Genomic DNA, 917995 nt, shown 5'->3' with positions numbered 1-917995 from the left:
AAGAAGAACTCCGTACGCAGGGCCGCGTAGCCGTCCTTTACGAACTCGAGGATCTGGCGTCCTCTCGGGACATTGAGACGAATGACCCCGTCGGAGCCCGAAAGTCCCATGTCACGTCGCGTCTCTCCCTCGATCCGGAAGACGCGAACCTCGCCGATCGCCTTCGCCGTGCGCTGGTCCCTGACGACGACGGGCCAGATCGTATGGACGGGGACCATGTAGAATTCCTCGACGTCGCCCGAGCGATAGCTCGCCACGATCTCCGTGGCGAGCTCCTCGTAGCGGTCCTTTTTGAAAAGCAGCGCCGTCCTTCCGTCGGGGACCCTGAGCGTCGCGTTTCCCGACGCGTCGGTCTCCGCCGAGGTAGTGTTCCCGCCGGAAGTCGACGTCGACTGGATCGAAACTCCGGAGACGGGATTTCCCGTAAGGATGTCGCGAATTCTGACTTTCAACGTTCCCGGAGCCTTCGCCGTATCGACGGCCATATAGAGCTGGAGCACCGGTGGTTCGGAGACTGCCGGCAGGTTGACGGCCGTCACGGTCTCTGTCGAAAGCTTCTGATACCCGTTCGCTTCGGCGGCGACGACCCACCGTCCGTCCTCGAGACGCACCGTGCACGAACCGTCCTTTCCCGTCCGTCCCGAGGCGTCGCCTCCGGCTTGGGGAGGCTGCCCCGGACGCATCGCCGCGACGTCCGCACCCTCGATCGGCGCGCCTGTGACGAGGTCGGAGACGCGGACGACGAGCGCGCTTTTCACGGGACGGAGCGCGAGCGTACAGACGGATGGGCGTTCGCTGACCCACGTCTCGGTGTCGAGCGGATGGTATCCGTCGAGCCGGACTCGGATCTGGCGGCGTCCCGGACTGGTTCTGAAGATCGTCCCGCGGTTGACGTGCGTTGTCGCGTCGGCCGTCCACGCCTCCGCGTTCGTGCGCAGCCTGAACGCGACCGATGCGCCGGAAAGAGGTTTTCCGGTCACTTGGTCGATGAGCCGTATTTGCGTCTTGCCGCAGGCGGGGTACAGGTCGAGCGTCTGGTTCCAGCCTTCGAGAACCCGGAGCGGGAAGTCGCCGAGCCCGGCGCCGTCCTGGACGCATCGGACGGTATAGTCGCCCGGTTCGAGCGCGAGGGAATAGATCCCCCTTGCGTCGCTCCTGATTTCGAGGACATTCGTCCCCTGAATGAACTGGATCGCCATGTCGGGGACAATCTCGTTCGTGACGCGGTCGAAGAGCGTACCGTGAACCATTCCGGTTCCCGCCCCCTTGCCGAACGGCAACAGGCGGAACGCGACCGCGTCGTCCGAGGCCGGACTGATAGCCATCGATCGGGTGAAGGCGTTGTACCCCTCGGCCTCCGCCGCGACCGTGTAGACGGCCGCCGGGAGCGAAAGCGACAGTTTCCCGTCTGCGTCCGAGACCGCTTCGGTGCGCTCGGTTCCGAGGTAAAACGAGACGTGCGCGTTGCCGACGGGAGTCCCCGTGAACCGGTCGATGACGGTACTCCGGAACGGGAGGGCAGGACCGCGGTATGTGAACGGCAGTTCGCCGATTCCCGTCATCGCGCCGCGAAGCGTGACGAAAGCCTGAAGGATGCACTGGCCGGAGAAGAGATCTCCGAGCGGAATGTCGCACGAGACGACGGCGCCGTCTTTTTCGGCCTCGAATGGGACGTCTGTCGTTGCTGCGGTCCGTCCCGCGGCGTCGGAGAGCACGAACTGCACCGTTCCCGTGCTTTTCGCGCCGAACGGATTCCCGAAACGCGCCTCGGCGGAGAGTCGTTCCCCGACGGAATAGGCATTCTTGCCGGCCGTTACGCTTACGGGCGTCTGCGGCGTTTTCGTGTAAAACCCCTTGGAAAGGGTGACGATTGTCTTTTTCGTCTCCTCGTCGACGAAGTCCACCCAGAGACGATCGATTCCGTCGGCGTTGACGATCCGGATCTTCAGCTCGGCGCTCGCGCGGGAGTGGGGTGCAAGCTCCATGAGCGTGCTTCCCTGGTAGTCGCCCTTATCCTTCCCCGAGGCTCCCCAGAGGTTGTGGGGGAAGCGCCAGTTCGCGCGGATCTTCCGGGGGGTATCGCCGTTGTTCCACGCGAGAATGGTGAAGTGTCCGACCGCGCCTCTGATGTACTGCTCGAGATCGCTCTGGAGCGACATCCTGACGCCTTCCCCGTCCTGGCGGTTCTGGGCGGCGAGGGTCGGGAGGGCGCTCACGCCGAAGCGGATCGCCGGAGGAACCTGCGACACGGGGTTCTCGCCTTCGTCGAGGAGAACGCCTCCGACGCGATAGTATCCCGGCATGTCGAGTTTCGGGAGTGACAGGACGGCCGATGTCGGGGACGCGACGACGACATCCTTCGCTTCCATCACGGAACCATCGGGGCGAAGGACAAACGGCCGGAAGGTCGTTCCGGAATGCGCGTTCGCCGGTGGGTTCGGAAGCCCGAGACGGAGCGATACCGTGTCGGCCTTCGTAAAGAGCGGAGTTTCCTCCGGGGCGAGCAGAAACGCCACGAGATCCCGGAAGAAGATCTGTTCGTCCGTGGTTCCCTGGTGGTTTCCGGCGGCCCAGTCCATGTAGAGCGTCGAGAGAACGACGCGTCCCTTTCCGTGCGGATAGGAAATCATGCACGGCTGGTCGTTCTTCGTCCGCGAGAGCCAGACCGTGCTTTCAGGCGGGTAGTCGAGGAAGTAGCCGTCGACGTTGAAGTCGGGTGTCGTTTTCGTCATGGAGCTGAACGCGCCGACCGGAGCGGCTATTTTCGACGACGCGTATTGGCAGCTCTGGTCTTCGGCGAAGCCGTAGCCCGTCACCGGAGTCCCCTTCCCGGAAGGCAGGACGGCGAATTCCTTCCCGAGCTGTTGCGCGAAGGCGAGGATCGTCCCGCCGCCTGCAACGTAGGTTTCCATCGTCCGCCGGAAGGGGGCGGACATGCTCCAGTCCGACAGCGCACCGGTGGGGATGATGAGCAGGCGGAAGCGCGACAGCGTTTCCGCGGTGTCCGTCGGCTGCACGAGCGTCGCGGGCTCTCCGGCCGCCCCGAGAAGGACGGCGACGCCGCGTGCGTATCCGCCCGCGAGTACGGCAGTGTCGGGCGCTTCGCCGACGTGGCGCAGAAGGTCCGAGAAGATCTCGCGGACCGCGTCCCATTGCTCCGGCATCATCGGCGGCGTCGCTTCGGCGCCACCGGTCCGCCCCGTGATCCGGGACGCCTGGAGGAAGACGCCGAGCGTCTCGGGGTCGAGGTCGTCTATGGTGCCGCGGTCGCGGGAGGCAAGAAAATCCTGCGTGAATGCGTCGCCTTTTTCGGCGGCGCGGAGCCAGAGCGGGCGTTCCTGCGGCGGAAGCGCCATGAGGGCGCGGCCGATGTTGTCGTTGTCGTCGGGGTTGTCCGCGCCGGGACGCCCGAAGGTGATCCCGAGTTCCTTCGCGCGGCGGTCCTTGTATTCCTTGATCCACTTCCAGAGGTCGCGCCCGCGCGGCGTCTTCATGATGCGCTCGAGTTCGGCCGGGTTGTCGAGGAGCGGTTTGAAGATCTTGTAGTACTTGAGGCGATTCTTGTCCCAGATCGGGGGCAGCGGGCCGCCGATGACGTGGGACATCATGTCCTCGAGCGGCTTGTACTTCTCCTTGAGGCGCGTTTCGACGTTTAGTGCGTCCTCCGCGGCCTTCCGCGCCTTCGCGTAGTCGTCCCAGAGTCTCCACCCCTCGACGACGGCCTCCCCTCCGGCGATCAGCGGATCGACGAAGATCGCCCTCCCGAAGTTCCACGCGCCGTAGGCGCCGCCCCAGAACGTGGGCGGCAGAAGCCACGTCTTTCCCTCGCGCATGTCTTTTTCGTACTGTTCCCGGACCTCGCGTCCAGAGCGCTCGCCGAGTTCGATCAGGCCCGGGATCCCGAAGAAGGTCGCGACGCCGAGTCCGAGACCCTTGCCGATCGTGAGAACGCCGAAATTCTCGGGATCCGTCCGCGCGGCCTTGTCGAGGTAGTCGGAGTAGGCCTTGACCGCCTCGTACCCCTGATAGATCAGCAGGAATCCGCCGCCGTACTTCGTGATCTTCGACGGAGTCGCCGGTTTCGCGGGGCCTCCTTCCTTCGGCTGCTGCGCCGGAGGAACCGATTCCTTCACCGTCCGGGCGCCGCCCTTGCGCGTCGAGGCCGTCGCGCCTTCGGCGAATTCGCTGCGTGTCGTGGTCTTTCCCGTCTTCAGGTTCGTGACGGTTCCGTCCGGGTTTGTTCGGACCTTCTGTCCGCGCAGCTTGCCGGCCATCTCCGGCGAGCGCTCCGAGATCGTCTTCAGCGTCTCGGTGTTTCCCTGCGGGATGGAGCGGATTTCGTCGATGAGCTTCGCGACGCGCTTCTGTTGTCGCGGCGTCAGAGCTCCGTCGGCGCCCGCAGGCTTGCGGATGATCTCGTGGAGTTCCTTGACGCGCGCTTCGTTGAGACTCCGGCTCTGTCTCACGGCTCTGTTGTAGGTCTTTGAGAGGGTATCCTGCGCCTTCGCGAGCCAGTCGCCGATCTTTTTGCTGCGCGTCTCAGGAGGATCGTTCGGACTCGTGATTCCGGCCTCGTCCCAGCTTCTGCCCTTCCGGAGCTCGTTCGCCTGGTTCGAGAACTCCTTCGTGGTCAGCCCCGAGCGCCCGGAGTTCGTCCACTCGAGCGATTTGCTCACGCTCTTGCCGATCGTCTTCGCGTCGATGGGGTCGGTTGCGGGATTCCTGTGGATTCCGGCCTCGACGGCCTTCTTGACGTTGTCGAGGACCGCGCCCTGCGGGTCCGCCGCGCCGAGTTTCCCTCCGGACGTCTTGTGGAGGCCTCCGGATGTCGCGAAGGTGTCTTCCGCCCCGGCGCGCGACGTGACCCAGTCCTTCCACTCCTGCGTGCCGACCTCGACATTCGGCGGCGTCTCCCAGACGACGAGCTTCTTCGCGGGATCGTCGAAGCGGCCGGGGATGGTCGGATGCGGCTTGATCGAGTACCCTTTCGCGTTCAGCTCGCCGATGAGCTTCTTCGCCGAGCCGGGCTTGAGTTCGGTGATGTCGACGTCGCTTTTCGGGGTCTTCGGCGCGCTCCCGGAGTTCAAAAAATCTCCTTCGCCGCCGATGTTTTTGATGGCCTTTTCGATTGTCGAAAAGCGTCCGTCGCGGGCGGCGTATGTCCTGCGCACCTGATCCATGGCACGCTGATAGTCCCTGAGCCACTTCTTGTGTTCGCTGCCCGTCAGGCTCTTCGGTTCCGTCGCCGCGAATTTCTTCGCGACCGTGTTGAGATCCGCGTCCATCGCCGTCTCGAGATCCGCCGGCGTCGCGACGCCCGAGAGCGCCCCGATGACTGCGGGCGGCTGCGGCTGATCGGTCCGGTTCTCCTGCGCGGTCGCGTCTCCTGAGATCCGGAGCAGGAGGAGCAATGCCGCGAGGAGGATCGTGACGAACGGCCGTTCGCGGCCGTCCGGCGTCTTCGGACGGGTCATTGCGCGTTACCTCCCCACTCCTTCAGGAGAGTTCCGGCGTATTTTCGCGTCGCCGGATCGGACTTCAGCGCGGAGATCGCCTTTTCCATCGACGACTTCGCCTCCACGTTCTTCCCGTTCGCGCGCCGGAGCACGGAGAGCGCGAACCACGCGGGGCCGCACTGCGGGTCCTTCTTCGCGAACGCGTCGAAAAAGCGTTCGCCCCGTTCGGCCTGACCGTCAAGACAATATGCCGATCCCATGAGCCCGGAAGTCCGGATGTCCAGAAGCGCCGGTCTGTCGGTGACGGCGCGTTCGAAGCTGTCGAGCGCGGGGCCGAAGAACCGCTGCCGGAACAGGATCGCGCCGAGAAGAAGCCGTGCCTCGGCCTTCGCCGGATCGAGTGCGAGCGTCCGTTCCGCCGCGTCTTCGGCGAGCGAGATCATGAGGTCGCTCTTCGGCTGCGCGGCATAGACCTGTGCGAGCAGGAACGTGAAGGCCGGCTCGTCCGGTACGAGGTCGACGGCCGAGAGGGCGTAGGCGATCGCGCGGTCCATTCCGCTTTTCGCCGGAACGAGATCCGGCGAGGTCCGCGCTTTCGCGAGCAGCACCGTGGCCATTCGCGCGCGCACCATCGCGAGCGTCATGACGTTGAGGCGGCTCGGGTCGGACTGTGCCTTGCGGAGAGCCTCCTGTTCCGCCGGAAACGGCTCGATGTCGCCGACGGCGTCCGCCGGATCGGGTTCCCGGTCCGGGGACGCGAAGACGTCGTCGAACATCGCGAAAACGTCTCCGTCCACGCCCGAATAGAAGTCCGGGACGTCGACGTCGGAGGAGAAGTCTTCCGCGTCGTTCGTTCCCGGTTCATCGGCGGACAGAAGCTCCGGCGTGGGAAGGTCGCCGGATGTCGCGGCTTCGAGAGGCGTCGCCGCGACTGAGACGAAAAGCGAAATCGCGACGAGCGCAGCGAGCAGGGCGAGCACGGTCGGCGCGTTGAAGGCATCCAGGCTTCCGGCCGCATCCCGGACGCATCGTGTCACAAAAGTCGGCATGGTACGAATCCCACCTTCCTGTTTCCGTTACGGTTTCCTGTCGAGCGATTCGAGATACTCGCCGAGCTTGCGCACGTGTTCCACGATCATCGGGTCCGGGAACACGCCAAGGCTGTCGCGATAGGCCTTCATCGCCTCGGCGTAGCGCTTCTTTTTCTGAAGGTCCATCCCCGTCGCGACGAGCTTTCGGGCGCGGTCGCGAAGGATTTTCTCGAGACGGTCCGCATAGGCGGAGAGCTCGGGGTCCGGGTTCAGGGCGAGGCTTTCGCGGTATTTCACGAGCGCGTCGTAGAGACGTCCCTCCTTCTGTTTCAGGATCCCTTCGGAACGCAGCCGGTCGGCCCGCGCCGCAGCGTCGTCGCGCGTCGGCAGCGGAGTCGGCGTCACGGTCGGAGAGGGGACGGGTGTCGGTTCAGACGTCGGTTCAGGCGTCGGTTCAGGCGTCGGGGAGACCGATGCCGCCTTCAGAAGAGCGATGTGGCGCTCGAGCGCCGGGTCGGCGAAGAGCTCGAGGCTTTTTCCGAACGCCGCGATCGCTTCCGCAAGCTTTCCTTCGTCCTGGAGCGCCGCGCCTCGTTCGCGAAGTTCGAGCGCCCGCGTGCAGCGCTCGATTTCGGCATCGAGTTCGACGTCGGAAAGCGAGCCCGGGTCCGATTCCGGACGGCGCGTTCCCGCGTCGTCCGGAACGATCGGGCCGGACGACGCGGACTCTCCCTTCCACGCATTCTCGAGGATGAACGCGGACGCCTGCGTCGTGGAGCCCGACGACGGACGCGCGACGAGGCAGATACTGCCGGACCCGTTCGCGGCGAGCGCCTCCGGAAGTCCGAAACTCCGGATCTTCATGAAATGCCCGAGCGTTCCCGAGGCGTCGTAGGCGATCAGGACGTCCTCGTCGTCGTCGATTGCGACGATTCGTCCCCTTCCGTCCGCGGCGATGTGTTTCGGGCGGAAGGAGTCGGACGAGACCGTTTCGAAGGAACTTCCCCATCGTCCCCACGATCTGAGTTCGATGCCCTTCGCGTCGAGGATCCGGATGGATCCCGTTCCCTCCCCCGGTATGACCGCCGCCGCGAACGAACCGTCCGGGAGCGCGGCGAGGGCATGGAGTCCGGGAGTCGCGAACGATCGCACGAATTTTCCGCCGCCGTCGAAGACGAATACGGAAGGATCTCCCGCGAGGGCGAACCCTCCGTCGGCGAGCGGAACGATCTGCGACGGCGAGAAGCGTTTTTCGCCGAAGACGTCGCGCGCGATCGGGATGCGGCGTTTCGTCGCGCCGTCGGGCGAGAGTTCGTGGACGACGTAGCCCTGTCCGTACGCGTCATCGAGGACGAGAATCGCTCCGTCCGTACGGGAGCAGGTCGCCGCGACGGCGTTGAACGGCCTCTCTTCGCCGGTCTTGCGGATGTAGGCCGTCAGGCTTCCGTCCGTTGCGAAGAGCTTGACGCCCTGGACATCCGAGGTCCCGAGCGCGACGCGTCCGGCGTCGTCGATCCCCGCTCCGCGGATGTGGCGGAAGTCGTTGTTCGGCTCGAGGTACGGGATCGAACGGACCTCCCCGAACGGGGGAACGTCCCGGCTCACCGAGGCGACGAGCGATTCCGCGGCAGGAGCGTTTTCTTTCATGGACGCATCGTCGCCCATCAGCGTGAACATCGCGTGGAAACCGTCCCGGACGGCTTCCGTCGTGATGGCGATCCGTCCGCTCATCGGGCGGAACACGTTTCCGACCTTTGCTTCGGCGGACCATTCGAGTTCGGCGGCGTCGAGATCGCCGAGCCGGACCTGAGAACGCGAGCTCCGGAAGTTGTGCGCGTCTTTAGAAAACGAGCGCTCGATGTCGGAGAGCAGTCCTTCGTATCCCGACTTCGGAACGCGCTCGAAGCCGAGCATGACGGCGATGAACGGGGAGAACGAGTCTTTCGATGGCTGTCTGCCCCTGATGAAGCCGGTCGAATTCCTTTCGAGCATCGGCGTCCAGTCGGCGGGGACGAGAACGGAGAAGGGCTCCGCCCAGCGTCGCACCATGGGGGCGTTCGCTTCCGCAGGTGTCCGGAGGAGAACGGCGGACGCGGAAATGATGAGAATGGCGATCGTCACGACGGGAATGCGTCTCGGATTCACGGATGTCACTCCTTTCGCCTCAACGGGGTTTTTCCGGGCAGAACCAGATGCCTGCCGGGAACGTCACGGAGAGGTTCTCGTAGCGGACGGGCTGCCCCGATTCGACGACGGGCACGTTCCGGCTGTCCAGGAAGTCGAGCGTATAGAACACGACGAGATCGAGAGAGAATGCGTCCTGACGGGCGGGAGTACGGACGACCCTGTGCCCCGCATCGTTCGGAAGGTCGGGCGACGACGGCGGGGAAACGGGACTGCCTGCCGTCGCGTCCCACGTCAGAGATGCGCTTCCCGACGGCCCTTCGATCTCCGGGCTCGACTGGAACCCCGTAGTGACGAACCACTTCCGGACAGTGAGTCGCGCGAAGACGCGTCCGTCCGGGGACGTGCCCGCGATTGCGAGCGGTACGAGCGGAACCCGCGGAATCGACAGCGTCACGGTCGCTACGACCGGCGTTCCTCGTCTCCTGTATCCGCTTCCGACGACGGCGCGGTTCAGGGGCGACGACGGATGCAGGCCGACACCTGCCATCCGGAGCGCGTCCATCGCCTGCTTCATCGTCTCGGGGTTCGCGGCGAGATGGGAGAGTCCGAGCTTCTTCAGCTCCGCGACGAGCTGTTTCTCGAGCTCCTTCCCGGCTTCCTGGACGCCCGAGGTCAGCTCCATGAGACGGTCCCACTCCGGAGTTCCCTTCCGGATCTCGCCTTCGAGCCCCGCGACGGACGCCGCGACGCGCATCGGAACGTGCGGCAGCGGCGCGTTCGGGTCGTTGCCGAGCGGCGATGCCGTCATCCAATAGCTCCGGTTCTCGAAGAACGGGACGATCCGGGCGGTTTGGGGCGCGATGAGCGCCTCGGACGGAAAGCTCGCGAGGGCAGGCTCTCCCTTCAGGACCGTCGTCATCCGGACGATGGCGTTCCGGTTCACGAGGTTTCCGGCGCCCGCCCCGCCTTTCGATGATCCGGGAAGAATCGTGTGCGTCGTTTCGCCGGGCTTCAGACGGACGTGGTAGAGCGGCGCCGGGGCAGCCGACGACGCGACGACGTCGAGATCGAATCCCTCGACGAGCGCCGGCTTCGTCGTCGCGACGGCCGGAAGCTTCCACTCGATCCTGAGCGACGGTCCGTCGAGCGGAGACGCGGGGTCGAGGGCGACCGTCCGGATGTCGTGCGGCCCCTCGAGAAGGATCACGTTGCCGGACGCGTATTCGCGAGCCCACCCGGACCCCGTCTGTCCCGTGTCGACGATGTAGAGGCGCGTCGGTCCGTCGAAGTCGAAGGCTCGCCGGATGCCGGTTGCGTCGGGGGTCACGACGGCCGCGTCCGTGGCGTTCGCGTTCCGGATGTAGAGCCGCCGTCCGAGCGTCGCCGACGCGTCGAACCATTCGGGAGGGCAGAGCAGGGCGAGCTTCGGGCGCACGTTCCGCTTCGCCGCTGAGTCGCTTTGAAACTCGAAGAACTGGATCGACCACGGGGGGATCCGCGAGTCGTTCAGCTCGAAGAGACCTTCGGCGTCGAGGGAGACGACCTCGTGAAGCGTCTTTGGGCTGTCGATGACCATGAAGTGGTTCTGGGCGTCGACGTAGGTTCGTTCGTAGAGCGTCGCACCGGAGAGCCCGGGAAAGACCGCCTTTTCGGCGAAGTTCGCGAGCGCCGTTCCGAGTTCCCTGTCGCCGCCCCCGGCCGCATATTTCAGGACGTCGAGAAATTCCGGCGACTGGTTCGTGTCGCGGAAGTGAGCGAGGAGGTAGTTCTGAAAGTTCTCCTTCTTCGACGTCGGGAAGTTCTTCATGAAGACCTCGTCCCGGAGAAACTCGAGAAACCACGACATTCCGTAGCCGAAGCGCTGATAGGGCTTCGCGTCCCCCCAGAGCAGGGGAAGCTTCGGTCCCTTGAGCCCGATCCTGATCTTCCCGAGGTCGGCGAGGTAGTTCGTGATCTTCAGCCCCCTGGCGTCGAAGGTCGAAATCGTCTCCCGCTCGAGAAGCGTCGCCGACGCTTCCGTCAGAAAGATGTTCCTGTTCGCGTTCGAGAGGTAGCGCTTCTGGATCGCGTGGAAGTATTCGTGGAGGACCGTGAGATAGAGGGTGTCTCGTCCGGTTTTCGCGTACAGGAAGAGATACGGGTCCGACGTCCACCGGATGACGGTCTCGCCGTCGTTCGCACCCGCCTTCGACGTCACGAAAACCGTGATCGGCCCCGGGTCGGCGAAGCCGCGCCCCGCCGGGTCGGCGACGAGAGTGCGTTTCGCGGTGAGGAGAGCCTCCCGGACCTCCGCGACGGCGTCGGGAACGCCGTACTGCATGAAGGCCCGCGCCCGGTTCCGTTCGAGATTCTCCCGAAGCGTGCCGAAGAGCGGCTGAAGCTCCCCGAGGATCGGTTCGACGGGCAGATTCGACTCACGCGCCCTCGCGATCCGCTTGTCGCGAAGCTCCGCGAGATCGATGACATTCTTCCTGTAGTCGTCCCAGAGGGCCCTGAAGACGATCTCGAGCGTTTTTTCATCCTTGAGCCCCTTGCTTCCCGACCCGAGCGATTTCGCCCACGCGATCGACCACCCCTCCGGGTCGGGATAGGGAGAAGAAATGAAGGGCGCCTCGTCGTGGAAGACGGACGGAAGTTCCGTCGGGGCCCGGATGACGGCGAGAACGGCCGATCCGATCGCCGTTCCGATCAGGACCGCGCCGAGGATGCTGAAGTGCGTCGTCTCGAACCGGAGCGTGTCGCCGTCCCTCGTGTGCGGGACGGGAAACCACGTCCGTCCGTCGCGGGAGATCATCGGGACGATCATGTCGGGCGACAGCGGTCCCGGAACGACGGGAAGCTTCATCGATACGCCGACGGGCGCCCGGAAGACGTCGGCGCTCGCGGTGTCCACCCTCCACGAACCGAGCAGTTCGGACGAGCCTCCCAGGACATTCGGGGGCGGTGCGTCGGAACGGGAGATCCGTATGGGAGACGGTTTCGTCACGGAGCCGGGGGCGAAATCGAGCGTAAGGCCGTCCGCCGCGGCGACGCGCCCTCCGTTCGCGGACAGGGACGCTTCGGCGAGGACGGGGCCGGATATCGCCTCGGGCGAAACGACGGCCACGTCCGGGGACAAAACAGCCGACCGGCGCTCCCTCTCGCGGAGAAGGGCGCCGAGAGCCGTCCGCAGCGGAGAATCGGACGGAGGCTCCGGGATCCTGGCCGCGGAAGCGCGCCCGTCCGTTCCGGCGTCAGCGGACGCTGCCCGCATCGCGAACGGCCATGTCGCGAGCGGAAGTATCGCGAGCGTCAGAACAACGAATACCGAAATCGCCCGCGCGCGGAGCTTCATGCGGACCCTCTCCTTCCCGGAGAACTCTGCCTAATAGTCTGTATAATAGCGTACCTTCAGCGTCCCTGCCAGTGGGGGCCAAAAGTCCCGGGCATTCCCGGAACGAAGGCGCGCCCCTTCTCGCGGCGAACGCAGCCCCTCGGGGCGAACACAGATCCTCGCCGGGAGCGGTCCGCCCTATTCCTCGATTCCCGAATCGACGGCCCGCCCGTTTTCGAAGACGGTCCACCTGCGGACGGTGTCTTTCTCGCGGTACTCATACCCCTTCCATCGTCCCTGTTCGAGTCCGCGGAAGTAAGGTCCCCGCGACACGACGCGGCCCTGCTCGTCGTATATGACGTGGACGCCCTCCGCATACCCTTTCGCGTAGTCGCCGCGTTCGGCGACCTGGCCGTTCTCGTGGTACACGGTCCATGTCCCCGTCTTGCCCCTTATCTCCTCGCCGCGCGCGCCACCGAGGGAATTGAGGTCCTGCCAGACGCCCTCGTACTTTCCCTGCCAGCGGAGCTTCCCGTTCGCCCACCAGCGCGTCGCCTCGCCCTTCATGGCGAGGGAGCCGTCCGGGAGCGTCATCTTCTCGTACGTGATATGAACGTACGGCTGCCCGGTCGTTCCGGTAGCGTTTTTTTCGGCGGCCCATCCGTTGTCGTAGCGCATCACGAGGCGTCCCGCGCTGTCCGGGTCGAAGCGGATGTCGTCGCCGTGCGTCACGCCGTTCTCGTACGGGACCTCGTGGACGAGCTGCCCCTTCTGGTTGTAGAAGCGGAGCTTTCCGTGCAGCACGCCGAAACGGTAGGGGCGCAGCTCGAGGCGCGTAGAACCGTCGCCCGAGAAGACCTCGTAGTCGCCGTGATAGACTTCGACGCCGTCCGCCTTCCATTCCGGAGGCATTCCGGAGAACCGCTTCACGTACGTGTAGCGTTCCTTCATGCTTCCGTCGCGCCGTGTCTCGATGTGGCGGTAGAGGGGAACGTCGCGCGCGCTGTCGTCGCCGGGGAGCAGCACGCGAACGACGACTTCGGCCCGGGCGAGTTCGGGGCCGCCGCCGTCGGAGGCTAGGGCGCGCACGACGATTCGGTCCTCGGCGACGTCTCCGGGCTTCAGCCGGTCGTCTTTCGAGTCGCCGCCCGAACCGTCGCCGGAGTGCACCTTCCTGAGCCGCTGCGTCGCGATATCGAAGGCGACGGGGCGCTCGTCGTCGCCGAAGTCTCCCTCGCCTTCGAGAAGGACGCTCAGCCGCAGCGGCTCCGATCCGTCGAGCGCGTCGCCGTTCAGGACGGAAACGCCCGACACCTTTGCCGCGACGCGGAAGGAAAGGGGATCGTCCCCGCCGGCCGCCGGAGCATCGGGTTCGGCGTCGGCGGCCTCGGCGGGGCGTATCGCCAGGCTCGCCCCGCTCGCTGCGCTCGCTAAAATCCGTCCGAACACCCCCGCGTCCCGAATTCCGGAGGGCCGGTTCGCGCCGCCTGTTCGCACGGGGCGCAGCCGCTTCCCCTCGAAGCGCATTTCGAGCGGGGGCAGGCGCGTTGGCGAGGGCTCGTACTTCTCGTAGAGCTGCCGCGCGATGAGGCCGAAGTCCTGGAAGACGGCCGCACGCTCGATGTCGCGCGCCGCGAGAATCTGCGCCGTGATGCGCACATGCCAGTGCTGGATCATGCCGCCGAGGACGTCCGACGCGTAGCGGCGGATGAGCCCCTCCCGGATGACGTCGGTCCCCTCTTCTTCCATATAGGAGCGGTATCCGCGCGCGGCGACCTCCGAGAGCACGACGTCCGCCTCGCGCACCGCGTTGTTGCGGATGAAGGGTTCGAGCGCCCGCAGCGCGTCTTCGACCTCTTTTTCGCCGAGACGGAGCGGGAAGAACTGTTTGCCCGGCTCCTGCACCCACGTGGGGCCGAACTGCTCCGCCTGCCGCATCAGGATCCGCACGAACGCGTCGTGGGCCGTCACGAACGAAGCCGCGTCCGCGCGCGGCGGCGAGGCGCGCGGAACCTCGTCGGGGTCGGCGCCCGTCCAGCGGCGGATCGCGTCCGTATAGACCGCGTCCCGGTCGATGTCGATCACGACGTCGCGTTCGCCCGGCGGAGTCGTGCGAAGGACGTGATTTTCCGGCAGAACGCATGTCCCCGAGTCTCGGATACGGCCCCGGGCCGTCCCCGCCGCGCCTGCGTCCGTCCGCCCGGCCTCGCCCGTATAGAGCGCGTCGATCGTCGCGACGTTGGCCTGGTTCACGGCCCATCCGACCGTGACCACGACCGTTCCGCGCATGACGTCGAACGCGATCTTTGCGGACGCGGCCCACGGGACGACGCGCGAGAGCGTCATGAAGACCAGGTTTTTTCCGAGTTCTTTGACGGCCTTTTCGTCGCGCACCCCGACGGCCTGGATCAGCGGGCCGATGCCCCAGTGGATCCGCGACGCCAGGTTGATGCCGATGAACGTCCCGTAGTCCCGCCACGACGCGCCGCCCTGGTACATCTCGACGAGCGTCAGTGCGTCGGCCAGCGTGTCCCACTGGAACGCCTCGTCGAGCACGCGCCGCGCGACGTACCCCTTCATTCCAATGTCCTCGACGGTCGCGCGGAAGTTCTTCCACTCCTCCGCATGGCTCGGGAAGGCGGCGCGAAGGTGTTCCATGAACGCATTTCTGACCTCGGCCGCCTCGGGCGAAAGCCAGCTCCGTCCCGGGCGGGACTCCGCCTCGAGCACCGTCCGCGGGCCGTCGCGCGCGGCTTTTCGCAGCAGCGCAGCGCCCGGCATTTCGGCCGGCGCCAGCGGGCAGACGCGCTTGAGCTTCCCGCGGATGTCCGACATCGCCGCATCGCATTCGGCGTGAACCTTCGGATCGCTTGTCTGCTGCCTGCGGACCCAGACCTCCGCGTACTCTCCGGCCAGCGTCAGGATCGGACGCAGCTCCGGGTTCGCGCCGGAGATCACGCGCGCGAGCATGCGTCCTCCGGGGCCGTCGGGAAGCGTCCTGCCGCCGGAGACATCCGTCGCGCGAAGCATCGACATCGCGACGAGAAGGTTCTCCATGCTCGCGCGCCCCGTCGCGGCGCGGAACGTTTCATCCTTCGTCCGCGCGAAGCGGAAACGCTCGACGGCCGACATCCGGTCCCAGGCGTCGCCCGCGAGCGCGCGCATCGCCTTCGAGTCGAACGCGGGCGGGTTCAGCATGTCCTGCGCCATCTTCGACAGGGTCACGCCCGTCGCATTCCGGAGGAACGCGAGCGCGATCTTGTCGGCCTTGGCCGCCTGCGCGGCGTCGAGGCCGCCGGGAAGCTCCTTTTTCGTCTTCACGTGGACGGCCGTATCGAGGGCGTCGGCGATCTGCGCATAGATCCGGCCGCCCTGTTGCGTTTTCGGGTCGATGTGGGGCCAGACGCGGCGCAGCAATTCGGTGCGGTCCTCCGGTTTGAGTTCCGGCCAGGGCTTCATGCCGTAGATCGCGCACAGGTGTTCGATCGCCCGTCCGGCGTACTTGAGCGGCCCCTTCGAGAGGTCGTGATGCGCGCCTTCATAATGCTGGCTTCCCTGAACGAGGTCGCTGAAGATATGCGCGGCCCGCTCGAAGCGCTGCCAGCGTTCCGGCGCGGTTCCGGAGAACATGCTCGCGCCCTCGCGGAAGTTCCGCGGTGTCTCCGCGACGTAGACGGGGCGTCCGTCGACCCAAGTGAGCTGCTGGACGTACATCTTTCCGGGAACGCGCCGCCCCTTGACCTCGATGTCCGCGCCGCCGCCCTTATAGGCTTCCTTGTCGGCCGCCTGGTTCGCGATCGCCTTCCGGTATTTCAGCGCGAACTCCTCGACGTCGGTCGCGAAGCGCGCGTCGGGAAGGTCGTTCGTGCCGCGGAAGAACGTCACCTCGATCTGCGGGAAGTCGATGCCTCCCGTCGGCTTCACGTCGGTCGCGAGGTGCAGTTCGTCGCGCGCGACGATCTCGACGGCGTCGAAGAAGGCCTTCTCGCGGACGGGGTCTCCCGCGAAGACCGTGATGTCCTGGTCGCGCGTGTAGTCTCCCGTGCCGCCCGCGTTGACCGCCTGGAGCGTGTTCAGCGGGGAGAGGCCGGCAGAGGCGAGCTTTTCGTTCGCGAGGATCATCGCGCGGCGGTAGATGTGCTTGAGGAGTTCGTGCCGCCCCACGTCGAGACTCCGGATCAGCGGCCGGACGCGTTCGCCGCCGTTGCCGAGGTCCTGGACCGCCTGCGAACGGCCGTATCCGGGGTCGCGTGCGAGCGCGAGCGTCGCCTGCGCGGCCGGAGAGAGTGTCCCGTCCGGATCCCTGACGTAGGCCGCGTGCCAGTCGAGCTGCTCCTTCAGGAGCCCTCCGGCGCGGCTTTCGATGCGTTTCGCCGCCTCCGGATCGTCGGGGGGCTTCTTCTCCTTCGGCGGCAGCGTGACGGAGACCTTTCCGACGACCTCGTCCGGCGGGGGATCCGCCCCGAGGACCGGCTGCGCCGGAAAAACCGAAAACAGGACGCACAGCAGCGACAGCAACGCGGCGAAACGGACGCGGGCGGTTCCCGGATGTTCGCGGAGATGCGCCATGGCCCTCATTTCCCCCTTTCTTCAGTCAGTCGAAGAGCGCCAGGAATTCCGGGTCGTCCTCGCCGATCGTGAGCGTCCGGACCGGCAGGCCTTCGACGTTCACGACGACCTCGACGACGACCTCGACGCGCGCCGCCGGAGACGCTGCGTCCGTTCGGCGCTCGACTCCCGCGCGAACGCGAAGGCGTTTCGATCCGCCCGCCGCGTCCTCGGCCGAGAGAAGCCGCATTGAACCGGTCGGGCGCTGTCGCACGAGCGGCCCGTCCATCGCCTCGCGGAGCGCGGGGAGTGACAGGATGGCCTTCCGGACCGCGGACGTGAGCGGCGAGGTTTCGTTCGGCCCGGCCGTCGCGGCGCGTTCCTCGCGGAGCCGGATGAGCGCGTCGAGCCGGCCGCGGAGGAGCGATGTCGACGGGAGGTCCATGACGGACGGGAGTGCGCTTCCGGACGCCGCCGGAACGATCGCCTCCGATGTGAAAAACGGCGTTCCCGACCAGATAAACGCCGTGGCGGCAAGAACGACAACGGAGCGCGGAGTCATCGGAAGATCTCCTTTCCCGTCGGAGGGCTGTCTCTCCGACGGAGTTTAATTTTTCTGCATAATACATCATTTCGAGGCGCCTTTCCAGACGCGTATTTCCGGAAGTCGGCCGCGCGCCCTGAAACGCCCTTCAGAGCGCGCGTTTTGCGCTTGTCTTCGGCCGACATGTGTGCGAAATGATTGACGTTCGCTGATGTTGCGTGGCGCGACGGCGAGCGCCGTCAGGGGGAAGCGGGAAAGGGTATAATTCCGGTACATTTCGATTGAAGGAGTGTCGCGTGTGGACAATCTGCTCATTACCGGAGGCGCAGTCTGGAGGGGGGCCGGTTTCGTACGGGGGGCGTCCGTTCTTCTGTCGGGCGATTCGATCGCGGCCGTCGGCGCCGAGGACGAAGTCCGCCCCCGCGCGCCGGCGGGATCGCGGGAGCTTCGGCTCTCGGGAGAGTCCGTCCTGCCGGGCGTCACGGACGGGCACCTGCACCTGTCGACATGGGCGAAGCAGCGGACGCTTCTCGATCTCTCGTCCGCGAAGTCCTTGGCCGACGCGCTCGAAATGGTGCGGGAGGAAGCGCGACGGTTGCCCGCGGAGCGCTGGATCCGCGGATGGAACTACAACGACACGCGGTGGCCGGAGGGACGTTCGTTTGCGCGTCGCGACCTCGACGCGCTGGGCATCCCGAACCCGATCCTGCTGCAGCGCGTGTGCACGCACATCAACGTCGCGGACGGCAAGGCGCTCGCGCTCTCGGGGATCGACAGCCCCGACGGGATCCTGCTCGAACGCGACGCGATCCCGGCGCTCCGGGCTATGGAGCGGAACGTCTTCACCCGCCCCGCGCTGAAGGAAGCGTTGCGGTCGGCGTGTTTCGAGCTGGCGTCGTGGGGCGTGACCTGCGCGCATCCGTGCGGCGCGGACGACTACGGAATGGAGGAGGACCTGTCGCTGTACGCGGAGCTTCGGCGGGAAGGGGCCCTTCCGATCCGGATCTTCTCGTATCACGACGACCTCGCATGCCCGGCGCTGCCGACGGCCTTCGGCGACGGATGGATTCACTACCAGGGGCTCAAGATCTTCCTCGACGGCAGCCTCGGCGGCCGAACGGCGGCCCTCTCATCCCCGTACGCGGACGCGGCGGGCGAGTCGGGCGTCCTGAACTGGAGCGACGACGCCGTGACCCACAAGCTGCGCGCCGCGCGGGAGCGCGGCGCGCAGACGATGCTCCACGCGATCGGCGACGCCGCGCTCGACCAGGCGATCCGCTGCATCCGGCGCGTGGACGCGGAGTTCGGCCGCGAGTGCCGTCTTCGCGACCGGATCAATCACGTGATGGTCTGCCGCCCGGACCAGCGGCGCGCTCTCGCCGAACTCGGCCTGTTCTGCGAGATCCAGCCGTCGTTCGTCCCGAGCGACATGAACATGGCCGAAGGCCGTCTGGGAAAGGACCGAATGCCCTGGGCCTATGCGTGGCGCTCCCTTCTGAACGAGGGGTTGTGCGTCTCGGCGTCGAGCGACGCGCCCGTGGAGTCGGTCGATCCGTGGCTCTCTCTCTGGGCGCTCATGGAACGCTCCGATTGGGAGGGGAGACGCGTCAGCGCCCCCGAAGAGCGGCTGACGCTCGAAGAATGCATTTCGCTCTTCACTTCGAACCCGAACCGCGCGATCGGACAGGATCACCGGCTCGGAAGAATCGAGGCGGGCTTCGCGGCGGACCTGGTCGTCCTCGACCGCGACATTTCGACGCTGTCGGGAACGGGCCTCAGGGACGCGCAGGCCGCGTACGTCTTCGCGGGCGGAAAACTTTCGAAGGGCGTTATCGGCGGCTGGGAGCGCTTCGGGGCGTAGCCGCCGATACCCGTGTGCGTGAGGGCTAGAAGTAGAGATCCTTCTCGCCCTTTTCGAGACGTTCGAGCCGCTCTCTGGTCAGGGCGCGGACCCTGTCGCTCGGGATCTTCTCGACTTCTTTCGCGATCACCGACTCCCCGAGCCGCCGGAGGGCGTCCGACCCGTAGCCGTGAAGGTACTCCTTGAACGTCTGCAGGGCGTTCGGCTGGCAGATGTTGCGGATCTGCCCGGACTTCGCGAGGGACATGAAGCGGTCCCCCGTGCGCCCCTGCCGGTAGCAGGCCGTGCAGAAGCTCGGGATGTATCCGTCCTCGCAGAGCCACGTGAGGATCTCTTCGGGGGAACGCTCGTCGGAGACGCGGAACTGGGCGGTGTCGTCCGCGCGGGCGCGCCGTCCGATCTCGCTGTGGTATCCGCCGATGCCTGTGCACGACCCCGCGCTCACCTGCGAAATGCCGAGATCCAGAGCGAGACGTCGCGTCTCCGGGTTTTCCCTCGTCGAGAGAATCATTCCCGTGTACGGCGTGGTGACGCGGATGACGGCGATGATCCGCAGGAACTGTTCGTCGGTGATCAGGTATGGAAACTTCGCGAGGTCGACGCCTTCCGCCTCCCGGAGCCGCGGAACGGAAATCGTATGGGGGCCGACGCCGAGGACGCCGTCCATGTGCTCCGCGAGCATGAGCTGCGCAACGAGTTCGTACCTGTAGTCGTAGAGGCCGTAGAGGACGCCCGTGCCAACGTCGTCGATCCCGCCTTCCTGGGCCCTGTGCAGCGCGGTGGTGTGCCAGTCGTAGTCGCGCTTCGGTCCCGACGGATGTACCGCCGCGTAGGTGGGGCGGTGAAATGTCTCCTGGAAGAGAATGAACGTTCCGATTCCCGCCTGCTTCAGACGGCGGTATTCCCCGACGGTCGTCGCGGCGATATTGACGTTGATCCTGCGGATCGAGTCCCCCTGCGCGTTCCGGTACGCGTAGACCCGCTCCATGCACTGAACGATGTAGTCGAGCGGGATGTTGACGGGATCTTCGCCGGCCTCGAGGGCGATGCGTTTGTGTCCCATCGCGAGGATGGCGTCGCATTCGAGGTCGATCTCCTCCATCGAGAGCTTCTTGCGGCGCATCGATTCGTTTCCCCTGTGGAAGCCGCAGTAGACGCAGCCGTTGACGCAGTGGTTAGCGACGTAGAGCGGCGCGAACAGGACGATCCTCCGGCCGTAGATCGCCTCCTTGACCTCCTTCGCGAGCGCGTAGAGCTCGTGGACGAGCTCCGGATCTGTCATCGAGAGCAGCGCCGCGGCCTCCCTGTGCGTCAGTCCGTGGTATCCGCGCGCCTTGTCGAGAAGGGATCGGATGTACCCCCTGTCTCCGGATCGGCGGGATCCCTCTTCGAGCGACGCGCGGACTTCTCCGTCGTCGATGAACGACGAATCGTGGAACTGGGGCATGTCGTACACGAAAATTCCTCCTTTTCGATGGGCCGGCGGTCTATTTTTTCGTCATCGCGGCCTTGACGGTCACATGCGGGATTTTCCCGAGCTTCCCCGTGAGGGCGCTGATCCTGTCCGGTTCGCCGTCGAGAATGAGGGCGATGACGTGAAGCCCCCTGTCCCTGTACGGAAGTCCCATCCGTCCGACGATGAGCGATCCGAACTGATGCAGCGTTTCGTTGACCTCCATGGCGCTCCCGAAGTCCTCCACGATGACGGCCACGATAGCGATCCGCGTTTCCTCCATAGACGATCCCTCCTTTCGCAAAAAAAAGAGCCCCCGCCAAAGGCGAAGGGCTCCCGAACGTTCAAACGCAGTGTTCCGGCGTCTTCTCCCCTTGAACGGACATGTCCGGACAAACGGATTCTCCGGTAAGAAACCTCGTCTCCCTCCTGCCGGGAATGCCCCGACAGAACGGATATTTGAAGTTTCTTCCATAAACGTATTCTACTTTACGCTATTCTAATATCATTGTACAAAATTGCAAGGCCTATAGCGAATTTGCCTGGAAAGTCTCTCCATTCGATACCTGCGGTTTTACGTGGAATTCACTCCCGATTCGTCGCAACGGACGGGTTCGACGCGTCGCGCACGAGGAGTTCGGGGGTTCCGTTCAGAGGCATGACGAAGATATGGCTCGCGAACGTCACGTTCTTTCCCTTTTTCCTGACATCCTCGGGACGGACGCCGCAGAAGAGGACGCTCTTTCCGTCCGGAGCCCACGACGGGGCCGAGGCGGACATCCCCTTCGGCGAGATTCGGATGGTCCTTCCGTCGGCGGGCGTGTGGAGGAAGACGCCCGCGATCGGTTCGCCCCAGGCCTTCGATATCGGATTGTCCGGCTCGTCGACGTCGCCGTCGAAGATCCACGCCGATCCGTCGGCCGAGACGCAGAAGCGCGTCGCGCTCGATATTCCCGCTTTCCCGACGATCGGGTCGAGCGGTCTCGACTCCAGAAGTTTCCCATTCGTATCGAACCGATAGAGCGTCGACAGATCCTGCGCATACACGGACATGCCGTCGTGGGCCCAGAACGGCGAATGGACGCCGCCCTCGTTGTCCATCCGGAAAATCTTCAGGTTCTTTCCCGTCGTGTCGATGACTCCCGGAACCCACTGGGACTTCTCCTCGATCCAGTGGTTGAAGACGAGCCTCGTCCCGTCGGGCGACCAGCGCGGCCCGTAGCTGTTGTCGCCGGGGACCGCCGAGAGGACGCGGACTTTCTTCGTCGCGACGTCCATCACCGCGATCTTCCTTCCCTGCCGGTAGTCCGTGAACGCGACGCTCCGGCCGTCGGGCGATATTTCAGCGTCGTACCCCTTCCCGAGTAGAACGGGATTCGCCCCGCCCATGTCGGAGAGCCGGATGTTCCCCTCGCGCTCGAAAATCACTCGCGACGCCCCCCACGCCACGCCGGACGTCCCCATCGCCAGCAACAACAGCGCACACAACAGCTTCCGCATCGTTGTCGATCCTCCCTTTCGCGTATTTCCGCAACCTGTCGCTATAATTGTACCGCCTTCGGCCGCCCGGAAGAATGTCCGGAACGGCCGCAGCGCGAGGGGAAATGAGAAACGGCGAATGACGTCGCGGCGAAAGGATCGGCGGCTTGCGGATGGAGCTTCGTTCCGGAAATGCGGATGAGGAGAACATTCTCTTTTTGGAGGACGGGCGGGGCGGCGGAATCTGCTTCGTTTCGGGGACGAGGGTCCGACACGCCTTTCCCGCGCACCTTCACCGAAGTGCGTGCTTCGGCGTGATCGCCGGAGGAGAGGCGATTCTCGAAATATCCGGTGGGAGGCGCCTTCTTCGCGCGGTCGACCGGTACGTCATCCCCGCCATGATGGCGCACGTGCTTCGTCCGATTGGGGACGGCTGGTTCTCGCATCGGGTCTTCGGGACGGACCCGGAACGTTGCCGGGAGACCGTCCGAAGGCTTCAGGATGCGATCGGAACGGAGCTTCCCGGGGAATGGCCGGACGGATTCGCCGACCAGAGCCACCTGTGTCGCATCTTCCGCCGATATATGGGCGTCGCCCCCTCGACGTTCCTCAGGAACCTGTCGGAGACTTCGGACCTCAGAGCAGCGCGGGACTGAAGATCGCGAGGATCGTGAGACCTCCGTCCGCCGTGACGCGGTGCGGGCAGTCCACAGGGATCACCGCGACGACGTCTTCCGCGTACGCGATCCTGCGGTCTCCGACGAGGCAGCGCCCCTCTCCCGCGACGACCTGATGGATTTCCGTCTTTCCGTTGTGGATATGGTCGCCGATGCAGCAGCCTCCGTCGACCCTCACGAGGTGGACGCTCGATGTCCCGTTCGTGTCCGCGCCCGTGACGAGGTGTTTCATGGACACTCCGGCGAATGCCGTATGCGGAGTCCACGCAATTGATGAACCGTTGACGTTCCCCGTTTCGAACGGAGTCGTTTCACACGCCGTCTTCATCGCCGCATTCCTCCCGTCGAATGATTGTGTGACGCAGCGAGGATACGACAACGGGCAGCGGCAGTCTTGAATGATTTTATCCGCGTCCGAGGAACATCACCCACGCACCCGCGACCATGATCGACGCGCCGAGAAGCCGGTCGCGGATCGGCTCGCCGTAAAAGAACTTTGCAAGGATCACGGAAATGAGGACGCCGAACATCGACAGCGGCTCCGCAAGGCTGATCTCGAGTCCCCGGAGCGCGAAGAGAAGGCAGATATAGGCGTAGATATTCGTCGCCCCGGCGGCGAACGAGGCGAGCGGGCGCTCCCTCAGGAGGGAGAATCCGGATCGGAGTCGCTTCCTGAACGCGAGCAGCGAGAGCGCGAACACCGAGGACCAGAGACACTGGGCGATCGCGTATCCTACCGTCGGAGGGTTGTGCGCGAGCATCCCCACCATCCGGGTGTCGACGATCCGTCCGACGGCGATGAAGAACGACGCCACGATCATGTACATGCACGGCTTCGATCGCCACAGCGCCAGGAGCGACGCGCCGACTCCGGATCCCCTGTTCAGGAACGTACTTCCCCAGACCATCAGCGCCATTCCGGCGATCTTGAGGAGCGAGAAGCTCTCCCCGAGAAAGACGACCGACATCGCGAGCAGGAAGAAGACGTTGAAGTTGTAGACGGGGCCGACGAGCGACACTTCGCCTTCAGAGAGCGCCCGGATGTAGAGGAGGATCCCGGCGAAGGACACCGCCGCGCTTCCTGCCGCGACGACGGCGAAGGAATACCCCCGCGCGTATGGTTCCGAGAGATACTCCCGGACCGCGAACGGCGCAAGGAAGATCACGGCGAGAATGTCGAGGACGAAGAGCGTCGCGATGGGGTCGCGCCCTTCCCCGAGTTTCTTGAACGCGATCTTCTCGAACCCGAGAAGCAGGATCCTGACGGACATGAACAGAACTGCTGCAAACGGCATCGCGATTCCTCCACAAGAGAGATTCCCGCGTCCGGATGTTCGGCGCGCATGCATATCGTACATCAATACCGGCATCCCCGGCGGCGTCCGGATACGCCGCGCCCGAACGGGACGGCGCCTCGCCTCCGATAGAAGCATTCTGTGATAGAATCGAAACGGATCCAGATATGTATCCGGAATTGCGGGCGCCGGAAGACCGGGAGGATTCCCGCTGTCCGGGAAGAAGGGAGGAGCGCCGTGTTTTCATACGTTGTTCGCAAAGTGCTCTACTCGATTCCTGTGGTGTGGGGGGTGATCACCGTCGTGTTCATCCTCATCAACGTGGTTCCGGGCGACCCCGCCATGATCATGATGGGGCAGCGCGGTGACGAGGAGACCCTGACGAAGATCAGGGCGGATATGGGGCTCGATCTTCCGCTGCACGTGCAGTACGTCCGCTTTCTCGGCCAGGTCTGCCGCGGCGATCTCGGAACGTCCTACCGGACGAACGAGAAGGTCGCCGACGCGATTCTCGGCCATCTGAACGCGACGGTGCGGCTCGCCCTCGGCGCCCTCGTCCTCGGGACCGTTCTCGGCGTCACGATGGGGGTCATCTCCGCAGTCAAACAATACTCGTTCTTCGACTACTCTGCGATGTTCATCGCGATAGCCGGCGTGAGCGCTCCGGTCTTCTGGGTGGGGCTCCTGCTTCTCATGGTCTTCGCCTACGGACTCGGCTGGGTTCCGGGCGCCGGGTTCGGCGACGGTTCGCTGAAATACCTCATCCTTCCGATGATCACGCTCGGAGTCCGTCCCGGAGCCCTCACGGCGCGACTCACGCGTTCCTGCATGCTCGAGGTCCTCAATCAGGATTATATCCGAACCGCGTTCGCGAAGGGGCTGCCCGGGAAGATCGTCATCGTCAAGCACGCGCTCAAGAACGCGATGATCCCCGTCATCACGATCGTCGGGACGCAGATTTCGGAGCTTCTCTCGGGCGCGGTGCTCACCGAGACGATCTTCGCGTGGCCGGGAATCGGCCGCCTCTCCGTCGATTCGCTGATCGCCCGCGATCTTCCGATGATCCGCGGAACCGTCATCTTCATGGCGGTCATCTTCCTCGTGGCGAATCTTCTCGTCGACATCTCCTACGGGTTCTTCGACCCGAGGATCCGCTACGACTAGGAGGCGCCGCGAATGACTGACGGAGTAACACGGAGCGCTCAGACGGGCAATCTCCGGCAGGAGGCCTGGATCCGCTTTCGCCGCAACCGCTTGGCGATGCTGGGGCTTGCGATGGTTCTCTTCCTTCTCGTCGTGGCGGTGTTCGCCCCCTTCTTCGCGCCGTTCGACCCGTTCAAGCAGCTCATCTGGTCGGAGGGCATGAAGGTCCGCCTCGCCCCTCCGACGACCTCGCACTGGATGGGAACGGATCTCTTCGGCCGGGATATCATGAGCCGCGTGATCTACGGCGCGCGGATCTCCCTTCAGATCGGCATCTTCGCGACCATCGTCTCGCTGTGCATCGGCGTTCCGCTCGGAGCGACCGCGGGATACTTCGGGGGGCGAGTCGACGACCTCATTTCGTGGCTTATCAATGTGGTATTCGCCTTTCCGTTCTTCCTTTTCGTCCTCGCGATCCTCGCGGTCTTCCGGAATCCCGGAATGCTCGTCGTCTTCACGGCGATCGGACTGGTCAACTGGGTGTCCATCGCCCGCGTCACGCGCGCGCAGTTCATCTCGCTGCGGGAGCGCGAGTACGTCGAGGCGACCCAGGCGCTCGGCCTTCCCACGCATCGCGTCATCTTCCGCCATATTCTCCCGAACGCGATCGCGCCCGTGATCGTCCAGGCGACCCTTGGCATGGGGAGCGTCATCATGGTCGAGGCCGGGCTTGCGTTCATCGGGTTCGGGGCGCAGCCTCCGATTCCGAGCTGGGGGCTCATGATCTCCGAGGGGCAGAAGTATCTTCCGACGGGACAGTGGTGGTGGACGCTCTTTCCGGGAATCGCGATCATGTTCACGGTGCTCGCGTTCAATTTCGTCGGTGACGGTCTCCGGGACGCTCTCGACGTCCGGCTGAAGAGGTAGTCGCCATGGCGCTTCTCGACATCAGGGATCTCAGGACGTACTTCGATACGGACGCCGGACTCGTGAAGGCGGTCGACGGCGTTTCCTTCAGCGTGGAGCCGGGCGAGACGCTCGGACTCGTCGGCGAATCGGGATGCGGCAAGAGCGTGACGGCACTGTCGATTCTGCGGCTGCTTCCGAAGCCCGCCGGACGAATCGCGGGGGGCTCCATTCTCTTTGACGGACAGGACCTCGCGAAGCTTTCCGAGGACAGAATGCGCTCGATCCGGGGAAACCGGATCTCGATGATCTTTCAGGAGCCGATGACGAGCCTGAACCCCGTCTACACGGTCGGAGAGCAGATCATGGAGCCCCTCAGGCTCCATCAGCGCCTCGACCGGAAGCAGGCCTTCGAGCGGGGCGTCGGGCTTCTCGACATGGTGAGCATTCCTTCGGCCCGGCAGCGTATGAACGACTATCCGCACCAGCTCTCCGGAGGAATGCGTCAGCGCGCGATGATCGCGATGGCGCTCGCGTGCACGCCCGCCCTGCTGCTCGCGGACGAGCCGACGACGGCGCTCGACGTCACCGTACAGGCGCAGATCCTCGACCTCATGAACGAACTCAGGCAACAGCTCAACTCGGCAATCCTGTTCATCACGCACGACCTCGGGGTCATCGCCAGGATGGCGCACCGCGTCGTCGTCATGTACGCCGGAAAGATCGTCGAACAGGCGCCGGTCAGGGATCTGTTCCGCGATCCGAAGCATCCGTACACGCGCGGACTGCTCCAGTCGATCCCGAAGCTCACGACGACGGCGCGACGGCTCGGCGTCATTCCGGGTGTCGTTCCGAGTCCGCTCGCATTCCCGAGCGGATGCAAATTCCACAACCGGTGCGCCGAACGGATGGACCGGTGCCCGAACGACGAGCCGCCCTTGTTCTTGCCGTCCGGCGGACGAGCCGTCCGGTGCTGGCTCTACGACGGGAATCCGGTGGAAGGAGAGACTTCCGATGCACGCTGACGCGGATGCGCCGATCCTTCAGGTGAGCGGCCTGAAGAAACACTTCCCGATCAGGAAAGGGATCTTCAGGAACGTCGTGGGACATGTGAAGGCCGTCGACGGCGTCGATCTGTCCGTCCGGCGCGGGGAGACGCTCGGTCTTGTCGGCGAATCGGGATGCGGCAAGTCGACGCTCGGCCGAACGCTGATGCACCTCCTGCCGCCGACCGCCGGGACCGTGGTCTTCGACGGCGAGGATGTCGGGGCGGCACTGAAACGGAACCCGTCGGACATCAGGAGGCGCCTTCAGATCATCTTCCAGGATCCCTACGGAAGCCTCAATCCCCGGATGACGGTCCGCGAAATCGTCGGCGAAGCGGTGCGGTATCACGGCATCGTTGCCGACAGGAGGGAACTCGACGAGTATGTCGTGAAGGTTCTCGTCCGGGCCGGGCTCCGGCCGGAACACAGGTTCCGCTACCCGCACGAGTTCTCCGGCGGCCAGAGACAACGAATCGGCATCGCGCGCGCTCTCGCGATGAACCCGGATTTCATCGTCTGCGACGAACCCGTCAGCGCGCTCGACGTGTCGATCCAGAGCCAGGTGCTCAACGAGCTCCGGGATCTCCAGGACGATCTCGGGCTGACCTATCTGTTCATCACGCACAGCCTGTCGGTCGTCAAGTTCATCTCCGACAGGATCGCGATCATGTACCTCGGGAAGATCGTAGAACTCGCGGAGAAGAACGAGGTTTTCGCCCGTCCGCTGCATCCGTATACGCAGGCGCTGCTCTCGGCGATCCCGCAGCCCGATCCCGAGGACCAGGGGGAGCGCATCCTGCTCCAGGGGGATCTTCCGTCGCCGGCGAATCCGCCGGTCGGATGCCGCTTCCATACGCGGTGCCGCCACGCGACGGCCCAATGCGCCGAACAGGAGCCTCCGTTCCGCGATCAGGGCAGCGGTCACTGGGCGGCCTGCTTTCTGTACGAGCGATGACGGCGACCGGGGGGAGAGCTTCTCCCTCCCCCCGGGTCGTCATTATCCGATCGTTTTTTGCAGGAAGCGCATCAGATTCTCGCCGAGGATGCCCCGGACCTCCCCGTCCGAATAGCCCCTGAGAAGGAGCTGTTCGGTCAGCAGCGGAGCGTTCGCGTACCCCTTGACGCAGTCGTAGTTCGCGAACGGTCCCGGGCCTGAGAAATCGCGCATCTCGTCGCAGAAGTCGAAGCCGAATCCGATGGCCGCCGGTCCGGCGAGGTTCCGGATGTGGTCCGCGTGGTTCGCGAGATCGGCCTCCGTCAGCGGCGCGCGAGCGGGATCGCCGACGAAGGTGCTGCACACGTTCATTCCCATGAGGCCGCCTCGCGATGCGAGCGTGAGGATCTGGTCGTCCGTGAGATTGCGCATCGTGCCCGCCAGCGCGCGGGAGTTGGAGTGCGACGCGATCACCGGGCCGTCGTGGAGCGCGAAGACGTCCGCGACGCCCTCGTCGTTGAGGTGGCTGACGTCGAGGTACATTCCGAGCCGGGTCGCCTCGCGGATCAGGCGAACGCCGAACTCCGTGAGCCCGCCCTTTCGCCCTTCCTCGACGGGCTTGAAGAAGCACCCGTCCCCGGCGGCGTTCCTCCGGCTCCACGCGATCCCGACGCCGCGGACGCCGAGCGCGTGAAAGACGCGCAGCAGGCTCAGGTCGGAGCCGATCGGCTCGACGCCCTCGAAGGAAAGGAGAATGGCGAGTTCCCCGCGTTCCTTCGCGGCGAGGATCTCGGTCGTGTTCCGGCAGGGCGCGAACAATCCAGGGCTTTCCTCGAGTTCCGCCTGCAGCGCCGCGATCTGGTCGAGTGCCCGGCGAAGCGCCATCTCGGGGAGAAAATCGTTTCCTATGAAGATCGACGAGATCACGAGATCGACCCCTCCCGCCCGGAACTGCGGAAGATAGTCCGTTTCGATGACTTTCGTGCGTCCCTCGAGACGCTTTTCGAGAACGAGTGGCAGCAGGTCGAAGTGAGCGTCGGCGACGAAGGCGTCGTTATGGAAGTCGCGCGCCCGAAGCGCGGTTTCTGTGCTGTGTTTCATCGAAATCCTCTCCTTGGGTTTGCTGGATGTCGCTTCAACGAATACCGGACGCATCCGTCCGGAATTATTATGCCACGTCAGGAGGCGCAATACATGGACATTCACCCGTATCAGGCCGGAGAATCGGCGGAGCTTCTCTGCATTTTCCTGTTCGAGGGAGAATCCCCCCTTTCCCCTCTGGTTTCCGAGGTGTCGGCAGCTCTGGAACATGCGCTTTCACTGCCACAGGATCCCGGGAAGAAGGGCTCCCTGAGAGTCGTCCCCGTTCCCGGCGCGCCGGTCAGAGCCATGCTTCTCGCTGGACTCGGCAAACGTCCGGAATCTGCGGCGGCGCAGGCGACGGCCTACAGGAACCGTACGGCCGAATGCGTCCGCTGCGCGTCGACGCTCGGATTCGAGAGCATCGTCGCGCAATTCCCCGGGAAGCCGGACGCGTTTCTCTCGCGAGCCGTCGCCGAGGGCGCGATTCTCGGAAACTACGTCTTCCGGAGGTACTGGACGACCGACTCGCACCCCGAAAGGACGGAAATAACGTCATTCGGGCTTGCCGGGGGCGACCAAGACGGACTCGGGCGCGGCGTCGTCTCGGCCGAGGCCCAGGCGTTCGCGCGCGATCTCGTCAACGAGCCCGGCAACGTCGTCACGCCGCTCGCGCTCGCGGAACGCGCGCTCGTCCTCGCCCGCGAAGGCGGTCTCGAATGCACGATCCTCGACGAGGGCGCCATCGACGCGATGGGGATGAACGCGCTCCTCTCGGTCGGCCGGGGCTCGACGAACCGGCCGCGGCTGATCCACCTCGTCTATCGCCCCGACGCGGAGCCCAGGCGACGCATCGCACTCGTCGGAAAGACCGTGACATTCGACAGCGGCGGCCTCTGCATCAAGACGCGCGACGGCATCAAGACCATGAAAATCGACAAGACCGGCGGCTGCAACGTCCTCGCGATCATGCGCGCTCTCGGGACGCTCCGGCCGGCCGTCGAGGTTCACGGAATCCTCGGCGCCGTCGAGAACATGCCCGACGGCGACTCCTACCGCCCCGACGACATCATCAGGACGATGAACGGGAAGACCATCGAGATCCTGAACACCGACGCCGAGGGGCGCGTGACGCTCGCCGACGTCCTCACCTATGCGAGCCGCGTCCGTCCGGACGCGCTCGTCGATATGGCGACGCTGACCGGCGCCGCCGTGACTGCGCTCGGAAATTACACGGCCGCGCTCGTCTCCGACCACGACGGCCTGAGCGCCGACCTTCTCGCCGCCGCGGAACGCGCGGGGGAACGCTTCCACCGCTTCACGATGGACGACGATAAGCTCCGGGAGAAGATCACGTCCCAGAACGCCGATTTCACGAACTCCGGCGGTCCCGGCGGCGGCGTCATTACGGCCGGGATGCTTCTGCGGGAGTTCGTGGATCCCGGGATTCCCTGGGCGCATCTGGATATCGCCGCGGTCGCGCATTACGACAAGGAGTTCGACTGCTACGGCACGGGCGGATCGGCCTTCGCGCTCCGGACCTGTCTCGAGTACGTTCTCTCCGTGTGACGCGGCGCCGCCGAAAAAAAGCGCCGCCCCGGAATCGGGGCGGCGCCCTGTGCATTGATAATCGCCTACTTCGAGAGAGAGATCTCGCTCAGATCGGTCATATACGCGCCGAGGAACGGAAGCTGAATGTTCCGGACCTCGGGACGGGCCACGAGGCTCGTTGTCTGGTAGTACAGGAAGAGCCACACGGCGTCGTCGACGATCTGCTGCTCGGCCTTCTTGTACATCTCGACGCGCTTCGCGGGGTCGGGTTCCTTCCGGGCGTCGCGGAGAAGGGTATCGACCATGTCGTTCTTGTAGCGGCAGTAGTTGCCCTTCGCGCCGAAGTTGTCGGAACAGAAGAGCGTGTAGAGGAAGTTGTCGGGGTCGTTGTAGTCCCCCGCCCAGCCCGCGCGGAAGAACTCGTAGTCGCCGCGCCGGACGGCGTCGTAGTGCGCACCGACTTCAGTGGACGCGAGGTTCACGGTGATGTTGAACTGGGAGAGTTGCGCCTGGACGGCCTCGGCGATCGCCTTGTGCCGCGGCGTGCTGTTGTAGTGGAGCGTGATCTCGAGACCCTTTTCGTACCCGGCTTCCTTCAGGAGCTGCTTCGCCTTCTCTGGGTTGTACTCGTATCCGCGGAGTTTGGGATCGTACGACGACATCCCCGGGGGCAGAACCCCCATCGCGGGCATGTAGCGTCCGTTGAGGAGCATCTCGCTGATCGCCCTGCGGTCGACGGCGTAGTTGATCGCCTGCCGGAGCTTGAGATTGTCCTTGAACGGCTCGCGGATCTGGCTGAGGCCGTAGTAGTAGTTCTGAAGCGCGGGACGTTCCTGGTAGCCCTTGCCGAATTCCTTCTTGGCGTCCGCGTAGTATTCGTCGGTCACTTCCTCGAGGACGTGAAGATTTCCCTTCTTGAGCTCCATGTAGGCCACGCCGTAATCTGGCATGACGACGAGATCGACTCCGTCGAGATAGGGCAGCTGCGCGCCCGAGGCGTCCTTGCGCCAGTAGTCGGGATTCTTCCTGAACGACACGTAGTTATCCTGCTTCCACTCATGGAAGGCGAACGCGCCCGTTCCGACCGGCGCGAAGTTGAAATCCTTCCCGAGTTTCTCGGCGTCTTCCTTCGGCACGACGCCGAACGACGTGTACGTCAGCGCGGCGAGGAACGGCGCGTAGGACATGTCGAGCGTGAAGCGCACCGTGTGCGGGTCGAGGACCTCGATCCCGGCCCACGTGTCGGTCTTGCCGTCGAAGAGATCCTTGTACCCCTTGATCGCGGAGATGAACATGACGCGCGAGGACTTCATCTTCACGAGGCGTTCGAGGCTGTACTTCACGTCGCCGGCGGTCATCTCGCGCCCGCCGTTCAGCGTCGGACTCCCCTTGACCGTCTTGTGGAAACGGACTCCCGTACGGAGATGGAAGGTCCAGACCGTCGAGTCCGCGTTGACCTCCCACTTCTCGGCGAGATGCGGGACGATCTTCCCGTCCGCATCGTTCCTGACGAGCGTTTCGAGGTAGAGATTCGTGCCCCGCGCCGACGTCGTGATGTTCGACGTGACGGGATCGAGAGCCGGAGGGTTGTTCTGCAAGTGCCACTTGAGAATGCCGCCGCGGGATACGTCCGCATACGCCGCCTGACCGGCGGCGGCGATGATGCACAGAACGCAGAGCAGAAGCCATGTGCGTTTTTTCATGGTACCCATCCTCCTTGCCGTAATAGTGTCTTCATCCTGACATCCCGTACCGGTTGCCCGATTTTCCCTCCTGAAGATGCACCTCCCTCCGGAACGCGCTATACTTCTATTGGATCCATTTGTTCATCCATTTCTACATCCTCCGCCGGTGATTGTCAATGTGAAAAGGACGGTGGAGGACGCGAGGGGCGGAACGCCCGGAAAACGTTTGAAGGAGTGATTCGCGATGAAGATTTACGTCAGTGCCGATATGGAGGGCGCGACCGGCGTCGTCAGCGCGCTGCAGACGCGTTCGGACCACGCCGCGGAATACGCGTTCGGATGCAGGATGCAGCTCCACGACGTCCTGGCGGTCGTCGAGGGAGCGATCGAGGGCGGGGCGAGGGAGATCGTCGTCAACGACTCCCACGCGCGGATGATCAATCTCGATGTCACGACCTTTCCGGAAAACGTCCGTCTCCTCTCGGGAACGCCGAAGGCCCTCGGGATGGTCGAGGGCGTCGAAGGATTCGACGGTGCGTTCTTCGTGGCGTACCACGCGATGTCGGGGACGCCGTTCGCGGTTCTCGACCATACCGTCTCGGGAGCGACGATTTTCGACGTCCGCCTCAACGGCGAACCCGCGGGGGAAACGGCGATCAACGGCGCCGTCTGCGCATCCTGCGGCGTTCCCGTGGCGCTCGTGACCGGAGACGCCGCCGTATGCCGAGAGGCTTCGGCGCTTCTCGGCGACGGACTCGTGACGTGCTGCGTCAAGGAGGCGCGCGGCAACGCCTCGGCCGATTGTCTGCCCCCGTCGCGGACGCGAAACCTGCTCCGGGAGGCCGCCCGCGAGGCGACGCTCCGGGTAGCTTCGAAAAAGGCGCCACTTCAGAAAATCTCGACGCCGTACGTTCTCGGACTGACGTTCAAGTATTCGCGGCAGTGCGACGTCGTCTCGTACGTTCCCGGCGTGGAGCGCATCGACGGACGCACGGTGCGGATGCGCGGCTCCGACATGGTGGAAATGCGCCGCTGGATCAACGTCGCGACGGGGCTCGCGGGGGCGGTCGCGCTCTGATCCTTCGAGAAATCGTGTACAATATGACGCATCGGGAGGGCGACTGACGTTCCCCTCCATCCGGGCGGGGGTGCGTCGATAAACCGCCTGTAAGCCGGAGGCGGAATGTACGTTCTGGGAATACTCATGAGCGCCCTGACGGCCTGTTGCTGGGCCGCGTCGCCGATCCTCCTGAAACGCGGGATGGATGGCCTTTCGTTTCTCGAGGTGAACGCGATCCGGTCGATCGGCTCTTTCGGCGTCCTGCTCACGATCACTCTCGCGACGGACCCGGCGTTCCTCGTCTGGAGCGCCCCGTCCGTCTTTTTCCTCGTGATCCTCGCGAACACGGTCTTCGGCAATATCGTCGGCGATATCCTCTACTTCGCCGCGATCCGGCATCTCGGCGTCAGCCGCGCCGTCCCGATCACGAGTTCGTATCCGCTCATCGTCACGGCCGTCTCGGCGTTTTTCTTCGGTGAGAGCGTCACGTGGAACATCATCCTCGGAACGGTCCTCGTCATCCTCGGGGTCGTTCTCCTGCGTTTCGAGGTCGCAGGGGGCGACAGGCCGGCCATGGCCGCGAGGGGCTTTCTCTGCGCGCTCGGGGCCGCGCTCGCTTGGGGCTTCACGGTGCCGCTCACGAAATACCTCCTTCTCCAGGGCATTCCGGGAATCACGATCGCGTTCTGGAGGTCGGTCTTCCTCGTCGGATGCACGTGGATCCACTGGGGGATCGGCACGGCGCGCGCGGACCGGGGCCGGATCGCGCGCGTCTCTCCCCGCGCCGCTCTGGCGATCGTCGGGGCTGGCGCGTTCGGACTCGGGGTCGGCGTCTTCACGTTCACGAAGGCGGTCACGCTGATTCCGCTCTCCATCGTGACGCCGATCACTGGAACGAGCCCGCTTCTCACGGCGCTCTTCGGGATTTTCGTCATGCGCGAGCAGTCGACGGCCGCGCAGTGGACGGGCATCGCGCTCATCGTCGCCGGGTCGGTCGCCGTCGGCCTGTAGAATCAGTCCGGCCGCACAATCGCGCCTTCACCTGTTGACAGATCACGTTCGTCCGTGGTATCTTCCCCCGTAATCAATCTTGGGAGGAATCGTTCATGATCCGGAAACTCCTCAGTCAGAACTGGTGGTGGCGGGCCAGATAGCCTGCCGCCTGTGACCATAAAGCCCGCGAACCGATAGACAAGCGCGCACTTTACGGCCGTGGAGGCAGGTCCCACAGGGGATCTCCTTCCACGGCCGTTTTCGTACCCGAAGCGAGAGGGGGGAAAGGCCGGAAGGTCTTTCTCCCCTCTCGCTGTTTTTATGTCGCACGAAGGGAGAACGTCATGATACTCGAGCGGATTCTGAAGAAGAAGTTCGAAGAAGCTGCGGAGCTCGTGAAACCGGGCGGACGAATGTCTTCGGCACTGAAGCGCGATGGACTTTCCGTCATCGGCGAGATCAAGCGGGCGTCTCCGAGCAGGGGCGTCATCAACGGGGCGGTGGATCCGCCGGAGCAATTGTCGTTCTATGAGCGTGGAGGCGCGGACGCGGTGTCGGTTCTCACGGACGCCTCGTTCTTCGGGGGAAGCGCGAACGACTTGCGCTCCCTCAGGACGCTGACGAAGCTTCCGCTTCTCCGGAAGGATTTCATCGTTTCGGAACTTCAGGTCTACGAGAGCCTCTTCCTCGGCGCGGACGCGATTCTGCTCATCGTCGCCGCGCTCGGGAAGACTCGCGTCGAGGAGCTTCTGGCTCTGACGCACTCGCTGGGAATGGAGGCCATCGTCGAAGTCCATACGGAAGGAGAACTTCTCGATGTCCTCGACACGGACGCGACGATCGTCGGCATCAACAATCGCAACCTGGACGACTTCACGGTGGATCTCCGGACCACGGAACGTCTCATGGCGGTCCTCGAACGGCGCGAGGGACGGGAATCTCGCATCGTCGTCTCCGAAAGCGGCGTTCGGAACGACCGCGACGCGGCCTTCCTCGCAGGGACCGGAGCGGATGCCATTCTCGTCGGCGAGGCGCTCATGCGCGCCGGTGACCCGGCCGCGATGATCCGCTCGTTCAGGAAAATCTCCGTACGCGCGGCGTGACGCGCCGGACACATTCGGAAAGGAGAGAACGTTCATGAAGACATCGATGTATTTCGGACCCTTCGGGGGGCAGTTCGTTCCCGAGACGCTGATCCCGGCGCTCGAAGAGCTCGAGGAGGCATACCTCGAAAGCATGACGGATCCGTCGTTCGACGCGGAGATTCTGCCGCTGCTCAGGCACTACGTCGGCCGTCCGTCCCCCCTCTATTTCGCGTCCCGCATCACGGAAGCGCTCGGAGGGGCGAAGGTCTACCTCAAGCGCGAAGACCTGAACCACACGGGCGCGCACAAGATCAACAACGCGCTCGGCCAGGCGCTCCTCGCGAGGCGCATGGGCAAGCGGCGCATCATCGCCGAGACCGGCGCCGGGATGCACGGCGTCGCGACCGCGACCGCCGCCGCGCTCTTCGGGCTGGAGTGCGTGGTGTACATGGGCGAGGAGGACGTTCGCCGGCAGGCGCCGAACGTCGCGCGAATGGCGCTCCTCGGGGCGGAGGTCATCTCCGTCACGTCCGGCACGCGAACCCTCAAGGACGCCGTCAACGAAGCCATCCGCGACTGGGTCACGAATGTCGGGACATCCTTCTACGTCATCGGTTCCGTAATGGGGCCGCACCCGTATCCGCTCATGGTACGCAACTTTCAGCGGATCATCGGCGTCGAGGCCCGGGCGCAGATTCTCGAAAGGGAGGGGCGTCTTCCGGATCAGGTGGTCGCCTGCGTGGGTGGGGGGAGCAACGCGATGGGGATCTTCCACGCGTTTCTCGACGACGCAGGGGTCGCCCTCACGGGCGTCGAGGCCGCCGGAAGGGGGATCGAAACCGGCCTCCACGCAGCGACCATCTCGGCGGGCCGTCCGGGTGTCCTCCACGGATCGTACTCCTACGTCCTGTGCGACGACGACGGGCAGATCCTGCCCGCGCACTCGATATCGGCCGGACTGGACTATCCCGGCGTCGGACCGGAACACAGCATGCTCTCCGATACGGGACGGGCCGCCTACGTATCCGCCACCGACGACGAGGCCGTCGACGCATTCATGCGCACGTGCCGCCTCGAAGGCATCATTCCGGCGCTCGAGAGCTCCCACGCGCTCGCGCACGTCTACCGCACGGCAGGGGCGCTTCCGAAGGAGAATATCGTCCTCGTGAATCTCTCGGGCCGGGGCGACAAGGACATGGATACGATCCTGGCCCTTGCGAAAGGGAAAAAGGAGAGCTGACGATGAAGACTCTTGCACAGGCGTTCGCGCATACGAAAGCGTTGATACCGTACGTTTCGGCGGGGGATCCGGACCTTGCGACGACCGCTGAGCTCCTTCAGCTGCTGGACAGAGAGGGGGCGGATATCCTCGAGGTCGGGATTCCGTTTTCGGACCCTCTCGCCGACGGCCCCGTCATCCAGCGAGCCGGACAACGCGCCCTCGCTGGAGGAGCCACGCTGAAGAAAATTCTCGAAATGCTCGCCGGTCTCAGAGACCGGATCTCAGCACCGAGAGTCCTCATGGGGTACATGAATCCGATCATCTCCTACGGCCCAGGGCGGTTCGCGGCCGATGCGGAATGCGCCGGCGTCGCAGGAGTCATCGTTCCCGACCTTCCGTTCCATCAATCGGATGAACTTGCCTCCCTGCTCCGGGACCGGGGGATCGACCTCGTCCTCATGGTGACCCCGAACACGACGCCGCTTCGCCTGAAGGCCATCGCGGAGCGGGCCTCGGGCTTCGTCTATTGCGTCTCGCGGCTTGGCGTTACGGGGGAGAGCGAAGGGCAGGGAGCGTCGCTTGAGGAATACACGGACCGCGTTCGGGCGGCTACGTCTCTGCCGCTCGCCCTGGGGTTCGGCGTGAACGGTCCGGAAAGGGCGAGGGCCGCCGCACGCGCGGCCGACGGGGTCGTCGTCGGAAGCGCGCTGATCTCGCTGCTCGAACCGTGCGGTACCGACGTGGCGTGCATCTCGGATAAGGCGAAGGCGTTCATCGGCTCCCTTCGCGAGGCGATCCGGAACATCTGATTGAAGACGGCTACCGGAGGGACGGAACGGGGATCAGTCGTTTCCCCTCCCTCTCCGGTAGAGTCGCTTCCGTTCCTCCGTGAATGTCCACCACGGGCGGGGAGGTTCGCCGTCCATGAAGCGGACGATCGAAATGAACGTATCCAGGACGCAGGGATCCTGACGCGTCCGCGTCTTCTCGCAGAGGGCGTCGTACAGCTCCCGGGGATCTCGGCCCCTGAGCTGCGCTGGATCGCGGATTCCGATCAGGCGCAGGTCTTCGGCCATCGAGGGGCCGATGTTCGGCAGGTCCGTCAGCTGCGCGACGCGTGCGCGGTCGACCTTTGTGGGATTCATGGCGGATCACTCCTTATTTATATTCCGTATCCGGGAAACATCGTCCGGCACATTCCGACGAAGCGACTCCGGTGCGGCGCGTAGGCTTCATGCCGATCCGGATCGGGGTCGACGGTGTCCAGCTTTCCGAGATGCTCCGCGATTCCCGGGAGGGCGTCCATCCGGTCGAGCGGGACGTCGGCGCTCAGCGCGACGAGAGCGTCGCCGAACGAGGCGTCGGTGTCGGGGTGCAGTCGGAGGCGCCTTCCCGTGATGTCGGCGACGAGGCGCATGAACTCCGGGACGTGCGCCAGCCCTCCACCGGCCTCGAGCGTGTCCGGCGTCGGCGTCTTCCGGGAGATCGCTTCGAGAAGCATCGAGAGCTCGTATCCGAGCGCCTCGCGGGCCGCCCACGCGATGTCCCAGGGCTCGCTTGTCCCTGTCAGCCCCGTGACGGTGCAGGTCGCCCCCGGGGCGTGGAAGGGCGTCCTCGCACCCTCGAGGTAGGGGAGCATGACGATTCCGGTCGGCCTGGTCCGGGCCTCTGGCTGCGCGACGCCCGTGAGCCGTCCGACCCATTCGAGGAACTTCGCGCCCGACGACGTCGCCGCTCCGACGCGCCAGGTCCCGGGAACGAGCGACATTCCGGCGACGAAGCCCGGAACGCGGACGGGCGTGTCGGTCGTGAGCAGAAGCGCGAGCGTGGAGCCGAACGAGACGGTCATCCGGCCCGGACGAAACCCCCATGAGGCCATGACTTCGGCGTTGATGTCGCACCCGCCCGTCATGACGACGGTTCCTTCCCGGAGCCCCGTGGCGTCGGCGGCCTCCCGCGTCACGCTCCCGAGACGATCGAGCGGCCACGCGAGCGGAGGAAGACGTTCCGGATCGAGACCGGCTTCCGCGAGGATCGTGTCGGGGCGAGCGCATGTGCGCAGATCCACGAGCCCCGTCCCGGCCGCGCTCGGGTAGTCCCAGCGGGCGATCCCCGTGAGCCATGCGGTCGCAAAGTTGTTGCTCTCCAGGAAGTACCGGGTTCGCGCGTAGATGTCGGGACACTCTTCCTTGAGCCACAGGATCTTGGGGATGACCGAATGCGTCGTGAAGGGACCGCCGAGAACTTCCGCGAGGCGTTTCGTCCCGAAATGGCGGTTGAGCCGGGCGACCTGTTCGGTCGAGCGACGGTCGATTCCGTAGAGAATCGCGTTGTAGACGGGACGGAACTCCGCATCGACGGGGACGAACGTTCCGCAGAGAGAACTCACGCAGAGGGAGCTCACTTCGGAGAGCGGAATGCGCGTCTCGAGATCGCGGCAGAGGGCGACGACACCGTTTCGCCAGGTTTCGGTCGGGGCGACCTCGTACCAGTCGTCCTTCGGCCGGACGACGCGTGCCGGGATCCGGCTCCGGGCGCAAAGACGCCCCTCGTCGTCGATGACCGCGGCCTTCAGCGACGAGGTGCCCATGTCGATTCCGAGGTGGAGTGCCATGTCCGCTTTCGCTCCTTTCACAAAAGAAAGGGGCCGGACCGACCGGCCCGGCCCCTCAGGATAGCATACTACTTCGGAAGATTGCTCTTGTCGATGAGCGGTGCGTCCATGTAGATGATCTTCCGGCCGCCGGTCGCTTCGTCGGCGGTCTTGCCGTTTACGGCCATCGCGTCGACGATCGACGCCGCCTTCGCGGCCATGTCTTCAAAGGGCTGCGAGACGGTCGCGGCCATGTTGCCGGTCCCGATCCGCCGGAAGGTTTCCTGGTTGCCGTCGACGCCGACGACGGCGACGTTCTTCATCTTGTGTTCCGCGAGAACGTCGGCGGCCGCGTAGCCGAGCTGGTCGAACGCGCACCAGACGCCGTTGATCTGATCGCCGAAGCGCGTCGCGTAGGTCTCCATCGCCGAGCGCGTGTCGTCCATGAATCGCTTCGAGGCGACGACGCTGTACTCAGCGAGAACCTTGATATTCGGGTATTCCGTGAGAATCGCGTCGAAGACCTTGCCGCGACGGCGCGTCCCGTAGTGCTTCTCGAACTTGATGACGATGATGTTGCCCTTGCCGCCGAGCGAATCCATGAGGTAGGTGGACGCCTTCGCGCCCATCGCGAAGTTGTCCGCCGTGATGTCGCACACGACGCCGTCGACGTAGCCCGAGTCGATCGTGATGACCGGGATCTTCGCGCCGAGGAGCTTGTCGAGCGCGGGTCGTATCTCCTGCGGGTGCGCCATCGCGAGGACGACCGCGTCGACCTTCATCTGGAACAGGTTCTCGAGCTGGTTCGACTGCGTTTCGATGGAGCCCTGGGAGTTGAGCATCTTGACGTCCCACTTCTTGTCCTTCGCGACCTTCTCGAAGGCGTTCGCCACCCGGGCCTGGGACTCCGCAGAGAAATTCGTCGCGATGAACCCCACCTTGATCTCCTTCGCCGCCGCCATTCCCGCGGCGCCGCACAGAAGCGCCGCGGCCGCCGCCACTGCCGCAAACCGTTTCACCGTACAACCCCTCCCTTTGAGTGATGCGTCTGAATGCGCCGCCTCGTCGCGGCGCGAAAAGCCGCTTTGCTCTAGCGCGCCGAGCGCTTCGCCTGCCAGGACGTCAGCGCCACGGACAGAATGATGATGACGCCCTTCGTGATGTCCTGCATATAGTAGGGCGACCCCGCGAGCGTCATGCCGTTGTTGATGATTCCGATCATGAGCGAACCGATGAACGTCCCGAACGGATTCGCCCGCCCCATGCTCAGGACGGTCATTCCGAGAAGAGCCGACGCGAAGCCGTCCATCATGAAGCCCGCCGCGCCTTCGGGGTTCGCGGATCCGAGCCGGGCCGTGAGCAGGATGCCCGTGAACGCGGCGGCGAGCCCCGAGAGTGTGAGCGCGAGAATCTTGTACGTGTCCGTGTCGACTCCGGCCAGGCGTGCCGCGGCCGGGTTCGCGCCCGTCGCCTGCATGTACTTTCCCGGACGCGTACAGGAGATCATCACCTGCGCCGCGACGACGACGACGAACATGATGAACACGAGCGACGGGACCGGGCCGACGCTTCCCCGTCCGAGCGCGAGGAACGAGTCGGGAAGCTTGCCGTAGAAGGAGACGCCCTTCGTGTACATGTAGATGAGTCCGCCCGCGATGATCCCCGACGCGAGCGTCGTAATCAGCGACGGAATTCCGACCTTCGTGACGAGGATCCCCGCCGCGACGCCGAAGACGACTCCGACCGCGAGCGCGGCGAGCGATGCGGCGAACGGATTCATGCCGCCGAAGATCAGTCCAGCGACGATGGCCCCGGCGAGGCTCGCGACGTTCGGGAAGGCGAGATCGAGTTCGCCGACGATGAGGCACATCGTGAACCCTTCCGAAATGATGGCGAGCAGCGCGATCTGCCGCAGGATGTTGAGGACGTTCTGTCCCTCGAGAAAGCCCGGAACCGTCACCGCGAGCCACGCCGCGATAGCGGCGAGCGCCATGATCGTCCCGAAGCGCGTCAGAATGTCCCGTCCGCCGGGACGTGCGTGTTTCCGGAGATTTCCGTTTTCGTCGCTCATGCCGTTGTCTCTCCCATCATCATTCCGAGAACCGCGTCCGCGTCGTATGGGGGACGTGTCTCCCCGACGATCTTCCGGTCTTTCATCACGTACAGCCGGTCCGCGATGGCCAGCAGCTCGCGCAGATCCGAGCTGATGAACCAGACGGCCGCGCCCTGCTGCGCCAGATGCCCCATGATATCGTAGAGTTCCCTCTTCGCGTCGACGTCGATGCCCTGCGTCGGCTCGTCGAAAATCCAGAGCGCCGCCGGAAGTCCGAACCACTTTCCGACCGATACCTTCTGCTGGTTTCCGCCGCTCAGCGTCGCGACGGACTGCGTGTGCGAGGCCGCCCTGATCGAAAGGCGCCCGATGGCGGACACCACGTGTCTCGCGGCCGCCTTTCCGCGGACGAAGCCCATGCGCGACAACCCCTCGAGCTGCGGCAGGATCAGGTTTTCGTAGACGCTCATCTGCGTGAGCAGCCCGTGCTCCCTGCGATTTTCCGGGATCATGACGATTCCCTGCCGGATGGAGTCCTTCGGACTGCGCGGACTGAATTCCTCCCCGCTGAGGCGGATGGTTCCGGCTTCGCGGGAGCATCCCGAGAAGATCGCCTCCGCGAGTTCCGTGCGTCCGGCGCCGACGAGACCGGCGAAGCCCACGATCTCCCCGGAACGGATCGCGAACGACACGTTCCGCAGATGCCCGTGCGGCGACGAGAACCCCGCGGCCTCGAAGACGATGTCGCCTGGGCGAGACGGAACCTTGGGGTACTGTTCCTCCATGTCGCGCGAAATCATCAGCCGGATCAGGTCGGCCTCCTTTGTCGCGGCCGCGTCGACCGTCTCCACGTAGCGGCCGTTGCGCAGAACGGAGATGCGGTCGCACAGCGACAACACCTCTTCGAGGTGGTGGGAGATGTAGAGGATCGCGAGGCCCTTCCGTTTCAGATCGCGCACCAGCGCGAACAGTATCTCGCACTCCCGCATGCTCAGAGGCGCGGTCGGTTCGTCGAAGATGATGATCTTCGGGTTCCGGAAGAGAACCTTCATGATCGTGAGCATCTCCTGCTGTCCGCTTGACAGCGTGTGCGCGGGGGCGTCCATGTCGATGCCGAGCCCCTGTCCGTACGTTTCGAGGAAGCCTTTGGCCGTCGCCCGCATCTCGCGTTTTTTCAGGAACCCGGCGTACGTAGGTTCGAGGCCAAGGAAGAGATTCTCCCACCCGGTGAAGTGCGGCACGAGTTCGCGCTCCTGGTGGACGACTCCGACGGTTTGCGACGCGTCGCGCGGAGAGGAGAAATTCCGCTCGACCCCGTCGATCAAGAAGGAGCCGGCGCTCGGCCGGTGGACGCCGGCGAGAATTTTGACGAGGGTGGATTTTCCCGCGCCGTTTTCGCCGACGAGTCCGTGAATCTCTCCCGCCTCCGCGGACAGGCTGACGTCCTCCAGCGCCGTTACGCCCGGAAAGGTCTTCGTCAGTCCGCGGATCTCGAGGACGCTCATTTGTACTGGGCTCGGACGTCCCTGGCGCGCGCAATGAACTCCCTGGCGCGGGCCGGATCCACGGGATTGAACGTATTGCCGTCGACCTTGATGCTCGTCCCCATGATCACGCCGTCGGCCAGGGCGAGCATGCGCTCGACGTTGGACGTCCGGACTCCGGTACCGGCGACGACGGCGACGCCTTCCGCCCCGGTGCGCGCGCTCTTCAGGTCGTCCTCGGCGATTTCGCTGCCCGCGGTGGTCCCGGCGAGACAGACCGCGTCCGCGAGGCCGAACTTGACCGCGCCGCGCGCGATGTCCTCGAGTTTCCGCCCGCCAAGGGGTTCCGTGTGGCCGGAGATGTTCGCGACGATCTTCATGTTCCCGTGGACCGACGACTTCAGGCGCAGGAGCTTCCCGGCGCACGGATCGACGATGCCCCAGTCCCCGACGAAGACCCAGGAGAGGAAGATGCGCACGAAGTCCGCCTCGACGGCCGTTCCGACGGAGATCGCCGCTTCGGGGTCCGCGAGAACCGACAGGCCGAAGGGTGTGTCGAGGAGCTTCGACGCCTCGGCGATCAGCCGGGCCATCGCCGCCACCGTGACCGGCGCGACGGTCGAAAGATACGGACGGTCGCCCTCGTTGCTGAAGACGACGCCGTCGAAGCCCGCCTTCATGAGGACTTCCGTGTCGCGCAGCGCTATGTCGCGCAGCGCCTTCATCCCGGTCGTAGGGTCGTAGAGCGGGGAACCTGGGAGCGGCGGGAAGTGGACCATTCCCAAAATGGGCTTGCGCGTGCCGAAGATGCGTTCGAATTCCGTCATGCGTTTTTCGCCTCCATGAGAGTGTTTTCTTTCGAAAGGATGTATTCGCATGTCGTCGCGTCGCTTACGAGCGCGGTCACGATGCCTGCCCTGAGCGCCGCGTGGACGCTCCTGAGCTTCGACGGGCCGCCTCCGATGCCGATCCTGTGCGGAATCCGGAGCAGCCGGTCGAAGGGGATCGAAATGAGTCGCCGGTTGAACGCGAAGTCGATCTCGCGCCCTTCGCCGTCGATGAAGTGGCCGAGGACGTCGCCGACGGCGCCGAGCGCCCTGGCCTCCTCGAGGTCGAGGAACTCCGGGGAGAGGAAGACGTACAGGCTCGTCTCGAGGCCGGGACCGATCGAAAAGATCGCGGTGTCCACGGAATTCCAGAACTCCGTGGCCCGGGCGATCTGCGATTCGGCGAGGAAGACGTCGCGGACGGACGAGGAACTCACGACCGCGGGCGCGAGGAGATAGGAAAACGTGCAATTGAGCGTCGTCCCCATCGTACTGACGAGGCGGTTCGTCTCGCGCTCGGGGTTCGGGGTCGCGAATCCGCCCATGAGCGGAATCACGCGCATCCCCCGGACACCGTCGCCGGGGGCGAGCGACTCGATCATCTCGAAGATCGTGCCGCCGCTGCCGATGCCGATCGTTCCCCCCTCGGGGCAGAACTCGGGGATGAGGCGCTTGGCCGCCATCCCGAGGAGTTTCTTGAGCTTCCAGGCGTCGCGGTCGTGCCCCGAGTCGATGATTTCGGTGCGCTCGAGACCGAACCGCCTCGCGAGGCGATCCCCGAGTTCGAGGGAACGGTGGGCCGTGTCCACGATCCTGACGCTGACGACGCCCTGCTCGACGGCTTCCTGCAGGATCCGCGACACCGTGGCCGCCGAGACGCCGAGATGCCGTGCGATCTCCTTCTGGGAGCACCGGCGCGTGTAGTACAGTTCGGAGACCTTGACGAGAAGCGCGTTTGAATACATGTATCCTCCTTGAAAAATTTCTCTGGAACATATTTCACTTTGACGAGGCTATTGTACCAACAGCACGGTGGACTTTTCAACGGGTTTTCGGTCGAAAACGGTCGCCTTACGGAAAGGCCGATTCGTCCGGATCGCTCCGGACTCCCGGAAGGATCGGAACGAACCGGCAGAACTCGAGACGCTCCTCGTCGATCCTGTCGCCTCGGCGCGTGATCCGTACGACCTGCTGCAGGCCGCTTCCGACGTCGAGCGGCAGGACGAGCCTTCCGCCGTCGCGAAGCTGGGCGATCCACGCGGGTTCGACGAGCCCGGCCGCGGCGGTGACGATGACGCCGTCGTAGGGCGAATGATCGGCTCGCCCGGCCCGTCCGTCGCCGAACACGCACGCGACGTCGTACCCGAGCTCGCGGAGCAGTGCGGACGCCCGTGCGTGGAGACACGCGATCCGTTCGACGGTGACGACCCGGGCGCCGAGATGCGCGAGAATCGCCGCCTGGTACCCCGAGCCCGTGCCTATTTCGAGGATCGTCTCTCCGGGCCGGGGGGCGAGGATGGCGGTCATCGAGGCGACCATGTACGGCTGCGAGATCGTCTGGCGACATCCGATCGGAAGCGGTCCGTCGGCGTAGGCGAGCGCGTCGGATTCTTCGGGAACGAAACGGTGTCGGGGGACCGAGCGGAATGCGTCGAGGATGCGTTCGTCCGTAATGCCGCGCTTTCGGATCTGGAGCTCCGTCATCAGGATCGCTTCGGTTCGCCTGGTTCCGGTAGTATCCGAAGGACTCACGGATCATCCCTCCCTCTGGCGAAGACCCGCTGATTTTCCGCTGCGAAGTCTTCGCCGCAATGATATGGTAGACGGCGGATCCGGGCAACGGGGACGATGAGATCTCCGGGCGTCCCGGCGAAAGGGGAGGAGTTTCGTGGAACGGACGACGGCGGCGGTTGTGGGACTCGGGGCGATGGGGCGGAAGATTCTGTCCATCCTTCTCGAGCGTGGCGTTCCGGTGGTCGCGGCAGTGGACCGGATCGAGGGGCGTGAAGGCCGCGACGCGGGGGAATACGCCGACATCTCCCGGACGACCGGCGTTCGCGTGACGGCCGATCCGGACGCGGTCGCGCGGTCGGGGGCGACGGTCGCATTCATCGCGACGGCGTCCCTCGTGCGGGATGTCGAGCCTCTCGTGATGTCGTTCCTCGACGCCGGGGCGAGCGTCATCACGACGGCCGAGGAGATGGCCTATCCGTGGCGTTCCTCGCCGGAGGCCGCGAGGCGTCTCGACGAGAGGGCCCGCGAACGGGGCGTCGCGGTTCTCGGAACCGGAATCAATCCGGGCTTCGTCCTCGACCTTCTCGTCATCGCGATGACGGGCGTGTGCCGCTCGGTCCGGTCGATCCGGGCGACGCGCGTGAACGACCTCTCCCCGTACGGTCCGACCGTTCTCCGGGAGCAGGGCGTCGGTCTGTGCCCCGAGGCGTTCGTCCGCGGCTGCGCCGACGGGAGCGTCTCCGGACACGTTGGATTCGAGCAGTCGATCGCGATGATCTCCGACGCCCTGGGGCTCGGGGTCGACAGGATCGAGCAGGAGCGTCTCCCGATCGTCTCGGCGGTCTGGCGCGAGGAGAAGGGAATCGTCGTCGAGCCCGGAATGGTGGCGGGATGCCGCCAGATCGGGCGGGGGTACCGGGGCGGGGAGCTCCTCGTCGAGCTCGACCACCCGCAACAGATCCACCCCGCGATGGAGGGTGCGGCGACCGAGGACAGGATCCGGATCGACGGCGAGCCGTCGATGGACCTTCTGATCCGTCCGGAGATCCCCGGCGGCGTCGGGACCGCCGCGATCGCCGTCAATTCGATGTCGCCGCTCCTCGCCTGCAGGCCGGGGCTGCGGACGATGCTCGATCTTCCGGCGCCGCGGCTCGGGTGAGACGGTGCGGTTCATGATATGATCCCTCCATTCGTCTCGAGGGGGTCGTATCGTGCAGGAACAAAGCGCGGAGAACCGCCCGCTGGCCGTCGACCCCGTCGGCCGCCTTCTGGTGCGGCTTTCTCTTCCCGCGATTCTCGGGATGCTCGTCCAGGCATCCTACAATTTCATCGACGCCGTCTTCATCGGTCGGGCCGTCGGGCCTTCGGGGCTCGCGGCGATTTCCGTGGCGTTTCCCGTGCAGCTCCTCCTCGGGGCCGTCGCGACGACCATCGGCGTCGGCGGGGCGTCCGTCGTCTCGAGGAGCCTCGGGGCCGAAGAACCGGACCGGGCCGACCGCGCGCTCTTCACGGTGGCGCTTCTCTCGGTCTTCCTCGGACTGGTCGTCCTCGCCGCCGGCCTGGCGCAGCGCGAGCACCTCGCCGCGCTTTTCGGCGCGTCGGGCGTCGTCACGGCGCGGACGGTCGAGTTTCTGGATGTCATCTTCCTCGGCGCGCCGCTGTTCTGTTTCTCGATGGCCGCGAACGCGCTCATCCGGGCCGAGGGCAACGCGCGAACCGCGATGGCGTCGCTCCTCGTGTCGGTGGCCGTGAACATCCTCCTCGCGCCGCCCCTGCTGTTCCAGGCGAAGATGGGGATGCGGGGAGCCGCCATCGCGACCGTCGCGGGGCAGGGAGCGTCCGCCCTGTGGGTCTTCCTGCACTTTTTCCTGCGGCGCGGTGCGCTCCGGTTCCGGAGACGGCTCGCCGCGCCGCGGCCCGAGATGGTCGGGGAGATCTTTCTCGTCGGGTCGTCGGAGTTCGTGCGCCTCGGCGCCGCGAGCGTCATCGTGGGGATTCTCAACAACTCCCTCCTCGCCTACGGCGGCGAAGAGTCCGTTGCCGTGTACGGCATCGTCAACCGGTCGCTCTCCCTGTCGTTCATGTGCCTCTTCGGGATCGCGCAGGGGATGCAGCCCGTCCTCGGGTTCAACTACGGCGCGGCGCTCATGGTCCGCGCGCGCCGCGTGATGCTTCTCGCGGTCGAGGCCGCGTCGATCGTCTCGAGCCTCTCGTGCCTCGTCTATTTCCTCTTTCCGGAACCCATCGTCCGGTTCTTCACGGATGACGCCGCGCTCGTCGCCGGGAGCGTCTCCGCGATGCGGCTCGTCGTGCCCGCCTACTGGATCGCGGGCTTCCAGATCACCGGATCCGCCGCGTTCCAGGCGATCGGGAAGGGAGGATACTCGCTCGTCCTGTCGCTGTCGCGCCAGGTGCTCCTTCTCCTGCCCTTCCTCTACGTCTTTCCGCGCATCTGGGGGCTCGCGGGCGTCTGGCTCGTCTTCCCGACGGCCGACATCCTCTCGGCGCTCGTCACGCTCGTCTTCTTTCTCCGGGAATGGAAGCGCCTGAGGGCGTGATCATCGGAGGTCGACGACGCGCCTGGCCTTCTTCGTCGCGCGTTCGAGCGTCCCGTAGGGGACGATCTCGACAACCGGCGTCGCGGAGAAGAGCGCCTTGAATTCGTGCTCCACGATCTTCGGCGAGGAGCGCCCGCCGGTTTCCGACGCCTCGACCTCGAGCGCGAGGACGTCGCGACCGTCCTCGGTCCGGAGCGTGATCCGGTATTCGCACGACAGACCCGGTATCTTCGAGAGCATGACCTCCACGGCCGAGGGGTAGATGTTGACGCCGCGGAACGTGATCATGTCGTCCGTCCGTCCGTCGACGCGCGCCATGAGCGGGTGGGGCGATCCGCAGGAACATCGCCTGCGGAGGAGCGTCGTGCGGTCGCCCGTCCTGTAGCGTACGAGCGGCATCCCCTCCTTGACGAGCGTCGTGACGACGAGTTCGCCGCTCTCGCCGTCGGGGAGGACGACGCCGCGCTCGTCGACGACTTCGAAGAGGAACAGGTCGTCCCAGTAGTGCAGCCCCTCGTGGCATGGACAGTCGATCGCGATCCCGGGGCCGTACGTCTCCGTCATGCCGTAGATGTCGAACGTCTCCGCTCCAGTCAGGACCTCGATCATGCTCCGGCGCTTTTCCCCCCACTGCTCCGCGCCGAGAATGGCGATCCGGAACGGCGGAAGGCTTCCGGACCGGGCCATCTCCTCTCCGACGAGAAACGCGAACGACGCGGTGCCGATCAGGACGGTCGGACGCAGCCGCCGCATGAATTCGAGTTGTTTGGGCAACGGCTGCGGCCCCAGCGGGACGGCCATCGCCCCGATCTCCTCGACGCCGGCCTGAAAACCGATCCCGGCCGTCCAGAGCCCGTACCCGGGCGTGATCTGCACGCGATCCTCCGGGCCGACTCCGGCCATTCGCAGACAGCGCGCCATGATCTCCCGGAAGACGGCGACGTCGCCGGCCGTGTACGGGACGATGACCGGTTCTCCCGTCGTCCCCGAGGTGCTGTGGATCCGGACGATGTCGCGCTCGGGCGCGCAACAGAAGGCGAGCGGCGCGGCGTTCCGGAACGAAGCCTTCGTCATGAAGGGAAGTCTCCGGAAATCTTCCGGCGTCCGGATATCCTCCGGAGCGACAGATCCGAGGTGCGTTCTCCATGCCGCGGAGCGAATGCAACTCCCGAGCGTCCTCCGGACGGCGTCGAGCGGGAAGGGGCGCTCTTCCCGTCCGTTCCGGGGGATCGGTTCCGCGCGTTTCGTTTCGGTGTGCGTGTGAACTGTCATAGGGCTCACCTCCAAAAAAATAGGGGCCGCTTGTCGCGGCCCCCGTGTATCCCGAATGTTTCAGGGTACAAAAAAGGCCGTGAAGGGGGGGTATCCCACCTCCACGGCCTGCGATGCAAAGCCCGTGGCGGCGGCTCTAGCGCCACCACCACCAGCGGATATTGACGTTCGCGTTCCCGGTGCGTTCCATCATGAAACGATCGCTCCCGACTGTCAGGATATTGGCGCAGTTTATAGCAGATCCGCCGCGCGTCTGTCAAGACCCCGGGGGCTTTCTTGCGGAATGGAGGCGTTCGGACGATAATGTATCAGATATGTACCGGCGCGCGAGGTGCGCCGATCCGGCGAAAGGGGAGATCGGAGTGTTGTCCAGGTTCCGTGTCATCGTCATCGCGTTGCTCCTGGCGGCGTTCATGGTTTCCGGCGCGTCCGCGGCCGAACTGAACGCCTATACCATCATGCCCGAGAAGTACGCGTCCCAGGTGTTCGAGGCATTCACCGCCGCGACGGGGATCAAGGTGAGCTTCATGCGCTTCTCGTCGGGAGAGGCCCTCGCACGGGTCGTCGCGGAGAAGAACAACCCGCAGGTGGACGTTATCCTCGGCGGCCCCGCCGACACCTACGAGGCGGGGATCAAGGAAGGCGTCTTCGAGACCTACAAACCCGCCGGATCGGACGAAATCCCCGCGCAGTTCCGCTCGCCGCAGAATTTCTGGACCGGGATCGGCGTCATCCCGCTCGTCTTCCTCACGAACGGCGCGTTCCTGAAGGACAAGGGCCTCGCCGCGCCGCAGTCCTGGAACGAGCTTCTCGACCCCGCGTATAAGAACGGCCTCCAGATGGCCGACGCGCGGACGTCCGGCACCGCCACGGAGCGGATCTATTCGCTCGTGAAGGTGTTCGGCGAGGACGGGGCGTTCGACTACCAGAAGAAGCTCCACCAGAACGTCCAGATGTACACCAAGAGCGGCGCGGGCGGCGCGATGCCGATCGCGACGGGACAGGCCGCGAGCGGCATCTTCTACATCGTCGACGCGCTCGAGATCCAGCAGCAGGGGCACAACGTCGTGATCAGCTATCCGAAGGAGGGAGTCACGTTCGGGATCGAGGCGACGGGCGTCCTCAAGGGCGCGAAGAACATTGACAGCGCGAAGAAGTTTGTCGATTGGGCCGCATCGAAGGCGTTCGCGCAGCTCATCGTGGACAAGAAGATCAACTACATCCCGACGCGGACCGACGTCACGGTGACGAACCCCGCGCTCGACGTGTCGAAGGTGAAGCTGTTCGAGACCGACGTCGCGTGGAAGGGCGCAAACCGCAAGGCCTACGTCGACCGCTGGATCAACGAAGTAATCCGCTAGAGCGGCCATTCCCGAAAAGAACCGCGATCTTCCCCCGGCCGGAGGCGACTCCGGCCGGGGACGTCCAAGGAGTCTGACGCCATGCTCGCATCCCCGCTGAAACGGGACCCCGCGCTGCTTCCCGTCCTGGCAACCATTTGGCTGTCTCTTGCGCTTTTCGTGCTCTACCCGATCTTTCGGCTTTTTCTCGCCACCTTTCTTGTAGACGGACAGTGGTCCTTCGCAAACCTGGCCGCCGTCCTGAACAACTGGTTCGACCGGCAGGCGTTCGTAAACAGTCTCTGGCTCGCGACGACCGTGTCCGTCGCGGGAACGTTCCTGGGGTACGTCTACGCGTTCGCCGTCACGCGCCTTCCGCTGCCCGCATGGCTCAAGTGGACGCTCGGAGCGGTGACGACGCTGCCGCTGATCTCGCCCCCCTTCACGAGCAGCATCGCGCTCACGCTCTCGCTCGGGCCGAACGGCATCCTGCTGAAGCTTCTGGGCCTCGGGAATTTCAACTTCTACGGCTTCTGGGGGACGTGGCTCTCCGAGACGCTCACGTACTTCCCCGTTTCCTTCCTGACGCTCGCGGCCGTCCTGTCGGCGATCGGACCGAACCTCGAGGACGCAGGGCTGTCGCTCGGAGCTTCGCCCGGGCGGGTCTTCCGCACCGTGACGCTGCCGCTGTCGATCCCCGGGGTCGCGAACTCGCTGCTGCTGCTCTTCGCGAGTTCCCTGGCCGACTTCGCGACGCCGCTCGTTCTCGCGGGCCACAGCTTCCCGGTTCTTCCGACGCAGGCGTACCTCCAGATCACGGGGCTCTACGACCTTCGCGGCGGCGCGGCGCTCTCCTTCCTGCTCCTGATTCCCGCCGTCGCGGTGTTCTTCCTCCAGCGCTTCTGGGTCGGGCGGAAGAACTATGTCACCATCTCGGGCAAGACCGGAAGCCGCTCGTCGTTCAAAAGCGGCGGCCGACTCGCCGAAGCGTTTGTTCTCGGGACGTGCTTCCTCGTGACGGCCTTCATCCTGTACCTGTATTCCATCATCCTCGTGGGGGCCGTCGTGAAGGTCTGGGGCGTGGACAACTCGCTCACCGCGGAAAACTTCCGCTACGTGTTCACGCACGGACGCAAGGCCATCACCGATACGCTCCTTATCGCGGCGGTCGCGACGCCCCTGGGAGGCGTCCTCGCCGTCGTCACGGGCTTCGTCGCGCAGAGAAAGAAGCTCTTCGGGACGCGGGCCATGGAGTTCATCTCAATGCTGAACTACGCGCTCCCCGGGACGGTCGTCGGAATCGCCTACGTGATCGCGTTCAACGAACGTCCGATCCTTCTGACGGGAACGATGACGATCCTCGTGGCGGCCTACATGTTCCGCTATCACGCGGCGGGCATACGCGCCGTGATCGCGTCGCTCCACCAGATCGACCCTTCCATCGAGGAGGCCTCGGCGAGCCTCGGGGCCGGATCGGCGCGAACCTTCTTCCGTGTGACGGTCCCGCTGATCGTTCCGGCCGTGCTCATGGGAATGCGCTACCTGTTCATCCACTCGATGACGGCCATCAGCGCGACGATTTTCCTCGTATCCGTCCGGTGGAGCCTGCTCACGACCCGGATCCTCGAATGCATGACGGAGCTGCAGTTCGCACAGGCATGCGCGTTCTCCGTGGTGCTCATCCTTCTCGTCTTCGGGGCGACCGCCCTCATGACGGGCCTGACGCGCATGGCGACGAACAGAATTTCCGGAGAGGGTGGTCGGAACTGATGGCCGTAACGCTGGAACTCGCCAACGTATCGAAAATCTTTCGGAAGGACCGGGAGCAGGTCCGCGCCGTGGATTCCGTATCGCTCTCGGCGGCGGCCGGGGAGATGGTCACCTTCCTCGGCCCCTCGGGGTGCGGCAAGACGACGACGCTCCGGATGGTCGCGGGGTTCGAGACCCCGTCGGCCGGGACGATCTCGATCGCCGGGGAGGACGTCACGAACGTCCCGGTGAACCGTCGGGACATCGGCTTCGTCTTCCAGAACTACGCGCTCTTCCCGCACATGAGCGTCTTCGAGAACGTGGCCTACGGCCTGCGCGTGAAGGGGCTCTCCGAAGCGGACATCCGGAGGAAGGTCGGCGACGGGCTCGAACTCGTCGGACTCGGAAAGGCCGAGGGGCGCTTCCCGAACCAGCTTTCCGGAGGGGAGCAGCAGCGCGTGGCGCTCGCGCGCGTTCTCGTTCTCGAACCGAGGGTGCTTCTCATGGACGAGCCGCTCTCGAACCTCGACGCCAAGCTCCGGATCCACATGCGGACCGAAATCCGCCGCATCCAGAAGCATCTGGACGTCACATGCCTCTACGTCACGCACGACCAGGGGGAGGCCCTCACGATGTCCGACCGCATCATGGTGATGAACGGGGGACGGGTCGAGCAGATCGGAACGCCCTTCGAGATTTACAGCGATCCCGCGACGCTTTTCGTGGCGGACTTCATCGGTCAGGCGAACGTCGTCCCGGCGCGCGTCGAGGCCGTGAACGACGGAACGCTCGCGCTGTCGATCGGCGGGCGCGTCTTCGACGTCCGCGCCGTGAAGGGCGGCTCCTTCGCCCGGGGGGACGCCGCCGCGCTCGTCGTGCGCCCCGACAACCTGACGCTTCGGGGCGAGGGGGAGGACGCGCCCTTCACCGGAACAGTGCGGACCCGGACGTTCCTCGGCGGCCGCATGGAGTACGAGATAGCGCTTTCGTCCGGCCGGACGATCCTGGCCTTCGACCCGTACCGTCCCGGAAAGCGGACCTGGAGCGAAGGCGAGACCGTCTCCGCGGCCTTCGACGCTTCCGTAGCCGTAGCGCTTCCGGATCCGGAGGGGAGATCGTCATGACGTCGCCCGCGTTCCGGACGCCGTGGGAGATCCAGAGCTTCCTGAACTCCATCCCCTACAATCCGAAGGAGGAATGCAAGTCCCCGAAGCGGGTCTTCGAGGAACGGACCGCGCACTGCTTCGAGGGCGCGCTCTTCGCGGCGTCGCGCCTTCGCGGGCTCGGCCATCCGCCGCTGCTGATGGACCTGCGGGCATGGAACGACGACGACCACGTGATCGCGCTCTTCAAATCGGGAGGGTGCTGGGGGGCCGTCGCGAAATCGAACTTCACGACGCTTCGGTATCGGGAGCCCGTCTACCGGACGTTGCGGGAGCTGGCGATGTCCTACTTCGACTTCTACTTCAACACGATAGGGCAGAAGACGCTTCGCGCGTATTCCAGCCCGCTCAGACTCTCGCAGTTCGACGAGCGCGGGTGGGACGCGTCCGACGAGGATCTCGAATATATCGGTGACTGCTTCGCGAAGCTCGTCTATCGTCCGCTTCTTTCGGAGGCGCAGGCCGGAGCGCTGTCGACGGTGGACGAGGCGCTGCTTCACGCGGGGCTCCTCGGATCGAACCCTGCGGGACTCTACCGCCCCGAGGAATGACCTGAATTGGCAGACTTATCCACTGCTGTCCAACATAACCGTGAAGAGAAAACAGGATCCGATATAGCAACGGTTTGATAGTCTGGTTGACCTTCCCCGGAACCATCGGACACAAAAAGAGTCCGGGGAAGGTGACGCGCGTGCCGGAGTACTGGCCCTGAAGGAGCGATACGCGCGGGGCAAAAAGGCGCTGATAGGGAGCCGTGCGGGGGACGCGGTGGCCCGGATGCCCGTCGATGGCAAAGGCTATCGGGAGATTGCACAGGAGCTCTGCCTATCCGATAATATCGTGAAGTTCTACATGAAAGCGATCTTCCGAAAGCTGGGGGGCCGTTCGCGGCGCAACCTGAAGGACACGTTGCAAAACCCGCGCACCTGAGGCCCGCGCGAGGCCTCTCCGGTTCCCTTCCATCCGGTTTCCCCCCCCAAACCACCCCAAAAGGGTGTATGGCGTTCAAACGGTGTCCTGTATCCTCGACGTGGATGCAGGACACCGTTTTTTTATTTCGGCGGACTTTTACAAAATTTGTGTTGAAGCATGCGAAGAGGGGGGGCGTGTCCTTTACCAAATCGATAACGCCGCTGAACGACTGGCGCCTGTTTATGGAAATGGAGACCGGCAGCGTGATCGCATAAACTGGACACGGCGCGATTCAGTCAGCTTCGGGACATGGCTCTTTTTCGTTCGGCCGCGACGGATGGAGACGTGGTGTCGTGGGGCGGCGGGTTGCTGACATTAACAGCGCGCGGACTGGTGGACGAGGGGTCGACTGGAACATCACCAAACAGAAATTTCCGAATCTTCAGGGCGTGAAGGTGACGCTCGACATGGCTTTACGCCGCGCATTTCGTCAAGGGGGAACGGGGCGTGACGGAAGGTGGCGCCTGAACATCAATCCGTGAAGGCCGCTCCGATCCCGGAGCCGAGGGGAATTCTGAGGATCTGAGAAGGGGGACGATGGTATGAGAAAATTATGGGTTCTGTGGACGGCGCTTGCGGTTCTGTCGATATCCGTGGCGTGCTGCGCGGCGGGGGAGGCCGGGGAAAGAGTCTCGTACAAGAAATATACGGACAAAAAGTTCGGGTTCTCCATAGATTATCCGGACTTCTTTACCGAGAGCGACGCGTACGTCGGCGAGGATGGAATGAGCACCTTCGAGGCGCGGACCGCCGGTGAAAACGGCGACGGGAAGCACCACGTCATCGTAAGCGGCGGAAAGAGGCCGAAGGGCGCGGACGGAAACTCTCTGCTGAAGGAAGCCACGGACATGAAGGAGGACAAGTTCGGGTACGTCAACGGCGTCGAGCCCCTGCCCGGCACGGTACGGAGCGGGGTGGACTTTTACGCGCTGGAGTACGCGACCGATCGCACTGGCGGAGTGTCGATCGTCCATCGATATTGTCTGGTGGGCAAGAAGACGACGGTGACGTACGAGTTGTGCTACCCCAGGGAGGAGGCGGAGCGTTTCTCGGAGATACAAAGACACATGGATGCGTCGCTGAAGGTCACGAACTGAGGGATGGCGGGAGCGGAGCGGGCGGTCCGATACAGCTTTTTATCGGGGGCAAGGCTATTTGTTCGTTTTGTTCTGGGATCTCAAACGGAAGGGGTCGTGATGTACGTTGAGAAGCACGAGGTTTCGCAGTCTGTTGCTCTGTGTGTGTGCGCTGGCGCTGCTGGCCGGTCAGGCATGGGCAGCCCAGGAGTCCTACAGGCTGAAGGATGGAAAGGTGTATCGGGTGGCCGCGGGCGGAAAGAAAAAACTGCTCGAGGAAGAGGAGCCGAAGCGGAACGCAACGGAAAAGGGCCTGTATTCATGGATACTGGTGGACCCGGAGCTGTCCGAAGGAATGAAGGGGTCGAAGAGCGGCATCTACTTCTTTTTCGGAGAGGACGAGAAGCCGGCGGGCTTTCTGCCTTTCGAAGGCGCGGCCTACTGCAACCTGGCCTTTGCCCCCAACGGGGATATGTTCCTCGTGAACTTCGGTGCGGATGCGGTGCAGGACATCATCCTGTACGCATTCGACGGCCTTGAGAAGAAAGCGGCATTCCGCGGTCTGGGGAACAACGCGTGGCTCGACCCCGTCCGGTTCGTCTTCACCCGCGACGACGCGGACAAGGGATCGAGGGGCAAGGGGTTCGATCAGCAGGAGGGGTGGCTCTCCGTCATGGTCTACGACACGGTGATCAAAAAGCTGATTCCGGTGAGAGAGGCAACGGAGACTCAGGACTATCTGCTGATCGGCGTGGATCACGACACGGGCAAACTGGAGATCCTGGAGCGCTCGGTGAAGGACACAAAGGACTGGAACGCCCCGGACAGGATCGAAGAAAAAGAACTCTCGATCCCCATTCCCGCCGCAGGCTAGAGAAAAGATCGGAGTGCGACGGAGATGAAAAAGCACGGCGTTTTTGCAGTCTGTATCCTTGCGTTGTTCTGCGCTTCCGCAGCATTGGCGGCCCCGGGCGAGAAACAGATCAAGGCGATGAGCCTTTTTCTGAGCAACTTCACCGAGCTGGGCTTCATGGAGGCAAGCTCGGAGGAGATGGCGAAGCCGGAGAACTACCCCGACCTCGTCCGGTTCGGCATCGGGCACAACTATATCAATAACTTCAAGAGCCGCATCGAGCGGAACAATGCGAAATCGCAGGAGCATGGAGACGTGCGCATCAAGGCACACTGGGTCGAGGAGTCCGTCCTGAAGTACTTCGGGCTGAAGATCACGGCGAATCGGTCCGTGGACCAATCCGACCCGCCGTACTTCTTCGACGCGGCGAAAAAAGCCTTCCACTTCCGGGCCGCCGACGGCGAGGCGGCGTGGTACGCCCGGGTCAAGCGTGCGGAGAGCCCGGAAAAGGGCGTGTGGAACCTGTCCGGGGAGATCTACAACGCGGACGATCCAAAGGAGCTTTGGGGCGATTTCGAGGCCGTGATCAGGGAATCCGACTGGAAAGGCAAGCCGTCCTACGTCCTTGTGAGCATCCGGTCGGAGATGAAATAGGGGGACGACGCCATGCGGATTTGGAGACAAAGAAAGGCTCTGATCCTGTTCGGGATCATCTGTATCGCCGTCGCCGCATCTGTGACGGCTTGCGGCGGCGAAGCGCGCGTTCCCGCTCCCGGGGCCTTCTCCGTCAGAGACGGGCGCGTGTTTCGGGACGGAACGGCGCTGGAATGCGAGGTCCATACCGTCCCCGCCGGGATCGATAACGGCATCGCCTTCTGGAGCGTTGTGGGAAGCGAGACGTCCGACGCCGTGAAGGAGGAGGAGACCGGGGTTCTGTTCTTCGGCCCGGCGGGCGCCGCAACGGGGTTCATCCCCCTGGAGAGCGAGAGTGAATACCAGGACCTGATCTGGAGTCCGGACGGCGGGCGTTGTGTCCTGGCGACCGGAGGGGCCCGACCCGACGTCTTCTTCACGCCGTACGGCGAGGGCATGGAGAAGGGGGAGGAACTCTCGGGACTGAACGGCTCGATCGCCTGGGCGGACCCGCATCGCTTTGTCTATACCCGGATCGACGACGTCCGCGAAGGCGCTTTTTCTCCCGGCCGTTCCTACGGATTCAAATTTTCGGCCGTGCTGTACGATGCGACTACTGCTTCGGAGACGGTCCTGAAGAAGGCGACCGACACGCGGAACTACATCTTCCTCTCGCTCTCCGGAGACAGGGTGACGATTATGGAGAACTCCGTCAAATCCGTCAAGGACTGGAGCAAAGAGAAAAAAATCGTCGAGAGGGAACTCTCCGTACCCATTCCAGCAGCCCGATGAGGCACGCGGCAGAGGTCTTTCGGAACGGAAGGCTTCCGGGAACGGCCGCAAGCACTTCCTGTCGGACGGACTCCAGCGGGCTCGCGTTTGAGCTCGGCAAAAAGGAAAGATCGGGAAGAGAGACGGCTTTCCTGTTGCCGGACCGACAGACACCAACGCTGTAAGGTGTACGCGAAAGGATGACATCGGAATGAAAAGATCGGTTGTCGCGGCCCTTTGCCTCATCGTGCTGCTCTCAACTTCGTCCGTATCGGCATCGACCCTGGACGCGCTTCCCGCGTGGAAGAATCCCCACATGGTCGTCCACGCGGAGAATCTTTCGTGGACGATGGCCCGACTTGGGAAGTCCTTTTTGCTGGATGCGCTGCTGGACGTGCGGCGCGAACGGGAGCCTCTCCTTCAATGGCTGGGGGCTTTTCCCGCGGAGTCCGTCTCGCTGGTTCGGGGTCTTTTGCTCGATGACGAGGACACGTTTCAGGGCGCGGTCCGTTTCGTTCCCTCGGCCCGAAAGGCACTGCTGGACCTGGACGATGCGGCGGCCACGGCGCGGCGAAGCGAAGACGCGAGTGAGAGCCTTTCCAGGGTCTTCTTCGATCTTCTGAACGTCCCGGAACCCCTGAGGGAGACGTGCGTCACCATCCGGCCGTCCGGGCCCGGGGATGGGGGAAAAACCTACGAGCTGGATATCGGCTTCGGGTTTTCCGACGCGAAGGAGAAGGTGACGGTTCATGTCTCGCTGGGTATGGACGGGAACGAACCGGTGCTTCTGATCGGATCCGACGGCGAGCACGTCGAACGGGCACGCGCCGCCCTGTCGGGCAGGGGAACGCGGTTGAAGGTGGTTCGGCGCGATACGCGGCACGGAAGTTTTGTGCAGTTGAACGACGACGCCGACGGACGCTTGATTCGGGACATTCTCGACGGTCTGTCGATCGAGACCCGGACGCCCGTGTTCGCGGAGCTGTCGCTCGGCCTCTCCGAAAGGGAGATCGGGGCAGCCCTGCGTCACAACGTCTTCGAGGCGCTTGTGGGGAGCGCGGCTCTTCCCGCTCCTGCCCTGTCCCCCGCCGGCCCGGGGCTGAAATCCGGCGGCGCTCCCTGGTTTTCGGGGCTCGTGAGCCTGGCGCTGTCTCCGGAGAACATTCTGGACCTGGCGGCGTTCGTCAGCGATTCGGATAGGGAGGAAACGCGGCTGCTCCTGCAGGAGCAGGGGCTCGACCCGTCGGATCTGGCGGCGGTCCTTCGCTCGTTCGGCGTCGTGCTGGGCGGTCGGTCGACGCTTCGAGGCGTGCCCATGCCGGGCGGATACGCCTTCCTGTCCGGGACGGCCGAAACAATGCGGGCGCTTTCGCCCCGTATCCGGGCGTTTGTGGAAAGTTCACTGGGCGACCTCTTCGATATCTCCGATCGCCCCGGATGGGATCTCTTCTGCACGGTAAACGCGGAGAAGGGCGATGAGCCGGTTGCGCCGATGGTTCTCGGCGTGAAGGACGGAACGTTGCTGATGGGCAGCCTCGCGCCGGAGGCTCTCGATGAAGCCGCGATGCCGGAGCCCGGGCGGCCGAAGGGGTCGGACAAGGAGGGGAAACGGTCCCTTCTGCGCGTCGCTCTGGACGTGGAGCGGGGCTGCGATCTGTTCATCCCGTTTTTGTCGGCGGCGTCTCCGGAGGCGCTCAAGGACCTTTTCGAGGCGCTGGATGCTGACGATCTGCCGGACTCCGGGGCGCTCTCCGGACTTCTCCGCGCGCTCGGAGCGCTTCAGGAGTTGCGCTCGGTCACGCTGAGCGCAACCGGATGGGACGGCGCGGACCTGACTGTCAGAACGGGCGACGTGGATTACAGGAAGGTGTGGGAGCTGACGCGACTGTCGCGAAAGCCCGCGATCGCCGGCGAATGAAGAGAGGAGGACGAATGATGCATTGGAGACGGGGGATTCCGGGTGCCCTTCTGTTCTGCTGCCTTGCTGTCCTGGCGCTGGATGCGTCTGTGGCGCAGGCGACGATGGATGATTTTTTGGCTGTGGCTTACACGCAGCCGAACTATCAGGGGGTCTCATGGACGATTGAGAAGGCTGGCCGGTACAACCTGCCATGGTTGTTCGACGCCAGAGCCGATGGTGCGCCGATGGTCTTTGCCCTGCCCAACGACAGCATCGCCTCGATTCGGGTGCGGCCGGGTTGTACGGTGACACTCTACGAGCATGGGACGTTCGAGGGGAAGAGCCGGATGCTGGAGGACGATACCCACGATCTGGGCGAGTGGGGCCGACGCGCTTCGTCGCTCGAGGCCGCAACGGGAGAGGCGGCTGCGGGCGAGATTGCAGCGTGGGTTCAGGCCGTAGGATGCGACGCGCGGCGCCGCACCGCCCCTGTCCGGGAGTTGAACGATACGGAGATCGCCGACGTTCTGGCCGGGTATGAGGAGGAGTTTCTCCTCTTGCGGGACGAGGGGGAGGGCAAATGGTACGGAAACACCACAGACGAACAGCGGGTGGAGGTCGGTGAGTTCCTCATCAGACTTTTCGGGGAACTGGGGTACGACGTCTCCGGCTGGACACCGAATTCCTTTGCCCAACAGATGAACAATTTCTACGACTGGCGCAAGGACCTGAGCATCTGGCGCACGGCGTGCCTCGTGCCCAACATCGACGCGGAAAAGTACGAGACGGTTTTCAACGAGCTCGAAGGGATCAAATAGAGATCGAAAGCCCACTCGCAAAACACGGGCTCTCCTGCGGCAGCAGACCGGGGAGTGAGTCGTGAGACAACTCGCTGAATTGACAGACCTGTCGCCGATTTGTACTATTGCTATAATGATGTCATACATTTTTCCTGAAGGGGAGGGGTTCGAGTGAATATCAACAAGGCCGTCGACAAGGCGTACGAGGCGATGGGGTTCAGGGAACTCGCCGCAGCTCCCGTCGGAGCGCTTTCCGGGGTGAGCGGGGAGGACGCGAAGAAGCTCGCGGGGCTGAAGGTGTCGACTATCGCGGATTTTGCGGCTCTCGACGGGACTGCGCTCGCTCCGAAGGACCTCGAGGTCCTTCGGGCCTGCTTCGGCGTGAAGGATGCCTGCGAATTCGAGGCTTTGAAATACTACAAGTGGGCGAAGGCGATCGTCCTCTTTTCCGCTGTGGAGCAGTGACGCTTTCGCGTCGGTTATCCCGACCCCTCCGGCCCGGAGGGGTTTTTTGTGCCCGCTTCCGCTAGCCGACGGAGAATCCCTATGGCATAATACACACACAATTGTGGTGATTCCGCTTCAAACTTCTTTTTCCCGTGAAGGGGTGCATGTCGATGATCGATGGTAGATTCCGGGTATATGGAATCCTGCTGGCGCTGCTGCTGTTCGGGGAGTTGCCCGCGCCGGCCGCGGAGCAACGTCACGAGTACGATGTCGTCGTCGTCGGCGCCGGAACCGGAGGCGTGGCGGCCGCGATCCAGGCGGCACGCATGGGCGCTCGCGTCGCTCTCGTCGAGGAGTCGGGCTGGATCGGAGGACAGATGACCGCGGCGGGCGTCCCGACGATGGACGACCTGAGCGGAAATCTCTCGGGGCTATACGGAGAGTTCGTCGAACGCGTGCGCTACCACTACTTCAAGAAGGACAAGTCCATCGCGACCTGCTACTGGAGCGGGAATTCCATCGCGTTCGAACCGTCGGTCGGGCACCGGATCCTGAAGGAGATGATCGGCGATCTGCGGAGGACGCCGCTTGCCGGCGGAGCCCTTCCCGTCCTCGATATCTTTCTGCGCGCGCGCTTCCGCGACGTGCTCGGGCGTGACGGTGCGGTCTCGGGGGTTCTGGTCGAAAGTGCGGGCAACGGCGTCGAGCTCTCGTCGCGCGTCGTCGTCGACGCCACCGAGTACGGCGACGTTCTCGCGAAGGCCGGGGCGCGGTACCGGATCGGTCGGACGACGAGCGACGCGAAGGACGAGACGGCACGGATCCAGGATATTACCTATGTCGCGATCGCAAAGAAATACCCTGGTGGCGTACCGCCCCGCATGCGGGTCTCCGTGCCTCCCGCGGGATACGAGGAATCGCGGAAGGAATTCAGGAAGTACGTGATCCGTCAGGGGAACGGATTCCGCGGAGAATACCCGATCCGGCTTCCCGTCGTCTTTTCGGCGCACAACGCCTACCGTGGCCTGCCCGATTCCTCGAATCGGGAAAACTACGACGCGTCGAGCCCCGAGGCGTGGCTGCATATCACGAAGACCTGCGTCAACTGGGCGAACGATTTTCCGGGGATGTCCGACCCCGAAGGCGGGCTTCCGATCCGCTACATCGAAGACCCGGACTTTCGGCGGAAGGTCGATACGGCTGCGCTGCTGAAGACCATCCACTTTCTGTACTACATCTCGGACGAACTCCAGGAGTGGCAGTGGGGGCTCGCCGACGACGAATACGGCGAGCCGGGGGACGCGCCGGCGACGGTGAACCTCACGGACATCCCGAGGGAATATCACGACCTGCTCCGCTTTTTCCCGCCTCGTCCGTACGTCCGCGAAGGGCGCAGGATCGAGGGAATCCTGACCCTGACAGCGAAGGAACTCCGGTCGAACTCGGAAAGCTACAGGGACGGCCGAGGCAACCGGGAGCTTCCGACGGCGCTCGCCGTCGGCGGATACATCCTCGATCTCCACAATGCGGACAGGGACCGCGACCTGGAGGCCGAATTCGGAGAGAGGAACGCCACGATCCGCGAATGCAACCCTGTCGGTCCCTTCCAGATCCCCTTCGAGGTCTTCATCCCCGAACGGGTCGACGGTCTCGTGGCGGCTGAAAAGAATCTGTCCGTCTCCCGACTCGCCGAGGGGGCTATCCGGCTCCAGCCAGTCACGATGCTGACGGGACAGGCCGCCGGAGCCATCGCGGCCGTCGCCGTAAGGCGTGGCGCGCAACCGAGGAACGTGAATCCGGCCGCCGTCCAGCTCGAGCTGCTGCGTTCCGGAAGTGCGCTCTCGCTGTGCGCCTACAGGGACGTTCCTCCCGGCCATCCTTTCTGGCCCGCGGTGTCGCTCGCGACCGTCCGCAGACTCATGGACCCCGTTCGCGTTCCATCTTCGCCGGCCGTGAAGATCAACGATCCCTACAACTGCCGGGTGCAGGCGAACAAGCTCGCGGGCGACGACAAGGGCGAGTTCGGCGTCGATCTACCCGTGACCGGCACCGAAGTCCTTTCGCTGATGGAACGCGTCTTCGGCGAGGAAGGCAGACTCGCCGGCGCCGTCCTTCCCGCCGACTCCGCGACGCCGGTTACGCGGGCGACATTCGCGACCGCGCTCGGACTCGTGCTCAAGGCGAAGGCGACTGCGCCGGACCTGGTCTTCCCGGACGTGGCGGAAACGGACCGGCTCTTCGTCACTCTTTCGGCGCTGGCTCGGACGGGGGTTCTTGGAGCCATCCCGGCCGGCGGCCCGTTCGAACCGGCACGCCCCGTGACGCGAGGGTTCGCGGCCGACGTCCTCGTCCGAGCGATGGCGTCGCGGTAGGGAAGGCGGATGTCCGTCGCGTATCATCGTTCGGACGATGGAATTCTCCTCCATTCCCGCGGAGGGATCGAAGTCCGCCTGATTGACTGTCCCGTCGCGCGCAGGGGATTCCGCTCGTTCTTCGGCGTCTGGCTCGTCCGCGACGCGACGCGCGGTACGACGTTCCTCGTGGATTGCGGTCCCGCCGCTGCGGCGGAGAGAATCGCGGAAGCGGTGTGGCGGCATGCTGGCGGACGCCTCGACGCACTCCTGCTGACCCACGTCCACATGGATCACTGCGGAAGCGCGGGAGCGCTCGCGCGCGAGTTTCCGGACCTCCGCGTCATCGCTCCTGCGAAGGGGACGCGACACCTCGTCGATCCCACGCGCCTCGTGACGTCGAGTCGCGCGGTCCTCGGAGACATCGTCGACGCGTACGGGGAGATAACCTCCGTGCCGGAGACGGCGCTCTCTTCTCCCGACGCGCTGGGCGGACTCCGGGCGATCGATGCGCCCGGACACGCGCCGTACCACAACGCGTACGTCTATCGGGCGGGGGACGAGACGATACTTTTCCCCGGAGAGGCGGCCGGGGTGCATCTGGATCCGCGGGCCGGCGGAAATTTCGGCACGTCCTGCCGGATGTCCGTCATGCCCTACATTCGCCCCGCGACGCCGCCCCGTTTCGTGTTTCCGGTCGCCCTCGCCTCGCTTGACCGCGTCCGCGAGACCCGGCCGACGATCGTCTGCTACGCGCATTTCGGGGCATCGGACGACGCTTCGCTTCTCGACGGAGCCCGCGATCAGATGCTCCTCTGGCGGGACGTATGCGCGGAACTGCTTTCGGATGACCCGACCGCGGCGGACGATCCGATCGGGAGACTTTTGCCCTCCCTGCTGGATGCCGATCCAAATCTGGGGGCGTATCGCCTTCTCGAACCTGACATCCGCGATCGCGAGGACTTCTTCATCGCGAACAGTCTTCGCGGCATCGTCGGATGGATTCAGGAGGAACGATCTTCGGAACGAAAGGGATGAAAGTTCGTGGAGTATGACAAAATCCTGCGTGTCGTCGCGCCGTGCGGACTCGACTGCGGCGCATGTGTCGCGTTTCGCGACGGTCCCCTCAGGGAAGCGTGCGTGCGGATCGGCTCCGTACTCGGACCGAATTTCGGAGCCTACGCCGCGCGCTTCGCCGCGACGGATCCGGCATATGAGGACTATCCGGCCTTCCGGAGGTTTCTCGACCATCTCGCGGACGCGCCCTGCAAAGGGTGTCGTCACGGAAGCTGCCTGTTCTCCTCGTGCGACGTGCCGCGGTGCGTCCGCGAAAAGGGTATCGATTTCTGCTTCCAGTGCGACGAGTTTCCGTGCGGTCACACGGGGCTTCCGCCTGCCCTCGAAGCGCGCTGGCGCGCGAACAACGAGGCGATGTCGCGGGAAGACGTGTCGGAATACTACCGGGAACTCAGAGAACGTCCCCGATATCCCTGATCAGGCGTCCGGCCAGAATCCGGGGATGTCGGTCCGCCCGTACAGGATCCTGACGAGTTCCGCGAGCGCCGGATCCGTCTGCGACGGGAGCGTCGTCCTGAGCGACGTACGTTCCTTCGTGACGCGGTTTTCCCTCCAGGCCCGGCCTCCGGAGTTCACGTTCTGCGAGAAGCCCTGCAGCCGGTCGAGCGCTTTCGCGAACCTCGCGTCCGGGGTGGCGCCCTCCTCGAACTCCCGCCAGTAGTCGAAGAGGCGTTTCCCGAGGTCGTCCGGGAGCGTCGCGAAGAGGCGTTTCGCCGCCTCCATTTCCCGCTCGTCCTGGCCCTCGACGGCCTTCGCGTCGTAGGCGTACGTGTCTCCGGCGTAGAGTTCGACGAGGTCGTGCGTGAGCACGAGGCAGAGCACACGGCTCATGTCCGTATCGAAGCCGATTTCCCCCCGCAGCAGGATCGCGTGGAGTCCGAGGTGCCACATGTGCTCTGCGTCGCTCTCGCGGCGGCTGCCGTCGGCGAGATACCCCGCCCGGTAGGTCGTCTTCATCCGGTCGGCGAGAAAGAGAAAGTCGAGGATCCGCTCGAGCCGCCGCGGATCGGGGCGCCGGGGCGCCCGCGCTTCGTCCGTCATCCGCCCGTCTTCCCGAACATGGCGCGCATGTCGATCCCCGTCTCCTTCTCGAATCCGGCCCTGATCCGGCACGCGTCGAAGTCGGCACACTCGGGGCACCCCGCGACGCCGCGCTTCGGTGCGCACTCCCTCACGGGGCACACGGCGCAGAAGCCGATATGCGTCCCATCTTCCCGGCAGCCGGCGCAATTGATGTCCTCCGGCTTCATGTCCGAACCGTGCAGCGCGTTCCATTCGGCCGCCGTCCTCGCGCGGAGTTCGTTGTCGTTCGTCCGCATCGCGACGGAAGCGGGGCATTCCTCGCACCCAAGACCGCAGAACCCGTGTCGTATGTTCACAACTCGTACCTCCTTACAGGATTTTGTTGCCATATTACAGCATGGCGCGCAGGGATGCAACGATAAAGGCGATTCCCGCACCCGCGATGAGGCCGCCCGATACGCCGTCGACCCATCTGAAGACTTCCGGCGACATCCGCGTCCGGAAGAGCGACGTCGCCTTCGCCAGGAGACACCACCAGAGGACGGATCCGAGAAAGATCCCGGCGACCAGAACGAAGGGACAAGCCGGGTGAATGCCGAGCCCCGAAAAGACCGCCATGAACGAAACGACGGTCAGCGGATTGGATGCCGTCAGGGCGAACGTCGAGAGCACCAGCCGTTCCGAGGAGGGGCGATCGTCCGTTTCCTTCCCGTCGTGCCGTCGGTAGGCCATTGTGATCCCGAAGCAGCACAGGAAAATGCCTCCTGCGAATCGGAATACGCTCCTGTAGCGGATCAGGAATCCCGAAACGGCGGAAAGGCCGAATGCCGCGACGAATCCATACAGGGAATCGGCGCAGGCCGCTCCGATTCCCGAAAGAATGCCCGCTTTCGTTCCCGAAACGAGCGTCCGGCGGATGCACAGGAGCCCCACCGGACCGACTGGTGCGGCGATGCAGAACCCCAGAAGCATCCCCTTCAGCAGCGCGAACGCCGGAAATCGAGCGAACGTCGTCGTTCAGCCTCCTTGTATGCCGGCCTGCGGCAGCGGGCGTCAGGCGCCCGCCGGAACCGGAAGGCACGACTTCGCGTCCGGAATGACCGTACACGTGAAATCGGGCCCGTGGAGCTTCCTGGCGATATCGAGCGCGGCCTCGACCGACGGAGCCTTTTCCGCGAACGCGAGCGCCGACGGGACGACATCGAGGGACGAGACGAGGAGGAGCTTCCTGTCGAGCGCGAGTCGAGCGGCGATCAACGCGGCGACGCCGCCGGGCGCGTAGCGTTTCCGGAAACGCTCGACGATGGTCTCCGGATTCTCGGCCTCCTTGAGCCACCGCTCGAAACTCCTGTCGCCGAGGCCTTCGGCGCATTCCGCGACGATTACGAGCGTTCCTCCCGGACGCAGGACGTCGAGCGTCCGGTGGATGACGCGGAGCGCGAGAGCGGCCGTACGGTCGACGGAACTTCCCCCCGCAGCCACGATCACGACGTCGGTCTGTTGTCCGAACGGAGTGTCGCGGTATTCCCCTGACTTCCGGATGGCGAGATTCCACGATTCCTGAGGCGCACCGGAGACGACGGACGCGACGTCGCCGGATCCGGCGAGGCAAATGTTCACGGCGAAGTCGACATCCGCGCGCCTCGCCGCGTGGACCATCTCGAGGTGAACGGGGTTCCGGTCGATCGCGGGCAGATTCTGCGGGAGGTCGGCGAAACGGCTGAGCGCGGCCTCGATGCAGCGTTTCTCCGCCACGCCGGGCAGGATCACGTCCCGCCAGCCCGTGTAGCCCGAGAACGGATGCGGAATGACGGTTCCGATCGTGACGATGAAATCGGCCTCGGCCACGATCCTGTTGACGCGGAGCTGCAGGCCTCCCGTTATCTTGCCGATCGTCGCCATTTCCCGTCCCTCCGGCGAGTGAACGATCATCCTGCAGCGGCTCTGCAACGCCGTCGCGAGGAACGTCCGTCCCGGATCGTCGGGATGCGGCTTGCGCAGTCCGTTCGCGATCAGGACCGTAACGCGGGCGCCGGGGACGCCTCCTTCGGCGAGTGCGTCGAGGACGGGGGCGACGGCGTGCGCGGGAACGGGACCGTCGGCGAGTCCGCCGACGAGAACGGCGACTTTCTGCGGAGCCGCCGCGGAAACCATGTCGCGGAGCGGCGGAGTGCCCGTCGGTGTCTCGAGGCTGCGGCGGATATCTCCGTCAAGGTCTGACGAGAGTGAAACGTGCGACGGATTCAAGACCTGCGCGATCCTGGAGTCCTCGACGGTAATCGGAAGCTGTGACGGCCCGTAGGTCAGGTTGAGTCTCATGTGGCGCACCTCCAGCGAGTCTTCCGGAATGGCCCGGAGTATCGGCACTGTCATTCTAGCGCAATTCCGCGGGAACTCTCAGTATCCGGTGAAAATGAACTTGCGTTTCTTCGTTCTGCGTGATAGCTTTTCCCGCGCGGACCACAGACCACAAAGGAGGCTGAGGATATGCGGATTCGGGTTCGATCCGAGATCGGCAAACTGCGGGCGGTCATCATGCAACCTCCCGGGAAAGGCATCGAACGGTGCACCCCCCTGAACGTGCAGTCGCTGGCGTGGGACGCGATCCCGAGCCCGCACAAGGCGCTCGAGGAACACCAGGCGTGGGTCCGGGCCGTTCGTTCGTCCGGGGCGGACGTATTTCTCTTCGAGGATCTTCTGCGCGATATCCTCGGCGATCCGGTCGCGCGAACGGAGCTCGTCGCGTCGATCGTCGAGACGGAGCGGCGTTTCGTGGCTCCCCGGACGCTCGAAGCGCTTGGGGAGTATCTTTCGGAGCTCGCTCCGGCACCTCTCGTCGAAACGCTCTTCTTCGGAATGACGGCCGACGAGCTGAACGGACGCACGGGCTCCGTCTCGCTCTCGGATCTCGCCAACCCGATGTCGCCGTGGGTGCTCTTCCCGATGTCCAACGTTCTTTACACGAGGGATCCCGCGGCCGTCGTCGGCGATGGAATCGTCTTTTGCAGGATGCACAACCGCGACCGCGAAAAGGAGCCGTTGTGCTACAGCGCCATATTCCGGCGCCATCCGCTCTTTGCGGACGCTTCCGCGCCCGTCTGGTACGGTGAGGATCCCGATGACGACGATCCGATCGAAGGAGGCAACGTCCATTGCTACAGCCCGAACTGCGTCGTGATCGGCATCAACGAGCGGACGCGCCCCGAGGCGATCGAGAAGCTCGCTGAGCGGACGATGGCGAGGGGCGAAGTCACGGACGTCATCGCGCTGATGTTCGAGAATCCGCGCCTGAGCGAGAGGGACAATATCGGGCTCTCCGTTCACATGGACATGTTCCTCAACATGATCGACCGCGACGCGTTTCTCTTCTTCCCCTACATGGAACGGAAGCTCACGGTGCTCCATCTCACTCCCGGCCGGGGAGGACGGATCCGGATCACTCGCGAGGACTCGCTTTTCGAGACGCTGAAGCGCGTTCTGAAGCTCGACGCGATCCGAATCATCAAGGTCGGGGGCGACGAGAGCGAGGCCGTCGCGTTCGCGGAACAGCGCGCGGGGTCGGGAGGCAATACCGTGAATCTCGAACCGGGAAAGGTCTGCATCTGGGACCGGAACGTCGCGACGATCCGTGCCCTCGAGCGGGGTGGCATCCGGGTCGTCGCGGTCGAGGCGGACGAATTGACCAAGGGGGGTGGCGGACCACGGTGTTCCACGATGCCCTTGCTGAGGGACGACCTTTCCTGACGGAAAGGCTTCTGCTAAAGTAGAAAAAAAGCGACGGGAGGAATATCGCGATGGATTTCGGGTTCTCATCGTTGTCACCGATTGCCCAGACGCTTCTCGGGACGTTCTTCACGTGGGGAATGACCGCCCTCGGCGCCGCGGTCGTCTTTCTCCGGCGCGACCCGGGGCAAAGGACGCTCGACGTCATGCTCGGCTTCGCTGCCGGCGTGATGATCGCCGCGAGCTACTGGTCGCTTTTGTCCCCCGCGATCGAGATGTCCGCGGAGCTCGGGTACCCTTCGTGGCTGCCGCCAGCCGCAGGGTTCCTGCTCGGAGGCGTCGTGCTGCGGCTTATCGACCGGCTGATGCCGCACCTGCATCTCGGGTTGCCGATGGCCGACGCCGAAGGACTCCCGACGCGATGGAAGCGCACCACGCTGCTGGTTCTCGCGATTACGCTGCATAACATCCCGGAAGGGATGGCCGTCGGCGTCGCGTTCGGGGCAGTGGCGTACGGCATCCCGTCCGCATCGCTGGCCGGCGCGGCCGCACTCGCCCTTGGTATCGGGATCCAGAATTTCCCCGAAGGGATCGCGGTCGCGATGCCGCTTCGGCGCGAGGGACTGTCGCAGTGGAAGAGTTTCTTCTACGGACAGCTGTCGGGAGTGGTCGAACCGATTTTCGCAGTTCTCGGCGCCGTCCTCGTGTCGTATTCCCGTCCGCTGCTTCCGTTCGCACTGGCATTCGCGGCCGGAGCGATGATCTTCGTCGTCGTCGAGGAGGTCATCCCGGAATCGCAGCAGGGAGGAAACGGCGACCTCGCCACGATGGGCGTCATGCTCGGATTCACGACGATGATGATTCTCGACGTCGCCCTCGGGTGACGGAACGAAGGGAGCGGACGTATGTGAAGGATCTTCTGGAGTATGCGGCAACCCTCGCGGGTGACTATCTCGACGGCGTCGGCACGCGACACGCGGGGGCGACGGCGTCGTTCGGGGAATGTCTGGATCGCCTGTCGCGGGATCTTCCCGAGGAAGGAGTCGGAGCGAGAGTCGCGCTCGACGTCCTTGTTCGGGGGGCCGAACCGGGGCTCGTCGCGTCCGCGGGACCGCGATATTTCGGTTTCGTGACGGGGGGAAGCCTTCCTGCGGCGCTGTGCGCCGACATCATGACCTCCGCGTGGGACCAGAACGCCGTGCTTGCGGTATCGTCTCCGGCCGCCGCGGCCGCCGAAGAGGTCGCGGCGGGCTGGATCCTGTCGCTTCTGGGGTTGCCCCGCGGGGCGGGGGTCGGCTTCGTGACGGGGTGCCAGATGGCGAATTTCACCTGTCTCGCCGCGGCACGCCATCAGGTGCTTCGCGATGTCGGGTGGGACGTCGAGCGCAAGGGGCTCTGCGGCGCTCCGGTCGTGACCGTAATCGCGGGGCGGGAGGCGCATGCGACGCTCTTCGCCGCCCTCCGGATGCTCGGTCTGGGACAGGATACCGTACGTCTCGCGGATGTCGACGATCAGGGGCGGATGCTCCCCGGATCGCTCCGCGAACTCCTTTCGGAAATATCCGGCCCGTCGATCGTGTGCGCGCAGGCCGGAAACGTCAACTCCGGGGCTTTCGACCCGCTTTGTGAAATCGTCCCCGCGGCGAAGGAACACGGCTGCTGGGTTCACGTCGACGGTGCCTTCGGCCTCTGGGCCGCAGCGTCGGAATCGATGCGGGCTCTGACGCGCGGCGTCGACGGCGCGGACTCGTGGGCGACCGACGCCCACAAGTGGCTCAACGTCCCGTACGACTCGGGAATCGCGATCGTCGCGAATGCGGCGGCGCATCGCGCGAGTATGACCATCGAAGCTCCCTACTACGTCCGGACTCCGGGCGAAGTCCGCGAGCCGAACCACTGGGTTCCGGAGTCTTCGCGCCGTGCGCGCGCCTTTCCGCTGTATGCGGCGCTCTTGTCGATCGGACGACGCGGCGTCGCCGAACTCGTCGGGCGGAACTGCCGTCAGGCCCGCCTCATGGCGGAGCTGCTCGCTGCGGAAGACGGCATCGAGATCCGGAATCGTGTCGTCCTGAACCAGGTCGTCGTCCGCTTCCTTCCGCAGGATCGCGACGCGGACGCGTTCACGCGAAAGGTCGTCGCGGCCGTCCAGGATGAGGGAACCTGCTGGGCGGGCGGCACAAACTGGCGCGGCGCCGCCGGAATGCGGATCTCCGTATCCGGCTGGCCGACGACCGACGACGATATCCGTCGCTCCGCCTCGGCGATCATCGGGGCGTTCCGGCGTCTTCGGAACGGGTAGGCGCGGCGAGGATCACTCCTCGATCTTCTGCGCGAAAATCTGCTGAAAGGCCTTGTGCGTGTGGCGGGGAAGGATCCGGTACCCCTGCTGTTCCTTGGTGAGCCAGAGATAGTAATCCTTGTAGAAGGACTGCGCGAGGTCGACGATGGATTTCCCTCTGTTATCGGGGATGAGTTCGTACCCGTTCTTGATGTCCCGGTCTTCGTCGCTGTCCCAGCGGAAGGTGCCGAGCGCGTAGGAGACGGCCCGGTCCGCGCTGTAGTTCGGGTAGACGGGAATCAGCAGCGTGTTGTCGCTCCAGTCGTAGGTGCCGTATCCGCGTCCGGGGACCATGATAACCCGCGGGATACCGTACATCCGGACGCGCGCGACGGAGAACATCGCGAAGTCGCGGTTCGAAAGTCGTTCGAGGATTTCCCCGCCCGTCCGGAGCGGCATCGGGGTCATGTCCTTCTCGCAGAGCGGCGAGGGTTCGAGACGCGCGATCTTCGCCGTGAGCTCGGCATACTCCTTTTTCGTCTCGAGCGCCGTCCGCAGCGCGACCCGGCGCGCGGGCAGCGACTCCTTCGAGTAGGTGTCCCGGAACTTTCGCGACCGGAACTCCCAGCGCGAGAGTTCCCGCCGGATGAAGACGAGATTGCGGGCGCACTCCTTCGTCGCCTCGAGCATCGAGAGGACGCGTTTCGTCTCGGTCTCGTCGAGCGCCCCGCCTTCGACGGCCGTGCGCAGCATGACGGTCAGCTGCGTCTCGGCGTCGTGGAACTGCTTGTGTTCGACGGACATCCGCTGTCGCTCGGCGCCTTCGCTTTCCCGGAAGTTCCGGGTCCGGAGAACGACTTCGATGTACCCACCGATCGACGACGAAAGGTGCTCCGCGAGGGTCCGGACCTCATCCGGCCTGATGCCGCTGCACTTCGCGAGCGCGCCGTTGAGAAAGACCTGCAGTCGTTGCCGGTGCGCGTCGAGCCTGCGCTCGAACGCATCTATCCGCGTGAGGGCCGTGTATCCGCTCCGGTCGTTCGGGGCCGGCCGGTCGTTGATCAGGGAGTAGAGTTCCGCGAGATAGTCGCTGAACGTATAGATCTGGAAGAGCCCGAGAGGGGAGTCCTGTCCGATCCAGCCGGAGGCTCCCTCGGGCATCGGCGCTAACTCGTCGCAGAAAAAACCCGTGTCGAGGAAGAGACGTTCGTTTTCGTCGAAGACGAGCTGCTCCGGTTCTTCGGACGAGCGGACCTCGAGGATTCGAGTCGCCAGCGTCCAGTAGAGCGCGCTCAGTTCCTGGCGCAGGTGCTTGACGGTGATCCGGTCCTGCGATTCCCTTGAATCGCGGAGCTTCGCGATCGTCTCTATGGAAGATCCCGCGCGCTGCAGATGGACGGCCATTTCGGGGTCGCTGTTCCAATGATCGAGGGTCGTTCGCACGGGTATGTCACACTCCTCCGGAAGTTCTTCGCCGATCTTAAAAACAATAGCCCGTCATCCCTGAATTGTCCAGAGAGGCCGTTCCCATTTGCCGGATGACGCTTCGAGTGTTTTCTTTTCACGCCTTTTAATTTATTATAGACGCCTGAGACCTCCCTAAATGGGAATTTTCCGCAACAAAGGCTCATCACGGGATCGGGGACGATCGGATGCGAACGTACAAAACCGCAACCACGGTCGGTGTGTTCGTGCTATCCACAGCTGTTTCCTACAACCTCGCGGCCGGCGGAGGCGGGTATTCTCCGCTCTGGCCCGCGACGGGAGCCGGAGTGGGTATGCTGTACATTCTGGGGGTTCGGTACTGGCCGGTTCTCCTTCTCGTAAATCTCGCCGGAACCCTCATGCTTCCCGGCACGCCGGATGTCGCCGGTCTCTTCTCCGTCGCCGTCGGTACCGGCAGTTCCGCTCTCGGCGTCTTTGCCGCGCTCCAGAAGAGGCACGACGACGGTCTTTTCCCGACCCTCCCGTCGACGGCGTGGTTTCTGCTCCTGGCGGGGGTCGTTCCCGCCGTTCTGGGAGCCTCGTTCGGCCTGTGGAGCCTGCCGCCGGAAGCCCGCCGGATCCACACCTTTCTCGGATGGGTCTTCTCGGATCTGTTCGGCGTCGTGGTGATCGCGCCCGTGATGATCGCGGTCCTCGGAACGGAACGGAAGCGGCGGGACAGAATATCGGCGGAGGAAAGCCTTTTCGTCGCGGTCTTCATCGTGACGTGTCTCGGCGTCTTTGGTCGGACGATCCCGACCGAACTTGCGGCGTACCCCCTTCAGTTCGTTCTCGTTCCGTTTCTCCTCTGGGCCGCCCTGCGGTTCGGAACAAATTTCTTCCTCGGCGTCCTTGCGGTCGCGTCGGTCGTTCCGCTCGCCGCGGTCTTTTTGGAACTCGGTCCGTTCGCGACGCGTTCCTTCGAAATGTCGATCGTGGTCACGCAGCTCTTTCTCGTCGTTCTCGGCGCCCTCGCGCTGCTCTTCCACGCCGCGTCGCTCGAAGGCGACCGCAGGATGGAGGCGCTCGCCGAACAGCGCCGCTCGCTCGAGCGGATGAATGAACAACTCGAGGCGGAGATCCGAGAGCGGACGTGGGATCTCCTCAGGTCGATCACCGATATCCGGCCGCTCGGCGGAGGGAGGGTCGACGGGGAACCCCGCAGGTCCTCGTTTCTTGCCTTCCGCCTCTCGGAAAACGGCGATCTCCTTCGGGTCAGCGCCGGACTCGCCCAGGCGCTCGGATACCAGTCTGCCGGTGCCCTGATGGAGATGGAGAGCATGATTCCGGGTGGGTTCGCGATCGGTCGGATGGAGAAGGGGCGTCTCATGGAAGCGATCCGCCGTGAGACGGTCGTACGCGGATGGACGACGGAATTCTCCGGACGCGATGGGGTCTCGAAGCGATTGCCGGTGACGGTTCGCGGATTCAATGCGCCGGACGGTGTCCCGATCTTCTACGAGGGAGTCTTTCCCGATCCGAGGGTTTTCGGCGTGGGGCGCGGGGATGTGTTCGATGAAAAAACCGGGCTGCCCGACCTCAGATATCTCGACGGCGCGTGGATCGACGGAGAGTATTTCCCGTCTCGGGGGGATGCGGACTGCACGCTCTGCGTGCTGCGAATCTCCCCCATCCCCCTGCAGGACGCCGCTTTCCGCAGATGCGTCGAGCGGGTGAGCTGCGGGGTACTGAGAAGCCTCGACCCGATCGTCAGGGGCGAAGACGGCGAGCTCGTGACGCTTCTCTTCGGAGTCGGTGGGCCAAGGGGAGGACGGGCTGTCATGTCGGCCTTCCGGGAGAGACTGCTTTCCTGCCTGCCGTCGTCGCCGGATGCCCCGGATGTCTCGTTCTGTGTATCGGGGGTCTCGAGAGAGATGACGCTCCTGCAGATGCTTCGGGCCGTACGCTGCGATCCGGAATACCCGGCGACGGTTTCCGCGTGAGACCGGCTTCAGGGGACTGACCGCGTCGATGCGTCCCGACCGGAAGGGATCGCGTCCGAAAGAGTCGTGAAGCGGATTCCCCGTGCGATCATTTCGGGCAGCGCTCCGATGACGCCTTCCGCCGTGCCGCTCTCCGGGTGGTTCGCGTGAAGGATCACGATGTCCCCGGGGCGGGCCGAAAGGAGCGCCGCCTTCACGTGCCTTGCGGACCACGTCGCTCCCGCGTCGCCGAGAACGCTGTATCCGGCCGCCTGGACGCCGTTTTCACGGAGAAGCGCCACGGCGGCCGCTTCGTAGAAGTTCGTCCCGGACCGGTAGAACCGGGGATTCCTCCCCGTAAGCGACCGGATGAGGAGAGCCGCGTCGCGGACTTCGGCGAGAAGTTCCGTCCGGTTCCGGGTCCCCGCGATACCGAATGCGCGTCGTCCGGTCAGCGAGGCCGGACGATGGTTCATCCCATGGTTCTGGATGTCGAACGTCGGGCAGGAGGCGAGAAGCGCTGCATCGTCCGGGTTCGACCGGATCCACCGGCCGGTTGCGAAAAACGTGGCCGCGATCCGGTCGCGCGAGAGCGCGTCGACGAGTTTTCTGTCGAGACGACTTCCCCGGGGGCCGCCGCAGACGTCGAACGTCAGGGCGACCTCGTTTCCCTTCGGCCGGAACGATATCACGACGCCGGGGATCCGTTCTCCCCACCGGGAGTCGCTGTCCGCGGGGTTCGGATGGAATGCCGGCGCAGTTAGCAGTAGAATACAGACAAGAATTCGTTTCAACGTTCTCACGACATCGCCTCGTTTCTCAGAATTTCAGGGGAGGGACCAGACATGGATCGACCGATGCGGCGCAAGGATCGCGAAGTTACGGACATCGCGGAGATAGAGAGGATCGTCCGGAGCGGAACGGTGCTCTACCTCGGACTTTGCGACGAAGGATCGCCTTATGTGGTTCCCCTGAATTACGGGTACGACCGTGGAACATTCTACATGCACTGTGCCCGGGAGGGGAGGAAGCTCGACGTCCTCCGGGCGAACGACCGTGCGTCGGCTGTCGTCGTCCCGGAACATTCGCTCGTCCGCGGGACGAACGCCTGCTCGTTCAGCATGAACTACCGTTCCGTGATGGTCTCGGGTCGCGTCCGGGAAGTCGCCGATCCGGACGAAAAGAGGCGCGGCATGGAGGCCATCATGCGAACGGTCGCCGGGGAGGACGCCCCCGTCGATTTCGGCCCCTCCGGCCTCGACAGGGTCGTCATCCTGGCTCTCGAAGCGGAGCGGATGACAGGAAAACGGCACATCTGATCCGGCGAAGCGCGGCGGGGGGTCGGAGAAGCGATCATGTCGGAAAACCATAAGAGAGGCGGGAGACGATTCTTCCGGCCCGACACGCGATGGAGACCCGTCGCACTCTTTGTGTTCCTCGTCGCGGTTGCGTCCGTCGCGTACGCGTACATCATGGTGACATTGTACCGCAACGAGTCGGACGAAAATCTTCGCGTCTTCTCCGAAAAACAGCAGCTCCAGACGAGGTTCGCCGCCGACGCCATCGAGGCCCGGCTTCACGCGGTCATGTACGAGTGCCGGGTGCTCTCCTCCTATTCGATTCCGTACTTTCTGGCCGGGAGGCGCCCCGCAACGGACATGACCGAACGTCTCGACATCGCGGTCCGGACGTACCCCGGCCTCGCGGGCCTCTCTTACGTCGACCTTTCGGGGGGAATCTTCCATGCCAGCACCCCGACGCGACGCGGCGAACGTGGATTCGCGATCGCGCAATCGCAGGTCGCCCTCTACGGAGGGAGGAACCTTCTGCACGACATTTCCGCGCCGTTCGTTCCCCCCGTATTCTCGTCTTCGGACACCCAGCTCATCGTGATGCTCTTCCCCGTCTTCTCCGGCGAAACCCTGTGCGGCACCCTCGCCGCGGTCTTCGACCTGCGGGAGATCGTCGATCAGATCGTCTCGTCGTTGCGCTTCGGGCTGTACGGGACCGCCTTTCTGACGGACGGCTACGGCACGCTGCTCTACCATCCGAATTCGAGTCTTGTCGGAAAAAACGTCTTCGAGGGGTTGTTCGTCACGGACGAATCGTTCGTCGAGTTCAACCGGTGGCAGATGGAGGAAGCGAGGGGGACGGGGAGGTACAACGCACTCTTCCGCACCGGAGAGCCCGGGGAAGCATTCTCTCCGAAAATCGCCGCGTGGGAATCCATCCGGCTCGGGAACGTGAATCTCACAGTGACGATGTCGACGTTCGTCGAAGAGGTCGAGGCGCCGACGCGGAATCTGCGGTTCCGTCTCCAGCTCACGGGGGCACTCTTCATGCTCCTTCTCCTCACAATGACGGTTCTTGCCGTTCGACGCACGGACGATCAGAGGGTCCGGGAAAACGAGATCCGGCTGCGCCTCGGCATGGAGGCTGCGGGAGACAGCTTCTGGGACTGGAACCTCCGGTCGGGGAATGTCGTCTACAGCGACAACTGGGGGAAGATGTTCGGGTTTTCTCCGGAACAGATCGCACCCTCGGTGGATGTGTGGCGGAGCGGCATTCATCCCGACGACGCCGCGATGGTGAAGGAAATTCTCGACGGTCATCTCCGCCGCGGGACGCCCTATGTCGTCGAATACCGTTTCCGGAACGCGTACGGACGGTACCAGTGGGTTCTCACGCGCGGCGAAGTCGTGGATCGCGACCGGAACGGATCTCCCGTCCGCATGATCGGAACGAATGCCGACATCGACCGGAGAAAACACATGGAGGCGGAGCTCCGGGAAAAAAACGAAGCGGTTGAAGCGTACGCCGTGCGGCAGCGGGTTCTCTTCCGCATCTTTACGAGCTTCGCGCGCTGCAGGAGTTCCGGGGAGCTCTACGCGACGCTTGAGGAATCGCTTCGCGACGCCTTCGAGTACTTCAGTCTCCTGCTCGTGGTCCGCGAATCGCGCCGGACCGACGCTTTTACGGTTCACGACAGTAAAAAGCGTCCCGAAGTGTACGGGCAGGCTTCCCTTCTGCGCGACGGGCTCGGCATCGTGGGGCGGGCGTTCCGCGCGGGACGGGTCGAACGCGTCGGAGACGTCACGGTCGACCCGGATTACGTGCCGCATGATCCGGCGATCCGGTCGATGCTCATTGTCCCCGTGTCGTCGCGCGACGTCGCATGGGGGGTGATCGCGCTCGACAGCGAGAAGGAGAACGCATTCGGCGAACGCGACGAAGAACTGCTTTCCATCGTGGCGTCCTACGTCGCGCTCCACCTCGAGGAACGCGACGCCCACGGTCAGCTCGACCGGAAGGCTCTCCAGCTCCAGTCGCTCCACGAACTCGTCCAGCTCGTCATGACCGAACGCGACAATGCCGCCGTCGCGCGGGACGTGACGGACGTCCTTGTGTCGGACTTCGGCTTCTCGTACGCGTCGATGCTTGCCGACGCGGAGAACCGTGCCGACGAGCCGGTCGGGGCGGGGCGTTCGGGGACGCCGGACGACCTCGCGCTCGCGCGGACGGCGCTCGATTCCAGGAGCGTGGCGACACGGTCGGGCCCGAAGGGTGAGACGCAAGCCGTCTCTCTCCCCATCGCGTTCGGCGATCGGTTCTACGGCATCCTGAGCGTCGCCGGAGATACCGGAATAAGCGAGGAGGATCTCAAGCTCCTCTTCATCCTCGCGGATCACATATCGGGGTTCTGGGCGCTCAACGAGTTCATCCTCGCCCGGCAGAAGGAGGCGTGGGAGGATCCTCTGACCGGTGTCTGGAACCGGCGGTTCATGATCCGAAAGCTCGAGGAGGAAGACCGGCGCATGAACCGCTACGGAGGCCGTTCGGGCGTCGCGATCGTCGATCTCGGAAACTTCAAGCGCGTGAACGATCTCCTCGGACATTCGACCGGCGACGACGTCCTCGTCACCGTCGCCCGGATTCTCGTGAGGGCGCTCCGGGAGACCGACTTCGTCGGTCGCTACGGCGGGGACGAGTTCATCGTCTACATGCCCGATTCGACCATGGAGCAGTGCGAGGTCGGACTGGAGCGCGCCGCGAAGGCCGTGTCGGAATTCGAGATTCCGGGGGCCGACTCCTTCAGGGTATACGCCGATTATGGCGCAGCGTGCCGCCCGGAGGACGGGGAATCGCTGCTGGCGCTCATCAACACGGCGGACGAACGGATGTACGAATACAAGATCGCCCGAAAGCGCGAATGCGGCGTTTCGTGCGACGATACGCGGAGGTGACCGTGATGCGGATGGTGGAACCGGAACGTACGAAGGTCGGATTCATAGGTCTTGGAGTCATGGGGCGCAGCATGGCGTCCCACATCCGGGCGGCGGGGTACGAGCTTCACGTGTGGAGCCGGCGTCCGGGGAGCGCACTGCCGCTCGCCGAAAAGGGTGCGGTGTGCGAATCCTCTCCGGCGGCGCTTGCGTCCGCGACCGACGTCGTGATCACGATGGTCGGCTTCCCGAAGGACGTCGAGGATGTCTATTTGGGCGCGGACGGCATCCTGGCGGGCGTCCGTCCCGGAATGGTCCTCGCCGACATGACGACGTCGAGTCCGGCTCTGGCGGTTCGCATCGCGGAGGAAACCGAAAAGCGGGGGGCATTTTCTCTGGATGCCCCCGTTTCCGGAGGGGACCGGGGGGCGCGCGAGGCGACGCTTTCGATCATGGTCGGCGGAAGCGAGGAGGCATTCGCCGCCATGACCCCGCTTTTCGGCGTCATGGGGAAGAATGTCCTTCGGCAGGGGGGGCCCGGATGCGGCCAGCACACGAAAATGGCGAACCAGATCGCGATCGCGAGTGGCATGATCGGCGTCTGCGAGGCGCTGGCGTACGCAAAAAAGTCGGGACTTGACCAGCAACGGGTGCTCGACAGCATTTCTGGCGGCGCCGCGGGGAGCTGGTCGCTTTCGAACCTCGCGCCGAGGATGCTTGCCGGCAACTTCGCGCCGGGCTTCTACGTGAAGCACTTCATCAAGGACATGCGTATCGCCGTCGACGAAGCGCGCGCGATGGATCAGGACGTCCCGGGGCTCGAACTCGCGCTCTCCCTCTACGAACGGCTCGCGGAGGCAGGACACGCCGAGGAGGGAACCCAGGCGCTCTACCGGCTCTTCACGGAAGAAGCGGAATAGACGGCAGGCAAGACGAAGGGAGGGGCCTCCAGGCCCCTCCCTTCGTCTCTACTGCCGCTCCCGGAGTTCCTTGAGCTCCTGGGCGCGTTCCGTCGCGCGGTCCATGAGTCCCAGGCGGTTCACGACGACGCGTTCCGTCCGTCCGGTGAAGATCTCTCCCAGGGAATCGTTCCCGACGACGTCGACGATGAGGCGGTTTCCCGAGATCTCCGACAGGGTGGCTCTTACGGTAATCGCGGTTCCCATGAGCGTCGGCACGGAATGCGTGATCTGAAGGCTCTTGCCTACCGTGATGTACCCTTCGGGCAGATCTCCCTCGACCGCCTCCATTGTGGCGCGCACCATCAGTTCAACGCACGCGGATGTCGAAAGGAGCTGCGTCAGATACGGGGAGCTGTTCCCCACAGTGTCCTCGACCGTCACCATCTTCCTGATCTCCGCGGTCTTTCCCTCAGCAAGATATTGCGCCACGTCGAGCATGATGATTCCTCCTTCCCTCGGTTTGATATCTCTGTATTGTATTGTACTCCACTTCGGCGAATTTCGTTTCTTTCCCCGCTTGAAGGAGATGTTTTCCTCCGTATAATGGAACCCGAGGAGGTGGGGCGATGAAGGTCATCGGTTTCTGCAACCTGAAGGGCGGGGTCGGAAAGACGACTGCCTGCCAGAACCTCGCGGTCGCTCTCGCGCGGAAGGGGTATCGCATCGCGGCGTTGGACCTCGATCCCCAGAGCAACCTGACGGCGGGATTCGGCATCTCGCTCGAACCCGAGCGTCCGTACATCTTCGATTTCCTGACGGGAGAGGCGGCGCTCTCGGATATCGTCGTGGAGCGGGAGGGCGTATGGGTTGCGCCGAGCAGTCTGGACCTCGCGGTCGCCGAACTCCAGCTCGAAAGCGAGCCGGGAAGGGATACGCTTCTCCGGGACGCCATCGCGGCGATTCCGCCCGACGCGTACGACGCGGTGTTCTGCGACAGTCCCCCGCAGCTCGGGCTCTTCACGCGCAACGTCCTCGCGGCCGCCGGCGAACTGATCGTCCCGCTCGAGAGCGAGTTCTTCAGCCTCGCCGGACTGCGTCTGCTCAACAGGACGGTCCAGCTCTTCCGAAAGCGCCTGAACAGGGAGCTGAAAGTCGGCGGCGTGATCCTCACGCGCCACAACCCCAAGATCATCATGAACCGGGAAGTTCAGAAGGAAGTCCGAAATTTCTTCGGCGACACACTCTACGACAGCACGATCCGGCAGTGCATCGGCATCGTCGAGGCGAGCGGTTCGGGGATGTCCGTACTCGCGTACGATCCCGGCAGCAACGGCGCGCGCGACTACGAACGGCTCGCACGGGAATTCCTCGACCGGGCGCCGCTGGATCGCGGGGAAAGAGGTTCCGCGTGATGGCCAGAAAACGACCGAGTCTGAAGGACTATCTCACCACGGGAAAGGTGTTTGTCGATGCCGTTCCCCGGGAAGCGGAGCCCGGCCCCGAAGCGGTTGCGCCCGGCTCGCCGAAAGCGCCGGAGGCCACGGTGCTCCCCAGGATTCTCGGGATGCTGGACGACGCGGACCGCGACCAGTGGACATCGCTGCTCTCCGCTGCCGTCGTCGAGGAGCGCGCCGTCGGCGATCTCCCGGCACGGCGCGACGAGTTCCGGACGATGGATCGGAACCGCTATACGCTCTTTCTTCTCGAAGCGCCGTCGGCGAAGCTCGTACCCGTCCGGACGAGCGTCCGGATCCGGGAGCCGCTCGCGGCCCTGCTGCTCTGGGACGAGAACGGACGCGCGGTCGTGTACTACGCGGGCGAATCGTCCTGAGACGGCGTCAGCACGCGGCCGACGAACGCCTCCGCAACCGAGGGGTCGACGGGGCGCGAGAGGAGATACCCCTGCCCGTAAAGACAGCCGTTTTCGCGGAGCCAGGAGAGCTGCGGGAGCGTCTCGATTCCTTCGGCGAGCGGGAGCATGCCGAGTTCGCGCGAAACGGCGATAACGGCGCGAATGACGCCCATGTCGCCCGCCGATTCCGGGAGCGCGCGCGTGAACATCCGGTCGATCTTGACGATCCGCGCCCGAAGACGGTTGAGGTAGCGCAGGGACGAATACCCCGCGCCGAAGTCGTCGAGCGCGACGCGCAACCCGGTGTCCCGGAGTCTTTCGATGACCGCTGCGGCGGAATCGATATCGTGGAGCATCGCGCTTTCGGTCAGCTCGAGGACGATTCCGTCGGGCGGCGCTCCGAGTGCCGTGATCGTTCCGATGATTGTGGCCGCGAAATCCGCCTTCAGGAACTCCGTCGCCGAGAAATTCACGGATATGGAAAGGCCTTCCCCCCCCGGCAGCGAACGCCATTGCGACAGTCGCGTGCACGCGTCGGCGAGAACGACGCGATCGATCTGTTCGATGAGTCCGGTCTCCTCCGCGATGGGAACGAAGTCGCCCGGGAGGAGCATCCCGCGCTGCGGATGCTTCCACCTCGCGAGTGCCTCGAACCCGATCACCCGCATCGTCTGCAGGTCCGCGATGGGCTGATAGTGCGCCACGAGCAGCCGCGACCGGATCGCGTCCAGGAGCTCCTCCCTGAACGCGAGAGGGTTGGCGCGCCTTCCGAAACGCTCAGGGTCGAAGATCTCCGTTCGTCCGGTTCCGTGCGACCGCGCCGTCTGAAGCGCCGAGTCCGCGTCGCCGAAGAGGCTCCCGGTATCGTGGTATCCGGAGAGGTCGCGCACGACGCCGACCGAGGCGCTCGGCACCGTCGAATAGCCGCCGAAGGAGGACTGTGTTTCGATGACGGTCTTGAGCCGCTGAAGGAAGAACTCCAGACCGGATGCGGCTCCGGCGGACCTGAGCAGGATCGCGAATTCGTCTCCGCCCCAGCGGGAGAGGATATCGGACGGCGAAAGGATCGATTGCATACGTGCGGCGATCTGGTGAAGCGCGGTGTCCGCGTCCGCCGGGCCGATCCTCTCGTTCAATGATTTGAAACCGTCGATGTCGATCATGACAAGCGAAAACCCCTTCCGCACGGATTCGGGCGACGAGAGCGCCGCTTCGACTTCCTCCACGAAGAGGGATCTGTTCGGCAGCCCCGTGAGGGGATCGGTGTAGGTCATTTTCGCGAGCTGCTGTTCCATGGTGCGTTGTTCCGTCAGATCGCGGAACGTGACGGCGGAAAGTGGGCGGAGTCCCGCGTCGAAGGGAACGATGCGGATCTCCACGGAAATCTCTCTCCCTTCCGGACCAAGCAGTGATCCCGCGATCCGAGTGTCCGTCACTCCCGCGCGTTTCACGGTCTCCGCCGTCTCCTTCGCGAAGCAGGATATGAGGGCGGTTCCGCGGAGCGCGGATCGCTTGCGTCCGAGCAGACGTTCGGCCTCTCTGTTGACCTCGACGACGAACCCCTTCGCGTCGGTGAGAATCATCGGGGTGTCGGCGTTGTCGAAAATCGCCTCCGTCGCGTCGAGAAGCGCGTTGACGGAACGGGCGACCGCGTCGAGGTCCGGAACGTCCTGTTTCGGCACCCGCGTATCGATGCGCGCGTTCGATTCCATTTCTTCGAATGTGTTCCTGAGCCGGTCGACGGGCGCGACGATGTGCCGCAGCAGCAATAGTGTCGCCGCGAGTCCTCCGAGGATGATCGCGACCGCGATCCCGCACGCGAGCAGGAATGCCGTCCGTTCGCCGTCCGACGAAATATTCGACGGCGAGTGGAGCGACAGAAGCAGCACCGGACGTCCGAGCGGATCCCGTAATGCCCGCGTGGCGTCGATGACGCCGTGTCTCTTGATGAGCTTCGTTTCGTCGAATTTCGGGATGTCTTGGTCGGGAGAAAGGAAATCGGCCTGGATGCCGGTGAGGCTTACCATCGTCTCCCGTTCCCGGACGATACGGCGTCCGAAGACGAGCGTGCCGCGGGGGGGGCCGGAGAGGTCGCTGTGCAGGATGGCCTGCGATGCGAAGAGAAACGCGTCGCCGCCGACGGAAATGAATCCGGATGCGCTGGAATCGTCGGATCGCGCTCCGATGAACGGAGCGTACCCGAGAATATCCCGCTCCTCGCGGGCTGTCATCGGGCGGAGTCGGTTGCGGTTCGGCTCCATGACGAGCGCGTAGTGGACGGTATGTTCCGGCGTCAGGATGCAGAAGAGATCGACGCGGATGTTCTGGAGCGTCGGAAGCGTCAGGTTCCCGGAGACGTACGCGTCGTTCGAGCCGGAGACGAAGTCGTAGGTGTCGTTCCAGGGGGCCCAGTCGCCGCAGAGCGCCCGGATATCCCGTTCCTCTCGGCCGATGACGTTCAGAAAGAGCCGGATGTCGTCGCGCGCGGCGCGTTCGTCCATCGTCACGAACGTTCGCGACAGCAGCGTTGCGGACAGTGAAAGCAGGACGACGAGACAGACGACACATATTCCTCCGAGAATGCTCAGGACTCGTGCTCGCAGCGACATGCGGGATGCCTCGCTTTCATCGGGGTATGTTCGAGTATCTTACGCTTCAGCCTGGGAAAGGGCAATTGCGGCGGCACTGTGTTGCCCGGTTGATGCCGGGAGAGTACAATATACACGCGAAGGGGAGTAGCTTTCCGGATCGGGTCAACATACCGGCGTGAAGCCTGGCCCGATCGTCGGCGGAAGACCGACAGGCGAGACCTTCGGCCCTCAGGGGCCGGATGTCTCGCTTTTTTCATGGGGGGAGAGCACATGCGGGAGTTCGAGATTTTTCTGTCCGCCGCGTCGCTGGCCATGGACGCATTCGCCGCGTCGATGGGGATCGGCGCCTGTCTTCCGGTGACGGCAAAGGTGGTTGGGCCCGCCTTCCGGATGGCGGCGGCGTGCGGAGCGTTCCAGTTCTTCATGCCGCTCGGAGGGGCCTTTCTCGGGAGTCGTTTTCTTGCGCTCATCGCGGACTACGATCACTGGGTGGCGTTCTCGCTGCTCGCGATCGTCGGGGTGAACATGATCCGCGAGTCGCGTTCGTCCGACGCGACGGTCTGTCCGTCGAAGGACCGGACGACGGGAATCGCGCTCCTCACGCTCGCGCTCGCGACGTCGATCGACGCGTTGGCCGTCGGAATCAGCTTTACCGCGCTCGGCGCGTCCGTCATGACGCTCGCGGTGGAAGCGGGAGTCGTCACCTCGTTTCTCTGCGCCGCCGGCGTCGTGCTCGGTTTCCGCGCCGCGTCCGGGGTTTCGGGGGCGATCGGGGAGCGGGCCGGTTCGTGCGTCGAACTTCTCGGCGGCGTGGTCCTGTGCTGTATCGGGCTGAACATCCTGCGCGTCCATCTGTGTGCGTAGCGTACAGACGACAAAACGGAGGAAAGACGATACAATAACAACACGGAAATGAAACCGTGGCGTCACAGGAGAATCGGCGATCGGCCGAACGGAGTGCAGAAAGAACACACCGCGAGGAGTTGATGCGCAGATGTTGACGGAGAACACCGTTACGGTGTCAGGCGCCCTCCACCTGATCCACGGGCAGATGATCCGGGAGAGCAAATCGGGGCGGTACGTTCACTTTTCGGTACGTCAGGAAACCCCTGCGAACGACGGCGGAACGAGACGGGATTTTCTGCTCGTCCGCGCCTTCGATCCCGAGATCCAGGCCTGGGTTCAGGAGCAGGCGGAGGGCACGACGGTTCGGGTCATCGGAGCCGTGCGGTCATCTCTCGGCAGCGGAGAGATGTACATTCAGGCGGTAAGGGTCGAGGCGCTGAGCGGTTCCTGATCGCGGCGGACACGGAAGACACGGGTATCGGGTGTTCGGGCCGGTCTTCGGCGCGCCGGATGCGCCGGAGAAGATGTTGGAGTGCGTTCTCATGCGCCGCCCTGCGGACGGTGCGGCAAGACGGAATGTGATTCACGGAAGACGGCGAAAGCGGAAGACCGGCGGACGGAAGACGGTGTCGGTCGCTTTTTGTGTCCCGATTAAGGAGTGACCGTACATGGTGTGGGAGAATTCGGTTCGTATTTCCGGTGCGTTGCACAAGGTCCGCGATGACGAGGGAAGGACGCGGTTCGGAACCTACCGGGCGTTCACGGTGAGGCAGGACTCCGAGGACGAGAATGGTGTTGTCAGGAAGGACTTCCTTCTTGTCCGGGCCTACGACCCCGCGATCAAGGATCTGATCGCCGGCGCGGAAGAGGGAGACCCGATCGCGGTCGACGGAGAGATGCGCTCGTCGTCCGGAAGCGGCCAGATGTACATTCTCGCGAGAGCCGTCGAAAAACGGTGAGACCGTGAAAAAGCGAGGGGGAGCCCCGGCCGGGGCTCCCCCTCTTCGTTTTCGTCCGGCTCGCGCGGCCGAAGGCACCTACATGAGCGCCTCGAGAGCCTTGAGCGCGGCCTCGTAGTCGGGTTCCTTCGTCATCTCCGGAACGATCTGGACGTAGCGGATGACGTCCTTCGGGTCGATGATGAACACGGCCCGGGCGAGAAGGCGAAGCTCCTTGATGAGAACGCCGTAGGCCGTTCCGAACGACGCCTCCCGGTGATCGGAGAGCGCCATCGCCCTGTCGATCCCCGCCGTCGCGCAGAAGCGCTTGATCGCGAAGGGGAGATCCATGCTCACGTTGAGAACGGCCACGTCCTTCGGCTGCTTCGCGGCGTCCTCGTTGAACCAGTGGATCTGAAGGTCGCAGACCGGCGTGTCGAGCGAGGGCGTCACCGAGATGACCTTGAACTTCCCGGCGAAATCGGCGAGCGTCTTGGGAGCGAGCCCCTGATCGAGGAGGACGAAATCCGGGGCCTTATCTCCCGCCTTGAGCGCCGTGCCGACGAGCGTCAGCGGGTTTCCGTGAAAGGTTACGACTCCTGTGCGTTCCATGGGTGTCACCTCCGAGAGTTTGTGTTCATCTGAACGAAATCAGTATAGCAGATAATACCCCCCGTGGCTATATGGCAAGCTTCCCGGGATTCATGATCCCGTCCGGATCGAACGCGGCCCTGACGCCCGCCATGACCGCGAGTTCCCGTTTCGACTTCGACGCCGCGAACATCGGGGCCTTCACGTAGCCGACGCCGTGTTCCCCGCTCCCGACGCCGCCGAGCCGCACCGCCGCGGCGACGATTTCGGCGTAGAGGTCTTCGGCCTCCGTCGCCCAGGATTTCGGCGACGAGGCTTCGGGCTTGAAGAACGCCGGGTGCATGTTTCCGTCGGCGACGTGCCCGATTGTGCAGACGCGGACGCCGCGCCTGGCGCAGATCGCGTCGGTCAGGCGGATCATCTCCCCGACGGCCGAGAGCGGAACCACTGTGTCGCCGGACATCGAGGCCCACGGGTCGACGGCGAGGATCCCCTCGGTCACCCCCTGCCTGACGGACCAGATCCGCTCCGCCTGCGTCCTGTTGTCGGCGACGAAGACCTCGAGCGCCCCGGCTTTCGCGAGAAGGGTTCCCGTCAGTTCGACCTCCTCCTCCATGCGCGACTCGTTCCGGTCCTCGACGAGAAGGACGAGGTACGCCTCCGCGTCGTCCTGCATCGGAAGCGTCGTGTTCAAACGATCGGTCGAGAGCCGGACCGACATCCGGTCCATGTATTCGCAGGCCGTGAGTTTCGCTCCCGAGGCGAGAAGCGGCACGACGGCGGCGACGGCCTCGTCCGTCGTCCGGAACGCGGCGAGGATCGTCGTCGCGGCGCGTTCGAGCGGTTCGAGCGCGAGCGTGGCGCGCGTGACGACGCCGAGCGTTCCCTCGGAGCCGACGACGAGTTGGAGCAGCGAGTACCCCCAGGTTTCCTTCCGGTAGCGTCCGCCGAGCGTGAGGATTTCTCCGCCCGGAACGGCGAGATCGACACCCAGGACGCTCCTGCGCGTGCTGCCGTACCGCAGGACCTTGGCACCTCCGGCGTTGGTCGCGATATTGCCGCCGATCGTGCTCGTCTCGGTGCTCATCGGGTATCCGGCGTAGAGAAAACCCTTTCGCATGACCGCGCGGCAGAGGTCGTTCGTGATGACGCCGGGTTCGACGACCGCGACTCGGTTCACGGCGTCGATCTCGAGGATTCGATTCATGCGCTCGACGCTGAGGACGATGCCGCCCGCGAGCGGCACGGCCGCCCCGGCGAGTCCGCTCCCGGCGCCCCGCGCCGTGACGGCGACGCGATATTCCTGTGCGAGCGCGAGGATCTTCGCGACCTGCGCGGCGTCGCGAGGACGAACGACGACGTCCGGAGTGCGCGCGAAGAGTCGTCCCGCCTCGTCGCGGCCGTACGATTCGATTCCCTCGGGGGAAGTGAGAACGTTCGCGTTTCCGATCGCGACGCGCAAAGCCCCGAGGAGCGGGGGCGGGATGTCGGCCATCAGTTTTCCTCCGTGGCGCGGATCTCCGCGAAGGCCGCGTCGATGAGACGGCGCGAAATGCTCCCGTACGGCGGAATGTCGGGGTGCGACTCCGGTCCGTACCACCCCGCCTCGACGATCTCGCGTCCGTCGGGCCGGATGTCACCGGATTTCCAGGTCGCCCGGAACCCTATCATGAGCGAGTGCGGGAACGGCCACGGCTGGCTTCCGAAGTAGCGGAGATCGCCGACCTCGATGGCGACCTCTTCGCGGATTTCGCGAGCGACGGCCGCCTCGAGCGATTCTCCCGCCTCGACGAATCCCGCGATGACGCTGTGGCGTCCCGTCGGAAAGCCCGCGTTCCGCGCGAGAAGGAGTTTTCCGTCCCTCACGACCGCGACGATGACGACGGGACAGATGACGGGGTAGCTCACGAAGCTGCACGAAGGGCACTCCTTCGCGCGGTCGGTCGCATGATTCCGCATTGCCGCGCCGCAGCGACTGCAGTGTCGTGTCGTCCGCTCCCACTCCATGAGCTGGTAGGCGTGCCCGGCCCGCGAGAACCACTCGTCGCCGAACGCGCTCCACGTTCCGCGCATTCCGGAAAATTCCGTTCCATCCGGAGGGGGGACCTGCGGCGAAATTTCGATCCAGCGACAGAGGACGTCCCCGCGCGTGAAGGTTCCCTCGCGCAGGACGTCCGGAAAGAGTTCCCGGACGACGTCGCCGGTCAGAGGCATCTCAGGGGAGGACGACAATAATACGTCGTTTCCCCGGAAAACGAAACAGGGCGCATCAGTATCGTTCAAAATCGCTTCACCCGCTTTCCCTTGTCCATACGGACGTATTTTATACCGAAGCGAGGTCATCGGCGAAACGATGCGACAGACTCCCGCGACATCATTCCATGACAATTCGATTTATAATAGAAACAAATCACAAATCGGAAAGGAAGAAGGTGAGAATCGGCGGAGACGTCTGCGAACTTGCGGTAATCGTCGGAATTCCTTTCGGAGCGATCGGAAGGGAGAGGCTTCTGTCCGGAGCGGGAAGGGAGATGGGGGCATGAAACGATTCTTTCTGGCGGGTATTGCGGCGGCGATCCTCCTGGGGAGTCTTGCGCCTGCGTGTGGCGCAAATGACCTGAAGATCGGATTCATCCTCAAGACCATGCAGGAGGAGCGGTATCAGAAGGACCGGGCCGACTTCATCGCGAAGGCGCGGGAGCTCGGCGCGGAGACGATTTTCGATTCCTGCAACAACAACGAACAGGATCAGCTCGCGAAGTTCGAGAACATGCTCGCGCGAGGGGCGAAGGTCATCGTCCTGCAGCCTGTGAATACCGGCACGGCCGGGGCCATGGTGAAGATGGCGAACAGGGAGGGCGTCAGAGTCGTCGGCTACGATTCGATGCTCGTCAACGGTCCGCTCGACTGCATGGTCATGCAGGATTCATGGGCCGTCGGAAAGCTTCAGGGGGAGGCCATGCTTTCCTGGCTCAGGACGAAGAAGGGCAAGATCGAGGGGAAAGTGGCCCTGATCATGGGGCAGCCGGGCGACTCGAACGCGATCGCGATGTCTTCGGGAGCGCTCGAGATCATCCGCGCGAATTCCGGTCTCGAGCTCGTGACGCAGCAGTCGCACGAGGGATGGGCGCCGGACCGGGCGATGGCGACCGCACAGAACGTCCTCACGAAGACCGGAAATTCGGTCGATGCGTTCATCTGCAACAACAGCGGCATGGCCCGGGGCGTCGTCGCGGCGCTGAAGGAGCAGGGACTCGACGACGCGGCGAAGGTCTTCGTCGCCGGGTCGGACGCGGACCTTGTGAACATCCAGTACGTCGCCAATGGCAAACAGGCGCTCGAGATCTGGAAGAAGATCCGGCCGCTTGCCGAGAAAGCCGCAGAGATCGCCGTCCTTCTCGCGAGGAATCCGAATGCGAAGGTCGCAGACCTCGTAAAGCCGGATAAGACGATCAACAACGGTGCGGTCGACGTGCCGACGATCGTTACGGAGGTCGTGCCGGTCACGAAGGAGAATCTCGATTCGACGATCATCGCCGAGGGGTTCTATACGCGAGAGCAGGTCTACGGGAAGTAAAGAGCGGCCGGAGTCGTTCTTTCCGAACGACTCCGGCCCTGCGTGACGCGGAGGAGGGTGACGTGTATGGGGGATGTTGTGCTCCGGATGGAGCATATCACACGGGACTTTCCCGGAGTGCGTGCTCTCGACGACGTGACGATCGAGGCCCGGGCGGGCGAAGTGCTTATTCTCGCCGGAGAGAACGGCGCCGGAAAGTCGACGCTCATGAAGATCCTGAGCGGCGTCTGGCCCGCGTCGAGCTTCTCGGGGCGCATCACGATCCGCGGGGAGGAGCGGCGCTTCGGCTCGACGCGCGAAGCCGCGGAGGCCGGCATCGCGATCATCCACCAGGAACTCAACCTGATCCAGGATATGTCCGTCGGAGAGAACATCTTCCTCGACCGCTATTTCACGCGCACCTTCGGGATCATCGACTGGGACCGCGTCCACGCGGAGGCCGCGACGATCCTCGACCGGCTCCGGATCAGGGGCATCGGAACGCGCGACCGCGTCCGGACGCTCCCGGTCGGAAAACAGCAGATGGTCGAGATCGCGAAGGCCCTGTCGCTCGACGCGTCGATTCTCGTGCTCGACGAACCGACGAGCGCGCTCACGGACCGCGAGACGGAGGATCTCTTCCGGATCCTGCGTTCGCTGCGCGATCGGGGCGTGTGCATGATCTACATTTCCCACAAGCTCGACGAGTTCGAGCGCATCGGCGACCGCGTCCAGGTTCTCCGGGACGGAAAGACCGTCGGCCCGGCGGAACCGCTCATTTCAGTGAGCCTCGATGCCGTCGTCTCGCGGATGGTCAACCGGGATATCCGCGAGAAATATCCGAAGGGCCCGGCCTCGCCGGGCGCGATCACGCTCGAGGTACGGCATTTCGAGGTGGACCACCCGTCGCTTCGGAACGCGAAGCGGGTCTCGGACGTCTCGTTCTGCGCGAGAAAGGGGGAGATCCTCGGGATCGCCGGGCTCATGGGCGCGGGGCGGACCGAGCTCGTGAGCGGGATTTTCGGCGCATTGCCCGACGAGGCGAGGGGGGAGGTCCTGATCGACGGCCGTCCCGTTGCGATTCGCTCGCCGGGAGACGCGATCGCGGCGGGAATCGCGCTCGTCACGGAAGACCGCAAGCTCCTCGGGCTGATTCTCGACTTCTCCGTCCGGACGAACGTCGCGTTGAGTTCGCTCAGGGCCGTCTCGAACGCGATCGGCGTCATCGACGACCTCCGCGAGCGGGACCTCGCGGGGCGTTTCGTCGACGAACTCGGCATCCGGACGCCCTCCATCGACACGGCGGCCGGAGCGCTCTCGGGGGGCAACCAGCAGAAGGTCGTCATCGCGAAATGGCTCGCGACGGAATCGAGAATCCTGATTCTCGACGAACCGACGCGAGGCGTCGATGTCGGGGCGAAGGTCGAGATCTACCGGCTCATGAACGATCTCGTGAGGCGTGGCGTGACGGTCATCATGATCTCGTCGGAGCTTCCCGAAATTATGGGAATGAGCGACCGGATTCTCGTGATGTGCGCAGGGCGTCTCGTCGCCGATCTCGAGACGTCGAAGACCACGAAGGAGGAAGTCATGGACTACGCCACGGGAAACCGCACGCAGGAGGGGGCCCGATGAAAAACTTCTTTCGCTCGCACGCGACGCTGACGGCGCTCGTCGTCCTGACGGCGGCGCTGTCGTTCCTCTCGGACGCGTTCTTCACGCCCCGCAACCTGAGCAATATCACGCTGCAGGTCACGATCATCGGAATCATCGCTGTCGGCATGACGTTCGTGATCCTTCTCGGGGGAATCGATCTCTCGGTCGGGTCCATCGTCGGTCTCGCGTCGATCGTCGTGACGCTCTTCATGCAACACGGCTGGAACGTCTGGCTCGCGATTCTCGCGACGGTGCTCCTGGTCGGTGTCGGAATAGGGATTTGGAATGGTCTGTGGATCGCGCACTATCGGATTCCCGCGTTCATCATCACGCTTGGCATGATGACGATCGCGCGCGGAGGGGCGCTCGTACTCTCGGAAGGGAGTTCGATCCCCGTCACGGACCCGGTCTTTCCACTGATCGGCGGCGAATACATCGGACCGGCGACCTCGGCCGTCATCCTCGGACTGGCGTTCGCGGCATTCCTGTTCGCGACGGTCCGGAGCGCGTCGCGGCAGCATTCCTACGGCATCCACGTTCCCACGCGCGACGTCGCGCTGAAGGCATCCTTCGGCGTCGGGATCATCGCGTTCGCGGGATACGTTTTCATCAGTTACAGGGGGATTCCCTACCCCGTGGCGCTCCTTCTCGCGCTGATTCTCGCGGGCGCGTTCATGCTGCGCAACACGAGACTCGGACGACAGATCTACGCGACCGGAGGCAATCGCGAGGCCGCGCGACTGTCCGGAATCGACGTCTTCCGCGTCGAGCTCGCGGTCTACACGATCGCGACGACGCTCGCGGCCGTCTCGGGAATCCTGCTCACGTCCCGACTCAACGGCGCGAACCCGAACCTCGGGAACATGTTCGAGCTCGACGCGATCGCGTCCGTCATCATCGGAGGAACGAGTCCGGCTGGCGGCGTCGGGACGATCGCGGGGACCGTCGTCGGCAGCTTCCTGATCGGAGTCATGAACAACGGGATGAGTCTTCTCGGCGTGAGTTCGTTCTACCAGCTCATCATCAAGGGGGTCATCATCATCGTGGCCGTATGGTTCGACGTCGTGAACAAAAGGAGGAAGGTCTGATGCGCGCGATCGGGGTGGACGTCGGGGGGCACAAGGTCGCGGCGGCGCTCGTCGAGGACGGTCGGATCGTCCGTCGGACGGAGGAGTCTACGGCTCCTCCGCTCACGCCCGATGTCGTCGCTCCGCAGATCGGACGGATGGCGGCGCTTCTCGGATCGCGGGATGGCATTCCCGTCGGGGTCGGCTTTCCGGCCGCCTTCGATGCCGGACGGGATCATGTATGCGTCGTCCCGAACCTTTCGGGATGGGTCGGCGCTCCGATTCGCCGGATCCTTTCGGAAGCCGTCGGGGCGCCCGTCGAGGTCGAGAACGACGCGAACTGCTACGCGCTCGGCGAGGGGTGGTCCGGCGCGGCGATGGGGCTGAGCGACTACGTCGTCCTGACGCTCGGTTCCGGGATCGGGGGAGGCGTTATCCTCGGTGGGCGGCTGTTGCGGGGCAGCCACGGCATGGCCGGGGAGCCGGGACACATCGCCGTCGGGCGCGACGAGCCCTGCGGATGCGGCCGATTCGGACACGTCGAGGCGATCGCGGGAGCCAACGCAATCGAACGCGAGGCAGCGCTCTGCGGCTTCGCTCCGGATGCGAGGGCTCTCTGGCGCGACCGGGACAACCCTCTCGTTCGTCCCCTCTGGGACAGGGTGTTCGAAGCCCTCGGGAGGGCCGTTGGCGCGGTGGCGTGCCTGCTCGACCCCGAGGCCGTCATCGTGGGCGGCGGAGTGAGCCGGGGAGAGGGATTCGTCGGGGAGGTCCGCTCAGCGGCGCTGCGGTTCCTCCCCGACTGTTACAGCGAAACGCTCGACGTCCGGGCGAGTGCGCTCGGAAACGATGCCGCGCTCATCGGCGCCGCGTCGCTCACTCGATGCACGGACACTCGAGCCCCCACAGAAGCCCCCGGTCGCGGTCCGTGATTTCCCACACGCGCCGGTGGAGTTCCTCGAGGATGTGCGGGTCGCGGAGGATCTCTATCTTCTCCGCGGCCCCGAGCGCGCCGGGACCGAGGGAAAGCGCCCGCTCGACGAGCTGTCTCGCGCGTTCCGGGGCCGACGGGCGCGCGGCCGAGATCATGCTGTAGCGCATCAGCAGGGAGCGGTGCAGCGCGTTGGTCCTCGGGTCGACGACCGCGCGGATGAACCCGGCGCCTCGCGGGATCGGAAGCGGCGAATAGGGGATCGGCGCTTCCATGTTCCGGTCGAGTTCCCGCAGGACCTTCGGCCGTTCGGTCTCCTCGGGGATCAGGAAGAGGCCGGAAGCCCGGGCGGCCGTCCCGAAGGACGCCCGGCTCGTGAGAACGGAGAGAGGGCCGGAGAGCGCGAGCGAAAGGAGGATCGGCGAGATCCACCAGAAGAACGTCGGATTGAACAGGTAGAGGATGCCGCCCCACGCGATTCCGATGCACATCCCCCACCAGTGGACGTTCATCGCGTCGGCCCACGACGTCCCGCGGTCGTCCCGCGTCTGCGTGCCCCATCCGACGGACCGCCCGAGGAGCGTGCCGACGACGAACGTGCTGTGGAAGAGCATCCGGACCGGAGCGAGCAGCGTCGACAGGACGACCTCGAGCAGAACGCCCGCGGTCATCGGGATCGCTCCGCCGTAGAGATGCAGCTCGCCCCTGATCGCCGCGAGCAGGATGCTCAGGAGCTTCGGCAGGAAGAGCACGACGGCCGTCGACGCGAGAAGCGTGATCGCCCAGTGGGGGTACCAGACGGGCCATTCCGGAAACAGCGTCTTGACGCCCGGGAAGTATTTCGGCTCGAAGAGCACCTCGGCGATCGCCTCGGCGGAGCTCACTGCGAGGAAGAGCAGCCAGAGCAGCGCCGATCCGTAGGACATGATGCCGTTGATGAAGAGCGCCCGGTGCGCCGGGAAGAATCCCCGCGTGAAGAGCAGCCGCATGTGCTGGAGGTTTCCCTGGCACCAGCGTCGGTCGCGCTTGAGTTCGTCGATGAGCGTCGGCGGCGTCTCCTCGTAGCTTCCCCTGAGGTCGTACGCGAGCCAGACTCCGTACCCCGCGCGGCGCATGAGCGCCGACTCGACGAAATCGTGGCTCAGGATGTCGCCTCCGAGAGGACCGCCGCCCGGCAGGCGGGGAAGCTCGCAGTGGCGCATGAACGGTTCGACGCGGATGATCGCGTTGTGTCCCCAGTACTGGGCGTCGCCGAGCTGCCACCAGTGGAGCCCCGCCGCGAACATCGGCCCGTAGACGTGGTTCGCGAACTGCTGGGCGCGCGCGATGAGCGTCTCCCGGTTCACGCCGGCCGGCGGCGTCTGGAGAATGCCGATATCCGGTCGCCGCTCCATGATCTGGACGATGCGGACCATCGTCTCTCCGTCCATGATGCTGTCCGCGTCGAAGACGATCATGTACCGGTAGTTCTTTCCCCATCGGCGGCAGAAGTCCGCGACGTTGCCGCTCTTGCGCTTGATGTTCGAGCGGCGCCTGCGGTAGAAAATGCGTCCGAACGCGCCGAGCGAGGCGCAGAGGCGGTACCAGGCCTCTTCTTCCATCACCCAGACGTCGGGGTTCGTGGAGTCGCTCAGGATGAAAATATCGAAGCGATCTCCCTGTCCCGTCTCCGCGAGCGTCTCGAACGTCGTCCGGACGCCTGCCATGACCCGGTCGACATCCTCGTTGTAGATCGGGATCAGGATCGCGGTGCGCGCGCCCTCGTCCGGGATGTCGTGCGAAAGATCGCGGATGGCTTCGGTTACCGAGAGCCGGTTTTTTCCGCGCAGGAGCACGAAGAAACCGAGAAGCGCCGTCCAGAAGCCGATCGAGATCCACGCGAACAGAATCGCGAAGATCACGACGAGAACGATTTCGAGCGACGATCCTCCCTTGTGCGGGAGGATCTGCGACATAGTCCGGCTCGCGACGAAGGTCGGAAGCAGAACCAGAACGATCAGAAGAATCCTGCGCCAGCTCGCGGTCCTGTTCCAGGAGATCGTCAGCTTTTCGAGCGGAGACATCCGGTCGCCCTCACTTTCGCGCGTCGGAGACGAACAGGTCGCGGAGCCATCTGCGGACGAATCGCGACAGCGCGGTCCGCCACGGGGAGCGGTCGAACTTTCGCGGTACCATGGTCCCCCGGTTCAGCGGCGGAAGCGACGAGATGAAGGCCCCCTCCTCGTCCACGATGCCCCGGTCGAGCTCCTGCTCGTGGAGAAGTTCGCGGAGCGTGCGCATCGATTCCGCGACGGACGCCGGACCGCTGCGCTTCAGCGACTCGAGCGCGAGCTCGATTCCGCCGAACGGAGGAAGATCCAACGCTCGCATATACAGCAACACACGGTCGCGCGCGACCTGCCACTCGAGCTGTTTCCGTTCCGATTCCGCCGACATGGCCGCCGGTCTCCTACGGTTGAAGGTCGTAGACCCACGTCACGGTCAGCGGGTCGGGGAGGTTCTCTCCCTTTTTAAGGAGCGCTTTCAGGCGGATCGCCGGCTTCGACGTCGGAAGAACGCCCTTGAGACGGTCGGCGTCGATCTGGACCTGCAGGAAGAGTCTCCAGCCGCCGGTCGCCTCGTTCTTCTGGAGCTGCTTCTCCGTGAGCTTCGCCCCGTCGCCGATCGTGACGACGCTCGTGAGCCCCGCGTCGGCCGGAAGTTCGGCGAGAGTCTCCCCTTCGAAGTCGATGACGAAGCGCCGCATCGACTCGTCCTTCAGGCGGATCGTCCGCGTCGCGACCGGAATTCCGAGCGGGATGAAGCTCTCGTCCGGGGCGAACCACGTCATGCGGTACGAGAACGGTTCGGGCGCGAGGAGCGGCCGCTTGATCTCGACGGTTTTCCCTTCGGCGTCCATGCTCACGGGATTCGCCGGAACCCAGAACGAGACGATGTTGTCGTTGATCTCGGAGTCGGTCGGGATCTCGATGAGTTCGACGCGTCCCTGTCCCCACGGGCCCTTCGGTTCGATCCAGACCGACGGGCGGAGCTCGTAGCGCGCCTCGAGATCCTGGTAGTGGTCGAAATCCGTGTCCGCCTGCAGAAGTCCGAACCCCGCCGGGTGCGTCATCGGAAACGGCGTGATCGTCAGACGCCGCGGATTCTCGATCGGACGCCAGAGCCATTCGCCTTCATGCGTCTTCATGAGGAGGACGTCGGAATCGTGAACCTCGGGGCGATAATCGCCGGGCATCCCGTTGAGCGATTCGCCGTAGAAGAACATGCTCGTGAGCGGCGCGAGCCCGACCTTCGCGATGTCCTTCCTGCGGAAGAGGACGCCGTCGATATCCATGACGGTGCGCTTTCCGGGCGTGACGACGAATTTGTACGCACCGGTACAGCCCGGACTGTCGAGAAGCGCGAAAAACGTGAACGCCGTGTCCTCCGGACGGGGCGTCAGGAGCCAGTATTCGCGGAAATACGGGAACTCCTCACCCGAGGGCAGACCTGTGTCGAGCGCGAGTCCCCGCGCCGAGAGACCGTACTGGAGGCCCGCGCTGACGGCGCGGAAGTAGCTCGCGCCGAGGAATGCGACGACCTCGTCCCGATATGTCCTTCGGTTGATCGGCGCGTGGACCCTGAACCCGGAAAAGTTCAGCGTCGCGTGCGCGACCTTGTCGGCGAAGTCGTTGTCCCCGTATTCGAACATATCTGTCGAGAACGGAAAGTCGCGGATTCCGTCGGCGTCCACGAGGCCGATCTTCACGGTACGGTTGTAGAGAAGTCCGGGATGGAAGAACTGGACCTCGAAGGGGGATCCTTCTTCGTTCCAGAGACCGTGATCCTTCCTGAAGCGGATCTTGCGCCACTGGTCGTAGCCGATCCGGAGCAGGAACTCCGGTACCTGGCCGCTCGGATCCTGGAACGGGGCGGACGCCAGCTTGAGCGCCCTGTCCGCGACCGTCCGGAGGTCGAACGAAACGGGAGCCGGCGTCGGAATCGATGTCGGCGAGGGAGAGGGGGCCGGAGTCGGTGTGGCGAGCGGCGTCGGTTGTGGAGCGCGCTCTCCTGTTGCCCTGCTTTTTGCCTCTCCGCCGGCGGTCGACGCCAGCAGCAGGGCGACGGTAACTCCCGCGATGAACGATCGGGAAAGAAAGCGATGCGATCTCTGTGTGCGTAACACGGATATTCTCCTCCCGCGACGGGCCGGATGAGAAACAGGCCCTCGTGCAATCGATAATGATATGTCACTTCGCGCGACTTTTAAAGGGGGGATTCTCCGGGGCTGGTCGGGCGGGACGCTGTGGGGTACCATAGGAAGCGTCGCCGGACGCGACGATATTGCGGAGCTGGAGAGTGCGTACGTGAAGAGATTTCTTTTTGTCTGCATCCTCGCCGGTGCGGTCTGCACGGGGTGGTGGTTCTGGTACCGGAAGCCCCCGGTCGTCCTGGAATACCGGACGGAGCCCGTGGAACGGGGACGTGTCGTCATGACGGTCCGCGCGACGGGGAAGGTGAATGCCGTGAGTCTGGTGGAGGTCGGAACGCAGGTCTCAGGGACGATCAGCGAGATTCTCGCCGATTTCAACGATCCCGTGAGAGCCGGACAGCTCATCGCCCGGATCGACCCGTCTCTTCTCCAGGCCCAGACCGAACAGGCCGGGGCGAACCTGCAGCTCGCCCGGGCTGGGGTTCTCAAGGCGCGGGCCGTTCTCGACGAGGCGCGGCGAACCAGGGACCGGAACCGCGTCCTCGCGGCAAAGAAGCTCATCTCCGAGAGCGACATGGATACGTCGGAGATGCAGTTCCGCTCCGCCGACGCCGGACTCGCGGAGGCCGACGCGAAGGTCGCGCAGGCCGCGGCCGCGCTGCGCCAGGCGGAGACGAATTTGAAATATACGCGGATCCTGTCGCCCGTCGACGGGGTCGTGATCTCGCGAAAGGTGGACGTCGGCCAGACGGTGGCCGCGAGCTTCCAGACCCCGACGCTCTTCACGATCGCGCGGGATCTCACGAAGATGCAGATCGACGCGAGCGTCGACGAGGCGGACATCGGACGCGTGCGCGAGAGACAGGACGTCGAGTTCTCCGTCGACGCGTATCCGGACGCGCTCTTTGTGGGCAGGGTGGTCCAGGTGCGCCTCGCTCCGACGACGGCCGAGAACGTCGTGACCTACACGGTCGTGATCCACGTGGACAATCCTGACTTCCGGCTCAAGCCCGGGATGACGGCGAACGTCTCGATCATCACGGACAGGCGTCATGACGTCCTCAAGGCGCCCGGAGCGGCACTCCGGTTCGTTCCTCCGGGAGCGCCGGGAACGTCCGCGAGGGAGGGGGCGCGGAAGGGCGCCGCGCTCTGGATCCTGAAGGACGGGAAGCCCGAACGAATCCCGGTCGTCGCCGGAATTTCGGACGGTCTCTTCGTCGAGATCGTCTCTGGCGACGTGACGCGGGGGCAACCGGTCGTCGTATCCGCGACGAAGCCGCGGAAGAACGTGACGAGGAGCCCGTTCTGACGATGCGGACGCACGGGATCGGGGCCGCGCAGCTCGCGAGGACGTCCCTGCGGGCGCTCCGCGCCAACCGGGTCAGGAGCGCGCTCACGATGCTCGGCGTTATTATCGGCGTCGCGGCCGTGATCACGATGATGGCGGTCGGGACGGGCGCGCGGCGGAGCATCGAGGGGTTCATCGCGGGGGTGGGCAGCAATCTGCTCATCGTAATGCCTGGGACGGCGTCGTCGAGCGGCGTCCGCCTTGCGGCGGGATCGGGCGCGAGCCTCACGCTCGACGACGCGGACGCGATCCGGCTCGAGTGCCCCTCCGTGACGGACGTCGCGCCCGACAGGAGCGGAAGCGCGCAACTAGTCGCCGGGAACGCGAACTGGAATACGTTCGTCCTCGGAACGACGGACGCGATGCTTCGCGTCCGGAACTGGACGGTCGCTTCGGGACGTTCGCTTACGGACGAAGACGTCCGCACGAGTGCGAAGGTCTGCGTTCTCGGCGCGACGGTCGCGATGAATCTCTTCGGCGCGGAGGATCCTGTCGGCCGCCAGGTCCGGATCAGGAGGGTCCCGTTCCTCGTCGCCGGCGTCCTCGAACCGAAGGGCGAGACTCCATGGGGAGGCGACCAGGACGACCTTGCGTTCGTTCCGGTTACGACGGCGCAGCGACGTCTCTTCCGCTCGGTGATCCCGGGTTTCGTGCGACGCATCACGGTCCGCACGGAGGTCCCCGAAGATCTCGAGGCTGCGGAACGAGAGATCCGCGCGTTGCTCCGGCAGCGGCACCGGATTTCCGACGGCCGCGAAGACGACTTCACGATCCGCAACCTCACGCAGATCCTCGAGACGGCGGCAGAGTCAACGCGCGTCATGTCGCTGCTCCTCGGAGCCGTGGCGTCCGTCTCGCTGCTCGTCGGAGGGATCGGCATCATGAACATCATGCTCGTATCGGTCACGGAGCGGACGCGCGAAATCGGCATCCGGATGGCCGTCGGCGCGAGACGCAGGGACATCCGCTTCCAGTTCCTGGCAGAGGCGATGATGCTTTCGCTCCTCGGCGGCGTTATCGGAATCGGTCTCGGCGTCGCGACCTCGAACGTCCTGACATCTGCGTTCGACTGGACGACCGAGATCACGCCCGTGTCGATCGCGCTTTCGTTCGGCTTTTCGGCGACAATCGGCGTTTTTTTCGGTTTCTACCCGGCCTGGAAGGCGTCGTGCGCCTCGCCGATCGAGGCGCTCCGGTACGAATGAAGCCCAGCGTGGTCGCGTGTTTTTTCGTGAAATTGAAGGGAGGATCGCCGTCATGATTCGTCTCGTCGCGCCGTTTCTGGTGCTTTTCTCGCTCTGCGGCGCCGCGGGCGCCGCTCCGGCGGTATCGGAGCAGGAGATTCTGGCCGAAGGCATCTTCAGCCGGGTTGCGGCGCTCGATTCGGAGCGGATCGGGGAGATCGCGGCTCTCTACCGTCGCGCCGCCGACGAATGCCCCGACACGGAGCGGGCGCGCGAGGCGCTCTGGAACCTGTCGTCGCTCGCGATCGAGCGGACGCCTCCGGACTGGAAGGCGGCGGCGGAAGCGCTCGAAACCTTCCTGAAGCGCTATCCGGCGGCGCCGGACGCGACCTCCGTCGTCGAGCGGCTTCTGTTCGTGTACGAGGAGTCGCGCAGGTATGCCGACGCCGTCCCGCTCTACGAACGGCTGCTCCGGACGCCGGAGGACATTCCGGCCGACGACGTTCCGGCGGTCAGATTCCGGTACGCCCGCGCGCTCGAGGGGGCGGGACGGAAGGACGAGGCGAGGAAGCTGTACGAAAGGATCTGCGCGGAGGCTCCGGGGACGGACGCGGCCGGGATGGCGCGCGACCGGCTGGACGCGGCGGGGAAGAATCCGTGACGAAGGGCTGTGCGGCGCGCGGAGAAGGGGCGCACATCGGCCTCGAAGTGTCGGATCTCTTCGCGCAGGAACTCTTCTATCGCACGATTCTCGGCTTCTCGACGCTCTACCGCTACGCGAGCCGGAATACGCCGGGGCTCAGGACGGTTATGCTCAGACGCGGAAACGTCGATCTCGAACTGCTCCATCGCGGGAAGGAACGCCTGGGCGGGAACGCGGGCGCTTGGGGGCACGCGGCGCTCGGCGTCCGCGACGTCGACGCCGAGTACGAACGCCTTCGCGGACTCGGGCTCGCGGGACTTGTCCGCCCGAGGGACACGGGAGACGGGTTCCGCGAATGTTCGTTCTGCGATCCGGAGGGCAACAGGATCGAACTCTTCGCGCGCGTGCGGCCGTTTACGCCTCCGGCCATCGCGGCCGCGATCTTCGATCTCGACGGCACGCTCGTCGACAGCGAGCCGAACTACTACGAGGCGGACCGCAGGTTGTTGGCCGCGTACGGGGTGACGCTGACGCCCGCGATGAAGCGGCGGTACGTGGGCGTCAGCAATCTCGCGATGGCCGAGGATGTCCGCGAGAGATTCGGAATAGCGGAAAACGCCGCGACGCTCGTCGAACGAAAGATGGCGATCTACCGCGAACTTGCGCGCGCGGACACGCCCGTCTTCCCGGAGATATCCGCGCTTGTGCGCGCGCTCGCCGGACGCGGGCTGCCGCTCGCCGTCGCCTCGGGGTCCCCGGCGGACGTCGTCGCGACGATTCTCGGAAACACGGGGCTCGCGGAGTATTTCGGGGTCGTGGTCTCGGCCGATGAAGCGGGCAGGCCGAAACCCGACCCCGCCGTTTTCACCGAGGCAGCCCGGCGGATGGGAACGGAGGCCGACAGATGCGTCGTATTCGAGGACTCGGCGATCGGCGTCGAGGCGGCCCTCCGCGCCGGAATGCGATGCGTCGCGATTCCCACGGCGCCCGACGCGCCGCTCGATCCGAGGTTTGAAATGGCGGACATTCTCTATGCGGACGGAATGCCGTCATTCTCCGCCGCGTCCGTTCTCTCCCGGCTCGACGCTAGTTCCACCTGAGGACCGTCGCCCCCCAGGAGAACCCGACACCGAACCCGACAAGCATCACGCGCATCCCGGAGCGGACGCGCCCGACGCGGAGCGCCTCTGCGAGCGCGATCGGGATCGTGGCGCTCACGGTGTTTCCCGTGGTTTCCATGTGGACCATGAAGCGGTCCTCGGGAATCCGCATCTCCTTCCGGAGATGTTCGAGAATCAGCCGGGTCGCCTGGTGGAAGACGAAGAGGTCGACGTCGTCCATCGTCATCCCGTGCTTTCCGAGCGTCGCGGCGACGCACCCCGGAACGGTCCGCACGGTGAATTCGAGGACTTCGGGACCGTTCATGTACAGGTTGTCGTGCGACCGCGTGTTCCCCCACATGTTCGTGCGTTCCTCGGCCGTCTCCGGCGTACGCGGCATCGCGAACCCCCCCGCGGGGACGATGAGCTTCTCCGCGCCCGAACCGTCCGTCCCGAGGACGAACTCCCCGATCTCGCCGCCGGAATCCCCCCGGCCGACGAGCGTCGCTGCGACGCCGTCGCCGAAGATCGTCCGCGTGCTCTTGTCCATCGGATGGACGGTCTTCGAGAGCGTATCTCCCGTCGCGAGGAGGACCGTGCGCGCCGCGCCCGACGCGACGAGCGACTTCGCGAGCGCGAGCCCGTAGATGAACCCCGAACAGCCGAGGTTGAAATCGAGCGCCCCGGCGTCGCTCCTGAGGCCGAGCCGCCGGTGGACGACGCACGCGGTCGCGGGCATGTAGTAGTCCGGCGTCTCCGTGCACAGCAGCAGCATGTCGACCTCGTCGCGGCTGAACGCCGGATTGTCCGCGAAGAGCCGCTCGCACGCCCCGGTCGCGAGATCCGAAACGAGTTCCGTCGTCGCGACGCGACGCTCCCTGATTCCCGTCTTCTGGTAGATTTTCTCCTCCGTCCACGTTCCGAACTGCCGGACCAGTTCCGAATTGTCCACCCTCGCGGTGGGCAACTCGACAGCGATGCCCTTCACGCGTATCGTCTCCATACTCTCCATCCCTCCCGGTTTCTCTCGCGGGCCATTATCTCACTTTTGAGTACCAGGTGACAAGACCAGCTTGTAGTACCAGCTCATCGAAAGGTCTCTGCCTGAGCGGTCGACGGACGGAGGGTGTGAACTATGCTACAATTGCGAAAACGGCATGGCGGCCCCGGAAGAGGACGCGGTGTCCGGACAGGGAAAAGGGGGAGAATATGGACGGTGAACTTCGGGGGAAGGCCCGCGCGGCCCGGGCTTCGTTCGTGACATGGGTTGGCCTTGGGGTGAATGTGGCGCTGACGGCATTCAAGTATGCGGCCGGATTTCTGGGACACAGCGGCGCGATGATCGCGGACGCGACACATTCCCTTTCGGACCTGATTACGGATATCGTCGTCATCCTCGGGTTCCGGATCGTGAGCAAGCCCGCGGACCACGGACACGACTACGGACACGGCAAGGTCGAAACCCTTCTGGCTGCCATTTGCGGATTTTTCCTTCTGGCGGCGGGCGCGGGGATCTTCTGGAGCGGCTCGTGTTCGATCTGGAATGTCCTGCGCGGGCATCCGATCGTCCGTCCGGGGGTGATTGCTTTTATCGCCGCGGTCCTGTCGGTCGTCCTGAAGGAAGCTCTGTACTGGTACACGTTGCGGGCCGGACGGACGCTGAACAGTTCGGCGATCGTCGCGAAGGCCTGGGATCACCGCTCGGACGCCTTCTCGTCGATCGGGACGAGCGTCGGCATCGGAGGAGCGATGCTTCTCGGGGAGCGCTGGCGTATTCTCGATCCTCTGGCGGCGGTCATCGTCAGCGTCTTCATCGTGAAGGTCGCGATTCCGATCATCAGGGAAAGCCTCGACGAGCTTCTCGAGGCGTCCCTCGACCATGACTGCGAACGCCGGATCCGCGAGATCATCGAACGGAGCGCGGAAGTCTCCGGCTCCCACAAACTTCGGACGCGGAAGATCGGCACCAATATGGCGGTCGATGTCCACGTCGTCGTCCGTCGCGATCTGTCCCTCGTCGACGCGCACTCGATAGCGGACAGGATCGAGGATGACCTCAGGACGGAGTTCGGCCGGGAGATGTTCGTGACCCTCCATGTCGAGCCGGACGCGCCGTCGGGATCCTCGGCCGGGTCGTCCGGAGACGGGAGTGCGTCGGGAACGTTCGGAGCGTTTTGCGTTTCGGTACTGCCGAGATCGTGATACGAGGGTGGCTGGAAGACGCGAAGGACGAGCCCGTCGGGGCTCGTCCTTTTTTCTTTTTTTTGCGCGCGTTTCCTCCGCCGGAGAGAGGTCAGGCGGTCTTCTTCCGGAGGGTGCGCCCGAGAAGGAAGACGACGCATCCGGAGATCGCGAGCGAAAAGACCGTTACGAGAAGCATCGGGGAGAGAATCATCCCGGGAATTCCCCATGTGATCTTCACGTCGGACCCGCTGTCGAAGTGAACGGTCACTCCGGCCCAGAGTCCCGAAAGGTTCTTCAGGTTCAGGATCGCCATCGCGCCGGGCCCGATGACGTTTCCGTCCTGCACGAGAAGCTGCGGGCTCGCCGGATTCCCGGCGAGGGGACGGATCTGGTCGGATCCTCCGCGAAGACGCACGGTTTCCGTCCCGACGTTGGCGATCGCGATCATGAAGTCTTGCTCCCGCGGGGCCGGATTGAAGATCGGGAGCGTGAGCCGCGCCGAAGTCGAGCGCGTCTCACCGAGAATTTTCGATGCGGGCAGACCTCCCGCAGGGTCGTAGACGGCGAAGAGCAACCTGACTCCGGGATCAAGCCGGACGATGTCGATCGGAAATTCCGACTTTTCGTCGTGACCATGCTTATTCGCGATCATCGTCCCGGAGATGATCCGATCGTTTTCCCCCGCTCCGGAAAAGTCCCAGCGTATCGTATATGAGGCGTGTTCCTTGTCGCCCTTGACGAAATCGACGTCGAGCCCCGTAAAACTTACGGAGGCGAAATCCTTCGAACCGCCTCACCCTCCGCATCCGAGCGAAAAGTCGGCCGCGACGGAGCCGCTCCTGACAGGGGTCCGGATCATGATGCGTTCGGCGTACCCGTGGTCGTTGAACGTCACGTCGGGAAATCCCCGCAGGGACGCGCGGACGATATCCGCCGACGCAGTGATCCGGAGATTTTTGCCGTACGTCTTGAATGCGAGGACATCCGCTCTCCCGGACTGAATCGGATCGAAATCAGGGAGCTTCCGCGCCGCTTCCGCCGGAAGGAATGCCGCGCCGGCCAGGGGAATCGCGAGGACGAGCGCGCGAAGCGCCGTCCGGATCACTTTTCCACGGGATATTCGAGATCCTGCCACTCGATAATCCCCCCTTCGAGGTTATATACATGCCGGAATCCGAGTTCCAGCATGATCTTTCCGAACTTGCCGCTGCGGTCGCCGTCGATGCAATAGAGGAGATAGACGCCTTCGCGGTCGTATTCCGCGAGCGCCTCACCGATCATGTCGGGCCCCATGAGGAGATCGATGTTGACAGCGCCCGCGATGCGCGACTCCTCGAACTCCTTCGGCTTCCGGGTGTCGATGACGATCGGCTTCGGGGCGCCGCTCCTTATCATGTCGCTGAATGTCTTCGCGTCGACGCACCGGACGGTCTCGCAGCCCGCGTCCTTTGAGACCGGTCCGTTCGTCGCATGCACTGCCGCTGTCGTGAGCGACAGCAGAAAAAAAGCGGGGAGCAGGATTCGTCCAAGGACGGTCAAAAGTCTGTATGCCACCGTGTTCACGCTCCTGTCGTCGATTTCCGGAACGTACGTGAGTATACCACTCGGATATCTGAGGGGCCTATCGGTAGATTCAAGGGTCTTGGGGAAAAATCGCGCTTTCGCGGATTCCGTCGTTTCCCATTGCCCGATTCGCCTCGCTGCCGTATGCTTTTATCCCTCAGGGCATCGCTGCATCGCATCGTCCGGAGGGAAGGTGTTGTGATGAAACGTCTCGCGGAAGAGAACACTGGGAACCGGATCATCTTTCTGACGGTCGTGTCCGTCATGTTTCTGTGCTTCGGACTGCTTCTCGACCGCCCCTCCGGGATCGTCTCCGGACTCTGGAACATAGTCAGGGAGCCCGACTACCTCATCTCGGACTACTTCGTGATCGGCGGACCCGGCGCGGCCTTCGTGAACAGCGGGCTGCTGATGCTGGCCTTCACGGTGCTTCTCGGCACGATCCGGACCGAAATACGGGGGCTCTCTCTCGCGGCCGTCTTCACGATCGCCGGCTTCTCCTTCTTCGGCAAGAACATCGCCAACGTCTGGTTCGTCGTCGCGGGAGTCTGGCTCTACGCTCAGGTTCAGCGCCGGCCCTTCGTCCGCTTCCTCTACGTGGCCCTTTTCGGAACGGCTCTTTCCCCGATGGTGTCGCAGATCATGTTCGGACTCGAGGGGCCGCTCGTCTGCCGGGTCATCGCCGGAGGGGCCGTCGGCGTCGCGATGGGATTCCTGCTTCCGCCGCTCTCGACGGCGATGCTCTCGTTCCACAAGGGATTCAACCTGTACAATATCGGATTCACGGCCGGTCTCGTCGGAACGGTTGCGATCTCGATCTACCGGTCCTTCGGGTTCATTCCCCAGAGCCGGGTGATCTGGCACCGCGGCATCGATCCGCTGATCCTCGCTTTCCTTGGCGCGCTCTTCGCGGGAATCCTCCTCGCCGGGTACGTGGCAGGCGGAAAATCGTTCAGGGGGATCCGGGAGATCTGGGGATACCCCGGGAGACTGCTGACGGATTTTCCTGACCTTTCGGGTTATGCCCCGACGCTGATGAACATGGGGCTCAACGGCCTGGTATTTCTTTCGTATCTCGTCGCGATAGGAGGCGATCTCAACGGCCCGACGATCGGAGGGCTGCTTACGGTCGTCGGCTTCAGCGCGCTCGGCAAGACGACGCGCAACACGCTTCCGGTCCTCTTCGGGGTCGTCCTCGGCGGGCTCACGAAATCGTGGAGCCTTCAGGATCCGCCCGTGCAACTCGCCGCGCTCTTCTGCACGACGCTCGCTCCGGTGGCCGGAAGCTTCGGTCCCCTCGCGGGAGTGGCTGCGGGGTATCTCCATTCGTCGGTCGTTCTTCACGTCGGGATCCTGCATGCGGGGTTCAATCTCTACAACAACGGATTCGCCGGCGGGCTCGTCGCGGCGTTTCTCGTGCCGCTGATCGAAGCGTTCTCGGGGAGGAAAGACGCGTGAGACATCACAGCCTCCTCCTTTCGCGCCTGTCGGGGGAACTCGTCGCGTGGTGCCTCTCGGCGGGGGCGACTCAGGTCGACACCGCTCTCCGGCGCCTGCCGAAGGCGTGGGAGATCGCCGTCGCGGCGGTTTTCCCGCCCGGAACGCATCCGGAGACGGAGCAGCTCTCGCGCCGGCTCGCGTGTCCCCGAAGCGTCGAGACGGACGAATATTACTGGAATCTGTTCGGAAGCGACGACGCGGTCTTCCAGCTCGGCCTTGTCGGCGCGATGACCGACGAGACCGACGTCCGGTTCGACGAAGACGAACGCCGGCTGACGATCAGACTCATCAGGCTCGACTGAAGGAGGATCGTCCCGACGGGCGCTGTCCGTCAGAGCCGGGCGGCGGGTACAAGCGGGTACGATCTGAAGACCTGAACGTTTCGGGAGGGGGATGGGGACATGCTTCGATGTTCGGTGTGCGGCGAGACCCGCAGGGAGTCCTCGCTGCTCTGGCGATGCCCCTGCGGCGCGCCGCTCGATTGGGTGAACGACAGGGGCGGGGCGCCAGGAGATCTTTCCGGGCGCGCGATGTCGGTCTGGCGGTATCGCGAGGCGCTCCCGTGCGGGACGCAGACGCCCGTGACGCTTGGGGAGGGAGGAACGCCGCTCGTTCCCGTAGACTGGGACGGGGCGGAGATTCTCTGGAAACTCGACTTTCTCTGCCCGACCGGCTCGTACAAGGACCGAGGCGCGGCGGTTCTCGTGAACCGTCTCCGCGAACTCGGAGTCCGGGAGATCATCGAAGATTCGTCGGGCAACGCCGGGGCCGCGATGGCGGCCTACAGCGCCAGGGCGGGAATCGGATGCCGGATCTTCGTGCCGGACTATACGTCGGCGGGGAAATGCGTCCAGATAGCGTCGTACGGGGCGGAACTCGTCCGCGTTCCCGGCAGCCGCGAGGCGACGACCCGCGCCGCCGAAGAAACCGCGCTGGCGGAGAATATGTACTACGCCAGCCACAACTGGAGCCCGTACTTCGCCCACGGCGTGAAGACGCTCGGCTACGAACTCTGGGAGGCGCTCGGAAGGCGCGCTCCGGACGCCGTCATCGTTCCGGCGGGGCAGGGCAGCCTCGTCCTCGGGTGCGATCTCGCGTTTTCGGAGCTTCTGGCCATGGGAGCCGCGGCGAAGCTCCCGAGAATCTACGCGGTCCAGGCCGCGAACTGCGCGCCCTTGTTCCGCGCGTTCGAAACGGGATCGGAGACTCCCGCGGCGATCGAAAAGCGCGAAACGATCGCCGAAGGTATCAGTTCCGCGCTTCCGGTCCGCGGCCGGCAGGTGCTTTCGGCGGTCCGGCGGAGCGGCGGGGCGTTTCTGACGGTCGCGGAGGACGATGTCGCGTCCAATTGCTTCCGCCTCGCGCGGGCGGGATTCTACGTCGAACCGACGAGCGCCGTCGCGGGCGCGGCCGTAACGGCGCTGCTCAGGACGGGTGCGCTCCGGTGCGGCGAGTGTATCGTCGCCGTGCTCACGGGGACGGGACTCAAGGCGACGGACAAGATTCTCCACCTCGCGGAGGCGGCAACGTCCCGGTAACGGGCACGGGCATCGCGAACCACGAAGAGACGGAGGGGAAACGCATGCAACGAGCCGACTGCATCATCAGAGGAGGAACATTCCCGACGGGCGAGGGAATCGAAGCCGTCGCGATCGCGGGGACGAAAATCCTCGCCGCGGGCCGAGCGTCCGACATCGGGGGGCTTGCGGATGCCGCTACGCGGTACGTCGACGCCGCGGGGTGCACGGTCGTTCCGGGGCTTACCGACAGCCACATGCATCTTCTGTGCCTCGGGACGGCGCTCGAGGAGGCCGACCTCCGGGGCGTCGGCTCGATCCGGGAGATGACGGATCGCCTGAGGGACTTCGTCGCGTCGAAGCGCGTTCCGGAAGGAACCTGGGTCGTCGGGCGCGGATGGGACCAGAACCGGATGGCGGATCGACGCCTGCCGGACAGGGAGGATCTCGACGCCGCCTTCCCGGGATATCCGCTCCTTCTCGTCCGCCTCTGCGCCCACGTCGCCGTGCTGAATACGAAGGGGCTCGAATCGCTGCCGCTCGACGAGCTGGACCCCGGAAGCGAGACGAATTTCCGGCGCCGCTCCGACGGAAGCCTGTCCGGGATGGTCGTCGAATCGGGGCTGATGTGGGTGTGGCGACATCTGCCCGATCCGTCCGACGACGTCCTGAAGCGCCGGTTTCTCGCGGGAGCGAGGGAAGCGTCGCGGGCGGGACTGACGGAAGTCCACTCCGACGACGTCGGAAGCGGGGAACAGCTCCGTCGCGCCGTCTCGGCGCTCGAATCGCTCGCCTCTTCCGGCGAGTTCCCGCTGCGGATCCGCGTGAAACTTCACGCGCGCTGCGCGAAGGATGTCGAAGAGATGCTCCGCGGGGCCGACGCCCTCCAGTGGAGATCACCGCTCGTCCGCCGGGGACCGGTGAAGATCCTTCTCGACGGATCGCTCGGAGCCCGGACCGCCGCGCTCGAGGCGCCGTACGAAGACGCCCCGGGGGAACGGGGCATCCTGAGCATCCCGGAGGAAGAACTCCGCGAAATGGTCGCGCGGGCGCACGACGCCGGGAGTCAGGTCGCGATCCACGTCATCGGCGACCGCTCGGCCCGCGTCGCGATCGACTGCATCGAAGCCGCGATGCGCCGAACCCCGCGCCCCGATCCGCGTCATCGCCTCATCCACTGCCAGATCATGAAGAGCGCGATGTGGGAGCGGATGGCCGCGCTCGGGATCGTTGCGGACATCCAGCCGCGGTTCGTGGCGTCCGACTGGCCCATGGTGACTCCGCGGATCGGGGAGGCGCGGGCGGCGGACAGCTATGCGTGGAAGAGGATGGCGGCATGCGGCGTACGGCTCGCGGGAGGGTCCGACTGCCCCATCGAATCCGTGTCTCCGCTGCTCGGAATGCGGTGCGCGATGACGAGAACGGACGAGAACGATGTCCCGCGGGGCGGCTGGCACCCGGAAGAACGGTTGTCCTCCCGGGAAGCGCTCGCGCTCTACACGACCGGCGGCGCATGGGCCGGCCGTTCCGAGCGCGAACAGGGAACGCTCGCGGCCGGAATGACCGCGGACATTACCGTCTTCGGGGGGAACTACGACACACACCCGTCGGACGCGTGTCTGGCGAACGACGTCCGGTTCGTCGTGAGCGCCGGGTGCGTCGTCGTCGACAGGCTCGGCTAGATCCGCTTCTTCTCCTTGCCGATCGCGCGGATCTCGTATTCGCCCGAGTCGGTGAACAGTTCCACGGTCCGGCCGTGGTTGCCGCCGGTCTCTTCGGCGACGAGGGGGATCCCCAGTTTCCTGAGCGCGGCCCTGCACGCCTCTGCGTTCTGGGGACCGATGCGGAGGATCGAATCTCCGCTGCTCCCGATCGAGAACATCTGGGCGCCGCCGGCGATCTTGGCCACGATGCGGCTCTTGCCCGCACCGGCCTTCAGCATCATGTCGAACAGCAGCGGCACTCCGGTGTCGGCGAATTTCGCCGCGTTGAAGTCCTTCGTCTTCGAGAGCTTCGAGTCCGGCAGCATGACGTGGACGAGCCCACCGATCCTGAGCGAGCTGTCGAACATCGCGACGCCGATGCACGATCCCAGCCCGAGCGTCGTGACGGAATCCGGGTTCCTCACGACGGCGGCTTCCGCGATTCCGATCCGTGTGTTAGCCATCGATCCGCACTCCCAATGCCGCGAACATCCGGCCGAAGGATTCGGGATCGGGGAGGAGGAAGAGCCGTCCGGAACCGCCGGAGAGGCTCGATCCCTCGGGGGTGATCCCCGCGTCGATCATGATCGCCTCGTCGGCGCTCCGCCCGATCTCGGAGAGGCTGAAGCTCAGGATCGCCCCCGCCATGTCCACCGCAAGCGTCGGGACGGACGGAAGCAGTTCGAATCCGAGGAAGTCGGACATCGCGGTCAGGCACGAACCGATGACGATATTTCCAGTCTCCTGGAGCACGGAAAAACCCATGTCGGAAAGTCCGTCGTTCTCGACGGCTCCGGTTACGTGGCGGATCAGGGCAATGGCCTGATCGATCCCGATCACGAAGAGGACGTTGCCGGCGATGCTCCCCTCGAAGCGGGCGTAGACGGTCGCGACGGGCGTTTCGGCGCCTCCCGCGAAATCGACGATTTCGTTGAACGGCATCGTCAGAACGCGCGTCACTTTCATATCGACTTTCGTTGCGAGAAGACCCGAAAGCGCGCTCGCCGCATTTCCCGCGCCGATGTTCCCGATTTCGCGGAGAACGTCGAGGTGCATGGAGTCCAGTGGGGGCATTCCGCCGCTCATGCGAGTGCCCCTTTCGTCGTCTCGCTGATACCGTGGTCCGTCACTCTGATGTGATGCGTCACCCATCGGACAAGCGTGTCTCTGAGCGCGACGGCCTCTTCCTTCGTCATCGGGCGTTCCCCGAGGAGCGAAAACACATCGAAGACCTGCTTCACGAACGACGAATGCTCGTCGCGATGTTCCTTGAAACGGGGGTACCGGTTTCGGATCATGATGAGCTCCTCCGCCCCGAAGTGCTGGATGACGTATCCGGTCAGGTAATTGATCGTGTTTTCGATCTCCCTCGAATCCATGCTCTCCGTCGCATCGGCGAACGCGTTGACGCGTTCGATGAGTTTCCGGTGCTGATCGTCGATGATCCCGATGCCGACGGAGAGGCTTTCGTCCCATTCCACTCCCATGCCGCTCACTCCCAGAAAACGCCTGAATGTGAAGAATCGCTGGAACCATAATTCCATATTGTACCATTCTCCGCGTGGCGACGTTCGGGGGGAAATCATCTCTTTCCGGCGGGGGCGGACGACTCTCCGGTCGCGAAGATGACGGTGTCTCCGGGGCGTATATCCTCCCGCCGCCCCTCGAGAATGGCGCACTTCGACGATCTCGGCAGGAGGACGACGACTTCGAGGAGGGCGACGCGTTGCGTGCTGATTCCGATGATATCGTTTTTGTCGTTTCGGATCGGTTCGCCTTCCCTGCAGACGACGAGTCTGTCTCCGCGCCGGATGGTTCCGGAGGTGCTCCCGGCGTCGACGACGACGAAATCCCTGTCGCCGGAAGGAGAAAAAGAGAGGACGCTCAGGGGTTTCACGAGCGTCGGATGCGTTCCGATCCGGATCGCGGCTTCCCTGGCCGCCAGAAATGCCGCCGCCGCGAGAATGAGGTCGTTTTCGCCCTGGCGTTGCGTCGCCTTCCGGAAAAGATTGTTCGCGGAAAGGGTGTCGGCCGTCCCGCCGGCCGCGACCCGGAAGAGCTCCCGCCCAGTCTGCGCGTCGGCGACGCGGACGTCGAGCGCGACTTGCCCGACCGCCCTGTCGTTGCCCATTCCCGGGGTCCGGACGACGCTCCATCCCGTGACGACGCCGGTGACGAGCGCCCGGGCCTCGAGTTCCTGTCCGATGTCCGCGGCCTGCGACTGTGGCAGGAATCCCTGGAGAATCAGGCTCTTCCGTCGCGCGATCTCGTCGATACGCTCCCGTTCGACGATTTCGAAACACCGGGTTTTGTACAGTTCTTCGACGAGCGTCGCCGTGAGCGCGCGCAGCGCGGCGGCGTTGAGTCCGCTTCCCGACGCATCCCGGAAGTCGATGACGCCGATGCGCATCGCCGCCTGAGCGGGGAGCGCGACGAGGAGAACGCACCACAAGCAGACGATCGGAAAGGATGACTTCATCCGAGCCGTCCATGCGGCCGTCATTGGCGGACGGCCTCCAGCGTCGTTCCGGAGACGGGAGCGAACGACAGCGGAAGCCCCCTGTCGAGAAGCGCCTGGCGGAGGCGGGCGGCGTCGCCGACGAAATCGACCTCGATCGTCACGGCCCCCTCGCCGTACCCCTTCATCGCCGCGCTCATCGTTCCCTGCGCGGTCCTGCACGTTTCCAGAATCACGTTCGCCTGTTGAAAGGAAGGGATATTGCGGACGACGAGCCGGAGCCTGGACCGCTCGAATGAGGGCGTCGGGGAGGGACGGACTTCTCCCGCGAGGCGGGCTTCCATGGTTTTCGCCGCCTGCGCGAGCGCCCTGTGCCGCGCGTCCTGAGGCGTGTAGCCCATGTCGCGGCCTTCGATCGTCTCGGAAAAGACGAAGGCCGCCGAGCTCGCGACCGCCCTGACCGAAATCACTGCGGTCGCGGTGTAGAGGTTCGCGTCGTTCTTCCGGGACGCGTGAACGGAGACGTTTCCCCTGACGAAGGTGTTCACGCCGTATCGAGCGCCGAGCCTCAGGATGCCCTCCGCGTTCCCCTCGAGCGCGAGCAACGCCGCCCGGTCCCTCCGGATGCGTTCGAGCTTCCGCTCGTCAACGACCGTATAGCCCGCTGCGATCAACCCCCTGCGGATCATGTCCTCCGTCTCGATGATCGACGCGGCAGGCATGTCCGCCGGATCCGCCGCCTGAAGGACGAGCGCGACGCGTCCCGTCTTCGGAAGCGGGGAGGCCCCCGACGCTTCCGGGACGAAAGCGGCAAAGACGATGGTCGCGAATACCACCGGCGCGAAAGAAAAATGCGGGCGCACGGACATCCCTCCCTAGTCCAGAGCGAAGGAGGACGTGTGGAAGCCCTCCTTCTTCCAGGAGCGGGTCAGTTCGATCGTCACGTAGGAAAACCGCGGGTACGTCGGGAGATACGCGCCTCGGAGCGCCTCCGCGAGTTTCGTCCGGGAATCCTCCGATCCGAATTCGGACATGAGATCCTCGATCCGGACGTACAGACCCCGGTAGGGAAGCTTCTCCCCGAGACACTCGAAGACGCGCAGGCGGACATCGTTTCTTCCGAGCGCCTGCAGCGCCCGGCTCCTGAGCGATTCCGCATCGAGCGTGTACTCCGGCGAGAGGGTGACCTTTCCCATCGGGATCTCTCCCTTGTGGCGGAGATCGGGAAGCAGTTTCGCGAGAGCGTTGACCTTCGCCGTCATATTCTGGTGGCGGCTCAGGAAGGTGCGGTGCGCTCCGGCGCGTCCGAGCCGGTCCATCGCGGAGAGATACGCCTCGGGGGGAAACCCGGCCTGGCTCATGTAGACCATGGCGAGCGCATCCGCCCGCGCCTCGGTATCCGCGTCGTATCCTTTCGCGGCGACCGAAAGCGTCGCCTCGAGGACGTGTTTCAGCTCCCGCGCCGTGAACGCGTGATCCATCGCGACGGCGACGAAAAGATCCATCCCCTTGATCTCGCCGATCGCGCGGAGGAGATCCTCCCGGTCGAAGTGCGCGAGTTCGTGCGCAATGAGCGCCGCGAGTTCGTCGTCGGTCGCGCACGCCTCGACGAGATCGCCGGTGAGTACGAGCCCTCCTCCGAGCACTGTGAAGGAAAGCATCCCTTTCCCCGCGGTAACGTACGCCTTGAGCGGGACGTAATTCCGGGTCACGACCGGAAGGATGCGGTCGGCGACGGCGTGAACGCGTTTCGTAAGCGCATGGTTCCGGGGGTACAGGGTCAGGGTGTCCCGAAGGAACTGATCCCAGTAGGCGGAGAGCTGGACCTCCATGCGATGTTCATCTTCGAGGAAACTCCGGGGGCTCTTCCGGTAGCCCTGACGGAATGCGGTCTGCTCATCCGGCAGGACTTCCTGGAATTCCGCAAGGGGGAGAAACGCGCAATCGGGTTTGTAATAGAGGCTTGTTCTCATGTCGCAGATGACTTCGGCCAGAACCTCGCCTCCCGCGAGAATCGCGCAGAGCAGAGAGAGAATCGCAGGCAGTATCCGTCGCACAGGGAGTCCTCCTCAATTTTGTATTCAATATGAAATAGTGCCGTGATCTTCCGAAACCATGATATCACAGTCTTCGAAGGTACGGCATGTCAGGCCGTGCGATGCGTCGGCGGAGGCGTCAGGGGATCGCGGCGGTTCTCCTGCGGTCGTCCCCTGCCTTCCACGGAGGCGTGACGACGCAGAGAAAGACGAGGTCTTCTCTCCCCGCGGTCTCGATCCACTGGACCGAGCCCGGAGGGATGAGCACCGCGTCGCCGGGCTCGACTGGGGACGTTTCGGCGTCGATGTGCATTTGTCCGCGTCCGGACAGGATCCAGTACACTTCCGTCGACGTCGCGAGGGAATGAGGGGCCGTCGCGCTCCCGGCGGCGACGCGAGCGTGGGCGATACTGCAGGCCATCCCGTCCGGCAGGTTTTCCCGGTCGGGATGGAAGACCTCGACGACTTCCGAGTCGTCGCTTGTCACGAACCTCCGCGCCTCATCGGGACGACGTATTTTCATCATTCGTGCAGCTCCTTTCCGTGCGCTTTCGGATATGCCGCCCGGGCGTCAGCGATGACGCCCGGCGGAACGAGTCTCCGGACGAGCCATAGCCCTCCGGCGAGAATCAGAAGGTCGTCGAGGAAGCCGAGTCCGGGAATGAAGTCCGGGATGAAATCGACGGGGCTCGCGAGATAGGCGAAGAGTCCGGCCAGAATCCAGCGCGCGGCACGAGGCGTCCGGTCGTCCCGGAGGACATCGCGCCAGACGGTCAGCTCGCGTTTCGCGACGGCGGCCGTTTCTCTCAGAGACATGTCGTCATCCCTTTCATATGATATGCGAATATCTCTCCGCCAGGTCCGCTTGACAACGATCTGTCACTGCTGTTAATGTCCGGTGCATTCACAAAGTCCCGCCCGGTTTCGCGGGAGGAATCCGCACCTTTGATTCGGAGGATAGTGTTCGATGTTGAAAGAATACACGGAAAAGCTCCTGTTTCTCAAGCGGTTTATCGGTGCTCCGAGACGGGTCGGCAGCATCACGCCGAGTTCCCGCTTCCTTGCGCGCGCAATGCTTTCTCCGGTGGACTGGGAAGGCTCCCGCGCGATCGCGGAACTCGGCGCGGGGACGGGCGTCTTCACGCGCCGGATCTGCCGGAGAGTCGTACCGGGTTGCCGGCTGTTCGTCTTCGAAATCGACCCCGTCATGCGCTCGAAGCTCGAGGCCGAATATCCCGGTCCCGAGTACTATCCGGACGCGGCGCTTCTCGACGACGTGGCGCGTTCGCGCGGCGCCGGTGGTTTCGACTACATTCTGTCGAGCCTCCCGTTCGCGGTCTTCCCGGCCGATCTCAGGCGGCGGATCCTCGACGCTGTCCGGTCGGCCCTGGCTCCGTCCGGGATGTTCATCGCGTTCCAGTACTCCCAGCAGATGCGGCGGGAACTCGAGGCACGCTTCGAGGACGTCCGGATCTCCTTCGTCCTCAGGAACATCCCTCCGGCGTTCGTCTATCGCTGCACGAAGCCGCGCAGGCGCCTCACAGTCGCCGGAAATTTCTGACGTCGGCCGCACCGGGCGCGGACGGGCATTCCGGAGAGATACCGGCGGCCCGTTTTTTCGTATGCGTTCGTCCGGATCTTCCGTTTTCCCGCGCGAGCGGGTATAGTGACGTAAAACCGCACCAGCGAAAAGGAGGGGCATAGAGCCCATGCGACTTGTGGAATGCGTGCCGAATTTCAGTGAGGGACGGAGAAAGGATGTCATCGAGGCGATCGTCGCGCCGTTTCGCGGACGGAACGGATGCTCGCTGCTGGATTACCGCGCCGACGCGGATCACAACAGGCTCGTCGTGAGTCTCGCGGGGGAACCCGAACCGATCTGCGACGCACTGATCGAGGCCGCGTTGTCGGCCAGGGAACACATCGACATGAACGCCCACACCGGAGCTCATCCGCGCATCGGCGCGGTCGACGTCATTCCGTTCACGCCCATCCGCAACATCGCGATGGACGAGTGCGTCCGTCTCGCGCGCGACTTCGGTACCCGCTACCACCGCGAGACGGGAATTCCCGTGTACTTCTACGAAGACGCCGCGACGCGTCCGGACCGCAAACGCCTCGAAGTCATCCGCAAGGGGCAGTACGAGGTTCTGAAGATGGAAGTCGCCAACACCGAACGGCATCCCGACGTCGGCGAGCCGAAGCTCCACCCGACGGCGGGCGCGACCGTCATCGGGGCGAGGAGGTTTCTCGTCGCGTTCAACATCAACCTCGGGACGTCCGACGTCGCCGTGGCCGACACGATCGCGAAAACCATCCGCGCGTCGGGCGGCGGCTTCCCGGCCGTCAAGGCGATGGGCGTCGATCTCGCGGAGCGTGGCATCGTCCAGGTCAGCATGAACATCGTCGACTACGAAAAGGCGGACCTGTACCGGATCCTCGAGGTCGTCCGGATGGAGGCCGCACGCTACGGCGTCCGCGTGCTCGACACGGAGATCTACGGCATGATTCCGGCCGACGCGATTCTCAGGAGCGCGGCCTACTACCTCCAGGTGAAGGACTTCGACCCGAGGCAGGTGCTCGAAGTCCGGCTTCTCGAGAGCGGGGGCGCGTCCGAATGACCCTCGGACTGCTCCGGAATGTCGCGCTCGTGACGCCCGTCGATCATGGGAAACCTTCGGCGGGCGCCCTTCAGGGGGACGTGGTCCGCCACGCGCCGGGCGCGATGCTGATCGCCGACGGTCGTATCGAGGCCGTCGGAAAGGAGGCCGGCGTCCTTGCCATGGCGAAGGGGCGACGCGTCGATACGGAGATCGACGGCGGGGGGCGCTGCTGCATCCCGGGGTTCGTCGACCCGCACACGCACGCGTGCTTCGCGAAGACGCGGGAGGAAGAGTTCTCGCTCCGGCTTTCCGGCGTCCCCTATCTCGAGATCCTCAGGCGCGGCGGCGGCATCCTCTCGTCCGTCAACGCGGTACGGAACGCGACTGACGAGGAGCTCTACCGCGTCACGAGGTCGAACGCGCTCCGCGCCCTCGCCTCCGGGACGACGACGATGGAGATGAAGAGCGGCTACGGGCTCGATACGGCGACGGAGCTCCGGATGCTCGCGGTCATCGACCGGGTCCGTCGCGAGACGCCGCTCGACGCAGCAGTCACGTTCATGGGCGCGCACGCGGTTCCCGCCGAATTTCGAAGCTCTCCCGACGCCTACGTCGATCTTCTGGTCCGGGAGATGATCCCCGTGGCCGCCGACCAGGGGATCGCGACGTTCTGCGACGTCTTCTGCGAGGAGGGCGTCTTCTCCGTCGACCAGAGCCGCCGGATCCTCGAGGCCGGCAAGCGGGCCGGACTGCGTCCGCGCGTCCACGCCGACGAGGTCCACGACACGGGCGGCGCGGCGCTCGCCGCCGAGGTCGGGGCCATATCGGCCGAGCACCTTCTCGCGGCCGGGGACGCTGGACTCGACGCGATGGCCCGGGCCGGGGTCGTCGCGAATCTCCTTCCCGCGACGGCGTACAGTCTCCGGAAGCCCTACGCCCGCGCGCGCAACATGATCGAGCGGGGGATCGCGGTCGCCGTCGCGACGGACTGCAATCCGGGATCGTGCTACTGCGAGTCGATGCCGTTCGTCTTCGGGCTGTCGGTCATGCAGATGGGTCTCACCGTCGAAGAGGCGCTCACGGCGGCGACGCTCAACGCCGCATACGCCCTTGGGCTCGCCGACCGCGTCGGAAGCCTCGGGGCCGGAAAGCAGGCGGATTTCCTGCTGCTCGACGGGGAGACTCCCGCCGCGCTCGCCTACCACGCGGGCGGAACGGTCGTCGCCGAGGTGTTCAAGCTTGGAGAACGGGTCGCGACGGGAAGATCGATCTGTTAACGGGGGGTATTTTCGTTTGAGCACCTTTGAATCTTGCGACAAAGAAGTGTTTGGCATACAATAAAGCGCGGTCCGGATACCTGAAATCTTTTCGGAGGTGCGCGTACGCAATGGCGAAACGAAATGTGGCGCTCGATGGTATATCCCTGACGATCCAGGATGTGGCGGCGATCGCCCGGGACGGGGCGACGGTGTTTCTCTCGGAAGAGGCGCGGTCGAAGATGGCAGCCTCGGCCGCGCTCGTGGCGGAGTGGACCTCCGTCGACAGGGTGATCTACGGCGTGACGACGGGGTTCGGCGACCTCGCGTCCGTCGCGATCGACAAGAACGATGTCCGGACATTGCAGTCCAACCTTCTCAGGAGCCACGCGTGCGGGCTCGGCGATCCCTTCCCCGAGGATGTCGTCCGGGCGATCATGGCGCTCCGGATCAACACGCTCGCGCGCGGGCATTCGGGGATCCGCGTCCAGACCGTCGAACTCCTGTGCGACATGCTCAATGCGGGCATCCTGCCCGTGATCCCGAGCCAGGGCTCCGTCGGGGCGAGCGGCGATCTCTGCCCGCTCTCGCATCTCGGCATCGCGCTTTTGGGTCTGGGCGAGTGTGTCTACGACGGGAAGCGGATGCCGACGTCGGAGGCGCTGTCTTTCTGCGGCCTCAGGCCGCTGGAGCTTGAAGCCAAGGAAGGGCTTGCGCTCAACAACGGAACTGCCGCGATGGCCGCCATGGGGGTGCTCGCGGCGTACGACGCCGGAAACGTTGTCCGGACCGCCGATATCGCGGCGGCGATGTCGCTCGAGGCGATGCACGGCGTGACGGCGGCATTCGATCCGCGTCCCCACGCGCTCCGGCCGCACAGAGGGCAGGGGCGCGTCGCGTCGAATATGCGACGGCTGCTCGCGGGGAGCGAAATCCTCGAACAGCATAAGGGCACGCGCGTCCAGGACGCCTATTCGCTCCGCTGCGTCCCCCAGGTCCACGGCGCATGCCGGGACGCGATAGACCATGTATCGGGCGTTCTCGAGACGGAGATCAATTCCGTCACCGACAATCCGCTGATTTTCCCCGAAGACCAGGCGGTCATCAGCCAGGGGAACTTCCACGGCGAACCGCTCGCGCTCGCGATGGACTACTTCGGCATCGCGGCGGCGGAGATCGCGAGCATCTCGGAGAGACGGCAGGCCCGTCTCGTCGACGAATCGCTCTCCGGGCTGCCGCCGTTCCTCGTGACGGGGAGCGGTCTCAACAGCGGCTTCATGATTCCGCAATACGTCTCCGCGGCGCTCGTGTCCGAAAACAAAGTGCTTGCGCATCCATCGTCGGTCGATTCGATCCCGACGTCGGCCAATCAGGAGGACCACGTCTCGATGGGGGCCTACTCCGCGCGGAAGGCCCGGACGATTCTCGAAAACGTCGTGAAGGTTCTCGGCGTCGAACTGCTCACGGCGGCGCAGGCGCTCGAGTTCAGCATGCCGCTCGCCCCGGCCCCCGGAACGGCGGCCGCGCGCGACTGCGTCCGCGGCGTTGCGCCGTTCGTCGAGCGGGACACGTATCTCTCCCCGCTCATGGACGCCGTCTGCGGTCTCGTCAGAAGCGGCGAGGTCGTCAGGGCGGTTGTCGAACGCGTCGGCGAGCTCGACTGATCGCGCGAGTCGTTTGAAGGATTCAGGCGAAAGGAGAAATGACGATGAAACTTTCCGATATGACGGTACGCGATTTCCTCTCTGATCTCGGGTCCGACTCCCCCGCGCCGGGCGGCGGGTCCGTCGCGGCGCTCTGCGGCGCGCTCGGGGCCTCTCTCGTGGCGATGGTCGGCCGCCTCTCGGCCGGCCGACCCGCATCTCGGGAGACGACGGACGCCGACGGCGTCCGGGCCGCGATGGAAGCGGCCGTCCGCGATGGCGACGAACTCTCGAGACGTTTCCTCTCGCTCATGGAGGAAGACACGGCGGCCTTCAACGCCTACATGCAGGCGCTGAAGCTCCCGAAGGGGACGGACGACGAGAAGGCGGCGCGGCGGCGCGCCATGCAGGAGGCCATGAAAGGCGCGGCCTCTGTGCCGCTCGAAACGCTCCGCCTGTGCGAACGGGTCGTCGCTCTTTCGCACGACGTCGCGGCGATGGGAAACAGGAACGCGCTCTCCGACGCGGGCGTCGCGGCGCTGACGGCGAACGCGGCCGCGGTCGGGGCGTCGCACAACGTCCGGATCAACCTCCTGTCGATCGCGGACGCGGATTTCGTCGCGCGCACGAGTGCGGAAACGCTCGACATCCTCGCACGGGTAGAGGACGGCGCGCGGGGCGTCCGCGACATCGTCGAACATTCGTTCGCCTGAGGCCGCCGGAATGGATACGATACGACTGCCCCTGTTCGCGGATTTCGACGATCTTCCGGAAACGCCTCCCTTCGAGCCGGGAATCCGAAGGGCTCCGGACCGGGGATACACGCTGAACGAAGCGGACACGATCCTCGCGCTCAAGAACGCCCTCAGGTACATCCCCGAAAAGCATCACGAACGGCTCGCGCCGGAATTCCTCGAGGAACTGCGGACGCGCGGCCGGATCTACGGCTACCGCTTCCGCCCGAAGGGCCGGATATTCGGCCGCCCGATCGACGAGTACCGGGGCGAATGCGTCGAGGGCAAGGCCTTCCAGGTCATGATCGACAACAACCTCGACTTCGATGTCGCGCTCTACCCGTACGAACTCGTCACGTACGGCGAGACGGGGCAGGTCTGCCAGAACTGGATGCAGTACCGGCTCATCAAGCGGTATCTCGAAATCCTCACGCGCGACCAGACGCTCGTCATCGAGTCGGGGCATCCGCTCGGGCTCTTCCGGTCGCGTCCCGAAGCGCCGCGCGTCATCCTGACCAACGCGCTCATGATCGGAATGTTCGACACGCAGGAAGACTGGCATCGCGCGATGCAGCTCGGTGTCGCCAACTACGGCCAGATGACCGCGGGCGGCTGGATGTACATCGGATCGCAGGGCATCGTCCACGGCACCTACAACACCATCCTGAACGCCGGACGCATGAAGTTCGACCGGACCGGAGACGACAACATCCTCGCGGGGCGGCTCTTCGTCTCGTCGGGCCTCGGCGGAATGAGCGGCGCGCAGCCCAAGGCGGCGGAAATCGCGGGAATCGTCGGCGTCGTCGCTGAGGTCGACGCGTCGCGGATCGAGACGCGCCGCGTCCAGGGCTGGGTCAAAAAGGTCTCGGGCGACCTCGCCGAAGTCTTCGCGATGGCGCGCGAGTCGATGGACAAAAAGGAACCGATGTCGATCGCGTACCACGGCAACATCGTCGACCTTCTCGAATACGCGGAGCGGGAGAACATCCGCATCGACCTCCTCTCCGACCAGACCTCCTGCCACGCGCCCTACGACGGCGGCTACTGCCCGGCCGGAATAACCTTCGCCGAGCGGACGCAACTGCTTCACGAGGATCCCAAACGCTTCCGGACGCTCGTCGACGCGACGCTCCGGCGGCACTTCGACGTCATCCGGAAGCTCGTCGCGAAGGGGACCTATTTCTTCGACTACGGGAACTCCTTCATGAAGGCCGTCTACGACGCGGGCGCGAAAGAGATCGCAAAAAACGGGCGCGACACGCTCGACGGCTTCATCTTCCCGTCCTACGTCGAGGACATCATGGGACCGATGCTCTTCGACTACGGCTACGGGCCCTTCCGGTGGGTCTGCCTCTCGGGCAGGCCGGAGGACCTCCGGAAGACCGACCGCGCAGCGATGGACGCCATCGATCCGGACCGGCGCTTCCAGGACCGGGACAACTGGGTCTGGATCCGCGACGCGGAACGCAACGCGCTCGTCGTGGGCACGCAGGCGAGGATCCTCTACCAGGACGCCGAGGGGCGCATCCGGATCGCGCTCGCCTTCAACGACATGGTGCGCCGGGGCGAGATCGGCCCCGTCATGCTCGGCCGCGACCACCACGACGTCTCGGGGACGGACAGCCCCTACCGGGAGACCGCGAACATCCGCGACGGAAGCAACATCATGGCCGACATGGCGACGCAGTGCTTCGCGGGCAACGCGGCGCGCGGCATGAGCCTCGTCGCGCTGCACAACGGCGGCGGCGTCGGCATCGGCAAGTCGATCAACGGCGGCTTCGGCCTCGTTCTCGACGGAAGCGACCGCGTCGACGACATCATCCGGAGCGCGATGAGCTGGGACGTCATGGGCGGCGTCGCGAGACGCGCCTGGGCGCGGAACGAACACGCGATCGACGTCAGCGGCGAATTCAACGAAAAACACCTCGACCAGCACATCACGCTGCCGCATATCGCCGACGAGGCGATGCTTCGGAACCTCGTCGCCGCGTCGAAGCGCTGACGTCCCTTCGGCGGGGGCAAAAGCGGACCGGACGCATGACGCATAAACAGGGGCCCCGCGCGATTCCGCGCGGGGCCCCTGTTCTTTTCCGATGCTATTTCTTCAGCGACACGACGAAGTGATCCCCTTCGTCCCTCGCCTCCGCCGTCCAGCCCTGCGACCTCGCGTAGCGCGAGACGTTCTCGCGCGCCGTCACCGTGTCGACGAGAATATCCACACGCCCTCCGGTCACGGAGGTGAGCGCCTTCCTCGTCCGGATCACGGGCTCGGGGCAGGAAAGCCCGCGTGCGTCGACGATCGTTGCGTCACTCATCGTCCGATCCCTCCTACACCCTGTCCCGCGACAGGAAGCCGACCGCGATGCAGAAGACCATCCCGACCGCGAATGCGGCGACGATGAACGCGAGAACGCCCCGGAAGAGGTGCCGCTCCCGGAGTATCACGAGATCACGTATCGCGCCGACGGTGCAAAAGTGCGTGCGCTGCGCGAGCCACGTGATCTCGCTCGTCGACGGCCGCCCGTTCGGGTACGTCGCGGGAGACCTGGAGATGGCGTGGAACGGGGGGGCGGATTTCCCGGTCCGCCCAGATGCTCCTGGGGCCGGAGATGCCGGGAGTCGTCGTGTCGTCGTGCGGGGGGATACCCGGCCGACATCGACCTGTATCAGGCGACGAAGGCCGTCTCGGCGGTCGCGAAGGCTCTGAAGCCGGGGGCGGGACTGATCCTGTACGCCGAGTGCGAGGAGGGAATGGGGTCCGGGAACTTCGGGAATCCATGACGCTCGGAATGCGGAGTCGCGAGGCGCTGCTCATGGAACTCTCACGATCCCCGCGTTCATCACACTTGACGATCTCAGGAGACGGCCCACGGCGCTCGTCACGTCGTGCTTCAGGGAGTTCCGCGAACGTGGTCTCTACCCGGGCGAAATCTTTCCGACGCTCGATGAGGCGTGGAACTGGATGCGCGATCGCGTTTCGGACGAGCCCGTCATGTACGTCGGCGCGGGGAACGGCGTCGTCGTGGGGTTCGATAGAATCCAAACGCGACTGGGCTGCCGCGTTCATCTATGGTTAAAAGTTCATCCTAGGTGGAAATTCGAGCGTGAAAACCGATTTTTTCAGAGGGCGCGTGCTTTTGACGCGGAGAAGAACCCTTTATGGGATGCCTCATGAATGCCCCATCTGAATTTGACGTTTTTTTGACGCTGCATGAGTATAACTATTGCAAATGCATGACATTTTTCTGCACTTCCTCCGTAGGAGTCTGGTTTTCTGAAGAAACGGGTCTCGAGTACGAGGTGATTGCATGCGTATAACGTCGGAAATTTCGCAATTCATAGCGCGTTCGACCTTTGACGACATTGGAGGCGCTGCACTGCGGAACGCCAAATTCACGATACTGGATACGATCGGTTCGACGTTGGCAGCGTTGCGAACTCCAGTGGGCGAAAGCCTTGCGGCCCTCGCGTCGGACGAAGGCGATGGAAATTCGACATTGTGGGGAACGGGCACGACGACATCACTGAGCCTCGCGACATTCATTCACGCGTCTCTTTCTCAAGTTCTCGATTTCGACGACACGCAGGAAATTCTTTCTCTCGCGATAGGGCATCCCGGACCAGGGATCGTTCCGGTCGCGTTGACGCTCGGCGGGAAGATCCACGCGAGCGGCGCGGACGTCCTCCGCGCGATCGTATTGGGTTATGAATTCTCCATGCGCTTCGCCTCCGCGATCGCACCCGACGATAGCGTCAATTTCAGTTTCTCCAATTCCCAGATTCTTGGTTCCGTCGTTGCCTCGTGCGTCCTGCTCGGGTTGGATACGAAGCGGACGGCAAACGCCATAGGGATCGCGACGGCCTCCTGTCCCGTCGGCGCGACGAGGGCGATGTGGAACTTCGATGCTCGCCCTATGTCGTGGGTGAAGGACAGCATCGGGTTCGTTGCGCTGGGAGGACTCATGGCCGCTCGAATGGCGAAGGGGGGATTCCGAGGGTCGATGCGAGGATTGGATCCGGAAGACGAGTATCATCGCTTGTGCGGTTCCCCGACGTACGACGCGGCGAGCATGACGGAGGGACTGGGAGATTCCTTCCGGATCGAGAACGTAAGTTTCAAACCCTATCCCACCTGTCGGTATATCCAGTCCACTCTGGATCTGTGCAGACAGCTCTTCACCGACAACGCCCTGAAAAAAGACGACATAGAAGAAATTTTCGTCAGGACCACGTCTTTCCTCGCGCGTTCCTTTTGCGACTACGAGCCGTCTACATGCGTGGACGCGCAATTCAGCCTTCCCTTCGCGATCTCGAGGGTTCTTTCGGATGTCCCGCCAAGCGCCGCCTGGTACTCCGCGGAATCCCTCGGGAGGGCCGATGCGTTCCCAAGGAAGGTCCGTCTTCTTCCGGACGCGGACATCGACAGGAAAAAATCCGAAGAAAACCGCTTGGAATCGATCGTGACCTTCCTGTTGCGCGATGGGCGGACGTTTTCAGGAACGACATCCTATGCGAAAGGGAACGTCAATAACCCATTTTCGGAAGACGATCACTACACAAAATTTTCCTTGAATATGATGCCGCAATATAGTCATCAAGAAATATCCAGTATAATAAAATATATTAATAATATTCATATGATTTCGGATATAAATTTTATTATAGATATTTTAAAATAAAGATGGGGTTGGTGTAAGTATGCGGAACATCACGGACGCGTTCATAGAAAAGGTGCAACGGATGAATCTCGAGGAGCTGGATGAAAGCGTCGTTCGAGAGGCGAAGAAGGCGGTTCTCGATACTATCGCCTGCATGATCGTGGGGACGAATTCGGATATAGGAAAAGCCACGATGGAGGTTTTCTCCGAGTTCGGCGGCAAGGAAGAGGCCATGATTGTCGGCCGAGGCAAGAAATACCCGGCCGCGATTTCCGCCTACATCAACGCGGAAACGTGCGTGGGACCCGATCTGAGCGACAACTACCAGCCCGATTCGATCATCATTTCGCATCCGGGCGAGGCGGTCGTTCCTCCCGTGCTGGCCGTCGCGGAACGAGAGAACGCCACGCTAGGGGATTTTCTGGTCGCGGTCATCGCGGGATATGAGCTCGCCGGGCGGTACGCGCGCGCCATCGAGCCGCGGCGGCCGGAAGTATACAGCTTCTCCACCCATTACACCATCGCCGGGGCGTTGGGATGCGCGAAGCTCCTGCGTTTCGACGATCGTCGGATGAAGACGACGCTCGGCGTCGCGGGGGCCCTCGGCTCCCTGCCCGTCACGTCCCCCATGTGGGGATTCAGGGAACGTCCCGCCTCGTGGCACCGGGATATGCCAGGCCATTCGAGCTTCTCCGCCGTCCTCGCATCGCAGTACGCGCAAACCGATTTCCAGGCCTGCAGGAGACTTCTCGATCCCGAGATCGCGTTTTATAAACTGGCGGGCTCGGAGAATTACGATCCGAATCTGCTCGTGGAGAACTGGGGCGGGGGGTGGGTCATCGAAAACATTACGTACAAGAAGATTCCATCGTGCTATTTCCAGCAGACCGGGGTCGAAATGGTCCGGCTTTTGGTCGAAGAGCATTCTTTGGGCAACGACGATATCGCGGCGATCGACATCTACCAGCCGAAGAACTTTGCCGCCAACTTCATCGAATATCCGCCGCAAACGTCCGTCGATACCGCTTCGAGCCTCCGGTACCTCATCTCCGCGTACCTCCTGAACCGAAAGATAGGGTCGGATTGGTACGAGAAGTATCGGGAATACCTCGCCCGGAGGGACTTCCAGGAAATCGCCGATAAGGTCACCATCCACAAGGACGAAGACCTTCAGCGCCTCTTCGACACGGAGACGATCGTCAAGGGCCGTGCGAGACTCCAAACGAGGGACGGCAAGGTGTTCGAAAAGGAACTGCGACTTGAACAGATCAAGGGAAACTTCCAAAACAATCCCATGGCCTATGAGGAGATAGTGGACAAGTTCATGGATCTCTCTGCTCCGGTCGTCGGAAAGGCGAACGCGCGGAAGTTCGTCGACGTCCTCGAATCGGGGGCGTACGACGGCCGTATGCGCGCCGTCGTGGAGGTTCTCGGGTGCTGAATATCGCGGAAGCGCACGCTTCCGTATCGCTGAGGAGGGAAATGACGATGAAGAGGAAAGGGTTGCTTCTTTGGGTTCTCGCAGCAATTGCGGTTTTGACGGTCGCGCTTCCGGCCCTTACCGCGGAGCACACCATCAAGGTGGGAACGGTGATCAGCGAACAGCACGTGGATTACATCACCTTGGTGGACGTCTTCAAGAAAATCGTCGAGGACGAGTCGAAGGGCCGGATGAAGGTCGAGATTTATCCGAACGCGCAGCTCGGCGGAGACAGGGAAATGATCGAGGCCGTGCAGCTCGGGACGTTGGAGACATGCCTGCCAACGCCGTCGGTCATCGCGGGATTCGACAAGCGTTTCTCCGTTTTCGAATCTCCCTATCTCTTCGATACCTACGAAGAGGCGTTCGCGGCCCTGAACGGAAAACTCGGCGCCCTCATGGACAGCTACCTGGCGCCGCTCGGACTCATGAACCTGGGATATGCGAACATCGGCTTCCGGCAGGTGCTGAACAACAAGCGGGCCATCTTCACTCCCGACGACATGAAGGGATTGAAGATCCGCGTCATGGAGGTTCCCGTCATGGTGGATTACATGAAGGAACTTGGCGCGAACCCGACTCCGATCAGCTACGGCGAGCTCTACACCGCGCTCCAGCAGGGAACCGTCGACGGCAACGACCAGCCCTACTGCATGGTGTACGACGGGAAGATTTTCGAGGTGCAGAAGTACCTTTCCGAAACGAACCACTTCTTTACGTCCGAGCTGTTCATCGCGGGCAAGCCGTTCATGGACAAGCTTCCCGCGGACCTGCGGGAGATCGTCGTCAAGGCGGGGAAGAAGTATTGCGAAGTGCAATGGGGCAGAATCGTCGAGCAGAACAAGAAGGACAAGGAACGGATCCAGGCGGCCGGCGTCAAGATCAACGAGCTTACCCCCGAACAGGTCCAGGCCTTCAAGAAAAAAGCCGACGCAGTATACGACAAGTACAAGGACATCTACGGCCCCGACGTCATGGCCATCGTGAAGGAACTCAGAAAGTAGCATCCCCTCGGAAGCCCTATATCGTTCGCATTTTGGATGATATAGGGCTTTTTATTTTATTATTTATAAAACGCATTACATTTTATTTTTTAGCAGAGGGGAGTATTTATGAAAAAAATGTTTTATTTTTTAGATAGAATAGAAGAATATTTTTTGGTTTCATGTGTTGCGTTCATGACGATACTGGTATTCATCCAGGTCGTGATGCGATACGTCTTCCAGAATTCCCTGACATGGAGCGAGGAACTCGCTCGCTACCTGTTCCTCTGGCTGTCGTGGGTGGGCGCGAGCTTCGCCGTGCGCGAGCGCACCCACTTCCGGGTTCAGATGTTCATCGACAAACTGCCTGCCGGAGCGCGCAAGTCGATGGAAGTGTTCATCCTGATGATCTGGTTTTCGTTCAGCGTCTTCCTGGCCTACCAGGGGATGAAGCTCGCGTCCATCCTCCTCGTCAGAAACCAGCTCTCGCCCGCAATGCAAGTCCCCATCGGCTATGCATATGCGTCCGTTCCCGTCGGGGCGCTGCTCATGGCTGTGCGAGTTCTCATAGAAATGATTAAAATAAACGATCATACATACTTTAAAAAAGAAAAAGACCCGATAGGTGACCTGTATTGATGTATTCAGAATCGTTGAAACAGATCGGGGTGCATAGCGATGGCATTCGGTAGCATATTGATTTTCTCTTTGTTGTTTCTATTCATAGGAATCGGCATTCCCATCGGGATCGCCCTGGGATTGGGAACCGCCATCACGATGCTGCTCACGACCAAGATTCCTCTGATAATGATCGCGCAGAAGGCGTTCACAGGGCTGGACAGCTTTCCGCTGCTCGCCATTCCCTTCTTCATTCTCGCCGGCGCGCTCATGTGTCGCGGCGGAATCGCGCGACGGCTCGTCAATCTCGCCGAAAGCGTCGTGGGCTTCATCATCGGCGGCTTGGGCATGGTGACGGTCATGGCCTGCATGTTCTTCGCGTCGATATCGGGGTCCGGCCCCGCGACCGTGTCGGCCATCGGTTCCTTCATGATTCCCGCGATGAACGAGCGAGGATACGACAGAAATATCGCGGCGGCATTGACCGCGGCCTCGGGAACGCTCGGAGTGATCATTCCTCCCAGCATCGCCTTCGTTGTGTACGGCGTCGTCACGCAGTCTTCGATCGGGGATCTCTTCATCGCCGGAATCGTGCCCGGGATTCTCATCGGCTTATCTCTCATGTTCGTGTGCTACGTCGTAGCGAAAAAGAGAAAATATCCCGTGTCGTCGGAGCGATTCTCGGCCGCCAGGTTCGTGAAGGCGCTGAAAGAAGCGACGGGCGCGCTCATGGTGCCGATCATCATCCTCGGGGGTATCTACGGAGGCATCTTCACTCCTACCGAAGCCGCGGTGGTTGCGTGCGTCTATGCGTTCGTGATGGGAAAATACGTGTACAGGGAGCTCGAATGGAAGGACGTCTATCAATGCCTCAAGGAGACCGCCCTGATCAACGGAGCGACCGAGTTCATGATCGGGCTTTCGATGGCGTTCTCGAATTATCTGTCGATGGCGCAGATTCCGGCATATATCGCTAAAATCATCATCGGCTTTTCCAACAGCCCCATAATCATAATGCTCGTGATCAATATATTGCTGCTTTTCGTCGGATGCTTCATGGAAAATCTCGTCGCCGTCATCGTGTTGACACCTATACTGCTTCCTATAGTGAAGTCGATCGGAATCAATCCGATACATTTCGGCGTAATAGAAACAGTTAATTTTGCCATAGGTTTCTTTACTCCTCCATACGGGATAAATCTATTCGTTGCATCCGCCATATCAGGTGAAAGCATAGAAAGAATATCAAAGGCTATATTACCATTTTTGATAGTTATGATTATCGATCTCTTTTTGATCACCTACTTGCCCGTGCTGAGCATGGGGCTCGTCAATATCATGAAATAAGAAGGGACAACGTTCCGAAGGGTATCGCGTTCAGGGGAGAGTTCCGTCATGACCGTATCGATTCATGTGCTGGGAGCGCCGTATGTCGATATCGACGGCAATCGCGTCGCCTTTCCGTTGCGCAAGGCCGAGGCGATAACGTATTATCTCGCGATCGAAAAACGCGCAAGCCGCGACGCGCTCTGTTCGATGCTCTGGCCGGACAAGGAAGAAGGTGCTGCGCAGAACAGCCTGCGCAGCGCCTTGTATGTCCTGAACAAGGTCGCCCCGTCGGCCATCCTCATGGACACCAGAAAAACCATTCGGATAGGCCCGTGTCGATGCGATCTCGACGCCATCACGCTGCTTCCCGACCTCGCGACTCCGATTCCCGGCAATATTTATGGAAAGTTTATGAGCGGATTTCGGATTTCCGATAGCCCGCAGTTCGACGAATGGATCGCGAGCCATGAGATGCCGATCAGGAAAAAACTGACGGACCAACTCCGTTTGCGGATCGAGGCGGGGTACGAGGCGGAGAATTTCGTCGAATTGCACGACTCGCTCGACGCCCTGCTCGATCTCGATCCTTTCGACGAGGATTCGGTCATGGAGTTGATCGAACTTCATATCCGCCAGGGTCGGTCGGCGAAGGCGATGGAGTTGTTCTCGACGTATCGAAAGCGCCTCGACGAAGCGCTCGGACTTGCGCCGAGCGCTCGAGCGGAATCGTTCTTTCGGGATGTCTTTTCAAAGAAAACGATCAGGAAAAGGACCGCCGATGAGGATGCGGAGCATTTCTGCGGCCGCGAAAAAGCGATGTCCGATATCGCGGACTTTCTCTCTCGGACGACGGATAGCCCCAAGGTGGTCTTCATCCACGGAGAACCCGGAGTGGGAAAGACCTCGCTCGTGCGCAAAGCGGTTTCGTCGATCCCGGACGAACGAAAGATCGTTTTCACCGTTCAGGGGTATCAGGCCGACCAACCGTTTCCGTTCGCTCCGTGGAGGAAGTTCGTGGCGCACATGGCGGGGATGTTCGACATGTCGACACTGCCTCTCAATCCGGTCGAGCTCGCCGCGATCGGCGGCGCCTTCCCCGAGTTGGCGCACAAGAGGAAATTCAATTCCACATGCGATATGGGCCTCATGTCCGAAAGCGATCCTCCTTTGCTCGGAAAAACCCTTTCCGACATAGCGCTCGAGATCGCCGGACCGCGGTGTCTCGTCATGGTGTTCGAGGATCTGCATTGGTTCGACTCCCAGTCTTTGCAACTGCTTCATTCGTTCCTCGCGTCCATGCGCGTTGCGACGAGCGTGTTCGCGACGAGTCGTCCGGAGGGCGTTGAGACGCAGGATGCGCTCTTCGGTCGCCTGCGGCGAACGAATTCCCTGGACTATCTCTCATTCGCCCTGCCGCCCTTCACGAAGGACGAGACATTGCGCTTCTGTCGGGTGCACCTTCGCGAGGAGCGAATCGAGGAAAAGGGCGAAGACTTCTTCCAGCGGGAGAGCGAGGGATTGCCGTTGCTCCTCGTGGAACTGGTTCGTTGCCTCGCGGATGACGTGAACGGCAATTGGAAGGGGGATCTGGGGGCCGCGATCCTGACGAGGATGGGAGCGATGAGGGAACAGGAAAAGAGGTTTCTGCAGGTGCTCTCCCTATTTCCTCAACCGACGTCGCTTTCCGTTCTCGCAAGCGTCATGGAGGAAACCTCGCTTCGGGTGACCGTCATCGCCGAGAAGATGCTACGAAAGGGATTGGTCGAAGAAGGCATCGGCGGCGACGGAATCGCGTGCCTCGGCTTCCGTCATGAGAAGATCAGAGAATGCGTGTACGGCTCTCTCCCCCTGTTTCGCCGAGAGGTTCTCCACAGACGGATCGGGCATATCCTTTCCGAAGCCTATCGTCCGGAAGTGTGGAACCCGTCTCTCAGCGCGGCGTTGTGCCATCACTACGTCCAGGCGGGACTCCACGAGAAGGCGCTGGAACAGAATTTGAAGGAGATGTACTTCAACATAACGCTGAATCACGAGCTTTTCCCGATGGCTCCGGACTGGATCTTTCGCTCCTTTCTGATGCCCTACAGCAGTCGGCTCGATACGGAACAGAGAATGGATCAGGTGCGCGATCTGTTGCATGTCCTCAACAGGAAGGAAGAAAACGTGCCGGAAGTCCTGCGGATGGAAGGAACGTATCTCGAGCTTCGAGGCGGATACCATATCGGGTGGGGACAGTACCGGGAAGGCAGGACGTTCATCAACAGGGCGCTGCGGATCGCCGAAAAGAACGGTTTCGACGAGATCAAGATCCGGTGCCTCCAGCACGTGGGACACAATTACCTGCAAACGGACAACTGGGAGCAGCTTCTTCCGTGCGCCCGCGAGATGCTCCGCGTGTCGAGGGAGACCGGGCGCGACGATTACGCCGGAGTCGCGCTTCGCTTCATCGGAGTCGCCTTGCAGCTCAAGGGCGATCATCGTCTCGCGGAAAAGGCGTTCCGACAGTCGATCGCGGTGTTCGAACTTCTCCGCGAAGTGGGAAAGCATTACCCGCTCTGCATCCTGTCGGCATGGTGCTATATCGGCGAAATGCACCACTGGCGCGGCGAATTGACCGAGGCGCTCGAATGCTTCGAACGATGCGTTCGAGGATGCGAAGAGGCCGATTTCGTCTGGGGATGCGGCCATTTCCACGCGCACGCGGCGGATGTAGCCCTCGACATGCGGAATTTCGATCTCCTGTACGACCATGTCGACAAGGGCATAGAGATCTTCGAACGATCGCGGGGAGGGCGCTGCGGCTCGATCCTGTACAGCATGAAAGCGATTGTCGACGCGCGACGGGGAAATTTCGAACAGGCGCGCCGTTCGCTCGAGCGCGGCGATATTCTCTGCAATCCCATCCGGAAGCGATCCTGGTCGGCCGTGCAGGCGATGGCGAAAACCTACGTGGCGGCAATCGCCGAAAAAACCGGAAAGCGTCGTCTCCTCTCCGGGGTGTGCGACAAAGCCTCCCCGGCGTATGCCGAAGAGGCGATGGCGTTGTACGAAAGCCTCCCCGTCCCGCACCGGGTCGAGTTCCTGAAAAAGATTTCCGACGGCGCCATGGACATCTGAATCGATGCCGGATTGACGGGACGGTAGCCCATACTCGCAGGAGAACCGAGAACCAGGATCATGAAGCGGGAAGGCGTTGAGCTCATGACGGAGAAGGCGAAGATTCTGTACGATGTGAAGGCGCAGAGGGGATCCCTCCTGCGATGCAGGGGATGGAGACAGGAATCGATTCTGCGAATGCTCGAAAACACGATGGAAAACGCCGAGCATCCCGAACGGTTGCTCGTCTACGGCGGAAACGGGAAATGCGTCAGAAACTGGGAGAGCTATCACGCGATCGTCAACGCCCTTCGAGAACTCGATGACGACGAAACGCTCGTCGTTCAATCGGGCATGCCGGTCGCGGTCTTCAGGACGCACAGGTATTCGCCCATCGTGGTGATGGCGACGGCCAACATCGTTCGACCCTCGTGGGAGACCTTCCGCGCTCTCGAAGCGAAAAACCTCACGATGTTCGCGCAATACACGGCCGCGCCATGGGAATACATCGGAACGCAAGGCGTCATCGAGAGCACGTTCGAGACGCTGGCCGCCGTGGCGATCAAGCATTACGACGGCGCTCTGGAGAACAGGATCCTTCTCACGGCCGGCGCGGGCGGGATGGGAGGCAACCAGACGTGGGCGATGAAGCTCCACGGCGGCATAACGATCGTCGTCGACGCCGATCGCGCCATCATGGAGCGGCGCATCCGTCGCGGGTACCTGGACGAGATAGTCGATGGAATGGATGAGGCGATCGGGGCCGCCAAGATGTGCTCGCGATCCGGAACCCCTCGCTCCTTCGGCGTCGTGGGAAACGCGGCGGACTGTTTCGAGGAAGCGTACGAAAAGGGATTCATGCCGGACATCATGACGGAGATGTGCCCCTGCCACGACCCGAAGGCGTATATTCCTTCGGGATATACGCCCGAACAGGCGCAGGAGCTTCGCGGATCAGTCCCCGAGACGTACCTCGAGAAGAGTCGGGCCACCATGAGGCGTCAGCTTCGCGCCATGCTGAAGTACCTCGACGCAGGCATCCCGGTTTTCGAGTACGGGACGAGCATCCGCAAGGAATGCCGCGACGCGGGCATGCCCGAGAAGCAGGCGATGCGGCTCCCGTCGTTCGTGTCCGAATATATACGTCCCCTTCTCTGCGAGGGCAGAGGATCCTTCCGGTGGGTGTGCATATCCGGAGAAATCGAGGACCTCGAGCGAACGGACTCGCTTGCGATGGAACTTTTCGGAGATGACCCCGTCATCGGCCGTTGGATTCCTCTTGCGAGAAGACACCTGCCGATCGAGGCACTCCCGGCGCGAATCTGTTATATGGGATTCGGGCAACGGAAGACCTTCGCGCTGGCGGTCAACGAACTTATCAGGAAAGGCGAGATACGGGGCCCCGTAGCATTCTCGAGAGACAACCTCGATTCGGGATCGATCGTGAACCCCACGATCGAATCGGAGAACATGCCCGACGGAGGCGACCTCATCGCGGACTGGCCGATTCTCAACGGCCTTCTGAACGCCTGCGGGATGTGCGATCTCATCGCGATTCAGGCGAATTATTCCATGGGCGAGGCCGTCCATACGGCCGTCACGCAAATCGCCGACGGGACGGAAGAGGCCGACCTGCGCTTGAAGGTCGCCATGACCGTCGACTCGGGGATGGGAGTGGTTCGGCATGCGCAGGCGGGGTTCGCCGCGGCGCGTGACGTGGCGATGGGGAACGGAAGATTGACCAAGGAATCCATAAGGATTCCGTTGTGGTGGGAACCGGCGGAGAAAGTGACCAACGGGCCTTGATCGAAGCATGAAGATTGATGCGTCAAGGTGAGGTGATTCCAGAACAGTGCAGTCCTATCCTCTCGTCTTCGATGCATTCATGCATTCCCATCGCGCGGCGCCGATACACGGCGCCGTTTTCTTACGACGGCTTCCGAAGCGAGAGCGAAATGTGGTTTTCTTCTCGCCGCATCGAAGCGCTGACGCTCCTTCGGCGGGGGCAGAAGCGGACCGGACGCATGACGCATAAAGAGGGGCCCCGCTCGGAATCGCGCGGGGTCCCTCTTTCTTTTCGGTCCTATTTTCTCAGCGATACGACGAAGTGGTCGCCTTCATCTTTCACTTCTGCGGTCCATCCCTGCGATCTCGCATAGCGCGAGACGTTTTCCCGGGATGTCACCGTATCGACGAGAACGTCCACTCGTCCTTCCGCGAGGGCGGCGAGCGCCTTCCTCGTCCGAACCACCGGCTCGGGACACGAGAGCCCGCGGGCGTCGACGATCGTTGCGTCAGTCATCGTCCGATCCCTCCTACACCCTGTCGCGCGACAGGAAGCCGACCGCGAGGCAGAAGACTATCCCGACCGCGAACGCAGCCGGAGCGAACGCTGTAATCCCGGCCCCAGACGACGCGAGGCTGAAATTGTGCGCGAACGCCGCACCGACGAGCATCCCGAGGATGAACACACCCGCGTCGCCATCCCCCTCGCCGCTCATGATGAGCTGACGTCCCGGGCAACCGCCCGCGAGCGTGAACGCGAGGCCCGAAAGCGTCATTCCGAGGAAGTTCCAGAGCGTATTCACGTGCGCGACGGGCTGTTTCTCGAACCCCGCGTGGAACTGCCCGAGCGCGAGGTTCGTCGCGAGCGCGGCGACGATGAACGCGAGAACGCCCCGGAAGAGGTGCGAGTCCCGGAGCATGACGAGATCGCGTATCGCGCCGACGGTGCAAAAGCGCGTGCGCTGCGCGAGCCACCCGACGAGGAGCCCCGCGCCGAGCGAGATCATGAGCGGCGCGTGCGCGGCTCCGGGGCCTTCCTTCGAGAAGAAGATCGGCCCCGTTCCGTCTTTGCCGAATGTCGGCTGCAGGACGAGCAGCGCGAGAATCGCGACGGCCGCGAGCGGCATCATGAGTCCGGAAACTTTCGATGTCGCGTGCGCGCGACCGAGGGTGAATCCGTTCCAGAGGAAGACGATGCCGATCACGACACCGGCGGCGAGCCCGGCGATTCCCGCGATCGCGTTCCAGTCGCCGCCGGCGAGGCGAAGATACGCCCGCCACGGGCAGCCGAGGAAGATGAGCGCCCCGATCATCGCGAAGACGCCGAGGAAGAAGCGCACCACCGGAGACGAACCGCTCCGGGGCGAATACTCGCCGAAAACGAGCGCCGACAGGAACGCTCCGATGACGAACCCCGCGATCTCGGGCCGGAGATACTGGACGACCGCCGCCCGGTGAAGCCCGAGCGCGCCCGCGATGTCGCGGGTGAAACAGGCGACGCAGATTCCCATATTGCCGGGGTTGCCGGATTTCACGAGATATGCCGCGAGCGCACCGATCACGGCGCCCGCTATCATCGGGCCGTGTCGGGACATGAGAGGACCACCTGAAGTTTTCATGGAAACCACCCTTCGAGAGAACGAAAAGCGAACGGAAGGGTCACGCGCGACGCGCGACCGAACGAAAAAGCGCCGCAGAGACGACGCAGGGCAAAGCGACGCCTTCGGACGCAGTCCGAAGGACATCGGTTCGGCTCCGGGAAACCCGCGAAAGGGGATGGTTCAGAGGGGTATTGTCGGAAGCTGGGAAAACGCGTTCGCGGGAAACCGGCGGATGATCCATGCAGCCCGTGCATCGGCATTCACGGATCGTCACACGAAACGCATCATCGGTCTCCCTCCCCGCGTAATTCGAATATGAACCTGCAGACATTATATCATTCCGTTCCGTGCGTCAGGCGTACGGGAGAAACGAAGAAGGCGCGAGGACGTCCGGAAGGCAGTGACTTTCTTCCGGGGAGTGCCGATCGTGCTATAATGTGCTACTAGCAGATAATAGCTAGTATGGGGGTGTACAGATGGATAAAAGGGAACGACTCGACGCGATCCGTTCGGATCTCGAGACGGCGACGCGTCCCCTGAACGGCACGGAGCTCGCTGCCCGCTTCGGCGTGAGCCGTCAGGCGATCGTTCAGGACATGGCGGCGCTTCGCAACGAGGGGATCCCCGTCGCGGCCACGTCGCAGGGGTATCTCCTCGACCGGGGACGCTCGGGCGTCCGCCGTCTCTTCGCGGTCCGCCACGGGGCGGAAGCGATCCATGACGAGCTTCGGGCCGTCGTCGATGCCGGAGGAACGGTCGCGGACGTCATCGTGGACCACCCCGTCTACGGGGAGATCAGGGGAGCGATCGGAGTCCGGACGCGCGACGACGTGACGCGGTTCGTCACTCTCCTCGAAAGTTCCGGGCGCGGCGCGCTTCTGACGCTTTCGGGAGGATTCCATCTCCACACGGTCGAAGCTCCCGACGAGGCGACGATGTCGCGGGTCGAGGAGGCGCTGCGGACGCTCGGGATTCTCCTGCGTCCGTAGGAGAGCGAAAGGAGCCGGTCATGTCGAAGAAAGAACGAATCTGGGTTGTTTCGGGGGGATTGGCGGTGCTGCTCTTCGCGGTTGCGCCGTACATCCTGCCGCGCGGACTGGGGCACACGGTCAGGGGTCCGTTCGCGGTCTGGACGGTCGGGTGTGCGCTCGTGATAGCGGCGGGGGCACTCTACACGCGTTTCTGGAACGGAAGCGGGAGGAATCGCGGTGTCCGTTAGCCTTCTGGTTGCCGCGATCGTGGTCTGGTTCGGCGCGGGAGCCGCGCTCTCGTTCTACGCGCGCACAAAGACGGGGAGCGGGATGAGCGAGTTCTTCCTCGCGAACCGCGGCATTGGCGGCGTCGTCTCCGCGCTGACCTACAGCGCGACGACCTACAGCGCGTTCATGATGGTCGGGCTCGTGGGAATCACGTACCGTTCAGGCGTCGCGTCGCTCGGGTTCGAACTCGCGTACCTCGCCGCGACGGTCGTCCTGCTGACGGTCTTCGCGCCCCGATACTGGGTCGCGGGACGGCGATTCAATCTCGTGACCCCTCCGGAGCTCCTGTCGCTTCGCTACGGGTCGCGGACGGTCGGATGCATCGCGGCCGTCCTTTCTCTCGTGATGCTGGTTCCGTACGCGTCGGTCCAGCTCATGGGCGTCGGATATCTCGTGGAGACGCTCTCCGGGGGCGGAATTCCGTTCGCAGCCGGGATCCTGCTCGCGGCAGGCATTTCTCTGATCTACTCCCGGTGGGCGGGATTGCGGTCCGTCGCGTGGACGGACGCGCTCCAGGCGGGCATCATGATGATCGCCTGCGTGGTTCTGGCGTGGTACGTTCCGTCCCGCCTGCTTCCGTCCGGAGTCGGCGACGCGGTCCGGACTGTCGCGCCGCTCCTCGAAGTCTCGTGGCCGTGGCCGATGTTCCTCGGAATGACGCTTCCGTGGGCATTCTTCGCCGTGACGAACCCGCAGGTCGTCCAGCGCCTCTACTCCCCGCGCGACGTGACGAGCATCAAGCGGATGATCGCGGGCTTTGCCGGCTTTGGCCTGGTCTACACGGTGCTCTGCGTCGTCCTCGGGCTTGCGGCCGCGGTCGTCGTCCCGGGGCTGGCCAATCCCGACGGGGCCATGGCCGCGCTGCTCGCGCGCGTTCCTTGCGCCCTCTCGCTCGTCGTCTTCCTGAGCATCGTCGCGGCCGCCGTGTCGACGCTGACGGCCGTCATGCTGACGCTCTCGTCGATCGTCGCCCGCGATATCGCGCGTACCCTGAATCCCGGCATCGGCGAAGAGACGGAACTGGCGGCCGGAAAAACCGCGATTCCTGTTATCGCGGCCGTCTGCTGCGTTTTCGCGTCGCTGCGGCCGGGGCTCATCGTCGTCCTCTCGTCGCTCGCGTCGGGCGGACTGCTCGCGCAGGTTCCGGCGGTATTCGGCGCGTTCTTCTGGCGCCGGGGTACCTCACAGGGCGCGATTCTTTCGATGATCGCCGGAGCGCTCACGATGATCGTCCTCTCGGCGTGGAAGGTGAACTTCCTCGGGCAATGGCCCTCCGTCTGGACGCTCGCGGTCTCGACCGCGTCGTACGTTCTGGCGTCTCTTCTGTCGCCGCGCGAAAAATGCGCCGACGCCTTCGTCGACGCTGTCGAGGGGGAACGAAGGAAACGCTTCCCCGACGCGTAGCGGGAAAACCGCGCGTCTCCGCTGCGCGTCTAGCCGTTCTGCCGCGAGGCGGGGGCTTTTGCGATCTCCGCGATGTCGATATCCCTGTTGTGGCGCGTGGCGACCCAGACCCCCTGATTGCGGGCGGTGAACAGCGCGCGGAAGACGAGGGGGAGCCACGTGAGACCGTAGAACAGGAACGTCGGGAAGAAACGGAGGTAGGTCAGGTCGAGGCGTTCGTTCCGGATGGAAGGTCCGAGGACGGACGCCGCGATCGTATAGATCACGGGGAACGAGAAGAAGGCGGCGAAGCCCTGCGGCGTCTTCAGGATTCCGGGAACCCACTCCGCATAGACTGCGGCTGCGAGCACGAAGATCGACAGGCAGAGCTTGAGGGGAACGAGGAGGTACAGCACGAGGTCGAGGTACCGCAGCCGCCGCGTCGTCGCGAACAGGCGGAGTGCCTTCGGGCCGTACTTCCCGAGAACCCAGTAGTGCCCCTGCATCCAGCGGAGCCTCTGGCGCATCGACGGCCGGAGCGCAACGGGCTTCTCGTCGTACACGACCGCACTCTCGTTCCAGAAGACCCGTTCTCCGGCGAGCACGAGCATCGCGGTCATTTCGAGATCCTCCGTAAGACTCTCGATCCGCTCCGTGAGCTTCAGGAACGTGGACGTCCGGACGACGAGCCCGGTTCCGCCGAGCGCGCACGAAAGACCGACGTGATCGCGCGCGGCCTGCCAGAAGCGATTCGTGAACCAGTACCCCACGGCGTAGGCGCGCGTCACCCAGGAGTCGGTCGGATTCTTGACGTCGAGGTACCCCTGAATGGCCTTCGCCTCCGGGTGAATCACGAGAAAGTCGTTCATCTTCGAGAGGAAATCGGGAGCCGCGAGGTTGTCCGCGTCGAAGACGGCGACGGCATCGACGCCGTCGAGAGGGATGTGCGCAAGCGCCCAGCGGACGTTCCATGTCTTTCCCCTGCGCTTCGGATCGTGCCGGAGAAGGACCTTCGCGCCACGTTCGCGGGCGAGCGCGGCCGTCGCGTCGGTGCAGTCGTCGCAGGAAACGTAGACATCGACGAGTCCGGCGGGGTATTTCTGCTCTTTCAGACTCTCGAGCAGCGGGACGATGACGGACTCCTCGTTGTGCGCGGGGATCAATACCGCGAAACGCGTGGCTGCGGGCGAAGACGGAAGCGGGGAGGATTTCCCGACGTATGACAGCGCGATCGCGCACTGATAGAGAAAATCGAGAAAGAGCAGCGTTCCGATGACGCCGACGAAAGACAGAAACAGGACAGACACGTGGGATACGATCACGGATACTCACATTCCCTTCAAAACTGTAGTAGACCCGACGTCTCGAATTGTCGCGACGGTAAATACAAATTATAGCGCATAAAGACGCCGGATGCGCGGTTATGCTACACTGACGCCGATACCGGAGCGGGGAGGGATCGACTGTGGGAAGGGAACGGTTCGTCATCGTGGGCGGAGACGCCGCCGGAATGTCCGCGGCGGGGCAGATACGGAAACGGAAGCCCGACGCGGATATCGTCGTCTACGAGCGCAGCGGCTTCTGCTCCTACTCCGCGTGCGGAATGCCCTATTACATCGGCGGTGTGGTCGACAGCGAGCGACGGCTTCTCGTGCGTTCGCCGGAGGAATTCCGAGCCCGCCTGAACATCGATGTCCGTGTCCGCTGCGAGGCGATCTCGCTCGATACCGCGGGGCGTTCGGTCCGGATCAGGGATCTCGACGCAGGACGGGAGTATTCGGACTCCTTCGACCGTCTCCTGATCGCGACCGGTGCCAGTCCCTTCGTCCCGGACGTTCCGGGAGCGGGAGCGGACGGCGTATTCAGCCTCGGAACCCTGGAGACGGGGATCGCCGTATACCGGTACGTTCTCGGGCGCGAGCCGCGCAGGGCCGTCGTCGTCGGCGGCGGGTACATCGGTCTCGAAATGGCGGAAGCATTCTGCCTCAGAAAGATGGATGTTACCTTGCTTGACCGGGCGCCGCAGGTCATGGGGACGTTCGACCCCGACATGGCCTCCCTGATCGAGGACGAAATCCGGCGAACCGGAACGAAGGTCCGGCTGAACGAGGAACTCAGGGGTTTCGAGACCGAAAACGGACGCGTTCGCGCGGTCGTGACCGGTTCGGAAACTATCGACGCGGATATCGTCGTCATGGGACTCGGCGTGCGCCCGAACTCGGAACTCGCTGCGGCCGCGGGGCTGCCGCTCGGTCCGAAGGGAAGCGTCGCGGTCGACAGGAGGATGCGGACCTCCGTCGAGGGGATCTGGAGCGCCGGAGACTGTGCGCAAGTCGTCAGTCTGCTGACCGGCGTCCCGGTCCACGTCGCGCTCGGGACGGTCGCGAACAAGGCCGGCCGCGTGGCGGGGATCACGATGGGAGGCGGCGACGCGGTCCTGCCGGGCGTTCTCGGGACGGCCATGAGCAAGCACTGCCGGTACGAAGTCGCGAGGACTGGCTTCAGCGCGGCCGAAGCCGCTGCGTGGAACGTTCCGGTCGTCGCCGCGACGATCCGGAGCAAGACCCGCGCAGGATACTATCCGCAGTCGGAGGACATGAACATTCGGCTCATCGCGTCGGCGGAGAGCGGCCGCCTTCTCGGAGGGCAGATCGTCGGGGGGCAGGGGGCGGCGAAACGGATCGACATCATCGCGACGGCGATCCAGGGAGAAATGACCGTTCCGGATGTCGTCGACCTCGACCTCGGCTACGCGCCGCCGTTCTCGACGCCGTGGGACCCCGTCCAGATCGCCGCGCGGGAACTCCTGGGCGCGCTCGGAAACGCCGGATAAGGCGACGGGACGAAAACGGGAAGGGGGAATCCGGGATAATGCGCCGGATTCCCCCTTCCATCTATCGAAAACAGTGCGCCGCGTCGTCCCTTACGGCTGCGCGCCGCCCTGGTCGACGAATTCCGCGTCCACGACGTCGTCGCCCGGCTTGCCGCCCGCGGATGTCCCTCCGGCCGGACTTTCGCCGGAAGCCCCCGACGCCGAACGGGACGCAACGATCTGGAACATCTGCTTCACGTCGGAAATCGCCACCCTGATCTGCTCGATCGTCGCGACATCGTTCTTCAGAAGCGCCTTCGCCTCGTCCGCGAGCGTCCGGGCCCGCGCCGCGTCGTTTTCGGGAAGTCCCTGCGCGCTTTCGACGGCCTTTCCGAGCTGGTATGCCGCGGACTCGAGCTCGTTGCGCGCTTCGGCCCTCTCCTTCTTCTTCCGATCCTCCGCCGCGTTTTCCTGCGCTTCGCGGACCATCCGGTCGACCTCGCTCTTGTCGAGGCTCGTCGACCCCGTGATCGTGATCCGCTGTTCCCTGCCCGTCTCGCGGTCCTTGGCGGTAACGTTCAGAATCCCGTTCGCGTCGACGTCGAACGTCACCTCGATCTGCGGGACTCCGCGCGGCGCGGTGCGGATGCCCTCGAGCTTGAAGTTCCCGAGAGTCCGGTTGTCGCGCGCCATCTCGCGCTCTCCCTGGAGAACGACGATATCGACGGCGGGCTGATTGTCCTCTGCGGTCGAGAACGTTTCGCTCTTGCGCACCGGGATCGTCGTGTTCTTCTCGACGAGCTTCGTCATGACGCCGCCCATCGTCTCGACTCCGAGAGACAGCGGGATCACGTCGAGCAGCAGGACGTCCTTCATCTGGCCCGAGAGGACCCCCGCCTGGACCGCCGCGCCGACCGCGACGACCTCGTCCGGGTTGACGGACATATTCGGCTGCTTGCCGCCGGTCATCTTGCGCACGAGCTCCTGGACGGCCGGAATCCGTGTCGAACCGCCGACGAGGACGACCTCGTCGATATCGGAAACGGAGAGTTTCGCGGACTTTATCGCGTCCTCGACGGGCACGCGGCAACGTTCGACGAGATGCGCCGTGAGCTGGTCGAACTTCGCGCGCGTCAGCGCCATCGACAAGTGTTTCGGTCCCGTGGAATCCGCAGTGATGAACGGCAGACTCACGTCGGTACTCGCGCGCGACGACAGCTCGCACTTCGCCTTCTCCGCGGCTTCGGTGAGGCGCTGGAGCGCCTGCTTGTCCTTCCGGAGATCGATGCCGCTCTCGCGTTTGAATTCGTCGGCGAGCCAGTCGACGACGACGTGGTCGAAATCGTCGCCGCCGAGGTGCGTATCGCCGGATGTCGAGAGGACTTCGACGACGCCGTCGCCGATATCGAGAATCGACACGTCGAACGTTCCGCCGCCGAGGTCGAAGACCATGATCTTCTGTTCCTTCTTCTTGTCGAGTCCGTAGGCGAGCGCTGCGGCCGTAGGCTCGTTGATGATCCGCAGCACGTTGAGCCCCGCGATACTCGCGGCGTCCTTGGTCGCCTGACGCTGTGCGTCGTTGAAGTACGCCGGAACGGTGATGACGACGTCCGTGATCTTCTCGCCGAGGTAGGCTCCCGCGTCGGTTGCGAGCTTCTTGAGGACCTGCGCGCTGATCTCCTCGGGAGCGTAGTCGTGGCCCGAAACGTGGAAGCGAACCGCCCCGTTCGGCCCCTCGATGACCTTGTACGGCACGATCGCGCGCTCGGACGCGACCTCCGAGAACTTCCGCCCCATGAACCGCTTGACCGAATAGATTGTCCCGTCGGGGTTCAGCGTCGCCTGGCGCTTCGCGAGCGATCCGACGAGGCGTTCGCCGTCCTTCGTGAAAGCCGTCACGGAGGGAGTCGTCCGGTTTCCTTCGGCGTTCGCGATGACCTCCGGCGCTCCCCCCTCGATAACCGCAATCACCGAGTTCGTCGTTCCAAGATCTATTCCTACAGATTTCTTCATTCGAGTCTCCCTCCTGACGTTGCGGCTCCGAATGGCCGCTTGAGTCTGATTTTCCCTGACCTATGCGACAGTATAGCCGATTTTCCGATCTTGTCAATATTGGTCAGTAAAAAATTCCGAGACCCGGATCGTGTACAATATCCGGTGGCGTCCGGAACGGACGCCGGAATTCAGGGAGGGAAGGTCATGACGAAAAAAGCTCTGATCCACGGAACGGTCGAGACGATGGCCGGACGGACGCTTCGCGACGCCTGCGTCGTGATCGACGGCGGAAAGATCGTGTCCGTCGAAGAGAGGGGAACGGCGCCCGCGGGGTGCGAGATCATCGACGCGGCCGGCGCCACGGTGACGCCCGGCTTCATCGACGCGCACACGCACATCGGGACGTTTTGCGAGGGGTTTCCGGAAGCGATGGAAGACGCGAACGACATGGTCGACCCGATCGCGCCCCAGCTCAGGATCCTCGACGCGATCTACCAGGACGACACGGCCTTCGCCGACGCGCTCCGCGGCGGCGTCACGTGCGTCCAGACGCTGCCCGGTAGCGGCAACGTCATCGGCGGGCAGGGAGCCATCATCAAAACGAAGGTGGATGTCGTCGACCGGATGGTCGTCGCCGCCCCCTCGGGGATGAAGGCCGCGCTCGGCGAAAACCCGATCCGCATCTACAAGGAAAAGAACAAGCTGCCCAACACGCGGATGGGCAACGCCGCGCTGATGCGCACGGCGCTCGTGAACGCCGCGAACTACCGGGCGAAGAGGGAGCAGGCGGAGGCGAAGGGTGACGCCTTCGAGCGCAATCTCGCGTGGGAGGCCATGCTTCCGGTGCTCAACGGGACGATGCCGCTCCGCGTTCACGCCCACAGGTGCGACGATATCGCGACGGCCGTTCGGATCGCGAAGGAATTCGGCGTCCGACTCACGATCGAGCACTGCACGGAAGGGCACCTGATCGCGGACTTCCTCGCGGAGAACAACGTTATGGCGGCGGTCGGTCCGACGCTGACGGGCAAGCCGAAGATCGAGCTGCGCAACAAGACGTGGGAGACCCTGCCCATCCTCTACAAGGCCGGGGTGCACCTCTGCATCATCACCGACCACCCCGTCATCCCGCTCGAGCACCTGTCCGTGTGTGTCGCGCTCGCCGTCAAGGCGGGACTGCCGCGCGAGGCGGCGCTCCGGTGCGTCACGCTCGGCGCGGCGGAGCATCTCGGGATCGAGGATCGCGTCGGAACGATCGAACCGGGCAAGGACGCCGACGTCGTCGTGTGGGACGGCGATCCGCTCGACGCGCGCACGAGCGTGCGCTACACCTTCGTGAACGGGGAGATTGCCTACCGGGCGTAACGTTGCTTCAGAAGGCTGTATCTCCCGAAATGAAATTTTCCGGGAGATACAGCGTATAATGACCCCCAAGAACGACCGAAATGGGGTGGAGCGGGTGGCGCTGAAATACGACCTGCTGGATCTCGGGAGGCGCGGGGAATATGTCGCTCTCTACGGGGCGTGTCAGGAATGGACGTCGGACTACACGTTCGTGAATCTCTGGGCGTGGACGGACGAGCGCAGGTACGAATGGGCCTTCGACTCCGGGTTCTGCTGGCTGCGGATCATGTCGCCGCTTCCCACGAACTGGGCCCCCGTGGGAAACTGGATTGGCGTCGACTGGAAGCCCATGCTCAAGAGGCTCTTTCCCGAAGGGGCGGTCTTCGAGAGAGTCCCGGAGCCGCTCTCGGAAATCTGGCGGCGCACCCTCGGAACGCACGCGCGTATCGAGGAGCAGCGATCCGAATGGGAATACGTCTACCCGGTCGGGGACCTGATCTCGCTGAAGGGCAACCGCCTCCATGCGAAGCGGAACCTTCTCATGCAGTTCCGCAGGCTCTACGACTGGACCTACGAGGAGATCGGACGCGACGACATCGACGAAATCCTCGCCCTTCAGGGCGACTGGTGCCGGTGGCGCAACTGCGACGACACGCCGGGGCTCAGGGCGGAGAACCACGCGATCACGAGAATCCTCTGCGACTGGGACAACCTTCCCGGACTCATGGGAGGGCTGCTCCGCGTCGACGGACGCCCCGTGGCCTACACGATCGCCGAAGGGCTTTCGTCGGGGGGGCCGGATATGCTCGTGATTCACTTCGAGAAGGGATTCACCGACTACAAGGGAATCTACCAGGCGATCAACCAGACCTTTCTCGAGCGCTCAGGCTCGGCGTACCGCCGCGTAAACCGCGAACAGGACATGGGCAGCGAATCGATCAGACAGGCGAAGGAGTCGTACAACCCTTCCGGATACCTCAAAAAATACCGCGTGACGTGGCTTGGCTGACCCCATGACGCTCGACTTCCGTCCGGTCTCGCAGGCCGACCGCGACGACTACCTCTGCGCGTGCCGGAAGATGCCGCTCGCTGCGGGCGACTATTCGTTCGTCACGCTCCAGGCGTGGCGCGAAGAGTGCGGCTACGAGTGGGCGACGGATCCCGAGACGCCCGACCTCTTCTGGATCCGCGAGACGCGTCCGGCCCCGCTGCTCTACGCCCCGGCGGGCGACTGGAACCGCGACTGGGACGGAATCTTCCGGCGTCTCTGGCCCGAAGGCGCGGTCTTCGACCACGTCCCGGCGCCGCTCGCGCTGATCTGGAAGCGACAGCTCGGCGCGCGGATTATCGCCGAAAACCGGCGGAACCTCTGGGAATACGTCCACAGGAGAAGCGACCTCGTCGACCTTCCAGGAAACCGCTTCCGCGCGAAGAAAAGCCGTGTCCGGAAATTCATGGAATCCTGCGACTGGACCTACCGGGAGATTACGCCGGAAACCGTGGAGGAGATCCTGCTCATGCAGGGGGAGTGGTGCCGGTGGCGCAACTGCGACGGCACGCCGGGGCTGCGCGAGGAAAACCGCGCGATTACGCACGTTCTCACGTCGTGGGGGGATCTTCCCGGCCTGCTCGGAGGGGCGCTGTCCGTCGACGGAACGCTCGTCGCCTATACGATCGCCGAGGCGCTCTCGGCGGATACCGTCGAAATCCACTTCGAAAAGGGGTTCACCCGCTATCCGGGCGTCTACCAGGCCATCAACGCGATATTCCTCGAACGCACGGCGACCTCGTTCGCGTGGGTCAACCGGGAGGAAGACCTGGGCGACCCCGGGATGCGGGAGGCGAAGATGAGCTACCACCCCGCCTCCTTCATCCGGAAGTGCCGCGTGACCTATCTGAGCGAATAGGGCCAGCCCATCACGCCGCCTTCGAGAACCGCGACGCGCTCGAATCCGAGGTGCCGCAGGATGCAGAGGGCGTCCCATCCGCGGATCGAAACCTTGCAGAACGTCACGATCTCGCGGTCCTTCGGAAGTTCTCCCGCGCGATTCCGAAGCTGCCCGAGCGGAATGTGGATGAAGTCGTACGGCAGACGCCCCTGCGCGTCGAGCTCGGGAGCGGTCCGAACGTCCAGAAGCAGCGGAGTCTCGCCGCGTTCGAACTTCGCGGCGAGTTCCGTCGCGCTGTACGAGGGCATGAGGCCGTCGAGTTTGTTGCGGAGCGCGTTCGCGGCGTGCGTCAGCATATCGAGCGCCGTGGAGAACGGCGGCGCGTACGCGAGGTCCGCGTCCGCGAGATCGTCGACGGTCATCCCCGACGCGATGGCGTTCACGGCCGCGTCGAGCCGCTTGTCGCCCCTGCCGTTGCCGAGAAGCTGGAGTCCGAGGACACGGCGGCTCTTCCGCTCGCACGACAGGCGCATCGTCAGCGATCCGGCGCCCGGCATGAAGTGCGGGATATCGCAGCCGACCACCGTGACCGCGACGGGGTCGAGCCCGGCCTCGAGGACCTCGGCGTCCGTCAGGCCCGTCTTTCCGGCCGTCAGCTCGAAGAACTTGAGGATCCCGGTGCCCTGAACGCCGCGGAACATGGCCGGAAGTCCGGCGATCGCATCGGCGATCACGCGCCCTTGGCGGTTCGCCGTCGACCCCATCGGTTGCCAGACGCGCTTTCCCGTCAGGAAATTCACCGTTTCGGCGCAGTCTCCGCCGGCATATATATATGGATCGCTCGTGCGCATCCGTTCGTCGACCGCGATCGCCCCCCGCGCCCCGAGCTCGAGCCCCGCGTCCTTTGCGAGGGCTGTGTTCGGGCGGACGCCGACCGACAGCAGCACCATATCGGACGGCAGCGTCCGCGCGTCCGTCCGCACCGACTTCGCGGTTCCCCCCTCGCACTCGATTTCGAGAACCTTCTCGCCGCCGTGGAACTCGACGTCGTGGCGCTCCATGCACTTCTTGAGGCGCAAGCCGAATTCGCCGTCGAACACGGCCGGCAGGGGCGTCGCGAGAGCGTCGACGACGGAGACGCGGATTCCGCGGTTCACGAGGCTTTCGACCATCTCCATGCCGACGAGCCCGGCGCCCACGATCACGGCGTTCCGTACGGTTCCCGAGTCGACCGCGTCGCGCATCGCGAGGGCGTCCGGCATCGTCCAGAGCGTATAAACCCGCCCCGAGTCGACGCCGGGAATCGGAGGACGGATCGGAGACGCGCCGGTCGCGAGGACGAGCGCGTCGTAAGGGAAAGTCCTCTCCTCGCCGGTGTTCAGGTCCGTCGCGCGGAGGATCCTGTTCGCCCGGTCGATGCGCGTCGCCATATGCCGCGTCAGTACCTCGACGTCCTTGACGCCGCGGAAGTACGCCGCGTCGCGCATGACGCCGAGCGCGGTTCCGGCGAGCTGCCGGTATTCGGACACCACGCCGCCGACGTAGTACGGCAGCCCGCACCCCGCGTAACTCACCCAGTCGCCCTTCTCGAGAACCGTCACCTGAGCGTCCGCGCAGACGCGCATGAGCCTCGAGGCCGTCTTCGCGCCGCAGGCGACGCCTCCGACGATAACCACGCGCCGTGTCATGTTCATTCCTCCCTCTCGGTATCGTCTATTGCTGATCGTCGAGCGTATGGAAGCCCGCGGTCTCGATCTTGCGCTCCGCGCAGACCGCCTTCACACGCTCCGTCGCGTCGCAGGGGAATTCGCACGCGAGGCCGCAGCTGGCGGAAAGCTGCCGGGGGACGGGGACGACCTTCACCGTGAGCCCCTCTTTCCGAAGCGTGCGTTCGAAGAGAATCGCCATGCTCGTGATGTGAAACGTTGCCAGACACTTCATCGAATCGCTCCTGTCGTATCGGAAGAATAGTATGCGAGGCGCATTATACCATCCCGGGGTGTCCGGCGCGAATACGCCGCGGAACCGCACGGATACAGGCATGAGAAGCCCGCTTAAGAAAACGAAAATACTTGACATCATAAACGGAGTGTGTAAACTTGGTCCGTATATCCCGCAACCCGCGCGGAAAACTCTCCCGAATGTGGTCACTACGGGACATATTCGCTTGCGTTTCTTGGTGAGATTCCGTAGAATCTGCTATAATCGCGGATGCGGGGTGTCCGCCTTTCGGCGGGCCGCATCGGACGGGTACCATGAGATATCTGGCAGCCTGATTCATTCGAACGGAAGGGGGGATCCGCCCACCGGAGAAGGGTACCGACAACGGAATATCGCGCGCGTGGTATGAAGTGTTGGTGATTTTTCGGAAGCGGCGACCCGGGGAATTCGGACTCCGGTAAGCCCGATCGGTTCTCATAATGCAGATTCTTTCCGAAAAGGAGGAATTACTGGATGAAGAAGCTTTCATGTTTTGCGCTTGTTCTGCTTTTCGCGCTGATGGCGACAGTAGCGTTCGCCTCTTCGCCAACGAATGTGACCCACGAACAGGCGGCGACCGTCACCGCTATGGATACGTTCATCATCAGCGGTGAACCTTATGGTGCCGACGGCCTTTCGAGCAGCGCCTATAAGGACTATACGGCGGCCGGAGCTCGCGAGAACGATGCCGCGCAGCTTGGTCAGTACTACCTTCTGTGGCAGTCCGCGAACCTGAACCGGAACAAGTGGCTCGTGGATAAGAAGGACGGATTCACGCTGTATGTGCAGCGGACCGGTGCTGCCGGCAATACGACGGTGTCGTTCGATCTCGTTGCCCGGAGCGGACTCGTGAATACGGCGAGCACGTTCAAGTGGGATTCGACGAAGTGGGCCGCGCTGACGAACAAGTGGCAAAACAAAATCATCAACGATGTGACCGGAGTGGCGAGCGTTGACTTGGCTAACCTGAACGACGGGTTCCAGGGTTTTCTCGTCCGCACGGCGACGGATGCCGATGTCCACGACCCGATGGTGATGCCGTTCAACCTCACTTTCGTGACGTCCGGGGAAGGGCTTCCTGCTGTGCCGAAACATTATGTCCGTACGGTCATGAGCGGCGACATGGTGGTTGACCGGAACTCTCTGTGCGCGATCGACTGCTGCGCGGTGACGTTCGAGCTCGACTGCTGCGACGAGACGTTCGTGAGCAACGATGTGACGGATCAGAAGGGCTACACGCGTCACGTCAAGCTGTACTTCAACGAGCCGAACCGTTACGGCGTATACTGCTGCCAGGATTTCGGGATCTGGGTGACGTCTGCGGACCGTACCGATGCGACGCCGGGGAACGCGGTATTCAGCCCTGATTTTGCGACGGCTCACCTGAACGACGAGAACATGTTCCGTGTGCGTGTCGCCCCGAACGAGCGGATTACGTGGAACACAAAAAATGTGCAGGGCAAGTATACGGACGACAGCGTTGTGAAGTACTTCTGGCCTGTGGAGAAGGATCTGACCAACACCTACAGTCGTCGGACGGCGATGCAGGACTGCGGCTTGAGGTATGACTGGGTCCAGTTCTATGCTGCGGCTCCGTATACCGGAGATGCGGCTGGTGTGAAGGATCTTGACCTGATCGACGTTGCGGACAACTACTTCGGCCAGATGCAGTATCTCGGCGTCTGGTACGGCGGAGCGAACTGCGTGTGCGGTACGGATCCGTGCGCTGAAGTCGAAGTGATCGATGTTCCTCGCGTTGCGATCCAGAACCTCGGTGTCGACGCGCTCGACATCAAGACGTCGCAGGGCGGAATCCAGGCGAACATCTGTTCCTCCGACTGTGGACTTTGTGATACCGTCAGCGGCGATCCCACGTTCCGTCATGTATATGGAACGGGTGTTGATTACAGCACTCAGACGGGATACCTCGGAACAATCTCCGTGGACCAGGCGTACCGTTGGGGTGACTTCAACTATCTGAGCGGTGCGGCGAACGGCGATATCATCAACGACCAGTGCTCCTGCTGGATCTACCCGGCGTTCACGAAGACGATGCAGCCGAAGGCGAACAAGGACTTCAAGCTTGCGGCGAACGATGGCACGGGGGTGACGGGACGCTGGAACACCGCGTACACGGTCGGGAAGCTTTCGTCGTCGAACCCGGATCCGTGCTGCGTGGGTGACCTTCTCTTTGTGTGGCAGCCCTGCGACTGCGGCGAGCAGACGAACGTCCGCGAGGCTATGACTGCTGCCGGCTGCACGACGACAGACCTCCGGTTCCCCGGAGTTGACACCACGTATCTCACGCTGGACACGGGGATTATCGTGACCAACAACACGTGGGATATGCAGCGGATTCCGACTGACGACAAGAGCACTGAGGCGCTGTGGTACAACTACTTCAAGGTCAAGGACGTGAAGTACGATTCCACGACCCCGAAGCCCTCGATGGTTGGTGTCCAGCTTCGCTTCACGCTTGACTCCGCTGATTTCGCTGCGGCCGGCTTCAATCAGGATGCGAAGACGTGGAGAGGAGATTTCTGGAACACGTTCACGGTAATCGCGGTTCTGAATGGCCAGAAGATCGATCTTTCGTCAATTCTGACGAAAGCTGACTTCGATTGGCAGGGTTCCCTGTTCGCGAAAGTTGATGAAATCGTGAACAGCGCTGCCGGGCAGTCTGCACGCAAGACGAACACCGAGATCACAGTGTACCTGCCGATCTTCTCAGTGAACGGCGCGCTGTGCGACTCTCTGGTGAAGTACGTCACCATTCCGGCGACTGGTAACAAGATCATCGTCGCGAACGATGGCGTGCTTGACGGATACTTCAAGGGAACGTTCTACATCGCGAAGAAGGGCACGGTTCCGTGCACGATCACCGTTTCTGACCCGACGCTGCTTGTCGGCGAAACGAAGACGGTCACACCGGTTGTTGCCGAAACCTGCGCCTGCTCGGACGTTGTCTGGGGAGCGATTTCTTCAGATGTCGCCTCGGCGGTTGTTTCCGGTGACTCGCTCATCGTGACGGGCCTTAAGGTCGGAACGGTCAAGACTTCTGTGGCTCTCAAGTGTGACGAGACTGTATCGAAGGATGTTACGATTACTGTGACACAGGTCGTAACGCCGACGACGGCGCCGAGCAGCAGCAGCGGCGGATGCAACGCGGGTGCGTTTGCTCCTCTTGCCCTTGTTCTTCTTGCTCCGCTCGCCCTTCTGATGAAGAAGTAAGGAATCTGTTCAGTTTATTTGATTGAGTCTTGCTCCACAGAAGAGGAAGGGTCCTCATTATGAGCGCCCTTCCTCTTCTTATATGCTGCTGACAGCATGTACAGATATGTTCTTCAGATTACGCCTGAGTCGTAATTATACGGAGTGAATCGACGAGTATTTCACTTATAATTTCAATAGAGGTTCCGTGAGAGTCCCCTTGATTTTTGTATCCCGATTTTCCTTCGATTGAAAGGAGTGTGGTGTCTTCTGCCGATACGACGAGATATTGTGAGAATGTCTGTTGGGGTGATTGCGTTTCTCTTTGCCTGTTTCACTGCGACGAACTCCTCTTCGGCGGTGCAGTTTTCTAATGATGCGAAGATTCGGAAACAGCTCGAAAGTCTTCAAAAAATGCCTCTTTCCGGAGATGCGGTCTACTTTCGAAGGGGTATGCCTGCATATAATTTTCCTTCAGATGCTCCTGTAGGCCTTACAATGACGAGCTTCCCAAGACTTATGCTTCAGGGGAAGGGAATTATCGACGAAATCCTGTTGAGGATCCCCGAAAGTCGAACGTCGTATCCCTTTGAGTTTTCTCTCGGATGTGGGTGAGGAGGAAGCGTTGGCTCTGTACGTGTTACAGGCCTTGAAACGGTTATGAGGCAGGAGCAGGAAAAATATCAGGTGCTTGATGTGATGCTTCCAGCCTCACGGGACATTAACAGTTTCGCCATGCTTTCCTTTGAAAAAGATGGGCAAAATGTGCGTCTTCCGGTGAGATTTTTTTCTTTCTCTGAGAGACCGGTGAGCCTTACGGTCTCATGGAAAAGGAGTTCCAATGATGATTGGAACCTCTTGGGGACTGTCACATCGTTGCCGGCGAAAATTTCATGCCAAGAACAAATGCAAATGTCAGGGAGTGATTTCCTGATATTGAACAGAGGAAATGCCTCCGTTCAATTCAAAAGCGCCATACAGATACTCATACCTCGGGGGAATTCTGTCTGGCAGGCGATTTCTCTCGGCGACAATACGATTCTTCCACCGGGGTATGCCGGGACGATACGTATCGGCGCTGAAAGTAACTTCTCACAGATTCACGTACAATTTGAGCAAGGAGACCTCATCGTGGAATCCAGCCGGTAATTTTTTAGCACCGATTCGAGAATTCAGATAATAAAAGCCCCCGCAAAAAAAACTTGCGAGGGCTTTACTTTTGCAGGAATATTCGGGGCGGTTTTATCGCCTTCTGGAAAGCGCAAAAATCGGAATAGCGAGCAGGATCATAGAAAACGAGAAAACACCTATTGTGCAGCCACCCCCACCGGATGCTCCGGATGCTGAAGGAGATACCGATGGAGCAATGGTAACCGTGACAGATGGTATTGCTGTCGGCCCTGGTGTCGTAGTAGGAACACCGGTTGGAGTGGGATCTGTAGCAAGCGGAGTCACGTTTACTTCGTTTGAGCGTCCTTGATTGTCTCCTCCAACGACGTCGAGGAAGAACACGTAAACGACACCGGGTTCGAGATTTCGTACCGTATAGTTATTCATTGCGGAAGTAATCGTTGCGCCGGGAACAGTCGCAAGTGCCCCGGTTGTTGTTTTCTTGTAATAGAGCGTTATTTCAGTACACCCGGACGGGGGTGTCCATCTCAAGGTCGCACTTGCAGGGCCAGGCGTTGCCGCGAGATCACTGATCGGATCCGCCACGGGATCCGGATTGGGGCCTCACCCGCGTCCCGAGGTTGCGCAATCTGAAGCGAAAGAGATGCCACACAACAAAAAAGCGACGAGCAGCAAAAAAAACGCCGTTGGAATACTTTTATTCAGACGCCTCACGATACATCCTCCTCTCGATAACAGGCCATTATTTTACAGGCGTAATGAACCCCCATTTTCCCTTGGGTTCCTTGACAGCTGCCAAGATCTTTCCGTCCGACAATTTCATAAAGGAGTACGCCATTTCAAAAGTCGGAGGAATGATTTCCGCACCCTTTGCATCAATATATCCCCAAAGACTTGTTTTCGCATCTTTGAATGCGGCAAGCCCTTCCGAAAACGGCCAAACCATCGGGTATTTCGCGGGGATGACCAGATTCCCCGTCCTGTCGATAAAACCGCATGCGTCGAATTCGGGCATGATCGGCGCAAGGCCGTTCTGGAAAGGGAATCCGCCCAGACCCTCTTTGCTGAGGAGTACTTTCCCTGTTTTGTCGATGAAGCGTACTATCCTGTTCGAGAGAACAACAGCAACTCCGTCTTTGAAATTGGATGCGTATTCAAATCTATCCGTGCTGGCGATAACAGGTTTTCCTGTCATATCGATATAAACAAAAGAAGACGCTGCGCTGACAGGAGCCAATCCCTCTTCGAACCGACCTGCAAACTCAAATTGTGGCTCGATCTTCACGTTACCCTTTGCGTCCGTATATCCCCACTTCGCTCCTTTGAGAAAGGCGGCCATGCCGGAAGAAAACCCATCAACCGCTATTCTGCCGAACTTCGGTTCAATGACGAATTTCCCCGTCTTGTCGATAACGCCCCATTTAACGTTATCCGCTGTTGCTCCGGCCAAACCTTCCGACATATTCGTCAATCCTTTGAAATCCTCGGGAATAGCTCTTTTGCCTGTAGAGTCGATGAGAAAAAAAACATCTCCAGATTGTACACGAGCTACGTCCTCGTGGAAGTCAAAAGCACGATCGTATACCGGTGGAATGACGAAAGTAAATGATTCGGACGCAAAACTTATTCCGCCAGAAGCGATGGCGACTAAAAAAAGTACGCAGAAAACTTTTTTGGGAAAGGAAACACGCATTCGTTCAAGACCTCCTCGTTTTTGTTTGAGCCTTCATTGCATTTCAGACATTATATTTCCGGAGTAAGCCGAAAACATACGGGAAAAGTACGGGAATATGCACACCAAAAAAACAGCGGACTCCTCCCCGCCTTCCTTATAGAGAAAAGACAGTTGTTTGAAGACAGTTCGTTAGGAATGTATGTTTTCTCAGCAGTCAGAACAACTGTGAGTCAAGCTTTATTATTGTGCAAATGCTTCCAGCCAGACTAAGAGGGATGTATTATCGGAATATTCATTGCTTATAAACTAGGTGTTTTCGTCTCCTTGACCATCATCTCGCGCAACTTTCGCTTGAGCACCTTTCCGACGCTCGAGATCGGCAGTTCCTGCACGAACCGGACCTTGCGCGGGACCTTGTAGTACGCGAGTTTCGACTTGCAGCGACCGACGATGTCGCTCTGCGTGAGTCCGGCGGACTCGTCGGCGATGACGAACGCGACGGGCACCTCGCCCGTGACGGGGTTCGAGATGCCGACGACGGCGGTTTCCCTGACGCCCGGAATTTCCCTGATGACGGTTTCGACCTCCTGCGGATAGACGTTGAATCCGCTGACGACGAGCATGTCGCTGACGCGGTCGAGGATCGCGATGTAGCCGTCCTCGTCGATGCGAACCATGTCGCCCGTGTTGAACCAGCCGTCGCGGAAACGTTCGGCGGTCTGTTCGGGGTCACGGAAATAGCCCGACGCGACCGAAGGCCCCCGGACCCAGAGAACGCCTTCCTCTCCCGCTGGAAGCGGCGTTTCCGCTTCGTCGCGGATCTGGACGTCGTAGCCGGGCATCGGAAGGCCGACGGTGCCGGTCCGCCGCCGCGCGTCGCTCGGGTTTGACGCGACGACGGGCGAACACTCCGTGAGGCCGTAGCCTTCGAAGGTGATGACGCCGAGTTCCTTCCGGAATCGCGCTTCGAGCGTCGGATCGAGACGGCCGCCGCCCGTGAGGATATAGCGGAGGTTTTCGGGGAGCTTTTCTCCCTTCGAGACGGCCCCGAGGATGAAGGGGAGCATCGTCGGCACGGCGATGAGGATGTCCGGTCGCGCTGCGCGGAGCGATCCGAAGAAGGCCGGAAGCGGCATGAACGACGGCGAGATCGCTTCGGAGAGGCCGCAGACGAGCGGCAACAGGCCGCAGACCGTGAAGCCGAAGGAGTGGAAGTTCGGCAGGACATTCATGAGGGTTTTGCCTTTTTCGAAGCCTTCGACCGTGTGATGGACGGCCGTCGTATTGTCGATGAGGTTCGCGTGGGTCAGGGGGACGGCCTTCGGCAGCCCCGTCGTACCGGATGTTGCGAAGATGACGGCCGTATCTGCGGAGCCGGGGACGTCCATCGTCCGGATGTGGATGTCCGGCAGCGGCCCGACGGGGGAAACCTGAACGGACGGGATCCCGCATCTTCCGGCGATTTCGGCGATCGCGTCGAACCCTGGGCCGGTGACGACGAGCGCGGGGGCGAGATGCGCGACGATCCGTTCGGTCCATTCCGCGCCGCCGCGCGGGTTGATCGGCGCGAAAGTTCCGCCGAGCGTCCAGACGGCGAGCGAGAGAATATGGACCATCGGACAGTTCGGCAGAAACGCCACGATCCGGTCGCCTCCGCGGAAGCCGTTCTTTTGCAGGGTCTCGGCGCACTGGTCCGCGAGAAGCATAAATTCCCTTCCAGTCATCCAGCGTCCTTCGAAAGACGTGGCTCCGGGGCTCCAGAGGAACCTGTCGGCCCCGTGGCCGGAGGCCCGCTTCCGGATGAGTTCCTCGAGTCGTTCGCTCATGCGTCCTCTCCACCTCTCCAGTCCGATCAGTATAGAGAATATCACGGGGCGGTTCGGGAGTGAAGTGCGGAGGAAGGACTTCGTATGCTTCCGGTATAATACGAATCACTGTGCGGGGACCGTCCCGAATACTGGAGGAGATAGCGGTGCGCGTTCTGTATTTCGACTGTTTCGCCGGGATCGCCGGAGATATGACGCTCGGGGCGATGCTCGACGTGATCGATGGGCTCGAAGGCTCGAAGGACTTTGCGGATGCGTTCCCCGCCTCAGTGACGACGGCGCTTGGCGTTCCGGATGTCGGCGTCCGCGTCGTCCGGGACCGGCGCGGGGGCGTTTCCGGCTACCGGATTGAGGTTGCGACGCACGAGCATCACCCGCACCGCCATCTGCACGACGTTCTCGATATCATCGAACGAAGCAGCTTTTCCCCGTTCGTCAAGGAGCGCGGCGCGGCCGCATTCCGCCGCCTGGCTGAGGCCGAGGGGAGCGTTCACGGCGTGTCGCCCGATGAGATTCACTTTCATGAGGTCGGGGCGATCGACTGCCTCGTGGATGTCCTCGGATCGTTCATGCTGCTCGAGCGCCTCGCGCCCGGACGCGTGGTCTGCTCGCCGCTGAACGTGGGATCGGGGACGGTGAAATGCGCGCACGGGGTGTTGCCGGTTCCCGCTCCCGCGACGAGCGCGCTGCTCACGGGTGTTCCGATCTTTGTCGCGGGGGGGCCGATGGAGCGCGTGACACCGACAGGGGCGCTGCTTGCGACGATGATCGCCGACGAGTTCGGATCGCTTCCGGCGGGGAAGCTTTTGGCCGAGGGGCGCGGGCTCGGCGGCCGGGAGAGCGATATCCCGAACGCCCTTCGCGTCTTCTGCCTGGAATGCGCGTCGGGCGCCGGACGCTTGCCGCTGGAGCATGACACCGGCGTGGTGCTCGAAACGAATATCGACGACATGAATCCGCAGTTCTACGCGCCGGCGATGGAGCGTCTCTTCGAGGCAGGGGCGCTCGACGTGTGGCTGGAGTCGATCATGATGAAAAAGGGGCGCCCTGCGGTACGCCTCTCATGCCTCTGCCGGACCGAGGAGCGCGAGACAATGGCCTCGATCATCCTGCGCTGCACGACGACGCTCGGGATGCGCTGCATCGCCGTGGACCGGCTCAAGGCCCGGTCCGAGTCGCACGCGCGGGAGACGTCGCTCGGAACGGTGCGGCGCAAGGATGCGATGCTCGGCGGCGAGAACATTCATCGGTCGCTCGAATACGACGACCTCCTCGAGATCTCGCGGAAGACCGGAATCTCACTGCCCGAGCTTCACCGCCGGCTGAGCATCGAGACGGAGGACTAGGGCAGAGCCGGGGGCGGCTTCGCGAAATTGATGGCCGCGGGTATAATCGTTTTTCGGAGAACGGCATAAAAGATAACGATTTTTCAGGAACCGTAATCGTTTTGGCGGGAGGAAGCCGTGACTCAAAGAAATCCGGCGGGGATTGCGCAGAAGGACGCCTCTCCCCGCAGGAACTTTATAGCGGAAGAATCTGCCGAAGATGCGATTCTCGCCGGGATCTCTCAGCGGATAAGATGTTCCAGTGGAATTCCCAGACCCTTGTGCAGATTCCGGATCATCCTGAGCGAGAGCTTTCGTTTGCGGTTCAGAACCTCGTAGACCCGGTTCGTTCTTCCGATATACGGGACGAGATCGGCCGGAGAGAGTCCTTTTTGCTCCATCGCGAAGGTAACGGCCTCCACGGGATCGTTCGCATCGATCGGGAAATGTCGCGTCTCGTAGGCTTCGACGAGTGTCGCCAAAACATCGAGCCGGTCCCCCTCGGGTGAATCCGGGGCGGCATCCATGAGCCCCTCGATTTTCCGGAGAGTTGCTTCGTAATCCTCATGTGTTCTGATTGGCCGGATTTTCATCTCATTCACCTCACGTTCCCGATTCGTCTCAGATTTTCTGGACATCAATGCCGTCGTATTCCTCGTGTGTCCCGATAAAGCGGATATACACGATTTTGTAGGGATAGTTGATCCAAACTACGAGACGGTACTTATTGCCGGCTATGTTGAAAACCGCACGGCCGGATTTGAGAATGCTCGCGTTTCCGAAATCGCGTTTTACATCGGCTGGAGAATCCCACGCGCTCTTCTTCACCGCGGCATACCATTGCGTGAGGGTGCATTTGGAATCTTCACGCCCGGGGTGTTCGTAGAATGCCTTTAGTCGGGAAAGCGCGATGATCCTCATTGGGGAATTATAGTCCCATTTTGGGAGTTTGTCACTGTTTCACCCGGCGACGCCCGATCGACGTTCGAGCCGCGGCAGTGCGTCGACGAGCTGCTTCGTGTATTCCGCCCGGGGGGACGAAAGAACCTCGCGGGTGTTCCGGTCTTCGTGGCGGGAGAGCCGCTGGAGCGTGACACCGGCGTGGTGCTCGAGACGAATATCGATGACATGAACCCGCAGTTCTACGCGCCCGCGATGGAGCGTCTCTTCGAGGCGGGGGCGCTCGACGTGTGGCTCGAGTCGATCATGATGAAGAAGGGGCGCCCTGCGGTACGCCTCTCATGCCTCTGCCGGACTGAGGACCGGGAGACGATGGCGGCGATAATCCTGCGCCACACGACGACGCTCGGGATGCGCTGCATCGCCGTGGATCGGCTCAAGGCACGTTCGGAATCGCGTCCGCGGGAGACGTCGCTCGGAACGGTGCGGCGCAAGGATGCGATGCTCGGCGGCGAGAACATTCATCGGTCGCTCGAATACGACGACCTCCTCGAGATCTCGCGGAAGACCGGAATCTCACTGCCCGAGCTTCACCGCCGGCTGAGCGTCGAGACGGAGGACTAGGGCAGAGCCGGGGGCGGCTTCGCGAAATTGATGGCCGCGGGTATAATCGTTTTTCGGAGAATGGCGTAGAATATAATCATTCTTCAGGATCCATAATCGTTTTTCAGGGAGGAAGCCGTGTCCGAAAACATTCCCGTGAAGTCCGCACGAAGACCGGCGGGGTATGAGGCGCTCATCGAACGATTTTGCCTTGACGTCATTCCGAATTGGCGCAGATCCTTCGTCGCACAGACGGGCGAGCATCGGATCGACGTCACGGACGGAGCAACCGAAGAGACCTATCCGTCGCGATACTGGCCGGGCCGCCGTGATCCATGCCGCGGTCGTCGCCTGGGGATTCGTCTTTTTGCACCCGTTCGAGGACGGAAACGGGCGGATTCACCGCTTCCTGATCCACAACATTCTCGCCCGACGCGGCTTCACGCCCGAGGGGATCATGTTTCCCGTATCGGCGGCGATGCTGAAGGATCGCGCCGGGTACGGCGCATCTCTGGAAGCATTCTCGCGACATCTCATGCCTTTCGTGGACTATTCGCTCGAGGGGGAAGGCCGCATGACCATCGGCAACGATACAGCCATATGGTATCGATATATCGACATGACCCCGCAGGCGGAAGCGCTCTTTCGTTTTGTCGAATGAACGATCGATACGGAACTCGCGGATGAACTTGCGTTTCTGGCGAACTACGACAGGACGAAACACGCCATTCGGGAGATCGCAGACATTCCCGACAGAAAAATCGACATCTTTATCCGCTTCTGCCTGCAAAACGATGGTAGACTCTCCGGACGAAAACGCTCGGACCATTTCGCGTTCCTGTCGGATGATGAAGTCGCCCGTATGGAGCAGGCCGTCCGGGCGGGGTATTCTTCTCGGTTTGGAAAATGATATTTTCTGGCGCATGACTTGGTATGGTGCGTTGGATGAGCGTCGAGATGGAGAAATGAGTGATTATAATTGTAAAAAACTTCATTTTGCGAGGATGTGAGCGCCATTCCGGATTATAGACTGCAGCGTATCCGCGACCCGCTCTACAATCTGATCGAATTCGGCGAAAACTCATTTGACGACGCGATGTGGAAGGTCATCCAGACGAAAGAGTTCCAAAGGTTGCGCAGGATTCGCCAGTTAGGTTTCTCGGAGTTCGTGTATCCCGGCGCGACGCATACCCGTTTCGCGCACAGCCTTGGCGTGTATCATATGGCGCGGCGGCTTATGGAGATCATTCGTCGACAGCAGGACGGATTTGACGAAGCGCGGTCAGAAATGGCTCTGGCGGCCGCTTTGGTGCATGATTTGGGACACGGTCCTTTCAGTCACGCGTTTGAGGATGTCGGACGCACGCTCGATATACAGTTGGCGAATCACGAAACTGTCACTGCGTGGTTGTTGCGTGAAGGCGACGTCAGCAAAGCCCTGAAAACGCGTGGAAGCGGTTTTGACGACGATGTAAGCGCCGTAATCGCGTCCGAGCAGAACGACATCTACAGCGCCGTGGTGTCGAGTCAGTTCGATGCGGATCGGCTTGACTATATGCAGCGGGATCGTATCATGACGGGGACGCAACTTGGGATGGTCGATCTCGAATGGATTCTTTCAAACCTTGAGATCGGACGTATTTCATCCGGAGTAGACGATGAATCGGTTAACGAGGTAGAAACCCTGGTTCTCAATCGCAAGGCTATTCATGCAGCCGAGTCGTATATCCTGAATCTCTTCCAGCTGTATCCGACGGTGTATTTTCATAAGGCGACGCGCGGAGCGGAGAAACTTTTTACGGCCCTTTTGGTGCGACTCCTAACTCTGGCCGGAGAGGGTTCGTGGAAACGTATCGGTCTTCCGCGACAGCATCCTCTGTTGGTGTTTGCCGAAAAACCGGACGATGTTTTGCGGATGTTTGCTCTTGATGACATGGTGGTATGGGGCGCGCTTTCTTTCCTGGAAAAAAGCAGCAAGGATCCGCTTGTAAAAGATTTTTCCGGACGTATTTTGAACCGCAGGCTTTTCAAGTGTATCGACATTCGGGAGAAGCTTGAACAAAAAGGCATAGTGGGCAAAGACCTGGAAAACGCCTGTCTGAAGGTTGAAGACGCCTTGAAAGAGTGGGACAGGGAGCAAAAACTGCAGATTCCGGCGGTCCTGGTCGATCATGGAGAGCGCTTGCCGTATAAGCAGAACAGCGCGAAACAGTTGAATCGAATCCAGGTCCGAACCGCAAATGGCGGGACGGACGACATCGGAGAATATTCCATGATCGTAAAAAACATAGAAAAATTCTGGTTTTCCAGAGCATATATAAGTGAAGCCGATACTACATCGAGAAAACATGTCGAGGATATGATTGCGAGAGTAAGTGCAGGGTTTTGTCCGGACAAGGGGGATGAAAAAACATGCTGAGAAGAGAGTGCGCCGAGCTTGTCGCCAATATTGTCCGTGAGGCGGGGGGAACGCTGATTGGCCGCACCAAACTCCAGAAAATCGCATACCTGCTGAAAAGCGCGGGGCTTTGCCCGCATTTCCATTTTCAGTACCATCATTATGGCCCTTACAGCGAAGATCTCTCGATGGCCGTTCAGGATGCGAAACTTCTATCGATGTTGCGGGAGGAACTTTCTCCTACTTCCTGGGGAGGCGAGTACGCGACGTATCATTCCGATGGAAGCGCCACGTGGAAGCCTGATGAGCACAAGACAATCCTGATCCGGATTTCCTCGGGTGCGCGTTCGATAGAGCTCGAACTTGCCGCTACGGCGGTGTATCTCTCCCGGAGAGAGATGTCTCCTGATCCTTGGGGAGAAACCGCTCGACGCAAACCTGAAAAAGCGGATAAGGAACGTTTGATTCAGGCGAAAACCCTTTACAGAAAACTTCGCGAGGCCGTCCCGGAGCTTCCTGTTTTGCCGGAATGACGGCGCGTCGTTTTTGTAGCATCGGCTGGCGTCATTATCGACACGCTTGCAGAAGTTTTCGATTCAGGGTCAGCACGTCGATTCCTCCGAATTGAAAATCGGAGTCGTGTGTCAACAATTTATATTGCCGTTGGTGGCAGATATCGACACGAAGCGAGTCATTGAGATCGATTTTGCCGGAGGAGAAATCCGTCAATGCCCGGCGAAGATCCAGCGAATCGGCCGGTATTGCGTGAGTTTGGCAGAGATTGACGATCGGCAATACCGGTTCACATATTCGCTCAGTATCAATGGGTCGAGGATGGGGTGGGCCTTTGCCTTCAACAGTCTGGCGAAGACGCCGGGATAATTCGGAATTACCTTGGAGAGGGGCGATACAGAGCTTCATCTCTGCCTCCTGGAAAACAACAACACAGCTTTGCCTCAGTTGATTTCTGAAAAAAAAGTCCGCAACAATCAGCGGCGCTATCGGACAACGCAATGTGCATGTTCGGAACGTTCGAGCCGCGGCAGCGCGTCGACGAGCTGCTTCGTGTATTCCGCCCGGGGGGACGAAAGAACCTCGCGGGCGTTTCCCGTCTCGACGACCCGGCCGCGCCTGAGCACGACGACGCGGTCCGCGACGCGGGATGCGAGCGCGAGGTCGTGCGTGACGAAGACCATCGCGGCGCCGTTTTTCACGGCCCGAAGAAGAACCTTCACGACGTCCATCCGCGTGCTTGCGTCCTGCATGCTCGTCGGTTCGTCGCACAGGAGGAGTTCGGGTTCGAGGATGAGCGCGCGGGCCACGGCGACGCGCTGGCGCTGTCCACCGGAGAGATGGAGCCGGACGCGGGAGTTGAGAAGTTCGTCCCCCTCGATGCCGAGCGACGCGAGGATGGAACGCGCCCGTTCGCGAGCTTCCGGCGCGGATCTTCTGCCGTGGACGACCGTCCACGGCTCCGTTGCGGCGTCGATCGCGGAAAGCGTCGGCGGCAGTCCGCCGTACGGGTCCTGGCAGACGTAGCCGCATCGTCGGCGCAGTGAGATCAGGTCTTCGTCGCCGCAGTTCTCGAGATCGCGCCCGAGAAGCGCGACCCTTCCGGAGACGCCGTCCCGCTGCAATCGCAGCGCGACGCGGAGAAGCGTCGTCTTGCCGCTTCCCGACTCCCCGACGATCGCGAGCGCGCTTCCCCTCGCAAGGTTCAGGGTGACGTCCGAAAGCGCCATGTGCCCCGAATGGTTTCGTCTTCCGCCATCGAACGTGACGGAAAGGGACCGGATGTCGAGCGCGTCCGCCGTCGTGGTCGTCATGCGCGTTCCTCCTGATGGGAAAAAGCGGACCGCGATACGAGCGATCCTTCGAGAAGGGCCTTCGTGTGCGCGTGCCGCGGGGAATCGAGAAGACTTTCGGGTGTGCCGCGTTCGACGATCTCGCCGCGGTACATCACGTTGATGTAGCCGGCGCGGGAGAGCGCGAGCGGCAGGTCGTGCGTGACGAGGAGAACCCCCGTGGGGCGGGACGCGCCGTCCGGCCGTTCCGACGCGAGGTTCGCGATCGCGTCCATGACCTCGCGCTGGACGACGACGTCGAGCGCGGTGGTCGGTTCGTCGGCGAGAAGGATGTCCGGTTCGCAGGCGATCGCGAGGGCGACCGCGGCGCGCTGTTTCTGCCCGCCCGAGAGTTCGTGCGGGTAGCGGTTCGCGAGATCGGCGGGAAGCCCCGCCTTCTCGAGGAGTTCTCTCGTCCGGTGTTCCGCGTCGCGCCGTGAGAGTTTCATGTGGAATTCGAGCGTTTCCCTGATGTGACGTCCGACCGTTAGGACGGGCGTGAACGCGTTCATGGCTCCCTGCGGGACGAGCGCGACGCGCTTCCAGCGGTAGGCGCGGAGCGCATCGTCGTCGAGCCCGAGAATCGAATCCTTCCCGATCCGGATGTCGCCCGAGATGTCCGTCCCGTTCGGCAGCAGTCCGAGGATTGCCATGACGAGGGTACTCTTTCCCGACCCAGACTCTCCGACGAGCGCGGTCATGCCCCGCGAAGAAACCTCGAGATCGACGCCACGGACGGCGTGGACGGTCCGTGCTCCCGACCGGTAGGTGACGTTCAAATTTTGGATGACGAGCCCGGATTGGTCTCCGTTGAGTGTTTTTGTGACGTTCATGCGCGACTTTCTCCCTCCGTTGCGCTTGACCGTGCGCCGTCGCCCGGGCGAAGCCGCGGATCGACGATTTCCTCGAGCGTCCGGCCGATGTCCAGAAAGATCAGGCAGAGCAGCGATATTCCGAGCCCCGGCGGGAGCAGCACCCACCAGGCGCCCGCCGTGAACGCGCCGCCGGCGTGCGCTTCGTGGAGCATACGGCCCCATGAGAGGATTCGTGGGTCGGAAAGGCCGAGGAATGACAGTCCGGCCTCGGCGAGGACCGCTCCGGGAACGCCGAGCGCGACGGTTGCCAGAAGCAGCGGCAGCGCTTCCGGCGCGAGATGGCGCGCGATGATGTACCACGGTCGGGCTCCGATGCCTCGCAAGCCCTCGACGAAGGGGGCGTCGCGAAGCGTCATCGTCATCGACCGGATCGTGCGCGCCGTGCCCATCCATGAAAATATCGACAGGATCAGAACGAGTTGCCAGAGCCCCTTGCCCCAGACGGAGGCCAACACCATGAGGATCGGGAGCGTCGGGATCGAGAGGAGGATATCGACGAGGCGCATGAGGATCTGATCCGTCGCGCCTCCGAGGTATCCGGCAGCGAGCCCGGCGGCGAGTCCGAGGAGCGAGGCGACCAGCGTCGCGGCGATGCCGATGACGAGCGAGATCCGGATGCCCGCGACGAAGACGGCCCAGACGTCCCGTCCGCGTCCGTCGGTTCCGAGGATGCCCGATCGGCCTCCCGCGAGCCTGACGGCGACGCTCGCGTCGGACGGGAGGTCGCCCGATGCGGCGAGTTCGTAACGCCCGTGCGTAGCGAAAAGCACGCGCGGAATGTTCGCGAGCGGCGGCATTCCGAGTGCGCGTTTGAACGACAGATCGCGCCCGTCGAGAAGGAATCGGTCGGCCTTCGGGAGCGTCGCGGAGGACGCGAGGACGGATTTTCTTCCGTCGGGCGCCCTGAGCGTCACGACCCACGGCGACGCCGTGGCTGAAAGGCCCGTTCCTTCGACGACGATATTCGAGGGAGGTGCGAAGGTCCAGTCGAAGGCGAGCGATCGGACCGTCGTGCCGAGCGAGTACTCGGAAGAAGGCGGAATCGTCCTGTCGGCCCAGAGCGGCCTGGAGTACGGCGCTCCGGTTTCCTTCAGGGGATCGGGGGTGATCGCCGGCGAGAATACGGCCGCGGAGAGCAGGATCAGAAGCGCGAGAACGCTCCAGCGCCCGAAGATCTTCATGATCGCCCGACCGCCCGCACGCGTGGATCGACGACGCGGTAGAGGACATCGGCCAGAATGTTGCAGCCGACCGTGAGAAGCGCGAGGATGTAGAAGGCCGCGCCCGCTGCGGGATAGTCGTGTCCCGAGACCGAGTCGAGGAGGAAGCGTCCGACGCCGTGGAGCGAGAAGACGGTTTCCGTGATGACGGCGCCGGAGACGATTCCGGGGAGCGAGAGCAGAAGGACCGTGAGAATCGGCGGCAGCACGGTCCGGAAGGCATGTCCCCAGAGGATCCGTTTCGACGTGAGTCCTCGCGCCCGGGCGAGGAGGATGAAGTCTTCGGAGAGCGTCTTGACCATCAGGTTGCGGACGTAGAGCGCCCATCCGCCGAAGCCGAGGATGACGAGCGAAAAAACCGGAAGCGCGAGGTGCCGCGCGTAGTCCAGAATGCCTGCGATTCCCTGCATCGGCGGAATCGAGACGGTTCCGCGCAGGGGGAATATCGGCCAAAAGACCGAAAAGACCATGAGAAGCACGAGCTGGACGAAGAATGACGGAAAGGAAAAAGTGACGGCGCCGGAGAGCAGGACGAACTTCTCGATCCACGAACCCCGCCTCGCGGCCGCCCGGATTCCGAGCCATATACCGAGAACGGCCGAGAGAGCGAGCGATGTCGCCAGGAGCGCCACGGTATTCGGGAGTCGCGACGCGAGCTCTTCGATCACCGGGCGCCCGGTAAGGAACGAGACACCGAAACGGAACGTCGTCATCTGCTCCAGGTAGAGCAGAAACTGCTCGGGCATCGGGCGGTCGAGTCCGTACTGCGCGCGCAGGGCGGCCTTCGCCTCCGGAGAGAAACGCGGGTCGACGATGCTCGCGACCGGGTCGCCCGGCATGATCCGGAAAAGGATGAAGTTGAGCGCCAGCACGACGGCCAGCACGAGCAGGGACTGAAGCAGGCGTCGCGTCATGGCCGGGGGCGTGTCCAGAAGGAATCGTTCCGCAGGAAACGGACGTATTCGCCGGGTTTGTATCCCGCGAAGACGAACGGGCCGGAACCGACGAGGTTGCTCATGTCCGGTCTGAGCGCGCTTTTCTCGCGCGCCGGCTGCCAGCTCCGCCAGTCGGAGACGCTTTTCAGGATGTGGGCCGGGAGAATCGGGAGTCCGCCGATGTTGTGAAGGCTCCAGTAACTCGTCCGGTCGAGGTGGACGACGAGCGTCAGGTCGTCCGGCGTTTCGACGGACGTGACACCGCCGACGGAATCGAGGTACCGCGGAACATTATTGGCCTTGAGGTAGTGGATCGTGAATGCGGCGTCCCGTGCCGTGAGCGGCGCACCGTCGTGCCAGGTTACGCCGTCCCGAAGCCGGAATGTCAGCCGTGTTCCCGCTTTCCCGGACGGTGTCGCCGACGGTTCGGTCGCGACGTCCCACGAGAGGGCGATCCACGGGATGTCGCCGAGAGTGGCGGGATCGACCGCGATGAGGGAGTCGTAGAGGAGGCCGAGAACCTGCCAGTCGGTCGCGGCGCTCGCCGAGACCGGATTCAGCGTCCTGGGCTCCTCGCCGAGCGTCATGAAAAGCGGGCGGGGATCTGCGTTCTCGCGCTCCATTCCGAGGAGCGTCCATGTGTTGTCGACGGTGCTTCTCTCTGTGGTCAGCGTTCCCTTCCAGCCCTTGCGGATGGCCGAGACGGAGTAGCGGCTGTAGAGCGGCACGACCGGGACGATGCGCGAGAGCGCCTTCTGCGCGTCGCTCGCGGCATTTCGGGCTTCCGCCTCGTCCGGTGCGTAGCGAAGGCGTTCGAGAATCGCGTCGAGCGCGGGGTCGGAGATCCCCGGGATGTTGTAACCTCCCTCGACGTCCATGCTCGAGTGGTAGAAGACGAAGAGCGAATCGGGGTCGCGGCTCATCTGCCACGCCATGACGTAGGCGTCGAATTTCCGCTCGTTCATCCGGGAGATCATCGTCGAGAAATCCATCGGATCGGCCTGGATCGGGATGCCGATCGACGAGAGGGCTTCGGCGATCGTGACGGCGAGTTCGGCGGTCGTCGGCGCGACCTGCGCGGTCGGCGTCATGAGCTTCATCGGAGAGAGGGCTTTCCCTTCAGGAGAGACGAGCGTTCCCTGCGGGTTCCACGTCCACCCGGCCGCTTTCAGACGTGCGCGCGCCGCGACGGGGGAATACCCGTACAGCGCGACGTCCGGCTCGAAGTAGGGGGACGCCGGTGGCAGGAATGTGGTCAGAGATTCGGCGTAACCGCCGAAGAGCCTGCGGATGAGCGAGTCGCGCGGGATGACCTCGCAGGCGGCCCGGCGGAGTTCGACGGCGTTCCACGGGAATGTCCGGACGTTGAATCCGAGGAAGAAGCCATGGAAGCCCTGCGCGAGCGAGAGTTCGACCGACGGGTTCGCGGTCAGCCGGTCGATGTCGGTCGGACGCGCGAGGTCGCCGAGAATGTCCACCGTTCCCTTTTCGAGCGCGAGGATCTGTGCGTCCTGGTCGCGGATAACGGTCATGTAGAGTTCCCGGATCTTCGGCCCTCCCTCGGGGAGCGGGACAGGCCGCGTTCCGTCGGATGCTGCGGCCGGGTGTCCGCCGAACAGCGAAAAACAGCATGCCATGGCGAGGATTGTGCGAATGAACGACATACGGATGCCCCCTTCGGAGACTTTTTACAATTATAGCGGCTCGAAAGAATGAGAGGGTCCGCAGGAGGGCGGAGAGGGCCGATTATTCCGCTTTCCTTGGGATTCCGTCATTTTGTTGGGCAATTGTTTTCCGGGGAGATGAGGCGGGCGATTTCGAAAAAAGACGTATCCGACCCGTCGACGCGACCCCGGAACGGGATGCTCCGGGGAGGCGATGAAGAAATGTCCCGGTACGGAGAGAGGGTTCAACGAGAAGGAGGAGAGTGTTGCCGGAAGATTAACTTTTCGAACTGAAAAATCAAAAGTGCAAAGATGTACTATCGAACGATAAGATAGAAACATCTTTACGTCCGGGAGTGATTCGATGTCCTTGCGTCGTCGCATTCGGTCTCTTTTCGTTGCGTGCGCCCTGCTGATCGTTTCCGCATCCGGTCCCGACGCGTTTGCCCTGAGCTGGGACGTCCATCTCGTCGAGCCGCAGCCGAACCCCTGCCGGACTTCCGTCGCGGTGGGGAAATGGGGGATCGCGGTGCTGTATTCCGACGGCCAGACGACGGGGGCTCGACTCGCATGGGGCGGTCCGGACGCATGGAGCTTCGAGGCGCTCTCTGCGCCCGCCGACTCCGGAACGTGGGGCCGGTGCTGCACGCTTGGAAACGGGGATCTGTTCGCGGTCTGGTATCACACCCCGCTCGGACATTCGCTGATGACGGCCAGGGGGCGTCCGGGCGCCGGTTGGGAGGTCGCTTCGAAGGAGTATGTCGGGGAGATGCCTTCCGCGAAGGAACAAGGCCTCTCGCTTGCCATCGATCGCGTCGGGATTCCGTGGACCCTTATCGTGACGCGGGATACCCTCTATCCGAACAATGGGCTGCCGAAGCTGATTTCCCCGACCTCCGGAACTCTTCTGGCGAATAAGATCATCGACCTCGATGGGAGAATGCAGTATTCTGCGGGAGCATCCTGCGATATCGTTATCGATTCAAGTGGAATGATGCATTTCGCGTATTACAGAACCGATACGATGGTGCTCAAGTACAGAAACTACCCGTATCATGACAATATCTGGACAAAGCCGAGAATTACGGAGGGGTTCGAATCTCTGGACGGAGTATCGCTCCTTCCACTTCCTGACGGATCTCTCGCCGCTTTTTTCAAGAACAATTCCGGCAACGTCGAAAAGAGGAATCTCTGCTGCCGCATCTTTTCCGGAGACGTCTGGAGCGCTCCGGACACTCTCGATGCCGCTCCGGGAACCGGTGGGTTTGCGACGAGTCTGACGGACCGTCGCGGAAAGTCGTACGTCTTCTATTCGGGCGGAACGGCCGGAGGTGTCCGGATGCTGACGGACCGGACGGGAGAATGGCGGATTCACGTCCCGGATCCCGATTCCGTTCTCGGCAGCCGCTGCGCCGCGGCTCTTTCCGGCGACGCGGTCGTCGTGTCGTACTGGGATGCGCTGTCGCGTGCGGTGAAAACGCTTCTTGTCCGGAACGAACCGCCATCGGCGCCGTCGGGGCCGAATCCTCCGGACGCCGGCGTACTCGCGGCCCCTCCGGACGCTCTGTCATGGAATGCGTGCAGCGACGACGAGAGCGACGGCGTGTCGTACTCCGTCTACGCTTCTGATGCGAAGTGGAAAACGGACTTTCTCGAAGAAGGCGCGAAGATTCTATCCGGAGAAGCCGTCCTTTCGGTGGATCTTCCGGACTCGCTGCGCGATTCGTCGCCGGTCTTCTGGCGCCTCGTTGCGACCGACACGTACGGTGCGATCAGGGAAGGCGCGACATGGAGCTACGAAGTTATCCCGTCGCCGACGGCAATTCTCACCCAGATGCCATCACTTTCTCCGTCCGCAACACCCGTCCCGACTTCCGTTCCAGAACTGACCCCTACATGGCGTCCCAGCCAGACGACGACGCCAATGGTCCCTTCGCCCGTATCGGGACGTGGCGAGGATAAAACCGGATGCGGTACGAACGGGTACTCACTCGCGATAGTTCTGTTTCTGGTCCCACTCATGCTGGCCCGACCGCTGGACAGAAAATGACCCGGTTCCTATAATCGCGGATAGAGCAGGTGCGAGTAGGAAAAATACTCGGAATACCGGAAGATTCGAGTCCGCGTTTTTGAGGGAACGAATCTCGATCCTGGAGGATTCCTGATGACGAAGCACGCGCTGATTACGGGCATTACGGGGCAGGACGGGGCGTACCTCTCGGAGCTGTTGCTGTCGAAGGGGTACGAGGTTCACGGGATCAAGCGGCGAAGCTCCCTGTTCAACACGGGGCGTATCGACCACCTGTACGAGGATCTCCACGAATCGGCCGGTTCCGGCGGCGGGCGCCCGCGCTTCAGGCTCCACTACGGGGATCTGACCGATTCGTCGAACCTTATCCGGATCATCCAGGAGGTCCGTCCCCGCGAAATCTACAACCTTGCCGCCCAGAGCCACGTGAAGGTCTCGTTCGAGGAACCCGAGTACACGGCGAATTCCGACGCGCTCGGAACACTGCGCCTCCTCGAGGCGATACGGATTCTCGGTCTCGGGGAGACGACGCGCTTCTACCAGGCGTCGACGAGCGAGCTCTACGGAAAGGTTCGGGAGACGCCCCAGAGGGAGACGACGCCGTTCTATCCGCGGAGCCCCTACGCCGCCGCGAAGCTCTACGCCTACTGGATCACGGTCAACTACCGGGAGGCCTACGGAATGTTCGCGAGCAACGGAATCCTGTTCAACCACGAATCGGAACGCCGGGGCGAGACGTTCGTCACGCGGAAGATCACGCGCGCCGTCGCGAAGATCGCGCTCGGACTCCAGAAGAAGACCTATCTCGGCAACCTGAACGCGAAGCGCGACTGGGGGCACGCGGCGGACTACGTCGAGGGCATGTGGCGGATCCTGCAGCATTCGAAGCCGGACGATTTCGTCCTCGCGACGGGGGAGACCCACTCCGTCCGCGAATTCGTCGAGCGGGCGTTCGGAGAGGTCGGAATCGCCGTCGAGTGGCGGGGGAGCGGCGTCGACGAAAAGGGCGTGAACGCGGCGACCGGAGAGACGCTCGTCGAGGTCGATCCGCGGTACTTCCGTCCGACCGAAGTCGAACTGTTGCTCGGTGATCCGTCCAAGGCGAAGCGCGATCTCGGCTGGGAGCCGAAGGTCCCGTTCCCCGAACTCGTCCGCCGGATGGTGAAGAGCGATCTCGAACTGTTCCGCCGCGACAAGCTCTGTTCGGACGCGGGCTACGCGATGGGGCCCGCGCTGGAGGACTGCTGATGACGCCGTCGCCGCGCGTCTACGTCGCGGGACACCGGGGCCTCGTCGGGAGTGCGATCTTCCGCAGACTCGTCGCGAAGGGGTACGATTCCCTCGTCGCGCGGACGCGGAGCGAGCTCGATCTTCTCGACGCCGCGGCGACGGACGCTTTCTTCCGGTCCGAACGGCCCGACTGGGTCGTCCTCGCGGCCGCGAAGGTCGGCGGAATCCACGCGAACGACACCTGGCCGGCCGATTTCATCAGGGAGAATCTCGTCGTCCAGGCGAACGTCGTCACCGCGGCCTACCTGTCCGGCGCGACAAAGCTCCTCTTCCTCGGAAGTTCGTGCATCTACCCGAAATTCGCGCCGCAGCCGATCCCGGAGTCGGCGCTCCTGACGGGGCCGCTCGAACCGACGAACGAACCCTACGCGGTCGCGAAGATCGCCGGAATCGTGCTTTGCAGGTCGTACAACCGGCAGTACGGGACGAATTACATTTCCGTCATGCCGACGAACCTCTACGGACCCGGCGACAACTACGACCTCGAGACGTCGCACGTCCTGCCCGCGATGATCCGGAAGTTCGACGACGCGAAGCGGTCCGGGGCGCCGGAGGTCGTTCTCTGGGGGACCGGGACGCCGAGGCGCGAGTTCCTCCACGTGGACGACCTCGCGGACGCGTGCGTCTTCCTCATGGAGACGTACGACGGATCGGAAATCGTGAATATCGGGACGGGCGAGGACCTCGAGATCCGCGAGCTGGCGACGATCGTCCGGGACGTCGTCGGGTACGGGGGCACGATCCGGTGGGACGCGTCGAAGCCCGACGGGACGCCCCGGAAGCTTCTCGATGTCACGCGCCTTCATGCTCTCGGGTGGCGACATTCGATCGCGTTGCGGGACGGAATCGAACGGACGTACGCGGATTACCTCCACGCGACCGCCCCCGTCCGGGGGAAATGATCCGTGCTCGATTCCCTCATCACGTCGAAGACCCGCCTGAAGCTCCTCCTCAAGTTCTTCCTGAATCCCGGCACGAGCGCCTATCTTCGCGGACTTGCCGACGAGTTCGGCGAATCGACGAACTCCGTCCGCGTGGAACTGAACCGCCTCTCGAAGGCGGGATTTCTCGAAGCGGCCGCGGAGGAGGGAGACGGGCGGACGCGGCTCTATCGCGCGAACGAACGCCATCCGCTCTTCCCCGAGCTTCAGAAAATCGTCCGAAAGGTGACGGGGATCGACCAGGTCGTCGAGCAGATCGTCTCGCGGCTCGGGAACGTCGAACTCGCCTTCATCACGGGGGACTACGCGCGCGGCGTCGACTCCGGGCTCATCGACCTCGTCCTCGTCGGCGAGATCGACCGGGCCTACCTCGACTCCCTCGTCGGCAAGCTGGAGGGGATCATCCGCAGAAAGATCCGGACGCTCGTGCTTTCGGCGGATGAACTCGAGCCGTTGCGTTCCCGTCTTGGGACCGGCCGGTCGCTGATCGTCTGGAACGCGGGGCGTCGGGAAACGACGCCGGACGAGGCGCCGCGAAGTGAGGTTACGGACGGAGGAACAGCAGCCCGGCGACCGCCGCGGCGAGGATGAGACGCTGCGGGTAGGACGCGAGGACGCGGACCCGCGAGAGCAGGACGCACGCGACGAGAAGCGCCCAGAGGACCGGGGCCCCGAAGAGCAGTGGACGGGCGAGCGTCTGGAGGGCGACGAGAAGCAGCCCGGCGACGGCGGGGCGGAGCGCGGCCCGGATCGCGTCGACGGCTTTCTTTGTCTTTCCGTGGGCCCGCGAGAAGAGCCACAGGATGGTCCCGAGGACGAGGAGCGGCGCGCCGACGACGGCAGCGGTCGCCGCGATGGATCCCGCAACGCCCGCGAGTCTGTAGCCGACGAACGTCGCGGCGTTGATCGCGATCGGGCCAGGGGTCATCTGCGCGAGCGAGACGACCTCTCCGAATTCGGTCTCCGTCAGCCACGGGTGCGAGGCGACAAGTTCGTGGTGGAAGAACGGAATCATCGCGAGCCCCCCGCCGAACGCGCCGAGCCCGATCCGGGCGAAGACCGCGACGAGCGTCAGGATCGTTTCCATGCCGTCCTCCCGAAGAGCAGCGCCCCGCAGACGGCCGTTCCCCCAATGAGCGCGAGGAACGGGTGGATCTTCGTTCCCAGGAGCAGAAAGATGGTCGTCGCGTATCCCGCCAGTTCGGGCCACCCCGTGACGGCAAGCCGCGTGATCCTGAGAACCGCCCAGCCGACCGTCACGACGACGCCGACCGAAGCCCCTCGGAAGAACGCGGTCATCCAGGGAGTTCCCATGTACCGGATCAGAAGTCCCGAGAGCGACAGGATCGTCAGAAACGGCGCCATCGCGGTTCCGATGACGGCGACGAGCGACCCCGCGATCCCCCATGGTGCGGTCGTACCGGGTCTCGGAAGGCGAGCTCCCGCGAGCCACGCGAGGTTCGTCGCCATCGGACCGGGAACGGCCGTCGCGAGGACGATCATATCGGAGATCTCGTCGTCTGAAAGCAGCTCCGTGTTGCGCAGTTCCGCCTCGATGACGCCGATCATGACGACGCCGCCGCCGATCGTGAACGCTCCGATGCGAAAGAAACGCAGGAAGATGGCGAGGAGGTTCACCGGTGTTCTCCCGTCCGTCCGGCATACGACGTTCCCTCGAAGCGCGGCATGGTGGCACAGCCGTCCTGCGAGATACCGCGGCCGGAGATGACGCTCGCTGCGGTCAGAAACAGGATTCGAACGTCGAGCGCGAGGCTCCGGTGATCGACGTACCATGTGTCGAGCGCGAACTTCTGCTCCCACGAGAGCGCGTTGCGCCCATTCACCTGAGCCCATCCGGTGATCCCGGGGAGGACGTCGAGCCGGCGCCGCTGTTCCGGCGTATAGAGCGGGACGTAGTCGACGAGGAGCGGGCGCGGTCCGACGAGGCTCATGTCTCCCCTGAGAACGTTCAGGAGCTGCGGGAGTTCGTCGAGGCTGAACCGCCGCATGAAGATCCCGGTCGGGGTCAGGCGGCGTTCGTCCGGCAGGAGGGCGCCGCGTTCGTCCCGGTCGTCTGTCATCGTCCGGAACTTGTACATGACGAAGGGGCGTCCTCCCATTCCGGCCCGGGGATGTCGGAAGAGAACGGGCGACCCCATGCGCCGCCGCACGAAGATCGCGAGCGCGAGAAAGAGCGGCGACAGCGCGACGATCGCCGCTCCGGATACGAGGCAGTCGAGAAGGCGCTTGACGGCGTCCGCCGCAGGACGCGCCGTTTTTTCGGCCGTCCCAGCCGTCACCGTGAACGTCCCGTGAGCAGCACCCGGCGGACGATCGCGATGACGCGGCCCTGCTGCTCTTCGGTCAGGTTGGACCCCGACGGCAGGCAGAGGCCGCGGCGGAACAGCCCGTCGCAGATCCCTTCCGGCGAGTGCGGGTAGTAGGCGTTGTTCGCGAAGACGGGTTGGAGGTGCATCGGCTTCCAGAGCGGGCGGGATTCGATGTTCTCCTGCGCGAGCGCTTCCATGAGCCCGACGGGCGTGACCGAGTGGACGTCGGGATCGATGAGGACCGTCGAGAGCCACCGGATCGAGAAGCATCCCTCGGGCTCGGGCATCCAGGAGATCCCCGGGATGTCAGCGAATGCGCGGACGTACGTGTCGAAGACGGCCCGACGTTGCGCGATGCGCTCGTCGAGGTGCCTCAGCTGCCCCCGACCGATGGCCGCGAGGACGTTGCTGAGGCGGTAGTTGTAGCCGATCTCGGTGTGCTGGTACCAGGGCGCGGGGTCGCGCGCCTGCGTCGACCAGAAGCGGGCCTTCGCGATCGCGTCCGCGTCGTCGGAGAGGAGCGCCCCTCCGCCCGAGGTCGTGATGATCTTGTTTCCGTTGAACGAGAGCACTCCGAAACGGCCGAAACTCCCGGCGCTCTTTCCCCTGTACGTCGCGCCGAGGGCTTCCGCCGCGTCCTCGAAGAGCGGAACGCCGTAGCGGTCGCACAGTGCGAGAATCGTATCCATCCGCGGCGTCTGGCCGTAGAGATCCGCCGGAATGACGGCCTTCGGCATGGTTCCGGTTCGTTCGGCGTCTTCGAACGCGCGTTCGAGGGCCGCCGGAGACATGTTCCACGTGTCGGGCTCCGAATCGATGAAGACGGGTTCCGCGCCGAGCCAGACGACAGGCGAGACGCTCGCGATGAACGTGAACGACGAGCAGAAGATCCGATCTCCTGGGCTGACGCCGAGAGACTTGAGTCCGAGGTGCAGGGCGGCGGTTCCGGAGTTGAGCGCGAGCGCCGCGGCGACGCCGACGCGTTCCGCGAGTTCCCGTTCGAAGGCTTCGACGTGCGGGCCGAGCGGGGCGATCCAGTTCGTCTCGAACGCTTCTCTGACAAGAGGGAGTTCGTCTCCGCTCATATGCGGCGACGAGAGGTAGATTCGGGGCTGGTCTTGCGGCATTCTGTCCGGTCCTCCTTGCCGGCCCTGCCGTGCGGGTTCGCGCGGCTCCCCGGAAGCGGGATGCGGCCGGATGTCGGGATCCGCCGTATTCCGGGCGAATCCGGTCATTATATACCATATAATTGCGCCCCGGACATCGGAAAAACTCTTCGCGGAGCGCCTGGCACCGTTCCCGCGGAAGAAACGGAGGAATCCCGTGCCGCTCCTTGTGTCGCTGTTTTTTCTCGTCTACGGATCGATGTACGCGATCGTCCTCCGAGCGTTCTTCCGGGCGATGTCCGGGTTTTGCGCCCGCGCGCGGGGCTTCCGATCGCCGGGTGGTGCGTTCTGATGGTGTCCGCCCCCATTCTCGTCCGCATCTTCGATCTCAGGGGATGGACGCTCGCGCGAAGCGCGGTCGCGACCATCGGCTATTTCTGGATGGCGTGGATCTTCCTCGCGACAGTCGCGTTTCTCGTGTCCGATTGTCTGTTCGTCGCGTCAGCGGGAATCGATTTTTTCCTGAAGACGGATCTCCGTTTATATTGTCCCTCTCCGGGGATTCTTTTCGGCGTCGTTGCGGGGGGGTGTCTTCTCCTCGTCGCCCGGGGCGAGGTCGAAGCGAGGTCGCTCCGCCTCGCTTCCGTCGTCGAGACCGGAAGCGCCGCGATGCCGGCGGACCGTTTCCGGATCGCGCATGTCTCCGACGTCCATATCGGGCCGGTCTCCCCCGTTCCGCGGCTCCGGATCGTCGACGTCGACGATCCGTCGACGTCCACCGGCAGGAAGGGCGCGGGACGGTCATCGTTTCTCGCGGGGCGGGAACGTGGGGCCCTCCGGTGCGGCTGCTGGCGCTGCCGGAAATCCTGATCGTCGATATCGTCCGTCCATAGAAGAAGAGAACCGATCCCCGGGAATCCCTGGGACCGGCTCTCTCACCCACGATGTGCCTTTCGGAAGTCAGTTCTCCTCGGAGGCCGGGACGTCGCAGGCCGGAAGTTCGATTTCGAAGGTTGCCCCCTCGTCGCTTCGCAGAAGTCTGATGTCGCCGCCGTACCCCGTGACGATGCGCCGCGCGATCGCGAGCCCGAGGCCGTAGCCGCCCTTCCCCCATTGCCCCCGTGCGCGGGACGAATCACCGCGGCTGAAACGATCGAAGATCCGCACCGCGGACTCCTCCGTGATGCCGACGCCGTTGTCCCGGACGAGAAGGAAGTATCGTCCGTCGCCGGGTTGGAGCGAGATGTCGACGCGCCCGCCATCGCCCGAACCGAAGCGTTCGCGGACGTATTTTACGGCGTTTTCGAAGACGTTCCTGACGGCCCGCGAAAGATCCTCGCTGCGGCCGCGGACCGTCGCGCCGGGAGCGACGTCGGCCGCGATGCGGATGGAGTCCGCGAAGGGATGCTCCCGGAGTTCGTTCGCGAGGAGCGAGACGAGTTCCGAGAAGTCGACGGACTCATCGTCCTCTCCGGACGGCCGTCCCTCTATGCGGGAAAGCAGCAGCAGGTCGTCGACGAGCCTCGTCATGCGTTCCTGCTGTTCGACGATCGTGAGGAGACATTTTCGTCGCGCGGTGTCCTCGCGTTCATCCTCGAGGAGAAACTCGGCCGCGGCGCGGACTGCCGTGAGGGGCGTCTGAAGCTCGTGCCCCGCATCGGCGATGAAGTCCCTCCGGGATTGTTCGAGTCGGTGTTCTTCCGTGAGATCCGTGAGCACGACGAGCGTTCCGGTCGCCGTCCTTCGCGCGCAGACGCGGATGTAACGCTCTCTGTGTCCCGGAAGGGTCAGCTCGAGACACGCATCCCTGCCGCGGAAGGAGTCTTCGACCACTGTGTAGATGTCCGCCGCGGGGAAGACCCGTTCGGCGGGGACCCCGGGTTCGACGTTCGGACGGAGATCGAGCAGCGCGATCGCGGCGCCGTTGACGTAACGGATCTTTCGGGCGTCGTCGAGAAGGACGACTCCGACGGGGAGCGACGTGACGATCCGCGAGAGATCCTCGCGCTCGGACCGGAGGTCGTCGAGCGCGCCGCGGAGCTTTTCGGACATCGCGTTGAGCGCTCCGGTCAAACGCCGGAGGTCGGGGTCGGCCATCAGCGGGAATCGCGCGTCCTCGCCCAGGGCAATGCGGTCGGCGGAATCGACGATGCGCTCGAGAGGGCGGAAGAAGCGCCGCACGGTCCACGTCCCGACGAAATACACGACGACTGCCCCGGCGAGCAGGAAAATCAGAAAACGATCGCGGATCGTGACGAGTGTCCTGCTGAGCGTTTCGAGCGGCAACGCGACGCGGACGAGCAGCGTCCGTTCCGACTGGGTTGCGGACTCCACGCGCCGTGCCGCGTAGAGCATATAGGTCTTCAGGCTGCCGCTCCAGCGAAGACTCGTCCCTTCGCCGCCCGCGAGAGCGACTTTCACTTCGGGGCGGTTCCTGTGGTTCTCGAGCGTCGCGGGATTCGCGTCGCTGTCGAGGAGGACCGTTCCGCCGTCGTCGATGACCGTGATTCGCCCCCGGAAGATGGCCTTCCACTTTGCGAGGTCGTTCCGGAAGGTGTCGAGCCCGGAATCGTGGATGACTTTCGCGATCGCCGCGGTCTGGCTGCCGAGTTCGGAGCGGTTCTGTCCGATGATGTGCTTCCTGAGGATGTTCGTGAAGAGCAGGATGCTTCCGATGAAGGCGAGCGCCATGACGAGCGTGAGCGCGAGGATGACCTTCTTCTTGAGCGTCGGCGCGAACATGTCAGTCCTCCCAGACGAGACGGTATCCCCGGCCGCGAAGCGACTGGATCGCGAGGGCCGGACGCTTCCCGTCGTCGAGCTTTTTGCGGAGTCGGGAGATATGGACGTCTACGGTACGTGTGTCGCCTCCGTAGAAGCTCCAGATCTTCGCGAGAAGCTCCTCGCGGGAGACGGTGCGCCCCATCCGGCGGGCCAGGAGTTCGAGAAGGCGGAACTCCGTCGGGCTCAGGTCGACCGTTTCGCTCCGGATGAACGTCATTTCGTCGTCGAGGTCGATCCGGAGATCCCCTTCCTCGATAATACGCGAGGCTTCCCTCCCGGTCGTCCGGCGGAGCAGCGCGCGGACCCGGGCGACGAGTTCGGCGAGCGAGAACGGCTTTTTCATGTAGTCGTCGGCGCCGAGTTCGAGCCCCTCGACGACGTCCCGTTCGTCGCGCCGCGCCGTCAGCATGATGACCGGCGTCGCGGCCACCTCGGGCATCGAGCGAAGTCGTCGGCAGACCTCCCAGCCGTCCATCTTCGGGAGCATGAGGTCGAGGATCACGAGGTCGGGGCGGAGCGTCGACGCCATGTCGAGCGCCGTGTCGCCGTCGGAGGCCGATTCGGTTTCGTATCCGTGGCGTTTGAGCGCACGACACACAATGTCGACGATGGCGCTCTCATCCTCGACGACCAGAATCCGTTCTCCCGTCATGCGTTACCTCTCCTTCGGCCGTCTGTAGTTGGTCGCTTTTGCGACCTTACCGGTGAGGATGTAGAGGACCCGTTCCGCTACGTTCGTGACGTGGTCGCCCGCCCGTTCGAGGGTTCGCGCGACGTTCAGCAGCAGTGTCGCCTGTTCGATGCGTTGCGGACGCTCCATCATGAGAAGGAGGAGCTCCCTCATGATCTGCTTTTCGAGGTCGTCGACGAGGTCGTCGAGCGGGAAGACCTCCCTCGCGAGTGCCGGATCGCGGCGTTCGAGCGACGACATCGCCTTCTCGAGCATTTCGGAGAGCGTCGCGGTCATCCGCGGAATGTCGATCAGGGGTTTCATGAGCTCCTTGCCCGCAAGTTCGAGCGCGGCTTTCGCGATGTTTCCGCCGTAGTCGCCGATGCGCTCGAGATCGACGGCCATGTGCATGATCGACGAGACGGTCCGCAAATCCTCTCCCAGGGGCTGGAAGCGGGCGACGAAATTCATGCATTCGTGGTCGATGCGTTCGGTGAGCTGATCCAGCGAGTCGTCCCGGTCGAGCACGGCGCGCGCCGTGTCCGTGTTCTGGTTCTTCAGCGCCCAGACGGACTTCGTGAGCGCCTCCTCCGCCATCTTCGAGAGGCGCATCAGCATCCGCGTCAGTTCGGAAAGATCCGCTTCCAGTTGCCTTCTGGCATTTAGTTCCTGCACGTCCGTTCCCTCCTCGAAGCCGGGATCTAGCCGAAGCGTCCGGTGATGTAGTCTTCGGTGCGCTTGTCGTCCGGCGCCGTGAAAATTTTGGTTGTAACTTCATATTCTACAAGTTCTCCCAGAAGGAAGAAAGCGGTGCAGTCCGAAATGCGGGCCGCCTGCTGCATATTGTGCGTCACGATGACGACCGTGAAGTTTTTCTTGAGTTCGCGGACGAGTTCCTCGATCCGGGCCGTCGCCATCGGGTCGAGGGCGCTCGTGGGTTCGTCCATGAGAAGGATCTTCGGCTCGGTCGCGATGGCGCGCGCGATACAGAGGCGCTGCTGCTGCCCGCCCGAGAGTCCCGTTCCCGGCGACGCGAGCGAGTCCTTCACTTCCGACCAGAGGGCTGCTCCCCTGAGGCTTCGCTCCACGATGCCGTCGAGCCGTTCGCGCGACCGTATCCCATGGAGTCTCGGACCGTAGGCCACGTTGTCGTAGATCGACATCGGGAACGGATTCGGCTTCTGGAAGACCATCCCGACGTTCCGCCGCAACGCGATGACATCCGTGTCCCGTGCGTAGATATCCGTACCGTCGATGACGATCTCTCCCTCGACGCGCGCGCCCGCGATAAAGTCGTTCATGCGGTTCAGGCATCGGAGCCAGCTGCTCTTTCCGCACCCGGACGGGCCGATCAGGGCCGTGACGGTATTGTCGAAGATGTCGAATGTTATATCCTTGAGGATATGTGCCTGGCCATAGTACAGATTGACGTTGCGCGACCGGATGCGGACGGTCTCCTTCATTCGTGTCGAATCTCCTTCCATGGTTTTCAGCGGCCGTTTCTGCGGAGTCTTCGCCGCATGACGACGCCCGCCGAACTGACGCCGAGGACGAGCGCGAGCAGGACGAGGACGGTGGCGTACTGGATCGGTCTCGTCTTCTCGATATTGACGCCCGCCGTCGCGAGAACCATGATGTGATACGGGAGCGCCATGACCTCCTCGAAGAGGCTCTTCGCGAAATCCGGGGAGTAGAACGCCGCCCCCGTGAAAATGATCGGCGCGGTTTCGCCCGCCACGCGCCCGATGCTCAGGATCGCTCCCGTGATGATGGTCGATGAGGCCGCCGGAAGGACAACCTTCACGATCGTCTGCCACTTCGTCGCCCCGAGCGCGCAGGATGCGTCGCGGTAGTCCTGCGGGACGGCGCGGAATGCCTGCTCGGAAGCCGTGACCACGAGCGGAAGCGTGAGGCATCCGAGCGTGAGTCCCGCGGAGAGCAGGCTCGATCCGAACCCGAGCGTCACGACGAAGAGCGAGAGACCGAACAGGCCGAACACGACCGACGGCACCCCTGCGAGCGAACGGATGGCGAGGCGCAGGATCTTCGTGAAGAGTCCGTTGCGGGAGTACTCCGCGAAATAGAGTCCCGTGACGACGCCGATCGGCAACGCGAAAAACATCGACACGACGACGAGCTGGAGCGTTCCCACGAGCGGGGTGCTGATGCCGCCTCGGGTCATGCTGTCCCTCGGCGGCTCGGTCAGGAATTCCCATGAGAGAGAGCTCCATCCGTTCGCTGCGACGTAGAGCAGGATGGCGAGCAGGAGCAGGACGAGAAACGCGGCCGATGTCCAGAAAACGGCCGTCATGGCATAGTCGACGAACCGTCTGCGGCTCATGAACGGATCACCGATCCCTTCGTTTCGATCCATGCGGAGAGCATGTTGATCGCGAGGGTCATCGCGAAGAGGATCAGTCCCGCGAAAAAGAGTGCGTGGTAGTGCGCCGAACCGACGGGAGTCTCGCCCATTTCGGCTGCGATCGTCGACGTCAGCGGCCGGACCGGGTCGAATATCGATTCGGGGAGAATCGCCGCGCCACCCGCCGCCATCAGGACGACCATCGTCTCGCCGAGCGATCTCATGACGCCGAGAAGGCACGCGCTCAGGATTCCGGGTTTCGCCCACGGGATGACGACATGGCGGATCGTCTCCCACCTCGTGGCTCCGAGCGCGAACGAAGCGTCGCGCAGTTCACCCGGGGCCGATGAGAGCGCCTCTTCGGCGAGCGAGGCGACGATCGGGACGATCATGACTCCGAGAAGGACGGACGCGTTCAGCAGGTTGAGGCCCGAGAGGAGTTCGAAACGCTCCTGGAGCCACGGGGCGAGAACGACCATTCCGAGGAATCCGAGGACGATCGATGGAAGAAATCCCAGAAGTTCGAGTACCGGCTTCAGGAGATCCCGCAGGAACGAGGGGGCGACGTCCGAAATGAAGATCGCGACGAGGAGGCTCAGCGGTAGCGCCAGAATCGAGGAAACCAGCGTGACCGCGAGACTCCCGGCGATGAGCGGGACCATTCCGAGCGAAGGCGGTGTCTCGGTGGGGTACCAGGCGCGTCCAGCGAGAATTTCCTTCAGCTGAATCTCGCGAAGCACGGGGATCCCCTCTGTTGTGAGGAAGTAGAGGATAAAGATCATGATGAAGATCCCGAGGCTCGATATGACGGCGACGAGAGCGGACGGCACCTTGTCGTTTTTCATGGAAGAGACTCCTCCTTGCGACCTCTGTCCCGGCCCTCGCGAGGGCCGGGACAGAGGCGTCGTGGTGCGCGAGAGTGCGCGTTCTCCGGATATCCGGGACGAAAAGCCGGTGCTAGCGGAGCGGAACGAATCCGCTTTCGGAGACGATCTTCTGCCCCTGGTCGCTCAGGACGAAGTTGACGAAACTCAGAACGTCGCCCGTAGGCCAGCCTTTCGTGAACATGTAGAGGTAGCGGGCGACCGGGTAGGTTCCGTCGAGCGCGGTTTTTGCGGTTCCGCCAATGCCATCCACCGCGACCGGCTTGAGGGTGTCGTTCAGGTAGCCGATGCCGATGTAGCCGATCGCGAGCTTGTTCTTTGCGACCGTCTGCGCCATAGCTCCGTTCGACGCCACGATCAGGGCGCGTTCCGTGACGCGTTCCTTCTTCATGATCTTTTCTTCCCACGTCTCGTAGGTGCCGGAACTCGTGTCGCGCCCCACGACAGCGATCTGTTTGTCTTCTCCGCCGACGTCCTTCCAGTTCTTTATCTCGCCCTTGTAGATCTTCCGAAGCTGCTCGGTCGTCAGAAGGTTGACGGGGTTCGACGGGTGGACGACGGGGATCAGCGCGTCGACCGCGACCGCGAACGGAACGGGGTAGATCTTGTTTGCCACGGCCGCGGCGACCTCTTCGTTCTTGATGAAACGGGACGAGTCGGCAATATCCGTCGTTCCGTCGATAAGTGCCTTGATGCCGTTGCCGCTGCCGCCGCCCGAAACCGTGATCTTCACGCCGCCGTTCGCGGCCATGAATTTCTCTGCCGCGGCCTGGGCGATCGGGAGTACGGTCGTCGATCCGTTGATCACGATATCTCCCGCAAACGCCGCTCCCGCGACGGAACACGCCGCGACGAGCGAAAGAACCAGCTTCGCACCCTTCATTTCATCATTCCTCCTCCTGATATATGTTCTGGGCGAAGTATACGGACGGTTCGTTACGATAGTCCGCAACATTCGTAACGGATATGTCACGAAAGAATTGCCGGATGTCGTCGCGCTCCGGTGCGTTCGTTCTCGGCCCGCTCCGAAACATCCGATACAATATAAGAAAAGCGAGGCCGCGCAGATGGCGGGAGCGGCCGATCCCGGAGGGAAAGACGACATCGCTTTCCGGAAGGATGGCGTGCCGGATCGTCTGCCGCGTCGGCGCGCTTTCATTCCTCTTGACAACGATGTACGCGGGGTGTAGCGTCGATTACCAACTCAATATCCAAGGGCGGGTGACGTAGATGGCGGAAACGGGGATGAATATTCGAGTGCTCGAACGCTCGCTGGCGATCCTTGCCTTCATGGCCGAGGAGCGACGGCTGATCGGAGTGACGGAGATCGCCGAAGCCACTGAGCTGTCAAAATCCACGGTTCACAGGATTCTCTCGACGTTCAGGGAGAAGAATGTCGTCCTCCGGGACGAGGGCGGGCGATACCAGGTCGGACCGGCGGTACTTCTCTGGGCGGATGCCTACCGGCGATCTTCCGGACTCGCCGAAATCGCCCGCCCGTATATGCGGCGGCTCTGGGAGGAGACTCACGAGACGGTCCATCTCTTCATATATGAAAACGGCAAGGCCTTCTACCTCGACAAGCTCGACAGCCCGCACCCCGTGGGGATGCGGTCGCGGATAGGAGCGCCGCTTTCACTGTATTCGACGTCCGGCGGACGCTCGATCCTCGCGGCGCTTTCGGAGCCGGAACTCGAATCGTATCTTGCCAAGACGACGCTCGAACGGAGGACGAACGCCACCGTGACGGACCAGGGAACGCTCAGAAAGATCCTCGACGACGTCCGCCGCAACGGCTGGGCCGAAGAGAACCAGGAAAACGAGGAGGGGATCCGCTGCGTCGGAGCCGCCGTCCGTTCTCTGGACGGGACTCCCGCTGGAGCCGTGAGTATTACCGCTCCGGCGTACCGTCTCGGCGATGATCGCGCGAAGACCCTCGGAGATCGTGTCCGGACGGTCGCGGAGGGAATTTCGAGGGAGCTGGGGTTTCGCCGCTGAGAGCGCCCGTGCGGTGTCCGAAGGCGCGGACGAAAGGATTCCGGCGACTCCGGATTGAGAAAACAATCCAGACAAAGTACAATAGGCGCACTCGGGTTCCTCGTTTTCGGACGTTTCTGAACCGAAGGCGGAAAGGGCGGAAACGGAACGGGTGAATGAAACGCATTCCATCTGAGAGGGTACGAAGGGAGTGTTTGCGAATGAAACAAATTCCTGTCCGGATTCTGATTGCGTTGGTCATCGCGGGGAGCGTATGCGCCGGAACCGTGACGTCTGCGGTTGCGGCGACGGATCTGCCGCCGCTGCCTCCGGTTGAGAAACCGTCCGATCCGGCGAAGGACGCTGCGCAGCAGCCCGGGGTGACTTCCGATGCGGCGAAGGAACCTCTTCCCGCCGTTGACGAAGCCGCGAAGAACGACGCGGCGATGCAGGCGGCGCAGGACCTTCCCGTCATCGACGACAGCGCGCTTCCCGTCGAACGCGCGATGGACGGCTACACGATCGACGTCTCCCAGATAAAGCAGTCCGAGATGGTGAAGGGGGAGCTCGTCGAAGAGGGGAAGAACGCGCGGATCAACTGGACTTCGGAATATATCGAGGCGACGGGGCAGGCGGTTCCTCCCACGGGAAAGGAAGGAACGGGGCAGGGAAAGCTCCTTGCCCGCCGGGGCGCGACGCTCGACCTTCAGCGGAACCTGCTCGAGTTCATCAAGGGCGTGCAACTCTCGTCCGAGACGAAGATGGACGACTTCATGGTCGCGAACGACACTGTCCGGACGCAGGTCCAGGGGTTGATCAAGAACGTCGAGATCACGGACGCGAAGTTCGACGGAGAGATCTTCACTGTCACGGGACGCATCAAGCTTGATAAGGTCCGGCAGTCGGTGGTTCCGTATCTGCCGAAGTCCACGGGCGACGAAAAGCCCGGCAAATCCTCCGGCAGGTACGCCTACACCGGCGTGATCCTCGACTGCCGTGGCCTGCCGCTGATCCCCGCGGTGACGTTCCGCGTCCTCGATCAGCGCGGCAAGGTCGTCTACGGCCCGGGCATCGCCGAGGACGAAGTCCTCCTGAACTCCGGCCAGTGCGAGTATCACACGAACATGGAATGGGCCAAGGGGAGCGCGAAGGTCGCCGACAGGCCGCTCATCGTGAAGCCCGTCAAGCTGGTGGGACCGAACAACGTCGACATCGTCGTCACGAACGCCGCGGCGGACAAGATGCGACACAGCAAGATGAACTTCCTGGCCAAGTGCCGGGTGCTCGTGGTCAAGAGGTGAGCGGCGTGAACCGCCGGGGGCTGTGGCCGGTTCTCCCGCTCGCGGCGATCTTCCTGCTTCTCGGGGGGCTCTCCCCGGTCGCGGAGGCCGCGAAGGGAAAACCGGCCGCGACGGGAAACGCCGCCTCTTCGGGCGGGGACGCGATCGAGGTCGAGGCGTACGGCGAAGGGGCGATCCTGAACGGCGACACGACCCGCGCGCGAGACGAGGCGAAGCGTTCGGTCTATCGGGACGCCGTCGAGAAGGGTATCGGGGCGTACGTCGAAAGCGTCTCCGAAATGAAGGAGTTTCAGGTCGTCAAAGACCGGGTCTTCTCGCAGGCCAGGGGAATCGTGAAGGATCTCAAGGTCACGAAGGAGGAAGTCGGCTCGGACGACATCCTCAGACTCCATGCGAAGTGCACGGTATCCGTCGCCGCTCTTGACGGAGTGCTCGGACCGGCGGTCATCGACGCGCTCGGCAACCCGAGGGTCATGATCGTCGTCGACGAGGCCATAGACGGCCAGAAGCCCTTCCTTTCCACGGTCGAGGGGACCACGCTCGCGCTCTTCCAGAAGGCCGGGTATCTCATGGTCGATCAGGAACAGGCGAAGTCGCTTCACAAGTCCGAATGGGACATGGCGGAACGGACCGGTGACATGGACCGGCTCAAGGAACTCGCGAAGACGTTCCAGGCCGACGTGATCATCCACGCGAAGGCACAGTCCGTGACGTATACGACGCAGCACGCGGCGGGACAGAAGCTCTGGGGCGTCCGGAGCCAGTTGCAGCTCAAGGCCGTCATCACCCAGACGGGGTACGTTCTCGGGAGCGAGATTCCCGAAGTGAAGCAGATCGGGGTGTCCGCGCAGGACGGAGCCGTCAAGGGACTCAAGATCGCGGCGGAAAAGGCGTCCTCGGGGCTCGTCAACAAGGTGGCCTACTCGCTCGTGAGCGGGAGCGCCGGAGGGGTGACGGGACGCGTCGTGAAGCTGTTCGCCGACGGCGTTTCGTTCGCCGATGCGCGCAGGCTCAAGAGCGCGCTCGAAGAGACGAAGGGCGTGACGGCTGTCTATCAGCGTTCGTTCCGGAACAACAAACTGGAACTCGACGTCAACACGGAAGGCAACGCCGAGGATCTCGCCGTCCGGCTCGAGGAACTCGGAATGTCGGTGACGGGGGTGACCGCCGGAACGATCGAGGCGACGCCCGGCGCCTCCGGGGCGAAGACGACGCCATGAGCGCCTGGGCGCGTTTCCGGAGAAACCTCCGTCGCGCGATTGTCGTGTCCGGAGCGGTGCTTTTCGCGGCGCTCGTACCGGCCGGAATCGCCTCGGCGACATCCCTGAGCGAAATGGAGATCCGGACGATCTGGCGAAACAACGGCGCGGTCGAAGGCGTCCAGGAATTCTCCTTCGGGACGATCGACTGGAACGGACGCGCCGTGACCGTCCGGGGACGCGCTCCCGTACCGGCGGACCCTTCTCCGGCGCAGAAGCTGCTCGCGAGAAGGGCCGCCGTGACGGATCTCTACCGCAGAACGCTCGGGCTGCTCTACGAGGTGAAATACGGACTGCCGCGTCGCGTCGAGTCGATATCCCTCGAGGGGTGGGTGCATCCCGGGAAGTTCGCCGCCGAAGGAATCGAGGACGGGCACTATGTGGTCGAAGCGGTCATGCCGCTCAGACGGCTCCTCGAAGACTGCGTGGTCTTCGGGAAATAGATCGGGTTCGCTGCGAGGAGGCGAGTAAGGATGAAAGGGAAACGGATGGTCTGCGTTTTTGCGCTGCTGGCGCTCGCGTGTTCGGCGTTTGCGGCGTACGCTGAGGTTCAGCTCTTCGTATCCAAGAACACGGTCAAGGTGTACGACCCGGAACTGAAGAACTACTCGGTGCTCAACGACTTCAACGCGAACGGATGGAAGACCCATAACTATCTCGCGCTCGTCTGGGATGCGAACGGCGTGTTGGCATACGACATCCGGACGCACGAATGGCTTCCGCTCCAGGGGTTCATCGCCGTGAACACCGTGATGTCGGACAACTACGCGATGGTGTGGGAGACGAGCCGCGTGGCAATCTTCGACGCGAAGGCGCGGAAGTGGATCGTGAGTCCGGAGCCGATCACGGACGTGAAGTCGCCGCTCATATCGCGAGGCATGGGGGCGATGCTCACCGAGGCGGAATTCGTGGTCTTCGATCCGGTGCTTCACGAGTGGAAATCCATCGAGACGGAACGCGCGGGATCGGGCGAGAAGTTCGCCTGGGACGCGGTTCTCGGCGACAGACTCGCGATCTGCTGGGACGACGCGAAGGTCATCCTCTACGACACGACGCTCCACCAGTGGCAGCAGAAGGAAATCGCGAAGGTCCAGGCTGCCCTGATGGACGAGTACAGCGTGAAGGTCTTCACGGCCGGCGAGGTCCATACATACGACGCAATGAAGCATCGCTGGTCCGTGAAGGAACGTCAGTGAGGGGAGACCGTGGTGTGAATCGGAGTCGCGTCCTTCCGGCCCTGCTCCTCTCCGCCCTGTTCGCTTTTTCCTTCGCGGGCGCCGCGTTCGGGTGAGGCTGTGAGGGAGGGGCCGGGAGCTCCGGGGAGGGCGGCGGGAATGTCGCGGAATACGGCAAGGCGATCGAAAGTGCGATGCGCGACTATCTGTCGGCGCGATACGATACGGCCGTGAAGGCCGTCGCGCAGCTGAAAGGCTCTTCGGATAAAAGGGTAGCGTGCCAGGCGTCGTTTATCGTCGGCGCGTCGCGCCTTCGCGCGGGAGATGACGCCGAAGCCCGCAAGGAACTGTTCTGGACGCTCGGAAAGTGCTACAACACGACGCTTCCCATAGAGGGAGACGCGGTACGGCTCCGTGTCCTCGCGGCGGGGCTGATCGCGGAGCGGGCGGCCATCGCCGGCAGGCTCGGGGACATCGACGAACTCGAACGCGTCATGAAGCTCGATCTTCCATCGGACCGGATGAACGTCTACGGCGCGTCCGGAACGACAGTCGAGGGCAGCGTCAAGGTCCGGGACTACCTCGACCTTCAGCGGGCGAGAATCCTCGTCGCGAAGGGACAAGTGCCGGACGCGGCGCCTCTTCTCGACCGTCTCGACTGGTCGACGGGAAAGGTACCCTGGAAGGGCGCCGTCGTCGCGCTCCGCGACGCGGTTGCAGATCTCAGGAAAGCCGCGGGGCTGTAGCGTCCCGCAATGCCGATGCGAAAAAGGCGGCCGGGTCCTCTCGGGAGGGAACCGGCCGCCTTTTTCGCATTTCGCGGGTTTACCTGCCGATATTGCGGCGTTCGTAGATCATCCGGACGATCAGCGTGTCGGACCAGTCTATGCCGGGATGCAGGAGCATGTCACCGATGATCACCAGTGCGATGCATCCGATAATGGCAACGAGGACGAGAAGTATCTGCCTGAAGAGATTCGGTCGGTCGTCGTAGGTGTGTTTCCACGGCTTGTACGGCCGGTACGGTCCCTGCATCCGGATACACCCTCCTTCTCGTGTGTCTGGTCTGAACCGTCACACGTCCAGATTCCTGACCTCGTGGGCGTGTGTTTCGATAAACTCCCGCCGCGGTTCCACCTTGTCTCCCATGAGAATGCCGAAATACTCGTCCGCGAGCATCGCGTCGTCGATCTCGACCCTCCGGAGGACGCGGTTCTGTGGATCCATCGTCGTTTCCCAGAGCTGCTCCGGGTTCATTTCGCCCAATCCTTTGTAGCGCTGGACGGAAATCTTCGACGGATCCGCCTGTCCGTCTATGATACGACGTAATTCCCTTTCCGAATAGCAATACGTGACGTTTTTTCCTTTTTGCACGCGAAAGAGCGGCGGCTGGGCCAGATAGAGATGCCCGGCCTCGACGAGTTCCTTCATGTACCGGTAGAAGAAGGTGAGAAGGAGCGTGCTGATATGTGCGCCATCGACGTCGGCGTCCGTCATGATGATGATCTTGCCGTAGCGGAGCCGCATCGGGTCGAAGTCGTCCCCGATGCCGCACCCGAGCGTCTGGATGATTGTGCGGATCTCGTTGTTGCTGAGCACCTTGTCGAGTCGGGACTTTTCGACGTTCAGGATCTTTCCGCGAAGCGGCAGGATCGCCTGGAATGATCTGTCACGTCCCTGCTTCGCGCTGCCGCCGGCGGAGTTTCCCTCGACGATGTAGACCTCGCTCACACCGGTGTCCCTGCTCGAACAGTCGGCGAGCTTTCCCGGCAGGCTGAACCCCGACATCGCGCTCTTCCTGACGAGTTCACGCGCCTTTTTCGCGGCCTCCCGGGCCTGTCGCGTGCGAAGCGCCTTTTCGACAACCGGACGGACGACCTCCGGGTGTTCCTCGAAGAACGCCGCGAGCCCCTCGTAGATGATCGAGTCGGCGATGCCCTTGACGTCGCTGTTGCCGAGCTTCGTTTTCGTCTGTCCCTCGAACTGCGGGTTCCGGAGCTTCACCGAGATGACGCAGGTGAGTCCCTCCTTGAGGTCGTCTCCCGAAAAGTTTTCGTCCTTGTCCTTCAGGAGCTTGCTCTTGCGGGCGGCGTCGTTGACCGCGCGCGTCAAGGCCGTCCGGAGGCCGGAAACGTGAGTGCCGCCCTCGAGCGTGTGAATCATGTTCGCGAAAGCGAAGATGCGTTCGATGTAGGTGTCGTTGTACTGGAGACCGAGGTCGACCTCGACGTCGTCGCGTTCTCCCGAGATGACGACGGGTTCGGGGAAGATCGGGTCTTTGTCGCGGTTGAGGTATTCGACGAATGACCGGATGCCCCCCTCGTAGTGGAATTCCCACGATCGCCCGGTACGTTCGTCGAGGAGCGTGATCGCGAGGCCGGGGTTCAGGAAGGCGATTTCGCGGAATCGTCCGCCGAGAATGTCGACAGAGAAATCCACGTCCTCGAAGATCTCGGCGTCCGGTTTGAAGCGCACGGTCGTTCCGCGTTTCGTCGTCGGCGTTCCCTCCGAGAGGTCCGTGACGGGTTTGCCGCGTTCGTAGCGCTGGGACTTGCAGAGATCGCCGAGACAGACCGTCACTTCGAGCCACTCCGAGAGGGCGTTCACGACGGAAACGCCGACGCCGTGGAGGCCGCCGCTGACCTTGTAGGCGCCTCCGTCGAACTTTCCTCCCGCGTGAAGGACGGTGAGGGCGACCTCAACCGCAGGACGTCCGTTCGAGGGGTGCGGGTCGGTCGGAATTCCGCGGCCGTTGTCTTCGACGGAGACGCTCCCGTCGGAATGGACGACGACGCCGATCCGGTCGCAGAATCCCGCGATGGCCTCGTCGACGGAATTGTCGACGACTTCGTAGACGAGGTGATGGAGTCCCCTGGATCCCGTATCGCCGATGTACATTCCCGGCCGGCGCCGGACGGCCTCGAGTCCCTCGAGAACCTGAATGTTTTGCGCGGTGTATTCAGCCGCAGAAGTGTTCAATGTCGCATTCCTCCCTGTCACGCCCCGTCGCCGGGGAAGTGCGTCGTTGCAGCAATGTCGGCATTCCGTCTTGCTTCCGACATCAAAGAGTTGTATCTTCTAGCGAGTGTCTCCGGTTTGAACCCCGTGGCCATTACGGTGCCGTCCCGGAGGAAGATTGCGGTTTCGTCGCCGACCCGAACGAGACACACTACACGGTCGAGGGAAACGGCTCCCTGACCTTCGAGTGGAATAAACACGGGCTCACATCCTTCTTCACGTCCGTAACCAAACTATTATATCAAACGTGCGCCGAGGAGGAACCCGAGATGAAGCTGAGAAAGTTCAACGCCCGGAGAATGGTCGTATCGATCATCGTCGGCATCCGCGACGAATGGAAGACTTTCGTCGCGGTGACGGCTGGAAACGCCATCAATGCCATCGCGGTCGTTTTTTTCGTTCTGCCCTACCGATTTCCCGATCTTGGCGTATCGGGGCTCGCCGTACTCTCGAACTACGTTTTCAACATATCCCCCGCATGGGTGCTCCTTGCGGGGAATGCCGTCCTGATGGCATGGGCCTGGAAGGAGCTGTCGCCGCGCTTCGTGATCTGGACGGCCTATTCCGTCATCCTGACGGCATTCCTGCTCAAAGTTTTCGAGTTCATTCCGCTGCCCGATCTCTCGGACAGGTTTCTCGCGGCCGTTGCGTCGGGGGTGCTCCACGGCGTCGGCGGAGGCATCATTTTCAGGGTCGGGGCATCGTCGGGCGGGCTCGACATCCCGGCCGTGGCGCTGCGCCGCCGCTACGGGATCGAACTCGGACAGTTCAGCATCTACGTCAACCTGTTCATCCTGCTGCTGTCGCTGTTCATCGTCGGCTTCGACGCGGTCGTCTACGGAATCGTCGGGCTGTACGTCTACGGGATCGTCGTCGACAACATCATGAGATCCTTCGACCGCCGCAAGCAGGTCCTGATCGTCTCGGCCGCGCCGCGGCAGATCGCCGACTTCATCACGCACTCCGTCGGACGCGGGGTCACGATCCTGCGCGGCGAGGGCGGCTACACCGGCGAGGAGCGGCAGTTGCTCCTGAGCTTCCTCGAACCGCGCCAGGTCATCTTCCTCAAGAAATACCTCGCGTCGGCGGACCCGAAGGCGTTCATGGCGATCAGCGACGCTTCGGAGGTCCTCGGCAAGGGGTTCAAGAACTGGAAGGCGCTCTAGCGAAACGCGTCTGAAAGTCCGTTGGGGGGCGCGAGTCGTTTCCGGGCCGCGAATTCGGCGCACGATCCGGCGAATGGGCATGTTCCGCACGGAAGCGGTTCCGGAGGAACGAACGGTCCTTCGGCGCCGCGTCGTGCCGCGTCTTGCAGGTCGGCTTCGATCTCCCCGGGCGACGGCTGCGCGACGGGCGCACCGAGGTGCCCTTCGGCGATGTGGTAGAGCCGGAGGTCCGTCTTCCGTCCCGGAAAGAGTCTCGAGAGCGCCGCGCCGTAGAACAGCAGCTGCCGGTCGTAGAGGACGGGCGGCGTGTTCGCGATTTTCGTGAGCTTGTAGTCGACCACGCGGAGCGTGTCGCCGTCGAAAAACCATAGGTCGACGGCTCCCGTCAGCAAGAGATCGTCGCCGAGCGCGACGCGGAAGGGCATCTCCCGGTGGAGTTCGTTCCTCGCCGCGCGTTCGGCCAGCTCCCTTCCGAACTCCGAAGAGGCCAGTTCCCGCATGTGACGTTCGATCCCGTCGCGGACCGCCTGCCGTTCCATGACGGATCGCAGCGCGGCCGGAACGTCGGGGGCCGCCGGATCGAGAAGTGCCGGAAGGCTCTCGGCCCGAAAATCCCATCGTTCGAGGACTCTGTGGGCGAACGTTCCCGCATCGGCTCCGCTTCCGCGTTCCGATACGTCCCGCTCCGTCCCCTCGACCGGATACTCCCAGTCGAGATCCATCCCCTGCCGGTAGCGCATCCGGTATGCCGCCGGGCAGAACCGGATGAGCGCGTACGCCGTCGCGCCGAGCCGGATGAGCGGATGACCCCACGGGGGGGGCGGTGGAACGTCCCGTCCCGGAATCGCGTCCGCGGGCGTTCGTCCGGAAAGTCCCGGGGTCGGACCGGGCAGAGTCTCTTCGGCCGGGGCTTCGACCATCGAGAGCCACGAATCTTTCGACGGCTCTTTCCCGCATGTCGCGCGCAGCAGCAGGGAGTCTCTGGCGCGCGTGCACGCGACGTAGAACAGGCGGGCGGACTCCTCGCGCTCATCGTCGGATTCGAGGAATTTGTGAATCGGGCCGGAAAGCGGGTGTGCGCCTCGCGTCCCGGATGCTGCGGGATATTCCGTGAACGCGGCCCCGAGCGCTGCGGACGGGCGGAGCCGCGCGACGCTGCCGCCTTTCTGGGTTCCGTTCAGGTCGAAGATCGCCGTGACGGGAAATTCGAGGCCTTTCGCGGCGTGGATCGTCATGATCCGGACGACGTCCGCATCCTCCGCGAGCGATGCGGCGTCCTCGAACGGGAGCTCGCTCCGCGCCGAGCGTTCGAGATAGTCCGCGCATCCGCGCGCGTCGGGGCCGAACGCGCGTTCGTATTCCCGCGAGAGGTCGAGCAGTCGCCGGAGGTTCGCCAGCGCGGCGGATCGTCTCCACGGCGGGAGCCGGCGCAGGAACGAAGTGTCCCAGAGAAGGATCTCCAGCGCCGCGGAGACTCCCATGACGCGAAGAACGGCGCGTGCGCGCCCGAACCGTGAGAGTCCGTCGCCGTCTTTCGCGACGGACTCTTCGAGAACCGAGAACGGCGAAGCTCGGAAGGAGAGGAGCGAGAGCCTGTCGCCGGGATCGGCCAGGGCTCGGACGAAGGCGATGGCGTCGCGCGTCTCGCTTCGGGAGAAGAAGCGGGTGTGCCGGAGAAATGCCGCCGGGATGCCGTATTCCGGCGAAAAAACCTCCTCGAGCGGGTCGTAGTACGTCCGGGTCGGCACGAGGACGGCCATGTCCCCCCACCGGCACGCGCGAAGACGTTCCTCTTCCGCGTCCCATACGGTGGCCTCTCCGGCGTTGAGGCGCAGGAGCTCCGCGGCGAGCGAACGGGCGGCCCTGAGCCTGACGGCCGATATCGTTTCCTTCGGCTCCCTGCGGGTCACGTGAAGGGAAAAGACTGGAACGGTTCCCTCGTCGCGTTCCGGGGCGCGATCGGCAGAGAACGGCTCGAGTGCCTCGTATTCCGTTTCCCAGAGCTTCCCGAAGACGTCGTTGACGCTTCCGATGAGATCGGAACGGCTTCTGAAGCTCGTCGTCAGGGGGATATAGCGTCCGGGACCGCGCGCCGCCTCTTCGGCCCTGCTGCGGAAGAGCCGCGGGTCGGCGTGACGGAAGCGATAGATCGACTGCTTGACGTCGCCGACGAGAAAGACGCGTGAATTGCGTGCCCCCGCGGCGGCCATGACCAGTCTGTACTGGAGCGGGCTCGTGTCTTGGAATTCGTCGACGAGGACCTCGGAAAATCGGCGCGGGCCGCCTTCCGGGGACTCGAGGACCGGGATCGCGAGCCGGATAATGTCGTCGAACGAAAACCGCCCGGTCACCTCTCCGGCGCGTCTCCTGCGCGCCCAGCAGATCGCCGCGAGGGCGAGCAGCGGCCGACGGACGCGCCGTTCCTCCTCCGCGAAGCCCTCGAGTGCGAGGCGGGCGGCGGCGACCGCGCCCTTCAGCGAATCGCGGTACGTCGCGAGCGTCTCCCCGAGGAGATCCTTCAGACATGTCTTCAACGAATTCGGTCCCCTGCGCATGTCGACCGACAGCGGCCCCTCGTTGAGATCGAGGATGAAGCGCGGGAGCGCATCGGATCCGCCGTCGCCTGCCGCCGGGGAGTCGAGGCGCGCCAGGCGGTCCGAAAGCTCGTCGCCGGTCTTCCGGAATGGGCGGGTTCCGGGAAGAACCACACGGAGCCAGAGGTCCCGGATGGTGTTCCATTCGGGTTCCGAGCGCGTCCGGACATCGAATCGCACCGCGTCGTCCGAGGCGAGCGCGAGGCAATCCTCCGGCGAGAGTCCGCGGCTTTCGAGAAGTCCGGAAAGCGACCTCGCGAAGGCGACGAGGCGTTCGGGCGATTCGATCCCGTACAGGAACCCCCGTTCCGTCGGTCCGCGCAGGAGCCCGAGGGCGTCCGTCCGGAGCGGTTCGGCGATTCCCCGGGCGAGTTCCGCGATCGCGCCCTCTTCGACGAGGTGGACCATATCGTCCCAGATCGCCTCCTCCTCTGGTTGCGAGATGATTCCTCCGGACGGATCGGGAACGAATCCGCCGGCGTCGTTCCCGGGGAATTCTCCGGTTCTGGCGGTCAGGACGTTCTCCCGGAGCGTTCTGAGCGCGAATGAGTGTATCGTCGAGATGACGGCCTCGTCGAGTTCCGCCAGGGCGCGCTCCAGCAGCGGAGAGCGGCAGTCGGGGCGGGAACAGACGTCGGAGAGGAGCGAACCGATGCGCGAGCGCATCTCCTGCGCGGCCTTGTCGGTGAAGGTGAGCGTGAGGATGTCGCGAGGCCGGGCGCGTCCCGACGCGATCGCCCAGACGAAGCGCCACGCCAGCGTCCATGTCTTTCCCGTTCCGGCGCCGGCGCCGATGACGACCGGCGACTCCGTCGCGAGGATCCCGTCGAGCTGTCTCGGACTTCGTCGGGTCGCCTCCCTCATGAGGCTGAGGATGTTTTCGGCGCTTCGCGCGAGAATTTCGTCGTCATTCGTCGGGGGCATCGTCGTTCTCCTCGCCGTGTCGGTCCGACCTGCGGCACAGCGTCTGGAATCCGCAGATCCTGCAGTGCGTCGAGTCGTAGTTCGGGGCGAATCGTCCGCCGGAGAGGAGTGCGGCCGCGCGGGAGAGTTCCCCGCCGACGAACGGGATGTGGTTTTCGAGCAGCGAGTTCGTGACCGAAGGAATGCCGCCGGCCGCGAAGAGCGTCGCGAGATCCGATCCGGAGGGGAAGGACGCGGCGAATGCCGCGTCGGACATGCAGACGTAGACCGTTCCCGCAACCGTCAACCGCGCCGGGGCGTTCTCGCAGAGCCATGCGTAGGCCGCGAGCTGCAGGCTCGGAGGCGTCGGTGTCTTCGCCCTGTCCGTACGGCCGTAGCTCTTTGAGAGTCCGCTCTTGAAATCGAAAAGCAGAACCGAGCCGTCGTCGAGGATATCCATCCGATCGCAGCGGCCATGGACGGTGACGTCGCCGAACGTCGCCTCAGGCAGTGGAGTTTCCGTGCGGACTTCCGTCCGTTTCGGCGCGAGTGATTTCTCGAGGAGGCGCATCGAACCGACCGTTCGCAGAATGGTTTCCTCGAAGCGGGAGCGCCACGCGGCGAGGCGGGGGTCCGACCCGAGGGAGGGGTATTCGCCGAACCCTTCGGCGATGCATCGCCTCACGGCTTCGTCGCGGAGGTCTCCGCTTTCCGAGATCCGGGCGAAGATCGCGTGTGCGGCCCTGCCCGCCAGGTCCGTCCGATAGAGGCCCGGGCGAGTGTCGTCGAGCTTCCTGATCCTGAGGGAGGCGTACCGGAAGGGGCACGAAAGGAGCAGGTCGAGGTCGCTCACCGAGAGACGAAAGGGGGCGTGGTCGCGTTCCGCGAAGTCCTCCGGCGGAGTGGGGACGCGGATGATTCCACCCGGCCGGGGAACGGCCCTGCTCTCCGGCGGGACGACAGCGGCGGCCGTCTCCTGCGGCAGGAGGTCTCCCAGGTCGCGGCGGATATGGACGTCGGCCGCCGCGACGAGGCGGAGGAAAGGATGGCCGCAGCCCGGGGTATCCGTCGCGCGCTTCAGGAACGGGGATCGTTCGACGGGTTTTCCGGCGTCGTCGCGATAGGGGCGGCAGACGATCGTGATCCGGTCCCCTCCGGCGAGAATCCGCCGGAAGAGCGCCTCGCGCTGCATCCGGACTTCAGGAAGCAGCGGAAGGTGCGACGCTCCGAGCGAAAAACGTTCGTGGATGTCGCGCTTGCGTTCGTCGGAGAGAATCGGGGATTCGGAGATCGTCCCGGGCCAGCCGGAGGCGTCCATACCCGCCGCGATCCATACCGGCGCGTGCGCGAGGACGGGGGGAGCGCCTGGATAGAGCCGGACCGTATCGTATCGCTCGGGAGGAAACCAGAGCGTCGACGAACGCGCCCACTCGCGGAAAAACGCCTCCGCATCGGATCCCTCGAGTCGCGAAGATCCCGCGATTCCGAGCCCGCGCTCCGTGCTTTCGAGGAGATCGGCCTTTCGCCGGGCCTCTTCGACGGCGAGACATGTGCCCCTGATGTCGCCGTCGGCCCCGGGACAGAGCCTGAGAGCCGAGGAAAGCGTCCGGTCCCAGGAAGGGGAATCCGTTGCGAGCGACACGAACGCGCGAAGGAGATCCGAAGGGCGCGAACCGGCGCGTACGGCCTGCGCGAAACGGAACGCTCGTGCGAAGGGCTCTTCGTCCCGCGTCGTGCGGCTCAGGAAAGCGCGCCACGCGTCGGCTCCCCTGGGGCGTTCCGCGTCGAAGCGTGCACGGGGAAACGAGTCGCCGAAAAATACCGGGTGCGACAGGAGATTCGCGCACGCGTCCGGGGGCCAGTTCCATCGGTCGAGATCCAGAATTCGTTCGGCGATCAGAAACGGCAACGAGTCCGCGACCGTAGCGGCGTAGGCCGGGGTGAAGGGAATCCGGTAACGTGTGAGACATTCTTCCGCCAGTCCCGCGTCTCCTTCGGGAGCGACGATCGCGACGGTCCCCCAGCCCGGAAACGGGAATCCGCACGTTTCCCGAAGCTTTCCGAGACGTCCGTCTTCGTACGACCAGAGAACGAGTTCGCGGCAGATCGCGTCGTACTGCATGCGCCGGTCTCCGGCTTCGAGGAGAACGCCTTCGAGCGGGGACGACGGAATGAACGCGACGTCGGACTCCGGGAACTGATCCTCGACGTCGTGGTGTCCGGGGAGGCGCGTCTCCGGAGCGTAGATCCGCACGGGAAAGCCGCGGGACGCGAGCTCCCGGATGAAGAGAAGCTGTCCGCGCGTGAAAGACAGGAAACCGACGAAGACGACTTCCGTATCCGGCGGAAAGCGGGTGAACGGCAGAAGTTTCCTTGCGAGCGTCGGGATTTCCGCGCTGTCGGCGAGGCCGCGCGACGCGAGCAGGTTCCGGTAGGCGAGGTAGGTCCGGCACAGGAACGTCGCAGCGTCGCCGTCCTCGCCCGTCCGTCCGGGACTTCCCCGCGACTCCCCGGTTCCGAGCGCTGAGGCGAGGTCTTCGGGAGCGACCTCCTCGCGCAGGAGCCCGCGGATCTCCTGTCCGAGGAGTCGGATGATTCCGGGGCGGGGCGTCTGCGACCGGGGGCGTTCTTCCTCCAGTTCGTCGAGGACGTACCGCAGGACGAGCCAGTGATCGGGGGGATCGATCTGTCCGGCCGGGGGACGCGCCGCTCCCGGAAGGGCACCGGCCGCGCGGCACAAATCAAGATACCAGTCGCTCCACGTCCGGAGGCGGTAGCGACCGGCGACGCCTCCGGAACGCGGATCCCCGGGACATCCGGTCTTTTCGAGAAGGTCACGCAGCCTCCGTCGTTCCTCGCTTCCCGGGATGCAGATGACGCTTGTTTCCGGATCGATACGGCGGAGTTCGTCTTCTATGTCCGCCGCGCGAAGATACCGGAGGATGCGAACGCTCACGAACGGGGAAGAGCGTTCAGCAACGCCTTCATGAACATCGGGAGATCCGCCGGCTTCCGGCTCGTGATGAGCCGCCCGCACACGACGACCGGTTCGTCGACCCAGTCCGCGCCGGCGAGGACCATGTCGTCCCTCACGCTCGCGTAGCTCGTCGCCTTCACTCCGTTCAGAATCCCGGCCGATACGAGGACGCTCCCGCCGTGACAGATGGAGGCGACGATTCCGCCGGATGCGTATACGCGGCGTACGAGCGTCACGATCTCCTGGGACATCCGCAGACGGTCGGGAGCCCACCCTCCTGGGATGACGACCGCCGCGAGATCGAAATCGACGCTCCTGGGCGTGTAGGCGGCGTCGGCGACCGTGCCGGACTTGCCGGTGTACTGTTTGGGCGCCACGGGGGCGACGACGAGAGGGGAGTACCCCTCTTCCACGAGACGGTAATACGGGTACCAGTATTCGAGATCGTTGAAATCGCTTTCCACGAGAATGGCGACCTGCCTGTCCATCGCTTCTCTCCTCCTTGCCGTCCTGCACTCCGGTGCGATTCGGACACCTCCATTATATCCCTTCCCGTTCTGGTACAATCATACCGTCGGACTCGTTTTCGGCCGGGAGAGACCTGGGTGGGAACGGGCCGGAGACGTAAGGAAGGGGGCGCGGAAATGGGGATTCGGGACAACGGAACGATACGCGCCATTCTGGGACGACGGAGCGTCCGGCGGTTCGAGGAGCGTCCCGTGGATCCGGAAGTCGTGAACGTTCTCATAGAGTGCGCGAGCGCGGCTCCGAGCGCCGCGAACAGCAGACCCTGCCATTTCGTCGTCGTGACGGAGCGCGGAAAGCTTGATGCGATCGCCGGAGGGCATCCGTACGCGAAGATGCTCGCTTCGGCGCCGCTTGCCGTCGTGGTATGCGGGGAGCCCGACAAAAGCGACTTCGCGGCGCGCTACTGGGAGGAAGACTGCTCGGCCGCCATGGAGAACCTGCTTGTGGCCGCCCATGCCCTCGGACTCGGCGGCGTGTGGATCGGCGTGCGACATCAGCCCGGGCAGGAACCGAGGATCCGGGAGATTCTCGGAATCCCGGATCGCATCGCGGTTCTCGGCGTCGCCGTGATCGGGTACGGCAGGGAATCCCGGGAACCGCACAGCGGAATTCCCGACGGGACGTTGCATCTGGAGGGATGGTAAATGACGGCGAACTTTCACATCGACCCCACGATCGGCTTCATCCTCGGACGCCGGAGCATCCGGAAGTTCCGGAGCGAACGGGTCATTCCGGAGATGGTGACGACGCTGCTCGAATGCGCGTTTTCGGCACCCAGCGCCCATAACAGGCGTCCGCTTCACTTCATCGTCATCGAAGACCGTGCGGCGCTCGACGCCCTCGCCACGGCGCACGACTCCGGCGCCGCGATGAAGACGTCGCCGCTCGCGATCGCCGTGTGCGCCGACACAACCGTCATGCCCGAAGGGGACATGGCGTGGGTCGAGGACGCCGCGGCCGCGACGGAGAACATCCTGATAGCCGCCCGGGCGCTCGGGCTCGAGGGAGTATGGCTCAAGGTGATGGACAGGCATCCGCGCGAGGAGAGGGTCACGCCGATCCTCGGCGTTCCGTCGCACGTGAAGGTCGTCGCGATCGCGGCGCTCGGCTACGGCGACGAGGCGAAGGACCCGCACGGAGGCGTCTCGGAAAGACGGATTCACAGAAACGTCTGGGGCTGATCTCCTTCTTTCGGAAGAGGGGCGCATGTGCGCTTCGGAAGCGGGGGGCCGCGTTTCTTCGGCGGCTCCCCGCTTCATGATACAATAAATAGGTTATATCTATGATCGTTCCCGCAGGAAGATGGGAATGGCAAGTGGAGGAGTCTTTTCATGGACAAAGAAGAAAAACAGAGCGAACCTCTTTTCGGCAGGGTTGTCCCCCTGCCGCTCGTCGAGGAGATCAAGCACAGCTATCTGGACTACGCGATGAGCGTCATCGTCGGGAGGGCTCTCCCCGATGCGCGGGACGGACTCAAACCCGTGCAGCGTCGGGTCCTCTACGCGATGATGGAACTCGGCCTCAGGCATAACACGGCCTACAAAAAGTCGGCGCGCGTCGTCGGCGAAACGATGGGCAAGTACCACCCCCACGGGGACTCGTCGATCTACGACACGATGGCGCGTCTCGCGCAGGACTTCAGCATGCGATACACGCTCGTGGACGGTCAGGGAAACTTCGGCTCGATCGACGGCGATCCCCCTGCGGCGATGCGGTACACGGAAGCGCGTCTCGACGAGAGAGGCGAGCTTATGCTCGCGGACATCGAGGAAAACACGGTCGAATGGATCCCGAATTTCGACGAATCCCTGAAGGAGCCCATGTACCTCCCGTCCGCGATCCCGAACCTTCTCGTCAACGGGAGTACTGGTATCGCGGTCGGCATGGCGACGAACATTCCGCCGCACAACCTCAGGGAGGTGGCGGACGCGCTCTGCTACCTCATCGATACCGACGAACCCGACCTCGGGGAGATCCTCATCCGTCTTCCCGGGCCGGATTTCCCGACCGGCGGCATCATTCTGGGCCGCGAGGGAATCGTGGATGCCGCGAGAACGGGCCGGGGCCGCGTCGTCGTCCGCGGCAAGACGCACGTCGAGGAGGGAAGGCGCGGCAAAACTTCCGTAGTCATCACCGAAATCCCCTACATGGTGAACAAGACGCTTCTCATCGAGACGATCGTTCAGGCCGTCCAGGAGAAGCACATCGACGGCGTTTCCGACATCCGCGACGAGTCGGATCGGGACGGCATGCGCATCGTTCTCGAGCTCTCGCGCGAGGGGGACCCGAATCTCGTGTTGCGGCAGCTCTACCGGAGATCGCAGCTCCAGTCAACGTTCGGCGTGATCAACCTGGCGCTCGTGGACGGGAAGCCGCGCGTTCTGCCGGTGCTCGACATGCTCCGGATCTACCTCGACCACCGGCGCGACGTCGTCCGCAGGCGGACGACCTTCCGGCTCGACAAGGCGAAAGCGCGCGAACACATCGTCGAAGGCCTCGTGAATGCGCTCGACATGATCGACCGCGTCATCGCGCTCATCCGCGGATCGGCCACGACGCAGGATGCCCGGAGCGGCCTCGTGAACGAACTCGGATTCTCCGAACTCCAGGCGCAGGCCATCCTCGACATGCGTCTCCAGCGCCTGACGGGGCTCGAGCGCGAGAAACTCGAGGAAGAGCTCCGGCAGCTTCTCGCGGACATCGAGTACTTCACGTCGATCCTCGAAAATCCGAAGCTCCTCGATGCGGTCATCCGCGAGGAACTCACGGACATGGGCCGGCGTTTCGGCGACGACAGGAAGACGCAGATCATGGAAGCAGAACGGGAGCTGGCGGACGAGGATCTCATTCCCGAGAACGACATCGTCGTCGTTCTCTCGAAAGACGGCTTCCTCCGCCGGAAGGGGCTCGAGGAGTACTCACTCCAGGGGCGCGGGGGGAAGGGGCGCAAGGGGGCGTCCGTGCCCGAAGAGGACGAGATCATGATCCTCGCCGTCACGAACACGCACAAGGATATTTTCCTGTTCACGTCGAAGGGACGCGTGCTCGCCGTCAAGGGGTATATGATCCCCGAGTCGAAGAACGGGAAGGGGCGGCACGTCTCAAAGTTCGTCTCGATCGAAGAGGACGAGCGTGTCGTCTCGATGTACGGCCGCGGGGTCGAGAACTCGAAGTTCATTTTTCTGATCACGCGCAACGGGATCGCGAAGCGGCTCGATATCTCTGAACTCGCGTCGCTCACGCGCGCTGGGAAGCGCGTCCTGTCCCTCGACGAGGGGGACGAGATCGCCAAAGTGCGACTCACGTCGGGTTCCGACGACCTCCTTCTGATGACGGAACAGGGGCAGGCGCTCCGCGTTCCCGAATCGGAGTTCCGTTCGATGGGACGTACCGCGCGAGGCGTGCGGGCCGTCCGCCTCGACGGCGGCGACTGCGTGATCGGGTGCGATATCGTCCAGACCGGAAAAACGTCGCTCATCATCAGCCAACGCGGCGTCGGAAAACGGACGGACTACGACGACTTCACGACGCACCACAGGGGCGGGAGCGGCGTCCGGGCGATGAATCTCGGGAAGAAGACCGGCGTTCTCGTGGGCTGTTGGGGCGTCTCCGACGACGACGAGGTCATCGCCATCACGAACCGCGGCAGGATGATCCGCGTCGCGGCGTCGGAAATCCCGCTGCTCAGCCGAACGGCGACGGGATCGATTACCGTCAGGCTCGACGAAGGGGACCTCGTTGCGGACGTGAGCGTGGTGCCTTGCGACGTGGTCGGCGACGACGCCGTTCCGGCGGCGGGCCCGGAGAACGACGTCCGCCTGCTCGGCGACGAGGAGGACTAGGAATGCGGTTCGCTCCCGACTGCCGCCCCGCGATTCTCCTGAGCGCGCTGCTCGCCCTCGGAAGCCTGTATCTCTCCGGGCTTCTGGCGGCCGTATTCGTCGTGCTCCTGGGATTTGTCCTCTGGTTTTCCCGCGACCCGGAGCGCGTTCCTCCGGAAGACGCGGACGTCTGGGTCGTCCCCGCGGACGGGAAGGTCGTCGAGGTCCATGAGGCCGACGTCCCCGGACTCGGGACGATGCGAAAGGTGGGGATCTTCATGTCGCCGCTCGACGTCCACGTGAACCGATTTCCGTGCCGCGGAACCGTAACGGCGCTCGAATATGTCCCGGGGAAGAAATGGATGGCGTTCGCCCCGAAGGCATCCGAGGAAAACGAGCGGATGCTCGTCACGCTCGAAACCGGAGCCGGGCCCGTCAGACTCGTTCAGATCGCCGGGTTTCTCGCGAGACGCATCGTCTGTCGCCTCGCGAAGGGAGACGTCCTCGACCGGGGCGCCCGGTACGGAATGATCAAACTCGGATCCAAGGTTGACGTCTATGTCCCTTTGAGTGTAAAGTTGTCTGTCAGAATCGGTGATCGCGTATCGGCCGGTCAATCTGCTCTGGGAGTGATGGGACATGAAAATCATGAAGCGTAGGCGGCATATCCCCTTCCGCGAAATTGCGCCGAATATGGTGACCAGCGGGAACCTGCTCTGCGGAATGCTCTCGCTGATCCTCGCGATTCACGGAAGCTTCGTCCCGGCCGCGTGGCTGATCTTCGCAGCAGTGTTCTTCGACTTCATGGACGGCAAGGTCGCCCGGAGTCTCGGCGGCGGAAGCCAGTTCGGACTCGAGTTCGACAGCCTCGCCGACGTCGTGAGTTTCGGCGTCGCGCCGGCCGTCCTGCTGTACCTCGTCTATCTCAAGGGGTTCATGGGCGTCTCCGGCGCGCTCGTCGCGTCGTTTTTCGCTCTTTGCGGCGCCCTGCGCCTCGCCCGCTTCAACGTTATCCACGTGACCGGCCACTTTCAGGGAATTCCGATTCCCGCAGGCGGCCTGTTCGTCGCGTCGTTCGTCATCGCGGGGGTACGTCTGGCGCCCTGGATGGCGATGATCCTGCTTGCCGCGGTCGGAGTCCTGATGATCTCGAGCGTTCCGTACGGGAACCTCAAGGGGATCAGAAAGGGACAGGGAGACAGGAAGAAATTCCTCTTCCTCTTCTCTCTCGCCGTCGCGATCTTCGCCTTTCTCCGCTCGGCCGGGCCCCTGACGGCGATTACGATCTACGTCGTCAGCGGACTCGTCGGCTTCGACTGGGGAAAGTGGCTCTCGCTTCCGACGGTCGCCTCCGAAGACGACGAGACCGCCGAAGACCACATGTAGGTGGATGCGGCCTCTCCTTCGGGAGAGGATCGAATTGATGGAGCAGCTCCCGGGGGCCCGGTTTGTCGGGCCCCCGGACTTTTATCGGAGGTGAACGAAGTGGAATCGCTCTACAGAGGGATCGCCCTGAGCATCGCGGGAACGGATTCGGGGGGCGGCGCCGGAATACAGGCGGATCTCAAGACGTTCGCGGCGTTGCGTGTCTTCGGAATGAACGTCATTACCGCGATTACCGCGCAGAACAGCCTGATGGTGTCCGACATCGAAAATCTCTCGCCGAGGATCATTACCGCGCAGATGGATGCAGTCTTCTCCGATTTCACCGTGAACGCGGCGAAGACGGGAATGCTGAGCCGGGAGGAGACCATCCGCTGTGTCTGCGACGGTGTGCGCAGGCACAATGTCACGAAACTCGTCGTCGATCCCGTCATGATCGCCCAGAGCGGCGCGTCCCTGATCGACGCGAACGCCGTCGAGGCGCTCCGGGAGGAGCTCCTCCCCCTGGCGCTGCTTGTCACGCCGAATGTCCCCGAGGCGGAACGACTTTCCGGACAGACGATAGCGAACATCGACGAAATGGCATCGGCTGCGCGAATCATCGCCGGGTTCGGGCCGAAGGCCGTTCTCGTCAAAGGCGGACACATGATAACGGGAGACGTCGTGACGGACATCCTGTTCGCGAACGGGACGATCACGCGTTTCGATTCGCCGCGCGTCCCGACGGACAACACCCATGGAACCGGCTGTACGCTGAGCGCGGCCATCGCGGCCGAGCTCGCGGCTGGCGGCGACCTGCCGGAGGCCGTCCGCAGGGGGCGGCAGTATCTCATGCTCGCTCTCAGACGCAGCTTCCGACCCGGCCACGGGGCCGGTCCGCTCGGGCACGCGGTCCTCGCGCCGTGGCTCGTCTGACGCTCCCGGACTCTTCCTGGAACTTCGAGCCCGAGACGGGGGACATCTGGGGCGCGATCCGCCCTGGACGTCCCCTGTTGCACCATCTGACCAACCGGGTTGCGGCGCCTGTCCAGGCGCTCGCGGCGGCGGCGCTCGGCGCGAGGCCTCTGATGTCTTCCTTTCCGCCCGAAGTAGCCGGACTCGCCGCGTCGTCCGACGCAATCCTGTTCAATCTCGGAACGCCGACCGGAGAGGGATGGGATGCGATGCAGACGCTCATCCGCCACGAATGCTTCGGGAAGCCGCTGCTTCTCGACCCTGTCGGCGTCGGCGCGAGCGACACCCGGGCAGGACAGGCGAAGCGGATTCTGGAATCGGGTCTCGTCTCCGTCTGCAAGGGGAACGCCTCCGAGATTCGTTTTCTCGCGCGCGGGAGCAGCGGAATGCGCGGCGTGGACGCGGGCGACCCCGTCGAGGGGGAGAATGCCGGGATTTTGGCTCGGCGATTCGGCTGTATCGTCGCGATAACGGGACCTGAGGATATCGTCAGCGACGGGGAGCGAACGTGGAGGGTCCGGGGCGGCTCGGAGCTTCTGCCGTGTCTTCCGGCGAGCGGATGCCTTGCGGGAACGGTCATCCTCGCGTGTCTGGCCGTGAGAAGGATCGGAAGCGGGGTCCTCGCGGGGTTGCTTGCGCTCAAACTCGCCTCTGAACGGGCGGAACGGCGCGCGTCGGGAATCGGAAGTTTTCAGTCGGCCCTTGCGGACGCTCTCTGGAAGCTGGGGAGCGCGGACGCCTCCTCCGGAGTCGGTCGTCTCGCGTACGTCCGGCGGCTTAGTGCGTCATGACGTAGAGGACGACCGCCGCAAGTGCCACGAGCGACACGAGGACGACCATCGGGGCGAGCCACAGATCCCCGCGCGACCGGGAAGACGCGTCGGGAACATATCCGTCGTAGAGCAGCTTGATCTTGTAGTTCCCGTCGAGTTCGGCCATTCCCCTGAGCCCCTCGGCGATCGTGAAGACGAGGGAATAGCCCTTTCCGTCACGCGAGACGCTCTCGATATGCCCCGCGACGAGCCCGTCGAAATCGGCGCGGTTTTTCGCGATCATCTCGTAGATTCCCGATTCCTTCGGGAGCCTGACCTCTACCACGTCGCCCTTCCCGAGCCGCGACGCGTTCTTCCCCTCGACCGGATCGATGGCGGGCGTGCAGTTCCGGACGACGCTGACTGCATCCGAGACGGGATTTGCCGGTTCTTCCCTTCGTTCCTCCCGGGATGGCGCGACGGGAGGCGGTTCCTTCGTCCGGGCTGACAGAAAGGGCCGGAGCGCTTCCGTATCCTGCGTGTCGAACGCGACGTATACGATGGAACGGAGTCCCAGCTCCGAGTCGATGGCGGTCGAAATGACCGCCTCCATTTTTTTGTCTCCGGAAGGCGTTTCCGAACACTGTCTAAGGAGTTCCGGCGTTATGGTCCGCCGGAGGAGATCGAGAACGCGTCCGTAAAGGATCGCCGGCGGAGTGCCTGGGATCAGCCCTGAAGGTCCTGTCGCGCGCTCGGCGACGGCCGATGCGAACGATATGGTGTCGAGCGTGACGGAAAGGTCGTCGTCCGATTTCTCCTCGCCGATCGGGACGGACTGGAACGAAACGACGGCGTTCGGCGAGGAGATCGCGACAAAAAGCATCCGGAAGCGCTCGAGCTTTGTCTTCCGGATGGATATCTGACATTTGAGAACCGATAGGGCGCTGGATCCCTTGCCGTCGCGGGCTTCCATGGCATCGACCTCGATAGGACGGTGTGCTGTACGGAAAGTAGTATATCAGGAAGCCCGCAGACAGTCTCAGTTCTTTGCCGGATCCTCCCCCCGAATCGTGCGTCTCAGGATGCGGAGGACAGCGTATCCGATGATCGCTCCGGGGATGCTGCTCGCGAGAAACGCCGACTGGAGCGCGGTGAATCCGGGCGCCATACCGAGCGCGGGTCCGAGAAGGAGCGCAGAGAGAGTCGCGCCGACCGGTCCCGTTCCGAGCGGTTCGAGAAGGGCCGCCCAATCCTTTCGGAGAAACCTGTACGCGAAGCCGACGACAAGAGCTCCGGGGATGCTTCCGGGAAACGCGAAAAGAGTTCCGGTTCCCGTGATATTGCGTACGACGCTTGTCACGACGGCGGCTCCCGCAGCCCACCAGGGCCCCAGGAGAACTCCCGCGATCGCGTTGACCGCGTGCTGGAAGGGAAAGCATTTCGTCGGTCCGACCGGAATCGAAATTCCGGAGAGGAGCACTGCCGCTGCGGCCAGGAGCCCGGCGATGCACGTTCTCCGGACGAGCGCTGGATCAGTTGTCCTCGACGAGAGCATCGACGGACACCTCCCGTTCGATCAGCCCGGCCCTGAACGCGAAAGCCGCGAACTCCTTCCACCTGTCGCGGTCGAAGCGCTGCGACACGGCGTACTGCGGGAGCGTGCGCCGGAAAGCCTCCCGCTCCATGTCGCGGGGGGCCTCCGGGACTGCCGCGAAGTATAGTTCGAGCGCTTCGTCGGGGTGTTTCCGCGTCCACTCGATGCCCTTCGCGACGCACCCGACGAAGCTCCGGACGACCGCGCGTCGCGCGGCGAGAGTCTTCGCGCCGGCGACGACGATCAGTTCGTCGTAATCGGGAATTCCGTACTTTTCGAGCTCGAACCATTGTGGGGCAAGGTTCTTGTGTTCGAGTTCGACGGTTTCGTAGTTCTTGAAAGGACCCATGATCGCGTCGACGGCACCCGTCGCGAGCGAGGGAACGATCGTGAATCCGACGTTGACCGCCTCGTACCGGGTGATTCCGTTTCGTTCGGCGAAGGCCTTCAGGAGAACGTCCATCATTCCGGGAACCGTGTAACCGATCTTCTTCCCCGTGAGGTCCGACGGTTTTTCGATGCCCTTTCCCTTCAGGAAGAGAAGCGTCGAAAGCGGGTGACCGACGAGGCGCCCGACGGCGCGGACTTCGATTCCGGCAGAAGCCGCCACGATCATCTGGGGCTGATATCCGACAGCGAGATCTACCTGCCCCGCCGCCGCGAGTTTCAGCGCGTCGGCGGTCTCTGAAGGAGACAGGAATTCGGCGTCGATGCCTGCGTCCCTGAGGAAGCCTTTGTCGCGGGCGACGTACAGCGGCACATGGTCCACGTTCGGGAACCAGTCGAGCATGACCGTGAGCTTTTCGGCCGCCCACGTCTCGGTGTTCGTCGCCGCCACGGAAAGAGCGAGCGCGAAAACCAGAAAAAATCTTTTCATAAACGTATCCCTCCCTTGAATGAGGCGTACCCGCTTCTTCCGGTGCGGATGCGCCGGTTTCCCTACGACTTCCACGTGACGATGGAACGTTCGAGTTTTCCGACGAAGGCCCAGAGCGCGAGACCCATCGCGGAAAGCCAGAGGATGGCCGCGAAAACGAGATCGACGGACATCCTCGCGTTCGCCTGGATCATCAGGTACCCCAGCCCCCTCTGGGATCCGACCCACTCTCCGATAACCGCGCCGATCGTCGCGACGGAAACCCCGACCCTGAGTCCCGAAAAAAAATACGGAAGCGCGAAGGGCCAGTACAGACGCCGCAATGTGGTCAGCGGAGATGCCCCCATGAGGCGAAAGAGCGTCCGGAGTTCCTCGGGGCAGCTCCGGAAGCCGTGGAGGAGACTCACCGTGATCGGAAAGAAGATCACGATCGCGGCCATGACGACCTTGCTTCCGATGCCATACCCGAACCACACGATCAAAAGCGGGGCGAGTGCGAAAACCGGTATGGCCTGCGACGCGACGAGGAACGGCGCGAGTCCCCGGTCGAGGGAGGGCGAGAAGAACATCGCGACGGCGAGCGGCAGGGACAGTGCGAGCGCGAGCGCGATGCCGAGAAGAATCTCCCCGGCCGTGACGATCGAATGCGAGAGCAGCAGCGGGGATTTCGCGACGGCCGTCCCGAGAACGCGGGATGGAGGTGGCAGGATATACGACGGAACGCCCGTCGCCCTGACCGTGCCTTCCCAGAACAGGCAGAGCGCGGCGACCAGAAGGAGCGGCGGAAGGACGCGGCGCATCACGGCGCCTCCGTCGCGGCACTCGGCTCGAGCGCCCCGAGGATTCGTTCGCGCAGCGCGACGAATTCCGCGCACGCCTCGGACCTCGGCTTCGGGAAATCGAGGCGGATGTGTTCGCGGATCCTCATCGGCCGCGTACCGAGGATGTAGAGATCGTCCGCAAGAAGAAGGGCTTCCTCGACATCGTGCGTGATCATGAGCACCGTCTTTCCGAACTCGGACTGGAGCAGCATCAGCAGTCGCCGCAGCGAACGCCGCGTGATCGCGTCGAGCGCTGAAAGCGGTTCGTCGAGAAGGACGCACTCGCCGGACATCATCAGCGTCCGCGCGAGCGCGCAGCGCTGACGCATTCCCCCGGATACGGCCGCTGGCGGAAAGCTTTCGAACCCGGCGAGCCCGAGACGTTCGAAAAGCCGGCGGGCCTCATTGAAATCGCCCGCCGAAACGCGCCCGACGACGCTTCGGGGCAGCAGCGCGTTCTCGAGAAGCGTCAGCCACGGAAGAAGGAGGTCCTTCTGCTGCATGTAGGCGCACAGCCCCCGAAGGTCCGGGACGGGCCTCCCCTTCCATGAGATCTCCCCGGAGTCGGCCCTGACGGACCCGACGAGGATGTCGAAAAACGATGTCTTGCCGCATCCGGAGGGTCCGACGAGAACGGCAAACGCCCCCGTCGGCACGCGAAGGCAAAAATCCGAGAGAACGGACACTCGTGCGGATGGCGAGTCGGAATCGTATTCTTTTGAAAGGCGGGTAACCTCAAGCATGAAAAAACTCCCGGGAAGGGAGTCCTCTGCCGAATGGAAGAGGAAATACCCGCCGGGAGTGGAAGCGTACCCGTATCATCGTCGGTCCTTCCCTTCGCCGGCATGACCCGGATCAGGTTCTAGGGGTCGAGGCTCTAAGCCTCCTCTCAGCCGGTAGATGCCGACTCCCCCAGTGCATGTGTGTATTGTGCAACGGGATGCCTGTTTTGTCAAATACGCCCGTTTTCGGTACAATCCGGTATATGCCGTGCAAACGGATCGAAGAGGAGGGGTACTGTGTGCCGATGATGGAGGCGATGGGCGTGTTCGGGGACGGACGGGTTCCAGTGGGATACCTTCCGGCGCCGTCCCGTGAGGCCGTCTTCAGGACGGTACTGTTCCACGGGGTTCACGGATGCGCGTCGCCCGAGCCCGACAACAAATACGGACATCTCGCCCGACTCTGCAACGAGAGAGACATGGACGTCTGCATCGTCGAGACGAGCCGCTCGCGGCGCGACCGGGACGCGTTCGTCCGGGAGGATACGGGAGACGACCGTGTCGGATGGGCGCTCGCGGCGTTCGCCGGAAAGACGTTCGCGATGGAACTTGCCGATATCTGTTCCGCGCTCGAGAGAATCGACGCGGAACTTCCGCCGAAACCGACCGTTCTCTGGGGATTTTCGCTCGGAGGAATTATATCGGTTCTCGTCGCGGGAGCGGAACACGGAACAATACTCAGGGAGGCGGGGTTGCGCGTACCGGCGATCAGCACGGCGTTCGCGGGCGTCATCACCTCGGGATCCGGCGACCGGATCCGCGCCGAGGCGAAGGCGCAGCTCGCACTTCCTGTGCTCGACAGTGTCCCTCCGGCCGAGACGCTGCATCGCGCCGCGGGGAACCTGCGCGCGGGATTCTTTCTTTCGTTTTACGGCGACCGTGACGCTTCGTTTGACGAGTCGTCGGTGCGGCGAATCTTCGATCTCGTGCCGCTCCCCGAAAACCGGAAGGTTTTCACGATCCTGAGCGGTGCGGATCACGCCTTCAGGATGCTCGACGGGAAACCCTCGGACAAGCCGTTGCGCGATATGACGGATTTTGCGGCGTCGTTTACCGCCAGGGCCATCCCGGAATAAGCGAGATCAGCGAGAGAAGCCGGGGGCCGGCGAGCAGGGCTGCGAATCCTCCTGCGGCGAGGAACGGGACGAGTGGAATCGCATCCTTCCGCGAGACGCGGCGGAACAGGAGCAGGACGAGGGCGACGAGACCTCCGATCATGAACCCGAGGTAGAGCACGACTCCGATCATATGCATGCCGAGAGCCGCTCCGGCGCCTGCAGCGAGTGTTGCGTCCCCCCATCCCATGCCGCCTCGGCTCACGATGATGATGCACAGGATGATGCCGCCGCCGAGGAGCGCGCCCCAGAGGCCGTCGAGAAGCGCGCTCCACCCGCCCTGTATACGGAACAGCATTCCGGCGACGCCGATCGCTCCCGCGAAGAAGTCGAATACGTAGCCGCTCTCGATATCCGTGAGCGCGTTCAAAAGGAATCCGAACGCGACGAGCAGCGCGAGCGGCAATGCGGGTGACAACCCCCACCGGAGATAGAGTGCCCCGGCCATCGCGGCCCCGACGATCTCCACGAGCGGGTAGCGATATCCGATGGGTGCGCCGCAGTGGCGGCACCTGCCTTTCGAGAGCAGAAAAGAAAGGAGCGGAACGAGGTCGAGTCCGTTCAGCACGACGCCGCAACTGTCGCAGCGCGATCGTGTCCGTCCCCACCAGCATTCTCCCGTAACCGACCGGTGAGCGGCGACGTTCACGAACGATGCGAGGCAGGCGCCAAGAGCGGCGAAAAGAGCGAAAAGAATCCAGATCATGCGATCACTCCGTAGTGAGGAAACGTGATGATGGATCCCGTAGGGGGATTGTGATATAGTTTTGTAAAACAGTCAAGAAAGGGGGAAGCTCCATGCCGAAAAAGATCCTTGTCGCCATCGATATGAGCAAAATGTCGGAAGCCGTCTTCTCGTACGGATGTTCTCTCGCGCTCCGGCTGAGAGATGACGTCACCTTCATCCACGTAACGCCGCACCCGACGCTCTGGCGCGGATACGAACAGTGGCTCCCCGCCGAGCTGAACCAGGAAATCGAGGAAGTCGCACGGAAAAAGCTCGACTACTACTACCGAAAGGCGCTGGAGGACATGCCGGCCCTTGGGGAAACGAAACACGAACTCGTCGTCCGTCAGGGAAACCCCGCCGATACGATCATCGAATACGCGAAGGAACACTCTTTCGACCTCATCGTGATCGGCTACAGGGGACAGAGCAACATCGAACGCCTCGTCGTCGGAAGCACCGCCGCGAACGTGGCGCGGTACGCTCACTGTTCCGTCCTGATCTACCGCCCGGGATACGACGTCCTGTAACGGAACCGGGGGCATCCGGGCCGGATACCCCCGGTGCTACTTTCCCCGCCCCTTGTCGCCGTATTTGTCCTGCGCGTACATCCTGCTCGACGACTCCCTCGATGCTTCGGCCGATTTCGACAGGGACGCCTGAAGCTTCCTGACGAGATCCTGCTTCCTGTCCTTTTCGCTATCCGCGTCACCGACGACGTTCCGCTCGAGATACCCCATCTCCACAAGCGCCTGGACGCGCCGGATGTCGATCCCGAGTTCTTCGGCCATCTCCTCGGAGTTCAGGGCCTTCTTCGGATTCTCGCGGAGAAATTCCCGCACCTGCCGGTACAGGACATCCAGATCGTCGATGCACTGCGGGCACGTGGTGGGGCCATTGCTCGGAAACGCCTTCCCGCAAAGCTTGCACATCGTGAGCTTCATCCACCATACCTCCAATCCCACCGTATCGTTTCGTATTCTACATGAGGAATCGATATTTTTCTATTTTTTCACTCCGCGAGGCGCGGGATTCCGATTTTGCGTTCATGGACCGAAGCGACGTTATCTTGTATCATCAAACAAAGGCCGATATCCCGGATGTCGGCCGGAGACGAAAAGAATGCCCGATGCGAGGGGCGGGAAGGAGAAAGGAATGAACTATACCGCAGTGGATCATATAGGGATCGCGGTCGGATCCATCGAAAACGCGCTTGCCTTCTGGGAGAAGGCGATGGGTATCCGGTGTACCGGCGTCGAAGAGGTGAAGGAACAGAAGGTGAAGACGGCGTTCCTCCCGATCGGGGAGACGGAGGTCGAACTTCTCGAGGCGACGGACCCCGAAAGTCCGGTCGCGAAATTCATCGAAAAACGCGGCGAGGGATTGCACCACATCGCGTTGCGCGTCGAAAACATCGAGGAAACCCTGAAGGCCCTCAAGGAACAGGGGGTCCGCCTCATCGACGAAACGCCCCGCTACGGCGCCGGCGGTGCCAGAATCGCGTTCGTCCATCCGAAGTCGAGCGGCGGAGTCCTCCTCGAAATCAGCCAGAGAGGGGAATCGCACCGATGACGGAGAGGAAGATAGAGGAGTTATGCGAGGAGGTACTGAGGAGGCGTGAGGGAGCGAGGAGCGGAGGAGGGGAGAGGGCGGTAGGGAAGCAGCGTGAGAAGGGGAAGAAGACGGCGCGGGAGCGGATAGGTGGGTTGCTCGACGCGGGGAGCTTTGTGGAGATCGACGAATACGTGACGCACCGGTGCGAGACATTCGGTCTTGGTGACAAGAAATACGCGGGAGACGGAGTCGTGACGGGCTGGGGGACGATAGACGGGAGGAAAGTCTTCGTCTACAGTCAGGACTTCACGGTGCTCGGCGGATCGCTTGGTGAGATGCACGCGAAAAAGATCTGCAAGGTGATGGACCTGGCGCTGGAAACGGGGAGCCCGGTCATCGGGATCAACGACAGCGGCGGAGCGCGGATCCAGGAAGCGGTCGACAGTCTGAACGGGTACGGAGAGATCTTCTACCGGAACACCGTCTCGAGCGGAGTCGTGCCGCAGATCTCGGTCATCGTGGGACCGACGGCTGGGGGAGCGGTCTACAGCCCTGCGCTCACCGACTACATCTTCATGGTTGAAAAGACGGGAATCATGCACATCACGGGCCCGGCGGTCATCAAGGCGGTCACGGGGGAAGACGTCAGCAGCGAAGAGCTCGGTGGGGCGAAGACGCACAACGCGAAATCGGGCAACGCGCACTTCATCGCGACGAGCGAAGACGAATGCTTCGCGCAGGTCAGGAAACTGCTGTCGTACCTTCCGTCGAACAACCTCGACCGAGCGCCGCAGGGTGTGGCGGAAGACCCCGTGGAGCGGAAAGAGTCGGCGCTGCGGGACATCGTGCCGACCAACCCGAACAAAAGCTACAACGTTCTCGACGTCATCGTGAAAGTCGTCGACGGAGGGGACTTCATGGAAGTCCAGCCGCTGTGGGCGAAAAACATCGTCACGGGCTACGGGCGGATCGGCGGGGAAGTCATCGGAATCATAGCGAACCAGGCGAAAACGATGGCGGGGTGTCTGGACATCGACGCGTCGGACAAGGCGAGCCGGTTCATCCGTCACTGCGACGCCTTCAACATCCCGATAGTCACCTTCGTCGACGTTCCGGGCTACCTTCCGGGAATCGCGCAGGAATGGGGGGGCATCATCCGTCACGGAGCGAAAATGCTCTACGCGTACAGCGAAGCGACCGTCCCGATGGTCACGGTCGTATTGCGCAAGGCGTACGGAGGGGCGTACCTCGGGATGTGCAGCAAGGCGCTCGGAGCGGACGTCGTCCTCGCGTGGCCGCAGGCGGAAATCGCGGTCATGGGAGCGGAAGGCGCGGCGAACATCGTCTTCCGGAAGGAAATCGACGACTCGGCGGACCCGACGGCCATGAGGACGCAGAAGATAGAGGAATACCGGACGGCGTTCGCGAACCCGTACGTCGCGGCGGAGCGGGGCTTCGTGGACCGGGTGATACTGCCGGAAGAGACGCGGGAAGAAATCGCGGGAGCGCTCACGCTGGCGCGGGGCAAGAGCGTTCGTCGACCGAAGAGGAAACACGGCGTCATGCCGCAGTAGGGGGAAGGGACAATGACCCCGGTACACAGCCACTTCACCGGACTCGGTGGAGCGATCGTCGTCGGACTCATCGCGTTCAGCGCGTGCTTCCTCGTCCTCGGGGGCCTCGCGCTCATCATCTACGGAATCAAATACATGGCGAAAGTCGGAGAGCGTGGGGGCACCGACGGCGGAACGCCCGCGAAGAAAGCGCCCCTCCCCGTCGCATCCCCTGGCGCCCTTCCGGTACAGACCGCATCGGCGCATCGGGACGTATGCGGAATGCAGGAAACCGTCGCGGCCATAACGGGAGCGATCCTCGCGGCGCGCGGAGGGGCGGAGTTCTGTGTCCGGAGCATCGTTCCCGTAGCGGGCGGAAGAGCCCGCGTCGCGGGAGAGACGCGCCGGAACTCGTGGGAGACGGCCGCTCTGCTCGAAAACACCGGAGAACTCGAAGGAACATGGAACGCTCCGGCATAAGGCCGGAACGCACCCCAACGCCGAACACCGACAAAACGAAGGAGGAACGCGATACATGAACAGATACAGAGTCACCGTCAACGGAACCGCCTACGACGTCCTCGTCGAGGACATGGCCTCTTCCGCACCCGTCGCGACCGGGGCGCCCGCAGCGCCCGTCGCCGTCGCGGCCCCGGTCCAGATCCCGGTCGCGCAGGCGGCGCCCGCTCCTGCCGCCGCTCCTGCGCCGGTTGCGACTCCGGCTCCCGCCCCCGCGGGGGGAACCGTCGTCAGCGCGCCGATGCCCGGCAAGATCCTCAGGATCGGAGTCGCGGTCGGAGCGCAGGTATCGGGCGGCGACGTCCTTCTCATCCTCGAGGCGATGAAAATGGAAAACGAAATCAGCGCCCCCGCCGGCGGAACGGTCCGGGAAATCCGGACGCGGGAAGGGGAATCGGTCAACACGGGCGACGTCCTCGTCGTCCTGGGCTGATCCGGGAAAGAGGCGCAGGGGCGATGGAAACCTACATCGCATCGATGGGGGCGATCTTCAGCTCATCGGGCTTCGCCGGACTGACGGTCGGAAACAGCGTCATGATCGTCGTCTCCCTCGTCATGCTCTACCTCGCGATCGGAAAGGGATTCGAGCCGCTGCTGCTCGTCCCGATCTCGTTCGGCTGTCTCCTCGTCAACATGCCGCTGTCGGGAATCATGGACGAAGGGGGCTTCCTGCGGTACATCTTCTACGGGACGGAGCACGAAATCTACCCGGTCATCATCTTCATGGGAATCGGAGCGCTCACCGACTTCGGGCCGCTGCTGGCGAACCCGGTGACGTTCCTCCTGGGGGCGGCGGCGCAGTTCGGCGTCTTCATCGCGATGATCGGAGCGGTCGCGCTGGGCTTCACGATCCAGGAAGCGGCGTCGATCGGAATCATCGGAGGGGCGGACGGCCCGACGAGCATCTATCTGACGATGAAACTCGCGCCGCAGCTCCTCGGAGCGGTCGCGGTCGCGGCGTACAGCTACATGTCGCTCGTGCCGCTGATCCAGCCGCCGGTCATCAGGCTCTTCACGAGCAAGGCGGACCGGGCGATCCGGATGGAACAGCTCAGGCCGGTCAGCAAGATGGAGCGGATCCTCTTCCCGATCGTCGCGACGATCGGATCGGGGCTGCTCCTTCCGGCGGCGGTGCCGCTGATCGGGACGCTCATGTTCGGCAACCTGCTTCGGGTATGCGGCTGCACGGAGCGGCTGAACCAGGCGGCGCAGAACGAAATCCTCAACGCGACGACGATCTTCCTGGGACTCTCGGTCGGGGCGACGATGAGCGCGAAGGACTTCCTGACGCCCGCGACGCTGAAGATCGTGCTCCTGGGACTCGTCGCGTTCGTCTTCAGCACTGCCGGAGGCGTCCTGTTCGGGCAGGTCATGAAAGTGATGAGCAAGGGAAAGATCAACCCGATGATCGGCTCGGCGGGAGTCTCCGCCGTCCCGATGGCCGCCCGCGTCGTCCAGCGCGTCTGCCAGCAGGAGAACCCCGGAAACTACCTCCTCATGCACGCCATGGGACCCAACGTCGCCGGCGTCATCGGCACCGCCGTCGCAGCCGGCGTCATGCTCACACTCCTCAGCTGACAGACATGGGAGTATAATCGGGGCATTCAGCGACAGGGGCCGGGATGGCCCCTGTTTTTTTCAGGAGGCGATGCCATGCTGCGTGAGATTGCGGCGGAACGCGTATCGGACGTGATTCGCGACGCGTTTCTCGAAGCGAACACGATCCTGCCCGACGACATGCATGACCTGATCCGCCGGAGCGCCGCGGCGGAAAGCTCCGCGCTCGGTCGTTCCGTTCTTTCCGAAATCCTCGAAAATATCGACCTCGCGGCGCGCGAGAGGACGCCGATCTGTCAGGACTGCGGAATGGCGGTCGTGTTTATGGATATCGGCCAGGATGTCCACATCGGCGGCGGTTCGCTCGAATCGGCCGTGGACGAAGGCGTCCGCCGGGCGTACCGGGACGGATATCTCCGTGCCTCGGTCGTCTCGGATCCTTTGTTCGACCGGAAAAACACGAAGGACAACACGCCTGCCGTTCTGCACGTCCGCATCGTACCGGGCGACCTCGTGCGGGTCGCTGTCGCTCCGAAGGGATTCGGCAGCGAGAACATGAGCGCGCTCGCGATGTTGACGCCTGCCGCCGGACGCGACGGCGTCGTCCGCTTCGTGACCGAGACGATTGCGTCGTCCGGGCCGAACCCGTGTCCGCCGATCGTGGCCGGAATCGGGATCGGCGGGGATTTCGAGGGAGTCGCCCTGCTTGCCAAGCGTGCGCTGCTTCGTCCGGCCGGGGTTCCGAATCCCGACCCACGGTACGCCGCGCTCGAGGCGGATATCCTGAAGGCCGCGAACGATCTGGGAATCGGACCGGCAGGGTACGGCGGAAGCGTCACGGCGCTCTCCGTATCGGTGGAGTTCGCGCCGACGCATATCGCGGGACTGCCGGTCGCGGTGAACATCTGCTGTCACGCGAACCGGCACGTCGTTCGCGTCATCGGCGGATCGGAGGGGGAAGAACGATGAGCGACATCGTGAAGAATATCCTGACGCCGCTCGACGAATCGATCGTCCGGTCGCTCCGGGCCGGAGACAGGGTTCTCCTTTCCGGAACGGTCTACACCGCTCGCGACGCGGCGCACCGGAGGATCGTCGAAACGATCCGGGAAGGCGGAGAGCCGCCGTTCCCGCTCGAAGGCGCCGTCATCTTTTACGCGGGGCCCGCTCCCGCTCGACCGGGGTCGGTCATCGGCCCTATCGGGCCTACGACGAGCGGACGCATGGATTCCTATACGCCGCTTCTGTTCGAACGGGGGCTCCGGGGGACGATCGGAAAGGGAAGCCGTTCCCCGGAGGTTCTCGAGGCGATGATGCGTTTCGGGTGCGTCTATTTCGGCGCGACGGGAGGCGTCGCGTCGCTGATGGCGCGGTGCGTCACACGCGTCGACCCCGTGGCGTACGATGATCTCGGGGCCGAGGCGGTCCGTCGTCTCGATGTGCGGGACATGCCGCTCGTCGTCGCTGCGGACTGCTTCGGCGGTGATATGTACTCGAGGCGCCCTTCGGCGCGATGACCGGGGTCAGTTGACGGGGAGAATCAGCGCCGGACAGGACGTTCCCTCGATGAGCGCCTCTCCTGTGCTCCCGAGAACGACCTGCAGCAGGTCCCCCATCCGGGAGAGTCCGACGACGAGAAGCGACGGACTGAGTCCGGCGATCTTCGGCGGACATTCGACGGTCGGATCGCCGCTCAGGATGACGCTTTCCGCGGGGATGTCCCACGTCAGGACATCGGCGAGGACGCGTTCCATAGCCTCGGATGCGGAGTTCACGAGATCCTGGGATGTCCCGGGCTCTTCGAGCCGGACGCAATGGAGCAGGGTGATCCGCTCCGGCCTGCCCACGGAGTCGAGAAGCTCCCGCAACTGCGTCAGGATCGCGTAGGTCCGGGTGAAGGTGAGGTCTATCGGAATGACGAGGTGCGAGAACAGGGGATCGGTCGGACGCCCCGGTTCGTTTCGCAACAGCAGCTGTGGAACCGGAAGGACACGGACGAGAGGGATGAGCGTTTCGCCGGGTCGTCCGGGGATCGCGACGAGAGAACATCCTTCCTCCCGCACCAGCGCCGGAAGCGTTTCGAGGACGTCCCCGGCTTCCACCGAGACGCCGTAGAAGAGGTCTTTGGGCAGGATACGCATCGCCATATCGATCAGAACGTTTTCCGTCGCATGGACGATCGACGGGAGGTCGCCGGACAGGCCCGAATCCACGACGTGTGCCAGCAAAAAATCGGCGTGCATTCCCCCGAGCTGGAGGGAGACCTGTTCGAGCGATTTCTCGGAAAACTCGTCCGTGTCGGAGAGGAAACAAACTCGGGTCGCCATGGAGCATCGCCTCCTGCGCATCGTTTTTTGAAGGAATTTTCTTCTGGAGTATACTCCATCATGGAGCGAAAGAGGAAGAAAGCGAGGCGTTTTTGTGCGAGAGGACGGAATATGGAAGATCATCGGCGCGGTTCGGGGTGTCTTCGACGCGCTTCCCCACCGTGCGGCGCTCGGGTTCGGCGCGACGCTCGCGCGGGCGGTGGGATTTCTGTCACGAAAGGGTACGGACCGGGCGGAAAAAAATTGCGTCCGTGCGCTCCAGGTCGGCGTGACGACCGCGCGCTCGATCGTCCGTGAGAGCTATGGAAATCTCGGCCGGTCGATTGCGGAATTTTCCAGAATGCCGCGACGCGAGGAGATTCTCGACAATATGGAAATCCACGGCGAGGAGCATCTGAAACGCGCCCTTGCCGCGGGAAAGGGCGTTATCCTGCTCTCCGCGCATCTTGGCAACTGGGAAATGGGGGCTGCCGCGCTGGCGCGGAAGGGGTATCCGGTCAACGCGATCGGCGCCGACCAGCGCGATGACCGCATAACGGATCTCATCTCGGGGATTCGCGAATCGTGCGGCGTCAGGACCGTCGGCAAGGGATTCGACCTGAAGGCCGCGTTCCGCTGTCTCAAGTCCGGTGAGGCGCTTGCGATCCTGATCGATCAGGATGCCAAAAGCCACGGACTGGTCGTCCCGTTTCTCGGACTTCCCGCAAGCACGCCCTACGGTCCCGTGAAAATGGCGCGTCGTCTCGGCAGCGCCATTCTCCCGGTTTTCGCGATCCGTCGCGGGACCGGGCATCTTCACGACCTGAACATTCTTCCGCCGCTGGTTCTTCAGGAGGGGGAAAATCTGGAAATGGACGTGACGCTGTGCAATAATATAATAAGTACGTGGATCATGGAGTATCCGGGACAGTGGCTCTGGCTGACGGACCGGTGGGCATGGACCTCGGAGACGGCGGGTTTCTGACGGGAATCGATCCGGGACGCGGGAAGTTCGGATTCGCGTTCGTGGCCGGATCTGGCCGACTTCTCGCTTCCGGTATCGGGAGGACGACGGATGCTCCCGGCTTTTTTCGGCGGTTTCGCGAGGGCGATTATTCGTGGCTTCGCCCGATGATCCTCGAGGGAACGACCGATTGTCTGCGGAATCCTCGTTATCCGGTGATCTGCGGCGAAGGAACGCACCGAGTGTTTTTCCTCGAGGCCGCGCGAGTCGGAGGAATACCCGTCACATGTGCCCCCGAAGCGGGAACGACGCTGCGGGCGCGTAAGCTCTACTGGTCGCTCCATCCGCCGGGAGGCCTGTGGAGAATGGTTCCGCTTTCCTTGCGGGTCCCTCCGAGAGATATAGACGACCTGGCGGCGTGGGCTATCGTGATGAAATGGATGTTGCAGGTGGCGGGGACGCCGGAAGAAATGGAGGATACGGAGAATGGGAGCTGAAAAGATCGCCGCCTTGGTGAATACATTCGGTATGTCGCTCATCTCGGTGAGCAAGGAAATGGGAGTCGAACTTTCTCTTGTGAAGTCCGAGGTGGCGCAGGGCGTTAATACGGGAGGAAGTTGCGCCGCCGCACTCGTGGGCGTCGTCGGCGGCGGGTTGCAGGGGACGATCGTTGTCATGCTGGATCAGCCTGGCTTTCACGCCGTCGTGTCCGCCATGTCGGGGGGAATGATCCAGCCGAACCTCGACGATGCGGTTTCGATGAGCGTCATCGGTGAGCTGACGAATATGGTCAGCGGTCGTGCGCTCATCCAGTCCTCGCTGCAGGGGGTCGATGTCACGCCGCCGCAGATCATTACGGGTGCGGGAATCCGGACGATCCCGACCCAGTCTCCCGGGATCCGCACTTTTACGCTCCCGTTCCGGGTGGCACAGGGAGGGACCTTGTATCTGATCCTCTCCTTCCACGGGTAGCCGGGACTTTTTTTCGATGCGGACGGGCAAATGAAACGGGCGGAGCTCCCCTGCGGGAGGATCCGCCCGTTTTTGTCCGGTGAGACAGGTCCGGAGGTCTATCTGGAGAGCGTTTCTCCCTCGGTGGCGGCGACGACGCTCGCGACGCACGAGTCGCCCGTGACGTTGATGCACGTCCGGGCCATGTCGAGAACGGCGTCGATTCCCGCGACGAGGGCGACCCCTTCGATCGGAAGCCCGACTGCGGTCAGGACGAGCGTGAGCATGATGAGTCCGGCGCCGGGAACGCCGGCCGTTCCGATCGATGCGAGCGTCGCAGTGAGCACGATGTTCGCCTGCGCCCCGAGCGACAAGGGGATTCCGTAGGCCTGTGCGACGAAGAGCGCGCAGACGCCCTGGTAGAGCGCCGTGCCGTCCATGTTGATCGTCGCTCCGAGCGGAAGGACGAACGAGGAGATCTTTTCGGAGATCCCGAGGTTTTCCTTCGCGCATCGCATGGTGATCGGAAGGGTCGCTGAGCTTGAACGCGTGACGAACGCCGTCAGCATGGATTCCTTCACGCCCGAGAAGAACCACATCGGCGAACGGCGCGCGACGACGGTCACGAGGCCCGAGTAGACGACGAGGGCATGGAGCGCGCAACCGACATAGACGGCGACGATGACCTTCGCAAACGGCGCGAGAACGGACAGGCCGTATTTCGACACCGTCACCGCGATCAGCGCGAAGACGCCGTACGGAGCGACCATCATGACCATTCCCGTGAGCTTGTACATCGTTTCCGCGACGGAATCGAAGAACGCGATGACGGGTTTGCCCTTGTCTCCCGCGAGGATCGCCGCGACGCCGAAGAAGAGCGCGAAGACGATGATCTGGAGCATGTCGCCTTCGACGATCGCCTTGAGCGGGTTGCCCGGGAAGAGGTTCAGGATGACGTCGGCGATCGCGGGGGCGGCCTTCGGCTGCGCCTTGGCGACGTCCGTCAGGGCCATGCCGACGCCCGGCTGGATGAAGTTTCCGAGCGAGAGCCCGATGACGATGGCGACGGCCGTCGTGATGAGATAGAGGAATATCGTCTTGCCGCCGATGCGTCCGAGCGACCGCGGGTCGCCGATCGAGGCGGTGCCGACGACGAGACTCGAGAACACGAGTGGGACGATGAGCATCTTGAGAAGAGTGATGAAAACCTTTCCGACGGGTTCGATCACTTTGATGGAGGGGCCGACCATCGCTCCCGCCGCGATGCCGAGGACGAAACCTATTGCGATCTGCCAGATGAGCGGAATGCCTTTCTTTCCTTCCAAAAGAACGCACCTCCCGTTGAAAGATGAAAGAAAAACTAACCGGACAGCAGGTTATCGTGAGTCCATCGCACCCCTCCAATTCGAAGCATGTGTGCTGCATTTAATGGAGAGTATAGACCGAAAGTTGCGAAACGTCCACAGAAGTAAGGGCTCCTTGTGGGGATGGGGCGCGTGGGATACAATGCCGTCGTACTGGATGAAATTCTTCGGACGAGAGAGGAATATATGGAGGACCCCGAACATGAAAAAGAAGATCGTGAGTTCCGTATGTGCGCTCTTCCTTGTGCTGCTGACGACGGCGTGCGCGGGAGCGGAACACAGGGGAGGAATCGTGCTCGTCCTTTCCGGCGGAGCGATGCGGGGGCTGGCGCACATCGGCGTGCTCCAGGCGTTGGCCGAGAAGGATATCCCCATCGTCGGCATCGTCGGGACGAGCATGGGATCGATCATCGGCGGACTTGCCGCGAGCGGGTATAAACCTGAAGAGATTCTCGAAGTCATCGAGACGCTCGACCTCGGGAACCTCATGTCGGAACAGGCGACGCCCATATTCGTCCCGAGCGGGGATTCCGATGCGCGGCTCAACCAGATCCCGTGGGCGTATATGGACAAGGCCGGGAACGTGACGGGGCCTCTGGGGGGGTTGACTGGCGTCAAGCTCCTCGAACGTTTCGCGCAGCTCGCGTCGCGCGTCCGGATCGTCGATTTCGACGACCTCCCGATCCCGTACGCCGCGGTCGCGACGGATCTCGAAACCGGCCAGAAGGTCGTCCTTCGCAGCGGCAGTCTGGCGTCGGCCATGCGGGCTTCGATGTCAATTCCGATCCTCTTCGAGCCGTGGTCCATCGGAGGGAAACTCCTCGTCGACGGAGGGCTCGTGTCGAACCTGCCGGTCTTCACGGCGAAGGAGCTCTTCCCCGGATATCCCGTAATCGCCGTCGACGTGACGAGCTCTCCGCGGTCGAAGGAAAACCTCCACTCGCTCCTCGACGTGATCGATCAGACGACGACGATCTTCACGGCGTCGAACGTCGCTGTCGAGAAGAAGGCCGCCGATGTCCTCATAACGCCGGATGTCCGCGGCGTCGCGATGTTCGAGACGAAGAGCGCGCTAAAGGTCGTCGAGAACGGCAGGACCCTCGCGATGCAGAAGATGCCCGAAATCGAGAGGCTTCTCGCTTCGGCCCCTCCGGCGCCGCACCGCGAGGAGCGCCCCGTTCCCCCTGTGAGCGACGTCCGGATCGAAGGGGTGTCTCCGGCGATGGCCGTATCTCTCCGACAGCAGTATTCTCCCTGGATCGGCAAGCCGCCGAGCGAGCTCGACGTCATCAAGGCGGGGATGGACCTCGGGAAGCGTACCGACATCCAGGCCGTGGACTACTACCTCGAAAAGGAAAACGGCGGGACCGTGGTCGTCATGAAGGTTCAGCGCAAGTCCGCCTATGAGATCAACGTCGGCGGGTTCACGACGAATCTTCATCCGTATCGCTGGATCTATCTCAACGGCGTCGCGAGAAACCTCATCAACGACGGAGACCTGCTCCGCACGACGCTGAAAATCGGGGAGCAGTGGGGCGTCGAGGTCAGCTACCTGACGGATCCCGAGGAAGACAAGTCGTGGGAGGTCCTTCTCTCCGGCCAGAGCTGGGAGGTCAGCCCCCAGAACGCGCGTCTCCGCACATGGGAGCGATACGGCGGCGGCGTCGTCAAGCGTTTCAACGTCGGTGCCGCGAACGCGGGGCTTGGCTTCGCCGCGGAGAGCGTCCGGGAACTCGGCGAGGTCACGACGGCGTGGGGGCCCTACGGATTCCTGACCTACAGCACGATGGACAGCGACACGGACCCGACGCACGGAATCGCGCTTCAGGCGAAGATCTGGTGGCCGGACTACGACGAGGTCCTCTACCGGCTCTCCTTCTTCCAGGCGGCTCAAATCTCCGACAAGTGGCGATTCTACCTGCGGGCGGGATTCGCCGAAGGAGATCTGAAAACGCCGGGGCACGCGGTATATCTCGGCGCCGCGCAGGAGCTGTACAGTTACGCCGGACGCCCGATCGAGGCCGAATTCATGGCGTGGTGGAACGTCGCGTTCCGCCGCGTCTACATCAAGAGCTGGTGGGGGAGCCTCATGGCCGAGCTCTTCGGCGGCATGGGGTACGCGTGGAACGACGAAGGCGACCGCATCCGGAACCTCTGGGAGACTGGAATTTCCTTCTCCGTCCCCGGGAAGTTCCTCGATGCGCGGCTCATGTTCCTCTATAATGACGAGAACGATTTCAAGATAGGGTTCTTCATAGGCACTCCGATGTGGGGGCATTTCCCACTTCCGTAGCGGATCGGACAATATCAGCCCGGACCGGGGGCGGCAATGTCCGGTCGTGCCCGTCGCGGCACGGGCGGGAAGGATAGTCATGGCGAGAAATATCACATCCAGATCGACCGATTTCTCGGAATGGTACCTCGATGTCATCAAGACGGCGGAACTCGCCGATTACGCCCCGGTACGCGGGTGCATGGTCATTCGTCCGACCGGGTACGCCGTCTGGGAGGCGATCCAGCGGTACTTCGACGACGCGTTCAAGGAGACCGGGCACGTCAACGCCTACTTCCCGCTCCTGATCCCGAACTCCTTTCTCGAGAAGGAGGCCGAACACGTCGAGGGCTTCGCGCCCGAGTGCGCGGTCGTGACCCACGCGGGCGGCGAAGAACTCGAGGAGCCGCTCGTCGTCCGGCCGACGTCCGAGACGGTAATCGGGCATATGTACAGCAAGTGGATCCAGTCGTGGCGCGACCTGCCGATCCTCATCAACCAGTGGGCAAACGTCATGCGCTGGGAGAAGCGTCCGCGCCTCTTCCTGCGGACGTCGGAGTTCCTCTGGCAGGAGGGGCACACGGCGCACGCTTCGGAGGCCGAGGCCGTCGAGGAGACGCTCCGGATGCTCGAGGTCTACCGCCGGATCATGGAGGACTGCCTCGCCCTGCCGGTCGTCGAGGGCGAAAAGACCGCCGGGGAACGCTTCCCGGGCGCCGTCAACACGTATACCTGCGAGACGATGGTGCGCGATGCGAAGGCTCTCCAGGCCGGAACGAGCCACTTCCTCGGGCAGAACTTCGCGCGCGCGTTCAACATCCAGTTCCAGAACCAGGCCGGGGCGCTCGAGTACGCGTGGACAACGAGCTGGGGCGTTTCGACGCGCCTGATCGGAGCCGTCATCATGACGCACTCCGACGACGACGGCCTCGTCCTGCCGCCGCGCATCGCGCCCGTCAAGACGGTCATTCTCCCGATAGGGACCGACGAGGCCGCACTCACCGGCCGCATCCTGCCGAAGGCGGAGGAGATCGCGGGCGATCTCCGGAGGGTTCTCGGAGGCACGGCCGTGAGGCTCGACCGACAGTTCCACATGCGCCCCGCGGACAGGTTCTTTTTCCACCTGCAGCGTGGGGTTCCCCTCCGGCTCGAACTCGGGCAGAAGGATTACGCGAAGGGAAACGTCCGTTTCGTACGTCGCGATACAGGAGAAAAGGGAGACATCCCGTTCGAGGCCGTCCCGAGGGTCGTTCCCGAACTTCTCGACCGGATTCAGAAAGATCTTCACGCGAACGCGAAGGCATTCAGGCTCGCGAACACGGTCCGCGTATCGTCCTGGGACGAATTCCGATCGGTCATCGAGGAACGCGGCGGCTTCGTTGAGGCCTATTTCGCCGGAAGCGTCGAAGACGAGAGGCACATCAAGGAAGAGACCGGGGCGACGCCGCGGTGTTTCCCGCTCTCGGACGACAGCCGCGGTCGCTGCTTCCTGACGGGGCGCGACGGCGCCAGGCTCGCGGTCTTCGCGAAGGCGTACTGATCTTTTTTTCATCTGAGATAAAGGAGCTGGCATCATGACGTATCGTATCTTCAGCGGAATGCGCCCGACGGGAAAGCTGCATCTGGGACACATGGCGGGGGCGCTGACGAACTGGATCAAACTCCAGAACGACAGCGACTATGAGTGCTTTTACGGTATCGTGGACTGGCACGCGATGATGTCGGATTACGCCGATATGGGCAAGCTCCGCGACAACTGCCGCGAAGTGCTTCTCGACTGGCTTTCCGTGGGGCTCGACCCCGAGAAGAGCACGATATTCCTCCAGTCGCACGTCCCGCAGCACGCGGAAATCCACCTCGCGCTCTCGATGATCACGCCGCTCGGATGGCTCGAGAGATGCCCGACGTACAAGGACCAGATCCTGAACATCCAGAATAAGGACCTCTCGACATACGCGTTCCTCGGATACCCCGTCCTCATGGCCGGCGACATCCTTCTCTACAAATCGACGAAGGTCCCGGTCGGCGAGGATCAGAGCGCGCACCTCGAGATCACGCGCGAGATCGCGCGCCGTTTCAACAATTTCTACGGTCCCGTCTTCCCCGAGCCGGATATCATGCTGACGCCGACGCCGAAAGTCCCGGGAACGGACGGACGAAAGATGAGCAAGTCCTACAACAACTCGATCAACATTTCCGACACGAAGGACGTCCTCTGGAGCAAGCTCAGCACGATGATCACCGATCCCGCGCGCATCCGGAAGTCCGATCCGGGCGATCCGGACAAGTGCCCGGTCTGGGACATCCAGAAGGTCTTCAACGGAGACGCGGCACAGAAGGCCGAACTCGCCGAGGGATGCAGGAAAGCGGCCATCGGATGCATCGACTGCAAGAAGGCGCTGCTCGCGCACGTTGTCCGGATCCTCGAACCCGCGTGGGAGAAACGGGCGTATTACGAGAAGAACGACGCCGTGCTGCGCGATATCGTCATCCACGGTGCGGAAAAGGCGAAAATTGTCGCGAAACGGACGATGGACGAAGTTCTCGCGGCCATCAACCTCGTCCCGCGAGGCTGATCCGGAGCCGCTCCTGAAACGTCGTTGCCGCTCCGTCCCGGAGGAAGTCCGGGACGGAGCGTTTTTTTCTGCTTCGGAACGGCGTCAGGCGGACGGGCGGTCGGCGAACGCCCTGAGTTCGGATTCGACCTCCGTGCGGCTCGTCATCGTCAGCACGTGCTCTGCGAGAACCGCGCATTCGGACATGTCGAGCGACCGGATCGTCTTCCGGACCGAAGGGATTCGAGGCGCCGACATCGATAACTCGCGAAAGCCCATCCCCAGAAGCAGCGGTGTCGCGAGCGGATCGCCGCCCATTTCGCCGCAGACGTCCGCGGGGATGCCGGCGGATGTCGCGGCCGAAGCGATCATCGCGAGGAGCCGCAGGACGGCGGGATGAAACGGACTGGAAAGATGGGCGACGTCGGAGTTTCCCCGGTCGCACGCGAGCGTGTACTGCGTGAGGTCGTTCGTCCCGACGGAGAGGAACGACGCCTCTTTTGCGAGTGAGTGAGCCAGGAGCGCGCTCGACGGGACCTCGACCATCGCTCCGATTTTTTCGGGGAAAGCGAATGGGACCCCTTCCCGTTCGAGGGCGCACGCGCATTCTTCGAGAAGGGCTTTTGCCGCGACGAGTTCCGAGAGATCGGTGATCATCGGAAACATCGCCCACAGGTGCCCCGACGGTGCGGACCGGAGCAAGGCGCGAAGCTGCGTCCGGAAGACCTCCTGGCGCGCGAGGCAGAGGCGGATCGCCCTGAGGCCGAGAAAGGGGTTGTCCTCCCGTCCATTTCCGAGGAATGGGATTTCCTTGTCGCCGCCGGCGTCGAGCGTTCTGATGACGACCGTGTGCGGCGACGTGGCGGCGAGCGCGGCCATGTAGGCCGCGACGTGATCGTCTTCCGACGGCGGGACATTCCGCCCGAGGAACAGAAATTCCGTCCGGAAGAGCCCGACGCCCTCGGCCCCTCTTTTGAGAGCCGCCTGCACCTCTTCCGGACAGCCGATGTTCGCCATGAGCCGAATCTTGCATCCATCCTTCGTGACGACGGGAGCGGAGATCTCGTCCCGTTCCCATACGATTTCGGCGATTCGCGTGCGGGAGACGGCCTCAATGGTCGCCTCCCCGGGATCGATCACAAGCTCTCCGCGGGAACCGTCGATGATCGCGACATCGCCCTTCCGGACCATCCCCGTCAGACCTGCGATTCCCGTGATCATCGGAATGCCCTTGGCCCCGGCGAGGATCGCCGCGTGCCCCGTGGCTCCGCACCGTTCGGCGGCGATCCCCGCGACGACGCTCGGATCGATCGCTGCGACCTGCGATGGCAACAGATCATTCGCGACCACTATACGGGGGGTATCCCAGGAGACGTCAAACGGGGCCTTCCCCCTGATCGCGCACAGAAGTCGGAAACCGACATCTTCGATATCGGAGCTTCGTTCGCTCAGATAGGGGTCCGGGATGGAACGGAACTGTTCCGCGATAGATCGGGCCGTGCGAACGACCGCGTTTTCGGCGCACGTCCCCGAGCGGATCTCGCGTTCGATCCCGCCGACGAACTCTGGGTCCCGGAGCATCATGACATGGACGTCGGCGATGTCGGCTTCGGGAGATCCGGCCGTCGACGGGACGGACGAACGGATTTCCCGCTCCGTTGCGTCTGCGGCGTCGCGGAAGCGTTTCAGGTTTTCTTCGATGCCGAACGTGCCGTTATCCGGTGTCTCTTCGAATGAGACCGTTCCGAACGGCTCGACGGGAGCGACGGCGAGACCGGAAACAACAGGCGTTCCGAAAATGCGTCGTTCCATTCAATCACCTCCGAAAAATCAATGGGACTAAAAAAATATTGACAACGTTCACTATAGCAAATAAAATCGTCTTCGTCGACGGCATTTTTCTGAGACGATAGAATTGTACTCTGATCGCTCTTGACCTATCCGGAGAGGGGCGGGTTTGGTGCATTCGGATTATTGCTATGTCGGCAAGAGAGTCAGGCAAGAACGTCAGAAATACCAGATGAGCCTCAACGAGCTCGCGGATGCCACCGGAATCTCGGCGTCGTATCTCAGCCTGCTCGAGAACGGGAAAACCGTTCCTTCCATCAAAGTACTCGACAAGATCTGCAACTTCTTCTCCGTTCACATTTCCGTGCTTTTCCAGGAGGACGACGACCTCGGCGAGGCGTTTTTCTTCCCGCGCGACCGTCAGGTCGAGGTCGACGTTCCGAACGACCGTATCCTCCGCTTTCTGCTCCCGCGGGGGAACTGCCGGATCGAGCCCGTCCACATGACGCTGCAGCCGAGGGAGCGGCGGAACGAATGGACCGTCCACCAAGGAACCGAGTTCGGATATGTCATCCGCGGCGTCCTCGAGGTCAGCCTCGAGGGGCACGATGCGATCCGTTGCAGCGAGGGAGATTCCGTCATCTACAACTCGTCGATCAAGCACTACTGGCAGAACCTGGGAGATTCCGTCGCGGAGGTCTTCCTCGTCGCGTTCCCGCGGATCGATTTCCGAGGGGAGCTTCAGGGGGCGCTCCGCACCTAACGGGAAAAGGAGGCAGGGAGAATGCAAAAGATCATGAATCAGCCCGACATGGCGGTACCGGAGATGCTCGCCGGAATGGCGAAAGCCCACGCCGGCATCATCGAAGTCCTGCCCGGTACGCAGGCGGTCGTCAGGGCCGACGCGCCGGTCCGGGGTAAGGTAGCTCTGATCACGGGAGGCGGAAGCGGGCACGAACCGGCTCACGGAGGATTCGTCGGAAAGGGGATGCTCGACGCGGCGCTCGCGGGCGCGGTCTTCTGTTCGCCGCCGCTCGACGACGCGATCGCGTCCCTCGAGCGCGTGAATGGCGGGGCGGGAGTCCTGTTTATCATCAAGAACTACACGGGCGACATTCTGCTGTTCGACATGGCCGAAGAGGAGGCCGCGGACAGGGGAATTCCGGTCCGAAAGGTGCTCGTCACCGACGACGTCGCGGTCGACAACCGCGAAGGGACGACGGGACGCCGCGGCGTCGCGGGAACGGTCCTCGTCCACAAGATCGCGGGCGCCATGGCGGACCGGGGAGCGTCGCTCGACGAGGTTTATCGGGTCGCCGCCAAGGTCGTCGCGAATGTCCGGACGATGGGCATGGCGCTGACACCCTGCCTCGTTCCGGGACGGGACAAGCCGAATTTCGAGCTCGCTCCGGGAGAGATGGAGATCGGTATCGGAATCCACGGAGAACCCGGCGTCCAGCGCGAACCCCTGAAGAGCGCGCACGACATCGTCGCGGAGATGATGGACCGGATCACCGGCGACCTCCCGTTCGCGAAGGGCGACCGCGTCGTCGCGATGGTCAACGGCATGGGGGCGACGCCGCTCATGGAGCTCTACGTCATCTACAACGAGGTCGAATCGTATCTTTCGGGCAAGGGCGTCGCGGTCGCGCGTCCGATGGTGGGCGAATACATGACGTCGCTCGAAATGGCCGGCTTCTCGATCACGCTGCTTCGCACCGACGACGAACTCCTGTCGCTCTTCGACCATCCGTGCGAGACCCCGGCCTGGAGGCAGGCATGACCTGCGCCTGCACGACGGACTGCCTCGCAGGGATCTTCAGAAACCTCGCGGCGACGGTCGACGCCAACGAACAGATGCTCAACGAACTGGACAGCACGATCGGCGACGCGGAACACGGCCTCAACCTGAAGCGCGGATTTTCGATCCTGATGGGAAAGATGGACGGCTTCATGTTGCTCGAGCCCGCGAAATTCGTCAAGCGGATGGGCACGACGCTCGCGGGAGCCGGGTGCGGGTCGGGACCGATCTTTTACGGGCTCGCGATCCGTGCGGCGGGCGACTCGCTCGAAAAGACCGGGTTCGGCGGAAGCCCGGCGATCGCCGCGGCCCTCGAAGCGGCCCTCGCCGCGATCAGGGAAAAGGGGGGCGCGAAGGTCGGGGACAAGACGATGGTCGACGCGCTCGAACCCGCGGTGATTTCGTTCCGCAAGGCGGCCGACGAAGGACTCGACGTTGCTGCTGCGTTCGCGAAAGCGGCGGAGGCCGCGGAGGCCGGAATGAAGGCGACGGCCGGGATGATCGGTGTCAAGGGGCGCGGGTTCCATGCCGGAGAACGAGGGCTCGGACATCAGGACCCCGGCGCGACGTCGTGCCGCCTGTTGCTCGGGTGCATCGCGGAGACGCTCTCGAAGAGCGCGTGATGGAGAATTTTCGCCGGGAAACGGATCCCGGCGACAGTCGAAGGGGGAGAGAACAGTGAAGAAGACCGGTTTCATGCTTCTAGCGGCATTGGCGCTTCTGGCGTCCGGAGCGGTTGCGTTCGCGGCGGATACGGTCCGGATCGGGCTTTCCGCGCCGATCACGGGAAACTATGCGGAATACGGGGAGAATTTCAAGTACTCCGTCACGATGGCGGCGGAAAAGATCAACGCCGCGGGCGGACTTCTCGGCAAGAAGGTCGAGATCGTCGTCATGGACAGCAAGGGAGATCCGAAGGAAGCGGCGCTGATCGCGCAGAAGTTCGTCCAGGATTCCTCGATCGCGGCGGAAATCGGCGACTTCACGAGCACCGCGTGCCTCGCGGCCGCCCCGATCTACGAACGTGCGAAGATGGTCCAGCTCTCTCCGACTGCCTCGCACCCCGATTTCGCGAAGTCCGGGGAGTATATGTTCGGCATCGTCGGAACGCAGGACGCCGAAGGTCCGTTCAACGTGAAGTACATCGCCCAGGAGTACATGGCGCTGAAGAACGTCGCGGTCATCTACATCAACAACGACTGGGGCCACGTGACGAAGGACCGGTTCGTCAAGGCGGCCGAGAAGTTCAATCTCAAGGTCACCGGCGAGCAGCCCTTCATGGAGTCCGAGAAGGACTACGCCGCGATCCTGAACAAGCTTCGGCAGGCAAACCCTGATGGGTTGTGCGTCGCGGCCATGTATAACGAAGCATCCCTCATCGCGCGACAGATCCGCAAGATGGGGTGGAACGTCAAGCTGCTTGCGCCGAGCTCCGTTTTTTCGGCGAAATTGATCGAACTCGGCGGCGAAGCCGTCGAAGGCATCGTGACGAATACATTCTTCGCGCTCGAAGACAAAGATCCCGCGGTTCAGGGGTTTATCGCCGAGTTCGAGAAGGTTGCCGGGCGTAAGCCGAACCTTCACGCCGCGTGCGCCTACGACTCGATGATGATGCTCGCGGACGCGATCAAAAGAGCGAACTCCGCCGACCGCACGGCGATCCGCAACGCGCTGGCCGAGACGAAGGACTTCAGCGGCATCACAGGAAAGCTGACCTTCACGAAGGTCGGGGATATCGAGCGGAAGTACAAGGTCATGGTCGTCGAAAAGGGACAGTGGGTCGTCAAGAAGGACTACACGCGCTAAACCGTTACCAGGCGTTCCATTGAGCGGGAGGTCGGCTTTCCGGCCTCCCGCCACTTTGAAACGGGATGGAGTGGTTCCATGGATTATTACGTTCAGACGCTCGTCGATGGAATCGCCCAGGGATCGATCTACGCGCTCATGGCCATCGGATTCGCGATGATCATGGGAATCCTCGGGCTCGTTACCTTCACTCACGGCGAAGTGATCATGGTCGGGGCGTTCGCCGGGTTTTACGCGCTCACATTCCTCAAAACGGGGATCTTCATAGCCCTCGTCGCCGGTTTCGCAGCGGCGTGGATTCTCGGGCTCGTCATCGAGCTGATCTGTTACCGCCGATGGCCGAAGGGGCCGGACGAGACGTGGCTCATCACGACGATCGGCGTTTCCACGGTCCTCAAGAGCGGCGCGCAGATCGTCCTCGGAACGGAACAGCAGCTCGTTCCGGATGTGTACACAGGATTCTGGACCTTCGGCGGGGTCCGCATCCTTCATATTCAGGTCTTCATGCTGGCCGTCCTTTTTCTGCTTTCGGCCGCGCTCTGGCTTTTCCTCAAGAAGACGAAAACAGGCCTCGAACTCAAGGCTGTCTCTATGGACAAGACAGCCGCGGCGCTCCTCGGCGTCGATGTGAGGCGGATCCTCGTCGTCGGAAACGCGATCGGATGCGCGCTCTGTGGAGTCTCGGGCGTTCTTCTCGGCGTGTACTACAACTCCGTCCATGCCGTCATGGGAGGCAGCGCCGGGCTCAAGTCGTTCGCGTCGGCCGTTCTCGGCGGCCTGACGAGCATTCCGGGCGCCGCGATCGGCGGAGTCTTGCTCGGAATTTTCGAGAATGTCGGCGTCGCGATCTTCTCTTCCGGCTGGAGGGACGTTATCGCGTTTCTGATTCTCATCGCGGTCCTGCTCGTCCGGCCCTCCGGACTCCTCGGACGGAAAGGAGCTGAGAAGGTATGATCGCGATTTTCCGAACGACGCAGCGGCACAGGGGATTGTCGATCCTTGCGTGCGCCTGTCTGCTCCTGATCGTCCCATTCGTCATCCGCGGCAACGACTATCTTCTCCGGATCGCGATCAACATCCTGCTCTATTCGGTTCTCGCGACGAGCCTGAACATCATCAACGGCTACTCGGGACAGTTCAACATCGGGCAGGCCGGGTTCTACTGCATCGGCGCCTACACGGCCGCGATCCTCGCGACGAGATGCGGCGTCGGATTCTGGATCGCGCTCCCGGTCAGCGGCCTCATCGCATCCGCTTCGAGCGTCCTTCTCGGGATCCCGACGGCGCGACTGCGCGGGATCTTCCTCGCGATCTGCACGCTCGGATTCTCAGAGATCGTGCGTCTGACCGTTCTCAACTGGATCGAATTCACCCGTGGGCCGATGGGAATTCCGGGAATCCCCTTCCCGACGGTTTTGGGCTACGAAATTTCGACGAATTTCGGATTCTATTTCCTCATCCTGGCCATAGCCGCTGTGGCGCTGTTCGTGTGCTTCCGGGTCCTCAACTCCCGCATCGGAAGAGCCTGGATCGCCATCCGGGAGGATGAACTCGCGGCGAAATCGATGGGAATTCCCACGACGCGGTACAAGATTTACAACCTCGCGTTCGGGACGTTCTGGGCAGGCGTCGCCGGCTGTTTCTACGCATATCTTTCGAGTTACGTAAGTGCGGACAGCTTTACGCTCGACGAAGGATTCGCCATTCTCTGCATGGTTCTCGTCGGAGGCCCGGGAAGCCTTGTCGGCCCGATCGTCGGGGCGTTCTTCCTCGTCGTGCTGCCCGAAATGTTTCGATTCCTCGCGGAGTATCGCCTCGTGATCTTCGGACTTGCGATCCTTGTGACGATGCATGTCAGACCGCAGGGAATCGCAGGAGGCGGTGTCTTCGCGGCGCTCGCGCCGGAAGCGGCCGGAGAGGGAGAAAAGGGGGCCGCGTCATGAACGACGTTATCCTGGAGACGCGTTCCCTTTCGAAACACTTCGGAGGACTCAAGGCGGTCGACAATGTCGACATGATCGTCCGGTCCGGGGCGATCCACGGAATCATCGGCCCCAACGGGGCCGGCAAGACGACCTTCTTCAACCTGCTCACAGGATTGATCGAAGTGACGAGCGGGACCGTGCTGTTTGGCGGCAACAACATCACGAACATCCCTCCCGAGCGTGTCGCGGAGATCGGAATGTCGCGGACCTTCCAGAACATCAAATTGTTTCGTTTCATGACCGTCCTCGACAACGTGAAGGTCGGTTTCCACACGAGAACGAGAACGGGGCTTTTCGCGGCTGTCGCGAGGAGTGCGACCTTCCGCGCCGACGAGGATTTTGTCACGGAACGGGGGCTCGAGCTCCTCGATCTCGTCGGCCTCAGGAAACAGGCGTACAATCAGGCTGCGAACCTCTCGTACGGAACGCAGCGGCGGCTCGAAATCGCGCGGGCTCTCGCGACGGATCCCAAGGTCCTTCTGCTCGACGAACCGGCGGCAGGGATGAACCCGTCGGAGAAGAGCGAGGTCATGGAGCTGATACGGAAGATCAGTTCGCTCGGCCGCACGATCGTCGTCATCGAACACGACATGAAGCTCATCATGAACCTCTGCGGCGTGATTACGGTCCTCAACCAGGGACTCAAGATCTGCGAGGGGACTCCGGCCGAGATCCGGAACAACCCCGACGTCATCAGCGCCTACCTCGGGCATTCCCGGGGAGCGTAGGAGGAGATGTCCATGCTTCAGGTCAGCGGCCTCAGGGTCAACTACGGCAACATCACGGCGCTCAGAGGCGTCTCCTTCGAAGTCCGCGAACGGGAGATCGTGACGATCATCGGATCGAACGGCGCAGGGAAGTCGAGTACGCTCATGGCGATCTCCAATATCGTCAAAAAGGCGGAGGGAACCGTCCGTTTCAAGGACCGGGACATCACGAATCTGAAGCCATCGGACATCGTGCGCTCGGGGATCGGGCACGTCCCGGAGGGACGGCATATCTTCCCGTTCCTCACGGTCCTCGAGAATCTGATGGTCGGAATCTCCGGCAACGTGCGGGCGTCCCGAGCGACGACGGCGGAAAATCTCGACCGCGTGTTCTCGCTCTTCCCGATTCTTGCCGACCGGAGGAACCAGAACGGTGGGACTCTTTCCGGCGGCGAGCAGCAGATGCTGGCGATCGGCCGGGGACTCATGGTCGATCCGGAGATGCTTCTCCTCGACGAACCGTCCCTCGGACTCGCCCCGATCATCGTCGAGACGATCTTCGACCTGATCAAAAAGATCCGAGGCTTCGGCAAGACGATCCTGCTGATCGAACAGAACGCGAACATGGCGCTGGCGATAGCGGACCGGGGATACGTCATGGAAACGGGCAATATCATCCTCTCGGGAAGCGCGAGGGAGCTTGCGAACAACCCCAGCGTGGCGAGCGCCTATCTGGGGATCTAGACACCACTCTGCCCCCTGAGGGGCATGAGGATATCGACAGGGAGGTACCTGAAGATGACAATCGAAAACAAGGCGACAATTCACGAACCGCATGTGGACGACATGCGCTCGGCGCTTGAGCATCGCGCGACGTGGATGTATCTTCTCATGGACGAAGCGAGGAAACGCGGCCTCGAATGGGATGACTTCGCCCGCGCGGCCATCATGCGTTGCGGGAAGTTCCACGGAGAGGTCAAGTTCGAGAAGACCGACGACCTCACCGTCTTCTCGAAGAGTTTCGCGAACGAGCTCTACAGGAAGATCTTCGAAATGGACATGAAGGAGGTCACGAAGGATCGTTTCGTCGTCGAATTCCATTACTGTCCGCTCGTCGCGGCATGGAAGAAGATGACCGACAACGAAAAGGACATCGAGCGACTTTGCGACATCGCGATGGATGGCGACCGGGGTATCGTGAGCATGTTCCCGAACTTCGAGTTCCGTCTCGAGGACACCATCGCGCAGGGCAAACCCGTCTGCCGCATCATCGTCACGCGGAAAAAGAAGAGCTGAACCGATTCCTGTCCGTCTGCATCCCGGCAGGGGGGTACCCCTGCCGGTCGTTTTTTTCCCATAAGGAGGGTGTGACATTGAAGAAGATCATCAACGCACTTCCGGACATCGTGAGCGACATGCTCGACGGCGTCGCCTGCGCGCACCCGGAAACGCTCAGGCGGCTCGATGGATGGAACGTCATCGTCAGAAGGGAGATCCGCCCGGGCAAGGTGACGCTCGTGAGCGGCGGCGGAAGCGGACACGAACCCGCCCACGCGGGGTACGTCGGGAAGGGAATGCTCGACGCGGCCGTGTCGGGCGAAGTCTTCACGTCCCCGTCCCCGGACCCGGTCAAGGCGGCGCTCGACGCGATCCGGACGGACGCCGGAACGCTCATGATCGTCAAGAACTATTCCGGCGACGTCATGAACTTCGAGATGGCCGCGGAACTCGCCGAAATGGACGGAATGAAGACGCGGAGCGTCATCGTCAACGACGACGCGGCCGTCATGAACAGCACCTACACGACCGGGCGGCGCGGCATCGCGGGGACGATTCTCGTCCACAAGATCGCCGGAGCGCTGGCCGAGCGCGGCGCGGACCTCGATGCGGTCGCCGCGGTCGCGCGGAAAGTCGTCGACAACGTACGGTCGATGGGCTTCGCGCTCTCGCCCTGCACCGTTCCCGCGAACGGGCGTCCGGGGTTCGACCTCGGCGACGGCGAGATGGAGTTCGGGCTCGGAATCCACGGGGAGCCCGGCATCCGTCGGATGGGAATCGAAAGCGCCGATTCCCTAGCGGAGCGGATCTGCACCGCCCTGTTCGACGACCTTCCGTTCCGGAGGGGCGACCGCGTCGCCGTCCTCGTCAACGGGCTCGGAGGGACGCCGCTCATGGAGCTGTACATCCTCAACCGTTCGGTCGCCGCGCTGTGCCGCGGTCGGGGGCTCGCCATAGCGAAGACGTACGTCGGGAACTTCATGACGTCGCTCGAAATGGCGGGGGCGTCCGTGACGCTCCTGCGGCTGGACGACGAACTCGAATCGCTGCTTCTCGACCCCGCGGACGCGCCCGCGTTCCGGCAGTGAGGAGAGGAGACGACGATAATGAAGTGTGCGGAAGCCGCAGACGTTCGTCGGATTCTCGACGCAGTCGGGGCGAGGATCATCGAAAACAGAGAGCTGCTGACCGACCTCGACAGGGCGATCGGCGACGCGGACCACGGTGTCAATATGGCGCGTGGATTCGAGGCCGTCATTCGAAAACTCGCGTCGATGCCTGATGCCGATATCGAAGAAATTCTCAAGGCTACCGGAATGACCCTTGTCAGTACCGTCGGAGGTGCCTCGGGCCCGCTTTATGGCACCGCGTTTCTGTACGCCGCACAGGAACTGAAGGGAGTTACGGAGGTGACGCGGGCGCATCTGGCCCGGGCGGTACGCGCGGCCGTCAACGGCATCGTCAGACGGGGGCGGGCCGTCATCGGTGACAAGACGATGCTTGACGCCATCGAACCGGTCGCCGCGTTTCTCGAATCCTCCGACGCCTCCGCGTGCGATGGAGCGGCATGTGCGGAGGAGGTCCGAAAGCGCGTCCGCTCCGGTATGGAATCAACGATACCGATGCAGGCGCGAAAGGGACGCGCGAGCTTTCTCGGCGAGCGGAGCGTCGGACATTGCGATCCCGGGGCGATGTCGGGCTGCATCATAATCGAAGCTGCGCTCGGCGCTCTCTGCGATCGCGGCGCGGAACCGCACTCATGATCGCGTTCGTCCTCGTGTCGCACAGCCGGGACGTCGCATCGGGCGTACGGGAGATGGCAAGGCAGATGACGGGCGACGTCGTTCCCGTTGTCGCATGCGGAGGAATGCCTGACGGATCCCTCGGGACAGATGCCTGCGCGATTGCGGCGGCGATCAGAGGTCTGCGGGAAAACGACGGTGTCATCGTGCTCTGTGACCTCGGAAGCGCCATTCTGTCAGCCGAGCAGGCGCTCGATTTTCTCGGGGAAAATGAGCGATGCAACGTCCGGATCGCCGATGCTCCCTTCCTCGAAGGGGCGCTTCTCGGGGCGATCCAGTCGAGCGCGGGATCGCCGATGGATGAAGTTTTCCGGACGGCGGAAGGCGCTCGGGAGCTTCGGAAGCTGTGACGTTTTTCTCATACAGGCATCCCGGGGAGGAATGATCTCGTGACAATACGCGAATGTGTCGTAACGAACGAACACGGACTTCATGCGCGTCCTGCTGCGAATTTCGTACGCCTCGCGTCGGCGTTCAAAGGTCGCGTGACCGTTGCGAAGAAAGGCAAGGAGGCGGACGCCAAGAGCATCCTCAGCGTCCTCAGGCTCGGAATCGAACGAAACGACACCGTTACCGTCGCTGCCGACGGAGACGGCGCCGATGATCTTCTCGATAGTCTCGAATCAGTTCTGTCGGCGGAAGGGGCATAGGTCAACAGCGGTGTTTTTGGAAAATTTCTTCTCAAATTTCGCCCCTTGACGACATTCCAAAAGCTGGTAGAATTCCCTTCGTTGCGCTTCGCGCGACACCCCGGCACAGAAACGAAGCAGACGACGCAGAAAGATGCCGGGCGAGGACCTTGACAGATTTATAGGATGGGGAGAAGGAAGTAAGGGAGAGAGCGGGGAGAGTTTTCTCTGAGGAGAAATTCATGGAGAGTTTGATCCTGGCTCAGGACGAACGCTGGCGGCGTGCTTAACACATGCAAGTTGAACGGGTCATATGTGAAGGGTAACCGGAATATATGGCTAGTGGCGAACGGGTGAGTAATACATGAGGACGTATCCTCGAGAGGGGGACAACATTGGGAAACCGATGCTAATACCCCATAAGCCGAGAGGTAAAAGGGAGCGATCCGCTTGAGGAGCGGCTCATGTCCTATCAGCTAGTTGGTGAGGTAACGGCTCACCAAGGCGAAGACGGGTAGCCGGCCTGAGAGGGTGACCGGCCACACTGGAACTGAGAGACGGTCCAGACTCCTACGGGAGGCAGCAGTGGGGAATATTGGGCAATGGGGGCAACCCTGACCCAGCGACGCCGCGTGAGGGAAGAAGGCCTTAGGGTCGTAAACCTCTGTTGTGTGGGAAGAAGGAAGTGACGGTACCACACGAGGAAGTCCCGGCTAACTACGTGCCAGCAGCCGCGGTAATACGTAGGGGACGAGCGTTGTCCGGAATTACTGGGCGTAAAGGGCGCGTAGGCGGTCATTTAAGTCAGCTGTGAAATGGTCCGGCTCAACCGGATCATGCGGTTGAAACTGGATGACTGGAGTGCTGGAGAGGCAAGTGGAATTCCCAGTGTAGCGGTGAAATGCGTAGATATTGGGAAGAACACCGGTGGCGAAGGCGACTTGCTGGCCAGCAACTGACGCTGAGGCGCGAAAGCCAGGGGAGCAAACGGGATTAGATACCCCGGTAGTCCTGGCCGTAAACGATGAATGCTAGGTGTGGGCATCGAGAGGTGTCCGTGCCGGAGCTAACGCGATAAGCATTCCGCCTGGGGAGTACGATCGCAAGATTGAAACTCAAAGGAATTGACGGGGGCCCGCACAAGCGGTGGAGCACGTGGTTTAATTCGATGCAAACCGAAGAACCTTACCTGGGTTTGACATGTACGTAGTAGTGAGCTGAAAGGCGAGCGACGAAGGATTCGTCCGGAGAGCGTACACAGGTGCTGCATGGCTGTCGTCAGCTCGTGTCGTGAGATGTTGGGTTAAGTCCCGCAACGAGCGCAACCCCTGCTGCCAGTTGCCATCGGGTAAAGCCGGGCACTCTGGCGGGACCGCCGGCGACAAGCTGGAGGAAGGTGGGGATGACGTCAAGTCATCATGGCCCTTATGTCCAGGGCGACACACGTGCTACAATGGTCGGTACAGAGGGAAGCGAGCCTGCGAAGGCAAGCGGATCCCAGAAAGCCGGCCCCAGTTCAGATTGAAGTCTGCAACCCGACTTCATGAAGCCGGAATCGCTAGTAATCGCGGATCAGCCAAGCCGCGGTGAATACGTTCCCGGGCCTTGTACACACCGCCCGTCACACCACCCGAGTTGGGTGCACCCGAAGCCGGTGGCTGAACCCGTAAGGGACAGAGCCGTCGAAGGTGTGCTTGGTGAGGGGGGTGAAGTCGTAACAAGGTAGCCGTACTGGAAGGTGCGGCTGGATCACCTCCTTTCTAAGGAGAAGAGCGAAAGCTCTTCAGCAACGAGAATGCGGAGATAACATGAACCGCTCTCCTCTCCATCTTATAAGTTTGCCTCATGCACCTTGACAGAAGAAAGAGGAAGTTGGACTGAAACGAGGGAAAGGTAGTAAGGGCACACGGGGAATGCCTTGGCGCTGGTAGCCGAGGAAGGACGCAGCAAGCTGCGAGAAGCCGCGGGGAGGAGCAAGCATCCGTTGATCCGCGGATATCCGAATGGGGGAACCTGCCCGGAGAAATCCGGGAATCGCCGTAAGGGCGAAGGAACCCGGCGAAGTGAAACATCTCAGTAGCCGGAGGAAGAGAAATCGAAGAGATTCCCTGAGTAGTGGTGAGCGAAAGGGGAAGAGCCTAAACTCACGCAATGCCAAGACTGCGGTCGTTGTTGCGTGGGGGTTGTGGGTCTATGCCGGAGGAGTCCGCAGACTTCTCGGGGAGTTATAAAGGGCGCATCTAACCGAACCGTGTTGGGAAAGCGGACCGAAGAGGGTGAAAGTCCCGTAGGTGAAAGGCGCGTCTCTCTCTGGGCATAGAACCCGAGTAGGCCGGAGCACGTGGAATTCCGGTTGAATCAGGGCCGACCATGGTCCAAGGCTAAATACTACCAGCGACCGATAGTGAAGCAGTACCGAGAGGGAAAGGTGAAAAGCACCCCTGGCGGGGAGTGAAAGAGACCTGAAACCGTGTGCCTACAAGCAATCGGAGCCTGAGCCGTCGCGAGACGGTGAGGGTGACGGTATGCCTTTTGTAAAATGAGCCGGCGAGTTATCGTATGTAGCGAGGTTAAGGTGCGAGAGAGCACTGGAGCCGAAGGGAAACCGAGTCTGAAAAGGGCGGAAGTTTCATGCGATAAACCCGAAGCCGTACGATCTAGCCATGGGCAGGTTGAAGCCCCGGTGAAACGGGGTGGAGGACCGAACCGGTGCCTGTTGAAAAAGTCTCGGATGACCTGTGGTTAGGAGTGAAAAGCTAATCGAGTACGGTAATAGCTGGTTCTCCCCGATATGCATTGAGGTGCAGCCTCATGCGATGAGTCATGGGGGTAGAGCGCTGGATGGACGATGGGGACAGGAGTCCTGCTGACTTCAACCAAACTGCGAATACCATGACTTTAGCATGGGAGTGAGACTACGGGTGAGAAGGTTCGTGGTCGTGAGGGAAACAGCCCAGACCGCCAGCTAAGGTCCCAAAGCAATGCTGAGTGTGGCAAGGATGTGGAGATGCCTGGACAGCCAGGAGGTTGGCTTAGAAGCAGCCATCCTTTAAAGAGTGCGTAACAGCTCACTGGTCGAGGATCTCTGCGCCGACAATGTAGGGGGCTAAGCATTGCACCGAAGCTGCGGGATTTGCACGTAAGTGGAAATCGGTAGGGGAGCGTTCCATGCGGGGAGAAGTCGAACCGGAAGGTTTGGTGGACTGCATGGAAGTGAGAATGCCGGCATAAGTAGCGCAAAGTATGTGAGAAACATACTCACCGGAAGCCCAAGGGTTCCTGGGGAAGGCTCATCCACCCAGGGTTAGGCGGGACCTAAGGCGAGGCTGAAAGGCGTAGCTGATGGACAACAGGTAGACATTCCTGTCCCGACACTGTGACGCATGGACCGAAGGGGTGACGCAGAAAGCTAGGCGGAGCCGGGGGATGGAAGACCCGGTTCAAGGGGGTAGGCAGGGTTCGCAGGAAAAGCCGTGAGCCCAAATGCTGAGACCTGATGGGGAGCTCCGTAAGGGGCGAAGCCGCTGACGCTCTGCTGCCGAGAAAAGCCTCTAGGGAGGAACAGTGTTGCCCGTACCCGAGACCGACGCAGGTGGGCTGGCTGAGAAGGCTAAGGTGAGCGGGATAACTCTCGTTAAGGAACTCTGCAAGTTGACCCCGTAACTTAGGGAGAAGGGGTGCCACTGCGGTGAAGTCAATGCTGGCGGAGCCGCGAGTGGTCGCAGAAACCAGGCTCAGGCGACTGTTTACTAAAAACACAGGACTCTGCATAAGGCGCAAGCCGAAGTATAGGGTCTGACACCTGCCCGGTGCTGGAAGGTTAAATGGAGGGGTTAGCCGCGACCGCAAGGGAGAGGCGAAGCTCTGAAATGAAGCCCCAGTAAACGGCGGCCGTAACTATAACGGTCCTAAGGTAGCGAAATTCCTTGTCGGGTAAGTTCCGACCTGCACGAATGGTGTAACGATCTGAGCGCTGTCTCGACGGGAGACCCGGTGAATTTGTGGTTCTGGTAAAGACACCAGATACCTGTGGTGGGACGGAAAGACCCCATGGAGCTTTACTGTAACCTGATACTGGATTTTGGCATGTCATGCACAGGATAGGTGGGAGACATTGAAGCCATGACTTTGGTTGTGGTGGAGTCGACGTTGGGATACCACCCTTGAGATGCCGGAATTCTAACCGCAGCGTCTGAATCGACGAGCGGGACACTGTCAGGCGGGCAGTTTGACTGGGGCGGTCGCCTCCTAAAGAGTAACGGAGGCGCGCAAAGGTCACCTCTGGGCGGATGGAAATCGCCCGTGCGAGCGCAAGTGTATAAGGTGGCCTGACTGTGAGACTGACAAGTCGAGCAGGGACGAAAGTCGGTACTAGTGATCCGGCGGTTCCGAATGGAAGGGCCGTCGCTCAACGGATAAAAGCTACCCTGGGGATAACAGGCTGATCCTGCCCGAGAGTTCCTATCGACGGCAGGGTTTGGCACCTCGATGTCGGCTCATCGCATCCTGGGGCTGTAGCAGGTCCCAAGGGTTGGTCTGTTCGCCCATTAAAGCGGTACGTGAGCTGGGTTTAGAACGTCGTGAGACAGTTCGGTCCCTATCCACCACGGGCGTAGGGTATTTGAGGAGAGCTGCTCCTAGTACGAGAGGACCGGAGTGGACGAACCGCTGGTGTATCGGTTGTGCTGCCAAGTGCATACGCCGAGTAGCTATGTTCGGAACGGATAACCGCTGAAGGCATCTAAGCGGGAAGCCGCCTTCAAGATGAGATACCCCATTCCCGAGAGGGAAGTAAGGCGTCCCGGAGAACACGGGGGAGATAGGCCGGAGGTGGAAGCGCTGAGAGGCGTGGAGCTGACCGGTACTAATACGCCGAGGCCTTGCCCTCGTTACAGTCCGACTTTTTCCGATATCGAGAGATATCGTCTTCTGTCGCAAGTGCATGAGGAAAGAAGAAAAGAGGTATCAGGTGACCCTGGCGGAGGGGACACACCCGGTTCCATGCCGAACCCGGAAGTTAAGCCCTCCAGCGCCGATGGTACTGCGGAGGGTATCCGCGGGAGAGTAGGTCGTCGCCTGATACCTTTTTTTGCTCTCCCCCCCTCCTTCCCCCGGATCTCCGTACGGCGTTTCCGAATACTCCTCATTCCCCCATAACCCTTACCCCATACCCAAACCAAACCCAAACCAAACCAAACCAAACCAAACCAAACCCAAACCAAACCAAAACCAAACCAAACCAAAACCAAACCAAAACTCATACCCCGTAACCCGTAACACTCTATAACCCCAGCTGGACGCTCCCCACGTACCCGTTCCCGAGATGACAACCGTCCCCGCAGACGCAATGAGTAGAATGATCCGCAAACAATATGTCGCTCCCATCCAGCTTCCATACATAAAGGACCCGATCTCCTTCTGGAGCCCTTTTCATCACGTGGCCGGCGTCGCGGTACCGGCATTCCGGATCGGGGTCGAAATGGTGGTTTTGACAACGCAAATCTGATCACCAGTGATAGCCGAATTTTGACCACCTCGGTCATTCTTCCGCGCCTTCCGTTTTGAGTTGTATCCGGCTTCTCTTCCGTCCCTCCTTCAAAGTTTCCTTCAGTCTGTAGCTCTCCCACGCGCACTCGATGATGTGCGCCTTGTGGGTCAGACGGTCAAGCAGGGCCGCCGTCATGTTCGGGTCGCCGAAGACTTCCGTCCAGCTGCCGAATCCAAGGTTCGTCGTTACTATGACCGATCCGCGCTCGTGTCGTTCCGCGAAGACCTGGAACAGAAGCTCGCCTCCTTCCTTCGAAAAAGGAACGTACCCGAGTTCGTCCACGATCAGAAGATCGTACCGGGTGTACTTTCCGAGGGTCCGCGCAAGGGTTTTCTCTCCCCGGCTTTCCAGAAGTTCGTTGACGAGGTTGCAGGCCGTCGTGAACCGCACCCGCATGTTCTTCCGACAGGCTTCTATTCCCAGGGCGGTGGCGAGGTGCGTCTTCCCGCACCCGCTTTTGCCCAGGAAGAGGATATTCCGGCGCCGGGAGATGTAGTCTCCGGCGGCCAGTTCCCCGATGAGCCGCCTGTCAAGCTGCGGAGCCTCTTCGAAGATGAAGGTTCCCAGTGTCTTGACCAGGGAGAACCGGGCTTCCTTCAACCTTCTCTTTTCCCTGTTCTCCGAGCGGATCTGGAGTTCCAGTTCCGTGACGTCAAGGAGAAATTCTTCGTAGCTCGCTCCCCGTTCCTCGGCCTGCCGGAGGCGTTCTTCAAGGTGTCGGGCGGCGTTGCCGAGGGTGAGGCTCTTCAGGTTTTCCTGAACCTGCATGAGGAGTCCCGCGTTCATTGTCTGGCCTCCAGGACAGAATAGGCCGATACGTCCGCCGGAGGAAGCACGGTCCACCGTTCCGATTCGAGGGGACGGACGAACTCCTCCCGCGTCCCGGCCGTTTCAAGCAGGCAGCGGATTCCAGCGGCGCTGCCCAGTCCGCTCTCAAGAGCCCGTTCCACCGCGTCCTCAACCGGCTTTTGCCCGTAATTCCTGGCGAGGAGCAGGACGTCGATGAATTCCTTGATTCCCCGGTTCTCTCCCCGACGTTCCCGGAACTGTTCCAGAAGGGTGTTCATGGATTCGCTCCATGTCTTTTTCCATTCCGTAAGCGGGCGGGCGTCCCGGAAGGCTCCCGGCCGTTCCCGGAGAAGCTCCAGGTAGTGGTCCGCATCGAGGATCCAGTGGTTGTTCCCGTATTTCCTTCCGTGGTCGGCGACCCGGGTTCCTCCGCTGTAGACCGATATCCTGTCCACCGTGAGGATCGCCCTGAGCGGCCGGCCGGCGTAGGAGGCGGGGACGGAGTACCGGTTCTTGTCCACCATGACGGTGGCGTATTTGTCCGCCTTCACCGGTACGGTCTGTTCGTTGCCGTAGGGGTGGCGCGGAAGGGGAATGAGGACCTCCCTTTCCGCCTCGTGAAGCTCCCTTACGGTTCCTTCCCGCCCGGCGATCCTGTGGGAGCCGTAGGAGAGACATTCCTCCACAAGTCTGTCATTGATGTCCTCCAGACTTTCTCCCTGCGGGACGGGCGTCAGGAAGTTCCGGCGCGCGAATCCCACGAGCCCTTCGACTCCGCCCTTCTCGTTTCCCCGTCCCGGCGAGCAGAAGCGGCCGATGAAGGTGTACCAGGAGCGAAACCGGACGAAGCTTTCCCGCTCTTTCCTCTCTTTCCCGAGAAGAACCTTCTCCACCGCCGCGCTCAGGTTGTCAAAGATCACTACGGGAAAGACTCCCCCGTAATAGACGAATCCCCGGCTGAGCCCGTCGAATAAGGCCTGCTGCCGTTCGCAGGGGTAGAGCCGGACAAAGGGCGTTCCCGAGTACTTCGATCTCATGCAGAAGCATTTCACCCGTACGGCTTCTCCGCCCAGGATTACAGCGACGGTTCCCCAGTCCGCCTCCGCCTCTCCTCTCGGTGACGGCTCCAGGGGGATGAATGCCCCGGAACTTTTCAAGCCGAGCGTTCTCTTGACCGCCGCCACGTGGCGCCGCACTGTCGTTTCGCTTCCGGTAAACCCGTATTCGTTCACCAGTCGGGTATATATCCGCTTCGCCGTATGGCGCTGCTTCTTCGGACTTTCAAGGTCCCCTTCCAGCCATTTGAATATGATCTCGTGATAGGGGCCGAGCACCGGAAAAGGCTGGATCTTTCTTGGAGAATAGCCTGTGAATTCCCCCCGAAGCACTTTCTTCACCGTGTTGCGTGAATGCCCCGTCTCCCTGGCTATTTCGCTCACGTTCTTGCCGTAAATCCGCTGAGCGGTCCGTATGTATTCGTACTGGTCCACACTGAGCATCCTTTCCCCTCCGGCTTCATCGTCGTGGTGTGCGTCCCCGCCGATGATACCCGGAGCTATGGTCAGGTGGTCAATTTTCGGCTCTCGTTCGCCTCTAAAGTGGTCAATTTTAGAGTACCAAAACCAAAATGGCCTCCCAGATCTTCAGGGCCCGGACGGCGCCTGCGCGCGGATACCGGTGAACGATCTGGTAACAGACTCGTTCGGGGGGCGGGGATGAGAGGCGCTGGAAGACATATCCCTGTGCCTCGAGAATGGGGCGCGCCGATGACGGCACGATCGCCCACTGTCCTTTCGACTCGAGAAGGAGCCGTATGAGTCCGATCGTGTCGAGCTGAACGTCGGGGGAGATCATTGGATTCCAGTGACGGTCATGCCACAGTTGATATTTTGGTCCCCAGTTGATGCAGAGTTCTTCCCTCGGATCCAGTTCGGAAGGGGAGACGAGCGGCGGCAAGCTGGCCTGCCGAGCGCGGATGACGAGCATGTCTTCCTTCCAGAAAGGGGTAACGCGCAGGTATTGCGACCGCCGTTCCTGAAGAACGAATCCGATGTCGAGTTCGCGTCTTTCGACCAGATCGTAAATCTGTCCGGATTGGTGCGTTCCTATATTGAGTTGGACCGGGGGCGAATGGCGCCGCATCGCCTTGTACATTTCGCTGAGCAGGAAGATATTGATGCTGTCGACGCAACCGATCTTGAGAGATCCACCCTGAAATGTCTCCCCGGATAAGCCCTGAAGCAACGACTGCATATTTTCCGCAACGAGGAAGAACGATTCTCCCGCTGGCGTGAGGCGTATCGTCCGTCCGCCTTTCCTGCGGTCGATGAGGACATAGCCGATTTCGTCCTCGAGTTTTTTCAGCCTCTGGCTTACCGACGATTGTGTGATGTTGAGCATCCGCGCCGCGCTGTTGATGCTTCCCCCCGCGACGACGGCGAGAAACGTTTCGATTCCTCTGTTCAGCATTTTCGCTGCCACAACCTATCTAGGAAAATAATATTAAATATGCAAAATTATTGTTTTACTTTTATACGACTGCCCGGTACTCTTGATCCGGCGGCGCCTATGCATGTGCATTGTAAGGTGATGCGACCGTCAATGCAAAGGAGGAGGAATCGCGAATGTATCGCATCAATCGTCGCGTGTCTCCGATCGCTTCGGAAGTTATCGAGGGCTTTCGCGAGATCGCCGTTCCGACGATCGGGGACGCTCAGGGGAGGTTCGGATGCATGTCGTACGCCATCAAACCCCTGAGTCCCGAAATGCGTCTTGTCGGCAACGCAGTCACAGTCCAGACATACAGGGCCGACAACCTTCTCCTCCACGTGGCGCTTCAAATGGCCTGCGATGGCGATATTCTCGTCGTGGATGCCGGAGGGATCCACGACACGGGGCTGTGGGGCGGTCTCATGACGCGAATGGCCATGCACAGGAAACTCGGCGGACTCGTCATCGACGGAGGGGTTCGAGACAGCCGCGAACTCGTGAAACTGGGTTTTCCCGTCTTCGCGCGGGCAATTTCGCCCCAGGGAGGATTCAAGGTGTCCCCCGGATCGGTAAATATTCCGATAGCGTGCGGAGGTACCGCCGTGCATCCCGGCGACCTGATAGCCGCCGACGCGGATGGCGTCGTCGTCGTTCCGTCGGCCGACGCGCCGGCGACTCTTGCGGCGTCACGGGCGATTCTCGCGAAGGAAGAAGATTTCGTCGCCCGTATGGGTCGGGGAGAATCGCTGTTCGATCTTCTCGGACTCGGAGAAAGCCTGGGAAAACTGGGACTGAAGATCCCCGAATAGGAGGCGGTGTCGTGCCGGAAGTGTCGAAGAGAATCGGAGCGCTCGAAGAATCGGGAACGGTCGCGATTTCGGACCGCGCGAGACAGATGCAGCAGGAGGGAATCGACGTCATCAATCTCGGCGGCGGAGATCCCGACTTCGTGACGCCGCATCATATCGTCGACGCGGCGTTTCGCGCGATTTCGGAAGGCCAGACGCATTACGTCGCGAGCAAGGGCGTTCCCGGGATGCGTCGGGCCGTGGCGGCGAAATTCCGCGACGAAAACGGAATCGTCTACGACCCGGATAGGGAGATTCTCGTCACAGCAAGCGGCAAGGCGGCTCTGTTCATGGCGATCGAGGCGATGCTCGACCCCGGGGACGAGATGATCGTTCTGGAACCGGCCTGGGTGAGTTACAAACCCCTCATATCGCTCGTCGGCGCGACTCCAGTCGGTGTGGGGCTTGCCCCTGCCGATTCCTTCAGAATCACGCGCGAGGTTCTCGAAAAGAAGGTATCCCGAAGAACGAAAGCGATTCTCGTCAACTCTCCGAACAACCCCACAGGACGCGTCCTGAGTGCCGAAGAGGCCGAGGTGGTTCGCTCCTTTGCCGTCGACAGGAATCTCTGGGTTCTCAGCGACGAGATCTACGAAAAGATCCGCTACGACGGAAGACGACACATCAGTCTCGCGTCGCTGCCTGGAATGCGGGATCGCACCGCGACGGTGAACGGAATGTCGAAGTCGCACGCGATGACGGGGTGGCGCCTCGGCTATCTCGGGGCGCCGGCCGATCTGTACGCACAGATCCTGAAGGTTCAGCAGCACGTCCTGACCTGTGCGGCGTCGTTTGTCCAATTCGCCGGAACCGCCGCGCTCGAAGGACCGCAGGACTGCATCGCTGGAATGGTCGCCGAATACGATTCCCGCCGACGCAGGATTGCGGGAATGTTGAACCGGATCCCGGGTTTCCGGTGCCCAGAGCCCGAGGGGGCGTTCTATTTCTTCCCGGAGGTGGAGTTCCGCGGAATGGATTCCTATGGCGTCGCCACGTTCCTCCTCGAAGAGGCTCATGTCGCGGTCACGCCCGGAGAGGTGTTCGGCGCAAGCGCGCGGAAGAATATACGGCTTTCCTTCGCAACGTCAATGGAGAATCTCGAAAATGCCGCGGGCCGGATAGCGGACGCGATCGCGAGCGCCTGATTGCCGCTTTGAAATCTCATAATCAGAGAGGTGAGTTTCATGAAGTGGTGGTTCGGAATGTCCATGCCCAGGAAGATTCTCGTCATGCTCATTGTCGGCGCCGCAGCCGGATTTCTTCTCGGACCGAAGGTGACGGTCATCCGTCCCGTCGGGGATGCGTTTATCCGTCTTCTCAAGATGCTGATCGTTCCGCTTGTCTTTTTTACTCTTGTTTCCGGTGTCACGCGTATGGAAAGCCCTGGAAGCCTCAGGAAGATCGGCGGCTTCATCGTTTCGTTCTACCTCGTCACGACGCTCGTCAGCGCCGCATGCGGCGTCGGAATCGGGCTTCTGTTGCGCCCGGGACGCGGCGTCGAAGGGATTCTCGGCGGTGCTGGACAGCAGATGAACATCGCGAAGTATTCGCCGGTTGATACGGTTCTGAACTGGATCCCCACGAACCCCGCCGAAGCGATGGCGAATATGAACATGATCCAGATCATCGTCTTCGCGCTTCTCGTCGGTGTCGCCCTGTTGTGTCTGAAAGAGAAAGCCGACGTCGTCATCCGCTTCATGAATCAGATGTCGGATGTCGTGATCAAACTGACGGAATTCGTCATGAACTTCGCCCCGTACGGGATCGGCGCGCTCGTGGCGGTTCTGACGGGGACGCTCGGGAGCAAAATGATGATGGCAGTCGCGAAGTTCATCCTCGCGGACTACGTCGGGATCGCCATCGTTCTCGTCGTGCTCTATCCGTTGCTGCTTCGCTTCTGGTCCGTTCCTGTCGCGCGATTCTTCGGACATATCGCCCCCGCGATGCTCGTCGCGGCGACAACAACGTCGAGCGCCGCGACGCTTCCGATCGAGATGAGCATCGCCGAGGAGAAGCTCGGCCTTCCGGAGTCGATCTACGGTTTCGCCCTGCCGCTCGGGAATACGGCGAATATGAACGGTTTCGCCGTGGCGCTCGGGGTCATTTCCGTCTTCGCGCTCGACGTCTTCCAGATTCCCCTGACGAGCGGGATCGTCCTTCAGATGCTCTTTCTCGGGTTGATCCTCTCTGTCGGTGCCGCAGGCGTGAAAGGGGCCGGGATCGTGATGTCGGCGGTCCTCTTCGAAAGCCTCGGGATGCCGCTCGGGCTCGTCCCGATTCTCGCCGCGGTCTGGCCTGTCATCGATATTCCCCACACGACCGCGAACGTTACCGGAGATCTTGTCGGAACGACGATCTGCGGCGCGAAATACGGACAGCTCGACTGGAAAAAGTTCGACGTCTGATCTCCTCCCGGCCGACGGCGAAAGAACACGAGGGAAGCGGCGTACGTCGCTTCCCTCGTGCATTCCGGAGCTCGTTCATCTTCAGGAACGCACCGGTCAGGATTCCGCAGGTTTCTCCTCGTCCGGTATCGGATCGAGCCCAAGCAGGGATACGGGGGACGACGAGAGAATCCGCGTGACGCCGATCGCGGCGAGCGGGGTGATCTGCTTGACCGATTTGTAGTCTCCAGCGGCGGCGACCTTCATGGAAGAAGGGGCGGCGGAACAGAGAACCGATGCGGCGGGAAGCGCCGTGGGACCAAAGAAACCGGTCCCTCCCGCGACGAACTCGAACCGGCTGATTTCCGCGCACCGGACGGCCATGATGATTTCGGCATCGGAAAGGTTCGACGTTTCGAGGACGGCCTTGAGCGGTATGTCCGGAACCGCCTGGCGTATCGTCTGAAGTTCCTTCCGGACGGAGAGTTTGTCTCCCGCGAGAAGGGGGGCGAGCGAAACGGCGACGTTCACCTCCCGGGCGCCGCGTTCGGCTGCCCAGCGAACGGCATCGGCCTTGAAGGAAAACGGCGTTGCCCCGAACGGGAAATCGACGGCCGCAACGGCTCTGACGTCCGTTCCCTTCAGGAGTTCCGCGGCAGTTTCGATCCACGAGAGGCAGACGCATACGGCAGCGAAGCCGTAGTGCGCCGCTTCCCTGCAAACGCGTTCGACATCCTTCCGCTGCACCGCCGGAGAAAGCAGCGTCGTCTCCATCATCGGCCGAACGTCTCCTGCGGACGGAAGCGGCATGAGACCGGCCTCCGCCATTGCCGCCTGTCTGTGGGCCTTTTTCGCGAGCAATTCGATATCAGTGGGAATGGCTTTCCCCTCCTTTCAGAAGACACCCGCAGATTTCCGTATCGCGGGCGTCCGTGACGACGGCCTTCACGCGTTCGATCCGGATTTTCCCGTTCCTGTGCAGCGCCAGAAGCACCGAAAAAACGGTGCTTTCGTCGATGCCGATGCGGTGCGCGATGCCCGCGACGTCTACGTCTCCGTCGTCTCCGACGCAGTTTCTGATCTGATCTCCCACTATGGCGAGCCACTCGTTGAAGATGCGTTGCATCTCGGGCGTGGCGGAGGAGGCGAGCTGCGCCGTACGTGAGACGGCTTCGACGAGTCTGGCCGACACGAGTTCGAGAGAATCGATCATTTCTCCAATTGATTTTTCGCAACGCTGCGTTTCGTCATCCATATCGTTTCAGTCCTTTCAGAAGGAGGTGGCGCGACGGCGAAACGAGCTTACGGTTTCGGCGATGCCGTCACGGAGCGATGTCGGGATTCCGGTTCCGAGAACGGACCGCATCCTCCCGACATCGGCGCAGCTGTTGCGGATATCTCCCGGCCGGGGGGGAAGGAAGACAGGGGACGGTCGCGGGAGTGGTGCGTAGGATCCCGTGATGTCCGCAAGTTCGAGGATCGATGTCGCCCGTCCGCTGCCGACGTTGAAAACGTCGCCGGCGAGTTCGGCCGATCGTCGGGCCGACTCGAGAAGGCTTTCGACGACATCGCCGACGAAGACGAAGTCCCTCGTCTGAAGTCCGTTGCCGTAGATCCTGGGGGAGTGTCCCGAAAGCGCCGCCCGGATGAATGCCGGAACGACGGCGGCGTATTCTCCGTCCGGGTTCTGTCCCGGTCCGTAGACATTGAAGAAGCGGAGTCCGATCGTCGGGACTCCCGACGATGTCGTTGCGACGCGGGCGAAAATCTCTCCCGCCACCTTGCTCGCGCCGTAGGGGGATGTGGGACGCAGGGGAGTATCCTCCGCGATCGAGCAATCGTCCCTGTTTCCGTAGACCGCCGAAGAACTCGCGTATACGACGGGAATCCGGCGTTTCCCGGCGATGTGCAGGAGGCGGACGAAGGCGAGGACGTTCACGTCAGCGCAGACATCGGGGTGTATCATCGAACGCGCAACGGAAACTTCGGCGGCGAGATGGAAAACACACCCGATCCGGTCAAAAAGGGGCGCGAGCGTATCCGTGTTTCGGATATCGCATTCGAGGAGTTCGGCCTGACGCGATTCGAGAAGCCCCGCTACGGCCTTTCTGGAGCCGGTGCTCAGATTGTCGGCGATCGTTACGAACCATCCGTCCGTACACAGGCGAGTACACAGGTGGGCTCCGATGAATCCAGCTCCGCCCGTGACGAGGGCGTGACGGTGCATAGGCAGCGCCTCCGATCTCTCCATGCTACAATAGACTCGTATGCGGAACCGAAGGTTTGGTCCCGCATGGTGATCAGTGTAGTATAGCACTCTGCGGAAGACCATGTTCACCTGTTTTTCACGCGCCAATCATGGCAGGTGTGCCACATGGAGGTGTGAGGCGATGATAGCCCGGATCGGGATTCTCTCCGACAGTCACGGAGATGTCGATGCATGGAACGCCGCGTGCGGACTTTTCGGCACGGCGGACGGGATCCTTCACGCGGGGGATGTCCTGTCCGAAAGCGGCAGCGATCTCGCGGAACGGATCAACGAGTGTTCGCTGCCGCTCGTTGTCGCGTGGGGAAACGCGGACAGGGGCGCCGAACGGATTCTCCGGGTTCCGCTGCTTCCTCTTGCGTCGCTCTTCTGGGCGGGGCGTTCCATTCTTCTCGCGCACGGTACCGATTTCCCGTCGTTTCGCGAAGTCGCGCTCCGATCGGGGGCCGCACTCGCGATATCGGGACATACGCACGTCGCGGCTCTTGTCAGGGAAGAGGGGACGATCTTTCTGAACCCCGGGTCGTGTTCCCTCCCGCTCGGTCGGGATCCGGCGAGCGTCGCGGTCGTATACGCGCACGAAATCAGAATCGTGACGCTTTCCGGAGATTTGCTGCACCTGGAATCGTGGTAGTATTTCCGTAACGGAATCGGAGTTGGGGATACCCCCGGGAGGGACGACTCATGGATCTGTCTGTGAATCCTGAAAGCCTGAAGAAGAACGTCGAGACAAAGGGAGCGGAACATATCACGCTGGTTTTCGCCCTCGACAACGAGGATTTCGGTGTGGATGTGAAGGCCGTACGCGAGATCGTCCGCGTGCCCCCGTTCATCACCAGAGTGCCGAACGCGCCGGAATACATCCGCGGGGTGATCAACCTCAGGGGAAACATCGTCCCCGTGTTCGACATGCAGATGAAGGTCGGTATGAACCACAGGGAGCTGACCGACGAGGCGCGGATCGTGGTTATCTCCTGGAGCGAAATCCAGTTCGGCATCCTCGTGGATTCGGTCCGCGAGGTGTGTACCATTTACGATTCACAGATCGAGCAGGCCGGACAGATCAGCTCGTCGATGGAGAAAAAGTACCTCCTCGGAGTGGCGAAGCATACCGACGGCCGTCTGATCGTCCTTCTCGACCTTCCGGTCCTGTTCGATATCGAAGAGATTCTCGAGGAGGAAAAGACCTCAGTCGCCACCGCATGATACTTGTCGATCTCCACGTTCACAGCACCTGTTCCGACGGAACCACGCGTCCCTTGGATCTTGCGAAGAAGGGGGCTGCGCTCGGGATTTCCGTCATGAGTCTCGCCGATCACGATACGACAGAGGGCGTGGCGGATTTTCTCGTGTCGTGCCGCCGCTGCCGGGTCGCGGGGGTCTCCGGGGTGGAGCTCTCGGCCGAATTCGGCAGCGTCCTTCACATCCTCGGGTATCGCTACGATCCCGACCATCCCGAACTGAAGAAGGAGTTCGAAGAGTTGCGTCGCGGGCGGGACGTGCGAAACAGGGAGATCTGCCTGCGTCTCCAGAAACTCGGGCACGACGTTTCCATCGAAGAGGTCGAGGCCGAGGCGCACGGCGAGGTCGTCGCCCGTCCCCATATCGCGCGAGTGATGGTACGCAAGGGGCGCGTTCCCGACATGGCGTCCGCGTTCGTCCGGTACCTGGCGCACGATGCCCCGGCCTACGTTCCGCGTTATCGTCTTTCTCCCGAAAGATGCATCGGGATCATCCGGAAGGCCGGAGGGGTCGCGGTGCTGGCCCACCCCGGGCAGACGACCGGGGACCCGGATGTCCTCCGGAAGATTCTCCGCGAACTCAAAAGCCTCGGTCTCTGGGGACTCGAGTGCATGTCTTCCAGACACACGCCCGAACAGGTCTTCACGTACCTTCGAATCGCCTCGGAACTTGCCCTCTTTCCGACGGCTGGTTCCGACTACCACGGCGACAATCGCCCGGGTGTCTCCATGGGAATCGCCGTCAGCGAAGATCTGACTCCGTGGGCGCGACTGGGAGTTTCGTTATGATAAAAGGAGGTTGTATCCTGATGAACCAGATCGATCTGCGAAGCGACACCGTGACGCGTCCGTCCGAAGGGATGAGGCGCGCCATGTACGAAGCCGAGGTCGGCGACGACGTCTACTGCGAGGATCCCACGGTCCGGCGCCTCGAGGAACGGATGGCGGGGATGGCCGGACACGAGGACGCGCTGTTCGCCACGTCGGGAACGATGGGAAACCTCGTCGCACTCCTGACGCACTGCAACAGGGGCGATGCGGCGATTCTCGGCAGCGAATGCCACATCCTCTTCTTCGAAGGAGGCGGACTTTCCGCGCTCGGCGGCATCCTGCCGCTCGTCGCGGACGACGCCACGGGGGTGCCGGACGCCGGACAGGTCGCGGCGCACTGTCGCGCCTCGAATGTCCACGTCGCGCCGGCGAAGCTGCTCTGCGTCGAGAATACGCATAACCGCCGCGGAGGAACGGCGTCGTCTCCCGAAGAGATTGCAGGCGTCGTCCGCGTCGCGAGGGAGAAGGGGCTCGCGGTCCACATGGACGGAGCCCGCGTCTTCAATGCCGCAGCCGCGTGGAATGTCGGCGTCGACGCATTCGCGAAACAGGTCGACTCGGTCCAGATATGCCTTTCGAAGGGCCTCGGGGCTCCTGTCGGAAGTGTCATCTGCGGATCGCGCGACTTCATCGGTCGCGCGCGTCACTGGCGCAAGAAGGTCGGGGGCGGATTGCGGCAGGTGGGCGTACTCGCCGCCGCAGGACTCTACGCGGTCGAGCACAACATCGCGCGCCTGCCCGAGGATCACGCAAACGCGGCGCGTATCGCCGAAATCCTTCGCGACGGGGGAATCGAAGTCCAGCCTGTCAGAAAGCCGACGAACATGGTGTACTTCTCCGTTGCGAATGCCGCCGCTCTGGCGTCCCGGTGCGCCGCGCTCGGCATCCTCTTCAACCCCGCGGACGAGAGCCGGATTCGTCTCGTGACGCACCTCGACGTCACCTCGGAGAACGCGGTCAGGGCTGCCGAGTGCATCGTCCGGGAGGCCCGCAGGGCAGGATGAAGGGGATCCGTACGGAGGATGCCGAGGGAATCCTCCTGTCCCTGATCGACGGGGCGATGCGCCTGGGAGCCGCAGGCGTCGATGCGATCTTCGACATGTCGCGATCTTTTTCGGTTTCGCTGTGCGACGGGGAACCGGAAGAGGATGCCGCCGGGGAAGAAAAATCCATCGGCCTTCGATTCGTCGACGCTGACGGACGCCAGGGAGTCGTCGCGACGAATGATTTCGCGAAAGATACGTTGTCCGCCCTGCCGGAATGGGGGATGCGGAACTGCCGGGCTGGCGACGCCGATCCGTGGGTTCGCCTGCCCGACGTGGCGGTATTCCGGAGCGCCGGAGATCCCGGCGATCTCATGCTCGTCGACGAGAGGATTCCGTCTCTCGCCCGGAAGGATCGCGTCGATGCGTGCGTGCGCATGACGGATGCGGCCCGTTCGGTTCCCCCGCTCCGGGGGGTGCGGGTGTGTTCGGTCAGGAGCGCCGAGTGGAACGACTGGGAAAGCGCCCGCTGCTACGTGACGTCGACGGGGATTCTCGGGTGGAGCCGGATGACGGGAGTCTCGCTCGGAACGACGGTCGTCCTCGATGACGGCCTGACCCGGAACATGGGCGGATACGACGCGCAGTCGCATCGGCTCGACGCAGTCGATCCCTGTGCCACCGCACGCGAGGCGGTCCGGAGAACGGCGCTGACGTTCGGCGGAAGGGCGGTCGCGAAGGGGCGGTACGATCTCGTTCTGGACGTTCCGGTCGTCGCGGATCTTCTCGATGTCCTCGGCGACCTCTTTCTTTCGTCGTCGGTTCACCGGAAGCAGTCGTTCCTCGCCGGGAAAATCGGGGAACCCGTCGCGGGACGCGAACTGTCGCTCGTCGACGATGGCCGGCTCGCCGGAGGGATGGGAACGGCTCCCTTCGACGACGAGGGAGTTCCCACCTCGCGGACGTCGCTTCTCGACCGCGGGATACTGACGGGATACCTCTACGATCTCCGGAACGCCGCCGAAGACGGCGTTTCCTCGACGGGAAACGCGTGTCGCTCCGTCTGCTCGCCCCCCGACGTTTCGGCGAGCAATCTCCTGATGGGCCCGGGACGGCGCTCAAGGGAGGATCTCGTCGCTTCCGTCGGAAAAGGGATTCTGGTCACGGAGCTGATGGGGTTGCATACGGTCGACCCCGTGAGCGGAGACTACTCTCTGGGGATTCGCGGGGTCCTGCTGCGCGGCGGCGAGACTGGCGCCCCGATCTCCGGAATGACGATGGCCGGGACCCTTCAGGACCTGCTTCTGCGCGTGGACGGCGTCGCCGATGACCTGACGCTCCGCGGGAATGTCGGGGCCTGCACGATGGTGGTTCGCGATGTCATGGTCGCGGGTGACTGAGTTTCGTGGCGCCGTGCGGGCGCTGATCGTAGCGTTTCTTCTGGTCGTCGCGGGGGCCGCGGCCGGCAGCGCGGGGGAAAAGCATCTCTTTCACGGAGACAAGGATCTCGGCGCCGTCCCTGACATGAAAATGGGAAAGTCTCTCTACGTTTCCGTATCTGCGATGGCACGCCTTCTCGCGTGCGATGCGACGGAGAAGAACGATACGCTCGTGCTCCAGATAGACCGCGACCGGTTGCAGATCGTCGAGGGCGCCACCGCCGTATGGCTCAACGTCGAGCTCGTTCCCATGGCAGGCCCGGCCGTACGCGGAGGAGGGGCCTGGTGGCTCGAGGAACGTTCCGCCCTGAAGGCGGTTTCCGGACTGTTGCGCGGCGCGGGGAAGGAATCGGTCCTTTCGTTCCGCGAAGTGGACGTTCAGGAACAGGCAGGACGGGTTGCGTCCGACGTCCCCGATCCCGCAGCGCCGGCGAAAAAGGCCGCTATCTGGCAACATGACCGGACCGGACCGTCCCTGCCGTTGCTCAGGGGGATCCGGTGGGGGCGTCCGGAGGGGAAAATCCGTGCCGTTCTGGAGTATGCGGGAGATACTCCTCCCGCCGTCGAGGGATCCGGGGGAACGCTTCGCTTCACGTTCGGAACCCCGTTCCCGGAGGATATCTCCGTTTCGGGGACTCCGTATCCGGAGGAAATCCGCCTTTCCGTGACGGGATTCGGCGACAGTGCCGTTCTCGAACTCGCGTCGAACGGGGCGAAGACCGAGTATTTCCAGCTCAGGGGACCGACGCGCCTCGTCGCCGATTTTACGCTTCCGGTCGGAGCGAAACCCCCCGCGTCAGGCGAGTCGGGAGCTGGGAAGGAGCCTCGGAAACCGGCGCCCGATGTCCGCGGGGTGAAGCGGAAGGGGGTGTCGCTTAACCAGGTAGGGAAGCTCATCGTCGCGGTGGACCCGGGACACGGCGGAAAGGATCCCGGCGCGATCTCGAACGGCATCCGCGAGAAGGACGTGAATCTCGGGATCGGACTGAAGCTCGCGGAAGAACTCCGTGACATGGGAGTGGACGTCCGGATGACGCGAACGAACGACACGTATCTTCGCCTTCAGGAGCGGACGGAACTCGCGAATCGCTGGAAGGCCGACATCTTCGTCAGCATTCACGCGAACGCGCTCCCGGCTGGGCATCACGCGCGCGGCATGGAAATATATCTGATGGCGCTGCCGACGGACAAGGACGCGATGCGGCTCGCACTGATTGAAAACAGAGACCTCGCGGCGGATAATGACAAAAAGGAGTCCGCCGCGTCGGACCGGAGAACGCAGTTGCTTCTGAACATCCTCGGGAATATGCAGCAGAACGCGAAGATCAGCGACAGCACCACGGCTGCGGAATACCTTTTCCGTTCGGGAAACCAGGGAGGGCTTCCGATGCGTCGCGTCGCCCAGGCGCCTTTTTTTGTCCTCAGGGGAGCCACGATGCCGGCAGTGCTTGTCGAAACGGGATTTCTCACGGAGGCCGGAGAGGCGAGAATGCTCGCATCGGCCGAATATCAGAAAAAATGCGCGACCGCTCTCGCCAGGGGTATTCTGTCCTATCTGCAAAGCAGGTAGGCGGAAGATATCCGGGGAGATTGCGGGAAGGGAGGATACCCGATGAAGGAACGACAGGACGAGCAGGACGATTTTGTGTTGCCGGAAAACAATCTCGAGGTTCGGGAGGAAGGGGCCGGACTCCGGGAACGCAGAGGCCGCACGCGTCGCGACAGGGATGAGGATGCCGAACCCGGGAAAAAGGCGCCGCGCATCCTCCGCTTTGTCGCATGGGTGGGGCTTGTCGTCCTCTTTTTCGCCGTCGGATACGGGGGAGCCTCCTACGGACTGAAAGTGCTCTCGCAAAAGAAGATTCTCCCGAGAAAGGACGTCGTGCAGGATGCCAAGGGAGCGGCCGAGCTCATGGGCGGCAAGGAGAACGTGTCTCTCGGTGCGCGGAAAATCTCGGTCACCCTGTCGCTTCCGAAGGACGGTTCGATCGCTCAGGAAAAGCTTTCGATTCTTTCGGACCTCATGGAGGACGATATCCGGACCTGCGTCGGGAAGATTGCGGAAGCTTCCGGTATTCCGAACGAGACCGCGCTGATCCACGTCTTTCGCAACGGCGATGTCGTTTTTCTCGATTTCGACCCGCGATTCCCCGATGCGCTCACGAAGATAGGGGAGCGTAACAGTCTGCTCTTCATAACGGCCGTGATCCGGACGTTGCGCGAAAACTTTCCGCCGATCGCAGTCGTCCGCTTTCTCGTGAAGGGACAGGTCACCCGCGGAAGCGCTCCCGTGGATCTCACGGTTCCGTGGAAACTGCCCGAATAGGCGACTGAGGGGGGAAACACATGGTGCGATGCGACGGCCGGAACGACGGCGACCTTCGTCCCGTCACCTTTGAACGACACTTTACCCGATACGCCGAAGGATCGGTTCTGGCCTCGTTCGGAAATACCCGTGTCTTGTGTACCGCGACACTGGAGGAAAAGGCCCCCCCGTTTCTCCGGGGAACCGGCAGAGGATGGGTGACGGCCGAGTACGCGATGCTTCCCCGATCGACGCATGTTCGTACGCCCCGGAGTTCCGCGGGAAACGGGAGAAGCTCGGAAATTCAGCGGCTTGTCGGCCGGTCGCTCCGGTCGGCCGTCCGCCTCGACCGTCTCGGAGAGCGGACCGTCTGGCTCGACTGCGACGTCCTCCAGGCCGACGGAGGAACAAGGACGACTTCGATCTGCGGTGCCTTTGTCGCGCTCGTAGACTGTCTCAGGACGCTCTTCGCGCGCGGGGCGCTCGCCGATATTCCGCTCGTGGCGTTCACCGCGGCGGTCAGCGTCGGAAAGGTAGGGGGGCGCGTCCTCCTCGATCTCTGCTACGAGGAGGATTCGACGGCGGAAGTCGACTGCAACGTCGTCATGAACGAACGAGGGCAGTTCATCGAACTTCAGGGAACGGCCGAAGCCGCCCCGTTCGATCGGGCGGAGCTCGACGGGATGCTCGGCCTGGCAGCTTCCGGTATCGCGCGGATCATTGGCGAAGAGCGGCGCGCGCTCGAACTGACGGATGAGGAGATCGCGGCCTGTGCGTCCCGATGCGCTGATATTTGCGAGCGGTAACAGGAACAAGTACGCCGAAATGGCGGAACTTCTCGCCCCCACGGGCCTGAAGATCCTTTTCGGAGGGGATGTCGCCTCCCTCGATGTCGAGGAGACGGGGTTCACGTATGCCGGGAACGCGCTTCTCAAGGCACGGGCCTGGGCGGAAAGGACGGGAATTCCCGCCGTCGCGGACGACAGCGGAGTCGAAGTCCGCGCCCTCGACTGGGCGCCCGGAATCTATTCCGCGCGGATGGCCGCGACCGATGTCCTCCGGAACGAATGGCTCCTCGGCCGTCTTTCCGAGCGCGAAGAAGAGACGCCGGGGGAACCTGACCGGAGGGCGCGCTACGTTGCGGCGCTCGCGCTCTGCGTTCCCGACGGGACCTTCACGCTGATCTGCGAAGGGACGTGCTGGGGACGGATCCTCCGGGAACCCAGAGGAGGAGGCGGCTTCGGGTACGATCCGCTCTTCGCTCCGGACGGGTACGAACGGAGCTTCGGAGAACTCGACAGAAGCGTGAAGCAGCGCATATCGCACCGGGCGATCGCTTCATTCCGGCTGGTGAATATGCTTTTGCTCCGGGGTATGCTACAATAACTATCCGTTTGAATTGTGTCCGAAATTTCTAGGAGGTGCGCACGGTGAAGATCGTTCTCGGACTGATCCATATCGTCCTTTGTATTGCCCTGTCGGGGGTCGTGTTGCTCCAGCAGCGGAAGCAGGGCGGGTTCGCCGGAATCTTCGGCGGAGGAACGCAGGCCGATATGGGCAACAATCAATGGCAGCGTTTCACGGGACTCACCAAGATCACGGTGATCCTCACGACCCTGTTCATGGTGACTTCCGTCATTCTCGTCCTCATGACAAAATAGGTGCTCCGATGACCTGCGGAAAGCTGCGGGGGATCGATACGCTGGATGACGTCCGCTCGATGCGCGTTCCGGGCGGACGGTTGTTTTCGGCGACGCACGAAGAAATCGTTGCAGGCTGCACGACGGATATCTACTTCGTCAAGACGCGCGATGTCCTCCGGCGGGCGGGAAAGCTGGATGCCAAAGTGGTCGCGGAGGTTTTCGCCCGGAAGAAGGGGCTCTTTGCGGGATTGCCCGAAGTTCTCCGGCTCCTCGACGGACGCGACGTCACCGTCGACTCCCTGAGCGAAGGAGATGCGTTCGATCCCCGCGAAGTCGTCATGCGCATCGCGGGACCGTACTCCGCCTTCGGGATGTACGAGACGGTTCTTCTGGGGATACTCGCGAGTTCCTGCGGATGGGCCACCGCGGCCCGGGAGTGCGTGGACGCCGCGGAAGGCAAACCGGTTCTCTGTTTCGGAGCGAGACACGTCCATCCGGCAATCGCGCCGGTCATGGAGAGAACCGCGGTCGCGGTCGGCAAATGCGCGGCGGCGAGCTGTATCCTCGGCGCGAAACTCGCCGGGACCGAACCTTCGGGAACGGTGCCGCACGCCGCGATTCTGATCATGGGAGATACGGTCGAGCTCGCGCGCGTTTACGACGAGGTCGTTCCGTCGGAAGAACCGAGAATCGTTCTCGTCGATACGTTCAAGGATGAAGCCGAAGAGAGTCTGCGCGTCGCGTTGGCCCTCGGCGACAGCCTTTCGGGAGTCCGGCTCGATACGCCCGGGGAACGGGGCGGCGTCACCGTCGATCTCGTCCGGGAGATCCGCTACCGACTCGATGCCGCAGGATTCCCCCATGTGCAGATCATCGTATCCGGCGGACTGAATCCGGATCGCATCCGCATCCTCTCCGCCGCGGGCGCGGCTTCCTTTGGCGTCGGGAGCTACATTTCGGACGCCACGCCCATCGACATGACGATGGACCTCAAGGTCATAGACGGCCGACCGATCGCGAAACGTGGACGTTTGCCGGGGGTACTTGCAAGTTCGAGGTTGCATCGGGTACAATAAATCGCCGTGAGCGCACCGGCCGCTCCGATGTATTTTCGTGCCGCGCCTTTCGGGGATCCTTGCCACGTCCCCGCGATGCGAAAGAGCGCACGAGAACCGTCGAAAAGGCACGGTGTCCGATCATGGAACACTGAGAACGGGAAAAAGGCACTTTCAAAGGAGGAAACCCCATGACCAGCGACCACCGGTCATTTATGGCCACGAAGAACACCGTCGCCCATTCGTGGTATGTGATCGACGCCACGGACAAGCCCCTCGGAAGGGTTGCGTCCGCCGTCGCCATGATGCTTATGGGCAAGACGAAACCTACGTATACGCCGCATGTCGACTGCGGCGATTTTGTCGTCATCATCAACGCGGAAAAGGTCAAACTCACGGGATCCAAGCGGGAGAACGCGAAAGTCTACAACTACAGCGGGTATCCCGGCGGATTGCGGGTTCGGACATATGGAGAAGTCCTCGATAAACGGCCGGAGTATCTCATCGAGAAAGTCGTCAGGGGCATGCTCCCCAAGACCCGCCTGAAGTACTGGCGGAAGCTCAAGGTCTATGCGGGGCCGAACCACCCGCACGCGGCGCAGCAACCCGTCGCGATCGACCTTTAGTCTGAAGAGGAGGACAGAAAACGATGAATACTCCTTCCTGTTTCTGGGGAACCGGCAGGCGCAAGAACGCGCTCGCCCGCGTGCGCGTGCTTCCGGGAAACGGTGTCGTCACGATCAACGAACGCACGGTCGAGGATTACTTCCCGCGTCTCGTCTGGCAGCTGCAGGCCATGCAGCCCCTCAAGACCGCGACGATCGAGGGAAAGGTCGACGTGTTTGTGCGCGCCAGCGGCGGCGGATTGACCGGACAGGCGGGCGCCGTTCGTCTCGGCATCGCCCGCGCGCTCATCAAGATGAACCCGGAGCTTCGGCCGGTACTCAAGAAGGCCGGTCTTCTCACGCGCGACCCGAGAATGGTCGAGCGGAAGAAGTACGGTCAGAAGGGCGCCCGGGGCCAGTTCCAGTACTCGAAGCGGTAATCGTCGCTTCGTTTCGCGCAACAGGGTGTGCATGCAACGGGGACAGGGTCGTTCGATCCCGTCCCCGTTTTTTTTGCCTGAAGCGTTCAGAAACACAGAAACGAGACGAGTTCGTCCTCACGGACGCGATAGAAGAAACTGCCGATATCGAGCGGAGCGAGAGCGCCTTTCACGGCGGCATTTTCGAGCGGTAGGCCGTCGAGCGCTTGGGCGACAGGGGTGAGATCCTCGGCTCCGAAGAAATCTCCGAAAAAGGCCACGTTCCGCATCACTCCATTTCGGATGTCCATGCGCACCTCGATTCGTCCCACCCCTTCGAACCGCCGTTCCTTCCGCACATCCCGTTCTCTGCCGTCTCCCCAGGTCCACGCACGCGACGCGTAGCGCTCTTCCGCGAGGCGCCGGACCGAACCGCGGAACTCATCCGTCACCGTGAGCGGAGAGAGTCCGTATTCGCGTTCCACCTCGTCCTTGAGAACGACGAAAAAATCCTCCATGCCGGTTTCGGCGCCGAGATGCGGGCGGATGTTCGTCACACGGCTCGCGACGGACGCGAATCCCTTCGGACGGTATTTGTCCTCCCGTACCCTGAGGACGTCCGACAGGACGGAAAGGTCGGAGTCGAACAGCAGTGTTCCGTGATGAAGGATGCGGTGTCCGTCCATGTGCTGCGCGTTTCCCGAGAATTTCCGTCCGAGGATCGTGAGGTCGTTGCGGTCGGTCCGTTCGGCCGGGACGCCGAGCCGCCGGAGTGCTCGAAGGATAGGGGCCGTGAACGGCGCGAAGTCGAGCGTTCCTGTTGCCGTCCCCGGAAACAGGAACGAATAGTTGACGTTCCCGAGATCGTGATATACGGCGCCTCCGCCCGTGATGCGGCGGACGACCCCGATCCTGCGATCGTTCACGATATCCTCCCGAACCTCTTCGGCCGTGTCCTGAAAGCGTCCGACGACAACTGTGGGAGCGTTCCGCCAGAGCAGGAATATGCCCTCATCGCCGGCACGGACGCTCCGGTAAAGCGTCTCCTCGAATGCGAGATTGATGCGCGGATCGTACTCCGGACCCCTGAAAAACAACATGGCTCTCACCTCTCGAAGATAGATTTCGTCGCGTTCTTTTCGAACCTCAGTGAAAGCACCCTTCCGGCGGCGTCATCAATCGCCCCGCGGAGGGATGGTTTTGACAACGCAAATCTGATCACCAGTGATAGCCGAATTTTGACCACCTCGGTCATTCTTCCGCGCCTTCCGTTTTGAGTTGTATCCGGCTTCTCTTCCGTCCCTCCTTCAAAGTTTCCTTCAGTCTGTAGCTCTCCCACGCGCACTCGATGATGTGCGCCTTGTGGGTCAGACGGTCAAGCAGGGCCGCCGTCATGTTCGGGTCGCCGAAGACTTCCGTCCAGCTGCCGAATCCAAGGTTCGTCGTTACTATGACCGATCCGCGCTCGTGTCGTTCCGCGAAGACCTGGAACAGAAGCTCGCCTCCTTCCTTCGAAAAAGGAACGTACCCGAGTTCGTCCACGATCAGAAGATCGTACCGGGTGTACTTTCCGAGGGTCCGCGCAAGGGTTTTCTCTCCCCGGCTTTCCAGAAGTTCGTTGACGAGGTTGCAGGCCGTCGTGAACCGCACCCGCATGTTCTTCCGACAGGCTTCTATTCCCAGGGCGGTGGCGAGGTGCGTCTTCCCGCACCCGCTTTTGCCCAGGAAGAGGATATTCCGGCGCCGGGAGATGTAGTCTCCGGCGGCCAGTTCCCCGATGAGCCGCCTGTCAAGCTGCGGAGCCTCTTCGAAGATGAAGGTTCCCAGTGTCTTGACCAGGGAGAACCGGGCTTCCTTCAACCTTCTCTTTTCCCTGTTCTCCGAGCGGATCTGGAGTTCCAGTTCCGTGACGTCAAGGAGAAATTCTTCGTAGCTCGCTCCCCGTTCCTCGGCCTGCCGGAGGCGTTCTTCAAGGTGTCGGGCGGCGTTGCCGAGGGTGAGGCTCTTCAGGTTTTCCTGAACCTGCATGAGGAGTCCCGCGTTCATTGTCTGGCCTCCAGGACAGAATAGGCCGATACGTCCGCCGGAGGAAGCACGGTCCACCGTTCCGATTCGAGGGGACGGACGAACTCCTCCCGCGTCCCGGCCGTTTCAAGCAGGCAGCGGATTCCAGCGGCGCTGCCCAGTCCGCTCTCAAGAGCCCGTTCCACCGCGTCCTCAACCGGCTTTTGCCCGTAATTCCTGGCGAGGAGCAGGACGTCGATGAATTCCTTGATTCCCCGGTTCTCTCCCCGACGTTCCCGGAACTGTTCCAGAAGGGTGTTCATGGATTCGCTCCATGTCTTTTTCCATTCCGTAAGCGGGCGGGCGTCCCGGAAGGCTCCCGGCCGTTCCCGGAGAAGCTCCAGGTAGTGGTCCGCATCGAGGATCCAGTGGTTGTTCCCGTATTTCCTTCCGTGGTCGGCGACCCGGGTTCCTCCGCTGTAGACCGATATCCTGTCCACCGTGAGGATCGCCCTGAGCGGCCGGCCGGCGTAGGAGGCGGGGACGGAGTACCGGTTCTTGTCCACCATGACGGTGGCGTATTTGTCCGCCTTCACCGGTACGGTCTGTTCGTTGCCGTAGGGGTGGCGCGGAAGGGGAATGAGGACCTCCCTTTCCGCCTCGTGAAGCTCCCTTACGGTTCCTTCCCGCCCGGCGATCCTGTGGGAGCCGTAGGAGAGACATTCCTCCACAAGTCTGTCATTGATGTCCTCCAGACTTTCTCCCTGCGGGACGGGCGTCAGGAAGTTCCGGCGCGCGAATCCCACGAGCCCTTCGACTCCGCCCTTCTCGTTTCCCCGTCCCGGCGAGCAGAAGCGGCCGATGAAGGTGTACCAGGAGCGAAACCGGACGAAGCTTTCCCGCTCTTTCCTCTCTTTCCCGAGAAGAACCTTCTCCACCGCCGCGCTCAGGTTGTCAAAGATCACTACGGGAAAGACTCCCCCGTAATAGACGAATCCCCGGCTGAGCCCGTCGAATAAGGCCTGCTGCCGTTCGCAGGGGTAGAGCCGGACAAAGGGCGTTCCCGAGTACTTCGATCTCATGCAGAAGCATTTCACCCGTACGGCTTCTCCGCCCAGGATTACAGCGACGGTTCCCCAGTCCGCCTCCGCCTCTCCTCTCGGTGACGGCTCCAGGGGGATGAATGCCCCGGAACTTTTCAAGCCGAGCGTTCTCTTGACCGCCGCCACGTGGCGCCGCACTGTCGTTTCGCTTCCGGTAAACCCGTATTCGTTCACCAGTCGGGTATATATCCGCTTCGCCGTATGGCGCTGCTTCTTCGGACTTTCAAGGTCCCCTTCCAGCCATTTGAATATGATCTCGTGATAGGGGCCGAGCACCGGAAAAGGCTGGATCTTTCTTGGAGAATAGCCTGTGAATTCCCCCCGAAGCACTTTCTTCACCGTGTTGCGTGAATGCCCCGTCTCCCTGGCTATTTCGCTCACGTTCTTGCCGTAAATCCGCTGAGCGGTCCGTATGTATTCGTACTGGTCCACACTGAGCATCCTTTCCCCTCCGGCTTCATCGTCGTGGTGTGCGTCCCCGCCGATGATACCCGGAGCTATGGTCAGGTGGTCAATTTTCGGCTCTCGTTCGCCTCTAAAGTGGTCAATTTTAGAGTACCAAAACCAGAGGGAATACGCTTCGCCCCGTTCAAGCCATCAGACGGAAAACGTGACGTTTGCTCGGAGAAAGACGCCTCGCTCCTTCCGCGGCGCTCATTTCTCCCTGTACCACCCTGTCCGGGACCAGAGCCCTAAGAATAGGGGGTGACATTATCGCTGTCCGACCACACGTCCAACAGTTGAACCTTGACAGCGAAATCCGTTTCCTGTGTGTTTTTACCCCATATGATATTATCGCTGTCCACCAGTGCGTTTGCCACTTGACTTTTTTTACTGTTTAAGCTATTTATAATTATTAATGTATATAGAAAATAGCACTAAAAAGTGTGGACAGAATCGTCAGGCTTTGTCTTATCGTGGATTCCGTGCCTTCCCGGAACACCATCGTCTTCGGTTGGGTGACACGCATGGAGAGAGGGGATCCGTCTCCCGGAAAGGAGGCGAGTTCGCCGGACAGGAGGGGATATCTTAGAAAGTAGAAACAGGATAGTGTCACCGTGTCAGCAAAAAAACTTCTTGAGGAGGTGCTTTGATGAAACACCGGAAACCAACGGCGCTCGTCGCCGCGGCGATCCTTTTCGGCTTTCTGATTATCGGCGGCCTCGGGCAGGCCTCGGCGGCGGACGTGATCAACTGGAAGTTCCAGAGCCACCACACGCCCGGCGCGCTTTCGACGACCTTCGTCATCCCGCCTTTCATCGAGCGGGTTCGTGAACGATCCGGCGGCAGGCTGAACATCACGCTTCATTATGCGGGCGAACTGGTCGAATACTCGGAAGTTTTTCCCGCCATGCAGGCGAATATGATTCAGATTTCCAACACGAGCACCCTCTTCTGGCGAGGCTCGATCAACATGGGCTGGCTCCAGGCGGGCAACCTTCCACCCTTCGTCTGCAGAAGCCTCGACGATTTCAAGGAACTGTACTATAAACGGGGAATCGACAGGCTCATCCGCGAAGAGATGGCCACGAAGGGCATCCACTTCCTGAGCAGTCACAGCGTGGGCAACACCTATTTCTGGAGCAAGAAGCCCATCAAGGGGCTCGCGGATCTCAAGGGCTTTAAGGTCCGCTTCTTCGGCGCCATGTCGGACACCATGGAGCACTTCGGCGCCGCTCCGGTCATGCTTCCCCATCCGGAGACCTACATGGCGATCGCCATGGGCACCCTTGACGGCAGCGGAACGGCGTGGTGGCTGTACCGCGATCTCAAACTCTACGAGGTGTGCCCGTACTTCATCGGCCCGGCCTGGCAGGTGCCTCAGGGCATGGAGCTTTGGGTTTCCAAGAAGGCCTGGGACGCGCTTCCCGACGACCTGAAGGAAATCGTCACGAAGGCCGCCGACGAATTCAACGAGGACTACGCGAAGGTCTGCGACGAACAGGAAAAGACCATGATGACGAAGTCCTTCAAGGAGTGGAAGACCACCTACATCGAATGGGGCAAGGAAGACATCGACAAAATTACGAATGATTTCTCGATCCCCTACCTGGACAAGATCGAGAAAGAGATCGGCGGCAAAGACCCGAGAGTCGCCGAGGGCGTCAAGATCGTCAAGCAGTTCATGAAAGACCGAGGCTACATCAAGTAGCAGGAACGCTTTCGCCCCGCGAAACGCGCCCCCTCTTCCTCCGGGGAGGAGGGGGCGTTTTTTTGGAGCAAACTTGAACAGAATGAGGTGATGCGATTGAACTCTTTGATCAGGTTCATCAATTTCACGGACACTCTCAACGATTGGGTGGGCAGGATCTTCGGTCTGCTTGTTTATCCGACGATGCTCGTCCTCGTTTACGAAGTGGTCATGAGATACGGATTCAACCGCCCCACTATCTGGGCTCACGAGACGTCGTGTATGCTGTACGGGGCGCATTTCGTCCTCGGGGGGGCCTATGCGTTGCGCTGGGGGGCTTTCGTCAACGTCGACGCGGTGTACCAGTACTTTCCTCCGCGCGTGAAAGCCGTCGTGGATCTCTTCACGTGGACCCTTTTCTACGCCTTCGTGGGGACGATGCTGTGGTTGAGCGTTCCCTGGGCCTGGGACAGCCTGCGCGTGATGGAGTACTCGAACAGCACCTGGGGGCCCTACGTGTGGCAGATCAAGCTCCTGATTCCCGTTTCGGCGTTCCTCGTGCTGCTCCAGGGCATCACCAAGACCATCAGGGATCTCCATCTCGCGCTGACAGGCCGCGAGCTCGTCGTCGACGCCGAAATCGGCGATGGAAACTGAGGTGATATCTATGGACATAGGGCTTATCTCCGTTTTCCTTTTCGGAGGCATGTTTCTCTTCCTGCTGCTCGGCCTCCCAGTCGCGTTCGTCCTGGGAGGATTGGCGACGGTGTTCGCTGCGGTTTTCTGGGGGCCGGAATCGCTTTTCATCATTGTGGCCCGAACGTATTCCATGATGTCCACGACGACGCTCGTGGCGTGTCCGCTTTTCGTGCTCCTCGCGACGGTGCTGGAACGTTCCGGCGTCTCCGAGGATCTGTACGAGATGATGTACCGCTGGATGGGTTCCCTCAAGGGCGGACTGGCGGTCGGGACCGTTCTGGCGTGCACCCTCATCGCCGCAATGTCGGGAATCGCCTCGACGGGCGTTGTCATGATGGGACTCATGGCGCTTCCCGCGATGCTGAAACGAGGCTACGACAAAAAATTGGCGGTCGGGTGCATCATGGCCGGAGGCGTCCTCGGCCCCCTCATCCCTCCGAGCATCGCGCTGGTGCTCTACGGGACGATCGCGCAGGTCTCCATAGGAGGGCTCTTCGCGGGAGGAATGAGCGCCGGACTGCTGTGCTCCGTTCTTATCATCGGCTACATTCTGCTCAAATGCCATATGAACCCGGAGATGGGACCTCCGATCCCTCCGGAGGAACGGGCCAACTGGGGGGCCAAAATGGCGTCCCTCAAGGGAATCATCCTTCCCATGCTGCTGGTCTTCTCCGTCCTGGGATCGATCTACACCGGCATCGCGACGCCGACCGAGGCGGCCGCCGTCGGCGCTCTCGGAGCCATCATCTGCAGCGCGATCCACGGGAAATTGACATGGAACCTCCTCAGGGAGGCGTCTCTCGCCACGATTAAGATCCAGGGCTTTATGATGTGGATTCTCTTCGCCGCCCAGGCCTTTGCGGCGGTCTACATGGGACTGGGGGCCTCCCGGATGGTCATCGGGATGGTGAAGGAATACCAGGTGGGGTGGTGGGCCATGCTGATCGGCATCCAGGTCGTCTGGTTCCTTCTCGGTTTCGTGATCGACGCCTGGAGCATCCTCATGATCACCGCGCCCATCATCCTGCCTCTTTTGCCGATTTACGGCTTTGACCCCCTGTGGCTGGGAGTCCTGTACGCGGTGAACACACAGACGGGGTACCTGACGCCGCCCTTCGGAACGATGCTGTTCATGATGCGGGGAATCGCCCCGAAGGGGGTCACCATGTCGGACATCTACCGCTCCGTGATTCCTTTTGTGATCACACAGCTCGTGTGTCTGACGCTGTGCATCATCTTCCCGTCGCTGGTCACCTGGCTTCCGAAGATACTTTTCGGATAGATCTGAAGATGACCTTCCCCGAAAAAGGCGGACACGGATTTTCGGCCCGTTGTCTTTCGGGGTCGCAGATTTCCGGGGTCGTGTACCCGATTCCGGAATGAAGCCGCTTTCTGTGCCGCCAACAAACCATTCGGCGTTCCGGTTTTCTCCGGTCTCAACGAGGGGTTCGTCGGCCTGATCCTCAATTTCATCGTGGTCTTGATCGTGAGCGCGATGACGCCCGAGGTCGGCGCCGCAGTCATCCGGCGATTCGGGAAAAACGCTCGGAAGCCGAACCGGAATCAGTCCGCTTCGTCGGAGCGGCCCGTCGCGGAAGCGGCGGGCCGTTTATAATGAGTGTACAATCCTTCGAAGGAGTGATCGATATGCAGAATATTCTGAGGCAACAGGCGGAAGACATGAAAGATCTGCTCGCGACGTGGCGTCACGAATTCCACCGCTGTCCCGAACTCGGGTACGAGGAAGTCGAGACGACGAAGCGGATTGTCGCGCATCTCACCGAAATGGGATACGCGAACCTCCGTGTCGGCGGATACGAGATAACTACGGGTGTCATGGCCGACATCGATACCGGACGGCCGGGAAAGAAGATCGCGCTGCGGGCCGACATCGACGCGCTCCCCGTGACGGAAGAGACCGACGTCCCGTACCGGTCGGAACGCCCGGGGTTCATGCACGCCTGCGGACACGACGCGCACATCGCGATGCTTCTGGGTGCCGCGAAGATTCTCATCGAACGCAAGTCGGAGCTGAACGGCTCGTATCGGCTCATCTTCCAGCCCGCCGAGGAAAAGGGGAAGCCCGGCGGCGCGGTCCGGATGATAGAAAGCGGCGCGCTCGACGGCGTCGACGCGATCTGCGGGTTGCACATCTGGTCTCCCGTCCCGAGCGGGAAGATCGCCTATCACGAGGGTCCGACGATGGCTTCGGCGGATTCCTACCTTCTGAACATCAAGGGAAAGGGCGGACACGGATCCATGCCGCACATGTCGGTCGACCCGGTCGCGTGCGCGTGCGCGGTCGTGTCGGCGTGGCAGACGATCGTGAGCCGCGAGGTGGATCCGCTCGAGGCCGGAGTGATTTCGGTCGGAGCGATCAACGCCGGAAACGTGTTCAACGTCATTCCGGACACCGCGTCGATTCTCGGTACCACGCGGACCTTCCGGCCCGAAATCCGCGACTACATCGAGTCCAGAATGAAAACGATGGCCGAGCTCATCTGCGAGGCGATGCGCTGCACGCCGGAATTCACGTATACCCGCTTCCTTCCTCCGACGGTCACCGATCCGGCGTTCACGAAATACGCCGTCGAGGTCGCGAAGGAGGTCGCCGGAGCCGAGAACGTCTACGAGATGGCGCCGACGATGGGCGCGGAGGATTTCAGCTATTACCTCGAGAAGATCCCCGGAACGTTCATGTTCCTCGGGACGGGAAACCCCGATATCGATGCGACGTATCCGCAGCATCACCCGAAGTACAAGGTCGACGACGCGGTTCTCCCGCTCGGCGTCGCGACCATGGCGGGAGTCGCGATGCGCTTTCTCGGGAATTCGTGATCCGCGGAGGTCACTCCGCGGGAAACGGCAGACCGGGTGTTTCGACGGGCGAAGGGGCTCTCGTTCGGAGGGGCCCTTCGCTCTTTTTCAGAAGGCGCGCGAAAGCGTTTTCGAACTCGAGTATTTCCTGCGTCACGGCGTCCTCGGCCCCCGTTTCGCGGCGGGAGTAGGAGGATTTTGGGGGGAGGAGAAACTTCGAACCTCGGAGCCGTCTGAATCGGATCACGTCGGAACGGCATCGGACAATCCGCGACATGATCCTCCCGAGAACGAAACAGTCCGCGAGAGAAGCGTGCGCGCGCGTCATCGACGCGAGCGATTCCTCCGCGAGGCGCATCGGGGGAGGGGGAGGGAAAAGCGCCGCGACGCGATCGGCGGCCTCCTGGAGGCGGGGCCACTTGGACGTTCCGGGGCGTCCGGGGCGCGCGATCGCACAGATGTCGGCGAGACCTCGCATCGAGCACCACCACTTTCGCCCCTCGAGGACACCGGCGGGCAGAAATGCCGTATCGAACGAAAGGTTGTGGACGACGACTCCGTCGGGGGTGAGGTGCTCCCAGAAATCGACGAGTGAACCGACGTCCTCGGGGAAGTACTCGGGATACGCGACACCCTGGCGGAGTCGCGCAAGACGCGGAACGGTCAGTCCGTGAATGCGCTCCGTCAGATTGTCCGGTCGTTCGCGCGGAAAGTAGAACCGGTTGAAATAGCCGAGAACATTCCCGTCGTCGTCGAAGACGATCGACGATGCGGAAACGACCGAGCGACCGACGAACCCGTTGGTTTCAAAGTCGAGAACGGCGTATCGGATGGAGACCCCTTCTTTCGGTGTGGATTTCCCTCGTTTCGTCTCCAGGAATTATACCCGCACATCCGAAAAGAGACATGGAGCGTGCGATAATACATATCAGGGAGCGGAGACGATGGCAAAGGGAGGAAACGCCGTGGGAGCCGGCGAGTATGCGGAAAAACTGCGGAAGACGTTCCTGCGGAAGGACATCCTGCTGTTCGTCGGGGCGTGCGTCCTCTGCGTCGTTCTGGCGTTCATTCTCTTCGGCGTCGATCCACTCCTGAACCCGGAAAGGGCGATTCGGATCGTCCGGGAGTCGAGCAACCTCAGGCCCGGAATGACGAACGAGGAGTTCGTCCGCTCGACGCTCACCTCGACGGGGGCGATTCTGTCCGTCGGGTGGGGAGCCGACCTCATGGAGAACGGGAGTTACCTGGTCTATTTTCTCTTTCTCGACGCGAGGGCGCTGCTCAGGGGATGGTTTTTCGAACTGGTCCCGGGGAGAAGGGCGATTCACGAGGTCAAACGATCGCACGGAGGGGCATACGCCGATGCGATCGACGCCGCTTTCGCCGCCGCCCGGATTCCGTTGCCGGAGGAACGTCTCCTCGCGTTGCGCGTTCAGCGATCGGAGGCTTTCGGCCGGGGGAAGACCGTTCAGGATGTCGTCAATGAACGTCTGCAGGCGGAAGGCGCCCGGAGCAGCTACGGGTGGATCGTCGTCTCGATGCCGGACGGACGCAGAATCGTCGGGTTTCTCTACGAACCGGCGGTTCCGAATCCCAGTCCGATGCGGGGATTCGTGTTCGAGGTGGCGGCGGACGGATCCATAAAACGAATCCCGTTCGATCCGGAGCGCCGCTACGAATCCGCGCTCCTGCTTCACGAAGCGAACGGAACTCCCGTTCCCGAACGGCTTCGCCGGGAATCGCCGATTTTCGGCGAAGGATCCGGCCCCACCCGAATCGACGCGTTCCTGAAGGAGACGCTGCGGTACTACGGCCCCGGAGAGTCTGACCTCACGGCCCGCCTCGGCCCGCCGTCCTCGAGCCGGACGAAGAGGACCGGAGAATCCGGAACCGGAGAGTTCGCCCCGATCGTTGCGTCGCTGGCCTACAGGGGACTGCAGGCGGATTTCTTCAGGTGGCCCGACAGGGAGATCCTCGCCTATCTCGACATAACGTCGGCCGAATACCCCCTGGGCGGCTCGATCAGGGTCGGAATGCACTCCGGCTCGGTCCGCGCGGAACTCGGAGAGCCGCAGCGCATGGAGGACAACGTGATGATCTACACGGGCGCCGGGTGCGACTACGAACTTTTTTTCCGTCTGGACGGCCGTGGGGTCATCCGCAGCATGGAGATTGTGCTGTATGCGGACTAACCCTACCTACAGGCGGACGAGTTCGAGCGCGATGAGGATGATGACGATCCATTCGAGGACCGTGGACCGCTTGGAGCCGATCTCGTTTTCCATGAGTTCGTAGGCGTCCTTCATCGATGCGAGTTTTTCGTCTATTTTTGTGAGCCATGTCTGCGTCCGGAAGATCCTGAGGGCACGGACGTAGATTTGCGCGTAGTAGACGTCTTCCGTGACGCGGACCGACGTCGTGAGGTGGTCCGTCATCAGGCGCGTCTCGAGGACGAGTTTCATGCCGCGCCGGGCGAGGTTGCTCCACCGGTTCGAGAAGAGCGCCGTGAGAAGCGGGACGGGTGTATCCATATCGCCGTAGAGCCCCTTGAGTTTTTCAGTCAGGGTCTCGTCGTAGTAGCGGGCTTCGAGCACCTGGACGACCGCGTATTCGAGGAGCAGAAGGATGTCGTTCGCCTCCTTGCGGTCGACGATGAGCGCGTTGTCGTAGTTCAGAAGGACGAGCTCGTCGTCGGAAAACGAGAACGCGTTATCGGCGATCATCCCGATCTGCTGCGCGCTGACCGGAGCGCGTTCGCCGAGAAGCATTCCGAGGAGTTTCGGATAGTTGCGGAACGTGTCGAAGGTGATGGGTTCGTCGGTATCCTTCAGAATATAGAAGGTGTACTCCTCCTGGAAGTTCGCGTAGCCGTGGCGCCTCGAAAGGCAGCTTTCGATTCCGTGGGAGATCTGCTCGATCTCCCAGTCGAGATGCCGGTCGATTTCGGGGTCCGGATCGAGTGACAGGGCCGTCTCGATGAATGCCCCGAGTTCGAGGTTGCGGACGGGGATCCGCATGATCAGGGACACGACGCCAAGATCGAAGAAGTGCGCGGCGAGGTCGAAGACGACCCTTCCGGACGACGCCGCCCATGCCCGCGGACCGAGGTCGACGGCCACCGGCGGGTTGACGAGTTCGATCGATTTCGTCTCGACGCGGACGAGCGACTGTCTGACGGGCAGTCGTCCGGCGAAGACATCGGGCGGCAGCGTCCCGAGACGGATTTCGTCGGCGATGTCGTACATTTTCATGTGGACGATCTCTCCGGATCGTATATTCATGGCTTTCCTCCATGCGTTTCGTGCATACACGCCGATACTTTACACCAAACGGGGACGAAAGCACACCCCGGACGCGCCGGTATGTATAATGCAGCGAGCGGACCGAGTTCGTTCAGGAAGACAGTGTCCGCCCGAAAGGAGAACACGTCGGTGAAAACAGAGCGAATCCCTCCTGAACGGGGAACATTTCCCTCCTGTCGTATCGCCGTCTCACCCGAGACGGACATCTTCATGATCGATCTTCCCATTCCGCTGCCGGGAATGGAGCACCAGATCACGGCATGGCTCCTGCGCGACGGAAGAACGGGGTGGACCGGACTCGTCGATGTCGGACCGACATCGACCGTCCCGGGGCTTGTCAGGACGCTCCGGGCGCTTGATGTCCGGTCCGTCGACACCATGCTCGCGACGCACGTCCATCTCGATCATTCCGGAGGAACGGCCGCTTTCCTGAAGGAGTTTCCCCGGTGCGGCGTCTACGCGCCGGAAAAAGGACGGCAGCATCTCGTCCGTCCGGAAAAACTCTACGAGGCGAGCGTCGCGACGCTCGGAGCGACGGTGATCGACGCGTTCGGAGAGCCGGGGTACGTCGATCCGGGGTCGTTCGTCGATTCCGCTCCGCTCCGGGAAATCGAGATCGTCGCGACTCCCGGACACGCGTCGCACCACGACGCGTTCGTCTTTACGACGTCCGCGGGAAGCGTCCTCTTTCCGGGAGAGGCGGCGGGCGTGGCGCTGACCCGATTTGTCGCCGACCTCTGGATTCCGAGGGAAAACGTGGCGCGATTCCCGGACGGCGTCATTCCAGCGGACTTCCGATACCAGTCCCCGGGAACGCCGCCGCGTTTCGAGTACGAAATCTACGCCGGATCCCTCGGACGTCTGCGGGAGCGGGAGTACGCGCTTCTCTGCTACAGTCATTACGGCTGGACCGAGGATGCCGCGGAGGATCTCACGCGCCTTTCGAAACAGCTCGAACGCTGGAGGGCCGTCGTGACGGAAGAATGTTTCATCCGGCCGCGGGATGCGACCGGAGACCGCGAACTCGTGGAACGCATCGCTCTTCGACTGCGAAGCGAAGATCCGCTGCTAGCGGCGTTTTCGTTCTTCGATGCCGGAAACAAGGTCAAGGAAGAGTTTTTCCTGAGAAACAGCATCCTCGGGTTTCTCGGGTATGTGCGCGGTACCGGGGAACCACGGAAAGGTCGTTGAAGAATCATCTGGCGTGAGCGTTCCGGTTGGGGTACAATTCTGACACGAGAAATCGCCGTATTTTCTGTACGGACGGATGGTCGAAGGAGGCAGGCATGAAAAGGAACCTGTTCATTTTTATCCTGAGTTGCGCGCTTATGGCCGCGTCGGCGGCGATTTCCTGGGGGGCGGTCCGGCCGGCGAGCAGTCCTGCGCCCGCGAACGAAGCCGCCGAGGTCGTCTGCAACACGACGCTCAAGTGGACGGGGTCGGATTCCGTCAGCGGCGATGTCATCACGTATTCGATCTATCTCGGCACGAATCAGACCTCGCCGACGTACCTCGGGAGCATATACACCGCCTCGGCGGATCTGACGAATCCGACGTTCGAGTACGCGCCTTCGCTCAAGCTGCTCCCGCTGACGGCGTATTACTGGAAGATCATCACGAGCGACGGGAACGGGAATGTCGCGAACGGGCCGACATGGGTATTCGTGACGGGAGATACGTTCCCGGACAACAAGTACGAACCGTATCCCGCCACACAGCCGTCCCCGGCGGACAACGCGCAGTACGTCGCGAAGAACGCGGTTCTCTCATGGACGGGCAAGGATCCGAACATCGAGGGCGGCAATACGTCCGTGAAGTTGTACTACGAGGTCCGGCTCGGGACGAGCCCGTCGGTCATGCCCGTCGTCACGTCCGGCAGGGCGGGCTCGATCAGCGTCAACCAGTATGTCCCGACGTCGCTCCAGAACAACACGAAGTACTACTGGCAGGTCAACTCGATCAATTCCTACGGACTCCGGACGAACGGCCCCGTATGGCAATTCACGGTCACTCACGATCCATCGGACGACCCGCGAGGCGGTGCCTCAGAAGGGTGTTCGGCAGCCGTCTTCGTCCCATGGTCGCTGGCGCTCCTTGCGCCAGTCCTTTTCCTTCTGAGAAAATAGGGCTCGAACGGCGCGCGCAAGCGGCAATCAGGCGGGCCTTCGGGGGGTGATTCCTCCGAAGGCCCTTTTCCCGTCTCCGAATGTTTTATCGCGGACGGGTACCCGGAGAAAGGGAGTCGTTGATGGATATCCTGATTCAGACATTCGCGGCGTTGACCGCGAAGCAGGCGGTCATGATCCTTGTAGGGCTCGGACTTATCTGGCTCGCGATCGAGAAGGAATACGAACCCGCGTTGCTCCTCCCGATGGGGTTCGGGGCGCTGCTCGTGAACGTTCCGTTCACGGCCGCGCTGACGCACACCGTGAACGGCGTCGTTCAGGAAGGGGCCCTGAGCTTTCTCTTCCAGGCCGGAATCGCGACGGAACTCTTTCCGTTGCTCATCTTCATCGCGGTCGGCGCGATGATCGACTTTACGCCCCTCTTCCAGTATCCGGTCGCGTTTCTGTTCGGCCTGACGGCGCAGGCGGGAATCTTCCTGACGATGGGGCTTGCGCTCGTTCTCGGTTTCGACGTCAAGGAGGCGGCGTCCATCGGGATCATCGGGGCCGCCGATGGTCCGACGTCCATCTACGTCTCGGCACGCTTCGCCCCTCATCTTCTCGGACCGATCTCGGTCGCCGCGTATTCCTATATGGCGCTCGTGCCGCTGATCCAGCCTCCGGTGATCCGGATGCTGACCACGCAGAAGGAGCGCGCGGTCCGGATGGAGTATACGGAGCGTCACGTCTCCCGACGCGTCAAAATCCTCTTCCCGATCGTCGTCACGCTGGCGGCGGGTTTCGTCGCGCCGGCGTCAGTCGCACTCATAGGCTTCCTGATGTTCGGCAACCTGATGCGCGAGAGCGGCGTCGTCGACCGGCTCGCGAAGGGGGCGCAGAACGAACTCGCGAATATCGTCACGATTCTCCTCGGACTCGCGATCTCGGTGACTCTCAACGGGGAAAAGTTCCTGCAGCCGTCGACGCTGATGATCCTCGGAATGGGGCTTGTCGCGTTCGTGCTCGATACGGCCGTCGGCGTCCTCTCCGCAAAGTTCCTGAATCTTTTCCTGCGGGTGAAGGTCAATCCGATGATCGGCGCCGCGGGGATATCGGCGTTCCCGATGTCGGCCCGTGTCATCCAGACGATGGCCGCGAAGGCGTCGATGAACAACTTCGTGCTGATGCACGCCGTGGCAGCGAACGTATCGGGGCAGATCGGCTCCGTACTTGCCGGGGGGCTGTTGCTCGCCTTTCTCGGGGGGCATTGACCTCCCGGCCGACGGGAACCGAAGGGACACGCGAGGGGCCGCGCGTAGGCGCGGTCCCTCTTTTCAGCGGTGGAAGAATTTCATGAGCGACAGGAGCGCTCCCTTGCGAAAGGCGATTGCGTCGTGCGGACACATCTCCTGGCAGCAGAAGCAGCGGATGCACTTCGCGTAGTCGAACGCAGGGCCGCGCGCGGAAAGCCGGACGGCCCCCGCGGAGCAGGCCATGACGCATTTGCCGCATCCGCGACACGCGCCGCGGACCGCGACGGGCCGGGATACGAGAACCCCCTTGCCGAATCCGTCGAGGAAGGATGGCAGCAGATGGAGGGAATCCTGCGGCGGAAAGACGACATCCCGAAACCGGAACGTCGCGTCGATGTCGCCCGTCAGCTCGCACATGCCGGGATCGGCTGCTTCGAGTTCGCGATCCTTCGCGGCGCGGGCGAGCGGGAAGACCTCGGGAGGGCAGCCGAGCATCCGACACAGGACCATGTCGAGCGCGAGCGGATCCGTCGCTCCCGCGAGGATGCCGAAGCTTCGGGGGGTTCCGTTCCGTGGGCCGCCGCCTTCCATGCCGATGACGCCGTCGAGGATCGTGATCGCCGGGCGAACGGTCGCCGCGATATCCAGAAGCAGCGACGCGAAGGTTTCGCGCCGGAGCCCGACCTTATAGTGCCATTCGGCCTTCCGTTGCGCGACGACGCACCCGAAGAGGTTCTTGACGCCGAGCGTGAGCATCATCTGGCCGTGCGTCTTGAGCTTCGGGAGATTGACGACGGCGTCGACTTCCCTTACGGCCGAGGAGAGTTCGAGCCCGTGAAAGATCGAACCGCGCGGAGTCGGAAACGGGACTGAACCGGAAAGCTCGACGCACGGGATCCCGAGTTCCTCCGCGACGGCCGCGATGCCGGATTGCGCGGCGACCGAGGCGAACGGATCGATACCCGGGCTGTCGCCGATCGAGCAGAGGACGCCGAGGTCCTTCAGGATGGCCCCGACGGCCCGGACGACGGAAGGGTCGGTCGTGACCCTCCTGTCGGGACGCGATGCGGCGAGCATGTTCGGTTTCAGGAGGACGCGCATCCCGGGGCGGAAAAAGCGTTCCGCCCCTCCGAGATCGGCGATGATCCGCTCGATTCGTCCCCGGATTTCCGCACGTTCATACGTTTCCTGTCTGTAGACCGAAACCCTGTTCACGCTGCGGCTCCCATTGCCGAATCCTCCTGCGTGTATAATGAACAGAAATGGAGGTGAAGCGTGTGCATCATTCCAAGTCCGAACGAATCGTCCTGCGACGGCGCCGTGCCGGCGTCATCGAGACGGTCCCCTGCACTGTCCGCTATCTTGGCCCCGACGACCATGCGAAAGCCGCGGCCTTTCACGGCAGAATCGCCGAAGAGATCGGCGACGAGTCCCTCTTCTCGGCGGAAAACTCCATACGCGAGACGCTTGGAGGAAAGGGGCGCGCCCTCGCCTTCTTCGACGGCGACAGGATGGTGTGCTTCCGTTCGGTGTCCTATTCTCCATCCGAGGTCGAACCCGCGGTTCGGGATCTCGCAATCCCGGGAATGGAAGACCGCGTCGCGGTCATGGACTTCTGCGTGATCGACAGTTCCTTCCGCGGCAACAACCTCCAGCAAATCTCCTATTACCTCATGGAATCCATCGTGTACGCCGACAACAGGAACATCTTCTACACGACCGTCTCTCCGAAGAACATCTACAGCCTGGCGAACGTCCTCGAATGCGGCTTCTGCATCGAGGATCTCAAGCGGAAATATGCGGGTACCCTGCGGTTCGTCCTCTCGAAACACCTCGACGTGCCGACGCAGACGTCGACGCGGAACCACCGGGAGGTTCCCCTCCACGACGTCCGGGCGATTCGCGGAGTTCTCGACGAAGGGTATTCCGGCTACAAACTCCGCCACCGGTCGCGCGGGATGGTCATCCTCTTCGGAAAACCGCTCGCGTAAGGAAAAGAGGCACCAGAGCGAACACTGCCCAGAGTTGCATGACGCCGCCGGAAGCGGAGCAGCCTCCGCCGAACAGCGACGAACAGGAGGGTTCGTCGTCGTCGACGATCCCGGCGCCGACGGCGAGCCCGACATCAACGGATCCGTTGACCACGCCGTCCATGTCGTAGATTCCTCCGTCCTGAACGTCGACGACGAGACGGATGTCGCTCACGGACCAGCTGCTCCACGCGTTCAGATAGTGAACGAACATATCCCTGCTCGTATCGTAGATCCGGAGCGACGCGAGAAGATGGTTCGTGATCGTCCCCCAGCCGCGCTCGTCCTTCAGGGAGAGCATGAAACGCGGTTCGCCGCGTACTTTGACCTGGAAGAAGTTGGGGTCGAGCCACGCGTCCTGGCGCGTATCGCAGTCGTAGTAGGCGATGACGAGGTCTTCGAGGACGTCCGTCGTACGCACGACCGCCTGGATTTCCCTCGGGAGCACGTAGAATCCGGTCACGCCCGCGGCCGCCGTGAAGGAAAGGCAATTCCGGAGGTTCGTCCTGTACGCGGCCGCTCCGGCCGGCCGCTCCGTGGAGAGAAAGCAGAGAAGGGCAATGGCTGGAACCAGTCGTCGAAACATGGCTGAACCGCCTCCTTCTTTTTTGCAGATTATACCTTTTTTTGCGCGTAGCTGAGAATCGAGCGTGATGTCCTCGAACGAGGAGATGGAATCGTTTTCGGGAGTATTCCGGGATGTTCTCCCCCTCGACCGGAGCGGGAAGATGAAGTACCATGTCCGAGGCATGCAATCCCCGCGCTGGGTGCCGATCCGCGCGGTCGAACCCACGGGGATCGATTTCGTATTCGGGAGGCTCCGTGAATGCAACCGATCAAGCGGCAGATTGAGGATTCCGTGGACGCGATGAGGGGGGAACTCCTCGCGCTCAGTCACAGGATTCATTCGACCCCGGAGACGGGGTGGCAGGAGCATAAAGCTGTACAGTGGCAGAAGGAACTTCTCGAGCGTCACGGTTTCACGGTCGAGATCCCGTTCTTCGGAATGCGGACGGCTTTCAGGGCTACGGATCCCTCGAACCGGCCGAACGGGGTGAAGATCGCCTTCCTTTCGGAGTACGACGCCCTCGAAGGCGTCGGCCACGGGTGCGGCCACAACATAATCGCCTCGATCGCGATGGGAGCGGCCGTATCGCTCGCACGGGTCATGGAGGCGAACGACATTCCAGGGGAAATCGTCGTCATCGGAACCCCGGCGGAAGAGACGGGAGGCGGAAAAATCCCTATGGCTGACGGAGGCGCATTCGACGGAATCACGTGCGCGATGATGATTCACCCGTCGGACGACAATCTCATCGCACGCCACGGACTCGCGGCGCAGAGCGTCGACGTCGAGTTCTTCGGCAAAGCCGCGCATTCGTCGAGCCCGAAGGACGGCGTGAACGCGCTGACGTCCCTGATCGCGCTGTTCAACGGGATCGACTCCGTGAGCCACACGTGGAGCAACGAGAGCAAGATCAACGGAATCATCACGCACGGAGGGGCGGCGTCGAACGTTGTCCCGGACTATGCCAAGGCTTCGTTTACCGTACGGGCCGGCAGAAAAAAGACGCTCGTCGGGATCTTCGCCGATATCGAACGCGTCGCCGGGGCCGCCGCGATGCTCACGGGAGCGCGCTGCGCCGTCACGGGCGCCCCCGTTTACGCGGAGCGCTACCCGAGCCTGACGCTCGGCGAAGCTTTCAAGGCGAACATGGAAACTCTCGGGGAAACGATGCACTATCCCGACTACACGGCTCAGGTCGGTTCGTCCGACATCGGCAACGTATCGCTTGTCGTCCCGGCGATCCACGAGTATCTCGCGATCGCGCGCAAAGGGGAGGTCACCGCGCACCACGATTCCTTCCGGAAGGCCGCGGTCAGTCCGAGAGCGGACGATGTCGTGCTGCTCGGCGCGAAAGGGCTCGCGATGACGGCGCTGGATGTCCTGACGATCGAAGAGCTCCGCGAGCGTATGCGGAAGGAATTCGACGAGAAGGTGCGGCCGAACCAGTGTTGACGCCGAAGGAAACGGAGAACTCCTGAATGCTCACATATCTTCTCAAACGCGTGTTCCAGATGTTCGTGGTCCTGTTCATGGTTTCCGTGATCGTCTTCTGCGTCATGAGCTTCACCGGAGACCCCGTTCTCATGATCGTGCCCCCGACGGCGACGGATGCCCAGATCGCCGAGGCTCGTGTCGCTCTCGGGCTCGACCGTCCCCTCTGGGATCAGTACGCCGTTTTCCTCCGAAATCTCCTGCATGGAAATCTCGGGGTCTCGTACATGTTCAAGCGTCCCGCACTGACGCTGATCGTCGAACGCATGCCCGCGACGCTCGAACTGGTCTTCCTGTCGATCGTCATCTCCCTCGCGATCGCACTCCCCTGCGGCGTCTTCGCCGGCGCACGCCCGAATAACGCGCTCAGCAGGGCGATCATGGGAGGCTCCCTTCTCGGAATCTCCCTTCCGTCCTTCTGGGTGGGCATCCTTCTCATCTTCTACTTCGCGGTCGAAAAGGGCTTCCTTCCGTCCTCGGGACGGGGAACGACGGGAACGCTTTTCGGAATCCCGTTCGCCTTCCTCACGTGGGATGGATTCAAGCACATCATCCTCCCCGCGTTCACGCTCGCGCTCGGCACCCTGGCGATGCTGATCCGGCTCATCCGGGCCCAGATCATGGAGGTCATGCGCCAGGACTTCATCAGGTTCGCGCGGGCCAAGGGCGTCACGTGGAGGAGCCTGCTGTTCTCGCACGCGCTCAAGAATGCGCTCGTTCCCGTCGTGACGGTCTTCGGACTTCAGGTGGGCAGCCTGATCGCCTTCGCGACAGTCACGGAGACGATCTTTGCCTGGCCCGGGATGGGAAAGCTCCTCGTCGACTCGATCAACACGTCCGACAGGCCGGTCATCGTCGCGTATCTCATGATCGTGGCGGCCATGTTCGTCGCCATCAACTTCATCGTCGATATCGTCTATACGATGATCGATCCGCGCGTCGACCTCAGGTGATCGCCATGGACGAGAAACGGAAAACCTTCTACAGAACCGAGTTCTTTCACAATTTCGTCCGGAACCCCGGCGCCGTGATCGGACTGGCGATTGTCCTCTTCTTCCTCATAACGGTTATCATAGGCCCCATGATCACTCCCCAGAATCCCTACGATATCGCGAGCCTGGACCTCATGGATGCGTACAAACCCCCAGTGTGGATGGATGGCGGCGATCGATCGTTCGTTCTCGGGACGGACGACCAGGGACGGGACATTCTGAGCGCGATCGTCTACGGCAGCCGGATATCCCTGTTCATCGGAATTGCCGTGGTCGTGCTCTCGTGCGCGATCGGAACATTTCTGGGGCTCGTGGCCGGATACTTCGGTGGGCGCCTCGACGGCTTCCTGATGCGCGTCGTGGATATACAGCTCTCCTTCCCCGCGATGCTCGTCGCCCTATTCATCATGGCGGCCTTCGGACGGGGACTCGGCAAGCTGATTATCGCGCTGACGCTCGTCGGATGGGTCCTGTACGCGCGCACGGTCCGGGGCTCGGTTCTCGTCGAGCGGAACAGGGAATACGTCGATGCGGCCAGACTCATCGGTCTTTCGCCGTTTCCGATCATCCTGCACCACGTCCTCCCCAATATCCTGACGCCGCTGATCGTCATCGCGACGATCCACGTCGGAACGGTGATCCTGACGGAGGCGACGCTGAGCTATCTCGGCGTCGGGGTGCCTGTCACGCAACCCTCTCTCGGTCTGCTGGTCAAGAACGGCTACGATGTCCTTTTCAGCGGACTCTGGTGGTCCTCGGTCTTCCCCGGGATGTTCATCATGCTTCTGGTCTTCGGAATCAACCTTCTCGGGGATTTTCTCCGGGACGAACTCAATCCGCGTCTGAAATAGGAGAATCCAATGTCCGGACCGTTGCTGGAAGTAAGAAACCTCAGAACCTGGTTCGAACTCTTCCGGGGGACCGTGAAGGCCGTCGACGGCATCGACTTCACGCTCGACACGGGAGAGATTCTCGGAATCGTCGGCGAGTCGGGCGGAGGAAAGTCCGTCACGGGGTTCTCAATCCTCGGTCTGATCGATCCTCCGGGAAGGATCGCGGGCGGCGAAGTCCTGTTCCGCGGAGAGGATCTTCTGAAAAAGAGCGAGGACGAGATGCGCCGGATCCGAGGCCGCGAGATCTCGATGGTCTTCCAGGACCCGATGACATCGCTCAACCCGCTTCAGACCATCGGACGTCAGATCGACGAAATGCTCGTCCTGCATACGCCCCTCTCGCCAGCCGGACGGCGCGCCCGTACGCTCGAACTTCTCGACGATGTTGGGATCCCGACCCCGGAGGATCGTCTCGACTGCTATCCGCACCAGTTCTCCGGAGGAATGCGGCAACGGGTGGTCATAGCGATCGCACTTGCGGCGACTCCGCGACTCATCATCGCCGACGAACCGACGACGGCGCTCGACGTGACCGTTCAGGCGCAGATCCTCGCGCTCATGGAGCGGCTCGTGAAAAGGTCCGGCTCGGCACTGATCCTCATTACGCACGACCTCGCCGTCGTTTCGGAGATGACCCACCGGGTCGCCGTCATGTACTGCGGAAAGATGGTCGAGGAGGCTCCGACGCGGGAACTGATCGCCCGTCCGCATCACCCCTACACGAAAGGACTTCTCGGATCGATTCCGAGAATGGCGGGGCCGCGCGTTCGGCGCTTGCCGCAGATATCCGGGATGGTCCCGAGTCTCTTCGATCTGCCGAAGGGGTGTTCGTTCGCTCCTCGCTGCAGTTTTGCGGCCGGGCGGTGTTTCGAGGAAATCCCGGAGATGCGCGTCGTCGCTCCTGGACGGAAGGTCGCGTGCCACAGCCCCGTCGGCGCGGAGGAAGGGGAGACGAAGCGTGCCCGATAGAAATGAATGCGCCACTCCGGAAGCGATTCTCGAGGTCTCCGGCCTCGTCCAGAGCTTCGAGCAGCGCAGGGGACTCACGGACCGGCTGACGGGGAAGCCCAAGCGCGTCGTCCACGCGGTCAACGGAGTCTCGTTTTCCGTGAAGCGCGGCGAGGTTTTCAGTCTGGTCGGCGAGTCCGGCTGCGGCAAATCGACGACGGCGAGGACCGTCGTCCGGCTTCTGGAACCGAAGGCGGGGAGCATCGTCTTCGACGGGGAGGATATCTCGCGGCATACGCCGTCGCAGATGATGCACGTGCGACGGAAGATGCAGATGATCTTCCAGGATCCGTACGCGTCGTTGAATCCGCGGCAGAGAATCCGGGACATCGTCATGGAGCCCATGGTCTTTCACGGAATCGTGTCCGGCCGGGACGAGGCATACGAGAAAATGTACCGTCTTCTCGACATCGTCGGATTCCGGCCGGAGCAGGCGGACCGCTACCCGCACCAGTTTTCGGGAGGACAGCGCCAGCGGATCGGGATCGCGCGCGCTCTCTCGACCAATCCGGCCTTCATCGTCGCCGACGAACCCGTATCCGCGCTCGACGTATCGATTCAGGCGCAGGTACTCAACCTCATGATGGATCTCCGGGACGAGTTTTCCCTGTCGTATCTCTTCATCGCCCACGACCTCTCGGTCGTCAGGCACGTCACGGAGCGGCTCGGGATCATGTATCTCGGATTTCTCGTCGAACAGGGGACATGCGACCGGATCTTCGGCCAACCGATGCACCCCTATACAAAGGCGCTGCTCTCGGCCGCGCCGACGCTCGACCGAACGGCGACGGCCGAACCTCTCAAAGGGGACGTCCCAAGCCCCATTCATCTTCCTCCGGGGTGTCCCTTCGCGAACAGGTGCCCGCAGAGGATGGAGATCTGCACGACGGAGCGCCCGGAGATCCGCGAATGGGCGGGGCGGATGGTCGCGTGCCACGCAATCGGGAACTGACAGCCGGGAGGCTGCTGTTCGGATCACATATTCTTCCAAGGGGGGAAACAGGATTATGGGCAGAAGGTTTGCGGCAATACTGGCGGTGTGTGCTCTGTCGCTGCTGATGTGTACGGCGGCGGTGGCGGCGGAGAAGAGCCTCGTCATCGGACTCGCGTCGGACGCGCTTTTCATGGATCCGTCGCAGCAGGACGAGACGATTACGAACACGATGGGGCGCTTCATGTACGACGGGCTCTTCAACAGCGACCCGAGGGGCATTCCGGTCCCCGGACTCGCGACGTCGTGGTCGGTCGGCGACGATAACCTCACGTGGACGTTCGCTCTCCGCAAGGGCGTGAAGTTTCACGACGGCAGCGATTTTACGGCAGAGGACGTGGCCTACACGATCGACGTGTGCCGGACGTCGCTCCTGAAGAACTTCACGGCGTCGATCAAGGAGGTCCGGATCGTCGATCCGCACACGGTCAAAATCATCACGTCCGTTCCGACGGCCATCCTTCTCGAATCGCTCGTCCCGCTCCGGATCCTCCCGAAGGCGTACAGGACGAAGGTCGGGCCCGAGAAGTTCAATCAGGCGCCGATAGGCACCGGGCCGTACATCTTCCAGGAGTGGGTCAAGGAAGACCACATTACGATGAAGGGCAACGACGCGTACTGGGGCGGCGCTCCGAAGATCGCGAAAGTGACGATGCGTCCGATCAGCAACGCCGCGACGCGTACGGCGGCGCTCCTCACGGGAGAGGTCGACATCATCGAAGACGTTCCCGTCCGCGACGTCGAAAAGGTGAAGGGAACGAAGGGATTCGAGGTCATCGACCGTCCGAGCGAACGCCTCATCTACCTCCACGTCGACGCGAACCGGCCGAAAGGGGCCGGAATCATCGGTCTCGACAGAAACCCCTTCAACGACATCCGCGTCCGCAAGGCGCTCTCGCTGGCCATCAACCGCGACGCGATCGTCAAAATGATCATGAACGGAAACGCGTACGCGACGAACCAGCTCGTCCTCGAGGGACGGCGCGGCTACACGAAGAAGATCCCCGCCCCCGCCTATGACCCCGCGGAAGCGAAGAAACTCCTCGCCGAAGCCGGCTATCCCGATGGATTCAAGATATACCTCGACGCGCCCAACGGCCGATATGTGAATGACGGACAGGTCGCGCAGGCCCTCGCGAGCCAGCTCACGAAGGTCGGGATCCAGATCGAGCTCCGTCTTCACCCGAAGTCCGTCTTCTTCGACTTCGTGCGTCCCGGCGACAAGTCGAGCCTCGTCATGACGGGGTGGTCCGAACCGATCGACGTCGGCGAGATGGCGAGCGTCCTCTTCTACACGCGGGGCAAGAATCCCGCCAAGGGAGGCTCCAATCGGGGGCACTACGCGAATCCCGAGTTCGACAAACTCATCGACTCGGCCGACGCGACGGCCGACCCGGCAAAGCGCGCGGCGATCCTCGAGGATGCCGCGGCGCTCATCGTTGCCGACGGCGGCGTCGTTCCGCTCTACTTCCAGCAGGATCTGTACGGCAGGAAAGAGGGTATCGCCTTCACGCCCCGCTCGGACAAGTCGATACTCGCCTACGAGATGGATGTGAAATAAGAATCGCTTCGGAACAGAGATCACGTGCCGCTCTATTCGACGCGAGGACGGGCTGCGGGAATGTCGTGCTCCGCAGCCCGTCTTTTTTGCCGAAAATTTTCATGCGTGACAAAATGGAGATGGAGGAGTAGAATATTCCTTTGCAATGAATATGCAAGGGGGGGTGAATACATGACAGGAACCGAAACGATGAAGCTCGTCTCTCTCGACGGAATGCCGCACTGGCGGCTGCCCGACGGCAGCTTCCTCCCGGCGAATCCGGAAAATGCAGGTCGCATTTCCCGGACGTCGCACGACGGAAGGAACCGGATCCTCGTGATCCACAACTAGGAGAGTAACGAGCGGCCTTTTGTATCTCAACGAACGTTCACAGGCGACGGACGTGGTCATACAGGGTTCTTCTGGCGGATCGGCTTGCAGCCGGTCCGCTTTTCTTTTTTTCGATCTGAATCTATAGTAGCATGATGCATTCGGAAGGGAGCTGTGATTCAATGACGTGGTCTCAATGGATTCCCGACTGGCTCAGGCGGGAGTACGGGCCGGAGTACGCGAACCTTCGCGAGGAACGTCCGGTCCTCGTCGATTGCGCTCTCGGCTGCAATCCGCTCGGGACGCCCGAATCGGTGCGACGCGTCCTCGAACGCGCCTCCTTCGGGGTGGATACCTATCCCGCCGACAAGGACTCCCTCGTCCGGGAGATCTGTTCCTGCTGGAAGGATGCGTTCGGCCCCGAGCAGCTGTTCTTCGGGTGCGGCTCGATCGGCGTGCTCTCGACCATCGCGCGTTCCCTGTGCGGCCCCGGAGCGCGCGTCATCGGCATGGCGCCTCAGTTCACCTCCGGACTGCTTGCGTTCCGGTTGTCCGGAAGCGACGTGAGCGTCGTGCCTCTCGACGCTCCGGACTATACCCCCGACACGGAACGCATCGCGTCGTCCGTGACGGAGGAAACGGCTCTCGTGTATTTCGACCGGCCGCACAACCCGACCGGATGGACGGCGCCGCTCGACGACGTGGTCCGCCTCGCGGACCGTTGCGCGGAAAGCGGCGCGTTCCTGATCGTGGACGAAGCCTACGGTGACTATATCCCTCGCGAGGAGTCCGCCATGACGCTCTTTCACGACTCGATCATCTGCGTGCGCAGTTTCTCGAAGGGATGGGGCCTGGCCGGGCTGCGCGCCGGATACGGCGTTCTCCGCGACCCGAGGGCCATGGCGCTCCTCCGGATCGTCGAAGACCCGTTTCCGCTGAACAGCGTGGCGCTTGCCATCCTTCCGGAGGTCATGAAGGACGCGGAGTATCCGCGCCGGACTCGCGAAGCCGTCACCGGCGTTAAACGGCGCGTGCTCGAATGTGCGGGGGCGACGCCCGGCGTTTCGGTCGCGCGCACCGACCCCGCAGTGCCGATCATGCTGGTCTGCGACCGACGCGAGGGGAATCTCTACGAACGGCTGATGAAGGTCGGCATTCGGACGGAACCGGGGGAGTGCTTCGAAAGGATCGGTGCGTGCTGCGTTCGGCTGCGGGTTCCTGCGCCTTCGCAGCTTTCGCTGTTCGGGGAGCTCTGGCCGAGGGCCTTCGCGTAAGCAATAAAAAAGGGGGGCGGAGGTTCGGCCTCCGCCCCGCGAAAGAACCGATGATCGCTTCGGCTATGGAACGATCTGCGTTCCGGACGTTCCGTCGAGCGCTTCGATCGCGTTGTTCAGGCTCGCGATGATGGCGCGTTTTCCCCCGTTCCGGACGAAGCGCAGCGCGGCTTTGACCTTCGGCCCCATCGATCCGGCCCTGAAGTGCCCTTCCTTCTCGAACGCCTCGACCTCGTCCGTCGTGACTTTCCCGAGCCACCGCTCTCCGGGCTGACGGTAGTGGACGGCGACAGCCGGGACATCCGTGAGAATCATAAGAACATCCGCTCCGACCTCCGCCGCGAGGCGTTCTCCCGCGAGATCCTTGTCGATGACGGCCTCGACGCCTTCGAGCGAACCGTCGGAACGCCGGATCACGGGAATTCCGCCGCCTCCCGACGCGACGACGACGAACCCTTTCGCCACGAGGGCGGTGATGACGTTCCGCTCGACGATGCCCTTCGGGTCGGGCGACGCGACGACACGACGCCAGCCCCGGCCCGCGTCGTCGATCCAGCGTTCGTTCGTCTCGGCCATGCGACGCCTGGCGGCCTCTTCGGTGGAGAAGGGGCCGACGGGCTTCGTGGGGTGGGCGAACGCGGGGTCCGCGGGATCGACTTCGACACGCGTGACGAGACATACAGGCTCCCTGCCGGGGATCCCCTCGCGGAGCATCGTGTTCCCGAGGCTCTGGCAGAACATATAGCCGATGAGTCCCTGGCTTTCAGCTCCGCAGATGTCCATCGGCATTGCCGGAACCTTCGCGGCTCCCAACTCGTTCTGGATCAGGATGGCGCCGACCTGCGGTCCGTTGCCGTGCGTGATGACGACTTCGTGCGACGCCCGTATCATGCGGACGATCTGGTCCACGGTCTTCTGGACGTTCTCCCGCTGTTCGGCGGCGACGCCCTTCTGTCCGGGCTGCAGAATCGCATTGCCCCCGAGGGCAACCAACACTCTCATACTCTCCGTTCCCTCCAACTCGTATCCCGGTAGCCGGGCGGATCCCGACGCGGTGTTATTGTATCAGTTCCGAAAGAAACGCCGGAAGGGCGAACGCGGCCCGATGGACGTCCGGCGTGTAGTAGCGCGTTCCCGGCGGACAGGGTCGAACCGGAACGGAGGGGTCGTATGCCGAGGAGCCGATCGTATACGTCCACATTCCGGTCGGGTATGTCGGCATCGCACCCCAGCAGAGGCGCACGTCGGGAAAGACGCGCCGGAGCGCGCCGACCGCTCCCGTGACGACGTTCGCGTCCGAAAACGGCGATTCCGTCTGCGCGATGGCCATTCCGTCCTCGCGCAGCGCCTTTCTGATGTCCGTGTAGAACGGCGCCTCGAAGAGACCGGCCGCGAAATCGACCGGATCCGTGCTGTCGACGATCGCGACGTCGAACTCGCCGAACGTCTCCCGGATGAAGGCGATCGCGTCGGTACACAGAACTTCCGCGCGCGGATCGTCCATCGACGCGGCGATCGAGGGGAAAAAACGCCGCGCAGCCGCGATGACCTGTTCGTCGATATCGACGAGGACCGCCCGCTCGACGCACGGGTGGCGCAGTACCTCGCGAAGCACGGCTCCGTCGCCGCCGCCGACGATCAGAACGGACGCGGGAGCGGGATGGGCGCAGAGCGGGATGTGGGCCATCATCTCGGAATAGCAGAACTCGTCGCGCTCCGAGATCTGGATCGCGCCGTCGAGGACCATCATGCGTCCGTATTCGGGCGTGTCGATGACGGCGAGTTCCTGATAGGGTGTCTGCGCGCGAAGAAGCGTCTCGCCGACGCGAAGCGACAAGCGCATGTCGCGCGTCTGCTCCTCCGCGAACCATACTTCGCAGCGGCGTCTCGGTCGCGTCTCCACGTTCATGTCCTCCCTTCCCGGCGCATGGCGTCAGTCTTTGTCGTAGACGTACGCCCTGAGGGGCGGAAAGCCGTTGAAGCAGATCGACGAATAACTCTGCGTGTAGGCGCCCGTCGTGAAGAAATATACCCGATCCCCTTCCCGGAGCGAGAGCGGGAGTTTGTACTTCTCGGTCTCGTAGAGGATGTCCATGCTGTCGCATGTCGGTCCGGCCAGGATGACCTCCTGCGTCTCGCCCGTGCGCTCGACGTAGATCGGGTACTTGATCGACTCGTCGAGCGTCTCGATGAGTCCGCCGAATTTTCCGACGTCGAGATATATCCAGCGATACTGGTTTGCCTCGGCCTTCTTTGAAACCAGGACGACTTCGCTGACCAGGAGCCCCGAGTCGCCCGTCATGGAACGCCCCGGTTCGATGATGATGTCGGGAAGTCCCTCGGGAAAGTCTTCGGTGAGGAAACGGGTAACCTCATCGGTGTACACGTTCGTCTCCGACGTCGGCGACAGGTACCTCGCGGGGAATCCGCCGCCGAGATTGATCATCCGGAGCGGAACGCCCTTTTCCCTGACGGCCTCGAAAAGGTAGCGGACCGTCGCGATGGCGTTGTCCCACTGACCGATGTCGCGCTGCTGCGATCCCACGTGGAACGACACGCCGTAGGGGTCGAGCCCGAGCGCGGGCGTGGAGAGGATGAGATTGTAGATCGTGTCAGGATGGGCTCCGAACTTCCTCGAGAGGGGCCAGTCGGCGCCGCTGCCGTCCATCAGGATCCGGAAGAAGACCTTCGAGCCGGGAGCGTTTTCCGCGATCTTGTTCAGGTCGCTCTCGGAATCCGTGGCGAAGAGTCTGATTCCCTTTTCATACGCGTAGGCGATGTGCGCGGCCTTCTTGATCGTGTTGCCGTAGCTGAGCCGGTCAGGGGAAACCCCCAGTCCGAGCATCAAGTCGAGTTCGTAGATCGACGCGATATCGAAACAGCTTCCTCTGTCGATGAGCAGCTTCAGAACTTCGGGATTCGGGTTGGCCTTGACGGCGTAGTACACTTTTGCGAAGGGGAGCCCTGTCGTGAGCTGATCGTAGTGCTGTGCGACCCGCTTGAGGTCGATGACGAGAAAGGGTGTTTCCTTGTCCGCTGCGAACGCTTTGATGGCCTCGAACCGCTCCTTGGGCATGAAACGCTCAAGGTCGAAACTGTAAGCCGGGGGGTGTTCCACTCCGATATTCCTCCTCTTTTTTGGGAACCGTGATAAAAAGCGAGCATAGTGTACGACCCTGGGGGCGGAAGGGCAAGAGGGTACTTTGTCTGTGTTGTGTATACATTTTGGAGTGGAAAAACGCACACGAGGTGCGGTTTCGTCGCGCGGGAATGACGCTTGACACGTCGCCTCCGCGGCCGATACACTCCTTGCGGCGCGAACGCGCCATACGAATCGGCCGCGGAGGGATGCTCCATTCGTACCGGAAAGCTCGTATACTTCGTCTTCGGAATCGTCCTGCTCCTTTCCATCGGAGGGGGAGTCCTTTTCTTCCGTTCGCTCCGGCAGCCGTCTCCTCCGACAAAGCCGTCCGAACCGTTCGCGACCCCGGTCGAACCAGCCCGGCCGACACCCGCCTTCGAGCCGTTCCCGCAGAAAGACCTTCCCCCGCTGACCGAACGCGTCGAGCGCGACCGGCGGTGGATACGCATCGTGAAAAGCCGCTACACGCTGCTTCTCTACAGAGGAACCGAAGTCGAGAGATCCTATCCGATCGCCGTCGGAAAGAACGGCGGCAACAAGACGCGATCGGGCGACAACCGTACGCCCGAAGGGCGTTTCTCTGTCGACAGGGTTCAGGATGCGTCCTCGTGGACGCACGACTTCGGCGACGGCAAGGGACCGATCCGGGGAGCGTACGGTCCATGGTTCATCCGGCTGAAGACCGGATGGCAGGGGATCGGGATCCACGGGACCCATGACCCCCTGTCCATCGGCGGAAGGGTTTCGGAAGGGTGCATCCGGATGCGCAACCAGGACGTGTCGGACCTGAGAGCCCGCGTCGCGCCCGGGATGCTCGTCGTCATTGAGGATTAGGCGCGGGGCTCCTGTAGGTGTAGGTGATCCCCGATATCGGTTCCGGGAGAACTCTGCTCCTGATCCGGACGGAACCTTCCTCGTATTCGATTGAGTGCAGCCTCAGCGGGAACACGAACTTCGAGAGGTCGAGGATCGGCTGGATCTGAGCCACGGCCTTGTCGGTGATGAAATCGGGGACGCCGACGCGGTTGACGGCGAGCGTGTAATCGGAGAGCCAGATCTGCTGTGCGTCCACTATCCGGAACCGGCTCGTGATCTCGATGAGGATATCGAGCGTGAACAGGATGCGGACCTGGTAGTAGCCGCGCGCGTACACACCGTTCCTGCCGATGGTGAGCTGGATTCCATGCCAGTGGTCATCGTCGCCGAAGTCCTTCCCGAGCAGATTCCGGTTGATGTCGTCCGCCGTGATCCTGCAATCCGCGACGGCGTGGAGCATGCCCTTCACGTCGACGTTCCCCCTTTCCCACTCCCGGACCGGCGTCATGTCGATTCCCATGCCGCGGACCCTGAGCGACGCGATCCGGACGCCTCCGATGGAGCACCCCTTGATGTCGAGGTACATGTCCCGGATCGATCCCGACGGATCGGGAGCCTCGTCGATGATCATCGTCATCTCATCGGGCGAGAATTTTTTAACGAAAAAGTCGACCAAAAGGGATCCCGCGTCTCCAGATACGGGAGCGGCCGCGGCGGGAATCACGCAGAAAGCCGCCAGGAGCGCCGCGAATGCGGCAAGGCAATGCACGCGTTTCGTCATGATCGTGTCCTCCTTGTTCTGTGCGTCAGTCAGGCTGGTTTTCGTCGATTTTCTCGATGTCGAACATCAGGCGTTCCCATCGCGGCATGAGTTCTCCGAGGAGGGACGCGGTCTGTCCCCTGCGGAGCATGAGTTCCTGCACGCGGCGCGAATCGGCGAGAATCTCCGGGATGCACAGAAGCTCGTCGGTTTCGGCCTGTTCCCGTTCGAGAGCGGATATCTCCTCTTCGATGGGCGTGAGCTCCTCGAGGACGACGCGTTTCCGGCGGTACCGCTCGTTTCTCAGTTCCGCTTCGGAACGTTTTCGTTCCCGTTCGCCGCCGCCTCCCGTTCCGTTCGTCGTCGCTTTCGGGGAATCCTGCTCCGCAGATCTGTCGAGTTCGGCCCGCTTCTCTATGAAATATGAATAGTTTCCGGGGTAATCCCGGATGCGTCCGTCCCGGATTTCGATGATTCTCGTCACGAGGGAATCCAGGAAGAAGCGGTCGTGGGAGACGATCACGAGCGTGCCGGAATATTCCAGAAGCGCCTCCTGGAAGAGTTCCTTCGTCGTCATGTCGAGATGGTTCGTCGGCTCGTCGAGGATGAGGAGATTCGAGTCGCGCAACAGGATCCTGAAGAGCGCGAGCCGGGATTTTTCTCCGCCGGAAAGCACCGAGATCGGCTTATGGATGTCGTCTCCGGAAAACAGAAACGCCCCGAGCAACGTCCGGCGCGGTCCCTCGAGGAGAGGGCCGCCCGCGTCGAGCGCCTCCTGCCACACGGTCCGTCTGTAGTCGAGGTTCTGCGTGCTCTCCTGCGAAAAGAAAGCTGCCCTGACGTTGTGACCGTGACGGACGTCTCCTTCCGTCGGCGGTTCCTCGAGCGCGATGAGGCGAGAGAGCGTGGATTTTCCGGCGCCGTTGACGCCGACGAGTGCGATCTTCTCCCCCCGAGTGATCGAGAATGAGACGTTCCGGAAGATACTCGCGCCGTCGTAGCTCATACCGACGTTCGTGAGCCGGACGACTTCATGCCCGGTTCGCAAACACTCGGGGAACCTGATCCTTATGGTTTTCCCGGGACCGTCGATCTCGACGGGATCGATCTTTTCGAGCACCCTGATGCGGCTCTGGACCTGGGCGGCCTTCGTCGCCTTGTATCGGAAACGCTCGATGAACGCCTCGGTCCTCTCGATCAGAGCTTCCTGTTTCCGGCGGGTCCGGAGCGCCTCTTCGCGTCGCTGTTCCCTCTCGCGGAGATACTGCGGATAGCTGCCGCCGTACAGCGTTACGGACCGGTTTTCGAGTTCCGCGATGTGCGTACACATCCGTTCGAGAAAACGCCGGTCGTGCGCGACGGCGATCATCGTCCCCCTGAAGCCCGTAAGCCACCCCTCGAGCCATTCCATGCTCTCCGTGTCGAGGTGATTCGTCGGTTCGTCGAGAAGCAGGATGTCCGGGGCGGCGAGAAGGATCGACGCGAGCAGAATCCGCATCTTCCAGCCCCCCGAGAACTCGCCGCAGCGACGTCGCGCGTCTCCGGCGCGAAAACCGAGCCCCGTGAGCACCTTTCCCGCGAGCGAATCGAACGCGTATCCGTCGAGCGCTTCGAAGCGTCGCTGAGCCTCTTCGTGTCGACGGAGGAGATCGGGGACACGGTCGCCGCCTTCGGAAATCCCGCGCGAGAGGCGTTCGAGCTCCCGTTCCGCCCCGGCGACGCCCGACCGTTCGCGAAGCAGCCGGAGCAGAGGGATGTCCTGGAGTTCGACGAGATCCTGGGGAAGATATCCGATACGATGCCGTCCGGGGATGGATATGGTTCCCTCGTCCGCTTCCGCCGCTCCGGCGAGAATCCGGAGAAGCGTGGTCTTTCCCGATCCGTTGGGGCCGACGAGACCGACCCTGGCGCCATCGGGAACGTCGACCGAAAGACGGTCGAAGAGAAGGCGTTCTCCGAAACGAAGCGATACATCATGTATGCATATCACGCTCTGTCCATCCTTTGACGCCGTATTGCGTCCCCCGTACCCGGAACCTGCGGGACGAGGACGAAAATATATTCGGACTCAGTATAGGGGCTCGGGCTGACAGGTGTCAAAGGAATAGGGAAACGAGGACGCGGATGCGAGATTGCTGTCAACGGATGCGAAATTGCTTGACAGTTTCGCATCAATCATATATTGTAATAGCGCCGGATAGGGTCCGGTTTATTTAATTTTCTTAGGGAGGCTCTCTATTTATGACCCAAGGAACTGTGAAATGGTTTAACGAGGCCAAGGGCTACGGCTTTATCACGACCGATGAGGGCAAGGACGTCTTCGTTCACTACAGCGCCATCATGGGCGACGGGTTCAAGACTCTTGCGGAAGGACAGAAGGTTTCCTTCGAAATCACACAGGGCGCCAAGGGGCCTCAGGCTTCCAACGTCCAGAAGGTGTAGCGCGCCCGCCCAATCCCTGAATCCAGACGATGAGATGAAGGACGGCCTCGTGAGGCCGTCCTTTTTTTGTTTTTCCCCAGATGGAAACGAACCGCAGGAGCGTGGAAATCGAAATGCATATTTCTCTTGACAGCACAGGAAATCAAACGAATACTCGTGGTCGATTGCGGGTGTCTGTGAGGAACCACCGTGGGCGGGCTTCGCGACGGAAGAGAGGTTGACTTTCCCGCAACCGGAAGGTGTATATCCGTTCGGTTTCCGGGCCTGCGGCGACCCGTTCGAAATTATCAAGTGAGGTGACGGTGTATGAGACGACATGCGATATGTCTTCTGGTGTCGGCGGTCCTGCTGTGGACGGCGGGAGCGTCCGCCGGAGAGCTGGATGTGAGAGCGTATCTCGATCTCGTGAAGCGGACGAACGAGGATATCCGTTCGTCGTTGCGGCAGGTGGAAGCGAAGTACTATTCGGTCCGTTCGGCCGTTGCGTCTCAACGGCCGTCGGCGGGACTCAGAGGAAGTGCGTCCCACGTGACGGGAGATGTCGGAGGAGATTACTCCCTTTCTGCGGCGATCACGCATCGCTTCGACATATCGGGCGTCTACGGCGCCCAGGAACGTCAGCTCGTGCTCGGTTACGAGATCGCCGCTTCGGAATACCTGACGCTCGTCAACTCGCTTCTGGCCCAGGCCGAGCAGACGTACTGGACGGCCGTTCTCGCGCGGGCCAACGTTCAGCTCCAGAAGGAAACGCTGACACAGCGGCTCGAGAACCTCAGGATCACCGAGGAAAAATACGCGAATCAGCTCGTCCCGAAGCTCGACGTCATCCGCGCGTCGGCGAAGGTGGAGGAGAGCAGGAGCTTTCTCGTCGAAGCGGAGGCCCAGTTCACGGATTCGCTTTCCCGGCTGTCCGCGCTCGCGGGAGGGGAGGCTGTGGTCCCGCTCCAGGCCGAACTTGTCGTACCGGGGATGAGCGTTTCGGGGGATGCCGGGATGGCGTGGAAGTCCCGGCCGGACGTCCGCTCCGGGACGCTCGCGGTCGAACGTTCGAAGGTCCTCAGGTCGCTTGCGGCGAAGGGGATGTCTCCGACCCTTGACGGTAGCGTCGGGTACGTCTTTCTGACGGATTCCGAGAAGACGACGCCTCCGGAACAGGAGGCACTCTTTTCCCTGACTGTCACTCTTCCCGTTTCCGACGGAGGAAAGACGAAGGCGGGCGTGCGGGAGGCTGAGAAGGCGGTCGAGGCAGCCGAGGCCGCGCTCCGGTCGAAGCGCAACGAAGTGACGAAGGAACTTGCCCTTGCGGAGAACGAATGGCGCAGCGCCGTGGCCGTGGAGCTCAGCAAGCGGTTGCAGGTCGCGCGGTCCGACGAGGAGCTCAAAATCACGCAGCTCATGTACAACGAGGGAATGGGAGCCCAGATCGACCTCCTGAACGCACAGGTGGAGAACCGCCAGGTCAGGACGGATCGACTGAACGCGATCAAGGGGATGTATCTGGCGCTGGTCAGCCTCAGGAAGGCGATGGGGCAATACGTCGCCGGATACGCGGTTGGCGGCGGACACTGACGGAGGAGGAAAGATATGGAACAGAAAGGCGCGACTCCGGCGGGGCGGGGCTTCTGGTCCCACTTTTTCAGTCGGGGCTTCTGGATCGTTCTTTTCGGAGCGGTCTTCGTATTCGTGGGATACCGGCTCGTCTTTCCCCACACGGCGCGTTCGGGTGCCCCGAGTTCGGCCGATATCCGCGCCGAACTCGGAATTCCGGTCGCTGTGTACAGAGTGGAAGAGGGACGCTGGGATCTCTGGAAGACGTTTTACGGACAGGTACAGTCGGCAACGACGCAGCAGGTGTCGGCGTTCGTTCGCGAATTCATCACGGATGTCGCCGTTCAGGTCGGGGATCACGTCAAGGCCGGCGATATCCTCGTGGAACTCTCGCGCGAACTAGAGGGAACGCACCTCTCCGCTCTGACGGCGGATTACCAGGACGCCGTCAAGGAGTACGAACGGAAGCGGAGTCTGCACGCCGCAGGAGGTATTTCGAAACAGGAAGTCGAGAAGGCGTACGTGGCGATGCAGCAGAAGAAATCCCAGCTGAACGACGTGAATACCCGCCTCTCGCGCACGGTCGTGCGTTCGAAGCTGACCGGAGTCGTCGTCGAGAGAAACGCCGAGGTCGGCGAAATCGCCGAGTCCGGCCGTCTTCTGCTGAAAGTGGCGGATCTCGCGAACCTCGAGGTCGACGTCGCGCTGGCTCCGGCCGATACGATCCGCGTCCGCCCCGGGGTTCCGGCGCGCGTTCATATCCAGGGGCTCACGTTCCCCGGCGCGGTGAAGCGGATCGATCCCGGCGCGGACGCGGTCACCGGAATGTACACGTGCGTCGTTGCGTTGCAGCCCGGGGCGAACTTTCTTCCCGGGATGTTCGTCGAGGTCGAGCTCCAGGTCGACTCGCGGAACGGAGTGATCTCCGTTCCGTATGAGGTTCTCAGGCGCGAGGGGGACTCGACGGTCGTGTTCGTTATATCGGGCGACAGCGTCTTCCGACGCGCCGTCACGCTCGGCGACGGACAGGGCGGCATCGTCGAGGTTCGCTCGAAACTCTTTTCCGGGGACGTCCTCGTGAAAGAAGGCCTCAACAGCGTCTACGACGGCGCGAAGGTCTGGATCCGCGGAACCTCGGACGATATCGTCCCGACCTCCGCCGGTTCGGGGAAAACGAAGTAGGCGGATCTGCGACATGGGAGTCCTGCGAATGTTCATCAGGCGTCCGGTCCTTACGACCGTGACGATCCTGCTCGCCGTGGTCATCGGTATTTACAGCTATCTGAGCCTCGGAGTCGCGCTCATTCCGAAGGTCGATATCCCGATCGTCGTCGTGAGCACCATTTACGAGGGGGCCGGCCCGTCGGAGATCGAATCGCTCGTGAGCAAGCCGATCGAGGATGCCGTCGCGCAGGTCGAAGGCATCAAGCAGATCAAGAGCTACTCCGTCGAGGGGGCCTCGTTCGTCGTCGCCGAGTTCAAGTACGACGTCACCATTTCGCAGGCGGTCCTCGATGTGTCGAATCGCGTGAAGGCCATCGCCTCGCAGCTTCCGGAGGACGCGAAGGAACCGGTGACCGAGAAGGTCGACATCAACGCGGAACCGTTCATCACAATCGCGGTGACGTCCGACCTGCCGCCTGAACTTGCCTACGACGTCGTCGAAGACAAGATCCAGCGTCGCCTCACGCAGCTCCAGGGGCTCGCGAAAGCCGACATTCTCGGCGGCCGGAAGCGCGAGATCAACGTATACATCGATCCGGCGAAACTCGCCCATTTCGGCGTGACCCTCGGCGAGGTCATCCGGACCCTGTCCGTCAATAACTTCAATGATCCCTCGGGGCATATCGCGAAGGGAGATCGCGAGCTCACCGTCCGCGTCATCGGGCAGGTCGGCGACCCTGCCCTGCTCGGCGAAATCCGCCTTTACAGGAAAGACGGCGTCTCGATCCGGCTCTCGGACTTCGCCCGCGTCGCGGACAGCACCGAAGAAGAGCGGGGATACGCGACATACCGGGGGCGCAAGGCGATCTTCATCGAGTGTATCGCGAGCCCGAACAGCAACGTCGTCTCGCTGAGCGCAGAGATCAGAAAGGAACTCGACAGGATCCGGGAGTTCCTTCCCGAAGGGTTCGACGTCGTCGTCACGAACGACGATTCGAACTTCATCAAAGAGGCCATATGGAACGTCTTCACCAACATGGGGCAGGGGATCCTGCTCTGCGGGCTCGTGCTCTTCCTGTTCCTGCAAAACATATCCGTCACTTTCGTCGTGGCGCTCACGATGCCGACAGCCGTCATCGCGACGTTCATCCTGATGTACGCCTGCGACATCACGATGAACATGATGAGCACGCTCGGGCTCGCGATCTCGATCGGAGTGCTCGTCAACAACGCGATCCTCGTGTTCGAGAACGTCTTCCGCTACCGCGACATGGGGTATGGCCCGATCGAGGCCGCGGAGAAGGGGACCGGGGAAATCGCGATCTCGGTTCTCTCGACGACGTCGACGAACCTCGGCGTCTTCATCCCCGTCGCATTCACGCAGGGGATCGCGGGACAGTTCCTCCGGGACTTCGCGCTTACAGTCGTCTTCTCCACGATCTTCTCGCTCTGGACGGCGCTGACTTTCACACCCATGATGGCGGCCCGGACGCCGTACGGCACTCCCGGACGGCTGACGCGTTTCCTCACGGGATGGTGGATCTGGCTCTACTCGGGGTTCGAGGACATTCACCACGTCCTCGTCTCGAAGAGCCTCCGGCATCCGTGGCTGACGTTTCTTCTCTTCGGAGTCCTGTTCTACGGATCCGTCCTGCTCTGGCCACGTCTAGGCGTCGAGTTCGTCCCGAAGGTCGACGAGGGGGTCGTGAAGATCGATCTCGAACTCCCGACGACGGCATCGCTCGCGTACACGCGCCGCGTGACGGATCGGATAGAGGCGTTCGCGAGCGGGCTCACGGGGGTTGCGACCGTCGAGGTTCTCGCGGGGGGCAACAGAACGAATTCCGGCGTCAACAGGAGCCGCGTGCGACTCTTCATGACGAGGGATCCCGGCCGTCCGACGACATTCGACATCGCCGACCGGCTTCGTCCGTTCCTCGCAGGAATTCCCGATCTCACGTCGACCGTCTCCGCGGCGGAAAGCGGCGGCGGTCCTGGAAAACCGATCGAAGTCTCGGTTATCGGCGACGACATCGAAACCCTGAACGCGATCGCGATGCGGATGCTGGCATTCGTCCGCGAGACGAAAGGAGCGGTGGACGCCGACGTCGACTGGCGGCTCGGGCGTTCGGAACTCAGGATCGAACCGAACAGATGGCGTCTGGGGCAGCTCGGTCTGACCGTCGACGATGTCGCGGTCGCGACGCGGGGGTATATCACGGGGAAGAAATCGGGAGTTTTCCGTTCGGAGGGAAAGGAATACGACATTCTGGCGCGGCTGGAACCGTCGAAGGTCGATACGGTCTTTCAGATTCCAGACCTGCCGGTTCCGGCGCGTGGCGAATACGTACCGCTCAAATCCGTATCCGACATAACCTACGGCCTCGGGCCGACGCGGATCCTCCGGACGGATCGGATGCGGGCGGTTACGGTCACGGCGGACGTCTCGGGGCGTTCGGTCGGCGAGGTCTTCGCCGAAATCACGAAGAAAATCGGAGCCATCGAAGTTCCGCACGGATACAAGATAAAGTACGGCGGTGAAGTCGAGGATATGCGGGAGAATTTCTTCTACCTCGGCATCGCGTTCGTCATGGCGATCGTCCTGACGTTCCTGATGATCGCGGCGATCATCGAATCCTACCTCTACGCGTTCGTCATCATGCTGACCGTTCCGCTCGCGGCGATCGGAGTGATTCCGCTGCAGTTCATCACGAACACGAATACGTCGATCTATGGCATCCTGGGATTCATCATGCTCGTCGGCATGGTGGTCAACAACGCGCTCGTGATTCTCGACTACGCGGAAATGGTTCGCAAGGAAGGCACGGATCCTACGGAGGGCATTCTCGAGGCGTGTACGGTGCGCCTGCGCCCGATCATCATGGCAGACCTGACATCAGTCATCGCGATGATGCCGCTTGCGCTCGGGCTCGGGGCGGGGGGCGCCTACAGGGCGCCGATGGCGATCGTTTCGATCGGTGGCATCGTCGCCGGAGGGAGCCTCGCGTTGTTCGTCATTCCCTCGGTGTATTCGCTGATATGGAAGTTTCGCGTGTGGAGGAACCGGAGACAAATGGCGCGAGCCTGACGCGCGGCGGAGAAAATTTTATCTCCTCGAAAACGGCGGATCGTTCCCGGATGGAATGATCCGCCGTTTTTATGAAAGCCTTTTCTCGATATTGTCGTCTTTGAGAGAGTCTTTTTGATTTATTGTATGCGATTTGCCAAACCCGTCTTCGGTCGCTATAATCTCGCGCGTGAAACAGACCCTCCCCCTGAGGTAGTTTTTTTGTGTGAGTAAAGGAGGCGGATCTATGGCCCGGAAAATGGGTGTTTTCCCACTGATATTCGCGGTCATGGCGGTATTCGCGCTCGTCCTGTGCTTCGCGACGCAGGCCCGTGCGGAAGGTGAACGGCTGGACAGACTGCAGATCCAGCCGCTCCGGACAAAACCCTCGAAGAAACATCAGATCGACGCCCGGAAGATCAAGAAGGGCGTCATTGCCGAACGGCTCCGGAAGAGCAATTCGGAGCTGGATGCGGCGAAAGCGGTGGTTTGGGCAAACTACATCATGGACGCCTCGGACGAATTCGGCGTCGATCCCTTCATGATCTCCGCTATCATCGTCAAGGAGTCGGGGGCCCAGAGCGACGTCCGCTCGCGGACGAGCCACGGGCTTATGCAGATCAACTGGAAGGCCCACCGAAGCGGCCTCACGTCCTCGTTCTCCGACATCGAGACCCGAACCGACATCTACGATCCAAAGAAGAACATCCTCGCGGGGACGTATATTTTCTCGTGCTATCTCAGGTCCTCGAGAGGCGACATCCAGAAGGCGCTCAGGCGTTACGTCGGCGGAAACGCGCCGAAGTACGTATCCGGCGTGATCAACTGCAGGAAGGAGCTGGACACGCGCTTCGCGCAGCACGTCAGCGCCATCGGCCAATAGGGGAAGGACAAGGGGAAGGATGGAGGCAGACCGCACCTCGAGGGTGTGCGGTCTGCCGCCTTTTTGTGTCTCGGACCACATTTCGAAAGGAGAGCGGACAGCGTGACAGCCCATAGCGGCGCCGCGGAGCGGCGCGAGTTTCAGACGGAAGCGAAACAGATTCTCGAGATGATGATCTACTCGGTCTACTCGCATCGGGAAATCTTCCTGAGAGAGTTGATATCGAACGCGTCGGACGCGCTCGACAAGCGCCGTCTCGAGGCGATCCGGAATCCCGAAATCGCTTCGGAATACGCGCCGAAGATCCGGATCGACCGCGACGAGACGAACCATGTTCTCTCGATATCGGACAACGGCATCGGAATGACGCGCGGCGAAATCGTCGATTTCCTCGGCACGATCGCGCGCTCCGGTACGAAGGAGTTTCTCGACCGCGTGAAGGAACAGCCGGGAGAGAATATGGCGGAGCTTCTGATCGGCCAGTTCGGCGTGGGGTTCTATTCGAGCTTCATGGTCGCGGACAGGGTCGTCCTCGTGACGCGACGGGCGGGAACCTCGGAAACGTGGCGCTTCGAATCGTCGGGCGACGGAACCTACACGATCGAACCGAGCGGAGAACCGGGCGCGTTCGCCTCGCTTCCCGGGGGCACGGGGACGACCGTGTCGCTCCATCTCAAGCCCGAGGACGAGGAAAGAGGCGTGGAGGACTACCTGGCGGAATGGAAGATTCGCGAGATCGTCCGGAAGTACTCCGATTTCGTGTCCTATCCTATCGAGATGGCCGTATCGTCGGAGGAAGATGGAAAGGGCGCGACGGAGGACGTCGTCCTGAATTCGATGAAGGCCATCTGGACGCGGCCGGAATCCGAAGTCTCCGCGGACGAGTATTCGGAGTTCTACAGACATCTTTCTCACGACACCAATCCGCCGCTCCGCAGAATCGTCTTCTCCGCCGAAGGAGCGACCGAATTCCGCGGGCTCGTCTTCGTTCCGTCGAAGGCGCCCGCCGATCTTCTTTTCAGGGAACGGCAGAGCGGCGTCAGCCTCTATATCAGACGTGTATTCATCATGAGCGGATGCGAGGAGATCGTCCCCGGATATCTCAGATTCCTCCACGGGGTCATCGATTCGGAGGACCTGCCCCTGAACATCTCCCGCGAGATCCTGCAGAACGATCCGAAGCTCCGCATCATGAAGCGGAGTCTCGTCCGTCGGGTGCTCGCGAGCCTGAAAAAGCTCCGCGACGAGGACCGCGACGCCTACCGTTCGTTCTGGAGTGAATTCGGCGCCGTTCTCAAGGAGGGGATCGTCCGGGACCCCGACATGAAAGAACAGATTCTCGACCTGTGCCTCTGGAAGACCACGAAAGACGGAGGCGATACGACGCTCGACGAGTATGTTTCACGGATGGCCGAAGGACAGGACGAAATCTACTACCTGACCGGACGCGACTGCGAGACGCTCCGGAGTTCCCCGCACCTCGAGGCGTTCGTCGCCGAGCGGCGCGAGGTTCTGCTGCTCTGCGATCCGGTCGACGATCTCGTCATGCCGATGACCTTCGAATACAGGGAGAAGAAGCTCCTTCCGGTCACCAGGGAAGGAGTGGTCCCCCGGAGAACGGGCGCGAGGAAAGACGACGAATCCGCGGCAGGCGTGCGTGCCGAGTCGCTGCGATCGCTGATCGACGCCGCGAAGACGGTCCTTTCGGATGTCGTCCGGGATGTCCGGATCTCCGAACATCTGACGTCGTCCCCTGCCCGTCTCGTTTCGGATCCGAACGCGCTCTCTCCGCAGATGGAGCGCATGTTCCGGGAGATGGGACAGGCCGTTCCGCCGACGAAGAGGATCCTCGAACTCAACGCGGAACATCCGCTCGTTGCCGGGATGAACGCCCGGATCGCGTCGATGGACGACGCGGAGAAGACGTCGCTTCTCGGACTCCTGTACAATCAGACCCTTCTTGCGGAGGGGGTCGTTCCGGAGAAGCTGCCGGATCTCGCGCGAGGGATCGCGATGGTGATGGAGGGGTACCTCGGAAAGATCGCGAACTTGGGTTCCGGGGAGAACGATCATATAAATTAATTTCCCTTTTATTTTGGCATTGACAGGTTCCACGGCTTGGGATACGCTTTTGATCGTATGGTCCGCATCACCATATCTTACAAGGGAGGCAGGTTCATGAAGAAGGCACTGGCACTCGTCACGGGTCTGGCACTTGCGTTGATGCTGTCGGGCGCGGCGTTCGCCGCGGAAGCTCCGTTCCACATCGGTATCTGCACCGGGACGGTTTCCCAGTCGGAAGACGATCTCCGCGGCGCGGAAAAACTCATCGAGCTCTACGGTGACGTCAAGAACGGCGGCATGATCCAGCACATCACGTATCCGGACAATTTCATGACGGAAATGGAAACGACGATCTCCCAGATCGCGGCTCTTGCGGACGATCCCAAGATGAAGGCTATCATCGTCAACCAGGGAATCCCGGGAACGGCTCCGGCCTTCAAGAAGATCCGCGAGAAGCGCCCCGACATCATTCTCATGGTCGGAGAAGCGCATGAAGACCCCGGCACGATCGAGCCCGTCGCGGACGTCGTGATCAACGCCGACAACATCGCACGCGGCTACCTCATCATCGAGGCGGCCAAGAAGATGGGCGCGAAGACCTTCGTCCACATCTCCTTCCCGCGCCACATGAGCTACGAACTCCTCTCCCGCCGCCGGAACATCATGGAAGTGGCGTGCAAGGACATCGGCCTGAAGTTCGCGTTCGAGACCGCTCCGGATCCCACGAGCGACGTCGGCGTTCCCGGAGCGCAGCAGTTCATCCTCGAGAAGGTCCCGGCCTGGCTCGACAAGTACGGCAAGGACACCGCGTTCTTCTGCACGAACGACGCGCATACGGAACCGCTTCTCAAGAGAATCGCCGAACTCGGCGGCTACTTCGTCGAGGCCGACCTTCCCTCGCCGCTCATGGGGTATCCCGGAGCGCTCGGCATCGAACTCTCCGACGTCAAGGGCGACTGGCCGAAGATCCTGAAGAAGGTCGAAGACGCGGTCGCGGCCAAGGGCGGCGCCAAACGCATGGGAACCTGGGCGTACTCCTACGGCTACACGAACTCCGCGGCTCTCGGCGAACTCGCCAAGACCCTCATCGAGAGAAAGGAAACCCCGAAGGATCTCAAGGTCAAGATGAAGGACATCACCGCGGCGTATGAAAAGTACACCCCGGGCGCCAAGTGGAACGGCAGCATGTACACCGACATCGCGACGGGCGTCAAGAAGAAGAACCACTATCTGCTCTATCAGGACACCTACGTGTTCGGGCTCGGCTACCTCGGCATGACCAAGCTGACGGTCCCCGAGAAGTACTTCACGGTGAAATAACCGATACCCTTTCGTCACACGGGGGGAGAGAGGCATCCTCTCTCCCCTTTTCCATGCGGCGGCGCAGGTCGGAAATCAGAGACGGGGCCCGGAGCGCTTTACGGACCCTGCTTCGCAAAGAGGTGATGGTGGTTCATGGAAGGTCATGAGCTTCTCCGGATGGAAGGGGTCGGGAAGTCCTACTTCGGGAACAGGGTTCTCTCGAACGTGAACTTCACCCTGAAGAAGGGACAGATTCTCGGGCTCGTCGGCGAGAATGGCGCGGGCAAGTCCACCCTCATGAACATCCTTTTCGGAATGCCTGTGATTCAGGAGACCGGCGGATACGAAGGCAAGATCTTCATCGACGGCAACGAGGTTTCATTCGCCAGCCCCTTCGAGGCGCTCGAGGCGGGCGTCGGAATGGTGCATCAGGAATTTTCCCTTATCCCCGGATTCACGGCGGCCGAAAACATCGTCCTGAACCGGGAGTCCACGAAATACAACATCCTCGTCGAAGCGTTCGGCGATCGCCTGAAGACCCTCGACAGACGCAAGATTCGTCAGCGCGCCGAAAAGGCGATCGAAACGCTGAATGTCGACCTCCACCCGGATATGAGCGTTTCCGAGATGCCCGTCGGGCACAAGCAGTTCACGGAAATCGCACGGGAAATCGACAAGGAGCGCACCCGCCTCCTGGTTCTCGACGAGCCCACGGCGGTCCTCACCGAGACGGAGGCGGCGATTCTCCTCAAATCCATGAAAAAACTCGCCGGACTCGGCATTTCGATCATCTTCATCTCCCACAGACTTCAGGAAATCCTCGACGTCTGCGACACCATCATCGTCCTCCGCGACGGAGAGGTCGTCCGCGAGTTCGAACCCGAAAAGACCGACCTCATGTCGATCGCCTCCGCGATGGTCGGACGGTCGATCCAGGGGCAATCGAGGCGGACGCAGGAGGATGCGGACCGGACATCCGGCGACGTCGTCCTGACGGTCGAGCACCTGTGGGTCGACATGCCCGGCGAGACGGTCCGCGACGTGAACCTCGAAATCCACAGGGGCGAGATCTTCGGCATCGGCGGTCTCGCGGGCCAGGGGAAGCTCGGCATCGGAAACGGAATCATGGGACTCTACGCGTCCGGCGGGACCGTGACCTTCGACGGCCGCAACGTCCCCCTGAACGATCCGATGGCGCCGATGTCGATGGGCATCGCGGCCGTCTCGGAGGACCGGCGTGGCGTGGGGCTCCTCCTCGAGGAACCAATCTCGTGGAATATCATCTTCACGACGCTCCAGGTGCAGAACCGGTATCTCCGGCCGATTCTCGGAGGACTCGTCAGGATCCGCGACGCGGCGGCGATCCGCGAATGCGCGAAACATTACATTCAGGCGCTTGAGATCAAATGCGTCTCGGAGAGGCAGCGCGTCGTCGAGCTTTCCGGGGGGAACCAGCAGAAGATCTGCCTCGCGAAGGCATTCGCGCTCGAACCGAAGCTCCTCTTCGTCGCGGAACCGACGCGCGGCATCGACGTCGGGGCGAAGAAGGTCGTTCTCGACACGCTTCGTGAGTACAACCGGAAGAACGGGACGACGATCGTCATGATCTCCTCGGAGCTCGAGGAGCTCCGGTCGATCTGCGACCGCATCGCGATCGTCGACGAGGGACGCGTCGCCGGAATCCTGCCCGCGACGGAGCCCTCGACGGAGTTCGGCCTTCTCATGCTCGGCAAGGTCGAAAAGACACGGGAGAGGGTGACGGCGTGATGGAGCGGATCAGATCGTTCATCGACGCGGCCGGATGGCCGCGGATCATCATCGCACTGTTCCTCCTCGGACTTTTCGTCGTCGCGCCGTTCGTCCAGGTCCGTCTCGACGCCTCGATCAGCGACACGCTCGTGCGCTTCGGGATGAACGGCGTCATGGTGCTCGCGATGGTGCCGATGGTCCAGGCGGGCTGCGGCCTCAACTTCGGCCTGCCGCTCGGGATCATCGCCGGTCTTCTCGGGGCGATCACGAGCATCGAGCTCGAACTCACGGGAATCCTCGGCGTCCTGGTTGCGATGTGCATCGCGATCCCCATCGCGGCGGTGTTCGGGTGGGCGTACGGTCTTCTGCTCAACCGCGTCAAGGGCGGCGAGATGATGATCGCGACCTACGTCGGCTTCTCGTCGGTCGCGTTCATGTGCATCATGTGGCTCCTGCTGCCCTACAAGAGCCCGAACATGGTCTGGGGGTACGCCGGAACGGGGCTCCGGACGACGATCTCCGTCGACGGCTACTGGATCCGGGCGATCAGCGACTTTCTGTCATTCCAGCAGGGGAAATACTTCTACTTCCCGACCGGGATGTTCCTCTTCCTCGCGCTGCTGTGCGTCCTGATGTGGCTCTTCATGAGGACGAAGACCGGAACGGCGATGACGACCGTCGGATCGAACCCCGACTACGCCCGCGCCTCGGGCGTCGACGTCGACCGGATGCGGACGATCTCCGTCATCCTCTCGACGGTTCTCGGCGCGATCGGAATCATCGTCTACCAGCAGAGCTTCGGGTTCATCCAGCTCTATATGGGGCCGTTCTACATGGCCTTCCCGGCGGTCGCCTCGATCCTCATCGGGGGCGCGTCCGTCAACAAGGCGACGATCCTGAACGTCATCATCGGAACCATCCTGTTCCAGGGGATTTTGACGATGACACCGTCGGTCATCAACAGCATCGTCCAGACCGATATGTCAGAGGTGGTGCGTATCGTGGTGTCCAACGGCATGATCCTGTACGCGCTCACGCGCGTCGTAAAGGTGAAATCCCGATGAAATACACTCTCAGGGAACAGATTTCGCATTTCCTCGTGCAGTATGCGGTGCCGATCATCTTCGTGCTCCTGAGCGTCTTCGCGATCCCGCTCTCGCGGTTTTCGACGCAGTATCTCGTTCAGGAGATGGTCGCGCGGCTCGCCCGGGACTCCTTCCTCGTGCTGTCGCTCCTCATCCCGATCATGGCCGGGATGGGACTCAACTTCGGGATGGTCCTCGGCGCGATGGCGGGGGAGATCGGGCTCATCTTCATCACCGACTGGAACGTCATGGGTATCCAGGGGATGTTGCTCGCGATGATCATCTCGACGCCGCTCGCGATCTTCCTCGGCTGGATGTGCGGCGTGATCCTGAACAAGGCGAAGGGGCGGGAGATGGTGACCTCGTTCATCCTCGGCTTCTTCATGAACGGCGTCTACCAGCTCGTCGTGCTCTACGGATTCGGGAACATCATCCCGATCAAAAATCCGGCCCTCGTGCTGTCGCGCGGCTTCGGGATCCGGAACGTCACGAACCTCGCGGGTATCCGCCACTGCCTCGACGACCTGTTCTCCTTCAATGTCATGGGGATCACGATCCCGGCGGCGACGTTCCTCGTGATCGGCGCGTTCTGCCTGTTCATCACGTGGTTCTCGCGGACGAAGCTCGGACAGGACATGCGCGCGGTCGGTCAGGACCAGGAAGTTTCCGACTCCACGGGAATCCCCGTCGAGCGGACGCGGATCATCTCGATCGTCATCTCGACGGTTCTCGCGTGCTACGGCCAGATCATCTTCCTCCAGAACATCGGAACGATGAACACCTACAACAGCCACGAGCAGGCGGGGATGTTCGCCATCGCGTCGCTTCTCGTCGGCGGGGCGAGCGTCTCGAGGGCGACGATTCCGAACGTCTTCCTCGGCGTCATCCTCTTCCACCTGATGTTCGTGGTCTCTCCGATGGCCGGAAAGTACCTCATCGGCGAAGCGCAGCTCGGGGAGTTCTTCCGGGTGTTCGTCTCCTATGGCGTCATCGCGATCGCGCTTGTGCTCTACTCGTGGCGGCGCCACAAGGAACGGGAACGGGCGCGCCGGAGCCTGAGGGGGGCGGCATAGCATGAAGCGGCAGTACGTCATCGACGCGCTCATCGTTCTCGCGCTCGTCGCGTTCTCGGTCTTCCTCTACCAGTCGGGCAAGGGGTACACGCTGATCTTCGACAACCGGGATATCACCATCGGCGACACAAGCTACCCGGCGCTCCCGTATATCCGGGTTTCGCTCGGCGGAGTTTCTGGACGGCCGCTCGAGATCATGGGAGGGGACCGGGACATGATGACGGTGATGGGGCGGAAACACGTCCTGAAGGTCGAGATCCTCTCCGACGACGAGGAGACCGTCACGGCGACATCCGAGCACCGCTTCGTCATCCGGTACGACGGCGGAAATCTCCTGAGCATCCCGGCGCTTCTGAGCGGGGATGCGGAGTGGAACCGGCGCATCGAACTCAATGTCGCGCCTCCGAAGGAGGACGAAGCGCCGAAAGAGGAGATGCCGGGAACGGGAAATCCGAAATAGCCGGAAAGACGACCGGGGGGCGAATAGAGCCCCCCGGTTTTTCATTTCGGGAACGGAACACCCCAGGATTTTTCGAAAACGGTGTCTTCCAGCGACATCCGCGTCCTGGGAGCGGTTTCGCGTTCGCGGAGATCGTCGGGGAGTTGCGCCGGATCTCCCGCGTAGCCGACGGCCATCGCAGTGACGGGGTCGAATCCCTCCGGAACGCGATAGAGATTGCGGATCCGTTCGACACTGAATCCGGCCATCGGATGGACGAAGAGCCCCATCGAGGCGGCCTGGACCGCCATGTTTTCGATTGCCATTCCCAGGTCGTGAAAGGCCCAGCGGTTCTCAGCGCCGTTATGCGAGAACGTTCGTTTCGTCACGCCGAACATCAACGCGTGCGCTTCTTTCGCCCATCGGACGTTGCCCTCGACAAGACACGAAAGCGCGAGATCGAACGCGTCTCCGTCCCCGCGCATCGCGACGAGAAACCTCCACGGCTGTTCGTTGTACGCGGACGGGGCCCATCGTGCCGCCTCGAGCAGCGAGAGAATCGTACCGTGGTTGACCGGAACGGGTGAAAATGCCCTCGGACTCCATCTTCGCGCGATCGCCTCGAGAACGGGGTGTCCGACCGGCGCGTCGTGATTCATGATATCCTCTCCCTTCGGCAGTTTTCGAAAATGATTCTATCGGATATCATAGCGAATGTGTTTCCGGAACGGAATATCCCGTCGTCCGTTCGATATCGCGAAGGAGTGATCGATTCCGTGAATGTCCTGCGAATATGCGGCAGGCCCGAGGTCGTTGAGACGAGACTCCTCGTCGTTTTCGTGAAAGAGGGGAGCGAGCAGCCTTCCCGCGGGCTCGGCGAACAGCTGTATCCGATCGTCCGGCGCCACATGGACCATGCCTCATTCGTCGCGAAGAAGGGAAAGTCGCTGCTCATCCCCATACCCGACGCCCCGGAAGGCGTCCGCGTCGGCAACGTGCTTCTCGTGTGTCTCGGCAACGGGGCGTATGTCGACGATCTTCGCAGCCGCACGGCGGAGACGGTACGGCGCGCCCGTGCCCTCAAGATAGACGAGATGACGATCCTGCTCCCCGACGAGCCCGACGAGGCGACGAGCTGCGCGGTCGCCGAAGGCGCGGTTCTGGGTTCGTACGTCTTCGAGAGATATATTTCGCGCAACGGAGACGAGCGGCCCCAGCCGGTCCGTCAGGTCGGTATCTGCGACGGGAACGAGGCGGGAATTTCGAGGGGGGTCGTTCTCGCCGAAAGCCAGGTCTTCGCGCGGGATCTCGTGAATGAGCCCGCCAACGTCGTCACCCCGGTCACGATGGCCGAAACCGCTGATGCCACGGCCCGGGAGTTCGGCCTCGAGTGCCAGGTCTGGGACGAGTCGCGGCTCGAGCGGGAGCGCATGAACGCGCTGCTCGCCGTGGGACGGGGATCCGCCGTGCCTCCGAGATTCGTCCACCTTGCGTACCGTCCGGTCCGCTGCGCGCCGGGGTGTCGCGTTCCGCGGGTCGCGATCGTCGGCAAGGGGCTCACGTACGACAGCGGCGGACTCAACATCAAGACGGGAGACTCGATGCGGACGATGAAGGGCGACAAGACCGGCGCCTGCGACGTTCTTGGAGTCATGCGAGGCGTCGCGAGACTCGCGCCCGCGGTCGAGGTCCACGGAATCTTCGGGGCCGCGGAAAACATGCCTGACGGCGGAGCCTTCAAGCCCGACGACATCGTCCGCGCGCGCAACGGAAAGACGATCGAGATCGACAACACGGACGCGGAGGGACGCGTCACGCTCGCCGACTCGCTGAGCTACGCGTCCGAACTGGCTCCTGACGCGATCATCGACATCGCGACGCTGACCGGGTCGTGTGCCGTGGCGCTCGGAAACTGGACTGCGGGGTTGTTCCCGGGGGACGAGACGCTTGCGCGCGATATCGAGGCGGCCGCGAAACGATCCGGCGAACGCCTGTGGAGGATGCCGATGGACGACGAGAAGCTGCGGGAAGCGATCAAGTCTCCCGTCGCGGATGTCCTGAATTCGGGGACCCGCTACGGCGGGGCGATTTGCGCCGCGATGTTCCTCCAGTCGTTCGTCGCGGAGGGAATCGCGTGGGCGCATCTCGATATCGCGGGCGTGGACATGTACAAGGAGGAGACCGGGATCTACGGCAAAGGAGCGTCTGCGTGGGGCGTCCGGCTGTGCCTCGAATATATCCGCAGCCTCGCGGAAGGTACGGAGGCGTGACCCCGGGCTACTTGCCGATGCAGAAGTCCCTGAAGACTCGTTCGAGGACAGCGTCGTCGCCCGAGAGCCCGAGAAGGCGGTCGAGGCTGCGATGCGCGTCCGACAGGCAGCTCGCTCCGATGTCGGGGGTGAGCCCGGCTTCGAGCGCCTCTTCGGCGCGCGAGAGCGCGTCGAGCGCGTTGCGGATCTCGTCCACCTGACGCGCGGTGGCGTTGAGCCCGGCATCGAGCGTCCCGGCTCCCGCGGCCTCGGCGACGATGGCGTCCTTGAGGGCTTCGAGTCCGGTCGCCCTGACGGCGGAGATCGGAAAGACGGGACTTCCGGGCAGGAGGTCGGCGATCTCTTCGTCGGGGGCCACGCACGGAAGATCGGCCTTGTTCCGAGCGACGAGGTGCGGCAGGCTCCGGATGCCTTCGATGATCTCTCGGTCGGTATCCGTGAGCGGCGAGGATCCGTCGAGGACGAGAACCCGGAGGTCCGCCTCGCGGAGCGCGTCGCGGGCGCGCTTCACGCCGATCGCTTCGACCTCGTCGCCTGGGGCGCAGATTCCGGCCGTATCGACGAGCCGGATCGGAATCCCGCGATATGTGAGAACCTCTTCGATCAGGTCCCGGGTCGTCCCCGGAACCGCCGTGACGATCGCGCGGGACTCGCGCAGAAGCGCGTTGAGCAGCGAGGATTTGCCGACGTTCGGCTTCCCGACGATCGCGACGCGGATTCCCTCGCGCAGGATCAGACCGATGGAGCATCGGTCGTACAGATCCTCGAGGCTCTGTCGGATGGTCGTGACCGTCGCGTCGAGATCCTCCGGAGAGAGAGGGGGGACGTCGTCTTCGGGGAAATCGAGTCCGGCCTCGACCTGCGCGAGAAGCCCGACGATCTCCTGCCTGATCTCGGACGCGAACGCCGACAGATCTCCCCGGAGCGTCCGGGTTGCCGCCCGGAGTGCCTCCTCGCTTCTCGAGCGGATGATCCCGAGAACGGCTTCGGCCTGCGTCAGGTCGATGCGGCCGGACAGAAGCGCGCGTTTCGTGAACTCCCCCGGGAGAGCGAGGCGCGCCCCCCGGCCGAGAAGCCGCCGGAGGCAGAGCTGCGCGACGAGCGTCCCTCCGTGAGTGTGGATTTCGGCGACGTCTTCGCCCGTGTAGCTGTGCGGCGCCGCGAACCACACGGCGAGCACCTGGTCCACGGCGGCGCCGCATTCGTCGAGGAGGAACGCGTTCCGCATCATCCTCGGGCGGCTCTTCCCGAGCGGAACCGCACAGGACAGGACCGAATCCGCCATATTCCGCGCCTCCGGTCCGGACAGACGGACGATCGCGATTCCCGCTTCGCCCCATGCCGTCGAAATGGCCGCAATGGTTTCCTGCGTCATCCGTATCCTCTCCTCGTGTCGGAGTGTCGGTCGCTTCAGAATACCACAGTTCGGTCGGGAGAGACGAAAAACGGCGGCTCCCCTGGGGGGCCGCCGTTCATATTCCGCGCGAATTTTACGGGAGAAGCTCCCGCATCGCGTCTCCGAAACGCCTGACGCCTTCGCGGATGTCGTCGGCGGACGCGAACGTGTAGCAGACGCGGCAATGATGGTCACCGCCGTCGGCGTTCGGATAGAAAGGCTTCCCCTTCACGACCGCGACGTTCCGGGCGATGGCCCGGTCGAAGAGCGCATCCATCGCGATGTTCGGCGTCTCGAGCCAGAAAAAGAATCCGCCCTCGGGCTTCGTGTAGCGGAACTCGCCCTTCGGCAGGAAGGTGTCGAAAGCCTCGATCATGACGTCGCGCTTCGCCTTGTAGTGCGCGATGATCTTCGGCAGAAACGCGTCGAGGCAGCCGAGCTTCGCGTAGCGGTAGACGATTGCCTGGGCGACGACGCTCGTGCAGGTATCGACTCCCTGCTTGAAGACGACCATCTTCCGGATCAGGTCGCGGCTCCCGCAGCACCAGCCGACTCGTGTCCCGGGTGCGAGGATCTTCGAGAAGGAGCCCGCGTAGATCACGTGTTCGCCGCCGTCGAGCGAGAAGAGCGTCGGAAGGTGTTCCCCGTCGAAACGGACATAGCCGTAGGGATCGTCCTCGAAGATCGCGACGCCATACTCCCGCGCGATTCGGACGAGCGCCTTCCTCCGCTCGAGCGACATCGTGACCCCGAGCGGGTTCTGGAAAGTCGCGATCGTGTAGACGAACTTCACGACCTTGCCCTCGTGCCGTGCCTGTTCGATCATCGCCGGAAGGCGGTCGACCATCATACCCTCGGAATCGCAGGGGACGCACAGGAACTTCGCGCCGTGGTTGTACATGTCGGTCGTGACGCCGAGGAACGTCGGCGCCTCCGTGATGACGTATTCGCCGGGATTCACGGTCGCGAGCGTCATGAGGTCCGCGCCCTGGATCGAGCCGGACGTGATGAGCATCTCCTCGGAATCGACGGTTCTCCCGAGCCGTGGCGCACACCACGAGGAGAGGAACTCCTTGAGCGGCGCGTACCCTTCGGTCGCTCCGTACTGGAGGATGTCGCGTCCCTCGGTTTTCAGGATCGATGCGGCGTCGGCGAACTGATCGACGGGGAAGATCGCGGGATCGGGCATCCCCCCCGCAAACGAGATCATGCCGGGCTTCCGGCAGGACTGGAGCATGTCCCGGATCGGAGACGGCCTGATGCCCCGGGCGGCGGTGCTGAACAGAGAATCCCAGAATGCGGTCATTCGGATACTCTGCTTCCTAAACTGCCTTGATGGCCATTTCGTCGATCGCCTGGGCGAGACGGCTGACGCCTTCCTCGATCTGCGCGGGCGACGAGAACGTGAAGTTCAGGCGTGCGGCGTGCTTTCCGCTTCCCGGACGGACGCAGAACGGTTCGCCGATGACGAACGCGACCTTCTTCTCGATCGACTTTCTGAAAAGTTCCGCCGTGTCGATCTTGCCGAAATCGAGCCAGTAGAAGAATCCGCCGTCGGGCTTGACCCAGGAGACCCCGCGGCTCGAGAGGTGTTTCCTGAAGCTTTCTTCCATCGCGTCGCGCTTGACGCGGTAGTTCTCGATGATGTTCGGAAGGTGCGCGTCGAGGTATCCCCTGTTGCAATACTCCGCGACGAGGGCCTGCGTGATGGGGCTGCAGCAGAGGTCGGTCGCCTGCTTGAAGACGGTCATCTTGCGGATGATCTCCTTCGATCCGGTGATCCAGCCGATCCGGGTTCCGGGCGAGAGGATCTTCGAGAAGGAACCTGCGTACACGACGCCCTCGGGGTCGAGCGAGTAGATCGACGGCAGGTGTTCGCCGTTGTAGCGGACGTAGCCGTAGGGGTCGTCCTCGAAGATCGGAACGCCGTATTTTCGGGAGATCTCGACGAGCTTCTTCCGGCGTTCGAGCGTCATCGTCGCGCCGCCGGGGTTCTGGAAGTTCACGATCGTATAGATGAACTTGGCCTTCTTCCCCTGTTTCCTGAGCTTCTCGAGCTCTTCGGGGATCAGGTCGACCATCATGCCGTCTTTGTCCATCGGAATCCCGACGAACGAGGCGCCGTGGTTGAAGAAGACCGTCAGCGCCGCCAGGTAGGACGGGTCTTCGGTGATGACGACGTCGCCCTGGTCGATCATCGACCACGCGAACAGATCGAGAACCTGCTGCGATCCCGTCGTGATGAGCATCTCCGAGGGATCCGCGACGCGCCCCATGCGCGGGGCCGTCCACTTCGCGAGAAACTCCTTGAGCGGGGGATACCCTTCCGTGGTGCCGTACTGGAGCAGGTTCGCGCCGTCGTCCTTGAGGACGTGGACCCCTTCGTAGAACTTGTCGACGGGGAACACTTCGGGGGCCGGCATCCCGCCCGCAAAGGAAATCATCCCGGGCTGCTTGATGACGGCGAGCATCTCCCGTATCGGCGACGGCCTGTTGTTGTTGGCGATATAGCTGAAGTTTTCCTCCCAGACGCGAGACATATAAATCCCTCCCGTAACGAGTGTCGGCACGCGGAGCATGCCGGATTTCCCGAGTTCTTGGGCTATAGACGGAAAAAAACCGTCAGTTCACTACAATTATAGCATTTTTATGGGATATGCGACTTGTGTAGAGATGGATAATGTATTCATGCAACGTCTCGCACTATCGGTTCCGGTCAGCCTCCGCGGCCGTTTCCCTGAGTCTCTGGAGTCTCCGTTCCGTGGGCGGGTGTGAATTGAAGCCGTTCGGGCTCGTCGTGAATCCAGCGTTCTTCATGCGCTCCATCGCACGGAGGAGTCCCCAAGGGGAGTATCCTGCCTTCACAGACAGGCGGACGCCGTAGTCGTCCGCCTCGACTTCCTGTTCCCGGCTGAAGCCGGATTCCGCAAGGCCGATGCCGACTCCCGCGATTGTCTCTCCGACCCGATCCCCTCTGAAGAGCGTCGCAAGCAGAGTCCACGCGAGATTCCGTCCGACCGTATTCCCGTAGTGCCCGAGCTTGATGTGTCCCGCCTCGTGCGCGAGGATCCCGGCCATTTCGTCTTCGGACTTCAGAAGCGCGATGAGCGATCTCGTCACGTGGAGTTCCTGTCTGTTCGGACCGAAGGCGATCCACGCGTTCGGCTCCTTCGCGTCCTCGAAGTGCACCGGAGACTCCGGGAGCCCCGCGGCCGCCGAAATCCTCTGCCAGACCGCAGCGACCGTCCGGTCGCCCACATCCGCGACCGCGCACGCGGGCGCGAGCAGCCACAAAAGAAACGCCAGCATTGTGATTCCGCGACGTGTCATTCCGGTTCGCCCCCATTCCGAGTTCTGCTAGAATCTTATCATGTGCCGCCCCGGGACTTGCGCGGAAGTCGCAATTTCCGCCGTTTTGCGGACGCGTCTTCCGCGCGTTCGCGGCCATGAAGGCGGCGCGTGCGAAAGGAGTCGGTCCGGATGCTCCTGAAGTTCGTGTCTCCGCTCGCCGTGGGGCTCGCGGTCGCGTTCTGCTATCCCCTCATGTTCTACTTCGCCGAATGGTACGGCCTCGTCGGAGGATGCACGGGCGTCACGACGAGGCCGGAGATCTCCGGGTTCATGCTCGGGGCTCTCCTCGCGGCCGTTTCGGGAAAGGAGTTCGTCTCCCGTCCTGCGTTTCTCGCGGGACCGCTCCTGCTCGGCTTCGCGACGGGGTTCGCGCTTCCGGAGTTTTTCGGCTGTCCCTGGTGCGTCTTCCTGCAGTTCGGATACGGGCACATGGGACGGATCTTCGAGGTCGCCGGCTTCGTCTTCGGCGGCTGGCTCGGTGTGCGCCTGATCCGGAACGGATTCACGATCCAGAACGGGGCGAGCGTCCGCGTCCGGGACGAATGGGCGCGGCGCCTCGTCGTCGCGACGGCTGTCGCGTCGGCGTGCTATATGGCCTGGTCGCTCGATCTGAACTACCCGCGGCAGTACCTGGCCGTCGGAATCGTGATCCTGATCGGGGCCGCGCTCGGGGCCGCGATGCAGAGGGTGCGGTTCTGCGTGATCGAGGGGCTCAGGAACGCCCTGTGGTTCCGCATGCCGTCGGGATTCATCCCGATCGCGTCGATGGCCGCCGGTTCGCTCGTTTACGCGCTCCTGTCCGGGACGTTTTCTTTCGACTTCCTGCCGGACGATCCGCTCAAGGGTCTCTGGCCGACGCTCGTCAAGGCCGTTTCGACGGCCCTCGCGTCGTTCGCGTTCATGCTTTCCGGAGGGTGTACGGTCTGGCACGCGGTCAACGCCGGGAACGGTACCCTCTCCGGGCTCGTCTTCCTCGCCGGGATGTTCCTCTCGACGCTCGCTCACAGGATGAGCGGGCTGGTCGCCCTCGAAAGGGCGTTCGCCGGGATTCTCTTCTCCGGCGAGCCTCGTGTCTCGCACGCGATGCGGACCCTTTCGTCGTCGGTCCTGTCGCTTCTGATCGCTGCCGCGGTCGTCGCGTCCGTTCTCCTGATCTTCCGGTCCACGCTCCGGAGCGAGGAATAGCGTCGGTCGTGGGCAGGGTCAAGGTCGGCAATCTCAAGGCGGGAATGGTGCTCGCGTCGGACCTGAAGGCTCCGAACGGGAGATTCATCCTTGCGAAGGGTGCGGTGCTGATCGACAAGCACACGAAAATGATGAAGGTCTGGGGAGTGGCGGAGGCCGACATCGAAGGCACCGACGACGCCGAAGTGCAGGAACGGATCCGCGTCGACGAAGAAGCGGCCCGGAAGGGCGGGGAGATCGCGTCCCTCTTGTTGCTCCCGGGCGACGGCGAACACGGATGCCTCACGGAACTGAGGCGGATCTGCGCCCTCAGGTTCACCGAACGCCTCGCGGCCGGAACGCCGGGGTCCTTTCCGGAACTCGACGAATTGAACGCGATCCGGTCGGGAGAGCGGGGCTGGAAGCCCGATCCCGTGATTCCGCACGAGGGAATTTCGCCGGAATATCTCCTGCGTCAGGATGTCCGTCTCGTCTCGTTTCCGGACATCTATTTCAAGATCCGCGAAGTCCTCAACTCTCCCGTAAGTTCGGCCACGCACATCGCCCAGGTCGTCAGCAAGGATCCGAGCCTCACCGTCCGCCTTCTCCGGCTCGTGAACAGTTCGTTCTACGGCTTTCCGAATCCGATTACGTCCATTCCGCGCGCCGTCGCCATCATCGGCACGAACGAACTCACGTCGCTCGCGCTCGCAGTCTCGACGATCAGCGTCTTCAAACACGTTCCGCCCCAGATGGTGGACATGAAATCCTTCTGGAAACACTCGATCGCGTGCGGAATCTTTTCTCGCCTTCTCGCGTTCTCGCGGCGCCATCCGTCCGAGGAACGGTTCTTTCTCGCGGGGCTGCTCCACGACCTCGGACGCATCATCATGCTCACGCGCCTTCCGCAGGTGATGACCTCCCTGATGGAACACGCGCGATCCCGGCGCGTTCCGCTCGTCGAGTCCGAGCGAACCTTCCTCGGCTACGACCACGCGACGCTCGGCAACCGTCTCCTCGAGCACTGGAACATTCCCGAGCCGATCCGGGATCTCGTCAGACGCCACCACATTCCCTCGGAATCCGGACCGGCGGATTCCGCGTCCGAGCCATCGACGCGCGACGCGGCGCTTGTCCACCTCGGCGACGTTGTCGCCAACGCGCTCCGGATCGGAACGAGCGGATCTTTTTTCGTCCCGGCCCCGGAGAACGCCGCGTGGGATCTTCTCGAACTCACGCCCCCCGCGCTCGATTCGATCGTCAGGCAGGGAGAGCGGCAGATCCGGGAAATCATGAACGTCTTTCTCGTGTTCTAGCGAGGGTATCATGGGACGTCCCGAAATGGAACTTCGGAGGCTGCGGGAGAGGGTGGACGCGCTCGAAGGGGAGCGGCGGGCCGTTGCGCAGGTGCTCGAGGCGGCGCTTTCGTCGGTGACCTTCAACGTCGCGCTCGACGATTCGTTCTCGGAAGAGGAGCTTCTCCGGCAGACTGCGCATCGTCTGCGCTCGTTCGTGCGTTTCAGGATGATGGCGTTTTCCCTTATCAGCGGGGACAGTCTCGAGTTTTCGTGCCGGCATTGCGATCCTCCGGATTCGCTCGAGTGGATGGAACGGGAAAAAGACATCCTCGTCGAGGACGGGACCGTCGCGTGGTGCATCGACAGGAACCGCCCGGTCACCGTCACGGCCTCCGACGGAACGACGCCGCTGCTGCTCCACGCGATCATCGCCCAGAACAGGAGCATGGGGCTGTTCCTCGGCATTCCCGACGAGGACGCGCGCGACATCCTCGACGTTTCCTTCGCCTTCCTGACAGTCATCCTCGGAGCCGCCGCCGGAATTCTCCAGAACGCCGAACTCTACCGGACCGTCAGCCGTCTCAACGCCGAACTCGAAGGAAAGGTCCGCCGACTCGAGGAATCCGAGCGGGCGCTGGCCGACGCAAGCCGCTCGAAGGACACGTTCCTCGCGAACATCAGCCACGAGATCCGGACGTCGATGAACGGCGTCATCGGCATGGGGCGCCTGTTGCTTCAGACGCCGCTCGACGCCAACCAGGAGGATATGGCAAGAACCATTCTGTCGGAATCGGGGCTTCTCCTGCGACTGCTCAACGATCTCCTCGACATTTCCAGGATCGAGGCCGGACGGCTGGATTTCGAACGGATCCCGTTCGACCTCCGCGAGCTTCTGCGACACATAGCCTCGACCCACCGCCGCATGGCTGCGGAAAAGGGGCTTGGATTCGTCATGGAGACGGACCCGTCTCTCCCGGCCTCTCTCGTCGGCGACCCGGGGCGCGTCCGACAGATATTCGCGAATCTTCTCGGAAACGCGATCAAGTTCACCCACGAGGGGGCCGTGGCTGTCCGCGTAACGGAACAGTCCCGTCGGGAGGGGCGCTGCGTCCTCATGGTCCGCGTCACGGACACGGGCATCGGAATTCCGTCGGAGACGCTCGCCCGACTCTTCCGTCCCTTCACGCAGGCGGACGCGTCGACATCCCGCCTCTACGGCGGCAGCGGACTCGGACTTGCGATCTCCCGGAGCCTCGTCGGAATGATGGGCGGCCGGATCGGGACCGAAAGCGAACCGGGAAAGGGGTCGACGTTCTGGTTCACGCTGGAGCTCCCCGTGGCCGATATGACTTCCGGGGACGCGTGCGACGCGATCGCGTCTTCCGGACCGACGGACGATATCTCCGGGCTCCGGGTTCTCGTCGTCGAGGACAACGCGACGAACCGGCGCGTTCTCGAAGCTCTCCTCGGAAAGCTTGGCGTTTCGGTGGAACTTGTGGAGGGAGGACAGGAAGCGTTGGACGCCCTCGGACGGGAACGGTATGATATGGTGCTGATGGACGTTCAGATGCCCGGAATGGACGGTGTCGAAACGACACGGCGCATCCGGGCGTCCGAAGGCTCCGGCGTCAGGATCCCCATCATCGCGATGACGGCGAACGCGATGAAGGGAGACAGGGAGACCTGTCTGGCCGCCGGAATGGACGGATATCTTCCGAAGCCGGTCGATCCGGCCGAACTTGCGCGAACCATTGCGACCTTCGGACGGACCGGCGGCGGGGCGTGGACCGCGGACGACTCCGAAGTCGTTGCGATGCCTGAAGGAAACGGGATCGCCGCGACGGACACATTCGACCGGGCATCCCTTTTGGAGAGGGTCATATGGGACGAAGAACTCTGTGTTCGGGTAGTGCGGACCTTTTTGGCCGACGGGAAGGCGCTTGTCTCTCAGTTCGAAGAGGCGGCGGAACGGGGGGACGCGGCGGCCGCGAGAGTGGCGGCGCACACGCTCCGGGGAGCGGCGGCGAATGTCGCCGCAAAGGCCCTTTCGGTGCTGGCCTCGCGGGCGGAAGATATTGCCTCTCGGGAAGACCTGGACGGGATGCGCGCCGTATCGGGCCTTCTGAAGGAAGAATGGCGGCGCTTTGCAGAAGTGGCGTCCTTCGGGGACGGCGACGAAAAGGAATGAACAGGATGAAGGTTCTCATTGCCGAAGACGACGCGACGTCGCGTCTCCTTCTGGAATCCCTGCTCCGGAAGTGGGGATACGACGTCATAGTCGCGCGGGACGGAGAAGAGGCCTGGCGCATCCTCTCTTCCGAGGATTCGCCGCCGATCGCGCTCGTCGACTGGATCATGCCCGGGCTCGAGGGGCCGGAATTGTGCCGGAGGCTCCGCGCCCACATCCCGGCGGACCACTCCTACCGGTACATCATCCTCGTCACGGTGCGCGACGAAAAGGTCCATATCATCAGAGGCCTCGAGTCCGGCGCCGACGACTACGTGACCAAACCCTTCGATCCGCACGAACTCCGGGTGCGCATCACGGCCGGGGAACGCATCGTCGGGCTGCAGGAACAGTTGCGCCACATGGCGCTCTACGACTCCCTGACGAAACTCATGAACCGGCGTGCCATCCTGGACCGCCTCGAAGAGGAGCTCGCACGGTCGCGCCGGGAAGGAAGGCGCCTGTGCGTCGGTCTTCTCGACCTCGATCTCTTCAAGAACGTCAACGACACGCTCGGGCACCTTGCCGGAGACGACGTGCTCCAGGAAACCGCCCGGCGCGTCCGGGGCGCCCTCCGGAACTACGATATCGCGGGGCGCTACGGGGGCGAGGAGTTCCTCGTCATCCTGCCGGGCACGGAACGCGGCGACGCCATACGGACGCTCGAGCGGATCCGCGACGCCGTCGGCGGCACGCCGATGCTCGCGCAGGGGACGCTCGTCTCCGTGACGGCGAGCCTCGGTTTCGCGTGCGACGACGGGACGTCCGGGCCGGAGGTCCTCGTCCGGCGCGCCGACACGGCGCTGTACAGGGCGAAAAACGAGGGAAGGAACAGGGTGAACGAATGACGACGATCGTCCGGGCGATCTCTTCGCTGATTCTCGTGGCGTTTCTCGCGCTTCCGCTGCATGCCGCAGACATCGAGCGGCTCTTCCGGGAGCGTCGCTGGGACGAGTTGGACAAGGTGTTCGCGGCGGCTTCTCCCGACATGTCGGCGCGGGAACTCTCACTCGCGGCCAATGCCTTCTGGATTCGCGGAAACCGGGAGGAAGCGCTGGAATGTATGGACCGGGCGAAAAAAGGCATGCCGCAGGAGATCGTTCCGTATGCTGACATGATCCGGATCCTCGCGCTCGAGCGCACGGGGCGGACGGCGGACGCGAAGGCCGAAGCGACGCGGCTCCTCTCGTCGAAGTGCCCGAAGGATCTCGAATACTTCGCGGCCTACGCGCTCTACCGCCTTGCGGCGGCGGACGAGGTCGCGCCGAAGCGGACGTTGCTCCGGAAGATGTATGCCCTCTCCGACGGGAAGGCCCAGAAGATGCAGGTCCTTTCGGAACTCGTTTCCCTCCCGGACGTGAAGGATCCCGCGCGCAGGGCCGAAACCTCGAACGCGTGCAGGGAACTCCTGCTGCTGCACCCGACGAACGCGAAGGCGCTGGCGATCCTCTCGGAGTCTCCGAAGCCGTGGTCCGCCGATATTTCGTTCGTCGTCGGGTACGCGGCCTATCTCAGAAGAGACTACGCGAAAGCGGCCGCGTTGCTTCGCGCCGTTCCGATCTCCTCGCGCGAGGGGAGAATGGCGCGGTACTACCGGGGATACTCGCTGATGCGGCTCGGGAGGGGGGGGGAGGCTCTCGATGTCTTCAGCCCGCTTGCGCTTTCCGGGAAGAGTTACGCCGATTCGGCGGTCAGAAGGATCGCGCAGATCTCGAAGGGATCCCTCGAAGAGCGTGGCGTCGCGCTCCTGCGCAAGGTCGCCGCGACGCGACGCGGCGATATGGCGGCAAGGGCGATGGAGGCCCTTTCCCGTCTGCTTGCGGGGACCGAGGCTCGCCGGATGGAAGACCGCGTCGTTCGCGAATACCCCGATTCGGAACTCGCGGCTGATATCCTCTGGAAACGCGGCTGGAAGCGATGGGACGAGGGGAGCGTCGCGGACGCGGTCGCCGTATGGAAGAAGCTCCTGACACCCGGCGTGGGTGCCTCGTGGGCGCCGCGAATCCTCTACTGGGTGGGGCGCGGTTACGAACGACTCGGGAAGAAGGACCGGGCTGCGGAATACTTCAACCGGCTCGGGCGGTCTTACCCGCTTTCGATCCACGCGTTCCTCGCGTTCCCGAACGGCGTCAAACCGATTGTCGACGGAGATCCGAAAATTCTCGAGAGTGCGCCCGGAGAACTGGAACGCTGGGGATTCGTCGTCTACGCGAAGCGGCAGCTTCTGGAGCGGGGAACGCCGAAGGACCTCTACCGGGCGGCGTTGCTCTCGCAGTGGAACGGGGACGGGCAGGGCGCCTACGCTGCCGCGAGCAGGATTTCCCAACTTCTCGTCGGGGGCGACGCGATCTATCGGACAGGCCTCCGATTTCTCTATCCGCAGGCGTTCGCGGATATCGTCCGACCGGCGGCCGCGCGATTCGCGACGGACGAAAACGTCGTGTGGGCGATCATGCGCCAGGAAAGCGCCTACGATCCGCTCGCGCGGAGCTGGGTCGGGGCGACGGGGCTCATGCAGCTCATGCCGGCGACAGCGCGCGGCGAGGCGAAGGCGCTCGACGTGACGATCGAATCGCTCTACGACGTCGGGACGAACGTTCTGCTCGGAACGGCGCACATCGCACGGCTCCTGCGGAACTTCAAACGGGTCGAATGGGCCGCCGCAGCCTACAACGCAGGGTCCGGGGCGGCGAAACGGTGGATCGCGGGGAACGAGTCGATGCCGCTCGACCGGTGGATGGAGGAGGTCGGATACCGCGAGACGAACGGCTACGTCCGGCGGGTCATGGCGAACCTTTACGTCTACCGGATGCTCTACCCGAAGGAACCCGCGAAGGCGGAGCAGGGGAAGAAGTCCGGGACGTCTCTTTCCCTCGTCTCCGACGATCAGCTCGTGGAGGATGAGGGAGCGGCCGGAGATGACGACGACACGCCTCCGCTGAACGTGAGCGAATAACCGAGCGTGAAGACAGAACAAGGGGGGCCGCCGGCCCCCCTTGTTCTGTCCCGCGATACCGGGAAAAGCGACTAGAAGCCGGTCAAGGACTTGACGCGTTCGTGATGCCCGAGGATATCCATCGCTTCGTCGAAGTGGCGTTCTTCGATCATCGGCGCAATGTCGCCGCCGCCCTTGAGTGCTTCCCGAAGCGCGAGCATCGCGGCCTTCCGGCAGACGAACGCGATGTCGCCGCCCGAGAAGCCCGCGCATCTGCGTGCGAGTTCAGGTGTTGAAACGTCGGCCGAAACGGGTTTCTTCCTGAGATGGATTCCGAAGATGCCCCGTCTCGCCTCTTCGTCGGGCATCGGAAGCTCCATGACGAGGTCGAAGCGTCCGCCCGCGAGAAGCGACGGGTCGACGAGGTCGAGCCGGTTCGTCGTTGCGAGGACGATGACGCCCCTGAGCTCCTCGATGCCGTTCATCTCCGCGAGGAACTGGCTGATGACGCGCTCCGTGAAGCTCGCCCCCGCGCCGGAGTCGCGCCCGCGCACGGGCACGAGCGATTCGATCTCGTCGAAATAGAGGATCGACGGAGAGGCCTGCTTGGCGGTCCGGAACACGTCGCGGATCGCGCGTTCGCTCTCGCCGACGTATTTCGACATCAGCTCCGGCCCCTTGACGGAGATGAAGTTCACGCCGCTCTCCCGGGCCAGCGCCTTCGCGAGAAGCGTCTTCCCCGTGCCCGACGGCCCGTGGAGGAGGATGCCCTTCGTGGGCGCCATGTCGTATTTCTCGAAGACGTCCGGGTGCTGCAGCGGCCACTGGACCGCGTCGCGCAACTCGTCCTTGATGTCGTCGAGTCCGCCGACGTCGTCCCACGTCACGTCGGGCACCTCGACGAAAACCTCGCGGATCGCGGACGGTTCGATCTCCTTGAGAGCCTCGATGAAATGCTCCATCCGGACGTCCATCGAGAGAAGCCTGTCGTAGGGGATCTCGGCCATCTCCATGTCGATGTGCGGCAGAATCTCGCGAAGGGATGCCATCGCGGCCTCTTTCGTGAGCGCCTCGAGGTCGGCCCCGACGAACCCGTGCGTGATGTCGGCAAGACGGTGCATGTCGACGTCCGGCGCGAGCGGCATTCCGCGGCTGTGGATCTGGAGGATCTCGTACCGCCCCTTCTTGTCCGGAATCGGAATCGAGATCTCGCGGTCGAAGCGGCCCGGACGCCGGAGCGCGGGGTCGAGCGTGTTCGGGATGTTCGTCGCGCCGATGACGACAATCTGGCCGCGCGACTCCAGGCCGTCGAGCAGGGCGAGCAGCTGCGCCACGACGCGGCGTTCGACCTGCTTCTCGCCGCCCATCTCCTCGCGCTTCGGCGCGATCGCGTCGATCTCGTCGATGAAGATGATCGAGGGGGCGTGCGACTGCGCCTCTTCGAAAACATTGCGCAGACGTTCCTCGCTCTCGCCGTAGAACTTTCCGATGATTTCGGGACCCGAGATATGCGTGAAGTAGACGTCCGTCTCGTTGGCGACGGCGCGGGCGATGACGGTCTTCCCCGTCCCCGGAGGGCCGTAGAGCAGGACTCCCTTCGGCGGCTGGACGCCGAGGCGGTCGAAGACCTGCGGAAAGCGCAGGGGAAGTTCGATCATCTCGCGGATCCGCTGGATCTGCGTTCCGAGTCCTCCGATATCTTCGTAGGAGATCTTCGCGGCCCGCTTCGCGCCCTGGACCTTTTCCACGTTCACGGCCGTCGCGCTGCTCACGATCACGGTGCCGTCGGGCGTCGTGTCCGTCACGCGGAAGTCGACGACGCGCGTGCCGAAGAGAACGAGCCGGACGCGATCGCCCGTCATGACGGGCATACCCTCGAGGAGCGAGCCGATGTACCGGGCGTCGCGTTCCTTTTCGAGGAGCGCCATCGTCGTCAGCGGGCGAAGCGTGATGCTCCCGGCGAAATGATGCTCGATCTTGTGGACCGATACCTTGTCGTCGATGGAGACGCCGGCGTTGTCGCGCGTGACGCCGTCGATCTGGATGATCTGCTTGCCGCGTTCCTCGGAATCGCAGGAAAGAATACGCACAGGAGTGCGGCGCTTGCTTCCCGACGACGAAATTCCCTCGATCTCGACGATCTGTCCTTCCGAAACCCCGTACTTGATCATATCCTGGGGGTCCATGCGGGCGAGGCATCGCCCGACATCCTTGCCCAGAGATTCCCTGACCTTCAGCATTCCGTTTCGCGCTCCTTTGCGTACCGTCTTCCACCTCGAAATCCGGAGGAAGCGGGGCTATGCTACCATAGAACAGAAGGATCCGCGACAGCCGCCACGAAGGAAGATCGCCCTCCATCGAGCTGTCCGGAAGATGAAAAAAGCCCTTCCCGGGCGCGACGGCCGGGAAGGGCGCGGTGACGGCGAAGCGGGATCCTAGCGGGTCGCGATGGCCTCGACCCGGCCCGGGTAGGCCTCGAGGCCGAGCTTGAGGATATTCATCGCCTTGGCGAGGTCTTCGTTCTTGAGGACGTAGGCGAGCCGGAATTCGTTCTTTCCGAGTCCCTTCGTCGCGTAGAACCCTTCGGCGGGAGCGGCCATCATCGTCTCACCGTTCACGTCGAAGTGCTGGAGCATCCAGATGACGAACTTCTCGGCGTCATCGACGGGGAGTTTCACGACGACGTAGAAGGCGCCCTTGGGCTCTTCGCAGACCACTCCGGGCATCTCCTTGAGGGCCTTGTACAGCGTGTTCCGGCGTGAAACGTACTCTCTGTTGACCTCCTCGAGGTAGGACTTCGGGGTGGTGTAGAGCGCGGCAGCTCCGACCTGCTCGAGCGTCGAGACGCAGAGACGTCCCTGGCACAGCTTCAGGACGTTCGCGATGATGTCCTTGTTGCGGCACGCGAAACAGCCGATGCGGGCGCCGCAGGCGCTGTAGCGTTTCGAGACGGAGTCGATGATGACGACGCGGTCGGCGATGTCCTCCATGTGGCCGAAGCTCGTGTACTTCAGCCCGTCGTAGACGAACTCGCGGTAGACTTCGTCGGCGACGATGAACATGTCGTGCTTCTTCGCGAGGTCGGCGAGATCGCGCATCTCCTTCTCGGTGTAGATCGTGCCGGTCGGGTTGCCGGGGTTGGAGACGAGGAACGCGCGGGTCTTCGGGGTGATGAGCTTCTCGATCGTTTCCTTCGTGGGAAGGTGGAATCCGTCCTCGGCCTTCGTCGTGATCGGCTTGATATTGACGTTCACGCACTGCGAGAACGCGTTGTAGTTTGCGTAGAAGGGTTCCGGGACGAGGACTTCGTCGCCGGGATCGCACATGACCATGAACGCGAACATGAGCGCTTCGCTGCCGCCGTTCGTGACAAGGATATCGTCGCGCGAGAAGCCGATGTTCCAGGACTTGTAGTAGGATACCATGGCGTCCCGGAGGTCGTTATTGCCCTGGGAAGTCGCATAGGCGACCACATCGAGGCTGAACTTCCGGATGGCTTCGAAGTATGCGGGAGGGGTCTTGATATCGGGCTGCCCGATGTTCAGATGATACACCTTTTTCCCCTTGGCCTTTGCCTCGTCCGCGTACGGGATCAGGCGGCGGATCGGGGAAGACTGCATCGCCAGAACTCTGTTCGAACTCTTGACCATGAAACGACGTCCCCCTTATCGGTATAATATGGACCTTGAGGCCATAATATCACAAACAGGTTAATATTTCGTTGAATGTCGCGTATTCTGCAAATTCGTCTGAGGTGTGCTTCAGGCATCCCGTCCCGATGCGGGGATGTATAATGCCTGCGTGAAAGAAAACAGGAGGTGGCGACTGTGAGCGCTCGCATGGAACTTCTCCGGAAACTCGTTCTTCGTCCGGCTTCCGGCGGACCGAAGGGACGAAAGATGGTTCTCCTCGTCATGGATGGCATCGGCGGTCTGCCCGACAGGTCGGGACGGACGGAACTCGAGGCGGCGCAGAAGCCGAATCTCGACAAACTCGCGTCCCGGAGCGATCTCGGGATGCTCGAGATAGTCGATGTCGGCATCACTCCCGGAAGCGGTCCCGGACATCTTTCGCTGTTCGGGTACGATCCTCTCGAATACGGAATCGGGCGCGGCATCCTCGAGGCGCTCGGCGTCGGGGCGGTTCTCGGCCCCGGCGACGTGTGCGCGCGCGGGAACTTCTGCACGCGCGATCTCGCCGGAATCATCGTCGATCGCCGGGCGGGGCGGATTCCCACCGAAGAGAGCGGGCGCATCGTCGACAGGCTCTCGGCGGCGATCACGGAAATCGACGGGGTGCGCGTGTCCTTCAGGGCTGGGCTCGAACACCGGTTCGTCGTGATATTTTCCGGAGAGGGGCTCTCCGAGCGCGTGACCGACGCTGACCCGCAGAAGGAAGGGCTCCCGGTGAAATGGGCCGAAGCCTCGGCGCCGGGAGGGGAACGGACCGCGGAGATCGCCAACTCGTTTATCCGCCGGGTCTCCGAAGTCCTCCGGAGCGAGTCGAAAGCGAATGCGTGCCTCCTGCGCGGCTTTTCGTCCGCACCCGATATCCCGACGCTCGGGGAGCTCTACGGAATCTCCCCGGTGGCCATCGCGACCTATCCGATGTACAAAGGACTGTCGCGACTCGTCGGAATGGATATCGCCGATGCCGGAAAGACGCTCGACGAACTGTTCGACACGGTCGGAGCCGTATGGGACGACCATGACTTCTTCTATATCCACGTGAAGTACACCGACAGCCGCGGCGAGGATGGCAACTTCGAGGCGAAGAGGCGGGTCGTCGAACAGGTCGACTCGCTGCTGCCGAAGGTGACCGCACTGAACCCGGACGTCCTCGCCATCACGGGAGATCACAGCACGCCGAGCGTCATGGCCGGACACTCGTGGCATTCCGTGCCCGTGCTCCTGTCGAGCCCGTATACGCGGTTCGGGATGTCCTCGACATTCGGAGAGCGCTCCTGCGTGCTCGGATCGCTCGGAAAGATCCCCGGCCCGTCGCTGATGGGACTCATGCTCGCCCACGCCGGGCGACTCGCGAAATACGGCGCGTAAAGGAGAATCGGAGTGGCGGAACCGACACGCAGGACGACTGCCGAAGTGCGGCAGCTTCCGAAGGACGCGAAGTTCGACGCTCTCGGCGTCGTGATGACGTCGACGCAGCGGAAGGACAAGAAAGGCAGCCCCTACTGGACGATCACGCTCATGGACGAGACCGGCACGATCGAGGGGCGCGTCTGGAGCAACGGTGTCTGGAAGGACGTGAGCGACGGAGGCAACGCGGACGTGAATCCGCTGACCTCCGACCTTGCGAAGAACATGGCGGGCAGGAGTCTCGGCGTCCGGGGGCAGGTTTCGGAGTTCAACGACCGGCTTCAGTACACTTTCAATGTGGTGTATTTCGTCGATCAGGTGAAGTACCCGCCTCATGAATTCGTCAGAAAGTCTCCGATTCCTATGGAGACGCTTCGGGCGGAGCTCGAAGGAATCCTGTCGAAGTGCGGGGAGCTCGAGGGATTCGTCCGTTCCGTCCTCGGCCGGGAGGATATCCGCAGGGAATTCGAGTCGTTCCCGGCCGCTGTCTCGCACCATCACGCCTACGCGGCCGGACTGCTCGAACACACGCTCTCGGTCGCGCGTGCGGCCGTTGCGATGGCGGATGCCGCGAAGGCATCCGGGTATCCCGTCGACGGCAGCATCGTCGCGGCGGGCGCGCTGCTTCACGATATCGGAAAACTCGACGCGTATCGCCTCTCGCCCACCCCTGAAATGACCGTCCCGGGAACGGTCATCGACCACATCGCTCTCGGATACGCCAGGTTCGACCGGCTCGCGGAGGAATTCGGCCTCGAGGAGCGGCCGCGCCTCGCGCTCGGGCATATCCTCGTGAGCCACCACGGCAGCAAGGAGTTCGGATCGCCCGCGTTGCCCGCGACGCCCGAAGCCATGATCGTCTCTTCGGCCGACGAGCTCGACTTCCGCCTGTACTGTTGGAAGAACGCCGTCGATCAGCTCGACGGAGATTCGGACGGCATCACCGACTACAGCGCGTCCGCGGGGCGCCGCTTCTGGAAGTGGCAGGAGTGAGTCACAGGCTGATCGTCACGGACCACCACGACGGACGCCGGCTCGACCGGCTGTTGCGGACGCTCTGGCCCGCCGTTCCGCTCGGGAATATCATGCGAAGCCTGCGGACCGGCACCGTTCGTCTCGACGGCCGGAAGGCGGATCCGTCGGATCGGGTCGCGACCGGGCAGGAGATCGTCGTCCCGTGGGAGGCGCCCGGGGAGCGTCCCGCGGCTGAATCGCGGACGTTCGCGCCCATCGACGTCATTTATCGCGACGAAAACGTCTGGGTGGTGAACAAGCCGGTCGATCTTCTCGTCCAGCCGGACGTGAAGGACGGAGACTCGGTCCTGCGCCGCGTGGCGGCCATGCGCGAGGCCCTTCGCGCCCCGGGAGCCGAAGATGGGAACTCCTTTCCCCCCGCGGCGGTCCATCGTCTCGACAGGAACACGACTGGCGTCCTCGTCGTCGCGGTGTCGGGAAAGGCGCAGCGGGAGCTCGAACGGGTCTTCCGGGAGCGCTTTCTCGAGAAGACCTACCTCGCGGTCGTGTCGGGGACGCCGGCCCCCGACGGAAGCGTCGTCGCGCCGTTGCTCAAGGATCCCGAGACGAACACGGTGCGCGTCGACCCGTCCGGCCTCAGCGCCTGCACGCGCTACCGCACGCTCGGACGCTCGGGAGGTCTCGCGCTCGTCGAAATAGAACTCGTGACGGGGCGGACGCACCAGGCGCGCGTCCACATGGCGCATATCGACTGCCCGATCCTCGGCGACCGGAAGTACGGCTTCCACGACGTCAACAACGACTGGCGGCGGCGCGGCGCGAGACGGCCGCTGCTCCACGCGTGGAAGATCTTTTTCGGCGACCTGCGCGCCCCGGTCGCGAACCTTTCCGGAAGGACCTTCGTCGCCCCCGTCCCCGACGACATGATGCGCCTCATGCAGGAGGCAGGGCTCCGTGGAGTCTGATTTTCCCCCTTTCCGCCCGGAATCCGGATTTTCCGGCCCCGCACACCTCGAATGCGCCACTCCCGGACGTTTCGTGTTTCGTCGCCGGCAGTCATTGACGGAAGCGTCGGAACGCTCCAGAATGGGGAAAATTCTGAACGGAAGCCGTTCCTGCCGGTGAGTTCCGGCAGGGGCTGCTTTCCCGGAGGGGGCGGGAGAGATGGTCATGTCACGGAGATGAATGGAAACGATGGACGGAAACACGGCCGCGGCGTATGTCTCGTATGGATTTACGGAGGTCGCCGGAATCTTTCCGATAACGCCCTCCTCGCCGATGGCCGAACTCGTCGACGAATGGGCGGCCAGGGGGAAGAAAAACTTCTTCGGCCGTCCCGTGAGGGTCATGGAGATGCAGTCCGAGGCCGGGGCGGCAGGCGTGGTCCACGGGGCGCTCCAGGGGGGCGCCTACGCGACGACCTACACGGCCTCGCAGGGACTGCTGCCCATGATCCCGAACATGTACCGGATCGCCGGAGAGCTCCTCCCGGCCGTCTTTCACGTGAGCGCGAGGACGCTTGCCAACAACGCGTGGAGCATCTTCGGCGAGCATCAGGACGTCATGGCGACGCGGCAGACCGGCTTCGCCATGTTCGCGTCGGACAGCGTCCAGGACGTCATGAACTTTGCGGCCGTCGCGCACCTCGTCGCGATCGGCGCGCGGGTTCCGTGCCTTCGCTTCTTCGATGGCTTCCGGACTTCGCACGAGATCCAGAAGATCGAGGTTCTCGAAGAGGACGAACTCCGCTCCCTGATCGACTGGAGCGCCGTCAGAGCCTTCCGCGACGGATCGCTGAGCCCCGACCGTCCCGACCTCCGGGGCACGACGGTCAATCCGGACGTCTATTTCCAGCTCCGCGAGGCAGTCAATCCGCACTATCTCGATCTTCCCGCCGAAATCGACCGGCGCCTCGGCGAAATCAACCGTCTCACAGGACGGGACTACGGATTCTTCGATTATTCCGGCGCGCCGGACGCCGACAGAGTCGTCGTCGCGATGGGGTCGGCCTGCAGCACGATCCGGGAGACCGTCGATTATCTGAACGCCCGCGGCGAACGCGTCGGGCTCGTCTGCGTGCGCGTCTTCCGGCCGTTTTTGCCGGAACGCCTCCGGGCGGCCTTCCCGGGAACCGTGGAGAAGATCGCGGTCCTCGACCGGACCAAGGAAAACGCGGCTGCCGGAGAACCGCTCTACGTAGAGGTCCGAAGCGCGTTCTACGGGGCGGCATCCGCGCCGGAGATCGTCGGGGGGCGCTACGGGCTCGGATCCAAAGAGTTCACGCCGTCGATGGCGGTTGCCGTCTTCGAGAACCTGAAGTCGGACCGGCCGAAGAACTGGTTCACGGTCGGCATCGTCGACGACGTGTCCGGAACGTCGCTCCCGATGCCTCCGGAGCCCGTGGAAACGGCGCCCGCGGGGACGGTCTCGTGCACGTTCTGGGGGCTCGGGTCGGACGGCACGGTCGGTGCGAACAAGAACACGATCCGGATCATCGGCGGCAACACGGACATGTACGCGCAGGGATACTTCGCCTACGATTCGAAGAAGTCGGGCGGCGTCACGATCTCCCACCTCAGGTTCGGCGAGAGGCCGATCGCGTCGGCCCGGATGAGGGTACGGGGACGCCTGGGGGGGGGCCAGGCGATTCCCGCGAGGGGATTCGGCGGACGGACCTTCCGCCTCGCGATTTCCCCTCTCGACTGTACAGGGTGCGGCGGCTGCGTCAACGCCTGTCCCGCTCCGGAGACCGCGCTTGCGATGAAGCCGCTCGACGCCGTCCGCGGAGAGTCGGTCCCGCTCCGGGACTTCGCGTCGAAGTCCATTTCATACAAGCGGCTTCCCGAGGAACAGATCCGGACAGTGAAGGGAAGCCAGTTCGCGCGTCCGCTGCTCGAGTTCTCGGGAGCGTGCGCGGGATGCGGCGAAACGCCGTACGTCAAGCTCCTCACGCAACTGTTCGGCGACCGGATGATCGTCGTCAACACGGCCGGATGCACGGCGGTCTGGGGCGGCAGCTTCCCGTCGATCGCGTACACGGTGAACGAAAAGGGGCAGGGGCCTGCGTACGGCTACTCGCTCTTCGAGAATTGCGGCGAATACGGCCTCGGAATCTTCCTCGGCGCGAGGCAGAACCGTGAACTCCTGGCCGAACAGGTGAAAGAGGCGCTCGGGCGGGAGAGGGGAAGAGACGTTCTTCTCAACAGGATCTGGGAGCGGCGCGATTTTCTCGCGAAACGCTCGCTCTGGATCATCGGTGGAGACGGATGGGCGTACGACATCGGCTACGGCGGGCTCGACCACGTTCTGGCGTCGGGAGAGGACGTAAACGTCCTCGTCATCGATACCGAAGTGTATTCCAACACGGGCGGACAGTCTTCGAAGGCGACGCCGACGGCGGCGATCGCCGGGTTCACCGCGGGTGGAAAGCGCACGGCCAAGAAGGATCTCGGTCTGATGGCCGTCACGTACGGGCACGTCTACGTCGCCCAGGTCGCGATGGGCGCAGACAGAAACCAGACGCTCCGTGCGTTTGTCGAGGCCGACGAGTATCCGGGGGCATCCCTCGTGATCGCCTACGCGCCGTGCATCAACCACGGGCTCGTCGCCGGAATGGGGAAGTCGCAGGAGCAGGAACGGCGCGCGGTGGAAGCCGGATACTGGTCGCTCTACCGGTACAATCCGCTCCTTGGAAAAGAGAGCCGGAACCCGTTCGTCCTCGATTCGAAACGGCCGACGGCGAGTTCCCGGGACTTTCTTCTCAGTGAAGTCAGGTACGCCGCGCTTCTGCGGAACTTCCCGGACGTCGCGGAACATCTTTTTGCGAAGTCCGAACGGGACGCCCGGGAACGCTACGCGGCCTACGCGCGCCTCGCGGCCGAAGGCGGGATTCCCACGGTGACGAAGTAGCGCGTGTTCTGCTTTCCAGCCTTCGGCGCCGCCGAGGACGGAACGAGAAAACATTCAATTCGGGGAGGTCGCGCGCGATGCGAATCTATACCATCGGGTTCACGAAGAAGAACGCGGAGCAGTTCTTCACGCTCCTCAGGCGTCCGGGGATCGTCCGGGTCGTCGATGTGAGGCTCAACAACGTGTCCCAGCTCGCGGGGTTCACGAAGAAAGACGACCTGCGCTTCTTCCTCCGCGAGATCTGCGGCGTAGGGTACCTCTACGCCCCGCAGCTCGCCCCGACGCAGGAGATCATGGACGCGTTCAGGAAGGGCGGCTGTCCGTGGGACGCGTACGCGCGGCGCTACAGGGACCTGATCGCGGCGCGTTCCATCGAAACGCTGTTCGACAGGGAGACGCTCGACGGTGCGTGCCTCCTGTGCAGCGAAGCCTCGCCGGACGAGTGTCACCGCCGTCTCGCGGCCGAGTATTTCCGAGAGACGTGGGGAGACGTCGCGATCGAACATCTATAGGAGACAGCCTCCCTCACTTCTCGGAAACCCTTTCCGGACTTGCGCAATATACCATTATGGGGTATATTGCGTCCAGACTCGGAAAACGGAGGGATTTCGATGGAATTGAGGATCAACGCGACCGATCGTGCGTGGGAACGACTTCTCAAAATGAAGGAGGCCAGGGTGGTTCCGACCGTTCTCGGGAGCGGGTGATGCGCCCGCAATGCCGTCCTCGTCGAGGAAGGCAGACCGGATTCGACCGACGGATATCTCAGGATCGGGCAGGATGGTTTTGTCCTGTGGATTCCTCCATTCGTCCGCGTGAACGGGAGTTCCGTCGATATCACGCTCCGGGGTATTCTCTGGACGTCGTATCTCGAGGTGGAAAACGCGGAGATCGCGGCGCACGAGACCGCTCCCTCCGCATAGTCAGGTTGCGAGAAAGCGCGGGACGGGCAGACCCTTTAAGGGCCTTCCCGTCCCGTTTTGCAATGTGCCGGCGATGAGGCGAAAAATACGATGTCGCGCAGGTTCAGTCGCCGAATAATCAGTCGTCGCCGAATATACCGGCATCCTCCGCCAGTTCCCAGAGCCGTTCCGGCTCTGCGGGATATTTCGTCTCCAGCCACGCGCCGTATCGCCGGGAGAAATCGGGACTTTTGGGCGTCGCGAGGTAGTCGAGCAATGCGGATCTGAAGGGCTTCGGAAACGTCGTCACCCTGATCGCGCGAAGCATGTGCCGTTCGTCGTCGATCCCGAGCACGAAGAGTCTGGGCGTCTCTCGCCATGAACGCAGACGCGCCGTCCACTCCGCAGAGGGATAGACCGTCGGATCGAATGCGATCCTGAACGTCGAAGAGGGAAAGAACGTCACGAGACCGAGGAAAAACGGCCCTTCACGGACGAATCCGGCACGCATCTCGGCCTTGCGGAGAATCGTCGCTTCGACGAGCGTCATATCCCTGATGTCGATCGTCAGATGGGGGATGTATTCGCCATCTTCGTCGAGGAGCTGCTCGAACACGACGGATTCCTCCTGGTCGGATGGCCTGAGAAAATACGGTGAGAATGTTTCGTCCTGAAAGACGGGCATTTGGAACCTCCTTTTCCTGGAGAATGTTCACCTGTCATCGATATATGACGACCTTCCGCATATCGACGGAAAGTTATGTCCGACCGCCGGCGCGATCGAAGGCCGGCAAAATGGACATGTAATACCGAAGCGACACTATGAGAACTTTATGCACAAAATTCGCGAATTGCGAGGCCTAAGATACCATACGGAGTCAATTTTGTAGAGGAGGGAAAAGCGAAGAAAACGAATGAAATATCATTCATGGATCGCGACTTCCCGCTTCGGAATATCCACGGGAGGAGGGGAAAGGGCTACGGGACGCGGGCGAGTGCGTCCGCAAGTTCCTCAAACGCGTCGATATTCGCGGCGGATTCCCGAAACCGTCGCGCCGTCTCCGACGGCCAGAGCCGATATTGTTCCCGAACGTAATCCCGATACCCGGTTTTCCGTTCCGCCCGGGCGATGAGCCATCTTTTGCTGAACGCTTCGGCGAGTCCGGAAGCCGGCCAGTCGTAAAAACAGGGGGATTCGGCTTCGCCGTTCAGAAAACGGATCGCATCGCGCCCCAGCGGCGCGGCGAAAATCTCCCGGTGAATTCCGTGATAGATGAGATCGGACGAAAGGCCGATCTGCGAGAGACATTTGCGTATTACTTCGCGTTTGTTCCGGAACCCTGTTCCCCATGCGATGTTTTTCGCGGTGGGTTCACAGTATTTCTCGACGAAGGCGCGCATACTGTCGTATATTCCGTTCGAAAAGTGAAACTCTCCGGATCCTTTCGTGAAGCCGAGGCTCGTCCAGTAGTGTTGTCCGCCGATTCTGATGCGGTTGTATACGGAAGACCGGCCGAGGGCCGAAGTCGTCGTGACCAGCGCGAGGTAGGGAGCCCGGGTATCCTGCCTGATCAGAGATTTCGAGCCTTCATATTTTCCGCGGAAGGCGCTTCGTACCTCGTTGCTGCAAACAAGCATCGCCACGAGTTTTCCGCACATCAGAAAGGAATAGGGCGGCACCGCGCCGAGGACGAAAGCGTCCATTACGTGATAGAGCCTCCGCGCTTTGGTTTCCTTTCCCCATCCGATCCAGCCGTCGCGCGCCTGCAGGGAAAACACCGGATCCCCCAAACCGAACAGACCGATCAGCTTGCCGTTGTTCTCGTCGAATACGAGAAACCGAAGTCTTCTTCCGTATCCCGAAGAAACCGGAATGCTCCAGTGAAGGGATGCGTAGCGGAACAGCAGTTCGTATTCGGAGCGGGGTGTTACGAGGACGAGCTTCGGGCGTATTGCAGACGGATTGATCTCGTTTCCGTCGGCTATGTATCGGATCAGCCGGTCTTCGTGCGAACGGATGCCCGGGGCCGCCGTTTCGATCTTTTTCTGGACGGCAAGCGCGTTCAGAGCACGAAAGTCGTCCTTGGTGGGGCTTTCAAACATTCGTACCAGGCCGTTCCGGATCGTATATCCCTGTCTGAGCAGGGACTGAATGACGGCAGCCTTCAGGAAATCGGTCGACGCGGTATCCATTGTCTCCTGTCCGGGGATCTGATGCCTGAGCGCCAATGAGCGACTCTTGCACGCATGATAGGAAAAGGCTATTCTCTCCGGTAAAGGATACCACGTAATATGATTATTAAGAAATACGAAAGGAAGAAAGCGAAATAATCCTGAAGGACCGGATGTATCGCCCCAAGACCCGCAAAATACCATGTGCGGGTCTTGGGGCGATACATAGGCACTGAACGAGGATGGGTGAGTTCTTGACCCGACTATAGCTTTATAGTTTATGGTAGCGACCCATAAAGCTATAGAAGGGTCGTGGAACGCGTGATCAACAGAAACTTTACCGTGCTTTGGCTGGGAAAGACTATATCTCAGTTAGGCGACAAGTTTTACGCTATAGCACTCGCGTGGTGGATTTTGCAGAAGACTCACTCGCCATCTGTAATGGGATTTTTTTTGCTGGCGTCAGTGCTTCCTGGTATACTTCTCGGTTTTTTTGCCGGTGCGCTGGCTGACCGCTGGAAGAGGAAAACGATGTTGGTTGCGACCGACATTATCCGAGGCTGCCTCGTATTGGCCATATCGTGTCTGTCAATGAGCGATGCGCTCGAAATCTGGCATGTTTTTGCCATCGGGTTGGGTTTGTCCTTGGTAACGGCTTTTTTTGACCCGGCCATACAGGCGATCATTCCGGAGATAGTCGAAAAGGAAAAACTGATTAAAGCAAATGGCATGAACCAGATGGTTGATGGTGTCTGTACAGTAGCTGGGCCTCTGTTAGGTGGTTTGGCTGCGAGCGGTTTTGGTCTGACATGGGTTTTTTTCGCCAACAGTGCCTCGTATTTTGTCTCTGCTCTTCTGGCTTGCTCTATAAAAATCAACAAAGCTTCCCGAACTCTTGGGGAAAAGAGAAGCGTCTGGCAAGATATGCGTGATGGGATTTGCTTTATAAAGAAACAAAAGCGAATCGTTTTTGTTCTGAAAATTATTGCTTTAACGCATTTTTTTGTAGGGAACTTATCGGTTTTATTGCCGTTTTTGGCAAATGGGTTGACGGGGACTGGAGTGAATAACCTTGGTTCTCTTGAGGCGATGCTAGGGATAGGACTGGTTACCGCATCAGTGCTCATGAGCCTGAAAAAGAAAACTTGCACAGATGAACGGTCATTGGTTTTATTTGTCATGGGGGTTGGATTTTGTTTTGTAGCGATAAGTTTTTTGCAGTTTCTAAGAATACGGACAGTCTGTGCGTATATGTTGATCATGATTGCGATCGGTGTCTGTATTGCTTTTGCGGCGGTATTTTGGCATTCATTGCTGCAAAATTTAACGCCAAGTCGGATGATGGGAAGGGTGTTTAGTGTATCTACATTGGTTGGCAATACATCGCTTCCGCTTGCTTACGGTATATTTGGTATTTTATTAAACTCAAGTTCTGTGTTTTTATTGACGGCTGTGAGTGGGGTATGTTTGGTAGGCTTAAGTGTGTTTTATATTTTTAAAATAAGAAAAGACTTAGAGTCTTGGTGACAGTATTATTGGCAAGGGTAAAATGATCGTAACGGAGAAGTACGCCGCAAGCGGATTACCCCCGCCGTTCCTTCGGGAGCTTTTCAGAACGATGTGGCATCCGCAAGCGGGTACCGTCTTCCGAGCGCTGCGTACTTTCCCTTTCCGAGTTCGTGATACGGAAGCGTCTCATGGCCGATCGCCGTCGGGAGCTCTTCGCGGACGAAGCGCCGGATCGCGTCGATATTCGAAGGCGCATCCGTGCAGCCGGGGACGACCGGCGTACGCACGAGCAGGGGAACTCCAGCCCGCGAAAGCTTCCGTGCGTTCTCGAGGATGACGTCGTTCGACATTCCCGTGAGACGCCGGTGGATTTCCGGGTCCATGTGCTTGATGTCGAACAGGACGAGATCGACGTGGGCGGTCGCACCTGCCGCTTCGTCCCATGGGAAAGCCCCGCACGTCTCGACGACGACTCCGATTCCGGCCGAGGCGCACAGGGCGGCGCACGATGCGAGGAAGGCGGACTGCAGGAACGGTTCTCCTCCCGAAAACGTCATACCCCCTCCCGATCTTCTGTAGAATGGCGCATCCTGAAGGATGGTCGAAAACAGATCGTCGGGAGAGGTTGGCGTTCCGAAGAGACTCCGCGCCCCGTTCGGGCACGCGGGAACACATTCCCCGCAGCCGGTGCACGAGGTGCGTTCGGTGATGCCTCCGTTCCTTGCCGGAAGGGCGAGCGATCGGGCGCAGGACGAGACGCAGGCGCCGCACGCCGTGCAGCGTTCGGGAAAGACGCCGATTTCCGGAAGAGTGTTTTGCGACTCCGGATTGCAGCACCACGCGCACCGAAGCGGACATCCCTTGAGGAATGCGACCGTCCTGATCCCCGGACCGTCGTGAAGTGACCATCGCTGGATATCGAAGACGAGCCCGAGGGGAGATGGAATCTCAGGAGAGCCGGTGCGTATGCCGCGCGATGATGGCATCCTGAACGTCCTTCGAGAGGACCACGAAGCGAGTGCTGTACCCCGCGACGCGGACGAGGAGGTCACCGTGTCGTTCGGGATGTTCCTGCGCGTCCCGCAGCGTTTCGGCGTCGACGACGTTGAACTGGACGTGAAAAGCCCCGAGATCGAAGTACCCGCGAATCAGAGCCGCGAGGTTGCCGAGATCTCGCTCCGATTCGAGCGTTTCGGGCGACAGTTTGATGTTCAGGAGCGTCCCGCCGCCGTGGCTTTCGTGGTTGACCCTTGAGACCGATCGCATCGCGGCCGTTGGCCCGTGAGTATCTGTTCCGGCGTGCGGAGAGAGTCCTTCCGTGAGAGGTTCTCCGGCTTTCCGTCCGTCGGGTGTCGCGCCGACGACGGCTCCCATCGGAATGTAGTTCGAAATTCCCATGAACGCCGACGTGAACGGCTTGCCCCAGAAATCCCTGTCCGAGGCGACCTCATTATGGTAGAAGTCGGTTATTTCGCGCGCGAGCGCGTCGACTTCCTCGTCGTCGTTCCCATACTTCGGCGTCGCGAGCGCCCGTGCCCGAAGGGACTCACAGCCGTTCCAATCGGAGGCGAGCGCGTCGAGAAGCTCCCGCATGGCGACGTGGTCCTTTCCGAAGACGAGTTTCCGGATGGCCTCGAGGGAATTGGCTGCGTCCGCGGCGCCGATGTCGGTCAGTACCGCTCCGATCGTGTAGCGCGCGCCGCCTTCCGAGAGATCGACGCCCTTTTCGACGCATCCTCCGACGAGCGACGAGAGAAACGGACGCGGCGTCGTATCCGCGTGAACCTTCTGCGCGAGTGTCGTGACGACCTTGGCCTGCCGGATCAGATGCGACAGCTGCGCGAAGAATGCCTCCTTCACGCGCCCGAACGTCTCGAACGAGGCGGCGTCTCCCGTCGGGAGGCCGAGCCTCGCTCCCGTTTTTCGGTGAACTCCGTCGTTGAGCGCGAACTCGAGCGCCGCGCCGAGATTGACATTCGCGGCCGCCGTCCATTCGCCGACCTTCCGGTTGTGCGGGACGACGCAGCCGCAGTTGTTCCAGTCGCGCGCGTCTTCGGGCGCGAGTCCCGACGCGAGGAGCATGGCCTCTCCCGTCCGATCGTTGTGGATGGCCGGAAATCCCGTCCCCAGGCGGACGAGGCGACATACGGCCCGCAGGAACGGTTCGGGCGTTCCGTTGTGGATGCGGACGCTGAGTCCCGGCTGAGGCAGGCGGACGTGGGCCGTCGCCGCGAGACACATGTACGACACATCGTTGACGCCGTCGGAACCGTCGCGCTTTCGTCCGCCGATCGTGAGATTCTGGAACGAGTTGTACCCCGCGAAGTACTGCGCGGTGTTCGAGGATATCGCCCAGACCCATTCGGAAAGCTTGATCCAGAGGCAGTCGACGAGCTCCTGCGCCTGCTCCCCCGAAAGACGTCTGGCCGCGATGTCGGCGAGGAGGAAGGGCTCCATGTAGCGGTCGAAGCGACCGAGATTCAGGGCGAGGGAGTTCTCCGAGAGAATGCACCCCATCTGGACGAACCAGACCATCTGGATTGCTTCGCGGAATGTTTGCGGCGAAAATTCCGGAACGCGGCGGCACGTCCCGGCGATTTCGAGAAGCTCCGTCCTGCGGGAAGGGACCGGTTCCAGGTCGGCGAGGCGTTCCGCCTTTTCCGCGTATCTCCGGCCGAGTTCGATGATTCCGTACGCGGTCTCGCGGACGGCCCGCAGGAAGTTCCGCCGGTCGAGGTCCGCTGGGACGAGCGGGTCAAGCGTCGATTCCCGTTCGGTCGCATCGGCGGTGATCCCGGAGAATCCCTTTGCGAAGACGATATCCTCGTAGTCGGGCGTGATTTCGCCGACGCCGCTGCGCCACTTCATGTCGTTGTCCACGATGCCGGTGTCCACGGCCACGGCTGCCGTTTCGTCCGGGATCTGCGCGAGAAACGCGTCTTCGAGAGTCCGCCCCTTCCACGCCGGGAAGACGCGTTCCCTCAGGAGAGTCCTTTCGCGTTCGCCGACGCGGTAGGGATCCTGTTTTCTGGTCGCGAAGGAATCGAGTTCGCCGTCGACCCATCGCCACGACATCTCGGGACAGATGCAGCCGGAGCGCCGGTGGATGCCGACGCTTCCGACGACGAGTTCGTCGTCGAAGATAGTCACGGGGAGCCTGCGGCACACGTCCCGGAATGCCCTGGCCCGTGCCACGACGAGCGGGTCGCCCCGGTTGTCCGCGATGGATTCCGTGAAGATTCGCGCGCGTTCGGCGCAAATCGTCGGCGCCGCCGTCGTGAAGGCTGCGCGCAACCGGCCGACGCGGTCGGTCGGTTGCCCGAAATCCCGTTCCGCGAGTGTTGCCTGTCTGTCCATTCAGTTGATCCTCCCCTCAGTTTTTCGTTTCGTGTTCCCTGAGATATTCCGCGAGACGGTTTCTCGCGTTCATCAGATGCAGCTCGAGAATCGCGAGGGCGCGTTCTGTCTTCTCGTTTCTGCAGGCGTCGAGTAGGTCGCGGTGTTCGCGCTGCGAGTCGGGCTGACGGTTCATGTCGCCGATGTACAGGCGCAGGTAGCGGTAGACGTTCGCGTGCATTTCGCCGATCATGGAGACCAGGTGCGGGAAGTCCGACGGCGCGTAGAGCAGGGAATGGAAACGCCAGTTCAGGTCGGACCACACGTCCGGGTCACTTTCGCGATCCGAGAGGTTGAGGACGTATTCGGCCTCGAGCAGGACGCGTGCGGTCATTTTGGGCATGGCGGTCTTCAGTGCGCCGGTTTCGAGGAAGAGGCGGATCGCGAAAATTTCTTCGGCCTCGGCGACCGAGAGGCTGGAAACCACGGCGCCCCTGTGCGGGTAGAGCGTGATAAGCCCTCCGGACGCGAGACTGCGGATCGCCTCGCGGACAGGGATGTGACTCACGCCGAGCTGTTCCGCGAGCTCGTTCTGCCGGAGCGTCGCCCCGGGGGCAAGGACCGATTTGAGAATCGCGGTCCGGAGGACGGAAAGCACGAACTCCTGTGTCGACATCGAACGGCGCAGTTCCTCGGACGCAAGATCGCGGATCTTCATATTTTTCACCTCGAGTTTATTTTATATATTTATATATTTCAGTCAAGAGGCCAAAAAAAACCGGCTTCGCGCACTCCCGCGAGAAGCCGGTCCGGGACTGCTATCGGTTATAGAGCGAAGCCGCAAGGGTTTCGACGAATGCCTCGAGTCCTTTTGCATCCTCCGCGTCGAAACGCCCCGGAAGAGGGCTGTCGATGTCGAGGACGCCCGCGAGGCGGTCGCCGGAAAAGATCGGAACGACGATTTCCGATGCCGAGGCTCCGTCGCACGTGATGTGTCCGGGGTAGATGTGGACGTCCGGAACGACCTCTGTCGAGCGCTTCGCGGCAGCGGTTCCGCAGACCCCCCTGCCGACCGGGATGCGCGTGCACGCGGGCTTGCCCTGAAAGGGCCCGAGGAGGAGTTCGTCTCCCTTGAGGAGGTAAAACCCGACCCAGTTGATATCCTTCATCTGGTGCCCGAGGAGCGCGGCGGCGTTGGCCAGATTGGCCGTCCCGTCGGTTTCGCCGGCGAGAAGTCCCTCGAGAAGGTGCGTCACGGTCCTGTAGAATACAGCTTTGTCGTCCGTTTCGATTCGATTCGCGCGGTACATGGACTCCCCTCCCTGTTTCGAGTGGCGTAACGGGTCCGGTTTCTCATCGCCGGACCTGTCCGCGTGCGAAAGAAAACCAGATTCCTGAAACACAGAAGATTCCGGCGATCGCGTAGGAAAGCCGCAGCGCTGACATGAACGGCGCGGACGTTTCCGCCGAGACGGCCGCCGTTCCGAGAAAGACCGTAAATGCGAGCGCGACGACGGCCATGCTGAGCATCTGCCCCATCAGGCGCATGCTCGAGATGCACGCGGAAGCCATGCCGTACCTGTCGGAATCGACGGCTCCCATGATCGCGCTCATGTTCGGGGACGAGAAGAGGCCGAAACCGGCGCCGAGCAGCAGGAGTGCGAAGGCGACGACGACGTTCGGCGACGCGACGTCCAGAGACGCGAGCATGAAGAGTCCGATCGCCGTGAGTCCCATTCCGAGCGTCGCCGGAACCCGGGGCTCCACGCGGTCAGACAGCCTGCCTGCGATCGGCGAGATGATCGCCTGGAGCGCCGGCTGAATGACGAGAAGCAGGCCTGCGCCCTGCGGCGTCATTGCGCGGATCGTCTGCAGGTAGAGGCTCAGCAGGAACGCGACCGAAAAGGTCGCGCTGTAGTTGATGAGCGCCGCGAGGCTCGAGAAGGCGAAGATCCTGTTTCCGACGAACAGCCGTACGTCGAAGACGGGTTGTTCGAGCCGGAGCTGCCGCCTCGCGAACAGCCCGAGGAGGAGAACTCCGACGACACAGAAGATGGCGCCCCGGACCTCCGCAAGAATCGGCGCTCCGGTCATGAGACACAGCAGCGCTGCTCCGTACAGGAAGCTCCCGAGGATATCGAGCCTGTCGTCCGGGGTTCCCTTCCATTCCCCCTCGAGCCGGGCGACGAGAAGGAACGAGAGGATTCCGACGAGCGCGTTCGCGAAGAAAATGCTTCGCCATCCGGCGATGGACGAAAGAACTCCCCCGATGAACGGGCCGGCGGAGGCTCCGATGTAAACGGCCGCAGTGTTGATGCCGATCGCCCTTCCCCGTTCTGACGGAGGGAAGACCGACGTCAGGATCGCCGTGCCGTTCGTGACCATGAAGGCCCCTCCCGCCCCCTGGATGGCGCGCATGACGAGAAGCATCGTCATGGAGACCGAGCATCCGGCGCCGATCGTGGCTCCCGTGAAGACGAGGATCCCGAGGGCGAAGCATTTCTTCTGCCCGTAAATATCGGCGAGTTTCCCGGCAGGAACGAGAAGGACGGCGGTCGCGAGGAGATATATGGAGGAAACCCGGCTCAGGAGCACGGCTCCCGACGGAAACGCGTTCTGGATCGCCGGAAGGATGATGTTCGTCCCGGAGATCATGAACGGCGAGAGAAACGCTGTGATGGCGGACGCGATGATAACGGCGCGTCTCGTGCCGGGTGACGATTCTGACATTCGGTGTCGCTCCAGTATTCCAGTGTCCGGGTCCGGATACGTATTCTGCTCGAAACGGAGGGAACGGTCAAGGACGAAAAAACGGACGTATCGCCGGAAGAGGTAAAAGGACCGGCGCTTTCGGCTTCGTTATGGCGTATCATTGACACGGAAAAAACGATGGAGGAGGGATGGATGTGACGACAGTGTTTCGGGGCGGCGCCCCGGCGGAACATGGAACTGTCGCGACGCGGATCCTGGAAGGGCCGCTCGGCCCGATGCGCGCGGCTGCCGTCAGGGAGGGGATCTGTTTTCTGGATTTCGAGGATCCCGGGAACGCCGAACGGATCGGACGCGACATCGCCGCGACATTCGGAATCCCGTCGGAGGGGATGGATAATATTCATCTGGCGACGCTTGCGGGGGAACTCGACTCGTATTTTGCCGGAAAACTCCGCGGATTTTCCCTGCCGCTCGTCGTCTCCGGGACGCCCTTCCAGGAAAAGGTCTGGAATGCGCTCGTCCGCATCCCGTACGGAGAAACGCGGACGTATGCGGACATCGCCGCCGCGATCGGCAATCCCGCCGGATGCCGCGCGGTCGGGAACGCGAACGGCCGCAACCGTATCGTGATCCTGATCCCGTGCCACCGGGTCGTCGCCGCGGGGGGAGGACTCGGGGGCTACGGAGGCGGCCTGCGCCGGAAACGCTTTCTGCTCGACATCGAGCGGATGCGGGATTGACGAAAGAAAGGGTGAAACGCGATGTCGAAAGTTGTTGCCGAATTGGTTGTGGTTCCGCTCGGTACGGGAAATCCGAGCCTGAGCGCGTACGTCGCCGGGGTCGAGAAGGTTTTGGCGACGTTCGATCTGAAGACGATGCTCACTCCGATGGGGACCGTCCTCGAAGGGGATATCGACGAGGTTCTTCGCGCGGTCCGCGCGGTGCACGAGGTGCCGTTTCAGGCCGGGGCGATGCGTGTTTCGACGACGGTCAAGATCGACGAGCGGCGTGACAGGGAGTTGTCGATGGAGGGCAAGGTTCGTGCCGTGAAGGAGAAGCTCGAAAAAGCGTAAGTGCTTCGTGATAAAGTGACGTTTATTTCGGAAATGTGCGCAATATTTGCGGGTTTTGCGAGGTCTTTGACGAAATTCCCGCCTTTTTTCTGGCGTTTCCTCGGGCTTCGTGATATGATTATCATAAAAGTCGCTCCCCCCGAGAAGAGGGAGTATGTGCACGGCATGAGCAAAAACTTCAGGAGGTGTATGTTTCATGTCAGTGGTTAAGCGTACTTCGTCGAACGTTCTCCTTGACACCGCACTCAAGAATTTCTATGCGGCAGCGGAAGAAATGGGTCTCGAAGACGGGCTGATCGAGATTCTCAGCCACTCCGAGAGAAAGACCGCGGTCTCCATTCCCGTCGAAATGGATGACGGGACCGTCAAGGTTTTCGACGGATATCGCGTGATGCACAATACGTCGATCGGTCCGGCCAAGGGTGGCGTCCGTTTCCACCCCGAGGTGTGCCTTGACGAGTGCGAAGCCCTCGCAATGATGATGACCTGGAAGTGCTCCCTCTCCGGAATCCCCTACGGCGGCGGCAAAGGCGGCGTCTGCTGCGAACCCCTCGAACTCTCCAAGAAGGAAAAAGAGCGCATCTGCCGGACATGGGCCGCGCGCATGGAACCTGTCGTCGGCGCGATGACCGACGTTCCCGCGCCGGATGTCAACACCGGCGGCCCCGAGATGGTGTGGTTCATGGATACCATCAGTAAGATGCGCAACCGCCTCGAGCCGGCGATCTTCACCGGCAAGCCCATTCCGTTGTGGGGCTCAAAGGGCCGCACCGCGGCGACCGGTTACGGCGTCGCGACCTGCGCCATCGAGCTTCTCAAGAATCTGAGCGTCGACGTTTCCAAGTCGACCGTCGCGATCCAGGGATTCGGCAATGTAGGAACCTACGCGGCGCTGACGATGGTCAACGCAGGCGCGAAGGTCGTCGCGATCAGCGACATCACCGGAACCTACTACGCGAAGGACGGTCTCGACGTCAAGAAGGCGTTCGACCATGTGACCAACCATCCGAAGCGTCTCCTCGAAGGATTCACCTGCCCCGGCTGCCAGAAGCTCGACCTTCCGGAAGTCCTGTACGTCGACTGCACCGTGCTCATTCCCGCGGCGCTCGAGGGAGTCATCAACGGCAAGAACGCGGACAAGGTCAAGGCGAAGTACATCGTCGAAGCCGCCAACGGCCCCGTGACTCCCGAAGGCGACGCGATCCTCGACAAGAAGGGTGTCATCGTCGTTCCCGATTTCCTCGCCAACTCCGGCGGCGTCATCGGATCCTACTTCGAGTGGTGCCAGGATCTCGGCGGATTCTTCTGGACCGAGGAAGAGTACAACGAACGCCTTATCAGGATCATGCGCGACAACTTCCAGCGTGTGTGGGCGTACGCGAAGGACAAGAACATCAAGATGCGGCGCGCCGCGTTCATGGCGGCCATCCAGCGCGTGGCCGACGCCGCCCGCATGCGGGGGATCTTCCTCTAAACCCGGATTCGGGATCCGGATACGCCGCGCAGACGAAGGGGGCGCTCCCACGTGGGAGCGCCCCCTTTTGTGCGTTTTCGCATGCGGGTGGTGAAGCCTCGGAAGGCTGGACTTCAGATTTCGAGCGTGCAGGCGGGTGACTCCGCGAGGACGACGCCGATCTCCTTGTCGCCGTCGAGGTGGACCGAGAAATCGCCGACATAGTGACGGACCGCGGGATGGTTCTTGATCGCGTGCGGGGTTCCGTCGAACCACCGGCGGTTGAAGACGTTCCCCTCGATGCCGTCGAAGACTGGCAGGTAGAGGATTCCGTCGACGTCGAGATCGAGAAAGAAGTGCGTCCCGTAGGAGAGCTCGGGCATATAGTCGCTCGCGGTGATCCCCACTTCGATGAGGCAGCCGCAGTGGCAGATCTCGTTGTAGCGGACGGGAACGCCGAGTTTCGGGTTCGTGCTGCCCCAGCGCCCCGGACCGACGAGGATATAGTTCGTTCCGGAGAGGCGTTCGTTGATGCGTCCGATTTCCCGCGCAACCTCGTAGAACGTCGTATCCTTCCCGTAGAGCGACGGGTCCACGAAGACGATATGCTCCACGTGTTCGAGACGCCCGTTGGAAACCATCCGGTTGCCGCGCAGGAGCGTGCGGTCTCCCGCGTCCGTCGGGATGCGCACTTTGGCCATCTCCTCGTACGCCGCGAGCGGGCGGAGCTGGAGGACGGTGAGTTTCTGGTCTCCCGTGTCGTACGTGAATTCCATGTCCGCGGGGCGTCCCATCTGCTCTTCGAGAAACGCCGCAAGTTCCCTGAGCAGCGAGAAGAACTTCGGGCATCGCTTCGGGAAGGCGGAGAAGGAGAAGATGGGGAATCCGTTTCGGAGCTGATCCGATCCGGCCCAGTAGAGGTCGTTGTCCGCGTAGATTTCGATGAATGCGGACGCAAGCGGATGTTCCCTCATGATGTAGGGGAGAAAATCCGAAAGCGCGCCGGACATGAACGAGCCCGACTGCCGGTCGAGATAGTCGAACTCGCTCTGGCTCGTCATGGCGATGTCGGCGGGAAGATTCCCCTGCGGACGGAGCGACGGATGCGACAGGTACGCGACCGTCGCTTTCAGGCGATCGACGGTCCGCGTACCGAGACCGAAGCAGAAGCGGACAACTCCGTCTTCCTTCCGGATTCGGGTGCTCGGGCGGCGGTAGACCTTCGAGAAGGCCGTTCCTGCGATCTCCGGATAATAGAGGCATCCGTGGGACTTTCCCATGACGGGCTGAATGACGACGGCCATCGACTCGTCGTCGTCAGTGAGGGTGTGCTTTTTCCGGTACGCACGGGCGGCCGGATTGTAGAGGGATGCCCAGACGTTCCGGATCGCCGAGAAGAGTCCTTCGAGGCGTTCTTCCCGCGTTCCGATGTTCGCCGAGAAGAATGTGCCGTATTTCCCGGCGAACGAGAGCTTCGTCGAATCCTCGAGGATCGAACTCGACCGGATCGCGAGCGGGACGTCGCCGATATTGTCGAGAATGATCGCGAGCTCCGAGAGGAACGCGTCGCGGACCGTCCCTTTCGCGAACGCTTCCTGCATTGCGCCGTAGATGAGTTCCCCGGCTTCTTCCCCGGATTCCGGCGCGTTCGAAAGAGCCCGGCCGAGGACGTCGCGGATGCCGTTATCTTCCATGAATTCGGAGAAGATTTCCGTCGTGATGACGTAGTTGATGTCGGGAAGCACGACGGAGGGTTCGAGATCGCTTCCGGTAATCACCGTGTAGGCGAATGCGAGCCCACGCGCCTTGCCGCCGACATCTCCGTCCCCCACGAGTCGGTTGAAGCTCCTGAAGACCGGTTTGGGGTCGAAATCCTTGAAGCTCATGCGCGTCGCTTCCGGAGAGTCGGGTGTCGGGTGTCAGGGAACGATGCGGTAGATCGTGCGCGGCCAGGGGCTGGCCTCGCGGATGTGCTGCAATCCGCAGATCCAGGCCACGACGCGTTCGATTCCCATTCCGAATCCGCTGTGGACGAACGTCCCGTACCGACGCAGGTCGAGGTACCAGTCGTACGACGCCTCGGGGAGTCCCTGTTCCCGGATCCGCGAAAGGAGCCTGTCGTAGTCGTCCTCGCGCTGGGAACCGCCGATGACCTCGCCGTATCCTTCCGGCGCGAGCATGTCGTCGCAGAGGATGAGGTCGGGGTTGTCCGGATGCTGTTTCATGTAGAAGGCCTTGACCTTTTTCGGGTAGCATTCGACGAAGACCGGTTTGTCGAATTGCTGCGTGAGGATGGTTTCGTCCTCGTTGCCGAGATCGTCGCCGTAGGGGGTCGCGCTTCCGAGCCTGTGGAGCATGTCGATGGCTTCGCCGTACTGAATGTGGTAGAACGGAGGAACGATCTTCTCGAGCTTCGCGACGTCCCGCTCGAGAGTTTCGAGTTCCCTGCGACAGTTCGCCAGGACTTCCTTTACGATGTGCGAGACGAGGCGCTCCTGAAGATCCATATTCCGGACGTGGTCGTAGAACGCGACCTCGGGTTCGATCATCCAGAATTCGGTCAGGTGGCGCCGCGTCTTCGATTTCTCGGCGCGGAACGTGGGGCCGAAGCAGTAAACCTTGCCGAGCGCGGCGGCGGCGGCCTCCGCGTAGAGCTGCCCCGTCTGTGCCAGGTAGGCCTTCTGCGTCTCGAAATAGTCGAGTTCGAAGAGTCCGGACGCGCCTTCGCCGATGGAACCTGTCAGGATCGGGCTGTCGACGAGCGTGTAGCCGTCGTTGTGGAGGTATTCCCGCGCCGACCAGATCACGCGGTCCCGGATCCGCAGGATCGCGACCTGGCGGTTGCTTCTGAGCCACAGGTGCCGCTGGTCGAGAAGGAAATCGATCCCGTGTTCTTTCTTGCCGATGGGGTACTCGCGGTCGGGATTCTGGATCACGTCGAGCCCCGTGACCGTCAGTTCTATGCCGGACGGAGCCCGCGAATCCTCGCGCGGGATTCCCCGGACGCGGACCGACGCCTCGATCCAGAGCCCTTTCGCCGCGTCGAAATCGGCTTCGGGAACTTCGTTTTTCACCATGACGCCCTGGACCGTACCGGATCCGTCACGGAGCTGCAGAAAGTGGATTTTGCCGGAGCTGCGCATATTGTACAGCCACCCCTGGACCAGGACTTCCCGGCCCGTATGGGATGCCAGATCGGAAATGGAAACCCAAGGTGCGGACATGAGATATCGACCTCCGTATATATGGAGAGTGAATATGACAATATGATACACTAAACCGGATCATATTCCAGCTGAAGGAGCGGACATGGCCGCATACCCGAGAATCGTCATCGCAGATGAACGTCGTTCCGGAGTGGTTCCTCCGTCGGTCGTGCTCGTCGCGGCCCTGAAGCATATGGGCTGGCCGCTTCGCCTGTTCCATATCGGGGCGGATGAATCTGCCATGAGGCTTCTGAAGCTCGTGACATGCTCCGACGTGACGCTGTTCGACCCGTTCCTGCTTTCGTCGACGCGACTCCTGAAGACGCTGTTCGAAGTCGCGGCGTCGCCCGACTGCATCAATATCCTCGTCGCTCCCCTCGGCTCGCGTCGCGGCGACGATCCGTTCATCGTCCTGCCGGCGGCGGCCGACGTCGCCCGGACGCTCGAGTGCCCCATGATTCCCGTCATTTACGCCGACTCGTCGGCGATCATCGCGGCGCGCACCCTCGACGCCGCCCTGCAGGGCATCCGGTCTTCAGGCCCGGATCCGTGCGCCGGGGTGCTGTACGCCTCGGTGCTGAACCCCAGGGAATACCAGCTCCTGGAAACGGAAGCCGGACGAAGGACACCGCTTCTCCATCTCGGGTATCTCCCGCAGTTCCTCGAACGGAAAGCGCCTTCGCTGCTCGAACTCTGCCTTCCCGGCGCGCCCGGGTCGGCACTTCAGATCCGCATGGCGGCCGCGCAGCTCTCGGGGATGATGGACCAGGTGGAATGGGGGGCGTTCGAAGCCTTCGCGAAGCTCGCGCCCGGCTGGACCGCGCAGCCCGATATCGGGGCGCGGAAGGCGGCCGGGACGGACGTCGCGATCTTCACGGACGAAGCTCTCGGGTGCGAGGGGAACAACGCCCGACTGCTGTTCGAATACTTCGGCTGCCGGGTGACGGAGGTCCCGCTGCGTTCCGGGGGGTTCCCGGGCGGGAGCGGAGCGATCTACATTCCGCACGGTCCCGCCTTTCCGTGCGCGGACATGATCCTCGGCAACGAGAATATCCGTCATGGACTCGCATCGGCAATCCGGGGGCGAAGGCAGCTTTTCGTCAACGGCGGAGCCTCGATCCTTTTCGGAGAGACGATCTCCGTTCTCGGGAAGGATCCGCTCCCTGGAGTTGGAGCCGGGGCCTATGCGGGGTTCCTGACGATGCCCGAAGACAGGATCCGGAAAGTCGACGTTCTTTCGAGACGTGACGGAATCTTCTTCGAAAAGGGAGCGAAGGCGAGGGGGTATCTGCCTGAATACCTCCGCGTCGCTCCCAGGGGAACCGTCGGCGGAGCGCAGTGGTCGCTCCAGGACCCCGCAAGGAATGTCGAACTCGGCGAGTCGGGCTGGGAAACGGGCTACACGGTGCTGAACCCGGCGTATCTGGAGCTGTGGAGCTGCCCTGATGCGACGCTCCGCTGGCTGACACTCCGAAAATCGTAGACGCCTTTGACGAAAGGGGCATATCGGGATGGCTGACAGACTCGAGGAGGTCGTCGCGGAACTGACGGCCGGGGATCCGGAAAGGGAATCTCTCTGGTGGAAGGGCTCGTGGATCCGCAGGAGAGAACTCCTGTCCCTGACGGAAAGAGGCGCGGATCGGCTTTCTGCGGCGGGGTTTCGCGAGGGCGACCGACTGGTTACCCTGTTACCCAACTCTCCGGCGATGATGGCGCTTTCCCTCGCCTGCTGGAAGCTGCGCGGGGCGGTGGTTCCCCTGAACCTCCAGGCCGGAGTCCAGTCGGTGACGCGGGGCGTCGATCGCGTCGATCCGTTCGCGGTGGTCATTCCCGATATCCCGGGAATTTCCCGGTCGCACTACGAATCCCTGCCGGTTCCGGTCGTCCGCGCGTCGCTTGAGGGAGGCCTTCCGTTGTTCGCGGGGAGGAGATGTGCCCCGGAACCTCCCGCCGATCCCGACATCGCGGTGATCTTCGCGACGTCGGGGACGACCGGAGTTGCGAAGGCCGTTCCTCTGACCCACGGAAACCTGCTCTCGAACGTTCGCGCCGCGGAGGAACATTACGTCGCGTTCGACCGCAGGACGGAGGTCGTTCTCGACGTCCTTCCGAACTTCCACGCGCTCGGGTACTCGACGAGCGGTCTCCTCGCGCTGCTTACGGGATCGAGGCTCGTCCTCGTCCCGAATTTCATGCCCCCTGAGAACACGCTCGGTGTCATGCGCGAAACGGGCGTTACCTTCCTCGTCGGCGTTCCGGCCATGATCCATCTGCTGCTTTCGGCCGTCGGCCGCGGCGCGGAGGCGCCAAAGACGCTGCGTTCCGTCATCAGCGGAGGCGACCGCTTCCCGACGGCGCTCGACGAGCGCGTCGAACGCGTCTTCGGACTCGGCGTGACGGAAGGGTACGGTCTGACGGAGTGTTCGCCGGTCGTCGCCGTGAACCGGAGCGTCTCGGAGCGGAAACTGGGGACCGTCGGGACGCTTCTTCCGGGGTTCGAATGCAGGATACGCGACACGTCGGGGGCTGATCTTCCGTCGGGACGCGAGGGAGTGCTCTGGCTCCGCGGCCCGTCGGTCGCGAAAGGGTATTTCAGAACCCCGGAACTGACTGAGGGGAAATTTTCCGGAGGATGGTTCGAAACGGGAGATATCGCCCGCGTCGACGACGAAGGCTATATCTCGATCATCGACAGGGCGACGGACATCATCATCGTCGGAGGGTTCAACGTCCATCCCCAGGAGGTCGAGGAGGTCCTCTGCGCCCATCCGGGCGTCAGGGAGGCTGCCGTCATCGGCGTGCCGCACAGCGTCAGCGGGCAGATCGTCAAGGCGTTCGTGGTTCCCGCGGACGGAGGCGTCACGCAGAAGGAACTCCACGCGTATTGCAAGGACCAGCTCGCCCACTACAAGATTCCGCGCAGCTTCGAGTTCGTGGGGGAGCTGCCGAAATCCGAACTCGGGAAGGTGCTGAGGCGGGCACTCCGCGAACGCCGGAGCGCCTGACGCTGAGGGGAGCGCCGTCTTCAGGAAAGGAGCGCGTCGAGTCCCTCTTCGACCGTGTCGAAACGGAGCGGGGCATCGGTCAGGATGTCTCCGACAGCGACGAACGTTCCCTTGCCGAAGGCTGCAAGCGCGGCGCGATCGCTTGCGGCGTCCCCGAAGTAGAGGGGGTGGCTTCCGCCGAGAACGTTCCCGAGGATGCGGAATCCTTCCGGGGACGGTTTGAAGACGCCGGAATCCGCCGTGACGGTCCGCTCCCCGGGCAGCCCCTCCCAGTGCAGCGTCCGCAGCGCGAGCACGAGTTCGGAATCAGGGCGGCCCGTGTAGATTCCCGAGGGGAGCGGCAGCGTCGACCAGTGCCGCTTCAGCATCGGAGCTTCGTCCCGCCAGTATCCCCGGGCTCCGGGAGCGTGCCGTGGCGTTCGCCCCCGGATGCGCAGGAGTTCTTCCTCTCCGAAGTACAGTTCCTCGCAGAGTTCCCTGACGGCCTCCCGATCGACGCGTGGACCGGATGATTCCTGCACCCATCCGGCAATGTCGATTCCCGCGAAGTGCGAGAGCGCGTCCCTCCACATTTCGGGCGACGGAAGGGCGTCGGCAAGCGTCTCCCCTCGCCCGGCGGCGGCGCTCAGGAACGCCCACGCGATGTCGTAATCGTCGTTGAACCCCGGATGGTGTTTCGTGACGCGGAAGTGCTCCATCGTGAATCCCCCGCCGGTTGATTCTCCGCCGAGGAATACGCGGAACCCCGTGGCGATCGCGTCCCGGATCACCATCGGGTACGAGCGGCTCGTATCCACAAGCACGCCATCGACATCGAACACGATCATATCCCATTCCGGACGGGGCACGTCTCATTCCCCCCTGCTTGTCTTCCCTGCGCGCCGATTATACAGTATGGGCAGATCCATACGAAAAGGGGAGTCATTTCATGTTGGAGATACCGCTGGATCCCGATTCCCGCGTTCCTCTGTACCTTCAGATCGCGGAGCACATCGAACGTCTCGTCGAAAGCGGGGCGCTCGCGCCCGGAGCGAGGCTTCCGAGCAGCAGGGAGCTCTCTTCCATCCTCGGCGTGAGCCGCATGACCGTCTCCCTCGCCTACGACACGCTCGAAGACCGGCTCAGAATCCGTAAGCGGGGACGCAGCGGGGCGTTCGTCACGGGATGCGGGGCGTCGGAGCCCCTCATATCTTCGTCGGGGGAAGGTCAATATGACATGGATTCGGGAATTCCTTCGTCCGACCTGGTCCCAGTAGACGCTCTCGCGTCTCTTGCCCGGAAGGCCATCCTCGAACGCGGGGCGTCCTCCCTCCAGATGACTCCGCCGCAGGGAATCGACGAACTCCGGTTTCTGCTCGTCAAGCACGCCGTTTCCCGCGGAATCCCCGCGCAATGGAACAACATCCTGGTGACGTCGGGCGGACGACAGGGGCTCTATATCGCGGCCGCGGCCCTTTCGACCGTCGGAGTCGGCAAGATGTGGATGGAAGAGCTGACGTATCCTGATGCCTGGGGTATCGCGAACGGCGCCGGGATGACCGTCCACGCGCTGCCTTCGGGTGGCGGCCACCTCTGGGAACTTCCAGGCACTCTCGGTCCATGCGATGTCCTGTACCTCGTTCCGAGCTTCCAGAATCCGACGGGGCGCACGATTCCGATGGATGTTCGCCGGAAAATCCTGGACGAGAGCCTCAGGAGAGGGTTCTTCATCATCGAGGATGACGCGTATGGAGAACTCCGCTTCGGGGAGACGAGCGTCCCCGCCCTCGCCGCGATGGAGGGGGCCGAGCGCGTCCTGTACCTCGGTTCGTTCAGTCAGGTTCTCTTTCCGGGACTGCGGATCGGATATTCCCTCGTTCCGACCTCGCTGGTCCCGCACGTTCTGGCGGCGCTCGCAACCCATTCCGGGCCCGTGTCGACGCCCGTACAGCTCATGACGGCGTCGTTCATCGCGTCCGGAGGGCTCGAACGGGCGCTTTCGGACGTCCGGCAGTCGATGCAGGCCCGGATGAGGTCTCTTTCGGAAGCACTCGACAGATATATGCCTGAATATCGCTTCGACGTCCCGGGCGGAGGAATCTACCTGTGGCTTCCGACGAACGGACGAAAGGGCGACGAAGCCGCCCGCGCCGCCGGGAACGAGGGCGTTCTGGTCTCTCCCGGGAGGGCGTTCCACCTGTCCGGAATCGATCCCCTTGCGGTACGCCTGTCGATCAGTTCTGTTCCGGCCGTGCGGATGGGCGACGCGGTCCGCAGACTGCGCGCCGCATGGGAGACATCAGGTCACTCTTTGTCTCGCTGACGAATCTCTTCATCGACCGAACACAAAAAACGATGCCAGAGCCAGAGGGCGGCTGCGGCGCAGACAGTTCCTCCAACGAGTCCGATTGCGATGAGATCGGGACGTCCCCGTCCGACGAGGTATCCTCCGACTCCGGCAACGGCATGTCCGTAGAATCCGAGTGTGGCGATTGAAAGAATGAGAACCGTGAAACGCATGCGATCATCCTTTCATGAAATGCTATCTTGTGTAACGGAACGAAATGTGATAGATTGTATCTAAAAAGACAATACTGACTCTTGTACAATATTTACTCATGTCTCTTTCGCATCACGAATATAGGGAGGAATGGCGCGTGAAAGAGCCGAGAATATACACCACGTCCTCGGATTATGCCTACCAGGAGCTTCGGCACAAGATTATCACGAAGCAGCTGAAGCCGGGGCAGCGGCTTCCGGAGGTGAGTATCGCGGTTCAGATGGGCGTCAGCAGGACCCCGGTCCGGGAAGCTCTCCGACGCCTGGGGACGGAAGGGCTCGTCAACATCATACCGAACAGCGGTGCGCGGCTTGCCGCGCCGACGCCACGGGAGATCGAGGACACGTTTCTCGTTCGCGAACAGCTTGAAAGCCTCGCCATCCGTCTCGCGGCGGAACGTATCGACGACCGCCACCTCCGTCGCCTCGAAGAGGCCATGATCGAGGAAGCGCGCGCAATCGACGAAAAGGAACTCGAGGCGTACCTTGAGGTCAACGAGTCCTTCCACACGACGATCGCCGACGCGAGCGGCAACAAAGTCCTCGCGAAGCTTGTCAGGGATATCATAGCGCGGACGAACGCGTATGTGGTCTTCTACGATCCCTTCTACCAGAATGAGACGGTTCCGACGGTCGATGTCCATCGGGAAATTCTCGTGGCCCTGAGGCATCACGATGCGGAGAAGTGCGTGAAGCTGATGAAGCGCCATCTCAGGGAGGCGGCGGCCGGAATCAACCAGAGCCAGTCGCTTTTGCCCGAGAGCGTTCATGGACATGGGAAGGAAGACGCGGTCGAAAAAGAACCGAAGGAATGAACCGCGCCGGAACGGAGATCCGCCGTTCCGGCGCTTTTTTCCGCCCCCATTCGATTCTCTCCGTTGTACGCGGACCGGTTTTATGCCACAATTCCTCCGTTCGACGGGATGATGATCTCTGTAAAGAACGAAGGGTACCGTGTCCGATGCCGCGACGATTAAGGAGGATCTGAAACCATGCAGAAAATACCGACGCTCGATCTGAAGAGGAATTATGCGCGCATCCGAGACGAAATCGCCGATGCCGTTTCGGGAGTGCTCGAGAGCCAGGCGTTTATCCTGGGACCGGAAGTATCCGCGTTTGAGGAAGAGTGTTCGGCCTATCTCGACGGGGCGCAGGCCATAGGCTGCGCTTCAGGGACCGATGCACTCGTCCTCGCGATGATGTCGCTCGACATCGGTCCGGGTGATGAAGTCATCACGACCCCCTACAGCTTTTTCGCGACCGTGAGTTGCATCACGCGGCTCGGTGCGACGCCGGTCTTCGCCGATGTAGACCCGGAGACGTACAACATCGATCTCCAGCAGGTGCTCGATCGTCTGACACCGAAGACGAAGGTCGTTCTTCCCGTGCATCTGTTCGGGCAGATGGCTCCGCTCGAAGCCATTTCGGGTGAGCTCGCGAAGCGCGGCGTCTCGATCGTCGAAGATGCCGCGCAGGCCTTTGGATCGTGGCGAAAGATCGAGGGCGCTATCGTCCGCGCGGGAACGTACGGCGCTCTGGGGTGCTACTCGTTCTTCCCGACGAAAAATCTCGGCGGCTACGGAGACGGCGGCATGATCGCGACACGTGACGGACGCCTCGCTGAACGCGTGCGGAAATTGCGCGTGCACGGAGCCGGAAAGACCTACTTCCATGACGAGGTCGGACTGAACAGCCGCCTCGATTCGCTCCAGGCGGCCGTCCTCCGCGTCAAACTCCGGCATCTCGAGGAGTGGAACGAAGAGCGCCGCATCGTGGCCGACCGCTACCGTCTTTTGTTCGCCGAACGGGAGCTTCTCGAGTTCGTCCGTCCGTCCGTCGAACTCGAAGGAAACTACCATATCTATCACCAATACGCCCCGAGGGTCAAAGACAGGGACGCGCTCGAATCCTTCCTCGAGGCCCGCAGGATCGGATGCCGGGTCTATTACCCGTTGTCGCTCCATCAGCAGAGGTGCTTCTCGTTTCTGGGCTACAAACCGGAGGATTGCCCGGTTTCCGAGATGCTCAGCCGCGAGACGCTCGCGCTGCCGGTCTTCCCGGAACTGACCGCCGAAGAGCAGGTTCGGATAGCGGACGCGATCGCGGAGTTCTACCGGAGCAGGAATACGTAATTTGACCAATGTTGTTCTTTATCGGCGGACGATGTACAATATTTTCCGTCGAACCGGCGGGTATCCGGTGCGACCATAACGATTACACCCACGGGAGGGATTGAGATGTACCCGTTTCTTTTCGATCGCACCATGTTGCTGTTGCTGCCCGCCCTGCTTCTCGCTCTGTGGGCGCAATTCCGCGTGAAGAGCGCGTATTCCCGTTTCGGAGAGGTGCCTTCGCGCCGCGGGGTCACCGCAGCGCAGGTCGCGCGATCGCTGCTGGATCGTTTCGGACTGACGAACGTTCCTGTCGGCCGCGTGCCGGGGAACCTGACCGACCACTATGACCCGAGGGACAAGTCCCTCTCCCTGTCAGATACGGTATACAACAGTACGAGCATCGCGGCGATCGGTGTCGCCGCGCACGAGGTCGGACACGCGATCCAGGACAAGGACGGATACGCTCCGCTCGCGATCAGGAACGCGATCGTTCCCGTCGTGGGGATAGGTTCGACGATGGCCTTCCCGCTGTTCTTCATCGGTCTGTTCCTTCGTGGGGAGTTTCTCATGAACCTCGGCATCGTCCTTTTCCTCGGCGTCATCGTGTTCCACCTCATCACGCTTCCGGTGGAATTCGACGCGAGCCGCAGGGCGCTCCGGGTTCTCGGCGATACCGGACTTCTCGGGATGGACGAGGTTTCCGGCGCGAAAACGGTCCTGAACGCCGCCGCGCTGACGTACGTCGCTGCCACGGTGATGGCGTTCGCACAACTCCTCCGCCTTCTTGCGCTTCGCGGGATGTACGGAGACCGGGATTAGGCGCTCATTCGCGCTTCACGGATGGGGATACGGAGGGTATGATGGTGGGGCGGTCTGCCGACCGCTCCACTTCTTTTTTCCGACGGAAGGACGGATCGACATGCCTCTGCTTCTGATCGTCGCGCTCCTCGTTCTCGTTCCATGGGTGGGCGTCGTTTTTCTCGTCATGTTCGGCGTATTCGTCCTTGCGGCCATGACGCTCGGATTCGCCGCGAACTCCTTTCTGTGGCTGTTCATCGGGCCGACGCAACTTTTCCGGATTCTTTTCAACCGCAGGGTGCGGCGAAACCACGCCATCGAGCACGCGACCGTACATATCCTCGAAGAGCGCTTTGGTCGCCTGAACATCGAAGGCATGGCCGAAGAGACCGGTTTCTCGCTGAAAGGGCTCCGTGACCGCGACCTCGTCTCCATGGCGGCGCGCGCGGCGCTCGAACGTCTGAGAAGTGGGGAAAGCGATCTTGCGATCCATCCGAGATGCGGAACGACGCTCGTTGTCCTGAACACGCTCGCTTCGGTGCTGTTCCTGCTCATTCTCGCCGCGACGGGAAGCCTGAGCCTGCTGACCGTTGCGGCCTCACTGCTTTTTGCGTACGCTCTCGCTCCCCTCGCGAGCCGTCTGGCGCAGAAATACGTCACGACGGACACCGGGGTGGGCGATATGGAAATCCTGTCCGTCGAGGTCCGGAGTCGGCGGGTGGCGATGTCGGGGTTGTCGTTCATGGTTCCGGAATCCCTGTTCGTTCGCACCCGCTCTTCCGGAGATTCTCCGGTGGTGGAGGTGATCGACTGATGCGGGGCATCGAAGGTGCGCTCCGCGTGCTTCAGGATGTTGAAAGAGGAGAACTCGCGAGCGTGTCCCTGAGGAGACTCGCGTCGAAACTGCCGTCACCCGAGATGACGCTCGCGGCTTCGCTGGTCTATTGCACGCTGCGGAAGCGATCTCTCTGGTACGAGATGGTCCGTTCCTTCCTGAAACCGGCCATCGAGGGTCTGAACGGGGCGACGGTGAACGCGATGCTTCTTGGGGCCGCCGGAATGACGGACCTGCGGTATTTCGTGCCGATGGCGCTGACGAACGCGGTCGTCCAGAACGTCAAGGAGACGGTGGGAGAGCGGGAGGCGCGTCTCGTGAACGCGGTTCTTCGGAGAGTCGGCGAGAGCGGGAATGATTTCATCCGGGCTCTTTCGTCGAGCTGCGACCTCAAGGATTTCGCGATCCTCCACGGAATGCCTCCGTGGGCGGCGTTCATCCTCAAGGAAGGGGTCGGTCCGCAGGAGGCGAGGAAGCTGGTTCGCATGGCGCGAATCCGGCCCTACGCATCCTTCCGGGTCTGGCCCGAGTCGAAGATCCCCGAGGTTCTCGAACGGGCGAACGCAGCGGGATACCGGTGCTGGGGGTCGCCTCTCATTCCGTATTCGGTCCGTCTGGCGTCATCGGTTTACCCGCCGTCCTTCGCCGGGTACAATAAAGGAGTGTCCACGCCGCAGGGCGAGTCGTCGATGATGGTCGGCGAAGTGGTCCGGCGTCTCTGGAAGAGAGGATTCGTTCTCGATATGTGCGCCGGACGCGGCATAAAGGCGGGGCAACTGGCCGCGCTGCTTCCCGGAGCGACGCTCGAGTGCTGGGAGATCTCCCCTGGAAGGGCGAAGGCGCTCGAGAAGGAACGGAAGCGTCTCAACGCCTCGTGGGCGATCCGCCTGGGAGACGCGCTTCACCTCGAGCCCCCGGTTCGTCCGGAGATCGTCGTTCTCGACGCACCGTGTTCGAACAGCGGGACGTGGTCGCGCCATCCGGAAGGGAAACAGCGGCTCTCCGCAGAAGCCGTAGGACGAGTTTCGGATCTCCAGAAGCTGTTGCTGCGCCGGGCGATTTCCATCGTCGCGCCGGGAGGCTTCGTGGTGTACGTCACATGCAGCCTGTTCCGGAGGGAGAACGAGGAGATCGTCTCGCGCGTCCTTTCGGAACGGAATGATATCTATGAGGTCCCGCCCCCGATCTCAGGTCTCCGGATCCATCGGGGACGTCCGTGGGGAGTGTACCTTTGGCCCGAACTTCCCTGGCTCGACGGTTTCTACATTGCCGTTCTGGGCAGGAAAACTCAGGAGGCGACCGCATGAAGATGATTCGTTGGGCGATGGTGTTCGTTGTTCTCGTCATCGTCGCGTCTGCCGGAGTTGCGGTGTACACGGTCTTTTTCGGAGGAAAGGATCTCGCCGTGCCGAGGCTTCGGGAGATGTCCGTTCTGGATGCGATGGAGGAGGTCAAGCGGCTTGGGCTGCAGGCGAAGATCGACCAGGTCGACTCCACGCTGTCTCCCGGAATGGTTCTCGCGCAGTGGCCGGAACCCGGGACGAAAGTCCGCAAGGAGACCACGCTCATTCTGAAGGTCAGCAGGGGGGCCGTCAACAGGAAGGCGATCCCCGACGTTCGCGGGATGGAATACTCGAAGGCGGTGGCGACCCTTGAGCAGAACGGCTTTTCCGCCGGCGACGTCGTGCGCCTGAACGACGAATCCCGTCCGGCCGGGAGCGTTCTGGCGCAGAATCCTGCCGCTCCCGCAACGGTGCCGCAGGGACGGAAGGTCGATCTGATCGTCAGTTCCGGCGGAGCGGTCAAGGGCGGGAAGATCCCCGTACCGGAGCTCTCGCAGCAGGACGAGAAGACAGCGAAAAAGCTGCTGTCGGAGTCGTCTCTGACCCTGGCTGGAGTCGAATACGTCTACAACCAGAATACGAACGAAGGCATGGTCATGGGAACGAAACCCCGTGCCGGAGCGCTTGTCCGCCCGGGGGACGGGGTAACGCTCGTCGTCTCGACGCTGAAGAAGCCTGACAAGGTGGAAATTGCGACTCCCTCGGGCGGGAAGGTCACGGCGCCCGGCATGACGCAGACGACGCCGGGAGTTGCTCCGGATGGCGCAAGCGAAAGAGTTTCCGTAACGACGGAACCTTCGGGAAAACCGACTCCGTCAACTTCGGTGCCGGTGGCTCCCGGTGGAAAGCAGAGCGTCGCGAAGGTCCGCTATCAGGTTCCGCCGCTCTCGAAATCGATGTCGCTGCGAATCGAAATGGTCGACGCGAACGGAACGCGCCAGCTGTTGAGCCGTGAAGTCAGGGGAGGGGAATATATCTCTCTCGACGCGCCGTTTTCGAAAGAAGGCGTCGTCACCATCTACCTCGGAGGCGAATTCGTGTGGCAAGACAGATTCAGGTAAGCAGGCGACACGCGAGCCCCGACAGCGTTGTGTCGGGGGAGCGTAGTCGTTCGCAAATCCCGGACGAGGTATCCGGGGAAAACAGGCGACACGCGAGCCCCGACAGTATCGAGTCGGCGGGACGTAGTTCTCCGACCACGATCCCGAAGACTTTGCATTCGCTTACCCCGGAAGGCATGCCCGAGGAAAACGGGAGAAATGGACTGCCCCCTGACGCAGAAGACGGTGTATCGGGAGAGCGCGCTTCTCCCGTTCCCGGTCGGATCGTGAATATCGCTCCATCGATCCTTTCCGCGGATCCGCTCGACATCGCGGGAAGCATCGCACGGCTCGGGGCCATGCCCGAGTGGATCCACGCCGATATCATGGACGGGCATTTCGTTCCGAACCTTTCATACGGTCCTTCGATGATCGGAGCCCTCGCGAGGAGATTTCCGGAAGCGATTCGCGATGTCCATCTCATGGTGGAGCCCCCCGAAAATTTCTTCCGGATATTCTGCGAATCGGGGGCCTCGTACGTGACGGTACACGCCGAGGCGACTCCTCATATTCACCGGGTGATTTCAGCCATCCGCGAGCTGGGGTGCCGTCCCGGAATATCGCTCAATCCGGGGACACCGGTCGAGACGATCTTTCCCGTCGTCCACATGGTGGATCTCGTTCTCGTCATGTCCGTCAATCCCGGATTCGGAGGGCAGCGTTTCATCCCTGAAACGCTCGACAAACTCGTCGATCTCGTACGAATTCGCACCGTCCGCGGGTTGTCATTCCTCATCGAAATGGACGGAGGACTCGGGGCGGGAAATATCGAATCGGTTGTCCGGCACGGGTGCGATATCGTCGTTATGGGAAACGCCCTTTTCGGAGCTCCGGATCCCGGAGCGGCATGGGTGAAAGTAACCGGAATCGCAAAGGAGGCAGCTGTCGGTGTCTATTGATGTTGGCCAGAATGAACTGATAGAGCTTGGCGCACGGATCCGGACGATCCGCGAGGAACGCGGGCTGCACCTCGATGACATTGTCGAGATGACCCGCATCCGGAAGCAGTTTCTCGAAGGCATCGAACGGGGGGATTATGCGGAGTTTCCCGGGGACGTCTACGTACGGGGATTTGTCCGGACGTACCTGAAGACGCTCGATGCGGAGTCTCTCTGGGATGAAATCGGGCATCTCTTCAGGGAGGGGCAGCCGGAGGGCGGCGAGCCGATTCCCCTCGGATCATGCACGCCTCCTGCGCGCGGATTCCGCCCCGCATCGCGTTTCTGGATTTTCCTTCTGCTTGTCTGCGCCCTGACGGCTTCCGGATGGTACGTCTGGTACGCGTGGAACGGGAGACTCGTTTCCCCGAATCCGCCCGGGACGATGGACGGTGATGTCTCCCGCGACGCGGTCTCCGGAATTTCTCCGACAAGAGGAGTGGCAGGGTACGGCGGCCAGAAAACACTCTCGTCGGACACGTTTTCTCCCGATGTGTCGCTCCTTCTCCCGGTTTCGGCGGAGATGACGCCGACCCCGACGCCCGTCACGATTCCGGCCGTAACGAAAAAACTGGTCCTTTCCGCTTCGAGGGAGTGTTGGATCCGTGTCATGCGTGGCGACAAGATCGTCTACCAGGACATCCTCCAGAAGGGAAAGAGCGTGTCGTTCGAGGCTGATGCCCGACTCGTGGTGACATACGGTCGCCCGGATGCCGTGACGATCGTCTGGAACGGCAGGGAACTCGGCAAGGCAGGTTCCGGAAGCAAGGTCGAGAAACTGTTCTACGATCCGGACGGAAAAACCGGGAAGGTGACGGAGTGAGGATCTTTCTTCTGAGCCTCGGCTGTGCCAAGAATACCGCTGACAGTGAAGTCCTGGTCGGGATGCTCGAAGCGGCGGGACATACCCTTGTCGCGATGGCCGAAGAGGCCGATGTCGCCTTCGTGAATACGTGCGGCTTCATCCAGCCGGCCGTCGAAGAGAGCATCGGCGCAATCCTCGATCTCGAACAACTGAAGGAAGATGGACGACTCCGGAAGATTGGCGTTCTCGGTTGTCTGTTCAATCGCTACGGCGAGGATCTGAAGAAGGAAATTCCCAGCGTCGACATCTGGGCGAAGGCCGAGGACTGGTCGTCGGTTCTCCGCGCCCTCGGAAGCCCGGAATGCGCGTTTTCGAGAGGGCGGCTGCCCGAAACGAAGAGGTGGACGCGATATCTCAAGATCGGCGAAGGCTGCGACAACACGTGCGCGTACTGCACCATCCCGTCGATCCGGGGGCGCTCGCGGAGCGTTCCCGTCGCGTCTGTCGTGGCGCAGGCGGAGGATCTGGTCGAAAGCGGAGCGCGCGAACTCTGTCTTGTCGGACAGGACCTGACGTCCTACGGAAGGGATCTCGACGGGAAGGCTGGATTGCCAGATCTTCTTGCCGCGCTGGAGTCGGCCGTTCCGGAGGACGTCTGGATCCGGCTTTTGTATCTGCATCCCGCAAGGATGGACGAGGCGTTCATCGACAGGCTTCTCTCGTTCAGGAGAGTTCAGAGGTATCTGGATATCCCCATTCAGCACATCGACGACGAGATTCTTCGCAGAATGCGTCGTCCCGGAAACTCGTCGCATATCAGACGTCTGTTTTCGTACGCGCGACAGGCCGACCCGCTGTTCACGCTGCGGACCACGCTTATCGTCGGCTTTCCGGGTGAGTCGGAGGTGGCTTTTGGGGGATTGCTCGACTTTCTCGGGGAGATGTCGATCGACCGCGTCGGCGCGTTCGTCTTTTCCCCCGAGGAAGGAACGCCGGCAGCGACGATGGACGGACAAATTCCCGACGCAGTCCGCGAGCGACGCTACGCGCGCCTCATGGAGCTCCAGTCCGGAATTTCCCTGGAACGCCAACGCCTTTTCGAAGGAAAGACGATGCGTGTCCTGCTCGAGGAGATCGACGTCGAGGGAGGACTCGCGTGGGGGCGTTCCTACCGCGACGCGCCCGAGGTCGACGGTCTTGTCGGCGTATCGCCCGCCGCAGGGCTTCGCGAGGGGGAGTTCGTTTCCGTCTCGATAACCGAAGCGGAAGAGTACGATCTTTTCGGGGTGCCTGCCGATGACGTTTCAACGACGTAGTCTTGCCGATCTCGTCAGCACCGTCTGCGGTCTCGGCCGTTTCTCCACGATGCCGGGAACTGTCGCCTCGGCTGCGGCCCTGCTTTTCGCGCTGTTCATTCCCCCGACCTGGTATCTCATCGCGATCGTCTGCGTCGTCGGAACGATCGCCTCGGACCGCTACGCCCGAGAGACGGGACGGACAGATCCGGGAGAGATCGTCATCGACGAAGTCGCCGGCATGTGGGCGGCCATCTTCGCACTGCCGCAAAGCATGTGGTTGCCTGCGCTGCTGCTCTTTCGCATTCTGGATATCCTCAAACCCTTTCCGGTGGGAGCCGCGGAATCGCTTCCGGGCGGCATCGGAATCATGGCAGACGACGTGGTCGGCGGCATCTGCACGAACCTGCTTCTGCGCGGACTGCACCTGTTCTTTTTCGGAGGCGGTATGGCGTTGATTTTTCGCTGATCTGCCGTACACTGGAGGTGGTTTCACTGAAGGACGCGGTTCTCGTCGCCCTCGGCGACGAACTCCTGAGCGGAATCCGCAGGGAGGGGAACTGCTCGTGGATGGCCTCCCGGCTTCACCGGGCGGGCTGGAAGGTTCGCGGAATCGAAATACTGCCCGACGATCCCGCAGTCTCCCTCGTGGCGTTGCGGCGCAGGGTCGGGAACGTGCGTCTGCTTGTCATTTCCGGCGGACTTGGACCGACGCACGATGACCGGACCCGCGATATCCTCGCGGAGCTTCTCGGAGTTCCGCTGATTCAGGACGACACAGCGTACGACAGGATGGCCGAACGGTATTCGGGTGAGCACGGGATCGCTTTCGAACGTTCCCGTTCCAGACAGGCCGCGATTCCGGAAGGAACGCGTTCCATCCACAATCCGCTGGGGTCGGCGCTTGGAATTCATTTCGAACACAAGGGAACGGAAGTCTTTTCATTTCCCGGGGTTCCGACGGAATACCGCGCCATGGCGGAAGCCTCGCTCGGAGATCGTCTGGAGCCGGAAGACTGCTGGGTCTCCGTCAGCGTCACGGGATGGGCGGAGAGTCTTCTCAAGGATGAAATCTCCGATATCCTCGAAGATCCTTCGATGCACACATCGATTCTCCCCGCGCCCAATCTCGTCGAAATCGTCCTCCGCGGTTCCCCTGAGCGTATCCGGGCAGGAGAAGAGACGATCCGCGAACGTCTGCCGCACGGCTGCCTTCCGCACGGATGTACGACGCTGCAACAGGCCGTCGTGCTTGAAGCCGGTACCAGAGGAGTGACTGTGGCGGCGGCCGAGTCCTGCACAGGAGGACTCGTCGGTGCGGCTGTCACTGAAGTTCCGGGGAGTTCAGGAGTGTTCATGGGAAGCGCCGTCTGCTACGACAACAGGATCAAGCGCGACGTTCTCGGCGTTCCCGCAGATGTTCTCGAATCCTGCGGGGCCGTGAGCGCCCAGTGCGCGAATGCGATGGCCTCGGGAGCCTGCAGGGTGTTCGGAGTCGACGTCGCCGTATCTGTAACCGGAATAGCCGGGCCCGGAGGAGGATCTCCGGAAAAACCGGTCGGGACGGTCTGGTTCGCAGTATCGGATTCCCGGACGGGAATGACGCGCGAGTTCACAAGGCGTTTCAACGGGGACAGGGAGATGATCCGGGAACGCTCGAAGGCTCAGGCTCTCGAACTGCTCTGGCGGGGAATTCTCGGAGACATGACATGGAATTGATCCGCTGCTTTTCGTGCGTCGCGCTCGGGCACGAAGTGAAACGCGCTCTCGAGCGGTTCGTCGCGGAACTCAGACGTATCGCGCCTTCTCTGAAGTGGGCTCCGGTCCCGTCGCTGCACATCACGCTCAAGTTTTGCGGGGAGATTCCGGTCGATTCTGTCGCGGCGCTCTCAGAACGATATGCTTCCGCGCTTCCGAATTTCCCCGGTTTCCGCATCTCCCTTGAAGGACTGGGATGTTTCCCCGGCCTTCGGAACCCATCCGTGATCTGGATCGGCATCCGCGAAGGCAAAAAGGAGCTCGCCTCACTCTTTGAACGTATCGAGCGGGAAAGCGTCGCGATGGGAGTTCCGCCAGAACGCCGTTCTTTCTCGCCGCATCTCACGCTCGCCCGCGCCAGGTTTCCGGAAGACGTCCCTGTCGATCTCATCGGACGGATCCGGGACGGAACGAGTCCTTCGTTCGTCGTGAACGTGACGGAAACGATCTTCATGAAAAGCGTTCTTACGCCCAGTGGTCCGATCTACAGCCCAATCCAGACCTATCCTTTTTCAGGCGAAACAGCGACATAACACCGAACAGGAGGACGATCTGCGTGGCCAAAAAGAAAACGCCCCAGACCCGGGAAGACGTGTTGGAGCAAGCCATCGAAGACATTCGCGGAAAATTCGGAGCCGGATCCATCATGCGTCTGGGAGACCAGTTCAAGGAACAGGTTCCGGTCATTTCGACGGGAATCCTCCCTCTCGATGTTGCGCTCGGCATCGGCGGTCTTCCGAGAGGAAGAATTGTCGAGGTATTCGGTCCGGAGGGAGGCGGGAAAACAACGGTCGCACTCCACGCGATTGCGGAGGCGCAGAAGGCGGGGGGGATCGCCGCCTTCATCGATGCGGAACACGCGCTCGATCCGCGTCTCGCATCGTCTCTCGGCGTCGACGTACAGGCGCTCTATGTCTCCCAGCCCGACAGCGGAGAGCAGGCGCTCTACGTCCTCGACACCCTCGTTCGCTCCAGCGCGGTCGACATCGTCGTCGTTGACTCAGTCGCGGCCCTGACGCCACAGGCCGAAATCGACGGCAAGATCGGGGACAGTCAGGTCGGCCTGCAGGCGCGTCTCATGTCGTACGCGCTCAGGCGGCTGACCTCGGCCATATCGAGGAGCCAGTGCGTGGTCGTCTTCATCAATCAGCTCCGGGCGAAAATCAGCACCGGTTATTCGAGCGGTCCGCAGGAGACGACGACCGGAGGTCGGGCGCTCAAGTTCTACAGCTCGGTTCGTATCGAGGTCAAACGCGGAAAAAGCATCACGCGCGGGGAGGACACGATCGGGCACGAAATCTGGATGAAGGTCGTCAAGAACAAACAGGCTCCTCCCTTCAGGACGGGACACGCGACGCTCATTTACGGCAGGGGCGTTCCGAAAGGGGTGGCTGTCGTCGATATGGCGATCGATCTCGAAGTGGTCAAGCGGAAGGGGTCGTGGCTGACCTACAAGGGGGAAACGCTCGCACAGGGGAAGGACGCGGTTGCGAAGTATCTGGAAGAAAATCCGACGCTTATGGATGAAATCGTCGGGGAAGTTATGGCGAAAGTCCTGGAATCGGACGACATCCTCGCAGTCTCCGTGCCGGTTTCCACCGGAGAGGGTGAGGATGAGGAAGGACTGGAAGAAACTCCGACCGAACCGGTGGAGGAAGACGTTCTTGAACTGGATAGTGAGGACGAATAGGCGATAATGCAGTATACCTGAATTATCGATCTCCGACGTTTTTTCGGATGTTAACGTGATCGCATGTCGTAAATGTTTGGAGGAATAGCCGGATTGTTTGAGAGTATTCGCCGTAAAAGTTTTGGATAAATTACCTGAAGCTGTCGTTCCTGTGCATAATGATATCCATGGGTAGTCGTTGACAAGGCCGGATTCCTTGGGTATTATACCCAAGCACTGTTCGGACGGTGCCCGTTACGAAGTCGAAGCAAACATCACGGAAACGTAACGGCGAGGACCTTGACAGATTTATAGGATGGGGAGAAGGAAGTAAGGGAGAGAGCGGGGAGAGTTTTCTCTGAGGAGAAATTCATGGAGAGTTTGATCCTGGCTCAGGACGAACGCTGGCGGCGTGCTTAACACATGCAAGTTGAACGGGTCATATGTGAAGGGTAACCGGAATATATGACTAGTGGCGAACGGGTGAGTAATACATGAGGACGTATCCTCGAGAGGGGGACAACATTGGGAAACCGATGCTAATACCCCATAAGCCGAGAGGTAAAAGGGAGCGATCCGCTTGAGGAGCGGCTCATGTCCTATCAGCTAGTTGGTGAGGTAACGGCTCACCAAGGCGAAGACGGGTAGCCGGCCTGAGAGGGTGACCGGCCACACTGGAACTGAGAGACGGTCCAGACTCCTACGGGAGGCAGCAGTGGGGAATATTGGGCAATGGGGGCAACCCTGACCCAGCGACGCCGCGTGAGGGAAGAAGGCCTTAGGGTCGTAAACCTCTGTTGTGTGGGAAGAAGGAAGTGACGGTACCACACGAGGAAGTCCCGGCTAACTACGTGCCAGCAGCCGCGGTAATACGTAGGGGACGAGCGTTGTCCGGAATTACTGGGCGTAAAGGGCGCGTAGGCGGTCATTTAAGTCAGCTGTGAAATGGTCCGGCTCAACCGGATCATGCGGTTGAAACTGGATGACTGGAGTGCTGGAGAGGCAAGTGGAATTCCCAGTGTAGCGGTGAAATGCGTAGATATTGGGAAGAACACCGGTGGCGAAGGCGACTTGCTGGCCAGCAACTGACGCTGAGGCGCGAAAGCCAGGGGAGCAAACGGGATTAGATACCCCGGTAGTCCTGGCCGTAAACGATGAATGCTAGGTGTGGGCATCGAGAGGTGTCCGTGCCGGAGCTAACGCGATAAGCATTCCGCCTGGGGAGTACGATCGCAAGATTGAAACTCAAAGGAATTGACGGGGGCCCGCACAAGCGGTGGAGCACGTGGTTTAATTCGATGCAAACCGAAGAACCTTACCTGGGTTTGACATGTACGTAGTAGTGAGCTGAAAGGCGAGCGACGAAGGATTCGTCCGGAGAGCGTACACAGGTGCTGCATGGCTGTCGTCAGCTCGTGTCGTGAGATGTTGGGTTAAGTCCCGCAACGAGCGCAACCCCTGCTGCCAGTTGCCATCGGGTAAAGCCGGGCACTCTGGCGGGACCGCCGGCGACAAGCTGGAGGAAGGTGGGGATGACGTCAAGTCATCATGGCCCTTATGTCCAGGGCGACACACGTGCTACAATGGTCGGTACAGAGGGAAGCGAGCCTGCGAAGGCAAGCGGATCCCAGAAAGCCGGCCCCAGTTCAGATTGAAGTCTGCAACCCGACTTCATGAAGCCGGAATCGCTAGTAATCGCGGATCAGCCAAGCCGCGGTGAATACGTTCCCGGGCCTTGTACACACCGCCCGTCACACCACCCGAGTTGGGTGCACCCGAAGCCGGTGGCTGAACCCGTAAGGGACAGAGCCGTCGAAGGTGTGCTTGGTGAGGGGGGTGAAGTCGTAACAAGGTAGCCGTACTGGAAGGTGCGGCTGGATCACCTCCTTTCTAAGGAGAAGAGCGAAAGCTCTTCAGCAACGAGAATGCGGAGATAACATGAACCGCTCTCCTCTCCATCTTATAAGTTTGCCTCATGCACCTTGACAGAAGAAAGAGGAAGTTGGACTGAAACGAGGGAAAGGTAGTAAGGGCACACGGGGAATGCCTTGGCGCTGGTAGCCGAGGAAGGACGCAGCAAGCTGCGAGAAGCCGCGGGGAGGAGCAAGCATCCGTTGATCCGCGGATATCCGAATGGGGGAACCTGCCCGGAGAAATCCGGGAATCGCCGTAAGGGCGAAGGAACCCGGCGAAGTGAAACATCTCAGTAGCCGGAGGAAGAGAAATCGAAGAGATTCCCTGAGTAGTGGTGAGCGAAAGGGGAAGAGCCTAAACTCACGCAATGCCAAGACTGCGGTCGTTGTTGCGTGGGGGTTGTGGGTCTATGCCGGAGGAGTCCGCAGACTTCTCGGGGAGTTATAAAGGGCGCATCTAACCGAACCGTGTTGGGAAAGCGGACCGAAGAGGGTGAAAGTCCCGTAGGTGAAAGGCGCGTCTCTCTCTGGGCATAGAACCCGAGTAGGCCGGAGCACGTGGAATTCCGGTTGAATCAGGGCCGACCATGGTCCAAGGCTAAATACTACCAGCGACCGATAGTGAAGCAGTACCGAGAGGGAAAGGTGAAAAGCACCCCTGGCGGGGAGTGAAAGAGACCTGAAACCGTGTGCCTACAAGCAATCGGAGCCTGAGCCGTCGCGAGACGGTGAGGGTGACGGTATGCCTTTTGTAAAATGAGCCGGCGAGTTATCGTATGTAGCGAGGTTAAGGTGCGAGAGAGCACTGGAGCCGAAGGGAAACCGAGTCTGAAAAGGGCGGAAGTTTCATGCGATAAACCCGAAGCCGTACGATCTAGCCATGGGCAGGTTGAAGCCCCGGTGAAACGGGGTGGAGGACCGAACCGGTGCCTGTTGAAAAAGTCTCGGATGACCTGTGGTTAGGAGTGAAAAGCTAATCGAGTACGGTAATAGCTGGTTCTCCCCGATATGCATTGAGGTGCAGCCTCATGCGATGAGTCATGGGGGTAGAGCGCTGGATGGACGATGGGGACAGGAGTCCTGCTGACTTCAACCAAACTGCGAATACCATGACTTTAGCATGGGAGTGAGACTACGGGTGAGAAGGTTCGTGGTCGTGAGGGAAACAGCCCAGACCGCCAGCTAAGGTCCCAAAGCAATGCTGAGTGTGGCAAGGATGTGGAGATGCCTGGACAGCCAGGAGGTTGGCTTAGAAGCAGCCATCCTTTAAAGAGTGCGTAACAGCTCACTGGTCGAGGATCTCTGCGCCGACAATGTAGGGGGCTAAGCATTGCACCGAAGCTGCGGGATTTGCACGTAAGTGGAAATCGGTAGGGGAGCGTTCCATGCGGGGAGAAGTCGAACCGGAAGGTTTGGTGGACTGCATGGAAGTGAGAATGCCGGCATAAGTAGCGCAAAGTATGTGAGAAACATACTCACCGGAAGCCCAAGGGTTCCTGGGGAAGGCTCATCCACCCAGGGTTAGGCGGGACCTAAGGCGAGGCTGAAAGGCGTAGCTGATGGACAACAGGTAGACATTCCTGTCCCGACACTGTGACGCATGGACCGAAGGGGTGACGCAGAAAGCTAGGCGGAGCCGGGGGATGGAAGACCCGGTTCAAGGGGGTAGGCAGGGTTCGCAGGAAAAGCCGTGAGCCCAAATGCTGAGACCTGATGGGGAGCTCCGTAAGGGGCGAAGCCGCTGACGCTCTGCTGCCGAGAAAAGCCTCTAGGGAGGAACAGTGTTGCCCGTACCCGAGACCGACGCAGGTGGGCTGGCTGAGAAGGCTAAGGTGAGCGGGATAACTCTCGTTAAGGAACTCTGCAAGTTGACCCCGTAACTTAGGGAGAAGGGGTGCCACTGCGGTGAAGTCAATGCTGGCGGAGCCGCGAGTGGTCGCAGAAACCAGGCTCAGGCGACTGTTTACTAAAAACACAGGACTCTGCATAAGGCGCAAGCCGAAGTATAGGGTCTGACACCTGCCCGGTGCTGGAAGGTTAAATGGAGGGGTTAGCCGCGACCGCAAGGGAGAGGCGAAGCTCTGAAATGAAGCCCCAGTAAACGGCGGCCGTAACTATAACGGTCCTAAGGTAGCGAAATTCCTTGTCGGGTAAGTTCCGACCTGCACGAATGGTGTAACGATCTGAGCGCTGTCTCGACGGGAGACCCGGTGAATTTGTGGTTCTGGTAAAGACACCAGATACCTGTGGTGGGACGGAAAGACCCCATGGAGCTTTACTGTAACCTGATACTGGATTTTGGCATGTCATGCACAGGATAGGTGGGAGACATTGAAGCCATGACTTTGGTTGTGGTGGAGTCGACGTTGGGATACCACCCTTGAGATGCCGGAATTCTAACCGCAGCGTCTGAATCGACGAGCGGGACACTGTCAGGCGGGCAGTTTGACTGGGGCGGTCGCCTCCTAAAGAGTAACGGAGGCGCGCAAAGGTCACCTCTGGGCGGATGGAAATCGCCCGTGCGAGCGCAAGTGTATAAGGTGGCCTGACTGTGAGACTGACAAGTCGAGCAGGGACGAAAGTCGGTACTAGTGATCCGGCGGTTCCGAATGGAAGGGCCGTCGCTCAACGGATAAAAGCTACCCTGGGGATAACAGGCTGATCCTGCCCGAGAGTTCCTATCGACGGCAGGGTTTGGCACCTCGATGTCGGCTCATCGCATCCTGGGGCTGTAGCAGGTCCCAAGGGTTGGTCTGTTCGCCCATTAAAGCGGTACGTGAGCTGGGTTTAGAACGTCGTGAGACAGTTCGGTCCCTATCCACCACGGGCGTAGGGTATTTGAGGAGAGCTGCTCCTAGTACGAGAGGACCGGAGTGGACGAACCGCTGGTGTATCGGTTGTGCTGCCAAGTGCATACGCCGAGTAGCTATGTTCGGAACGGATAACCGCTGAAGGCATCTAAGCGGGAAGCCGCCTTCAAGATGAGATACCCCATTCCCGAGAGGGAAGTAAGGCGTCCCGGAGAACACGGGGGAGATAGGCCGGAGGTGGAAGCGCTGAGAGGCGTGGAGCTGACCGGTACTAATACGCCGAGGCCTTGCCCTCGTTACAGTCCGACTTTTTCCGATATCGAGAGATATCGTCTTCTGTCGCAAGTGCATGAGGAAAGAAGAAAAGAGGTATCAGGTGACCCTGGCGGAGGGGACACACCCGGTTCCATGCCGAACCCGGAAGTTAAGCCCTCCAGCGCCGATGGTACTGCGGAGGGTATCCGCGGGAGAGTAGGTCGTCGCCTGATACCTTTTTTTGCTCTCCCCCCCTCCTTCCCCCGGATCTCCGTACGGCGTTTCCGAATACTCCTCATTCCCCCATAACCCTTACCCCATACCCAAACCAAACCCAAACCAAACCAAACCAAACCAAACCAAACCAAACCCAAACCAAACCAAAACCAAACCAAACCAAAACCAAACCAAACCAAAACCAAACCAAAACTCATACCCCGTAACCCGTAACACTCTATAACCCCAGCTGGACGCTCCCCACGTACCCGTTCCCGAGATGACAACCGTCCCCGCAGACGCAATGAGTAGAATGATCCGCAAACAATATGTCGCTCCCATCCAGCTTCCATACATAAAGGACCCGATCTCCGGGAGAGAAACGCGCGCCGGAAAACGGACCCAGTAGTGTTCCGGGTATCTTCGTACTGGCGCCCTAGAGCCGCAGTCCGCCCTTCCGGCTTTTGTAGCGTTTCAGGATAAGGTGCGTCTGAACTCTCGTGATTCCCTTGAGAGAGTAGATCCGTTCGAGTACAAAGTGCTCGAGCGCGTCCATGTCTTCGAGAAGCGCATGCATGTGCAGGGTGCTCGAACCCGTCATCAGGTACATGTTTTCGACGAATTCCTCTTCCCCGAGTGTTCGCGCAACTTCGTCGAGACACCACGGTTCGACGTCGATCTCGAAAAACGCGGAAACGAGTTTTCCCATCCTCTCCGGATTGATGGTGATCGTGAAGGACTCGATGATCCCTTCGTCTTTCAGTTTCTCGACGCGTTCCTTGACGCTTGCGCGCGTGAGACCGATCTTGCGGCCGAGTTCCGCGTAGCTTGTGCGGCCGTCGAGGGAAAGCGTTTCAAGGAGAACGCGGTCAAGGTTATCCATCAGGATGCCTCCTTTAGGAATTCCGGACGAAAACAAGGCCGGGAAGCTTCAACGCTTCCGGCCCCACTCCGGTACAAATATGACAGACCGAGAAAATGCTTCGTGATATGACACCCGTTCCGGCGTCGGAACGCATTCTGTTTCTACGGAACAGGAATATAGTATGTCGTCGATGGAGCGACGGCCGCTATCGGGGGCGGTGTGACGAGGACGGCCGCGGCGGTATACGGAACGGCGATGAACCCTGTCGGTGCCACGGCGAGAGGCGAAACGACGGCATAAGATGCCGGAACGCAGTAGATATGCCTTCCCGCGGCATCGAGGACGAACGGATATCCGTCGCGCGAGACGAACGGCTGCGCCGGGAGGCTTGAGGGATTCGGCATGCAGTAGCTGTCGATATAATCCGGTGCCACAATGACGGGCGGAGCTGCGACATATACCGCCGCGTCGGCATCGTGAGGGATTCCGAAGGCGAGGAAGAACAGAAATGGAACTGCCGCGAGTGTGAACCGAAGACGCATGAAGGACTCCTCCTTATGTGCTCTGCGTGTCGTCCGGCGAGTTTTCATAAAGCCTTTTCCTTCGTGTCGGACCATTCCGGCTCCTTTCAGTTGGCTGGAACGAGCCGTCCCATCCAGAGGAAGCCCCACACGGTCGCCTGGTTCGCAAGGATCGGCGTGTCGACATCGTTCCATCCGAGGTTGTTGTTCTTGACCATGCGCGTGATGGAGTAGAGATGTTCCTTTATCGTTTCCGCCGGGTTTTCGGGATTGTCCGGCGTACGTGCCTTGATCTCGTACCAGCTTCTCCCGGTCCATACGAAGAGAACCTTCGGTCTGTCGCCCTTCCATGCGATCGGCGTCCGGGGGTTCTCGAGAATGCCGACGCGATCGACGAAGCTTTTCCATGAGGAGACCATCGTGAAGTTCGAGTTCATGACCCAGTCGGGAACATAGGTCGGCGACAACGCAACGGGCTGCGCGGCAACGGGTGCGCACGGCACCGCCTGCGCCTGAATCGTCTGCTGCCGGAAGGGAACGATCTGAACCTGCCGCGTCGAGGAAATCTGTGCGGCGTCCGCATAGGGGGTGATCGCTATAGTGTACGGATTGACGGAACCAACGACGTACGATGTCGGGGCAAGCGCTGTTCCGTTGTAGGATCCGTAGACCCAGACGCCGCTCGACGCGCGTACGATCGGGAATCCGTCGAACGTAACGAACCATCCGGCCGGCATGTTGTACGGCCGGTAGACATAGAAACTCATTCCGGCATACACCGGTTGCGATACGAGGACGGGCTCGACGACGTACGTCGCGGCCATCCCCGCTCCGGAAATCCCAAGACAGAGCAGAACGGTAAGTGCGATCAGGGTTTTTCTCATTGAGCATCCTTCCCCCTTTTCGAATCGGAGTCATCCGTGACTCCGCATGATACTCGGTCGTGACGTTCGATTCTGGAGAATAAACGCGCGCGTACAATGCCGACGCAAAAATAAACTATTTCAGCCGCTTGTGCAAGCGGGAAAACGAAGAAGCGTGTCGGCTTGCCGGACAATAGAATTAAACCGTGCCTCCTATAATGAGGATTGTCTTCACGATCATGAGTACCTTATCCCGGGATCCGCGAATCAATCCCCGGAGACGGGCAGAACCGGAATATCCCCCGATACGACCGGAGAGGGAGGGGCGTTTTCCGGCTGCGGCGGCGTATGGACCGGCGCCGACGGGGGCGGCGGCGTGTACGCGGGTACTTTCTGTCCGGGCTCCGGAGGCACATAGACCGGAGTTTCGGTCTTCTGCGGCTGTCGGGAAAACGGGACGTCGAAAGCTGCGGCCGCAGGCCTCGGGAGCTTGGGCCCGGCTGTTCCGGGAGATGGTGGAATATAGACTGGTGCTCCTTGCGGAGCCGTATTCGACGGAACCGGTATATACGTCGGAGTTCCTTTCGGGAGGACCGTCGACGGCTGCGTCGGCTGTTTTTTCGGAATGGCCGCGTCGCGTGACACAGGTATTGCCGCGGTCTCTGGCGGAAGAATCAGAAACCCCGCCGAAACGGGCGGTATTTCGGAAATCCTCGCAGGGCGTTTCGGATCCCAGAGAGGCTTTCTTCCTCCGTTACCGGGGTACGTGAGGATCCGCGAAAGCTCGGGGTGGTTCGGAGCGAGCGAGAGAGTTCGCCTGTAAGCGTCCTGGGCTTCGTCGAAATACCCGAGGGCTTCGTATGTCTGCGCGATTGCGAACCAGCAGTCCGCGTTTTTCGGTTCGTGCGAAACCGCTTGCCGGAGAACCGTAAGAGCCTGTGTAAAGAATCGCTGGTCGTACAACCTTCGGCCCTGTTCGAGCAACGTCGGCGGCATGGGAGTCGGAACCGGCGTCGGGGTGGGGTTGGGAGCCTTTCGCGGACGGGGACGCTTCTTCGTGTTCTTCTTCGGGACCTTCTGTGATTTCGGCTGGTTTTCCGATTCGTGGTGGATCACGCCATTGGCGAGGACGGGGAGGGCTTCGTCCGTCATCAGAATTGCGGATAGTCCCACCGCAACCATCGCATAGAGGAAACGTCTCATTTGAGTGGTGCCGCCTTTCTTGGGCCGTACAGCGGCATGGCGACGAGGTCGTTGAGCTGCACGGGATTCCGGGGATCTTCGTTGACGAGGCGAACCACGGCCTCGGACTGCTTGATGAAGGTCACCCGTACGTTTCCGACGACGCGAGGGAGGATGATGACGGGGTTTTCGGGATCGACGGTAACGTATTTGTCGCTCCGGACCACCTGGAGCGTATCTCCGACGACGAGGGAATCCTCCCGACCGAGCGTAATGATGTACTCCCGCTTTTTCCGGGTCGAATCCGCTGTCGGAGCGGCGAGTCTGCCCATCACGCGGTATCCGTTGTACCCTTTCATGATATCGTCGAACGCCCCGCGGACGGCGTTCTTGCAGGCCTGCCAGTACGGGGTTCCCTCGAACTGTTTCCACGTCGGCCTGCTCATCCGTTGTCCCTTATCGCCCGGCGTGAGCCGCAGAAGATCGATTCCGTCCTTGTGAAGCACGTCGAAAAGGGAAAACCCCCGTGCGCTCAGGAAGAATAACCGGTCGTCGCCGGGATTGAAGGTGAACCGCGTATCGGTTCCCGTCGAATTGCGGGCGTCGGAAACGCGCCCGGTCACTGGGTCGAACACACGCATCCGGAGCGAAATCTGTCCCTTCTGCCACGAACCGAGGACCTCTCGTTCCTTCGTCAGGGAACGGAACAGTTCGAGACGGACCGCGAATGCTCCGAAACGACTTCCGGGATCGTCGAGCCATCGGCTGGCCCTCGCCTCGTCGAGGATGCGTACGGATGCGTACGGATGCTCCCTGAAGAGGGAGACGAGATACTCCGTGATGCGATCGCACAGGACATCGACGGGGTAGTATTTGCTCTCCCAGACTTCGAGGCCCGTCTCATTGAGCGTCGGGAAAACCGCGACTTCAAAGGAGCGTTCCGTGACGACCGAAGCCTGCGCGGAGGGTGAAAACGCGGCGAAAAGGGCGAGGAACAGAAGGACTCTCCCGATGGATCTTTTCATGCTGCCAAGGTCACCTGCCCGACGGAAGAAAACTCTTCCAGTATGGATATATAATCGGTAATCCGCAGCGAGGCATCAAGAGAGACCGGGGAAGATCTCAGAACCGACCGCGCGGAAAAACTCGTCGATGTCCTCCTCGGCATGCACCAGAATCCGGTCTCTGCTCAGATACGAGTGACAGAATTCTCCTCGGTTGACGACGATGATCTTCCCGGGGCACATTGCGGGAAGGCGCGCCGCGGGTGTCACGGCGAGCGACGAGCCGACGACGAACAGAAGATCGGCGTCGTGCACGATGCGCTGGCAGCGTTCGAGGTGCTTTACGTTCTCCCCGAAAAAGACGATGTCGGGCTTGATGACGCCGCCGCAGGCGCAATGGGGAACCGTTTCCTCGAGCATCTTGCGCTTCGATGTGTCGTAGTCGTACGAACGACGGCAGGACGTACACGAACTCGACCAGATGCCGCCGTGGATCTCGAGGACGTTTCGGGTGCCGGCGCGCTGATGGAGGGAATCGATATTCTGCGTGACGATGCCCGTGAGTTTCCCTTCACGTTCGAGGTGGGTGAAAAAGCGATGGCTGAACGTCGGTTCGACCTGGTCGAGAATCCTGAGAAATTCTCTGTGGAATTCATAGAAGAACTCGGGTCTCCTGTGAAAGAAATCGATATCGAAGATCTGCTCGGGATCGACGTTCATCTTCCTGCGGTAAATACCGTTCGGACCTCGGAAGTCAGGGATTCCCGCGCTCGTCGAAAGCCCCGCCCCGCTCAGCAGGACGACGCGTCCGCTCTCACCGAGAGCATCGATACACTGTCGGACATGCGACTGATTCTGAATCACCGGAATCACCTCCGCACTCGGTATTATAGCCCAGAACGGACAATCGTGGCGCGCTGCAAGTTAATTTTTATTTTATGCAACCGCGTGCGCATTGTGCTAGAATCCCTTCAATTTGTCCAATCTGGAGGTGTTTTCCAAATGGCCAATCGAAGGCTCATGTACGGTGTCGATGATCGTCCTCCGTTCCCGGTCATGCTTCTCGCAGGGTTTCAGCACGTTCTTACACTTTTCGGCGCGACGACACTCGTTCCCCTCATTTTCGGTCCCGCAATGGGGATGGACACGGTTCAGATAGGCTTTTTCATTTCGTGCGTATATTTCGCGATGGGCATTGCGACGCTCATCCAGACCCACCCGAAACTCGGTTCGGGGCTGCCGATCGTGCAGGGGTCGAGCTTCAGCTTCATTCCTCCGATAATGACCATCATCACGGCCTTCAAGGCCGCCGGTCCTGCGGCGATAATGGGGCATATCGGCGGCGCGCTGATCGTCGGCGGCGCGACGCTTGCGGTCATCGGTTATTCGCGCCTTGTCTCCGTGATTCGCAAGTTCATCACGCCGGTCGTGATCGGACCTACGATCATGGCGATCGGATTTTCGCTCGCTCCGACGGCGATTCAGTTCAACGCCGCGAAATACTGGCCGGTTTCGCTCCTGGTGGTTGTCTGCGTATTTGCGTTCAGTCTCATCAGCAAGAAGAAGTTCCTGAATATCTTCGCGGTCCTTTCGTCCATCACGATCGCCTACCTTGTCTGCCTTTTCGGAACGCTCGCCGGGTTCTTTCCGGAAAGCCACGCGGCGCACGTGAACCTCGCGGGGATCATTTCCGCTCCGTGGTTCCGTGTGACCGGATTTCTCCCGTGGGGCGGTCTCTCGTTCGACGCGCTTTCGATCGGAGCGGTGACCGCCGGATTCTTCGCCGTCATGATCGAGTCCATCGGTGACTATCACTCGTGCTCCTACGTCTCGAACCTTCCGGATCCCGACGCGGAGACCATCAGCCGCGGCATCGGCGCCGAGGGTGTGAACTGCGTACTCGCGGGGCTCTTCGGCGCGGTCGGAACGACATCCTATACGGAGAACATCGGCCTCATCGGCCTTACGGGTGTCGCGTCGCGCTGGGTCGTGCGGACGGGCGCCGTCCTGCTGATCGTCATGAGCTTCATCGGGAAGCTCGCCGCCCTGATCGCGACGATTCCGAGCCCGGTCATCGGCGGAGCGTACATCGCTCTTTTCGGAATCATCGGCGCTCTCGGCATCCAGGTTCTCATGCGCGCGGACATGGGCAGCCAGCGCAATATCCTCATCGTCGGATTCGCGTTCCTGATGGCAATGGGTTTGCCCGGCTGGGTCGAGGGGAACAAGGACGTGTTTCTGGCGCTCGGGATCCCGGGAGAGGTTCTCTGGGCGATCCTCAAGACGCCGATGGCCGTCGCGGGACTCTGCGCAGCCTTCTGGGACGGCATTGTCCCGGGAACGCCCGAGGAGCGTGGCATCACGGCCCGGTAAGGACAGACGCACTCGAAGGGGACGCCCGACCGGCGTCCTTTTTTTGTTCGTTAGACGCCCTGCAGGAGCCGAAGACGAAAGAGTGCGATATTTCCGATGCTTGACATATATACCCCGGAGCTGTATAAATAACATTGCAATCCAGAGTGTTTTTGTCTGAAAATGGCGTGCTATAATAATCACTAGTGTGCACAAGACTTGAAAGCCTATAATTGCGAAGGAGGAGAGGGGAATGACCAAGAGGCTAGAAGTGTTCAAGTGCGAACTCTGCGGCAACATTGTGGAGGTGCTCCACGCCGGCGGCGGGGAACTGGTCTGTTGCGGCCAGCCCATGAAGCTCCTTGAGGAGAAGACGGCCGATGCGGCGACCGAAAAACACGTACCGGTCATCGAAGGTCACACCGTGAAAGTCGGGAGCGTTCCGCATCCGATGACCGACCAGCACTACATTGAATGGATCGAGATTATCGGAGGCGACAGAATCTGCCGGAAGTTCCTGAAACCAGGCAAGCCTGCGGAAGCCGTTTTCGACGGGTTCGCGCCCGAAACGAGCAGGGAATACTGCAATATACACGGATTATGGAAGGCGGGGAAGTAGGATGATTTCCAAAAAGATGCAGGATGCGTTTGTCGACCAGATCAACGAAGAACTTTTTTCATCGTATCTCTATATGTCGATGGCGGCGTGGTTCGAATCGCGGAATCTGCGCGGCATGGCGCAGTGGATGCGTGTCCAGGCGGGTGAGGAGCATGGGCACGCCATGAAGTTCTTCGACGAAATCGTCGAACGCGGCGGACGCGTGAAGCTCGCGGAGATCAAGGCACCGCAGTTCGAGTGGAAAACGCCAATCGAGGCTTTTCAGGCGGCTCTCTCACACGAGCAGCACATCACGAAGCGGATCAACGACCTTACGGACATGGCCATAAAGGAAAAGGATCACGCGAGCGAGATTTTCCTCCAGTGGTTCGTGAAAGAACAGGTCGAGGAAGAGGCGAATGCCGACGAAATAGTCCACAAGTTCGGGTTTATCGGAGAGGCCGGACACGGGCTCTACATGCTCGACAAGGAGCTCGGAGCGCGCAAGGCTGACTGATCCGGGCGGCCGGAAATCGCCGGATGACACAGCGGGGGACGGGAGCCTGTGGGGTCTCCTGTCCCCCGCCTTCGCAGGAGGAGGCGGTCAGGATGGATGTGCGACAACCCGATGCCTGCAAGGCGGGAGGCATCGACCCGAGAGCGCTCTTCACGCTCAACTACGGCGTCTACATCGTGAGTACCGCGTACGAAGGCAAGATGAACGGACAGATCATCAACGCGCTCATGCAGGTGACGGGCGATCCGATCTGCGTTGCGGCGTGTCTCCACCGCGAGAATTACACGACGGAACTCGTGCGGAAGAGTGGACGATTTTCCGTCTCCGTCCTCGAAGACAGTGCGCCGCTCAAGTTCATCGGGGTCTTCGGGTTTAGGTGCGGCCGCGAGTTCGACAAATTCCGCGAATGTTCCTTCACGCTCGACGAGAACGGCATGCCTCTCGTGACGGACTACACGATCGCCGGGATCGAAGCGAGAGTCGTTTCATCCCTCGACGTCCACACACATACGATCTTCATCGGAGAGGTCGAAAAGGCTGCGATCCTTCGGGACGGAACGCCTCTCACGTACGCGAACTACCACAACATCAAGAAGGGCAAGTCGCCGGACAAGGCCCCGTCCTTCGTGTTCAACGCTATAAAATGACAGGAGGAGACCCATGTATCCGCTCGAGATAAAACCGAACGTCTTCTGGGCGGGCGTCATCGACTGGACGCTCAGGGACTTCCACGGATATTCGACCGAGAAGGGATCCACGTACAACGCGTTCATCGCGAAAGGGACCGACAAGACCGTACTCTTCGACACCGCGAAGGCGACGTATACCGACGAACTCCTGCGGCGCGTACGGGAGATCATGGATCCGTCTGAGATCGACTATATCGTCGTGAACCACGCCGAAATGGATCATACGGGGAGCCTTCCCACGATGGTCGAGGCGATCCGGCCGGAGAAGATCTTCATGAGCAAGCCCTGCCTCGATGCCGTCACCGCCCACTTTGGTCCGCGGGACTGGCCCGTGCAGGTCGTCTCGACCGGCGACGAACTGCAACTCGGCGGCAAGACCGTCACGTTCATCGAGGCGCGGATGCTCCACTGGCCCGACAGCATGTTCTCCTATATCAGAGAAGACAGGCTTTTCGTCACGAGCGACGGATTCGGGCAGCACTATGCCACGAGCGAGCGCTTCGACGACGAGGTCGATCTCGGCGAGGCCATGCATCAGGCGGCGAAATATTATGCCAACATCCTTCTGCCCTATTCACCGATGATGGTCAAGGCACTTGACCAGATCGAAAGGCTCGGGCTCGATATCGACATGATCGCTCCGGACCACGGCGTCATCTGGCGGTCCCATGTCGCCGCCATCGTCGCCGCGTACAGGAAGTGGGCGACCGGGGCCGCGAAGCGCAAGGCGGTCGTCGTGTTCGACACGATGTGGCAGAGCACGGCGAAGATGGCGGCGCATATCGTCGAGGGGCTCATGGACGAGGGAGTCCATACAACCTCGATGGACCTCCACGTGACGCACCACAGTGATGTCATCACGGAGCTTCTCGAGGCGAAAGGATTCGTTCTCGGCTCGCCCACGCTCAACAACGGGTATCTGCCGCGGATGGCGGATACGATCTGCTACGTGAAGGGACTCCGGCCCATGGGCAAGATCGGCGCCGCGTTCGGCTCCTATGGCTGGGGCGGCGAATCGCTGAAGCTGCTGAACGCCGAACTCGAGGCGATGAAGGTCGCCGTCGTTCACCCCGGGATTCGCGTGAAGTATGTCCCGAGGGCGGAGGAACTCGCCCAGTGCTTCGAAATGGGGCGGACGATCGGAAGGGCGATCGTCGAAGCCGTGCCGGAGTAGTCCTTCGTGTCGCAGAACCGGAAGAACGTTGCCACCCCGGAGGTTTTCCGTTGCCTCCGGGGCTTTTTCGACGAGCTTTACGACGTCTATACGCGCCGGGAATACGTTCCTCCCGACCCCGTGGAGGCGCTTTACGTCTATGACGACCCGCGGGATCGCGAAATCGCGGGACTTGTCGCGTCGTGCCTCGCGTACGGACGTGCGGCCTCGATCTCGAAGAGCGTCGCGAAAATCCTCGGGCCGCTGTCACTCTATCCGAGGGAAGCGCTCCTGTCGCTCGGAAAGGGCGACCTGTGCCGGTTGTACTCGGGGTTCCGGCATCGTTTTACATCGGGCGACGCGATGGCTGCCCTCCTTTCGGGGGCGACGAATGTCGTCCGGGAGTTCGGGACTCTCGGAGCCTGTTTTCACTCGATGTTCGGCGAATCGGGAGAACTCGAGGGCGCGGCCGGCGCGTTCGTCCGGGAGATCCGGAGGGCGGGCGGACTCGAGGACGCGTTCCTGCTTCCCGACCCCGCCGACGGCAGCGCGTGCAAGCGACTCTTTCTCTACGTCAAATGGATGGTCAGGAGGGACGCCGTCGACCCGGGCGGGTGGGACGATATTCCAGCGTACTCTCTCATGATGCCCGTCGATACGCATATCTTCCATATTGGCCGTGAACTCGGGTTTACGACCAGATCGCAGGCGGATCTCCGGACCTGCAGGGAGATCACGAACGCCTTCGCGAAAATCAGTCCGGAAGATCCGACGAAGTACGATTTCTGCCTCTCCCGATTCGGCATCCGTTCCGATCTGGAGATCGGGGACCTGCTCGCAGGCTGTGCCGCCCTCACCGGTCCGCGCTGATCTCGTCGCAGAATGGCGTGTGGAACGCCGCCTGAAGGACCGCCGAGTCTCCTTCGGGGATATGCGGCAGCAAAAGCATGAGTTTCGTGATAATCGCCTCGCGGCTCATGTCCTTCCCCGAGATCACGCCCATCCGGAGCGTTTTTCGTCCGACCTCGTAGATGCTCAGATCGACGCCTCCGAAGACGCATTGCGTCGTGATCACGACCGGGATCGAGTGATTTCTCGCGTGTTCGATCGGCGGGAGCAGGTTCTCGCCGAGATAGGGAACGCCCCCCATTCCGAGCGCCTCGATGACGATGGCCTTCGGCTGCATCGCGATCGAAGCCTCGAGATGCCGCGCAGGATACCCGGGAAAGAGCGTGACGAGAAGGATGGACCGCTCCATGCGGAAGACGCCGTTTTTCTGGCGGAACGGTGCGTCGCCGGGGTCCGCGAAGACCGGACGATGCCGAAGCGACGGACCTCCGGCGTCGATCGTCCCGAGAACCGGGTAATTGATACTCGAGAAAGCCGTCTGCGTGTGGCTCAGGATCTTCTGCGACCTCGGCCCGTGGATCAGGAACCCGCCGAACGCGATCGAAACCCCCGCTTGTCCGCGCTTCGCGAGCGTCTTCAGGAAGAGAAAGGCGTTGCGGACGTTATCGACGGCGTCCGTACCGGGGACGTCTATCGGATGCATCGATCCCGTCAGGACAACGGGTTTGTCGAACCCGAGCAGCATGTAGGAGAGCGCCGAAGCGGAATACGCCATCGTGTCGGTACCGTGGAGGATCAGGAAACCGTCGGCGTCGCCGCGCCGTTCGAGGACGCAGGTCGCGATGCGCGCCCAGTCGTTCGGATGCATGTTCGAGCTATCCTTCGAGAGGAGGTCGACGACCGACACGGATCCGGACCGTTCGAGGTCGGGAATGCGGGCGATCAGCTGTTCCCCGCGCATCGTCGGCGTGAGCCCCTCGTCACCGGGGCTCGACGCGATGGTTCCCCCCGTCGAAATGACGCATATCCTCATGAACCGATTCCTCCCCGTCTGTGAGATCCGGGTCGCGCGCCGAGCGGGACCGGAAAGAGCTCGTCGAGCGTCACGAACCGATATCCCCGTTTCCTGAGTTCCCTCACGATCTCCGGGATCGCCCTGACCGTCGCATCCACGCCGTCGTGCATGAGGACGATTCCTCCCGGACGGACGGAACCGAGAACCCTTCGTACGATCCGTTCCGGCGACAACCCCGTGTAGTCGCGGCTGTTGACCGTCCAGTAGACCGTCATGAGCTCGGCCCTCCGTCCGGCCTCCTCGACGGAAGCGTTCGTTCGTCCTCCAGGCGGCCTGCAGAAGCGCACCTCCGTTCCGAGAGTATCCCGGATGATCGCGGAGCAGGCGAGATACTCGCCGCAGGCCTCATCCGGAGGCAGTTCCGTCAGGTTGGGGTGCGAGTTGGAATGATTCGCGACCGTGTGCCCTCCGTCGCGGATGCGCCGCAGAACCTGACGATTGAACGCCGCCTGCTTCCCGACGACGAAGAAAGAAGCTTTCACGTTCTCGTCGGACAGAACCCGCAGAAGTTCGAGCGTCCGCTCTCCGTGCGGTCCGTCATCGAACGTGAGTGCCACGGTCCTGTCGACGCGGGGCGCGCCGCACGCGACACCCGAGAAGAGAATGACGGCGCATAACGCGAAGAACACTTTCGGGCGGATGTTCATCCGGATCTATCCTTCGGCGGAGCGCCGACCGCGGACTTCATCGACACTGCGCAACAAAATCATGCCTCCCGCGAAGGTCAGCGAGACGATCGCGATACCGAGCCTCATGGATCCGGTCGCCTGCGAGACCAGTCCGAAGAGTGCAGGACCCATGACCCCCGCGAACTTTCCGGAGATGTCGTAAAAGCTGAAGAATTCGGCGCTCCGTCCCCCCGGTGTCATCGAAGCGTACAGGCTCCGGCTGATTGCCTGCGTTCCTCCCTGAACGATGCCGACGGCCGCGGCGAGCATCCAGAAATGCCACGGACGGGTGAGGAGAACTGCGCCGAGAGAGATCGCGATATAGCCGGCGAGCCCGACCGAGATCGCCCGTTTGCTGCCGATTCTGCCCGCGATCATTCCGAAAAGCACGGCGCACGGAACGCCGACGAACTGCGTCAGAAGCAGGGCGCCGATGAGATGGTCCATCGGAATGCCGAGCTGCGATCCGTAAATCGCGGCCATATGGATGATTGTCCCGATTCCGTCATTATAAAGCCAGAATGCGATCAGGAAGACGAACAGATCGCGGTGCGAGCGCACGCTCAGGAACGTGCGCCGCAGACGCCGGAATCCTTCGGCTATCGCGCTCCCCGCTCCGCTTCGCGGAGCCGGGAGCGGTTCGGGAACGTTGCGGAGGAGCGGGAGAGTGAAAAGCCCCCACCAGACGGCGACCGAGACGAAAGAGAGGCGGATGCCGAGCGTTCCGGGGAGCGCCACGATCATCGCCGCGTCGATCGCGAGGAGGATTCCGCCGCCGAGATACCCGAGCGCGTACCCGAGGGAGGAGACGGCATCTCCCATATGGCTCGGGGCGAGAGACGGCAGGAGCGCGTCATAGAAGATGCTCGCCGCGGAAAAACCGATGGATCCCGTGATGTACAGCGCAAGCGCCGCGATCCAGTCCCCCGGGCCGACGAACCAGAGACCGCCCGAAGCGAGGACTCCGAGCAATGTGAAGAGGGCAAGAAAGGACTTCTTCGCCGCGCGGATATCGGCGATCGCCCCGAGAATCGGCGCGAGAGCGGCGCCGGCGAGGAGCGCTGCGGCCGATGCGTAGCCCCACGAAACCGTGGGAAGCGTTCCGGGCAGCGACGATGCGGCCACCTCGCGGTAATACACGGGAAGGACGGCCGCCATGACGGTCGTCGCGAAGGCGGAATTACCGACGTCGTAGAGACACCACGAGAGGATATCCTTTCGTTTCAGCGCGGACAGCATGGGGGCATACGCTCCTTTCCGAAGCCGTATCACTCTAGCATAAAACGGGTGACCGGAGAGCACGATGCTATAATGCACACAAGCGGTACATGGAAGGAGTGGACACGATGCGCACCGGTCGTCCGGATTGGGACACGTACTTCATGATGATCGCGGCGGTCGCGGCGACCCGCAGTACGTGCCTGCGACGCCGGGTGGGAGCGGTCATCGCGCGCGACATGCAGATCATCAGCACCGGGTACAACGGAGCTCCGAAGGGGTTGCCGCACTGCGGCGAGGTCGGATGTCTCAGGGAACTCATGGGGATTCCGTCCGGCGAGCGGCACGAAATCTGCCGCGGGTCGCACGCGGAGATCAACGCAATCGTTCAGGCGGCCGCCGTCGGAACGCCCACGGCCGGCGCGACGATCTACTGTACGCACGAACCCTGCTCGTTCTGCACGAAGGCCGTCATCAACGCGGGAATCCGGCGTATCGTGTTCGCTCTGTCCTATCCGGACCCGCTGGCAGTCGAGTTGCGCTCGCAGGCGGCGATCGATGTCTCGCGTCTTCAGGAAGACATTCTCGACACGATGGCTCCGTGCCTCGGGAGTATGGCGGAAAACGAAAAACAAAATACGTAAAAATACACGGGGAGGGGGAAAACATATGGAACTTTCACGATCCGCAGCGATGGAGCTTCTCCGGAAACACAACAGGGACGAAGGCCATATCCGGCATGCTCTGGCAGTCGAGGCGACGATGCGCTGGTTCGCCCGGGAGGCCGGGGCAGACGAGGAACTCTGGGGAATGGCGGGACTCCTTCACGACATCGACTGGGAGAAGATGCAGGCGACACCTCATCTTCACACGAAGGAAGGGGCGGCGTGGCTTCGCGCGGAGGGGTATCCCGAGGAAATCGCGCGTGCGGTCGAGGCGCACGGATGGGGCCTCTGTTCGGACGTCGAACCGAAGAGCGATATGGAAAAGACGCTGTTCACGATCGACGAACTCACGGGGATGGTCATCACGGCGGCGCTCGTACGTCCGAGCCGATCGCTTGCGGATCTCGAAGTCAAGTCGGTGAAGAAGAAGTGGAAGGACAAGGCGTTCGCGCGGGGCGTCGACCGGGAACTGATCCTGAAGGGCGCGGGTATGATGGGTATGGAGCTCGACGACCTCATCCTGGGTGTCATCGAGGCGATGCGTCCTGTAGAGAAGGATCTCGGGCTCGGACTGCCGGGATAAGGCCGTTGCCCGAGAGCCGCGGACTCTCCCGGGCCGGACGTCGGTATGATGGCGGATGCTCCCGTGGGGTATGGTTGCTACCATTGGGGGCACGAAACGCATACATGAGCGGGAGGGGCGTCCATGACGATACGGGTACTGCTTGCGGATGATCATCCGCTGACACGGGCCGGACTGTCGGCATATCTTCGGAAGGAAAACGGAATCGAGCTGGTCGGGGAGGCTGAGGACGGTATCTCTGCATGGGAGATGGTGTCGAGGCTTGCCCCCGACGTGTTGCTCCTCGATATCCGGATGCCCGGTGCGGACGGGGTGACGGTTGCGAGACAGATCAAGGAAGCCGGTCTTCCGGTCTCCGTCATCATGCTCACGTCCTACGACGCACAGCAGTACGTCCTGGCGTCGCTCAGGGCTGGAGCTCGCGGGTTCGTCCTGAAGACGGTGACGCCGGAGAATCTGGCGCGCGCGATCCAGACGGTCGCCAGAGGGGGACTCTATCTCGATCCCGAAGTGGCGTCCGCCGTCGGTGACCGTGATTTCGCCCCGGAGCCCCTGTCGGCGCGTGAGCGGGAGGTCCTCATCCTCGCTTCGAAGGGACTGTCGAGCAAAGAGGTCGCCTCGGATCTGTTCATCAGCGAACGGACCGTCCAGACGCATCTCGCGTCGATCTACGACAAGCTCGGCGCGCGCAACAAGACGGAAGCGCTTCTGCTCGCGCTGAAATACGGCGTCGTGACCCTCGAGGAATTGCTTGAATGAGGCGACACCTCCTCGTCGTACTCACGCTGTCGATTCTTCTGCCCATGTTCGCGGTGCTTCTCGTCTCCGGTTTCGGTCTCGTGCATCACCAGTGGGCGGTCGAATTCGTCGCGCGTTCCTACGTCGAGGACCTTGCGGAAAACGTGGCGTCCCGGATCAGTCGGGACGCCGGTCCGTACTTGTTCTCGGATATGAATCGTTTCCGCATCTTCTCCTGGGGGCCGTCGCTTCCCGGGTGGGTCGCCGTCCTCGCGGCAGACGGCAAAGTCCTCATGGCGTCGCCGGGCGTCCGGAATCTCGCGGCGCTCTGGCGGCCCGAGCTTCCTTTCGGAAAGGCCGTCGAGATCCGCGACAAACAGGGGGAACGCTACACGATCGCGGTCTATCCGGTCGACGAGGGGTCCCGCTATGTCGTCGCGGCCGTCGCCTGGAACCAGCTCCTCGGTCCACTCGTCAGGATCGGGCATCTCTGGCCGATCCTCATCGTCCTCATGACGCTGGCGAGCCTTCTCGCGATCTGGGCGCTCTGGCGCTGGCTCATCGCGCCGATGCGGACCCTCGACACGGAGATTTCGTCCCTGCAGTGGGGCAGGGATCTTCCGAGAGCGGACGACCCGCAGGCGGTGCTCGAAGTCGGACGGATCAGGCGCGCGCTCTTCCGCCTCGCGAACGCCGCGATCGAGCGCAACGATCTCAGGAACAGGTACGTGACGGATATCGTCCGCGTCCAGGAGGACGAAAAGCGACGCATCGCCCGGGAGCTCCACGACGGCCCGCTCCAGGATATCACGGCGATGATCCAGCAGGTGCGTCTCTACAGGATGCCCGGAGTCGAGGAAGAGCGCGCCCGCCATCTGAGTCTCGTCGAAGAAACGGCGCACTCGGCGGTCCGCGAACTTCGGGCGATGTGCGACGAACTGTCGCCTCCCTGGCTCGAACTCGGAGTCGCGGCGGCGATGACGGGGCTTGCCGACCGGCTTTCCCGGACGTTTGGGGTCCAGGTCGTCGTCGAAGCGGATGAAACCGTGGAGACGACGTCCGAGCGGGTGCTCGCGATTTTCAGGATCCTTCAGGAAGCAGTTTCGAACGCCGTCCGTCACGGAAACGCGACCGAGATCACGGCCGAGATCGGGCGCGAAAACGGGGGGATCCGGTACACGATCCGCGACAACGGAACCGGGTTCACGCCGGACCTCGACTTCGAACACCTGCGGGTCCAGGGACACCGGGGGCTCGCGAATATGATGGAGCGCATGACGCTGCTCGATGGAACCATGGCGATCGAATCGGAGGCCGGATCCGGGACGCTTCTCGTCTTCCGCTTTCCGGACCGGCCGCCCGGAAGATCGACGGACGATCCCGCGGAAGGGATCCGAAGGGAGGAGAGCCCGAGAGCCGGGAATGGCTCCGGGGAATGACGATGAGACTGACCGTTTTGGGTGCCGCCGGAGAGGTGACCGGATCGAATTACCTCATTGAATGCGCGGGAAGCAGAATTCTCGTGGATTGCGGCATTTTCCAGGGCCGCGACGACGAAAAACGGAACGAGGCCCCGTTCACGTTCGTCCCGTCCACATTGAACGCGGTTCTTCTTACCCATGCTCATCTCGACCATTCGGGAAGGATTCCCCTGCTCGTGAAGCAGGGGTTCTCCGGAACGATCCACGCGACGCTTCCGACGCTCGAACTCCTCGGTGTCCTCTGGCGCGATTCGGCGAATCTCATGAAGGAGGAGGCCGACTGGAGGAGCCGGAAGAACGAGCGGAAGGGATTGCCGCCCGTAGGACCGCTTTATTCCTTCGAGGACGCCGAGAACGCGCTCTCGCACCTCCGACCTGCGAGCTACGACGACCGGATCGACGTCGCGCCCGGGATCGCGGTGCGCTTCCGCGACGCCGGACATATCCTCGGCAGCGCGATTCTCGAAATCTGGCTCACGGAGGGAGACGATCGCGTCACGATCGTCTTCAGCGGAGATCTCGGACCGCAGTCGACCGTCATGGAGCGGAATCCGGCGATCATTACCGAAGCGGATTACGTCGTCCTCGAATCGACCTACGGCAATCGCCTCCACAAGTCCAACCTCGAAAGCCGCGACGAATTTCGTTCCGTCATGAAGGATGCGCTTGCCGCGAACGCGAAGGTCATCATTCCGACGTTCGTCGTCGACAGGGCTCAGCGGATCCTTTACGAAATCATGCTGATGCAGCGCGAGGGAATCGTTCGCGACGTTCCGGTTTTCTTCGACTCTCCCATGGGGGTGGCGGCGACTGGGATCTACAGGAAGCATACGAACGTCATGTCGGCGGAAATCCTTTCCTGGACGGCGAAGGGGATCGATCCGTTCATGCCGGACAACCTGAAGTACGTCTCGGATGTCAGGGAGTCGCAGGCCATCAACGATGTCAAAAACGCGGTGGTTCTCGCCGGGAGCGGCATGTGTACCGGAGGGCGTGTCGTCCATCATCTCAAGCACGGCGCGTGGGATCCGAACAATCACGTCGTCTTTGTGGGATATCAGGCGAAGGGGACGCTCGGACGTCGCCTCGTCGACGGGGAAAAGGAACTCCGGATCGCCGGCGAGGACGTGACCGTGAAGGCGAAACTCCATACGATCAACGGTTTTTCGGCTCATGGCGACCGGAACGATCTCATGGTCTGGGCCACGAATTTTGTCCCGTCTCCCGGAGAGGGAGCCGAGGGACCGGTATTCATCGTCACCCATGGGGAACCCGAGGCATCGGAATCGCTCGCGCAGGGCATTCGCGAGATCGGAAGACCGGCCATCGTCCCGGCCCCGGGACAGGAGATTCTTCTCTCCTCCCGCAGGGATGAGGCCGAACGCGAGATTCTTCGCGCGATGCCCGCCGTGTGTGAGCGGGAGTCGGTCGAATGCCTGCTCGCCGAAATTTCGGCGCTTGCATCGGGGATGAGGAGCCGTGTAGCGTACGACCGACGCTACGAGGACGTCCTGCCGCTCCTGCAGTCGACCCGGACGCTGCTCGAGACCGCCGAAGGACACATGGCGGGCGGAGAGACCCCGGGGACATAGGTTCGGAGAACTCGTTTCGACCCCGAGGACATCCGACACATAGACGGACGGGGATTCCCGCGGACATCCGGAAACTCCCGAAGGAGTGGTCTCATGAGGCGGAACGGGGTGATCCGCTTTGCCGCCCTGATCGTCGGAGCAGTCATCGCGGCGGCAGCGTTCCATTTCGTCAGAGAACCGGACAGGCACCTTCTCGCTGCCGCCATTCCGGTGCCTGCCGGGGGAATGCCGTATCTGTTCGCACTTGGGCGCGGACGAGCGTTCGAGACGATACGGGCCGTGACCGACTCCGGAAACGGCGGAACGCTTTTTTCCACAATGCTGCGTCTCCTGTCCGGCGCGGAGCTCGCGGCCTTTCTTTCGGAATTGGGTGCGGGGAGCGTCTCATTCTGCGCTGCGGCGTTCTTTCCGGGAACGATATCGGACCGGGTTTCCGCCGGAGTGACGCCGGAATCATGGAAAGCGGCTGGTTTCAGTGTCAGCGCCGATGCGCCTGGATTGCGTCTCCGCCGGGGACCGGAGGAGAGCGTTCTCATCTCCTTCAACCGGACGATGATGCTTCTGGCGTCCGACGAAAAGTCCATGGAACGGATGCTCGCGGCACTTGCGGGGACGAAACCGCCGGCCGATGTCGTCTTCGATCTGGAGCCGTCATGGCCGAACCATGTGAGGATCCATGACGCCGGGCTCGTTGCGCATTGGGCGGCGCTTTCGCGGGTCGCGCTCAGGTCGGGAGACCTCGTGGTCGATATCGCGTGGAAAGAGAGCGGCCCGTTCGGTCGGCTCCGGTGGAAAGCCGACGGATTGTCGGCGATGCTGTCCGACGAGTTTCGTGTTTTTGGAGATCCGGTCCTGTGGAGCGAATCCCTGATCATGCCGAAGCCGGTTCATTTTGCGGCCGGTCTGTCTCTCGGCTCCCTCTTTTCCGATCGCCGGGGCGGGGCCGTACCGGCGAAGCTCTGCGAGCGGCTGAAGGTGGATCCACGACAGATGGCGGGCTTCCTTCCCGGTCCGGTCGTTGCGTGCATCGGGGGAAATTCCCGTTTTCTCGTATTTTCGCTTCCGGGCGTACTCCTCCAGTTTCCGGGCAGGGGCGACGCCGGGCGAAGGATGGCCGAGGCGTTCTGGAAACAGGACTGGAGCGTTCTCGTCCCATCCGTCGAGCGGATTGAGGGATACGATTCGGGGGGGACTGCTTCAGTGCCCTTTTCACTCGTCGCTCTCTCGAACGGGGACAACGCGATATACGGCCTTCTGGACCGCGAATATCTCGCCGAAGGAAAATGGTCTCCGCTCCGATCCGGTATTCCGGTCCTCAGGGAATATCCGAAATCCGTCGCGTGGGCCCATCTCGAGACCAGTCGTCTCGACGAGACGAGAGAGGCGCTCTCCCTGGCGAGGCAGGCGGCGGAACGCTTCGGCCTCTCCGGGGATGTCGTTTCGCGGCTCGACGGCACGTTGGCGTCGATGCGCGGGATCGGGACTCTTTCGATCGTTCTTCCCTCGATCGACGAAGGGTATGCGGAATGGATCCTGCCGCCGCGAGGAAGGTCGGAAGTCCGGTGAGGCAGAAACGACGCGATGCGCGAAGGAGTCGGTTACATGGAGAGACATGAATGCTACTGGTTCGTTGAGGACACACCGTTCCCGTGGGAATCGGAAGTGATCGGGGCTCTTGCCGGTGCGGCACGGGAACAGGGGACCGACATCTCGATTCTCTGCGCTGGAGGGACGGAGAGCTTCGGCGTCGAGGCTACGTCCTGGGCTTCGCTCAACGCGGTGGAACGCTCGCTTCTCGCTGGAACGCGCGGAGCCCTGTGGCATCTCTGGGGACGGCCGCCGAAGTGGTGGCCCGCGGTCCGACTGCGCGCGAGGACGATTCATTCCTCCATGGACCCCGTGTCGCAGTGGCGGGGACATCCGACGTCGCTTTTCCGTTGCAGGGCCGAACGGGGAGAATATTACATCCCTCCCGCGTTCGACTACCGCGTTCCGATGGAGGAAGGGGATGGAGCCCCCGACGAGGTGAAGGCGCTGATCCTCGCTTGCCCGAGATCAGGAAGCCTCTATCCCGGGTTCCGGGACGTCGTCCGTCAGCTCGGGAAATCGGTCTATTCGCTCCCGTTCCCCGGCGTGGCGGTTCCCTGGAGCATCCCGCTGGCGTCCCACGGAGAGGCCGTGCGGCGTTTCGACAGAACCGGCGGCGTCCTGATGATTCCGACCGTAAACGAGTCGCTCGCGCTTCTCGCGGCCCGGGCGGCGCTTTCGGGAGTTCCGACGGTCGCGCCCGTCTCCCCGCTCCTGGCGGAGCTGCTCGGGGACGACGGATTCCTTTCGCCTGCCGACAATGCGATGTCGGGATGGAAGGACGTACTCGCGGACGCGTTCGGCGAGGCCGGGCGCGGCGTCGCCGCGAGGGCGAGACGTCGGGTTCGCGGCGAATATCAGCGCGAACGCGGCGGTGAAGCGATCAGACGATTGTACGCGTCGCTTCTCGGCGGCAGATGACGCTTCGCGCCGCGCTCGTCAGGGCGGTGTCGCGGGCGGTGTCGTCCGCCGCCGCCGCCGGAATCCTCGCGCGATGTCTCGAGTGGGGATTGCGTCGCGTTGGACCCAGAAGGGCCGTGGGACTTCTCAATCTCGAACGCGCGTATCCGGAAACCGACGGAAACTGGCGCCGGAACATCATTGATTGCGTCTATCGCAGCATCGCGCTGACGACGGCGGAGTATCTGTGCCTCGTGAACCATCCGGATTCGATCTCGGACTGGGTCACTGAGATCGATGGGGAAGAACACCTCCGGAATCTTCGCGACAGCGGCCTGGGGGGAGTGATCCTGTCCGGGCACTACGGGAATTGGGAACTTCTCGGAGCGTGGCTCTCGATCAAAGGGTACATGTCCGGCGTCGTCGTCAGAAATCCCGATGCGGAAGATCTCGCGGACCTGATAGAGTCGTTCCGGACCTCGGTCGGAGTGCGGACGTTCGAGAAGACGGTGAGCCTCAAGACGCTTCTCGGTATCGTGAAACACGGGGGGCGCGTCGGAATCATGCCCGACCAGGCATGGTCCTCCGTTCACGGAGTGTCGTCGGAGTTCTACGGACGCCCGTGCTTTACGGCGCCGGGAGCGGCGGCGATCGCGGTCCTCGCGGGAGTTCCGGTCGTTCCGGTCGTTGCGGTCCGGACGGCGCCGTTCCGTCACAGGATCGTCGCGTCGCCTCCGTTCACCGCGGAGCCGGGAAGCGACAGGGACGAACGGATCCGGCGAACGGTCCTCAGAATTGACCGGACGCTCGAGGAAATCGTTCGACACCGGCCGGATCAATGGCTCTGGCTCCACAGACGGTGGCCGCGTGCGACCGGAGACATCGCTTGAAAGAATGATTCGAAAGTGTTAGTCTTAATAATCCAAAGACCGATGGAAAGGGGAGAAGGCCATGATCTTTGAACTCATGTCGAAAGGGACGGTCGTGCGATTGCCCGATGATCGTGCAGGTTTGCCGGAGCGCGAAGACGCGCATGTTCTGCTCCTGCTCCCCTACAACCGGTTTCTTCTCGGCACGCCTGGAATCCGCAGAACGGACGAATGGGTGCTCGGGAAACTGGGGAGCGGCGAGACGACGGAAGTCTTCCTCTACGACAGTCGTCCCGTCGTGCTTTCCCTCGGAGACAATGGAACAGTGACGCTGTCGAACGATGTCGTCGCGAATCTCCGCAGCCGGCTTTTCGAGCAGATGCTGCCTCCGGGCGAGCATCTGCCCGCGGCGCTGATCGTTCGGAGCCTGATCCAGAACGGCTCCTCGGTCGACGACGAAGTCGTCAAGAGCGAACAGACGTTTTTTGACGCACTCGAAAAGGACGAGATGGCCCGGATGGCATACTGGGGGATCCGTTTCGCCCTCGTACGAGGAGACTACGGGGCCGTGACGCGCATCAAGACGTGGCTCAAGAACGCGGCAGGCGTCTTCGAGGAAGGGGTTCCCCCGAGGGTGTGGTTTTCGCTGACTGATCTTCCGGGACGGAAGGACATCGGCGAGATGGAGACCTATTCCTTTACGCTGGACGATCTCCAGAGGATGCACTCCCAGAGTTCCCGGCCGGTCGTGCTCTACAGCAAGACCGGATACCTGATCCTCGCGGAGCAGGCCGTGGACAACACCGAGACGTCGTTCCGGATATGGATGTATCTCCCTGTGCCGATATGGAACGAGCTTCGGGAAAAACGCAAGCTCTCCATCAGGGAGATCGTATCCGCCACATGGGGGTATATCGACGCTCTCGACGCAATTGCCGAACGAGGGCGCTACGGTGTGCAGCACCTTTCCTCCGTGAACGGAGCGACGAAATAGCTTCCCGAAAACGAAAACAGTAATAAAAAGACAGGCGGCACGGGACTCCGATGTCATCCCGTACCGCCTGCGTCTTTTCGTCGGTGTCGCCCCGTCCTCAGCGGGCGAGGAACATATACAGCCCTCCCGCAACGACGATTCCGATGAGAATCCACTGGACGAGCCCCATTTTCTTTCCCTGCGTTTCAGCCATACTGCCCCTCCTCGCTCTCTCCGCGTCCGTAAAGGTCTGAACGACGCGACTTCCGGCGAATTGTACTCCGTCCGGGGCGAAGAGCAAGCGACGCGCGATCCGGAAAATTTCAATGTGCTTGAAAAGGACGAAAAAGTCGGCCGATTTCTCAATGGTTCTCATGGAGATTCTTCCGTTCTCATCGGTTCGCTCCTTTTGCGCCCCACGCATCGTCGCCTAACGGCATCGTCCGCATCCGTGACATCCCTTCGGACACCGCCATTTCAGCCTCGCCGACGGGATACGGCGTCATGGCCGTCAGTGGATCGGGCGGTTCAGGAAGTAGACGCCGAGGCAGATGAGGAGGATGGACGCGGCGAGCAGCGTCATATCGACCGGCGACGACAGGGGCATCGAGAGGGCGCGCTGGAAGAAGCTCACGATCAGGACCATGATGATGACCTTCGTGATCCGTCCCTTGAGTTCGTCGAGAGACTGGATGTCGAGTATTGACGACGAGTTTCCGGCACGCGCGACGTCGATCTTCGAGATGAAGAGTTCGTACAGGCCGAAGCTGACGAGGAGCAGGATGACGCCGATGAGGTACAGGTCGATGCCGCCGATGATCCGGACGACAAGCGTCTCATGGGCTGCGCCTGACGCAGTCCGGATCGCCCCCAGCAGTGCGTGGCCGATCTCGAAACTTCCTCTTACGAAGAGAGCGAACGAACTCAGCAGACTGAAGACGACCGCGAGAAGGACAAGGAAACGGGAATTCCAGAGGAACAGCTCGAAGAGCCTCTCGATCCTGTTCTGTCGCGCGAACTGCCTCCTGTATCGGAACGACTGGGACGATTCGTCCGGTGCGTTCTGGTCGGACACTCAGTGCACCTCCTCGGCCTGATGCGTATCGGAGGGATTATAACAGGTTTCGTCTTTTCTCCGGTCTTTGTGGAGGATACAATACACGGGCAGGAAGGAGTGTTTCCGGATGAAACGACTCTTCGCGACGCTGAGTCCAGCGGAGCCCGTCCAGCGGGCCGATGTCTGGATCGTCGTCGATGTCCTCAGGGCTACGACGACGATGGTTTCGTTCTTCGATGCGGGAGGAACGGAGCTTTTTCCAGTGGAGGAAGTCGCCGAAGCGTTCGCCCTTCGCGACACGATGCAGGGGCACTGCATGCTTTTCGGAGAACGGGAGTGTGTCCGAATTCCCGGATTCGACGCCGGGAATTCTCCGTTCGAGATGACGGTCGACATGGTCGCCCGTTATCCCGTCGCCGTCATGACGACGACGAACGGAACGAGGGCGGTCCGGCGCGTCGCCTCTTCCGGGGCGCTCGTGCTGGCCGGATGCTGCCGGAACGCGAAGACGCTCGCAGGGCGCGTGGGCGCCGCGGAGACGGTCGGGATTCTTTCGGCTGGGCGTCTCGGCCGCTTCGCGTTCGACGACACGCTCTGCGTCGGTCTGATCGCCGATCGGATTCTCGCGGAAAACGCGCCGGAATCGACGGATGACGGCATCCTGGCGGCACTGGACCTCTACCGTCTCCATGCGAGAGCTCCGGAAGCCGGGCTGCGCCGCGCGGAACACGCCCGGATTCTCGACCACCTCGGTTTCTCCCGCGATATCGCGTTCGCGGCGGAAGCGGACTCGTCGGAAATCGTTCCCGAACTCGAACGGAGAGACGGGAATCTTTGTTTCGTTCCGGGGATGAAAAGCGGTTCGCTCTGAGGGGGAGGGATGCGTCATTCGGCGGCCTCCGGACGGACGAAAGAACGAAACGCGCTACTGGCGCGTCGCCAGCGCGCCGGATCTCCTGCTGTTCCGCGCCCGTTTCACGGACTACTCCTTCCGCCGTCACGCGCACGAAGGGTATGCGATCGGCGTGATCGAGGAAGGCGTGGAACGCTTCCACCACCGCGGGAGCGACCATGCCGTCGTCCCCGGACAGGTGGTCACGATCAATCCCGGAGAGGTCCACGACGGGGAACCCGGAACGCGGGAGGGGTTCCGCTACCGGATGATGTACCCGTCCGAAGGGCTGGTCGCGGATATTCTCTCAAGCGACGGATTCGCCCGCCCGAACGTTCATTTCGTGTCGGCGACCGCCGACGATCCGGATCTCGCGCGGGCTTTCGTCGACTGTCACAGACTTCTCGAACGCTCCGACTCCCGCGACGATCTCTGGGAGCAGCAACGACTCTCCACAGTCTTGAAAACGCTCTTTGAGCGGTGGGGACAGAGGGACCGACTCGACGGATCCCGCACGGAAAATGAGCGCGCGATACGTGCCGCGGCGGACTATATCAGAGCCAACGCCGCCCGGGGCATATTGCTTCGCGACGTGGCGACCATCGCGGGGTTCTCGAAGTATCACTTTCTCAGGAGCTTTTCGAAAGTCCTCGGAATTTCTCCTCATGCGTACCGGATGTTGTGTTGCGTCGAGCGCGCAAAGGCTTTCATCCTCGGCGGAGGAACGATCGCGGCGGCGGCCGCGGAAGCCGGATTCGCGGACCAGAGCCACTGCACGCGATGGTTCAGGGCCGTATACGGTGTCGCGCCGGGGGAATTCCGGCGCTCCTGCCTTTCAGGAAAGCAATTCCGTTCAAGATGAATCCTTTCGCCTCGCGTATCATTGTCGCGAAGGGGGCGGTACGATGAGAGAGGGATTCCGGAGAGGAATCGTCCTGTGTCTTCCAATCTGCGTCGGAGTCGCGGCATACGGCGGGGTCTTCGGCGTCCTCGCGGCGGCGAAGGGGATTCCGGTCTCGTTCGTCGCCCTGATGAGTGCGTTCGTATTCTCCAGTTCGGCTCAATTCGTGATCGTGGATATGTGGGGCGAAGCCGGGTTCTGGGCCATTCTCGGCTCGGTCGCGTCGATCAACATGCGCTACCTCCTGATATGCGCGTCCGTTGACCGGCTGCTCTCGGGAATGTCGCTGCCGCAGCGGATGCTTCGCGTCCATCTCATCGGGGACGAAAACTGGGCGGTCGCGATGGCGGCGCGAACGGACGACGCCGGGAAAGCCGACATCCTCTTCGCCGGAGGGTTGTGTTTCCTCCCCGTGTGGCTTGCGGCGTCTCTTGCGGGACGGCTCGCGGGAGGCTGGATCCCCTCTCCGGAGCGCTTCGGTCTCGATTTCGCGTTTCCGGCGCTCTTTGCGGCACTCGTCGTATCTTTGTGGAGGGGGAGAGAGGATATCGCTCCCTGGATCGTAACGGCGTGCGTGACGGTTGCGGTCGATTCGTTTTCCGGCGGCGGATGGGGCGTTCTCGCGGGAGGGCTCGCCGGAGCCGGATTCAGGGGGCTCTCCGAAGGAGTGCGGACATGACGACCGGCGAGGGGATCCGAGTCATTCTGAGTTGCGCCGCCGTCACGTTCCTGCTGCGTTTCGGAGGTCTCTGCCTCGCCCGAAGCCTCGGGGAAAGTTCGCGCTTCCGCAGGGTTCTCGACGCTGTCCCCGCATCGATGATGCTCGCGTTTACGGTCCACTCCCTGAGGGATTTCGGAGCGTCCGGAATATGTGGTATCGTCGTTGCGGTTTTCTTCATGAAGAAGAGCGGCAGTCCCATGGCGGCGATGGTGTCCGGCGTTGCGGTCGTGGCGCTCTTGCGCTCATTCATGTGACGAAGGAGGGAAAGACGGTGCCAGATATGACCATTGACATGCTGGATACTCCGGCATTGCTCGTCGGCAGGAAGAGGCTCGATGACAACCTCCGGTGGATGCAGGAGAAGGCGGCCCTTGCCGGAGTGCGCCTGCGTCCGCATACGAAAACGCACCGGTGTCCCGCAATCGCGCGCATTCAGGAGGGCCGCGGCGCGAAAGGCGTCACGGTCGCAAAACTTGGCGAGGCGGAGGTCATGGCGCGCGAAGGATTGCGCGATATCTTCATCGCGAACGAGATCGTCGGTCCGATCAAGCTGCGGCGCCTCCGGGTCCTCGCGGAAACGGGAGTACGCCTCGCGGTCGGTGCGGATCACCCCGACCACGTCCGGATGCTCTCAGACGCGTTTCGCGACGCTCGGAACCCGATCGATGTCCTCGTCGACGTCGACACCGGCGACCCGAGGACCGGAATCGTTCCCGGCGACGCGGCGGTCGGACTCGCGCGGAGCATCGTCCGCGCCCCCGGTCTCAGATTCAGGGGAATCTACACGCACGACGGCCAGAGTTACGACGCCGCCGACATGAAGTCCGTCATCGCGATCTTCCGCGAGAGCCAGGAACGGATGGTCGCGCTCGCTGAGCGGATGCGATCGGAAGGACTCGAGGTCACTGACGTCTCCGTGGGGTCCACCCCCTCGCTGATGGTCGCCGACATCATTCCGGGAGTCACGGAGATCCGTCCCGGAACGTATGTTTTCATGGACGCGGATCAGGCGCAGCTCCTCGGAACATACGACCGGTGCGCCCTGACGGTTCTGGCGACCGTCATCAGCCGTCCGACGCCGGAACGCGTCGTCCTCGACGCGGGAACCAAGGCGCTGACGTACTATGTCCAGACGGACGGAATCACGCGCGCGACCGGACACGGAAGGCTGAAAAGCCATCCGGAGATCTTTCTCGACAAGCTGTCGGACGAGCACGGATCGTTCGATATCCCGACAGGGGCGGGGCTCGAGTTCCGCATCGGCGATCGTCTCGAGATCATCCCGAACCACGCGTGCCCCGCGACGAACCTCTACGAGACAATCAACGTCGTCGAAGGGGGACGCGTCGTCGACGCGTGGCCTGTGCTCTGCCGCGGGAAATCGCAGTGAGGTCGGTCGAATGAAGCTCTACCTTGTCAGGCACGGAGAGGCGCTCCCGAAGACGTCCGACACGACGCAGCCGCTCTCGCCGGAAGGCGTCAGACATGCCGGCCTTGCGGCGGACGCCCTGTTCAGGGCGTCCGCCGCTCCCGTCGCGATCCTTCACAGCGAAAAGACGCGAGCCGTGCAGACAGCCACGGCGATCTCGGCCGCCCTGCCGGGACACCCTCCGCTGCAACTCCGGAAGGGACTTTCGCCGGAAGCCTCCGCCGAAGACTGGGTGACGGAAGTGACGTTGTCGCGGACGGATATGGTAATCGTCGGACACCTGCCGTTCCTGTCGCGTCTGGCATCGCTCCTGACCACGCGCGATCAGGAGCGGGCCCAGTTCGCGTTCGAAGCGGGAGGAGTGCTGTGCCTCGAGCGTATCGAACGCGGATCGTGGGTTGTCCGGTTCCTTCTCGGTCCGTCGTGTGCGTTGCCTGCGGGGGATGCCCCTTTCACCGGATGGTGTCGAGAAACACGAGAAGGCGCTGGTTCAGGCGTTCCGCATCCTCCTGCATGAGGAAATGACCGACCGAGGGCCACTCCTCGTACTCGAGGTTCGGACAGAGCCTTCTCAGGTACTCCTCATGCCCGGGCAGTTCCCGGCGCGCGGTGAACTTCGCGTAGATCGCGAGCGTCGGAGTCGTGACGGGGCGCGCATCGGTCCATCGTTCGACGCGGAGGAAATCGAGGATCGAGCTTCGCGACACGTATTGCGGCGTCGCCGATACGCGCCCGAGGATCCACTCCCTGAGCGCCTGCGGCGTTTCGGGAGCGAAGCACGAGGCGATAAACCCGCGCCGGAGACTTTCGAAGGCTTCGCGGTCCCGTGTTTCGAACGGCTTTCCGAACTGCGCGAAGAGCTTCGAAAGGTTTGCCTGGTCCTCCGGGGTCTCCGGGACGCGAAAAAACGCCCCGTCGACGTTGACTAGCGCAGCTACCCGCTCGGGATGTCTCAGAGCGAATGTACGGATTGCGTTCCACCCCATGCTGTGTCCGACGAGCACGGCCCGCCGGATTCGGAGATGGTCGAGAACGCGCCCGACCGAATCGGCGAAGAGTTCCTGCGTATAGGCGATATCGGGGGCGTCGTTCCCGCCGTGACCCGGAAGATCCATCGCGATCACGCGACGGCTTCGTGAAAGCCCCTCGATCTGTCGTGACCAGAACGTTCTGTCGCAGCTCCAGCCATGGACGAAAAGCACCGGAATTCCTCCGGACCCCTTGTCGGAACAAGAGATCCGGAGCCTTCCTCCGGCCGGTACGCATCTGTCCGACGCGAGGGATGCGGATGCCGAAGACATCAGAAGAAGCAAAGCGAAGAGCCACAAACCTGCGAAATTCCGTCTCATTCGATAATCACTCCCTGCACGTTGTATCGATTTGAACAGGACTCTCCGCGACGCAAAAAAACGGCGCGGGACTCCCGATTCTTTCGAAGCGGCAGACGCGCCGGATACGTTGCGCCGGAAAAGGGGACGAAAATTACATTTGTTTTGGAGAGGAAAAGAGGTACAGATCCGAGGGTTCAAGTTCACCTTCTTCGATCCTGCACGCAGGAAGCACAGCGACCTCCGGATCCCGGACGGCCTCTGGCGGCTCCTTCCATTTCCCCGTTTCGAGACGCTTCAGGAGGGGTTCCATCTGCGACGGTGTCCCATGGAAGAGCTTGAAATCGCCATGATCCTCGCACCATCGTTCCGCATCGGTCAATTCGTCGGTCGAAATGCGCACCTTTCTGTTGATCGCGATGATCGTATCTCCGAGAAAGGTGATCGAGCTGTAGTCGCCGAAATACAGAAAACGCACGAAAGGTTTCGCCCTATCAACGAGAGCGCCTGGAACCAGTGTTGTCATATCTCGTATTCCTCCCAGTCTGCCGGACGGTCATTTTATCGGACTTGCGGTTCACGGAGATACGGTAGCATATTCAGAATAAATAATCGAGTCTCAAGACTCTTTTGAGGCATGGATTATGCCTCAAATCCTCCTCGGCGTCAACAGAATACTACGTATGTATATTTTGTTTTATTTTTATACAAAAAAATTATCATATTCCGTGAAATACTAAAAAAATATTGTTTTGATTAAAATGATCAGGAGAGATTTGAAGTGAGGAGACTGGGAGGGTAGGGCTGATTGGGCATACCGCTAACCCGAAATCTCCGGACATGTCCGAAAAACGCACTCCTGTTATCTTTATGCGTGTTTTCGCGGGGAATCAAGCGTTGCAGCGGGTATAATACGAACACCACCTCATGCGTTCCTGAAACGCATCGAATGCGGGAACACGAGGCTTCCAGCCCGTTTCTGGGGAGGCGGTTTTCTTCCGAAGAGACAATGAACTCGAGGGCGAAACGACCATTTCGGTTCATCGCTGTTGAACGAGAGGTGGTCGAGGATAATGTTCCCGAATGGGGAAATAGCGGCTGGCAGAGATTGCCGGCGATGATGGGAAGTGGCGGAGGGCAGAGGATTCGAACCCCTGGTGCTGAAAGCACAACTGATTTCAAGTCAGCCGCCATAGACCACTCGGCCAGCCCTCCGACCGGGGTCATTATACAGAATTCCCGCCGGCCCCGCCACTGCGCAGGTGGATTTCGGCCTTCGTTATGGGAGGAATGGGAGATGGACGAGGAACGGAAGGAAAAAATACTGCGCAGTTATGTGTGCGCTCCGTCGACGGTGGCCATGGTCGGGGCATCGCCGAAAAAAGACCGCCCTGTGTTCACCGTGATGAAATATTGTCTCATGCATGGATTCCGCATTTTCCCCGTCAATCCGCAGTATGCCGGACACGAGATTCTCGGCTGTTTCTGTTATGCAGGCATTCGGCAGGTACCCGTCGTTCCCGATATCGTCGCGTTGTTTCTGTCTCCGAAGACACACGCTCCGGTCCGGGAAGCGATGTCCGCGATAGAATCTTCCGGACGGTCGGTTGTGTGGATGCAGCCCGGCGCAGAGGACGACGAAAGCGAACGGTTGTTTCTCGACGCCGGATTCGAGGTCGTTCGGGACGACTGCATCATGCGTGCGCATATGCGCGCGTGCGGAGGGGGCCGGAAGGAGTAACGACACAGTACACGTCATAACACTTCGGGAATGAATATAAATTTTCCTGCTTATGGTATATAATTTTATACTGATGTGATGTTTTCCGTTCCGGATGGAGGTGGACTTTTCTGAAACTCGAGATTCCGGTGACATTGCGTGTCCGCTACGGAGAGACGGATCAGATGGGAGTCGCCTACTACGCGAACTATCTGACGTGGTTCGAAGTCGGCCGAACGGAGCTCTGCCGTGTTCTCGGGCGCCCCTACGAGTCGTGGGAACGCGAGGGGATCTTCCTCCCCGTCGTCGAGGCGCACTGCCGGTACAAGCATTCTGTACGCTACGACGAGGAGATCGTCGTATTCACGAGTTTCGGCGATCTGAGTCCCGCGTCCCTTTCCTTCCGTTGTCGTGTTCTCAGGAAGAGCGACGGCAGGCTTCTCGCGGAGGGGTGGACGAAGCATGTTTTCGCGGGCCTTTCCGGAAAGATCATACGAGGCGGTAATCCCATGGCGGATTGGATCAAGGAGCAGCTGAACTCTCGAATTGGAGGTGGCGAAAACGGTGAGCAAACGTGCGATTCTGTTGGGAAATGAAGCGATCGCCCGGGGGGTCGTCGAGGCGGGATGTCTCGTGGCCACGGCCTATCCCGGAACGCCGTCGTCGGAGATACTCCCGTCAATAGCGGAGTGGGCCGACGAACTAGGTACCAGAACCGTCGTCGAATGGGGGGTCAACGAGAAGGTCGCGTTCGAGATGGCGGTCAGCGCGTCCTTTACGGGAGTCCGATCCTGCGCCGTTATGAAGCAGGTCGGACTGAACGTCGCGGCGGATCCGTTCATGAGCGCGGCGCATTTCGATCTCAGGAGCGGCATGGTACTGATTTGCGCCGACGATCCTGGGCCGCACAGCTCCCAGACCGAGCAGGACAGCCGCTTCTTCGCGATGTTCGCGAAGGTCCCGTGCTTCGATCCCTGCGACGCCGTCGAGGCGAAGGCGATGGTATTCGACGCCTTCGATCTCTCCGAGAAACACAACATCATTACGATGCTCCGTCCGAGCGTTCGTGTGGATCACTGCCGGCAGGACGTCGAGCTCGGCGATGTCATCGCGAAGGACCAGGGCTTTCGCTTCGAGAAGGATCCGATGCGCTGGACCTGTCTTCCTGCGGGGGTCCGGATCAACCATCCGAAACTCAACGCAAAGAACGACGCGATCCGCGAGGAGTTCGAGAAAGACTACGCGAAGTACAACTATGAAGTGAAGGCGGCGCGCCCCGCGAAGCTCGGAATCATCGCGTCGGGAGTCCAGTTCTCCGTCGTGATGGATATCGTCAGGGGATGGGGACGCGACGACATCGACGTTCTCAAGATCGGAACGCCCTATCCGCTCCCGATCCGGATGGTTTCCGACTTCATCGGCAGACACGAGACGACGCTCGTTCTCGAAGAGACGTATCCGGTCATCGAGATGCAGCTCCTCGACAGGACGAAAGTCCAGGGACGGTGGAACAAGGTGGTTCCCGGAGCCGGAGAGTTGTTGCCCGAGGTCGTCGAGGGGATCATCTCGAAGGCTCTCGGCATCACCGGGCCGGCCGGAGCGGATCCCGACCTCAAGGCCGCGCTCGAGGAACTCAGGATCACTCCCAGGAAACCGATGCTCTGTCCGGGGTGCCCGCACCGCGCGAGCTTCTTCTCGATTCGGCAATCGCTCCCGGCCGCGATCAATCCGTCGGATATCGGCTGCTACACGCTCGGAATCAACCAGAAGGGCGTCGACGCCGTCATTGATATGGGCGCGTCAGTGACGATCTCGTCCGGATTCTTCATGGCGCAGAAGGCGAGCGGTGCCGACCTCAAGCCCGTCGTCGCGACGATCGGTGATTCAACGTTCTTCCACATGGGGATTCCCGGACTCGTGAGCGCCGTCTACAACAAGCACGCGATGGTCCTCGCGATTCTCGACAACGGAATCACGGCGATGACCGGCGGACAGGCGAACCCCGCCGTCGGCGACAAGCTCCGCAAGGGCGAGACTGGTGCGGTCGTCGATATCGAAGGGGTCTGCCGGGGGTGCGGCGTGTCGTTCGTGAAGGCCGTCGGAGCCTACGACGTCGCGGCAGGAAAGAGCGCCGTCAAGGAGGCCTGGGAGTACGCGAAGGCCAACGGAACTCCGGCTGTCGTCATCTTCCGGCATCCGTGTATGCTCCTTCGCCGGAAGCAGGAGACGATCCGCGTTCGCGTGAACCAGGACGCGTGCGTCGGGTGCAAGTTCTGCATCAACTTCTTCAACTGTCCCGGGCTCGTGTTCGACGAGGCGAAGAAGAAGGCGTTCATCGAAGATCGCTTCTGCGTGTCCTGCGGCGTGTGCCGGAATGTCTGCCCCCATGGGGCCATCGTTGCGACGGAGGGGGAATAGCTCATGCAGTACGTTATCGTCGGCATCGGCGGGCAGGGGATCCTCTTTTCGAGCAAGGTCCTCGGGAAGATTGCCCTTTCACGGGGCGAGAGCGTCATGGGCAGCGAAGTCCACGGAATGGCGCAGCGCGGCGGATCCGTCATCAGCCACTTCAAGATCGGGGATTACCGGAGTCCTCTCGTCAAGGCGGGAGAGGCTGACATTCTTCTCGCGTTCGACCAGAACGAGGCCGTGAGAAACCTGCACTTCCTCAGGAACGGCGGCGCGCTGGTCGTGAACGTCCACGACGCGCCGGCGCTCGGGAACGCGCATTTCAAGGCCTATGTCGCATCCCGCGGCATCAAGGTCTTTCCGCTCGCCGGGTACGATATCCTGAAAGCGCACATGAACGGAAACTTTCTTTTCCTGAACGTCCTCATCGTCGGAGCCATGTGCGGCGCCGGCGTGGCGAACGTGAGCTACGACGAAGTTCGGAATGCGGTTCGGGAGCTTTCACCAGCGAAGTTCGCCGACGCGAATCTCAAGGTCGTCGAATTGGGATATGGAGCGATTGCCGGCGCGTAATTCCGGACTCGACGCTCTGAAGGGAGCTCCTCGTGGGCTCCCTTTTTTCGTAAAGGGGTTCACGCTGGTCGAAGTTCTGATCGTGCTGCTGATTCTCGGGATCTGCTCCTCGATGACGCTCGTCTCGAAACCGGAGGTTACCGATACATCGAGTGACGCACATCCGGTCGTCCGGGAATCGGAGGCAATCGCCTCGTGGCTCAGCCGGGTCTTCACCCGGGCTTCCGTGACGGGACGGTTCTTCTACATGCGTCCTGGAACGCAGCCCGTACCGCGTCTTCGTGTTTACTGGACGAATCCGAACGAGACGGAGACCTACGAAACGGGCGAACGGTGTTTCGTCGCCAATCGCGGTTCGCTTCGGGATTCGTGGTATAGTCCTGTGTGGGGTACTCTTTCCCCTTCGTTCACGCTTGCCGCTTTCGCGGGCGCCGGAGGGGGGACGCCGGTACGGTATATCGTCGTCACGCCGCGTGGTTTGGTTTCGGTGCGAAATACGCCTCCTTCCGATTGAAACGGCGGGATAATGGGAGTATAAGACGAGGGTATCGTCGAAAAAAAACGTTTCGTAACGCGATGGACATCCCGGTACGGGCGAATCGTGATTGGAGGTTATGTGCGGAATGGCGGCAGCGGTAGTGAAACCCTGGTGGAGAGAGACGATCGAGACGATCCTGTGGGCGCTTGTTCTCGCGCTGATCCTGCGGACGTTCGTTGTGCAGGCGTTCTGGATTCCGAGCGGATCCATGGTTCCCACGCTCCTCCCCGGAGACAGGGTTCTTGTGGCGAAGTTCTGGTACTGGTTTCAGGAACCGAAGAGGGGACAGATTATGGTATTCAAGTACCCGGTGGATCCACAGCGTGACTTCGTGAAGCGTATCGTCGGGCTTCCCGGGGATGTCATAGAGATCAGGGATGGAATCGTGTCGGTCAACGGAGCGCCGATCGCCGAGCCGTATATCAGGAATCATGACCTCTTTACGCTGACGGAAGGCCCGGTTTTTCCGAAGGTTCCGCTCACGGTCCCGAAGGGATCGTATTTCGTGATGGGGGATAACAGACCGAATTCCCAGGACAGCCGCTTCTGGGGGGTCGTCCCGAAACAGAACGTCCGCGGCCCGGCCTTTATCCGCTACTGGCCGCTTGACAGGGTCGGCCTGCTGGATTAGGAGGCAGGGGAGAACGGATGGCACGTACTGTCTGGTTCCCCGGTCACATGGCCCGGGGAACCCGGAAGCTTTCCGAGCTCGCAGGAAAACTCGATCTTCTTCTCGAGGTTCGCGATGCGCGCGCGCCGGAGTCGACGTCGTCTCCGGCGGTCCGGACGTTTTCTCGCGAGCTGCCCGTCTGGACGGTTCTCGCGAAGCGGGATCTCGCGGAGGAGGAAATCACGAAGGAATGGGTCAGGTTTTTCGAGCGGAGCGGGGGAAGAGCGTGGGCGCTGAACCTTCTCTCGCCCAGGGTCGATTCACTCAGGCGGGCCCTTCTTTCGGCCGCCCCTTCCCATCGTGAGATACGTCTTGCGGTCGTCGGTATTCCGAACGTCGGAAAATCCCTTCTCCTGAACGCGCTTGTCGGCAAAAGCCAGGCGCAGGTCGGCGGGATTCCCGGCGTCACGCGTGGCGTGGCGTGGTACCGAGGGAACGGTCTCCTGATCGTGGACTCTCCGGGAATTCTCGATCCCCATTCCGGCGAAGCCGCGCATCGGCGCCTCGCGTGGCTCGGGTGCAGCAAGGCGGACGTCATCGGCGGTTTCGACGTCGTGGCGGCGGATCTCATCGCTTTTCTGAAGACGACGCATCGCTGGAAGCTGATTTTCGACGCGTGGGGGGTTGCGGACGAGGAAGAAAGCCCCGGGGAGGCGCTCGAGCGAATCGGACGCCGTCTCGGGTGTCTCGTCGCTGGTGGGCGTGTGGACCTCGAGCAGGCGGGAAGACGCCTCGTGGACGCGTTTTCGCGCGGAACTCTTGGTTCCGTGAGCATCGAGGCGCCGGACGGAGAGCCATGACGATCGAACGATCCATTGGCGCGGACGAGGCCGGAAGGGGGCCGCTCGCCGGTCCTGTCGTCGCCGCGGCAGTCCTGCTGACCGAAGAACAGCGGAGTCTTCTCGTCGAAAACGGACTTGCGGATTCCAAGCGCCTGTCGGCGTCAAGGCGCGAGGCGCTTTTCGCCCTCATGCGGGACGCGGGTGTCCGATGGGCTGCCCAGGCTGCGTCGGTGGAACGGATCGATTCGACGAACATCCTCCGCGCGTCGCTCTGGGCCATGGGGAAAAGCGCGATGAAAATCGCGTCTCCTGATGACCGCGTCCTCGTCGACGGACCGTACGAGATCCCGGATTTCCCGATGAATCAGCGCGCCATTCCCCACGGAGACGCCCTCGTTCCCGACATATCGGCCGCGTCGGTGATCGCCAAGGTCATCAGAGACAGGATCATGCTCCGACTCGATGCCGTCTTCCCCGGATACGGATTCGCACGCCACAAGGGATATCCCGTCGCGGCGCACTACGAAGCGATCGCGCGGCTCGGACCGAGCGCGATCCACAGGCGTTCCTTCAGGTTGTTTCGCCCGTGAGCCCGCAGATCGGCGGCATCCACGGATCGCCGGGATCCGGAGAAAACCTCCGCCAGATCGAAACGCCCGGCAGGCAACAGCCCGTACGCCCCCTCGACAGGGCGATCGCCGACGGCAGCGTCGTCGAGGGAATCGTCCTCGAAGCCCGCGACGGAGAGTATCTCGTTCGCATCCTCGGTCAGAATCTGCGCGCCCTAGCGACGCTCCCGCTCTTTCAGGGGCAGCGTTTCCGGGCCGTTTTCGATTCTTCCGGCGATGTTCCCCTCCTTCGACTGACCGAACAGGACTCGGCGCTCCTCGGACCGCTCCATGAGCAGGATCGCGGCGTTGCGACGGCCCTGCTGTCGCGGGGGCTCCCCATCAAGCAGGAGGTTCTCGACATGATCCGGTCGGCATGGCTCCGCGCGGGAGGGGATCCCGATACGCTCGGTTCCTTCGTGGAGCTCTGGGCACGCGGAATTCCGCTGAATCCGGAAGCCGCCCGGCTCATTACCTGGTATTCCGGGATGAGCGCGCAGGATGTCGCGTCCGCATGGAGGAAGATCCGCGAGGAGCTTCGGCGGAGACTGGCATCCGGCGAGGATCCGAGGCACGCGATCGAAGCTATGAAGGGAAGCGACGACGAGATCGGAGCATTTCTCCGCGCACATTCGCATCTGTCGCATCCTCCCCGGGAGGGGCTTGATCCGGCGCTTCTCGCCGCGACGTGGTGGCCCGCGGGAAATGGTGACGATCCGCTTCTCGCGCGCGTGACGGTGTCGTCCGGGTGCGTCGGCGACCGTCCCTTTTACCGTCTTGTCTTCGGTGTCGAAGGAGAATCGCTCGGCCAGGTCGAGGGAGACGTCGAAAGCGACGGCCGTTCGATCGTTCTGACGCTGACGGCCGAGCGTCTGTCGGCGTTCGAAAAGCTCCGTTCGAATCGTCACGTTTTGCGCGACTCCCTGCAGGATCTGTCGATGGCGATACAGCATATCGGTGTCCGCCAGGGCAGGCGGGAGATCCGTATCGGCGGGCGGAAGGTGGACGTCCAGGCGTGAGCGCGAAGCGGAAACAGCGAGAACGGGCCGTCGCCCTCGAATACGAGAAGAACGCCGACGCGGCTCCGCGCGTGACCGCGAAAGGCGAGGGGTTCGTCGCGAAACGGATCGTCGAGATCGCGACGGAAGCGAACGTCCCGATCGTCGAGGATGCCGCTCTCGTGAGCGCACTGCTCGCCCTCGAAATCGGACAGGAAATTCCGGGCGAGCTGTACGAGGCCGTCGCCCGGGTGCTCGCCTTCGTCTACAACATCGACCGGGAGATGCGCAAACGACCATGACCGCGCCGCATCTGCAACTCGGAAAACGAGGCGAGGACGAGGCCGCCGAGCGTCTTTCCGCACAGGGGTTTCGCATCCTCGGGCGGAATATCCGGAACCAGTGCGGCGAGATCGACATCCTCGCGATGGACGGAGACGAACTCGTCGTCGTCGAAGTCCGGGTCAGGACGATCGGCGAGATGATGTCGCCGGAGGACTCGGTCGGTCCGCGGAAGATCCGCAGGCTCGTCAGAGCAGGAACACTTCTCGCGGAGTCGCGGAACTGGCAGGGGCCGTGGCGGATCGATCTCGTCGCGATGACCGTCGACAGGAATGGGGAGTGGAAGGTGGAGCACATTCGCGACATCACCGGCGGAGCGTGGCAGAGTTGAGTGCCGTCCACGGAATCACCCTCCGCGGGATAGAGGCCGTCCGCGTCGAGACCGAGGTCGAAATCACAGGAGGACTCTTTTCGATGTCGATCGTCGGCCTACCCGACGCCGCAGTTCGGGAGTCGAGGGAACGCGTCCGCGCGGCGCTTCGCACTCTGGGACTCCAGGTTCGGGGCCGCGTGGCGATCAACCTCGCTCCCGCCGATCTGCCGAAGGAGGGGGCTCTGCTCGATCTTCCCATAGCGCTCGGACTGGCGTCATCTCTTGGCGCCGTGACGGTTCCGGAAGGCGCCATCTTTCTCGGGGAACTCGCGCTCGACGGTCGCCTCCGACGCGTCAGGGGCGCCGTTCCGGCGGCGATCCTAGCCCGGAAACTCGGCGTTTCCCTGTATGTACCGGAGGAAAACGCCCGCGAGGTCGCCCTTGTCCGCGACGCTCGTGCGTATGCCGTTCCCGACCTCGCGACCCTGCTCGCCGCCCTCGGGGGCCGAATGGAACTCGCGCCCGTCGAGGCGGCTGCCCCGGGAGAAGAAGACGTCCGGCCGGACCCGGATTTCTCGGATATCCGGGGACAGGCTTCGGCGAAGCGGGCGCTCGAGATCGCGGCGGCCGGACATCACAACGTTCTTCTCGTGGGGTCTCCCGGGAGCGGAAAGACGATGCTCGCGCGGGCGCTTCGCGGCATCCTCCCGCCGCTCTCCGAAGCGGAGCTTCTCGAAACGCTTCTCGTCCAGAGCAGCGCCGGCGCCCCCTATGCGGGAGGGCGCGAACGCCCCTTCCGGCCGGTCCACCACACGGCGAGCACCGTTTCCGTCTGCGGAGGAGGGCACTCGCTCTCTCCGGGCGAGGTGACGCTCGCGCACCGCGGGGTTCTCTTTCTCGACGAATTCACCGAATTCCGCAGAGACCTGCTCGAGGCGCTTCGGCAACCCCTCGAGGACGGCAGAATCACCGTAAGCCGCGCCTCGGGAACCGTCGAATTCCCGTCCCGGGTCCTCCTCGTCGCCGCGTGCAATCCCTGCCCGTGCGGGTGGCAGGGCGACCCCGTCGAACGATGTTCCTGCGTCGCGTCCGACATCGAGCGCTACAGGAGGAAGCTTTCCGGTCCGATCATCGATCGGATCGACATGTACGTCTCCGTTCCGAGACTGCTTCCCGAGGAACTCATCTCCGCGGCGGACGTTCGTGCCGAGGAGAGCGTCTCGATCCGCCTCCGCGTCCGGCGCGCGCGGGAGGTCCAGAGGAGGCGCTGGGAACCGTCGGGGTTCCACTGCAACGCGGAGATCCCTGAGCGGCTGCTTCGAAAGACCATCGGACTCGCCGATGACGCGAGGGCATTTCTTTTGGGAATCGCCGGGAGCCTGAAGCTTTCGGGACGGGGGATCTCCCGCGTGCTCAAGGTGGCGCGGACGGTTGCCGACCTCGCCGGGACCGGCGAGGTCGCCCGGGCGCACATCGCGGAAGCGCTCGCGTACCGAAAAGGCGGTGGCTCCCTGTGACAGTCGTGCGCGACGCCCTGATCCTTCTGAACGGACCGGCGACTCTGGACATCCGCGTATGGGAACGCGCCCGCTCCGGCGGCGTATCGCCGGAGGACATCCTTGGCGGCGACCGTCGGGCGTATGGGGCGCTCGGAATCTCCGGAACCTCTGCCGGGACTCTTTCGGAACTTGCGGCTTCCGGATTTCCGGAACGCGAACGCGATCACGCGCGGCGGAAAAACGTGCGGATCGTCACCTGCGAAGACATGGACTATCCGGACGCGTTGCGGGGCATCCCCGACGCTCCTCTGGCGCTCTATGTCGCGGGGAGCCTGCCGTCCGGCGTGTCGGGTGTCGCGGTCGTCGGCACCCGGAAGTGCTCGTCCTACGGACGTGCGGTCGCCCTCGCGCTCGGAAGTGCGGTTGCCGAAACCGGAGGGACCGTCCTGAGCGGAGGAGCGCTCGGAATCGACGCGGCGGCGCACGAAGGCTGCCTCGACGCGGGAGGAACGACCGTCGCCGTTCTCGGAACGGGATCCGATGTCGTCTATCCCTCGGGGCATGAGCGACTCTATCGGCGGATTCTGGAACGTGGGGCAACCGTAACGGAGTACCCGTTCGGGACGCGGCCGAAGGCGTGGCTGTTCCCGCGCAGGAACCGCATTATCGCGGCCCTTGCGGAGCGTCTCGTCGTCGTCGAGGCGCCCGAAAGGAGCGGCGCGATGATTACGGCGCGCATCGCGCTGGAGTACGGACGCGAAGTGTGGGCCGTTCCGGGGCGGATCGACGAAGAGTGCGGCCGCGGAAGCAACCGTCTGCTCGCGGACGGCGCCATCCCTCTGATCGATGTCGGCGAATTCGTATCGATTCTCTCGAACGGACAGCTGTCTCTCTTCCCGGAAACGTCCGGACCGGAGACGCCGGAGAGCGGGATGACGTGTGAAGAGGTAAAAATTCTGCATATTCTCCAAAAAAAAGCGAATCAAACGGTTGACAACATCGTGTCCGAAGGTACAATGACTGCCGCTGACGTTTTGTCCGGCCTTTCTGTTTTGGCCGCGCGTTCCCTCGTTTATCAGTCCGGACCCGGTCGCTGGAGCGCTGCACCGGAGATCCGGAAACAGCCATGAAAGGAAGATTGAAGAGTGCCCATACACGGATACCAGCGGAGCGATGACGCGGCCATGGATGATTTTCTCGTCCCTTTCCGCACACGGATGTTCGATAAACTTGAGCGGCAGTATCTCGACCTCGACGCGCAGGGACTTGCCTACAGGTACATGGCTGCGGGGGAAATCCCCGCCGATGTCCTTGAGAAGGCCTTTCAGGAAGCCATCTATCTCGGGCGGATGAAAAACGCGATGATCGACTCTCTCATGTTCGAAGCGCTCGTCGAAGCGCTGATGGAGGACCGGACGTTCGATATCCAGGGGAGCCAGGCGGATCCGGTCAACATGTGCGCCGGCAGAAGCTGGTTCTGTTAGGGATGGCGGCGGCGAAAAAAAGTACGCCGTCCGCGAAGATGGACGGCGACATCGGGACGAGCGGGACGAAACGAAGAATGAAAGCGCCTTCGGCGACCGGAAAGGACCCCGCGAAACCGTCGGAGAAAACCTCTCCGAAGAGGGGCGCTGCGAAGGTGGCGAAAACCTCGCAGACCGGAAAAGCGTCGTCGAAGACGACGACTCCGAAGATATCGAAAGAATCCGTCCTCGTCATCGTCGAGTCTCCCACGAAGTCGAAGACGCTCACGAAGATCCTCGGTCCGGGCTATACGGTCCGGGCAAGCGTCGGGCATGTCCGCGACCTGCCGAAGAGCCGCATGGCCATCGACATCGATCACGATTTCGCGCCCGAGTACATTCTCGTCAAGGGAAAGGCCACGCTCAGGAAGGAACTTGCCGCGATAGCCGGAAAAAGTTCCTCGGTTATCCTCGCGTCGGACCCCGACCGCGAAGGAGAAGCCATCGCGTGGCACCTTGCCGACCTCCTTGGGATCGATCCCGCTTCGGCATGCCGCGTCCGTTTCTACGAAATCACCCCGGCGGCGGTCCGCGAAGCGATCGGAACGCCCGACCGCATCGACATGGACAAGGTCGACGCGCAGCAGGCGCGGCGCATCCTCGACCGACTCGTCGGCTATACGCTGAGTCCCCTCCTCTGGAACAAGATCCGCTACGGACTCTCGGCCGGCCGGGTCCAGTCGGTCGCCCTGGCGCTGATCTGCGAGCGCGAGGAGGAGATCAGCGCCTTCGTTCCGACTGAATACTGGAATGTGACGGCATCCGCGGAGGCGGATGGCGGACGGCGCTACTCGTTGCGGGCGGACAGTCTCGACGGGAAATCCCTCTGGAAAGAGGGCAAGTCGCTTCTCATCCCCGACGCCGAAACCGCATCGTTCGTCGAGGACGAAATCCGGAGCGCGGCGATTACCGTACGCTCCTACGTCACGAGGGCGAGCGTTCGGAAACCCCTCGCGCCGTTCAAGACGAGCACGCTGCAACAGGAAGCCTCCCGCCGTCTCGGTTTTTCGCCTCGCCGGACGATGGGAATCGCCCAGTCGCTTTTCGAGGGCGTGACGATCCCGGGCCGCGGACCGACGGGACTCATCACGTACATGCGGACGGACAGTCTCAGGACGGCTCCGGAGGCGATCGCGGCAGTCCGCGAATACGTCGGATCGCGCTACGGCGCCATGTATTTGCCCGAAGAACCGAATCGTTTCGAATCGAAGGTTCTGTCTCAGGATGCGCACGAAGCTATCCGACCGACGGATGTCGGGATCGACCCCTCGTCTCTCGAGGGAGTCGTCGAACCCGAGCAGCTTCGTCTCTACTCGATGATCTGGAAGCGGTTCGTCGCGTCCCAGATGGCTCCGGCCGTCGTGGAAAACGCGACGCTCGACGCGGATGCCGGCCGCGTCGGGCTGCGGCAACTCGGCGAGAGTATGCGTTTCGACGGCTGGAGCGCGGTGTGGCCGCTCGATCTCAAGGGGGAACTTCTGAAGCCCGCGACGCCCGGAGAACCGCTCGCGCTTCTCGATGTCGAGAAAGAACAACGCTGGACGAAGCCTCCCGCACGCTATTCGGAAGCCTCGCTCATCAAGGTGCTCGAGGAAGAGGGGGTCGGACGTCCATCGACGTACGCGTCCATCGTGGAGACGCTCTACGATCGCGTCTACGTCGAGAGGAACGAAGAAAAGCGCCTGCAGCCGACTCCTCTCGGGATGACCGTGACGGAATTCCTCAAACGCTATTTCGGCGGGGGGAGCACCTCTCCGATCGTCGATACGGGCTTTACCGCCAGCATGGAAGAAAGCCTGGACGAGGTCGAAGGCGCCCGCAGACGGTGGCTCGATGTCGTTCGGTCGTTCTGGGATCCGTTCCTGAAGACCGTAGAAAGCGCGAAGGCGGCGCCCAGGGTGCCGCTTCCGGAACCGGAGCCCGTCGGCAGGGACTGCCCTGAATGCGGGAAACCGCTCATCAGGAAGAGAGGCCGTTTCGGGGAGTTCATCGCGTGCACAGGGTATCCGGAATGCCGCCATACGGAGCCGATCAGGCAGACGACCGGCGTCGCGTGTCCCAAATGCGGCGCGACCGAAGGCGGAGAGATCGTCCGGCGAAAGAGCCGGAAGGGAAGGACATTCTACGGGTGTTCCCGCTATCCGGACTGCGACTACGTCTCCTGGAAGGCCCCCGAGAAGCCGAAATGTCCGAAATGCGGCGGCGCGACGGACGGAACGACGTGTGCGGATTGCGGGCACATTCTGGGGACTGGGAACGATGCCTAGGGTCACCGTCGTCGGCGGCGGTCTCGCCGGATGCGAAGCCGCGTGGAGGCTCGCGAAGGATGGGTGGAGCGTCGATCTCCACGAGATGCGTCCGGTCAGGACGAGCCCGGCGCACCGTACCGCCCTGCTTGCGGAGCTCGTGTGCAGCAATTCGCTCGGCGCGCTCGAACCGACAAGTCCGGCAGGCATTCTGAAGGAGGAGCTTCGCCTTCTCGGCAGTCTTCTTCTCGGGTGCGCGGAAAAGGCTGCGGTTCCGGCCGGAAAAGCGCTGGCCGTCGACCGTGAGTCCTTCGCGTCGCTCGTCACGGAGGCGATCGAATCGTGTCCGTCGATCACGATCCATCGCGAAGAGGTTTGCGAAATTCCGGAAGAACCGTGCATCGTCGCGACGGGCCCCCTGACGTCGCCGTCCATGGCTTCTGCTCTCGCGCGCGTGACGGGCGAAGAGTATCTCTACTTCTTCGACGCCGCGGCTCCTGTCGTCGTTCTCGACAGCGTCGACGAGGATGTCGTCTATCGCGCGGGGCGCTACGGACAACGAGGGGACTATCTGAACTGCCCGATGACGGAAGAACAATACCGAGCGTTCCACTCCGCCCTGATATCCGCCGAACGTGCTGTTCCGCACTCCTTCGAGGACCCGAAATACTTCGAAGGGTGCCTTCCCGTCGAAGTGATCGCCGCGAGAGGTCCCGAAACGCTCCGGTTCGGACCGCTCCGGCCCGTCGGACTTCCCGACCCCCGGACGGGACGGGAACCTTTCGCTGTCGTTCAGCTCAGGCAGGATAACAGGGATGGGACGCTCTACAACCTCGTCGGTTTCCAGACTAGCCTCAGGTGGGGCGAACAGGATCGCGTTTTCCGGCTCATCCCGGGGCTCGAGCGAGCCGAATTCGCGAGATACGGAGTCATGCACCGGAACGTCTACGTGAACGCTCCGAAGGTGCTCGATCCGTGGCTGCGCGTGCGCGGCCGGGAGGCGCTTTTTCTGGCCGGACAGATCACGGGGGTCGAGGGCTATCTCGAAAGCGCCGCTATGGGAATCGCGACCGCGGTGAATTGCGCCGCACTCGGACGGAATCCGGAACGGCCGCCCGTGTGGCCGCGCGAGAGCGTGACAGGATCTCTGCTGCACTATCTGATGAACGCCGAACCGGCACGCTTTCAGCCGATGAACGTGAACCTGGGAATCCTCCCGCCCGTCGCGGGGAAACGGATCTCCAGGCCGGATAAGTGCCGGATCGCCTCGGAACGGGCGCTTGCCTCAATGAAGCGTTTTCTCGAAGATCTTCGCATAGGCTGAACATACGCGCCTCCCGCAGCGAAGCGCATCTCTCCCTCAGAGGCACGCTTCCTTTTCTTCGGGAGCGCTCGGACAGGAATTTCCCGGGAAAAAGGATATCGACAACGGTTTTCCACGGACGAAGCGCGGATATGCACGTATTCCGCGATCGCGATAAATTCCATTCTTTTGAAAAGTTGCTAGAGTCTAGAAAAAGGTGCTAAAATATTGTCATGCCAGAACAGTTATCAGCTTCGGTGGATTGCTTTCTTGATACGTTGCGCTTCGCACGGAACGCTTCCGGGCATACGGTCGCGAATTACTCGATCGATCTCTCGCAATTCGTCGAGTATGCGGTCGCAAGAGGCGTTTCGTCGATGCGGGACGTGGACTCGCGGATCATACGGAGTTTCCTCCGCGATCTCGTCGGGTACGGGTATGCGAAGACATCGGCGGCGCGGAAACTTTCGACCATACGGAGCCTGTGCTCCTTTCTCGTCGAGCGACAGGAACTCAAGGTCGATCCGAGCGCGAGCGTCCGGGGGCCAAGGCTCCCCGGACGATTGCCGAGGGCTCTTTCGCGCGGGGACGCGAAGCGTCTTGTCGAGGCCGTTCCGGAGGACGATCATGCGGCGAGGGACTCCGCCGTTCTTGAGTTGTTGTACGGATGCGGGTTGCGTATCGCTGAAGTCGTCGGGCTCACATGGGATGCGGTCGATCTCGGGGAGCGATGGTTGCGTATTCTCGGCAAGGGAGACAAGGAGCGGATGGTTCCGATGGGACGGTACGCCGTTTGTTCTCTGGAACTGTGGAAGCGGGAATGCTCATGCCTGTCGCAGGGAAGGGATCTTCCCGACATTCCGGGGGCGACTTTCGTCTTTCCCGGCAAAGGGGATTCTCCGATGACCGTCAGGACGGTCGCCCGGATCGTCGATCGCGCCGCCCTGAAGGCCGGCATCCCCGGGGTGACGCCGCACGTCCTGCGACACAGCTACGCGACGCACATGCTCGAAGGAGGCGCTTCGATCCGGGTGCTTCAGGAGCTTCTGGGACATGAATCGATCGTCACGACGCAACGGTATGTGACGGTGACCGCCGATCGCCTGAGGGAAAGCTACATCAGAGCTCATCCTCGTGCGAAGGAAGGGGATTAGGGAATGTTCGAGGGAACGACGATCGTCTGCGTCCGGCGCGGAAACGCGGTGGCCATGGCCGGAGACGGCCAGGTCACGTTCGGGACGCAGATCATCAAGGCCGGCGCCAAAAAGGTGCGCCGGTTGTACAAAGGGTCGGTGCTCGCGGGGTTTGCGGGAAGCACTGCGGATGCGATGACGCTGCTCGAGCGGTTCGAAAACCGGCTCGAAGAGAACAGCGGCGATCTGACGCGATCCGCCGTGGCCATGGTCAAGGAGTGGCGGACGGATCGTACGCTCAGACGTCTCGAGGCGATGCTTCTCGTCGCCGACGCGCGGAGCACGTTGTTGCTTTCCGGCGCGGGGGACGTTCTCGAACCGGAAAACGACACGGCTTCGATCGGATCAGGATCCGGTTTCGCTCTCGCCGCGGCGCGCGCGCTTCTCGAAGCCTCGGAATGGGTTCCGTCGAGGATCGCCCGGAGGGCCATCGAGATAGCCTCGGAGATCTGTATCTACACCGACAATGTCATTTCGGTGGAGGCGATCGGCGAATGACGCAGCTCGAACAGGGAGCGTACGGGCTCACCCCGCGTGAGATCATGGCTTACCTCGACCGCTATGTCGTCGGGCAGGGCGGCGCGAAGCGAGCCGTCGCGATCGCGCTCAGGAACAGAATGCGTCGCAGGGCGCTCTCCGACGAGATCGCCAGGGAGATCATGCCGAAGAATATCCTGATGGTCGGTCCGACGGGAGTCGGAAAGACCGAGATCGCGCGACGGCTTGCGGATCTCGTGAACGCTCCGTTCGTAAAGGTCGAGGCCACGAAATTCACCGAAGTCGGGTATGTCGGACGCGACGTCGAATCTATCGTCCGGGAATTGACGGACGCGGCTGTCGCGATGGTCAAGAAACGAAGGATCGAGGAGGTCCAGATTCCGGCATCGGAACGCGCGGAACAGCGGATCGTCGATATCCTCCTTCCGCGCCCGGAAAAAAAAGCCCGCGTTCCGGAATTCCTGCGCGCGTTCACCGGCGGCGGACAGGAACCCGAGGAACCGGAGACGACCGAAGAGGACGAACGTCTCCGCGAGGGAACCCGGCAGAAGCTTCTCTCGTTGCTTCGTGCGGGAAAGCTGGACGACCGCGAGGTCGAAGTGGAGGTCTCCGAGTCCTCTGGTATGGCGATCCCTCTTCTTGGAGGCGCCGGAATGGACTCCATGGGAATCAACATCGGCGAGATGCTCGGAAATCTGCTCCCGAAAAAGACGAAGAAGCGACGCGTGAGCGTCTCGGACGCGAAGCGGATGCTCCAGGCCGAAGAGGCTGAAAAGCTTATCGATATGGATTCCGTAACGCGCGAGGCTCTCGAAACGGCGCAGGAGGAGGGGATCGTGTTTCTCGACGAGATCGACAAGATCGTCGCGCGGGGTGGCGGCGGATCCGGCCCCGATGTGAGCAGGGAAGGCGTCCAGAGAGATCTCCTGCCGATCGTCGAGGGAACGGCCGTACAGACGAAATATGGCCCCGTGACAACGGATCACATGCTTTTCATCGCCGCTGGGGCGTTCTCTTCGGTGAAGCCTTCGGATCTCGTGCCGGAACTTCAGGGGCGCTTTCCGATTCGCGTGGAGCTTCAACCCCTGAGCTGCGACGACCTGGCGAAGATTCTCGTCGAGCCCGAAAACAGTCTGATCCGGCAGTATCAGGCGCTCCTCGGCGTCGAAGACGTGACTCTCGAATTCGACGGGGAAGCCATCCGCGAGATCGCGACCCTTGCCGAGCGGATGAACGCGGAGATGGAAAACATCGGCGCACGGAGGCTTCACACGATGATCGAGTATCTTCTCGATGAAATCAGCTTCACGGCGCCCGAGCGGAAGGGGGAGCGGATCGTGATCGGCGAAGCCGAGGTCCGCAGCCGCCTGACTCCGCTCATCAGCGACAGCGATGTCCGACGGTACCTCCTGTAGGTTCCGTCGTTATCCATAACGTACAAATACCGTGCGCCATGCGCATGAGGAGGGAACGTAGCATGAAAAAGGGAAACGATTCGATCGATATACCGTCAGTCATCGTCGAAGACCCGTCGATGAAAGACCTTCTTGACAAGACAAGACAGGTCGGAAGGGCACTCCAGAGTCGACGGGAGGGAACGAAGCCGGATTACGCGAAGCTCGCGAAGCTTCTGTGCGATTTCTCCACGGCAAACGTGTACATCATCAACAGGGAAGGCAAGATACTGGGGTATTCCTGGGTGAGCGAATATCATTCCGAACAGCTCGCGCAATTTCTCGACAAGGGGTATATGCCGGAATCGTTCGTCGAGAAGGCGAACCAGCACAGGGAATCCATCCTGAGCGACAGCGACGCGTATCTGTTCGACGACCAGAGCGACGAAACCGGGCCGGAAAAACATCTTCTCTACGTTCCGATCTACGGATCGGCGGAACGTCTCGGGACGCTCTTCCTCGCCCGGTTCTTCAAACCGTTCTACGTCAAGGATCTCGTGCTTGCCGAGTATCTCGCAACCCTCGTCGGCATCGAAATCCTCCACGACAGGACGCGGACCATCGAAGAACGCGCGAGAGAGCGGCTCGTCGTCCAGATGGCCATGAGGGCGCTGTCGTATTCGGAGGTCGAATCGGTGAAACACATCATCACCGAACTGAACGGCAGCGAGGGGGTCGTCATCGCGAGCAAGGTCGCCGACCGGGTGGGCGTCACGCGGAGCGTCATCGTCAACGCTCTCAGAAAACTGGAAAGCGCCGGGATCATCGAGAGCCGCAGCCTCGGAATGAAGGGGACATTCATCAAGATTCTGAGTCCGCTCTTTGTCGAGGAACTCGGGATCGGTGCGCGGGACTGAAATTTCCTCAAGCTGCGGGCGATGTCTGCCGAAAAAGGAAACGAGGCGTCGAAGGGAGGGTGCGTAGATGTATGGAGATATGACAATGTCGGTTCTCGGGAAGGGAATGCAGGGACTCTCCCGAAGACTTGAGTCCACGTCGAAGAATATCGCGAATGCGAATACGCCCGCCTACGCACGCCGGAAGGTGTCGTTCGAGGAGGAACTGCGGGAAGTGATCAACGGCCCGTCGAAATTACCGATGATTGTCACCGACCGCTCCCACATCCCCTCAGGGCCGCTTGCGGTCGACGATGTCGTTCCGACGGAGACGCGCGTTTCCGATGAACCGTACCGTCTCGACGGAAACGCTGTCGACCCCGAGCGGGAGATGGCTGTTCTGACCGAAACGAGAATGTCGTACACGGCGCTGAGCCGCTTTCTCGCCCGAAAGGGCGCGATGTTGCGTTCCGTGATGGGCGGGCAGTAGGGATGAGAGTCTTCCGGAGCATCGATGTCGCGGGAAGTGCGTTGACGGCTCATCGCCTGTGGATGGATACGATTTCCGCGAATCTCGCGAACGTAAATACGACTCGGACGCCCGAAGGGGGCCCGTATACGCGAAAGGTCCCGATTTTTGCGGAGATGCTCGACCGCGAACTGGACGGCCCGATGGGCGGAGTGCGTGTGACGGCGATCGCCAGAGATCCGCAGGCTCCGAGACTCGCCTACCAGCCCGACCACCCCGACGCGCGGGAAGATGGGTATGTGGCCTTTCCGAACGTCTCCGTCGTGCGCGAGATGACCGATATGATGGTCGCGAGTCGCGCGTATGAGGCGAATCTCGCCGTCACGGAAACCGCGAAGACGATGTGGAACGGTGCGCTCGATATCCTTCGGGGGTAACGTCCCGGAGCGGGAAACGCTAAAAAGTAGGCCAAAAGAACTACAGGAGGTCCGTCACGAGGCTCGAAATGCCGCAGTGGCGGGCCTCTTTGTATTTCACGACGTGGTGTTGTGGTAATATTTTCTGGATACGCGAACATTCTTTGGCAAGGGGGCGCATGTGTTGTCGAGAATCGATCTGGATCTGTCGAAGTTTTCCGCTGAGAGCGTCTCAGCCGAAACGTCCGGAAAGCCCAGGACTCCCGAAGGACTCGGAATATCTTTCGAGGACCTCCTGAAGGAGTCCATGGTTCAGGTCAATTCGCTCGGGCAGCACTCCGATACGATGATGAAACGAATGACGACGGGGGATGTCGACGACATTTCCGACGTGGTTCTATCGGTCCAGCGGGCGGAAATCGCCCTCCGCCTTCTCACTGAGGTCCGGAACAAGCTGATCGACGCATATCAGCAACTGGCGCGGATGCCGGTCTAGTTTCCGGCGGGGACGGTGTCGAAAAGCATGGAGCGCATCCGGCAGCTGTTGGGACGTGTCGCGTTCTTCTGGTCGTCCCTCAGGGGGTGGCAAAAGGCCTCCCTGGGTGGCGCAGGCCTTTTGGTCCTCGTCCTCCTCGGCCTTCTCGTGTTCTGGGCCGGGCGTCCCGCCTACGATCCTCTCTTCACGGGGCTCGAAGTAGGCGACGAGGCGGCGATTGTCGCCTACCTCAAGGAAAACAAAATCCCCTATCGTATCGATCCCGCCGCAAATGCGATCCTCCTTCCCAGGGCCCAGGTCTACGAGACGCGGCTCGCGTTGGCACAGGCGGGGCTTCCCAAGGGAGGAAGCGTCGGATACGAGCTTTTCGACGCCTCCAAGATGGGAATGAGCGAGTTCCAGCAGAAGATCACGTATATCCGCGCGCTGGAAGGGGAACTCTACCGCACCATCAAGCAGCTCGACGCGGTCGATTTCGTCAAGGTCAACATCGTTATCCCGGAGCAGAAGCTCTTTCTCGAACAGCAACAGCCCTCGACGGCTTCCGTGCTCCTGCGTCTCAAGGCGGGGCGGGAACTCGGTCCCGATCAGGTCAAGGCGATTGTCCACCTCGTTTCCCACAGCGTCCAGGGGCTGACGCCGGAAAACGTCACCGTCGTGGATTCGACCGGAAAGGTTCTCTCCGATCTCCTCGACCAGGATCTCTTCATCTACTCCAGGTCGGGAGAGGGGCATACGGTTTCGTCGGTCCAGCGAGAACTCGAGCGCCAGCAGGAACGAGAGCTCGAAGGAAAAGTCCGCGTGATGCTCGAACGGGTCTATGGCCCCGGAAAGGTGGTCGTCCGCGTCAAGGTCGATCTCGACTTCGACAAACGGTCGAGCACGCAGAAGGAATTCATCCCGGGACCTTCGGGAAAGGGAGTCATCCGGAGCCAGCAGCTCACGGAAGAGAGTTACAAGGGACCCGGAACGCCGCCCGGCGGCGCTCCCGGAACGACGACGAACATCCCTGGGTACGCTATTGCGACGCAGGGAGCGGGAGCGTCGGAATACAACAAGAGCGATACGGTCAACAATTTCGAGATCACGACGCGGGAACAGCAGCAGAACGTGACCCCCGGAGCGATCCGGCGGATGTCCGCTTCGGTTCTCGTCGACGGAGAACTCCAGGAGCCGAGAGTGAAAGAGCTTCATACCCTCGTGGCCTCCGCGATCGGGTACAGCGAGGTCCGTGGCGATCAGCTCGTCATCCAGGGGATGAAATTCTCGACGACGCTCTCGGATACGCTCGCGGAGCAGCTTGCGGCGCAGCGCCGGACGGAGCTGATCATCGCGCTGGTTTCGACCGTCGTCGTTCTGGTTCTCGCGGTGCTGGGGGCGATCTACTACATGCGCCGGAAGCGGATGAAGGCGATGCTCGCGGCCTCAGGATCCAAAGAGCCGAAACGGATTCCGACGATCCAGGAACTCCTCGCGTCTCCCGATCTTTTCGAGTCGCACGGAGAACTGGCCGTTCTCGAGGAACAGCTTCGCGCCTATGCCAGGTCGAAGCCTGAAGAAATCGCGAGCCTCATGCAGGACTGGCTCGCCGAGGAAGTCTAGGAGGGCGCGATGGCGAAGGCCGGCAAGGGACGGGATCTGAGCGGCAAGGAGCGTTCGGCCATACTCATGGTCGCGCTCGGAAACGAGATCGCCGCGAATATCTACAAGCAGCTCGACGACGCGACGATAGAGATCGTCACGCTCGAAATCGCAAACCTCCGAAAAGTGACGCCGGAAATGCGCCTCGATGTCCTCAAGGAGGCCCAGGAGATGCTTCTCGCCCGGGAGTACATGGCGAGAGGAGGCGTCGATTACGCGCGCGACATTCTCGAACGGGCCCTCGGTCCGGAACGGGCACAGAGTCTCCTGTCGAGGATTACGGCGTCGCTGCAGGTAAGACCGTTCGATTTCATGCGGCATACGGATCCGCAGCAACTTCTCGGCTTCATCCAGAGCGAGCACCCTCAGACGATCGCCCTGATTTTGTCCTATCTCGAACCGGAACAGGCCGCCCAGGTCATCGGCGGCTTGGCTGCATCCCTCCAGGCGGAGGTCGCGAAACGGATCGCCCGGATGGACCGGATCACTCCGGAGGTTCTGCGGGAGGTGGAGCGTGTGCTCGAAAGAAAGCTCAGCACCGTTATGGGACAGGACTTCACGCTCGCGGGCGGCATCGACGCGATCGTCAACATCATCAACAACGCGGACCGGGCCACGGAGCGGAACATCATGGAACACCTCGAGGAAAACGACCCGGAACTCGCGGAAGAGATCAAGCGACGGCTGTTCGTCTTCGAGGATATCATCAAGATGGACGACCGCTCGCTCCAGAGAGTCCTGCGCGAGGTGGAGATGAAGGAACTCGGCCTTGCGCTCAAAGGCGCGACCGAAGAACTCCGGAGCAAATTCTTCCGGAACATGTCGAAACGCGCGGCGGAAATGCTCAAGGAAGACATGGACTACATGGGGCCGGTCAGGGTCCGGGACGTGGAGGAATCGCAGCAGAAGGTCGTCAATGTGGTCCGCGCTCTGGAGGATACGGGAGAGATCATCATTTCCAGAGGCGGAGAGGAGGAGCTGGTTGTCTAATCACCTCCGCCGGAACATCCTGCGCGCAGTCCGCGTTCTTCCCCAGTCCGTCCGAATCGGTGCGGCGCAGGAGACCGGCCGGCCGGAGGACGAATTCGAAGGTTCCGTGCGCCCGGAGGACGTCGAACGACGCGAGAGGGAATCGGAACTCGACGATGTCCGGCATGAGGTCGAAAGATTCCGGGAGCGCGCCGAGGCTGCGGAGCGGGAGAATGGCGGGCTGCTGGAACGGATTCGCGCTTTCGAAGGTGAACTGTCCGAATTGCGTTCCCGGGTCGAGACGGAACGCGGGAAGATGATGTCCGAGGTTGAGACCGAGTCCGGGCGACTTTTTGAGAAAGCCCGCAGGGAAGGATATGCCGAAGGAAACAAAAACGGCCGGGAAGAAGGACTCGCTCTCGCGAGAAAAGAAGTGGCCGCCGAATACGCCCAGCGCTTTTCGGCGCTTGTGGCCCGTCTCGAATCCATTCACGAAACGCTTGTCGGCCAGACCGATTCGCTCATACGACTCCTGACGCCGAAGATCATCCGTCTGTGGCAGAACCTCCTGAAACGGATGCTGCACAAGGAAATTTCCCTCGACCAGGAAGCGGTCCTCCGTGTTTTTTCCGGCGTCCTTCAGCGGGTGAGCGACAGGGAACGAATCGTTGTATACCTCGCCCCGGCGGATGTCGACATCCTCCGAGACCGCCAGGGAGAGTTCGCCGATATCCTGCGCGGAACGAAACACCTTGAGTTCATTGCCGACCCCAGCGTCGGTCCGGGCAGCTGCATCGTCGAGACGAACCTCGGCGTCTACGACGCCCGGTGGAGAACACAGCTGGAGCAGATCGATTCCGAGATAGAGACGCTCTTTATCGAGGGAATCCGGTATGAATCCAACCAGAACTGACCTCACGCTGGTCGAGGTCCTCGGGAGCCGCCTCGACAGGACGCAGCTCATCCGGATCAACGGACGGGTCGTTCAGGTGGTCGGACTCGTCGTCGAATCCCAGGGACCCGACGTCCGCGTCGGAGATCTCTGCGCTATCCGCTTCCGTGACAGTTCCCGTTCCCTCAAGGCCGAAGTTGTCGGGTTCCGGGGCGACCGCGTCCTTCTCATGCCGCTCGGAACCCTCAAGGACGTGGGGCCGGGGTGCGACGTTCTGTCGACGGATCGTCCCCTCGGGGTCCGGGTTGGCCAGTCCCTGCTTGGGAGGGTTCTTGACGCGCTCGGGGAACCCATGGACGACAAAGGACCGGTCATCGCCACCGATGTCTACCCCCTGTATGCGGATCCACCCCACCCCTTGCGGCGGCAGATGATAACGACGCCTCTCCCCGTGGGCGTCAGGGTCATCGACGGAATCCTCACGCTCGGAACGGGGCAGCGGATCGGAATATTCGCGGGATCGGGCGTCGGAAAGAGCACGCTGCTCGGAATGATGGCGCGTTTCACCGAAGCGGATGTGAACGTCATCGCGCTTGTCGGGGAACGAGGCCGGGAGGTGCGCGAATTCGTCGACCACGATCTCGGCGAAGAGGGGCTCCGTCGTTCCGTGCTCGTCATCGCCACGTCGGATCAGCCTCCGCTGATCCGTCTCAAGGCGTCGCTGACCGCGACTGCGATCGCCGAGTACTTTCGGGACGAGGGGAAAAACGTCCTCCTCATGATGGACTCCGTCACGCGCGTCGCCAGGGCGCAGCGCGAGGTCGGCCTCGCCATCGGCGAGCCTCCGACGACGCGCGGCTATACGCCGTCGGTGTTCGAAAGTCTGCCGAGGCTCCTCGAGCGGGCTGGCGCCGGCGAGCGCGGGAGCATCACCGGGATCTACACGGTGCTCGTCGAAGGAGACGACATGAACGAACCTGTCGCGGACACGGTCCGCGGAATTCTCGACGGGCATATCGTCCTTTCGCGAAGGATCGCTGCCCGGAATTTCTACCCTGCCGTCGATGTCCTCGAAAGCGTCAGCCGCGTCATGCCCTCGATCGTCGGCCGGGAACACCTCGAGGCGGCGGGCCGCGTCCGCGAACTCCTCGCGGTTCATTCCGAGGCGGAAGACCTCATCAACATCGGCGCCTACAAAAAGGGATCGAACCCGAAAATCGACTGGGCTCTCGACCACCTCTCCGACGTTCGCGGATTCCTGTCCCAGAAGGTCGACGAGACATTCTCGTTCTCCGATGCGGAGAAAACGCTATTGTCGCTCGCTCCGACGTCCGAATAGGAACGTATAGGGGTGAACTTCCGGGGTTCGAAGGAGCGTTCTCATGAATACACGAATCCGCAGGTTCAGGAAGATCCTGTCGGCAAAAGAATTGTGGCGCGACGAAGAGCGAAAACGCCTGGCGGAGGAGCGAAAGGCCGAAGACGCGATCCGGAGCTCTCTCGAGAGTCTTTGCGAGGAGCGGATTGATGCGCTTCGGGAGTTCTCCAAAGAGTCCGGACGGATGTGTACGTGTATGGATCTGTGGTTCCGGCGCCAGGTCGTCGATGCCGTCGACAAGACCATATCGGAACGGAACTTGCAGCTTTCGTCCATAAGGGAACAGATTTCCGGTACCGAAATCCGGTTGACTGAGAAGCATCGGGACGTCCGCATCATGGAGACGTTCATCGGGAATCTGGTTGAAGAGGACAAAACGAAGAACGCGCGGTACGAGCAGGAAGAACTCGACGATTTCGCGGGGATTCGATATCAGGGCACCCGGACGGAGGGCGAGGAATGATACGACTGGATACGCGGAACATCGAACGTGTCCAATCCAGGATCAGGGAGATCCGGGATCTTATCGGAGAGACCGCCGCGGCGCGCGGACGCGCCGACGGAAACTCCTTCGCGGAAATTCTCGCGGCGGCGGAATCCGGAAAGAAAGAAGAAAAGAAGGTCGGACAGCCCAGAGCCGAGATTCCCGGGCTGCTTCGCCCTGTGGGCGATGGAGCGTCGAAGGAATCGTGGGATCAGGCCATCCGGGACTGCGCGAAGAAGTACGGGGTCGAGGAAAGCCTTGTACGCGCCGTGATGGCGGCCGAATCGGGGGGGAGGCCGGATGCAGTTTCCCCGAAGGGCGCCATCGGTTTGATGCAACTCATGCCCGGCACCGCGATCGACATGGGAATCGACGATCCGTTCGATCCCGGCCAGAATATCGAAGGCGGCGTAAAATATCTCTCCCTGCTCGCCGATAAATATGAGGGAGATCTCGAAAGAACGCTCGCGGCGTACAACGCCGGGCCGGCGCGGGTCGACGCGGCCGGAGGGATTCCGTCCATTCCGGAGACGCAACGATATGTCGAGAACGTGATGGCGCGATACAGGCGCCTCAAGGGTGGTGGATAGCGGATGCCTCCGGACGAGCAGGAAGAACGCATCGAACGCCCGACGCAGGAGGAAGGCCCATCCAAGCCACAGCGATCCCGGAAACGGGCCGGAAAGGGGCGGCGATGGGCCTTTCTCCTGTTCGCGATTCTCCTCCTCATCGGCGGTGGGATAGGGCTGGATCTCGCGGGAGTCTGGGATATGCGGCCGTATGTGTATCCGGTGATCCCCCGGATTCCGTGGATCGGAAGACCGCTCTCGACGATGATGGGGATCCCAGGAGTCTATTCCATGACGGTTGCCGAGCGACGGCGGCAGGAACTCGAAGCGTGGGAAGGACGTCTCAACGAGAGGGAAAAGGGGTTGGAGGATCTGAAGAAAACTCTCGATTCCCTTTCGGCGGATCTGGAGGGACGCCTCGAAACGCTCGAGAGCAGAGAGGCCGCCGTTGCGGCGAAAGAGATCGAGAAACGCCCGGTATCCGCCGACGACGACAGGAATGTCGAGACTCTCCTGAGAACATATCAGGACATGTCCCCGCGCAAGGCGGCGCAGATTATCGAGGCATTGCGTCCGGATCTCGCGGTCCGGCTCCTCGAGAAGATGCCGGAAGACGCGCGTGGAGCGATCCTCGGTCGCATGGAAGCGTCCCGAGCGGCACGACTGACGGAACAGCTCGCTGAACGACGAAAGGCTCGGTGATGCGTGTGTTGTTTTCTCCCGTACCTGGGTTCTCCCTGCCTGCGACGCAGACGAAAAACGTGGTTCCAGGGGGAACTGCCGAAGGAGATGCATCCGCGGATTTCGAAGGATTGCTCCGGTCGTTCATGGCCGGAGTTCAGACCGATCATGGCGGGCAGGATATCCTTCCGGGGCTTTTCCCCGGGATATCGGTATCGGACGGAGAAAGCGCAAAAGCCTTGGTTTCATCGCTCTTTGCGGACGAAGGCGTTTTTTTTCCCGCGTCCCTGAGGGGAATGTTTTGCGACGCTCTGCTCCGGATCCGAAATACGCCTGAAACGGATTCCGGTGAGCAGATCGCCTTCCAGTCCGAACCGGAGAGCGGTCTCTCCCGGAAATTCCCGTCCGTCTGGTCGAATCCGTGGCAATGGATTTTCCCGTTTTCCTTTCAGGATATCGTGTCGAAAGCGCCGCTGACGAAAGAGGGCGGAGTCGCAGCGGAGGAGCTGTCCGCCGAAGACGAAGAAAGCCGGGGGCCCGGTACGGAGGAAGTCACTTCGGGAGATCCGGTTTTCGCGTACCTTGCGTCTCTCGAACCCGGGACCCCGATCGTACTCGACATCTCGTTCTCGTTCGAAGAACAAAGCGTTTTTCTCGACGGGAGCAGAATGGCTTTTTCGGGCGGATTGCGTATACCGTCAGGTCAGGGCGGAGACGCTGTCGTTGATACAAATGGAGAAACCGGAAACGGACCGGAGGAACCGCAACCATCGGCCGGAAGTTCTCCGGAAAGAACCGGGCCCGGTTCGGAGCAGATCAGAGGAATGTCGTTCTACCGTTCCTTCTCGGCGAGTCGTATGCTCCGGATTCTTCCGGATCGTAAAAGTCCTGATGCAGGAACGGACGGGATCCCCGAAGATCCGGACGTCGGACGGACCACGAGTGCGGGCGAAACGTCAGGGCGTTTTGCGCCTCTTCGCGAGCAGGGTGTCGTGCTGTCCGGAGCCGCGTTCGCGACGGAAGGAATTTCAAAGGATACCCCGTCCGGTCAGACGAGAATTTCCGATACGGTGAATCCCGCCGATCTCCGCGAGGCCGTATTCGAGACTTTCGGGCTCAACGCCCGCTCGAAGGGCGGAAACGACGCTTCTCTCGCTGGGGAGAGGCGGGGACAGGGGCAGAAGGGCGATTTCTCCGAGCGTTCCGACGTGCTTCAGCGGCTGGCGTCGCATATCGACTCAGCGATCCGGAACGAACAGAATGGAGGAAATCTCTCGTTCAGATCCGTCATGAGAGATGTTCTTTCCGCGGGGGTCCCGCTGATGGCGCAGGATTCCGGGGTCTTCGGAGAGGGCGTTACCGACGTTGTCCGGTTCCTGAATGTCGAGGGCCAATCCAGGGCGAGCATTGTCGTGGAGCCGCCCGCTCTCGGAAGGGTGGATATCGAACTCTCCCAGACCGCGAGCGGAATCGAGGCATCCCTTAAGGTGAACAGCGAACAGCTCCGACAATATATTCAGGATCAGACTGCCCTGATCCGGAACATGCTGCAGCAGCAGGGTGTCGCCCTTGCCGAGTTTTCGGTCGATGTCCGCGACATGACGCAGCGGGACGGGTCCGGTCAGCGGGACGGACAGAAACGGCGGGAGCGGATCACGGGCGTCGACGATCCGGATGCGGCGGAAGACGGTCCCGCTTTCAGGATTGATCTGGAACAGGGGCTCCTGTTCTGGGTCGCATGACGGGCGATCGGGGGGAGCACAGGTATGGCTTACGAGGTCAATATAGGCAATTACGCTCCGTATTACAGACAGGTTGCGGTCTCTTCGTCCTCGGATTCGGGGAAGACCACAACGAGTTCCAGGGGAGCGTCGTCAACGACATCGACGGGGACGGAAGCGACGAAAGCGACGACGAATACGCTCGGCAAGGATGACTTTCTCAAACTGCTGATCGCCCAACTGACGCATCAGGATCCGATGAATCCGCTCGAAGACAAGGATTTCATCGCGCAGATGGCGCAGTTCAGCACCCTCGAGCAGATGACGAACATGAACGCGAATGTGGAGAACCTTGCGGCTCTCACGCGCGGGAACGCGGTTTCGTACATCGGACGGACGATCACGTTTTCGAAGGAGGCGGAGGACGACTCCGGGGTTGCGACGAAAGTCGAGGCGGTCGTGACAGCCGTTCGCTTCGATCCGAAGGATGGAGTCGTTCTGGAGTACAAGGATGGCGAGGTCGCTCTTGACAGCATTCTCTCCGTGAAATGACGACTGCGTGACGGTGCTCCGCGCTCCAGGGAGGGAGATGCGGCGGGTGTGCAAGGGAATGCGATGTTCCGTATCGCAGGGGGGACGAGAGAATGCTGAGATCGCTTATGTCCGGGGTTTCCGGAGTTCGTGCGCATCAGACGATGCTGGATGTGACCGGAAACAACATATCGAATGTCAACACATCGGGATTCAAGAAATCGACGACGGTTTTTCAGGATCTTCTCTACCAGACGTCGCGCGGAGCGACATCGCCGCAGGGAGGCCGCGGAGGAGTCAACGCGCTCCAGATCGGGCTCGGCGTCCAGGTCGCGGCGGTCGAGACGATCCACACGCAGGGGCAGGTCCAGACGACGGGAAACAGGACCGATATGGCGATTCAGGGCGAGGGCTACTACGTCGTGACGGACGGGGTCCGGAACATGTATACGCGTGCGGGGAATTTCGTTCTGGACGAAGACGGGAATCTCGTTCAGTCGGGAACGGGATACAAGCTCCAGGGGTATTCCATGGAGCCGAATCCGACGGATCCCACATCGTTCATAACGGGCTCGACGTTGCAGGATATCAACATCCCGATCGGACAGAAGATCCCTGGAAAAGAAACGAAAACGGTCGGATTCCGCTGCAACCTCGACGGTCGCGTGGATACGTATCTTCCGATGGGGGTCCTCGGGAATGACGTGACGATCAGCGGAACCGTCGCGGGAAGCAAGTTCTCGATAATGAATGTCTCGGAGGGAACCGCCTCGACAGACTATATCCATCTCGGTTTCGATACGGATAATGACGGGCAGGTCGACGCCTCGGCGTCACTCTCCCTTGTCGGACTGGATTCGACGACGAAGCGTCCGATTTTCGACAATACGGCGGCGAGTTCGGTGACCATCGGAACGGCGACCTACTCCGTCCGGTACGATTCGAAGACGGGGCTCCTGCAGCTGGTCAACACGGCCGTATCGAGCACTCCTGCGTGGACGTACCAGATCGATTCCCTGCTGGATTACAAGACGACTTCGTTTACGGTCAGCGCGGCGACGAACGCGAGCAACTTCATCGTCGAGTTCGACGACGAGCCGACGACGGGATCGAGAATCATGAAGCTGTGGCAGATCACATCCGCCGGCGCCTCTCTGTATACGGCAACGGTACCGATGAATCCCAACGGAACCTTCAATATCGACGAAACGGCTCCGATCGAATTCGTTCCGCCTTTGGAGCAGGGGACCGCGTCGGTATCGATCTATGCCTCGACGGATGGGATGTCTCTTCTGCTCCGGAACGTGAGTACCCAGGAAACGCTCGGAACGTACGCCCAACGCATTGCGAGTACCCACAATACGAAAATCGACGTCTACGATTCCCAGGGCAACCCGCATACGCTCGAAGTCAGCTGGGAGAAGATCGACAACAACCAGTGGCGATGGCGTGCATGGTTCCCGTCGGAGGGGATCGACGTGTCCCCGAATACGGGGATCCTCAATTTCGAACAGAACGGAAAGGTGACGACTCCCGCCGTACCCGAAGTCAAGATCGGTTTCGGTGCCCTCGGCTCGACGGATACGACCGTCAAGCTCGATTTCAGCGGAGAGACCTTTAAAAAGGATGAGATGGAGGGGGTCACCCAGTACGGTTCCGCGTTCACGACGAAGGGATACTATCAGGACGGATACGGAATGGGTGTCCTCAACGACTTCTCGGTCTCCAAGGATGGCACGGTCATGGGGGTTTACAGCAACGGCGTCAACCAGCCGATTTCGAAGGTCGTCCTCGCGCTGTTCGCGAATCCTTCCGGACTCAACAAGGTCGGCGATACGGTCTTCATGGAAAGCGCGAACTCCGGAATCGCCCAGATCGTCCCGCCGCAGACAGGCGGCGCCGGAAGCATTACCGGAGGCGCGCTCGAGATGTCGAACGTCGATCTTTCCGAGGAATTCGTTCGTCTCATCGTAGCCCAGAGAGGATTCCAGGCGAGCGCCCGGATCGTGACGACGAGCGATCAGGTGCTTGAAGAGCTCATCAATCTGAAGCGGTAGCTCCGGTTCTCGTGAGACGGCGGAACTGAACCGATGATCACGCTTCATCGCCTCAACGGACAGGTCATAACCGTCAACGCCGAACTGATCGAGACCATCGAGTCCACACCGGATACGATCATCCGGCTCGTCAACGGTCATCGCTACATTGTCGCGGAAACTATGGAACAGGTCGTGGAATTGGTGGTAGAGTACAGAAGGAGGATGGGGATTCCCTCTTTTCTGAGGGAAGAACTGATCTCCCGGACTGTGGAAAACGAAGAGAGTCGATAACGGCGGCGGAGGCGAACATCGGTGGACTTGACGACGATCATCGGACTGGCGATCTGTTGGATCCTTGTTATCGGCGCCATGGTGGCGGGCGGACAGCCGCTTGCCTTTGTGGATTTTCCTTCGATGCTCATCACGATCGGGGGAACGTTCGGAGCGGTCATCGTGTCGAGTCCTCCCGAACGCCTCAAGCTTGCTGGAAAGATTCTGGGGATGGCGTTTTCGGCAAAGGCCCCCAATCTCGTCGCGCTCGTGCAGACGATGGTGAGTTTCGCGGAAAAGGCGCGTCGCGAAGGACTTCTCGCGTTGGAAGCGGACGCCGCCGACCTCGACAACGTCTTCCTCAAAAAGGCGATTCAGCTTGTCGTCGACGGGACGGATCCCGAACTCGTGAAGGCGATCCTCGATACGGAGATCGGAATCCTCGAGGACAGGCACGCGTCCAACAAGCAGCTTCTCGATGCTGGGGCCGAGCTGGCCCCGGCGTTCGGAATGCTCGGGACCCTGATCGGACTGATCGCCATGCTGGGGAACCTCACGGATGTCGACGCCCTGGGGCCCGGCATGGCGGTCGCCCTGATAACGACGTTTTACGGGTCCATTATCGCCAATATGTTCTGCGTTCCGATCGGGAAAAAACTGGCCTCGCGATCTGCTGCGGAAGTCATGTCGATGGAGCTGATGGTCGAGGGAGTTCTCGCAATCCAGGCGGGAGAGAACCCGCGGATCGTCGAGGAGAAACTGAAGGTCTTCCTTCCCCCGAAGCTTCGGGCGAGTCTGGAAGAACAGGAAAAACAGGAAAAACAGCAGAAGGGACCGGAAGGAGGCAAGTAACCCGTGGCGCGACAGAAGAAACAGGCTCCTCCTCCCCCGGGTGCTCCGCTCTGGCTTGCGACGTACGGGGACATGGTGACGCTGGTTTTGACGTTCTTCATCCTGTTGTTTTCGTTCTCGTCGGTAGACGTTCAGAAGTTCCAGAAGATGATCCAGTCGTTCAAGGGAGCGCTCGGCATTCTTCCCGGAGGAACGACGATGCAGAAAAGCCTCGGATCGTTCGCCGGGCATGTCGGAAAAGACGCCGGAGAGTCGAGAAAAAGTACGACTTCGGTTGAGGAAGTCGCGAAGAATCTCAAGAACTACCTGAAAAGCCAGGGGCTCGACAAGGGTGTCGAGGTCCGGATCGACCAGAAGGGTGTAACGATCTCTTTTTCCGAGCACGTTCTGTTCGACAGCGGCAGCGCCGAGATGAAACCCGAAGGGAAACGGATTCTTTCGAAGGTTGCGGATTTCATCCGCGATGCGGTTCCGGCGCTGTCCGTCGAAGGCCACACGGATAGCGTCCCTCTCCGCGGAGGAATTTACCGGGACAACTGGGGACTTTCCGCCGCACGATCCGCTTCGGTGGCGACGTACCTTCAGGATCGCGCGGGATTCGATCCGCAGAAACTCCAGGCTGTCGGATACGCGGCCACCCGCCCGATCGTGCCGAACGACACTCCGGAACACATGGCGTTGAACCGGAGGGTGGATCTCGTGATTTTGTCTTCGTTCCCGAAGCGTTGAGGCGAGGAGGGAGTTCATGCTCAAGAAGATTCTTTCGTTCCTGATTGTCGCGGTAGTTTCTTTTTCCCTCGGAATGGGCGGCGGCATCTTTGCGGGAAAGGTGTGGTTCAGCGATGCGTCGAACGACGGGAGAGCGACTCAGGAGCAAACGGTCGGTCCTGTTTTTCCTCTCGGAGATTTTACCGCGAATCTGGCGGGGAGCGAAAACCATGTCGTGAGCTTCAATCTCTCGCTTGAAATGAGCTCGGCGAAGGCGCTCGAGTCCGTCCAGCAGGAGGCATGGAAGGCGCGGGTCAAGAGCGAAATTCTTCTCTCGGTAAAGGATCGCGTTTTTGAAGATCTGAAGAGTTCCGAAGGGCTTCTGGAGCTTTCAGAAGATCTGAAAAAGAAGCTGAACGCCATGCTCCCGAAGAACAAGGGAAGTGTTGCGGTGAACAGGGTCCTCTTCCAGGGACTCGTCGTACAATAGCGGAGTGTCGTCGGAACGCTCGGAAGGAGGTGACGGAACGTGCCGCCGGATGTATTGTCGCAAAATGAAATAGATTCACTGCTGGAAGCCCTTTCCAGCGGGAATGTCGACATCAAGGCGATGACGCAGGAATCCACCGAAAAACAGATCAAGACCTACGATTTCCGGCGTCCTGACAAATTCAGCAAGGATCAGCTTCGGGCGATCCAAATGATTCATGACTCTTTTGCGCGGCAATTGACAACGACGATGTCGACGATGGTGCGCTCCATGGTCTCCGCCGAAGTTGCGTCCGTCGATCAGCTCGCGTACGACGAATTCGTCCGTTCCCTGGTCCAGCCGACGGTCATTTCAATTCTCGAGATGTATCCGTTCAGCGGGAACGCGATCATCGAAATCAACCCGAATCTGGTTTTTTCCATCATAGATCGTCTTCTCGGAGGCAAGGGAGAGTTTTCGGGGCGTACCAGGGAACTGACCGATATTGAGCGGACCGTCATCGAACGCGTCATCATGCGGATGCTTGAACTTCTCGAGGATAGCTGGAGCACGGTCGTCGACGTCCGTTTCCGGTTCGAAAATATGGAGAGCAATCCGTTCTTCGTCCAGATCTGCCCCGGGACCGATATGGTCCTGCTGGTTATTTTGAAAATCAAGGTCGGCGACGTCGAGGGAATGGTCAGTATCTGTATCCCCTATTTTCTCATGGAGCCGATCATGGACAAGCTCTCGTCGCAGCAGTGGTTTGCCTCGACCGGGAAAAAGAGCGAGGAGAGCGACAGGGACAATCTCCTCCGGCATATGGATCGCGTCAAGGTTCCGGTCGCTCTGGAGCTCGGGCATACGATCCTCAGCGTCGCGGATGTGATGCAGTTGCAGGTGGGAGACGTCATTCGCCTCGATGAACACGTCGATGCGGAGATCGGTGTCCGCGTCGGAAATATGGTGAAATATACGGCGAAGCCCGGAACGACGAACGGAAATTATGCGGCTGAAGTTGCCGGGGTGCTGAGCGACGAAGAGATTCTGGAGTCGGAAGGAGGTGCGCGACATGATGGATGAACTTTTGAGCCAGGATGAGATCAATGCCCTTCTCTCCGGGCAAGGCTTCGGAGCGGCGATGTCCGGTTCAGGCGCCGATGCTGCGCAGGAGAAAGGGGGGAAGATTCTCGGCGATATCGCGGCGCTCTTCGCGTCGTCGAGCGGGAGTGTCTTCGGCATGCTGGCGGGAAAGGATGTCACCGCCTCCGTCTCTTCGACGGAAACATTGCCGCAGAAGGACTTCGTCCTGAAACCAGGGGATTCCGCGTTTTGTTTCCGCGTTTCGGCATCAGGGCTGGACGACGCTCCGGCACTTCTCGTCATGACCGGCACGGGGGCACTGACGCTGGCCGATCTCATGATGGGCGGAGAGGGAAAGGATCTCCCGGCGGAAGCGAGCGAGCTCTTTCTGAATGCCGCGCAGGAGGGGCTGAGCCAGGTCGTCGGTGCCGCGTTCACGAGCATGAGCGGACTTCTCGGCGGCAGACGCCTGCTTCCCGAGAACATCTCCTCGGCTCTTGAAACCGGGGAATGGCTTCCGTTCGCCGGCCAGGCATCCGATGATCCCGCGTGGGTGGTGTCGATGTCCGTCAGGATCGACGGGATCGATCCGTTCCCCCTGTGGCTTTTGATGCCTATGCCCGTTGCAACGAAAATCGCGGAAGAGATCGAAGCGGCAATGGCTCCGAAAGAAGTTTCCCAACAGGCCGCTGCAAAGCAGGCGGCTGCCGCGCCGAAACCCCAGGAAGGGCGCCAGCAGCCGCCTTCGTCCTCCTCTCCTGCGTACGAGACACCCTCTTTCGGCAATATCGTGGACCAGAGTACAGTGGACGTCCGTCCGGCGGAATTCGTTCCGCTGACCCAGAAGGTATCGTCAGGCCAGGCATCCCGAATCGACCTCATCTCCGATATTCCGGTCCGGGTGACGGTTGAACTCGGACGAACGAGGAAGAACATCTCCGAAATCTTGAACATGACCCCGGGTTCCGTGATAGAATTGGACAAGATGGCGGGAGAGCCCGTCGACGTTCTCGTGAACAGCAAACTCATCGCGAAGGGCGAAGTCGTCGTCATCGACGAAAATTTCGGGGTTCGCATCACGGAGATTGTCACTTCTTCCGGCAGGGTGCATTCGCTGTAGTTCGGAAGGGAAACGCTGCCGAGGAAACCCAATAGTGAGAGAGGGATGCGCGAATGGGGAGAAAAGTGCTGATTGTAGACGACGCGGCCTTTATGCGGATGATGCTCAAGGACATCCTTCAGAAGAACAACTTTGAAGTCGTAGCCGAAGCCGAAAACGGGAAGGTTGCCGTTGCTGCGTATCAGAAGTTCAAGCCCGACATTGTGACGATGGATATTACAATGCCGGAGATGAACGGCATAGAGGCTGTCAAGGCGATCAAATCGGTCGACCCCGCATCGAGAATCGTGATGGTGAGCGCCATGGGGCAGCAGCCCATGGTCATCGAGGCCATACAGGCCGGCGCCAGCGATTTCATCGTCAAACCCTTCCAGCCTGAACGGGTCGTCGAAGCCCTGAACAAGGCACTGAGCTGAGTGTCGTAGCCCCTCTCCCATTGGTTCGGAAGCTCCGGTATCCGTTCAGAACAGGCTTGTCCGTTATTGCGGCATGCCTGTTTTTGCTGTGTGGCCCCGCATCTGCCGACGCTCCTGAAGCTATGACCCCGTCGTTGACGGAATACATGATCCGGGTCGGAGTGGCGCTTTTCCTGTTCGCGGCGGCGGGATTCGTGATCGTTCGGTTCTCCGGGAGGAGAAAGACCGCAGTGTCGGCGAGGCAATTGACGCTGCTCGGACGGCTTCCGCTGGGGCGGGAAACCGTGTATGCGGTCAGGTGTGGTCCTGACGTCGTCGTTTTCGTTTCCGGTCCTGCCGGAATGCGTGTTTTGGGGCGCTGGCCCGAGGACCGCTGGAATGGAGAAGGAATCGATGAAGCCGATACGTAGTATCTTTCCGGTTGCGCTCTTCTTGCTGCTGATTTCGGGAATTCCCGTCCGGGCGGCGGATGTACCTCTTCCGTCCGTCCCGATCCCGTCTTTCCAGATAGGACTCGGTGTCGCCCGCTCTCCGCAGGATGTTACGGTTTCCCTTCAGATTCTCGCGCTGCTCACTGTACTCAGCCTGGCCCCGGCCATCTTCATGATGATGACGAGCTTCACCCGCATTCTCGTCGTGCTTGGTTTCGTCAGGAGGGCGATCGGCCTGCAGCAGGAACCGCCCAACCAGGTGCTCGTCACGCTTGCCCTCTTTCTCACATTCTATACGATGGCCCCCACGTGGACCCAGGTGTACGACAACGCGCTGTCTCCGTATATGGCAGGGAGGATTTCCGCGGGAAACGCGTGGCGGGAGACGGTCGCGCCGATGCGGAAATTCCTTTTGGCCTATACGCGGGAACAGGAGCTGTCGCTGATGGTCCGCATGGCGAAAATGGAACGTCCCCGCAATCCGGATGACGTCCCGATGAAAATCCTCCTCCCGGCATTCATGCTCAGCGAGATGAAGACGGCTTTCCAGATGGGGGTCGTCATCTTCATACCGTTTATCGTCGTCGACATGATCGTGTCGAGCGTCCTGATGGCCATGGGAATGATCATGCTGCCGCCGATGATGATTTCGCTGCCGTTCAAGGTGCTGCTCTTCGTCATGGCCGACGGGTGGAATCTCGTCGTCGCGAGCCTGATCAAGAGCTTCTCGCAGACGCTCTGAAAGGCGAAAACGCCATGCTGCCGACAAGCATCTCCGACGTGTTCATGAACGCCATCTGGATCACCCTGATCACCTCGCTTCCGATCCTGCTCATAGCGATGATCGTCGGCCTCATCGTCGGCATCCTTCAGACGGCGACGTCGATTCAGGAACAGACGCTCATGTTCATTCCCAAGATTGTCGCCGTGCTTCTCTCCCTCGTTCTCTTCGGTCCGTGGATATTCGGCCGGATCGGCGAACTCACGCGCCATCTTCTCGGCGAGCTCGACCGTTTCGTCCAATGATCAATTCGGGAGATCCCGTCGTTCAGTATCTCGCCCTCTGGCTGATCGTCGGGCTCCGGTTCCTCGGTACGATCTTTTCCTCCCCGGTCTTCACATCGACATCGCTTCCGCTGGTCGTTCGTTTCTGGCTTGCGCTCATGCTCGCCGGAACCGCTATGGCAGCCTGGGACGGGGCCATTCCCGCGCTTGTCTTCGATTCCCTTCTTCCCCTTCTGTTGGCGTGCGCCCGCGAATTCCTCGTCGGAGTCGTCCTCGGATTTCTGTCAGGGGCTCCGTTTTATGCGCTCCAGGTTGCGGGAGAACTCATCGGTACGACGATGGGGTTGTCGATGGTCAGCCTTCTCGATCCCCTGAGCGAGGAAGAAGTCGTCATCGTCGCGCAGCTCCAGTTCGCGGTGGGGCTGTGGTTCTTCTTTCACTGGAACGGACATATCCTCCTGACCCATGCGCTTGCGGAGAGCCTGAAGCTGCTTCCGCCGGGAGCGGTGAATTTTTTCGCGTCGGGCGACATGAATCTCGGCGCCTGGCTCCAGAGCGTCTTCAACCTCGGAGTCCGATTCGTGGTCCCCTATTACGGAGCGCTGCTTCTTGCCGACATCGGTCTTGGATTTCTCGCCCGAACGGTTCCGCAGATGAATATCTTCATTCTCGGTCTTCCTCTGAAAATGGGACTCGGGCTCTTTCTTCTGATGGTCGTCTTCCCGCTGACGGTCGACCTGATGGCGCCAATGATCGATGGCGTCTTCGAATCAGCGCTTCGGGGAATCACGGCATGGAGGTGACTCGTCGTCCGGCCGCGGGATTGTCCGATTCACCTCAAATTTCCGTCCGCACGATATCCGGGGTGCTTCAATATGATGGCGTTCTGCGACGCGCGCTCCCGGAGTTCCGGTTGCAGTTCTTCGCGCAGGAGCGCACGGAGCCGGCGACCCCGAGAAAACGCCGTCGGGAGCGCGAAGAGGGGCGTGTCGCGAAGAGCAACGATCTCGACGCGGCCGTGATCATCCTCGTGGGACTCTTCGTCGTCCTGGTCCTGGGAAACTGGATGAAGGACGGTCTTGTGGAGAATATCCGCTCGGTGATCCGGTATATGGGAGACCGTGCGTTCCATCAGAGCGACTGGGGAATGACGCTCGGACTCGAGTCTCTGAAACGGTTCCTCGTTATCTGGGGTCCGGTCGCGCTCGCGTCCGGGCTTTCGGCGTTCGCCGTCGTGGTGTCGCAGGTTGGCTTCGAACTGACGACCAAGCCGCTGACGCCCCGTTTCGACCGTCTCAACCCCGTGAGCGGCATGAAGAAGATTCTCTCCCTTCGCTCTATCGCCGAGATGGTGAAGGGGCTGTTCAAAGCTTCCCTTTTCGGGATCGTTCTCTACAGCGCCCTGAAAAACGAGACTGCGGGATTCATCGAGGCCATCCGATATCCGGTCGACTCGGGCATCGGCGTCATAGCGGACCGAGTCTGGGCGCTCTGCGCGAAGTTCGCGTTTCTGCTGCTTGTCATCGCGCTCTTCGACTATGTGTATCAGCGGTGGGAGTTCGAACGTTCCATCCGCATGAGCAAACAGGAGATCAAAGAAGAGTACAAGCAGATGGAAGGCGACCCGATGCTCAAGAGCAAAATACGGCAGAAGCAGCGGGAAATCGCGAGGAAGCGCATGATGGCAGCCGTCCCGAAGGCCGATGTCGTTATCACGAACCCGACGACGCTCGCCATTGCGCTTCAGTACGACAGGAAGGTCATGGAGGCCCCCGAAGTCGTCGCGAAGGGAAAGGGGTTTCTCGCAAGGAGGATCCGGGCGATCGCGGAAGAGAGCGGGGTCCCCGTGATCGAGAATGTTCCGCTGGCTCGCGCCCTGTACCGGGAACTTGAGATCGGCGATTCGATTCCCGAATCTCTCTATAAGGCCGTGGCGGAAGTTCTCGCCTTCGTCTACCGGATAAAACGGGCCGAAGGGACGCGGCGATCGGGGAATTCTCCGGTACAATACGGGCGGAGGGGATAATTCGTGGCACAGGCCAATACGACGACGTTCCGAAAGATGCTTCAGTATTCCGACCTCGGTATGGCCGCGCTTGTCGCGCTGATTGTCGGAATGATGATCGTCCCGCTGCCGACCGGGCTTCTGGACATTCTTCTGTCGCTCAACATCGCGCTCGGAGTCGTGGTGCTTCTCGCGACATTCTATGCCCACAGGGCCCTCGATCTCGCCGCTTTTCCCACGATTCTGCTCATCGTGACGCTGTTCCGGCTGGCACTGAACGTCTCGACGACGCGACTGATCCTGCTCCGCGGCGACGCGGGGCAGGTCATCAACGCCTTCGGCAATTTCGTCGTCGGAGGAAATTACGTCGTCGGCGCGGTCGTCTTCCTGATCCTTGTCATCATCCAGTTCATCGTCATCACGAAGGGCGCCGAACGTGTCGCCGAAGTCGCGGCGCGCTTCACGCTCGACGCCATGCCCGGCAAGCAGATGGCGATAGACGCGGATCTCAACGCCGGTCTGATCGACGACACCGGAGCCAAGGAGCGGCGACTCAACATTCAGCGGGAGGCGGACTTCTACGGAGCGATGGACGGCGCGTCGAAGTTCGTCAAGGGAGATGCCATCGCCGGACTGATCATTACGGTCATCAACGTGGTTGGCGGCCTCTCGATCGGCGTGCTTCAGCGGGGGTTGACGCTCGACCGGGCTCTCGGGCTCTATACGCTGCTGACGGTTGGCGACGGTCTGGTTTCACAGATTCCTGCACTGCTTTTTTCGACGGCGACTGGCGTCATCGTGACGAGAGCCGCCGGAGAAGCCGATCTCGGGCGGGATATCGTCACGTCGCTTACGGCGTACCCCCGTCCGCTCTTTATCGCTTCGACATTTCTTCTCGGGCTTGCCGTGATTCCGGGACTTCCCACGATTCCGTTCGTGACGCTGGCGGCCTTCACAGGACTCATGGGGTACTGGGTCCGTCGCGAGGGACTCGTCCAGCAGGCCGTAGCGGCCAAGGGATCCGGAAAAGGAGGCGCCAAACCCGGTCAGGAGGGAAAGTCTCCAGGAGCAGCGGCTCAGCCCCAGAAACCGTCGACATCTCCGGAAGACGTGATGCGGCTTCTCACCGTGGATCCGATGGAGGCGGAGATCGGCTATGCCGTCATCCCTCTCGTCGATCCGGCCCAGGGAGGCGATATGCTCGACCGTATCGGTACGATCCGGAAGCAGATGGCGATGGAGCTGGGGCTCGTCGTGCCGCCGATAAGGATCCGCGACAACATTCAGATCCGACCGACGGAATACGTCATTCGCGTCAAGGGGGCGGAAACGGGGCGCGGAGAGTTGCTGCCGGACCACTATCTCGCCATGGACACGGGTGCCGTTCAGGAGGAGATCGTCGGAGTTCCGACGACCGAACCCGCCTTCGGACTCAAAGCCGTCTGGATTACCCCCGAACTCAGGGACAAGGCGGAGGCGGCCGGATACACGGTCGTCGATGCCCCGTCCGTCCTGGCGACGCATCTGTCGGAGATCATCAAGCGGTACGGCGCCGAACTTCTGACGCGACAGGAGGTTCAGAAGGTCGTCGATATGGTGAAGGAAAGCGCTCCGGCAGTCGTCGAGGAGATGATGTCCTCCCTGTCGCTCGGGGAGATCCAGAAGGTGTTGCAGAACCTCGTTCGGGAATCGATCCCGATCCGGGATCTCGTGAGCATCTTCGAATCCCTCGCGGATTTCGGAAAGATATCCCGAAGCGTCGACTTTCTGACGGAACGGGTTCGCGAATCGCTCGCGCGGATCATCACATTGCGCGTTCAGGGAGAGAACGGCATGGTCATGGTGGGGACGCTCTCTCCGAAATGGGAGGAAATCATCAAGAAATCGGTGCACGGGGATATTATGCAGGGGTGGCAGCTCGCAATGGATCCGCGCGAAGTCCAGCGTTTCATCGCGAGCGTCTCGAAGGCCGCCGAGGAAATGGCCGTCACGGGGGCGTCGCCGGTGCTTCTCGTGCATCCGGACGTTCGCCTCGTCGTGCGCCGCATACTCGAAACCTCGCTGCCGAGCATATTTGTGGTATCTTATAATGAGCTTTCGCAGGGTGTTCAAGTCAAATCCATCGGGATGGTGGAGTAAATGCGGGTTCTCCAGCAGATCACTTTCGAGGCGAGGGACGATGCCGAGGCGATGCGCATCGCCGGCGAACGACTGGGCCGGGACGCCGTCGTCCTTTCGACGCGCCCCGTCAGGACCGGAGGATTTCTGGGATTTTTCCGCAAAACCGTGCTTCTCGTGTCGGCCGGTGTCCTCGAGGAGGAGAAACGGGAAGGGGACGAATCGAAACGCGAGCGGATGATGGCCTTCCAGAAACTTCTGGAGGCCCGGAAGGCGCTTTCCGAGAGCGCCGTTTCCCAGACGCCCATTCCGGCCACTGCCGGTACTTCCGAGCCGCTTCCGCCCCCCGCTTCAACGGACGACGGGGATACGCTCCGGTTGTCGAGGGAAGGCCTGGCCCTGGCGACATCGACCTCCAGAAAGGCGTACGAAAGCCTTTCGGGGGGACCTGCTCCGTCGAAGCTCGAACACGAGGTCTCGGAGCTCTCGAGGCGGTTGTCCGAAGTCATCCGGCACATCGAAGAAGAACGGGAATCTCCGCCGGATCACGACGGTACGGCGGGAAATTCGCCGCTGCTGGCGAAGCTTCTGGGTATGGAGGTGAGCCCGCAGCGGGCCCGGACGCTCGTCGAGCGATACGCTCGGGAGAACGACGGCCGGACGTTTCCGGAATGGCTCGCCGCCCGCGTGAAGGCGACGGGAACGACCCCGGCGGACTCCCTCGGCGGCAGGAGGGTGATGTTCGTCGGCCCGACAGGAGTCGGAAAGACCACGACGATCGCGAAACTCGCGGCGATCAGCGCGCTCTGGGAACGCCGGAAAGTTTTGCTCCTTACGGCCGATACCTACAGGATAGCCGCCGTCGAACAGCTTCGGACCTACGCGAAAATCCTCGGAGTTCCCATGGAAGTCATTTTCGAACCTGAAACCATTGACGAGGTCCTTACGAAGCATCAAGATGCGGATCTCGTCCTTTTGGACACCGCAGGACGAAGCCAGAAGGACACGAAACGAGTCGACGAACTGTCGTCGCTCTACGGAGCCTTCCGTCCCGACGCCGTTCATCTTCTGATCGCGGCGAACATGAAATATCGCGATATGCTCGAAGTCGTCAGGAAGACCGGCGTCGTTCCCGTGACAAGTTTCCTCTTCACGAAGATCGACGAGACATCGACGTACGGTGCGCTTCTCGACATCGTCGAGGATTTCGATCGTCCGGTCTCGTTCCTGACGACCGGGCAGAACGTTCCGAACGACATCGAGGTCGCTTCGGGAGTCCGTTTCGCCGATCTTCTTCTGATGCCGGGGAATATCGGCGATGGATAACCGGTATCAGTCCCCGGCGGTCGATCAGGCGGACGATCTGCGCAGGCTCATCGAGATTCAGCGGAAACCGTCGAGAGGTCTCGCGGGACTTCGTTCGATCGCAGTCGTCAGCGGAAAGGGAGGAGTCGGCAAGAGCAACATCTCCGTCAATCTTGCGCTCGCGCTCGGAGAATCCGGAATGCGGATTCTCCTCCTCGACGCGGATCTCGGGATGGCGAACGTCGATCTGATTTGCGGCATCACGCCCCGTCACACTCTTGCGAGCGTGATTTCGGGAGGGAAGACCGTCGAGGACATTCTCGTCCGGATCGACCGGAACGTCACGGTGCTTCCCGGAGGGCCAGGCGTTCAGGAGATGGCCGACCTCGACGAGACGGGACAGGCGCTCCTCATAGAAAAAATAGGCAGCCTCGAGGGAATGGCGGACCTGCTCGTCATCGACACGGGAGCCGGAATACACCGGTCGGTCCTCTCCTTCGCCCTTGCGGCCGATACGACGCTCCTCGTCACGACGCCGGAACCGACCTCGGTCCGGGATGCGTACGGAGTCCTGAAAGCTCTCGCCCTTGCGTCCAGGAGCCGGATCGACGTCAGTCTCGTCGTCAATATGGCGAAGACCGACAAAGAGGCTCTGGAGGTGGCAGAACGGATCCAGCTCGCAGCGGACCAGTTTCTTCGTCTTCCCGTCGCGAACGCGGGGTATATCCTTCGCGACGATACCGTTCTCGACGCGGTGCGCTTCCGGAGGCCCTTTCTCATCGGCTCTCCCCAGGGGGATGCCGCGAAGTGTATCCGCCGCATAGCGAGAAAGTTCTCGAGGGACGGTGAAACGGGAGAATCCGTTCCGACGGGACGCGGAATGAAGGCCTTCTTCATGCGGCTCGTGCGTGGACTCGGGGTCTGACGCCATGTCCCCGGAGGAATTGCTCCGCGTCCTTGACTCCAGAATCGGCTGCAAGGGAACGCTGATCATCGATACCGGCCTGTACAAGGGGATCTACGCGACCCGACTCGAGGACATCCGATCGGAGGTCCTCTGCGTTTCTCATCCTATGCTCCGCGCGGCGCTCCTGCCCGTGATGCGGAACGTTGAGCTGAAGCTTCGCCTCGAGGTTGAGGGGAACATCTATCAGATTCCGGTCGCGGTTGTCCGGAACTCACTCTCCGAAACGATTCCGCTCCTGTTGCTCGGGATCGTCGGAGATGCCGAGAAAATTCAGAGACGTTCGTTTGTTCGTGTCCCGTCGACTTTGCGGGTTTTTCTGTTCCGTCTATCCGCGTCTTCTGACGGTCTCGGATTGCGGGAATGGTTTCAGGCGACGGTAAAGGATATCAGCCTCGGCGGAGTGGGAATGGCAGTCCCTGTTTCGGTCGGAGTCCGTCTCGAACTGAAGGATCGTTTCTTTCTCCGGTTCATCCTGTCGGAAGTGCCGTTTCTTCTGGCGGCTTCCCTGGTTCGCAAGAGCCCGTCCGAGGAGAGATTCGATCTCGGTTTTGCGTTTGAGCGGCTTCCGACGATACTGGAAAAAACTCTTGTCGCATATATTCGCCAGTCCGAACTGGCCGGCAGGTAAGGCCGGGAAAGGGGGGAGCGCGATGCCGGGTTCGACGATCCGGGTTCTCGTTGTGGACGATTCTTCGTTTATGCGGAAAGTCATCAGCGATATTCTTTCGTCCGATTCCAGGATCGAAGTCATCGGAACGGCGAGGGACGGAGAGGACGCATGCGACAAGGTCGCGTCGCTCCGTCCCGACGTGGTGACGCTGGGTGTGGAAATGCCGAAGAGAGACGGTCTTGCAACGCTGGAATACCTCATGCGTACGACACCCGTCCCCGTTATCATGGTCAGCAGCCTGACGCAGGAAGGCGCTCAGGTGACTTTGAAGGCGCTTTCGGCCGGAGCGGTCGATTTCATCGCGAAACCGTCCGGTCATATCTCTCTGAATATGAGGGACGTGACCGCCGACCTCATCTCCAAAGTCGTGGCCGCAAGCACCGCGAAAATCGGTCCGATCCGGCGCGTCGAAGCACGACCGCAGACATACGTCACGCCTCCCCGCGAACAGCAACCTCGTGTTACCGCGCAAAGGGGACGACCGGTGATGGTGGCGATCGCCGCGTCGACCGGAGGTCCGCGGGCGCTCCAGCACGTCCTTTCGCAGCTTCCGACGACGTTTCCCGTTCCCATTGTCGTCGTGCAGCACATGCCGAAAGATTTCACGAAGTCCTTTGCAAATCGTCTCGACTCGATCTCCGCCCTGCGGATCATCGAAGGGGCGGAGTCGGTCGATCTGCAGCCGGGTATGGCGGTAATCGCGCCCGGCGGCTATCATATGCTCGTACGACGGAGAACATCGGGGGAGTATTACTGCGCTCTTTCGGACATGCCTCCGCTTCTTTCCGTCAAGCCGTCGGCGAACATCCTCTTTCTGAGCGTTGCCGACGAAGTGGGTGGGAACGTAGTCGGTGTTATCCTGACAGGAATGGGACGGGATGGAACCGATGGAGCTGTGGCGCTTCACGGAAAGGGAGCGCATATCATCGCGGAGTCTCAGGAAACGTGTGTTGTCTTTGGCATGCCGAAAGCCGCGTCGGAAGCCGGGGTGGTTGACGAGCTTCTGCCGTTGCACGAAATCCCGGAAGCCATCATGAGAGCTGTGCGAGGATGAGAAATTTCGATGTCTGGGGATGATGATCCGTGACGACTGGAATGGATATGAGTCAGTATCTCGGCGCGTTCCTCGACGAGGCCGGGGACAACCTGAAGCACCTCGATGATCTGATTCTCCTCGTGGAGAACGATCCGTCGAATCCCGACGCGATCAATGAGATCTTTCGGTCCGCCCACACCCTCAAGGGTATGTCGGCGACAATGGGCTTCGAGAAGATGGCGTCGCTCACGCACGCCATCGAGGACATGCTCGACGGAGTGCGGAAAGGAGAGTATTCCCTGCGTGGAGAAGACATCGACCTTCTGTTCCGATCTCTCGATACCATGCAGTCGATGGTCGACTCCATCAGAGGCGGAGGAAACGACGCATCCGTCGAGACGGAGGCGCTCGTGGCGTCGATCCGCGCGTCCGTGAAGGCGGACCGTTCGGTGGAGACCGCGAAAACGACGAAGGAAGAGCCTCTTTCGGGGCAGGACGAAGAGTGGATCCGGGAGGCGAGGGGACTCGGGATGAACGTCTACGAGGTTCGTGTCGTCCTTTCCCCGAGCTGTCTTCTCAAAGCGGCCAGAGCGTATATGGTCGTGAGCCGTCTCGAGGAACTCGGAGACCTCATCAAAACGATACCTCCGGTCGAAGCGCTCGAAAACGAGCAATTCTCCCAGGAATTCACGGTATACGTCAGTACCGGAAGCGGATCCGAACAGATCGAAGCGACGCTCTCGCGTGTCAGCGAACTGGCTGCCGTCGAAGTCCGCGAACTCGGCGTCGCACAGGTACCGGAACCGAAAGCCGAACCTTCCGCGCAGGAAGCGGATTCGGTTACGGTGGAGGAGGAAATCATTCCGCCATCCGAAGCTGAACCTTCGGCCGACCGGACTCCTGAAATGTCTCCCGAAAAACGGATCGGGACTTTGCCGAAGGCTGACGCGCAGGCTCCGAAAAAGGCGGCCGACGCGTCGAAGAAAGCGTCCCAGACCGTTCGTGTCGACATCGGGCGTTTGGACAAGCTCATGAATCTCGTCGGCGAACTCGTCATCGGGAAGGCGCGAATCGAACGTCTCGTCCAGGAATCCCGGCTTCGCGAGTTCGATGAGCCTTTGTCGCAACTCGGCAGGATCTCGGGCGACATCCAGGAGCTCGTGACGAAGCTGCGGATGGTGCCCGTCTCGTTCATCTTCGAACGCTTCCCGAGGCTCGTCCGCGATCTCTCGAAAACTCTGAAGAAGGAGGTCGCGCTTGTTCTCGAGGGACAGGAGACCGAGCTTGACCGGACCGTCATCGATGAAATCGGGGAACCGATGGTTCATCTGATCAGGAACTGCCTCGATCACGGGATCGAAGTTCCGGAAGAACGCGTCAGGGCGGGAAAGGCCGAAAAGGGCACGATCACGATCTCCGCGTATCAGGAGGGAAGCGGCGTCATTATCCAGGTTTCCGACGACGGACACGGGATCGACGTCGCGAAGGTCAAGGAAAAAGCCCTCAGGAAGGGCGTCGTGACGCAGGAACAGGCGGACGCCATGACGGAAGACGAACTGATTCACCTGATCTACCTTCCGGGGTTCAGCCTCGCCGAAAAGGTGACGGATATTTCCGGTCGGGGTGTGGGTATGGATGCCGTCAAAACCAAGGTCGAGGCCCTCGGCGGACAGTTCGAGGTGCATACGAAGCTCGGTGAGGGGACATCCGTTTTCGTCCGTCTGCCGCTGACGCTCGCGATCGTCGTCGCCCTGCTCATCAAGGTCGGGGACGAAATCTACGCGATTCCGCTCGAGAGTGTCGAAGAGACGATTCTCGTCAAACGCGAAAACGTCAAAACCGTCCACGGCACTCCGGCAACACTCCTGCGCGGCGATGTCCTGGCGCTTTCGGATCTCGCCTCGATTCTCGGCACGGCGACTCCTGAGCGGGACGATGCGGAATACCCGGTCGTCGTGGTCAAGGCAGGAAAGAACAAGATCGGATTCATCGTGGACGAACTCATCGGGCAGCAGGAAATCGTCATCAAGTCGCTCGGCAGGTTCCTGTCGAAAATCAAGGGAATCGCGGGAGCGACGATCCTCGGAGACGGAAACGTCGCGCTTATTCTGGACGTTTCATCACTGTACGCGCGGTAGATCCGAAAAGGGAGCGGACTTTCATGGAACTCAGGGATTTCAATACCTTTCAGCTCGACGCCATCCGGGAGGTCGGGAACATCGGTGCGGGAAATGCCGCGACCGCACTTTCGAAACTGCTCGATCGTGCCGTCGATATGGATGTCCCAAGGGCCGAGCTGGTGTCCATCTACGAGCTCGGGGAACACTACGGCGCGCCGGAAACCATCGTGGCCGCAGTGTTTGTCCGCTCCGAAGGCGAATTCCCGTGCAACCTGATTTTCATCCTGCCGGAGGAAGAGGCGACTATGCTCGTTGACCTTCTTCTGGTCCAGCAGATGGGGGCCGCAATGCCGGATCTCCCCGATGAAATCAGGGACAGCGCCCTCGCGGAGGTCGGGAATATCGTCCTGAGTTCCTTCCTGAACGCGATCAATGTGCTTATGGGAACGACGCACATGATTTCAGTGCCGGGAGTGGCGCACGATATGCTGGGGTCCATTCTGGATGTCGTCGTGTCGATATACGGACAGATGGGAGATACGGCGCTCATCGTGAATACGACGCTCATCGTCGCGGGGGCGGGGGCCAATGTTTCGGGAAAGGTCATCATGATCCCGGATCCGGGATCGCTCGATACGCTTCTGGGGAAACTGCGGGTACTCTAGGATCATGGACGCCGTCTATCACGTCGGAATGGCGGATATCATCGTGACGTCAGCTCCTGCGACACTGGTGACACTGGGTCTCGGGTCCTGTATCGGGCTCGTTCTGTTCGATACCATAGGAAAAGTTGCCGGGATGGCACATATCATGCTCCCGGAGAGTCACTCCATCGGAGGTGTCCCCGTCGAAAAACCGGGGAAGTTCGCGGACACTGCCGTTCCGGTGCTGATCGACGAAGTCTGCAAGAGGGGAGCGCTTCGTTCACGCCTCAAGGCGAAGATGGCCGGAGGGGCGCAGATGTTCTCGCTTGCGGGGAATCAGAGCGAGTTTCTCGCGGTCGGTGCACGGAATATCAGGGAAACGACCGAGATGCTCCGAAAGTGTTCCATCAGTCTCGTCTCGAGCGATACCGGAGGCAACAGGGGACGGAGCGTCGAGTTCTCCACACTGACGTGGGTGCTTGCCGTGAAGACGCTCGGAAAGGGACGGGTCGATATCTGAATAGCATTTGGAGGGAGTTGAGTCCGCATGACGGAAACGGCTGAAGACGTCTTCGAAGAAAAGAGCGATTCCGTGAACGAGCCGGCGGACACCGAGTCCCGGATTTCATTCCGCTCTCTTCCTCCGGAAGTGACCGGTGAGTTGTGCTCCATGTTCGGATGCAGTCCCGATGCGCTCGATCAGCTGCTCTCCGCGATCAGGGGTGACCCCGATCGCGTCCTGCCGCTTCTTTCCGCTCTCGCTCCGGCGTTCGTCGCCGTCAAGGTCAGGTTCGAGACCCGCAGGCAGAACGAATTCGCCGGGGCCGTCTGTATTATCGCGAAGGGGATGTCCGGCGAAGTGATCGATGAAACGATATGGGTCGGCAGCACATCGCTCCCCGGGACGTTTTCCGTGGAGTCGAGCTGGGAGTCAGTCCGCAACACAATCCAGGAGATGACCTCGGCCCTTGAGCGCGTTTCCTACAAACGAGTCCAGGAACCCGTCAGAAAGGTGTTTTCTCCCACAGCGATCAACAGTCTCTACCGGTCCGATGAAAATATAGCGGAGATGGCGGCCGAGTTTTCCTCGACGTTGACATCGCTTTTTCATTACGATCTCACGGTGGAGATCCATATCGAACGATTCAACAAGACACGACTCGACCTCGGAGGACTCGGCGAACCGGAGAAAAAGTCCTCTCCCGAGGAAGTGACCGTTCCGGAAGATGCCGTTCTGCCCGTCGGGGAAGTCAGGATCGTCTGTCTTCCCGCTCTCGATCCGGTCAAAGGTCGGGCCGTTTCGGACCTCCGGCCGAACGATGTCGTGATCGTCGATCTCCAGGGCAGCGGACTCGCGAGCATCCTGCGCCGAACGCTGACCAGGAATGGCACGGCTACCGCCTTTCCCGTCCTTACGATCGAAAAGCTCCAGAGCGGGCAGTGTGCCGTCACGCTCGCGATTTCGGAAGGTATCCGGGGAATCTTCAAATCTTCGCCCGATCTTCGCGTCAAGCTTGCCCCTGCGGCCAATCCGTTCTCGAGCGAGGACGGACGAGTTCCGCTGATGGTTAAAATGCTCGCAGCTACAGCGGTAGCCGGAATCGTCTTCCTGTTCACGTATTTCTTCTTTCTGGGCTAGGGGGATCTTCCGTGGCCCTGAAGGAAGCCGATGCGAAACTCTGGGATGCCTACCACACGCACGTGACGGAGGGAAGCAGGGACCGGATCATCACCCGGTATCTTCCGCTCGTAAAGTACGTCTGTGCGCGCATGGCCGTGACACCCCCACCAGGGCTCGACTACGAGGATCTGCTCAGTTTCGGAATTTTCGGTCTCCTTGATGCGATTGACCGGTTCGATGTTTCCAAAGGGTTTTCCTTCCAGACGTTTGCGGTTCCGCGAATCCGCGGCGCGATCCTCGACGAGCTCAGGAAGTACGACTGGATATCCCGAACGGGGCGCGAGAAACTCCAGCGACTCGGAAAGGCGATGGACCAGGTGCTTCAGGACAAGGGAGGACTCGCCGATCGTGATCTCATGACGGCGCTCCGGATGGACGAGCGCGAGTACCGGGAGACACTCGAACTCGCGAGCCGGAGTTATATCGTTTCGCTGGACGAAGTCATCGCGCTCGAGGACGGCGAGGTCACGAGAGATGGAGTCGTTGCGGACGAAGGCGCCGAGGAGGCTTCGGAACGCATCGAAGAGGGAGACGATGTCGACCGCGTCACGGATGCACTCCGCCGGCTTCCGGAGCGGGAGATGCAGGTCATTTCGCTCTACTATTACGAAGGGTTGACGCTCAAGGAAATCGGCAGAATTCTCGGCGTTACAGAGTCACGGGTTTCCCAGATCCATGGGAAGGCCCTCTCAATATTGAGAGGACTCCTGCGCGTGTAGAACATCCGGAAAAGAGCAACGGGAGGGACTGATCACTATGGAAGACGTGGTTCGTGTCGAGTACCGTGAAGACGGAGTATATCTGGTGGCTGCCCCGAATGTTCCACTGTCTGTTCCGTCAGTCGTTTTCGCTCTGAAAACCGAGGGGATCTCGGATTACGACGGAGATGCCGTCACAAGTTTCGTGAACGGCCACGGAGAGAAAGCCGTCAGAGTGGCAGAACGGACTTCGGAACAGGACAAGGCGGCCGAGATCGATGTCCAGATAAGTTCGGACAAGCTCAGCGCGGACGCATGGGTCGAACCTCCCGCAGGGGCCGCTCCCTGGCCGACCGAGGAAGAAATCGTCCTGAAACTCGGAGAAAAGGGAGTTGTATACGGTATAAGGAAAGACGTCATCCGAGATCTCCTTCAGACGCGGGATACGGGCCACTGGGTCCGTGTCGCCGAAGGCACTCCCGCGGTAGATGGCACCGACTCCGAAGTGGAATATATGATAGCATTCGGTACCTCGAAACCGAAGGAGGTAGGAGAGGGGGAGAAGGTCGATTTCCGCGAGACGGGCGTTGTGACCGTCATCGTGAAGAACCAGCTTCTCGCGACGAAGACTCCCGCCACGGAGGGCAAGGACGGAATGAATGTCCTCGGAGTGCCGATCAGGGGAAAGAACGGGCGCGAGCGAACGATTCCGGCCGGAAGCGGGACAAGGGTCTCCGAGACGGGCAACGAGCTGTACGCGGATATCGACGGGCATCTCGTCCTCAAAAACGGAAAGCTGAATGTGCTGCCGGTTTTCCAAGTCGAGGAGGATCTCGATTTCAGCGTCGGAAACATTGATTTCATAGGTACGGTCGTGGTCCGGGGATCGGTTCGCGAAGGCTTCTCCATCAACTCTTCGGGCAACGTGGAAGTCAACGGCGTCGTCGAGGGCGCGAAGATCGCAAGCGGCGGAGACGTCACGATCCACGGCGGAATCCGCGGAATGGGCAAGGCACGGATCAGTGCGCAGGGCGATATCACGGTTGGGTTCATCGACCAGGCGACCGTCCGGTCGAAGAAAAATCTCAACGTCAAAAATGCCGTTCTGCACAGCGATATCGGGGCGCACGGTTCAGTCACGGTCGCAGGGGGAAGCAAGGCGCAGATCGCCGGGGGGAAAATCCAGGCCGGCAGCGAGGTCATCTGTCTGAATCTTGGAAGCGAAATGGGAACCCGGACGGAAGTCACGGTCGGTGTTCTGCCGGAGTATGTCGAACGCCGGAAGGAGCTTCTCGAGGTTCTTGAATCCGACGACGCCAACTACAAAAAAGTCGAGACGAACATTCAGTATCTGAAAAAACTCGAGTCCTCGGGACAGCTCGACGAGGCAAAACGGAGTATTCTCATCAGCCTGATGAAGGCGAGCTTTCAGCTTCAGTCGAAGCTCAAGTCCGAAGGGGACGAACTGCGGGAACTCGAGGAACGGATCGAAATGAGCAAGACGAAGGGGTGCGTCCGCGTCAGGGGAGCCTGTTACCCGGGCGTAACGATATCGATCAGGGGTTTGACGTATATCGTCCGAGAAGAACAGAAATTCTGCGCGTTTGTCTTCGAAGGCGGAGAGATCAAGGTCAAACCGTACGACTATTGACGCGGCTTTTTAAATCCCGTTCGGAATCGTACCGGGGAGGAAAGCATGGTAGAACCGGTCCAAATGCAGCTGTCACATTTAAATCTGGAACATGCGGTCAAGAACGTCCGGGAGGCGACGGCCCAGGCCCTTCAGACGGGGCGGGAAGGAGAGGCCGTAGCCGAAGCCATTCACAAGGATCAGACCGTGCAGACCTTCGAATCGTCCGAGGAAGCATCCGGCGTGCGCGTCCGAAGGGATCGGAACCGGGGCGGGGATTCGGAGGAAAGACAAAAGAAGAAGAAGCCGGGACAGGAAGAAGACGAGTCGTCCGAAACCCAGTCGAAAGCTGCGAAAGATGGAGTCGACTTCTATGCGTGACGCCGGACCGAAGATTCTGGGATACGTCACGGTCAGCGGCGATCGCGGACTGTTCCGCGGAGCGCTGCTGGCGGTTGACTTCCGCGGTATTCCGCTCGACTTCCGCTATACTGATCCGATCCGTCCCACAAAGCTCGAAAAGGTCCTGTACGGACAGTCTCTCGAGGTCTATCTCAGGGAAGAGCTTATTCTCGGAAGCCTCGTGAAGGCGTGCGAAGTCCGTCCCGTCTTCTGGATCGTCGCGGAAAGCTCGCTTATAGTGCCGCTCAGGCGTATCGTGAACGCGAAGGTCTGTGCGCTCGCGCAAAGCACCAACCGGCCTCTTTCCGCTACCGGAGATCTCGAACCCCAGCAGGAACCCGGAGTTTTCCTCCTGCAGGCCGATTCCGTCAGCGCTCCGCTGCGGCTTTATCTTCCCGACCTTCGCGAGGACGAGGCCCGTGGCGTCTCGCAGCTGCTCGTGGACGCGGCATCGACGATGGAGCTCCTGGAACCCTTTTCGAGGATCGAGAAAGCGCTCGGTGTCGTCGAAGAAGAATCGAATGGATCCGAGTCGTCTCACTGAAGAGCTGAAGGAATATCTCCGGCGCCTCTTTCTGGGCCGCATCAGGATCCGATCCCTCCCGAGACGTGAAGATGCGTCGTCCGTCACGGTCCGGAACGGGCAACGTTCCGTTACGATTCACAGAGGGGCGTCGAAACCCAGGATCGTTCCCGTATCTCTTATCGGAACACATTCCCTCGCATGTTCCAGCAAAAGTTTCCGGACACGTTCCCTGCGTCCGTCCGTTCGTGGGGGGCAAATCGTATCCTTCCCGACGGACGTTCACGGAGACGCTGTAGGCGGACTTTCGTCGAAGATCAGGAACGGCGCGCGATTTGCGCGTGTCCTGCCTCAGGAGAGAAGAAACCGTTCCTCATACGTCTCGCAAAGGCCACTTCCGGGAAAACGGATCTTTCTCGCGTATTACGCTCCGGTGATCCGCGAGGCGGTCCTGAAAACGGCGCTCAACCGGCAGAAGGGAACGCTGCTGATCTGGTATAATCTCGAAAGCAGAGCGCAGGCGCCCTACGGCACGTTTCTCATGAAGAAAATAGGGGAGGGCGGCGGCTTCGAATGGGAGTGGTCCCGGATGGACGCTCCCGATGTGGTTGGCAGCCGGGGGTGATTGAGACTCAAGGGAAGTGTCAGGGAAGATCGACGAAAAGGGAGTCACACAATCACCTATCTGGAGGGTCGATGAGTCAATGACCGAAGAGAAGAAACCCGTAGTGCCTCCGGTTCAGGAAGGAGAAATAGCGGAGTGCGTCGTCGAGCAGATTATGCCCTACGGCGCCTTTGTCCGGCTGAAGTCGGGACAGCGAGGCATGATCCATATCTCCGAACTCTCGACGAGCTATGTCAAGAAGGTCGAGGATATTCTGCAGCTTCAACAGGAAGTCAGGGCGAAGGTCATAAAGATCGACGAAAAGGGACGGATCGACCTGTCGATCAAGCGCCTCGAAGATCGGCCTGTGCGTCAGCACTCGGGTGCCGGCCGGGAAGATACGTTCGAGAAGAAGATCTCCTCGTTCCTGAAAATCAGCGAGCAGAAGATCGCGGACCTCAACAGCAAGATCAATTCGTCGAAATCCGGCAAGAAGCGGGCTGCAAAGCCGAAATAATGCGCTCGTTCTTTTCCGTCGTTTTTTCGGAGGGCATATTCCGCCCTCTTTTTTTTGTCCCCTGCGACAGAGACGACTTCCGGCTCCTCGCCTCCCAGATGCGGGACAGGAAGTTCCGGAAGGAGCTGGTCCTCGCGGCAGGTTGCCGGTGTGCGCACGGATTTCCGCGCGTTATTCTCTGCGATCCGCTTTCCGATAGTCGTCCCTTCCCGACGCTCTTCTGGCTTTCGTGCCCGATGCTCCGGAAAAAGTGCGCCACCCTCGAAACGGCTGGTGGCGTCCGCGAAATGGAATCCGCGCTCGTAGGGAAGGAATCCGAATGGATGCGGTATCACCGCGTATATTCCGCGATTCGCTCGCTTCTTATCCCCGAGCGGACGCGGACGTTTCTCTCCGCGAGGCGGCGGACGCAGTGGCGTTCGTTCCGGCTCGGCGGCGTCGGGGGAACGATGCCGCTCGGTTCTTCGGGACGGACCGGCGTCAAATGTCTCCACCTTCACACGGCTTCGTGGCTTGCTCTTGGCCGGCATCCCGCTCGGGAATGGCTCGCGGAGAAAATCGGCGGAAACGCGTGCGACGATCCTCATTCCTTTGGATGCGTTCCGGCGCCACAGTCTTCTATTGTCACATAACGGAAAGGAAGGATCTTTCATGTGGAAAGGGCGGTTCTCCCAGGAGACGACGGACGTCGTCCGTGATTTTACGCAGTCCCTCGATATCGACTGGTGCCTTGCGGAGTTCGACATTCAGGGGAGCATCGCGCACGTGTGCGCGCTCGCGAAGGCGGAAGTGATACCGCAAGAGGATGCGGCCGTCATTCGCCAGGGATTGCTCCGGATTCTCGACGAAATCCGTTCGGGCGACTACGTTCCTTCGGTCGATCTCGAAGACGTGCATATGAACATCGAGCATCGCCTGACGGAACTGACCGGAGCGGCGGGAGCGCGGCTCCATACGGGACGCAGCCGGAACGATCAGGTGGCGACCTCGATGCGTCTCTTTCTTCGGGACCGTCTTCTTTCCCTCGGAGATGGGGTACTCTCCCTTCTCGACGTGCTCACGACGAAGGCGCAAGGACACAGGGACGTCATCGTCCCGGGGTATACGCACGTGCAGCAGGCTCAGCCGATCACGATGGGACACTACTGGATGGCGCACTTCGAGGCCTTTCGTCGCGATTTCGAAAGGCTGCTCTTCGCGCTCGACGCGATGAAAGAATGCCCCCTCGGAGCGGGGGCTCTCGCAGGATCGACGCTTCCGCTCGACCGCGGGTATTCGGCATCGCTTCTCGGTTTCGACGGACCGACGCGAAACAGTCTCGATTCCGTGGGACAAAGGGACTACATCTACAACTACCATTCATTTGCGGCGATGTTCGCGGTCCACGCCAGCCGCCTTTCGGAAGATCTCGTACTCTACAGCTCCCAGGAGTTCGGATGGTTGTTGCTTCCCGATGCCTTCTGCACGGGATCGAGCATGATGCCGCAGAAAAAGAACCCCGATATTCTCGAACTCGTCAGAGGGAAAACGGGGCAGATCATCGGACATCTCATCGATCTTCTCGTTTCCCTGAAGGGGCTTCCGATGACATACGACCGGGATCTCCAGGAAGACAAGCGAGGCATGGAATCGTCCCTCGGAGTGATCGCTTCCACCCTCGCGGTGCTGCCGCCGCTCCTGTCCACTGTGGAAATCGACGGCGATCGGGCCGTACGCTGCATGTCGGACGGGCTCGTGTTGGCCACCGATATCGCGGAATACCTCGTAAGACGTGGGGTTCCGTTCAGGGACGCCCACTGGAAAGTCGGAAAGGTCGTCAGATTCTGCCTCGATGAACGGAAGACACTCTTCGACATCACGAAATCCGAGTGGATGAATCTTCTTCCCGAAGCGGGCGGAGATCTCGGGGGTATCCTCTCCCTCCGGGCGAGCGTGGAACGGAGGGCGACCACGGGCGGAACCGCGCCTTCGGAGGTCGGAAACAGAATCGAAGAGGCCCGAAAAGACCTGCTCGAGTACAATCGAATGCTCGGAACTCACCGGAAGCGGCGGGAACATGCCGCGCAGCTTTTTGAGGAGGCAGTCACTCCTTGACGCAAGACGAGGAGCGAGGGGCGCAGGACTGTCGGAAAACGGACACCGGATGAGGTTCAGCCGGGGTGAGGAATGCGGTTCTTTTTCTCCTCTTTGCAACGGTGCGAAAGCGTGATAGAATTCCGTGGTCGCGTTCGGCGACCCTTGACACTGCCGATTTCGGTGTTTATACTTTCTGAGCTGCCGCAGGAATGGACAAAAAGCAGACTTTCGCGGCGGAAAGAGCCGTTAGCTCAGCAGGTAGAGCACCGGACTTTTAATCCGGGTGTCGTGGGTTCGATCCCCGCACGGCTCACCAGAACGGTCCCATAGTCCAGTGGCCTAGGACACGGCCCTTTCAAGGCTGTGACACGGGTTCGAATCCCGTTGGGACCGCCATTTACAAGCCGGTGTAGCTCAGTTGGTAGAGCAGCGCACTCGTAATGCGCAGGTCCGCGGTTCAAGTCCGCGCGCCGGCTCCAGCTTTAAAGCCCCCTGAGGGGGCTTTTTTGTTATGGGAGGAGGCGTTGCCGGTGTGCAGGAGAGAGATCCTGTTCGTACGCCACGGGAAGACGGACTGGAACGACCAGCTTCGGTTTCAGGGATCCGTGGACATCCCGTTGAATGGGGAGGGCATCCGGCAGGTCGAAAGGATGGCTCTCAGGGTACTGGCATGGCGTCCGGAGCGAATCATCGGTAGCCCGCTCCGTCGCGCGCTCAGAACAGCTGCGGCTGTTCTCTCCCGTATGCCTGAATGCGATTTTTCGGTTCTTCCGTCACTTGCGGAAATGGAGTTCGGTGCCTGGGAGGGTAAGACGGTCTTCCAGATCGAAACGTTGTACGGTGGGCAATACATCCAGTGGAAGACCGATCCTTCGCAGGTGACGCCGGAGGGGGGAGAATCGTTCGATCACACAGTCGAAAGGGTCCGAGGCTTTCTGACGGGCGACTTCCCCTGCGGGCGGACGCTTGTCGTCAGTCATGGCGGCGTTATTCGGGCCGTACTCACGGCACTTTTCGACATTGCACCGGCTGTCGTCTGGCGCATGCGCATCGATAATGCGGCCTTCGTAGGCATCGAGGAACGACACGGGCGTTTTTCCCTGGCTTTCTGCAACGATCGCGTGCATCTTCTGGATGACGTTGCGGATCCCTCCCTTCTCCCGATCCGGATGTAGCCCCTCTTTTCCTGGTTCGTCGCTCCTGATACAATAGGCCACGGCTTTTCGAATGCCCGTCTGCCCGAAAGAAGGTGGCAACGTGTCGGTCGATGGAACCTCCCCCTTTCTTGACCCATCCGAAGAAGCGACGTTGTGGAAACGGTGCGGAAACGACGATGCCGAAGCGAGAGAGGCGCTGATCGTTGCGTATCGGCCTCTTGTATTCTGGCTTGCCCGCAAGTTCCGGGTGTCCCCCTCCTCTCATGCCGACCTGATACAGGAGGGGATGCTTGCGCTTGTGAAGTCGGTCGACAACTTCGATCCCGAGAGAAAATTCCGCTTCACGACGTACGCGTTTTATCGTATTCGGGGACAGATGGTCAATTTTCTTCAGAGATCGGAAGCCAGAGCCCCGATTCCGATAGAGGACGAATTCCTCGAGATTTCGGATGAACCAGCGGAGGACGCGATGGATACGCTTCTGAGCGTCGCCGAGGCGATGACACATCTTCCGGATCGCGAGGCCGGAGTCGTTCGGGCACTGCTGATCGAAGGAAAAGAGGTTCGTGACGTCGCCCGCGAAGAATCTCTGGATATCAGCCACGTATACCGGCTGCGGCGGAATGCCGTCGCCCGGCTCCGCGCGTGGCTGGGAATCGAAGATACCACAAAAAGGGTGTAATCCGGGATAACGGATAGTGCAGAAATGCATAATCTCGTGTATCGGGGTGATACCCGTGGAAAAACGCATACAGAGGGTAATGCGCTGGCTCGAGCGGTGTTTGCTTGCCTGCCGGGCGAAATCGTGGGAGAATGCTCTGATGGAAATAGAATGTGCCAAGGCCGAAATGGATGCCGCGCGCGAAGAGCTGTGGGCCATCGCACAGGATCCGGATACCGCCGGGCGTTCAGGCAGGGCTCTTTCCCGGACGGTACGGGCGGTTTTCGTGGCGGCGATGTTTGTTCTTGCGACCGCTGTGCCTTTGGCAAATTCGGTGATTCAGGTGCAGGACCGCGCAAAGGCGGCGGTCCGCGTGGCTCCGGTCCTCGAGTGGGTGACCGCGGACGAACGGACGCTTCTTGCAGCTCTCCGGAAGAGCCTGAGCGAAGCCAATGCCGGAACGACCAGAGAACAGTTCGTGCGAACGGACGCGGAAGTGGCTGAAGCAGAACTGCCCTCCGGGATCCGGAAGGCACGTTACGGTGTGGGGAAATCGAATGAAGGCGTAGCTGAGGGACAGGAGAATGTCGCCTCGAAACCGCGCTCCGGAATGACCGGAGAAAAGATCTATACATTGGTGCAACTGGGACAGAGAGCGTTGCGTGATTCGGAACCCGCGATCCGGATAGACCGGAGCGATGTTCCGCCGGAATCGTCCCGGAGAAAGTGAATCCGGCTTCTGGAAGGAGAGATTTCTATTGAAGAGATCCCCGAATGGTGGATTCGGAAGGGCGTTTTTCGTGAGTTCCTTCCTGATGATCGTGATCTTCTGTTCCCTTTTCGGAACGGCATGTGCCGAGACGCTGGTCTCCTCGGTGTCGGTCGAAGGAACGCAGCACGTCGTTCCGGAGCACGTCCTCGCGGCGGTGCGGACGAAAGTGGGGGAACCCCTGGACCGGACACAACTGCAGAAGGATGTCGAGGCGATCTACGGACTTGGCTTTTTCTCATTCGTCGATGTCGATCTGAAATCCCTTGCAGGCGGTGCGGCGGTGACGTTTGTCGTCAAGGAGAACCCCGTCGTCGAGCGCATCGAATTCAAGGGAAACACCGTCTACACGACAGGACAACTCATGAAGCTCGTCTTCACCCTCCCGGGAAACGTCTTCAATCAGGTCTTTTTCCGTCATGACCTCGAACGGATCCAGGAACAGTATCGCAAGGACGGGTACGTGATGGTCAAGATCGCGGACGTTCAGGTCAACGGCGGCAATATCAGCGTCACCATCCTGGAGCCGAAGGTCGGCGATATCTTCATTCAGGGAAACAAGCGGACCAAGACATACGTCATCCAGCGGGAGCTGAAGTTCAAAAAGGGAGACCTGTTCAACTCGACGCGTCTCCGTCATTCCATCAACAAGCTTCAGGGAATGGGCTACTTCGAGGATGTGAACGTCGGGTTCGAGCCCGGAGGCGATCCGTCGGTAGTGGATATCGTCCTGACCGTCGTGGAAAAGAAAACGGGGCGTTTCGGCGTTTCCGTGAGCCATGGGTCGGAAAGCGGATGGTCCGGAGGTCTGGATTACACCGATACGAACTGGAGAGGTCTTGGCCATAACGTCAATCTCGGATTTGAGACGGGCGATAACGAGCGATACTGGCTTACGTACAGTCAGCCGTTCATGGACGATAAGACGTACGCGTGGAAGGCCGGCATTTATAAACAGTATTATGATGACGTGAGCTATTACAAGAAAGGTATCAAGCAGCTTGAGTACGACGAGAACAAAAAAGGAATCTTCGTCGGAGCGGGGAAAAAGTTCGGACGCGACTCGAAACTCAGTTGGTTCGTCACGCTCGAATGGAAGGATATCGAGGTCTCGGACAGAAAGTACCAGACGGGTGTGACGAGCGATGACCTCGACTCCGGAACGACCTTCTCGGTTACGGGAACGCTGACTCGAAACAATCTCGACGAGTATCTGAGCTATCCCAAGGGAGACGTTATCGACCTCAGTGTCGAGCAGGCGTTCGATTTCCTCGGAGGCGACTACACGTACACGAAATATTGGATTCAGGGACGATATTACGTCCCGATAAAAGGAATATCCGAGTACTTCAGCGGGACGAGCCTCATCGCGGAAGACAATCCCGCTATCTTTGCGGCCCGGGTCAAGGCGGGATTTTCCTCCGGATCGCTTCCGACGGCCGGGCGGTATTCGATCGGCGGGGCGTCCACCCTCCGGGGATATGACGGAGGACAGTTCGAGGGCGACGAGATGTTCCTCGCGAACGTTGAGCTCAGAATCCCGGTCGACAAGACGTTCAACCTCGTGCTTTTCTATGATACGGGAAATGCTTGGGGCAGCGACGGTTCCTACAGTTTGTCCGATCTGTACGATTCGTGGGGATTTGGCGTGAGGGTCAGGACCCCGCTCGGGAATATCCGGTTCGATGTCGCCGAAGGCCAGTTCGAAAGCAGGACCCACTTTGGATTCGGGGAGATGTTCTAGGACCAATCGCCGAACGGGAAAATGGTGTGTGTGGGCTGTAGTCTTTTTCGTGGCTGCAGCCTTTATTTTTGTGCGGACTTCCTTTGCAGGTGAATTGCAGGGAAAACCCATACGCGATACTGTGGCATCGGGCGGTCCGGTCGTTCTGGTTCGCGGTCTTCCAGAATGGCTCCGGGCTAGCGCGGAACGAAGCCTTTCTGTCGTCTGGAGAGAGATGTCTACGGAAGATGCCCAGGAATTCCGCCTCGAAATCATGAAGATCGTCGCCGAACGTCTTTTCGCAGGGTTCATCGTCTCGGTTTCGGATGAGAACGGGCGTCCCGCGGTTCTGCTCTCGCCGCAGACGAGAGCAGACTGGAGTGTGGAATGCCTTCCTCCGCCTCTATCCGATGTTCTCGCGTCGTGGTTTCTCCGGGATGTCGATGGAGCGGCGGAGACCATCAGAGCGCTTCTCTCCGGCTTTCCTGTCGCGGCACTTTCCTGGGCCGATGCGGCGCTTCGTGACGAAATCCGGAGACTCCTCGGACCGGTCGTGCCTGGTTGGACTGTTTCAATTCTCGCACGCCTCGCTCCTCCGGCGGCCGATGTGACGAACGTCCGCCGAACCGAAAGATGCACTCTCCAGGTCACCTTTTCACCCGAGCAACCGCTCGTTCTCGCCGTCGTCCCGCGGGTTCACTCCTCGTCGCTTCCGGTCGTGTTGCGTTCCGACCTGAACGATGCGTTGCTCAAGGGAATGTCCGCGGTCATCGGAATTCCGGTTCTCTGGGCGAAAAAGCACGCGGCGGATATCGAACGATTTGCCGAGTTTCACCTGTCGGACCGGAACACGGTGACGAATTCGAGGGCAAGAGTCGACGCGACGTTCGTTCCCGACCAGATATCGAGGATCAACGCCGATGTCGAGAGTCGCCGGTACATACTCCGCGCGTGGGCGGCATTCTACCTCGGAACGGACGACAGGTATCCGGAACTCGGGCTCCATATCGGAAGAAAGGCACTCCCATGGTCGGGGTGGGACGTGGAGCTCTACGCGGAATGGATCCTGCGGGCGAACGATTTTGAGATCGAAGGACGCTACGGCGCCGAGTGGAGTCCTTTTCCTGCGTTCAGCATCGGCGGCGAGGTGTCCTACCCCGGCGGCCGGTTCTGGCTGAAGGCCCGGACCCGCCAGGATGTGGGGCGGCCGTATCTGTGGTGGCGTTTCAGCAACGACGATGAACACAATATCGGACTTGGAGTCCGGATCAACGAGCATATCTCCATTGAACTGCATTATGACGGACGCGACCCGGATTCCCTGAGCCTCCGGGCGATCGGGAATCTCTGAAAGATGTCGCCGGGACTAGACGGGTACGTTCGAACGGCGCCGCGACAGGAGGGTACTGGATGAAACTGTCACAGGGAGTCACACTTGCAGAGATCGCCCGTAACGTTGGAGGACGTGTCGTCGGGAATCCCGGTTGCGTCGTCGATCGCCTGACGTCGCCTCGCGACGCCGACGGAGAGGCCATCTGTATCCTCTGGGACGCGAAACTCTCGGAAATGCCTGGGGACGAAGCTCTCATCATCGCTCCGGCTCCCTTCTTCTTGGGGGAACGGAATGGCGTCATCGTGGATGATCCCAAGGCCGCATTGCCGGAAATCCTGCTTTTTTTCGAAAGCCTTTCGGTTGCCGACGACGTCCGGAAAGGAGTTCATCCGTCCTCGGTCGTTTCCCCGAAAGCGTCCGTTCACCCGGATGCCTGGATCGGTCCCCTCTGCAGCATCGGGGACGGGACGATCGTCGAGTCCGGTGCACGCCTTCTCTCGCATGTATCGGTCGGGGCTTCGTGCAGAATCGGCAGCGGAACGATCGTGGAGCCTCACGTCGGAATCATGGATCGCTGCTCCGTGGGAACCGGGTCGCTGATTCACGGAGGAACCGTCATCGGAGCCGACGGTTTCGGCTTCCGGACCGGACCGGACGGTCCCCGAAAGATTCCGCAGCTCGGCGGCGTCGTCATCGGAAATTCCGTCGAAATCGGTGCGTGCACGACGATCGACAGAGGGACGATCGCGGATACGGAGATCGGGGACGGCACCAAGATCGATGACCACGTTCACATCGGACACAATACCGTTGTCGGGAAGAACTGCATCGTCGTGGCCATGACGGGTGTCGCCGGAAGCGTTGTCGTCGAAGACAACGTCGTTCTCGCCGCCAGGAGCGGCGTCACGGACCACGTCCGCATAGGCAGAGGCGCCCAGGTCGCGGGGATGGCGGGCGTGACGAAGGACGTTCCCGCCGGTGCGACCGTGTCCGGATTCCCTGCGAGGGAACATCGTCGCACGTTCAGGATATTCGCGTTGACAGAAAAACTGCCGGAACTGTTCGAACGCGTCCGTCGTCTTGAACGCGTGTCCCAGTCGAAGCATACAACCTCCGAAGATCCCGGCGGAGAGGCAGTCGGAAGATGACATCCCGTGCATCCGCTGCCGTCGGCATGTCGCGCCGTCGGACGATTTCGCGCGATGTGGTCTGCGGCGGAAACGGACTTCACACGGGACGACCTTTTTCCGTCCGCCTTTCGCCGAATTTCGGATCTCCGGGGATACGATTCGACCTCCCGCAGGGAGAATACGGAGTGGAAGATGCGACTCCTTCGGGCACGTCGCGCGGAACCGATCTCATCTTTCCCTGTGGGACGCACCTGAAGACCGTCGAACACCTCCTTGCCGCGGCGGGAGGGCTTGACGTGGATTCGATGACGATCGCCGTCAGGAGCGAAGATGTCGGATCCTCCGCCGGGGGCGATGTATTCGAGATTCCGGCCCTCGACGGATGTGCCGCGGGATGGGGCGGGATGATCCTCGAAGCCGGGATCGCGGAACGCGACGGAGCTTTGGAATTCCTCTCGCCGCCTGTTCCGGTCGCATTGTCGGATGCCGGCGGAGAGCGATTCGTCGGAGCGTTTCCGTCGGATATCTTCCGGATCGACTACATCATCCGGTATCCGTCGATCCCCGACATCGGGACGCAGGCGTTTTCGATACGTCCGGACCCCGACTCGTTCGCGTCCGGGATCATGCCGGCGCGGACGTTCGCTCTTGATTCCGAGATCGAAATGCTGTACCGCAGGGGGCTTGCCAAAGGCGGATCGCTCGAAAACGCGACGGTATTCGGCGACCGCACGGGAAGCGTCCGCGCAAAGGGAGGACTTCGGTTTCCCGATGAACCGGTGCGTCACAAGGTGCTCGATCTCATCGGGGATCTGGTTCTCGTGGGACGGCCGCTGCGGGCGCGTGTGATTGCGTTCATGGCGGGGCACGAGATGCACCTTCGTCTCGTCCGTGCGCTGAGAGCGCTTATTCTTCGCCAGTAAGGAGGCGTGTGGGATGTACGATATCGATACGATACTGAAGAGTCTGCCGCACAGATTCCCGTTTCTTCTCGTGGACAGGATACTCGAATACAGCGAGACCCGGGTCGTCGGGCTCAAGAACGTGACGATGAACGAGCCGTTCTTTCCGGGGCACTTCCCGACGGAGCCGGTGATGCCGGGAGTTCTCGTCCTCGAGGCCATGGGGCAGGTCGCCGCGATGATGCTGACGTTACGGCCCGGAGCCGAGGGACTCGTGACGTATCTGACGGGGATCGAGAAGGCGAAGTTCCGGAAGCCCGTACGTCCGGGCGATCAGTTGGTCACGACCGCGGAGCTCCTGAAAGTCCGCGGGATGATGGGGAAGGTGCGAACGACGGGGCGCGTCGGGGACGACATCGCGGCCGAAGCCGAAATGAGCTTCATGGCGGCGTACAAGCTGAAGAAAGAAGATTGACAGGCATGGCCGTTTGCATTCATCCGACGGCTCTTGTGGCCCCGGAGGCCGTGTTGTGCGACGGCGTCGAGATCGGACCCTATTGCGTCGTTTCGGGAAACGTCATCATCGGAGTGGGAACGAAACTCGCCGCATTCGTTCGGATCAGGGATTATGTCGAGATCGGGAGAGACTGTACGATCGCGGAAAACGCCGTTCTCGGAGGAGAGCCGCAGGACCACGATTTCAAGGGCGAGGTAACCTGGGTCCGCATCGGCAACGGCGTGATCATCCGCGAAAGCGTGACCATCCATCGTTCGACCGGAGAAGGAACCTGTACATCCGTCGGTGACGGATGCTTTCTCATGGAAGGCGTTCATGTCGGACACAACGTGAAAATCGGAAAAAACGTCACCGTCGCCAACAAGGCCGGATTCGCGGGACACTCGTCGGTCGGCGACGGAGCCGTGATCGGCGGCATGGCGGGACTTCATCAGTTCACGCGCGTCGGAAAACTGTGCATGATCGGGGGACTCAGCAAGGTCGTGAAGGACATCCCTCCGTTCCTGATGGTGGATGGACACCCCGCGCGGATCGAGGCGCTGAACGTCGTCGGGCTTCGCAGAGCGGGATTCGGCCGCGAACAACGCACGGCGATCAAGGACGCGTACGCCCACCTGTACCGTTCGGGTCTTCTCCTCAGAGACGCGGCCGTTCGTTTGCGTGAAGAGTCGCAGGAAACTGTTGTCCGCGATATTCTCGATTTCATCTCCGGGTCGAAACGGGGCGTCGCGTTGTGGCGCGCGAAGGGGGCATCCTCGGAACATGACGCGATCATATCCGGAAAAGGGTCGGATGAGTGCGGCGATTCGTCTTCTGGTACTTGACGTCGACGGAACGCTGACCGACGGCGCCGTCTTCCTGGACGGAGCGGGAAACGAATTCAAGCGGTTTCACGTCCGCGACGGAATGGGAATCGCACGTCTCCGGGCATCGGGGGTCGAGGTCGCCATTCTCAGCGGGCGGTATTCGGCGGCGACGGCGCGAAGGGCCGGAGAACTCGGAATCCACCTTCTCTTCAACGGAGTGAAGAACAAGCTCCCTGCGCTGGAGGAGCTCGCGGCGAGCCTTGGCCTGGCCGCGGAGGAGATCGCGTATGCCGGCGACGACGTGAACGACCTCCAGTGTATCCGGTGGGCCGGGCTTGGCTGCGCCGTCGCGGATGCGGAGGATGATGTCCGAAACGCGGCGCGCTTTGTCTCGAAGTCGCGCGGCGGCTACGGGGCGGTCCGCGATATCGCCGAACACATCATCCGGCTGAACGGCGCAACCTGCGGGATGTCCGCGGAGACTTCCGGAGGAACTGGTGACATCTCGACCGTACGGTCGGAGAGGCGGGAGTGACGATGCCGAACCTTACGGGCGTTTCCGCAGGAGCCCGAAGGATTCCGGGAATGAAAATTCTCGACGGATACATCATCCGGGAACTGGCGGGATCGTTTGTCTTCGGAATCATGGCGTTCACTATCATCTTCATAGCGGGAGACCTGCTCTTCCAGGCCGCAAACCTCATTATCGAAAAGGGAGTGTCGCTTCTCGTCGTCGCCCGCCTGTTTGTCTATCGCCTGCCGGAGGTCATCCTGATGACCGTGCCGATGTCGTCGCTTCTGGCGACGCTTCTGACATTCGGGCGACTTTCGGTCAACAGCGAAATCGTCGCGATTCAGGCGGCCGGCATCTCGTTCCGTCGCGTTCTGCGCCCGGTCGTCGGAATTTCCGCCGCTCTTGCGGTCCTCACGCTCGTCGGGAATGAGTCGATCGTTCCGTTTTCGAACAGGGCTTCGGAGAATCTCATGAAGTACGAGATCCTCCAGGAGCGTCCGTCGGTTCTGAAGGAGCGGGTTTTTCTGAAGGACGAGCAGAACGGGGAACTCAAGAGGGTCCTGTACCTCGGGAAGCTCCGCCCGAGGGAGGGACTGATGAGCGATATTCTTGTCCAGGAGTTCGACGCTGGAAAGCTGCGCCGGATTTCCACGGCGCAGAGAGGGACGTGGAGGAGCGGGGAATGGTGGGTCGAACAGGGAGAAGTCTTCGAAGTCCGGGATAGCGGGAAAGTCAGCCTCCTGTTCCGCTTCGACCGACAGCGGCTGCTGCTCAACCTTTCGCCCGAACAGCTCGAAAAGGCCTCGCGGAGACCCGCCGAAATGAGTTCGATCGAACTGCTCGCGCACATCAATATTCTCAGAGCGCAGGGTGCGAACCTTCTGCCCCTGTGGGTGCTCTTTCACCTGAAACTTTCCGTTCCGTGGTCGACGCTGATCCTTGCCGTTCTCGGAGCGAGCATCGGAGTCCGCACGCCGAGACGCGGAGGTTCGGGGATCGGATTCGGACTCTGCATCATGATCGTGTTCGCCTACTATGTCCTGATGTCGTTTTCGCGGGCGCTCGGAGAAGCGGGAAACATCCCGCCGATGCTCGCCGCATGGCTGCCGAACATCACGTTCATCGTTCTTGGGGCGGTTTTCATCCGGAAGGCCGACTGAAATCGGATCCCAGGTGGGATCGGTCGAATGAACACGCTGAGAGAGGAATGATACCGTTGCACGAAACGATCGCCGTTATCGCCGGAGACGGTGCGCTGCCGCTTCTCGTGGCGGCGCGGATCTCGGAACGGGGGGGGCGCCCAGTCGTCTATGCCCTGCGCGCGGAAACCGGATCGTTCCGGACGATTCCCTGCGCCCTCAAGACATTTCCATCCCCAGATCTCGGATGGGCGCTTTCGGACATGCGGACCGAAGGAGTCGGCGCGATCGTCCTCGCCGGACGCGTTCCGAAGGAGCTCTGTTTCGTTCCGGAGAAACTGGATCCTTTTTTGCGAAACATCCTGAAGACGACCGCTGCGCGGGACGACCACTCCCTCCTCGGAGCCGTCCTCGCCGCGATCGAAAGAGTCGGAATCCCCGTCATTTCCTATCGGGACCTGATTCCGGACATGCTTGCGGGGGAGGGACGTCTCTTCGGTCGCGTGCCCGACGAGACGGAACGGGCCGACATTCTTTACGGCCGCGGGATTTTGCGCGTTCTCCTTCCGCTCTCGTTCGGACAGACCGTCGTCGTGCGCGGCGGTGCGGTCGTCGCCGTGGAGGCCATGGAGGGGACCGACGAGACGATCCGCAGGGCGGGACGCATCCTCCGGGAGAACGGACGCGGCGGGTGCGTCGTCAAGATGATGCGGCCGGATCAGGACGAGCGCTACGACCTCCCGACGATGGGATCGACGACTCTCGATATCATGCGCGAGTCCGGAATTTCCTGTCTCGCCGTCGAGACGGGCCGGACGATCGTTCTCGACCCTGGAAAATGTTCGCGTCTCGCGGAGGAATACGGCATCTCCGTAACCGGAATCGCCTCCGGAGAAGCTTCGTGCCCGTGAACCGGGGAAGAGCCGCGTGTCGATCTTCCTGAGTTGCGGCGAGGCATCGGGCGATCAGTACGCCGCCTCGCTCATCCGTTCCCTGAGAACCCTCGGATACGATGAGCCTTTGTGGGGAATGCTCGGAGAAAAAGGAGGGGCGGCGGGGGGCGAAGTTCTTTTTTCCTCCGCGGAACTCGGAATTTTCGGCATCGCTGACGCGCTCGTAGCCTTGCCGCGTCTCCTGCGTCTTCGGGAGCGCATCGTTGCCGCGATCGAAGAGCGAAGGCCATCCTGTGTCGTCGTCATCGACAGCCCCGATTTCCACCTCCCGCTGATCGCAGCTCTCAGACGACTGGCCTGCCGCGTTCCGGTCGCGTATATCGCGCCGCCGACCGTGTGGGCGTGGCGGAAGTGGCGCGTGAAAGGCCTCGCGCGAAACGTCGATCTGTGTCTTCCGCTCTTCGCGTTCGAACACGAGTTTCTCGTGAAGCACGGCGTGCGGAGCGCGTGGGCGGGACATCCCCTCGTCGACGATATGGACCGATGCGCACCTTCCGGACGCGTCGCCGGGGATGGGGCGGACGGAATCCCCGTCGCGTTCCTTCCCGGAAGCCGCGGCAGCGAGATCAGGCGTCTCCTGCCGCTGATGCTCGCGGTCGCTCGCGACAGCCGGTCGTGGGGAGTTCGTCCCATTGTTTCGGTCGCTTCCGGTCTGGCGCCCCGGTGGAGGGAAAAGATCCGGAAAGCGGCGGAAGATCTCGAAACGGACGAAGGGGACGGGCGGGATCTGATGGCCCGATGCCGCGCGGTCGTCGGCGCGAGCGGTACGGCCTCGGTCGAAGCGCTCCTGCTCGGGAGGTTCATGGCGGTCGTCTACCGCGTCTCGTGGTTTTCGGCCCTTCTCTTCAGGCTTCTGGTGCGCACGCCGTTCGTTTCTCTGCCGAATGTCCTCGCGGGGGAGGAGGTCTTTCCCGAATTCCTGCAGCATCGGGCGACGCCTTCGGCCGTGGAGAAAACGCTCCGGATGTACCTCCGCGACGAGACCTTCAGGGCACGGAAGGACGCGGCGATCGAACGGACGCGTGTTCTCATGGGACGCTCGGGGGGCATCCGGCTCTGGGCGACGTCCGTCCTCGGACTCTGTGCGGGGCGGGACCGATGAAGGCGGCGCTCCTCACGAACGGTCCCGGAGAACTTCAGGGATGGGTCCGGCCGCTCGCCGCGGAACTTTCGAAACGTGGGCACGCGATTGACGTCTGGATACTCCCGTGCCAGTATTCGAGTGGAAGGGAGAGGGAGATCGCGGCGTCGATGGATGTCGGCGACGTCATCGGTCCGCTTCCGTTTTTTCCGATGCTGCGGGAGATGTCGCGCAGGACGGCCGATGTCATCGTTCAGCTCGGAGGAGACCTGGTGTTCGGCCGTTTCCTTTCGTGGAGGAGACACATCCCCCTCGTCTGTTACGCATATGGTCCGAAGAAGGGGATGGACCGGTGCGACCTGGTTGCGACCGCGTATCCCCGGATGGCGGAATCGCTGCGCGTCCGCTCCCGGCGGCTCTTCCTCGCGGGCGACCTCGTACGCGATACGGTGAGGCCTGCGGGTGGCGGAGATGCGGACGAAGGTACGGCGACCGGTCGTCGCAGCGGAAAACGGATCATCGTGTTTCCCGGAAGTCGGAAGGGAATCCGTGAAGCGTCCCTGCAGTTCGTCGAGAACGTGTTTCGTGATGTCCGGGAGGAGTTCCCCGATGTCGAAATCAGGATCCTCCTTCATCCCTTTGCGGATTCCGAGGAATACGGACGATGGGAAGCGGCCGGACTGACGCCGTCCGTCGGATCGTCGGCGGACGCCATGTCGTGGGCGGATCTCGCGGTGACGCAACCGGGAACGAACACGCTGGAACTCATGCACAGCCGTGTTCCGTTCCTCGTCGTCGCTCCGTTTTCATTCATCCCGTACATTCCCGTTTCCGGTGTCTGGAACCTGTTACGCGTTCTTCCGGGAGGGAACAGCCTCGTCAGGCGGATTCTTTCGGGCAAGAGGCGGGCGTCCCCGTTTGTTTCATGGCCGAACCGCATAGCGGGTCATGAGGTCGTAGGGGAACTCGTCGGAGATGTCGTGCCCGCGGACGTCGCCGGGGCGTTGAAGTCGCTTCTGCGGAATCCGGATCGGCTGCGGGGCATTCGCGACGACCTCGGGAAACTCTCCGCGACGGGTGGCGAAGGCGCGGCGAGGGAGCTCGTCACCCACATCGAAAGGTTGATTGAGAAACGATGATCGATCGGGACCATCCCTACCTGCGTCTCATCAGACTGCTGCGTCCCTATACGGGGCGTTTCCTGTCGGCGATCGCCTGCATGCTCGTCGCGTCCGCCTGTACGGTTATCCCGCCCTGGCTGATCAAGAACGTCGTCGACGACGTCCTCATAGCACGGAACATGGTGATGCTCAATCTCCTTCCTGTGGCGATCATCCTCCTTTTTCTCGGAAAGGCCCTCGCCGCATACGGTCACCAATACCTCATGAACTGGGTCGGCCAGAGAATCGTCATGGAACTCCGGATCCGACTCTACGATCACATGCAGCGCATGTCCCTGAGATATCTCTACGGCGCGAGAGTCGGGGAACTGATGTCCCGCGTGACGAACGACGTGACCGTGCTCCAGACGCTCGTCACGTCGGTTGTCGTGAATCTCGTCGTTCAGGGGACGACGTTCCTCGGAATGCTCGGCTTTCTCGTCTATATCAACTGGAGCCTCACGCTTCTCACGTTCGCGATCCTTCCGCTCTGTGTCTTTGTCCTTGACCGGGCCGGAGAAAAGCTCCGCCGCGTCGGACACGAGATCCAGGAGCAGATCGCGCTCGTTTCGTCGATCGTTCAGGAGGCGTTTTCCGCGATACGGATCGTCCGGTCGTTCGCGACCGAAGATCTCGAACTCGAACGGTTCCGCGTGCGGAATGTCTCGAACTTCGACGCGCTGCTTCGTGGGGTCAAGGTCCAGGCCGCGCTCACGGGCGTCATCGAAGTGCTGCTCATCGTCACCCTCGCGGCGATCCTCTGGCTCGGTGGACGGGACGTCATCAGGGGCGAACTGACCCCGGGCGAACTGGTCGCGTTTCTGGGGTATCTCGGATTTCTGGTCCAGCCGATACGGGTCTTCACGGGCGTGCTGAGTTCGATCCAGTTCGGCAAGGCGTCGCTCGAGCGGATCTTCGACGTTCTCGATACGCCCGTCGATATCGAATCCCCGGAGGACCCCGTGATCCTTCCGGCGATCCGGGGACGTGTCGCGCTCGAGAACGTGTCGTTTTCGTACACGCCCGACGCTCCGATCCTCAGAGGCGTCAGCTTCGAAGCCGAGCCCGGGGAAAAGATCGCGATCGTCGGACATACGGGCGCGGGAAAATCGACGCTCGTGGATCTCATTCCGAGATTCTACGATCCGGACGGCGGACGGGTTCTCATCGACGGAGTCGATGTCCGGAGAATGGACCTCGCGACGCTCCGGCGCCAGATCGGCATCGTCCCCCAGGATCCGCTTCTCATGAAGGGAACGTTCAGGTTCAATATCTCCTACGGAGTTCCCGACGCCACGGAGGATCGCGTCCGGCGGGCCGCGGAGATCGCGGGGATCGATGACTTCATCGTCCGTCTTCCGAAGGGATACGATACCGAGATCGGAGAACGCGGCGTGACGCTGTCGGGCGGAGAGCGCCAACGTGTCGCGATCGCGCGCGCGATCGTCCGGGATCCGAGAATTCTCATCCTCGACGAGGCCACGTCGTCGCTGGATCTCGATGTCGAGCGGCGAATCCGGGAGGCGATGCGGAACGCGATGGAAGGGCGAACATCGTTCATCATCGCACACCGGCTGTCGACCGTCCGCGATGCCGACAGAATTCTCGTCATCAGCGACGGACGGATCGCCGAACAGGGGACGCACGACGAACTCCTCCGGTGCGGTGGCTTCTATTCCCACCTGTGTTCCATTCAGTCGGGCCATGTCGGATAGGGAACGGACGTCGGCGTCGCTGTTCCATTCTGTACTTGCGAGATATCTCGCGTATGCGCGCGGAGAAAGCGCGCGCAGTCCGTTCGTCATCTTCCGGCCGTTGGGGTTCGTCGCCCGGAAGATGGCCGGAATGCGGAATTTCTTTTTCGATCACGGACTTCTGCCGGTGTACGAGCCGTCACTCCCCGTCATCAGCGTCGGCAACGTCACGCTCGGGGGGACGAACAAGACGCCCTTCGTCGAAATGCTGGCCCGTACGCTCTCCTCGTCGGGACTGCACGTGGGGATCGTCAGCCGGGGATACGGCGGGCGCACTGACAGACCCGTCGTCATCCGGGGGGATCAGGGAAGCCGCGAGGTCGTCGGCGACGAACCGCTCCTCCTCGCGTCGCGGCTTCCGGACGTTCCCGTCGCCGTCTCGAAGAACCGTCTCCGCGACGTCGAGCTCCTTCACGACATGGGGGTCGAAATCGTCGTCGCGGACGACGCGTTCCAGCACAGGCGACTCGGAAGGGACGTCGATATCGTTCTCATCGACGCGTGCTGCCCGTTCGGGAACGACTGCGTGGCGCCGGCGGGAATCCTGCGCGAGCCGGTCGAATCGGTTTCGAGGGCGCATGCGGTCGTCATCACGAAGGTGGATCAGGTCCGGACGGAGCACATCGCGGCGATTCGCGAGCGCGTCACCCGGTATGTTCCGGAAGAGAGGCTCTTTACGTCGCGGATCGTCGTCAGCGAATGGCGTACATGGGACGGAGAATGGGGGCCTTCGTCCGTCCCGGATAGGGGGACGCGCGGCGTCACCTTCTGTGCGATCGGGAATCCATCGAGCTTTCACCGGCTTCTTTCGGACTCCGGCATCGTATGTTGCGACAATCTCGTCTTCAAGGACCATCACCGGTACTGCGCGGACGACATGCGGCGCGTCGAACGCGTTTTCAAAGCCGCGAACGCGGACGTGATCCTGTGTACGGAAAAGGACGTCTACAATCTTCCGGTGGAATATGTCCCGAAAGTTCCGTTTCTCGTCCCGCTCATCTCCGCCCGGGTCGACGACGAGCCGCGATTCATGTCGCTTCTCGCGTCACGGCTCCGGCCGCGGATCGTCGTGTGTTCCAACGGGTACGGGGAGGACTCCATGGGCGCGCTTCTGGCGGAAAAGCTCCGAGCGAGATTCCCTGAGGCCGACATCGGCGCTTTCCCGATCGTGGGAAAGGGGGAACTCTACGCGCAGCGCGGGATCAGGATCGACTCCGTTCCGGCGGACTCGCCGACGGGGGGCGTCGTGAAATACAGTCTTCTGGACCTCTGGAAGGATATCCGCGCCGGACTCTTCCGGAATATCGGATCGCAGATGGAAGCGTGGCGTTCCCTGCGTGGCGCGATCCGGACCCCCCTCTGCGTCGGGGACGTATACCTTCTCATGCACACGCTCTGGGGGCAGGGGCAGATTCCGCTTTTCGTCGCTACCGCGAAGACCGTCTATCTGAGCGGGCACTGGCGCGTGGAACGCTTTCTCCTCAAGCACAGGAGCCGCATGACATGGACGCGGGACCGCGAGACGGCCGGGCAGCTTTCGCGATCCGGAGTCGCGGCGGTCTTCGAAGGGAATCCAATAATGGATCTGACCTGTGATAATAGTAATGAGATCGGGTCATGGGCTCCGCGGCCGGAGGACGCTTCGGGGCCGGATATTCGGCCCGGGCGCGGAACGTGGTGGAACGTCCTTCTCCTTCCAGGAAGTCGCGGCCGCGCGTACGAGGATATGAGACTCCTTCTGGAGACCGCCTCGATTCTCCACGTCCGTCAGAGGTGTCTGTTCTGTGTCGTCGTCGCGCCGACGCTCGATCTCGCGAAGCTGGTCCCGGACGGGTGGGATATCGATCGCAGGGACGGGGACGGCCGGATCCGTTCGCGCAGCGATAGAGGCCTGTGTGTCCGTCTGTATTTCGGATCACTCGCTCCGATGGCCCGGGGAGCCGATATCCTGATCGGCTTCGGCGGAACGGCGAACCAGGTATGCGCCGGACTCGGGGTTCCCGTCGTTTCGACGATCGAAAAGGGCAAACTCGTTCAGAAGAAGCTGCTTGGCGGATCCGAGGTCCTCGTCGAGCGCAACGCGCGGGCCATCGCGGATGCCGCGCTCGGAATACTGACGTCTCCCGCGCTTTGGGTAAAAATGTCGCGGGAAGGAATCGAGCGACTCGGTGCCCCGGGAGCGCTCGACCATGTTGTGGAACATACGGCGACCGCCCTGGGCTGGGACACCCGTTTGCGTGTGTTCGGCCGTCTGCGGTCCCTTGGATGGGAGGAAGAACGATGAACACGATGCATCCCGTTCGGGTCGGAGACGCGGAAATCGGACGCGGACGGTTCGCCCTGATCGCAGGACCGTGCGTCCTCGAATCGCTCGAACTCGGACTCGCAGTCGCGACGGAAACGGCGCGTATATGCGCGGAACTCGGGATCCCGTATATTTTCAAGGCCTCTTTCGACAAAGCCAACAGAACGTCGCTCCGGAGCTACCGCGGTCCAGGGCTCGCGAGAGGGCTTGAAGAACTCGCCGAGATCAGGGAACGCGCCGGCGTTCCGGTCCTGACGGATATTCACGAGACATGGCAGGCGGAGAGGGTCGCGCAGGTTGCGGACATTCTGCAGATTCCCGCGTTCCTCTGCAGGCAGACGGACCTTCTCGTCGCGGCCGCGAAGACCGGCCGCCCCGTTCACGTCAAGAAGGCGCAATTCCTCGCGCCCTGGGACATGCTCTCCGTCGTCGAGAAGATCCGCGAGGCGGGGAATCCGAATGTCCTCGTCGGCGAACGAGGGACGTCGTTCGGATACAACCAGCTCGTCGTCGACTTCCGGTCGCTTCCGGTCCTCCGTGCTCTCGGATGTCCCGTCGTCTTCGACGCGACCCACAGCGTCCAGATGCCCGGCGGCAGAGGGACGTCGAGCGGCGGGGACCGCCGCTACGTCCTGCCGCTCGCCCGTGCGGCCGTCGCGATAGGGATCGACGCTCTCTTCATGGAGATTCACCCGGACCCCGACGCGGCACTGAGCGACGGCCCGAACATGATCGCGCTCGGGGATCTTTCGACGACGCTCGCGCAGCTCAGGGCGATCGACGATCTCGTGAAAGGGGATATCGGCGTCGTAACGCTGCGGGACACTCCTGAAAAAACGCAGGAAAAATCCACGGAGAATCGGACGGTGACCCGGCAATGATGATGGTCTGTCTCCCGCGTGAGCGGGAAGGACGCGAATGTTCCGACGACTGCCTTCTGGATCTCGGAAGAAGCGTCCTCGAAGCGGAGGCGAACGAATTGCTTTGCGCGTCGCAGCGTCTCGGAAAGGAACTCACCGACGCCGCGCGTCTCATCCACGGCTGTTCCGGGAGGCTCGTGGTCGTCGGAATGGGAAAGTCGGGGATCATCGGGCGGAAGATCGCCGCGACGCTCGCGTCGCTCGGGACACCGTCGTTTTTCCTTCACGCCGCGGAAGCGTCTCACGGCGACCTCGGAATGGTCTGCAGGGAAGACGTCGGCCTCTTCATCAGCAACAGCGGCAAGACATCCGAGGTTCTCGCCATATTGCCCTTTTTCAGAAGGCTCGGCGCTCCGGTCATCGCCATCACCGGGGGAGCCTCGTCGCCCCTCGCCGAGACCGCCGACGTTCTGATCGATTCCGGCGTGGCGCGTGAAGCCGGACCGCTCAACCTCGCGCCGACGAGCAGCACGACGCTGCAGCTCGCGATCGGAGACGCGCTGTCGTGCATGGTGACGGAAATGCGGGGTCTCCGGGAGGAGGATTTCGCGCTCTTCCATCCGGCGGGAAACCTCGGGCGGCGCCTTCTGACGCGTGTCGAGGACGTCATGGGCAGCGGCGAAAAACTTCCGGTGGTTCGCCGGAACGTTCCGGTCAAAGAGGCGCTTTTCGAAATCACGACGAAGAATTACGGCGCGACGTGCGTCGTCGACGACTCGGACCGACTGGTCGGAATCTTTACGGACGGAGATCTGCGGCGTCTCATCGAGCGTTGCGGCGTCGAGGCGATGAACTTCGCCGTCGAGGAGGGCATGACCCGGAAGCCGAGGACGATCGCGCGCGGCCGGCTTGCGGTCGAGGCGGTCCGGATCATGGAAGAGAAGGAAATTTCGGTTCTCATCATCATGGAGGGGGAACGCCCGATCGGGATGGTCCATCTTCACGAGCTTCTGAAGGCCGGGGTGGCGTAACTGAAGTACGGAACCTATCGCCTGCTGACATCGATTCTGTACCCCTTCGCCTATCCGTGGCTTTCGCGGAAATACCCGCTCGGCCTCGGGGACAGACGCGGTTTTCTCTCCGCGGACGTGCGGTGCGCGCTGGGCGAAAGATCTCCCGTGTGGATCCATGCGGTTTCGGTCGGAGAGGTTCAGACCGCCCGTCCCGTGTTTCTTGCCGGCAGGGCGGCGGATCCAGACCTCCCGATCGTTCTCTCGACGACGACGAAAAACGGAGCCGAGGTTGCGGATGCGATGCTCGCGGAGCTATTCGATGCGCGCTTCTTCTTCCCGTGGGACATTCCGCGCGTTCTCAGCCGTTTTCTCGACGCGCTCCGCCCGAAAGCCTTCGCGACCATGGAGACCGAAGTGTGGCCGAACCTGCTGTACGAGCTGCACCGGAGGGACATTCCCGCGTATCTGGTGAACGCCAGACTTTCAGAGACGACCTTCGAGAAGATCATGAAGCGACCGGCATTCTGGAAGCCCGTCTTCGGATGGTTCCGCACGATTCTCGCGAGAGGGGAAGGAGACGTCGACCGTCTGCTCGCGATCGGAGTCGCGCCCGAACGAATCAGGATCATCGGCGACTGCAAGATCGACGCGCTCCTCGAGCGGCGTCGGCTCTTCGACAAAGCGGCCGTCGGCCGGATGGTTCCTTCGGGACCAGGGGCGGTCTTTCTCGCCGGAAGCACGCACAGAGGCGAGGAGGAAGTCGTGCTCGACGCATTCTCCCGTGTGAGAAACGAACATCCCGATGCAAGACTCGTGATCGTCCCGCGGCATCCGGAACGGGCAGGAGAAATCCGATCGCTCGCCTCAGGGCGCGGCGTTGTCGCGCTGCTGTCGGAAAACGCGCCGGCGTGGGACATCCTCGTCGTCGACCGCATCGGAGTGCTCTTCGATCTCTACGGGGTCGCGGACGCCGCATTCATCGGAGGAAGTCTCGTTCCCAAGGGAGGACAGAATCTCATGGAGGCCGCCGCGTTCGAAGTTCCGATCTGCCACGGTCCCGACATGGAGGATTTCCCGGAGGCGACCCGGCGTCTCGACGCTCTCGGCGCGTCGGTCCGGGTCACGGACGCGGCGATGATTGCGTCGCACTGGAATGAAAGCCTCTCTCCGAAAGTCCGGGAGAGCGTCCGGCAAGGCTGCCGGCGGTATTTTCGCGATCTCGAGGGAGCGTCCGCCCGGGCATGGAGTACAATACGTTCCGGCTTTGACGGAGTGTAGATCCGGAGAACCCCCGGAAGCGACACCCCGGGTGCATGTCGTGAAAGGAGAGTGAACATAGCGATGAAGGACGGAATCGTAAACGATACGCTTCTGCGGGAGTTTTACGAGAGTCTGGACCCTCGTTCGCGCGCGAGTCTCGATGCGGCGACGGACAGGGTCGTCGAGGTCAAGAAACGGGGCGGCAAGATCGCCGTCGTCACGGGGAGCGGTCCGAACATTCACGAGGGAGTCACCACGCTGATCGCGGAGCTCATGGACAAGGGAATCGTCGACGGCGTCACGACGAGTTCCGCGGTCGTCGGTCACGAGATGGCCGGGGCGCTCGACGTCGTGAAGATGTGCAATGCGACCGAAGTCGGAATGGACGAGGCGTTCATGCCCCGCGGAAACGTCTTCGAGTTCACTCAGATGTCCGAAGGAGACCTCGCCGCGATCCGGGCCGAGATGGTGCTCGACGACGACCTCATCGGGCGCGGAAAGTCGGCGAAGGGACACTTCGTTCTCAAGGCCGCCGGAAACATGGCCTACCCGATGGGGCTCAGGAACGAGACGATCGCCGAAGAGATCCTCTCGGTCGCGAGGATGCTCGGGCTGCCCTTCGAGACAGTCGCGGGCTGGGGGTGCGACCGCAGGACGATGCTCGGCATCGGCGCGGAAAAGGGGCTTCCCGTTCTCGTGACGATTCCGCAGATGATCGGCGGGGGGGCCATAGGCATCGCGATCGGCGACAGTATCTCCGTAGGCGAACGCTCGCTGCGTGTGGCGCGGATGCTCGGCGAGGCCGACATCATCATCGAATCGGCCGTGGCGCTGACGCAGGAGATCCACGACGGGCCGTTCGAAACGTATACGGGGCACGGAATCTGGTCCCACTGGAAGGGCCTCGGAACATACAGTCTGAAGGACAAGACGCTGATCCGCATCGACCTCGACGAAAACCTCAGGAAAGCGCAGGACATCCAGAAGGAGAGCAAGTTGATCCAGGAGGCCATCGACAAAGGGCTGCCGAAGACGAAGATCGCCAGGATCCCGTTCCGGATGGAGATGTCGGCGTTCGCCCGTCACGAGGGAAGCCTTCCGATCATCGGAGACATCGGCAGGATCTGGCCGGTCCTCGCCGCGAGAGCCGCGGAGCGTCTCGGAATTGCGCTCGAATTCATGAGCTACTCGCAGGAAACCGATGAAGGCCGCGCCATGCGGGACTGGATCGTCGAAAACGTGACCATCCTCGACCGCTCGAAGATTCGCGCCCGCGCAGAAGAGTACAGCCGCCTTCGCATCCGTTCGTCGGCTTCGGGCGCAAGGTGACGGAATGCGCGTGCTCGGGGTAATCCCGTCCCGGTACCAGTCGACGCGGTTGCCCGGCAAGCCGCTCGCGGACATCTGCGGCAAGCCGATGATCCAATACGTCTACGAACGTGCGACAGGGGCCAAACTCCTCGGGAACGTCATCGTCGCCACGGACGACGAACGGATCGTCGAGGCCGTCCGGTCTTTCGGCGGGGAAGCCGCGCTCACGTCTCCGGATCATCCGAACGGAACGAGTCGCGTGGCCGAGGTCGCGCGCAATATGGATACTGACATCGTCATCAATATCCAGGGCGACGAGCCGCTCATCGATTCGCGAATGATCGACGAGGTCGCGCAGATTCTCGTCTCCGACGCGGACGTTCTCTCGGCGACGCTGTGTTCTCCGCTCGGAGACCCGACGCTGATCAACGATCCGAACGTCGTCAAGGTCGTCCGCGATCGTCGGGGCGACGCGCTCTACTTCAGCCGTTCGCCGATCCCCTATTGCAGGAACGAGGCGGATGGCTGCGTGTATCTCGAACACATCGGCATCTACGGGTTCCGGAAGGACTTCCTCCTGCACTACGTCGAGCTTCCCGAAACTCCGCTCTCGCGGCTGGAATCGCTCGAGCAGCTCCGAATCCTCGAATCGGGATATTCCATGCGCGTGGGCGAGACGAAATACCCGCACGGAGGCCCGAACGTGAATACGCCGGAGGACCTTGAGAACGTCCGGACGCTCGTACGGCGCACGCTCGGGTGTTCCGGCGGCGGAAACGGCGACGCCGGGAGAGCATAGAAGGACGTGACCGGCATGACGTCGCCATCGCTCGTCGTCATTCTTTCGGACGGAATCCGCGGGCACCTGCACCAGAGCAGGGGCGTCGCCCACTGGATCGCCGCGGCGACGGGAGCGCGGGTGATCGAGCGGGACGTTCCGCGATTCTCCGGCATCCGGCGGTTTCTGCTGATGAAGATCGCCGCCCGCAAGCTCGGACGCGCGACCGCCGACGAAGCTCGTCGCTGGCTCGAACGGGCGGGGGCGGCGTCGCTAACCGCCGGGATCCGTCCGGATGCGGCCGGGTCCCCGGATGGAGTTATCGTCATCTCGGCGGGGAGTTCGGCGGCTCCGTTCACGTGTGCGCTCGGGCGCGTCCTCGGGGCGAAGACATGCGTCATCATGACGCCGTCCGTTCTCGGAACGGAGCCGTTCGACTTCGCGATCCTTCCCGAGCACGACGTTTCCGGGCATCCTTCGCCGGGCGCGACGATACCGCCTCGGACGGTCACGACGCTCGCTACGCTCGGCGCGCCGAACGCGATAGTCCCGGAAAGACTCGCGGAAGCCGCCGGAGAACTGCTCCGGCGAAGTCCCCCGGAGAATCCGGAAGCGCCCGCTTGGGGAATCCTCCTCGGCGGCGACGACGCGAACTACGCGGTGACTCCGTCCTGGGTATCGAAGGTGCTGGCGCCGATTGTCGACCGTGCGAGCGACTTGGGGGTGGATGTCTATCTGACGACATCGCGGCGGACGTCAAGGAAAACGGAAGACGCGATCACGGAACTCGCGCGCGGGCGCAGCTTCGTCCGGATGGTTCTCCTCGCGTCGGTCGACGAGTACAATCCGGTCCCCGGGATGCTCGGACACTGCAGGCGGATCTTCTGCACCGAGGACTCGGTCTCAATGGCCTCGGAGGCCGTCACGGCAGGGCACAGGGTCATTCTTCTCCGCGTCGGACGGAAGAAGGGACTTCACATGATCCTTCAGCGCCTGGCATTCCGCCTCGCCGGACTCGGTCTGCTCCCGTCGCGCTTCGTCTTCGGCGTTCCGAAGTTCGACGCGATGTTCGACCGCTTCCGCGAACGAGGGTATCTCGTGGAGTGGACGCCGTCCTCATCCCGTTGCTTCGCTTCGGGACCGGAGCTTTCGGACGTTTCGCCGACCGTCTCCGGTTTCAACGAGGCGAAGCGCGCTGCCGAATGGATCCTGAAAACGCTCTCATGAGAATCGTCCATCTTCTGCCCGAGATGGACGAGGGCGGAGTGGAGCGGCACGTTCTCTGGCTCGCGACCGCCCAGGCGGCGGCGGGGTGCGACGTTCTCGTCGTCTCGGCCGGAGGGAGGCTCGCCGAATCCCTCGCGGGAAGGGAGGGTGGACCGAAGCACCTGACGCTTCCGGTTCATCAGAAAAATCCGTTCGTCGCCGCGCGATGCGCGTTCCGGCTGGCATCGCTCGTCCGCCGTGAGGGATGGGACATGATTCACGCGCACTCGCGCGTTCCCGCGTGTATCGCGTGGTGGACGGCTCTCCTCGCCCGCGTGCCCTGGGTCGTGACGTGTCACGCGCTCTATTCGCGGAATTTCGGGCTCTTTCCGTACCGGAAGGCCGACGGAGCGATCTGCGTCTCGGAGACGGTCCGGGAATGGATGCGCCCCTTTCTGCCCCCGAACGCGGCCGTCATCCCGAACGGCCTTCCCGCGCCCCGTGCGCGCTGGACGCCGCACGCCGCTGACGGAAGGCCTCTTCGGTTCTGTTTCATCGGCCGCCTGACGCGAATCAAAGGGATCGCCGACATCGTCGACGCCTTCTGCGGGCTTGACGCGCCAGGGTGGAGCCTCGACGTCGTGGGCGACGGCCCGCTGCTGCCGGAACTCGAGGAGCGCGTCGAACGCGCGGGGCTGAAGGATCGCATCCGGTTCCACGGATATCGGGAGGACACGGAGACGTTCCTCCTTTCGTGCGACTGCTTTCTCTTCCCGTCGCGCTCGGAAGGCGCGGGGCTGACGCTCATGACCGCGCTCGCAATGGGTGTTCCGGTGCTCGCGTCCGACATTCCCGCGGTCCGCGAGATGATCACCGGCGGAACCCTTCTCGTCCGGCCGGGCGACGTCGAAGGGTGGAAAAAAGTTCTGTCCGGAGTCGTTTCGCGGCGACATCTGTCTGAAGTTTCGCCGCCGGCCCGCATATGGCCGACTCCGGAGGAAAGCGCCGGGCGGATTCTCGATTTCTGTGAGCGAGTCGTGCGGAGCGCCCGGAAGCGATGAAACGGGTCGTGCGAAGTAAGGCAGCGTCCGGAGCGATGGCTTTCTTGTCCGTACGGGGATCCCGGAGCGCGGCGATGTCGCATGTTTCCCGGGACGCGATGTCTCGTTCGTTCGAAATGCCTTCCGCCGCTCCTGCTACACCAAGCGAGACGTAAGGAGCGAACCGCATGCTCTTCAACTCGTTCGAATTCCTGTTCCTCTTCCTGCCCGCCACGTGGTGCGTCTGGCGGCTGTTCTGCCGATACCGCCGGACGGGAGTCGCCCTCGCGTGGCTGCTCGCCGCGTCGCTTTTCTTCTACGCATACTGGAATCCGAAATATCTTTCGCTCCTGTCGTTTTCGATCGCCGTCAACTACATCATAGGACGGGGAATATGTCGCTTTCGCCGCGGAACCCAGCGGAAAGAAGCGCCTTGCGCTGACGCACTTCTCCTTCTGGGTATCGCGATGAATCTCTCCCTGATCGGATACTACAAGTATTCCGGCTTCTTTCTCGAAAACGCCGGGGCCGTCTTCGGTTTCCCGATGCCTGTTCACGAGATCTTTCTCCCGCTCGGAATTTCGTTTTTCACCTTTCAGCAGATCGCCTGGCTCGTCGACAGCCGGAGGGGAACGGTCAGGACCGATGGGTTCGTCGACTACGCCCTGTTCGTTTCCTTCTTCCCACAGCTGATCGCCGGGCCGATCGTGAGGGCGCAGGAGATTCTTCCCCAGTTCGGTACGAATCGGACGTTCGCGTTTTCCTGGAAAAATCTTTGCTTCGGGATTTCGCTCCTGTCGCTCGGACTCTTCAAGAAAGTCGTGATCGCCGACACGTTCTCTCCGCTCGCGGCCGCGGTCTTCGACGGGACGGACGTCCCGACGTTCGTCGAGGCGTGGGGCGGGGCGCTCGCCTACACGTTTCAGATCTACTTCGACTTCTCGGGATACTCGGATATGGCGCTCGGGCTCGGACGGCTGTTCAATATCACCCTTCCGGAAAATTTCGATTCCCCGTATACCGCGTGTTCGATCGTCGACTTCTGGCGGCGATGGCACATGACGCTGTCGGCGTTCCTGCGGGATTACCTTTACATCCCGCTCGGCGGAAACCGTCGCGGCACGGTCCGCCGCTATCTCAACCTGATGGCGACGATGCTGCTCGGAGGCCTGTGGCACGGCGCCGGCTGGACGTTCGTCATCTGGGGTGGGCTTCACGGCGCCTGTCTCACACTGAATCATCTGTGGCGCGGCGCCCGGATGCCCCGACTGCCGAAGCCCCTCGCGTGGATGGCCACGTTCCTCGCGGTCGTCGCGGGCTGGGTCTTCTTCCGGTCCGCCACCTGCGGGCGAGCCTTTTCGATTCTTTCGGGCATGGCCGGACTGAACGGAATCGTGCTGCCCCCCGACTATGCATTGGCCGAACTGGTGCCCGGAGTTCTGCGTTTTCTGGGAATCGGGGTCGCGATTCCGGGAGTATGGCATTTCGAGGGGCGGTTCCAGACCGTCGCTCTCGCGGTCGGTTTTCTCCTCTGCCTTGCGTTGCCGAATTCGTTCGCGTGGTGTTCGAAGTATCCATGGCGCGACCGTCCTGCGAAGACGCGGCTTATCGTGGGGACGGCGCTCGTCGCGGTCGTGCTCTCACTGCACCGTGTCAGCGAGTTTCTGTACTTCCGGTTCTGAAATGACGCGCCGGAAGATCGACCCCGCCGCCGGACGCACGGGCCGGAACACGTTTCTTCGTGAACGGCGTTTTCTCCTGTGGACGCTTGGCGTCCCACTCCTGTTGTGCGGCGTCATCATGGGGACGAACTGGCTCGTCGACCCGCTCTGGTGCTTCCGTCACCATGTCCCGTTCGGTCAGTGGCAGGCGATGTTCAACGAACGCGTCCAGAAGGCCAATATCCTTGTTTTCCGGCGCCCGGCCATCGGGACGCTCGTTCTCGGCAGCAGCCGAATGATGTATACGGACCCCGCGATCTGGGGGCCCGACGGATTCAACTACGCGGCCAACAGCATGGTCCCGGCCGAATACGCCCCGGCCCTGCGCAACGTCGGGCGAACGGTTGGAATGCCAGAACGGATCGTCGCGGGGTTCGACTTTCTCGGCGCGAGCATCCGCAGGGAACAGGAGGTCGCTCCCAGGAGCGTCGATACGCTGCGGCATGTCGACGAGGCCCTCGCGTCTCTCTACCGCGTCACGGCGCTGCTGGACTATAATGTCTTCCGGCACGCCGTGCGGAATATCCTCCGGAGGGGATTCGAAGCGAAAGACGGGACGATTCGGTACGACGGAGGTCCACGGCCCGACCTCCATCTGGAATTCCGGACGCCGGACGACGGCGCACGTCGGGAGATGCTTGAAGACGCTCTCGAAATCTTCGGTCGGTCCTACGGGGCATTCCTCTACGACGAGCGTCACAGGGAAAAACTCCGCGAATTCCGGCGCGAAGCCGGGGACGCGACCGTCATCCCGTTCACGACGCCGGAGGGAACGCCGTTCCTGCGGATCATAGCGGAGACGCAGGGGTTGCTTGATTCGTACGAACGCTGGATCCGCGATCTCGTCGACGTTTTCGGCGGCGTATGGAACTTCATGGACGTCAACCGGGTGACGTCGGATCCGTATCTGTACAGGGAACCGAGCCATTTCGGCCCGAAGGTCTCCGGGTGGATCGCGGACCGGATTCTCGAACGGGGCGATCCTCCGAAGGATTTCGGTATCTTGGTTACCCCCTGGAACGTCGATGAACACCTGAGGGACGTCCGCGCGAGGATCGAACGGCTGAAGACCGCCCGGGACGCGTGGGACGCGGTGCGTTCGCCGGATCTTTGGCGATGACGGAGTTTCGCGGGTACTCGCGCATCGCCCGTGATGTACGACGCGGCGTGAAAGCGCCCCTTGGGGGCGCGAAGAGGAGATGGGTCGATCGATGAACCTGAAGGATGCCCGAAAACGCCTTCGCGTGTTGAAAAACCGATTATTGCCGAATCCAAGCGACGAAGAGTTCGTCCACGAACGGCTGCGCGTCTGCAATTCCGGCTGCGCGAAGCCCGCGATTCTCTACGCGGGGCTCGGTTCGGACTACGGACGCCCCGGCCTCGGACTCGGGTACGACACGGTTCACTTCTACTACTCGCTGGTCCACGGCGGGCGCCCCGTAATGCACTTTCCGTACGACGCAGTCCGGGCCGAACTCGGGAAGGAACGGATGCAGTCGGTTTTGCGTCTGGCGTGTCTCTTCTTTCGTCCGGCGGTGCTCTTCCATGCCATTCTGGACGACGAGTTCGACGCGGGGACGATCCGCGGGATATCGTCGGAACTCGGAATCCCGACGGTCGCGTTCTTCAGTGACGACCACTGGCGGTTCGACAGCTTTTCCCGGAATGCGGCGAAGCCCTACGACTGGATCTGCACGACGAGCGCAGACGCCGCGGCGCGCTACCGGCAGGCCGGCTTCGCGAACGTCATCCGAAGCCAGTGGGGGGCGAACCACTTTATCTTCCGGCCGCTCGCGTGTCCGTACGAGCACGACGTCTCGTTCGTCGGGCAGCCGCACGGGAGCAGGCGAACGGTCATCGAACGTCTGAAAGAACGCGGAATCCCGGTAAGCCTCTGGGGACGCGGGTGGGACAACGGGCGCATCGACATGAACGGCATGATCCGGCTCTTCTCCGCGAGCAGGATAAACCTGAACCTCTCGAACGCGTCGGTCGGGACGGACGGACGGACCTCGGGGGCCGCCCCGCTGCTTCAGATCAAGGGAAGGGATTTCGAGATCCCCGCGTGCGGAGGGTTTCTCCTGACGCAGGACAATCCCGAGCTGTACGAGTACTTCGAACCTGGGAGAGAGATCGCGGTCTACTCGGACGCCGACGATCTCGCGGAGAAGATCGAATACTATCTCTCGCACGACGCCGAGAGGGAACGGATCCGGCTCGCCGGATACGAACGCTTTCTTCGGGACCATACGATGCTCGCCCGTCTGGAGGCGATCTTCGATGCCGTCCTTTCCGGCCGCGCTCCCCGGGAGTCTTTGGGACACAACGGAAACGTCGTCCCGAAGGCGGGGCGGAGCCTTCCGGTCATCGAAAGGTCATTATCGTGAGCGCTCTCTCGGTCGCGATCTACACGTACGCGCAGGAGCGTTTCGTCGGAGAGACGCTCGACAGTCTTCTTTCCGCGCTCTCGCCCGCGCGCGCGAAGGAGACGGAGATCGTCGTGTCCGACGACGCCTCCCCCGACGGGACGGCGGATGTCGTGGCCTCGTGGTTCGCGCGGCATGGCGACCGGTTCGCTTCGTGCAGGCTCCTGCGGTCGGAAACGAAAGAAGGACCCGTGCGGAATTACGTCCGTGCCGTCCGTTCGTGTTCCGGCGATGTGGTCAAGCCGCTCGCGGGGGACGACATCTTCTGCCCCGGAGGGCTCGACGCCGTCATCGGGATGATGGACGACAATCCCGATGTCGCCATCGCGTTCGGAAAGGTCATCGGGTTTACGGACAGGCCTGGGGGGACGCCTCCCGAATGGACGCGGGAGCAGCGGTCGTTCTTCTCGTCGGACGCGCAGGGGCAGTTCCGGACGCTCGCGTCGTTCGATCCGCTCCAGGCTCCGGGCGTCTTCTTCCGGAAATCGCTTTTCGAAGAGTGCCGACTCTGGGAGTATCCGTTTTTCTGGATGGAGGATTGGCCTCTCTGGCTTCTGGCCACGGTTCGCGGGCGCAGGATCGCGCGTCTCAATACTCCCGTCGTCTATTATCGCCGGCATGACGCGTCCCTCACCCGGAGGATGAGCGCACCGGGAAAGGATCGCGTGCGGATCGGCGTCAACCGGGACCGGCGCATCATGTACGACGAAATCGTCCTTCCGCAGGCCCGGGAGTTCGGATTTGCGCTCCGGCGCCACGTCCGGCTGCGGCGTTTTTTCTTCGCTTGGATGGAGACGACGCGGCGCCCAGGTTTCGTGAATCTGTGCCGGGATCTGTCGCTTCTCGTAGACCCGCACCGGATGGCGCGCAAGGCGTCGGCCGTTTTTTCGCGCTTCTTCCGCGACGGGGGACAGTCGTCCTGAACGACGGGCGCGATGCGTCCGGAACCACCTCCGCACAATACGAAAGGGGATCGATTATGCGGCTCTTTGACTTTCCCGTCCGCGGGACGGAGAACCCCGACGAGGGGTGTCTGCAGTTCATCGAGGAGGAGCGTCACGTTCCCTTTCCGATCCGTCGCGTCTACTACTCGACGGGAGTGAAGGCGGGCGTCGTCCGGGGCCGCCACGCCCACCGCGCGCTCGAGCAGGTTCTCGTCTGCGTGAGCGGAAGCGTCCGGCTCGACATCGACACGGGGCGGGAACGAGAGAGCTTCGTTCTCGACGATCCGTCCGTCGGGGCGTATGTCGGCCCTTGGATGTGGCACACGATGACATGGCTTCGGGACGGGAGCGTTCTTCTCGTCCTCGCCTCCGACTTCTACAACGAGGCCGACTATATCAGAAATTACGATGACTTCGTCCGTCTCGTCCGGGAGCCCGACGACGGAAAAAGGGGGAGTGACCGGTGACGAACGACGACGGAACGAGAGGAAAGTTTCCCTTCAACACGCTCGAACCGGGCTTTCGGGCGCACGCCAGCGAATACGAGGAGGCCGCGCTCCGGGTTCTGCGCTCGGGCTGGTATGTTCTCGGGGAGGAAGTCGCCGCGTTCGAGAGGGAGTATGCGGCTTTTCTCGGAATTCCGCATTGCGTTGGCCTCAACTCGGGGCTCGACGCGCTCGCCCTTGCGGTCCGCGCGCTCGGGATCGGCCCGGGCGACGAGATCATCGTCCAGGCGAACACCTATATCGCGACGGTCCTCGCGATCACCCGGAACGGAGCCGTTCCCGTCTTCGTCGAGCCGGACGGGTTTCACGGCCTCGACCCCGAGAACATCCGCGAAGCGCTCTCCCTGCGGACGAAGGCGATCATGGCCGTTCATCTGTACGGACAACCCTGCGACATGGGGGGGATCCGCGCAGTGGCGGACACAGAAGGACTCCCTGTCATCGAGGACTGCGCCCAGAGCCACGGGGCGCTGTGGAACGGGATGCAGACGGGAACGCTCGGGACGATCGGCTGCTTCAGCTTCTTCCCGACGAAAAACCTTGGAGCCTTCGGCGACGCCGGCGCCCTCACGACGAAAGACGAACGGATCGCCGAACGGGTTCGTTCGCTGCGGAATTACGGAAGCCGCGTGAAGTACGTCAACGACGAGGAGGGGATCAACTCCCGCCTCGACGAGATCCAGGCCGCGCTCCTGCGCGTCCGGCTCCGGCATATCGGCGACATCAACGCCGAACGGATCGCCCTCGCGGAACGGTACGATGAAGGCATCCGCTCTCCGTTCGTGAAGAAGCCGGAGATCCGCCCCGGCGCCACACATGTGTTCTATCTCTACGTCATCGAAACGGAGTTCAGGGACCGGCTTCAGGTCTTCCTCGCTGAACGCGGGATCGGGACGCAGATCCACTATCCGATCCCTCCGCATCTCTCCGGGGTCTACGCGCATCTCGGCCTGGGAGCGGGGAGTTTCCCTAGGGCGGAGCGTCTCGCGCGGAGCGTCCTGAGCCTCCCCCTGTACAACGGAATGTCGCCCGGAGATGTCGGGATCGTCTGCGACGCGGTCAACGCCTTCAGGCCATGAGGGGGATCTCCGGGGAGACCGCCCGCCGGCGGCCGACCTCCTTCGTCCTGATGCGCCGGCATGTCACGAAGTTCCTCCGGAGCCTGGGTTCGCGCAAGAACGTCGCGCTCGCGCGCCTCGGCGCATGGTGGGAGGGGACCGGGATCCGCCTTGGCCGCGGAATCCGCTTCTATCAAGCGACGCGGCTCTGCGGAGACGGGACGATCCGCATCGGAGACCGCACGACGATCGGATACCCTATCGGCGGTGGGTTCGCGTCCTCCCGCTGCGAGCTTCAGGCGCGGTTGCCCGAAGCGGTCATCGCAATCGGAAGCGCCGTCGGAATCAACAACGGATTTCTCGCGATCGCCGTCCGGAACGTCACGATCGGGGACAGGTGCCTGATCGGAAAGGACGTCCAGATTCTCGATTTCGACGCGCACGGCGTCGATCCGGACGAGCGCCGGTCGTCGTCGGGCCGCGTATCGCCCGTCGTTCTCGGAGAGAATGTCTGGGTCGGCAACGACGCGATCATCCTGAAGGGCGTCCGGATAGGGAGAAACTCGATCGTCGCCGCGGGGTCCGTCGTGACGGGGGGCGAGTACCCGGAGGATTCGATCGTCGGCGGCAACCCGGCGCGCGTGATCGGAAGCGTCCGCGTACGAGCGGAAAAGAGGCCGGAGGATGAAACCGATGTTGCTGTCCACGACGATTGACGGTTTGTTCCTCCGGGAACTGCGGATGGACGACTTCGACGGATTCTCCTCCTGGCAGCACGATCCGGAGATCGCACGATGCTTCGCCTTCACGCGGACGCCGCGCACTCCGGACGAAACGAGGCGCGTTCTCGCGGAGATCGTCGGGGGCGCGCACCCGGAGTCGGTCCATCTCGCGATCGTCCTGACGGAGCCGAAGACGCGGGGCGAGTCGTTCGTCGGCGTCGTGAGCCTCAAGAACCGTCACTCGATCGACCTGCACGCGGAGTTCGCGATCGTGATCGGGGCGAGGGCGCACATGGGAAAGGGGTACGGCAAAGCCGCCGCGCGGCGGATGTGCCTCTACGGATTCGAGGCGCTTTGCCTGCGCAAGATCTACCTCAACGTCATCGCCGACAACGTCCGGGCCGTGAGGCTCTACGAGGAACTCGGATTCCGGTTCGAGGGAAAATTCCGGGAGCATTTCTTCAGGGACGGCGTCTGGAACGATCTCCTCTGGTATTCCGTCTTCCCCGGCGAGCTTCGCTGAGGAATTCCCTCCTGCGCCGTTCGCGGGCTCCCGGAAACGGCGCGTCGCCTCTTATTGCCGCCGGGGGAAGAAGAGCCTGTTCGCCTCGTGGTACGACTCGAACGTCCCCGTGTCCATCCAGCGGCCGCGCACGAAGTCGTATCGAAGTTCTCCGAGTTCGATGTATCTGTTGTTGATCGTCGTGATCTCGTACTCGCCGCGCGCCGACGGCCGGCTCTCCCGGATGAAGCCGAAGACGCGGCTGTCGTAGATGTAGGCGCCGACGACGGCGAAGTTGCTCTTCGGGTGCTCGGGCTTCTCCTGGATCTCGATGATGTTCCGCTCGTCGAGCGCCGCGATGCCGAAGTGGACGGGTTCGTCCACTTCGGTGAGCATGACGCGGGCCCCGCGTTCGTCCTGTTCGGTCCGGAAGTGGTCGACGAAATAGTCTACGGGGTTCTCGAACATGTTGTCTCCGAGCAGGACGAAAACGCTCTCGCAGCCGACGAACGACTCCGCCCGGCGCAACGCGTCGGCGATCCCCCTGGCCTCGTCCTGGACGCTGTACGACAGGTCGAGCCCGAACTCCGAACCGCTCCCGAGACAGCTCACGATCTGCCCCATGTGTTCCGAACTCGTGACGACGCGGACCTCGTCGACGCCGCACGCCTTCATGTTCCGCAGCGGGTTGTAGATCATCGGTTCGGTCCCGATCGGCAGCAGGTGCTTGTTCAGCGTCTTCGTGAGCGGGTAGAGCCGGGTCCCCTTTCCTCCTGCGAGGATGACTCCCTTCATGCGCGTAGCGCCCCCTTCTCTCCGGAGGCCCCGTCGCCGAGCCCCCGGCGTTCCGTCCCGTCGGAGTGTCGCGACAGGATCGCCGCCACCCAGTCCCCGTTCGTCAGATACCAATCGATCGTCTTCTCCATGCCGCTCTCGAACGTCTCAAGCGGGTTCCACCCCAGATCGTTCCGGATCTTCGTCGCGTCGATCGCGTAGCGCCGGTCGTGCCCCGGACGGTCGGCGACGAACGCGATCTGCTCGCGGCGGCTTCGTCCGTCCGGGCGGGGGCGGAGCCGGTCGAGGATGTCGCAGAGCAGGTGGACGATGTCGATGTTCCGGCGTTCGGACGATCCGCCGATGTTGTAGGTTTCGCCCGTGCGACCGCGCTCCATGGCGGTCAGGAGCGCCCGGCAGTGGTCCTCGACGTAGAGCCAGTCGCGGACGTTCTTCCCGTCGCCGTAGACCGGAAGCGTCTTCCCGTCAAGAGCCCTGAGGATCGTGAGCGGGATGAGTTTCTCGGGGAACTGGCGCGGGCCGTAGTTGTTCGAACAGTTCGTCGTGACCGTCGGGAGGCCGTAGGTGTGATGGTACGCGCGGACGAGGTGGTCCGAAGAGGCCTTCGAGGCCGAGTACGGGGAATTCGGCGCGTAGGGCGTCTCCTCCGTGAAGAGGTCGGTCTCTCCGAGCGAGCCGTAGACCTCGTCCGTCGAGACGTGAAGGAAGCGGAATGCCCGCTTCGCATCGTCGCCGAGGGACGTCCAGTGACGCCGCACGGCTTCGAGCAGCCGGAACGTCCCGACGACGTTCGTCTCGATGAACGCGGCCGGGCCGTCGATCGATCGGTCGACGTGACTCTCGGCGGCGAGGTTGAAGACGCCGTCCGGCCTGTGTTCGTCCAGGAGGCGTCCGACGAGGCCGGAGTCCGCGATGTCGCCCCGGACGAAGAGATGCCCGCCGTTCGGCGCGAGCGCGGGAAGATCTTCCAGCGAGGCGGGGTTGCCCGCATAGGTGAGCGCGTCGAGCGTGACGACCCGGCAGCCGTTCCGGACGAGGAAATGAACCAGGTTGCTGCCGATGAAGCCGGCGCCCCCGGTGACCAGGTACGTTTTGCGTTCGTTCATGAGAGACACTCCTTTACGGCCGTATCGCACCGTGAGCGTACGGACGGTGCGGCGCCCGTTTTGTCAAGAGAGACGGTCAGCGCAGTCCGCCCGCCGGGCCGGACCAGAAACGGCGGATTCTGCCTTTCAACGTGAAGTTCCTCTCCGGCTGAAGCGTTACGGGAATCCGCTCCGTTCCGGACGCGGATGGAAGCCCCCGGAACAGCGAAACGATCGTCGGAAAAAGATTATACCGGTTCAGAACGAGGTCGCGCGCCTCTTCGAGGAGCGGAAGCGCCCGCTCGAACGTCCCCGCAGCGATTGTATCGCGGATCGTTCGCAACGCCTCGCTGGGATTCCCGATATCGATCCGGACGAACGATCCGGTGGGGAAGTACTTCTCGATGTTCGCGCAGCCCCAGTAGAACGGAAACGCCCCGCCGAGGTAGGCGTCGGCGAGTTTTTCCGTCCAGTAGTCCGGGCATTCGGAATTTTCGAGGACGATGTGATAGCGGTAGGGCAGGATGGCGTCCCGCTTGCAGGCGGCTTCCCGGGCGCGGCCCCTGCCGAAGATGTCGAGACCGGGGATTCCGGACCGTTCGAGTTCCGTGACGAATTCGTCCCTCTTCCGGTGACCGTCGCGTTTTCGTTTGGCCGAACAGACGATGGAGATGCTCCGCTCTTTCCTCTCGAAGGGCGAATGTGCAGCGAGCGAATCGTAACACTCGACGAAACGCTCCGCTCCCGAGGCCTCGAAAAAACGTCCGTAGTGCCACGGGAGCGCCTGCTGGTCCCGGATGACCCCCGGGCCGCGGATGTCGTGGCACGTGAGCACGCGGGCGAATTGCGCGATGTACTCCGGGCGGTACGTCTTGATCATCGGGGGCTCCCCCGTGATCAGGAGCGTCCGGTCCGGAGGGCAGAGAGTCGTCGTCTCTTCCGGGACCTCCTCGTACACGACCCACGCGTCGGCCTCGAGCGTTCCGGACCGGTCGACGAGAAAGGACACGCCGTCCCATTCCCCGGACGAGCCGGGAGTCTGCATGACGAGCGGCCAGGACGCGGATGGGGTCGTGAGGCGGACGATCATCGAGGCGGTGTTGAGGGGACGATGCGGATGATGTCCTCGGACACCGAGAACGAAGAACCGCGGAACAGTTGAGCGGCGAGCGCCTCCATCCGCCCGAGTCCGGGATAGGCCGGATCCGTTCCGAAACACCTGGCGTCATCGACAAGGATGACATGGTCCTTTCTCGAATGGCCCGCGATTGCGTGAAATTCGCGGAGGACGGGGGTGTCCTCGGATCCGCGGGCGGTGTCGCCCCGGGAGTAGTGCGCGTCCAGCCAGAAGAGACACCGCTGGTCGCCGGCGATCTCGAGGATGTCGCGAAGGCGGTCGCCGCTGTCTCCCTGAAACAGAAAGACCTTCGGGTCCGATTGGAATCGGGCGCAGGCCTTCCGGTAGAGGTCTTCCCCGAGTTCGATGGAATACAGGCGATCGAAATACGGCCTCACGGCCCGCAGGGTTCGCCCTTCGTACGTTCCGGTTTCGACGAGGACGCGGATTCCGGCTTCCGTGGCGTAGCGGATGATCGTTCCCTGCTTGACGGCGTTCGGGGGCGGAAGGGGACATCCTTCCGACCGCCATCGCAGTCGGACCGCCGTTTCGTGAATGCGCCGCACGACATCGAACATTCGCAGCATCTCCTCTAGGCCCCGTCGATCGGAGGCGTTCCGTTTCCGCGCACTCCCGTTCCGAAAAACAGCGCGACCGATTCCCGAAGTCGCCGCGCACAACGCTTCATGTCTGCGACAAACAAACGCCTCCGCAGGACGCGGCGCAGAGGAAGAGCGGATGTCGCGTCGTTCCAGCGAAGACGCTCCGCGTGCATATATTCCGCGTTGCGGCGTTTCACCTTCAAATACCCGGGAGATGATACCATGATCGCCTCGGCGGCCTCAATCGGAATCGGGTGGTCGTGCCCGGCGGTGTAGAGCGTGGGCCAGCGTTCGGGATCTGCGGGATCCGGCGCGAGCCAGAACGTCGCCGGCAGTCCGTGACGGACCCGCAGGACGCTCACGATCGACTGGTCCTGCCGGTGGGTTGATCTGGAGCCTCCGATGATTCCGGGGTCGGCGGCGTAGCGCATGGCCTCGTCGATGACGGCGCACGCCGGATGGCCGGACAGGTACCCCTGGATTCCCGCGTTGACGAAAAACGCCTCGCGGTATTCCGGGGCTGACGCGTCCATCCCGTCGAGGCATCGCTTCGTCGTGAGGCTGCCGACCCGGGCGAAGGCGTAATCGTACGGACAGACGTTGAAGAGGCATCCGTCGCGTTCGATAGCGCGGAAGAGCGCATCGAGCGGTCGCACCGCCTCCGTGCCCGCGTCGAGCCAGAGAACCGCCCCTCCGGCTGAGTGGAGCGTGTCGTGGATTGCGGCGATTTTCCACGCGAAGAGGTCGGGCTCCAGGGCGTGGGCGCAAAAGCGCGGAACGTCGTGAAGCGTCGTCAGCTCGAGCGTCTCGACGATCCGTCGTTCGACGACGGACAGGCCGAGGTCGTAGACCCGGATGTCGATCCCCTCGGGGTGATGCCGGTGAAGGCTTCCGATGAGATTGACCGCGCTGCCGAAATACCGGCCGTTCGCGGCGGTGCAGATGACGTGATCCATTATGCAGTGGCCTCCTGTGGGTCCGATACGCTCTCCGGAGAGACGTCATGTGGCGTCGGGCCCCCGGACGATGCGTTTGCTCTGTCGCCGCTCCACGGGACAGTATCCCGTTTTTCCGGTTGATTGGCAATTGAATTTCCAATCAGCCGGGGACCGTGGTCATGATTCCGATATTCGGACAGGAGGGCAGTCGATCGAAATCGACCCGTTGCGGGCATTGGTTCGCCGATTTTCGAAAAACCTGCTTGCACGTCGCAAAGGCGTGTAGTATACTCCACGTCGGTTATATGGGGGATAGGGACATACGCAATTTTACATAGAGCCCATCATCCCGCAAGGTTCCTTGACAATATAACCTTGGATCTTGCTTCTGTATCCGCGGGGACTCCCGATGGCGCGAAAGGAGGTGCAACCCCCGAGCCACAAAGGACGAGCGGATTTGGAAGGCGGACCCGAGAACGACAAAGCGACGGGATGCGAGGAAAAAGGAAACGAGGATACTTTTCCCGGACCCCCCGGAGCGGAAGAGTTCGACGGCCGCGAATATATATCATATTTCAACCAAGGGGGTTACACAATAATGAAGAAATTTGCAGTGGTTCTCGCAGTTGTCGCCCTCGCCGCTTTCGCCGTGCCGGCGCTTGCAGCGAACCCGTTCATGGATGTTCCCATGAATCACTGGGCCTATGACGCAATCGGACAGCTTGCCGCGAAGGGCGTCCTTTCCGGCTATCCGGATGGCACCTACAAGGGCAACCAGCCCACGACCCGGTACGAGATGGCTTCCGCCCTCGCCCGCGCTCTGGCCGTCGTCGACATGACCAAGGCCAGCAAGCAGGATGTCGAGATGCTGAAGAAGCTCGTTGTCGAATTCAAGGACGAACTCGACGCCCTCGGCGTCAAGGTCGACAAGATCGACAAGAGAGTCGCCCAGCTCGAGTCCGACATCGGCGGATGGAAGCTGACGGGTTCCTTCCGTATGGACTGGAAGTTCGGCGGCGAAGATGACGGCCAGTATACCACCGGTGATTCCGACATGAACCTGCGGACTCCCAATAACTGGCTCCAGCTCGTCAAGAGGATCGACGACAAGGTGTCCTACCGCGCCCGGCTTCGCCGGACCAACGGCGGCGCCCATGACAGCGGCGACGGCCTCTCCTGGAGAGAGAATTTCATCACCGTCAAGTTCCCGTGGGACATCACGGCCCGCTTCGGTAAGCTGAACTGCATCGACTGGGAAGGCGACGCGGGGCTCTACGAAGGCAACTTCGGCGATGACTCGTGGTTCCTTGACTGGCGTTTCCAGGGCATGGCGTTCGACAAGACCTTCGGAATGGGCGACGCGCATTTCTTCGTTGCCCACGACGATGGCGCCCTTGTCAAAGGCAAGCTGACCGATGTCGAGGCCAACTGGTTCGGCGCCCGCTTCAACTTCAACTTCAACGAGACCTTCCGTCTCGCGGTGAGCGGCATCATGCGGGATGTCCAGAACGACGACAAGACCGTCGCTCCGACGAAGGGCTTCTACGGTGCGGCAGATGTGACGGTGTGGTATGCCGACTTCGCGGTCAACTTCACGAAGGATATCGCCTTCAGAGCCATGTATGCGGGCGAGAAGTGGGACGTCAACGCCGGAATTCTTCTTGGTGGTGATTCGCCCAAGGCGTGGAAGGCCATCGTCGACGTGAAGCAGGACGCGCTCAAGTTCACCAGCCTCTGGCTCGAGTACAGCAAGTGGGATGCGTCCTTCGCTTCCGCGAACACGTTCCTGAACTATGCTGAAGGTCCTGGGTCCGGATTTGACAGCACCGGCGTCATGCCGAAGATGACGGATCCCAGCAGAAACAGCGAGCTGACCTACCTCCACGCTGGCCTCAGCCAGAAGTGGACCGATCAGTGGATGACCTTCGAGCGGTACGTCGCGGTCGACTTCGACAAGGCGAACAACGCTGCGTTCACCGATCTGAAGAGCTACATGCTCGGCGTGCGCTACTACTACACACCGGCCCTGTTCTTCGAGTTCCTCTATGACAAGGTCGACTACGACGAGGTTGCCGGAACCGCGTGGAAAGACGACAATATGTTCCGGTTCCGGACGCAGATCAGCTTCTAGTCTGAATCCGTTCGTTGCAATGAAAGACGGGGGGCCCGGAAGGGCTCTCCGCTTTTTTTTTCGTGGTCTCTTCCCGCCTTCCTGTGGTATCATGACCCGGCAAGGACGACCGTCCCCGCGGGGGGACACGAGGAGGCGGAACAGTGATACGAACAGGCGACGCTTTTTGGGGAAATCTGGTCCGGAGTCGGATGGCCTTGATGGCCTTTTGCGCGGCATTTCTTATGGCGGGCGTTTCCGAGGCGGCGTCCCAGTATCAGGACGTCATGTCGAAGTGGGAGCGCAAGGGCGCCTATACGGAGCAGGGCGAGCTCGGACGTCTCGAGGTGAAGGTGGTCTATTACTCCGGAGAGTATATCGAGGCGCTCCTGAACGAGGAGGCTCGGAAGAACATGTGGACCGCGGACGAACTCGAGCGGTACAAGTACAACCTCCTGAAGACGCTCAACCTCGACGAGACGATCCCGTTCATGGTGGAGTTCAACAATAACGGCCCCTCGATGCACATGGCGCCGTTCAACGAGCAGATCGCGCTCTGGGTCGGAAAAAAGAAGCTGACTCCCGTCGACTACGACAAGCGCTTCAATTTCAAGCTCCAGGGCAAGCGCGAGGGGATGGTTCACTTTCCGAAGTACGACGAGAAGACCGGGAAGTCGAATCTCCAGGGGGCGGCGACGATTCGGCTGACGATGGCCGGCGGAATTCATGGATACCTTAAAGGAGAAATTTCCTATCTCTGGGATGTCACGAAGGACAATCCGCAGCGTCTCTACGAGGGCAAGGCCGCGTCCCGCCTCGAACTCGACCGTCTGATCGCGCGAATCAGGAAACTGTCCGACCAGAAGAAGGAACTCGAAGGCAAGGTCGCTGAAATCGACAGGGAACTTGCGACGATTCAGCAGCGCGTGGACGAACTGCAGAGGCAATGACCTGCGGCGGATTGCGCCGTTTCCGGACCCCCCAAGGGGGGTCCTTTTTTTGTGCGGTTGCGCGGAAGCGCGATGAGGCCGTACAATCACTTTCAGGAACTTCCGGGAGAGGAGGGACGACCCGTGAATCTGAAGCGTATCGCCGTACTGACCAGCGGGGGTGACGCCCCAGGCATGAACGCCGCCATACGGGCAGTGACACGAACCGCAATCTATCGTCGCGTCGAGGTGGTCGGAGTCGTCAAGGGGTTCGAGGGGCTCATGGACGGAAACTTTCAGGAACTGAATCCTGCGTCGGTGGGCGGCATTCTCCATCGGGGCGGAACGATACTCAGGACGGCGCGGAGCGAACGGTTCAAGACGCCCGAAGGCCTCGGAGACGCGGTCGCCCGGATGGAAGAACATCACATTGACGGCGTGGTGATCATCGGAGGCGACGGGTCCTTTCGCGGAGCGCTGACTCTCGCCGCGAAGGGAGTTCCCGTGATCGGCGTTCCGGGCACGATCGACAACGACATCGCCGGAACGGACGAAACGATCGGGTTCGATACGGCGATCAATACGGCGCTCGAAGCCGTCATGAAACTTCGCGATACGGCGAGCAGCCATGACCGGCTCTTCATCGTCGAAGTCATGGGGCGCGATTCGGGGTTTCTGGCGCTCGAAGTCGCCGTGGCGGGAGGCGCGGAATACGTGGTGGTCCCGGAGCTCCGGTTCGATATCGGGAAGCTCTGCGATCGTCTGCACTACTCCCGGCGCCGCGGGAAGACGCACTCCCTGATCATCCTCGCCGAAGGCGCGATGTCCGCCGTCGAACTTCGCGACCGCCTCAGGGATACCGGCGGATACGACGCGCGAATCACCGTACTCGGGTACCTTCAGCGCGGGGGAAGCCCCACTGCCCGGGATGCGATCCTCGCGTCGCGCATGGGGAGCTTCGCCGTCGAGTCAATGCTCGCGGGGGAGAGCGGATCCATGGTCGGATGCGTCAACAACACGATGGACCTCCATCCTCTCGAGCGGGCCTGGAAGGAACGCAAACTCCTGAACCCGGAACTTCTGGACCTCGTGGAAAAGCTGAGCATATGACGACCCGCGGAGAAGAGAGACGTGTCGTCTTTCGGAGTGTGGACGACGCGCCCGGGAGTACGCTGGAATCGCCCGCGGCATTGCCCGGAGGAGTTGCGGAGGCGCTCGTTTCCCTCGTTGCGTCGAACAGGGCCGGACGCGGCTTGTCCTCGCTGTGCGCGCCGTCTTTTTTCGAACGCGCGCTGCCGCTTCTCGAGCGGGCGCGGGATGTCGTCATCGTTACGGGATTTTTCATTCCGGCATGCATGGCTCCCGAGACCGACGGGCCGGGTGGAAGCGTCGTTCTCGGACGGGCGCTGGAGAGACTCGGGAAAAAAGTCCGGATCGTTACGGATGTCCTGTGTTTCGACGCGGTGTCGGCGTGCAGTTCGTCGGTGGGTGGGCCGTCCGTTCTGTCAGTTTCATCGTCCGGGGCGATGTTGACGGACGGGGGCGATCTCCTCGTGTTCATCGAACGTGTCGGGAGGGCGTCGGACGGCCGGTATTACAACATGCGCCGCGAGGATATAACCCGATGGGTCGTCCCGCTCGACGATACGGCCCTGACGGCCTTGGCGCGCGGAATTCCCGTTCTCGGAGTCGGGGATGGGGGGAACGAGGCCGGAATGGGGTATTTTCGCGAGTTATTCCCTTCGGTCCTTCCTGATTTTGCCGAATGTTGCTCCGTCGTCCCGTCGACGTGCGCTCTCCCCGTCGACGTCTCCTCGTGGGGGGCGTACGCGCTTGCGGCTGCGCTATCCGTTCGGAACGGCAGATGGCTCGGGCATACGGATGACGAAGAGATCGCGATGCTCCGCGCAATGTGCGACGCCGGAGCCGTCGACGGCGTTACGCGACGGCGCGACCTCTCGGTGGATCAATTCCCGCGGGACGAGATTCTCGGCGTCGTCCGCGGCATTCGTTCGGTTTGTCCGGATTAACTTCCGGCGCTCTTCCGACAGGACGCCTCTTCCCGGACGATCCCGGGTATTCTGTTCCTGACGATCGGGACGATCACGCGTGCCGCGAGAATGCCGATAGCCGTCTGGATCACGTCCGTTGCGAACTCGACGGGAGCTGCGGGAAGTCCGTAGAGGAGTGCCGCAAGCGACGTGTACCCCGCGATCATGACGATCGCGGCGCATCCGGTGGCGACGAATATCCCGCGATGCGCGAGCGAGCCTGCGACAAATCCTTCGAAGCCCTTGATGAAAAACGTGAACGGTGCCCACAACGGGTATCCGAGCAGGAGGTCGGCCAGGGATGCGCCGACGGCTGCGGAGAGCGCTCCGTATCGTCTGCCGGACACGAGGGCGACCGTGTAGATGACGGCTTCCCCGAAGTTGAAATACACGCGGTATCCCGGTACGGGGACGCTGATCATCGTGGCGACGATAACCGCCGCCGCGGCCAGTGCACCGAGAGCGACTCTTCCGGCGGCGTTCTGATGCGCGTTCATGTTCTCTCCGTCCTTCGAACTCGTATTTGTGCTTTGATTCTATTCATGGTACAGTGTTCTGCGTAGCTCCAGATGACGCATGATTATCCCCTTTCTGGACCGGCGAGTGGCGTTCCGCCTGTACGTTTTCCGGGACGGTATGTATAATGACCAGGAACAGGGTTCTCTTCTTATTTCTTCTCATCGGCGGGATCGTTGTCCTTCTGGCCTCCTGTTTCGTGGGTATCCGACGGGGCGACAGAGGGACCGGAAGCGACGGACTGGTTTTTCATGGTGCGGATATCAGGGATGAAACCCTGCTGCCTCCGAAAGTCCGGAAAGATGTTCCCGTTTTTCCCGGAACCGTGCGGACGCTCTGCGTCAGATTCCGGTACGAGACGCTCGATAACGGTTGCATGGCGCAGCTTCTCTGGCTCCACGGCGGTGTTATCATACGGCGCGAAGAGATCGTCCTCGCTCATGGAGAGGGGACGAAATGTCTGTGTTTGAGTTTTTGTGACGGAATTCCGCTCCCCGCCGGTGGTTACGAGGCGCGGATCGTCACATCCGCCGGGACGAGATGGAGCGGGAATTTCATCGTTTCCGGCGATGTGTAGAGATGTGAAAGAGATTTTTTCGAGGGATGGGATAGATTGGAATTTTTCATCGACACGGCGAATATCGGAGAAATACGAACGGCGGAGTCCTGGGGCGTCATTTCTGGAGTGACCACGAATCCCAGTCTGGTTTCACGGGAGAACGGCGACTTTTTCGAGATGCTCAAATCGATCGCCGGGCTCGTGAATGGCCCGGTCAGTGCCGAAGTGACGGCTCCTTCGGCGGACGGAATGATCGGCGAGGCGAGGCGTCTTGCCTCCATCGCGTCGAATGTCGTCATCAAGATCCCGATGATTCCCGAAGGAATGTCCGTCGTCCGTTCGCTCTCCCGGGATGGGATCCCGACGAACGTGACCCTCGTTTTCTCCCCCCAGCAGGCCTTGCTTGCCGCGCGCGCGGGAGCGACGTACGTCAGCCCCTTTGTCGGTCGACTCGACGATATCGGTGAGGACGGAGTCGGACTCGTGCGGGATATCGCCGAACTGTTTTCGATCCATGATGTGGATACGAGGATCATCGCCGCCAGCATCCGGCATCCCCGGCATGTCTTCGAGTGCGCCCTTGCGGGAGCCGATATCGCCACGGTGCCGTTCAAGGTGCTCGAACAGTGTTTCTTTCACCCTCTGACCGAAAGGGGTCTCGAATCGTTCATGAAAGACTGGAACCGGTACCGCGCGAATCATGGCAGCTAAGAATACTTCCAGGACAGCCCGAGCGGCGGAGAAGAAGGCTCCCGCCGAAATCCGGCAGGAAGAGGCCGTCGCAGTCCGGGAGGAGTCCGTGCAGGAGTCGGGCGCGCCCATAGTCGTCGCCGACGGAGCTTCCGAACAGGATGTTGCCACGCAGTCGGATTCGAGGAACGCTCCCCGTCCGAAGTACTCGTACTCGAAACTCGAACCCAGGGTCCTTGCCGATCTGCGCAAGATCGCGAAGGACATGGGAGTTTCGGGGTTTTCCTCCCTCCGCAAGGATGACCTGATCATCGCGATTCTGAAGGCGCAGGCCGACGCGATGAACTTCCGTTTCGGGGGAGGGACGCTCGAGGTCCTGACCGAAGGGTACGGATTCCTGCGCCCGAAGGGGCTACTCCCGAGCGACAACGACGTTTACGTTTCGTCCTCCCAGATCCGGCGTTTCGGACTTCGGAACGGTGATGTCATCTGGGGATTCGTCCGTCCTCCCAAGGACCAGGAACACTACGAGGCTCTCCTCCGCGTCGAAATGGTCAACTTCTCCGATCCGGAGGCCGCGAGAAAACGCCCCCAGTTCGGCGCGCTCACGCCGGTCTTTCCCGACGAGAAGCTGACGCTCGAAACGGACCCCAGGGAGATCTCCACGCGTCTCGTGGATCTCTTTTCCCCGATCGGCAAAGGACAGAGAGCCCTCGTCGTCTCCCCGCCGAAAGCCGGAAAAACCACGCTCATCAAGCGGATCGCGAACTCCATCACGCAGAACTATCCCGACATCATCCTGATGGTCCTCCTCGTGGACGAACGTCCCGAGGAGGTGACGGATATGGCGCGTTCCGTTGACGGCGAGATTATCGCTTCCACGTTCGACCGTCCCGCCGACGAGCATATCCGCGTGGCGAACCTCGCGCTCGAAAAGGCGAAACGGCTGGTGGAGGTCGGAAAGGACGTTGTGCTCCTCCTCGATTCGATCACGCGGCTCGCCCGCGCCTCGAACCTCGTCGTCCCTCCGTCGGGACGGACGCTCTCCGGCGGCATGGACCCCGCCGCGCTCTACTTCCCGAAGAGATTTTTCGGCGCTGCGCGGAACATCGAGGAAGGAGGCAGCCTCACGATCATCGGAACGGCGCTTGTCGACACGGGCAGCCGTATGGATGACGTGATCTACGAGGAGTTCAAGGGAACTGGAAACATGGAACTTCACCTTTCCCGCAAGCTGGCGGAACAGAGGATCTTCCCCGCGATCGACATCACGAAGTCCGGAACGCGGCGCGAGGAGCTCCTGTTCAGCGAGGAAGATCTCGGCAAGCTCTGGCTTCTCCGGCGCCGCATCGTCAGTGTCGACGAGTCCGCGGCGTTGTCGCTCATCATAGATAAACTGAAGCAGTCTGCAACGAACAGGGAATTTTTCATGTCCATCAAGCTTGCCTAGATCCCCGAAGGAGGTGCCGGACCGTGTTTTACGGCGCCTCACGAAAGGATCAAAGGAGGGAGATGCGTGAAGAAGAAATCGTCGAAGAAAGTCCCCGGAGCCTTTCGGGGAAAGGGACGATTCGGTTTTATCACGGTTGTTTTTCTTATGCTGGGTGCAGCGGTTCTTCTGACCGTCAGCGCGGGAAACAGGCACGCGATGGTCGCGTGGGGAAGCCTTCCCCATGAGAAACCCTCGGGGGAACCCGAGGCACAGGATCCCCGCTTTATCGTCGTCGATGTATCGGATGCGAAGGTTGAAGAGGATGCTGAACCGGATGTTCCCAGATCCGCGGCCACAGCCTCCGGAGGACGGAACGGTGCGCCCGTGGCGGGACGGGAGAGCGTTTCCGGCGTTCTGCCACCTGTTTCCGCATCTCTCCTCGCGGGACGGGGAATCGAAAAGGCCCTCAGGTCTGTGCCCCCGGTCGCGCCGGCCGTCCCCTCTCCGGTTCCGGAGAAGACGCCGCTTGTCGTGATGCTCCCGAAAGAGACGCGCGTTCCGGCCGTTCCCGCGGCCGCGCGGACGATGGGGGTACCGCTCCGTGAAGGCGCGAAAACGTCCGTCTCCTCGCTTCCGTCTTCCGTCCCGGAAGCCGATGTTCCGTCGTATCTCGGAATATCGAACGCCTCTTCGTTCGTCTCGCACGATGTCTCGAAACACGCGGACGGAGAGAAGCCCGACGTGACGCCGTTCTCGGAGAAGACAATTCCGGATTACGACGTCATCGAACTGAAGGCCGACGACACCGTGACGAAGCTTCCGGAACTCGACGAACTGGAAGACGCGTCCGACGACAAGGGGGGCGACGAGATCGTCCTCCACCCGGTCCGGCCGGACTGGACCGAACACACCGTCAGGAGCGGCGAGACTCTTTCCGATATTGCGCTGAAATATGGAGTCCGAACCGATTCTGTCGTTCGTGCCAACGAACTCAAGAGTCCTGACCGACTTGCGGACAAGCAGCTTCTCCTCGTTCCGAATTCCGACGACGGAGTGGAAGCGACGCTCGAGGAGGTCAGAACGCGAAAGGCGCGGATCGCCGAGAAGCTGGATCAGGCGAAGCCGTTGCACGTCACGACGTACGTCGTGGGAGCCGGGGACAGCCTCTGGTCCATCGCGAACCGTTTCAATGTCGAAATCGATACGATCTTCGGTTCGAATCCGCTCAGGAATCCCGATGTTCTCAAACCGGGCATGGCACTGAGGGTCCCGAACCAGGACGGTATTTTCGTTACGATCAGAAAGGGCGAAACGGTCGACCAACTCGCGAAAAAATACAAGATTTCCGCGGCGAAAATTCGATCCGTCAACGCGGGAGCGGATCTCGCAATTCTCGTTCCGGGCAGGGAACTCTTCCTTCCGGGAGCGGCGCCCGAAGCGACGACGTCGGCCGATGACGATTCGAAGCCGGTCGTGAAGGCCGAGAAAAACGTTTCGCGGGGGTTCCGCTGGCCCCTTATCGGAAAGATCAACAGCCCCTTCGGCTGGCGTCGGCACCCGATTTCCCGAAGGCGTCAGTTCCATACGGGAATGGACATCAAAGGGCCGCGGGGGCGCGCGATCCATGCGGCGAAAGCCGGCAGAGTCGTCTACGTCGGCTGGATGAGCGGATACGGCCGGACGGTCGTCGTCAATCACGGGAACGGATATTCCTCGTTCTACGCGCACTGTCAGACACTCAACGTTCGTCAGGGACAGGCGGTCACTCCGAACAGCGTCATCGCGTCCGTCGGATCGAGCGGACGGGCGACTGGAACCCACCTCCATTTCGAGGTGCGATTGAACAACAGGCCGATCAATCCGCGGAAGTTGCTGCGCTAGGCAATTTGCTGCATGACATTCTAGGTTGAATTGGGGTACACTGGACCACGGAGATGTTCCGGCCTTCACGACACCGTGCGGGAGGAGAATCTCCATGGTCCTTATTCTTTTTCCCGTGTGGGGATGGAGGGCCTCTGGATGGCAAAGTTCGTGTTCGTTACGGGCGGTGTGGTTTCTTCCCTCGGAAAGGGCATTACGGCCGCTTCGCTGGGAGTGCTTCTGAAAAAGCGCGGGTTGCGCGTTTCGATCATCAAACTCGATCCCTACATCAACGTCGATGCAGGGACGATGAATCCCTTCCAGCACGGAGAGGTTTTCGTCACGAACGATGGAGCCGAGACCGATCTCGATCTCGGACATTACGAACGCTTCATCGACGAGTCGCTTTCATCCGACAACAACGTCACGACGGGCAAGATCTACTCTTCGGTCATTTCCAAGGAGCGGAGAGGCATCTACCTCGGCGGTACCGTCCAGGTCATTCCCCACATCACGAACGAAATCCAGGAGCGTATCCTGCGAACCGCGGACAAGATGGACGTCGTGATCGCCGAGATCGGCGGCACCGTCGGAGACATCGAGGGACAGCCGTTTCTCGAGGCTATCCGTCAGATGGCGACCCGTGTCGGTCGCGAGAATGTCCTCTACTGCCACGTGACGCTCGTCCCTTACCTGGAGGCGGCGAAGGAACTCAAGACGAAACCGACGCAGCACAGCGTCCAGGAACTCAGGAGGATCGGCATCCTTCCCGACATCATCGTCTGCAGATCGCATTACGAGGTCTGCGATGAAATGCGCGACAAGATCGCGCTGTTCTGCAACGTTCCGAAGGAAGCCGTCATCCAGGCGCTCGACGAGCCGACGATCTACAGCGTTCCGCTGAGTCTCCACGCGCAGAAGCTCGATACTCTCGTGCTGAAGCGCCTCGGACTGGAAGCCGTGACGGAACCCGATCTGTCCGACTGGGAGCGGGTTGTTGACCGGTACTGTCATCCGTCCGGGGAAATCGAAATCGCTCTCGTCGGCAAGTATGTCAACCACAAGGACGCGTATCTGAGCGTCGTCGAGGCGCTGTACCACGCCGGTGTCCGGCACGACGTCCGGGTTTCGATCCGTTCCGTCGAAGCGGAGGAAATCGAGGAGAAAGGGGCGGATACGGTCCTTTCCGGAGTTTCGGGGATCGTCGTTCCGGGCGGATTCGGAGCTCGCGGATTCGAAGGCAAGGTTCTCGCGGCGCGGTATGCCAGGGAGCAGCGGATCCCGTATTTCGGCCTCTGTCTCGGTATGCAGGTTGCGGTCGTCGAGTTCGCCCGGAACGTGTGTTCGCTCACGGGAGCCCACAGCTCGGAGATCGATCCCGGAGCCGTAAATCCGATCATTCACCTCATGGAAGAACAACGTTCAGTTTCTGACATGGGTGGGACGATGCGTCTCGGCGTCTATCCGTGCGACCTCGTTCCGAATACCCTGGCGGCGCTCTCCTACGGGGCATCCCGCGTCGAGGAGCGGCACCGCCACCGCTTCGAGTTCAACAACGGGTACCGGAAGCGGCTCGAAGCAGCCGGGATGGTCGTGTCCGGCGTGTATTCCGCAAAGAATCTCGTCGAGATCATCGAACTTCCCGAGCATCCGTGGTTCGTCGGAGTGCAGTTCCATCCCGAGTTCCGTTCCCGTCCCGTGAAACCGCATCCGCTTTTCGTGGGGTTCGTCGGTGCGGCTGCGGACAGGACCCGGGGAGAAGAATGATATCCATGACTGAAAAGGAAAGGGGAGGTGGAAGAATGAACCGCAGAGTTCGATTTTTAGCAGGATTTCTGCTGCCGTGCCGCTGCAGACTCATTTCTCTGGCGCTTCTTGTCCTCGTTTACGTTTTAGGTGCCGGAGCCATCGCGGGAGCGGCGGAAGGACCGTCCACGTTCCAGATTCTGGCGCGGGCCGAGAAGATCGTCTATGGGGACGTCAAGGGCGGCGGGTTGATCGATCGCCTGAACGGAATCGAGAAGGATCTCTTCGGAAGGGGACTCCCCGGGAGTATCTCCGACCGACAGACGGCGCTTGTCTCGTTTCTCGAGAAGGGCAACGCCGAGCAGCCGGCGCTTCTTTTCAAGCTCGGCGTCGCCGAGTGGGCGCTTTCGCAGCGCATACGGGCAGGGGACGCCGTTGCGCAGCGGATAGACGCGCTCGAAATGCAGCTCGAGGGAGCGTCGATGCAGGACAAGCCCATGTCGATGCGTCTTGAACGGATTCTCTCGCTGCTGCTTTCAGAAGCGGTCCAGTGGAAGGACGTCGAGGTCCCGGCTGCCCTTGTCCTGAGATCGGAGCTCGCCCGGACGCTCTCGCCGTCGACGTCGAAGGTCGGCGACGAGGTCCTTCTGACGCTCCGGCAGGATGTCGTCGTTGATTCCCACCTTGTCGCGGGGCGAGGATCCCGCATCGTCGGCAAGGTGACGGAAGTCTCGAAGCCCCGAAGTTTCGGCAGGGCCGCCGAGGTGAAGGTCGTCATGGAGAAACTCCTGCCTCTGGGCCCCGAGGAGATCCCGGTCACGATCGGAGATGCCGCGAAAAAAGCCTCGCAGGCCGAGTCCGCGCAGATCGCGGCGGCCGGTACGAGCTTCCTCGGGGCGATCCTTCTCGGTCCTCTCGGCCTCGCCGGCGGATTCCTCGTCCGCGGAGACGCGAAAGAGATCCCGGAAGGAACTCCGATTTACGTCCAGACGGTCGATACGGCACGCGCTTCCGGGTATCCGATCCCGGCCGGACTCGCGAGCGTCGTCCGGGATCGCGACGAAAATGCCCCGTTATCGGCGGACGCCGAGCCGACGCCCGTCGAACGCGAAACGAAAGGTCCCGAACGGGACGGATCGAAATGATTTCGTAGCAGGAAAGCGAGGAACGCGAATATGCTCTGGAAAAAACGCGTCGCGACGACACTGTGCATTCTGGGTCTGTTTGCGGGAACGGCGTTCGCCTTCGACCTCGGCGACCTTATCGGCGTCGTTGGGGGCGGTTTTCTCGTCGAAAAGGTATCCGGACCGCTCGACGATTTCATCAACACGATTACGCTGAATAAGGGTGCCAAGGTCCAGGGAAAGACCAAGGTCGTTCCGATCGTGTCGCTGGGCTCCGGAACGCGTATCGGAGCCGCGCAGGTTGCGGGGCCGAAGGGAACCGTGGACCAGTGTCAGGCAGTCGCGCAGATCGAAGTGACCTTCATGGGCCGGATGCGGGTGAAGATTCTCGTTCCGATCGACTCCCTCAATCCGCTGCAGCGGTTCCGTCGCGTCCAGGGCGTGGGCGTCTCGGCCGTCATCGACTATAAGCTCTGATGCCGGAATGCCTGAAAAAGGCGATATCCCGAGGCATTTTCGCATGATTCCGACCCTTTTCCGGAGGGGAGGAGCGTGCTGCCTCTTCTTTCTCCTTGCGACGCTTCCGCCGATGTGCGCGTGCGCCGATACCTCCCCCGTCGAGGAGGCGACGTCGATCCTCGAACGGTGGACCACCTTTCACTGGGGACGGGACTGCATCGTGTGGGTGGTGCACTATCCGGAAGAACTCGTGACCCCGTGGGTCGAGGCTGAGGCGTCGCGATCCGGGATGTCGCAGGAGGAAAAAGACAATTATCGGCGATCGTTCGTCAAAGAACTCCGTATCGCGGAAACCGAGCCGTTTCTGCTGACGGTCTATGCGTTCGGGCCAAAACCCCTCGCGCTCGCTCCGCTTTCGTCCTCCGTGCTTCTGTCGCTTCCCGACGGAAGGTCGGTTGCTCCGGTCTCCTACGAGAAAAAGTTCGACGAACCTCTTTCGGGAGTAGTCCAGGGACTCGTCTTCTTTCCCAAGCAGCCGGACAAACGCTTCGTCGTGACGGTCAGGGGGCTTGGAATCCGCCGGGAACAGGAGTTCGCCTTCGGCGTCTCTGCCGTTCAAACCGAAGGCCCCGGAATCGTTCCGGAAGAAGGTCCGGGGCCGAAGGATACCGAGCCTTCCATTGCGGCGAAGTCGCCTGGAAAGGGAAAGGGGACTGTGACGGGAGGGAACCGCGAAGGAATCGTCGTTTCGCTGCCCCCCGCCCCGAAATCGGAGAAGAAAGCCCCGGTCGTGCCGGAGCGCCCTGAACGTCCGTTGCCTCCCGTGCCTCCGACGCCTCCGCTTCCCGAACCGTCAGCGACGCCGGTTCCGGCCCTGGTCGGGTCCGATGATGTCGCATTGGCGGCGTTCCGGCCTGACTCGAAAAAGCTCGCTTCGGGAGATGTCGCACCGCAGGATCCCTCTTCGCCGGAAACGCGAAAGAAGGATACGAAGAACGTCTATCGGTCGAAGGAAAAGGCGCTCGAGGCGTTTCTCTCCGAATGGATCGCGGGCGACGCCGGGAAAATGCATTCTCTTCTTTCCGAACCGTCGGCGAAGACGGTGTCCGTTCAGGCATTGAAACGCGACACGATCGACACGCCGATGCGGTGGGCGCTCAAGGACGGGTACAAGATCAAATGGCTCGACGGGAACAGGGCCAAGGTGATTGCGTCGCAGAAGTTCATCCTGATGAGAACTCTCGTGAGCCGCGTCGTGACATTGGCGCAGGAAGGGCACAGCTGGAGTGTTGTCTGGTAGAATCACCAGATGGGGAATAGCCGCGGCCGTCGCCGCCGCTGCGGGGCTGTATATCCATGGCCTCGTCCACGATTTGTCGCTCCAGACCACCATGGTGCGGAAGGGCCTTGCGCACATTCCCGCGATGGTGGTCGAGAATATCGGGGTCGACAGGGAGTTCGCGGGTGTCCTCTGGAAGGGATCGATCGCGAGGGCGGAACGCGGGGAGTCGGGCGTGACGCTTACATCCATCGATATGACCGGCGAATGGCCCGAAGGACGGCGGATACGTTTTTCCGCCCCGGAGGCGGGGTACGAGGAAGCGCGGGAGCGCGCCGTCATCGAGCGCATCAGTGGTGTTATCTGGTATGCCGCCGTATCGGGCGATACGGCTTCCGGAGATTCGGCCGCAGGCGAGCCGGAGGTCCGCTTCGAGGCGAAACGGGCTCTGTGGACAAACGGATCGAGGGAAATCGTGTTTCCCGAGGGACTTCTGGTTTTCTCTCCCGGTGGGACACTGCGCGGGCAAACCGCGAGGGCGTCGATTGACGGAGAGTTCCGGATCGAGGGAGGAGCCGTATTGACGTGGAACGACGAAGAATGCATATTTCGCTGAAGGAGACCGGATGCTGGAACGAATCGGGGCGTCCGGACCGGCGTCGGTTCCGGTTCCTTCTTTTTGCTATATGTCTCCATGTTGTTGTTTTATTTTCGGCGATGTCCGTGAGTGCCGACGGATTCCCTGAACAGGGAACCGAAGTCACTCTCGACGCGGAGAAAGTTACGTTCGACGAGGCGGGAGGGACCGCGAGCGCCGAAGGAGGAGTTCTCCTCCGGTACGGCGCCATACGCATCAACGCCGAGCATGTCGATGTCGATGCGACGACGAACGTCGTCACCGCGAAGTCGCTCCCAGGGAAAAAGGTCATCATCGTCTCGCAGGGGCGGACGCTCGAGGGTGACCAGCTTCGCTACAACCTCCGGACGCGAGAGGGGGTTCTCACGAACGCGACGGCGTATTCTCCCGCCGGAGAGGGTGCGGTGTTCATCCGCGGCGAGAATGTCGAGGTGGCTCCGCCCGAAATAGCCATCCAGAAGGGGTGGGTTTCGAGAGAGGCGGCCGCATCGGCGATCAAGGACGGTCAGCCCGTCGGGAAATGGGAAAGGGCTTCGTTTTCGACGTGTCCTCTGGACCATCCGCACTACAGGCTCGTCACGCGCAGGGTCACCATAGTTCCGGGAAAGAAGGTCATCGCGAAGAATCCGCGGATCTACATCGGGGATCTCCTTCTTTTTTCGTACCCGTTCGACTATATCGTCCGCCTCGACCGGAGGGAACGGGCGCTCGAAACGACATTCATGCCGCTCGTCGAACGAACGTCAGACAAGGGGCTCGGTCTCGGCATCTCGGGGCCGATCGCCTGGGATACGGGCAAGGTGACGATCGACGCCGTGTATTGGGAGAAGATCGACGCGGAATGGAAGGTCGCCCTCGAACAGAATGTCGGCGATACGCTGACGTTGTTCGCGTCGACCTCCTACACCTGGGAGGAGACGACGGGGGAGAAGACGTACCGTCCGACGTGGGGGATCTATACGCGTTCCGGAGAATGGACGGCGAAGCTCATGTGGTCGCAGCGGGAGGCCGTCGAGGTCGAAAAGGGTGTCGGCATCACGTACAAGAGCGTTCTCTGGAGGGATCCCGAATTTTCGGTGACGGGACCATGGTGGCGGGATTCGGCGCTCGATTATTCGTGGTGGCGCCTTCGGGCTACTGCCGGCCGCTACGAGGAGATTTCGGGCGGAACGACCGTCCGCGCCGACAGGAAGGGTGCCGGAGTGGAGCTGTACGGGGAGTCCGAGGGAGCCGTTCGCGCCTTCTGGAGCGGATCCTACTGGTATTACCGGTACGACGATCCGGATTCGACGCAGAAGATCGGCGAGGCGACGCTTGGGGTCCGCTATGGGCGCGGATCGGTGAAGTTCGGAACGGCCTATGTCCGCAGATGGGTGAGCGGAGAGTCTCCGATGAACTGGGATTCGTACGAAGAGCGCGAAGAAATCCACCAGCTTGTCGGGGTGTCGATTTCTCCCGCGTGGTCTTTTTCGGTTCGCGGCGGGTATGACCTCGAGAATTCAACTATGGGGGAACTGGTGTACCGTCTGACCTATAACAACGACTGTTGCATGCAGTGGGAGTTCGTCTATCGCGACGACCGGAAGGGCGACGACGACTGGATGGGGCTCAAGCTCACGGTGCTCGCGTTTCCGGAAAAACCGGTCTCGTTCGGGAGCAAGAATCTGAACGACCCGTTCGACCCGCCGAAGGACGCGCCCAAAAGAGACGACGAATAAAGGCGCGTCCCTCCGACAGATCGGAAAAACAGCCGAAGCAACCGGCTACATGACGGTGATGTCGCGAACCCGGAGGTACCGGACGCCGCGGGGGACTTTCACCTGGACTTCATCCCCGACAGTCCTGTTGATGAGCGCCTGACCGACGGGGCTCTGGACGGAAATCTTCTTGTTCCTCGGGTCGGCTTCCTCGGATCCGACAAGCGTGTAGACAAAGATCTCCCTGTTCGTGGCGTCTTCGATCGTGACGGTTGTTCCGACGGTTACCCTGCTGGCGTCGATGTTCGTCGTATCGAGGATCTTCGCTTTGCTGAGCTGCGATTCAAGCCAGAGAATCCGGCTTTCGAGCTTTGCCTGTTCGTCCTTCGCGGCGGCGTATTCCGCGTTTTCACTGACGTCGCCGAACGAACGCGCCTCCTCAAGCTGGCGGGAAATCTCCGATCGTCCGTTGCTTCGCAGTTCGATCAGCTCCGCCGTGAGCCTGTCGTATCCTGTTTTCGTCATTACAGTGTCGTTTTCGATTCCTGTTCGTGCCACGATGCCGCCTCCCTGCTCTGGGCTGTCCGCATTGTGATATGGAATTCTAACAGACATTCTTTTCCCAGGCAACAACCGATCTGGCGCGCCGTCGGATATGGAGTTCCGATCTGTCGCGGCGTTTTTGTCGATGTGCGGGCGTCGTTGTATAATCACGGTTCGGGGCGGAAGAACGTTTCGTCCGAAGGATGGTGTGTACGTGCGTAATTCAGACGGTTCGAAGGAAAAAAGTTCGGGATCCCACAGGAAAAACGCTCAGGAGTCCCTTCGGTTCATCTCTCTCGGCGGGTTGGGAGAAATCGGCAAAAATATGTACCTCATCGAGTACGGAGACGAGATCCTCGTGATCGACTCCGGATTGAAGTTCCCCGACGAGGAGATGCTCGGAATCGACTTCGTCATCCCGGATATCTCCTATCTCGCCGAGAACAAGTCGCGGATCGTCGGGGCGATCATCACCCACGGCCACGAGGACCATACGGGGGCGCTCGCGTTCGTGCTTCCGAAGCTCGATATCCCGATATACGCGACGAAACTGACGCTCGCGATGATCGAACACAAGCTCAGGGAGGCCGCTCCGTCCTATGTCGTGAAGGCGAACGAGGTCCGGGCGGGCGATTCGATCACGCTCGGGAACTTCTTCATCAGGTTCATGGCTGTCTGTCACTCGATTCCCGACGGAGTCGGGATCGCCGTGAAGACGCCGCTCGGAACCGTCGTCCATACCGGAGATTTCAAGCTCGACCCGACTCCGATCGACGGACGCCTCACGGATTACGGGATGTTCGCGGACATTGGACGCGAGGGGGTTCTTCTCATGCTCTCCGACTCCACGAATGTCGAGCGCAAGGGGTTCACGCCATCGGAGAGAGTCTTGGGGGGGACGCTCGAGCGGATCTTCAGGCTTCACAGGAACCGACGGATCGTCATCGCGACGTTCGCGAGCAATCTCCACCGGGTCCAGCAGGTCGCCGACGTCGCGTCCCGGTTCAACCGGAAGATCGCGTTCATCGGCAGAAGCATGACCGGAAACGTCGAATTGGCGCAGGAGCTCGAGTATCTCGATATCGACCCGAAGATGATCGTTCCCATGGAGGAGATCGAACGGACCGCGCCGAATCAGCTCGTTGTCATGACGACGGGGAGTCAGGGTGAGCCGTTCTCGGGGCTCGTGCTCATGAGCAAGGGGGAGCACAGGCAGATCTCGCTCGGGGAACGGGATCTCGTGGCGCTGTTCGCGACGCCGATCCCGGGAAACGAGAAACTGGTCAGCAGCACGATCAATCGGCTCTTTGCCCGTGGATGCGAAGTGATGTACGAGAGCGACAAGGAGGTTCACGTTTCGGGCCACGCCTCCCGAGAGGAGCTCAAACTCATGCTCAACCTCGTCCGCCCGAAGTATTTCGTTCCGATTCACGGGGAGTATCGCCATCTCGTGCGACACGCACAGCTCGCGGAAGAGGTCGGCGTCCCCGCGCGCAACACGTTCGTGATGCATATCGGCGATGTTCTGACCATCACGGAGAAAAAGGCGCAGGTCAGGGACCGGGTCCAGGCAGGCGGGATCCTCGTCGATGGCATCGCGTTCGGAGAACTCGAGGGCAGTATCCTGAAGGAGCGCCGAGAACTTGCGGAAGACGGCGTCATCGCCCTCTCCGCGACGCTCGACGAAAGCGGGGCGCTCGTGGCCGATCCCGTCGTGGAAAGCCGCGGTTTCCTGCATATGGAGGATGCGGAGACGCTGCGGTCGGAGATCGTTGCCGCCGTCCGTCAGGGCGTCGCCGAAATGCGGGCGCTCGGTGGGCTTCAGAGTGACGCCCTGAGCCAGAAGGTGAAGATGAAGGTTCGCGACGTCATTCGCAGGTACAGTCGTTCGCGTCCCGTGATCATGGCCATGGTTTCGTCTCCGCGCGACGAAGGTTCCGAACCCGTCTTCATCAGGGGGAGGCGGCGGAGATGACCGGATCGTTGCTCCTCGGACTTCTGCAGGGGGTGACCGAATTCCTTCCGGTCAGCAGCTCGGGGCACCTCGCGCTTCTCCAGATGTTCCTCGGGTACGGCGAGGCTCCGCTCGCGTTCGATGTCGTCCTGCACGTCGCGACGATGCTCGCCACGATCGTGTACTTCCGGAGGGATATTCTCGTCCTTTCGCGTGAGTTCTGCTCAGGCTTCGCGAAGAGTTCGGGACGTGCGACGCCTGGGTGGAGGATCGGATGGGCGGTCGTTGCCGGAACGGTCGTAACCGCGATAGTCGGCCTTCCCCTGAAGCCGCTCGTGGAACGCGCGCTCTCCTCTCCGACTCTGGTCGGAGCCGGCTTGTGCGTAACGGCGACTCTCCTTTTTCTCTCCGGAGCGTCGCGGGACGGAACGTCCCGGATGACGCTCCGCTGCGGTCTGATTGTCGGGCTCGCCCAGGGGATCGCGGTCCTTCCGGGCATATCCCGTTCCGGAGCCACTCTGGCGGCGGGACTGCGAAGCGGGCTCGACAGGGACGAATCGTTTCGTTTTTCCTTTCTGCTCTCGCTTCCCGCGATCGCCGGAGCCGTTGTTCTCGAGTTCAGGCATGGCCTGTCTTCGGCAGGCTTGCCCGAAGGCTGGTACTGGGGGGCGCTCGTCGCGTTCCTGTCAGGGTACGCAGCCCTCGGTCTCCTGAGACGTTTCGTCACGGGCGGCAGGCTGCGGGTCTTCTCGATCTACTGCGCGTGTCTCGGCGCACTGGCGCTCGGCGCCTCGCTTGCGGGGTGACGACGATGCCTTCGTCGCATTCGCGGTGGTGGTATGTCATCGTTTCGATCCTCGTCGGAACGCTGCTCGGCCTTTATCTCCAGCGATTCCAGACGACGGCTCCGTTCATGCGCGACATCCTCTCTGTCGGGTTCAACCTTCAGGATGTCGACCTCGGAGTCGTCACGTTCGGAGTGAAGTTCGGTTTCCGATGCAACCTCGGAACGATCGTCGGCGGAGTGGTCGGCCTGTGGCTTTCCCGGTGAGGGTGATCCTCGCCTCGGGCAGTCCGCGGCGCAGGGAGCTTCTCGAATCTCTCGGGTGGACCTTCTCTGTTCGGGTTCCCGACGTTCCGGAGGCCCCCCTTCCCGGTGAGTCGCCGGAATCCCTCTGTGAGCGCCTCGCCGTCGCCAAGGGGACCGTGGTTGCGGAGGAGAACCCGGAAGCGCTTGTCATCGCGGCGGATACGGTCGTCGACATCGACGGAACGGTTCTCGGGAAGCCGGCGGATCCCGGGGATTCGTACAGGATGATTTCGCTTCTGAACGGGAGGACGCACCGGGTCCATTCGGGGATCGCGGTGTTCCTGAAGGGGCGAGTCGCGAGCGATGTCGTTACGTCCGAGGTTACGTTCCGGCGTCTCTGTGACGGGGATCTCAGGGCATACGCCGGAAGCGGAGAGGGAAGGGACAAGGCCGGGGCGTATGCGATCCAGGGGCTGGGATCCCTTCTCGTCGAATCGATACGCGGATGCTACTTCAACATCGTCGGACTTCCGCTGTCCCGGATCGGTCGTCTTCTGGAAGGATTCGGAATTCCGGTGAGAGATCAATGGAGGGTTCACGCATGAAACGGATCATTCGTTCCCTGAGACCGCACCTGTCCATCGGAGGCTCCGGGGTTCTCATGGCGCTCGCGTTTCTCTTTTCGCTGATCGCGCTGTGGCCGCGGTGGAGATCGGAAGTCAGATACCGCGATGTCGCGATCATTGCGGATTATGTGGATATCGCGGGACTGTCTTCGATGAGCGGGATTTCGAAGGGAGATGTCCTCGATCTTCTCCTGAAGAACGGCGTCTCGGGCCTCATGGTATCGGAAAAGACGGGACAGGAGTTGTCCGGCGGAGCGATGCCCGTCGTATTCGCTCCGTCGTTCGCGCTCCCCCCGGATATCAGGAAGCCCCTGAAACCCGCGTCGGCCCCGAGGGCGGAGAACGGCCCGGCCGTCTTCGTCGACCGGAAAAAAAGCTATGCGTCGCGGGCGATGGCGTTCCTCTCGACGCGCTTCCATGGGACGCTCGTTTCCGAACTCGCGGGCGGCATGATCGGAATGCTTCCCCGAAGCTGGGACCAGCTCCTGATGTCGGGAGTCCTTCCCGATTTCGAGGGGCTCGAGTTTGCAAGTGAACGGAACGTTCCCGTCCTGTACCGGATCTGTCCGGCTCCGCCTTCCGACGCGGCAGGGGTCGTCGAGTCGTTGTCGGGCGTCCTTCGCGATTATCCGGTGATCCGGTGCGTTTCGCCGACGGGCGAAATCGCCGTCGGGTATCCTGACTTCAAATCGCTCGGCGAACTGATCGCGAAGACCAAGAGGACGCTCGCCGTGGTCGAATTCTCGCGACAGGTCGGAGCTCCGCAGCTTTCGTGGCAGGCCTACCCGAATCTGCTTCCGCTGCACAGCGTGACGAACGAGGAGATTCTCTCGCGGAATATCGGGAGGCGGGTTCTCGAGGAACGTATGGTGCGCGCCGTCAAGGAGCGCTCCGTCCGCCTTCTGGTCGTCCGTCCTTCCGCGATGAACTATTCGTCGTCCGTGCTCGAAACGTTCGCCCGTGAGGTCAAAAGTCTTTCGGACTCTCTCTCCGATCGCTCGGTCCGCGTCCTCGGCCGGAACGGGTGGCCGGAACCGATACGCCCGTGGAGAAACGGGATCGTCGCATCCCTCGCGTGCTCCTTCGCGTTCGCCGCGGTGTCCGTCAGGCTCCTGACGCGGTGGAAGGGGAATCCCGTCGCCCCGGGATCGCTCGTTTCGCGGACCGTTTCCGTCATCGCAGGCGGACTCGCCGTCGTCATCGCACTCCTTTCGTGGAAGATCGCGATCGTCGCGCGGCTTCTCGGCGCGCTGACGGCCGGGCTCGTCGCGACCGAGGCTTCTCTGGTCGCGCTCGACGGGTGGGAACGTCCGGTGGCCGGATCGTTCAGGGGATTTTTGTTCGCGATCGTCGGTGGCCTCGCCATCGCGGCGCTCTTCAGCGAACCGACATACATGCTCCGTCTCAGAAGCTTCTCGGGCGTCAAACTGACGCTCATGCTTCCGCTCCTCGTCGTGATTCTCCACGACTTCAGGAATCGCATTCACCCCGAATCGCTCGGGACGCTCATCGGACGTCCTCCCGTCTGGGGGGAGCTCATGCTCCTCGGAGTTCTCCTGCTCGGCGCGGCGCTCATGCTCTTCCGGAGCGACAATGTCCAGTTCGTTCCGGACTTCGAGGTTCGCGTCCGCGATATGCTCGAGAGGTTTCTCGTCGCGCGTCCGAGAAACAAGGAACTGTTCGTTGGATATCCGGCTCTCTTCCTTCTCAGCCTGTGCATGAAGGAACGGCTCTGGCAACGGTATCGCGAAATTCTCAGGCTCGCGGTGACGCTCGCGTTTTCCTCGGTCGTGAACAGCTTCTGCCACTTCCATACGCCTCTTGCCTTCATCCTGTTCAGGGAGTTCAACGGATGGTGGTCGGGCGTCCTGGCGGGAACCGCTCTTCTCTTCCTCTTCAGACTCGTCATCATCCCTCTCTGGGGGCGGGTCAGAGGTGCGATCGTGGGGTGAAACGCCGGTTCGACGTCGCTCTTTTGGGATATTACGGATTCGGAAACCTCGGAGACGAGTTGCTGCTCGAGGCGTTTCTCGGCCTGCTGCTCGACGCGGGTGTTTCGCGGGAACGCGTTCTCGTCTTCTCATCGAATCCGGCAAGGACAGGAGCGACGTTTTCCGTTCCTGCAGCGGACAGGTGGGCTCCGGGATCGCTCTGGTCGAATCTTCGCCTCTCCTCGACGCTGCTCTTCGGGGGAGGAGGGCTCTTCCAGGATGCGACGAGCCTTCGTTCCGTCATCTACTATTCGGGCGCCGCATTCGCCTCCCGCGCAGCCCGTTGCGTTCCGTGGGCCTTCGGACAGTCTCTCGGCCCGTTCCGGACGGAGACGGGGAACTTTCTCTCGCGCCGCGCCGTCCGGAGTATGGCGTTTTGCGGCGTTCGCGACACGGACTCTCTCGATGTCATCGATCGCTGGGGCGTGCCCGGGGTTCTGTCGCCCGACGCGGTGTTTTCGCTGATGCCGTCCGGCGACGTCCGCGCGAAGGCCGACGGGTATCTTCTCGTCAATCTTCGTCCGTGGCCCGGAGATCTGAATCGCCGCGCCGCCGCCGCGGTCGCCCGTTGCGCCCGCGAAAGCGGAATTCCCGTCGTCGGTGTGGCGATGTCGCCCGCCGACGAGAGTCTTCTGCAGTCGATGGATGGCGGGGGAATCCTGAAGTTCGGGGAAATCCGCAGACCTTCAGGAACGGTGGAAATGAAGAGCCTCTGGAGGAATGCCCGTGCCGCGGTCGGCATGAGACTGCACTTCTGCATCCTGTCCGCGATGTTCGGCATTCCGTGCACGGCGATTCCCTACGATCCGAAGGTGAGGGCTTTCGCGCGCTTTGCCGGAATGCCGTGTTTTCCGCAAGAACCGGTTTCCCTTTCAGCCGGAACGATGCCCGAAACCCTCCGAACCCTTGGGGACACGGTTCGTTCCGCATTCCTGAATGCCTGGAGGAATCTGTCGTGAGTACACTCCCCGAATGCGCCCGTGAACGACTGAATCTCGAACGGAGAGCCGTCGACGTCCGCAAGGACGTCGTGCGAATGATCGGCGTCGCGCGTTCGGGGCACCTGGTTTCGTCCCTCTCGATCGTCGACATCATGACCTGGCTCTACTGGAACGTGCTTCGGGTTTCGCCCGAAGAGGTTTCCTCCCCGTCGCGCGACAGATTCGTCCTGAGCAAGGGACACGGGTGCCCTGCCCTTTATGCGACGCTCGCGAACAGGGGATTTTTCAGGCGGGAGGAGTTGTGGAGCTATCGTCGTCTGGGAGCGATGCTCCAGGGACATCCCGCGTCGACGCGGACGCCGGGCGTCGACGCGTCTTCCGGCTCGCTCGGAATGGGGCTCGGAATCGCCGTCGGCATGGCGCTCGCCGGGCGTCTGGGCAAAGCTCCGTATCGTGTCGTCTGCCTCGCCGGAGACGGAGAAATGCAGGAGGGGGCCATGTGGGAGGCGGCGATGGCCGCGCATCACTTTTCCCTTTCGAAGATCCTTCTCATAATCGACAGAAACGGGGTTCAGATGGAGGGGGAGACGGAGGAAATCATGGGGCTGGAACCGCTGGACGCGAAACTGGAATCTTTCGGCTGGAGCGTCGCCCACGCCGACGGACACGACTTCGCGAGTCTCGGACGGGCTCTCGCGCAGACCGACGCCTCGGGGCTTCCGGGCGCCGTCATCGCGAGAACCGTTCCGGGGCACGGCGTTTCGTTTCTGGAGAACGGCTCGTTGCGCGGGAAAGACGCGCTGAACCGCCAGCGCGTCGAAATGGCGCTCCGGGAACTGGAAACGGTCGAACGGACCATCGAAGTGTCTCTTTCCGGAGAGGAAGCGATCTCATGACGACCGAGCGAATCAGCACGAGAGACGCCTACGGGACCGCTCTGCTTCAACTGGGAGAACGAGTCGAATCGCTTGTCGCGGTCGATGCCGACGCGGCCTCCTCGACGAGGGCGTCCGTCTTCGCGTCGCGATTTCCCGAACGATATCTCAACCTCGGAATATCGGAGCAGAACATGGTGCTCGTCGCGGCGGGGCTCGCGCTGTGCGAACGAACCGTCTTCGCCGCTTCGTTTGCGTCGTTTCTCGTCGGAAGGGCCTACGAACAGATCAGGGACGCGATCGCGATTCCGTCGCTCCCCGTCCGGCTCGTCGGGACGCATGGCGGGGTTACGGTAGGAGAGGACGGGGCGACGCACCAGATGCTCGAAGACATTGCGCTGATGCGCCTGTTGCCCGGAATGGCCGTTCTCTGTCCTTCGGATCATCCGTCGGCAGTGGCCCAGATATGCGCCGCGAACGCGTGGAAGGGACCTGCCTACGTCAGGCTCGGGCGCATGCCTCTTCCGCTCGTCTACGATCCTTCCGACACGGATTTCCATATCGGCGGCGCCCGGATCCTGCGCGAAGGGGACGGAGTGACGATCTGTGCCTGCGGCATCCTGATCCGCGAAGCGCTGGAAGCTGCTACAATACTTTCGCAGCAGAACATCAACGCGGAAGTGATCGACTGCTATTCAATCTCTCCGCTGCCGTCGGAAATCATCCTGAGTTCCGTGCACAGGACGGGATGTTGCGTCGTGGCGGAGGAGCACTTCCTGAAGGGGGGGCTCTGTGAAGCCGTGTCGCATCTTTTGTGCGAGCACTACCCGGTTCCGGTTTCGTCTGTTGCGGTCAGGGATTTTTTCGGACAGAGCGGAACCCCCGAGGAACTCCAGGAATATTACGGGCTGACCTCGGAACGGATCGTGAGCGCCGCCTTTCAGGCGTGGACGCTGAGGCGGCGCAGTCCCGGCGCCTTTTGACGGAGACCGGAAGTGGAAATCCGCCTCGCCGGGATCACGAAGGTATTCTCTCCTGAAATCGTCGCTCTCGAGGATATCTTCCTGACGGTCGAAAAAGGAGAGTTCGTTTACCTCATCGGAACGACCGGATCGGGGAAGACGACGCTGCTCAGGCTTATCACGCGCGAAATCGTCCCGACGCGGGGACAAATTTCCGTAGGCAACCGGAATCTCAGAAAGATCCGTTCCTCCGAACTTCCATATTACCGGAGAAACCTCGGCGTCGTTTTTCAGGACTTCAAACTCCTGAATGACCTGACGGTATTCGAGAATGTCGCCTTCGTCCTCGAGGCGATGGGGGTTCCCCCGAGGATTGTCCAGACGCGCGTCAACGAAGTGATCGACCTCGTCGGTCTCTGGCGCAGACGCTTTCTCAAGCCGATGCAACTCTCGGGCGGCGAACGGCAGCGGGTGGCGATCGCCCGCGCGATGGCGAACTCCCCATCGATCTTTCTTGCGGACGAACCTACGGGAAACCTCGACCTTCACACGTCCGAAGAAATCATCCGGCTGCTTCTGTCGATCAACGCCGCCGGAACGACCGTCGTCGTAGCCACGCACGATCAGTATCTCGTGGACGCGTATCGACAGCGTGTCGTCGAACTTCACGACGGGCGTCTGAAGCGGGACGAGAAGAGAGGCCGGTACGTGATCGATGGGGAGCTTTAGGTACATCTTCAGGGATACGCTCAGGCTGATTACACGACATTGGGGTCTCAGCATCCTGACGCTGCTGACGACGGTCACGGTCCTCTTTCTGCTCGGCCTGTCGTCGCTGTTTGCGCTGAACCTCCGGCACATGGTCAGCCGCGTCGAGGGAGAACTCGTCGTCCAGGCGTATCTCAAGGGTGGAAGCGACGCGACGGCGCTCGCGAAACGCATCCGTTCGGTATCGTACGTTCGCGATGTTCGCGTGATCTCGCCCGAGGAAGCGCTCGACCGACTCCGCGCGAAGCTCGGCAACCAGGCCCGAGCCGTGACGCTTCTCGGGGAGAATCCACTCCCGTGGGGACTCGAGATTCAGGTGGAGAAGGCTTCGTTCGTTTCAATGCTCGTTCGGGATCTGGTCGCATTGCCCTCGGTCGAGGAAGTCGTCTATTCGGGCCAGCTTGCCGACAAGCTTTCGCGGATCTCGGTCCTCGCGACGCGCGTATCCGCGGTGATCATGCTCCTGGGAGCCGTCATCAGCTCCCTTGTGATCTTCAACACGATCCGCATCGCGCTCTATTCGAGAAGCGAAGAGATCCGGGTCATGCTTCTCGTGGGAGCGACACGGACGTATATCGCATTCCCGTTCGTGTTGCAGGGATTGTTTCTTGGTACAATAGGTGCCGCTGTTGCGAACGGTGTCCTTGCGGCGGGATACGCCTATGCGGTCAACGTCCTGAAATTGACGCTTCCCTTTGTTGTCCTGCTCAGGAATACGCCTTTCCTGATAAAGTTCCACCTCATTCTCCTCGGGACCGGCATGACGCTCGGATGGATGTGCAGCTGGTTCGCCGTGAGCCGGTTCATCAGCGGGGCGAACCGCCCCGAATGAGGAGCCCGCGGAAATGACGGGGCGTGGGAAATGGGTCTTCGGATGCCTTCTCTTCTTGCTGGCCGCGTCAATCTTCTCCGGGGCGGGATGGGGAGCGCAGGAGCCGGATATCGACGAGAAGATCTCCCAGGAAGAGCGCCGCATGCGCGCGCTCGAATCGCAGATTTCGAAACATCGTGAACTCGTCCGTGAGATGGACAAGAAGGAAAAAGGAGTTCTGAACCGACTCAGCGATCTTGATCAGCGAAAGCGGATGACGGAGCACAAGATCCGCATCCTCGAACTCAAGGAGACCAAGGTTCAGGGGTCGATCACCGAACTGAAGCGGACGATCCGCGAAACCGAGAACCGCATCGGCGATATCACGGCGATGCTCAGGGAGCGGCTCACGGCCATTTACAAGTATGGCGGCATTGCGGAGTTCAACCTGTTGCTTTCGTCCGCTTCGGCCCACGAGGCCATGGCGACGTCCGTTCTTCTCGGGCGTATCGCCCGGCAGGACGAGCAAATGATCGAAGAGCTCTCCCGCAGGAAGGCGATTCTGGTATCATCGACGCAGGAGTTGCAGAATCAGAAGAAGCAGCTCGAGACGCATCAGCAATCGCTTTCCGGGGAGCGGGTCCGTTACAGGGCGAGCATTTCCGAACATAACGCGCTGCTCGACCGGGTGCAAAGGGAACGCCAGGTCCACAAGGCGGCGATGAAGGAGCTTGAGGACGCACAGAGAGAGATCAGCAGAACGATTACGATGCTCATGAAAAAGAAGGCCGAGGAAGCGGCCCGGGCGCACAGGAGACCCGACAGTTCGCTTCTGATGGCGCGAGGAAGTCGTTTCGCGTGGCCTTTGCGCGGCGAGATATCGAGCCCTTTCGGAGTGAGGGTGCACCCGACGTTCCGGACGAAGATCATGCATACCGGAATCGATATCCGGGCGCCGAGGGGGACTCCTGTCGCGGCGGCCGGGCCGGGAGAGATCCTGTATTCCGGGTGGCTTCGCGGATACGGACAGGTCGTGATCATCGACCACGGAAACTCGTTGACGACGGTCTACGCGCATCTCTCGAGTTCCGTCGTCGAAGAGGGAATGCCGGTCAGGGAAGGACAGACCGTCGGGACTGTCGGCTCGTCCGGGACGGCGACCGGAACGCATCTGCACTTCGAGGTACGGGTCAACGGTGACGCGAGGGATCCCCTTGCGTATTTGCGTCGATAGAGAAAGGCCAGGAGATCATGTTCTCACGGGTGAAAGCAACAATCGGAGGTTTTGTCGTCGGTGCCGGCGTAGCGGCGTGTCTTTTCTATTCGGTTTCCGCGCCCGGAAGAGTCGTCGCCCATGCGGACAACATGGACGAAATTTCGAGAGTATCGCCCTTCAAGCCCCAGTCGTTGTGGCTTATGAAGCAGGCGAGAGCGATCATAGAGACGTATCAGATCGATGCCGTCAGCAAGGACGTTCCCGAGGACAAGATGCTGTACGGCGCCATCAGGGGAATGGTCGCCGCATGGCAGGACCCGTACACCCGCTTTGTCGATCCTCCCCAGCTCAAGGAAGAACAGATCGAAATGGAGGGGGAGTACGGCGGGCTCGGGATCTACATCGGACAGCGTGACGGCAGGACTCTCGTCATCAGTCCGATCGAGGATACTCCGGCCGACCGCGCGGGACTCAAGCCGCAGGACCAGATCGTCAAGGTGGGGGAGGAACTGATTCTCGGGTGGGAATCGGAGCGCGTCGTGAAAATGCTTCGCGGGAAGGCGGGGACCACCGTCACGATATGGGTGCGGCGCGAGGGTGTTGACAAGCTTCTCAGGTTCGATATCGTGCGCGAGGTGATCAAGCTCAAGTCGGTCCGCTCGGAGATGCTCGACAAGACGACGGGGTATCTGCGTCTCTCGCAGTTCCAGCAAAAGTCCGCCGACGACGTCCGTGAAGCGGTTCTCGCGCTCCAGAAGAAGGGAGCGAAGGGGATCGTCTTCGACCTTCGCAACAACGGCGGCGGTTTGCTCAACGGCGCCGTCGACATCTCGGACATGTTCCTCGACAGCGGTCTGATCGTCGGGATGAAGGGCCGCGTAGACCGTGCGAACGATGAAATTTACGCAACCCCGGGAGTCCTGACTGCGATGCCGATGGTCGTTCTCATCAACGAAGGAAGCGCGAGCGCTTCGGAAATCGTCGCCGGAGCGTTGTCGGATCACGGAAGGGCGCTGCTCGTAGGAAAGAAGAGTTTCGGGAAGGGATCGGTCCAGACGCTGTTCAACATGTCCGACGGGAGCGGAATCTATGTGACGATCGCGCGGTACCATACACCGTCGGGGCTTGTGATCGACCATGTCGGGCTGACGCCGACCGTTCAGGTTGACGGGGAACTGACGAAAGAGCACGCGAAGGACAAACAGCTGATCCGGGCCCGGGAGGAACTCCGGAAGCTCATGCGGGCAACCATGCAGGTGTCGGCCGAAGGAACGGACCCGGAATCCGAATGAGGCGCCGGAGTCATCGAGCGCTCGTCTCTTTCTGGCTGTTGCTTGTCGCCGCTGCGTGGACGGCCGGATATTCGGCTGCCGTGTGGTGGAATTCCCGGAATGCCCCGGAATCGAAATCAGGTGCGGATGCCGGGAAAAAAAGCATATCGGTCGTGTCGGAAGCCCTGAAAGGTGAGAATAGGGTGCCGGTTCCGTCTCCGGTTTCATCGGACCGGCAGCCGAAAAAAACGGATTCCCGCGGACTCGTTGCGATCATTGTCGACGATATGGGGACATCCGTTCGGATTGCCCGGGAACTGTCGTCCATGACGCTTCCGCTGACGTGGTCCCTGATTCCCGGACAGCCGCGAAGCGAGGCGGTCGCCCTGTTCGCGAAGGAAAAGGGAATTCCGATGATGATCCATATGCCGATGGAACCCGTCGGCAACGGATACGACCGGAATTTTCTGGTCGGCGTGACGACATCGCCGGATGTTGTCCACGACGAAGTCCGGCGAATATTCCTGCTTTATCCGTGGGCTATCGGAATGAATAACCACATGGGATCACGCGCGACAGCCGATGCGGGGACTATGCGAAATCTGATGAAGGCGATGAAGGGCACTGGGAAATTCTTCGTCGACAGCAGGACGACATCAGCATCCGTTGCGGTGAAAGAAGCCCGGGACGCGGACATTCCGGTCGCAGCGTCGTCCGTGTTTCTGGATCATGAGTCAACGCCGGAGTATATGACCACGCAATGCGAACGGATGGCGCGGATCGCGAGGAAACGCGGCTGGGTGATCGCCATCATTCATCCGCGTCCGAAAAGTATGAAATTGCTTCGGCAACTGGCAGAAACGCCGCCTGACGGTGTTCGGTTCGTCACCATGCCGGAGATTATGGACAGCGAAAACGGACCGATGAGGAGGCTTGCACCGTGAAGGGAAAAGTTGAGATCATCATAGGAGCCCAGTGGGGTGACGAGGGGAAAGGGCGTGTCGTCGACTCTCTCGGAGGCAGAGTGGATGTTTTTGCCCGGTATCAGGGCGGAAGCAACGCGGGGCACACCGTCATCGTCGATGATAAAAAGTACGTGTTTCACCTCCTGCCCTCCGGAATGTTGTATCCCGGAAAACTCTGCGTGATCGGAAACGGCGTCGTCGTGGATCCGGAGCAGCTCTTGGACGAGATCAGGGATCTCCAGTCGAAAGGCATGGATCGTGCGCGACTTATCGTCAGCTCTTCGGCGCACGTCGTCATGCCGTATCACAAGATCATCGACAGGGCGCAGGAGGAGTTCCGCGGCAAGGGCAAGAAGATCGGAACCACGGGGCGGGGAATCGGACCTGCGTACGTCGACAAGTACAGCAGATGCGGCATCCGGATCGAAGACCTCTTCAGGCCGGACGTCCTGCGCGACAAACTCGAATTCAACCTCGAAGACAAGAACCGCATTCTGACGCGTCTGTACGACCTCGAACCGTTACCGTTCGACGAGATCTACACTCAGGCCGTCAACTGGGGGAAGGCCCTTTCCGCATATGCCGGCGATGCGTCGCGTATTCTGTACGAAGCGATGGAATCCGGAAAGACGGTTCTCTTTGAAGGAGCGCAGGGGACTCTGCTTGACATCGACCACGGGACGTATCCCTACGTCACGAGTTCCTCCCCCGTCGCCGCGGGCGGATGCGTCGGTCTCGGCCTCGGTCCGAACTCCGTCGACAGGGTTATCGGAGTCGTCAAGGCGTACAGCACTCGTGTCGGAGAGGGACCTTTCCCGAGCGAAGATACCGGCGCCACCGGACAGATGCTTCGGGAACGCGGCGGAGAGTACGGCGCGACGACAGGACGTCCCCGCCGTTGCGGGTGGCTCGACATGGTCGGGCTGAAATACGCCGTCCGCGTAAACGGGATGACCTCTATCGCACTGACGAAACTCGATGTTCTTTCCGGCCTCGACGAAATCCTCGTGGCCGTTGCCTACGATTCAGAAGGAACGCGACTGGATCACTTCACGGGAAGCGCCGGTGTCCTCGCAACCGCGAAACCCCTCTATGAGCGCTTCGAAGGCTGGAAGGAGAACATAGCCTCCTGCAGAACTTTCGAGGAACTTCCTTTTGCAGCGCAGACGTATGTTCGCTATATCGAGAGGGAAACCGGTGTTCCCGTTCAGCTGATCGGCGTAGGTCCCGAAAGAGACGAAACGATTCTCCTGGGGTTGTAGGAGGGGATTCTCCCATCATTCCGACGGTTCGGCTATGCTCCTCGGGAGACGCGAACGGCATTCGCGATCTCGAGGAGCTTTTTTCTTCCGTTCGCTGGGAATGCGGACTCATAGAACGCGAACTCGACGATCCGACGCTCGGCGTTCTGTATCCCGGGGCGTTTTTTCCGGATTTTCTTGTGGGTTATGCGGCGGTGCAAAGGACGACCGAAGGATTGTTCCTCATGAACATCGTCGTCCACGGAAATTACCGGAGGCACGGGATCGGATCGTCGCTTCTTGCGGCGATATTCGAGATGGGAGGGTATCTCGGATGTTCCGGAATCCGGCTCATCGCGAAATTGACGGACGAGGCCGCTATTTCCTTCTATACCGGCATGGGGTTTTCGAATACCGGAAAAAAGGAGCGATACTATTCGGACGGGTCCGACGGAATCGGAATGGAGCGGAGCCTGGAGGATGAGCGGCAGTGGTGGATACGTCGGGCGAGGATATAATGCGATCATCATTGTCCGGAGGACGAGCGAACCGGAAAGGGACAAAAAAGGGCTCCCGCCTGAATCGCGGGAACCCGGTGATTGCAATGGTGGGCGACACGGGGTTCGAACCTGTGACCTCTTCCGTGTGAAGGAAGCGCTCTTCCACTGAGCTAGTCGCCCAAAACGCAGCGTATTATACCTTCGGTTTCGGCAAAACGCAACTCCGGAGCGGGCGCATTATTTTCCGGTAAAGTGACACATGCTTCAAAATTATTCCGTATGCTGTATAATCTCGCTCGGTGGTGGTGGAAGTCTATGCCGGACTTTTCTGTTCTTATGTCGGATCCTGAGCTGTGGTCTTACTGGGGCTTCGAACCGTGGGCGTCGAATGCAATGAAGGGCGTCCATCGCAGGGTGACGATCGTCAAGGACGGCCTTCTCGGAGAGGTGTGCCGATACTTCGCTGACGATTGCATCGTGTGGATTCACGCCGGTGAAGCGGATATGCGGCATGTCCTCGAGAACGGAAAACCGGAAGTCGATCTGATGACGCAGCGGTATCTCTTTGTCGTCGGACCGGCCGTGGTGTTCCGGAAGATCCGTTCGTTCTACATGGGCTTCCGCGGGTATCTCGAGGTCCATACGTACACTGTACACGGCGTGTACGACAAAAGAATCCGCGATCTCGCGCAGCTCGTGGACAGAGCATGGGATCTTGCCAGCGCTCGAACGAAAGAGGAGGTGGTTGAGACACAGGGTTCGCTCGAAACGGCGTAACGGTTTTGTTTCCGGAGCAACGATTATTTCCCGGAGGTGACTCACGTGCTCGCAATGCTGTTTCTGATCGCTGTCGTTATTTTTACTGTCGCGTACAAGATCTATGGGAAATACATGGCCGATATCTACGGTCTCAGTGACGCGAACAAGACGCCGGCCGAGGCCATGTACGACGGAATCGACTATTGTCCCGCCCATCCGGCGGTTCTCCTCGGGCACCATTTCGCATCGATCGCCGGAGCGGGCCCCATCGTCGGTCCCATCACGGCGGGCGTCATGTTCGGCTGGCTTCCAGCCTACCTGTGGTGCGTCATCGGTTCGACCTTCCTCGGCGGCCCGCACGATATGGGTGGACTCGTCTCCTCCATGCGCCACGACGGAAAGTCGGTCGGCGAAGTCGTCGACCGCTGGATCGGACGGAAGGGCAAGTTCCTTTTCCTCTGCTTCACGATTCTCGCACTCGTTCTCGTCGTCGCGGTCTTCCTGCAGTTGTCGGCCAACACGTTCAAGGCCGACCCGGCCGTCGCGTTCTCCGCGACGCTCTACATGGTCATGGCGGTCATTTTCGGCATCCTGATCTACAGATACAATACGCCTCTCTGGCTCATGACGGTCATCATGGTCCCGATCATCATCTACGCGTGCTGGTACGGCAACAACGCGGCATGGGTGAAGGCGACCTTCGGCGCGAGCATGGAAACATGGAGATGGTGGCTCGCCGGGTACATCTTCCTTGCGTCCGTCCTTCCCGTCTGGCTCCTGCTTCAGCCTCGCGACTACCTCGCGTCCTACTTCCTCTATTTCGCGGTCATCATCGGAACCGTCGGAATGCTCATGGGCAGCAAGTTCCAGGTCACTCTTCCCGCGTTCAAGGGGTATGTCGCGGGCGGCCAGTACCTGTGGCCGATGCTCTTCATCATCGTCGCCTGCGGCGCCCTTTCCGGATTCCACGCACTTGTCGGCAGCGGTACGACGTCGAAGCAGATCCGCAAGGAAAAGGACGCGACGCTCGTAGGCTACGGCTCGATGCTTCTCGAGGGCGTCGTCGCCGTCATCGCCCTCGGTACCGTCATGATCTCCGGAGCGCTCGTCAACAACGACCCCGTTTCCACCTACGGGGCCGGTTTCGGAAAGTTCGCCGAGCTTGTCGGAATCGATCCGGTCGTGGGCAAGTCGCTCGGACTTCTCGCGATCAACACGTTCCTTCTGACCTCCCTCGATACCGCGACGCGTCTCGCGCGGTATCAGATCCAGGAACTCTTCAACATGAAGGTCGACCGTTATACCGCGACGATCGTGACCGTCGCCGCTTCCATGGCGCTGCTGCTTCTCAAGACCCATGCCCCGGATGGAAAGGTAATCCCGGCGTGGGCGGCCATCTGGCCGATCTTCGGAGCGGCGAACCAGCTCGTTGGCGCCCTCGTGCTCCTTGCGATCTCCGTCTGGGTCGCGAAGGGACTCAAGAAGAGCAACACCTTCCTGATGCTTCCGATGTGGTTCATGCTCGCGACGACCGTCGCTGCCCTGTACTTCCTCGTCTCGGGCCAGCTGAAGTCGGCGACGCCGAACTACCTTCTCGTCGTGGTGGCGATTGTTCTCTTTGTCCTTGCGATCATGATGGTTCTCGAAGCGTTCGGAGCGCTCAGGCGTCCGGAAGCGGAACCCAAAAGGTAGGATTCAGGCTTTGAAACGAAAAAGCCGGAGCTATCGAGCTCCGGCTTTTTCGTTTCTCCAAAGGCCTACTGAACGCCCCCGCCGACACTGAAGGTTTTTGAACTCCAGGATTTCCCGCGCTTGAGAGGCTCTCCCCCCAGGAACTCGAGGAAATGGCTGCCGCAGTCAGGACACTTCTTGACGGGGGCGCCGTCCTCAAGTTCAAACTCAGACTTGCACTCAAGGCATCGAAACTTCCCCATACTGATTCACCTCCGTCTCGCAAAATCGTGAATGTGCCAAGTACCGGAAGAAATTATAGCAGAGTCGTTTCTTCCCCGTGCATACTTCGGGTCTGTTGTGTATATTTGCGACAGTCATTCATGACTCAATCGAAGGAGGGGCGAAATGAACAGCGATATTTCCTGTGTCATCAGCGGCGCCGCCGGACTGGGCATACAGACGGTCGAGGAGTTTCTCTGCGGCATGTTGCGTCGGGCGGGATTTCACGTCTTTGCGAGTCGCGAGTACATGTCCCGCGTTCGGGGCGGGAACAACTCCACCGAGATTCGCATCGGAACGAACGATGTTCGGGCGTTTTCAGAACGCATTGACTTTCTTTTTCCGCTCACTCCGGGAGTTCGGACGAATATCCGCCGGAGACTTGGCTCCGGGACGACAATTGTCGCGGACGCGGGCATTTTCGGGGATGAGTTCGTGGAAACCGGTGTCACGTTCGTGAATGTCCCGCTCGAGGATATGACGAAGGAACTCGGCGGGAAGGTGTACGCGAATATGGCGGTGGCGGGCATCGTTCTCGGTCTTGTCGGCATTCCGATTCAGGAGATCCTCGACGAAATCGGCCGGTTCTTCGGAGACAGGGCCGATATCGTCGGAAAGAATGCGGACGCATGTTCGAGAGGATATCGCTTCGGGGAAAAACTTCGGAACGATTCGACGCCGGTCCTCCGGAAGACCGGCGCATCTCCGGCGCATCGGATCCTGCTCGACGGTTCCGACGCCGTAGCACTCGGCGCGGTAGCCGGCGGATGTTCCTTCGTGGCCGGGTACCCGATGTCTCCGGCCACGGGAGTTCTGACGTTTCTCTCGACGCATTCGGAGCGTTTTCACGTCGTCGTGGAGCAGGTGGAAGACGAACCTTCGGCGATCAATATGGCTGTCGGGGCCGCGTATGCGGGGGCTCGCCCGCTCGTGACGACGTCGGGGGGCGGTTTCGCCCTGATGGCGGAAGGAATCAGCCTCGCAGGCATCATGGAAGCGCCGGTCGTCGTGCATCTTTCGCAACGACCCGGGCCGGCTACGGGAATGGCGACGAGGACGGAACAGGCGGATCTCGAACTGGCGCTCTATTCCGGGCATGGAGAATTTCCGCGGGCGATCTTCGCTCCCGGGTCGGTGGAAACCGCGTTCAGCCTCACGGCGAGGGCCTTCGACATCGCGGAGCGATACCAGACGCCCGTGATCGTGCTGACGGATCAATACCTGATGAATACGCTCTATGACGTCGCGATTCCGGATATGAGCCTTCTGTCGTCCGTCGGGCGGATCGAACCGACACGGCCGGAGTACAAGCGGTATGCGCCAGGTGCGGACGGAATATCGCCGAGAGGTGTTCCCGGGTACGGCGAAGGACTTGTCGGGGCGGACAGTCACGAACATGATGCCGAAGCGCATATTTCAGAGGATGTCGACGTACGTGTCGCGATGAACGCGAAACGCCTCGGAAAACTCGACGGTCTCCGGAAGGAATCGATTCCCCCGATGCTCTACGGGCCGAAGGACTACGGGACTCTGCTCGTCTGCTTCGGTTCGACGCGGGAGATCGCGCGCGAGGCGATCGATCTTCTCGGACGAAGCGACACGGCAGTCCTCTCGTTCGAACAGGTCTATCCGCTTCACGAGGCTGCCGGGGCCTTTCTCGCCGCGGCGAAGCGCGTCGTCGTCCTCGAAGGCAACGCGACGGGACAATTCCGGCGCCTGCTGCGCGCGACGTTCGGCGTCGAGGCCCGACATTCGATACTGAAGAGCGACGGATTTCAGTTTTCGGTCGAGGAAACGGTACGTCGTCTGTCCGCGATCCTTGAAGGAGGTGATGGAGCATGACGCGGGCGAATCCGTTCGATATGGACCACACGGAACTTTCCTGGTGTCCCGGATGCGGTGACTACGCCGTTCTCGACGCCCTCAAAAAGGCGCTTCTCGATCTCGGTCTCTCTCCCGGTCAGGTGGTTCTCGTCTCCGGCATAGGACAGGCCGCGAAGATGCCGCATTATCTCCGTTCGAACTTCTTCAACGGGCTTCACGGTCGGGCGCTCTGCGCGGCCACCGGAATCCGGGCGGCGAACCCCGAGCTGACGGTGATTGCCGTCGGCGGCGACGGCGATATGTACGGAGAGGGAGGAAATCACTTTACGCACACGTTGCGGCGGAATCCCGACCTGACGGTGCTCGTGTGCAACAACATGGTGTACGGCCTGACGAAGGGACAGGCGTCACCGACGAGCCCGCGGGGATTCGTGACTCCCATGCAGCGCAGGGGGGTCCGCGCAGAGCCGTTCAATCCGCTCGCCGCCGCGCTGGTCCAGGGAGCGACGTTCGTCGCGCGGGCGTTCGCGGGCAATATCGATCACATGGCGGGCGTGATCGGAAGGGCCATTCTCCACAAGGGCGTGTCACTGGTCGATATCTTTCAGCCCTGCGTCACGTTCAACAAAATAAACACATACGCATGGTTCCGCGAGAACACCTATTTTCTCGACGCGGACCGGGACGCGGGGAACTTCGATGAAGCGCTCCGTCTGGCGCTGTCACGAACGCCGTATCCTCTCGGCATCCTGTACGAGGTGGAAGGGGCCGAAACCTTCGAATCCGGACTCGGCGCCTATGCGGACGATTCCCGCCCGCTCTTCATGAGAGAGCCGGACCGCGACGCGGTCCGGGCGTATCTGGAGGGGTTGCTGTAATCTACGGAACGCTCCGCACAGCCGAAACGAAGATCGAAAAGACGGAAATCCCGCCCTCCTCTGAGGGCGGGATTTCCGTCTCAATCGCGAGGCGCCACGGCCGCCAGAAGCTCAGCGAAACCCACGGAGCATCGCGATCCGTGACACTGTGCCTGCGACAAAGGATGATCGGCTCGTCCGGGCATTCTTCCAGCGGGGACGGAGACGGATTACAGAGACGTAATCCGTCTTATGGAAGGATCGGAATCCCGTACCGCCTCGGACAGACGACCGACGGATAGCCCGGACTCGGGGTGGATCCATTCCGGACAGATCTGGGCGAGGGGCGTGAGGACGAATGCCCGTTCCGTCATTCTCGGATGGGGGATCTCGAGGTCCGGTTCATGGACGACCATGGAATCGACCAGAAGAATGTCGAGGTCGATCGGTCGCGGACCCATCGGCACCTCGCGTGTCCGCCCGAGCTCCGACTCGATCCTGAGCATCTCGTCGAGGAGGCGGCGCGGGGACATGTCGGTCGAGACGACGATGCACGCGTTGAGGAAGCGTTTCTGGTTTTCCACTCCGACGGGTTTCGTTTCGAATACGTCGCTTCGAGCCGTGACGTTCACGCCGCGGTTCTCGAGAAGATGAACCGCCTGGCGAATGTTGTTCAGACGGTCTCCCATATTGCTGCCCAGGGCTATTGCGACACGTATCATAAAGACGCCTCCTGAATTTTGCCGATCATCGCCAGAATGGCGGCGTTTTCGCGGATGTCGTGGACACGGAGGATCGAAACGCCCCGCATCGCGCAGTATGCCGTGACTGCCAGAGTCCCGGAAAGGCGGTCTTCCGGAGCGTCGCTTTTCAGGGTCTTTGCGATGAAGCCCTTTCGCGAATGTCCGACGCACAAAGGAAGACCGAAACGGGTAAAGGCTTCGATCCAGCGGAGAATTCCGACGTTGTCCTCGAGGCGCTTGCCGAAACCGATTCCCGGATCGAGAATGATCCGGTCGCGCGGGACTCCCGCGTGTTCGAGCTCCGCGAGTTTTTGCTCGAAAAAAAGAAGCATATCATCAAGAAGATTGTCATAGTACGGTGCGTTCTGCATTGTCGCCGGAGTTCCCCTGATGTGGGACAGAACGTAGGGAACCCCGGACCTCGCGACGGCTCCGAGCATTTCCGGATCGAGTCCGTACGCGGAAATGTCGTTGACGATATCCGCCCCCTCGCGTATCGCCTCGCGCACGACGATTCCCTTGTAAGTGTCGACCGAGAGCACGGCATCGGGGAACGCGGCCCGGATTGCGCGAAGCGGCGGCAGGAGACGGCGCAGTTCTTCCCCGGCGTCCGCCGGATCTGACCCGGGACGTGTCGACTCCGCCCCGATATCGATGATCGCGGCTCCCCGGGCAAGCATATCGCGTGTCCGTTCGACGGCGGTCTCTTCCGATACCCTGCTTTCGGGGTGAAAGGAATCGGGGGTGACATTCACGATTCCCATGAGGACAGGCGTCTGTCCAAGTTCGAGACGGCGGTTTCCAGGAAGTCGCAGTGTCCAGCCACGCTTCCCGCGACCGGCGAAAGCATCCGAGAGCGATGTCCGGATCTCGTCGAGTCCCCAGCACTGAAGGTGCTTCAGCTTTTCGAGGAGCGAGGCGATCTGCCCCTCGCTTCCGAAAAGGAGGACGTCGCTCCGTTCGACCGTCGCGTTGATGACGCCGCGATTGACGACAGCATCCCCTCCACGGGAGAGAATCTCCTGTTTGATGAAGGCCGCAGCCCTGAAATCGGCCCCGGGAACGTAGAAAAAGAGCGTGCCGGCTTTGGGGAGAAAAAACATGGCCGACCTGGGATCGGCTCCGATGGTACGGATCATTCTCGACAGATCGTCTGCGGAATCAAGTCGGATCGAAAAAACCGGCACGATAGTCCCTTCCTCTGTTGTCGATTGATGGACGAAGATTGCACAACGTTAATGATCATACGGCCTCGTGCGGGAACGGTCAAGAAAAACGCTCACATCCATTCCGTTTCAAAGGAATCGAGGTGAGATGTGTCGTTGAGCCCATGCATCATGAACCCCCGCTGATCCTCGTGAATGACGACGCTGATGCTCGCGGTATCCATGTGGATCTTCCAGAAATAGGGTGTCGGAATTCCCAGCATTCCGGCGATGAGCGGCTTGAGAACGGTCCGGTGGGAGACGATCGCGATCCTGTTCCCGCGATGGGCGGAAACGAGCTCCCGGACGAAGTCGAGCGAACGACGCATGACGTCGTCGAGCGTCTCGCCTCCGGGGACCTCCAGGGTCTCCGGGTTGCGCATCCAGAGGCTCCATAGTTCGGGGTATTCCCTGGCGATTTCATCTTTCTTCCGGTTTTCCCATTCCCCGAGACTCATGTTGTTCAACGCCTCGTCGGAAACGAGCGGGACCGAGCACGACGCCGCGATCGCTTCGGCCGTCGACATCGCCCGAAGGAGAGGGCTCGTACAGACGACCGAGGGGTGCAGGCGCGTCATGGCGCGGGCGCACGCTTGCGCTTGTCCGGTTCCCCGTTCGTTCAGGGGAAAATCCACGCGCCCTCTGAACCGTCCCTCGACGTTACCCGCGCATTCTCCGTGTCGTATCAGGAAAAGGGTCGTACGCTCGCTGCGATGCATGAAAAAGCTCCTTTCCGCGGGGGTGGCCCCACTCGAACGTTCGCTATCTGACCAGTATTGACAATGATCCGAATGCTTGCTACTCTACCTGTGCCATTCAATTGTGCTGGCACTCATCGATGTCGAGTGCTACTACAGCAAGGGAGGTGGAGCGAATGCTTACCGAACGGCAACTCGAAATCGTCCTTGCGGTTGTATATGAGTATATCCGATCGGGGGAACCGGCGGGTTCCCGCACGATCTCGAAAAAATACCTGCGGGGGTGCAGCCCCGCGACGATCAGGAACGAGATGTCGGATCTCGAGGAACTCGGTTTTTTCTCCCAGCTCCACATGTCCTCGGGACGCCTGCCGACGTCGCGCGCGTACAGGGTGTACGTCGATTCCATCATGCAGCGGAAGCGACAGGACGTATCAGAGGCTGACATCCTGAAGGGAGATATCCGGAGTCAGGAGGTCGGAATCGAATCGCTGCTCTCGCACGTGACGCAGCTTCTCGGGCGCGTGACGAACTACGTCGGTGTCGCCGCCGTGTCGTCGCTCGAGAACACTGAAATCCAGAAGGTGAACTTCATCCCGCTCGGCGGCAGCACGGCGCTTCTCCTCATCGTCCTGAAGGGAGGGCTCGTGCATCACACGAACGTTTCGTTCCCGTGCGACATGCGGCCGGATACGCTCGACGAACTCGCCCGCAGGATCAATTCGGTGGCGCTCGGGCGTCCGTGGAGTCAGGTCAGGACGATCCTTCACGACTACGTCGTCGAAGGGCTCGAACACTACTCGGAGCTGTGCCGTTCGACGATCGCCCAGATGGACACGTCGCTGCGGGAACACAATTACCGCGTGTTCATCGGCGGCGCGAAGAATATCCTGTCATTGCCCGACTTTCAGGATATCGCGAAGCTTCAGGCGGTTCTCTCGCTCCTCGAAGAAGAAAAGGCCCTCGCGGACATGGTGGAGAAGTGTGCCGTCTCCGGGACGATGAGCGTCACCATCGGCGAGGAGAATCAGGAGGAACTCAGGGAATGTTCGATGGTTCTCGTTCCTGCCGTTACATCGGGACAGAGAACCGTTCTCGGCCTTCTCGGACCTTTGAGGATGGATTACGAACGTTCGATTTCCATCCTTGAATCCGTGGCGGAGAGCCTCGAAGAATCCCTCTAAGGAGGAAAGAGATATATGGAAGATCCGAAGAAAGAATGTCAGGCCTGCGAATTGCCGGAAACGGCGGATGACGCCGAATCCAGGGCGCCGAACGATGTCGCCTGCGACAGGGAGGCGTGCGATTTGGAGACGGCGTCTCTCCACGAGGAGATCGAGACGCTGAAGCGCGAGAAGGAAGAATTCCGTTCCGTCGCGCTCGAGGCGAAGGCCGATCTCTACAACTACAGGAACCGGGTCGAGCGCGAGCGCGAAAAACTTCGGCGTTCCATCGCGGCCGACAGGGCGGCTGCGTTCCTTCCGGTCCTCGACAATCTGGACAGAGTGTTGCAGGTCCCCGGAGACGCGGATGTCGCGTCCGTTCTCAAGGGGGTCTCTATGGTCCGCGAGCAGTTCGTGTCCGTAATTCTCGATATGGGGATCACCCGGATCGAGACAGTCGGCAGACCGTTTGACCCCGTTCGTCACGAGGCTGTTTCGACGGAATCAGTTCAGCAGGAAGACCGTGACGGAATCATACTCGAGGAATATCTCGCCGGGTATGCCTCAGAGGACAGGGTTCTACGCCCGGCCCGCGTCCGTGTCGGAACCTACGTGAAGCCGCAGGATCCCTCGTAAAGCCGCAGGATCTCTCGTAGCTTTCATTCCCGGAGCGTTACGCTCCGGGCTTTTGCAGGAAACATAACGGAATCCGTATCCGAAAACGATGAGGTGAACGTGAAATGCCGAAAGTTGTGGGAATAGACCTTGGAACGACAAACAGCTGTATCGCGGTTCAGGAAGGGGATAACGTCACGATCATCCCCAACACGGAAGGAATGCGGACGACGCCGTCCGTCGTCGCCTTCACGAAAGAAGGAGAACGTCTCGTCGGACAGCTCGCGAAACGCCAGGCGATCGTGAATCCGGACCGGACGATCATATCGATCAAACGGGATATGGGAACCGACCGGACCGTGAACATAGACGGAAAGAAGCACACGCCCCAGGAAATCTCCTCGATGATCCTCCAGAAGCTCAAGAGGGACGCGGAGGACTATCTCGGCGAACCCGTCAAGCAGGCCGTCATCACGGTGCCTGCGTATTTCACGGATGCGCAGCGCCAGGCGACGAAAGACGCAGGAACCATCGCGGGACTCGAGGTCCTCCGCATCATCAACGAACCGACCGCGGCATGCCTCGCGTATGGCGAGAACAAGCAGGGGGAGCACAAGATTCTCGTATTCGACCTCGGCGGCGGGACGTTCGACGTCTCGATCCTCGACGTCGGCGAAGGCGTCTTCGAAGTCCTCGCGACTTCCGGAGACAACAGGCTCGGCGGAGACGACTGGGACGCCAGGATCGTGAACTGGATCGTCACCGAATTCCGGAAGAGCGAAGGGATCGACCTCGCGAACGACAAGATGGCCATGCAGCGCCTGCGGGAAGCTGCGGAAAAGGCCAAGGTCGAGCTCTCTTCGATGCCCGAGACGGCGATCTCCCTTCCGTTCATCACCGCGAACGCGTCCGGACCCAAACACCTCGAACTGTCGCTCTCCCGGGCGAAGTTCGAGGAGATGACGAACGACCTTCTCGAGCGCGTCGTCACGCCCACGAAGCGGGCACTCGAGGACTCCGGACTTTCGTCCTCGGAAGTCGACAAGGTCCTTCTCGTCGGAGGCTCGACGCGAATGCCGATGGTCCAGCGGAAGATCCGGGAGCTCATGGGCAAGGAACCGACGAAAGGCATCAACCCCGACGAATGCGTCGCGGCGGGGGCGGCGATCCAGGGAGCGATCCTGACCGGGCAGCACAAGGACATCGTTCTCGTCGACGTGACGCCACTCTCGCTGGGTCTCGAAACGCTCGGCGGGGTCTTCACGAAGATTATCGAACGGAACACGGCGATTCCGGTCTCCAAGAGTCAGGTCTTCACGACCGCCGGCAACAGCCAGACCCAGGTCGAGATCAAGGTCCTCCAGGGAGAGCGCGCGATGGCTTCGGACAACGTCAAACTCGGCGACTTCTCGCTCGACGGAATTCCGCCGGCGCCGCGCGGCGTTCCCCAGATCGAGGTGACCTTCAACATCGACGTCAACGGGATTCTCAACGTCACGGCGAAGGATAAGGGAACCGGAAAGGCGCAGCATATCACGATCCAGTCGTCGCACCTTTCCAAGGAAGAGATCGAACGCATGAAAAACTCGGCCGAGGAAAACGAGGAGAGTGACCGGAAGAAACGGGAGCTTGCCGAGACCCGCAACGAGGCGGATTCCCTCATTTTCGCCGTCGAGAAGCTTCAGTCGGATCTCGGCGACAAGATGAGCTCGGAGGAGAAAGGGCGTCTCAATTCGCTTGCCGACGATGTCCGGAATGCGCTGAAGGACGACGACGTCCCGAAGGTCAAGGAAGCCTGCGAGAAACTCAGCAAGGAGATGCAGGAGTTCTCGACGCGCCTCTACGCGTCGGCGCAACAGGGACAGTCCGACGCCTCCGGAACCGGCGAGGCGAAAAACACCCAGAATGCGGGAGCGGAAACGGTCGACGCGGAGTTCAGCGACCAGTGATCGGCGAAACGGCGAAGAGGTGAGGTCGAGTGCCCGGCGCACGAGACGACTACTATGAGATTCTGGGGGTTCCCCGGGACGCGTCGGCGACGGACATAAAGAAGGCCTACCGGCAGCTTGTCCGAAAATACCATCCCGACGCGAACCCCGGAAACAGGGATGCCGAGGAACACTTCAAAAGGGTGAACGAGGCCTACGAAGTTCTCGGAGATGCTCAGAAACGGGCGCAGTACGACCAGTTCGGAACGGTTGGGGACATGTCCGGAGGGGGGAGCCCGTTCGAAGGATTCGGAGGAATGGGAGATCTCTTCGGCGATCTGTTCGAGAGTGTCTTCAGCGGCGGGACGGGACGGCGGAGGGCCAGCCCCAATGCCCCCCGTCAGGGAGACGACCTCGAACTCCGGCTGTCGGTGACGCTCGAGGAAGCCGCGACCGGAACGAAAAAAGCGGTTGAGATCCCGCGATGGGAAACGTGCGAGACCTGCCGCGGGAGTGGCGCCGCGCCGGGGACGAAGGCCGAAACGTGCGAGACCTGCCGCGGTTCGGGGCAGGTGGAGACGCGGCAGCAGACGCCGTTCGGCCAGTTCGTATCCGTCAATACCTGTCCGAGGTGCGGCGGAACCGGAAAATTCATTCGGACACCCTGTCCCGATTGCAGCGGACAGGGGAGAACGCGAAAGCGAAAATCCGTCGATGTGCGGATTCCCGCAGGCGTGGACACGGGAACGCGACTCCGGATTTCGGGCGAAGGAGAGGCCGGGATCAACGGCGGACCTGCGGGCGACCTGTATCTCGTCGTCGAGGTTGCGGAACATCGCGATTTCAAGCGGGACGGCGCGGATCTCCATTGCAGGCTGACCGTCACGTTCCCGCAGGTTGCGCTCGGATGTACCGTTCCGGTCCGGACGTTGACCGGTGAGTCGGAAACCCTTGAGATTCCGGCGGGGACGCAGCCCGGCAAGGTCTTCAGGATCAGGGGGAAGGGGATGCCCCGGCTCCGGGGGGCGCGGGGAACCGGCGATCTTTTCGTCCACACGGTTGTGGACGTTCCGACGAAACTGACGGACAAGCAGCGGGCGCTCCTCGAGGCGCTCGCGAAGGAGATGAACGTCGAAGTCGCCGATCAGGGACTCTTCGCGAAGTTCAAGACCCTCTTCGGGGGATGATGAACCCTCTGTGGTACAATGAACGGCAAACGAGCGGAGACGGGGAGGCGATAGCCTCCCCGTTCGTCTCTCCGGAACGGATCGAAGTGAGGATGGAGGAGGGAACATCGTGACACAGGAGAATTTCTGGTGGTATATCACCGTGGGCGCTCCGAAGGAGCGCGAGGACTTTCTCGCGTCTCTCGCGGACCTTTCGGGGTGCATTGGTGCGGAGATGTCCGAATCCGCGTCCTCGACGGAGTCGGAGGTCCGCTCCCGGTTCTATTTCGTCTGTTCCAGTCCCCTGGAACACTGGAACAAAGTTGTAACGGACCTGCTGCTTCCGTGGTCCGAGATGCGGATCGTCGACATGGGCCGCGTGGAGAACAGGGAGTGGCATACGAAGTGGAAGGACGCCTTTCCCCCGAAACCGGTCGGCTCGAAGCTGATCGTGATGGCACCCTGGCACGACGTCGAAGCGTCGGAGGGGCGCATCCCCGTACGCATCGATCCGGGGTCGGCGTTCGGCACGGGGTATCACGAGAGCACGCAGATCGTTCTCGAGCTTCTCGAAGATCTCGTTTCCGAAGGCGCGAGAGTCGCCGACATCGGTACTGGATCGGGAATCCTCTTTATCTCCGCGCTGCTTCTCGGGGCCGCTTCCGCGACCGTCAGGGACCTCGATCCGGCGGTCCTCGATGAGGTGCGGAAGAATATGCGCTTCAACGGTACGGATCCGGCGGCCGTCGATCTCGCCGTCGGAAATCTCCTCGACGGACTGACCGGTCAGTTCGACATCCTTACCGCGAACATCCTCATGGAACCGCTTCTCGACATGGTGCCCCGCGTTCGTGACGTCCTTTCCGCGCGGGGTGTGGCGATCTTCTCGGGGCTCCTCGCGAAGGAACGCGACCGTTTCCTCGACGCTCTTCACGCAGCGGGGCTCTCCGAGGAACGAGAACTCTTCTCCGGGGAGTGGTGGGGAGTCTCCGCGCGAATTCATGGAGCACCGTCTCGAGGGTAGGCGCGTCCGCATCGTCACGCTCGGATGCCGGACGAATCTTTCCGAAGGCGAATCACTCGCTTCCGCCGTCGAAGCGGATGGAGCGCGGCTCGTGGACGATGCTTCCTGGGACGCGGCGGTACTCGTCTCCTGTTCCGTGACGGCCGAGGCCGACCGGAAGTGCCGCCAGGTTGTCCGGCGCCTTCGGAGGGAGCGGCCGGACGGCATTGTCGTCGCGTGCGGATGCTGGGCGCAGGCGATCGACGAGGGACGGGCCGCCGAACTCGGCGTCGATATCGTCGTCGGAAACCGCCGGAAGGGAGAAATCCCTGGGCTCCTCGCCGGCTGCCTTCCCGGCCGCCCTTTCCGGCCCGTGACGCTCCGCGGCGACGTCCGCAACGACCGTCACTGGGACGACCTCCCGCTTCGCGCCCCCTCGCTTCACACACGCGCTTTCCTGAAGGTCCAGGACGGATGTGACCACTTCTGTTCGTACTGCGTCATTCCGTATCTCCGGGGACGTTCAGTCAGTCGTCCGCTCGCCGGCGTGATCGAAGACGTTCGTTCGGTCGTCGCGGCGGGCTGCCGGGAGATCGTCCTGTCGGGAATTCACCTCGGGGATTACCGGGACGTGGATGGAACCCGCCTGGGGGGCCTCGTGTCTCGTGTCGCGTCGCTCGAAGGGGTGAAGCGCATCCGATTCGGATCCCTCGAGCCCTTCTCGCTCGACGAAACGTTGCTGAGCGTCCTGGCCGCCACGGAGACGTTCTGCAGGCACCTGCACCTGCCCCTGCAGAGCGGAGACGACCGGGTCCTCGCGCGTATGCGGCGCGGACATACGGCCGGGGCCTTCCTGAAACTCGTCGGGCGCGTGCGGAACATGCTCGGCGAGGATATCCATATCAGCACGGATGTTCTCGTCGGCTTTCCCGGAGAGACCGACGAGGCATTCGACAACACCCTCCGCGTCCTTGACGAGGCTGGAATCGCGAGAACGCATGTCTTTCCTTTTTCGCCCCGTGCCGGAACCCCGGCCGCCGCATTCTCCGACAGGGTTCCGGAAGGGACGGTCGCGTCCCGCGTGTCGATCGTGCGGGGGCGTTCGGAGGAACGCCTCGCGGCGTATGCGCGTCGTTTCGTGGGACGAATCGTTCCTATCCTCGCCGAACGGAGCGACGGAACGTCGGTCGAGGGGCTGACGCCGGAATATCTCCGCGTCGAGGCGTCAGGAACCGCGCGTTCCGGGAGCATCGTGCCGGTGCTCGTCACGGGGACCGGCGACGAGATCGTCCGGGGAGAGGTGTTTCTGCCGTGACGCGGCCGGGAGTTCCTGAAGTCTTTTCCGGCGAAACGCTCGGAATCGATCTCGGGACGCGGTACGCGCTCACGGCACTCCTCCGCGACGGAAAGCCCGTCATTCTCCCGAACCGGTGGGGGGCGATGCGGACGCCCTCCGTTGTCGCGTGGACGCCGGGCGGATTTCTGGCCGGGGAGGAGGCCCTCCGGATGGAGATCCGCGATCCCGCCCACGTCTGGTGGGATCTGAAACGACAGATCGGGAGTCCGTGGAAGGCCCGTTGCGGCGTTCGCGCGAGGACGGCCGAGGAACTTCTCGTCCCGATGCTCGTGCTGCTCCGCGAGGACGCCGAGGCGTGGCTCGGCGCGTTCATCACGAACTGCGTCCTTACGGTTCCCGCGTATTTCAGTTTTTCGGAACGTTCCGCGATCGCCCGGAGCGCCCGGAGCGCCGGTTTTTCCTCCGTCAGGATCATCAACGAACCGACGGCCGCGGCGCTCGCGTTCGGACGTCAGGGACGGTTTCTCGTGCTCGACTTCGGTGCCGGAACCGCGGACATCTCGGTGGTCGAGAGCGAGAACGGCGTATGGCAGGTACTGGAGAGCACCGGAAGAAGCGATGTCGGAGGGCGCGATTTCGATGAGCTCCTCGCGTCGTGGCTCGCCAGGGGAATCGGGGTTTCGGATGAGGATTCGCCGTTCCGGCGCATGCTGCTTTCCGAGGCGGAGCGTCTCAAGATCGCGCTTTCCGACTACGAACGGTGCGAATGGGTTCCGTTCGGGGAGGTGGAAGGAAAGGATCCGGTCGTGGTTTCGAGGAACGTCTTCGAACACCTTGTCAGAGACCGGATTTCTGTCGTAGTGGACGACGTGCGCCGCCTCTGGGATCGCCACAGGCCGGAGAAACTTCTCTTCGTGGGCGGGAGCAGCCGGATTCCGCTGCTCCGCAGAATGCTCGAGGATCGTATTGCCCGCCCCGAAAGGCTTTCCGTGTGCCCGGACGAGGCGGTCGTCTTCGGGGCCGCGCTCTCGACGGCGTCGGGCGAAAAACTCCTGATCGACGTTCTTTCGCAGAGCCTCGGGATTATCGCGGCGGACGAAAAGCCCGTGGCTGTCATGGAGAAGGGGACTCCGCTCCCCGCGACGGCGAGGAGGGAGTTTTCGAGCGTCGGTTCGGGCCCGGTGACGTTGCGGATCGCCCAGGGGGACCCCGGATCGCCCTCCCGGTGGAAGATCATCGGAATCCACACCCTCCGCGACCTGACGAGGGGAGAATCCGTGGGGCTCGAGTTTCGCGTCGACGGAAGCGGATTGCTTCGGATTGATATAATACGTGCCGACGGAACGGTCCTTCACATCCCGTCCGTCGAGATCGGCGAGGGGGCGACGCCGGAAGAGCGGGGCAGGATGCCTGAGCTGAAGGAGCTCGAAACGAGGATCGCGTCGATTTCGCCGAAGCTGGTCCCTTCGCAGCGGACCAGGATCGAGGCGCTTGCGCGTACGGTCTATTCGATGCGCGACGGAGAGGGATTCGCCGAGGCGGTCTCTCTTCTCGATACGATGATCACAGAAATGGAGAGGGCTCTGGGCGCATGAGCGCAGCATTCGATATCGTCGAGAATCTCGAAATACTCGGTCTTGTTCCTGGGTCGACCATGAAGGACATACGGTCGGCATTCCGTCGCCTTGCGCTGACGTGCCACCCGGATATCGCCGGTCCCCAGTCCGAAAAGGCGTTCGAACGCATCACGGGGGCCTACATGCTTCTCAGGAACCTTTCCCCTGAGCTCCTCCTCAACCCTCCCGCTCCCGACGAAAAACGGAAGAAGAGCCGTTCCGGTTCACCGTTCGCCAGGGAACGCGGAGGACAGACGCGGCGAAAGACCTCGCGGGCGGAGGGTACGGAAACGACGGCGAATGAGGACGAGCACATCCGCGATCTTCGGCTCGAGAAGGCGCTTCTCGACGCCGAACTCGGGATGGCGCGGCTGCGCCGGCACCTGGAGACGAAGGAGGAAGAGTCAGAGATCGGACGCCTGACGCTTCGATTCACGAGTTCGCATCCCTCGGTCCGTCTGCTCGCCGTAACGGCTTCCGCCCGCTGGATCGCTTTTCCGCTCCTTCAGGGCGCTTTGGAAGACATGCTGCGTCGTTTTTCCCCCGACAGGGAGATGCTGCTTCTCGTTTCGGACCTTTCGAGCGACAGAGACCTGCAGTCCCGGCTCGCGGCGGCGATCGCGTCGAGGGCGGTCGCTCTCGACGAGGATGTCGCGCTCCTCTTTCTGCAGTGGATCGGGGCAATCCGCGAGAGGGGCGATTTTCTCGCGAAGTTTCTGGCGCATCCGTCGCAGAGGGTGATCGCCGGTGCTTTGCAGCGATGGCCCGCGAAGCATCCCCTGCCCGACGATCTCAGTCTCATACGGCTTCTCAGGATCGACGACGAAGCGGTTCTCCTGCCGCTCCTGCGTCTCCTCAGGGGGACGGCGGCACGCGTGCCTGCGTGGGCGCGAGCGCGTCTCAGAAATCTCTCCGAAAATCACCCGTCGCAGGGGGTCCGGGTTTGGGCGAGGTCTATTGTAGGGAGTCCGGATCTGTTATAAAATGCTCTTTACGGAATTCGAAAGGGATGAGATGCGTATGTCCTGTCTCTTCTGCGGTATGGTTGACGGAACCGTGCCGTGTGACTGTGTCTTCAGGGACGACGACGTTCTGGTGATCCGCGACGTTCGTCCCCAGGCGCCGACGCATCTTCTCGTAATCCCCACGGTTCATGTGGAGTCCGTTGATGCCGTGGAGGATCCCTCTCTCTGGTCCCGCATAATGGATCGTGCGCGCCGGGTTGCCGGGGAGTTCAAGCTTCACGAGGAAGGGTACCGTCTCGTGATCAATTGTGGTACTCTTGCTGGTCAGACAATCCCCCACCTTCATATTCACCTCTTGGCAGGACGCCCCTTCAGGTGGCCTCCGGGATAGATGCGGGTGGCAGAGAAAGGGGGGAACAGACCGTGACGACGGTGGTTCGGAGAGATAACGAATCCCTTGAGGATGCCCTCAGGAGGTTCAAACGAGAGGTGTCGAAAGTCGGAACGCTTCGTGAGGTTCGAAAGAGGGAGCATTACGAGAAGCCGAGTGAAGCCAAAAAGCTGAAGAGGGCTGCGGCGGCCCGTAATGCGCGGAAGCACAGGAGCAGGGGGTAATAGACCATGAGCGTCGGTCTTCAGAAACGAATTTCCGACGACCTTGTGGAAGCCATGAAGGCGCGGCGTCAGATGGAGCTCTCCGCTATCCGCATGCTGAAGGCGGAACTGCAGCGGGCCCAGGCGGAAGTCGGCCGTTCCGTCGAGTTGAACGACGACGACTGTGTCGCGGTCGTCCGTCGGCTCATCAAACAGCGGAGGGAGGCGGCGGAGCAATTCGCCGCAGGCGGAGCCCGGGACCGAGCGGACGCTGAAATGAACGAGGCGGCCTTTCTCGAGCGCTATCTGCCCAGACAGCTTTCCGAAGACGAACTCCTGCGCCTCGTCGAGTCCGTAGCCACGGGAGTGAAGGCTGCCGGACCGCGCGATATGGGGCGGGTCATGAGCGCCGTCATGAACGAAGTGAAGGGTCAGGCCGACGGCAAGAGGGTCAAATCCGTCGTTCAGAAATACCTCGAATCCCTCGCGAGCTAGCCACGCTTCGAGACATTGAGGAAGCCGGGTATCCCCCGGCTTTTTTTGTTTGTCCTCCCGGCCGGGACATGAGGCCAAAAGTCCCGCAAAAAATACATCCGTCGGCTGGAAATACCCAATATATCGCGTTATCATAGTTTATATTGCCCATATATGGAGGATGCCTCATGCGATGTCCGAAGTGCGGCTCTCTGGAGACCAGAGTCATCGAAACGCGAACGGCGGATGAAGGTCGGGTAGTGCGCCGGAGACGCGAGTGTCCCGATTGCACCGCGCGATTCACGACCTACGAAAAGGCAGAACTTCGCCGTGCGCTGCGAGTCATCAAAAAAGACGGAAGACGCGAAGGATTCGATCGCGACAAGATGATCCGGGGGATGAACAAGGCCTGCGAAAAGCTGCCAGTGACGCTCGAACAGATAGAGGATCTGGCCTCTCGGATCGAGAACGAGCTTCGGCTCGAGGGATACGGGGACGTCCCTGCGGATGTCCTCGGCGGAAGGGTCATGGAGGGGCTCAAACAGCTGCATCAGGTGGCCTATGTCCGTTTCGCCTCCGTGTATCGCCAGTTCTCGGATATCGAGAGTTTTCAGCACGAGATCGCCCGGCTTATCGGGGAGAGGGAGTGTGTCGTGAATGACAGGAAGGAATAGGCAGCTTTCTCAGGGACAGCAGATGACGATGTTCCCCTCGGCGGGAGGAGAATCCACGGATCTGGCGCTTCTCGTTGACGCGCTCGCGAAAGAGGAGAGCTCTCCATGGAACGGGGAACGCATACGGGACGCGCTCGTCGTTGAAGCCGGAGTGGATCCGGTCATCGCCGCGGAGATCGCCTCCGGGATCGAGGAGGAAATCTCCGAGTGCGGCCGGAACCGCGTGACGACCGCCGTGATCCGCGAGATGGCCAACGTCCGCCTTTTCAAGAGGGGGCTGGACGCGAAGATCCTGGACCACACGACGATCGGGATTCCGGTGCACGACCTCGAGACGATGATGCTCGTTCCGAACCGCGAGAACAGCAATACGACGCATAACCCGGAGTCCATCAATCTGTCCATCGCGGAACTGGCCCTGAAGCAGTATGCCCTGAGCAAGGTCTTCTCGAAGGATGTCGCCGAGGCGCATCTCGCCGGCGCCATACATCTCCACGACCTCGGGATGGTGAACCGCCCGTACTGTTCGGGGCAGAGCCTCGCCTACGTCGCGAAATACGGGCTGAACCTCCCGTCGATCACGAGCATCTCGGGCCCTGCGAGGCATCCCGACGTCCTTCTCGCGCACCTTCTCAAGATGACATCGGTCCTGCAGAACAATTTCGCGGGCGCCATCGGATGGGATGCCGTAAACGTCTTTTTCGCGCCCTACCTCGTGGGCGCCGACGACACGAAACTTCACCAGCTCGCCCAGATGTTGATCTTCGAGTTCAACCAGCTTGCGGGAGGACGCGGCGGACAGGTTGCGTTCACCGACATCAACCTGTACTACGAAGTTCCGGCGCACTTCAGGGACGTCCCCGCCATCGGCCCGGGAGGGAAGGAGACGGGGAAGACGTACGGCGATTACGCCGGGGAATCGAAACGATTCCTGAGGGCACTCTTCGACGTCTATCTCGAGGGAGACAGCCGGGGACAGCCGTTCTTCTTCCCGAAACCCCTCTTTCATATTACGGAAGCCTTTTTCAGGGAACCCGGATGGGAAGAGATGCTCGAACTCGCGTGTCGCGTCGCTTCGGAGAAGGGCAACACGTACTTCGTGTTCGACCGGGGCGGGGTGGCGAAGCTCAGCGAGTGCTGCCGCCTGAGCTTCGAGCTGGAGGAGGAGGACCTCGCCGAAGCGAGGCGACCGTGGAAACTCCGGTTCTGCGCCCTGCAGAACGTGACGCTGAACCTTCCGCGGTGTGCGTATCGAAGCGGCAGGGATTCCGATACTCTCTTCGAGCTGGTCGATCACTACATGGAGCTGGCCGCGAAGGCTCACATTCAGAAGAAGGCGTTTCTCGAGAGCATTCTGAAGCTCGGAAAGCGCGGTCCCCTTTCCGTCCTGTGCATGGACCACGACGGGGAAGCATACCTGCGCTTCGGGAAAGTCCGCTATCTCATCGGAATCCTCGGAATCAACGAACTCGCGCAGCATATGACGGGCAAACAGATTCATGAAAGCAGGGAGTCGATGGATCTCGCGCTCGCGGTCGTCCGGTACATGGACCTCAAGTGCCGTGAGCTGTCCGATCGCCTCGGGATCCGGATCGTCCTCGAACAGACGCCCGCCGAAAGCACGGCCTACCGCTTCGCGAAACTCGACCTCAAGTCCTACGCCGAGGAAGCCGGACGTGTGGTCAAGGGCGACCTCGACGGAGGCGATGTGTACTATACGAACAGCACGCATTTCGCGTACGGCGTTCCCATGGATCCCGCGAAGAAGGTCTCCGAGGAGGGGCGGTTCCATCCGATGATCACGGCCGGTTCGATCACGCATATCTGGATGGGGGAACACAAGCCCGATCCCGCGGCGTTGGGATCGTTCGTCGGGAAGATCTTCCGCGAGACCGAGAACGCGCAGGTCGCGTTCAGCCCCGAGTTCACGATCTGCAACGAATGCGGCCGGGTTTCGCGCGGACTTCGCCTCGACTGCGAATATTGCGGAAGCGACAATGTCGATGGCATCACGCGAATCACGGGATACTTCACGCGGACCTCCAGCTGGAACCGCGGAAAGAAAGCGGAACTTCGGGACCGCCGGAGAACCCGGCTCGCCTGAGGCCATGATGGTTCCGTTCGGAGCCTTTCTCAATCCGTCGTTTCTCGACTGGGACGGCAAGGTTACCGCCGTCCTTTTCTGCATCGGCTGTCCGTTCCGCTGTCCGTTCTGCCACAATGCGGGGCTTGTCCTCGGAGGGGTACGGCCGCGTTCGTTCGCGCGCATCGTCGCGTCATTGCGGCGAACGAAGGAATTTCTCGACGGCCTCGTCATATCCGGCGGCGAACCGGCGATGTACGCGTCGCTTCCGGGGACGATCCGGGAACTGCGGTCCGCGACGGGGCTGCCCCTAAAGATCGACACGAACGGCCTGTATCCCGACATGCTCGAGGCACTGCTCGCCGAGGGGCTCGTCGACGCTGTCGCAATGGACGTCAAGGGACCCGAAGGGAAGTACGGACTTCTTGCCGGGGTCCCCGTCGACACGGGACGGATCATCCGGTCGATGGACATTCTCGCGCGTTCCGGCGCGGACGTTCTCTTTCGCACGACGTACGTTCCCGACCTCATGACAGAAACGGATCTTCTCGAGGTGCGGCGACTCGTCGGAACGCGCGGACGCTGGGTCGTCCAGCTTTTCCGGCCGGGCAGCACGCTCGCTCCGGAGTTGCGGAGCGGCCGAAGGCCAGATCCGGCGAGGCTGCGCGCGCTTCTTCCGGATATCGAGATCCGGGGTGCGACCCGGGAGACGAAAAGCGGAGAATGAATTTCACGGGATTTCCGTGCCGGCGTCGTTTGACGAAATATGCCCGTATCTTCATGGGTGTTCCGCAGGGCAAGATTCGTGTATAATTCAATCGTGCTTTGATCCACAATTTTTAATCACGAGGAGGGTGTTGTGATGCGGTTACGTAAGGTATTGGTTGCTTTACTTCTTGTGTGCGCCTTTGCGGGGGTCGCGTTTGCCGAAGACGTGATCCGGATTGGAGTCTATCTTCCCCTGACGGGAAGAACCGCTTTCGGTGGCCAGCTGGAGCTCGAAGGAGTCCAGATGGCTCACAAGGAAATGCCTTCCGTTCTTGGGAAAAAGGTCGAACTCGTTGTCGTCGACAACAAGACAGACAAGGTCGAAGCGGCCAATGCCGTGAAGCGCCTGATCGAGAAGGAAAAGGTCGTCGCGGTCATCGGAACGTACGGTTCGTCTCTTGCCATGGCCGGCGGGGAAGTCGCCGAAAAGGCCGGAGTCCCGATGATGGGAACCTCCTGCACGAACCCCCTCGTGACCCAGGGCAAGAAGTTCGTTTTCCGCGCGTGCTTCATCGATCCCTTCCAGGGTGCCGGTGCGGCGACCTATGCCGTAAAAACCCTGAACATGAAGAAGGCCGCCCTTCTTGTGGACGTGGCGAATGACTATTGCGTCGGACTCGCGAACTTCTTCAAACAGTCGTACAAGAAGCTCGGCGGAGAGATCGTCTCCGAACTCAAGTACAACTCCGGCGATCAGGACTTCACCGCGCAGCTGACCGAGATCATCAGCAAGAAGCCCGATGTCCTCTTCCTTCCGGCGGACTTCGCCGAAGGCGCGATCGTGATGAAGCAGGCCAGAGAGCTTGGCGCGAAGTTCCAGATCATGGGCGGCGACGCCATGGACAACCCCGAGATCGTGAAGATCGGCGGTGCGGCGGTCGAGGGCTTCATCCACACGACCTTCCCGTATGACCCATCGATGAAGGACATGAGCGACATCGCGAAGAAGTTCACCGAGAACTGGAAGAAGGCCTTCCCGGACAAGGATCCGAATGTCAACGCAGCCCTCGGGTACGATTCTTACATGCTTGTCGCCCACGCAATCACGACCGCCGGAAAGGCGGAACCGGCGGCCATCCGCGACGCACTCGAGAAGATCAAGGACTTCCCGGGCGTCACAGGAAACAAGACCATCAACGCCACCCACGATGCCGAGAGCCCGGTCGGCGTCGTCCAGATCAAGAACGGAAAGAAGCTCTTCATCGGAACCGTTTCCCCGCAGATGTAGAAGCACACGAGATATGGTCATGCGTTGGGGGGAGGAGGGATTCCCTCTTCCCCCCAATTTTTTTTGAGTGGGGGGGCAGTTCGCATGAGCTTCGAAATGTTCGTGCAACACCTGTTCAACGCAATAACCCTCGGATCGCTGTATGGTCTCGTCGCCATCGGATATACGATGGTGTACGGCATCCTCAGGCTGATCAATTTCGCTCACGGCGATATCTTCATGCTCGGCGCCTATTTCATGTTTTTCGGTACGGTCGTGTTCACGCTTCCCTGGGGGGTAGCCGCGGTCATTGCGGTCGCGGGGTCGAGCGTCTGCGGAATCTTCGTCGATCGGATCGCCTTTCGTCCCCTGCGCGACGCCCCGAGAATCTCCGCCCTTATCAGCGCAATCGGTGTCTCGTTTCTGATCGAAAACCTCAGTCTCGTTCTGTTTACGGGGCTTCCGCGTCAGGTGATGCAGCCGGAATGGCTCATGAAGGTCTTTATGATCGGTGAGGTCCGGATTCTTCCGTTGGCGATCATCGTTCCGATCAGCACGTTCATCCTCGTGCTCGGGCTGCTCTGGATCGTTTACCGCACAAAACCGGGGCTTGCGATGCGCGCGATTTCCAAGGATATCGAGACGACCAGGCTGATGGGCGTTTCGGTCGACAGGATCATCGCGCTGGCTTTCGGTCTCGGCTCGGCGCTCGCTGCCGCCTCGGGCATCATGTGGGCGCTCAGGTATCCGCAGATCCATCCGTTCATGGGAGTGTTTCCCGGGTTCAAGGCTTTCATCGCCGCCGTTTTCGGCGGCATCGGCTCCATTCAGGGAGCGATGATCGGTGGAATGCTTCTCGGGCTCATCGAGATCATGATCATCGCCTTCTTCCCGGCGCTTTCAGGATATCGCGACGCGTTCGCCTTCATACTCCTGATCGTCATCCTCCTCATGAAACCGACCGGACTCATGGGGGAGAATCTGGAGGACAAGATCTGATGAATCCGAAGACGAGAAATTCCCTCCTGAATATATCGCTGATCGCCCTGCTCGGCGCCTTTCTCTGGTGGGGAGAAAGCCATCTGGACGGATATCAGATTCAGGTGCTCAACCTCATCGCGGTCAACGCGATCCTCGCCCTGAGCCTGAATCTCATCTACGGGTTCACCGGGATGTTCTCGCTCGGGCACGCCGGCTTCATGGCGATCGGGGCGTACGTTTCCGCGCTGCTGATCCTGACTCCGGTACAGAAAGAGATGATGTGGATTCTCGAACCCATAGCGTGGCCCTTTTCCGTCATGCAGGCTCCGTTCGTCGTGTCCGTCATTGCGGGAGGCCTCATTGCCGCCGCCTTCGGCCTGGTGATCGCCATCCCGGTTCTCCGGCTCGGCGGCGACTACCTCGGAATCGCCACGTTGGGCTTCTCAGAGATCATCCGCGTGGTCATCACGAACATCACCGCATACACAAACGGGTCGCTCGGGCTCAAGGGGATCCCGGATTACGCCAATCTCTGGTGGAACTACGGATGGCTGCTGTTCACGCTGTATTTCATCGTCCGGCTTGTGAACAGCAACTTCGGGAACGTCTTCAAGGCGATCCGGGACGACGAGGTCGCCGCGAAGAACATGGGAATCAATACGTTCCGGTTCCGCGTCATCTCCTTCTCGATCGGCGCGTTTTTCGCGGGCGTCGGGGGAGCGCTCATGGGAAGCCTCATCACGACGATCGATCCGAAGATGTTCAGCTTCCTCCTGACCTATAACGTTCTGATGATCGTCGTCGCCGGAGGGCTCGGTTCGATCACGGGGAGCATTCTCGGCAGCGTCGTGATCACGATTCTCCTCGAATGGCTCCGGTTCGTCGAAAATCCGCTGACGATCGGATCCTTCGAGATCCCCGGAATTCCCGGGATGCGAATGGTCGTCTTCTCGCTCCTTCTGATCTTCATCATCCTCTTCCGGCGCGAAGGGATCATGGGCATGAACGAATGGACCTGGGACGGCTTCTTCGCGCGATTCGGAAAGAGAGGGAAGACGGAATGACGGCGGCCGCTGAGCGATCCTACGCACTCGAAACGCGCGGCATCACGATCCGGTTCGGCGGACTCACGGCGGTCAACGATCTCAACATCGCCGTTCCCCACGGGAGCATCGTCGGGCTCATCGGACCGAACGGCGCCGGGAAAACCACGGCGTTCAACATCATCACCGGCTTCTACAAGCCGACGGAAGGGATTGTCCTCTTCCACGGCGAGGACATAACGGGGCGGGCACCGCACCTCGTCTGCAAGACGGGAATCTCGCGGACCTTTCAGAACATCCGGCTCTTCTCGAACGAGACGGTGCTCCAGAACGTCATGATCGGGTGTCATGTCCGCCAGAAGAGTCACTGGTGGATGGCGCCGCTGATGTCCCCGCTCTTCACCCGAGAGGAACGGCAGATTCGCGAGAAATCGCATCACCTTCTCGAGTCGATCGGTCTGGCGCAGTACGCGGACGAGATCTCGAGCTCTCTCCCCTACGGAGCGCAGCGGCGTCTCGAGATCGCGCGCGCCCTTGCGACGGAGCCGAGATTCCTTCTTCTCGACGAGCCGGCCGCGGGAATGAATCCGCAGGAATCGCTCGAACTCATGGGGTTCATCCGGACGCTCCGGAAGGAATACGACCTGACGATCCTTCTCATCGAACACGACATGAAGGTCGTCATGGGCGTGTGCGAGTACATCTGGGTGCTCGATTACGGGATTCTCATCGCCGAAGGCGGACCGAAGGAAATCCAGTCGAATCCGAAGGTCATCGAAGCGTATCTCGGGGAGGAGGCCGCGGCAAATGCTTAAGATCGACTCCCTGCACGTGTATTACGGCGGCATCCACGCGGTCAAGGGGATCAGCGTAGAAATTCCGAGAGGCAGCATCGTCACGCTGATCGGAGCCAACGGCGCGGGAAAGAGCAGCACGATCCGGGCCATTGCGGGACTTGTCCGGCACGTACAGGGGCAGATTCTCTTCACGGGCCGCGACGGCCGACAGGTGAATCTCGTCGGGAAACCCCCGGAGACGATGGTGAAGCTCGGAATCGCAATGAGTCCCGAAGGGCGCAGGATCCTGCCCCACCTGACGGTCGAGGAGAACCTGAGGCTCGGCGCGTACATCCGCAACGACGTCGACGGAATCACACGGGACATCGACATGGTCTATTCGCTCTTTCCGAGGCTCAGGGAGCGTTCGTGGCAAAGGGGCGGCACCCTTTCGGGCGGCGAACAGCAAATGCTCTCGGTCGGACGCGCGCTCATGAGCGGGCCGGACATGGTCATGCTCGACGAACCTTCGCTCGGGCTCGCGCCGTTGCTGGTCAAAGAGGTGTTCGACATCATTCGGCACATCAACAGCGAGGGAAAGACGGTCCTTCTCGTGGAACAGAACGCCTTCGCGGCCCTCAAGATCGCACACTACGCGTATATCCTGGAGGTCGGAGGCATCGTCCTCCAGGGAACCGGGGAACAGCTTCTGAACGACTCCAGGGTCAAGGAGGCCTATCTGGGCGGCTAGGAACGTCCGGACGGCGCACACCCGGCGACGAATCGAAGGGGATGCGGGCGCTTTCGGGGCGCCCCGCCCCTTTTTTGGTGGACGCCGGACACTCTTTGGACGATAATGATGCAACAATGACGAACCTGTCCGCACGAAGGAGGAAAATGCGGTGAAGCTGCGCTTCAACCTGCCGAATCTTCTGAGTCTGCTCCGGGTCTTTCTCGCGCCGCTCGTGCTGATCTTTCTGACGCTCAAGATCAGTTCGCCGATCCGCATCTTCGAGTCCATCGGAATTACCGTAAGCTACGGAGACCTGATCGCCGGTCTGGTGTTCATTCTCGCCGCACTTACGGACACGGCCGACGGGTACATCGCCCGGAAGAAAGGAATGGTGACGAATCTCGGCAAATTCATCGATCCTCTCGCGGACAAAATCCTCGTCATCGCGGCCTTGATCTCTCTCGTGGAACTCCAGCGGCTCCCGGCCTGGATCGTCGTCATCATCATCTCCCGCGATTTCATCGTAACCGGGGTACGAATGGCCGCGGCGGCGGAAGGAATCGTCATCGCGGCGTCGAAGGGCGGTAAGATCAAGACCGTGGCGCAGATCGTGGCGATTTGTCTTCTCATTTTCAACCTCCCCGGAGGCATGATCGCCATGTGGGCCGCGATGCTTCTGACGGTCTGGTCCGGTATGAACTACCTGGTCAAGGGAAAACGCCTTCTGATGGATGCATGAGCGATCCTTCCGCGTCGGAGCGATACGCATGTTTTCCGGATGTCCGGTGAATTGCCCCCGCGAACGCATCTCCTTCCCGAAAACGAGCCCGCGGTGATCTATCCGCCGTATGGCTCGTCACAATCGTCCCGTCTGTGGGATAATAAAAAACCATGCATGGGAATTATGAACGATTCTTTTCTACGAGGTGACTTCAATGCTTGAACGGATCAGGCGCGCGCTTGGGCTGGACCCAAACGAACGTGCGCTCTCTCGATACCGCACCGTTGCAGCCGGAATCAACGAACTCGAACCGGCGATGCAGGCTCTGAGCGATGAAGAACTCAAGGCGAAGGGGCCGGAGTTCCGCGGACGCATCGAAGCGGGTGAAACGCTCGACGATCTTCTTCCGGAGGTTTTCGCGGTCGTTCGCGAAATATCCCAGCGTACCATAGGTCTGCGTCATTTCGACGTCCAGCTCATGGGAGGAATGGCCCTCCACGAGGGAAAGATCGCCGAGATGAAGACGGGCGAGGGAAAGACCCTCGTGGCCACGCTGGCCGTCGTCCTGAACGCGCTCTCGGGGAAGGGAGCCCACGTCGTGACCGTGAACGACTATCTCGCGCGACGCGACTCGGACTGGATGGGTCCGGTCTACCGGGCGCTCGGTCTCTCGGTCGGGGTCATCTACGCGTTCATGGAGCCAGAAGAGCGACGGAACGCCTATCTCGCCGACATCACCTACGGAACGAACAGCGAGTTCGGCTTCGACTACCTCCGCGACAACATGGCGATAGCGGAGGAATATCTGGTCCAGCGCGAACACAACTTCTGCATCGTCGACGAGGTCGACTCGATCCTGATCGACGAGGCGCGAACGCCGCTGATCATCTCGGGGCCCTCGGACGACTCCGTCGAGCTGTACGTGACGGCGGACCGGGTCGCGAGGCAGCTGAAGGAAGGAACCGACTTCGAGAAGGACGAGAAGGAGCGGAACATCTCGCTGACCGAAGCGGGCATCGCGAAGTGCGAGAAACTCGTCAACCTGCCCGCGCTCTTCTCGGACGCGGCCCATTCCGATCTCGCGCACCGCATCTCGCAGGCCGTCAAGGCGCACACGCTCTTCCAGCGCGACGTGCACTACGTCGTGAAAGACGGAGAGATCGTCATTGTCGACGAATTCACGGGGCGTCTGATGTTCGGGCGGCGGTACTCCGACGGTCTGCACCAGGCGATCGAGGCGAAGGAGGGCGTCCGGGTCGGACGGGAAAGCCAGACGCTCGCGACGATAACGATCCAGAACTATTTCCGGATGTATCGGAAACTCGCCGGCATGACGGGAACGGCCTTCACCGAGTCCGAGGAATTCAAGGACATCTACGGTCTGGGCGTCGCCGTATTGCCGACGAACCAGCCGATGGTCCGGAAGGACAACCCGGACGTAATCTACCGGACGGTCATGGAGAAGTTCGCGGCGGTCGCGGAAGAGGTCGAGGATCTGCACGGACGTGGTGTTCCCGTCCTCGTCGGTACGACGTCCATCGAGAACTCCGAACGCGTGAGCAAGCTTCTGCGGGCACGGAAGATCCCCCACCAGGTCCTGAACGCCAAACATCACGAGATGGAGGCGCAGATCGTCGCGCAGGCCGGACATCTCGGCGCGGTCACCGTCGCGACGAATATGGCCGGACGCGGGACGGACATCATCCTTGGCGGCAACCCCGAGTTCCTCGCGCGCGAAGATTGCAGGAAGGAATCGGTCGATCCCGCGCAGAATCCCGAGACATGCCGGAAATATCTCGACGTGCGCCGCAGGGAATGCGCGGCCGAACGGGAGAAGGTCGTCGGACTCGGAGGTCTGCACATCATCGGCACGGAACGTCACGAGGCGCGCCGAATCGACAACCAGCTCCGGGGACGTTCCGGGCGACAGGGAGACCCCGGCGCGAGCCGCTTCTACCTCTCTCTCGAAGACGATCTGCTCCGGCTTTTCGGGTCGGAACGGATCCAGGGGCTCATGGAGAAGTTCGGCATGGAGGAGGGGGAATCGATAGAGCACCCACTCCTCACGAAAGCGATCGAGTCCGCCCAGAAAAAGGTCGAGGCGATGCACTTCGATATCCGCAAACAGCTCCTCGCGTACGACAACGTCATGAACCGGCAGCGCGAGGCCGTCTACGAGGAACGCCAGAAGATCCTCTCCGATCCCGACATCCTGTCGCACGTCCAGGAAGTTCTCGAAGGAGTCGTCGACGACATTCTCGACCGCTTCTTTCCCGAAGAGGGGGAGTGCGACCCGGTTCGGGCGCTCTCGCGCCTGAAGGCCGTCTTCGGGCCCGGGTTCGACCGGTTTCTCGCGGGCGTCGACACGCGGACGCTTCTCGAACCCGTACGCGACGATATCAGGGAAGAGGTCCGGAAGCGTTTCGCCGGGAAAATCGCGACGCTCGAGGGTGACGTCGCGGGGAGGCTCTGCCGGTTCATCGTCCTCAACACGCTGGATTCGAACTGGAAAGACCACCTTCTCGCGATGGACGAACTGCGGCGCGGCATCGGTCTCCGGGCGATCGGACAGAAGGATCCCCTGCTCGAGTATCAGTTCGAGTCGTACAATCTCTTTCAGGAAATGATGGAGCGCGTGAGGGACTCCATCGCGGAACTCGCGTTCCGTGTTACGATCGTGACCGAGGAACCCGGGAGGGAATACCGTTCGCCGCGGCCCGGACGCGAGGAGAGAAACCCGCTCCTTCCTTTCCCGAGGCAGGAGCAGACGTTCCAGTCCGGCGGCGATGAGCGGCCGCAACCGGTCAGGAAAGGACCGAAGGTGGGGAGGAACGACCCGTGCCCGTGCGGCAGCGGGAAGAAGTACAAACACTGCTGCGGACGAAACGCCTAGGGGGGGATGGGGTATGCGACGACTCCGGTGCGTTGCGGGAGTTCGGCTGATATGCGTTCTGCTCGTCCTGACCGCGGGAACGGCGTGTGCCGCTCCGCTCGGCGCGGCAAGGGCGGGGCGGCAGGACGGCGCGACGATCGAGAGAATGATTCAGGAATCGCCCGACTTCAGCTCGTTTCCGAAGGCGGACGGGATCATCTGGCTCAAGGATGTCCACTATGCCCTCTCCGCCGACGGGAGCATGACCCGGACGACTCGCCTCGTGATTCTCGGCAGACAGACCCTCGGCGAGCGATGGCGAACCTGGACGTTCCTGGTCCCCGAGGGGGGGAAAGTTGAGATCCGGGACTCGAAGATCTATGATCCCGGGACAGGCAGGATGGTAACGCCAGTCATTCCCCGGACGTACGAGAGCGGAGGAGCGACTCTCGCCGAAGTCCGCTTTCCGCCTCTCCGGGAGGAGCAGGTTCTCGACCTGACGGTTGCCGAGACGTTCCCGAGGCACTTCGGGGTGGATGATCTCGTGTGGATTTCGGAGGAACTGCCCCAGTGGGAGCTCCGGGTCATCGTGACGGTCCCCTCGGGAAGCGAGCTCGCCGTTGCCGGAAGCGAGGTCCCGTCGCGCGAGGACACTGGGGCGGGCAGGGAATACCGTTTCAGGGTCGTCAACACTCCGGCTCACAGGAACGTCTCGCTCCTCGGCGATACGAGACGGTTCATCGCCTTCGGAATGCGAAAGGGAACCGAACCGGTAACGCGGATGTTCCGGTCCATGGAGACGCGTGCGATCCCGGCTCCTCCCGCCGCGCTCCGCAGCGCGATGAACGGCGTCAACAAGATCAGGGCCGGCGAAGCCGTTCTCTCGTTCGTCGCCTCATCGCCCACGCTCTCTCTCGGAAGGGAGAATGCGATCGGATCGAACGTCCGTCCCGACATCCCCTCCGAAGGGCCATGGACACAGTGGGAGAAAATCCTCATCCTTTCGAAATGGCTCCGCGAAGCCTCGTGGACGACCAGAGTCTGCTGGCTTTCCGCGACGACGATCAACGACGAGGCTCCGGCGACCGAGGGACTGGTCCTGCGTCCGATCCTGGAGGTATCGTGCGCGGGGCGCGATTCCTTCTTTCTCGACCTGACCCAGGGAGTGACGACCGAGACGCCGTCCGCTCTCTGGGGACGAACCGTCTACCAGCTCTCGCAGAAGGGGCTCGAATCGCGTCGCGTTTCTCCGGGAGGAGCGAGAGAGCACAAGCTCATCTTCAGGTGGAATTTCGACCTTCTCGAAGACGGAACAATTACGGGAATGCTCGATGTGATCGCCCGGAACGGATGGGCCGACATCCTGGTCGGCGACAGAAAAATCACTCCGGAGGACGGGAGCCGGTTGCTCGAGAATCTCGGGATTCCCGCGGGCGATGTCGAGTCGCAGGACATTCAGGGGACGCGATCGGGGATCCGGATCACGGCGTCCCTCCGACCGAAGCGCGGTATTTCGGCGGGGAAGGATATTCTCGTGACACTCCCCCTCGTCGTACCGGATATCCTGATCGAGGCGGCGAAAGTGCAGCCTCCGTTCACGGTTCTCTTCCCGTTCGTCGTCGAACAGGCATTCGACCTGCACTATCCTCCGAAGACGACGTTGTTGCCGATGGCCCCCTCGTCGGGCAAGGTCTTCGACAAGATTTCGTATGACGAAACATTGAGCCTGCATGAGCGGAAACGGTCCATATCGGGTTCGTCCAGAATCATCGTAAAGACGGAAACGTTCGACGAAATCGCGGCGAAGTCGTATTCCGAATCCATGCAGCGGTGGTTCAACTTCTCCCACAGGACACTTCCCGTGCGTCTCGGGCGCTAGGGACATTGACGGAGGCACACAGTATGGCGGATATCACGGAAAGTTTGGCGACACGCATCAGGGAGGCGCTCCTTTCGTGCGCTTCCGAAATGGATTTCGACCCGGCGGTATTGCCGGAGGTTCTGCTCGAGCGACCGAAGAGAAAGGATCAGGGGGACTGGTCCACGAACGTCGCGATGCAGCTCGCGCGGACGCTCAGAAAGAATCCGCGCGACGTGGCCGCGAAGTTGTGCGGTCATATTCCTGTGGGAGACGGCATCGCGCGGACGGAAGTCGCGGGACCCGGATTCGTGAATTTCTTTCTTACGGATTCCTGGATGTCCGACACGGTTGCGACGGTCCTTCGGGAGGAGGAGACGTACGGGCGGAGCGATACCGGCGGCGGTCGCCGGGTCCAGGTCGAATTCGTCAGCGCGAACCCGACGGGGCCGCTGCACGTCGGACACGGACGCGGCGCCGCGGTGGGCGATATCGTGGCCCGGATCCTCGACTTTTCGGGATACTCCGTTCAACGCGAGTACTATATCAACGATGCGGGGCTCCAGATGTCCATCCTCGGGCGTTCGACCCAGGCACGGTACTTCGAACTTCTGGGAAAGGGGGAACGGGCTCCGTTTCCCGAGGACGGATACAAGGGCGCGTATATCTACGATCTCGCCCAGGCCGTGATCGCCGAAAAGGGCGATTCGCTCCTCGCTCTTCCGTTGCAGGAGTCGCTTCCGTACTTCAGGCAGTTTGCCGGAGACCGGATCCTCGCGACCATCAGGTCCGATCTTTCCGATTTCGGCGTGCGGTTCGACGTCTGGTTCTCCGAGAAGGACCTCTATGTCGCGGATGACGTTCCGAAGACGATGGAGTTTCTGAAGAACCGGGATTTCGCCTTCGAGCATGAAGGAGCGCTCTGGTTCAAGGCGACCGGTTTCACCGACGAAAAGGATCGCGTCCTGATCCGGTCGAACGGGGTTCCGACATATTTCGCGTCGGATATCACGTACCACAAGAACAAGTTCGACCGGGGATTTTCGAAGGTCATCGATATCTGGGGCGCGGACCATCACGGATACGTGCCGAGGATGAAAGCGGCCGTCGAAGCGCTCGGGAGAGATCCCGAGGACCTCTCCGTCCTGCTGATCCAGTTCGTCAATCTGCTGCGCGACGGCACTCCCGTCGCGATGTCCACGAGATCCGGCGAATTCGTGACGCTTCGCGAGGTTCTCGACGAGGTCGGTGTGGACGCGACGCGGTATTTCTTCGTCATGCGCCGGAGCGACAGCCATCTCGATTTCGATCTCGAGCTCGCGAAGCAGCAGTCCAATGAAAATCCGGTCTATTACATCCAGTACGCCCATGCGCGGATCCGAAGCGTCCTCAGAGAGACGGAAGCCCGTGGCATCCCGCTTCCCGATCCCGCTGTCCTGCGCGGCTTCGAGTATGCGTCGGACGAGGAAAAGCGTCTGGTCGCAACGCTCGATTCGTTTCCGAAGGAAGTCGGAAAGGCCTCGCGCGAACTGGCTCCCCATGTCATCGCGTCGTACGCGTATTCGCTTGCGGGGGATTTCCATTCCTTCTACAACGCGCACCGCATTCTCGGAGAAGAGGAGAAGATCGTGAAGGCGCGTCTGTTGCTCGTCCGCGCGACGGGCATCGTCCTCGGAAGCGCGCTTCGCCTTCTCGGAGTGTCGGCGCCCGAGAAGATGTAGCCGTGCTCAGACTCCGCTGGGTCGTCCTCGCCGCGGCGGTCGCGCTCTTCGCTACGATTATGGGGACCGCGTACGTCATCGAACTGAGAGAGATCCACGAACTTTCGGCGACGATCGACAGCCGGATGGAGCTTCTCGTCGGGAAGACGAGGGCCCTTCAGGAAATGCGTGAGCAGATTTCGTTCTACAGCACCGAAGAAGGGGTCGCCCACATGGCGAGGGACAAATACAATCTCGCCATGCCCGGAGAAAAGATCTACAAGATCATCATCACATCCGGGGATGTGTTGCCGAAAAAATGATGGAAGCGTATAATCCTGTTTTGTATTTCCCTGCCTCGGGAACGAGGCCATATGTCCATAGGGAGGAGGTGACAGGCGTGCGACCGTACGAAATGATGATGATCGTCAGCGCGGATCTCGAAGACCCGAAGGAAGAGATCGCGAAGGTGGAAGAGGTCGTGCGAACACTTGGCGGAGAGGTTGCCAAGACGGATGTTTGGGGGAAGCGGCGGTTTGCGTATCCCATCCGGAAGAAGCAGGAGGGGGTATATTCGCTCACCGCGTTTTCCGTAGAACCGGACCGGATCGTCGAACTCAAGCGACTTCTGGGGCTGCGGCAGAACGTGATGAGAACCATGATCGTCTGCCTCGACGAGGAGTAGTCCGATGGCCCGGGGGTTCAACAAGGTTATCCTGATGGGGAATCTGACGAAGGATCCCGAGATCAGGTATACCGTCAACAAGCAGGCCGTCGCGAGTTTCACGGTGGCCATCGGCAGCCAGTGGAAGGGAGCCGGCGGCGATCTCCAGGAACGAACGGACTTCGTTCCCGTCGTTGTCTGGGGGGCGCAGGCGGAAAACTGTGAGAAGTATCTCCGGAAGGGGCGTCCCGTTCTTGTCGAGGGGCGTATCCAGGTCCGGAACTACGACGCCAAGGACGGTACGAAGCGATGGGTGACCGAGGTCGTCGCATCGAGCGTGGTGTTCCTCGGCGGCAGGAAGTCCGACGAGCAGGGGGCTTCCGAGGGTGGAGAGTTCGGCAGTCTTCGGGAAAAGGGGTTCGGTGGGGATGATTTCCCGATGGATATTTCCCAGGTGGACGCCGGAAATGAAGATGAGGTTGAAATCCCCTTCTAGGGGACGAAAGGAGGACCACGCATGGCCGCATACGGAGCCGGAGCTGCGGGTGGCGCGGCGGGCGGTGACAGACCGCGTGGCGGTGCGGGCCGCAGGGGCGGGAAACGTCGCCCGAAGGTCTGTTTTTTCTGTGTCGACAAGATCGAGCACGTCGATTACAAGGATGTCGAGAAACTCCGCAAATACATCAGTGACCGCGGCAAGATCATGCCGCGGCGCGTTTCCGGAAACTGCGCGAAGCATCAGCGTCAGCTGACGATCGCGGTGAAGCGGGCGCGTTATATGGCGTTGCTTCCCTACGCCGTAGACTAGCGGATTCGCCGGAAATCGGTACGATCACTGTTCGAGGGGGGCGGCGGAATCGCTTCTCCCCTCTTTTTCATGTCGTCTGAAGAGGAGGAACCCCGTGGTTTCGACGCGAAATATGGTTGAGGCGTCCCTTCTTGCAGGGCTAGCGGCAGCCCTCTTCCTCGCGGCCCGTTTTCTTCCCGTCGCGGGAATAGCGTTCTCCTTTCTGTGCCCGGCGCCTCTCGTCGTCCTGGGACTGCGCCACAGCATCCGGTTCGCGGCACTGGGGCTCATTGCCGCGACTGCGATCGTCCTTATGCTTTCAGGGCCGACGGGAGCCGCTTTTTTCTTTCTCGGGTTCGGCGTTCTCGGTGTGGGGCTCGGAGTCCTCGCCGGGCGCTGCTCCCGCGGTGTCGACGTCATCCTGTACGGGATTCTCGTCTCTCTTGGCAGCAAGATCCTGCTGATGGTGGCTGCGAAGGCACTTACGGGGGTCGATCCGTTCTCGATGGACCCGAAGGAAATCACGGAGGTCGTCGATCGCATCTTCGCCTTCTACGGGACGTTCGGGGCGTCTTCCGATGCGCTCTCCCAGGCGCGCGAGCAGGTTATGGCCGCGCTGCGTCTGCTTCCCACGATATTCCCGACGATTCTGATCATGGCGTCCGCGCTCGACTGCTACCTGAGTTACGTCGTGAGCGCCGCGGTCGTCCGAAGGACGGGGGGAGACATGCCGTCCCTGCCGTCGTTTTCGGAGTGGCGTTTTCCGAAGAGCGTCCTCGGAGCCCTCGTCGTCTCTCTCCTTCTTCCGTTCCTCGGACAGGACACCGAGTGGGGGCTCTTCGCGACGAAGATAGCCATCAATCTCAAGATGTGCATCCATGTCGTCTTTCTTCTTCAGGGAGTCTCTCTCCTCTGGTTCTTCCTCAGACGATGGAGCTGGAAAGCGCCGTTCGGTGCGATTATTATAGTGATGGTCGTGTTCATCCCCCTCTTCTCGACTGTAGCCGTCATGGCGGGCGCGGGGGACATGTGGTTCGATGTGAGAAACAGGGTTGGGAGGGGAAGCGCATGAAGGTCATTCTTTTGAACGATGTCCCGAAGCTCGGGAAACGCGGAGATCTGATGGAGGCTTCCGAAGGGTATGCCCGCAACTTTCTGATACCGAAGGGGCTTGCCGAGGAAGCGACGCCCTCGAAGGTGAACGAATGGAAGACCCGTCACGAAGCCCGGCAGAACAGGGAAGAGAAGAACCGCGCAGTCGCGGAGGAACAGAGAAAGCTCCTTCAGGGCAAGAGGGTGGTTCTGACCGTGAGCGCCGGGGAAAAGGGCAAGCTTTTCGGCGGCGTCACCGGAGCAGACATCGCGGAAGGCATCGAAAAGCAGCTCGGCGTCCGGGTCGACAAGAAGGACATTCGCCTTGAGGAAACGGTCCGTCATACCGGCGCATACACAGTCGTTCTGCGGCTCTTTCCCGGCGTCGAGGCGCAGATGACGCTCCAGGTCGACGGAGTTTTCTAGTGCCGGACGGATCCTTCGAACGGACGCCCCCATACAGTCTCGAGGCGGAGCGCGCGGTCCTCGGGGCGTGCCTGATGGACAGGGACGCTCTCAATGTCGTCACCGAACTTCTTTCTCCGGAGGATTTTTACGATCTTTCGAACCGGACCGCCTACGAGATGATCGCGGACATGTCCCAGAGGGACATCGCGATCGACCCCCTGACGCTGCTGGAGGAGATGTCGCGTACGGGCAAGAGCGACCGGCTCGGGGGGCAGCCGTTTGTCGCCTCGCTCGTGGACCAGGTATCGAGTACGGCGAATGCGGAATACTATGCGCGCATCGTCAAGGACAAGGGGATTCACAGGCGGCTCATCGCGGCGGGAACGACCATAACGCGCCTCGGATACTCCGAGGACATGGACGTCGAGGAAATCCTCGAGGAAGCGGAGCGCGCGGTCTTCGAGATCGCGATGCACCGCAACAGGACGAATTTCCGGTCGATCGCCGATGTTCTCGGACAGGCGTTTCATACCATCGAAGAGCAGTATCACAAGGCGGATCAGGATGTAACGGGGCTTCCATCGGGATTTTTCGAGCTCGACCGGATGACGGGAGGATTTCAACCGGGCAGCCTGAATATCATCGCCGCTCGTCCTTCGATGGGAAAGACCGCGCTCGCGATCAACATGGCGCAGTACTGCGGCGTCACGAAAGAAGCTCCCACTCTGATCTTCAGCCTGGAAATGGGTGCGGAGCAGCTCGTCCAGCGGATGCTCGGAGCCGAAGCGCGGATCAACATCCACGAACTCAGGACCGGGGCGTTTGCCGAGTCCGCCTGGGAAAAGCTCGCAGACGCGGCCGGGAGGCTTTCGTCGGCTCCGATTTACATCGACGACAGTTCGATGCTCTCGACGCTCGAATTCCGGGCGAGGTGCCGCCGTTTCCAGTCCCGTTTCAAAAATCTCGGACTGGTCGTCGTCGATTATCTCCAGCTGATGAACTACGCGCGGAAGATCGACAGCAAGCAGCAGGAAGTTGCCGAAATCTCCCGTGCCCTGAAGGGCGTCGCGCGTGAACTGAATGTTCCGATCATCGCGCTGTCGCAGCTTTCGCGGGCCGTCGAACAGCGGACCGACAAGAAGCCGCAGCTTTCCGACCTTCGGGACAGTGGGGCCATCGAGCAGGACGCGGACATCGTCATCCTGCTCTACAGGCCGGGGTATTACGATTCTCCAGTCCCCGAGGAGGAAGAAAATACGCTTGCGTACCTGAACATCGCGAAGCACCGGAACGGGCCGACCGGTGAGGTCCAGCTCGTCTTCCTGAGGGAATACACGAAATTCGAGAATCCCGCGAGGTCGTATTAGGCGTTTTTCTGGACCCGGAGAACGATCTCCGGCTGTATGATGGAACCGGAGAATATAAGGGAGCGAGGAAGACATGTCGGGCATGATGCACTTTCTCCAGGACGACGGAACTTCCCGGAAGCCGGAGCTCGCACACGTTCCGGTCGAATCGGTTCATCCGAATCCCCGGCAGCCCCGTCAGCATTTCGATGTCGAGGAACTTCAGCAACTCGCGGACTCCATCAGGGAGGTCGGCGTTCTGCAGCCGATCGTCGTTTGTAAACAGGACCAGGGGTACGAGCTCGTCGCGGGAGAACGACGACTCCGTGCCGCGAAGATCGCGGGACTTGCGACGATTCCGGCGCTCATCACAGAGGTCACCCCATCCGAACAGCAAATCTTCGCCCTTGTCGAGAACATTCACAGGAGCGATCTCTCCGCGGTCGAGGAGGCGATGTGCCTTCGCGACATTCTCGACAGGACCGGGTGGACGCAGGTCGACGCCGCGAAGCGGATCGGTCTTTCCCAGGCTTCCCTCGCGAACAAACTGCGTCTGCTGCGTCTCGACCCGGAAGTACAGAGGTTCGTCATCGAGGGGCGCCTCGGCGAGCGCCAGGCCCGCGCGCTTGTCGGCCTGCCGGAGGAAGAGCAGCGTTCTCTCGCGAAGCAGGCGATCGAGGAGAATACGCCCGCGGGAGAGGTCGAGAGGCTCGCGAAGGAAACGGGGACGAAACCGGGGCGAAGGTCGGGGGACAGGAAGGATCTTCCCTTTGCGGGACCGGACGGTCCGACGGGGGAACTCCTCAAGGAACTCGCCGTGCTCGTCGAGGGAAACCGGAAGAGGGGAATCCCGATCGCGTGGAAGGTCAAGGAACTTGCCCAGCGCGAGCTTGTCGTCGAGATAACGGTCGATCTTTCGAAGCGGATGGAACCATCCCAGGAGAGGCAGTGATCGTACGGTGACGCAGAAACGGACGAAAAAAACGGATATTTCGGTTTCCGTCGCGCCGGAAGCGGATCTTCCGCTGATTCCGGCGCGGATGTTGACTGTTCTCTGGTTCATAAGCCTCGCGTTGCCCAATATCGTCTTTTCGGGGAGTTTCTGGTTCCAGACGCTCCACCTCATGAAGTGGGTCGTCGCGATGGTTCCCGTCGGAATCGCGTGCGTCGTCGCGGGATATCGTCTCCTGCGGCACGGAGGAGACAGAATCCGGGTCCGGATCGACCTCTTCGGGATCCTGTGGTTTTTCATGCTTCTCTATATGACCGTCCAGCCGCTCTGGCTCGACCTCCGTTCTCCGTCGACCTTCTTCCGCGAGTGGTTTTTCTTCGCGTCCATGTGGATCATGTACGTCCTGTCGTACAACTCGTTCCCGGGCTCCCGTTTCGCGGCAGTGGCGTTCGGCGCGTCCCTCAACGGGGCCGTCAGTACGTTCTTCGCCGAACTGCAGATCCGGAACCTGAGCGATCCCTTTTCGTTCATCCTTCCCACGCCGGGCAACTATATCGCCAACACGGGACAGCAGGAGATGTTCGGCCTGTGGCTCGCGATCGCGCTATTGTGCTCCCTGTATCTCTATATCACGGTCATTCCGGAGATGCAGCGGAAAACCGGAACCTCCCGACCCGTCGCCTGCTACGTCGTCCTCGTTCTGATCCTCGTGAACGCGTGGGGACTCTGGGGAACGACCACGCGTTCGGCTCTCGGAGGTTTTTTCGCCGCACTCGTCTTCATGTGGATTCTCTACACGAAGAGCGGCGACGTCTCGCGGCGGCGGCGGTTTTACGCGGGAATCCTTCTGGTTCTCTTCGCGTTCTCGTGCAGCGTCGCGTTCAATTCCTCGCGAAGCGGGTCCCTGAGGAGCAAGGTCGAGGATATCCTCGAGAATCCGACGCAGATCGGCGGTCGGGACGGTATCTGGAGGACGTCGTGGACGATGTTCACGATGCATCCCGTCAGGGGGGTCGGGCTCGGTCAGTACAAGTGGCACTACCTGGATGCACAGCGTGAGGCGTTCTCGCGTTATCCCGAGCAGAAGTTCCAGTATACCCACTGGGCGCATAACGAGATCCTCCAGTGGTTCTGCGAGGCGGGATTCCCCGGCGGCGGCGTTTTGCTCTGTCTGGGTATCTGGTGGCTTTTCGCGTTTTTCAGAAGGGCATTCGGTCGTCCGTCCGCGAATCGTCCCGGTTCGCTCGGGGACGAGGCGATCTGGGCCTGCGCCTGTCTGGCGCTCATCTGGTTCAATGCGGCCTTTTCACGGCCCTTTCACCGGATCGAAAATTCTCTGTGGACCGCGCTGGCGTTCGCCATTGCCAACAGGGAGCTTCTCCCGGGAGTCTGGTGCGTTTCGGGAAGGAGAGAAGACGATGAATCGGGCGTGAGGCGCTCATCCGCGGCCGTCAGGCTCGCCGGGGCCGCGATCGCGGCCGCGGCCGTCTTCGGATTTTCCTTTCTGGGCCATGGGCTCTACGGAGACTACCTGATCCGCAGGGCGATCCAGACGAACGATGCGGTCGAGCAGAGAGCCCTTCTCGATGCCGCGCACAGGAGTCTCATGGTTCGCGACGTCGCGGAAAAACAGCTCGCCTACCATCATATTTCGCTCGGACAGGCGATGAAATCGAACGAGGCTCTTGCCGAAGGGCTGAACAGACTTCTCCGGTTCTTCGAGCGGGAGCCGCAGGCGGAGGATCTCAAGATACTCATCGACTGGAGTTCGAAGCTGCGGCAGAAGCCGATTCTCGATAAGCTGCTGACCTACCTCAAGCCCGGAACCGTCGCGGTGAGGAACTCCGGAAGCTGAGGGCCACAATGCGGAGATGCGGCGGTACTTCTTCGGGGCGATCCGGCCTGACGCTCGTCGAGCTCCTCGTGGCGGTTGCGCTGACGGGCGTCCTCGCCGTAGGTGCCATCGCGCCCCTGATACTCGTGATCCGAAGGGTTACCGACACGGAGGCGCTTTTCGGATCCGAGGCGTCGCTCAGAATCGCCGCGTCGTCGGTTGTCGAGTGCGCACGCGGAAATCTGACGCTGCCTCCGAAGAAGACGGTCGCGATGAAAATCGTCCGGCACGACACGCTCGAAGGAAAGAACGACGATACGGTCGTCATCTGGGGTACAGCCTCCGCCCGTCAGGGACTTCCCCCCGGGAGCACGATATACCGGGTCGTCCGGGAGCGGATCATGAAAACGAAGAAGTTTCCCCTCGGCCTCTATCGATGGTTCGCCGTATCGAAAACACCCGACGAGGTCGATCTCGAAAAGTTGCCCGTCGAATCCGGGCAGCTCGTTCTCGAAGGAGTCGACGGCTTCGGCGTCGAAGTCTGGAACGGCGGAACATGGGGGCGAACGTACATTGGAGAATACCCGGTGGGTTTTCGCGTAACGGTCGCGAGAAGGGAGGACTCGTCGCGCTATGCGGACTGGCTTCCGAGGTAGAGGACGTCCGGCGCGCCGCGGCTTTATCCTCGTGACAGTTCTTCTCGTCTCCACGATGCTTCTTTCCTGTGCGATGGGGTACGCGTGGTACGCGAGAGGACAGATCCGGAGGGTCATGAAGGAGCGTTCCGTACTGCAGGCGAGAAGTATCGCCTATGTTCTCGCCGGAGAAGTCGCCCGGGGACTCGTCATGGACAAATCCGCGTACGATTCGAAAAAGGAACCATGGTTCAAACCCATGATATTCCCGATACCGGAGATAGGCATTCTTACGGTTGAAGTAACGCCCCTGAATGACAGAATTCCGATAGCGAGCCTTTTTCTTCCCGACGGAGAGACTTTGCGGCTCGAAATGAAAAGCGTCTGGGAAAATCTCTGGAGTCTTCTCAAGGCGGATGACGTCGGGAATATCGTTCTCGATTTTCTCGACGCGAACAAAATGCCCCGACTTGGAGGCCGGGAGGACAAGAAGTGGCTGAACCGTCCTGTCGTGAGTCTTTCGGAACTCCTGGCGATTCCGGAAGTGACGCGGGAAATTCTGTCCGGGACGTTCGACAGGTCGGGGCTTGAGGCGTACTGTACCGTCTGGAGCGACGGAAAGATCAACATCAATATGGCTCCGGCGCATGTCCTCGAATTGTTCGATGACATCGACAGAAACGTTGCGGAGGATATCATTGAGGCGAGGGCGGATAAACCGTTTGAAAGCATCGGGGACGTCGCCGCGGTCGGTTCGTTCCCGCAGCAATCTTTGCCGAAGCTGATGAATCTGATATCATTTACCAGCACCTTTTTCCGTGTGACCATAGACGCCGCGACGATGGAGGGAGACCTGCTGAAGAGATTCGCTTTCATCATCAAAAAAGGTACGGGCTCCTGTTCCCTCGTTTCATGGGAGGAGTACTGATATGCCGGTCACGGCGACGTCGGTGCGGCTGTACGAAAGAGGCGCGGAGGGGCCCCAGGGGAAGGTCTCCGGATCATTCGGTCGCGATCTGCTTCTCCTCGTGCCGTTCCATAGTCTGTCGATCCAGCCGTTTTCCTTTCCGTTTTCCGGGCAGACGGCAATACGGGAAGCAGTCAAGCTTCAGGTTCAGCCTTTCACATCGGGAAAGCCGCTGATCGAGGCGTTTCCAACGGTGTGCTCCAGGGAAGGAAAGGGGAGCGCCGGAATCACCTGCTTTCTCTCCTCGGAAGAGCTTGCGGTCGTCGAGTCCGTCGCGGCCAAGGCGAGGTCGCTCCGTGTCTGGCCGCTTCCTCTTGCGCTCGCGGCGCGTCTTCCGGACAACGGGCTCGCCGCGTGTATCCTGAAGGACGAGATCTGTTCGATGCTCTTTACCGGAGGAATCCCGGTACTGTACAGGATCGTTTCCAGAAAGAGAAAGACGATCGAGGACGAAACGGACTGGATCCGTTCCTTTGCGTCCGGACGCGGCGTTGAAGAACTCGAGACGTACGTCTGGGAAGACTCGGAAGACGGGGCCGCCCGCGACGACCTCGCCGGGATGGCGTCGGAGACGTTGTCGCGGAAGCATTTCGCTCCGGACGTCAATCTTTCCGTGCGTGCCGTGGACACGGTTCTCGCTCTTGAGAAGGGAATTCGCCTCTGCACGCGGGCGGCGTCGTGGATCCTGCTCGCCGGGCTCTGCGCCGCGGGCGGCATGTACGCGCAGCGCGAATTCTCGCTGCGCGCCCTCGACCGGATACGCGATCAGGGAACGGCGCTCTATCGTTCCGTCTTCGACGCTACGGGGAAGATCGTCGATCCCGTCAGCCAGGCACGGGGGAAACTCAACGCGGCGCGCGGCGGAGAGAAGGGCCTGATCCTCGAGGAGATGCTCGCGCGGCTCGGCGCGTCGGTGAAAGCGGCGGGAGAGACGTCCGTATCCGTTGAGTCGCTGCGGTACAATGCCGAAGGAGCAGATCTGACGGGCTCGGTCCCGGATATGGAACGATTGCAGGCGTTCCAGAAGGGAATTTCCGTCTCGTTCCGGACCCAGCTCGGGGACATCCAGCAGATTCCGGGCGGGGGGTTGCGCTTCTCCATGAACCTGAGGTGGTGAACGGTATGGCTTTCTTCCCGGTCTCCCGGGACACGCCGGGACTGAAACGGCTTCTTGCCGTCGCGTTTCTCTGCGCCGTCTCGTGGGGGTGTTACTTTTTCCTCGCGGACGCCGGGAGATCGGCGACGGATGCGGTCGAGCTTCAGAAACGTCGCTTCGAAACGCTTCTGAAACTCTCCCGCGACTATATCGCCATAGGCGGAGGCACGCAGACCGGCGTGCCTTCCGAGGATCCGATCGCGGCGATCTCGAAGGCGATGGATTCCGTCGGACTCAAGGACAACCTCGTGCAGCTCTCGCAGACGTCGAAAGGAGCGTCCGTCCAGTTCGACAGGGTCTACGCGGAGCAGTTCGCGACGTTCATCCAGGAAATACGGAAGAAAGGCCTCAAGTTTCTCTCGGCCGAGATGAAGGTCTTTCCGGTCGGCAAGGAGCGTCTTTTTTCGGTTTCCTTCATTATCGGAGGGAAATCATGAGACGCGTCCTGTTTTTTTCCTCGGTCTTCCTGGCCTTTCTCTGCGTTCTTGTCGTTTCCTCGCTGGCGTTCTTTCCTTGGGAACAGGCGGGGGAGTACGGGATGGGGATCCTCTCGAAATCCCTCGCGCAACGGGGATTCCCGCTTTCGTTCGACCGCGTCGAGGCGCGGGGGCGGTTCTTTCCCGATTTCGTCGTCACGAACGTCGTCCTCGGAAATATGCTGGGAGGAATCAGAGTCAGGGAGCTTGTCCTGACACCGAGGGCCCTTCAGTCCGCCGTGAATCTCGGCGCGTCGGCGGAACTTTCGTTCCGCGACGCGGAGATCACTTTCGGAAAGGACGGCCGCGCCGCAATTTCGGGAGGAACCGTATGGTTTCTTCTGGGACGGAAAAGCGCGAGAATCGACGTGATCGAAACCCGTGGCGACATCAAGGTCCGGGGACGCATCGTGATCGATCCTCCGAACCGGCGCATTAGCGGCGCAAACGTCGAGCTCGGGGTCGCCGACGCCCTGGACGCGAAACTCGGAGCGCTGAAGGGAATCCTTCCTCTCGACAGGGAGAAGAAGGGGCTCTGGCGATGGAAACAGGGGGAGGTGTCGTAGTGCCCCGATTCGAGGAGCTGCTCGGAAACGCGCGCAACACGTTGCGCCGGGGTGCGGGCTCACACCTGCCGGACGCCATCGTCCGTCTCGCGGAGAAAATCGTTCCGTTCGTGGGCGCGGTATGCCTTGGCGCGATCCTCGGCTATTTTCTCATGAGATCCCTGGGGATGTATCTCACCGATCTGAACTTCGCCCTGCGGGCGACGGGAATTCCGGACGGACGTTCGGCACGGCAGTCCCTCGCGGCCGAGAATGCGCCGACTTTGAAGGATTTCGTCGACGCGAATCCGTTCGGCGCGACGCTCCGGAAGGTCGAGCCGGCTGCGGAAAAGAAGAGCGACGCGAAAGCCGAAGACACGTCGAAAGCCGTCGCCGCTGCGGGATTGAAGGACATCTCTCTGTCCGGGACGTTCCCGGGAATCGCCGCCCTGTTCTCCGAAAAGGGGAAGGAGCGGATCGTCATACGGGGAGATTCATTGAACGGATATTCCCTCGTCGAAGTCACGCCGTACGACGTCGTCCTGAGCGGCGACAGGGAAATCGTCGTTCTCTCGCTGTATTACGGACCGACGCAGCCTCCCGTCAGAAAAACGCCGGAAAAACAGGAAACCGCGAAGCCGACTCCGCAGGCTCAGGAAAAGCAGCCGGATGGGAACGAGGTGAAGGCCGCTACGGCGACAGAGGCGGGGATCATCGACAGGGATCTCGTGAACCGGATGCTCATGAACCCCTTCGACGAAATGAAGCGTTTTCGTCTGCGTCCGAAATTCGAGGGGGCGCAGGCTTCCGGGATCGAGGTCCAGTGGCTGGACAAGGAGAGCATCCTGACGAAGCTCGGCGTGGAGCAGGGTGACGTCCTGCAGTCGGTCAACGGGATCCCGATCCGGAATATGGGCGACGTCGCGAATGCGATCAATTCCCTCATGGGAGGGAGCCGGTTCGACGTCCAGGTCGTCCGGAACGGCAAGGAAATGCCGTTGACCTATACGGTGCGATGAAGCGATTCCGGCGGACGGCCTTCACACTGATGGAAATCCTCGTCGCCGTTTCGGTCCTTGCCCTCGTGACCGTCGCGTCGCTCCGACTTGTGATCATCGGCGGCCGTACGCTCGGCGAGGTCCGCGAACAACGGAAGTTGCTGGACTACGCGAGGGAAACGCAGGTAAAGATCCTCGAAGGTTCGGGACGCCGGGATGCCCGCGAGACAAACGGATCCTGGGAGACACGGGAGGAGACGCGTCCCGTATTCGGTGGAAAATGGTCGCTCCGGTACCGGACGCTGACGGTGGAGCAGAACGGACGGTCGATTGTGGTCTACGTGCCCTTTCAGGGCGGGGGGAAGGTGGGACAATGAAGAAAAGGGTATGTATCGTTTTTCTGGGTGTCGTGACTGCGTTGAGTCTCCTGGCGGGGGCGTCGTCCCTCGCGGCGCAGGAAAAGTCGCCGACGCCCGCGGATGAGAACCAGGACGAGCAGAGCCTCATCCAGGCGGCGCAGATGATGCGGAAGTCCGGGATGGTGCAGTTCAACTTCACGGAAATCGATATCGTGAAGTTCATCCGGTTCATGTCCGAACTCCTGCAGGAAAACATCATCGTCACCCCGTCCGTCAAGGGCAAGGTCTCGGTCATCTCTCCGAAACCGGTTCCGCTCGGGCAGGCACGCCAGGTCATGCTCTCTGTTCTCGAGATGAATGGCCTTTCGATCGAGAACCTCGGGGCCTACAGCAAGGTGTTGCCGGGCAAGGTCGTCAGTACGGAAGATGCCGTCCGACGGGGCAAGATGTCTCCCGCACAGGGGGAACAGACGGTGACGCAGGTCGTCCCGCTCGATTTCGTGACGGCTGATTTCGTCGTGAAGGCGATCCAGATGGCGATAAAGAACGTCGGGATCATCCCTGCCGGAAAGGGCAACGATATCGTTCTTTCGGGAAAGGCGGTCGACGTGAACCGAGCCGTCAACCTGATCCGGAAGATCGACGTCGCCGAGAGCTACAAGATGAGCCGGACCGTCGAGATCAAGTTTTCCTCGCCGTCGCTGGTCGCCGGACGACTGACCGAACTCGCGAAGTCCGGACCGCTCCAGGGGCTGCTTGCGGTTGCGGATGAAGGAAGCAAGAAGATCGTCCTCGTCGGAGAGTCCGACGTCATCAAGGAAGCGCAGCGGATCATCAGGGAACTCGACGTCTATTCGCGCGGAGGCGATTTCCACATCTACAAGCTCGAGCACGCCGATGCGAAAAAGGCCGCGGAGCAGCTCGGGCAGGTTCTCGCCGTCGCGGCGAAGCTCCAGCCGTCAAAGGAAGGCCAGATGCCGACGACCGTCGTGCCCGACCTCTCGACGAACAGCCTGATTTTCGCCGTTCCGCAGTACCAGTACGATTCGCTGCTCGCGATCATCAGACAGATCGATACGCAGCCGAAGCAGGTGATGATCCGCGGCCTCGTCTGCGAGGTCAACCTGACGAAGCTGGACAACGCGGGGATCGACTGGGCGACGTTCGGGGGCGGAATGACGGGGGACGCGGTGCTGGCCGCAGGAGCCTCCCTCGGAGAGACGAGCGTTCCGGATACTGTGACCAACTGGTTTACGGCGTTGACGAAGACCGAGGTGAACATCGGAACGGCTAAAGATCCGATTCTCCAGACGACGACCGACCCGAAGGGGCTCATCTACGCGTCGATCCAGATGCTCAAGAAGTTCGACGCCATCAACGTCCTTTCGATGCCGAGACTCCTGTGTACCGACAACATGACGAGCGAATTCCAGGTGGGACAGGTCATCCCGCAACTCAAGGGACAGACGTCCGACATCACGAACCCGAAAGCGACGCAGAACAGCTACGAGTACAAGGATACGGGACTGATCCTGAGCGTGACGCCGCATATCCGGAGCGGGAACCTCGTCGTCCTCGACATCAACCAGAAGACCGAAGACGTTCTCACCGCGATGACGGCGACGACGCCGGTCACGGCGAAGCGCGAGATCAAGACGTCGGTCATCGTCGGAAATGGGAAGACCGTCATCCTCGGCGGTCTCCTCAAGGAGACGGAAAAGACGCTGAAGAACCGGGTTCCCGGGCTCTCGTACATTCCCCTGCTCGGGAGCCTCTTCACAAAGACGTCGAAGCAGAAGGAAAAGATCGACTTCATGGTCTTTCTGACGCCGTACATCATTAATACGCCTGAAGAGGCGCAGCGCTTTACGGAAGGTGTAGCGGTCTCTCAGGATCACGGACTGTCGCCGGCGGAAATGATCCACCAGCTCAGGATCGAGAAGGAATTCCGGGACTCCGTGAAGAAGATGAGCAAATGACCCGCAGCGACGGAGCCGGTTTTGCGCTGTGATGCCGATTCGGGAACTCCGGGGTTTGTGACGCGTCTCAGGAGCGGGATTTCATGGGCGCGGCCATAGCCCTTACCAATCAGAAGGGCGGCGTCGGGAAGACGACGCTCGCAGTGAATCTGGCGGCCTGCCTGTCGGATTTGTGGAAAAACACCGACAGGCGGGTTCTGCTTATCGATACGGATATTCAGGCGAACGCGACGTTTCTTATATCGAAAGAGACGTTCGGATATCGCGACACGATCGGAGCGCTCTTCCAGGAAACGATTCTCGAATCGGGCCGTCATCTCGTCCACGGGACGGAACGCGAGAATTTATTCATTGTTCCGTCATCGCCTCTCATGGCTGCGGAGGAACAGAGGATTCCGTTCCGGGAGCGCCGGGGAGAACGACTCTCGCTTTTTCTGAAAGAGGTCGGTGACGAATTCGACATCGTTCTCATCGACTGCCCGCCGGCACTGAACATCTTTGTCCTGAACTCTTTTTTCGCTGCCGACAGCATTCTCGTACCCATGCCCCCGGAAGAACTGGCCGTTCAGGGGTTCGAACAGCTTATGGGACAGATAGCGGCCGTTCGGGCCGTAAACCCGGATCTTGCGTTCCTGGGGGTCGTGATCAACATGTTTACCGAAAGAATTCTCGTGCAAAGCGAAATCCGTTCGTTTCTCGAAGAGCAGTTCGGCGACCGCGTTCTCGGATTGATTCACCGCTCGATCATCCTCCAGGAGGCGTCTGCCTCGAGAACGACCGTCGCGGATTACGCGCCGAATTCCAGAGCGTACGAAGAATACAGGCGCCTCGCCCAACGGGTTGCCTCGGAATACGGGTTGATGTGACATGACGGATAATACGAAAGACTTCAGCTACAAGGGGAACAGCGCGCTTCGGGACATGGTCCTCGAGACATTCGGCGACGCTGTCCGAAAAAAGTCGGACGACCGACCGGAACGCGCGACGGGTGATGTCGCGGCGGGCTCCGTCCTGACGCTGCCGACTCCCTCTGTGCGCGAAACGTCCGGAGACGCGGATACCGAGGGTGATCTCCTGTGGCGAACGGAAGACGTCTCCGAAGAATCCGCCGCGTCCGCGGAGTGCCCCGAGGCGCTCGCCACGGGGGAGTCGATTTCCGGCGGAGGGGAACTTCCGGGAGATGCACCCGGAGAGACGGAAACGGAAGGTGCGGAGACGGTCGCGATACTTGCGGCCGCTCCCGATGATGCAGGGGGGACGGCTGGCGAGACGACGGATCGTCACCCGCGGTTCCCGAGCGTCTCGGAGGTTGCCCGCATCATTCCGGAGTGCGTGAGTCTCGATTCGCTTCGCCAGGCCGGGATGGTCCCGCTGCGGGCCGAAGACGACCTGCTCGTCGTCGCCGTTTCGACCGTCGAATCGTTCCCCCGGGCGCAGCTCCTCGGCGCGGTCATCGGGAAGCCGGTCGACATAGAGATTTTTGACGAGAAGACGATCGGGGACGCGATCCATTCCCTGTACGATTACCGGAGCGGGGCCGCGGACAAGGCCGCCGAGGCGATGGAGGGAATCGAGGACATCGACGATCTCGCGCGCGAGGACGTCATGAGCGATTCCGTCGATGTCCCCGTGATCCGTCTCGTCAACGGACTGATTCTCGACGCGATCAAGCAGCGCGCGACCGATATCCACGTCGAACCGTACGAGGACAGCGTCCTGATAAGATTCCGGGTCGACGGAGTGCTTCAGGACCGGCTGCGCCTCCCGCGGGGACATCAGGCCCCCCTGACGAGCCGCATCAAGGTCATGGCGAAGATGGACATCGCCGAACACATGGCGCCGCAGGACGGCCGCATCGGCATCACGGTCGGAGGCAAGGCGGTCGACATCCGTGTCGGCAGCGTGCCGGTCCAGTTCGGCGAACGGATCGCGATGCGACTCCTCGACAAGGGGCACGGATTGCTCACCCTCGAGGATCTCGGAATGGAACGGCGCGAACGGACGATCATGGACGAGATGATCCTTCGTCCGAACGGGATGATCCTTTTTACGGGCCCCACCGGGTCGGGAAAGACGACGACGCTCTATGCGATCCTCCAGGCGCTCGCGCAGCCGTCGGTCAACATCATCACCGTCGAAGACCCGATCGAATACGACCTCCCCGGGGTCGCCCAGATCCAGGTCAACGAGAAAGCCGGCGTGACCTTCGCCGCGGCGCTTCGTTCGATCCTCCGGCAGGACCCGGACATCATCATGATCGGAGAAATGCGGGACTACGAAACCGCGCATATCGGCGTCCAGTCCTCGCTGACGGGACACCTCGTCCTCTCGACGCTCCATACGAACGACTCCGTCGGCGCCATAGTCCGGCTGATCGACATGGGAATCGAGCCGTTCCTCGCGGCGAGTTCGATGATCGGAACGGTCGCGCAGCGTCTGGTCCGGAAAGTCTGCCCGAAATGCGGCGAAAAGAGCTCCGACGTTCCGGCGCTTCTCGCACGGCAGGGAGTCCGTGCGGTGTGGCGCGGACGGGGGTGCGACTACTGCATGAACACGGGATATCGCGGCCGGGTCGGTCTGTACGAACAGTTCCTCGTGACGGAAGAAATCAGGGAAGCGATCGCGGAGTCGAAACAGGCGTCGGCGCTGCGCGAAATGGCGCGTAAATCCGGGTTCCGGACCCTCTGGGAAATCGGTCTCGACGCTGTCGCGCGCGGGCTGACCACACCGGAAGAACTCGCCCGCGTCGCCGGAGACGAATAAGATGCCGCACTTTTCCTACGTCGCCTACGACGCGAACGGAAAGTCGACGAGGGGAGTCATCGAGGGATCCTCTTCCGTACAGGTCATCGAACGCCTTCAGGAAAAGGGGCTCGTCGTCGTCGACGTCTCGCTGAGCTCGGGAGGGAAATCCCGGAAAGTCAAAAAACTGACGCTCGAGAACCAGACCATGTTCTGTCGGACGCTGGCGTCGTACCTCAGAACGGGGCTTCCTCTCGCGGACTCGCTGAAAATCCTCGCGAAGCAGACGTCCGAACGGAACGTCGCCGCCGTATTCTCGGCGCTTCTCGAGTCGGTCGAGGGAGGGAAACGCTTCAGCGCCGCCCTCGGCGACATCGGAGCCTTCCGCGAGAGCCTCGTCCGCATGGTCGAGTCAGGCGAACAGAGCGGATCGCTCGTCACCGTCCTCGAGCAGTCCGCCGTTCAGTTCAGACTCGAGGAGACGCTCCGGAGGAAGATCAAGGTCGCCCTGACCTACCCTGTCGCCATGGCCGTGATCGGAATCGCCGTCGTCGGATTTCTCCTCGCGTACGTCGTTCCGAAGATCTCGGCCCTGTTCCAGGAACTCGGACAGAAGCTTCCCCTGCCGACGAGGATACTCATCGCGGCGTCCTCCTTCGTTCAGGACTACGGACTGATCCTGCTTCTCGTCCTGCTTGCGGCGCTTCTCGTCCTCAGACGACGGAAGAAATCCCTGAACCCTCCGTTTTTCAGAAAGATCCGGTCGCGACTCACGCTCTCTCTCATCACGTCGCACCTCTCGACCTTGCTCGATTCCGGAATCCCGCTCGTGACGGCCCTGCGAATGAGTTCGTCGATGGACCCGCAGAAGGACCGGTGGATACGCATCGCCGACATGGTCAAGGCAGGACACCGTTTCGACAAGGCCCTCGAAAAGGAAGGCTCCTTCCCGGAGGAGGTCGTCTACATCATCCGCGTGGGGGAGATGGGGGGAGAACTGTCGCAGGCTCTCCGGAACGTCTCCCAGAACAACTGGGAGGTCGCCGAAGGACAGCTCGAGCGTCTCACGAGTCTCATCGAGCCCGTCATGGTTCTTTCACTCGCGGTTTCAGTCGGGTTCGTCGTGGTCTCGATCCTGCTCCCGATCTTCGATCTTTCGAGTCTCGTCCGATAATGGTTTCCTTCGCGAATCGCGGCGGTATAATGAAAATAGATCATTCTGGAGGTGGTTTCCGTGCTCCGTAACGGACGGAAGGGTTTTACGATGATAGAAATGCTCGTCGTCGTCGTCATCCTCGGCCTTCTCGCGACGCTCGTCGTGCCGAAGGTCGTGGGACAGGGCGAAGAGGCCAAAAAGACCGCGACGGCGGTCCAGATCAAGGAAGTCGAACAGGCGCTCGATATGTTCAAACTCGACAACGGGTTCTACCCGACGACCGAACAGGGGCTCGAGGCGCTGATCGAAAAGCCGACGATGACGCCTGAACCAAAAAAATACCGCGAAGGCGGCTATATCAAGAAACTTCCGGTCGATCCGTGGGGTGGCTCCTTCATCTACCGGTGCCCGGGCGAACACGGCGAATACGACCTCTTCAGCATGGGGCCTGACGGCCAGGAGGGTGGGGAAGGCAAGGGGAAAGACATTACGAACTGGGACTGATCCGTGAAGACCCGGCGTCACACTCCTTTGCCGAGGCGCGCGCGGGACGGACGGTGTCCGGTATCGGTCCGTGCCGGGGCAGCGTTCACGATGATCGAACTTCTCATCGTCGTTGCGATCATCGGGATACTGGCGGCGATGGTCGTGCCGAAGCTCGTTCTTCCGGAACCGTCCCCGGAATTCCTCCTCGGGAGGGCGATTCTCGAGATCCAGGACAGGGTGACGGGCGAGGGGACATTCAGATTGCGAATCGCGGACGGTCGCCTTGTCGCGGAACGAATCTCGCGGGAAGCGGCCGGATGGAAGGAAACGCGGCTCAAATGGCTGCCCTCGTCGAAAGGATGGCGGGCCGAGTCCCCGCAGTGCTACTTTTTCTCCGACGGTTCCAATACGCCTTGGGTTCTGTATCTTCGCCGGGAGGAGAGAGAACGGAAGTTTATCCTCTCCGTGACTGGATTTCTGACGGAACAGCCCGAAGACTGAAAGTGATTGAGTGTGGTTCAGGGGATGCGCGTGAAGCGCGTCCCCTTTTTTTTACGGAGAGAGACGGTACGTTATGAGGAAAATACGGTTGCTTTTGACATCGACGACGAGGCGGACTATACTGAATTCCGTATGAAGCAATAAAATTCCATAACATGGAATTATCGAAGGTGACGAATCAATGGAAGAGTCGAAATCCGGAGGGGTCCAGTCAGTCGTACGAGCCCTCGCCGTCATAGAAATTCTCGACATCCACGGCGAACTCGGGATCAACGAGATGAGTTCGCTTCTTTCTCTCGAACCGAGCACGGTCCATCGTCTCGTGTCGACGCTACGCGCGCAGAAGTACGTCCTTCAGAATCCCGGAAACAGGAAGTACCAGAACGGCTTCAGGATTTTCGAAATCGGAAGCAACGTCGTCCGACGTCTCGGTATCCGGCGCCAGGCGTATCCGTTTATGACCGATCTCGCGGCACGGACGAAAGAGGCGGTCAATCTCGCGGTCCGGGACGGAGATCGCGTCGTGTACATCGACAAGATCGAGAGTCAGGCGACAATCAAGGTCGATCTTCCGGTCGGAAAGGCGATGCCGCTCTATTGTACGGGACTCGGCAAGGTTCTCCTGGCGGCACTTCCTGAACAGGAGGTCCGATGTCTTCTCGGTGAGGGCCCGTTCGAGCGGTTCACCGAAAAGACGGTTACGGATCCGGGGGTTCTGCGCCTGCAGCTCGACCGCATTCGCAGCCTGGGATTCTGCGTCGATAACGAGGAATATGTTTCCGGACTCATCTGTATCGCTGCGCCGGTGCGGGGGAGAAACGGAGAGGTGATCGCGGCCCTCAGCGTCGCCGTTCCGAAATACCGATACGACGAAGATCCGGAGAAAAAGGATCTCTTCAGGGAATTTGTCGTATCGGCGGCGCTGGGGTTGTCGGAAAGTCTCGGATACGGATCCTGACAGGAAGGGAGTCTTGAGATGAATGTGTGAACGCCTGTTTCGATGCATCGATGACAATCGTTTTATCCGTTTCGTCCAGGAATTCGTCCGGATCGATTCCGTCTATGATCCGTCGCGGCCGCACGCGAACGAGTCGCGGGCCACGGTGTTTCTGTCGTCGTTCCTGAAAGACGAGAGGTTCGATGTTCACGTCGAGGAGGCGGCGCCGGGGCGTTCCAATGTCATCGCCGTGCTCGAGGGGCGTTCTCCCGGGAAGACCCTGCTCTTCGAGGGACATCAGGATGTCGTCTCGGTCGGGAATCCCGAAAGGTGGCGATACGACCCGTTCGGCGCCGAAATCGTCGATTCGGGCGGGCGGAAGCGGATGTACGGACGCGGAACGTGCGACACGAAGGGAAACACGGCTGCGGGCATCTTCGCGGTCAAGGCCATCAGGGACTCCGGAGTTCCGTTTTCCGGGAAGATCGTTTTGTGCCTGCCCGTCGACGAGGAAGGTCTCATGATCGGCATAAAGGATTTCATTCGCCGGGGGTGGGCGGACGACGTGGACGCGGCCGTCATCTGCGAACCAGAGGATTTCAACCTCTGCGTCTTCCAGAAGGGGGCGATGCGCGTCCGGATCGTATGCCGGGGAACGCAGGCGCACGGGTGCATGCCGCTTTCGGGAAACGACCCGAACTGGGCGATGGCCCGGATCATCTGCGATCTCCGCAACCTCGAGGATTTCGAAAAGGATCGCCTCGGCAGGCACGAGCATCTCGGATGGCCGAGCATCACGCCGACCGTCGTCCAGTCGCCTCTGACCGGCGTCGCGCAGCTCAACGTCATTCCCGAGGATTGCGGCGTCCTTCTCGATATCCGCACGATTCCGGGGCAGGATCACGCCGCCCTGCTGCGGCAGATCCGCGGCATCGTCGACCGCCTCTCGCGCCGCCACCCGGACGGAGACGACAGGTGCGTCGCGGATGTCGAACTCCTCGAGGACCGTCCCTGGACGGAAACGTCGCGCGACGAGCCGATCGTCCGTGCGATTGACAGAGCGCACCGTGAGGTCCGGGGAACGCCCCCCGTGTACAACGGTGTTCCCGGCGCCACCGATGGAACGTTCCTTTCGGCGTGGAAACACGTCCCGGTCGTCGTGACGGGAGCGGGGGACCGGGAGATTCCGCACCACGTCGATGAATGGGTGGATGTCGACGATCTGAAGGAAGCCGTACGACTCTATGCGCGGACGGCGATGCTGTATCTGGGAGAGGAGGTGTGACCGGAGGGAAACCGGGCGGCGGGAAGCGTTCGAAGCGGCGGTTCCGGCTGTGAACGGTCCGCTTCCTGTGGTTGTGACTGCGCGCATATGCAACGAAGGGAGGAATGGCGATGAGTTCGAAGGGTACCGGAAATATCCGCCAGGCCAATAGGGAAGCGATAATATCGCTCGTTCTGTACGGCCTTTTTTTCCTGTGGTGGTATTTCTCTGCGTATGGCCCCGGTGATTCCGATCCGAAGAGTTATACGTTCGTCTGCGGATTTCCCTCGTGGTTCTTCTACAGCTGCATCGTCGGATATATCGGAGTTTCCGTACTCGTCTGGGTCGTCGTAAGGCTTTTCTTCAGGGATATCCCGCTCGACGGGACGGAAGATCGCAAGGAGGCCGCGAAATGACGACCCCGTCCGTGAACCTGAGCATGATCGCCCCTCTTGCCCTGTATCTCGTCGCCGTCATGGGGATCGCCATTTGGGCGAACAGGTCGGCCGCAAAGGCGACGACGGCGAAGGGATTCGTCGAGGAGTATTTCCTCGGAAGCCGCTCGATGGGAGGATTCGTCCTCGCGATGGCGATCATCACGACCTATACGAGCGCGAGCAGCTTCATTGGAGGGCCGGGCGTCGCGTATAAAATGGGGCTCGGCTGGATCCTCCTTGCGATGATCCAGGTCCCGACGGCCTTTCTGACGCTCGGCGTCCTGGGGAAACGATTCGCGATCGTGTCGCGGCGGGTTGGAGCCGTGACGGTGACGGATTTCCTTCGCGCGAGGTACAAGAACGATATCGTCGTCGTCGCCGCTTCCACCGCCCTGATCGTCTTCCTGATGGCATCGATGCTCGCCCAGTTCATCGGAGGGGCTCGTCTCTTCCAGACGATCACGGGGTATCCCTATACGGTCGGACTCGTCCTCTTCGGACTGACGGTCGTCATCTATACGAGCGTCGGCGGTTTCCGGGCCGTCGTCCTGACCGACACGGTCCAGGGGATCATGATGATCCTCGCGTCCATGGCGATACTCTTCGCCGTCGTCCACGCGGGAGGCGGCGTGGCGAACATCATGAAGACCCTCCAGGGAATCGATCCCGCACTCATCACGCCGTACGGTCCGAAGAACTTCATCGCGAAACCCTTCATTCTTTCCTTCTGGGTTCTCGTCGGCTTCGCGATTCTCGGGCTCCCGCAGACGACGCACAAGTGCATGGGCTATCGCGATTCGAAGTCGATGCACGACGCAATGATCATCGGAACGATCACAGTGGGGTTCCTCATGCTCGTGATGCATCTCGTCGGAACGCTGGGGCGCGCGGTCATTCCGGACATCGCCGTCGGAGACATGGCGGTCCCCACGCTCACGATGAAACTCATGTCCCCGTTCCTCGCCGGGATCTTCATCGCGGGACCGCTCGCGGCGATCATGTCGACGGTCGATTCAATGCTCATCCTGTCATCCGCGGCCATCGTCAAGGATCTCTACCTTCACTACGTCAGAAAGGACGACGAATCCACATCTCCGTCGACGCTCTCGAGGATGAGCCTGATCACGACGGCCGTCATCGGCGTCATCGTCTTCGTCGCGGCGATGAACCCCCCCTCGCTTCTCGTCTGGATCAATCTCTTCGCCTTCGGGGGGCTCGAGGCCGTCTTTCTGTGGCCGACCGTTCTCGGTCTGTACTGGAAAAGGGCCAACGCAACCGGAGCGGTGCTCTCGATGTTCGTCGGATGCGGCTGTTTCTTCCTGTTCTCGATCCTGAAAATTCCGTTCTTCGGGATGCACGCGATCGTTCCCACGATCGCGATTGCGTTCGTGGCGTTTGTCCTCGGCACCTTCTTCGGAAAGCCGACCGACGAAAAGACCCTGCGGACGTTCTGGGACGATTGATCGAAAGCGTTCGCAAAAAGCCTGACAATCCAACAACCGAAAGGAGTTGTACGGGACACATGGCCAAAGTAACGATCCAGAAGTTGCAGGAAATGAAGCAGAAGAAAGAGCGCATCACCATGGTGACGGCATACGACTATCCGTCCGCAGTCCTGGTCGAGAAGGCGGGGATCGACATCATCCTCGTCGGAGATTCGCTGTCGATGGTCGTTCTGGGAAATTCCGGGACCGTCCCGCTCGCGACCGACGAGATGATTTATCATATCCGTCCGGTCGTCAAAGGCGCGCCGACGCCGATGATCGTCGGCGATATGGTTTTCGGCTCGTACAACGAAAGCGTCGAACAGGCGATCCATACGGCGAACCGCATGATGAAGGAAGGAGGCTGCGACGTTCTCAAGCTCGAGGGCGCGCGTCCCGACATCGTCAAGGCCATCGTCGACGCCGGAATTCCGGTCCAGGGGCACATCGGACTGACACCACAGACCGCATCCCTGCTCGGCGGGTTCAAGGTCCAGGGCAAGAGCCTCGGGGCGGCCGAAAAACTGATCAACGACGCGATCGCGCTCGAAAAAGCCGGCGCGTTCTCCATCGTCGTCGAATGCGTCCCGGAGGAACTCGGACGCGCCGTGTCCGAAGCCGTCTCCATTCCGATCATCGGAATAGGCGCGGGGCGCTATACGGACGGCCAGGTGCTTGTCTTCCACGACATGCTGGGACTCTTCGACAAGTTTCTCCCGAAATTCGTCAAACAGTACGCGAAGATCGGCGATGATATCGTCTCCGCTCTGGCCGCGTATCGCGACGAGGTCCGTCAGGGAGCTTTCCCGGGCGATCAGCACGTTTTCGGCGGGCTGAGCAGGGAGGACATCGAGGGGCTGAAGAAGTCATGAACATCGTCATCCTCGGTTCCGGGGCGATGGGGTGCCTCTTCGGTGGACGACTCGCGGAAGCGGGGTATCCCGTGACGCTCGTCGACGTATGGAAAGAGCACATCGACGCCATCAACGCCCATGGTCTCAGAATCGAAGGCGCGGGGGGAGACAGGACGATACGCGGCCTTCGCGCCGTCGCCGACCCCGCCGGAGCCGGAATCGCCGATCTCATGATCGTCTTCGTCAAGGCGACGATGACGAGGACGGCCATAACGCAGGCTCTTCCGGCGGTCGGTCCCCGTACGGCGGTTCTGACGCTCCAGAACGGACTCGGAAATGTCGAGGCCATCAGCGAAGTCGTCGGAGGAGAGCGGGTTCTCGCGGGAGTGACGGGGCACGGCTCGACGCTTCTGGGGCCCGGAGTGATCCGGCACGCGGGACAGGGAGATACGGTCATCGGCGAGGTGTCGGGATCGGTTCCGGGAAGACTCGAGGAAACGGCGGATGTCCTGCGGAATGCGGGATTCGCCGTATCGCTCTCCGATAACGTCATGGGACTGATCTGGGGGAAACTTCTCGTGAACGTCGGTATCAACGCGCTGACGGCCGTTACGGGGCTCAGGAACGGGCGGCTCGCGGATTTCCCGGAGACGGGCGATCTCATGGAAATGGCGATCCGGGAAGCGGTCGCGGTCGCCGAGAAGAAGGGGATCGTCCTGACGGTGTCCGATCCCGTCAACCATACGCGGGAAATCGCGAAGAAGACGGCCGCCAACCGCTCTTCGATGCTTCAGGATGTCTGCCGTCGCAGGCGGACGGAGATCTCGGTCATCAACGGGGCGATCGTCGGGGAGGGGAAACGCCTCGGCGTTCCGACGCCCGTCAACGACGTTCTCGCCAAACTCGTTGCGGTGCGCGAGAAGACGTATGATGAATCGGAATTCACCATTTTGTAAGGCAACTCAAGCATGAAGAGGAGGGGTAGGGAATGACGTGGAAACGAAGTTTTGCCGTCCTTGTGTGTGGTCTCGCGATGGTCGGAGCGAGTGCGGCCATGGTCGCGGCAGAGGCGAAGTACGCCTATAAGCTCGGGCATTCGGTGAGCGAGAAGCATCCGTATCATCTCGGTGCCGTGCGCTTCAAGGAGATCGTCGAAAAAGAAACGAAGGGAGACGTTACGGTTTCCGTTTTCCCGAACAACCAGCTGGGAACCGGTGAGCGGGATCTCCTCGAAGGACTCCAGCTTGGTACAGTCGACTTCTACGTGGGGTCTACGGGACCCATGAGCGGCTTCGAGAAGAAATTCATGCTTTTCGATTTCCCGTTCCTCTTCAAGTCGAAGCGACATGTCTACGGCGTACTTGATGGAAAGATCGGCGCGTACGTGATGGGACTCCTCGACAAGCAGGGAATGAAGGGGCTCGCCTGGTGCGAGAACGGTTTCCGCCACGTGACGAACTCGAAGCGTCCGATCGCCGTTCCGGCCGACGCCAAGGGGCTGAAGCTGCGCACGATGGAAAACAAGGTTCACATGGCGATCTGGAAAGCGCTCGGCGCGGATCCGACCCCCATGGCGTGGGGAGAGATCTTTACGGCGTTGCAGCAGGGCACCGTCGACGGACAGGAAAATCCGATCCCGGTCATCTACACGTCGAAGATCTACGAGGTCCAGAAGCATCTGTCGCTGACCGGACACGTCTTTTCGCCCGCGATGATCATCATGAGCAAGGCGAAGTTCGACGCCCTGCCGAAGGAATATCAGGACATCGTCCTCAAGGCGGCGCGGGAGGCGGCGGTCTATCAGCGCGAGCAGATCACGAAGATGGAGGACGAGCAGATTTCGAAACTCAAGGAACTCGGAATGACGGTGACGACGCCGGATACCACTCCCTTCCGCGAGGCGACGAAGGCCGTCTACGAGCAGTTCAGGGGGGAACTCGGAGAAGACGCGAAACTCCTCGACGATATTATCGCGGGAAACTGAACGATTCGGGAAGCGGCGCGAAGAAATTCTTCGCGCCGCGATCATACGGGAGGGAATCGGGATAATGCGGGTTCTGAAAAGGGTGCTCGGTTGCGTCAACACAGTCACCGAGTATGTCGTCAGCGTTCTTCTCGTGATTATGGTCGTCGTCGTATTCCTGCAGGTGATCTTCCGTTTCGTGATCCATGCGTCGCTTCCCTGGTCCGAGGAACTCTCGCGGTACATCCTCGTATGGCTCTCCTTTCTCGGTGCAGCCATCGGAGTACGGAGAGGCGCCCATATCGGCGTCGAGGTTATCGTTTCGTTTCTGCCGAAAGCGATGAAGAGGCTGGCGGCGCTTTTCGTCGACTGTGCAAGCATAGTCTTCTTCGCGCTCATGATCTTCTACGGACACAAGATTCTCGCGGTCGTCGGACGCCAGCTCTCTCCGGCGATGGAGTTATCAATGGCGATCCCGTATTCGGCTATCTGCGCCGGTGGTTCGCTGATGTTCCTTTACGCGGCCGAACACGCGCTGGGCGTTCTTGTGGGCGGAGAGGGACCGGCGTCATGACGTCCGTTCTTTTCTATTCGCTTCTCGCGCTTTTTTTCCTGAACGTTCCGATAGCCATCTCGATCGGCCTCGCGTCCGCGGCCGCGATCATGTTCACCGGCACGATTCCGCCGGTCGTCCTCGTTCAGAAGATGTTTACCGCGACGGATTCGTTCCCCCTCATGGCGGTTCCTTTTTTCATCCTTGCCGGGGCGCTGATGGAGTCGGGAGGGATCTCGCGGCGTCTCGTCGATTTCGCGAACGCGATCGTCGGCCGGTTTTCGGGAGGACTGGCCTTTGTGGCCATTATCGCGTGCATCTTCTTCGGCGCGATCTCCGGGTCGGCTGTCGCCTGCGTCGCGGCGATCGGAACGATCCTGATCCCGTCGATGGTCCGGCGCGGATACGACGCCCCGTTCTCGACGGCGGTCCAGGCGTGTGCGGGAACGCTCGGAGTCATGATCCCGCCGAGCATCCCGATGATCATCTACGGCGTCATGACCGGCGTCACGATCGGAGGTCTCTTCATGGGGGGGATTCTCCCCGGGATCTTCGTCGGGGCATCCCTCATGCTCGTGGCCTGGTTCATCGCGAGAAAACGAGGATACAAGGGCGACCGGAGGGCCGACGCGGCGCATGTCTGGGCGACGTTCAAGGATGCGATCCTCGCGCTCCTGATGCCCGCGATCATCCTTGGCGGAATCTACGGGGGAGTTTTCACTCCAACGGAAGCCGCCGTCGTTGCCGTCGTCTACGGCTTCGTCATCGGGTTCTTCGTCTACAGGGAACTCAGAATCCGCGACCTGAAGGGGATTCTCGTGAATTCGGTCGTCGGGACGGCGATGATCATGTTCATCATCGCCACGTCGTCTGTCTTCAGCTGGATCCTGACGGCCCAGAAGATCCCCCAGAGCGTCGCGGAGGCGATTCTCTCCTTCTCGAGGAATCCCGTCGTCGTCATGTTCCTGATCAACGTGTTGCTCCTGTTCATCGGGACGTTCATGGAAACGGTCGCGTCGATCATCATTCTCGTTCCGGTGCTGCTTCCCGTCATCACGCAGCTCGGGATCGACCCGCTCCATTTCGGCGTTCTCATCGTCGTGAACCTCGCCGTCGGGATGGTGACGCCGCCACTCGGCGTCTGCCTTTTCATGGGGTGCAATATCGGGAACGTGTCGCTCGAGGAAATTTCGCGGGCGGCCGCTCCCTTTATAGCGGTAATGATTCTCGATATTTTCATTCTCGCGTACGTTCCCTGGATCACGACCGTGTTGCCGAAACTTGCGGGGCTCTATTGATACGTGCCCTGGAAAGTGCGTCTCGGGAGAGAGACTCTCTCCCGAGACGGCGCCGCCTACAAAATCTGGAAAAGGTCGCGGTATGTCGGATAAGGCCAGATATCGCGGGCGACCAGCGACTCCGCCGCATTGCAGAGCGCCCTGACGGAATCGAGCAGGGGAAGGCCTTCGTCGGTGAGAAGCTGCGCCCGTTCGTTCATCCCTCCGTGACCGGCCTTCACATGCAGGGCGTCGAGCTTGTCGGACATCGTCATGAGACCGGTTTTCAGGGAAGCGAGCCGGCCGACGTATGCTGAAAGCGTGGTTCGCTCCGCGGTTTCGTCCGGAACGAATGAGAGGGATTCTCCCTCGAGGATCATCTGTCGCGACAATGCGGGCAGGATTCCCTCCCAGATCATGGATTTCAGGATGCCGATCTCGATGTCGATCGTCTTGACGTATTGTTCCATCCTGATTTCGTAATATGCGTCGATTTCCCTTTCGGAGAGGATATTGAGATTCGAGAGAAGCTCCTTGTTCTCCGGACGGAGGTAAAGATCCAGAGCCTCGACGGTCGTTTTCGCGATCGAGAGCCCCCTGCGCTGCGCTTCCCGCTGCCATTCCTCGGAGTAACAGTTTCCTTCGAAGCGGATGGGTTTGCTCTCCTGCGCGGCCCGGGCGATGGCCTCCATCGCGATATCGTTGATATCGCCGGCGCCCGCCGACATTCGGGCCTCGATCATCCGGGTGACCTCGTCAATCCCCCACGCCCAGATCGCCATGATCATCGTCAGCGGGCCCGCGATCGATTGCGGGGCGCCGGGAGCCCTGAATTCGAACTTGTTTCCCGTGAAGGCTATCGGCGCCGTCCTGTTGCGGTCGGAATTGTCGCACAGAATCGACGGCAGCTTGTTGAGACCGAGATCGAGGGTTGCCTCCTCAGGCATCGTCCCCCCGGAACCGTTCCCGAAACCGTCGAGCAGCGAGGAAAGCGTACTCCCGAGGAAGACGCTCAGGATCGCCGGGGGCGCCTCGTTTCCGCCGAGACGGTGCATGTTTCCCGGAGAGGCGATCGACGCGCGCAGGAGATTGCCGTACCGGGCGAACCCGAGCAGAAACGCGGACAGGAACGTGAGGAACTGGACGTTCTTCTTCTGGTTCGTCGACGGCATCAGGAGATTTCTCCCCTCGCTGTCGCGGATCGAAAAGTTGATGTGCTTTCCGCTTCCATTCAGTCCCGCGAAGGGCTTCTCGTGGAGCAGCAGCGTGAAATCGTGACGGCGCGCCATCTTGCGCATCGTCTCCATGATGAGCTGGTTCTGGTCGCATGCCGGATTTGCTTCCGCGAGCTGCGGCGCGAACTCGAACTGGCACGGGGCGGCCTCGTTGTGTCGTGTGTCGATGACGACACCGAGCCGGTAGAGGTCGCGCTCGACATCCTCCATATAGGAAAGGACCCTCGGAGGAATGGAACCGAGGTAATGATCCTCCATCTGCTGTCCCTTGGGAGGCGGGCATCCGAAAATCGTGCGTCCGCAGAACTGCAGGTCGGGGCGTTTTTTCGCGAGCGGGGCGTCGACGAGGAAGTACTCCTGCTCGGCACCGACCGTGACATGCGCCCAGCGGACCCCTCTGTTCCCGAAGAGTTTCAGAAGTCTCAGGGCGCGCGATTCGACGGCCTCGAGCGCTTTGAGAAGCGGGGTCTTCAGGTCGAGCGGGGTTCCGTCGTATGAGATGAAGACCGACGGGATGCAGAGCGTTCCGCCCTTCTTGCTCATGATGAGGAACGCCGGGCTCGAGGGATCCCACGCGCTGTATCCCCGCGCTTCGAACGTCGACCTGATGCCGCCAGAGGGAAACGATGACGCGTCGGGTTCGCACTGGATGAGCTGTTTGCCCTTGAATGACTCGATCGGATGCCCCGTTTCGTCAGACGAGATGAACGAGAGGTGCTTTTCCGCGGTCAGTTCGGTGCGGGGCTGGAACCAGTGAGTCCAGTGCGTGGCGCCTTTCGAGATCGCCCACTCCTTCATCGATGCGGCAACCATGTCCGCAACGTTGGGATCGAGTTTCTGACCGCCGTCCATGGCGGCGAGGAGATTGTTGTAAACCTCCTGCGGCAGCCGATCTTTCATCGCCCTGCGGTCGAAAACGTTGACGCCGAAAATATCGCGCGGTCTGTCGAACTGCATCGGTTTTCCCTCCCAAAAGAGAATCTTGAATCGAGATTGCCGAGTTATAGCACGAAGGGCATTGAACCGCAAGATATGCGCCAAAAACTGTTACACTTCGAGGCATATGGTGCTAAAAGTTGCTGAAATACTCTCGCTCGCATTTTTTTCAGAGAAAAATTGTATCAGCGCGGAATTGGCATCGAATATCGTGTTCGAGATACATCCAAAACTTTTCTACGAAACAATAGGTGTATGTAAGGATAATTTCCGATGTCCGATGGTGTAAAATCAAGACAGCCGAATCACTTCAAAGTGGAGGAACCCATATGAAACTCCGAAAGGAATTTACGTTCGATGCGGCGCATAACCTGATTCGCTACAAGGGGGCATGCGAACGCCTTCACGGACATACGTACCGGCTGGCCGTCGACATCGAGGGGACGCTGAGCGACGACGAGATGGTCATCGATTTCTGCGAGGTGTCCTCGATCGTCCGCGAGAATGCCGTTTCCCTTCTGGACCACGCCTATCTCAACGATCTCGTGGAGCAGCCGACCGCGGAGAATATCGCGCTCTGGATATGGAATCGCATCGAATCCCCCCTCGAGCGGCGCAACTGCGCGCTTTCGGCCGTGACCGTTTGGGAGACCGCGACGAGCAGCGTCGTCATCGGAAAGGAGGACGTCCATGCGCGATGTGCAGAATGAACGCGACGTACGGAATATCCCGATCGACCGGGTGGGAGTGAAAGACCTTTCCTATCCCGTTTCGGTTCTCGACCGCGCCGAGAAGGTCCAGCACACCGTCGCGACGTTGAAAATGTCGGTCTCTCTCCCGAAGGAGTTCCGCGGGACGCATATGAGCCGCTTCATCGAAGTTCTCGACGAATTCAAGGAAAAGCTCACGATCACGTCGATGGAGCACATGACGGAGCGGCTTCGCGAATCCCTCGACGCGGACACGGCGGAAATAACCGCTTCCTTCCCGTATTTCATCTCCCGGTGCGCCCCTTCGACGGGGATATCCAGTCTTTCGCGGTACGAGGTCACGTTCGACGCGATCCGGGGAAGCGATTTCTTCGACCTTCGCACGACGGTAACCGTTCCGGTCCAGACGCTGTGTCCCTGTTCGAAGGAGATATCGGAGAGAGGGGCCCACAACCAGCGGGGCTACGTCCGGATCGCGACGAGGATGCGGGGAATCGTATGGATCGAGGAACTCGTCGACATCGCGGAAGCCTCCGGATCGGCGCCCGTCTACACGCTGCTCAAGCGCGAAGACGAGAAGCACGTGACGGAAATGGCGTACGACAACCCCCGCTTCGTGGAAGATGTCATACGCGAGGCGGTCGTGCGACTCGAGGAAGAGCAGAGGATTCGCTGGTACCGGGTGGACGTCGTCAGTCACGAAAGCATTCACAATCACGACGCGTTCGCGACCGTGGAACGCGACAAGAAATAACGCGGAAACGCGAAACGCACTGACGGGAGGCGAGACGAATGCGGATCCTGTTTGCGGGAAAGGAATTTCGCCGGCTCTGGGATATCCTCGCGCCGGCGTTCAGGGACTACGATACGGATGTCGCCGGAGACGACGAGCTCCCGGTGAAGATCGGGGATGCCGAAGTGCTCATCATCCGTCCGATGCCCGTGGACGATGCCCTGCTTGCGCATGCCGGGAAGCTCCGGATGATTCAGCAGTGGGGAACCGGGACGGAAGGAATGAATCTCGACGCGTGCACGCGGAAGGGGATCTTCGCGTGCAATGTCCCGTCGCGAGGCACCGGGAACGCAGAGAGCGTCGCCGAGATGGCCATCATGCACATGCTGCTTCTCGCGCGGAGATTCTCCCGTTCGCAGGAAAAACTGCTGGACGGAAAGGTTTTCACTCCGCCGGGAGTCTCTCTCTGGAAGAAGAAAGCCTGTGTCATCGGCCTCGGAGGCCTCGGCCACTCGATTGTCGAACGGCTCGTCTGCCTCGGGATGACTGTCGTCGGAGTCAACCGGACCCAGCGCGAGGAGTTCTGGGAGTGGGGGCTCAGCGAAGTCTATCCGCTCTGCGACCTCGAGAAGGCGGTCGCGGGGTGCCGATTCGTGATTCTCGCGCTTCCGCTCAATCAGGAAACGGCGGGCATCATCGGAGGACCTTTCTTCCGTTCGATGGAACGGGACGCGTTCTTCATCAACGTCGCGCGCGCGGGAATCGTCGTCCGGGAATCCCTCGAGCTGGCTCTCGCGGAAAAATGGATTGCTGGAGCCGGGCTCGACGTCTTCTGGAAGGAACCTCCGGATGTCGCGGACGCGCTTCTCCATAGCCCGAACGTGACGGTGACGCCCCACGTCGGTGGCGTCACGGACGCGTCGCTTTCGGGCGTCCTGCACTTCATCCTGCAGAACATCGCCCGTCTCGCGTCGGGCGAGACGCCGCTCTCGTGCCTGAACGAACGACGACTTGCGGGGCGATGAAGCGCACGAAACACGACGTTCCGGCAGAGCGGAGCTCGGGAGACGTTTTCGTGAGATGAGATCCACGGTCCTGAGAGTTCTCTATTTCGCGTTACTCCTCGCCGTGGCGGTCACGAGTATCTATATCTACACGATCTGGTGGGATGAGTACCAGCGGTCGCATCCGAAGGTGACGGTCGCGGAATATCAGACCTACAGGGAGGATATTCCGTTCCATGGCATTTTGTTATGGAAGGATTACGTCCTGACGTCCGCGTGGGAAGGAACGGTGTCGTATCCGCTTGGCGAGGCCGCCCGCGTCGCGAAGGGCGATGTCGTGGCCGTCGTGACGTCCCGCGCCGGAAAGATGGCCGTCCGCGCGCCGGAGCCGGGATACTTCGTCGCGGGCTTCGACGGGGCGGAGGAGAATTGGACGTACGTGCGCTTCTGGACCGGGGACGACCTCCTGCCGACGCCGCCGGAATTCGTCGCGATCCGGCCGGGAACGCACATTCCGAAGGGAGGGATCATCGGCAAGATGGTGCCTCAACCTCAGGAGCTCCGCTGTATCGCGTTCGTCGACCTTCCTCCCATGCTGCTGAAGGCTCTGGACCAGAGGGTGGTCCGCGTCCGCCTCCGGGAAACGCAATGGCCCGTGAAGGCGGATGTCCGCGTTTTTCTGAAACTGCACGAGCGGCGCGGAAAGGTCTATCTGACGCTGCCGTTTTTCCCCATTGATATTGTGCAATCGAGAGTTGTGTCGTATCGTATCGTAGCGGGCGGGCATTCCGGAGCGGCCGTACCTGAGTCGTGTGTCGTGGCGAGAAACGGCCGCGTCGGTGTCTTCGTCGTCGAAGGCACGGTGTCGAAATTCGTCGAAGTCAAGGGAATTCCGATGCCGGAACACCTCTTCCTCATAACCGAGGGAGTGGTTCCTGGTATGGTCGTGATACTGAATGCCGAAAAGGCCCGGGAAGGAAATGTGCGTCTATGGTAGACGGGGTTTCTGAAGACGGGAGATCGATATACGACAGGATCCGGACTGTCCGGGAACGGATGGAGCGTGCGGCGGTTTCTTCGGCCCGAGAGGCCGGAGATGTCGCGCTTGTCGCGGTGACGAAAACGCGGAGCGTTGAGGAAATCGAACGGGCGCTTTCGTCCGGATTCGTCCGCTTCATCGGCGAGAACAGAGTCCAGGAGGCCGAAACGAAGAAAACCCTCCGGAGTATCGGTGGAGGCGCTGCGGTTCCGTGGAGGCTTATCGGACATCTCCAGCGAAACAAGGCGAGAAAGGCGCTCTCCCTCTTCGATACGGTGGATGGCGTGGATTCTCCGGATCTTGCGGCCACCCTCCAACGCATTCTCGAAGAGGATGGAACGAACCGGATCCTTCCGGTCCTGATCGAAATTAACACGTCCGGAGAGGCGTCGAAGCACGGTGTTACGCCGGAGGGGGCGGAACTCCTTCTCGAAACGATCCTTGGGTCCTGTCCGCGACTCCGGTGTGACGGCCTGATGACCGTCGGACCGATGAGCGATGACGAAGGTGTCGTCCGGAACGCTTTCGCCCGACTGCGTCACCTTCGGGAGACGCTTTCGGGCCGCCTCCGGGTTCCCCTGAAGGAGCTTTCCATGGGTATGAGTGGCGATTTCGAATGGGCAATCATGGAGGGAAGTACCATGGTGAGGATCGGGTCCGCCCTTTTCGGCCCCCGCGTTTCGGCGGTGACTCTCGGGAGGTGAACCATGTTCGAACGGATCCTGTCTCTCCTCGGGCTCGAACCTTCCGAGGAAGCGGAAGACGCGGAAACGGGAGATGATGCGCGGGAACTCGAGGAACGCAAGACGCGGGTTCTGACGCCACCTCCGGCGAGAGCGGACGTGATCGTCTGTCGCGGTGCGGCATGCGTCGGGCGGAAGGAAGATCTCGCCGAAGTCCTTCATGCCGGGCAGATGGTCATCGTCGATCTTCGCGGAATGGAGAGGGACGACGGGCAGAGCGTTCTCGATTTTCTCTGCGGCGTCGCATTTTCCATGCGGGGAAACGTTGTCCGAATTGCGCAGGCCGTCTTTCTCGCGATTCCGAAGAAGACGATGATTGAGGAATGGGAGGAAAAAACAGGTGGCTGATCTTCTGACCGCGCTTGACGTCGAAAACAAGACCTTCTCCAAATCGATGCGGGGATACGCGCAGTCCGAGGTCGACGATTTTCTTGACAAAGTCGCCGACGATATCCAGCGGTATGTCGAAATGAACGCGGAACTCAAGCGACGCATCGAACGCCTCGAGGAACAGATCGGCGAATACACGAACCTCAAGGAGACGCTTCAGGGAACGCTCCTGATGGCGCAGAAGACGGCCGAGGCGAAGGAAGAGACGGCGACGCGGCAGGCGGAAACCATCATATCGGATGCGAAGGTACGCGCTGAGCGCATTCTCGTCGATGCGGCGGGGGAACGCGACGCGATCGTGCGCGATATGGTCCGCATCAGACAGGAACGCCAGAACTTCGCGGCGGAGTTTTCGGGGCTCCTCTCCAGATTCCGGTCGATTCTCGAAGCGGAAGAAAAGACCGCGGACCCGGCCCGCGCGAACGCCGCGGACAATCCCGGCGGGGCCTGATGCCGGAGTTTTCGTCCGTTCCGGCGACGGACGGATCGCAGACAAATAACGCCGTCCGGTACATCAGGGGGGTTGGTCCGGTCCGTGAGGCGATGTTGCGTCGACTCGGCATCGGAACTGCGGAAGATCTTATACTCTTTTTCCCGCGGCGCTATGAGGACAGACGAAATCTGACGCGACTCGCGTCTCTCGTAGCGAACGAGAAGGCGTCGCTGCTCGTCCGGGTGGTCGCTGTCGAATCGCGGAAAACACGGGGGCGCGGCGTGTTGCTGACGTCGCTTCTCGTTTCGGATGGGACGGATAGCGCAACGGCGCTCTGGTTCAACAGAACGGATATCGAGAAAAAAATCACTCCGGGAATGACGCTCGCACTGTACGGGCGCATCGATACGCGCTCCGGCAGGCCGGTTATCCTGAACCCCGAGTTCGAGCCCGTCGACGAACCGAAAGACGCCTCCTCGATAGGAAGAATCGTTCCCGTTTACAACGCGACCGCCGGGCTCCCTCAGAAATGGCTCCGGAAGATCGTCGACGCCGCGCTGGACATCTCTCTTCCCTCGATTCGCGATATCCTTCCCGAGGCGATACGCCGCTCCCGTTCCTTTCCTCCGATCAGGGACGCGGTTCTCGAAATGCATCATCCGACCGGCCGGACTTCGTGGAAACGTTCGCGGGACCGGCTCGCGTTCGAAGAATTCTTCATGCTTCAGGTCGCCCTCGCGATGAGACGACGACTCTACCGGATGCGCGAAGAGGCCGGGATTTTTCCGAAACGCGGTCCGCTGCTTCGGCGTTTCCTGGAAGACGTCATTCCGTTTGCCCCGACGAAAGCGCAGTTTCGCGCGATCGACGAAATCGGGGCGGATGTATCCACCTCCGTTCCGATGAACCGTCTGCTTCAGGGAGACGTCGGATCGGGGAAAACCGTCGTGGCGATCGCCGCGGCGCTCATGGCCGCCGACGGGGGCGCGCAGGCTGCCGTCATGGCTCCGACGGAGATCCTCGCGCAGCAGCACTGGTGCAGGATTAAACCTCTCCTCGAGCCTCTGGGTATCCCGGTCGTCCTTCTGTCGGGGGGGGCCGCCGGCGCCGAACGGGATGAGACGCTCCGGCTGCTCGAGACTCGCACCCCTCTTCTCGCCGTCGGAACGCACGCACTGTTCTCTGAAAATGTCCTTTTCGCATCCCTCGGACTTGTCGTCATCGACGAACAGCATCGCTTCGGCGTCCTGCAGAAGAGAGCGTTGCGAGCGAAGGGGTCGGCTCCCCATACGCTCGTGATGACGGCGACCCCCATTCCGAGGACGATGACGCTGTCGGTGTACGGAGACCTCTCCGTCTCAGTCATCGACGAGCTTCCGGCCGGACGCCTTCCCGTCGAAACGAGGCGTGCGACGCCGGGGAACCGGAAGGAGATCGGAAAGACGATACGGGACGCTGTTCGCGACGGAGGACAGGTCTACTGGGTGTGTCCTCTGGTTGACGAAAGCGAAGCCGTCCAGGCCGTCTCCGTTACGGAACGCTACGAGTCCCTCAGGGAGGAATTCCCCTCGCTGCGAATCGGGTTCGTTCACGGTCAGCTTGCCTTCGCAGAACGGGATCGGACCATGAATCTCTTCGCCGCGGGATGCCTCGACCTCCTTGTGGCGACGACCGTGATCGAAGTCGGCGTCGATGTCCCGAACGCTTCGGTGATGATCGTCGAAAACGCCGGACGGTTCGGTCTTTCGCAGCTCCACCAGCTCAGAGGCCGGATCGGACGCGGGGCGCGCGGGGGAGTCTGTCTGCTGCTCGACGCGTCGAGATCGGGCCCCGCTCGCGAACGAATCGACGTCCTCTGCTCGACCAGCGACGGATTCGCGATCGCGGAGGCCGACCTGCGCCTGCGCGGTCCCGGGGAGGTGTGCGGGATCCGGCAGCATGGGATAACGGATTTCAGGGTCGCCGACCTCCTGCGCGACCGGAGATTGCTCGAAGACGCCAGAGCCGAGGCGTTCTCCCTTGTCCGCGACGACCCGGATCTCCTTTCGTGTCCGGACCTTCGCGAACGGGTGGTTCATCTCTATGGAGACGTTCTCCGACTGGTGGAAACCGCATGAACGACGAACGCAGGAAGCTGCTTCACGCCATTCTGTCCAGGGGTCCGATGACCGAAGCGATGCTTCGCAGGCGCCTTCGCGACAGAGGTTTCGAAGAGAGCGAAGCGGACGAATGTGTCCGGTATGCCCGCGAGTCGGGGATGACGGACGACGATATGTATTCGCGGCTTTTTGTCGAGGGGCATCCCGAATGGGGAAACAGGAGAATCATCGATGATCTGAAGCGGCGAGGAGTCTCGGGCGGTGCGATCCGGAGGGCGCTCGACGAAAGGGATCCGGCCGAGGAAGACGCCGCGTACCGTCTCTGCCGGGACCTTGCGGAGAGAGGTCTCGGAAAGGAGACGATCGTTCCGCGGCTTCTGAGAAGGGGATTTTCCCTTTCGATGGCCGGGGAAGCGGCCGAAAGGGCTTGTTCCGGAAAAGAACGACCGGTAAAATGAATCGTTATACGAAAAGCGTGCAGTCCGGAGGTTCCGTTTGCCGGCGCACCTTGAAAATACATTGAGGAGGAGTACCCCGAATGAACCTTACTTTTGCCATTGTCGGAATTATCGCAGGGATCGCGGCCGGGGTCGGCGCGGGATTCCTGCTTTCAAAAACCTTGGGGGCGAAACATCTCGAAGGTGCGAGGACCCAGGCGAAAGCGATACTTCTGGAAGCGGCGCAGGAATCGGATCGTCTGAAAAGAGAAAAACTGACGGAGGCGAAGGAGGAAATTTTCCGTCTCCGCCAGGAGATCGAACGGGAAGGCAAGGAACGCCGCGCGGAGTTGCAGCGCGCGGAACGGCGACTCGAGCAGAAGGAAGAGAATCTGGACAAGAAGACCGAACGCGTCTCCCACAGAGAGGACGAACTGAAGGCGCGTCACGAGGAACTCGACGCGAAGCTGACGGAAGCCGAATCGCTCAAGGCGCAGCAGCTCCAGCGTCTCGAGGAGATCGCGTCGCTGACGAGCGAGGAGGCGCGCGATATTCTCCTGCGGCAGGTCGAAGAGGAAGCGCAGCACCTGATCGGCCTCCGCCTCAAGGAACTCGAGGAAAAAGCGAAGAGAGAGGCTGACCGGAAGGCCAAGGAGGTTATCGTGACCGCGGTCCAGCGGTGCGCCGTCGAATACACGTCCGAAGTCGCCGTCAGCGTCGTTCCGTTGCCGTCCGACGAGATGAAGGGCCGGATCATCGGCCGCGAGGGACGGAATATCAGATCCTTCGAGGCGGTGACCGGCGTCGACCTGATCGTCGACGACACTCCTGAAGCGGTCACGCTGAGCAGCTTCGACCCGGTCCGGCGCGAAGTGGCCAGACTCGCTCTCGAACGTCTCGTCGTCGACGGAAGGATTCACCCGGCCCGGATCGAGGAGCTCGTCGAAAAGGCCGCGAAGGAAGTCGAGGAAAGCATCGTCGAGGCGGGCGAAGGCGCCCTGCTCGACACGGGGATCAAGAACATGAACATGGAACTCGTCCGTATCATCGGACAGCTGAAATACCGCTACAGCTACGGCCAGAACGCGCTCCAGCACAGCCTCGAGGTGGCCCACATCGCCGGGATCATCGCCGCGGAACTCGGACTGGACGAAGAACTGGCGCGGCGGGCCGGCTTGCTGCACGATATCGGAAAGGCGGTCGATCACCAGGTCGAGGGACCGCACGCGGTGATCGGGGCCGACCTCGCGAAGCGCTTCAACGAATCGTCGAGCGTCATCAACGCGATCGCGTCGCACCACGAGGATGTTGAACAGCAGAGCGTCTACGACGTCATCATCGCGGCCGCCGACGCGGCGAGCGCGTCGCGACCCGGAGCGAGACGCGAAAGCCTCGACGCGTACGTTCGCCGTCTCGAGAAGCTCGAAGACCTCGCGAAGTCGTTCAACGGCGTCAGCAAGGCCTACGCGATCCAGGCCGGCCGCGAGGTCCGCGTGGTCGTCTCTCCGAACGTGACGGACGACGGTCTCGTTCACAAGCTGGCTTTCGACATCGCGCGCAAGATCGAGGACGAGATGAAATATCCCGGGCAGATCAAAGTGACCGTGAGTCGGGAAACCCGCGCGACGGAATACGCGAAATAGCGTCTCCAGGACGATGCGGGTTCTGTTCGTCAGCGACATCGTGGGGCGTCCCGGCAGGGAATGCCTCGCCGAAGGATTACCGTTTCTGCGGAAGAAGTACGGAGACCCCGATTTTCTGGTCGTGAACGGCGAAAACGCGGCGGCCGGCCGGGGTCTGACGGTCAGGATTCTCGAGGACCTTTTTTCTCTCGGCGTCGACGGAGTCACGTCGGGGAATCATATCTGGGACAAGTCGGAATTCGTCCCGCACCTTTCCGAATCGGCAAGGGTGATACGTCCCGCGAACTACCCTCCGGCATGTCCCGGACAGGGTGTCATGCGCCTCGACAGGAACGGAAAGACGCTCGTTGTTCTCAACCTTCAGGGACGGGTGTTCATGCCGCCCCTCGACTGTCCGTTCAGGGGCGCCGACGAGATTCTCCGGACGATCGGGGATCCGTGTATCCTCGTGGATTTCCACGCGGAAGCGACATCCGAAAAGCGCGCGATGGGGCTTTATCTCGACGGACGCGTCTCGGCAGTCCTCGGAACGCACACGCATGTCCAGACAGCCGACGAGGAAGTACTTCCGGGCGGAACCGCGTACATCAGCGACGCGGGAATGACGGGAGGGCATGGCGGCGTCATCGGGATGAAAGCGGAATGCGTCCTGCCCCGGTTTCTGACCGGAATGCCGAGCCGGTTCGAAGTGGCGGATACGGGTGTCCGGCTCGAGGGCGTCTTTCTGGAGATCGACGACGAATCGGGGCGCGCCTGTTCGATCGAGCGCGTCCGCTATGTCGTTGGAGAGGGAACGAACGGGCACGAAACTCACGCGTGACTGAGACCGAATGTCGCGGAGGGCCGGTCGGAACAACAGACCGGCCCTCCGCGTCTTTGCCGGTGGGCGCCGCTTCAGCAGATCCGGGGAAGGATCTCCCCCACGGGCATATCGACGACGCGGTGTCCGCCGATGGCTGTCCGTATGCCGACGATGCCGGGATGTCCCTCCGTGGCGACGCCGATGTCGGCCGCCCCGTCGCACGACGGGAACGCCGCGAGCCGCGAAAGGACCGTTTCGGCTTCCGCCGCTCCGACCGCGACGACCATGCACCCCTCGCAGGCCAGATACAGAGGATCGTACCCCAGGATATCGCAGACGGAGAGGACATCCGGATCGGACGGAAGATCGTTCTCCCGGATCTCGATGCCCAGGCGCGCGCCCTCGGCCCATTCGCACAGGACGGTTCCCATGCCGCCGCGCGTGCAGTCCCGCATGCACCGGAGTCCGGCGATGTCAAGAAGCGAGCTGGCAGGTTCCCAGAGCGGCGCGCAGTCGCTCGCGAGTCCGGGGACGTCGAGGCCGAAGCGCTGCGCGGCAATGGTGGCTCCGTGGCGTCCGAACGGCCGCGACACGATGATATGGTCCCCGGGACGCAGCGCGTTCATTCCGAGATCCCGTTCCGAGACTCTGCGTCCGGTCGCGCACGTCGTGACGAAGAGTCCATCCGCGGTCCCGCGCGGAACGACCTTCGTGTCGCCGCATACGAGCGCGATCCCGAGTTCCGAACAGACGCCCGCGGCACTTCGCATATACCCGAGGATCTCCTCCTCGCGGACCCCCTCCTCGAGGACGAGGCCGAGGGCGATCCATTCGGGGCGGACGCCTCTTACGGCGAGGTCGTTGACGCTGCCGCAGACCGAGAGCTTGCCGATATCCCCTCCTGGAAAGACGCGGGGGGAGACGGTGAAGCCGTCGAGCGTGACGGCGAATCCTCCCGGGAGGTAGGCGCAGTCCTCGAAGGATTGCGCGGATCCGAAAGAGGGGAATTCCGCGGCGATCCGGCGGACGAGATCGTTCGTCAAGCGTCCGCCGCTTCCGTGTCCGAGCGTCAGATAGTCTCCCACGAGACGGACCTCCCTTCGTGAAAGCGGAAATATGCCCCGCACGTCCCTTCGCTCGACACCATACAGGGGCCGACCGGCGCCGTCGGGGTGCAGGCGTTCCGGAAGAGCGGACACTCCGGCGGCGTGATGCGCCCGCGCAGAATGTCGCCGCACCGGCACCCCGGCGGTTCGGGCGGCTCGGAAGCGGACAGGCCGAACCGAGAAGCGGCGTCGAACGATTCGAACGCCGGCGAAAGACGGAACCCCGAACCCGGAATCCGGCCGAGGCCGCGCCACGTCGTGTCGCACGGGACGAAAACGGTGTCGAGGAGGGCGAGAGCCCGTTCGTTTCCTTCCGGCCTGACGGCTTCCGGATAGACGGAATGAAGTTCCGCAGAACCGTTCGATACCTGGATCGCGAGGTCGAGAACGGCGAGCAGGATGGAATCCGCAGAGAAACCGGCGACGACGCAGGGACGCCCACAGGCGGCGGCGACGAAGGCGAACGGCTCGTGTCCGAGGATGACGCAGACGTGCCCGGGCAGGATAAGGGCGTCGATGCCGAGATCCCTGTCGTCGAGAAGCGCGCGGACTGCGGGCGGCGTCCTTTTGTGAAGGCAGAAAACGGACAGATTGTCGATGTGGCGTTCCGATGCCGCGGAGAGCATCGCGGCGGTCGCCGGAGCCGTCGTCTCGAAGCCGGCCGCGAGGAAGACGACATGTCTCTCCGAGGAAGACGCGGCAATCGAAAGCGCGTCCATGGCGCTCGTGACGACACGGACATCGCGCCCCCTCGCGCGGGCGTCGGCGAGCGAGCCGCGCGACCCGGGCACGCGAAGCATGTCGCCGTAGGTCAGAATGACGGAATCCGGAATATCCGCCAGGGAGACCGCGCTGTCTATCTGGCCCTGCGACGTGACGCATACGGGACACCCCGGTCCCGAGAGCAGCCTGAACCTCTCGGGCAGGACGGAACGCACTCCCGAACGGAACGCGGAAACCGTATGGGTTCCGCAGACCTCCATGATCTTCAGCGGGAGGTGCGAATACTTCCGGAGGGTGAGAAGAATGTCCTCCGCGGACGGATGCGGTCTCACCGGAGTCGCCTATGCCTTCGCGCGGATTTCGTCGAAAAGACGAAGGAGTTCCTCGGAATCTCTTTCCTCGAGGCGTTCTATGGCGAACCCCGCATGGACGAGAACGACGTCGCCCACATCAAGGGCACCGACGAGATCCGTCCTGATTTCGGTCCGGACCGAACCGGCCCGGGCGACGCAGAGACGATCGCCGGTGATGGTTTCCACTGTGTACGGAACGGCAAGACACATACGTTTCCCTCCCGGTTCGTATTCTACTCGTTCCCTTCCGAAAGGCAACCGGAGATACAGTATTGTCATACGCTACAACAAAAAACCATCATGAGGGCCTTTATTCACGATTCTTGAATCAGCAACTCCCGGAAAACTGTGAATAGATGTATAATCACTTGCGTCAGGCGAAACGTCGGGAGAAAGGAGGGCAGCGACTGGTTTTTCCGAACATTATGTAAATTTATCAAGACTATGGGAGGGATACCGCAGTGACCGAACAGAGAGAGCAATGGGGGAGCAAGCTTGGGTTCATCCTTGCCGCGGCAGGTTCTGCAGTAGGTCTTGGTAATATCTGGCGTTTTCCGTATATCACCGGACAAAACGGCGGAGCTGCTTTCGTCCTTATCTACGTCGCAATCGTGTTCATCATCGGGTTCTCCGTCATGCTCGCGGAGATGGCGATCGGCCGCAAGGCACAGCTGAACGCGGTCGGTTCGTTCGAAAAGCTCAGGGGCGGCCTGTGGCCGATCGTCGGCTGGATGGGCGTCGCGGCAGGGTTCATCATCCTGTCATTTTACTGCGTCATCGGCGGATGGACCATCAAGTACACGATATTCTCCTTCTCCGGTCTCATGGACGTCGCAGCTGCCGGAAAGACCGGAGACGTCTTCGGAGCGTTCGTGACCAACACGACGCAGGTCGTCATCTATCAGGCGATCTTCATGTTCGCTACGATCTGGATCGTCTACAAGGGAATCGGCGAGGGAATCGAGCGCTACTGCAAGTTCCTGATGCCGGCGCTCTTCGTGATCCTGCTCGTTCTCATCGTCCGTTCCGTGACGCTCCCCGGCGCCGAAAAGGGCCTCGAGTTCTACCTCAAACCCGACTTTTCCAAACTGTCGGGAGGAAGCCTCGAAGCGGCGCTCGGGCAGGCTTTCTTCTCGCTGTCGCTCGGAATGGGGTGCATGATCACCTACGGGAGCTACGTCGACAGGAAAACGGTCCTTCCGAGTTCGGCGATCCAGGTCTGCACGATCGATACCATGGTTGCGCTTCTTGCCGGCATGGTCATCTTCCCGGCGGTCTTCGCGTTCGGCGTCGACGCCGGCGCGGGCCCCGGCCTCACGTTCGTGACACTTCCCGGAGTTTTCTCGAAAATGCCGGGCGGAATGATCTGGTCGGCGCTCTTCTTCATCCTGCTCTTCATCGCCGCGATCACGTCGTCGATATCGCTGCTCGAAGTCGTCTGCGCGTACTTCATCGACAAGGGCTGGTCCCGTCCGAAGGCCGCATGGATCATGGGGATCATCATCTTCGCGATCGGGGTTCCTTCCGCCATCTCCCTTACGGGGAACCTCAAGGTTGCGGGCAAGGACTTCCTCGACGCGATGGATTTCATCTCGTCCAACGTCCTGCTGCCTCTCGGCGGCGTATTCATCTCCCTCTTCGTCGGCTGGTTCTGGACAGACGACGCGAGGAAGGAAGTCTCCAACAACGGCGAGTACTCCTTCGGGCTCATGGAGCCGTGGATGTGGGTCTGCAAGGTTCTCGCCCCCGTCGCCATCCTCTATATCTTCATCACCGGTCTGAAGTGGTAGCGCCGGAGTATTGCTGATTCTTTTTCCGGAATATCGAAAAGGGCGCCGTCCGAAACGGGCGGCGCCCTTTTTCATGTGAAGCTGTCCTCAGTTTTCCCGAAGAGCGCGTAATGCCTTTGCAGAAGCTGCGATAATGGATTGTCCTGAACCAGAATGCGGAGCTAACGCCCCGATTCGGACGGGACGTACCACGAAACGCAATTCTCTTTCCGTTTCGGGGCGCGCAGGGTGAATGTCGGGTCGGTCCGGCCAAGCGTAACGGAGTAGTAGGGGACGTACCCTTCGGGGATTCCGAGGAAGCCGATGGCGTTCCGGTCGGCGAAAAAGAACGCCGTCAATCCTATCCAGCAGCTTCCGACGCCGAGGGATGTCGCGGCGAGGATCATATTCTCGATCGCCGCGGAGCAGTCGACCTTCGGGCTCAGGATCCCTCCGGGGACCTCGCGACCCGATACGATGACAACGGTCGGCGCGTGGTAAAACACATGGAAGTTTTCGTTGTTTCCCATGTCGCGGACCCATCCGATGTCGCTCCGGCCCATTCGCTTCTTCGTCTCATCGTTGATTCTGTCGAGCGTCGCGGCATCCTGGACGACGAGAAAGTGCCACGGCTGCTCGTTATGGCCGCTCGGCGCCCAGAGGGCCGCATCGAGGATTTCGTCGAGAAGTTCGCGCGGAAGCTGTTCGGACAGGTACTTCCGGATACTGCGTCTGTTCCGGATTGTTTCCAGGATCTGGTTCACGAGAATCACCCTCCTTTTGTGCAATGGGAATTCGCGTATCATACACCCGCGAGAAATCTTTCTCCGCGAGGATATCGCGGAGCTTCCCGGCACCCGCCGGCAGAGTCTCGTTCCGCAGCTCCGCGAGTGGAATCCATACGCCACTTCCCGAAGGAAAGATTTCGTTCGATTTTCCGTGCTCGCGGCGGAGGAGTACGCCGGTCAGACGGATGCGGTGCGTCGTGAACGCGTGTGAAACCGGTCCGATCCGTCCGATTACCGTGGGGTCGGGGCAGTACGACGATGCGATCCGGAGTGCGGCCGAATCGGGAGTGTCATCCGCTCCGAGCGGTTCCCACGGGAACTCCGTCATGCCGGCCCAGAGCCCGGAATCCGGTCTTCGTCGAAGGAGAACCCTGTCGTCGTCGAGCACGATCGCGGCGACGGCATTTTCCGTCGTTCGCTTTTTTCGCGCGACTGCGGCTCTTTTCGGAGTGCGCGCGTTCACTCGGCCTTCGCAGGTTGCCGCCACGGGGCAGATTTCGCACGACGGACGGACTGGAGTGCAGACGAGCGCTCCGAGGTCCATGATCGCCTGGTTGAACGATCGGGCATCGCCGTCAGGGATGAAATCCGCGAGGAAGTCCGATATTTCGCGGTCGTTCCGGAACTCGCGTCCCCGGATACGGGATGCGACGCGGCGCGCGTTCGCATCCACCGCCGTCGCGGAACGGTTGAACGCGATGCTCGAAATCGCCCCCGCCGTATAGGGACCGATGCCCGGAAGCGAACGCAGTGATCCGGAGTCCTCCGGTATTCGTCCTCCCAGCGTCGTATCGATCGCCCGGGCGGCACGGAGGAGATTGCGGCAGCGGGAGTAGTACCCGAGCCCCTCCCAGAGCTTCAGCACCTCCGCCTCGTCGGCGTCCGCCAGCGAACGGAGCGTCGGAAACCGTTCGATCCACCGCAGGAAGAAAGGAACGACCCGATTCACCTGCGTCTGCTGCAGCATGAACTCCGACACAAGGGTATGGTACGGATCGAGGGTCCACCTCCAGGGAAGATCGCGTCCGCAACGACGGAACCACGAAAGGAGCGGGGTCGTGACAGTCTCTTTCGGAGAGCCGGATTTCATCGCGACAGGAACCAGATCCCCGCGACGACCATCGCGATTCCGACCGCCTGGGTCATCCGCAGGCTTTCGCCGAAAAGCGCGATCGAGACGACGGCGAGCGTGACCGCGATGCCGCCCGTGATGAGCGGATAGACGACGCCCAGCGGCAGTTTCGTCAGGGCGAGGCTGTACGTCACGAACGCCCCTCCGTAGCAGATCGCTCCGATGTAGATCGACGGCGTCCGCAACATGTGGAGCAGCGCGCCGCCGCCGGAAAGCGAGGTCATTCCGTGTTTCAGAAAGAGATTCGCGAGAACGTTCAGAAGCAGCGTTCCGATGACGTATCCCCAGGTCATGGTGTTCCTCCTTATAGAAGCGACAGGGTTTATCGGTGGAAACGAATCCGGCTTGGGAGTCGCGATCCGCACGGAACGACGATTCCCGGGTCTCCCGAAAAAAACGAGCGAATGTGAGACACCCGCACCGACACGACATATAATACCAGTTGTACGGGATGGGGAATCGCGCTGAACGGGATGGAGGGACGATCGGAATGCGACGGAATGTCTGGCGACTGTGGGTTTCGGGGATTTTTCTGTGCGGTTTTGTGTGTGCAATGCTTGCTTGGGCTGAGGTTGCGAACGCGCTCACGTGGATTTCCGAGGAACGGGGAAGTTCGTTTCTTCTGTACGAAGGGACGGAAATGGATTGCCTGTGGAAGAACGCGCGCATGAAAAACGCCGCGTTCCTGAGCGATGCCGAGAGCGGTCTCCTGCGCGAAGCCGATCTCGCACTCCGGACGCTGACGCAGACCGTGACCGAGAAGTCCGAGCACCCTGTCAGCGGCGACATTCATTACTACGCAAGCCTCGACCCGGAATATTTCCCGGTGATCCCCGGGGCCGGACGGAAGTACCTCCGCCGGGCCGGTGAGACGAACGGCGAAATCGAGCGCTACGACCGGTACGATTTCTCGCGGATCGTCGACATGACGCGTTCCGTTCACGCGCTCTCGGTCGCCTACTTTTTCACGAGGGACGAACGCTACGCCGTACACGCTGCGACGCTGCTCCGGACGTGGTTCGTCGCGCCGGAGACCCGCATGCGCCCGAATCTCCGATTTGCGCGCGGCTTTCCCGGAGGTCCGAAAGGGCGCCCCGATGGGATCGAAGAAGGGGCTCTCTTCATTCCGCTCCTCGACGACCTCAGAATGCTCGACAGGTCGAACGCGTTGACCGGCGCGGACAGAAACGGACTGATCGGGTGGTTCGACGCGTATCTCGCGTGGCTCTCGAAGAGCCCGTTCGGGAAAAAAGCTCTGAAGACCCCGGGACGTCTCGGGGTGTGGACGAACGCGCAGATCGCCGTCTTCGCGGACTTTCTCGGGAAGCGCGAGACGGCGCGCCGGGCCGTTCTCTCCGGGCGGGGGCAGATCGACCGGAACATCGAGCCCGACGGTGTCCTGTCGCGTCAGGTGCTGTCGCCGAAGCCTCAGGAGGATGTCTTTTCGACGCTTGCGGGGCTGGTTACCCTAGCCCGGATCGGGGAGAAGACCGGAGTCGATCTCTGGGGGTATCGTTCGAAAGACGGCCGGACGCTGCGTGAGGCGTTCCGCCTTCTCGATCCGTATCTTGAGGGGGCGTCGCCGTGGCCCTGGGGGAAGAGCAACCGACCGTCGCTCGAAGCGTTCTCGAGATACCTCGCGATGGCGTCGTCCCGGTGCGGAGGGGGACGTTTCGACGCGGCGGTTCAGGCCATCCTCGGGGATTCGATGGGAGACGAGCGACTTTCGTCGGACTCGTTCCTCGGGTTGTTCTGCACCGGAAAGAGCGCCTTCCTGCGCCCGAAGAAGAATTGACGGGAAGGGGCGCGTCCGGGATAGCTCCGGAAGGAGGATGCCGGTCGTCCGGGTTGCGGGCGACCGGCATCTCTTTCGTGCCTCAGCGTCCGTGAAGCATCGGCGCCGCGATGAATGGGATACGCTTTTTCGTCAGCGCCTCGGCGGTCCTGTTGACGGCCGCGTGCTTCCCGAGGTAGTTGGCGAGAAGTTTCGGCATGTCGCCCGACGCGATGACCTCCGACTTGTCCCTGAAGTAGTCGAGGATATCCGACGGGTGATCGAGCGTCATTTCGAAATCGGGGTCTCCGCCCTCGTGCTTCGCCGAGATATTCGGAATCCCGCGCGCGACCTCGAGAAGATCGTCCCGTCTGCAGTACGGCTGCCGCACGATGCTCTTCCACGTTTCGGTGATATGGTGTTCGATTCGGACCTTGTCCTCGAGTCCGAGGAGCTTCCGGACCCTGCCGCAGAGCTCGAGATTCTCCGCATCGACGGAGTTCGACAGATTGAATCCGATCAGCGGCGTCGATCCGTCCTCCCGGGCGAACAATCGCGCCATCATGAGCGTCCAGAGGACCGCGTAGGGGTTGTCGTTCCCCATGAAGACGGAGATCTTGAACCGGATGTCGATCCCCAGGCGGTAGAGCAGGTACCCGAGGAAGACGGTACCCGGGTTGATGTTGAGGATCTCGTTGACGCCGTACTTCGTGTAGTAATAGAGCGCCTCGTCGATCCACATCAGGGGATGTCCGTTCGGCTGGCCTATGCCGCCGAAATAACCTGTGATCGTCTCCGGGCCGCCGAGATGGACATTCGAGCCGTCCGTTCCCTTCGTGTCGAGCGTCTCGACGAGGCTCGCGCCCATGATCCGCGCCGCCGCCCGGACCGCGATAATGTCTCCGTCGTCGCGTTCCTGCTCTTTCATCTTCCTGACGCGGATGAAACGCCCGGGCATGAGTTCGCGTTTGTCGATGGCCTGTCGGGCCTCCTCGATAACCCACGGGAAGTACTGCAGTGCGCTGATTTCCAGAGTCACGGCGCGGCTTTCGTCGAAGAACGCCCCCTGCGCTGCGTCGCCGAGAACCTTTTTCCGGTATTCGCCGATTCCGACGAAGGCGCCCCTGTCACGTTCCCGCGTGAGCCATTGCAGATCCTCGAGGTAGGGAGAATCCATGTTGGCGAGACGGGCCAGCATGTTCGTCAGGCAGCCCGCCTCGGCCGCCTTCGCGTTGATCTCTTCGGGGGTGCCGTATTTCGACACGACGCGAAGCACATCGGCGATGACCTCGTTCGACGGATCCCCAAGAAAACGGTTGATCTCCTCAAGAACCGGAACCTGAATCGCAAAGCGATCCTGCAACATTTCGTTCCCTCCCCGTATCAGAATTCATCTCGCCGGATGAAACATGACAATCCTACGTCGGTATATCCGGCGGGTCAAGAGACTTTGATGCTTTTGTCGCAGTTTTTTGATCAAAGAGACGTTTTTACGGCGCTATTCGGACATGAGAATTCTTTCGTCTTCCAGGAACGTCGATCTTTCCCTGCTCCGGAAAGTGGCCGGCTACGGAACGGTGCTCCGGAAAGTGGCCGGCTACGGAACGGTCGCCGATGGATGCCGACGGTGTCGGATTCTCATAAAAGAAAAAACCCCTTCCTTATCTCACGAAAAACAGAGAAAAGTACGGAAGGGGGCACGATTCCAGTGTGTCTGGAAGAGTGGAGGTGTCAAAGAGATCGATCCTGCTCCAACAACCGCTCTCGATTCCTGAAGAAAAGGTCGCGCAACTTCCGCGTGACCGGTCCGGGGTGTCTTCCCGCAACGGCACGGTCGCCGACGTGGTGGATCGGCAGGATCTCCTTGACGCTCCCCGTGATGAACGCTTCGTCGGCCCGCACGACATCCTCGAGCGCGACGGTGCGGTATTCGACCGGGATTCCCGTCGCGACGGCGAGGTCGATCATGATCCGCCGCGTCACCCCGGGCAGGACGATGTCGTCCGGGGCGGTGACAAGATGTTCTCCGAAGACGAAGAAGACGGAGCTCGTCGCGGACTCCGTGATGCGTCCGTCCGGGCAATAGAGCGTCTCGAAGGCCCGCGACGACGGATCCTTCATCGTCATCGGCGTGACATAGTCGATGGTCTTCGCGCGGGGCAGCGGACGCGCGACCGGGATCGGATCAAGGGAGATCCCGGCGAGGTACTGTTCCTCGCTCCATTTCGTCAGCGGCAGGAAGTGGACGTAAAAGCGCGGGGCGGGGAAGCATCCGGCCTCTTCGACGTCGCCGCCCGTGAAGAACATCTTGACGAGCGTCTCGTCTCCCCTGAGCCGGATTCCCTCGCGGATCACGGACGCGACCTCGTCCTTCGGGATGCAGGTCCGGATTCGCAGAAGACGCGCCGACTCGAAGAACCGATCGATATGTTCCGCGAGCGCGAACGGACGACGGTCGTAGGTCCTGGCGGTGTCGAAGACGCCGACACCCCGCTGGAGCGAGAAGTCCGTCGTTGGGATCGCGCACGACGACGGATCGGAGAATCGGCCGTTCATATAGCACAAACGCATGTGTGGGTCACCTCGCGATTTCGGAATGAATGCCTGTGGAAAACCATTATACTTGTACGGAAGACCGATGTGCGAAACCGGAGGTGGTTCGATGGGATTCACGGTAGTTCTCGGAGGCGGCGGGGCGGGACTCGTCGCGGCGATCGCGGCCCGAAAGGCCGGCGCGGACGTTCTCGTACTGTCGAAGACGAAGATCGGAACGTCCTGCTGTACGTCGTATTCCGGCGGAGGGTTCTCGATTCCTCCCCGAAAGGACGAGGGCGCCGGCATATTCCGGAAGTCGACGCTGTCCGTCGGGCGGAACGTCAATCATCCCGGAATGCTCGAGACGTTCGTGACGGGCTGCGAGGCTGGGCTCAGGGAGATCGCTTCGTGGGGCGTCACGCTGCGTTTCACGGACGAAGGACACGCGTGGTCGAACGAAACGGCTCCGAACCCCGTCATGGGCGGAGGCGGGATGGTCTCGCAGCTGGTCGCGATCGCACGCTCGGAAGGAGTTCGGTTCCTTGAAGACGTGATAGCGGTCGCCGTCAGAACCGTGAACGGGGCGGTCGCCGGAGTCGAGGCGATCGAGTGGCGGACCGGGAAGGCGCACGCGATCCCTGTGTCGTCGGTCGTTCTGGCGACGGGGGGCGGCGGGAGGATCTACGAGCGGACGGACAACCCGGCGAGGATGACCGGAGACGGATACGCGCTCGCGCTCGATCTCGGGCTTTCCCTGCGGGACATGGAGTTCGTGCAGTTCTATCCGCTCGGTCTCGACGAACCGGATCTTCCCGTGTGGATGGTCGGCCTTCCGATCGTCGATCTCGTGCGCCTGACGGACGGCTCAGGGCGCGAATTCATGAAGGAGGCGTTCGCGTCCTGGGGGCTCAAAAACGGATGGGAGGCGAACTTCCTGGCCCGGGACCGGTCGGCCCGTCTGGTACAGTCCGTCTGGGACTCGGGCGACGCCGCGACGCTGCATTTCGAGGACCTTTCCGGAGACGTGCTCCGGTCGAAAAAGCTTCAGGAGCTTCTCATCGTCGCTCCCGAAGGGATAACGCAGGGGAAAGGGCGTCCGGTCCGCGTGCGGCCGATCCAGCATTACTTCTGCGGCGGCGTGACCGTTGACGGCAATGCGGAGACGTCCCTCCGGGGACTCTTCGCGTGCGGCGAGGTGACGGGCGGCGTCGACGGCGCGAGCCGGATCGGAGGCAACGCGCTGACGAACCTCGTGACGTTCGGACTTCTTGCGGGCCGGAGCGCTGCGACGTGCGACGGGGAGGCGGAGCCGTTCGAGCCGGAATCGGCCGAACGGCTCCTGAAGGGGCTCTCCGGCGGGACGACATCGCCGGAATCGATCCGAAAAGAGATCGCGTCGGTCGTCGAGTCATCGCTCGGACCCGTAAGGGACGGCGCGACGTGTCTCGCGGCCGCGGAGTCGTTCGACGCGCTCCGGGAAAACGTCCGGGCCGTTCGGGGGACTCCGGGAATGGAGCTTCTCCACGCGCTCGAGCTTCGCGGGCTCCTGAGCACGGCGACAGCCGTCGCGCGTGCGGCCGCTTTCCGCGAGGAGAGCCGGGGAACGCACTTCCGACGGGATTTCCCGGAGGAACGCGAGATCTGGGGACGCCCCGTTCTCGTATCGCTCAAGGACGGGAAGATCGTCGCCGCGGCGGGGAGTGACAAGTCATGAAGCATGTCGTGATCTTGACGTTTCCGGGGGTCGAAGAGCTCGATTTCGTGGGACCCTACGAGGCGTTTTCGATGGCGGAGGCGATCCGGCCGGAGAGCTGCCGCGTGGAATTGGTCGCGAAGACGGCCGATCCGATCGCGGCGAGGCACGGATTGCGATTCTTTCCGGACCGCGCCTTCGACGGATGTCCGGAGGCCGATATCCTGATCGTCCCCGGCGGGGCGGGGCGACTGAAGGCGATGAAGGATCCGGAAATCCTGTCGTTCGTGCGCCGGATCGCCTCGTCTGCGGAGTTCGTCGCGACCGTCTGCACGGGAGCGTTCATCGCGGCTGCGGCGGGCCTGCTCGAGGGCAGGCGGGCGACGACGCACCACTCGGCGTTCGCCGAACTCGAGGCGTTCGGCGGAGTGACGCTCGTGCGGGATCGGATCGTCGATGCGGGAGACCTGCCGTCGCCGGACGGAAAAGCGGGATGCCGAATCCTCACGGCCGGGGGCGTGAGTTCGGGGATCGACCTCGCCCTGGAAATCATCCGCCGGATCTACGGAGACGAATCTTCCGCACTTGTCCGGGAACGCATGGAATACCCGGAATGTCCGTCCTCCTTCGGAGGAGAAGGGAGCGTTCGATGAGCACTTCCGGCAACGCCGGAGAGATTCTTCGCGAAAGGTTGCAGGACGCCTATTACGCGACCCTTCCCGACCCGGGGAACCCGGGGCATGCTGTTGCGTTCGGGACGTCCGGGCACCGGGGGAACGCGCTTTCGGGGTCGTTCACCGAGAGCCATATCATCGCGATCTGCAAGGCGATCGCCGAACACCGGAAGACGCTGCGGGCGACGGGTCCGCTCTTTCTCGGGATGGACACGCACGCGCTCTCGCTTCCGGCGTTCCGGACGGCCGTCGAGGTCTTCGCGGCGAACGACGTCGACGTCATGGTCCAGGAGGGCGAGGGGTTCACGCCGACGCCCGCGATCTCGCGCGCGATCCTCGTCTACAACAGGGGCAAGAAGAGCGGCTTCGCGGACGGCGTCGTCGTCACGCCGTCGCACAATCCGCCGGAGGACGGCGGCTTCAAGTACAATCCTCCCGAGGGGGGGCCTGCGTCGCCGGAATCGACTTCGTGGATCCAGAACCGCGCCAACGCGCTGATCGCGGAGGGGACCGGGGCGGTCGCGAGGATTTCCTATGAGCGCGCGCACGAATCCGGGAAAGTCCACGCGATTGATTACGTCCTTCCCTACGTCCGCGACCTCGGAAACATCATCGACATGAAGGCGATCCGCGACGCGGGAATCCGCATCGGCGTAGATCCGATGGGGGGATCGAACGTCGCGTTCTGGGACCCGATCGCGTCCGAATACGGCCTGAACCTCGAGGTCGTCAACCGGACCGTGGACCCGTCGTTCTCCTTCATGCCGCCCGACAGGGACGGCAGGATCCGGATGGACTGCTCCTCTCCGTGGGCGATGAAAAATCTGTGCGCGATGAAGGATTCGTTCGACATTTCCTTCGGGACCGACCCGGACAGCGACCGGCACGGCATCGTGACCGCGGGCGGAGGGCTCATGCAGTCGAACGCGTTTCTCGCGGCGGCGGTCGACTATCTCTTCGGACACCGGCCCGGGTGGGACAAGACCGCAGGCGTCGGGAAGACGGCCGTGTCGAGCGCAATGATCGACCGCGTCGCGGCGGGGCTCGGGAGGCCGCTTTTCGAGACGCCCGTCGGCTTCAAGTGGTTCGTTCAAGGGCTTCTCGACGGCTCGCTGGGTTTCGGCGGGGAGGAGAGCGCGGGGGCGAGCTTCCTTCGCAGCGACGGGACCGTCTGGACCACGGACAAGGACGGCATCATCCTCGGGCTCTGCGCGGCCGAAATCCTTGCCGTGACCGGCAAGGCCCCAGACGTCCTCTACGGGGATCTCGAAAAGCGGTACGGCGCGACGACGTACGAACGCATCGACGTCCCGGCGACGGGGGAGCAGAAGGCGCGGATCAAGCGGCTCGCGGCCGACCCCTCGCTCGTCGGAAAGGGGACGGCGACGACTCCGGAAGCGGTCCTCACGAACGCTCCGGGAAACGGCGCGTCGCTCGGCGGGATCAAGGTCGTATTCGGTGACGGCTGGTTCGCGGTTCGTCCGTCCGGGACGGAGGACATCATCAAACTCTACAGCGAGAGCTTCTCCGGTGAGACGAGTCTCAGGCGGCTGCAAGGAGAGGCGTTCGGGCTTCTGGGCATCGAGCGCTAGTGTTTCGTCGCACAAGTGACGTACATATCAAAACTTGGATTCCCCATCGCCGCGTTCGGCTTCCAGTGGTTCCGAAGGCGTGAACTCCGGCGGCGATGAGTCGCGAGGAGCGTCAGAAAACAAAGAAGCGGGAAGCCTCTCCGGTACGGATGGGCTTCCCGCTTTCGTCTGCGTCCGTTGCGTGCGCCCTAGAGCGCCGCTTTCGCCGCCGTCGCGATCGCGCCGATCATTGCGTCGAGCTGCGATTCCGACGTGTTGATGTTGAGCGAGTACGCGACGGTCCGTTCGAGGATTCGTTCCGTGACCTCCCAGTCGACCGGACGGTACAGGGGCGTGTCCTCGGAGTAGGGGCAGTCGTGCGGGCAGCGGATCCGGGACCAGGTCTGCCCCTCGCGGAGCGTCCGCCAGTGTTTCGCGAAGTGCCACGTGTTGCCCGAAAGAATCCCGCATCCGAAGCCCTTTTCCTTCGAGGCCTTCTGGAAGCGCTTCGCCGCGTCGGCGTCGGGAAGGATGAACGCGACCTGCGTGGCGATCTCGCCGCTCCGGTCGGGGAGCGCCCGAAGCGAGAGCCCCTTGAAGTTTGCGACGGTCTCCAGGATGCGCTTCTTTGTCGCGCGGAGCGCGTCGATGGCTCCCTGAATCTTTGAAAGCTGTACGAGCCCGAGCGCCCCCTGGATCTCGCTCATCCGGAAGTTGAACCCGAGGCACGCCTTCCCCTCGGCGCCGCGGTCGATGGATTTGTCGTGAATGTGTCCGTGGTCGTGGTAGTACTCCATCTTCCTGTACAGCTCCGTGTCGTTCGTGACGATCAGGCCGCCCTCTCCGACCGTGATGAGCTTGTACGGGTCGAGGCTGTACGCGCCCCAGCGTCCCATCGAGCCGACGAAGCGCCCCCTGTAGGTCGCCCCCATCGCCTGGCACGAGTCCTCGATCAGGTCGAGACCGTAGCGCTCGCAGAGGGACGCGAACGCGTCCATGTCGGCCGAGGCGCCGTACATGTGGACGGGCATGACAGCCTTCGTCCGTTCCGTGATGCACCGTTCGGCGGACGCCGGGTCGAGGTTGAGGCTCTCGTCGATGTCGGCGATGACCGGAATGGCGCCGCACTCGAGGATCGCCTCGACGCTCGCGATGAAGGTGAACGCGGACGTGACGACCTCGTCGCCCGGGCCGATTCCCATGGCGCGGAGCGCGACGTAGAGCGAGGCCGTGCCGCTGTTGACCGCGAGCGCGTGCTTCGTCCCCATCATCGCGGCGACGGCGTTCTCGAATTCCTCGACCCTGTAGACGCCTCCGCGCGTATCATTGAACGAATAGCGGTGAACCATCTTGCGCTTCAGGCAATCGGCGACCGCGTCGATTTCCCTCTGGTCGAACATCTCGAATCCGGGCATTTAGAAGACCTCCTCATATATGGCGATGCAATCCTTTTCGGTGATATCCCTCGGGTTGTTCGCGATCGGGCGCGCGACGCCCATCGCCTTGGCCGCCATCGTCGGGAACTGGTTCGTCGCGATCCCTGCGCCGAGGTCGCGCAGCGTCCGCGGAAGGCCGAGATCCGCGACGAGCTCTCCGATCAGGTCGGCGCACAGAAGCGCGCCGTCGCGTTCGGGAAGGTCGACCGTATCTCCGCCGAGCAGCGCGGCGGCTTCCGCGAAACGCTCGGGCGACGCGAACGCGTTGAAGCGGGCGACGTGCGGCAGCAGCAGTGCGTTCGATACGCCGTGCGCGACGCCGAACATCCCCCCTAGGGGGTAGGCGATCGCATGGCACGCGGTCACGCCTGCGTTCGCGAGAGCGACGCCGCCGAAGAGCGCAGCAAGCATCATGTTTTCCCGCGCTTCTGCGTTCGCGCCGTTGAATGTCGCGATGCGAAGATGCTTTCCGATCCGGCGGATCGCCTCGCGGGCGAACATATCGCTGAACGGGGACGCCTGTCGGCTCGTGAATGCCTCGAGCGAATGCGCGAGCGCATCCATCCCCGTCGATGCCGTGACGGAGGGCGGCATAGACGCGGTGAGATCCGGGTCGAGCAGCGAGCAGTCGGGGTAGAGGTAATCGCCGTTGATGCCCCCTTTGACGCCGTCGCTCCGGCGGATCAGGACAGCCGTGAACGTGACTTCCGATCCGGTTCCCGCCGTCGTCGGAATCATGATCTTCGGGACGCCGGGTTTCGTGACGAGCCCGAGTCCCTGATACGCGGCCGCCGATCCTTCGTTCGTCGCGAGAACCGAGACGGCCTTCGCGGCGTCGAGGCAGCTGCCGCCGCCGAGTCCGACGACGATATCCGCGCCTTCGGAACGCGCGATCGCGGCCGCGCGGTCGACCGTCTCGACGGACGGCTCCGGTTCGACGTCCGAGAAGACGGAAACTGCGCATCCGGCCGCGCGGAGGCTGTCGGCGATGCGGCCGGCGGTCCCGAGCCGCGTCATGGTTTCGTCGGTCACGAGGAGCGCGCGACTGCCGCCGAGCGCCTTCGCCTTTTCACCGGCGAGGGAGGAAACCCCGGACCCGAAAAGAATCCTGCCTGCGAGAAACATGTTCCACTGCATGATGTCACCTCTTCGTTTCGGATATGTTCGCATCAAGTTGCGTTATCGGACGCCGTGCGACCGGATGTACGCCTCGCACGAGGCGATGTCCTCCGGACAGTCGATCTCGATCGTGTCGCGCCCGCACGGAACGCAGCGGATCGAATACCCCATCTCGAGGACGCGGAGCATTTCCAGACTTTCGGTCCGTTCGAGCGGCGTCTGCTTCCATTTCATGAACGAGAGCAGAAAGTCCCGTCTGTACGCGTACGGCCCGATATGCTTGTAGTAGTCGGTCGCCGCGTTCCTCGGATAGGGAATCCGGGACCGGCTGAAGTAGAGCGCCCTGAACGACCGGTCGAAGACCATCTTGACGATGTTCGGGTTGTCGATTTCCTCTTCGCGGTCGATGCGTTTCGCGAGAACGGCGAGCGAGGACGAGGAATCCGACTTGAGCGCGTCGACGAGCGGCGAAATGAAATCCGGACCGACGAACGGATCGTCGACCTGGATGTTCAGGACGATCTCCGCATTGTGGCGTTCGGCGACCCAGGCGACGCGGTCGCCGCCGCTCGGAAGGTCGGGCGGCGTCATGACGGCGTTTCCTCCGTGATCGCGGACGACCTTCGCGATGCGTTGATCGTCCGTCGCGACGACGATCTCGTCGAGTCCGGGAGTCGCGCGGACTCCGTCGAGGACGCGCAAAACGAGCGGGATCCCTCCGATCGGCACGAGAGGCTTTCCCGGGAGTCGCGTGCTCCCGTAGCGAGCGGGAATGACAGCGAGGGTGGACATTCGTTGGACCTTCTTTCGTGTCTCTGTTTTGTGACGGACATTAGTATTATCACGGCCGAAAATCAGGATTGGCGTATGGTAACACGATATGACAAAAAGATGTGATCTCTTGGGCCGATGCTGGACAATGGAGGAAAGAGTCCGTAATCTATGTGACGCACGACGCGGTGAAGCGCCGTACCGTTTCATCTTTCTATGGAGGGATCGTATGTACCCGACACTGGCAACAGTCTTTGGAATTCCGCTGACGTCGTATTACATATTCTGGACGCTGGCGCTGTGCATCGGAGTCCTCTGGACGCAACGCCGAGCCGTGCTGAATTTCGATGTGGATATCGACGCGGTGTCATCGGTCATCACGTGGTCGTTCGTCGCGATGCTCGCCGGTGCGAGAATCGGCGGCTATTTCGACAACTGGAGCTATTACGCGGCCCATCCGGATCGGATCTGGATGTTTTGGGAAGGAGGGCTTTCGTCGACGCCCGCGTTTCTCGGGGCGGGGATCGCGGGCATCCTCCTGTGCCGGAAGAAGGGCATCCCCGTCTGGAAGCTCGCGGATGCCGCGAGCGTTCCCGCGGCAGCGACCTATGTCGTCGGACGGGTCGGGTGCTTTCTCAATGGATGCTGTTCCGGATTCCGGACGTCCTGTCCGCTTGGCATCCACTTTCCGGCCGATCCTCACGGAGTCTTGCGACACCCCACGCAGCTCTACTATTCCGCGATTTCCGTCGGAATCCTGCTCGTTCTCCTTGCCGTCGAACGTCGCATGCGTTGCGCGACGCGTCCGCAGGGCGCAGTGCTCTGGCCCCTGTTCATGGTCCTGTTCGGGGCGATGCGTTTCGTGGTGGACACGCTACGCGAGGGAGATCGGTTCTTCGGCCTCCGCGTCGGACAGATCGTCGGACTCGGAGTTCTCGTCCTCGGAGCGATCTGGCTCGCGCGGACGCTTCTGTTCGCTCCCCGCGCCGAATGTGGCGGTGAGGACGGTCCTGGGGGTGAGAACGAAAAATGAAGGACGGGCGGAGGATCGGTAATTTCGCGTACGATACTCCTGCGGGTATTTTACGGTACGTTGAATCCCGAATAGACGTACACTCGGTCCATGGAGGTGGGGCTCATGGACTTCAAGTCGATCCTGTTTCTTCTGGTGACTGCGGTTCTCGTCGCGGGCGCGGCTCCGTTCCTCTTCCCCGCCGACGGCAGGCAGTAACCCGTCTTTTCACGGGAGGGGCGCTCCCGTGAGATCGCGTCTTCCGGATTTTTGTTCCATTCTCGCCGCGTTCGAGGAAAAGGGATATGCCGCGTTTCTTGTCGGAGGGAGCGTCCGGGATCTCTTCCTGGGACTCCCTCCGTGTGATCTCGACGTCACGACGGACGCTCCTCCGGAGGCGATTCCGTCGGTCTTTCCCGACGTTCGCCGCGTCGGCCCTTCCCGGACTCCCGTTTTCATCCTTCCGCACTGCGGACTTCCCGTCGAGATCACCTCTCACGCGGGATGGTCGCTCGAAACGGATCTCTCGCGACGGGATTTCACGGTCAACGCCATGGCGATCGACGTTCGTGGCGTTCTCATCGACCCGATGGACGGATCGCGCGACTGTTCGGCGCGAATCCTCCGTTTTTGCGGAGACCCTTCCGACAGGATCCGCGAGGATCCTGTCAGGATCCTCAGGTTCGCGCGGTTCGCGGCCACCCTGCCGGGATTTTCGCCTTCGGACGACATCGTCCTTCCGTGCAGGAATCACTGCCGGGAACTTTCTCGCGTCTCGGTGGAGCGACTCACGGCGGAAGTGAGAAAAGCGCTTTCCGGCGATCCTCTCGCCTTTTTCGATCTCCTCGACGGAACCGGCGCGCTCGGAGTACTCTTTCCGGAGGTTGCCGCGCTGCGCGGAGTGACACAGGACCCGGTGGTCCACCCGGAAGGCGACGCGTTCGAGCACACGCGCGCGTGTCTTTCCGCCGCGCGTGCTCTGCCCGGCGATATCAGGCTTCGCCTCGCCGTGATTCTCCACGATATCGGGAAGTCCTTCTGCCGGACCATCACCGGAGAGACAATCCGTTTCCCGGACCACGAGGACGCCGGAGCCCGCATGACGAGAGGAATTCTCGAACGAATGCGCTTTCCTTCGTCGGAAACACGGGACACGACCGCGCTCGTGCGGCTTCACGGCCTTCCGCTCCGTTCGCTTCCGCCTGAGGGGCTTGCGGAACTGTTCTGCGAGCTTGGGGAAGATCGCATGAACCTCCTTTTCATGCTGAGCTGGTGCGACATGGCGGGAGGTCGCGGCGTGAGGGACGCGTGGCTCGAGAATCGTCGCGCCGCGCTCGGAATCGTCGCGCGTGCGCTTCGTGAGCGGGAGGTCCTGCGCAGCCGCGCGTTCGGCAGGCCTTCCGACGCCGACGGAACCGCCGGGGAGAATTGGGGACCGGAACGCGGGAACGACTACAGGCGGCTTCGGCTTCGATACCTCGCGGGCCTGCTGCCTGACTGCGATCGGGGAGTGACATGAGACAATGAGTAAACATTCTGTTATAATACATATGGAATGTACGACGTCTCAGGGTCGGAGGGATATGCCATGAGTCTGGGAATGCGGATCAAGACTCTCCGGAAGGCTTCGAAGCTCACGCAGCAGGGACTTGCTGACAGGACGGAAGTCAGCAGGATATACATCCAGGCGCTTGAAAGCAACAGGCGGATGCCGTCGATGAAACTCCTCGGACGTCTCGCGGAAGCGCTGAGCGTCGAGGTCGAGGATCTCGTCAAAGCCATTCCGGGGGAAGCGGGCGGACGGGTTCATCTTGAGGAAGTACTGGACAATCAGCACCAGGTGGAGATATGGTACCGGAGTAAGAAGCTCTCCCACAAGGAACTGCAGTTCGTTCAGCGACTGATTGACGCGGCTCTGACGAAGTGGGAGGGAGAAGAGAGTTCGGGAGAGTGATTTCTCCGGTGCAGGCGGCTGTATCGTTCGATTTTCCGGCGCCCCCTGAATTCTTCCCACCGTGGGTTCGGGAGGAGTCGGCGTCGTGGCGCAACATGAGCGAGTTCGACGTTCTCGTGAAGGCGGAGGAAGTTTCCGGGAAACGCATCGATGTCCGGAAGGAGGTCATGCCCGCGTCGCTCTGGGGTCTCCACGTCGCCAGAAAGGAGCGGGTCATGATCTTCGTGAACGCGGCGCTTCCGCCGTTCTGGCGTCGGTTCGCGTTTTTCCACGAAATCTATCACGTCCTGCACCACCGCATGGGAGAAGAATTCTGGCGGCGGACAGCCACACCCCTGTCGAGCTTCGAACATCAGGCCGACCTGTTCGCGTGGGGCGTTCTCTGGAGGGAATGGCAGGAGGGGGAGGACGCGTGAGGCGGATCCCCTTTTTTCTGCCGATGACCTCCTGTCCCCGGAGGTGCGTCTACTGCGACCAGAACAGGATCACCGGGATTACAGGCGTTCCGACGCCCAACGATGTCGGCGAAACGCTCGCCTCTCTCGACGGGCCCGTCGAAATCTGTTTCTTCGGCGGAAGTTTCACGTGAATGCCTCCCGATGCCCAGCGGGCATATCTCGACGCGGCGATGACGGCTCCCCGAGGGACGACGATCCGTTTCTCCACCCATCCCCGGTGCGTCACGGACGAACGCCTTGCGCTCGTGGCTCCGTACCCGATATCGATGATCGAACTCGGGATCTCTTCGCTCGACGACGATGTCCTTTCCGCGTGCGGACGCGGGTACGAAGGAAGCGATGCCCTTTCATCCGTGTCGCGCCTTCTGGATCTGGGATTCGGGACCGGCGTCCAGCTCATGATCGGGCTGCCCCGCCAGACGCCGGAGAGCTCGCTCGAGGATCTCCGGCTGCTCGCGGCCGTCAAGGGGCCGCGGGATATGGCGCTCCGGATCTACCCAACGCTCGTTCTTCCCGGGACGGATCTCGACGGACTCTGTACGGCCGGATCCTACGAACCGCTCGGCATCTCGCGGGCGATCGAATGGACGGCCGTGATGGTCCTTTCGGCGCTCGATCTCGGTTTTTCGCCTCAACGCATCGGACTTGCGGAGACGGAGTCCCTGAAGGCCTCCCGCCCCAAAGGACCGTATCACCCGGCATTCGGAGAGTTCGCATGGGCGGAGTCGCTGTCGGCGCTGCTTGCGCGAAATTCTGCGACGGGCCCGTGGGCGGTCTCGGAACGGGCGTTTTCGATCCTGCACTCGCACGCGGCGTTCGGAGTCCGGAAACTTGCGGAAAGAACGGGAAATTCTCCCGCTCTCGTACGGTCGCATCTCCGGTTCCCGGCTGCTGCGTCACGAAATATACCGAAGAGAGGCGTGACATTCCGATGAACGAACTGGCGGATCCCATACGCAAGGTTGAGCGCTACCTAAAGGAAGTCGGGTGCGCCGCACCGATTCGTACGACCGACGATACGATTTTCACGGTCGAGGACGCGTCGCGCGCCGTCGGCGCCCCGGCCCGTGAAATTCTGAAGAGCCTGATGCTCTTCGCCGACGATCGTCCCGTTCTCGCACTCATGTCGGGGGTCAATCGCGTCGACCTGAAGAAGGTCAGGAAGTTCCTGAACGCGCGGAAGGTGAAGATGGCTTCGCCCGAGTGGGTCTTTGAGTACTCCGGCTTCCGGATAGGGGGCGTTCCTCCCGTGGGATACCCCGACCGACTGCCCGCGTTGCTGGATGAAGACCTGTTCCTCTTCGAAACCGTCTGGGCCGCGGCGGGGACGGACCACGCGTTCTTCCCGGTGTCGCCCGAAGAGCTCGTGCGGATAACCGGGGGAACGGCGACGGATATCAGGAAGGCGGATGGCGGAACCGACGGCGCGCCTGCGGGAGGAGACGCGTAATCTCTCGCGGAGCGTCGCCGCAAAAGAGGAGCGGTCCACTTTACATGAATCGCCGAAAGGGGGACCGCTCTTCGTTATTTTTATCCAGCGACGCGAAGCGAAGCCTGCCCGGTGTCCCTTCTATATGTCGAGAAGGTAGTCCTGTAGCGATTTCCCTTGCAATCCCGCGCCGATGCCCACCGCAAGCTTCAGTCGCGCCTTCAGCGGAGTGAGCCCCCCCGCGTCGAGGACGCCCATCTCGAGCAGTCTGGAAAAGCTCCCCTCGTGAGAGAGGCAGCTCCGTGTGCGCCCTCCGACGCATCGGCTCGTCACGGCGACGGGTATTCCCTCCCTGACGACGGTCCGGATATGGGGAAGCCACGAAGGAGGGACGTCGCCGTTTCCGAACCCCGAGAGGAGCAGACCGTCGAGTGACTTGGTCTTCGCCAGGGCGATTCCCTCGAGGACGATGTCGCCCCCGCCGAGCGTCGCCTGGATCAGTTCGACGTTCCGGGCGGGCGTCGATACGCTTTCGAGCACCTTGGAGCGTTTCGCGGCGCGCAGCATATACAGGTTTCTTTCGACGATTTCGCCGACGGGCCCCCGGTCTGGTGCTGCGAATGCGCACCGGCGTTGGTTCGCGACTTCGCAGACCTCGGAGGCTGAAAAGAGGAGATCGTGCGCGCAGAGCAGGACCCCGAGCCCCCAGCACTTTTCCGAGGATGCGGCGCAGAACGCCTGGGCGAGATTCAGAGGGCCGTCCGATCCCCGGCTGTCGTGGGGGCGCGTCGCGCACGTGAAAATAACGGGCTGGGGGTACGCCCATAAAAGATCGGTCAGATAGGCCATCTCCTCGATCGTGTCGGCGCCGCACGTCACGACGATGGCGTTCGTTCCTTCGCGAACCAGTTTCCAGAGAATCTGGACGAGGTCCATGGTCATCCGGACGGAATAGTGGGCGCCGGGCTGATGGCTCCAGTCGAGCGTCCGAATGCGGGGAAGGATGTCCTCGGGAACCAGCCGGAGGAGTTCCTCCGGGGGAACGGCGGCCCCCTGCGGGGATTCCTTCGCGCGTATGACCATCTCTCCGCCCGCGACGACAAGCGCGAACGCCCCCTGCTGCGTCATGGCCGGTCGCTCCTAATAGCCCAGTTCTTCGCCGACGATGATGACATGGGTCCTTCTTCCGGATGTCGGCCGCTCGAGAATGAGGACGGCCCGGCAGACGCGCGTTGACGCGTCGCAGTCGACGCAGTGCCCGACCTTGCTGCATGGAGTGTCGATATGGAGTCGAAGCGCGTTCGGGGGCGTCGCGTGATCCCGGATCCGTTTGAGCGCCGTCTGGATATCGGGCGATGCCTTGTTGATTCCGATCACGTAGACGATGGGGTTGTCGGCCCAAGCCATGGCGCTCACGCGATTGCCGTTTCCGTCGATATTGACGAGCATTCCGTCGTATGTTATGGCGTTCGAACTCGTGAGGTAGTATTCGGATGCTGCCTCGTCCTTCCAGGCTTGTTTCCGCCGCTCGGGGTTCATGGAAGGATCCCAGTGATGCGATATCCGGCAGCCGCGTTCCCCGAGTTTTTCGAAGGCGCCGATCTCGCGTATGGTGACGGAGCCTGGAATGCCGACGCTTGTGCCTTCGGGAATGATTCGGAGAACAGCCTCCAGCGCCTGCTCCTTCGTGTCGGCGTATTCCGCGACGAACCCCTTCGCGGAAAGCGCCCTGACGATCGTCTGTCCGAGAATTCTGCGGGATGCCCGTTTCGATTCCTCGAAAACGCTGACCGGATCCGGCATAGTGTCCCCCTCCCGTATCTTCGTGAGGCTGAATTCGTTTCCCATAGGGAAGTCGTGATTATGATTGCAGGAAAAACAGTGTTTGTCCAGTCCTCATGCTGTCAAGCACACGGCCTTGACAGCATGTCGGCGGAACACTATAATTCTTTCGCCGTACGTAAGGAGGGCGCGATGGACGTGCACGCCGACGATGTCCTTGCACAGAGAATCCGTCTCAACCAGCTGTACGACGTGTACGCTCCGCTTCTGACGGACAAGCAGCGGGAAGCCTTTGAGCTCCACGAATGTTCGGATCTCTCTCTCGCGGAAATGTCCGAACGTCTCGGAGTCACCCGCCAGGCGGCGCACGACCTCGTGCTCCGGGCACGGGAGCGCCTCGAGGATGTCGAACGGACCCTCGGTCTTCTGGCGAGGATCTCGCGTCTCGAGGCCCGAGTCGCGGAGCTTGAAGTCCGTCTCGGGGATACCGGAGAGTACGGCGGTGAAATCGGAGGAGAGGATCCGGAAGAATGTTCGACGCTCTGAGGGAACGACTGGAAGGTATCTTCGACAAACTCAAGGGAAAGGGCAAGCTGACCGAAGCCGATGTCGACTCGGCCCTTCGCGAGGTTCGCCGCGCGCTCCTCGAGGCCGATGTCGACTATAAGGTCGTCAAGTCTCTCGTCGAGGGGATCCGGGCGAGAGCCGTCGGTCGCGACGTTCTCGAGTCGATAACGCCCGCACAGCACGTCATCGCCATCGTATACGAGGAGCTCGTGGCGATGATGGGCGTCGAAACGGTGCCTCTCGCGATCGCCCCGAAACCGCCGACGGTCGTCATGATGGTCGGTCTTCAGGGAAGCGGAAAGACGACGAGCACCGTTAAGCTCGCGAGGCTGCTCTCGCGCGGGCACTCGCCACTCGTCGTCGCGTGCGACCTCAGGCGTCCCGCCGCGGTCGAGCAGCTGAAGGTCCTCGCCGCTCAGACGAAGGTTGGTTTCTTCGGACCGGAAGCGGGGAAGAACGATCCCGTCGCAGTCGCCGAAGCCTCCGTCGCCTATGCGGCGGGACATCTGAACGACGTCATCCTGCTCGATACCGCCGGACGGTTGCACGTCGACGAGGATCTCATGAACGAGCTCGTCGTTCTGAAACAGACGATGCGCCCGACCGAAGTGATCCTCGTTCTCGATGCGATGACGGGACAGGAGGCCGTTCGCGTGGCCTCGGCCTTCCACGAACGCCTCGGCGTCACGGGTCTCGTTCTCACGAAGCTCGACGGCGACGCCCGCGGAGGAGCCGCGCTCGCGGTCAGGTCCGTCACCGGCGCTCCGGTGAAGTTCGTCGGCATGGGAGAGGGAATCGACGCCCTCGAGCTTTTCGACGCGAAGCGCATGGTGCAGCGGATTATGGGAATGGGCGACGTCATCGGGCTCGCCGAGAAAGTCCGGGAGGTCACCTCGCAGGAAGACGTCGAACGTATGGCGGATTCCATGAGGAAAAACCGTCTCACGCTCGAGGATCTCCTCATGCAGCTCGAGCAGGTCGAGAAGATGGGGCCGCTGGAAAAGATTCTCGATCTGATTCCAGGGGCTTCGAAGCTCAAGGTCGATTCCGGTGATCTCGATCCGAACCGCCTGAAGCGCGTCAAGGCCGTCATCCAGTCGATGACGCGGCAGGAACGGCGAAACCCCGCGATCATCAAGGGGAGCAGGCGCAGGCGGATCGCCGAGGGGTCGGGAACGAGCGTTCAGACCGTCAATCAGGTGCTCAAGCAGTACGAACAGATGAATCAGCTCTGGAAGCAGTTCGGGAAGGGGCGGAAAGGCTCTTCGCTCGGGAGGTTGTTCGGAGGGAAGGGGTTCGGATCCCCCTTCCGCCAATGACGTCATAAAAGGTAACACACAGTATCGATGGAGGTGTATGTGAATGGCGGTGCGCATTCGGCTTGCGCGGCACGGGAAAAAGAAGGTTCCGTTCTACAGGCTTGTGGTGGCGGACTCTCGTTCTCCGAGGGACGGGCGGTTTATCGAGCAGATCGGAACGTACGATCCTCTCGAAGACCCGGCGAAGATTCTTGTGGACGAGGAACGTGCCCTGCACTGGCTCAAAAACGGGGCTCTCCCGTCCGATACGGCGCGAGGACTTCTGAAGCAGGCAGGTGTCTGGGAGAAGTTCTCTCCGCAAAAGAGCGCGGAATAGAGCGATATGCCCGATTACGGCGATCTCGTCCGATATATCGTCGAAAAGCTGGTAACCCGGCCTGAAGGCGCGACGGTTGTAGCGGAATCGAACGATCGGGGCATAACGGTGGTCACGATCCGGGTCGACCCCGAGGATATCGGTCGCATCATAGGGAAACGGGGCGCCACGATCAACTCGATCCGGTTGCTGTGCAAGGCGGCGGCGGTCAAATCCGGAGAGAGAGTGGAAGTGGACATTCAGGAGGAGTGACGTCACTCATGGCAGGGAGAGAAATCGTTATCGGGATGATTACCGGGCCTCACGGCATCCGGGGGGAAGTGAAACTCTTTCCGCTGACGGATTACCCCGACCGCTTTCTTTCCATGGATCGTCTGGAGCTTCGCCGTCCCGACGGTCGCCCAATGGGAACGCTCACGATACGGAATCTTCGCTGGGAGGACAGCAATCGGGTATTTCTTCTCGAGAGCGAGGAACTTCAGGATCGTTCTGCCGCAGAAAGACTACGGGGCACACGGGTCGTCGTCGACGAGGGCGATCGCGTCGAACTCCCGGAGGGAGAGTTCTGGATCGATGGAGTCGTCGGTTCCCGGGTCCTGGATGACGAAACCGGAGAACCTCTCGGCATCCTGACCGACGTGTACCAGGGAGGGGCGCAGGATATCTTCTGCGTCGAATCGGACGACGGAAAAAAACATCTGATTCCGGTTGTCTCTTCGTTCGTCGCTTCGGTGGATCCTGAACTGAAAAGAGTACGAATCCGACTCATCGACGGTTTGTGGAACGTATGAAAGTAACGGTGCTCACCGCTTTCCCGGAGTTCTTCGAGAGCTTTCTCGGAACGAGCATCATCGGGAGAGCGGTTTCGAAGGGGCTTCTCGATGTCCGTGTCGTGAACCTTCGGGATTTCGGCATTGGCAGGTACCGTCAGATCGACGACTATTCCTACGGAGCCGGCGGAATGGTTCTCATGCCGGGACCGCTTGGCGAGGCGCTTGACGCCATCGGCGAAGATCGCGGGAAACCCTTTGTGGCGTATCCTTCGCCGCAGGGAGGCGCGATTACGCAGGAAATGATCGAAAATCTCGCGTCGCGGCCGCACGTCTGTTTCATCTGCGGTCACTACGAGGGAATCGACGAGCGGATTTCCGAACACAGGGTGGATCTTGAGTTTTCGATCGGAGACTGTGTCCTGACCGGCGGGGAAATTCCCGTGATGACGGTCATCGACGCGATGGCACGTCTCGTTCCGGGGGTCGTCGGACGCGGCGAGGCGGTCGAGGAAGATTCCTTCTACAGAGGAATGCTCGATCATCCGCATTACACGCGTCCGGCCGTCTGGGAGGGGCATGGAATCCCTTCCGTCCTCGCGTCCGGAAACGACGCGCTCGTCGACGCGTGGCGCCGGCGCCAGGCGGTCGTGAGGACGCTTTCGAGAAGGCCGGATCTTCTCGGCAGGGCGGATATCCGGCCCTACCTTTCGGGGGGGGTATACGTCGCGCTGCTGCACCATCCGGTCCGGGACCGGGAGGGGCGGAAGACGACCGCCGCGCTGACCGGGCTCGATGTTTCCGATGTCTGCCGGTCGTGCGCGACGTACGGGATCGACCGACTCCTCGTGGTCACGCCGCTGAAGAGTCAGCGCGAGATGCTTGGCGTCCTGGTCCGGCACTGGACCGAAGGGTACGGCGGGACGCACAATCCCGACAGGGCCGAGGCGTTCAGGCTCGTCAAGTGGGTTCCGGGGCTCGAGAGAGCGGTGGAGTGGATTCGCGACAGGGAAAAGAAAGATCCGTGCATCGTCGGAACGAGCGCATCGCCTCATGCGGGAGCGGTACCGGGACTCGAAGTGAAGCGGATGGTCCTCGAAGGTGATGCCCCTCTCCTGTTCGTTTTCGGAACGGCTCACGGACTTCACGACGACGCGGTGCGGCAGTGTACGATGATGATGTCGCCCATTGCGGGCGGCAGGGGAGGATATAACCATCTGGCCGTAAGAAGTGCGGTCGCGGTGGTGCTTGATCGTTTTTTCGGCTGGAGATAACACGAGCGGTAAGGAGGGCTTGGCATGAATGCCATAGAGTTGGTGCAGAAAAAGTACACGAAGAGCGATATTCCCGATTTCCGTCCCGGCGATACCGTCCGGGTACACGTGAAGGTTACCGAGGGGACCAGACAGCGCATCCAGATGTTCGAGGGCGTCGTCATCGCGCGGAAACACGGCGGACTCGACGAAACGTTCACGGTCCGGAAGATTTCGAACGGCGTCGGTGTGGAGAGGATCTTCCCGCTGCATTGTCCGTCGCTTGACCAGATCGAAGTGAAACGCGCGGGCAAAGTCCGGAGGGCGAAGCTCTATTACCTCAGAAGACTTAGCGGGAAGGCCGCTCGGATCAAGGAACGAAGGCCTTCGTAAAAACGTATTGACGTTCCTTGCGGCGGCGAGTATAATTCCCTTCGTTGCGCGGGGGTGGCGGAACAGGTAGACGCGCAAGGCTAAGGACCTTGTGGCCGTTAGGCTGTGGGAGTTCGAGTCTCCCCCTCCGCACCATAGAAGAAAAGGGCTCCTTCCTCATGGAAGGGGCCTTTTTTATTCTCCGCACGATTGCCGAATGTACCGTTCATTTGCTACACTGTACGAAATTACGGTGACGAAACAAAATACGAACCGCCGAGAGGCTTGTTTTGATGGAGATTACGTGCGATGCAACGCTCCTTTGAAGAATGGCTTCGGGGAAAGACGCTTGAGGAACCGGCCGGGAGTTCGCATACGGTCACCGGTGTCCCTCTCGGCCTTCCCATCGTGCCGAAGGAGAGCTTTCTTCCGGTTCCCGGATCGCCGCAGAAATCGCTTCCCGCAGAAACCGCGATGTCCGGGGATGTCTCCGGCGAACCGGAAGAACCGCCTGTCCCGTCGCCTTCGGAACCCGAAACGACCGTTTCCCGTACCGACGCTCTCTTCCCGTCCGTCGACGCGGACGAGATCCTTCGCGAGGAACAGGACGAAGACGAGACAGAGAGCATCCCATCCCCTGAGATCGACGTCTCTCCTTCCGTTCGGGAAACGCCGCGGGAAGAGCCGGTGCGCAGGTACGTTCCGCCGGTGGATGTCGTTTCCGATGTCGAGCAGCAGTTTCTGACCGACCAGGATGCGATTGACGAGACCCGCGCGAGGCGAACGCGCCGAATCTTTGTCGCGCTCCTGCTTTTCTGTGCGGTCGCCGGTGCGGGATACTGGTGGGGAACGAGGATGACTGCCGACGAACTGAACAGCAGGGGAGTGGTGCTTCTGGACTCCGGGAAGCCCGACGAAGCGCTGCAGATCTTCCGAAAGGCGGAGAAAAAATCTCCCGATTCCCTGCCCGTGCTGCTGAATATCGCGAAATCGCTCGAAAGGCTCGGTCGACAGGGAGAGGCGGTGGACGCCTATTTCCGATGTCTCCAGGTCGCACCGTCGAACCCGGAGATCCATCTTCACCTGGGAACGCTCTTCAGAGCGCTCGCCTCTCCCGAGAAGGCCATACGCTCGTTTCAGGACGTTCTCCAGGCGGATCCGGAGAACGCGCAGGCACTTCTTGGTCTCGGACTCTCGTATCTCGACCGGGACGATGCCGCTCAGGCGGTGCCCGTACTGGAACGGGCGCTCGGGGCGGGTGCGGACGCCACGGAATGCAATGCCGCGCTCGGAAAGGCCAGGATGGCTCTCGAGGAGCAGAGAAGGATCCATGAGGCGCAAAAGGCCAGGGAACGGGCCCTTGAGACCGTCGAGCGCGGAAGGGTATCCCAGATGCTGGCCCGTTACGAGGAGGCCGAGTCGCATTTCGAGGAGGCGCTGAAGCTCGATCCGGAAAACGAGATCGCACAGCTTGCGCTGGCGGGGCTTCTGAGAAAGGTCGGCAGATTCTCCCGCGCGAGGGAGCTGTATGAAAAGGTTCTCATGAAATCGCCGGAACACCAGGAAGCGCGTTCCGGGCTGATGGAAACGCTCAGACTCGAGGTCGTCGGCGATCGTCCCGCGAGTCCCGATGCGGACATCCGCGAAAACCGGAAAGAAACGAAGCCGACTCACGCGCCGACCCGGAGTCCATCCCGCCGGGGATCGTCGCAGCGTCGTTCCGGCAGAGGCTCCACAGAGGGAAGCGGCGGGATGGGGGGTGCCTTCACGGATGTGCCGGCGCCGACACGTCGGACGCCACCGGCGGGGGATCCTCTGGAACGGTTCTTCGCCGTCCCGGGAACGACGGCGGCGAATGCCGAGAGGCCAACTTTCCGTCACTTTCCCTTCCCGCTCGGAGAATACGCGCCGCGCCGCCTTCCGCTGCCGGATTCCGTTCCGTTCAGGCCGTCTCCCGTCGTTTTTCCGTACCTCCTTGCGGTATCCTCATTGCAGCAGGCTGTGTCCATAAACCCGGACGGACAGAAGCTCTACCTCGAAATCATCCGGAACCGCGGAAGAGCCGCGGCCGGATCCGGGAGGGGCGGAGTTCTGAACTCGCTTCTTCCCGAGGAGGAAGGGCTGTATTCGCTGTTTCTCGCCCATGCGTTGCGGTCCGCCGGTTCGCATGAAAGCGCGGACGAGGTTTTACGCAACGCGAGACGGTTTTTCCCGGGCGACGCGAGAAGCAGAATGGTCGTACGGTATCTTTCCGGGAGTTGAAATCCCGTTTCCCTTTTCAAGAACTTGTGAATCAGGTATACTGGTCACCGGTGTTGTCCGGTGGCCGCGATAATGCCGGGGGATCTCTATTCGTGCATAGGCGGTGATCAGGGAATGGAAGGAATACGCGCGGAGGAATGGGTACGGTCATATTTCCAGCGATTCTCTCTTTACGATGAGTTCACGCAGAGAATCAGAAATCTCGTCGAGGATCTCGTTCAGTCGGAAGGTATTCTTTTTCATACCGTTGAGGGGCGGACGAAAACTCCCGGCGAGCTGACGCGCTATCTCTCCATGTCCCCGGGCGATGCGCCGGCATCGCTGGACGAGATCCCCGCTCTCGCGACAGTTCGGATCCTCCTGCTTTTTCCCGAGGATGCCATACGGGTCGAGCAGATCCTCCAGAAGGAGTTTCTCGTAGACCTCGCCCGTTCGACGCCGTCTTCGAAACTCGAAGATCCCGATAGATTCGGATATCCCGCTATATCGTACGTCGTGAGCCTCGATTCAACGCGCAGCGGTCTCCGGGAATGGGAGAAATACCGCGGCCTGAAGCTCACCGTTCAGGTCCGCACGGTGATCCAGGAGGCATGGGCGGTCGTCTCTCCGCAATTCGCAGTCCCCATGGATACGGCGTCGAGAAACCGCATTCGCAGGAAGCTCTCGCGGATCAGCGCGCTTCTCGAGGAAGCCGATGAGGCGTTCCTCGAAATCCGCGGTGCGGCGAAAACCGATTCCATTCCGGTCGCCGCTCCCGTGGAGACGGTCGAGGCGGCCGCGGTCCGGAACATGACGGCCGGTGATCTTGCGGCGTTTTTCGACGCGCACCCCGACGTTCTCGACCTCTGGTCGCGCAACGCCGTCCTCGCGGGATTCCAGGTGTTCCCCGCGTCGCCGGAACATCTGGCGGAGAGCAGGAACGACCTCTTCGACGTCCTCAGGGCTGCTGAGATCACGACGATCGAGGCGTTCGAGTCCTTCCTCTCGGACCTCGCACAGGAGGAGAAGGGGCTGCGTCAGCTGGAGACCATATGCAAGGCGTTCGAAAAGGAACTTCCCTCGTGGAAGGTGGACGGATATTCGGCGCTCTTCCTGCTCGTGCTGAATCTCCGGTGGGATACGCTCCAGAACAAGGATCTCGTCGCGCTCAACGTCAAGAGAGGATCGGACCGGATCAAGGGGCAATAACCGTACCTCGCGCCCCTTCCGATAGGGTGAGTTCGTCTGGAAACGACAGGGGGAGCCGCGGCTCTCCCTTTTTTTCGCGCTTCCCGCGTCGCTTCCGGCATGGGGACCGGCGCGTGTCCCGGCACGAACGGATGTCGGTACCGAAGGAGGGATCGTTCGGGTGGAACGCATGATGTGGGTCGTGATCGGATACCTGTTCGGATCATTTCCCACAGGATACCTGGTTGTCCGGCTGCTGAAAGGGATCGACGTCAGAACCATCGGATCCGGCAACATCGGAGCGACGAACGTAGGACGATGTCTCGGTCGCTTCTGGGCTGTGTTCGTCACGATCGTCGACATGCTCAAGGGGGGCATTGCGGTCCTGATCGTCCGGCAGCTGGCGCAGGGGGGAGGAGACGCACCGTGGCTGCTTGCCGCGGTCGGGACAGCCGCCGTGCTCGGGCACAACTTCCCCGTATGGCTTGGTTTCCACGGAGGGAAGGGGGTCGCGACGACTTACGGAATGCTCTTCTTTCTCGATCCGCCGGTTTCCTGCTATGCGGTTCTCGCCGGAGGTGCGATATGGTTCCTGCTTCTCGGAATCTGGAGGTACGTTTCCCTCGCGTCGCTCGTTTCCATCTGGGGAGTGACGGCCGCATTCGTCCTGTTGCGTTCCGGACCGGCACCGATCGCCGCGACAGTCTGTCTGGCCCTGATGGTCCTCGTACGGCACAGGGCGAATCTGAAACGCCTCATAGCCGGTGCGGAACCCCGGATCGGAAGCAAGAAGAAACCGTTGGATTGACTATATCTGACCAATGCTCTACAATGGCAGCACCATGGAACGTAGGGGGTTGAAGAATGCCGAGCCTCACCAGAGTCATCGAAAACTACATCAACAACCTGTTCGCCGATGAAGACGAGAGTGCGGTTTCTCTTCGCCGCAAGGAACTTGCGGAGATTTTCGGCTGCGTGCCGAGCCAGATCAACTATGTTCTCCGGAGCCGTTTCACGCCGGAACGGGGATATATCGTCGAGAGCCAGCGCGGCGGACATGGATTCATCAGGATCGTCAAGATATGCTACGACATGCCCGAAGACCGGATCGTCCACATCGAGGACATCGTCGGCGATTCTTTGACGGAACAGGATGCCAAGCGGCTGCTGGCTTCGCTTCAGGAGCGCGGGATGATCGATGCCAAGGAACGCCTGCTCATCGAAGTCGCGCTCCGCTATGTGGACGATGTCGGAACATCGGAGTTCGACGTTTCGCCCTACAAGAGGAACGCACTGCAGGCGGAACTGCTCAAGCGCATGCTCCGGAGCCTGGCGCTCGCGTGATTTTTTCCGCGAAGTGATTCATGACAAGGGAAGGGAACGAGAATGTGGCAGTTTTTCACTGAACGGGGAAGGAAAGTCGTGCAACTGGCGCACAGGGAAGCGCTCAGGCTGGGGCACGACGTCATCGGAACGGAACATATTCTCCTCGGGATCATCGCCGAGGGGGAGGGCGTCGCCTGTCAGGTGCTCGAGACGCTTGGAGTGGATACGAAGGCGCTCTGGAAGCGCATCGAAGAGACCACGGGACGGAACAACCCCATCCTGAAGCCCGTGGACCTTCCGCTGAGCCCGAGGGCAAAGCGGGTTCTCGACCTGTCTATTCGCGAGGCCCGGGGGATGGGGGTCAACTACGTCGGAACGGAACACATCCTTCTCGGGATTCTGTCCGAAGCAGAGGGAATCGCAGCTCAGACGCTCACATCGACGGGTGTCGATTACGCGTCGGTGCAGCGCGAAATCGGTCGGATCCTCTCGGGAGGAGACAGTCCGGCCGAACGGGATGTCGACGGTTCCGGGGAACAGTCCCGGAAAAAAGCGAAGACGAAGACGCCGACGCTTGACCAGCTCGGTGTGGATATCACCGAGAAGGCGCATCAGGACGAACTCGATCCCGTCATCGGGCGAGAGAAGGAGATTCAGCGGGTCGTCCAGATCCTCTGTCGGAGGACGAAAAACAACCCCGTTCTGATCGGCGACCCGGGCGTCGGCAAAACGGCGATCGTCGAGGGGCTCGCCCAGCGGATCGCGTCGGGCTCGATTCCTGAGATTCTCCGCGACAAGCGCGTCTTTCAGCTCAATATGGGAAATCTCGTTGCGGGGACGAAATACCGGGGCGAATTCGAGGAGCGGATGCGCAAGGTCGTCAAGGAACTGCGGGAGTGCAGGGATGTCATCCTGTTCATCGACGAGATCCATACGATCGTCGGCGCCGGAGGCGCGGAGGGGGCCGTCGACGCGGCGAACATCCTCAAGCCGAGCCTGTCGAGGGGCGAGTTCCAGGTCATCGGCGCGACGACGGTCGAGGAATATCGGAAACACATCGAAAAGGACGCCGCTCTTGAACGGCGTTTCCAGCCGGTTATGGTCGATGAGCCGTCTGTGGCGGATTCGATCAGTATCCTGCGTGGATTGCGCGACCGCTACGAATCGCACCATCGTGCGGTCATCTCCGATAACGCGATCGAGTCTGCCGCCCGCCTGTCGTCCCGGTACATCACGGAGCGATTTCTTCCGGACAAGGGGATCGACCTGATCGACGAGGCGGGCGCGCGCGCGCGTCTTCACACGATGGAAGCCCCGGAGGATCTGAAGGGGCTCGAGAGGCGTCTCGAGGAGATCCGGCGCGAAAAGGAGGCCGCAGTCGATTCCCAGGAGTTCGAGAAGGCGGCGCATCTCCGCGACGAGGAACGCAGGCTTTCGGACGAGCTCGAGGAATGCAGGAGGACGTGGCATTCGAAGAGAAACGAAGAACGCCCGGTTGTGACGGAAGAGGATATTGCCACGATCGTTTCCGAATGGACCGGAATTCCCGTTTCGCAGATCTCGGAGGAAGAGTCGAAGCGACTGCTGCGCATGGAGGAAGAAATCGAAAAACGACTCATCGGGCAGAATGAAGCGGTTCATTCCGTTGCCCGCGCGGTACGTCGGGCGAGAAGCGGTCTCAAGGATCCCGGACGCCCGATCGGGAGCTTCCTGTTCCTCGGTCCGACCGGTGTCGGAAAGACGGAGCTGGCGCGGTCCCTGGCAGTCTTTCTTTTCGGAAGCGATCACGCGATGATTCGGCTCGATATGAGCGAGTTCATGGAGCGTCACGAGGTTTCCAAACTCATCGGGGCGCCTCCCGGGTACGTGGGGTACGAAGAGGGCGGGAAACTCACCGAGGCGATCCGCAGGAAGCCGTATTCCGTGGTGCTCTTCGACGAGATCGAAAAAGCGCATCCCGACGTCTTCAATGTCCTTCTGCAGATCATGGAAGACGGGCGGCTGGCCGACGGGCAGGGACACACAGTGGATTTCCGGAACGCGGTCATTATTATGACGAGCAATGTCGGTGCCCGCGATTTCGCGAAAGGATCTTCCCTCGGGTTCTCATCGGGGGACGCATCCGACCCCTACGATTGGGACAAGATGAAGAACACGATAATGGACGAAGTGAACCATACGTTCAGGCCCGAGTTCCTCAACAGGATCGACGAAACCATCGTGTTCCGGCCGCTCGGGAAGGACTCCATGCTCCGGATCGTCGATATCATGGTCGGTGAGGTCGCCTCAAGGATCAGGGAACAGAAGATGTCGATCGTCGTGTCGGAAAGTGCGCGTGAATTCCTGCTCCATGAGGGGTACAAGCCGCGTTTCGGAGCGCGGCCGCTGCGGAGGACCATTCAGCGCCTCGTCGAAGACAGGATCGCGGACATGCTTCTGGACGGGACGGCGTCGCCCGGAGTCACGGTCTCCGTGGACGGAGGGAAGGAAGGCCTGACGTTTTCGATGTCCGCGGGCAAGTGATACGCGTGCAAACCAGGGTGCCTTCGGGGAGGGAATGATATGGACGGTTCCGGCGTGTGGTTCCTGCTTCTGATCTTCTTTTTCGTTATCCCGCAGTTGCGCCAGCAACTTCTCAGGTGGAAACGCTACTCGATGTTGCGTGCGTGCGAAAAGCACCGGGGGACGAGAATCATCACGCTGATACACCGGCAGGAGAGCGTCGGCTTCTGGGGGCTCTTCTCCCGGAACTACATCAACATAGAGGATTCGGAACAGATTCTCCGCGCGATCCGCCTGACTGCGGAGAGTACGCCGATCGATCTGATCGTCCACACTCCGGGGGGGCTCCTGCTCGCCGCCGAGCAGATCGCGTACGCGCTCAAACAACATCCCGCGAAAGTCACGGTCGTGGTGCCGCACTACGCGATGTCCGGCGGAACGATGATCGCGCTCGCTGCCGACGAGATCCTTATGGATCGCTACGCGGTGCTCGGACCCGTCGATCCGCAGATAGGCCAGTATCCGGCCGCGTCCATCCTGAAGGCTGTCGAGCGGAAGCCGGTTTCCGAGGTGGACGATTCGACGCTCATTCTCGCCGATGTGAGCGAAAAGGCGATCGCGCAGACGCAGACGTTCGTGGAGTCGCTCCTTCGCGAACGAATGGGAGGAGAAGAGGCGAAAAGAACAGCGATTGCGCTGACCGAAGGACGATGGACCCACGACTACCCGATAACGGCCGAAGAAGCCGCGATTCTGGGACTCCCTGTGAAAACGGATGTCGGAGACAGTATCTGCGATATTATGAGTCTCTACCCGCAGTCGGGCGAGGGCCGTCCGTCCGTCCAGTATATTCCGTTGCCGTACCCGGGAACCCCTTCCGGGAACATGCAAGAAAAAAGGAGTTAGCACCGTGCGCGCCGGAAGATTTCTTCTCCTGTTCGCGGTTTGTGCGATCCTGTTCCCGGAACGCCCGCTCTTTTCCGAAGAGCGGGCTCCGGTCATCCGTTGCGGGGATGAGACCGTATCGGTGGAGGAGGTGCGCTACCTGCTCGCGCAGCAGGCAGGCGGAAACGAGGGAATCGCCTCGGTGATCCTGGATCAGATGAACGAGGCGGATACAAAACTCTTTCTGGATAATATCGTTGAATCCATGCTCCTGGCAAAAGCCGCCCAACTTCAGGGGCTTCATCTGGAACGGAGGGTGGCGGCGCAGATCCGCTGGAACGAGATCAACCTTCTTGCGCAGGCGTACGTCGGATGGGCGTCGGAGCGCTGGGATATGAGCGACGGCGCTCTCAGGGCATTCTACGACTCGCACCGGGAGCTGTTCTTTCAGGACGATGAAGTGCACGTGCGCCAGCTTCTCTTCAGGACCGAAGAAGAGGCGCGGAATGCGTGCATCGATCTCATGGGAGGAGCATCGTTCGACATGCTTGCGGAAGGGAAAAGCATCGATCCGGTCAGTTCGCGGAGCGGCGGCGATCTCGGATGGATCAGGCGTCACTCGATGCCGCAGAATGTCGACGACGTTCTTTTTTCGCTCGCCGAAGGCGCCGTATCGAAGCCGGTACGCTCGGAATACGGGTATCACGTCTTTCAGATCCTCGAACGCAGGGAACGCCGTCCGCTGGAATTCGTGGAGTGCCGAGACTCGATCAGAGAGGCCCTCGGACGAAACTACCTCTCGAAGGATCTGGAGCAACTCAGGGAACGACTCAAACCCGTCGTATCGACCGAAGTTCTCAGGACGACAACGAAATAGCGGCGGATACACGAGATGAAGCAACACTCCGGAGCGCGGAAGTTCAGGCGCTCCGTTTTTTTAATTTTTCCGCAGGTGCTCGAATGTCCGGAGAAGTGTCCTATAATGGGCCCGTGTTGCTCGCTGCGATCGCGGCGATGATCGCTTTTTCATACCGGAGGGGATAGTGGCATGGGAACGGAACGATCCTGGAGGAAACCGACCATCACTGAAGCACTGGTAGTCCTGATTGTCGATGCGTTGATCATCAGTTACGGCGTTCTGAGCATCAAGACGGGAAGCGGTTGGACGTTCGGTCTCGGGCTGAGCGCGCATATTCCGCTCTTTCTCGCGACAACGTTCTCGGCGGTATCCGGGATGGTGCTACTCCGTACTCCGTGGAAACGCCTCGAAGAGGGAATCGTTTCGGCGATAACGGTCGCGATGCAGGCCATCATCATTCTTCTCGCGATCGGGGGCCTCGTGGGATCCTGGATTCAGAGCGGCGTCGTCCCGTCGCTCATCTACTATGGTCTCAATCTCCTGTCGCCGCAATACTTCCTGCTTGCATCCCTTCTTATCTGTGCGGTGGTCTCTCTCTCGACGGGAAGCTCGTGGAGCACGAGCGGCACGGTCGGGATAGCGCTGATGGGAATCGGGGCGGGGCTCGGCATCCCGGCTCCGGTGACGGCGGGGTTCATTCTCTCCGGAGCCTACTTCGGCGACAAGATGTCTCCCCTTTCCGACACCACGAACCTTGCGCCTGCCGTGTCGGGCTCCGAACTGTTCGACCACATCAGGGCGATGCTCTGGACGACCCTGCCGACCCTCTGCATCGTGATGATTCTCGCGTGGTTCATGGGAGCGAAGTATGGATCGGGCGCGCTCGACGCGACGAAAATCACGCTGATCCAGAAGATGATGGCCGCGGAGTTTCCCGTTTCTGCGCTGGGGTTCATCCCGCCTCTTCTCGTTCTCGTACTTGCGATGATGAAGATCCCGGCGATTCCAGGAATCGTGAGCGGGATGCTTCTCGGCTCCGTATTCGCGCTCATGCACGGGCTCGACCTCGCGAGCGTGCTCAACGCGATGCACTCCGGGTACAGCACGTCTCTGATCACGAATGTTTCGGAAGCTGCCGACCTGTCTGCGCTTACCGAAGCCCTCAAGGGAACGGCGCTTCAGGTCTCGGGAGCGATCGACGTCGATTTGTATAAGAACGTGGCATCTCTTCTAAAAGACCTGCTCAATCGCGGGGGAATGTCCTCCATGCTCGGAACGATCTCGCTGATCCTGCTTGCACTCATGCTCGGAGGCGTCATGGAGACGTGCGGATACCTCGAAGTCATCCTCGAGCGGCTGATGCAGTCCGTCAGAACGGTCGGCGGTCTCATAACTTCCGTCATCGCTTCCTGCGTCTTCGCGAATCTCTTCCTCGGAGACCAGTATCTCGCGATCGTCATTCCCGGACGCATGTTCAAATCGGGCTTCGAGACGTTCGAACTTGGAGGAAGAAAACTCGCTCCCCGGATGCTCTCGCGTTCCCTCGAAGACGCTGGAACCCTGACGTCAGTCCTCGTTCCATGGAACACCTGCGGAGCCTACAACAGCGGCGTTCTGGGCGTCGCGACGCTCGAGTATCTTCCCTACGCGTTTCTGAACTGGCTGAACCCGCTCGTCGCGATTGCGATGACATATATGGGAATCGGCGTTTTCTGGAAGGAGCGGAAGCCCGAAAGATGACGCCGCAGACGGGTCGACTCCCCGCGCAGAGCGCCGCGCCGTTTCCGAAGTGGATGAAATTCGTCTCGGTTTTTCTGGGCGTCTTTCTGATCGCCGAAGGAGCTCGCGGCTTCGTCGCCCCTTCGGGGCGTGGAGCGTATCTCGCGTTTCCGTACTTTCTCGTCGGAGCGGTATGTATGTATATTTTCGGATACGACAAGCGTCTTTACCTCGATCGCGAAGGCATCGTACGCGAAACGATCCTCTGGGGACGTGTCCGCAGAGACGTGACTTCCTGGTCCGAGATCGTTGGAGTGTCGATCCGGCCCATGAACGGACGGATTCTGGCATTCTTCCGAAGGGGAGAGAAGGGCTGGAGGATGCGTTTCGCGTCCGAGGAGGATCTTCGCGCCTTCCTGAAGGACATCGTACCGGAAGTCCCCGTGGAATGAGGGCGACGGAGCGTTTCACCGGTTTCCGCAGATCCGTGCCGGTTGAATAGTTGGAGAATTCGGGGCTGAACTTTCTTCCCGGTCAAGGTGTTGACACAACCGGAATGCCCGGATATACTAACCCTCGCGTTGATCGAACGCGAGGCGGGCGGATAGTTCAGCGGTAGAACACCTGCCTTACACGCAGGGGGTCACAGGTTCGAACCCTGTTTCGCCCACCAAATTTGGAGTCCCGATGCGGGGTCGTAGCTCAGTCGGTTAGAGCGTCGGCCTGTCACGCCGAAGGTCGCGAGTTCGAGTCTCGTCGGCCCCGCCATTTACCTCTTTGAGTTTCAAGAGGCGGGATAGCTCAGTTGGTAGAGCAGCGGACTGAAAATCCGCGTGTCCCCAGTTCAACTCTGGGTCCCGCCACCACTTTGATAACTGAAATGTGCGGAAGTAGCTCAGGGGTAGAGCACAACCTTGCCAAGGTTGGGGTCGCGGGTTCAAATCCCGTCTTCCGCTCCATTTTAACATCGCGGCGGCATAGCCAAGTGGTAAGGCAGAGGACTGCAAATCCTTCATCCCCAGTTCGAATCTGGGTGCCGCCTCCACTTTTTCAATGACAGCAGATGCAGAACACATATTCCTCGGTAGCTCAATCGGCAGAGCGGGTGGCTGTTAACCACTAGGTTCGAGGTTCGAGTCCTCGCCGAGGAGCCAAAATTCAATCCGCTGATTTCAGCGGTTCTTGTTTAACGCAAGACCCCGTGGGGTGATCCCCTCGGGGTCTCGTCGTTTCCGGCGTGCCCACGCCGACTTACGCCCGCCCGCACATTTACCCTGTTTCTCCAGTTCGAAGCCCTCAGTCCGGGGGCCGGGTGCAACCCTGGGGGCTGCGGGCGCTCATCGAAAATGTCTTTTCCGAATTCTCCCGTTCTCCGTTTTTCGAATCGCCTTGTTTAACGGCCCGGCTGCATCCGGACACCCGTTTCGACATTTCGAACTCCCCTCCGGTAGGTATCTGCCGAAAGCCGGATCAAGTGGTCCGGCGCAAGCGGATTACCAGACAGCGGGAACAGCCGTGAGATCGGAGACCGTTGTGGGTGCCGGCGACATCGCCCTCGGGCGGTGTCGAACGGGCTCCAACGGCCTTCTCGATGACCGGCCTATCCAGTCCCGCGGCATCCATCACGGAACCCTTCCTCGGCCTCCCGCAAAAGGAGGACCGGATGCCGGCCAACGAACACGTCCCAATCTCTCTCGACGAGGTGATATCGGAGATCGCCGCGATCCTGGCCCGGGGTTACATGCGCCATCGAAACGGACGCCGAATCGCCCCTGATTCCGGCAGTGGGGCAGAGCATGTAGCGCAAGTTGAAGAATCTGATGCGTTTACGGAGAAACGCCTTGATATTCCGGGCCACTGAAGCCTTCATTCATTCACGAGTTAACGCCCTGAGATTGCGGCGCGGACGGGCCGCCCGCAGGGCGAAGCCCATGAACCAAGGAGGTTTCGGATGGAAGCAACAACGTATCAAGAGGTCCAGGGGCTCTCCCGGATGACCGTCGGAGAACTCCGGGACAAGTACCTCGAGGTCTTCGGAGAAGAGACCCGCTCCTACCACAAGGAGTTTCTTCGCAAGCGAATCGCCTGGCGCATTCAGGCTCTGGCGGAGGGTGACCTTTCGGAGCGGGCCCGGCGCAGAGCTGAGGAACTGGCCAATGACGCCGACCTGAGAACGCGGTCTCCGCGTGATCCGGTCGCCTCGGGTTCCGCCGAGGTCAAGGCGAGAACGGCGACCAGCCGCATATCCCCGTCGCACGACCCGAGGCTGCCGCTGCCCGGGACTCTGCTCGCCCGCGAGTTCCAAGGTCGCGACATTGTGGTCAAGGTACTCGACAACGGCTTCGAGTTCGACGGCCGACGGTACAAGTCCCTCTCAGCCGTCGCCAAGGAGGTCACCGGGAGCAAATGGAACGGGTTCCTCTTCTTCGGTATCGCCGATGCCGCGACCAAGGGCGGGAGCCGCAAACCCGAGAGGAGGAACGAATGAGCAGAAACAATAACCACGGCCGGGGAGAAGCCCTGGAGTCGACATCAAGAACCAACGGGACGATCCGCTGCGCCATCTACACCCGCAAGTCCACAGACGAGGGGCTGGAGCAGGAGTTCAACAGCCTCGACGCACAGAGGGAATCCGCGGAAGCCTATATTGCGAGCCAAAGACACGAGGGATGGGTGTGCATCCCGGATCGGTTCGACGACGGCGGCTTCACCGGCGGCAACATGGATCGGCCCGCCCTCAAGCGGCTCTTCGCCGGCATCGAGTCGGGCGGCATCGACTGCGTGGTGGTCTACAAGGTGGACCGTCTGAGCCGGTCCCTTCTGGACTTCGCCCGCATGATGGAGCTCTTCGACAAGCACTCCGTGAGCTTCGTCTCGGTCACCCAGCAGTTCAACACGACCAGTTCCATGGGGCGTCTCACGTTGAACATCCTTTTATCTTTTGCCCAGTTCGAGCGGGAGATCATCTCGGAGCGCACCCGCGACAAGATGTCCGCCGCCCGGCGCAAGGGCAAGTGGGTCGGCGGGATGCCGGTTCTCGGGTATGACGTCGACCCGAAAGGCGGCAGGTTGATCGTCAACGAGGACGAAGCCGTACAGGTCCGGGGGATGTACCAGCTCTACCTGGAGCACAAAGCCTTGATCCCTGTCGTTCAGGAAATCGAACGACGCGGCTGGAAAAACAAGCAGTGGACGACCAAGAAGGGTCAGGATCGCGGCGGAAAGCCTTTCACCAAGAACAGCCTCTTCCGGCTTCTGACCAACGTGATTTACACCGGCAAGGTCGATTACAAGGGAACCATATACAACGGCGAACACGACGGAATTGTCGACGTCGATCTTTGGCAGCGGGTGCAGGATGCTCTCCGACGGAACGGCAGCACCGGAGGAAAAGAGGTGCGCAACAAATACGGAGCGCTGTTGAAGGGACTGCTCTACTGCGCTCCCTGCGGCACGGGGATGGTGCATACGTATACGGCCAAGGACAACGGCAAACGGTATCGCTACTACGTCTGCCTGAACGCGCAACAACGAGGCTGGGCGTCCTGTCCGACCAAGTCGCTCAACGCGCACGAGATCGAGACCGCGGTGGTCGAACACATCCGAGGCATAGGCAGGAATGAGGAAATCATCGCAGCGACGGCTGCAAAGGTTCGGGAAGAGAGCGGCAAGCGCATGGTGGAACTGGAAACCGAACAACGCGGCCACGAACGTGAACTCAAACGGCTGCACACCAGAGTCCAGAAGCTGGTGAGCGAGTCCTTCACCGCCGCCTCGAACGGAGGGGCGGCCATGGACCAGCTCGCCGACCTTCAGGATCGGATTCGAACCATAGAACAGCGGATGACCACCATACGCGAAGAGGTCATCGCCATCCAGAGAGAAACCGTTGACGAAGGGGAAATGGCCCGGGCGCTGGCGGTCTTCGCCCCGGTTTGGGAGTCACTGTCCCCCCGAGAACAATCACGGATCGTCCGACTCCTCGTCGAGCGCGTCGGTTATGACGGGCGGGACGGTAGAGTGACCGTGACCTTCCGCTCAGCGGGAGTCAAGGCGCTGTGCAGCGAGGCCGACATCCGCAGTCGGGAGGTGTCCGCATGAAAAATACCGCATCCGACGGAACGGGACTGAGCCGGCTGGAGATCTCCTTCAGTTTCAAACCCAAGAACCGCAGGAAAAGCGACAACCATCCACACGAGGTAGACCGAACCATCGAGCCGGGGAATCTGCCCCGCATCTCTAAGCTGATGGCATTGGCAATCCGCTTCGACGGTCTGGTCCGGCGCGGCGAAGTGCGGGACTATGCCGATTTGGCCAGGCTCGGCTATGTGACGCGCGCACGCATCACCCAGATCATGAACCTGCTCAACCTGGCTCCTGACATCCAGGAGGCGATTCTCTTCCTGCCCCGGACGGTCAAAGGGCGTGACCGGCTTCGGGAGAAAGAGGTCCGTCCCATTGCTGCAGTTCCCCACTGGTCGCGTCAACGAAAGATGTGGGCAAAGCTGACCGCCGAGCGGATGAGCTGACGATCCTGCCCAAGGCAACTGGCAGCCTATCTATCCCCCCGTTCGATCGCCGATCTCTCTTCTCATTCCCGCCGGCAATTCCCCAAACCTCCTGATTCATGTACATTTTTCTATTGACCTGACGCCTATCAGGTCGTATAATATCAGCACGTAACGTGGCCGTGGATCGCCCACCATTTCGCGGGATACATCCAGTGAACGAGCCGTTCTGGCGGTCATTTTGAAAGCCATCCGCGGATAGCAGCAAGTTTGTGGAGCCTGATCCCACCGTAGAGATAAGCAGGTAAGAAAGAGATAAGGAGCAATGAAATTCACAGGATTCAAACCCGGGGTGCCTGCCGCATTAGGAGCGGCGCTACTCTTCGGTGGTGGCACCCCGCTTGCGAAATTGTTGCTACATGGCGGCAATCCGTGGCTGTTGGCCGGCATCCTCTATCTTGGATCAGGTTTAGGCATCACTCTCTATCGTATGGTTCGCCGTATGCATGCCGGCAAACTGGAACATGAGGAATGGCGGTGGTTTGCAGGTGCGATTCTTGCCGGGGGTGTGGTCGGGCCGGTGTTATTGATGTTCGGACTTTCGGGGATGCCAGCCTCCGGCGCATCGCTACTACTTAATACAGAAGGAGTGTTCACGGCGCTTCTGGCATGGTTTGTATTCAGAGAGAATTTCGACCGTCGCATTGCAATAGGGATGATCGCCATTGTCTCGGGCGCCGCTGTAATAAGTTGGCCGGAAGACGCTCATTTCTCCGCGGTCTTACCGGCCCTGGCGGTTGTGGGAGCTTGCCTGTCATGGAGCATCGACAACAATCTGACGTGCAAGGTATCGCATATCGATGCAACGTGGATCGCTTCCGTTAAAGGCCTTGCGGCAGGTGGAGTGAACATATGTATCGCCCTCGTACTGGGTGCGGACTGGCCGCCGTTGCCCAGCATGGCGGGAATGCTACTTGTCGGCTGTTTTTCCTATGGCATTAGCCTGATTCTTTTCGTGGTTGCACTGCGCCATGTTGGAACAGCCAGGACAGGTGCCTATTTCTCTATCGCTCCGTTTTTTGGAATGGCATTGGCAATCCCGCTTCTGGGTGAAGCGGTCGACGCACGTTTGATCATCGCTGGAACACTCATGGCATTGGGTATCTGGCTGCATTTGACCGAACGACACGAACACGAGCATGTGCACGAAGCGAAGGAGCATGAGCATGAGCACGCCCACGATTGTCATCACCAGCATGAGCACGGCGAGGGGAGCCAGCCTGTAACCAATCATAATCATCGGCACTATCACGCGCCATTGGAGCATATTCATAACCATTTCCCTGATACCCACCACCGGCACGCCCATTGAACATGCCATTAGCAGAGGGTTGAGGATACATATGAGTCAAAGACCGCGAGGCAGACGCCCCGTTCATGAAATAACCGAGCCGCAACGCCGTACATTGAAGGAGATCCGCCTCTTCACGAACCGGCGGGGGTTCCCCCCGACCATGAAGGAACTCGCGGACATCCTCGGCATATCGCACGCCAGCGCCCACGGCCAGGTGAGCCAGCTTGTCCGCAAGGGCTATCTGAAGCGCGAACCCCGGAAGGCTCGTGGAATTGCGATTGTCCGCGAACCCGAGGACGACATCCCCGATCTTGTGGCCGTCCCCATCGTCGGCCGGGTGGCGGCCGGCCAGCCCATCTTGGCCGAGGAGAACATCGTCGGAGAGGTGCTGGTCGAAGGCGGGATCGCCCGGGCAGGCCGGTGCTTCGCCCTGGAAGTGACCGGAGACAGCATGGTGGACGCCGGAATCCGGGAGCGTGACTTGGTGGTGGTACGACAACAGCCCGTGGCGGAGAACGGCGACATTGTTGTCGCGTTGTTGGAGGACGAGGCCACGGTGAAACGGCTTTTCATCCGTGACGAGAGAATCGAATTAAGGCCGGAGAACCCGAACCATCGACCGATCCCGGTGGGACCCGACGACGGGCTCCGCATCCTCGGCAAGGTCGTCGCCGTCAGGCGGCCCAGCTCGAACACTCAAACGCCGGGGACGGCCTGGCAATAAGAAGCAAGGAGGAAATAACGAATGGCAACGTACAATCTCAGGCGTTTTGCCCATGCCGACGGCCTCAAGGCCATCGCGCGTGAGCATCTATTGGCTCTGCTGAACCCTCACAAGCCCTACTTTGACGGCCGAGGATTGACGTTGCCACCGCCGTCCGCCTCCGACGGCATCGATTACGACCAACTCGTCAATGTTCTTATGAACCCGGATACGGACACGCCGAAGGGCCTGCTCGACGCACTCTACTTTGTGCATGAGATGGCCACGCCCGAAGCTATGGACGTCCTTCTCCAAGAGGCGGAGAACAATGGCATCTCTCTCGACGGGAACCCGGACCCCACCGCGGCCGACGTGGCCGTTCAGGTCTACCTGCAGGACAAGGACCTTCTTGAGCGCAAGCACGCCGAGCAGTACCTCTTGAAGCCCCGGTCCTTCGAGTATTTTCAGACCGATACACATCCGATCCCCAAGTTCAAACCGCCGACAGCGAAAGCGCTCGTGGCTCTGGAAAAGGACCTCGACGATTGGTTCGAGAAGAAGAAGCGCGGCAGGGGATCGAAGGTCTTCGTTTACCCCAAGAAGGATTCCGTGTGGTTTCTGGTGCGTCACGGTGATCCGTTGCGGCGCGAGGGCAGCCTCGACGGCGGTCAGGCTTCGAGCGTCTTCTACCGTCCAGAGAAATACGACGTGCTGGTTTACGAACCGACCATCGGCGAGATTCGAATGCACGCTTGTGGAAAAGGGGAAAAGGACCTCTTCCGCCGGCAGTTCGGCCGCCATGTGTTCAGCAAGGAGGATTTCTTCCCTGAGACCGGCAAGTACACTCTCGATCCGCTTCGAAACGGCGGAGACACATCCATCGTCTGCACCGACGTGGACGGCATGGAATGGGTGCGGCTCAAGGAGATTCAGTTCTTCTGGGGTGGCTCCGAAAAGGAGATCGAGATACGTAAGGCTAACGACGTGTTCGCCGCCTATGCCGGCCGCGGCCGCGCCATGCCCCAGAAGGCACGGATCATCCGGGCGAGCTTTCAGGTGAAATTCACCGACTCCAAGACGGCCCGGACCGTGACCATCCGCCCATCGAACATCGCCCAGTACACCAGGGACAGCGACGCCGCCGTGGTCGAAGACTGGCTCACCAAGCGCGGGTTCATCCTTGCCGAGCAGGAAGACGATGAGGAATAGACCGACCGGATTCTGGCAGGCGCTTGAAACCGTCCCCGGCGCGGCCGCGGTGGATGCCGAGTGGGAAGCCCGGTTCGGGAACGACTATGGGGCGGCGAAGGCCTTCCTTCGTCCGAACGGCAAACTGGCGTCTTCACATCCCTGCATGGTTCAACGCGGCTGCGGCTGTGAGCACGAAGTGGTCGTGCACGGTCCGGAGGACATTGTCGCCGTCTGCAGGTGCGAACGTGGATGCGAGACCTTTGTCCTGCAGCGATCCGACATCGTGGTCTATGAGCTGGATCGTCCGGCTCTCGACACGGCGCTCGCCAAGGTCTTCGACCTGATCGCAGAAACCGACGCGGGAACCGACCTTCCCGGAACGACGCGCATCGGCGTTTACTCTCCATATGCCGGATACCGTTTCCCGGTCTACCTGACCATCCAGATCGAACCCGACGATTTCAGCGAGGCAGTGGATGGTCTCCTGGGGAGGAATAGCACGCCGTTCATTCTCTTGTCTCCCACACGGGAACTCTGCTCCGCGAAGGCGGAGAAGCGGCTGACCGACAAGCGGTCTGGCTTCGTGTCCCTGTCGGAAAGCGTTGCCATCGGTGACAAGCGACAACTTCGGCTTCTTCGTCCACTCGATGAAGTCCTGGCCCAATTCCGCAGTTCCAATCTTCCATCGCCGAAGGAAGGAGACTCCATGGTCTTCTTCCCCACACCACCGGATGCAACCTGGAGAGACGTATCGATCCGCTTCAAGGACGGGCATACCGTCTCGGTCAAAGCGAAAACGGCCGGAGGCGTGTTCAATTACACGCAGATGGGCATGGCCAACAAGAAGAACGGCGATCCCACCGTTCAATGGGAGCTGCTCAAGGTATTCGCTGATGAACGTGGAGTATTGGACTGGAGCAGCAACAAGGCCCATAGACGCAACCAGAAACGCCGCGAACTCCTCGCCGCCAACCTGCGCGACTTCTTCCGCATCGAAGGCGATCCCTTCCGACTGACGGATGACGGAAAGGGTTGGCAGGCACGCTTCCTTATCTCCCCCGACGAATAGCCTCTCCTCCGAGTCAGCGAAATTTCGCTGGGCCTCCGGAAAAAAGTCAAAAAAAGTTTCCCCTCTATAGCTCGGGCATCCGCCTGAAATCTCCGCATTTTCCTGTCCTTCGCCATCAACGCGCCGGGCCGTCCAGCCCCTCTCATCGAAATTTCGCCAAAGAGGGGTGACGGTCCGGCGAGACCCTCACCCCTGGAAAAGACGCCCGGATGATCCGGGTGAACGCCCCCTGGGAGGTCCATTCGCCGGACCCGCCTCCCAGGGGGCTTTTCGTTGATGCGCCCAAGGGCGCGAAAGGAGGTCCGGTATGACGGATGTCGTGACAAAGGCGGCCCTGACTCCTGCCAGGAAACGCCTGGTCGAGCTGATGCAGGAGATCAACTACGGACGGATCGAGGGACTGGGCGTCCAAGACGGCGAGCCGGTCTTCGATCCCCCGCCCACCGTGCTGCGGCTGTTCTTGTTCGGAAAGGACAACGGGCCGAACGAATCCCGCGGCAACGACGGCTTCGCTCTGAAAAAGAAGGTGGCGGAGCTGTTCGAGGTCTTCGACCGGGAGCGTTCGCTCTCGATCCAGGAACTCATGATCGACAACGGATTGCCCGTCCGCATGACCGTGGCGGACGCGGTCCGGGTCTGATTCAGACCCGGCCATAGAGCACGGTCCATCACCAGACAACAGACTGGCCGCAGAGCGGAGGTCGTTGTGGGTGTCGCCGATACCGGCGTACTCGCAACACCTCCGCTCGCATCGTTTAGAGCGGTCGTCCCGGCATTGATCGACACCCACACGAGCTCCTCCTCGGCCCCGAGGAGGCTCAGATGGGTTTCGACAAACGCTACGAAGGAATCGACGAGTATGCCGTTCAGATCATCAAGTACAAGGCGAGACAACTGGTCGGACGGGTGGGCTTCACCGAGTCTGACCGCGAGGACCTGGAGCAGGAGATGCTGATGGACCTGCTCCAACGCCTGCCCAAGTACGACCCCGACCGCGCCCAGCGCAACACCTTCATCGCCCGCGTGGTGGAACACAAGATCGCCACCATCATCGAGGCGCGGAAGGCCGGACTGCGGGATTACCGGCTCTGCAATTGTTCGCTCAACGACCGCTTGGAAGACGAGGAAGGCGGCTCCGTCGAGCGCATGGAGACCATCGATCAGGAGGATTACCTGCGCCGCACGGGCAGACTTTCACGCCCTGCCTCCGAGTTGCGCGATCTCTCCCTCGACGTTCGCAAGGCAATCGAGAAGCTTCCGCCCGAGCTGCGTGAACTGTGCAAGCGTCTCGATACCGACACCGTCACGGAGATCTCCCGCGACACCGGGATTCCGCGGGGGACGATCTACGAGTCCATCAACAAGCTGCGCGCGATCTTCGAAGACGCCGGACTGAGGGACTACCTCTGATCGTCCGACGGTCCGGGTCCGCCTCCGGTAGGTATTGACCGGGTCGGATGCATGGAAGGCGTCCGAGAGGTCGCCGAAAGCATCCGGCCCGGGCGCGCCCTCCAACAGACCTTACTGAACGGAATGGAGGCAAGATCATGAACCGAGAACTTTACCGATACAACTTCGACTCCAAGGTCCCGATCCGGGACGTCGAGGAGTCCCTGCTCCTGGCGGTGCTCGCCGCCGAGAGCCTTCACGGCCGATCGCTCGTACGGCTGGACGCGTCCTTCTGCCTGGATTCGCGCAAGCGCTCCTGCATCGTGGATGCGGCGACCGAAGTCGGCCGCGCCATCGCCCGCATCTTCACCGGTTTTCTCACCCGAGAGTTCGGCGAAGAGGCCTTCAAGGTCGAACGAGTGGGCGGTCCTCCGCCCGTCGGCCCCGAACTCAAAGCCACGGGGGCCGCGTGATGGAAACGAAAACGACCACCTATTCGATGTGGAGCCTGTTCCGCAACTGCCGCAAGGCATGCGAGTGGCGCTACATCCAGGAACTGGTTCCCCTGGAAGGGGACCACAACCTGGCCTTCGGCACGGTGATCCATAAGTGCCTGGAGATCTGGCACGGCGGCAGGGACCTGGGACTCGTCCTCGATTTCATCGACCGGACCTACCCCAACCGCGCACAAGAGGAGGACCAGAAGCGGGAATGGCATCTGGCCGCGGCGATGATGAAAGGCTACACGGCCTGCTATGCGAGCGAGGAGTTCGATGTCATCTCCCTCGAAAAGACCTTCGAGGGGGGCATCGTCAACCCGGCCACCGGCGCTTCATCCCGAAGCTTCGTGCTGGCCGGAAAGGTGGACGGCGTCGTCCGGATCGGCGACGAACATTTTCTGATCGAGCACAAAACCGCCTCGCAGGTGGATGCGGACTACCTGGAGCGGCTCTGGACCGACTTCCAGATCGTCCTCTACTCCCGCTACGTGGAACAGACGCTCGGCATCCGCATCGCGGGCGTCCTCTACAACATCCTGGTCAAGGCCCGTCTGCAACAGGGACGCGGTGAAACCGAGGCCGAGTTCGAGGCGCGGCGGGCCGATCTGATCGCCAAGTCCAAGACCGGCAAGAGCAGCGCCAAGCGCAGGCTTCCGGAAAGCGACGACGAGTTTCAGGAGCGGCTGGCCGCCAAATACACCGAGCCGGGCATGTTCCACCGGGAGATGCTTTATCTCTCCCGTGACCGGTTCGAGAACCTGCAGTCCGAACTCTGGGAACTGACCCAGGCCTTTCTCGACGCGCGCCGACGCGGCGTCTTCTACCAGAACACCGCCTTCTGTTTCCACTACCGCCGGTCCTGCGCCTATTTCCCGCTCTGCCGCGCCGACGGCAGCCCGAACGTCATCGAGAACTTTTACCGCAAAGTCCCCCCGCACGAAGAGCTGCGGGACGAGACCTCGTTCGAAGAGGCTTCGGCTTTTTGAGGACCCCATAGAAAAGGAGAACCGACATGTTGCCTACGAAGAAAAGTCCCCCCAAGCAGGATCACGCCGATCTCACGGTGCTGGTATACGGCCCGAGCAAGATAGGCAAATCGACCTGGTGTTCCCGGTCCGAAGGCGCGCTGTTTCTCGCCACCGAACCGGGGCTGAATTCGCTGGATGTCTTCCAGGTACCCATCAGGAGCTGGGAAGAGTTGCTTACCGCCTGCGGCGAAATCGCCGAGGGCAAGCATCCTTACAAGACCGTCATTCTCGACACGGTCGACAACGCCTACCGGATGTGCAGCGATTACATCTGCACGAAGTTCAAGATCGAACACGAGTCCGATCTCGGCTACGGCAAGGGCTGGGCGCTGATCAATAACGAGTTTCACCGTGTCCTGACCAAGCTGGCCTTCCTGCCCTACGGACTCTTCCTGGTCTCCCACTCCCAGGAAAAAGAAATCGAGACGCGGACCGGCAAGTACATCCGCATCATCCCGACGCTCCCCGACAAGGCCCGAAAGATCGTGCTGGGCATGGTCGACCTGATCCTCTTCTGCGACCTGGAAGTGACGACCGACGAGAGCGGCAAACCGGTCTACCGTCGCGTCATGCGCACCAAGCCCAGCCCGCATTACGAGGCGGGCGACCGCACGGGACGGCTTCCCGAAACCATCGACCTCAATTTCCAGGCTTTCATTGAAGCATTCAACAGGCCGGCGGCCGCGCCGAGGGCGAGTGCCCCGCGGTCGGTGCCGGCACCGGGGGATGGGCAGGACAAGAAGCCCGCACCCGCCGGTAAATAAACCCCATAGATGGAGGAACAGACAATGCAGAACGAAGACTACGGACATTTCGACGAGCCCCGCGGCACCGAGGACATTGACCTCGCACAGTTCGACGACGATTTCGCGCATGCCGAGGTCGAAGAACGCGAGTTCGAGACCATCCCGGACGGCAAGTACCAGGTGAACGTCGAGCGGATGGAACTGACCCGGGCCCAGACCTCGGGAAACCCCATGCTCAAGTGGACGCTGCGAATCCTCGCCCCGAAGTTCCGGGGCAGGCTCCTGTGGCGCAACAACGTCATGGCCACCCGCGAAAACATCAAGTGGCTCAAGACGGACCTGCACACCTGCGGGTTGAACCTGGACAAGCTCTCCGAGCTTCCGGCCAACCTGGAGAAGCTCATCAACGTCAAGCTCGAGATCACCAAGCGCACGCGCGGCGAGAACGAGAACGTGTACATCAACCGGCGCATCGTGCTCGAAGACGGCGGAGACGAATACGACTCGGCGGCGCGCAACGCCCTGGCCCCGTTCTGACGTGAACCGGGTCACCGTCGTCGTCGACACACGGGAGCAGGAACCCTACACCTTCGAATCCGGTTGCACGGAGGTCGTCCGCCGCGCCCTCCCCGCCGGGGATTACTCCGTCGAGGGGCTTGAGGATTCCGTGGCGGTGGAGCGAAAGACTCTCGAGGATTTCGTCTCCACCGTCATCCGTTCCCGCAAGCGGTTCACCAGGGAGCTGCGCCGTCTCTGCGAGTACGACGCCGCATGCGTCGTGGTGGAAGCGGACCTCCGGGACATTCTCGGCGGCCGCTACCGCTCCGGGGCGCATCCCAACGCCGTCCTGGGCGCACTGCTTTCCATCGTCGTCGATTTCGGCATCCCGGTGTTTTTCTGCTCCGACCGGCAGGCTGCCTGCCGGTTCGTGGAGGAATTTCTACACAGGTATCACCGGAAGGTATCGAGACGATGCGAACAAGATCGAACAACCAATCCGTAACCGTCCGCGGCCGCATCGAGGCGGTCTTCTACGCCGGGCCGCGGTTTTCCGCAGGCCGTCTCATGACGGCCGACGGCGACGAGGTGCAGTTCGCCGGGCGGCTCTTCGCCCGTGAGAACGAACCGGTCGTGTTGAACGGCCGCTGGGTGACCCACCCGAAATACGGCCGACAATTCGAGGTCGAGGGCATGGAATACGACCTCGATCTGGACGCCGACGGTCTCGCCAACTACCTGGCGAACCACCCGGAAATGAAGGGCATCGGCCCGGTCAAAGCCCGTCTGATCGCCGAACGCTTCGGTCATGATTTCGACCGGATCATCACCGACGATCCCGGACAAATCGCCGAGGCTGCAAGGCTGTCGCCGGATGCCGTACAGAAGCTCCGCGTGGAGTGGCTCAAGACGCGGGAGACCAACAAAGCGATCACCTGGCTGGCCGCTTTCGATCTCACCCATCACCAGGTGACGAGCCTGGTCAAAAAATTCGGCAACGACGCGTTGGGCCTGCTCAAGGCAGATCCCTACATCATCGTGCGCGAGGTCCGCGGCTTCGGCTTCAAACGCGTGGACAAGATCGCCAGGAAGATGGGCACCGCCAAAGACGACCCTGCGCGTATCCGGGCCGGTGTTCTCCACTGCGTGAACGAATCGCTGGATCAAGGCGACTGCTGGATCGAGTTCGAGGAGTTGGTCGACCAAGCCAACGTGCTGCTGGTCATGGACGTCCTCGACAGCCGCGACCGCATCGAGCAGGCGCTCGACCGGCTCATCGACGAGAAAGCCCTGGTCTGCGTCTCCCACGGCGGGAGGTTCATCGTCGCCAAGCCAGAAATCCGCGCGATGGAGGAGTACCTGGCAAAGGTCTTCCGGAACGGCGGAGCGCCCAACCCGCATTTCCCCGACCAAGACCGTCTTCCCGACATGGTCGCGGAATCCGCGCCGCAGCTCAACGCGGGCCAGCGGCAGGCCGCCGTCACCGCACTTCGTCATTCGATTTCGCTCATCTCCGGCGGAGCGGGCAGCGGCAAGACCTTCACCGTATCCGCCATCACCGGCGTCTACGAAGAACAGGGACTGAGCGTCGTTCTGGCTGCGCCCACGGGCAAGGCCGCCAAGCGTCTCGAACAGGTCGTCGGCCATCCGGCGGGTACGATCCACCGGCTGCTGGGTTTCAACGGCAAAGACTACGCCCGGGGACCGGACGATCCCATCGCCGCCGACGTGATCATCGTCGACGAGGTCTCGATGGTGGATGTGCCCCTGGCCTGGCATCTCTTCCAGAGCATCGATCTCGAGCGGACCGCCGTGGTGCTGGTTGGAGACCACAACCAACTGCCTCCCGTCGGACCGGGCAATCTGTTGCGGGACTTGGTCCAGTCGCGGATGGTTCCCACGGTGCTCCTCGACCAGGTGGTACGGCAAGCCGGCATTCTGAAGGAGAACAGCATCGCCGTCTTGAACGGCGAGGTCCGCAAGACGAGCGACGCCGAACCATCCGGCCGCCGCGCCTGGTACGTGGTGGATCAGTTCACCGATCAATGGGACGCGCAGCGGTTCGTACTGGACCTCTTCGAAAATGTGCTCGTGGATCGCCTCGGGTTCGACCTGTTGACCGATGTCCAGCTCCTGACCCCGACCCACAAGGGCCCGCTGGGCACACGCGATCTCAACTGCGAGCTGCAGCGTCTGGTGCAGCGCAGACTGTGGAATGTCGAAGCGCCCCCGACGCCCCCGGGCCGCAGGCCCAAGTTTCTCGTGCATGACAAGGTCATCCAGACCCGGAACAACTACGAGATCGGCGTCATGAACGGCGCGATGGGCGTAGTGCTCCACGTCGGCCGAGACGGTTCCCTGAGCGTGGACTTCGATGGCATCCCGGTGGAGATAGAGGCCGGTTCACCCAACCTGCAGGACATCCAACTCGCCTATGCCCTGACGATCCACAAGGCCCAGGGCTCCGAGTTTCCATGCGCCGTGGTGGTGGTCCACAAGGCCCACTCCTTCATGCATCACAGGAACCTTCTCTACACCGGCGTCACGCGGGCCAGACAGACGACGGTCCTCGTCGGGGACCGCTGGGGCATCTCGAACTGCGCCAGAAAGCGGAAACAGGACGACCGCCGAACGTTCCTCTCCCTCCTGCTGGATGCAGGTCGCCTTGAGGAATCCCGTGTTCCCGCGACGACCGGTCGGTAGCGAATGGACATTCTTGGAGCGGAGCGCGCATGGCATTCGAACGTCAGGACAACGTGAGGGAGTATTACCGGCGGATCACCGAGGTCGACATCGGTACGGTCGCGCGGGAGCTGCTCGGCGCTCACGTCCTGCATGAATCCGACCGCCTGCTCCAATGCGACTGCCCGAACCACAGCAGCCAGTCGCACCGGTCCCTTCATATCATGCTCGACAAGCAGGGTTGGTATTGCTTCGGCTGCGGCGTCGGCGGCGACGTGCTCCAGCTCGTGGAGTTCATCCAGTCGGGCCAGGTGACGCGAGGCCGGTCCGGCCCCATGCCGGAGAGCCATCAGCATGCCCGCAATTTCCTCGCGGCCAAGGCTGGGTTGCCGTCTTTGGCCAAGCACGGACTCTCGCCCGAGGAACTGGCGGAAGCGGAGGCCCAGCGCCTGGTCGAACTGCGGGTCCACGATGTGCTGACAGCCCTGGCGGAACACTATCACGGACTGCTAAAGGACAATCCCGAAATCCTTGAATGGCTCCGGTCCAAGTACGGCCTGTCCGCTGAGACGGTCGACAGGCTCCTCATCGGCTATGCGGACAACGACGGCGACGAGGGAATCGTCCGGAAGTTGACCTGCAAGGAACGCGGTTTTTCCCCGCGGGACTTGGCCGCGTCCGGCGCGTTCCGTCCCACCAACCAAGACGGACTCGATCCGTTCTTCGACCGGCGCATCGTGTTTCCCTACTGGAGTCGCGGACGCGTCGTTTTCATGATCGGCCGCAAGACCCCGTGGACGCCTGACAAGCCATGGGAACAAGGAAAATACAAGAAGCTCCCGGTCCACGACGAAAACACCCGCAAGCACATCGCACCGTGCATCGACAACAGTCATCTCTACAACGAGGACTGTCTGCTCGCCGACCCGGAGCGGTTGATCATCACCGAGGGCGTAACCGACTGCATCTCGCTTATGGAGCATGGCTTCCCGGCGGTGTCGCCGGTGACCGTCCGTATCCGCGAGGCGGATTGGGAGCGGCTGCTGCCGCGTCTTCGCAACGTGAAGACGGTCTACATCTGCCAGGATAACGAGATCTCTCAGGCCGGGTTGAACGGCGCGCTCAAGACGGCAGCGGTTCTTTCGGAGCATCGCATACAAACTCGGCTTGCGGTTCTCCCCCTGGATGAAAAACGCGAGAACGCACGCCGGGAGTTACGGGAGCGGTTTGCTCTTGACGCCGCCGTGGGTGCCCGCGAGCTGACCAAGCGTCTTGTTGGCAGGACCACGGAGGAAATCCGCGAGGCCGAGCGCCTGCTCTCCGAAGCCAAAATCGACGTCAACGACTTCTTCGTGGCGGGTCACTCGGCCCAAGACTTCGAAGATCTGCTGGCGAAGGCCGAGACGCCCCTGGAATTCGGGATCTCCCATCTGCCGACTGACGTCTCGGAGGAGGAGCGCAACCGGCTGCTCGAACCGATTCTGCGCGAAGCCGCATACCTCACCCCGCTTGAGCAGAACCGCCATCTGAAACTCGTTCAGGAGCGGTACGGCAAAACGGGACTCTCGCTGGCCACGCTGCGCGACCAAGTACGGGCGGTGAAGAAAGAGCAGAGGTCCCAGGCCAGGCAGGAACGAAAGCGGGAAAAGCGCTCATCGGATGCATCTCCCGGATCGTGCCGGGCGCGCATCGAGGAGGTGCTGCTCGCCACCGAAGAGGAGCGCGGCGCGCCCGATTTCTCGCTGGCCGCCGAGGCCGCCTACGATTGGTTCGCGGCCCATGGGGCCCGGTTCTTCCGCACGCCCCAGGGCGAGCCGTTCATGTTCTTCGAAGACGCGATCTTGTGGATGGATACGCCGGACCGCGGCCGCAAGCGGCTCTACGCGTCGCTCATGTACAAGCACACCGGGATGGTGCAGACCACCGGCGGCGGCCGCACGTTTTACGAGGTGCTGTCAAACCTGGCGGTGGAGCGCGGACAGGTGCGGGAGCATTTTTCCTGGCTTCACACGGACGTGGCCAGGGAAACGGTCTACTTCAACCTGAACAACACCGACCACGAGATCGCCAAGATCACTCCGGAGGGAGTCGAAATCCTCAAGAACGGCGGCAACGCGGACGGGGTCATCCTGGACGGTTCGCGGAAGATGGCACCGATCCGCTTCCTTGCCGACGCCGATCCCGCGGAAGCCGACCGGCTCCTGGTGGAGCTGCTGCTCGACAATCTCACCTGCGCACCAGGGGATCGGGTGCTGATCCTCTCATGGCTTTCCTGCTTTCTCCTGATCGATTTCGCCGGCACGAGGCCCATGACCCGGTTCGAGGGTCCCGCGGGCTCGGGCAAGACCACCGCGAGCAAACTGATTTCGGCCCTGCTCTATGGCGAGCCCCAACAGAAGAAAAGCACCGATGCGGCCAACTACACCGACGGCTCGCAGAACCCGCTCATCGTCCTCGACAACATCGAGGTCAAACAGATGACCGAGGATCTGACGACCTTCATCCTGACCAGCATCACCGGCATCGCCAAGGAAAAGCGCAAGAGCGGCACGGACACCGAGACGGTCATCGAGCGGACCAAGTGCCTGCTCAACACCACGGGCATCGAACCACTGGGAGGGGAACTCGCCGAAATCCTGTCCCGCTCGTTCATCATCCGCTTCGATATGGACGAGCAGGCAAGCGACTGTTTCCTCGAGGCCAAAATCCTGGCCGCGCTCCGGGAGCACCGCGATCTGATCGTCTCTTCCCTGATGAAGCGCACGAGCCACCTGCTGGCCATGCTCCGGGCCGGCGCTCAAGAGAAGGTGATGCGGCTTCTGCACCGAAGCCTCGGAAACCACAGCAAGCGGCGATGCAACGACTACCTGAGCCTCATGTATCTGATGATGCTCGCCGGTGAGCATCAGGATGTGATCGACCGGGCGCTGGAAGAACTCCATCCGCAGTTCGTGAGCCGGATCGCCACGCTCAACAGCGTCAGCCTCGAGACCGCCCGCGAGTCCAATCCCATCGCCACCTGCCTGGCGGCGCTCTTCAAGGCCTACCGGCACGCGCTCGAAGCGGACCGGGAGAGCACCGCACTGAACGTCGCCAAGACCAACAAGGCGGCCTTCCTCGAACGCTACCAGATCGATTTCCGGAACGAGACGACCGTCGAGGGCGCTTTGGCCCGCGACCTGTTCGTGGCCGTCAAACGGCTGTCCAAGGATTTCGGCCTGTCCTTCAGCATGAACTCAGTGCAGCAGTTCGCCCAACGCTTCTCGAACGACCTGGACACCATCCGACAAGCCGGGTTCGAGATCGCCGTCAACCGGTCGGAGCATTCCGTCCGGCGCACCGCCACCTACGACATCACCTACCTCGTCTGATCCTTTCCCCTGATGCCGCTCCCCTGTGCGAAGGGTACCCTTCGCAAACCGCGAAGGACCTTCGCGCCCGTATACCTCGTCATATCAAGCTGTTGCGCCGACACTGCGAAGGTGCGAAGGGTTTCAGGGGTTCACCCCCCTTACTCAGAAAAAAATACCGCATGCCGTGACCCCGTGTCTCCCGACGGACCACCGATTGTTTTTTCGGTCCGCACGGGAGTGATTCTCCCGGTACCCTTCGCACCTTCTCTTTCCTTCTTCATATCTAACAGCAATATCAATCATCTACAGCACTGCGAAGGCTCCTGCGAAGGTTCGAGCCGCATTCATCGACCTTCGCACCTTCGCATCCCGACGGCACGGACCCCGCTCCGGTAGGTATCCCATGAAACGTAAACCACCCGATTGGAGCAGGGAACGTGAGCCTTCTCGAACTCATGATGCAACAGACCGCCGGAGGATCGGCCCCGGTCGATACGAACAACCCATCGGTCGATGTCTCCAGGCCGGAGACAGCCGATGTACCAGAGCGCAACGATCCGCAGGAAACCGTCGTTTCCGATGGCACCGCCCTCTATGCGGCCACGAATCTGGACTCCTGGGAAACCGACAAACCTCGATACTTCGCGCGGGACGTGGGCATGGACGGCATCTGCTATCGCCGTCTGGACCCGGAATACTACGCTTGGCTCCGGCACAAGATGGCGCTGGCCAAAAAAGCGCTGGAGGCAGGACGACTCGATTCCGCCGCCTTCGACGGATTGCGAACCCGCTTCAACGACATCCATGCATGGGCTGTCGCACGTTTCGGTGAGAACGAGATTCTCGCCGCCGTTCGGAGCCTCGATCCCAAGACCTATCCTCCGCCATCGATTGACCCGGCAGCCCAGAGTCGTCCCGCTTGTGCCGCACCCGTCTCTCCGGTTGCATGTCCCCCTGCGCCGGATATTGAGCAATACCTTTACCCCAAGGACGGGGAGTGGCGTTTTACGGAGAAGGTCCCGCAATCGGCCATCGACAAGGTCGATGCCATCCGCGACCAGGTGCTCTCCCTCGGCTGGTCCGAGGCGCGGCTCTATCAGAACCGGGGACGGTTCCGCTTCCCCTGCGGCGAAGATTTCGGACTCGTCTGTTTCGTCGGCTACAACGAGCGCATCGGCGAAGTGACCCGGCAGTACATCGAGATCGTCGGCCCGCCACCGCGGGAGAACCGTCTTCGTTTTCACAACCCCGACGTGGATCAACCATGGCTCAAGAGAACGAATCCGGAAACATGAAACGGCCCTACGCCAATGCCAGGGATGTCCTGCCGTCCGAGGTGCTCGACACCGTCCGGCAGCATTTCACCGGTCTCCTCTGGGTGCCGAGTGACGTGGGCTTCTACGAGGAGCGCCGCAAGCTCGTGTTGGCGCTCAAGGGACAAGGCGTGCCCACCCGCGAAATTGCCCGGTTGTCCGGCGTGACACCCCGCCGGGTGCGCCAGATCGTGGCTCAGAGCCGCGAGGAATCCATCCCGACGCATCGCGATTCGCTCCGGTAGGTATCGAGGAGGTTTCCCCTGAAGAGGGCGAAATTCGCCTTCCGCCCCGAACCCCGAGATGCCGAAACGAAAAATGCGGTGATCATGGCAGACAACAAGGCCCAAGACAGGATCGGAAAACACGACGCGGGTCAGCTCAAACGCTGGCACCGCAACGCCGCGTCCGAGCAGGAGGTCCGCAAGACGGCCAAGGCGCGGACCGGCAGCGGCGCAGTCCCTGGCAACCAGAACAGCCTGCGCCACGGCATCTACGCCGACCGCTTTCTCTCTCCGGAGGAGCGTCCGCTCTTCGAGGCCATCATCGGCCAGCTCTACCAGGACTTCGTGTTCAACAAGAGCTCTGACTTCATGCAGGTCGAGCTGGTGGCGGTCTACTTCCTCAAGCTGGGCCGCGCTCAGGAGTCCGGCGACTGGGACGCCGCCGAGCGGTTGGACCGGATGATCCGCTGTCACCTCAAGGACCTCAAGGCCACCAAGATCGCCCGTGAGGGCGAGGCATCCCAGGGACCGGAGACGACGCCGGCTGAGTGGGCCACGGCTCTGCTTGAGAAGCTGGCGGAGTCGCAGAAGAAACCGGCCCGGAAAACGACCCCGAGAGGGAAAAGACGGAAATGAGGTCGGATAACACCACCGCCCGCCATGCAGCGACCCTCGAAACACGCGGACTTGCGGCCACCCCCGGCCTGGGAATGTCGGATAAGACGTGTTCTCTGACATTCCGAAGCCGCCGGTCGGCGGAAGGTTCTCTCAATCAATGCTTCCGCCCGGCTCCCGAAGGCTCCGATGCTGCCCGCATCATTGCCTGCGGATGTGTTCGGGGACGCGACTGTAGGCTGACTGTCTCTTTCCTCTGTCATTGCCTGTCCGAAGGCGGGAACGGGAAAGCGGCCCGGGTGGACCGCTTGGCTTCCATGGTCGGCGGCGGATCAGAGGCGCTCGAGGGCGTCCTCCAGCGCGCCGTCCACAAGGTGGGTGTAGACCTGGGTGGTCGACAGGTCCCGGTGCCCAAGGGCCCGCTGGACCACCAGGATATCTCCGGTCCGGCTGTAGAGGTGGGTGGCGAAGGTATGCCGCAGCGCATGCGGACTGAGTTTCTTGTCGATGCCCGCGGCCCGGAGCCAATACTCGAGCCGCCTGGCCACCTGCCGCTCGCAGAGCCGCTCCCCGCGGTTGGAGAGGAACATGGCCCGGCATTCGCCGTCGCCCCGGCGTCGGCGCTCGGCCAGGTAACTCCGCAGGAGGGAGCGCAGAGTGGACTTTAGAAACTTCACTTGCGGGACGGAGCCCTTGGCGAGCACGCGGAGATGCTTGGCGTCGAGGTCCACGTCCTCGATGTCAAGGTCGACGAGTTCCTGCAGCCGGATGCCGGTCCCGAGGAAGACCTCGATGATGACGCGGTCCCGGACTGCCAGCGAGGATGCCCTGCCGCGAAGTTCCTTGAGCAGACGGCGCTTCTCGGCCTCGGTCAGAAACTTGGGCGGAGTTCGGGGAAGCCTGCGAAGGGTCAACGACCCGGCCGGATTCTCCCGGACGATCCCGTTCTGCTCGGCCCAGGTGAAGAACGACCGGACAGCCGCCTTGAAACGGTGCATGGACGCCGGCGAGCGGACGCCGCCCCCGGCCGAGGTCGTCACCTCCGGTGAGGTCAACGCCTCGTCGACCATGGCGTTGGTCACCTCCTCCGGGACGATTCCCGGATGCCTCCGGAGGAGCGCCTCTGACAAGTACGACAGGTCGCGCAGGTATGCGCTGATGGTGTTCTCCGAACGCCCTTCGGCTGCGAGCCTCCTTCCGAAGGCTTCCAATGCGTCGGTGAAACCGGGCCGCGCGCTGGAAGGCTCAGGACTGCTCAGCAGCCGGAGACTCGATGGCGTCGTGTTCGTCATTACGCTCTCCTCCTTTCTTGGCGCTCCGGCCCATGGGCGTGTCCTTGGGCAGGGGCAGCTTGTCGATGCGGCCGGTATCCTTGGCCCAGATCAGAAACATGCGGAGCACCCGCTTGGTCTTTTCGACCGTGGGCACGGACCGCTCCCGCCCGTTGGGCAGCTTGAGCAGCGCATCGGACTTGAAGAATTTTCCCACGTGCGGAATGAGGACGCTGGACAGCTTGCGCTCCGCACCGAAGAAGGCCTCGATCTGCTCGAAGTCCTTGCCGTAGGTGTAGAGCGTCCGCTCCTTCTTCCCCTGGGTCCGCAGGTGTTCCAGATAGGCCTGGGCGGCCTGATGCAGGGTCTCGTTCATGACTTGTTCTCCTTTCGTTTGTTGAGTTCAGGTTTCCCGGACCGGATGGTCCCGGCGTCGAAAACGCACATTCGGCACCTCCTTTCAAACGGCTCAAGTCCTTGTAATTCAAGGCTCTACGCACATTCACATACAGGCTTCGTGTGCGCCGGAAGTCAAGGCGTTCCATGCACATTCCAGAGAAACAATCAGGCCCCGGGCGGGCCGGGAGGGGAATCATGAGAAGACAGGTCGAAACGATCCTGAAGGCGCTGTTGGCGGCGAGTCTGGCGTCATCCCTGTTGGGTTGCGCCGCTGCCAGGCCGCCCCAGCGAATTCAGGACGCCATTCACACGGCGAACCGCTACATGCCGGAGTACGTGGCAGAGGCCAACAAGGCCCTGGCCGACGCGGAGCACCCGGACCGGGAGCGCCTGGCCGGCATCGGTGACCGGTTGGCCGAGGTATTGGACGCCCTGGACCGTTGGGCATCGGGGCAGGAAAAAACGCCGGAGGGGGACAAGCAATGAAGGAAATCCTGGAACGGAACAGCGAGGCCGTCCGCGAGGCTGGACGGCAACTGGTCGAGATCGGTGCGGAGTTGGCTGCCGGGAAGATCGACGATGCCCTGGCCCGGCTCGATACCGCACGGCAGGCTTACCCCGAGTGGGAGGAGCTCGATCAAGCCGCGGCTGATATCGAAGGGGTGATCCGCGACCGCGAAGGGATGCTCGCCGTCCAGCACATCCTGGCCGAGATCGTCGGCACGGTCCTCGGGTCGGCATTGAGGTCGAGGCTGCCCTGATGGCCCGGATATCCGCCAAGGAGCGCAAACTGGCGGAGACCCTGGCGGACCCGGTCCTCTGGGGACAGGGATACCTGCGCAACCGCGACGGGGGACAACGGGTCTACTGGCCGCACCAGGCGGAAGACCTGCTCTGCCCGGACAAGAATATCATCCACCTCGACGGGCGCGATGTGGGCAAGAGCGTCTGCATCACCACCGATGCCCTGCATTTCGCCTTCACCAACCGCGGCTGCCAGGGACTCGTCGCCGCGCCCCACCAAGGGCATCTCGACACGCTGATCGAGGAGATCGAGTTCCAGCTCGACGCCAACCCGGACCTCATGGTCAGTGTGGCTCTCACCAAATACGGCAAGCCCAAGATTCACCGCAAACCCTACTTCCGGCTCGAATTCACCAACGGCGCGATCCTCTACTTCCGTCCCGCCGGGGCTTACGGCGACGCTTTCCGCTCACTGCATGTGGACCGGGTCTGGGTGGACGAAGGGGCGTGGCTCACCGAGCGGGCCTGGAAAGCCCTTCGCCAGTGCCTGAAGTCGGGCGGCAGACTGCGCATCTATTCGACGCCCAACGGGCTGCGTGACACGACCTATTACCGCTTGACCGGCTCGACCCAGTTCCGGGTGTTCCGCTGGCCTTCCTGGCTGCACCCGGCGTGGACCCAGGAGCGCGAGGCCGAGCTGCTGGAGTTCTACGGCGGGCGGGACAGCGCGGGCTGGCAGCACGAGGTGGCCGGCGAACACGGCAAGCCTTCCTACGGGGCGTTCAACATCGAACACCTCAATCTCTGCCGACAGGACGTGGTCGAGTACCAGAAGGTCGTCGTCACCGGCGAGGAACTGCGCGGCTGCGCCACCGAGGAGGAATCTCACGACCGCCTGGAGATGCTGCTCAATCTCATGCCGCGGACCGGCGTCTTCTGGATCGGCGGAGACCTGGGCTACACCAACGACCCGACGGAGATCGTCGTTTTCCAGGAGATCGAACTGCCCGAGCGCAGGATCGTCAAACTGGTTCTGCGGGTTCGCATGGAGCATGTGGCCTATCCGCACATCGCCCAGACCATCGCACTCCTGGACAGGTACTACACCGCCGCAGGCATCGGCGTGGACAACGGCGGCAACGGAATGGCCGTCGTGCAGGAACTGCTGACCCTGGACAAGTACAAGGACTTGGCTCTCCAGGGGCGGCTACGCGGTTACGACTTCGGGGGCATGACCACCCTGGCCGTGCGCGACGGCCACGAGGTCAGGAAGCGGACCAAGGAATTCATGACCAGCCTTATCACCGGGGCGCTCCAGCGACGTCAGCTCGTGTTCCCCATCGAGGACCTGGAGATCGAGGATCAGTTCACCACCCACACCTACACGCTGCACGACGGGCGCATCGTCTACTCAAAGGGCAACGACCATGTCATCGACGCCGTGCGCTGCGCCATGCTGGCCCGGGAGCAGTCCGTCCTCAACCAAGTGGGCGAGGAGACGGTTTCCTTGGTGCCCCTGACGACCGACCCGGTGTTTATCTAAACGGGAAACGGCGGCTTGATGCGTGCGGGGTTCGTCAAGACAATCCCTTATGACGCCTCACGTTAAGCGCCTTCCATTCGAGCAGCGGTTGTGATTGTATGCGTCGCTGAAGAGATTCGTCGGCGGTCAAAAGCGTGGGGTCGATCACTCCTCGGTCCAGCAGCAGGTCCAAGAACTTACGCTCGGAGTTCGTGAAGGGCAATACTACGGATAGACCTTCACGGCATTCCCTTACAAGGCGCGCCCCGTATTCGGCTGATTCCGCTTGGACCTCGGCCGCATTGACGCGCAGCGTGGGGACCAACTGCCTGGCCAAATCCATGGCGTCGAAGTCCACATCGCCCAAGGAGACCGTCCTCCAATCCTTTCTGTTCATCGCGCCGTAGACCACGAATCCGATACGAAGGCGGTGGGAATCGAGGTTTTCCATTCGGAGAATCCGATGGCTGTCGAACAGGTCCCGCGCCTGTCTGCGCGCCAACAACGCCGCGATCTTCCCGGCCGCCAGTTCATGGCGATCCAGCACGGGAATCCCTATGGCCCGCCAAGTCCCGACGGAATGAGAGTCGCTGGTCACCACCGGCCATAACGGGACACGGAACATGAAGTTGATGTCCACTTCGAGGTTCCCGCTACGGCCGGGGGCGCTTTCATACCGCAACGACCACTTGCCTCCGGCGTGTTCTTCAGGCATCCGCCTGACGGTGAAGCCCTCCCGAGCGAAGACCGCTTGAACAGCCTGCTCGACCTTGGGACGCTCGGCGAGCATGCCATCACGATCTTCGGCTCCCACGTAGTTCAGATCGATGTCGACGGAGAGCCGGGGAACATCGAAGACGAAAAGATTCAAGGCCGTTCCGCCCTTGAGGACCAACTTCCCTTTGAGGAAAGGGTGGCTTCGCATGGCATCGAGCAGCCCAAGCAGGTGAGCGACCTTTTCGAGCACATCCGGTCTGAAGCCCGTTGCCTGCGCTTCGGCGGCCAGCTTCTCTGGGGAGATTTTCATAGTACCTCCCCCCACGCCCGTTCGAGCACTTCCCTTGGAACCACCAAGTTCCATTCCGACACGAGGCGACCGGATGTCCGCTTGGCGCGGTCCAGATAATGCGGTTGCCGGGGCCGCAGATCGTGAAGCGCCTTGAGGTGACGGTCCTCCACCATCAACGGTTCGCGGTGCTGTTCGAGAAAGAACCCCACCTTCGCCCCGGTGGTCGCGTTTCCGAGCAGGAGCGCGTACTCCACGACCTTGTCGAGGTCGAAGAATTCGACCGACTCCAGCGACCGCCAGATTTCCTCCCAGCTTCCCGAAAGGTCCGGACGATCCAAGACGTCCACCAATGTCCGCTCCAGGCTCGCAACCCGTAGCTCCATTCCGGCGCGCTCTCGGGTCGAAACGCCGACGTGGACTTTTCCCGCGCGGAGGAGAGTGTGTGGAAACCTCGTTCCCCGGAAAACATGGGAGCGGAACGTCAGAGGTCCAAGCGGGCGGGATGCCGAGTACGTGATGTGTGTATAAACCGAGTAAGCCTTTCCGTGAAACTCCAGCGCCGTATGGTGCGACAACACCGAATCCGGCGTCAGCTTCGCGGCGACGAGGAACGGATCGACCGGATACGAATCCGTATCGGCTCCCGCCGGGATGACGGCATACAACCCGCGGCGTACCCGAACGACGCGTCCGGCCTTCTGGTGGTACGCCAGGAGCGCCTCCTGCGCCCGCCCGCCGACTTCGCCATGGGATGACAGATGGTTGGCCAACTCCTCTCCGGTGAAAACCGGGTGCTTTCGGAAAAACTCATCATGTTTCATCGTCGGTGTCCTTGACTTAGTTTCACGTTACCCATAGTACTATTATGGGTTTTGAGCAATAAAGTCAAGTGCAAAAGTCTGGGCTTCTTGACGGCATCACGCGAAACCCATCTGAAATTATGGGTTTCGCGTGATGCCGTCAAGCGCTGAACAACCCGCCCACCGACGTTCCTTCCCCGCCTCCGGTAGATAACCCCAGGAGCGGGCTTTCCCCGCCACACGGCGCGAATGTCGCGCCCACAAGGGCAAGAAACCGAGAGGACCCCGGTGGAAACACGAAGCAACTCGACACCCGACAGCCCGGCATCCGGATCGGGCGCTGAGCCGATGCCGCTTTCAGCGGACGGTCTGGTGCTCGTTCCTCTTGCTGCCGCCGCGGCGTTGGACCCGTCCGTGTTCAGCAAGGTCAACGCCTCCGAAGCGATCCCGGCCTCCTGGGAGGATCGGGCGCGCAAGGCCTGGGAGTACTACCTCGAAGAGCCGCTGGTGAAAAACTGCGTCAACTCCTGGCGCACCTTCGCCGTGGGCGAAGAGATCAAGATCGCGGGCGATGACGAGAAGGTGAAATGGGAGGCCGTGGATGTCGCCGACCGCCTGGGCGTCTCCGAGTTCGTCAAGGACATGATTCTCCAACTCCTGGTCAAAGGCGACGCCGTCGGATTCAAACGCTACACCAAGGACGGCAAGGACCTGGAGGAACTGGTCTGCGTCAACCCGGTTTCGGTCAAGGTCAAGTACGCGCAAGGGCGGCTCGTCGAAGCCCGGCAGACGCCGGAAGACAATCCTGCCGCGGAAGAGGGGCTGGACCTGCCGGTGGAGCAGGTGCTCCATCTCAAGTGGGACGCGCCGGCCTTCTCGCCACGGGGCAACTCTCTCGTCCTTCCCGCTTTCCAGTCCATCGAACTCCTCCGCGATTACCGCCGGGCCGAACAGGCCATCGCCAAGCGCTGGGCCACGCCTTTCAGGCTTCTCAAAGTCGGCGGTGCGTTCGGCCAGAAGATGGTCATGCCCGACCAGAAGATGCTCGAACAGGTTCGGGACATGGTCAACAAGATGGACCTCAAGAGCGGCTTGGTCGTCCCCTTCTACGTCACGGTCGAGACCCACGGCACCGAGGGGCAGGTCCTCAACGTCGAGGACAAGGTCAAGGAAGTGAAGGAAGACATCGTCGTGGCGCTGGGCCTCTCGCGGTCGCTGGTGACCGGGGACGGCCCGAACTTCGCCACGGCATCGGTGAGCCTCCAGAAGATGCTGGTGATGATCCGGGAGATCAAACAGGCCGCCCGGATCATCCTCAACTGGATATTCAACGACTGGCTGGAGCTCAAGGGCTGGGAAGACAAGACGCTCCAGTTCCTGTTCAACGACCTCGATCCCTCGGACGCGGTCGATTTCAAGCGCCTGCTCATCGAGCTCTACGACCGCAAGCTCATCAGCCGTTCGAGCCTGCAAATCAAGATGGACCTCGATCCCGACATCGAGGCCGCCAACCGGGAGACCGAGAAGCGCTCGGTGGATCTGCTCGACGAAAAACAGATCAAGCCCATCGTCGATATGGTGACCGCCGGGATCATGGGCGTGGAGACGGCGCAGGAGATGCTCGGCCTCGACCCGGCGAAGAACCCGGCTGGGAGCCGCGCCGAAGCATCGTGGGCCGGACCGTTCGCCCGCGCAAGCATCGCCGCCGTCTGTGACGACTGCGCGCATTTCGACGGCGACCTCAACCACTGCCGGGTCCAGCGAAACGAAACCACCTTCGATACCCCGGTCTGCCGTTTCTTCGACCCGAAGACCGCCGCGATGGAACGAGGCTCCGACCGGGAAAAGGAACCGACGTCCCGGCAGGCAGCGTGCCGGGAGTGCGAGGGATGATCGGTGCGCTCGCGGCCAAACAGCCTCTTTCTCAAGCCGAAGCCATTCGTCTGGCCACGGAGAAGAGCGTCCGCGGCCGCAATCTCTATACGGAGCAAACGGTCGCCGAACTGACCGCGATGCTTGCCGCCGCCGAAGAGGAGGTGCGCCGCGCCATCCTCCGCTACAAGAGCCTCGGCTCCCTCCCTGACAACAAGCTCGCCGCCCTCGAAGGCCTCAAGAAACTGCAAACCGACATCCAGGAAACCACGAGCCGCCTGCACCGTGAGCAGACGCTGCTTTTCCGGAAGACGGCCAAGACATCCTTCCGCCAAGGCGTCTACCGCGGCATCGACGAGTTCGCCGCGGCCCAGCTTCCCTTCTACCGTGACTTGACCCCGGAAGGTATCGACAAGCTCGCCACACGAGTGTTCACCCTGGTGGACACGGATGCCCTCGATTTCATGACCAACTACAACCTGGTCCTGGCCGGCGACGTCCACCGCGAGCTGGCCGACGGCATCAAGCGTGTCGTGATGGGCGGCGTCGTCACCGGCAAGGGCGTCGAGGACATCGTCCGCGACCTCGGGCGCGTGGTGAAAGACCCGGAATCCTTCCGTTATGCCGGTTCCAAGGTGTTCACCAAGGCGCAGTATCGCATGGAGGTGATCGCCCGCACGGAGGTCCTGCGCGCCCATAACCAGGGGCGACTCAAGTTCCACGACCAGGTCGGAGTCCGGAAGCTCGAATGGATGACCATGGAGGACGAGCGGGTCTGCCCGGTCTGCGGGCCGCTGGACGGCAAGGTGTTCGACACGAACCGCTTTCCCCAGCAACCGGCCCATCCCAACTGTCGCTGCACGAGCGTGGTCGCTTGGCCGCTGGCGATCTGCGGAGGAGAGCTGGGGGCGAAAGCGGCGGCTGAACCCGCCGCGTGCATCATCCCGCCCCAGACCATCGAAGAGCAGGCGAAGACCAAGGCGGCGGAAGACGCAAAGCTCAAGGCAGCTTTCGAGGGCGGACAGATCGCCGACCTGAACACTTTGAGCGTGAAGCAACTCCAGACTCTGGCCAAGCAGAACGGCGTCTCCATCGCCAGGACCAAGGCCGACTTCATCAAGCTGCTCGATGCGGCCGAGCCCGGCGTGGACCATTCCACTCTCGCCGGAGCCGCGCTCGATGCCAAGCTCAAGGAACATAAAATCGGCCTGCTCCGCGCCAAGGACGACCTGATCCAACTCCTGGCGCAGAAACAGGCGTCCCTCAAGCAGGCGCAGCAACTGGCGGACCAGCTCAAGAAGATTCCGCCGAGCGGCGGGCTGCATGACCTCACCGTGGTCGAGCTGCAGGAGATGGCCAAAGCCAAGGGCGTCTCCCTCAACATGACCAAACAGGACGTGATCGACCTGCTCGACGAGTTGGAACCCGGCGTCGATCACAAGGCGCTCCAAGGCGCGACCCTGATCGACGCCAAAAAGAAGCACCACATCGGCCCGCTCAAGAACAAGCAGCAGCTTGTTAAGGCGCTGGAAAAGTCGGCCGGTGAGGAACTGGCGGAAAAGGCCAAGAAGGAAGCTCTCGAAGCAGCCGAGAAGGCAGCAATCAACAAGGCGAAACAGGCAGTCGAACAGACCGCTGCAAAGGTGATCGTGCCGGAGTCCCCCGCAGGATACGCCGACTTCCTCTCGGCGGTGAAAGATGCGGAATCGGCGCTCGCGGCTTCGCCCGGCCTGCCGCAGGAGATACTCGAAGGACACGCCAAAGATCTCGCCATCAAGAAAAAGCTATTCCAGGACCAGGTCTCGTCCATGAAGGTCGGCGACCTCAAGACCCTGGCCAAGGACACCAAGCTCAAGCACTGGCAGTGGGCGAACAAGGACGAACTGGTCACTCTGCTTACGGAGACCGACCCGGCCAAGATCGAGGCCGCCAAGACCGGCATCGAAACGAAGTACGCAGCCTGGTTGGAAAAGCACGGCGGCAAAAAGAAGGTTGCCGCGCCCGAACCTGCGAAACCCGCGCCGACTCCGAAACCGACGCAGCCGTCGCCGCCGGTTTTCTCCAAGAAAGGCGCGCAGTTCGAGGAGGCGGACGCGGCGTGGATCGCCAAGGGCAAATCGGGAAACTTCACATCCGCGGGCAAGGCGCAGGTGGGCGGCGCGCACAGCAAGGAGTTCTGGACCGATGAAGCGGGCGACCGCTGGCTCTTCAAGCCGGTTGAACGGGCCGGTGACGAGTTCATCGCCTTCGGAGAAGAAGCCGCCTACAAAATCGGACGCCTCATCGATCCGGACGCCGTCGAGGTCCGCACCATCCGCCTGAATGGACGCCTCGGCTCCATCCAGAAGTGGCGGACCGACCTCAAGGATCGCTTCGACTTCGCCGGATTGGACCTCACAGACCTCACCGCCCTCGACATCGAGCAGATTCAGCGGGAGCACGTCGTCGACTGGTTGATCTCCAATCACGACGGCCACGCCAAGCAATTCCTGCGGGGGCGTGACGGGAAGGTCTACGGCATCGACAAAGGACAGATCTTCAAATACCTGGGCGAGGACCGCCTGGCCGTCGACTATCACCCGAACGCCAAGTACGGCGAACAAGAACCTTTTTACAATACGGTTTTCCGCGCCGCCAAGGAAGGCAAGGTCAAGATCGATCCCGCGGCGACTCTCCGCTACATCCGCGAAGTGGAGAAGATCGCCGACGAGGATTACCTGGCTATTCTGCGTCCCTATGCCGAAGGACGATTCGGAGGGGACGAGTCCCGTAAGCAGGCCTTCTACGACACGGTCCTGGCGCGGAAGCGGAACCTGCGGCGCGACTTCGAGGGCTTCTATGCGGACGTATTGGGCCGTCGGGACTTCCGTTTCGAGGATGTGTTGGAGGCGCTGCCGAAGACGCGACTGGGGCCGACTGAGGAGGCGCTTCTTGAGGAAATCCGTTCACTCGGCTGGCAGGGGAAGGTCCTGCCCTTCGATGAGGACGACATCGAGGACCAGAACGCCCTGGTCTTCGTCGAGACCCTGAAGGGAAAGCAGCGGACCGTGGTCAAGATGAAGGTTCGGCCCGAAGCGGAGGGAAAGCTTCTGGAGGCGTTGCGCAAGGCGGGAGTCGATACTGCGACCGCCCGGGTGGGTGAGGCGCTGCCGCAGGACGTTTTCGCGCAGGACATATTGTCCGCGGTGAAGACGGTCAACCACCACGTCACGGACCAGCAGTACAACCAGGGGACGCTCAAAAAGGCTGCGGACCATCTGAAGGCGTTGAAGCGCCTGGCTGACTCGACCGACCCGGACGAAAGGGCCATGGCCCGAAGCTACATCGACTGGATCGAGAAGGTCCAGGAAGCCGCCCGTGAACACAAACCGGTCGCCGGACGGTTCGATGTATATCTCAAGAAACATGCCGCGATGGAAAAGAAACCCAAGGAGGCTCCCTTCACCGTGCGCCGGACGAAGGTGCTTCAGGCCAAACGGGAGATCAAAAACGGCGAACTCGTTGTCGTGGACGAGGCGGCGGACAACTCGGCGCTGTTCCGCGGTCGTGCCATGAAGGCCGGCGAGCAATACGAAATCGACTTCGGCGACGGCACGCGCGCCGTCTACCGCCCGTGGTCGGACAAGAACCTCTACGCCCAGCAAGGAGAATTCGAAATGGTCCTGCCAGACAGGCCGGACGTCAAGAGCCTCGAACGGGCCATGGAACGTATGGAATCACTGGGCATCAAGGCAGGTGCGGCCACGCCGCAGGACGCCGAACTTCTCTATCTTCACAAGCAAGCCTACCTCGCCAAGGTGGACCGAGAGCCGGACTACAAGCGGCTGGTCGAGGAGCTGGACCACCGGGCGGCGGGCAAGGAGGAACGGGTCCGGGAGATACGCGGCTTCTGGGAAAAACGGCTCGGTGTCAAGGACATCACCCGCATGCCGGGCTACGACCCCATGGGCGAATACCAGGCTGCTTTCAAGAATCCCGCCAAGCGCGCCGGCTACAGGCATCAATACCGCTTTGACATTTCCGACGCGGACATCGAGAAGCAGATGAAGGGATACGGCCTTCACCACCGGCTGACCAACGGCGAAGACGTGGCGTCGTTCATCGACGCGGCGCTGGGAAACAACGGAGCCATGGTGAGCACGGTCGAGAAGCTGCGGGCCGGTGTGCCGGTGGGCGGGATGTCGCCGGAAGCGGACATGGACACCGGCGGCGCGAGCTATTTCTTCACTCGGATCAAGAAGCTCCCGACGGCCGGAGGGTCGTCTGATACGGGGCTCTACTTCAAGAAGCGAATGCTCCGGCGCATGGACGCCATCAGCTATGACCACGATGCCTTCGGACGGGTGAGGGACGAATACGTCTCGAACCACCGGGGGAGCACGCCCGAGGAGTGGAAACAGTTCGCCCGCCGAGGCAGCAACGAGACGATCTTCAAGTACTCGGTGACCCTGCTGGACAACATCGACGTGATCGTGGTCGGAAGCGAGCGGGAAAAACAACGGCTGCTGGAGGTCTTCCGCAACCGCAAAATCATGAAGCTGCCCGACGGCCGCAAGGTCGAGGACATCGTGCTGGTGAGGTGAGCATGAAAGAATTCATCGAAAAAGAAAAGGCCCGACTGCAGGCGCTCTTCGAGCCGTTCAACACCGGAGGCTCCTGGATGACGCTGGCGGACAAAGGCCGGACGCCGGTCCGGGTTGGTATCGTGGACGGGTTTATCGTGACCCGCGTGGCCCCGCAATTCGACGCCGGCGGGGATGTGACGCGTGTCGATTTCTGGCTTCTCATCCGGCTCTCCGGATACGACGAGGGCTTCCAACACGCCCACACCATCAAGGTCGTCTCCTGGTCGCAGGACGACACCTACCTGCTCGATCTGCTCGATGATCGGGATCGCAGGTTCCATATTGAGCTCATCTTCCCTGACCAGGAACCCAACGAGGCGGCGGACTGGAAGCGCTGGCGAGACTATAAGGCCGGAAACCTGGACCGATTCGAACGGATCGACGCGGAGCTTCTGACCGAGCACACCCTCATCGCGGAGGAATGGGAATGAAGCTCAGACACATGATCGAATACGCGCTCCGCGACCGTATCCGCAACCCGCGCTATGAACCCATCGGCGTTTGGGCTCAGGGCCCGGGACCGGGTTTGGACCTGGTGATCGAGTTCCTGCCCGGAAACGCGGACGTCGAGGAAGACGCTCAGTGGGTGGTCAACCGGCTGGTGGAGCAAGGCGTACGCAGCCTCCCTGATGATTTTCTGGCTTACCACCAGGGCATCCTTTCCCAATACCGCGGCATGCGCGGTCCCGTTATCCAAACCGACGAATACCCGTCCACCGAATCTTGCGCCCGGTCGGTTATCGACCGGATCAAGTCGGGCCGCATCTCCTGATTCCTCCTCCGACACTTTTCGACGGTCTCCGGTAGGTATCCAAGCGACAGGGCTCTCGGCCTGATTTCGGGGTTCACCCCGGGCACGGGCCGACCGCCCACCGGCATCAACCGGATTTGTCGCGACATGACCGGAGAACCGAATGGAGCTTTTCGCAACCGACCGTGAACGGCTGGCGTTCCTCCTCGAAACGGACGCCGCCCTGGACATGGACTTCGAGGCGCTCGAGGCCCAGGCCGAGGCGGCTGCCGAGGAGCCGTCGCCGGAAGAGCGGCCAAAATACATCACCAACTACATCGGCTCGAAGCAGAAGCTGGTCGACTGGATTTGGAAACACACGCCGGAGGGGGTGGAATCCGCGGCCGACGCCTTCTCTGGTTCGGCGGTCGTGGCCTACATGTACAAGACCAAGGGCCTGCGGGTCCTGGCCAACGACCGGCTGCGCTACTGCCACCACGCGGCCCGGGCGATCATCGAGAACGACAAGGTGCGTCTCTCCGATGAGGACCTGGAGGCGCTGCTCGCGGACAACCCGAAGGCCGGAACCTTCGTCCGGGACAACTTCAAGGGCATCTTCTTCGCCAAGGGCGTCCACGGCCTGATCGACACGATCCGGGCCAACGTCGACAAACTCTCGGGTTTCAAGAAAGACATCGCTCTCTTCGCCCTGGGCAAGACCTGCATGTCCGGCAAGGGCGGCTTCGGGCATTTCTCGTCGTCGACCCGCTACGGCAAGCGCGAGGACACCCCGGAGGAATTCAAGGAGCGGCTGCGCAAGAACGTGGCCCGCATCAACGCCCTCGTTTTCGACAACGGCAAGGAGTGCAAGGCATCCCGCAAGGACATCAACGACTTCCTGCCGGAGGCCAAGGCCGACCTCGCCTATTTTGATCCGCCTTACGCCACGGAGTTTTCGACCACCAACTACGAGAAATCCTACCACTTCGTGGAAGGACTGATGACCTATTGGGAGGGGCTGACCCTTGTCGAAGACTCCAAGACCAAACACTACGAGACCGACCACAAGACCGTGACCCGCGCCAACGCCGCGGAGTTCTTCGAGTCCTTCCTCGGCAATGCCAAGCACTTCCCGCACTGGCTCATTTCCTACCGGGACCATGCCTATCCGAACGAATCGGAAATGCGACGGATCATCGCCTCCCTGGGACGGGATTCGTCGATGCGCTCCCACGATCACCATTACGCCATCACATCCCGGCACGGCGAGGCGTCCCACGCCAAGGAACGTCTGTTCATCTGCCGCAGAGCCGAGGGCGCGGAGCGGTCCGCCAAGGCGTCCACAGAGGACAGCCTGCGGGCAGAAGCCGTCTGGGAGGAAACCGAGAATGAGGTGCGCTTTCGCGTCCGGAACCCGGACGAGTTCGAACCCGACAGCTTCCGCCGCAAGCCCCTGGAGGGCGTCGACGGCGTGGCGATCATCATCGGACGCTTGAAGAAGGAGTTCGTGCCCGAAGGCGGCAATCCGCGCTCCATGGTGCTGCAGGCCTACCGGTTCGTCCGCAAGACGGAGAAGAACCCGGACGGCTGGACCATGGAAAAAGCCAAGGAGTGGATCGACAAGCACGAAGCCGGACGGGCCGTGGATGCCGCCCTGCGCGTGGAGGAGAACCTGATCGCTCTGGCGGATGCGCCGCTGGGCGAATCGCTGGACCTCTTGAGCTGCCAAACCGGGAAAGCGGAATCGGTCCGCGTCACCGGTTTCATGGGCAGCAAGTACCTGATGCTCGGCTGGATCGAAAGCCATGTCCCCAAGGACGCGGAGAGCATCCTCGATGCTTTTTCAGGCGGGGCCAACGTCGCCTATCACTTCAAACGCAAAGGGCTGAAAGTCATCGCCAACGATCTCCTGCGGTATCCCCACCATCTGGCGCGGGCCGTGGTGGAGAACTCCAGCGAGACTCTGAGCGACGAGGACGTGGACCGAATCCTCGCCCCCAATGCGGACGCGGGCACCTTTATCGTCGATCACTTCTACGGCTACTACTACACCAAGCCGGTGCTCCGGTGGCTCGACCAAGTCTGGGCGAACATCCAGAAGCTTCACGGCTACAAGAAAGATCTGGCGCTGGCCGCGCTCGGCACCACCGTCAAGGCGAAGAGCGCCTTCGGTCAGTTCTCGCGGTCCAAGATGCACCGCAAGGCAGACCTCGACACGGATGCCAGCCTGGAGCAATCCCAGCTCTCCAATCCGCCGCTGTCCAAGTTCATCGAGTCGTTCCGGCGCTCGGTGGGCCAGCTCAACCGGCTCGTCTTCGACAACGGCAAAGAGTGCAAGGCCTTCAACCTGGATGCGGCCGAAGCGGTCCGGCGATTCGGCGCGGACGTTCTGTATCTGGACCCGCCCTACGTCACCGAGTTCGGCAGCAACGATTACGAGGACTCCCTGCATTTCATCGAGGGTCTCATGACCCGCTGGGCGGACAAGGAACTCCAGGACAATCCCCGCCGCAACTATCCGTCCCGGACGCGTTACACCAAGGAATCGATCCGTTCCCTGATGGAGACGATGGCAGCCGACGCCCGGGGTAAATACGGCACGGTGCTCCTCTCGTACCGCGACCGGGCTTTCCCGCGGGAAGAGGAAATCAAGGAGATATTCGCCGAGCACTACGGTCTCGTCCGTGTCCGCGGCATGGAGGTGGACTACAACATCGCCAAGGACATCGGCCGGGAAGGTAAACACGCCCGGGAACTGCTCTTCGTCGCTTCCAAATCACGCGGTGCGGCGCGCTCCAAAGCGGATACGCGGGCACCGGCGGCATGTCACACCTCGTTCCCTGTAGAGCTGTCGCTCGATACGTTCACCGGGCTCCAGACCGAAGCGGCGGCATTGGACCAGGCCGCGGGCGATCCGCAGTTCACCTTCATCCTCTGCCGGGCCGGCACGAACAAGAACGGCGACCACTTCACCCCAGACGAACTGGCCGCCCGTTACATGACGGCGGTCAACAAGAAGATCGACCTGAAGCATTCCCAGGATTTCACCGACATCGTCGGCGGCATTGTGGGGGCGGATTACGTGGAGGACGAAAGCGGCGGCCGGATCGAGTGCGCGGGCGAACTCTATGTCTCCGACAGCCCGCACGCGCAGTTGGCCTACAAGCTCATCCGCAAAGGGATCATCTCCCAGGTCTCCATGGAATGCGACTACGAGGAAGGCGAGTGCTCGATCTGCGGCAAACGCGTCGTTTCGAAGAGCGATTACTGCGTCCACCTGCGCAAGAACAAAGGCGGCGAGCTCCAGGGGCAGCCCGTCTACGAAATCCTCCACGGCGTCACTTTCACCGGGCTCGGGCTCCTCGACCGCAAAGGCGCGGACGAAAACGCCCGCATTCTGAAAGTCGCCGCGGCGGAAAACGATGGTTCGACAACCCACTTTGAAGGAGGTCCGACAATGGACGAGAAACAAAAGGATACCGAGGAACGGGCGGCGGAAGCCGCCAAGAAGAAGGACGACGGCGGCGGTGGGACCGCGCCCGATGACAAGACCCGGCTCAAGGAGTTGGAGCGGGAGAACAAGGAACTCAAACAGCAGGTTCTCGCGCTGCAGAAGCAGCTCGAGGAACTGGAGGCGGAGAAAAAGGCCGCCGCGAACAGGAGCCGGGCCCAGAAGCTCCTGCGCAAGATCGAAAAGAGCGGGCTGGCATTCGAGAGCGACGAGGATCGCGAACAGGAGATGAGCCGTCTGGCCGGTCTTTCCGACGACGCCTTCGCCGCCAGCGAAGCCGCTTTCGAGCGGATGATGAAGGCCGGTTCCCGCGGTCACTCCGAGGACAAGGGCGCGAAGGACCGAGGAGCGGGCGCGGAAACCACGAAGGCGTCATGCGGTTGCGACGACCCGCCCCTGCGCAGCGACGCGGGCGTCCGTCCGAAGGACGTGGAAGACAAAAAGACGAGCCTCGAGGACCGGCTGAAGAGCGGCTTCATGGCCGCCTACCGGCAACGAGTGGCGACGGCGACCGGCGAACCGGTTTCGACCAACTGACAAAGGAGGAATGACCATGGCTTTCATCAATCCCAATCACCGGGGCCTCGCATACGGCGACGGCTACCTGCAGGGCGACGGCCAACTCGGCCAGGTGGTGAGGATCGTCGGCAACGACCTCTTCGCCGTGAACACCACGCCGACGGCCAAGTCCTTCGGCATTCTGATCAAGGACTACAAGAACGGAGAGATGCCCGGCATCTACTGCATGGGCGGCGTCTACGAGACCGACGTCTTCGAAGGGACCGTGAATCCCGGCGACGACCTGAAGGTTTCGGCCAACGGCAAACTCACCGCGGGCGTGCAGGCGGGCGAGGAAGTCATCGCCCGGGCCGTCTCCGTCTCCGGCGGAACGATCAAGTTCCGGATGCTCATCTGATTACAGGAGGAAAACGATATGGAGACGATCCGCATGAACGTGCACAGCCAGGAATACATGGAGACGATGGCGCGCCTGATGTCCGAGGCGCTTGAGTCCCCGGAAGGGATGCGCGCACTGGCCGCGGCCATCGCCGAACCCATCGAACAGGAAATCAAGCGCAAGGAAATCTCTTCGCTCCTGCTCACGAAGCACACTCTGCCCAAGGGAGAGCGCCCTCTTTACCAGAAGAAGCCCAAAGTGAAGGCCTACTGGATTTCCACCGAAGGCGAGGCTCAGGAGCAGGAAGTCGGCAAGGACGAAGTGGAGTTTCCCACCAACCGCATCCACTCCGCACCCATGGTCGACGTTTCGGTGCTCAAGAACGGCAACATCGGCACCCTGATGGACATCCAGACCTCGGCCGCGGACGAAATCCGCAAGGAGATCGACAAGCGGACCATTACGGTGCTTTCGGCGGCGGTTCCTGCGGCCAACACCGTGGAGGTGACCGGCGCGACCCTCACCGAGGAGGCGCTCAACGAGGCGATCTCCATCATCGAAGACCTCGAGTTGACGGTGAAGTACATCGTCATGAGGGGCCGGCGTTTCAATGACCTGCGGGGCTGGAACCTCGACCCGGAAACCAAAGCCGAACTGCGGGCCAAGGGCGTCATCAAGAACTACGGGACCGGCGGCATTCTGTTGACGGCCGCGCAGGCCATCGACGAGGTGCTGCTCATCCCCGACGAGGAAGTGGGCAAGTTGCCGGTGCGCGAAAACCTCAAGACCGAAGCCATCGAGCAGAAGACCCGCTTCAAGACGGGCTGGCTCGTCTGGTCGGAACTGGGGCAAGGCATCACCCGCCCGGACATTCTCGCCAAGATCAAGATTCTCGGCTGACGGAGGTGAACCGTGACGGTGAAACTGAAGAACATCCGACCGGGAGTCCTGATCATCGCCGACGCCAAGCTGCGTCTCGATCCGGGCGAGACCTTTGAAACGGACGCGCTTTCCCCCCAAATGGAATCGGCGTTGTCCGCGGGAAGGCTCGCGCGGATGGACGGCAGAGATGATAAGCCGAGAGAGGAATCAACCTCGTCGGCCGAGCCGCGGCGAGAGGACATCACCGATCTTACCGCAGCCGAGGCTATTTCCCGGATCGGCGTCGAAAAGGACCCTGACAAACTTAAAGCCCACTTGGCGGGCGAGAAACGACGAACGGTGATCGACGCCCTCAAGAAGCGGCTGACGGAGGTGGAAGGTGGCGCTGGCTGATCTCGTCGTCGTTCTCCGGACCGACCTGTCCGACCCCCAGGCCGAGCTGTTTACCGATGACGTCCTTTCCCGATGCATCCTGAAGGGCGTGTATCGTTTGGCGCGCGACCTGGAGCTTTCCATGTCCGTCGTGAACGGAGAGGTGGTTCCGGAGCCGGAAGGTGAGACTCGTGAACTGCTGCTTTTACTTGGCCAAATACATGCCTGCCAGGTCATGCGGGCCCAGACCGCCAATGCGTTTTCCTTTTCCAGCGGCGACAAGCGGGTGGATAAAACCAAGCAACCGGAGCATTGGGCCGGGATCGAGGAAGACCTCAAGGCCGTGTACAAGCAGCGGCTGAGTGAAATCAAACCGGGAGCCGCCGCATCCCCCGAGGACTACATCATCACCCCCGGAGGACTCGCGCCGGTCATCTACGATCAAGGAAGCGAGCTTGAGCTGTGACCCTGCTGAGCGATCCCGAGAAAGCGGCGGCCGCCGGGGACGTAAAGGAACTGATCTTGGCAAGCTCACAGGAAGCCGCGTTGCTGCGTGCAGTCCCCGGCGAGCGATTGTATGGATCGGACGACGCCTCGTTCACTGAAGTGGAGACCTTTCCGCTCGAGTTCATCGAAACGCCGCCGGAGGACCTCGCCAACAAGATCGACGCCATGGCCTGCGTGCTCCCCGCCCTGGATGTGAGACCGGAAGACCGGGTGCGCAGCGGGGCGGACGTTTTTCGGGTTCAGACCGTAGTGGAAGAGCGCCTTTTCGGCGTCGCGACCCACAAGGTGCTGAAGCTGGTGCGCATCCATGGGAGTTAAGCGTTTCGGCGACTGGGAAAAGGCGAAAGCGAAGCTGGCCGCCAATCCCGGAGCCCGGCTCGCCCTGGCGATCCGGCAGGCGACCATCAAGAACGCCATTCTCCTCGTCCGCGAGATCAAGCGCGGCATCCGGTCCCAGGCTCCTGGCGGAAAGGCGTTCGTCAAATTGGCCGAGAGCACCATCGCACGCAAGGGCTCCAGCAAGGCCCTGATCGACACCGGCTTCCTCGTCAATTCGATCACTCAGCGCATCCTTTCGGACCGGGCTTTCGTGGGACTCCTGCGCGGCACTGTCAACAAGGACGGCGACGACCTGGTGAACATCGGCGCGGTGATGGAGTACGGAGCCACCATCCAGCACCCCAACGGCGCGGTGATCGTCATCCCGCCCCGTCCCTTCCTGCATCCCACGATGGAAAAGTACCGCGAGCAGATCATCGAGAACTACCGCCAGGCCATCCGCGCTGCGCTCTGATCCCCGCCGACACTTCCCGTCCGGCTCCGGTAGGTATCCAGCGGAAACGTTCGCTTGAGCCGGAGGAACCGGAATTGGAAACCGTTCGCACAGTCGTTGAAAACCTGATCCGCCTGATTAAAGCGGAGATCGACCCGGACGCGGTGCTCGTCGCCGCGGACGATGTCTTCGAGGTGCCCAACGTCCCGAGCTTGATCCTGCAGGGACCGACGCTGGCGGAAAACGGCGACCGCCGCACCATGGCCCACATAGTGGAGAAGGATGTCCCGAACCTCGTTTATGAACAGTGTCGGCATCCCCGGCTCTACCACCTCGACTTCGACGTCATCGTCACCGCCGGCCATGAAGGCGATCTGCTGGACCTCCAGGAACGGGTGGCCCGTTTCTATCAGCTCCACCCGGTCCTGGCCGTGGAAGACCGTGGCTCCCTCAACCTGACGGAGATCGTCCCCTTGGGCGGGTTGCGACGGGTGAACCTGTCCAACCTGCGCCAGAGCAGCGGCCGCTGCCGGATCGAGGATTGCCCGGTTTACGACGGCCTCGTCGAAACGGGCCCGCTCATCAAAGACCGCCGCTTCGAGTTCCGGGACGGCGTCGAGGAGGATCGGCTCCATACCCCATGAAACAAGGAGGAACCACTGTGATCGAAATCAAGAATCTTATGTTCCAACCGCTCACGTTCCACCTCGCGGGAAGCGGTCGGGGGCTTCATCTGAATCCCCGCGAGCGCAGAACGCTGGGTGAGGACGACATTTCCCCCGAGATCGATGCCGCGGCAAAGCGGGGCTTCGTGTCGCTGACGCCGGCGACGCCGACCGTTCCCGAACCCGAGACGGCGCGGGAAGAGCCGGTCGAGACCGAGACGGAGAACACCGGCGCAAACGGCGGCAAACGTCGGAAACGGAGGTAACCCATGGGCACGTATCTTTCACCGGGCATCTATACCCGCGAAGTCGACTTCAGCTTTTACGTCAAGCAGATATCCACCTCTTCCTGCGGCATGGTGGGTGTGGCCGAACGCGGCCCTATCAACAAGCCTGTTCTGGTCACGAGCTGGGAGCAGTTCATCAACAAATTCGGCTCCTACCTGCAGGCCGGATACCTCGCCTACGCCGCAAGGGCGTTCTTCGACAACGGCGGCTCCGTTCTTTTCGTGAACCGCATCGCCCATCTGACCGACCCCACGGATCGGAACACATTGACCGCCGTGAAAGCCCAGGTCGTCCTCAAGGACCGGCGCGTGGCGACGGCGTCACTTGTGACCGGCACCGTCGGCACGGATCGCATCGCGTGGCGGGCTATTCAGCCGGGGGCCGCGGGAAACGCCGTCTCCGTCGAACTCGTCGTTTCGGGAAACGATACGCCGCTCTCCGTCGAGGTCTTGGGACAAGCAATCACCGTCAACCTGGCGACCGACGGGGCGGGCGATCCTGTTTCCACAGCGGACCAGGTGGTCGCCGCGGTCGTCGGTTCTCCGGATGCCTCCGCGCTGGTCACGGCGGAAACTCAGGATGCGGGTATCGTCCAAGCCGCAGCCTCGGCAAGCTTGTCCGGAGGCATGAACGCGATGGACACGCTCAAGGTGCGGGCGGCGGATGAAGGAACCTGGGGCGCGCGTCTCTCCGTTCAGGTCGAAGACGGTTCCCTCGATCCGACCGGCGCGTTCAACCTGGTGGTCCGCCACAAGGGTGAGGTTGTGGAGGTCTTCAAGGACCTCTCGATGGACGAAGCGGCTCCGAACCATGTCGAGCTTGTCGTCAACGAACGGTCGGACTTCATCATCGTCGAGGACCTCGGCGCGGCATCCGGCCTTCCGGCGGACCGTCCCGTCATCGGAGCATTCGAACTCTCAGGCGGGAACGATGGTCTCACCGGATTGGACGACGCCGACTACTCCGGCGATCCGTCCCAGCACACCGGCTTCTACGCCTTCGACGAGATCGACGCGCTGAACCTGATCATGGTTCCGGGCGTCACGACCGCCGAGGTGATCCACGCCGGCGTCACCTACGCGGAAAACCGCCAAGACCTCATGCTTCTGGCCGAAGCGCCCATTCACCTCGAACCCCTGGAAGCGGTGGATTTCCGCAAGGGCCAGGGGATGTACTCCCACGGGGCGTTCAACTCGTCTTATGCCGCGCTCTACTATCCCTGGATCGAGATCAACGACCCGGTGACCGGCAAGCGCAAGCTCGTTCCGCCCAGCGGAGCCGTGGCCGGGTGCTACGCCCGCAGCGACAAGAAGACCCATGTCTGGTACGCGCCCGCGGGCATCGACCGCGGCCGGGTCTTCAACGCCTTGTCCCTGGGCTACAAGACCAGCCGGGGCGAGCGGGACGTCCTCTATCCCGAGGGCGTCAACGTGATCGCTTCCTTCCCCGACAGCGGCATCAACATCTGGGGGCAGAAGACGCTGCAAAGCCAGCCTTCGGCGCTCGACCGAGTGAACGTGCGGCGGCTGATGATGTTCATCGAGGAAGCCATCGCCGAGTCCTCGCGCTTCGTGGTCTTCGAACCCAACAACCCGCAGACTTGGCGCGCACTGATCCGGTTGATCAACCCCTTCATGCAGGACATCAAGGACAAGGGCGGGCTCTACGACTTCGCCGTCCAGTGCGACGAGGAGACCAACACCCCGGCCGTGATCGACCGCAACGAACTCGTGGCGCGCGTCTTCGTCAAGCCGACCAAGACGGCGGAATTCATCGAGCTCAACTTCGTGCTTACCGCCACGGGGGCTGATTTCAAAGAGATATTCAAGACCGGGTAAGGAGGTAAGTCATGCGCAGCGGCAACATGCCCAAGAGTCTGTATCAGAACTGGCAATTCGCCATCGAGGTGAACGGCTTCGACGTGGCGCTTTTCAAGAAGGGCCAGGAACCCAAGACCGAGTTCGAGGAGGTGGCCTTCGCGCCCGCCGGTTCCATGTTCGACCAGAAGGTGGCCGGACGGGTCAAGTTCGAGGACATCACCCTGGAGAAAGGGATTCTCCAGGACGGTTCCGACGAGGCCGCCAGGGAGTGGATCAAGAAACAGGTGGACGTCAACGCCGTGGTCGGCGGCCTGCCCAACGACTACATGCGCGATATCGACCTCGTCCGCTACGACCGAACCGGAAACGAAACGCGACGGTGGACCCTGCACGGCGCGTGGATCAAGGTCCTGGAGTACGACGAACTCGAGGGCGCGAACACGGACAACACCATCGAGAAGCTCAGCATTTGCTTCCAGTATTGGACCTGATCCGAGGAGGTAGATCATGCACACATTTGAACTGCCGAGCGGCATCGAGATCGAGCTCCGGGAGATGACCGGAGCCGAGGAGGAACTGCTCACCAACCAGCGTCTCATCCGCACCGGCGACGCCGTGAACCAGGTGCTCAAGAACTGCATCGTGCGGCTGGGGGACAGCGACGAACCGACGGTCAAGGATGTGCTGGACCTCCTCTCCGGGGACCGGCTGTTTATTCTGGTCCGGCTCCGTCAGATCTCGCTCGGCGACGAGGTCGAACTGGAACTGACCTGCCCGAACACCGCCTGCCGGGGATCGAACCCCATCACCGTCAACCTGGACGAACTGGAGGTCACGCCTTACGGAGAGGAACGGGAATTCGCCTTCGCGCTGCCCGGTTCCGGAGGCAAGGTCCGGTTCGGTTACTTGGATGGCCACAAGGAGAAACGGCTGGCTGCTCTTAAGGAGCCTTCCATCTCCTCCGCCATGTTGATCCGGATCATCGACATGGACGGCGCGCCGCCGACCAAGAAGCTCATGAACGATATGTCAATGCGTGACCGCAGCGCCCTCCGGCAGGAGATGCTGAGGGTGGACGCGGGAATCGACACGACCGTGGAGACCGACTGCCAATCGTGCGGGACGCGCATCCGCACCCGGCTGGAGGCGGAACCGGGTTTTTTGTTTCCCGGAGTTCGCTTGTAAGGGACGCGTTTTTCCTCGCCTACGGCGGGCTCCACTGGAGTTTCTCGGAAACACGGGCGCTGCCGCTCTCGGTCCGCCGCGAATTCGTGGAGGCACTGGAGCGGCAGCTTGCTTTCGAGCGTGAAGAAATGGAGCGCAGGCGCACATGAACGGAGATCTCGGGCTCGGCGTCATCGTCTCGATGAAGGACGCGTTCTCGCAGAACGCGGCCCGGGTCCAGTCGTCCATGCAGTCCCTGGACGCGACAGTGGCCGCCTCCAGCGAGCGGATGACGCGCAACCTCGACCGCATCCAAAAGGGCACCATGATGATCGGCGCGGGACTGGCGCTCATGGCCGTGCCCGTCGGACTCATCGCCTCCACCGCCGCGACACAGAAAGCCCTGGGCGAAATGGCGTCGCTCGGCACCAAGGACCTGCGCGCTCTCGAAGACGCCGCCGAGAGCTTCACCAACACCTGGGCCGGATACAGCAAGGCCGAATTCATCGGGGCGGCCTACGACGTAAAGTCGGCGCTCGCCGGCTTGAGCGACGAAGCCGTGGGAACCTTCTCCGCCATGGCCGCGCTCACCGCCAAGGCCACCAAGGCCAGCATCCAGGAGATGGTCGGCACCTTCACCACCGGGTACGGCATCTTCAAGCCGATCATGGCAAACATGACCGACATGGAGTGGGCGAAGGCATTCTCAGGTGCGATGGCGCAGACCGTGGCCGTTTTCAAGACCACCGGCGCGCAGATGGCGGAAGCGATCAAGAACATCGGCGCGGTGGCCGCTTCCTCCAACATTCCTCTCCATGAACAACTCGCCATTCTCGGTCAACTGCAGACCACGATGCCCGGTTCGGAAGCCGGAACACTCTACAAGGCTTTCATCATGAAGGCTGCCGAAGCCGGTGAGCAGTTGGGGCTGTCGTTCATCGATTCGAGCGGGAGACTCAAAGGGATCATTCCCATCCTCCAGGAGGTCAAATCGCGGTTCCCGGACCTTTCCCAGGCAGCCGCACAGGTGCAGATCAAGAAGGCTTTCGGCTCCGACGAGGCGGTGAAGTTCCTGCTCCAGATGTCCCAGGGAATGGAGTCCCTGGAGGGCAACATCAGCTCCATCGAACAAGCGATGAAGAGCGGCACCGCCGTCACCGAGGAAATGGCGAGGGCCATGAACATGGATATCGGGAGTCAGTTCCAGCTTTTGCGCCAGCAGGTCGGAAACCTCGCTGAAATCCTCGGCCGCACGCTCCTGCCGGTGGTGACTCCGATCATCCAGGGGATATCGAAGGCCGTCCTGTTTTTCCAGAAGCTCGCACGTTCGATGCCGGGGTTGACCAGGGTCCTCCTGACCTTGTCCATGGCGCTGGGTGCCGTGTTGGTCGTCGTCGGGGGAGTGATCGCCGCGGCGGGGACCATCGGCCTGATGCTCCCCGCCATCAAGGCGGGGCTTGCCGCCATGGGCGCGGCAATCGCCGGTGTGGGAAGCACGTTCGCGGCATATTTCCTTCCGGTGGTCGCAATCATCGGTGGTGTGATACTCGCCGTCTATCTCCTCAAACGAGCCTGGGAGACCAACTTCGCCGGCATCCGGGACACCATCCTCGGCGCGTGGGAAAAAGTGCAACTCGTATTCCAGGGAATCCGGGCGCTGATCACCTCGCTCTCCGGCGGAGCCGGAACCATGTCGGCCGACCTGGCGCAGAAGCTCGAACAGGCCGGGCTGATGGGACTGGTGGTCACGGTCTTCCGCATCTACTACCGGGTGCGCCAGTTTCTGACCGGCTTGTGGGAGGCCTTTTCCGACGCGTTCGGAAAGATCAGGGCGGTTCTCGAACCTGCGGTCCGTGCGCTCATGCAGGCTTACGGCATGCTGTACAAAGCGATCTTCTCGGTCCTTGAAATCTTCGGTCTGGCGGCATCTTCCGCTGATGCCTCCTCCTACCGGAGTCTCGGCGAGACACTCGGCACGGTGCTCGGTGTGATCGCCAAGGTCGGCGCGTATCTCCTCAAGTTCGTCATCTACAACTTGGCGGCCGTCATCACGGTGGTGGCTTGGGTGGTGCGCGCGGTCGTCTGGCTCGGCAAGACCATCGTCACCGCCTTCATCGAGGCGGGGAAGTTCATCTACAAGTTCTTCCTGCCGGTCAGGCTTTTGGTCGAGGCGCTCCGCATGGCGGCCCGGGTCGTCCATACAGTCTGGCAGGTCCTCACCGGCGACATCTCCGTGCTCGACGGGCTCAAGGCCATCGGCGGCGCGGTCTTTGATTTCCTGGCCACGCCGTTCCGCTGGGCCCGGGACGTGATCGTCGGTGTCTGGGATTTCATCAAGGGACTCTTCTCCGCCGTTGGAAGTTTTTTCGCTTCCGCGGCATCGGCTTTGGCTGCAGCCTTCATGAACCTGCCTCTGGTCCGGACGCTGGCCGATGTCTTCGGCGCGGTGCGGGGATTCTTATCCGGCGACACGACTTTCTTCGAGGCGGGCAAGGCGATTCTCGTAGCCGTCGGCAAAGGCATCTGGTCGGCGGTCACTTATCCGTTCGAGATGCTCAAGAAGGCTCTCGGGTGGCTCCGCAGACTGCTGCCTTTTTCAGACGCGGAGACCGGCCCACTGTCGGACCTCACCGCTTCCGGCGCGTCTCTTCTCAAGACGCTGGCCAAGGGAATGCTCGGTGTTCTCGCTCTGCCGGGCAAAGTTCTGAGTCTGGCGCTGCAAAGGATGATGGACGCGGTCCGCTGGGTGTGGGACGGCTTGAAAAATCTGGGAAGCGGCATCCTTGCGGCGGTCACCTGGCCGTTCAGGAAAGGAGCGGATGCCGCGTCCGCCGTCTGGCGTACTGTCGGCACTGCGGCATCGAGCGCTTGGAACGGCATCACAACGCTCGGTCGTGGGGCTTCGGACGTGTTGGTCGCGCCCTTCGGTTGGATGCAGTCCGCAGCCGGGACCGCATGGAACGGCATCGTGAGCGCCGCAACCGGATTTTGGGGGAGCCTCGGGAACATCGGGCGCACGGCTTGGTCGCTCGTCAGCACGCCCTTTTCGTGGATCGCCGGTTCCGCGGGAGCAGCCTGGGACCGGGTTCAATCCTCAGCCGGCGCGGCCTGGGATGGAATCGCCAACCATCTGCAGGGCGGATGGAGCCGGATCGGTTCGCTGTTCCAGTCTTCCTGGTCGCTGCTTTCCGCGCCCTTCGACTGGATCGCCGGGAGCGCTTCCTCCGCCTGGAGCCGGATCATCGGCACGGCGTCGACGGCATGGGACACTCTCAAGACCATGGCGCAGAGCGCCTGGGAGTGGATCAAGGCCCCGTTCGAGGGACTGGCATCGGTCGCATCGTCCGCATGGGAACAAGTTAAGACCGCCGCATCGAACGCCTTCGGCTCATTGGCATCCAGCGTATCCGCACTGGCGGGCTCGGCGTTCGAGAGCGGCAGGGCGTTCATGACCGCGGTGGGTGACGGCATCAAGTCCGCCGTGAGCGCGCCGTACCAGGCGGCGAAGTCGGCCCTTTCGTTCGTGCGGAATCTGCTGCCTTTCTCCGATGCCAAGGAAGGCCCGCTCGCGGACTTGACCCGAAGCGGCGCTGCGCTGATTCAGACCCTGGCCGGAGGCATCACCAAGGCCGCCTCAGCGCCCGCCGAGGCCATGACGCGCGCATTCGGGTTCATGACCGGGCTGACCGGTAAGATCGCCCCTCCGGCCATGTTGGCGGGAACCCTGGCGCTCACACCGGGCATGACGGCGGAAGCACCGACGCTTGCCTCTTCCCTGGAAAGCACCGGAGCGGCGGTTCCGATGGAGCGGCAGACCGCTTCTCTCCCCACCGGCCAGGCTCGTCTTCTCGGCGAGACCAAAGGATCGCTCGGTCCGGAGTCCGGCATGCCGTCTGCACCTCCAGGAGAGACGCTTCGCCCGGTGCTCGAATCCTTGCTGGCGAAGATGGAGCAACTCGGCGAGCGGCCCATCGAGGTGTCGGTTACCACGCTGCTCGACGGACGGCAGGTGGCCCGTTCCGTGTACCGGGACCTGCGAGAACGCAAGATCAAGAACTACGAGACGCTGTGAGGACCGCATGAAACGGGTATTCATATGCAGCCGGTACGCCGGGGACGTTCCCCGGAACACGGCGACCGCCGAACGGCTCTGCCGGAAGGCGGTGGAGCGAGGTTGCGCGCCCTTCGCGCCGCATCTGCTCTACACGCGCTTCCTGGATGACGGGAAGACCTCCGAACGCGAAGCGGGCATCGCCTGCGGCCTGACGTTCATGGAGATCTGCGACGAGGTCTGGGTGTTCACCGGCGAAGGCCTTTCCGACGGCATGCGACGGGAAGTCGATCATGCCCGGCGTCTGGGCAAGCCCGTAATCGAGTTGGAGGTGATGTAGCCGTGGCTTGGGACCAGAAAGAGATCACCGCGTACCTGGTGGACGTGGACACGGGCGACTACCTCGATTTTCAGTACAACCCGAACGACATCGTCGACGAGAAAAGCACGGCCTACGCGGCCATCAAGATTCCGGGCATGAGCCATCCCCGCTACCAGTACGTGGCTGGCGAGCCGCGCAAGATCGGCTTCAAGCTGGTCTTCTTCAAGGGGTCCGTAAAGGAGTCGGTGGACTGGCTGCGCTCGCTGCTCTATCCCGAACACGCCGGAACCATGCTCAAGAACGCCCCGCACCGGGTGATCTTCATGTTCGGAGACCTCTACCCGGGCGTGCTTTGTGTCGTCCGCCAGGTGAAGGCCCGGTTCTTCCACATGTTCGACCGGGACAACCTGCTGCCCCAGCACGCCGAAGTGGACGTGATGCTCGAGGAGTACATCGATCAGTCCGTGGACTATTCGGAGGTGCGCGGATGATCGGACGTCGATCCAGATACGCGGCATCCATTCTCTACACGTCGGGAGACGGAGACTTCCTGGGCACGCGTCTTCCGACCGAGGGCAAGCCACGCCCCGACGACCGGTTTCACACGGTGATCGAGGGGGACCGGGTCGATTTGCTGGCCCATCGCTATCTGGGACAGGCCGATCTCTGGTGGATCATCTGCGACTACAACGACATTTACTTTCCCATGGAACTGACGCCGGGGACCATTCTGCGCATCCCCTCGGCGGAACACGTCAGCATGCGGCTTCTGGACTGAGTCCCCGGACGCATCCATCCATCCCGACACCTCGCGCCGCGCGCCGGTAAGTATCCGGTGGAGTCCGTCCTTCAGGCGGGCCGACTGGAGATCGGCGCATGGATATCGACACCTTCAAACCGACTTTTCTGATCCAGATCGAGGGGCAAACCCTTTCGGCGGATATCACGCAGGAGATCACCTCGTTCGTCTTCGAGGACAACGAGGAGGAACTCGACGTGTTGGAGCTCGCGGTCACTGACCGAAACCTCCAGTTCGTCGACGATCCCCTGTTCCAGGAAGGCAACGAGATCGTCGCCCGTTTTGGATATGTCGGCAACCTCTCGCCGCGCAAGAAGGCGGTCATCAAGGATATCGACTACGACTTTCCGGAGGACGGTGACCCGACCATCCATATCAAGGCCTACGACAAAGGCTTCAAGCTGGCCGGAAAGGAGAACCAGAAGGTCTGGCAGAAGCCCGCTCCCGGCATTCTCTATTCCGAGATCGCCGAGGAGATCGCAGGGACCAACGGTCTCACTCCGGTGGTTACGGCCACGAAAGCCCGTCATCTGCGCGTAACCCAGAGTAACGTTTCCGACGCACAGTTCCTCAAGGAACTGGCCGGAAAGGCGCGCGACAAGGACGGTGACGGCGTCACCGGATACGTCTTCTACATCCAGGACGACGAGCTGCATTTCCATCCCCGCGATCTGGACAAGAAGCCCGCCGCGACCCTCGAGTACTTCACCGACCGCAAGGGCGTTCTGCGTTCATTCCGTCCCTCGACGCAATCACAGGGGGCCAAGGGAGCGGGCGTCGAGACCAAGGCCGTGGGCGTAGACCCTCGCAAGAAGGAGCCGGTCGAGCACAAGGCCAACAACGAGACCACCCCGGAGCGGACCTCGCTGGGGAAACGGACCTACCTGGTGGACGGGAACACCGGCGAGGGCGCTTACAAGGAGCAGGAGTCCGGGCAGGTGGTCCCCACCTTTGACCGTTCTGAGGGCTTTCACGAGGAGCCGCGACAGGAACCGGCCCAGGACCTCTCCGAGGGGAAGTTCCGCGAGGCCGAGCTCCGCCAGGTGGAAGCCGACGCGGTGACCATCGGCATCCCCGCGCTGCGAGCCAAGCAGAACGTGGAGGTCAAAGGCGTGGGTCGCAAATTCTCGGGCGTCTACTACTGCCATTCGGTCCGCCACGCTTTCGGCGAGGGCGGATATCACTGCGAACTGAAACTCAAGAAAAACGCCCTGGGCAAAGGGGCGGGCGACAAGTCGGACGAGGCCAAGGGCAAGCAGAACGACCAGGAAGCGCCGCCCACACCGAAGGAAGAGCCGCCGCCGATGGTGACCATCGATGCGGACAGCGGGCGGAGGCTGTAAGGAGGAAAAGCATATGGGAGATTTGAGCCGGAATTTCTCGAAGAGCGAGTTCGCCTGCCGGTGTTGCGGCAAGACCGAGATCGATCAACGCCTCGTGGATGCGCTCCAGGAATTGCGCGACCTCGCTGGCGCTCCCGTCCGCGTGACCAGCGGGTACCGCTGCCCCGATCACAACCGGGCGGTAGGCGGAGCAAAACAGAGCCGGCATCTGCTCGGACATGCCGCGGACATAGTGATCAAGGGCTTGTCCGTTGCCGGGATGTATGAACTCGCGGAGCAGGTGGCCGCCTTCCGTAACGGTGGAATCGGCGTCTACCCGGAGCGGGGATTCATTCACGTCGACATACGCGAGGGTCGGACCCGATGGGGACACCTCGACGGCAAATACGTTTCGTTCGAAGAAGCCATGAAAACCAACGGAGGTGACCGCAATGCAGCAGTATGAACAGATTCTGACCTTCATCCTGGACCACAAGGAACTCATCGCGACCTTGTTCGTGACGCTCCTCACCGTCATCAAGCTCACGGCCTGGGGCCGGGCCAAGGCCGCGGCTCTGGACGCGGTGATCGGCGTCATCGAGCGGCTCGGCGCAAAAGAGGTCAAAACCGGCGTCGCCGGTCAGGAACTCAAGCTCGAAACCGCGGCGCAGGACGCCCTGCGTCATGCCGTGGCCAAAGTCGATCCGAAGAAGACGCCGGACGGACCTGTTACCCGCATCGTGCGCGAGGTGCTGAGGGGCTTCCTGCCGCTGAAGTAATCCGGAGGACGAACCGTGATCGAGACACAGGACCGCCAGCACGAGGAACGCTACAAGAATCGCTGGTACGGAAAGTACAGAGCGTTCTTGCGGGACAACAACGATCCGGAGCGGCTCGGCCGCTGTCGACTCGAAATCCCGGCCGTGCTCGGCACCGGCAAGGAGAACTGGTCGGAATGGGCGTGGCCCTGCTTTGCCTACGGAGGCAACGAAGACATCGGCGTGTTTCTCATCCCCGAGGAAGGGGCTTCCGTCTGGGCCGAGTTCGAGGGCGGCAACGTCCAATACCCGATCTGGTCCGGTGTGTGGCTGGCCAAGACCAACCCCGGCGAACAACCGGAAGAATCGAAGCGTCTGTGCTCCGATCCGACCTGCACCGACTGTGAGGACAAGCTCGAACACAAGCCCGACCGGCGGGACGACCTGGAGCACAAGAAACACCACGGCCACCCGCAGTACTACTGCCCGCGCCGCAAGGTTCTTCTCAAGACCGAAACCGGTCACACCATCGTTCTCGACGACCGGGACGAGGAGGAATTCCTCAAGGTCATCGACCGGGCCGGGCAGATTCTCCACATGGAATGCCGCGTGAAGCGCGACGTTCAGACCGGCAATGCGCGCCGCCGGGGGACCAAGGACGCCGAGCACGGAGACCAGCTCGACATCGACTCGGACATCAAAGACCAGAAGGCCCGGATCGAGATCACCGATCTGTGCCGCCAGTTCGTGCGCTGGGAGGCGTGGAAGGACAAGGAGAAAATCCATATCCAGTCCTGCGACAAATCCCGCGCCCGGTGGCAGAAGATTCTCATCGACACCACCAAGGGCAAGGAGAAGGTCCACATCTGGGGCCTCTGCGGCACGCAGGAAATCCTCATCGATTCCACCGCCGGGACCGAGATGATCCGTCTCACGGACAAGGCCGGCCAGGTCGTCGTGATGAACGCGGCCGCCGGACAGGAGCGCATCCAAGCCACGGACAAATCCGGAAGCATGATCCTCATGGATGCCGTCATGGGGAACATCGTCATCCGCTCGACGAACAAGGTGCTGATCAACCCATGACAAACAACGAGACGACAAGCCCTGCGGCATCCCTGGTCATGACCGTGTATAACGGCGAGCGTTATCTCGCCGAGGCGGTCGAAAGTGTTCTGGCCCAAACCCGGCGGAACTATGAACTGGTCGTCTGGGACGACGGCTCCACTGACCGGACACTGGAGATCGCCCGTGACTATGCCAAGCTGGACGACCGCGTGCGCGTCGTCGCTGCGAAGCATCTGGGCCGGACCCCGGCGCTCAAGGCCGCGATTGCGGAGACGACCGCGCCGTACCTCGGCTGGGTCGACAGCGACGACATCCTCGCCGCGACGGCGTTGGAAGAGACCGCAGCGGTTCTCGACCGGGAATCCTCTGTAGGTCTGGTCTACACCGACTACGTGACCATCGGGGAGGACGGCAAGGCACGCGGCTACGGCAACCGCTGCCGGATTCCCTTCTCCAAGGACCGGATGCTTCTCGACTTCATGACTTTCCATTTCCGCCTGATGCGGCGCTCGGCCTTCGACGCGGCGGGCGGCATCGACGAGAGTTTTCAGTGCGCCGAGGACTACGACCTCTGCCTGCGTATGGCGGAGCTGACCGAGGTCCGTCACATCCGCAGACCGCTCTATTACTACCGCATCCATGCGGACTCCATCTCCCAGCGCATGCGGATCGAACAGATCCACTGCGCCCGCGACGCTGTGGTCCATGCGTTGGAACGGCGAGGCCTGTCCGACCGGTTCGAGATCGATCTGCAGATACGCGGACGCTTTTCGCTGAGAAGGAGAAAGACGAATGGATGAAACCCGACATGACAGCGCCCCGTGCGACTGGAACCAGAGCGAGCGGATGTTGGCCCGGACCTTCGAATCCTGGCGGGCCGAATTCCGGAGCATCCTCGAAGACCACCGTCGGGAAATCCAGGCGCGGCTTGAAAAGATCGAACGCGAAATCGAGAAGAAGTCGGACAAGGAGAACGTGGACCTTCTGGTGCGCAGCATCCAGGATGATCTGCGTCGCCACACCGACGACATCAAGAACCTGCAGTCGGGCATGAACGAGAAGATGGGCGTCGAGACCATGTGGAAGGTGGTTGGTCTTGTGCTCACTGTCGGAGGAGCCGTGGGCGGCGTGGTCGGCTTTCTGGTCCACGTCCTGACGGGAAAATAACCATGGCAAGACCCCAGGCGAGACTCGGCGATATCTCCAGTCACGGCGGCATGATCGTCACCGGCGCGTTTCGCACCGTCGTCAACGAAAGACCCGCGGCGCGGCTGGGCGATCTGCATGTCTGCCCGATACCGGGCCACGGCGTGACGCCCATCGTCACGGGCAGCCTCGACACCGCGACGGAAGGGCTGCCCAACGCACGCATCGGCGACATCACGGCCTGCGGCGCGATCATCGTGACCGGCAGCCTGAACACCAACGACTGAGGACCGAGGATGGACTTCGAGGAACCGCAGTTTCACTACTGGGACGTTTTCCCCAAGACGGTGAAGGTGTCGCTCACCGGCTGGTCGGTGACGATACCGCTTTCCGTGCGCGGCGCTCCCACCGGACAGATCGAGTTCGAATCCGCCGATTCCAACATCGCCTGGGTGGACGAAGACGGAAGGCTGAACCTCGGTTGGCAGGCGGGTGCGACGGTCGTCATGGCTTACGACTCGGAGAATCGGGACAGCGTCCGCTACATCCAGGTGGATGTCGTCGATTACGGACAAGGCGGAGGCGGAGGGTACGACGGGTATGGTTATGACTATCCCACATAACCTTCCATTGTCCTTCTGGGAAGTCGCTCCCTCTCTGATCCGGGAACCGTATCGGGAGACGGAACAAGCGGTCCCGGTGGCGGTCATCGGATCGCCCGGCGGCGAGGTGCGATTCGAGTCCGTCCATCCGGAAATCGCCAGGGTCGAGAACGGTGTGCTGCGCTTCGGCGCGACACCCGGCGCGACCATCATCGTGGCCGAGGCGATTCGGGACGAGGTGGTGTCATCCCGCAGATACATCCAGGTCGACGTGGAGAAGCCCAAAGCCGCGGCGGTGCTCGACTGGAGACCGTCCGGCTACGTGGAGCTTCTACCGGACGGAACGTGGCACTTTTACTATTTCTCCGGATGGTACGACGCTTCCGGCAGCAATATCCGCGTGACCGGAGAGCTTGCATCGGAGGTGACCCTGGACCGGGACTACCTCCTCCGCTTCGATGTCTGGGGCGAGATCGAGAGCGTGGACGGACCCTACTTCGACCGGCTCGAGTTCTATGTCGACTGGTGGTCTATGCGGAGCTTCAATCCGACTTACGACATGAACGGCGCTCCGCTGCAGCCGTACCCCGTTCCGCGAAGGACCGAGACCATCGACCTGTCTCAATTCACGGGCGGCACGGTCACGCTGCGGTTTCTTTGGGACACGGGTGACGGCCTTTACCAGAAGTTCGACGGCTGGTTCGTGCAGAACATCGAACTCATACCTATCGGGAGTTGACGGAACATGGTTGTCGGAAACGGATACGGAGAAGACGGCGGCGGGCCGATCGTCGAACAGACCAGTTCATCGCCCTCCCATTACGAGATTATGGCGCTGGTGCGTCTGCTTGCGGCCGGTCTCGGCGTGACGGACGGCGAGGGTGAGGAGCCCTATCTCCAGCAGATTCGAGACAGCCTGGCCGAGATCAAAGGCATTCTGCAGCAGAGTCACGACGCATCCGAAGCCCTTCGGGCGGAAGCTCAAACGGTACTGGAAGCGCACGCCGAGAGCGCGCAGCAATACATGCAGGTCGTGGATCAACCGATGCCGCCGGACTTCGACCCCTTCGTCGCCATGCCGGCGGGCACCGCCGTGAGAGACCTCCCCGACGGAGGACGCATTTTCACCCTCGCCGACGGCGTCATGGTTCGGGTGGGACCGGATGGAAGACTGACGGCCATCGGCATGGATGGCTCTGTGACCCCTCTCGAACCCGCGCGCGGCGGCGTGGTGACGCTTCCCGACGGCCGGGAGCTGATGCTCAAGCCCGAGGCGGTGCGTATGACCCACGAAGCGGCCGGAATCGAAGGGCTGCCCTTGGACATCGATCCGACACAGACCGCGCAGGGGCGCTACCGCGTGGAGTTGCCGGGCGGTTACCGGCTGGATGTATTTCAGTCAGAGCACACGGCCATGATCGGCAACCCCGCGGGCACCTCGGTAATGCTCGGCATTTCCCGGATCGAAGGCGTGGGCGAGGATATCGAGGTTCGTCTGGTACCCGGCGGGGCCAAGGGCTTTACGGCCATGGAAAGCGGTCACAAGGGCGTCATCGAGGCCGACGGCACGATCCATGTCGCCATGGCGGGCGGGTTGGACCTGGTCATTCATTTCCCGGACGACGATGACTCCAATGGAGACCCAGGTTCCGGTGACCCGCCCGCCTGCATCTGCGAGGAGCGTGATTGATGGCCTTGGATTTTCTCGGACGCGGGCTGAAGTTCCCCTTCCGCTTTCAGCGGCGGTCCGGTGGCGCGCAGGTTTCCTTGGCCACCTCCACCGAGCACGAGCACATCCACGAGAGCATCATCCAGATTCTCGGCACCCGGCCGGGCGAACGGTTCATGCGCCCGGAATTCGGCTCGAAACTCAAGGACCTGGTGTTCGAACCGAACGACGAGGTGCTGAAGGGCCTGATCCGCCATTACGTGATCGACGCCGTGAAACGCTGGGAGAAACGGATCGTCATCACCGGTGTGTCCTTCGACGATTCCCCCTCGAACAAGGATCGCAATCTTCTCCCGGTCCGCATCGCCTATCGCGTCATCCAAAGCCAGGTGGAAGGCAACCTGGTCTATCCCTTCTACCGCGAACCGCGCCCATCCGCTCCGCCCCGACAGTTCCGCTCCGTCGCCGGTAAGTAACAAGCGGGTCCTCGTCCGGCTCGTCCGGTGGGACCACTTGTGACCGAACCGCAACGGACGAACGGAAATGGGCAGAGCGAGCATCACTTACACGAATAAGGACTACGACTCCCTTCGCCGGGAACTGCTGGCGCGGGTGCCGCAGCTCACCGACCGCTGGACGGACTTCAACGCGTCCGATCTCGGCGTGGTGTTGCTGGAACTCTTCTGCGGCATCGGCGACATGCTGGCCTACTATCTCGACGCCCAGGCGGCGGAAGCCTTTCTGCCCACCGCCCGCCAGCGGCAGAACGTCATCAACCTCTGCAAGCTCATCAGCTACCGGCTCGACGGGCCGGTGGCTGCGACGACCGCTTTGCGTTTCTCCCTGGCCGCGCCGCTCGACGCAGACTTGGTAATCCCCGTAGGAACGACGTGCAGGGCCCGTCTGGAAGAAAACGACATCGTGTTCGAGACGGCCGAAGACGCGACGATCCCGAGGACCCGGACGAGCGTCGATGTGGGCGCGCGCCAGGGGAAACGCAAGACCGAGACCTTTACGGCCGACGGGGAAACGAGCGATCCGATCATCTTATCCGGAAAGGAAATCGCCAACGGTTCGATCCGTGTGTGGGTGCAGGACCAGGAATGGATCGAGGTATCCCACTTCCAGGAAAGCGGCTCCGATTCGCGCCACTTCATGGCCGAGACCGATGCGCTGGACATCACCCGGATCATCTTCGGCGACGGATTGCGCGGAGCAAAGCCCGACACCGGCGCGGAAATCCGTGTCGAATACCTCGAATCCCTCGGAGCCGAGGGCAACCTCGGTCCCTATCTCGTCTCTGAGCTTCTCTCGCCCATCTACCTCGACGGCGGTCTGGTTCCCCTCGCGGTAACCAACCCGGTCCCGGCGACCGGCGGAGCGGACCGCGAGACGCTGGAACACGCCCGCCGACAGGCCCCGGCCGAGGTGCGTTCGCTCTGGAAAGCGGTCACCAAGGAGGATTACCTGGCTCTGGCCGAAGGGTTTCCCGGCGTGGCCAAAGCCCAGGTCCTCGACGTCAACGATTGCAAGAACATCCGCTACTACCAGGTCAACATGGCCGTGGCCCCGGACGGCGGCGGCCCGCCGTCAACGCTTCTCAAACAGGACCTCGCCGAATACCTGGAATCGCGCAAAGTCATCACCGTCGAGATCAATCTCTTCGATCCCGTCTACCGGCCGGTCTCGATTGACGCGGAGGTGTTCGCCTATGCCGGCGAAGATCTCGACCTGGTCCGGAGCCGCGTCGAACAGGCTTTGGCGGACTTCTTCGCCTTCGACCGCATGAGCTTCGGCGCACCGGTCCATTTCTCGGATCTGGTCGCGCTCCTGGACGGCGTGCGGGGCGTGAGCCACGTGCGCATGTACACGCCCATCCAGGACGTTGATATCCGCGCCGGCCAGATCGCGGCGCTCGGTCAGGTCAACCTCGACGTGCGGAGGGCGTCCTGATGTCCTCCTACTTCGAAAAGAAACTCATCGACCTCCTTCCACCGCTCTACCGCGAACGGGATGAGTCCGGCGATCTGGATGCTTTTCTCAAAGTTCCGGCCGCGAGCCTGGACGAACTCAAGGTACTGGCCGAGCGTTTCCCCGAGATCTTCGACATCGGGCGTTGCGAGGAGCGGTTCCTGCCGTTTCTCGGCGGGATCGTCGGTCACCGTTTCGATCCCACCGTAGATGCTGCCGCCCAGCGCAGGCTTATCCGCGAGGCCATAGAGATTTACCGGCGCAAGGCAACCATTCCCGCCATCGGCCGCTCGCTCGTTGACATCGGGTGGGAGGGGCGCATCGAGGAGACTTTCCACAACGCGCTGCGTCTGAACCGCCGTTCGGTGGTCGGAAGGGCCAAGCTTCCGGGGCTCATTTACAGCCTCGGGGTCTATCGCATCGACAGCGACAACCTCGTCCAGGGAGTCCGGGATGCGCTGCCCTTTCATCATCCCGCGGGTACGCGGGTTTTCTTCCTGCAGTGGCTCTACACGCTCCTGTCCATGGAGTCGGATTTCGAGGCGGTCATAAAGAAGGTCGTCGAACGCGTGTGTCTCGGGCATCTGCACGAAACGTTCGTGGTCAACCACAATGCCCTGAACACGGATTTCCATCTCACCCGCAAGAACAAGACCTGGGGTTGGTGGCGGATCACCGACGGCACCACGCTCATGCAGGATATCGAGCGCGCCGCAGTGTGCGTCTCCCGCTGGCATGGCCGTTCGCCCCGGTTCCGCCTGAACACCGGCAACCTCAACATCGAACGCCTGCCGAACCTCTGGATCAGCGAACGGCGCGCTGCGTTCTGTTGCGAGATCGAAACCAAGCCCGTGGTGGAACCGGGCGTCTCGTTCATCCGGCTGGCGGGCCAAGATTTGAACCGCTCCCGTCTGAACCGCTCCGCTCAGCCCTGCCGGATCAAATTCCGGCAGAAAGACCTGCTCGCCGAAGCTGTCCAGGATGCGCCCGACCTCGCGGGAGACCGCCGCACGCACCGGTACGGGAAGCGGTCGCGGCTCTCCCATTGGTTCCGCGTCGGGCATTCGAGGCTCGGAAGGGACGACAAGGTCTCCGGCGCGGCCGTGGGCCGTCACCTTTTCATCACAGCTTACGCCGACGCTCAGTGGTCGGAGGTATCCGGCGCATGGGACATCGTCGACCGCTGGCGCGCCCGCAGGCCCGGCTTTTCCCTGAACAACAAGGCGCTCAACCTCGCCGAACTGACCGACGCCTATGTGACCGAGGCCCGCGCATCCTTCGAGATGGACGTGGACACGGGCATTCCGCGCCGAAGACGCGTGGAGACGCTTCTGCTCAACCACCGCAGGCTGAACCACACTGGCTTGCTCCTGTCCGTGGACCGGACCCGGCCCATGCGGCTAGGTTCGATGCCGCTCAACGGGTCGGGCTTCCGCAAGTCGAAGCCGTGCCTCCGATGGCGCTACCGGCAGAGGGACGATCACGCCCAGGCGACCGCCGGTTTCGAGGCGGCGGCGAACCAGTACACAGTCACGCAATGGCCGGCGGCATAGGAGAGATCGATGGCGATACATCTGTACGAAGACATCACATTGACCCAGAGGATATCCGAGGGCGACCTCGTGAATCCCGATGACGACACCTACAACGGCACGGACGGGGAAACGAAAGACCAGGAGCTGTTCGTAGCCAACGAACAGACGATCCTCGCCGCGGCCCTGGCATCGGGGGCGACCTCCCTGCAACTTTCGGCACCGCGCTTCACCGACGGCGAAATCATCATCGTCGACGACGAACAGATGCGCATCCTGAGCGGCGGCGGGACGACCGTCCTCGCGGTTGAACGCGGCTACGGCGGCACAATCCCGGCCGCCCATGATCCGGGTGCCGCAGTCTATTCCGGGTACGACTATACCGGGCTGGTGATCGAACCGGTGGATGTCGCCGGCGGCGACGAGTCGGATTGGTACGCGTTGGCCCTGACCCAGGCGGGTCTCGGTACCGCCGTCGGAGGCGCACCGCTCAACCTGGGCGACAAGGCGCACGACGTGACTCTTTCATTCTGGCGTCGCTGCACGGTGCCGCCCGGAACGCCGGTGCAAAACAAAACCGACATCAAACTCCGGCTCACCGGTACGGAAAACCCGATTCTGTAGGAGGAACGCATGGCCTATCACAGCACATCCGGCACCGCTTCAAACACCGCGGATTTCCTCGTCCGCCTGAAAGACTTCCTTGTGGGAACGGTCGGCTGGACGCTTCGGGACGACCGCTCCGGCGACGCCGAGCCCAGCTACGTGCTGGCCTCCGCAGGAGAGAGCGGAGCCGAAGACATCTTCCTCCGGTTCGTCAACGACACCCCAGCCGACCGAATCGCGGTCCGCGCCTACCTGTATTGGGACGCGGCGACACACGCGGGCGTGAAGGAGGCGTTCAACACCAGCTACACCTACATCAAGACCGTGGATGCTTCCGCGTTCCTGTATTGGATTTACGCGGACATGGATCACGTCTTCATCGTGACCAAGATCGCGGCCGTCTACTACGCGCATTACTGCGGCATCTTGAAGCGGTTCTGGTCCGGAGCCGTCGCCGTCACGCAGGCGGCCGCATCTCCGGGTTCAGGCATCACACTGCAGGTCAACGACGCCTCCATCTTCAGGGTAGGGGGCTATTATCTGATCAAGGACAACGCGGGAATCGAACGCGTCCAGGTGACGGCGGTGGATACGGTCGCGTCCCCCAATACCGTCACTCTGGCGAGCCTCGTTGCAGCCTATGCGTCGGGAGCAAAGATCGGCGAGGACCCGCAGCCGGTCGTCGTCGGCCACTACCAGTCCCCGGGCAGCTTCTACGCCCTCAACAAGTTCGACGGCTGGGCGAGCGCGACCGGTCAGACCGGTTCGTGCGGCGCGGCCCACGGCGGTTTCCAAACCGCCAGCAATCCCGACCAGCGCCAGGGGCTCATCACGTTGTTTCCATGGCTCGCGGCCCATACGACGGCGGCCTACAAGGAGCTGCGGGGCGAACTGATCGAGGTCTACGCCCACGGCGGCGGGATCACGGACTCCGAAGATGTCCTCGATCTCGGCGGAGTCACCTACAAGATTTTCAACCTGTCCGGTCCGGGCTGGTGCGCGGTGAAGGAGTGATCCCATGGCGGTGAGGCAAGGCAACAAAAAGGAGACCGACGTTACGGCCGGACGCCTGACCCCGATGTTCCGGGTGGTCCGGAACGTCGGCAAGGCGAACAGAATCACCGGGAGGCTGAGACGTGGCAACCCGTAGCGGAAACAAGCTCTCCGTCCTGCCGCTCTCGGGCTTCGTGGTTCCGATGAACCGCGCCCAGATGCCGGCCTTACCGGCGGTCATTTTCGAAGCCGTCGGAGCGGCGTCGACGACGCGGACCATCCGGCACGATGCGGACGCGGCCCTGCGGATCACGGCGGAGGTGGACGCCCCAGCCGACATGCAGGCCGTGATCTTTCGGCCGGTCCTGCGGAGCTTCGACCTGCGGGGATGGGTGGTCCGTTTCCCGACGGTCCTTTCCGACGCAGCCGTCCGGATTCACCGGCCGGTCGAACGGCTGAGCGATACCCGTTCCGCGGTATCCGCCGAGATCGAGCGGACGGCGGATTCGAGACAGCTTGTGGTGCGCGAGACAGCCCGTCAAGCGGAAGCGCGCCAGACCGTCTTCGCAGTGCTGATCCGCGAAGGCCACACGATCCAGACCTGAAGGAGGAATACGAATGTCACTTGGACTCATCGTCAAAACGGGCCGCATCCTCACCGCGCGGCTGCTCATGGGCGATCCCATCGAGGGCATCACCCACTGCGCTATCGGTGACGGGGACGCCACGTTCACCGATCCCGTCAATCCGCCCGCGCCGGATATCGACCAGACAGCGCTCAAGAACGAACGGGCCCGCAAAAAGCAATACAAGCGCACCTTTCTCAAGGAGGACCCGGAAGGGACGCTCATCGTCAACGGCATTCATTACATCGAGACCGCCGAGGAGACCCAGACCATCGGCGTCTTCTTCCGCTTCGAGGAAAACGAAGCCAACGGCATCACCATCCGGGAATACGGATTCTTCGGCGGCGACGTGGCCTACATCGCCGGACTCCAGTCCGATTATGCGGCTAACGGCGTTTACCACCCGGACACCAATCCGACCGGCGAGGTGCTTGATCCCGGCTATCTGTACGAAGTGAAGAACATCCCTGACTTCAACAAGACCTCGGACACGCGGGTTGAGCTGGTCGGGGTCATCAAGATTTAGGAGGAAAGACCATGTCCATTTCGCGCGATACATTCGACCCGGCGAAAAACTACAAGCGGGTCCGCTATCACCAGGACCGGGACCTGCTCGACTCGGAGCTCAACGAGCAGCAGGACATCATCAACCAGGAGCGCAGGAAGCTCGCGGACATCCTCTTCAAGGAGGGGGCCATCGTAAGCGGATTCGGTGTGACGGTCGCGGCCAATGTGCTCACCGTAGCCGAAGGGCTGGTCTACATCGACGGCTGCCTGGAGCGCGTGCCCGGCGCGGTGCTCACCTATGACCCGGCCAAGACGAGCGGCGCGGATTACGTCTATGTCGAGCTGCTCAAGTACAACTACGGCTATAACCAGGACGCCGTGCTCATCAATCCCGCCACCGGCGAACCCACCGCCGAACGGGAGAAGTGGGTCCTGTCGCTCAAGGACCACGATACGAGCGGCGAAGCCTTGCCCAATAACGTGACCCAGCGAAAGGTGGTCGCCCTCCACAAGTTCGACCGCGAAACCAGCGACGTGACCGCGACCGTCCGAGAGAAATCGAACCTCTATCTCCAGGACCTGCTCGGGACGCTGCCGGGAAGCCGCATCACGGTAGCGTCGATCACCGAGGACCAGCTCGCCTTCGCCGCCGCCGAGGGGCTGAATTCGCTTCTCCAGAACCTGGCGGAGCGGACCTACGACCAGGCCGGCAGCTACCTGGTGAAAGGACTCGACAGTTTTATCGGCGACAACGATGGCGAGAACGTCGAGGTGATCACCAACGCGGGCCGCGCTTACATTCAGGGCTTCCGCCTGCAGAAGGACATGCCCACGACAACCCTGGTGCCCAAATCCACGGCAGTCAAGTCGGTCCGGGGCGAGCAGAAGACTTACGTGGTCGGAACCCGGCGGTACGCACTCAACAGCACGCCCCTCAAGGAAACCACTCAGGTCGAAGCCATCGTGGAGATCGTCTCCAACATCACCCGCGGCTCCGTCGGGGGCGGCGAAGATCTTCTCGTCCCCAACCCGGTGGTGGACATCCTCGAGGTGAGCCAAGGTGCGACGGTCTTTCAGGAAGGCGCGGACTGGCAGCAGTCCGGGAACTACGTCGACTGGCTGGGCTCCGGCAACGAACCCGCCATCGGCACGACCTACACCGTCCGCTGGACCTACACAAAACAGATGATCAAGGGGACGGACTACGTGGACGGCGGCTGGTTCGGACGCTCGGGGCACCCGGCGGCGGACGAGTATTTCTATCTGGTCACCGTTCAGAGCGCCACCGGCGAGACTCAGTACGACTCGGCCAAGGTCGTGTCGCGCGATACTTTGACCGGGGAGATGAACCGCCTCTCCTGGCTTCCGGTCAGCGGCGCGACCGGATACCGTGTTTACCGAGGCACGCAGAATACGGTCCGGGCGGACTTCCAGCGGCTCAAGGACGTGGCCTCCGGGGTCACGTCGTACATCGACGACGGCGTCGACGAGATCGTGGGCGGCAACCCGCCCGCCTCCAACACGAGCGGCCTGACCATGTCTCCCGTACAGATCGAACCGGGCAACCTCTCCATCATCAACTTCGGCCGCACCAACATCGGCGACGAGCCGGTAGGCGGCTCCAACTGCAGCATCGACTACGACTACTACATCGGACGCAAGGACATCATTTACGCCACCACCCGCGAGATCAAACGGTTGGAAGGTTCTCCGGCCGACTGGCCGAAGCTGCCCATCGTTCCGGAAGGCACCCTCGGACTGTGCAGCGTCGATTGTCCGCCGAATTCGGTGGACCTGACGGTCGTCAATTTCGGGCTGACCCGCATCACCATGGACCAGATCCACGAGATCATCAAGGACGTCGAGGACCTCAAGTACAACGACGCCCAGTTTCAGATGAACAACGAGCTGCAGAACCGGGACGCCCAGACCAAGAAGGGCGTCTATTCCGACGACTTCTCGAACGACGCCCAGTCCGACATCTATCACAGCGAGTGGAGCGCTCGCATCGACCGGGTCCGCCGCTTCGCCGCACCGGACAGGGCCGCCTCGGCCACCGTGCTCGATGTGAACCCCTCCGCAAGCAACGCCTTGTTCAAGGGAAGCCTCGCGCTCCTCCCGGCCGCGGAGCGCGTGCTTATCGAGCAGACCGACTGGTCCGAGGTCAAGAACATCAACCCCTACGCCGTGTTCGAGAAACCCGATGCGTCGGTGGAGATCACGCCGAACATCGGCAGACGCGGCCAGACCGGGATCGCCGTGATCGGGTCCAACTTTCTGTCCAACGCGAACAACGTGACTATCCGCTGCGACGGCCAGGTGGTGGCGTCGGGTGTCCACGCGGATACCGCGGGCCGTGTCACCGCATCGTTCGTCATCCCCGAGAACGCGCGCAACGGCAACCGTATCGTCGAGGTGACCGACGGCGTCTACTCCGCGCAGGCCAACCTGCAGATCAACGATCCCCTGATCATCACCCGCATCGAGCGGGTCGTGGTCGAGCGGACCATCGTCCAGCGGCAGATCATCGTCCAGCCGTCGCCGCCGCGGATCATCCGCGTCCCGGTCGAGCGGATCGTCTGGCGATGGCAGCTCCGCAACCGCAGGCGCGATCCCCTGGCCCAGACCTTCAGCTTCACCGAAAACCGCATCATCTCCGCCGTGGGCGTCTGGTTCACTCAGAAAGACGCGACGGTGCCCGTGACGGTGCAGATCCGCGGAGTCACAACCGGACTGCCGAACGAGGTCGTGCTGGCCGAAAAGGTCGTGGCCCCGGGCGAGGTCAACCTGAACGCCGAGACCAAGATCGTCTTCGCCGATCCCTTCTACGCCCAGGCGGACACCAGTTACGCGGTCGTGCTGCTCACCAACAGCACCAACTACCGGGTGCGCATCGCCACCCTGGGGCAACTGGGTCAGAACGGCGTCATCACCCGGCAGACCTATGTGGCGGGCGTACTGCTGGAGAGCTCCAACGCCGAGACATGGACGCCGCTCAACGGCTCCGATCTCACCATGAGAATCTACGGCTATGACTTCCAGTCCACCGGCGAGGTTCGCTTTCAGCCCATCACCGGGGTGCAGTTCAGCGATCTGAACCTGGACGAGTATTCCTCCATCCCCGAGGCTACCGGTATCGTCTGGGAGTATTCGACCGACGGCGGCGTCATCTGGGACGCCATCGTGCCCGCGGAAGAGGAACGACTCCCCAACCTGGCAAGTCAAGTGCTCGTCCGTGCCCTTTTCTCCAGCAACGCTGTCAACGATTCCCCGGCGCTGAACTACAAGGACGTGAACCTCATCGGATATCTCAACGACCCTGCGGGGGCGTATCTGAACCGCGAAAACGAGCTCACCCAAGGCGTGTCCTCCACCAAGGTCTACACCCAGATGAACATCCCCAGCGGGACCACCATCAACTGGTTCGCCTCCAACAACGGCGGCGCGAACTGGGAGCCCATGTCGATCCAAACGACGCGGGAGATCGATCAGGAGTGGACCGAGTACACGCTCACGAGAAACTTCACCGATCCGAACGGAAACAAAGTCCGCTACAAGGCGGAGATGACCGGCAACAACCTGGTGTACCCGAGGATTCACACCCTCGGCGCGACGCTGAGCTGATCGGAGGGATGTCATGATCGTTCGAAGACAAGGCGGATTGACCGAGTTCATTCCATCACCCCAGGAAAAACGCGAGGGCGTCCTGCGGGATCACACCCTCGATCTGCTCGCCAATCTCGACGCCCGCTTGCGGCGCATCGAGGAACTGCACGGTATTGAGCCGGAGGCCGCGGAGGCGTTCTCCGGACTCATGGCCCGAATCCGGCGGGAGGAGCTCGAAGCCGGGCGGATCAACCGAGAACTGATGGACGCCGGATACCTGCATGAAGACCTGTCCGCCGCGGCGCTTGCGGCGCAGGCCGGGAGGAACCAACTATGAGCATCACCATCAAGAGCAACACCGACACGATTCTGGAACTGCCCGGGCTGATCGGTACGCTCGGGCCCGGAAGGACCGCCGTCGTTCAGGCGATGACCCCGGACCTGCTCCGCGCAGTGGACCTCGGCCTGCTGCTGGTCCCCTCCGGAGCGGAACCACCCGAGGGGCTGCCGCCGGTGGTGTTCGACCACCGCTACCCGCACGTCCTGCCTCTTACGGCCGGGCGCGCTTACTATGTCCGCATTCTCCGGTCCCCGGGCGCTTTCCACGACGGAACCCGCGCCCGAAATTTTATCGCCTATTACGGCGACGGCGCGGGCATGAGCTGCGCCTTCTCCGACGACGGTCTCTCCTGGGACACGGAGAAAAAGGTCACCGGCATCGCAGCCAACGGCTATCACGTAGTCTGCGCGCTGGAGACCGCAAACCGGCTGCGCATCCTCTACTGGAACCCGGATGTTCCGAACCAGCCCTATGCCATGGCCGGGCTGCGCACAGCGATCTCTGATCCGTCGGTCGACCCCGCCGCGTTCACGTGGGACACTCCGTGCGCCGGCGACCTGGTCACCGAGGGAAGCGTCCAGGTCTGGAACCGCGGCCATTACGGGCCGTCGTTCCTCTGGTACAACCCGCTGCCCACCTCGGTCGAAGGGAGACCTTTCACCTGGCGCTACGCCATGTATTTCATTGCCTCGACCGGCGGCAACGACAGCCTCGGCTTGGCATGTTCCGACGATGCCGTCGAGTGGAAACTGATCGGAAACGGTCCGATCCTCACCGGTTTGATCGACCCGCAGCCTTGGGAAGGAGCGAACGGCTACGTATCCGCCGCCCATGTGGAACGGCTTCCTGACGGGAGATGGTGGATGCTCTACTCCGGGGGCTCCGCGGGAAACGCCGGAATCGGCTACGCATGGTCGTGGGATCGTGTCCACTGGCGCAAGGCGGAGATCAACCCCGTGTTCAAGAACGGCAGCGGGCCGTTCCTCGAACGATGCTATACGCCGAGTCTGGTCCGGGACGCCGACGGCTCGCTGCTCCTTTACCGCGCGGCCAAGGATGCGACCGCCTACCGGACCTTCGTTTCCCGTCTGCGGGCACCGGTCCTTGGATGGCGTGACTTGCTCGGCCCGGACCGGCTCGGTCAGGGGCTCACCGCGCGGGAGGCCATCCACAGGGGCGTCGGCACCCAGGCCGAGCGCGACGCAGCCATCCCCGCCCCTTCCATGGGCGACGAGTGGTTCAACACCGACCTCGCGGGCGGCGGAAAGTGGGAGAAACACACCGGGGCGATCTGGAAGCAGACCTGATTTCCGGAACACCTCACTTTTCTTCGGCTGCCGGGAAATCCCGTAATCCCGCGTGTTTCCGCGGGTTACGCTTCCATGTACATAACTCATTGGAATCAAAGGAGTTGTGTGTCGAATTCGCCTTGCTTTCTGTTCGGAAAGAAGCCTGTATGTGTGTGAACACAAGAGCCAATCCCTTGCCGGGAACGGGCTTACAGAACGCAAGGAGAGACCATGGACTTACGCCGGATCAACTTCGGAATCGAGATCGAGACAGTCAAACGGACGCGCGAGCGGGTCGCCCAGGCGATCCAGTCGGTGGTGGGCGGACAGGTCCGCCACATCGGCAGCCCGGGGAGCTTCGACCCCTGGGAGGTCACCGACGACCATGGACGGGTTTGGAAAGTGGTGTCCGACGGCTCGCTCATCAATGTGCCGGTACACTTGCGGGCCGAGGTGGTGAGCCCCGTCCTGTCCTACGAGGACATCCCCGTCCTCCAGGAGGTCGTCCGGGCGCTGCGGGCCTGCGGAGCCAAGGTGGACGACCGTTGCGGCATCCATGTCCACGTCGACGCGACAGCCTTTGACGGCCGGACCCTCGGCAACCTCGCCAAGATCGTCTACAAGCAGGAAGCGCTCATCCTCACCGCCCTGGGTGTTAACGAGACCCGCCGCCGCAACTACAGCAAACCGGTGAGCGACGATCTCATCGCACAGATCGAGCGCCGCCGTCCCAGAACCAGGGACCAGCTCAACCACATTTGGTACGGCTACCACAATCGGCAGCCTCAGCACTACGACAGCACCCGCTACCACGGGGTGAATCTGCACAACGTCTGGTACCGCGGCACGGTCGAGTTCCGCTGGTTCGAGGGGACGCTCCACGCGGGCAAGGTGAAAGCCTACATCCAACTGGTCCTGGCCGTGGCGGCCAAGGCGCTCAACGGCCGGGCCGCATCGAGCCGCAAGCGGTCCTTCGATCCTCAGAGCGCCCGGTACGACTTCCGGGTCTTCCTGCTCCACCTGGGGCTCATCGGTGATGAGTTCAAGACCGCGCGCAAGCATCTGATCGCCGCCCTGCCAGGAGACTCGGCCTTCAAACGCGGCAGGGTGAAACCAAACGAACAATCCGCCCCAAAGGTGGAACCCCTCACGGAGGCCGGGCCCGACAATCCGGCAGGACAGCCGGATTGGACGCGCCAGGGGCGCGCCCGAAGGGCGAGGGCCATGGATGGCCCGAGTCAAACCCGGCCTCAGGCATTTTCGGGGGACGAGACCGGCGGGACGCAAGGAGGCGCGTCATGAGAGTACTGATTCGAAACACCGCCCTCGACGGGCGGCCGCTTGAAGGCGACGGTGAGGTCTTCACCGGTGAGATGGTGATGGACGTGGTCCTGGCCATGAAAGGGGCCACGCTCTTTTCCGACCAGCGGGACCTCGAGGACTATATCGACATGGTCCTGCGCAACGCCAAGATGCTGTCCGGTGTTGAGTTGGCGGTCCGGGGCGACACGGCAGAGGAAAAGGCCGCATCCTTCCTCGATGCCCTGATCAAACACGGCCTTGCCGAGGTACAGGACGACAAACCCGCGCGGATACCGATTCCCTCCCTGGTTTGGCAGGGCATCGACGCGGTCCGACTCTCCGGGCAGACCAACATGCTCGACCGACCGGTCGTCGCCCGGCTGGCCGGGGAGCTCGGCTGGACCGATGCCGCGAGCTGGATCGAGGAGCACCCGAAGGAATACGCCGAGGGCGTCTTCCGCGGGTTCATCGTCGATCCGCAGGGAGGGAAATCCTGATGTGCGGGCTCGCGGGAGTCATCTTCGGGAAAAAGCGGCGACGCGCCGAGGAGCGGGAGCACCTCGCCTGGCTCTTCACCCGCCTGCTGCTGCTGAGCGAGGAGCGCGGGCCCCACGCCACCGGCGCGGCGTGGCTTGATGTCGACGGTGGCCACAGGCTCTTCAAGCGCCCGGTGGCGGCCGAGCGGTTCGTCACGGACAAGTCCTTCGCCGAACTCCTTGCCTCTATGGACAACCGCGCCACGCTCCTGCTCGGCCATACCCGGTGGCGCACCCGAGGGGACGAGCGGGTCAACAGCAACAACCACCCCATCCGCGCCGGGGAGGTGATCGGCACCCACAACGGCACCATTTACAACGCCGACTACCTGTTCCGGCGCTGGAAGCTGCGGCGCTTCGCCGAGGTGGACAGCGAGATTCTGTTCCGCCTGGCCGCAAACGCCGCGCGGGACGGTGCCATGGATATCGAGCGGTTCAAGGCGCGCCTCCGGCGCTGCCGCGGCCAGATCACCGCCGTCATCGCCTGCCGGACCGACCCGGGCACCATTTTTATTCTCAAGGGGAACAGGCCATTGGAGTTGCGGTGGCATCCCCGCCGCAAGGCCGTCCTCTACGCGTCGGACCCGGCGTACCTCGACGCCGTGCTGGCGGAGGAACAAGGCTGGCGTGAGATTGCTGTCCCGCCCATGAGCCTGGTGGTATTCCATTGCTGTGACCTGGCCGCGTATTCGGTGGAGCCCTTCGAGTTCGTCGCCCAGGAGAGAAAGGGCGCGGAGCTATGACAGACACTCCAATGGACCCCATGAACCAGGCAATGAACCCAACAGAACCCTTGAAGCCGAACACAAACGGAATGCTGAGGCTCTTCGTCTACGGCACACTGAAGCGCGGTTTCTGGAACCACGACCGCTTTTGCCGGGGCGTCCTGACGGTGGAGGAGGCCGTGGTCCACGGCCGCCTCTTCGAGACATCCTCAGGAATCCCGGTTCTGGAGGTTCCAGAGGAGGACGTCATTGCCATCGGGACCACCAACCCGCTCGCCGACGTGGCCACACAAGCGCACGTTACGGCCCGGATGTCCAATCCCGAGCCAACCCCCGACCGGCTCTCGAAGAAGGGCACAGGCGTGCCCTGGGGCCCCGTGTACGGGGAGCTTCTTGCCTTCGACGACCCCGAGACCCGCCTTCCGGCCATTGACCGGCTGGAGGGGTTCCACCCCGGCGGTCCCTGCCTCTACCGCCGCGTCCTGTTCCCTGTCCAAGTTAACGGAGCCGATCTTCCGGCCTGGCTCTACGTCGGCTTCCCTTCGAAAGAGAGGGGACTGCAACCATTAGGGTCCTCACAGTGGCCCCGAACCGAACAACTTTTCTCGAACGGCAGGTTTGCGGCCGGGACTGGGATCGATTCCGGTATGTATTCCGTGAAGCTGAAACTCGAGAGATCGACGGGGCAATCGATACAGGCCAATCCAGGCTTAAGCGGCAAATTGCGGTTGACAATCGGAAAGGATCGGCGTATCATAATCCTTTAGAAAATGGGAGAGGTGCGTCCCTCTCCTTTTGTACGTCTGAGGCGGGCGGGGAGTCGCGAACCGTAACATACTGCGGGAGCAGGGCAAATGGCCGAGATGGAAAACCGTTGGTTATCAGTAGACGAGATAGGCAAGTATCTCGGTGTCAGCAGTGACACCGTGTACCGCTGGATAGACAAGCACGGCATGCCCGCTCATCGAGTAGGCCGACTCTGGAAGTTTAAAAAAGAACAGGTCGATGCTTGGGTCGAGGCTGGCGGTGCTGCAGCAGACAAAAACAAAAACAATGAGGACTAAATGACGGGCGGCAATTTCAATGGATAAGCAGTTTTCAACAATCGGATACGGATTCCTTCTGGAAGAGACTCTCATGCTGCTCGATGCCGCATTGGAGAGCAATGACGCGCAAGCTGTGCGTGGTTCCTGTATCCAACGTTGGCCTCAGAAGTCCGAGTCCAACAAGGAAAAACTGTGGCAACACATGAAATATCGCTTCCTGGAAATCGAGAACAACTCGATCAAAAACACTCCATTCCTGAAGATGTTTCGAAAGATCCGCAGCAATGATGAAGCGGTTCAGGATATGGTGTTTTTCCAGCTATGCATAACTACCCCGATTCTTTTTGAAACCCTTTCACTTTTGGTTACAGACAGCTTCCTGAATACCGGCGAGGCCGTTTTCTCTCGCTATCATCTCGACCAGCTCCTGGAACGTAAATACGAGCGCATGCCTCAGTCAACTCGAGATCGAGTGCGGTCGATCCTCGTTAAGGCAGGACGCCTGAAGCTTTCGAAATCCAATTACTCGGTGAACACTTACTGCCCAACCGAGGCCGTCTTGGGCTACGCGCTCTATCACGACGCATCAAAAAACGGTTGGCGGGCACCATCCACAGCCACAGTCATCAACGAAGGGACCATAGCTCCCATCTTCATGTGCAACCGCGCCTTGCTGATTGCCGGGGTCAACAAACTCGCAACCAAGGGGCACTGTGAATATCACCGGCATGGAAGCACGGACCAAGTTCAACTGATTCATCAATCGCTGGAGGAGTATGTCGATGCCTGGAGATAACAAAACGACTCCAGCTCAGGCCAAGGCGCTCAATGAGCTTATAGGATTGGTCGGCGAAAGCCACGTTGGCGGACGGACTCTTTGCTGCCTGATTGGCGGTCAAGGTTCCGGAAAAACATGGCTTGCGGAACACATGGCATCCCTGGGCGATTTTGGGCTGGTCCGATATGTGAGCGTGAATGACATCGTTCTCGACCTACTGGCTAAAGATCCCATGTTTGCCGAGGTGTTCGATTTCAATGCTACGACCGTCCCGGCGGATCTTAAACGCTACGGAAACAGACTTCGGAAGGCGGTACACGACCTTGTTGCCGAACAGCTATTACCAGAGGGACTGACCATCCTCGATCACCTGGAACTGGTTTTCGCGCTCGGCATGGACCCCATGACTACCTGGTACAACGATGCCGTGGGAAAAAGAAGAATTTTACTGGTGCTGACAGGACGAATGGCTGGTCAGCTTTGCCGCTGCGGGCAGTACACCCTGACTCGCGGAGATCAACCAATTGTGGAGCTGGAGGCCTGATATGCCACTCATGAAGGATATGTTTGATTTCACGCCAGTCAGTAGCTGGGTGGAAAACTTCAACGAGTCGACTCACGATTCAGCCAGCCGGACGCGGATTTTCGAAAGCTTCGTCATGCTGCCCGAGGTTGAGGAGTCGGCCCGAATTATCCTGGACCGAATTCACCGTAAGCAAGGTCGCGGCTTCTTCATCACCGGTCTATACGGTTCCGGTAAGACCATCTTCATGGCATGGCTATCCGCCATTCTGACCGAACCGACGCTGCGCAAACAGTTCCTCGATACCAAGCCCGAATGGGGCATGGATGCACTCGCACCACGAAAATTCCTCACGATCAACTTTACCGCCATTGAAGTGCCTGACGAGACCCTCGAACAGGCCTTCTGGAACTCGGTCACTGACCACTTGCGCCACCTCTCGCCGCCAGTAACGGCGACTCTGTCCAACACCGATGCCTATCTGGATACCTTTTTCAATCACACCGCCAGCGGCACCCGCAGCGATGTGGAGAACTGGATTCGTGACAACCGGAGTCTCTCCGTCGATCAGCTTCGCGCCTATGACAAGGAATATCAGAAGACCATCATTGAGCAGGCTGTTGCCGCCCTGAACATTCAACTCGTCCAGGACCGCACCACGGTCACGGAAAAGGTCAAGAAGCTGGTTGAGATCGCCAAAGAACGCGGCTATGAAGGCGTCCTGGTCTTTATTGACGAGTTGTATCTTCACCTGATCCAGAGCGACGAACACTTTAACCGGGGCACTGCTTTCCTTGGACAACTGGCCGAAGCAGGACTGGCCGGGGATCAACCGTTCTGGATTTTTGGCGCGGTCCAGGAGGAAATTCAAGCCATCGCTCGCCAAGCCGGGCGCAATTACGATACAGAGCTGATGGGCAAGCTTTCCGGGCAATCCGGCCGCTTCCAATCCATCAACATCCCGGTCACGCAATTTCATCGCATCTACAATCACCGCTTGTTTCGTGAAAATTCCAAATGCGTTCATAAGCTCGCTGATGCCTTCAAGGCTGAAATTCAGCCGCATTTCCGGGGTGCCTTTACTGACTTCCTGAAACGGTACTTCCGCGAACGCGAACCCATCACCGACGAGGCAAAACACTTTGCCGACGTTTATCCGATGCATCCCTTCGCGCTCTACTGCCTCACCGCGATCACCAACCGGGGCGGCAGATCCCGTGGCGCACTGGGATTTGTCCAGGAGTTCATTGAAAGACGCCTGCAGGATACCAGCGACTGGAAACGCATCGCGGTGCTCGACGACGTGTTCGACTACGAGGATCTGCGTAACAAGATCATCCAGGACGATCCCGAGATGGCCAAGTATTATGGGATGTTTGAGCGCTTCTGCAGCACGGCCAGGGATGAGGTCCTATCCCGCGTGCCTTATAAGCGCTGGTCGGACACCGATCAGGCGGCCGCCAAGGTAGCGAGCGAGCGCCTGATCAAAGCATTGATCGTCCTCTCCATGGTCAAGGAAGAACTCAACGTTTCGAAGCTGAATGACGCGCTCTTGCTGCGATGGCCCGGTAAGGAAAGTGACCCCGCTGGAAGCGACCAGGAAACGGCCCGAATCCTGGAAAAGATTGCCCAAACATTTCCGCCCCTTCGTCAGAAAGGCAGCGGGGATAATCTGAGCTTTTTCCTCTCGGTTGAAGGTGACGGGGGCGAACGCGAAGAGCTGTTGGTTGAAGTCGAGCGGGTCAAGAATGGTTTCGCACCGGATATTCAGCTTGAGAGCGCCTACCGCTCCCATCTTGAACTGTTCCTCCGCTTCCCGGGCAGTCCGCTGGGCGGCACTGTTCCGCCACAACACGGCTTCTCGACCCAGGTGGATGTGGATTGGCAGCGAACTCGCCGCTCCCTGGACTATCGGCTTGAACCGGTGACGGCGCTCACCAACGACCACGCCGTTATCGGCTTTGTTAAGGACGTGCCCGCCACCAAGGCGTTACACCTGGCTGTGCTCTACCCGTCAGCCTCGCCGCTCGATGTCGAGATGGATGCGGTCCGTCATGGCAACGGACGGACCCTCGTATGGCTACCGGCCACATTGCCAGCCCAGGATATCGATGAGCTCAAGCGTAGCATGGCTTTGGTCAAGCTCTTTGGCGACTACCAGTCCCAGGTTAACGCGGGCGGTGCTTCGCAATCCGTCCGGCGCAAGCTGGAGCTGCTGGGCGAATGGATTGACCTCCCCGCCGGAACCAAATCGGCCCAGCCTGCCCGCAAGTCCACGGAGATTTTGCTCGAGTCCTTTGTGAACGGCGAAATCCGCCAGTGGAACACCAAGGACCAAGCCTGGGAAATCCTCTGCGAGCCCGCTGAATTGCTCTCCCTCTACCACAGTATTCCGCAGAGTGAACGCTCTCTGGAACGGCTCCTGGAAAAGGTCGCCACCAAGGCTTTAGCCAAGGTCTTCCACTTTCATCCGGATTTCCGGGAGGCCTATTCCTTTAGCGCGGACTTGAGCCCGGCCATGCGACGCCGCGTGCTGGAGGCCATCTGGAAAGGCCGCGTGACCGATGGCGATGGAACGGCCAAGGCCGATCTTGAAAAGCACCTTGCGCCGCTTGGTTTGCTCAACACCGGTGTGCCCGGGGAGGTCTCGGTTACATTGGCCGCCAGCAGCGTGGAAGCCTTCAAAAAAGCGAAGGAGCGGATTCGGGACAATATCCGCAAATCGAGTACCGGCTCCATCAGTGTTTCTGATACACGCAAACGAATGAAAACCACGGATCTGGGATTGACCGACACCTGGGTGGATATCCTGATCACGCTGCTCATCAGCACCGGGGAGATCAGCGGCTTCACCATTCACGGCAAGACGGTCTCCCAGGATGATCGCACCATTGGCAGCCCGGTTGACTGGCTCCAGGAGCTGGATGAACTCCGTCCCGGGACGCGTCCGGATGAAACCCTGTGGCACGACCTGACCGAGTCGCTTCACGCCCTTGGCCTCTGGAAAGAAGGCACCGGTTACAGCCCGGCAGCCGCCGAGCGCCTCCTTGACCTCTTGAAAGAGACGGAAACCCGTGCCCGGCACGAGTTCCGCCAGGCCGAACAGGCATTGCAAACCTGGACCGGAGCCTCGGTTCCCGACCCCATTTCCGAATGGGCCGACATCTTTGCGCTGCCCGAGGATGGTAGAGAAAGCCGGGCTGCCTGTTATGCCTCGGTGCGTGGTGCCTTGCGCGACATGCTGGGGCTTGCCGAGGACGACGATGTCGAGGCGGCCAATCGTTACACCTGTGTTGAAGAATTCGCTCACCGCGTGCGGGAAGCCCGCGATTTTCTGGATCGCATTTCCGAGCTGGCGAGTCTCACCGGCAAACTGCGCGAACTCAAAGCACTGGGCGTCCCGTCCACCATTGAAAAGCCATGCCTGGAGCTACTCGACAGCATCGAGACTTACGTCAAATCCGCTGGCACGTCCGGGGAAATGAGCCGTATTACCGCCGAATGGAAGGATCTGCACGAGCTCTACCTCAACCAGTACCTGAGTGAACACGCGGGCCTGCACAACGATCTGAAAGCCCTCCGTGATGCCGTACTCGGCAGCCCAAGCTATCAGGTGCTGAAGGACCTCTCACGGGTTGAAGGGCTTAGCGCCCATTTCAGCCCGGCCTTTATCGAAGCCCAACTGACCGATCTGTTGACCCAGGTTGGCGTGCAGCAGGTTTGCGAGCAGAGCCTGGATGACGTGAAGAACGACCTGTCCCACGGCTGGGTGTGTTCCGCCTGTGGCTATAAACCCGGCAAGCGCCTGGAACTCAAGCCGGACCATTTCCTGGAATTGGTCGAGCGCGGCATCAAGGAATACCTGGATCATGTGCGGGGCTGCGAAGCCGAGCTCCGGGATTACGTCAGTGACACGCCCGCCGCAAATCCTTTACTGGAGTTGCTTAGCGATCCCGCAGAGCAAAGCGCCCTCGATGCGCTGCAAGACGCCACCATGCGCCAGCATCTGGCAGACGCCCTGGCCGAGGCGGAAGCCGTGAAGGTGAATGTCGACGATCTGTTGGATCAACTCAAGCCGCGCCTGCTTGGTTTCTTCAAGGGAGGACGGCGTGAGTTCGAGCAGTATGTGCAGGGCGCACTGGGTGAGCTGCTGAAAAAGAACGATTCGGAAGAAGAACAGCCTTGGAAGGTGGAGTAAGCAATGTCCATCGTTAGCGAAAAACCCCTGATCGAAATCCTGTCCCCCGAAGAGCAACACGACAGGTTTGATATCAACTATTACCTTCCAGAGTTCATTCACGCCGAACGGTACATAGAGAGTTGTGATATCGAACTCACGACCTTGGGTGATGTAATGACCGATGACGCCAGCTACGGCGTTCTTCCGCCATCTTCAAGCTATTTGGAGGAAGGCGGCATACCTCTCGTCAGATCATCAAATGTATCCAACAGCGGTATTGATTACGAAAGTGCCGTAAGGGTCCCATCTGAATGGATTAACTCCGAGCGTGCTCGAATAAAAAGTAATGACGTGCTCATCAGCATTAAGGGTGCTCGAGCATTCTTCGACATGTGCGTTGCTTCAGACAACCCGCCGGATGCAATCGTCAACGGAAGTATCTTCAGATTCCAGTGCAAAGAGGACTTTGACCCGAAGTTCGTCGTCTTGTGGCTGCTCAGCAAGCCGATCCAGTCAATGGTTTTCCGCGAACGAACCAACCTTGGAATCAGCTACATTTCCCAAGACATTCTGAAGAACATCCCTTTTCCAAAAATTGAAAAGGAAAAACAACAGCTCATTCTTCGTGGATATAACGCTGCCGTAGAAATGAAGGATGAAATGATCTCTTCCCTCAATGAAGTGGTTCACGCGAAATCACTGGCCAGGAATGTAATAAGTAATATCTACCGAGATAAATTAGGGATGGAAGAGCCATCGGCACCAGTGTTGAAGGTTAGAGTCGTTGACTCATCAAAGATTCAAGACAGGCTCGATTGGAAAACATACGACCCCAACCTGATATCAGATGCGGAAAAACTGGCTAAGAACTTCCCCAGCAAAACTTTTGTCAGGGATGTTGCGGGGATCAAGGATACATACAAACCTGCAACGGCCTATTCCAGTGATGATGTAAAGCTTATTCGGGTCAAGCTTTATGGGAAGGGAGCCGAACTTCGGGAAACAAGAGATCCAGACAGTATCTCGGGGCCTGTTGCGCAGGCGGATAGTGGAGAGGTGGTTGTTTCTCGTATTGATTGTACGCAAGGGGCTGTAGCAGTAGTTCCTGACGAATTGAATGGAGGCGTCGTATCCAAGGAGTTCTTCTTGATACGACTTGATGAAACGAAGCTACGAACACAGTTATTTGTCAGGATATTGCTGCATAAACGATATGTCCAGTACCTCCTTAGCTTTCGGACTGGGGCTACGAATCGGTTGCGGCTGGACAAAGATGTTCTTATGGAACTTCCTTTGCCAAAACTGCCAACTGACCAGCAAGACACAATTCTAAATGAATTGCGAATAGCTGAAGATAAACTTTTCCATGTTGAATCAATAGAGGCAGAAGCTCACAGGATGGCCGATGGGTTGGTTGAACTTGCGCTAGATAACGTAATTGACCTTGGTGAGGATTCATATCTTTCTGAGCTTTCTGAAACCGCAAAAGCTATAAAACAGAAATTACTAAAGCAGGTGAAGGAGGCGCTGCAATGACCGCCATGGAACAAGCCCTGGCTGGCATGTGGCGCGGCCGTGAAAAGCAGAAGTTGCCCTATCTGCTAGTCAATGACGTGCGCGGCTATTTTGCCGAAGCACCTGCCGAACTGCAGGTCGATGGCCAAGCGATCCCCGTGCATGTCTGCGCCAATGAGTTTGGATTGCGTCGCCATACCGAGCCCGAGCGTCGGCAACCGAATCCACCCGCTCGTATCATCATCTCGCGTCAGCAGCTTCAGCCGGATCATCTGCCGGACTTGCAGGCCCGCTCCAGCGTGTCACCCCGCACGGTAACGGGTTGCGACATAGCCAAGGCGCTTGGCGTGCAGAATCCTCGGGCCTTGCTTGACCGGCTTCCCATCACCGCATTCTGGAACCTGGCCCCGTACCTGCCGCAGCTCGGCGCTTACAGTCTGGAGCGCGTGGTGCTCGCCTCGCTGCTGAACGATCCCAGCGTGTTGTCTGCAGGCTGGGAGCCGGATCGGATTCTCGACAAGCTCTGGTACGAGAATGCGCTGGAACGGGTACGCGAGGTACTGAGCTCGGTCGATGCGGATGAACGCCGGGCGCTGGAGCAGGAATTCCTCGATGTGGTTCGCACCTGGCTCGATGGGCCGCGTTTCGCCCTGGTCGAAGCCGCCGTGCTGGAAAGCGACCCGCCGCCGGTGCTGCCGATCTGCCTGCTCGCCTCCATTCTGGACGGCTGGAAAATGCTTACGCCGGAACGGATGCGTACCTTCCTAGACGGCAGCGAACTGGGCGACCTGTTTGTTGATGTGCTCAAAGACGGGCAAAGCCTGCACGGGCTTGCCGACTGGGGCCGCCGCATCACCCTCAAAGACGACGCGCCTTGCAAACAGGCGTTGCACTACCTGCAGCACGAGGTATTTCCGAAACACCCCAGCGCCGTCACCGAGTCCCTTACGACAGTGGTCAAGGGCGTTGGCGGAAAAGGCTCGGAGCGCCTGCTGAATCAGCTCATCCAGGTCTTGGAGGCCGACGGTGGCATTCTTGCCCAGGGTCTGGCGGTCACCCTGCACGCGTTGCTCGATGTGGTGGTCAACGGCGAGCGGGCCGACACGCTTCCGCTTGAAAAGGCTCCCTGCAAGCTGACCGATGCGTTGGAAACACCGGATGCCCCGGAATGGGAAGAGCTGCTTGAAGCCCTGCGCCGACATCAGGCCCGCGAGCAGTACGAGGACCACGTGTCGCTGCTGGAAGCGATGGTCACGATTCACCGGCTTACGGACAAGGCCGAGGCGGCGGTGAAGAATCTCGCCAGCCTGGATTGGAAGGCCTGGCTGGCGCTGGTGGATTCAGTGTATCTGCCGCTCTCCACGATGGCGCTGGAGGCGGAACGGCGATCCAGCCAGTTGCCGGAAAAGGTCAATGTCTTTCGTATCACCCAGCGGGCGAAAAAAGCATGCGACTCTATTCGCATCGCCTGGGCGGATTTCTATGTGCAGCCGAGCCGTGGACTGCCGAAGTGGCTGAACGAGCGCAAGTTTGCGGCAGGAACCTGCAGGCCATGGCTGAACAGCGATGTCATGGAGTTTGCCGTTAAGCCATTGCTGCAGGATTCGGAGATCAAGCAGGTTTATCTGCTGGTCTTTGACGGGATGAGCGTGGCCAACTGGATGTTGCTGCGTGACCGCTTCCTGATGATGCCGGGGCGTGAGCTGTTTCGCCCATACCAGTCGCTGGGGCCTGAGTTCCGCGCCTGCACTTATCTGCCCAGCATTACCGAATATTGCCGACAAGCCATTTTTGCCGGAGCGCCCCCGGCGGAATTCCGAAGTTGGTCTTATGGCACCAGTGAACCCCATCTGCTCGAGCGTTGCCTGGACAACCTGGGGCTTTCGCCTTCCTCCTGGTGGGATCGCGACAAGAGCTACCTCTGTTACAACGAGAAGGATGCCAACGCCGACACCCTCAACCGGAAAATGCGCGACCTGGTGGACGCACCCGGGCGCTTCAAGGCGGTGGTGTTCAACCTCCAGGATCGGCTTCTGCAGAAGGGTATGTCGAGTCTCCAGGAGATCATGCTGGCCTATGTGAAGGAGGTGGCGCTGCCCCACCTGCGCAGGATCGCCGCCCAGGACAAGACGGCTGTCGTCATCACGGCCGACCACGGCTTCACCTGGTACAACACTCAATACGTCATTGACGATTTGAAATCGGACAGCGGACCCGGACGGGATGTCTTCATCAGCAATCGCTGCCTTGAATACAAAACCAGGAAACGTACTGCAGTTGGTCCAGGAGATGTAAAGCGGATCGAACCATTGGCCGATTACGGCCTTCCAGCAAGCCATGATGCCGTCGAGGTGCCCTTTGGGCACGACAGCTATGGCTGGCCTGGTGCCAAGCAGACATCGGCAGGCAACCCCTACAAGGTTCAGGGCAACGACCATGGTGGATTGACCCCGGAAGAAACAGTCGTCCCGGTTGCGGTGTACATAACACGAGGAGCGAAATAGCAGATGGCAACTCTTGATCAATTCAGAGAATTTCTGGTCTCGGACCTGGGCTTCAAAGCCCACCAGATCAATGACGGTGATGGTTCTGGCGTTGCCACAACGGTTGAAGGGCTGGACGAGAAAGCCGCGTTTCTGGTGTCAACCAGCGTCGGCAATTGCTATGCCGCCTTCAAGCATGAAGGCTCGGCAACGCTGAGTGAATCCGAGGCCAACCGGTATAAAGCCCTTAGCATTCTTATGCCCAATGGTCCGGCAGCCTATTGCGTCATCGAAGTGGCAGGCCATTTACGCATCTATCTCGTCGAAAAGGGTAATGAGATTCATGACGAAATGAAGGACTGGGACGACGTTCGCAATGCCGAAGACATGGTGCGCGAATTCAAGCCAGACGTAGTTAAAGGCCTGCAGCAGTGGGCGCAGAAAACACTCCATACGGAAAACAGCCTCTCCCGCTTCGTGCAGCTCATGAAGGGCTGCTGGCAGGACATCTGGGATATCGAGAACAAGCGCAACGACTGGATCTTCGACGAGTTTACGCGCTTCCTGTTTATCAAACTCAATGAAGACGCAAAACCCAGCGGAAGCTTTACCACCGCCAAGCTGAAGTCGTATTGCGAGCAGAACAAACACATGGGCGACAAGGCCGCCCAGAACTTCATCAACAACCTGTTCGATGACCTGAAGGGACAACACCCCGAAGTCTTTACTGACGAGAACGAGCGGGTACTCAGCAAGGCGGCAACCGTTGAGCGGATCATTGCCCGTCTTGAAGGGATCAACCTGAAAGACACCCAAGGCGATGTGCTTGGCCGTGCCTTCGAAATCATGCTGTCCGATACCTTCAAAGGTAAAGACCTCGGCCAGTTCTTTACGCCACGAGAAATAGTCGCCTTCATGCTGGATCTTGCCCGGGACAATCCAGACGGCCCGGCCTTGGACATCGAAAAGGGCGAACGCTTCCTGGATGCCTGCGCAGGGTCAGGTGGTTTTCTGATCGCCACTTATGAAGACGTGTACAAACATGCACTCTCCAACGGTGTGGAGCCACGCAAGAAAGATCAACTCCTAAAGCGCCTCGGCCAGGAAACCTTTTTCGCGTGCGAGATTGAAGAGAAAGCGGCTCGCCTTGGGAAACTGAACATGATCGTTCACGCCGTCAACGCGCAGAACGCTCAGTGGCTTCACCAGAATTACCTCTACAACGAGGAATACGGTGGTTTGAAGCCTCTGATTGAATATGAAGTCGATTTCGGAGATGGCAAGAAAAAGCAACGTATTGGGCCAGATAGCATTGACCTTGTTTTGACGAATCCACCATTCGGCAAGTCTGTAAAAACCGAAAGCATCTTACTGGATTATCAGTTCGGACACGAGGTCAAGAGCTTCAAGTCCAAGGGCCGTGCACCAGAGAAGCGACCGAAAAACAGTCAGGACAGCGAGGTCCTCTTCATTGAGCACTATCTTCGGGTGTTGAAGCCGGGCGGCAAGCTGCTCATTGTTCTTCCCGACGGTGTGTTGTCGAACGCCACCGCGAAACCCGTTCGGGATTACATGCGTGAGCACGCCATCATCAAGGCAGTGATTTCTCTGCCCAGCGAAACCTTCGCCTCAACTGGAACCTCCATTCCTACCAATGTGGTGTATCTGCAGAAGAAGCGCCCGGGAGATGTTCAGGGCGATATCTTCATGGCGCGGGCGGACTATGTCGGCCGCCGGGCCAATGGCGACCCGCTCAAAGAAAACGACCTCCCGTTCATTCTTGAAAAATTCCGTGAATGGCAAACAGGAACACTTGAACTCCCGGAGGAGGATTACGAGTGAGCGAGCTTTATATAGGAAAACATCTCGATCCCAATGGGATGCCGGGAGAGATGTACCGCCACAAACTGAGTGACCTGATCACTCACACCTTTATTTGTGGCGGCTCAGGTTCGGGAAAAACGGTAATGGGGAAGGCGATCATCGAGGAGTCCGCGCTTAAAGGTGTTCCTGCTATTATCGTTGACCTTAAAGGGGATTTGTCTTCCTTGGCGCTTGCTTTCGGCGAACTGTCAGCACCGGTCGTCGCTCCCTGGCTGGAGGTGGAGGATAAATCTACGCTTGGCCGGGCAGCTCTGGCAGAGGCAAACACCTTCCGTAAACGGTTATGGGATTGGGGGCTGTCCGAAGCCAATGTGCGCGAGTTTGCCAATCATGTGGCGGTGGAGATTTTTACACCACGTAGCGAACTCGGCCGCCGGGTATCCATCCCGCTCATCTCATCCCCTCCACCAGACATCAATGAGTTGTTTGAAGAAGATCCCGATACCGCCTCCGTGATGGTGACCAGCATGGCGGAAGCGCTGGTACGTCGGGTTATACCAACGGGGCAGCGCGACAGGGAGACGGATTTCGTTACAGCCCTCATCGAGCATGCCTGGCGCACCGGCGTTGATCTGACTGGTGAGGCCGGCCTGGGGCATTTGGTCTCCATGATTCTAGAACCGCCGTTTGCTACCATTGGCGTGCTGGGGATTGATGACCACATTCCGGAAAACCGTCGTCAAAAGCTGGCCCAGGCCGTCAACGGACAATTGGTCGGAGCGGCAGCCAATTGGGTCCGGGGCGAAGAGATGAGCATCGACAAGCTGGTGGGGGCCAACCGTGTCGACGGCAAGACCCAGATCAGCGTTATCAGCCTCGCTCACATCACCGACTTTGAGGATCAGAGCTTCGTTGTCGCCCAAATTGCCTTTGCGATCAACGCCTGGATGCGTAAGCAAGGTAGCGCTCCTGGTGGAAACAGGCCACGCCTGTTGTTCTTCCTTGATGAGATCGGTGGCGGTGGCGGAAAGACGGCTTTCTATCCCACTTACCCCTATACATCTACCTGCAAACCGGCACTGAATATCCTGGTTAAGCAAGGACGCGCCTTTGGTGTCGGCTGCATTCTGGCAACGCAAAACCCCGGGGATATTGACTATAAGGGCCTTTCGAACTGCGCCACCTGGATCGTAGGCAAGCTGCAGACAAAAAGAGATCGGGACAAGGTTCGTGAGGGTTTGACCGACGCGGAATTTTCACCTTCCGACTTGGCGAAGAAGCTCGCACGACCCAAGACAGGTGAGTTCATGCTCCTGAACAAGGAAGGCGATGTCCATTTCATCAAGGAACGCTGGCTGCTGACCTATCACTGCACGATGAGTCCGGAGCAGCTTCGCCGCTATAAAGCCAAGGGGTTGGCTCCCTATGAAGGCTCACTGAATACAGACATTGCCTTCGAAGATTTCGAGGAGACCATCAAGTCCGACGAGCAGGCAGAAATCCAATCGCTTTGGAACGATGCCAAGGACGCTATCGGGCAAGCCTGCAACCTGCTCGAAAAGATTCTCGATCACGACATCAATTCCGAGAAAGCACGACTTTGGATATCCATCCTGCGTGACCCGGATGGATTCAATCGCCGCCTTCAGGAAGCCCAAAGGCAGCTTGCCGAGTATGCTGAAGCGGCTTCCCTACCCAGGGTTAGCAAAGGTCAAGAACCCAGCGGCCTGATGACGTTGCTCTCTGAAAAGAAGAGCGCGATCCAAGGCCCGTCGTTCAACGATACACGGATGGTGACGAGTCCTGCTTCTGCACAGCCACCGGGCGATAGCGTCCTTGTAGAGGATGATGGCAGCGTGACCTACAAGGGGCGAACCTTCCAGCTTTACCGGAGATACGCTGGGAAATCTGTGGCGTTTATTGAGGAAGATGGTGAACTGAAATTTTCTATCGAAGGCAAGGTTCTCTCGAAGAGCTTCAAGCTGTGAGGTAAATGGAAATAATCGATGCCAAAAGTTGAGAAGATTTCTGGAGACATCGTAGAACGGGTCGATCCAATCTTCTTCTCGGACCCCATGACTGCGGCGATGAAAGCGCTGGGGATGACGTAGATGTGTTCGGACTCAAACGATGAAACAGGCAGATTATGACTAACGAAGAAATAGCCAGATTCTTCAACACAACGCGGCCCTTCATCCAGAGTAATCCTGACCTGAGTGATCCCCAGGTCGAGGGATGGTTCCGCACGCGCCAGCATTTCCTGGCCTCCTCGGCGATCACGCGACCGGAAAAAGCTCTCGGAGCATTGCCGGAATGCCACGGCAGCCCGTTAGCTCCAAGACCACGTGGCCGACGAGGTGAAAAATATCATGCCTGCTTTCATCGTCCTAGCTGGGGGAGTTTATGAAAGGAAGCGGAAATATATCCCAACCCGATGGTAAGGCGCGCAAGCATCCGAAACAGCGCAAGTCGGTTTCAGCCTTGATGAGCAAGAAGCTCTTTCAGGAAGCCGGCAATCGCTGCCCCTTCTGCGACGTCGCGGACGTGGCCGTGCTGGAGATTCATCACATCGACGGAGACCCCTCGAACAACAAAATCGAAAACCTGATCGTCGTGTGCGGAAACTGCCACTCCAAGATCACGCGCGGGGAGATTTCACCGGCGGATGTCCACGCCAAGAAGATGGAACTGTTCTGGACGCACAAGACGTCCCACCGGCGGGCCGAAAAGAGCTCCAGACGGTCTGTGAGCGTGAACGCCGCGAGTGTCAGCGGCAGCATTATCGCCAACACCGTGACCTTCGGCCGCAAACGATCGCCACGGATGCAGTACCCGGTGGATTCCATCGGCGCGGACACCATCAAGAAGGGGTACATCGACTATCTGATCAAACGCTACTTCGATTATCGCCAGGCCGACGCCAGCTACGGCAGTCTCCGCCCCTTCAGCCATGCCGAACTTCACACCACCATTCAGCGCAAGTTCAAGGCGAAGACGTTCTTCATCCATGTTGCGCGCTTTGAGGAACTCTGCGACTACATCAAAGGCCGGGTGGATCAGACTATTCAAGGCAGGCGCAACCGCTCGCGAAGCGTTCCAAATTATGACTCATTTGAAGAATACGAGACGGAGCAACTGCAATATGGCCGATAAGCGTCACATACAGAGTCACACGCAAGACGAGGCTAAAGGGGCGCTGCGGATTCCCGACAGCGTGCTTGGGCGTCTTGTCTTTTCCCAGGACCGTGCGCCCAAAATCGTTAGGCGATTTTTGCCGACAGATGCCCAATCGCCAATTCTCAGTCTCAACACCGTATGTCCATATTACACCATGTTCCCGATTGAATTTCCGCTCCAGCGTCTCGCCAAGGCGAATAAGAACGAGTGGGTTCTTGATCCCTTCTGCGGCCGTGGGACGACCCTATTCGCCGCTCGTCTTCTCGGCCTCGGTTGTGTAGGCATTGATAGTAACCCTATCGCGGCGGCCATAGCTGCAGCGAAATTGGCGTGTACCACGTCCGATGCTGTTGTTGAAACAGCGCGGTCAATTCTTGAGGGTGCATCCTCACCGCTTTCTATTCCGGAGGGTGACTTCTGGGGACTTTGCTATCATCCCGATACATTGAAAGAGATTTGCATTTTGCGAGAACGTCTGATGAAGTCGTGTGAGACCGCTGAAGAGGTTGTATTGCGTGCGCTGCTGTTGGGCATTCTCCACGGGCCACGCCATCGCGGGCTAGCGACCTACCTTTCGAATCAAATGCCCCGCACCTATGCAACAAAACCCAGTGCTGCCGTTCGCTACTGGCGGCGCACCAATAAAACGGAACCCCCACGTGTCGATGTCCTGAATGCAGTTAAGCGCCGGGCGGAATATTCTCTCAGAATTATTCCGCCGCCTTCCAAAGGTGCAGTCTACTTTGGCGATGCCCAGCACACCGATACGGTGGTGCCGCCATCCCACAGATTTAACTGGGTCGTGACCTCTCCACCTTATTTCGGTATGCGTACCTACCGCCCTGATCAGTGGCTTCGCAACTGGTTTTTGGGAGGCGCGGATACTGTGGATTATTCACAGGATGGTCAGCTCTCTCATTCCGATGACAAGTTCACTGAGGGTTTGTCTGACGTATGGAAATCGGTAGCAAAGCGATGCTCATCGGGTGCCCGGCTTATCATTCGCTTTGGTTATCTACCCAGCGTTCCTGTGGACGCACGGGAGATTCTGCGAATGTCTTTGAAGCTCGCAGATTCCGGCTGGCGCATTCGGCGGTGGGTTGATGCGGGCTCGGCAAATAACGGCAGGAGGCAGTCCGAACAGTTTGGACGCGTGATGAAAGCTGCTACAAGCGAGGTCGATGTATATGCCAGGCTCGAGGGATAACTATGTTCGATCCGAATGAGCTCCCGAATCTAAAGGCTGCAATCCGTGAAGCAACCGTTCGGGATCGAAGGTTGCTCGACGACCTACGCTTGGAGATTCGCGCCCTTGCCGCTGAAGTCAGAGCGATCAAACCCAGGTCGACAACCTCGGTATCCTTGGTGGCGAGCGACGGCGGAAACAACAAGCTCGTTTTCGATCCATTTCATGTTCAACTTGTGCGGGTGGTGGATTCTTACGGTGAGCAACTCTGTCTCGATGCTGTGACACCAACAACTGACACCGATGTTCTGAGTCGCGCGCAGTTCAACAACGACGGATCTCCGAGAACGGCATTGGGTCGTGTAATGGCAGATTTGGGTGTGACGCCGCGAACATTGAATCGTCTCAGCCACATGATTCCGGATGGAAAGAAGGTGCGAGAGTCTCCCGACGAGGTGTCCCCCTCATGGGTGCTTGTCTATCGCGACCTCTGCGAGTGGGCTGCGCTTTATGAACGAATCTGTTACAGAACTTTTGCCACCGATACGCTGTTGGTCCGGGACGGCCTATTGCGCAGCAAGCTCTTTCGCGGGGAATTCTTCATCGAGTTCAGAAAACGAATAGAAGAATCAATAGAGAGAATTCGGCAAGAGACTCGAAGGAAGGTATTTCTCGTCGGCCTCGCGAAACACAGCAAGGTCCTGGCGCGTTATTGTTTGGCAATGGCCCTCGAAGGGATATTTCCGCATGGCTCGCCTCGTTATGTGAGTGTACCGCGAAAATTGGAAGCGAAAGCTTATGTCTGGCCAGAGTATGCCCGTGGGGCTGAAGCGGAAGATGGTGCCGGAGAGGCTCCTAAGTTCGTTGCTGGAGACATGTACTTTGTGCGGTTCGGAGAACGAAGCGGCGATCCCCTCTGGACCGTCGATATATTGAGCAGCCAGGCCCAACAGGCAGCCGAGGTGTTTGGATATCTGCTTGCTGATGCAATCCACGGATTTCCTGTTCCTTTTTATCCACGATGTCTACAGAAAGCACATGAATTCGCCGAAATCGTAGACTTTGACCTCGACATTCTTCAGGATGAGGTGATTGTAGCAGTTCGCGGCTTACTCAACGAAAAAGAAATCCCCGCATTGGAGGCCTTGCGTCTTCAAGGCGATGTTTCGGCACGGAGGTATGAATGAAACTCTTCTCACGAGAAACGACGGTTGGCATATTCAGAGGCTTCAGTGAAGGCGGGTTAGAGTTTCACGCCGATCTCGTACTGCCTTACAAGAATGAGTTTCAGCGTGCTCCTATGCATGGGCAATTTCTCGTTGTTCAACTCGAAGACGAGGATGAAGCAGTCCTTGGTCGCATAACGTCAATCTCTTCTCAAGGACGTCTCGCTTCCTCGGCAGGCGAAGACTATGGCATTCGAGCCGTTTCGGAAGAGCGACCGATACCCGAAGACCTCCGTGAACAGTACCTTAAGTATCGAGTGAACATGCGAGTTCTGGGTGTGGTGCGAGTCGTCAATGGCGATCTCGTATTTGCGGCGTCCCACCGCCGCCTGCCGCACGTTGGGAGCAAGGTAGCTTTCCTGACGGATGAGGTTTTACGGGAAGTAGCCGGTCACAATATAGCTGATGCTGCTGAGATAGGATATTTCGCACTGGGCGAGTTCATCTATGCGTCTGGCGACTCACGGCTAGTCCATGCTCCTTGGATGCAGATAAAGAGTCCGCTGGTAATTCCAAAGTTCCACGTTCTTGACCTCGTGGCAAGACGAACGCTTGTTTTCGCAAGAGCGGGCTTTGGTAAGTCAAATCTTGTGAAACTTCTATTCGCCAATCTTTATCGAAACACGCCTACGGTGGAGAAGCGCGGAGGAAAGCAGGTACCAGTCGGAACTGTGATTTTCGATCCCGATGGTGAATATTTCTGGCCAGATGATAAAAACCGCCCCGGGCTCTGTGACGTGCCGGAATTGCAGGACAAGGTGGTTGTCTTCACGCCGAAGGCGGGCCCCAGCCAGTATTATCAATCTTTCGTCGCTGGAGATATTCGCTTGGACATCCGCAGGTTACGCCCAAGCGATGTAATCTCGATTGCTCTGCCACCTGAAAAACAGGATCAGCAGAATGTACGAAAACTGAAGGGAATGAATGATGCCGATTGGCATCAGCTTGTCGATCTGATCCACCGGGACGGGAATGGTGCAGATGGGCAGACAGTCAGGCGGCTGCTAAGGCTTGAGGACGGTCAAGACGCTGAAATGGTCGCGGCACGGGCCAATATGACAACAATTGTTCGCATGCTGCACGACCCGAGCAGCCAGATGATGGATATGCTACTTGCGGCCCTACGGGAGGGTCGAATATGCGTTATTGACGTATCTCAAATGCGGGGTACGCCAGCGCTTGTTCTATCCGGACTGATTTTGCGACGAATATTCGATCACAATCAGGAAGAGTTTACTAAAGCTCAGCCTGAAACAATTCCGGTCATCGCCGTGGTCGAAGAGGCGCAAGCAGTCCTCGGCAGCACAGGAAGCTCAGGTGAAGGGCCTTACGTATCCTGGGTCAAAGAGGGGCGCAAATATGACCTGGGGGCTGTCTTGATCACGCAGCAACCAGGATCAATATCGGGAGAAATCCTGAGCCAGGGGGATAACTGGTTTGCGTTCCATCTTCTGTCGGCCGGCGATCTGAGAGCGGTAAAGAGCGCCAATGCGCATTTCAGTGATGATATTCTGTCATCCCTATTGAATGAGCCGATTCCTGGCCATGGCGTGTTCTGGAGTAGTGTGGGCGGCAAAAGCTACCCAATTCCTATTCGCGTTTTGTCTTTTGAAGGCCAATACCAAGCGCGCGATCCGAGATATGACCAACCAGTGGCCGACACCGCTGCCGTGGGACTTCGTCAGCGATTTAGCAATGCGCTGGCGTCTGCGCGCCGTTCAGTGCCTGTCGTTGATACGCCGCATACCCCACAGGCTATGGGGGCCACGGCTCCTCACGAGGAACCGGAGACGGAAGAGGAACCAGATACTCTGGCAACCTACGAAGCCGCGACAATCGAAGCATTCAAGAACGACCACGAGTTTCTTGGCAGGCTGAAGCAGTATGGCATACCTTGGAGGGGTATCCAAGAGCAGTTAAAAGGTTACCTTCCCGATGTATTGTCGGACCGTGACAAGATTGCATACCAACTGGTCCCAAAAGCAATGTCCGCCTTGTTCGGGGAGCAGGAGGTTGGCTGGACTACAGAGAAGCGGCCCTCAAGAAGCGGGTTAAAGCCCACAACATGGGTCGTGGTGATTCAGGGAGGCAGCCGATGATCACCGGAAAGGGGGATAGGCAATGAGCGAGACTTTCCGCTTATCTGATTATCAGATAAGCATCGGCAACGAGGATATCATAGAGCGACACCTGCATGGCATCTTGAGCACTGACCCTGAGAACCCCGAGAACCAGGAGAAGGTTCAAAAGGCACTCGATGAACTCCTCAAGGAGATGCGCGTCCGGTTTGGCACAATCATCAAAACCGACAACGTCTCATTCCTGCTCGGGGCCGGTGCCTCCCTGGCCGCTGGAGGCGTATCTCTTGCCACAATACCAAAGCCCCTTGAGAAGTTGCTTATCGACAAGGCTGGCAAGGAGCAGAAAGGGAAAGAAGTCCCCGGCTGGATAGCTCTTTTCTACAAGATCGTTTCAAGCCTTTCCCAAGACGATTTCTCGTTTAAAGAGCGATCTAAGCATTTTCAGTCGACCGAAGAGAAGGATATTCCCGCGATTGGTGTGAACCTTGAAGTCTATCTCAGTCAATTGCATACATGGCATGCCGGAATCCTCGATGTGACTGATACATTGAAACTGACGGGCGGCTCCGAACTGTCAATCGTCAAGAGCGATTTGGCTCGCCTGATCAAAGAGATCACTGGCTCCTTGACGATTCTCCTTAACCTGCCAAAGTCTGGCTTGGATGAGCCTCTTCGGAGTCATAGGAAATTCATCAAGAAGGTCCTCACTCGACCGCTCAACCTGCGACGGGCGAATCTCTTTACCCTCAATTATGACACACTGATTGAACAAGCCGGAGATGCCGAAGGAGCGGTGCTTGTCGACGGATTCGTGGGAACACTGCGCCGTGTTTTTAGGCCCGAGTCCTACGACATAGATTTCTATTTCCCCGCACAGACTACTGAAGGACGGGTTCATAGATTTGATCGGGCACTTCATCTTTATAAGCTACATGGCTCAATTACCTGGCATCGTTCCGAGCCGGATTGGGAAAATCCCTTCGGCCTTTTTGCAACCTTTTACAACGAAGGCTGTCATACAGACGATGTGCTGATCTATCCATCTCCTCTCAAATATGGACAGGCGCTGGGCATGCCGTATTCCGAGCTGTTTCGTCGGTTTGGAAACGCCATCGCGCAACCCCAATCGGCACTTTTTGTGATTGGTTACGGATTCGGAGATGATCACGTCAATGCTTTGATCCGGCAGGCGCTTGCCATCCCGAGCTTTACTCTTGTTGTGGTGGACCCCGATCCGAAGAATGTTTTCGTCTCGAAGCTGGAGAAACTCGAAGATGAACGCGTGTGGATTGTCAAGGGCTGGGGGTTAGGGACATTTGAAGGTTTTGTTGCGAAGCTTTTGCCCGACCTGAGAGAAGAGGAAATCGATGCCAAAGTAATGAAAACCTTCAAGGGGCTATCATCGCCTTCCGGGCGAAAGGCGGAAGATGCAGAAGAGGACAACGATGGCAAGTGACCATGAAATTGGCCGGGTCGTCGCAGTTGACACCGCCCAGGTGACGGTTGAATTGAACCGGGACCTGAAAGCCCTGACCCGATCCACCTATGAGGGAACGCTGGAGGTCGGGCGAATCAACTCATACGTCATAATTCCCGTCGGTGCCCGCCGAATCGTGGCTATGGTCACACGTGTTCTATTGACAGAGGAAAGCGAACTGAAGGCCGACAAGACCATGGTGACGCTGCCTTCCTCCCGAAGATTGATGAAGGCAACGATGATCGGCACTATTGACGAGGGTAGATTCCGGCAGGGGATCAATCTGTTCCCGGTGCTTGACTCACCGGTTCTTATCACGACGCGAAAAGACCTCGATGCGATATTCGGCAAGTCTCCCGATCAGGAAATATCATCTTCTTTAGACGAACCTGGCTTTTGTATCCCAATTGGTCGATCCGCTGTATTTCCAGATTACGACATCAAAATCGATCCGGATGCATTCTTCGGAAAACATGCCGCTATCATCGGAAGTACCGGCTCCGGCAAGTCCTGCACCATCGCCACCATTATTCAGTCTATTATCAACCATGCATCGGTAAAGCAAACGCGGTTCATAATCCTCGACACCAATGGGGAATACCGCACAGCTTTCCAAAGGAAAAATGGGGACCAGGGATGGACCGATGCAGATGCGGCATTCAAAGCGCTCTATATTCCGACCGATCCTACGGAAAAAGAGAAGCTCGCTATCCCATACTGGTTCATGGATTCAGAGGACTTCGTCCGTTTGTTCAGGGCGTCACCTGGCGTTCAGCGGCCGGTACTGCTTAACGCACTGTCGTCGGCTCGTGACTCTGCGGAAGGTGCCGAGAACTGGTTCCTTGTGCGCGAAAACATTATTAAGGAATGCAACCGGATACTTGGGCTTTGTTCTGGTGCCGAGACCAAAGACGCAAAGTCTATCCGGCAGTTATGCGATGGATTTCTCACTTACATTGAGGAGCAGGCCATCGATCAACAAATTAGTCTTCTATCTGAACAATACCCAAATATTACAGCTACAAACATCAAAACGATCTTTGAGGGAATAAGAGATGTCGTGCGGGATGGAATCCGCAACGAGGGACAACAATACGAGGCATACGCAGCCATCGATGTGAACAAACGAAGACGCATTGAGGAGTCTATCAAACCGTTGTTGGGGACTTTATCGCGACTTCCAGAGAACAGCACAGCTCTCAGCACGGCGTCGGCAGATTGCCCGAGGTTCTTTAGCAAAAGCGAATTTCGCTACCGGTATCTTGAGCACGCCATGACTCGTGACGAAGCAAGCTCTTCGCGGGCTCGGGATAATTGCTCAACAATGCTGATGCGTATATACCGGCTACTGGAGGATTCCCGGTTCGAATTCATGTTCGGCCCCACTTGTTCTGAATGGCCATCGGTCACGAACTCTCTTGCTACCTTCATGCGGGACATTCTGGGTGCTGAATGTTTACGCGAAGCAGGACTCACAAACACTGATGTGTGTCCGGAAGGCCAACTGCCTTTCTACGACAGGCAACGACGTGGTTCGACTCGATCCAATGTTGTCATCATTGATCTGAGCCTCCTCGCCTCTGAAGTTCTTGAGAATGTGACGGCGCTTATTGGTCGCCTAATACATGAATTTTTGCAGCGATTGAGCGATCCGGTGAGTGGAATCGGACGTGGGGAGTACCCAGTTGTACTCATTCTTGAGGAAGCACAGAACTATATACGTGAGGGAAGAAAGATGGAGGAGGATTCCATTTCAAAACTCGTCTTTGAGCGCATCGCCCGAGAAGGCAGGAAGTATGGGTTGGGATTGGTTGTAGCTTCCCAACGTCCAAGCGAACTATCAAAAACGGTGCTCTCACAGTGCAATAGCTTTGTTGTTCATCGTCTGCAGAATCCTGAAGATTTGCGCTATTTCCGGGAAATCGTGCCCGGCATCTACGGCCAGCTTCTCGACCAACTTCCAGCTCTTGCCCCTCGAAGCGCCTTGGTATTGGGAGAGTGTGTTCAGGCTCCCGCATTGGTGGAAATGCGAGAAGCCAGTCCTGTTCCAAAAAGCAAGAACCCAAAGTTCTATCGGAGCTGGACCCAAAAGGAGAGTCACCCTGATTTTGAAGCCGTATGCGAAAGGTGGGAGGGGAGGCAACCTGTCTGCCCAGCTCCTGCTGATCAGCCTCATGGTGCTCCTGAGAATGGAGGTGAGGTGGAATGACCAAAAGCTTTCATCCCATCTTCACCATCACCAACCGGATCACCGCCGGGCTGACCCGCATTGAGCGGGCTCGGGGGTTCCTGGAAGCCGCGACTTTGTCCGATGCCTGGGTGCGGGAGATGGGCCGCCGTGCGTTGGTCTTGGAAGCCCACCACACCACGCACATCGAGGGAGCGCGTCTGACCTTGGATCAGGCCGAGCAACTCCTCGCAGGCAATCCGGTCCCCGAGGCCGATCCCGATGATGTGCGGGAATTGCTGAACTACAAGAGGGCCTTTGAGTTCGTTTCCGAGTATCTCGAGCACGGCGGTCCGATTACGGAAGGGCTGGTTCGGGAAATCCACAAGCGGCTCGTCGAGGGCGTGCGGGGCGGAGCCGCTGCTCCCGGCGAGTATCGGAAAATCCAGAACTACGTGGTCAACTCGACCACCGGCGAGACAGTCTACACTCCGCCCCCGGCACACGATGTGCCGATCATGATGACGGAGCTGGTGGACTGGCTCAACCAGGAGAAAGAAGTTCACCCGGTTCTGGTGAGCGGCATCTCTCAGTTCCAGTTCGTGCATATCCACCCGTTCCTGGATGGCAACGGCCGGACATCCCGGCTGCTCTCGACCTTGTGCCTCTACCGGGCCGGGTATGACTTCAAGCGCCTGTTTACGATCAGCGAATACTATGATCGAGACCGGCCGGCATTCTATCGGGCTATCCAGAGCGTCCGCGAGCACGGCATGGACATGACCGGCTGGCTGGAATATTTCGTCGAGGGGTTGACTACCCAGCTTACCGAAGTCAGAGAGCGTGGCGAGCAGGCCATCCGACGGGACGTGCTGGTCAAAGAGCACCGGCTTTCGGACCGCCAGGCCAAAGCCCTCGCCCACATCTTGGAGCACGGCAGTCTGACCATCCAGGATTTCGAGGGCCTATGCCCCGATGTCAACCGCCGGTCTCTGCAGCGAGACCTGAAAGCGATGGTAGACCGAGGTCTGATCGTCACAGAAGGTGAGACCCACCATCTGCTCTACTGCTTGGCGGAGGGAGACTAATCTTTGCGACAGGTTTGCGACAAAGTTTACGACACCTTTGCGACATACTTTGCGACACACACGGCCAGGTTAGGTGCCAGAGAAATGTGACTCAACACCGCTTCCGGCCCGCCGGGGCTCCACATATTCCTTGATAACCCTTTGATATTGAAGGTTTTCGGTTAACAGCCGGAGAACGGAGAACGGTTATGAAGAGGGTTGCACACGGGGAGCCAGAAGACAATACCGTTATCCAAACGGTTCCCAGTCGATGCACGATCCTGTGGGAGTCATCCCGCAGGATCGTGTTTTTTTTGCTTGTCAAGATTCGATAAATGCTGACCTCGCATGTCAAATCAATGTACGGTTTTTGCCGAGAAATGTCGTATTTCGTCCTGATACTGCGAAGGCCCCCCGATAAACCCTTCATTGCTTCTGCGCGCTTCCTCTTATATTACGCCCGAAGATCGGAAAATCGCTTCCGTAAGATTGGGTATTCTTTCCCCGCCGGTTCTCAGGTTTCGTGCGTTCCACCCCCAAGTTGTCAGTTTTTAGATTATCAAAACCACCCTGCGGATACCAGTCCACGACGTGCCATATCACGTCTCTCTTGACAAGAGTATTTCACAGATGTACCATATGTATGTTGTCAGACAACATATGTGAATATACCCGCATAGGAGGGATACCGTGATTACAGCGTTGCTGGTATCGATCGTGCTGATCAATCTCCTTTTTATCGTTCGCTTCGTCGTGGATTTTTTGAAGCATAGGGAGGAAACGTTCGCGGAAAAGGGCAGCAACCTGTTTTATATCGTTCTTGGTTTCATCACGATGATTGGCGCGACGTTCGGCGTTTCGGATTACGCGATCAACACGGTCGTCTACCGCAAGACAGGATATATAGAGGATCGCCTGATCCCGCCGACGCTCAATACGGAGTGCACGATTCCGTTGATGTTCATGGCGCTGATCTACATCACCGCTATTCAGTGCGATTTTCTCACGCTGGTGGTGTTGATCCTCGCGCAAACCATCGGATCGGTTTTCAGTCCGCGGATCGTTGCAAAACTGCCCGCTTCCACGATTCGCTGGGCGATGGGGATCGGTCTTGCGATAGCCGCCCTCTTCGTCTTCCTCGGTCAGATATCCATCCTGCCTTCCGATGGAACCCTCACGAGCCTGCGAGGACCCCGCCTGCTCATCGCGATAGGTGCCTTGTTCGTCTACGGTGCGCTTAACAACATCGGCATCGGTTCCTACGCGCCGACGATGGCCACCATCTACGCGCTGGGTTTGAGCCCGCGCGTGGCGTTTCCCATCATGATGGGCGCATGCACGTTTTCGATCGCCGTGGGATCTTCGGAATTCGTGCGCCTGCAGAACTACGCACGGAAACCGACCTTCTGGTTCGCGATCTTCGGAACGCTCGGCGTGTTCATCGCCGCGTATCTGATCAAGGACATGAATGTGTACTACATCAAATGGGTCGTTTTCGTGGTGATCGTTTTCGCTTCGTTCAGCCTGCTTTCGGGAGAGCTTGCGAGCCTGAAGGTGCGAAGCGCCCACGCCGAGTCCGGCGTGAAACGTGCGTGACGCGCGATGGAAAGGAGAAGGTGACAATGATAGGGAAGTCCGTTGTATTTATCGGCGGCGGCAATATGGCCGAGGGAATCATCCGAGGTCAGATAGCGAACAAGGTGATGGTGCCCGAGAGCATCCACGTGTATGACGTGCTCGAGGAGCGGATGCGGCATCTCCACGACACGTACGGTGTTTCTCCCGTGAACGACGTCGCCGTGGCCATGGCCGAAGCGGAGCTGATTTTCGTGGCGGTCCGGCCGCAGGACGCGGACGTCGTGATGGAGCGGATACGAGCGCACGGCAACGCCGACGCACTCATCGTTTCGATCTGCGCGGGGCTCACGCTCGACCGGATGGCCGAACGCATGGGCGCCGAGCGGCGTATCGCCCGCGTGATGCCCAACGTTCTGATAGAAGCCCGTCACGGCTACAGCGGCGTCTGCATCAACGACAAGATCAACGCGAAGGACAAGGAAGACATCGCCGCGATGATGGGCGCACTCGGACAGACAATGTTCATACCTGAGCGACTGTTCGACGAGTTCACGGCGTACGGTTGCGCAGGTCCCGCGTACGTCCTGCACTTCCTGACGGGAATGATCGACGCTGGGGTGCAGTCGGGCTTCTCCCGCGCGGATTCGGCCGCGATTGCGATCGAGAACATGATCGGCTCGGCCGTAATGTTGCAGAGGACGGGGAAGCACCCGTATCAGATCATCGACGCGATGACATCTCCCGCTGGGGTCACCATCGACGGGATACACGTCCTTGCGGAATCGGGGATTCACGGCGTGGTCATGTCCTGCGTGAAGTCGGCCGTGGAACGCGCCAGGGAACTGTCGTAACGGAGCCGGGCGAGCCGGGTTCCCGGAACTGGCGGTAAGCCATGAATCTCACGAAGAGCATTTGTGCCATCGACACACATACGGCGGGGCAGGCGACCCGGATCATTACCGGGGGAATGCCCGTGTTGCGCGGACGGAGCGTGCTCGAGAAAAAGCAGTATCTCATGGACCATTGTGACCAGCTTCGCAGGTTGGTCATGCACGAGCCGAGAGGGCACGCGGATATGTTCGGTGCGGTGCTGACGGAACCGTTCGATGCCGAGGCGGCGTACGGGATGATCTTCATTGACGGAGCAGGATGCCTCAACATGTGCGGTCACGGAACTATCGGCGTCGCTACGGCGCTGGTCGAGACGGGCATGGTGCCGGTGACGGAGCCGTACACGGATCTGCTGCTCGAAGCTCCCGTCGGCCCCGTCCACGTCCGTGTCCGTGTCGAGAACGCGTGCGCGAAGGAAGTGTCGTTTCGAAACGTGCCCGCGTTTTTGTATAGGGAAGATGTCCGTGTGGACGTGGACGAGATCGGAAGCGTGCCATGCGACATCGCGTTCGGCGGCAACTTCTTCGCGCTCGTCGAAGACAAGGCCCTGAAAGTGGGCGATATCAGCCCGCAAACGATTCCGGAGATCGTTCCGAAGGCGTTGACCCTCATGAAACGCCTTAACGAACAGGTAGCGGTACGGCATCCCGAGCTGCCCATCGAATCGGTGGAGCTCGTGGAGGTTTTCGGGCCTCCGAAGAGCGCGGGTGCGGACTGTCAGAATATAGTCGTTCTGGGACACGGTGAGGTGGATCGATCTCCGTGCGGGACGGGCACGTGCGCGAAAGTAGCTGCTCTGGTCGCGAAGAGGCAGCTTGGTCTGAACGAGGATTTCGTGCATGAAAGTGTCTTCCGAACGAAGTTCACGGCGCGGGCCGTGGAAAAGACAACGGTGGGTCCGTATTCGGCGATCGTTCCAGAAATCACGGGAAGCGCGTTCATCACGGGATTCAATCGGTTGGTGCTCGATGAAGAGGATCCTCTTCAGTGCGGCTTTCAGTTGCAGGAGTGATTGCAAGGACGAGCGAATTCTACGTGGAATAGTCGACGCGGTTCCCCACTCGCCCACGGGGAACCGCGTCGCGTTTTTACGTTTTTTCGGCCAAAAGGCGTCGCACGCGATCGACATCACATTCAAGGTGATTTCTGGCCACTTCCTCGGCGCATCGGCTGTCGCGCTTCTCAAGTGCTTCATAGAGTTTCCGATGCTGATGCAAACAAGATTCGATAAAAGCCTCGACGCTCAGCCCTGGTCTGTAGACGTTCCTTATGATGCAGCGCTCGAACGCTTCGAACGACGCGCTGATCGCGCTCGTTACGAGTCGATTGTGGGCCGCGCGCCGCACCCGGGCGTGAAACGTACGGTTACAGACCTCGAGGTCCGCGAGATTCCCCGCACAGCCTTCGCAGAACTCGAGGCATTCCCGGATCGATTCCAGCTCTGCGGTTGTCGCGCGGGTCGCCGCCATCCCGGCGGCCTGAGGTTCGAGCAGCAAAATGAACTCTATGAGTTCGTGGCATTGCGACAGTTCCAGCATTGTTCCGAACGCCCCGTCGAGTGCCAACCTCTCCACGTCGTTGACGACGGTTCCGTTCTTGGTGCGCGTGATGTATCCCAAAGCGTCCAGAACCTTGTATGCCTCCCTGAGCGTACTGCGCCCGACGGCCAGTCGCGCGCAGAGCGTGTTTTCGTTGGGAAACACGTAACCCGCAGGCAGCTTTCCCCCGACGATCATGTCTCTCAGCTGTTCGAGAAGTTTGTCCGCGTATCCTTGAGTCGTTTGCCGAGCTATCTCAGCAAAGGGATCCACTTCCGGACAACGCATCGAGGTTTCGTTTTTTTCCCCGGTTCGCGTCACGAACATACACGTTTCGTCCATCGTCTCTTCATTCCCCTCGTATCCATCCGCTCCCGTCGCTTTCGCGCAAACGCTTCATCGCGGATAGGCCGTTGCGCCGGCAGTGTATTATATAATACTCCGTACGACGGACTCCGACCCGCCGCTGAAAGGACGATGCTCGATACGACGCGCGTCGCTCGTGATCGATGTTCAAAATCCATGCCCGTGACGTATCCACAGGTGAACTTTCGGAACATCCCGCGGGGGAGCGCAACATTCCGGTCTGCTGATTCGCCACTTGTTGCCAGCGGGACAGAAAGACTTTTAGTCGTAGGCTTGACGGTGCAAAGCGCCCTTGTACCAGGCAGGTCGCGTTGCCTCTGATCCGAAAGAGGGTGGCTTCGTCGAGACCAGCGGAGAGATCGTGCTTCTGACCGAGACGTGTCGTGCGCTCATGGAGCAGTATCCGAAATGATGCTCCGGCCATAGCGCCTTGGTCGCCCGGCGCGGCCGCGACGTCCGTTGTCTCACGCCTCGCGTGTCAGCAACGGCAGAAGGTCTTTTTCGAGCAGGTAGTGGTAGCTCAGGAGCTTCCCGTCGAGAACGAGTGCGAAGACTCCGTATGCCGACGGGGACAAGCGCATGACGTCATCGCGGCTCCTGAGGTCGACGATCCGACTCTCGATTCCGGCTTTCGCGGCTGCGCCCATGGCGATATCGGTGGCGTCCACGACATACGGGCATTGATCCGACCGCACGACGGTCAGCCCTTTCCCGAAGGACTCCGCCTTTTTCTCCCACCCTCCGGCGAAGGACGGGGACGGATGGTCGCCGAACGTTTTGACCATCAGCGAAAAGGCCGGCGGCGCCGTATCGACGCATTCGAATCCGTGCTTGTCGAAAATCCTTCGGTCCGCCAGCCATACCTTTTCGCTGGCCACCGCGGCGACGCCATTCATTCCGCGTTTGCGGGCGTCCTCGATGCAGGCGTCGAGAAGCGCGCCGGCATACCCGTTGCCTTTGCTTTTCCCGACAACCCACAGGCAATGAACGAACAAATATCCGTCGGCATGGACCGCACGCCATGCGTGCTCGCCGGGAACGTACTCGATGAAGCCACGTTCGGGCAAGGCGAGCATCCTGATGTGCAGTCCTTCCGCGAAGCGGTCCTTGAGCCACAGCAGCTTGCGCCGATACCCTTCGGCTTTTCTCTTGCTCATGAAGCAGAAGAAGCCGGTCTTGTCGACGGTGTCTGCGGTCACGTCGAGGATCTTCGCCCTACACATCGTCGATCTCGCTCGTATGCGTTGCTCGGTTCGAACCAGGTGCCGCACGTACGTTCATATGTCGGTCCTCCATGCTGCGAATTGGCGATGCGACGCCTCGAGACCCATTCGCATTTCGGACACGGCGCCGATGACAAGCGCCGGCATATCTTCGACAGCCGTTCGATTGATGAGGTTGCAGCCGAATCAATCGTTCCTCCTCATCACGTAGAAACCGTAACCGAAATACGGCGAATATTTCCTGTGCATTTCCATTTCGGTCTGAAATGAATCCAGCAATCCCTGCGCCTCGGTATCGTCGCGATACGTGGTGCGCATCTCAGCCAGCTTCTTTTCAAGCGGATGATAGTAATCGGACCACCACGACTCGCTCGGCAGTGGGAAGTATCCTACAACCGAATATCCTGCCCGGGCGATCACGGGGAAATTATCTTCGAAATACTTCATGTCGGGTACTTCATTGGCCCAGTATTCTGATACTTCCCGGGGAGGTTCCTTCTCGAACCATACGATTTCGCTGATAACCATGCTGCCGGCTGGCCGAAGAAGAGATCGCCATTTTTCGAGCGCATTGGCAAATCCCATGATATACGCGGCGCCTTCAGACCATATCACGTCGAAACTTCCCGCGGGAAAATCCAGGGCAGCCATGTCACCCTGATGCGTTTGGACCACGGCATCATATTTCCCCGAACGAACCTTTTCGCGAAGTTGCGCCAGAAAGGGCTCGTGATTGTCGACGGCGATGATCCTCCCCGAAATCAGTCCGGCCAGGGCAAGTGTCTGTTTTCCCACGCCGCAGCCGACATCCAATATCTCTGGGTCTTTCGGCAAGCCCTCAAGCATGAGAAAAGCCTTTTTTGTCGATTCGTAATCGCCTGGCCCCTGACGAGGCAAATCCTCAAAAATCTCAAACATAAGATTGTCCATCGATATCTCCTTTCGGGGCTCTCACCCTGATATCTGAAAATGACGAAGCTGCCGGCGGCTGATTGCATCGAACGCGCTTCACGACATTCGTAAATGGATAATCCAATCAAGATGGAGTTTAGGGGGCGTGTGCCAATTCTGCCAATAGTCGATATGGCGATCGTTGAGCCAGACGGCGGCATTTCTCAGAAGTTCGAGAACGGCATTTCGATTGTTTGCGCTCGCATGTCTTGTCGTGAATTCGGGCATGAGACCTCCAAAAATTGTTCGACATGTGCTTATCCCGCAAGCGAAAGTCCGGGCGAGGCAGGAGATCGATTCTTCATGACCACTTCTGTCCGTCAGTGACCTTGTTTGCCTCGTGTCAGGAATACCATTCCGATTATAGCAGCCGGGCACTTGGCTGTATTTGCAAATCTTTTATGTTCTGCAATGTTTTTTTTCGCATATGAATTATCCCGGGACGGATGGTCTTTTGGGATGGAGGGCAATCACACGCGCTTCCAGTACGGGAAACGTGTCGCCTCCTGAAGCTGATAAAGCCGCGAGGATATTTTCGAAAGAACGAATGCAGCCCCGGCACATATCTGGGATAATCCAAATGTCTGAAAGGGAGGGGAATCGATTGCCGGAAAACGGGAATATGGTGAAGGTCGCCGTCGTCCAGGCCGCACCGGTGCTCATGGATAAGCCGGCGACGCTCGAAAAGGCCGTCGCGTTGATTGCGGCGGCGGCGGAGAGTGGGGCGAGAATTGTTCTCTTTCCGGAGGCCTTCATCCCCGCGTACCCTCGGGGATTGTCCTTCGGAACGATCATCGGAAAGCGGAGTCCCGAAGGGAAGCGCGATTTTCAGCGGTATTTCGACAACAGCGTGGACGTTCCCGGCAGAGAGACGCGGGTTCTCGCCGAAGCCGCCGGAAGGCACGGAGTCTTTCTCCTGATGGGCGTCATCGAACGAGAATGGGGAACGCTCTATTGCACGACGCTCTACTTGGGGCCCGACGGAACGCTGCTCGGGAAGCACCGGAAGCTCAAGCCGACGGGCTCGGAGCGGATCGTCTGGGGAGAGGGAGACGGCAGCACGCTGACCGTCGTCGACACCCCCTACGGCAGGATGGGCGGACTCATCTGCTGGGAGAACTACATGCCGCTCGCCCGGACGGCCATCTACGGCAAGGGCGTGTCCCTCTACGTCGCGCCGACCGCCGACTCCCGCGAGGAGTGGCAGGCGACCATCCGCCACATCGCGCTCGAGGGGCGCTGCTTCGTACTCTCGTGCAACCAGCACGTGACGAAGTCGATGTATCCCCGCGATCTGGGGTATTACGGGGATCTCGCGGAGCAGCCGGAGAACATCTGCCCGGGAGGCAGCGCGATTCTGGACCCGATGGGGCGCTACGTCGCCGGACCGGTCTTCGACAGGGAAGAGACGCTGGTCGCGGATCTCGATCTCGACCTCGTCGCGCAGAGCAGGTTCGATTTCGACTGCATGGGGCACTACGCACGTCCGGACGTCTTCCGGCTCCTCGTCAACGAGAGGCCGATGAGGAGCGTCCGTTTCATGGGAGAACAGGAGGAACGTTCATGAATCGTGCGCTTCTCGTCATCGACGTCCAGAACGAGTATTTCGACGGAGCGATGCCCGTCGTCCATCCGCTGGGATCCTCCGCCAACATCCTCCGTGCGATGGATGCCGCGGCTGCGACGGCGATTCCCGTCTGCGTGATCCAGCATACCGCGCCGGACGGACAGCGCGTCTTTCAGAAGGGAACCCGGGGGTGGGATCTTCACCCCGAGATCGAGCGAAGACCGCGCGACATTCTCATCGAAAAGAGGCTTCCCGGGTCGTTCACCGGGACGTCCCTCGGCCAGTGGCTCCGTGACCGGAAGATCGACCGGGTCGTCATCGCGGGGTACATGACGCAGATGTGTTGCGACACGACGGCACGCCAGGCGTGCCACGAGGGGTACTCCGTCGAATTCCTCTCCGACTCGACCGGAACGCTCGCTTTCGCCAATGCGGCCGGATCCGTTTCCGCGGAACAGCTCCACTCGACGATTCTCGTCGTGCAGGCGTCGCGGTTTTCCGAAGTCCTGACAACGGAACAATGGATCGCACGGATAGCGGAAGGGAAGAACTAGCGCGTTCCGTCCGACGGGAGGACATCCCCGCGTCGCTCAGCGCGCTTCGGACGTTTCTCGATTCGACCGGACTGCCGTACGCCTTCCTTCCGAATGCGCGGCCGCTCCGCTCGGCGCAGGAAGGCGCGTCGTTTTTCGGGATCGATATCGCGCAGACGGCTCCGGCCCTCGTCGCCCGCTCCGAGGAGGGGTTTCACCTCGTCATCGTCTCGGGGGCGCACGGAAAGGTCGATTTCGGCGCGTTGGCGCCGCTTTTCGGCGTACGGACGCTCGGGCTCGCGAAACCCGACGAAGTCGAGCGGCATGCGGGAGCCCGTCCGGGATCCGTTCCGCTCGTTATCCCGAAGCTGCCGTGTGTCGTCGATGACGATCTTTTTTCGTGGGAGCGCATTTACGGCGGGAGCGGAGATCCCGGATGGACGCTCTGCGTCCATCCGAAGGTTCTCGACGCTGCCAATAATGTCGTGTCCCGTTTTCGATTCTGAACCATTGCTTGTGCCGGGAAGAACCTTCGTTACGTTCGGCGTTTCGCGTCCAATTCCACGGCGATGTTGCGGCACTTCGTCTCCGGAAGGAGCAGGGAGCAGAAGACTCCCGCGACGCACGCCGCAAAGCAGAGCAGGAACGCTCTTCCGTACTGCGCGTCCGGAGGGAGCGATGCGCTCGCGTCGAGGATGACGCCCATGAAGGTCGTGAGAGCCGCGGAGCCGAGGAAGCTTCCGGTGTTGAGGACTGCGAGGCCGATTCCCGTGAAGTCCGGTGCGTTGAGTTCCTTCGCGTACGCCCAGGAGATCACGTAGCACGTTCCCGTCAGTCCCATGACGAAGAAGAGCGGGGCGAGGAGCGGGCGCGGAATCGAGGCGCCCGAGAACGCGAGGATCCCCCAGCACGCGGTCGCGAAGACGGAAAGCGTCACGAGCGGGATCTTCCGGCTCCCCATCCTGTCGGAAATCCACCCCGTGAGGAGACTTCCCGCCATGGTCCCGTAGATCGTCCACGCGGCGAAGGTGGACGCCGCGGCCTTGTCCATCCCGTACACGGCCGTCAGGAATGGAACCGCCCAGGCCCCGGAGAATGCGAGATAGGTTCCGGAGAACGCGCCGCTGACGATCGAGGCGGGAAGCATCTCGCGCCGCGCGAAGACGTTCGCGAGCGCCCTCGAAAGCGACGTCTTCCGCACCGGAGCCGCCGTCGCCTCGTTGACCGGCGGGAAGCCCATGTCCGACGGCGCGTTCCGGATGAAGACGTAACAGAGGACGGCGAGAACGACCGAGACCGCGCCGATCCCGGCGAACGTCGTCCTCCACGAAATCCACGCGACGACGATCGCGAGCGGCGTCTGGGCGACGACGCCTCCGAGGTTCCCGATCAGGGCCGTCAGACCGGACATCGTACCGAACTCCCGTTCGCGGAACCACTTCGACTGGATCTTCAGAATGGAGACGAAAACGGTCGACACGCCGGCGCCGACGAGAAAGCGGCCAACGAGCAGCACGGACGACGACGGCGCGAACGCGAAGAGAAACGACCCCGCGCCCGCGACGATCATCCCGACCGTGACGGTGAGCCTCGCGCCGAGCGAGTCCGCGAGCATCCCCACCGGGATCTGCATGATCATATAGGCGTAGAGATACATCGACGCCATGTTCCCGAAGGATGTCGCGCTCAGCGAAAACGCCCGGACGAGGTCGTCCCGGACGACCCCCGCCGCGAGCCTGTGGAAGAAGACGATCATGTACGCGAGAACCATGACCCCCCAGACGATCCACCGGTACCGAAACGCGCCGTTGCGCGAGGAAAGGCCTTCCGATTCGTCTCTCATGAACCCACGTCCTTCCGGAAAGTTCGTCCGGGCAATCATACCATTCGAGGAATGGATGCCGGAACGAATCACAGGATATCACAAAAAAGTGATATAATCACAATAAATTGATGGCCGAAAGGAAGATCGCCGTGACGCTCCATCCGATTCTCGCGTCGTACGTTCCGGTTATCCGGGGGTTGGCGGAAGCCCTCGGACCGGATTACGAACTCGTTCTCCACGATACGTCCGTTCCGGAACACTCGATCGTCGCGATCGAACACGGATACGTGACTGGGCGCGCCGTCGGGGGGGCGGTTACGGACTATGCGCGGTTTCTGCTCGCCCGCCCGGAAGTGTCGGGGAGCGAGTATGTCGCGAATTCGCTGACGCGGACGCGCGACGGAAGACGAATCCGCACGACGACGATCTTCATTCGGGACGAGAAGGGCGCCGTCCTCGGATACCTCTGCGTCAACTTCGACATGGCTCGCGCCGAGGCGCTCAAGGCGATGGCCGATCATTTGACCGGCGTTCGGGACGACTCGTATTCGGAAGTTCCGCGCGACGAAGGCCCGCCGGGGCGGATGGACGAGCTGGTGGAGCGCAACCTGAAGGTCATGCGGCGGCGCATCGGAAAGCCGCTCCGGTTGTCGACAAGGCAGGAAAAGCTCGAGGCGATGCGGATTCTTGACCGAGAAGGATTCTTTCGGCTCAAGGGAGCGGTGGAGACGCTGGCCCGCGAAATGGGGAACACGAAGTACACGGTCTATTCCTATCTGAGGGATGTCCGTGGAGAGGAAGGGGGAGGCGACCATGGGAACGAAAGCGATTCTGATGGGAAATGAGGCGATCGCACGGGGGATCGTCGAGGCCGGATGCGAGGTCGCGTGCGCCTATCCGGGGACGCCGTCGTCGGAGATTCTGCCGTCGATCGCGTTCTGGGCGGACGATCTGAAAACGAAGACGCAGGTCGAATGGGGCGCGAACGAGAAGGTCGCGTTCGAGACCGCGCTCGGTGCGACGTATGCCGGAAAGCGCGCCTGCGCCGTGATGAAACAGGTTGGGCTCGACGTGGCGGCGGATCCGTTCATGACGTGCTCTCTGACCGAGCTGAACGGAGGTCTCGTCCTTGTCGTCAGCGACGATCCGGGGTGCCACGCGTCGCAGACGGATCAGGACTCGCGTTTCTTCGCGATGTACGCGAAGATCCCGTGCTTCGACCCCTCCGACGCGAGAGAGGCGAAGGAAATGGCGCGCGACGCGTTCGAGGTTTCCGAGAAGTACCGCGTCGTGACGATGCTTCGTCCGACGGTCCGCGTCGACCACTGCCGGCAGGATGTCGACCTTCTCGACCCGGTTTCCGTCGACCGCCCCGCGAAGTTCGACCGTCAGCCCGTCGGGCACTTCATTCATCTTCCAGCCCGGCTGATCCGGGAGACGCTCCCAATGCACAACGAGCGGTATGCTCGAATCGCCGCGGATTTCGAGACGGCATTCCCGAAGTACAACTACGAAATTCCCGCCAAGGGAACGGCACGGTTCGGGGTCGTGGCGGGAGGCATCTGCTTCGCCGCCGTGATGGATCTCCTCGGGGATCTCGGCCGGCCGGACGTTGCCGTTCTCAAGATCGGAACGCCGGTCCCGCTTCCCGTAAAAATGGTCGAGGACTTCATCGCGCGGCACGAGAAGACGCTCGTCCTCGAGGAGACGTACCCGGCGATCGAGATGCAGCTTCCGGACCGGACGGGAACGCTCGGCCGCTGGAACGGATTCGTTCCCTCGAACGGCGAACTGACGACGGACGTCATCGCGGGCATCCTGTCGCGCTTCCTCGGCGACGGCGTCGCGTCGGAGGACGCCGCCGCGCAGTCGCTCGCCTCGGCGCGGAACGCCCTCGGGCTCGGCGTGCTCCCGCCGCGCTTGTGCCCGGGCTGCGGACACAGGCCCGGTTTCGCGGCAATCCGGAAGGCGTATCCGAACGCCATCGTATGCAGCGATATCGGCTGCTACGGCCTGGTCAAGCAGCAGAACGCGATCGACACGATCGTCAGCATGGGGGCGTCGATCACGGTCGCCTCGGGGGTATATCTCGCGCACAAGGCCGACGGCAAAGGGGCCGACCGGCCGATCTTCGCGACGCTTGGCGACTCGACGTTCTTCCACATGGGCCTGCCGGGACTCGCGACGGCCGTCTACAACCGCCACGCGTTCGTTCTCTGCATCATGGACAACGGCACGACGGCGATGACGGGCGGCCAGGACAATCCCGGAAGCGGGGGCAAGATGCGCGAAGGGGAGGAGGGCGTCCGTCTCCCGATCGAGGAGACGGCGAAGGGGTGCGGCGCGAAATACGTCGTCACCGTCGATCCGTACGCTCTGAGGAAGAACGCGCCGGTCCTCAGGGACGCGTGGGAATACGCGCGGAAGAACCTCGAGCCGGCGGTCGTCGTCATGCGTCATCCGTGTCTCACGAAGCTCAAGGTCAGGCAGGAGCGCATCCCGGTGACCGTGAAAGAGGAAAAGTGCGTCGGATGCACGCAGTGCATCACGAACTTCAACTGTCCGGGGCTTGTGTTCGACGCGACCCGAAAGAAAGCGTCCATCGACGAACGTTTCTGCGTCGAGTGCGGCGTCTGCATCGAAATGTGTCCGCAGGACGCCATCGTCCGCAGGGAGGAGGAATAGGCAATGCAGAGCGTCATCGTAGGCGTCGGAGGCCAGGGGATCGTCTTCGCGAGCAAGGTGCTCGGACACGTCGCGCTGAAGCGCGGAGACTCGGTCATGGGGAGCGAGGTCCACGGAATGTCGCAGCGCGGCGGCTCGGTCATCAGCCACTTCAAGATCGGGCAGTTCCGAAGCCCGCTTGTGCGCAAGGGGTGCGCCGATGTCCTTCTCGCGTTCGACCAGATGGAGGCGTTGCGTTCCTACGACTTTCTCGTTCCCGGCGGTCACGCGGTCGTGAACGTCCACGACGAAGCCGCGATTGAGAATCCGGACCTCCGGAGCTATTTCGGGGCGCGCAAGATCCGTCTTCACGCGGTCCGGGGCTACGAGATCCTGAAAGAGCACATGGGCGGAAAGTTTCTCTTCCTGAACGTCCTGATCCTCGGCGCGATGTGCGGCGCGGGTGCGGGGAACGTCACGATCGACGAGGTCCGGGCCGCCGTGTCGGACCTGACGCCCCAGAAATTCCTCGAGGCGAACCTCAAGGGGCTCGATCTCGGGTATGAGGCCGTGCGAGGACAATAAGGCGCAGTGAAACGAGTGCACATTGGACCTTGAAGAGCGGAGAAGCGGTCGGGGCGTGACGTCCCCGGCCGCTTTTTCTTCGGTATAATCGATCTGCGGTCTGACAGACGCGAAGGGGCGATGCCCGTGGGTGCATGGGGACGTTTCGTGATTTCCATAATGTTTCTCTTCCGGGCGTTTTCCTGCTTCGCGGCCGGGGAGCTCGAAGTCCACACGATCGACGTCGGGCAGGGAGACGCGACGTTCGTCCGCTTCCCGGGCGGACGGACGATGCTCGTCGACGCGGGCCCGAAGGACGCGGCGCAAACCCTCGTGCGGTACCTCGAGAGAGCGGACGTCCGAACGATCGATATCCTCGTCGCGACGCATCCGCACGAGGACCATATCGGAGGAATGCGGGCGGTCCTCGCCGCGTTCCCCGTCGGAAAGATCTGGGATTCGGGATTCCGGCTCGCGTCACGGACGCAGAAGGACTTTCTCGAAGACATCCGTTCTCGGGGCATCCGCTTCGGTATGCCGAAGGCCGGCTTTTCGGAGACGGTCGACGGCGCGCTCGTCAGGGTTCTCGCGCCGGCCCGGGAAGTTCGTGGAAGCGAAAGCGACGCGAACAACAATTCGATCGTGCTGTTCCTCCGGTACGGATCCGTGTCGTTCCTGCTGACCGGAGATATGCAGCAGGAAGAACGACGTTCCGTAGGGACCTTTCCTCGTGCGGACGTTCTCAAAATCGCGCATCACGGCTCCCGCGACGGAACGGACGAGGTCTTTCTGGGCCAGGTCGCGCCCCGCTGCGCCGTCATCCCCTACGGACACGGAAACCGCTACGGCCATCCGGACGACGGGGTCGTCTCGATGCTCCGGGGGCGGGGCGTTCGGATCTTCACGACCGCGGACGACGGAAATATCGTCTTCAGGACGGACGGTTCGGGCGTTTCGGTGACCGCGGCGCCCGAGAGTCATTCGCTCGTCGGCGAACTCCTCAGGTTATTCCGGAAGCTGACGGGCTGGTTCTGACGCCGGAAAAGGTGCGCGTATGACGTGAGGGACGTCCTCCTGTGTCCGCCGCGCCCCGTCACTTCCTCCGCGTGGAGCATGGAGCAGAGAACCGCCTCTTCGGTTGCCTCCACCACGGCGCGGAAGACGACGTTGATGGCGTCGTCGTGAAGCGAACGCAACGGAAGTATCCGGCGTTCCCCGGGAAAATGCGGGACTCTGTTCGCGGTCGTGAAGGCGACGGCGATCTCGCCGCTGCCGTTTCCGATGAACGAACCGGTCCGGGTGATTCCGACCGACGCCCTGAGACACAGTCGCCTGAGCTGACGCTCGGAAAGCGGGATGTCCGTCGCGATCACGACGATGACGGATCCGCTTTCGTCGCATCGTCCTTCGGCATCGAGCCTCCTGCCGACGCGAATTCCGTCGACGACGAGGTCGCCTCTCTCGCCGAAGTTGGAGAGGACGAGAACGCCGACGTGGTACCGTTCGTCTCCGATCGGGACGAGCCGCGAAGAGCTTCCGATTCCTCCCTTGAGTTCGTAGCACGACATTCCGCGTCCTGCGCCGACGGCCCCCTGCGCGAATTCGTCGCTCGCGTCGTCGATCGCCGCGCGGACGTGTTCACCTCGGACGTGCATTCCGCGGATGTCGTTCAGGTATCCGTCATTGCATTCGAGGACGAGCGGGTTCACCGTCCCCGTCGAAACGCCGATCTCTGGGTTCGATCCGAGCATGTGCCTGATTGTCGCCTCCGCGACAGTTCCGACGCTGAACGTGTTGGTGAGCAGAATCGGCGTCTCGATCGTCCCGAGTTCCTCCACCTGCACGAGTCCCAGGGATTTTCCAAAGCCGTTGAGGACGCGGCACGCGGCCAGAACCTTGTCTCGAAAGCAGTTTCCCGGGTGAGGAAGCAACGCCGTTACCCCGGTCTGGACGGGACCGTCGGAAATCGTGCACTGTCCGACGAGGACACCGGAGACATCGCAGATCGTGTTCCGCGGTCCGGAGTCGAGTTCTCCGATCCGGAGACCGTATTCTTTGAGGATTGTATTTTCGTTCATCGGACATATCTCTCTCCTTTGCACAATAGAGTCCCGGATTGATTCGAAATGCGCAGAAAATACGGGAAAGGCGGTACATCGATCCCGATTCGGGTATGTTATGCTCCTTCCGTTAGTTGTCAGTGAAGAACAACGCCAGACTCTTCCAAAAGATATGCCGTCGGGTCGCGTGAATGCCGATACAAAACGCACCCGGCGGAAAAACGCGGGAGCGCCCCATGACGTGTATCATACCGTAACGCTTCGTACCGCGCAGCCTCACCGCGGAAGGGGATGTGACTCCACAGTGAAAACGACGCTTGTTTCCATCGATGAACTGGCCTCCACCCATGGAATCGTCGAAGAGGACGTCCTTTCCCCGCAGGGAGCGCTCCTCCTCCCGCGCGGAACTCCGGTCGAAGCGATCAGGACGGTCTTCCCGGATTTCTCGGGCACCCTCTCGCAATTCGGAATCCGGTACATCCGCGTCTCCGTCGAACGCGAGTTCCTTGCGGTGCAGGATCTTCAGGACGCGCTTTCCGATGTCCACACACAAATGGCCCACATCGACCCACGCCTGTCGAACCTCGTTCTTGGAAGGCTTCGCGATGCCTATCGAAAGCTCTCGTCGGGAATCGCCGCATCCCGGGACATCTCTCTTCTTCTCGAGACCGGATGCGTTCTGGCCCGCGAAATCGCGAAAACGCCTTCGGTCATGTTTTCTCTCGAACGAGTCCGCGCGTGGGACGAATATTCCTACGTCCATTCCCTGAACGTTGCCCTCCTCTCCGGATTCCTCGCGTCGGTGCTCTTCAGGGGGGATATTCGCGCCATAGAACTGCTCTCGATCGGCGGCCTGCTTCACGATCTCGGAAAGGCACTGATCCCTCGGGAGATTCTGAACAAGCCGGGACAGCTCGACAAAGAGGAATACGATATCGTCAAGCGACATCCGATCGACGGTGAGCGTCTTGCCGGAGCGGGAAGCGTCCGCGACGAGCGCATCCTGTGCATCGTGAGGACGCATCACGAACGCTGGAATGGAACGGGATACCCCGCGAAGATCAAGGGGGAGGAGATCCCGATATTCGGGCGGATCGCGGCAGTCGCGGATGTCTTCGATGCCCTGACGTCCCGTCGCGTCTATAAGGAAGCCTATACGAACGACAAGGCCCTCGGCACGATTCTCTGCGAAACCCAACACAAGTTCGACAGGAGAATCGTGCGTGCCCTGCTCGGTTCCCTCTCTCTCTATCCGCCGAGTACTGTGGTGGAACTCTCGGACGGCTCCGTCGGAGTGGTCCTCGCCTCATCCGCCGGGAATCTCGTCCAACCGGATGTCCTCATCACTCACGATGTCGGCGGGCGTAAGCCCAAGGGGATTACCGTTCTTCGCCTCTCGAGGGGATCGAACCTCTTCGTTCGTCGCTGCCTCGAAATCTCCCACAAGAGCATCGCCTGATCCTCCGCGGCGATGCACCTCCGTTTGTCCGGGTCCAGTCTCCTGGCAATAGCTTCTTGACAAAATTTGACATGATGTCAAAATATGACACCATGGGGACAAAAAGCAGGAAGCATCGCGAATTCGAACACAGGGAACGGCTTTTTCTGAGAGAAGCGAGACGGCTTCTCCTCGAGAACGGTTTTCCGGCGCTCAGCATGGATCAGGTGGCTGAGGCCCTCGAATACTCGCGGGGGACGCTCTATCAGCACTTCCGTTCGAAGGAGGACCTCGTCTGCGCGCTGACGCTCGAGACGATGGAAACGATCGCCGGCATGATGGAAAGGGTCGAGTGCTTCGACGCTTGCTCGCGCGACAAGACGCTCGCGTGGGGCTTCATGCTCGGGCTGCTTGCGGATCTCCATCCCGACTACATCACCACGCAGCTGATTCTCGAGGTACAGGACATCGACGAGAAGGCATCTCCCGAAAGGGCGGGGAGAATCCGTTTCCTCCACGCGTCGCTTCGCGAACGCGTCCTCTCGATGATGAAGCTCGGCATCCGGGAGGGGAACCTTCATCTCAGGGACGACGCGGAAAAGGAGGAGCTCCTGTTCGGACTCGTCGCGCTTTCGTGGGGTGCGCTCGTGACGGGGACGGATCCGGAGGATAAGCGTCTTCTCTACATGGATGTCGATCTGGGACAGGGACTCATCCGCAATATCGACGCGCTTCTCGACGGATACGGCTGGCGTCCGCTCTCGAAAGATCGAAATCACGAAGATGTGCGGGGTCGGATTCTGCGAGAGGTCTTCGCGGCGGAGCACGCTGCGGTTCGGGCGCTGCGTTCGGGATGCCGTGGACCGGAGAAACGGAGGAACGAAGATGCGTAGAAGGTATGTGATGCTCCTGTCTTTCGCGACGGCGGGAATCTTCGGCGGGTGGCTGGTTCTCTCCGGCTGTGCGGGGACGGCGTCGAAAGATCTTCCCGCTGCGGAACAGGGTGGCCGGAGAGTCCCCGTCGTAACGGAGACCGTCGTGTCCCGGGATTTCTATGACCGTGTATCCGTTCAGGGAAACCTGAAGGCGGTAACGTCAATACTGGTGCCTCCGCGTGTCGGTGGTGTCGTGGAGAAGATCTTCGTCGACAAGGGGGATGCGGTCGGGGAAGGCGAAACGCCGCTGTTCCAGATCGAGGATGTCAGGCTGAAGCAGGCGGTCGAAATAGCCCGTCAGCAGCTCAACGCGGCCAGACTGCAACTGAGCGAACGCGAGATAGCGCTCGAACGGACGCGCGCGGAGCTCGACAAGGCCCGAAAGGATCGCGATCGCTACGAGAAGCTCTATCGGGAACGCGTCGTCTCGCTGAACGAATTCGAGCGTGTCTCGCTGCAGCATACGCAGGTCGCCGCCGGGATCAGGGCGACGGAGAAGATGGTCGCGCTCGGCCGGGAGGGAATCCGGCAGGCCGAGGCCGCACTGGCGATCGCCGAGAAGGATCTGGGGGATACGCTCGTAAAAGCTCCGATGACGGGTGTCGTGACGCAGCGATTTCTCGATCCCGGGGCGCTCGCCGGGACAAGCACGCCGGTGCTTCAGATAGAAGATCTCTCGAAGATCAAGGTGAGCTGCTTTCTTCCCTTTCAAACGTACGCGAAGGTCCAGGTCGGAAAGACGCCAATGCGTGTCGCGATCGGGGATCGCGTGATCGATGGAGTGGTCTCCTACAAGAGCCCGACGATCAACGCGCAGCTGCGGACATTCGAGGTCGAATGCGTTCTCGAGAATCCGCCTGAAGGGTTTACGGCCGGCGCTCTTGCCGAAATCGGCGTCCTTTTCGAGAAAAGAATCGCGCCGGGGATTCCGAGGAATTCCGTTCAGACGCGGAACGGGCAGCCGGTCGTCTTCGTCGTCGAAGATCAGAAGGCGCGGATGGTCCCGGTCTCGACCGGGCTTGAAACGGACGGATGGCTCGAGGTCAGGGATTCGTCGCTTGCGCCGGGGCAGGATATCGTTTCCGAAGGCCAGTTCATGCTCGATGACGGAACTCCCGTCATGATCCGGACGAAATAGGAGACGACGCCATGTTTCTTTCGAGTGCGTCCGTTCGGCGTCCGATCGCCGTTTCGGCGCTTCTTGTGGCGCTTCTCCTGCTCGGTCTCAACGCGTGGAGAAAGATCGGCCTCGAGCAGATGCCGCGAATGGATATTCCGTACGTCACGATCGTGACCGTATACCCGGGAGCGAGCCCTGCGGAGATAGAAACGGATGTCGCGAGAAGAATCGAGGATGCCGTCAGCACGATCGACGGGTTGAAGCACGTGAACTCGATGTCGATGGAGAACATGTGCCAGAATATCCTCGAATTCGAACTCGGCGTCGATGTGGATACCGCCGCGGCAGACGTGCGGGCGAAAATCGACGCCATTCTCAACGACCTGCCGGAAGCGGCGGAAAAGCCGAAGGTGATGAAGCTCGACATCAACGCGACGCCGATCATCACCCTGGCGCTGACGGGAAATGTTCCGGTGGACGAGCTGTACGACTACGCGGACAACAAACTCCGCGACCGCTTCGCCGTCGTTCGCGGAGTCGCGAACGTCGAACTGATCGGAGGATCCAAACGCGAGGTTCACGTTCTTCTCGACAGGACCGCTCTGGCAGCCAGAGGGCTGACGACGATGAACGTCGTCGGCGCGGTGCAGCGTGGAATCCGTCTCATTCCATCGGGACGTATCCAGGACATTGGGTCCGAGTATTCTGTGAAATTCGACGCGGACTATCGCGACATATCGAACATGGGAAACCTCGAGATCGCGAATACGCCGCAGGGACGGGTCTATCTGAAGGACATCGGGCGCGTCGAAATGCGCCCCGAGGAGCCCAGACAGACGGCCTTCCTCGACGGAGCCCCCGCAATCGCGATCAGAATCGTCAAGAAGGCCGACGCGAACGCGCTCAGGGTCGTCGGGGAAGTCCGGGATCTCATGGATTCCCTCGTCCGTCTGCTGCCGGGCGGAATGCGACTCGTCTGGGTTCACGACAAGGGCGACATGATCAAGGCCTCCAACGACAGCGCGCTCGGCGACATCTGGACGGGAGTCGCGCTGACGGCCCTGATCCTCTTCTTCTTCCTGTACAACGTACGGACGACGATCATCATCGCCATCACGATGCCAATGACGATCGTGATCGGAATGCTGTTTATCTATGCCGTCGGGTATACGATGAATACTTCGACGTTGCTCGCGATAGGCCTTTCGGTCGGAATTCTCGTTTCCAACTCGATCGTCGTCCTCGAAAGCATCGAATCGCGCCTCGCCGAGGGAATGAACGTCAGGGACGCGACGCGAATCGGGGCCTCGGACGTCGCGGTCGCCGTCCTTGCGAGCGCCGGAACGAATATGGTCGTCTTCATCCCGATCGCGACCATGGGCAGCATGGTGGGGCTCTTCTTCAAGCCGTTCGCGGTCACGAGCCTGATTGTCAATATCGCGTCGCTCTTCATTTCCTTCACGCTCACGCCGATTCTCTGCCTCCTCCTGCTGAAATCCGGCGAACAGAAAAAATGGTGGGGGCTCAGAAAGGCGGAGGCGCTCTGGAACGCGATGTTCGACCGGCTCACCGCATCGTACGTCGGATTTCTGCGGTTTTCCGGGCGATCACGGATACTGACGTTCAGCATCCTGGCAGGTGGCATCGTTCTTCTTGCGCATGCGATGTACCTTTTCCCGAAGCTTGGCCTGTCGTTCACGCCGAATATGGATCAGGGGCAGCTCTACGTAAAGCTCGAGTGTCCGACGGATACGAACCTGAAGGAGACGACTGCCCGGATGCGTGAAGTCGAGGCCATATTGAAGGAGCAGCCCGGACTCAGACATATCCTCACGACAGCAGGGAAGGTCGAGGGAGAGGCCGGGATCGCGACGGAAGGCGTATACATGGGACAGATCTTCCTGCGCTTCTGCGACAAGACGGAACGCAAATTTTCGATATTCGAACGGATGTCGGACATACGGGGGAAGCTTGCAGCCATTCCGAACGCCATCGTCACCGTCTCCCTCCCGAGTCTTGCGGGAGGGCAGGCCCGCCCCATCATGCTCCAGATCCAGGGGGATGACCTTACGAAGCTGGATGCGCTCGCGCTGCGGATCGCCGCGCTGGTGAAGCGGAATCCCGACATCGAGAACTCCGACACCAGCGTTCGCGAGGGGAAGCCGGAAATACGCATCTACCCGAAACGCGCGGTTCTCTCGGATCTCGGAATCTCGGAAACGGACCTCGGTCTGGCGCTTCGCGGCAATATCGAAGGGATCAAGGCCGGGACGTTCAAATCCTCGGACCGGACATACGACATCCGAGTGAAACTCTCCGAGGAACACGGTACGGAGCAGGTGAAGGAGTTTCTTTTCACGGGCGCTCCGGGACGTCCGCAGCTTCTCGGCAACCTCGCCGATATCCGCCAGACGAAGTCGCCGATCATGATCACGCGCGTCGACAAACAGCGAACCGCGATGTTCTACTCGGATATCGGGCGGAAGGCGGCTCTCGGGACGGTTGTCCGCGATCTTTCCGCGACGATCGACGCGAAGGCGGATCTCCCTCCGGGATACTCGTACCGCTTCATGGGAGACTACGAATTCATGCAGGAAGCGGCGAACGCGTTCCTCGAAGCGGCGATTATCGCCGTCGTGCTGACGTACCTCGTCCTCGCGGCCATCCTGGAATCGCTCACGCAGCCGATCGTCATCATGCTCACGCTGCCGCTCGGCCTGATCGGCGTCGTCTGGGCGCTCCTCCTGACGGGCGAAAACGTAAACGTCTTCGTCCTGCTCGGAATCGTCATGCTCATCGGCATCGTCGTCAATAATGCCGTGCTCCTGATGGACGCGTACCAGAAGAGACGGACTCTCGGGGAGTCGATGCGGGATGGAATGCTTGGGGCTATCGCGGATTCCTTCCGTCCGATCGTCATGATCACACTCGCTGCGGACCTCGGAATGTGGCCTCTGGCGATTGGAACTGGACTGGGGAGCGAACTCAGGACCGGGATCGGCATCGCGTCGGCGGGAGGAATTCTCGTCTCGGCGCTCCTGACGCTGCTGGTGATTCCGCTCGTTTATCTTCTCGTCGCCCCGAAAGCACGGGAAGATACGCCGGATATGAACGATGGAAAGCAGGAAGAGGGCCTCACGAGCCGAAACGACGCATGATTTTTCGGAATACGTCGGTAATTGCCCATTTGCGTTCAGGACGGTATAATGCGAACGTACGTGCAACCCGGTTGCAGTAGTGCGCCGCATTTCATAGTGAAGGGAAGGATCGTCCCGATGAGGCGTTTGCTCGTCCGTACCCTTGGTGTCGTACTGTTCGCCCTGATCTTCGGAGTTCTCGCGGCATCCGCGTCCTGCGCCGCGACCGTAGCGGCCGCCGCGAGCCTTCAGCCCGCGCTCGACGTCATTCTGCCGGAATTCAGCAAGGATACCGGAATCAAAATGGAAGTGGTATACAGCGCTTCGGGCAATCTGGCGAAACAGATCGAGAACGGAGCTCCCTTCGACCTGTATATGAGCGCCGACGAAAAGTGGGCCCGATATCTCGAGGAAAAGGGGAAGGTTACGGATCCCCGAGCGTTCGTGCAGTCGCCCCTTGTCTTGTGGTGGAAGAAAACGGAGTCGCCGAAGGAAGATGGACTGAAAGAGCCCAAGGTCACCGTGGTCATCGCAGATCCCGAGGTGGCGCCGTTCGGGAAGCTGGCGCGTAAATACCTTGAATCCAGGGGGCTCTTCGAGACGATGAACAAGGAAAACCGCGTCATCATCATGGGCGACGTGATGAAGGCGGCGCTTGCCGCAAAGGCCGGCGGCGGGGACTATGCGCTCCTGCCCCTGAGCAACGCGCAGCAGCTTGGAGAGGGGAGCTTCTCGAAGGTGCCGGCGCAACCGCAGGTCCTCTTCATCGCGAACGTGAAGGGGAGAACGACCTCCGAAACCGAAAAACTTGTGGAATATCTTTCGACCGAAAAGGCCGTAAAACTCTTCTTCTCGAAGGGATTCGAGATGGCGTCCTCTCAGGGAAAGACCGGCAGGAACTAGCGGCCGGCGGATGAACGAGGCGGTCTTTCTCAGCCTCAGGGTTCTTGCGTATGCCGTACCGCTGCTTCTCGTCCTCGGAAGCGCACTGGGGTGGGTTCTGGCCCGTTGCCGCTTCCGGGGGCGGGAGGTTGTGTCCACGCTTCTGCAGCTTCCGATCGTCCTCCCGCCTTCGGTCCTCGGCTTCTACCTGCTCTACGGAATGGGGGCCGTTCCCTTTTTCCGTGAGCGCCACATTCTCTTCGCGTTTCCGGCGACAGTGATCGGCGGAATGACGCCCGCGCTTCCGATCATGATCCAGGCGGCCCGGGCGGCGTTCTCCGGAGTCGACAGGGATCTCGAGGACGCGGCCCGGACCCTCGGCGTCGGAGAATGGCGCATCTTTTTCCGGATCACGCTCCCGCTGTCACGCAGGATGCTGTTTACGGGACTCGCGCTTTCGTCGGCCAGAGTGCTCGGCGATTTCGGCGTTACGCTGATGATCGCCGGGAACATGCCGGGGCGAACGCAGACGTTGCCTCTCTACATCTATCGCCAGGTCGAATCGCTGAACTTCGGCGCCGCGCACTGGGCTGCCGGGGCCCTCGTGGCCGTCGGAGTCGCGTGCCTCGCGGCCGTCCGACGCATGGAGACCAACCGCCATGAGCGCATGGTTTGAGGCGGATCCGACCTGTCAATCTCGTTTTTTGCGGTTTTTCCTGCGATAATAGCGCAACTGAACCATACCTTGGAGGTGCGCGTCTCTTTGCTCAGAACACTGTCTCTTTCAGGGTTCAAATCAATACGGGGGCTTCGGTCTCTGGAATTCAGACCACTGAACGTATTGATCGGCGCAAACGGTACAGGAAAAACGAACCTCATCAGCTTTTTCAGATTACTGAACTTTATGATGACGGGGGCGCTTCAGGAATTTGTCGGGCGGAGCGGAGGCGCCGCTTCTCTTCTCTTCAACGGTCCGAAAACGACTTCGGAATTCAGAGCCGACCTTGAATTCGAAACCGATAGGGGGCTGAATTCCTATTGTTTTCGTTGCGGGTACGCTTCAGGCGATAGCCTGTTTTTTATTGACGAGCGGATTCTTTTCAGTGATTTTCAATCTGGAAAGCCTCCTTATGTGCGAGTGTTGGGGAGCGGGCATCGGGAAACAATGCTCCGCGACCCGATAATGGCGCAGGAAAAGACAGCATCGTTTATAGCCGGAACGCTCTCGCGAATGCGTGCGTATCAATTTCACGACACTTCTTTCGAAGCGCGTCTTCGAGGAAGCACCGATATCGCGGATGCGCGTTTTCTCTATTCCGATGGCGGCAATCTGGCGGCAATCCTGCATAGACTCCGCGAACAGCATCGAAATCGTTACAACCGCGTCGTGGAAGTCATCCGTCTGATTGCGCCTTTTTTCGGAGATTTTGTGCTTGAACCCGCGGATACTCGCAGTCAGAGAGTTTCTCTTCGCTGGAGAGCGCGAGGAGAAGAGTATGAATTCGGCGCACACCAGCTTTCCGACGGGACGCTGCGATTCATGGCGCTGGCGACGCTCCTGTTGCAGCCGAAGGAATGGCTTCCATCGCTCATAGTGATCGACGAACCGGAACTTGGGCTTCATCCCGTCGCCGTTGCGGTTTTGGCCGCAATGCTCGAGGAAACATCGGCGAACGCGCAAATCCTTGTTTCCACACAATCCGCGGATCTGGTGACTCTTTTCGAACCTGAAAATGTTGTTGTGGTTCACAGAAAAGAGGGCGCTTCGCGGTTCGAGCGCCTGAAATCTGAGGATCTGAAGGAGTGGCTTGATGAGTATACGCTTGGAGAATTGTGGAGAAAAAACCTGATCCCAGGAGGTCCTTCCAATGGCTAGAGTGTATCTGGTCGTTGAGGGACAAACGGAACAGGCGGTGATAGAGCGTGTTCTTGCACCGCTATTGGGGGAGAAACGAGTCTACATTTCGGCGATACTTGCGGGTTCTCCCGGACATAAAGGTGGCGTTCGTCCCTTTGTCGAAGTGAGAAAAGACGTAGTGCGTCTCTTGCGTCAGGAAAAACTCACATATGTCGGAACATTCTTCGATTACTATGGTTTGCCTGTTGGCGACTGGCCCGGAAAAATTTCGGCAACGCGAGCGAGTTTTGAAAACAGAGCGCATTGTGTCGAAGACGCGATGTTGAAAGACATCGTCACAGAAATGGGAGCCGATTTTCGTCCGGAGCGTTTTATTCCATATGTCCAGATGCACGAGCTGGAATCGCTGCTTTTTGCGGAGCCAGACGTAATGGCGTGTGAATTCGATCGTCCGGACCTTGCAGAAGACTTTCGGACTATCGTTACTCAATGCGGCGGCTGCGAAAAGATCAACGACTCCCCCGAGACGGCTCCGTCGCAGAGAATCATTCGGCTGCATCCAGCGTACAGGAAAGGTCGATCGCTGAACGCGCACGCTCCCATAATACTCGGCAGGATAGGAATCGACCGAATGCGTCAGTCGTGCCCGCATTTCGGGGCATGGCTTTCAAAGTTGGAAGCTCTTGAAGAATGACGGCGTTTCGGATGCGTTTTGTGCGTGAGAACGAACCGCCATGAGCGCATGGTTTGAGGCGGACTTCGAGGACCGGATCGGAGCGTTCGCCCTGAACGTCTCGATCCGTCTCGACCACGGGATCGGCGTTCTCTTCGGTCCGAGCGGTTCGGGCAAGAGTCTGACGCTGAGGATCATCGCGGGACTCCGGAACCCTGCGCGCGGAACGATACGTCTGGGAAACGAAACGTTGTTTTCGGGCGGGAACGTCCGGAAGCGACTCCTTCCGCAACAGAGGAGGATCAGCCTGCTCTTCCAGAATCTCGCGCTCTTCCCTCACATGACCGCGCTGGAGAATGTCCTCTTCGGATGCAGAAAAGCGGGGAGCGACGCCCGCGCGTTCGCGGCGGAGCAACTGGAAACAATGCGCCTCTCTGGATTCGAAAACCGGTACCCGTCTCAGCTTTCCGGCGGACAGCGCCAGCGGGTCGCGCTTGCCCGAGCGCTCGCGTCCGAACCGGAAATGCTCCTGCTCGACGAACCGTTCAGCGCGCTCGACGGCCCCCTGCGGCGCAGCCTTCGCAACGAACTGCGCACCCTCCAGCGCGAGACGAATATTCCCGTACTCTACGTCACCCACCAACTCGATGACCTCTGTGCGCTCGGAGATCGCGTGATTGTCATGAAAGAAGGCCGAACGGAGCGTTCTTTCGCCGTCGAAACGCTCTGGAAAAACGGCGAACGCGGCGAAGCGTGGCATCTGCTCGGATGGGGGAATTTCTTCCGGGGCGACGTTCGTTCCACGGAACGAGGAACGGAGTTCTCAAACGGAACCCTATCGTTGAACACAGGGACGCCGACCCGTTACGGTCCGGCAGGAGCGTTCGTCCCCCCCGACAGGATCCGGCTTCTCACGCCCGGGGTTCCGGTCGATCCGGCGCTTGCGCCGAACATGCACGACGGCGCGGTCGAAGAAATCACGCCCCTCGGCGGAACGGCCCGCATATATGTGGAAGCCGCTCACACTCTGTGGCAGATCGAAGTTTCCCCGGATCTGATCGATAGCCTGGACATCCATTTAGGTTCAAGCGTGCGTTTTTCCATACTGCCAAAAGACGTCGAGATAGCGTACCCGTAAACGGTCGCACCTGAATCACCCGTGTCATTGCAACGGAACTCTCAAGATACCTTTCCAGGGTAAAAACGGAGCTGACATATCTTTTTTACTCTTGCGTGATATATACTGATATCAGTTATTTCATTTTGAATCCCGACAAGAAAGGAGACTGCGGTAATGAGCGAACAGAGCACATTGGAATCTTTTTTGCGATCGAAAGCCGCTGCGGGAATCAAAAAAGAAGAAACAACAGACTGGGAAAAGAGGAAAGAGTTGTGGATCCATGCGGTGGAGGAACTATATCGAAACGTACGATCCTGGCTTGCGCCACTTGAAATAGACGGCACTTTACAAAGTGAAATGTCGTCAGGATCCAGGTCCGAAGAAAAAATCGGATCATATCAAATCGATGAGCTTACTCTCCTGATAGGAAGTCAGAAGGTTCGTTTCATCCCGAAGGCGACACTCATTATTGGCGCTGAGGGACGTGTCGATATTCACGGGAACGCCGGCGTGCGGTCGTTGGTTCTTGTTAAGGGACAATGGTTTATTGTGGACCGAAAGCCGAGGCTGGTATTTCCGTTTAACGAAGATTCGTTTCAGGATGTGTTGCGGGACATCATGGAATGATCTCTCGAATTTCGATGAATGAAGACCGACTGACGCTCGATGATGTCTGGGAGCAGTACCAGACGGTAAGGGATTCCGTCAGTCGGCGGATGGCCGAATTCAGGAAGATTCCTGCAGAACGTTTTTTTGGCAAGACAGAGATAGAAGTACAAGAGTATTTTGATGAAGTCCTCGACGAATTGGACATCGAGGCTTCGTTTTTTCTGCTTGCCTCCATAGAAGCGGAGATCCGCACGGATTTTTTGCGCCGGGTTTACGAAAGGCGTAAAGACCCCGTAAGTCGTCGTTTTCGTGAGACGTATAAAGACGCAGCCTGTGCTCACGATAAAGCGAAAGTGAGGCTTGAGGAAGATATTCTGGATCCATGGGCTCAATTGGAACCTGAAGCCAGTCAATTTATCGGAGATTTGAAAGGAGCACTCAAGTATAGAAACTGGTTGGCGCATGGAAGGTACTGGATTCCAAAGCTGGGACGATTGACATACGATCCGAGTGCTCTCGTACGGCTTGCTGCCGATTTTTTCAAAGCCGTAGGCATCACTCAGACATCGTGACATCCGAAATGCCCATACAGTCCTGAACGGATGCGCTTTTTTGACGGGTTTCGATTCTTCCCGATGGCGCTTCAAAGGGTTCGAGCACGATGCCGCGTCATTTCCAGTCCATATCTTCCGGAATCCGTCGGGCGAAGTTCTCTTCAGGATTTCCGGATATCTTGACATATTCTCTAAAACGAGTAAGGATATTACTCATGAAAAGGAACGATTTGCCTCCGCAGAGAGCGGCCCAAATGTTTTCGTGTTTCTCTCCGTCAAGCGGGAGAAAACGGTGATGCTCCGATCCCTGAGGGGATTTCTCGATCGCGTTGCGGCCGTCCGTTCGGCGCGGAACTCCACGCTCCTCATCACGGGAATCTCGCTCGCCACGAAGCCGATAGGGTATCTCCGGTCAATTATGATCGCATGGCTGTTCGGAGCCTCGGCCTCGATGGACGCGTACAACATGGCGCTCGGGCTCGTCGGTTTCTTCGTCGGATCGATGGCCACGTCGCTCGAGAATGCCGTCCTGCCGACGCTGATATCCGCGCTTCACAAGGATCCCGAACGCGGACGGGATCTCATGGGCTGCATCAATCAGACGATCGTTGCGTTCGGATGTTTCGTGTGCCTTCTGCTCGCCCTTCGGGGACGCGACGTCGTCGCCTTCTTCGCCCCGGGTTTCACGGGCGAACGCCTTTCCTGGAGCGTCGCGATGCTCTGGTGTCTCCTTCCCTATACGTTCTCGCTCGCACTCAAAACCGGGCTCGACACATGGACGACCGCGACGGAACGATACGTCCTCCCCTCCGTCATCGCGGCCGTCACGAGTCTTCTTGGCTTTGCGGTTTTCGTCGCGGGCGCCTTTCTCTGGGGGGCGATCTCGCTTCCGGTCTCGATGAGCTTCTGGCTGGTCACCAACACGATCGCGCTGTATCTCTCCGTCAGGGATATGCCGCTGCGTTTCCGGCGTTTCCCGAAAGAATTGCTTTCAAGTGTTTTTTCCGACTTTATCCCCTGCGCGGCGATCCTCGGCGTCGGTGCCCTGTACGTTCTCGTCGACCGGTATTTCGTTTCGATGCTCTCCGTCGGTGCGGTCACGCACCTGTCCTACGCGAACCTGTACTTCGGCATCGCGCTTTCGTTCGCGACATCTCCGCTCCTGATCTTCCTGACGAAATCCGTCAAAAGCGGCGAGGACGCGCCGAACGAAGCGGAGAAACTGCATCGCCTGCGTTCGGGAGCGTCGCAGGCCATCGACATCGCGTTCGCGTATTTCATCCCGATCAGCGTCGCGTGCGCGGCTACGGCGATCCCCGCGATACGGCTCGTTTGGGGGTACGGCGCCTTCTCCCGTCGCGACGTCGTCCTGACGGGATTCTGCGCCGCCGCCTATTTTCTCGCGGGACCGCTCAACCTCACCTGCACGGTCTTCTACCGCTTGGCGCAGGCGCGGAAAAAACTGTACGGCGTTACGGCGCTCTCGGTCGTTTCGATGGGAATCAACGCCTTTCTCGACTGGCTTTTCTATATTCCTTTCGGCGCACCTGGCGTGGCCTTCGCGACGAGTCTCACGTGGCTTGCGGTGTCCCTCATGTATTCGCGATGGCTTCTGGGGGATTTCCGTCTCGGGACATCGCCCGTTCGGGTGTGCATCCAGACGCTCGTCGCGTTTGCGTGGGGAGGCGGCATCTTTTTTCTCGCGAACACCGCGTCCGTCGTCCGTGGAGTACTCAGCCTCGGCGCGTGCGCGATTTTTGTAGCGATGCATCTCGCGCTTCTCGAAAAGTGGGGAGTCTATTCGACTCTTCCGGCGGACTGGAGGCCGAGCGTCGTCTTTCGGTTCCTGCTGTCGAAAATCCGGTCGTCGATGCCGCGTTTCGTCCCGGAAAAGACATCGTCGTGATATCCTGATACTGAAGGATGTGAGAGTTTATGGAACCGATAATTGCAGAAAATGTCGTTTTCGGCGAACAGACGGTCATCGAACCGGATGTCGAAATCGCTCCGGACGTTCGCATCGGGCATAACGTCGTGATCCGTTCGGGGGTTCGCATCGGCAGGGGGAGCGTCGTCTGCGACGGCGCGATTCTCGGCAAGATGCCGATGAAGGCCGGAATGAGCGCGACCACCGGTGGAACATCCGCGGAACTCCCCCCTCTCGTCATCGGCGAAAACGTCACGATCGGCGCGAAATGCGTCGTCTACCGGGGGGCTTCGCTCGCAGACGGCGTCTTCGTCGGCGACCTCGCGACGATCCGCGAGAACGTCGCTATCGGGGAACTCACGATCATCGGACGCGGAGCGACCGTCGAAAACAAAACGACGATCGGCAGGAAGTGCAAGATCGAGACGTACGCCTACATCACGGCGTTCTCCACGGTAGAGGACTACTGCTTCGTCGCGCCGTGCGTCGTCTTCACGAACGACAATTACCTCGGGCGGACCGAAGAGCGAAAGAAGCATTTCGGCGGGCCGGTGCTCCGCCGCGGGGCTCGCGTCGGCGCGAACGCGACCATCCTGCCCAACGTCGAAATCGGCGAAGACGCCCTGGTCGCGGCCGGCAGCGTCGTCACGAAAAACGTCCCCGCGCGGACGATCGTCATGGGCTCCCCGGCCCGCGCGCTTCGCCCCGTGGCGGAAGAGCAGCTCATAGAGCGACAGACATTCTGCGACAGATAAGGTGATCGACGTGACTCAGGAATTAATCGAAAAGATCCGGAACAGAACCGCACGCATCGGCGTCATCGGCCTCGGCTACGTCGGCCTTCCCCTCGCGGTCGAAAAGGCCAGAGCCGGCTTTCGCGTCGCGGGGTTCGACATCCAACCCGACAAGGTCGCCATGATCAACGGGGGAGAGAACTACATCGGCGACATCGTCGACTCCGACCTCAGAAGGCTCGTGCAGGACGGAAAACTCGGCGCGTCCTCCGACTTCGGTCTTCTGAGGACATGCGACATCGTCGCGATCTGCGTTCCGACGCCGCTCGACATCTACAAGCAGCCCGATCTCTCCTACGTCGTGAACTCGGCGAAGTCGATCGTCCCGCACCTCCATTCTCCGATGCTCGTCGTACTCGAATCGACGACCTACCCCGGGACCACCGACGAAGTCCTCAGACCGCTCTTCGAAGAGGCGGGCTTCGTCGTCGGGCGCGACATCCATCTCGCCTTCTCGCCCGAACGCGTCGACCCCGGCAACGCGCGCTACAAGACGAAAAACACGCCGAAAGTCGTCGGCGGATGCACGCCGCAGTGCTCGAACGTCGCGCAAGCGCTGTACGAGGCCGTGCTCGACGCGCCCGTCCACGTCGTCAAGAGCACGCGCGAGGCGGAAATGACCAAAATCCTCGAAAACACCTTCAGGATCGTCAACTGCGCGCTCGCGAACGAAATGGCCGTCATCTGCCACAAAATGGGCGTCGACGTCTGGGACGTCATCGCGGCGGCCGCGACCAAGCCGTTCGGATTCGTCCCGTTCTACCCCGGCCCCGGCGTCGGAGGGCACTGCATCCCCATCGACCCGTACTACCTCACGTGGAAGGCGCGTGCGCACGACTACCACACGCGACTCATAGAAATGGCCGGCGACATCAACGACGACATGCCCGCCTACGTCGTCGGCCGGCTTCAGGATCTCCTGAACGAACGCAAAAAGCCGCTGAGCGGCAGTCGTGTCGTCCTTCTGGGCCTGACCTACAAGGGAGACATCGACGACCTTCGCGAATCCCCGGCCTTCAAGGTCTGGGAGATCCTCGAAAACAAGGGAGCAACGGTCCTTCCCGTCGAACCCAACTGCTCGGACGTCCGGTGGAAAGGCGACCAGAGAACACCCGAAAAACTGACGAAGGAACTTCTTGAAAGCTGCGACGCCGTCGTCGTCACCTCGGCCCACACGAAAAACGTCGACTACGCGATGCTCCTCGAAAACGCGCCGGTCATCCTCGACACGAAAAACATCGTCGCGACGACGCTCAAGATCGATCCGGACGGGTACCCGAACCTGGTACGGCTGTAACGTGAAATGAACGACACCGAGCGCATACGGGACCTGATCCGAAAAGGAGAAGGACTGACGACCGAATTCAAGGAATCGCGGCACGCTCTCAGCAGAAGCGTGTTTGAAACGGTATGTGCTTTTCTCAATCGGAATGGGGGAACGATCCTTCTCGGAGTCGCGGATACCGGCAGAATTATCGGCATCGATCCGGAGCATGTTTCTCGGATAAAAAAAGAGTTTGCAACGACGCTGAATAACCCCCAAAAGATCAACCCGCCGTCGTACCTTGCGTTGGATGACGTCATCGTGGACGGGGTTACGATCCTGCGCGTCTATGTGCCCGAGAGTTCGCAGGTGCATCGTTGCGGCGGACGTATTTTCGATCGAAACGAGGACGGGGACTTCGACATTACGGATCATACCCGTTCCGTTGCAGAACTCTACAGGCGGAAACAGAATTCGTATTCCGAGAACCGCATTTATCCCTATGCCGAGCTTGTCGATCTTCGCGAGGATCTATTTTTCCGTGTGCGAAAAATCGCCGGAATCCAGCGAAAGGATCACCCGTGGCTGCGTATGGACGATATGGAACTGCTGAAAAGCGTGCAGCTTCATCAAACGGACCTTGAAACGGGGAAAAGCGGGATTACGTTGGCGGGCATCCTTTTGTTGGGAAAGGACGATACAATACTTTCCGCTGTGCCCCATCATCGCACCGATCTCATTCTCCGCGTCAGCAACCTCGACCGATACGACGATCGCGACGATGTCCGCACAAACCTGATCGACAGTTACGACAGGATCATGGCGTTTATCGCAAAACATTTGCCCGACCCTTTCTATCTGGAACGGGACATGCGAATAAGCCTGCGGGAGCTGATTTTCCGGGAAATCGCTTCAAATCTTCTCATCCACAGGGAGTATTCCAATCCGTTCCCTGCCAAGCTGATCATTGAACATGACGCCGTGCGCACCGAAAACAGCAACAAGCCTCATGGATTTGGTCCCATCGATCCGACGTCCTTTTCCCCTTTCCCGAAAAATCCTGTAATAGCGCACTTTTTCCGGGAGATAGGGCGTGCCGACGAACTTGGTTCCGGAGTGCGCAATCTCACGAAATACGGGAAAACGTTCGGAGGAAGACTACCGGAACTGACTGAAGGCGATATCTTCAAGACCGTCGTATATCTGCCCACGGCGGACAAAAGACCTGACACCATGCAAGTCACCACGGAAGTCACCACGGAAGTCACCACGGAAGTCACCACCGAAGTCGCCTTCCTCTCCGTTTTCCGTGGAGAAATGAGCAGGCGCGAACTCCAGGCCGAACTTCGGTTGAAAAGTGCCGAGCACTTTCGAAAAGCGTATTTGGCGCCGGCGCTGGAAGCCGGGGTGATCGAGATGACGGTTCCCGATAAACCGAACAGCCGCCTGCAGCGATATCGTCTGACGGAAAAGGGCAGGATACAATTGCAGAAATCGGCTTCGCCCCTTGAAAAGGAGAGCAGAAATGAATAACACAAACGCACACGCAATCGCGATTCTGGGTTGCGGCCGGATCAGCGAAAGCCACGTCAAAGCTATAGAAGCGACCGAAGGGCTGCGCCTCGTCGCCTGTTGCGACATCATCCCGGAACGGGCGAAGGCGCTTTCAGAAAAGACCGGCTGCACGCCCTACGTCGATTCCGCCGAAATGCTCGCCCGCCCGGACATCGAACTCGTCGCCGTCTGCACGCCCTCCGGGCTTCACCCGAAACACGCGATCCAGGCCGCGCGCGCAGGCAAACACATCCTGTCGGAAAAACCGCTCGGAACGTCGCTCGAATCGGTCGACGAGGCCATCGCTGTTTGCGACGAAGCTGGAGTGCTCTACATGGAAGTCAAACAGAACCGTCTGAACCCGACAATAAAGCTGCTGCGCCGCGCGCTCGAAGCGGGGCGCTTCGGCCGGATCCACATGATCACGTCGAACGTCTTCTGGACGCGCCCGCAGGACTACTACGATCAGGCGCCGTGGCGCGGAACGTGGGAGTTCGACGGAGGCTGCCTCTCGAACCAGGCCGCGCACTACGTCGACATGGTCCAGTGGATGGGAGGTGCGGTCGAACGGGTATTCGCCCTCTCGTCGACGCTCGGGCGGCGCATCGAAGCCGAAGACACGATAACGGTCGGACTCAAATTCCGGTCCGGCGCGATCGGCAACATCAACGTCTCCGTGCTCACGTACCCGAAAAACCTCGAAGGCAGCATCACGGTCATGGGGGAGAGGGGAACGGTGCGGATCGGCGGCGTCGCGATGAACCGGATTGAGCAGTGGCTCTTTGCGGACGAGGACCCGATGGACGCCGAAGTCCAGACTGCGAGCTACGACACGAAAAGCGTCTACGGCAGCGGACACGGCGCGCTGTACGCCTCTATTCCCGCCGTTCTTGAGGGCAAACCCGCTCCCGTCGTCATGGCGCGGGAAGGGCGGAAGACGGTGGAGGTGCTTTCAATGATTAATTTTGAACATAAATATTTAAAATTTAATTAAACGTGTATGTATAGAACACAAAGTAAATTTGCGTATATTTTTAAATATTAATTTATATTATGTAATAAACGTTTATTTTTTATAAAAATAAAAAAATGATCCAAATAAAATAGCAGTAGGTGATAAATATGGATTTTTACTTTTGTGGGATAGAAAACTGGATGATACCTTATATAAATAAAAAAGAAAAAAAATCAATTTTTTATAAAAATATACCAATGGATATTTATAAAGATTGCAATAATAAAATTAATTTTATTTTTACAACTGATTATATAAATAATTTTTATGAACTAGGAGCCCTTTTGGATAAAGTGCAAATTTTAATAGAAATAAATAAAATAAATAAAATATTGTATATATCATCGTATAATGTATATAGTGAAAATAAAAAAATAGATAACAATCCCAAAAATATTGTGGGAACAAAAAATATAATTGTAGAAAAATTTCTTTCATATATTTCTTTTAAATATAATGTTGCAGCAATAATATTAAGAGCATTTAATGTATACGGACCAGGTCAAGAAGAATTTTATATAATACCATCTATAATAAATCAAATTATAAAAAATGAAATTTTAAATGTCGGTGATGTGGAAAAGGTAAGAGATTTTATTTTTATAGAAGATTTTGTAGATATATTGTTTTTGTTATTAAATAGCGATGAGAATGATATTTGCTCTATTTATGATGCAGGCACTGGAGATGGAATAAAAATAAAAGAATTAGTTGAATTAATAAAAAAAATTACAGGAATATCAACAAAAACTATTTTTGATATAAATAAATTAAGAAAAGAATTTGATTATGATAAAGCAATTGCAGAAATGAATAATTTTAATTATAAATTTAATTGGAATCCTAAAATAAGTCTTTGTAAGGGGCTTGAATTAACTTATCAATGGTTGCGTGGCAGGAGCGGAGTATGATGTTTGAATATGCTTTTATAATAGCTGGTGGGCAAGGGAAAAGATTACAACCTTTAACTTATTCTATCCCTAAACCTTTATTGCCTGTTGGTGATAAACCTATAGTAGAATTTATTATAGATCAAATAAAAAGACATGATATAAAAAATATATTTATATCTGTAAATTATAAAAAAGAATTAATCAAAAATTTCTTAAGAGATGGACTTAGATACGGAGTAAATATATTTTATATAGAAGAAGAGGATAAAAGTGGAACGGCTGGTTCTTTGGCATATTTACCTGATGATTTTGATGGAGACCTTTTATTAACAAATGCTGACATAATTTCAGATATAAATTACTATAATATTTATAATTTATTAAAAAAATGTGATTTTGTAATTACTGGAATAAGAAAAAAAATGTTAATTGATTTTGGAGTTCTGGAAATAAATAAAAATAGCGAGCTGCAAACCTGGAAAGAGAAACCGTGTGAGGAATACTTAATTAATGGCGGTGTATACGCAATATCTAAAAAGTTAATTCCATATATTAAAAATAAGATAATTAAAGGTACTTACTGTGATATGCCTGAAATTTGGAGTGCATTACAAAATGACGGTATGAAAATTATGGTATACATTCATGATGGTGAATGGCAAGATGTAGGAAGAATTGAAGATTATTATTCTTTAAATGAAAAAAGCGGGGTGTAGTTTTGAAAATACTTGTTACTGGGGCTGGTGGATTTATAGGATCTCACTTGGTTGAACAATTAGTAGAAAATGGCTATGACGTAAGAGCTTTTATTAGATATAATTCTAGTAGCGATATGGGCTGTTTAAAATATTTAAAATGTGAAAACAGCTTAGATATATATTATGGAGATATACGAGACTTTGATTCTGTAAAAAAGTCTATGGATAAAATAGATGTAGTTTTTCACTTAGCTGCCTTAATTGGCATACCATATTCGTACGTTTCTCCATTAGCATATATAAAGACTAATGTAGAAGGCACGTATAATATTTTGCAGTCTTCATTAGAAGCTAATGTTTCGCATGTAATTCATACTTCAACAAGTGAAATATATGGTACGGCACAATATATTCCGATGGATGAAGTCCATCCTATAAATCCTCAATCGCCATATGCTGCTACTAAATCGTCGGCGGATCAATTAGCTTTATCATATTATAGATCATTTGATTTGCCAGTATCTATAATACGACCTTTCAATACATTTGGGCCAAGGCAATCTTGTAGAGCAGTAATCCCAAATATAATAACGCAATTAAATAATGGCGGTAATATCAAATTGGGAAATGTTAATTGCAAAAGAGATATGAATTTTGTTCTTAATACGTGCGATGGATTTATAAAAATAGGTTTAAATAAAAATAGTATAGGCGAAATTGTAAATATTGGGTACGGGGAAGAGTATTCTATCATAGAAATAGCTAAAAAAATTTCTTTAATAATGGATAAAAAAATAAATATAGAAACAGATGAAATAAGATTACGTCCAATAAAGAGCGAAGTAGAAAGATTGCTTTGTAATATAGATAAAGCTAAGCATAGATACGGGTGGTTGCCTAAATATAAATTAGATCAAGGATTGAGATTGACAATAGAATGGTATATAAATAATAAAATAAAAAATGGTTATTGTTTGTGAGTATGATGAAAAATAAATATATAGATAGACCGTTTATTATTTTAGGAGCCGGAGGGCATGGACGAGTAGTTTTAGATTTATTGAACGATTTAGGATGTAAAATATTGTATTTTGTTGATTCAAATATAAATTACTGGGGTAAGAAAGTAGAAGGTGTCCATGTTATAGGGCCAGACGAAGAAGTTTTTAATATTGATGTAGAGAAGGTTTATTTGGTAAATGGAGTTGGCGGAATTAAAAATAATGACAAAAGAGAAATTTTATATAATAAATTTAAAAGTAGGGGGTATAGTTTTTTAAAATTAGTACATAGAACTTCGTATGTTTCTAATTCTGTAACTATAGGCAATGGATCTGTTGTTATGGCGAAAGCAGTAATTCAAACAGGTTGCGAAGTTGGCGAAAATGTAATAATAAACAACGGAGCATTGATTGATCATGACTGTATAATAAATGACCATTCTCATATATCGCCTGGAGTTGTTTTATCTGGATCTGTTGTGGTGGGGTGTAAAGTACATATTGGAACTGGAGCGGTAATTATCCAAAATATAAAAATAGAAGATGAGTCTATTATTGCTGCTGGTGCTGTTGTTACAAAAAATGTTAACGCTAGAACTCTTGTTGCAGGGGTGCCAGCAAAAAAAATTAAAGAAATATGACTGTAAATTGGAGAAAAAAATGAATGTATTGTATTTAGGAAACGTAAATGATATTTTTTTATTAAAGTTAATAGAAAATATTCAAAATAATATAAATGATTATGATTTTTCAATATTTTCTCTTGTAGAATCAAATGTAAATAAGTCAAAGTTTGACTTATTTACTATTAATAAAAATAAATTAGTATATAAAATACCAAAAATAAGAATGATTTATAATATAAGTGAAATTAAAAAAAATATAGGGTATATATTAAATAAAAAAAAATACGACTTGATACATATTTTAGGCGTTAATCCTTATTTTTTTGTTGCAAAGAAAGAGTTAAATAAAGAGAACATAATTTCTACTATTTATGGTAGCGAATTTTATAAATCTACAAAAATATCTAAATATTTACAAAAAAATATATTTGATATATCTAAAAATGTTACATTTAGTAATGAAAAAACGTCGCAGGATTTTTGTAAATATTACGGAAAATATTACGAAAAAGTTAAAATTTGTAGATTTGGGCTTTCTGCTTTAGATATAATTTCTGGTACAAAAATAAGTGCTGAAAAAATTAGAAACAAAATGAACTTGCCTTTAAATAGTATTATTATTGCAGTTGGAACAAATGGATATGAATCTCAAAATCACGAGATTATTATAGAAAGTATAAATAATATAAAAAAAAATATTTCAAAAAATATATTTTTATTATTGCAAATGACTTATGGTACAAATAACAAATATAAAGAAAAAATAAAAGATACTTTGATGAAAAGCGATATAAAGTATCGTATTTATGATAAGTTCTTATCTGAGATAGATAACGCATTAATAAAAATGTCTGTTGATATAGCAATACAAATTCAAGAAAATGACCAATTTTCCGGCACTATGCAAGAATATTTGTATGCTGGTGCTTTAGTTATAACTGGATCTTGGTTGCCTTATGAAAAACTAGAAAAAAGTGGTGTATTTTTTTTAAAAATAAATAATAAATATGAATTAGAAAATACTATTTTGAATGCTATAATTCATAACGATATATATTGCGAACAATGTAAAAAAAATAAAAAAGAAATATGGAATTTGTCTAGCTGGAAAAAAAACATATCTAGCTGGGTGGAATTATATAATAATGCTGTAAAATAATATGTATTTATATACTATTAAAAACGTTTATATAACTATAGGGTTAGAAATTGGAGAGATAATATGAATATTAATTATCAAATTTGTACCCGTTGCATCATGGATACAACCGACCGCAATATTACGTTTGACGAGAGGGGGTATTGTAATCACTGCAGACGCTTCTTCGAAACCATAAAAGGAGTTCTTTGGCTGCCGAACGAGGAGGGGAAACGAACCCTTGATGAATCTATCCGAAGAATTAGGAACGAAGGCAAGGGAAAGCAATATGACGGCATTATAGGACTCAGCGGAGGCGTCGATAGCTCGTATTTGCTCTGCAAGATAAAAGAGTGGGGCCTTCGTCCTCTTGCGGTTCACGTTGACGCCGGATGGAACTCGGAACTCGCCGTAAAAAACATCGAAGTCCTCTGTAAAAAATTGGATATCGATTTGCATACCATCGTCATCGATTGGGAAGCGATGCGAAATGTTCAAGTGGCCTTTTTGCGTTCTGGAGTGGAAAATCAGGATATTCCGCAGGACCATGCTTTTTTTGCCGCACTTTACCGCTATGCGGTGAAAAATAATGTTCGCTATGTCTTTCATGGATCAAATTTCGCAACGGAGAGCATTCTTCCATCGGCATGGGGATATGATGCGATGGATGCTTCGTATCTGCGTGCAGTTTTACGTCGTTTCGGGGAAGGCATTCCGAAGAATTATCCCGTTGTGAGTTTTTGGGAATATTATATCTACTACCCATACATTCGTAATATGAATGTAATAAGACCTTTAAATTATATTAATTATAAAAAAAACGAAGCTATACAAGAATTGGAAAAAAAATACGGTTGGCGCTACTATGGAGCGAAACACTGGGAGTCTCGTTTCACCAAGTTTTTTCAAGGATACTATCTTCCTGTCCGCTTCGACTACGATAAACGTAAGGCCCATCTTTCAAGCCTTATCGTTTCCGGTGAGATGACAAGAGATGAGGCGCTTGCGGAAATGGAAAAGCCGATTTATCCACAAGATCAATTGGAGAATGACAAGGATTTTGTATTGAACAAACTTCGAATATCACGGGACGAGTTTGACAGATTGATACACTCTCCCCAAGTTGCAGAAAACTTGCCGACGAATAGAAATCTAAAAAAATGGGGCTCACGCGTAAAGAGAATGATGAGGCTCTTTTCGGGAAAATAGCTTATGGAAAGGAGCTTCCTGATGAAAAGAAGCGACATCCCAGTGAAAGTCCTTGTCATGTGCCTTTCAGACCCCGACGGTGATCCTCGCCCGCGCAGGGCTGTTGAGTTGTGCACGCAGTTGGGATTCGACGTTTCCGTGATGGGGTATCCGACTGGAAGGACATTTGCTTTACATTCGTACTATCCTCTCCTTTCTCCCTCTTCTTCCGTTCTCCATAAAATTCTGCGGAGGTTGTGGGGAATCGTGGGAATACTGATGCCTTCCGAAAGGGAGCGGGTGTTCTGCGAGAAGAAACGCTTCGGCCTGACGGGAGCGAAAACGGCTCTTGCCGGCCAGAGATTCGACATTCTGATTGTGGAGGATCTTCAGCTTTTACCGCTTGCGTTTGAAGTCAGAGGCGACGGCAAAATCCTGTTTGATGCACGAGAGTATTATCCTCGTCAGAACGAGGGAGATCTCTGGTTCGATCTGTTCGAGAAACCGCGACGTGTGCAGCTCTGTCGTGATTATCTCCCGCAATGCGATGCGGTTGTCACTGTGTCGGAGGGGTTGCGGCGGGAATTCTTGAAAGAGTTTGGCGTTGACGCGGAAGTATACAGAAGCACTCCCTTGTATGTTGACCATCCCGTCCACCCTACTGATCCTGAAAGAATCCGGATGGTCTATCACGGAGCGGCGAACAGAAACCGGCGCATCGAGAACCTGATCGAAATTGTTTCGTTGCTGGATGATAGGTTCTCGCTGGACCTTATCCTGACGGGAAACCTTCGATATCAGCAGGAACTTCGACGGAAGGCCTCTTCAATGAAGAGAGTTGCCTTTCGAGATCCCGTGCCTATCGAGGAGATTATCCCGACCATTGGTCAGTACGATGTCGGCTTTTTTTATTATGAACCCACTGGATTCAATATTGCACACTGCCTTCCAAACAAACTTTTCGAATATATCCAGGCAAGGTTGATGATCGCGATAGGGCCGTCTCCCGATATGGCTGAACTGGTGAAAGAGTATGGATGCGGTGTGATTGCGGGGGAATTCTCTGTACATGCTATGGCGAAGAGCCTGAATTCGCTTTCGGCGGCAGACATAGACAAATACAAAAATAATAGTGATAGGGCTGCTAAAGAACTTTGCTTTGAGAAAGAAAAAAACAAAATGAGCACGATCCTGAAGAGAATTCTGCTATAAAAACTGTTGCAAAGAGAGCTGCATGCGAATGATTGTGATAGTCGACTACGGTATTGGCAACCTGAACTCGGTTTCGAACATGATCCGTCATGGTGGCGGCGCGTGTCGCATATCGGGCGATTCTGAAGAGATCGCCGAAGCGAGGGCACTCATCCTTCCGGGAGTCGGGGCTTTTGACACGGGAATGGAGGCGTTGCGCTCCCGAGACCTGGTGGATGTTCTCAACGATGCGGTTCTGTCGCGAGGGACGCCTGTATTAGGTATCTGCCTCGGAATGCAACTGATGGCAAAAAAGAGTGAAGAGGGAACTCTCCCCGGTCTTGGATGGCTGAACGCAGATGTGAGGAAATTTCATTTTCCTCCGGAGGCGCGGCTCAAGATTCCTCATATGGGGTGGAGTCCCGTCTCCGCGAAGAAGGAAAACCAGTTGATAGTCTCCGACGAGAAACAAAAGTTTTATTTTGTGCACTCATACCATGTCGTTTGCGCCGACGAGAACGACATCGCGGCTACATGTCGCTATGGGTGCGAGTTTGTCGCCGCCTTCGCACACAGGAATATCTACGGCGTTCAGTTTCATCCGGAGAAGAGTCTCCGGTATGGAAAACGGCTTTTGGAAAACTTTTGCAGGATGGTTCAGTCATGATAGGAACGCGCATCATACCGTGCCTGCTTCTCCGGGATGGCGGTCTGGTCAAGACGAAGCGTTTCGGAGAAGCCCGTTATGTCGGCGATCCGATTAACGCCGTGAAGATCTTCAACGAAAAGGAATGCCATGAACTGGTCTTTCTCGACATCGATGCGACGAAAAACAATCGTCCGCCGTCGTTCGACGTTGTCGAACGGATTGCCGGGGAATGTTTCATGCCCCTTGCGTATGGCGGAGGGATTCGCGACATCGAAAGCATTCGTCGTCTTCTTTCTCTCGGTGTTGAAAAGGTCGTGATCAACTCGTATGCGGCCGAGTGTCCCGACTTCGTCCGCGAAGCTTCGGACGCGTTCGGAAGTTCCACGATTGTCGTCTCGATCGACGTCAAGCGGTCGTTTCTTGGTGGATATGGCGTCGTCACGCATGGAGGAACGCGAAAAACGAAGCATGATCCCGTATCGTATGCGTTGCGGATGGCGTCTCTCGGCGCCGGCGAACTGATCGTGAACTCCGTCGATCGGGACGGAATGATGCAAGGATACGATATCCCATTGATCAAAAGCGTCGCTGAGGCGGTCGAAGTGCCGGTGGTTGCGCTGGGAGGGGCTTCTTCGTGTTCCGATCTTGCCGCGGTTGTGCTTCAGGGAGGTGCGTCGGCGGCTGCGGCCGGAAGTATGTTCGTTTTTTATGGAAAACTGCATGCCGTATTGATCAATTATCCTGAGGACGAAGATCTGATTCGGGAAGGGTTGGGCGAATGACCGAGAATCGTTCGTATGCCATATGCAGCCGATGTGTCATGGACACGTCGGATCCGGACATTGTGTTCGACGAAAACGGCGTCTGTTGCCATTGCCACAGTAGAGATGACCTCGCGCGAAGGTATTCCTGGCCTGAAGAGGAAAGGAGCAGGCGCTTTCGCTCCATAATCGAGATGCTCCGCCGTCACGGCCGGGGGTGTGAATACGATTGCGTCATCGGCCTGAGCGGCGGCGTGGATAGCTCGTATGTCGCCTACACTCTCGCGAGGAACGGTGTGCGGTGTCTTGCTGTTCACCTTGACAACGGCTGGAACTCGGAACTGGCTGTCTCAAATATTCACAATCTGGTTTCCAGACTTGGAATCGACTTGTATACCCACGTAATTGACTGGAATGAGTTCAAAGATCTTCAGCTCGCGTTTCTCAAGGCCTCCACGCCCGACTCCGAGATTCCGAGCGATCACGCGATCGTTGCGCTGATGTATCGCTTTACGGTCGAGAAAAAAATCAAGTACCTTGTGACCGGCTGGAATTACAAGACGGAAACCCATCTCCCGAGAAAGTGGTCCGCGGGGCATTTCGACTGGACGTATATCAGGGCGATCCATGACAGATTCGGAACGATTCCACTCTCGACGTTTCCGCACGTGACGCAGGGTGAAATTTTGTGGTGGCGCGGAACGGGCAGGCTTTCCATTGTGGATATCCTCAATTATATTGACTATGACAAGCAACTCGCCATGAAAGAACTGGAACAAGAGGTCGGTTGGCGATATTACGGAGGAAAGCATTACGAATCCGTGTATACCCGTTTTTTTCAAGGGTATATCTTGCCCAGGAAGTTCGGATTCGATAAACGACGCGTTCATTTTTCCTCGTTGATCTGTTCCGGGCAAATGGAGCGTTCGGAAGCGCTGCGGGAGCTTCCGAACCCGACCTATCCGGAGGATTTGCAGCTTGCGGACAGGGAATACGCGATCAAGAAATTCGGTCTTTCGGAAAGTGAATTCGATGACGTCATGAATCTACCTCCGAAGTCATACTGGGATTACCCTAGAAATGATGTTAATGAAAAATGGTGGTATAAAGCTTTGCGCGCTGTGTACCGCAAAATTGGAGCGTAGTGGGATGAAGGTCCTTTCCCTCGTCGGCGCCCGTCCTCAGTTCATCAAGGAAGCCGTTCTCGGGGCGGTCGTCCGCAGCGCAGGCGCGTGGCGGCATGTTTTGGTGCATTCCGGGCAGCACTACGACGCGATGATGTCCGACGTTTTTTTCAACGAACTCGGAATGCCGAAGCCCGACTATTTTCTGGGTGTGGGGTCCGGGTCCCACGCGAAGCAGACGGCTGAGGCGCTCGTGAGGATCGAAGATGTTCTCGCTTCCGAACGCCCGGATCTTCTGCTCGTGTACGGCGACACGAATACTACCGTTGCCGGGGCGCTCGCCGCGGCGAAGTTGAGAATTCCTGTCGCGCATGTCGAGGCGGGCATACGGCAGAGACCGAAAGACATGCCCGAGGAGATCAACAGGGTGGTGACGGATCACATTTCGGCGCGTCTCTTCTGCTGTTCCGAGGGCGCTGCGGCGAATCTCGCACGCGAAGGCATCGTCGACGGCGTTCATGTTATCGGCGATGTGATGTACGACCTGTACCGGATGATGACTCCGCGTTTCGATCCGCGTGGCGCCTGCGAGCGCTTCGGGCTTGAATACGAGAATTTCGTGCTCTGTACGCTCCACCGGGATTTCAACGTCGATGACGAGACACCGCTTTCAGGTATATTGAAAGGGATCCGTGCGATCAGGGAGAGGACGGGGTGCGAAGTTCTGTTCCCGATCCATCCGAGGACGCGGAAACGCGTCTCCGAGTTCGGGCTGGACGATCTCGTGGTGCCGTTGCGTCTGTGCGATCCTCTGGGATATCTGGATCTCCAGTCCCTTGCGGGCGCGTGTCGTTTCGCGGTGACGGACAGCGGCGGCTTTCAGAAAGAGACGTATTTCGCAGGAAAGCGCGCGATCATCGTCATGCCCGATACGGGATGGCGCGAACTAGTGGAGGCCGGATGGAACGTACTCTGCGGGCCGGGTGAAGCGGATATGCTTCGCGCTGCGGAACGAGTCCTTGAGGACGCTGCGCTTCCGGGTGAGCTGTACGGAAACGGTTATGCTGCGGAAAGGATCGTCGACATCCTGCGGCGGTAGCCGGTATTCACGAAATCCTTTATAATGTCAACTTATTATATATGGACGAATTCGTAGCCAATACTGGTATCGTATAGGATGTGATCCTCGAAATTCTTCTGTTCGCAGAGTTTTGTTTAGCGAGGTGAAGAACATTATGCTCTCGTATTTCAGTGTGAATAATTTCAGGAATTTGCGCAAGTGTGAGTTCGAATTCGCGAAAGTAAACATCTTCGTGGGGCCAAACAACTCCGGCAAATCGAATCTTTTCCGTGCTCTATGCTTTCTTGCAAATATCCTTTCGCCACAGACGAAAGGAAGCGCCCTTCTGGCCGAGATCGATAAAAATGGAGGAAGCGAACTTTTACGAAGAGGAACCTCTTCTCAGGACGAGATATCGCTGCGCTGGCGTTTTTCCTCCGGGGTAAATTATTCCAACATGGAGTATACATTCCTTTTTCGGATTTTGGGAGGAGGATCCGTACCAATCGCTCCTCTCATAGTTCACGAAGAATTATGTTACGCGAAACCGGAAGGAAGCCATCAGGAGCCTTTTTCGTTTTTTCAAAGGACCGAAGCGAAAAGAGGAACCGTTCTATTTACCGTTCGCGACACAATACGGGGAGATATCCGGCGCCTGCCGTTTCCCGTAAGGGATGATGACCTGATCCTTTGTCAATCGGATCAATTGCTTGAGGCCAAGGAGTTCCGGGAGGAGTATTATCCCCTTTTCAAAAAATCGCTTGATGCTACGAAGGATTTATTCCAGAATTCTTTTGTTATTTCCAGCGCTGCGATTGATCTGCGTTTTGCAAAAGAGGCAACGAAGCTTCGTCTTGGAGAGTCCCGAATTTCTCGTGACGCCTCGGACTTCGTTGCGGTGTTACATCACCTGGAGAACAAGTATGATTTTTTCGGGGTATACAGGGATGTTCTTGCCGAAGTGCTTCCGCATCTTGAAGGACTCAAAATCGTTCTTCCTTCGGATAAGAGTGTCTCTTTGCGCCTCTTCTTCAAAGACGGAGAGCAGTTTTCTCTTCATGAAATGTCGGACGGAACCACAAAGGCAATGATCCTCGCCATGCTTTTGTGGAACCCGGAGAAGCTCGCGATGCTTTTCATCGATGAACCGGAGTTGAATCTTCACCCGGCATGGCAGCGAGTTTTGGCGCATTGGATCCTGCGAGCCAGGGGCGCTGACCAGATATTTTTGAGCACTCATTCGCCCGATTTTTTGGATGCTTTCACGGAATCTTTCCGGAGCGGAGAGACTGCACTATTCATCGGAACACCGACGGAGACGGCTTCTTTTCACAGACTTTCTCCCAAGGATGTGGAAGAAAGTCTGAACGTCGGATGGGAGCTTGGGGATCTTTACCGCGTGGGCGATCCGTCGTTCGGAGGGTGGCCTTGGTGAGTCGAATCGCCCTGTTCGCCTCCGGCGGCTATACCGAGGTTGGCGGAATCCAGCAGTTTGTTGAGAGAATCGCACCGGATATATCATGTGTCCGCCTTTTTCCTGTCGTGCGCAAGCCTGCGCCGAAAAAAGGACTTGATCGGCCGGCTCCTGTGCAGGAACACTCGGGGGTATCCGGGGAAAGACTCGTAACGGAGATGCTTTGCGCTCTCAGGAAAGCCATGGAGAAAAATGAGATTTACGACGCGATTCTACTTGTGGATGACGGGGATTGCCGTTTTTCAGATTGTCGCTGTTTTCAGAATTGGATTAATGAGACAGAAAAGCGGATCTTCGAAGAGACGAGTTGTGCTTGGCCTTTTTTTGTCTTGATCGCGTCTCCTGAGATTGAGACGTGGTTGTGCGCCGATTGGGAGAATTCCTTTGCCAGAGAATACCCGCGCGATATCGCTCGGCGAGTGCGTGTTGAGATCGCGCGTCACGGTATTCTTGTCAGTGGTGAAGACCTTGAGTTTTTTGGTTTCCCTCGGAAAAACGAAGGCGGCTGTTCAGTAAAACTGAGTACGGAATTGCAAAAAATATTTCCCGAGATTTGTAGCGAAGCACATCCTTTCTCATATTCCAAACAGGTTCAAGGACAAGCGATGCTGAAGCGCATTCAGCCCGAAAATGTTGCAGAGAAATGTCGTTGCTTTTTCCGTCCTGTTTTCTTGGAGTTCTGCGAAAGCCTCCATAACGAACTGTAGAACGCCTGAAGAAAGCGTATTGGAGACTTTGATAAAAGTTGCGCTTTTAGGAGAACTGTACGGAAACGGTCATGCTGCGGAAAGGATCGTCGACATCCTGCGGCGGTAGCCGTTATCCGAGAAGGCGTTTATATACCGATATGATTTTTTTCGCCTCGTTTTCCCAGTTGTATCGCGTTTTTGCAGCGGTAATTCCGTTTTTCCCCATTTCCATAGAGGAACTTGGCTTTTCAAGAATCGAACGGATGCCTGATGCGACTGATTCAGCGCTTTGAGGATCGACGGTGACGCCGCATGTGTTGCCTTCGATGATTTCCTTCCAGAGCGGAAAATTGGAAGCGACGATCGGCAGGCCGGACGCCATGAATTCGAAGAGTTTGGTGGGGTAGCTTTCCGTGTGGTTGGGGCCAGGGTGGAAGAGGACGAGACCGCATGATGCCCGATGCATCATGCGGGCAACTTCCTGCCGGGAAACCCATCCTGTATATGTGACGCCGCTCCATTCGGGGAGTGCGCGCACAAGCGATTCTTCGTTTCGGGAAGCGAAGCTGCCGGCAAGCGTGAGTTCAAGGTCAGGATAATCTTTCTTGAGGATCGCAAATGCGCCGAGTGTTTCAAGAATCCCGCGGTTGACCGAAATGACGCCGGCGCATAATATCATGTGTTGCCTCGGTTCGGAAGGAGACTCGGGGAAATCGAATTCCTCGAGTCGTGGAAAATTCTGGACGACTGTCGTCTTCCGTGAGGGAAAGCGGCGGGCGATCGGCGGCGTTGCCGGGGTAACGGCGTCGAAACAGGCGCCGCCAATACGTTCGAGCGTTCTGACGCAGAACGATGCTATATGGCGAAACGGCATCGGAATCCAGTCCTTCCAGAGAATATCCTCCGGATGGTCTTCATGTGGGTCGTAAATGACTTTCTTTCCTGCCAGCTTCAGCAGAAACCCCGTCGGAAGAAGGTCCGGATCGTGGAAGTGGTACGCGTCGGCCTTTTCTCTCATAGCATCCCGAAACGCTCCCCAGAGCGACCGGACGAACCGGGCCTTTCGTCCTTTGGGAGGAGCGAACCGCCGTATGGTGACGTCGTCGACCGATTCGTCTCGCTCGTGAGGGGCAATGAAGACCACCTCATAACCGGCGGCGGCGAGAGATCTGCATTCCTTTACGAAGATACGCTTATCGAACGGCGGATGAGCGGATGTCAGATGAACGATTTTCTTCACGGTTTTTTCCTTTCAAGCAACCTCACTGAGATCGTCTTCCCGAAATAATCGAACGATACGGCATAATCTCTCGGGTTGTAGTGTTTTTGCAGAATATCAAGCGCCGTGTCGGCTCTGTGATCCGCGTTATACGGAGGATAATACCCTTCGATGACATAAAGTGCGTTGTGTTTCTCCACGAACTCCGGTGAGAGGACGGCGCCATAGTCGATGAAGCGTCCGGACTGCATGAACGCAAACCAGTTGTTGGAGCTTCCGATGATCGGAATCGAGTTTTCCGGAACCGCCCGGCGGATCTTCGCGATATATTGGTCCATGTCGAACCCGCCCTGTTTCCACCAGAGGAAAAGATATTGCGGAACGAGCAACAGGACGAAAAACATCGCTAAGGCGGTTTCTTTTCTGTAGAACCTTGCGACAGACAGCATCATCATGATGAAAAGCGGAAAGTAATAAATGACGTAGATATAATCGCTTCTCTTTATCAATACGGACGCGACAAGCGTCAACATCAGCGCGTACGAGAGGAAGCGATGCGACGCATAGAGCCTGTGTTTGATGAAGAGAGTGGCGCATGCCAAGAGAACGATGAGTTCGGGAACGTGACGATGATACGCGCGATGAATGAAGTATTCGGAAAATGTTCCGAATGGCGACGGCGCGAACTGGCGGCCCCATTGGATTGTCTCGATTACCTTTTCAAGTGAGGCGTTATTGATCCAGAAGAAGTAGAGAATGCCCAACACCAAAGCCGGACTTCCGATCAAAAACGCGTGTTTCCAATCTGATTCCGAGAATGACGAAAGTGCGTATGCAAAAAAATAGACGAATACGATGACTCCCATCGGATGTGTTTCCGTAGCTAGGCAAGCGAGCAAGATCGCGAGGAAATAATGTTTCTTCATGAAAAAGAAAATGGCTGCAGAGAGAAGTAAGAAACACAAAGCTTCCGGGCGAGTTAGGTTTGCTGCACCAAGGATCGGTTCCAAAAGTAGCGCAAGAAACGCGAAAAGAGCTGTGTCCTTATAGGACCAGTCGAGATGATGGAGAACCTTGCACCAGAAAAAAACGGCTAACCCGGCAAGTGTGATAGAAACAAGATGAGCATGGGCTCTCGTCCAGCCGATTACGTCGAGAATCGTTGAGTAGATGAAGGCGTGAGTTTTTCCAAAAAGGATTTGTGTCGCATCTGAACGAAACGAAGGATCCGTGGCTGTTCCATGGAAATAATTCCATGCGAAGGAAAGGCTCCATGCGTCATCAATGGCTTCCAGGCGATAATGCCCAAAGAGGATGATATAACTGCAAAAAATAATAATATAAAATAAAATTTTTAAAAATCTGCTCATTTAAAATCTCTTAGCTGCAATAAGAAGACTCGTCCCAAATCTTTTTGCCCTCTTTTTAGCTATCATTTTAACTTCATTATTCAAATAGTTGCTAATAATTTTAATAAAAATACCTCCATTTATTCCATGCTCAACGCTATTTGACAATATATTTTCTTTTTTTATATAATCTAATTTATATGGTATTGTTTTTAAACAAAAAAGCGGAATGACCAAAATGCCAAAAATAAAAGTAGAATATAGTATTTTAAATTTACTTCTTAACAATAAATTTAAATTATTTGTATCATATCTTCTGAAATGTCCAGCGTATGTATCACTTGAGGACCAAAGCGATTGTCTTGCCGGAACCGTTAAATAAAGCATGCCGCTGGACTTCAGAATCCGGGCGATCTCTTCTAGGAATGACGCATCATCACGAATGTGTTCAAGCACATCGAAGCAGCCGAAAGCTGGAACTGATGCGTCTGGCAGATTTATTTCCTGAAGCGATGCACAGATGACATAGGGAAGTAGACGTCGCGTTTTTGCATTGTTAGCGCCATTTGCACCAGGTTCAATCAGAATAGTTGGAAAGCCTTCGTCGATAAGCCGTTTTGCCACAAAGCCATTCCCGCCGCCGATATCCAGAATTTCCCCTTCAGGAGGAAAACGGTGAACGGTTTCGGCAATGCAATTGTTGCGATGCCTGAACCAGAAGGATCTGTCTTCCAAGTCAAAACAGATGTCATTTCCGCTGGTCGGATACGAAATCTCCGTATTATTGGCTGAACGCCAAATTCCATTCGCGTCTTGTCGTAGATTTTTGAAAAGAGCGCGTACATTCAATGACACCACCTCGCGAATTTACGAAACAAAAATCAGAACGCCGGATGCAATGAGAAAAAAACCGACTATTTTCAGCGTTGAGAGTTTCTCTTTGAAGAAAAAATGGCTCAATATGGGAACAAGCGCAAATCCCAAAGAGTCGAGCGCTTGAGCTATTCTCAAAGAAACTTCTCGGTACGCTATTGACGCCATTCCCATTGAAAGGAGCATTAGAGAATACCCCAACACGACATGTGGATTTGCATATTGCCTCAGCAGTGAATGTTCATCGTCAAGAGTTGCTTTCTTGAGTGAGATTTGCCCGAGGCTTGCAACGGCAACTGCAAAAAGAAAAAGAATGTGTAATTTATTCACTTCGACATACCAAGAGAAGACCGCATAAAACAACAACCGATCCAAGAACGTTTCTCATTGTGACTGACTCCCCAAAAAAGAGAACCGCCCATAGAAATGTCCATAAAAAAAGAATTCCTCTCCACGCATAGGCTATCATCAATTCGTATGCACGCAAAACTTGCTGCCATATTAAGGCAAAACACAAAACGCAAAACAATCCTGCCGCATAGAGTAAAAAAAATTCTTTCGAAAAAACGGGATATTGCGATGCGAATTTTAACGAGACGCCGCAAAGTGAAAACACAAAATATCCAGCCTGTAAGAGCCAAAAACGGCGTGAGAAAAGGCGCATCAAATGTTGATCCTTTTTGAGATCACGTATAATGGTCTTTTCTTTGTTTCATCGAAAACCTTTCCAAGATAGATTCCGATGATTCCCAGATTCGCCACGATCAGTCCGCCAAGAAACCAGACGGAGACCATGAGGCTGGTCCATCCCTCGACGGGGATTCCCTGAAGATATTTCCGGTAGATGAGCTGAATGGCGTACAAGAAGGAGAAAAACGCCATGAAAAAACCAGCCTTAACGGAAATTCGCAACGGTTTATCGGAATAGGCAATAATGGTTTCCGTCGCAAGTTTGAAGAGTTTCCTCAAGGTATAGGAGCTGTCGCCCGCAAAGCGTCCGCCATGCTCGACATTGATGAAACCGCAATTATAGCCCAGCCACTGGAGTTGTCCTCCAAAAAAACGCAGCCTTTCTCTCATGGAACAATAGGCGTTGATGACTTTGCGCGAAAGGATCCGGAAGTTGGCGACTTCGGGATCGTAGTCCATATCGGAAAGCCACGTGAAAACGGCGACGAAAACGTGAGATGCAATCCTCTTCCAGATTGGGTCTTTTCGTTTCCCGCGCCTGGCGCAGACAATGTCGAATCCTTCCTGTGCTTTGGCGTAGAGCCGGGGAATCTCTTCGGGCCTGTCCTGCAAATCACAATCCATGACGACCGCCCAATCGCCCGTACAAGCGGCGAGTCCTGCCGTTATGGCGTAGTGTTGGCCGAAGTTCCGGCTGAATTGGATTGCCTTGACGTTGGAATCTGTTGCGGCGATTTCCGACAGGATTGTCCACGAATCATCACCGCCGCAATCCTCGACGAAGATGATTTCGTACTCGTCGGAAAGATGCTGTAGCTGATCCCGAAGCCGTCGGTATAGTTCGCGGAGGCACCCTTCAGCTTTGTACACCGGGCTTATCACGGATATTTTCATGTGTTATACAGATGATATACGTCAAGCGGGGCGTAAAACCTAAACCCCAGAGACGCGTACAGGTTAATGACCGGCTGGTTCGATACGGAGACGGAGCTGTATATTTCATCATACCCGGTACTAAACAATAATAAGCATCCTTGCGTCCATAGATATTTTGCGATCCCTTTTCCGCTGAACGCATTGAAGACCGCATGAAGAGGAATTTTGTTTCCTATAGAGGACCAGAAGCCTGCAAGAATCCCGTCGACAAAAAAGGCGTACAGGTGGGATCCTTTGTGAAGATCGCCGATCCAGTTCAGATACCGTGTGTCAACGTGTTCCGGTCGAACGTTTGGATCTTTGTGAAATCTGTCGTGTTCGAACAGATGACGGGATTGATCGAGAATCGCGTCGAGATCGTACTTCGAAGATACGGAAATTTCCGAAGTCGGATAGTGATGCCCTCGGAAGGAAGACTTCTTACAGTGAGGTTCCATAAGGGTATCGCAATAATAGAAGCCGTATCTTTCGATGTCGAACTTTCGATTTTCGGACGGAACGCGAAGTGTAAAATGCCCCTTGTGGCCGGCCGACCAGACAAGGAGTTCTTCTTTGGGTTCGGATATTTCGAAGGTCGGAATGTTGAAGATGACGGAGTCCCACGGGGTGGAGACTATGCCTTCGGGGATATCCGGGAGCGGATGCAGTTCAGGCATTCCGGGTCAACGCCCTTCAAGAAGTTTGCAAATACGTTCCTGCTCTGCTGTATCGAGTTCGTAAAATAGAGGAAGCCGGAGAAGCGTGTCGGATGCTCGCCTGGATACCTCCAGTTCGGATGTTCGACAAGAACTCCGCGATCCGAACGGAGACGAATCCAATGGTATATAGTGAAACACGGACATGATGCCGTTTTCTTTCAGATGCTTCATGATTTTGTCTCTTGCGCGCCCGTCGTTGAACAGGACGTAGTAGATATGACCATTGTGGGAAACGGAACTTGGGATCACTGGCCTTCTCAGGAAATGCTCGCATTCGAATTTCTCGCAGAGACGGTAATACCCATTCCATAAATCCAGCCTGCGATCCGTAATTGCTTTCGCATTTTCGAGCTGGGCATAGAGGAACGCAGCGGATATTTCGTTGAGCAGAAAAGAAGATCCCAGATCCACCCAGGTATATTTGTCCACTTCGCCACGGAAAAATCTGCTTCTGTCCGTACCCTTTTCGCAAACGATTTCGGCGCGTTCGATGTACCGTTCGTCGTTGATGAGCAGAGCGCCGCCTTCGCCGCAATGAATGTTCTTCGTCTCGTGGAACGAGAGCGCGCCCATTTCGCCGATGGATCCCAAAGCGTGCCCTTTGTATGCGGCGCAGATTCCTTGAGCTGCATCCTCGAGGATCAGAAGTCCATGACGCTTCGCAATGGTCGTTATCGCATCCATCTCGCACCCGACGCCCGCGTAGTGAACGGGAACGATCGCTTTGGTCCGAGACGTTACGGCGTTTTCAATAAGCGTTTCGTCGATATTCAGAGTGTCGGGACGGATATCGACGAAAACGGGCAGTGCTCCGCGCAACGCGACGGCGTTCGCCGTTGAACTGAAAGTAAAGGATGGTATGATAACCTCATCGCCCGGGCCTATGTCGGCAAGGATCATCATCATTTCGAGCGCGGCGGTTCCAGAGGGGCACACGACCACTTTTTTCGCCCCCGTCATTTCATTAAGAATCGCTTCGCATTTCCGGGTGAACGGACCATTCCCGGAAAAACGGCGACTCTTCAGAACCTCGGCGATATACTTGTTTTCGTTCCCGGTAACGTATGGATGGTTGAAAGGAATCGCCATTTTTCATCCCTCTTCGCTTATTGTTGTCTGGGCATCGCTGAGACGAGCCCAAGAAGATACGAACCGTATCCGCTTTTTTCAAGCGGTTTTGCGAGCGCGAGAAGCCGTTCGTCGTCGATCATGCCTTTTCTCCAGGCGATTTCTTCCGGGCACGCAACCATCAGCCCCTGTCTGTTTTGAAGCGTGCCGATGAAGTTGGAGGCGTCAAGGAGACTGTCATACGTTCCCGTGTCCAGCCATGCGAACCCGCGATGTAGCAGATCGACGTGCAGGGTTCCTTCGTCGAGATACATTCTGTTCAAATCCGTTATCTCCAGTTCGCCGCGCGGGGACGGGACGAGTGTTTTTGCTTTGGCTGCGACGGTGGAATCATAAAAGTATAATCCAACCACTGCGTAGTTCGACTTGGGAGATGTCGGTTTTTCTTCCAGAGTTTGGGCATTTCCATGTTCGTCGAACGAAACGACGCCGAAACGTTGCGGGTCCTTGACGCGGTATCCGAACACCGTCGCTCCATGTTGTTTCAATGTCGCCTTCTCAAGTATCGAGGTCAATCCATGACCGTAAAAGATATTGTCTCCGAGGACGAGCGCCGAATTGTCTCCGTTGATGAACGCTTCTCCTATGAGAAACGCTTGCGCCAATCCTTCGGGACGAGGCTGGATGGCGTAGGAGAGTCGTATTCCCCATTGGGATCCGTCACCGAGGAGCGCCTCGAATGCAGGTTGGTCGTGCGGTGTCGAGATGATGAGTATTTCCCTGATTCCGGCCAACATCAATGTCGTCAACGGATAATAGATCATGGGCTTGTCGTAGACCGGCAGCAACTGTTTGCTGACCGATAACGTTATGGGGTAGAGACGTGTCCCGCTTCCCCCGGCTAGAATGATCCCCTTTCGCGGCATGTCCTCCGTCCCTTCTATTCCTCTCTCCACACGACTCGTCTGACATAGTCCGTGTAGCTTTCGATGATCCGGAGCACTTTGTGGGAGACGTTAGGAACGTTGTAGTTTTCGACTGTTCGTAATAAGCGACCGTCACCTCTTGGTTGTGTACGGATGATAGAGATGGCTTCCAGAACCCGCTCGGGATTGAGGCCGGTCATCATGACGGCGCCTTCCTCCATGCCTTCGGGACGTTCGTGGGCTTCGCGGATATTGATCGCCGGAAAGTTGAGGATCGACGATTCTTCCGTGATGGTGCCGCTGTCGGAGATGACGACGCGCGCGTTTTTCTGGAGCGTGACGTAGTCGAAGAACCCGAGCGGTTTCATGCTTTCGACGAGCGGGTGGAATGTGATGCCGGAGGCTTCGATTCTCTTTCTCGTTCTCGGGTGCGTCGAGAAGATGATGCGCTTCCCGAAATCTATTGCAAGCGTGTTCAGGAGCGACACGAGCGAAGAGAAGTTCCTGTCGGAGTCGATATTTTCCTCTCTGTGGGCGGAGACGACGAAGTAGTTCTCCGGTTCGAGCGAAAGGCGGGAGAGAACGTCCGACGACGCGATCGCGTCCCGGTAGTGGGCGAGGATCTCGAACATCGGGCTTCCGGTTTTAATGATTCGATCGGGGGGAAACCCCTCCCGCAGAAGGTATTCCCGCGCGATTGCACTGTAGGGCATGTTGATGTCGCTCGTGTGGTCGACGATCTTCCGGTTGATCTCCTCGGGGACGCGCTGGTCGAAGCACCGGTTTCCGGCTTCCATATGGAAGACGGGGATCCTTCGGCGCTTTGCGGCGATGCAAGCGAGGCAGCTGTTCGTGTCGCCAAGGAGGAGGAGCGCGTCCGGTGTCTTCTCTGCCATGATCGCGTCGGAACGCGCGATGACCGCGCCGATCGTCGCGGCGGTGTTGTTGCGTGCGGCGTCGAGGAAGACATCGGGTTTGCGGATCTCCATTTCGCGAAAGAAGATTTCACCGAGTTCGTAGTCGAAGTTCTGTCCCGTGTGGACGAGCGTGTGATCGGTATGTTCGTCGATGAGCGCGATGACGCGCGAGAGTTTGATAATCTCCGGGCGCGTGCCGACGATCGTCATGACTTTCATCGAAGGAACTCCCCGTCGAACGTGAGCGAGTCTCCGGGCATGAGGCGCTGGGAGACGAGCAGGGCTTTCGTTTCCTCAGGCGTCATGACGAAGTCGCCCGAGCTGTACTCCCGACCGAGTGCCGGGCCTTCGAGGTCGCTTCCGTCGATTTCCGGCAGCATCGGGCGGATAACGTAGTACCCGTTCCGTTCGATCGTTCTCGTGCCTTCCTCTTCGGACACCATGATTTCGTGGATCTTCTCGCCGGGGCGGATGCCCGTGACGACGATCGGAATGTCCTTGTCGCCGGCGAGCGTCGTCGCGATGTCCATGACGCGGGAGGACGGAATCCTCGGGATATAGGTCTCGCCGCGGCGCGCGTTTCCGATGGCCTCGACGATGGTGTCCACGGCGCGTTCGAGCGGGAGCAAGAAGCGCGTCATGTCCGGCGTCGTGACGGTGATTGGGCCGCCGTGCGCGATCTGTTCGTGGAAGAGCGGGATGACCGATCCGCGCGAGGCGAGAACGTTTCCGTAGCGGACGCAGATGAATCGCGTGCCGGGGGTCAGGATATTCGCCGCGATGAAGACGCGCTCCTGGATGGCCTTCGTCATGCCCATAACGTTGACGGGTTTGCACGCCTTGTCGGTCGAGACGCCGACGACGGTTTCCACGCGAAGTCCGTGCTCCCGGATGGAACGGACGATGTTTTCCGCGCCAGCGATGTTCGTGAGGACGGCTTCGTATGGGAAATATTCGCAGCTCGGAACCTGCTTGAGCGCGGCGGCGTTGATGATGATGTCGGCGTCTCGGACCGCCGGGAGGATGCTGTCGTAGCGGCGGACGTCCCCGATGCGGAACTCGAGGAGCTGCCGGAAGTTGTCGTAGATGATTTCGTCGGTCGCCCGCGCGCGCTGCTGGTATTCGACGCGCATGTAATGCTGCTTGGCCTCGTCGCGCGAGAAGATGACGACCTTCGCCGGCGTGCCGTGCGCTCCGGAGAGCAGCCGGCGCGTCAGCACCTTTCCGAGGGAACCGGTCCCTCCCGTGACGAGGACGCGTTTGTCCTGAAAGATCATCGGTTCACGGATCCTTTCAGCGGTTCGGTGTCGTCGTAGGTCCTGTAGTACGGACACGACGCGTAGTCATTGTACATGTCGCGTACGAGTCCGGTCCAGTCGTCCGGAGCGTAGCCGGTCGCCCGCCGGAATCTCGTCGAGTCGAGCGATCGGTCGATTGCGACGGCTTCGTCCGCGACGACGGTTATTTTCTTCCCGTAGGTCTCCGCGATGCGTCCGAGGAGGTCGTGTTTCGAGATCGGATCGACCGAGAGGTGGTAGAGCCCCGTCAGTTGGGGATTGGGGAGGACGTAGTCGGCGACGACCCGCGCGAGTTCGACGGTCGTCAGCCCGGAGTAGATGGCCTTCGTGTATCCCTTCACCGTTCCCCTCTGGGCCATGAACCATTCGACGAGCGAGAGCATTCCCTTGATCTCGTGTCCGATGATCGACGTGCGCAACGTGACGCAATGAGGCTCGTAGTAGACCTCCCCGAGGTATTTCGTCCGCCCGTAGAGGTCCTTCGCGTCCGAGGGGTCGTCTTCGCGGTACGATCCCTTCGATCCGTCGAAGACGCAGTCCGTTCCGAGGTGGATCAGGCGCGCGCCGGCTGTCCTGCAGACGAGCGAGATCCTGTGTGGAAGCTGCGAGTTCACCGTGATGGATGTCAGCGGGTCCTGGGCGCCGGAAAGCTGCTTGATCAGCCCGATGCAGTTGATGACGACGTCCGGCTGAAGCGACGCGAGCGCCCGGATGATGGTGTCGAAGTTGTCGGCGTCGACGTGCGGACGCATCTTCCGGACCAGATGACGCGGGAATGTGCCGGGGATCTCCGATTGGTTTCGGCACGTCGCCCAGACGTCGAGATCCTGTCTCTTCGAGAGAACCTCGAACATCTTGTGCCCCACCATTCCCGTTCCGCCGAGAACCAGTATTCGCTGTGTCATCGGGCCGCCTCCTGTCTGGCCCACCGCATGTAGTCGCGAAGACCCTCTTCGAGGCCGATGGTCGGGGAGAACCCGAAGGCGGCCTGCGCTTTCGATATGTCTGCGAGGCTGTGCCGTACGTCGCCGGGGCGTTCAGGACCGTGAGAGACCATCGGCGTGATTCCAGAGGAGAGTTCGAGGAGACGGACGAGTTCGTTGATCGTGATGCGCGACGCGCTCGCGATATTGTAGGCCCCCGTTACGGAGGGAGTTCGGGCGGCTCTGATGTTCGCCTGGACGATGTCGTCCACGTGGATGAAGTCGCGCGTCTGTTCGCCGTCGCCGAAGATCGTGATCGGTTCGCCGCGGAGCATTTGAAACGCGAAGATCGGGATGACGTTTCCGTATGCGTCGAAGCGCTGGTTCGGGCCGTAGACGTTGAAGTAGCGAAGTGCGACCGCGTCGATGCCGTACAATTTCGCGTAGGCGAGACAGAGCTTTTCCTGGCAGAGTTTGGTGCAGCCGTAGGGGGAGTCCGGTTCGACCTGGTGGTCTTCGCGGATCGGGAGCGTCTTGAGCTCGCCGAAGATACCCGCCGAGGACGAGACGACGACCTTTTCGACGCCGTATTTCCTCGCGGCCTCGAGGACGCGGATGGTTCCGAGGACGTTGATTTCCGCATCGGTCACGGGATCGTCGATCGATCGTTTGTTCCCGACGGACGCCGCGAGGTGGAAGACGACATCGGCGCCTTCAAGCGCGCTTCCGACAGCCTCGGGGTCGCGGACGTCTCCTCGGACGAAACGGACGTCCGGGAAAGGGAGCAGGTTCGACTCGTAGCCGGACGAGAGATTGTCGAGGACCGTAACACGAACTCCGTCGCGCAGAAGCGCCCCGACGATGTTTGACCCGATGAAACCGGCTCCTCCGGTGACGACGCAGTGTTTCATGATTTTTCCCTCCATGCGGGAATTCCCGTTTGCTGTTTTTGTGGAATGGAGTGTTTTCTCAAGGCTTACCGTCGAGGACGAGACGCCAGCGATGCGAAGAGAGTCTCGAAAACTGTCACTCCAGCAGAAAATGATAGCTCTTTTTCGTAGAACTGTCTGCCGTTTTCTCCGAGAGCGGCGCGCGCGTCGGCGCTCATTCCCCGAAGGGTCAGGGTCGCCCGTGCGAGACCCTCCGCGTCTTCGGGATGAAAACAGATTCCCGCGTTTGCTTTGCGGACGAGCTCCGCAGCGTCTCCCTCGACTCCCATGAGGATCGGTTTTCCGACGGCCATATATGCCTGCGTTTTCGACGGAATCGTGACGCGGAAGAGGGGATCGTTTCTGAGGTGGACGAGAAGAGCGTCGGCGCAGGCGAGGACATCTCCCATGACGGACATCGGCTGGCGGGGAATGAAACGGACATTGCCTGTCGTTTCTGCCAATGCGGATGCCAGAGTCCTGAGCCGTTCACTCTCGATGCCGCTGCCGACGAAAGCGAAGAGGACGTCCGGAGCTTTCGCGGCGACGATCTTCGCGGCGTCGAGTACGGTATCGAGCGCCTGGGCCCGCCCCATCGTCCCTGCGAACATGACGATGAACCTGTCGTCCGGCAGGTCGAGGGAACGGGCGAATTCCGCGTTTCGCGGACGAGGCGAGTGTGCGTGCTCGTCGGTCCAGTTGAAAACGACGCGGATCTTTTCTTCCTGAACTCCTCGCGAGATCAGGAGCTTTTTGAATCCCGGCGAAAGGACCGTTATAGCGGCGGCCTTCCGATACGCGTACCGGCAGGTTCTTCCGATCGAACGAAGGAGGCGATGGTTCGAGAGCATTCCGGTCGCGGCGATCGTATCGGGCCACATGTCCTGGATGTCCAGAACGAACGGAACCCGTTTGAATGCGCCGATGACCGCCGCAGCGAGTCCGGTCGTGAGAGGCGGATGGTAGGCGTAGATGACGTCCGGCTTCCGGGTCATCGTTCCGCCGAGGATCGACGCCGATACGAAAAAGGAGAGATAGTTCGCGGCGCGGCCGAATTTCGACCGGTCGTGGCTCGGGTAGAGCGGAACGCGAAGTACGGGGACGCCGTCGAGGCATTCCCGCTGACGCCATCGGATCCGGTATCCCGGGTAGAGATGTCCGCCGGGGTAGTTCGGGAAGCCCGTGATCACCTGAACGTCATGCCCCCGCCGCAGAAGTTCGCGGGCGAACGGCAGGCCCTTGAAGTCGGGTTCCGGGGTGAACCATTGCGTTATCAGGAGGATTTTCATGAACGGAGGATGCGGATGCTTGTCGGACGCCGGACGTCCGCCCCTGATTCGTCGACTGTTTCACGAAGGTCGCGGACGTATCGTCGTCCGTCGCCGGAACCGGACACGGGAACGTACCCCATCCGCGGCCACAGGTCGGCGACGGGCGAGTTTTTCGGGGTTGGGATGTAGATCGCCTCGATGCGATCTACTCCGTTTTCTTCGAGTTCACTTTCGATTTCGGCGACGGCAGCGTTCTCGACTCCCCGCCCCATGGTTCGGCAGCTCATCAGGAATGTGTCGATCGTCGCCTTTTCCCCTTCGATACGCGCGATCAGGAGGAGGATCTGTCCGAGGTCGCCGAAACGATCCCTGAGGGAGCCGATCCGGATGAACCATGACGGATCGGCCGACATCCGGGCGAGATCGGCCTCCGTATAGCGCCGGGTCGTCGTGTTGAACTGGTTCGTCTTCTGCGTGAGCTGCGCCGCTCGCGGGATGTCGCGCGCCGAAAGGGGAGAGAGGGTGAGCTCCATGTCGAGAGATGCGAGGAAGTCTTCGAGCGTGCCGAAGTTTGTCTTTTCGCCCTCGCGTTTCGCTTCGGCCCTGTACATTTCAGTCTTGTCCGCGTCTTCGTCCGTCGCCCTGGGGAGCAGAAAGAAATCCCGGCTCATATCCGAGATGAACGATTCGAGCGTGCTCGTGTCGGAGGGGAAGTCCGGAACGGCGACTTCTGGAAGCGCCGTCCGGACGGCCTCGCGTTCGATCGGGCTGTCGTCGATGAACACGAAGGAGTCGAGTCCGATGTTGAGCGTCGCGGCGATTTGCCGGAGATTCTCGGGCTTCGGCTGCCAGTTGATCATCAGGGAGACGAAGTCGTCTTCGCGAAGCAGCATGTGCGGGTGGGTGCGGATCGCGTCGAGGGCGTCCTGCGGAGTGTTCTTCGAGACGACGGCAAGCAGGACGCCCATATTCCGGAGGTCCCTGACGCGCTTCTGGAAATCGTAATATCGTGCGCCCGATCCGGTCGGAGCGAGGTCCAGCCCCCCGACACCGTCTTCGCCGACGACGCCGCCCCAGAGCGTGTTGTCGAGGTCGAGGGCGAGAAGCTTTTTTCTTGATCCGGCGAGGGCGTTCCGAATCCTCAGGAGTTCCCTGACGATGGCGCGTTCCCCCGGCTGCGAGAAGCGAAGTCCGCCGAGATACCACATCTTCGGGCTGTAGCACTGCGACCGTCCGAGCGTCGCGACGATCTCCGAGAGGTCCAGCGCCGGAAGGGCCGCTCTGTCCAGGCCTTCCCTCCAGCGGGAACGCAGCGTTTCCTCGATGCGGGGCGACGCGAGCGGCGCAAGGACACGGTGCGGAATGTCGAGCGTCGAGACCACGAACGTCATTCCCCGGTGAGCCTCCGCGGTGGCGGTGAGAATACCGAGGGTCGAATCGATCGCCTGGATCGCTTTTTCCGCGTCCCACGCGTCGGGGATGAGTTCCTGTCCGTCGAGCAGGACGAACACGAGCGTGGGGGCGAAGGCGTACATCTCCGACTCGGGGGTGACGAGCTCCTGCATCCACGTGTTGTATCCGCGCGGGACGAAAACATCGTCGCCGGTTTCCGAGCGGTATTTCGATGCGATGCTTTCGATCGTGATGTTGGAAAGAAGCGCTATTTTCATCGAGGCTCCCTATTCAGCCGGTCGTTTCACGATCCGGGCCGGGTTCCCGAGAACGGTGCATCCCGCGGGGACGTCGGAAATGACGAGGCTTCCGGCCCCGACGGTCGCGCCTTCTCCGACGGACAATCCCTGAAGAATCGTCGCCTTGACGCCGAGGAAGGCCGCGTCGCCCACTGAAACGTTCCCCGAGATGTTGACCGACGGCATCACTGAAGCGTACCGTCCGACGCGACAGTCATGCCCCACCTGCGCTCCGGTATTCAGGAAGACGAAGGGGGAGAGGGTCGATTCGAGCGAGACGAAAGCGAACTGTGCGACGACGACGCCCGGTGAAAGCGTTGCGTCGGATGCGACCGAAGCGAGCGGATGACACAGAACGGGGTACGAAAGGTCCGGATTGCCGGCGAGCGCTTCGACGAGTCGTTTCTTGATATCCGGCGCGGCGATTCCGAAGGCGACATCCACAGGTGTTGCCCACGATTGCAACCGGTGGAGTCCGCCCAGAACCGGATATTTTCCGACCAGTGTCCCTTCGGGGATACCGTCGTCGAAAAAACCCAGAAGACGCCACCGGTCGCGGACGTCCTTTGCCGCGTTGATGTCTTCGGCGATTCTGAGAACTTCCCGACCGAGTCCGCCGGCGCCGTAGACGGCGATGTCCCGCATCGTCACGCCTTCCTTGTCGAGTGTCCGCCGTCGGCCACGAAAGCCTGTCCCGTGATCCAGCGGGATTCGTCCGAAAGAAGGAACCGGATGAACGAAGCGATGTCGTTTGGTTCTCCGAGGCCGAGAGGGTAGCCGGATTCCATGTCGTTCCGCTGTTCGGCAGTCATTTTGCCGATGAACTCCATCGACATGTCCGTCGTGACAATGCCGAGCACGAGCGAGTTGAGACGTATGCGCTTCGGGGCCAGTTCCGCGGCGGCAGGCGGGACGAATCCTTCGAGTGCCGCCTTGCTTGCCGCGTAGAGCGTCTTGCCGACAGCTCCCTCGTGCGCCGCGAGAGACGAAATGAGAACAAACGACGCCCCGCCCGGGCTGAGGATTTCCTTTTTTGAAAACACCCGAACGAGTTCGATTGCCGAGAAGGTATTGAGATCGAAAATGTCCCTCGCCGTCGCCGGTTTCGACATGTTCAGCGGCAGCGTCTTCTGCTTCCCCGCGCAGTACGCCATTCCGGAGACGGGACCGGCCGTCTCGAGAACCCGTTTCCCGTATTCTTCGAGCGACTCGGGGACGGAAAAATCCCACGGGATCACCCGGCAGCGTTCCGGTCCGTGCATCGCGGCGACATCATCGAGCGCGGCGGCGTCGCGCGCTGAGAGGACGACCCGTGTATTTTCCCTTGCGAGTCGCTGCGCGAGCGCACGCCCGATGCCCCGCGAGGCTCCTGCGATGACGATCCAGCCGTCATTCCACATAGTCGACAACCCCCGGGCAGACGCACGGCCCGATCGAAAGAGACGCGGACGCGATCGAGAGCCCCGCTCCGAAGCCGGAAAGAATCATTCGTTTCGGACCTTCGGAGATGTGATCCCGCAGGTTTGCGCAAATGGTCAGCGGAATCGTCGCCGAACTGGAGTTTCCGAACCGGTCGATGCTGATCGGAACCTTTTCTTCGGGGAATCGGAGCTTTTTCGCAATCTGCCTGATCATGAACTTGTTGGCCTGATGCAGGACGAGGAAATCGAATGATTCAGGAGTGGATTCCTGTTCTTCCATCAGCGACTCGATAGTTCCCGGCACGTTCCGTACCACAAAAGAGAAGACGTCCATCCCGTTCATCCGCATATCGATGGGGCGACGGGTGCCTCCGTCAGGATACTTGCGGTAGACAGAACTTTCCGGCGTGATCCTGTTTCTGTAGCCTCCCTCGGGAATGAGAAGGGCATCTCTGCCGGTGCCGTCGGTTTTGAACTCGAAGAACCAGGGGGCGGCGGAATCGTCGGGAGCGAGAATCGTCGCCGTTCCGGCGTCGCCGAACAGGAGAGCGGTAGCTTTGTCGTACGGCGACGCGAAGTGGGAATTCGTCTCTCCGTCGAGAAGAAGCGCCGGTTTTCCCGTCGAGCGCACGCACATGGCGGAGAGCCACAAGCCGTAGGGATATCCCGAGCACGCGAGGGTGACATCGTATGCGAAACAGGACTCGGGGAGCCCGAGAATTCGTTGCGCCTGCGTCGCATCGTTCGGCATCAGGTAATCCGGGCTTTCCGTGACGAACACGATCCCGCCGAGGGAAGAAGGCGCCAATTCTTCTCTCTCGAAAAGGGCTCGCGCGGCGGCGACGCAGAGGTCGAGAGACGTCGTCGTTCCCTCCGTGGCGATCCGCCTCTTCTCGACGCCAGTCGTAACGACGACCGATTCGACGTCTTTGCCGTAGAGCGATCTTCCGAATTCGCGGTTGTCGATTTCTCGTTCGGGGACACAGGCCGAAACGCCGAGAACCGAAACCCCCCGGACCGAAGCTCTCATCGGGACTCCTCCGATGCCATCGCGACCATGTCGGAAACGCCCCGGATATCCGCGATTTTTTCAAGCGGCAGGTTGATCCCAAGTTCGTCGAGGGCCATGACAATCTGGAGCATCTTGAGTGATGTCCATTCGGGAACGTCGGTTCTGAGCGTCGTCAATGAAACGGGACATTCGAGAATTTCTCCGACGGTCTTCAGAATGACGGCTTCCGTTTGGTTCATTTCACTCCGCTCGCTTTGAGGGGCGCGTCGGGAAGCGCCAGTGAATAGAGTTCTCCCAGAGTATCGAGGGATGTGAAATGGTCGGGGTCAAGCGAGACTCCGAAAGAGTCTTCAAGGAAAATGATCATGGCGAACCCCGTCATGGAGGACCACGTGTCCGTGACGTCACGGAATCTCGTCTCCGCGGAAAGCGAAGCCGCGTCGACCTCGAGGATTTCGGCGATACCTTCGAAAAAGCGTTCCTGTGTCAAAAAGGATTCCACCTCACTGTCAGCCGCGTACATAACGAACGTGATTATAGCAAATCCGCGACGGGTTCCCGACATTGTCGAACGGTTCACATGTACTTGACGAAAACCCCGCTTCGTGTAGAATTTCAGCTGAATGTCCGGTTGAAAGCCGTAAGAGAGTGCCCGAACGGAAAGTGCGTCCGGGACGCCGAAGGGGCAACGCTTCGTCAGCAAGCGGAGAGCTGAAACTCTCAGGCAAAAGGATTACGGCTGGACGGGTCTCTGGAGCGCCATTGACAGAGATGCTTCAATCGCTGCGAATGAGGAGGCAGTGTATTGAGCAGCCGATGTCTTTTGGTGTCCAATAATGTATCGTATAAGGGCCGTGTCGACGAGATCGATTTCGTCGAAGGCTCTTCGTTTGATGTTCTCATCCGGGTCCGTGATTACGTCCATAAGGGTGCGGAAATTTTGACGCATCCGTTGTGCGGAAACTTGCGCCCCTACCAGCAGCCGTATCGTTCCGTCGTCCTTCGGATCTTTTCCGATCCCCATCCTGTCGACGAATACTCTCTTTCTCTGATCGAAAACGCTCTTGGAATCTATCGGTCGTGTTTCGAACGTCTCGCGCGTGCGGATTCGCTGCCGGACTTCATCGCGTCCGATTACGCCTTTGTCGAGTCCGAACTGATGCGGAGCAGTCTCGAAAGCCTGGGACTCCTGCGTTCCGGTGTGACGATGATTCCGAAAGGAGGTGAACCGACAAATGATTGAACTTACCAAGGACAACTTCGATGCGGAGGTCAAGGAAAGTACGCTCCCGGTGCTCGTCGATTTCTGGGGGCCGAAGTGCGGTCCCTGTATGGCGCTTCTTCCGAACGTCCACAAAATGGCCGAGGAGTACGAAGGAAAGGTGAAATTCACTTCGGTGAACGTTTCCGAAAACCGTCGCGTGGCCATTGCGAACAAAGTCATGGGGCTTCCCACATTTCTTTTCTGGAAGGGAGGTGCCGAGGTCGCGCGCATCAGCGGTCCGGACGTGACCCTCGAAAAGATTCGGGAAAACGTCGAGGCTCTTCTGTAACTGCAGGAGAACAAAGGGGGGAATTGCATTGAAACTTGAACTGCACAAGGTACACGTAACGAAACTCGCGTGGGGAAACAAGACGCACGTCGAAAAGGGCGTTCTTCATGTCAACAAGGAAGAGCTCGTGAAGCTGCTTTCCGCGGACGAGCGTCTCGCCAAGGTTGACATCGCGTTTGCGATGCCCGGCGAAAGTGTCCGAATTCTTCCGGTCAAGGATGTCATCGAACCCCGCTTCAAGCTCGAGGGCTCCGGTCAGGTCTTCCCTGGAATGGTCAGCGACGTCGAAACGGTCGGCGAGGGAAAGACGCTCGTCCTGAAAGGCGCCGCGGTCGTGACGACCGGCCAGATCGTCCGGTTCCAGGAAGGTATCATCGATATGCAGGGACCGGGCGCGGAGTACACGCCGTATTCGAAGACGAACAATGTCGTGCTGGTTCTCGAACCCGTCAAGGATCTCGAGAAGCACGAGCACGAGGCCGCGTGCCGCGTCGCAGGGCTGAAAACCGCGAAGTACCTCGCCGAATGCTGCAAGGACGCGAAGGCCGACGCGGTCGAGAGCTTCGAGTTCGCGAACCTCAAGGACGCGATGCACGCTCATCCCGCGCTTCCGAAGGTCGCGTACCTCTATATGCTTCAGACGCAGGGACTCCTTCACGACACGTGGCTCTACGGCGTTGACGTCAAGAAGATCCTTCCGACGCTGATCAGCCCGACCGAGGTCATGGACGGCGCGATCGCGTCCGGAAACTGCGTGTCCGCCTGCGACAAGAACAACACCTACTCGCACCAGAACAACCCCGTCATCGATGCGATGTTCCGGCATCACGGCAAGGACTTCAACTTCGTCGGCTGCATCGTCACGAACGAGAACGTCACGCTCGCCGACAAGCGCCGGAGTTCCTCCTACGCGATCAAGCTCGCGAAGATGCTCGGCGTCGACGGCATCGTCATCACGGAGGAAGGCTTCGGGAACCCGGACGCCGACCTCATCATGAACTGCTGGAAGGCCGAGCGGGCCGGTATCAAGACCTGCCTCCTCACCGACGAATACGCCGGACAGGACGGCGCGAGCCAGTCCCTTGCGGATTCCTGCAAGGAAGGCGACGCCTGCGTCACCGCCGGGAACGCGAACGAAGTCATCGTTCTGCCGCCGATGAAGACGGTTATCGGCTTCCCGCAGGAAGCGAACGTCATCGCGGGCGGATGGCAGGGCTCTCTCGCCGCCGACGGAACGATCACGGTCGAGCTTCAGGCCATCACCGGCGCGACCAGCGAACTCGGCTACACGAAGCTCGGAGCGTACACGATCTAGGAACGGAACCGCTTTGCGAAGAGGTTCTTCATAAATCTGAAAGAGGAGGTGCACAGCATGGGCAAACTGGCCGGAAAGAAATTGCTTCTTCTGGGAGAGCGCGACGGCGTTCCCGGACCCGCCATGGAGGCATGCTTGAAAAACAGCGGCGCCGAGATCGTCTTTTCGGTGACCGAGTGCTTCGTCTGAACGGCTGCGGGAGCCATGGATCTGCAGAATCAGCAGCGCATCAAGGACGCCGCTGAGAAGTTCGGAGCCGCCAACACCGTGGTCATCCTCGGATCCTCCGACGCCGAAGGCGCCGGGATCTACGCGGAGACCGTGTCGAACGGCGATCCGACATATGCAGGTCCGCTGGCTGGAGTCCCGTTGGGACTCGCCGTGTATCACGTGTTCGATTCCGAGATTCGCGCCGAAGCTGACGCTGCCGCATGGGAAGAGCAGATCAGCATGATGGAGATGGTCCTTGATCCGGAAGCCCTCGCGGCGTCGGTCAAGGAAATACGCGAGCAGTTCAGCCAATACAAGCTGTAAACTCCACGAGGAAAGGAGGTTTACGAATGTCTTTCCGTATCGTTCACTATATCAACCAGTTCTATGCCGGTATCGGAGGAGAAGAAAAAGCCGATTACAAGCCGGAGGTGCGCGAGAGCGTCGTCGGCCCCGGAATGGCCCTGAAGGCCGCTTTTGGTGCTGACGCGCAGATCGTCGCGACGGTTATCTGCGGTGACTCGTATTTCGCTTCCAATATGGATGCTGCGAAAGCCACGATCATCGGGATGATCAAAAAATACAAACCCGACGCTGTCGTCGCCGGACCGGCGTTCAACGCCGGCCGTTACGGCACGGCATGCGGCGGAATCCTGGAGGTCGTTTCCAAGGAACTCGGAATTCCGGTCGTCTCCGGGATGTATCCCGAGAACCCCGGCGCGGAGATGTACAAGAAGTTCGGGTACATCATCGAGACCGCGGACAGCGCCGCCGGAATGAAAAACGCCGCTCCGGCGATGGCAAAGCTCGTCCTGAAGCTTCTCAGGGGCGAGAAGCTCGGAACCCCGAAAGAAGAGGGCTACATCGAGCGCGGCATCCGCAGGAACAAGTTCTACGACAAACTCGCCGCTGACCGTTGCGTCGACATGTTTGTCTCCAAGATGAAGGGGCAACCCTTCGCGACGGAGTACCCGATGCCCGTGTTCGACCGCGTGGCGCCGAACCCCGCCGTCAAGGACATGAAGAACGCGGTCGTCGCGGTCGTCACGTCGGGCGGAATCTGCCCGAAGGGCAACCCGGACCACATCGAGGCGTCGAGCGCCAGCAAGTTCGGCGAGTACTCGATCGCCGGCGTCATGGATCTCACGGCCGAGAAGTACGAGACCGCGCACGGCGGATACGATGCGACCTACGCCTGCCAGGACGCCGACCGCGTGCTTCCCGTCGACGTCCTTCGCGAATTCGAGAAGCAGGGCGTCTTCAAGAAGCTCCATGAGAAGTTCTACACGACGGTCGGCAACGGAACGGCCGTCGCCAGCGCGAAGAAGTTCGGCGCGGAGATCGCGCGAAGGCTGATCGCTGACGGAGTGACGGCCGTTATCCTGACATCCACCTGAGGAACCTGCACTCGTTGCGGCGCAACGATGGTCAAGGAAATCGAAAGAGCAGGTCTCCCGGTCGTTCACGTCTGCACCATAGTTCCCATTTCCCTCACGGTTGGAGCCAACCGTATCGTTCCGGCGGTCGCCATCCCGCATCCCCTCGGCGATCCCACGAAACCCGCGGAAGAAGAGAAGGAACTTCGTCGCCGTCTCGTCATGAAGGCTCTCAAGGCGCTTCAGACCGAGATCAGCGAGCAGACTGTCTTTACCGACTGATTGCGCAATTCGAGGCCCGGGGCATGTCGCCCTGGGCCTTCTACTTGCGAAGGAAATCCCCCGGAAGGGGAAGCGTTGAACAACGAGGAGGTTTTTTGAGGTATGAGCAGCGTCGGAATCAAGGGATACGCCTATTGTCTGAACCATGCCCCGGAACTCGGACTGCACTATGGCAACACGCCTTTCGTCGAGCACGAGACGAAGGGAGCGTCGGAATTCCTGGCCAAACTGCCGGAGCATGTGCAAACGTACGAAGAGGCGAAGGACTACGCCCCGAACCAGGCGTATATCGGCGGTATTTCCCTGGAGGCGCTCGAAAAGCAACCGCAGCCCTGGTACGTCAACCGCGTCGCCGGAGCGAAGCGGTACGGGAAATACGGAGAGATCATGCCCGAGGACGAATTCCTCGGACTTGTCGATATATGCGACGTCTTCGATATCATCTGGCTCGAGAAATCCTTTGCCGCGTCCGTCCGGGAGAAGCTCTCGACGAATCCCGTCATGACGGAGGCACTCCTTGCCCGTCTGGAAGCCGGACACGACAGTTCGGAAATAGATGCCGAAATCTCCGGGAAGAAAGCGCGCGCGCTCTACTCGGACGGAAAGATCGTCGGATGCGCGCGGAACGGTCACGAAGTCGACGACTGCCTCTTCGCCTACGTCCTTCTCGAAAACCTTGCGTGCAAGGCGGGCGGTGTTCTCGCCCTGCTGCACCTCCTGAAGAACACGGGCATGGATCCGAGGGACGTCGATTTCGTGATCGAATGCTCCGAAGAGGGCGCAGGGGACATGAACCAGCGCGCGGGCGGAAACTTCGCGAAAGCGGTCGCCGAGATTGCCGGATGCGTCAACGCGTCCGGATGCGACGTGCGCGGTTTCTGCGCGGGGCCCGTCAACGCGATGATCGCCGCCGCGTCGCAGGTCGCCGCCGGCACGAGAAAGAATTGCGTCGTCGTTGCGGGCGGAGCGATCCCCAAGCTGTTCATGAACGGCCGGGACCACGTCAAGAAGGAGATGCCGGCGCTCGAGGATTGCCTCGGGAATTTCGCGGTTCTCCTCGTCCCCGACGACGGGACCAATCCCGTCATGCGGCTGGACGCCATCGGAAAGCATACCGTCGGAGCGGGATCGGCGCCGCAGGCGATCACGTCGGCGCTCGTTCTCGAACCGCTCGAGAAGCTGGGACTGACCTTCAACGATGTCGACAAGTACGCCGCCGAACTCCACGACAACGAGATCACCCTTCCCGCCGGAGCCGGCGACGTCCCGCTCGCGAACATCAAGATGATCGCAGCGCTTGCGGTCATGAAGAAAGCCGTCGAAAAAGCCGACATGATGACATTCGTGAAACAGAAGGGCGTCACGGGGTTCGCGCATACGCAGGGGCACATTCCTTCGGGCGTTCCGTTCATCGGACACGCGTGCGACGCGATCCGCGACGGAACCATGAACCGCGCGATGATCATCGGCAAGGGAAGCCTCTTCCTGGCGCGTCTGACGAATTTGGCTGACGGTGCGTCGTTCCTCATCGAAAAGAGCAGCGGAGCCGCGAAGGCCGCTGCGGTCAGCAAGGACGAGATCAGGGCCCTTCTTCTCGAAACGCTTTCGGAACTCGCGGGCAAGCTGAACTGAAGGGCGGGGTCGGCATGTCGGAAGTGAAGAAACTGATCGGCGAGGCTCTCGCCGATATTGTCGAAGCGGCCGGAAGCGGCGGTCCGAAGGTCCGTATCGGTCTCATGGCCCACGGCAGCGAACTCGGAGCGGAGGAGCTCGCGAACGGCGGCCGCCTCGCCCAGGAGACGACCGGATCGGTGCGGGTCGTCATGATCGGGCCGAGGGTTGCCGGGTACGACGACCTCGAATGGATCGAGACGGGAGACTGCGACGCGGATATCGCGAAGGCTATGGAAACGGCGCTTCGCGAAAAACGGATCGAAGGCGCCGTCGCGTTGCACTATCCGTTCCCGATGGGCGTGACGACGATCGGTCGCGTCCTGACGCCCGCGCGGGGCAAAGACATGATTGTCGCCTCGTCGACGGGAACGTCGGCGATTCTCCGCACCGAGGCGATGCTCCGGAACGCCATCTACGGCATTGCCGTCGCGAAGGCGACCGGCAAGCGGAACCCGACTCTCGGGATTCTCAACATCGAGGGAGCACAGCTCGTCTTCAGAGCGCTTTCGAAGCTGAAGGACTCGGGATACGACATCACGTTCGGCTCGAGCGTCCGCAAGGACGGAGGCGCCGTCCTTCGCGGAAACGACATCCTCGCCGGCGCCGTCGATATCTGCGTTACCGATACGCTCACGGGCAACGTGCTGATGAAGATGTTCTCGTCGTATTCGACCGGCGGTTCCTTCGAGTCCCTCGGATGGGGCTACGGTCCTTCGTGCGGCGACGGATGGCCGCATGTGATTTCGATCATCTCCCGCGCGTCGGGAGCTCCCGTCATCGCGAACGCGATCGCGTTCAACGCGGCGGCCGTCAGAGGCGGTCTTCCGGCCCGTGTCGCGGCCGAACTCGCCTCCGCCCGGAAGGCCGGACTCGACGCGGTCATCGCCGATCTTGCCCCGAAGGCTGTCTCTCAGGAAGAGAAAATCGTTCCTCCTCCGGCCGAACCGACCGACGACGAAATACACGGAATCGATGTCCTTTCGATCGAGGACGCCGTGCGCGTCCTCTGGCAGCGGAAGATCTACGCCGAGTCCGCGATGGGATGCACGGGTCCCGTCGTCAAACTCGCGGCGCGGAATGTCGGGACGGCGAAGGCGATCCTGAAGGAGAACGGATATCTGTAGAGTTCTGAATGATGGACGGCGAAGCTCCTGAAGTCTTCGCCGTCCATTCGGTGAAACGCGATATTGTGATAGAATGTTCATAGTGGTACGGAAAAATTGTAATGATCAGAGAGGGGAGTGGTATGGAAAATTGAAATAAACGGAGCGGTTTTTATCTTTTCTGTGTACCAGGCAGCGCTCGAAATACCTGCAATGGGTGTTCTCGAAAAGGGGGAAGTCTCCCTCATGATGTGCGTTATGGGGGAATCAGGTCAGAAAAGATAAGGGGGAATCGCATCAATGGAACAAATCATGAAGATTAACGGTGTTATTAACGGTATCGTCTGGGGACCCTGGATGCTGACACTCCTCGTCGGTACGGGCGTGTATCTCACCCTCATCCTCGGCCTTCCGCAGCTCAGGTACTTCGGTCTTATGTTCAAGGAAGTCTTCGGCAATCTCGGCAAGAAGAAAGAGGGAGAAGGCGCCATCTCCTCCTTCGCAGCCCTTTCCACCGCACTTGCGGCCACGGTCGGAACCGGCAACATCGCCGGTGTCGCAACGGCACTTCACCTCGGCGGCCCCGGCGCTCTCTTCTGGATGCTCGTTTCCGCAGTATTCGGCATGACGACGAAGATGTGCGAAGTCGCGCTCGCGGTCCGTTTCCGCGAGAAGGATGAAGACGGTAACTGGCGCGGCGGCACAATGTACATCCTCGACAAGGGAGCCGGCCAGAAGTGGCTCGCGTGGCTCTTTGCCCTCTTCGCGTTCCTCGCCTCCTTCGGGATCGGCTGCGCCGTCCAGGCGAACTCCACGGCCGAAGGCTTCAACATGGGCTTCGGGATTCCGAATCTCTACACGGGAATCATCGTCGCGGTTCTGACAGCGCTCGTCATAATGGGCGGACTGAAGCGGATCTCCGACGTCACGACCTACCTCGTCCCGTTCATGGCGATCTTCTACATCGTCGGCGGGATCCTGGTCGTCTTCTCGCACGCCGCTGAAATTCCCACGGCTATTGGGAATGCGGTCAAATTCGCCTTCTCCGATCCGATGGCCCTTCCGGGCGCCATCGCCGGCTGGAGTGTCAAGGTCGCGCTGACCAAGGGTATCGCTCGCGGCGTCTTCTCGAACGAAGCCGGCCTCGGCTCCGCTCCCATGGTTCACGCGACCGCGGTTGTCGACCACCCCATGCGGCAGGGTATGTATGGTCTCTTCGAAGTCTTCACCGATACGATCGTCATTTGCTCCCTCACGGCTCTTGCGATCCTTACGAGCGGCGTCCTGACCGGGCAGCCCGAGCTTTCTGGCGCGAAACTGTCGCTCGTGGCCTTCCAGTCGGTTCTCGGCGGAACCGGAACGATGATCCTCTCCGTCGGCCTCGCGCTCTTTGCATTCTCGACGATCCTCGGCTGGTACTGGTATGGCGAGACCGCGGCAGTCTACATTTTCGGACTCAAGATCATTCCCGTTATGAAGCTTCTCTGGATCGCGTTCATCATCCTCGGCGCCGCAGGCGGCGATATCCTCGGAAACGGGGCGCAGTTCCTGTCCCACCTCTGGGATCTCGCGGACACGCTCAACGGCCTGATGGCGATCCCCAACCTGATCGCGCTCCTTCTGCTCTCCGGAGAGCTGCGCAGACTCGTCAAGGATTTCGACGAGAAGCGGCATTCGGGCAAACTGAAGGTATAGCAGACAGAAAGCTCTGTGGAATCCACCCGGGTTGTCCGATTCGGAGGGAATCCGGTATCCGCCCTTGTTCCGAACGGGCAGGAGAGGGGGGCGGAGGGAGACCTCGCCCCCCTCTCACTTTGCAAGGAGGCCAAACATGACATTTCGACCAACGCGTATGGAAGTCAATCTCTCGAACATACAGGCCAACTACTCCGCGATTCGGAAGTTTGTCGGCCCGAAGCCGCAGATCTTCGCAGTCATCAAGGCGGACGCCTACGGCCACGGAGCCGTCCGGATCGCGAGATCGCTGATAGAAGCCGGTTGCGGCCGTTTCGCGGTCGCCACTCCCGACGAGGCGATCGAGCTCCGGGACGCAGGAATCGGCGAACCGATCCTGGTTCTCGGCTCGTCTCCGTACGATGTGGCCGGAGAATATGTCCGGAGGGATATCACCGCAGCATGCACGGACACGGCTTTCGCGAAGGAGCTGAGCCGTGCCGCGGTCGCGCAGGGAAAGAACGCGATCGTGCATATCAAGGTGGACACGGGGATGGGACGCATCGGCTTCCTTCCGGAACAGATCGCTTCCGTTGCGGAGGAGCTCCTCGGCTTGCCGGGAATCCGCATCGAAGGGCTCTTCACTCATTTCGCGACGGCCGACGAATCCCGGCTGGACTACACGGCGTTGCAGTATGGCAGATATCTTCAGGCGCTCGGAACGCTCGAGGCGAGAGGTATCAGGATTCCGCTCAGGCATGTGTGCAACAGCGCTGGGATTCTGACATCGAAGAATATGCCGGACAGATATCTCGACGCGGTGCGCCCCGGAGTCATTCTCTACGGGATGTGGCCGTCGGGTGAGTGCGTGCGTCCGATCGAGCTCAAGCCGACCTTCGAAGTGAAGACGGCGATTGCGGTCGTTCGTGAATTGCCGGAGCGGAGCGGCGTCGGTTACGGGTTGCGGTACATGACGCGGGGGACGGAGAAAATCGCCGTCTTGCCGATCGGCTATGCGGACGGGTATTCGCGTTCTCTCTCGATGAAAGTCGATGTTCTCGTGAAGGGAAAGCGGGTTCCGATGGCGGGGAATATCTGTATGGACCAGACGATGATCAACGTTACCGGAATGGATGTGAACGTCGGGGACGAAGTCGTCCTCGTCGGCCGGCAGGGTGCCGACGTCATTACCCCCGAGGAGATCGCGGCGGTTCGGGGAACGATCAACTACGAAGTCCCGATCATGTTCCTGAAGAGGGTTCCGAGGGTTTACATCTAGTTCCTGACGCGCATCGCCACTTGCTATTAAGGCGGCCGGAAGCCGCCTTTTTTTGTGGTCGGAGAAATACCGAATAGCGGCTATAATACGGGAGCACCGATTTTCGGGAAGGAGAACTGATTGATGAAGGACCAGATACATTCACTTCGGGATTTCCCCGTCGATACCCTATCGGTCGAACAGATTCGCGCGTTCCGCGAGACCGCGAACCACTGCCGCGGGCATATTCTGACGATGACAACGCGAGCCGGAAGCGGGCATCCCGCCGGATCCCTTTCCAGCCTTGAAATGTCGCTTATGACCTACATGGTCGCGAACGTCTCGCCCGACAATCTGTCCGACCCGGACAGGGATTACGTTGTCGTCAGCCACGGGCACACGTCTCCGGCGACCTACGCGATTCTCGGAGAGCTCGGTTTCTTCGATCCCGCCGAAGCGACGGCCCATTTCAGAGCCTGCGGCAGTCCTTTCCAGGGACACGTCGAGCGCTCCGTTCCGGGGGTCGACTGGGGGAGCGGAAATCTCGGCCAGGGACTCTCCGCCGGAGTCGGGTTCGCGCTGGCCCTGAGCCGCCGCCGTTCTCCCGGACGCGTCTATGTTCTCATGGGCGACGGCGAACAGACGAAGGGACAGGTCGCCGAAGCGAGAAGGATCGCCTCGCGTTTTGGGCTCGCCGGCCTCACAGCCTTGGTCGACGTCAATCACATCCAGATATCGGGAAGAACCGAAGACGTCATGCCGGCCGATATCAGACGCCTCTGGGAGGCGGACGACTGGGCCGTTCTCGACTGCGACGGGCACTCTCCCGAAGATCTCTACCGCTCCCTGCGCCTTGCGGTTTCCGACGGAAAACCCACGGTGATCCTCTGTAACACGGTGATGGGCAGGGGAGTCTCTTTCATGGAGGCAGTTCCGGACTATCACGGCAAGGCCGCCGGATCCGAGCAGTACAGGTCGGGCATGGAAGAACTCGGGCTCGAAGCCGGCGAACTCGATGCCGCAAAGGAAGCCCGGAAACGCAAACCGATCTCGTTCCCGCCTGTCCACGTTCCGGAAACGAATATAGAAACGGGAGAACCAAGAACGCTCGAAACGGTGGCCGGGAGCGACAATCGCTCTGCCTTCGGAAAGGCGCTCGCCGACACGGGAATTCTGAACTACGGGGTTCCGGGCAGGACGCCGATCCTCGTGTTCGACTGCGATCTGTCGGGGTCGGTGAAAACCGATTCTTTCGCGAAAAACTGCCCGGAATGGTTCCTGCAGTGCGGGATTCAGGAGCATTCCGTCGCGACGTCCGCCGGAGCGGCCTCCGTTGCGGGAGTGGTATCGGTCTGGGCGGATTTCGGTGTCTTCGGACTTTCCGAGGTGTACAACCAGCAGCGCCTGAACGATATCAACAACACGGCTCTCAAGCTCATCCTGACGCATGTCGGACTCGACGTCGGCGAAGACGGAATGACGCACCAGGCGATCGATTATATAGGTCTTCTCCGGAACATGTTCGCATGGAAACTCGTCGTTCCGGTCGATCCGAACCAGACGGACCGCGCCGTTCGCTGGGCTTTGTCGGAACCGTGCAACGTGTGCATCGCGATGGGACGAAGCAAAATTCCGGTTATTGCGGCCGAAGACGGCAGTCCACTGTTTGCGTCGACGAACCGTTTCGAATACGGCAGAGCCGTCCGCGTCCGTTCCGGTTCGGACGCTGCCGTTATCGTCCTCGGCGCCATGGCGCATGTCGCGATTCAGGCCGCGGACATTCTGCGAAACGAGGGAAAATCAGTCGCCGTCTACAGCGTCTCGTGCCCTCTCGCACCCGATGACGACGCGCTTCTCGAAGCGGCATCGACGGGGCGTATCCTGACGCTCGAGGATCACAACGTCCGGAGCGGCATGGGCAGCCTCATCAACTCCCGCATGATGGAACTCGGGCTTTCCTGTCGCGTCTCGAACCTCGGCGTCTTCCGGTACGGAGCGTCCGGTACGGCGGCCGATGTGTACGCTTCCATGGGACTCGATGTCCCCGGAGTCACGGGAGAACTGCGCCGCCTTCTCGGCGAGCGATGAATAAACTCCTTCTCCACGTCTGCTGCGGTCCGGACGCGACCGTACCGCTCCCTTCGCTCCGCAGCGAGGGCTTCGACGTCGTGGGGTATTTCTACGGAAGCAACATCCACCCGGAGGACGAATACCGCCTCCGGCGAAGTGTCGTTGAAACGGTTTTTTCGCTTTGCGGCGATTCTCTTCTTTTCCCGGAATACGATCCGGAGTCCTGGGACATGGCGGTACGAGGATATGAATCGCTGCCGGAAGGCGGAGGGCGGTGTTCCCTCTGCTTTCGGGAACAGCTGTCGTGTGCCGCGCGGGCGGCTGTTTCGGAGGGGTGCGGATATCTGTGCACGACGCTCACGATCAGTCCGCACAAGGATCCCGTCCGAATCAACCGGATAGGCGAACGCGTGGCGCGTTCCGCGGGACTCGAATGGGTACCGCGGGTGTTCCGCAAGGGCGACGGTTTTCGAAAGTCGCTCGAACGCAGCGGGGAGTTGAAACTGTACCGCCAGATATGGTGCGGCTGCAGGTACAGTTTCAGGGGAGGAGAGACGCGGAAATGCGCGGAGACGAAAACACGTTGATCGGGAAACTTCCTCCGGACCTTCTCGAGAAAGCGGTTCTTCGGCATCGCGGCGCCGTGCGTCCGGAGGTTCTCGTCGGTCCGGGGATAGGGGAGGATGCTTCGCTCATCCGCTGGGGGAACGCGCCCCTTCTTGCGGTGAGCTCGGATCCGATCGTCGGGGCGACCGAAGGCGCGGGAAAGATGCTCGTTCATATCAACGCCAACGACATCGCGTGCAAGGGGGGCGACCCTCTTTACCTGATCGTGACGCTCATCGTCCCCGTCGCCCTCGGGGTCGGATTCATCGACTCGGTCATGGCCGAGATATCCGAAACGTGCTCGCGCATCGGTGCGGCCGTGGTCGGAGGACATACGGAGCTGACGCGTATGTACGATCGCCCCGTCCTCGTGGGCACGATACTGGGACCGACATCGTTTCTCTACGATGCGACCGGGATCCGGGAGGGCGATGTCGTCATCGCGACGAAGCATGTGGCTCTCGAGGGAATGTCGATCCTGGCGCATGATCGCCCAGATCTCCTCAGAGACATCCTTTCGGGAAAGGAAATCGAAGAGGTCCGTTCGTGGACGGATCAGATCTCCGTTCTTCCGGAGGCGCGCGTTCTCCGTGACATCGCGCGGTTCATGCACGATCCGACCGAGGGGGGGCTTTTCGGCGGTCTCGCCGAAATATGCAGGCTCGGACAGTCCGGCGTTCTGCTCGACATGGACAGTCTTCCGGTCTCGCCGTTGACTGACAGAGTTCGTCGTTCCCTGGGATTCGACGTCTTCCGCATGATCTCATCGGGCGTTCTCGTCGCCGTGGTTCCTGCGGAGCGCGAACGCGACGCGCTGGAGCGCCTGAAGAACGCGGGAGTTCCGGCGCGGGGTATCGGACGCATCGTTCCGAAAGGTGAGGGGACGCCTCTCGTCGAAGGCGAAGAATTATGGCGAACGATCGGGCTTCCCGAAGCCTCCGTTCCCGAAGGAGGAAAGAAGTCGTGACTCACGAGACCGTATGGAATCGCGTCAGCGCTCTTCGCGCCCGTATGGCGACTGAGGGACTGGATGCGTGCGTTCTTCTCGTCGTCGAACGTTCGAACTGGGAGGGAGCGTATTACATTTCCGGGTTCCGCGGTTCCAGCGCGGGAATCGTCATCACCCGGAAGGACGCCGTCCTGATTACGGACGGGAGATACTCTACTCAGGCCGGGGAGCAGTCTCCCTTCGATATCCGTCTGCACGGACAGCGGACCCTGACGGATGTCCTTGTCGACGTCCTTTCGGAAACGGGGGCACGCCGGATAGGATACGAAGCGGAGCGCGTCAGCGTCCGGAAATTCGAGGATCTTCGGAAAAGAGACGACGCGCGAGCGTGGAGCGACGCGAGCGAACTCGTTCCCTCCCTACGCCGGAAGAAGGATCCGGAAGAGATCGCGAGTATCCGGAAGGCCGCCGATATCGCCCGCGATGCATACCTGAGGGTTCTCTCGCGTGTTCGCGAGGGAATGACCGAACTCGAATTTTCCGCGGCGCTCGAATACGAGATCCGATGCGGAGGCGCGGAGGGGGGCTGGGGAGATCACGGCTTTATCGTCGCGTCGGGAAAAAGAAGCGTTTTGCCGCACGGAGCCCCGACCGGCAAGCCTTTCGCAAGGGGAGAATGGGTGACGGTCGATTACGGAGCCCGCGTCGACGGGTACGTATCCGATATAACGAGGAACTTTTCGCTCGGAGAACCTCCGGCGAAGGTTCGGGAGATCGAGGATGTCCTCGTCAGCGCGCATGAAGAAGCCGTGCGTTCGATCCGCCCCGGCGTCTCTGGAAGAGAGGTCGACCGCGTCGCGCGTGCCGTCATCGCTGAAGCCGGGTATGGGGAATTCTTCGTCCACGGGCTTGGACACGCTTTCGGGCTTGAAGTTCACGAGTCGCCGAGACTCTCGCCCGTTTCACCGGATACGCTGCGCGAGGGCGACGTCGTCACCGTCGAACCCGGGATCTACATCGAGGGTTTCGGCGGAATGCGCATCGAGGACGACTATCTCGTGACGGAGGATGGAGTCGAGTTGCTGACCGAACGGTTCGGGCGGCGTATGTACGTGGTATAATCATCGCGGAAATAATCCCGACGACTACAGACAGGGGGCGACTCGAACAATGAAGAAATACGTATGCACCGTGTGTGGGTATGTCTACGATCCCGCCGAGGGGGATCCCGAAGCCGGCGTTCAGGCCGGAACGGCCTTTGAGAGCCTTCCCGAAGAATGGGTTTGCCCCGTTTGCGCGGTTGGAAAGGATATGTTCGAACCTGAGGAATAGCAATGAATCGGAAACGATCGGGCCGCTCGGTGAGCGGCCTTTTTTCTTGACACCTCCTTCCGACGGAGTATAATGATCGCGTTGTGGAACTTTAGTTACGAAATATATGGAACATGTATTGAAATTCATAGGAGGTGTCGCTGCATTATGAGGAAACTCTTGGTCTCCGTCTTTCTCGTCTCAATGTTGTTTTCCGCTTCCGTCGCGTGCGCTGTCGAATCCGCACTCGACAGGGATGTTCTTCGTGTCGGAACTGAATCCACATTCAGACCCTTCGAGTTCCGGAACGACAAGAACGAGATAGTCGGGTTCGACATCGATCTGATCAACGCCGTCGGAGCGAAGCTCGGCAAGAAGATCGAGATCGTCGACACGGCGTTCGACTCCTTGATTCCTTCCCTGCTCACAAAGAAGATTGACATCATCGCGGCAGGGATGAGCGCGACCGCGGAACGAGCCAAGAAGGTCGCGTTTTCCGAGACGTACTACTCGACGCCGGACGCGATCGTCGTGAAGACCGAAAACGCGGACATCAAGGCGACGAAGGATCTCGCCGGACGGATTGGAACCGTCCAGACCGGGACCATTCAGGACTCGTTCCTCACATCCGTGAAGGGCGTCAGGGAAATCAAGCGTTTTTCCAAGACGGATGATGCGCTGCTCGAGGTGCTCCTCGGAAGAGCCGACTTCGCCGTCGTCGATAGCACGGTGACTGAGGATAACCTCAAGAACAACAAAAACTTCGTCGGGAAGCTCAAAGTCGCGTTTCTCGAGCAGATCTCGAAGACCGGAATGGCACTCGCGATGAACAAGGAAGATACGAAACTCCAGGAAGCGGTGAAGAAAGCGTTCGATGAACTGAAGAAGGAAGGGTTCCTCGAGAAGCTCGGAAAAAAGTGGGAACTGGCTTCGGCGAAGTAACGACAACAAAAAAAACGGGGCCGGCGGTCCACTGAAACGGATTGCCGGCCCCGTTCGTTGTTTTCGTTCGTTATCTGAGAGAAGGAAGAATCTCCCCCGCGAAACGGATCAGGTCCGCGCTCGTTACCCCCGCACTTTCGAGAACAAGCGTCTCGTTTCCGGATACCCTGAGCGACAGAGCTACACCGACATATGGATAATCTTCCACGACGGCTTCGAGTTCGAGGATGCGGGTACGATCATATGTCGCGCCGAAACCGACGGGGAAGTCGGAACGGGAGTATTGCGTTCCGGTCGCGTCGACGGAATCGGTGCCTGCTTTCGCTGAGTTCGGTCCGCTCCCGGTCAGGAGATGGACATCGATATGCCGGACGGGCGAGGTCGCCTCGTAGCGCCGCCGGATCCAGGCTCCCTTGTCTTTCGAAGCGGGGTCGATCGGCAGGATCGTCGCGGGCGGGGCGGTCCACCCGGGAATATCCGGCAGATCGATTGCCTCGCATGCCGGAGAGGATATCGATATGAGCGCGAGGCACGTTACGGAAAAGAACAGGAAACGATTCATCGCAGGACCTCCGTAGCATTCGTTTGCTCTAATTCTACACCTCTTCGGGAGAACGAAAATCACCGCTGAAGGGATTCGTGTTATTATCTGAGTTTGAATGTCACTATCCCGCGAACCAGGGTTATGCAGGAGGATACAGAGTGAGTCGTTTCTCTCTCAAGACGTACGGATGCCAGATGAACGTCTACGACGCTGATACGCTCCGGACGGCGTTGCTTCGCTCCGGATGGGAAGAATCGGAGGAAACGGCCGCGGATGTCGTGATCTATACGGGATGCAGTATTCGCGACAAGGCCGAACACAAGATCTGGAGCGATCTCGGGCGTTATTCGGAAACCTGGAGGCGGACCCATCGCCCCGTCGTGGCGGTCACGGGGTGTATCGCGCAAAACGTCGGACAGGACATGCTCGGGCGATTTCCCTGGGTATGCGTCATTTCGGGGCCGCGAAGCATCGGTCTTTTGCCGGACGCGCTCCTTCGCGCTCTGGACGGGAGCGAACGCATCGATCTGCGCGATGGCGACACGAGGACGTACCACGCGATCGGCGTTCCCCCGCTCGAACGGGAGAACAGATGGAAGGCGCACGTGACGATTGCGCACGGGTGCGACAACTTCTGCACCTACTGTATCGTCCCGTATGTTCGCGGTCGTTTTCTTTCACGGAAACCCGACGATATCCTGGACGAGGTGAGGCAGCTCGTCGCGACCGGGATCAGGGAAGTCACGCTGCTGGGGCAGAACGTGAACAGCTACGGATCCGATTTTCCCGACGGCTACCGTTTTTCCGATCTCCTCCGCGACGTCGCGTCCATCGACGGGATCGATCGGGTTCGCTTCGTGACATCGCACCCGAAGGATTTTACGCGCGATATCTGCGACGTCATGGAGCGTTCGCCGAAGATCTGCCGTTCGATCAATCTACCTATCCAGTCGGGAAGCGACCGGATTCTTTCTCTTATGAACCGTTCGTACACGCTCGACCGGTATGCGTCCGCGATCGGAATGATCCGCGAGCGATTCCCCGACGCGGGCGTAACGAGCGACCTGATCGTCGGATTCCCGGGAGAGACGCTCGAGGATTTCGAGGACTCCGTCGACGCGCTTCGCCGCTTCCGGTTCGACCTCGTCCATACGGCCGCGTATTCGCCGAGGACCGGGACCGTCGCCGCGGGCATGAAGGAGCAGCTTCCGGAAGAAGAAAAGAATCGGCGTCTGAACGTCATCAACGCGATTCAGCGGGACATCGCGCTCGATATCAACAGGAGATTGATCGGGAAGCGGTTCGGCATCCTTCTGGACGGTCCGGCTCCGAAAGGGAGAAACGCCTTTCAGGGAAGGACCGACACCGATAAGGTCGTGATCCTTCGCGACGTGTGCGAGGCGGATCTCGGACGATTCGCGCTCGCGGAGATCGTCGATGCGGATCACTGGTGCCTGCACGGCGAACTCGTCCGCTTTCTCGACTGATACAGGAGATCTTCCCGTGGGATGGAATGAAGAGAAAAAGAAGAGCCTCCTTTTTCTGCTCGCCGGCGTTCTCTGCCTCGCCCTCGCCGGTTGTCTGCTCGTCGTCTTTTCCGGACGAGTGAAGAACGTTTCATCCGGAATGGTTGCGGGACCCGCTCTTTCGACGAAACAGCCGGACGTTTCCCCGTCGCCGGTCGATCCGACGCCCTCTCCGGCCGAACCGTGGGTTCTGTACGTTACCGGCGCGGTCCGGTCTCCGGGAGTGTATCGTCTCCCGCCTGGCGCCAGGGCGTATCAGCTCGTCGACGCCGCGGGAGGCCTTCGTTCGGATGCTGATGCCGTAACGATCAACCTTGCGATGCCGTTGCAGGATGGGGCGCATTTTCACGTTTCTTCCGTCGCGTCCGTTCAGACGAATTCCCCGTCTTCCCCTTCCCGGGAAGGATCGCTTGCGGGGACTGGAGGGAGCGTCTCCGCGGCGAAGGGAAAATCCGCGGAGGCGACTCCGGTTCCGATCGACGTCAACAGGGCGACACAGGAGGAACTCGAACGCCTCCCGGGAATCGGACCGAAGACGGCGGCCGCTATCATCGGATACAGAACGTCGAACGGCCCGTTCCGCTCCGTAGAGGATCTCCGGCTCGTAAAGGGAATCGGTCCGAAAAAACTCGAAGCCATCCGGAGCAGCGTCGTTGTCCGATGACACTGATCTCCGCCCCCGCATCGCTTCTTCTCGTCTCCTGGACGGTTGCGCTCCTCGGGAGCGACGCCGGCGTTCCGTACTGGACGGCATTCCTCTCCGCAATTTTCGTGTTCGTCGGGCTGTGCCTGCTCTCTTCTCCCGCTCCGGTTCCGAGGGGAGCGCTGTGGACCGCCTCATTTCTGTGTGTCTGCCTTCTCGCGGGACTCTGCCGGATTCTGTCTGGCGTTGCGATTCCCGCGGAAGTTCCGTACCTTCGGGATATCAGGGGTACCGTTTCGCTGGAACGCCAGTGGGGAAGGGGGAGAGTGATTCTCGTCGATTCGGTGGCCGGCCGCTTTCTTGTCCGTTTGCCTTCGTCCCGGGTGTTTTCCGAAGGGGCGACAGTCGAGATGACGGGACAAACGACGCCCCTGCATTCCGAGGAGGCGAGAAAGCGCGACAGAACTCGCATCTCCCGCTTCAGGGAGGACATATTCTGGCGCGCGCGGGGCGTCATCGCGGAATTCATTCCCGCATCGATCGGACAGACGGGGGAAACGACATGGAGCTTTTCATCTTTCCGGGCGCGTCTGACGCGCGCGATCGTGGCCTCGATGCCCGAGCGGATGCGGGGCTATCTGCTGGCGGCATGGATCGGAGTCCGGGATCCGGGGCTCGGAGAGGACCACGCCAGATGGGGGACCGCGCATCTGCTGGCCGTCTCCGGATTCCACGTGGGGCTGGTCGTCGGAGTGCTCCTCCTGCTGCTTCGTCCCGTGTCGCTTTTTCTGGCGCGTTCGTTTCCCGCGGTCTTTCACGAAGGGGGGAACGCCGTGACTGCGGTTGCGGCGAGTTGCCTCCTCTGGGGCTATGTGTGTCTCGCGGGAGCGGCCGCGAGCGCTCTTCGCGCAGCCCTGATGCTTCAGGTCATCCTCGCCGGACGTCTTCTCGGAAGACCCGCCGCACCGGTGAACTCCGTATGCGTCGCGGCGTGCGCGCTGCTTCTCTGGAATCCGTGGTGGTTCTGGGATCTCGGGTGGAGGCTTTCCGTCGTAGCCGCCCTGATACTCGCGACAATGGCCGATTTGCGGGGATTCGGAGGGTGTCTCGTCTCCGGACCGCTCGTCTGGGTTGCGACGTATCCTCTCGTTGCGGCCTCTTTCGGAGACGTTCCCGTCGTCGGGCTTCTGCTGAATTTCGCCGCGATCCCGGCGTTTTCGCTGATCTTTCCGGCCATCTCCGTTCTTGCGCTGCCCGCCATCGTCGGTTTTCCGGGCGGAGCGGCGGCAGCCGCGTTCGGCGAACGGATTCTGGCGATATGGGAATGTTTCGCGGACACGCTCACCGCGATCGTCCCGCAGACCGTTTCATGGAGTATTCTCGGTGCCGCCGGAGCGACGATCGTCTTTCTCTCCGTCGTCGGTATGGGGATGGCGCTGAAATTCCGGCGAAGCCTGCTTTTCGGCGTTCTCGGCGCGGTCGTCGTCTTTGAGCTGATATAGTGGAAAGCGGGAAGACCGCCGCGGGTGGGTTTTTCGGGAGCAAGACACCGACGACAGGAAGGAAGGGAAAAGATATGCTGCTGGTTCTCGATGTGGGGAATACGACCGTGGTGCTGGGAGTTTTCGACGGAGACCGTCTCGTGCGTCAGTGGAGGCTCACCTCCGACCGCAGGACGTCGGACGAAATCGGGATGATACTTCTTTCCCTCATGCGAAGCGCCGGAATCGAGCCCGCTTTGATTCACGGCGCCATTCTCGGGAGCGTCGTTCCTCCGCTCGACTCCGTGATCGTCGAGGCCATCGACATATATTTCCATTCTCCGTGTCTTCGCGTCGACACGAGTCTCGATCTCGGGATCGAAGTCCGGTACGCGACGCCGAAGGAAATCGGCGCGGATCGGCTGATCAATGCCGTCGCGGGAAAGTCGAAGTACGGACATCCGGTGATCGTCGTCGATTTCGGCACGGCGATCACGCTCGATGTCGTTTCCCCCGACGGCGCGTATCTCGGCGGCACGATTTCCCCGGGGATCGTGACCAGTATGGAGGCTCTTTTCGGACGGACCGCGAAGCTTCCGAAGATCGCGCTCGAAATCCCTTCCGTCGCGATCGGCAGGACGACGGTCGAAGCGATCCAGTCGGGAATACTCTTCGGAACGGCGGGTCTCGTCGACGCGCTTGTCCGTCGCATCGAGAGGGAGCTCGGCTGTAGGGTTACGGTCGTCGCGACGGGGGGGCACTGTTCTCTGGTCGCTTCGGCCTCCGAAACGATCGGGCACGTCGATCCGGAACTGACGCTCGACGGACTCCGCATGATTTATGAACGGAACTCCGGTTCCGTCGCCCGGCCACGGTGATACGGGGTGCGTCTGGGAAATGTAGCTGTCCGGAACAGGGTCTGGCTCGCTCCTCTCGCCGGGATCACGATCGCTTCGGTTCGCCGTCTTTTCGTGCGACTTGGGGTCGGCCTCGTCCATACGGAGATGATCAGCGCGACGGGACTGACGAAGGGGAACCGGAAGACCGGAACGATGCTCGAACGGAATTCCCAAGCGGACGCGGACGTTCCTCTCGTCGTCCAGCTTTTCGCGGGAGACGCGGAGTCTCTCGTAAGGGCCGGGGAAGCGATTCTCGAGAGCGGGGTTCGTTGTGACGCGTTCGGCATCAATATGGCGTGCCCCATGCCGAAGGTACTGAAGAGAGGGGCTGGCGCCCGACTTCTCGAATATCCGGAGACAGCGGCCGGGATGACGCGGAATCTGAAGCGGCTCGGATTGCCGGTCTGGAGTAAAATACGCATGTGTCCTTCTTCGTACCCTCTTTCGACGGAGGATTTCTGTCGTCTTCTGCTCGATGCCGGGGCCGATAATATCTGCGTCCACGGGCGGACTCCCGCGCAACGCTACGAAGGTAACGCGGACGCCGCCGAAGTGAGGCGGATGGCGGCTCTCTTTCCGGGGTTCATCAGCGCCAGCGGAGACGTTTTCTCGCCCGAAGACGCGGTCCGGTACTGCGAGGCCGGGTGTATCGGCGTCATGGTCGCGCGTGGAGCGGTCCGCGATCCGTTCCTGGTTCCGGCCATCCTTCGTGCGCTTGGGCAGGAACGCGGGACGGATGTATCCGAAGCGCCCGGGTGCGAAACGAGACGGGATCTTCTGATCCGCCTCGGAGACGACGTGGGACGCGAGCGCGGCGCGTCGGTCGCTCTGGTTATGGTGAAACGGTTCGCCGGCGGGGTCTTCCGCGGATTGCGGGGGGCGGGAGAGATCCGACGGAGGATTGCGTGTGCAGCCGATTGGTGCGAGGCCCGGAGTATTCTCGAGACCTGCGCGCCGTTTTTCGAAATTGCCGAAAGGGGAGTCGAAACGAATGGACGAGAACCATCGTAAGGATCCGAATGTCGCCGTGCAGCCGGAAGATGAGATGGAGATCTTCAGGCAGCGGAAGGAGAAGCTTCTCCGTCTGCGGGAGGAAGAAGGGTACGATCCGTACAGGATAGAGAAATGGGAGCGGACGTACGCGCTCGACCGCATCAGGACCGAATTCGGTCATCTGGCCCCGGACGAAACGGAAAAATCCGTCACCGTGCGTTCCGCCGGGCGAGTCATGACGCTCAGGAAGCACGGTAAGGCGACGTTCGCGCATATGCAGGACGAGACGGATACGTTGCAGCTGTACTTCCAGTTCGACGGCATGGGAGAATCGGAATACGGCTTTGTCAAGAAATGGGTCGACACAGGCGACTGGATCGGCGTCGAAGGGCATCCGTTCAGGACGCAGCGCGGCGAACTCACGATTCTCGTCACGAAGTGCACGCTCCTCAGCAAGGCGCTCCGTCCGATGCCCGAGAAGTGGCACGGACTGACGGATACCGAGGTCCGCTACCGCCGGAGATACCTCGATCTCATCGTCAACCCCGAGGTGCGCGACACGTTCCGCAAGCGCTCCGCGATCATCTCGTCCGTTCGGAAGACGCTCGAGGATGCCGGAACGCTCGAAGTCGAAACGCCGATCCTCTCGGTCCTTGCGGGCGGCGCGAACGCGCGTCCGTTCAAGACGTTCCACAACGCGCTCGGGCTCGACATGTACCTCCGGATCGCGACGGAACTCCACCTGAAACGCCTCATCGTCGGGATGTTCGGACGGGTTTACGAAATCGGCCGGAACTTCCGCAACGAGGGCATCGATACGATGCACAATCCGGAGTTCACGGCGATGGAAGTCTACTGGGCGTACGCCGACGTCGAGGACATGATGCGGCTCACGGAGGACATCGTCCGGAACGCGGCCGACGCGGTCGGAGCCAGACACGTCTCGTACCAGGGAATCGACCTCGATCTCGAATCGCCGTTCCGGCGGGCGACGATGCTCGATCTCGTGAAGGAAAAGACGGGCATCGACTTCGCGGCCGTTTCGACCGACGACGAAGCTCGGGCAATCGCCCGTTCCCGGGGCATGGAGATCAAGGGGACGGAATCCCGATTCGCGGTCATGAACGGGATGTTCGAAGCTCACGTCGAGGACACGCTTGTGCAGCCGACGTTCGTTCTCGGACACCCGACGGAGATCTCCCCGCTCGCGAAACGGGACCCGGAGAATCTGGACTATACGAGACGCTTCGAGCTCTTCATATGCGGGCGCGAAGTGGCGAACGCGTTCAGCGAACTCAACGATCCCCTCGACCAGCGCGTCAGGTTCGAGGATCAACTCCGGAAGAAGGAATCCGGAGACGAGGAAGCCCACGTCTTCGACGAGGACTTCATCAACGCGATCGAAACCGGACTTCCCCCGACGGGCGGGCTCGGGATCGGGATCGACCGTCTCGTCATGTTCCTGACGGATTCCAGATCGATCCGGGATGTCATTCTCTTCCCGACGATGCGGCCGAAGGAGTAACCTGCGGAGGGTGTCATGAGGGTGGAATCCGTGTCTTGGCGGGAAGAGGCGGAACGACTTCGCCGCGAGATCGAACGCCACAACCATCTGTACTATGTCCTCGACGCTCCGGAAATAGAGGACGACGAGTACGACCGTCTCCTCAGGCGGCTCGTCGCCCTCGAGAACGAACACCCGGAGCTGAAGACGCCCGACTCGCCGACGGCACGCGTCGGCGGCGAGTCGCTGAAGAGCTTCCGAAAGGTGCGCCACGTCGTTCCGATGATGAGCCTGGACAATGCCGCCGGAGTCGACGAGCTCGAGGCGTTTTTCGACCGGGTTGCGGGGCTTCTCGGCTTCGAACCGCAGTATGTATGCGAGATGAAAATCGACGGTCTCGCGGTATCGCTCGTTTACGAGGACGGCGTTTTCGTGCGGGGGGCGACGCGCGGGGACGGGACGACGGGCGAGGATGTCACGGAGAACGTCCGTACGATCCGTTCGATTCCGTTGCGGCTCCGAAACCCCGTGCCCGGGAGACTTGAAGTCCGCGGCGAGGTCATCCTTTCGAAGAAGGCTTTCGAGGAACTCAACAGAGTCCGCGAGGAGGCAGAGGAACCCCTCTTCGCGAACCCGAGAAACGCCGCTGCCGGGAGCCTTCGGCAGCTCGACTCCCGGATAACGGCTGAGCGCGGTTTATCGGCGTTTCTGTATCATATGGTTCGGACGGGAAACGATTCTCTCCCCGCTCTGACGTTGCAGTCGGACATTCTGGCCTGGCTTGCGGACGCGGGCTTGCCGACCCAGCGGATGAACCGGAGATGCGCGACACGCCGGGACGTGCGCGCTTTTGTGGAAGAGTGGCGGACCGGCCGCTTCGAGCTGCCGTACGTTACGGACGGCGTCGTCGTCAAGATCGACGATACGTCGCTCTGGCCGAAGCTTGGGGAGACATCGAAATCGCCGAGATGGGCAGTCGCGTTCAAATACCCTCCCGAGGAGAAGATGACCCGAATCCTGGATATCGTGGTGTCGGTCGGCCGGACGGGAGTCCTCACGCCGGTCGCGAATCTCGATCCCGTGGAGATCGCGGGGAGCGTCGTTCGCAGGGCGAGTCTTCACAATATTGACGAAATCGAACGCAAGGACGTCAGGATCGGCGATCTCGCGCGCGTCCGCAAGGCGGGAGAGATTATCCCCGAAATCCTCGGGGTCGACGCCGGTGCCCGGACGGGCGCAGAACGGCGTTTCGCCATGCCCGAACGATGTCCCGAGTGCGGCTCGGAAGTGATCCGGCTCGATGGCGAGGTGGCGATCCGGTGTCCCAACAGCCTTTCGTGTCCCGCCCAGTTGCGGGAGGGGATCCTCCTGTTCGCGGGGCGGAACGGGATGGATATCAGGGGACTCGGGGAGCGGCTCGTCGAACAGCTTGTCTCCAGGGAAATCGTCCGGAGCGTTGCGGACCTGTACGATCTCACGATGGAGTCGCTTCTCGGGCTCGACCGGATGGCGGAGAAGTCCGCGTCGAACGTTCTCGCGGCGATCGACGCGTCGAAAAAACGCCCGTTCGCGAACGTCCTCGCGTCGCTCGGCATCCGGCATGTCGGACGCAAGGCGGCTGCGGTCCTCGCGAATCGTTTTCGTTCCGTGGATGCGCTCGGGAACGCGACTCCCGATGACCTCGCGAATGTCGACGGGATCGGACCGGTCATCGCCGAGTCCGTCATCGCGTTTCTCAGGGACGAAAATGCCCGCGGCGTCCTTTCGCGCCTTGCGGCCGCGGGAGTGACGATGACCTCGGGCGAATCCCGGAGCTTCGCTCCCGACGGTGGGGAGGGCGGCGTGTCGCTTGCGGGGAAACGCTTTGTCTTTACGGGGGAGCTCGTTTCGATGACCCGTGAGGAGGCCGAAGCGCTCGTGGCGTCTCTGGGAGGAAGCGCGACATCCGCAGTGAGCGCGAAGACGTCCTTCGTCGTCGCGGGCGCGAGTCCGGGGAGCAAACTGAAAAAGGCCGGAGAACTCGGGGTTCCCGTCATCGACGAAGAAGCGTTTCGCGCGATGGTGACCCCAGTTTCCGGATGAGGAGGGATATCCGTGGCTGTTACCGAACATGATGTCCGGCACGTCGCGAACCTCGCGCGGCTCGAGGTGACGGACGAGGAGCTTCCGGCGCTGATGCGCCATTTCGACGGGATTCTCGCTCACTTCCACCGTCTGAACGGACTGGATCTCGACGATGTGGACCCGTTCGACGCCGCCGCGTGGGAGTTGACGCCGTGGCGGACCGACGAGGCGATCGAAGCCGGCGTGCGCGAGGAGGCGCTTTCCGAGGCCCCCGGACGGCGTGGGGATTTCTTCCGGGTTCCGCGCATTCTGGAGGAAGAGTGAAATGACGTACCATTCCATGAGTGCCTCCGGGATCGCCGAAGGCGTCCGGACCGGCCGGTTTTCGGCCACGGAGGTTTTCGAGTCGTCGCTCGAGAGGATACGCGCGTTCGAACCGGGGATTCACGCGCTCCTGCGCGTGACGGAGGATCGTGGCCGCGACGCCGCGCGGTCCGTCGACGAGGCGGTGAAGTCGGGAAGGGATCCTGGGCCGCTCTGCGGCGTTCCCGTCGTCCTGAAGGACAACATGACGACGCGCGGGATCGCCACGACGTGCGCCAGCAGGATCCTCGGCGACTGGAAGCCGCCGTACGACGCGACGGTGGTGCAGCTTCTCGAAAGGGCGGGCGCTGTCGTCGTCGGCAAGGCGAATATGGACGAATTCGCGATGGGGAGCTCGACGGAGTTTTCCGCCTACGGACCGACCGCGAATCCGTGGGATCCGGAACGCGTTCCGGGAGGGAGCTCCGGAGGAAGCGCGGCCGCGGTATCTGCGGGATACGCGCCCCTTTCGCTCGGAAGCGATACGGGGGGATCGATCCGCCAGCCCGCGTCGTTCTGCGGCATCTACGGACTCAAACCCACCTACGGGCACGTGAGCCGGTACGGTCTCGTCGCCTTCGCGTCGTCGCTCGACCAGATCGGGGTGTTCGCGAGGCACGCGTCGGATCTGCCTCTCGCGCTCTCCGTAATCGGTGCTGAGGACGGGAAGGACATGACGAGCAGCAGAAGAAAACGGCCGGACTACAAGGCCATGGCGATTCCGGACGACCTTCGCGGAAAGCGCGTCGGGCTCGTTTCCGAACTCGCGAAAGCGCCTGTGGACGCGGATGTCCGGACGGTATTCGACGCGACGGTACGCGAGTGCGTGCGGCTCGGCGCGGAGATCCTCGAGGTATCGCTTCCGACGGTCCTGGAATACGGCGTGCCGTGCTACTACATTCTGGCGCCTGCGGAAGCGAGTTCGAATCTCGCGCGCTTCGACGGCGTCCGCTACGGGATGTCCCGCGGCGACGATTCTCTGCTCGAACGGTACCTCGAAACTCGCGCGGCGGGCTTCGGCGCGGAGGTCAAACGCCGGATCCTCACGGGAACGTACGTTCTCAGCTCGGGGTACTACGATGCGTACTACCTTGTCGCGCAGAAGGTCCGAAGGCGCATCACGGAGGAGTTCGAGACGGCTTTCGATGGGCTCGACGCGATCCTGCTCCCCACGTCGCCGACTCCGGCGTTCAGGCAGGGAGCCTTCACCGACGACCCGATCCGGATGTACATGGCCGATATCTTCACGCTGCCCGTCAACCTCGCGGGACTTCCCGGACTTTCTCTCAACGCCGGGTTTTCGAAGGAAGGCCTGCCGGTCGGAATGCAGTTCATCGGTCCGAAATGGGGGGACCTCACCCTGCTCGAGATCGCTTCCGTTCTCGAAAAGACGTTCGGTCCCTGCCGCTGCGCACCCGTCGGGGAGGTGACGCGCTCATGACGCTTTCGTTCACGCCCGTGATCGGTCTCGAGATCCACGTCCAGCTCGGCACGAAGAGCAAGATATTCTGCCCGTGCTCGACCGACTATATCGGAGCCGTCCCGAATACGAACGTATGCCCGGTCTGCCTCGGACTTCCGGGCGCTCTGCCGGTGCTCAACGGCGCGGTCGTCGAAATGGCGGTCCGTACTGCGCTCGCGCTCCGCTGCACGATTCGCGGGACGACGCGGTTTCACAGGAAGAATTACTTCTATCCCGATCTCCCGAAGGCCTACCAGATCTCCCAGTACGATCTCCCCGTCGCCGAAAACGGTCTGCTCGACATACGGGATGCGTCGGGAAAGACGAAGACGGTCCGGATCAAGCGGCTCCACCTCGAGGAAGACGCGGGAAAGCTGGTCCATTCGGCGTCCGACGGGCGCCTCGCGGGAGCGATGGAATCGTTCGTGGACTACAACCGCGGAGGAGTCCCTCTCGCCGAGGTCGTCTCCGAGCCGGATCTCGCGACGCCGGAGGAGGCGCGCGCGTATGTCACGCGCCTTCGTCAGATCGTGCGATATCTCGGGGTCTCCGACGGCGATATGGAAAAGGGATCGCTTCGTGTCGACGCGAACGTTTCGGTCAAGGTTTCCGACGGCCGGTGGGGGAACAGGACGGAGATCAAGAATCTCAACAGTCTGAGGGCCATCGAGCGCGCGCTCGAATTCGAAATCGAACGGCAATCCGGACTTCTCGCGGCCGGAGAGACGATCGTTCAGGAGACGCGTCACTGGAACGACGCGGAAGGCATCACGCTCGGAATGCGCGGGAAGGAAGAAGCGCACGACTACCGCTATTTTCCGGATCCCGACCTGCCACCGCTCGTTGTCGATGAAGGGATGGTCGCCTCGTGGAGGGGAACGCTTCCGGAACTTCCGTGGGAAAAGGAGGAGCGATACGTTCGCGAATACGGGCTTTCGCCGGACGACATCGCGGTCCTCTGCGAACACCGCGCCATCGCGGCGTACTTCGAGGACGTCGCCCGGGAGGGAGCGTCGTCCCTCCGTGCCGCGAACTGGGTGCGGACAGAGGTGCTCCGGTATCTCAACGAGACGTCGTGCGGCATCGGAGACTTCCCGGTCGGTGCGAAATCTCTCGCCACTCTCCTGAAGCACGTCGATGCGGGAGAGCTTTCGACCACGGCTGCCCGGACTGTATTCTCGCACATTCTGGAGCACGGCGTTTCCGTCGGTGCGGCGCTCTCGGCCTGTAATATCGCGCTCGGCGGCGCGAGCGGAGATATCCTCGCAGCCGTGATCGGCAAGGTGCTGGATGAAAACGCGGATGTCGTCGAGATTATCCGGAGCGGAAACGACGCGAACGGGAAGAAACGGAAGTTTCTTCAGGGGCTCGTGATGAAGGAGGTCAGGGGGCAGGCGGATCCGGCGCAGGTTTCTTCGGAGCTGGCGCGCGCTCTCGAATGACGTCGTTTTATTGACGAACGGGGGAGCGTTGCGTAAGATAATTCAGTTCACACCTTTCCCACGCAGTATTCTTGAGGCGATGTTGGCGAACGTCAGAACACTTTGCGAGCGCCCGGCACACCGGAAGCCTTTAGAGGTTCGGGACGGCTTGTTTCCGTGTTTGTCGTTCTTCCGCATAAGATCACAGATTTTCGAGGGAGGTAGTGGGGGTATGGGAACGCGTCAACCGGAAAACATACGGAACTTCTCCGTCGTCGCCCACGGAGGTGCCGGAAAATCGTCGCTCGTCGAGGCGATGCTCTTCGATAACGGGGTCATTTCCAGGATGGGGAAGATCGAGGACGGCAACACGGTTACCGATTTCACCCCGGAAGAGCAGAAACGGCAGATTTCCATCAACACATCCCTTGTGACCATGGAGCGGCGGGGGACGACGCTCTATATCCTGGACGCGCCCGGATTCGCCGACTTCATCGGCGAAATGCGATCCGCGCTGCGCGTCTCCGACGCGGCGCTCGTCGCGGTCAGCGGCGTCAGCGGCATCGAAGTGCAGACGGACAAGGCGTGGGAGTACGCCCAGGATTTCAATCTCCCCGTCGCGTTCTACGTGAGCAAGATGGATCGGGAGAACGCAGATTTCGACAAGGTTCTCAACCAGCTTCACGAGGAATACAGCGACAAGACCGTGGCGGCGTTTCTCCCGATAGGAAAGGAAGCGTCCTTCAAGGGGCTCGTCGACCTCCTCAGGGAAAAGGCCTATCTCTTCGAGACGAACGGCAGCGGAAAATTCACCGAGGCTCCGGTCCCCGATGACATGAAGGACGCTGTCGCGGCGGCGCGCGAAAGCCTGATCGAGGTCATCGTCGAGGCGGACGACGACCTCATGATGCGGTATCTCGACGGAGAGGCGATCGCGCTCGAAGAGCTGCTTCCGGCGTTCCGGAAGGCCTTCGCCTCGCGCAGCGTGATGCCCGTCATACCGGGATCCGCGGCGCTGAACGTCGGCGTGCAGCAGCTCATGGACTTCGCGGTCGACGTCTTTCCGAACCCGCTCGAGTCTTCTGCGAAGGCCGCGAAGAAGGGCAGCGAGGACGTCTCGATCGCGCCGAATCCGAAGGATCAGTTCTCGGCGCTGTGCTTCAAGGTCATGGTCGACCCCTACGTCGGGAAGCTCTCCTTCATCCGCGTCTTTTCGGGGACGCTTTCGTCCGAAGGAAACATCTTCAACGTCAACCGCGGCGAGGACGAACGCATCAGCTCCTTCCGGGCCGTCACGGGCAAGGACGGCAAGGATATGAAAGAGATCACGGTCGGCGATATCATCGCGATTCCGAAGCTCCAGAGCACCCAGGTCGGCGACACGCTTTCGCTCAAGGGCTCGTCGATCGTCTTCCCGCCGATCCAGTTCCCGAAACCCGTCTACAGCCTCGCGGTCGTCGCCAAGAGCCGCGCGGACGAAGACAAACTCGCGACCGCGATCCACAAGGTTCTCGAGGAAGACTCGAGCCTGTCGTTCGAGAAGAACCCTGAGACGGGGGACAGCGTCCTCTCCGGAATGGGCGACATGCACCTCGACATCGTCCTCTCGCGCATCAAGGAACGCTACGGCGTCGAACTCGAGACGAAGACGCCGCAGGTTCCCTACAGAGAGACGATCCGCAAGGTCGCCGAGGCGCAGGGAAAGCACAAGAAACAGACCGGCGGCCACGGCCAGTACGGCGATGTTCATGTCCGGTTCAGTCCGCTCGAGCGCGGAACGGGATTCGAGTTCAAGGACGAGGTCGTCGGCGGGGCGGTTCCGCGGCAGTTCATCCCGGCCGTCGAGAAGGGGCTCCGCGAAGCGATGGTGAAGGGGCCGCTGGCGAGCTTCCCGGTCGTGGACTTCAGCGCGGCGCTCTTCTATGGGTCCTACCACGACGTCGACAGCTCCGAAATGTCCTTCAAGCTTGCCGCGCGCCTCGCGTTCAGGAAGGGCATCATGGAGGCGAACCCGGTGCTTCTCGAGCCGATCATGAGCGTGGAGGTCACCGTGCCGGAGGAGTACCTCGGCGACGTCATGGGCGACTTCAACAGCCGCCGGGGACGCATCCTCGGAATCGACAGCAAGGGACACCTTCAGGTGGTCCGCGCACAGGTTCCGCTCGCGGAGATGTTCCGCTACGCGATCATCCTGCGATCGATGACGTCGGGGCGCGGCACGTTCACGATGGCGTACGACCATTACGAGGACGTTCCCGCCGAAATCTCGAAGAAGGTCATCGCGGCGCACAAGCAGGAAGACGAGGAGGAATAGGATCCTCGGGAAAAACGAAGAGGCCCGGAGGGCGATCCTCCGGGCCTCTTTTCGTTGCTTCCGGATCGTCAGGCGTCGCCGTTACCCTTACGGGACGGACACTCCGACGTGCAGCGCTCCCTGATGTAGCAGTCGATCGCCTGTTCGACGCGCTTGGAGAACGCGACCGCATCGACGACGGAACGCGGCCCCGTGACGACGTCGCCCGACGCGAAGACTCCCTTTCGGGTTGTCCGCCCGCAGTTGTCGACGACGACGAGCCCGCGCTGGTTGATGTCGATCCCCGTCGTGTTCGAGACGATATTCGACCTCGGCCCCTGGCTGATGCTGATGACGATCGTGTCGGCCTCGATGAAGACGTGCTCTCCCGTCCCGCCGTCGGGGTCCTTCCCCGCGGATTCCGGACGCGGAAGGATTTCGCATTCGATCCCCCTCGCGGTGATTTCGACCGCCTTGCGGTAGTATTCGAACCGGACGCCGTCGATCTTCGCGTACTGCACTTCGAGATCGCGCGCGGGAATGTCGTCCGGTCCGCGGTGATAGAGAATGCGGACGGTTCGAGCCCCCTGGCGGATCGCCGTCCTCGCGACATCCATCGCGCTGTTTCCAGCTCCGACCACGACGACCGAGGAGCCGAGATCGAACGCCTCGGGAGACCGGAGAAAGTCGATCGCGTACGTGACGTTGCCGAGGCACTCTCCCTTGATGCCGAGCTTGTTCGGATTCCAGACCCCCGTTCCGATGAACACGGCGTCAAACCCGTCCCTGAAGAGTTCGTCGACCGTGACGACGCTTCCGATCATGACGTTTGGGCGGATTCTGACGCCCATTTCTCGGAGGCGCGACTTCATGCGGTCGAGGATGGACTTCGGAAGTCGGAAGGACGGGATGCCGTAGCGCATGACGCCGCCGATATTTTCGTTCGCCTCGAAGATCGTCACGCCGTATCCTTTGAGCGCGAGGAAGAATGCGAGCGACAACCCCGCGGGACCGGACCCGATGATGGCTACGCTGTGGCTGTGGGCCTCTTCTCGTTTCGGATCGAGGACATTGAGGTAGTAGTCGGAGATATAGTTCTCGATATTGCCTATTCGTACGGGATTCTGCTTCTTCGCGAGGATGCAGTGTCCTTCGCACAGCTGTTCGTGCTGACATACGAGCGAGCAGATGGACGAGAGGGGGTTGTTCGTGAACAACATCTCGCCGGATTCGTTGATCCTGCCCTCGAGAAGGAGGCGGATCATTTCGGGGATCTCCGTCTTCACGGGACACCCCTCGCGGCATGACGGCTTCGGACACTGGAGACATCTCCGGCACTCTTCGAGTATATGGAAATTCATGATTCTCCCTCCCCGGATTCGATATCGACGATACTGCGGTGTTCCTATGGATTATACGGGACGGGGACGCCCGTGTCCCGAGAAAAAGCGGAGAACCCGTCAGTCGGGTTCCCCGCTTCGTTACGAATGACCGGACGATTCGTCCGGCTGCCTTCAGGAGCGAACCAGCGCGTTCGCCTCGATCTCGATATCCATTCGTCGCGCGGTATCGGAAAGAATCCTGCGAAGTCCCTTCGCCTCGTCTCTTGGAAGAGTGCATGGGCGCACCGGGACGATTCTGCCCGTCGCGGTCGTATAGGTCCCTTCCTTTTCGGCCCATGCGAGGAGCGGAAGCGCAAGCGTGACGTCGTTCATCGCCGGGAAGGTCCGCGACGTGAGAACGATGATGTTCCGCACTTGCCCGAGTTCCGCATCCGTCAGGCCGACGCACGAGGGACGGACTCCGGCGAGGACGACCGTGTCGAACGCACCGTCGCGCATACCTTCTCTGAGTTTTTCGAGCGTTGTCGTCGCGAGCCCCGAGGAAATCGCTCCTGCGGAGTTGGCCTTTCCGAAGAGGAGCAGGTACGGGTGGACCTTCAGAACCCCGAGCAGTGCCGCGACCGAGCGCGAGCAGGAGTTGCACGATGCCGCCGCGCGCCCCACGAGTGTAACGGGGTGCTTCGCCGACACGATCAGCTCCGCTGCATCCGCGAAGCGTTCCCTCGAAATGCCCGACGTTCCCTCGATCATTTCCGGTGAGAAGGGGACGAGTTCCTCCGGGATGTCCGCCCCCGCCCTGCGAAGGACCGCGACGGAGAGCGCCTTGACCGCCGCCCGTTCCATGCCCCCGTTCGGCACGAGGACGACGGAATCTCCCTTGTCGAGAATTCCCGGCGTCTTTCCGACGTAGACGACCTTCGCGCCGTTCTTCCTCACGCCGCGACGGATCCACGACGACAGGACGGGCTGACTTTCGTCCGTATCCGACGCCAGGAGAACGTAGCAGTCGGCGCCGTACAGGTCGTCGTACCCCGCGAGCGCGTCTTTCAGCGCCGGCGAATTCGCGATGTGTTCCCGTCCCGGGGCGAAGTCGTCGACATCCGTCACCGCGACGGGAGAGTCCGCCGCGAATGTCTTCAGCGCCGCCATTTCCTCGTTCGTGAGCGTTGCGCTCGCGAAGAAGGCCGTCCGGTCCCGCGGCGTTTCGTTGACGGCTGCGGAGAAGGCGGAGCAGGCGTTGTGCCACGTCACTTCGATTCCCCGGAACATCGGGTGTCCGATCCGGTCGGTCGTGACGTCTTCGAAGCCGTAGCGTCCCTTGACGCAGCAGTGGCCGCGCGTCGGCGAGAGCGTGTCCGAAAGATCCGTCGTGATCCGGACGATCCGGTCGCGCGAGCGATCGAGGTTCACGTCGAGAAGGCAGCCGAGCGAGCACTTCGAGCATGTCGTCTTTTCTATCGCCGGAACGTCGAGGTGCGGACGGCGTTCGACCCGTTTCTCCATGAGCGCGCCGACGGGGCAGACCTGCGTGCAGAGGCCGCAGAAGGTGCAGTCGGACGCGTCGACGGGCTTGAAGAATTGCGTCGTCAGGACCGATTCGAGCCCCCGCTTCGCGAAGTCGATCGCGTGGAATCCGGCGATCTCGTCGCACGCGCGGACGCAGCGGCCGCACAGGACGCACTTGTCCATGTTCCGGACATAGTATTCGTTCGCATCTTCGTACTTCTTCACGTGCGCTCCGGCAACCCGCTCCGGATTCACTTCGTAGTCCGTAGCGAATTTTCTCAGGCGGCATTCGAAGACATCCGCGCAACCGCACTCCATGCAGCGCTTCGCGTCGCGGAGAACCTGCTCTTCCGCGAGGCCTTCGCTGTATTCCTCGAACGGCTTCGCAAGCCGCGCCGACGCCTCGACTTCACGGACGTGCTCCCGCGGCTGCTTCTGCCGGTCGGCGAAATCCGCCGGGCCGAGGTCGGTCCGGACGATGTCGTAGGAAAACGACTTTTTCGCCACGCCGGTCGTGAGATACGCGTGGATCGTGTCAGCGGCCCAATGTCCGTTGCCGATCGCCTGAATCGCGATCTTCGGGCCGGTCTGCTGATCGCCGCAGACGAACACCCCGGCGAGCGGGGTACCGTAGTTGTCGTCGACCTTCATCTTCCTGCCGTCGTGGATATCCTTGGGCAGGCCGGCGAAATCGATCCCCTGACCGATCGCGGCGATGATCGTATCGACGTCGAGGGTGAACGTCTCTCCGGTCGGCACGGGACTCCGGCGTCCGGATGCATCTGGTTCGCCGAGCTTCATGCGCTCGCATACGAGACGTTCGACCTTTTCGTTCCCCTCGACGGAGACGGGCGCCGCGAGGAAGATGAACTCGACGCCCTCCTGCATGGCCTCCTCGATTTCGATCTTCTCCGCGGGCATCTCATCGCGGGTCCGCCGGTACACGATGAAGACCTTTTCGGCGCCGTTCCGAACGGCGCAACGGCAGGCATCCATCGCCGTGTTACCGCCTCCGACGACCGCGACCCTCTTCCCGATGGCCATCGGTTCTCCCTTGTTGACCGTGTAGAGGAAGTCGATTCCGCCGACGACGCCCGGGAGTTTTTCCCCGGTGACCTTCATGGGCGATGATTTCCAGCAGCCCATCGCGAGCAGGACGCTGTCGAATCCGTCGCGGAGTTCGTCGAGCTCGATGTCGCGTCCGAGCCCCACGTTTGTCCTGACCTCGATTCCGTGTGCGAGAAGCCAGTCGATCTCCTTCTGGATGACGGGTTGCGGAAGTCTGTAGTCGGGTATTCCGTAGCGCATCATGCCGCCGAGTTTTTCCTCGCGCTCGAAGATCGTGACGCGATAGCCGCGGAGCCGCAGAAAGTATGCCGCGGAAAGGCCGGCGGGGCCGCCGCCCACGACGGCGACGGATTTCCCGTTCTCTTCGACGTGAGGGATGACGCCGAGGTCATTCTGCGCGATCGCCCAATCGGCGACGAACCGCTTGATCTCCCTGATGGACACCGGTTCCTCGTCGACGAAGTTCCGGCGGCACTTTTCCTGGCATGGGGCGGGGCATACGCGTCCGATGCACGCGGGCAGCGTCACGTGGTGGTGCAGCGTGTCGAGCGATTCGCGGTACTTTCCCTGTGCGGCCTGGTTGATGTACGCCTGGACGTTTCCGTTCGCGGGGCATGTGAGCGTACAGGGAGGACGGCAGTCGCCGACATGGTCGGAGAGCAGGAGTTCGAGTGCGAGTTTCCTTGCGCTCCGGACTTTCGTCGTGTCCGTGTTGATGACCATTCCCGGAGTGATCGTATTGGCGCAGGCGCGGACGAGCGCCTTGGCTCCCTTGACGTCTACAAGACAGACGGAACAGCCGCCGTGGACAGAGAGGTGCGGCTCGTAGCACAGCGTCGGTATCTCGATGCCGCAATCGGCGCAGAGATCGAGAATCTTCTGTCCGGGGAAGCCGTAGACTTCCTTTCCGTTGAGTATGACCTTGATCGTTCTTTCCATGGGTATTCGTGATCCTCCCTTACTCGACCGATATCGCCTGGACCGGACAGACTTTCCGGCACAGACCGCAGCGGATGCAGATATCGTCGTGGATCATGTGGGCCTTTTTGACTTCCCCCGTGATCGCGGAAACCGGGCAGTTGCGGGCGCACTTCGTGCAACCGATGCACTTCTGCGGGTCGATGACGTAGTGGATCAGCTTCGTGCAGACTTTCGCGGGACATTTCTTATCCCTGATATGCGCTTCGTATTCGTCCCGGAAGTATTTGAGTGTCGTCAGGACGGGGTTCGGTGCCGTCTGCCCCAGGCCGCAGAGCGACCCCTCCTTGACCTGCAGCGCGAGTTCCTGCAGGAGGTCGAGGTCTTCCATCTTTCCTTGGCCGTTCGAGATCCGTTCGAGAATCTCGAGCATCCGCTTCGTACCGATGCGGCAGAAGGGGCATTTGCCGCAGGACTCCTTCTGGACGAATGAGAGAAAGAATTTGGCGACGTCGACGATGCACGTCGTTTCGTCCATGACGACCATGCCGCCCGAGCCCATGATGGCTCCGGTCGCGTTGATCGACTCGTAGTCGACTGGAGTGTCGAGGAGCGATTCGGGAAGACAGCCGCCCGAAGGGCCGCCGAGCTGCACGGCCTTGAATTTCTTGTCGTCGGCGATTCCGCCGGCGACATCGAAGATGACTTCGCGAAGCGGCATTCCCATCGCGACCTCCGCGAGCCCGCCCTTTTTGATCTTGCCGGCGAGCGCGAAGACCTTGGTGCCGCGGCTCCTGCCGACGCCCATAGCCGCGAAGGCGTCGGCGCCGTTGAGGATGATCCACGGGATATTCGCGATAGTCTCGACGTTATTGATGTTCGTCGGCTTGCCGAAGACGCCGCTCTGCGCGGGAAAGGGGGGACGAGGGCGGGGCATTCCGCGCTTTCCCTCGATGGAGGCGATCATGGCCGTCTCCTCGCCGCAGACGAAGGCTCCCGCGCCCTCCTTGATGTGGATGTCGAACGAGAAGCTCGTCCCGAGAATGTTCTTCCCGAGGAAGCCGCGTTCGCGCGCCTGTTCGAGCGCGACGTTCAGATGCTTGATCGCGAGCGGGTATTCCGCGCGGCAGTAGATGATGCCTTCATCCGCACCGATCGCGTATCCGCCGATCGCCATTCCCTCGAGAACGCTGTGCGGGTCGCTTTCGAGGACCGAACGGTCCATGAACGCGCCCGGATCGCCCTCGTCCGCGTTGCAGACGAAATATTTCTTGTCGCTCTGCGACTGGCGAGCGAGCTTCCATTTGACGCCCGTCGGGAAGCCTGCGCCACCGCGTCCGCGGAGGCCGCTTTTCGTCACTTCCTCGATGAGATCCGGCTCTTTCATCGCGAGGGCTTTCTCGAGCGCCCTGTATCCGTCGCGCGCGAGGTACTCGTCGATCTTCTCGGGGTCGATAACGCCGCTGTTCCGGAGCACGATCCGGACCTGCTTGTCGATTCGGACGTTTTCGCAGGCGAACCCTTCGGGGTTCAGGATGAGGTTTTCCTCGAGGATCTTCCCCTGATCGACGTGCTCGCTCACGATCCGTTTCGCGACATCGCTGTCGACCTTCCCGTACGCGATGCTGACGCCGTTCCGCTCGACCTCGACGATGGGTTCCATATAGCACAGGCCGATGCAGCCGACCTTCTTGAGCTCGACATCGGAACGTCCCTCGAGGACCTTCCGGAGCGTCTCGTATATCGGGACCGCTCCCGCCGCGACGCCGCAGCTCGCGAGTCCAACCTTTACGATCGTCTTATCCATGTCGCAATCCCTCCGTGCGTCCCGTCAATCACGGGTTCTGTAGGATTCGAGAACATCCACGGCCTTTTCGGGAGTCAACCGGCCGTGGACCTCCCCGTCCACCATCATGACGGGAGCCAGACTGCAGCATCCGAGACACGCGACATACTGGAGCGAAAAGACGCCGTCGGATGTCGTTTCTCCCTCCGAAACGCCGAGATGCCGTTGCAGCTGCTCGCCGATCCGGGCGGATCCCTGAACGTGACAGGCGGTTCCGCGGCAGAGCCGGACGACATGTTTTCCTTCCGGCCGCATCCGGAACATGGCGTAGAACGTCGCTACGCCGAACAGTTCGGCCGCCGGAAGATCGAGTTCGCGGGCGACGTAATCCACCGCTTCTTCCGCGATATAACCGACGGTCTTCTGGATATCGGCGAGCAACGGGATGGCAACCCCCTTCTTGCCCCGATACCTCGTGACGATCGGTTCCAGTTTCGCCTCAAGCGAATCGAGGCCCTTCTGCGCAACTGGAGACATTCGCATACCCTCCTCAAAGCGTCGTTTCCCTCTAGGGAATGGGGTGCGCCATGGAAACACCCCTTTGTGAAAGAGCCGAAAAACATAGCATACACAAGTAGAGTATGATACCCGACCTGTCCGCTTCGGGCAACCCGACGGCGTCCCGGGGGTTTACGACATGCCCGAAGGGGGTATAATACGTTCCGTGACGCCCGCAAAAGGAACTCAATGTGAGAGGAGGAGTCGCAATGATTCGAGTCTTTTCCACCGCAACGTGTCCGTGGTGCACGAAGGCGAAGGAGTATCTCTCGAAGAAGGGAGTCGCCTTCGAAACCGTGGATGTCTCCGCGAATCGCGAAGCCGCGATGGATATGGTCAAAAAGACGAAGCAGATGGGAGTCCCCGTTATCCAGATCGGCGAGCGGTATATCGTGGGATACGACACGAAAGCCATAGACGAAGAGCTGGCGAAGGTCCGGCCTGGAGCCTGAAGATCGTGAGTACATCCCTGCTGCCGCGATTGCATTGGAAAGGGGCGTTTGCGCCTGGGGTTTCGCGGGATGACGTCGACGGCCTGACACCGCGTCTGAAGGCGGGGGCGAATGTTTTGTCGACCGGGAGTCGGGAGCGGCTTGCGGGGTACGGCTGGATCAGGTTGCCGTATGAGGACCCCGCGGAGATTCTCGCGGCCGGAGCGATCCTTTCGGAAAGCGACGCAATCGTCCAGATCGGAATAGGGGGCTCCGCGCTCGGGAATCTCATGTTGCACTCGGCACTTCTTCCCCCATACTGGAACGAGCTTCCAACGGCGGTGCGACGGAGGCCGCGGTTTTTCATGTCGGACAACCCCGATCCACAGGACGTCGAGACGATCTGGCGCCTTCTCGACCCGGCGCGTACGGACTTTATCGTCGTCAGCAAGTCGGGGAGTACCGCGGAGACGATGGCGAACTTTCTCTTCTTCCGCGGGAAGATGGAAGAAACTTTCGGGCCGGGAGCGGCGAGCCGCCGGTTTGTGGTCATCACCGACAGAAAACAGGGCTGCCTCAGGCCGTTCGTCGACGAAACGGGGTGTCGGAGCCTTGTGCTTCCATCCGACGTCGGAGGGCGCTTCTCGGTTCTCTCTTCCGTCGGCCTTCTTTCCGCCGCGACTCTCGGAATCGATGTCCGTTCGCTTCTTGCGGGCGCCGCGGCGATGGCCGACCTCGTCGTGAGCGCGGAAACTCCGGAGGAAAACCCCGCATGGATGATCTCGGCGCTGTCGCTGCTTCACGCGGAGTCGGGAAGAAATATGAATGTCGTCATGCCGTACGCGGACGCTCTCGAACGCTTCGTCGAATGGTTCGCGCAGCTCTGGGGGGAAAGCCTCGGCAAGAAGGGCATGGGGTCGACGCCGGTCCGGGCCCTCGGGGCGATCGACCAGCACTCGCAGATCCAGATGTACACCGAAGGTCCCGACGACAAACTCTTCACGATCGTGTCGGTTGCCGAACCCGCTCGTGACATCGCCATCCCGTCGGCTCCGGAGAGGAGCCTGGAGGATATCGCGTATCTGTTCGGTTCGTCGCTTCACACGCTCTTGTCGTACGAGGCCCGTTCGACGGCCGCGGCGATCCTGAAAGCTGGCAAACCGGTCCTGTTTCTCGAAATCCCCGCGCTGGGCGCGTTCTCGCTCGGATCCCTCGTCTTCCTCTACGAATACGCGACAGCGCTGACCGGCATTCTGATGGAGATCGATCCGTTCGATCAGCCCGGCGTCGAACAGGGGAAGCGATATATCTACGGACTCATGGGGAAGAAGGGGTTCGGACAGGAGGCGGAAGAAGCGCTTTCTCTTGAGCGACGCTTCAGAGTCTCGTAAGACCGGGCCGGAGCGTTTCCGCGAACGGGTACGCCGGAACGAGAGAGACCGGAGGCCGGGAGCCGATTTCCCGGCCTCCGGTCTCGTTATGCGGGATCGATCCTGTTTGCCGTGACGATACCGTGGTTTCTGTCGCCGTCCGTATACACGGAGAAATCACCCTTATAGACGCGGATGGCGGAATGGGCGCCGGAGACGTAGGGCGCGGCGTCGAGAAATTCTTCGTCGTAGACGTTGTTCTTCGCTCCCGTATACACGGGCATATACAGGATTCCGTCGATCTCGAGATCGGTGAAGAAGTGCGTCCCGAACGATAGTTCGGGCATGTACCCCTGTTTCGGGAAGCCGACCTCGACGATGCAGCAGCAGTTCGTGAGCTCGTCGTACTGAACCGGGACGCCGAGCAGCGGGTTGCTCGATCCGACGCGCCCCGGAGCGACGAGTACGAACGGCTCTTTCAGAATTCCGTTGATCTCGCCGATAGCGCGCGCGATCTCGTGGAAGCGTGTCTCCTGCGAATAGATCCGGTGGTCGACGAGAACGAGAAATGGAACGTTCTCCCGGATTCCGTCCGTCACCATTCTGTCCGCCTGGAGGATGACGGTCCGGTCTGCGAGGGCTTCGATGTCGGGGATCTTCGACGTATAGGTGTGTTCGTTGATCCAGAGCGGACGCGACTGAACCAGTTCGATGACATCCTCCGTCGGGTGGAAGGAGAACTCCACGTCGGCCGGAACTCCCATTTCGCGGTCGAGGAGCTGAAGAAGGCGTTTCATCCTGTCGAAGAAGCTCTTCGAACGACATGCGAATTCCTCGAATGTGAAGCAGACCTTCTCCCCCTTGGCGACGGTCGCTCCGTGTTTCGACATTGGCGAGAAGTAGCCGTCGTCGTCGTCCGGGCGGTAGATTTGAGCGTAGTCGGGGAAACAGCTGTGATAGGGAATGATATCCTGCCATATTTTTTTGACATCGACCGTGACGAGCGCCTTCTGCTCGCGGTCGATGACCTGAAAGTGCTCCTGCGAGTGCCGCATGATGTTGAACGGATTGAGCCCTTCCGGCCGAAGGCAGGGTAAAGTGAGCGCGAATGTCCGCGCGTACCCTCTCTTTGTGCTCGTCGTTCCCATGCCGAAGACGAGACGGACGATCCCGTCCTCGGAGCGGATCCGGTTCGTCCACCTCCGGTGATAGCGCGAGAATCCGACGCCGGCGACGGTTGGGTAATAGTAGCGGCCGCGCCATTTCCCCGAAACGCGCATGAGGATGATCCCCATGCCGTCGTCCCCGAGTCCGTGTTTCGCGCGGTATGCAACCGCGATCGGGAAAAACGTCCGGGCGTAGATCCTGCGGATGTGATCGAGAACGCGCGCCGTGCGTTCCTCAAGCGTTCCGTCCCCGTTGAACTCGAAAAGCGACAGATACTTTCCGGCGAAGGAATATTTCAGAGAATCCTCGAGGAGACTGCTGCTGCGCACTATGATAGGATCGCCGACGCGGACGAGGAATTCCCTGACGCGATCGGCCACTTCCGCGGGGAGAGGCGCGGCGAGAAATCGCCTCTCGATCTCCTCGGGCATCATGTTCCTGAATTGCTCGCTTCCCCCGAGGGCCGCAATGACGGCATCGAAGACGCCGACAGCGATGAAAAGGGATTGAGGAAACGCGACTTTTCGAAGACCGGGATCCTCTGAATCGTGCAGTTTCCGGATCGCGAAGAGAAGCGACCTTCCCTTTCCACCGATGGATCCCTCTCCGACGATCATCGGTGAAAACGCGGGATCTTTCTGGGGATCCCACGTGAAATATCTTTCCGTGGCGCTAGTGTTCTCGATCATCGGCACTCTCCTCGCTCTCGTGACAGAGGGGCGCGGTCCTGTCGCGCCATGAATCCGCCCCGTCGATTGACCTGAGGGCGTGCATCATATTGTTCCTGATATTCGGATACACCGTACCAAGGGATTTGATCAGCAGCTTCACTTCTTTCCTTCTCGTATCCTCGCCGTAGGGACAGGGATTCTTCCGAACCGGGAGGCCAAGTCTGCCGGCTTCGTCGCGTATGGCGTCCTCGCTCGCGAAGACAAGCGGCCTGATGACCCACACCGAGGATCGCGTTTGCCATATCTTCGGTTGAAAACTCCTGAAGCGCCCCGTCTCAAGAAGGTTCAGAAGCGCCGTTTCGATCGCGTCGTCGAAATTGTGACCCAATGCAAGGACATTGTACCCTTCCTCAGCCGTCGCCGAACTGAGGATTCCGCGTCTGAGCGTGGCGCACAGACTGCACGGGGAACGTTCGTTCCGCGATTTGACGATGTCGAGTATGGGATACTGTCTGAGGAAGAAAGGGACGTCCCGTGATTCGCAGAATGAACGAAACGGAGACACGTCGAAAAGCCCGCCGGTCATGTCGAGCGTACACGCCGCCAGCCCGAAGGAAACGGGACTGTACCGCCGGAACTGGAGCAGGGCTTCGAGAAGCAGCAGGCTGTCCTTGCCTCCGGAAACACCGACCATGACGCGATCCCCGTCGTGGATCATCGAGAACGTACCGAGCGCTGCGCCCAGTTTTTTTCTGATCGACGGGGTCAGTGACAGAGAGCCGGCGGTGCCTTTCAAAAGAATCGTCATCCCTTCTTCGGGAAAAATTCGTTTTTGTCCCGTGAATGGGACTTTTTACCTATACTCCGGTGGAACAAAGACTATATGGCCTGACTTGCATATAGCATATCATGAACGGTAACATCGCGTCCTTTCCGCGATGAAACCGGATACGCGGGGGTGCCACATGAACGATATACGCATCGTTCTCGCGGACGATCACAAACTTTTTCGGGACGGCATGAAGAAGCTGCTGGACCAGGAGCCTGATATTTCAATCGTCGGAGAAGCCTCGGACGGAGAAGAGGCCGTGAGGGTCGTCCAGGAGAAGAAGCCGGATGTCCTGCTTTTCGACATCAACATGCCGCGGATGGACGGAATCCAGCTCGTCCGCGAGCTGAACAACCTCGTGAAGAATCTCCGCTACGTCGCGGTGAGCGCGTATGACGACGAGGAGCACCTCGCGGCCCTTTCCTCGCTCGGAGTTCTCGGCTTTGTCCTCAAGGCCTCGGGAAAGGTCGAACTCCTTTCGGCGATCCGATCCGCGAACCGAGGGCAGGCGTACGTCGATCCTCGCGTGGCCGGAAAGCTTCTGACCTCGTTTTCGAGGAGAAAGGAAGATAACGACCAGCTCTTCGACCTGACGAACCGGGAGAAGGAGATTCTCTACTGGCTGGCGCAGGGAATGAGCAACACCGAGATGTCCGAAAAGATGGTCCTGTCGGAGAAGACGGTCAAGAATCACGTGAGTCACGTCCTCAAGAAGCTCGACCTTCGCGACCGTACGCAGGCCGCGATTCTTGCGTGGAAGGTCGGATTCGCGCAGCTGACACAGCAGACGCTGGATCACGTCCTGAAGGAAGGAAAGTAGGCGAAACGAAAAAAGGAGAGGGCTTCCCGGTCCGGGAAGCCCTCTCCTTTTTTCGTTTCGGTCCGGTTTACGACGACGATGATGAGGACGACGAAGACGTTTTGCTATTGAGAGTCGCTAATGCGCTTGACAGCCAGGACGCCTGCTGCTGGAGCTTCGCAAGCTGGGTTTCGGCCGCCGAGTACTGCTTGTAGAGTCCTTTCATCCGGACCGCCAGCTGAGCTTCGTAGTTCGATATGCGCTCATCGATGTCGTCGACCCGGCTTTCCAGGGACTTTATCTGGCTGATGATGCGCCCCTTGGTTCCAGTGGCTGTTCCGACCTGCGTCGTCGATGCGTCGACCATGTTGCCGATGTACGTATTCATGTTCTTCATCGCGGTCGTCATGAGGGCCGCGACGGTGTCGCCGTTTTCTTTAATGGCGCTCATGAACGAACTTTCGTTGAATTCGAGCTTGCCGCTCTTGCCCTTGTCGGTGCTTTCGGTCGCGAGGCCGAGCTGGAAAAGCATCGTGACGGAGTCGTTCAGCCCGACGTACTGGAGTGCGTCGCTCGAGTCCTTGAGAGAAAATGTCTTTCCGGTGGCGGCCGTGATCACCAATTTGTTCGAGGTCACCTTTGCCGTCGCGAGGGGCGTGGTATATGCCTTCCCGTTCGCGTCATACCGGAGTGCGGTTGAGCTGTTGATTCTCGAGGCGATATCGGAGAGGCTGTCCGCCGGTTTGATCGCGATCGAGGCGGACACGTCGCCGACCGAGATCCGGAATTCACCCTCGTTCGCCAAGCCTTCGGCCCCGATCGTTCCGAGGACTGCTTTTGTTCCTGTCTTCGACGAATAGGACGCCGGCACAGGGTTCATCACGAGAGAGCGGAGCTGGCTCTTGAGCTGCCAGAGGAGCGAATCCCCGTGAAGAGCACCGAATTTCGTCCGGAACTCCTCGCTCGTCGCGACGGTCTTTTTCTCGTCGTCCGTGCTCTCCGCCTGGACCTCTTTTTCGGAGAGCCTCGTGTTGATCCAGTCCATGACTTTGTTGTAGGCGGTCACGAACTCGTTGATTCCCTTTACGGCTTTTTCCGCGTCCTGGACGATGTCCATCCGGACGGTCCCGGGCCCCTTGATATGGAGCTTCACTCCGGTGATGAGGTCGTCGATGTCGTTCGACGACCGGGTGACCGTCTGACCGTCGACAACCAGCTGCGCGTCCTGTGGAGCGGTGTAGTTCGCGCCGCTCGTCGCGAGGCCGAGCGTCGTCAGGAGGGGCGCATCTCCCGTGAACGTGAAGGCGTTCGAATTGACCTCGTAATTGACGGTATACGACGTCCCCGCCGACGGGGCGCTTCCGATCCACGTGATCTGGTCGCTGCCAGCCGATACGGTGAAGTCGACGTCTTTGGTATACGTGGTTCCGCCGGCATCCTTCACCGACACGATCGTTCCAGAGGAGGGGGCGTCGGGCGCGTATGTATATCCGAGAGAATCTGTCGTTCCCGTGCCGCGAACGATCACGGTCGAGTCCGAAGTGTTTCCGAGGCCCGACGAAGAGCTGCGGATAACGAGCCTGTTATCGAAGACGGAAGCCGTCACGCCGAGAGCGTTCCCGTACGCTTCCCCCGTTGAAGGGTCGATGGTCACGTCCTTCGCGGCGTTGATCTTCTGCGCGATGGTCTCGAGCGTGTCCGCCGCGGTGACCGTGATCGTCCCCTTGCGCCCTCCGACCAGGATCGAAAACGACCCGGACGTGCCGACGGCATTCGAGAATTGCTCACTGTAGCACGTCTGAGCTACGGCCTTCTGGACTACCTTGATTTCGTGCGACGCGAGGCTTGCGGTTGCCAGCACGTCGGCGGTAAGAATTCCCTTCGAGTCCGATGTCCCGCTCGAGAGGACCGCAAACTCCGCCGTTTTCGCCTTGAACGTCGATTCGAGACGCAAGGGATCGATCGCGGTCCGCATCGTCTTCATGAGCGTCGTGAGTTCCGTGTAGAGGTTGATCTTGACCTCGAGCGTGTCTTTCTCTTTGGTCCAGGGTTCTTCGACTTTGCGAGCCTTTTTGAGGATGGTATCGGCCATCGTTCCCCAATCGATTCCGGAAGCGACTCCGGGCATCGAAAATGTCGCGTCGGATACGGGCATGTTTCCACCTCCTGTGTGCACATTCCCCTGGATATATCGTCGGTCGTTTCCAGTGATTCTTGAGCATCTTCCGCAAGTGCCCCGTAAACCGGGAAGAACGCGTGATACAATGAACGACGTTTCAGGATGGACCTCAGGGGGTGAAGGAATGATCATCTATATGGATGACAGCGTTCTGGAGGGGAGTGCGTTCGAAACACAGGACAGAGAGACGCTTCTCGTCGCGATACGGAAGTCCGCGGCCGACAGGGGGCGGGTCGTCACGGCGTTTTCGCTCGACGGAGAAACAATTACCGAAGAGACCTTCGCCGCTTCGAGCCGGGGGACGGAGCTTCGCGTGACGACCGATTCGATACGAACCCTCGTTTCGGATTCCCTTCAGGAAGCGTCGCGCTATCTTCCCGCTCTGATGTCCGGGATCGGCCGGATTGCCGATTTGCTTGAACGGGAGAAGATCAGGGAAGCGGCGGATATGTTTCGTCAGGCGTCCGAGGGGATCGACTGGATGTTGCACGTCCTTGCGCACTGTCAGAAACTTCTCGGCCTGAACGATCCGGAGATTCTGGACGGAAAGATCAATGACGTCCGCGAAAGTCTTGCCGCTTCCCTGAAATGTGTTGCCGGGTCACTGGAGAACGGAAAGTATTTCGAGCTGTCTTTCAGACTTCGTAACGAGCTGATTCCCGAGCTCGAGAAGCTCGCTCCGTATCTTCATTCGCTCGGTGCGTCCGCCGAAGGACGTGTTCAATAGCTTTTTTCGTGCGTTTTGGATGTCTGGTACAATGTTTTGCGTGCCGGAAAGAGGGTCGGACGACCGACATTCGCTTCAATGGGATTCTGGGGGGATAGGATAAGTGTCGTTGCGTAAGGGCCTGATTGTCTTCGTACTGCTCGCGTTCGGCGTGAATGCCGTCGTACTGGCGACGAGCGTCGACCAGCAGACGGTCTCGCGTCTCATGTCGGCGAACAAGCTCGGTCTTCTGTTTGCTCTCGCCTCGATCATCCTCGCATGGTTATGCGACGGATTCCGGTTCATTGCGATCGGCCGCGCCGCTGGGGAAAGGCTTTCCTTCAGACTTGGAATGACGCTGACGTTCCTGCACTATTTCGGCTGCGCCGTAACGCCGATGCAGAGCGGCGGGGGACCTTTCCAAGTGTATGTTCTCTACAAAAAGCGGGTTCCCATCGGCAAAGGAATCGCGATCACCCTCACGAGAACGCTCATGACGCTCCTGTTTCTCGGATTGACGGTTCCGGTCGCGGTTTTTCTTGAGCCGGAGATTCTTGAGGGAAGCCTTTTCCTGAAAGGGATTTTTTCGTATGTTCTCGTTTTTGTCCTCGTATCATGGATTTTCGTCATTCTGAGCATCGTCCGTCCGCGCCTGATCAAGCGGTGGATCCAGATGCTGATCCTCCGGCTGAAGCGTCTCGGTGTCGTGAAGCCGCTGAAAGTGCTTTCCATCATCAGAAGGATCAACCGGGAGATCGACAACTACAACGATAACTTTCACATGTTTTTTACGTCCGGATTGCCGTTTTTCCTTTTCGCGATCGGCCTTTCCGCACTCTATCTCTTCTTTCTTTTCTCCGTCCTTCCCTGCCTCGTCTGGGCCATCGGACTTCCGGTCAACTACGTCCAGACGCTTCTCGTTCAGGGTGTTTTCCTGTTCGTCCTGTATTTCATCCCGACTCCGGGTGCCAGCGGTTTCGCCGAAGGTGGCGGAGCCGCCCTCTTCCGTCTTTTGGTTCCATGGAACCTTGCGGGGATCATGGCCTTCTCGTGGCGTTTCTTCACCGAGTATATCGGAATTGCAGTCGGCGTCGCGGTCGCAGTCAGGCTTCTCGGATGGGGGATCTCCGAAGAGATCTACCGGGCGGATTCGGATCAGGACAGGGACTAAGGACTGATGTGGTTTCGAAAACAGCTTTTTCGTCTTCGCGGCGCCATCTGGGCCGCGTTCTTTTTCGTCGCGCTGCTTATCGCGTCGCCGACGACATCCGGAATCGCGATCGGTATTGTATCCGTGCTCGCGGGACAGGCGATTCGTTTCTGGGCTGCCGGGACGATCGGAAGATACCGGGGGGAAAGGGTATCGGCGGAGGAGCTTGTCACATGGGGACCGTACGCGTTCTGCCGGAACCCTCTGTATGTCGGGAACTTCTTCATCGGACTCGGTTGGGCGACGATCGCCGGGTGGGGAATCGCGCCGTTTTATGCCGGTGTTTTCTATCTCCTGTATGCGATCGGGATCGTCCCGCTCGAGGAAAAATTTCTTCTCGATACGTTCGGGGACGAGTATGCCCGATATCGAAGCAAAACACCAAAGTTTCTTCCTCATCTGCCTTCTGCGGGAGAACGGACCGGTCCTTTCAGTCTGTCGGTTCTTGTTCAGAGCGAGCGATATTCGGTTCTCGTGACGCTCTTCGGAACGATCCTCCTTTGTCTCAGAACGCTGGTCTGACGGAGGCGGCGAAGGCCGCCCCTCGTCAGACCAGCTCCATGATACCGCCGTACAGTCGCTGCCACGTGTCGTCGTACACCTTCTTCGGCGGGAGCGGATGGTCCGCGAGTCCCTGCCTGATCGCCGCCTGTGCGACGGCCTCGGCGATCCTGGGAGCGACCTCGTCGGAGAAGAGATCCGGAATGATATGTCGTTCCGTCAACCTGCGCCGGTCGACGATTTCAGAAAGGGCCTTTGCCGCTGCCAGGAGGATTTCGTTGTCGATCCCGCGCGCGCGAACGTCGAGAAGTCCTCTGACGAGCCCGGGGTAGACGTGGAGGTTCGGCATCGCATTGGCCGAGCCGGAGAGTCCGGCGGCATAAACGACGATGCCGGAGCGAAGGGCTTCCTCTTCCTGCATCTCCGCCTGCGGCATGGACAGCGCGAAGAAAATCGCCCCCGCGTTCATATTCCGGAGTTGTTCCGGTTCGATGTGTCCGCGGCTCGACAGACCTATAAGGACATCGGCTCCCGGAAGGGCGACGTCGACGGAACCGGAAAGTCGTTCCGGATTCGTCCGTTCCGCGATTTCTTTCTGAACGACGTTCATCGAACGATTCCCCGGCGAAAGAATCCCGGCGCTGTTGAGAACCACGACGTTTCCGGCCCCGGCTTCGGTGAGAAGATCCGCAACGGCGATTCCTGCGGCCCCGGCGCCGAAAACGACGATTCGGACGTCGGAGAGCTTCTTTCCGACGACTTCGAGCGCGTTTGTCAGCGCCGCGAGGACGACGACTGCGGAACCATGCTGATCGTCGGAAAAGACCGGTATGTTGAGGCGCTTCTGTAATTCGCGCACGACGATAAACGTGGCAGGGGACGACACGTCCTCGATGTTTATGGCGCCGAATGTCGGCGCGACCATTTCCGCGAACCTGACGATATCGTCGTCGCTTTTCGCGTTGACGCACAGCGGTATGGCGTTGACATCCCCGAACGTCTTGAACAACAGGCACTTTCCCTCCATGACGGGGAGGGCTGCGTCGGCTCCGATTCTGCCGAGTCCGAGAACGGCCGAACCGTCGGAAACGAGGGCTATCCGGTTGCCGCGTCCCGTGAGTTCGTAAGACATCGAGCGGTCGTTCTCGATCTCTTTTGCGGCAAAGGCTCCCCCGAGAACGTATGCGATGCCGATGTCACGTTCGTTCCGGATATTCATCGTGGGGTAGATCCGAATTTTGCCGTGTGCTTTCCGGTGCGCCTCCAGCGCGGCGTTTCTGTCGATCGTATTCATGGGATCCCCGGCTATTTGAAAAGCGGGAGCAGTGTCTTGAATTCAGAAGTGCCGGCGCAGCCCAGCAGACGGTAAACGACGCTTTCGACGGGAAGTACGAGTGCTCCTGCCGAGCGGGCCTGTTCAAGCGCGAGCGAGGCGTGCAGGGGATCTCTGCTCCCGCACGCGTCCGCCGCGAGAACGACGGGAAGATCGCGTTCCCGCATGTCCAGGAGCGTCGAGAGGATGCAGATGTGCGATTCGATGCCGAAAAGAATGGTTACGGGGCGGGTCGAATCGAAGAAGAAGGCGTCGAAGCCGGGAGCGTCACAACAGGAAAAATGTTTTTTTTCGAATACGGGACATCCGGCGGTCACGTCCCTCAAATCCGGTATTGTAGGTCCGATCCCTTTCGGATACTGTTCTGTTATCTTGACCGGTATCTTCAACTCTCGCGCGACGGTACAGAGGATACGTGCGTTTTTTCGGACGGAATCCTGGCCGCTGATCGAAGGAAGCAGACGTTCCTGGATATCGACGAGAAGCATCTGGACGTCTGTTTGCGAAGCTCTGAATAAGCGCGTCATCGGAACACCTCCGGAAAAAGATTGCGTTACTTTGTGAGGCTATTGTAATATACCCCTTCACAGCGGGACAATTTATGCTATGCTTCAAACGAGAATTGTACGGAGGTAGATAGATGACGCGAGCTCGGAACGATCGTGAGAAGGAGCGGTGGACTGTAGGAGAGATACTCTCCGCCATGTCCGGAGCGGATTATCCCGATTATGTCCTTGGGACGATCGAAGTGATACAGCGATGGATGGCGGATGTCATTGGAAGCGATCAGTTTGTCCACGACGCGGATCCTCTCGCATCGCTTTTTGAAGGATCCATGGAAGTCGATATAGAGCGTCTGTTTTCTCAACTCGAATGGGTCGAACGGCATGCGGATCTCCTGCCGAATACGAGACGTCCTCAGGGAAAGCCCGATGTCGTCGTAGTCAACGCCGGACCGTCGGATTTCGAGGACAGCGTCAGAATGGCAATCGATTATGCCTCGCTTTTCGCGCGGGGAGTGTGCCGTCGCGTGTGGATGCTCAGCGATAGTTTCATCATCGGAGATATCCTCCGGTATTCCGCTCATATCCGGGCGCTTTCGGAGCAAGGGGTCGCGTTCCGTTTCCTGCTCGTAACCCCATGGGGATGGACGGAAATCCCGCTGATCGCCGAGATGCCGGGGTCGAACAGGTTGACGTGGAGAAATGCGGCGAAGGGCCCTGAAAGCGCTTCGAACGCGAGCGACGAGGACCGAAAAGTTTAGCGAACCTTTCGTTTGACGGAACCGGAATGGGATGCTACAATCTTCGCCGTTCGGGGCGTAGCGCAGTCTGGTGAGCGCGCTTGGTTCGGGACCAAGAGGTCGGAGGTTCGAATCCTCTCGCCCCGACCATAATCAGTATAAAAGTCCGGTTCGACGGAACCGGACTTTTTGTATTGACTAAGTCTGACTATTGCCGTATAGTTACGAAGGGTGAGATGGATGTCGCACAAGGTCGTAGCGCAGAACAGGAAAGCACGCCATGATTATTTCATCCTGGAAACCTTCGAGTGCGGCATTGTTCTTACCGGCACGGAGATCAAGTCGGTCAGAGACGGCAGGTTGAACCTGAAGGACGGATACGCCGTCGTCGACAAAGGCGAATTGTGGCTTTCGGGAGTCCATATTTCTCCGTACGAAAAGGGAAGCTACTATAACCACGAACCAGAACGCGACAGAAAGCTCCTTGTGTCGAAGCGCGAGATTATCCGCCTTCAGAGCAAGGTGCGGGAGAAGGGGCTTACACTTGTTCCCCTTTCCGTCTATATCAAGGAGAACAGGTGGGCGAAGGTCGAAATCGCACTCGCGAAGGGCAAGACTCTCTACGACAAGCGCGATGACATCGCCGAGCGGGACGTGAAGCGGGAGATTGAGCGGACCGCCCGCAGAAGAAACAGGGGAGAATAGGGGGCGACTGGTTTCGACGGCAAGTCGGATGGTCTGGAAGGGCGGGTCGAGGACCCCGCAACCTCGATAAACGGCGGGAACCCAACAAACGTCAACAACGATTACGCTCTGGCCGCCTAGCGCGGTCACGTTGCCGCCGGGCCTTCCATCGGCTCGGTGAGCGGCGTCACAAAAGATGGATGCTTCGTCGGGGGTGTCTCCGATCCGGCGGAAAAGACTCAGGGGGCTTGGGACGAGGAATCCTGTTTCCGGGAGTCTGAGTCCGACATTAAAACGGAAACTACACCCGTAGAGCTTCCATGATCGGCCCTTGTCGGACCGGGGTTCAATTCCCCGCGCCTCCACCATTTTAGAATAGACAAACCCGTCTCTTCGGGGGCATTCTCCGGGTGACGGGTTTTCTTTCTCACCTTGTTTCTCAAGGGTTTGCGCCCGTTTCATATCGTTCAAACGCACCCCTCCGCACCATCGATTCCAGCCATTCTTTCTCTGTTTGTGGCCCCTGATTCTCTGTTTTCTCCGGACTGATCTTCTCCTTGATTTTTTTGCCGCAATCAGGCATATTGTTACCACTTATGAATAAGTGGAGTCAACTCGTCTGGAGCCAAGGATGCAGAAAAAACCAGAAGATATTTTCCGTTCATGTGGTGGTCAACTAAGGATGAGCGAGGCTATTGAGCGTGGCATTAGCCGTTACATGCTCTATGCTCTTAGGGATAAAGGGGTGATAGAGCAAGTCAGCAGGGGGGTGTACCGTCTGGTGGGACTTCCTCCCATCAGCAATCCCGACCTGGTAACCGTCGGACTGCGCTTCCCGAATGCAGTCATCTGCCTCGTATCGGCACTGGCATATCACGAAATCACCACACAGATTCCGCACAGTGTTTCCGTAGCCGTGCCGAGGGAATCGCGCCAACCGTCCCTGGATTATCCACCGCTCAGTGTTCGCCGGTTCTCCGGCTTGGCATTCCGTGCAGGTATCGAAGAGCACCAAATCGACGGAGTGACCGTCAAAATCTACAGTCCGGAAAAGACGCTTGCCGACTGTTTCAAATTTCGGAACAAGATCGGCATGGATATAGCCCTGGAGGCGCTGAAACTCTACAAAGCCCGCAAGCAATTCAATCTCGAGGCACTGCTCAAATACGCGAAAGTCTGCCGTGTTGAAAAGGTGATGCATCCCTATCTGGAGGCGAGCATATGAAATCCCCGAAGAATATCCCCGCATCTGTCCGGCAACGCCTTCTCAATCGCGCTAAAAACGATAAGAGGCCGTTCAACGAACTCCTCCAGTACTATGCCATGGAACGATTTCTGTTTCGCCTGTCCCAGTCAGCGCATGCGGATCGCTTCATCCTAAAAGGCGCTTTGATGTTGAGGGTTTGGCGTTCACCAGAATTCCGGCCAACCATGGATATCGATGTGCTGGGAATAACCAGTAACGAGGAAGCCAGCATTGTCGCTCAGATTCGGGAGGTCATGGCCGTGGATGTGGAGCCCGATGGGCTCACTTTTGATCCCTACTCGATCCAGTCTGAACGGATTACCGAGGATGCCGATTACGAAGGGATCAGGGTTCGATTTCGTGGAATGCTGGACTCCGCAAGGGTCAATATGCAGGTGGATATCGGCTTTGGCGACATCATCTATCCCGGACCGGAAGAATCGGATCTGCCAACCATGCTGGATTCTCCCATACCGAGGCTGCTTTGCTACAGCCGTGAAAGCGTCATTGCGGAGAAGTTCGAGGCCATGGTGAAACTCGGTATATTGAACAGCCGCATGAAGGATTTCTATGATATATGGCTCCTTTCTCGGCAGTTCGATTTCGATGGGATGCAACTGACCGAGGCAATTCGTCGGACCTTCCAGAGAAGAGGAACTTCGCTTCCTCTGAGAATAGAAGCGTTCGAACAGCCTTTCATCGATGCCAAGCAGATTCAGTGGTCGGCTTTTCATAAGAGGCTTCAGCAAGACCATGTGCCCGAATCCTTCAAGGATGTCGTATCTGTGGTGGAGGATTTCCTTGCACCATTCACGACCTTGCTATCACAGGACAACCCTAAGCCTCTGATCTGGCCTGCTTCAGGCCCATGGGCCTGACTCGGTGCAAAGCCTCAACATGACCTTCCCCGGAATCCCTGGAGACAGATTTATGCTTGTTGCCTTTGCGATTATAGCTTTTCGGGGTCTTGTACCCGATTCCTGAATGAGGCCGTTTCTGTTGTAAAACATTTCTATATACCTGAAGATGTCCGTCCTCGCCTCGTCATGCGTCCGGTATTCTCTTTCCGGCGTCAGCGCCTTGCCTCCAGCGGACGCGAACGCCACTGTACCTGTCCGGAGCTTTTCGTCCCGTCGTCATTTGTAGATTCGCTCCGGTGATATTCCAAGATCCCGTGCCACATCGACAACAGACTTGCCTTCCATCGTCATCTTCAGAACTTCTTTCTTGAATTCCGCGTCGTATTGGCGTTGCCGCTTTGCTTCCTCCGCCTATAAACACTCTCCCCGATTCTCTTCTTCATCGTCCGGACTCTTTCTTGCCGTCAATTCCGGGGAAGGTCAAATTGGGGCGACCGCTATGCGGTTGCCCCAATTTGTTTCGTTCCTCTTCTGCCGTGCGGTTGCGCGGCCATGGAATAGTTACGCTATTGACAAAAAACAGAAACACATCTATAGTTTTGGTCATACAAAAAATTTTTTAACATAAAATTTTTATAAAGGAGTCTTTGCTGTGGCAAATCCGGATGACCTCCTGCTCGAGTCTTTCATTCCGTTGGTCAAGACCGTCGCTGCACAGTTCGGAGCGAATTGCGAGGCCGCACTTCATGATCTCCGGAAACCCCAGGAATCCCTGATAGCGCTTTCGGGAAACCTCACCGGAAGATCTTTGGGCGCCCCAATCACGAATTACGTTTTGAACCTCATCAAGAAATACGGAGACGCTGTAAAGGAAAACTATATATACCCGAATAAGACCGCTGATGGACGCAGGTTGAAATCGTCGACGACGTTCATCTTCAACGCTTCGGGACATGTCATTGGATGTTTCTGCATCAATTTCTGCATAGAGAAATTCCTGCTTTCCAGCGAGTCGCTGGAAGAGTTCTGTTCCGTACAGGACGAGGACAAGAATTCTGGCGAGCGATTCGCCAACGATATCAGCGAAGTGGCGCAGGGGATCATTGACGAGGTCATGAGCAAGCAGTCCGTCCCCGCGGCTCGAATGGACCGCTCGGAGAAGCTCGGGATCGTCCGGGAACTCGACGCGAGAGGGCTCTTCCTCGTGAAGGGCGCCGTCGAGCATGTCGCTGCGTGTCTCGGGATTTCGAAGTACACGCTGTACAGCTACATGGATCAGGTCAAGGAAGGCAAGTAAATCCAGAAAAGAAACGGAGGAAGAATAATGACGACACGCACAACGATCACTACGTCTAAAGCTCCGGCAGCCATCGGTCCGTATTCGCAGGCAGTCATGACGGGAAACACGCTTTTTTCGTCCGGTCAGATTCCGGTTGATCCTCAAACGGGCAAGATGCGTGAAAAGAACATCGACGATCAGACCCGGCAGGTTTTCGGCAACATCGACGCGATTCTCCGGGAAGCGGGCATGACTTTCGAAAATGTGATCAAGACCACCGTGTTTCTTGCCGACATGAATGATTTCCCCCGCTTCAACGAACTATACGCCGGATATTTTGAGACGACCTACCCGGCTCGTTCGTGCGTCGAAGTATCGCGACTTCCCAAGGACAGCCTCATTGAAATCGAAGTGATCGCCCGCAAGGATTAGAGAGCGAGGAAAAAGTGCTTTTTACGGGAATTCCAAGAGTCCGTCTGCTGCACCACGTGACACCGCTTGAACGGCTCGCTCGTCTCGAGGCCGAAAAAAATCATTCCGGCATCTATGCCAAGCGGGACGACTGCATGCCGTTGGGACTCGGCGGAAACAAGGTGCGCAGCCTCGAGTTCTGGATGGGGCAGGCGTTGGCGGAGAAGTGCGATGTCGTGGTAGTCGCCGGGGCCAAGGAATCGAATCAGTGTCGGTTGACTGCGGCTGCGGCGGCGAAACTGGGATTGAAGTGCCATATCCTCCATAGTTCCGACGAACCGGCCGATTGGGATGGCAATCTGCTTCTGAACGATCTTTTGGGAAGCGACATCCGCTTTCTGGGACCTGTGAGCGAAGAGGAACGCGGAGAAATTGCCCGTCATGAGATGAAGCGACTCGCGAGCGAGGGGCACCGCCCATACCTCGTCGGCGATCCCGTTCTCGGAGCCTTGGGGTATGTCGTTGCGGCCTTGGAGTTGCACCATCAGGCGGATGCCATGGAGGCGGATCTGTTGCACGTGGTGTTGCCAGGCTCGATGGGACCCACCGAAGCGGGGTTCCTGTTCGGCATGGCGATGCTCGGCGCTCCTTTCTTCGTGCATCTCGTGTCCGTGGAATACGGCAAAACGGAGTTGCTCCGGAGGATCGAAGCCATTTTCGAGGGCGTCGAGAAAAAGCTCGGATTCTCTCCGAGCGTCGATTTCCGCGATTTCATGACGATTTACGAGGAGTATCTCGGAGACGGCTACGGCAAGGTAACCCCTGCGTCCCTCGAGGGGGGTCGCCTCCTTGCTTCGATTGAAGGGATTTTCCTGGAGAATACGTACACGAGCAAAACCTTCGCCGGAATGATGGATCTTCTCGGACGAGGCGCGATATCTCGGAATGAAGCGGTGTGTTTCCTCCATACCGGAGGGATTCCCGCTCTGTTCGGGCAGAGCGTCCTTTTCACGGAGAGGCGGAAACGCCCGTCATAAGAAGATGTCCGTTTTCCTGCGGTATGTGTGGCTTTTGCGATGCGTGAAATCGTATATGCACCACAAAACCAAGGAAATGGGGGAATTCGTCACATGGCTCTCGTGAAGCTGTCTCCGGTGTTCCTGTTGGTGGCGATGCTTTTGGGCGGAATGGATATCCTTATAGCATCTCCCTTGGCGACGGTCGCGGCGGGGATTCTTGCCATTCTCATCGACAGATATTCCTACCAGCAAGTGCTCGAAGCCGCGCTCAACAACGCGAAGCAGTTGATGATCATTCTCTTCCTTCTCATGATCGCCTATGCGATGGCGGAGGCGTTCATGGCATCCGGCGTGGGAGCGTCCATCATCGGGATATCCCTCAAATTGGGACTTACCGCGAAAAGCGTCGCCACGGCGAGTCTGCTGATCACGGCGGTTCTTTCCACTGCGACGGGAACGTCGTGGGGAACCTTCGCGGCATGCGTTCCGATCTTTCTGTGGCTGAGCCACATCATCGGCGGCAATCCTCTCCTTACCGTAGCGGCTATAGCCGGAGGATCGTGTTTCGGCGACAACATCGGCCTGATTTCCGATACCACCGTGCTGAGTTCGGGCATCCAGGAAGTCGACATCATCCACCGTGTCCGGCATCAGGGTGTCTGGTCACTTCTCTGTCTCGTGTCGGCGGCGGTGCTGTTTTATATCGTAAGTCAGTCCATGGGGCTTCCCGAAACTAGGGGAGACGCCGCGCAGGCCATCAACGCGATTCCGTCCGACATCTGGGCCACGCTGGAAACGAAGAGGCCCTCGGCAATAAAACTCCTGAACCAGGTGCGAAGCGGGGTGCCGGCGTACATGCTCGTTCCGATCATTGTCGTGATCGGGCTTGCCGTTTTCGGAGTCTCCACATTGCCGTGCCTCGGGGCAGGCATCTTTCTGGCTCTCGTGTTCGGCCGCATGGCGGGAACCATAGGATCCGTGAGCAGTTACCTCGAGCTCGTTCGAAGCGGCTTCGCCGAAGCAGGAAGCTGGTCGGTGGCGATGACCATGTGGACCGGGGCGTTCGGTGGAATCATGCGCCTGATGAATGCGTTCGATCCTATCTCGAACCTGATCCTGTCGATTTCCCGCAGAGTGCGTCAGCTCATCTTCTACAACGGCGTTATGTGTCTCGTCACCAATGCAGCCCTTGGAGACTGCACGGGACAGATTGTCACGGTCGGTCCGGTTATCAAGGAAATGGTGGAAAACAACGTGGAGGGCAGTCCGGAAGACATCTATACGCTTCGTCTCCGGAACGCCACGATGTCCGACGCGTTCGGCGTCTTGGGATCGCAGCTCATTCCATGGCACGGATATATGATCTTCTTCACGGGTATGGCGATGACCGTGTATCCGCTCTATACGTTCACGCCGATGGGGATCATAGCGTACAACTACCTGTCGATCATCGCGGTTGTTTCGATGCTCGTCCTGACTTATACCGGCCTCGATCGCTTCATTCCGCTGTTCAGGATCCCGTCGGAGCCTCAAGTGAGGCTGAAGGGAAGAAACTAGCCGTCAATACACGTTGTATCATCAGGGGGGAAGAATCATGCAGGAAATCAGTGAACCGACTAGGAAGCATATGACGTTGGGAGTGGCGTTGTTCGGATTTTTCATGCCGCTGACGTTGATCATCGTGATGATCACGTACAGGATAGACATCAAGGTGGCCCTCGCGGCCGCCATAGCCGCTGAGTCCGTCTTCGGTATATTCATCGGCCGCACGTGGGGCGAGATAGAACGATCGGCGATGAACGGCATTTCGAGGATAAGCCAGACGATCATAATAATGATCCTTATAGGCATGATCATAGGCGTGTGGATATCTTCGGGAAGCATTCAAACCATGCTCTATTATGGCTTGAATATGATAAATCCCAAATTCTTTGTTCCGATAACGTTTCTCATCTGCATCATAACCTCGACCATGACCGGAACTTCGTGGGGGACGGCGGGGACGATGGGGATAGCACTCATCGGAGTTGCGCAAGGGCTCGGAGTGCCGATTCCACTCGTAGCGGGCGCTATAATCTCGGGAGCCCTCGTCGGCGACAAGCTCTCGCCCCTTTCAGACACGACACTTCTCGCGTCAGCCGTGACGGAAGTGAACCTTTTCGATCATATTGTCTCGCTTGCGCACGTGACAATCCCCGTGTCCGTCATAGCTGTCGTTCTCTATACGTATTTCGGGTTGCAATACGGCGCGGGGACGGCCGATCTGAGAACGGTGCAGGTCATCTCGGATACGTTGAAGGCGCATTACGCCATAGGTCCCCTCATGCTGGCGCCGCTCCTGTTCGTTCTGGTGATGTCTGGCATGAGAAAACCGAGTATCCCGGTGTTCGCTGGCGGGGTGCTTCTCGGCATGATTTGGGCGGTCGCGTTCCAGGACATGGAGCTCGCCGATGTCGTCAAGGCATCGATCAACGGGTTCGTGAGCAAGACCGGCAACGCCGACGTCGACAAGCTTCTGACGAGGGGCGGAGCCATGGATATGGCTGGCACTATCTTCCTCTGCATCGGAGCGGGCATGTTCGCGGGCGTGTTCGAGGCCACGGGGGTTCTTTCCCGGCTTATGGCGAGTCTCGTGCGGATCGTACGAAACGTGGGAACGCTTGTGACCGCGGTCGTGGCGACGGGAACAGCGCTGATGTTCGGCGGGGCGGGGCAGACATGTACGATCAGCTTGCCGGCTGTGGCGTTCCGCAAGGCGTTCGAAGACATGGACGTGCACCCCGCCGTCCTGTCGAGAACGCTCGAATGTACGGGAACGGTTCTCGGCGCCATAGTTCCATGGGACGCCTCTGCGATTCTCTACACGGGGTTGTTCGGAGTCACCGTGGCCCAGTACCTGCCGTATGTCTATCTCTCGCTGTTATCGCCGATCGTGGCGATACTCACGGCATATATGGGTTTTGGTGTATTCCGGTATAACGAAAAGGTGCGATTGTTCGCATTTAAAAAAAAGGAAGATACTCTTGAAAAATAATATAACGAATATGAAAACGTATGATGAGTCATTCTTATCGCAATTACCGAGAATCACATTGTGCGCTTACGACACTCCCGTGCAAAGAATGCTCCGTTTGGAGGAGCATACGGGCATAAGAAATCTCTATGTCAAACGGGATGATCTGAACGGCGTCGGTCCCGGGGGCAACAAGGTCAGGGCCCTGGAGTATCTCTTCGGCGAAGCGAAGGCTTCCGGCAGCGATACGATCATAGTATCCGGACAAGAAAACTCCAATCTATGTACGATAACCGCCGCAGCTGCTTCGCGAGTGGGATTCAAATGCGCAATCGTCCATAACAACAGGAAGCCGGACACCTTCAAGGGGAATGCCTTGCTTAACGAGATCATGGAGGCAGATCGTATCTTCATTGGAGAAAAAAGCGAAGAGGAACGAAACGATTTCGTAAGCGAACTGGCGAAACGATATAGAAACGAAGGAAAGAAACCCTTTGTCATAAAGAATGGAGCCACTACACCTCGCGGCGCAGTCGGCTATTCTCATATAATTTACGAACTTTTGCGAAAAGGCGCATATCCGTTTACGGATATTTTCGTGCCGGGAGGAAACGGCGGACTTGCCGCGGGTGTTATCCTCGGAAATTTTCTCTGCGGAAATCCGTATCATATACACGTAATAACTGTTGAACATACTCTTGAGAATTTGCATGCCATATTGTTGTGTCTTCTAAAAGAAATCAGTTCTATTCTAGGCATAAAGAATAATATATATTCAATAAATAACATAACTATTCATGATAAATATCGTGGCGAGGGGTGGGGTATTCCGACGAGTGAGTCGGTACATATGATATACAAACTCGCAAATTTGGAAGGCATCTTTCTCGAAAAGGTGTACACCAGTAAAACGCTATACGGTATGATCGATTTATTGGCTAGAAATATAGTGAAAGCGGAAAGCTCTTGTTTTATCCATTCAGGTGGGTTCGGCGCGCTCTTTGCACAGTTCGAGTGAGTTATGTTATGGCGTCTTCTGAATGGAAGTCGGCCGCCATGTTCTTCACGAGCATGGCGGCCGACTTCCATTCGACTCTGAGCAGCGCTGATCTTCGAATCATTCCGGATCTCATATCGCGGGAGCTCCGGAAAGTTGCCTCGTTGACTCGCTCGCCACTGATCTGGGATACTGCTGATGATTGATTGAAGGAATCAGCAACGGGAGGCGAACGTCATGGAACGAACGAATGTCGGGTTCGAGAAGCTCCGCGCGTATATGGCCGATATGCTGGAACGGGGGCTCGGTTTCCCGCGGGACACGGCGGAGATAAGCGCCCGGGTTCTCGTCGAGGCGGACGCGCGCGGCCACGCGTCGCATGGGGTTGCGCGGATCAAGATGTATTTCGAGGAGGTCAGCGAGGGACAGGACGATCCGAAGGCCACTCCCGAAATCGTTCACGAAACGCCGGTATCGCTTGTCGTCCGGGGAAACAGGGCTCCCGGCTTCGCGTCGTCGAAACTCGCGATGGACCGAACCATCGAAAAGGCGAAGGCTCACGGAACGTGTATGACCGTCGTGCGGGACTCGTGTCACTTCGGGATGGCCGGGTACTGGGCCGAGATGGCCGCTGACGCCGGACTGATAGGCGTCGCGATGACCAATACGCTTCGAGCGGGAATTCCGCTCTTCGGAAAGGAGCGGCTTCTGGGGACGAACCCGATCTGTGTCGCCATTCCGACCGGGGAGAAGCCCCACTTTATGCTCGACATGGCCACAACGACGGTTGCGCTGGGAAAGATCGAGGTTGCGGCACGCCGGGGCGGAACGATGCCGGTTGGATGGGCGGTCGATGAAGACGGGAAAGACACGACGGATGCGGTGAGCGTTGCAGAGATCAACCGTTTCGACAAAAGCCCGTACGGTGGACAGCTCTATCTCGGCGGCGCTGGGGAGACGCTCGGGGGGCATAAGGGATACGGCCTCGGTCTTCTCGTCGAACTTCTGACGGCGGGGCTTTCCCTGGGGACGCCGACGTATGAGACGTACACGAACCGGTGCGGTATCTGCCACTACTTCCAGGCCACACGCCCCGATCTCTTCGGAGATGAAGAGGCGATCCGGAGTCATGTTCGCTCGATCCTCGAGAAGATCCGCATGAGCCCGAAGGCCGAGGGAAGAGACAGGATATTCATCCACGGCGAGAAGGAGTTCGAGCGGAGAAAGAAATCGCTCGAAGAGGGAGTGTATCTCGATCCGGCGACGTGGATACGACTGGATGAATTTGCGGAGAAGTTCGAACTTCCCCGCCTCGAACCGTAGATGGCCGAAGGGGGACAATCCGTCGGTGCGAGGAAAGGGTCGTTGATAAAACGGGCGGTGAGAACATATGGAAGATATACCTATCCCAGCATGGTGCTCTCCCGGGCCTGATAATGAATTTTTCTTGCGTACACACATCTCTCTTGATAAAATGCTACAGGAAAATGAAAAAATGAAATTCGAATCCGGTACCGGAAATGAGGACGTATCGTGACCTCTCAAGCTGTCTGCCCCGATGTCCCATCTTTCGAGACACCGCCTTCCGTCCTCGATTTCCTTGACGAAGGAATCATGTTTCTTTCGGACGGAAAGACAATCCTTGGTGTCAACGATGCTTTGTGTTCCATGGTCGGCCATTCGAAAACGGAACTTGTCGGAAAGAACGCCTGCATGCTTGCAGCGGATAGCGTTTCATTTCCGGCGTTGGCATCCGGACAGAGTGCGATGTGGAATGACGACCTCTGGTCCGGTGAACTCGAATTGCGTCGCCGGGACGATTCCCTTTTTCCCGCGCGGATTTCGGTGCGACGGATCGGTGAGGAAGGCGTCTCATCTCCAAGATTTATCGGGATCATACGAGACATTTCGCTCGAAAGAAAACGGGATGCTCTCGTAGGAGAATATCTGTCCCGCGATGCCCTGACGCATCTCCCGAATCGACTGGCTTTTTTCAAAGCGCTGGACGATGCGACGGAGGGAAAAAGGAGACGACCGGACGAACGGCTTGCCGTCCTTCTCGTCGATTTCGAACGTTTTCGCGAAATAAACAAGACGTTCGGATATCATTTCGGGGACAGCGTCCTCAAGTTGACCGCGCGACGCTTTTCCGAAATCCTGCCCGAAGGGTGCATGATCGCGCGTGTGGAGGGAAGCCTGTTCGGAATACTAGTCCCCGATCTCGATACGATTGATCTCGTCCGCCGGATAGCGTCCGACCTGCATCAGACACTCGAGGAGCCTTTCTCCGTCGGGGTGCGGACGTTTCGCGTCTCTGCCAGTATCGGGGTCAGCCTGTATCCCGGCGACGGGGAGTGTGCGGACGATCTTTTCTGGGCAGCCGACCTCGCTCTCCGGAAGGCGAAAGAGGGAAACGAAGCCTTTTTCGCCTTTTTCGATAAAGGCATGAAGCGCAGGGAAGCGACGAGGAATCTTTTGATACGCGGAATGGAGCGGGCGTTGCAGCGGAATCTCTTCCGGGTCTTTTACCAGCCGCAGGTCCGTTCGGACGCAAGAAAAACAATTATCGGGGTCGAGGCGTTGATTCGATGGCCCGTCGGACGAGACGATTTCATCCCCCCCAACAGATTTATACCACTGGCGGAGGAAACGGGCATGATTCATCCGGTCGGCGAATGGGTTCTCTCCAGAGCCTGCGAGGACGCAGCCTCATGGAATGGGAAAGGAATCGAAATCCCCGTTTCAGTCAATGTTTCCGCGTTTCAGATCCGCAACCAGCGGTTCGGCGAAGTTGTCCGACAGACGCTTCGGAAAACGGGGCTTTCTCCGGATATGCTCATTCTGGAACTGACGGAAAATGCACTGATTTCGGCGGGGCCGGATGCGACGCCTCTCCTCTCCGGACTGAAGGAGCTCGGAATCCGCCTGTACATCGACGATTTCGGAACTGGCTATTCCTCTCTTTCGTATCTTCAGGAGCTTCCGCTCGATGGAATCAAGGTCGATCGTTCCTTCATCGGACAAATGAAACGTGGGTCCCGATCGTTCTCGCTGGTTCGAGCGGTCTGCAGTCTTGCCAGGGAACTCGATCTCGATCTCATAGCCGAAGGAGTCGAGACGGAAGATCAGGAATTCTTGCTCGAGAATGCGGGATGCCCGTGTTACCAAGGGTTCCTTTTCAGTCGTCCCCTTCCCTTCCAGTCTTTATACCCGCAGCTTGTGAACGGAACGCTGAACGCAGGGGGCGACACATCGGGGGGATGATTTCCGCCCGCTGCGGATATTACGGGTTCCAAACGCGGACAATCTGCTATAACATCTTTTCGGTCGGTCGAAACCTGAATTTCGAGAGCGAAGCGCGTCCTCCGACGTGGAATGGCCCATAAGGGGGTACTGCAATGATTCACTACGATCGGCGAAAAAGACAAAGGTCGAGGATACTCCTTCTCATCCTTCTCGTTCTCTTGGTCACCTTCGCGGGTATTTGGGCATGGAAGCACTTCTCGACGAAGCCGGAAGATGCCGTCGGGAAGATTTCCGGAATTCCTTCCATTTCGCCTTCCGCGGATCTGGCAGTGCCGGCTGTCTCGGGAAAACCGGGGACGACCGGTCCGCTTCCGCAGAGAGTGCAGGCGGCACCCGCGCAAGACGTGGGGAAAAAGGGGATCAGTCTCGGATCGAACGTAAACGTCCGTGCCGATCACAGCGTCGGAAGCACGGTCGTGACGAAACTTTCCCAAGGGGAACACGTCGATATTCTGGAGACGTGGATGCCGGAAACGGCTTCGGAAGCGGTCGCGATCATGGATTTTGACGCCCAAATCCGCGGAAAGACCGTCCGGATCCTGAAAGGAAGGGGCGTTATCGTCGTGAGTTGCGACGAGGGAGGGACACGGTATTCCGTCCGTCTTCCGCAGGATTCGGCGAAGACCGTATTTCAGGTTCCCTCGGGCAACCTGAGCAAACCGCTCGACTGGCAGTGGTACAAGATCCGGGACGGGAGAAACGTGATCGGATGGGTATTCGGGAAATATATCGAACCTCTCGCGGAATCCGGGGAACGGAACACAACTCTTTCCTCCGTTGTGAGAGATGCTCTCTCGACATTCGGAGGAACGAGGGATGCTGTCGAAGCTGTCCTTGGGACGCCGAGAAAGACAGTGACCTCAAAATCTGGAGAACAGATCGTCCTGCGCTATGACGGACTCTCCGTGACGGTGAACGGAAGCGGACGCAATGCGCGCGTGACGGTCATCGAGGTTTCTTCGGCAGCGAGAGGGCTCAAGGGCGGACTTGTCCCAGGAATGAACAGAGAGAAGGCGCGACTGATCCTTGGAAAGCCCAGCAAGGAGGATAAAAGATCGGAAACGTTCCTGAGCGGACATGGGGAAGGCATTGTCATACGTATCGGAAAGGGCGACACGATCGATGCAATCCGTGTCGGAAAGCTCTAGCCCGGGTTCCGCGAAATGTCGTATCCATTCCGCGTGAGCGCTATGGTATACTCCCGTGGTTTACGGGACAGATCTTCAGGGAGGAGACAGGATATTATGAAGAAGTGGTTGCGGATTTTCGCCTGTTCGATGTGTGTCGTTTCGCTTTCTTTCTCCGCTGTGTGGGCTGCCGAAACTGACAAGAAGGCTTCCGATACCGCGAAGGATACGTTCGTTCTTCCGTCGCAGAAGGATCACGGTCCGCAGGATCCGAACACCGTTCTTGCCCTTGTTGGCGGGCACGAGATCAGGGTCTCCGATATCGACGGCGTGATCAGAACGCTCGATCCGCGGCAGGCGCAGGCTGTGAATACTCCCGAGGGGCGCCAGAATATCCTTGACGACCTGATCAACAGGGAGCTTTTCTACCGAAAGGCGAAGGCGACGAAGCTCGATGAGGACAAGGCTTTTCGCGAGCAGTTCGAGCCGATTGCGGAAGTCATCAGGAAGAACCTGGCGCGGAAAGTCATCATGGATAAACTTGCCGCCGGAATGACGGTGACGGATGTGGAGGCGAAGGACTTCTATCAGAAGAATCCGGCGAAGTTCCTCGTTCCGGAAACGGTTCGCGTGAGTCATATCCTTCTTGGCGACGAGGCGGATGCGAAGCGGATTCTCGATGAAATTCGAAAAGGCCTTTCTTTCGAAGAGGCGGCTTCCAGATATTCCACATGTCCGAACAAGGCGAATGAGGCTGGCGGCGACATCGGCTGGCATCCGAAGGGGCGTCTGTACCCGGAACTCGAAAAGGTCGCTTTCGCCTTGAAGAAGGGCGAAGTCGGAGGTCCCGTGAAGGCGAACAACGGTTGGAACCTGATCAAGGTGACGGACCGCAAGGATCCTTCCACAGCAACCTTCGAAGAGGCCAAGGACCGGATCAAGGAGTCGCTCCTTCGAGAGAAGGACCGGCAGTTGTATGAAGAAGAAGTGAAAAAGCTTCGGGAGGAATACAAGGCGTCGATTTCCTTCCCGAAAAGCGGAGAGAAGAAATAGGAATACACCCGGATCGTATATCGACGGAGAAGGGCTGATTTCCAGTCCTTCTCTTTTTTCATTGGATGCGGTTTCAGAAAAATGCCACGGGAGTTGAGAGAGATGGAATGGAGAGGGAATATTCTCGTTCTGTCCGGAGGGGACGGACCGGAAAGGGAAATTTCGCTGATGAGCGGACATGCTGTCGCGGACGCTCTCGAAAGTATCGGCGCCCGGGTGAGGTTCGAGGATGTCCGTTCGATGACGGAGGCTCTTTCGCGTGTCCGGGCGACGAGCTGTTGCGCGTTCGTCGCGTTGCACGGATGCTGGGGGGAGGACGGTCGGCTGCAGGTCCTTCTCGAATCGGAAGGGCTCGTGTACACCGGTTCCGGGCCGAGGGCCTGCATGCTCGCCATGGACAAATGGACCAGCAAGGCCGTTTTCTGTCAGGCCGGGGTCCCCGTTCCGTCCGGTTTCTGTGTGCCGAGTCGCTTCGACGAGGACGACATCTTCCGATGTCGCGAATTTCTGGCACAGACGGGAAAGATCGTCGTCAAGCCGCGTTCCTGCGGCAGTACGGTCGGCTTTTCGATCGTATCCGGCGAATCGGCGTTACGTGACGCGCTTTCACTCGTTGCGGCTTTCGACGAAGACGCCATCGTCGAGGAATATGTCGATGGCGACGAGATCGCGGTGACGGTTCTCGGGCACGGCAAGGATGTGCTCGCGCTGCCGCCCGTCATGATACGGCCGAGAAAGGGAATATACGACTACGACTCGAAGTACACGGCCGGAGCGACGGAATACCTGACTCCGCCACCGCTTGCCGCCGACGTGCTCGAACGGATTTGTGACGCGGCGGTTGCAGCGCATGCGGCCCTCGGATGTTCGGTGTATTCGCGGGTCGATCTCCGGCTCACGCCGGGGGGAACTCCGAAGGTGTTCGAGGTCAACGCAGTTCCCGGAATGACGGCGACGAGCCTTGTGCCGAAAGCCGCGGCGGCGGCGTCGCTTTCGTTCGGAGATCTGCTCGGTCGTATCGTGGATTCATCCGTCGAGGAGAGGAAACGGGAACGGAACGATGTTCCCGGAACGGTTCGCTGAAGGTATGCGATTTCTCCCGATCAGCCGCGTGGACATGGACGAAAGAGGATGGGACGAACTCGACTTCGTCTTCATATCGGGAGACGCGTACGTCGACCATCCGAGCTTCGGCCATGCGATTCTCTCGAGAATGCTCGAGTCGGACGGCTTCCGGGTGGGTATCATAGCGCAGCCGGATTGGCGCTCGCCCGAAGATTTCCGCGTACTCGGCCGGCCGAGACTCGGCGTTCTCGTTTCGGCCGGAAATCTCGATTCGATGGTTTCGGCATACACCGCGGCGCGCAGAAAGCGAAGCGAAGATGCGTATTCCCCGGGAGGACGGCCCGGAAGACGACCCGACAGAGCGACGCTGGTATATTGCAATCGCATCCGCGAACTTTGGGGAGACATCCCCCTCGTCGTCGGGGGTATCGAGGCGAGCCTGCGACGTTTCGCGCATTACGATTACTGGTCGGATTCGGTGCGCAGATCCCTTCTGGTCGATTGCCGTGCGGACCTTCTCGTGTACGGGATGGGGGAACGGCCGCTCCGCGAGATCGCGCGACGGCTCCGGTCCGGCGAGAGCGTCGCGTCGATCCGAGACGTTCGCGGAACCTGTTGGCGGGCGAGAGCGGACGAATCGCTTCAGAATTGTATCGAGCTTCCTTCGTTCGAAGAGACGGCCGAGGACGTGAAGGCATTCGCCGAGGCGTTTCGCCTGTTTTCGCGCGAACAGGATCCGTTCCGGGGAAGGATGCTTCGCCAGAGACACGGTCTGGGTTCCGTCGTTCAGACCCCTCCGTCGCTTCCGTTATCAGAGAATGAATTGGACGAAATCTACGACCTTCCATACGCGAGGACATACCACCCCGTCTACGAAAATGCCGGTGGGGTACCTGCGATCAGGGAGGTCCGGTTCAGTATCGTAACGCACAGGGGATGTTTCGGAGGGTGCTCTTTCTGTTCGCTGTTCGCCCATCAGGGACGGATCATCCAAATGAGGAGCGACGAGTCAATTCTCCGGGAAGTCCGTTTGCTGGCGGATCTGCCGGATTTCAAGGGGATCATTCACGACGTCGGCGGCCCGACCGCGAATTTCTGTGTCCCTTCCTGTTCGCGACAGCTCAGCGAGGGAACGTGCGCCGGGCGCGAGTGCATCGGGCCCGAGCCGTGTCCCCACCTTCACGTCGATCACAGCCGTTTTCTGGACCTTCTCGGCAAGATCCGGTCAGTGCCGGGAGTCCGTCGCGTTTTCGTCAGGTCGGGACTCCGGTATGACTACATCATGCTCGACAAATCGCGTGAGAGAATCGTACGTGAACTCTGCCGGAACTATGTCAGCGGACAACTGAAAGTTGCTCCGGAACACGCGTCGTCGAAAGTGACAGCGATAATGGGGAAGCCGGATATATCGGTCTTCAAAGCGTTTCGCGAACTCTTTTTCGGAACGTCCAAATCTCTCGGACTGCGACAATATCTCGTCCCGTATCTCATGTCGAGTCACCCCGGATGTACGCTCGAAGACGCGATCGAACTCGCCGGGTTTATCAGGGAGATGGGGTATATGCCCGAACAGGTCCAGGATTTCATGCCGACGCCCGGGAGTCTTTCGACGTGCATGTACCATACGGGAATCGACCCGAGAAACGGCGCGAACGTCTTCGTTCCCAGAGGGGACAGGGAAAAACGGATGCAGCGTGCCCTCATGCAGTACATGAAACCCGAAAACAGGAAAATCGTCGAAGAGGCGCTGCGGTTCGCACGAAGAGAAGACCTTATCGGAACGGACACGTCGCGATGTCTTGTTCCTCCGGTGAAGAACGAAAGGGCTATGGATTCGCGTTCGAACCGGCGGTCTTCAGGGAGTCGTCCCGTCGTTTTCGGAACGCGAGAAGAACGGAGTTCCCGAGTTCGGTCAGCAGGACTGCAACAAAGATCAGGGCGCAGCCGAAAATCATCCGGGAAGTGAAGACCTCGCCGAGGAGGAAGACCCCAGAGAGTGCTCCGAAGAGCGATTCGAGGCTCAGGAGAATGGCGGCATGCGTCGATGATGTGTGTTTCTGGGCCGTGTTCTGGATGAGAAACGCGAAAATGGTACAGAACAGGACGGTATAGGCGATGCTTCCGATTCCGTTGGACCCGTCGAACCCCGGCCACGTTTCGAACAGAGGGGCGCAGAGGAGACTCAGGACGAGGACGGTGCAGATCTGGACGATGGTGAGCGTCACGGGGTCGTGCATCGGTGCGTAGTGTTCAATCGCGACGAGCTGGGCAGCGAAAAAGAGGGCGCATACAAGCGTAAGCGTGTCGCCGAAGCCGATCTGAAAGCCTTCCTGCAATGTCAGAAACGCCATCCCGAATATGCAGACCGCGGCGGAAACGAAGACGAGAATCCCAGGGAAGACGCGTCTTATGAACCATGAGAGAAACGGAGTCATAATCACATAAACGGAAGTCAGGAACGCCTGCTTTCCTGCGGTCGTAAAGTTCAGGCCGATTGTCTGCGTCGCGAATCCGAGGAAGAGGAAGATCCCGATGACGACTCCGGCAATAAGATCGTTGCGGGTCATCGCGCGGACTTTTCGCCGGAAGATGAGCAGCAACAGGACCGATGCCGCTCCAAAACGGATTGAAAGAAGCCAGAAAGGTGGAAATGACGCGAGCGCGTCTTTCATGGCGACGAACCCGAGTCCCCAGAAGAGAGATACACTGACAAGCGCGATGTCCGCAAGGAGCATGCCTCGAACACCTGAAAAAATCAACATCGGTTCACTCCATTTCGCTCCGGATAGGTTGGAATAATAACATGGCCAATAGACCCGGGCACGGACTGTACCACCTTTTTGAATAATAAAATTCACTTTCAACCATACTTCGAGACAAAAGAAAGTTCCTTATTTAACATAAGTTTACAGGAATGAGGCGTGTAGTATAATGTATCCGTTGTGACTTTCTCAATAAGGAGGTGGAATGTGTGTTCATTTTTTTCGCGTCCTTCCTCATGTATCTCCTTCTCGTGTGGTCCGGCGGCACGATCGCTCCGGTAGAGTTCGCAGTGGCTTTTCTCCTCGCTACGATTCTCGCGCTTGCGGCACGAACGTGGGTTCCCTCATATCGATTCTCCTTTCTCAAAATACTGAACCCGCTTCGCTGGATTTCCTTCCTCTATTATGTTTTCGTTCCCTTCGGCATAGCTCTCTTCAAAGCGAACATCGACGTCGCTATTCGCGTGATCACCGGAAATATCCGTCCCGGGATCGTGAAGCTCACTCCGGATCTGAAAAGCGACCTTTCCAGAATGATCCTGGCAGATTCCATCACTCTGACACCCGGCACATTGACTGTCGATGTGGACGACGAAGGAGCATTCTACGTGCACTGGATTTACGTGCGGGACGAAAATCCCTCTGAAGAGGAGATTTACGGATCCTTTGCATCTTGGGCAAGGAGGTTGGCGGATTGAGCATAACCCTTTTTTCCTGGACTGTCGGAATCTACGCCGTTCTGATCGTTCTCGTCTTTGGCCGTCTGATTTCCGGCCCGACGATTCCCGACAGGGCTGTGGCTCTTGACACGATGAACAGTCTCGTGGTCGCGATCATGATCGTCCTTGCCGCGGTGTACGATTCCGTCGTCATGGAAGATATCGCGATCGTGTATGCGGGGCTGTCTTTCGTCAGCACCATGTTCATCGCTCGTTACATCGAGGGGGGCATGTGACATGGGCATCGTTGAAGGGCTTTTTGTCTTGTTGTTTCTTTTGGTCGGAATTTTCTTCAATTCTCTCGGAGTTGTTTCCCTGTATCGCTTCCCTGACGTCTACACGAGAATGCACGGAGCAACGAAGTGCTCGACCTTCGGAAGTCTCTTCACAGGCTTGGCTGTAATCGTCTATACGCTCTTCCGCTATCTTTCGGCCGGCGAATCGCGCTTCCTCGTCCTTGCGATTCATACGTTCGTCGCGATGGCCGTGCTGCTTGTCACGAACGCAACGGGGGCACATGCGATCGCTAGGGCGGCTCACAGAAGTCGCATCGATCCGAAGTTCGCCGTTGTGGACCGTCTTGCGGAAAAGGAAGGAAGGAGGCGGAGAGCCGCATGATGCAGCTTCTTCATCTCTGTGTCCTCGTACTGATCGTGCTGGCGGGATTTTTCGCCATCTGGTTCCGAGATCTTCTCTCTTCGGCTCTGGCGCTCGGAGCTTTCAGTCTGTGCATGGCCCTAGAGTTTTATATCCTGCAGGCACCCGATGTGGCTATCGCCGAAGCTGCGATAGGCGCCGCTCTCAGTACGGTCATCTACATCATCGCGCTTCGCGCCTGCGGGCAGATCAGAAAGGGGAACGGAGGCGGCGTCAAATGAAAAAGACCATGTTCATCGCGGCGGCGCTGGTTCTCGGAGGCATCGTCTGGGGAGTACTCGACAACGTCCATCCTTTCGGCGATCCGTTGAAGACTCCCGTCGATGACTACTACATCGCTCACGCCCTCAAGGACCGCTCTTCCGAGAATATCGTCACCTCGCTGGTTTTCGATTACCGCGGGTTCGATACGATCGGAGAGGCCGCGGTCCTCTTTACGGCGCTGTGTTCTGTGACGGCTTTGTTCCGGCAAGGGGGGAGACGGGATTGAATCCTCTGTCTGTTGTTGTTCGTAAGGGATGTGACATCTTCGCGTGGTTTATGGTCGTCTTCGGAGCGAACGTCATCATTCACGGCGATCTCACTCCGGGCGGAGGATTCCAGGGCGGCGCCATCGTTGCGACGTTCCTGACGTTCCTCCTTGTCGCATACGGCGGGAACCACCTCCTTTCGTGGGTCAATGAAAGGTTCTATACGAGCCTTGTCGGCTTCGGCCTTCTGCTTTTCATCGGCCTCGCGTTCATGGGTTTTCCCACGTCGTTTTTCTATAACTTCGTTTCCGTCACCCACGAAGCGGCCATGGCCGGCGGCGCACACGGAATCATTCCGCCTTCGGGAACCATCGCCCTTATGGATATCGCGGTCGGAATCGAAGTCGCCGGCGGACTTTCCCTGATCGTGATCTATATGTTCAAGGGTATCCGCCTGTACGAAACGAGTCCCGTCGGGACGGAGTGCGGCCATGATCGGTAATGCGCCTTTCATAGTCGTCGGCGTTCTTTTTCTGATGGGGACAGTGGCGATCCTTTCCGAGAGAAATCTCGTCAAGATATCCATCGGGGTCAGCGTTATCGCGTCCGCCATCAACCTTTTCCTCGTCGCGATGGGATACAGGAACGGCGGAGCCATTCCGATCCATTATCTCGCCGGGGCTCACGCAAAGGTCGTCCTTCCGATTCCCCAGTGTCTGACGTTGACCGCGATCGTCATCGCTCTCGCGACGACGGCGCTGATGCTCGCGCTGATCATGATGCTCTACAAACACTATGGCACTCTCGACGTCAATGAGATACGGAGGTTGCGCGGATGAACTGGAGCCAGCATCTTCCCGCACTTGTAGTCGCGTTTCCGCTTCTCGGGGCATTCGCGACGCCGCTCTTCTCGCTCGGCGGGAAGTTCCTCCGGAACCTCCTGTTCGTCGCGGTTTCGCTGGTGACCCTGATTATCGCGTTCCTCCTGTGGAGAAATGTCCTGCTTCACGGAACGATTCTGTATGTTATGGGCGGCGAATCGATTTCCCTGACGCTCCCTTCCGGGTTCGCCTTTCCGGTCAGGATCATGTTCGAGATCGACGCTCTCAGCGCCTTCATGGGGCTGACGGTCGCGATCGCGTCGTTCGCCGGGGCGCTCTTTTCGTTGCAGTATATGAACGGTTTCAGTGGCCTTCACCGTTTCGTCTCGCTCTATTTTCTCCTGACGGTCGGTGCGCTCGGGATGTCCCTGACGGGCGACATGTTCAACTTCTTCGTGTTCATCGAGATCGCCTCCGTCGCGTCCTTTGGTCTGATCGCCTTCTGGCGCGACAAGCCCGAGGCGATCGAGGCGAGCTTCAAGTACATGCTCCTGTCGCAGATCTCCGCGATGCTCATCCTGATTGCGGTCGGTTCGATTTATGGAAAGTACAACTTCCTGAATATGGCCGCGATAGCGGATGCCATCCAGATGACGACGGTCGACAAGCTGATTCTGGCGCTTCTCGTTTCGGCGCTTGCGATGAAGTGCGGTGCGTTCCCTATGAGCATGTGGATGCCCGACTCCTATGCCGAGTCGCCTTCGGGCGTCACCTGCCTGCTTGTCACGGTCAGCCAGGTGTCGCTCTACGGTCTGATCAGGGTGTGCTTCACGCTCTTTGGTACTGTTGCGCAAAACAGCTTCATTCCCTGGATCTTCATCGTCCTCGGGATGATGTCGATGTTCTTCGGGGTTACGATGGCGGTCATCCAGCACGAGATCAAACGCCTGATCGGGTATCATTCGATTTCCCAGGTCGGATACATGCTTCTCGCCTTTGGCGTCGGCCTTTCCGCGCTTCACGACCCCCGGGCCCTCGCGGATTATGGTTTCACGGCGCTGAAGGGCGGCCTCTTCCACATGGTGAACTACAGCATGTACAAGGGACTGCTCTTCCTCGCGGCCGGCGCGCTGTATTACGCCACGGGGACGAGAGATCTGGACCGCATGGGTGGGCTTGCCCGCCGGATGCCGTATACGACAGTCCTGTTCCTTATCGCGGCGGCGGCGATCTCGGGAATCCCGCCGTTCAATGGTTTCGTTTCCAAACTCCTGATCTACGAATCCGTCTTCACGGTCCATCCGGTTCTCAGCGCCGTGGCGCTCGTAACGTCCGTCCTGACGCTCGCTTCCTTCGTCAAGATCTTCCAGACGGCGTTCCTCGGTCCTGAGAAGAATCAGTGGAAATCCGTCCGCGAAGCGCCGGCCGGAATGGTTCTGGGAATGATGGTTTTCGGATTTGTTATCGTCGGATTCACTCTCTTCCCGTCCTGGACGATTTCCAATCTGATCGAGCCTGCTGCCAAAGCGCTTGTCGATCAGGCGGGCTACATCGGCGCCGTTCTTCACCCGTAAGGAGGTGGCGCGACGTGTTGGGCAAGATATACACCGGTTTCGGCTTCTGGGATGTTTCGGCGTGGATCGCGTTCTTTTTCATTGCGTCGTTCTATGCCCTGTGGCTTCGTTCCATGGGGAGACGCGACTACAAGAAGGGGACAGATCAGGACGAAATCTACTGGTCGGGGAACCCCGTTCCCGAGGACGGAGCGGATATAACGGTTCCCGCGTCATCGGCATACTGGGGATACAAGAAGGCGTTCACTCCTTTTTACAACGCGCTTGTCGCATTTCACAGCGGAATCACCACCGACTACGCTGGGTGGTTTGTCTTCGTTTCGGCCGTTATCTGCGCGCTTGCGGTCATATTTTAGGGGGTGATAAAGGTGAAACTCGAGAAGTATCTTGAAATCCTGCCGAAATCCCTCTGGGTGATGACCTGCAACAGCGGATCGTGCAACGGCTGCGACATAGAGATCGTCGCGACGATCAGCCCGCGGTACGATATCGAGCGCTTCGGCATGAAACTTGTGGGATCTCCGCGTCATGCGGATGTCCTCGTCGTGACCGGTCCGGTGACGAAATACATGAAGGACCGTCTGCTTCGGATCTATCGCCAGATTCCGGACCCCAAGGTCGTCGTGGTCGTCGGCAACTGCGGTTCTTCCGGAGATGTCTTCTACCGTTCGTACAATCTCGAAGGCCCGGTGGACCGGATTATTCCAGTCGACGTCTATGTCCACGGATGTCCGCCCCGGCCGGAGGCTATCACCGAGGGCGTGGCGAAAGCGGTCCTGAAGCTCGAGAGCAAGCGGAAAGAGCTTATCGAAGCGGCTCGGGAGGCAGTGGTATGATGCGTCGCAATCCTGATTATGCGAGCGAGGCTCTCTCCTCCGAGGATGTCGTATCCCGGCTTCGCGCGCGTCTCGAAAACGTTGCGGTAGAACGCAGGGAGCGATTCGGAGGACGGGAGAACTCTGTCCAGTATGTCGATCTGTGGATCCGACCTGAAAGAAGTCAGTTTCTTCGGGTCGTCGACGAACTTTTCGCCATCGATTTTCCCCATTTTCACGTGATTTCCGGCGACGATGTCGGGGAGAATATCCTCCTGAACTATCATTTCTCTCTGTTTAGAGTCGCCGCGCGCGGAGGACGGGTAGGTGTCTCCGTATGTGTCCTTGTGCCGAAATCCGATCTGAAGATCCCGTCGCTGTACGACAGGATTCCGGGAATCGAATACAGTGAGCGGGAAATGCGGGAAATGCTGGGTGTCGAGTTCGAGGGCTTGCCCATGAAAGGGTTCATTTTCCTCCCGGAGGATTGGGACGAGAATGTCAAACCGTGGCGTCGGGATGAAGAGGGGCTCAGTCCCGACATGATCCGAGATCTCTCCTAAAGGTGGAATGAACATGAGTGCCAAGACGTATACGGTGCCGATAGGCCCCGTCCATGTCGGACTCAAGGAACCCATAACGGCCTGGCTGGATCTTGACGGCGAAAGAATCGTCGGAGCGCGGGTACGCCCCGGGGCCATACATCGCGGAATTGAGCGTATGGGGCAGGAGCGGAATCCGATACAGGTGATCTATCTCGCGGAAAGAATCTGCGGTATCTGTTCGTTCAGTCACATCACGGCCTTCCTGAGAGCCGTCGAGGACGCCGCGCAGATCAGGGTTCCGGCGAGAGCGCAGTATATCCGTTCGCTTGTCCTCGAACTTGAACGCGTACATTCGCATATCCTTTGGGCGGGCGTTGCGTGTTACTCGATCGGTTTCGATTCGGCGTTCCAGCTCGGGATGCTCATGCGCGAAAGGGTCATGGACGTCCTCGAGACCTACACGGGGAACAGGGTCAACTACGGTGTCGGAACGGTCGGAGGCGTCCGATGGGATATAACGCCGGAGGTCGACACCGTCGTTCGCGACATGATCCGGTACTATCGAAACGAGTTCTCGGCGTTTTACGATATCGTGACGCAGGATCCGGTCGCGAAGGCGAGGATGCGGAACGTCGGAGTCCTGTCGTACGAGGATGCGATCCGGCACTGCGCCCTCGGTCCCACGGCGCGGGCGAGCGGCGTCAGGTGCGACCTCAGGTGGTCGGCGCCGTACGAAGCGTACGGGGATCTCGACGTGAAGCCCGTCGTGCCGCAGGATTACGTCGGCGAGGCGAGGGGAGACGTGTTCGACCGCTTCCTTGTTCGCGTCCTCGAGGTCTATCAGTCCCTCGATATAATGGAGAAAGTCCTCGATGGTCTGCCCGAAGGCGATATCGTCTTCGAGAAGAGCGTCGTCAAGGTTCTTTCCCTTCTCAAAAAGGCGGAAGGAACGGGGTGGGGGATCATCGAAGCTCCGCGCGGAGACGATTCCCATGTCGTTCATCTCACGTCCGGCAACGAGAACCTCACATGGTGGAAGGTCCGGGCACCGACATACGCCAATGCGGTTTCATGGCCCATCATGTTTATCGGGAACGATCTTGCGGACGCGCCGCTTATCATTAACAGCATCGACCCGTGTATCTCGTGTATGGAGCGCATGCTGGTCACGGACGCAGGCTCGGGAAACGAACAGATCCTGACCCGCGAGCAGCTTCTGAATATGAGCAGGGAAAAGACGAGGAGGATGATGCCGGCATGATATTCGATATGATCCTGAAGCTGGTCGCCGGTTCGGCGCTGATGCTTCTGGTCCTTGTGCTCGCGCTCCTTTTCGACGGAGTGGACCGGATCATCAACGCCCGGATGCAGCGACGCTGGGGGCCTCCTGTGTTTCAGCCGTTCTATGATGTCCTGAAACTGCTCGGGAAGGAAAACATCGTTCCTCGGCATGCCGTGTCGTGGGTGTTCAACAGCGCTCCCTGGATGGCTCTCGCGAGCATGCTCGTCGTGTTCCTGTATATACCCCTCGGATCTCTTCCCGCGATTCTCGGAAGCGAGGGGGATCTCATTCTTGTTCTGTACATGCTCGGATTCTGCGGCGTGTCGATGGCCCTCGGCGGATTCGCGAGCGGGAACCCGATCGCGAACGTCGGGGCGCAGCGGGAAATGATCCTGATGATGAGCTACGAGCTGCCGCTCGCGATCGTCGCGTCGACGCTCGCGTGGACCGCGTATCGGTACGGAATGCCCGGCGAGCCGTGGAGCCTCGAGACCTTCGCGGCGAACCCCGTATGGCATGTCGTCGGAAAGTCGGGAACGCTCGGGCTCCTGTGTCTCCTTCTGGCCCTCGTCCTCGTCGTTCCCGGGGAGACCGGGAAGGGCCTCATGGACATTCCCGAAGCCAAGACGGAAATCCTCGAAGGTCTTATCATCGAGTATTCCGGTTCCAACCTCGTCATGTTCAAGATTACCTTCGCTCTTCGCTCGCTGGCGATTTCGGCGATCATCACCGCACTCTTCATTCCGTGGTCGTTCGCGAGCCTGCTCGGGATATCCGGCTGCGTCCTGTTCGCCCTCGATTTCCTCTGGTTCTGGGTCAAGGTATTCGTGGTCCAGATCATCGTCGTCACGTTCATGCGTTCGTCTCTGGGACGCCTCAAGATATGGCAGGCGTCGCACTTCTACTGGGTGAACGTCGCGGGACTGTCCATCGCAGGTATGCTTTTGCTGTCCATCGACAGGATCTTCTAAGGAGGCGGACGACGTGGTTTTCAACAAGATGTCAATCGAACTCCTGCGGCAATGCGTCGATGCGCCGTTTACGAATCCGTTCCCGGTGGCGGCGATGCCCGATTCCCTGACCGACGCGCTTGCGGCCGCAGCGGAGGGGAAGATTTCCCTCACGCCACCGATCGAAACAGCCGGACGTTTTCGAGGAAGACTCGCATACGACAAGGCGAAGTGCATTGGCTGCAAGCTGTGCGTCAAAGTCTGCCCCGCGAACGCGACAGAATACCTGCCCGACGAGAAGAAGATCCGGATCCATCTCGATCGCTGCTGTTTCTGCGCTCAGTGCACCGAGGTCTGTCCGGTCAAGTGTCTCGCGATGACGAAAGATTTTCTCATATCTTCATACGATCGGAAGGCGCAGATTGTCGTCGATTCAGGCCCGGCCGGAACGGAAGCCGACGAGCACGCGGCAGTGAAAACGGTCTATCGGATCGACCCGGAAACGTGCATCGGCTGTACGAAGTGCGCGCGCAATTGCCCCGTCGGGGTGATTACGGGGACCGTCAGGCAACCTCACGTGATCGACGAAAAGACGTGTATCGGATGCGGCAAGTGTGCCGAGTCGTGCCCGAAGAACGCCATCAGTCCGGTCGAAAAGGGGCCGGATGCGACGGCGTAGCGTCGCATCGACCTGAAATATCTTCCAGCCGTCCGAAATCGAAGAGGGGAGCCGCCATGCGGCTCCCCTCTTTTCGTTCTTCCGCCGTTTTCGCGGCGTCTACCCGAGAAGGTCGTACCCGACGAGCCGTTTTCGGACTTCGTCCCGCCCCATGAGAGAGGCGACTTCGAAGATTCCGGGACTGACCTTCGCTCCGGTGATCGCCATGCGCAGGGGCATGGCGAGATCCTTGATCCTGATTCCTTTGGCGTCCGCCCAGTTCCTGGTGAATGCCTCGAGCGTCTCCGTGCTCCATGCCGGAGACGACAGAAGGGCCGAGAAAAACTCTTTCAGTCCTCCGCGTTGTTCTTCCGTGATGTCCTTTCCGTCGTACCGTTCCCGAACGACGTCGAACGAGAGAAAATAGGACGCGTAGGCCGCAAGCTCGCGAATTGTCTGCCCTCTTCCTCCCATCAGCGTGAGAGCGTCCCGGAGATACCGCCTGTCGAAGGCGTCAACGGACAGTCCTTCCTCCCGCCAGAACGGTTCGACGAGAGAGAGGCGTACATCTGGATCGAGTCGCTTTAGATGCTCCTGATTGATGAAGTTCAGTTTCTCCATATCGAAAACGGCGGCTTTCCGCGTTACCCTCGCGAGGTCGAAAAGAGTGGCGGCCTCGTCACGCGTGTAGATTTCCTTTTCATCTCCGGCGTTCCAGCCGAGGTTGCCGAGAAAGTTGAAGACGGCCTCCGGGAAGTAGCCCATGTCGCGGTATTCGTAAATGCTCGTCGCTCCATGACGCTTGGAAAGTTTCTTTTTGTCCTTTCCGAGAATCATCGGAAGGTGTGCAAAGACCGGACGTTCCCACCGGAGCGCGTCATACAGCAACAACTGTTTCGGAGTGTTCGAGATGTGGTCCTCGCCGCGGATGACGTGGCTGATGGCCATGCAATGATCGTCGACGACGACGGCGTAGTTGTATGTGGGCATACCGTCGCTCTTCATGAGGACGATGTCCTTGAGCGTCTCGCTCTGCATCTCGATATGCCCGTACACGACATCGTCGAACGCGAGCGTCTTCCCCTGAGGAACGCGGAATATCACGGCGTCGCCCTCTTTATAGGCGAGACCTTCGTCGACGAGTTGCCCGGCGTATTTTCGATAGAGATGAAGCCGTTCTGATTGTCTGTATGGTCCGAAATCACCTCCCCTGTCCGGTCCCTCGTCCCAGTCGAGGCCAAGCCAGACGAGGCCCGACATGATCGTATCCTCGAATTCCTTCGTGGACCTTTCCATGTCGGTGTCTTCGATTCTGAGAATGAACGAACCGCCTGTATGGCGCGCCCAGAGCCAGTTGAAGAGCGCGGTATGTCCGCCGCCGATGTGAAGGGCTCCGGTGGGGCTCGGTGCAAAACGAACCCTTGTCTTTTCCATGAATGAATTCCTCCCAGAGATCATTTCGGGAGCGATACAACGCCTTTTTTCTCCCATTAGGGTATTATAACCTGCGATACAGATGGAAGGGAGTTGATTTTCCTGACACGAACAGTTCTCCTCATCGACGGTCATTCTTTGGCCTTCAGAGCCTTCTACGCTTTGCCGGAGCTTTCGGCGCAGGACGGAACGCCGACGAATCTCCTTCACGGGTTCATGTCCATGCTTCTCAAGACACAGGATACATGGAATCCCGATTCCACGATCGTCGTCTTCGATGCGCCCGCGGAGACGTTCCGACACAAGATGTACCCCGATTACAAGAAGGGGAGAAAGCCGACGCCTGAATCCTACAAGATTCAGATTTCGCTCCTTCAGGAGCTCCTGAGAATGACCGGATATCCCCTCGTTATCCGTGAGGGCGTCGAAGCGGATGACGTCATCGCTTCCATTGCGTGCAGAATCGCTTCGGAGGGGAACGTGTCGATCATTCTTTCGTCGGACAAGGATCTTTTCCAGATTTTGCGGGATGGAGTCAGAATCATCCGACCGATCAGGGGGATCACGACATTCAACACGTACGACGAGAATTCCTTCCGTGACGAATACGGCTTCCCCCCCTCGTCGATGCCGGACTATCTCGCCCTCCTCGGAGATAGTATCGACAACGTTCCTGGAGTTCCTGGAATCGGCGAAAAAACCGGACGTCAGCTCATCTCCGACTACGAGACGCTTGAAAATCTCTACGACCACCTCGGATCGCTCAAACCATCGACAGGTGCGAAACTCGACCAGAACAGGGATCGCGCGTACTCGAGCCGGGAACTCATCCGGTTGAGGTGCGAACTTTCATTCGGGCAGGACGCTCAGTCGGCGGAGGCGGTCGATCCTTCAAGGGCCGGAGAATTCTGCAGGCGGCTCGGTCTGCAGAAGATTCTCGGACAACTGCATGTGCGTCAGAAAGAGGTGATCGCCGAGCCTCGCGCCGGATATACGCAACCCTCCCATGTCGTCGAGGTTTCTTCCGAGGATCTGTTCGGCGAAGCGGAACTTGCGCTGGTCCATACGCTTTCTGAATCAGAAATGGGCGGGGAGGAGGAGATTAGCGTGTCTTCGCGCGACGGAAGGACGTGGAAAGGGAGTACCCTTCCGCCGCTTCTCGTCGAGCGGATGAAACGCGTCTCTCTCGTGACGGACGATTATAAAAGAGTTTTGTCTTCCATTCCGAGCGGCGTTCCCGTTCCGAAGAGCGTCTTCGACCTGAAGACGGCACATTATCTGTTGCACCCCGACATTCCGGCGCACGATTATCAGTCGCTTCTTTCGTCCGGCGACATTCCGGCCTCGGCGAAGGCGACTCCGTGGGCTCTCAAGGATTTCCTCGCATCCGGCCTGGACGCGTGCGACGGCCTGTCGGACGTCATGACGACGATCGATATCCCTCTACTTCCTGTCCTCCGGGACATGGAATGTTACGGAATCCGAGCGGACAGGGAACGGCTCGGGGAGCTTTCAGAAAAGCTCGGGGAACGAATCTCGTCTATCGAACGGGAGATCCGTTCGTATGCCGGGACGGAGATCAACCTGAACTCCCCGAAACAGGTCGCGACGCTCCTTTTCGAGACGTTGTCCCTTCCGCCGCTCAAAGAGACGAAGACGGGCTTTTCGACGGATGTCCACGTGCTCGAGGAACTCGCCGCGATGACGACGATCGATGCGACGGTTCCGCGACTGCTTCTCGAGCATCGCGAGGCGACGAAACTCCTCACGGGATTCGCTGTTCCTCTCCGGAACGCGGCCGACCCAGAAAGCGGGATCATCCGGGGCGTCTTCGAATCGACGACGACGGGGACGGGGCGATTGAGCAGCAGGGATCCGAACCTCCAGAACCTCCCGGCGTACGGTGAATGGGCGTCGAAATTGAAGGAGTGCCTCGTCCCTCATGACGAGGCACGGGTTTTCGTCGCGGCGGACTACTCGCAGATCGAACTCCGGGTTCTCGCCCATCTGAGCGGCGAAGAGCGTCTCAGGGAAGCGTTCGCCGCGGGAAGGGACATCCACACGGAGACGGCGTCTCTTATATGGAACATGGTCCCTGAAATGGTCTCTCCGGAGTTGCGGAGGACCGCAAAGATGGTGAACTTCGGAATTCTGTACGGGATGAGTTCGTTCGGTCTCGCATCCCGTCTGGGCATCAGCCGCCCCGAAGCTTCGAAGATCATCGACCGATATTTTTCCGCGCTTCCCCGGGTACGGCGGTATATCGAGGAGAGTTTCGAAGATGCTAGGCTGCGCGGATATACGAGAACCGTCGCCGGTCGAATCCGTCCTTTGGCCGAAGTGCCCCTCAACCAGAGAGACAAAGGGAGTCTCAAACGGATTGCCGTCAACAGCCCCATTCAGGGAACGGCGGCGGATATCGCCCGGGTTGCGATGCTTCGCTTTCACGGACGTTTTTCCGGCGATCCGGACACGAAACTTGTGCTCCAGATCCACGACTCCCTCGTGTGCGAATGCAGGGAGGCCGACATGGAAAAAGTGACGGAGGAACTCGTCCGCATTATGGAAGGGGCGGCGAACCTCGATATTCCACTGAAAGTCGAACCGAAACACGGGAACAGCCTGGCTGCCGTATAATGCGACTCTGGAGCGGCAATCGGGAAGTATGATACAATACCGCATCGGAATTGCGGTTTTTATATTCATTATAGAGAGGAAGATGCTCTTTGTTTATGAGGACCTTGCGGCAACAGATGCGCTGGATTATGTTGTCCGTTGCGATTCTGTTCGTGCTCTCCATTTTCGGCTGGTACGGCTTCGACGGGACCCGCAGAAGGTCCGGCGGCGAGAACGGGATTCAGGACTATGCGGTCGCCGAGGTGAACGGAAAAAAGATCATGCGTTCGACTCTCGAGGAGAGCCTTCGACACTACGTCGAGCGTTCGAACATTTCCGATGTCGGCTCGGATGACATGCCGCGACTCCGGCGCGACACCCTGGACGGGATCGTCGTCCAGATGCAGCTCGAAGAGGAAGCGAAGACGCAGGGGGTCAAGCCGACGGAAGCGGATATCGACAAGGCGGTTGCGAAAATCGCCGACAACTTCCCGACGAAGGAAGCGTTCCAGCAGTATCTCGAACAAACCGGCCTGAGAATGGCGGACCTCCGCAAGAACGTGTCCGAGCAGCTCTCCCAGCAGAAGCTCATCGAGACGGCGCTTGCGACAGTGAAGGTTACGAGCGATGATGTCTTCTCGTTCTACGACAAGACAAGGGATCTCTTCTTCCGTCAGCCTGCCGGAGTCAAACTGAACTTTGCCCGCTTCAGATCGAAGGACGTCGCGCAAAGAGCCCGGACGGCACTTCTGCCTTCGTCGGCGTGGAACGGGGTACTGGCTTCCGTCGCGTCTGCGGACGTTCTCGAGAAGAACCTCTACGAAGCGCCGGTCTTCATCCCGGATACCGGATTCGTCGACAAGCTCGCATCTCTCGCGAGTCTCGACGTCGAAGTCCCGAGTCTTCCCGTCGGTCTGAAGGACGACGATTTTCTCGTTCTCGTCAAGCGCGAAAATCTTTCCGCGCGGCTTCTTCCGTTTGAAGAGGCAAGCAAGGATGTCATCGATCTCATGCGTCGCCAGGGGCAGCAGAACGGGAAGACCGAGTCGCTCCTGTCGCAGCAGAGACCCGGAGGGACAGGAGCCGCTTCCGATGTTTCAGACGAGGATATCCGCGCGTTCTATGAAAAGGCAAAGGAAATTTTCTTCCGCAAGCCTGCGGGCGCGAAGCTGAACTTTGCGCGTTTCAAGTCCCGGGAGACGGCGGAAAAGGTTCACGACGCACTCCTGCCTTCGGCAAACTGGAACCGGATCATGGACAGCATTTCTTCCGCGGACCTTCTCGAGAAATCGCCCTCGGAAGCGCCGATTTTCGTCCCCGATACGGGGTTCGTCGATAAACTCGCTTCGATAGCGAGTCTCGACTTCGACGTTCCTTCCGGGCCGATCGCTCTTGCGAGCGATGACGTGATTCTCGTCCTGAAGCGCACGAAGGTCGACGCCCGTGTCCTGTCGTTCGACGAGGTAAGCAGGGATGTCCATGATCTTGTTCTGCGCCAGAACCAGCAGTCCGCCCAGACGGAATATCTTCGGAAACTAAGGTCGCAGGCGAAGGTGACGATTCTCGACGCGAGCATCTTTCCCGCAGCCGAAGTGTCCGGAGATATAGATATCAAGCCCGGGACCGCAAGTGGAGATGTGAGTCAGGACAAGAAATAGCGGATCATGAAACCTTGACAGAACAGGCGCGGCTGATAGAATAGAGCCCGTCTGTCCGGACGGTGGGTTGGCCGAGTAGGCTGAAGGCACTCGCCTGCTAAGCGAGTAGGGGGGCATAAACCTCCCTCGAGGGTTCGAATCCCTCACCCACCGCCATTATTTCTTCTGGAAGCCCGGGGTCCTTCCATCAGGAGGATCCTTTTTTGTTCTCGATCCTGGTCGCAATCTCGCGATCTTCGTTTCCCGATACCGTGCCGCCCAGGAAGCGCCTTCCCCCGTCGAAGCGTTACGATCCCCGACATTTTTTCAAACTTCCTTCGTTCCGAAAATGAGAAGGAGTAAACGGGAGGTAAGCGCAAAGAGAGGTGTTTCATGAGTAAAGGCGACGAATTTGTAAGCAAAGGTCTATGTTTTGCATAACGATCACGACCTTCGTTTGTCCGGAGAAATCGCTTGCGGGGTTCTCATTCCCGTGCTATCATTCCTTTTGCTGTGTGATCGAGGCAGCGCGGTTTGTGCTGGTAGCTCAATAGGATAGAGCAAAGGCCTACGGAGCCTTAGGTTGGGGGTTCGAATCCTCTCCAGCACGCCATTGAGTTCAGCGGGTGCCTTTTCCCGTTGTTATAGAATGAGCCGGACGCGGAATCGCGATCCGGCTCATGGTTTTTCTGTAACCCGCCGTGACACACGCAAGGTCGTACGAGTTCAGCCGCCAGTGCACGGAACAACGTGCGTCCTCTTCGGTCGTTGATGTGTTTTGGCGGAGTATCATGGGGAGGAAACCTGACATGGACCTCAAATGCTTCAAGTCGTACAGACGTGGCAGAAGAATCACGATTATCATCCTTCTTTGCGGGCTTCTGTCGCCGCTGCTTTTCGCTCTTCGGGGGGATGCGCAGCCCTTTCGGATCGCGTTTGTCGGCGATATTATGGTACACGCGCCGCAACTGGAAGCCGCCAGAGACGGACGAGACGGAACCTACGATTTTTCGCCGCAGCTGGCACCCATGAAACGGGTGCTCGCATCTGCGGATCTTGTTGTCGGAAACCTTGAAACGACGCTTGCGGCGGGGATCCGTTCCTTTTCCGGCTACCCCTGTTTCAATACGCCCGATTCTCTCGTGAGTGCGCTTGCCGATTGCGGTTTCTCCGTTCTCACGACGGCGAATAACCATTGTCTTGACAGTCGCGGGAGAGGCGCCGAACGAACCAGTGAGATTCTTGACACGATGGGGCTTTCCCGGGTCGGAGTCCGTCTCGGGAAAGACGCGCGCATCGCGCTCGAAGTCGAAAAGAATGGGATCAGGCTCGGGTTTCTTTCCTATACGTACGGAACCAACGGGATAACGCTCTCTTCAAATGCTTCCATCATTGTTCCGACGATCCAGGGGGCGGATGTCGCCGACGAGATACGGAATGCCCGGAAGCCGGAAACGGATCTCTTTGTCGTCGGATTCCACTTCGGGCAGGAATATTCCCCGAAGCCCTCGAAGGACCAGCGTGACGTTGCGGCGCTGGCGTTCAGGGCCGGTACCGATATCGTCATCGGGACGCATCCGCATGTGCTGCAACCAGTCGAAATTTCGAGAAATTCTCGTTCCGGCCGAATTCGTGTCGTCGCGTACTCGCTCGGGAACTTTCTCTCGTCGCAGCGGACGAAACCCAGGGACAGAAGCTGCGTGCTTTTTATCGACGTCGAAAAGCGGCGGACAGGCGTTTTCATCACGCGTGTCTCGATACTCCCCATATGGACCAGGTGGGGACGGGGAAACGCGACGCCCCGGATCGCCGTAACACCTCTCGTTCATGAAGTTCGGCGACTTGCCGGACGTCGTGACCCCGGCGGAATCTCGGAGATCCGGAATCTGCGGGCGATCGAGGAAAGCGTTTGCCGTTCGCTCCTTGTCTGTCATCGCGCGGAACCCGACGGCTCGTACACACTGTGGAAGGAGAATCAGGAAAGATGAAACGTTCGTCGTTGTTCTTGTCCGGGAAGTTTTTTGTCGCAATCTGCCTGCTTTTTGCCATCTTCGCCCCGGTCGGGGATTCTGCGGAAAGATGGATTCGCCGTGACGAATTCTGCGTCGCCCTTCTCGAAGCACGCGGCTTTCCCACCGAGGGACTGCGGACTCCGGCGAGCGCCTATAGGAAGGCCCTCGATCAGGACCTCGTCCCCGTCCTCGGACGTCCGGACGCATTCATGACGCGCCGTGAAGCGCTCCGGTACGCGATCCAGAGTCTCCATCTCACCCCTGAAGCGACTCTGCTCCAATCATATCCTCTTCCATTCGGCGACATTTCGGGGCTCTCACAGTACGAGCGCGGCTGTCTTGCGGTCGCTGTTTCCCTCGACCCACAGATCGTCCGTCCTGGGAAACTCTTCAATCCGGACAGAAAGGTATCGCACGGAGAGGCCGAATACTGGTTGCAGGCGATACGGAAGGCCTCCGGAGGAATGACGCTCCATGTCGTTCTCGAAGAAGAGAAGGGGCTTTCGCTCATCGTTCACAGAGAGAACGCCTTTTCTCGTTTCGTCCAGTGGCGGACGCTCATGGACGGATTCTCCGCGCGCGAGGAAGCTTCGGCGGTTGCGGACAGGATGAGGGCCGCGAAACATACGGTCTTCGTTGACAACAGCAATTACGAATGGAGGATCCGGTCCGACCTGTACGACGAAAAGCCGAAGGCCCTCCGTCTTGCCGCACTCGGGAAGAAGATGGGGGCGGTCAACGTTCGCGTCCTTCCGTATCAGCCGATCGTCGAGGCGACCGGCGGGCCGAGATTCTGGGTCGCGCTCGTCCTTGACCCCTCACGGTACGTTCTCGAGCCGATCATCGCTCCGGACGGCATCTCGACGCTCTGTCCGCTGAGCGACATGGACGGCGGTTTCAAAGCAGCCGTCAACGGAGGATATTTCACCAAGTCGGCCGCAGACAAAGGGTATCCCATCGGAACGTTGATGATGAGAAAACGACTTCTGAATGCGCCGTATCGCGGACGGACCTGTCTCGGCTGGAGCCGACTCAACACGGCCGCTTTCGGAATGGTCGAGTGGGAAGGAACGGTCAGTCATCCGTCATTCGGAGAAAAGCCGATTTCATCCCTCAACAGAATTTCGAAAGCCGACGCCCTGCATCTCTTTACGCCCGAATACGGCGGGTCGACACCGGTATCTTCGAGACCGACCCAGGAGCTTGTGTTGCGAAAAGGGCGATGCGTCGAGCGAAGGAGCGCGGCAGGGCCGATATCCCAGGGATCGGTCGTCATTGTGGGGTACGGCGAAGCGGCGGGAGAACTCTCGAACATCGCTCCCGGAGACGCCGTCGAAATCCGGCAGAGCCTGAACAGGGGGGATGCGGACTGGAACAAGTGCGACTCGATCATCCAGGCCGGGCCGTTTATTCTCAGCAACGGCGTGATCCAGAGCGATAACGAAAATCTGAGCTCGGGCATCACCGAGAGACGACACCCCAGGACGGTTATCGGACTCACCGACCGTGGGAAGTGGATGCTTTGGGTCGGAGACGGCAGAAACCCGATTCACAGCATCGGTTTCACACTGGACGAGGCCGCGAAGCTCCTGCAGAAATACGGAGTGGTATACGCGTTGAATCTCGATGGCGGGGGCAGCAGCGAAATGATCTACAGAAACCGGATTGTCAACCTTCCGTCAGAGGGCAAGGAGCGTGTCGTGAGTTACGGAATAGGCGTACGGCCCAGGATGGCGAAATAGCGTATCCGGATAGTGCGACACTTCATCGCTTTCGGCTTGAGTGCCCGTACAACTTGCTGTAAGCTTCCAAACGGAGGTGAGTTGAAATGCCGATAGTCGAGGTTCATTTGTTCGAGGGCAGAAATGGAGAACAGAAAAGGAAACTCGTTTCCGAGATGACCCGGGTCATCTGCGAGGTGCTGGACGTGAAACCGGAGGTCGTTCGCATCATTCTGGACGAGATGTCCAAGGAGAATTTCGCCATTGCAGGAACTCTCGTGTCGGAGAAGAAATCCTAGAAGGGGAGAGGTGCTGGCGGAATGGTTTTTCGTCGGTCGGGTCCTGTCTTCGGAATCCCGGTCGTAATACTCGTTCTTCTATTGCTGGACGGCGGTTGCGACGCCGCTTTGTCCGGGGATTTCATATTCCGAAGTCTTATTCACCGGTTTCATCCCGATGCGATTGAGCTTGTTCTCGATGCCGAACCCGATGAAACGGGAGCCGTTCGGCGCCTGTACGCAGCCCTGACGGGAGCGGTCTACGAAGGCATCAGGATTGATTCGCTCAGTCTCGAGGCTGTTTTTTGCGTCTTCCGCACCGTTCGCGACAGCGGAGGAACCGAGCTTGCGGAACTGGCCTCCTCAGTGAACGGCTACTTCGATGCGCGTCTTCGGGAAAGGGACCTGAACGATTTTCTCGTGGGCAGGGTCGTCGACGGAAATGGCGACGAAAAATGGAAGAAGGTTCGTGTCGACTTTCTTCCGTCGCGCCTGAGCGCGAGAGGGTATTATTCGAACTCGGGACTCACGGCCCTCGTCGAGCTTGACGGCATGCTTGAGCTCGTCGACGGCACGCAGGTGATTCTCTCGGATTATGCTCTCAGGATCAACAACGCAGACCAGGCGTCGTTCGTGGAGGAAGCGATCCGGAAAGCGCAGCCGTTGCTTGATTTCAGGAAATTTCCATTTCCAGTCGTTCTCAAATCCCTTGTGATAACGGACGACTCGATTTCTCTCGCAACACGAGTTCCGCCAAAACGGTTCAAAGGAATCGTCTTCAGGTATGGAAAGTCAGGGAGGCAGCCATGATCTGTAAAAGAAGCGCTTTCCGCAGAGCTTCTCTGACTGTCGTCGTTTGCGTTTTTCTCTTGGCGGCCGATTCGGGACTTGCGGCGGACTCTGATACGGCTGCGTTCAACGAAACGATGCGGCGATACTTCCCGAAGAGCGCGATCAACACCGTTCTCTACGAGAGCGACGGAGCTCCGCTCAATCGCGTATACGTATGCGCCGAGCATCCCGAAATCTCGGGAACGATCTATGAACGGATCCTTCTCGATCTGAAAGGGCTTCGGTATGGTTACGTCAACGACCAGATCCGGATCGAGTCCGTATCGTCGGCCACAATCGGGGGGTCTCTGACGAAGGCTGAATTCGAGCGCGTTCTTGCGAAGGAATTCCCATCCCTCAGAAGCCCGAAGGTGACGTTTTCGAAAAAAGCCATCGATATCTTCGGGGTGTACGAAAAGAGCTATCTGGTGCGGGTCCGTGCGCTGATGAGGTTTCGCGGGCGATACGAAGTCGATTCGAAGACCGGAACCGCAGGGCTCGTCTTTTCGGACGTAACCAACGACAACGCCATGGTCTCGGCCGGAGAGATCGCCGCCGCTCTCGAGAGATGCAGCCCGAAACTCGATTTTCGTTTCCTGCCCGGGAATCCGCCCGTCCGGCACGTCATTGTCGACGAAAACAGGATCTGGTTCAGCACGATCGCGCGCTGAGAACGCAGAGGAGGATACGGCACGTGTCAGAAAAAAGACCGTTTCTCGAAACAGCCAAAGAATTCGTCGCGGCGTTTTTCCACGGTTCCTTCGTGAGCAAACGCATGGCCGTTGTCCGCAAGGAAGCCTTCGACGTCAACGACAACCTCATGCTCCTGCTTTTCGGCGATTTTCTCGGGATTCCGAATCCGGTTTCCTATTACATGCTCGAACTGCTTCCGTATGTGATGGAAGATCTGGTCCCGTGGGAACGCAGGATGCAGAACAGAAAATACATCGTCGCGGAAAAAGCGGCGCAATACGATTTCGATTAGGGGAGACGGAGAATGTCAGTGAACCGTCCGTTCATTTTCTTCGGCGGCAAGGGAGGAACCGGCAAGACAACCTGCGCCGCCGCGTATGCGTACTGGCGTGCATCCCAGGGATCGCGAACTCTCGTCGTGTCGACGGACCCCGCGCATTCTCTCGCGGATGCGATGGGAGTGCCGATCGGTCCCGAAATCGTGAGAATCAGGGAGAATCTCTGGGGAATCGAGATCGACGCCGAACTCGAATCGCGGAAATACGTCAAATCGATACAGGACAAGATGCTTTCGATCGTCAGCGCCGGAATCGTCGACGAGATCAAACGCCAGATCGAAATCGCGTACGCATCGCCGGGTGCCGAAGAAGCGGCTATCTTCGATAAATTCGTCGAACTCATGGAGTCCATCGGCGATCCGTATGACATGATCGTGTTCGATACCGCTCCGACGGGACATACGTTGCGTCTCCTGTCGCTTCCGGAGATTCTGGGAGCGTGGATCGAGCATCTGATCGACAAGCGGGCGAAAGCGATGCACCTTATGGAGATGGCCGCGCGATATGACAGGGATCTTCAGGAGAAGATCAAGGACGATCCGATCATCACTACACTCAGAGACAGACACGATAAGTTCGTGAAGGCGCGCGGCCTTTTGACCGACCCCGAAAAGTGCGTGTTCTGTTTCGTTTTGAACGCGGAGAAGCTCCCGATTGTCGAGACGCAGCGTGCAGTCGCCCTTCTCGAAAAATACGGAATCCCGATCGGATCGGTGGTGGTCAACAAGGTTTTCCCGCCGGAATCCGGGAGTTTTTTCCGGAAACACAGGGAATCCCAGATGGGATATCTTGCACGGATCGAGTCTCTGTTCGGAAAATATGGCGTTATCTGTCTGCCGTTTCTGGAAAGCGACATTCAGGGAATGCAACAGATCAGTATCATGGCGGATCGAATCAAGGAGATTGATGTCCGATGATTCTCGACAAACTGGAGAACGCGCAGAACTATTACGGCATGGGATGCGGAATGAGGAAAGCGTTTGAGTTTCTCATTTCAAATGACATCCGTTCCCTGAAGGACGGCAGGTACGATATCGACGGAGAGAAAATCTACGCACTCCTGCAGACGGTATCCACCCGGAGATCGGATCTTCTGGATTTCGAAAACCACGGACGTTTCGTCGATATTCAGATGACGCTGAGCGGAGAAGAGGTTATGGAATGGGCTCCCCTCGAGGAACTCGTCAAGGTACGAGCATACGATGTTGGAGACGATTGCGCTCTCTGGCGTGGCGCGGGGCAGCCCGTCAGGGCGACGAACGGCGTTTTCGCGGTCTTTCTGCCAACCGATGCGCATAAGCCCTGCGTCGCACCGGGAGAGCCGGGAGAGGTCCGGAAAGTCGTCGTCAAGATTTCAGTGGAAGAAGTGATGGAGTAATGGCCTTACGGTTTCTGAGCGCCTGTTTCTGTTTCCTTTTCGTCCTTTTCGCCCCCTGCGAAGCCGGGGTGTTCGGCGAAAGTCCGGAACGACGATACATGGAATCGCACCGCGATGCGGATGAGACCGCTCTCCGGATCGCGACGATGGAACGATACTTCGGGACGCTGAAGAAATCGCTGTCCGCCGAGCGGATTCAATCGTACGCGACGTATGTCGAAAACGAATCGGCCTCGTTCGGAGTCGATCCGTTTCTCGTCGCGGCGGTCATGATCAACACGTCGGACCTTGAATGGACTTCGCGGGAAAACAAGCGGTACGGACTGATGCGGATCGACTGGGACAAGCACAGAAAATGGATCTATCGGGATTATCCCAACGTCCGTTCTCTTCGTATCCTGTTCAAGCCGGTGATCAACATTCGCATCGGCGCGCGGATCCTGAAAGATGACCTCGTGAAGAACGCGAACGACATCGATCTCGCGCTTGAGCGGAACTACGCGTGGGATACGCTGTCCGCCCCTCAGGAAATCCATACGCACTATCGGAATATGGTCGTCCTTTTCCGTGAGTTGAGGGAGAAACGCGGCGTGATGCAACTCCCCGGAGTCTCTGCACCGGTACCCGACGGAGGAAAGTGACCGTGGTACGGGTTGCGTGCGTGCAAATGCGTGCAGGCGAACCCGGGGATCGCCGGACGACTGCCGACAGGATTCTCGGATTTCTCGAACGTTCTGCACGTGAGGGGGCGGAACTCGTTGTCTTTCCGGAAGCGGCGTATCCCGCCTACTACATCGGACCGGGGATGGATCGCGCGAGAACGCTCGTTGCGGAAAGCGAGGAATTCCTCGATGCCGTGTCGCGAAAGGCCCGTAGCCTTGGCGTCTATGTCGCCATCGGCGTACTCTGTCCGGAGTGGGATGGGCGCATATCGAACAGCGCTTTCCTGATTGATCCGGAAGGGATGATTCTGGCTCAGGCGCGGAAGAACAACATGTGGCACTTCGACTCCCGATACGTATGCCAGGGACATGAATATCCGGTCGTTCCCACGCCTCTCGGCGTCGTAGGGCTGATGGTTTGCGCTGACGGCCGCGCTCCGGAGATTGCTCGTATACTCGCCCTCAAGGGGGCGGACATCATTCTGGATCTCGCGAATCTGACGGGCAGCGGAAGTCTCTCGAACCCTCAGGTCGAGTACATGTTGCCTGCGCGGGCGAGAGAGAACGCAGTCTGGCTCGTTGTGGCGGACAAGGTCGGTCTCGAGTCGAAGACAGTCTTGAACTGTGGTTCGAGCCGCGTCATCGACCCGTGGGGACGGATCGCCGCGTCGCTGGACGCTCGCGAGGAGGCCATACTGCATGCAGCGATCGATGTTTCGCTTCCACGTCCCACACTCCCTCCCCGTCACCCGGAACGATATTCTCTCCTCGTCTCGAAGCGGGATCCTCTGCCGCGAAGGGATCTCTCTCCGTACCGGGAACTGTTGTGCGGCATCGTCCAGTATCCGTTCCGTTCAGGAGAGGAGTACGGAACGAAAGCGAAAGAATTCCTGGAGATTCTTCAGGACCAGGGGTATTCGGTTATCTGCCTGCCACGGCTCGAACCGGATGGATCCCATGACGACGTCGTCAGGGCGCTCCTGCCGTATATCGACGACGGACATCTCGTCGTTTTCGGCGTCTCCGGAAAAGCAAAAAACTGCGGAGTCACCTTCATCTCTTCCGGCGGCGTCAACGCGGTATTTGGTGGGAATGATGCTGTCAAGGCGCGCGATACGCCGCTCCTTCGGTGCGGAGCGCTCTTCGGTGACGAAGGCTTCGTCCCGGAGGCCGCTCGATGTCTGATGCTCGATGGCGCGGAAGTCGTTTTCTGGTATGACACGGGACACGACCAGGCTGCCGAATTGCTTGCCCGGACTCGCGCGGCGGAAAACAGGGTGTATTTTGTGCGAATGTGTTCGATTTCTTCGAACGACTCGGCGTGTATTGTCGCACCGAACGGCAACGTGATCGCATCGACAGTTTCCGGAGAAGAAATGGCAACGGGAGCGATGATAACCCCCGTTCTCTCGTCGATGAAAATCGTCGTCCCTGGGACAGACGTCGTCGGGAACAGATTCCCGGAGGATTACCGCGTTCTTGCGGACGTGTCGTCATGACCAGACCTGACTCGGAGGTCGTTACCCCGGAGGATGTAGCGTTCATGTCCGCGGCTGTGCGGATGGCCCGTATCGCCGCGGCGAAAGGCGAGGTTCCCGTTGGAGCCGTTGTCGTTCGCGACGGAAGGACAGTATCCGCCGCCCATAACGAGAAGAGCGACGACGTGACCTCTCATGCGGAAATCGTGGCGATTCGACGGGCGAGCTGGGTCTTGGGGACGTGGAACCTCTCGGGGTGTACGCTTTACGTCACGCTCGAACCGTGCCCCATGTGCGCGGGGGCACTCGTTCTCTCGCGCATTCGCCGGGTTGTGTTCGGATGCTTCGATCCGCGCGCGGGTGCGTGCGGATCGTTGTACGATATTCCCGAGGACGGACGTCTGAACCACCGGTGTATTGTGACGAGCGGCGTTCTTGCGTCGGAGTGTTCGGAACTTCTTGTAGCCTATTTCCGGGAAAGGCGAAAGAACATCTGATGCGAAGCGTTCTTGCTTTCTGCCCGGTCCCGTGTATAATAACTAGCGGTTTTTTGTCCGGAGAGATGGCCGAGCGGTTGAAGGCGGTCGACTCGAAATCGACTAGGGGGAAATGAACCTCGCAAACCGTTGCAAACACTGATTTCTCTCTTTTCAAGGTCCGGAATACACCGGTCGACTGCATGAAAATGAAATCCGTTTAAGCTGATATTCCGAAGCTCCCGAGAAATCGGGGGCTTTTTTGTTTCCGGCAGTCTTGTAAACATTCCTCCGAAACGCTGACAACGATGTCCTGATGTCTTCCTGATTGTCCATCCCGGAACCGTTTTGTGACATCCGACTCGGGACTCATTCGTTTTTCAAGGATCATGGTAAACTTAAGATTTATCTTATAACAGAGTCTTAAGACCCATCTTGTAAATGTGCATAACTTTCCCCTGTGGATACGGTGGATATGTGGGCAATTGCGCAGGTATGACCATGATATAATCTTCTTGCAGCGCGTAATTGTGAATACTCCGACTCGTTGACCACGAAAAGAGGACGATGCGATGGAGCTTGAAAACCGAGACGATGGTATTCTTTCCGAAGAATGGAGCCTCAAGAGGTATGCATCTCTCTTTCGGCGCGGTCCGAATCTTCGACGGGAAATCACGCGCAGAGAAGAGGAATTGCGGCTTCCGGCGCTCGGGGCGGCTGTCGGAATGGATTTTTCAAACGTCCGCGTTCAAGGAACACGAACAATGCATGTCATTGAAAACGTAGTTGATAAAATATGTTTCACTGACAGTAAAATAGCAAGACTTCGAACAGAACTTATGCTTTACGAAACAATCATAGCCACACTGACAGATAAGCAAAGAACCTTTGTCGAACTCAAATACGAGCTTGGCATGAGGTTTGAAGACGTTGCGATTTTCATGCACATAAGTTTGGACGGAGCGAAATATTACGCGAGAAAAATCTTGCCTATCGCGGAAAACGCGCGGAAGCGTCATCTAGGCAATCAGTCCATAGAACAGATATGATACAAACTACACTTTATTACGTATTGACAAGTATGATATTATTATGCTGGAGCAAAGTGTAAAGAGCTGGATATCCGGGAAAACATCCGGGGAGTCCGGCTCTTTTTTTATGGGGATGGAAGGGAGGTGAAAGACATGGATCTTCGGGGAATGATCATCGAGCGGAATGGATCTATCCGGCGTTTTGCGCAGGAAAACGACTTGAACTTGACGAGCTTGTACGGACTTTTGGCGCGGAAGCGCAACGCTTCAAAAGCCGTCATACAGTCGCTTGAATCTGTGTTCGGTCCTATCGTCGGATCTTTTTTTGACAGTGACGGGATTTTGCTTCGGAAGTAGCGGACACAAAAAAAACCGCTCCGGCGGCAGTCCGGAAGCGGTTTAGAAAGGAGAGATCGTCATATATGAAGAATATCACAAATGTCAATTCATTGCAAGCACCAACGAATGATTATCACTGCAATACCGCGTCGAAACTGTCAGAAACATTCGAGAAAATACTGAATGAACGAATTGCACTGAGCAAGGATGTAATTCACTCGATGAACTCTATCAATCGGTGGAATTGCTCTTCTGCAATTCGTTCAAGCGCAATGAGGCTTGCAGGAGAAGTAAAGGTGTATCTCGACAAGCGAGTTGATATTGACGCGCTCGTTCAAAAATATGGTATCTCAAACGCCGTTGAAATAGCGGAAACAAAACTCGAACAGTTACACTCGATTCGTTCCGAATATCGCAGTGAATGGAGCCGTTTGATATCGCTCGCAATGCGGCAAAAGGTCATGTCTATAAAAATAGTGCGAACTGTTATGACTGTTGTTCGACGAGTGATGAATCATTTCAGGAGTCCACGAACACATCGAAACAGACGCTTGCGGCTTGCAGTTGCCTCTGCCGGAGGTGGTGACCCGGGAGGCTCCGACGGTCCCGACGCGGAACCGCCTAAGCGACGCTCCTTGACCGTTTCCTCCCTCGCGGCGGGGTGGTCCCGATGAAGACGCCGCGACTCGGGAGACAGTCCCGGGAAATCCTCGCGCGGCTCTTGAACGGCGACCGGCTTACGTCAAAGGATGCGGCGCTCGAGATGTCGTGCTGGCGACTCGCGGCAAGATGCTTCGACCTTCGTTCTCTCGGGTGGAATGTCCGCGCAACGACGATCCACACCGAAGACGGAACGCGGTTCGCGGAGTATTCGATAAATCCCGACAATCCGCGCCTCGAGGACCGGCAACAACGGCTCTTCGATGGGGAATCCGCATCATGAATAACACCGATGCGGCGCTCTCTTGGTGCGAAGAACACCTTGCACGGAACGGCTCCCTGCAACGGGACGGGCGAACGTGGTTGTGTTCGAGTCCGACGAGGGAAGACCGGAATCCGAGCCTGTCCGTGGACCTTGAAAAACGCTGCTATTTCGATCATGGAACGTCCGAAAGCGGGACGTTATCCGAGTTGAGTTCCATCCTCGGGTGCGAAAGTCCGAAGTGGGAACCGGAAAGCGAACGCGAGGAAAGAAAATCCGCTCCGGCCCGGGCCGAAGCGAAGCCGGACACATCGAGCGAAGCCGTGCGGTTGTGGAAGTCAGGCAAACCGGCGCAACCCGACCACGAATACTTGCAACGCAAGCACATCGGGGCGCATGGTTGCCGTGAAGTGTTGATCGCCGGCGAAAGAATGCTGTTGATACCGGCGTTCGATGGAACCGGGCGTGTCGTCGGGGTGGAACGTATCCGGCAGGACGGGACAAAAAAGCACTTGGGCGAGAAGTCCGGATGTTTTTTCCTTCTCGGGGTGATCGACGCCCAGAAGCCGGTCGTCATTGCCGAAGGTTTCAGCACAAGCTCGGCGATTCACGAATTTTCCGGACTCCCGACTGTGTGCGCGTTCGGCGCGTCGAACGTCCCGACGCTTGCAAAGCGGCTCCGGGAACGATACCCGGACCTTGAGCTTATCGCGGCAACGGACAATGACGACGCAGGAGTCAAGGCGGCGGCGGAATGTCCTGCCGGAACGCTCGCGTGCATTCCGAGCGGCGCAATCCCGCATCTTGACTGGTGCGACGTCTCCGTTGAACTCGGGCAGACAGAGGCACGCCGTCAGTTTCATCTCAAACTGACGGCGGCAAGGCAAAAGGCGCCTTTGACGAAGACTCCGGCAAGGTGGAAGCCGAAAGTCTTCACGGCGACGGATCTGTACAAGGCCGACATCCCGGAGCGCGAATGGTCAGTTGACGATCTTGTCCCCGCCGGTCTTTCGGTGCTCGCGAGTCCGCCGAAAATGGGGAAGTCATGGATGGCGTTGCAGATGTGTCTGGCTGTTGCGAGCGGGAAGCCGTTTCTCGGGATGAAGACACACAAAGGGCCGGTTCTGTACGTGAGTCTCGAAGACTCCCCCTTACGGCTCCGAAAGCGGATAGCGGCGCTCGTCGGAGACAAGCAGGACATTCCCGAAAACCTTCACCTTATGACGGAGCTTCCGCGACTCGACAAGGGCGGTATGGACTTCCTCGAAGAGTGGATTCAGGCGAACAAGCCGCGGCTGGTCTGTCTCGATACCTGGGGCCGGGCCAAGCCGGGGGGGGGCGACGCGAAGAAGAACGCATTCGACTCGGATTATTCGGTTGTTGCCGAAGTCAAAGGCGTTGCGGACAAATACGCGGTTGCACTGCTTCTGATTCATCACCTCAAAAAAGGCGGCGGCAAGGAAGCGGACTTCCTCGAATCGTTGAACGGAAGCATGGGACTCCCTGCGGCGGCGGATGCGATTCTTGCGCTCAAGCGGACGCGGGGGGAAAGCACGGCGATCTTGCAGCGGAGCGGACGCGACATCGAGCACGACGACGACCTTGCTCTTTCGTGGGAGGCTCCCGGATGGAAAGCCGAAACCGTGTCCGTTGCGGAAGTCCGGATGTCCGAAGAGCGGCGGGAAATTATCAAGGTGCTCAGGGACGCAGGGGAGCCTGTCAGTGCCCGTCACGTCGCGGCTGAACTCGGGAAAAACTTCAGCACAATCAAGGTCACGCTCTGGCGTATGAAAAAAGACGGAGCCGTCAGGGTCACGGAAAAAGGACTCTATATGACTCCCCCCGAAGAAAGAAAGAATGATGATGATGATGATGATTTTGGTGTAACCGCTGTAACTGATGAAACCGGTGTAACCGGTGTAACGCCTGTAACCGGTGTAACCAGAGAAACCGACGATGCGGTTACAGGGCGGTTACAGGGGGGGTGTAACCGGGGCGAATCCGGTTGTGGACTGAATCCGGACGTATCGGTTACAGCGGTTACACCGGTTACAGCAAAGGGTCAAAACTTTAGCGAAGTAAAGCGAATGGAAAGCGAAGAGCGGGAGCTTGAAGGTCTTTTCGAAGATGCGGTGTCGGACGAAGGGCTTTCTTCTCGCGGCTATCCTCTCGACGCCGTTCCGAAGGACGTGGCGCCTCCGGTTCGCATTGACGACGATTCTTTCAGGCTCGTATTCGACCATGAGCCGGTTCTTCCGGGGGATCATGGGAAGCGCGGCGCATGGGAAGCATTGTCTCGTGCGTTCGGACATGGAGAGCCGTTCGGTCGATCGGCGGTCGAAAGTGTGTGTCAGGTTTCGGATGGACTCGCAAGACGGTACCTGAGGGATTGGGTGTCCTCCGGAAAACTGACGCGAGAAGGAAACAATCGGGCGACAGAGTACCGGGTCGTTTCTTCTTCTCGGGAGCTTCCCGGTACTTCTCCTGATATTCTAAAAAAAAGTACCGTCAAGAGAGAATCATCAGTGATACCAACAATCCCTGACGGTACAGGGGGTACCGGCAAAGTACCGGCAAAGTACCGGCAAAACAGGGGTGATTCGGAAAAGCCGGTGATACCAACAATCCCTGACGGTACTTTTACGAGTACCGGCAGCGATTGTTGCAGCGCAACGGTTTCCACGTTTGACGGTACCTTTTCTGGGTGTACCGGAAGGAATCTGGTACCGGAAGAGAATCACGTCGAAGCGCCGAAGATCGAGCATGTTTTTCCTTCTCGCGGCGCATCGACCCCCGGGCCGATGGTCGAAGTCGAAGAATTTCCTGATCCGCTGCCGCTCCCGTATGAGTGGGTCGGTCACGGATGGATTATCGGCGTCAATCGTCTTGGCAGTGGGGAAAGGTCTTTCGTGATTGCGAAGAGTCCGACAGGGAAGCCGGTATGCTCTCTGCGTGAGCCGCGAAAGAAGGATGCAGCATGATCCGGCTGACCATTGGGGCGAAGGTGGAGGCTTGCGGGCTTCCGCCTTCCATCCTTCAAGATGCGCGGCAGTCGTTGACGTTGAAAAATCCGGTGTACGCAACCCGGCAACGTCTCGGAAAGTGGACCGGCGACATCTCGGAAACGCTGACGTTGGTCGAGCGGTCCGCCGGGCGGGTGTTCCTTCCTCGCGGTTTTCTTTCATGCCTTCTCGAACTGATTCAGGCGTCCGGCGAAGAGTACGAAATCGTTGACGCGCGACTCCGGCTTCCCGATGTCCCGATGGACTTCACCGGCGAACTCCGAGCATATCAAGCCCGTGCCGTGAAAGATACGTCGGAGCACGGTTCCGGGGTTCTCGTCGGGCCGTGCGGAAGCGGAAAGACCGTCATGGGGACTGCGTTGATGTCGCACTGGAAGCAACCGTCAACCGTGTTATGCCATACGAAGGAACTCTTGACGCAGTGGCGCGACTCGATACGGCGCTTCCTGGGTGTTGAACCGGGGATCATCGGAGCGGGCGACGCGACGTTCTCCGATACGGTCAACGTGGCGCTCGTGCAAGCACTGACGGCAAAGCCGGACATCCTGCAAGAACTGACGCGGCGGACAGGGCTTGTGATGCTCGACGAGTGTCACCATTGCCCAGCGGAGACGTTCACGACGGTGATGCAGGCGTTTCCCGCGGCGATCCGATACGGACTCTCCGCGACTCCGACCCGGGCCGATGGGTTGACCTCGTTCGTGACATCCGTCATCGGGCCGTATCGGGCGATCATCACGCACGGGGAGCTTGAAGCCGCGGGCGTGCGCGTCGTCCCTGACATCCGGTTCGTCCGGACCGGCGCGAGTGTTTGGAACGTCGTCGAAGACTGGTCCGGGGTGATGCGCGGGCTTGCGGAGAACGGCGCACGGAACCGGCTGATATGCGAACTGGCCCGGGATGCGGTCAACGAGGGAAGGACCGTTCTCCTTCTCGCGGGACTGGTCGATCATGTCGAATACCTGGGCGGCGAACTCGGGAGCGTCGCGCGGGTGCTCCACGGCCGGATGGCGAAGAAAGCCCGGGAACGTGCGCTTTCGGATGTCCGCGAGGGAAAAGCGTCCGTTTTGATCGGAACGCAGATAGCCGACGAAGGGCTTGACCTTCCGACGCTCGACACGTTGATACTGGCGTCTCCTTCCAGAAGCCCGGGCCGGACAGAGCAGCGCGTCGGGCGCATCCTGCGGAATCTCGAAGGGAAGCGTCAGGCGCTCGTGTTCGATCTTGTGGACGATCATCCCGTGCTGTTCGGACAAGCGCGGAGCCGGTTCTATGATGCGTACAGACAACTGGCTCCGGAGACACAGCTTCCGGACTGGCTTCACAGAAGCCGGAGTGCGGCATGAAGGCCGGGGGTGACTCTCGCGGTCCACCACAGGGCCGGGCGGCGGGATGCGGGAATCGGAGAGATGTCCTATAGGAGTACACTCATGAAAGGGGAAAATGCCAATGCCTGTAATTTACGAAAGACCGATGAAGGAGCCTGAGCAACCTGTGCTCCTTGAAAGAAGATGGGGAAAGGCGAAGGACAAAATGACAGCGCACGAGCTGGATATGACGAAGGAAATCGAAAGGCTTCACTACGGAAAGTGATCTGGACGGGAGGGGGGCGGGAGCGATTCGCCCCCGTTTCCCCTTCGGGGAGAAAGGAATGATGGAGAATGACACGAAAAGGCAATAGTCAGGGGGGTATCTCTTCTCTCCGAAACAAGAGACGGCTCTTGAACTCTTGACCGGCGGATGCTCGCAAGCGGAAGCGGCGCGACGTGTGGGAGTCGAAGCCGAGACGATATCCCGGTGGTCGAGAAACGCAATTTTCAGAAACGAGCTTGCAAGACGCCGCGCGGAAGTGCTCGAAAGCATCCGCTCGGAACTCGCTTCGACTGTGAGAGCGGCGCTCACGGCAGTGAGGGAAGGGTTAAGCGATGCGGAAATCTCGTCGGCTGTGCGGCTGCAAAGCGCAACGTCTTTTCTCGGAAAGCTCATGCCGGGGCTGCTGCGAATAGAGCCGGAAGAGCCGGACATCGGAGAGGTATTGAAAGCCGAAGCCGACCGGCGACGGGAGCGGTTCACGGATTCGGTACTCGATGGAACGAGCGAAATAGAAGAGGAAGCCCGTTCGGAGCTGGAACGGGACGCCTGAGTTTTCAAGCACATCGGGGCTTCTCGCGTGGGGAGCCCCTTCACAATCGTGTCGGGGCGCGTGTCGTTTCTGGAAAAGGTATGGAATTTCGTCCACGACAAACGACATAGCGCCTTGAGGCTGTGCGAGCGTCAGGGGCGATGTGGCGTGTTTCTGAAGCTCTGGCGGCTGGATTTTCAGCAGCGAAATAAGCCAGTGTGGTTTGGCTGCCGAAATTCCGGCCGTCAATCGGCTCCTTGAAATTCAGGAGCGAGACGGGCGGTTCCTACTCGGGTTGACTCTCCAAAGTTGGAAGGTCGAATCTTCCGACGTTCGCAACGACTCACTCCGCGACGGCTCAGGGTTGAGCAGTCCTCCGGGAGATGGGCGCAAAATTACGCCGGTTGCAACCTGGACCTCGAGAACGGTCCCCCTAAATTTTGGGGGACCGGGCGACTCCACAAAGTTGTGGCGTCCGACACAGGGGTATGTCCCTTCACTGTACGCATCATGAACGCAAGGCATTCCATAAGGAAAGTAAATCGTCACGGATACATTCCTGCTGAATGTTTCACTCTCTCGGGAATATCACGCACTGATACATCAACAAATGCGCGACGAATGCATATAACGAACGCTGATATTCTCGATCATGCAAAACTGCGTACAAGGCAGAATGCAACGACAAGACGAAACGGCGTTAATGTGAGAGAAAACGGAAGAAGCGTTGCGTGTACTGGTCGGACGTAGCTTTCTGGGAGATACCCGGATTCTGTGAGGGAAGAGCGAAGATGAAAGATGATGGACTTTCGGTGTTTGATTCCCCAGAATCGGGGAATCAAAAAAGCCGGGCTTCCCTTCTCGTCGGGAACCCGGCTCTTCGTTGCGCGGATAAGGTTTTTCTTACACGATGTCGAGAGCGGTTTTGACGGCTCTCGTATCCTCCGACTCTCCGACACGCCGCTCTACGAAATCGACGGCGGACCGGCAGAACAGGTTGATGTCATCCGAGTGCGTACCCTTCCGAATGGTGCTGACGAGATCCTTTGTCGCTGACTTCATGTGAAGCACTCTCCCTTCATGTGTGTGTTCCTCACAGATGCGCCGTAACGCATCGAACTTTTTCCGCTGTGGCAACATCCTCTTCGACAAACGATGTGGCGCTACGGGGCTGTATCGCCGTCTACGGCAACCATCACCGGCTTCCTTCTCTCGGAGCGTCGGATATCTTCGATGGCGTCCGCGAGATCCGGGTACAGGAACACGTCATAGTCCTTCTCGACGGCTCCGTGGCGCTCAAGGATTTGATAAGCGCTTTTTGCGAGGATGTCCGAAGCGCATGGAGCCGGAACCCCACGAAGATCGCCGGTCATTCCTTCAAGCGCCTCTTCGACATCCGCTACGTGGTCTGCCGTTCGTATTGCGAGACATACGGCGCTCGCCTCAAGCTCGGAAAGCTGTGTTACGATGGACGTGAACCGCTCCGTAATCTGTGCCATGGTGTTGAATCTCTCCCCTTCCGTAATTTTGAACTCCCTGCTTTCAGGATGACCCTCCAGAATGCCCGTAGAACCCCATAACTTGGTGCGGCTGGTATGTTCTATCCTTTCGACGAAACGACATGTCGCTATGGGCCGCTATTCATGGGATGCGCTCCTTCCCGGGCCGCGAGGAAAGGAAACGGCGGCTTTCCTCTCGTGGAATCATCGAATCTTCCTGCCAACGCGCAACGGCTCCCCGACGACGGACGTTGCCGGAGAAAACATCCTGTGCGCTTCCTTGATGTCCGAATTGACGAGATGGACGTATCGGGCCGTCATGACGGGGGACGAGTGCCCGAGTATTTCCTGAACGACATAGGCGTTCGCTCCGTTCCTCAACAACATCGTCGCGCACGAATGCCGGAAGAAGTACGGGATGACCTTCACACCGATACGTTCGGAATACTCCTTGACGCGACGGTCCCATACTTCCGTGCTCATGGGCGTTCCCGTCTCGGTGCAGAATAAAGGGACGTGCGGCTTCCACGACGGATGACGAACTCTCATGAACTCCCGGATGACCTTCATTGCCTGTTCCGAAACGGGGAGCGTTCTTTGGACTCTCGTCTTTGCGATCCTCGCGGGAATCGTGACTTCGGAAGCCGTGAAATCGAAGTCGCCGGGAACAAGCCGCAATCCTTCGGCCGGTCGTACTCCGACGTCGAGGGAAAGAAGCATGAGGGCGTAGTCGCGCAAGCCGCAATACGTGGATCTGTCGGGAGCCGCGAGCATTGCCTGTATCGTCTCGGTGTTCACTTCGACGAATCGCGGCGATGGCTTCCGCTTCTTCAGTCCTTCGAGCGGATGACGGCCGGTAAGGTATCCTTCCTGTTGCATCCAGTCGAAGAAGCACTTGATGTAGGCAAAGGCGATATTGTAGGTGTTCGGGTTTTCGATCTTCCCGAGATAGGCGATGACTCCTTCTCGCGGATGTTCCCATGTCTCGGGATGTCTGGCGTACAGGGGACGAAGCACCTTCCCGTATCCTGTGAGAGTGGCGGGAGAACGTCCTTCGGCTTTCTTGAGAAGAAGGAACTCCGAAATACACGCTTCCGGGCTATCGGGTACATCCTGACGAATCCGCAAGACCTGAGACATAAGTATTCCCCCTTATCAGAACATTCCCCGAAAGGAGAGAATCAGGCGTGCAGGGAAAATACACTGGTCGACTACCAAAAAAATCGTCCTGTAATGAATATGTTTGCGGGCCAATGATGTCTCTATGTGATCCCGAGTCTTTGGGGCGGGATGGCGGGGGAATCTTCTGATGCGAAGCGTTCTTGCTTTCTGCCCGGTCCCGTGTATAATAACTAGCGGTTTTTTGTCCGGAGAGATGGCCGAGCGGTTGAAGGCGGTCGACTCGAAATCGACTAGGGGGCCTAAAAGCCCTCTCGTGGGTTCAAATCCCACTCTCTCCGCCATAGCGTGTTGCAGGGGCGCCGAAAAGGTAGCCCCTTTTTTTGTTCTCTATATGTCGCGGAATCGGGGAGTCTCTTTGCTATTAGATGAAAGTCCAAATCATCCTGGAACGGATTTATCGGGAAAACCCCGGAAGAGTGTTGCCGAAAATCCGGGAATAGGATAAAATCTCGAATCGTTGCAGACGAGAAGTGTTTCGTCGCCGCCATCATAAGGAGAAGTGGCCGAGTGGTCGAAGGCGGGCGCTTGGAGAGCGTCTGTACCGTAAGGTACCGTGGGTTCGAATCCCTCCTTCTCCGCCAGAATCCGACGAAGGTCCCGGCTTTTAGCCGGGACCTTTTGTATTTTCCGGCGTCTGAAAGACAATGCCGCAACGGCACGATATTGGGAACGGCCTTCCTCCGGTCCGTGGAACAACGACTGGATTTCGTTATTGTCGATCTTCCGCGATCGCATTCGGCGCGATCGGCGTCGTTCTGGTCCAGAGAATCGTCAAACCGAAATTCTGATCGGGGGGGGAATCCATGCTTATTCCGGTCGCGGTCTTTCTTCTGAGCCTCGCATCCTGTGTCCTGTTCGCGCTTTTATTTCGCGGACAGGCGCTCTCCGTCTCCGACAAAGTTGACCGATATATGAACGAAACGGGCGAAGAGGAAGGCGAGTCCTTCAGAAACAGGATTCTTTCCCCGTTGTGGCGGACATTCAAGCGGACGGCGGTGAAGATCTCTCCGCCGCATATTCTCCGGATGCTCGACACGTATTGCATGTATGCGGGAACCCTCTCGGAATCAACGGAGAAATCCTCGCCGGGATCAAGATCTTCTTCGCGGCGCTTTTCGCTGGGACCGGGGCGTTTCTTTCGGCGGGACGCTATCTCTTTCCGGTTGCCTCGCTGTCGCTCCTTTTCGGATACGCCTTTCCTGGGATTCTGATACAACGCAGTATCAGAATCCGCCGGGAGTCGGCCGAGCGTCAGCTCACGGACGCGATCGATCTCCTTGTCGTCAGTGTCGAGGCCTGAGCTGGATGCGACAATGAAGAGGATGGCAGAGAAGATTCACGGGCCGGTCGGGGAGGTGTTCTCCAGAGCTCTGTACGAAATCGCGCTGGGCGAAAGTCGTGAAAAGGCGTTCAGGGGAATGTGCGACAGTATCTCGATCCAGGGGATGGGACAGTTCACGGGCAGCGTCATTCAGGCTGAGCAACTGGGTGTCTCGATCGGAAAGATCCTGCGGACGCAGACGGCGATGTTATGGAGAAAACGGCGTCTCAGGGCGGAGGAGCACGCCCGGAAGGCACCCATCAAAATCCTTTTTCCCCTCGTTCTGCTTATCTTCCCGTCCCTCTTCGTCGTTATTCTCGGACCGGCTATCGTGACGATCATTCGGGAGTTCCTGGAGAAATGAGCGGAACGCGCGTGAGAGTGGTCAACGGATCGGGAGAATGCATCGCCTGGAATATCCGGGCGGCGGATACTTTTTTCTCCCGGCTCGCCGGACTCGCTTGGAGCGTGAAACGGCAAGCGTTCGTCCTTATGCCGTGCAGGGCGGTCCATACGTTCGGGACGTTCTACTCTCTGGACATAGTCTTTCTCGATCGCGACGGGGTGATCCGCAGAAGTTGCTTTGGCGTGCGGCCCTTTCGGTGCGTGATATGCCGCAACGCCATAACGACGCTCGAATTTCCCGAAGGAACCGTACGAGAGGAGTTCCTTGCGGTCGGAGAACGGCTGTTGCTTCTTCCAGACGATCAGCCTCCGGAAATGACGAAGCGGAATCCCTTTTTCTGGAGAAATTCGCCGCACCGCGTGACCATGTCTCCCTGAACGACGATGACGTCGTCTTCGACGGACGAGCCGCACCCGAGAGATCGCCTGAGTTCCCTGGCGAGGTCGTCGATCGCGGCTTCGGAAAGGCCCGAGGTCCTGACGAGCGTGACCGTCTTCCCCTTACGCCCCTTCCGCTCTTTCCGGACGACGAACTTTCCGTCAGGAGATCGTTTCGTCACCGAAGCGACAGAAATCCGACCGGTCTCCATTGCTTCCCCGTCCGGAGGAACGGCGAATCCGAGATCCTTCGCGGCTTCGGCGATCTCCTGTCTGAATACGGGCTCGTCAGAAGCGGCATCGATTCGTTTTTTCTCTTTCATACGGATTCCTCCAAATGATTCGTCCCGGGAGAGGCGTTGCGCAAAGCAGGATGAGAGGGTACAATGCTCATACGGCTCTTTTGGGGAGATCCAGTCCCATGCGGCGAAGCCCCACGAACCCTGTCAGGCCCGGAAGGGAGCAGCAGTAAGTGGTGTGCGGCGGGTGCCATGGGAGTGCTGGATTTCCCCAAAGGAGCCGTTTTTACTAATTCCTTGCGGCCGCGAGACGCTTCCAACCGCGTACGAAGCGCGCCATTCCCTCGGAAACGCGTTCCTTCCGCGTCGTGTAGGCGATCCGTACGTGTCCGGGCGCGCCGAAGGCGTCTCCTGGAACGAGTGCGACCCCTTCCTCTTGCAGTAATTCCGTGCAGAATTCGGTGGCGGAGAGGCCGATGGCCGACACGTCGGGAAAGGCGTAAAACGCCCCCGACGGAGGGATGACTGCCAGATCCTCACAGGCGGAGAGAGCGTCAAGGACGATCCGCCTCCGTTCGCGATACTCCGAGATCGTCGCGGTCGTCGTTTCGGTCAGGATCGAAAGACCGGTGACGGCTCCGGCCTGTGCAAAGGAACAGGCGCATGTGGTCAGCATCTGGTGAGCCTTTGTGACGAAGGGAGTGAATGCGGACGGACCGAGGACGTATCCTATCCGCCATCCTGTCATCGACAGCGGTTTGGAAAGGGAGCCGACGACGAAGACGCGGTCGGAGGACCCCGGAAGCGACCGGGGGCTTTCGAAATGTCCCTCGTAGAGAAAGTCCGAATAGCATTCGTCCGACACGACGAAAAGGTCGCGTCTCGCCGCGAGTTCGAGAAGTGCGGCGTTGAACGTCGACGAAAGGACGTGCCCAGTCGGATTGCACGGCGAGTTGATGACGATGATCCGCGTTCGGTCCGTGATCGCACTCTCGATCACGTCGATTTCCGGATCTCCGAAAGAAGGAACGGAGACCGGAACGGCCGAGCAGAGGCGCACCTGGTCGAAGTACGCGGGGAATGCGGGAGTCGGAACGATCACCTCGTCGCCAGGATCGAGAACGGCGAGAAATACTGTCATGAGGGCTTCCACGGCACCGCAGGTGACGACGATGTCGTGGAACGTCGCGTCGATTCCGCGCGCTTTCAGCATATTGGCGAGAGAAACGCGCAGTTCGGGCAGACCCGCGCGCGGCGTATACGCAACTTTTCCCTCCCGGAGTGCCGAAATCGCCGCGTTCTTCGCCGCTTCCGGAGAATCCGAATCCGGTTGCCCGATCTCGAAATGGACGATGTCCCGTCCCTCCTGTTCGAGACGGACTGCACGTTCGGAAATCTCCCGGATACCGCCTTCATAGGACAAACCCCGGATTCGAAGACTTCCGCCCATATTCTATTCCGTCCCCGCGTCGGTGCGGCTTTCCGGTACGGAAGGACTCGGAGAGATGTCGATCAACGCCTCGATCAGACGTTCCATATTGATCACATCCGGTTTTTGCGCTTCGGTGACGCACTTCTGGATATAATGCTTGAGAATTTCGATGCAGGCCTTCTGCATCGCCTTTCTCGCGGCGGAAAGCTGAAGAAGGATGTCGTAGCACTGCTTGTCTTCGAGAATCATTCTCTGGATTCCACGCAACTGACCCTCGACACGTCGAAGACGGTTGAGCATTGCTTTTCTTTCTGCGGGGAGATTGTCGAGTTTCTCGATGAGAGATTCCTTGCCCATGGGTACAGGCCTCCGTTTCCGTTCTATTTATTCCGGCGAAATACGGGGTATATGCTACTTCCTCCACGGTTGAAGGTCAACCCGTGTCTGTGATATACTCTCCCGCGGTTCATATTCCGCACACGGACCGACAGTTTGGGGTGTGCCCTCTGAAAGGGGGTTCCCATGACGGATGACGTCCGTGGAGGAAAAAACTCATTCCCGGGAGGGGACATGTCATGTCGGTAGTCAGTATGAAGCAACTCCTCGAATGCGGTGTCCATTTCGGACACCAGACGCGCCGCTGGAATCCGAAGATGAAGCCGTATATCTTCACCGAGCGCAACGGCGTCTATATCATCGACTTGCAGAAGACCGTACGGGGGCTTGAGAAAGCCTACGATTTCGTCAGAGAAGTGTCGAAGAACGGGGGAACCATCCTGTTCGTCGGGACCAAGAGACAGGCTCAGGACACGATCCGGGACGAGGCGACGCGCGCTGGACAGTATTTCGTGAATCAGCGCTGGCTCGGCGGATTCCTCACGAACTTCGGAACGATCCGCAAGCGTGTCGCCCGCATGGTCGAGCTTCGCAAGAAGGAAGACGAAAATTCGTGGCAGAACCTGCCGAAGAAGGAGATTTCCCTCCTCCGAAAGGAACTCGCCAAGCTCGAGAAAAACCTCAAGGGGATCCAGGAAATGCGCGTCGTTCCCGATGTCCTTTTCCTGATCGACCCCCGGCGCGAGGAGAACGCGGTCCTCGAGGCCAGAAAGCTTGGAATTCCGGTCGTTGCCATCGTCGATACGAACTGCGATCCCGAGGTTATCGATTATCCCATCCCGGGCAACGATGACGCCATCCGGGCCATCAAACTCATCGCGGGGCTCATGGCCGACGCGTTCATCGAGGGACGGCAGGGGGTCGACGCCGCGGCGGCGGCGGGCGAAACGGAAGGCGGGGAGGCAACCCCGCTTGACGTTACGGAGACCGACATCATAGAGGTCAAGGAGCGTCTTCACGAAGCGTACGATCAGGTTGTCGAACCGACCGAAGCGTAAACAGGGTTCCGTTCACGACGATCTTTCTGAAGGAGGAAAAACCTTATGGAAATCAGCGCTGGCGCTGTCAAGGAGCTTCGGGATCGTACCGGAGCGGGAATGATGGATTGCAAG

Annotated in this window: 865 protein-coding genes, 17 tRNA genes, 6 rRNA genes, 2 other RNA genes, 1 pseudogene and 2 riboswitches (2 of these 893 only partly in view); of the genes and pseudogenes, 677 read left to right on the top strand and 214 right to left on the bottom strand. The window is 60.8% G+C overall.

Features of this window, described 5'->3' with window-relative positions; all coding sequences use genetic code 11:
- The 6 genes from ACZ5IU_RS04750 to ACZ5IU_RS04725 form a co-directional block, all read right to left on the bottom strand.
- Positions 1–5474 carry the 5' portion of a carboxypeptidase regulatory-like domain-containing protein gene (locus ACZ5IU_RS04750; RefSeq protein WP_464421043.1) on the bottom strand. It extends 3733 nt beyond the left edge of the window, so 5474 of the gene's 9207 nt are visible here — the first part of the coding sequence; the start codon lies at positions 5472–5474; its stop codon lies beyond the left edge, outside the window.
- The gene (locus ACZ5IU_RS04745; protein ID WP_464421042.1) at positions 5471–6505 is read right to left on the bottom strand and encodes a tetratricopeptide repeat protein; all 1035 of its coding nucleotides are present in this window, start codon (positions 6503–6505) and stop codon (positions 5471–5473) included. The genes ACZ5IU_RS04750 and ACZ5IU_RS04745 overlap by 4 nt, the downstream gene beginning before the upstream one ends.
- A 27-nt stretch (positions 6506–6532) precedes the next feature.
- Positions 6533–8632 (bottom strand): NHL repeat-containing protein, encoded by a 2100-nt coding sequence (locus ACZ5IU_RS04740; protein WP_464421041.1) that lies wholly within the window; start codon positions 8630–8632, stop codon positions 6533–6535.
- A 19-nt stretch (positions 8633–8651) separates the two neighbouring features.
- A complete protein-coding gene (locus tag ACZ5IU_RS04735) occupies positions 8652–11948 on the bottom strand; it encodes a hypothetical protein (protein ID WP_464421040.1) in 3297 nt (1098 codons plus the stop codon).
- Positions 11949–12125: 177 nt separating this feature from the next.
- Positions 12126–16496, bottom strand: a complete 4371-nt coding sequence (locus ACZ5IU_RS04730) for a toxin-antitoxin system YwqK family antitoxin (protein WP_464421038.1) — start codon at positions 16494–16496, stop codon at positions 12126–12128.
- A 25-nt stretch (positions 16497–16521) separates the two neighbouring features.
- Complete coding sequence (locus ACZ5IU_RS04725) at positions 16522–17037, bottom strand: hypothetical protein (protein ID WP_464421036.1); 516 nt, start codon at positions 17035–17037, stop codon at positions 16522–16524.
- Positions 17038–17317: 280 nt separating this feature from the next.
- Between ACZ5IU_RS04725 and ACZ5IU_RS04720 the strand changes: the two genes are divergently transcribed.
- Positions 17318–18880, top strand: coding sequence for an amidohydrolase (locus ACZ5IU_RS04720; protein WP_464421034.1), 1563 nt, complete (start codon positions 17318–17320; stop codon positions 18878–18880).
- Between the two features lie 25 nt (positions 18881–18905).
- Here ACZ5IU_RS04720 and hydG read toward each other — a convergent pair whose 3' ends face one another.
- The 3 genes from hydG to ACZ5IU_RS04705 all read right to left on the bottom strand — a co-directional run bounded on the left by hydG (position 18906) and on the right by ACZ5IU_RS04705 (position 21833).
- Entirely contained in the window at positions 18906–20327 is a 1422-nt protein-coding gene (gene hydG, locus ACZ5IU_RS04715) for a [FeFe] hydrogenase H-cluster radical SAM maturase HydG (RefSeq protein ID WP_464421812.1), read from the bottom strand.
- Between the two features lie 40 nt (positions 20328–20367).
- Positions 20368–20616, bottom strand: a complete 249-nt coding sequence (locus ACZ5IU_RS04710; protein WP_464421032.1) for a TM1266 family iron-only hydrogenase system putative regulator — start codon at positions 20614–20616, stop codon at positions 20368–20370.
- 302 nt (positions 20617–20918) lie between these two features.
- Positions 20919–21833 carry a hypothetical protein gene (locus tag ACZ5IU_RS04705; protein WP_464421030.1) on the bottom strand — a complete coding sequence of 305 codons (915 nt, stop codon included), beginning with the start codon at positions 21831–21833 and terminating at the stop codon, positions 20919–20921.
- A 152-nt stretch (positions 21834–21985) separates the two neighbouring features.
- Between ACZ5IU_RS04705 and ACZ5IU_RS04700 the strand changes: the two genes are divergently transcribed.
- Positions 21986–22468, top strand: coding sequence for an AraC family ligand binding domain-containing protein (locus ACZ5IU_RS04700; RefSeq protein WP_464421027.1), 483 nt, complete (start codon positions 21986–21988; stop codon positions 22466–22468).
- Here ACZ5IU_RS04700 and ACZ5IU_RS04695 read toward each other — a convergent pair.
- Positions 22449–22817 carry a cupin domain-containing protein gene (locus ACZ5IU_RS04695; protein WP_464421025.1) on the bottom strand — a complete coding sequence of 123 codons (369 nt, stop codon included), beginning with the start codon at positions 22815–22817 and terminating at the stop codon, positions 22449–22451. The genes ACZ5IU_RS04700 and ACZ5IU_RS04695 overlap by 20 nt on opposite strands.
- A gap of 76 nt (positions 22818–22893) precedes the next feature.
- Complete coding sequence (locus tag ACZ5IU_RS04690; RefSeq protein ID WP_464421023.1) at positions 22894–23784, bottom strand: DMT family transporter; 891 nt, start codon at positions 23782–23784, stop codon at positions 22894–22896.
- A gap of 237 nt (positions 23785–24021) precedes the next feature.
- On the opposite strand from ACZ5IU_RS04690, the gene ACZ5IU_RS04685 reads away from it, so the two are divergent.
- The 4 genes from ACZ5IU_RS04685 to ACZ5IU_RS04670 are packed head-to-tail and all read left to right on the top strand — an operon-like array spanning position 24022 to position 27834.
- Positions 24022–24948, top strand: coding sequence for an ABC transporter permease (locus ACZ5IU_RS04685; protein WP_464421021.1), 927 nt, complete (start codon positions 24022–24024; stop codon positions 24946–24948).
- Between the two features lie 12 nt (positions 24949–24960).
- Positions 24961–25854 (top strand): ABC transporter permease, encoded by an 894-nt coding sequence (locus tag ACZ5IU_RS04680; RefSeq protein WP_464421019.1) that lies wholly within the window; start codon positions 24961–24963, stop codon positions 25852–25854.
- 5 nt (positions 25855–25859) lie between these two features.
- Positions 25860–26858 carry an ABC transporter ATP-binding protein gene (locus ACZ5IU_RS04675; RefSeq protein WP_464421017.1) on the top strand — a complete coding sequence of 333 codons (999 nt, stop codon included), beginning with the start codon at positions 25860–25862 and terminating at the stop codon, positions 26856–26858.
- On the top strand, positions 26848–27834 hold the full coding sequence (locus tag ACZ5IU_RS04670; protein ID WP_464421015.1) for an ABC transporter ATP-binding protein: 987 nt from the start codon (positions 26848–26850) through the stop codon (positions 27832–27834). The genes ACZ5IU_RS04675 and ACZ5IU_RS04670 overlap by 11 nt, the downstream gene beginning before the upstream one ends.
- A gap of 42 nt (positions 27835–27876) precedes the next feature.
- Here ACZ5IU_RS04670 and ACZ5IU_RS04665 read toward each other — a convergent pair whose 3' ends face one another.
- On the bottom strand, positions 27877–28914 hold the full coding sequence (locus tag ACZ5IU_RS04665) for a dipeptidase (RefSeq protein WP_464421013.1): 1038 nt from the start codon (positions 28912–28914) through the stop codon (positions 27877–27879).
- A gap of 93 nt (positions 28915–29007) precedes the next feature.
- On the opposite strand from ACZ5IU_RS04665, the gene ACZ5IU_RS04660 reads away from it, so the two are divergent.
- Positions 29008–30462, top strand: coding sequence for a leucyl aminopeptidase family protein (locus ACZ5IU_RS04660; RefSeq protein WP_464421011.1), 1455 nt, complete (start codon positions 29008–29010; stop codon positions 30460–30462).
- 65 nt (positions 30463–30527) lie between these two features.
- On the opposite strand, the gene ACZ5IU_RS04655 is transcribed toward ACZ5IU_RS04660, so the two are convergent.
- Positions 30528–32147: an ABC transporter substrate-binding protein gene (locus ACZ5IU_RS04655; RefSeq protein ID WP_464421009.1), complete on the bottom strand. Its 1620-nt coding sequence runs from the start codon at positions 32145–32147 to the stop codon at positions 30528–30530.
- Between the two features lie 226 nt (positions 32148–32373).
- Here ACZ5IU_RS04655 and ACZ5IU_RS04650 point away from each other — a divergent pair, with 226 nt between their 5' ends.
- The 5 genes from ACZ5IU_RS04650 to trpA all read left to right on the top strand — a co-directional run bounded on the left by ACZ5IU_RS04650 (position 32374) and on the right by trpA (position 37298).
- Positions 32374–33207: a M55 family metallopeptidase gene (locus tag ACZ5IU_RS04650; protein WP_464421007.1), complete on the top strand. Its 834-nt coding sequence runs from the start codon at positions 32374–32376 to the stop codon at positions 33205–33207.
- Positions 33208–33312: 105 nt separating this feature from the next.
- A complete protein-coding gene (locus tag ACZ5IU_RS04645) occupies positions 33313–34200 on the top strand; it encodes a DMT family transporter (protein WP_464421005.1) in 888 nt (295 codons plus the stop codon).
- Positions 34201–34526: 326 nt separating this feature from the next.
- Positions 34527–35285, top strand: coding sequence for an indole-3-glycerol phosphate synthase TrpC (trpC, locus tag ACZ5IU_RS04640; RefSeq protein ID WP_464421003.1), 759 nt, complete (start codon positions 34527–34529; stop codon positions 35283–35285).
- Between the two features lie 34 nt (positions 35286–35319).
- A complete protein-coding gene (trpB, locus tag ACZ5IU_RS04635; protein ID WP_464421001.1) occupies positions 35320–36507 on the top strand; it encodes a tryptophan synthase subunit beta in 1188 nt (395 codons plus the stop codon).
- A 2-nt stretch (positions 36508–36509) separates the two neighbouring features.
- Complete coding sequence (gene trpA, locus ACZ5IU_RS04630) at positions 36510–37298, top strand: tryptophan synthase subunit alpha (RefSeq protein ID WP_464420999.1); 789 nt, start codon at positions 36510–36512, stop codon at positions 37296–37298.
- Positions 37299–37331: 33 nt separating this feature from the next.
- Here the strand turns inward: trpA and ACZ5IU_RS04625 are convergent, their stop codons facing one another.
- The 8 genes from ACZ5IU_RS04625 to ACZ5IU_RS04590 form a co-directional block, all read right to left on the bottom strand.
- Entirely contained in the window at positions 37332–37634 is a 303-nt protein-coding gene (locus ACZ5IU_RS04625) for a helix-hairpin-helix domain-containing protein (protein ID WP_464420997.1), read from the bottom strand.
- Positions 37635–37651: 17 nt separating this feature from the next.
- Positions 37652–39103: a xylulokinase gene (locus ACZ5IU_RS04620; RefSeq protein ID WP_464420995.1), complete on the bottom strand. Its 1452-nt coding sequence runs from the start codon at positions 39101–39103 to the stop codon at positions 37652–37654.
- 68 nt (positions 39104–39171) lie between these two features.
- Positions 39172–40101 (bottom strand): sugar ABC transporter substrate-binding protein, encoded by a 930-nt coding sequence (locus tag ACZ5IU_RS04615; RefSeq protein ID WP_464420993.1) that lies wholly within the window; start codon positions 40099–40101, stop codon positions 39172–39174.
- A gap of 71 nt (positions 40102–40172) precedes the next feature.
- Positions 40173–41153 carry an ABC transporter permease gene (locus ACZ5IU_RS04610; RefSeq protein WP_464420991.1) on the bottom strand — a complete coding sequence of 327 codons (981 nt, stop codon included), beginning with the start codon at positions 41151–41153 and terminating at the stop codon, positions 40173–40175.
- A complete protein-coding gene (locus tag ACZ5IU_RS04605; RefSeq protein ID WP_464420989.1) occupies positions 41150–42640 on the bottom strand; it encodes a sugar ABC transporter ATP-binding protein in 1491 nt (496 codons plus the stop codon). Before ACZ5IU_RS04605 ends, ACZ5IU_RS04610 begins: the two co-directional genes overlap by 4 nt.
- Entirely contained in the window at positions 42637–43446 is an 810-nt protein-coding gene (locus ACZ5IU_RS04600) for a BtpA/SgcQ family protein (protein ID WP_464420987.1), read from the bottom strand. The genes ACZ5IU_RS04605 and ACZ5IU_RS04600 overlap by 4 nt, the downstream gene beginning before the upstream one ends.
- Positions 43443–44411 carry a sugar-binding transcriptional regulator gene (locus tag ACZ5IU_RS04595; RefSeq protein ID WP_464420985.1) on the bottom strand — a complete coding sequence of 323 codons (969 nt, stop codon included), beginning with the start codon at positions 44409–44411 and terminating at the stop codon, positions 43443–43445. Before ACZ5IU_RS04595 ends, ACZ5IU_RS04600 begins: the two co-directional genes overlap by 4 nt.
- Positions 44412–44517: 106 nt before the next feature.
- Positions 44518–45198, bottom strand: a complete 681-nt coding sequence (locus ACZ5IU_RS04590; RefSeq protein ID WP_464420983.1) for a protein-L-isoaspartate(D-aspartate) O-methyltransferase — start codon at positions 45196–45198, stop codon at positions 44518–44520.
- A gap of 136 nt (positions 45199–45334) precedes the next feature.
- On the opposite strand from ACZ5IU_RS04590, the gene ord reads away from it, so the two are divergent.
- Together ord and ACZ5IU_RS04580 are read left to right on the top strand one after the other, a co-directional pair.
- A complete protein-coding gene (gene ord / locus ACZ5IU_RS04585) occupies positions 45335–46339 on the top strand; it encodes a 2,4-diaminopentanoate dehydrogenase (RefSeq protein WP_464420981.1) in 1005 nt (334 codons plus the stop codon).
- Positions 46340–46391: 52 nt separating this feature from the next.
- Complete coding sequence (locus ACZ5IU_RS04580) at positions 46392–47738, top strand: MATE family efflux transporter (protein WP_464420979.1); 1347 nt, start codon at positions 46392–46394, stop codon at positions 47736–47738.
- On the opposite strand, the gene ACZ5IU_RS04575 is transcribed toward ACZ5IU_RS04580, so the two are convergent.
- Positions 47739–49010, bottom strand: coding sequence for a phenylacetate--CoA ligase family protein (locus ACZ5IU_RS04575; RefSeq protein WP_464420977.1), 1272 nt, complete (start codon positions 49008–49010; stop codon positions 47739–47741).
- 365 nt (positions 49011–49375) lie between these two features.
- On the opposite strand from ACZ5IU_RS04575, the gene ACZ5IU_RS04570 reads away from it, so the two are divergent.
- From ACZ5IU_RS04570 to ACZ5IU_RS04500, 15 genes are all read left to right on the top strand, one after another.
- The gene (locus tag ACZ5IU_RS04570; RefSeq protein WP_464420975.1) at positions 49376–50371 is read left to right on the top strand and encodes an ABC transporter substrate-binding protein; all 996 of its coding nucleotides are present in this window, start codon (positions 49376–49378) and stop codon (positions 50369–50371) included.
- Positions 50372–50452: 81 nt separating this feature from the next.
- On the top strand, positions 50453–52120 hold the full coding sequence (locus ACZ5IU_RS04565; protein WP_464420973.1) for an ABC transporter permease: 1668 nt from the start codon (positions 50453–50455) through the stop codon (positions 52118–52120).
- Complete coding sequence (locus tag ACZ5IU_RS04560) at positions 52120–53223, top strand: ABC transporter ATP-binding protein (RefSeq protein WP_464420971.1); 1104 nt, start codon at positions 52120–52122, stop codon at positions 53221–53223. Before ACZ5IU_RS04565 ends, ACZ5IU_RS04560 begins: the two co-directional genes overlap by 1 nt.
- Positions 53220–53813: a hypothetical protein gene (locus tag ACZ5IU_RS04555; protein ID WP_464420969.1), complete on the top strand. Its 594-nt coding sequence runs from the start codon at positions 53220–53222 to the stop codon at positions 53811–53813. The genes ACZ5IU_RS04560 and ACZ5IU_RS04555 overlap by 4 nt, the downstream gene beginning before the upstream one ends.
- Before the next feature lie 226 nt (positions 53814–54039).
- Positions 54040–54192 (top strand): helix-turn-helix transcriptional regulator, encoded by a 153-nt coding sequence (locus ACZ5IU_RS04550; protein WP_464420967.1) that lies wholly within the window; start codon positions 54040–54042, stop codon positions 54190–54192.
- Positions 54193–54776: 584 nt separating this feature from the next.
- Positions 54777–55331, top strand: a complete 555-nt coding sequence (locus ACZ5IU_RS04545) for a hypothetical protein (RefSeq protein WP_464420965.1) — start codon at positions 54777–54779, stop codon at positions 55329–55331.
- Positions 55332–55464: 133 nt separating this feature from the next.
- Positions 55465–56184, top strand: a complete 720-nt coding sequence (locus tag ACZ5IU_RS04540) for a hypothetical protein (protein ID WP_464420963.1) — start codon at positions 55465–55467, stop codon at positions 56182–56184.
- 24 nt (positions 56185–56208) lie between these two features.
- A complete protein-coding gene (locus ACZ5IU_RS04535; RefSeq protein WP_464420961.1) occupies positions 56209–56817 on the top strand; it encodes a hypothetical protein in 609 nt (202 codons plus the stop codon).
- A 12-nt stretch (positions 56818–56829) separates the two neighbouring features.
- Positions 56830–57588 carry a hypothetical protein gene (locus ACZ5IU_RS04530; protein WP_464420959.1) on the top strand — a complete coding sequence of 253 codons (759 nt, stop codon included), beginning with the start codon at positions 56830–56832 and terminating at the stop codon, positions 57586–57588.
- A 190-nt stretch (positions 57589–57778) separates the two neighbouring features.
- A complete protein-coding gene (locus ACZ5IU_RS04525) occupies positions 57779–59485 on the top strand; it encodes a hypothetical protein (RefSeq protein WP_464420957.1) in 1707 nt (568 codons plus the stop codon).
- Between the two features lie 14 nt (positions 59486–59499).
- On the top strand, positions 59500–60285 hold the full coding sequence (locus ACZ5IU_RS04520) for a hypothetical protein (protein ID WP_464420955.1): 786 nt from the start codon (positions 59500–59502) through the stop codon (positions 60283–60285).
- 153 nt (positions 60286–60438) lie between these two features.
- Positions 60439–60732, top strand: a complete 294-nt coding sequence (locus tag ACZ5IU_RS04515; RefSeq protein WP_464420953.1) for a hypothetical protein — start codon at positions 60439–60441, stop codon at positions 60730–60732.
- A 152-nt stretch (positions 60733–60884) separates the two neighbouring features.
- A complete protein-coding gene (locus ACZ5IU_RS04510; protein ID WP_464420951.1) occupies positions 60885–63086 on the top strand; it encodes an FAD-dependent oxidoreductase in 2202 nt (733 codons plus the stop codon).
- A 9-nt stretch (positions 63087–63095) separates the two neighbouring features.
- A complete protein-coding gene (locus tag ACZ5IU_RS04505; RefSeq protein ID WP_464420949.1) occupies positions 63096–64103 on the top strand; it encodes an MBL fold metallo-hydrolase in 1008 nt (335 codons plus the stop codon).
- A gap of 6 nt (positions 64104–64109) precedes the next feature.
- Positions 64110–64559 (top strand): DUF3795 domain-containing protein, encoded by a 450-nt coding sequence (locus tag ACZ5IU_RS04500; RefSeq protein ID WP_464420947.1) that lies wholly within the window; start codon positions 64110–64112, stop codon positions 64557–64559.
- On the opposite strand, the gene ACZ5IU_RS04495 is transcribed toward ACZ5IU_RS04500, so the two are convergent.
- The 4 genes from ACZ5IU_RS04495 to ACZ5IU_RS04480 form a co-directional block, all read right to left on the bottom strand.
- Entirely contained in the window at positions 64560–65183 is a 624-nt protein-coding gene (locus ACZ5IU_RS04495; RefSeq protein ID WP_464420945.1) for an HD domain-containing protein, read from the bottom strand.
- Positions 65180–65521: a DUF3795 domain-containing protein gene (locus ACZ5IU_RS04490; protein ID WP_464420943.1), complete on the bottom strand. Its 342-nt coding sequence runs from the start codon at positions 65519–65521 to the stop codon at positions 65180–65182. The genes ACZ5IU_RS04495 and ACZ5IU_RS04490 overlap by 4 nt, the downstream gene beginning before the upstream one ends.
- A 34-nt stretch (positions 65522–65555) precedes the next feature.
- Positions 65556–66137, bottom strand: a complete 582-nt coding sequence (locus tag ACZ5IU_RS04485; protein ID WP_464420941.1) for a LysE family translocator — start codon at positions 66135–66137, stop codon at positions 65556–65558.
- Positions 66138–66218: 81 nt separating this feature from the next.
- Entirely contained in the window at positions 66219–67484 is a 1266-nt protein-coding gene (locus tag ACZ5IU_RS04480) for a lactate racemase domain-containing protein (protein WP_464420939.1), read from the bottom strand.
- A 168-nt stretch (positions 67485–67652) separates the two neighbouring features.
- Between ACZ5IU_RS04480 and ACZ5IU_RS04475 the strand changes: the two genes are divergently transcribed.
- From ACZ5IU_RS04475 to ACZ5IU_RS04465, 3 genes are read left to right on the top strand one after another with little or no spacing between them, the layout of a single operon-like run.
- Entirely contained in the window at positions 67653–68909 is a 1257-nt protein-coding gene (locus ACZ5IU_RS04475) for an arginine deiminase (protein WP_464420937.1), read from the top strand.
- A gap of 50 nt (positions 68910–68959) precedes the next feature.
- A complete protein-coding gene (locus ACZ5IU_RS04470; protein ID WP_464420935.1) occupies positions 68960–69772 on the top strand; it encodes a ZIP family metal transporter in 813 nt (270 codons plus the stop codon).
- A 23-nt stretch (positions 69773–69795) separates the two neighbouring features.
- Positions 69796–71187 carry a pyridoxal phosphate-dependent decarboxylase family protein gene (locus ACZ5IU_RS04465; RefSeq protein WP_464420933.1) on the top strand — a complete coding sequence of 464 codons (1392 nt, stop codon included), beginning with the start codon at positions 69796–69798 and terminating at the stop codon, positions 71185–71187.
- 12 nt (positions 71188–71199) lie between these two features.
- Here ACZ5IU_RS04465 and ACZ5IU_RS04460 read toward each other — a convergent pair whose 3' ends face one another.
- The gene (locus ACZ5IU_RS04460) at positions 71200–72609 is read right to left on the bottom strand and encodes a hypothetical protein (RefSeq protein WP_464420931.1); all 1410 of its coding nucleotides are present in this window, start codon (positions 72607–72609) and stop codon (positions 71200–71202) included.
- A 209-nt stretch (positions 72610–72818) separates the two neighbouring features.
- Between ACZ5IU_RS04460 and ACZ5IU_RS04455 the strand changes: the two genes are divergently transcribed.
- Complete coding sequence (locus ACZ5IU_RS04455; protein ID WP_464420929.1) at positions 72819–74594, top strand: MASE1 domain-containing protein; 1776 nt, start codon at positions 72819–72821, stop codon at positions 74592–74594.
- 8 nt (positions 74595–74602) lie between these two features.
- Here ACZ5IU_RS04455 and ACZ5IU_RS04450 read toward each other — a convergent pair whose 3' ends face one another.
- On the bottom strand, positions 74603–75376 hold the full coding sequence (locus ACZ5IU_RS04450; protein WP_464420927.1) for a polysaccharide deacetylase family protein: 774 nt from the start codon (positions 75374–75376) through the stop codon (positions 74603–74605).
- A gap of 42 nt (positions 75377–75418) precedes the next feature.
- On the opposite strand from ACZ5IU_RS04450, the gene ACZ5IU_RS04445 reads away from it, so the two are divergent.
- The 3 genes from ACZ5IU_RS04445 to ACZ5IU_RS04435 are packed head-to-tail and all read left to right on the top strand — an operon-like array spanning position 75419 to position 79716.
- Positions 75419–75892, top strand: a complete 474-nt coding sequence (locus ACZ5IU_RS04445) for a pyridoxamine 5'-phosphate oxidase family protein (RefSeq protein WP_464420925.1) — start codon at positions 75419–75421, stop codon at positions 75890–75892.
- 36 nt (positions 75893–75928) lie between these two features.
- Complete coding sequence (locus tag ACZ5IU_RS04440) at positions 75929–78817, top strand: diguanylate cyclase (protein WP_464420923.1); 2889 nt, start codon at positions 75929–75931, stop codon at positions 78815–78817.
- Between the two features lie 5 nt (positions 78818–78822).
- Positions 78823–79716: an NAD(P)-dependent oxidoreductase gene (locus ACZ5IU_RS04435; protein ID WP_464420921.1), complete on the top strand. Its 894-nt coding sequence runs from the start codon at positions 78823–78825 to the stop codon at positions 79714–79716.
- Between the two features lie 48 nt (positions 79717–79764).
- On the opposite strand, the gene ACZ5IU_RS04430 is transcribed toward ACZ5IU_RS04435, so the two are convergent.
- Complete coding sequence (locus ACZ5IU_RS04430) at positions 79765–80196, bottom strand: thioesterase family protein (protein ID WP_464420919.1); 432 nt, start codon at positions 80194–80196, stop codon at positions 79765–79767.
- 128 nt (positions 80197–80324) lie between these two features.
- Between ACZ5IU_RS04430 and ACZ5IU_RS04425 the strand changes: the two genes are divergently transcribed.
- Positions 80325–81110 carry a ParA family protein gene (locus ACZ5IU_RS04425; RefSeq protein WP_464420917.1) on the top strand — a complete coding sequence of 262 codons (786 nt, stop codon included), beginning with the start codon at positions 80325–80327 and terminating at the stop codon, positions 81108–81110.
- Positions 81110–81529, top strand: a complete 420-nt coding sequence (locus tag ACZ5IU_RS04420) for a hypothetical protein (RefSeq protein ID WP_464420915.1) — start codon at positions 81110–81112, stop codon at positions 81527–81529. Before ACZ5IU_RS04425 ends, ACZ5IU_RS04420 begins: the two co-directional genes overlap by 1 nt.
- On the opposite strand, the gene ACZ5IU_RS04415 is transcribed toward ACZ5IU_RS04420, so the two are convergent.
- Positions 81508–84159, bottom strand: coding sequence for a bifunctional diguanylate cyclase/phosphodiesterase (locus ACZ5IU_RS04415; protein ID WP_464420913.1), 2652 nt, complete (start codon positions 84157–84159; stop codon positions 81508–81510). The genes ACZ5IU_RS04420 and ACZ5IU_RS04415 overlap by 22 nt on opposite strands.
- Before the next feature lie 252 nt (positions 84160–84411).
- Here ACZ5IU_RS04415 and ACZ5IU_RS04410 point away from each other — a divergent pair, with 252 nt between their 5' ends.
- The 3 genes from ACZ5IU_RS04410 (at position 84412) to ACZ5IU_RS04400 (ending at position 85946) form a co-directional block, all read left to right on the top strand.
- Positions 84412–85005, top strand: coding sequence for a manganese efflux pump MntP (locus ACZ5IU_RS04410; protein ID WP_464420911.1), 594 nt, complete (start codon positions 84412–84414; stop codon positions 85003–85005).
- A 130-nt stretch (positions 85006–85135) separates the two neighbouring features.
- Entirely contained in the window at positions 85136–85438 is a 303-nt protein-coding gene (locus tag ACZ5IU_RS04405) for a DNA-binding protein (protein WP_464420909.1), read from the top strand.
- A gap of 217 nt (positions 85439–85655) precedes the next feature.
- Entirely contained in the window at positions 85656–85946 is a 291-nt protein-coding gene (locus ACZ5IU_RS04400) for a DNA-binding protein (protein ID WP_464420907.1), read from the top strand.
- A gap of 78 nt (positions 85947–86024) precedes the next feature.
- Here the strand turns inward: ACZ5IU_RS04400 and tpx are convergent, their stop codons facing one another.
- The 3 genes from tpx to nudC form a co-directional block, all read right to left on the bottom strand.
- Positions 86025–86537 carry a thiol peroxidase gene (gene tpx, locus ACZ5IU_RS04395; RefSeq protein WP_464420905.1) on the bottom strand — a complete coding sequence of 171 codons (513 nt, stop codon included), beginning with the start codon at positions 86535–86537 and terminating at the stop codon, positions 86025–86027.
- 67 nt (positions 86538–86604) lie between these two features.
- Entirely contained in the window at positions 86605–88011 is a 1407-nt protein-coding gene (locus tag ACZ5IU_RS04390) for an FAD-binding oxidoreductase (protein ID WP_464420903.1), read from the bottom strand.
- Positions 88011–88748, bottom strand: coding sequence for an NAD(+) diphosphatase (nudC, locus tag ACZ5IU_RS04385; protein WP_464420901.1), 738 nt, complete (start codon positions 88746–88748; stop codon positions 88011–88013). Before nudC ends, ACZ5IU_RS04390 begins: the two co-directional genes overlap by 1 nt.
- 307 nt (positions 88749–89055) lie before the next feature.
- Between nudC and ACZ5IU_RS04380 the strand changes: the two genes are divergently transcribed.
- The 4 genes from ACZ5IU_RS04380 to ACZ5IU_RS04365 all read left to right on the top strand — a co-directional run bounded on the left by ACZ5IU_RS04380 (position 89056) and on the right by ACZ5IU_RS04365 (position 93727).
- Positions 89056–90093: a sugar ABC transporter substrate-binding protein gene (locus ACZ5IU_RS04380; protein ID WP_464420899.1), complete on the top strand. Its 1038-nt coding sequence runs from the start codon at positions 89056–89058 to the stop codon at positions 90091–90093.
- Between the two features lie 66 nt (positions 90094–90159).
- Positions 90160–91707, top strand: a complete 1548-nt coding sequence (locus ACZ5IU_RS04375; RefSeq protein ID WP_464420897.1) for a sugar ABC transporter ATP-binding protein — start codon at positions 90160–90162, stop codon at positions 91705–91707.
- Entirely contained in the window at positions 91704–92816 is a 1113-nt protein-coding gene (locus ACZ5IU_RS04370) for a sugar ABC transporter permease (protein WP_464420895.1), read from the top strand. Before ACZ5IU_RS04375 ends, ACZ5IU_RS04370 begins: the two co-directional genes overlap by 4 nt.
- Positions 92816–93727 (top strand): ROK family protein, encoded by a 912-nt coding sequence (locus ACZ5IU_RS04365; RefSeq protein WP_464420893.1) that lies wholly within the window; start codon positions 92816–92818, stop codon positions 93725–93727. The genes ACZ5IU_RS04370 and ACZ5IU_RS04365 overlap by 1 nt, the downstream gene beginning before the upstream one ends.
- Here the strand turns inward: ACZ5IU_RS04365 and mdoH are convergent.
- From mdoH to ACZ5IU_RS04350, 3 genes are read right to left on the bottom strand one after another with little or no spacing between them, the layout of a single operon-like run.
- Positions 93672–95789 (bottom strand): glucans biosynthesis glucosyltransferase MdoH, encoded by a 2118-nt coding sequence (gene mdoH, locus ACZ5IU_RS04360; protein WP_464420891.1) that lies wholly within the window; start codon positions 95787–95789, stop codon positions 93672–93674. The two genes, ACZ5IU_RS04365 and mdoH, sit on opposite strands and share 56 nt — an antisense overlap.
- Positions 95790–95799: 10 nt before the next feature.
- On the bottom strand, positions 95800–96162 hold the full coding sequence (locus ACZ5IU_RS04355; RefSeq protein ID WP_464420889.1) for a hypothetical protein: 363 nt from the start codon (positions 96160–96162) through the stop codon (positions 95800–95802).
- Between the two features lie 13 nt (positions 96163–96175).
- Positions 96176–97891: an OpgD/OpgG family glucan biosynthesis protein gene (locus ACZ5IU_RS04350; protein ID WP_464420887.1), complete on the bottom strand. Its 1716-nt coding sequence runs from the start codon at positions 97889–97891 to the stop codon at positions 96176–96178.
- Between the two features lie 181 nt (positions 97892–98072).
- Here ACZ5IU_RS04350 and ACZ5IU_RS04345 point away from each other — a divergent pair, with 181 nt between their 5' ends.
- From ACZ5IU_RS04345 to ACZ5IU_RS04330, 4 genes are read left to right on the top strand one after another with little or no spacing between them, the layout of a single operon-like run.
- Positions 98073–99227, top strand: coding sequence for an efflux RND transporter periplasmic adaptor subunit (locus ACZ5IU_RS04345; RefSeq protein ID WP_464420885.1), 1155 nt, complete (start codon positions 98073–98075; stop codon positions 99225–99227).
- A 2-nt stretch (positions 99228–99229) separates the two neighbouring features.
- Positions 99230–100471, top strand: a complete 1242-nt coding sequence (locus tag ACZ5IU_RS04340) for an ABC transporter permease (RefSeq protein WP_464420883.1) — start codon at positions 99230–99232, stop codon at positions 100469–100471.
- Between the two features lie 52 nt (positions 100472–100523).
- Entirely contained in the window at positions 100524–101111 is a 588-nt protein-coding gene (locus tag ACZ5IU_RS04335) for a tetratricopeptide repeat protein (RefSeq protein WP_464420881.1), read from the top strand.
- Entirely contained in the window at positions 101108–102193 is a 1086-nt protein-coding gene (locus ACZ5IU_RS04330) for an HAD-IA family hydrolase (RefSeq protein WP_464420879.1), read from the top strand. Before ACZ5IU_RS04335 ends, ACZ5IU_RS04330 begins: the two co-directional genes overlap by 4 nt.
- Here the strand turns inward: ACZ5IU_RS04330 and ACZ5IU_RS04325 are convergent.
- The gene (locus tag ACZ5IU_RS04325) at positions 102180–103196 is read right to left on the bottom strand and encodes a 3-oxoacyl-ACP synthase III family protein (RefSeq protein WP_464420877.1); all 1017 of its coding nucleotides are present in this window, start codon (positions 103194–103196) and stop codon (positions 102180–102182) included. The two genes, ACZ5IU_RS04330 and ACZ5IU_RS04325, sit on opposite strands and share 14 nt — an antisense overlap.
- Before the next feature lie 206 nt (positions 103197–103402).
- Here ACZ5IU_RS04325 and ACZ5IU_RS04320 point away from each other — a divergent pair, with 206 nt between their 5' ends.
- Complete coding sequence (locus ACZ5IU_RS04320; RefSeq protein WP_464420875.1) at positions 103403–104395, top strand: cation diffusion facilitator family transporter; 993 nt, start codon at positions 103403–103405, stop codon at positions 104393–104395.
- 91 nt (positions 104396–104486) lie between these two features.
- Here ACZ5IU_RS04320 and ACZ5IU_RS04315 read toward each other — a convergent pair whose 3' ends face one another.
- From ACZ5IU_RS04315 to ACZ5IU_RS04305, 3 genes are all read right to left on the bottom strand, one after another.
- The gene (locus tag ACZ5IU_RS04315; protein WP_464420873.1) at positions 104487–105029 is read right to left on the bottom strand and encodes a hypothetical protein; all 543 of its coding nucleotides are present in this window, start codon (positions 105027–105029) and stop codon (positions 104487–104489) included.
- Positions 105030–105170: 141 nt separating this feature from the next.
- Positions 105171–105512 carry a hypothetical protein gene (locus ACZ5IU_RS04310; protein WP_464420871.1) on the bottom strand — a complete coding sequence of 114 codons (342 nt, stop codon included), beginning with the start codon at positions 105510–105512 and terminating at the stop codon, positions 105171–105173.
- Positions 105479–105931, bottom strand: coding sequence for a rhodanese-like domain-containing protein (locus ACZ5IU_RS04305; protein WP_464420869.1), 453 nt, complete (start codon positions 105929–105931; stop codon positions 105479–105481). Before ACZ5IU_RS04305 ends, ACZ5IU_RS04310 begins: the two co-directional genes overlap by 34 nt.
- A 210-nt stretch (positions 105932–106141) precedes the next feature.
- On the opposite strand from ACZ5IU_RS04305, the gene ACZ5IU_RS04300 reads away from it, so the two are divergent.
- From ACZ5IU_RS04300 to ACZ5IU_RS04285, 4 genes are all read left to right on the top strand, one after another.
- Positions 106142–107398, top strand: coding sequence for a DUF1576 domain-containing protein (locus tag ACZ5IU_RS04300; RefSeq protein WP_464420867.1), 1257 nt, complete (start codon positions 106142–106144; stop codon positions 107396–107398).
- Positions 107395–107742, top strand: a complete 348-nt coding sequence (locus ACZ5IU_RS04295) for a hypothetical protein (protein ID WP_464420865.1) — start codon at positions 107395–107397, stop codon at positions 107740–107742. Before ACZ5IU_RS04300 ends, ACZ5IU_RS04295 begins: the two co-directional genes overlap by 4 nt.
- Positions 107743–107841: 99 nt before the next feature.
- On the top strand, positions 107842–108978 hold the full coding sequence (locus tag ACZ5IU_RS04290; RefSeq protein ID WP_464420863.1) for a threonine synthase: 1137 nt from the start codon (positions 107842–107844) through the stop codon (positions 108976–108978).
- Positions 108979–109022: 44 nt separating this feature from the next.
- A complete protein-coding gene (locus ACZ5IU_RS04285; protein WP_464420861.1) occupies positions 109023–110639 on the top strand; it encodes an amidohydrolase in 1617 nt (538 codons plus the stop codon).
- Here ACZ5IU_RS04285 and ACZ5IU_RS04280 read toward each other — a convergent pair.
- The 8 genes from ACZ5IU_RS04280 to ACZ5IU_RS04245 all read right to left on the bottom strand — a co-directional run bounded on the left by ACZ5IU_RS04280 (position 110636) and on the right by ACZ5IU_RS04245 (position 115970).
- On the bottom strand, positions 110636–111124 hold the full coding sequence (locus ACZ5IU_RS04280) for a chemotaxis protein CheD (RefSeq protein WP_464420859.1): 489 nt from the start codon (positions 111122–111124) through the stop codon (positions 110636–110638). The genes ACZ5IU_RS04285 and ACZ5IU_RS04280 overlap by 4 nt on opposite strands.
- Positions 111117–111746, bottom strand: coding sequence for a chemotaxis protein CheC (locus tag ACZ5IU_RS04275; protein WP_464420857.1), 630 nt, complete (start codon positions 111744–111746; stop codon positions 111117–111119). Before ACZ5IU_RS04275 ends, ACZ5IU_RS04280 begins: the two co-directional genes overlap by 8 nt.
- Positions 111743–112204 (bottom strand): bacteriohemerythrin, encoded by a 462-nt coding sequence (locus ACZ5IU_RS04270; RefSeq protein ID WP_464420855.1) that lies wholly within the window; start codon positions 112202–112204, stop codon positions 111743–111745. Before ACZ5IU_RS04270 ends, ACZ5IU_RS04275 begins: the two co-directional genes overlap by 4 nt.
- A gap of 38 nt (positions 112205–112242) precedes the next feature.
- Complete coding sequence (locus tag ACZ5IU_RS04265) at positions 112243–113163, bottom strand: CsgG/HfaB family protein (RefSeq protein WP_464420853.1); 921 nt, start codon at positions 113161–113163, stop codon at positions 112243–112245.
- A complete protein-coding gene (locus ACZ5IU_RS04260; protein ID WP_464420851.1) occupies positions 113160–113981 on the bottom strand; it encodes a hypothetical protein in 822 nt (273 codons plus the stop codon). The genes ACZ5IU_RS04265 and ACZ5IU_RS04260 overlap by 4 nt, the downstream gene beginning before the upstream one ends.
- 12 nt (positions 113982–113993) lie before the next feature.
- Positions 113994–115175, bottom strand: a complete 1182-nt coding sequence (locus ACZ5IU_RS04255) for a M48 family metalloprotease (RefSeq protein ID WP_464420849.1) — start codon at positions 115173–115175, stop codon at positions 113994–113996.
- Positions 115176–115293: 118 nt separating this feature from the next.
- On the bottom strand, positions 115294–115680 hold the full coding sequence (locus ACZ5IU_RS04250) for a cupin domain-containing protein (protein ID WP_464420847.1): 387 nt from the start codon (positions 115678–115680) through the stop codon (positions 115294–115296).
- A complete protein-coding gene (locus ACZ5IU_RS04245) occupies positions 115677–115970 on the bottom strand; it encodes a YkvA family protein (protein WP_464420845.1) in 294 nt (97 codons plus the stop codon). The genes ACZ5IU_RS04250 and ACZ5IU_RS04245 overlap by 4 nt, the downstream gene beginning before the upstream one ends.
- Before the next feature lie 151 nt (positions 115971–116121).
- Here ACZ5IU_RS04245 and ACZ5IU_RS04240 point away from each other — a divergent pair, with 151 nt between their 5' ends.
- The 6 genes from ACZ5IU_RS04240 to ACZ5IU_RS04215 all read left to right on the top strand — a co-directional run bounded on the left by ACZ5IU_RS04240 (position 116122) and on the right by ACZ5IU_RS04215 (position 123392).
- The gene (locus tag ACZ5IU_RS04240) at positions 116122–116715 is read left to right on the top strand and encodes a class I SAM-dependent methyltransferase (protein WP_464420843.1); all 594 of its coding nucleotides are present in this window, start codon (positions 116122–116124) and stop codon (positions 116713–116715) included.
- Between the two features lie 148 nt (positions 116716–116863).
- Complete coding sequence (gene ftcD, locus ACZ5IU_RS04235) at positions 116864–117775, top strand: glutamate formimidoyltransferase (RefSeq protein ID WP_464420841.1); 912 nt, start codon at positions 116864–116866, stop codon at positions 117773–117775.
- Positions 117772–119034, top strand: coding sequence for an imidazolonepropionase (gene hutI, locus ACZ5IU_RS04230; RefSeq protein WP_464420839.1), 1263 nt, complete (start codon positions 117772–117774; stop codon positions 119032–119034). The genes ftcD and hutI overlap by 4 nt, the downstream gene beginning before the upstream one ends.
- A 110-nt stretch (positions 119035–119144) precedes the next feature.
- Positions 119145–120677 carry a histidine ammonia-lyase gene (gene hutH / locus ACZ5IU_RS04225; protein ID WP_464420837.1) on the top strand — a complete coding sequence of 511 codons (1533 nt, stop codon included), beginning with the start codon at positions 119145–119147 and terminating at the stop codon, positions 120675–120677.
- A gap of 44 nt (positions 120678–120721) precedes the next feature.
- Entirely contained in the window at positions 120722–121369 is a 648-nt protein-coding gene (locus tag ACZ5IU_RS04220; protein ID WP_464420835.1) for a cyclodeaminase/cyclohydrolase family protein, read from the top strand.
- 10 nt (positions 121370–121379) lie between these two features.
- The gene (locus tag ACZ5IU_RS04215; RefSeq protein ID WP_464420833.1) at positions 121380–123392 is read left to right on the top strand and encodes a urocanate hydratase; all 2013 of its coding nucleotides are present in this window, start codon (positions 121380–121382) and stop codon (positions 123390–123392) included.
- A gap of 94 nt (positions 123393–123486) precedes the next feature.
- Here ACZ5IU_RS04215 and ACZ5IU_RS04210 read toward each other — a convergent pair whose 3' ends face one another.
- The gene (locus ACZ5IU_RS04210; RefSeq protein ID WP_464420831.1) at positions 123487–123705 is read right to left on the bottom strand and encodes a sulfurtransferase TusA family protein; all 219 of its coding nucleotides are present in this window, start codon (positions 123703–123705) and stop codon (positions 123487–123489) included.
- A 241-nt stretch (positions 123706–123946) separates the two neighbouring features.
- Between ACZ5IU_RS04210 and ACZ5IU_RS04205 the strand changes: the two genes are divergently transcribed.
- The 8 genes from ACZ5IU_RS04205 (at position 123947) to hutU (ending at position 135360) form a co-directional block, all read left to right on the top strand.
- Positions 123947–124171, top strand: a complete 225-nt coding sequence (locus tag ACZ5IU_RS04205; protein WP_464420829.1) for a hypothetical protein — start codon at positions 123947–123949, stop codon at positions 124169–124171.
- A 527-nt stretch (positions 124172–124698) separates the two neighbouring features.
- On the top strand, positions 124699–126069 hold the full coding sequence (locus tag ACZ5IU_RS04200) for an MmgE/PrpD family protein (RefSeq protein WP_464420827.1): 1371 nt from the start codon (positions 124699–124701) through the stop codon (positions 126067–126069).
- Between the two features lie 19 nt (positions 126070–126088).
- Entirely contained in the window at positions 126089–127489 is a 1401-nt protein-coding gene (locus tag ACZ5IU_RS04195; protein WP_464420825.1) for an MmgE/PrpD family protein, read from the top strand.
- Positions 127490–127536: 47 nt separating this feature from the next.
- Positions 127537–128532 (top strand): TRAP transporter substrate-binding protein, encoded by a 996-nt coding sequence (locus tag ACZ5IU_RS04190; RefSeq protein ID WP_464420823.1) that lies wholly within the window; start codon positions 127537–127539, stop codon positions 128530–128532.
- 174 nt (positions 128533–128706) lie between these two features.
- Positions 128707–129150, top strand: a complete 444-nt coding sequence (locus ACZ5IU_RS04185) for a TRAP transporter small permease (protein WP_464420821.1) — start codon at positions 128707–128709, stop codon at positions 129148–129150.
- A 39-nt stretch (positions 129151–129189) separates the two neighbouring features.
- Positions 129190–130476: a TRAP transporter large permease gene (locus ACZ5IU_RS04180; RefSeq protein ID WP_464420819.1), complete on the top strand. Its 1287-nt coding sequence runs from the start codon at positions 129190–129192 to the stop codon at positions 130474–130476.
- 48 nt (positions 130477–130524) lie between these two features.
- Positions 130525–133575, top strand: coding sequence for an AAA family ATPase (locus ACZ5IU_RS04175; RefSeq protein ID WP_464420817.1), 3051 nt, complete (start codon positions 130525–130527; stop codon positions 133573–133575).
- 60 nt (positions 133576–133635) lie between these two features.
- Positions 133636–135360 (top strand): urocanate hydratase, encoded by a 1725-nt coding sequence (gene hutU, locus ACZ5IU_RS04170; RefSeq protein ID WP_464420815.1) that lies wholly within the window; start codon positions 133636–133638, stop codon positions 135358–135360.
- 277 nt (positions 135361–135637) lie between these two features.
- Here the strand turns inward: hutU and ACZ5IU_RS04165 are convergent, their stop codons facing one another.
- Together ACZ5IU_RS04165 and yedE are read right to left on the bottom strand one after the other, a co-directional pair.
- Positions 135638–135856 carry a sulfurtransferase TusA family protein gene (locus ACZ5IU_RS04165; protein ID WP_464420813.1) on the bottom strand — a complete coding sequence of 73 codons (219 nt, stop codon included), beginning with the start codon at positions 135854–135856 and terminating at the stop codon, positions 135638–135640.
- A gap of 13 nt (positions 135857–135869) precedes the next feature.
- A complete protein-coding gene (gene yedE, locus ACZ5IU_RS04160; RefSeq protein WP_464420811.1) occupies positions 135870–136934 on the bottom strand; it encodes a YedE family putative selenium transporter in 1065 nt (354 codons plus the stop codon).
- 482 nt (positions 136935–137416) lie between these two features.
- On the opposite strand from yedE, the gene ACZ5IU_RS04155 reads away from it, so the two are divergent.
- From ACZ5IU_RS04155 to ACZ5IU_RS04145, 3 genes are read left to right on the top strand one after another with little or no spacing between them, the layout of a single operon-like run.
- Entirely contained in the window at positions 137417–137929 is a 513-nt protein-coding gene (locus ACZ5IU_RS04155) for a 3H domain-containing protein (protein WP_464420809.1), read from the top strand.
- A gap of 20 nt (positions 137930–137949) precedes the next feature.
- Positions 137950–138159: a hypothetical protein gene (locus tag ACZ5IU_RS04150; protein ID WP_464420807.1), complete on the top strand. Its 210-nt coding sequence runs from the start codon at positions 137950–137952 to the stop codon at positions 138157–138159.
- Positions 138149–139603: a sodium:solute symporter family protein gene (locus ACZ5IU_RS04145; protein ID WP_464420805.1), complete on the top strand. Its 1455-nt coding sequence runs from the start codon at positions 138149–138151 to the stop codon at positions 139601–139603. Before ACZ5IU_RS04150 ends, ACZ5IU_RS04145 begins: the two co-directional genes overlap by 11 nt.
- A gap of 29 nt (positions 139604–139632) precedes the next feature.
- Here ACZ5IU_RS04145 and ACZ5IU_RS04140 read toward each other — a convergent pair whose 3' ends face one another.
- Positions 139633–140904, bottom strand: coding sequence for a glycosyltransferase family 2 protein (locus tag ACZ5IU_RS04140; protein ID WP_464420803.1), 1272 nt, complete (start codon positions 140902–140904; stop codon positions 139633–139635).
- Positions 140905–141047: 143 nt separating this feature from the next.
- On the opposite strand from ACZ5IU_RS04140, the gene ACZ5IU_RS04135 reads away from it, so the two are divergent.
- Positions 141048–142415: an FAD-dependent oxidoreductase gene (locus ACZ5IU_RS04135; RefSeq protein ID WP_464420801.1), complete on the top strand. Its 1368-nt coding sequence runs from the start codon at positions 141048–141050 to the stop codon at positions 142413–142415.
- 90 nt (positions 142416–142505) lie between these two features.
- On the opposite strand, the gene dnaK (ACZ5IU_RS04130) is transcribed toward ACZ5IU_RS04135, so the two are convergent.
- Positions 142506–144407 carry a molecular chaperone DnaK gene (dnaK, locus tag ACZ5IU_RS04130; protein ID WP_464420799.1) on the bottom strand — a complete coding sequence of 634 codons (1902 nt, stop codon included), beginning with the start codon at positions 144405–144407 and terminating at the stop codon, positions 142506–142508.
- Positions 144408–144593: 186 nt separating this feature from the next.
- Between dnaK (ACZ5IU_RS04130) and ACZ5IU_RS04125 the strand changes: the two genes are divergently transcribed.
- Genes ACZ5IU_RS04125 through ACZ5IU_RS04115 form a run of 3 tightly spaced genes read left to right on the top strand, consistent with a single transcriptional unit; the run spans position 144594 to position 147640 of the window.
- Positions 144594–145754, top strand: a complete 1161-nt coding sequence (locus ACZ5IU_RS04125) for an amidohydrolase (RefSeq protein WP_464420797.1) — start codon at positions 144594–144596, stop codon at positions 145752–145754.
- A 58-nt stretch (positions 145755–145812) separates the two neighbouring features.
- The gene (locus ACZ5IU_RS04120) at positions 145813–146742 is read left to right on the top strand and encodes a DUF2156 domain-containing protein (RefSeq protein ID WP_464420795.1); all 930 of its coding nucleotides are present in this window, start codon (positions 145813–145815) and stop codon (positions 146740–146742) included.
- 4 nt (positions 146743–146746) lie between these two features.
- Positions 146747–147640 carry a DUF2156 domain-containing protein gene (locus tag ACZ5IU_RS04115; RefSeq protein WP_464420793.1) on the top strand — a complete coding sequence of 298 codons (894 nt, stop codon included), beginning with the start codon at positions 146747–146749 and terminating at the stop codon, positions 147638–147640.
- Here ACZ5IU_RS04115 and ACZ5IU_RS04110 read toward each other — a convergent pair.
- Together ACZ5IU_RS04110 and ACZ5IU_RS04105 are read right to left on the bottom strand one after the other, a co-directional pair.
- The gene (locus tag ACZ5IU_RS04110; RefSeq protein WP_464420791.1) at positions 147625–149310 is read right to left on the bottom strand and encodes an FAD-dependent oxidoreductase; all 1686 of its coding nucleotides are present in this window, start codon (positions 149308–149310) and stop codon (positions 147625–147627) included. The genes ACZ5IU_RS04115 and ACZ5IU_RS04110 overlap by 16 nt on opposite strands.
- Before the next feature lie 25 nt (positions 149311–149335).
- Positions 149336–149563 carry a putative Se/S carrier protein gene (locus ACZ5IU_RS04105; RefSeq protein WP_464420789.1) on the bottom strand — a complete coding sequence of 76 codons (228 nt, stop codon included), beginning with the start codon at positions 149561–149563 and terminating at the stop codon, positions 149336–149338.
- 513 nt (positions 149564–150076) lie between these two features.
- Here ACZ5IU_RS04105 and ACZ5IU_RS04100 point away from each other — a divergent pair.
- Positions 150077–152833, top strand: a complete 2757-nt coding sequence (locus ACZ5IU_RS04100) for a Synerg-CTERM sorting domain-containing protein (protein ID WP_464420787.1) — start codon at positions 150077–150079, stop codon at positions 152831–152833.
- A gap of 666 nt (positions 152834–153499) precedes the next feature.
- Positions 153500–153961, top strand: coding sequence for a hypothetical protein (locus ACZ5IU_RS04095; RefSeq protein WP_464420785.1), 462 nt, complete (start codon positions 153500–153502; stop codon positions 153959–153961).
- Positions 153962–154054: 93 nt separating this feature from the next.
- Here the strand turns inward: ACZ5IU_RS04095 and ACZ5IU_RS04090 are convergent, their stop codons facing one another.
- The 3 genes from ACZ5IU_RS04090 to ACZ5IU_RS04080 form a co-directional block, all read right to left on the bottom strand.
- The gene (locus ACZ5IU_RS04090) at positions 154055–154528 is read right to left on the bottom strand and encodes a fibronectin type III domain-containing protein (RefSeq protein ID WP_464420783.1); all 474 of its coding nucleotides are present in this window, start codon (positions 154526–154528) and stop codon (positions 154055–154057) included.
- A gap of 157 nt (positions 154529–154685) precedes the next feature.
- Positions 154686–155636, bottom strand: coding sequence for a WG repeat-containing protein (locus ACZ5IU_RS04085; protein ID WP_464420781.1), 951 nt, complete (start codon positions 155634–155636; stop codon positions 154686–154688).
- A 281-nt stretch (positions 155637–155917) separates the two neighbouring features.
- The gene (locus ACZ5IU_RS04080; RefSeq protein ID WP_464420779.1) at positions 155918–157444 is read right to left on the bottom strand and encodes an AMP-binding protein; all 1527 of its coding nucleotides are present in this window, start codon (positions 157442–157444) and stop codon (positions 155918–155920) included.
- Between the two features lie 146 nt (positions 157445–157590).
- Between ACZ5IU_RS04080 and larC the strand changes: the two genes are divergently transcribed.
- Positions 157591–158790 (top strand): nickel pincer cofactor biosynthesis protein LarC, encoded by a 1200-nt coding sequence (gene larC, locus ACZ5IU_RS04075; RefSeq protein ID WP_464420777.1) that lies wholly within the window; start codon positions 157591–157593, stop codon positions 158788–158790.
- Between the two features lie 221 nt (positions 158791–159011).
- Here the strand turns inward: larC and ACZ5IU_RS04070 are convergent, their stop codons facing one another.
- The gene (locus ACZ5IU_RS04070; RefSeq protein ID WP_464420775.1) at positions 159012–159362 is read right to left on the bottom strand and encodes a helix-turn-helix domain-containing protein; all 351 of its coding nucleotides are present in this window, start codon (positions 159360–159362) and stop codon (positions 159012–159014) included.
- Positions 159363–159390: 28 nt separating this feature from the next.
- Positions 159391–159690: a type II toxin-antitoxin system HigB family toxin gene (locus tag ACZ5IU_RS04065; protein ID WP_464420773.1), complete on the bottom strand. Its 300-nt coding sequence runs from the start codon at positions 159688–159690 to the stop codon at positions 159391–159393.
- A gap of 147 nt (positions 159691–159837) precedes the next feature.
- Here ACZ5IU_RS04065 and larC2 point away from each other — a divergent pair, with 147 nt between their 5' ends.
- The 4 genes from larC2 to ACZ5IU_RS04045 all read left to right on the top strand — a co-directional run bounded on the left by larC2 (position 159838) and on the right by ACZ5IU_RS04045 (position 163203).
- Positions 159838–160293 (top strand): nickel pincer cofactor biosynthesis protein LarC2, encoded by a 456-nt coding sequence (gene larC2, locus ACZ5IU_RS04060; RefSeq protein WP_464420771.1) that lies wholly within the window; start codon positions 159838–159840, stop codon positions 160291–160293.
- Positions 160294–160600: 307 nt separating this feature from the next.
- Positions 160601–160933: a Fic family protein gene (locus tag ACZ5IU_RS04055; protein WP_464420769.1), complete on the top strand. Its 333-nt coding sequence runs from the start codon at positions 160601–160603 to the stop codon at positions 160931–160933.
- A gap of 345 nt (positions 160934–161278) precedes the next feature.
- A complete protein-coding gene (locus ACZ5IU_RS04050; protein ID WP_464420767.1) occupies positions 161279–162691 on the top strand; it encodes an HD domain-containing protein in 1413 nt (470 codons plus the stop codon).
- The gene (locus ACZ5IU_RS04045) at positions 162685–163203 is read left to right on the top strand and encodes a hypothetical protein (protein ID WP_464420765.1); all 519 of its coding nucleotides are present in this window, start codon (positions 162685–162687) and stop codon (positions 163201–163203) included. Before ACZ5IU_RS04050 ends, ACZ5IU_RS04045 begins: the two co-directional genes overlap by 7 nt.
- A gap of 34 nt (positions 163204–163237) precedes the next feature.
- On the opposite strand, the gene ACZ5IU_RS04040 is transcribed toward ACZ5IU_RS04045, so the two are convergent.
- The 6 genes from ACZ5IU_RS04040 to ACZ5IU_RS04015 form a co-directional block, all read right to left on the bottom strand.
- Entirely contained in the window at positions 163238–163591 is a 354-nt protein-coding gene (locus tag ACZ5IU_RS04040) for a hypothetical protein (RefSeq protein ID WP_464420763.1), read from the bottom strand.
- A 77-nt stretch (positions 163592–163668) separates the two neighbouring features.
- Positions 163669–164496, bottom strand: coding sequence for an ATP-binding cassette domain-containing protein (locus tag ACZ5IU_RS04035; protein ID WP_464420761.1), 828 nt, complete (start codon positions 164494–164496; stop codon positions 163669–163671).
- Positions 164493–165347, bottom strand: a complete 855-nt coding sequence (locus ACZ5IU_RS04030; RefSeq protein ID WP_464420759.1) for an ABC transporter ATP-binding protein — start codon at positions 165345–165347, stop codon at positions 164493–164495. Before ACZ5IU_RS04030 ends, ACZ5IU_RS04035 begins: the two co-directional genes overlap by 4 nt.
- Positions 165344–166570, bottom strand: coding sequence for an ABC transporter permease (locus ACZ5IU_RS04025; RefSeq protein WP_464420757.1), 1227 nt, complete (start codon positions 166568–166570; stop codon positions 165344–165346). Before ACZ5IU_RS04025 ends, ACZ5IU_RS04030 begins: the two co-directional genes overlap by 4 nt.
- Positions 166567–167523, bottom strand: a complete 957-nt coding sequence (locus tag ACZ5IU_RS04020) for an ABC transporter permease (RefSeq protein WP_464420755.1) — start codon at positions 167521–167523, stop codon at positions 166567–166569. The genes ACZ5IU_RS04025 and ACZ5IU_RS04020 overlap by 4 nt, the downstream gene beginning before the upstream one ends.
- On the bottom strand, positions 167520–169208 hold the full coding sequence (locus ACZ5IU_RS04015) for an ABC transporter substrate-binding protein (RefSeq protein ID WP_464420753.1): 1689 nt from the start codon (positions 169206–169208) through the stop codon (positions 167520–167522). Before ACZ5IU_RS04015 ends, ACZ5IU_RS04020 begins: the two co-directional genes overlap by 4 nt.
- Positions 169209–169572: 364 nt before the next feature.
- Between ACZ5IU_RS04015 and ACZ5IU_RS04010 the strand changes: the two genes are divergently transcribed.
- The 4 genes from ACZ5IU_RS04010 (at position 169573) to ACZ5IU_RS03995 (ending at position 174059) form a co-directional block, all read left to right on the top strand.
- Complete coding sequence (locus ACZ5IU_RS04010; protein ID WP_464420751.1) at positions 169573–171258, top strand: hypothetical protein; 1686 nt, start codon at positions 169573–169575, stop codon at positions 171256–171258.
- A 114-nt stretch (positions 171259–171372) separates the two neighbouring features.
- Positions 171373–172485 (top strand): GDP-mannose 4,6-dehydratase, encoded by a 1113-nt coding sequence (gene gmd, locus ACZ5IU_RS04005; protein ID WP_464420749.1) that lies wholly within the window; start codon positions 171373–171375, stop codon positions 172483–172485.
- Entirely contained in the window at positions 172485–173429 is a 945-nt protein-coding gene (locus ACZ5IU_RS04000) for a GDP-L-fucose synthase family protein (RefSeq protein WP_464420747.1), read from the top strand. The genes gmd and ACZ5IU_RS04000 overlap by 1 nt, the downstream gene beginning before the upstream one ends.
- Positions 173430–173432: 3 nt before the next feature.
- Entirely contained in the window at positions 173433–174059 is a 627-nt protein-coding gene (locus ACZ5IU_RS03995; RefSeq protein ID WP_464420745.1) for an ArsR family transcriptional regulator, read from the top strand.
- Here ACZ5IU_RS03995 and ACZ5IU_RS03990 read toward each other — a convergent pair.
- Genes ACZ5IU_RS03990 through ACZ5IU_RS03975 form a run of 4 tightly spaced genes read right to left on the bottom strand, consistent with a single transcriptional unit; the run spans position 174013 to position 176925 of the window.
- Positions 174013–174555: a chromate transporter gene (locus tag ACZ5IU_RS03990; protein WP_464420743.1), complete on the bottom strand. Its 543-nt coding sequence runs from the start codon at positions 174553–174555 to the stop codon at positions 174013–174015. The genes ACZ5IU_RS03995 and ACZ5IU_RS03990 overlap by 47 nt on opposite strands.
- The gene (locus tag ACZ5IU_RS03985; protein WP_464420741.1) at positions 174540–175106 is read right to left on the bottom strand and encodes a chromate transporter; all 567 of its coding nucleotides are present in this window, start codon (positions 175104–175106) and stop codon (positions 174540–174542) included. The genes ACZ5IU_RS03990 and ACZ5IU_RS03985 overlap by 16 nt, the downstream gene beginning before the upstream one ends.
- Entirely contained in the window at positions 175103–175768 is a 666-nt protein-coding gene (locus ACZ5IU_RS03980; protein WP_464420739.1) for a sugar transferase, read from the bottom strand. Before ACZ5IU_RS03980 ends, ACZ5IU_RS03985 begins: the two co-directional genes overlap by 4 nt.
- Positions 175765–176925 carry a DegT/DnrJ/EryC1/StrS family aminotransferase gene (locus tag ACZ5IU_RS03975; RefSeq protein WP_464420737.1) on the bottom strand — a complete coding sequence of 387 codons (1161 nt, stop codon included), beginning with the start codon at positions 176923–176925 and terminating at the stop codon, positions 175765–175767. The genes ACZ5IU_RS03980 and ACZ5IU_RS03975 overlap by 4 nt, the downstream gene beginning before the upstream one ends.
- 196 nt (positions 176926–177121) lie before the next feature.
- On the opposite strand from ACZ5IU_RS03975, the gene ACZ5IU_RS03970 reads away from it, so the two are divergent.
- Both ACZ5IU_RS03970 and ACZ5IU_RS03965 read left to right on the top strand, forming a co-directional pair.
- Complete coding sequence (locus tag ACZ5IU_RS03970) at positions 177122–177256, top strand: hypothetical protein (protein ID WP_464420735.1); 135 nt, start codon at positions 177122–177124, stop codon at positions 177254–177256.
- Entirely contained in the window at positions 177256–177774 is a 519-nt protein-coding gene (locus ACZ5IU_RS03965) for a hypothetical protein (protein ID WP_464420733.1), read from the top strand. Before ACZ5IU_RS03970 ends, ACZ5IU_RS03965 begins: the two co-directional genes overlap by 1 nt.
- A 90-nt stretch (positions 177775–177864) precedes the next feature.
- Here the strand turns inward: ACZ5IU_RS03965 and ACZ5IU_RS03960 are convergent, their stop codons facing one another.
- The 7 genes from ACZ5IU_RS03960 to ACZ5IU_RS03930 form a co-directional block, all read right to left on the bottom strand.
- Positions 177865–179646, bottom strand: a complete 1782-nt coding sequence (locus ACZ5IU_RS03960; RefSeq protein WP_464420731.1) for an ATP-binding protein — start codon at positions 179644–179646, stop codon at positions 177865–177867.
- A gap of 1 nt (position 179647) precedes the next feature.
- A complete protein-coding gene (locus ACZ5IU_RS03955; protein ID WP_464420729.1) occupies positions 179648–180340 on the bottom strand; it encodes a response regulator transcription factor in 693 nt (230 codons plus the stop codon).
- A 3-nt stretch (positions 180341–180343) separates the two neighbouring features.
- Positions 180344–181033 (bottom strand): phosphate signaling complex protein PhoU, encoded by a 690-nt coding sequence (gene phoU / locus ACZ5IU_RS03950; protein WP_464420727.1) that lies wholly within the window; start codon positions 181031–181033, stop codon positions 180344–180346.
- Between the two features lie 26 nt (positions 181034–181059).
- On the bottom strand, positions 181060–181821 hold the full coding sequence (gene pstB, locus ACZ5IU_RS03945; RefSeq protein ID WP_464420725.1) for a phosphate ABC transporter ATP-binding protein PstB: 762 nt from the start codon (positions 181819–181821) through the stop codon (positions 181060–181062).
- Positions 181822–181847: 26 nt separating this feature from the next.
- Complete coding sequence (gene pstA, locus ACZ5IU_RS03940; protein WP_464420723.1) at positions 181848–182699, bottom strand: phosphate ABC transporter permease PstA; 852 nt, start codon at positions 182697–182699, stop codon at positions 181848–181850.
- Positions 182696–183565, bottom strand: coding sequence for a phosphate ABC transporter permease subunit PstC (gene pstC, locus ACZ5IU_RS03935; RefSeq protein WP_464420721.1), 870 nt, complete (start codon positions 183563–183565; stop codon positions 182696–182698). Before pstC ends, pstA begins: the two co-directional genes overlap by 4 nt.
- A 112-nt stretch (positions 183566–183677) precedes the next feature.
- A complete protein-coding gene (locus ACZ5IU_RS03930) occupies positions 183678–184487 on the bottom strand; it encodes a phosphate ABC transporter substrate-binding protein (protein WP_464420719.1) in 810 nt (269 codons plus the stop codon).
- 362 nt (positions 184488–184849) lie between these two features.
- Here ACZ5IU_RS03930 and ACZ5IU_RS03925 point away from each other — a divergent pair, with 362 nt between their 5' ends.
- The 6 genes from ACZ5IU_RS03925 to ACZ5IU_RS03900 all read left to right on the top strand — a co-directional run bounded on the left by ACZ5IU_RS03925 (position 184850) and on the right by ACZ5IU_RS03900 (position 190062).
- Entirely contained in the window at positions 184850–185602 is a 753-nt protein-coding gene (locus tag ACZ5IU_RS03925; protein WP_464420717.1) for an IclR family transcriptional regulator, read from the top strand.
- 200 nt (positions 185603–185802) lie between these two features.
- Positions 185803–186882 (top strand): hypothetical protein, encoded by a 1080-nt coding sequence (locus tag ACZ5IU_RS03920; RefSeq protein ID WP_464420715.1) that lies wholly within the window; start codon positions 185803–185805, stop codon positions 186880–186882.
- A 5-nt stretch (positions 186883–186887) separates the two neighbouring features.
- Complete coding sequence (locus tag ACZ5IU_RS03915; RefSeq protein WP_464420713.1) at positions 186888–188102, top strand: hypothetical protein; 1215 nt, start codon at positions 186888–186890, stop codon at positions 188100–188102.
- Entirely contained in the window at positions 188099–188584 is a 486-nt protein-coding gene (locus tag ACZ5IU_RS03910) for a hypothetical protein (RefSeq protein WP_464420711.1), read from the top strand. Before ACZ5IU_RS03915 ends, ACZ5IU_RS03910 begins: the two co-directional genes overlap by 4 nt.
- 30 nt (positions 188585–188614) lie before the next feature.
- A complete protein-coding gene (locus tag ACZ5IU_RS03905; protein ID WP_464420709.1) occupies positions 188615–189337 on the top strand; it encodes a hypothetical protein in 723 nt (240 codons plus the stop codon).
- Between the two features lie 173 nt (positions 189338–189510).
- Positions 189511–190062: a hypothetical protein gene (locus ACZ5IU_RS03900; protein ID WP_464420707.1), complete on the top strand. Its 552-nt coding sequence runs from the start codon at positions 189511–189513 to the stop codon at positions 190060–190062.
- 79 nt (positions 190063–190141) lie between these two features.
- On the opposite strand, the gene ACZ5IU_RS03895 is transcribed toward ACZ5IU_RS03900, so the two are convergent.
- Positions 190142–190351: a hypothetical protein gene (locus tag ACZ5IU_RS03895; protein ID WP_464420705.1), complete on the bottom strand. Its 210-nt coding sequence runs from the start codon at positions 190349–190351 to the stop codon at positions 190142–190144.
- 39 nt (positions 190352–190390) lie between these two features.
- Positions 190391–192295, bottom strand: coding sequence for a DNA topoisomerase (ATP-hydrolyzing) subunit B (gyrB, locus tag ACZ5IU_RS03890; protein WP_464420703.1), 1905 nt, complete (start codon positions 192293–192295; stop codon positions 190391–190393).
- A gap of 308 nt (positions 192296–192603) precedes the next feature.
- On the opposite strand from gyrB, the gene ACZ5IU_RS03885 reads away from it, so the two are divergent.
- Positions 192604–193500 (top strand): YitT family protein, encoded by an 897-nt coding sequence (locus tag ACZ5IU_RS03885; protein WP_464420701.1) that lies wholly within the window; start codon positions 192604–192606, stop codon positions 193498–193500.
- Here the strand turns inward: ACZ5IU_RS03885 and ACZ5IU_RS03880 are convergent.
- From ACZ5IU_RS03880 to ACZ5IU_RS03870, 3 genes are read right to left on the bottom strand one after another with little or no spacing between them, the layout of a single operon-like run.
- On the bottom strand, positions 193497–197018 hold the full coding sequence (locus ACZ5IU_RS03880; RefSeq protein ID WP_464420699.1) for a UvrD-helicase domain-containing protein: 3522 nt from the start codon (positions 197016–197018) through the stop codon (positions 193497–193499). The two genes, ACZ5IU_RS03885 and ACZ5IU_RS03880, sit on opposite strands and share 4 nt — an antisense overlap.
- Complete coding sequence (locus ACZ5IU_RS03875) at positions 197002–199953, bottom strand: PD-(D/E)XK nuclease family protein (RefSeq protein ID WP_464420697.1); 2952 nt, start codon at positions 199951–199953, stop codon at positions 197002–197004. Before ACZ5IU_RS03875 ends, ACZ5IU_RS03880 begins: the two co-directional genes overlap by 17 nt.
- On the bottom strand, positions 199950–200462 hold the full coding sequence (locus tag ACZ5IU_RS03870) for a type 1 glutamine amidotransferase domain-containing protein (protein ID WP_464420695.1): 513 nt from the start codon (positions 200460–200462) through the stop codon (positions 199950–199952). The genes ACZ5IU_RS03875 and ACZ5IU_RS03870 overlap by 4 nt, the downstream gene beginning before the upstream one ends.
- A gap of 156 nt (positions 200463–200618) precedes the next feature.
- Here ACZ5IU_RS03870 and ACZ5IU_RS03865 point away from each other — a divergent pair, with 156 nt between their 5' ends.
- The 7 genes from ACZ5IU_RS03865 to thiM all read left to right on the top strand — a co-directional run bounded on the left by ACZ5IU_RS03865 (position 200619) and on the right by thiM (position 207451).
- Positions 200619–201146, top strand: coding sequence for a nitroreductase family protein (locus ACZ5IU_RS03865; protein ID WP_464420693.1), 528 nt, complete (start codon positions 200619–200621; stop codon positions 201144–201146).
- Complete coding sequence (locus tag ACZ5IU_RS03860) at positions 201147–201683, top strand: nitroreductase family protein (protein ID WP_464420691.1); 537 nt, start codon at positions 201147–201149, stop codon at positions 201681–201683.
- Between the two features lie 150 nt (positions 201684–201833).
- A complete protein-coding gene (gene gyrA / locus ACZ5IU_RS03855; protein ID WP_464420689.1) occupies positions 201834–204344 on the top strand; it encodes a DNA gyrase subunit A in 2511 nt (836 codons plus the stop codon).
- 2 nt (positions 204345–204346) lie between these two features.
- The gene (locus ACZ5IU_RS03850) at positions 204347–204982 is read left to right on the top strand and encodes a phosphatidylserine decarboxylase (RefSeq protein WP_464420687.1); all 636 of its coding nucleotides are present in this window, start codon (positions 204347–204349) and stop codon (positions 204980–204982) included.
- Positions 204963–205709, top strand: a complete 747-nt coding sequence (gene pssA, locus ACZ5IU_RS03845) for a CDP-diacylglycerol--serine O-phosphatidyltransferase (protein ID WP_464420685.1) — start codon at positions 204963–204965, stop codon at positions 205707–205709. Before ACZ5IU_RS03850 ends, pssA begins: the two co-directional genes overlap by 20 nt.
- Before the next feature lie 99 nt (positions 205710–205808).
- A complete protein-coding gene (thiD, locus tag ACZ5IU_RS03840) occupies positions 205809–206621 on the top strand; it encodes a bifunctional hydroxymethylpyrimidine kinase/phosphomethylpyrimidine kinase (RefSeq protein ID WP_464420683.1) in 813 nt (270 codons plus the stop codon).
- Positions 206609–207451: a hydroxyethylthiazole kinase gene (gene thiM / locus ACZ5IU_RS03835; protein WP_464420681.1), complete on the top strand. Its 843-nt coding sequence runs from the start codon at positions 206609–206611 to the stop codon at positions 207449–207451. The genes thiD and thiM overlap by 13 nt, the downstream gene beginning before the upstream one ends.
- On the opposite strand, the gene ACZ5IU_RS03830 is transcribed toward thiM, so the two are convergent.
- From ACZ5IU_RS03830 to ACZ5IU_RS03810, 5 genes are all read right to left on the bottom strand, one after another.
- The gene (locus ACZ5IU_RS03830; RefSeq protein ID WP_464420679.1) at positions 207438–208385 is read right to left on the bottom strand and encodes a hypothetical protein; all 948 of its coding nucleotides are present in this window, start codon (positions 208383–208385) and stop codon (positions 207438–207440) included. The genes thiM and ACZ5IU_RS03830 overlap by 14 nt on opposite strands.
- Before the next feature lie 66 nt (positions 208386–208451).
- On the bottom strand, positions 208452–208967 hold the full coding sequence (gene thiW, locus ACZ5IU_RS03825; protein WP_464420677.1) for an energy coupling factor transporter S component ThiW: 516 nt from the start codon (positions 208965–208967) through the stop codon (positions 208452–208454).
- Positions 208945–209883: an ABC transporter substrate-binding protein gene (locus ACZ5IU_RS03820; protein ID WP_464420675.1), complete on the bottom strand. Its 939-nt coding sequence runs from the start codon at positions 209881–209883 to the stop codon at positions 208945–208947. The genes thiW and ACZ5IU_RS03820 overlap by 23 nt, the downstream gene beginning before the upstream one ends.
- Positions 209884–209945: 62 nt before the next feature.
- Complete coding sequence (locus ACZ5IU_RS03815) at positions 209946–210683, bottom strand: ABC transporter permease (protein ID WP_464420673.1); 738 nt, start codon at positions 210681–210683, stop codon at positions 209946–209948.
- Entirely contained in the window at positions 210683–211447 is a 765-nt protein-coding gene (locus ACZ5IU_RS03810) for an ABC transporter ATP-binding protein (protein WP_464420671.1), read from the bottom strand. The genes ACZ5IU_RS03815 and ACZ5IU_RS03810 overlap by 1 nt, the downstream gene beginning before the upstream one ends.
- A 72-nt stretch (positions 211448–211519) precedes the next feature.
- Positions 211520–211628: riboswitch (TPP riboswitch) on the bottom strand.
- 97 nt (positions 211629–211725) lie between these two features.
- On the opposite strand from ACZ5IU_RS03810, the gene ACZ5IU_RS03805 reads away from it, so the two are divergent.
- The gene (locus tag ACZ5IU_RS03805) at positions 211726–212562 is read left to right on the top strand and encodes an alpha/beta fold hydrolase (protein WP_464420669.1); all 837 of its coding nucleotides are present in this window, start codon (positions 211726–211728) and stop codon (positions 212560–212562) included.
- Here ACZ5IU_RS03805 and ACZ5IU_RS03800 read toward each other — a convergent pair.
- Entirely contained in the window at positions 212537–213307 is a 771-nt protein-coding gene (locus ACZ5IU_RS03800) for a prepilin peptidase (RefSeq protein ID WP_464420667.1), read from the bottom strand. The two genes, ACZ5IU_RS03805 and ACZ5IU_RS03800, sit on opposite strands and share 26 nt — an antisense overlap.
- 92 nt (positions 213308–213399) lie before the next feature.
- Between ACZ5IU_RS03800 and ACZ5IU_RS03795 the strand changes: the two genes are divergently transcribed.
- Complete coding sequence (locus tag ACZ5IU_RS03795) at positions 213400–213858, top strand: universal stress protein (RefSeq protein ID WP_464420665.1); 459 nt, start codon at positions 213400–213402, stop codon at positions 213856–213858.
- A gap of 36 nt (positions 213859–213894) precedes the next feature.
- Here the strand turns inward: ACZ5IU_RS03795 and ACZ5IU_RS03790 are convergent, their stop codons facing one another.
- A complete protein-coding gene (locus ACZ5IU_RS03790) occupies positions 213895–214272 on the bottom strand; it encodes a hypothetical protein (RefSeq protein WP_464420663.1) in 378 nt (125 codons plus the stop codon).
- A gap of 211 nt (positions 214273–214483) precedes the next feature.
- Between ACZ5IU_RS03790 and mce the strand changes: the two genes are divergently transcribed.
- The 7 genes from mce to ACZ5IU_RS03755 all read left to right on the top strand — a co-directional run bounded on the left by mce (position 214484) and on the right by ACZ5IU_RS03755 (position 220028).
- Positions 214484–214900: a methylmalonyl-CoA epimerase gene (gene mce / locus ACZ5IU_RS03785; protein ID WP_464421809.1), complete on the top strand. Its 417-nt coding sequence runs from the start codon at positions 214484–214486 to the stop codon at positions 214898–214900.
- Positions 214897–216456: an acyl-CoA carboxylase subunit beta gene (locus ACZ5IU_RS03780; RefSeq protein ID WP_464419004.1), complete on the top strand. Its 1560-nt coding sequence runs from the start codon at positions 214897–214899 to the stop codon at positions 216454–216456. The genes mce and ACZ5IU_RS03780 overlap by 4 nt, the downstream gene beginning before the upstream one ends.
- Before the next feature lie 12 nt (positions 216457–216468).
- The gene (locus ACZ5IU_RS03775) at positions 216469–216915 is read left to right on the top strand and encodes an OadG family protein (protein ID WP_464419006.1); all 447 of its coding nucleotides are present in this window, start codon (positions 216469–216471) and stop codon (positions 216913–216915) included.
- Between the two features lie 55 nt (positions 216916–216970).
- Complete coding sequence (locus ACZ5IU_RS03770) at positions 216971–217387, top strand: biotin/lipoyl-containing protein (RefSeq protein WP_464419008.1); 417 nt, start codon at positions 216971–216973, stop codon at positions 217385–217387.
- Between the two features lie 23 nt (positions 217388–217410).
- Entirely contained in the window at positions 217411–218532 is a 1122-nt protein-coding gene (locus ACZ5IU_RS03765; protein ID WP_464419010.1) for a sodium ion-translocating decarboxylase subunit beta, read from the top strand.
- 75 nt (positions 218533–218607) lie between these two features.
- Positions 218608–219480, top strand: coding sequence for a fumarate hydratase (locus tag ACZ5IU_RS03760; protein ID WP_464420661.1), 873 nt, complete (start codon positions 218608–218610; stop codon positions 219478–219480).
- Positions 219477–220028 (top strand): FumA C-terminus/TtdB family hydratase beta subunit, encoded by a 552-nt coding sequence (locus ACZ5IU_RS03755; protein WP_464420659.1) that lies wholly within the window; start codon positions 219477–219479, stop codon positions 220026–220028. Before ACZ5IU_RS03760 ends, ACZ5IU_RS03755 begins: the two co-directional genes overlap by 4 nt.
- Positions 220029–220034: 6 nt before the next feature.
- Here ACZ5IU_RS03755 and ACZ5IU_RS03750 read toward each other — a convergent pair whose 3' ends face one another.
- The gene (locus ACZ5IU_RS03750) at positions 220035–220838 is read right to left on the bottom strand and encodes a universal stress protein (protein ID WP_464420657.1); all 804 of its coding nucleotides are present in this window, start codon (positions 220836–220838) and stop codon (positions 220035–220037) included.
- A gap of 94 nt (positions 220839–220932) precedes the next feature.
- Between ACZ5IU_RS03750 and ACZ5IU_RS03745 the strand changes: the two genes are divergently transcribed.
- From ACZ5IU_RS03745 to ACZ5IU_RS03735, 3 genes are read left to right on the top strand one after another with little or no spacing between them, the layout of a single operon-like run.
- Positions 220933–221802 (top strand): lysophospholipid acyltransferase family protein, encoded by an 870-nt coding sequence (locus tag ACZ5IU_RS03745; RefSeq protein ID WP_464420655.1) that lies wholly within the window; start codon positions 220933–220935, stop codon positions 221800–221802.
- Entirely contained in the window at positions 221748–222278 is a 531-nt protein-coding gene (locus tag ACZ5IU_RS03740; RefSeq protein WP_464420653.1) for an endonuclease, read from the top strand. The genes ACZ5IU_RS03745 and ACZ5IU_RS03740 overlap by 55 nt, the downstream gene beginning before the upstream one ends.
- Positions 222268–222753: a chemotaxis protein CheX gene (locus tag ACZ5IU_RS03735; protein ID WP_464420651.1), complete on the top strand. Its 486-nt coding sequence runs from the start codon at positions 222268–222270 to the stop codon at positions 222751–222753. The genes ACZ5IU_RS03740 and ACZ5IU_RS03735 overlap by 11 nt, the downstream gene beginning before the upstream one ends.
- Positions 222754–222851: 98 nt before the next feature.
- Here the strand turns inward: ACZ5IU_RS03735 and ACZ5IU_RS03730 are convergent, their stop codons facing one another.
- A complete protein-coding gene (locus tag ACZ5IU_RS03730; protein WP_464420649.1) occupies positions 222852–224057 on the bottom strand; it encodes a dicarboxylate/amino acid:cation symporter in 1206 nt (401 codons plus the stop codon).
- 241 nt (positions 224058–224298) lie between these two features.
- On the opposite strand from ACZ5IU_RS03730, the gene ACZ5IU_RS03725 reads away from it, so the two are divergent.
- The 3 genes from ACZ5IU_RS03725 to trpS all read left to right on the top strand — a co-directional run bounded on the left by ACZ5IU_RS03725 (position 224299) and on the right by trpS (position 228944).
- Positions 224299–226389, top strand: a complete 2091-nt coding sequence (locus tag ACZ5IU_RS03725) for a patatin-like phospholipase family protein (protein ID WP_464420647.1) — start codon at positions 224299–224301, stop codon at positions 226387–226389.
- Positions 226390–226468: 79 nt separating this feature from the next.
- Positions 226469–227908: a proline--tRNA ligase gene (proS, locus tag ACZ5IU_RS03720; RefSeq protein ID WP_464420645.1), complete on the top strand. Its 1440-nt coding sequence runs from the start codon at positions 226469–226471 to the stop codon at positions 227906–227908.
- A gap of 34 nt (positions 227909–227942) precedes the next feature.
- On the top strand, positions 227943–228944 hold the full coding sequence (gene trpS, locus ACZ5IU_RS03715) for a tryptophan--tRNA ligase (protein WP_464420643.1): 1002 nt from the start codon (positions 227943–227945) through the stop codon (positions 228942–228944).
- Between the two features lie 84 nt (positions 228945–229028).
- Here trpS and ptsP read toward each other — a convergent pair whose 3' ends face one another.
- Positions 229029–230735, bottom strand: a complete 1707-nt coding sequence (ptsP, locus tag ACZ5IU_RS03710; protein ID WP_464420641.1) for a phosphoenolpyruvate--protein phosphotransferase — start codon at positions 230733–230735, stop codon at positions 229029–229031.
- Between the two features lie 148 nt (positions 230736–230883).
- Between ptsP and ACZ5IU_RS03705 the strand changes: the two genes are divergently transcribed.
- The 16 genes from ACZ5IU_RS03705 to rrf (ACZ5IU_RS03630) all read left to right on the top strand — a co-directional run bounded on the left by ACZ5IU_RS03705 (position 230884) and on the right by rrf (ACZ5IU_RS03630) (position 245800).
- Positions 230884–231474 carry a helix-turn-helix domain-containing protein gene (locus ACZ5IU_RS03705; RefSeq protein WP_464421806.1) on the top strand — a complete coding sequence of 197 codons (591 nt, stop codon included), beginning with the start codon at positions 230884–230886 and terminating at the stop codon, positions 231472–231474.
- Positions 231475–231495: 21 nt separating this feature from the next.
- Positions 231496–232494 carry a dihydroxyacetone kinase subunit DhaK gene (gene dhaK / locus ACZ5IU_RS03700; protein ID WP_464420639.1) on the top strand — a complete coding sequence of 333 codons (999 nt, stop codon included), beginning with the start codon at positions 231496–231498 and terminating at the stop codon, positions 232492–232494.
- Entirely contained in the window at positions 232491–233135 is a 645-nt protein-coding gene (dhaL, locus tag ACZ5IU_RS03695) for a dihydroxyacetone kinase subunit DhaL (RefSeq protein ID WP_464420637.1), read from the top strand. The genes dhaK (ACZ5IU_RS03700) and dhaL (ACZ5IU_RS03695) overlap by 4 nt, the downstream gene beginning before the upstream one ends.
- A gap of 55 nt (positions 233136–233190) precedes the next feature.
- Positions 233191–234318: an ABC transporter substrate-binding protein gene (locus ACZ5IU_RS03690; protein WP_464420635.1), complete on the top strand. Its 1128-nt coding sequence runs from the start codon at positions 233191–233193 to the stop codon at positions 234316–234318.
- A gap of 78 nt (positions 234319–234396) precedes the next feature.
- A complete protein-coding gene (locus ACZ5IU_RS03685) occupies positions 234397–235272 on the top strand; it encodes a branched-chain amino acid ABC transporter permease (protein ID WP_464420633.1) in 876 nt (291 codons plus the stop codon).
- Positions 235269–236261 (top strand): branched-chain amino acid ABC transporter permease, encoded by a 993-nt coding sequence (locus tag ACZ5IU_RS03680; RefSeq protein WP_464420631.1) that lies wholly within the window; start codon positions 235269–235271, stop codon positions 236259–236261. Before ACZ5IU_RS03685 ends, ACZ5IU_RS03680 begins: the two co-directional genes overlap by 4 nt.
- Positions 236258–237031, top strand: a complete 774-nt coding sequence (locus tag ACZ5IU_RS03675; RefSeq protein ID WP_464420629.1) for an ABC transporter ATP-binding protein — start codon at positions 236258–236260, stop codon at positions 237029–237031. The genes ACZ5IU_RS03680 and ACZ5IU_RS03675 overlap by 4 nt, the downstream gene beginning before the upstream one ends.
- 12 nt (positions 237032–237043) lie before the next feature.
- Positions 237044–237754: an ABC transporter ATP-binding protein gene (locus tag ACZ5IU_RS03670; protein ID WP_464420627.1), complete on the top strand. Its 711-nt coding sequence runs from the start codon at positions 237044–237046 to the stop codon at positions 237752–237754.
- Between the two features lie 54 nt (positions 237755–237808).
- Complete coding sequence (locus ACZ5IU_RS03665; protein WP_464420625.1) at positions 237809–238306, top strand: L-2-amino-thiazoline-4-carboxylic acid hydrolase; 498 nt, start codon at positions 237809–237811, stop codon at positions 238304–238306.
- Positions 238307–238383: 77 nt separating this feature from the next.
- Positions 238384–239376, top strand: a complete 993-nt coding sequence (gene dhaK, locus ACZ5IU_RS03660; protein ID WP_464420623.1) for a dihydroxyacetone kinase subunit DhaK — start codon at positions 238384–238386, stop codon at positions 239374–239376.
- Between the two features lie 18 nt (positions 239377–239394).
- A complete protein-coding gene (gene dhaL / locus ACZ5IU_RS03655) occupies positions 239395–240051 on the top strand; it encodes a dihydroxyacetone kinase subunit DhaL (protein WP_464420621.1) in 657 nt (218 codons plus the stop codon).
- Entirely contained in the window at positions 240048–240440 is a 393-nt protein-coding gene (dhaM, locus tag ACZ5IU_RS03650; protein ID WP_464420619.1) for a dihydroxyacetone kinase phosphoryl donor subunit DhaM, read from the top strand. Before dhaL (ACZ5IU_RS03655) ends, dhaM begins: the two co-directional genes overlap by 4 nt.
- A gap of 39 nt (positions 240441–240479) precedes the next feature.
- Entirely contained in the window at positions 240480–240740 is a 261-nt protein-coding gene (locus ACZ5IU_RS03645) for an HPr family phosphocarrier protein (protein ID WP_464420617.1), read from the top strand.
- 218 nt (positions 240741–240958) lie between these two features.
- Positions 240959–242479 (top strand): 16S ribosomal RNA (locus ACZ5IU_RS03640).
- Positions 242480–242605: 126 nt separating this feature from the next.
- Positions 242606–245607: ribosomal RNA gene (locus ACZ5IU_RS03635) — 23S ribosomal RNA — on the top strand.
- A gap of 77 nt (positions 245608–245684) precedes the next feature.
- Positions 245685–245800, top strand: a 5S ribosomal RNA gene (rrf, locus tag ACZ5IU_RS03630).
- The 16S, 23S and 5S rRNA genes sit together here, the layout of an rRNA operon.
- A gap of 458 nt (positions 245801–246258) precedes the next feature.
- Here the strand turns inward: rrf (ACZ5IU_RS03630) and istB (ACZ5IU_RS03625) are convergent.
- From istB (ACZ5IU_RS03625) to ACZ5IU_RS03615, 3 genes are all read right to left on the bottom strand, one after another.
- Entirely contained in the window at positions 246259–247053 is a 795-nt protein-coding gene (gene istB, locus ACZ5IU_RS03625; protein ID WP_464420571.1) for an IS21-like element helper ATPase IstB, read from the bottom strand.
- Positions 247050–248555, bottom strand: a complete 1506-nt coding sequence (gene istA / locus ACZ5IU_RS03620; RefSeq protein WP_464420569.1) for an IS21 family transposase — start codon at positions 248553–248555, stop codon at positions 247050–247052. Before istA (ACZ5IU_RS03620) ends, istB (ACZ5IU_RS03625) begins: the two co-directional genes overlap by 4 nt.
- Before the next feature lie 109 nt (positions 248556–248664).
- Positions 248665–249525, bottom strand: coding sequence for a LysR family transcriptional regulator (locus ACZ5IU_RS03615; protein ID WP_464420615.1), 861 nt, complete (start codon positions 249523–249525; stop codon positions 248665–248667).
- 155 nt (positions 249526–249680) lie between these two features.
- Here ACZ5IU_RS03615 and ACZ5IU_RS03610 point away from each other — a divergent pair, with 155 nt between their 5' ends.
- From ACZ5IU_RS03610 to ACZ5IU_RS03600, 3 genes are read left to right on the top strand one after another with little or no spacing between them, the layout of a single operon-like run.
- Complete coding sequence (locus tag ACZ5IU_RS03610) at positions 249681–250355, top strand: 4-carboxy-4-hydroxy-2-oxoadipate aldolase/oxaloacetate decarboxylase (protein WP_464420613.1); 675 nt, start codon at positions 249681–249683, stop codon at positions 250353–250355.
- 11 nt (positions 250356–250366) lie between these two features.
- Entirely contained in the window at positions 250367–251539 is a 1173-nt protein-coding gene (locus ACZ5IU_RS03605) for a pyridoxal phosphate-dependent aminotransferase (protein ID WP_464420611.1), read from the top strand.
- A gap of 39 nt (positions 251540–251578) precedes the next feature.
- Positions 251579–252799 carry a dicarboxylate/amino acid:cation symporter gene (locus tag ACZ5IU_RS03600; RefSeq protein ID WP_464420609.1) on the top strand — a complete coding sequence of 407 codons (1221 nt, stop codon included), beginning with the start codon at positions 251579–251581 and terminating at the stop codon, positions 252797–252799.
- A 96-nt stretch (positions 252800–252895) separates the two neighbouring features.
- Here the strand turns inward: ACZ5IU_RS03600 and deoC are convergent, their stop codons facing one another.
- The 3 genes from deoC to ACZ5IU_RS03585 are packed head-to-tail and all read right to left on the bottom strand — an operon-like array spanning position 252896 to position 255005.
- The gene (gene deoC, locus ACZ5IU_RS03595; RefSeq protein WP_464420607.1) at positions 252896–253588 is read right to left on the bottom strand and encodes a deoxyribose-phosphate aldolase; all 693 of its coding nucleotides are present in this window, start codon (positions 253586–253588) and stop codon (positions 252896–252898) included.
- Positions 253589–253646: 58 nt separating this feature from the next.
- On the bottom strand, positions 253647–254033 hold the full coding sequence (locus ACZ5IU_RS03590) for a hypothetical protein (protein ID WP_464420605.1): 387 nt from the start codon (positions 254031–254033) through the stop codon (positions 253647–253649).
- 15 nt (positions 254034–254048) lie between these two features.
- Positions 254049–255005, bottom strand: a complete 957-nt coding sequence (locus tag ACZ5IU_RS03585; RefSeq protein ID WP_464420603.1) for an SDR family NAD(P)-dependent oxidoreductase — start codon at positions 255003–255005, stop codon at positions 254049–254051.
- A gap of 163 nt (positions 255006–255168) precedes the next feature.
- Here ACZ5IU_RS03585 and ACZ5IU_RS03580 point away from each other — a divergent pair, with 163 nt between their 5' ends.
- From ACZ5IU_RS03580 to rpsI, 13 genes are all read left to right on the top strand, one after another.
- The gene (locus tag ACZ5IU_RS03580; RefSeq protein WP_464420601.1) at positions 255169–255678 is read left to right on the top strand and encodes a metallophosphoesterase family protein; all 510 of its coding nucleotides are present in this window, start codon (positions 255169–255171) and stop codon (positions 255676–255678) included.
- Positions 255679–255728: 50 nt separating this feature from the next.
- Positions 255729–256250, top strand: a complete 522-nt coding sequence (locus tag ACZ5IU_RS03575; protein ID WP_464420599.1) for a chemotaxis protein CheW — start codon at positions 255729–255731, stop codon at positions 256248–256250.
- Complete coding sequence (locus ACZ5IU_RS03570; RefSeq protein ID WP_464420597.1) at positions 256247–257074, top strand: PHP domain-containing protein; 828 nt, start codon at positions 256247–256249, stop codon at positions 257072–257074. Before ACZ5IU_RS03575 ends, ACZ5IU_RS03570 begins: the two co-directional genes overlap by 4 nt.
- Before the next feature lie 20 nt (positions 257075–257094).
- Complete coding sequence (ltaE, locus tag ACZ5IU_RS03565) at positions 257095–258120, top strand: low-specificity L-threonine aldolase (RefSeq protein WP_464420595.1); 1026 nt, start codon at positions 257095–257097, stop codon at positions 258118–258120.
- Positions 258117–259499 carry a TldD/PmbA family protein gene (locus ACZ5IU_RS03560; protein WP_464420593.1) on the top strand — a complete coding sequence of 461 codons (1383 nt, stop codon included), beginning with the start codon at positions 258117–258119 and terminating at the stop codon, positions 259497–259499. The genes ltaE and ACZ5IU_RS03560 overlap by 4 nt, the downstream gene beginning before the upstream one ends.
- Complete coding sequence (locus ACZ5IU_RS03555; protein ID WP_464420591.1) at positions 259492–261108, top strand: N-acetylmuramoyl-L-alanine amidase family protein; 1617 nt, start codon at positions 259492–259494, stop codon at positions 261106–261108. Before ACZ5IU_RS03560 ends, ACZ5IU_RS03555 begins: the two co-directional genes overlap by 8 nt.
- 42 nt (positions 261109–261150) lie before the next feature.
- On the top strand, positions 261151–261864 hold the full coding sequence (locus tag ACZ5IU_RS03550) for a GerMN domain-containing protein (protein ID WP_464420589.1): 714 nt from the start codon (positions 261151–261153) through the stop codon (positions 261862–261864).
- 20 nt (positions 261865–261884) lie between these two features.
- Positions 261885–262649 carry a ribonuclease PH gene (gene rph, locus ACZ5IU_RS03545; protein ID WP_464420587.1) on the top strand — a complete coding sequence of 255 codons (765 nt, stop codon included), beginning with the start codon at positions 261885–261887 and terminating at the stop codon, positions 262647–262649.
- On the top strand, positions 262615–263229 hold the full coding sequence (gene rdgB / locus ACZ5IU_RS03540) for an RdgB/HAM1 family non-canonical purine NTP pyrophosphatase (RefSeq protein ID WP_464420585.1): 615 nt from the start codon (positions 262615–262617) through the stop codon (positions 263227–263229). The genes rph and rdgB overlap by 35 nt, the downstream gene beginning before the upstream one ends.
- A gap of 44 nt (positions 263230–263273) precedes the next feature.
- Positions 263274–263504 carry a preprotein translocase subunit SecG gene (secG, locus tag ACZ5IU_RS03535; protein WP_464420583.1) on the top strand — a complete coding sequence of 77 codons (231 nt, stop codon included), beginning with the start codon at positions 263274–263276 and terminating at the stop codon, positions 263502–263504.
- A gap of 8 nt (positions 263505–263512) precedes the next feature.
- The gene (locus tag ACZ5IU_RS03530) at positions 263513–264562 is read left to right on the top strand and encodes a nicotinate phosphoribosyltransferase (protein WP_464420581.1); all 1050 of its coding nucleotides are present in this window, start codon (positions 263513–263515) and stop codon (positions 264560–264562) included.
- A 170-nt stretch (positions 264563–264732) separates the two neighbouring features.
- Entirely contained in the window at positions 264733–265167 is a 435-nt protein-coding gene (gene rplM / locus ACZ5IU_RS03525) for a 50S ribosomal protein L13 (RefSeq protein ID WP_464420579.1), read from the top strand.
- 23 nt (positions 265168–265190) lie between these two features.
- Positions 265191–265586 carry a 30S ribosomal protein S9 gene (gene rpsI / locus ACZ5IU_RS03520; RefSeq protein ID WP_464420577.1) on the top strand — a complete coding sequence of 132 codons (396 nt, stop codon included), beginning with the start codon at positions 265191–265193 and terminating at the stop codon, positions 265584–265586.
- 86 nt (positions 265587–265672) lie between these two features.
- On the opposite strand, the gene ACZ5IU_RS03515 is transcribed toward rpsI, so the two are convergent.
- The 4 genes from ACZ5IU_RS03515 to istA (ACZ5IU_RS03500) are packed head-to-tail and all read right to left on the bottom strand — an operon-like array spanning position 265673 to position 269113.
- Positions 265673–266665, bottom strand: a complete 993-nt coding sequence (locus ACZ5IU_RS03515) for a lipoate--protein ligase (RefSeq protein ID WP_464420575.1) — start codon at positions 266663–266665, stop codon at positions 265673–265675.
- A 5-nt stretch (positions 266666–266670) separates the two neighbouring features.
- The gene (locus ACZ5IU_RS03510) at positions 266671–266820 is read right to left on the bottom strand and encodes a hypothetical protein (protein WP_464420573.1); all 150 of its coding nucleotides are present in this window, start codon (positions 266818–266820) and stop codon (positions 266671–266673) included.
- On the bottom strand, positions 266817–267611 hold the full coding sequence (istB, locus tag ACZ5IU_RS03505; protein ID WP_464420571.1) for an IS21-like element helper ATPase IstB: 795 nt from the start codon (positions 267609–267611) through the stop codon (positions 266817–266819). The genes ACZ5IU_RS03510 and istB (ACZ5IU_RS03505) overlap by 4 nt, the downstream gene beginning before the upstream one ends.
- Positions 267608–269113 carry an IS21 family transposase gene (istA, locus tag ACZ5IU_RS03500; RefSeq protein WP_464420569.1) on the bottom strand — a complete coding sequence of 502 codons (1506 nt, stop codon included), beginning with the start codon at positions 269111–269113 and terminating at the stop codon, positions 267608–267610. The genes istB (ACZ5IU_RS03505) and istA (ACZ5IU_RS03500) overlap by 4 nt, the downstream gene beginning before the upstream one ends.
- 652 nt (positions 269114–269765) lie before the next feature.
- Here istA (ACZ5IU_RS03500) and ACZ5IU_RS03495 point away from each other — a divergent pair.
- The 4 genes from ACZ5IU_RS03495 (at position 269766) to ACZ5IU_RS03480 (ending at position 274340) form a co-directional block, all read left to right on the top strand.
- Entirely contained in the window at positions 269766–270824 is a 1059-nt protein-coding gene (locus ACZ5IU_RS03495) for a TRAP transporter substrate-binding protein (RefSeq protein WP_464420567.1), read from the top strand.
- A 96-nt stretch (positions 270825–270920) separates the two neighbouring features.
- A complete protein-coding gene (locus tag ACZ5IU_RS03490; protein ID WP_464420565.1) occupies positions 270921–271460 on the top strand; it encodes a TRAP transporter small permease subunit in 540 nt (179 codons plus the stop codon).
- 10 nt (positions 271461–271470) lie between these two features.
- Complete coding sequence (locus ACZ5IU_RS03485) at positions 271471–272784, top strand: TRAP transporter large permease (RefSeq protein ID WP_464420563.1); 1314 nt, start codon at positions 271471–271473, stop codon at positions 272782–272784.
- 365 nt (positions 272785–273149) lie between these two features.
- Positions 273150–274340, top strand: coding sequence for a M20 metallopeptidase family protein (locus ACZ5IU_RS03480; RefSeq protein WP_464420561.1), 1191 nt, complete (start codon positions 273150–273152; stop codon positions 274338–274340).
- Positions 274341–274350: 10 nt separating this feature from the next.
- Here the strand turns inward: ACZ5IU_RS03480 and ACZ5IU_RS03475 are convergent, their stop codons facing one another.
- Positions 274351–274797 (bottom strand): hypothetical protein, encoded by a 447-nt coding sequence (locus ACZ5IU_RS03475; RefSeq protein WP_464420559.1) that lies wholly within the window; start codon positions 274795–274797, stop codon positions 274351–274353.
- Positions 274798–275263: 466 nt separating this feature from the next.
- Here ACZ5IU_RS03475 and ACZ5IU_RS03470 point away from each other — a divergent pair, with 466 nt between their 5' ends.
- Positions 275264–276511 carry a hypothetical protein gene (locus ACZ5IU_RS03470; RefSeq protein ID WP_464420557.1) on the top strand — a complete coding sequence of 416 codons (1248 nt, stop codon included), beginning with the start codon at positions 275264–275266 and terminating at the stop codon, positions 276509–276511.
- A 6-nt stretch (positions 276512–276517) separates the two neighbouring features.
- On the opposite strand, the gene ACZ5IU_RS03465 is transcribed toward ACZ5IU_RS03470, so the two are convergent.
- On the bottom strand, positions 276518–277600 hold the full coding sequence (locus ACZ5IU_RS03465) for a hypothetical protein (protein WP_464420555.1): 1083 nt from the start codon (positions 277598–277600) through the stop codon (positions 276518–276520).
- Positions 277601–277750: 150 nt separating this feature from the next.
- Here ACZ5IU_RS03465 and ACZ5IU_RS03460 point away from each other — a divergent pair, with 150 nt between their 5' ends.
- From ACZ5IU_RS03460 to ACZ5IU_RS03450, 3 genes are all read left to right on the top strand, one after another.
- Complete coding sequence (locus ACZ5IU_RS03460) at positions 277751–278812, top strand: MBL fold metallo-hydrolase (protein ID WP_464420553.1); 1062 nt, start codon at positions 277751–277753, stop codon at positions 278810–278812.
- Between the two features lie 95 nt (positions 278813–278907).
- Positions 278908–279747, top strand: coding sequence for a hypothetical protein (locus ACZ5IU_RS03455; protein WP_464420551.1), 840 nt, complete (start codon positions 278908–278910; stop codon positions 279745–279747).
- A gap of 122 nt (positions 279748–279869) precedes the next feature.
- Positions 279870–280997, top strand: a complete 1128-nt coding sequence (locus tag ACZ5IU_RS03450) for a sodium ion-translocating decarboxylase subunit beta (protein ID WP_464420549.1) — start codon at positions 279870–279872, stop codon at positions 280995–280997.
- A gap of 63 nt (positions 280998–281060) precedes the next feature.
- Here the strand turns inward: ACZ5IU_RS03450 and ACZ5IU_RS03445 are convergent, their stop codons facing one another.
- Complete coding sequence (locus tag ACZ5IU_RS03445; RefSeq protein ID WP_464420547.1) at positions 281061–282194, bottom strand: DUF362 domain-containing protein; 1134 nt, start codon at positions 282192–282194, stop codon at positions 281061–281063.
- 62 nt (positions 282195–282256) lie between these two features.
- Between ACZ5IU_RS03445 and ACZ5IU_RS03440 the strand changes: the two genes are divergently transcribed.
- Positions 282257–282970: a hypothetical protein gene (locus tag ACZ5IU_RS03440; protein WP_464420545.1), complete on the top strand. Its 714-nt coding sequence runs from the start codon at positions 282257–282259 to the stop codon at positions 282968–282970.
- Here ACZ5IU_RS03440 and ACZ5IU_RS03435 read toward each other — a convergent pair.
- Positions 282942–283595 carry a hypothetical protein gene (locus tag ACZ5IU_RS03435; protein ID WP_464420543.1) on the bottom strand — a complete coding sequence of 218 codons (654 nt, stop codon included), beginning with the start codon at positions 283593–283595 and terminating at the stop codon, positions 282942–282944. The genes ACZ5IU_RS03440 and ACZ5IU_RS03435 overlap by 29 nt on opposite strands.
- Positions 283596–283835: 240 nt before the next feature.
- On the opposite strand from ACZ5IU_RS03435, the gene ACZ5IU_RS03430 reads away from it, so the two are divergent.
- The 8 genes from ACZ5IU_RS03430 (at position 283836) to ACZ5IU_RS03395 (ending at position 292096) form a co-directional block, all read left to right on the top strand.
- Positions 283836–285029 carry an amidohydrolase gene (locus ACZ5IU_RS03430; RefSeq protein ID WP_464420541.1) on the top strand — a complete coding sequence of 398 codons (1194 nt, stop codon included), beginning with the start codon at positions 283836–283838 and terminating at the stop codon, positions 285027–285029.
- A 26-nt stretch (positions 285030–285055) separates the two neighbouring features.
- Complete coding sequence (locus ACZ5IU_RS03425) at positions 285056–286021, top strand: ABC transporter permease (protein WP_464420539.1); 966 nt, start codon at positions 285056–285058, stop codon at positions 286019–286021.
- 5 nt (positions 286022–286026) lie between these two features.
- The gene (locus ACZ5IU_RS03420) at positions 286027–286911 is read left to right on the top strand and encodes an ABC transporter permease (protein WP_464420537.1); all 885 of its coding nucleotides are present in this window, start codon (positions 286027–286029) and stop codon (positions 286909–286911) included.
- Between the two features lie 9 nt (positions 286912–286920).
- On the top strand, positions 286921–287922 hold the full coding sequence (locus ACZ5IU_RS03415; RefSeq protein WP_464420535.1) for an ABC transporter ATP-binding protein: 1002 nt from the start codon (positions 286921–286923) through the stop codon (positions 287920–287922).
- A complete protein-coding gene (locus ACZ5IU_RS03410) occupies positions 287912–288913 on the top strand; it encodes an ABC transporter ATP-binding protein (RefSeq protein ID WP_464420533.1) in 1002 nt (333 codons plus the stop codon). Before ACZ5IU_RS03415 ends, ACZ5IU_RS03410 begins: the two co-directional genes overlap by 11 nt.
- A gap of 55 nt (positions 288914–288968) precedes the next feature.
- A complete protein-coding gene (locus ACZ5IU_RS03405; protein ID WP_464420531.1) occupies positions 288969–290513 on the top strand; it encodes an ABC transporter substrate-binding protein in 1545 nt (514 codons plus the stop codon).
- A 171-nt stretch (positions 290514–290684) separates the two neighbouring features.
- Positions 290685–290843: a hypothetical protein gene (locus tag ACZ5IU_RS03400; RefSeq protein ID WP_464420529.1), complete on the top strand. Its 159-nt coding sequence runs from the start codon at positions 290685–290687 to the stop codon at positions 290841–290843.
- Between the two features lie 161 nt (positions 290844–291004).
- Positions 291005–292096: a pyridoxal phosphate-dependent aminotransferase gene (locus ACZ5IU_RS03395; RefSeq protein ID WP_464420527.1), complete on the top strand. Its 1092-nt coding sequence runs from the start codon at positions 291005–291007 to the stop codon at positions 292094–292096.
- A 63-nt stretch (positions 292097–292159) separates the two neighbouring features.
- Here the strand turns inward: ACZ5IU_RS03395 and arcC are convergent, their stop codons facing one another.
- Genes arcC through ACZ5IU_RS03380 form a run of 3 tightly spaced genes read right to left on the bottom strand, consistent with a single transcriptional unit; the run spans position 292160 to position 295214 of the window.
- A complete protein-coding gene (gene arcC / locus ACZ5IU_RS03390; RefSeq protein WP_464420523.1) occupies positions 292160–293098 on the bottom strand; it encodes a carbamate kinase in 939 nt (312 codons plus the stop codon).
- 55 nt (positions 293099–293153) lie between these two features.
- A complete protein-coding gene (gene speE, locus ACZ5IU_RS03385) occupies positions 293154–293999 on the bottom strand; it encodes a polyamine aminopropyltransferase (RefSeq protein ID WP_464420521.1) in 846 nt (281 codons plus the stop codon).
- A gap of 30 nt (positions 294000–294029) precedes the next feature.
- On the bottom strand, positions 294030–295214 hold the full coding sequence (locus tag ACZ5IU_RS03380; protein ID WP_464420519.1) for a type III PLP-dependent enzyme: 1185 nt from the start codon (positions 295212–295214) through the stop codon (positions 294030–294032).
- Positions 295215–295373: 159 nt separating this feature from the next.
- Here ACZ5IU_RS03380 and ACZ5IU_RS03375 point away from each other — a divergent pair, with 159 nt between their 5' ends.
- Entirely contained in the window at positions 295374–296072 is a 699-nt protein-coding gene (locus ACZ5IU_RS03375) for a L,D-transpeptidase family protein (RefSeq protein WP_464420517.1), read from the top strand.
- Here the strand turns inward: ACZ5IU_RS03375 and ACZ5IU_RS03370 are convergent.
- Positions 296059–296835: an LmeA family phospholipid-binding protein gene (locus ACZ5IU_RS03370; RefSeq protein WP_464420515.1), complete on the bottom strand. Its 777-nt coding sequence runs from the start codon at positions 296833–296835 to the stop codon at positions 296059–296061. The genes ACZ5IU_RS03375 and ACZ5IU_RS03370 overlap by 14 nt on opposite strands.
- 25 nt (positions 296836–296860) lie before the next feature.
- On the bottom strand, positions 296861–298804 hold the full coding sequence (locus ACZ5IU_RS03365; RefSeq protein WP_464420513.1) for an ABC-F family ATP-binding cassette domain-containing protein: 1944 nt from the start codon (positions 298802–298804) through the stop codon (positions 296861–296863).
- 251 nt (positions 298805–299055) lie between these two features.
- Between ACZ5IU_RS03365 and ACZ5IU_RS03360 the strand changes: the two genes are divergently transcribed.
- The 11 genes from ACZ5IU_RS03360 to ACZ5IU_RS03310 all read left to right on the top strand — a co-directional run bounded on the left by ACZ5IU_RS03360 (position 299056) and on the right by ACZ5IU_RS03310 (position 313651).
- Positions 299056–299256, top strand: a complete 201-nt coding sequence (locus ACZ5IU_RS03360) for a cold-shock protein (protein ID WP_464420511.1) — start codon at positions 299056–299058, stop codon at positions 299254–299256.
- 306 nt (positions 299257–299562) lie between these two features.
- Entirely contained in the window at positions 299563–300825 is a 1263-nt protein-coding gene (locus tag ACZ5IU_RS03355; protein WP_464420509.1) for a TolC family protein, read from the top strand.
- Positions 300826–300840: 15 nt separating this feature from the next.
- The gene (locus ACZ5IU_RS03350) at positions 300841–301986 is read left to right on the top strand and encodes an efflux RND transporter periplasmic adaptor subunit (RefSeq protein ID WP_464420507.1); all 1146 of its coding nucleotides are present in this window, start codon (positions 300841–300843) and stop codon (positions 301984–301986) included.
- Between the two features lie 13 nt (positions 301987–301999).
- Positions 302000–305056, top strand: coding sequence for an efflux RND transporter permease subunit (locus ACZ5IU_RS03345; protein ID WP_464420505.1), 3057 nt, complete (start codon positions 302000–302002; stop codon positions 305054–305056).
- Positions 305057–305282: 226 nt separating this feature from the next.
- Positions 305283–305918 (top strand): transglycosylase SLT domain-containing protein, encoded by a 636-nt coding sequence (locus tag ACZ5IU_RS03340; RefSeq protein WP_464420503.1) that lies wholly within the window; start codon positions 305283–305285, stop codon positions 305916–305918.
- A 102-nt stretch (positions 305919–306020) separates the two neighbouring features.
- On the top strand, positions 306021–308000 hold the full coding sequence (gene htpG / locus ACZ5IU_RS03335) for a molecular chaperone HtpG (protein WP_464420501.1): 1980 nt from the start codon (positions 306021–306023) through the stop codon (positions 307998–308000).
- 96 nt (positions 308001–308096) lie between these two features.
- Positions 308097–309302, top strand: a complete 1206-nt coding sequence (locus ACZ5IU_RS03330) for a DUF3798 domain-containing protein (protein WP_464420499.1) — start codon at positions 308097–308099, stop codon at positions 309300–309302.
- Between the two features lie 135 nt (positions 309303–309437).
- Positions 309438–311051: a sugar ABC transporter ATP-binding protein gene (locus ACZ5IU_RS03325; RefSeq protein ID WP_464420497.1), complete on the top strand. Its 1614-nt coding sequence runs from the start codon at positions 309438–309440 to the stop codon at positions 311049–311051.
- Positions 311051–312097: an ABC transporter permease subunit gene (locus tag ACZ5IU_RS03320; RefSeq protein ID WP_464420495.1), complete on the top strand. Its 1047-nt coding sequence runs from the start codon at positions 311051–311053 to the stop codon at positions 312095–312097. Before ACZ5IU_RS03325 ends, ACZ5IU_RS03320 begins: the two co-directional genes overlap by 1 nt.
- Complete coding sequence (locus ACZ5IU_RS03315; RefSeq protein WP_464420493.1) at positions 312094–313191, top strand: ABC transporter permease; 1098 nt, start codon at positions 312094–312096, stop codon at positions 313189–313191. The genes ACZ5IU_RS03320 and ACZ5IU_RS03315 overlap by 4 nt, the downstream gene beginning before the upstream one ends.
- Position 313192: 1 nt before the next feature.
- Positions 313193–313651, top strand: a complete 459-nt coding sequence (locus ACZ5IU_RS03310) for a DUF6672 family protein (RefSeq protein ID WP_464420491.1) — start codon at positions 313193–313195, stop codon at positions 313649–313651.
- A gap of 41 nt (positions 313652–313692) precedes the next feature.
- Here the strand turns inward: ACZ5IU_RS03310 and ACZ5IU_RS03305 are convergent, their stop codons facing one another.
- Complete coding sequence (locus ACZ5IU_RS03305; RefSeq protein ID WP_464420489.1) at positions 313693–314289, bottom strand: nitroreductase family protein; 597 nt, start codon at positions 314287–314289, stop codon at positions 313693–313695.
- Positions 314290–314406: 117 nt separating this feature from the next.
- Here ACZ5IU_RS03305 and ACZ5IU_RS03300 point away from each other — a divergent pair, with 117 nt between their 5' ends.
- Complete coding sequence (locus tag ACZ5IU_RS03300; protein WP_464420487.1) at positions 314407–315900, top strand: M17 family metallopeptidase; 1494 nt, start codon at positions 314407–314409, stop codon at positions 315898–315900.
- Between the two features lie 7 nt (positions 315901–315907).
- On the opposite strand, the gene mnmE is transcribed toward ACZ5IU_RS03300, so the two are convergent.
- From mnmE to ACZ5IU_RS03280, 4 genes are all read right to left on the bottom strand, one after another.
- Positions 315908–317275, bottom strand: coding sequence for a tRNA uridine-5-carboxymethylaminomethyl(34) synthesis GTPase MnmE (gene mnmE / locus ACZ5IU_RS03295; protein WP_464420485.1), 1368 nt, complete (start codon positions 317273–317275; stop codon positions 315908–315910).
- A 115-nt stretch (positions 317276–317390) separates the two neighbouring features.
- Entirely contained in the window at positions 317391–318602 is a 1212-nt protein-coding gene (locus ACZ5IU_RS03290) for an aminotransferase-like domain-containing protein (protein WP_464420483.1), read from the bottom strand.
- Between the two features lie 16 nt (positions 318603–318618).
- Positions 318619–319836: an aminotransferase-like domain-containing protein gene (locus ACZ5IU_RS03285; protein WP_464420481.1), complete on the bottom strand. Its 1218-nt coding sequence runs from the start codon at positions 319834–319836 to the stop codon at positions 318619–318621.
- A gap of 163 nt (positions 319837–319999) precedes the next feature.
- Positions 320000–320626, bottom strand: a complete 627-nt coding sequence (locus ACZ5IU_RS03280) for a M48 family metallopeptidase (protein ID WP_464420479.1) — start codon at positions 320624–320626, stop codon at positions 320000–320002.
- Between the two features lie 150 nt (positions 320627–320776).
- Between ACZ5IU_RS03280 and ACZ5IU_RS03275 the strand changes: the two genes are divergently transcribed.
- Genes ACZ5IU_RS03275 through ACZ5IU_RS03255 form a run of 5 tightly spaced genes read left to right on the top strand, consistent with a single transcriptional unit; the run spans position 320777 to position 328292 of the window.
- The gene (locus ACZ5IU_RS03275; RefSeq protein ID WP_464420477.1) at positions 320777–321832 is read left to right on the top strand and encodes a hypothetical protein; all 1056 of its coding nucleotides are present in this window, start codon (positions 320777–320779) and stop codon (positions 321830–321832) included.
- 8 nt (positions 321833–321840) lie between these two features.
- Positions 321841–323127: an HDOD domain-containing protein gene (locus ACZ5IU_RS03270; RefSeq protein WP_464420475.1), complete on the top strand. Its 1287-nt coding sequence runs from the start codon at positions 321841–321843 to the stop codon at positions 323125–323127.
- Positions 323128–323152: 25 nt separating this feature from the next.
- On the top strand, positions 323153–325297 hold the full coding sequence (locus ACZ5IU_RS03265) for a response regulator (RefSeq protein WP_464420473.1): 2145 nt from the start codon (positions 323153–323155) through the stop codon (positions 325295–325297).
- A 5-nt stretch (positions 325298–325302) separates the two neighbouring features.
- Positions 325303–326184: a GGDEF domain-containing protein gene (locus ACZ5IU_RS03260; RefSeq protein WP_464420471.1), complete on the top strand. Its 882-nt coding sequence runs from the start codon at positions 325303–325305 to the stop codon at positions 326182–326184.
- Positions 326181–328292, top strand: coding sequence for a lytic transglycosylase domain-containing protein (locus ACZ5IU_RS03255; protein WP_464420469.1), 2112 nt, complete (start codon positions 326181–326183; stop codon positions 328290–328292). The genes ACZ5IU_RS03260 and ACZ5IU_RS03255 overlap by 4 nt, the downstream gene beginning before the upstream one ends.
- Positions 328293–328363: 71 nt before the next feature.
- Here the strand turns inward: ACZ5IU_RS03255 and ACZ5IU_RS03250 are convergent, their stop codons facing one another.
- Together ACZ5IU_RS03250 and ACZ5IU_RS03245 are read right to left on the bottom strand one after the other, a co-directional pair.
- Complete coding sequence (locus ACZ5IU_RS03250; protein WP_464420467.1) at positions 328364–330511, bottom strand: CDC48 family AAA ATPase; 2148 nt, start codon at positions 330509–330511, stop codon at positions 328364–328366.
- 195 nt (positions 330512–330706) lie between these two features.
- The gene (locus ACZ5IU_RS03245; RefSeq protein WP_464420465.1) at positions 330707–331921 is read right to left on the bottom strand and encodes a pyridoxal phosphate-dependent aminotransferase; all 1215 of its coding nucleotides are present in this window, start codon (positions 331919–331921) and stop codon (positions 330707–330709) included.
- A 177-nt stretch (positions 331922–332098) separates the two neighbouring features.
- On the opposite strand from ACZ5IU_RS03245, the gene ACZ5IU_RS03240 reads away from it, so the two are divergent.
- From ACZ5IU_RS03240 to ACZ5IU_RS03220, 5 genes are all read left to right on the top strand, one after another.
- Complete coding sequence (locus ACZ5IU_RS03240) at positions 332099–333328, top strand: 2,3-bisphosphoglycerate-independent phosphoglycerate mutase (RefSeq protein WP_464420463.1); 1230 nt, start codon at positions 332099–332101, stop codon at positions 333326–333328.
- Positions 333329–333340: 12 nt separating this feature from the next.
- Positions 333341–334360, top strand: coding sequence for a 3'-5' exoribonuclease YhaM family protein (locus ACZ5IU_RS03235; protein WP_464420461.1), 1020 nt, complete (start codon positions 333341–333343; stop codon positions 334358–334360).
- Entirely contained in the window at positions 334357–335307 is a 951-nt protein-coding gene (locus tag ACZ5IU_RS03230) for an RluA family pseudouridine synthase (RefSeq protein ID WP_464420459.1), read from the top strand. The genes ACZ5IU_RS03235 and ACZ5IU_RS03230 overlap by 4 nt, the downstream gene beginning before the upstream one ends.
- 229 nt (positions 335308–335536) lie before the next feature.
- Positions 335537–338251, top strand: coding sequence for a 2-oxoacid:acceptor oxidoreductase family protein (locus tag ACZ5IU_RS03225; RefSeq protein ID WP_464420457.1), 2715 nt, complete (start codon positions 335537–335539; stop codon positions 338249–338251).
- A 77-nt stretch (positions 338252–338328) separates the two neighbouring features.
- Positions 338329–338763 carry a DUF488 domain-containing protein gene (locus tag ACZ5IU_RS03220; RefSeq protein WP_464420455.1) on the top strand — a complete coding sequence of 145 codons (435 nt, stop codon included), beginning with the start codon at positions 338329–338331 and terminating at the stop codon, positions 338761–338763.
- Positions 338764–339292: 529 nt separating this feature from the next.
- Here the strand turns inward: ACZ5IU_RS03220 and ACZ5IU_RS03215 are convergent.
- Both ACZ5IU_RS03215 and ACZ5IU_RS03210 read right to left on the bottom strand, forming a co-directional pair.
- On the bottom strand, positions 339293–339769 hold the full coding sequence (locus ACZ5IU_RS03215) for a hypothetical protein (protein WP_464420453.1): 477 nt from the start codon (positions 339767–339769) through the stop codon (positions 339293–339295).
- Positions 339770–340131: 362 nt separating this feature from the next.
- A complete protein-coding gene (locus tag ACZ5IU_RS03210) occupies positions 340132–341346 on the bottom strand; it encodes a Druantia anti-phage system protein DruA (protein WP_464420451.1) in 1215 nt (404 codons plus the stop codon).
- A gap of 291 nt (positions 341347–341637) precedes the next feature.
- Between ACZ5IU_RS03210 and ACZ5IU_RS03205 the strand changes: the two genes are divergently transcribed.
- Positions 341638–342852 carry an MFS transporter gene (locus ACZ5IU_RS03205; protein WP_464420449.1) on the top strand — a complete coding sequence of 405 codons (1215 nt, stop codon included), beginning with the start codon at positions 341638–341640 and terminating at the stop codon, positions 342850–342852.
- 83 nt (positions 342853–342935) lie between these two features.
- On the opposite strand, the gene ACZ5IU_RS03200 is transcribed toward ACZ5IU_RS03205, so the two are convergent.
- The 5 genes from ACZ5IU_RS03200 to ACZ5IU_RS03180 all read right to left on the bottom strand — a co-directional run bounded on the left by ACZ5IU_RS03200 (position 342936) and on the right by ACZ5IU_RS03180 (position 348900).
- A complete protein-coding gene (locus tag ACZ5IU_RS03200; protein WP_464420447.1) occupies positions 342936–343820 on the bottom strand; it encodes a glycyl-radical enzyme activating protein in 885 nt (294 codons plus the stop codon).
- On the bottom strand, positions 343783–346191 hold the full coding sequence (locus ACZ5IU_RS03195; protein WP_464420445.1) for a glycyl radical protein: 2409 nt from the start codon (positions 346189–346191) through the stop codon (positions 343783–343785). Before ACZ5IU_RS03195 ends, ACZ5IU_RS03200 begins: the two co-directional genes overlap by 38 nt.
- Positions 346192–346207: 16 nt before the next feature.
- A complete protein-coding gene (locus tag ACZ5IU_RS03190) occupies positions 346208–346888 on the bottom strand; it encodes a GntR family transcriptional regulator (RefSeq protein WP_464420443.1) in 681 nt (226 codons plus the stop codon).
- A gap of 100 nt (positions 346889–346988) precedes the next feature.
- Positions 346989–347480: a GAF domain-containing protein gene (locus ACZ5IU_RS03185; RefSeq protein ID WP_464420441.1), complete on the bottom strand. Its 492-nt coding sequence runs from the start codon at positions 347478–347480 to the stop codon at positions 346989–346991.
- A 43-nt stretch (positions 347481–347523) separates the two neighbouring features.
- Entirely contained in the window at positions 347524–348900 is a 1377-nt protein-coding gene (locus tag ACZ5IU_RS03180; RefSeq protein WP_464420439.1) for an MFS transporter, read from the bottom strand.
- A gap of 176 nt (positions 348901–349076) precedes the next feature.
- On the opposite strand from ACZ5IU_RS03180, the gene ACZ5IU_RS03175 reads away from it, so the two are divergent.
- The 3 genes from ACZ5IU_RS03175 (at position 349077) to ACZ5IU_RS03165 (ending at position 351429) form a co-directional block, all read left to right on the top strand.
- Complete coding sequence (locus tag ACZ5IU_RS03175; protein ID WP_464420437.1) at positions 349077–349622, top strand: methylated-DNA--[protein]-cysteine S-methyltransferase; 546 nt, start codon at positions 349077–349079, stop codon at positions 349620–349622.
- Between the two features lie 21 nt (positions 349623–349643).
- Positions 349644–349955 carry an MTH1187 family thiamine-binding protein gene (locus tag ACZ5IU_RS03170; protein WP_464420435.1) on the top strand — a complete coding sequence of 104 codons (312 nt, stop codon included), beginning with the start codon at positions 349644–349646 and terminating at the stop codon, positions 349953–349955.
- A 196-nt stretch (positions 349956–350151) separates the two neighbouring features.
- Positions 350152–351429, top strand: a complete 1278-nt coding sequence (locus ACZ5IU_RS03165) for a Glu/Leu/Phe/Val family dehydrogenase (protein ID WP_464420433.1) — start codon at positions 350152–350154, stop codon at positions 351427–351429.
- Between the two features lie 113 nt (positions 351430–351542).
- Here ACZ5IU_RS03165 and ACZ5IU_RS03160 read toward each other — a convergent pair whose 3' ends face one another.
- A complete protein-coding gene (locus tag ACZ5IU_RS03160; protein ID WP_464420431.1) occupies positions 351543–353294 on the bottom strand; it encodes a PEP/pyruvate-binding domain-containing protein in 1752 nt (583 codons plus the stop codon).
- 33 nt (positions 353295–353327) lie between these two features.
- Positions 353328–354632, bottom strand: a complete 1305-nt coding sequence (asnS, locus tag ACZ5IU_RS03155; RefSeq protein WP_464420429.1) for an asparagine--tRNA ligase — start codon at positions 354630–354632, stop codon at positions 353328–353330.
- An 85-nt stretch (positions 354633–354717) separates the two neighbouring features.
- Here asnS and ACZ5IU_RS03150 point away from each other — a divergent pair, with 85 nt between their 5' ends.
- Together ACZ5IU_RS03150 and ACZ5IU_RS03145 are read left to right on the top strand one after the other, a co-directional pair.
- Entirely contained in the window at positions 354718–356097 is a 1380-nt protein-coding gene (locus ACZ5IU_RS03150) for a hypothetical protein (RefSeq protein WP_464420427.1), read from the top strand.
- Between the two features lie 28 nt (positions 356098–356125).
- On the top strand, positions 356126–357619 hold the full coding sequence (locus tag ACZ5IU_RS03145; protein WP_464420425.1) for an AMP-binding protein: 1494 nt from the start codon (positions 356126–356128) through the stop codon (positions 357617–357619).
- Positions 357620–357639: 20 nt separating this feature from the next.
- Here the strand turns inward: ACZ5IU_RS03145 and ACZ5IU_RS03140 are convergent, their stop codons facing one another.
- The gene (locus ACZ5IU_RS03140) at positions 357640–358467 is read right to left on the bottom strand and encodes an HAD family hydrolase (protein ID WP_464420423.1); all 828 of its coding nucleotides are present in this window, start codon (positions 358465–358467) and stop codon (positions 357640–357642) included.
- Between the two features lie 80 nt (positions 358468–358547).
- On the opposite strand from ACZ5IU_RS03140, the gene ACZ5IU_RS03135 reads away from it, so the two are divergent.
- Positions 358548–359921: an aminotransferase-like domain-containing protein gene (locus ACZ5IU_RS03135; protein ID WP_464420421.1), complete on the top strand. Its 1374-nt coding sequence runs from the start codon at positions 358548–358550 to the stop codon at positions 359919–359921.
- Here ACZ5IU_RS03135 and ACZ5IU_RS03130 read toward each other — a convergent pair.
- Entirely contained in the window at positions 359903–360118 is a 216-nt protein-coding gene (locus tag ACZ5IU_RS03130) for a hypothetical protein (RefSeq protein ID WP_464420419.1), read from the bottom strand. The genes ACZ5IU_RS03135 and ACZ5IU_RS03130 overlap by 19 nt on opposite strands.
- Before the next feature lie 137 nt (positions 360119–360255).
- On the opposite strand from ACZ5IU_RS03130, the gene ACZ5IU_RS03125 reads away from it, so the two are divergent.
- The 16 genes from ACZ5IU_RS03125 (at position 360256) to rrf (ACZ5IU_RS03050) (ending at position 378023) form a co-directional block, all read left to right on the top strand.
- Positions 360256–360972: a GntR family transcriptional regulator gene (locus ACZ5IU_RS03125; RefSeq protein WP_464420417.1), complete on the top strand. Its 717-nt coding sequence runs from the start codon at positions 360256–360258 to the stop codon at positions 360970–360972.
- Positions 360973–361149: 177 nt separating this feature from the next.
- Positions 361150–362289 carry a DegT/DnrJ/EryC1/StrS family aminotransferase gene (locus ACZ5IU_RS03120; RefSeq protein WP_464420415.1) on the top strand — a complete coding sequence of 380 codons (1140 nt, stop codon included), beginning with the start codon at positions 361150–361152 and terminating at the stop codon, positions 362287–362289.
- Between the two features lie 105 nt (positions 362290–362394).
- A complete protein-coding gene (locus tag ACZ5IU_RS03115; protein WP_464420413.1) occupies positions 362395–363090 on the top strand; it encodes a zinc metallopeptidase in 696 nt (231 codons plus the stop codon).
- A gap of 100 nt (positions 363091–363190) precedes the next feature.
- The gene (locus ACZ5IU_RS03110; RefSeq protein WP_464420411.1) at positions 363191–363883 is read left to right on the top strand and encodes a DUF6391 domain-containing protein; all 693 of its coding nucleotides are present in this window, start codon (positions 363191–363193) and stop codon (positions 363881–363883) included.
- Entirely contained in the window at positions 363883–365211 is a 1329-nt protein-coding gene (locus ACZ5IU_RS03105; protein WP_464420409.1) for an RsmB/NOP family class I SAM-dependent RNA methyltransferase, read from the top strand. The genes ACZ5IU_RS03110 and ACZ5IU_RS03105 overlap by 1 nt, the downstream gene beginning before the upstream one ends.
- The gene (locus tag ACZ5IU_RS03100) at positions 365208–366308 is read left to right on the top strand and encodes a PASTA domain-containing protein (RefSeq protein WP_464420407.1); all 1101 of its coding nucleotides are present in this window, start codon (positions 365208–365210) and stop codon (positions 366306–366308) included. Before ACZ5IU_RS03105 ends, ACZ5IU_RS03100 begins: the two co-directional genes overlap by 4 nt.
- A gap of 176 nt (positions 366309–366484) precedes the next feature.
- Positions 366485–367246 carry a ribulose-phosphate 3-epimerase gene (gene rpe / locus ACZ5IU_RS03095; protein WP_464420405.1) on the top strand — a complete coding sequence of 254 codons (762 nt, stop codon included), beginning with the start codon at positions 366485–366487 and terminating at the stop codon, positions 367244–367246.
- Positions 367236–368108, top strand: a complete 873-nt coding sequence (locus ACZ5IU_RS03090; RefSeq protein ID WP_464420403.1) for a helix-turn-helix domain-containing protein — start codon at positions 367236–367238, stop codon at positions 368106–368108. Before rpe ends, ACZ5IU_RS03090 begins: the two co-directional genes overlap by 11 nt.
- Complete coding sequence (gene rimO, locus ACZ5IU_RS03085; protein ID WP_464420401.1) at positions 368105–369406, top strand: 30S ribosomal protein S12 methylthiotransferase RimO; 1302 nt, start codon at positions 368105–368107, stop codon at positions 369404–369406. Before ACZ5IU_RS03090 ends, rimO begins: the two co-directional genes overlap by 4 nt.
- On the top strand, positions 369387–369854 hold the full coding sequence (locus tag ACZ5IU_RS03080) for a phosphatidylglycerophosphatase A family protein (protein ID WP_464420399.1): 468 nt from the start codon (positions 369387–369389) through the stop codon (positions 369852–369854). The genes rimO and ACZ5IU_RS03080 overlap by 20 nt, the downstream gene beginning before the upstream one ends.
- A gap of 17 nt (positions 369855–369871) precedes the next feature.
- A complete protein-coding gene (locus tag ACZ5IU_RS03075; protein ID WP_464420397.1) occupies positions 369872–371104 on the top strand; it encodes a nicotinamide-nucleotide amidohydrolase family protein in 1233 nt (410 codons plus the stop codon).
- Positions 371095–371676: an RNA 2',3'-cyclic phosphodiesterase gene (gene thpR, locus ACZ5IU_RS03070; protein ID WP_464420395.1), complete on the top strand. Its 582-nt coding sequence runs from the start codon at positions 371095–371097 to the stop codon at positions 371674–371676. The genes ACZ5IU_RS03075 and thpR overlap by 10 nt, the downstream gene beginning before the upstream one ends.
- A gap of 23 nt (positions 371677–371699) precedes the next feature.
- A complete protein-coding gene (recA, locus tag ACZ5IU_RS03065; protein ID WP_464420393.1) occupies positions 371700–372833 on the top strand; it encodes a recombinase RecA in 1134 nt (377 codons plus the stop codon).
- A gap of 348 nt (positions 372834–373181) precedes the next feature.
- Positions 373182–374702: ribosomal RNA gene (locus ACZ5IU_RS03060) — 16S ribosomal RNA — on the top strand.
- Positions 374703–374828: 126 nt separating this feature from the next.
- Positions 374829–377830: ribosomal RNA gene (locus tag ACZ5IU_RS03055) — 23S ribosomal RNA — on the top strand.
- 77 nt (positions 377831–377907) lie between these two features.
- Positions 377908–378023 (top strand): 5S ribosomal RNA (gene rrf, locus ACZ5IU_RS03050).
- Positions 378024–378442: 419 nt separating this feature from the next.
- Here the strand turns inward: rrf (ACZ5IU_RS03050) and ACZ5IU_RS03045 are convergent.
- From ACZ5IU_RS03045 to ACZ5IU_RS03020, 6 genes are all read right to left on the bottom strand, one after another.
- Entirely contained in the window at positions 378443–378889 is a 447-nt protein-coding gene (locus ACZ5IU_RS03045; RefSeq protein WP_464420391.1) for an Lrp/AsnC family transcriptional regulator, read from the bottom strand.
- A 143-nt stretch (positions 378890–379032) separates the two neighbouring features.
- Entirely contained in the window at positions 379033–379413 is a 381-nt protein-coding gene (locus ACZ5IU_RS03040; protein ID WP_464420389.1) for a hypothetical protein, read from the bottom strand.
- 86 nt (positions 379414–379499) lie between these two features.
- Positions 379500–380276 carry a hypothetical protein gene (locus tag ACZ5IU_RS03035; RefSeq protein WP_464420387.1) on the bottom strand — a complete coding sequence of 259 codons (777 nt, stop codon included), beginning with the start codon at positions 380274–380276 and terminating at the stop codon, positions 379500–379502.
- Positions 380277–380522: 246 nt separating this feature from the next.
- A complete protein-coding gene (locus ACZ5IU_RS03030) occupies positions 380523–381458 on the bottom strand; it encodes a tetratricopeptide repeat protein (protein WP_464420385.1) in 936 nt (311 codons plus the stop codon).
- Positions 381455–382462: a FlgT C-terminal domain-containing protein gene (locus ACZ5IU_RS03025; RefSeq protein ID WP_464420383.1), complete on the bottom strand. Its 1008-nt coding sequence runs from the start codon at positions 382460–382462 to the stop codon at positions 381455–381457. Before ACZ5IU_RS03025 ends, ACZ5IU_RS03030 begins: the two co-directional genes overlap by 4 nt.
- Before the next feature lie 75 nt (positions 382463–382537).
- The gene (locus ACZ5IU_RS03020; RefSeq protein WP_464420381.1) at positions 382538–383305 is read right to left on the bottom strand and encodes an SIR2 family NAD-dependent protein deacylase; all 768 of its coding nucleotides are present in this window, start codon (positions 383303–383305) and stop codon (positions 382538–382540) included.
- A 138-nt stretch (positions 383306–383443) separates the two neighbouring features.
- On the opposite strand from ACZ5IU_RS03020, the gene ACZ5IU_RS03015 reads away from it, so the two are divergent.
- From ACZ5IU_RS03015 to ACZ5IU_RS02990, 6 genes are all read left to right on the top strand, one after another.
- Positions 383444–384814 (top strand): uracil-xanthine permease family protein, encoded by a 1371-nt coding sequence (locus ACZ5IU_RS03015; RefSeq protein WP_464420379.1) that lies wholly within the window; start codon positions 383444–383446, stop codon positions 384812–384814.
- 232 nt (positions 384815–385046) lie between these two features.
- Positions 385047–385412: a desulfoferrodoxin gene (locus ACZ5IU_RS03010; protein ID WP_464420377.1), complete on the top strand. Its 366-nt coding sequence runs from the start codon at positions 385047–385049 to the stop codon at positions 385410–385412.
- Position 385413: 1 nt separating this feature from the next.
- Positions 385414–385908: a ferritin gene (locus ACZ5IU_RS03005; RefSeq protein WP_464420375.1), complete on the top strand. Its 495-nt coding sequence runs from the start codon at positions 385414–385416 to the stop codon at positions 385906–385908.
- A gap of 92 nt (positions 385909–386000) precedes the next feature.
- Complete coding sequence (locus ACZ5IU_RS03000) at positions 386001–386555, top strand: flavin reductase family protein (RefSeq protein ID WP_464420373.1); 555 nt, start codon at positions 386001–386003, stop codon at positions 386553–386555.
- A 13-nt stretch (positions 386556–386568) separates the two neighbouring features.
- Complete coding sequence (locus tag ACZ5IU_RS02995) at positions 386569–387771, top strand: FprA family A-type flavoprotein (RefSeq protein ID WP_464420371.1); 1203 nt, start codon at positions 386569–386571, stop codon at positions 387769–387771.
- 6 nt (positions 387772–387777) lie between these two features.
- A complete protein-coding gene (locus ACZ5IU_RS02990) occupies positions 387778–388620 on the top strand; it encodes a TIGR02757 family protein (protein WP_464420369.1) in 843 nt (280 codons plus the stop codon).
- On the opposite strand, the gene ACZ5IU_RS02985 is transcribed toward ACZ5IU_RS02990, so the two are convergent.
- The 3 genes from ACZ5IU_RS02985 to ACZ5IU_RS02975 are packed head-to-tail and all read right to left on the bottom strand — an operon-like array spanning position 388604 to position 391581.
- Positions 388604–389632, bottom strand: a complete 1029-nt coding sequence (locus tag ACZ5IU_RS02985; protein ID WP_464420367.1) for an asparaginase — start codon at positions 389630–389632, stop codon at positions 388604–388606. The genes ACZ5IU_RS02990 and ACZ5IU_RS02985 overlap by 17 nt on opposite strands.
- Positions 389629–390321 (bottom strand): polysaccharide deacetylase family protein, encoded by a 693-nt coding sequence (locus tag ACZ5IU_RS02980; RefSeq protein WP_464420365.1) that lies wholly within the window; start codon positions 390319–390321, stop codon positions 389629–389631. Before ACZ5IU_RS02980 ends, ACZ5IU_RS02985 begins: the two co-directional genes overlap by 4 nt.
- A 6-nt stretch (positions 390322–390327) precedes the next feature.
- Entirely contained in the window at positions 390328–391581 is a 1254-nt protein-coding gene (locus tag ACZ5IU_RS02975) for an MFS transporter (RefSeq protein WP_464420363.1), read from the bottom strand.
- Positions 391582–391688: 107 nt separating this feature from the next.
- Here ACZ5IU_RS02975 and ACZ5IU_RS02970 point away from each other — a divergent pair, with 107 nt between their 5' ends.
- The 9 genes from ACZ5IU_RS02970 to ACZ5IU_RS02930 all read left to right on the top strand — a co-directional run bounded on the left by ACZ5IU_RS02970 (position 391689) and on the right by ACZ5IU_RS02930 (position 400969).
- Positions 391689–392204 (top strand): deoxycytidylate deaminase, encoded by a 516-nt coding sequence (locus ACZ5IU_RS02970; protein WP_464420361.1) that lies wholly within the window; start codon positions 391689–391691, stop codon positions 392202–392204.
- Positions 392205–392229: 25 nt separating this feature from the next.
- Positions 392230–392808, top strand: coding sequence for an HDIG domain-containing metalloprotein (locus ACZ5IU_RS02965; protein ID WP_464420359.1), 579 nt, complete (start codon positions 392230–392232; stop codon positions 392806–392808).
- Between the two features lie 123 nt (positions 392809–392931).
- Positions 392932–393567 (top strand): response regulator transcription factor, encoded by a 636-nt coding sequence (locus tag ACZ5IU_RS02960; protein ID WP_464420357.1) that lies wholly within the window; start codon positions 392932–392934, stop codon positions 393565–393567.
- Positions 393564–394985: a sensor histidine kinase gene (locus ACZ5IU_RS02955; protein WP_464420355.1), complete on the top strand. Its 1422-nt coding sequence runs from the start codon at positions 393564–393566 to the stop codon at positions 394983–394985. The genes ACZ5IU_RS02960 and ACZ5IU_RS02955 overlap by 4 nt, the downstream gene beginning before the upstream one ends.
- Positions 394986–394987: 2 nt before the next feature.
- Positions 394988–396619 (top strand): MBL fold metallo-hydrolase RNA specificity domain-containing protein, encoded by a 1632-nt coding sequence (locus ACZ5IU_RS02950; protein WP_464420353.1) that lies wholly within the window; start codon positions 394988–394990, stop codon positions 396617–396619.
- A 93-nt stretch (positions 396620–396712) separates the two neighbouring features.
- Positions 396713–398185, top strand: coding sequence for a hypothetical protein (locus tag ACZ5IU_RS02945; protein ID WP_464420351.1), 1473 nt, complete (start codon positions 396713–396715; stop codon positions 398183–398185).
- Positions 398186–398221: 36 nt separating this feature from the next.
- On the top strand, positions 398222–399127 hold the full coding sequence (locus ACZ5IU_RS02940; protein WP_464420349.1) for a hypothetical protein: 906 nt from the start codon (positions 398222–398224) through the stop codon (positions 399125–399127).
- Complete coding sequence (locus ACZ5IU_RS02935; RefSeq protein ID WP_464420347.1) at positions 399124–399996, top strand: lysophospholipid acyltransferase family protein; 873 nt, start codon at positions 399124–399126, stop codon at positions 399994–399996. Before ACZ5IU_RS02940 ends, ACZ5IU_RS02935 begins: the two co-directional genes overlap by 4 nt.
- 61 nt (positions 399997–400057) lie before the next feature.
- The gene (locus ACZ5IU_RS02930; RefSeq protein WP_464420345.1) at positions 400058–400969 is read left to right on the top strand and encodes a hypothetical protein; all 912 of its coding nucleotides are present in this window, start codon (positions 400058–400060) and stop codon (positions 400967–400969) included.
- 490 nt (positions 400970–401459) lie between these two features.
- On the opposite strand, the gene ACZ5IU_RS02925 is transcribed toward ACZ5IU_RS02930, so the two are convergent.
- The gene (locus tag ACZ5IU_RS02925; protein WP_464420343.1) at positions 401460–402023 is read right to left on the bottom strand and encodes a YqhA family protein; all 564 of its coding nucleotides are present in this window, start codon (positions 402021–402023) and stop codon (positions 401460–401462) included.
- A gap of 109 nt (positions 402024–402132) precedes the next feature.
- Between ACZ5IU_RS02925 and ACZ5IU_RS02920 the strand changes: the two genes are divergently transcribed.
- The 6 genes from ACZ5IU_RS02920 to ACZ5IU_RS02895 are packed head-to-tail and all read left to right on the top strand — an operon-like array spanning position 402133 to position 406465.
- Positions 402133–402876 (top strand): 2-phosphosulfolactate phosphatase, encoded by a 744-nt coding sequence (locus tag ACZ5IU_RS02920; RefSeq protein WP_464420341.1) that lies wholly within the window; start codon positions 402133–402135, stop codon positions 402874–402876.
- Positions 402877–402892: 16 nt separating this feature from the next.
- Positions 402893–403759, top strand: coding sequence for an AraC family transcriptional regulator (locus tag ACZ5IU_RS02915; protein WP_464421803.1), 867 nt, complete (start codon positions 402893–402895; stop codon positions 403757–403759).
- Positions 403760–403802: 43 nt separating this feature from the next.
- Complete coding sequence (locus ACZ5IU_RS02910; protein ID WP_464420339.1) at positions 403803–404477, top strand: AzlC family ABC transporter permease; 675 nt, start codon at positions 403803–403805, stop codon at positions 404475–404477.
- A complete protein-coding gene (locus ACZ5IU_RS02905) occupies positions 404474–404773 on the top strand; it encodes an AzlD family protein (protein WP_464420337.1) in 300 nt (99 codons plus the stop codon). The genes ACZ5IU_RS02910 and ACZ5IU_RS02905 overlap by 4 nt, the downstream gene beginning before the upstream one ends.
- A gap of 26 nt (positions 404774–404799) precedes the next feature.
- On the top strand, positions 404800–405909 hold the full coding sequence (locus ACZ5IU_RS02900; RefSeq protein ID WP_464421800.1) for an alanine racemase: 1110 nt from the start codon (positions 404800–404802) through the stop codon (positions 405907–405909).
- A gap of 10 nt (positions 405910–405919) precedes the next feature.
- Positions 405920–406465 carry a SixA phosphatase family protein gene (locus tag ACZ5IU_RS02895; RefSeq protein ID WP_464420335.1) on the top strand — a complete coding sequence of 182 codons (546 nt, stop codon included), beginning with the start codon at positions 405920–405922 and terminating at the stop codon, positions 406463–406465.
- Here ACZ5IU_RS02895 and ACZ5IU_RS02890 read toward each other — a convergent pair.
- The 3 genes from ACZ5IU_RS02890 to ACZ5IU_RS02880 form a co-directional block, all read right to left on the bottom strand.
- Positions 406401–407297, bottom strand: a complete 897-nt coding sequence (locus tag ACZ5IU_RS02890) for an alpha/beta fold hydrolase (RefSeq protein ID WP_464420333.1) — start codon at positions 407295–407297, stop codon at positions 406401–406403. The two genes, ACZ5IU_RS02895 and ACZ5IU_RS02890, sit on opposite strands and share 65 nt — an antisense overlap.
- Positions 407298–407430: 133 nt before the next feature.
- Positions 407431–407754, bottom strand: coding sequence for a hypothetical protein (locus ACZ5IU_RS02885; protein ID WP_464420331.1), 324 nt, complete (start codon positions 407752–407754; stop codon positions 407431–407433).
- Between the two features lie 650 nt (positions 407755–408404).
- Positions 408405–408491, bottom strand: a tRNA-Ser gene (locus tag ACZ5IU_RS02880).
- Positions 408492–408573: 82 nt separating this feature from the next.
- On the opposite strand from ACZ5IU_RS02880, the gene ACZ5IU_RS02875 reads away from it, so the two are divergent.
- From ACZ5IU_RS02875 to ACZ5IU_RS02400, 96 genes are all read left to right on the top strand, one after another.
- Positions 408574–409017, top strand: coding sequence for a CoA-binding protein (locus ACZ5IU_RS02875; protein WP_464420329.1), 444 nt, complete (start codon positions 408574–408576; stop codon positions 409015–409017).
- Positions 409018–409145: 128 nt separating this feature from the next.
- The gene (locus ACZ5IU_RS02870) at positions 409146–409592 is read left to right on the top strand and encodes an acyl-CoA thioesterase (RefSeq protein ID WP_464420327.1); all 447 of its coding nucleotides are present in this window, start codon (positions 409146–409148) and stop codon (positions 409590–409592) included.
- A complete protein-coding gene (locus ACZ5IU_RS02865) occupies positions 409561–411414 on the top strand; it encodes a thiamine pyrophosphate-dependent enzyme (RefSeq protein WP_464420325.1) in 1854 nt (617 codons plus the stop codon). Before ACZ5IU_RS02870 ends, ACZ5IU_RS02865 begins: the two co-directional genes overlap by 32 nt.
- 3 nt (positions 411415–411417) lie before the next feature.
- A complete protein-coding gene (locus ACZ5IU_RS02860; protein WP_464420323.1) occupies positions 411418–411978 on the top strand; it encodes a 2-oxoacid:acceptor oxidoreductase family protein in 561 nt (186 codons plus the stop codon).
- Positions 411965–412492 (top strand): type II secretion system protein, encoded by a 528-nt coding sequence (locus ACZ5IU_RS02855; RefSeq protein WP_464420321.1) that lies wholly within the window; start codon positions 411965–411967, stop codon positions 412490–412492. The genes ACZ5IU_RS02860 and ACZ5IU_RS02855 overlap by 14 nt, the downstream gene beginning before the upstream one ends.
- A 109-nt stretch (positions 412493–412601) precedes the next feature.
- Complete coding sequence (gene lepB, locus ACZ5IU_RS02850) at positions 412602–413147, top strand: signal peptidase I (RefSeq protein WP_464420319.1); 546 nt, start codon at positions 412602–412604, stop codon at positions 413145–413147.
- Between the two features lie 17 nt (positions 413148–413164).
- Entirely contained in the window at positions 413165–413986 is an 822-nt protein-coding gene (locus tag ACZ5IU_RS02845; RefSeq protein WP_464420317.1) for a YlqF/YawG family GTPase, read from the top strand.
- Positions 413983–414558, top strand: a complete 576-nt coding sequence (locus tag ACZ5IU_RS02840) for a ribonuclease HII (protein ID WP_464420315.1) — start codon at positions 413983–413985, stop codon at positions 414556–414558. Before ACZ5IU_RS02845 ends, ACZ5IU_RS02840 begins: the two co-directional genes overlap by 4 nt.
- Entirely contained in the window at positions 414555–415595 is a 1041-nt protein-coding gene (gene fliK / locus ACZ5IU_RS02835; RefSeq protein WP_464420313.1) for a flagellar hook-length control protein FliK, read from the top strand. The genes ACZ5IU_RS02840 and fliK overlap by 4 nt, the downstream gene beginning before the upstream one ends.
- Positions 415592–415876, top strand: coding sequence for an EscU/YscU/HrcU family type III secretion system export apparatus switch protein (locus ACZ5IU_RS02830; protein WP_464420311.1), 285 nt, complete (start codon positions 415592–415594; stop codon positions 415874–415876). Before fliK ends, ACZ5IU_RS02830 begins: the two co-directional genes overlap by 4 nt.
- On the top strand, positions 415873–416247 hold the full coding sequence (locus tag ACZ5IU_RS02825; protein WP_464420309.1) for a YraN family protein: 375 nt from the start codon (positions 415873–415875) through the stop codon (positions 416245–416247). Before ACZ5IU_RS02830 ends, ACZ5IU_RS02825 begins: the two co-directional genes overlap by 4 nt.
- Positions 416244–417746 (top strand): YifB family Mg chelatase-like AAA ATPase, encoded by a 1503-nt coding sequence (locus ACZ5IU_RS02820; protein WP_464420307.1) that lies wholly within the window; start codon positions 416244–416246, stop codon positions 417744–417746. The genes ACZ5IU_RS02825 and ACZ5IU_RS02820 overlap by 4 nt, the downstream gene beginning before the upstream one ends.
- Positions 417743–418858, top strand: a complete 1116-nt coding sequence (gene dprA / locus ACZ5IU_RS02815; RefSeq protein ID WP_464420305.1) for a DNA-processing protein DprA — start codon at positions 417743–417745, stop codon at positions 418856–418858. The genes ACZ5IU_RS02820 and dprA overlap by 4 nt, the downstream gene beginning before the upstream one ends.
- Positions 418859–418873: 15 nt before the next feature.
- A complete protein-coding gene (locus ACZ5IU_RS02810) occupies positions 418874–419212 on the top strand; it encodes a hypothetical protein (protein WP_464420303.1) in 339 nt (112 codons plus the stop codon).
- Positions 419213–419289: 77 nt separating this feature from the next.
- Positions 419290–421518 carry a type I DNA topoisomerase gene (topA, locus tag ACZ5IU_RS02805; protein ID WP_464420301.1) on the top strand — a complete coding sequence of 743 codons (2229 nt, stop codon included), beginning with the start codon at positions 419290–419292 and terminating at the stop codon, positions 421516–421518.
- Complete coding sequence (gene trmFO / locus ACZ5IU_RS02800; protein ID WP_464420299.1) at positions 421511–422821, top strand: methylenetetrahydrofolate--tRNA-(uracil(54)-C(5))-methyltransferase (FADH(2)-oxidizing) TrmFO; 1311 nt, start codon at positions 421511–421513, stop codon at positions 422819–422821. The genes topA and trmFO overlap by 8 nt, the downstream gene beginning before the upstream one ends.
- Positions 422822–423033: 212 nt before the next feature.
- On the top strand, positions 423034–423954 hold the full coding sequence (locus ACZ5IU_RS02795; protein WP_464420297.1) for a tyrosine recombinase XerC: 921 nt from the start codon (positions 423034–423036) through the stop codon (positions 423952–423954).
- Positions 423955–423957: 3 nt separating this feature from the next.
- Positions 423958–424491 (top strand): ATP-dependent protease subunit HslV, encoded by a 534-nt coding sequence (gene hslV, locus ACZ5IU_RS02790; protein ID WP_464420295.1) that lies wholly within the window; start codon positions 423958–423960, stop codon positions 424489–424491.
- Positions 424488–425906, top strand: a complete 1419-nt coding sequence (gene hslU, locus ACZ5IU_RS02785; RefSeq protein ID WP_464420293.1) for an ATP-dependent protease ATPase subunit HslU — start codon at positions 424488–424490, stop codon at positions 425904–425906. Before hslV ends, hslU begins: the two co-directional genes overlap by 4 nt.
- 62 nt (positions 425907–425968) lie before the next feature.
- Positions 425969–426802: a GTP-sensing pleiotropic transcriptional regulator CodY gene (gene codY, locus ACZ5IU_RS02780; RefSeq protein WP_464420291.1), complete on the top strand. Its 834-nt coding sequence runs from the start codon at positions 425969–425971 to the stop codon at positions 426800–426802.
- 67 nt (positions 426803–426869) lie between these two features.
- Positions 426870–427271 carry a flagellar basal body rod protein FlgB gene (flgB, locus tag ACZ5IU_RS02775; protein ID WP_464420289.1) on the top strand — a complete coding sequence of 134 codons (402 nt, stop codon included), beginning with the start codon at positions 426870–426872 and terminating at the stop codon, positions 427269–427271.
- A 2-nt stretch (positions 427272–427273) separates the two neighbouring features.
- Positions 427274–427687, top strand: a complete 414-nt coding sequence (gene flgC / locus ACZ5IU_RS02770) for a flagellar basal body rod protein FlgC (RefSeq protein ID WP_464420287.1) — start codon at positions 427274–427276, stop codon at positions 427685–427687.
- Between the two features lie 163 nt (positions 427688–427850).
- Positions 427851–428162 (top strand): flagellar hook-basal body complex protein FliE, encoded by a 312-nt coding sequence (gene fliE / locus ACZ5IU_RS02765; RefSeq protein ID WP_464420285.1) that lies wholly within the window; start codon positions 427851–427853, stop codon positions 428160–428162.
- A 15-nt stretch (positions 428163–428177) separates the two neighbouring features.
- Positions 428178–429764 carry a flagellar basal-body MS-ring/collar protein FliF gene (fliF, locus tag ACZ5IU_RS02760; protein WP_464420283.1) on the top strand — a complete coding sequence of 529 codons (1587 nt, stop codon included), beginning with the start codon at positions 428178–428180 and terminating at the stop codon, positions 429762–429764.
- A gap of 9 nt (positions 429765–429773) precedes the next feature.
- On the top strand, positions 429774–430793 hold the full coding sequence (gene fliG, locus ACZ5IU_RS02755) for a flagellar motor switch protein FliG (RefSeq protein WP_464420281.1): 1020 nt from the start codon (positions 429774–429776) through the stop codon (positions 430791–430793).
- The gene (locus ACZ5IU_RS02750) at positions 430786–431685 is read left to right on the top strand and encodes a FliH/SctL family protein (RefSeq protein ID WP_464420279.1); all 900 of its coding nucleotides are present in this window, start codon (positions 430786–430788) and stop codon (positions 431683–431685) included. The genes fliG and ACZ5IU_RS02750 overlap by 8 nt, the downstream gene beginning before the upstream one ends.
- Positions 431666–433003 carry a flagellar protein export ATPase FliI gene (gene fliI, locus ACZ5IU_RS02745; RefSeq protein WP_464420277.1) on the top strand — a complete coding sequence of 446 codons (1338 nt, stop codon included), beginning with the start codon at positions 431666–431668 and terminating at the stop codon, positions 433001–433003. The genes ACZ5IU_RS02750 and fliI overlap by 20 nt, the downstream gene beginning before the upstream one ends.
- A gap of 43 nt (positions 433004–433046) precedes the next feature.
- The gene (locus ACZ5IU_RS02740) at positions 433047–433505 is read left to right on the top strand and encodes a flagellar export protein FliJ (RefSeq protein WP_464420275.1); all 459 of its coding nucleotides are present in this window, start codon (positions 433047–433049) and stop codon (positions 433503–433505) included.
- Positions 433502–434116, top strand: coding sequence for a lytic transglycosylase domain-containing protein (locus ACZ5IU_RS02735; protein WP_464420273.1), 615 nt, complete (start codon positions 433502–433504; stop codon positions 434114–434116). Before ACZ5IU_RS02740 ends, ACZ5IU_RS02735 begins: the two co-directional genes overlap by 4 nt.
- A 3-nt stretch (positions 434117–434119) precedes the next feature.
- A complete protein-coding gene (locus ACZ5IU_RS02730; RefSeq protein WP_464420271.1) occupies positions 434120–434797 on the top strand; it encodes a MotE family protein in 678 nt (225 codons plus the stop codon).
- Positions 434797–436518, top strand: coding sequence for a flagellar hook-length control protein FliK (locus ACZ5IU_RS02725; RefSeq protein ID WP_464420269.1), 1722 nt, complete (start codon positions 434797–434799; stop codon positions 436516–436518). The genes ACZ5IU_RS02730 and ACZ5IU_RS02725 overlap by 1 nt, the downstream gene beginning before the upstream one ends.
- A 24-nt stretch (positions 436519–436542) precedes the next feature.
- Complete coding sequence (locus ACZ5IU_RS02720; RefSeq protein ID WP_464420267.1) at positions 436543–437049, top strand: flagellar hook capping FlgD N-terminal domain-containing protein; 507 nt, start codon at positions 436543–436545, stop codon at positions 437047–437049.
- 92 nt (positions 437050–437141) lie between these two features.
- Positions 437142–439085 (top strand): flagellar hook protein FlgE, encoded by a 1944-nt coding sequence (locus tag ACZ5IU_RS02715; RefSeq protein ID WP_464420265.1) that lies wholly within the window; start codon positions 437142–437144, stop codon positions 439083–439085.
- 33 nt (positions 439086–439118) lie between these two features.
- Positions 439119–439358 carry a flagellar FlbD family protein gene (locus ACZ5IU_RS02710; RefSeq protein WP_464420263.1) on the top strand — a complete coding sequence of 80 codons (240 nt, stop codon included), beginning with the start codon at positions 439119–439121 and terminating at the stop codon, positions 439356–439358.
- 21 nt (positions 439359–439379) lie between these two features.
- Entirely contained in the window at positions 439380–440189 is an 810-nt protein-coding gene (locus ACZ5IU_RS02705) for a motility protein A (protein WP_464420261.1), read from the top strand.
- A gap of 3 nt (positions 440190–440192) precedes the next feature.
- Positions 440193–440918, top strand: coding sequence for a flagellar motor protein MotB (locus ACZ5IU_RS02700; RefSeq protein WP_464420259.1), 726 nt, complete (start codon positions 440193–440195; stop codon positions 440916–440918).
- A 16-nt stretch (positions 440919–440934) separates the two neighbouring features.
- Entirely contained in the window at positions 440935–441387 is a 453-nt protein-coding gene (locus ACZ5IU_RS02695; RefSeq protein WP_464420257.1) for a flagellar basal body-associated FliL family protein, read from the top strand.
- 39 nt (positions 441388–441426) lie between these two features.
- Positions 441427–442449, top strand: coding sequence for a flagellar motor switch protein FliM (gene fliM / locus ACZ5IU_RS02690; RefSeq protein WP_464420255.1), 1023 nt, complete (start codon positions 441427–441429; stop codon positions 442447–442449).
- Positions 442439–443569 (top strand): flagellar motor switch phosphatase FliY, encoded by a 1131-nt coding sequence (fliY, locus tag ACZ5IU_RS02685; RefSeq protein WP_464420253.1) that lies wholly within the window; start codon positions 442439–442441, stop codon positions 443567–443569. The genes fliM and fliY overlap by 11 nt, the downstream gene beginning before the upstream one ends.
- Before the next feature lie 53 nt (positions 443570–443622).
- The gene (locus ACZ5IU_RS02680) at positions 443623–443985 is read left to right on the top strand and encodes a response regulator (protein WP_464420251.1); all 363 of its coding nucleotides are present in this window, start codon (positions 443623–443625) and stop codon (positions 443983–443985) included.
- Positions 443986–444107: 122 nt separating this feature from the next.
- On the top strand, positions 444108–444395 hold the full coding sequence (locus ACZ5IU_RS02675; RefSeq protein WP_464420249.1) for a hypothetical protein: 288 nt from the start codon (positions 444108–444110) through the stop codon (positions 444393–444395).
- Positions 444379–445158 carry a flagellar type III secretion system pore protein FliP gene (gene fliP, locus ACZ5IU_RS02670; RefSeq protein ID WP_464420247.1) on the top strand — a complete coding sequence of 260 codons (780 nt, stop codon included), beginning with the start codon at positions 444379–444381 and terminating at the stop codon, positions 445156–445158. Before ACZ5IU_RS02675 ends, fliP begins: the two co-directional genes overlap by 17 nt.
- Positions 445159–445172: 14 nt before the next feature.
- Entirely contained in the window at positions 445173–445442 is a 270-nt protein-coding gene (gene fliQ / locus ACZ5IU_RS02665; RefSeq protein WP_464420245.1) for a flagellar biosynthesis protein FliQ, read from the top strand.
- The gene (locus tag ACZ5IU_RS02660) at positions 445439–446224 is read left to right on the top strand and encodes a flagellar biosynthetic protein FliR (protein WP_464420243.1); all 786 of its coding nucleotides are present in this window, start codon (positions 445439–445441) and stop codon (positions 446222–446224) included. Before fliQ ends, ACZ5IU_RS02660 begins: the two co-directional genes overlap by 4 nt.
- Positions 446225–446286: 62 nt before the next feature.
- A complete protein-coding gene (gene flhB / locus ACZ5IU_RS02655; RefSeq protein ID WP_464420241.1) occupies positions 446287–447447 on the top strand; it encodes a flagellar biosynthesis protein FlhB in 1161 nt (386 codons plus the stop codon).
- 36 nt (positions 447448–447483) lie between these two features.
- Positions 447484–449565 (top strand): flagellar biosynthesis protein FlhA, encoded by a 2082-nt coding sequence (gene flhA, locus ACZ5IU_RS02650; RefSeq protein ID WP_464421797.1) that lies wholly within the window; start codon positions 447484–447486, stop codon positions 449563–449565.
- Positions 449566–450870 (top strand): flagellar biosynthesis protein FlhF, encoded by a 1305-nt coding sequence (gene flhF / locus ACZ5IU_RS02645; RefSeq protein WP_464420239.1) that lies wholly within the window; start codon positions 449566–449568, stop codon positions 450868–450870.
- Complete coding sequence (locus ACZ5IU_RS02640) at positions 450863–451774, top strand: MinD/ParA family protein (protein ID WP_464420237.1); 912 nt, start codon at positions 450863–450865, stop codon at positions 451772–451774. The genes flhF and ACZ5IU_RS02640 overlap by 8 nt, the downstream gene beginning before the upstream one ends.
- A 4-nt stretch (positions 451775–451778) precedes the next feature.
- Positions 451779–452444, top strand: coding sequence for a flagellar brake protein (locus ACZ5IU_RS02635; RefSeq protein ID WP_464420235.1), 666 nt, complete (start codon positions 451779–451781; stop codon positions 452442–452444).
- Between the two features lie 22 nt (positions 452445–452466).
- Positions 452467–453540 (top strand): protein-glutamate methylesterase/protein-glutamine glutaminase, encoded by a 1074-nt coding sequence (locus tag ACZ5IU_RS02630; RefSeq protein WP_464420233.1) that lies wholly within the window; start codon positions 452467–452469, stop codon positions 453538–453540.
- A gap of 29 nt (positions 453541–453569) precedes the next feature.
- Positions 453570–455660, top strand: coding sequence for a chemotaxis protein CheW (locus tag ACZ5IU_RS02625; protein WP_464420231.1), 2091 nt, complete (start codon positions 453570–453572; stop codon positions 455658–455660).
- Between the two features lie 23 nt (positions 455661–455683).
- Positions 455684–456307, top strand: a complete 624-nt coding sequence (locus tag ACZ5IU_RS02620; RefSeq protein ID WP_464420229.1) for a chemotaxis protein CheC — start codon at positions 455684–455686, stop codon at positions 456305–456307.
- 4 nt (positions 456308–456311) lie between these two features.
- Positions 456312–456806 carry a chemotaxis protein CheD gene (locus ACZ5IU_RS02615; RefSeq protein WP_464420227.1) on the top strand — a complete coding sequence of 165 codons (495 nt, stop codon included), beginning with the start codon at positions 456312–456314 and terminating at the stop codon, positions 456804–456806.
- A 27-nt stretch (positions 456807–456833) separates the two neighbouring features.
- A complete protein-coding gene (locus ACZ5IU_RS02610) occupies positions 456834–457925 on the top strand; it encodes a hypothetical protein (RefSeq protein ID WP_464420225.1) in 1092 nt (363 codons plus the stop codon).
- An 11-nt stretch (positions 457926–457936) separates the two neighbouring features.
- Entirely contained in the window at positions 457937–458686 is a 750-nt protein-coding gene (locus ACZ5IU_RS02605; protein WP_464420223.1) for a sigma-70 family RNA polymerase sigma factor, read from the top strand.
- Positions 458687–458723: 37 nt separating this feature from the next.
- On the top strand, positions 458724–460316 hold the full coding sequence (locus ACZ5IU_RS02600) for a DUF342 domain-containing protein (RefSeq protein ID WP_464420222.1): 1593 nt from the start codon (positions 458724–458726) through the stop codon (positions 460314–460316).
- Between the two features lie 45 nt (positions 460317–460361).
- On the top strand, positions 460362–460676 hold the full coding sequence (locus ACZ5IU_RS02595; RefSeq protein ID WP_464420220.1) for a hypothetical protein: 315 nt from the start codon (positions 460362–460364) through the stop codon (positions 460674–460676).
- A complete protein-coding gene (locus ACZ5IU_RS02590) occupies positions 460669–461241 on the top strand; it encodes a hypothetical protein (RefSeq protein WP_464420218.1) in 573 nt (190 codons plus the stop codon). Before ACZ5IU_RS02595 ends, ACZ5IU_RS02590 begins: the two co-directional genes overlap by 8 nt.
- Positions 461219–461845, top strand: a complete 627-nt coding sequence (locus ACZ5IU_RS02585) for a hypothetical protein (RefSeq protein ID WP_464420216.1) — start codon at positions 461219–461221, stop codon at positions 461843–461845. Before ACZ5IU_RS02590 ends, ACZ5IU_RS02585 begins: the two co-directional genes overlap by 23 nt.
- A 79-nt stretch (positions 461846–461924) precedes the next feature.
- Positions 461925–462341: a S1 RNA-binding domain-containing protein gene (locus tag ACZ5IU_RS02580; RefSeq protein WP_464420214.1), complete on the top strand. Its 417-nt coding sequence runs from the start codon at positions 461925–461927 to the stop codon at positions 462339–462341.
- Entirely contained in the window at positions 462341–462973 is a 633-nt protein-coding gene (locus ACZ5IU_RS02575) for a DUF501 domain-containing protein (protein ID WP_464420212.1), read from the top strand. The genes ACZ5IU_RS02580 and ACZ5IU_RS02575 overlap by 1 nt, the downstream gene beginning before the upstream one ends.
- Positions 462974–462992: 19 nt before the next feature.
- The gene (gene argH / locus ACZ5IU_RS02570) at positions 462993–464435 is read left to right on the top strand and encodes an argininosuccinate lyase (RefSeq protein ID WP_464420210.1); all 1443 of its coding nucleotides are present in this window, start codon (positions 462993–462995) and stop codon (positions 464433–464435) included.
- A 222-nt stretch (positions 464436–464657) separates the two neighbouring features.
- Positions 464658–464733: transfer RNA gene (locus ACZ5IU_RS02565), tRNA-Lys, on the top strand.
- A gap of 4 nt (positions 464734–464737) precedes the next feature.
- Positions 464738–464813: transfer RNA gene (locus ACZ5IU_RS02560), tRNA-Glu, on the top strand.
- 7 nt (positions 464814–464820) lie between these two features.
- A tRNA-Thr gene (locus ACZ5IU_RS02555) sits at positions 464821–464896 on the top strand.
- 51 nt (positions 464897–464947) lie between these two features.
- Positions 464948–465592, top strand: coding sequence for a histidine phosphatase family protein (locus ACZ5IU_RS02550; protein ID WP_464420208.1), 645 nt, complete (start codon positions 464948–464950; stop codon positions 465590–465592).
- An 82-nt stretch (positions 465593–465674) separates the two neighbouring features.
- On the top strand, positions 465675–466256 hold the full coding sequence (locus tag ACZ5IU_RS02545; protein ID WP_464420206.1) for a sigma-70 family RNA polymerase sigma factor: 582 nt from the start codon (positions 465675–465677) through the stop codon (positions 466254–466256).
- A gap of 139 nt (positions 466257–466395) precedes the next feature.
- Positions 466396–466965 carry a hypothetical protein gene (locus ACZ5IU_RS02540; protein WP_464420204.1) on the top strand — a complete coding sequence of 190 codons (570 nt, stop codon included), beginning with the start codon at positions 466396–466398 and terminating at the stop codon, positions 466963–466965.
- A gap of 28 nt (positions 466966–466993) precedes the next feature.
- Positions 466994–468748 carry a BamA/OMP85 family outer membrane protein gene (locus ACZ5IU_RS02535; protein WP_464420202.1) on the top strand — a complete coding sequence of 585 codons (1755 nt, stop codon included), beginning with the start codon at positions 466994–466996 and terminating at the stop codon, positions 468746–468748.
- A 214-nt stretch (positions 468749–468962) separates the two neighbouring features.
- On the top strand, positions 468963–470078 hold the full coding sequence (locus tag ACZ5IU_RS02530; protein WP_464420200.1) for a hypothetical protein: 1116 nt from the start codon (positions 468963–468965) through the stop codon (positions 470076–470078).
- A gap of 59 nt (positions 470079–470137) precedes the next feature.
- The gene (gene lpxD / locus ACZ5IU_RS02525) at positions 470138–471208 is read left to right on the top strand and encodes a UDP-3-O-(3-hydroxymyristoyl)glucosamine N-acyltransferase (RefSeq protein WP_464420198.1); all 1071 of its coding nucleotides are present in this window, start codon (positions 470138–470140) and stop codon (positions 471206–471208) included.
- A complete protein-coding gene (locus ACZ5IU_RS02520; RefSeq protein WP_464420196.1) occupies positions 471205–472113 on the top strand; it encodes a UDP-3-O-acyl-N-acetylglucosamine deacetylase in 909 nt (302 codons plus the stop codon). Before lpxD ends, ACZ5IU_RS02520 begins: the two co-directional genes overlap by 4 nt.
- Positions 472114–472126: 13 nt before the next feature.
- Positions 472127–472567: a 3-hydroxyacyl-ACP dehydratase FabZ gene (gene fabZ, locus ACZ5IU_RS02515; protein WP_464420194.1), complete on the top strand. Its 441-nt coding sequence runs from the start codon at positions 472127–472129 to the stop codon at positions 472565–472567.
- Positions 472568–472572: 5 nt separating this feature from the next.
- Positions 472573–473433, top strand: coding sequence for an acyl-ACP--UDP-N-acetylglucosamine O-acyltransferase (lpxA, locus tag ACZ5IU_RS02510; protein ID WP_464420192.1), 861 nt, complete (start codon positions 472573–472575; stop codon positions 473431–473433).
- Complete coding sequence (locus ACZ5IU_RS02505) at positions 473402–473950, top strand: KdsC family phosphatase (protein WP_464420190.1); 549 nt, start codon at positions 473402–473404, stop codon at positions 473948–473950. The genes lpxA and ACZ5IU_RS02505 overlap by 32 nt, the downstream gene beginning before the upstream one ends.
- 2 nt (positions 473951–473952) lie before the next feature.
- Positions 473953–475089, top strand: a complete 1137-nt coding sequence (locus tag ACZ5IU_RS02500) for an LptF/LptG family permease (RefSeq protein WP_464420187.1) — start codon at positions 473953–473955, stop codon at positions 475087–475089.
- Positions 475090–475145: 56 nt separating this feature from the next.
- The gene (locus ACZ5IU_RS02495; protein WP_464420185.1) at positions 475146–475979 is read left to right on the top strand and encodes an LpxI family protein; all 834 of its coding nucleotides are present in this window, start codon (positions 475146–475148) and stop codon (positions 475977–475979) included.
- A gap of 16 nt (positions 475980–475995) precedes the next feature.
- Positions 475996–477123 carry a lipid-A-disaccharide synthase gene (lpxB, locus tag ACZ5IU_RS02490; protein ID WP_464420183.1) on the top strand — a complete coding sequence of 376 codons (1128 nt, stop codon included), beginning with the start codon at positions 475996–475998 and terminating at the stop codon, positions 477121–477123.
- Positions 477120–478241 (top strand): glycosyltransferase family protein, encoded by a 1122-nt coding sequence (locus ACZ5IU_RS02485; RefSeq protein WP_464420181.1) that lies wholly within the window; start codon positions 477120–477122, stop codon positions 478239–478241. The genes lpxB and ACZ5IU_RS02485 overlap by 4 nt, the downstream gene beginning before the upstream one ends.
- Positions 478238–479977: an ABC transporter ATP-binding protein gene (locus ACZ5IU_RS02480; protein WP_464420179.1), complete on the top strand. Its 1740-nt coding sequence runs from the start codon at positions 478238–478240 to the stop codon at positions 479975–479977. Before ACZ5IU_RS02485 ends, ACZ5IU_RS02480 begins: the two co-directional genes overlap by 4 nt.
- Before the next feature lie 130 nt (positions 479978–480107).
- A complete protein-coding gene (gene lpxK, locus ACZ5IU_RS02475) occupies positions 480108–482300 on the top strand; it encodes a tetraacyldisaccharide 4'-kinase (RefSeq protein WP_464420177.1) in 2193 nt (730 codons plus the stop codon).
- Entirely contained in the window at positions 482297–483202 is a 906-nt protein-coding gene (gene kdsA / locus ACZ5IU_RS02470; RefSeq protein ID WP_464420175.1) for a 3-deoxy-8-phosphooctulonate synthase, read from the top strand. Before lpxK ends, kdsA begins: the two co-directional genes overlap by 4 nt.
- Positions 483203–483204: 2 nt before the next feature.
- Positions 483205–484212: a KpsF/GutQ family sugar-phosphate isomerase gene (locus ACZ5IU_RS02465; RefSeq protein WP_464421794.1), complete on the top strand. Its 1008-nt coding sequence runs from the start codon at positions 483205–483207 to the stop codon at positions 484210–484212.
- A 147-nt stretch (positions 484213–484359) separates the two neighbouring features.
- Positions 484360–485472, top strand: coding sequence for a 3-deoxy-D-manno-octulosonic acid transferase (locus tag ACZ5IU_RS02460; protein ID WP_464420173.1), 1113 nt, complete (start codon positions 484360–484362; stop codon positions 485470–485472).
- A gap of 63 nt (positions 485473–485535) precedes the next feature.
- Positions 485536–486783, top strand: coding sequence for a hypothetical protein (locus tag ACZ5IU_RS02455; protein ID WP_464420171.1), 1248 nt, complete (start codon positions 485536–485538; stop codon positions 486781–486783).
- 4 nt (positions 486784–486787) lie between these two features.
- The gene (gene kdsB, locus ACZ5IU_RS02450; RefSeq protein ID WP_464420169.1) at positions 486788–487564 is read left to right on the top strand and encodes a 3-deoxy-manno-octulosonate cytidylyltransferase; all 777 of its coding nucleotides are present in this window, start codon (positions 486788–486790) and stop codon (positions 487562–487564) included.
- Between the two features lie 15 nt (positions 487565–487579).
- The gene (locus tag ACZ5IU_RS02445; protein ID WP_464420167.1) at positions 487580–488770 is read left to right on the top strand and encodes an ELM1/GtrOC1 family putative glycosyltransferase; all 1191 of its coding nucleotides are present in this window, start codon (positions 487580–487582) and stop codon (positions 488768–488770) included.
- The gene (locus tag ACZ5IU_RS02440) at positions 488746–489810 is read left to right on the top strand and encodes a glycosyltransferase family 4 protein (RefSeq protein ID WP_464420165.1); all 1065 of its coding nucleotides are present in this window, start codon (positions 488746–488748) and stop codon (positions 489808–489810) included. The genes ACZ5IU_RS02445 and ACZ5IU_RS02440 overlap by 25 nt, the downstream gene beginning before the upstream one ends.
- A gap of 167 nt (positions 489811–489977) precedes the next feature.
- Entirely contained in the window at positions 489978–491471 is a 1494-nt protein-coding gene (locus tag ACZ5IU_RS02435) for an MBOAT family O-acyltransferase (RefSeq protein WP_464420163.1), read from the top strand.
- A gap of 1 nt (position 491472) precedes the next feature.
- Positions 491473–492630: a hypothetical protein gene (locus tag ACZ5IU_RS02430; RefSeq protein WP_464420161.1), complete on the top strand. Its 1158-nt coding sequence runs from the start codon at positions 491473–491475 to the stop codon at positions 492628–492630.
- 91 nt (positions 492631–492721) lie between these two features.
- Positions 492722–493897, top strand: a complete 1176-nt coding sequence (locus tag ACZ5IU_RS02425) for a CgeB family protein (protein WP_464420159.1) — start codon at positions 492722–492724, stop codon at positions 493895–493897.
- Positions 493894–494859, top strand: coding sequence for a glycosyltransferase (locus ACZ5IU_RS02420; protein ID WP_464420157.1), 966 nt, complete (start codon positions 493894–493896; stop codon positions 494857–494859). The genes ACZ5IU_RS02425 and ACZ5IU_RS02420 overlap by 4 nt, the downstream gene beginning before the upstream one ends.
- Before the next feature lie 56 nt (positions 494860–494915).
- The gene (locus ACZ5IU_RS02415; RefSeq protein ID WP_464420155.1) at positions 494916–495347 is read left to right on the top strand and encodes a sugar 3,4-ketoisomerase; all 432 of its coding nucleotides are present in this window, start codon (positions 494916–494918) and stop codon (positions 495345–495347) included.
- Positions 495344–496465, top strand: coding sequence for a DegT/DnrJ/EryC1/StrS family aminotransferase (locus ACZ5IU_RS02410; protein WP_464420154.1), 1122 nt, complete (start codon positions 495344–495346; stop codon positions 496463–496465). The genes ACZ5IU_RS02415 and ACZ5IU_RS02410 overlap by 4 nt, the downstream gene beginning before the upstream one ends.
- Positions 496462–497160 (top strand): acyltransferase, encoded by a 699-nt coding sequence (locus ACZ5IU_RS02405; RefSeq protein WP_464420153.1) that lies wholly within the window; start codon positions 496462–496464, stop codon positions 497158–497160. Before ACZ5IU_RS02410 ends, ACZ5IU_RS02405 begins: the two co-directional genes overlap by 4 nt.
- Entirely contained in the window at positions 497129–497689 is a 561-nt protein-coding gene (locus tag ACZ5IU_RS02400) for a GNAT family N-acetyltransferase (RefSeq protein ID WP_464420151.1), read from the top strand. Before ACZ5IU_RS02405 ends, ACZ5IU_RS02400 begins: the two co-directional genes overlap by 32 nt.
- 51 nt (positions 497690–497740) lie before the next feature.
- Here the strand turns inward: ACZ5IU_RS02400 and ACZ5IU_RS02395 are convergent, their stop codons facing one another.
- The 5 genes from ACZ5IU_RS02395 to ACZ5IU_RS02375 all read right to left on the bottom strand — a co-directional run bounded on the left by ACZ5IU_RS02395 (position 497741) and on the right by ACZ5IU_RS02375 (position 502223).
- Entirely contained in the window at positions 497741–498463 is a 723-nt protein-coding gene (locus tag ACZ5IU_RS02395) for a sugar phosphate nucleotidyltransferase (protein WP_464420149.1), read from the bottom strand.
- Positions 498460–499569, bottom strand: coding sequence for a dTDP-glucose 4,6-dehydratase (gene rfbB, locus ACZ5IU_RS02390; RefSeq protein ID WP_464420147.1), 1110 nt, complete (start codon positions 499567–499569; stop codon positions 498460–498462). The genes ACZ5IU_RS02395 and rfbB overlap by 4 nt, the downstream gene beginning before the upstream one ends.
- Before the next feature lie 76 nt (positions 499570–499645).
- On the bottom strand, positions 499646–500638 hold the full coding sequence (locus tag ACZ5IU_RS02385) for a glycosyltransferase family 10 domain-containing protein (protein ID WP_464420145.1): 993 nt from the start codon (positions 500636–500638) through the stop codon (positions 499646–499648).
- On the bottom strand, positions 500635–501243 hold the full coding sequence (locus ACZ5IU_RS02380; protein WP_464420143.1) for a class I SAM-dependent methyltransferase: 609 nt from the start codon (positions 501241–501243) through the stop codon (positions 500635–500637). The genes ACZ5IU_RS02385 and ACZ5IU_RS02380 overlap by 4 nt, the downstream gene beginning before the upstream one ends.
- Positions 501244–501257: 14 nt before the next feature.
- Positions 501258–502223: a hypothetical protein gene (locus ACZ5IU_RS02375; protein ID WP_464420141.1), complete on the bottom strand. Its 966-nt coding sequence runs from the start codon at positions 502221–502223 to the stop codon at positions 501258–501260.
- Positions 502224–502803: 580 nt separating this feature from the next.
- Between ACZ5IU_RS02375 and ACZ5IU_RS02370 the strand changes: the two genes are divergently transcribed.
- From ACZ5IU_RS02370 to ACZ5IU_RS02355, 4 genes are all read left to right on the top strand, one after another.
- On the top strand, positions 502804–504336 hold the full coding sequence (locus tag ACZ5IU_RS02370) for an S-layer homology domain-containing protein (RefSeq protein ID WP_464420139.1): 1533 nt from the start codon (positions 502804–502806) through the stop codon (positions 504334–504336).
- Positions 504337–504479: 143 nt separating this feature from the next.
- Positions 504480–505265, top strand: coding sequence for a hypothetical protein (locus tag ACZ5IU_RS02365; protein ID WP_464420137.1), 786 nt, complete (start codon positions 504480–504482; stop codon positions 505263–505265).
- 129 nt (positions 505266–505394) lie between these two features.
- Positions 505395–506354 carry a 6-phosphofructokinase gene (gene pfkA, locus ACZ5IU_RS02360; RefSeq protein ID WP_464421791.1) on the top strand — a complete coding sequence of 320 codons (960 nt, stop codon included), beginning with the start codon at positions 505395–505397 and terminating at the stop codon, positions 506352–506354.
- Positions 506351–507274, top strand: a complete 924-nt coding sequence (locus tag ACZ5IU_RS02355; protein ID WP_464420135.1) for a DUF4392 domain-containing protein — start codon at positions 506351–506353, stop codon at positions 507272–507274. The genes pfkA and ACZ5IU_RS02355 overlap by 4 nt, the downstream gene beginning before the upstream one ends.
- On the opposite strand, the gene ACZ5IU_RS02350 is transcribed toward ACZ5IU_RS02355, so the two are convergent.
- The gene (locus ACZ5IU_RS02350; protein ID WP_464420133.1) at positions 507271–507792 is read right to left on the bottom strand and encodes an ECF transporter S component; all 522 of its coding nucleotides are present in this window, start codon (positions 507790–507792) and stop codon (positions 507271–507273) included. The genes ACZ5IU_RS02355 and ACZ5IU_RS02350 overlap by 4 nt on opposite strands.
- 146 nt (positions 507793–507938) lie before the next feature.
- On the opposite strand from ACZ5IU_RS02350, the gene ACZ5IU_RS02345 reads away from it, so the two are divergent.
- The 10 genes from ACZ5IU_RS02345 (at position 507939) to ACZ5IU_RS02300 (ending at position 519315) form a co-directional block, all read left to right on the top strand.
- A complete protein-coding gene (locus tag ACZ5IU_RS02345; protein ID WP_464420131.1) occupies positions 507939–508388 on the top strand; it encodes a hypothetical protein in 450 nt (149 codons plus the stop codon).
- A gap of 36 nt (positions 508389–508424) precedes the next feature.
- On the top strand, positions 508425–509081 hold the full coding sequence (fsa, locus tag ACZ5IU_RS02340) for a fructose-6-phosphate aldolase (protein ID WP_464420129.1): 657 nt from the start codon (positions 508425–508427) through the stop codon (positions 509079–509081).
- Positions 509071–510510 carry a transcription termination factor Rho gene (gene rho / locus ACZ5IU_RS02335; protein ID WP_464420127.1) on the top strand — a complete coding sequence of 480 codons (1440 nt, stop codon included), beginning with the start codon at positions 509071–509073 and terminating at the stop codon, positions 510508–510510. The genes fsa and rho overlap by 11 nt, the downstream gene beginning before the upstream one ends.
- 66 nt (positions 510511–510576) lie before the next feature.
- Positions 510577–512373: a peptidoglycan DD-metalloendopeptidase family protein gene (locus ACZ5IU_RS02330; protein WP_464420125.1), complete on the top strand. Its 1797-nt coding sequence runs from the start codon at positions 510577–510579 to the stop codon at positions 512371–512373.
- Positions 512374–512511: 138 nt separating this feature from the next.
- Complete coding sequence (locus ACZ5IU_RS02325) at positions 512512–514119, top strand: CTP synthase (protein WP_464420123.1); 1608 nt, start codon at positions 512512–512514, stop codon at positions 514117–514119.
- Positions 514120–514154: 35 nt separating this feature from the next.
- Positions 514155–515243 carry a hypothetical protein gene (locus tag ACZ5IU_RS02320; protein ID WP_464420121.1) on the top strand — a complete coding sequence of 363 codons (1089 nt, stop codon included), beginning with the start codon at positions 514155–514157 and terminating at the stop codon, positions 515241–515243.
- A 30-nt stretch (positions 515244–515273) separates the two neighbouring features.
- The gene (locus ACZ5IU_RS02315) at positions 515274–515699 is read left to right on the top strand and encodes a hypothetical protein (protein WP_464420119.1); all 426 of its coding nucleotides are present in this window, start codon (positions 515274–515276) and stop codon (positions 515697–515699) included.
- A 43-nt stretch (positions 515700–515742) separates the two neighbouring features.
- Entirely contained in the window at positions 515743–516981 is a 1239-nt protein-coding gene (locus tag ACZ5IU_RS02310) for a hypothetical protein (protein ID WP_464420117.1), read from the top strand.
- Complete coding sequence (locus ACZ5IU_RS02305; protein ID WP_464420115.1) at positions 516968–517576, top strand: hypothetical protein; 609 nt, start codon at positions 516968–516970, stop codon at positions 517574–517576. Before ACZ5IU_RS02310 ends, ACZ5IU_RS02305 begins: the two co-directional genes overlap by 14 nt.
- The gene (locus ACZ5IU_RS02300) at positions 517546–519315 is read left to right on the top strand and encodes an LPS-assembly protein LptD (RefSeq protein WP_464420113.1); all 1770 of its coding nucleotides are present in this window, start codon (positions 517546–517548) and stop codon (positions 519313–519315) included. Before ACZ5IU_RS02305 ends, ACZ5IU_RS02300 begins: the two co-directional genes overlap by 31 nt.
- A gap of 45 nt (positions 519316–519360) precedes the next feature.
- Here ACZ5IU_RS02300 and greA read toward each other — a convergent pair whose 3' ends face one another.
- Positions 519361–519852, bottom strand: a complete 492-nt coding sequence (greA, locus tag ACZ5IU_RS02295; RefSeq protein ID WP_464420111.1) for a transcription elongation factor GreA — start codon at positions 519850–519852, stop codon at positions 519361–519363.
- A gap of 199 nt (positions 519853–520051) precedes the next feature.
- On the opposite strand from greA, the gene ACZ5IU_RS02290 reads away from it, so the two are divergent.
- The 15 genes from ACZ5IU_RS02290 to ACZ5IU_RS02220 are packed head-to-tail and all read left to right on the top strand — an operon-like array spanning position 520052 to position 535006.
- Positions 520052–521812, top strand: a complete 1761-nt coding sequence (locus ACZ5IU_RS02290; RefSeq protein ID WP_464420109.1) for a ribonuclease J — start codon at positions 520052–520054, stop codon at positions 521810–521812.
- Positions 521809–522597, top strand: a complete 789-nt coding sequence (locus tag ACZ5IU_RS02285; RefSeq protein ID WP_464420107.1) for an undecaprenyl-diphosphate phosphatase — start codon at positions 521809–521811, stop codon at positions 522595–522597. The genes ACZ5IU_RS02290 and ACZ5IU_RS02285 overlap by 4 nt, the downstream gene beginning before the upstream one ends.
- A gap of 5 nt (positions 522598–522602) precedes the next feature.
- Positions 522603–522842 carry a DUF4321 domain-containing protein gene (locus ACZ5IU_RS02280; RefSeq protein WP_464420105.1) on the top strand — a complete coding sequence of 80 codons (240 nt, stop codon included), beginning with the start codon at positions 522603–522605 and terminating at the stop codon, positions 522840–522842.
- Positions 522827–523426, top strand: a complete 600-nt coding sequence (locus ACZ5IU_RS02275; RefSeq protein ID WP_464420103.1) for a Maf family protein — start codon at positions 522827–522829, stop codon at positions 523424–523426. The genes ACZ5IU_RS02280 and ACZ5IU_RS02275 overlap by 16 nt, the downstream gene beginning before the upstream one ends.
- Positions 523423–525399: a DUF5693 family protein gene (locus ACZ5IU_RS02270; protein WP_464420101.1), complete on the top strand. Its 1977-nt coding sequence runs from the start codon at positions 523423–523425 to the stop codon at positions 525397–525399. Before ACZ5IU_RS02275 ends, ACZ5IU_RS02270 begins: the two co-directional genes overlap by 4 nt.
- A complete protein-coding gene (gene csaB, locus ACZ5IU_RS02265) occupies positions 525396–526397 on the top strand; it encodes a polysaccharide pyruvyl transferase CsaB (RefSeq protein ID WP_464420099.1) in 1002 nt (333 codons plus the stop codon). The genes ACZ5IU_RS02270 and csaB overlap by 4 nt, the downstream gene beginning before the upstream one ends.
- Positions 526394–527275 (top strand): transketolase, encoded by an 882-nt coding sequence (locus ACZ5IU_RS02260; RefSeq protein WP_464420097.1) that lies wholly within the window; start codon positions 526394–526396, stop codon positions 527273–527275. Before csaB ends, ACZ5IU_RS02260 begins: the two co-directional genes overlap by 4 nt.
- Positions 527272–528237 carry a transketolase family protein gene (locus ACZ5IU_RS02255; RefSeq protein WP_464420095.1) on the top strand — a complete coding sequence of 322 codons (966 nt, stop codon included), beginning with the start codon at positions 527272–527274 and terminating at the stop codon, positions 528235–528237. Before ACZ5IU_RS02260 ends, ACZ5IU_RS02255 begins: the two co-directional genes overlap by 4 nt.
- A 12-nt stretch (positions 528238–528249) precedes the next feature.
- Positions 528250–528945, top strand: a complete 696-nt coding sequence (locus ACZ5IU_RS02250; protein ID WP_464420093.1) for a cell division ATP-binding protein FtsE — start codon at positions 528250–528252, stop codon at positions 528943–528945.
- Positions 528932–529816, top strand: coding sequence for a cell division protein FtsX (locus ACZ5IU_RS02245; protein WP_464420091.1), 885 nt, complete (start codon positions 528932–528934; stop codon positions 529814–529816). The genes ACZ5IU_RS02250 and ACZ5IU_RS02245 overlap by 14 nt, the downstream gene beginning before the upstream one ends.
- A gap of 13 nt (positions 529817–529829) precedes the next feature.
- Positions 529830–531029 (top strand): murein hydrolase activator EnvC family protein, encoded by a 1200-nt coding sequence (locus ACZ5IU_RS02240; RefSeq protein WP_464420089.1) that lies wholly within the window; start codon positions 529830–529832, stop codon positions 531027–531029.
- A gap of 29 nt (positions 531030–531058) precedes the next feature.
- Positions 531059–532303 carry a S41 family peptidase gene (locus ACZ5IU_RS02235; protein WP_464420087.1) on the top strand — a complete coding sequence of 415 codons (1245 nt, stop codon included), beginning with the start codon at positions 531059–531061 and terminating at the stop codon, positions 532301–532303.
- The gene (locus ACZ5IU_RS02230; protein WP_464420085.1) at positions 532300–533226 is read left to right on the top strand and encodes a divergent polysaccharide deacetylase family protein; all 927 of its coding nucleotides are present in this window, start codon (positions 532300–532302) and stop codon (positions 533224–533226) included. The genes ACZ5IU_RS02235 and ACZ5IU_RS02230 overlap by 4 nt, the downstream gene beginning before the upstream one ends.
- The gene (locus tag ACZ5IU_RS02225) at positions 533223–534509 is read left to right on the top strand and encodes an adenylosuccinate synthase (RefSeq protein WP_464420083.1); all 1287 of its coding nucleotides are present in this window, start codon (positions 533223–533225) and stop codon (positions 534507–534509) included. The genes ACZ5IU_RS02230 and ACZ5IU_RS02225 overlap by 4 nt, the downstream gene beginning before the upstream one ends.
- Positions 534510–534523: 14 nt before the next feature.
- A complete protein-coding gene (locus ACZ5IU_RS02220; protein WP_464421789.1) occupies positions 534524–535006 on the top strand; it encodes a GNAT family N-acetyltransferase in 483 nt (160 codons plus the stop codon).
- A gap of 87 nt (positions 535007–535093) precedes the next feature.
- Here the strand turns inward: ACZ5IU_RS02220 and ACZ5IU_RS02215 are convergent.
- Positions 535094–535168 (bottom strand) — tRNA-Val (locus ACZ5IU_RS02215).
- 213 nt (positions 535169–535381) lie between these two features.
- Here ACZ5IU_RS02215 and ACZ5IU_RS02210 point away from each other — a divergent pair.
- The 4 genes from ACZ5IU_RS02210 to ACZ5IU_RS02195 all read left to right on the top strand — a co-directional run bounded on the left by ACZ5IU_RS02210 (position 535382) and on the right by ACZ5IU_RS02195 (position 540402).
- A complete protein-coding gene (locus ACZ5IU_RS02210; RefSeq protein WP_464420081.1) occupies positions 535382–535765 on the top strand; it encodes a hypothetical protein in 384 nt (127 codons plus the stop codon).
- 45 nt (positions 535766–535810) lie between these two features.
- Positions 535811–537439: a carbon starvation CstA family protein gene (locus ACZ5IU_RS02205; RefSeq protein WP_464420079.1), complete on the top strand. Its 1629-nt coding sequence runs from the start codon at positions 535811–535813 to the stop codon at positions 537437–537439.
- A gap of 387 nt (positions 537440–537826) precedes the next feature.
- The gene (locus tag ACZ5IU_RS02200) at positions 537827–539542 is read left to right on the top strand and encodes a 2-oxoacid:acceptor oxidoreductase subunit alpha (protein WP_464420077.1); all 1716 of its coding nucleotides are present in this window, start codon (positions 537827–537829) and stop codon (positions 539540–539542) included.
- On the top strand, positions 539539–540402 hold the full coding sequence (locus tag ACZ5IU_RS02195; protein ID WP_464420075.1) for a thiamine pyrophosphate-dependent enzyme: 864 nt from the start codon (positions 539539–539541) through the stop codon (positions 540400–540402). The genes ACZ5IU_RS02200 and ACZ5IU_RS02195 overlap by 4 nt, the downstream gene beginning before the upstream one ends.
- Positions 540403–540611: 209 nt before the next feature.
- Here ACZ5IU_RS02195 and folK read toward each other — a convergent pair whose 3' ends face one another.
- From folK to ACZ5IU_RS02180, 3 genes are all read right to left on the bottom strand, one after another.
- Positions 540612–541103 (bottom strand): 2-amino-4-hydroxy-6-hydroxymethyldihydropteridine diphosphokinase, encoded by a 492-nt coding sequence (gene folK / locus ACZ5IU_RS02190; protein WP_464420073.1) that lies wholly within the window; start codon positions 541101–541103, stop codon positions 540612–540614.
- Positions 541100–542311, bottom strand: a complete 1212-nt coding sequence (gene folP, locus ACZ5IU_RS02185) for a dihydropteroate synthase (RefSeq protein WP_464420071.1) — start codon at positions 542309–542311, stop codon at positions 541100–541102. The genes folK and folP overlap by 4 nt, the downstream gene beginning before the upstream one ends.
- A 92-nt stretch (positions 542312–542403) precedes the next feature.
- Complete coding sequence (locus ACZ5IU_RS02180; protein ID WP_464420069.1) at positions 542404–543048, bottom strand: histidine phosphatase family protein; 645 nt, start codon at positions 543046–543048, stop codon at positions 542404–542406.
- Positions 543049–543203: 155 nt separating this feature from the next.
- Between ACZ5IU_RS02180 and hrcA the strand changes: the two genes are divergently transcribed.
- The 54 genes from hrcA to ACZ5IU_RS01910 all read left to right on the top strand — a co-directional run bounded on the left by hrcA (position 543204) and on the right by ACZ5IU_RS01910 (position 597137).
- The gene (gene hrcA / locus ACZ5IU_RS02175) at positions 543204–544211 is read left to right on the top strand and encodes a heat-inducible transcriptional repressor HrcA (protein ID WP_464420067.1); all 1008 of its coding nucleotides are present in this window, start codon (positions 543204–543206) and stop codon (positions 544209–544211) included.
- A 15-nt stretch (positions 544212–544226) separates the two neighbouring features.
- Entirely contained in the window at positions 544227–544826 is a 600-nt protein-coding gene (locus tag ACZ5IU_RS02170; RefSeq protein WP_464420065.1) for a nucleotide exchange factor GrpE, read from the top strand.
- 104 nt (positions 544827–544930) lie between these two features.
- Positions 544931–546754, top strand: a complete 1824-nt coding sequence (gene dnaK, locus ACZ5IU_RS02165; protein ID WP_464420063.1) for a molecular chaperone DnaK — start codon at positions 544931–544933, stop codon at positions 546752–546754.
- Positions 546755–546783: 29 nt separating this feature from the next.
- Entirely contained in the window at positions 546784–547920 is a 1137-nt protein-coding gene (gene dnaJ / locus ACZ5IU_RS02160; protein WP_464420061.1) for a molecular chaperone DnaJ, read from the top strand.
- A 109-nt stretch (positions 547921–548029) separates the two neighbouring features.
- Positions 548030–548923 (top strand): 50S ribosomal protein L11 methyltransferase, encoded by an 894-nt coding sequence (locus ACZ5IU_RS02155; protein ID WP_464420059.1) that lies wholly within the window; start codon positions 548030–548032, stop codon positions 548921–548923.
- A complete protein-coding gene (mtaB, locus tag ACZ5IU_RS02150) occupies positions 548901–550217 on the top strand; it encodes a tRNA (N(6)-L-threonylcarbamoyladenosine(37)-C(2))-methylthiotransferase MtaB (protein ID WP_464420057.1) in 1317 nt (438 codons plus the stop codon). The genes ACZ5IU_RS02155 and mtaB overlap by 23 nt, the downstream gene beginning before the upstream one ends.
- Positions 550214–551794 (top strand): Hsp70 family protein, encoded by a 1581-nt coding sequence (locus ACZ5IU_RS02145; protein ID WP_464420055.1) that lies wholly within the window; start codon positions 550214–550216, stop codon positions 551792–551794. The genes mtaB and ACZ5IU_RS02145 overlap by 4 nt, the downstream gene beginning before the upstream one ends.
- Complete coding sequence (locus ACZ5IU_RS02140) at positions 551791–552798, top strand: J domain-containing protein (protein WP_464420053.1); 1008 nt, start codon at positions 551791–551793, stop codon at positions 552796–552798. The genes ACZ5IU_RS02145 and ACZ5IU_RS02140 overlap by 4 nt, the downstream gene beginning before the upstream one ends.
- Before the next feature lies 1 nt (position 552799).
- Positions 552800–553171: a histidine triad nucleotide-binding protein gene (locus tag ACZ5IU_RS02135; protein ID WP_464420051.1), complete on the top strand. Its 372-nt coding sequence runs from the start codon at positions 552800–552802 to the stop codon at positions 553169–553171.
- 32 nt (positions 553172–553203) lie between these two features.
- Positions 553204–553395, top strand: coding sequence for a 30S ribosomal protein S21 (rpsU, locus tag ACZ5IU_RS02130; RefSeq protein WP_464420049.1), 192 nt, complete (start codon positions 553204–553206; stop codon positions 553393–553395).
- A 6-nt stretch (positions 553396–553401) separates the two neighbouring features.
- Positions 553402–553869, top strand: coding sequence for a GatB/YqeY domain-containing protein (locus ACZ5IU_RS02125; protein ID WP_464420047.1), 468 nt, complete (start codon positions 553402–553404; stop codon positions 553867–553869).
- 167 nt (positions 553870–554036) lie between these two features.
- Positions 554037–554522, top strand: a complete 486-nt coding sequence (gene nrdR, locus ACZ5IU_RS02120) for a transcriptional regulator NrdR (RefSeq protein ID WP_464420045.1) — start codon at positions 554037–554039, stop codon at positions 554520–554522.
- Positions 554506–556626 carry an anaerobic ribonucleoside-triphosphate reductase gene (gene nrdD, locus ACZ5IU_RS02115; RefSeq protein WP_464420043.1) on the top strand — a complete coding sequence of 707 codons (2121 nt, stop codon included), beginning with the start codon at positions 554506–554508 and terminating at the stop codon, positions 556624–556626. The genes nrdR and nrdD overlap by 17 nt, the downstream gene beginning before the upstream one ends.
- Before the next feature lie 4 nt (positions 556627–556630).
- Positions 556631–557332 carry an anaerobic ribonucleoside-triphosphate reductase activating protein gene (locus tag ACZ5IU_RS02110; RefSeq protein WP_464420041.1) on the top strand — a complete coding sequence of 234 codons (702 nt, stop codon included), beginning with the start codon at positions 556631–556633 and terminating at the stop codon, positions 557330–557332.
- A gap of 135 nt (positions 557333–557467) precedes the next feature.
- A complete protein-coding gene (locus tag ACZ5IU_RS02105; RefSeq protein ID WP_464420039.1) occupies positions 557468–558601 on the top strand; it encodes an ABC transporter substrate-binding protein in 1134 nt (377 codons plus the stop codon).
- An 84-nt stretch (positions 558602–558685) separates the two neighbouring features.
- Positions 558686–559579, top strand: a complete 894-nt coding sequence (locus ACZ5IU_RS02100) for a branched-chain amino acid ABC transporter permease (protein WP_464420037.1) — start codon at positions 558686–558688, stop codon at positions 559577–559579.
- Positions 559579–560625 carry a branched-chain amino acid ABC transporter permease gene (locus tag ACZ5IU_RS02095; protein ID WP_464420035.1) on the top strand — a complete coding sequence of 349 codons (1047 nt, stop codon included), beginning with the start codon at positions 559579–559581 and terminating at the stop codon, positions 560623–560625. Before ACZ5IU_RS02100 ends, ACZ5IU_RS02095 begins: the two co-directional genes overlap by 1 nt.
- On the top strand, positions 560622–561419 hold the full coding sequence (locus ACZ5IU_RS02090; RefSeq protein ID WP_464420033.1) for an ABC transporter ATP-binding protein: 798 nt from the start codon (positions 560622–560624) through the stop codon (positions 561417–561419). Before ACZ5IU_RS02095 ends, ACZ5IU_RS02090 begins: the two co-directional genes overlap by 4 nt.
- Positions 561412–562131, top strand: a complete 720-nt coding sequence (locus ACZ5IU_RS02085) for an ABC transporter ATP-binding protein (protein ID WP_464420031.1) — start codon at positions 561412–561414, stop codon at positions 562129–562131. The genes ACZ5IU_RS02090 and ACZ5IU_RS02085 overlap by 8 nt, the downstream gene beginning before the upstream one ends.
- A 151-nt stretch (positions 562132–562282) precedes the next feature.
- Positions 562283–562852 carry a CDP-diacylglycerol--glycerol-3-phosphate 3-phosphatidyltransferase gene (gene pgsA / locus ACZ5IU_RS02080; protein WP_464420029.1) on the top strand — a complete coding sequence of 190 codons (570 nt, stop codon included), beginning with the start codon at positions 562283–562285 and terminating at the stop codon, positions 562850–562852.
- A 196-nt stretch (positions 562853–563048) separates the two neighbouring features.
- Positions 563049–565727 (top strand): preprotein translocase subunit SecA, encoded by a 2679-nt coding sequence (gene secA, locus ACZ5IU_RS02075; protein WP_464420027.1) that lies wholly within the window; start codon positions 563049–563051, stop codon positions 565725–565727.
- A gap of 13 nt (positions 565728–565740) precedes the next feature.
- A complete protein-coding gene (locus ACZ5IU_RS02070; protein WP_464420025.1) occupies positions 565741–567585 on the top strand; it encodes a hypothetical protein in 1845 nt (614 codons plus the stop codon).
- Between the two features lie 23 nt (positions 567586–567608).
- Entirely contained in the window at positions 567609–569285 is a 1677-nt protein-coding gene (gene argS / locus ACZ5IU_RS02065; protein ID WP_464420023.1) for an arginine--tRNA ligase, read from the top strand.
- A gap of 2 nt (positions 569286–569287) precedes the next feature.
- Positions 569288–569587, top strand: coding sequence for an FtsB/FtsL family cell division protein (locus ACZ5IU_RS02060; protein WP_464420021.1), 300 nt, complete (start codon positions 569288–569290; stop codon positions 569585–569587).
- Between the two features lie 77 nt (positions 569588–569664).
- The gene (rpsF, locus tag ACZ5IU_RS02055; RefSeq protein WP_464420019.1) at positions 569665–569949 is read left to right on the top strand and encodes a 30S ribosomal protein S6; all 285 of its coding nucleotides are present in this window, start codon (positions 569665–569667) and stop codon (positions 569947–569949) included.
- Positions 569950–569953: 4 nt separating this feature from the next.
- Positions 569954–570424 carry a single-stranded DNA-binding protein gene (locus tag ACZ5IU_RS02050; RefSeq protein WP_464420017.1) on the top strand — a complete coding sequence of 157 codons (471 nt, stop codon included), beginning with the start codon at positions 569954–569956 and terminating at the stop codon, positions 570422–570424.
- 21 nt (positions 570425–570445) lie between these two features.
- Positions 570446–570736 (top strand): 30S ribosomal protein S18, encoded by a 291-nt coding sequence (gene rpsR / locus ACZ5IU_RS02045; RefSeq protein WP_464420015.1) that lies wholly within the window; start codon positions 570446–570448, stop codon positions 570734–570736.
- Between the two features lie 94 nt (positions 570737–570830).
- The gene (locus ACZ5IU_RS02040) at positions 570831–571787 is read left to right on the top strand and encodes a YybS family protein (RefSeq protein WP_464420013.1); all 957 of its coding nucleotides are present in this window, start codon (positions 570831–570833) and stop codon (positions 571785–571787) included.
- On the top strand, positions 571784–572233 hold the full coding sequence (gene rplI / locus ACZ5IU_RS02035) for a 50S ribosomal protein L9 (RefSeq protein ID WP_464420011.1): 450 nt from the start codon (positions 571784–571786) through the stop codon (positions 572231–572233). Before ACZ5IU_RS02040 ends, rplI begins: the two co-directional genes overlap by 4 nt.
- Entirely contained in the window at positions 572233–573582 is a 1350-nt protein-coding gene (dnaB, locus tag ACZ5IU_RS02030) for a replicative DNA helicase (protein WP_464420009.1), read from the top strand. The genes rplI and dnaB overlap by 1 nt, the downstream gene beginning before the upstream one ends.
- Before the next feature lie 82 nt (positions 573583–573664).
- A complete protein-coding gene (locus ACZ5IU_RS02025) occupies positions 573665–574513 on the top strand; it encodes a ParB/RepB/Spo0J family partition protein (protein ID WP_464420007.1) in 849 nt (282 codons plus the stop codon).
- A 7-nt stretch (positions 574514–574520) separates the two neighbouring features.
- Positions 574521–576368 (top strand): O-antigen ligase family protein, encoded by a 1848-nt coding sequence (locus ACZ5IU_RS02020; RefSeq protein ID WP_464420005.1) that lies wholly within the window; start codon positions 574521–574523, stop codon positions 576366–576368.
- An 8-nt stretch (positions 576369–576376) separates the two neighbouring features.
- Complete coding sequence (locus tag ACZ5IU_RS02015; protein WP_464420003.1) at positions 576377–577003, top strand: type II secretion system protein; 627 nt, start codon at positions 576377–576379, stop codon at positions 577001–577003.
- A gap of 31 nt (positions 577004–577034) precedes the next feature.
- Positions 577035–577910, top strand: a complete 876-nt coding sequence (locus ACZ5IU_RS02010) for a type II secretion system minor pseudopilin (RefSeq protein WP_464420001.1) — start codon at positions 577035–577037, stop codon at positions 577908–577910.
- Between the two features lies 1 nt (position 577911).
- Positions 577912–579066, top strand: coding sequence for a type II secretion system protein GspL (gene gspL / locus ACZ5IU_RS02005; RefSeq protein WP_464419999.1), 1155 nt, complete (start codon positions 577912–577914; stop codon positions 579064–579066).
- Between the two features lie 5 nt (positions 579067–579071).
- Entirely contained in the window at positions 579072–579542 is a 471-nt protein-coding gene (locus tag ACZ5IU_RS02000) for a hypothetical protein (protein WP_464419997.1), read from the top strand.
- The gene (locus ACZ5IU_RS01995) at positions 579539–580147 is read left to right on the top strand and encodes a hypothetical protein (protein ID WP_464419995.1); all 609 of its coding nucleotides are present in this window, start codon (positions 579539–579541) and stop codon (positions 580145–580147) included. The genes ACZ5IU_RS02000 and ACZ5IU_RS01995 overlap by 4 nt, the downstream gene beginning before the upstream one ends.
- Positions 580147–581145: a type II secretion system protein GspC gene (gene gspC, locus ACZ5IU_RS01990; RefSeq protein WP_464419993.1), complete on the top strand. Its 999-nt coding sequence runs from the start codon at positions 580147–580149 to the stop codon at positions 581143–581145. The genes ACZ5IU_RS01995 and gspC overlap by 1 nt, the downstream gene beginning before the upstream one ends.
- Positions 581146–581174: 29 nt before the next feature.
- Positions 581175–581501: a hypothetical protein gene (locus ACZ5IU_RS01985; protein WP_464419991.1), complete on the top strand. Its 327-nt coding sequence runs from the start codon at positions 581175–581177 to the stop codon at positions 581499–581501.
- Positions 581498–583462 (top strand): type II secretion system secretin GspD, encoded by a 1965-nt coding sequence (gene gspD, locus ACZ5IU_RS01980; protein ID WP_464419989.1) that lies wholly within the window; start codon positions 581498–581500, stop codon positions 583460–583462. Before ACZ5IU_RS01985 ends, gspD begins: the two co-directional genes overlap by 4 nt.
- A gap of 83 nt (positions 583463–583545) precedes the next feature.
- Positions 583546–584328 (top strand): ParA family protein, encoded by a 783-nt coding sequence (locus ACZ5IU_RS01975; protein ID WP_464419987.1) that lies wholly within the window; start codon positions 583546–583548, stop codon positions 584326–584328.
- Between the two features lies 1 nt (position 584329).
- Positions 584330–586225: a GspE/PulE family protein gene (locus ACZ5IU_RS01970; RefSeq protein ID WP_464419985.1), complete on the top strand. Its 1896-nt coding sequence runs from the start codon at positions 584330–584332 to the stop codon at positions 586223–586225.
- A 1-nt stretch (position 586226) separates the two neighbouring features.
- Entirely contained in the window at positions 586227–587378 is a 1152-nt protein-coding gene (locus ACZ5IU_RS01965; protein WP_464419983.1) for a type II secretion system F family protein, read from the top strand.
- Positions 587379–587468: 90 nt separating this feature from the next.
- Positions 587469–587864: a type II secretion system major pseudopilin GspG gene (gene gspG, locus ACZ5IU_RS01960; protein ID WP_464419981.1), complete on the top strand. Its 396-nt coding sequence runs from the start codon at positions 587469–587471 to the stop codon at positions 587862–587864.
- Positions 587865–587954: 90 nt separating this feature from the next.
- Positions 587955–588347: a hypothetical protein gene (locus ACZ5IU_RS01955; protein WP_464419979.1), complete on the top strand. Its 393-nt coding sequence runs from the start codon at positions 587955–587957 to the stop codon at positions 588345–588347.
- 181 nt (positions 588348–588528) lie between these two features.
- Complete coding sequence (locus ACZ5IU_RS01950) at positions 588529–589305, top strand: IclR family transcriptional regulator (RefSeq protein ID WP_464419977.1); 777 nt, start codon at positions 588529–588531, stop codon at positions 589303–589305.
- A gap of 22 nt (positions 589306–589327) precedes the next feature.
- Complete coding sequence (locus ACZ5IU_RS01945) at positions 589328–590569, top strand: M20 family metallopeptidase (RefSeq protein WP_464419975.1); 1242 nt, start codon at positions 589328–589330, stop codon at positions 590567–590569.
- Between the two features lie 110 nt (positions 590570–590679).
- Complete coding sequence (locus ACZ5IU_RS01940; protein ID WP_464419973.1) at positions 590680–590964, top strand: YhdT family protein; 285 nt, start codon at positions 590680–590682, stop codon at positions 590962–590964.
- Entirely contained in the window at positions 590961–592448 is a 1488-nt protein-coding gene (gene panF / locus ACZ5IU_RS01935; RefSeq protein WP_464419971.1) for a sodium/pantothenate symporter, read from the top strand. Before ACZ5IU_RS01940 ends, panF begins: the two co-directional genes overlap by 4 nt.
- A gap of 59 nt (positions 592449–592507) precedes the next feature.
- A complete protein-coding gene (gene panB, locus ACZ5IU_RS01930) occupies positions 592508–593341 on the top strand; it encodes a 3-methyl-2-oxobutanoate hydroxymethyltransferase (RefSeq protein ID WP_464419969.1) in 834 nt (277 codons plus the stop codon).
- On the top strand, positions 593338–594279 hold the full coding sequence (locus tag ACZ5IU_RS01925) for a ketopantoate reductase family protein (RefSeq protein WP_464419967.1): 942 nt from the start codon (positions 593338–593340) through the stop codon (positions 594277–594279). The genes panB and ACZ5IU_RS01925 overlap by 4 nt, the downstream gene beginning before the upstream one ends.
- Positions 594280–594311: 32 nt before the next feature.
- A complete protein-coding gene (locus tag ACZ5IU_RS01920) occupies positions 594312–595307 on the top strand; it encodes a TRAP transporter substrate-binding protein (protein ID WP_464419965.1) in 996 nt (331 codons plus the stop codon).
- A 64-nt stretch (positions 595308–595371) separates the two neighbouring features.
- Positions 595372–595860, top strand: a complete 489-nt coding sequence (locus ACZ5IU_RS01915; RefSeq protein WP_464419963.1) for a TRAP transporter small permease — start codon at positions 595372–595374, stop codon at positions 595858–595860.
- Positions 595857–597137, top strand: coding sequence for a TRAP transporter large permease (locus ACZ5IU_RS01910; protein WP_464419961.1), 1281 nt, complete (start codon positions 595857–595859; stop codon positions 597135–597137). The genes ACZ5IU_RS01915 and ACZ5IU_RS01910 overlap by 4 nt, the downstream gene beginning before the upstream one ends.
- A 56-nt stretch (positions 597138–597193) precedes the next feature.
- Here the strand turns inward: ACZ5IU_RS01910 and ACZ5IU_RS01905 are convergent, their stop codons facing one another.
- Positions 597194–599308, bottom strand: a complete 2115-nt coding sequence (locus ACZ5IU_RS01905) for a glutamine synthetase III family protein (RefSeq protein WP_464419959.1) — start codon at positions 599306–599308, stop codon at positions 597194–597196.
- A 308-nt stretch (positions 599309–599616) separates the two neighbouring features.
- Here ACZ5IU_RS01905 and queD point away from each other — a divergent pair, with 308 nt between their 5' ends.
- The 11 genes from queD to ACZ5IU_RS01850 all read left to right on the top strand — a co-directional run bounded on the left by queD (position 599617) and on the right by ACZ5IU_RS01850 (position 609338).
- On the top strand, positions 599617–599997 hold the full coding sequence (gene queD / locus ACZ5IU_RS01900) for a 6-carboxytetrahydropterin synthase QueD (RefSeq protein ID WP_464419957.1): 381 nt from the start codon (positions 599617–599619) through the stop codon (positions 599995–599997).
- Positions 599978–600751: a GTP cyclohydrolase FolE2 gene (gene folE2, locus ACZ5IU_RS01895; RefSeq protein WP_464419955.1), complete on the top strand. Its 774-nt coding sequence runs from the start codon at positions 599978–599980 to the stop codon at positions 600749–600751. The genes queD and folE2 overlap by 20 nt, the downstream gene beginning before the upstream one ends.
- A gap of 38 nt (positions 600752–600789) precedes the next feature.
- On the top strand, positions 600790–601755 hold the full coding sequence (locus ACZ5IU_RS01890; RefSeq protein WP_464419953.1) for a 2-hydroxyacid dehydrogenase: 966 nt from the start codon (positions 600790–600792) through the stop codon (positions 601753–601755).
- Positions 601756–601810: 55 nt separating this feature from the next.
- Positions 601811–602731, top strand: coding sequence for a hypothetical protein (locus tag ACZ5IU_RS01885; protein WP_464419951.1), 921 nt, complete (start codon positions 601811–601813; stop codon positions 602729–602731).
- Complete coding sequence (locus ACZ5IU_RS01880; protein WP_464419949.1) at positions 602725–603477, top strand: YggS family pyridoxal phosphate-dependent enzyme; 753 nt, start codon at positions 602725–602727, stop codon at positions 603475–603477. The genes ACZ5IU_RS01885 and ACZ5IU_RS01880 overlap by 7 nt, the downstream gene beginning before the upstream one ends.
- 3 nt (positions 603478–603480) lie before the next feature.
- On the top strand, positions 603481–603864 hold the full coding sequence (locus tag ACZ5IU_RS01875; protein WP_464419947.1) for a cell division protein SepF: 384 nt from the start codon (positions 603481–603483) through the stop codon (positions 603862–603864).
- Positions 603857–604357, top strand: a complete 501-nt coding sequence (locus ACZ5IU_RS01870) for a DivIVA domain-containing protein (RefSeq protein ID WP_464419945.1) — start codon at positions 603857–603859, stop codon at positions 604355–604357. Before ACZ5IU_RS01875 ends, ACZ5IU_RS01870 begins: the two co-directional genes overlap by 8 nt.
- Positions 604357–606456 (top strand): ATP-dependent DNA helicase RecG, encoded by a 2100-nt coding sequence (gene recG / locus ACZ5IU_RS01865; protein ID WP_464419943.1) that lies wholly within the window; start codon positions 604357–604359, stop codon positions 606454–606456. The genes ACZ5IU_RS01870 and recG overlap by 1 nt, the downstream gene beginning before the upstream one ends.
- A complete protein-coding gene (locus ACZ5IU_RS01860) occupies positions 606453–606896 on the top strand; it encodes a regulatory protein RecX (protein ID WP_464419941.1) in 444 nt (147 codons plus the stop codon). The genes recG and ACZ5IU_RS01860 overlap by 4 nt, the downstream gene beginning before the upstream one ends.
- 80 nt (positions 606897–606976) lie before the next feature.
- Positions 606977–608518 carry a ribonuclease Y gene (rny, locus tag ACZ5IU_RS01855; RefSeq protein WP_464419939.1) on the top strand — a complete coding sequence of 514 codons (1542 nt, stop codon included), beginning with the start codon at positions 606977–606979 and terminating at the stop codon, positions 608516–608518.
- Between the two features lie 13 nt (positions 608519–608531).
- Positions 608532–609338: a TIGR00282 family metallophosphoesterase gene (locus tag ACZ5IU_RS01850; protein WP_464419937.1), complete on the top strand. Its 807-nt coding sequence runs from the start codon at positions 608532–608534 to the stop codon at positions 609336–609338.
- Positions 609339–609412: 74 nt separating this feature from the next.
- Here ACZ5IU_RS01850 and hypE read toward each other — a convergent pair whose 3' ends face one another.
- The 3 genes from hypE to ACZ5IU_RS01835 are packed head-to-tail and all read right to left on the bottom strand — an operon-like array spanning position 609413 to position 611712.
- Positions 609413–610405, bottom strand: coding sequence for a hydrogenase expression/formation protein HypE (hypE, locus tag ACZ5IU_RS01845; RefSeq protein WP_464419935.1), 993 nt, complete (start codon positions 610403–610405; stop codon positions 609413–609415).
- Positions 610390–611481 carry a hydrogenase formation protein HypD gene (gene hypD, locus ACZ5IU_RS01840; RefSeq protein WP_464419933.1) on the bottom strand — a complete coding sequence of 364 codons (1092 nt, stop codon included), beginning with the start codon at positions 611479–611481 and terminating at the stop codon, positions 610390–610392. Before hypD ends, hypE begins: the two co-directional genes overlap by 16 nt.
- A 9-nt stretch (positions 611482–611490) precedes the next feature.
- Complete coding sequence (locus tag ACZ5IU_RS01835) at positions 611491–611712, bottom strand: HypC/HybG/HupF family hydrogenase formation chaperone (RefSeq protein WP_464419931.1); 222 nt, start codon at positions 611710–611712, stop codon at positions 611491–611493.
- Between the two features lie 251 nt (positions 611713–611963).
- Between ACZ5IU_RS01835 and ACZ5IU_RS01830 the strand changes: the two genes are divergently transcribed.
- Positions 611964–613292, top strand: coding sequence for a sodium-dependent transporter (locus ACZ5IU_RS01830; protein WP_464419929.1), 1329 nt, complete (start codon positions 611964–611966; stop codon positions 613290–613292).
- 161 nt (positions 613293–613453) lie between these two features.
- Here ACZ5IU_RS01830 and ACZ5IU_RS01825 read toward each other — a convergent pair whose 3' ends face one another.
- From ACZ5IU_RS01825 to ACZ5IU_RS01815, 3 genes are all read right to left on the bottom strand, one after another.
- The gene (locus ACZ5IU_RS01825; RefSeq protein WP_464421786.1) at positions 613454–614026 is read right to left on the bottom strand and encodes a nitroreductase family protein; all 573 of its coding nucleotides are present in this window, start codon (positions 614024–614026) and stop codon (positions 613454–613456) included.
- The gene (locus ACZ5IU_RS01820) at positions 613911–615026 is read right to left on the bottom strand and encodes an A/G-specific adenine glycosylase (RefSeq protein ID WP_464419927.1); all 1116 of its coding nucleotides are present in this window, start codon (positions 615024–615026) and stop codon (positions 613911–613913) included. Before ACZ5IU_RS01820 ends, ACZ5IU_RS01825 begins: the two co-directional genes overlap by 116 nt.
- Before the next feature lie 119 nt (positions 615027–615145).
- Positions 615146–615484: a DMT family transporter gene (locus tag ACZ5IU_RS01815; RefSeq protein ID WP_464419925.1), complete on the bottom strand. Its 339-nt coding sequence runs from the start codon at positions 615482–615484 to the stop codon at positions 615146–615148.
- Positions 615485–615681: 197 nt separating this feature from the next.
- Here ACZ5IU_RS01815 and ACZ5IU_RS01810 point away from each other — a divergent pair, with 197 nt between their 5' ends.
- Entirely contained in the window at positions 615682–616986 is a 1305-nt protein-coding gene (locus ACZ5IU_RS01810; RefSeq protein ID WP_464419923.1) for an alginate lyase family protein, read from the top strand.
- Between the two features lie 82 nt (positions 616987–617068).
- Here ACZ5IU_RS01810 and ACZ5IU_RS01805 read toward each other — a convergent pair whose 3' ends face one another.
- Together ACZ5IU_RS01805 and ACZ5IU_RS01800 are read right to left on the bottom strand one after the other, a co-directional pair.
- A complete protein-coding gene (locus tag ACZ5IU_RS01805; protein ID WP_464419921.1) occupies positions 617069–618331 on the bottom strand; it encodes a hypothetical protein in 1263 nt (420 codons plus the stop codon).
- A 365-nt stretch (positions 618332–618696) separates the two neighbouring features.
- Complete coding sequence (locus ACZ5IU_RS01800; RefSeq protein WP_464419919.1) at positions 618697–619536, bottom strand: aminotransferase class IV; 840 nt, start codon at positions 619534–619536, stop codon at positions 618697–618699.
- A gap of 91 nt (positions 619537–619627) precedes the next feature.
- Between ACZ5IU_RS01800 and ACZ5IU_RS01795 the strand changes: the two genes are divergently transcribed.
- The 3 genes from ACZ5IU_RS01795 to pgm are packed head-to-tail and all read left to right on the top strand — an operon-like array spanning position 619628 to position 623459.
- On the top strand, positions 619628–621214 hold the full coding sequence (locus ACZ5IU_RS01795; RefSeq protein WP_464419917.1) for an FAD-binding protein: 1587 nt from the start codon (positions 619628–619630) through the stop codon (positions 621212–621214).
- Complete coding sequence (locus ACZ5IU_RS01790; protein WP_464419915.1) at positions 621211–621846, top strand: DJ-1/PfpI family protein; 636 nt, start codon at positions 621211–621213, stop codon at positions 621844–621846. Before ACZ5IU_RS01795 ends, ACZ5IU_RS01790 begins: the two co-directional genes overlap by 4 nt.
- Positions 621843–623459 (top strand): phosphoglucomutase (alpha-D-glucose-1,6-bisphosphate-dependent), encoded by a 1617-nt coding sequence (pgm, locus tag ACZ5IU_RS01785; RefSeq protein WP_464419913.1) that lies wholly within the window; start codon positions 621843–621845, stop codon positions 623457–623459. Before ACZ5IU_RS01790 ends, pgm begins: the two co-directional genes overlap by 4 nt.
- Before the next feature lie 188 nt (positions 623460–623647).
- Here pgm and ACZ5IU_RS01780 read toward each other — a convergent pair whose 3' ends face one another.
- From ACZ5IU_RS01780 to kdsB (ACZ5IU_RS01770), 3 genes are read right to left on the bottom strand one after another with little or no spacing between them, the layout of a single operon-like run.
- Positions 623648–624853, bottom strand: coding sequence for a DegT/DnrJ/EryC1/StrS family aminotransferase (locus ACZ5IU_RS01780; RefSeq protein ID WP_464419911.1), 1206 nt, complete (start codon positions 624851–624853; stop codon positions 623648–623650).
- Positions 624854–626011 carry an iron-containing alcohol dehydrogenase gene (locus tag ACZ5IU_RS01775; protein ID WP_464419909.1) on the bottom strand — a complete coding sequence of 386 codons (1158 nt, stop codon included), beginning with the start codon at positions 626009–626011 and terminating at the stop codon, positions 624854–624856.
- A 42-nt stretch (positions 626012–626053) separates the two neighbouring features.
- The gene (kdsB, locus tag ACZ5IU_RS01770) at positions 626054–626785 is read right to left on the bottom strand and encodes a 3-deoxy-manno-octulosonate cytidylyltransferase (protein WP_464419907.1); all 732 of its coding nucleotides are present in this window, start codon (positions 626783–626785) and stop codon (positions 626054–626056) included.
- A gap of 208 nt (positions 626786–626993) precedes the next feature.
- On the opposite strand from kdsB (ACZ5IU_RS01770), the gene ACZ5IU_RS01765 reads away from it, so the two are divergent.
- The 7 genes from ACZ5IU_RS01765 (at position 626994) to ACZ5IU_RS01735 (ending at position 631638) form a co-directional block, all read left to right on the top strand.
- Positions 626994–627797 (top strand): prolipoprotein diacylglyceryl transferase, encoded by an 804-nt coding sequence (locus tag ACZ5IU_RS01765; protein ID WP_464419905.1) that lies wholly within the window; start codon positions 626994–626996, stop codon positions 627795–627797.
- 226 nt (positions 627798–628023) lie between these two features.
- A complete protein-coding gene (locus ACZ5IU_RS01760; protein WP_464419903.1) occupies positions 628024–629295 on the top strand; it encodes a CCA tRNA nucleotidyltransferase in 1272 nt (423 codons plus the stop codon).
- A gap of 69 nt (positions 629296–629364) precedes the next feature.
- Positions 629365–629730 carry a helix-turn-helix domain-containing protein gene (locus tag ACZ5IU_RS01755; protein WP_464419901.1) on the top strand — a complete coding sequence of 122 codons (366 nt, stop codon included), beginning with the start codon at positions 629365–629367 and terminating at the stop codon, positions 629728–629730.
- Between the two features lie 8 nt (positions 629731–629738).
- Positions 629739–630146 (top strand): ImmA/IrrE family metallo-endopeptidase, encoded by a 408-nt coding sequence (locus ACZ5IU_RS01750; protein WP_464419899.1) that lies wholly within the window; start codon positions 629739–629741, stop codon positions 630144–630146.
- Positions 630143–630319, top strand: a complete 177-nt coding sequence (locus tag ACZ5IU_RS01745; protein ID WP_464419897.1) for a hypothetical protein — start codon at positions 630143–630145, stop codon at positions 630317–630319. The genes ACZ5IU_RS01750 and ACZ5IU_RS01745 overlap by 4 nt, the downstream gene beginning before the upstream one ends.
- Entirely contained in the window at positions 630320–631123 is an 804-nt protein-coding gene (locus ACZ5IU_RS01740) for a radical SAM protein (RefSeq protein WP_464419895.1), read from the top strand.
- A complete protein-coding gene (locus ACZ5IU_RS01735) occupies positions 631120–631638 on the top strand; it encodes a YbaK/EbsC family protein (protein WP_464419893.1) in 519 nt (172 codons plus the stop codon). The genes ACZ5IU_RS01740 and ACZ5IU_RS01735 overlap by 4 nt, the downstream gene beginning before the upstream one ends.
- A 120-nt stretch (positions 631639–631758) precedes the next feature.
- On the opposite strand, the gene ACZ5IU_RS01730 is transcribed toward ACZ5IU_RS01735, so the two are convergent.
- Positions 631759–632745: an asparaginase gene (locus ACZ5IU_RS01730; protein ID WP_464419891.1), complete on the bottom strand. Its 987-nt coding sequence runs from the start codon at positions 632743–632745 to the stop codon at positions 631759–631761.
- A 12-nt stretch (positions 632746–632757) separates the two neighbouring features.
- Entirely contained in the window at positions 632758–633420 is a 663-nt protein-coding gene (locus ACZ5IU_RS01725; RefSeq protein ID WP_464419889.1) for a lactate utilization protein, read from the bottom strand.
- 171 nt (positions 633421–633591) lie between these two features.
- Between ACZ5IU_RS01725 and ACZ5IU_RS01720 the strand changes: the two genes are divergently transcribed.
- From ACZ5IU_RS01720 to ACZ5IU_RS01510, 43 genes are all read left to right on the top strand, one after another.
- Positions 633592–633945: a sigma factor-like helix-turn-helix DNA-binding protein gene (locus tag ACZ5IU_RS01720; protein ID WP_464419887.1), complete on the top strand. Its 354-nt coding sequence runs from the start codon at positions 633592–633594 to the stop codon at positions 633943–633945.
- A complete protein-coding gene (ffh, locus tag ACZ5IU_RS01715; protein ID WP_464419885.1) occupies positions 633930–635285 on the top strand; it encodes a signal recognition particle protein in 1356 nt (451 codons plus the stop codon). Before ACZ5IU_RS01720 ends, ffh begins: the two co-directional genes overlap by 16 nt.
- A 43-nt stretch (positions 635286–635328) precedes the next feature.
- Positions 635329–635601 carry a 30S ribosomal protein S16 gene (rpsP, locus tag ACZ5IU_RS01710; protein WP_464419883.1) on the top strand — a complete coding sequence of 91 codons (273 nt, stop codon included), beginning with the start codon at positions 635329–635331 and terminating at the stop codon, positions 635599–635601.
- A 6-nt stretch (positions 635602–635607) separates the two neighbouring features.
- Complete coding sequence (locus tag ACZ5IU_RS01705; RefSeq protein WP_464419881.1) at positions 635608–635853, top strand: KH domain-containing protein; 246 nt, start codon at positions 635608–635610, stop codon at positions 635851–635853.
- Positions 635854–635861: 8 nt separating this feature from the next.
- Positions 635862–636392, top strand: coding sequence for a ribosome maturation factor RimM (gene rimM / locus ACZ5IU_RS01700; protein WP_464419879.1), 531 nt, complete (start codon positions 635862–635864; stop codon positions 636390–636392).
- Positions 636389–637645 (top strand): tRNA (guanosine(37)-N1)-methyltransferase TrmD, encoded by a 1257-nt coding sequence (gene trmD / locus ACZ5IU_RS01695; protein ID WP_464419877.1) that lies wholly within the window; start codon positions 636389–636391, stop codon positions 637643–637645. Before rimM ends, trmD begins: the two co-directional genes overlap by 4 nt.
- 24 nt (positions 637646–637669) lie before the next feature.
- Entirely contained in the window at positions 637670–638017 is a 348-nt protein-coding gene (gene rplS / locus ACZ5IU_RS01690) for a 50S ribosomal protein L19 (protein ID WP_464419875.1), read from the top strand.
- 48 nt (positions 638018–638065) lie between these two features.
- Positions 638066–638152: transfer RNA gene (locus ACZ5IU_RS01685), tRNA-Leu, on the top strand.
- A gap of 153 nt (positions 638153–638305) precedes the next feature.
- Positions 638306–640258 carry a tetratricopeptide repeat protein gene (locus ACZ5IU_RS01680; RefSeq protein ID WP_464419873.1) on the top strand — a complete coding sequence of 651 codons (1953 nt, stop codon included), beginning with the start codon at positions 638306–638308 and terminating at the stop codon, positions 640256–640258.
- A gap of 114 nt (positions 640259–640372) precedes the next feature.
- Entirely contained in the window at positions 640373–641446 is a 1074-nt protein-coding gene (locus tag ACZ5IU_RS01675) for a hypothetical protein (protein WP_464419871.1), read from the top strand.
- Positions 641447–641615: 169 nt separating this feature from the next.
- A complete protein-coding gene (gene plsY / locus ACZ5IU_RS01670; protein WP_464421783.1) occupies positions 641616–642233 on the top strand; it encodes a glycerol-3-phosphate 1-O-acyltransferase PlsY in 618 nt (205 codons plus the stop codon).
- Positions 642234–642289: 56 nt separating this feature from the next.
- Positions 642290–642769, top strand: a complete 480-nt coding sequence (locus tag ACZ5IU_RS01665) for a CtsR family transcriptional regulator (RefSeq protein WP_464419869.1) — start codon at positions 642290–642292, stop codon at positions 642767–642769.
- Positions 642770–642811: 42 nt separating this feature from the next.
- Positions 642812–645274 carry an ATP-dependent Clp protease ATP-binding subunit gene (locus ACZ5IU_RS01660; protein WP_464419867.1) on the top strand — a complete coding sequence of 821 codons (2463 nt, stop codon included), beginning with the start codon at positions 642812–642814 and terminating at the stop codon, positions 645272–645274.
- 39 nt (positions 645275–645313) lie between these two features.
- A complete protein-coding gene (locus ACZ5IU_RS01655; RefSeq protein WP_464419865.1) occupies positions 645314–646159 on the top strand; it encodes an SDH family Clp fold serine proteinase in 846 nt (281 codons plus the stop codon).
- 4 nt (positions 646160–646163) lie between these two features.
- The gene (locus ACZ5IU_RS01650) at positions 646164–647015 is read left to right on the top strand and encodes a peptidylprolyl isomerase (protein WP_464419863.1); all 852 of its coding nucleotides are present in this window, start codon (positions 646164–646166) and stop codon (positions 647013–647015) included.
- Between the two features lie 171 nt (positions 647016–647186).
- Positions 647187–648737: a Na+/H+ antiporter NhaC gene (gene nhaC, locus ACZ5IU_RS01645; RefSeq protein WP_464419861.1), complete on the top strand. Its 1551-nt coding sequence runs from the start codon at positions 647187–647189 to the stop codon at positions 648735–648737.
- Positions 648734–649168 carry a hypothetical protein gene (locus ACZ5IU_RS01640; RefSeq protein WP_464419859.1) on the top strand — a complete coding sequence of 145 codons (435 nt, stop codon included), beginning with the start codon at positions 648734–648736 and terminating at the stop codon, positions 649166–649168. The genes nhaC (ACZ5IU_RS01645) and ACZ5IU_RS01640 overlap by 4 nt, the downstream gene beginning before the upstream one ends.
- 146 nt (positions 649169–649314) lie before the next feature.
- Positions 649315–649389: transfer RNA gene (locus tag ACZ5IU_RS01635), tRNA-Val, on the top strand.
- An 18-nt stretch (positions 649390–649407) separates the two neighbouring features.
- Positions 649408–649484 (top strand) — tRNA-Asp (locus tag ACZ5IU_RS01630).
- 22 nt (positions 649485–649506) lie between these two features.
- Positions 649507–649582, top strand: a tRNA-Phe gene (locus ACZ5IU_RS01625).
- A gap of 18 nt (positions 649583–649600) precedes the next feature.
- Positions 649601–649675: transfer RNA gene (locus ACZ5IU_RS01620), tRNA-Gly, on the top strand.
- A 12-nt stretch (positions 649676–649687) separates the two neighbouring features.
- A tRNA-Cys gene (locus ACZ5IU_RS01615) sits at positions 649688–649761 on the top strand.
- Positions 649762–649794: 33 nt separating this feature from the next.
- Positions 649795–649870: transfer RNA gene (locus ACZ5IU_RS01610), tRNA-Asn, on the top strand.
- A 509-nt stretch (positions 649871–650379) separates the two neighbouring features.
- Complete coding sequence (locus tag ACZ5IU_RS01605) at positions 650380–650577, top strand: hypothetical protein (protein ID WP_464419857.1); 198 nt, start codon at positions 650380–650382, stop codon at positions 650575–650577.
- 90 nt (positions 650578–650667) lie between these two features.
- A complete protein-coding gene (locus ACZ5IU_RS01600) occupies positions 650668–651204 on the top strand; it encodes a DUF2924 domain-containing protein (protein WP_464419855.1) in 537 nt (178 codons plus the stop codon).
- Positions 651201–652817, top strand: a complete 1617-nt coding sequence (locus ACZ5IU_RS01595; RefSeq protein ID WP_464419853.1) for a recombinase family protein — start codon at positions 651201–651203, stop codon at positions 652815–652817. Before ACZ5IU_RS01600 ends, ACZ5IU_RS01595 begins: the two co-directional genes overlap by 4 nt.
- Positions 652814–653245, top strand: coding sequence for a hypothetical protein (locus ACZ5IU_RS01590; protein WP_464419851.1), 432 nt, complete (start codon positions 652814–652816; stop codon positions 653243–653245). The genes ACZ5IU_RS01595 and ACZ5IU_RS01590 overlap by 4 nt, the downstream gene beginning before the upstream one ends.
- Before the next feature lie 304 nt (positions 653246–653549).
- A complete protein-coding gene (locus ACZ5IU_RS01585; RefSeq protein WP_464419849.1) occupies positions 653550–654596 on the top strand; it encodes a DMT family transporter in 1047 nt (348 codons plus the stop codon).
- A gap of 31 nt (positions 654597–654627) precedes the next feature.
- Positions 654628–655302, top strand: a complete 675-nt coding sequence (lexA, locus tag ACZ5IU_RS01580) for a transcriptional repressor LexA (protein ID WP_464419847.1) — start codon at positions 654628–654630, stop codon at positions 655300–655302.
- Between the two features lie 21 nt (positions 655303–655323).
- Entirely contained in the window at positions 655324–656490 is a 1167-nt protein-coding gene (locus tag ACZ5IU_RS01575; RefSeq protein WP_464419845.1) for a hypothetical protein, read from the top strand.
- Positions 656462–657541 carry a hypothetical protein gene (locus ACZ5IU_RS01570; protein WP_464419843.1) on the top strand — a complete coding sequence of 360 codons (1080 nt, stop codon included), beginning with the start codon at positions 656462–656464 and terminating at the stop codon, positions 657539–657541. The genes ACZ5IU_RS01575 and ACZ5IU_RS01570 overlap by 29 nt, the downstream gene beginning before the upstream one ends.
- A gap of 307 nt (positions 657542–657848) precedes the next feature.
- The gene (locus ACZ5IU_RS01565; protein WP_464419841.1) at positions 657849–658181 is read left to right on the top strand and encodes a hypothetical protein; all 333 of its coding nucleotides are present in this window, start codon (positions 657849–657851) and stop codon (positions 658179–658181) included.
- A gap of 182 nt (positions 658182–658363) precedes the next feature.
- Positions 658364–658951 carry a sigma factor gene (locus tag ACZ5IU_RS01560; protein WP_464419839.1) on the top strand — a complete coding sequence of 196 codons (588 nt, stop codon included), beginning with the start codon at positions 658364–658366 and terminating at the stop codon, positions 658949–658951.
- A 137-nt stretch (positions 658952–659088) separates the two neighbouring features.
- The gene (locus ACZ5IU_RS01555; RefSeq protein WP_464419837.1) at positions 659089–659403 is read left to right on the top strand and encodes a hypothetical protein; all 315 of its coding nucleotides are present in this window, start codon (positions 659089–659091) and stop codon (positions 659401–659403) included.
- Positions 659403–660416, top strand: coding sequence for a PD-(D/E)XK nuclease family protein (locus ACZ5IU_RS01550; RefSeq protein ID WP_464419835.1), 1014 nt, complete (start codon positions 659403–659405; stop codon positions 660414–660416). The genes ACZ5IU_RS01555 and ACZ5IU_RS01550 overlap by 1 nt, the downstream gene beginning before the upstream one ends.
- 26 nt (positions 660417–660442) lie before the next feature.
- Positions 660443–661222, top strand: coding sequence for an ATP-binding protein (locus tag ACZ5IU_RS01545; protein ID WP_464419833.1), 780 nt, complete (start codon positions 660443–660445; stop codon positions 661220–661222).
- A 24-nt stretch (positions 661223–661246) separates the two neighbouring features.
- Positions 661247–661741: a DUF669 domain-containing protein gene (locus ACZ5IU_RS01540; protein ID WP_464419831.1), complete on the top strand. Its 495-nt coding sequence runs from the start codon at positions 661247–661249 to the stop codon at positions 661739–661741.
- Between the two features lies 1 nt (position 661742).
- Complete coding sequence (locus ACZ5IU_RS01535; RefSeq protein ID WP_464419829.1) at positions 661743–662207, top strand: ERCC4 domain-containing protein; 465 nt, start codon at positions 661743–661745, stop codon at positions 662205–662207.
- Positions 662177–664405, top strand: coding sequence for an SF1B family DNA helicase RecD2 (gene recD2, locus ACZ5IU_RS01530; protein ID WP_464419827.1), 2229 nt, complete (start codon positions 662177–662179; stop codon positions 664403–664405). The genes ACZ5IU_RS01535 and recD2 overlap by 31 nt, the downstream gene beginning before the upstream one ends.
- Before the next feature lie 29 nt (positions 664406–664434).
- On the top strand, positions 664435–667755 hold the full coding sequence (locus ACZ5IU_RS01525) for a CHC2 zinc finger domain-containing protein (RefSeq protein WP_464419825.1): 3321 nt from the start codon (positions 664435–664437) through the stop codon (positions 667753–667755).
- Positions 667756–668174: 419 nt separating this feature from the next.
- Positions 668175–669032: a hypothetical protein gene (locus tag ACZ5IU_RS01520; protein ID WP_464419823.1), complete on the top strand. Its 858-nt coding sequence runs from the start codon at positions 668175–668177 to the stop codon at positions 669030–669032.
- The gene (locus ACZ5IU_RS01515; RefSeq protein WP_464419821.1) at positions 669029–669295 is read left to right on the top strand and encodes a helix-turn-helix domain-containing protein; all 267 of its coding nucleotides are present in this window, start codon (positions 669029–669031) and stop codon (positions 669293–669295) included. The genes ACZ5IU_RS01520 and ACZ5IU_RS01515 overlap by 4 nt, the downstream gene beginning before the upstream one ends.
- A gap of 84 nt (positions 669296–669379) precedes the next feature.
- A complete protein-coding gene (locus tag ACZ5IU_RS01510) occupies positions 669380–669910 on the top strand; it encodes a hypothetical protein (protein WP_464419819.1) in 531 nt (176 codons plus the stop codon).
- A 311-nt stretch (positions 669911–670221) separates the two neighbouring features.
- On the opposite strand, the gene ACZ5IU_RS01505 is transcribed toward ACZ5IU_RS01510, so the two are convergent.
- On the bottom strand, positions 670222–671181 hold the full coding sequence (locus ACZ5IU_RS01505; RefSeq protein ID WP_464419817.1) for a tyrosine-type recombinase/integrase: 960 nt from the start codon (positions 671179–671181) through the stop codon (positions 670222–670224).
- Positions 671135–671536 carry a hypothetical protein gene (locus tag ACZ5IU_RS01500; protein ID WP_464419815.1) on the bottom strand — a complete coding sequence of 134 codons (402 nt, stop codon included), beginning with the start codon at positions 671534–671536 and terminating at the stop codon, positions 671135–671137. Before ACZ5IU_RS01500 ends, ACZ5IU_RS01505 begins: the two co-directional genes overlap by 47 nt.
- A gap of 218 nt (positions 671537–671754) precedes the next feature.
- Here ACZ5IU_RS01500 and ACZ5IU_RS01495 point away from each other — a divergent pair, with 218 nt between their 5' ends.
- The 3 genes from ACZ5IU_RS01495 to ACZ5IU_RS01485 are packed head-to-tail and all read left to right on the top strand — an operon-like array spanning position 671755 to position 673846.
- Positions 671755–672045, top strand: a complete 291-nt coding sequence (locus ACZ5IU_RS01495; RefSeq protein ID WP_464419813.1) for a hypothetical protein — start codon at positions 671755–671757, stop codon at positions 672043–672045.
- On the top strand, positions 672042–672320 hold the full coding sequence (locus ACZ5IU_RS01490) for a hypothetical protein (RefSeq protein ID WP_464419811.1): 279 nt from the start codon (positions 672042–672044) through the stop codon (positions 672318–672320). Before ACZ5IU_RS01495 ends, ACZ5IU_RS01490 begins: the two co-directional genes overlap by 4 nt.
- Positions 672320–673846 (top strand): terminase large subunit domain-containing protein, encoded by a 1527-nt coding sequence (locus ACZ5IU_RS01485; RefSeq protein ID WP_464419809.1) that lies wholly within the window; start codon positions 672320–672322, stop codon positions 673844–673846. The genes ACZ5IU_RS01490 and ACZ5IU_RS01485 overlap by 1 nt, the downstream gene beginning before the upstream one ends.
- Positions 673847–673880: 34 nt before the next feature.
- On the opposite strand, the gene ACZ5IU_RS01480 is transcribed toward ACZ5IU_RS01485, so the two are convergent.
- Together ACZ5IU_RS01480 and ACZ5IU_RS01475 are read right to left on the bottom strand one after the other, a co-directional pair.
- A complete protein-coding gene (locus tag ACZ5IU_RS01480) occupies positions 673881–674852 on the bottom strand; it encodes a nucleotidyl transferase AbiEii/AbiGii toxin family protein (protein WP_464419807.1) in 972 nt (323 codons plus the stop codon).
- Positions 674849–675655: a type IV toxin-antitoxin system AbiEi family antitoxin domain-containing protein gene (locus tag ACZ5IU_RS01475; RefSeq protein ID WP_464419805.1), complete on the bottom strand. Its 807-nt coding sequence runs from the start codon at positions 675653–675655 to the stop codon at positions 674849–674851. Before ACZ5IU_RS01475 ends, ACZ5IU_RS01480 begins: the two co-directional genes overlap by 4 nt.
- Before the next feature lie 267 nt (positions 675656–675922).
- On the opposite strand from ACZ5IU_RS01475, the gene ACZ5IU_RS01470 reads away from it, so the two are divergent.
- The 63 genes from ACZ5IU_RS01470 (at position 675923) to ACZ5IU_RS01160 (ending at position 747721) form a co-directional block, all read left to right on the top strand.
- On the top strand, positions 675923–677527 hold the full coding sequence (locus ACZ5IU_RS01470) for a phage portal protein family protein (protein ID WP_464419803.1): 1605 nt from the start codon (positions 675923–675925) through the stop codon (positions 677525–677527).
- Positions 677524–682089 carry a phage head morphogenesis protein gene (locus ACZ5IU_RS01465; RefSeq protein ID WP_464419801.1) on the top strand — a complete coding sequence of 1522 codons (4566 nt, stop codon included), beginning with the start codon at positions 677524–677526 and terminating at the stop codon, positions 682087–682089. Before ACZ5IU_RS01470 ends, ACZ5IU_RS01465 begins: the two co-directional genes overlap by 4 nt.
- Positions 682090–682091: 2 nt before the next feature.
- Positions 682092–682562, top strand: coding sequence for a hypothetical protein (locus ACZ5IU_RS01460; protein ID WP_464419799.1), 471 nt, complete (start codon positions 682092–682094; stop codon positions 682560–682562).
- Positions 682559–682903: a hypothetical protein gene (locus tag ACZ5IU_RS01455; RefSeq protein WP_464419797.1), complete on the top strand. Its 345-nt coding sequence runs from the start codon at positions 682559–682561 to the stop codon at positions 682901–682903. Before ACZ5IU_RS01460 ends, ACZ5IU_RS01455 begins: the two co-directional genes overlap by 4 nt.
- Positions 682904–683045: 142 nt before the next feature.
- Positions 683046–686909, top strand: coding sequence for a DNA adenine methylase (locus ACZ5IU_RS01450; protein ID WP_464419795.1), 3864 nt, complete (start codon positions 683046–683048; stop codon positions 686907–686909).
- A 16-nt stretch (positions 686910–686925) separates the two neighbouring features.
- Positions 686926–687288: a hypothetical protein gene (locus ACZ5IU_RS01445; protein ID WP_408998729.1), complete on the top strand. Its 363-nt coding sequence runs from the start codon at positions 686926–686928 to the stop codon at positions 687286–687288.
- An 18-nt stretch (positions 687289–687306) separates the two neighbouring features.
- Positions 687307–688170: an HK97-fold major capsid protein gene (locus tag ACZ5IU_RS01440; RefSeq protein WP_408998730.1), complete on the top strand. Its 864-nt coding sequence runs from the start codon at positions 687307–687309 to the stop codon at positions 688168–688170.
- Positions 688171–688182: 12 nt separating this feature from the next.
- On the top strand, positions 688183–688545 hold the full coding sequence (locus ACZ5IU_RS01435; RefSeq protein ID WP_464419793.1) for a hypothetical protein: 363 nt from the start codon (positions 688183–688185) through the stop codon (positions 688543–688545).
- A complete protein-coding gene (locus ACZ5IU_RS01430) occupies positions 688532–688990 on the top strand; it encodes a hypothetical protein (RefSeq protein WP_464419791.1) in 459 nt (152 codons plus the stop codon). Before ACZ5IU_RS01435 ends, ACZ5IU_RS01430 begins: the two co-directional genes overlap by 14 nt.
- Entirely contained in the window at positions 688987–689349 is a 363-nt protein-coding gene (locus ACZ5IU_RS01425) for a hypothetical protein (RefSeq protein ID WP_464419789.1), read from the top strand. Before ACZ5IU_RS01430 ends, ACZ5IU_RS01425 begins: the two co-directional genes overlap by 4 nt.
- Positions 689339–689824, top strand: a complete 486-nt coding sequence (locus ACZ5IU_RS01420; RefSeq protein WP_464419787.1) for a phage virion morphogenesis protein — start codon at positions 689339–689341, stop codon at positions 689822–689824. The genes ACZ5IU_RS01425 and ACZ5IU_RS01420 overlap by 11 nt, the downstream gene beginning before the upstream one ends.
- Positions 689825–689898: 74 nt before the next feature.
- On the top strand, positions 689899–690447 hold the full coding sequence (locus ACZ5IU_RS01415; protein ID WP_464419785.1) for a hypothetical protein: 549 nt from the start codon (positions 689899–689901) through the stop codon (positions 690445–690447).
- A gap of 17 nt (positions 690448–690464) precedes the next feature.
- Positions 690465–690734, top strand: coding sequence for a hypothetical protein (locus ACZ5IU_RS01410; RefSeq protein ID WP_464419783.1), 270 nt, complete (start codon positions 690465–690467; stop codon positions 690732–690734).
- A 3-nt stretch (positions 690735–690737) separates the two neighbouring features.
- Complete coding sequence (locus ACZ5IU_RS01405) at positions 690738–692594, top strand: phage tail sheath C-terminal domain-containing protein (protein ID WP_464419781.1); 1857 nt, start codon at positions 690738–690740, stop codon at positions 692592–692594.
- An 11-nt stretch (positions 692595–692605) separates the two neighbouring features.
- Positions 692606–693067 (top strand): phage tail protein, encoded by a 462-nt coding sequence (locus ACZ5IU_RS01400; RefSeq protein ID WP_464419779.1) that lies wholly within the window; start codon positions 692606–692608, stop codon positions 693065–693067.
- 16 nt (positions 693068–693083) lie between these two features.
- Positions 693084–693761, top strand: coding sequence for a T4 family baseplate hub assembly chaperone (locus ACZ5IU_RS01395; RefSeq protein WP_464419777.1), 678 nt, complete (start codon positions 693084–693086; stop codon positions 693759–693761).
- A 145-nt stretch (positions 693762–693906) separates the two neighbouring features.
- On the top strand, positions 693907–697812 hold the full coding sequence (locus ACZ5IU_RS01390) for a phage tail tape measure protein (RefSeq protein ID WP_464419775.1): 3906 nt from the start codon (positions 693907–693909) through the stop codon (positions 697810–697812).
- A 7-nt stretch (positions 697813–697819) separates the two neighbouring features.
- Positions 697820–698131, top strand: a complete 312-nt coding sequence (locus ACZ5IU_RS01385) for a DUF7768 domain-containing protein (RefSeq protein WP_464419773.1) — start codon at positions 697820–697822, stop codon at positions 698129–698131.
- A gap of 2 nt (positions 698132–698133) precedes the next feature.
- The gene (locus ACZ5IU_RS01380; protein ID WP_408998742.1) at positions 698134–698604 is read left to right on the top strand and encodes a CIS tube protein; all 471 of its coding nucleotides are present in this window, start codon (positions 698134–698136) and stop codon (positions 698602–698604) included.
- Complete coding sequence (locus ACZ5IU_RS01375; RefSeq protein WP_464419771.1) at positions 698601–698891, top strand: LysM peptidoglycan-binding domain-containing protein; 291 nt, start codon at positions 698601–698603, stop codon at positions 698889–698891. Before ACZ5IU_RS01380 ends, ACZ5IU_RS01375 begins: the two co-directional genes overlap by 4 nt.
- A 98-nt stretch (positions 698892–698989) precedes the next feature.
- Entirely contained in the window at positions 698990–700255 is a 1266-nt protein-coding gene (locus tag ACZ5IU_RS01370) for a phage late control D family protein (protein WP_464419769.1), read from the top strand.
- Positions 700256–700268: 13 nt separating this feature from the next.
- Entirely contained in the window at positions 700269–700700 is a 432-nt protein-coding gene (locus ACZ5IU_RS01365; RefSeq protein ID WP_464419767.1) for a YcbK family protein, read from the top strand.
- Positions 700687–701013 carry a hypothetical protein gene (locus ACZ5IU_RS01360; RefSeq protein ID WP_464419765.1) on the top strand — a complete coding sequence of 109 codons (327 nt, stop codon included), beginning with the start codon at positions 700687–700689 and terminating at the stop codon, positions 701011–701013. The genes ACZ5IU_RS01365 and ACZ5IU_RS01360 overlap by 14 nt, the downstream gene beginning before the upstream one ends.
- Before the next feature lie 15 nt (positions 701014–701028).
- A complete protein-coding gene (locus tag ACZ5IU_RS01355; protein ID WP_464419763.1) occupies positions 701029–702078 on the top strand; it encodes a phage baseplate assembly protein V in 1050 nt (349 codons plus the stop codon).
- Positions 702075–702860 carry a glycosyltransferase family 2 protein gene (locus ACZ5IU_RS01350; RefSeq protein WP_464419761.1) on the top strand — a complete coding sequence of 262 codons (786 nt, stop codon included), beginning with the start codon at positions 702075–702077 and terminating at the stop codon, positions 702858–702860. The genes ACZ5IU_RS01355 and ACZ5IU_RS01350 overlap by 4 nt, the downstream gene beginning before the upstream one ends.
- On the top strand, positions 702853–703227 hold the full coding sequence (locus ACZ5IU_RS01345; RefSeq protein WP_108100916.1) for a hypothetical protein: 375 nt from the start codon (positions 702853–702855) through the stop codon (positions 703225–703227). Before ACZ5IU_RS01350 ends, ACZ5IU_RS01345 begins: the two co-directional genes overlap by 8 nt.
- A 50-nt stretch (positions 703228–703277) precedes the next feature.
- Positions 703278–703493 carry a PAAR domain-containing protein gene (locus tag ACZ5IU_RS01340; protein ID WP_464419759.1) on the top strand — a complete coding sequence of 72 codons (216 nt, stop codon included), beginning with the start codon at positions 703278–703280 and terminating at the stop codon, positions 703491–703493.
- 9 nt (positions 703494–703502) lie between these two features.
- On the top strand, positions 703503–703829 hold the full coding sequence (locus tag ACZ5IU_RS01335; RefSeq protein ID WP_464419757.1) for a hypothetical protein: 327 nt from the start codon (positions 703503–703505) through the stop codon (positions 703827–703829).
- Entirely contained in the window at positions 703807–704547 is a 741-nt protein-coding gene (locus ACZ5IU_RS01330; RefSeq protein WP_464419755.1) for a hypothetical protein, read from the top strand. Before ACZ5IU_RS01335 ends, ACZ5IU_RS01330 begins: the two co-directional genes overlap by 23 nt.
- Positions 704548–704553: 6 nt before the next feature.
- Positions 704554–705498, top strand: a complete 945-nt coding sequence (locus tag ACZ5IU_RS01325; RefSeq protein ID WP_464419753.1) for a hypothetical protein — start codon at positions 704554–704556, stop codon at positions 705496–705498.
- Positions 705498–705953: a GPW/gp25 family protein gene (locus ACZ5IU_RS01320; protein WP_464419751.1), complete on the top strand. Its 456-nt coding sequence runs from the start codon at positions 705498–705500 to the stop codon at positions 705951–705953. The genes ACZ5IU_RS01325 and ACZ5IU_RS01320 overlap by 1 nt, the downstream gene beginning before the upstream one ends.
- A gap of 67 nt (positions 705954–706020) precedes the next feature.
- On the top strand, positions 706021–707430 hold the full coding sequence (locus ACZ5IU_RS01315; protein WP_464419749.1) for a baseplate J/gp47 family protein: 1410 nt from the start codon (positions 706021–706023) through the stop codon (positions 707428–707430).
- Complete coding sequence (locus ACZ5IU_RS01310; protein WP_464419747.1) at positions 707430–709001, top strand: phage tail protein; 1572 nt, start codon at positions 707430–707432, stop codon at positions 708999–709001. The genes ACZ5IU_RS01315 and ACZ5IU_RS01310 overlap by 1 nt, the downstream gene beginning before the upstream one ends.
- A 9-nt stretch (positions 709002–709010) precedes the next feature.
- Complete coding sequence (locus ACZ5IU_RS01305) at positions 709011–709604, top strand: hypothetical protein (RefSeq protein ID WP_464419745.1); 594 nt, start codon at positions 709011–709013, stop codon at positions 709602–709604.
- Between the two features lie 9 nt (positions 709605–709613).
- Positions 709614–710600 carry a hypothetical protein gene (locus tag ACZ5IU_RS01300; protein ID WP_464419743.1) on the top strand — a complete coding sequence of 329 codons (987 nt, stop codon included), beginning with the start codon at positions 709614–709616 and terminating at the stop codon, positions 710598–710600.
- A gap of 4 nt (positions 710601–710604) precedes the next feature.
- Entirely contained in the window at positions 710605–710736 is a 132-nt protein-coding gene (locus ACZ5IU_RS01295; RefSeq protein ID WP_464419741.1) for a hypothetical protein, read from the top strand.
- On the top strand, positions 710723–711184 hold the full coding sequence (locus tag ACZ5IU_RS01290; protein ID WP_464419739.1) for a hypothetical protein: 462 nt from the start codon (positions 710723–710725) through the stop codon (positions 711182–711184). Before ACZ5IU_RS01295 ends, ACZ5IU_RS01290 begins: the two co-directional genes overlap by 14 nt.
- Before the next feature lie 13 nt (positions 711185–711197).
- The gene (locus ACZ5IU_RS01285) at positions 711198–711731 is read left to right on the top strand and encodes a hypothetical protein (protein ID WP_464419737.1); all 534 of its coding nucleotides are present in this window, start codon (positions 711198–711200) and stop codon (positions 711729–711731) included.
- 11 nt (positions 711732–711742) lie between these two features.
- Positions 711743–715336 (top strand): DUF4815 domain-containing protein, encoded by a 3594-nt coding sequence (locus ACZ5IU_RS01280; protein ID WP_464419735.1) that lies wholly within the window; start codon positions 711743–711745, stop codon positions 715334–715336.
- A 13-nt stretch (positions 715337–715349) separates the two neighbouring features.
- Positions 715350–715655, top strand: coding sequence for a hypothetical protein (locus ACZ5IU_RS01275; RefSeq protein WP_464419733.1), 306 nt, complete (start codon positions 715350–715352; stop codon positions 715653–715655).
- The gene (locus ACZ5IU_RS01270; RefSeq protein ID WP_464419731.1) at positions 715652–716965 is read left to right on the top strand and encodes a hypothetical protein; all 1314 of its coding nucleotides are present in this window, start codon (positions 715652–715654) and stop codon (positions 716963–716965) included. The genes ACZ5IU_RS01275 and ACZ5IU_RS01270 overlap by 4 nt, the downstream gene beginning before the upstream one ends.
- Before the next feature lie 213 nt (positions 716966–717178).
- Entirely contained in the window at positions 717179–718249 is a 1071-nt protein-coding gene (locus tag ACZ5IU_RS01265; protein WP_464419729.1) for an amidoligase family protein, read from the top strand.
- Positions 718246–718746 carry a DUF5049 domain-containing protein gene (locus ACZ5IU_RS01260; RefSeq protein ID WP_464419727.1) on the top strand — a complete coding sequence of 167 codons (501 nt, stop codon included), beginning with the start codon at positions 718246–718248 and terminating at the stop codon, positions 718744–718746. Before ACZ5IU_RS01265 ends, ACZ5IU_RS01260 begins: the two co-directional genes overlap by 4 nt.
- Positions 718746–719528: a class II glutamine amidotransferase gene (locus tag ACZ5IU_RS01255; protein WP_464419725.1), complete on the top strand. Its 783-nt coding sequence runs from the start codon at positions 718746–718748 to the stop codon at positions 719526–719528. Before ACZ5IU_RS01260 ends, ACZ5IU_RS01255 begins: the two co-directional genes overlap by 1 nt.
- Before the next feature lie 11 nt (positions 719529–719539).
- Entirely contained in the window at positions 719540–720277 is a 738-nt protein-coding gene (locus ACZ5IU_RS01250; protein ID WP_464419723.1) for a gamma-glutamylcyclotransferase family protein, read from the top strand.
- Positions 720278–720364: 87 nt separating this feature from the next.
- A complete protein-coding gene (locus ACZ5IU_RS01245; RefSeq protein WP_090539671.1) occupies positions 720365–720574 on the top strand; it encodes a helix-turn-helix domain-containing protein in 210 nt (69 codons plus the stop codon).
- Positions 720575–720593: 19 nt separating this feature from the next.
- Positions 720594–721352 carry a hypothetical protein gene (locus tag ACZ5IU_RS01240; protein ID WP_464419721.1) on the top strand — a complete coding sequence of 253 codons (759 nt, stop codon included), beginning with the start codon at positions 720594–720596 and terminating at the stop codon, positions 721350–721352.
- Positions 721339–721878: a hypothetical protein gene (locus ACZ5IU_RS01235; RefSeq protein ID WP_464419719.1), complete on the top strand. Its 540-nt coding sequence runs from the start codon at positions 721339–721341 to the stop codon at positions 721876–721878. The genes ACZ5IU_RS01240 and ACZ5IU_RS01235 overlap by 14 nt, the downstream gene beginning before the upstream one ends.
- A 1-nt stretch (position 721879) precedes the next feature.
- The gene (locus ACZ5IU_RS01230; protein ID WP_464419717.1) at positions 721880–726055 is read left to right on the top strand and encodes a hypothetical protein; all 4176 of its coding nucleotides are present in this window, start codon (positions 721880–721882) and stop codon (positions 726053–726055) included.
- 3 nt (positions 726056–726058) lie between these two features.
- On the top strand, positions 726059–727573 hold the full coding sequence (locus tag ACZ5IU_RS01225) for a restriction endonuclease subunit S (protein ID WP_464419715.1): 1515 nt from the start codon (positions 726059–726061) through the stop codon (positions 727571–727573).
- Positions 727570–730056, top strand: coding sequence for a PglZ domain-containing protein (locus ACZ5IU_RS01220; RefSeq protein WP_464419713.1), 2487 nt, complete (start codon positions 727570–727572; stop codon positions 730054–730056). Before ACZ5IU_RS01225 ends, ACZ5IU_RS01220 begins: the two co-directional genes overlap by 4 nt.
- A 3-nt stretch (positions 730057–730059) precedes the next feature.
- A complete protein-coding gene (locus ACZ5IU_RS01215; protein WP_464419711.1) occupies positions 730060–731877 on the top strand; it encodes an HsdM family class I SAM-dependent methyltransferase in 1818 nt (605 codons plus the stop codon).
- Complete coding sequence (locus ACZ5IU_RS01210; RefSeq protein WP_464419709.1) at positions 731874–733847, top strand: ATP-binding protein; 1974 nt, start codon at positions 731874–731876, stop codon at positions 733845–733847. Before ACZ5IU_RS01215 ends, ACZ5IU_RS01210 begins: the two co-directional genes overlap by 4 nt.
- A gap of 415 nt (positions 733848–734262) precedes the next feature.
- A complete protein-coding gene (locus ACZ5IU_RS01205) occupies positions 734263–735012 on the top strand; it encodes an HNH endonuclease signature motif containing protein (protein ID WP_464419707.1) in 750 nt (249 codons plus the stop codon).
- Positions 735002–736243: a DNA methyltransferase gene (locus ACZ5IU_RS01200; protein ID WP_464419705.1), complete on the top strand. Its 1242-nt coding sequence runs from the start codon at positions 735002–735004 to the stop codon at positions 736241–736243. Before ACZ5IU_RS01205 ends, ACZ5IU_RS01200 begins: the two co-directional genes overlap by 11 nt.
- A gap of 2 nt (positions 736244–736245) precedes the next feature.
- A complete protein-coding gene (locus tag ACZ5IU_RS01195; RefSeq protein WP_464419703.1) occupies positions 736246–737409 on the top strand; it encodes a hypothetical protein in 1164 nt (387 codons plus the stop codon).
- Positions 737406–739547: an ATP-binding protein gene (locus tag ACZ5IU_RS01190; RefSeq protein WP_464419701.1), complete on the top strand. Its 2142-nt coding sequence runs from the start codon at positions 737406–737408 to the stop codon at positions 739545–739547. Before ACZ5IU_RS01195 ends, ACZ5IU_RS01190 begins: the two co-directional genes overlap by 4 nt.
- 22 nt (positions 739548–739569) lie before the next feature.
- Positions 739570–740985 (top strand): SIR2 family protein, encoded by a 1416-nt coding sequence (locus ACZ5IU_RS01185; RefSeq protein ID WP_464419699.1) that lies wholly within the window; start codon positions 739570–739572, stop codon positions 740983–740985.
- The gene (locus ACZ5IU_RS01180; protein ID WP_464419697.1) at positions 740975–743215 is read left to right on the top strand and encodes an ATP-binding protein; all 2241 of its coding nucleotides are present in this window, start codon (positions 740975–740977) and stop codon (positions 743213–743215) included. The genes ACZ5IU_RS01185 and ACZ5IU_RS01180 overlap by 11 nt, the downstream gene beginning before the upstream one ends.
- The gene (locus ACZ5IU_RS01175; RefSeq protein ID WP_464419695.1) at positions 743212–744261 is read left to right on the top strand and encodes a Fic family protein; all 1050 of its coding nucleotides are present in this window, start codon (positions 743212–743214) and stop codon (positions 744259–744261) included. The genes ACZ5IU_RS01180 and ACZ5IU_RS01175 overlap by 4 nt, the downstream gene beginning before the upstream one ends.
- A gap of 669 nt (positions 744262–744930) precedes the next feature.
- Positions 744931–745836, top strand: a complete 906-nt coding sequence (locus ACZ5IU_RS01170) for a sulfite exporter TauE/SafE family protein (protein WP_464419693.1) — start codon at positions 744931–744933, stop codon at positions 745834–745836.
- 26 nt (positions 745837–745862) lie between these two features.
- Entirely contained in the window at positions 745863–746669 is an 807-nt protein-coding gene (gene proC / locus ACZ5IU_RS01165) for a pyrroline-5-carboxylate reductase (protein WP_464419691.1), read from the top strand.
- Positions 746670–746710: 41 nt separating this feature from the next.
- Positions 746711–747721 carry a proline racemase family protein gene (locus ACZ5IU_RS01160; protein WP_464419689.1) on the top strand — a complete coding sequence of 337 codons (1011 nt, stop codon included), beginning with the start codon at positions 746711–746713 and terminating at the stop codon, positions 747719–747721.
- A gap of 76 nt (positions 747722–747797) precedes the next feature.
- Here the strand turns inward: ACZ5IU_RS01160 and ACZ5IU_RS01155 are convergent, their stop codons facing one another.
- The 3 genes from ACZ5IU_RS01155 to ACZ5IU_RS01145 all read right to left on the bottom strand — a co-directional run bounded on the left by ACZ5IU_RS01155 (position 747798) and on the right by ACZ5IU_RS01145 (position 750766).
- Entirely contained in the window at positions 747798–748589 is a 792-nt protein-coding gene (locus ACZ5IU_RS01155; protein WP_464419687.1) for a FadR/GntR family transcriptional regulator, read from the bottom strand.
- 488 nt (positions 748590–749077) lie between these two features.
- Complete coding sequence (locus ACZ5IU_RS01150; protein ID WP_464419685.1) at positions 749078–749836, bottom strand: GNAT family N-acetyltransferase; 759 nt, start codon at positions 749834–749836, stop codon at positions 749078–749080.
- Positions 749837–750022: 186 nt separating this feature from the next.
- Positions 750023–750766 (bottom strand): class I SAM-dependent methyltransferase, encoded by a 744-nt coding sequence (locus ACZ5IU_RS01145; protein WP_464419683.1) that lies wholly within the window; start codon positions 750764–750766, stop codon positions 750023–750025.
- 625 nt (positions 750767–751391) lie between these two features.
- On the opposite strand from ACZ5IU_RS01145, the gene ACZ5IU_RS01140 reads away from it, so the two are divergent.
- Genes ACZ5IU_RS01140 through ACZ5IU_RS01130 form a run of 3 tightly spaced genes read left to right on the top strand, consistent with a single transcriptional unit; the run spans position 751392 to position 753393 of the window.
- Entirely contained in the window at positions 751392–752354 is a 963-nt protein-coding gene (locus ACZ5IU_RS01140; RefSeq protein ID WP_464419681.1) for a carbon-nitrogen hydrolase family protein, read from the top strand.
- Positions 752351–752908, top strand: a complete 558-nt coding sequence (locus ACZ5IU_RS01135; protein WP_464419679.1) for a cysteine hydrolase family protein — start codon at positions 752351–752353, stop codon at positions 752906–752908. Before ACZ5IU_RS01140 ends, ACZ5IU_RS01135 begins: the two co-directional genes overlap by 4 nt.
- Complete coding sequence (locus ACZ5IU_RS01130; RefSeq protein WP_464419677.1) at positions 752875–753393, top strand: aminoacyl-tRNA deacylase; 519 nt, start codon at positions 752875–752877, stop codon at positions 753391–753393. The genes ACZ5IU_RS01135 and ACZ5IU_RS01130 overlap by 34 nt, the downstream gene beginning before the upstream one ends.
- A gap of 29 nt (positions 753394–753422) precedes the next feature.
- Here ACZ5IU_RS01130 and ACZ5IU_RS01125 read toward each other — a convergent pair whose 3' ends face one another.
- Positions 753423–754730, bottom strand: coding sequence for an MFS transporter (locus ACZ5IU_RS01125; protein WP_464419675.1), 1308 nt, complete (start codon positions 754728–754730; stop codon positions 753423–753425).
- A 131-nt stretch (positions 754731–754861) separates the two neighbouring features.
- Here ACZ5IU_RS01125 and ACZ5IU_RS01120 point away from each other — a divergent pair, with 131 nt between their 5' ends.
- The 4 genes from ACZ5IU_RS01120 (at position 754862) to ACZ5IU_RS01105 (ending at position 758975) form a co-directional block, all read left to right on the top strand.
- A complete protein-coding gene (locus ACZ5IU_RS01120) occupies positions 754862–755557 on the top strand; it encodes a helix-turn-helix transcriptional regulator (protein ID WP_464419673.1) in 696 nt (231 codons plus the stop codon).
- Positions 755526–757397: a thiamine pyrophosphate-dependent enzyme gene (locus ACZ5IU_RS01115; RefSeq protein WP_464419671.1), complete on the top strand. Its 1872-nt coding sequence runs from the start codon at positions 755526–755528 to the stop codon at positions 757395–757397. The genes ACZ5IU_RS01120 and ACZ5IU_RS01115 overlap by 32 nt, the downstream gene beginning before the upstream one ends.
- Positions 757398–757400: 3 nt before the next feature.
- Positions 757401–757961 carry a 2-oxoacid:acceptor oxidoreductase family protein gene (locus ACZ5IU_RS01110; RefSeq protein WP_464419669.1) on the top strand — a complete coding sequence of 187 codons (561 nt, stop codon included), beginning with the start codon at positions 757401–757403 and terminating at the stop codon, positions 757959–757961.
- Positions 757962–758108: 147 nt separating this feature from the next.
- Complete coding sequence (locus tag ACZ5IU_RS01105; protein ID WP_464419667.1) at positions 758109–758975, top strand: ComEC/Rec2 family competence protein; 867 nt, start codon at positions 758109–758111, stop codon at positions 758973–758975.
- Here the strand turns inward: ACZ5IU_RS01105 and ACZ5IU_RS01100 are convergent.
- Positions 758918–760018, bottom strand: coding sequence for a DmpA family aminopeptidase (locus ACZ5IU_RS01100; protein WP_464419665.1), 1101 nt, complete (start codon positions 760016–760018; stop codon positions 758918–758920). The genes ACZ5IU_RS01105 and ACZ5IU_RS01100 overlap by 58 nt on opposite strands.
- 286 nt (positions 760019–760304) lie before the next feature.
- Here ACZ5IU_RS01100 and ACZ5IU_RS01095 point away from each other — a divergent pair, with 286 nt between their 5' ends.
- The 29 genes from ACZ5IU_RS01095 to ACZ5IU_RS00955 all read left to right on the top strand — a co-directional run bounded on the left by ACZ5IU_RS01095 (position 760305) and on the right by ACZ5IU_RS00955 (position 791390).
- Complete coding sequence (locus ACZ5IU_RS01095; protein WP_464419663.1) at positions 760305–761459, top strand: HD-GYP domain-containing protein; 1155 nt, start codon at positions 760305–760307, stop codon at positions 761457–761459.
- 92 nt (positions 761460–761551) lie between these two features.
- Positions 761552–762331: a TetR/AcrR family transcriptional regulator gene (locus ACZ5IU_RS01090; protein ID WP_464419661.1), complete on the top strand. Its 780-nt coding sequence runs from the start codon at positions 761552–761554 to the stop codon at positions 762329–762331.
- The gene (locus ACZ5IU_RS01085; RefSeq protein ID WP_464419659.1) at positions 762324–763511 is read left to right on the top strand and encodes an efflux RND transporter periplasmic adaptor subunit; all 1188 of its coding nucleotides are present in this window, start codon (positions 762324–762326) and stop codon (positions 763509–763511) included. Before ACZ5IU_RS01090 ends, ACZ5IU_RS01085 begins: the two co-directional genes overlap by 8 nt.
- Positions 763512–763522: 11 nt before the next feature.
- Complete coding sequence (locus ACZ5IU_RS01080; RefSeq protein WP_464419657.1) at positions 763523–766651, top strand: efflux RND transporter permease subunit; 3129 nt, start codon at positions 763523–763525, stop codon at positions 766649–766651.
- A gap of 117 nt (positions 766652–766768) precedes the next feature.
- The gene (gene modA / locus ACZ5IU_RS01075; protein WP_464419655.1) at positions 766769–767533 is read left to right on the top strand and encodes a molybdate ABC transporter substrate-binding protein; all 765 of its coding nucleotides are present in this window, start codon (positions 766769–766771) and stop codon (positions 767531–767533) included.
- A gap of 10 nt (positions 767534–767543) precedes the next feature.
- Entirely contained in the window at positions 767544–768188 is a 645-nt protein-coding gene (gene modB, locus ACZ5IU_RS01070) for a molybdate ABC transporter permease subunit (RefSeq protein WP_464419653.1), read from the top strand.
- Between the two features lie 87 nt (positions 768189–768275).
- Positions 768276–769388 carry an AAA family ATPase gene (locus ACZ5IU_RS01065; RefSeq protein ID WP_464419651.1) on the top strand — a complete coding sequence of 371 codons (1113 nt, stop codon included), beginning with the start codon at positions 768276–768278 and terminating at the stop codon, positions 769386–769388.
- Positions 769381–770064, top strand: a complete 684-nt coding sequence (locus ACZ5IU_RS01060) for a DUF4276 family protein (protein WP_464419649.1) — start codon at positions 769381–769383, stop codon at positions 770062–770064. The genes ACZ5IU_RS01065 and ACZ5IU_RS01060 overlap by 8 nt, the downstream gene beginning before the upstream one ends.
- Positions 770065–770104: 40 nt before the next feature.
- Positions 770105–771181, top strand: a complete 1077-nt coding sequence (locus ACZ5IU_RS01055; protein ID WP_464419647.1) for a sulfate/molybdate ABC transporter ATP-binding protein — start codon at positions 770105–770107, stop codon at positions 771179–771181.
- A gap of 156 nt (positions 771182–771337) precedes the next feature.
- Positions 771338–771790: a hypothetical protein gene (locus ACZ5IU_RS01050; protein WP_464419645.1), complete on the top strand. Its 453-nt coding sequence runs from the start codon at positions 771338–771340 to the stop codon at positions 771788–771790.
- Positions 771787–772344 carry a hypothetical protein gene (locus ACZ5IU_RS01045; RefSeq protein ID WP_464419643.1) on the top strand — a complete coding sequence of 186 codons (558 nt, stop codon included), beginning with the start codon at positions 771787–771789 and terminating at the stop codon, positions 772342–772344. The genes ACZ5IU_RS01050 and ACZ5IU_RS01045 overlap by 4 nt, the downstream gene beginning before the upstream one ends.
- A gap of 277 nt (positions 772345–772621) precedes the next feature.
- Positions 772622–774232, top strand: coding sequence for a lipid II flippase MurJ (locus ACZ5IU_RS01040; RefSeq protein ID WP_464419641.1), 1611 nt, complete (start codon positions 772622–772624; stop codon positions 774230–774232).
- A 29-nt stretch (positions 774233–774261) separates the two neighbouring features.
- Positions 774262–775008: an acyltransferase gene (locus tag ACZ5IU_RS01035; RefSeq protein ID WP_464419639.1), complete on the top strand. Its 747-nt coding sequence runs from the start codon at positions 774262–774264 to the stop codon at positions 775006–775008.
- Between the two features lie 10 nt (positions 775009–775018).
- Positions 775019–776344, top strand: coding sequence for a nucleotide sugar dehydrogenase (locus tag ACZ5IU_RS01030; RefSeq protein ID WP_464419637.1), 1326 nt, complete (start codon positions 775019–775021; stop codon positions 776342–776344).
- Between the two features lie 6 nt (positions 776345–776350).
- The gene (locus ACZ5IU_RS01025; RefSeq protein ID WP_464419635.1) at positions 776351–777844 is read left to right on the top strand and encodes an AlbA family DNA-binding domain-containing protein; all 1494 of its coding nucleotides are present in this window, start codon (positions 776351–776353) and stop codon (positions 777842–777844) included.
- Positions 777837–778859, top strand: a complete 1023-nt coding sequence (locus tag ACZ5IU_RS01020) for a Gfo/Idh/MocA family protein (protein WP_464419633.1) — start codon at positions 777837–777839, stop codon at positions 778857–778859. Before ACZ5IU_RS01025 ends, ACZ5IU_RS01020 begins: the two co-directional genes overlap by 8 nt.
- A gap of 128 nt (positions 778860–778987) precedes the next feature.
- Positions 778988–779791 carry an NAD-dependent epimerase/dehydratase family protein gene (locus tag ACZ5IU_RS01015; protein WP_464419631.1) on the top strand — a complete coding sequence of 268 codons (804 nt, stop codon included), beginning with the start codon at positions 778988–778990 and terminating at the stop codon, positions 779789–779791.
- Positions 779788–780489 (top strand): sugar phosphate nucleotidyltransferase, encoded by a 702-nt coding sequence (locus ACZ5IU_RS01010; protein ID WP_464419629.1) that lies wholly within the window; start codon positions 779788–779790, stop codon positions 780487–780489. Before ACZ5IU_RS01015 ends, ACZ5IU_RS01010 begins: the two co-directional genes overlap by 4 nt.
- Positions 780490–780491: 2 nt before the next feature.
- The gene (locus ACZ5IU_RS01005) at positions 780492–781451 is read left to right on the top strand and encodes a GDP-mannose 4,6-dehydratase (protein WP_464419627.1); all 960 of its coding nucleotides are present in this window, start codon (positions 780492–780494) and stop codon (positions 781449–781451) included.
- A 2-nt stretch (positions 781452–781453) separates the two neighbouring features.
- Complete coding sequence (locus tag ACZ5IU_RS01000; protein ID WP_464421781.1) at positions 781454–782113, top strand: acetyltransferase; 660 nt, start codon at positions 781454–781456, stop codon at positions 782111–782113.
- Positions 782037–783257 carry a glycosyltransferase gene (locus ACZ5IU_RS00995; protein WP_464421778.1) on the top strand — a complete coding sequence of 407 codons (1221 nt, stop codon included), beginning with the start codon at positions 782037–782039 and terminating at the stop codon, positions 783255–783257. Before ACZ5IU_RS01000 ends, ACZ5IU_RS00995 begins: the two co-directional genes overlap by 77 nt.
- A 63-nt stretch (positions 783258–783320) precedes the next feature.
- Complete coding sequence (locus ACZ5IU_RS00990; protein ID WP_464419625.1) at positions 783321–784445, top strand: N-acetyl sugar amidotransferase; 1125 nt, start codon at positions 783321–783323, stop codon at positions 784443–784445.
- Positions 784446–784466: 21 nt separating this feature from the next.
- Positions 784467–785636, top strand: coding sequence for a glycosyltransferase family protein (locus ACZ5IU_RS00985; RefSeq protein WP_464419623.1), 1170 nt, complete (start codon positions 784467–784469; stop codon positions 785634–785636).
- Between the two features lie 28 nt (positions 785637–785664).
- Positions 785665–786282, top strand: coding sequence for an imidazole glycerol phosphate synthase subunit HisH (hisH, locus tag ACZ5IU_RS00980; protein ID WP_464419621.1), 618 nt, complete (start codon positions 785665–785667; stop codon positions 786280–786282).
- Positions 786279–787046 (top strand): AglZ/HisF2 family acetamidino modification protein, encoded by a 768-nt coding sequence (locus ACZ5IU_RS00975; protein WP_464419619.1) that lies wholly within the window; start codon positions 786279–786281, stop codon positions 787044–787046. Before hisH ends, ACZ5IU_RS00975 begins: the two co-directional genes overlap by 4 nt.
- Positions 787043–788170 (top strand): N-acetyl sugar amidotransferase, encoded by a 1128-nt coding sequence (locus ACZ5IU_RS00970; protein ID WP_464419617.1) that lies wholly within the window; start codon positions 787043–787045, stop codon positions 788168–788170. Before ACZ5IU_RS00975 ends, ACZ5IU_RS00970 begins: the two co-directional genes overlap by 4 nt.
- A 4-nt stretch (positions 788171–788174) precedes the next feature.
- Complete coding sequence (wecB, locus tag ACZ5IU_RS00965) at positions 788175–789248, top strand: non-hydrolyzing UDP-N-acetylglucosamine 2-epimerase (protein ID WP_464419615.1); 1074 nt, start codon at positions 788175–788177, stop codon at positions 789246–789248.
- A gap of 136 nt (positions 789249–789384) precedes the next feature.
- Positions 789385–790644 carry an AAA family ATPase gene (locus tag ACZ5IU_RS00960; protein ID WP_464419613.1) on the top strand — a complete coding sequence of 420 codons (1260 nt, stop codon included), beginning with the start codon at positions 789385–789387 and terminating at the stop codon, positions 790642–790644.
- Positions 790641–791390, top strand: a complete 750-nt coding sequence (locus tag ACZ5IU_RS00955; protein WP_464419611.1) for a DUF4276 family protein — start codon at positions 790641–790643, stop codon at positions 791388–791390. Before ACZ5IU_RS00960 ends, ACZ5IU_RS00955 begins: the two co-directional genes overlap by 4 nt.
- A 112-nt stretch (positions 791391–791502) precedes the next feature.
- On the opposite strand, the gene ACZ5IU_RS00950 is transcribed toward ACZ5IU_RS00955, so the two are convergent.
- The 19 genes from ACZ5IU_RS00950 to ACZ5IU_RS00860 form a co-directional block, all read right to left on the bottom strand.
- Entirely contained in the window at positions 791503–792612 is a 1110-nt protein-coding gene (locus ACZ5IU_RS00950) for a glycosyltransferase family 4 protein (RefSeq protein WP_464419609.1), read from the bottom strand.
- Positions 792609–793961 carry a hypothetical protein gene (locus ACZ5IU_RS00945; protein ID WP_464419607.1) on the bottom strand — a complete coding sequence of 451 codons (1353 nt, stop codon included), beginning with the start codon at positions 793959–793961 and terminating at the stop codon, positions 792609–792611. The genes ACZ5IU_RS00950 and ACZ5IU_RS00945 overlap by 4 nt, the downstream gene beginning before the upstream one ends.
- Complete coding sequence (locus tag ACZ5IU_RS00940; RefSeq protein WP_464419605.1) at positions 793962–794789, bottom strand: class I SAM-dependent methyltransferase; 828 nt, start codon at positions 794787–794789, stop codon at positions 793962–793964.
- Between the two features lie 18 nt (positions 794790–794807).
- Positions 794808–795188 (bottom strand): DMT family transporter, encoded by a 381-nt coding sequence (locus tag ACZ5IU_RS00935; protein ID WP_464419603.1) that lies wholly within the window; start codon positions 795186–795188, stop codon positions 794808–794810.
- A 288-nt stretch (positions 795189–795476) separates the two neighbouring features.
- Positions 795477–796373 carry a glycosyltransferase family 2 protein gene (locus tag ACZ5IU_RS00930; RefSeq protein WP_464419601.1) on the bottom strand — a complete coding sequence of 299 codons (897 nt, stop codon included), beginning with the start codon at positions 796371–796373 and terminating at the stop codon, positions 795477–795479.
- 20 nt (positions 796374–796393) lie between these two features.
- Complete coding sequence (locus ACZ5IU_RS00925; RefSeq protein WP_464419599.1) at positions 796394–797095, bottom strand: N-acetyltransferase family protein; 702 nt, start codon at positions 797093–797095, stop codon at positions 796394–796396.
- Positions 797096–797101: 6 nt separating this feature from the next.
- The gene (gene rffA / locus ACZ5IU_RS00920; protein ID WP_464419597.1) at positions 797102–798226 is read right to left on the bottom strand and encodes a dTDP-4-amino-4,6-dideoxygalactose transaminase; all 1125 of its coding nucleotides are present in this window, start codon (positions 798224–798226) and stop codon (positions 797102–797104) included.
- A gap of 17 nt (positions 798227–798243) precedes the next feature.
- Positions 798244–799131, bottom strand: coding sequence for a glucose-1-phosphate thymidylyltransferase RfbA (rfbA, locus tag ACZ5IU_RS00915; protein ID WP_464419595.1), 888 nt, complete (start codon positions 799129–799131; stop codon positions 798244–798246).
- A 14-nt stretch (positions 799132–799145) separates the two neighbouring features.
- Positions 799146–800267, bottom strand: coding sequence for a non-hydrolyzing UDP-N-acetylglucosamine 2-epimerase (gene wecB, locus ACZ5IU_RS00910; RefSeq protein ID WP_464419593.1), 1122 nt, complete (start codon positions 800265–800267; stop codon positions 799146–799148).
- A complete protein-coding gene (locus tag ACZ5IU_RS00905; RefSeq protein ID WP_464419591.1) occupies positions 800264–801325 on the bottom strand; it encodes a polysaccharide biosynthesis protein in 1062 nt (353 codons plus the stop codon). Before ACZ5IU_RS00905 ends, wecB (ACZ5IU_RS00910) begins: the two co-directional genes overlap by 4 nt.
- Positions 801322–802251: a dTDP-4-dehydrorhamnose reductase family protein gene (locus tag ACZ5IU_RS00900; protein WP_464419589.1), complete on the bottom strand. Its 930-nt coding sequence runs from the start codon at positions 802249–802251 to the stop codon at positions 801322–801324. The genes ACZ5IU_RS00905 and ACZ5IU_RS00900 overlap by 4 nt, the downstream gene beginning before the upstream one ends.
- Entirely contained in the window at positions 802248–803180 is a 933-nt protein-coding gene (locus ACZ5IU_RS00895) for an SDR family oxidoreductase (RefSeq protein WP_464419587.1), read from the bottom strand. Before ACZ5IU_RS00895 ends, ACZ5IU_RS00900 begins: the two co-directional genes overlap by 4 nt.
- Positions 803181–803245: 65 nt before the next feature.
- On the bottom strand, positions 803246–804487 hold the full coding sequence (locus tag ACZ5IU_RS00890) for a glycosyltransferase family 4 protein (protein WP_464419585.1): 1242 nt from the start codon (positions 804485–804487) through the stop codon (positions 803246–803248).
- Entirely contained in the window at positions 804484–806139 is a 1656-nt protein-coding gene (locus ACZ5IU_RS00885; RefSeq protein WP_464419583.1) for an HAD-IIIC family phosphatase, read from the bottom strand. Before ACZ5IU_RS00885 ends, ACZ5IU_RS00890 begins: the two co-directional genes overlap by 4 nt.
- A gap of 9 nt (positions 806140–806148) precedes the next feature.
- Positions 806149–806805: an acetyltransferase gene (locus ACZ5IU_RS00880; protein ID WP_464419581.1), complete on the bottom strand. Its 657-nt coding sequence runs from the start codon at positions 806803–806805 to the stop codon at positions 806149–806151.
- 2 nt (positions 806806–806807) lie between these two features.
- Positions 806808–807560, bottom strand: coding sequence for an SDR family NAD(P)-dependent oxidoreductase (locus ACZ5IU_RS00875; protein WP_464419579.1), 753 nt, complete (start codon positions 807558–807560; stop codon positions 806808–806810).
- On the bottom strand, positions 807550–808611 hold the full coding sequence (locus ACZ5IU_RS00870; protein WP_464419577.1) for a 3-oxoacyl-ACP synthase III family protein: 1062 nt from the start codon (positions 808609–808611) through the stop codon (positions 807550–807552). The genes ACZ5IU_RS00875 and ACZ5IU_RS00870 overlap by 11 nt, the downstream gene beginning before the upstream one ends.
- Complete coding sequence (locus ACZ5IU_RS00865) at positions 808608–808832, bottom strand: acyl carrier protein (RefSeq protein ID WP_464419575.1); 225 nt, start codon at positions 808830–808832, stop codon at positions 808608–808610. Before ACZ5IU_RS00865 ends, ACZ5IU_RS00870 begins: the two co-directional genes overlap by 4 nt.
- Complete coding sequence (locus ACZ5IU_RS00860) at positions 808829–809083, bottom strand: acyl carrier protein (protein ID WP_464419573.1); 255 nt, start codon at positions 809081–809083, stop codon at positions 808829–808831. The genes ACZ5IU_RS00865 and ACZ5IU_RS00860 overlap by 4 nt, the downstream gene beginning before the upstream one ends.
- 141 nt (positions 809084–809224) lie before the next feature.
- Positions 809225–809339: riboswitch (glycine riboswitch) on the top strand.
- 59 nt (positions 809340–809398) lie between these two features.
- Between ACZ5IU_RS00860 and ACZ5IU_RS00855 the strand changes: the two genes are divergently transcribed.
- From ACZ5IU_RS00855 to ACZ5IU_RS00785, 15 genes are all read left to right on the top strand, one after another.
- Complete coding sequence (locus ACZ5IU_RS00855) at positions 809399–809836, top strand: GrdX family protein (protein ID WP_464419571.1); 438 nt, start codon at positions 809399–809401, stop codon at positions 809834–809836.
- Positions 809829–810146 carry a thioredoxin family protein gene (locus ACZ5IU_RS00850; RefSeq protein WP_464419569.1) on the top strand — a complete coding sequence of 106 codons (318 nt, stop codon included), beginning with the start codon at positions 809829–809831 and terminating at the stop codon, positions 810144–810146. Before ACZ5IU_RS00855 ends, ACZ5IU_RS00850 begins: the two co-directional genes overlap by 8 nt.
- Before the next feature lie 28 nt (positions 810147–810174).
- The gene (locus ACZ5IU_RS00845) at positions 810175–811461 is read left to right on the top strand and encodes a glycine/sarcosine/betaine reductase component B subunit (RefSeq protein WP_464419567.1); all 1287 of its coding nucleotides are present in this window, start codon (positions 810175–810177) and stop codon (positions 811459–811461) included.
- Between the two features lie 57 nt (positions 811462–811518).
- A complete protein-coding gene (gene grdA / locus ACZ5IU_RS00840) occupies positions 811519–811995 on the top strand; it encodes a glycine/sarcosine/betaine reductase complex selenoprotein A (protein ID WP_464419565.1) in 477 nt (158 codons plus the stop codon).
- Positions 811996–812021: 26 nt separating this feature from the next.
- Positions 812022–813329, top strand: a complete 1308-nt coding sequence (gene grdB / locus ACZ5IU_RS00835; protein ID WP_464419563.1) for a glycine reductase complex selenoprotein B — start codon at positions 812022–812024, stop codon at positions 813327–813329.
- A 102-nt stretch (positions 813330–813431) separates the two neighbouring features.
- Positions 813432–814961, top strand: coding sequence for a glycine/sarcosine/betaine reductase complex component C subunit beta (gene grdC / locus ACZ5IU_RS00830; RefSeq protein WP_464419561.1), 1530 nt, complete (start codon positions 813432–813434; stop codon positions 814959–814961).
- Between the two features lie 14 nt (positions 814962–814975).
- Complete coding sequence (gene grdD, locus ACZ5IU_RS00825) at positions 814976–816127, top strand: glycine/sarcosine/betaine reductase complex component C subunit alpha (protein ID WP_464419559.1); 1152 nt, start codon at positions 814976–814978, stop codon at positions 816125–816127.
- A gap of 279 nt (positions 816128–816406) precedes the next feature.
- The gene (locus ACZ5IU_RS00820; RefSeq protein ID WP_464419557.1) at positions 816407–817801 is read left to right on the top strand and encodes an alanine/glycine:cation symporter family protein; all 1395 of its coding nucleotides are present in this window, start codon (positions 816407–816409) and stop codon (positions 817799–817801) included.
- Positions 817802–817937: 136 nt separating this feature from the next.
- A complete protein-coding gene (gene alr, locus ACZ5IU_RS00815) occupies positions 817938–819059 on the top strand; it encodes an alanine racemase (RefSeq protein ID WP_464419555.1) in 1122 nt (373 codons plus the stop codon).
- Positions 819060–819182: 123 nt separating this feature from the next.
- Positions 819183–821126: a transketolase gene (locus tag ACZ5IU_RS00810; protein ID WP_464419553.1), complete on the top strand. Its 1944-nt coding sequence runs from the start codon at positions 819183–819185 to the stop codon at positions 821124–821126.
- Complete coding sequence (locus tag ACZ5IU_RS00805; RefSeq protein ID WP_464419551.1) at positions 821123–821695, top strand: epoxyqueuosine reductase QueH; 573 nt, start codon at positions 821123–821125, stop codon at positions 821693–821695. Before ACZ5IU_RS00810 ends, ACZ5IU_RS00805 begins: the two co-directional genes overlap by 4 nt.
- Positions 821671–822681 (top strand): AIR synthase-related protein, encoded by a 1011-nt coding sequence (locus ACZ5IU_RS00800; protein WP_464419549.1) that lies wholly within the window; start codon positions 821671–821673, stop codon positions 822679–822681. The genes ACZ5IU_RS00805 and ACZ5IU_RS00800 overlap by 25 nt, the downstream gene beginning before the upstream one ends.
- Positions 822678–823784 (top strand): M24 family metallopeptidase, encoded by a 1107-nt coding sequence (locus tag ACZ5IU_RS00795; protein WP_464419547.1) that lies wholly within the window; start codon positions 822678–822680, stop codon positions 823782–823784. Before ACZ5IU_RS00800 ends, ACZ5IU_RS00795 begins: the two co-directional genes overlap by 4 nt.
- Before the next feature lie 49 nt (positions 823785–823833).
- Positions 823834–823995, top strand: coding sequence for a rubredoxin (rd, locus tag ACZ5IU_RS00790; RefSeq protein ID WP_464419545.1), 162 nt, complete (start codon positions 823834–823836; stop codon positions 823993–823995).
- A 147-nt stretch (positions 823996–824142) separates the two neighbouring features.
- On the top strand, positions 824143–824916 hold the full coding sequence (locus tag ACZ5IU_RS00785) for a transporter substrate-binding domain-containing protein (RefSeq protein WP_464419543.1): 774 nt from the start codon (positions 824143–824145) through the stop codon (positions 824914–824916).
- A 70-nt stretch (positions 824917–824986) separates the two neighbouring features.
- Here the strand turns inward: ACZ5IU_RS00785 and ACZ5IU_RS00780 are convergent, their stop codons facing one another.
- Positions 824987–825478, bottom strand: a complete 492-nt coding sequence (locus ACZ5IU_RS00780) for a hypothetical protein (protein WP_464419541.1) — start codon at positions 825476–825478, stop codon at positions 824987–824989.
- Between the two features lie 140 nt (positions 825479–825618).
- Here ACZ5IU_RS00780 and miaB point away from each other — a divergent pair, with 140 nt between their 5' ends.
- From miaB to fusA, 11 genes are all read left to right on the top strand, one after another.
- On the top strand, positions 825619–826947 hold the full coding sequence (miaB, locus tag ACZ5IU_RS00775) for a tRNA (N6-isopentenyl adenosine(37)-C2)-methylthiotransferase MiaB (protein ID WP_464419539.1): 1329 nt from the start codon (positions 825619–825621) through the stop codon (positions 826945–826947).
- Between the two features lie 16 nt (positions 826948–826963).
- On the top strand, positions 826964–827650 hold the full coding sequence (locus ACZ5IU_RS00770) for a ComEA family DNA-binding protein (protein WP_464419537.1): 687 nt from the start codon (positions 826964–826966) through the stop codon (positions 827648–827650).
- Positions 827647–829131, top strand: coding sequence for a ComEC/Rec2 family competence protein (locus ACZ5IU_RS00765; protein ID WP_464419535.1), 1485 nt, complete (start codon positions 827647–827649; stop codon positions 829129–829131). The genes ACZ5IU_RS00770 and ACZ5IU_RS00765 overlap by 4 nt, the downstream gene beginning before the upstream one ends.
- A 74-nt stretch (positions 829132–829205) precedes the next feature.
- Positions 829206–829988: a type III pantothenate kinase gene (locus ACZ5IU_RS00760; RefSeq protein ID WP_464419533.1), complete on the top strand. Its 783-nt coding sequence runs from the start codon at positions 829206–829208 to the stop codon at positions 829986–829988.
- Between the two features lie 6 nt (positions 829989–829994).
- The gene (locus ACZ5IU_RS00755) at positions 829995–831020 is read left to right on the top strand and encodes a tRNA dihydrouridine synthase (RefSeq protein WP_464419531.1); all 1026 of its coding nucleotides are present in this window, start codon (positions 829995–829997) and stop codon (positions 831018–831020) included.
- Positions 831001–832527 (top strand): lysine--tRNA ligase, encoded by a 1527-nt coding sequence (gene lysS / locus ACZ5IU_RS00750; protein ID WP_464419529.1) that lies wholly within the window; start codon positions 831001–831003, stop codon positions 832525–832527. Before ACZ5IU_RS00755 ends, lysS begins: the two co-directional genes overlap by 20 nt.
- 15 nt (positions 832528–832542) lie before the next feature.
- Entirely contained in the window at positions 832543–834588 is a 2046-nt protein-coding gene (gene ligA / locus ACZ5IU_RS00745) for an NAD-dependent DNA ligase LigA (protein WP_464419527.1), read from the top strand.
- Between the two features lie 12 nt (positions 834589–834600).
- A complete protein-coding gene (gatC, locus tag ACZ5IU_RS00740) occupies positions 834601–834894 on the top strand; it encodes an Asp-tRNA(Asn)/Glu-tRNA(Gln) amidotransferase subunit GatC (protein WP_464419525.1) in 294 nt (97 codons plus the stop codon).
- 1 nt (position 834895) lies between these two features.
- Positions 834896–836374: an Asp-tRNA(Asn)/Glu-tRNA(Gln) amidotransferase subunit GatA gene (gatA, locus tag ACZ5IU_RS00735; protein ID WP_464419523.1), complete on the top strand. Its 1479-nt coding sequence runs from the start codon at positions 834896–834898 to the stop codon at positions 836372–836374.
- Positions 836371–837837 carry an Asp-tRNA(Asn)/Glu-tRNA(Gln) amidotransferase subunit GatB gene (gatB, locus tag ACZ5IU_RS00730; protein WP_464419521.1) on the top strand — a complete coding sequence of 489 codons (1467 nt, stop codon included), beginning with the start codon at positions 836371–836373 and terminating at the stop codon, positions 837835–837837. The genes gatA and gatB overlap by 4 nt, the downstream gene beginning before the upstream one ends.
- 211 nt (positions 837838–838048) lie before the next feature.
- Positions 838049–840130 carry an elongation factor G gene (gene fusA, locus ACZ5IU_RS00725; protein WP_464419519.1) on the top strand — a complete coding sequence of 694 codons (2082 nt, stop codon included), beginning with the start codon at positions 838049–838051 and terminating at the stop codon, positions 840128–840130.
- Positions 840131–840198: 68 nt separating this feature from the next.
- Here fusA and ACZ5IU_RS00720 read toward each other — a convergent pair whose 3' ends face one another.
- The 4 genes from ACZ5IU_RS00720 to nuoE form a co-directional block, all read right to left on the bottom strand.
- Positions 840199–841470: an NAD(P)-dependent oxidoreductase gene (locus tag ACZ5IU_RS00720; RefSeq protein ID WP_464419517.1), complete on the bottom strand. Its 1272-nt coding sequence runs from the start codon at positions 841468–841470 to the stop codon at positions 840199–840201.
- A 153-nt stretch (positions 841471–841623) separates the two neighbouring features.
- Positions 841624–844965 carry an FAD-dependent oxidoreductase gene (locus ACZ5IU_RS00715; RefSeq protein ID WP_464419515.1) on the bottom strand — a complete coding sequence of 1114 codons (3342 nt, stop codon included), beginning with the start codon at positions 844963–844965 and terminating at the stop codon, positions 841624–841626.
- A 19-nt stretch (positions 844966–844984) separates the two neighbouring features.
- Positions 844985–846751, bottom strand: coding sequence for an NADH-ubiquinone oxidoreductase-F iron-sulfur binding region domain-containing protein (locus ACZ5IU_RS00710; protein ID WP_464419513.1), 1767 nt, complete (start codon positions 846749–846751; stop codon positions 844985–844987).
- A gap of 24 nt (positions 846752–846775) precedes the next feature.
- Positions 846776–847267, bottom strand: coding sequence for an NADH-quinone oxidoreductase subunit NuoE (nuoE, locus tag ACZ5IU_RS00705; protein ID WP_464419511.1), 492 nt, complete (start codon positions 847265–847267; stop codon positions 846776–846778).
- A 230-nt stretch (positions 847268–847497) separates the two neighbouring features.
- On the opposite strand from nuoE, the gene ACZ5IU_RS00700 reads away from it, so the two are divergent.
- A complete protein-coding gene (locus ACZ5IU_RS00700) occupies positions 847498–847740 on the top strand; it encodes a glutaredoxin domain-containing protein (protein WP_464419509.1) in 243 nt (80 codons plus the stop codon).
- Between the two features lie 5 nt (positions 847741–847745).
- On the top strand, positions 847746–849110 hold the full coding sequence (locus tag ACZ5IU_RS00695; RefSeq protein WP_464419507.1) for a glucose-6-phosphate isomerase: 1365 nt from the start codon (positions 847746–847748) through the stop codon (positions 849108–849110).
- 86 nt (positions 849111–849196) lie between these two features.
- Here ACZ5IU_RS00695 and ACZ5IU_RS00690 read toward each other — a convergent pair whose 3' ends face one another.
- Both ACZ5IU_RS00690 and ACZ5IU_RS00685 read right to left on the bottom strand, forming a co-directional pair.
- Complete coding sequence (locus tag ACZ5IU_RS00690) at positions 849197–850945, bottom strand: PEP/pyruvate-binding domain-containing protein (RefSeq protein WP_464419505.1); 1749 nt, start codon at positions 850943–850945, stop codon at positions 849197–849199.
- Positions 850929–851735, bottom strand: a complete 807-nt coding sequence (locus ACZ5IU_RS00685; protein ID WP_464419503.1) for a tRNA 2-thiocytidine biosynthesis TtcA family protein — start codon at positions 851733–851735, stop codon at positions 850929–850931. The genes ACZ5IU_RS00690 and ACZ5IU_RS00685 overlap by 17 nt, the downstream gene beginning before the upstream one ends.
- Before the next feature lie 157 nt (positions 851736–851892).
- On the opposite strand from ACZ5IU_RS00685, the gene ACZ5IU_RS00680 reads away from it, so the two are divergent.
- Positions 851893–852576, top strand: a complete 684-nt coding sequence (locus tag ACZ5IU_RS00680; RefSeq protein WP_464419501.1) for a response regulator — start codon at positions 851893–851895, stop codon at positions 852574–852576.
- A gap of 67 nt (positions 852577–852643) precedes the next feature.
- On the opposite strand, the gene fliD is transcribed toward ACZ5IU_RS00680, so the two are convergent.
- Positions 852644–854710, bottom strand: a complete 2067-nt coding sequence (gene fliD / locus ACZ5IU_RS00675) for a flagellar filament capping protein FliD (RefSeq protein ID WP_464419499.1) — start codon at positions 854708–854710, stop codon at positions 852644–852646.
- Positions 854711–854858: 148 nt separating this feature from the next.
- On the opposite strand from fliD, the gene ACZ5IU_RS00670 reads away from it, so the two are divergent.
- The 3 genes from ACZ5IU_RS00670 to ACZ5IU_RS00660 all read left to right on the top strand — a co-directional run bounded on the left by ACZ5IU_RS00670 (position 854859) and on the right by ACZ5IU_RS00660 (position 857172).
- Positions 854859–855461: a hypothetical protein gene (locus tag ACZ5IU_RS00670; RefSeq protein WP_464419497.1), complete on the top strand. Its 603-nt coding sequence runs from the start codon at positions 854859–854861 to the stop codon at positions 855459–855461.
- 103 nt (positions 855462–855564) lie between these two features.
- On the top strand, positions 855565–856611 hold the full coding sequence (locus ACZ5IU_RS00665; RefSeq protein ID WP_464419495.1) for a lysylphosphatidylglycerol synthase transmembrane domain-containing protein: 1047 nt from the start codon (positions 855565–855567) through the stop codon (positions 856609–856611).
- A gap of 6 nt (positions 856612–856617) precedes the next feature.
- The gene (locus ACZ5IU_RS00660) at positions 856618–857172 is read left to right on the top strand and encodes a methyltransferase family protein (RefSeq protein WP_464419493.1); all 555 of its coding nucleotides are present in this window, start codon (positions 856618–856620) and stop codon (positions 857170–857172) included.
- A 25-nt stretch (positions 857173–857197) separates the two neighbouring features.
- On the opposite strand, the gene ACZ5IU_RS00655 is transcribed toward ACZ5IU_RS00660, so the two are convergent.
- Together ACZ5IU_RS00655 and ACZ5IU_RS00650 are read right to left on the bottom strand one after the other, a co-directional pair.
- The gene (locus ACZ5IU_RS00655; protein WP_464419491.1) at positions 857198–858445 is read right to left on the bottom strand and encodes an NAD(P)-dependent malic enzyme; all 1248 of its coding nucleotides are present in this window, start codon (positions 858443–858445) and stop codon (positions 857198–857200) included.
- A gap of 11 nt (positions 858446–858456) precedes the next feature.
- The gene (locus tag ACZ5IU_RS00650; protein ID WP_464419489.1) at positions 858457–859011 is read right to left on the bottom strand and encodes an isochorismatase family protein; all 555 of its coding nucleotides are present in this window, start codon (positions 859009–859011) and stop codon (positions 858457–858459) included.
- 113 nt (positions 859012–859124) lie between these two features.
- On the opposite strand from ACZ5IU_RS00650, the gene ACZ5IU_RS00645 reads away from it, so the two are divergent.
- The 6 genes from ACZ5IU_RS00645 (at position 859125) to ACZ5IU_RS00620 (ending at position 862535) form a co-directional block, all read left to right on the top strand.
- Entirely contained in the window at positions 859125–859748 is a 624-nt protein-coding gene (locus ACZ5IU_RS00645) for a hypothetical protein (RefSeq protein ID WP_464419487.1), read from the top strand.
- Between the two features lie 51 nt (positions 859749–859799).
- A tRNA-Pro gene (locus ACZ5IU_RS00640) sits at positions 859800–859877 on the top strand.
- Positions 859878–859967: 90 nt separating this feature from the next.
- On the top strand, positions 859968–860432 hold the full coding sequence (gene smpB / locus ACZ5IU_RS00635) for an SsrA-binding protein SmpB (RefSeq protein WP_464419485.1): 465 nt from the start codon (positions 859968–859970) through the stop codon (positions 860430–860432).
- Positions 860432–860779: a transfer-messenger RNA gene (ssrA, locus tag ACZ5IU_RS00630) on the top strand. Before smpB ends, ssrA begins: the two co-directional genes overlap by 1 nt.
- Before the next feature lie 263 nt (positions 860780–861042).
- Positions 861043–861636: a type IV toxin-antitoxin system AbiEi family antitoxin domain-containing protein gene (locus ACZ5IU_RS00625; protein WP_464419483.1), complete on the top strand. Its 594-nt coding sequence runs from the start codon at positions 861043–861045 to the stop codon at positions 861634–861636.
- A complete protein-coding gene (locus tag ACZ5IU_RS00620; protein ID WP_464419481.1) occupies positions 861633–862535 on the top strand; it encodes a nucleotidyl transferase AbiEii/AbiGii toxin family protein in 903 nt (300 codons plus the stop codon). Before ACZ5IU_RS00625 ends, ACZ5IU_RS00620 begins: the two co-directional genes overlap by 4 nt.
- Before the next feature lie 258 nt (positions 862536–862793).
- On the opposite strand, the gene ACZ5IU_RS00615 is transcribed toward ACZ5IU_RS00620, so the two are convergent.
- Complete coding sequence (locus ACZ5IU_RS00615) at positions 862794–862862, bottom strand: hypothetical protein (RefSeq protein ID WP_464421776.1); 69 nt, start codon at positions 862860–862862, stop codon at positions 862794–862796.
- 307 nt (positions 862863–863169) lie between these two features.
- Between ACZ5IU_RS00615 and ACZ5IU_RS00610 the strand changes: the two genes are divergently transcribed.
- The 12 genes from ACZ5IU_RS00610 to ACZ5IU_RS00555 all read left to right on the top strand — a co-directional run bounded on the left by ACZ5IU_RS00610 (position 863170) and on the right by ACZ5IU_RS00555 (position 877753).
- Complete coding sequence (locus ACZ5IU_RS00610) at positions 863170–863814, top strand: helix-turn-helix transcriptional regulator (protein WP_464419479.1); 645 nt, start codon at positions 863170–863172, stop codon at positions 863812–863814.
- A gap of 27 nt (positions 863815–863841) precedes the next feature.
- Positions 863842–864228, top strand: coding sequence for a RidA family protein (locus ACZ5IU_RS00605; RefSeq protein WP_464419477.1), 387 nt, complete (start codon positions 863842–863844; stop codon positions 864226–864228).
- A 14-nt stretch (positions 864229–864242) separates the two neighbouring features.
- Entirely contained in the window at positions 864243–865244 is a 1002-nt protein-coding gene (locus tag ACZ5IU_RS00600; RefSeq protein ID WP_464419475.1) for a pyridoxal-phosphate dependent enzyme, read from the top strand.
- A 93-nt stretch (positions 865245–865337) separates the two neighbouring features.
- Positions 865338–866783: a Na+/H+ antiporter NhaC family protein gene (locus ACZ5IU_RS00595; RefSeq protein ID WP_464419473.1), complete on the top strand. Its 1446-nt coding sequence runs from the start codon at positions 865338–865340 to the stop codon at positions 866781–866783.
- Positions 866784–866820: 37 nt separating this feature from the next.
- Positions 866821–868260: a Na+/H+ antiporter NhaC gene (gene nhaC / locus ACZ5IU_RS00590; protein ID WP_464419471.1), complete on the top strand. Its 1440-nt coding sequence runs from the start codon at positions 866821–866823 to the stop codon at positions 868258–868260.
- Positions 868261–868357: 97 nt separating this feature from the next.
- Entirely contained in the window at positions 868358–869257 is a 900-nt protein-coding gene (locus ACZ5IU_RS00585; protein ID WP_464419469.1) for a 1-aminocyclopropane-1-carboxylate deaminase/D-cysteine desulfhydrase, read from the top strand.
- A 216-nt stretch (positions 869258–869473) separates the two neighbouring features.
- Positions 869474–870559 carry an Ldh family oxidoreductase gene (locus ACZ5IU_RS00580; RefSeq protein WP_464419467.1) on the top strand — a complete coding sequence of 362 codons (1086 nt, stop codon included), beginning with the start codon at positions 869474–869476 and terminating at the stop codon, positions 870557–870559.
- Between the two features lie 210 nt (positions 870560–870769).
- Positions 870770–872500 (top strand): sensor domain-containing protein, encoded by a 1731-nt coding sequence (locus tag ACZ5IU_RS00575; protein ID WP_464419465.1) that lies wholly within the window; start codon positions 870770–870772, stop codon positions 872498–872500.
- Positions 872501–872634: 134 nt separating this feature from the next.
- On the top strand, positions 872635–873690 hold the full coding sequence (locus tag ACZ5IU_RS00570; protein WP_464419463.1) for an SH3 domain-containing protein: 1056 nt from the start codon (positions 872635–872637) through the stop codon (positions 873688–873690).
- Between the two features lie 96 nt (positions 873691–873786).
- A complete protein-coding gene (locus ACZ5IU_RS00565) occupies positions 873787–874722 on the top strand; it encodes a peptidylprolyl isomerase (protein WP_464419461.1) in 936 nt (311 codons plus the stop codon).
- Positions 874723–874824: 102 nt separating this feature from the next.
- Positions 874825–875805, top strand: a complete 981-nt coding sequence (locus tag ACZ5IU_RS00560) for a D-alanine--D-alanine ligase family protein (RefSeq protein WP_464419459.1) — start codon at positions 874825–874827, stop codon at positions 875803–875805.
- A 4-nt stretch (positions 875806–875809) separates the two neighbouring features.
- Entirely contained in the window at positions 875810–877753 is a 1944-nt protein-coding gene (locus ACZ5IU_RS00555) for a YgiQ family radical SAM protein (protein WP_464419457.1), read from the top strand.
- A gap of 4 nt (positions 877754–877757) precedes the next feature.
- Here the strand turns inward: ACZ5IU_RS00555 and ACZ5IU_RS00550 are convergent.
- Positions 877758–878459 (bottom strand): annotated as a pseudogene (locus ACZ5IU_RS00550) (DMT family transporter); the annotation flags it as partial.
- 326 nt (positions 878460–878785) lie between these two features.
- Between ACZ5IU_RS00550 and ACZ5IU_RS00545 the strand changes: the two are divergent.
- The 14 genes from ACZ5IU_RS00545 to ACZ5IU_RS00480 are packed head-to-tail and all read left to right on the top strand — an operon-like array spanning position 878786 to position 887061.
- Entirely contained in the window at positions 878786–879247 is a 462-nt protein-coding gene (locus ACZ5IU_RS00545; RefSeq protein ID WP_464419455.1) for a Na+/H+ antiporter subunit E, read from the top strand.
- A 2-nt stretch (positions 879248–879249) separates the two neighbouring features.
- Complete coding sequence (locus tag ACZ5IU_RS00540; RefSeq protein ID WP_464421773.1) at positions 879250–879504, top strand: monovalent cation/H+ antiporter complex subunit F; 255 nt, start codon at positions 879250–879252, stop codon at positions 879502–879504.
- A gap of 1 nt (position 879505) precedes the next feature.
- Positions 879506–879886, top strand: coding sequence for a monovalent cation/H(+) antiporter subunit G (gene mnhG, locus ACZ5IU_RS00535; protein ID WP_464419453.1), 381 nt, complete (start codon positions 879506–879508; stop codon positions 879884–879886).
- Complete coding sequence (locus tag ACZ5IU_RS00530; protein WP_464419451.1) at positions 879883–880146, top strand: Na(+)/H(+) antiporter subunit B; 264 nt, start codon at positions 879883–879885, stop codon at positions 880144–880146. Before mnhG ends, ACZ5IU_RS00530 begins: the two co-directional genes overlap by 4 nt.
- On the top strand, positions 880143–880415 hold the full coding sequence (mbhE, locus tag ACZ5IU_RS00525) for a hydrogen gas-evolving membrane-bound hydrogenase subunit E (protein WP_464419449.1): 273 nt from the start codon (positions 880143–880145) through the stop codon (positions 880413–880415). Before ACZ5IU_RS00530 ends, mbhE begins: the two co-directional genes overlap by 4 nt.
- Entirely contained in the window at positions 880412–880897 is a 486-nt protein-coding gene (locus tag ACZ5IU_RS00520; RefSeq protein WP_464419447.1) for an MnhB domain-containing protein, read from the top strand. The genes mbhE and ACZ5IU_RS00520 overlap by 4 nt, the downstream gene beginning before the upstream one ends.
- Entirely contained in the window at positions 880887–881234 is a 348-nt protein-coding gene (locus ACZ5IU_RS00515) for a sodium:proton antiporter (RefSeq protein ID WP_464419445.1), read from the top strand. The genes ACZ5IU_RS00520 and ACZ5IU_RS00515 overlap by 11 nt, the downstream gene beginning before the upstream one ends.
- Complete coding sequence (locus tag ACZ5IU_RS00510) at positions 881231–882790, top strand: proton-conducting transporter transmembrane domain-containing protein (RefSeq protein ID WP_464419443.1); 1560 nt, start codon at positions 881231–881233, stop codon at positions 882788–882790. The genes ACZ5IU_RS00515 and ACZ5IU_RS00510 overlap by 4 nt, the downstream gene beginning before the upstream one ends.
- Before the next feature lie 14 nt (positions 882791–882804).
- Entirely contained in the window at positions 882805–883146 is a 342-nt protein-coding gene (locus ACZ5IU_RS00505; RefSeq protein ID WP_464419441.1) for a hydrogenase, read from the top strand.
- A gap of 12 nt (positions 883147–883158) precedes the next feature.
- A complete protein-coding gene (locus ACZ5IU_RS00500; RefSeq protein WP_464419439.1) occupies positions 883159–883626 on the top strand; it encodes an NADH-quinone oxidoreductase subunit B family protein in 468 nt (155 codons plus the stop codon).
- A complete protein-coding gene (locus ACZ5IU_RS00495) occupies positions 883623–884168 on the top strand; it encodes an NADH-quinone oxidoreductase subunit C (protein ID WP_464419437.1) in 546 nt (181 codons plus the stop codon). Before ACZ5IU_RS00500 ends, ACZ5IU_RS00495 begins: the two co-directional genes overlap by 4 nt.
- Before the next feature lie 13 nt (positions 884169–884181).
- Positions 884182–885411, top strand: a complete 1230-nt coding sequence (locus ACZ5IU_RS00490) for a hydrogenase large subunit (protein ID WP_464419435.1) — start codon at positions 884182–884184, stop codon at positions 885409–885411.
- Positions 885408–886403: a respiratory chain complex I subunit 1 family protein gene (locus ACZ5IU_RS00485; protein ID WP_464419433.1), complete on the top strand. Its 996-nt coding sequence runs from the start codon at positions 885408–885410 to the stop codon at positions 886401–886403. The genes ACZ5IU_RS00490 and ACZ5IU_RS00485 overlap by 4 nt, the downstream gene beginning before the upstream one ends.
- 13 nt (positions 886404–886416) lie before the next feature.
- Positions 886417–887061, top strand: coding sequence for a 4Fe-4S binding protein (locus ACZ5IU_RS00480; protein ID WP_464419431.1), 645 nt, complete (start codon positions 886417–886419; stop codon positions 887059–887061).
- Positions 887062–887160: 99 nt separating this feature from the next.
- Here ACZ5IU_RS00480 and gltX read toward each other — a convergent pair whose 3' ends face one another.
- Positions 887161–888474, bottom strand: a complete 1314-nt coding sequence (gene gltX, locus ACZ5IU_RS00475; RefSeq protein ID WP_464419429.1) for a glutamate--tRNA ligase — start codon at positions 888472–888474, stop codon at positions 887161–887163.
- 93 nt (positions 888475–888567) lie between these two features.
- Here gltX and ACZ5IU_RS00470 point away from each other — a divergent pair, with 93 nt between their 5' ends.
- The 21 genes from ACZ5IU_RS00470 to ACZ5IU_RS00370 all read left to right on the top strand — a co-directional run bounded on the left by ACZ5IU_RS00470 (position 888568) and on the right by ACZ5IU_RS00370 (position 910052).
- A complete protein-coding gene (locus tag ACZ5IU_RS00470) occupies positions 888568–891111 on the top strand; it encodes a DNA polymerase (protein ID WP_464419427.1) in 2544 nt (847 codons plus the stop codon).
- A gap of 95 nt (positions 891112–891206) precedes the next feature.
- Positions 891207–892748, top strand: a complete 1542-nt coding sequence (locus ACZ5IU_RS00465) for a SurA N-terminal domain-containing protein (RefSeq protein ID WP_464421771.1) — start codon at positions 891207–891209, stop codon at positions 892746–892748.
- A 61-nt stretch (positions 892749–892809) separates the two neighbouring features.
- Positions 892810–892904 (top strand) — tRNA-Ser (locus tag ACZ5IU_RS00460).
- A gap of 359 nt (positions 892905–893263) precedes the next feature.
- Positions 893264–893340: transfer RNA gene (locus ACZ5IU_RS00455), tRNA-Arg, on the top strand.
- A 196-nt stretch (positions 893341–893536) separates the two neighbouring features.
- Positions 893537–894715, top strand: a complete 1179-nt coding sequence (locus ACZ5IU_RS00450; protein WP_464419425.1) for a CapA family protein — start codon at positions 893537–893539, stop codon at positions 894713–894715.
- On the top strand, positions 894712–896481 hold the full coding sequence (locus ACZ5IU_RS00445) for a phosphodiester glycosidase family protein (RefSeq protein ID WP_464419423.1): 1770 nt from the start codon (positions 894712–894714) through the stop codon (positions 896479–896481). The genes ACZ5IU_RS00450 and ACZ5IU_RS00445 overlap by 4 nt, the downstream gene beginning before the upstream one ends.
- A gap of 86 nt (positions 896482–896567) precedes the next feature.
- A complete protein-coding gene (locus tag ACZ5IU_RS00440; RefSeq protein WP_464419421.1) occupies positions 896568–896759 on the top strand; it encodes a 4-oxalocrotonate tautomerase in 192 nt (63 codons plus the stop codon).
- Between the two features lie 21 nt (positions 896760–896780).
- Entirely contained in the window at positions 896781–897548 is a 768-nt protein-coding gene (locus tag ACZ5IU_RS00435) for an LmeA family phospholipid-binding protein (protein WP_464419419.1), read from the top strand.
- Positions 897545–898240, top strand: a complete 696-nt coding sequence (locus ACZ5IU_RS00430) for a hypothetical protein (protein ID WP_464419417.1) — start codon at positions 897545–897547, stop codon at positions 898238–898240. The genes ACZ5IU_RS00435 and ACZ5IU_RS00430 overlap by 4 nt, the downstream gene beginning before the upstream one ends.
- 23 nt (positions 898241–898263) lie before the next feature.
- Positions 898264–898554, top strand: a complete 291-nt coding sequence (locus tag ACZ5IU_RS00425) for a DUF7990 family protein (protein ID WP_464419415.1) — start codon at positions 898264–898266, stop codon at positions 898552–898554.
- Between the two features lie 12 nt (positions 898555–898566).
- Positions 898567–899517: an ArsA family ATPase gene (locus tag ACZ5IU_RS00420; RefSeq protein WP_464419413.1), complete on the top strand. Its 951-nt coding sequence runs from the start codon at positions 898567–898569 to the stop codon at positions 899515–899517.
- The gene (locus ACZ5IU_RS00415) at positions 899514–899978 is read left to right on the top strand and encodes a NanQ anomerase/TabA/YiaL family protein (RefSeq protein ID WP_464419411.1); all 465 of its coding nucleotides are present in this window, start codon (positions 899514–899516) and stop codon (positions 899976–899978) included. The genes ACZ5IU_RS00420 and ACZ5IU_RS00415 overlap by 4 nt, the downstream gene beginning before the upstream one ends.
- Positions 899978–900619, top strand: a complete 642-nt coding sequence (locus ACZ5IU_RS00410; RefSeq protein ID WP_464419409.1) for a lysozyme family protein — start codon at positions 899978–899980, stop codon at positions 900617–900619. The genes ACZ5IU_RS00415 and ACZ5IU_RS00410 overlap by 1 nt, the downstream gene beginning before the upstream one ends.
- A gap of 2 nt (positions 900620–900621) precedes the next feature.
- Complete coding sequence (locus tag ACZ5IU_RS00405; RefSeq protein WP_464419407.1) at positions 900622–902139, top strand: carbon-nitrogen hydrolase family protein; 1518 nt, start codon at positions 900622–900624, stop codon at positions 902137–902139.
- Positions 902136–902615: a tRNA adenosine(34) deaminase TadA gene (gene tadA / locus ACZ5IU_RS00400; protein WP_464419405.1), complete on the top strand. Its 480-nt coding sequence runs from the start codon at positions 902136–902138 to the stop codon at positions 902613–902615. Before ACZ5IU_RS00405 ends, tadA begins: the two co-directional genes overlap by 4 nt.
- A 551-nt stretch (positions 902616–903166) precedes the next feature.
- A complete protein-coding gene (locus ACZ5IU_RS00395; protein ID WP_464419403.1) occupies positions 903167–903643 on the top strand; it encodes a hypothetical protein in 477 nt (158 codons plus the stop codon).
- 404 nt (positions 903644–904047) lie between these two features.
- Complete coding sequence (locus tag ACZ5IU_RS00390; protein ID WP_464419401.1) at positions 904048–904638, top strand: hypothetical protein; 591 nt, start codon at positions 904048–904050, stop codon at positions 904636–904638.
- Positions 904635–904907 carry a helix-turn-helix domain-containing protein gene (locus ACZ5IU_RS00385; RefSeq protein ID WP_464419399.1) on the top strand — a complete coding sequence of 91 codons (273 nt, stop codon included), beginning with the start codon at positions 904635–904637 and terminating at the stop codon, positions 904905–904907. The genes ACZ5IU_RS00390 and ACZ5IU_RS00385 overlap by 4 nt, the downstream gene beginning before the upstream one ends.
- A complete protein-coding gene (locus ACZ5IU_RS00380; RefSeq protein WP_464419397.1) occupies positions 904904–907867 on the top strand; it encodes an AAA family ATPase in 2964 nt (987 codons plus the stop codon). The genes ACZ5IU_RS00385 and ACZ5IU_RS00380 overlap by 4 nt, the downstream gene beginning before the upstream one ends.
- Positions 907864–909255 (top strand): DEAD/DEAH box helicase, encoded by a 1392-nt coding sequence (locus ACZ5IU_RS00375; RefSeq protein WP_464419395.1) that lies wholly within the window; start codon positions 907864–907866, stop codon positions 909253–909255. The genes ACZ5IU_RS00380 and ACZ5IU_RS00375 overlap by 4 nt, the downstream gene beginning before the upstream one ends.
- Before the next feature lie 503 nt (positions 909256–909758).
- A complete protein-coding gene (locus ACZ5IU_RS00370; RefSeq protein WP_464419393.1) occupies positions 909759–910052 on the top strand; it encodes a hypothetical protein in 294 nt (97 codons plus the stop codon).
- Positions 910053–910934: 882 nt separating this feature from the next.
- Here the strand turns inward: ACZ5IU_RS00370 and ACZ5IU_RS00365 are convergent.
- The 3 genes from ACZ5IU_RS00365 to ACZ5IU_RS00355 form a co-directional block, all read right to left on the bottom strand.
- Complete coding sequence (locus ACZ5IU_RS00365) at positions 910935–911093, bottom strand: hypothetical protein (RefSeq protein ID WP_464419391.1); 159 nt, start codon at positions 911091–911093, stop codon at positions 910935–910937.
- Between the two features lie 101 nt (positions 911094–911194).
- Positions 911195–911530, bottom strand: a complete 336-nt coding sequence (locus ACZ5IU_RS00360; protein WP_464419389.1) for a hypothetical protein — start codon at positions 911528–911530, stop codon at positions 911195–911197.
- Positions 911531–911734: 204 nt separating this feature from the next.
- Positions 911735–912670 (bottom strand): tyrosine-type recombinase/integrase, encoded by a 936-nt coding sequence (locus ACZ5IU_RS00355; protein ID WP_464419387.1) that lies wholly within the window; start codon positions 912668–912670, stop codon positions 911735–911737.
- A gap of 229 nt (positions 912671–912899) precedes the next feature.
- On the opposite strand from ACZ5IU_RS00355, the gene ACZ5IU_RS00350 reads away from it, so the two are divergent.
- From ACZ5IU_RS00350 to ACZ5IU_RS00330, 5 genes are all read left to right on the top strand, one after another.
- Positions 912900–912993 (top strand) — tRNA-Ser (locus tag ACZ5IU_RS00350).
- A 212-nt stretch (positions 912994–913205) separates the two neighbouring features.
- A tRNA-Ser gene (locus ACZ5IU_RS00345) sits at positions 913206–913293 on the top strand.
- A gap of 458 nt (positions 913294–913751) precedes the next feature.
- On the top strand, positions 913752–914012 hold the full coding sequence (locus ACZ5IU_RS00340) for a hypothetical protein (RefSeq protein WP_464419385.1): 261 nt from the start codon (positions 913752–913754) through the stop codon (positions 914010–914012).
- Between the two features lie 13 nt (positions 914013–914025).
- Complete coding sequence (locus tag ACZ5IU_RS00335) at positions 914026–914397, top strand: type II secretion system F family protein (RefSeq protein ID WP_464419383.1); 372 nt, start codon at positions 914026–914028, stop codon at positions 914395–914397.
- Entirely contained in the window at positions 914394–914816 is a 423-nt protein-coding gene (locus tag ACZ5IU_RS00330; protein ID WP_464419381.1) for a DUF192 domain-containing protein, read from the top strand. Before ACZ5IU_RS00335 ends, ACZ5IU_RS00330 begins: the two co-directional genes overlap by 4 nt.
- On the opposite strand, the gene ACZ5IU_RS00325 is transcribed toward ACZ5IU_RS00330, so the two are convergent.
- On the bottom strand, positions 914741–915139 hold the full coding sequence (locus ACZ5IU_RS00325) for a translation initiation factor (RefSeq protein ID WP_464419379.1): 399 nt from the start codon (positions 915137–915139) through the stop codon (positions 914741–914743). The two genes, ACZ5IU_RS00330 and ACZ5IU_RS00325, sit on opposite strands and share 76 nt — an antisense overlap.
- An 87-nt stretch (positions 915140–915226) precedes the next feature.
- On the opposite strand from ACZ5IU_RS00325, the gene ffs reads away from it, so the two are divergent.
- Positions 915227–915326, top strand: an RNA gene (gene ffs / locus ACZ5IU_RS00320) — signal recognition particle sRNA small type.
- A gap of 18 nt (positions 915327–915344) precedes the next feature.
- Here ffs and ACZ5IU_RS00315 read toward each other — a convergent pair.
- Together ACZ5IU_RS00315 and ACZ5IU_RS00310 are read right to left on the bottom strand one after the other, a co-directional pair.
- A complete protein-coding gene (locus ACZ5IU_RS00315) occupies positions 915345–916505 on the bottom strand; it encodes a pyridoxal phosphate-dependent aminotransferase (protein WP_464419377.1) in 1161 nt (386 codons plus the stop codon).
- 3 nt (positions 916506–916508) lie between these two features.
- Entirely contained in the window at positions 916509–916844 is a 336-nt protein-coding gene (locus tag ACZ5IU_RS00310; protein ID WP_464419375.1) for a metal-sensitive transcriptional regulator, read from the bottom strand.
- Between the two features lie 218 nt (positions 916845–917062).
- Here ACZ5IU_RS00310 and rpsB point away from each other — a divergent pair, with 218 nt between their 5' ends.
- The gene (rpsB, locus tag ACZ5IU_RS00305) at positions 917063–917881 is read left to right on the top strand and encodes a 30S ribosomal protein S2 (RefSeq protein ID WP_464419373.1); all 819 of its coding nucleotides are present in this window, start codon (positions 917063–917065) and stop codon (positions 917879–917881) included.
- Between the two features lie 45 nt (positions 917882–917926).
- Positions 917927–917995, top strand: the start of a protein-coding gene (gene tsf, locus ACZ5IU_RS00300) for a translation elongation factor Ts (protein ID WP_464419371.1). 525 nt of this gene lie beyond the right edge of the window; 69 of the gene's 594 nt are visible here — the first part of the coding sequence; its start codon is at positions 917927–917929; its stop codon lies off the right edge, out of view.

The sequence above is a fragment of the Lactivibrio alcoholicus genome (assembly GCF_055390895.1).
This window is presented reverse-complemented; position numbering and strand designations above follow the sequence as displayed.

What these genes read in the sequence shown, in the direction of transcription:
- ACZ5IU_RS03150 (WP_464420427.1), top strand. Translation starts at nt 354,718, where the DNA reads ATGGCCGCATACCCGAGAATCGTCATCGCAGATGAACGTCGTTCCGGA.
- ACZ5IU_RS01500 (WP_464419815.1), bottom strand. Translation starts at nt 671,536, where the DNA reads ATGAACGAGACCCTGCATCAGGCCGCCCAGGCCTATCTGGAACACCTG.
- ACZ5IU_RS03780 (WP_464419004.1), top strand. Translation starts at nt 214,897, where the DNA reads ATGACGGAGAGGAAGATAGAGGAGTTATGCGAGGAGGTACTGAGGAGG.
- ACZ5IU_RS03450 (WP_464420549.1), top strand. Translation starts at nt 279,870, where the DNA reads ATGGATATCCTGATTCAGACATTCGCGGCGTTGACCGCGAAGCAGGCG.
- ACZ5IU_RS02875 (WP_464420329.1), top strand. Translation starts at nt 408,574, where the DNA reads ATGGACGAGGAACGGAAGGAAAAAATACTGCGCAGTTATGTGTGCGCT.
- ACZ5IU_RS00715 (WP_464419515.1), bottom strand. Translation starts at nt 844,965, where the DNA reads ATGGAAAGAACGATCAAGGTCATACTCAACGGAAAGGAAGTCTACGGC.
- ACZ5IU_RS02680 (WP_464420251.1), top strand. Translation starts at nt 443,623, where the DNA reads ATGGGGAGAAAAGTGCTGATTGTAGACGACGCGGCCTTTATGCGGATG.
- dnaK (WP_464420799.1), bottom strand. Translation starts at nt 144,407, where the DNA reads ATGAAGAAATCTGTAGGAATAGATCTTGGAACGACGAACTCGGTGATT.
- ACZ5IU_RS01350 (WP_464419761.1), top strand. Translation starts at nt 702,075, where the DNA reads ATGACAAACAACGAGACGACAAGCCCTGCGGCATCCCTGGTCATGACC.
- ACZ5IU_RS01035 (WP_464419639.1), top strand. Translation starts at nt 774,262, where the DNA reads ATGGAACCGATAATTGCAGAAAATGTCGTTTTCGGCGAACAGACGGTC.
- ACZ5IU_RS04620 (WP_464420995.1), bottom strand. Translation starts at nt 39,103, where the DNA reads ATGGCACTCCACCTCGGAATCGACATGGGCACCTCGTCGCTGAAGGCC.
- ACZ5IU_RS02375 (WP_464420141.1), bottom strand. Translation starts at nt 502,223, where the DNA reads ATGGATCACGTCATCTGCACCGCCGCGAACGGCCGGTATTTCGGCAGC.
- pstC (WP_464420721.1), bottom strand. Translation starts at nt 183,565, where the DNA reads ATGAAAAACGACAAGGTGCCGTCCGCTCTCGTCGCCGTCATATCGAGC.
- ACZ5IU_RS01085 (WP_464419659.1), top strand. Translation starts at nt 762,324, where the DNA reads ATGCGTAGAAGGTATGTGATGCTCCTGTCTTTCGCGACGGCGGGAATC.
- ACZ5IU_RS03370 (WP_464420515.1), bottom strand. Translation starts at nt 296,835, where the DNA reads ATGACGAAACGCGTGCATTGCCTTGCCGCATTCGCGGCGCTCCTGGCG.
- ACZ5IU_RS01100 (WP_464419665.1), bottom strand. Translation starts at nt 760,018, where the DNA reads ATGAACGAAAATACAATCCTCAAAGAATACGGTCTCCGGATCGGAGAA.
- ACZ5IU_RS01200 (WP_464419705.1), top strand. Translation starts at nt 735,002, where the DNA reads ATGGCCGATAAGCGTCACATACAGAGTCACACGCAAGACGAGGCTAAA.
- hrcA (WP_464420067.1), top strand. Translation starts at nt 543,204, where the DNA reads ATGCTTACCGAACGGCAACTCGAAATCGTCCTTGCGGTTGTATATGAG.
- ACZ5IU_RS04495 (WP_464420945.1), bottom strand. Translation starts at nt 65,183, where the DNA reads ATGACGGACGAAGCGCGGGCGCCCCGGCGCCCCGATCCGCGGCGGCTC.
- ACZ5IU_RS03920 (WP_464420715.1), top strand. Translation starts at nt 185,803, where the DNA reads ATGAAACAAATTCCTGTCCGGATTCTGATTGCGTTGGTCATCGCGGGG.
- ACZ5IU_RS04070 (WP_464420775.1), bottom strand. Translation starts at nt 159,362, where the DNA reads ATGAAAATCCGGCCAATCAGAACACATGAGGATTACGAAGCAACTCTC.
- ACZ5IU_RS03480 (WP_464420561.1), top strand. Translation starts at nt 273,150, where the DNA reads ATGCAGAATATTCTGAGGCAACAGGCGGAAGACATGAAAGATCTGCTC.
- ACZ5IU_RS01405 (WP_464419781.1), top strand. Translation starts at nt 690,738, where the DNA reads ATGGGCACGTATCTTTCACCGGGCATCTATACCCGCGAAGTCGACTTC.
- ACZ5IU_RS01235 (WP_464419719.1), top strand. Translation starts at nt 721,339, where the DNA reads ATGCCTGGAGATAACAAAACGACTCCAGCTCAGGCCAAGGCGCTCAAT.
- ACZ5IU_RS00880 (WP_464419581.1), bottom strand. Translation starts at nt 806,805, where the DNA reads ATGCGGGACATCGCCGTCTACGGCGCCGGCGGACTCGGTCGGGAAGTT.
- ACZ5IU_RS01705 (WP_464419881.1), top strand. Translation starts at nt 635,608, where the DNA reads ATGCCCGATTACGGCGATCTCGTCCGATATATCGTCGAAAAGCTGGTA.
- ACZ5IU_RS02445 (WP_464420167.1), top strand. Translation starts at nt 487,580, where the DNA reads ATGACGTCGCCATCGCTCGTCGTCATTCTTTCGGACGGAATCCGCGGG.
- dhaM (WP_464420619.1), top strand. Translation starts at nt 240,048, where the DNA reads ATGATCGCGTTCGTCCTCGTGTCGCACAGCCGGGACGTCGCATCGGGC.
- ACZ5IU_RS02970 (WP_464420361.1), top strand. Translation starts at nt 391,689, where the DNA reads ATGCGCACCGGTCGTCCGGATTGGGACACGTACTTCATGATGATCGCG.
- ACZ5IU_RS03350 (WP_464420507.1), top strand. Translation starts at nt 300,841, where the DNA reads ATGGAACAGAAAGGCGCGACTCCGGCGGGGCGGGGCTTCTGGTCCCAC.
- trpA (WP_464420999.1), top strand. Translation starts at nt 36,510, where the DNA reads ATGAAGACTCTTGCACAGGCGTTCGCGCATACGAAAGCGTTGATACCG.
- ACZ5IU_RS02405 (WP_464420153.1), top strand. Translation starts at nt 496,462, where the DNA reads ATGAGGGGGATCTCCGGGGAGACCGCCCGCCGGCGGCCGACCTCCTTC.
- ACZ5IU_RS02320 (WP_464420121.1), top strand. Translation starts at nt 514,155, where the DNA reads ATGAACCGCAGAGTTCGATTTTTAGCAGGATTTCTGCTGCCGTGCCGC.
- ACZ5IU_RS01510 (WP_464419819.1), top strand. Translation starts at nt 669,380, where the DNA reads ATGGCAGACAACAAGGCCCAAGACAGGATCGGAAAACACGACGCGGGT.
- ACZ5IU_RS02520 (WP_464420196.1), top strand. Translation starts at nt 471,205, where the DNA reads ATGACATCCCGTGCATCCGCTGCCGTCGGCATGTCGCGCCGTCGGACG.
- ACZ5IU_RS02720 (WP_464420267.1), top strand. Translation starts at nt 436,543, where the DNA reads ATGGCTTACGAGGTCAATATAGGCAATTACGCTCCGTATTACAGACAG.
- ACZ5IU_RS04555 (WP_464420969.1), top strand. Translation starts at nt 53,220, where the DNA reads ATGACGTCGCCCGCGTTCCGGACGCCGTGGGAGATCCAGAGCTTCCTG.
- ACZ5IU_RS02430 (WP_464420161.1), top strand. Translation starts at nt 491,473, where the DNA reads ATGACGCGCCGGAAGATCGACCCCGCCGCCGGACGCACGGGCCGGAAC.
- ACZ5IU_RS01275 (WP_464419733.1), top strand. Translation starts at nt 715,350, where the DNA reads ATGATCGTTCGAAGACAAGGCGGATTGACCGAGTTCATTCCATCACCC.
- ACZ5IU_RS01245 (WP_090539671.1), top strand. Translation starts at nt 720,365, where the DNA reads ATGGCCGAGATGGAAAACCGTTGGTTATCAGTAGACGAGATAGGCAAG.
- ACZ5IU_RS00445 (WP_464419423.1), top strand. Translation starts at nt 894,712, where the DNA reads ATGAAACGTTCGTCGTTGTTCTTGTCCGGGAAGTTTTTTGTCGCAATC.
- ACZ5IU_RS01540 (WP_464419831.1), top strand. Translation starts at nt 661,247, where the DNA reads ATGCAGAACGAAGACTACGGACATTTCGACGAGCCCCGCGGCACCGAG.
- ACZ5IU_RS04730 (WP_464421038.1), bottom strand. Translation starts at nt 16,496, where the DNA reads ATGGCGCATCTCCGCGAACATCCGGGAACCGCCCGCGTCCGTTTCGCC.
- ACZ5IU_RS04105 (WP_464420789.1), bottom strand. Translation starts at nt 149,563, where the DNA reads ATGAAGTGTCTGGCAACGTTTCACATCACGAGCATGGCGATTCTCTTC.
- ACZ5IU_RS03550 (WP_464420589.1), top strand. Translation starts at nt 261,151, where the DNA reads ATGAAGGAACGACAGGACGAGCAGGACGATTTTGTGTTGCCGGAAAAC.
- ACZ5IU_RS01970 (WP_464419985.1), top strand. Translation starts at nt 584,330, where the DNA reads ATGACGGATAATACGAAAGACTTCAGCTACAAGGGGAACAGCGCGCTT.
- ACZ5IU_RS01640 (WP_464419859.1), top strand. Translation starts at nt 648,734, where the DNA reads ATGACGCCGCAGACGGGTCGACTCCCCGCGCAGAGCGCCGCGCCGTTT.
- kdsB (WP_464419907.1), bottom strand. Translation starts at nt 626,785, where the DNA reads ATGTCCACCCTCGCTGTCATTCCCGCTCGCTACGGGAGCACGCGACTC.
- ACZ5IU_RS02230 (WP_464420085.1), top strand. Translation starts at nt 532,300, where the DNA reads ATGAGGCGCCGGAGTCATCGAGCGCTCGTCTCTTTCTGGCTGTTGCTT.
- ACZ5IU_RS03000 (WP_464420373.1), top strand. Translation starts at nt 386,001, where the DNA reads ATGGATGTGCGACAACCCGATGCCTGCAAGGCGGGAGGCATCGACCCG.
- ACZ5IU_RS00970 (WP_464419617.1), top strand. Translation starts at nt 787,043, where the DNA reads ATGACCGAGAATCGTTCGTATGCCATATGCAGCCGATGTGTCATGGAC.
- ACZ5IU_RS04155 (WP_464420809.1), top strand. Translation starts at nt 137,417, where the DNA reads ATGGATAAAAGGGAACGACTCGACGCGATCCGTTCGGATCTCGAGACG.
- ACZ5IU_RS04430 (WP_464420919.1), bottom strand. Translation starts at nt 80,196, where the DNA reads ATGCTCGACGTGGCGCAATATCTTGCTGAGGGAAAGACCGCGGAGATC.
- rfbA (WP_464419595.1), bottom strand. Translation starts at nt 799,131, where the DNA reads ATGCCGCGAAAGGGGATCATTCTAGCCGGGGGAAGCGGGACACGTCTC.
- ACZ5IU_RS03400 (WP_464420529.1), top strand. Translation starts at nt 290,685, where the DNA reads ATGACAGGAACCGAAACGATGAAGCTCGTCTCTCTCGACGGAATGCCG.
- ACZ5IU_RS04400 (WP_464420907.1), top strand. Translation starts at nt 85,656, where the DNA reads ATGGTGTGGGAGAATTCGGTTCGTATTTCCGGTGCGTTGCACAAGGTC.
- ACZ5IU_RS00720 (WP_464419517.1), bottom strand. Translation starts at nt 841,470, where the DNA reads ATGAATTTCCATATACTCGAAGAGTGCCGGAGATGTCTCCAGTGTCCG.
- ACZ5IU_RS01740 (WP_464419895.1), top strand. Translation starts at nt 630,320, where the DNA reads ATGCCTCCCGATGCCCAGCGGGCATATCTCGACGCGGCGATGACGGCT.
- ACZ5IU_RS01880 (WP_464419949.1), top strand. Translation starts at nt 602,725, where the DNA reads ATGGTAGACGGGGTTTCTGAAGACGGGAGATCGATATACGACAGGATC.
- hydG (WP_464421812.1), bottom strand. Translation starts at nt 20,327, where the DNA reads ATGCCCCAGTTCCACGATTCGTCGTTCATCGACGACGGAGAAGTCCGC.
- arcC (WP_464420523.1), bottom strand. Translation starts at nt 293,098, where the DNA reads ATGAGAGTGTTGGTTGCCCTCGGGGGCAATGCGATTCTGCAGCCCGGA.
- ACZ5IU_RS01860 (WP_464419941.1), top strand. Translation starts at nt 606,453, where the DNA reads ATGAACGACGAACGCAGGAAGCTGCTTCACGCCATTCTGTCCAGGGGT.
- ACZ5IU_RS01720 (WP_464419887.1), top strand. Translation starts at nt 633,592, where the DNA reads ATGGACGTGCACGCCGACGATGTCCTTGCACAGAGAATCCGTCTCAAC.
- flgC (WP_464420287.1), top strand. Translation starts at nt 427,274, where the DNA reads ATGAGAGTCTTCCGGAGCATCGATGTCGCGGGAAGTGCGTTGACGGCT.
- ACZ5IU_RS00385 (WP_464419399.1), top strand. Translation starts at nt 904,635, where the DNA reads ATGAAGACGCCGCGACTCGGGAGACAGTCCCGGGAAATCCTCGCGCGG.
- ACZ5IU_RS03860 (WP_464420691.1), top strand. Translation starts at nt 201,147, where the DNA reads ATGACGGCGAACTTTCACATCGACCCCACGATCGGCTTCATCCTCGGA.
- ptsP (WP_464420641.1), bottom strand. Translation starts at nt 230,735, where the DNA reads ATGGAACGACGCATTTTCGGAACGCCTGTTGTTTCCGGTCTCGCCGTC.
- ACZ5IU_RS01660 (WP_464419867.1), top strand. Translation starts at nt 642,812, where the DNA reads ATGTGGCAGTTTTTCACTGAACGGGGAAGGAAAGTCGTGCAACTGGCG.
- ACZ5IU_RS03130 (WP_464420419.1), bottom strand. Translation starts at nt 360,118, where the DNA reads ATGCGTTTCACGGTTCTCATTCTTTCAATCGCCACACTCGGATTCTAC.
- panB (WP_464419969.1), top strand. Translation starts at nt 592,508, where the DNA reads ATGGCCAAAGTAACGATCCAGAAGTTGCAGGAAATGAAGCAGAAGAAA.
- ACZ5IU_RS02015 (WP_464420003.1), top strand. Translation starts at nt 576,377, where the DNA reads ATGCGGAGATGCGGCGGTACTTCTTCGGGGCGATCCGGCCTGACGCTC.
- ACZ5IU_RS04180 (WP_464420819.1), top strand. Translation starts at nt 129,190, where the DNA reads ATGGCATTCGGTAGCATATTGATTTTCTCTTTGTTGTTTCTATTCATA.
- ACZ5IU_RS04270 (WP_464420855.1), bottom strand. Translation starts at nt 112,204, where the DNA reads ATGGAATTATGGTTCCAGCGATTCTTCACATTCAGGCGTTTTCTGGGA.
- ACZ5IU_RS04215 (WP_464420833.1), top strand. Translation starts at nt 121,380, where the DNA reads ATGGATACGATACGACTGCCCCTGTTCGCGGATTTCGACGATCTTCCG.
- dnaK (WP_464420063.1), top strand. Translation starts at nt 544,931, where the DNA reads ATGCCGAAAGTTGTGGGAATAGACCTTGGAACGACAAACAGCTGTATC.
- plsY (WP_464421783.1), top strand. Translation starts at nt 641,616, where the DNA reads ATGATGTGGGTCGTGATCGGATACCTGTTCGGATCATTTCCCACAGGA.
- ACZ5IU_RS03680 (WP_464420631.1), top strand. Translation starts at nt 235,269, where the DNA reads ATGATCGCGATTTTCCGAACGACGCAGCGGCACAGGGGATTGTCGATC.
- ACZ5IU_RS02580 (WP_464420214.1), top strand. Translation starts at nt 461,925, where the DNA reads ATGACCGAAGAGAAGAAACCCGTAGTGCCTCCGGTTCAGGAAGGAGAA.
- ACZ5IU_RS01010 (WP_464419629.1), top strand. Translation starts at nt 779,788, where the DNA reads ATGATGTTTGAATATGCTTTTATAATAGCTGGTGGGCAAGGGAAAAGA.
- thiW (WP_464420677.1), bottom strand. Translation starts at nt 208,967, where the DNA reads ATGCTCTCGTCGAGGACAACTGATCCAGCGCTCGTCCGGAGAACGTGC.
- ACZ5IU_RS04370 (WP_464420895.1), top strand. Translation starts at nt 91,704, where the DNA reads ATGAAAAACTTCTTTCGCTCGCACGCGACGCTGACGGCGCTCGTCGTC.
- ACZ5IU_RS02110 (WP_464420041.1), top strand. Translation starts at nt 556,631, where the DNA reads ATGATGGTTCCGTTCGGAGCCTTTCTCAATCCGTCGTTTCTCGACTGG.
- ACZ5IU_RS02575 (WP_464420212.1), top strand. Translation starts at nt 462,341, where the DNA reads ATGCGCTCGTTCTTTTCCGTCGTTTTTTCGGAGGGCATATTCCGCCCT.
- ACZ5IU_RS03285 (WP_464420481.1), bottom strand. Translation starts at nt 319,836, where the DNA reads ATGTCTCGCGTCTGGGAGGAAAACTTCAGCTATATCGCCAACAACAAC.
- ACZ5IU_RS01300 (WP_464419743.1), top strand. Translation starts at nt 709,614, where the DNA reads ATGGCCTATCACAGCACATCCGGCACCGCTTCAAACACCGCGGATTTC.
- ACZ5IU_RS03415 (WP_464420535.1), top strand. Translation starts at nt 286,921, where the DNA reads ATGTCCGGACCGTTGCTGGAAGTAAGAAACCTCAGAACCTGGTTCGAA.
- ACZ5IU_RS01295 (WP_464419741.1), top strand. Translation starts at nt 710,605, where the DNA reads ATGGCGGTGAGGCAAGGCAACAAAAAGGAGACCGACGTTACGGCCGGA.
- ACZ5IU_RS02725 (WP_464420269.1), top strand. Translation starts at nt 434,797, where the DNA reads ATGCGTGTGTTGTTTTCTCCCGTACCTGGGTTCTCCCTGCCTGCGACG.
- ACZ5IU_RS04665 (WP_464421013.1), bottom strand. Translation starts at nt 28,914, where the DNA reads ATGAAACACAGCACAGAAACCGCGCTTCGGGCGCGCGACTTCCATAAC.
- ACZ5IU_RS04745 (WP_464421042.1), bottom strand. Translation starts at nt 6,505, where the DNA reads ATGCCGACTTTTGTGACACGATGCGTCCGGGATGCGGCCGGAAGCCTG.
- ACZ5IU_RS00415 (WP_464419411.1), top strand. Translation starts at nt 899,514, where the DNA reads ATGATTCTCGACAAACTGGAGAACGCGCAGAACTATTACGGCATGGGA.
- ACZ5IU_RS01485 (WP_464419809.1), top strand. Translation starts at nt 672,320, where the DNA reads ATGGCCCGGATATCCGCCAAGGAGCGCAAACTGGCGGAGACCCTGGCG.
- ACZ5IU_RS01215 (WP_464419711.1), top strand. Translation starts at nt 730,060, where the DNA reads ATGGCAACTCTTGATCAATTCAGAGAATTTCTGGTCTCGGACCTGGGC.
- ACZ5IU_RS01550 (WP_464419835.1), top strand. Translation starts at nt 659,403, where the DNA reads ATGGAAACGAAAACGACCACCTATTCGATGTGGAGCCTGTTCCGCAAC.
- ACZ5IU_RS01735 (WP_464419893.1), top strand. Translation starts at nt 631,120, where the DNA reads ATGAACGAACTGGCGGATCCCATACGCAAGGTTGAGCGCTACCTAAAG.
- ACZ5IU_RS01915 (WP_464419963.1), top strand. Translation starts at nt 595,372, where the DNA reads ATGCGGGTTCTGAAAAGGGTGCTCGGTTGCGTCAACACAGTCACCGAG.
- ACZ5IU_RS01230 (WP_464419717.1), top strand. Translation starts at nt 721,880, where the DNA reads ATGCCACTCATGAAGGATATGTTTGATTTCACGCCAGTCAGTAGCTGG.
- fliP (WP_464420247.1), top strand. Translation starts at nt 444,379, where the DNA reads ATGAAGCCGATACGTAGTATCTTTCCGGTTGCGCTCTTCTTGCTGCTG.
- ACZ5IU_RS04185 (WP_464420821.1), top strand. Translation starts at nt 128,707, where the DNA reads ATGACGATACTGGTATTCATCCAGGTCGTGATGCGATACGTCTTCCAG.
- ACZ5IU_RS02240 (WP_464420089.1), top strand. Translation starts at nt 529,830, where the DNA reads ATGACGGGGCGTGGGAAATGGGTCTTCGGATGCCTTCTCTTCTTGCTG.
- ACZ5IU_RS02890 (WP_464420333.1), bottom strand. Translation starts at nt 407,297, where the DNA reads ATGAGACGGAATTTCGCAGGTTTGTGGCTCTTCGCTTTGCTTCTTCTG.
- ACZ5IU_RS00490 (WP_464419435.1), top strand. Translation starts at nt 884,182, where the DNA reads ATGAGTGCCAAGACGTATACGGTGCCGATAGGCCCCGTCCATGTCGGA.
- ACZ5IU_RS02930 (WP_464420345.1), top strand. Translation starts at nt 400,058, where the DNA reads ATGATCTTTGAACTCATGTCGAAAGGGACGGTCGTGCGATTGCCCGAT.
- ACZ5IU_RS04560 (WP_464420971.1), top strand. Translation starts at nt 52,120, where the DNA reads ATGGCCGTAACGCTGGAACTCGCCAACGTATCGAAAATCTTTCGGAAG.
- ACZ5IU_RS01795 (WP_464419917.1), top strand. Translation starts at nt 619,628, where the DNA reads ATGGGATTCACGGTAGTTCTCGGAGGCGGCGGGGCGGGACTCGTCGCG.
- hutU (WP_464420815.1), top strand. Translation starts at nt 133,636, where the DNA reads ATGAAGCGGGAAGGCGTTGAGCTCATGACGGAGAAGGCGAAGATTCTG.
- ACZ5IU_RS01240 (WP_464419721.1), top strand. Translation starts at nt 720,594, where the DNA reads ATGGATAAGCAGTTTTCAACAATCGGATACGGATTCCTTCTGGAAGAG.
- ACZ5IU_RS04645 (WP_464421005.1), top strand. Translation starts at nt 33,313, where the DNA reads ATGTACGTTCTGGGAATACTCATGAGCGCCCTGACGGCCTGTTGCTGG.
- gatB (WP_464419521.1), top strand. Translation starts at nt 836,371, where the DNA reads ATGACGCTTTCGTTCACGCCCGTGATCGGTCTCGAGATCCACGTCCAG.
- ACZ5IU_RS03755 (WP_464420659.1), top strand. Translation starts at nt 219,477, where the DNA reads ATGAGCGACATCGTGAAGAATATCCTGACGCCGCTCGACGAATCGATC.
- ACZ5IU_RS03470 (WP_464420557.1), top strand. Translation starts at nt 275,264, where the DNA reads ATGGCAAAGGGAGGAAACGCCGTGGGAGCCGGCGAGTATGCGGAAAAA.
- ACZ5IU_RS04035 (WP_464420761.1), bottom strand. Translation starts at nt 164,496, where the DNA reads ATGACGACCACGACGGCGGACGCGCTCGACATCCGGTCCCTTTCCGTC.
- ACZ5IU_RS03430 (WP_464420541.1), top strand. Translation starts at nt 283,836, where the DNA reads ATGCAACCGATCAAGCGGCAGATTGAGGATTCCGTGGACGCGATGAGG.
- ACZ5IU_RS01985 (WP_464419991.1), top strand. Translation starts at nt 581,175, where the DNA reads ATGGAAATCCTCGTCGCCGTTTCGGTCCTTGCCCTCGTGACCGTCGCG.
- ACZ5IU_RS02465 (WP_464421794.1), top strand. Translation starts at nt 483,205, where the DNA reads ATGGTCTGTCTCCCGCGTGAGCGGGAAGGACGCGAATGTTCCGACGAC.
- ACZ5IU_RS03120 (WP_464420415.1), top strand. Translation starts at nt 361,150, where the DNA reads ATGCAGAAAATACCGACGCTCGATCTGAAGAGGAATTATGCGCGCATC.
- flhF (WP_464420239.1), top strand. Translation starts at nt 449,566, where the DNA reads ATGCGGGTTCTCCAGCAGATCACTTTCGAGGCGAGGGACGATGCCGAG.
- ACZ5IU_RS04535 (WP_464420961.1), top strand. Translation starts at nt 56,209, where the DNA reads ATGAAAAAGCACGGCGTTTTTGCAGTCTGTATCCTTGCGTTGTTCTGC.
- fliI (WP_464420277.1), top strand. Translation starts at nt 431,666, where the DNA reads ATGAATCCAACCAGAACTGACCTCACGCTGGTCGAGGTCCTCGGGAGC.
- ACZ5IU_RS01115 (WP_464419671.1), top strand. Translation starts at nt 755,526, where the DNA reads ATGGGAACGAAAGCGATTCTGATGGGAAATGAGGCGATCGCACGGGGG.
- ACZ5IU_RS01130 (WP_464419677.1), top strand. Translation starts at nt 752,875, where the DNA reads ATGGATCGCACGGATAGCGGAAGGGAAGAACTAGCGCGTTCCGTCCGA.
- ACZ5IU_RS00800 (WP_464419549.1), top strand. Translation starts at nt 821,671, where the DNA reads ATGCGCGGAGACGAAAACACGTTGATCGGGAAACTTCCTCCGGACCTT.
- ACZ5IU_RS03990 (WP_464420743.1), bottom strand. Translation starts at nt 174,555, where the DNA reads ATGGAAACGATCCTGACGCTCGTCGCGGTCTTCGCCCGGATCGGGCTC.
- gspD (WP_464419989.1), top strand. Translation starts at nt 581,498, where the DNA reads ATGAAGAAAAGGGTATGTATCGTTTTTCTGGGTGTCGTGACTGCGTTG.
- ACZ5IU_RS03395 (WP_464420527.1), top strand. Translation starts at nt 291,005, where the DNA reads ATGACGTGGTCTCAATGGATTCCCGACTGGCTCAGGCGGGAGTACGGG.
- ACZ5IU_RS03580 (WP_464420601.1), top strand. Translation starts at nt 255,169, where the DNA reads ATGATAGCCCGGATCGGGATTCTCTCCGACAGTCACGGAGATGTCGAT.
- ACZ5IU_RS01885 (WP_464419951.1), top strand. Translation starts at nt 601,811, where the DNA reads ATGAGATCCACGGTCCTGAGAGTTCTCTATTTCGCGTTACTCCTCGCC.
- ACZ5IU_RS03345 (WP_464420505.1), top strand. Translation starts at nt 302,000, where the DNA reads ATGGGAGTCCTGCGAATGTTCATCAGGCGTCCGGTCCTTACGACCGTG.
- ACZ5IU_RS01375 (WP_464419771.1), top strand. Translation starts at nt 698,601, where the DNA reads ATGATCGGACGTCGATCCAGATACGCGGCATCCATTCTCTACACGTCG.
- ACZ5IU_RS01335 (WP_464419757.1), top strand. Translation starts at nt 703,503, where the DNA reads ATGGACTTCGAGGAACCGCAGTTTCACTACTGGGACGTTTTCCCCAAG.
- ACZ5IU_RS04275 (WP_464420857.1), bottom strand. Translation starts at nt 111,746, where the DNA reads ATGAGCGGCGGAATGCCCCCACTGGACTCCATGCACCTCGACGTTCTC.
- gyrA (WP_464420689.1), top strand. Translation starts at nt 201,834, where the DNA reads ATGGACAAAGAAGAAAAACAGAGCGAACCTCTTTTCGGCAGGGTTGTC.
- ACZ5IU_RS01775 (WP_464419909.1), bottom strand. Translation starts at nt 626,011, where the DNA reads ATGCAGTGGAACATGTTTCTCGCAGGCAGGATTCTTTTCGGGTCCGGG.
- ACZ5IU_RS00890 (WP_464419585.1), bottom strand. Translation starts at nt 804,487, where the DNA reads ATGAAAATCCTCCTGATAACGCAATGGTTCACCCCGGAACCCGACTTC.
- grdC (WP_464419561.1), top strand. Translation starts at nt 813,432, where the DNA reads ATGAGCAGCGTCGGAATCAAGGGATACGCCTATTGTCTGAACCATGCC.
- ACZ5IU_RS02485 (WP_464420181.1), top strand. Translation starts at nt 477,120, where the DNA reads ATGAAGGCGGCGCTCCTCACGAACGGTCCCGGAGAACTTCAGGGATGG.
- wecB (WP_464419615.1), top strand. Translation starts at nt 788,175, where the DNA reads ATGAAGGTCCTTTCCCTCGTCGGCGCCCGTCCTCAGTTCATCAAGGAA.
- ACZ5IU_RS04545 (WP_464420965.1), top strand. Translation starts at nt 54,777, where the DNA reads ATGAGAAAATTATGGGTTCTGTGGACGGCGCTTGCGGTTCTGTCGATA.
- ACZ5IU_RS03765 (WP_464419010.1), top strand. Translation starts at nt 217,411, where the DNA reads ATGGAAACCTACATCGCATCGATGGGGGCGATCTTCAGCTCATCGGGC.
- ACZ5IU_RS04405 (WP_464420909.1), top strand. Translation starts at nt 85,136, where the DNA reads ATGTTGACGGAGAACACCGTTACGGTGTCAGGCGCCCTCCACCTGATC.
- ACZ5IU_RS01250 (WP_464419723.1), top strand. Translation starts at nt 719,540, where the DNA reads ATGGACCCCATGAACCAGGCAATGAACCCAACAGAACCCTTGAAGCCG.
- ACZ5IU_RS01590 (WP_464419851.1), top strand. Translation starts at nt 652,814, where the DNA reads ATGAAAAATACCGCATCCGACGGAACGGGACTGAGCCGGCTGGAGATC.
- ACZ5IU_RS04705 (WP_464421030.1), bottom strand. Translation starts at nt 21,833, where the DNA reads ATGCGGAAGCTGTTGTGTGCGCTGTTGTTGCTGGCGATGGGGACGTCC.
- ACZ5IU_RS01925 (WP_464419967.1), top strand. Translation starts at nt 593,338, where the DNA reads ATGAACATCGTCATCCTCGGTTCCGGGGCGATGGGGTGCCTCTTCGGT.
- ACZ5IU_RS04250 (WP_464420847.1), bottom strand. Translation starts at nt 115,680, where the DNA reads ATGATGAAAATACGTCGTCCCGATGAGGCGCGGAGGTTCGTGACAAGC.
- ACZ5IU_RS01395 (WP_464419777.1), top strand. Translation starts at nt 693,084, where the DNA reads ATGCACACATTTGAACTGCCGAGCGGCATCGAGATCGAGCTCCGGGAG.
- ACZ5IU_RS00660 (WP_464419493.1), top strand. Translation starts at nt 856,618, where the DNA reads ATGTGGTTTCGAAAACAGCTTTTTCGTCTTCGCGGCGCCATCTGGGCC.
- ACZ5IU_RS01725 (WP_464419889.1), bottom strand. Translation starts at nt 633,420, where the DNA reads ATGCCGGATCCGGTCAGCGTTTTCGAGGAATCGAAACGGGCATCCCGC.
- ACZ5IU_RS02280 (WP_464420105.1), top strand. Translation starts at nt 522,603, where the DNA reads ATGCCTTCGTCGCATTCGCGGTGGTGGTATGTCATCGTTTCGATCCTC.
- ACZ5IU_RS01205 (WP_464419707.1), top strand. Translation starts at nt 734,263, where the DNA reads ATGAAAGGAAGCGGAAATATATCCCAACCCGATGGTAAGGCGCGCAAG.
- ACZ5IU_RS04485 (WP_464420941.1), bottom strand. Translation starts at nt 66,137, where the DNA reads ATGCTTCTGGGGTTCTGCATCGCCGCACCAGTCGGTCCGGTGGGGCTC.
- ACZ5IU_RS04100 (WP_464420787.1), top strand. Translation starts at nt 150,077, where the DNA reads ATGAAGAAGCTTTCATGTTTTGCGCTTGTTCTGCTTTTCGCGCTGATG.
- ACZ5IU_RS00805 (WP_464419551.1), top strand. Translation starts at nt 821,123, where the DNA reads ATGAATAAACTCCTTCTCCACGTCTGCTGCGGTCCGGACGCGACCGTA.
- ACZ5IU_RS03910 (WP_464420711.1), top strand. Translation starts at nt 188,099, where the DNA reads ATGAGCGCCTGGGCGCGTTTCCGGAGAAACCTCCGTCGCGCGATTGTC.
- ACZ5IU_RS03195 (WP_464420445.1), bottom strand. Translation starts at nt 346,191, where the DNA reads ATGGACAGACAGGCAACACTCGCGGAACGGGATTTCGGGCAACCGACC.
- gatA (WP_464419523.1), top strand. Translation starts at nt 834,896, where the DNA reads ATGACGTACCATTCCATGAGTGCCTCCGGGATCGCCGAAGGCGTCCGG.
- ACZ5IU_RS01145 (WP_464419683.1), bottom strand. Translation starts at nt 750,766, where the DNA reads ATGGACAATCTTATGTTTGAGATTTTTGAGGATTTGCCTCGTCAGGGG.
- ACZ5IU_RS03725 (WP_464420647.1), top strand. Translation starts at nt 224,299, where the DNA reads ATGAAAAAGAAGATCGTGAGTTCCGTATGTGCGCTCTTCCTTGTGCTG.
- ACZ5IU_RS01400 (WP_464419779.1), top strand. Translation starts at nt 692,606, where the DNA reads ATGCGCAGCGGCAACATGCCCAAGAGTCTGTATCAGAACTGGCAATTC.
- ACZ5IU_RS03325 (WP_464420497.1), top strand. Translation starts at nt 309,438, where the DNA reads ATGGAAGGTCATGAGCTTCTCCGGATGGAAGGGGTCGGGAAGTCCTAC.
- ACZ5IU_RS04355 (WP_464420889.1), bottom strand. Translation starts at nt 96,162, where the DNA reads ATGTCGGCGGAATCGGAACGGAAACAGCTCGAGTGGCAGGTCGCGCGC.
- ACZ5IU_RS00325 (WP_464419379.1), bottom strand. Translation starts at nt 915,139, where the DNA reads ATGAAAGAGAAAAAACGAATCGATGCCGCTTCTGACGAGCCCGTATTC.
- ACZ5IU_RS00450 (WP_464419425.1), top strand. Translation starts at nt 893,537, where the DNA reads ATGGACCTCAAATGCTTCAAGTCGTACAGACGTGGCAGAAGAATCACG.
- hslV (WP_464420295.1), top strand. Translation starts at nt 423,958, where the DNA reads ATGTTCGAGGGAACGACGATCGTCTGCGTCCGGCGCGGAAACGCGGTG.
- ACZ5IU_RS00975 (WP_464419619.1), top strand. Translation starts at nt 786,279, where the DNA reads ATGATAGGAACGCGCATCATACCGTGCCTGCTTCTCCGGGATGGCGGT.
- ACZ5IU_RS00625 (WP_464419483.1), top strand. Translation starts at nt 861,043, where the DNA reads ATGCAGAAAAAACCAGAAGATATTTTCCGTTCATGTGGTGGTCAACTA.
- dhaL (WP_464420621.1), top strand. Translation starts at nt 239,395, where the DNA reads ATGAAGTGTGCGGAAGCCGCAGACGTTCGTCGGATTCTCGACGCAGTC.
- ACZ5IU_RS00580 (WP_464419467.1), top strand. Translation starts at nt 869,474, where the DNA reads ATGGAACGAACGAATGTCGGGTTCGAGAAGCTCCGCGCGTATATGGCC.
- ACZ5IU_RS00875 (WP_464419579.1), bottom strand. Translation starts at nt 807,560, where the DNA reads ATGTGGAATGACGGCTGGATCGTCATCGCAGGAGCCTCGCGGGGCATC.
- ACZ5IU_RS01850 (WP_464419937.1), top strand. Translation starts at nt 608,532, where the DNA reads ATGCGGGTTCTGTTCGTCAGCGACATCGTGGGGCGTCCCGGCAGGGAA.
- ACZ5IU_RS01055 (WP_464419647.1), top strand. Translation starts at nt 770,105, where the DNA reads ATGAGCGCATGGTTTGAGGCGGACTTCGAGGACCGGATCGGAGCGTTC.
- ACZ5IU_RS03585 (WP_464420603.1), bottom strand. Translation starts at nt 255,005, where the DNA reads ATGCACCGTCACGCCCTCGTCACGGGCGGAGCTGGATTCATCGGAGCC.
- ACZ5IU_RS00565 (WP_464419461.1), top strand. Translation starts at nt 873,787, where the DNA reads ATGAAGAAGTGGTTGCGGATTTTCGCCTGTTCGATGTGTGTCGTTTCG.
- hslU (WP_464420293.1), top strand. Translation starts at nt 424,488, where the DNA reads ATGACGCAGCTCGAACAGGGAGCGTACGGGCTCACCCCGCGTGAGATC.
- ACZ5IU_RS01675 (WP_464419871.1), top strand. Translation starts at nt 640,373, where the DNA reads ATGGAAGGAATACGCGCGGAGGAATGGGTACGGTCATATTTCCAGCGA.
- ACZ5IU_RS00760 (WP_464419533.1), top strand. Translation starts at nt 829,206, where the DNA reads ATGCTGCTGGTTCTCGATGTGGGGAATACGACCGTGGTGCTGGGAGTT.
- ACZ5IU_RS03905 (WP_464420709.1), top strand. Translation starts at nt 188,615, where the DNA reads ATGAAAGGGAAACGGATGGTCTGCGTTTTTGCGCTGCTGGCGCTCGCG.
- ACZ5IU_RS01370 (WP_464419769.1), top strand. Translation starts at nt 698,990, where the DNA reads ATGGATATCGACACCTTCAAACCGACTTTTCTGATCCAGATCGAGGGG.
- ftcD (WP_464420841.1), top strand. Translation starts at nt 116,864, where the DNA reads ATGCGACTTGTGGAATGCGTGCCGAATTTCAGTGAGGGACGGAGAAAG.
- ACZ5IU_RS00380 (WP_464419397.1), top strand. Translation starts at nt 904,904, where the DNA reads ATGAATAACACCGATGCGGCGCTCTCTTGGTGCGAAGAACACCTTGCA.
- argH (WP_464420210.1), top strand. Translation starts at nt 462,993, where the DNA reads ATGTGGAAAGGGCGGTTCTCCCAGGAGACGACGGACGTCGTCCGTGAT.
- ACZ5IU_RS04150 (WP_464420807.1), top strand. Translation starts at nt 137,950, where the DNA reads ATGTCGAAGAAAGAACGAATCTGGGTTGTTTCGGGGGGATTGGCGGTG.
- ACZ5IU_RS00560 (WP_464419459.1), top strand. Translation starts at nt 874,825, where the DNA reads ATGGAATGGAGAGGGAATATTCTCGTTCTGTCCGGAGGGGACGGACCG.
- ACZ5IU_RS01815 (WP_464419925.1), bottom strand. Translation starts at nt 615,484, where the DNA reads ATGACCTGGGGATACGTCATCGGAACGCTGCTTCTGAACGTTCTCGCG.
- ACZ5IU_RS03795 (WP_464420665.1), top strand. Translation starts at nt 213,400, where the DNA reads ATGCCGAAAAAGATCCTTGTCGCCATCGATATGAGCAAAATGTCGGAA.
- ACZ5IU_RS02910 (WP_464420339.1), top strand. Translation starts at nt 403,803, where the DNA reads ATGAGAGAGGGATTCCGGAGAGGAATCGTCCTGTGTCTTCCAATCTGC.
- ACZ5IU_RS00710 (WP_464419513.1), bottom strand. Translation starts at nt 846,751, where the DNA reads ATGGATAAGACGATCGTAAAGGTTGGACTCGCGAGCTGCGGCGTCGCG.
- ACZ5IU_RS01325 (WP_464419753.1), top strand. Translation starts at nt 704,554, where the DNA reads ATGGTTGTCGGAAACGGATACGGAGAAGACGGCGGCGGGCCGATCGTC.
- nhaC (WP_464419471.1), top strand. Translation starts at nt 866,821, where the DNA reads ATGCAGGAAATCAGTGAACCGACTAGGAAGCATATGACGTTGGGAGTG.
- ACZ5IU_RS02730 (WP_464420271.1), top strand. Translation starts at nt 434,120, where the DNA reads ATGCCTCCGGACGAGCAGGAAGAACGCATCGAACGCCCGACGCAGGAG.
- pssA (WP_464420685.1), top strand. Translation starts at nt 204,963, where the DNA reads ATGAAAATCATGAAGCGTAGGCGGCATATCCCCTTCCGCGAAATTGCG.
- fliQ (WP_464420245.1), top strand. Translation starts at nt 445,173, where the DNA reads ATGCTGCCGACAAGCATCTCCGACGTGTTCATGAACGCCATCTGGATC.
- ACZ5IU_RS00410 (WP_464419409.1), top strand. Translation starts at nt 899,978, where the DNA reads ATGGCCTTACGGTTTCTGAGCGCCTGTTTCTGTTTCCTTTTCGTCCTT.
- ACZ5IU_RS02715 (WP_464420265.1), top strand. Translation starts at nt 437,142, where the DNA reads ATGCTGAGATCGCTTATGTCCGGGGTTTCCGGAGTTCGTGCGCATCAG.
- ACZ5IU_RS00670 (WP_464419497.1), top strand. Translation starts at nt 854,859, where the DNA reads ATGATCATCTATATGGATGACAGCGTTCTGGAGGGGAGTGCGTTCGAA.
- ACZ5IU_RS03510 (WP_464420573.1), bottom strand. Translation starts at nt 266,820, where the DNA reads ATGACCGAGGTGGTCAAAATTCGGCTATCACTGGTGATCAGATTTGCG.
- ACZ5IU_RS01460 (WP_464419799.1), top strand. Translation starts at nt 682,092, where the DNA reads ATGAAAGAATTCATCGAAAAAGAAAAGGCCCGACTGCAGGCGCTCTTC.
- ACZ5IU_RS02610 (WP_464420225.1), top strand. Translation starts at nt 456,834, where the DNA reads ATGACGGAAACGGCTGAAGACGTCTTCGAAGAAAAGAGCGATTCCGTG.
- ACZ5IU_RS02860 (WP_464420323.1), top strand. Translation starts at nt 411,418, where the DNA reads ATGCAGTACGTTATCGTCGGCATCGGCGGGCAGGGGATCCTCTTTTCG.
- ACZ5IU_RS01150 (WP_464419685.1), bottom strand. Translation starts at nt 749,836, where the DNA reads ATGTGTAGGGCGAAGATCCTCGACGTGACCGCAGACACCGTCGACAAG.
- ACZ5IU_RS01045 (WP_464419643.1), top strand. Translation starts at nt 771,787, where the DNA reads ATGATCTCTCGAATTTCGATGAATGAAGACCGACTGACGCTCGATGAT.
- ACZ5IU_RS01225 (WP_464419715.1), top strand. Translation starts at nt 726,059, where the DNA reads ATGTCCATCGTTAGCGAAAAACCCCTGATCGAAATCCTGTCCCCCGAA.
- ACZ5IU_RS01345 (WP_108100916.1), top strand. Translation starts at nt 702,853, where the DNA reads ATGGATGAAACCCGACATGACAGCGCCCCGTGCGACTGGAACCAGAGC.
- kdsB (WP_464420169.1), top strand. Translation starts at nt 486,788, where the DNA reads ATGCGCGTGCTCGGGGTAATCCCGTCCCGGTACCAGTCGACGCGGTTG.
- ACZ5IU_RS01545 (WP_464419833.1), top strand. Translation starts at nt 660,443, where the DNA reads ATGTTGCCTACGAAGAAAAGTCCCCCCAAGCAGGATCACGCCGATCTC.
- nrdR (WP_464420045.1), top strand. Translation starts at nt 554,037, where the DNA reads ATGCGATGTCCGAAGTGCGGCTCTCTGGAGACCAGAGTCATCGAAACG.
- ACZ5IU_RS01730 (WP_464419891.1), bottom strand. Translation starts at nt 632,745, where the DNA reads ATGACGCAGCAGGGGGCGTTCGCGCTTGTCGTCGCGGGCGGAGAGATG.
- pstB (WP_464420725.1), bottom strand. Translation starts at nt 181,821, where the DNA reads ATGAAGGAGACCGTCCGCATCCGGTCGCGCAACGTCAATCTGTACTAT.
- pstA (WP_464420723.1), bottom strand. Translation starts at nt 182,699, where the DNA reads ATGAGCCGCAGACGGTTCGTCGACTATGCCATGACGGCCGTTTTCTGG.
- ACZ5IU_RS00985 (WP_464419623.1), top strand. Translation starts at nt 784,467, where the DNA reads ATGAAAAGAAGCGACATCCCAGTGAAAGTCCTTGTCATGTGCCTTTCA.
- ACZ5IU_RS04020 (WP_464420755.1), bottom strand. Translation starts at nt 167,523, where the DNA reads ATGACGCGACGCCTGCTTCAGTCCCTGCTCGTGCTGGCCGTCGTGCTG.
- ACZ5IU_RS01945 (WP_464419975.1), top strand. Translation starts at nt 589,328, where the DNA reads ATGTGTGAACGCCTGTTTCGATGCATCGATGACAATCGTTTTATCCGT.
- ACZ5IU_RS02135 (WP_464420051.1), top strand. Translation starts at nt 552,800, where the DNA reads ATGCTCTTTACGGAATTCGAAAGGGATGAGATGCGTATGTCCTGTCTC.
- istB (WP_464420571.1), bottom strand. Translation starts at nt 247,053, where the DNA reads ATGAACGCGGGACTCCTCATGCAGGTTCAGGAAAACCTGAAGAGCCTC.
- ACZ5IU_RS04320 (WP_464420875.1), top strand. Translation starts at nt 103,403, where the DNA reads ATGGACGGTGAACTTCGGGGGAAGGCCCGCGCGGCCCGGGCTTCGTTC.
- ACZ5IU_RS01000 (WP_464421781.1), top strand. Translation starts at nt 781,454, where the DNA reads ATGATGAAAAATAAATATATAGATAGACCGTTTATTATTTTAGGAGCC.
- ACZ5IU_RS01090 (WP_464419661.1), top strand. Translation starts at nt 761,552, where the DNA reads ATGGGGACAAAAAGCAGGAAGCATCGCGAATTCGAACACAGGGAACGG.
- thpR (WP_464420395.1), top strand. Translation starts at nt 371,095, where the DNA reads ATGGAATTGATCCGCTGCTTTTCGTGCGTCGCGCTCGGGCACGAAGTG.
- ACZ5IU_RS00310 (WP_464419375.1), bottom strand. Translation starts at nt 916,844, where the DNA reads ATGGGCAAGGAATCTCTCATCGAGAAACTCGACAATCTCCCCGCAGAA.
- ACZ5IU_RS02640 (WP_464420237.1), top strand. Translation starts at nt 450,863, where the DNA reads ATGGATAACCGGTATCAGTCCCCGGCGGTCGATCAGGCGGACGATCTG.
- ACZ5IU_RS04010 (WP_464420751.1), top strand. Translation starts at nt 169,573, where the DNA reads ATGTCCTTGCGTCGTCGCATTCGGTCTCTTTTCGTTGCGTGCGCCCTG.
- ACZ5IU_RS03590 (WP_464420605.1), bottom strand. Translation starts at nt 254,033, where the DNA reads ATGGATGACGAAACGCAGCGTTGCGAAAAATCAATTGGAGAAATGATC.
- ACZ5IU_RS04440 (WP_464420923.1), top strand. Translation starts at nt 75,929, where the DNA reads ATGTCGGAAAACCATAAGAGAGGCGGGAGACGATTCTTCCGGCCCGAC.
- ACZ5IU_RS00810 (WP_464419553.1), top strand. Translation starts at nt 819,183, where the DNA reads ATGAAGGACCAGATACATTCACTTCGGGATTTCCCCGTCGATACCCTA.
- ACZ5IU_RS04045 (WP_464420765.1), top strand. Translation starts at nt 162,685, where the DNA reads ATGCTGAGAAGAGAGTGCGCCGAGCTTGTCGCCAATATTGTCCGTGAG.
- ACZ5IU_RS01605 (WP_464419857.1), top strand. Translation starts at nt 650,380, where the DNA reads ATGCCGGCCAACGAACACGTCCCAATCTCTCTCGACGAGGTGATATCG.
- ACZ5IU_RS04280 (WP_464420859.1), bottom strand. Translation starts at nt 111,124, where the DNA reads ATGGCTAACACACGGATCGGAATCGCGGAAGCCGCCGTCGTGAGGAAC.
- ACZ5IU_RS00515 (WP_464419445.1), top strand. Translation starts at nt 880,887, where the DNA reads ATGATCGGTAATGCGCCTTTCATAGTCGTCGGCGTTCTTTTTCTGATG.
- ACZ5IU_RS04610 (WP_464420991.1), bottom strand. Translation starts at nt 41,153, where the DNA reads ATGAGCGACGAAAACGGAAATCTCCGGAAACACGCACGTCCCGGCGGA.
- ACZ5IU_RS00870 (WP_464419577.1), bottom strand. Translation starts at nt 808,611, where the DNA reads ATGAGAGCTTCGGTCCGGGGGGTTTCGGTTCTCGGCGTTTCGGCCTGT.
- ACZ5IU_RS00365 (WP_464419391.1), bottom strand. Translation starts at nt 911,093, where the DNA reads ATGAAGTCAGCGACAAAGGATCTCGTCAGCACCATTCGGAAGGGTACG.
- modB (WP_464419653.1), top strand. Translation starts at nt 767,544, where the DNA reads ATGAACGAGGCGGTCTTTCTCAGCCTCAGGGTTCTTGCGTATGCCGTA.
- ACZ5IU_RS04510 (WP_464420951.1), top strand. Translation starts at nt 60,885, where the DNA reads ATGATCGATGGTAGATTCCGGGTATATGGAATCCTGCTGGCGCTGCTG.
- ACZ5IU_RS00990 (WP_464419625.1), top strand. Translation starts at nt 783,321, where the DNA reads ATGAATATTAATTATCAAATTTGTACCCGTTGCATCATGGATACAACC.
- ACZ5IU_RS03930 (WP_464420719.1), bottom strand. Translation starts at nt 184,487, where the DNA reads ATGAAGGGTGCGAAGCTGGTTCTTTCGCTCGTCGCGGCGTGTTCCGTC.
- ACZ5IU_RS00785 (WP_464419543.1), top strand. Translation starts at nt 824,143, where the DNA reads ATGAGGAAACTCTTGGTCTCCGTCTTTCTCGTCTCAATGTTGTTTTCC.
- ACZ5IU_RS00570 (WP_464419463.1), top strand. Translation starts at nt 872,635, where the DNA reads ATGATTCACTACGATCGGCGAAAAAGACAAAGGTCGAGGATACTCCTT.
- mnhG (WP_464419453.1), top strand. Translation starts at nt 879,506, where the DNA reads ATGGGCATCGTTGAAGGGCTTTTTGTCTTGTTGTTTCTTTTGGTCGGA.
- ACZ5IU_RS01595 (WP_464419853.1), top strand. Translation starts at nt 651,201, where the DNA reads ATGAGCAGAAACAATAACCACGGCCGGGGAGAAGCCCTGGAGTCGACA.
- proS (WP_464420645.1), top strand. Translation starts at nt 226,469, where the DNA reads ATGGCGAGAAATATCACATCCAGATCGACCGATTTCTCGGAATGGTAC.
- ACZ5IU_RS02435 (WP_464420163.1), top strand. Translation starts at nt 489,978, where the DNA reads ATGCTCTTCAACTCGTTCGAATTCCTGTTCCTCTTCCTGCCCGCCACG.
- ACZ5IU_RS02100 (WP_464420037.1), top strand. Translation starts at nt 558,686, where the DNA reads ATGAGCTTCGAAATGTTCGTGCAACACCTGTTCAACGCAATAACCCTC.
- ACZ5IU_RS01780 (WP_464419911.1), bottom strand. Translation starts at nt 624,853, where the DNA reads ATGCCCGGATTCGAGATGTTCGACCAGAGGGAAATCGACGCGGTCGCC.
- modA (WP_464419655.1), top strand. Translation starts at nt 766,769, where the DNA reads ATGAGGCGTTTGCTCGTCCGTACCCTTGGTGTCGTACTGTTCGCCCTG.
- ACZ5IU_RS03010 (WP_464420377.1), top strand. Translation starts at nt 385,047, where the DNA reads ATGACCAAGAGGCTAGAAGTGTTCAAGTGCGAACTCTGCGGCAACATT.
- ACZ5IU_RS01265 (WP_464419729.1), top strand. Translation starts at nt 717,179, where the DNA reads ATGGACTTACGCCGGATCAACTTCGGAATCGAGATCGAGACAGTCAAA.
- ACZ5IU_RS03820 (WP_464420675.1), bottom strand. Translation starts at nt 209,883, where the DNA reads ATGAAAAGATTTTTTCTGGTTTTCGCGCTCGCTCTTTCCGTGGCGGCG.
- ACZ5IU_RS04425 (WP_464420917.1), top strand. Translation starts at nt 80,325, where the DNA reads ATGAAGGTCATCGGTTTCTGCAACCTGAAGGGCGGGGTCGGAAAGACG.
- ACZ5IU_RS03965 (WP_464420733.1), top strand. Translation starts at nt 177,256, where the DNA reads ATGGTGTCCGCCCCCATTCTCGTCCGCATCTTCGATCTCAGGGGATGG.
- ACZ5IU_RS02070 (WP_464420025.1), top strand. Translation starts at nt 565,741, where the DNA reads ATGCGACGACTCCGGTGCGTTGCGGGAGTTCGGCTGATATGCGTTCTG.
- ACZ5IU_RS04325 (WP_464420877.1), bottom strand. Translation starts at nt 103,196, where the DNA reads ATGGAGACGATACGCGTGAAGGGCATCGCTGTCGAGTTGCCCACCGCG.
- ACZ5IU_RS01385 (WP_464419773.1), top strand. Translation starts at nt 697,820, where the DNA reads ATGAAACGGGTATTCATATGCAGCCGGTACGCCGGGGACGTTCCCCGG.
- ACZ5IU_RS01390 (WP_464419775.1), top strand. Translation starts at nt 693,907, where the DNA reads ATGAACGGAGATCTCGGGCTCGGCGTCATCGTCTCGATGAAGGACGCG.
- ACZ5IU_RS03015 (WP_464420379.1), top strand. Translation starts at nt 383,444, where the DNA reads ATGGCCAATCGAAGGCTCATGTACGGTGTCGATGATCGTCCTCCGTTC.
- ACZ5IU_RS02440 (WP_464420165.1), top strand. Translation starts at nt 488,746, where the DNA reads ATGGATCCTGAAAACGCTCTCATGAGAATCGTCCATCTTCTGCCCGAG.
- ACZ5IU_RS01790 (WP_464419915.1), top strand. Translation starts at nt 621,211, where the DNA reads ATGAAGCATGTCGTGATCTTGACGTTTCCGGGGGTCGAAGAGCTCGAT.
- ACZ5IU_RS03600 (WP_464420609.1), top strand. Translation starts at nt 251,579, where the DNA reads ATGAAGTGGTGGTTCGGAATGTCCATGCCCAGGAAGATTCTCGTCATG.
- ACZ5IU_RS03760 (WP_464420661.1), top strand. Translation starts at nt 218,608, where the DNA reads ATGCTGCGTGAGATTGCGGCGGAACGCGTATCGGACGTGATTCGCGAC.
- ACZ5IU_RS00335 (WP_464419383.1), top strand. Translation starts at nt 914,026, where the DNA reads ATGAAGAGGATGGCAGAGAAGATTCACGGGCCGGTCGGGGAGGTGTTC.
- ACZ5IU_RS00895 (WP_464419587.1), bottom strand. Translation starts at nt 803,180, where the DNA reads ATGAAACACTGCGTCGTCACCGGAGGAGCCGGTTTCATCGGGTCAAAC.
- ACZ5IU_RS04335 (WP_464420881.1), top strand. Translation starts at nt 100,524, where the DNA reads ATGATTCGTCTCGTCGCGCCGTTTCTGGTGCTTTTCTCGCTCTGCGGC.
- ACZ5IU_RS03200 (WP_464420447.1), bottom strand. Translation starts at nt 343,820, where the DNA reads ATGCCATCATCGCGCGGCATACGCACCGGCTCTCCTGAGATTCCATCT.
- ACZ5IU_RS04220 (WP_464420835.1), top strand. Translation starts at nt 120,722, where the DNA reads ATGAAACTTTCCGATATGACGGTACGCGATTTCCTCTCTGATCTCGGG.
- ACZ5IU_RS03330 (WP_464420499.1), top strand. Translation starts at nt 308,097, where the DNA reads ATGAAGAAGGCACTGGCACTCGTCACGGGTCTGGCACTTGCGTTGATG.
- ACZ5IU_RS01155 (WP_464419687.1), bottom strand. Translation starts at nt 748,589, where the DNA reads ATGGACGAAACGTGTATGTTCGTGACGCGAACCGGGGAAAAAAACGAA.
- rimM (WP_464419879.1), top strand. Translation starts at nt 635,862, where the DNA reads ATGGCAGGGAGAGAAATCGTTATCGGGATGATTACCGGGCCTCACGGC.
- ACZ5IU_RS03210 (WP_464420451.1), bottom strand. Translation starts at nt 341,346, where the DNA reads ATGGATACCGCGTCGACCGATTTCCTGAAGGCTGCCGTCATTCAGTCC.
- ACZ5IU_RS00685 (WP_464419503.1), bottom strand. Translation starts at nt 851,735, where the DNA reads ATGACGATTCTTTTGAAAGGCACCGCCGGCTCTCTGTCACTGACCCCG.
- ACZ5IU_RS01525 (WP_464419825.1), top strand. Translation starts at nt 664,435, where the DNA reads ATGGCATTCGAACGTCAGGACAACGTGAGGGAGTATTACCGGCGGATC.
- istB (WP_464420571.1), bottom strand. Translation starts at nt 267,611, where the DNA reads ATGAACGCGGGACTCCTCATGCAGGTTCAGGAAAACCTGAAGAGCCTC.
- rpsP (WP_464419883.1), top strand. Translation starts at nt 635,329, where the DNA reads ATGGCGGTGCGCATTCGGCTTGCGCGGCACGGGAAAAAGAAGGTTCCG.
- lpxA (WP_464420192.1), top strand. Translation starts at nt 472,573, where the DNA reads ATGGCCGTTTGCATTCATCCGACGGCTCTTGTGGCCCCGGAGGCCGTG.
- ACZ5IU_RS01600 (WP_464419855.1), top strand. Translation starts at nt 650,668, where the DNA reads ATGGAAGCAACAACGTATCAAGAGGTCCAGGGGCTCTCCCGGATGACC.
- lepB (WP_464420319.1), top strand. Translation starts at nt 412,602, where the DNA reads ATGGCGGCAGCGGTAGTGAAACCCTGGTGGAGAGAGACGATCGAGACG.
- rfbB (WP_464420147.1), bottom strand. Translation starts at nt 499,569, where the DNA reads ATGAACGAACGCAAAACGTACCTGGTCACCGGGGGCGCCGGCTTCATC.
- asnS (WP_464420429.1), bottom strand. Translation starts at nt 354,632, where the DNA reads ATGTCCGCACCTTGGGTTTCCATTTCCGATCTGGCATCCCATACGGGC.
- ACZ5IU_RS01565 (WP_464419841.1), top strand. Translation starts at nt 657,849, where the DNA reads ATGACGGATGTCGTGACAAAGGCGGCCCTGACTCCTGCCAGGAAACGC.
- rplS (WP_464419875.1), top strand. Translation starts at nt 637,670, where the DNA reads ATGAATGCCATAGAGTTGGTGCAGAAAAAGTACACGAAGAGCGATATT.
- ACZ5IU_RS03180 (WP_464420439.1), bottom strand. Translation starts at nt 348,900, where the DNA reads ATGTCAGAATCGTCACCCGGCACGAGACGCGCCGTTATCATCGCGTCC.
- ACZ5IU_RS01875 (WP_464419947.1), top strand. Translation starts at nt 603,481, where the DNA reads ATGTTCGAACGGATCCTGTCTCTCCTCGGGCTCGAACCTTCCGAGGAA.
- ACZ5IU_RS03145 (WP_464420425.1), top strand. Translation starts at nt 356,126, where the DNA reads ATGGCTGACAGACTCGAGGAGGTCGTCGCGGAACTGACGGCCGGGGAT.
- ACZ5IU_RS03810 (WP_464420671.1), bottom strand. Translation starts at nt 211,447, where the DNA reads ATGCTTGAGGTTACCCGCCTTTCAAAAGAATACGATTCCGACTCGCCA.
- rpsR (WP_464420015.1), top strand. Translation starts at nt 570,446, where the DNA reads ATGGCCGCATACGGAGCCGGAGCTGCGGGTGGCGCGGCGGGCGGTGAC.
- ACZ5IU_RS00440 (WP_464419421.1), top strand. Translation starts at nt 896,568, where the DNA reads ATGCCGATAGTCGAGGTTCATTTGTTCGAGGGCAGAAATGGAGAACAG.
- ACZ5IU_RS03310 (WP_464420491.1), top strand. Translation starts at nt 313,193, where the DNA reads ATGAAGCGGCAGTACGTCATCGACGCGCTCATCGTTCTCGCGCTCGTC.
- ACZ5IU_RS04375 (WP_464420897.1), top strand. Translation starts at nt 90,160, where the DNA reads ATGGGGGATGTTGTGCTCCGGATGGAGCATATCACACGGGACTTTCCC.
- fabZ (WP_464420194.1), top strand. Translation starts at nt 472,127, where the DNA reads ATGTACGATATCGATACGATACTGAAGAGTCTGCCGCACAGATTCCCG.
- ACZ5IU_RS03670 (WP_464420627.1), top strand. Translation starts at nt 237,044, where the DNA reads ATGCTTCAGGTCAGCGGCCTCAGGGTCAACTACGGCAACATCACGGCG.
- ACZ5IU_RS03320 (WP_464420495.1), top strand. Translation starts at nt 311,051, where the DNA reads ATGGAGCGGATCAGATCGTTCATCGACGCGGCCGGATGGCCGCGGATC.
- ACZ5IU_RS01040 (WP_464419641.1), top strand. Translation starts at nt 772,622, where the DNA reads ATGCTCCGATCCCTGAGGGGATTTCTCGATCGCGTTGCGGCCGTCCGT.
- ACZ5IU_RS03225 (WP_464420457.1), top strand. Translation starts at nt 335,537, where the DNA reads ATGGACGGAAACACGGCCGCGGCGTATGTCTCGTATGGATTTACGGAG.
- ACZ5IU_RS02325 (WP_464420123.1), top strand. Translation starts at nt 512,512, where the DNA reads ATGGCAAAGTTCGTGTTCGTTACGGGCGGTGTGGTTTCTTCCCTCGGA.
- ACZ5IU_RS03750 (WP_464420657.1), bottom strand. Translation starts at nt 220,838, where the DNA reads ATGGCGACCCGAGTTTGTTTCCTCTCCGACACGGACGAGTTTTCCGAG.
- recG (WP_464419943.1), top strand. Translation starts at nt 604,357, where the DNA reads ATGCCGGAGTTTTCGTCCGTTCCGGCGACGGACGGATCGCAGACAAAT.
- ACZ5IU_RS04065 (WP_464420773.1), bottom strand. Translation starts at nt 159,690, where the DNA reads ATGAGGATCATCGCGCTTTCCCGACTAAAGGCATTCTACGAACACCCC.
- ACZ5IU_RS03305 (WP_464420489.1), bottom strand. Translation starts at nt 314,289, where the DNA reads ATGAATCACGACGCGCCGGTCGGACACCCCGTTCTCGAGGCGATCGCG.
- ACZ5IU_RS03110 (WP_464420411.1), top strand. Translation starts at nt 363,191, where the DNA reads ATGCCTCTGCTTCTGATCGTCGCGCTCCTCGTTCTCGTTCCATGGGTG.
- ACZ5IU_RS02825 (WP_464420309.1), top strand. Translation starts at nt 415,873, where the DNA reads ATGACCGCGCCGCATCTGCAACTCGGAAAACGAGGCGAGGACGAGGCC.
- ACZ5IU_RS03250 (WP_464420467.1), bottom strand. Translation starts at nt 330,511, where the DNA reads ATGCTGAAGGTCAGGGAATCTCTGGGCAAGGATGTCGGGCGATGCCTC.
- ACZ5IU_RS04695 (WP_464421025.1), bottom strand. Translation starts at nt 22,817, where the DNA reads ATGAAGACGGCGTGTGAAACGACTCCGTTCGAAACGGGGAACGTCAAC.
- ACZ5IU_RS03870 (WP_464420695.1), bottom strand. Translation starts at nt 200,462, where the DNA reads ATGGACAGGCAGGTCGCCATTCTCGTGGAAAGCGATTTCAACGATCTC.
- ACZ5IU_RS03955 (WP_464420729.1), bottom strand. Translation starts at nt 180,340, where the DNA reads ATGACGGGAGAACGGATTCTGGTCGTCGAGGATGAGAGCGCCATCGTC.
- ACZ5IU_RS02385 (WP_464420145.1), bottom strand. Translation starts at nt 500,638, where the DNA reads ATGATCGTCCGCCTCACGACCCCATCCGCGTCCTGGCCGCTCGTCATG.
- ACZ5IU_RS00315 (WP_464419377.1), bottom strand. Translation starts at nt 916,505, where the DNA reads ATGGGCGGAAGTCTTCGAATCCGGGGTTTGTCCTATGAAGGCGGTATC.
- ACZ5IU_RS04480 (WP_464420939.1), bottom strand. Translation starts at nt 67,484, where the DNA reads ATGAGACTCAACCTGACCTACGGGCCGTCACAGCTTCCGATTACCGTC.
- ACZ5IU_RS01560 (WP_464419839.1), top strand. Translation starts at nt 658,364, where the DNA reads ATGGGTTTCGACAAACGCTACGAAGGAATCGACGAGTATGCCGTTCAG.
- panF (WP_464419971.1), top strand. Translation starts at nt 590,961, where the DNA reads ATGACGACCCCGTCCGTGAACCTGAGCATGATCGCCCCTCTTGCCCTG.
- ACZ5IU_RS00435 (WP_464419419.1), top strand. Translation starts at nt 896,781, where the DNA reads ATGGTTTTTCGTCGGTCGGGTCCTGTCTTCGGAATCCCGGTCGTAATA.
- ACZ5IU_RS03165 (WP_464420433.1), top strand. Translation starts at nt 350,152, where the DNA reads ATGTCAGTGGTTAAGCGTACTTCGTCGAACGTTCTCCTTGACACCGCA.
- ACZ5IU_RS02615 (WP_464420227.1), top strand. Translation starts at nt 456,312, where the DNA reads ATGGACGCCGTCTATCACGTCGGAATGGCGGATATCATCGTGACGTCA.
- ACZ5IU_RS02600 (WP_464420222.1), top strand. Translation starts at nt 458,724, where the DNA reads ATGGAAGACGTGGTTCGTGTCGAGTACCGTGAAGACGGAGTATATCTG.
- ACZ5IU_RS01975 (WP_464419987.1), top strand. Translation starts at nt 583,546, where the DNA reads ATGGGCGCGGCCATAGCCCTTACCAATCAGAAGGGCGGCGTCGGGAAG.
- ACZ5IU_RS02920 (WP_464420341.1), top strand. Translation starts at nt 402,133, where the DNA reads ATGAAACGACTCTTCGCGACGCTGAGTCCAGCGGAGCCCGTCCAGCGG.
- ACZ5IU_RS04600 (WP_464420987.1), bottom strand. Translation starts at nt 43,446, where the DNA reads ATGACGGAATTCGAACGCATCTTCGGCACGCGCAAGCCCATTTTGGGA.
- ACZ5IU_RS03425 (WP_464420539.1), top strand. Translation starts at nt 285,056, where the DNA reads ATGCTCACATATCTTCTCAAACGCGTGTTCCAGATGTTCGTGGTCCTG.
- ACZ5IU_RS01480 (WP_464419807.1), bottom strand. Translation starts at nt 674,852, where the DNA reads ATGAAAATCTCCCCAGAGAAGCTGGCCGCCGAAGCGCAGGCAACGGGC.
- ACZ5IU_RS01060 (WP_464419649.1), top strand. Translation starts at nt 769,381, where the DNA reads ATGGCTAGAGTGTATCTGGTCGTTGAGGGACAAACGGAACAGGCGGTG.
- ACZ5IU_RS01330 (WP_464419755.1), top strand. Translation starts at nt 703,807, where the DNA reads ATGGTTATGACTATCCCACATAACCTTCCATTGTCCTTCTGGGAAGTC.
- ACZ5IU_RS04575 (WP_464420977.1), bottom strand. Translation starts at nt 49,010, where the DNA reads ATGACAGTTCACACGCACACCGAAACGAAACGCGCGGAACCGATCCCC.
- ACZ5IU_RS02395 (WP_464420149.1), bottom strand. Translation starts at nt 498,463, where the DNA reads ATGAAGGGAGTCATCCTCGCAGGAGGAAAGGGGACCCGGCTCTACCCG.
- ACZ5IU_RS01805 (WP_464419921.1), bottom strand. Translation starts at nt 618,331, where the DNA reads ATGTTGCAGGATCGCTTTGCGATTCAGGTTCCGGTTCTTGAGGAGATC.
- yedE (WP_464420811.1), bottom strand. Translation starts at nt 136,934, where the DNA reads ATGTCCCGACACGGCCCGATGATAGCGGGCGCCGTGATCGGTGCGCTC.
- ACZ5IU_RS04340 (WP_464420883.1), top strand. Translation starts at nt 99,230, where the DNA reads ATGCGGACGCACGGGATCGGGGCCGCGCAGCTCGCGAGGACGTCCCTG.
- ACZ5IU_RS04165 (WP_464420813.1), bottom strand. Translation starts at nt 135,856, where the DNA reads ATGACTGACGCAACGATCGTCGACGCCCGCGGGCTCTCGTGTCCCGAG.
- ACZ5IU_RS04265 (WP_464420853.1), bottom strand. Translation starts at nt 113,163, where the DNA reads ATGACGGCCGCATGGACGGCTCGGATGAAGTCATCCTTTCCGATCGTC.
- ACZ5IU_RS02630 (WP_464420233.1), top strand. Translation starts at nt 452,467, where the DNA reads ATGCCGGGTTCGACGATCCGGGTTCTCGTTGTGGACGATTCTTCGTTT.
- ACZ5IU_RS02530 (WP_464420200.1), top strand. Translation starts at nt 468,963, where the DNA reads ATGTCTACGGAAGATGCCCAGGAATTCCGCCTCGAAATCATGAAGATC.
- ACZ5IU_RS00700 (WP_464419509.1), top strand. Translation starts at nt 847,498, where the DNA reads ATGATTCGAGTCTTTTCCACCGCAACGTGTCCGTGGTGCACGAAGGCG.
- ACZ5IU_RS02940 (WP_464420349.1), top strand. Translation starts at nt 398,222, where the DNA reads ATGGAGAGACATGAATGCTACTGGTTCGTTGAGGACACACCGTTCCCG.
- nrdD (WP_464420043.1), top strand. Translation starts at nt 554,506, where the DNA reads ATGACAGGAAGGAATAGGCAGCTTTCTCAGGGACAGCAGATGACGATG.
- ACZ5IU_RS03960 (WP_464420731.1), bottom strand. Translation starts at nt 179,646, where the DNA reads ATGTTCGCGCCGACGCTCAAGAAGAAGGTCATCCTCGCGCTCACGCTC.
- ACZ5IU_RS04445 (WP_464420925.1), top strand. Translation starts at nt 75,419, where the DNA reads ATGGATCGACCGATGCGGCGCAAGGATCGCGAAGTTACGGACATCGCG.
- ACZ5IU_RS04625 (WP_464420997.1), bottom strand. Translation starts at nt 37,634, where the DNA reads ATGAATCCCACAAAGGTCGACCGCGCACGCGTCGCGCAGCTGACGGAC.
- ACZ5IU_RS00430 (WP_464419417.1), top strand. Translation starts at nt 897,545, where the DNA reads ATGATCTGTAAAAGAAGCGCTTTCCGCAGAGCTTCTCTGACTGTCGTC.
- deoC (WP_464420607.1), bottom strand. Translation starts at nt 253,588, where the DNA reads ATGCCGCTTCCGTCCGCAGGAGACGTTCGGCCGATGATGGAGACGACG.
- ACZ5IU_RS01305 (WP_464419745.1), top strand. Translation starts at nt 709,011, where the DNA reads ATGGCGATACATCTGTACGAAGACATCACATTGACCCAGAGGATATCC.
- trpB (WP_464421001.1), top strand. Translation starts at nt 35,320, where the DNA reads ATGAAGACATCGATGTATTTCGGACCCTTCGGGGGGCAGTTCGTTCCC.
- rplI (WP_464420011.1), top strand. Translation starts at nt 571,784, where the DNA reads ATGAAGGTCATTCTTTTGAACGATGTCCCGAAGCTCGGGAAACGCGGA.
- ACZ5IU_RS01515 (WP_464419821.1), top strand. Translation starts at nt 669,029, where the DNA reads ATGAAACGGCCCTACGCCAATGCCAGGGATGTCCTGCCGTCCGAGGTG.
- flgB (WP_464420289.1), top strand. Translation starts at nt 426,870, where the DNA reads ATGTATGGAGATATGACAATGTCGGTTCTCGGGAAGGGAATGCAGGGA.
- ACZ5IU_RS04525 (WP_464420957.1), top strand. Translation starts at nt 57,779, where the DNA reads ATGAAAAGATCGGTTGTCGCGGCCCTTTGCCTCATCGTGCTGCTCTCA.
- folK (WP_464420073.1), bottom strand. Translation starts at nt 541,103, where the DNA reads ATGATACGTGTCGCAATAGCCCTGGGCAGCAATATGGGAGACCGTCTG.
- fusA (WP_464419519.1), top strand. Translation starts at nt 838,049, where the DNA reads ATGGGAACGCGTCAACCGGAAAACATACGGAACTTCTCCGTCGTCGCC.
- ACZ5IU_RS03530 (WP_464420581.1), top strand. Translation starts at nt 263,513, where the DNA reads ATGACCTGCGGAAAGCTGCGGGGGATCGATACGCTGGATGACGTCCGC.
- ACZ5IU_RS03850 (WP_464420687.1), top strand. Translation starts at nt 204,347, where the DNA reads ATGCGGTTCGCTCCCGACTGCCGCCCCGCGATTCTCCTGAGCGCGCTG.
- ACZ5IU_RS00510 (WP_464419443.1), top strand. Translation starts at nt 881,231, where the DNA reads ATGAACTGGAGCCAGCATCTTCCCGCACTTGTAGTCGCGTTTCCGCTT.
- ACZ5IU_RS04675 (WP_464421017.1), top strand. Translation starts at nt 25,860, where the DNA reads ATGGCGCTTCTCGACATCAGGGATCTCAGGACGTACTTCGATACGGAC.
- lpxK (WP_464420177.1), top strand. Translation starts at nt 480,108, where the DNA reads ATGCGGAATTTCTTTTTCGATCACGGACTTCTGCCGGTGTACGAGCCG.
- ACZ5IU_RS03455 (WP_464420551.1), top strand. Translation starts at nt 278,908, where the DNA reads ATGAAAAGGAACCTGTTCATTTTTATCCTGAGTTGCGCGCTTATGGCC.
- ACZ5IU_RS02285 (WP_464420107.1), top strand. Translation starts at nt 521,809, where the DNA reads ATGACCGGATCGTTGCTCCTCGGACTTCTGCAGGGGGTGACCGAATTC.
- ACZ5IU_RS03485 (WP_464420563.1), top strand. Translation starts at nt 271,471, where the DNA reads ATGGACATAGGGCTTATCTCCGTTTTCCTTTTCGGAGGCATGTTTCTC.
- ACZ5IU_RS03515 (WP_464420575.1), bottom strand. Translation starts at nt 266,665, where the DNA reads ATGTTGTTTTTCAGGGGTCCGGAGTACGATCCGCGCATCAATCTCGCA.
- ACZ5IU_RS01910 (WP_464419961.1), top strand. Translation starts at nt 595,857, where the DNA reads ATGACGTCCGTTCTTTTCTATTCGCTTCTCGCGCTTTTTTTCCTGAAC.
- ACZ5IU_RS00905 (WP_464419591.1), bottom strand. Translation starts at nt 801,325, where the DNA reads ATGATCTTTCAGGACAAACGCGTCCTCGTCACGGGAGGGACCGGTTCC.
- ACZ5IU_RS03260 (WP_464420471.1), top strand. Translation starts at nt 325,303, where the DNA reads ATGAAGGTTCTCATTGCCGAAGACGACGCGACGTCGCGTCTCCTTCTG.
- ligA (WP_464419527.1), top strand. Translation starts at nt 832,543, where the DNA reads ATGAGGGTGGAATCCGTGTCTTGGCGGGAAGAGGCGGAACGACTTCGC.
- ACZ5IU_RS04115 (WP_464420793.1), top strand. Translation starts at nt 146,747, where the DNA reads ATGACGCTCGACTTCCGTCCGGTCTCGCAGGCCGACCGCGACGACTAC.
- ACZ5IU_RS02355 (WP_464420135.1), top strand. Translation starts at nt 506,351, where the DNA reads ATGACGACCCGCGGAGAAGAGAGACGTGTCGTCTTTCGGAGTGTGGAC.
- ACZ5IU_RS02200 (WP_464420077.1), top strand. Translation starts at nt 537,827, where the DNA reads ATGAACAGCGATATTTCCTGTGTCATCAGCGGCGCCGCCGGACTGGGC.
- hutH (WP_464420837.1), top strand. Translation starts at nt 119,145, where the DNA reads ATGGCGAAACGAAATGTGGCGCTCGATGGTATATCCCTGACGATCCAG.
- ACZ5IU_RS03475 (WP_464420559.1), bottom strand. Translation starts at nt 274,797, where the DNA reads ATGCGAGGTCTCGCCGACATCTGTGCGATCGCGCGCCCCGGACGCCCC.
- codY (WP_464420291.1), top strand. Translation starts at nt 425,969, where the DNA reads ATGAAAAAGGGAAACGATTCGATCGATATACCGTCAGTCATCGTCGAA.
- ACZ5IU_RS01800 (WP_464419919.1), bottom strand. Translation starts at nt 619,536, where the DNA reads ATGCGTTTGTGCTATATGAACGGCCGATTCTCCGATCCGTCGTCGTGC.
- ACZ5IU_RS01585 (WP_464419849.1), top strand. Translation starts at nt 653,550, where the DNA reads ATGAAATTCACAGGATTCAAACCCGGGGTGCCTGCCGCATTAGGAGCG.
- ACZ5IU_RS04190 (WP_464420823.1), top strand. Translation starts at nt 127,537, where the DNA reads ATGAAGAGGAAAGGGTTGCTTCTTTGGGTTCTCGCAGCAATTGCGGTT.
- fliG (WP_464420281.1), top strand. Translation starts at nt 429,774, where the DNA reads ATGGCGAAGGCCGGCAAGGGACGGGATCTGAGCGGCAAGGAGCGTTCG.
- ACZ5IU_RS03895 (WP_464420705.1), bottom strand. Translation starts at nt 190,351, where the DNA reads ATGCAGGGACCGTACCGGCCGTACAAGCCGTGGAAACACACCTACGAC.
- ACZ5IU_RS02245 (WP_464420091.1), top strand. Translation starts at nt 528,932, where the DNA reads ATGGGGAGCTTTAGGTACATCTTCAGGGATACGCTCAGGCTGATTACA.
- ACZ5IU_RS03135 (WP_464420421.1), top strand. Translation starts at nt 358,548, where the DNA reads ATGTTGGAGATACCGCTGGATCCCGATTCCCGCGTTCCTCTGTACCTT.
- ACZ5IU_RS04415 (WP_464420913.1), bottom strand. Translation starts at nt 84,159, where the DNA reads ATGTCGCTGCGAGCACGAGTCCTGAGCATTCTCGGAGGAATATGTGTC.
- ACZ5IU_RS02980 (WP_464420365.1), bottom strand. Translation starts at nt 390,321, where the DNA reads ATGAACATCCGCCCGAAAGTGTTCTTCGCGTTATGCGCCGTCATTCTC.
- rpsI (WP_464420577.1), top strand. Translation starts at nt 265,191, where the DNA reads ATGAATACTCCTTCCTGTTTCTGGGGAACCGGCAGGCGCAAGAACGCG.
- ACZ5IU_RS04085 (WP_464420781.1), bottom strand. Translation starts at nt 155,636, where the DNA reads ATGCGTGTTTCCTTTCCCAAAAAAGTTTTCTGCGTACTTTTTTTAGTC.
- ACZ5IU_RS03865 (WP_464420693.1), top strand. Translation starts at nt 200,619, where the DNA reads ATGGGGATTCGGGACAACGGAACGATACGCGCCATTCTGGGACGACGG.
- gltX (WP_464419429.1), bottom strand. Translation starts at nt 888,474, where the DNA reads ATGGAAAAGACAAGGGTTCGTTTTGCACCGAGCCCCACCGGAGCCCTT.
- ACZ5IU_RS00390 (WP_464419401.1), top strand. Translation starts at nt 904,048, where the DNA reads ATGAAGAATATCACAAATGTCAATTCATTGCAAGCACCAACGAATGAT.
- ACZ5IU_RS02620 (WP_464420229.1), top strand. Translation starts at nt 455,684, where the DNA reads ATGGAACTCAGGGATTTCAATACCTTTCAGCTCGACGCCATCCGGGAG.
- ACZ5IU_RS02085 (WP_464420031.1), top strand. Translation starts at nt 561,412, where the DNA reads ATGCTTAAGATCGACTCCCTGCACGTGTATTACGGCGGCATCCACGCG.
- ACZ5IU_RS03575 (WP_464420599.1), top strand. Translation starts at nt 255,729, where the DNA reads ATGGATCTGTCTGTGAATCCTGAAAGCCTGAAGAAGAACGTCGAGACA.
- ACZ5IU_RS02540 (WP_464420204.1), top strand. Translation starts at nt 466,396, where the DNA reads ATGGAAATAGAATGTGCCAAGGCCGAAATGGATGCCGCGCGCGAAGAG.
- alr (WP_464419555.1), top strand. Translation starts at nt 817,938, where the DNA reads ATGACATTTCGACCAACGCGTATGGAAGTCAATCTCTCGAACATACAG.
- ACZ5IU_RS04175 (WP_464420817.1), top strand. Translation starts at nt 130,525, where the DNA reads ATGACCGTATCGATTCATGTGCTGGGAGCGCCGTATGTCGATATCGAC.
- ACZ5IU_RS03570 (WP_464420597.1), top strand. Translation starts at nt 256,247, where the DNA reads ATGATACTTGTCGATCTCCACGTTCACAGCACCTGTTCCGACGGAACC.
- ACZ5IU_RS02845 (WP_464420317.1), top strand. Translation starts at nt 413,165, where the DNA reads ATGGCACGTACTGTCTGGTTCCCCGGTCACATGGCCCGGGGAACCCGG.
- ACZ5IU_RS00395 (WP_464419403.1), top strand. Translation starts at nt 903,167, where the DNA reads ATGGAGCTTGAAAACCGAGACGATGGTATTCTTTCCGAAGAATGGAGC.
- rd (WP_464419545.1), top strand. Translation starts at nt 823,834, where the DNA reads ATGAAGAAATACGTATGCACCGTGTGTGGGTATGTCTACGATCCCGCC.
- ACZ5IU_RS04520 (WP_464420955.1), top strand. Translation starts at nt 59,500, where the DNA reads ATGATGCATTGGAGACGGGGGATTCCGGGTGCCCTTCTGTTCTGCTGC.
- ACZ5IU_RS01820 (WP_464419927.1), bottom strand. Translation starts at nt 615,026, where the DNA reads ATGCTGCAGCAGACGCAGGTGAATCGGGTCGTTCCTTTCTTCCTGCGG.
- ACZ5IU_RS03105 (WP_464420409.1), top strand. Translation starts at nt 363,883, where the DNA reads ATGCGGGGCATCGAAGGTGCGCTCCGCGTGCTTCAGGATGTTGAAAGA.
- ACZ5IU_RS02505 (WP_464420190.1), top strand. Translation starts at nt 473,402, where the DNA reads ATGAGTGCGGCGATTCGTCTTCTGGTACTTGACGTCGACGGAACGCTG.
- ACZ5IU_RS02000 (WP_464419997.1), top strand. Translation starts at nt 579,072, where the DNA reads ATGGCTTTCTTCCCGGTCTCCCGGGACACGCCGGGACTGAAACGGCTT.
- ACZ5IU_RS02125 (WP_464420047.1), top strand. Translation starts at nt 553,402, where the DNA reads ATGAGCGTCGGTCTTCAGAAACGAATTTCCGACGACCTTGTGGAAGCC.
- ACZ5IU_RS04660 (WP_464421011.1), top strand. Translation starts at nt 29,008, where the DNA reads ATGGACATTCACCCGTATCAGGCCGGAGAATCGGCGGAGCTTCTCTGC.
- ACZ5IU_RS02500 (WP_464420187.1), top strand. Translation starts at nt 473,953, where the DNA reads ATGCCGAACCTTACGGGCGTTTCCGCAGGAGCCCGAAGGATTCCGGGA.
- ACZ5IU_RS01160 (WP_464419689.1), top strand. Translation starts at nt 746,711, where the DNA reads ATGAATCTCACGAAGAGCATTTGTGCCATCGACACACATACGGCGGGG.
- rpe (WP_464420405.1), top strand. Translation starts at nt 366,485, where the DNA reads ATGCCCGAGGAAAACGGGAGAAATGGACTGCCCCCTGACGCAGAAGAC.
- ACZ5IU_RS01340 (WP_464419759.1), top strand. Translation starts at nt 703,278, where the DNA reads ATGATCGTCACCGGCGCGTTTCGCACCGTCGTCAACGAAAGACCCGCG.
- gspG (WP_464419981.1), top strand. Translation starts at nt 587,469, where the DNA reads ATGATAGAAATGCTCGTCGTCGTCGTCATCCTCGGCCTTCTCGCGACG.
- queD (WP_464419957.1), top strand. Translation starts at nt 599,617, where the DNA reads ATGAAACTCCGAAAGGAATTTACGTTCGATGCGGCGCATAACCTGATT.
- ACZ5IU_RS03280 (WP_464420479.1), bottom strand. Translation starts at nt 320,626, where the DNA reads ATGACACGTCGCGGAATCACAATGCTGGCGTTTCTTTTGTGGCTGCTC.
- ACZ5IU_RS00885 (WP_464419583.1), bottom strand. Translation starts at nt 806,139, where the DNA reads ATGAAAATAGCGCTTCTTTCCAACATCACGATCGAAAGCATCGCATCG.
- ACZ5IU_RS04680 (WP_464421019.1), top strand. Translation starts at nt 24,961, where the DNA reads ATGACTGACGGAGTAACACGGAGCGCTCAGACGGGCAATCTCCGGCAG.
- ACZ5IU_RS03880 (WP_464420699.1), bottom strand. Translation starts at nt 197,018, where the DNA reads ATGCCCCCGACGAATGACGACGAAATTCTCGCGCGAAGCGCCGAAAAC.
- ACZ5IU_RS01020 (WP_464419633.1), top strand. Translation starts at nt 777,837, where the DNA reads ATGAATAACACAAACGCACACGCAATCGCGATTCTGGGTTGCGGCCGG.
- ACZ5IU_RS03170 (WP_464420435.1), top strand. Translation starts at nt 349,644, where the DNA reads ATGTCGAAAGTTGTTGCCGAATTGGTTGTGGTTCCGCTCGGTACGGGA.
- rny (WP_464419939.1), top strand. Translation starts at nt 606,977, where the DNA reads ATGAACCTTACTTTTGCCATTGTCGGAATTATCGCAGGGATCGCGGCC.
- pgm (WP_464419913.1), top strand. Translation starts at nt 621,843, where the DNA reads ATGAGCACTTCCGGCAACGCCGGAGAGATTCTTCGCGAAAGGTTGCAG.
- ACZ5IU_RS04030 (WP_464420759.1), bottom strand. Translation starts at nt 165,347, where the DNA reads ATGAACGTCACAAAAACACTCAACGGAGACCAATCCGGGCTCGTCATC.
- ACZ5IU_RS01260 (WP_464419727.1), top strand. Translation starts at nt 718,246, where the DNA reads ATGAGAGTACTGATTCGAAACACCGCCCTCGACGGGCGGCCGCTTGAA.
- ACZ5IU_RS00690 (WP_464419505.1), bottom strand. Translation starts at nt 850,945, where the DNA reads ATGATCGAGAACACTAGCGCCACGGAAAGATATTTCACGTGGGATCCC.
- ACZ5IU_RS03790 (WP_464420663.1), bottom strand. Translation starts at nt 214,272, where the DNA reads ATGAAGCTCACGATGTGCAAGCTTTGCGGGAAGGCGTTTCCGAGCAAT.
- trmFO (WP_464420299.1), top strand. Translation starts at nt 421,511, where the DNA reads ATGCCTAGGGTCACCGTCGTCGGCGGCGGTCTCGCCGGATGCGAAGCC.
- ACZ5IU_RS01180 (WP_464419697.1), top strand. Translation starts at nt 740,975, where the DNA reads ATGGCAAGTGACCATGAAATTGGCCGGGTCGTCGCAGTTGACACCGCC.
- ACZ5IU_RS01905 (WP_464419959.1), bottom strand. Translation starts at nt 599,308, where the DNA reads ATGCAGTTCGACAGACCGCGCGATATTTTCGGCGTCAACGTTTTCGAC.
- ACZ5IU_RS04040 (WP_464420763.1), bottom strand. Translation starts at nt 163,591, where the DNA reads ATGAAGCTCTGTATCGCCCCTCTCCAAGGTAATTCCGAATTATCCCGG.
- ACZ5IU_RS02735 (WP_464420273.1), top strand. Translation starts at nt 433,502, where the DNA reads ATGATACGACTGGATACGCGGAACATCGAACGTGTCCAATCCAGGATC.
- argS (WP_464420023.1), top strand. Translation starts at nt 567,609, where the DNA reads ATGGCGGATATCACGGAAAGTTTGGCGACACGCATCAGGGAGGCGCTC.
- ACZ5IU_RS01365 (WP_464419767.1), top strand. Translation starts at nt 700,269, where the DNA reads ATGGGAGATTTGAGCCGGAATTTCTCGAAGAGCGAGTTCGCCTGCCGG.
- ACZ5IU_RS01950 (WP_464419977.1), top strand. Translation starts at nt 588,529, where the DNA reads ATGGAAGAGTCGAAATCCGGAGGGGTCCAGTCAGTCGTACGAGCCCTC.
- lexA (WP_464419847.1), top strand. Translation starts at nt 654,628, where the DNA reads ATGAGTCAAAGACCGCGAGGCAGACGCCCCGTTCATGAAATAACCGAG.
- ACZ5IU_RS01315 (WP_464419749.1), top strand. Translation starts at nt 706,021, where the DNA reads ATGGGCAGAGCGAGCATCACTTACACGAATAAGGACTACGACTCCCTT.
- ACZ5IU_RS03615 (WP_464420615.1), bottom strand. Translation starts at nt 249,525, where the DNA reads ATGCTGAACAGAGGAATCGAAACGTTTCTCGCCGTCGTCGCGGGGGGA.
- ACZ5IU_RS03030 (WP_464420385.1), bottom strand. Translation starts at nt 381,458, where the DNA reads ATGAGACGTTTCCTCTATGCGATGGTTGCGGTGGGACTATCCGCAATT.
- ACZ5IU_RS01575 (WP_464419845.1), top strand. Translation starts at nt 655,324, where the DNA reads ATGGCAACGTACAATCTCAGGCGTTTTGCCCATGCCGACGGCCTCAAG.
- ACZ5IU_RS00645 (WP_464419487.1), top strand. Translation starts at nt 859,125, where the DNA reads ATGACGCGAGCTCGGAACGATCGTGAGAAGGAGCGGTGGACTGTAGGA.
- ACZ5IU_RS01665 (WP_464419869.1), top strand. Translation starts at nt 642,290, where the DNA reads ATGCCGAGCCTCACCAGAGTCATCGAAAACTACATCAACAACCTGTTC.
- ACZ5IU_RS01175 (WP_464419695.1), top strand. Translation starts at nt 743,212, where the DNA reads ATGACCAAAAGCTTTCATCCCATCTTCACCATCACCAACCGGATCACC.
- ACZ5IU_RS00865 (WP_464419575.1), bottom strand. Translation starts at nt 808,832, where the DNA reads ATGAACCAAACGGAAGCCGTCATTCTGAAGACCGTCGGAGAAATTCTC.
- flhA (WP_464421797.1), top strand. Translation starts at nt 447,484, where the DNA reads ATGCTTCAGTATTCCGACCTCGGTATGGCCGCGCTTGTCGCGCTGATT.
- ACZ5IU_RS04690 (WP_464421023.1), bottom strand. Translation starts at nt 23,784, where the DNA reads ATGCCGTTTGCAGCAGTTCTGTTCATGTCCGTCAGGATCCTGCTTCTC.
- ACZ5IU_RS02840 (WP_464420315.1), top strand. Translation starts at nt 413,983, where the DNA reads ATGACGATCGAACGATCCATTGGCGCGGACGAGGCCGGAAGGGGGCCG.
- ACZ5IU_RS02945 (WP_464420351.1), top strand. Translation starts at nt 396,713, where the DNA reads ATGAGGCGGAACGGGGTGATCCGCTTTGCCGCCCTGATCGTCGGAGCA.
- wecB (WP_464419593.1), bottom strand. Translation starts at nt 800,267, where the DNA reads ATGAAAGTCATGACGATCGTCGGCACGCGCCCGGAGATTATCAAACTC.
- ACZ5IU_RS01810 (WP_464419923.1), top strand. Translation starts at nt 615,682, where the DNA reads ATGCGACGGAATGTCTGGCGACTGTGGGTTTCGGGGATTTTTCTGTGC.
- secA (WP_464420027.1), top strand. Translation starts at nt 563,049, where the DNA reads ATGCTTGAACGGATCAGGCGCGCGCTTGGGCTGGACCCAAACGAACGT.
- nhaC (WP_464419861.1), top strand. Translation starts at nt 647,187, where the DNA reads ATGGGAACGGAACGATCCTGGAGGAAACCGACCATCACTGAAGCACTG.
- ACZ5IU_RS01285 (WP_464419737.1), top strand. Translation starts at nt 711,198, where the DNA reads ATGTCACTTGGACTCATCGTCAAAACGGGCCGCATCCTCACCGCGCGG.
- ACZ5IU_RS01025 (WP_464419635.1), top strand. Translation starts at nt 776,351, where the DNA reads ATGAACGACACCGAGCGCATACGGGACCTGATCCGAAAAGGAGAAGGA.
- trpS (WP_464420643.1), top strand. Translation starts at nt 227,943, where the DNA reads ATGACGTATCGTATCTTCAGCGGAATGCGCCCGACGGGAAAGCTGCAT.
- hutI (WP_464420839.1), top strand. Translation starts at nt 117,772, where the DNA reads ATGACCCTCGGACTGCTCCGGAATGTCGCGCTCGTGACGCCCGTCGAT.
- ACZ5IU_RS01360 (WP_464419765.1), top strand. Translation starts at nt 700,687, where the DNA reads ATGCAGCAGTATGAACAGATTCTGACCTTCATCCTGGACCACAAGGAA.
- ACZ5IU_RS03340 (WP_464420503.1), top strand. Translation starts at nt 305,283, where the DNA reads ATGGCCCGGAAAATGGGTGTTTTCCCACTGATATTCGCGGTCATGGCG.
- hisH (WP_464419621.1), top strand. Translation starts at nt 785,665, where the DNA reads ATGATTGTGATAGTCGACTACGGTATTGGCAACCTGAACTCGGTTTCG.
- ACZ5IU_RS04380 (WP_464420899.1), top strand. Translation starts at nt 89,056, where the DNA reads ATGAAACGATTCTTTCTGGCGGGTATTGCGGCGGCGATCCTCCTGGGG.
- proC (WP_464419691.1), top strand. Translation starts at nt 745,863, where the DNA reads ATGATAGGGAAGTCCGTTGTATTTATCGGCGGCGGCAATATGGCCGAG.
- ACZ5IU_RS03420 (WP_464420537.1), top strand. Translation starts at nt 286,027, where the DNA reads ATGGACGAGAAACGGAAAACCTTCTACAGAACCGAGTTCTTTCACAAT.
- ACZ5IU_RS02180 (WP_464420069.1), bottom strand. Translation starts at nt 543,048, where the DNA reads ATGCATCGCAGCGAGCGTACGACCCTTTTCCTGATACGACACGGAGAA.
- ACZ5IU_RS01185 (WP_464419699.1), top strand. Translation starts at nt 739,570, where the DNA reads ATGAGCGAGACTTTCCGCTTATCTGATTATCAGATAAGCATCGGCAAC.
- ltaE (WP_464420595.1), top strand. Translation starts at nt 257,095, where the DNA reads ATGAACCAGATCGATCTGCGAAGCGACACCGTGACGCGTCCGTCCGAA.
- ACZ5IU_RS02960 (WP_464420357.1), top strand. Translation starts at nt 392,932, where the DNA reads ATGACGATACGGGTACTGCTTGCGGATGATCATCCGCTGACACGGGCC.
- ACZ5IU_RS01495 (WP_464419813.1), top strand. Translation starts at nt 671,755, where the DNA reads ATGAGAAGACAGGTCGAAACGATCCTGAAGGCGCTGTTGGCGGCGAGT.
- ACZ5IU_RS00545 (WP_464419455.1), top strand. Translation starts at nt 878,786, where the DNA reads ATGTATCTCCTTCTCGTGTGGTCCGGCGGCACGATCGCTCCGGTAGAG.
- ACZ5IU_RS04080 (WP_464420779.1), bottom strand. Translation starts at nt 157,444, where the DNA reads ATGAGCGAACGACTCGAGGAACTCATCCGGAAGCGGGCCTCCGGCCAC.
- ACZ5IU_RS02090 (WP_464420033.1), top strand. Translation starts at nt 560,622, where the DNA reads ATGACGGCGGCCGCTGAGCGATCCTACGCACTCGAAACGCGCGGCATC.
- ACZ5IU_RS02345 (WP_464420131.1), top strand. Translation starts at nt 507,939, where the DNA reads ATGACCAGGAACAGGGTTCTCTTCTTATTTCTTCTCATCGGCGGGATC.
- ACZ5IU_RS03160 (WP_464420431.1), bottom strand. Translation starts at nt 353,294, where the DNA reads ATGAGCTTCAAGGATTTCGACCCCAAACCGGTCTTCAGGAGCTTCAAC.
- ACZ5IU_RS03900 (WP_464420707.1), top strand. Translation starts at nt 189,511, where the DNA reads ATGCGCGACTATCTGTCGGCGCGATACGATACGGCCGTGAAGGCCGTC.
- ACZ5IU_RS02350 (WP_464420133.1), bottom strand. Translation starts at nt 507,792, where the DNA reads ATGAACGCGCATCAGAACGCCGCCGGAAGAGTCGCTCTCGGTGCACTG.
- ACZ5IU_RS02050 (WP_464420017.1), top strand. Translation starts at nt 569,954, where the DNA reads ATGGCCCGGGGGTTCAACAAGGTTATCCTGATGGGGAATCTGACGAAG.
- ACZ5IU_RS04000 (WP_464420747.1), top strand. Translation starts at nt 172,485, where the DNA reads ATGACGCCGTCGCCGCGCGTCTACGTCGCGGGACACCGGGGCCTCGTC.
- ACZ5IU_RS02675 (WP_464420249.1), top strand. Translation starts at nt 444,108, where the DNA reads ATGACCCCGTCGTTGACGGAATACATGATCCGGGTCGGAGTGGCGCTT.
- ACZ5IU_RS02425 (WP_464420159.1), top strand. Translation starts at nt 492,722, where the DNA reads ATGAACCTGAAGGATGCCCGAAAACGCCTTCGCGTGTTGAAAAACCGA.
- fliD (WP_464419499.1), bottom strand. Translation starts at nt 854,710, where the DNA reads ATGCCCGTATCCGACGCGACATTTTCGATGCCCGGAGTCGCTTCCGGA.
- ACZ5IU_RS00960 (WP_464419613.1), top strand. Translation starts at nt 789,385, where the DNA reads ATGCTCTCGTATTTCAGTGTGAATAATTTCAGGAATTTGCGCAAGTGT.
- ACZ5IU_RS01320 (WP_464419751.1), top strand. Translation starts at nt 705,498, where the DNA reads ATGGCCTTGGATTTTCTCGGACGCGGGCTGAAGTTCCCCTTCCGCTTT.
- ACZ5IU_RS00595 (WP_464419473.1), top strand. Translation starts at nt 865,338, where the DNA reads ATGGCTCTCGTGAAGCTGTCTCCGGTGTTCCTGTTGGTGGCGATGCTT.
- ACZ5IU_RS04285 (WP_464420861.1), top strand. Translation starts at nt 109,023, where the DNA reads ATGCAACGAGCCGACTGCATCATCAGAGGAGGAACATTCCCGACGGGC.
- ACZ5IU_RS00530 (WP_464419451.1), top strand. Translation starts at nt 879,883, where the DNA reads ATGATGCAGCTTCTTCATCTCTGTGTCCTCGTACTGATCGTGCTGGCG.
- ACZ5IU_RS01110 (WP_464419669.1), top strand. Translation starts at nt 757,401, where the DNA reads ATGCAGAGCGTCATCGTAGGCGTCGGAGGCCAGGGGATCGTCTTCGCG.
- trmD (WP_464419877.1), top strand. Translation starts at nt 636,389, where the DNA reads ATGAAAGTAACGGTGCTCACCGCTTTCCCGGAGTTCTTCGAGAGCTTT.
- ACZ5IU_RS03035 (WP_464420387.1), bottom strand. Translation starts at nt 380,276, where the DNA reads ATGAGAAAAACCCTGATCGCACTTACCGTTCTGCTCTGTCTTGGGATT.
- ACZ5IU_RS02170 (WP_464420065.1), top strand. Translation starts at nt 544,227, where the DNA reads ATGGAAGATCCGAAGAAAGAATGTCAGGCCTGCGAATTGCCGGAAACG.
- ACZ5IU_RS04025 (WP_464420757.1), bottom strand. Translation starts at nt 166,570, where the DNA reads ATGAAGATCTTCGGGCGCTGGAGCGTTCTCGCGCTTCTGATCCTGCTC.
- ACZ5IU_RS02900 (WP_464421800.1), top strand. Translation starts at nt 404,800, where the DNA reads ATGACCATTGACATGCTGGATACTCCGGCATTGCTCGTCGGCAGGAAG.
- ACZ5IU_RS00900 (WP_464419589.1), bottom strand. Translation starts at nt 802,251, where the DNA reads ATGACACAGCGAATACTGGTTCTCGGCGGAACGGGAATGGTGGGGCAC.
- ACZ5IU_RS03360 (WP_464420511.1), top strand. Translation starts at nt 299,056, where the DNA reads ATGACCCAAGGAACTGTGAAATGGTTTAACGAGGCCAAGGGCTACGGC.
- ACZ5IU_RS03775 (WP_464419006.1), top strand. Translation starts at nt 216,469, where the DNA reads ATGACCCCGGTACACAGCCACTTCACCGGACTCGGTGGAGCGATCGTC.
- ACZ5IU_RS03275 (WP_464420477.1), top strand. Translation starts at nt 320,777, where the DNA reads ATGCTCCTGAAGTTCGTGTCTCCGCTCGCCGTGGGGCTCGCGGTCGCG.
- ACZ5IU_RS00780 (WP_464419541.1), bottom strand. Translation starts at nt 825,478, where the DNA reads ATGAATCGTTTCCTGTTCTTTTCCGTAACGTGCCTCGCGCTCATATCG.
- ACZ5IU_RS03045 (WP_464420391.1), bottom strand. Translation starts at nt 378,889, where the DNA reads ATGGATAACCTTGACCGCGTTCTCCTTGAAACGCTTTCCCTCGACGGC.
- topA (WP_464420301.1), top strand. Translation starts at nt 419,290, where the DNA reads ATGAAAGCGCCTTCGGCGACCGGAAAGGACCCCGCGAAACCGTCGGAG.
- ACZ5IU_RS01420 (WP_464419787.1), top strand. Translation starts at nt 689,339, where the DNA reads ATGGGAGTTAAGCGTTTCGGCGACTGGGAAAAGGCGAAAGCGAAGCTG.
- ACZ5IU_RS02795 (WP_464420297.1), top strand. Translation starts at nt 423,034, where the DNA reads ATGCCAGAACAGTTATCAGCTTCGGTGGATTGCTTTCTTGATACGTTG.
- ACZ5IU_RS03560 (WP_464420593.1), top strand. Translation starts at nt 258,117, where the DNA reads ATGAAGGGGATCCGTACGGAGGATGCCGAGGGAATCCTCCTGTCCCTG.
- ACZ5IU_RS00420 (WP_464419413.1), top strand. Translation starts at nt 898,567, where the DNA reads ATGTCAGTGAACCGTCCGTTCATTTTCTTCGGCGGCAAGGGAGGAACC.
- ACZ5IU_RS03080 (WP_464420399.1), top strand. Translation starts at nt 369,387, where the DNA reads ATGACGTTTCAACGACGTAGTCTTGCCGATCTCGTCAGCACCGTCTGC.
- ACZ5IU_RS00655 (WP_464419491.1), bottom strand. Translation starts at nt 858,445, where the DNA reads ATGAATACGATCGACAGAAACGCCGCGCTGGAGGCGCACCGGAAAGCA.
- ACZ5IU_RS04390 (WP_464420903.1), bottom strand. Translation starts at nt 88,011, where the DNA reads ATGGCCGACATCCCGCCCCCGCTCCTCGGGGCTTTGCGCGTCGCGATC.
- ACZ5IU_RS03115 (WP_464420413.1), top strand. Translation starts at nt 362,395, where the DNA reads ATGTACCCGTTTCTTTTCGATCGCACCATGTTGCTGTTGCTGCCCGCC.
- ACZ5IU_RS04670 (WP_464421015.1), top strand. Translation starts at nt 26,848, where the DNA reads ATGCACGCTGACGCGGATGCGCCGATCCTTCAGGTGAGCGGCCTGAAG.
- ACZ5IU_RS01505 (WP_464419817.1), bottom strand. Translation starts at nt 671,181, where the DNA reads ATGACGAACACGACGCCATCGAGTCTCCGGCTGCTGAGCAGTCCTGAG.
- nuoE (WP_464419511.1), bottom strand. Translation starts at nt 847,267, where the DNA reads ATGTCTCCAGTTGCGCAGAAGGGCCTCGATTCGCTTGAGGCGAAACTG.
- ACZ5IU_RS03005 (WP_464420375.1), top strand. Translation starts at nt 385,414, where the DNA reads ATGATTTCCAAAAAGATGCAGGATGCGTTTGTCGACCAGATCAACGAA.
- ACZ5IU_RS03315 (WP_464420493.1), top strand. Translation starts at nt 312,094, where the DNA reads ATGAAATACACTCTCAGGGAACAGATTTCGCATTTCCTCGTGCAGTAT.
- ACZ5IU_RS02140 (WP_464420053.1), top strand. Translation starts at nt 551,791, where the DNA reads ATGAGCGCAGCATTCGATATCGTCGAGAATCTCGAAATACTCGGTCTT.
- gmd (WP_464420749.1), top strand. Translation starts at nt 171,373, where the DNA reads ATGACGAAGCACGCGCTGATTACGGGCATTACGGGGCAGGACGGGGCG.
- ACZ5IU_RS03675 (WP_464420629.1), top strand. Translation starts at nt 236,258, where the DNA reads ATGAACGACGTTATCCTGGAGACGCGTTCCCTTTCGAAACACTTCGGA.
- ACZ5IU_RS02310 (WP_464420117.1), top strand. Translation starts at nt 515,743, where the DNA reads ATGATTCCGACCCTTTTCCGGAGGGGAGGAGCGTGCTGCCTCTTCTTT.
- ACZ5IU_RS00620 (WP_464419481.1), top strand. Translation starts at nt 861,633, where the DNA reads ATGAAATCCCCGAAGAATATCCCCGCATCTGTCCGGCAACGCCTTCTC.
- ACZ5IU_RS03220 (WP_464420455.1), top strand. Translation starts at nt 338,329, where the DNA reads ATGCGAATCTATACCATCGGGTTCACGAAGAAGAACGCGGAGCAGTTC.
- ACZ5IU_RS02370 (WP_464420139.1), top strand. Translation starts at nt 502,804, where the DNA reads ATGAAGAAATTTGCAGTGGTTCTCGCAGTTGTCGCCCTCGCCGCTTTC.
- ACZ5IU_RS03255 (WP_464420469.1), top strand. Translation starts at nt 326,181, where the DNA reads ATGACGACGATCGTCCGGGCGATCTCTTCGCTGATTCTCGTGGCGTTT.
- ACZ5IU_RS02740 (WP_464420275.1), top strand. Translation starts at nt 433,047, where the DNA reads ATGAATACACGAATCCGCAGGTTCAGGAAGATCCTGTCGGCAAAAGAA.
- ACZ5IU_RS04410 (WP_464420911.1), top strand. Translation starts at nt 84,412, where the DNA reads ATGCGGGAGTTCGAGATTTTTCTGTCCGCCGCGTCGCTGGCCATGGAC.
- ACZ5IU_RS01445 (WP_408998729.1), top strand. Translation starts at nt 686,926, where the DNA reads ATGGCTTTCATCAATCCCAATCACCGGGGCCTCGCATACGGCGACGGC.
- ACZ5IU_RS01455 (WP_464419797.1), top strand. Translation starts at nt 682,559, where the DNA reads ATGAAGCTCAGACACATGATCGAATACGCGCTCCGCGACCGTATCCGC.
- ACZ5IU_RS03435 (WP_464420543.1), bottom strand. Translation starts at nt 283,595, where the DNA reads ATGTTTCGACGACTGGTTCCAGCCATTGCCCTTCTCTGCTTTCTCTCC.
- ACZ5IU_RS02400 (WP_464420151.1), top strand. Translation starts at nt 497,129, where the DNA reads ATGAAACCGATGTTGCTGTCCACGACGATTGACGGTTTGTTCCTCCGG.
- ACZ5IU_RS02195 (WP_464420075.1), top strand. Translation starts at nt 539,539, where the DNA reads ATGACGCGGGCGAATCCGTTCGATATGGACCACACGGAACTTTCCTGG.
- ACZ5IU_RS04125 (WP_464420797.1), top strand. Translation starts at nt 144,594, where the DNA reads ATGACGAAAAAAGCTCTGATCCACGGAACGGTCGAGACGATGGCCGGA.
- smpB (WP_464419485.1), top strand. Translation starts at nt 859,968, where the DNA reads ATGTCGCACAAGGTCGTAGCGCAGAACAGGAAAGCACGCCATGATTAT.
- ACZ5IU_RS00375 (WP_464419395.1), top strand. Translation starts at nt 907,864, where the DNA reads ATGATCCGGCTGACCATTGGGGCGAAGGTGGAGGCTTGCGGGCTTCCG.
- ACZ5IU_RS02975 (WP_464420363.1), bottom strand. Translation starts at nt 391,581, where the DNA reads ATGCTGTCCGCGCTGAAACGAAAGGATATCCTCTCGTGGTGTCTCTAC.
- rffA (WP_464419597.1), bottom strand. Translation starts at nt 798,226, where the DNA reads ATGGCGATTCCTTTCAACCATCCATACGTTACCGGGAACGAAAACAAG.
- ACZ5IU_RS02315 (WP_464420119.1), top strand. Translation starts at nt 515,274, where the DNA reads ATGCTCTGGAAAAAACGCGTCGCGACGACACTGTGCATTCTGGGTCTG.
- ACZ5IU_RS03770 (WP_464419008.1), top strand. Translation starts at nt 216,971, where the DNA reads ATGAACAGATACAGAGTCACCGTCAACGGAACCGCCTACGACGTCCTC.
- ACZ5IU_RS04700 (WP_464421027.1), top strand. Translation starts at nt 21,986, where the DNA reads ATGGAGCTTCGTTCCGGAAATGCGGATGAGGAGAACATTCTCTTTTTG.
- ACZ5IU_RS04550 (WP_464420967.1), top strand. Translation starts at nt 54,040, where the DNA reads ATGCCCGTCGATGGCAAAGGCTATCGGGAGATTGCACAGGAGCTCTGC.
- ACZ5IU_RS03040 (WP_464420389.1), bottom strand. Translation starts at nt 379,413, where the DNA reads ATGCGTCTTCGGTTCACACTCGCGGCAGTTCCATTTCTGTTCTTCCTC.
- ACZ5IU_RS02095 (WP_464420035.1), top strand. Translation starts at nt 559,579, where the DNA reads ATGAATCCGAAGACGAGAAATTCCCTCCTGAATATATCGCTGATCGCC.
- rplM (WP_464420579.1), top strand. Translation starts at nt 264,733, where the DNA reads ATGACCAGCGACCACCGGTCATTTATGGCCACGAAGAACACCGTCGCC.
- ffh (WP_464419885.1), top strand. Translation starts at nt 633,930, where the DNA reads ATGTTCGACGCTCTGAGGGAACGACTGGAAGGTATCTTCGACAAACTC.
- ACZ5IU_RS02210 (WP_464420081.1), top strand. Translation starts at nt 535,382, where the DNA reads ATGAAGGGCGTCCATCGCAGGGTGACGATCGTCAAGGACGGCCTTCTC.
- ACZ5IU_RS00330 (WP_464419381.1), top strand. Translation starts at nt 914,394, where the DNA reads ATGAGCGGAACGCGCGTGAGAGTGGTCAACGGATCGGGAGAATGCATC.
- ACZ5IU_RS04475 (WP_464420937.1), top strand. Translation starts at nt 67,653, where the DNA reads ATGCGGATTCGGGTTCGATCCGAGATCGGCAAACTGCGGGCGGTCATC.
- ACZ5IU_RS03100 (WP_464420407.1), top strand. Translation starts at nt 365,208, where the DNA reads ATGAAGATGATTCGTTGGGCGATGGTGTTCGTTGTTCTCGTCATCGTC.
- ACZ5IU_RS04210 (WP_464420831.1), bottom strand. Translation starts at nt 123,705, where the DNA reads ATGAGTGACGCAACGATCGTCGACGCACGCGGGCTTTCCTGCCCCGAG.
- ACZ5IU_RS03830 (WP_464420679.1), bottom strand. Translation starts at nt 208,385, where the DNA reads ATGGAAGCCCGCGACGGCAAGGGATCCAGCGCCCTATCGGTTCTCAAA.
- ACZ5IU_RS03925 (WP_464420717.1), top strand. Translation starts at nt 184,850, where the DNA reads ATGAATATTCGAGTGCTCGAACGCTCGCTGGCGATCCTTGCCTTCATG.
- dhaK (WP_464420639.1), top strand. Translation starts at nt 231,496, where the DNA reads ATGCAAAAGATCATGAATCAGCCCGACATGGCGGTACCGGAGATGCTC.
- ACZ5IU_RS04530 (WP_464420959.1), top strand. Translation starts at nt 56,830, where the DNA reads ATGCGGATTTGGAGACAAAGAAAGGCTCTGATCCTGTTCGGGATCATC.
- mdoH (WP_464420891.1), bottom strand. Translation starts at nt 95,789, where the DNA reads ATGTCTCCGCTCGAAAAGCTGACGATCTCCTGGAACAGGACCGCGAGC.
- recD2 (WP_464419827.1), top strand. Translation starts at nt 662,177, where the DNA reads ATGCGAACAAGATCGAACAACCAATCCGTAACCGTCCGCGGCCGCATC.
- ACZ5IU_RS01940 (WP_464419973.1), top strand. Translation starts at nt 590,680, where the DNA reads ATGAGTTCGAAGGGTACCGGAAATATCCGCCAGGCCAATAGGGAAGCG.
- ACZ5IU_RS01835 (WP_464419931.1), bottom strand. Translation starts at nt 611,712, where the DNA reads ATGTGTCTTGCCGTTCCGTACACAGTGGAAACCATCACCGGCGATCGT.
- trpC (WP_464421003.1), top strand. Translation starts at nt 34,527, where the DNA reads ATGATACTCGAGCGGATTCTGAAGAAGAAGTTCGAAGAAGCTGCGGAG.
- ACZ5IU_RS02695 (WP_464420257.1), top strand. Translation starts at nt 440,935, where the DNA reads ATGCTCAAGAAGATTCTTTCGTTCCTGATTGTCGCGGTAGTTTCTTTT.
- ACZ5IU_RS02455 (WP_464420171.1), top strand. Translation starts at nt 485,536, where the DNA reads ATGAAGGACGGAATCGTAAACGATACGCTTCTGCGGGAGTTTTACGAG.
- ACZ5IU_RS03025 (WP_464420383.1), bottom strand. Translation starts at nt 382,462, where the DNA reads ATGAAAAGATCCATCGGGAGAGTCCTTCTGTTCCTCGCCCTTTTCGCC.
- ACZ5IU_RS04650 (WP_464421007.1), top strand. Translation starts at nt 32,374, where the DNA reads ATGAAGATTTACGTCAGTGCCGATATGGAGGGCGCGACCGGCGTCGTC.
- ACZ5IU_RS01465 (WP_464419801.1), top strand. Translation starts at nt 677,524, where the DNA reads ATGATCGGTGCGCTCGCGGCCAAACAGCCTCTTTCTCAAGCCGAAGCC.
- ACZ5IU_RS04110 (WP_464420791.1), bottom strand. Translation starts at nt 149,310, where the DNA reads ATGACACGGCGCGTGGTTATCGTCGGAGGCGTCGCCTGCGGCGCGAAG.
- ACZ5IU_RS01995 (WP_464419995.1), top strand. Translation starts at nt 579,539, where the DNA reads ATGAGACGCGTCCTGTTTTTTTCCTCGGTCTTCCTGGCCTTTCTCTGC.
- ACZ5IU_RS03185 (WP_464420441.1), bottom strand. Translation starts at nt 347,480, where the DNA reads ATGTACCGCGCGAATCGAATCGAAACGGACGACAAAGCTGTATTCTAC.
- ACZ5IU_RS03815 (WP_464420673.1), bottom strand. Translation starts at nt 210,683, where the DNA reads ATGCGCCGCGTCCTTCCGCCGCTCCTTCTGGTCGCCGCGCTCTGCCTG.
- rph (WP_464420587.1), top strand. Translation starts at nt 261,885, where the DNA reads ATGGTGCGATGCGACGGCCGGAACGACGGCGACCTTCGTCCCGTCACC.
- ACZ5IU_RS01555 (WP_464419837.1), top strand. Translation starts at nt 659,089, where the DNA reads ATGAACCGAGAACTTTACCGATACAACTTCGACTCCAAGGTCCCGATC.
- ACZ5IU_RS01755 (WP_464419901.1), top strand. Translation starts at nt 629,365, where the DNA reads ATGAGTCTGGGAATGCGGATCAAGACTCTCCGGAAGGCTTCGAAGCTC.
- ACZ5IU_RS03190 (WP_464420443.1), bottom strand. Translation starts at nt 346,888, where the DNA reads ATGAAGATCCGCGATCTTGCGTCCGAGGAACTGCGCCGTTCGATGTCG.
- ACZ5IU_RS01680 (WP_464419873.1), top strand. Translation starts at nt 638,306, where the DNA reads ATGCAACGCTCCTTTGAAGAATGGCTTCGGGGAAAGACGCTTGAGGAA.
- ACZ5IU_RS02895 (WP_464420335.1), top strand. Translation starts at nt 405,920, where the DNA reads ATGAAGCTCTACCTTGTCAGGCACGGAGAGGCGCTCCCGAAGACGTCC.
- ACZ5IU_RS04300 (WP_464420867.1), top strand. Translation starts at nt 106,142, where the DNA reads ATGAAACGTCTCGCGGAAGAGAACACTGGGAACCGGATCATCTTTCTG.
- ACZ5IU_RS02635 (WP_464420235.1), top strand. Translation starts at nt 451,779, where the DNA reads ATGTCCCCGGAGGAATTGCTCCGCGTCCTTGACTCCAGAATCGGCTGC.
- dhaL (WP_464420637.1), top strand. Translation starts at nt 232,491, where the DNA reads ATGACCTGCGCCTGCACGACGGACTGCCTCGCAGGGATCTTCAGAAAC.
- ACZ5IU_RS00945 (WP_464419607.1), bottom strand. Translation starts at nt 793,961, where the DNA reads ATGAGCAGATTTTTAAAAATTTTATTTTATATTATTATTTTTTGCAGT.
- ACZ5IU_RS04120 (WP_464420795.1), top strand. Translation starts at nt 145,813, where the DNA reads ATGACCCCCAAGAACGACCGAAATGGGGTGGAGCGGGTGGCGCTGAAA.
- ACZ5IU_RS00850 (WP_464419569.1), top strand. Translation starts at nt 809,829, where the DNA reads ATGATTGAACTTACCAAGGACAACTTCGATGCGGAGGTCAAGGAAAGT.
- ACZ5IU_RS01450 (WP_464419795.1), top strand. Translation starts at nt 683,046, where the DNA reads ATGGAGCTTTTCGCAACCGACCGTGAACGGCTGGCGTTCCTCCTCGAA.
- ACZ5IU_RS00605 (WP_464419477.1), top strand. Translation starts at nt 863,842, where the DNA reads ATGACGACACGCACAACGATCACTACGTCTAAAGCTCCGGCAGCCATC.
- ACZ5IU_RS01965 (WP_464419983.1), top strand. Translation starts at nt 586,227, where the DNA reads ATGCCGCACTTTTCCTACGTCGCCTACGACGCGAACGGAAAGTCGACG.
- istA (WP_464420569.1), bottom strand. Translation starts at nt 248,555, where the DNA reads ATGCTCAGTGTGGACCAGTACGAATACATACGGACCGCTCAGCGGATT.
- ACZ5IU_RS01190 (WP_464419701.1), top strand. Translation starts at nt 737,406, where the DNA reads ATGAAACTCTTCTCACGAGAAACGACGGTTGGCATATTCAGAGGCTTC.
- ACZ5IU_RS00650 (WP_464419489.1), bottom strand. Translation starts at nt 859,011, where the DNA reads ATGACGCGCTTATTCAGAGCTTCGCAAACAGACGTCCAGATGCTTCTC.
- ACZ5IU_RS01270 (WP_464419731.1), top strand. Translation starts at nt 715,652, where the DNA reads ATGAGCATCACCATCAAGAGCAACACCGACACGATTCTGGAACTGCCC.
- ACZ5IU_RS01280 (WP_464419735.1), top strand. Translation starts at nt 711,743, where the DNA reads ATGTCCATTTCGCGCGATACATTCGACCCGGCGAAAAACTACAAGCGG.
- ACZ5IU_RS02595 (WP_464420220.1), top strand. Translation starts at nt 460,362, where the DNA reads ATGGTAGAACCGGTCCAAATGCAGCTGTCACATTTAAATCTGGAACAT.
- ACZ5IU_RS01490 (WP_464419811.1), top strand. Translation starts at nt 672,042, where the DNA reads ATGAAGGAAATCCTGGAACGGAACAGCGAGGCCGTCCGCGAGGCTGGA.
- ACZ5IU_RS01655 (WP_464419865.1), top strand. Translation starts at nt 645,314, where the DNA reads ATGGACGGTTCCGGCGTGTGGTTCCTGCTTCTGATCTTCTTTTTCGTT.
- ACZ5IU_RS04605 (WP_464420989.1), bottom strand. Translation starts at nt 42,640, where the DNA reads ATGAGCGTCCTCGAGATCCGCGGACTGACGAAGACCTTTCCGGGCGTA.
- ACZ5IU_RS02935 (WP_464420347.1), top strand. Translation starts at nt 399,124, where the DNA reads ATGACGCTTCGCGCCGCGCTCGTCAGGGCGGTGTCGCGGGCGGTGTCG.
- ACZ5IU_RS01135 (WP_464419679.1), top strand. Translation starts at nt 752,351, where the DNA reads ATGAATCGTGCGCTTCTCGTCATCGACGTCCAGAACGAGTATTTCGAC.
- mce (WP_464421809.1), top strand. Translation starts at nt 214,484, where the DNA reads ATGAACTATACCGCAGTGGATCATATAGGGATCGCGGTCGGATCCATC.
- mnmE (WP_464420485.1), bottom strand. Translation starts at nt 317,275, where the DNA reads ATGACGCAGGAAACCATTGCGGCCATTTCGACGGCATGGGGCGAAGCG.
- ACZ5IU_RS03975 (WP_464420737.1), bottom strand. Translation starts at nt 176,925, where the DNA reads ATGCCGCAAGACCAGCCCCGAATCTACCTCTCGTCGCCGCATATGAGC.
- ACZ5IU_RS01890 (WP_464419953.1), top strand. Translation starts at nt 600,790, where the DNA reads ATGCGGATCCTGTTTGCGGGAAAGGAATTTCGCCGGCTCTGGGATATC.
- ACZ5IU_RS04240 (WP_464420843.1), top strand. Translation starts at nt 116,122, where the DNA reads ATGTTGAAAGAATACACGGAAAAGCTCCTGTTTCTCAAGCGGTTTATC.
- ACZ5IU_RS01255 (WP_464419725.1), top strand. Translation starts at nt 718,746, where the DNA reads ATGTGCGGGCTCGCGGGAGTCATCTTCGGGAAAAAGCGGCGACGCGCC.
- istA (WP_464420569.1), bottom strand. Translation starts at nt 269,113, where the DNA reads ATGCTCAGTGTGGACCAGTACGAATACATACGGACCGCTCAGCGGATT.
- ACZ5IU_RS01920 (WP_464419965.1), top strand. Translation starts at nt 594,312, where the DNA reads ATGACGTGGAAACGAAGTTTTGCCGTCCTTGTGTGTGGTCTCGCGATG.
- ACZ5IU_RS00485 (WP_464419433.1), top strand. Translation starts at nt 885,408, where the DNA reads ATGATATTCGATATGATCCTGAAGCTGGTCGCCGGTTCGGCGCTGATG.
- ACZ5IU_RS00680 (WP_464419501.1), top strand. Translation starts at nt 851,893, where the DNA reads ATGAACGATATACGCATCGTTCTCGCGGACGATCACAAACTTTTTCGG.
- ACZ5IU_RS03800 (WP_464420667.1), bottom strand. Translation starts at nt 213,307, where the DNA reads ATGATCTGGATTCTTTTCGCTCTTTTCGCCGCTCTTGGCGCCTGCCTC.
- fliY (WP_464420253.1), top strand. Translation starts at nt 442,439, where the DNA reads ATGATGGATGAACTTTTGAGCCAGGATGAGATCAATGCCCTTCTCTCC.
- ACZ5IU_RS02710 (WP_464420263.1), top strand. Translation starts at nt 439,119, where the DNA reads ATGATCACGCTTCATCGCCTCAACGGACAGGTCATAACCGTCAACGCC.
- ACZ5IU_RS00495 (WP_464419437.1), top strand. Translation starts at nt 883,623, where the DNA reads ATGATGCGTCGCAATCCTGATTATGCGAGCGAGGCTCTCTCCTCCGAG.
- ACZ5IU_RS01050 (WP_464419645.1), top strand. Translation starts at nt 771,338, where the DNA reads ATGAGCGAACAGAGCACATTGGAATCTTTTTTGCGATCGAAAGCCGCT.
- ACZ5IU_RS04435 (WP_464420921.1), top strand. Translation starts at nt 78,823, where the DNA reads ATGCGGATGGTGGAACCGGAACGTACGAAGGTCGGATTCATAGGTCTT.
- ACZ5IU_RS03405 (WP_464420531.1), top strand. Translation starts at nt 288,969, where the DNA reads ATGGGCAGAAGGTTTGCGGCAATACTGGCGGTGTGTGCTCTGTCGCTG.
- ACZ5IU_RS02415 (WP_464420155.1), top strand. Translation starts at nt 494,916, where the DNA reads ATGCGGCTCTTTGACTTTCCCGTCCGCGGGACGGAGAACCCCGACGAG.
- ACZ5IU_RS01125 (WP_464419675.1), bottom strand. Translation starts at nt 754,730, where the DNA reads ATGAGAGACGAATCGGAAGGCCTTTCCTCGCGCAACGGCGCGTTTCGG.
- ACZ5IU_RS01220 (WP_464419713.1), top strand. Translation starts at nt 727,570, where the DNA reads ATGACCGCCATGGAACAAGCCCTGGCTGGCATGTGGCGCGGCCGTGAA.
- ACZ5IU_RS02965 (WP_464420359.1), top strand. Translation starts at nt 392,230, where the DNA reads ATGGAACTTTCACGATCCGCAGCGATGGAGCTTCTCCGGAAACACAAC.
- ACZ5IU_RS04245 (WP_464420845.1), bottom strand. Translation starts at nt 115,970, where the DNA reads ATGTCTCTGAGAGAAACGGCCGCCGTCGCGAAACGCGAGCTGACCGTC.
- ACZ5IU_RS03685 (WP_464420633.1), top strand. Translation starts at nt 234,397, where the DNA reads ATGGATTATTACGTTCAGACGCTCGTCGATGGAATCGCCCAGGGATCG.
- ACZ5IU_RS02905 (WP_464420337.1), top strand. Translation starts at nt 404,474, where the DNA reads ATGACGACCGGCGAGGGGATCCGAGTCATTCTGAGTTGCGCCGCCGTC.
- gspL (WP_464419999.1), top strand. Translation starts at nt 577,912, where the DNA reads ATGCCGGTCACGGCGACGTCGGTGCGGCTGTACGAAAGAGGCGCGGAG.
- ACZ5IU_RS04710 (WP_464421032.1), bottom strand. Translation starts at nt 20,616, where the DNA reads ATGGAGGAAACGCGGATCGCTATCGTGGCCGTCATCGTGGAGGACTTC.
- ACZ5IU_RS02660 (WP_464420243.1), top strand. Translation starts at nt 445,439, where the DNA reads ATGATCAATTCGGGAGATCCCGTCGTTCAGTATCTCGCCCTCTGGCTG.
- ACZ5IU_RS04455 (WP_464420929.1), top strand. Translation starts at nt 72,819, where the DNA reads ATGCGAACGTACAAAACCGCAACCACGGTCGGTGTGTTCGTGCTATCC.
- ACZ5IU_RS01310 (WP_464419747.1), top strand. Translation starts at nt 707,430, where the DNA reads ATGTCCTCCTACTTCGAAAAGAAACTCATCGACCTCCTTCCACCGCTC.
- ACZ5IU_RS00925 (WP_464419599.1), bottom strand. Translation starts at nt 797,095, where the DNA reads ATGCCTGAACTGCATCCGCTCCCGGATATCCCCGAAGGCATAGTCTCC.
- rho (WP_464420127.1), top strand. Translation starts at nt 509,071, where the DNA reads ATGGCAGCTAAGAATACTTCCAGGACAGCCCGAGCGGCGGAGAAGAAG.
- ACZ5IU_RS02380 (WP_464420143.1), bottom strand. Translation starts at nt 501,243, where the DNA reads ATGTTCGATGTCGTGCGGCGCATTCACGAAACGGCGGTCCGACTGCGA.
- ACZ5IU_RS03355 (WP_464420509.1), top strand. Translation starts at nt 299,563, where the DNA reads ATGAGACGACATGCGATATGTCTTCTGGTGTCGGCGGTCCTGCTGTGG.
- ACZ5IU_RS00765 (WP_464419535.1), top strand. Translation starts at nt 827,647, where the DNA reads ATGACACTGATCTCCGCCCCCGCATCGCTTCTTCTCGTCTCCTGGACG.
- ACZ5IU_RS04595 (WP_464420985.1), bottom strand. Translation starts at nt 44,411, where the DNA reads ATGTATTCAAACGCGCTTCTCGTCAAGGTCTCCGAACTGTACTACACG.
- tadA (WP_464419405.1), top strand. Translation starts at nt 902,136, where the DNA reads ATGACCAGACCTGACTCGGAGGTCGTTACCCCGGAGGATGTAGCGTTC.
- ACZ5IU_RS03610 (WP_464420613.1), top strand. Translation starts at nt 249,681, where the DNA reads ATGTATCGCATCAATCGTCGCGTGTCTCCGATCGCTTCGGAAGTTATC.
- tpx (WP_464420905.1), bottom strand. Translation starts at nt 86,537, where the DNA reads ATGGAACGCACAGGAGTCGTAACCTTTCACGGAAACCCGCTGACGCTC.
- ACZ5IU_RS01015 (WP_464419631.1), top strand. Translation starts at nt 778,988, where the DNA reads ATGGATTTTTACTTTTGTGGGATAGAAAACTGGATGATACCTTATATA.
- ACZ5IU_RS00555 (WP_464419457.1), top strand. Translation starts at nt 875,810, where the DNA reads ATGCGATTTCTCCCGATCAGCCGCGTGGACATGGACGAAAGAGGATGG.
- lysS (WP_464419529.1), top strand. Translation starts at nt 831,001, where the DNA reads ATGGACGAGAACCATCGTAAGGATCCGAATGTCGCCGTGCAGCCGGAA.
- ACZ5IU_RS03290 (WP_464420483.1), bottom strand. Translation starts at nt 318,602, where the DNA reads ATGACCGCATTCTGGGATTCTCTGTTCAGCACCGCCGCCCGGGGCATC.
- ACZ5IU_RS04200 (WP_464420827.1), top strand. Translation starts at nt 124,699, where the DNA reads ATGCGTATAACGTCGGAAATTTCGCAATTCATAGCGCGTTCGACCTTT.
- ACZ5IU_RS02480 (WP_464420179.1), top strand. Translation starts at nt 478,238, where the DNA reads ATGATCGATCGGGACCATCCCTACCTGCGTCTCATCAGACTGCTGCGT.
- ACZ5IU_RS02585 (WP_464420216.1), top strand. Translation starts at nt 461,219, where the DNA reads ATGGATCCGAGTCGTCTCACTGAAGAGCTGAAGGAATATCTCCGGCGC.
- ACZ5IU_RS02985 (WP_464420367.1), bottom strand. Translation starts at nt 389,632, where the DNA reads ATGAGGATATGCGTCATTTCGACGGGGGGAACCATCGCGTCGAGCCCC.
- ACZ5IU_RS04725 (WP_464421036.1), bottom strand. Translation starts at nt 17,037, where the DNA reads ATGACTCCGCGCTCCGTTGTCGTTCTTGCCGCCACGGCGTTTATCTGG.
- ACZ5IU_RS04365 (WP_464420893.1), top strand. Translation starts at nt 92,816, where the DNA reads ATGCGCGCGATCGGGGTGGACGTCGGGGGGCACAAGGTCGCGGCGGCG.
- ACZ5IU_RS02255 (WP_464420095.1), top strand. Translation starts at nt 527,272, where the DNA reads ATGACGACCGAGCGAATCAGCACGAGAGACGCCTACGGGACCGCTCTG.
- mtaB (WP_464420057.1), top strand. Translation starts at nt 548,901, where the DNA reads ATGGAGCACCGTCTCGAGGGTAGGCGCGTCCGCATCGTCACGCTCGGA.
- ACZ5IU_RS03495 (WP_464420567.1), top strand. Translation starts at nt 269,766, where the DNA reads ATGAAACACCGGAAACCAACGGCGCTCGTCGCCGCGGCGATCCTTTTC.
- ACZ5IU_RS00360 (WP_464419389.1), bottom strand. Translation starts at nt 911,530, where the DNA reads ATGGCACAGATTACGGAGCGGTTCACGTCCATCGTAACACAGCTTTCC.
- ACZ5IU_RS00465 (WP_464421771.1), top strand. Translation starts at nt 891,207, where the DNA reads ATGAGGACCTTGCGGCAACAGATGCGCTGGATTATGTTGTCCGTTGCG.
- ACZ5IU_RS02955 (WP_464420355.1), top strand. Translation starts at nt 393,564, where the DNA reads ATGAGGCGACACCTCCTCGTCGTACTCACGCTGTCGATTCTTCTGCCC.
- ACZ5IU_RS04655 (WP_464421009.1), bottom strand. Translation starts at nt 32,147, where the DNA reads ATGAAAAAACGCACATGGCTTCTGCTCTGCGTTCTGTGCATCATCGCC.
- folE2 (WP_464419955.1), top strand. Translation starts at nt 599,978, where the DNA reads ATGCGCGATGTGCAGAATGAACGCGACGTACGGAATATCCCGATCGAC.
- ACZ5IU_RS01475 (WP_464419805.1), bottom strand. Translation starts at nt 675,655, where the DNA reads ATGAAACATGATGAGTTTTTCCGAAAGCACCCGGTTTTCACCGGAGAG.
- ACZ5IU_RS04015 (WP_464420753.1), bottom strand. Translation starts at nt 169,208, where the DNA reads ATGTCGTTCATTCGCACAATCCTCGCCATGGCATGCTGTTTTTCGCTG.
- ACZ5IU_RS00355 (WP_464419387.1), bottom strand. Translation starts at nt 912,670, where the DNA reads ATGTCTCAGGTCTTGCGGATTCGTCAGGATGTACCCGATAGCCCGGAA.
- ACZ5IU_RS04195 (WP_464420825.1), top strand. Translation starts at nt 126,089, where the DNA reads ATGCGGAACATCACGGACGCGTTCATAGAAAAGGTGCAACGGATGAAT.
- ACZ5IU_RS02025 (WP_464420007.1), top strand. Translation starts at nt 573,665, where the DNA reads ATGATGCACTTTCTCCAGGACGACGGAACTTCCCGGAAGCCGGAGCTC.
- mbhE (WP_464419449.1), top strand. Translation starts at nt 880,143, where the DNA reads ATGAAAAAGACCATGTTCATCGCGGCGGCGCTGGTTCTCGGAGGCATC.
- ACZ5IU_RS01440 (WP_408998730.1), top strand. Translation starts at nt 687,307, where the DNA reads ATGGAGACGATCCGCATGAACGTGCACAGCCAGGAATACATGGAGACG.
- ACZ5IU_RS04735 (WP_464421040.1), bottom strand. Translation starts at nt 11,948, where the DNA reads ATGAAGCTCCGCGCGCGGGCGATTTCGGTATTCGTTGTTCTGACGCTC.
- ACZ5IU_RS02995 (WP_464420371.1), top strand. Translation starts at nt 386,569, where the DNA reads ATGTATCCGCTCGAGATAAAACCGAACGTCTTCTGGGCGGGCGTCATC.
- grdD (WP_464419559.1), top strand. Translation starts at nt 814,976, where the DNA reads ATGTCGGAAGTGAAGAAACTGATCGGCGAGGCTCTCGCCGATATTGTC.
- ACZ5IU_RS03665 (WP_464420625.1), top strand. Translation starts at nt 237,809, where the DNA reads ATGACAATCGAAAACAAGGCGACAATTCACGAACCGCATGTGGACGAC.
- kdsA (WP_464420175.1), top strand. Translation starts at nt 482,297, where the DNA reads ATGAACACGATGCATCCCGTTCGGGTCGGAGACGCGGAAATCGGACGC.
- ACZ5IU_RS04565 (WP_464420973.1), top strand. Translation starts at nt 50,453, where the DNA reads ATGCTCGCATCCCCGCTGAAACGGGACCCCGCGCTGCTTCCCGTCCTG.
- ACZ5IU_RS02590 (WP_464420218.1), top strand. Translation starts at nt 460,669, where the DNA reads ATGCGTGACGCCGGACCGAAGATTCTGGGATACGTCACGGTCAGCGGC.
- ACZ5IU_RS02950 (WP_464420353.1), top strand. Translation starts at nt 394,988, where the DNA reads ATGAGACTGACCGTTTTGGGTGCCGCCGGAGAGGTGACCGGATCGAAT.
- lpxD (WP_464420198.1), top strand. Translation starts at nt 470,138, where the DNA reads ATGAAACTGTCACAGGGAGTCACACTTGCAGAGATCGCCCGTAACGTT.
- ACZ5IU_RS01195 (WP_464419703.1), top strand. Translation starts at nt 736,246, where the DNA reads ATGTTCGATCCGAATGAGCTCCCGAATCTAAAGGCTGCAATCCGTGAA.
- ACZ5IU_RS04420 (WP_464420915.1), top strand. Translation starts at nt 81,110, where the DNA reads ATGGCCAGAAAACGACCGAGTCTGAAGGACTATCTCACCACGGGAAAG.
- ACZ5IU_RS03465 (WP_464420555.1), bottom strand. Translation starts at nt 277,600, where the DNA reads ATGAATATACGATCCGGAGAGATCGTCCACATGAAAATGTACGACATC.
- ACZ5IU_RS02105 (WP_464420039.1), top strand. Translation starts at nt 557,468, where the DNA reads ATGCGGTTACGTAAGGTATTGGTTGCTTTACTTCTTGTGTGCGCCTTT.
- ACZ5IU_RS01955 (WP_464419979.1), top strand. Translation starts at nt 587,955, where the DNA reads ATGATCGAACTTCTCATCGTCGTTGCGATCATCGGGATACTGGCGGCG.
- ACZ5IU_RS00820 (WP_464419557.1), top strand. Translation starts at nt 816,407, where the DNA reads ATGGAACAAATCATGAAGATTAACGGTGTTATTAACGGTATCGTCTGG.
- ACZ5IU_RS03245 (WP_464420465.1), bottom strand. Translation starts at nt 331,921, where the DNA reads ATGGTCAAGAGTTCGAACAGAGTTCTGGCGATGCAGTCTTCCCCGATC.
- ACZ5IU_RS04315 (WP_464420873.1), bottom strand. Translation starts at nt 105,029, where the DNA reads ATGATCGCGAATAAGCATGGTCACGACGAAAAGTCGGAATTTCCGATC.
- ACZ5IU_RS04290 (WP_464420863.1), top strand. Translation starts at nt 107,842, where the DNA reads ATGCTTCGATGTTCGGTGTGCGGCGAGACCCGCAGGGAGTCCTCGCTG.
- rpsB (WP_464419373.1), top strand. Translation starts at nt 917,063, where the DNA reads ATGTCGGTAGTCAGTATGAAGCAACTCCTCGAATGCGGTGTCCATTTC.
- ACZ5IU_RS01080 (WP_464419657.1), top strand. Translation starts at nt 763,523, where the DNA reads ATGTTTCTTTCGAGTGCGTCCGTTCGGCGTCCGATCGCCGTTTCGGCG.
- ACZ5IU_RS01765 (WP_464419905.1), top strand. Translation starts at nt 626,994, where the DNA reads ATGTACCCGACACTGGCAACAGTCTTTGGAATTCCGCTGACGTCGTAT.
- ACZ5IU_RS02270 (WP_464420101.1), top strand. Translation starts at nt 523,423, where the DNA reads ATGAAACGGATCATTCGTTCCCTGAGACCGCACCTGTCCATCGGAGGC.
- ACZ5IU_RS03735 (WP_464420651.1), top strand. Translation starts at nt 222,268, where the DNA reads ATGGGAGCTGAAAAGATCGCCGCCTTGGTGAATACATTCGGTATGTCG.
- ACZ5IU_RS04505 (WP_464420949.1), top strand. Translation starts at nt 63,096, where the DNA reads ATGTCCGTCGCGTATCATCGTTCGGACGATGGAATTCTCCTCCATTCC.
- ACZ5IU_RS03265 (WP_464420473.1), top strand. Translation starts at nt 323,153, where the DNA reads ATGGAACTTCGGAGGCTGCGGGAGAGGGTGGACGCGCTCGAAGGGGAG.
- ACZ5IU_RS04470 (WP_464420935.1), top strand. Translation starts at nt 68,960, where the DNA reads ATGGATTTCGGGTTCTCATCGTTGTCACCGATTGCCCAGACGCTTCTC.
- ACZ5IU_RS03885 (WP_464420701.1), top strand. Translation starts at nt 192,604, where the DNA reads ATGAAGCTGAGAAAGTTCAACGCCCGGAGAATGGTCGTATCGATCATC.